The sequence below is a fragment of the Bacillus nitroreducens genome (genome assembly GCF_964021195.1).
The window spans coordinates 769,560-1,692,305 of the sequence record NZ_CAXHYI020000003.1 but is presented as its reverse complement, the minus strand read 5'-3'; the positions used below and the strand labels follow the sequence as shown (position 1 = coordinate 1,692,305).

The following is a 922,746-nucleotide window of genomic DNA, read 5'->3' as shown; positions in this document are numbered from 1 at the left end:
AAAAGCACGCAGTATCCAGCAAAATAATAAAACATTGGATGCAGGAAGAAGCGTCCAATCCCTTTTGCAAATTCTAGTAACCATAACGTGATCAATCATTTCACCACCTGTTGTATGACTTAATATGTAAAAATATTACGATTAATTTCCTTCTTTTTATTGTACCAAATCCTTGACTAAAGTAAAACTTTATCAGCGAGGGAGTTTCTTCCTTCATGATTGTTCGGAAAAGCCCATAAGGTTAAGTCTTTGAATACGGACGAAAATTGATTATGTCCCATAAATTAAGGTGAATGTCCCAAATATTTCAGTTTGTGTCCCATATAAGTGAGTTACGTCCCAAATATTTCAGTTTGTGTCCCATATCTTCAAAGGTTTGTCCCATTTATTCAATAGCTTGTCCCATAAAACCAAAACCTCAACTGTAGGTTGTCTGCCTACTGGCCTTGAGCCAGTGAGGCTTTTAATTCCTCGAACCTGGATGAATGTCCATTATAAGAGATGGTACGTCCCATAAATTTCAGCTTGTGTCCCATATCTTCAAAGGTTTGTCCCATTTAGCCAATAGCTTGTCCCATAAAACCAAAACCCAACTGTAGGTTGTCTGCCTACTGGCCTTGAGCCAGTGAGGCTTTTAATTCCTCGAACCTGGATGAATGTCCATTATATGAGATGGTACGTCCCATAAATTTTAGCTTGTGTCCCATATCTTCAAAGGTTTGTCCCTAATAACTCTATTAATGTCCTATTATGAAACACCAGAAGAACGAAATCGCTACGCGATGGCTCTAAAAAAGCCCTCTAAGACCAAAAAAGCATAAAAAAATAGAAAAAGTATGTACCTTGTGGTATTGTTTAATCGCCAAACCAAACAATCCAAGAAAGGACATACTTTTTCTAATGAAGATTATACCACGTATTTCACAAAAAATATATTACTATATTTTCCTTAAGTTTAGAGGCCCTCCTTGATTGTTGATTTTATTACGATTCAAAGTAATTAATTTCATTCAGGAGGAACTTACATGAAGCAGTATGAACAACAAGTCGAGCTGTATTTTGAACTTAAGGGTACCCCAGATTCTTCAAGAGAATCCTATTGGCGTAGAATGAGAGCCTTTCTACATTACCTCCAGGAACAAAATAAATCCGTAGAAGATATGACGGTAGAGGATATCCAACAATACATCCTTTATCTCAAAAGAGATAGAGGCCTTTCAGCTGGAACCATAAATAATTATATTTCATCTATTAAATTCTTTTACACTTACGTGTTAGACAAAGATTGGAACAATAGAAAAATTCCTAGGATGAAAAGAATTCAAAAATTTCCTGTCATCCCATCAAAAGACGATGTTTTCTTACTATTAAATTCAACCGACAATTTAAAACATAAAGCCATCCTTCATTTAATCTATGGAAGTGGGCTCAGAGTAAGCGAAGTAGCCAAACTAAAGATAAGTGATATCTGTAGTAAGACCATGCGAGTTCGTGTTGAAAATGCAAAACACAATACCAATAGGTATACCATTTTATCGGAAACAGCACTGAAAGTGCTTCGAGAATATTTCAAAATACATTTCACAAAAAACTTTAAACCGAATGACTGGCTTTTTCCAGGGAGAAATCCATCCGATCATATTCATGTCAAAAGTATTAAGAATACGATTATTAGGCTTAGGGATCAACTCAAACTTGATACGAATATTTCTTCGCATACTTTAAGACATTGTTTTTCCACGCATGCATTAGAGGATGGTGTAGAGCCTGTGTATATCCAACAAATGCTTGGACATAAAAGGTTTACTACAACAGAAAAGTACCTACACATGACCTCTAAAAGTCTTATGGGAATCAAGAGTCCCTTGGATACTCATGGAGATCATCAAGTATGAACACCGTTCAGGAAGTTTTCTTAAAGTTCTATCCAGAGTACAAGGAGAAATACAGATTGTCCAGAGAACAATACAAAGCAGCACAAGCTATCATGAACTGTAGAACATCTAAGTTGGGTGGACATGCCTACTCATGTCACACATGTGGACACTATCAAGTAAGTTATAATTCCTGTCGCAACAGGCACTGTTCGATGTGTCAAGGGGTCAACAAAGAAGTATGGGTCGATAAAAGAAAAAAGGATATTCTTAACGCCCCGTACTTTCATGTGGTATTTACCATGCCAGAACAACTACACATGGTCATTTATCATAATCAGAAATTACTTTATGATTTAATGTACAAGGCTGTCGCAGAGACTTTATCAGAACTTTCTTTGGATCCCAAATACTTAGGAGCACAAATAGGTCAGTTCTCAGTTTTACATACCTGGGGTCAAAATTTGCATTACCACCCTCATATTCACTCGGTAGTAATGGCAGGAGGGCTTTCTAAGCAAAACCAGTGGCGTGCTTCGAGTAAAAAGTTCTTTATCCCAGTAAAAGTATTATCCAAAAAGTTCCGTGGAAAGTATCTCTATTATTTAAAACAATATTATGAATCTGGTTTACTCGAGTTTTATAATGACGCTAAACAATATAAAAATCCTAGGAAGTTTCAGAGTTTAATAGATGAATGTTATTCACTTAACTGGTACAGCTACACGAAAAGGACCTTTTCGGGCCCCCTAGCTGTGGTTCAATACCTTGGTCGCTATACTCATCGTATCGCTATTTCTAACAATCGGATTGTTTCAATCAATAAAGATACGGTGACATTTCGAGTAAAAGACTATCGAAAAAAGAGTAAAAAAGAGACGGTTACCATGAAAGGTGTAGAATTTATTCGGCGATTCTTAATGCATATACTCCCGAAGGGATTAGTAAAAATCAGACATTACGGACTACTTGCCAACCGAAATAAAAAAACAAAGCTTTCACTCTGTAGAAAATTAACCAATAGTCCCAGTTACAAACCAGATTTTGAAGGACTAAATACGATTGAAATCATTTCTAAACTTACTGGGAAAGATGTCACGTTATGTCCATCTTGTAAGGTTTCACACCTTAAATCATTTGTTTCAGAAAAAGAAGAAGTACCTTGAAAACCTCAAACCAAATACACTTTTTTAAAGCCGCTTAAATGGGGAGGGGGAAAGTATGCCCAAATATCAAATTGTCCATGAAAAAATACACTTTTTACAGATCTAAACCAAGGAAATCACGAAGAACAAGAGAAAAGCAAAGAATGAATTCCCATAGGCCGAGACCGCGACTTCATTCTTCTTGGCAATCAAAAATTTTGCGTATTACGTAATAGCACACAAAAAGAAGAAGGCACATTGAACGGTTCATAACCGTTCAATGTGCCTTCTTTCGCGCAAAACTTCCGATTGTCCCCTTTAAGAACCGTCCCCTTGTTTCACTTGTTTCAAAAAAACACCTCTCCGGTTTTGGAGAGGTGTTACTATTTTTTATTTTGTTAGGACTTCCATTGCTTTTTTGAGTTGTTGGTCGTTTTTTTCGTCTCGGATGGCTTCGATGACTTTTGCTTCGATGGCGCCTGCCGTTTTTTCGTTAATGGTACCAGTTTCTTCTAGGTTATTTGCCAGTTGGAATGCTTTTACGGCAAGAACAGTTTCTCCACTGAAATAGCCGTCCTCACGACCTGGGTCAAATCCTAGACCTTTTAGCATGATTTGTGCATTTTTAATTTTTTCATTGTTCATATTTTGAGTAAGTTCTTTCTCAAACTGAATTGGGTTCGCATAGAAAAAGTCTGGTTGTTTGACTTCAACAGTTGGTTCGATTCCTTTTTCGTGGATCCAGTTTCCATCTGGTGTGAGCCATTTGAACATCGTTAACTTTAAGTTACTTCCGTCGCCCATGTCACGCGCTTGTTGGACCGTTCCCTTACCAAATGTTTTTTCACCGACAATGTCATATCCACCTGACTCTTTTAACGCGCCTGCTAAAATCTCAGATGCGGATGCACTTCCTTGGTCAGTTAATACCACAATTGGATAGTCCTTTTGCTTTTCAAGAGTAGAGAAGAAGCGTTGCTTTTGGCCTTCTCTGTTTTCAATTTGAACGTATGGCTTTTCTTTTGTTACTAGCTGTTTTAAAATCTCTTCTACACTTTCAAGAAGTCCACCAGGATTTCCACGGACATCGATGATAAGACCTTCCATGCCTTGATCTTCAAGCTCAGCTAATCCTGTAATGAAATCTTCAGCTGTTTCTTGAGCGAATGAGGTAATTTCAATTAGTCCGAGTTTTTTATTGTTGTATTCCTTCATGTCTGTGTAAACTGTTTCAATCGGAATCGTATCTCGCGTAACTTTTACTTCCATTAATTCTGTTGCACCAGGTCTCATGACTTGCAGGGTAACAATGGTTCCTTTTTCACCACGAATTTTTAAAACGGCCTCATACAAATCAAGTCCCTCGATGCTTTCGCCATCAATTTTAATGATTTGATCGTTTGGCTTTAAGCCCGCTTTTTCAGCTGGTGAATCTTTGAATGGAGCGACAATTGTGACTTTGCCTTCCATCATGCTCACCTCAGCGCCTATGCCTTCAAATGAAGATTCCAATGAGTCGTTGAACTGGGCAGCTGTTTCTTCATCCATATATGCGGAATAAGGGTCATTCAGTGTGCTCACCATTCCCTGAATGGCGCCCTCAATTAATTTTTTTTCGTCCACCTTTTCAACATAACTAGATAAAATCATGTTGTAAGCTTGACCGATCTTAGATAAATTATCTTGGTTTGTTTGTTTACCGCCTTCGGTGTTTTGGCTTGGTTGCTGAACGAGTGGTTGTTCGTTGTTATCAAGTAGTTGAACCACTAAAAACGTAACACTCGCGCCTAATAGTAAGGATAGTACCATGTATAATGCGACAATTTTACGACTCAACCTGTGTTCCTCCTCATCACGAATACAAATACAAATTCATATCGTTAATTTTTGTAGCTTTGCTGTTCTTATTCATCCCAAACGGTCGAGAAATAGTCAAAAAGCCTTAAGTAAGCATAAAGCTAGACCAATATGACTATTTTTTCGAGTTGTTCAGAAAAGGCACCACACATGCGTTAGTGCGATGCCTTTGTATAAAAAATATGTAATGCTTGTACACTTTATGACAAAAAGAGGGAATGCCTCTATATGCAATTGGAAATTTTTTAGCTACTATTCTATTATAAAAGTTTCAAGAGAATGAAGTAAAGAAAAATGTAGTAAGTTGCCAGCTAACGCAGTATGATAAAGAAAATCTTTTTTAAAGGAGCATTCCTGTTAGAAGGATTTTCGGGGACTTGAACAAAAAAGAGCCCTCTTGGTATGATACGGGGTGTCAAGATCTGCAGAAATTGACCCCTAATTTGTTAACCAAGGAGGACTCCATAATGGATTTTAAACAAAATCAAAAAATTAATCAAGTCACTGAAAAAACACTAGTGGTCGGAATCGATATTGCTAAGCGAACACATTTTGCTTGCTTTGTTGATGATCGCGGCCGTGTGCTCCAAAAATCGTTTTCCGTATCCCAGGCTGGAAATGGTTTCGATTATTTCTATAAACGCGTTCTGGATGCAATGGAAGAAAACGAAAAAACAGAGGTTATCATTGGGATTGAACCAACTGGCCACTATTGGCTGAATTTAGCTTACTTCCTTGAGGAACGAGGCATACCTTTGGTAATGGTTAATCCAATGCATGTCAGACGGTCAAAAGAGTTGGATGATAATCTTCCGACTAAACATGATCGTAAGGATGCATTAGTGATTGCTCGTCTCGTAAAAGATGGTCGCTTCAGCTATCCCCGTATCTTAAAAGGTATGGAAGCTGAACTTCGCGTTGGATCAACTTTCAAAAGTAAGCTGACTGAGGAATTAGGCGCTGTCAAAAACATGATGATTCGCTGGTTAGATCGCTATTTCCCTGAATTCACTCAGGTGTTTCCGTCATTCGGAAAAATGGCTTTGGCTGCACTTGAATGTACTCCATTTCCAAGTGATCTTCAACAGAAACAACCCGATGAAGTTTTATCCCTTTATCGAAAGGTTGAGGGGCTTAAATCTCCCCAAAGGCCTAAAGCAGTGCGCCTTATTGAAGTCGCTGCTAATTCTATCGGAGTAACAGAAGGACATGAGATGGCTCGAATTGAAATCACCACACTTGTCCGCCGTTACTATCAACTAGAAAAAGATATTGAAAGCATTACTCAACGCTTAGTTGAACTTGTAAAAACATCAGTAGAATACGAATGGCTATCAACGGTTGAAGGAATTGGAGATAACACTATTGTCGATCTATTAGCCGAAATAGGAAGCTTTTCAGACTACGAGAATCCACGCCAATTAATCAAACTTGCGGGATTAACGTTACGCGAAAATTCCTCTGGACTGCATAAAGGACAAAAACGCATCTCTAAACGAGGCAGAAGGAAACTACGTGCCCTCCTGTTCCGAGTAATGATGCCCATGATTCGTCACAATGAAGCTTTCAAAAAGCTACACGAGTATTACACAAACCGTCAGGTTAATCCTTTACGTAAGAAGCAATCCATCGTGGTTCTATGCGGAAAACTATTAAAAGTATTACACGGGATTTGCACGAAGCACAAAGCGTTTGACGCACAGCGAATGATGAGGGATATTCCTGGTCTCGAAGAGGCTGTATAAGTCCTTACACCCCTAAATTAGACTTAGACATCAGGATGACACGGAGAAGCTGGCACTTTTTTTTCCATTCGACCTAGAGTCCCTAAAGGAGCTTCGCTAGCCTCTGCCTTATGACTAGACCGAACGAAGGAATGTAGGCACTTAGATGCCAAGAGACATGGGAGGGTACGTCATCATAAGCTACGCAGAGATCCATTGTGCATCGTATAATTCCCTAGCACTACTTACCAGCATTATCCAGTAGTGACCGCGTAGCGTACCCATGTATTGGAATAGTTTCACATATTTTAAAAATACTGTTAGGAATTGTGTCGAAAAATATTTTTTTGACAACCCACTAACGGATCAAACCGTTGGTAAATCAACATTTATAGAGGGAGTGATTATGTTGGCATATCAAATCCAGGAGTTAAAGACAATTGAGGAATGGAAAATGGCATTTCCCGTTATGAAGCAATTACGAACACATTTGGATCTTGAAGAATTTGTTTCATTAGTAACAGAGATGCAGCCTCAAGGCTATCGCCTCTTTGCTTTAATCGAAGACGGGAGAGTTTCAGCTGTGACTGGTGTAGCTAAGCAACTTAATCTTTATTATGGCCATCACATATTTGTCTATGAGTTAGTAACCGATGAATCAAGTCGTTCGAAAGGATATGGAGAAGCACTTCTATCGTATGTTCATGAACTTGGGCGGGAATTAGGCTGTAATAAGATAGCCTTAACCTCTGGCTTACAACGTGCGGATGCGCACCGCTTTTATGAGGAAAAAATGGGCTATGAGCGGAAAAGTTATGCGTTTGTGAAGGAATTATAAGTTGGGCAATATAGAGATTCCACTTCTTTGATTTTCATAACATTTGATTGTAAAAATAGATGACCAATCTAATCGTCCATAGCATTTAGCTGGCCTCCTTTGGTCGTTATTTCGATTCTATGGTTAAAAGCCTTTTTAATCTAGGAAGAACGAATCAAACGAATCATTATTCTAGTAAAACCTGACAGAAAGTTCTAAAATAATAGAATGAGTTCATCAAAGGAGGTTTATTAAATGGTTCAAACCATGACAAAAGTTGAAAATAACCGTAAAACTGACTATCCAATTGACCCACTTTTCATCAATCGCTGGTCACCACGTGCTTTTTTAGAAAAAGAGGTACCAGAAGACATTTTATTAAGTGTATTTGAAGCAGCACGCTGGGCTCCATCTGGTTTCAACCATCAGCCTTGGCGCTTTATTTTAGCACGTACTGAAGAAAATCTTGAGTTGTTTCATTCGTTTATTTTACCGAATAATCTGACTTGGTGTAAAAATGCACCTGCGCTTGCACTGCTTATTTCAGAATCTGAAAATGAAAATGGACCAAATCCTTTCCATACATTTGATGCAGGAACAGCTTCTGGTTATCTTGAAATTCAGGCAGCAAAACATGGGTTAAGCACGCATGTGGTAGGTGGGATTGATCGGGAAAAAGCGCGGGAAGTCCTACAGATTCCAGAGAAATTCCATATCCAAAATCTCATTGTGATTGGGTATCGTGGTGTTAAAGAAACATTACCAGAACACCTTCAGGAAAGAGAACAACCAAATGCACGACGTCCACTAAATGAGATTCTATTTGAAGGCAAATTCGATCAAACCATTGACTAATATGGAAAACATCGGCCCTACCTGGACCGATGTTTCTTTTTTTAATAGCCATCTGTTTTATGTCCCATTTGTTTCGATTTCTCTACTGCCTCAGCAGCCGCTGCGGAGCTTGTGTCCGTTGTGTCCTTCGCCTTTGCTAGGCCTTCTTTGACACGTCTCCCATATTCTTCGTCAGCATTTGTAAAGTACTCAATCATTTTATTTTGAATGTCTGGGTGACAAACTTTTAAGTTTTCCACTAAATTGCTGATAAGTTCATCTCGCTCAGCATCTGAGAAGGCACGATATGTCTCACCTGCTTGTCCGAAATCATTTGTACGGTCAATCTTTTCGCGAACCAGTTTATCATTGTAATGAGGCTCGTGAATCTTGCCTTCCTGCTTTGCTTCCTTTAAGCCACCAAGGATGGACGGTTCATAATTAATATGTGGATTACCGCTCGGTGGTACATCCGCATGATAAGACATTTGACCACCACGTTGATTGGTTGCCACACGTTTTTTCGGAGCATTGATTGGCAACTGTAGATAATTTGAACCCACACGGTGTCGCTGCGTATCAGAGTATGAGAATGTTCTTCCTTGTAGCATTTTATCATCTGAAAAATCAAGACCATCTACAAGTACACCTGTACCAAACGCTGCTTGCTCGACTTCATTAAAATAATTCTCTGGATTTTTATTTAAGACCATTTTTCCAACTTTCAGGAATGGAAACTTATCGGTCGGCCAAAGCTTTGTATCATCAAGTGGATCAAAATCAAGCTCAGGATGGTAATCATCACTCATAATTTGCACACATAATTCCCACTCTGGATAATCACCACGCTCAATCGCTTCATATAAATCTTGGGTTGCGTGGCTTACGTTTGTCGCTTGGATTTCATTTGCTTCTTTTTGTGTTAAGTTTTTGATGCCTTGAAGCGGCTCCCAATGGTATTTCACTAACACCGCTTCCCCATCTTTGTTCACCCATTTGTATGTATTTACACCGGAACCCTGCATTTGTCGGTAATTTGCTGGGATTCCCCATGGTGAAAATAGAAAAGTAACCATATGTGTAGCTTCAGGTGTTTTTGAGAGAAAATCAAACATTCTTTCAGGGCTGGACAAATTTGAAACTGGATCTGGTTTAAAGGCATGAATCATATCAGGAAACTTCATTGCATCGCGGATAAAAAAGATCTTTAAATTGTTCCCAACTAAATCCCAGTTTCCATCCTCTGTGTAAAATTTGACGGCAAATCCACGTGGATCCCGAGCTGTTTCTGGAGACTCCATCGCACCTGCCACCGTTGAAAAACGAACAAAAACAGGGGTCCTTTTTCCAGCTTCTTGGAACAACTTTGCGCGGGTATACTTAGAAATTGGCTCGTCGCCAACCTTCCCATAGGCTTCAAAATACCCATGTGCTCCTGCACCTCTTGCATGCACGACACGTTCTGGAACACGTTCGCGATCAAAATGAGAAATTTTTTCAATAAAGTCGTAATTCTCTAATGTAGAAGGTCCACGATTCCCCACAGTTCTTATATTTTGATTATCTGTAACGGGATGTCCTTGCCTATTAGTTAGTGAATCAGTGGATTCCCCAGTTCCTAATCGATTATCATGTGATCCGCCCACACCTTCTACGCCACCATGTTTTTTGTTTTCCTCCATGATGCACATCCTTTCTAAAATGGAATTCAATGTAATTATTTCCTACCCAACTTTTTCTATGTATCCATAGTACTTTTAAATTACTCATGCGAAAAAGGGCGTAACAAAACATTGCATGGGTGAATATCCTAATGGTGCAAAGGAGGAGAGCACATGCACTACAACAATCCATATGGTATGCAGATGCAGCAGGGGCAGAACATTCAAGATGTTTGCAAAAAGTGGAAGAATTATTATGTCGTTGGACAAATGAGTAATGGTTCACAAATGGTAGGAATCATCGAAGACATGGACGATACCGGCGTTACAATGCTTGTACCTGAAGAAGTTGAAGATACGGAAATGGATCGTCAATTCGGTGGATATGGTGGATATGGTGGGTTTGGAGGATATGGTGGATATGGCCGCAGACGATTCCGTCGCTTCCGCCGTCGACGCTTTCCATACAACTTTTTCGTATTCCCATTTTTCTTCCCATTCCCATTCTATTATTAAAATAGCGGAATGCGCCTGTTTATCGGCGATTGGCTTAATACATCGAAAATTACTTTACCCTTGCAAACGCGAAAAAGCACACCTTTTTTTAAGGCGTGCTTTTTTTATACTTTTAAGAACTTCCGAACAGACATTAAACTTCCCCAAATTCCAATGAATGCACCAATTAGCAGCAATAGTGCTGTGACTTGGAAAGCAAATGGATTAAATGGCAATAACTCTAAGAATGTTCCATTTAGTTGTGGTTGAATCAAATCGTACAAGAAATTGTAGAATCCAAGTATAATTCCAATAGGAATAATGGAACCAAGGACCCCAAGGAATAAGCCTTCTAGGAAAAATGGCCAGCGAATAAACCAATTTGTCGCTCCTACTAATTTCATAATCTCTATTTCTCTTCTTCTCGCAAAAATCGTAATTTTAATCGTATTCGAAATTAGGAACATCGCAGTGAAAAGTAGACCGATAATTAGTCCAATCCCAATGTTTCGTGAAACTCCGACTGTACTAAAAATCTTTTCAACTTTCCCTTTTCCATAGTTCACACTGTGAACATTTTCCATTTTTTCAACTTTCTCTGCAACCTTAATGATATCTTGTGGAGTCTTTGTTTTTACGACAAACACATCATGAAGTGGGTTGCTTTGCTCATATAACGCAAATACTTTTCCATCTTCACCAAAACTTTCAATCATTTTATCTAGCTCTTGATCCTTTGATGAAAAGGATACTTCTCCAACCTCAGGTATTTTTTCAATTTCTGCCTTTAAGGCATCTTGTTGTTCCTGTGTGGATGTTAGTTCCGTATGAACACTGATACGAACGTCTTTTTCAAGAGAGGTTGCCATGCTATTTAAGTTCATCATGATGACTAAAAATACACCAACAAGAAGCAGTGTTACCGTTACGGCACTCACAGATGCAAATGTCATCCAACCATTACGCCCTAGGTTTTTAGAACTTTCTCGTAAATGACGGAGGAATGTATTAAGTTTCATAGCCGTAATCACCCTTTGCTTCATCACGTGCAATTTTACCACTTTCAATGGCAATAACGCGTTTTTTGATCGTATTTACAATTTCACGGTTATGAGTCGCCATAATAATGGTCGTACCACGAAAATTGATTTCTTCAAAAATATTCATAATTTCCCATGATGTTTCTGGGTCTAGGTTTCCTGTAGGCTCGTCCGCAATTAACGCGCCAGGATTGTTAACGATTGAACGTGCGATTGACACACGTTGTTGCTCCCCACCAGATAATTCATCAGGTAAAAAGCGCGCTTTATGCTTAAGTCTAACAAGCTCAAGCACATCCATCACGCGTTTTTTAATGTTCTTTGGGTTTTCTTCAATAACTTCAAGTGCAAATGCTACGTTTTCAAACACTGTTAATTTTGGTAAAAGCTTAAAATCCTGGAAGACAACACCAATATTTCTACGTAAATGTGGAACCTTTTTTTCCTTTAATTTCGCAAGGTCAATGCCATTAATAATGATAGACCCCTTTGTAGGCTTCTCTTCACGGTACATCATTTTAATGAACGTCGACTTCCCCGCACCACTTGGACCGACCACATACACAAACTCACCTTGATTAATCTTTACATTTATTCCGTTCACGGCCATAACGCCGTTCGGATATTTTTTGTAGACATCTTTCATTTCTATCATACGAATCACCTATCATCGTTTTTTTATCCCTTATCCTCTGGCAGTTAAGACCCCCACCAGATTAGTGGGGGATGATGTATAATCTATTAAATGAAAATAAGGCACTCATCTTGCGCCTCTACTAAGCTATGCAAATAGTTATTATAAGTCATATCAAACGAAATTTCACCAGTACGTTTTACATTATAACATCATTATTCGTCAAAATACGACTCAAAAATATTACAATTTCATTTCATGGTGTAAAAGATGTGATGAAGATGGGGTTTTAGGTGGCGGAGTGTAAATATTGGTATAGATTAAAGTGTAGACTCTTCCTTTTTTCTCTCCCGTAAAATCAAGATTCATCGATTTCAATAATCGAAAAACATATTTTCTTGAACCAATTTGTAAGAAGTCTCTCATTTCTTGATTGGTAAATGAAGGTCTTATCAGTATGGCATAATCTTGGATTCCAATAAAAGACGCATTTGGGCTCTTTGTACAACAGTTCTCACAATACCAATGTCCCTTTTTTCTCTTAATTTGCGAAGCTAGACAATTTGGGCAATTGACCCCTTTTTGAATTTCAGATTGAGAAATAGAAAACTGTTCTAACAAGTCAGGCAGTTTTGGAGTATGTTGTTTTTCAATCATATTTGCTATTTTCCTCATTTCTTTCACAGTTAACATTTCTTTAGTGTGTCTGTTTTCAATTTTCTCAAATGTAAATGGGAGTTGTGCATTATGCATTACTTTTGTGTAAATACTTGTTCTTGATGCTTTGATAATTGTCTTTGGCTCACTTATGATGACCAGATACTCAATTGGCAAAAGTGGGAGTTTCCGTTGTGTTAGCCAACTTTTAAATTGGCGGGAGTGACGTTTCGCTTGTAAGATTGGATTGGTCATGCCTTCTTCTTCGTTGTTTAGGATTCGAATCATTTGATTGGATTCATCTTCAAAATAAAGGGTACCCGCTATATTTTTCACTTCAAGGATTAAGTAAAAATGAGGCGTAATTATGAGAGTGTCCATTTGGAAGTAAGATTTACTGTCAGGAAGTCTAATATCGTGCATGATGAAGTATTCTGGTGTGTCAATGAGGTTCAGATAGTAGTTTAATGAAAGTTCACCTCGGTAACCTTTTTTTCTTTTGGCTAATTCGATTTGAATTTGCGGGATTTTTGGATGATCAGGTGGCAATCTCCTTAATAATGCCTCGAGAATTAGGATTTCAGGTGGAATTGTTCGAGCTTTTCTTATCAAATACATCTACTCCTTTCATTTTCAATGTGAATATTCGACATTATTCGTGGATCTCCTTCAATATTAGAAGAAAATTATTAAATTAAGATTGGCAGTATTAGGATTCACGGACAAAACTCTGTGAATATGGGACATTCTTTTGATTTTATGGGACATTCAAGGCTGGATTTGGGACATTTACCAAAGTTTTTGGGACAACTTCCTTTACTTATGGAACATACAACTCCTTATTTGGGACATTGACTCTTTTCTCGACCATTTAAAAGCCTTCCAGGCGCACCCTGGAAGGCAGACAACCCTACGTAATTTTGGATATGGGACACTCTTTTGATTTTATGGGACATACTAGGCTCGATTTGGGACATTTACCAAAGTTTTTGGGACAACTTCTTTTACTTATGGGACATACAACACTTTATTTGGGACATAACCACTTTCCAACGACAAATTAAAAGCCTTCCAGGCGCACCCTGGAAGGCAGACAATCCTACGTAATTTTGGATATGGGACACTCTTTTAATTTTATGGGACATACTAGGCTCGATTTGGGACATTTACCAAAGTTTTTGGGACAACTTCTTTTACTTATGGGACATACAACTCCTTATTTGGGACATTGACTCTTTTCACGACCATTTAAAAGCCTTCCAGGCGCACCCTGAAAGGCAGACAATCCTACGTAATTTTGAATATGGGACACTCTTTTGATTTTATGGGACATACTAGGCTCGATTTGGGACATTTACCAAAGTTTTTGGGACAACTTCTTTTACTTATGGGACACTCAACACTTTATTTGGGACATAACCACTTTCCAACGACAAATTAAAAGCCTTCCAGGGTTCTCCCCTGGAAGGCTGACTTACTTTTCATTATTTTTTCTCAGATAGCCATGAAGCTACTGCGTCTTTTTCTTCACCTTCGATGATGCCTGGACGCATTGCGCCTTGACCATGCTCGATGATGTCTGCAATTTCGTCAGAACTAAACTTAGAACCAATCTTCGTTAAGTCTGGTCCAGCTCCACCACTTAAATCTTGACCGTGGCATGCTGCACAGTTTTGTTGATAGATTTCTTCAGCGTTTGCAACGGCAGCTCCGCCGTTATCGCCATCATCACCAGCTGGTGCGTCTCCTGTGTTGTCGTCCCCACCACAAGCAGCAAGCGCGAATACAAGTGATGTACCTAATAGAAATCCGAATAGCTTACGTTTCACAGATTTTACCCCCTGTAATAAAATTTTCCATTATACAAACTCTATTATACCTCTCTTACGCTCTTTTAAAACCCTCTCCAACTACCTCTGAAGCGTCCATTACGACAACAAATGCTGATGTATCAATGCTTCGGACCACTTGTTTCAATTTTGTGAACTCTTTTTGATCAACCACACACATAAGTACTGGGCGTTCATCATCGGTGTAACCACCATATCCAGTGAGTTTTGTGACTCCCCTGTCCAGTTTAGCAAAAATTTCTCGTCGCACTTCATCCTGATGACTTGTTATAATAAGAGCCATTTTTGAAGTACCTAGTCCCACTTGGACCAAATCAATCGTCTTGCTTGTTACAAAAAGTCCAATTAAAGCATAGAGTCCACTTTCAATATCAAACACAAGACCAGCCGTTATAACGATTAAGCCATCAATGGAAGCGACACATTTTCCAAGTGAGATTCCTGTAAACTTATGAACAATCTGTGCAGCGAGGTCTGTTCCTCCTGTCGAGGCGTTACCTCGGAATGTGATACCAAGTCCCAGACCTACTCCAATCCCGCCGAATAATGCACCAAGCAAGGGGTCAACCGTTGCTGGCTCCAGATTTCTTGAAAGATAAACAACAAATGGTAAGAACAGCGTGCCGATTAACGTTCGGGCACCATATACCTTTCCAAGAAATATAACTCCAGCAATGAATAATGGGATATTAAACGCCCACTGAACATATGCGGCTTCCCATCCAAAGAGGGTATGGAGGATAATGCTGATCCCACTTACTCCACCAGATGCCACCTTATTCGGTAATAAAAACAGATTGAACGAAAGAGCCACTGTGGCCGAACCAAGTAGTATGTATATGTATTCCTTTACCTTTTGAAGTGTTGGGTGCACTTCCTGCGGACGTCTCTTTCTACTCATGAAAATACCCCCGTTGGTAAGCTATGAATTGCTTACATTATACTTTTTGAGCTTTAGCCTTTGGAAGTATATCACGGCTTCAAAAGCATGTAAACGCCAGTAGGATAACGTGGTAAAGCAACAAAATATACACCTACGCTTTTAGTTTGTAACGACTGATGAATAATTATTCCAAGGCTTGCTATCGTTTAAAAAATGTCCAAATATCAGAAACGGTCTTTCCCGTAAATCTATCTTCAACCACTGCATACCAAGAGTAAAAACGGTTGCTCTCTAATCCAGGCCAAATGACTTCTCCGATTTGACCACTCCTAGTTCTGACAGAACCAATTTTACGGTTCGTGTAGACATTGACTGTAAAATAATCGGTTGCGACTCGTTTGGTAACAGGGGTTAAATCCATCTCAATCACAAACTCATCTTTTTGTGGATACTCATCTGGATCGAAAAAGTTGTAGTCATCTACGTAAGGTGAATATGTTTTAACCACGATGCGGTTATTGTCTTGGTCAACATGTAGCAACCTCATATAGCCTTGTCCACCCTCAGGTCCCGCTTGGTAATCCGCAAGCATTTGTGTTACTGTACGGTCCAGTTCGCCGTCACCGTCATCATCAATTTCATCGATATAAGTTTGCGCTTCATGATAATGACCGCTCAATACGGCAACGACATTTTTATTCGGCACAACAATTTCCTGATAGAGTCTCTCTCCCATCGGATGTCTTGTTCCTGTTGCGAGTAAATACTCATGGAAGTTTAAAATCGCTTTACGATCAGGGTAGGCAGCTAGCACATCATTTACCCATTTGATCCCTTCATCTGTCACACCCCAACCTAAGTACACCATAATGAAATCATTGCCACCTGCAGAAATCAAATCATAATGACCGCGGTTATTTCGGTATGAACCACCATAATATGGTTTGTTTTTAAAACGGTCCTTACCAAAATACTGATAGTACTCGGAGTAGTCATTATTCACCTGGTCAACATCGTGATTTCCAGCCAGCACACCGTAAGGAATATCGTGTTCGTCAAGAATTCGCATGGATCTATCCGCATTTCTCCACTGACTTTCCTTCACGGATTCATTCACTAAATCACCAGTGTGAAAGACGTATTTGATATTGAGTTTGTCTTTCATTTTGGCAATCCATTCTGTTTGGCGTTGAAAAATAAACGGATAGTTCTCCGAGTAAAACTGGGTATCCGACATCCACACAAAGGTATAGTCGAATTCTTCTGGCGTCGGAGCAATCTCGTCTTGTACAAGGACACTAATAGTAGAATCACGTACATAGTCGCGAACCTGCACATCAGACGTTAATGTGAAATCTTTTGAACCAGCTACTTTAAAGTCCAATAATCGCCATTTCTCCTCACTGTAGTTCCAGGCATACATGGAAACCTTACGACCCTCAAGCGAATTTCCTTTCCATATCAACTCTACCCGATCACTCTCACTCACCTCATCCACTGTAACCTCGAAACGGTGATATGGGAATTTTGTATCAGAGTCTGTCACTAAATAGTTGCCATCTGCTTTCGAAACAAGTGAGACATCCTTTGGTGTAAAAACTTGCTCTCCTTTCGGAATCATCGCCTCTGGAGGCTCATAATCACCTGCATTTTTAAACCCCTTCACATGGGAATTCACGTCATATTTGTATGCCTCATAAAAAGTAACATCCAGTTTGTCCTTAGTCGGATCTTTCACCTTCACCTGCAAAAGGGGATTACCATTAACTTTTGTCTTCGGCGAAATTCTCTCTGGTTTTTTTGGATTTTCATCAACAACTTTAAAATGAAAAACTTCCTCTTTTCTGTTTCCTACTCGGTCCATCGCACGAACAACCAGCTTATGTTTTCCTGGCTTCAGCTTGGAGGATGCTGTTTCATACGGTACCTCAATTTTCTCTCCATCCAAGGTTACGTTTATTTTTTCAACACCCGATAACCTATCTAACGCCTCTACATCAATGGTAAAAGGACCTTTATATGGTCTCTTTCTTAGATTTGTTTTAATTGTGGGGGCGGAATTATCGACTAGCACCTGAGAACGAACCTCTTCATCCCCTGCCCGTGCTATTACCTCATGTTTTTTATCATGGACCAAAGAGGTATTCCATTTATACGAAAGAGAGCGTGCTTCTTTTTCAGTAATGGTAAACGTAAAATCGATATGTGTACGTTTATCGCCTAGTTTCATGACCTGAGCTGGGTCACGATGCTTTGGGTCATGAAGTACTGTACCGTCCCCTAGAATAAGGCGAACATTTCGTAATTGGAAGTCATCACGATTTTCCCTCGACCAAAGCTCAAAAGGTGACGCTTTGTTTCCAGAGCGAATCGTTATTTTATTCGTTCCTAGAGGAAGACGCTCTGGCTCAATCGGAATCGTGAACGTCTTCCACTTTTTGAGTCGATCCTGATCCATCACAAATAGAACGTCCTTGCCCATCGTAACGGCATTTTGAAAATACGTATTCAGGCCGTTCACCTCAAATGCAAAATAAGCAGTGTGTTCTAATGATTGAAATAGTCCATCTGTTACTTTTTTTCCATCAATTAGCAGCTCTACTTTCGAATTGAGAGCCGGAGTAGCCTTGATGGTTTTTTCTCCACGGAGCATTTCTTCATTTTCCAGATTCAGTCTAACAGGTGAGTAGTCTAAATCATTCTTAATCTTTATCCGATAGGTATCGCTTTTTGTCTCATTGCTACCATCGGAAACCACAAAATAATAATCAACATACTCATGACCGATTAATTCAGGTGCATCAATGGTGTGATGATAGAGAAGATCATTATAGTTTTGCGGTACAATCACTTCATCGTATGCGTCCTGGTGGTCAATCTTATAAAACAAACGGACAGATTTCACATCCTGATTATCTGTTGCCTTTGCGACCAAATCAAGATTGTCTTGTTGATTCACCTCAGATTGGTTTGTTACATCCTCGATTGTAGGTGGAGTTGAATCCCTTTTGATTTGAACAGGTTTCTCTGGAACTTGATTACTTTCAATTTGACCAGGAGTTGCTTCCTTAGTACCGACTTTTTTTGATACTCTCGATTTATTTTTTGGATATTGGTAGACAATTCCCTTGTCGACGTCTGGTTTCTTTTTATAGTAAGCAACCGATATTTCTTTATGGGTATTCGTTCTAATTACAATTCCCCGCATGCCTTTATTCGCCATCCCGCCACTGTATACACGAACAATATCTTTGTTCTCCTTCAAATTCGTGCCGTAATGCGCATTAAAATCATCAACAGTAAGCTCTTTGTTTTGATCATTGATGACCCAGAACACAAGTGTTTTTCTCGCGGGAATAACACTATTTTCGGTCAAAGATGGCCACATAACATCCGATGATCGATCCTTTCCATATCTGTAGTACAGCTTATAATCCTTAAAATGAATCGATTGGGTACTGTTGTTATAGATTTCAATAAATTCGAACCCATCCACGCCTCCAACATTTGTTGAATCAGGGACAAGCTCCGTTACAAGCAATATAGGCACTTTGGCATAATCCACTTCTATATCGGATTGATTTTTCGGAGTATCACCAGCATTTTCTGCAACGACACTATCGGATCCTGACGCCAGACCAACATTTGAAAGTAGAACGAATAAGAAGGATATTTTAAGCACTTGTTGCCAACCAGTCATACAGATACCCTCCAGTACTTTTTTCCATTCTTAGTCTTTCAAGTTTTACGAAAATGATGTAAAAATAGGGAGGAATATGAAAAGTGGATAAAAAAAAGACGACTTAGAAAAGTCATCTATTGCATCAAATATATTTTGACGTAAAGCTCCGCATTTCTTTGTTACTTCGGGATCCCCACAAAAATGTGACTAACAATGCTAGTTCTTCCGTTGTACACGTTAAATCATGATTCAATTTTTTTCCTTCTTATTACTACAATAACACTGCCTGTAGCGCAGCTTTAATGATGTAGTATATGATCATGAACAAGATTCCCAATCCAAGTGTGATGACTACCATCAGCAGTTTTCTCACTATCCATGTGAATTTGTTCAACTTTGTATAAATAAAGGGACCTAATCCAAAGAGCAATAGTACGATAAAGGTAAAAAACTTCAGAAATGGATTCTTTGTGTTTCTAAAAACACCTGTTTCCACATGCTCGACCATGACGTTCCCCAGGAAAATGGTTAAGAAGCTAATTCCAACCTGAAGAGAGAGCCATGCTCCAAAAAATAAGGTCACTGATTCGATTAATTCATTCGCGTTGTACATATCTATTCGTCCTATTTATTTCTACAAAAACACCGCATGCAAGGCTACTTTGATTAGGTAGTAGATAAGCATAAAAAATAGTCCCATAACTAGCATGAGCAACCTGCGAAACAACCATGAAAATTTGCCCAACTTCGTATAAATATAGGGAGTTAGTCCAAACAGACAGAGTACAATAAAGTTAAAGAATTTGAGGAAGAGAGTATTTGTGTTCTTAAATAGTACACTTGCTACATATTCAACGATCACGTCCCCAAGTAAAACGATAACAAAGCAAATAGTGAAATGAGTCGTAAATGAACTAATCGAAACAATTACTCTCATTATAGCTTTGTGTTTACCCTTCAATTTGTCAGTCAAACCACTTTCTCTTAAAAAATGGTTCTAAATCAAATGTTGGGGTTTTAGGCTACCGCGCTACGCTTGGTGGCCTCTATAAAAAATGATGGATGATACCATTCATCATTTTTTATAGAGGAGAATCACACCAACTCGGTTAACCAATATGTACCCCAATTCTTTTATACTTGTGTGTTAATAAAATCTTCGCCCTAAAGCGTTCAAAAACTCTAAATCCATAAGCATTTCTCTTTAGAACTTTGGTTGAATTATTAATTCCCTCTAAAAACCCATTTGAATATTCATAGGCAAAGCTATTTAATACTTCAACTTGCCAATTTTGTATGGTCTTTATTGCTTTAATCATTTCAGGTATCTTTGAATCCTCAATTAACTTATATAGTTCTTCCAATTACTTTTTAACCAAACTGATACTGTTTTTTCCGTTTTCTTTAGCACGTAAAAACCAAGTACGATATGCCTCTTTAATTTCATATGCTTGTTTGAGTTCATTCGACATCTCCAAGTAACGATTTAAATGCCATTTCTCATCCTTAGTTAAGCGTTGGCAGTCTTTATGAAAGACATGTTTCATACGTTTACACTTTTTACGGTCGTAGCCATGAAATTGGTTTTGTACTCGACGTCTTACTCCATCAAGCCCCCAATAGATGTAACGACAAAAATGAAATCTATCAGCTACAATAACAGGTTTACCCAATGCCTCTTGAACGGCTGCTTTAAAGGAATGATTCATATCCATTATGACTATTTGCACTCTAGATCCGTGCTTTCTTAAGTAGTCTTTTATCGTACGTTTATAACGATTTGGTAGAATATCAATCGGTTCTTTTGTTATCCCATTCGCAATGATTAACTGGTATTTCCCTTCGCGGGTATCACCCTTGTATTCATCAATAGCTATAACTGTAGGTAATTCTTCCACCGGACGAATTTCACTTCGTGAAATTTGATCGAATCGACGTATAATGGTTGAAGATGAACACCCGTAGATTTCAGCTGTTTCCTTAAATGTTTTTCCTTTAATTGCTTTAATTGATATAGCTTGATTCCATTCTATTGAGGTACGTTGATAACGCATGACAAAAGGATTTTTCTCTGAAAAACGTTTCCCACATTCACAGACATATCGTCTACGCTTATAAAAGATTTGGGTTTTTCTTTCAAACCACTTTAAGTGTTGAATTTTTTGTATACGATAGTCATGAATTTTACTCGTCCTTTGGTTACATTTAGGGCACCGATGTACTTTTCGCTCCATTTCAACGTACAGGCGGATAACTTCGCCCACTTCTTCAACATTGGTTAGGATAGACCCTTTTAATCCAGGAATAATCATGGTAAAATCCATATACACGCAACTCCATTCTTTAGACTTGTTTCTGGACAATTCAAGTATAAGAGAATGAGGAGTTTGCGTGTTTTTTTATGCACACAAAATTTTGTTTAAACCCCAACAAATATTATAGAGCCTAAAAAATAGGCATTCGCTACATGCAGCGAATGCCTCCACCTAAGTAAATTTACATGTCTTTCTCGTCTCTTCTGCGGATGATGCTACGACGAAGGGCTACCGCAGCAGCTGCTGCAGCACCTACAAGTCCTACCATTGTTCCCGCAAATAACGTTTTATTTTCATAGAACTTCACGAGTACGCTTTTTTCTACGATTTCAAATTCTACAATCTCTTTCTTTTCGTTACCCGCTTCATCAACAGCTTCAACTTCCACTTTGTACTGGTTAATATCCGTTAAGGTCGTTGAAATCACTTTTAGTCCATTTTCTTCTTTGACCTCACCATTGAAGAGTTCTCCATTGATTTTCACTGAATTCAGTGTATCACTTGGATTATCAAGACTGATTGAAACAGTTACAGGGTCACGGTATGTTTCGTTTTTCTCTACACCATCAATAATGATGTTTGGTGGTGTTTTATCAATGATAAATTCAACACTTAGCTGCTGAATATTTCCTGCTTGGTCCTTCACCTCGAAGAAGAGCACATGCTTTCCTTCATCCTCAATTGGATCTCCTAGCGTATAAGGCTGACCATTTAAGGTGAGTGAAATAATGTCATAGTTATTTAAATCCTCAATCAATAGTTCTGGGATTAAGCTTTCATTAAAATACTTATTCGAAATAGGTTCCTTAAAATGAATGACTGGTGCTGTTTTATCAATGGTAAATACAATTGTGCGAGAGGAAACATTATTTGCTAGGTCATAAATGTCTGCCTTTAAAATATAGTCTCCCTCATCACTTAGTTGCACACCATTTACAAATGGACGGCCGTTTAACGTAACACTTGTACGAGTTGTATCGAGATGACGGTCTGAATACGTCACTGTAGGCGCCTGGTTATTATTAAAGAAGCCATCAATAACGCCTGTGATATTTAGGCTCGGTCTTGTCGTATCAAGGATGAAACTAACGTTAATGGTTGATTCGTTTCCAGCTTTATCTCGTGCGAGTACAGTGTACTCGTATTTCATTTCCAGTGTAGCCGTTGGTATGCGGCCTGTTACATCCTGTCCATTCATCGTGACAGATACAATTGTGTCTTCCGCTTGATCTAGTGCAAATTGAGGTGTGAATACCTCGTTGATGTACTCCCCATCTTGAATGACACGGTTTTGACCACTGAATTTTGGTGTAATAACTGGTGCTGTTTTATCAATGATAAATGAAATCTGTCTGCTGAATTGGTTGCCCGCTTTGTCAATCGCTTCAACCTGGATTGTATAGTCACCTTCCTGGCTAAAGGTATGACTGAGTCTTGCCGTTTGATTAGCTACTGCAAATCCACCAGCATTATAGCCTCTACCATTTCGTGTGACAGTAATTTGATTCACATCTAAGTTCACATCGCGAATTTCAACATTTACCGGCTTATCGACATTATAGTGAGTCGCATTTTCAACACCTGTGATTTCAATTGTTGGTCTTGTTGTATCAATTGTAAATGTCTTGTTCGCTGTAACTGGACCATTACCTGCTTTATCAGTTGCAGTAATTCCTACTGTATACAAGCCATCGTCGTTAAAATTATAGCCTAGGCTTGAAAGTTTGTTGTTGTTTTGCCAGGTTCCAATATTAAAAGCTTTTCCATCTTTTGTAACGGAAAGTACAACATAGTTCGTTCCAAAATTCAATTCATCAACAGAAACGGTTACTCGTTTGCCCGTTGGGTTAAAGGACTGGTGGTCAACACCGTCAATTTTGACAACTGGGCTTGTTTTGTCGATGATAAACGCAATTTCATCATGTGTTGTTTTATTACCTGATCTGTCCGTAGCGTTGAAGTATACGACATAGCTGCCTTCTTCTGCAAATTTGTGTGTCAAGCTTGCTTTTGTTCTCGATTGTTCAAATGAACCAACATCATACGTCTTGCCATCCTTCGTTACGCGTAAGGAAGGGTGTGCAATGTTAGCATCTGTTACCTCGAATGAAACTTGCTTTGTCACATTATAGTTCGTCATATGGTCGACACCTGTGATTTTTAGTGCAGGGAAGGTTTCATCAACTGTGAACTTTACTTCCTTCGCTTCCGCTATGTTTCCTGCAGCATCTTTCGAAGACACTTTAATCACGTAGTCACCGTCTTCGTTAAATGGAATCGAAAGACTAGATGTCACATCTTTGTTTTCCCATTTTCCAATTGAATACGGTCCACCATTTTTTGTAACTTCAATGTTAACCTCGTTATTTGCAAAGTTCAGCTCGTTCACCTTGATGGTTGCTGTTTGCTTTTTATCGTAAAATGTTCCGTCTTTGACGTTTTCAATCGTGATTACTGGTTTAACGTTATCCACTGTGAAAGTATGGTTTTTCACTTCGGATTTGTTACCGGCAAAGTCCTCTGAGCGAACTGTTACTTTATAATTCCCATCGTCAGGGAAGCTTTGTTTGAACTGATAACCTGTTGACGTTTCTTGCCACTCGGCATCCTTTACTGCTTGACCGTTTACAAGCACTTCATGTTTGCTTGCATCAAAATGTAGGTCATTGATGTCAACAATTAACTCATTGTCACCTTGGACAAAACCGCCGTCAGCAATAGTACCACTAATTTGAATGTCAGGAGCTGTACGGTCAATTGTAAACTCGAGATCTTTTGTACTTTCAGCGCCAAAGTAGTCTTTTGCTTTTACTTGAACCGAATATACGTCTTCTTCCTCAAATGAAATGGTTAATTTTTGCGTAAAGAACCAAATGACTTCTTGGATCCAACTCTCCGTTATTTCCTCACCATTTACAGTAATTTCTGGAATAAATGGTGTGTAGTCATCAACTGTAACTGTTAGATCTACATTGTTATCGTTAAAGTACGTGCCATCTTCAATCGAATATTTGATTGAAGGACCTGTTTTATCAACTGTAAATTTATAGTATTTACTACTTTCGTTTCCAGCTTTATCTGTTGAAACGACTTCCAGTTCATAAACACCTTCTTCAGTAAACGTGTGTTTTGTTGTAGCCTTTCCATCTTCAAGCACGAGTGGGTCCATGTCATATGGTTTACCATTGTACTTTACCGTTGCTGATGACTCACCCATATTTAAATCAGTTATCGTAATCGTTACGTCACGGTCATCATTATATCGACCGTTTTCCCCAATGTTGGTCACAACGATCTCTGGGGCAATTTTATCGATGGTAAAACGAACTTGTTTTACTGCTGACGTATTACCTGCCTCATCAGTGGACTTTAGTTTCACCTCATAGACACCATCATCCGTAAATGTATGATTGGCTTCCGCCACGCGGTTCTTATGTTTTTTGAATGTGATTTCCTCTGTCGAGTACTCTTCGCCATCTTTCGTAATATTCAGGTCAATTTGATCAAGGTCAATATTCCAATCTTCAACCGTAAATTTAACTTCTTTTTCACGATTTGCATATTCATTCTCACTTACACCCGTAATATCAACCTCAGGTTTTGAGTTGTCGATAATGAATGAAACTGTTGAAAAATCAGCCTTGTTTCCAGCTTTGTCAAAGTAATCGACTTGAATCTCATAAACACCTTCATGTTTGAAACTATGGGTTTGATGAGCCTTTTCACCCTTAAAAGTTTCTGCCTTACCATCTTTTGTGACGGTTAAGATCGTTTTGCTATCGTCTTTGTTTGTATCTTTTGCGTCAAGCTCCAAGTCAATTTGTTGGTTGTACTTTTTATTATGCTCTACACCAATAAGCGATACAGTTGGCTTTGTTTTATCGATTGTAAATGCTTTTGTGACTTTTTCTGCTGCATTCCCAAATTGGTCAGTCGAGCTTAACTCGATTGTATACGTACCTTCATCCGTAAACGTATGGCTTGCTACAGCCTTTGTACCATCTTGTTTAAAAGCAATCTCTTCCGCAAAGTCAGTCTCATTATGCTTTACAAGTAGAGATGTTTGCGCCAAATCAAGCGTAAGATCTTCTACTGAGAATTGAACGGTTTGATCCTCTGGATAATACTTACCGTTTTCAACTCCATCAATCTTTAAAACTGGTTTCTCTGTATCAATTGTAAAGGTAAGCGTAGGTGATTTTGTTTCATTCCCCGCTTTGTCAAACACACTTAGTTCAATGGAGTAAACACCATCCGAAAGCTCACGTTTATCAAGAGCTTCTTTCCCCGTGATCGTTTCAACTTCTCCATTCTTTGTGATCTTTAAAGTAGATTTGTTTACATCAAGATATGTGTCAGAAGCTGTAATGACCATTTCCTTTGATTCGGTATAATTTCCGCCGTTTTCAACACCTGTAACTTTTGCTTTTGGTGCTGTTTTATCAATCACGACATTTTTATAGGTTCCAAATTCCTTTGTTCTCCATATATCGGTAATCTTTGCACCAAACTCATACGTTCCTTCTTCTTGAATGGAGTATGTAGCTTTCGTTAAGGAGATGTCCATTGGGACAGTTTGAGACTCTCCTCCGTCCTTACTGTATGTTAACTCTGCAGTATGAATCAGTAATGGATTATCGATTACGACCGTGACGTCATTTTTATAGAAATCATTTGCTGTTTTCTTGTCAATATACATCACAGAATCTCTACTTACGTTTGCGAAGGAAATCGATTTTGTTTCACTCGTGTTCCCTGCTTTATCCGTAGCCGTTACAGTTACTTCATAATGACCCACTTGATCAAATGTAATCGCCGTTTTGTTTCGGTGCCATTCAACAGGGCCCTGTAATTCAAAATCTGAACCATCTTTTTTAATCGAAATATCAACTTTGTCTTTTGCAAAGTGTTTTTCATTCACTTCAATTCCAAGATGGACGGTCCACTTATAAAATTTCCCATCTTCAATACCAGAAAGTGTAACTTCTGGTGCACGTGTGTCTTTCGTAACATAAAAGGTTGTTTGACGACTAGGTGGTTCCACAACCCAAGAGTCCTCTTTAAAGTCAATCGTCACTGGGATTTTGTCGTCTTTATTGATACCAGTAATAGAGACTTTGTAGACTCCTTTGAATCCACCATTTGTGATAGGTGTGATGTTTACTTTTCCAGGACCTTTCACATCTGCTTTTACGTTAAAAGGAAGTCCTCCCTCAGGGATTTCACCTGCAACTGGAGGAGTAACCGTATCATTAGGTGGTGATTGTTCATCTGTTGATTCGGTACCTTCTTGGTTTTCTGATTTATTCGCTTCAGTTTCTACTGGATTGACTGGCTCCTCAGGTGGTGCTTCTCCTTTCGGCTTCAGGTAATTTTCATAGTCCTCTTTTAAATCGACTTGAAATTCAAGGGTATCACCATTTATGTACCATTCATTTGAAAAATCCTGGCCAATTTCCCATCTTTCCTGATTAAAATGCACAAATTGTTTCGTTTCAACCTGCGACGATACGTTCAGGCTAAACAAAACCACTGAGAGCACCAAGACAAATGCAACCGGTATGAACAACACCGATTTGTTTTTTCGGTAGCTCTTTGAGATCATTGCTATCACTTTACTACGCTCCTTTGTTCGATCACTTTATTTGTATGGACAATCATGACATCTACTTCGATTTGGAAATCGGATTCTTCCTCTACTTCAGTGAGAATCGCTGTTTCGCCATCACCTTCAAGGAAGATTGATGTTTCGTCATCCTCGACTAACAGTGTTGTTTCATCGTCATCTAATAGGGTCGTTTCCTCTATTAAAAGTGAAGTTTCCTCTACAGGTTTCTCTTCAACTAACAAAGCTGTTGGCTCCACATCCGTATTCTGTAGCATGGAAGTTGGCTCAAGCTCCTGACTCACGAGGGCAGTGTCTGCTACGGATGTTGCAACTGGGTCGTCTTTTTTCCGCAGCTTAATCTCACTCGTTGTTCTCTTTGTTTCCGCTGTTTCATAGGAGCTACGACCGTTCGCCTTCTTCCTCTTGAAGCGACCGCCCGTGATGTCCTCGATTACTTGTGAGATTTGTAGTTTCATATACACGATGATCGAAATAATAAGCGTAATCACCGCACCCGCCAATCCACCATAAAACATAATCTGGTATTCCATCCCTTAAGCCCCCCTTTCTATTGAAATGTGCATTGACTTGAATTGTGGATTAACGCATTCGCTCGAAGATTTGTGCCTTCGGCCATGGATTTGCGCCTTAGGCCGAAGATTTGCGCGCTGAACCGAGGATTTGCGTCTTCATCCGCGGATTTGCGCGCTCACCCGCTGATTTGCGCCTTCACACACGGTTTTGCGCCCTCACACACAGATTTGCGTCTTCATCCACGGATTTGCGCGCTCACCCGCTGATTTGCGCCTTCACACACGGTTTTGCGCGCTCACCCGCAGATTTGCGCCTTCACACACGGTTTTGCGCCCTCACACACAGATTTGCGTCTTCATCCACGGATTTGCGCGCTCACCCGCTGATTTGCGCCTTCACACACGGTTTTGCGCCCTCACCCACGGTTTTGCGCGCTCACCCGCTGATTTGCGCCTTCACACACGGTTTTGCGCGCTCACACACAGATTTGCGTCTTCATCCACGGTTTTGCGCGCTCACACACAGATTTGCGCATTCGCCCGCAGATTTGCGCCTTAGTCCATGGATTTGAGCATTCGGTCGAAGATTTGCGCTCTCACCCACGGATTTGCGCATTCACATGCGGATTTGCGCCTGCATCCACGGATTTGCGCTCTCGCACGAGGATTTGTGTCTTCATCCGTGGTTGCGAACTCACCAGAAGCACATATCCCAACAATCCCGCTATCTAATATTTAAGTTCCCCATGCGTCTTGAGAGTTTTTTGTAGGCTTCGTTATCGCCAGCATTTTCAAGTTCACCAGCGCGCACGAAGACTTCTTGTGCCCTGCTGTAATTACGCTGGTCCTCTGGTTTTCCTTGCTCAATATCAAGCAAGAGATTACCGAGTCTCACATACGCATTCAGGCTTTTCGGGAATTCTTTTAAAATCCGTTCAAACTGTTCAACCGCTTGGGAGTGTTCGCCCATTTCTTGATAGATCATACCGATATTAATCATCACATTTTCTTTGTTTGGCACATTCAAATCGAGGAGCGTGTTGTAGTGGTCGACTGCCTGCTCAAAATCATCACGAGCAGATACCTGATCCTCTGAATTAACTCCTCTTGAGTAAAATGCCTGAGCGAGCTTTTGCTCAAATTCAAGCTCATACTTAAGCCGGATTTGCTCATCAGATGCAAAACCTAAAACTTCTTGCGCCTTCTGCACAACCGTAATCGCCTTTGTGTTGGCATCCGCAATCTGGCCTTTATAAGAAATATAAATATTTGCAAGTGAATTATAGTTATCTACCTTTTTCGCATTGTTCGGGAGATTATCATTAAATGACTCAAATTCCAATAGATTCGTAGAGAACTCGTCATAATCAATGTTCATCCCACCTAGCGTTGTCGCAAGGGTAATATAATAACTTGCATCAGGAATCTTTTTTTCATCAACTTGTTTAAAATACTTTAAAGCAACTGGGTAATCTCGTTTAAGGTCAAAATAGGTCATCCCCAGCTTAAAGAGAACCTCGCTGTTTTTATGAATGTTTCCATATTTATCATTCACATACGATTCGATTTTTGAAAGACCTGTGTCCACTTCATTTCGATCGATATATACCTCAAGTAAGTTGATATAAGCAGATGCACGACTTTTATCTATACTAATAGCCTTTTCAAGTAGCTTAATTGCCTCTGTATCATTTCCCTCAATCAACGAGATGCTTGATTCATTGACAAGCCCCATATAATCTTGAAATTGCTCATTTTTTATTCCTTGATAGCCGAAAACAGAAGTCGTTGTAAAACCTAGACATAGAACGGATGGGATTAAAAAGGTATAAAGCCGTTTCATCATTTTTTTTCGGTAACCTGCTGTGAGCTTGTTGATATTTTGTAAATCGTATAAGAGCTCTTCACTTGTTTGATAGCGGTTTTCTGGTTCAGCCTGTGTACATTTTAAAATGATGTGCTCAAGTCCCTCAGGTAGAGTCGGGTCCCATTGGCGAATCGGTCTTACTTCATACGGCGGGTCGGCTAGACTTTTTCCTGTGATGAGTTGATAGAGCGTCAAGCCTAAGCTATAAATATCCGTTCGTGCATCGGTTCGTTTTCCAGATAGTTGCTCCGGTGCAGCATACGTTTTTGTTCCAAGATTTGTCGTATCTGTCAAACTTTCATCCTTAAACTCACGGGCAATCCCGAAGTCAATCAGTTTGATTTTCCCTTCAGGAGTGAGCATGATATTATCAGGCTTCATGTCACGATAGATGATCGGATGAGGCTTTCTTGTATGCAAATAATGGAGAACCTCGGCAAGTTGTTTCGCCCAACTAATTACATACTTAGCCTGAATGACTTTTTCCCGCTTCAGCTTTTGTTTAAGTGACTCCCCTTCGATATAGTCCATTACTACATAAATGTCGCCCTCGGATTCAATAATGTCGTAAATCTTCGGAAGCGCACCATGATCGAGTTTTTTTAACATATTCGCTTCAACAACGAGACTATTAATGAGGAGCTCGTTATTGCTGTTGTCCCGTTTTCGGATATCCTTGACAACGAGGGATTTATTCAGCCTACTGTCCATCGCCAAGTAGACAATACTCATCCCGCCACGACCAATTTCCTTCAATATCTCATATCTATCATCTAAAAAACTTCCGATTTTAATCAAAGTAATTCCTCCAAATTGAAAAGCTCAAGCGACTTGTTAGTGGACCGTCTATTAAAGGCAGCCACGTCCTGTGGCAAACGTAGACGTCAGCACTTCCTTGAAAATACTATGCTTATGCTCTCAACCTCTTCCTTATCCGGTGCAAGTCCGATAAGCATAAGTAAAGCTGGCTAGAAGGATGTATGTTATCCTTCTTGACAGATTAGCTAAACCAGAGAGGCTGGCTGCTTGCGCTAGACACCGAAGACTAAATTCGTTCCGAAACACAAAGTCACTAGCGCACGCCATTCACACTACATGGGCAAGGACGAGTGAGATGTTGTCGACTTCTTTTCGTTCCTTTACAGTATCAACTAGTTTAATCGCCTTGTATTTTAATTGCTTTTCGTTTAAATATGGATTCGGACGAAGTTCTTCAAGCAATTCATCTTCAGTGATTTTATGGTAAAAACCATCCGTACAAAGCAGGAACACTGTACCCGCTTGCGTTTCGCCAGTGTGGATGACGACGTCTAACTCTTTCGTTGCCCCTACACATTGTAAAAGCACATTGCGGCGTGGATCTTTTAAGGCTTGCTCTGGCGTTATATTTCCGCGCGCTACTTCACGTGCGACCAGGGTTTGGTCTTCCGTCAACCTCGTAACCTGCTGCTGGATTTGATACGCACGACTATCACCGATATGGACGAGATAGTACTGCGAATGGATGATTAGGAGAGCTGTTACTGTTGTTCCGACTTGACTATCTGTATCATTACCATAGTCTAGGATTTTTTCATTTTGCTCCCTCATACAGCGTTCGAGTGCTGTGCGGATGTCCTCATCCTGCTGTTCCGAATGAAGGAGATCTGGCAGCTCCGTTTCGAACCAATCAGAAAGCCCACGAACAACCGTGGCACTTGCCAGCTCCCCGTGATCGAGGCCACCCATTCCGTCACAAACAACGAACAACCCAACATATCCTTCTGGTGTTTTTGCTGTTTTAACGAGCATGGCATCCTGATTTGTCTTCTTTTTAATTCCAACGTCCGTATGATATGCATGTATGAACGCCATATTTTCACCTCAACTTTTAATAGAAATGCGTAAGGCGCCCGCTTATCGGCGACAAGCATAAGACAAGACCTGACAGAAGGTGATTTTTGCCTTCAGAAGGGATTGGCTTAGACCAAAGAGCCGATGGCGCCTGGAGCTAGACAATTTAGAAATGCGTAAGGCGCCTTGGAACGGAACATCGACTAACTTCGCCACGTCCTGTGGCAACGTCGATGTCAGCACATCCTCGAAAATGCTTAGCATTTTCTTCGTGCGATGCTTATGCTCTCGAAGCCTTCCTTATCCTTTGCAAGTAAAAGCTTAAGACTAGTCCTGACAGAAGGTGATTTTTACCTTCTGAAAGAATTGGCTTAGACCAAAGAGCCGATGGCGCCTGTTGCTGAACCATTAGAAAAGACGGAAGACAAATTCTTCGTTCGCTAATTTGATTTTGTCTTCGTGTTTGATTTTTACTTTGTTTTTAGGAACAAGCTTGACGCCATTTACATAGCTGCCGTTTCTTGATTTTTGGTCAACGATAAAATATTCCCCGTTTTCCGTTATCAGTTCCGCATGGACACGCCCTACTACTTTATTTTTTGACGTATAATCGGTTTGCTGTGGATCACGGCCAATTTTAAAGACGTTTTTCGAGACAACAATTTTTTCTTGACTGGAAGTAAGCAGAAATGGCTGGTGCTGGAAACGAGTGCCCACTCCCAATGCCGTTGTACCTTCTTCCTCTTCAGGTTCCTTATAAGCAGTAAGCACCGTTGTTCCCTCTTCCTCCTCAGAATCCTCCGTGTCAAAAGTTATTGGATTTTCCATGTTAGGTTTAATGTTGATCGATGCCCCTCCTGCAAAGAGAGGATTCCCTTCACCGAGTTCCGTGCGTGTGACCCGTTTGTACTGGACCTCTTCTTCAATTTCAAGCTTTTTGTTTGACTTTTTATCTACCTTTTTGCTGCTATATTCAGATGTAATCACGCCGTTTTCAGAAGAAGCTTTAACCTCGGTGCCTGGACTATAGTAATTCGGTGTCTGAGGTTCCTCGTCTTCAATGGGTAATCTTGCGAATTCCTGAGGTGAAGTTGGCTTGTTCAACAACAGCTCGTTCAGCTTTTTTTGGAGCGCATATAAATTGATTTCTTCTGTTGTCGCAAAATAATTATGTAGCCTCACAAAATAAGGTAGGTCATCATTTTCATCATAGGCGTGAGAGTGTAAGAAACTGGTGAAAAATTCCCGAATTGATACCTTTTCAAAAATATTATTTTTAATGGGCATGTACAGTAGGATTAATCTGTTTGAAAAATTATCAATATAGATGTAGTTCAAATCAAAAACAAAGTTGTTCACATTTAATCCAAAGCGCTCCGATTCAATCAATATTTCAACGATATTGGTAAGTATGTGATGGAGCTTTCCCTTTGTAAGCGGAATCGTTGTCTGCTGAGATAGGGTCACCTCAGATACTATGTCATATCGAAAATAAGCCTCATCACCCTTGTTGATCACAACGCATGGCAAAAGTCCTGAAACCTTGTTGTTCTGAAGCTTATCAGCTTCTGTAAAATCAACACGGAGCTCAGGTGGCACCTTGTAAAAGATAAATTTCGAAACACCATAGTTTTCAATATGTAAATCAACATGTTTTATCATTTTCTTGCACTCCCATTTCTATCAAATCCTCCTTGGCGAAATGGCGTCGAGATTTTTCAGGCACAAAGACATTGGCCATAAAAAGTAAATCTTTGTTCTTACGTACGAAAAATCTGTGACATTTGCCAGAGGCTAAACTTTATTCAGTCAGCGTCCAATCCTAACCGAAATGAACATGAAAAAATATGATGAGGACAACTGCACAAGGCCAATTGCCCTCCTCATGGATTATTTAAATGCGCTAGCGTTGTTGTTAATTTGTGTTTCTGCAGCGTTGTAGTTTGTCACTGTGTTATCTAAGAATTTCGCGTAGCTATCGATAACTTGGCGATATTCCTCAAAGCGCGGAGCCAACGCATTGAAGTTTCCTCGAATTGTATTAGAAGCATCAGAATTCCATGTAGCGGATAGGCCGTTCATTTCCTTCTTAATGTCTTCTAATGCAGTCGAAAGCTGTTGGTTTAGGTTACGGATTTGCCCTGCGGTTTTACTAACCTCACCGAGAGTAATTTTAATTCCATCTACTGCCATCGAAAGCACCTCCTTTACTAGATTAGTAGGTAAGTAAATTAGTTCGTTAAGCGACGTGCTTGGTTTACAACCTCGCTTTGTGTTTCACGGTATGTTTTTGAGCTTAGCTTTAAGAATTCGGAGTATTGTCTCATCAAGTTCGTCATTTTTTGGAAGTCATCCATGAAGCCCTTGATTTGAGAAACATATGCCATATTATCAGTTCCTTGCCACGCAGCCCCCATACCTTCAACCTCTGTGTAAAGAGCCTTGTAAAGTCTCTCGTAGTCAGCAGCTTGTTGGTCAATACGAGTAGCAGCAGTGTCTAATTTCGCTGGATCAACTGTAATTGAACGTGCCATTGTTTTTTCACCTCCTTAAAATGAAATGTATATGAGTTAACCTGGGATTTACCAGGAGAACTATGGATTTCCTCTAGAAATCTAGCAGTCTCACTAAATTAGATTCTTCTCAAGTCATGGCCAACTCTACGGTATTTGTCAGCCGCACTCTGAAGGCTTGATGCACTTTTAGTTGAGCCAATTCCCTTGAACTCTCGATTGAGTCCATTAGAGATCTCATCCAGTTCCCTTGAAATAGCGTTGATTTCATAAATAATGTTATTAATTTTTCGTCTAACATGAGGTTTCATGGGGTACCTCCTTTAGTTATCTAGACCTTTTTCCATCACTATCGAATGATCCTTGCTTGCCCCACAAGCTTTCTTTCGTTTGACTCTAGCAATCTGGCAGTTGTATTTAAGTAGTGAATGTTCTGATTGAGCCTGAATGAAAAAGATGTCAGGATATCAGCTTTTAACACATGGCGCATGTCTAACAGGTCAACCTCCCAATAGAGGGAATCAATCTGACTATTTAGTGCGTTAACTCGGCGTTTGATGCTTTCAAGTCTTTGCGCATAATAGTGAAGTCTGTCGACATTTACTTTTAGGTATGGTTCGACTGGAAAATAGCCACTGAGCTTTCCTACTACCTTTACAAAAAACATGCCTGCTTTCGTTGCTACACTCGTGATAAATTTATTAATTTCGTTCTTCACTTGCTGAGTTAATTCTTTTACTTTTCCAATGAATTTCGTTGCTTGGTCCTTCACCCAGTTCACTGCTTTTTCAAGTCCTCTAGCTGCAGCCTCTAGGATGTATAAAGTGGCGTCCCGAATCGCCGCTGCTGCCCTATAAACTAACACTTTGGGATGGAGTGAAGCCGCTAGACTAATCACTCCAGCAATTGGATTCGCAATATCGCGTACGAGAGATGCACCATCAGATGCATGTGTAAAATCTCCACCTGGAGTAAAATCCACACTTTCTAGACCATGTGCATACATCAGACCTTCGTCGGTTTTGTTTAATTTAACCGTTTTATCTACGTAAGGTGCGTACCCGAGGGATGAAACGAAGTCACCCTCGTGAACAATAAAGGTATTCCGATCTTGCAATGCATCTCTTTGTTCCTTTGTCAGGGTCCAATAATACAAAGGAGCCCCATTTACTACATAAGAGGTCAATTTTTCATCCTCGAGATTATTGACAAGTACGTATTCTGCTAGGTTTCCTCCTTTGGAATGGCCGAATACATACTGTTCTCCATCTAAACCTTTGATATATTTTTCGTAAAATTCATTCGCTTCTCTTTGTTGTTGAATGGTAATCCCAATACCAGCCTCTACGTTGGACACCCAGTCGGTAGCAATATGACCGACATCAGTAAAATCTTCACTACCTCTATATACAGCAGTGCCGTTTCCATTTTTATCAGTAAAGGCATATCCTACAAAACCAGAGTATGAATCCCCACCTGTATTTCCACCATTAGGATTGTTATTTTGATAACCAACTAACTTCACCTCTTTAAGAGCAGAGGAATCGAATCGAGTACTATCCTTAAACTCTTTAATGGCGTTGAATTTATCCAATGCAGCACCCTCTAAGTGCAAATCACCAATTTTATCCACAAGGCTTTCAAAGGACTCTGGCTTTTTTTCACTTGGACGTACCCCACTAGGGAGATCTAAATACGATAGTTGCAACAAGATATATTTTTCTTCATCAGTTAGCTCAGAAAGAGACATGTGATCACTCCTCAAAAGCTTCATAGTTCTCAATTACATTTGAGGGACTATGTAAAATAACGCTCGGGTCCACTAGATCACTCGGATTTTCTGGATCCAGCCGTTCATCCACATTCACTTCGCCGTAAACTTTTCCTTTTAAATTGGACCAAGGAAGATTGTTTACGAATGAGGTTTGAATGTATTCTGATATATCTTCGGATTCATCAACAAATCCAACTGATATCGTATAGTGACTTACCCCTACGTTTTTTATTAAATGGAAAAGGTTGTATATTCCTTCTTGATATTGTTCAACATTGGGAGCAGCAGACGTTTTTACGCCTGCTATGAGATCAACTCGTGCATCCTTGTGTTGACTTAAATACTCATCAACCGACATATTCGCCATTGAGTCATCAAAACGGTCATTACCAACAGATAGATTCACCTTGAAAAGAGTTCCCTCTGGAAGTTCCTTCGCGATATCATCCTCAAGCTTTTGATGTAACTCATTTCCCCATTTTGCAGGGATGTAATTATCAATCAAATCGCCCTCTTCGTTACCTTCTTTTACGGAAAATACAACATTTTTCTCGCCTTTCGGATGAACCGTTACTAAGTCACCGCCATATAAATCTTGAAAAAGTTTACTTCCCTCTTTTGACCACATTGCCTCAAATTCTTTATCATACTTCTCTTCTAAATACTGAATGGCTTTCTCTTCTGTACTCGCATCACTTGAACTCATGCACCCTGTTCCTCCTATTATGAGAATGGATAGAAGAAGGAATAACACTACCCTCTTTTGTAACCTCATTTGGCACCTTCCTTATGTAAAAATGACTTTCTAACTCGGTTGCGGGTCTTGATGGTAAAAATTCCGACTCGGGTTAGGCTTTGTATTGAGATATAGGACAATCTTTTGATTTTATGGGACATTCGATTGAATATATGGGACACAGATACAGATTTATGGGACATATTCTTTCATATTTGGGACTCAAATCTGTTCATATGGGACATACCCACATTTCGTCAGGGTATGTCCAGGGGTTGTGCCCTATTTCTAATTATTTGTGACCTAACATCCAGGAATTGTTCCCTAACCTTGATGTATTGTGCTTCAACTAAAAAAAATCGTGACCTAAACTAGGTCAAATCCTACCCAAATCCTAAACCAACATTAATTTTTTCCCATTCATAAATCCTAGTTCTTCCACTGTTTGGTTAATGTCGTAGATCGTACCCGTTTCTCGGTCGCACACTACCGTGGTGTCTGTTGCGATGAACGAGCCGACCGAAAGCTCTGTCATGGTGTTTGCAAGCAAATACGTTACTTCGTAAAGCTTGCTCCCAACTGGGATGAAGACGTCGTAGGATTTGCCAGAAGCTGGAATGAACACTTCAACTAGCACTTTATCCATGATAGACTGCCTCCTCTTTACGAACTGCGGAACCTGTCAGTAACTTGACTAATTTTGGTTTTCCTCTTGTTAGCACGTACCCGAAGTCTTCTGGAATATCTTGATACATGCTGTTTGTGACTTTTGAAACTTTTAGTAAAAATTGATCGGTAATGCTGTTTCCAACCCAGATGCCATCGCTTAGAGAGACTTGCTTTTTAAACCAAGGCTCAAACGCGACGGAGTTCAGTGCATCGGCACGGTCCGAGATGATCATATACACATTGAGTCCGTCGATGCGTTCTAGGAATACCTTCAACTTATCCTGGCCATCTTCTGATAACAGCATCATCATGTCATTAAAGGAATGAACGATACAGTAGATTGGTTCGAACACTGGCGGTGTCGCTCCCTCTTCAATCGCATCCTTTGTTGTATTGTGTCGGAACACTAATGTATTAAATAGGTATACAATGGTCTCCTCGATATCTACTGCACTCGACACATACTTTCCACCGACTTCAATCAGTTCCTCATTCGGATCAAGCACGATCATTTCATTTTTTTCATTCTGATGAACGATTTCTGATAATCCCTGCATCACACCTGCGGATACTTCACTGCTACTAGCTAATACGAGATTCGCAGGTGATTGGGCGAAGTCAAAATACGTAACAGCTAAAGACTCCTTTTCAACCCCGACTGGAAGTTTATGAGTCTTATTGAATTGGACTTCATCTCTCAAATAATCAATGTCGACCTTTTCAGGTAGTACTGGAATTCGTTTCGCAGCACTCTTGCCCCAATTGTCACGAAGACGTCGACAGTAGTCCGTGATGTATTGATACATATCCTCCACACCCTCAGTAATGAGAGCGACCTGGAACTCATATACTTCATCTGCCTTGAATATACCTCGACCTTTATGCTTCGATGGGAAGACACCGTCGACATTTCCAAGCACGGCTGAATATTCGGAAGTATCATTAAGCTGCAATACATATAACTGCTTGAAATTTTGCATCAAGCGGTAGCGTATGGCACCCGTATGAGCAGCTGTCACGATAAAATAAATCCCGTATTTCGTGCCTTCACGAGTGAGGTACGAAATGGCCTCTTCTTGTGTCTCATACATTTCTGAAAAGGCAGCATAGTTGTGAATCACAATGACAATGGATGGCAAACCATCCTCTGACAGACGGTTGTATGTCTGCAAATCACCGCCATAATTAGCTAGCTGCTTTTTACGGCTCTCAATCTCGCTGTTTAGCATTTTAAAGAGATTATCAATCTTTTCACTATCGTGGGATAACAATACATCTCCAATATGTGGTGCTTCGCGGAACCAACTTAATGTCTCCGAGCTAAAATCTAATAAATAGGCATGTAGTTCATCAGGTGTATGAGATTCCATCAAGGAATATATTAATGACGCAATGAATGTCGTCTTTCCACTACCCGCTACCCCATAGATGATAGTATTGCCATCCTGAGTGATTGGTAGTCTCATAACATGTTGGCGTTGGTTCGCTGGATCGTCAAATTCCCCGATGATCGGATTTAACTCAAAACGAGTTGTTGTCTCACCTGGATATTTTTCAGCTAACTGATCTAAATATATTTTTTCAGGAATCGGTTCAAGCCATAGTTGCTTGACTGAGATATTTTCCTGTTTTGCTAGAGTTTCCAAGTACTTTGTTACTTCATCAATTTGTTTTGGTGGATGTTGAACCATCGTTCTACGATCAATCTTCGCACTCTTGATGACTCGACCTAAGTGATCAATCACGCTGATGCTTTCATCCACATGTTTTTCCACTTTATCAGCTGGATAATACGGGGCCCCTGCCCATGCTGACTGACCAAGCTCGAACAACTCGTTATACCCAACCTGCAAGTAAAATCGACCTGTTTGCGAAAGTTCAGCAGCATCTGGTCGCTTGATGACCTCCATACTGTCCGCTTTTTCCTGTACCTTCAGACTGATTCGGAATTTCGAGTTACTCCAAATTTGGTCGTCCACGACACCAGACGGTTTCTGTGTCGCTAGAATCAAGTGAACACCCAAGCTTCGACCGATACGTGCCGCACTAACTAACTGCTCCATGAATTCTGGTTGCTGGGTTTTCAGCTCGGCGAACTCATCTGAAATCATAAACAAATGTTGCAATGGCTCTGATACTTGCCCTTCGCGATATAATTTTTGATACTTATAAATGTCAATATTACTCACATTCATACGTCGACTCGTCTCACTGAAAATCGACTGACGACGCTTCAGCTCACTTTGAATGGAGACTAATGAACGCTTCACAGCTGCACCATCCAGGTTTGTAATCGTACCTGCTAGATGTGGTAGATTCAAGAAGGCATTCGCCATTCCACCACCCTTATAGTCGATTAAAATAAACGCAACCTCATCTGGGTGATAGTTTACTGCAAGCGATAAAATGAATGTCATAATAAATTCAGACTTACCAGACCCTGTCATACCCGCAATCAATCCGTGTGGCCCATGGTATTTTTCATGAAGGTCTAACTTAAACAGTTCCCCCATCGTGTCGACCCCAATTGGAGTTTCAATCGAATGAACAGGATTGTTTTCCTTCCACCGTGTGAGGGCATTCAAATGCTCAATTTTACTGACGCCAAACATTTCAAGGAACGTCACCATATCTGGCAATGTGTAGGCCTCTACAGAAGAAGCAAGCTGTATGTTCGCCAAGCGAATCGCAACCTCTTCTGCATCATCACGCTCATAATATTCCGCATCGAATGCTGTATATGAGCCTGAAATGTCATCCTTGTCGAATATCTTGGACATGTCATCCCCAAGCTCAACCACCATCGTACATTCCTTCGGTAAGTTTTTGAGCTCATCGTATAAAGTAACAAGGCTAATTCCGATGTTCTCTTTCTCTTCTAAGAGGAGGTTCATCATCTCTGCCCTTGATGCAAGCGACTTACTCATCGAGAAAATCAAATAATGCTGGTCAAGATCCTTTATCTGATCCTCATCAAGGCTAGCGCGGTACGAAATTTCTTTTTCAAAATAGGAAGACAGCTCTTTTACCTCTGTCTCATCTGTTGCGATAAAGCGAATTTGCTTCGCCTCATCCCACACATGTGGAAGCCATTTTGTAAACTTCCAATACTCTTCCTCATTTTTATCGTAGAGGAACACAAGCTTTAACTCGTCATAACTATGAAGGGCAGTTAATTGAAATATAAGTCCCTTTACAAAATCCTGAACGCGACTACGGCGCCCAATCACACCGCTGACAAACTCCTCAACAAAGCTTAGCGTCACAGGAACCTGTTTTAAAATGTGGGGTCTCTCGACTAATTTATAAAGCTCATCCTGGAGATTGTCGTCCTCTAGTGTGAATTTTTTCTCAGGGTACTTCAGTTCTGCATTCAGCGGTAAATCACCAAGGCCGAGACGGACTTTCAGGAAATCGTTCTGTCCAATCCCACGCTCCCACAGGTTTCTTTTTCGCATCGTTATTCTTGAGATTAGATTTTGCAGGGCCACATGATTTTCATGAAGGATTTCACTTTGTCGTTGACACTCCTCTTCAATCACCACTGCCATTTCTTCAATATATTTCGAGTATTTCTCTTGACGTTTGCCTTCAAGCTTAATTCTCTGCTTCTTCTCATGACGCTTCGTTAAAATCGGCCAAAGGACAGTACCAACTAACATACTTAATGACATCATTAAGGTTGGCATGGCGTACATGATGTCCCCGCCTCGTGCCATGACATTGTTAAGTGTGAAAAGCCCAGTGAACAATGAAGCCATCCCCATTGTGATCGATGGTCCAAGTATGTACATTAATGGAGTTTCATCAATATTTGGCTTCTGTGGTGGTGGGTCAATACGGATTTCCGTTCTCTTGATATCGCGTTTAAAACGTGGTGAACGATAAAAGAGATCATCATTTTTTTCTTCCGTTTGAAAGTCATCGAGTGGTTCTTCGTCTTCAATGATCGGCTTTTGCACCTCAAACGGACGAAACGCATTTCGGTCTAAAAACACTAATTGGTGTGGATTATTCAAGGATAGTAACTTACCGTTGTAGATAATTTTCAACCCCATGATGTAAATGACATCACCAGTTGAAAGGACTTTTTCCTGGACACGTTCCCCGTTAACATATGTGCCGTTCGAACTGTTATTGTCACGGATAATCGCATGTCCATTTGCATCATACTGAATGACACAGTGAGAGCTCGATACGAGCTTATTCGCGAAACGAATGTGACTGTCATTCCCACGGCCAATCCTGATGCTACTTCCCGTTACCTCATGCTTCGTATACTCATTTCGATCGTTCGTTGCTGGCTCCACATATAGAAGGGCAGAAGCGTCATTGTTACGGGAAATCGTATACGTTTTAAATGTTTCAATTTTTTGTTTAACCAGTATTTCCTGCTTGTCATCTAATAGAAAGGCAGATTTATTGGATTTTAAATACCACTTGCCTTCTTCTGCCTCAATCGCCATCAGATTTCGCGGCTCACCGTTCGTATCCTCAGAGGTTAAAATATAACGACCCGTCACCCGCTCTGGTAACACATATGTAAAAGCCTTTTCCCGATCAAATAGAGTTAATATCAAAATAAATCTCTCCTTACTAAATAAGCAACGTACATAAACGAATTGCGTTTTCTAACAAGTGGTAGTGGCCGTGTTCTACCTTGGTAATATGGCATCAGCGTCATTACATTAGGGCGGCGAAATCGACATGTCGCTGGGGTGGGTTTGTCATAGACACAACAGCAGGTAAAAAGCTTTGAATCGTTTTTAAGACGCTATATCGAAGACATTTTAAAAGGCGGATTAACTCCAGTTGTCTTTGAAATACTTCGTCAAAGACAATCCAGAAGGGCGAATTACCTTGAAGTAACCTTGAGATGCTTCATCAAGACATTTCAGAGGGAGAATTACATTGAATTGTCGATGAGACGCCTTATCAGGGCATTTTTTAACGCGACTCTCCTGGATTGCTTTGTCGTAGACATTTTATAAAAAGATTCGAATTGAACTGTCCTTGAGACCGTGCTTCATAATAACAACAACTCTTTACAAGTAGAACCTACCGTCCTCTCAAATCAACGCAAATGAGGAGCTCTTGCGTCTGCTCTTTTTCGCGCTTCCTCTTCAGCCTTTCGTCTCGCCTCAGCTTCAGCACGTGCAGCTGCTTCCTCTTCACGCTTGATTTGATTGGCAACCTGGATAATATCTGGTGCAATCGAATCAAGTTTTGAAGCAATTGTATTCAATTCCCGATTGATCTCCGCAATTGCTTGGTTAATATACTGAACCTCTGTCGCCTTCCAGGCGGTATTGATATTTCCATTAACCCCATTTAGTGTGCTTTTTAAACTTCTAAGCTGTGATGCATAGTCACGCAATCGATTTGCTTGCGAAATAGCCGCTGAAACATTTATTCCCATTCAAGTTCACCCGCTTATCATAAAAAAATATATAGGTTAAGCCCTATTTATCAGGGCTATATTTTCAAGCTTCGTTCACATATTTTCCAAATATCTACTAAAAAACTACTTGATATTGTTGTTTAGGTCAATTTTTACAAAATATTCAAAATGATTTAAAATACATACGAAAGACTTATTTATTCTACAAATTTCTACAAAATTTCGATTCTATCAGACATGGTTACTACCTAAGGTGTACTATCTCCCTAGTACCTTGACATACATCACAAAACAGAAGAATACCGATATTTCACGATATAATATCTTGAATTCAAGTCTCTTAAATCCCTTTATTACAATTCGTAGGTAATTAGACCTTTTATTATTCACTCTTGTAACAAAATTGTAACTTGACAAGGTTTTAGATGGCTCAATTAATTTGTAAACGCTTTTATAATTAGGTGAGTCAACTGGATGTAAAGTAATTGATTTGTAACAGAAGTGGGAGTGGTTGGAAAAATTAGAGGTTAGCATGGGGGTGAAAGCCGTTAGTGTTTTATGAATCGATAAGAGAATTCTACTATTATTTTTCAGTTTTTCGCTACCACTCGGGTATTTTTGTAATCTATCTTTCCTACTAAAATAGTGAGAGATTTTCTCTAGAAGGTGGAATCTTCATTCCAAACAGTAAAGGTTACACTTTCCACAGAAAGTAACTTTCCTGGTCTTTGCCCATTAGGACCTTTAGAGACAAGTGTATTTTATTTTGAAGATACGCCTTACTGTCCGTTAGTTGAAAAAGAAATGACAAAAAACCTAGTCGCTGGAGACTAGGTTTCTCGGATAACTAATTTAGTTGTAATGACTATTTTTTTCGCGATTTGTCTTCCATTCATCCGTTCTAATATTGTATCAACAGCAGTTTCACCCATGACTTCAGTATGAACTTTTACCGTTGATAGGGGCGGGAAGACATATTTGGACACACTGATATCATTGACACCAATCAAGCTTACTTGACCAGGGACAGCTATTTTCTCTTCATTTAATGCCCTTAGAGCACCAATTGCAATAAGATCGTTCGCCGCAAAGAAAGCTGTAGGCAAGTTGTCACCTTTATCTTGGATCGCTTGCTTCATCAACTTATATCCATCCTCAACCGTAAAGCTTCCTATATATAAGTTACTTTCATCTAGTAGATTTGCTTCTGAAAGATACGTTTTAAATGTTTTTTCGCGAATCTCTTCAATTTCCGAAGAATGGTCCTTAAATTCCTCGCGACCACCAAGATAGCCAATATTCGTGTGACCATTCTCGATAAAATGCTTCAGTGCGGTTCGGGTCACTTTTTCGAAGTCAACCACAACCGCATCGTAGGTATCCTCATCAGGGTTTGAATCGACAAACACGAGGTGCTCGGCCATGTTAGAGAGTTCTTCCACTTGACTCGTACTAAACTTCCCAACGGCAATAATCCCCTGAAGCTCCTCCTGCTTCATACTTTCGATGCTATTATAAAAATTAACAACCTGAATACCTTGCTGTTCACAACGTTGTTCAATTCCAAGTCGAATCGACATGTAATACAGGTCATTAAGTTCTTCTTTTTCTGTGTACCAAAGAAGAATTCCGATCCGTGCTGATGAAGACTTTTTGGAGGATCGTTTTTTATACGACAGCGCCTCAGCAATCTCAAATATTCTCTTTTTCGTGCCGTCGCCGACCGATAAGCTGGAATCATAGTTAAGAACCCGTGATACCGTTGCGATTGAGACACCCGCTTTTTCTGCTATATCCTTAATCGTTGCCATGATTCATCTCCTTTCTCTTGGAATATGTTTTGCGTTTTCGCATGTACCTTAGCCGTCCAGTTTCTATTTACGGCTCAATTTGAGTTAGTTGCGTGAACATGAGCGATGTTTGCGCCTTCGACTGGTCTATTTGCGCGATCATGAGATACTTTTGCGCTCTGAGCTAGTTATTTGCGTCGTCTAGAGTGGCTTTTGCGCGCTCACCTAAATATTTGCGTCGTCTAGAGCGGATTTTGCACCCTCACCCAGATATTTACGTCGTCTAGAGCGGATTTTGCGCGCTCACCTAGATATTTGCGTCGTCTAGAGCGACTTTTGCGCGCTCACCTAGATATTTGCGTCATCTAGAGCGGATTTTGCGCGCTCACCCAGATATTTGCGTCGTCTAGAGCGACTTTTGCGCGCTCACCCAGATATTTGCGTCGTCTAGAGCGACTTTTGCGCGCTCACCTAGATATTTGCGTCGTCTAGAGCGGATTTTGTGCGCTCACCCAATTTTTTGCGCGAGCATGAGATACTTTTGCGCTCTCACCCAATTATTTGCAACTACAACCAATTACATAAGTGATCGCGTGCAACATTTACACCGTTCACTACTATAATTAGCATTCACACATTTCACGGAAAATGAAACAAGAGAACCGTCCCCTTGTTTCACTCTTATTTCACTGAAATGAAACAGGAGAACCGTCCCCCTGTTTTATTTGGTTCCGAATGTGTATTTGGTTTGCCAGTTGTATGCTTCGCCTTTTTTAACCACAGTGGATGGGAAGTGTGGGTGGTTGATGGCGTTTGGTGGTGCTTGGGTTTCTAGGCAAATTCCTTGGTATGGGTTAGCCTCACCACTACGCAAGTCAAATCCTTTCATGGTGTTGCTTGTGTATATTACAATCGCCGATTGGTTTGTTTCTATTTTTAAATGACGACCTGATGTTTCATCATAAAGCTCAATGTCTTGTTCGTCTAGTAAAAATGGATGGTCATAGCCTTGTCCGACGAGTGCAATTTGTTGATCGTCCGAGTTTACGCCGTCAGCGATTTTTCGGCCATTTCGGAAATCAAAAACCGTTCCAGAGACGTTGAGTAGTTCGCCTGTTGGCAGGAATTCCTGGTCAAGCTCGAGAAATTGGCTGCTCTTAATCGTAAGTTCGTGGTCGAGTATGTCACGTTTCACATCACCAGATAGATTAAAGTATGCATGGTTTGTGAGATTCAATATGGTGTCTTCGTCTGGAATTCCTTTAGCTGAAATCACAAATTCATTTTCGTTGTTTAGACTGTATGTTACAGTCATTTCAACAGTTCCAGGGTAGCCACCCTCGCCATCTTTGCTGACATATTTAAACTCAACGCCAACACGATTTTCTTCCTCAATAATCGTAGAGTCCCACACAACATGATTGAATCCTTTCACGCCACCATGAAGAGAGTTGCCATTTTCATTTTTGTCAAGTGTATAGGTTTTTCCGTTTAACGTAAATTCACCAGCACGAATGCGACCAGCAATACGCCCGATAATCGCTCCTTGATAGGTTGTGTCAGCCAAGTAGCCTTCGAGATTATCAAATCCAAGTACAACATTTTCTGATACACCATTACGATCAGGCGTGATGATTTCCGTGATGATACATCCATAATCAATGCAGGTCACGCTTAGCCCTTGGTCATTTTTTAATGTATAGGCTTGTACGTTTTGATTGTCAAATGTTCCGTAAGAATATGTGTTGATTTCCATTTTTATAATCTCCTATTCTGTAAAAGAGTCTATAAATCTTTTAAAAGCAACTTGCCCCACTTCATCTCGTTTATACACACCGGCATCTTCAAGCACGCGCATGAACTTTTTCCCAACTTCACTTTTAACAAGTTCATGAACATTCTCTTTAGTTGGTTGGTAGGTCTTCAGTTCTTCTGCCCACGCTTGGTGGATGGGGTTAACTGAGTCTCCTTCACCGATCAGATACTCCTCAACCTCATGCAACTCTTCTTTGAGTCGAGCTGGGAGTACCGCTAATCCCATTACCTCGATTAGACCAATGTTTTCCTTTTTAATATGGTGCACATCGGCATGCGGATGGAAAATACCGAGCGGGTGCTTATCATTGGTACGGTTGTTTCGAAGCACCAGATCAAGTTCGTATTTTCCGTCTCGTTTTCGAGCGATTGGTGTAATCGTATTATGCGGTGTGTCACCAGTGAACGCGAGAATATCTACTTCTGGGTCACTATAGTTGCGCCACGCTTGTAAAATGTGGTCACCTGCTTCCACCAGGGTCTCTTTGTCCTCACTTCGTAGACGTATGACAGACATCGGCCAGTTGACAGTTGAACATTCGATTGTATGATAACGATTCCAAGTGAAGGTAATGTCATCTGCTGCATTCGCCATCGCAAAGTCATAGTTTCCACCCTGATAGTGATCATGAGTTAAAATCGAGCCACCTACAATCGGAAGGTCGGCATTTGAACCAACAAAATAGTGTGGAAACTGCTCAACGAATCCAAGTAGTCGTGCAAATGTCTTCTTGCTAATTTTCATATCGCGATGTTCTTCACAAAGCAGAATGCAATGCTCATTATAGTAGACATAGGGTGAATACTGCAAATACCAAGTTTCTTCCTCAAGCGACACTGGTATGATGCGGTGATTGGAACGAGCAGGATGACCAATACGCCCCGCATACCCTTCATTTTCCACACAGAGTAAACATTTCGGATATGACGCCCCCGTTGTTTTTCTCTCTTTTTCAAGCGCAATTTGTTTCGGATCTTTTTCAGGCTTTGACAAATTAATCGTGATGTCAAGATCACCGTACGTTGTTTCAACCTTGTATTCAATGTTTTTTTCAATTCGCTTCATTTGAATATAGTTGCTATTTTTACTTAATCCATAAAAATACTTCGTCGCTGCAACAGGGTCTTGCTGATGTAATTGGTAAAAATGACGACTGACCGCTGACGGCAATGGGATCATCGTGTTCATAATCATACTTGCGAGAATTTCTTTCGCATCAAAATAACGCTCAATAACCCCTTGTTCGCAGGCATATTCGACCAGGTCCTCAACTAAAGTTGGGATGTCCTTTTCGGATGAGACATGCTCAGATGGTTGAAAATCCTCCAGATGGAGGAGAGACAGAACCTGATTGCGAACATAGATCCTATCTTCCCTTTCGATAAGTCCAGCCTGAACAGCCTGCTCAGCTAACTGTTGTACTGTATCGTAAATATTCATGTATCTCACCTTTCGCTTTCATACCCATTTGGGTGGTTTACATGCCAGTTCCACGCATCCTTAATGATTTCATTGATAGATTTACGTTTTGGCTCCCAGCCGAGAACGTCCTTCGCTTTCCCAGATGAAGCAATAAGTGTGCTTGGGTCTCCCGCACGACGCTCGCCAATTTTCACAGGAATATCTCGTTGCGTTACTTCTTTAGCCGCTTCGACCATTTCCTTAACAGAGAAACCACTGTTACTTCCGAGGTTGAAATAATTGCTCTCACCGCCGTTTTGTAAGTATTTCAATGCTAAAATATGTGCATCAATGAGATCTTCGACATGGATATAGTCACGGATGCATGTGCCATCAGGCGTATCGTAGTCTTCACCAAAGATTGTGATAAAATCTCTTTTTCCGAGTGCTACTTGTAATATAACTGGGATTAAGTGCGTTTCTGGATTATGATCCTCGCCGATTTCACCAGTCGCTCGTGCACCTGCTACGTTAAAATACCTTAGTGATACGAATTTAATGTCGTGAGCAATCTCAGACCACTTCATCATTTTTTCCATTGCTAGCTTCGTTTCACCGTATGTGTTTGTTGGAACAGTTGGCATATCTTCAGTGATTGGCACCTGTTTTGGCTCGCCGTACGTAGCGGCTGTAGATGAAAATACAATGTATTTCACGTTGTTGTTTCTCATTGTTTCAAGAACAACTTGTGTACCAAAAACGTTGTTGTCATAGTATTTTAACGGATCTTCCATCGATTCACCGACAAGGGAATTCGCCGCAAAATGAATAACCGCGCTGATGTTTTCTTGTTCAAATACCGATTGTAGAAATGCTCGGTCACGGATATCACCTTGATAAAACTTCGCCTTTGGGTGTACCGCTTCTTTGTGGCCTGTTTGAAGATTGTCTACCACTACAACCTCTTCGTTTGCGTCAATTAATTGATAAACCGCATGTGAGCCAATATAACCCGCTCCACCTAATACTAAAATACTCATATCCGTTTTTCGCTCCTCTTTTTAGGTTAAAGAGACATATTCACTGCCCCCGTGTCCCGTAATAGTTCTTTTGCGCCATCACCAATACTTACTTCATAGAAAGAAGCTTGGTAGCCGATGGTGTTTTCATAAATATTTCCGATTGTGCTAATGATCGCTTCCGCTTTATCTTTTTCAATTAAGGCAATCGCACAACCCCCGAAGCCAGCACCCGTCATACGTGCACCAAGTACACCGTCTTGGGCCCAAGCAGCTTCCACTAGTGTGTCGAGCTCTTTACCTGTCACTTCATAATCATCGCGCAATGAAGTATGTGACGCATTTAGCAGGTGTCCAAATTCTTTGAGGTCACCCGCCTTTAGAGCTTTGAGTGCATCTAATGTTCGTTCATTTTCATACACAGCATGTTTTGCACGCTTTTGTAACGTTTCATTTTCAATTAAATCCTTGTGTTGTTCAAATTGGCCGCTTGTGATATTCCCTAACGCTTCAACGTCTAGCTCTTTTTGCAGGTGCAAAAGTGCCTGTTCACACTCACTGCGACGTTCATTGTATTTAGAATCCGCAAGCTCACGACGCTTGTTCGTGTTCATAATTAAAATAAGATGATCATCCAACTCAATTGGAGCATATTCATACTTTAATGTATCACAATCTAGTAAAATTCCAGCATTTTTTTTACCCATTCCAATTGCAAATTGGTCCATGATGCCACTGTTGACACCAATAAACTTATTTTCCACAAGTTGACCAATTTTTACAAGTTCTACCCGGTCGATTTTTAGATCGAATAAATGATCAAACATGACACCTGAGACGAGTTCGATTGACGCTGATGAGGACAAACCCGCACCATTCGGAATATTTCCGTAAAAAAGCACGTCTACACCAGTAGAAATATCATAGCCTTTTTCACGGAGGTAACGAAGCATTCCCTTCGGATAATTCGCCCAATCGTGAACCTTGTTGTAGTCAAGATGATGGAGGTCGAACTCAATCACCCCAAGGTCTTCAAAGTTCATTGAGAACATTCTTATTTTGTCGTCGTCACGCTTTCTCGCTAACGCATACGTTCCTTTCGTAATCGAAGCCGGGAACACATGCCCCCCATTGTAGTCGGTATGCTCACCAATCAGATTGATGCGTCCAGGCGCAAAGAAAGTACGATAGTCCGTTTCGTTAAATATTGTTGTAAATCGGTCTGAAAGCTGGTTGAGATCCATACTGATTTTCCCCCCATTTGGTTTCTATTTTCATTGTAGAGGCGCAAGTAAAAAAGGTCAATTACTTTTACTTAAATTTTACTAAAAATATATAAAGTTAGAATAAAGACCTTAACCCCCATAAAAAGAGCCTGTCATCAAAGACAGGCTCAATTGTTACATTAATTTACTTAGTTCAATCGGTGAGTGTTCTCTTTTTGAATAAGGACGGAAGCTCACTGCGAATGAGAAGTCATCATTTTTTAACTGATAGTACTCAAGAACACCTGGTCCACAACTTGCTGAGCCGAGGCCTTGATGCTTGTGATCAACATTTAATGTGATAAAATCATCTTTTACTAAATCATAGGTGTGGTTTGCTTTTTCAAGCTTTTCAGTCGAATAATAGCTTGCGCTAAAATCAAAGTTCGGTTCGCCTACTACTAGTAATCCAACACCTGAAAGGTCTGTTAGCGAAGCCCACTTTGTTTCATGTCGATTTCCATTTTCTTGCGGCACGACATATGGTGTATGCAGCTCATCTACCGTCTTTGACCAAACACCAAAACGGTTCGCTAACTTGCTGTCAGAGTATGATTCTCCTGGTCCTCGACCATACCAATCTACTTGATTCAACCCCTGCTTTAGTTTCAGTTGAAGGCCAATCTTAGGTAATGTATCCGATGACTCACCTTGTTTTTTCCCATCAACTTCAATCTTCATTGCTCCATTTTTCAAGATTGTGTATGTCATGGTTACATCAAAGCCCCATGCATGTACTGGCGGAGCGAAGCGAGATTTCACAAAAACTTTTACTTGATCATGAGTTGGTGATACTTCAACCTCAACTGCATGAATGTGTGTTTGCATGTGATGCAAACCAAAATGTCTCCACTCTGGTTCTTCCTTTTTTACGCTAAATTCTTCTAAACCTAGTTTGTCATTATCCGTTGGAGCTCTCCAAACGTTCACCACCGGACCACGTTCGATCATTTCGACACCTTGGTTCACCCATGACTCAAGGACTCCGTATATTTTATCGAAACGATATTCGAAGGACTCACCAGTCACGACAAGTTTATGGTCCTGATCCTCCACAACTAAAGGACGATAGGTTCGATTTTCTTTCACTTCTATGTTTTGGCTTACTGGCAATTCAAATTGAGCCCACGCCACTTCATGACCCGCTTTTGCCCATTTTGTATCAGCCGCCTGATTAAATTGAAGGGTAAGCCAGTAATCGGTCTTAGCTTTGATCACGCTTGGTAATGTAAATGGAACCGAAAGTTCAACCGACTCGCCTGGGTGTACCGTAGGCATATCTAGCGTTCCACCATCTAACACGTTTCCATCCGAAACAAGTGTCCATGAGATGGTTAAATGATCTAATGTAGTAAAGTTATATAGATTCTGAATCCGAACTTTACCAGCTTTTAAATCAACCTCTTCAACTCGAACAGGTTCGATTACCTTTTTATATTCTAATAAGGCTGGCGATGGTGTACGGTCTGGCATGACAAGACCATCAATTACGAAGTTGCCATCATGAGGCGTCTCACCAAAATCACCACCATAGGCAAAATACTCTTCGCCATCTTCTGTGGTTTGACGAATCCCATGGTCAAGCCATTCCCATACGAATGCACCTTGAAGGCGATCATATTTATAGAACAAATCAAAATACTCTTTGATTCCACCTGGTCCATTCCCCATCGCATGAGCAAATTCACATAAAATATGTGGCTGAGCTAAATCATCTCGTTGACCTAATTTCTCCATAATGACTTGCGGAGTGTACATCGTCGAGAACATATCAGCCGCTTCGTGTAAACGAGTAGGATTGTTATTCTCTTGTGTCATAATGAAACGAGTTTCCCCTTCGTAATGCACAAGTCTTGTTGGATCCTTTTGTTTTGCCCATTTCGCCATCGCTACATGGTTTTCGCCATATCCAGATTCGTTTCCTAATGACCAAATGATAATTGATGGATGGTTCTTATCTCGTTCAACCATTCTCTTCATTCGGTCAACAAACGCTTCCTTCCACTCTGGATCTTGCGCTAATTGATGAGGTTTTCCGATTCTATCAAATCCATGACACTCCAGATCTGCTTCATCAATTACATATAATCCATACTCATCACATAAATCGTAAAAACGTGGATCATTCGGATAATGCGCTGAACGGACTGCGTTAATATTATGCTGTTTCATTAGTTCAATGTCTTTTATCATCCAATCAAGTGGAACAGCACGCCCCAAATCTGGATGATGATCGTGACGGTTTACCCCTTTAAATAAAATAGGTACACCATTCACCTGGATTAACCCATCCTTTAATTCAACCTGTCTAAATCCAACTTTCGACGGGATTACCTCAACAATATTTCCTTCATCATCTTTTAGCGTCATCAGTAAGGTATACAAATAAGGAGTTTCAGCCGTCCATTTTGAAGGATTGGTTACGCGGATACTCGTATCTAAAGTAGTTTCGTTTGATCCATCTACATGAATTTTGATTTGTCGTTTCGCTTCTTCCACTTCACTTAAGTGTTTATCAAAAAGCTGAATTTCTAACTGGTAATCTTTTGAACTAGTAGTTGTTGAATGAAACACAGATTCGATCTGTAAATCCGCATCCTGGTATTTGTCATCCAATTGTGTTTTCACAAAGAAGTCATGTGTATGTACTTTCGGTTTTGCCAGTAAATACACATCTCGAAAAATACCACTTAACCACCACATGTCTTGGTCTTCAATATAACTTCCATCTGACCATTGATAGACTCGAACCGCAATCGTATTTTGACCTTCTTGAACAAAATCGGTTACATCAAATTCAGACGCGACGCGACTTCCTTGACTATAGCCAACAAACTTCCCGTTGATCCACACATGAAATGCACTATCTACTCCTTCAAAACGTAGAAACACAAGGTTTTTTAGCATGTCATCGGTTACATAAAAATCCCGACGATAGGAGCCAGTTGGATTTTCAGTAGGCACATAAGGTGGATTGACTGGAAATGGATAGGGAACATTTGTATAGTGCGGTCTTCCATACCCGTGCAGCTGCCAGCTTGAAGGAACTTGTAACTCATCCCAATCACTAGTATCATAGTTTTCCTCATAAAAAGAGCTTGGAGCATGTTCTGGAGTCTCAGCATAATGAAATTTCCACATACCATTTAATAATAAAAATCCATGTGCACGACCTCTATCAAAGCTAAGTGCATCCTCTACACTCTGATAAGACATAAAATAAGAACGGTCTTTCACTCGATTCCTTTGAAGTACCTGTAAATTCTCATAATCTCTAAGTTGTACCATTTTGACCTCCACAAAGGGCTTTGAGGGATCGTTCCCTCACCCCGTATTTTTAAAAAGTGGCACAAGGAACCTGTCCTTGTGACCCACAAAACCGCACACCTCTATTTGATTGCACTTCCTAACATTCCTTGAATAAAGTGTTTTTGGAGAGCAAGGAAGAAGATGATAATTGGAATTGTTGCAATCATAATCCCTACATTGATTTGACCATAGTCAATAATCGAAACACCTTTTAAACTGGATAATGCTACAGGGAATGTATACATATCCGTCGAGGTTGTAACGACTAATGGCCACAGAAAGTTATTCCACTGTGACAGGAATAAGAAAATTGACGTTGCTGCAAGCGCTGGTTTCATGGATGGAATGACAATCTGAAAGAAAATCTTCATTTCTCCCGCTCCATCCATTCGTGCTGCTTCAATCAATTCTGTCGGAAACGCCATAAAGTTTTGTCGCATCAAAAAGATCGCAAAAGGTGTACAAACCGTCGGTAAAATAAGCGCTACATACGTATTCAATAATCCATAATCAGCCATCATCCTGAACTGCGGGATGAGAAGTGCTTGGTATGGAATCATCATCGATAAAAGAAAGGTTGTAAAAATAAATTTATTACCTTTAAAATCAAACTTTGCTAAAGCATAGGCAGCCATTGTTGAAACCATCAGTGCCAAAATCACATATACACCTGAAACAAAGACAGAGTTGAACAAGACTCGCCAAATATTGATGCTCTCATTCAGATTTGTAAAGTTCGTTAAAAATTGATCACCAAACCACAATGTTGGAGGGTTGGAGAACATTTTACTCGTATGATTTGTTGCCCCAACAAGCATCCAATAAAATGGGAAAATTGAAATCAAAATACCGATCAACAGGAGCAAGTAAATACCTGCTTTTTTCGAGAATCTTGATGTTTTACTTTCCTGCATTATTTACCATCTCCCGTCACTTTTGATTGAATAAGTGATAGAATCGCTACGATGACTACAATGACGTATGCAATCGCAGACGCATAGCTAAAGTCATAGTATTTGAATCCATTATCATAAATCATTAATCCTAATGTTGTTGTCGCATCCCCAGGTCCACCTTTTGTCAGGTTGAACGGTTCATCGAATAACTGGAGAGTCGAAATTGTTGAGATGATGGAAGTGAATAAAATAATCGGCTTCAATTGCGGAATTGTGATTGAGAAGAATTGACGAACCTTCCCTGCACCATCAATCGAAGCTGCTTCATAGGTTTCTTCTGAAATATTTTGCATTGCAGCAAGATAGATCACCATGTTGTATCCTGTCCATCTCCACGTCATTGCAATAATAATGGAAACCTTTGCCCAGAACGGGTCATTCAACCAAGGGATAGAATCAATCCCAAATACGTTCAATGCTTGGTTCAAAATCCCTTTGTCCATTAAAATTATCGAGAACAAAATCGAATATGCTACTAATGAAGTAACCGCAGGTAAAAAGAACCCCGTACGGAATAATCCTTTAAATTTTAATAGTTTGCTATTTAAAAATGCCGCCAACATAAGAGCTAATAGAATCATAATTGGCACTTGAACAATAAAGATGATAAATGTATTAAATAGAGCTTGATGGAAGGTTGTGTCTTTTATTAACCGGATATAGTTATCAAGTCCAGTAAATACATATGTGCCACCTTGAGAGGTTTGGAAACTTAAAATAAAGGATGAAATGATTGGGTACACCGTGAATATCAGAAATAAAATGAGCGCTGGGGCTAAAAATAAGTACGGCGTTAATTTGTTTTTGTTGATTTGATTCATCATGTTGTCTAACCCCCTATTCCATGGGAGAGGCAATGAAGGAGTTCTTCATTACCTCGAATTTTTATTGTATAGTCTAGAACGTATAAAGTTTTGTATCTAGTTTTTTGTGTCTAGCTCTAGGTGCCATCGGCTCGAGGTCACAAGCCAAACGCTTTGGAAGGCAAAAAGCGCCTTCTGTCAGCGCCTTTCTTGTACTCACACAGGATGTGATGACATCGACGTTTGCCACTGGACGGGGCAGAAGTGAGTCGATGTTCCACTATCGAGAACCTTGCGCTTTTCTTACTTTTTCATTCGATTTTCAATGTTTTTCTTCGCTTGTTCCATTGCTTCTTCTGCACCCGTACCGTTTAACGCTTCCCCTTGTGCTTTTACAATTTCATCACGAGCGATTGGATCATTTTTTGTATAAAGAATCGATGGAATCTTGTCCATTTCGTCTGCTAAGAAACGCCAAATTGTTTGATTTCCAAAGAATGGTTCTTCAGCATCAAATAATTCAGATTCAAACACAGGTGCATAGGTAGGGAATAACCCACCCTCCATTGCAATTTCTTGTGCTTCCACACTTGTCGTAAACCATGATAAGAAATCATATGTTTCTTGAACTTTATTACCTGTTGAAGGAATGACAAACGAGCTACCACCCTGTACTGATGAACGAGATCCCCCTTCTTCATGTGCAGGTAGTGGCATTAAGCCCCATTTTCCTTCGGTATCAGGTGCTTGTTGTTTAATGGTTCCAACTAGCCAGCCCCCAGCAATCACAGATGCTGTCTCAGAGTTCGCAATGGATGTCACCCATCCATCCCAACCTGTAGTACCTAAAAGAGCGTCTTTTTCACGCAAACCTTTAAGCACATCTAGTGCTTTAACTGAGGCATCACTACCAACAGTTAAGTTGTTATCCTTATCGAAGTAGCCTTCACCTTGCTGATTTAGAATGATTGTGTACACATTCGCATCCGCTTGGTCGAAGCTTAACATCGCTTTACCAGTTGCTTCTTTGACTTTTCCACCAGCTTCAACATAATCATCCCATGTTTTGATATCTTCAGGATTTACGCCTGCCTCTTCAAATAGGTCTGTACGGTAGAAGATCGCTGCTGGACCAGTATCAAATGGCATCGCATACATATCTCCGTCTTTAGACACAGCCTCTACTTTAAAGTCTGGAAAGTCTTCTTTATACTCGTCAAAACCAAGTTCGCTTAGGTTTGCAAATGCTCCTGGAAACGCTTCTAATTTTCCTTGAAGTTCATCATCTGTTTGAAGCAAGCCATCAGGCAAACCTTTACCACCCGCTTGTAAACCAGTCGTTGTTTTACTCTTAATGTCCTGACCACCTGTTTCAATAATTTCTACTTTAAAATCTGGATGGTCCTCTTTATAGATTTCTGCTGCTTTTTCTAGCACTGGAACATTTATATTATTCGCCCAGATTGTAACAACATCATCATCTGCGGCACCTTGTCCACTCGAACTACCACAAGCAGAAAGCAAGCCAGTTAATAAACCACCAGCAAGCAACAAGCCAAGTTTCCTTTTCATTAAAACCACCTTCTCTTTTTAGTAATTTGTTTACTAGTAAAATAATATCATGTTTAACTAAAAGTGTAAACGGTTTATTGTAATTATTTTAGTAAAACTTTTATTTATTTTTACTAATTGTATCCTACCTTTTCAATTATTAACAAAGTCTCTATTAGTATCCCCATATCGAACGAGTTCACTTTTCAAGGAAGAATAGGTAGTGCCCAAGCCTTATCCCTATAAAGGCCATAAAAAAAAGTGAGCCATATGCTCACTTTACAGGTGGTGGTGTACTTTTTCGAAATATAGGTTTCCCTTGGATATACACTGTTTTTGCCGTTGTTCTATTTTTTGTTAACCTTTCCTCTAATAGATCCAATCCTGTTTCACAAAGGGTTGGGATATCAATATGGAAGGTTGTTAATGGCGGGGATACATATTTCGTTACACTGATATTATTGATACTAAAGAAGGCAACACGTTGCGGAATGGGAATTTGCATTTCATTAAACGCTTGCAATGCCCCGACTGCAAGTGGGTCTGTCGCCACACAAAATGCTTCTGGAAGGTCATCGCCCATTTCCTCAATCGCCTTCATTGCCACTTTGTAACCGTTCTTTACCGTACTTGCTGGTACGATTAAAATATCCTCTTCTCTTAATTTGTTACGTTCACGTTGATAGTTTCTGAATGTAACCTCTCGTAACTGCGGGATCGGCTCATTTGTCTCGACATCATAATCACTTGCACCAATAAACCCAATACGGTTGTAGCCGAGTCCTTCAAAAAACTGAATCATGTATTCTGTCATAAGTTTTAAATCTGGTAAAACAGAATCTAAATTTTGAGGGTCTCTTCTCGTATTTAAAAACACTCCATGAGGTGTGATTTCCTCTAAGTATTTAATTTCCCGATCTGTTAATTTTCCAATCGCAATAAACGCAGTAATATCCTTATCTACCTTTTCGATTCCATCATCTATATGGTAGCGAATCAATTCAATTTTCCGTTCCTTTGCTTGCTTTTCAAGTTCCGTCCGAATCCCCTTAAAGAAAACATCCTCTAGTTCCTCTTCATTTGATATCCAATATAAGAAAGCGATATTATTTAATTGCGTGATCGATTGTTTCTTTTTATACCCAAGCGCATCTGCAACCGCTTTAATTTTTTCCCTTGTTTCTTCACTAACCGATAGATTGGTATCATTGTTCAATACTCTTGAAACAGTCGCAATTGAAAAGCCAGACTTTTGGGCTATATCACGAATCGTGGCCATCATCTTCTCATCCCTTCTGTCTTACCTCTACTATATAGTATACAGAATTTATTTTTAAAGTAAACATTTTTAGTAAACATTTTATTCAATAAAACAAAGCATAATTGTGGGAGAGAGAACTCTACTTAAGTAAAAAAATGCCTTTTTTTGAAAAAACATAAAAGAGGAGTAACCTAAAAATAGGCTACTCCCCTTTTATTATGCGCTCTATTAGTATGGCTCGTTACCTATTAAAATATTCTCGATTTTGGTTAATTCTTCATTTGTGAAAGAGAGGTTTTGTATTGCAGCAACATTGTCCTCAAGTTGACTTACTTTACTTGCTCCAATTAAGGCTGATGTCACTCGCCCCTCACGAAGAACCCATGCCAATGCCATTTGGGCAAGGCTTTGTCCTCTTTCTGCCGCAAGCTCGTTTAACGTTTGGATTTTATTTAAGATATCCTCTGTGATTGTGTCTTTTTGAAGGAATGTGTTTTCCTTTCCAGCTCTTGAATCCTTTGGGATACCGCCAAGATATTTGTTCGTTAACAGGCCTTGTGCCAACGGAGAAAATACAATCGAGCCTACACCCTGCTCAGTCAATACATCCTGCAAACCATCCTCAATCCATCTATCAAACATGGAATACCTTGGTTGATGGATAAGAAGTGGTGTACCTAGTTCTTTTAATATGCGAATCGCTTCTCGTGTTTGTGATGGGGTATAATTTGAAATTCCTACATAGAGCGCTTTTCCTTGTCGAACAATATGGTCTAGGGCTCCCATCGTTTCCTCAAGTGGTGTATTAGGATCTGGACGATGGGAGTAGAAGATATCAACATAATCTAGTCCCATTCTCTTTAAACTTTGATCAAGGCTTGAAATTAAATATTTTCGAGAACCCCAATCCCCATAGGGACCATCCCACATCCGATAGCCTGCTTTTGAAGAAATAATCATTTCATCACGGTATGGCTGAAAATCAGTCTTCAACATTTTGCCGAACATCTCCTCAGCACTACCAGGTGGAGGACCATAATTGTTCGCTAAATCAAAATGGGTAATACCGAGATCGAATGCCTTTCGTAGGATATTGCGTCCATTTTCAAACGAATCGACACCACCAAAATTATGCCATAATCCCAATGAAAGAGCTGGCAACAACAAGCCTGACTTTCCTACACGATTATATTTCATTTCTTGATAACGACTTTCACTTGCTATGTAAACCATATATATCCCCCTTGCCCCTTTTTAATCTAAAATTCATTTTTTATAAATATATCAATTGAGATTCCCATTAAACTTATGACTAACAAGATGTAACCAGCAAAGTTTGTATGATCTAAAAAAGACGTAATAGGCACCAGCACCTGCAACTCAATAACTAACTACTGCATATAAAATACGTTTCACTTTCATCACACCTATGTATATTTTCTTTAGATGAATCAAATCTAGGATTTCATTAACTTTATTTTTCCTTAAATATTTCCATAAGTTCGGCTGTTGCTTCATCTGTGTTCTGAACGTAGGAGACGAGTTCCTTCATCTGTCCGTTCTGGTTTTCGATTGACGAGGTAATTTCCCCGAGAGATGCGGTTGTTTCTTCGATAATTGCAGCAAATTCGTTCACTGATCTTTCAATGCAAACAGATGAATCTCCAATTTGTTTCGAGATTTTTTCAAAATGTTGTACAGCTTCATTCAACTCCGCAACCGTATCGTCGATGACAGTAAATACACCTTTGGTATCGTTTGTAAGCCTTACACTCTCGTCCATTTTTTGTGCATTTTCCGACATTTGCTTCTGTGTTAAGGTAGTGTTTTCATTGACCTCCTTTAAATTCCTAGAAATGAGGTTTGCTGTGTTAGAAGTAACCTCAGAAAGCTTACGGATTTCGGCTGCCACAACTGCAAAACCTCTTCCACTATCACCCGCACGAGCTGCTTCGATTGAGGCATTCAGTGCAAGGAGATTTGTTTGGGATGCAATTTCCTGAATGCGGTCCGTGAATCCGTTTGTCTCGTTGATTTTTTCAACGAGTTGATTCAATGTTCCAGACATAGAATGTACGGATGACTGGAAGTCGGTGATTTTTGAAAGTAACAGATCAATCGTTTCCATTCCATTGTCAGCTGCCTGATTCGTATTTTCCGTTTGAAGACTAAGATGGTTTGCACCTTTTAACAGTTCCTGGACAACACGGTTCAAATCCTCGATAGATTCAGTGATCGTTGACGCTGCTACATTTTGGCTGTTCATTCCTGCAGAGATTTCAGTTACCGCAGTCGTCATCTCATTAAAGGCATGCATTTGCTGCTCACCTTGCCTGCGAATATTTGTGATGTTCTCACTTATTGTTTGTGAGCTATCCTCAAGTTGCGCGGCATGATGTCCTCTCATTTCTAATAGTTGCTCCGTGTGCTGTTGCGATGCTTGAATATCCTGAGTCAATCGCCCTGTCACAATGCTCTGGAAAACGAGAGTCGCAATGATCACGGTGAAAATCAAATAGTAGATAACAATTTCCTTTGAGGTATATCCAAACTCCTGTCCACTTGTCACAAAAAATAAGATCGTTATGAAAATCGCACAAACCACACCAAAGAATAATATTTTTCGCTTATTATAGATTGCAACCGCTGTCATTAAGTATAAAGGCAAAAGAACGATTGGAGCTGATTGCGAGCTAGCCATAATCACGTAGAGAACGACTGAAATTCCTACAACCGAAAAATAAGGAGTCTGGGATAAAAATAGATTCTTTACAATAAGTAAACATAAAATGGAAAGAAAAATCGCTCCACCAATAGCAATCGTCAAAATCATTTGAAGTGGCTGTCCAATCGAAACCTCTACAATTATTGCAAGAATAATAGAAATCAACGAAACAACCCCAACCAATTTATTCTTTCGAATCAAATCCTCTCTCTTTAACTCTTCCATAGATAAAACCATTTCCCCCATAAGGTCGTCCCCCAATAATCAATCTACCTCCATTTTACATTTTTTTCATGTCATTGAACAGTGAAACATGGGTGAAACATGGGGACGGTTCTTAAAGGGGACAATCGGAAGTTTTGCGCGAAAGAAGGCACATTGAACGGTTATGAACCGTTCAATGTGCCTTCTTCTTTTTGTGTGCTATTACGTAATACGCAAAATTTTTGATTGCCAAGAAGAATGAAGTCGCGGTCTCGGCCTATGGGAATTCATTCTTTGCTTTTCTCTTGTTCTTCGTGATTTCCTTGGTTTAGATCTGTAAAAAGTGTATTTTTTCATGGACAATTTGATATTTGGGCATACTTTCCCCCTCCCCATTTAAGCGGCTTTAAAAAAGTGTATTTGGTTTGAGGTTTTCAAGGTACTTCTTCTTTTTCTGAAACAAATGATTTAAAGTGTGAAACCTTACAAGATGGACATAACGTGACATCTTTCCCAGTAAGTTTAGAAATGATTTCAATCGTATTTAGTCCTTCAAAATCTGGTTTGTAACTGGGACTATTGGTTAATTTTCTACAGAGTGAAAGCTTTGTTTTTTTATTTCGGTTGGCAAGTAGTCCGTAATGTCTGATTTTTACTAATCTCTTCGGGAGTATATGCATTAAGAATCGCCGAATAAATTCTACACCTTTCATGGTAACCGTCTCTTTTTTACTCTTTTTTCGATAGTCTTTTACTCGAAATGTCACCGTATCTTTATTGATTGAAACAATCCGATTGTTAGAAATAGCGATACGATGAGTATAGCGACCAAGGTATTGAACCACAGCTAGGGGGCCCGAAAAGGTCCTTTTCGTGTAGCTGTACCAGTTAAGTGAATAACATTCATCTATTAAACTCTGAAACTTCCTAGGATTTTTATATTGTTTAGCGTCATTATAAAACTCGAGTAAACCAGATTCATAATATTGTTTTAAATAATAGAGATACTTTCCACGGAACTTTTTGGATAATACTTTTACTGGGATAAAGAACTTTTTACTCGAAGCACGCCACTGGTTTTGCTTAGAAAGCCCTCCTGCCATTACTACCGAGTGAATATGAGGGTGGTAATGCAAATTTTGACCCCAGGTATGTAAAACTGAGAACTGACCTATTTGTGCTCCTAAGTATTTGGGATCCAAAGAAAGTTCTGATAAAGTCTCTGCGACAGCCTTGTACATTAAATCATAAAGTAATTTCTGATTATGATAAATGACCATGTGTAGTTGTTCTGGCATGGTAAATACCACATGAAAGTACGGGGCGTTAAGAATATCCTTTTTTCTTTTATCGACCCATACTTCTTTGTTGACCCCTTGACACATCGAACAGTGCCTGTTGCGACAGGAATTATAACTTACTTGATAGTGTCCACATGTGTGACATGAGTAGGCATGTCCACCCAACTTAGATGTTCTACAGTTCATGATAGCTTGTGCTGCTTTGTATTGTTCTCTGGACAATCTGTATTTCTCCTTGTACTCTGGATAGAACTTTAAGAAAACTTCCTGAACGGTGTTCATACTTGATGATCTCCATGAGTATCCAAGGGACTCTTGATTCCCATAAGACTTTTAGAGGTCATGTGTAGGTACTTTTCTGTTGTAGTAAACCTTTTATGTCCAAGCATTTGTTGGATATACACAGGCTCTACACCATCCTCTAATGCATGCGTGGAAAAACAATGTCTTAAAGTATGCGAAGAAATATTCGTATCAAGTTTGAGTTGATCCCTAAGCCTAATAATCGTATTCTTAATACTTTTGACATGAATATGATCGGATGGATTTCTCCCTGGAAAAAGCCAGTCATTCGGTTTAAAGTTTTTTGTGAAATGTATTTTGAAATATTCTCGAAGCACTTTCAGTGCTGTTTCCGATAAAATGGTATACCTATTGGTATTGTGTTTTGCATTTTCAACACGAACTCGCATGGTCTTACTACAGATATCACTTATCTTTAGTTTGGCTACTTCGCTTACTCTGAGCCCACTTCCATAGATTAAATGAAGGATGGCTTTATGTTTTAAATTGTCGGTTGAATTTAATAGTAAGAAAACATCGTCTTTTGATGGGATGACAGGAAATTTTTGAATTCTTTTCATCCTAGGAATTTTTCTATTGTTCCAATCTTTGTCTAACACGTAAGTGTAAAAGAATTTAATAGATGAAATATAATTATTTATGGTTCCAGCTGAAAGGCCTCTATCTCTTTTGAGATAAAGGATGTATTGTTGGATATCCTCTACCGTCATATCTTCTACGGATTTATTTTGTTCCTGGAGGTAATGTAGAAAGGCTCTCATTCTACGCCAATAGGATTCTCTTGAAGAATCTGGGGTACCCTTAAGTTCAAAATACAGCTCGACTTGTTGTTCATACTGCTTCATGTAAGTTCCTCCTGAATGAAATTAATTACTTTGAATCGTAATAAAATCAACAATCAAGGAGGGCCTCTAAACTTAAGGAAAATATAGTAATATATTTTTTGTGAAATACGTGGTATAATCTTCATTAGAAAAAGTATGTCCTTTCTTGGATTGTTTGGTTTGGCGATTAAACAATACCACAAGGTACATACTTTTTCTATTTTTTTATGCTTTTTTGGTCTTAGAGGGCTTTTTTAGAGCCATCGCGTAGCGATTTCGTTCTTCTGCTGTTCGCCTATTTTTTTCCATTACCCTTTGTTTAATCATGTTTTTTACATACCCGAGCTCTTAAAATACTAAAGTGTTACTCCTTCCTTCTATTTTTCCACTTCCACCATAAACGGTTTAATTTTCACGTCTAATACACATGACCAAGTCTTTACATTTATTCAGTATAAGAACGAGCGATTTGTGTTAGTTTAATGATAAAAATGCCTTAGGAGGATTTGTATGCACAAATCTACATTTATGATTATGATGATACTCATGCTCTTTCTTTCTGCATGTTCTGGAGATAATAAAGAGAATGATAAGAGCGAAGGAAATAAGGAAACTACAGAGCAATCACAGAACGAAAACATAGAGGTGGACAAAGGACTATTAAATGTTGAAATCACATTACCTGCAGATATGTTTGAAGGTGAAGACATCGAACAAGTCATAGCTGATGCAAAAGAAGATGGGGTTAAGGAGGTTATCCAAAACGAAGATGGCTCCCTAACGTATAAAATGTCAAAAGCAAAACATAAAGAAATGATGAAAGAGATGGAAACATCCATTAACGAAACGATAGAAGACATGAAAACAAGCGAAGAATATCCATCAATTAAGGATATTACCCATAATAAGGATTTTACGGAGTTCACCGTAATCGTGAATAAATCTGAGTTCGAAAATGGTTGGGACGGATTTGCAGTATTTGGTCTTGGCATCTCTGGAGCGTACTATCAATTGTTTAATGGCGTATCAGAAGAGGACTATAAAATCACGATATCCTTACAAGATGAAGCTACCGGGGAAGTATTTGATAAGACTGTTTATCCTGACGACTTAGAAAATGAAGAGAATGGAACTACACCTGAATAAAACTTTTAGACAAGACGTCTATAGGAGGTTAACCATGTTTAATAAATTCAAACTTGGATTCATAGGACTCCTTACTATTATGGTACTTGTCGGATGTGGACAAGATACAAAAGATATTGAAGTAAAAGAAGATGAACCAAACGAACAAACAGAAACCAAAAATAAAGCAGATAACACAGATAAAAAGGAGACGACGGAACCCAAACTTGGTTCAAGGTCTAACCCTGTACCTCTTCAAAAAACCGCAACGATTGATGATGAGATTTATAATGATGCAGGTGATACCTTTGCGATCAAATTTGATTTAACAGTATTGGAAGTCATTCGTGGTCAAGAGGCATACGACATGTTGATGTCCATGAATGAATTTAACGAGCCTGCTCCCGAAGGATATGAATGGGTTTTAGCAAAAACAAAGGTAAAGTTTGTTGAATCAGAAACAGAAGACATCCCCTTTTTTATTGATGGAGTAATGAACTTTACAATGGTAAGTGAAAATGGAGATATTTATAGTGGCGATGTTTATGCAACAACAGAACCTGATTTCAGTTTTGAAATGTATGTAGGAAGTGAAAAAGAAGGCTATATTACAGGTTTAGTAAAAGCAGGTGAAAAAGCACAGCTCCGCTACGAGGAATTCTTGGGCGGGCATGTATTCTTTAACTTACAATAATATAGAGGGAATTTTACAAAACAGCGGATTCAATTCCGCTGTTTTTTCATATAAGAAAATCATTAAAATGACAACCAAATTAATAATTCATTACAATTTTCTCCGTTTGTTAATGAAGGTTAACAATACGTTAAGAGTTGGTAATTTCAGCTAAATCGACATTTTTTTAACGTATACTGCTCTATAATGACAAGAGTCAATCAAGTTTTATAGACTTTTTTCTAAATAGAGGTGAATAAAGATGGGAAAGCTTCTTCGACATGCTATTCAGTCAAAAAAAGAAGAAATGATTAACACACTCATTCAACATGGAATTTATAAAAAAAACAACAAACAGCTTTATGAATTAACATTAGGTGAACTCGAAGACGAGTATAAAATATTTCTGAAAACCTATGCCACTAATGCCCAAAAGGAAGAACGCGTACTTAACATACATTAAAAGGGACAGCCATAGCTGCCCCTACAATAAATTAACTCAATTTCGATCTTAAATATGCATCAATAAACGGATCAATATCCCCATCCATCACGCTTCCTGTGTTCCCAATCTCTACATTTGTACGGTGGTCTTTGACCATTGAGTATGGGTGGAACACGTAGGAACGGATTTGGCTACCCCAACCGATTTCCTTTTGTTCACCGCGAATTTCGTCTAGTTCGGCTTGTTGTTTTTCAATTTCAAGCTGATACAATTTAGATTTCAACATTTTCATCGCTTGTTCGCGGTTTTTGATTTGAGAACGTTCGGTTTGACACGTAACAACCGTATTGGTTGGTATGTGTGTGATACGAACAGCTGAGTCGGTCGTGTTGACGTGCTGACCACCCGCTCCACTTGCACGATACGTGTCTATTTTTAAATCTTCACTTCTTATATCAATTTCGATATCATCGTTAAACTCAGGCATAACCTCACACGATACGAAAGATGTGTGACGACGTCCTGATGAATCGAACGGTGAAATACGTACTAAGCGGTGTACACCTTTTTCAGCCTTTAAATAGCCATAAGCATTGTGACCTTTGATTAAAAGGGTCACACTTTTAATTCCCGCTTCGTCTCCTGGTAGATAGTCCAATGTTTCAACCTTAAAGCCTTTTTTCTCCGCCCAACGTGTGTACATTCGAAGAAGTAGGGAGCCCCAGTCTTGTGACTCTGTACCACCAGCACCTGGGTGAAGCTCTAAGATTGCATTATTTTTATCATGTGGCTCACTTAAAAGGAGCTCTAGTTCAAAATCGCTTAGGCGGCTAGATAATTGCTGAATTTCTTCATCAAGTTCAGCCTGTAGGTCAGCATCTGGTTCTTCTTTCACAAGTTGATACGTAAGCTCCAGATTCTCATATGAATCATTCAGATCCATAAATTCGTTAACCTGATCCTTTAACGCATTCGCTTCGTTGATAACCGTTTGTGCGGCATTTTGATCATTCCAGAAGTCTGGCATTGACATGATTTCATCTAGCTCTGTAATGCGCGCTTGCTTGGCCTCTAAGTCAAAGAGACCCCCTAAAACCCGCTAATTTCTTAGCCATTTTATCAAGTTCATGCTTAATTTCTACTAATTCCATAAATTTTTCCTCCAAGATGTAGTCTAACAAGTCACTCATTTATTATTTTACTCATTTTTTCAGGTTTAGTCTTGATTTTTTTCGAAGGAAAAGGTGAGAGTCGGCTCTCACCTTTTCTAAACATATTCACATCAATAACTTGCCCTATATTCCACATTATTTCCCGTGACAGTTCTTGTACTTTTTACCACTGCCGCAGTAGCAAGGGTCGTTACGACCGATGTTGACTGCTTTTTGTACAGGGCGTTTCTTCGGCTTTTCTTCGGCTCCTTCTTTTGGTTGAACAGCTTGGCCTTTTGCGACTTCTTCACGTTGAAGGTTGTTACGGATTTGCGCCTTCATCACATATTTTGCAACATCATCTTCGATCGAAGCAATCATGTTCTCAAACATCGCAAAGCCTTCAAATTGGTATTCGCGAAGTGGATCCGTTTGACCATACGCACGTAGATGAATACCTTGACGAAGCTGATCCATTTGGTCGATATGGTCCATCCACTTGCTGTCAACTGCACGTAGAACAACAACGCGCTCGAACTCACGCATTTGTTCTGGTTCGATTTGAGCTTCTTTTTCATCGTAGCGCTGCTTAACCTTTTCAAAAATGAGCTCGATCATTTCTTCTGGCTCTTTTCCGCGAAGGTCGTTCTCTGTCACGTCACCCTCAAATAAAAGGTTGGCATTGACATGATCTATAATTCCTTTGTAGTTCCAGTCTTCCTGAACTTCTTCCTTCGGTGTATGAGCATTGACAACACGCTCAAGAGAAGACTTGATCATATTTTCAACAACTTCACGAAGGTTCTCGGAATCAAGGACATCGAAACGTTGCTTATATATAACTTCACGTTGCTGACGAAGTACATCGTCATATTGTAGAAGCTGTTTACGAGCATCAAAGTTATTACCCTCAACGCGTTTTTGCGCCGATTCTACCGCTTTTGAAACCATTTTACTTTGAATTGGCTGGGAGTCATCCATACCAAGACGTTCCATCATATTTTTCATATTGTCAGAACCAAAACGGCGCATAAGTTCATCTTCCATGGAAAGATAGAACTGTGTCACACCTGGATCTCCTTGACGTCCTGAACGTCCGCGGAGCTGGTTGTCAATACGACGGCTCTCATGACGTTCCGTACCAATAACAGCCAGACCTCCAAGTTCCTTTACACCTTCGCCAAGCTTGATGTCAGTACCACGACCAGCCATGTTTGTCGCGATGGTAACCGCACCCTTTTGACCCGCTTGCTCAATGATCTCAGCCTCACTGGCATGGTTTTTCGCATTCAAAATATTATGCTTAATCCCTTTTTTCAAGAGGTACTTTGAAATAATTTCAGACGTTTCAATCGCAACTGTACCAACTAAGACAGGTTGTCCCTTCGCATGGCGCTCAGCGATATCCTCTGCAACTGCACGGAACTTTCCTTCAATTGATTTGTAAATTAAATCTGGACGGTCATCACGAGCGATTGGACGGTTCGTTGGAATAACGACAACGTTCATGTTGTAAATGTTGCGGAATTCCTCTTCCTCTGTTTTCGCTGTACCTGTCATACCAGAAAGTTTCTCGTACATACGGAAGTAGTTTTGGAACGTAATCGTAGCAAGCGTCATGCTTTCGTTCTGAATTTCAACGCCTTCTTTCGCTTCAATCGCTTGGTGAAGGCCTTCACTATAACGGCGCCCCTTCATAAGACGACCAGTGAAGCTATCTACGATCACAATTTGTCCATCCTCAACGACATAATCAATGTCACGGTGCATACTCGCATTCGCTTTTAACGCTTGGTTGATATGGTGGATTAATGTGACATTTTGTAGGTCAAAAAGATTTTCAACACCGAATACATGCTCAGCTTTTGAAATTCCTTCTTCCGTCAGCTGAACACCTTTTGTTTTTTCATCATACGTGTAGTCTTCATCTTTTTTCAGGTTCGTGACAAACCCGTTCGCTTGAACGTATAGAGATGTTGATTTTTGTGCGGTACCTGAAATAATCAATGGTGTACGCGCCTCATCGATTAAGATCGAGTCAACCTCGTCAATGACGGCAAAATAAAGCGGACGCTGCACCATTTGTTCCTTATAAAGGACCATGTTGTCACGTAAATAGTCGAAACCAAATTCATTATTTGTTCCGTACGTAACATCCGCCTTGTAAGCTTCAATTTTTTCCTCACGGGACATGGAATTTAAGTTCAACCCAACTGATAGCCCTAAAAATTCGTAAAGTTGGCCCATTTCATGCGCATCACGGCTTGCAAGGTATTCGTTGACAGTAACAACGTGAACCCCTTTACCTGTGAGAGCATTCAAATAAACAGGCATTGTGGAAGTTAAGGTTTTACCTTCCCCTGTCTTCATCTCCGAAATATTTCCTTCATGTAGGGCAATACCCCCCATGAGCTGTACGCGGTATGGATGTAAGCCCAACACACGCTTAGCACCTTCACGAACAACAGCGAAAGCTTCAACTAATAGATCATCAAGTTTTTCACCTTTTTGATAGCGTTCCTTGAACTCTTCGGTTTTGTTGCGAAGTGCTTCATCTGAAAGCTTCTCCATATCTGGTTGGAGTGCCTCGATTTTATCAGCAAGTGATTCCAATCTTTTGATTGTGCGTTTGTTTGGATCAAAAACTTTGTTTAAAATTCCAAGCATTATGTACGCTCCTCTATGTTAAAATTCGTCTAAACTCAAATTATGTATATCCTTTATTTTATCATTAAAAAGGACAAGGGTAAAATATTATTAGGTTTCGTGATTTGAGGGGATTCGACAAAAGATAAAAGTGAAATCCAGTTATAGATGTAAGATATGTTTTTAGAGATTAAAGTGTGATTATGGTGGGATATAAAAAACCCAAGAATACCGTTACTAGTATTCTTGGGGTTGCCTTTAGTTTATATGTTATGGAAATTTAATTCGGTTCAATAATCCCGTACTTACCGTCTTTACGACGATACACAACATTGGTTGTGTTGGTTTCCGCGTTGGTGAAAACGAAGAAGTTGTGACCGAGCATATTCATTTGTAGTATCGCCTCTTCACTATCCATCGGTTTCAAATCAAAGCGCTTTGTACGAACTAAATCGTACTCCTCATCCTCGATATCTTGCACTGCTGTAGCTGTTGCAGATCCACCATTTGCAAACAAGGTACGAGTAGAACCTTTCTCACGAAGTTTTCGGTTGATTTTTGTTTTATATTTACGAATTTGACGCTCTAGCTTTTCAGACACAAGGTCAATCGCTGCGTACATATCTTCACTAGACTCCTCAGCACGAAGGACAAGCTGCGGCATTGGAATCGTGACTTCTATTTTATGATCCTTTGCATTATTTACTTTTAAGTTAACGTTTACTTTTGCGTCTGGAGTGCCATCGAAATAGCGTTCAAGCTTTCCGACCTTTTTCTCAACATACTCTCGCAATGCTGGAGTTACCTCAATGTTTTCACCACGAACGTTGTAATTCATACATGAACTCCTCCTTTTAACTTGATTAGCATGTGCTAATCTAACGTAATGCATTGGACACAGCCTAGACCCTTTTAGGGTATCCAATCTGTGAATCAATATAACCCTTTTTCATTTAAGGTTATATTAACTAATTCTCCACACCCCTTCCCAATTCCTGCTTTTTTGTAAAGAAAATATGAAGATATTGTGAATTTGTAAACATACAGGCAGGTTCAAGTGGGACAATGGACAGGTCTGTCAACCAAGCAAGTAAGCGAATACGAACACTCCCTTATTCACTCATAATTGTAAATTTGTAAACATTATGTGTAGGTGTAGAAATATATGCATGTCTTTGGTGAGTTATGAATGGATCTTGTGTGGATTCGTAGATGAGTTACTATGAAGAATTCTTTAGTAGTAGTATCTCCAAAAATTGGATTTTTAGTAGTTGAAATGTTGGGCTAACATTGAAGCAAATTTACGATCTGTGATGGATGGAATATCTTACCGCCGATGAAGATGGTAACCTAATCGCGGTCCATCGGATGGATGATGCGTGGTTAGCAAGCATTGATATCGCTCAAAATAAGGCTTGGACATCTGTGGCAGTAAAAATGCCATCTTCAAACTTAGCGGATGCAACAGATCCAGCTGCTGAGTTGTATGGATTAAATACGACAAACAACGGTCGCCTCGTCGTGTTCGGTGGTGGAATTCTCTTGAGGGTGATGAAAAAGTTGTGGGGGGATATTGAAGTTAGTGGTAGTTCAGTTCCACATGACGTTCAAGTGTCTTACTAAATGCAATAGCCACCTCTCTTTGGTGGCTATTATCTATTTCTTCTTATCAAAAAACATCCCATCAGCAGGGGCTGATTGGTAGGGATTGATGTATTTAGTCGTCGATGCTTTTCGCTTTTTTTGATTGGCGATGTCCTGCTGGATCTCTTTTTTTATAACATCCAGTTTTCCATCAATGAACTGATTCATTCGGACAATCTCAGCACCAAGTTTATGTTCTTCCTCAGTAAATGGGGGCTTCACACTTGAGATGAGCTCCTCTCGTTCATCGAGTAGGCCCGTGATGTTTTCAATAACCTCATCACGGTTTTCCTGATTAACAGGCTCTGACAAGATACCTTGTAGTTCCTTAGTAATACGATATAGGCGAACAACTGGATTCACTAAATGTGCCCACCCTGGCCATGTTGGCGCTGACGATTTTGTTGAATCACTTGTTTCCATGTGTCACGGAACTCCGTAACAAGGCCTTCCACTTCATCTAAAATAGCCAGATCATTTTTCAAATTCGCTTCCATCAGGCGACGATTCATATAGTCATACATTGCCATCATGTTCTTTGACACATCCACATTCATGTCTAACGTCACCATGAATTCACGGATAATGTTTTGCGCCTTTTGCAAATTAGTGTTTTTCGCTTCAATATTCTTTTCTTCCATCGCTTTTCGAGCGAGTTTAATAAATTTCAAACAACCATTATAGAGCATTAACGTAAGCTCACCTGGTGATGCCGTTGTAACAGAATTTGTCTGATATGCTTGATATGGGTTTCCAATTGCCATTTACGTTACACTCCTTCGATTAACTAAAGAAATTCTGCATTAGAAAAGCTGATTGTTGGTTTGATTGAGCAATTGCTTTTTCCATAGCCGTGAATTGCCGCCAGTATCGGTCTTCAATTTTCAAAAGACGGTCTTCGAAACGGTCGATGCTCTTTTCCAACCTTTCAAGGTTTTTACCGATTGTATATCTCTGGGTGGTCCACGTCGTTTTACCTGCCCGTTCACTTACCTTATCCATCGTTGCAGTTAAACTATCATACAAACGATTCACGAGCCCTTTTTCAGCATAGGTTGCTCCGTCTGCAGTAAATAGCTTTTGTACTGCCTCAGGATCTTTTTCAATTGCCTCTTTTAATTTCGCCTTATCGATTTCAAGTTTTCCACGATCTAAGTAATTCGCAGTCGTTTTGATTCCAATACTAGCTAATTGATTAAAAGGTGAGTCCGACGAAAGATTCGAAACGGGCGTATACAAGTCCATCCGAAATTGATTTAATCCACTAGATAACATAGAGTCTCGTCGAATTAACCCACTCTTTGCTTTTTCCTCCCACAACTCTGCCTCTCGATCAGACAAAGCTTCACGCTCTTCACTTGATAATGGCTGGTAACTTCGATAACGCTCTTCATTCAACTTTTCATTAATTTTTTGAATGGTCTCATTATATTTTTCAATAAAATTTACAATATTATCGACAACTGCATCCGTATTTGTTGTGACCCCAACAGTTACAGGAGGGTCATTAGAATCAAAGGTGTCCTTTAAAGTAAAACTAACACCATTAATTGTAAAATTATTTGATAAACGTTCTGTTTCTAATCCATTGATCACAAATTTGGCGTTTTGGCCACCTGTTTCAGTTGAACCCTGAAAACCTAATACATTATTTAGAAAATCTCCAGAAACTTTTATCTCTTCTCCATTTGTATTGAAATTTCCAGTTTTAGACCTTGTAAGAGTAACCTGTCCAGTAAAATCATCGTAAAATGCATTCACACCAACAGATGAACTACTGATGCGGTTCATTATACTTGTAAAAGAACTTGATCCTTCCACTGAAAACTTCTCTTTAACAGACTCTCCATTTTCATTAAAGGTTTCAAGTCCAAATGAAAAATAGTTTTGTTTATATTCTGCCTTTATGACATCGCCTTCTTCTAATGGCTCCGAAAATGTCAATTTTCCAGTTTCAAGATCAACAAAAACATGTCCAGTTTTATCAGATAAAGATTCCCACTCATTAGAAGAGTAAACAGGAGTGTAGGACGTTTCTACACTATCTTTAGTTACTACGCTAATTGACATCCCTTCTGTGGAAAGCGCACTTTTTGAAAGCTGAAAACTCACATTAGGATTCGTTTCAGTATCAGATGGCTTTGGTACAGTTATTTCTTGTGTAAACCCTTCGATAAAATAATCCACCGTAACATTACTACCTTTTGCTAGCGGTTCCGAAAAAGTAAGTGTCGGTTCAGTTGTTCCATCAGAAACTAATAGAACTTTATTTTTTATGGAAGAATTATTAAATTGAGTTTCATCTTCAAATACTGTGTAAGAAGTACCGTTTATCTTAACTTGCATATTTTCTATCGAATCTTGATCCATTTTAATATTAATCTTACTAAGTTTCACAGTGTTGGTAGGCTCAGTAATGTTCAATATGTCTTTTGCAAGTCCACCCTGTTTCCAATTAAATTCTGTGTTGTTAAATGTATCCTTTTGACTCCAAATACTAGCATTAGTATCTAGTTTTTGGCCTTCCTTCGTCACACTTCCAGCATTTACTTTTGTAGCTGCAGTCGCAAGTTGCTCTACCTTCGTTAATGTGTAAGACACATTACCTGCTGCCGCACTTGCTGTTGCTGTTACCTTAGTTTCATTGGAGGAAGTTGTACTCTTCGCACGATATGTTGAAGAAAGCTTCATATTAAAAGTTAGGTCACGTAACGAAAGGAGTAGTGAATTCATGCTACGGTAATCGTCACGTTGCCATTCAAGAATTTGCTTTTCTTGGTTCATCTTATTAAGTGGAAGTCTCTCAGCCTTCATTAGATCTTTCACGATGGAATCGATATCCATCCCACTCGCCAATCCACCAATCCTTATGTTCATCGGTGCTCACCGCCTTTAAATCTTTTTATCTACGACAAAACCAAGAAACTCGGTCATTGCTGCATAAATATCTAGTATTTTTTTTGATGGAATTTCTCGAACCACCTCATGAGTATCATTGTTTACAATTGTCACGTAATATTCATTTAAATCCTCGTGTAGTTCAAATTTTAAAGAGGTATTATTTGGTTCTAAAAATTTATTTAAACTGTCAATTACTTGTTTGATGTTCTCTTTTGAGTCTATCTGGTATGTAGAGACAAATTCCTTTTCTCTCATACCTTCTACTTTATTATTGTGAGTTTCAGTTTCATATTTTTTGTTAGATAGAGAATAATCTAAGTTGAAGTTCATCGCTGTGTTAGAAGAGATTTTATCAATGGACATATCATTTCCTCCTAGACGAACGGGCCTTTATTAGTTATATCGGAGGAAATTGACAATATTTTAGTTAATTAACTTGATTCAATAGAAAATCTAAAATTAATTTTTCATATAGATACGCTTTTCATCTCCCACCTAATTCATTCCCATACAATGTTGAGTATTTTAACTTCAGCAGTTCATAATAATAGAGACTTTTCCATATCCAAATTAAGAAAGGAGTATATATTTTGCTAGCTAAGATTTACGGGCTTATCACTCCTATATTTTTGTTAGGCTTTATTTCAACCTCACATGCAGAGGAAGTAGAAACATTTTCTATTGATCTTCCTTCAACTAACGGAACGATTCCTTTGAACATTCAGGAAATATCAGTCCATGGAATTGAATTTTCCCATACGTCTGAGAATACTTATTATAATCGTATAAGAGATGTCATAGACACATATGAAATCGCTACAGAACCAACCTCCTACTTAAAAATCACGAAAAGAATCGTAGATAATGATGACTATTTCATCTTCACGACATTAGAAAACCATAGTAACCAGCCGATTCATTTGGATGTTACTTTTCATGTTGCGGATACGAGTTATTACTCTTTAGATTCATTTGATCGATTCAGGACTGGTCCGAGAATAAACGATGAAATTAACGCGGATTTAACCACCAATCCGTTTGGCTTATTGACAACCTTCAAGGAAAAACAGTTTGATTCAAATTTTATGGTGGGTAAATTGTATCACTCTAAAGTGATGAAAGAAAGGCATGATGATGGAAGACAAAGTATCCTGAGGGAGCTCATCTCTGAAAAACAAAATTTTGAAATTGATATAAATAAGGATGAGCTTCTTCTTAAAATAAACATGGAGTCACTGGGTGAGGATATCATGGACCATTGGCTTTTAGCATCCGATAAACCCTTATTTGATTCAAAAAAATCATATGAAGATTGGATGTCAATTTATCGCAAATATAGATACAAAAATAATACTTGGTATACGGCCGATGGTCCTTACGCAAAAGTAGTGAAGTCGGCAAAGCCAGCACCAAAATCCCAATTACAATATGCACGTAATTTGTTAATTGTTCGCGAAGATATACCGTTGTCACGATACAAAGAAACGGGGGAAAGATACTTTTATGATCTCATTCTAAATTCAGTTGCAAACCTTGAGATTTTTAAGGGAGAAAAGAATTATTGGGAGACGGAATATACAAGCCATTGGCTCCAACAAAAATATGGCATTGAAGCCCCATACATCGATACTCGACATAATGAGGGTGTTGCCTTATTCCTAGAAGAAGTCGGGAGATTGTTCAATTTACCTGAACTCGAACATACATTAACCAACTATGCAGATTTCCTTGTAAACCAAATCGAAAATGGTTTTGTGATTGAGGTTGACCAAGACGCCTATTTAATTAGTGATTATTTTACATACCACCAGGCAACCAAAAAGACTCACAGTTCTTTAAACCATGTGCTTGGTGGAATGAATCTACTTCTTGAGACCTATCAAAAAACAGGGGATAAAAAATATCTTACCGCTGCTACGTATGTACAGAATGGAATCGACAAAATTGGCACCGATTGGCTGAATGATAAAGGGGATACTTGGTACCAAATTAACACCGATCTTACGTTTCAAGGCGAAGATTACACCTTATTGACATTAAATGATCTACTCAATTCGTTGGAATTATGGAAAAAAATCGATAAGAGCCGTACAGAGGTGATTGAAACCTTGATAAGGTCCAAAGCGATGTATTTACAAGGAGAAGGTATTAAATTCACCGATGAAATTGATACGCTTCTTCAAAAGAATGGATTTGAGGAATTATTGAATCAAAAAGAAAAACGAGATAAAAAATGGTCAATATTTCGGATTGAGTTTTGATGGGACAGGGGTTCATCTTCGTCACTTCTATATATTATAAAAATTAAAAAGTTATAAAATGAATTAAAAACGATGGCCACTCACTGGTGGCCATCTTAAAATAAGATCCGATTAACGAAGAAGTTGTAGAACTCCTTGTGGTAATTGGTTAGCTTGAGCAAGCATAGCTTGAGAAGCTTGTGCTAAGATTGAGTTCTTAGTTTGTTCCATCATTTCTTTCGCCATGTCAACGTCACGGATACGAGATTCCGCAGCAGTTAGGTTTTCAGATGTTGTTCCTAGATTATTAATACGGTGTTCAAGTCTATTTTGAGCTGCACCTAATTTTGAACGCTCTGTTGAAACTAGGTTAATAGCTGCATCAACATCAGTTATCGCAGAAGAAGCATTGGCTTGGTTAGAAATGTCAATTGTATTGATACTTAATCCAGTTGTACTCATATCATTAATAGATAAAGTCATTGTTTCGCCTTCATTAGCACCTGTCTGGAATGTACCACCCGTTCCTGATGTGATTGCAATTGATTCTCCATCTAAACCAGCTGCTGCAAATCCAGCATTGGTTTCAATTGTAATTCCAAATTTACTGATATTAATCGATTGAGCACCAGCTGCCATAGTGCCACCCGCTATTGTTACAGAATCACCAGTTGAACTAGTTACAGTTAAGTCCGTACCATCATCTGCAATTGTATAAGTTGCAGCTGGACCAGAAGCCTCAATTCTTGCAACACCCGCTACTCCAAGAGCAGAAGAGTTTGTAGTATTTGTATCTAATTTGTTACCAAATGAACCATCTAGAAGATTCATTTTGTTAAATTTTGTTTGACTAGAAATATCATCAATTTCTGCTTTTAATTGTTGAAATTCATCATTAAGCGCTACACGGTCTACTGTGTCTTGGTTAGTATCATTAGAAGATTGTACTGCTAGCTCACGCATACGTTGAAGTATAGAATGTGTCTCATTCAATGCTCCCTCAGCCGTTTGAATAAGAGAAGTAGCATCCTGTGCATTCTTAGAAGCCATATCTAACCCACGAATTTGGCCACGCATTTTTTCAGAAATAGCTAGACCAGCTGCATCATCCGCTGCATTGTTAATACGAAGACCAGATGATAATTTTTCCATAGATTTCATTTGTGCATTGTTTGCATTACCTAACTGACGGTACGTATTAAGCGCTGCAATATTATGATTAATTCTCATTTTTTATTTCCTCCTTGAATGTTTATATCCACGTCCTTGTGGAATTTGATAGTTTTACAAATAGTACGAAAGTCGGCCGCCTTTGTACGTATTTGTTTTACAATCTTTATATCGACAGGTTTCTCAATTGTTTAATAGTTTTTTAGATTTTATTCTACAAATTTTTTGCAAATAAAAATACCCGTAAACAGTTGCGTTAACGAGTACTTTTAAAATTAATATTCAGTTGCTTTAATAGATCAATCGAGGTTTGGGAGGCTCGGTTGTTTTCAGTTTGAATTTCCAGATAGACTTCTTTCCGGTGGATTTCAACGTGTTTTGGTGCATCGATTCCAATTTTTATTTGTTCCCCACTTACAGATAGAATTGTGATTTCAATATCATCGCCTATTTTTATCGATTCATTGATTTTTCTTGTTAATACAAGCATGCTCCCACCTCCTATTTCGTTGATGCTTTCTCAAAAAGACTGTGTTTCGTTTGATAATTTGTATTTGTTAAGATAACCTGTTTTCCTATTTGTTTCGTATGATTAATAACTACTGGGGCTTGTAAGTTCGCTGTTGTCTTTTCAAATGGATCCAGAACAGTCAAAATCACATAAACAGTAACATCCTCTTCGGACTCAAGTTGAAGCTGTTCCACCACTTGATCATCTATCGTAAAATCATAATCTTTAAAAAAGAAAAATGGATCGGTTACGACGAAGGCTAGTTGTGAATTCTCAACAGCCTGCATGATTGAAATTCCAGTTTCTTCACCAAAAGGAAGAATCACAAATTCCTTTTCTTCTAAAAATCCTGGAATTCCGTTAGCAAACGTAATAATTTCATTTTCGTCTATCTGTAACTCACCGTGGTATTTTGTATCTATTTTCACCTTTTCACATCCTTAGATCTCTTGCTCGTAGTTTACACCTTTATATTTTAAATTCGCAAAATCAATGTTGAGCGATTGCCTTTGTTCAAGAGTGATGTCAACCTTTCCAGGAGTATATTCATGGATAGGTTTATTAATCGTGGATTCAATAACAGGCTTGTTTACCTTGACCTGTATATCAACCTTTGCTGGAACATAATTAGTTTTGACACTAAAGTGTGACGGTATCCATCCCACATTAAATTGGAGCTCTGGGCCTTCGCTGTTGCGTTTTGCAATTTGAGCAATTGGCGTACCTCCATTTTCAATTCTCATCAGTTCCATACCTTCTTGTGCTCTTCTCGCGATTCCTTCAAGTGAGTCTTGATACCCTTGGTCAGCCACCTCAGCTATACGTCGTGATATATGTTTCAGATCCATATCTGCCCATGCTTCTGTTTGATCAATTGTAAGCTTTCCAGGTCTCGTTTCGATCGACAACTCTGCCTTTCGCTGTTCAATTGATAAATTCGCCTTTGGTTGTTGAATTTCTTGAATGGGTTGTGTAGTACGAAGGCCGATCCTTGCATTATGAGATTCTAGTCGAATTTGCGGTAACTCCATTAGTAACTCCCCTATCAAAAAAGCTATCTTATTAAAAGATAGCTTACCTTAAAAAGTCCATTAATGTTGGTTGAATAATTCTTGAGCCAACTCCGAGTGCTGCACGGTGTACGGCTTCTGCGGTTGTTAAACCAATAATCACTTTTTCCATTTCAGCATCTTCGTTTTCAGAGATAATTTTAGTCGCGATTACTTCTTGTGAACTGAGTCGGTCTTCGATAAGCTCAACACGATTGTATCTTGCTCCTAAATCTGCACGAACGGCAATCACATTGGACATATGTGAATCTATCGTATCAAGATGCTGTGCCACATCACCGTCAGAATTGAGGTCGTGAATTAAATTATCCAGGTCTGTGAATATGTCATTTACATTGCTGCCTTTTAAAAGGTCAGAAGGTTTCACATTCACATTTAAATGAACACCTTTTGAAACTTCGAGTAATACATCGCTAGTTGATGTCGAGATTTGACTTGTAGCCAAGTCGATCGGTGCATCTGTTGTATTTGAACCATTAAAAATATACTTATTTCCAATCTTTGTATTGGCGATCGTCGCAATATGTTCTTTTAATTGTTCGATTTCAACCGCTATGTTTTTCTTTTCATCAGCACCATTAGTTCCATTACTTGCTTGGACAGTTAACTCCCTCACCCTCTGTAGAGCCTGAGTCATCTTGTCCATTGCATCATCTGATGCCTCCATCCACGTATAAGCTTCTGAGATATTACGCTGGAATTGTTCGATTTCATTAAGATCCGTTCGGTAGCGCATGCCCTTGATCGCCACTACTGGATCGTCGGATGGTTTTGTGATCTTCTTTTGTGTATTTAATTGATCCTGATATTTTCCAAGTCTTTCGTAACTATTACTTAAGTTACGTAACATGTTATTGGTTAACATTGATTGCGTGATACGCATGTTTTACACCTACCTTCCACCAGTACCTAAACCGTTAATGATTCGATCAAGCATTTCATCCAGTACGGTGATCATTCTTGCCGAACCATTGTATGCATGTTGGAATTTAATCATATTTGTCATTTCTTCATCGAGTGAAACCGCACTAATCGATTGGCGACGGTTTTCCACTGAATCTCTTAACACAACCGAATTATCCGCCATACGATTTGCTTCCTGTGCTTCTACTCCCATGGAGCCGATTAGAGATTCGTAGAATGATTGAATGCTACCAGCAGTAATTGGGTAGCCCGCTAATTGACCGAAATCAGCATTTTTCACATCAGCAAGATTTCGAGCATTTTCCCCATTTCCTGACTCACCTTGAATCGTTGAAACGGCGATATGGTTGATATTATCAATATTAGACGAAACACGAATGAGTGCCGCTGCGTTTTTATGTCCATTCGAGAATGGCTCGAAGAAATCTCCACCTAACTCACTGTTTTCTGTCGAGGTTTTTAACGTATATCCTTGACTATGCACGACATTAAACTGAGTCGCAAACGAATACGCCATTTTATCAAGGTCATCTAGCATTTTGGAGTAGATTCCTTTTTCCGTGCCATTTTCCACATACCCAAAGGCTTCTACTAACCCTCGTAATTCGCCACTACGAGCGATAGAGATATCTTGTCCATCAAGTTGAAATCCAGTAACAGAGCCTGTTGGTTGATCATTCACCCCATCACCATCTGAATCCATCGCTGGAACTACCGAAAGCTTTTTAAAATTAGTTCCTTCAATTAGCTTCGTCTCTGTCCCGTTCGCACCAACAATAGAAATATCTAAAATCCCTTCTGCTACAGGTAGTGAAGCACCTCCACTACTTCTTGGGGGGTGCACTTTAATCTCGACAAATTTGGATAATTCATCAATTAATCGATCACGTTCGTCATATAGATCATTTGGAAGATATCCGACTGGTTCAATCTCAGAAATTTGCTTATTAATCTTACTAATTTGTTCAGAAAGCGAGTTTACTGTTTTCACAGTTACACTAATTTGTTTTCCAAAGTCATCTTTTATGGCATTTAAAGAGTTTGATAGATAGTTAAATGTGTTTGCGACCATTACACCGCGTTGGCGCACTACCGAACGTGCCCCTTGGTCTTCTGGGTTTGCAGCTAAGTCCTGTAATGACTGCCAAAACTGATTCATTGTGTTGGCAAGACCTGTTTCAGTCGGTTCATTCATGATTTCTTCCATTTTTCCTAATGCGTTCGCACGTGCTTCCCAGTAGCTTGTTTTCGTTTGCTCACCTCGGAATTGCACGTCCAAAAAGCTTTCACGTATACGTTGGATCGTTCCCGCTTCAACACCTGTCCCCAACTGCCCAGGCATTCTTTCCGCATTAAGACCAGGAGATGGAAAAGGATTGGATTGGACAAAATTGACACGTTGTCTTGTGTATCCAGGTGTATTTGCGTTCGCTATATTATGTCCAGTTGTATAGAGTGCACTTTGCTGTGTCGTCATACCACGACGTGCTGTTTCTAGTCCATGAAAAGTTGATACCATTTTTCCATCCTCCGTTTTAAATCAAATCCGTCTTTAAATTCGCGCTAAAGTTAAGCTTTCGAATCAAACATCGAACGAGTTTGTTTTTTCTCTTTTGTCCCTGCTGGATTTCCATAGGTAACAGTTTGTTCCTGCGGCACGAGCATGTCCAATGACATGTTCACATACTGTAATGATTGGTGTGTAAGCTGCTGATTTAATTCGTTCACTGCCTTTAAATCGTGAGTTACCTTTACCAAATCTTCGTATAATTGTTCCAACTCTGAACGAATTGGTTCGCTTGCAGCCTCGATACATTTCGTCAATGTCTTTTCCTGAACACGAGGTCCGAGGATTTTATCGACAAGTGCGATCCGGTCATTCTCCACTTGTTTAATCGCCAAAATGTATTTTTGCTCTTCCTTCATTTGTTCATTGAGGGCATCGATGTCGCCTTTCTTTAAGATGTCAGATTTCTGCTCAGAAAGCTTCAGTAAATGTTGATGTAAAAGTAGAATCTTTTTGAGCGTGGTGACTAAGTTTTCAGTTGACATAATGACCCTCCATTCTTACTTTTTAAAATAAAAATCATAAACACTTTTCGCAACGTCTTCTGCGTTTACTTTATAGGTTCCGCTTTGCACCTGTTGCTTTAGTGCTTCCACCTTTTGTTGACGTTCAACCGTAATGGGTGAAGTTTCTTGTAGTTGTTTTGCTGCAGATGAAATCTCAACTTTGTCAGTCTGAGTAGCTTTCTCAGTTTGAGCCACTTTGTTCATTTGCTTTTTATAAGGATTCACTCCGATTGGTCCGAACTGGTTTATCTTCATATTTAAACCTCACTTTCTATCCGATCTTTATGCTTTATTTTTATATCGGCAAGTACAGGATTTTGTTTAGAAATTTTTATTAACAAAATACGTTCTTTTTTCTCGTTCCCGTTGTTCTTTCATGCGTTCTTGTTCCTTTTCAAAAGTAGAAAGTTCACTCCGAATTTCGTTTGAACAATCGTCACATAAAGTTCCTTTACGGATTAGGGTGTGACATTTTTGACATGGATATCCAAGGTTTGGGAATTGAGCCAATTGAAGACGCCCAGTCTTAATGAATTTGATGATTAATTCTTCATCGACACCTGTTCCCTTTGAAGCTTCATAAATCGTCGCTGTCCGATTTTCACTTTTTCGGATAAATGTATATACTTTTTCAAATGCCAGTTCCTCTTCTTTGTAGCAAGTTTCACAGACATCACGTAGATTAGTTTTTACAAAAAGTCTCCCACAATTAGGGCAATTCATCAGTTCTGCCATGTACATTCTCTCCTCGAACACGTTCTTTCTTTTTATTATATCGGTGTTTTTGTGAGATTTTGTAGTGACAAATTATAAAAAACTATCCCCTCATCAACGTCAATGACGATATTGACTTTGCACCTGCATCAAGCAGTACTTTCCCCGCTTGCCGCAATGTAGAACCTGTTGTGTAAATATCATCGATTAATAAAACATCTTTCCCCTGGACATCACCCATCACTCGAAATACATTTTCTCCAGCAATCCGCTCAGAACGGGACTTTTTCGATTGTTTTTCTAGATGGGTTCGTGCTAGTACTTCATGTATGGGCATCTCCAACAATCTTGCGAGCACCGCTGCTTGATTGAACCCACGTTCATATAAACGCTCGTTACTTAATGGAATGGGAACAATAAAATGGGAAGTTAAAAAATGAGTATTGTAAGCTTTTTTCAGGGGTGTTTTAAAAATAGTAGAAATAGCGTAATCACCACGGAATTTATAGAGGGAGATGACTTCTTTTGCAAAGTCGTTATAGAGGTAAATCGACTTGTTCTTTGTAAGTACACATTGCCAAACTGAATCCTTTTCCCAACGAACACAATCATAGCAGAGGTTTCCTTCCCGATATTCATCAGCTACGTCAGAAAAAGGTCGGCCACATATCTCACAAAGTTCACCATCAATTTTTTCAAATTTTTCATAGCAAGTAGAACAAAGTGGATCAGGTTCTGCTAACGAAAACAGCGTCATCCAAGAATCCACTTCTTCAAAATGATTGTGACAAAGAAGGCATGTAGACATCGTTTTAGCTCCCTTTCATATAATCGCATTGAGGATTTTTTGCGACAATATTTACAGCTTCCGCGATTTTGACATAGATATTTGCCATCATTTGTTTATCGAAGTATTGCGCCTTTACATATGCCATTCCGCTTTCTTTCGATACATATCGCGGTTTTAAATTATTTAATGTGAGGGCAAATACATCATTTTTACATTGCTCACATTTACAAGGCAGATTATATTCAGCCCAGTTTTCATTGATTGCTTCAGCTACTAATGGCTCCATTGCATTAAAAACTCTCACAAGAACCCCTCCACACTCTATCTTTTTATCTATCTGCTTATAACAGAAGTTCTATCTTTTTACAATAATACATTCGACATGATTATATTATCCCCTTTTTACTCGCGGGAAAATAATACTTTCGTATCATAAAAAGACCCCAGCTCATATTTAGCTTAGGGTCAAAATGTCAATCTACCATTTTCGCATAAAAAATAAATCGATCTGGTGCGCTTCCAATGTATCCGAAAGGATAGCAAGTTGTTACGACTAACTCTTCGTTAGGAGCTGTGGATTTGATGATTGTCCGATCGTCTGCATCCACAATTTTCGTGTCGACAATTTCATAGGTAAATTCGCCGTACTCTAATTTCACAACAAAGGTATCGCCAATCTCAAGCTCATCAAAGCGCTTAAACAAGGTATCACGATGACCCGAGAGAACGATTTGATCGTTTTGCGTCGGAAGTGCGGTACCAAGATAATGGCCGACACCTTGCCTTAGCTCCTCTTCATCCGTCCCCTCAATAATCGGCATGGACTTACCGAGCTTAGGAACTTCTAGAACGCCTATCGTCTCACCTTTTTCATAGGTTGGAATCACGGTTTCCCTTTCCCCATCCGTACTTTCCTGAGCTGCTGGTGTCGAAATCAGTTCCTCCGCCTGAACCAATGCATCTTTCTGTGCTTGATTTGAATCCCAAATCTGAAAAATCGAATAGCCTGTCAATGAAACTCCACCGATGATGAATAGTAGTGCAATCGTATAAACAACCTTTTTCACTAGAATGTCACACCTCTTTCGTTCTTTGTGCATTACTTTAAATATATTAAAAATGGGCTATGAAATCAATCAATGAAGCCGTTTTGAAGGGCCTCTTTATTCATTTCTTCAATATGCTTTTTGGCTTTTATCATTTCTTTTGTTTTACCATAATGAAAAAATAAAATATCTCCTGTAGGAAATTGAGCGCTCCGTCCCACCCGACCTGAAATCTGAACTAAGGCACTCTCTGTAAAAATCTGATCTTCCGCTCCAAGGACAGCCACATCTATATTCGGAACGGTTACGCCTCTTTCTAAAATAGTTGTGGTCACAAGGATCGGGATTTCTCCCGTTCGGAAGCGAGCGACTTTCTCTTTTCGATCAGGATCCTCTGCGTGAACGCCCTCAATGCGTGGATCAAAAGTTTGTAAAAGATCCACAATTCGTTCTAGATACGTAATTCGAGGAACGAATAAAAAGGCTTGCTTCCCTAATTTTAAATGTTCCTTAACCCACATCATGACATTCCGAGGAAGCCGCTTCTTTTTCAATAGTTTCTCCCAGTTCCCACACCAAAAGAAGTTCGGTACAGGTAGTGCATGACGATGATACCTAGCTGGAATGGTTACTGCCCTTCGTTTGCCAGCGGCGATTTCCTTTTTCCACGTTTGATTAGGAGTAGCAGTAAGGTAGATCGTCGAAGATACGTCTTTTTTGGCTTGGTCAACGGCATATTGCAACATGTGTTCAGCAGAATACGGGAACGCGTCAACTTCATCGATAATGATCATGTCAAAGGCTTTGTAATAACGGAGCAACTGATGTGTTGTGGCAAGAGTAATAGGTGCCGTTTTATTGCGGTCCTCGCTTCCTCCATACAAGGCAATCACATCGACCTTTGGGAACGACGCTTTTATCCGTGGCACGAGTTCAATCACCACATCTGTTCGTGGTGTAGCAATACAAATCTTTTTTCCTGACCTTAGTGCGACTTCGATCCCTTCAAATAGGATTTCTGTTTTTCCCGCTCCACATACAGCCCAGATTAACAATTGGTCGTTTGCTTCCACAGCCTTGATAAGCTCAGTCGAAGCTCGTTGTTGTCCAGCCGAGAGTGTTCCATCCCATGCTAGTGGCTTTTGTGGTAACTCAACACTCGGACTCGGTCCGCTCCAACTCACTAATACTGTACATTCACTCATTCGCCCCATGTTGATGCATTTCCTGCAATAGGTGCAATTTTTTTTACATCGAGCACACTGGAAAGACGCAAAAAGATGTTGATCAGTATTTCCACACCGAACACACGAATACCCATCTTTTGTTTTCTCGATGCATGATCGATAGTGCAAATAACCATTCACATAGTGCATATGTATTTCTTCAAGGGAAAAAGGGATTTCTTCAAGTAAAAGCTGTTTGCCGTGGAGTAAGTGTTGAAGTTCAGGGAAGTAGTCATAGGAAGGATTTAGTGATTGTGGATAACTTGATTCATATTCAGAAATTCGTTTGGCGCCAGGCTTGTCCGTTAGTTTCTCAGGTATTAGTAGATTATTTTCTAGTAAAAATCTCATATGTAACCTCCATTTTTTTAGATAAGGCGGAATTATTTAGGTTTAAAACGGAATTCTCAACGAAAATGGAACAAATCTTACAAGACAGGGCACACTAGTCAGAACTGGCTTAGATGAAATATTTTCACCAATGTTCCATCCGCTACTTGATATCCCAAAGCATATTCATATGTTTAAAAATCCAATTATTGGGGAGATTAAGATAATGAAAGGTAGGGGATTGACATGATGAAATGGATCATACAACACGGGTTGTTGCTTTGCATCGGTGCGATTCTACTCATAGGAACGTTAGCGGTTATATTTCAGGAGAAAATTCAAGTCTCATCCTCGACATGGTCTGTATTACTGTTACTTTATTTTCTTGTCCTTAGCTTATATAGTAGCTATGAATACAAACAAGCGTCTATCGAAGATAATAAAGAAGAACCACAAAATGAACAACCATTCAAAATTAGGAGATAATCCTAATTTCTTTTTTTGTGTTTAAAAATCAGCGCCGTACCTAAAGCACAGCGCTACAATATTATTTTTGATACCAGCCTAAACCAATTGCACCTTCACCAAGGTGGGTACCGATGACTGGTCCGAAATAACTTAGATAAAATTCAACATGTGGGTATTTCTTTTCAAGGTCAGCCTTTAGTGCTAGAGCTTCTTCCTCAATATTAGCGTGAATCAACGCAGCACGCATAGGTACACCTTTACTCGCATCCTCGTCAAATAGCTCGAAAACTCGGTTTAACGCCTTTTTACGTGTGCGAATTTTTTCAAAAGGCACAATGACTTTGTCCACGAAGTTCAAGATAGGTTTTACTTGAAGTAAGCTTCCAACAAAAGCTGCTGCTCCACTCAATCGTCCACCACGCTGTAAATTTGTGAGATCGTCCACCATAAAATATGCACGTACGGTTTTTTTCATTTCATTTAGACGCTCGATGATTTCTTCAGCAGGCTTTCCTTCACTCGCCATTTCCGCTGCTTCAAGCGCATAAAAGCCTTGTACCATACAACTGATTTCAGAATCGAATGGGTATACCTTTACACCCTCAACCATTTCACCAGCTGTTACCGATCCCTGGTAGGTACCACTAATCCCACTTGAAAGATGGATACTGATAATCGCATCATTTTCTTGGCCTAGCTTTTCAAAAAGCTCAACAAATTCGCCAGTGGGTGGTTGTGAGGTCGTTGGAAGGTCTTTTTGAACCTTTAGCTCTTTATAAAATTCCTCCGCCGTAATGTCGACTTCCTCGCGATAGCTTTCACTACCAAACACCACACTAAGCGGTATCATATGAATATTGTATTTTTCGCGAAGCTCTCTCGGTATGTACGCTGTACTATCCGTTACAATCGCCGTTTTCATATTTTATTACCTTCCTGTCTAAGTTTCTTTATAGTACCCATTCTAAATGATATGGACGGGGATGTCACTTACTTGTTTATGATTATAAAAATGGATAAGGAACGGAAATGGCGTATTGTCCCATATCTTGTTTTTTGTGTCCCTAATGATTCGTTTGATGTCTCATAAACTGGAGCTTGTGTCCCATATCTAACCAACAATGTCCGATATATTTAATACAATGTCCCATATCCCCCAAAATCATAAGACATTTCTACCCAAACAAAAAAACTGGCCCCAAAGGTTAACTTTCGATAACCTTTAGGACCAGCTCCCGTTTCACTTTTAAGAAAATTACAATTTAAACTTCCGAACCGCCTCTTGTAACTCTTCGGCCATATTAGATAACGATGCTGCTGAGGATGCAATTTCTTGCATGGATGCTAATTGTTCTTCCGTTGCGGAAGATACCTCTTGGCTTTGTCCAGTTGTCTTCTTCGCAATCTCACCGATTTCACTTACCGCTTCAACGACTTGTTGTGCGCCTTGTGTCATTTGTGCAATGGATGCTGATACTTCTTGGATTTGTGTACTCACATTATCCACAAATTGTTGAATTTGCGTGAAGGATTGACCCGCATTATTTACAACACTGATTCCTTTTTCAGCCTCTTCTTTTCCTTTACTCATGGAATCAACTGCTTGTTTTGTATCTTCTTGAATAGAAGCAATCAGACCGCGAATGCTTTCAGTCGATTTCGCTGATTGTTCGGCCAGCTTTCTCACTTCATCTGCAACAACTGCAAATCCTTTTCCATGTTCTCCTGCTCTTGCAGCTTCGATGGCTGCATTTAAAGCTAAAAGATTTGTCTGACTCGCGATATCTGAGATAACATTCACAATTTGATAAATTTCTTCTGAGCGTTCTCCTAATGAATACACAATTTTTCCTAAGTGATCAACGGAATGATTAATGTTTTGCATCTGTTGAATGGATTCCTTAATGGCCTGTTCACCGTTCTCGACAATGCTTAGAGCTTCTGTAGATGTTTGAGAAACCGTTTGAGCATTCCTTTCGATTTGTTGAATACCAATCGACATTTCCTTTACAACCTCTGTTGATTGTCTAACCATTTCTGTTTGTTGTTCTGTACCTACCGCAACCTCTTGGATGGCATTGGTTACTTGTTCAGTAGCTTGAGTATTTTGTTCTGAGCTAGCCGTTAATTCTTCCGAAGATGCCGCCAATAACTGTGATTTTTCATCTACATGTGTTAAGAGCTCCCTTAATGAGGCCAACATTTTATTAAAGCTTGTTCCTAATCGTCCTACCTCATCATTGTTTTTCACTTGAATGGACTGAGTGAGGTCCCCATTACTTACTTTATCCGTAACCTCTACTAATATATTTAGTGGTTTGGTAATACTTCTTACAATGAAAATAGCAATGAGAAGTCCAATTACAATAAAGATGGCTACGACAAGAAAAGTTGTCTGAAGGATTCCAGCTGTTGCCTCATCTATTTCATTTTGTTCCATAACACCTGCGATTTTCCAGCCAGTGTGCTCATTTGTAACAAAATACGTTTCATATTTCTTGCCTTGAAATTCATCTGTCAGGTGACCATTTTCTTTTTCATAGATTAACTTGCTATACGTTTCCCCTTGCGGTTCTGAACCCGTTTCTTGGGTTGGGTCGACTAAGTATTTTTTCTGTGCAGTTAGTATAAAAGTGTACCCATTTTCACCAATTTTCAAGCCAGATGTCATGTCACGTAATGATTCTAAATTGATGTCTACCCCAATTACACCCGAACCATCTTTTATTTCTTGAGCGATTGTTATCAAGATTTGTCCTGTAGCCAAATCTTCATAAGGCTCCGTGACGATTGCCTTTCCTGAGTTCCCAGCCGCTTGTTTGTACCACTCCCGCTCTCTTGGATCAAAATCATCAGGAAGTGTAGCATGTGGATATAAATACATCGCCCCATCCTTCGTACCTGTAAATACCGTTACAACATCAGGGTGAAGTACGGAATATTGCGTGAGAGATTCGATAAGTTTGGTTACTTCCGTTTCAGTAAATGATTGAGCCTGAAGAGTAGATGCAAAAAACTCTACATCCACAAACTTCGATGTGAGCTTATCTGTTATAAAATTATCTAAAATAACAACCTTCTCGTTTGCTTCTTTTAACATGCGCTCTTTAATCTCAGCTTGTGAATTGTTATAGGATGTAAAACCAATTGTTAAACTAGGTAGTAAAATAATAAAAATAAAAGTGAAATAAAGCCTCTTTTTAATCGTAAAGTGAAACCACTTACGCTTTCCATTCTTCATAATTTTCCTTTCCTTTCTTAATTGGATGATATGTACAAAAAACTAGTTTTAAGACTCACCCATTATATATCGACAAAAATACAAAATGTTTCAACAAAAGTGACGTGGAAAATTATGAAAGAATGTTAATAAAAAAGATTCCGATCTTATTTCAAGATTCTTAAAAGCCTTCTATTCCATATTGATACTCGAGAATATTAGCTGTGTCTTGCAGGGCAGGACAGTTCACTCTAACTTTCCAGCATTTATCACGAAAATTATCTCGAGGCAGGCTGCTTCATCTTTCTCTCAAGCTTGTACCCCCACGGTACTCTCAGAACTTGACTACTCCTCCTTATGCAAAACAACAAAAAAGCCAAGCCTCCCACGAAGCTTAGCCTCATCTATTCAATACGAAATGTTAATTCCTCTTTATATTGATCCATATCTCTAGCAGCAGCCCACATAACAATCTTGTACTCTCCTTTTTCTAATTGAGGCAACTGTGCGACAAAAGTGAGTGATTGGCCTTTCGCAAATAATACATTTCGAATCACTTGTGCGAACATATATTCATCTGAATATCGGTAAACTATATCCCCAGCTTCATTATAGATTTCATAGTCATATTCTTGACTGGATGGAAATTGTAGACGAATGTCTTGCTCTCCTACGTTCTGCATTTCATAAATGATCGAGATTCCATCGGCGGTTTCTTCTTTGGAGATAGACGTCTCAATTTGATATTGAACTAGAGGGATTTTCTTTGAAGCACTTATCTTTCCTGTTTTTTCACGCTCATTCATCACATCTACTTCCTCCTCTACTTGACTAGTATCCCCTTTCTGATTTGTTACTTCTCCTTTCTTTTCTTGAAAAATAAAAAGGACGAGGCAAACAATTACAAACCCTCCAACAAGGTACAGTAGAATTTTTTTCATATTCATCTCCTTATTATATTGTCGCACTTACAAAAAAATCCTACCTTTACTCAAATCCCAAGAGTAAAGGTAGGTGCTTTCATTTATAGGCTTACATTTTTGTTTCTTCTACTTACGATAAACAATGCAAGAGCTCCAGCTATTAGTAAAACTCCTCCAATGATGAGATAGTTAAACATAGATGTAGCTGTTTTCGGAAGCTTTCCACCCTTGTTCTTGTTATCTCCGTCCTTATCTGAACCACCAGGTTGTTTTCCAGAATTGTCTGGTTTAGGATCTTTTGGAGCTTCTGGTTTTGGATCCTGTGGTTTCGGATCTGGATTTGGTTGTGGATCTGGATCTCCAGGTCTTGGATTTTCCGGATCATCACCAGGCTCGATATTGTTTACCTCAATGACTTGAACAGCTTCAACTCCATCACTATTTTTAATATAGACAGTGTATTTGCCATTCTTAATAACTGTAAATGATTTTTCGTCAAGGTCGATGTTCATTCCATCGTTTTGGAAATCAGATACTGTCTTTTCGCCTTCAAGCCACTTCATTTCGATAACATCACTATTTACCCCAACAGTAATGATGACTGGACCTTCTGTTGGTTCGGTAGTAGATGGTGTTAATTCAATAGTGACAGGCTCTGTCGGTTCAATGATGTTTTCAACAGTTATGGTTTTTAATGCTTCAGCACCATCAAGGTTTTTCACATAAACGGTGTATGTGTCATTTTCAATAACCTCAAATGATTTTGATTCTACATCAATATCTGCGCCAGCATTCGCAAAGTCTTCAGCTGTTTTTTCCCCTTGTAACCATTTCATTGTGAGTAAGTCACTCTCACTATCAGTAGCTACTGTGATTGTTACAGGGCCTTCTGTTGGCTCTGTAGGCGTTTGCGTAAGTTCAATTGTGATTGGTTTAACCGGTTCAACAATATTGTCCACAACAATCGTTTGGACTGCTTCTACACCTGCAGCATTTTTCGCATACACCGTGTACGTTCCATTTGCACTTACATCAAAAGACAGTTCTTCAAGATTGATTTCGTTCCCGTCTTCAGCAAAATCTGCAATCTCTTTCTTGCCTTCTAACCATTTGACCGATTCTAGTTCTTCTTCACTGTCTGTTGTAACCGTAACAGTAATCGGACCTTCCGTCGGTTCTGTCGTAGATGGTGTTAATTCAATTGCGATTGGTGCTGGCGGTACCACAATATTCTCGATAGAAATCGTTTGGACCGCTTCTACACCTACACTATTTTTCGCATATACTGTATACGTTCCATTCTCATCTACATTAAATGCCATTTCCTCAAGGCTGATATCAATACCACCCTCTACAAAATCAGCAGCTGACTTTTCACCTTTTAACCATTTAACTGCCACTAGTTCTTCTTCACTGTCCGTAGCAACTGAAACAGTAACTGGACCTTCTGTTTCTTCCGTTGTGGAAGGTGTTAATGAAACCGTAAATTCTTTCGGTTCTTCCGCTTCTTTTACTGGAAGTTTTATTTCTGCCTCAGCAGCGTTTGCCACACTATCTTCAACAGACAGTACTAATGTGTTCTCGCCACCTTGTAATTCGCTTAAAGGTATTTCAAATGAACCATCATCTTCAATGGTAATTGGGCCTTTACCAACCACACTGCCATCTTTATTCGTTAGTTCATAAGAAATAGTTAGATAGTTGTTAGCGTCATATCTCTCACCAAATACATTTTCTACAATTGTTTTGAAATCGATAAACTTATCTGTAATCGATCCTTTTACAACGTAATCAGTACCTTCAATTTCTCCTTCAATCTCGTCAAATGCAACTTCTGGTTGAGAAGTTTTTACAAACAATGGACCAGTATAGTCAAGGAAATTGATAGATAGATTCGCTAAATCCCATGAATTCATATCAACCGTATAGACGCCATCTGGAATTTCCACCTCTTCATCTGTTTCCCAATCGAAATAAGATCCTCCAATTGGAAGTTGCCAGTATCCAGCTGAAAGTGGTTGGAATGCAAAATAGCCTATATACCCATCTCCAAATGGTCCACCCTCTGGGTTAGAAGCATCCCACAGTTCAATCGACATCAGGTCTTCATCACCTAATAGTCCAAATTGAAGTAGAGTTTGCTCATACTTCCCATCACCATTTGGCGAAATAGCATAATCCGTTAATTGGAAATACTCCAATCCAGATGGACCTGCATCAGAAAATGCAGCTGCAAATGGTAACGCTAATTTTGTTCCTTCACTTACGATATGAATGTAACCCAGTAACTCATTACCTGGTGACTCTTCGCCTGCAGGCACGGTTAATGTAACAGTTAATGTTTCACTACCATTAAGTGTAAATGAGGATTTATCGACCGTAACCTTAGCATCCGATAATGCACCTGTTGCGGCTTTTGTCACCTCAATACTTACATCAAAAGTATTGGACTTACCAACTAAGTCTCTCACGTCAATCTGTTTTGTGAGAACCGTTTCTTCTTCCGCATTTGGAACGACTTTTCCAAACGTAACAGTCCCTTTTTCATGGGCAGCTGGTTCGTCTGCATGATCTGTCGTGTCAGATACATAGGCCAAAGCTTCTGCTTGAATAGCTTCTAAAGGTTGAACGCGTCCAGCACCTTGTGCAAACACATCATATTTTTCAGTGTCTAATTGTTTTGCCGTGTTCGAAAGAGCTACCTTAATATCAAATGGGTCCCAATCAGGATTTTTTGATAAAAGGAGTGCAGCAATTCCCGCTACATGCGGTGTTGCCATACTTGTACCAGTGAAACGGTCATAGCTTTCCGAATAATCCGCATCTGGATAATCTTTTCCATAAGCTGGTACGGAAGACATAATATTTGTACCAGGTGCAGAAACATCTGGCTTAATATCAAAGTTCGGAGTCGATGGACCTCGTGAACTTGAATCGTTAATATCGTCTCCTTCTAGTTCACTTTTTACATAATTGCTGAAAGTGACTTGGCCAAACTTCTGATCAGTTGCTGCAATGGCATCTCTGAAAGCTTGTCCATCAGCAGTTGAAATGTCATATGTAGGGATGAATTTAAACGAATCCCCAAGTAAAAATCCAGCTGGTCCAGCACCATCGACATTATTATGGATAATAATCCCTAGTGCTCCAGCAGCTTTTGCAGCAGCGATTTTGTCAACAAAGGCGATTTCACCACGAGATACAAGTGCCACTTTACCTTCTACATCTAGGCCATCGTAATCTGCTGGTGCTCCAAGCCCTGGAACCGCTACAACATCAAATGTTCCTGATAATGTCTCTTCTGGATTTGAAGCAAATGTCCACCCCATCAAGTTCACTGGATACTCATCTTCAAAATCACCAGCTTTAACAGTCATTAAAGCTTCAAACTTATCTGAAGGTACGGTTGAGTTTCCAACAGAAATCGCTAGGGCAGCAGTGGATGGATTTCCAATCGTAGAACGTCCTGGGCCACTGTTACCAGTTGCAACAATTGCCGTTACACCTGCTATTACAGCATTGTTAATCGCAATTGAATCTGGCGCTGTTTCGCTGTTGCTTCCTCCCCCTAATGAGAGATTAATAATGTCCATGTCTTCTTCTACAGACTTCTCAATCGCTGCAATAATACCAGAGGTAGATCCACTTCCATACGCACCTAACACACGATACGCATATAAATCAACCTTTGGTGCAATCCCTTTAATACCATATTTATTGGCTCCAATTGCTGCAATTGTACCTGCAACGTGTGTTCCATGATCCGTATAGAACGTACGACCACTACTATTCACTTCTGGCATATGAGCCGGTCGATCTTCTGGAGTTGTCTCATATGGATCATCTTCCGCACGGTCACGAGCATAATCACTACCATGCAGTACAAAGTTATGTCCACCTTTATAAATTCCTTCGAATTCAGGGTGATGATAGTCAATTCCCGTATCTAGTACTGCAACTTTTATATTCTCACCTTCATACCCCATGTCCCAAATTTCAGGAATATCAAGGTATGAATTACTCGTGTTCATAGATGCTGATACTTCACCATCAACAGGAGTTAATTCTTTTAACGCATAACGCTCACTATCTGGCTCTACTCGTACGACACCTTTAATATTCACAAGCTTTTGGATGTCTTTTGCAGGTAGAGTTAAAGATAGACCATTAAATACTTTCTGATAGGAATGTCCTTTGATTCCTTTAATGTTTGCTTCTTTTAGCTCTTTTTCAAATGCAGCTTGTTGGGCAGTGACTTTCTTTTCAGCATCTGCTGCTTGTGCTGCAGAAAAAGATTGGCCTTTTAATGCCTTTTTTCCCTTTTCAAGGGCAACTGGAGCTTCAGAAAGCTGAACAATAACAGACACTTTCTTGTCTCCATCTAGATTAACTAAGGAAGGATGGACCGTTGGTTTTTGTGAAACAAGTGCTTCTTGGTCCTCAATGACTTGTTTCATAATCGCTTTTCGTTCATCTATGTTGATCGTTTTCGTAGAGGCCGATTCTGCGGATACAAATCCTGGAGCAAAAAATGAAAATACTAGTGTGAAGATTAGTAAACTCGTAAAAAACTTGTTAAATCTACTTCTTTTCGACAATACGTTTCCCCTCTCTCTTTCTCATTTACATTTCGTTACTTCTACAAATCCCAGTATCAAATCCCTCCCTTTTAACCCATTAAATGGTAACAATATGAAACAACCTAAATGTTACTATAGTCTTAACATTCTATAAACACTTAAAATTCTGTACAAAACGACATCAAATGAGTTTTTTGTAGTTTTTTGTAAAAATTAACTGGGGTTCGTACTAAAATACAGGATATTTATCATACTTTCGGGAAATAAATAGGGGCCAAGGAGTAATATTTGTCGGTTATTGTCTGGCAATTGTTACTTTTTACCTATTCAACCTACCCCCATAAATGAGACAGAGGGGAAAGTTCCTTGTCCTTCCAAAAATAGATAAACTGTTAATCGATATTGCTATTTGGGATTACTGTAAAATAGCGCACAACAAAAAGGCTAAGCTCAACTGGGCTTAGCCTTCTACCAATCTATTTATCTATCGAACTTCTACCCAACCATTCTTAATGGCCACTACAACAGCCTGAGTACGGTCGTTAACGTTCATTTTTTGTAGGATATTACTTACATGGTTTTTAACCGTTTTTTCGCTAATAAATAAGTCGTCACCAATCCCACGATTGCTTCGTCCATCCGTCAACAATTGTAGAACCTCACATTCACGTCTTGTTAACAGATGCAATGGTCGGCGAACTTCCATATCTGCAAATGATTGTGATGAAACAGAACCTCCACTTGCCACAGCAAGTCGACGATATTCTTTTACTAAGTTATGAGTTACTCTTGGATGCAAGTATGATCCACCCTCTGCAACGACTTTGACCGCTTCTACTAGAGAATCCGCATCCATTTCCTTTAATAAATATCCAGTTGCTCCAGTTTTAAGGGCATGCGTCACATAGTTTTCATCGTCGTGGATCGATAAAATAATGACCTTCGTATCAGGGTATGTGTCAATTAATTGTTTCGTTGCTTCAATTCCATTCAAGTTTGGCATATTGATATCCATGATGACAACATCAGGATTATGCTGCTCAAGGAGAGCAAGCGCCTGGGACCCGTCGTCACCTTCTGCCACCACTTGAAAGGTTGGTTCAAAATCTAGTATTCGTTTTACACCCTCGCGAAATAATTGGTGATCATCTATAATTACTATGCTTGTTTTCATGAATAACGCCTCCCCCTTTCATTTTACAATCGAGGCAATTTCGGTCAATACGCCTTTGGCAGTATTAACATAGTATAAATGCAAGTTTTCATATAAGTTTCCTAGTTGATTTAGTAGTTCATTTGAAAATAACCATTTCTTGTAAGGTATCATGACTAGTCCGAAATTAACTCGTTAGCTAAAAGGGAAAAAATTAAACCTCCATTGGCACCTGAATCATTACAACAGTTCCTGCACCAACACTTGAATCAATTGTGAGGTTACCATCTAATAAATCGACACGCTCACGCATTCCGATTAAGCCAAATGAGTCTTGTTTCTTTTCACGAATATCAAAACCTTTTCCATTGTCTTTCACAACTACCGTTACATGTTTTCTGGCTAATTCAAGCTTGACGACAATTTCCCGTGCTTCCGCATGTTTAAGAGCATTTTGGACAGCTTCCTGAACCAAACGGAATAAGGCCACTTCATATTTTGATGGTATTCTTTTTTCAGACCCTACACACACAAATGAAATTTTAGTCTTGTCGTTATATTCTTCGATAGTGGACAGGTATTTTTTGAGGGTCGGAATTAATCCAAGATCATCCAGCGCCATCGGACGTAAATCATAAATAATCCTACGCACCTCGTATAACGCAGAACGAACCATTTTGCGTAAATCATGGATTTCCTTTACCCCTTGTTCTGGACTTTGCTTGTAAACCTTATCGATGATTTGCGAACGTAACATGACATTCGCTAGCATTTGAGCCGGTCCATCATGAATTTCTCGAGAAAGCTTGCGACGCTCTTCTTCCTGTGCCTCAATAATCTTTAAACCAAATGCCTGTTTTTGTTTGGCATCTTCTAACAGTTCACCAACCATCTTAAAATCACTATTTAAATAATTAAGAACAACAGAAATTTGACCGACAAGATGATCTGCACGCTCAATTGTCTCTTGTAAGCCGACCAAACGTCTCTCAAGCTCATCACGACGTTCCCGCAGTTGCTTTTCCTCTTGCTTGACAACAGTTAATTGCATCTGCAATTCATGGGCTTTCTCATACGCATTACGGATTTCGTCTTCCGAATACTTGTTAAATTGGCTACTGACTTCTGAAAGACGCTTTCGTGCAAAACGAGAATAGCTTTCTAAACGATCAACTTCTTCAATAATCGTCCCAACCCGCTCTTTAATTTCCTTTAACTCGTCCGTTAACGTCAAAAACTCTTGTCGAGATTGCTCACCAATTCTAAATATTTCTTCTTTGCTATAGTCAACGGTATTCACCATTTTTTCCAATATCGAATCAAGAACTTTACTGTCAAGTCCTTTGGTGGCCATGTTCCTACCTCCATCAACGTAGATTATATCCTTATTTCTTTTTAATAGGATTTCATATTAATTAAATTTGTATTACAATCAAGCTATACCTATAACAAAGCATTGATGTAAAAATTATGTCGTTTTATAATAGAAGAATGGGCAAATTTTATCAGAAAAGCGCAAGGAGCTCGCTTATCGGCGACAAGCTTAAGACGAGCACTGACAGAAGGTGCCCTTTACCTTCAGAAGTGATTGGCTTAAGACCTCAAGCTGATGGCGCCAGGAGTTAGACATTGAAAACTATGTGAAAAATTGTAGTTTCTTGTTTTTAAAAAATCGGTTCATGCCGAAATTTGACGTACGATCTTTGCTTTCAAAGAGCCCCGATAGGAGGTTTTTAACGAATGCTACAATCCTATTATACAGTAAAAGGATATGGCGAGCATGAAATTAATATTCAAAAATCACGCTTTATCGCATATATAAACCGCGCTACAACCGAAGAGGAAGCACAAGAATTCATTCAAAAAATTAAAAAACAAAACTGGGACGCCACCCATAATTGTTCAGCATACCTGATCGGTGAAAACGATCATATCCAAAAAGCAAACGATGACGGTGAACCCAGTGGTACAGCAGGTGTACCGATTCTTGAAGTCCTAAAGAAAAAAAAGTTAAAGGATACAGTCGTTGTTGTAACTAGATATTTTGGCGGAATAAAATTAGGGGCTGGTGGGCTTATCCGTGCATATGGAAAATCTACCTCAGAAGGTCTTGATGCAACTGGTATTGTTGAGCGCAGATTAATGAGGGTCATGCATACCAAGATTGACTATACCTTGCTTGGTAAAGTTGAAAATGAATTGCGTTCCTCCATTTACCAAATCAAAGAAATAAAGTATATAGATGCTGTAGAAATCGAAACCTATGTAGAAGAAAATAAAAAAGAACCATTTACCGAATGGATGACAGAGCTTACGAATGCGAGAGCCGATATTTTTGAGGGTAATGTGACATATTTAGAAGTAGACATGTAATTTCATCTTTTTGTTGAGGAGAAAAATGAATGGCCAATAAAACACGAAGAACGCAATTAAAAAAGCGAAAACGTAGAAGAAGACTGTTAATATTTATTGTCTTACCACTGCTACTACTCATTGTAGGAGCTGGTCTATATGGGGCTTACTTGGTAAAGCAAGCAGCTGATGCTGCTGCAGATTCAAAAACTGAGTTAAATCGTGGAATAAAGTCTGAAAAACGTATTGAACCAGTCGACCCTAAGCATGATAATATCTCTATTTTATTCATGGGAATTGATGATAGTGAAAAAAGATCAATGGGTGCGGATACTAGAACAGATGCTTTAATCTTAGCAACCTTGAATGAATCACAAAAATCCGTCAAATTAGTGAGCATCCCGCGTGATTCACTTGTGTATGATCCCATTAGAGGTGTAGAGGATAAAATAAATCACGCACATGCATTCAATGGCGCAGATGGCACAATAGCTACTGTTGAGGAACTTTTTGATATCCCAGTTGATTACATGGTTCGTATGAACTTTGAAGCCTTTATTGATGTCGTGGATGCCCTTGGAGGCATTGAGGTCGATGTACCAGTATCCTTTTCTGAACAAAACAGTAAAGATGAAAAAAATGCAATCCATTTAGAAAAAGGATTACAGCACCTTGATGGCGAGGAAGCTTTGGCATTAGCAAGAACACGGAAGATAGACAATGACATTGAGCGAGGGAAAAGACAGCAACTTGTTGTAAAAGCAATCATTGAAAAAGCAGCAAGTTTTAGTTCCATTACAAAATATAGTGATGTCATTACAGCACTAGGAGACAACATCACCACGAACCTTTCGTTTGGAGAAATGATTTCATTACATGACTATGCAACATCTGGTCAAAATTTACAAGTTGATTCACTCGTATTACAAGGTGCCGATTTATGGACATCCCGTGGCTATTACTATCAACTTGACCAGTCCAATTTAGAAGAAATTAAAACCACATTAAGAGAGCATTTAGAAATCAATGAACTTGGAGAGCGTAATGATACAAGTTCAACAATCGGCGCAAATAATTAACCACCCACTTGGGTGGTTTTTTGGTTCTAAATCAAATGTTGGGGTTTTAGGCTACCGCGCTACGCTTGGTGGCCTCTATAAAAAATGATGGATGGTACCATTCATCATTTTTTATAGAGGAGAATCACACCAACTCGGTTAACCAATATGTACCCCAATTCTTTTATACTTGTGTGTTAATAAAATCTTCGCCCTAAAGCGTTCAAAAACTCTAAATCCATAAGCATTTCTCTTTAGAACTTTGGTTGAATTATTAATTCCCTCTAAAAACCCATTTGAATATTCATAGGCAAAGCTATTTAATACTTCAACTTGCCAATTTTGTATGGTCTTTATTGCTTTAATCATTTCAGGTATCTTTGAATCCTCAATTAACTTATATAGTTCTTCCAATTCCTTTTTAACCATACTGATACTGTTTTTTCCGTTTTCTTTGGCACGTAAAAACCAAGAACGATATGCCTCTTTAATTTCATATGCTTGTTTGAGTTCATTCGACATCTCCAAGTAACGATTTAAATGCCATTTCTCATCCTTAGTTAAGCGTTGGCAGTCTTTATGAAAGACATGTTTCATACGTTTACACTTTTTACGGTCGTAGCCATGAAATTGGTTTTGTACTCGACGTCTTACTCCATCAAGCCCCCAATAGATGTAACGACAAAAATGAAATCTATCAGCTACAATAACAGGTTTACCCAATGCCTCTTGAACGGCTGCTTTAAAGGAATGATTCATATCCATTATGACTATTTGCACTCTAGATCCGTGCTTTCTTAAGTAGTCCTTTATCGTACGTTTATAACGATTTGGTAGAATATCAATCGGTTCTTTTGTTATCCCATTCGCAATGATTAACTGGTATTTCCCTTCGCGGGTATCACCCTTGTATTCATCAATAGCTATAACTGTAGGTAATTCTTCCACCGGATGAATTTCACTTCGTGAAATTTGATCGAATCGACGTATAATGGTTGAAGATGAACACCCGTAGATTTCAGCTGTTTCCTTAAATGTTTTTCCTTTAATTGCTTTAATTGATATAGCTTGATTCCATTCTATTGAGGTACGTTGATAACGCATGACAAAAGGATTTTTCTCTGAAAAACGTTTCCCACATTCACAGACATATCGTCTACGCTTATAAAAGATTTGGGTTTTTCTTTCAAACCACTTTAAGTGTTGAATTTTTTGTATACGATAGTCATGAATTTTACTCGTCCTTTGATTACATTTAGGGCACCGATGTACTTTTCGCTCCATTTCAACGTACAGGCGGATAACTTCGCCCACTTCTTCAACATTGGTTAGGATAGACCCTTTTAATCCAGGAATAATCATGGTAAAATCCATATACACGCAACTCCATTCTTTAGACTTGTTTCTCGACAATTCAAGTATAAAAGAATGAGGAGTTTGCGTGTTTTTTTATGCACACAAAATTTTGTTTAAACCCCAACAAATATTATAGAGCCGGTTTTTTTACACACAAAAAAGTGTAGGGAATATCCCTACACTTACTGTTTTTCTTTTGCATATGAATATCGTAGTCCACGATAAATCTTTAATAAAGGTCGATACCCTTTTCCAATAAGTCCGATTTTCTCCACAACCAGTTCAATAATCAATAACATGACGAATAGAACAACGATAGAGACCCAGACAGTCGCTTGGGAAAAAACAATTGCTGCTAGTCCAAATAGAGCTGCCATTCCGTAAATTAATAATACGGTTGTACGGTGACTATATCCTAAGCGTAGTAAGCAGTGATGCAAATGTGACTTATCTGGTGATGATAATGGCTGCTTATGGACAATCCGACGAATGATAGCAAAGAATGTGTCTGAAATCGGAACACCCAGAATAATGATTGGTACGATAAAAGAAATCATCGTTACATTCTTAAAACCTAATAGAGATAGAACCGAAATCATGTATCCTAAAAATAAGGCACCCGTGTCTCCCATAAAAATCTTCGCAGGATGAAAATTATAGATTAAAAATCCAAGGGTACTACCTAATAATAGGAATCCCATTGCGGTTACGAATGCATCCCCCATAATAATCGCCATTCCAGAAATGGTGATTAAGGCGATTGACGAAACTCCTGCTGCTAGTCCATCAAGTCCATCGATCAGATTAATTGCATTTGTGATACCAACTATCCATAGAATAGTGATTGGAATACTTAAAAGTTCGAAATCAAGAATCCCACCAAACGGTAAATTGATGTAATCTACTTGAACTCCTCCGTAAATCACCACAATTCCTGCGGCAAGCAATTGACCGAACAACTTAAACTTTGCAGAAATCTCAAACATGTCATCTAAAACACCAGTAATGACAATAATGAAACTCCCTAAAAGAATCGCAAATGCATATTCGTCTTCTGGACGTAAAACAAGGTAACCAATAATAAAACTGATATATATCGCTAAACCGCCTAAGCGTGGCATAATCTTTTCATGAACTTTTCGTTGATTCGGTTTATCGGTAGCGCCGATTTTATAAGCCAATTTTTTTACAAGGGGTGTAACAAGTATGGATGTGATAAAACATAAGATCAAGGTCAAATACAACATATACAGACCCTCCTCGTTATTAAGATAACCAAACCGAGTATATTTACAAACATAATGAGTTATTTTATTTTGTACTATTTTTCATAACAGGTTAATTATTATAATCTAGTTATCTCGATAACTAGTAAAACAAAAACTGTATGATCGACTTATTTAGTACATAAACCTATTTATTCTCCCAGCACATATATAGACGTTACTGACAGATAAAAGTTTCACTTCTACACCTGCATCCTAATATAGCATCTTTTTTTAAGATGTCAAATGAACAAAATGTTACGAATGGGCAGGCTCTTTTCTACTTACTCCATATAAGGTCAAAATTTTATCGACTAAATAATCTTGGTCATTTTCATTTGATAAGAGTTCTCCCTTATTGACTAGCCCCTGACGAAGTGTTTCATTTTCAATAACCTTCATAATCCCCACATACAATGATTCAGGGTCCTTCGGCTGAATTAAGACACCCGCTCCGTCAGCTAGCAAATAGGAAAGTCCGCCGACATCACTTGCAACGACAGGGGTATGGCAGGACATGGCTTCAAGTGCCACTAGACCAAAACCTTCATTATATGATGGTAATGCAAATACATCTGCTGCTGACATCCACTGCGCGATCTCTTTTTGAGACATTGGGCCGTGGAAAGTCACATCTGTCAGCCCCTTTTCAGTTATCATTTGTCTAACTTGATGATAAAAGGATTCATTTGCGATACGACCAATCATATGTAAAGACGCATTAGGCTTAACGGCCTTTATTTTTTCAAATGCCAAGACCAATTCTTTAATTCCTTTTGCTTCGATCAGATTTCCGACAAATAAAATCATTGGGTCTCCTGATGGGTGACCAATATTTTTCCTTGCAATTTCTGAGCTTAAAGGCTTAAATACTTGGCGATTTACTCCCATACTAATAGTGGAGAGCTTTGAATCATTAACGCCAAATTGCTCATGTATCTCCTGATAGAGTGTTTGTCCGACAGCGATTACATGATCGGCCTGCTTTAATATGAGCTTTGTCATACGTTCAATTGTCCCATTGATTTTCGCCATTTTATGAATGTCACTACCGTGAGCAGTCACAACAAAATGACATTTCCAGATTTTTTTAAACAGAAGACCTAAAACACCTGATGGAAATACATAATGTGCATGCACCACTTTATATCGATATCCGACAAAAAGAAGGAAAAATGCTTGTAACATCCACATCATATACTTCGTAAGAACACCCATTTTATGGTTCGCAGGATTTTGAATGGCTACAACATCTACTGTTAAGCCACGCTCTCTAAGTGCCTCCACCTGATTTTTTACAAAAATTCCAAATGTAGGAGATGCTTCACTTGGGTACATGTTGCTTATGACTAATATTCGATCCCTTTTCACAGATTTCATCCTATCGTTCATTTATTATAAGAAAAGCGCAAGGCTTTGATCCAATGGGGCCACATAGGAGGCTGACATACTGCCAGCCTTCTCTTCTTATGTAGTCCCTACTTTATCACGTAAAGCTCTTACTAAAAACACGGGAAGGATTAATTGCCTTTTCAAGCGCCAAGGTTCTTTTATTAATCGATAGAACCACTCAAGACCAAGTGATTGGAAACCTTTTGGCGCACGTTTCACATTACCCGATATGACGTCAAATGAACCACCGACACCTTGATAAATGCTTGGACAGATGTCATTCATATTAGCAATGATCCAATTTTCTTGTGCAGGACTTCCCATTGCCACAAACAAAATCTCTGCATGAGATTGATTGATTGCATTTTTGACAACGTCCTGGTCCTTCTGATAACCGTCCATCGTTCCTACGATCTGAATTCCAGGGTACATCACTTCTAATTCTTGCTTTGCCTTTTCGGCAACTCCAGGTTTTGCCCCATATAGGAATACTTTTTTATGATGGTCCCTAGCCGCTTCGCAAAGCCTGAGCATCATGTCGATACCAGTAATACGTTTGCGTATGGAACCTTTTTTTAATTTTGATGCAATGATGACTCCAACTCCATCAGGAATTTGATAGGCAGCAGAATTCAACAAGGCACGTAAATCTTGATCCTTTTGGGCCTTCATAATTTTTTCAGGGTTTATGGCTACGATTAAAGATTTTCGCTTTCGGTCAATATCTTCCATTATTTTGGAAATGAGCCCAGAATACGAATCCACACTTACATTAATTCCAAGTATTGTTTCTTTCATTTCTCTCACCTTTTATGACTTTTCATTTTTAGAATCACCTAAAGCAAATGCATCAAAGCCATGTTTGATCCATAATTTCCGATCAATGCAATTTTTTGTATCTAAAATCATCTTTGTTCTCATTTGATCAGCAACAACCTGTGGTTGAAGCTCTTTGAAGGCAGTGTGGTCTGTTAAGATAAGGATTAGATCTGCCTTATCTACTGCTTCTTCAAGCGAAAGTGTTTGTTTTGTTAACTTAGTTTCTTTAATATGAGGATCATAAGCGGCATAGTCTAGTCCGAGTTCTTCTAGATGGTGAATCACTTCTAGTGATGGACTTTCTCTCATGTCGTCAATATTCCCTTTAAACGCAAGTCCTAAAACCGCAACTCGCGGGTATTGAATGCCCGCATTTTCTAAAATTTCTTTCGCCTTATTTGCCGTGAACTTTGGCATACTATCATTTGTTTGCCTAGATAAATGTACAATATTTGCTAACTCCGGTTCTAATCCGACCAGGAACCAAGGATCTACTGCAATGCAATGCCCGCCCACTCCAGGTCCAGGAGTATGAATATTCACACGTGGGTGATGGTTTGCAAGGCTAATGGCTTCCCAAACGTTCACACCTATTTTATCACTAATTTTCGCTAGTTCGTTCGCAAATGCGATGTTCACGTCACGATACGTATTCTCAATCACCTTCACCAATTCGGCTGTAGTTGCGTCTGTAAGATGAATTGTCCCTTTTACAAAGGTTTCATATAATCGCTTCGTAAGCTTACTTGATTCTTCATTAATGCCACCGACAATTCGATCATTATTGACTAACTCTGTAAAGACTCGGCCAGGAATCACACGTTCTGGAGAATGTGAAACATAGAGTTCTGTTCCAATTTTAAGATTTGTTTCCTTTAATATAGGTAACATAACATCTTCCACAGTACGTGGTGGTACCGTTGATTCTAAAACAATGAGATTACCCTTTCTTACAAATGGTAAAATCGATTTAGTCGCCTCACGAATATATTCCATATTCGCTGTTTTATCTGGGTTAATTGGAGATGGAACAGCAATGATAAACACATCAGCTTCAACAGGAGTAGTGGATGCTTGAAATTGACCACTATCAACTGCTTGATCCAACCTTTCCTGCAAACCAGGTTCCTCAATATGCAACTTTTTTTCATTTATCATGTTAACTGCTTTTTCATTGATATCTACACCATGAACGGAAAAACCATGGTTCGCGAACATAACAGCAGTTGGAAGGCCAATATAGCCCAATCCTACAACACATACTCTTTCCATTTATAAAACTCCTTTAGTTCGGATCATCGTTTCACACAATAATGTACCTTGGCATACCCACGGTCCAATAGACCTATAAGAAGTGAGACATGTAGACCCCACTATGTAGTAAGTAGTCTGATACCATCATAACAGCCAAAGCTTGAGTCCACAAAGATTGGTATTTGTCCCTATAAAAGTTAAAGGAATATATTCTAAAATCAGTTAAACCTAATGGATATTATAACAAAAAATATTATCACTGCTAAAAGATTGTTTATTTTTAATACAAATGTCATCTCTTGATAATATTTTGAATCATTTGCTATATTCAGAGTTTTCCCTGTTATATTTTGCCTCACTGGATATTTTTCATGCATACTACTTTGGTGCTCAGAGCATCCAAAACTAGCTATTTTCTTGTAAATAGTCTATGAAACTATTGTAGAATGAAAGAGAGTTTTGTATGATTATGGAATAATATTGTTGTAGGAGGTAGAAAATTGAAGAAATTGCTCGTCGTACCGTTGCTAACCGCTTCACTGGTTGTTTCAAGTCTTGGGCTTACTACGCCAAACACTGTTCAAGCAGTTGATAACGAACCAATAACTGTAAAACTAAAAAACTTCATAAAAAACCAAAAAGAAGTAAAGGTAAATGTCTCAGGAACGTATCAACTTCAAGACAATAATAAAATCACCCTTACTTCAGGAGAAAATTACACAGTTAAAATGGATGGAGGAAAGTTAACCCTTTCAAAAGGTAATCAAAACCTAGTAAGAAATGCAAATTCATTCTCAATTACGCCAGTCCGTTTTTCTTCTAAAACATTATCTGGAAAAAACCGCTATGAAACAAGTGCAGCTATTGCAAAAGAAGGCTGGAGTAAATCGAATGCAGTCGTGCTTGGTCGTGGCGATATCCCTCTTGATGCATTATCAGGAAGTGTTTTTGCGCAAAAGGTTAAAGCACCCCTTTTATTAACATTACCAGATGAAGTTCCAGATTTAGTCTTAAACCAAATAAAGTCTCTAAACCCTGAAACTGTTTATCTCCTTGGAGGCACTGGTGCTATTTCAAAAGCTGTTGAAGACCAGCTACGAAAAAGTTATAAGGTGACACGAATAAATGGAACTGACCGTTATTCAACCTCAGTTTCTATCGCAGAGAAGATTACAACTCCCAAGGAAGTCTTTATCACAAGTGGAGATGCAAATTCTCCTGATGCTCTTTCCATTGCTTCCTACGCGGCAAGTAAGCAAATTCCAATCCTATTAACAAGGTCTACTAAGCTTGATACCAGTGTAAAAGAATTTATAAAAGCAAACTCTATTAAAAAAGCAACGATTATTGGTGGAACAATAGCCGTGTCTACGAATGTCGAAAAAGAGCTAAAAAATCTAGGTGTAACTTCCCCTCAAAGGGTTAGAGGTGACGACCGTTATAAAACAAGTGTAGCAATCGCCAAAAAGTTCTCATTTGACAAAAGCAATCTATTTTTTGCACAAGGGCAAGTATTTATCGATGCATTACCTGGAGCTGTATTAGCTGCTGGAAAGAATGCTCCTGTTATATTAACTAAAAAAGAATCTCTACCTGCTGAGTCTCAAAAATGGGTATCTTCAACCGGTGTTCCTTTTGTCTATTATTTAGGTGGAGATGGAGCGATTGGTCAAGGGGCCAAAAAGGATATAAACAAAGCGATTGCTGGTGACACTTCAAATCACTATGTTACATTAACATGGAAGAACGCCAACAACGTTAACCAGAGTAGATCCTATTTCAACGACATGAAGTTTACAATTGAAAATGGGTATGTACGACCATATAATACACTACCTTTAGAGACATACCTAAAAGGTGTTGTACCTGAAGAAATGCCAGCTTCATGGAACAAAGAAGCCTTAAAGGCGTTAGCAGTGGCAGCAAGAACATTTGCAGTTAGAGCCACAAGCTTAGATGATACGACTGGTTCTCACGTATATGGAGGATATGTGTGGAAGGACCTTCCTTCTTTATATGTGAATTCAAACAATGCGGTTGATGAAACAGCAGGTCAAGTCTTACGACACAATGGAAAGCTTATTGATGCTTTATACTCTTCAAGTAACGGAGGAAAAATCCTTTCCAATACAAATGTATATGGGTCAGATAATAACGAATTTCCATATTTAAAACTAAAGAATGACCCGTATGATTTAAAAAACACAAGAAATCCATATAGAAAATGGTCTTTCTCTCTAAATAAAGTTCAGTTTAATATGGATGGAAAAGATTTAACAAAACCTGAAGATTGGTGGAATTCCGTTTCCGAAAAAGACCAAGCCATTATGGAAAATATCAAAAACTGGATGTATACCAATCGACACGATAAAGATAAATATGAGATTAAAATTTCTGAAGTCACCGATGTTTCAATTGACACATCATACAAAGAAAACGAAAGAATTAACGGAAAAGTGGTTGTTAAATATTTCCTTAAGGACAAATCTGGTACTAACACTTTCGTGATGGAAAATGGGGAAATTAAAGAACATACCCTCATTTTCTCCCAAAGGGCTTATAATATTAGGTCTATTATTGGTTCTACCCATATGAGAAGTGTGAATGTGGAGAAAATCGAAATTACGAAAGACAAGTTTGTTGTTCACGGTGGTGGATGGGGCCATGGCATAGGAATGAGTCAATATGGCGCTGACCAAATGGGCAGAGATGGAATTAAATATAATAAAATTCTAGAATTCTACTATCCTGGGACAACTCTTGGTAAATAAGAGTAAAAAAGAGTAGAAAAGGCATCAACCTTTTCTACTCTTTTCACATTATTCAACCGTTTCTAAGCTTGCTTCGCCTTTGTATCCACCTTCACCAGTTAACTCAAACCCATCTTTTACTAGTCCCACTGACGGTGCAAAATACCTCGTATAGATTGTATCAGCCCCTTCAACTTCATCGGTTACCTTTTGCAGTACATATACTTCCTGAAAAGAACCATAAGGGACTTGAATGTCTACGCCTGATTCAAGAACCTTCCAATCAGCATTTCCGTTCGATGAAAGTAATACATCTGGCTCTTCCATTGGAGTGAAAGAGTTCAACTGATTTACTAGTGGATCTAATCCTTCACGTTCTTCTAATACAAGTGCAATTTCATCTTCTGTCCAACGATATATTTGAATCGTCTTATTACCACCTAGGTCAATTGCAATTTGAACATATTCATCATTTGCTGCAATTACTTCTTCAGAGAACATTACTTCGCCATCATCAGTAAATGTTTTCTTAGCCCCAACTTCAGGACGATAGACCAAAAATCCTTTAGCTGCTTTTTCTTCTTCCGAATCTACCTCTCCTTCTTCTTCTTGGACAGGAGTTTCCGGTTGTTCTGGTGTTTCTTCAATAACTTGATTCTCAGTCGTACCTTGGTTTGATTTTTCTTGAGCTTCCTGACTTGTTCCACATGCCGTAATGACAAATGCAATAGTCAAAACAAATAGGAAAGTAACAATCTTTTTCATTTTAACACTCCTCTTAAAAAAGACTCGATAATAGGGCTATCGAGTCTTTTCTTTTCATTAACGTACCACGTTCTTAATGGATTCAATAACGGTGGTTTCTACTGCCCCAGTTCCGCCAATAACGTTGATTTGATCAATCTGATTGATTGACTTGTATTCCAATAGGAATGATTCAATACTCTTTGGTATGTCTCCATTAATTAGAATAAGCGGTGCATTCGTTCCAATTGATAGTGGAGATGCCGTTAATGCATCTGGATAATTAACACCTGTTGCAAGATTAATTGTAGTTGATGCAAGACTATCTTTAAAATACCACAATACACTTGCTAGTGTATCATAACGTGTCTCACCTGATAATCGAATGAACTTCGTAACTCCTTGAGCTTTAACTTGTTTCTCAAGCTCAGTTGAGAGAACGGCCGTACCACCTACAAGCGCAACATCTTTTCCATTAAGTAGCTGCGCTGTCTGTTTCGTCAGGTCATCCCGCTTACTTAAAGCAATTGCCCAACCTTCTTTTGCAGCAATTGGAGCTACCGAAAGCGCATCTGCAAAGCTTGTACCTGATGCTACAAATACACCATTGACATTACCTAATTGTTTGATAATCGCTTGGTTTGTGTCGTATCTCGTTTTTCCTTCAATACGTGTTGTTTCAAGGTTTAGTTTTTTAAGCGTGTCCTGAACCTGTACAGAAACAGCTTCTTTTCCTCCTAGAATAACAACCTTTTTTGCTCCAAGACGAATAAGTTCTTCTTTGACATCTGTATCCAATTTATCTTTTCGCGTAAGCAAAATTGGAGCTTTATCATATACTTTCGCCAAAGGACCAGCCGAGAGTGCATCTGCAAAATCATGTGCTGTTGCAAGGATGACTGTTTTATTTTCTTTATTTGCTGGAAAACCATTCGGATATAGTTGTTTTGATATAGCAACGGCTGTTAACACCCTGTCTTTTCCAGAGATTCGATTCGTTGTAATCGTTCTAGTGACCTTTTGATTTGGTTGGTTACTCCAAAGAACATCTCCAGTTGACTTTTTAACAATTCTTGCATTTGTTTTGTTTGAAGCTTGAGCTAATGCATAGGAATAATCGAAATAACGATCCTGTAAATTATTTCCTACATAAAGTTCATAATCAGCAGTAACATAATTTGACCAAATGGTCCAATCGTTCTCTACTGACGTTACTCTTGTGTTTTTCCATTTTTTCGCATAACTAATTGCACTTTCTGCGGTTGCAAACTTACCTAACAGTCCAGTACTTTTGTGATAAACTTCAAAATTATTTGTTATGTAAATATCCGTTTGCTTATCTTTATCAAAGACTCGTACCACTTGAGTCTGTTTATTGGCAAACGCAAGTGCAGCATCTTTCGATTCAAAAGTTCCTAGTTTTTTATCAGTTTCGACTGAGTACACCTCAAAAACTTTAAAATACTGCTTAACACCTTCTGCAATTGCTTCAGCGGCTTTTTGCTGATAGGATGCAGATTTTATTAATGACTCTTCCTGCTTATTTGTCATAAAGCCTAACTCTACCAGAATAGCTGGCATTTGTGCATTTCGAAGCACATAAAAACTCATATGATTATGTATTTTTCGGTCTGGGCGTTTTAGGTTTGATACTAGACGTGGATGAACCTCTTCTGCAAAACGTTTACTTTCATTTAAATACTGAAGTTGCATAGGATCGGGAGGATATTGCTTACTGTAATGATTTTTCCCATCATAATAGTAGGTTTCTAAACCCGTTACATAAGGACTTGCTGCAGCATTGTGATGAATCGACACAAACAGACTATTGTCATTATTCCCTCTGACAAATCCATTTGCATTTTTCATTCTTAGATCCATATCTCCACCTGCATTTTGTAGATAAGGTGAAAAATGAACATCCTTTGTGCGTGTCAAGTGAACTGTAATATCGCTATTTTTCAATACTTCTCGAAGTTTAAGCGCTACTTGCAGATTCACATCCTTCTCACAAATACCTGTTGTATTTCCAGAAAATCCACATGTTCCTCCATATCTTCCACCATGTCCAGGGTCAACGACTAAAACCTTTTCTGCAAAACTATTATTTGGAGCAGTGAATAAAAACACCCCAAACAACAAAAAGATGAATCCCAAATACTTAATCTTCATCGTCTACCCCCATATTTATTCTTATTTCGTCAACATTCTACATTATAACACCTATTATTTGGTATCTCTATAAGACTATAAAAATTTCAATAAAAGAATAACGAAGATTATAATTAGCAATATATACCTACGCCTTAAGAACTACTATTCAGAAATTACGTATTTTACATTTATGTTGCTTTGTGTCAATTTCTGGTGAGAAAACCCTACTTTTGTGGTAAACTATACCCACTCTAACAAATAGAGATGAGGTTTGAAAATTGAAAAAGAAATTAGCGATAGCAAGTCTATTATTAGTGGTAGCCTCCTTGTTTTTAAAGGCTTCGGGGCTTTTACGTGATATGATTTTAGCGAATTATTTTGGTGATTCACCTGAGGCTGCAGCATACTTAGTAGCATTCATAATCCCAAATATGTTTATACTGTTTTTTACAACTGGCATGAAAAATGCCTTTGTTCCTAGCTATATCCAATCAAGTGAACGTGGTGAGAGTCATCACCATTTCTCACAGGTATTACGGGGTACCATAACCATCGGATTTGTGATATCTGTCATTGGGATAGTGGCGACTCCTTTTTTTATGCCACTTATCTTTCCTGACTTTACTTCTGGAACACTGGAAATTGCAAAGACATCATCCATTATTTTCTTTATAGCCGTTTTATTTGTCTCAGCAAATGCCGTCTATGAAGCTTATTTAGATGCAGAAAACCGTTTTGCATTATCCGTTGTTTCTCAAATTCTTGTCATGGGCTCGTCCATTATTGCAGCCCTTTTATTTGCAGAAAAGATAGGTGTATATTCCTTTGCGTACGGATATACCTTCGGAACGATTCTGTCGTTTATCGTGAAAAAATTATTCTTTGTACCAAAGAAATCACACACATTAATAGGACCGATTGATTGGAAGGAAAATAAAGCTTTCTTCATGATCTTTATACCAGTTGCGATTACTGTAATGGTTGGACAAGTTAACCTATTTATTGATAATATTTTTGCTGGGAGCCTCTCACCTGAGGCTGTTACCTATATTAACTATGCAAAGAATATTACACACTTCCCACAGGCAATTATCGGGGTCACAATTGGGACTATCATTTTCCCAATTTTAGCGAAGGCTGTGGCTCAAAATAAGGTCGATGACTTTAGGTCTGCGATTGAAAAAGGACTGATTCTTACACTCTCTATCCTTCTTCCTGCTATTGTGGGAATGATGTGGTTGATGACAGAAATTATTACATTAGCCTATCAAAGAGGACAATTTACACAAAATGCGACAGAAGCAACAGTATTAGTCGCGTACCTCTATGTAGGATCTGTTTTATTTTTTAGTTTACAGAATACAATTAACAAGGCTTTTTATTCAAGAAACAAAGGGCATGTGATTTTACGAATCAGTTTATTTTCAATCTTATTAAATATTGGGTTAAACTTTCTGTTCATCACTTGGCTTGATTCACATATAGGTATTCCACTTGCTTCATCCGTTATGGCATTTGTATATTTTGTCTTAAATCTCATTGTTTTTCAACGAATTGAAGCACCCTTTAATTGGAAGGTTCTCACCATCGAAGCTTTAAAAGTAATCGGTGCAGTAATGGGGATGATCGGAATTCTATGGATTGTTGAACCATTTACAACTAATCTTCCAATCCTCGTGTACCTCGTTGTGACAGCAACTGTCGGTGCCATTGTGTATGGAATGTTACTATTATTATTCAAAGGGCAATCTGTAAGTCTATTTTTATCAAGGGTAAACAAAGGATGAGAGTATGAAACAGTTATTAATGAAACTGGCATCACCAGTTGGAGTCTCCATAACCAAAAAGGTCTTAGCTAAACACTATCAAGGAAGCATGTCACTCACAAGTATCGATCAAGGTAAGACGATTGTTGTGTTTGCACCTCATATTGATGATGAGACCATTGGGTTAGGTGGCACAATGATGCGTTTAAAAAAATCTGAGGCAAAGATCCACATTGTATTTGTGACAAACGGAGCTAAAAGCAATGGCCCTATTGATCAGTCTGCTATCATTGCACAGCGTAAATCGGAAATTGAGTCAATTCGGGATCTGTTGGGGATTACCTCGATTAGATACCTTGATTATGAGGACGGAGAAGTGTATAAGCAAGCATCTCCTGAGAAGTTCTCAGCTATCATCGATGAGTTAAAACCAGATCTCATTTTTACAACGGCTTTTATTGATGCACATACGGACCATGTACACACTGCACACGCCGTTGCAGACGGGCTAAAAGTAAGCGAACACCAACCAGAGGCTGTCATTGAATATGAAATAAACTGTCCGTTTCCACCTCAGGAAATTAATATGTTAATTGATATTAGTGAACAATATAAGGATAAAGTTGAAGCGACAAAGGCCTTTAAATCACAGGTGATTGCTTTTGATGGGTTTCATCTACTAGCAAAGCTTAAATCGAATCTTACCAACCATCCAACAGATGCCGTTGAAGGATTCATTCGTTCAACACCTGCTTCTTTTATTAAAAAATCAACAAATTTAAAAGAAGCCCAGCTCACTCGTTTTGATCATATTTTTAAACAAGCCAATCGTTCAATTACGTTATTATGGGCGATTTATCAGAATTACAAGGAAAAGAAAGAGTTCTACTTAATAAAAAACAAATAAGTCTTTAGGTGGGGTTTCATGAATTTTATACAAAAGCATTCAGATAAATTTAGTTGGCTAGCCATACTTTTATTATTTTTCATTATTACTGCTTTGCAGGTAAATATATTAGGGTATGTGCTTGGACTTGTTTTATTTATTTATGCCTTCTTCAGGCCAAAAAATGCCATATTATTGTTATTCCTCTATATGCCGATACGACCATTCATCATTGAATACGTCGGAAGTTTACGATATATAGGAGATTTTCTTATCTTTGGTGCCCTATTCAAGACCATTTGGGACGCACGCTCAAATTTAAAAAGCTTATTCCAATTTAAATTGTTTGAATATGGATTATTTGCATTTTTAATTATTGGTAGCATTTCCTCACTTTTTGTTACGGGAATGCCTATTATAACCGTAATCCTACAAATTCGTGCTTTTTTACTGATGTATCTTGTATACTACATTGTTAAACGCATGAACATTACGAAAGAAGACGTAAAGAATGTTCTATGGATTACGATTTGGACCGTTATCGCGATTATCATTCAAGCAGTTGCCGAAAAATTATTTATCCGTACATTCTTATTACCAGAAGTTTGGCAACAGATGGCACTATCTGCAAAGAACCGAGTTCGAATCTATGGCATGCTAGGAAATCCAAATGTTTTGTCCATTTACTTATCATTTGTATTCCTATTCTTCGTCTATATCAAACGCCATGTTCCAGCTTTTAGTTCTAAGCTTATTACCGTATTGAATTGGTTTGTGTTTGCGATTATTATCTTAACCTATTCTCGTGGTACATGGATTGGTTTTGCTGTCATGTTTATCACGTATCTCGTTATTTCAAAGAGATATTTTATTTTAAAGGACTTTCTCAAAACAGCGGTTCTCTCCACCATTCTTGTTGTACTACCTTTAACAGGGTTAACAGCATTAATTGAAAAAAGTGATATTGGTGCTGAAAAAGTAAAACAAATTCAGCAATACGACCAAGAAGGTAAATCAGGTTTTATCGACCGAATTGGAAGTACGTTCAGTGATGATACAATTACTTCAAGTCAAGGGTCTGGAAGATTGTTTATTGTCAAAAAAGGATTTGAAGTATTTCTAGATAACCCAATCATCGGAACTGGATTTGGGACATTCGGGGACTCTGCATCCTTAAGACAGATTTCACCTATTTATGAGGAATATGAAATTGGCTATCAATTTTATTCCGATAATCAATACATCCAAATTATTGTCCAAACAGGAACACTTGGTGTAATTGCCTTTGCCGTATTCTTACTAAGTATGTTAGTTACGTTTTGGAAGAGACGTGAAGAAAGACTTTCGATGGTGATGATCGGTGTTATCCTTGCCGCTTATTTTATGGGGCTTGTCTACAACCTTTGGGAAGCTGATATCTTCGGATTATGTTTCTTTACCTTATTAGCCGTAACGATCCGTTCTCGTGAGGAATTACGCTCCCTACACCACTCATTGGAGAATGAAAAATGATTAGATTGTATCAACCACATGATGAAATTGGAATTAACCATTTATTTAAAGCTGTATTTAAGAAAGAGCGTAGTTTAGATGAATGGGAATGGAAGTTCAAAGTCTTAGGTAACGGTGATCCGATAATTGTTGTTTATGAAGAAAATGGTGAAATTGTGGGCCATGCTGCATGTATCGTCTTTGATCAAAACATCGCAGAACGTGTCGATATCATGGTCCACCCTGCCCATCAGGGAAAAGGAATCTATAAACAAATTGTACTTCGCATGGTCGAAGAACTTGAAAAACGAAACATTCAAAATGTGTATGGATTTCCTGCAGAAATTGCAAAAGCAGCATTCCTCAAATATGGGAAAGCAATCGACTTAGGCAATATTGCACTCATGTTATCACCTAAACTATTTCCTAGTCGAAAGCACAACTGGCTTCCTATTAAAGAAGCAAACCTTGAAAAATTAGCAACGTACGATACACCATTAGAAGAGATTCACGTAAAGAGAAGTTCTGAATTCCTTAAACAGCGGTTTGCCCTTCATCCGACTCGTAACTATTATGTCTATGAGTCGGAAGGCAATGGTTATGCAATGGTTCGTTTCGAAGGAAATAAAACTCATTTACTCGATGTCGTAGGACCAAATAGGAAATCTGTAATAAAAGAAGTAAAAAAACGAGTTCACACGAGATTTCTTATCAGTTGGGCGGTAAAAGATAGTGAGTACTATCAGATTCTAAAAGGATCATTCTTTTTCCATGTTAAAAGCCCAATGCCACTAGTTGTAAAACAAGAACACAACGATGTACGCTGGCACTTAACCCAAGCAGATGTTGACTCCTTTTAACGGAACAAAGGTTATTACTCGACAGGTAGCCAGTGTACCTGACAAAAGCTCTATCAACTATGATTGGTAGAGCTTCTTTTTTGTACAAGCACTTCTATTTAAGTATCTTCCAACATAATTATGAATTTAGAACCATCATTAAACTAGGAAGGAAGTTATTAAATGCAGCGACTTCTCAAATCAGTTGCCGTTATTTCACTTGTTGTATCCTCTCTTTTAATTGCTCCTATTCTATCATCTGCAGAAACAAAACAAGAAGAAACTAAGAATAAGAGAGTCGTAGTGAAATACAAAAACCATGAATTTTCCACTCAATCTACTCAAAACAGTAACAACGTCGAGATTATACAGGTACAGCAAGAGGATTTACACAAAACAATGAAGCACTACGAGAACAAACCAAATGTAGAGTATGTAGAGGAGGAAATCGATTATTCTTTCTTTGGGACCGTAAATGATCCATATTTCAGGGACTATCAAAAGTTCGACTTTGATTATGTGAATGTTCCACTCACTTGGGATTTGTATTCACCGAAGAAAAAAATAACGATTGCTGTAATTGATTCAGGAATTGATATGAATCATCCCGATTTAAAAAATCAAATTGTCAAACCCTACAATGCCCTTACCCCTGGCTCTAAGCCAACTGATCGAAATGGACATGGAACGCATGTAGCTGGCTTAGCTGGAGCACAAACCAATAATAAAATTGGGGTTGCTTCAATTGCCAAAAATGTATCCATTATGCCGATCAAGGTGGGAGATGAAGCACCAAGTACGATTGATGTTGCAGAAGGAATTTATTATGCTGTTGACAATGGAGCACATATTATTAATTTAAGCCTAGGCGGTCGTTATAGTCAGTACGTTGACGATGCCATTCAATATGCTTACAAAAAAGGCGTGGTCGTTGTTGCGGCGTCAGGCAATAATGGATCAAATGTGCAACAATATCCCGCTGCCTTAACAAGTGTGTTGAGTGTTGCGGCAATTGATACTATAGCGAATTCACTGGCCGATTATTCAAACTATGGCAATTGGGTAACGATTGCAGCACCTGGAACAGACTTATTCAGCACGATACCAACGAGTATGAACTCCACAATGCCATATGCATATCTAAGTGGGACGAGCATGGCTTCACCCATGGTTGCCTCCTTTGCTGGTCTTATGAAAAGCCAATATCCAAATTTGACACATGACCAAATAAGATGGCTAATGGAATTTACAAGTGCAGATTATAATGGAGCACAATACCATCAAAATGGTGCCATCGATGCCTGGAGCGCCATGCAATTATATGATACCTTTGCAAGAATTTATGGAAAAACATCCGTTGATACATCAAATGAAATGGCGTTAGCAGGATGGAGTGCACTTTCTGAAAAGAAGCTTGGTAACAAAAAAGGTAAATTCGTCATCCTTGCAAGCAACCAATCATTCCCTGATAGTTTATCAGCCGGTGCGCTATCATATAAGCTAGACACACCGATTTTACTCACCTTTCCTTCAAAATTGAATACATCAACAGTTGATACAATTAAGAAGTTAGGCGCGACTGACGTGATTATTTTGGGAGGAACGGTCGCAGTCTCTCAGACTGTCGAAAACGAGTTAAAAAAGATCGGATATGGAACGGTAAGATTAAAAGGTGATAATCGGTATGAAACAGCTTCCATCATTAACGAGCACATTGCGAAGCAAAATGGTTCGGTCATTATCGCAAATGGAAAAAGCTTTCCTGATGCATTATCGATTTCCAGTTTTTCAGCTAGTCTACAAATGCCGATCGTATTCGTAGAGAAAGATAAAATCCCACAGGAAACGAAAGAATTCCTTGATAAATATAGATTCAAGAAGACATATGTGGTTGGTGGAACTGGTGTGGTGTCTGACAAAGTGCTTCAATCACTGCCAAACCCAGAGCGTCTCTCTGGAAAGACAAGATATGAAACCAATGTGAAAGTACTGCAGCATTTTATTCCTTCTAATGATACAAATGGTTTCTTAATTGCAACAGGTCGTAACTTCCCTGACGCCCTATCTGGTGGAGCGGTTTCGGCAAAAGTTGGATACCCCCTATTACTTGTGGATTCTACTAGAATACCAAAGGAAACAAATGCCTTTCTCAATACAAATCTTAAAAATGTCCCTTATGTCATTGATATGGCCATTTTAGGAGGAAAAGCAGCGGTATCAAATGAAGTAGTATGGTCCCTCGATGCAAAGCTATTTGACCGTTTTTACAAGGAGGTATATTCTCCAAATGGAGGCTATCAATCTACTTCAACAGACGAAAATCAAATTAGATTTGCTAAGAAGGTAAAATAACATGTAAAAAGGGGCTGCCCGCGGTGGACGCCCCTTTTCTTATAATACTCGTTTGACTCCTAAATATCTTGGTTTGAAATAACTACTTGATAAATCTGTGATTGTAACACCTTGAGATGAACTTGCATGAATAAACTTGCCATCCCCCAAATAAATGCCTGCATGTGAGGGGCCAGCCTTGTATGTTTCAAAGAAAACAATATCTCCAATTTCTGGTGAACTCACCGTAGTACCTGCCTTATATATATCAGCTACTGTACGTGGTAATGAGATACCGTGTTTTTCGTATACATAATTTAAATACCCACTGCAATCAAAGCCTTTCGTTGTAGTACCACCCCATGTGTATGGCACCCCTTGTAATGACTTTGCTGTTTCAATGATACCAGCTATGATGTCGGATCTATTAAATGTTAACTGTTGAACAACTGCATCAGAAACGGCAGAGGTTCCACCGATGATAGTTAGCTTCTTAATAGTATGATTCTTAATGGTATTTTCAATCGCTGCAGGCACTTTGTTCGTATCCACCAATAGGATGGTTGAATTATTCTTAGCAGCAAGGACGGAGCCCGCTAAAGCATCTGCAAATTCTTTTCCAGTAGCAAGATACGCCTTGTCCATTGTTAAATTAAACGTATCAATAATCGTTGCTGAAGTGTCATAGCGACTTTGTCCAAATACACGCTTGGCATTTGGTAATGCTGTTAACACATTGTCTGACACAGCCTTTTCTCCTCCCACAACAATCGTTTTCTTAAATGAACCTAAAACTTCTTGTATCGAATTGGGGATGGAGTTTTGTGTTGTTAAAAGAATGGGATATCCCTGCTTCGCTGCATACGAAGCAATTGATAGACTATCTGGGAAATTCCCACCGTATACAACTACAGCAGTATCCGCTTTTGTCTTCATCGCTTTTGCAATTTCTGCTGAAGTCTCATAGCGATTTTGTCCACTAATGCGAGTAATCTGTAAGTGTTGACTTCGTAGTTCGGACTCAACCGATTCAGAAATGCTACCTGTTCCACCTAGTAAGATGACTTTTTTTGCTCCTAATCTCTGAAGCTCTTTTTTTGTGGTTTCTGGTAGTTTATGAGCTGCAGTTAATAGAATCGGAGAATTAAGCGAATAGGCAAGGGGTGTACCAGCGAGTGCATCGGGAAAGTTTGTCCCAACTGCAAGTACAACCGTTTCCGCCGTGTCCCACCCTTCTTGTGAAACCTGAACAGCAGTTGCATACCGGTCAGAACCTTTAATTCGATCAACGCTAACCCCTGAAGCCTCTGTTTGTGACGGAAGATAAATAAACGCGATGAACAGAGCGGATATGATGAATGTCAACTTGAAATGATTTCGTAAATAAGGATTTATGTATTGCAAGATTGTTCCCCTTTCTTCTCTATCTATACGAACGTTTTTGAATACTACCATTCTAACATGCAGATATTGGCGGTAATATTAAGATTATGTAACAAAAGGGGAAGTTTTGGAACTTTTTGTAGCTAAAATACGTCACGAAATGTCGGATTTCGTTCACTAAAAAAGCCCCTACCAAACTGGGTAGAAGCACATCCAACAATTAACGAGTTTCGACTATTTTCTTCATATATGTAATCAATTCCTCACGTAAATCATCATATTGAAGGGCTACATCAATAGATGCTTTCATGAACCCAAGCTTATCTCCTACATCATAGCGTTTTCCTTCAAATTCATAAGCGAGTATGGCTTGAATTTCGTTTAGCTTCTGTAACGCATCCGTTAATTGAATTTCTCCTCCTGCACCAGTTGGCAACGTTTCAAGGATGTCAAAGATTTCAGGCTGGAGAATGTATCTCCCCATGATAGCATAGGTTGAAGGTGCTTCTTCAATCGCTGGCTTTTCGATTAACCCCTTTACCTGAAGGACTTTTTGATCAACTTGAGGTCCAATTTCAAGGATTCCATATTTCGTTACAGACTCCTTCGGCACTTCCATAGCTGCAATAACAGAACAGCGGTATCGTTCAAAAACATGCATGAGTTGTTTCATACAAGGTTCCTGTGTGGACTGAATAATATCATCGCCAAGCATGACAGCAAAAGGCTCATCCCCAATAAAACGTCTCGCACAGTATATTGCATGACCAAGTCCTAGAGGTTCCTTTTGGCGAATGTAATGAATGTTGGCCATATTCGAAATACGTTGGACCCCTTCAAGTGCATCCCATTTCTTCCTCTTTGCCAATGTTTCTTCCAACTCATAGGATTTATCAAAGTGATCCTCGATTGCGCGTTTCCCACGACCAGTAACAATAATAATGTCTTCTATTCCTGATGCAATCGCTTCTTCCACAATGTATTGGATTGTAGGCTTATCCACAATAGGAAGCATTTCTTTTGGTTGTGCCTTCGTGGCTGGTAAAAACCTCGTCCCTAAACCAGCAGCTGGGATAATGACCTTACGAATTTTCACGTTACCACTCCTTTTAGGATCCTTCTTTTTATTACTATTGCTATTTTTATAGTAACATGACAACTCCCTTTATTTTCATTTGATTGTAGATTATTACTGTTGAGAATTCGACAAGTTGTGACTATAATCTTAATAGACTTACACGTTATGAAAATATTGATTTTATAAAAAGGAAGATGTCATTTGAGAGAAAATCGGACAAAAAAAAGTAAAAAGCGGAAAAAGATCTTATTTTCCGTCGTTGCTGTCCTGTTAGCGATCATCGTGGGAGTAGCCCTGTATGTCTATTTTACAGTCAATTCCACATTAAAAGATATTCATGAACCAATTGAGCGAGAGGTTTCTGAGAAAAGGTCTGAAAAAATTGACCTAGAACGAAAGGATCCCATTTCAGTTTTATTAATTGGAACAGATGAAATTACCAATGAAGAAGACAAGGGTCGTACCGATTCATTAAACTTGATCACAATTAATCCCAATACAAAGTCGATGAAGGTTATGAGTATTCCCCGTGACACAAGAACTGAAATGGTCGGTATTGGAAAAGAGGATAAAATTACAGCTGCACATGCATACGGCGGGCTCGACATGACACTCGATACCGTCGAAGAATTCCTTCAAGTTCCTATCGATTATTATGTAACACTTAATATGGAGGGCTTTAAGGACATCGTTGACGTTGTCGGTGGCATTACGGTTACAAACAAGTTTGCCTTTTCAAATAACGGTCATTATTTTGCGAAAGGCAAAATTAATTTAAACGGGGAAGAAGCATTAGCTTTTTCACGCATGCGAAAAAATGACCCTAATCCAATCGGAGATGTTGGACGAACTGACCGTCATAAGCAGGTCATTCAAGCCATTGCAGAAAAAGGAGTTTCCATTAAATCTGTCACAAACTTTGCAAACATCCTTGGTGCGATTGGTGAAAATGTTAGAACAAACCTGACATTCGATGAAATGCTTGAACTCCAAAAAAATTACACAGATGCACGTCATAGTATTGAAACCCTAAAAATCGAGGGTGAAGGCGAATATATAAATGAACGATTCTTCTACATGGTTTCTACCGAAGAAAAAGAGCGGATTGCGAAAGAATTGAGACAACATCTGGAGATTCAATAACTTACGAAAAGGCATTGCGCAATAAAATACGCAATGCCTTTTGTTATTGTTATCTAGTTGGCAAATTATAGAGATATGCATCTGACCATTCGTATAATTGTAACATGGCATTATACTTTTCTACATAATCATCTTTTTCATCAATTAACTGTTTGTTTATCAGATTATAGGTTCTGGAATTTCGTTGGCTGGTCTTCGGAATAAATAAAACTTTGTCATCAATATAGGAACCTGTCGGTAAATAATATCTCATTCCAATGAGATTTTTTTCATAATTAAGCAAGTCTTGTCCAAAAATGATTTGGTCATCAAGCGAAACACCTAGAAGATTTGTCAATGTTGGCATAATATCAATTTGACCACCAATTCTCGTGATTTCTTCTCCTTTTGTGACACCTGGAATCGTAACGATAAATGGAGAATTAAATCGGTGCACGAGTGAATAACCCAACCCTAACACACGTTCCTTCATAAGTTTATTATCTTCACTCATCATCAGTCGCCCATGTAACCCTGAGTGATCGCCGTAAATGGCAATGACCGAGTTATCCCATAACCCTGTTTCCTTCAGGTTCTCGATGAATTCACCTAATGCTCTGTCCGTATAATTCATCGATTTCAAATAGTTACCAACCAAAGTGCCATCGAACTCTTCTGGTAATTCAATCCCAATTTTATCTTCTGGAAGTTCAAATGGGGTATGGCTGGTTAAGGTAAGGACATGTGCATAAAATCGTTGTCCTTTCTCTTGCATTTCAGTTAACGCCCTCAATGTACCATCAAACAGTACCTCATCGGATGGACCAAAACCAATCACGTCCTCTTCCCCAAAGTAATGGTCATCATAAAACCGATCGAAACCAAGGCTAGGATACAATGTATTACGATTCCAATACGTAATCTCATCGGCATGAAAAGTCGTGGTTAAATAGCCATGTTCCTTCAGAACTTTCGGCAGACTAGGAAAAGAAGTGTGAGTTAGTGTCTTTGAAACGGCCTGCTTTCCGAGTGGATAAAGGGATGTATTTACCAAAAATTCAGCATCTGATGTATTTCCTGCTCCAATTTGTTGATAGACATTTGAAAAATAAAAACTATCCTTCAGTAATGAATTAAGATTAGGTGTGATCTCAACACCGTCAATATCTAGGTTAACTAAAAAGTTTTGCATGGATTCAATTTGGATTAGAATGAGATTTCGGTCTTTTGCAACCCCGAAATATTCATACGCATCTGGGTTGATACGAGTAGCTCCCTTTACATTTAATATATCCTGATATGTAAAGTGAACGTCTCCAGGTTCGTTGGTTCTACTTTGATAATACTCAAGTATTTGATAATGCAACATTCCTCTTCCTTGAGCAATCGAAGCAGGGTCAAGAATGTTATCATCTTTTCCAATAAACAAATTAACTCCAGATATAGCTAATGAAAGAGCAAGAATGATCGTTAACCCAGTCTTTTTGAAGGCTCTATTTTGACTCAAAGATTTATTTTTCCAAATTAGCAGTGGCACGATGACTAGAAAGTCTACAAAAAATAAAAAGTGTACGGGTCGTAATAATAGAAAGATACTTTCACTGACTGATCCCACCTGATTGAGTTGGGTCAAATCATGATATGAAGGCAATGTACTAAAATAACTAAAATAAATCACGATTGAGAACAAAAAGCTTGAAAGAATCAGATTTAAAAATAAATAAGCCCACAGTTTCCCTTTGCGCAATATAAATTCAAATAACACCATCACAAAGACAATCGGGCTGATTTCCGTAAGTACGAGCTTCCACAAATTAACATCTTTATATAGAAAATAACGAAACATTAGTATTTTCACAATGAAAATAAGTACGAAAAGAATAAAATAGTCTATTTTTTTTACAACATGTTTCACTGGTTATGCCTCCATTTTCCTAGTGAATTCCTCACCTATCTTATCTTTTTTTGTATAGATTGTAAACATTTTGTAAAATCTTTTCATTTTCCCCATAATCCATGGTTTTGGAAAACTTTTTTATGTATGGATTGCTAGTTTTTTCAAACGATATAACAAAATGACATTTTTGAATGTGGGTGAATATATGAACAAGAATATGAAGCTAATTGCGATTCTTCTTTTCTCGATTTCTTTACTGATTGGCTGTACTTCTGACTATCAAGGGAAGGATTCGGATCAAAATAAGGAAAATCATCAAACTCGAACAATGGAGGGCGGAGAAAGCGAACTGATCCCTACCGATATATCTTCACAACTTTCATTTGATGATTTTAAGGAGCGTTGGAATTCCTATGTCCAAGAGCAAATGACAAACTTGGAAATTAACAAGTTAGAAGGAATAACGGATGAAGTCAATCACTATTATCGCGCAAGGTTAACCGATCAAATCGAATTACGAATCTTGGAGGACCAACATTTAGTTCAAAGGTTGGAAATACATAGTAACGGAACTTCCCATAAAACCATCCGCAAAATGCTTACTGCTTGGAGTCATGTTGTAAACATTATGCATCAAGAGATAGAATTTCACGATGTCGATGCCTTGTTCCATGAAATTGGGGTAAAACCCAATTTTGATGTATCAAATGTGAAGGAAAAGACTTTTACGAAAGATGGAATTACTTATGAAATCCTCCCTATTGAAGATGGTTTTATCTTCAAAGCATCTTACCAATGAACTACTTGAACAAAAAGCTTGAGGGGGAATATCTATGAATCGTGTCAAATTTCTGCTAGTCGTAATGATAGCGTTACTGTTAATACTACCTAGCGCTTTACCAACAAATGGACAGACAAATTTATTTAATATGTCTTACATCTTTATGGGTGGACCTGAGTCACATCTTGTACAGGTCAATCGCACAAAGGGAAGTTTGGATGTCGTCTCTCCTAACTATTTTGATATTGATGAGAATGGAAAGTTAATTAAAACCTGGACACTTGACTCAGATTTCATCAATGAGATGCATAATCGAGGGATGAGAGTTGTTCCTTTTTTATCAAACCATTGGAATATTACAGCTGGTAAAAAAGGACTTGATCGACGAGAACAATTGGCGAAGGAGGTCGCATTCGCAATTGATCAGTATAACCTTGATGGTGTCAACGTTGATATAGAAGGTGTAAATCATACATATCGAGATGCTCATACTGATTTCGTAAGACTTCTACGAAAGTATATTCCAAATCACAAAGAGGTTTCCGTAGCAGTTGCAGCCAACCCGAATGGTTGGAATACAGGATGGCATGGTTTCTATGATTATAAAGGGCTTTCCAATCATGCCGACTATCTAATGATTATGGCCTATGATGAGAGCTGGGAATCTCCTCAAAGCCCAGTTGGCCCAGTCTCAAGTATTTCCTTTTTCACCCGCTCAGTTCAGTATGCAATTAATCAAGGAGTTCCAAAGGAACGAATTGTAGTAGGACTTCCTTTTTACGGGAGATTGTGGAAGACTGATGGTCCAACCTCGGAAGGTGTTACTCTTGCAGGAAGAGGGATATCTGGCCCAAGTGTAGAGACTTTAGTGTCAAAATATAAGGGTAGGATCGACTTTGATGAAAAAACACAAACCCCAAAGGCAACTTTTACAATTCCTAACGGACAACAGAGTTTTCTTGGAAAAACCATCTTATCAGCTGGTGAGTATGTCATTTGGTATGAGAATGAATCTTCAATACGAGCAAAATTACGAGTACCAAGTCAATATGGAATAAAAGGAACTGGTTCATGGGCATTGGGACACGATACTCCCCACACGTGGAATTACTATACAGAGGCACTTAATTGGAAAGCACTTAAAAATGTAGTGACTCGGTTTGGCTCTGGACCCATGGGAGTAACAACGTCGAAGGTAAACTTTCGGGAAAGTCCATCTAAAGCTGGTACAATACTTGGTGAATTCTTTACCGACACTCCTCTGAAAATTACAGGGGACCCTGTTACTGCTGATGCCCTTCAATGGTATCCCATTCAATTAGCCGATGAAACGGAAGGCTTTGTCGCAGGGGATTTTTTAAAAACGTTCCTATTAAAAGAACTTTATGGGAATTCACGATATGACACAAGCATTCTTGTTTCAAACGAGGGATGGAAGGAAAAAAGTAACGCCGTTATATTAGGACGGGGAGATCTTCCAATTGATGCGTTAACAGGAAGTGTACTTGCAACGAAAAATGAATCACCCTTGCTTTTAACAGGCAGCAGTTCATTACCTGATTCTGTTCTTGAAGAAATTAACAGATTATCTCCCACGACTGTTTTTCTTCTAGGAGGGAAGGCAGCTATATCAGAGTCCATTGAATCCACTTTAAAAGAATTAGGATACACCGTGAGGCGAATAGCAGGAAAGAGTAGATATGATACCTCCATTCAGGTAGCTGCAGAAGTCGGCATTCAGAATGAAATTATCCTGACAACTGGTAAAGATTCACCCGATGCCTTGTCTGTTGCACCCTATGCGGGTATTAAACAAATTCCAATTTTATTAACAAAGCAGAACTCACTTCCTGATGAGATTCGAAATTTTGTACTTGAACACTCCATTTCAAAAATTACGATTATTGGCGGTGAAGGTGCAGTGTCAGGAAATATCATCAAGGAATTACAGGAACTTGGGATTACGAACATTGACAGGGTTTCAGGGAAAAGTCGTTATGATACAAGCGTGGCAATCGCCACTCGTTTTAAAGATGATTTAGATATATCTTCCCTTTATTTTGCTAGTGGTGTTAGTTATATCGATGCTTTACCTGGTTCACCCCTTGCCGCAAAAAATGGTGCACCTATTCTTTTAGTAAACAATGGTGACTTACCAACATCCGTCGTCAACTTCTTACAAGAAGAACTTCCAGCCACACCAAATGTCAATATCATTGGCGGCTACGGCGTAATCTCAGACGCAACAAGAACGAATGTATTTAAAGCACTGAAGTAGGTTAGAGTGGTGGGACCTGAGAGAAAGGTCCCTCCCACTTAGCCCAAAATCCAACCCTCTATACAGATTGTATGATTATAGTGAATTCCCCACTTCATCATTTAAATTGTAACTAATAAAGCGTTCGCCTCTTTTAGACGAACGCTCAAGACGATTAGTATTCACTCAAATACTGCTCTAAAATTAATTGATGCTTCTCCATAAATATGGCATGTTCCACACCTACATATCGTAAGTGCCATGGTTCATACATATATCCTGTGAGATTCTCTTTTCCTTTTGGATAACGTATGATAAACCCATATTTTGCAGCATTCTTTGCTACCCATTTTCCTTCCTTTGTATCTCCAAATTTTTCAACAAGTTGTAGGTCTACACTTTTACTTGTTACATCCATCGCAAGCCCTGTTTGGTGTTCACTTTGACCAGGCTTTGCACTAAATCGGTTCGCCTCTTTTTCACCATGTCTAGCTACATAATTGTTATATAACATTTTCTGAGTAGCATATGAACGATAACCGGATTGAGCATAGAGTGTAATGCCCGCTTGATTAGCTGCTCTGAACATTTTCTCTAATGCTGCTCCCGCTTCTTTATTTACCTTTTTTCTTTCAGGAATAGTTGTCGAAAAACGAATATTTGGAACAACTAAATTCTTTGGAACAAAATTTTTCGAAAGTGAATTACTCTTGTTCACCAATCGAAGTGTTTCGCTATTTTTATTAATAATGGGGCTATATAGTTTTATGGAAATAGACGGATCCACTGCTTTTGTTCCGCCAATTATTGTGTACTTGTTTATTTTTTGCTTTTTCACATAGTCTTTAACTGAGTTATCAACTTTATTTTGATTGACAAGAATAACTGGAACGTCTTTTTTGACAGCCATCACAGAACCAGTTAAAGCATCTGCAAAGTCTTTGCCTGTTACGACAATCATGTCTGTACGTCCTTTGAAATAACGGTTAGCAATGACCGTTGCAGTCTCATAACGGTTTGCGCCAGAGATTCTTGTAGGACGAGGAACAGAGTTCGCAACCTTTTGGCTAACTACTTGCTTTCCTCCAATAATGAACGTGTTACTTACCTGCCCTAAATAAGCTTGGACATCTGCTCGATTCACCGTTTTATCACTTAAAAGAATAATTGGTATATTGCGCTTGGCTGCATATGGCGCAATCACCAAAGCATCTGGAAACTGACTCTGATTAACAACATAAATATCATGATGAGATGGATTCAGATATTCAGCAATTTTTAGCGATGTTCCGACACGGTCAGAGCCACTAATCCGTTCAACTTGAATCCCTTTATCTATTAATTGTTGTTCCACCTGTTGGGAAATCGCGTTCATTCCACCTACTAGTATTATATTTTTTACTTGAAGCCTATTAATCTCTGACATTGTAGAATCAGGAATGACATTTGGCTTTGTAAGTAAAATAGGTCCGTCTACCTTGTAGGCAAGTGGTGTACTAGTCAGGGCATCTGCAAATTCGTCCCCACGTGCAAGAATAATCGTATCCGTTCCATTTGGAAATGTCTTTTTCGAAACCTGGACTGCTGTTTGATAGCGGTCCTGCCCAGAAATACGAGTTTCCGTGGCAGCGAATGTTACTCCGGCATTGAATAAAAAGTAACATAAGACTACTAAACCTGATAATAAAATCCTTTTCAAAACAAAATCGCCTCTCCACTTAAAATATCATGTTATAAAAATATCAACCTACCTATTATACAAAAACCAACAAAATCTGACAGTATTTTTCATCTCATGGTTAAAACTAGCAGCAAAGGGGAAGCCGTTAGAGAGGAGTACTTTTGCAAGGTAATGAAGGTGTTGGTTTAAATTAACAGGGACAATTTTATAAAAATCAGAGACATTTCACTCTAGATTTTTTCTAGATGAGAACAGGTTTTATCATCTATTTACTCACTTTCACACCTGTTCTCAATGCAAACATATCTATTAAACAAACGTTTGATTAAAAGGTATCTTTCTTATATAAGAGTAAAAAGTGGCAAAGCATTATGCTTTAGCCACTTTTAATCGAGTGATTAATCTTTAGTTTTCGCGTTTCTATTTCTAGTTTTTTTACAGTACGATTACCTAGTTAAGTGAAAAGAAATTTACCTTATATTCAAATGAGGTTTTTGGACCTTGCTCATTTTTTCCTAGCGCGTATCTGATTCCAGTTACGCGAACAGTATAGGTATCTCCAGATTTAAAGACTGGGACCTTATTGAAATCAGGTTTGAATATTATCGTTTTTCCATTTACGTTAAAATACTCTCCATTGTAGTCATGATCGTTTTTATCAAATATCCACTTCTTCTGGTCGGAATTTCGGATCAGTTCTATTTTTACCTCGTCCCGATTCGCGACATATCTTTCTAAATGGATGGACCAAGGAGTGTGATGTTTAGCCCCAATATTTTCATTGATTAACTCTACAGGGAAGTTTCCTCGAGATGGCCATGTTATATATGGAATATCGTGTTCAGACTCCCAGTTTACTCCTTTTCCTACGTTCATCGTGTGAAAAGTTGTATTGTTATCTGAAACAGCCATTCCAAATCCAACCCTTTGTAAACCTGGTATTAAGATAGAGTGGCGATGTCCAACACTTGAAATATTATTTATTCCGCGATCTTCCATATATGAATAGACACTCCAAGCGATTGAACCTCTTTCTCCCGGCTTTATATGAGAATCATAGACTGTGTACCCTCCATGCAAGCTGCTTGAACTTGTAGATTCATAGCCTAATTGATAAAATGCCTCGTCCATATCTGAGGGCTTTTTAGGATAATGATCAAGAAATCCTAACCTAGCCAATAAGACAGCACCATATTGATTCAATTTATTCAATTCACTATCTAACTTGACATTGTCTGGTAATCCCGCTACAAAACGAACAAAATTCGTCACCTTTAACCCATCTTCAATAAATGCAGGGTGTAACTTCCCTGGCTTGTACGGTGGAGTAACTTTTGGTACTTCCAAAAACGGATTGCCACTAAAGGTTGGTTGATACTTTGACCATTTTGACTTAATGTCACGTACGGAATGAATCGCAGGTTCCTCAACGATACTTCCTATGTAAGTAATAGACTTAATTAAAGATTTTCCTTGATACACATTTTCCTCAACTAAACCGAGTCCTTTTGTATAGATACGCTCTGTGTACGAAGTTGGTTGATTTTTTAACCATGATTTGACCATGATGCCTTCATCATAAGTTGGCCAATCCTCTTCATCCATACTTATAACTTCATAGACACGGGTAGTTGAGCCATTTTTCGTCTCCCATGTTTTTCCGAGATAGAGAGGGAATTGTAAATCCACTCCATCCTTATAGCTAAATGGAGCCTCTAGTGTAGCCTGTAAAACCTGTATACCGTCCCGATTTTCCCCTTCGTAAAACGTAACTTTTTGGGTAGATGTTGCGAATTCTTTATTAACTGTTCCCTGTGTGGTATGCCCATTTGAATGTACTCGAAACTCTAGTGGATATGAATTTTTCCCTTCTTCTACACTATAAAGATAGTTTCTTGTCCCTTTTGAAAATAAATCGAGGGAATGTACAACTTCCTTTTTCCGGTTTGTAATTCTCTCGTAAAACTCAAGCTCACTAATAATATAAGGCGTTAGTGCACCTGTTCCACCAAATGCAGAATACTTTAAGTAATCTTCCATTACGCCATAAATCGGTTCTGGAACAATCCCTTTTTGCATTAGTAAAATAGGAGCATCTTTTTTGGCAGCAAGAACAGAGCCCGCAAGTGCATCTGGAAAGTCTTGACCACTTGCAACAAAGGCTTCGTATTTATGACCAATCAATTCTTTAATGATCTTTGAAGCTGTTTCATAACGTGTACTGCCACTGTATCGAACAGGTTTAGGTAACGTACTAGCCACATTTTGGCTAATAGCACCTGTTCCTCCGACAATGATGGAATTTTTTTTACCTTTTAATGCCTTTACGGTTGCTGCTGGTAACGTATCTTTTCGGGATAATAAGATAGGAATACCTTGCTTTGCTGCATAGGGAGAAATAGCTAATGCATCTGGAAAGTTCAAACCACTTGCAATGATGACTTGATTGGATGAAATATTTGCTCCAATTTTAGCTGCCGTTTCATAACGGTCTTTTCCCCCTAATCGTGTGATACTCAGTCCCATATTCTTGAGTTCTTTTTCGACATCTGCTGAAATTGCACCTGTTCCTCCAAGAATAATGACCTTTTTCGCTTTCAATCTTGTAATCTCTTTTTTTGTAAATGAGTTTAATGAAGTTTTTGAAGTTAATAAGATGGGTGCATTTTCTTGATACGCAAGTGGGCCACCTGCTAATGCATCTGGAAAGTCTCTTCCATTCGCGATTACAACGGTATTAGCTGACTTCCAGCCTTCCTTAGAAATTTCTACTGCTGTTTGGTAGCGGTCTGGCCCGCTAATCCTTTCAGCAGCAAGTCCCTCCCATTCTGGTACGAATAGAAAGGCAAAAAGCAATAGAAAAAATGGTATTTTTTTAATCAAAACATTTCCTCCTCTTCCATACCAATTCCTTCATATTATATAATATATTGTAAAAATTTGTGGAAAATCTAGGTAAATTGTCGTATTTTCCATAATATTTTCTTAGGTGAATAGAACCACTAACGTATGTTGGTTTATACAAAATCGAGAAGATAGACCTTCCCTCCTCCCTAGAAAGGATTCGTATGAAGAAGAAGGTTATTAGTTTTCAGATTCATTATCTTGTTATAGTTCGAGGGAAAACATTGTTATTATTTCGGTATTTTTGAGTAGTTACGGAAAGGTTTGGCCAATTTTGCTTTGTTTTTATCACAGTATCGGTATTCAAATACAGCTAATACTTATCAAAAGGGGATGAAATGAGAAAGATTTTATACTAAAACAATCATTTGTGATACTCACAGATTTAATAGGAGAGAATATGGAAAGGTGTGAAATCAAATAACTTTAGATTTTTAGGATGTTTTTCATGCTAATTCTAACCTTATAAGGCGTCACAAGTTGAGTGGAACTTTTGTGAATCTCTTTAAAGCATATAGTTCCAGCTGTTTTATGAACTTGTCTATGATAAAATACAGATGAAGTACTCGATTCTCAACATCGAATTGGAGGAAATTATGAAAAAGTTTCTGTTCTTTTTTAAAATAATTACATTATCAGTCCTTTTTCTAAGAGAACTTTTTAAATATAAGGTGAAAAGGAAGAGCACAAAAAAACAAAGAAAATCCAACTAAAAAAGAGACCCAGTCAATGGATAAGGTCTCTTTTTTGGTTTCGAACGATTTGCTGTCCCTCTGTTCCAATCAGGATTAGGGACTGTGTCCTTATTTTGATATAAAGTAGTTGATTAAGTATTCCGACCAGGTTTTATGTCCCTTTTCTGTGGGTAAATTATTTGCAATATAAGGGCTGATTTCGTCTGTTTGATGATCAGGCCATGCAGTCCAATGATCCAAATAAATGTAACCTTTTTCCTCCGCAAACTCTTTTAGCTTATTAACCTCATTTGGATAATAGGTTGCCTTTAGCAACGGATTTGCTGGTTGTAGTAGGACTGTTAGCTCTGGGAGTTCAGCAAACAACGCATCAAGAATTGACTCGATATTAGCTAACCTCTCATTCAGCCTTACTTTACCATTATCCGCCAAGATAAATGGTTCGAATAATACCACATCTGGACTAAGAGCGATTACTTCTTTTTCTAGCCCCTTATCTACAAAATCTTTTGAAGTATGATCTGCGTATTCCTTGATAGTAATAGTAAAAATAGCATTCCCATATGTATTTTCAAGTTCCTGCTTTAATAATGTTGGCCAACCATTTGGTGAAACAGGAGTGGATGCAGAACCAATTATTACTAAATGAATTGGTTCCTCTGTCTGAATAGCCTTTTCTATCTTATTAACAATCTCTTCAGGTAGATTTTTCGTGTATGGTTCAATCTCTTCATAAGAGATTTCATTGGTAGAAGTTTCCTTATCCTTCGATTCGTTATCATTTGATACGTTTTCTGTTTTCAATTCATTATTCGCTTTTAATAAGGTGCTTTTCGCTTCAATTTTTTTATCCCAATGTATTTTCCCTGCAACTACTGCCCCTATGGAAAGGATAATTGCCGCTATCACCAGTATTTTTTTCACCCTACTCCCCCCAAAACAAAAGCTTACATTCCGACTTCATTATACAACAATTTCCTATTATTTTCTCATTTCGAGGTGATTTTTGTAATATTTCCTCGGAAATTGCTGGGAAAGGAACAACCTGGGACTGCTCACATTTTATATTTTAGATTCTGCTAATATTGGGGTGTTGATTTCCGCTGCAGGCATTCGCTTTCCGCGGGCGGTCCGGGAGCCTCCTCGTTGCAAGCTCCTGCGGGGTCTCCCCTGGCGACGCTTTTCCCGCAGGAGTCTCATACCTTCCGCTACAATCAACAAGTTTTCTTAATATAATCGTATTAACCAGGAATTCAAAAAAACAAAAAATCGTCCTTTTTAAAATGAAGTTACCACATAACATTTAGAAAGGACGATTTTTATGAGCACTCCGTAACACGCAACCTTCAGAGTACGGTGAGGAAAAACTAGAAGACCAAAATGTAGAAAAATAGAAAAAACCTAAACCAAGACAATTAGCCCCACATGTAAATCCTACAATAATCGACAAGTTCAGATGAATTATGATATCGAATCACTCATTTAAGAAAATCACGTAGCACGTGTAGTAGATGTATTGGTTGAAGTGATTCCTCCCGAGAATCTCCTTTCAGATTATGTTAGTGGTGGCAGAAGTCCTTTCTATCCCAAAATGATGCTAAAATTCATATTTTATGGCTACTCCAAAAAGGCATATTTTGGAACGAAGAATTAGCATTGGAAGGTTTTCATCCAATGCTTTTTATGTATCGTTTACTTATTTAACTCAATCTTTTTACCCTCAATGCCGTGTAGGATTTGAGTGCTCACATGGATATCACGAATATTTAATCTCATTGAGGTACTACTTAAGTTTTTAAAAATCTTCAACACAGTTTTAAAGGGATTGTCAGACAAGCAGGCCTGCTTACTAATTAATGTGAAAAACTCATATGGATCAGCTACTGGTTCTGTATGTTGATCTACAAAAAATACGGAATCTATTTTACTTACATGATCATAATACTCCCACCCAGGGACGTCACTGATATGAATTAACTCTGTTATTAATCCAGTATCTTCAATATGGAAAGTCGGTATTTCGTTAGGTAGTTTATCAACGATCTTTTTAAATTTATCTTCGTAATACTCTCTTGTCGTATTTCTAAGGCCAATCGGCTTTTTAAACGGAAGAATCTCTCCTGTTTTATTATCAATGACTAATAAGTCATCGCTAATTAAGGGATGGCCTTCTTCCATTAATTTCATCATGAGAGTCGTCTTTCCTGAGCGACTCGGACCAAAGATGGCGACTGTTTTATGATTAATCCTGATTGCGCACCCGTGAAAAAATGAATATTTATCCCTGAAAAATGGGAGAGTTATTGGTGGAAGAAATGTGGCTTCATCTACCCATTTATCAAGTGAGTCCTCATCAGTTCCATGCAGGATCACGATCTTATCATTCGTTAATAATTCACTCACCATGATGTTATAAGAGGAACGATTATCAATTTTAATATAATAATCAATAGATGTTGTCTGATGATCTACATACTCTTTATAAATATACGCTATTTGTTTCAATAGGTTAGAGTCATTGCTTTCTATATTGATGACATTACCAAAAAAATTAAAATTTATCTTTGAATTATCCAACATCTCTCAACTCACACATCACTATTCACCATATTTTCAAAGTCATGAATGGTGGATTCAACCTGATATTCAAAATTCTTAACTTGCTCTTCAGGAATATCGTATTCGTTCAATAATTTCTTTTTTATTTCCTCCAGCACAATTCCATTGATATGCATTTTTATGATTTGTGCTGCAGTTTCATTTAAGAATACTGGATCTCTTCCATCAATATCTACTACTGCGGTATTTCCAGTTTCAATATACTCATATTTTTTCATATTCATCCCTCGCTATTAAAAATTTAGGCTGTGTTAAACTTATCTGATTTTAACCATCATTTTTAACACAGCCATTATAATAAATCAGTTAGATTCTTGTTAGTTCTCCACGATGACCACTACTTGCGTATAATGAAGATTCAATGGATAACATTCTATTATCAAACTTTTTGATCGATAGGATGTTAATTTGAGGACTAATCCATTTTTTCATCTGTACTCACCTCCCTTGTATGACTTTCATATGTTATCGACGAGTTAGTTCCCCACGATGGCCACTACTCGCATATAACGCTGACTCGATTGATAAGATTTTGTTATCAAATTTTGTGATTGATAAGGCATCCATCTTTGGGCTAATCCATTTTTTCATCTGTACTCACCTCCCCTGAATGACTTTCATATGTTATAGACGAGTTAGTTCCCCACGATGGCCACTACTCGCATATAACGCTGACTCAATTGATAAAATTTTATTATCAAACTTTGTAATTGATAGGGAATCCATCTTTGGGCTAATCCATTTTTTCATCTGTACTCACCTCCCCTGAATGACTTTCATATGTTATAGACGAGTTAGTTCCCCACGATGGCCACTACTCGCATATAACGCTGACTCAATTGATAAAATTTTATTATCAAACTTTGTAATTGATAGGGAATCCATCTTTGGGCTAATCCATTTTTTCATCTGTACTCACCTCCCCTGAATGACTTTCATATGTTATAGACGAGTTAGTTCCCCACGATGGCCACTACTCGCATATAACGCTGACTCAATTGATAAAATTTTATTATCAAACTTTGTAATTGATAGGGAATCCATCTTTGGGCTAATCCATTTTTTCATCTGTACTCACCTCCCCTGAATGACTTTCATATGTTATAGACGAGTTAGTTCCCCACGATGGCCACTACTCGCATATAACGCTGACTCAATTGATAAAATTTTATTATCAAACTTTGTAATTGATAGGGAATCCATCTTTGGGCTAATCCATTTTTTCATCTGTACTCACCTCCTTATATGAATGAAAGTAAAATCCTAAAGCATCATTATTTTAGGAGGATTATAGTATCTCCGTTTAGATATCCTTTTGACTGGATAGTAATAATCGAAATCAAAATCAATATCAATGGTAAAGTCCGTTTCTATTTTCAACTTTGGAACAAGAACCTTTGCATCAGGAATCACAATTTGTTTATAAATATACTCCTTTCCATAGGTCTTACTTCCAATAATTGTTGTATCTAGGTCATGTTTGAATTTATCAACAAATAACTCAGCTGAGCTACAGGTTGAATTAGAAACGAGTATATATTTATGAGTAATTGAATATGTATCACATACATTTACAAACCACTGATAGAAATCCATCATTTGATGTAGTTCCCCACCGAAATTCACCCTTAGATCTATCACGATATTTTTGTTATGAATGTTTTCATATATTTCTGGAATATCAGCAAAACTTACACACTGCATAAAGAAGTAATGACCACTCATAAAATTCTTATATACGATTTGTTCCCAATCCAGATCCTCAAGAGATAAAATCCACTGACTCCCATCATCAAATTCAACCAGGTTGTCACCAATTACCCAATGACTAACAACATGAGGTAATCGATTGTTAACCTTCACGATCACGTTTGATTGTATTTCCTTTGGTAGTGGAGGATATATATCTATAATGGAAATCTTGGAGTCATATGCTTTTATAAAGATACCGAATTTTTCGAAAAATTTCCCCAGAGTATCCTTTTTAATTGTTATCACTTTAGACATGAGCGACTGACTCCTTATGGACATAATTCGTGAAATCATATTTCATATCAAATTTTTCATATACATCTTCAGGAGTGTTATGAGAAACAACAATAATTGTTCTATGTTTCAACTTTAATAATTCATTCCAAAATATTTCACTATTAAAGCTATCGAGATTAGACGTAGGTTCATCAAAAATTAGTGTTGACTTATCTGACATTAAACCTCTCAATAACAGCAATCTTCTCTTTTCACCACTAGAGAGTTTGCTTACGTCCTCACTTAATAATTTTTCTTCTGATAAGAATTTTTTCATATACTGTAACTCTTCTTCACTATATTCATCTCTTAACAGGATATTAAAGATAGGTGACCCCTCAAAAAGATTATTGTCTGTCATGACGTACATCGTATCTTTAAAAGGATTACTATCAATTTTGAGTCTATGATTGTCATAACAAATTTCTCCTGAGTGATTACTCTTTAACAAGCCCAGTATGGATTCCAAAAATATGGATTTCCCTAAACCACTTTCCCCAGTAATGATATGTGTTTTGTTTTTGTGGAAAGCGATATCCTTGTAATTGAAAACAGTATGATCAAATTGAAAAGATAAATTTTTAGTCGTAATCGAATCCTCGTAGCTTATATTCGATTCTTGTTCATCCACATCTGAATTAAGAAGACTTTGAATATCATCCCTTAACTCCTTGGAGCTATTAATATTATTGATACTTCTTGAAAGTGATAAGATTGGCATGCTTAATTGTTCTACTAGTCCTAAAAGAGTAATCGTCACTCCAGGAGTGATATAACCATTTATTATTAGCAATACCGATATAGCTAGGATTAAAAAATGAGATACATAGGATAACAATGAATACATTGTGTTTAATGTAGTTTTATAATTCTCCGATTTTAATCCAGCATTTCTTTCTTTATTAATTTCTTTCTTTGAGCGTTCAAGAAACAGAATATCAGCATTTAAAATTCTTACGTACTTTAGGTTGTCTAGTAGATTTTTAAAAAAGTTGAGATTTTCACCTTTTTGGTTTTGAAATCTTTTTTCAAGGCTAGCCAGTTTGTCTTTAAATATTTTCGTGATTAATAATGGTAGAAACATGAAAGCAATGACAACCAAACCAATATAAACATTTATGAGTAGTAAGGCTGTTGTAACGAACACAATTCTCAGCGATAAATATATAGCATCGAAAAAACTTCTATAATATAGAAACTCTAGACTATCTACCACATTCGTTAAGGCATTTAATTGATGTTCATTTTTCTTTTTAATATTTGAGAAATCTCTCGTTTTAAGCATTTTTTGAATGATAGACTTCTTAAATTTAGCAAAAGTATCTCTCACTAGGTGATTTTCATATTTCCATTCAAAAAAATAGAAGAGTACCTCTGTTAAAATGAGAGCGCCAAATAATAATATGTAGGTGTATACCTGATTTAAATTATGATCAAGTGCTCCTTGAAATAAGTCTCCCTTAACAAATTGGATATATGTGCCAATTAATGTTGAAACAACTAGAATCATAATTAAAAGAAAGGTATACCTATTCTTTACTCCAAAAATGATCGTTCTTTTCAAATTCAGTCTCCTCCCAGCATTGCTCAAAAAATAAACAGAGTAACCAATTGATTAAACACTTCAATCCATCCACCCATGTTAAATCCTCCTTTTAATTTATATAAAATATTATTTGACATTTCGAAAAGTAATGACTTCTTAGCTTGATGATAGAGAAAAATATCCATTAGATGGTAAAATGTATACAAATATATACATTTGAGGAGGTTTTTATTTGTTCGGGCCTACAATAGAAATGATTAGAGAAGGTAAAAAGATTAAAATAAAGGATCTTTGCGAGGGGATTGTTACTAGGGCTGCCTATCATCGTTTTGCAAGCGGACAAACTGATACAAGCATCCTAAATCTTTCTTTATTTATGGATCGATTACATATTTCTCCCAATGAATTCTTCCTAATCCACAACAACTATGCGAGCGATAAAGTTGTTTCTTTCTTAAAAGAGTTATCTCGAGCGTACAGAGTACAAGACCTTAAAGAAATGCGTTCCTTAAGAAAAAAAATAGAATCAGATTTTACAGGGTTAAAAAAGGAACATTTAACTGAACTACTAAACTTTAGAATTTGTAGATTATTGGGGCAAGACATTGATAGTAAAGATGGCAGTTTATTTAAGTATCTGATTAATACCGAGTTTTGGACACATTATGAACTTGTTCTTTTTACAAATAGTATGTATGTCTTTCCATTAGAATTAATTGATGCCATTCTTGTACGTTGTATTCAAAGGTTTAAAAAGTATAGCCAGGTAAGACCTTACGGGAATGAGGGTTTTAGACTTGTGGTAAATGCATTAATTTTATCCTTTGAACAAAAAGATTCTTTTTACACAAAAAAGTGGATGGAATTACTAAAAACGATTCAACTAAATGATAGTGATTTCTTTGAAAAAGCATTATTTAAAATATTTGATGGTTTCTATGAAATACATATAAATAACAACAAAGATGCCATTTCAGAAGTACGCAAAACCATTGAATTTGTTAAGCACATTGAAGCAGGTGAACATGAGGCGATGTTTAATCGAATGTTAGACTACATCGTCGAACAAAGTGGACTAGAAAGTGAGAATCATCTACAAAAGAACTCATAACCTAACAACACCTCCACTTTCTGTAATAAATAAAATCGCAGAGGTGAATATCATGTATAAAATGATACCGTATACAAATGTAAGAACCGCAAATCAGCCAACTAACGAGTTAATAGAAGATAGATGGTTTGATAAGAAACTTTTTACTAGTTCTAGAAGTTTATATCATCAACTCCAACGCAATGAGAACCTACAGAAGGCTACAATGGCTAAAAGTAAATATATCAATAGATCCCGATATAGAGCCACTCCGTTTGGATTATTTTCTTCTGTGAGCTTCGGCAAAATAGCAGAAGGAGATCATCCTAAAAATCAAATGATGATTCAGAACGAGTACAAAGTATATACGAGTATTGACTCTGAATGGGTTAGTAAATTTATTACACATGTGAAGATGGAGAATTTGAGTAACTTAAAAGTACAATGGAATGCAAATGTAATCTATCAAAATTCAAATTTTTTATATAACAATTGGACACTGGATGATAAGAAAAAGTTTAGTAGTAATAAAATCCAAGTGAACAATCTTATCGAAGTCATTAAAGATCAATCGAAAAGTTTCATATCACTTAGTGAACTTTCCGAGAAACTAGCAGAACACCATCATATCCTTCTACCACCTACAATTTTATCCAGTATTGTAAAACAACTAGTAAAGGGAGGATATTTAATCACCGATCTGGATGATTTAACTTTTATTCGTGATTTTGACCGACTCATTCAGTATCTCGAGGACAAGAATTACCTTTTTCCGAAAGAAACAATATACAAAGTAAGAGAATTAATGAAGAGTCTAAATCAATCAATTAATCATTTTCACTTAGAGACTGTCATTGAATTGGAGGAACGATTAGCTTCAATTACTACGAGTAAACATTATCTTCGCTTTGATAGCGAAACAAACGTCTTGAATCTTGATCTTGATAAGAAAGGAATTGAAGAATCAATCATACCTTTCGTTAATTTTCTATCTTCTTACGCCGTAAGAGTACCTTTAAGTGAACGGTATCAAGCTGATGTCCTCTTTTTCAAAGAAAAGTTTGGAAATACAAAAGTAAGATTTCTAGATTTTTATAGGAACTATCAGTTGGTCCGTGAAAAGAATCGTTCACTAGAAAGTAAAGTCTCTCCTTTAGAGGAAAAAATGAAGACACAACTAATCGCTTTGATTTCTACAGCCGAAAAATTGAATGTAAAAGAAATTGATGTATCTAAATTGAGTTTTGAGGAAGCAAAAATTGAAAGGGAAATTCCTCCTACTGTGCAAACCTGCTTTCATGTAGAGTCAGTGGATGGAAAATTGTTCTTTTCCCTCACTCCATATGCTGGAAATAATGGACTTGGTCGCTTAGAAGGACGATTCTCTTATATAGATTCAGACTATTTCACAACCACAAAAAATATTGAAAAAAGTAAACTTTTAGAAGCCAATACAGAGGTCGTGACCGTTAAATACATGCCTAAAAACCATCACTATTATAATATTATGACCGATTGTGATGAGGGACATCTAAATCTTCAATTTGGCGCTGCTGAAAATGATTTGTCAATATCATTAGAAGATCTTTTTATCAGCATTCAAGATCACAAACTAACCCTTTCTACATGGATAGACGGTACAGAAAAAATTGTAAAGTTTGAACAATATAATGTAGCCAATACCGAGTACTTTTCACCTCATATCTTGCAGGACTTGATATTTTGGAGTAATCAATACTATTCAAGTTTTATGTCCTTTATTAATGATGTTCAAAGGATACGGAAAGATTTCATTTACTTTCCAAAGATTCAATTCAACGGGATTGAATTATCCCCTCAATCTTGGTTAATCAAAAATTATTTGGGTGATGCGCTTTCTAAGGAGCAATTCTTCAACAAGTTTGACGAAATGAAAAAGATCTATGATATGCCGAGTTCCGTATTTGTGAGATGTAATGATTTAAAGTTATTAATTGATACGACTTGTAAAGAGGATCTAACGATTTTATGGGATATTTACAAATCGGAAACGTCCCTCGATGTGTATTTAGAAGAAAATACAATGAACTTCTCAAACTTAGTCACTCTTGACTCTGAGGGAAATCGATATATTTCCGAGTTCATTTTTAATTTTGTAGCCAAAAAAGTCAATACGAAAAAGCTTATTCATCACACCACATATCATAGTAGAGAAAGATTAAACCTTAAAAGAAACGTCCAGTGGCATCAATTTAATCTATATTTACCCCACGAACATCATGACGATTTCTTAGGTACTGTTCTATCTGAACTCGTAGACGACCTAAAAAGCAATGAGGTTATCAATCAATTCTTTTTTATTCGTTATTTTGATGATCGACATCATATCAGGGTAAGGTTTTCACCTGGTTCACAGTTTGATATTGACCTGATTGATAGATACCTAGCAAAAGCCGTAATCAAGGGGGATATCATCGATTATGGTCCTGGAAAATATGAACCTGAATACGAAAGATACGGGGGCTTTTCTGTTATCACTGCGGCTGAGGATTTCTTCTGTGCCGATAGTTCAATCATACTCAGTCTGCTACAATCTTGTCTCGCAAACGAGAACATAGATAAAGTGGACCATGCCATTTATCTTATTTTCAAACTACTATCTACTCATACGAAAGACGTGACTCAACAATTTCTCGTCATGAATGATGGCTATTCTAATAGAGACTTTGCGAAGAATTACCGGGAAAACCGTAAAAAATATATGGCTTATCATGACCTAGCGACTTCTTCACTTGATGTTGCCGATCACCTTGTTTTCAATGCTGATCAACTTGCATGTTGGGAAGTTGAATTAGCAAACTACTTTACCAAATTAAAAAACGAACAACAATTCGAGATAAATATTGTTCGTAGTCTCATACATATGATGTGTATTAGACTCTTTGGTATTAAATCAGAGGAAGAAGAATTAGTAGGAAACATGGTGTGGAGAGTTCTAAAACAGAAAGTGGCAATGGAAAAATACAATAGTAATCACCTCATTTTACATGGGTAATTATTGATTCACGATCACCTAAAACCGACCAATTTTTCGAATGTAGTTTGATTAATCAGATGGAAATGGCCAATGGGAGGGCTCAAGTGCCTCCCTCCATTTAACAGACTAATACATGATAGTAGAACTAGATAGGAGGAAATAATGGAAGTACTCGCTCTAAAATTAAAAAATGTACATGTTAGCTTTGGGGATAAAGAATTATTTGATATCAAAGATTTAACCGTCTATCAAAATGACAGAATTGGTATTGTAGGGAAAAATGGACAAGGAAAGACAACTCTTTTAAATATTATTTCTGGTTTGATTACCCCAGACAAAGGAGAAGTTGAACGATTTGTTGATTTCAATTATTTTAAACAAATCACAGAAGTGAAGGAAGATACAAATGCTGAATTTTTAGATTCCGAATTGCTTAGCCGCTTGAATGTACCCACTAACAGTGTGGAAACACTTAGTGGAGGTGAACAGTCAAAATTTCGATTCGTACAGTTGCTATCTACATATAAAATGGGCTTACTTTTAGACGAGCCGACTACTCATATCGATAAAAATGGCATCGACATTATGATAGAGGAATTAAAGTATTACTACGGTACCTTGCTATTTGTTAGCCACGATCGCTATTTTATCAATTCAATGGCTACGAAGATCTGGGAAATTGAGAACGGCAAAATCCGAGAATTTAATGGGAATTACGATCAATATATTGAACAAAAAGAACAAGAGAAAAGGGAGTTACAAAGAAAATATCAAAAAGTGACAAAAGAAAAGGAAAGATTATTAGAAGCAGCTGAAGTGAAAAGAAATCAGGCTAGTAAAATCTCTAAAGTGAGTGAAAAGAACAAGCAAAGGAATATAAAGCCCAATCGCTTGGCTGCTACAAAACAAAAAGACACCGTGCAAAAAAATATGTTGAAGACGGTTAAAACAATTGAAAAGAGAATCGATATGTTAGACGAAGTAAAGATTGAAAAGGAATCTAGGTCACTCTCCTTTCCTTTGGTGAAAGAACTTGAAATTCATAATCGTTTCCCCATCATGGGTCATGATATTACAATTAAAGCAGGAGATAAAATACTTCTTTCAGAGATAGACTTTCAGTTCCCCCTTGGAAAAAAGATTGCAATTGTAGGAGACAATGGCACAGGTAAATCAACTCTTTTAAACTATATATTAAATAATCGCGAGGGTATCACACTTTCTTCTAAAATTGTATGGAGCACCTATCAGCAAATGGATTATAGACTCATGGGTGAGATTAGTTTATTAGAATATTTGATGAAAATGAGTGACTACAATGAAAGTTTCATTCGGGCCATTCTTAGTAATTTAGGTTTTGAAGAAACAGAAATTAGAAAACCAATCTGTTTATTAAGTGGCGGAGAGGCCACTCGAATCTCGTTAGCGATTCTGTTTGCAAAGCCTTCGAATGTACTTATTTTAGATGAACCGACAAACTTCATAGACCTGGCTACAATTGAAGCATTAGAAACGTTTTTATCAGGCTATAGAGGTACAGTACTATTCACCTCCCACGACCAATATTTCGTAGATAAAGTGGCTGACCAAATCTGGGAAATCAAAGACAAATCCTTACACCTCATAAAAGAAAAATAGGTGGGACACAGGGACAGGATCCTTGTCCCACCTTATTATAAAACTATGCTTTTTCTAACTCCCTCTTGATCAATCCCTTTTCTAAAAATCGCTATTATGAACATAACGTCTAGTCAATACTAGGGCCATCCCACGCTTAGAAGAAATACATATTTGAATCTTCTAGTTCATTTTTGGATAAAAAACCTGTCCCCTCCCCTACTTGTCATAGTAGGCTTTTAGGTCTATAATCTTAGAGTATTTACATTTTCATACAGGAGGGAAATGTGTGGGGAGAGTTGGTAGAAAAAAGATGAGTTCAGCAAAAAAGTGGATGATTAGTTTAGCTAGTATTTTAGGCATTTTCATTATTGGTATTGGTGGATATGCCCTTTATTTATACAATTCTGTACAACAAACAGTTGATACGATGCATCAGCCAATCGATAGAGAAAAGTCTGAGAAACGAGCTGAGACAGTTGAGTTCAAAGAGAAGCACCCATTCTCTGTTTTAGTGATGGGAGTCGATCAAAGAGCTGGGGACCGTGGGAGATCTGATACGTTAATCGTTCTCACTGTGAATCCAAATGAAAAGTCAACTCAAATGGTGAGTATCCCACGCGATACTCGAACAGAAATTGTCGGTAAAGGTTTTGAAGATAAAATCAACCATGCTTATGCGTTCGGTGGCCCTGAAATGTCTATTGCTACAGTAGAAAATTTTCTTGATATACCAATTGATTATTTTATTCAGGTGAATATGGAAAGTTTTAAGGATATTGTCGATGCGGTTGGTGGTGTAACCGTAAATAATTCATTTTCATTTAAACAGGATGGATACTCATTTGATGAAGGAACGATTACACTGAACGGTGAAGAAGCACTTGCTTACTCACGTATGAGAAAGCAAGATCCTAGAGGTGACTTTGGTAGACAAGAACGTCAACGTCAAATCCTACAAGCTGTCATCAAACAAGGCGCATCATTTTCGACACTTACCAAAACGGGTGACATCCTTAACATCATGGGAGAAAACATCCAAACAAACTTAAGCTTTGATGAAATGTTTGATATCCAGAAAAATTACAAAGCCGCTTCCGCGAAGCTCGAACAAAGCCAGCTTGCTGGAAACGGAGCGAAAATCGATGGAATTTATTATTATATTGTTCCAGAAGAAGAACGCTCCGCAATATCTACAAAACTAAAACAACATTTAGAAATAAGCGAAAACGTAACAAAGCGATAAATCCAATTGGGTTTATCGCCTTTTTGTGTAAAAGATAAAACTTCAAAATCACATAAATGAGGTTTTCTCTGACCTGACACCATCGTCAAGCTGGGAAGGATTAGAGACTGTTCCCTTGGCCCTATTTCAAGAATTCTTCTACTTTGCGTGAAACTTCGAAGCGATCTGCACCTGACAGGTTGATAATTTTGTCTGCTTGTAGTCCAGTTGTCGGCCCACCGACTATATATAATTCTTTGGCAACTTTTCCTCCAGGATAGGCTGAGCGAAAATAAATTGGTGCTTTTAACCTTGCCGCGAGTAACTCTGCAGCGGATATATCTGGGTAACCCCCAATAAGAATCGCTTTTTCTAACATCTCGTCTTCCTCCTTTTGAAGTGGTTTGTATGGAACTCCTTCATCCTGGCAGATCGCTCTTACTACACATTCATACATTCCTTCGCGATACGTTTTATTTTTAATCTTTTCAGAATTTCCACCATCGACAAATTCATACTCAAGAATGGTGGTTCGGCAATTTCCTGTTTCACGGTGCATGTAGTAATAGTCCTGACCATTACTATTGGTTCGGGTAAAGATTCGCCGAACAGGAAAACCCGCTTTTTTGAATTCATTCATGAGTCTGTTCTCGAAAGTACCATCTGAATAAATGGAGTGAATAAATTCAGCACCTGTTCCCCCACCAGCATTAAAATGGTGTGAGATGCATTTGCGATAATTTCGGACTTTGGTTGTTCGTCGATTTGGTCCTACTGTCACGTCACCACTTCGGGTGAGATCCGATGCTATTCCGTGATCAGCTAGCCGCTTGTCTACATAAAGTGCTGCTTCCAGAGTATATTCCTTTTCCGTATTTCCATGGGATACTGCACCCGGATCGTCACCACCATGACCCGCATCTTGAATCCAGCTCATACATTTTTTCACTCCCTTTTCCATTAGTGTATGATTTCACGTATCCATCGGTTCGGGCATAATAATATTGGTAAATTCGTGTGAATACCGTAACATATACAGATACTATATACCTACTAAACTTGAAATATTTGGTGCAAAATACGACATTTTTCCCTACTAAGTGATACAATATAATCGGTAAAATTTTATCAAAATTAGGTGGGGTTATAATTGAAATTCAGAGGCATAACTATACTGGCAGTGACTCTTTTTTTCATCTTCATTTTTCAAAATCATGCACATGCTAAACAGATTACGAGAATTGAAGGAGAAACGAGGTATGAAACTGCTGTCGAAATTTCCAAACAGGCTTTTCCAAATGGGACGAGCACTGTAGTCTTGGTTACGGGTGAGGATTTTCCGGATGCCTTGGCAGGAGCCCCTTTAGCGTTTAAGCTGAATGCTCCCATTCTCTCGACTCGCAAAGACCGATTACCAGATGTCACAAAAAACGAGATTAGTAGATTAGGTGCAACAGATGTCATCATTTTAGGTGGAACTGGGGCCATCTCTACGAATGTTGAGAATGAATTAACAGCATTACATCTCTCTATTCGTAGAATTGCAGGAAAGAATAGATATGAAACAGCAGCGGAAATTGCAAAAAACATATGTTCTAGTAAGGCTATTGTGGCGAACGGCCAAAACTTCCCTGACGCACTAACAGTTGCACCTTATGCGGCGAAGCAGCAAATTCCAATTCTCCTAACGCGTGAACGTGTTTTACCACCCGAAACAAAGTTACAGCTTAGAAATGAAACCATTGTTGTTGGTGGGCAACAAGCAGTTCATGATAGTATTGCTAAGACTTTTCCAAAATTGACAAGACTAAGTGGCGCAACAAGATATGAGACGAACCTCAAAATCGTAGACTTTTTTGATAAGAATGTGGAACAAGCCTTTTTCACAACCGGTACAAATTTCGCTGATGCACTTACAGGTTCAATTTTGGCAGCTAAAAATGATGAACCTATCTTCCTATCAAAACCTGATTCTATACCTATTAAAACGCAAATTTTCATTAAGCAATTGAATACAAATTCCTTTCATATAATCGGTGGTACTGGAGCAATCTCGAAAAATGCTGCCCAGAGTCTAACAAGGTTAGAAGACTTGCACGTGTTTACACCTATAAGTAACTCACAATTTATGGACAGTAATCATTCAAACTTCATTGCTGGGATGCTTCAAAAAGGACAAATCTACCTTGCAAGTAAAAGAGATCAAAATACATATCATTTTAACTACGGAAATTCAATAGGCACAATCGATATTTCCAAAACCCAAAACAGTTTCACAGTGAATGAAATCATCAACTCAGATTTAGCGATTCAATCGAATTCCAATAAAACAATACTTGTGAATAGAAACGTACGGGTTATAGATGAAGCAAATCAAGTCATTGCTACTATCTATGCTGGGCAACGACTTCCAATTGTTTCTGAAAATAGGAGATCTTTTATTGTGAATATTGCTGGTAGAAAAGGATATCTAGCGAAAAACAATGTAGAAGTAGATAATGGCATTCCCATTCTTATGTACCATCATATTTTACAAGATAAAGAAAACAAAAAATATCGAAACACTACAACCACCATTGCGGATACAGAGTTCAATGAGCAAATGGCATTCTTACACAGAAATGGTTATACCACCATTACATTAGAAGACTTAGAGTTGTTTTTACTAAAGAAAAAGAACCTACCTTCAAAGGCTGTGGTGATTACCTTCGATGATGGACTAAAATCTGTTTACAGATATGCATATCCAACATTGAAAAAATACAATATGTCTGCAACATTGTTTATGATCACTGGAAGAATGCCAGATTCTCCTACACCATTTAACCCTGATGGGTTACAATACTTATCCTGGCAGGAACTGAATAACATGAATGATGTATTTCAATACCATAGTCACACGCATGCCATGCATGAAAAACATAATGGGCAAGGACTCTTACTCGTCAAAAGTAAAACAGCCGTCAAAAATGATTTACTCACAAGCCAAAAGATATTAAAAGATTCTCCTTATTTTTCATATCCCTTTGGCCATTACAACCAAGGAACCATTGCATTATTGAAGGAAACTGGATACCGGATGGCGGTTACGATCAAAAAAGGGAAAATAAAAATTGGCGATGATCCATATCAACTTAAACGTTTCGGCATTCAGCCCAAAATATCCATTAATACTTTTCAAAAAATCGTCCAAAACTAAGAGGGACAAGGGTCAAACCCCTTGTCCCTCTCGGTAATTGCCTCAGAGTTCGTGTTAATACACCTATCTACTCCTCTTTGGTTTATGACAAAGAAATGATTGTCATATACCGTAAAAAAATGTTCACATTTACCTATTAATATTGAACTACTATAGACCGATAATAATGGTGTATTCGTTTGATAATAGCAAAACCATTGAAAAGTGGAGTACGCAAAGCTAGAGGGGCTAAGGTCCATGGACTATGCCAGCCAGCTGCCGAAAACGAGGAGGAAATGAACAGATGAGTGCATGGGTTACACCGGAAGAAATGGAAAGAAGAAAAAGGAGAAATAAAACCCTCTTATATATTTCTTTACCAATTCTCGCAATTGTTGTAAGTGCAGCTATGACGTTACTCGCAAATAGGATTTAAAATGGAGGTTCAATAAGATCATATCTTATTGAACCTCTTCCTATATATGTAACAATTAAATTAGTAATAACTAACCTACACATACACGAACCGACATAATTCGCACAAAGACTTCGTATATATTTATAATAGGTATAATAATATTAAACGATCCCTTCTCACTTCATAAAAATGTTGGAGGTTTACATATGACACAAGAGCATGAGTTTATTATGAAAACATACTATCAAACATTTATTCCTGAAAATGATCAGAGGCACCCAGTTGAGATTCTTGGCGAAGCTTTTATGGCGGAACAGGAAAAGGAACTATACGACCTGTCTTACATTCGTTTTGCCCAAGGCGAACTTTACTTCCATTATAAAGATTATGAGGCTGCGATTTATAAATGGGAAAGTATCACAAATGAATTAGAGCCATGGGCAAAGAAAAATATTGCCGATGCCTATTATGAACTTGGTTTACTTTCAGATGCGGAAAATGTATATGGCTCGATTATTTCGAAAAATGAAATCCTTACGAGTGAAGTATCGTTAAGTCTTTTTACCGTCTATCTTGAAGGTAATAAGTTGGATGCGGCATATCGTGTATTGCAGGAAGCCATTGAGGCAAATCCAGATTACCCGAATCTAACATCGATCGCCAAACATTTTTACGAAGAGCAAGAGGATTGGAAACATGCAATTGAGCTTGCTATTCAAGAGGCGGAGCGTACACAAGAACTAATATGGTTTGACGCTCTAACTGATTACTGTGAAGCTGGACATTGCCAACCATTTTCACCTGATACGTTCGTTTCAGTGTTGCGAACGCTCTATGAAATGGATGAGTCTAGATTTAAACAACTACTAATGGCGATTTGGAAAAGCTACCAACATACAAGCCAATATTTGAATTGGTTACACGCGGTCATTCAAATCATGAAAGATTTAGAGATTAATCCTTATGATTCGTGGTATATGATTACAGAATTATTTGAGGAAGCTTATCTCGAATTAACAACGGGGGATTATTTATTACGTGATATTGGTCAATTGATGCCAAAACTACTCATCACTTGGATGAACACAACGACAGCAGCAAATGGAATAACTGCATCTGCAGCAATCCTAGCGTGGGATGATATTTTTCCATCAGCGATTAAAGCGATTATTGTAAAAGAGGCTGAAATTGTCCTTGAGAATGCCCATCAAAGGGCGATTTCATTGGATGAATGTCACCACTTCATGGAAACCATCATTGACTGGGCTCGAAAAAATAATATTGAAACAAGTAACCGATTGGTATGGGGCTTCGGACAACTATTTGATAAAGAGACGACAAACTTACTTGTGCTTGGAAAGGGCAAAGGTTCGTTCATTAACGCAACTCTAGATGAAGAAATCTTAACTCCATCACTTTTCCATTTTACGAGTATTCAATATGGAGAAAAACAAGAACTGATTGAAGTAGCTGATACTGGTCACTATCGACTTGCGCAACTTTCGGAAAGCTCAGACGATCCAGATTCAATTGTCGAAATCACGCTACCATCTTCACGTCTCCGCTCTTATGGGCTCCGATTCAATACAACGGGGCTGAACGAGTACTTTATGGAGAAGCGAAAAACATTTGGCTTCTTACCAGTGGTGGACGGTGTTCTCTTTGTAAGTGATGCAGACCAATTATCAGAGGTTGATCTTGACTATCTTGCGCAAATCAAGCATAGCGCAAAGGATACACCCGTTCATTTTGTTCTGCGCAATACGTTTGAAGCTGAAAAAATCAAGGATTACTTCCCAGACGCGGTCATTCATTCGATTAAAAACATGAACGTCCTAAGTGAGATTAAAGCGAACTTTGAGACGAAAAACCGAGTTGGGAAAATTCTATTCTTACTCCGAAAAACCATTACCAGTCTGTTAAAAAAACGGGCTGATGCGGAGAATAAACTCATAGAGTTGATTGACCATAACGAAGAATATAATACTAGATTAACTGGATTTTTAAATAGTTTACGAGATAAAGAAACGGGCCAAAGTAGGGAAATCATCGATTCATTCTCATCCGCAATCGATGAAATGAAGCTTGATCTTTATCAGAAGATACCGAAAATCCTTGCTGGCTGCTCCGAGTATATTAAGGATGACAGCAATCTCAACCAACTGCACATTGAATTAAATGAAAAAATGAATGAAGAGATTCAGAATTTATTTGAGCAAGAGATTGTCCCGAATCTTACAGAGAAACTTCAGGATTGGCTAGAGAGCTCGAATACGAAACTTGTGGAAACTCAAGATTACTTAGATGACATGACACAGTCGCTATCTGAGGGATATCCTGAAAAAGAACTTAAGTTACAATGTGATTTTAAAGTCGTTGAAGATTGGAATCGAGACATTAGTCGCATGACCTACCAACTTACAGTTGAGAAGGAAAACATTATGCTTCGCCATAACCCCGCACAAGTATTGTTGAAGGGTGCAGGAAAAGTGTTAGGTTTACTTCCACAAAAACAGCAAGTATACATGCTCAACCAGTATAAAAAGTATGTAGAAAATTCGACTTATACAGAGGTTGTCGAATCGATACAGAAGAAGTTTTGGCAGCAATTTGACTTTTTCAAGCGATCATTACCACAGGATATCGGCTTATTCTACAAAGAACCATTAGATGAGCTCGAACGTTCAATTGATAACACGAAAAAGGGAATCGAACAAGACAAAGAAACGCTGGCAAAAATGAAAGAAAATCCAGAAGTCTACTATGACCCATTGAAGATATTTGAAACAAGACTCGTGCAATACGAAAAAATGAACAAAAAACAAACAGTGGAAAAAGCAGAATCATGGAATTGATGGACCGAAAAGGACATGGGTAGACCCCATGTCCTTTTCTATTAGAATCCTACTGATTTTTGATCAGACACTTGAGTGCTGCTGTCGCCTTTCATAAGAAGCTTAATGAGTGGTGGCGTGACAAGTGTTGTCGCGATAACCACGATGATCGCTGCACTGAATAAATCACTTGTAATAATCCCTCTCTCAACACCAATCATTGCAATAATTAATCCAACTTCTCCACGCGCGACCATTCCTGCCCCTATTCCTAAAGAGCTGGATGTACTAAACTTAGCAGCTTTGGCCCCAATTGCACCACCAACAACTTTACCTACAATCGCAACAAGTGCTAATAGAATACTAAACCAGAGAATTTCTGGGTTGATTTCTCTAAAGTTTGCTACTAAACCGATGTTTACAAAGAAGAGTGGAACAAAGAATGGGTAACTGAACGTTTCAACTTTTTCCATCATTTCTTCATTTTGTGGCGTTAGGCTTAGCATTAATCCACAGACATAAGAACCAACGATTCCCGCAACTCCGAAGATTTCTCCCATATAAGCAAATAGAAGTGCAACAATCACACCAAACGCTAAAACAGTTTGTGAAACCTGAAAGCGTTGAAAAAGTTTTAACAGCTTCGGTAATACAAAGTAACCAATTGCAATGGCTAATACAAAGAATACCGCGATTTTTACAAGCAAGATTAGAATAGCACCAATGCCACCCGCTCCTGCTGCACTACCAGCGGATAATCCTAGTACAGCTGAAAGGATGATAATACCTAATACATCATCAAGCACGGCAGCACCTAAAATGGTAACTCCTTCTCTTGATTTTAATTTTCCTAATTCACGTAAGGTCTGAACGGAAATACTTACACTGGTCGCTACCAATAAGACTCCGAGATAGATAGATACTGTTGTATCAAATCCAAATAACATCGATAAGCCCATTCCACCTAAAAATGGTAGAACCACTCCCCCGATGGCAACAGACGTAGATGCAAACGCATTCTTTTTAAATTCCTTCAGGTCTGTCTCAAGTCCTGCTAGGAACATTAATAGAATAACCCCTACCTCTGCTAATTCACCAATTAGCTCATTCGGATGGATAATACCTAATAAAGAAGGACCTAGAATAATACCTACTAATAATTTTCCGAATACGGAGGGGTGTCCAATTTTTGTACTTAGATGACCCATCAATTTCACGGCAAAAATGATAAGAGCTAATTCAAATAAAAAATAAAAACCACTAGCTTCCTGAATGGAAGACACAATTGAATCCCACATAAAAATTCGTTAAGGAAAAAAACCTTAACATCCTCCTTTCATATATTAATACATTACTAACATATCATAATTTTTAATATATTTGTTATATATTTTGGACTAGAGGATAACTTCGTCGATCCTTTAATTTTTCCTTCTGACTAGGTCATCAGCCCTACTAACAAGAAAGCCCAAGTTACAGTTTACATCAAACCACATCTTAGGCTCTCTTATGAGACATTTTTTTCAGGCGATCTCAGATCTATAAGGCAGAAAAGAAGTAGTGGTCTCATCTTTTGTTTATTTCAAGAAGTCTTCTACAGCTTTTGCTACTTCAAATCGGTCTTTACCTGATAAATTTATGATTTTGTCTGCTTGTAATCCTTCAGTCGATCCACCTACGACATATAATTCTTTTGTTACTTTTCCACCTGGATATGCTGCGCGGGTATAAATTGGTGCTTTTAACCGAGTTGCTAAAGACTCGGCTGCTGGAAAATCTGGGTAGCCACCAATAAGAATTGCTTTTTCTAAAATATTCTCCTCTTTTTTATGTCCATCGTCTTTCGGAGTTGTTTTACCTTCATCCACGTTTTTGCCGAGAAATTCCTTCTCAACATCGTTAATAAATTGAGACCAGGAAATTCCATATTTTTTAAGTGCGTTAACGGGGTCACTTCGTCTTTGTGGATCTAGCGTTTGGTGTGCGACAATATGTTTTCGAGGTTGTAGATTAAACGTTTTACAAAGATAAGCGTGATACCACACATACCGTTTATAAGCCTCGTTAAAGTTGATCTTCCCGCCATGACAGAGTTCTACTCCGATTGCAGCATCATTTGCATCGGCTCCAAATAGCTGATTATCTTTTGGTTTACCATACTGAACATGCCAGGCTTTTTCATTTAATGGAATAATCTCAAGAATATATTTATCATCAATGAAAGTGTGGGCGGATGCAGAAGGTTGTTGATTGTTAAAATAGGTACGGTTGTTATAAGCCGTTGAACCTGGGTTTCCCGTGTCATGGCTTACAATAAAACGTACTTTACTAATCCGTTGACCACTTCTAGAGTTTCCTTTTTTAATGTAATCCCTTGTAATCTTGTACATGCACTTCCTCTCCTTTCCACATATTTTATGAGAAGCATTTCATTTCGGTACTATCTCATTTCTTTTTTAGACATAGAAACAGGTCCTTCGTCTAATCAGTTGTTCCCGATGCACACACAAAAAGACCAGGGGCAATCCCCCTAGTCTTAGTTTCCGTTCTTCTTATCAATCGCTTCCCTAATTTTCTTGTTACCTTCGTCGACGTATTCTTGCCATTCACGGTTACCATTGTCGACGGCCTCTTGCCAAAGTCGATTACCGTTATCGACTGCGTATTGCCATTTCTTGTTTCCGTAATCGACAATATCTGAGAACATTTTACGAGTAGGATGATCGTAGTCATCAAAGCGATCTTTTAGATAGCGCTGTGCGATCTTCATACGGTCTTTTTCACGACGACTCTTAATCTTCATACTGTCTTTTGTTTCGCGGGCTAGAATCTTTTTCTCATCTTTCATTTCGCGTGCCTGAATCTTCCCAGCATCCTTCCACTCGCGCCATCTTTTTTGAATCTCCTCATATTGAGCTCTCATGTATTTTTTCAGGTCTTGTTCGGAATTGACGTATGTGAATTCACCATTCCCAGCGGTTGCAACTTCTTTCAGAAGCTTTTGTCCTTCATTGTCCACATCGAATCCAATGATATTCACAACGGTCTCGATATCAGATGAGACCAGGTTTTTCGCTTCTTGCACAGGGTCACCGTCACACGTTTCAATCCCATCACTCACCACATACACTACCACATCATCTGTACCTTCAGGAATATCCCCTTTTACCATTTGCAGTCCTAGGGCAATTGGCGTCCATCCCACAGGCTTCACTTGTGCTAATGCGTTGTTGAACTCTAAAGCTTCAAAGCTATTATTATATAGAACTTCTGTGCTTTCGCAGGACAGAGCTTTATCTGACTCTTTATTTGAACCATCCTGTCCATACACACGTAGCGAGAGCGTTGCATTCTCAGGAATTTGTTCTGCAAATTCTAAGACTGCCTCTTTTGCTGCTTCCATTCTTGTTTTTCCGCCAACCTTTGCGGCCATACTACCGCTAGCGTCTACTAAGATCGCATAGTGGGCTGTTTTTAATGTAGGAGTATCCACCGATTCATCTGGACGTTCAATATCGACCTCAATTGTCGAATCAAACGTCAGAAGTGTTTCCATTTCCTTATGATAATCCTCTGTGAACATATACTTTAATTCTTCAATATACTGTTCCTTTGTAAGGTCAGCTGGCAATTTGTCGAGTGCCTCCTCCACCTTAGCTGGGTCATAATTGTCACCACTAAAAATCCCAGGGTGACGCAGCATCTCTTGTTCAAGGTCCGTTAGCTCTCGATCAATTCCTTCAAGCTCATAGTAGGTTGCTTCTCGTGACGTATAGGTTTCTGTTGTTTCCTCTACTTCCACCTGTTCTGTACCTTTAGACTTCGGCTCCTCCGACTCCACTTGTGCCGACTGGCTCTCATCCTTTGAACATGCTGACAACACAAAAGCAAACAAAACGAGGCTCATGATTAATTTTTTCAATGTATTCTCCCCTCCATGATTATGAGGACTGGCACCACAACTGATTTCCATCTGGGACAAAGAACCAATTCCTCTGTCCCACCTCATATTTGCACCATTTACATAGTACTACAATACTCACCTATAATTTACTAAATTAGTAAAAATAGGTAATTAGCATTATCTACCAAAACCAGCAAATGGGATTTATGAACCAACTGTCACGAAGAGATTCCGACAACATGATACGGATCTTTTTTTGGATACAATACGAATTTTTTAACCCCGAAATGACTATGCCTCTTTTTCCTTCATGCTATCTATAACAATGGTAAAAGGGGGTTCAGTTATGTTGAGAGTAAAACTACACTCAGAACTAGTTATTAAGGAGTATTCACAGTTTTACGACTACGAGGAATTTAAGGTCAACATGGAAATTTGGCTGATTGATTACCAGAAAAGATTCACAAAAGGAGAAGTAATTGGGTTGAATCAATTATTGAAATTAGCTTCAAGTGTCCCAGGGGTTTGTCATGAAGCAATGAGGAAGATTGTATGTTGCCCATTCTCAGGCTGGAACGGACATACGATTTCCCGCTCGACATTTAAGCGAATGGTGTGGAAGTGTATCAAAATTGGGATGTTAAACATCTATGAAACGGAATATACCAGTGGAGCTCAAGGCGGCAACCTATATGTATTTAATCGTTATCCTGCATGGAATGAAGGGATTCAAACGAAAAATTGGGACAATGAACACTACAATCTGTCCCATTCCAAAACAGTATAATTGCATATTTTAATAGAAAAGGAGTGATGTGTAGTGAGTTGGATTCAGGATGCTGGGCATGGCGGGAGTGATCCAGGTGCTGTAGCGAAGGGAAATACAGAAAAGGTGTACACATTAGAAGCTGCTCTTTATGTGGACAAACGGTTAGGTGAATTAGGAATCCCAAGTGACGTAACTCGGTCAAGTGATGTGACATTAAACCCTGATGTTAGAACCTCGAAGGTAAAAAAGTATAAAAAGTGTATCTCCCACCATTTTAATGCTGGCGGAGGGAGTGGGGTTGAAGCGATCCATTCGATATATTCAAACGGTTCATTTGAGAAATTGCTTATTGAGGAATTTACAAAGGCTGGATATCCCGTTCGACCAAGACCTGTTTACACTCGCAAAAATTCTTCTGGTAGGGATTATTATTATATGCATAGCCGAACTGGAAGCTGTCGAACAACGATACTCGAGTATGAATTTGTTGATGGTCCGCAATCCGAAAGAATTAAAGACCGATCCTATCGCGAAGGAATGTATGAATGCGTGGTACGGGCTATCTGTCGGGAGGAAGGGGTTAGTTATAATGGTCCTGGTCAAGGTATACAACCTACACCATCTCCAACTCCCCAACCTGATCCAAAACCCGTAACTACAGCAGCTAAAGAAAACCTAGCAGTTGACGGCTATCTTGGACCAAAAACCATTAGTGCTCTGCAACGATATTTTGGTACGCCAGTAGATGGTTACCTTAGCAAACCCTCTCTAGTCATAAAAGCATTACAAAAGTGGTTAGGTGTCAAACAAGATGGATACCTTGGTCCAATTACAATTTCTGCCCTCCAAAGGAGATTAGGCACACCAGTGGACGGGGTCATCAGTAAACCTTCGCTCGTGGTAAAGGAATTGCAAAGAAGGTTGAATAAAGGGGATTTGGGGTAGTTTGGGACACGAGGAAAGGTCCCTTGTCCTACCCCTACCTCAAAACTGCGCTGAGGCACCTGTTCCTTTGTCCCACTTTAATTCAATCCATCCATGCCTATAAGCGTATATAACGGCTTCTGTTCGATTTTTCACTTCGAGTTTTCTTAGAATTGAACTAACGAATTGTTTTACAGTTTTTTCACTGATTAATAAGGAATCAGCTACTTCCCTATTTTCTTTTCCAACGGACAACAACTGAAGGACACTCCATTCGCGATCTGTTAACAAGCTTGTCGGTTTAACCTTTGAATGAATATCGCTACTCAAATAGTCCTCTAATATCAAGGTAGAAAAAACAGGGTGTATATATTTCCGTCCATCTAAAATCTCTGATACTCCATATATCACATCGGTAACGCTCATTTTCGAGTAAAAAACACCAGCAAGATTATAATGGAATAATTCTAATAAATGACTATGTCTAGGATTACTAGTCATTACAATTGTTTTCGTACTAGAATACCTGTATGTATTAATTAATCTAACATACTCTTCATTTGAATCAATGTCTAAAATGAGCACATCCATTAGAATCTCTCTATCGTTCATTTTTATTTCTTCATATTCTTGAATAGTTAAAGTAGACACCTTAATATTAATAAAATGTTGAATTAGTGTTTCTACTATAATATTACAATCTACAATTGGATCTTGTATCACTACCACATTATTCATATAATTGCCGCCTTTTAATTTTGTTGATTTAATACTAGTAAACTTGAAGATTTAACTAAAAATATGAAAAAGGAATACCTACAGGTAAAACGCACGCTGTAGGTATTCCTTTAATTTTACAACATAAAACGAAGGTAATTTACTTTATTGAGTGGAATAAAAAGCGAGCGTACCAGGTAATATAAACCATTTTAACACACTACCACGTTAAATAAATGATAAATCTTCGACAAAAATAGGTCTAAAAGACTATAAAATCCCTGGTTTTTCCTGATTTTATAGGGATTCACCCTACTTAAAACTTAAAATTACTGACTATTTACAAAAATCCCTTAATAAGGTAATATAGGTAAAAAGTAGTTGTTAACTAGGATGTTTTGCCTATTAGATAACTACTTGAAATATGGGGGATGGGGAAATGCCTTATTATAGTTTTAGAGAGATATGGACGCCATTAAAATGGCTAGGAATTCGATTTTTCAAAGAAAACCATGAAGGTCGATATTGGATTAAGATCGGAAAGAATTCAAAGAAACCATTTTTTAAGAGTTAATTATGAAAATCTATAGTTGTTAATATCTGAATATTCAAACTAAAAGCGTGAAACAAGGGGAAACAAGGGAAACAAGGGGACGGTTCTCGTGTTTCCCTAATTTTTACCATATCCAAAGCGAATGTTTGATTCTATAATTGGAAAAAAACAGGGGAACGGTAGAACCGTCCCCCTGTTTCATTATTCTAAAACACGAATGAATTCTCTCATATAATCTGGTAGGTCTGGTGGGCGACGACTTGAGACAAGATGTCCGTCGGTCACAACAGGTTCGTCATACCATATGGCACCTGCATTTTCCATGTCGTCCTTAATGCCTGGAGTACTCGTTACTTTTTTACCTTCCAATATCTTTGCTGAAATCAATACCCAACCTGCATGACATATCTGTCCGATTGGCTTTTTAGCCACATTCATCTCCTGCAGCATCGTTAACACTTCAGGAAATCTACGAATTTTATCTGGCGCCCAGCCTCCTGGCACTAGAATGGCATCATAATCTTCCGTTTTAATATCACCATACGCATAATCAGAAACGGCAGGAACTCCGTACTTTCCGATATACTTCTGATTCGCTTCTTCACCGACAAGGTCAACAATAGCGCCTTCTTCCCTTAGTCTCATTACTGGGTACCATAGTTCTAAGTCTTCAAAATCATGATGAATAAGACCAATAACCTTTTTTCCCTTCAATCGCATGACATCCCATCCTTTCAAATATAGCTTACTGAATAATATGCTCCCATACAAGTAGACCAATGTACAGGTCCACTGACCCACCATTTTACTTCATTGCAAGGATTTAGTATAAAATGATCGTTTGATGGTATACAAATTCATCATTTTTCAAATTGCAATAAAACATTTCTGTTACAATGGGTTGTGGAAAATATTAGGTGAACAATAGAACCGTCCCCCTGTTTCAATAATCGATCACTCGTCCCATTCCGATTGGATTTGATCGCAGTGGTTGTAGTGTTGTGGTTTTGCGGATGTGTTCGAATTGGTGGGGCTGGAGGTTCATGATTTTTCGTATTTCATGATAATTGGTAAATCCGTTTTTATTTATTCTTTCTTCGATAACCTTTTCAGCTAGATTCAAGTCTACTCCTGGTAGAGATATTAATCTCTTTTCTATTGTAGACTACTAAATTAATAATATAACAGCATAACTTACACCTCCTTCCCCAAACTTAATCTAGTTCAAACAAACGATTGATTAAATCGATTACCTATTGGTATCACCATGGAATTATGTCAAACAAACGTTTGATTGAAAGCACAAGATGCAAAAAACGGCCGATTAGTACAGATTGCTACTAATCGGCCGTTTGTCATTTTAATATAATTTTTCTTTTTGATTAATACAGCTTGTAAAGACAAGACTTTACAAGCACTTCTCCCCACTTTTGCTCAAAACGTCACCCTTATCTTCTCGCTTGAGATTGCTTTCTAGAATTGATATGGAAGAAATTAGGCGAACGATAGAACCGTCCGAGACCAGTGAAAAAGTAGAAGTTTTTTTCACTCCCACTCCCATTTCTTCGAAATTTTAAAATTGACTACCAAAAATGGGATTATTTTTATTGAAACTTATTATTATGAGGGGGTGGGTGTTCCATTCCCCCTTTATTTAACTGATGAAGCGGATGCAATAGCTGCTATCCGCTTCAAGTTAACTGCTATGGCAGCCAATTTAGATTGTTTAGACACACTTAATAGACCATACCCCCTGGCTCGGGAGAGGCCGTGAAAACGTTTGAGCTCCGCATTCTTACCTTCGATAGAAGCCCTCTTCTTATATTTTTCTTTAAACTCCTCTGACTTCTGAAATTGTGATATTTCATAAAACTCAGTGGTGTTTTTTCCGACGACAAGGATTCTTCTTGCTGATTTTTTTGCGCATTGGTCATGTAAAGGACAGGTCTTACATTGCTTAATATCGAAATAATATTTATACCCTGTTCTATCACCGTCTTTATTTTTAGTGTTAAAATGTTTCTTCTGAATGGTTGTATTTCCTTGGCTACACTGCCACTCATCAGAGTCTTTGTTATATGTAAATTCACTTTCATCTATTCTATATACAACGGAACTCACAGGAATATAAGCCTTTGCTTCAAAGACTTTAATTTCATCCAAAATTGATTTTCTAAAATATGCTTTATCTGCGTAAACTTCTTTTACCTTAATACCAGAAGATAAAGTGTCATTCAACATTTCATTTGTAAAATTGCCATCCATATAAGATCCGCTGGCTGTACGAACAGAAGTGATAATTCGTTCGTCTGTTGTCATAACAAATTCGGTTTTATAGCCAAAAAAATCTTGGGACTTACTTTTGCGTCCAACCCGAGCATCTTCATCTATAACGGAGCGAACACCTTTTTGCTGCATAAATTTTGGATCGTTAATAATCTCTTTTGTCTTTTTGATCATTTCATTGGTATTTGATTCTGTAGGAGTTACCTGCTTTTCTACACATTCAATCACCCTATCAACGTACTCTTTCATAACAGACTTCGCTTCTTTATGATCCTCAATTTCCATATATTCTGGTTCTGCAGGCAAGTCAACAGGAACCTGGCCAGTTTCTTCTAGTGCTTTAAGGACTTTTCGTGCTAAATGTTTCATCAGTCTTTCAGGTGTTTTCTTAATAGTATTTGCTTCAATGTGTGTTGCGTCAATACTGACACTGTTTCCTTTAATAAGCCCTTTGTCCACACATTGTTCAACAATGTGTGTCAAAATCTTATCCAAAGGTTTATCATCTGGAAACCGTTTTGTTCTAAACTTTGATAGTAGACTTTTATCGGGAAGTGTATCTTCGGGGTCAAGACCAAGAAAATACAAATAAGCTAGATTATAGCTAGCTTCATCAATCAACCTCTCGTCAGAGAGGTTATACATTTCCTGAAGGAAAAGGAGTTTACACATTAACTCAGGTTCTTTTGCCGGTCTTCCAAAAGTTTCGCAATAATATTCCTTAAGTATTTCATTAATAAAACTAAAATCTATTATACTAACTATCCTTTTAAGGATATGATTTTCCGGAATTTTATCGTATAATACAGAATGAAAGCTATATTGCTTTGGCACTAGTCGAAGCATATGAAAAACCCCCTATGGTTTGGTGTCTAGTCAACATCCATTATACCATTTAGGGGGTTTTTCATGTTTGGAAAACCGAATGACTTTCAACTTTTTATAAAAAGCTGATTTAACTAAAAATTTTATGACTTTTTCAGTGGTCTCGAACCGTCCCCCTGTTTCATGCCCTAAATACCAAATTCAATGAAATCCCCAAAATCCTCGCTGCTTGACGCATTGAGATTCCCCTTATTTCTTTGACCTTCTGTAGAATTAGCTTTCTTTGTTCCTTTGGTAAACTTTTAACGTGTGGAATTTCCAAGTTCCCTAGTAATTCCTTTATTTTCAGCCTAGCTTCTTCATCTGTTAATCGCACGTCAGCCTCCGTTACTCCTAAGCATTCATCATTATTAGGCGTTTCATTAAAATCTCTAAATTGCTTCTGAGCCAATTTAAGATCTGGTTCAAACATTTTTAATAGAAATTGATCATCTAGTAACCCCTTAGGATAAATGCCTTGACCATAGTACCCACCACAGCTGCTCCACTTCCATTCATCTGGTCGATTTACCATCCCCGCTTTTACAGGGTTTTGGTGAATATACCTCACCACTGTTAATAAATAGGATCGCTTTTCAACAACTTCACTTCTGAACCGATCTTGAAAGAGGTGCCCTGTTGTTCTGTATTTCCCATTGTAATAACCCGCATAGCTCACACCCATTCGTTGCATCGTGGTTGAAATACTTTCGTCCCCTTCCTTCACTAATAGGTGAACGTGATTACTCATCAAACACCACGCATAAAATCTCATATTGAGTTTGAATTTATACTTTTTTAGAATATCTAAGAATAATCGCCTATCCTCATCGTCATGAAAAATCTCTTGCCGATTTGCGCCCCTCCACATCACATGATAGACGCCAGTTTTACTTATCACCCTTGCCATACGAGGCATTTTAACACCACCACACTTTCTTGTTTTACGTCATTGGACGGTTTTCTCCAAACCAAAAAATTTCCTTATACTACTTGCTTTAATTGGGATTTATCTTGTTTGATTGAGGTTTTAAATGATGAGAAAAAAATAGCGAAGTATTATTAAAAAATTGACCAGGTATGCTATTTATATCTTTGAAGGTTAGATACATCGGGACTGATTATCAAATGAATGATATAACAAATGAATTTGGGTGTTTGATAAATGAGTGGATGAATAAAGGAGCAACAACTGTGGTTTGCAAATTGCGAGGTTACTAGTGTCAAATACTTATTCTATATATTGGTTGATATTCCTTCTATTCAAAAGAAAAAGTTTTAAACAAAATGCGATTCACAAAATAAAGATATCGATTGATGCAGAAAAAAATAAATTTCTGGTAGAAAATAGGAGAACATCAGAACCGTCCCTTTGTTTCACTTTATTTCACTTCGTTCATGATGGTTTGACCATTGGAAAAAAATAGGCGAACGGCAGAACCGTCCCCCTGTTTCAACCTATTTTTTTGCGTTGTGATACTTGGTAGTTGTGCAGTGATACGTTTAGTCGTTTGATGTCATTTACGGATAGGTCGACGAACTGAACTCCGTAAGTTACGGATTTACCTTTGATATGATCTTCTCTTCTAATTATTTTTCCTTTAAGCTCAAACTCTTCACCTTGGAAAATAAAGTGCATTTTTATAAGAATATTAGATTTAATCGGAAATTCGTAAGGTGAATGGAATTTTAGTCCACCTATACTTATATCATTAATGATTCCATTAAACGTTTTATTCTTTAGAGCACTTAATGAATGATTTCCAAAATCTACGAGGGTAAAAGTGCTCTCTATTCCAGGTAACACAATTCTAAAGGTATTTCTTTTATCTACTGGCATGAATTTTTTTATTTTCTTTAACTGACTTTTTAATGATTTATTAGTATTATGTAATGACTTTATTAGCACACTTTGTTTTACTAATCTACGTTCATTACGAATAAATAGTAATAGCAGACAAACTACTATGATAGCCTGTGACAATAATATATAGTTCAAATTTTTTCACCCCACTAAATAACAAAAAGGGACTTTGGTCTTCCCAGGACATAACCTTGTCCAAATTTAACTCCGATGGATTTTGCAATAGCTAGATCCATTTCGGTTTCAAGTCCTTCTAACACTAAATTGATATGATGCGTATTCGTGTAACTTATGATGGATTTAATTATTTTTTTTTTTAGGTTCCTTATATAAGTTATACGAAAAATATTTATCCAGCTTAATAAAATCTGGGTCTAACTCTATTATTGATTTTAGATTAGAGTTTCCCTTCCCTACATCATCAATAGCAAATTTAATACCACCCGATTTTAATTTATCAATAGTCTTGAGTAAACGAGAATAATCGGTAATTGCTTCCATTTCGCTAATTTCAAAGATGATTTCTTGACTAAAATAGTTGTTTTCGGTGATAATTTTCTTTATAAAGGGCAGAAAGTTTTTGTTTGTAAGCGTAGATGGAAATACATTTAAAAACAAATAACCGTCCTTTTTTGAAAAACCTGCTGAATGGTAGGTAAGAGCAGCTTTATGGATAGACCGCGAATCTAATTCATAGAGCTGTTTTTCTGTTTTGGCAAGATTAAACGTTTCTTCTGGATTCACATAATGCGAGGTTCTCAGGAGTCCTTCATAGCCTATCCTTGTCCATGTCTCTATATCAATAATAGGCTGGAAAAAGTGTGAGAATAATTCGTTTTGGATTAAACTTCGAATCACTTTTAGTAATCACCCCTTTCTTTTTCAAATAAAAAAGATGACTACACCGAAATAAACGGGAGTCATCTTCACTCCACTACTTTCGGCAACCCGACTGCCATAGCAATTTTGCTTTAGGCTCGTGGCTTTGCGTCCTTATCTTTCGACAAGTTTGCCATTTATCGAGATAGCTTTAATAGTTATAGTACTTTTTCCTTTTTCTAGGATAAGACAAAAGTAGTACAACTTCAACAATTTTTGACATAAAAAATTAAAACACCACAAATTGCCACCTTGAAAATGTTGAATTTTGTCGAATTATGTGCGTGGAGTTCGACACATAACAACAATAGGCCGCATTATCCATATAAAATATACTGCTAGGAGTTTGACAAAGGCTATTCACCATCATCTATTCTATTTATAAAAATAGGATTTTTTGTCTGAAACTCAATTTACTTGTGGTCCAGTTCTAGATGTGGTGTATTATTAATCATATAGAATTATAGGAAAAAATAAGGGAACGCCAGAACCGTCCTCGTGTTCCAAAGTAAGGAGGTATTGCTAATTATGCAATCAATTGAGATTCATATGTTACCTAATAACGAGAGTAAAAATATAGAAGAGATGGAGCACATTGCAAGCATCGTTAACCGTGTCTACGAAACAGCTGAGGGAGGTCTTTGGATACCTGGGGCATTCCGCACGTCAGCAACGGAAGTGGCAGAGTTAACAAAAAGCGGTGAAATTGCCGTTGCTCAATCAATGGGGAAAATTGTCGGGTGTGTCCGTGTTCATCAAATTGACCAGGAAACAGGAGAATTTGGAATGCTAGCGGTAGATGAAAAACACCAAGGGTCTGGTATAGGAAGAGAGTTAATCCGCTTTGCTGAGCAAAAATGCAACGCAGAAAAACTCCGCAAAATGCAGCTTGAATTATTAGTACCCCAGGAAGGTTCTCATCCAGACAAAGTAAAATTGGAAAAATGGTATACTCGCATCGGCTATCAACCAATTCGCACAGAATCCATAGATACATCATTCCCAAGACTGGCGCAAATGCTCGCAATCCCCTGCAAATTTATCATCTTCCAGAAAGAATTAAAGTAGAACGAGTAGAACGAGGGGACGGTTCTCGTGTTCACCTAAATAATTCCAATAAGTCTACCAGCCTACTATTTTCCATAATATTTCCGTAAAACAGTGCTCGCTATGATCAAAATATAAATTAAGATTATAACGTTGGTGGGATGGGTAAAATTAGGGGAACAGTATAGCTGTCCCCTTGTTTCATGGGAAAATATAGGCGAACAACAGAACCGTCCCACTGTTTCATGGGAAAATATAGGCGAACGGCAGAACCGTCCACTGTTTCATGGAAAAACCTAAGCGAACAACAGAACCGTCCCTCTGTCTCATGGAAAAAACTAGGAGAACAGTAGAAACGTCCCTCTGTTTCATGGAAAAAACTAGGCGAACGGCAGAACCGTCCCACTGTTTCATGGAAAAAACTAGGAGAACAACAGAACCGTCCCACTGTTTCACCACTGTTTCACTCAGGGACTCGTTTGATTCTTGGGTCGGTGAAGAGGTCGGTTTCGTCTGTGCTTTTGGTTGAGAATTCGGAGACGACTGCCCCTTCGCTGCCTGCTTTAAACCAGTGGAGGGTGTTTGGATAGATGGTGTGTTGCTCGCCTGGACGTAGCATGATTTCGTGAAAGACTGTATAGTATTCCTCATCTCCAGCTGGTGGGTTCATTTTACGATTTTTGGTTTCTTCTCCTTCTACATAGAGGTAGACGGTTCCGTATCGGCATCGAAAGGTTTCTTCTTTGCCGTCGTCGAAGTCTCTTTTTGGATGTTTATGCTCTGGACAGGTTTGGTATGGGAGTAAGACCAATTCCTTTGCACAGACGAGGTCCGTATTGACATAGGTGACCAATTGTAGACCTGTGTCCTCGACTTTTCCTAATCCAAAATCTGCTACTTCCATATTTTCTTTCTCTTCTTCGGTTAAAGTGATATTGGCTTTATCAAACAACTCTAATGCCCGTGCTCTGATGCTTTCATATTTTTGATGTTCCAATCTTCATAACCTCCTTACTTCACTACTTTCTCCGTCTTTTTATTCGAAAAGATTTCCATCGCTCTTTGTAGATCCTGTTTCATGGCGTCCTTTGCAATCGCCACGAAATCATGATAAAAAAGGTCTTTGTTTTTCTTGATATAGTCTTTTACAGCATTCGCACCTGCGTTTGCGGCATAACTATAGTAATTTATTTTCCTTACTCCTGAATGGATGACAGCTTTATATTCTTGTTCGCTTAATCCAGAACCACCGTGCATGACGATTGGAATTTTAGTATTTTCAGAGATTCGTTGCAATCGTTCGAAATCTAACTGGGGTTCTTTTATATAGATCCCGTGCACGGTTCCAAAAGACGCCGCTAATGCATCAATACCAGTGCGTTGAACGAAATCCTTGGCCAATTCTGGGTCTGTATAAAAATCCTCCGCCTCGCCATCAAGATGCTCTCCACCTTCCGTTTCTTCACCCCCAATTCCAGAGGAAGTAATCATTCCAAGTTCTGCTTCAACGGATACATGATGTGCATGTGCATACTCTACTACTTCTTTAACTGTTTTGACATTGTCTTCATAATTCATATGCGAAGCGTCAATCATCACAGAACTAAAACCTGTATCAATCGCCTTTTTAACTGTTTCAAGACTTGACCCATGATCAAGATGGACGACGACTGGAACACTCGCTTTCTCAGCAAAGTCAACTAGAATGGGCCCCATGATTTCAAGCGGAGTGATTTCAAAATGCACTTCAGCATGTGACAAAATAATCGGTACTTGTAATTCTTCCGCCGCTTCAAGTGCTGCTCTTGCCGATTCCAGGGTCGGGCTGTTAAAAGCACCTACTGCAAAATTCCCCTCTACGGCTTGCTCCAACACTTCCTTTAATGTCACTAACAAGGAAACGACCTCCTTTAGAATTCGATCTGTTTTCGTTTCGGATACTTGTTATACATAGCAATTAACTCTTCATAGCTTTTAACTCCAGATGTGCTGTCTTCTGCAAATAAAGAGGAGGCAGCCGAAGCTGTACCTACTTTCATAGCCTCAGGAAGGCTATCATTCTTAAGAGCACCATACAGCACTCCCGTTACATAAGCATCACCTGCGCCAACAGTTCCTTTAATCAAATCATGATCAAGCAACAATGAAGGAACACTATAAAAAGTGAAGCCATCATAACCAAAGCTACCTTCTGGGGTATGAATCACGACCCAATCTTTGACTCCTAGTGCCTTTAACTTACTAAGAACCTTTGGGATATTAGGAATGAGTAGTTCATCTGAAGAACCTCTTAATGGAATTCCTACGCTATTACCCGCTTCGATTTCATTGATAACACAGTAGTTTGTATACTTTAAACTGGGTGGGACCAGTTTTTCATAGCGGTTACTATTTTCACTCACAATGTCTATCGATGTTTTCATCCCATGGTCCTGGGCTTGTTTGAGCACTCTGGCCATCTTTGTTCCATATTCCTGATCCTCTTGGTCCAAGGAATCTAGAAGAAGAATATATGCAATGTGAAGAATCTTCCCTTGCAAGCGATTAAAATCAATCGTTTTCTCGTCAAACAAGGATGAGTTACCTTTGTACGTAAAAAATGTCCGAGTATGATTCGTTTCATCCTGAATCACGTCTGTAAAAGGGGTGTCTCCTATCACCTTCACATGGCTGAGATCAATATTTTGATAGGCTCCTAATTTTTCTTTCAAATAATCGCCTTTTTCATCGTCACCAAGGAGGGCAACAATTTCAATCGGTAGATTTGGATCGATTTTAGCCATCGTAATGGCACAATTCGAGACAGCACCTCCATTCGACCTTGAAATACTAAGAATGGTTGTTAGTTCCGATCGATTCGGATACTTTTTGACTTTCTTTATTTCATCCACAGCAATGGTGCCTGCAAACACAATACCCTCTCGCAATTCATCACCTTCTTATTGCTTTTAGACTTAGGATCTTCTCTTTTTAATAACATCTGCATAAACCGCTACAAGGATCACAATCCCTTTTACGATATATTGCCAAAAGGAACTTACCCCCATGAGGTTTAACCCGTTGCTTAGGACCCCAATAATTAAGGCACCGATTACCGTACCACCAATTCGTCCGTAGCCGCCTGTCATGCTGGTGCCACCAAGAACAACGGCTGCAATCGCATCAAGTTCGGCACCGTTTCCAGATGTAGGCTGACCAGAAAACATTCGTGAAGCAAGTACGATTCCAGCAATTGCAGCCATTAACCCGCTAAATGTATAAGCAAAGAATTTTACCTTTTTAATATTTATCCCAGAAAATTTAGCCGCTTCCGCATTTCCACCAACTGCGTACATATAGCGTCCTAGTTTCGTTTTATTCATGATGATATAACAAATCACGAGAAGAATAAGCAAATAAAATACAGGCATAGGGAGGACTCCGCCTAGATATCCAGAACCAATTGAGTTAAAAGAGTCTGACATGACCCGAATCGGTTTTCCATCGGAGATGACATAAGCGGCTCCCCTCGCAATATTCATGGTGGCAAGGGTGATAATGAATGGAGGAATGACAGTCGTTGCAGCCACATACCCGTTAATAGCGCCAAATAACATGCCTACTAAAAGGCCAACCCCCACTGCCGCGGCAACTGGAAAACTAAATAACGCAATCAATGTCGTGGTAACAACCCCAACGACTGCCATTATCGACCCAACTGATAAATCAATCCCACCTATGATAATGACCATGGTCATCGCTAAAGCTAAATAGAGATTGGTTGAGGTTTGCCTTAATACATTTAATAAATTATTAGAGGTTAAAAAGTTCGGATTCACAAGCGCTATGATGATACATAACACGATTAAACCAATAATAATCCCGAGATTATCACGAAAGAATTTTTTAATACTGATCCCTATATTTAAGGCAACATTGTCTTTTCGATTCACATTGAGAGATGGTTGAGACATTTACTTCCCCCCAGTCGCATAATGCATGATTGTTTCTTGATCAAAACTTCCCTTTTCCAAAATCTTTTGGATTTTCCCCTTATACATCACCGCAACTCGATCACTCATGTTAATGACTTCTGGGAGTTCTGAGGAAATCATAATAATCGAAACACCCTCTTTTACCAATCTGTTCATAATCGAATAAATTTCAGCCTTTGCTCCCACATCTACGCCTCTCGTCGGTTCATCCAGAATCAAGACTTGTGGCTTTGTAGCAAGCCATCTTGAGATCAACACCTTTTGCTGATTCCCCCCACTTAAATTTCCTACTTCCTGCTCTGGACTAGGCGTCTTGATCGAAAGCTCATTTATATAATGTTGGGTTTCCTTGATTTCATATTTTCGGTTCACTCGTAAAAATTTGATAATATCTTGCAAGATTTTGATTGTCAGGTTATATGTAACAGACTGTATCAAGAAGAGTCCTTCTTCTTTGCGGTTTTCCGTCACATAAGCAATCCTATTTTTAATGGCATCATTCGGGTTTCGGATCGATACCTTTGTTCCATTGACGAAAATATCCCCTTGTTCAAAAGAATCTAGTCCAAAAATACACTTCATCAATTCAGACCGTCCCGCTCCAACTAATCCAGAAAAACCAAGGATCTCACCTTTCCGTAATTCAAAACTGGCATTATCGATGACACCTTTTTTCGTTAAATGACGAACCTCCAAGATATTTTCACCAGTAGGCGAAAAATCTCTGACATAGTAATTCTCTAATTTTCGGCCAACCATCATGGCGATTAATTTTTCATTCGTTGTTTCTTGTGTATTGACGGTACCTATATAGGCACCATCACGTAAAACAGTAATGCGATCGGTAATTTCAAATAACTCGTTCATTCGATGCGAGATATAAACGATCCCAACACCTTTTTCCTTCAAATTTCGAATCGTCTTAAATAAAAACTCGACCTCTTTTTCCGTTAAGGACGAGGTAGGTTCATCCATGACAATAATTTTTGAATGAAAAGAAACAGCCTTAATGATTTCAATCATTTGCTGCTGTGCAACCGTTAATCGGTTCACCATCGTTTCAGCTGATAGTCCTAAATCAAAATCATCTAAGAAAGTCTGTGCATTTTTGTACATCGTTGCGAGGTCGATAAATCCAGCTTTTGTAGAAGGCTCCCGACCCAAGTAAATATTTTCTGCGATCGATAGATAGGGCACTAGACTAATTTCTTGATGAATAATACTGATACCATACTTTTGCGCATCCTTCACATCCTGGATGTGCACTTCGCTACCATCAATAAAAATGTTTCCTTCATTAATGTCATAGATGCCATTCAGGATCTTCATTAATGTCGATTTTCCTGCTCCATTTTCTCCAAGAAGGGCATGAACTTCTCCGCTCTCCAGTTCAAAATCAACACCCTTTAACGCATAAACTCCTGGAAACTGTTTCGTTACTCCTTTCATTTCTAACAGTTTAGCGCTCATCTTCTCCACCTCGTTACATTTGAAAGGGTGACTTTCGAATGTCATGCCTGGCCATTATGCGCCTGGTACAAATGGAGAGTCACCCTTCCAAAGCTGATTTACCGGATCTTACTGCCAGCTATCTGTGCCGTATTTATCTACATTCTCTCGATTAATGATGAATGTTTCGACTGGCGTTCTCTTTTCAAACTTCTCTCCCTTTAACACTTTATACGCGACATCAACAGAGATTTGGCCAATTGAAATTGGAGATTGTGCACCTGTTCCTACGAACGGCCCACCTTCCGCAATTTCTGCTTTCGCATTCGGAGAACCATCTACTCCATAAATGGCAATATCCGTTTTATTCGCCGCTTTAACAGCCGCTAATGCACCTAATGCACTTGGGTCGTTTCCGCCCATAATTGCAATAATATCAGGGTGAGCTTGAAGGATATCTTCTGTTATATCAAGTGAGATTTCTAAATCCCCTTTTCCATCCTGTTGGGCGACAACCTCAAAACCTTTTCCTTCAATGGCTTCCATGAATCCTTCAATTCGGTCGTTAACAGAGTTCATTGTCGGACTATCAAGAATGGCAATCTTTCCGCCATCTGGAAATCTCTTGACCATATCTTCGCCCGCGACACGGCCTGCATTTTTATTATCAGAACCAACATATGCGGTAACATAGTTAAAATCTTTTACCTCTGTGTCATAGTTAATGATTGGAATTCCAGCTTCCTCTAGCATCACTAAGGCAGGTCGAATTCCTTCCCAGTCAACTGGATTTAAGAAAATTGCATCTATTCCTTGTGAGATCATGTCTTCAATTTGGTTAATTTGAAGTTCAACGTCCATGGCTGGGTTCGTTGTAATAAGCTTATCTCCGTTTGCTTCTACCTTTTCACGAATGGCTTGTTCTAGGACTTGGAAAAATGGGTTGTTCTGTGTCATAGATGTATACCCGAATACATATTGGTCTTTTGACTCCTTGCCGCCGTCTCCATCCGATTGTTCACTGTTGTTACAAGCAGCCAACACGAAAACAAGCAATGCAGCTAAGAGAATCGATATACGTTTTTTCACGCCAATGCCCCCTTATGTAAGATTTGGTGAAGAAGGATGTCTACCCTCTCTCAACTATCATCGTACCAACATGCGTAAAGTCTGTCTTTTCAAAAAATAAACATTTTTTATAATAAATTAACTTTTATTAAAACGCTTACATATTATTCCACAAACTCAGTTGTTTTTGACACACCTGATTGATTTCACCTTGCTTATTCTAAGGAAGTGCCAATATAAAAAGGCTAGATCCTTCTGGTCAAAACCTCCGCCTTTCTCTTTCAAAAAATCTACTGTAATAGTGCCCCCTTACGAAACTGGTTGGGAGAAACGCCCACCACTTTTTTAAAGGCCGTGCTAAAATAATGCTGGGATTCATAGCCGACTTGTTCTGCAATTTCATATATTTGTAAGTTCGTAGACTGCAGTAATTCAATGGCCTTCCTCATCCGTAATTCAGTCACTAGCCCCGTAAAAGAAGTGCCTAACTCTTGTTTGATAATCCGACTTAGATAAACAGTGGATACTTGTAACTGTTGGGCAATTGTTTCTAGTGTTAACTCAGGATCGGTGTATTGCTGGTGAATAAAGCTTTTTGCACGTCTTACAATTGGGGATATCTGCGATTCCTCTACTACCTTCCTTTTACACCGTTCATATGCAGCTGGAATGACATCAACATCTCCTGAAATCGTTTCTGAATAGACGGTATGGGGTACTTGTAAAAAGGATTGAATCTGCATTTCGATTTCGACGATCACATCTTGCTCTACGTTACCCCATACCAACACAACTAAAAATCCAGATGACGTATAAAATACGAGCTTGTCATGTTTTTTTAAAGCTTCTAAGACGATATTCTGGATTTCCCATTGCTGGGATTCCTGCTTTGTTCCTTGAATGAGAGGCTGAGTGTAATCTATATTCTGACTGCGTATGATGGTTAGTCGCTGAGGCCCTTCTTCTGGCAGCCCCCAAAAATGTAGGTGCTCGAGTATTTTTTCATTTGTAAGCTTGCCAGCGATCCAATCCCGACAAAATTGCTCTTGTAGAATCAATGTATTTTGTGAAATCTGATGGGATGCTAGTTCTAAGAATCTTGTTTGAGCAGTCTGGGTTTGAATGGTATTTCGTATTTTCGTAAGAACCTCTGATAAGCTTTCGGGGATGATTGGTTTTAAAATATAATCCTCCACCTGTAATCGTACGGCCTCTTGGGCATAGCTGAACTCATCATATCCAGAAATAATCACTACTCGACAAGCTGGAAGCTGATCCTTTAGGAGCTTAATTAAGGTCAGTCCGTCCATAATCGGCATATTCAAGTCAGCCAAAACAATATCGACTTCCAGTTTTAGCGCAAGTTCTAGGGCCTCCTCACCATCATTTGCCTCCGCTACAACCTTCATTCCTAATGTCGACCAGTCCAAACTATCCCTGATTCCTTCTCTACTATTTGGTTCATCGTCTGCAATTAATACCTTTAAAAGCTGATCCAATGATACCACCCCGTTCTCATGAAGAATCCAATGTCAAAGGAAGGTTGACTTTTAGGTTTGTACCCTTTCCTTTTACACTTTTAATTGTTAAGCCATAAGCTTCCCCATATGTTAATTTAATTCTTGCCTGCACATTCATGAGCCCATAGCCAATTTTCGTTTTTTCTTTTGTCTCTTGTAAACTACTGAAGTTTGTAGCCAAACTCTCTTGTAATTGAAGTAACCTCTCCTCAGGAATGCCTACTCCATCATCCTCAACATAAAGAACCAAATGACCTTCTTGGGTTGTTGCAGAAACTGAAATATGTCCTGGTCCCCGCCTCTCTTTTATTCCGTGGTAGATGGCATTTTCGACGAGTGGTTGTAACACCAATTTAATAACAGGCACATGTTTTAGGCTGGGGTCGATTGAAATGGTATAAGTTACTTTCTCTTTATATCTTGCCTTTTGGATTTTTAAGTAGCTTTCAATATGCTTGATTTCCTCCTGCAGGGGGATGATGTCTTTCCCTTTACTAAGACCGATTCGAAAAAGCTGTGATAAAGCATTTACGACATCCGCTACATCGAAGGCGCCTTTTCTCCGAGCCATCCAATTAATCGTATCCAGTGTGTTGTATAAAAAATGTGGCTTTATTTGAGATTGGAGCGTCTGTAATTCTGCTTCCCGCTTTTGCCTTCCTTGAATTTCGATTAAGGAAATCAATTTGATGATTTTATTCAGCATCGTATTAAAACTATTTCCAAGTCTACCGATTTCATCTGCGCGATTTCCCTTATACCGAATTGCCAAATCACCTGACTCGACACGATTCATAAAGTCATTTAATTGATTGATCGGTCTGGTCATCGAATGTGATAAATAATAGGACGCACCAATGGCAAACGCCACAATGATAAATAGAAAGCTAATGACGTAAAAATTAATTTGCTGGACCTCCATAACGGGTTCACTCGTTGGAAATACACCGATCGTGGTCCAATTTGAAAAAGGGGATTTCCTGTAAATAAACTGCATCTGTTGGCCATCAATGTTTTTAGTAAACGAACTAGAGGAGGCATTTTCAAACCACTCGGTTTTCATTTTATCCACCAAGGAAACTTGCGGGGAGAAGATCACCTCTCCTTTATCATCGATCACCATCACATAACCTGTTTTCCCTAGTCGCACATCCTTAATGGCTTCTGAAATCACCCGTAATTTTAAGTCAATTAAGATGACCCCCATGACCGTTTGCCTTTCAGGATCCATGATGGCTCGGACGCCTGATACGATTTCATGATTCAGATAGTTCACATGAGATTTCACACTTCGGTCAGCGGGATGTCCGATTACCTTAAAAATACCGTTATTCTCAATGGCCTCGCGGTACCACTCTTCCTTCACTAAAGAATGAATATTACGTGGGTAAAGTTCATTACTGATGTAATTCCCCTTATTATCGATTAAAAGAATCCCCGCAATTTCAGGGTTGACCGTAGTAAAAGCTTGAAAAAACTGCTCAATTTCATACTGTTGATCGAATTCTTGTGCTTCATCATGGCGAAGAAAATCAATAACTTGTGGATTCATGGAGATAAAATATGAAATATCCTGCATATTTTCGACGTACGTTTCTAATGATTTGTTGGCTTGGCCTATTAATTGAATGGTATGCTCAGTCACCTGTTTTTCGATGGTCTTATCAACTGCCAAGCTAATTAAATAACCGAAACCAATAGAAGGTAAAATACTGATAATCAGGAGTAACGCCACCATTTTGTACCGAATCGGCAAATCATTCATTCCAAATGAATTTACATTTTTCAAGGTCATCACTCAATTCCTTCATACCCTACTCTGCGTAATAACTATCGACATTTTTCTTCGTCACAACGGTTATGCCTGTATCCATTTCTGGTAATTTATTATGGGCATAGGGATCGCTTGGTAACTGGATCAATCCGTGATGTAAATAAAACAAATAATTTAACGCCCAATAGCCCATACTCCACGTTCCTTGAGCAAGGGTTGCTGTGATGGTTCCTTCCTTTACCATATCAAGTGTTTGTTTATCCGTATCAAAACTGACGATTTTGACATCTTTGTCCTTTTTTAGCTTTCTCACAGCTTTCCCAGCTCCCACACCACCATTTGCTTCCGTCACGAACACCCCTTTTAAATTGGGATAGTCTGTTATAACTTTTGCAACAACCTGCTCGGAAACCAATTGGTCTCCTCTCCCGTCTTTAATCGCTACGATCTCAATGTCTGGGTATTGCTTTTGAATGGTCTCTTGAAAACCATTCAGGCGATCAATTTGGTTTTGCTGATGTGGCGTGGTGACTACCGCGACTTGTCCACTTTGATTGATAAAATGCGCCAATTCATGGGCTGCCGTTACACCTGCCTTGACATTGTCTGTACCTATAAAAGTATAAGCATTACTCTTTGGGGCATTTGAATCAAAGAGAACAACAGGAATTCCAGCATCAATGGCCTTGTAGATCGTGACATCCAGCGCATCCGGGTGAATCGCAGACAGCGCAATCCCAGATGGCTTTTTCGCAATCACCTGCTCAAGAACGGTAATTTGTTCCTTCACATCATATTTCGCTGCCCCGCGATACTCAACAGAAACATCCAACGTCTCCCCCGCATCCTCAAACCCTTTTAAAATCTGTTTCCAATAATCAATCCCAGCCTGAAACGTCACCATCACATACTTCTCATCCATATCACCCTGCAACCCTTTCGATGCATTCTGATTCGCAATCGCCTCCCGAGACTGAAAATCTACCAAATACAGCAAAAACGCAAAAACCAACAACGCATACACACCCAACAACTTCTTCATCTCCAACCCCCTTTCGGAAACAGGGGAAACAGGGGGACGGTTCTCCCGTTTCCCTATTTTTTCCCAGAATAGAACAGTGGGACGGTTCTCCTGTTCGCCTAATTTATCCCAAATAACTATGAAAACTTCTGAAAGTTCCCCCTGTTTCCTTTATTAATCTATTATGGGAATAGCGCCCCGTTTATCTCTTTTTTTCTATACGAATGGATTACTAACACATTGTGGTAGCAGGAGTCTTGGTGGTCATATAGCTTGCATCTCAACTATAGAATCTAGTTAACGTGACGTGGCGAAGGATTCTGTTCTATGAAATGTATGGTTGGTTGAATGCATGTATTACGGAAAAATTTTTCATACTGCAAACACCTCTCCTTTTCTTTACTTGGGCGCACCCTTTCAACCTTTTTACGATTCTATGTATCTCAGTCTTTTTTTACAACTATTCATATGCGGGAAACACAGAGAGTAGGACTAAAAACCTAATCCTCGTTATCACCTTGATATACTAGGATTTATAAAGTTACGAGATGGAAAAGAAGTGATTTTTTAGAGATCTACCATTTAGATATTTTCTAAGCAGCTGGTATGAAAGAAGTGTGAGCCTGTTCGTAAAGGAGGAATTGGAAAAGGGAGAGAACAGTGGAAACGTCATAGTATTTGCGAATGGAAATAAATAGGTGAACAGCAGAACCGTCCCCATGTTTCACTGGATAAATATCCATAATTATTGTATATTTATATCTGTTGTGATTTTATTGAAAGGAGAATTTGTAGTGAAGTGTTTATCGGATCAACTTTTGATTGAAGCACATGAGAAAGCTATTAAATTAAAGTTGAACAATGAATTCATTCGGCTTTTGAAGAATGAAATGAATAGAAGAAATCTTATAAGATATACACATCATGAAACACCACTGTCCTCTTCACAATACACCTCAAGATTATCACCATAAACCATTCTATATTCTATTAAAGTGAAATAATAGATTCACAAAGCCTTATCTCAGTTTGGATAAGGCTTTTTTAAGTATATAACAAGGAACGGTACGCTATTCCTTATTGCCCCTATAAAAAAGAGTAGTTCCTGCTGTCTCTATCTCTTCATTGCGTATCCAAAATTCCACGCAGATCATAAAAATAAGAGCATGCATGAATAAACAGTAAGATAGCTGAAATGGAAAAAAATAGGGGAACAGTAGAACCGTCCCCGTGTTTCACTTGTTTCATTGCCCATTCGGGTAAACCATGACCTTTAAGGACTTACTTTTATTTGTACGGGCTTGTTCGAGCGCTTCCTTTGTTTCGGTTAGAGGGTATTGATCGGTTACGAGTAAGCCGATATTGAATTGTCCAGAAGTAAGAATCCTGATTGCTGTCTCATATGTATTGGCATAGCGAAAGATACCAAGTATATTCACTTCATTATCCACAATTGTGGGGATATTTAGAGGCGTCGCACTTTCTTGCGGCAGGCCGATTACAGCTAGTGTCCCTCCCCTTTTCAGTGCATTCAAACTAGTCTGTAATGCGCTTCCATTTCCAGCAGTTTCAAATGCAAAATCAACCCCTGCTCCATTTGTGTATTTCCCAATCGCTTGAATCGCATCCTCGCTTTTAACTTGAATTGCATGGGTAGCGCCTAACTTCAGAGCTGCCTCTAAGCGAACGTCCTCTACATCTCCTACTATAATTTTTGAGGCACCATAGGCTTTCGCAGCAACGACCGTTAGTAACCCAACTGGCCCCATCCCCATAATTGCGACTGTAGAACCTGGCTGTACATTTGCACGCTTCATTGCATGTAAACCTACTGAAAATGGTTCGATCAATGCCGCTTCCTCATAGCTTAATTCATCAGGGATAACGTACACAAAATCCTCTCTATGTTTTACATATTGTGCAAACGCACCGTCTACTGGGGGCGTTGCCATAAATTGAACGTCTGGACAGAGATTATAACGCCCTAATTTACACATATCGCAAGTGCCACAGGTAACTCCAGGCTCAATCGCCACTCGGTCACCTAGCTTTATATTCTTTACCATATCCCCTACAGCGACTACTTCTCCTGCACACTCATGACCCAAAACAAGAGGCTTTTCTACTACATAACGTCCAATTTTCCCATGTTCATAATAGTGGACATCAGAGCCGCATACTCCAACAGCCATTACCTTAATTAATACATCGTTTGGCCCTACTACTGGTAATGCTCTTTTTTCCATTGTTATTTCAAAAGGCTTTTGAAGAACTGCTGTTTCTACAAAACTAGGTAAATTTGACATTTTCCATTTCTCCTTTTAAAAAAGCACTTAATCATCCCATGCAAAACGTAGGGATGGATATCTCCTATTTTCCTAATTCTACCACAAGTAAGCGAAGATGAAGCCAATAAATAAGTAGCATTTCTATCGTTCTACAAATTATGATTCTCGTGAAATCGGTAAAGTTAGTATTAATTGTAATTTAGTTTATGTTGGAAATAAATAGGAGAACAGTAGAACCGTCCCCGCGTTTCACTATAGCAAATACAGTACAACTGGGATGGTAAGTAAGCTTAATATGGTTGTGACTAAGGTTGCGAATGAGATGAGTTCAGGCTTGCAGTCGAATTGGACTGCTAGTATTGTTGTGTTGGCTGCAACGGGCATTGCGGCTAATAGGATAAAGACATGTTGGATGGTCTCGTTGACTGGCATGAACTGAATTAATGCTAGTGCAAGTAACGGTGAAACAACCATACGTAGTATAGTAATCGTACTAACATATCCTAAATTAAACTTTTGTGGTTTTATTTCGGCCAACTGCATCCCCAATATCAACATGACAACTGGAATTGATGCCCCTCCAACCATACCTATCCCATCGATGATCGTAGAAGGCAATGAAATATTAAACAGCTGAAAAAGCGTCCCCACTAACGCCCCATAAAGTACGGGCATTCGTATTAATCGACGAAATGCCTCTTTTGGACTTGTTGGAGTTGAACTACCCACTGATGCTACAAAAATCCCTAGCGAATTAATGATAAATGCATGGATAACCATGATAATGACTGCGTAATCAAATCCCAAACTTCCAAATGCAAACAAGGCCACTGGTGCTCCGTAATTCCCGCTGTTTGGAAAAACACTCCCAAGTTGCAATGCAGACAGATGCGGCTGGTCTGCTTTTATTACCTTACCAATTAGAAAGGTAATTCCCATCATAAGAACAGCAAGAAGAATCGTAAAAATAAACATGTAAAAGTAATCAGAGTTTAACGGGTTGGTATAGAACGTATTAAATCCTAAAAAAGGTAATAACAAATATAGAGAAAATGTTGAGACCTGTTTGATATCTATTTTCAGGATCCTCTGACCAATAAATCCAGCAGCAAAAATAAGAAATGCTGGTAAAACAATTAATAATAGCTCCATATAAAAAAATCCTTTCGTGTCTCTACTAATATCTTATTTTATCATAATAGGATAAAAAGACGGACTTTTGTCCCACAATGATACCTAGAAACAAAGCCGAATTTTCTAGTAATGAGATATTTGTAGACACCCCTCAAAGGTCTTAAGTTATTAAACTCGTTTTAAAACAAAAAGAAGAGGTGCCTACTATGACAAGCACCTCAAATATAAATTCTACAACTATATAATGTTTAATACATCGGGTCTCGCCCAGCATGAAAGGATTTAGAACAACAGAACCGCCCCCGTGTTTTGTGGAAAAAAATAGGGGAACAGTAGAACCGTCCGAGACCAGTGAAAAAGTAGAGGTTTTTTGCACTCCCACTCCCATTTCTTCGAAATTTTAAAATTGACTACCAAAAATGGGATTATTTTTATTGAAACTTATTATTATGAGGGGGTGGGTGTTCCATTCCCCCTTTATTTAACTGATGAAGCGGATGCAATAGCTGCTATCCGCTTCAAGTTAACTGCTATGGCAGCCAATTTAGATTGTTTAGACACACTTAATAGACCATACCCCCTGGCTCGGGAGAGGCCGTGAAAACGTTTGAGCTCCGCATTCTTACCTTCGATAGAAGCCCTCTTCTTATATTTTTCTTTAAACTCCTCTGACTTCTGAAATTGTGATATTTCATAAAACTCTGTGGTGTTTTTTCCGACGACAAGGATTCTTCTTGCTGATTTTTTTGCGCATTGGTCATGTAAAGGACAGGTCTTACATTGCTTAATATCGAAATAATATTTATACCCTGTTCTATCACCGTCTTTATTTTTAGTGTTAAAATGTTTCTTCTGAATGGTTGTATTTCCTTGGCTACACTGCCACTCATCAGAGTCTTTGTTATATGTAAATTCACTTTCATCTATTCTATATACAACGGAACTCACAGGAATATAAGCCTTTGCTTCAAAGACTTTAATTTCATCCAAAATTGATTTTCTAAAATATGCTTTATCTGCGTAAACTTCTTTTACCTTAATACCAGAAGATAAAGTGTCATTCAACATTTCATTTGTAAAATTGCCATCCATATAAGATCCGCTGGCTGTACGAACAGAAGTGATAATTCGTTCGTCTGTTGTCATAACAAATTCGGTTTTATAGCCAAAAAAATCTTGGGACTTACTTTTGCGTCCAACCCGAGCATCTTCATCTATAACGGAGCGAACATCTTTTTGCTGCATAAATTTTGGATCGTTAATAATCTCTTTTGTCTTTTTGATCATTTCATTGGTATTTGATTCTGTAGGAGTTACCTGCTTTTCTACACATTCAATCACCCTATCAACGTACTCTTTCATAACAGCCTTCGCTTCTTTATGATCCTCAATTTCCATATATTCTGGTTCTGCAGGCAAGTCAACAGGAACCTGGCCAGTTTCTTCTTCTAGTGCTTTAAGAACTTTTCGTGCTAAATGTTTCATCAGTCTTTCAGGTGTTTTCTTAATAGTATTTGCTTCAATGTGTGTTGCGTCAATACTGACACTGTTTCCTTTAATAAGCCCTTTGTCCACACATTGTTCAACAATGTGTGTCAAAATCTTATCCAAAGGTTTATCATCAGGAAACCGTTTTGTTCTAAACTTTGATAGTAGACTTTTATCGGGAAGTGTATCTTCGGGGTCAAGACCAAGAAAATACAAATAAGCTAGATTATAGCTAGCTTCATCAATCAACCTCTCGTCAGAGAGGTTATACATTTCCTGAAGGAAAAGGAGTTTACACATTAACTCAGGTTCTTTTGCCGGTCTTCCAAAAGTTTCGCAATAATATTCCTTAAGTATTTCATTAATAAAACTAAAATCTATTATACTAACTATCCTTTTAAGGATATGATTTTCCGGAATTTTATCGTATAATACAGAATGAAAGCTATATTGCTTTGGCACTAGTCGAAGCATATGAAAAACCCCCTATGGTTTGGTGTCTAGTCAACATCCATTATACCATTTAGGGGGTTTTTCATGTTTGGAAAACCGAATGACTTTCAACTTTTTATAAAAAGCTGATTTAACTAAAAAATTTTATGACTTTTTCAGTGGTCTCGAACCGCCCCCGTGTTTCATTATTGACTAATAACTGGACTCTTTGGGTTAAGGTTTCTTCCTGATGTAAATTCAGGTAATAAGTCTCCGTGTGCTTCGATTAATTCTTTTGTCATATCCCAGATCTCTTCTAGGGAAAGAACGGAAGCAGTATGTGGATCCATCATTACCGCTTGATAGACATAATCAATATTCTTCGTTAAAATAGCTTCAACTGTTAATTGTTGGACATTGATATTCGTCATATTCATTGCTGCTAATTGCGGAGGCAGTTCTCCAACATAACAAGGTTGAATTCCCCCTTTATTTACTAAACATGGAACTTCGACACATGCATCATTAGGTAGGTTTGTAATCAATCCTGTATTTGCAACATTCCCCCAAATAACACGATCTGTACCCGTTACGATTGAATGGATAATTGGGGCACCATATTCATGACTTTCTTCTGCCTCAATTGTTTCGCCGTTATCCACTTTAATCTTCGTTTGTTTAAACTTTTCCAGGTTTTGTTCACTTCTACGTATATATTCATCGATTGGAATATCAAATTGCTGAATAAGTTCATCTTTTTTAATAAAGTATGGTGTATATTCCGCCATATGCTCACTAGATTCTGTAACAAAATAATTTAACCTTCTCATCATTTCAAATCGGACTTTATCTTGATTAAAGATTTCTTTTTTATCCATTGCTTCAAAAAGTTTTGGATATACATCCTCACCTTTATGTTTCAATTCAAGGAACCATGCCATATGGTTAATACCAGCAACTTTATAATCTAGTTCATTTACAGGTATATTTAAATAAGATGCGAGATCATCTGCAGTATTTTGAACACTATGACATAAGCCAACAGATTTGATGGATGTCGCCTTTGAAACCGCATGCATTAACATGGCCATTGGATTTGTATAGTTTAATAGATAGGCATCTGGACAAACTTCTTCCATATCTTTGCATATGTCAAGTAGAACTGGAATAGTACGAAGTGCACGGAATACACCACCAACACCTAGAGTATCGGCAATCGTCTGGTTCAGTCCGTATTTTTTAGGAATTTCAAAATCAGTTACGGTTGCTTTATGCATTCCTACTTGAATTAAATTTAATACAAAGTCAGCATCTCTAAGTGCTTGCTTTCGATCAGTAGTAGCAAATACTTGAGCTTCCTTCCCCTTTACTAAGTTACGAGCCATTTTTTCTGCGGTACTTAGTCTATCGGTATCGATATCAGTTAACCAGAAAGTTGTATCTGATAGTTCTGGATAAGATAAAATGTCCGAAATTAATCTTTTTGCAAATACAACACTGCCTGCACCTATAATTGTTACTTTTGTCATGATAATCTCTCCTTAAATCAAATTTATTCTTTCGTTCCAGAACTCACAAATCCCTGAATAAAGTAACGTTGGAAGAACAGGAATACAAGTAATATAGGAATAATAGATAATAGAGTAAGCGGCATGATTTGAGTCCACTCAATATAGTGTTCTCCCTTTATCATTGCTAGGCCTAATTGAACCGTGTACATACTCTTTTCCGAGACGACAATAAGTGGCCATGCAAGCTCATTCCATCTCCACATAAATGTAAAAATAACGAGTACGGCAATTAAAGGCTTAATATTTGGCAAAATGACTTTTCTAAAAATCTTGAATTCACTAGCTCCGTCAATTCTTGCTGCTTCAATTAGTGAATCAGGTATATTTAGAATGTATTGCCTTGCTAAAAACAACCCAAATGCCTCTGCGGCTCTTGGTATGATTAATCCAGCATAACTATTGATCCAATTTAATTCTTTTAAGATAAAGAAGTTTGGTATCATTGTTATTTGAACTGGAATCATTAATGTACTAAGTACCATTAGAAATAGAACATTTTTTCCTTTGAATTTGTATTTCGCAAATGCGTAACCAGCTAAACAATTGATAAAGACAGTGAGTGCCACCGCAAGAATACTGACGATTAATGAATTACCTACATAACCTAGGAAGGGTGCGGCATCTAATGCATCAATAAAATTACTCCATCGTAACTCTTCTGGAAAGATAGTCACATTCTTTGAACTTACCTCTTCAGGAGACTTTAAAGACGTGGACAACATCCAAAAGAAAGGCATTAAAAATAATAGAGCCATAAAACTTAAGGCGATAAATGCAACAGTCTTTTTCAAAGAGAATGACCGTTTCCTACTATTGGCATTAGTAATTTTTCGAAAATTAGCTTGCGGGTTTGATTCTGGGTGTTCTTCTCGAGAAATAGTAGTAGTTGTCGATTTCACGAGTCATCCCTCCCTATCCTAAGCTGTATAGCAGTTAATACCATTATGATTAAGAAGAAGATGGTACCGATTGCTGATGCATAGCCCATGTCCCCTTCAACAAATGCCTTTTGGTAAATATATTGAACAATTACGGTTGTTGAGTAACCTGGTCCACCATTAGTCATCGTGTAGATTAGATCGAAAACCATGAAACCATGAATCACTTCCATCACGATGATAAAGACGGTTGTTGGTTTAATCGTGGGAAGAGTGATTCTCCAAAACTTCTGCCAACTATTTGCTCCATCAATATCGGCAGCCTCGTATAAGCTATCTGGAACAGCTTGAAGTCCAGCTAAATAGATAACTAAACAATATCCAATTCTTAGCCATAACGTTGTAATGATAATGGCAGGCATTGCCCATGTAGTTGATGTTAACCAGTCTACTGTTCCAATTCCAAAATAAGAAAGTATTTCATTGAACAATCCATAGTGAGGATTAAACATCCATGTCCAAATCAGTCCTGCTGCTGTCATGGAAACAACTACAGGGGCAAAGAAGATGGTTCGAAATATTGGGCGAAGAGGTATCTTGCGGTTAAGCAAGATAGCCCCTAATAGACCAAATGCAGCACTTAATGGAACAGTTGCAGCGGTGTAATAAACGGTATTGCCCAACGATGTCCAAAATACCTTATCTGAAAACAAGCTCACGAAATTTTGAAAGCCAATAAATTCAGGTGCCCCAAGAATACCCCAATCATGAAAACTAATATAAAAAGTAAAAATGATTGGAATGATCATAAATACTAAAAACAAAATGATATTTGGTGCAATGAAAATATAGGGGGCAATTGCTATCGAATTTTTCTTATACCAATCTTTCATTATTTGCATAGCTATAACCCCTTTTAATTTACTTTAAGAATGGCGTTAATCCTTTCATTAAAACTCTTAGCCGCATCTTCAGGTGCTATATTAGAAATAAACAGTTCTTCTAATGTGTCAGCTAACGCTTGGTTTATTTTTGAAAAATTAGTGGAAGTCACTGTTTGAGCAAGTTCTTCAGGGACTGTCTGAGATTGCTCGATAAAAAGGTTAAGCATTTCTTGATCCTCAACATCATAGTTGAAAGGTTCAGTAATGTCTGTACGAGCTGGTAAGAATAACCCTTTCTCTACAAATTTTTTCATTACCTCTGCTTCACCCATATAGGCTAAAAACTTTTTTGCTGCTTCACTATGTTCTGAGGCAGCTGGGATTGCTATACCATTACCACCTAAGTCAGATGCTGCTGACTCCTTGACAGGCATGTATGTGACACCCCATTCAAAATCTTTCATATCAGATTCATATTTAGGAATCATCCAGTTTCCTGAGATTAATAGTCCAATATTCCCTGAAGAAAATAACATATTAAAATCATCTGAGCCCTTCATACTATTCCCTTGTGACATATGTGTTTTAAACATGTCTTGTAAAAACTTTAATGATTCAATCGCTTCTGGAGTATCTACATTTCCTTCTGTTAAGTCCTCATTTAAAATGGTCGCTCCATTTTGGAAGAAAAATGGTAGAGAACGATAGGCAGAAGACTCAGACCAGTTCACCGCAATTCCTTTATCTGCAAGTCCCGCTTCTTCAATCTTTGTTGCTACATCAATAAATTCTTCCCATGTCCATGCTTCTTCAGGAGTACTAGGAGCCTCAATTCCTAGTTCATCTAAATAAGTCTTGTTATAAAATACCGCTAATGTATCTGTGTGATGTGGTAGACCATAGATTTTATCTTCAAAGGTAACCGCAGTTAATAAGCTAGGGTTATAGTTTTCACTTTCTGTTTCAAATAAATCAGTAACATCTAGTAAAGCACCTTTACTAGCGAATTCTCCAAATTTTTGATATTGGATACGAAAGAGGTCTGGTGAATCATTAGCAGCAATTCTTGTTTGAATTTTTGTGTAATAGTCTCCTGAATTTGGGGGTGGAACTTGATTAGCCTTAATTTCTATATCTGGGTTTTTCTGCTCAAAATCCTTAATCATCTCTAAAAATGCCTGTTCCTCTCCACCAGCAGCAGCCCAGTATACAAATTCCACCACTTCTTTATCACTATTCTCTGCAGACTCTGAATCTCCACTACTACTTTCAGAAGAACCTGCACAACCTGCTAAAAATAAAGCCATCATAAGGGATACGACAAGAATAAAACCAGTTTTGTTATACGCCTTCATTTTACTTCCTCCTTTTTTAAACGCTTTCATTTTAATCCCCCTCCTCTTAGTGACTACGCTAGAATAATTGGTATCGAGAATGTTTAGACAAATTCCTCCTTTTCCATCATTGATTATTGTTACCGCAACTTTTGCGGACAATTAACTCTGTTGGTAAATAAGTAGTTAATGGTAATGTAATTTCATCTTTTATTCGCTGTGATAGAAATTTAACGGAAATTCTCCCCAAATCCTCTTTATGTACGCGAACTGTGGTTAAAGGTGGATTTATAAATGGCGACATCTCTAAATCATCAAAGGAAATAATTGATATATCATTTGGTACAGTTAATCCTTTTTCCTGAATCGCTTTATAGGCACCATAGCTCATCCGATCACTTGCAATAAACAATGCTGTAGGAATATGTTCAAGTGACAATATTTCCTTCATAGCTTGATACCCACCATTTACCGTGAAATTACCATTCTTTATCCATTCTTCTCTTAAAGAAATATTAGAATGAGTAAGGGCTAGTTCATAACCTTTATAGCGGGATTCCTCAGTAACACCACTTTCAGGTAATTCAGCACCACCAATAAAAGCAATATCTCTATGACCGAGGTTTATAAGATGATTTACCGCTTTTACCGCACTTTCCATAAAATCAATAGTCACATAATCAATTGGTATGGAAGGTTTCCCTCCAACAGAGATAATTAATAAAACTTGTTCTTTTAAGGATTGGAGTATTGAATTGCTAATTGGACCAACTACTAAAATTGCAGTGTTGTCTCCATTGAATTTTGAAGGCAATCTACCATTTTGTAATTCTTGCTCATCTAATGTAAATCTTATATCCAATCCCTGATCCATTAATTCCTGTTCAATACCAAAGATAATTTCTGAAAAATATGGATCCTTATACTTATTTTTCGAATTATTTAATAAAAGGCCTATATGAACCTCAGAAATTTCTCTTCTTTTTTCTAAAGATTTCAGATGTTTTTTATATCCCAGTTCTTTAGAAATACTGAAAATCTTATTTCTCGTGGGTTCATCTATTGATGTCGGTGTATTGTTTAGTACTCTAGATACGGTTGAGACCGAGACATTAGCCCTCTCCGCAATATCCTTTAATGTAACTTTCATAAATTACCCTCCAATTATTTCAGAGAAATTTCAGAAATTTTCTCTAGATTCATTATAAAATATTCAGAATTTAATTTCAATGCAAATATTTATGAAAAATATTTGAAATATCCACTCGAACCTAGATTACCATGTTTGTAACGACATTTTTTAAAAAACTATTTCGGTTATTCCTATCAATGAAGAGTAAATTCACTATATTACATCCCTTAGAAATGGAATATATATTATAAACAAGTTTGCAACGTCTATTTAACGTATGGTCAGAAAATGATGTTGTAGTATATTACTATAAAAACTTTACTGACTCAATCAAATTCACCATGTTATAGTTGTAAAGGGTTTGCTTGCAATAAATTCAGCATAGGAGATACTCTACATAGCTTTTGAATAGTAAGGAGAAAAATAAATTGCAGAAGAATAAAAAGTGGATATTTCTAGTAATCTTAAGTGTAATCATTGGTGTTGCTTTTGTTTCGTTTAGTTCGGTCTTTCAGGAACAAGGGAAAACACAGACGGACACACTCATTGTGTCTAATATAAGCAAAAGAGAGCCTCCCGTAAAGAAAGTTCAAACCATTTATATGAACAAGAACCAAATTTTCCAAGGAGACTTGCTGTTAGTCAACAATACCTACCCGCTCAAAGAAAATAGTGTAAAAGAAGATATTGTCTCACTATCTGCGATTGAGGAACTGGAAGAACAGTTTGGGTCAAGCACTCATTCTATCTCTCTTTCAAAGGAGGCGGGACTCGCTTTTTCAAAAATGATGGAGGCGGCGAAACAGGATGGATTGGTTCATTTCTCTTTGAATAGTGGATATCGTGGCTTTGAAGAACAAGCGAAACTCTATAAACAAATGGGCGCTGCTTATGCTCTGCCACCTGGGTATAGTGAACATAATACTGGGTTAGCTATCGATGTCGGATCAACCTTAATGAAAATGGAACATGCCCCTGAAGGGAAATGGATGGCAGAAAATGCGTGGGAATATGGATTTATACTGCGATATCCAAAGGACAAAACAGCTATTACGGGGATTGAATATGAACCTTGGCACTTTCGGTATGTCGGTCTGCCCCATAGTATAATTATGAAGGAAAAAGACCTTGTGTTGGAGGAATACATAGAATATCTAAAAGAGAAAGAGAACATAACGGCAACTATTGATGGCAGGGAATACTATATCACTTACCGCCCTGTCTCAGAAACTCTAGAAATGGCTGAGCCAGTCTTATCCCAATATGAGATTTCTGGAAACAACGTCGACGGAGTAATTGTAACGAGATATAGGTAATAGAACATAGGGACGGTTCTCATGTTCTCCTAAAAAATAGGAGAACAGTAGAACCGTCCCCTTGTTTCACTTAGTCATCGATAAATGTCTACATGTCTTTACGATCCTTTTAAATAATAGATACAACCCTATACCCGTTATCGCACCAGCTGAATCGATCAGTACATCGGAGACTTGTGCTCCCCTACCTGGAACAAATAGTTGATGGAGTTCATCCGATATAGCAAACAAAACACTAAGGGTAAGAGCAAATGTTATCGCCCGTATTCCGTATACTTTACTTCTATTCAATGCTTTTAGTAGAAGTGCACCTAGCACTAAATAGATAAAGAAATGGGCATTTTTTCGTACTACTTGATTAGCCTTTCGAAGGTTAAATTCTTTTTCTGGAGACACTTTTTCAACCTTTTCGACAATCGTTTTCGTTATGCCTTTGCTGAGGTTATCAGATTTTTCGGCTGGTTGATGTGAAAAATGAAAGATTGCTGCCATGCATAGAATAACAGCAATCCATGATAGTCGTTTATACATAAAATAAAATTCCTCTACATTTAGTACTCACACTATAATTGCTTAAAAGATCCCAACGAATTGAAGTGTTTTTTAACAACAAATTCTACTATAAAATATTCAATTTCAATTTAAATTACTTCTATAATTTCCTTTTAACCTTAACCTCAATATCTTAAAGTTATATCCTGTTAGATTCCAAAACTATCATATTCTAAATCTAATCGTGGTACCCCTTATTAAAAGTTCAATAATTTTATGAAACATTACTTTTCAAGATTTCTCATGAACTTATAGTAAAACATATGGGCGAATTCATTGTAGATATAACAGTTTATCCAAAATCTTCAATACACCCGAACTAGTGGCATGGGAGATATTAAGATTTTATTGTAATCTGACTTTGTATGATTTCCTTTAATTCACGCACTGACAGAACCTTGTCTCTTTTTCTGTGCAGCATTCGATGACAATTAGGGCAAACTGGTACTAAATCATTTTTAGCATCAATTTCAATTGCTCCGCCTAACGTACTTAAGGGCTTTACATGATGAATCTCAATAAAATCTTTTCCAAGCTCACCATAAACCTCTTCAAATTTAAAGTCACATACGGCACATTGAGTTCCGTGAATCTCGATAGCTTTCAGACGGTTTTTCGCTTTACGTTCGTAACGATTCCCATAGTATTGTTTTACTTCTCCGTCTTTATATGCTGCTGCATATTGCTGCTTCTCCATTTCTACATCATGCTTTACTATATTGCGGAGCCTTATGGTGCCCATTTTATTATATAGGGCCTCAAGATTGGCTCTTGGCTCTTTTTCCCAATGAGTATCCTTTAAGCGATCCTGCTTGTAGTGCACCATACTAATATCTTTTATATTAACCATTGGGTTATGTTCGAATAAAAGCTCAAGTCCCTTTTTCTTACTAGGTGTAAGTAGTTGTTTTGAATCTACGCTTTCTAAAGTATACTTACATACTTCCTGATGGTTTTCTAATATCACAACCTGATATTGATAGGGACCAACAGTTGCTGTTTCAAGGAACATTTTTAGTGTTAAAATGTAATACTTTGTCTCATTACCTATTACATACGATTTATCTGATAATCGTTCATTAAGATCTTCTATTGAAAATATGCTTAAATTTTTAGTTCTTTTATTTGTTGGTTTATTATCTAGGTATTCGCCCCAATCACAACTGAAAACGGCCTCTTTTTGTTTATAAAAAAAATCTTCCCATTCCGAATGTGGTAAGTCTGTGTAACCCATCCTTGAAGCCACCCATGTAAAAAAGCCTTCTCCAGGAAGTTGGGTTTGTTGATTGACAACAATTGCAGAAAGCGGTGGAAAACCATTCTTTACACACCTTAACGAGATTTCACCTAAAGGTTCATTTAACATAATTGGTGGAATGATTCCGCCAATCTCTCTACTTAATCTACTATATTCAATAACCTCATTTCTAATTGCCGATGATACTAGAACTTCTGTTATTTTTGTTAATAATTTTTCATTCATAGTATACCTCACTAATGATTCTTAAATGATAAATAAAATACCAACCATTTTTTAGAGCACTACATAAAAAACGGAAATTATATTATTAATCAAATTTTCAAACCATTTCCATCCTTCTAAGCCTGATTATTATTTTCTTTTTTAGAAAAACGCGCTATAGAAGAAAAATGATTTTTTCTAAACTATCCTAATAAGTAGTATGAAATCACTACTGTTAAATTCAACATCTAACAACCGTCAATTTTTTAGTAAAAGAAGAAATTTAATATATAAAAATATTCTCATCATATTTAAATCTAGGGTTAGAGACTTTTACAGAAGTATTAGAATTTATATGTATCTCACATTACTGGTTCTAATCCTATCTTTCTCATCTGTTCATACAGTCTTGCCTATATTGAGCTCTCCATCCCACTAAAGTAAACTTTCTTTAAAACCCTTAAACTCTTGAATAGAATTTAAAAAATTAGTTCAACGCTTACTAAAAAGTGTATCAATGCTCTTATTCAAAAGTAACGCCTTCTTAATTAATATTAACTGATTTTGAGTTTTAAAATTTGTCACCCCTTTCCTTTTATGTCATTCTCACAAAACCATCATTCCTACTACCATTATATAACAAATATATAGTTAAATAGTTGTATTTTTCTTTAATATAACTACTCCACACTTAAGTAAAAGGTTGCTTACCTATTATTCTTATGAGAGATAAAAAAATCCTTACCACAAGGATACAGGTTTATACGTATTACCCTGTCTCATAAACATTGGAAAAAGTAAATCAATCTGAAGCCCTTCAGGGCTTTAGTATTTCATATAAATCTTCATTACTAGGTCAGTATCAATAATTGGTGATGGTTTAATCCTCCACTAATCAAGCGCTAGAATACTTTCTGCACAAATCAATCCCAATATTAGATATAGAAAAAAGAGCAGAACCGTCCACGAGTTTTCATTGAACCCTCCACCTGTTCAATTTGAACAGTCGAACGATTCAGCTTGCCACGCAGGAAAGTTCAATATGAGCACACCAATACCATAGATTACTACATAGATTTATATATAGATTACTTCTAAGACTTCTTCTTTATCTGAATTTTAACATTTACAGTTAAAGAAGACCCGCCCACATCCTTTCCTTTAATTTGTCTTCATATTCATCCAACCTCCTGGGTCAGTGGACTTACGATTTGTCCCATTTTTTGTTCACTATTGGTTATTATAAACAAGGAATTTACAAATATCTACAAAAATCGTAGAAATAATTATGCCACTATGTACCTATTGACTAAAATTTGATGATTATGCCAAATATGGAAAATTACCTGTCTCTATTGAAGTTGTATTGCAAGCTTCTTCTTTTATGCCGAATTCATTGTAATTATTCTTTTGATTAGATAGGAATTTGGTATTATATATCCTGTCCTATAGATTGTCGAGAGCTTTTTCTAGTGGGAAGACAAATTTTGGCTAATTTCACGAGTCTCTTATGATATATTGGGAAAAATCTGTCATGAAGGGATTTGATTGATTGGCCTTCGAACTTATACTTGATGTCGTCCTTGGACCTCGAGAGATTTTTCACGATATGGAATGTTCTGTTTGCGGACATGATGAAGTCTATTATAGACATCCTGAAACGAAGGAACAGATTGGTCGCGCTTGTAGTGGATGTGGATTTTTTCAGAAGTTTAGCTAGGAGTGCGGGACAGGGAAGGGAATGCCCTTCCCTCAAGAAGTTATAGTTTTGTCATGTAGTTGATGGCTTCACGCTCATGATAGTTCATTTTGGATCTGATGTCTGCTTTTAGCTTTACGCAGAGACAATCCTCCAATAATGCACGATTCTTGTTGTATTGAAAGTTGTGATAGTAATATTTTGCCTTGTAAATCACTTTTTTCACTACATATCTCCTTTCGATTTGACACATAAATCGACAGAGTCTCGTGTTCGGGAACTGGCTGGCGTAGTCTATGTGACCTTAGCCCCTCTAGTTTTGCGTCATCACCTTTCAATGATTTTGCCATTTTCGTACGATTTATGTAAGATTCATTACTACTATAAATAATGCCAGCACCTTTTCACAGGGTCTTTAGACCTACATCAGTCAGGTTAAGGTAGATTTTTGTAGAATCTAGACGAATGGCGTAGGATTCTTTTTATTAAATTCCATTTGTTTCTATATATTTACGTTAAATGACAGATTAATTTGGGGGTGTTGTGCTGTTTTCATTCAGAATAATAGAATTATTGATGTGTAATGATTTTCCCCGCGGTCTATCTTCGTACCAAACAATAGAGTAGGCGCATGAATTTATTCATGCGCCTCTCACAGATCCGTACGTGCGGGTCATCGCATACGGCTCCTCCATGATTATCCCCGTTGGGGATGATGTTCATTGTAAATATCCACTAAAGATATGAGACCAATTTCTTTAAACCATTCATTTGGAAGTGCTACATGCACTGGGGTAGACATAGAACTTCTCCAAGCATACATGCGCAACTGTGGAAGTTCTCCTTTCCACTTTCTTCTTCGTAGTTCTCTGTGCAATTTTCTTATCTTTCGCCAGCTCCTCAATTGAACGGACCGTAGTCTCCTCCGAATCCACTTGTCAAACTCCGTAAATAGAGTCTTGGAATGCCAGTATCCGAAGTAGTTAGCCCAGCCACGCAGGTATGGATTAAGTTTCTCTTTAATTAGCTTCTCCATGTTTATTGTTTGATTTCGCTTTGTAATTTCCTTTACCTTATTCTTAAATTTCTTTATCGATTTTTCTGACGGCTTAACCCAATAACCTTGTTTAAATTCATATCCTAAGAATACAAAGGATTCTTTCATATTATCAACAATCTTAGTCTTTTCAGGATGTACAGTTAAACCGAGTTTTTGTTCAAGAAATCGAGTAACGGATTTAAGTACTCTTTCTGCACCCTTTTGTGATTTACAACAGATGACGAAGTCGTCTGCATATCTCGTAATGCGATGTCCACGCTCCGTCATTAATTCATCTAACGGATGCAAGTATATGTTCGCAAGAAGCGGACTAATAACACCACCTTGCGGAGTACCTTTTTCATTTAAGTGGAAACTTCCACCTTCCATGATTCCTGCTTGGAGGAAACTCTCAAGTAGTCCAATGACACTTCCATCCACTATTTCTTCTCTAACCAGTGACATTAGTTTGTCATGTGGAATTGTGTCGAAGTATGATTTTAGGTCTGCATCAATTACATACACATAACCATCCAATAAATCCTTTCGGATTTTATCCAATGCCATATGTGCACTTCGGTTCGGTCGAAAACCAAAACTACAATCAAGAAATTTAGCTTCAAAGATTGGCTCTATTATTCTGCGTACAGAAGCCTGTACTATTCGGTCTCTCACGGTTGGGATACCTAGAGGTCTTTTTGAACCATCAGCCTTTGGAATATATACTCGTTTCACTGGTCTCGGCTTATATGTCTTATCTCGTAATTCACGTTGAAGGATTTGTACATTATCCTCCACACCAAATTCAAAAGCCTTAATTGTTACTCCATCTATCCCTGCGGCACCTCGATTTCTTTTAACCTCTTTAAAGGCTTCCTCCATGTTTGGCATTGCCCATATTTTATCTATAAGACTATACCACTTTCTCTTTTGTGGAATCCTTACTCCCTCACGAAAACCTTGTTTGCCTTCTTTTCCGTTCATGTTCCGTATCTTTCCTTTCAGTCTGATGATTGACTAGCCCAATTTCCGCAATATCAACAGGTCCACAAAGTACTGCGCCCCCATACGGTCTACCCTTCTGTTCGACCCCGATTCTATGGATTTGTCCTATCGGTTTCTGTATGGACATGACGTATTCTAAGATAACTCGGTTTTTTTTTCTTCCATGGACAGACGGGCTTCGCATAGAGTCCCTACCTTTTGGGTTAAGGCTCCTCTTAATAACTTGTATTAAGTCACTCACCATTGCGACCTTTCCGGTAAGCTTCTTCACTACTATCCCCTGCTCTGACTTCTCACCATTCATAATCTTATCTTATCCATCACGGACTTGAATAAGGGTTACCGTATTTCGGAAACGATGAGACCTCCTTGGGTCACGTCATCGGGCTTTCACCTGAATCCAGTCCTCTTAACTAACAGAGCCCTCTTGTGGCTTTGGACACTCCCTTCTTTTGCAGGGTTATCCGACTCTGCCAGCCAACATGGTTAGATTGTCACCTGTTCCAGGTTTTGCCTTCAAGTCCTCTGCACATTGCCTCACGGCAATGCACTACTTGTCAGCTATACACTTCCGCCACTACGGTGTGTTCAGGACTTTCACCTGTTAGTCCGATGCGCTGCCAAGCGCACAAAAGACTAGAAATCAAGTTGATTTTCTAGTCTTTTGATTTGTAGGTGGAACAAGGTCCCCCATTTTATTTTCCATAAAAAATTTGTGTGTAGTAGACGCCGTATTGCCCACCAAAGGCTACACCTACACCCTGGTAGTCATACTCTTTGTTCAATAAATTTGATCGATGACCTTTGGAATTCATAAGGGCCATATGCACTTCAATCGGATTAAGGAATATGGCTGCAATGTTTTCATTTGCCTTCTTGTAGGTAATATTTGCGTTTTTCAATCGGTCTCGTAAGTCCTCATTTGTATGCGGATTTTCCGAGCCTAGGAAATCGCTTTTTACCATGTCACGACTATGTTTTCTTGCAACTTCTGCCACCTTCTCATCCCATTTATGAGGCTTCAAACCAGCAGTTACTCTTGATACATTCGCTAAGTCAAATACCTGTTTTTCAAAGCCTTTTCTAATCTCTTCCGTAAGGTCAGCTTCTTGCTTGATGTTTTTATCTGTTATGTGAATAAAAGAGACGGTATCCACTTTGTCGCTCTTTAACTGATCATAATAGAATTGCACTTCGTACTTATTATCAATCAGATAAGGCTCTTCCGTCACTTTTCCTAATTGTTTAAATACCTCTGCTGAAGTGGAGCCAATTCCGATTCCATAAATGGATTCCCATACATCCGCATTACTTGCTACACTCACTACTCTTTCGTTCAGGATGCCCACTTGTAAGTATGTCGCATAGTTTTTATTGTAGATATACCATTTGAAACCGTAGCGACTTTCATCGATTCGATTTGGTTGACCAAGTAAGGTCGTCACTGTTTTCTCAGTATCGCCAATGGTAACACCGCGAGCTGAGAATGCAGCAACTTCCCCATCTAATTCTTTCCGTACAAGATCAGATACGGCCGTTTCTCCTCCAAAGATGGAATAAGATTGATAGTTTGGTAGTAAGGAACCAATACTATCTGGAATCGCTATTTGTTTCACCAATAGAATGGGAGAGTGGTTTTTTGCTGCAAGAACAGATCCTGTTAGAGCATCTGCAAAGTTCTGGCCTGTTGCTATGTAGGCTTTTCCATTTCCTAGTGGAAGGTTTTCGACAATCGCTTTATTTGTCTCAAATCGATCCTTCCCGCTATATCGGACTGGATTTGGTAGTGATTCTTCCAGACTTTCATTTACAGCTCCATTCCCGCCCACAATGATGGTGTTTATTTTCCCTTCTAGGGCTAATTTCGTCGTTTCAGGAATGGATGTGGTTCTTGTTAATAAAATCGGAATTCCGTTTCGTGCGGCATATGGCGCAACTGCTAATGCATCTGGGAAGTTCATACCATTTGCAAGCACTGCTTGTGTAGATGGTATTTTTTCCGAGATTAGAGCTGCAGTGATATACCGGTCCTTACCGCCAATGCGTTCCACCTCTAACCCTAAGTCTTCAAGCTGTTCGACAACGTCTTCTGAAATGGCAGCTGTCCCACCTAGAATGATCGCTTTTGAAGCTTTTAATCTCTTAATCTCTGCTTTTGTTTCATCTGATAGACTCGTAACTCGTGTTAATAGAATCGGTGCATCATGAGTATACGCAAGTGGTCCACCCGCTAATGCATCTGGAAAGCTAAAACCGTTCGCAATGATCACATATTCAGAGCTTTCCCAGCCCGTCTTCGAAATTTCAACCGCCGTCTCAAAACGTTCTGCTCCTCTTATTCGATCAGTCTCAGCAAAGCTTGTCTGAATCCCGATCAAGAAAAACAGACACGAAAATACTAAAACACTAAAAATCCGCTTCATGTCGGTCCCCTCCTCGTTTTGGAACAAAAGGACAGGTTCACTGTCCCAAGGCAGGACAAATATCGAAGCCCCGCGTCCCACATAATAGTTCATTATACTAGAAAATACTGGATTTTTGTAGAATTTTGCGTATTTGTGCACATACTACACATACACAAATACGATAGTAATTGGAGTTTTTTTGATGATGTATGTAAGTTGGCGAAAGACATTGATTGTTTTTATTGGGCTCATTGTTTTTAGCATGTCTTACTATTTTGGGGTAAGTTATAAGGCTGCGGTGGCACCTAATGGAGACGTATTACTCGATGAAGACTTTGGTATTCGTGCTTTTTCAGAAGGGCACCGCCTTCTGGTTAAATCGAAAGAAAAAAAAGAGATCTATGGTGTGATTGACCAGGTCTATTCACTGGTCATTCGTAGTGAAGATCATAAAACGGTTGGCCAAGCTGTGGTTACCTTACGAAAAGTGCCGACTCAAGATCTGTTTGTCTTTGTTCATTTAGATTCTAAAAGTGATGTGCAACTAACTTTGGAACAATCCTTTGATGCCCTTTCTTTTACGAAAATAGAAGAAAACCCAGAGACTGCTGAGGTATATCCGAACCGGAAGAAGTATAAGGATCCTACATCCAATACGTTTACCTATTATGCATTTGAGGACGCAGGGAGTGTGTTTGTTGGTGGACAATATGCTTACCGCAAACTCATTCATACCTATCCTCATTTTGGTACATCGAGTGTTGTGTATGATTTAGTTGATGAGTATCGAGACAGTAAGGTAATTGATAAAGGTGGTGAGTTGTATTTTTCAATCACTACAAAAGCTAACAACAGTCGATCTGACTCTTGGTATATGGTAAGCCATGATACGTTATTTCGACACAAGGATGAATTCACACGTGCTGCACATAACGGAATCGACGAGTATAAATGGCTCACTCCCACCGATGTCATCGCAAAAGGATTGGCCACTATCTATCCTCGTTCTGAGATGAGCTTTGTTCGCTCTTTGGTGCGCCAAAGTGCGAAACAATCTGTTATTGCCTTTGAGGAAACAGGGAATCGTTTTTTCGAAAATATTAACTGGAACTCTTTTGTACAACTTGAGCAAATTAGAGAGTCAGATGGATTGTGGTACTCGAACTATACAAGTACTTGGTTAGAAGATAAATACAATATCCCTACTCACTATGTCGACACCAGACATAACGACAATCTATTTCGGGCCCAGGCACGACGAGCAAAGATTCTGGGGATTAAAGAATACGAGGATAACTATAAAATCTATGCAAATTTTTTAATCTCGAAGCTAGAAGAAGGACGTACCATTCCGACTCAGAACGGGAAATTTTTAATTGATTACTTTTCGGATTATAGCAACGAACTCACACATGTATCGCTCAATCATGCGTTAAGCTTAATGAATTATTTTTACTATAGTTATTTGCATTCAGGAGAGAGAAAATATTTGGCTGCAGGTGATACATTGTTACAGGCATTAGTGGATACAGGTGAGGATTGGATAAGCGAGAACGGCAACCTCCGTTATCAACTTAATCCGGACGGTACCTATCAAGGCAATGACTATAAGCTTGTGACATATTATGACCTGTTATATTCGAAGGCGTTATTATGGGAGATTAAGAAAAAAGAATATCAGGTGATAGAAAAGCTGATTGAAGTGAAAGAGGCCTATCTTGATGGACTGGGGATTGATTATAGGGTTGATATGGAGAGGATTGAGGATTATGTGGGGATTATTGAGTGATAGATAGGCTTCTAATTAGACAAAAGAGCACCGATCTAACCGGCGCTCTTTCGCTTTTTGTTATCTAATTCAGAAAGTCTAATTTTAATGGCTCGTTCAATATGATGTTCAAGTTCATGAAGTTGTTCATAACTTGCATCTTGATAAATGAATCGAATCACTTTTTGAACACTTTTAGGTAGATCCTTAAACTTTGTATTCATTCGTTCACCTGGGTGTTTATCTTATTGGAATGGGTCAGGCGCCTTATCAACTTTTCCATAATGGTGTAAGATAGCTTGAACGATTCGATGTGAAGCATTCCCATCTCCATATGGATTTGAAGCTTTCGCCATCTTGTCGTATGCCTCTTTGTCATTTAATAGCTCATAGGCCATCTGATAGATTGTTTCCTCATCCGTACCTGCTAGTTTTAAGGTACCTGCTTCTATACCTTCTGGACGCTCAGTCGTATCTCTAAGAACAAGTACAGGAACACCAAGGGAAGGAGCTTCCTCTTGAACGCCACCGGAATCCGTTAAAATGATATGCGCTCTAGATGCAAAGTTATGGAAGTCCAATACTCCTAGTGGCTCGATTAGATGAATGCGTTTATCATCACCTAGTATTTCATCCGCCACTTCACGAACAGCAGGATTCATATGCATAGGATAAATAACTTGTACATCATCATGTTCTGTTACAAGGCGCTTAATTGCACGGAACATATTACGCATTGGCTCGCCAAGATTTTCGCGACGGTGAGCAGTTAACAGGATAAGACGGTCATCTCCAAGTTTATCAAGCACCTCGTTCTTATAGCTGTCAGATACCGTTGTTTTCAACGCATCAATCGCTGTGTTTCCTGTGATGTAAATCGTATCTTCTTTCTTATTTTCATTCACAAGATTTTGGTAGGATTTTTTTGTTGGTGAAAAATGGAGATCCGCGATGACACCTGTCAATTGACGATTCATCTCTTCAGGGAATGGGGAGTACTTGTCCCAAGTACGAAGACCAGCCTCAACATGTCCTACACTTGCTTGATTATATAAAGCTGCAAGGCTAGCAACAAAGGTTGTAGACGTATCACCGTGAACTAACACGATGTCAGGCTTCACCTCTTTAATTACTTCATCCAGACCCTCTAATGCTCGAGTTGTGACACCTACTAACGTTTGACGATCCTTCATGATATTCAAATCGTAGTCAGGGGTAATTTCAAATATCTCCAACACTTGATCTAGCATTTGGCGATGCTGTGCCGTAACAGTTACAATTGATTCAATTTGGTCAGGATACTTCTCGAGTTCTTTTACTAGAGGAGCCATCTTGATCGCCTCTGGTCTCGTTCCGAAAACGGTCATTACTTTTATTTTATTTACCAATATAAGCCACGCCTTTCCATAGCATACCTTTTAAGATTAGTATGTGAATTTCTTCCATACAATTATGTATTTATAAAATAAACCCTTGTCTAATTATACGCCATCAACTTATGAATTCAATGCATAAACATTTTACAATATGTTTACAAAAATATTCAAAAAAAATGATTCCTTTACACTATATGACAATGTTTTTTACAAAGAGTGGGTAAACTATTACTAAAGGAGATGGTATCTGTGAATTTATTAAAAATATTGTTCCTTATTCCTCTCATCCTCGTTTGTGCGGTTTTAGAAGCGAGCGTCAAAACTTTTGAATAAATACCAAAAAATGTGCTATCCTATGAACAAACGGAAGACCTTTTTATCCACCCCTTACTTTTTTGTAAGGGGCTACCTGTTTTTTCATCCTTTATACCTTGTAGTTCGGGGCTTTTTGTCTTTCATAGTCCACTTTCTCAAACTGTGAATATTGTCATGGGATAGTTCCAGTGTTGCCATCTTTTTGAGCCACCTCTGCCATAAAAATGACCCACTACTGACATAAAGAGTACCATTGCCTAGAAAAAGCCCTACAGGGCCAATTTTATATCTGCAGGGCCTTTCTTAATAAAACCTTAATTAAACCTTTTATTGAAATACCCCATAATTATTTTTCTTGAGCCCTTATAAATATCCTGCTCAGTCCAGATCTGGGGGAATGGTTATCTAATAGATTTGTCTTTAGTTCCTCAGGGAATCGGCACCAGTGCTTGTATCCAGTCTTATAATAATAATCCTCTATTTTCATTAGGTCATCTCTCGTTATATTAGTCATATCAAGCTTGTCCACCTAATCCATGACGCTCTCGCATGGATATTTCACCATCTATCAAAATTTGATAAGAGTCATGGACAATGCGATCTAAAATTGCGTCAGCTAGAGTACCTTCTCCAATCTTTTCATGCCACCCTCTAGGGTCAAATTGGGAACAAAATATTGTAGAACCTTGTTGGTGTCTAGCTTCTACAATCTCCAAGAGATCCCTAGCTTCACTTTCCCTTAATGGTGTAAGAAGCCATTCATCAAGGATGAGTAAATCGACTTTTTTATATTTTTTCACTACCTTGCGGTAAACACCTTCTCCTCTTGCGATAGAGAGTTCATCTAATAAATCTGGCAATCTAGTATATTGAACTTTGTAGAATTGGCGACAAGCTGCAATGCCAAATGCACAAGCTAGATATGTCTTTCCATTTCCTGAAGCCCCTTTAAGAATGATATTGTGGTGGTCCTCAATATATTGTCCAGAGGCTAGGCGAAGAATTTGTGACTTATCTAGCTTTCTATCTGGGTGATATTCGATATCTTCAATAGAAGCCTGCGTGTCACGCAATTCCGCACTTTTAATCAATCGTTCTAGTTTACTATTTTGTCTGCGGGTCCATTCCAAATCAACAAGTATTCCAAAACGGTCTTCAAAAGATAGGTCTTGATAATCAGGGTTTTTTAACTGCTCTACATACATCTCTGCCATGGCAGACATTCTCATTTCGTTTAATTTAGTTAATGTGCTTTCATTTGTCATTGTTCTTACCTCCATAATATTCGGATCCACGAGTGAATCCATAATCATTTGTCTACTTTTCCTTTTTTGGATCTTTTGTTTCTTTCGATTCAGATAGTTTATCTTGTCCAGTCTTTAATATCGTTTGTATACTTTTAAGTGTAGGTCTTGGAGTATAAGATAGAGCTCTTTCACACGCTTTTTCAACACGCTCTATAGAATGCCTATCTGACAGTTTTATTAATCCAAGACAGGATTTCAGGGCTTGTTTTTCCACTTTATAAGAAGCTAGTATACTCTTAACCGTGGCTAGTGTACTTTCACCTGCAGAGGTTGCCCAATCCAAAACATACTCTTTATTGAATTCAAGAAATTGTTTGTGTTCCTTTGGCATATGATCTGGAATAGTAATTGACTGTCCGAGTTTACCAGTGAGTTTTTTATGGGATGCAATTCGAAAATTTTTATAAAAAACCTCCACAATGGTTCTCGTTACACGAACATCTACACGACGTTGGATATAATCATAAGGAACAGAATAAGACATATTGTCTACATTTATGTGATAATCATATTGTACGGTCGCCTTTAGCCAAGTGGCCATCTCGTACGGGGAAACAGGCAACGGCATTAGCGCAAACTTTTCTTCTTCTGTAAAGGCTGTATGCCTGTTCCCCTTTTTCTTTTGAAATGGTTTTGTATTAAATTCTTGAAGCTTTTCTTTAATAGCTTCATTTAGTTCCGCCAGAGAGAAAAATTTCTGGTTTCGTAGTGAAGCAATAATCCAAGTTGATATATCTCCAACTGCCCCTTCAGCACTCGGTTTATCCTTTGGATGACGTACACGTGCTGGAATAATCGTTGTTTGATAATGTTCAGCCATCTCTTGATAGGTTGGATTAATGATAGGCTCAGATCGAGAGGCTTTGATTACCCCAGTCTTTAAATTATCAGGAACAATAATCCGAGGTACACCACCAAAAAACTGTAGGGCGTGAATATGGGCTGTAATCCAATTTTCGGTGTCCATAGATAAGAAACCCTCTACATAAGCGTACTGACTACACGATAGGGCAGAGACGAATATATAGACAGGAATATCTTCGCCAGTCAAATTATCTGTTAGACTCATAGTTTGACCAGCCCAATCCACTTCCAGCTGTTCGCCTGGCTTACGTTTAATACGCATAGTTGCTTTTGTTTTCCTAGCGTAATCATGATAGAAACGGCAAAACTGCCTATAGCTATAGGGGATTTCATCACTCGCCCTACAACTTAAACAATACTCATCCCACAGGAGAGCTAAGTTCACTCCCGGCTTAGCTAATTCCTTATGGATGTGTTCACAATCTGGTTTTCTCCTGAAATTAGATGCTTCATGCTTTTCTGGAAACAGAAGTTCTTGAAGATCGCTATCTGTCATATCCTCCTCGAATGGCCAAGAAATATTTAACTTTTGAGCCCTTTTAACTACCTCTCTAATTGTATTTCTCGAGTTGGCACAACTAGAAGCGATCCCCCTTTGACTTACTCCTTGGGCATGTAGCCTAAGGATTTCTCGGTATTTAACCACAAAAAAACCTCCTATATAATAGATTTGCACAGCATAGTGCAATTCCATTATATAGGAGGGTGGTCCTCAGTTTGGCAGAGGTGGGTCTAAAACTTGTCATTAATGGGATAAAAACATGGCAAAGGAGGGTCTACTGGGTGGCAATATTCAACTGTTATAGATGACTCTAACAAATACATATGCTGCAAAAAAAACAAGAAAACCCCATAGTCCTACTACTGCATCAATAAAGTCCATTTTTCCTCTACCCGTAATATGCTGCTGAATTTCAATCGCAAATACGATTATCACAACCATGGTGAATGTATACGTAAATGAAATAGCAGTAATGCTATACTTTGCAAGGAATCGGAATACAATCTGGACAAATTGTAACCGTCAAGTAGTATTTAACAGTTTTTAATAAATAAGTCTAAACAGGTTTCATCAATTAAGATTCAACACTTTGATATCCCCTACCTAGTCTTCAAACTAGGTAGGGACATGGCATCTCCTTTTTCTAAGATTCAATACTTTGATCCGAGAATAGTGTTTTCCTGTACTTCATCCTAATACTGTCCTGCTCATCACTAAAAGTTAATATTTCACTTCGATGGAGAAGACGGTCCAAGATCGCAGTCGTAAGCGTTGTATCGCCAAGGAATTTCCCCCATTCACCAGGTCCTTTATTGGATGTAAGGATGAACGCTGCCTTGTCATACATTTCATAAATGAACTGAAAGAATAGATGAGCGTCCTGGGGTTCATATGCCATATACATGACATCATCAATGATGATTAGGTCGGATTCGATGATGCGCTTGTATCTTGTTTTAGACTTACTGATGTACTCTCTTGATTTTAATATATAGATTAAGCGATCCATTGATATGAAAGAAACTTGGTATCCACTCTCGATAGCGTGTACACCTAGAGCTGTTGAAAGAAAAGTTTTGCCAACACCCGTTGGCCCCATCATTATCAGGGTGAAACACTCATCAACCCATGTTAGCTGCTTTAATATATTTAGTTGTTTCTCACCAACCGCACTCTGTTCTTCTAAGCGGAAGTTCTCAAATGTCAGAACTTCGGGGAACTCTGCCCACTTCATTAGTTTTTCGCTATTCTTTCTCTCCCTACAGCTTAATTCATGACTCAGAATCTCATGGATGAATTCATGATATGTCCATCCTTTAGCTTCTGCTTCTCTAAGAAATTTTGGTAACTCTTTTGCTGTCTCTGCTAAGCGTAAGGAACGACACTTGTCCTGAAGTATTTCGTATGGTTGGCTCATTTGTTCCCATCTCCTTGAAGAACACTGAAATAGATATCCTCTTTTCGTTCAGGAGCGACTAGATCCTTATATTTATCATTCAAAGATATATTGTCCTTTCTTTTCTTACGGCCTTGAATTTCTAGGGAGTGGGCGATATCCCTTAAATCATTTGCACTTATCAATCTTAGACGCCTCATTTCAAGAATTGCATCTTCAATGAAAGCAGGGTATTTCAAGATAACAGATTGCACCACTTTTAATTGATCTACTAAATGACGAGGGTAATTTTCGGTTAGCAGTTCAACTAGCCATTTCACAGATTCTTTATCATCTAACATATTTTCAATTTGCTGTATTAAAAGATCTCGTTTAGTCTGACTACGCTTCCTATGGGAAGGATCCGAGATAACCTCTCCACTTCCTTCTGCAATTTTATGCTTGGCCAAAACTTGTCCATTTTTCTGCAGGCGGATATATAAATGATTCTCATTACTTTCGACATAAGCGATATTGGTGGCACCTTTTCGAAATGTACCGCGAGGTACACTGTATCGATTACCATCGAACCGAATGACATTGTCTTTGTTAATAGTTCTTGTTATACTAGAATCGAAGATATCTTCAAAAATATAAGTACCTGAGACTTTTTGTAAGTGTTGCTTTTCCAGGGCGTACACTTCAACTGGTCTCTTTTTTGTATTATGATGAACCTTATAGTTTCCAGTACGCTTCAGCCATTTCATACTAGAATTCTGCCAATCTACTAAATTATCAAATGTACGATTTTTCGCAAAATTATTTTTTACATATTTTACGACCTGTTCAATTTTCCCTTTAGACTCAGGGTCAGATTTTCTACATAGATAGACTTTGAACTTCCTAGTCTGCTGATACTTAGTAAACTCCTCTGTCATGATAAGATCTCCTGCATTCTCGCTAACCGTCAGTAAACGATCTTGGTCGTAGACTATTTCTTCGGACATTCCACCATAAAAACGGAAAGCATTCTCGTGCATTCGGATAAGGTCAGAAGTCCGAAACGGTCGATCCAGCCACTCCACATATTTGTATCTTGAGTGCGCTAGTACGAATCCTATAAAATAAAGCCGCTTATATTTCCCATCCGTTGTAGGTAACCTTTTTTGACCAAAATCAACTTGAATTTGCAGCCCCATAGGTAGTTCTGGAACTGTACTATAATCACGTTCAGAAAGCACTTTAGGTATATGGTAGGTTTCTCGTAACTCATTCACATAATTCCTTACCGTTCCCTCGGTGACTGAATTGACATCTAGTTTTTCCTCCAGCCAGTCTAATACCTGAGCTCCTGAAAGGTCTGGATGTTCCTTGAGCCATCCCAGAATCTTCTCCCGAAAGGGATCCAACTTTTTACTTCTACTTTGTAAAGATATTGCGAATAAGAAAAATTCGTCTGGTGTCATTTTTACGTAATCAATCACCCTATTTCTAGAAATCTTTAATTTTCTGGCTATCGCACTGTTAGAAAACCCTTCGCTGCGAAGCCTATGAATTTCGTTGTATATTGTCAACTTTTCCACTTCCTTGTTCCTCACTTTCCATAGACTACTTCAAGTATATAGAAAGTGTGTTATTTCAGGTTAAACTGTTGAATCTTATTTGTTGAAATTTGTTTAACCTTATTTGTGGAAAACTGTTAATTCTAGTTTATCGTTTACAACAAATGCAAATCCTATGATTCCAATTACTCCGATTACCCAAAAGTGAAGGTCTTTATCCGTTAATTGAAGACCCAAACGTTCTGTAATTCTCAATATCAAATCATGAAAAACATTCACTATTTCTACAATGAGTTTTATAATTTCTTTCAAATTATCCTCCACCTTTCAACAAATTTAAGGAGCGCCCAAAGTCAAAGCTTCTGGACGCTCCTTCTCTAATTCTCTATTTATTTTACGGATTCGAAGGTGTGAGTGGATCCGGTGTTGGATCTTCAGGATCCTCTGGCGGCACAACTGGATCTGGAGTCGGATCAACCGGCTGCTCAGGTTGCTTTGGATCCTCTGGCTTAGGATCATTGGGCTTGGGATCCTTTGGTTTTGATGGTTCCTTCTGTTGCTCAGACTCCTTCGGTTGGGAAGGCTTTGTTGGAGCCTTTGGTTTCTCTTCCTTTTTTGGAGGAGTTGGCGTTGTTGTAACTTCACGTGTTTGATCAGTATTTGATGTAGAATTATTATCTGTTTGTGACGGCGTTTCCGTGTCTTCTGTCTCTACATCGTCTTCAAATAAATCGAGCTCTATAATCGCTTCCTTATCTTTGATCACAGGACGAACAACTAACGTATTCATTTGATTTGAATCCTCAGCGTAAAAAACATAATCAAAATCTTTACCATGATACATAACCATGTTTTGATCTTCATTTACAAGATGCGGCTGACCAAGATTAGAAGTAAGCTCTTCCACTGAAGTTGTCTTATTTAGGCGATACGAAACTTCAGAAAGGTAGCCCTCTTCGTCAAACGTATACGTTGTTGTATCTTCCTCTTTCAATGATTCTTCATCAGTTGTAAATAACACATTTACTTCTGATAAATCAACATTGTACTGTGTATCGACAGCAGGAATAAATTCCCCCTCATCTACTGACTTTTCAAACTTCTCCACAACCCCATCACTAATCCAAACTTCTTGGTTGTCTTGAATATTAAACTTTAACCAAGTTAACTCACCATTTGGATCTTCTTTTGTTTCTGTCACTAGTATTGGTTGACCAAAGTAAACCATGCTCACCTGGTTGCTGTCTGTAAGATTAGGCAAATCCCGTACATATGCTGCAGCAACATTTACATAACGGATATCAAGCTGCTCAATTATCTCAGGCTCTTCCTCAACTTTTTCGGTATTAATCTTCGCTTCTTCATTTTGAACGCTAACCTCTGGTTCTACTTTCTTTGGAGGTTCTGGTTTAGTGAAGAACTTGTCCCAACTTAGAACAGCCCCGAGCGTTAGCAAAGAAATGAATAGAAAACCGATAAGCCAAAATTTAGGCTTAAAACTTCTTCGTTTAATGGTCGGTGGTGGTAAACTACCATCATCGTCTCCATCATCTTCAACTTCTTCTGCTACACGAATTTTACTCCTTCTATCATCAAATTCCTTTTTTATTCTTTCTTGCTCTTCTTTCGATAATTTTCTAAAGCCATTCACAAACTTTTCATATTGCGGAATGACCTCTTCCGAACTACCGTAAGCTTTTATTTCTCCTGCCTCAAGCCAAAGAGCTTTTTCACAAAATTGTTTAACTTGGCTAATGGAATGACTAATAAAAAAGATTGTTTTTCCTCTTTCTTTAAACTCAATCATTTTTGCTAAACTTTTATCAGCAAAAGTTTTATCACCAACAGAAAGAGCCTCGTCAACAACAAGTATATCTGGATCAATCGTTACAGATATAGAAAAGCCTAATCGGGCTTTCATACCACTTGAGTAACTTTTTACAGGTTGGTCAATAAACTTACCAAGTTCCGCAAATTCAATTATTTCTGGCATTAACTCTTTGATTTTCTGCTTAGAAAAGCCAAGCATTAGACATTTTAGTTCTATATTATCTCGACCAGTTAACTGATTATTGAGGCCTGATGCTATTGAAATAATCGAAACATCTCCATTAATCTCAATCTCACCTGACGTTGGTGGTATAACACCAGCAATCAAATTAGACAATGTTGATTTACCTGATCCATTAATTCCAATAACTCCGATTACATCTCCTTTTTCAGCTTTAAAGCTAACATTTTGGAGAGCATAAAAATCCTGACCGAAATCTTTTGGCAGTGCTATATCCAATAATTTGTCTGATTTTTTTTGATACATTTTGTATCTTTTTGTAACTTTATGAAATATAACTGAACTACTCATATTTACTCCTTTAAAGTAACTAGGACTATATTCATATATCTTTTCTTAAATTGATTCGCATTTTTAATAATAACATACAATAGCTTCATTTATACAGCCACATAGTGAAAAACAGGTTTTTCCACTTAAGTAATGATTATTTTCTTATAAAAAATGACAAGTGAAAGCACTTGTCATTTTAAATTATTTTTAATTGTAATTATAAATAGTCAACAAACCTACTTCTAAATTTGAGATGTAGAATTGATCCGAACATTAAAATAATAAAAGTCACTAGCCAAAAATAGAGTGTATATAATATATCGTCATAAAACCATTCCAATCCTAAGAAGGTATTTCGAAACCCCTCTATTAAATAAAAAATTGGATTCAATTTAAGGATTGTTACTATTATATTCGGTAAATTACTCATATCCCATAGAATTGGTAATAGATAAAGCATCATCCTTATAATCGACTGTAGAATAAGTTGATAATCTCTAACTATTGTTGATATTGTTGAACTTAACAAAGTAAATGAATATAAAAATACTAAAGTACATATCAAATAATAAGGTAACTGTAACAAAAAAATGCCTGAATTAATTTTATAAATGAGTAAAATCACTGCTAGTATTACAAGCATGACTATAAAATTAAATGCATTACTAACGATGACGATTGTGGGTAATACACTAACAGGAAATTTCATTTTTGACACTAAATTTACTTTTGTATATACACTATTTGCACCTTGAGTGATTGAAGGGCCCATAAAGAACCATGGAATTAAGCCAGTAAGCAACCAAACAATAAAGGGAACATCACTTGTAGTCGATCCACCTCTAAGTCCAAGTCCAAAAACAAACCAAAAAATGAAAACTTGAATGGCTGGGTTAAGAAATTGCCATAAGACTCCTAAATAATGGGTTTGATATTTTCCTTTAATATCATAAATGGCTAATCGAAATATCAAATGTAAATTGAAGAATTGTTCCCTTAGAATTATAAGTATAGATTTCATTAAAGTTAGCTTCCTTTTTATAAAAAATCATTGTTTTAAGAAAAACAATCGAACGTTAGTATAATTTTATACATTTACTTCTTTCTTATTAATAAATTTATATAAATTTCCATAATTAATGCAATCAAAATCTACTGAAGGGTTCTGAATTACATTTTTAGTATCAAAGACTTGTCTATGATTCATTTTCGATAATTTGTCCCAGTCAATCTTTTTAAATTCAGAGTGGTCTGAAAGAACCACTATTAAGTCAGACGAATGAACTGCCTCTTTTATATCATCCATAACAAAATCTGCTTTTACGTGTGGATCATAAGCACGAACTTCAAATTTACCCTCCTGAAGTAATAATTCCCTAATCTCCATTGCAGGGCTTTCCCTAACATCATCTACATTCCCTTTATAAGTTAAACCAAACAATGTAATAACCTTGCCCTGTACCTTTTCCATTAATTTATTAATATTCTCCACCACATAGTATGGCATGGAAGTATTAATAGTGCGTGAAAGGTTAATAAGTTGCGCAGTTTCAGGTGCTTTTGCCACGATAAAATAAGGGTCTACCGCTAAGCAATGTCCACCGACTCCAGGTCCAGGTGTATGAAGGTTTACACGCGGATGTTTGTTAGCCATTTGTATAACATCAAGTGCATTTATATCTAGCTCATTGCAAACCTTAGCCAATTCATTAGCTAACGCAATATTTACATCCCTAAACGTATTTTCCATAAGTTTAGACATTTCCGCTGTCTTAGCATTTGTCTTAATAATTTCTCCTTTTACAAAAGTACTATAAATTAGTGCACCTGCTTCTGTACACTCAGGAGTAATCCCACCTACAATTCGGTTATTATGAATTAATTCATGCATAATTTGCCCAGGTAGAACACGTTCTGGACAATGTACAAGGAAAATGTCTTTACCAACAACAAACCCCGCCTCTTCAACGATTGGTTTAATTTCATCATCCATACTACGCGGAGCAATCGTTGATTCAACTATTAATACATTTCCCTTTTCAATAAACGGTAATGTGGATTTTACAGCACTTAACACATAATTTAGATCACAAGATTTATATTGATCATCATTATTTGGTGTAGGTACAGAAATAATAAAAGCATCGGCTTTTTCGGGTTCTAATGAAGCTTTAAAAGTCCCTTTATTAATTACCTCTTCTAACGCTTCCTGGAGACCAGGTTCTTCAATATGAATTTTTCCAGAATTTAAAGAATCGATTACTTCTTTTTTAATATCTACACCTACTACCTCTACATCATGTTTTGCAAACATGATTGAAGTAGGTAGACCTATATACCCCAAACCAATTGTACAAACTTTCATATTAACACCCTTTCCTAATTCATTATCATTATAATATAAAAATAGGGAGGAGAACATTTTTCTCACTCCCCTCTAGGATTAGTAATACAAATACATAATTAGTCACTTTTCATTCGGAGTAAAATCTAGTTAGTAACCTTGGCTGTTTCTTTGTTTAACAACTCTTCAATTAACTGTAGTACGTCATTTCTTAATTCATCATGTTGCAATGCAAACTCAATTGTAGTTTTTACGAACCCAAACTTTTCACCAACATCATAACGAGTACCCTCAAAGTTGAATGCAAAAACTCTTTGTATTTGATTTAGTTTTTGTATAGCATCAGTTAATTGTATTTCTCCTCCACTTCCAATTTTTTGATCTTCTAGTATCGGAAAAATTTCAGGTGTTAGTATATATCTTCCCATAATCGCCAGATTGGATGGTTCAGTTCCAGGCTTGGGTTTCTCTACGAACTCTTTAACTTCATAGCGTCTACCTTCTTGATTAATCGGATCAATGATTCCATAACGATGTGTTTCATTATTTGGAACTTCTTGGACACCTATAACAGAAGAAGATGTCTTTTCAAATTCATCCATTAATTGACGCAAACAAGGATTCTCATTTTGAACAATATCATCACCGAGTAACACAGCAAACGGTTCATCACCTATAAATTTTCTTGCACACCACACTGCATGTCCGAGACCTTTAGGCTCTTTTTGTCTAATATAATGAATGTCAACTTCCGTTGGCTCTTGTACTTTAGCCAATAAATCAAACTTCTTTTTACTCAATAAATTTTGTTCTAATTCAAAATTGAAATCAAAATGATCTTCAATTGAACGTTTACCTTTCCCTGTTACAATTATTATATCTTCAATCCCTGATTCTATAGCTTCCTCAATTATATATTGAATAGTTGGTTTATCTACAATCGGCAACATTTCTTTAGGCATAGCTTTGGTAGCTGGTAAAAAACGCGTTCCTAAACCTGCTGCTGGAATTACAGCTTTTCTAATTTTTTTCATTTCTAATACCTCTTCTAGTTAATTAAAATTTAAAATTACCCTCTACGTTATTTATCTTGTGTAACTCTTTTTAATGTATCCTTGAATTTTTCGTAATAGTTCTTTTCATAATGAAAAGGAGCTAAACCCCATTTATGTTCTCTAGAAGCTATTATTGGTCCGTTTTCACTAATATCTATGACCTTGATACCAGGAATCCTTTTAAGTACGTAATCATAATATAGTGATAGTAAATTATTATGTTTTTCCACTTCTTCCTGGTTAAAGTACTTATTTAATGTCCCATCAAACATTTTAATTTCACCATTTACATCTCTAAAGTCTTTTGCGTAATAGGCCTTATGAAGTACTATTTTATTTCTGGGAATGACTTTCAATAATTTTTCTAAAAAGGAATCACAAGATTCCTTCCACATCTCAATTGTTTCTTGTTTTACTCGATAAAGTTGTCTTTGGTAATTAATTTTGTCCAGAATCCCCGAATTTAACAAATAATCACTTCTTGTAACTATTTGATTAGGAGATATTTCAAAGCAGTCATATCTTTCATCAATAAAATCTATTATAAAGATATCTTGCTCTCCTGTAAGACGATTAAAAAAACCTTTTTCGAAATCATTTTGTAAAACGCGTTTAAAAAAATTTCTGTGTTCTGGTTTTCCATAACCCTCACTAATATAAATTGGATTCGATTCTATACTTATTAGAGAAGATTTAGAAGTATAGAATGATACCTCATATTCACTCTCAATTCCTTCATTAAAAGAATTATCAAAAACATCCCTAGTAACACAACTTCCTAATATACCAATACTTTTCTTCATGTTTTCCCCCCTTATTTAAAAAAGGTTAAATTTAAAATTAATCCCTCTTTATTTACTTAAAGATAAAATTGCTTCAAAAGTCCTTTTACAATTATTTTGATCTCTTAAATTAAATATTTCATTAGCCTTGTCTAATTGACTTTTCTCTAGAGAAAAGTTTAATTTAATACTTTTCATAAGTTCAGATATAACATCCTCTTGAGTAGCAACCACTTTCCCCATGTCTGAGTATTTAATATATTCTGAAGGTCTATAATGAAACTTATCTGGATCAAATTGATACAATATTACTGGTTTATTCATATATAAAAAATCAGCTGCCACCGATGAATAATCCGTAATTAATAAACTATTTTCCTTTAATAACTCTTGAACAGATACATCCTTCTTTGTTAAAACATTAATGTTTTCATGTTCAAAATTGAAACAATCAATTAGCCGCTGCATTTCACTGTGAATATAAAAGTTAACTTTAATTCCTTCACTAGTTATCAGATCTAAAAATTGTTTGTCATTAATAAGATTGTTATATCTCTGGAAATAATCAGAATAAACGAATTGCTGTTTAGATTGATTTCTTAAAAATTGTCTCCAGGTTGGCATGATTAAAATTTCTTTTTTTACATTATTGTTATATAAATTGTCAAATCTACTTAACCCTAAATTTTTTACTTGTTCGGGTTTATAGCCTAATTTCTCAATTACATATTTTCTTTCGTAATCCGAACTAGTTATAAACAAATCATAAGGGTTTTTCTCAATAAATGTCCATTCACTAACATCATGTATATAAACACCATGTTGAAGAAATACTTCTTTTGCATCAATATATTTTTCAAATTTCTTTTTAAATAACTGGACTGGTTTTGGATAAGAAAATGATAGAAAATGATAAGCTGAAATATATACCTCAGCATGAAGCATAAACAATTTATGTTTAAAACTGGAGTGATAAATTATATTTTTGAATTTCTCTATATTTTTTAATTGTTCAGCATCTCTTTCAATAATATAATATATTGGCACTTCTGGGTGGTTAGTTCTGCAGTATTTAAAGAAATGATATCCATTATCTTCTGCCTGATCACTTCTTTCACCAATTAACCAGATTCCCTTATTCTTATAGAAAGGTCTAGAAATGAAATAACAGAAAAGCACAAGTAAATCAATTAAGTTATTCTTTAATACATTATAAAAATTGAAGATATATCTCAATGGTGCAGTTAACATCCAAGATTTAGATTTTTTCACCTCGGATAACCTTTTATCTCTTCCTTCTATAGCTTGCATTCTCTCTTCATAGTATTGTTTTGAAATTTTCAAACCTAAAAAGTGTACAAGTTGTTTAAACTTACCATCCACTACAAAAGAAATTATCAGCAAGTTTAGCTTATTAAAGCTATTTTTATTATATTTTATAGTTCTTTTCATTAATTCAGTTGATGCAATTAGGACCTTTTCCTTCATTTCTTTTGAGAGTTTATTGAAATCATAATCTAATCTAAATAAAAAGTTACGGGTAATAATAAAGTTTGCAAACTTATATTTATTTAATTTTCCCTTGTTATTACAAAAGTCATAAATTAATTCATCGAATAGAATTAGTTCCTTTGAATGCTCGATAGAATGCTTATGAGAAAAAGAACGATCACTATCTGTGTTTCTCACCCTATACTTATATACAAGCTTTGGTATATACGTAAATGACTCTGCTAATAACATTGCTTCTTTTAGGAACAATTCGCTAGAGTACATTGGTACTGTCTCATTGAATTTTAAGTTATTATTTATAATAAATTCTCTTTTAAATACACCAGGTAGCTTGTGGAAAAACACTGCCAAAAATTCAGGATGCGAATTTACATTTACTTTTTTTACCTGTTCTTTAAGAATAGGTTGCTTAAAATCCCAAGGAATAATGTTATTTTTTGTTGTGAATTTCTCTAGTGCACCTAACACAAAGTCCAAACTATCATTCATTATTTCTTTGGTTAAAAAACTTAACGAGTCCTTAGTTAAGTAGTCGTCACCATCTAAGAATACAAGATGTTTTCCATCTGCATTATCTAAACCAATATTTTTTAATCTTGCTGGGTTTCCAGAATGAACGTCTAGTTTAATTATTTTTATGTTCGGATTCTTTTTTGCGAATTCTTCAGCTATTGCTAGTGTGTCATCGGTTGAATTATCATCGACAATTAAAATTTGAATATCTTTAATTCCATTGGTTTGACTTATAATGGAATTAATAGACTTTTTTATATATTTTTCACTATTATATGTTGTTAATACCAGTGAAGTCTGAAATTCTTTACTCATATACTGTCCCTTCTCTTATAATCGGTAATATTATTATTTTTTGGAAATTAAAAATAATATACCTACCTAATAATAGGAATGAATTTATTTCCTTTTTTCAATTTACCTCTTACCTTAGCTCTAATTCTTCTAAATGGCTTTGTTATCTTCCAATACCTTGATTTAAATATTTTATTTAACTCTTTTGATGCTAGTTGGAGTTCATAACCTCTTTTAAAAGCATTATTTCTTTCTACTTTATATTTTATATATAGTAATAAGTTCTCTATATTTTCGTCTTTATAAAAATAGATTAGCCCTTGGTCAAAATCTGATAATTCATCCAATAAGGAATCATCGAATCGTTTTATACAAGGTAACGCAAGTTTCAAAGTTTGCTGTTGTTCTTCTTTTTGTAAAGCTAAAAAATCATCATTTAGTCTATATATTATAGATTTTACAGATTGAAGATTAGAGTATCTATATAAATGCTTTTGCTTTTGATTCTCAAATACTTGGTATAGGTAATCATCTGTTTTTACAAAATTATCTATTGCTTCCATAGGCTCTAATTGCGTTAAAGAGTTTTCATCCTCATCTTCCCTCATTCTATAGAAGTATACATTATCTGGAATATAACTGAATCGGTCTGCTTTCAACATTAATTGATTACTTATAATAAAATCTTCTCCAAGTTTAATTTCAGGATCAAATGTAAAATTATTTCCCTTAAAAAATGAAGTTTTTATTAGTTTATTTACTAAGTATCCAAGTACAGAGAGAAATTCTGGTTTATCTTGTATATTAATATTAGGATGATTTCTTTGGAGTAAAGGCGTATTTAATTGTGGTTGTTTCCAGACTTTATTTGCATTGAATCTGGTAATACTCCCCATAACAAAATCTGATTTATTTTGTTTTGCGCTATTATATAAAATTTCATATGCATTAGTTGGTAAGTAATCGTCTGGATCTAAGAATATTAGGTACTCACCTTCCGCTTTTTCAACTCCTATATTTTTTGGAGTTGAAGGTGAACCAGTATTCTCTTTGAGGTTTATTGCTATAAAAGAAGGATATTTTCTACTATACTGGTTCATGATTTTTTCACTATTATCTGTTGAAGCATCATTAACCATTATTATTTGCAGATTTTCCAAACCAATTGTTTGATTTACAAGTGAATCAAGACATTGCTCAAGGTATTTTTCCATATTATAAACAGGCATAATCACACTAATTTTTGGTTGTAACACTATATCACCTCATATATTGTTAATAATCTCTTCATAAATTCTACTGGAATGGTTTTTATTTCTGTATGAAATAAAGCAATTACTTTTCTCAAGAAACTCTTTTTTCATTTCAATTGCATTTTCACTTTTTAATTCCAATAATAATTCTTCTTGATTAAGAACTCTTTTACCAAATAGTTCCTTTTTGTGGTCAATTGGACCTTCATTATAATGTTCAGAATAAAATTCATCATAATCAAATTGATAAAAAATTACTGGCTTTTTCATATATGCAAAATCAAAAGACACTGTTGAATAATCAGTAATTAGTAGACTATGTCTTCTCAGGAGAGATTGAACTGTTTCTTCTCCCTGTCTAACAACAAATATTCTATCATGAAATTTGGGTAACTCACCTAGCAATTTTTGTATTTGATAGTGAGGATAAAATGTAAGCGTTAAGTCCTTTTTTTCTAATATTTGGTGAAGTTTTTCGGATTGTAGTAACTCTAAATATTTCTTGAAGTAGGTTGAGTCCTTTAGTTTACTTTCAGATTTTATCCAACTTCTCCAAGTTGGCATTAATAAAATCTGTTTACCTTCACTTGTATCTTTCAAAGCATCCCATCTAGCTAATCCTGTAACTATTACTTCGTCTTCCTTATAACCAAACTCTTCTATAATATGTTTTTTTTCAAATTCCGAAGAAACAATAAACAATGAATAATTTGTTCTATTCTTATGCAAGGAATGGTTAACTCTACTTACTCCAATAACACCATGCTGCAAAAATATTTTTTGATTTTGTTGCCATTCTGGATAAAACTTTAAGATCTTTTTATAAGATTCTGTATACATATTTGGTAACTCTGCATAGCTATTTAAGGACTTATTACAAACCAACAAATAAAATGAATGCTTTATGCTACCGAAGTCAATGATATTACCAAAACGACGTACATTACTTAAATCCCTAGAACTTTTATCAATCACATAATGTATATTTATTTTTGGATGATTTTCTCGGATAAATTTAAATAAATGATAAGAATTGTCCTGAGCCGTATCTCTTCTTTCACCGATCAACCATATATTTTTCTTTCTAAATAAATTTCCTAATAACTTGTATAAAATAATAACAAAAAACGTTTGAAAGTCTTTTTTCAGTAGAAAACTAAGATCATATTTAATATTCTTTTTTGTTTGGCTTAATTTCAGATGCATTTTCTCAGTTAAACTAGATTTTTTTATTCTAAAAGTAAAATATTTTCCTTTTATAAAGGTAGGGATAATAAGGAGGTTGCTTTTTACATGAGGTTTAAAATAATTCCTTAATTGAGCAAGGATTACCTCAACTTTTTGTTCGACTTCAACATTATCAATAGATAATTTTATAAAAACTTCCCATTTACCTTCGCCCAATTCTTCCAATAAATTTATGTTCAATGTTTCAAATCCTGATTGATCATAATTTATTGTATTGTTAGAAAACAGATAAGAAATATCGGTCCTTAACGCATTTTCTAATGATATTGCCTTACTTTTATCATCACTTTTAAATATTAATTCCTTTTTAATTCGTTCTGTGGACATCCCTTCTAAATATGCATAACCACCGATTGTTAGCTCTTCGCCTATAAATTTAAAAACTTCAATCCTGTGTATAATTTTTAACTCATTTACCTTTAGGATACTTTTATATTCAGGAAAGAATCTATAAAGGTAATGAAATATTGTATCACCTTTAACTATTTTTTCACTTTTCATTTTATGTTTACGATTTATTTGTAAAAGCTTAACAGTTTCTTCATACTTCTCCTGTAATATAAAGGTAACTAATAGTCTATAGTTAGGCTCTAAATATTCAAAACTGTCTATTTGAGAAACACTTTCAAAAAAATCTAACCCTACATTTAATAAATAATTTTGCTCCTTTACTTCTAGCAAAGGCCCTTTATTAAAAATAGAGTCTAGAAAGTATTTAATTTGCCTTTTTTCAATATGTTGAAGAAAATGTATGATGCCTATTTCTTTGTATAGCTTTTTAATTTTCTGTTGAAGTTCTACCAATTTTTCAAAATAAGTGATACTTACCTCTTTAGAAAGACTTTCTTCAGTTTTTACTACTCTGTAATAAAGAACATCTATATCATAGACAATTGTCTTATATGAAAGAAATAGACTTTTTTGTGTAAATAGCAAGTCTTCACCAACTGATTGTGTTTCATCAAACAGTATCTTATTCTTTCGTATAAACTCAGTATTAAAGAGTTTATTATTTACAGAAGGCGTCAAATGTAGTTCTGGATTCATCTTTATATTCTGTACTATAGAACCTTTTTTTGAAAATACCTTTTTCATGTAAGATAATTTCCATTGTCGTTCATTGTCAAAGCAGACAATATTTCCTATAGCTGTTTCTGCATTATTATTTTTACTTTGGATGAATAATTTTTCATACCCATCTTTTGTAACGAAATCATCGGCATCCAAAAAGGTAAGGTACTCAGCCTCTACCTTAGTAATACCTAGATTTCTTGCAGCACTTACCCCTTTATTGTCTTGTTTGAAGTAAAATACATTACTGAATTGTTTTGCGTATTCTTGACAAATTTCACTACTACCATCTGTCGAGCCATCATCAATAATAATAATTTGAACTTCCTTAAGGTTTTGTCTTAATACTGATTCAATAGCATTTCTTATATATTTTTCTTTATTGTAGTTTGTAATAATGACACTTACCTTGTAATTCAAAGTTCTTCACTCTTTCATAAAATAATCGATTTATTATTGATCAGATTGTGCGGTATACGGCTAACAAATTCATCTTTTCAATTTCCCAGTTATAGTTTTGACTTGCGCTATAACAATTTTCACTCATTTTATTACGCATTTCTTGATTCTCTAGTAGCGTATTAACCCCTTCTGCAATTGATTTATAGTCATGTGAATCAATGCACAATCCAATATACTCATTTTCAACAACTCGCTGTATTTCTGGAAAACTACAAGCTATTACAGGAACTCCAGCCATCATGTATTCAAATAATTTATTAGAAGAAGCAGAGTAATGGTTGAAGCATACATTATTTAACACTTGGAACCCTAGGTATGCATTTCTTGTATAACTTGGCAGTTCAGCTAAGGGAACCTTTGGAAGAAACTTAACTTTGTCATGAAGTCCTTTTTCCTCAACCATTTGTTGAAGATTTGGCTTAATTCTTCCGTCACCAATAAAAACAAGTGTTCCTTCCTTGAATAATGGAGCTGCTTCAACTAGTCTTTCTAACCCACGTCCAGTTTGAATACCACCTTGATACAAAAGAATTTTCTCATCCCCAGAAAGACCAAGGATTTCATGCAATGGTGCTTTTTCTTGACTTTTATTCTCTTGTTTAAATGGATAATTATGAACAACATTTGGATAAAACCCGTAATAATCTTCATTATATTTTGCACGAGTATGATTTTCGACAATCATTGCATCGATAAACTTAATTAGCAATCCTTCTAACTTTCCTTGTACTTCCGAATATCCGGTACGACTTGTTTGTACTTCATGTGAATCATATATAAGTTTCTTTTTCTTGAAGCGGAACTTTGAACAAATGATTCCTTGAGGAAGGGTATTTAAATCGTTAGAGTGATAAATATCGTAATTCTTTTTGTAGCCTTGAGCAATCATTCGCGCAATAATACTGCCCCTAACCCAAATTATACTTAACTTTGTTTTAATACTTAGTCCCATTACAGCTAATAAACCTGTAACAATTAGGGTTGGTAGAGTATATAAATATAGGCATAATAACCACAATGCAGCGATTATTAAGCCTACAAATTTGTTATTGCGTAAATAACGATACCCTTTTTGCATCCATTCTAATGCCAATGGATAGCGTCTTACACGATATACTTTAAAATGCGAGTTACGCTCCTCATATTTTGGTAGTGAAGGGGCATTAGGATCATGGATACAAATTAAATCCACTTCATACTGGTCTTCAGAAAGTGCGGTACATTCACGAAGTACTCGAGCGTCGTTGGTGAAATGGTTCCAGACAAACATGCATACTTTTTTTCTCATAGTGTTTCAACCTTGTCCATTTTGATTTCTTTAGCTTCTTTTTTAACTTTTAATCTCATTGCGTTACTTACACGACCTTCAATAATATCAATCAAATTAATAATATTATTTTCCCACAAGAAATTGTTATTCACATATTCCCTCCCATTATTTGCAAAGTACTTTTGCTTATTAGGATGATTTTTAATGTATAAAATTTCTTGTAGCATTTCTTTTGCATTTTTAGAACTGGAAACAAATCCGATTTGTTCGTGTTCAATAATATCCTTTGAAGTTCCAGATACAGACGCTACAATTGGAACTTGACAAGTCATGTAATCAATTACTTTACCTGGAAGAACTGTTTCAAAAACTTTTTGGTTAGTTAAAGTAACTAGTCCGACGTGATGTTTAGATGTAATCTCTAAGCACTGTTTTCTCGTTGTAGGTTTGATGAACTTAACATTTGATAAGTTATTTTCTTTGACATACTGAACAAATTGCTCGCGTTTTAATCCATAACTAATGACTGTAAGGTCTATATCATTTTCAGCTAACTCACTTGCAAGTTCCATTAGAATATTTGAATCTTGTGCAAGCCCCATATTCCCAGCATAGATAACAGAGAACCTTTCATTTTTTTCAGTTTGGATGTTGATTTCATACTCCCTAGCTCCATTCGGAAGAAAGGCAATATTTACTGCAGGAATCTTTGCTTTTTTTGAAATATAATCAATGAACCCTTCACTATTAACCACAATTTTTTCAGCTTTTTTATATAAAAGAGTTTCAATCATACTAAATGTAGAAATTACAATTGGATGACTAAAAACACCAACACCTTTTAGCGATTCTGGCCATAAATCACGAATCTCTAAAACTAGTTTACTATTAAAACGATATTTCGCTAATAATCCAACCATTGCAATAAAGATAGCAGGTGACGTAGCGATTACAACATCATATTTATTTCGATTGAATAATACATATATTACCATTTTGATGGCAATTTCCAAATAAAAAAGCAAGCGATTGATAATACTACGAGAGTATTTTCGATTCCTTAATTGAACACGATGTATATCATCGGCGTGTTCATTTAAAAATTCATCGTCCCAAAATTCTTCGTCATCATAAATTTTATTGTTTGGATAGGTTGGATCGGTTGTTAATACATTCACATCGTAACCGTTCTTTTTCAGGAGTGTATATATGTTTTTCATTCTGTTCCCTGCACTACCGATCTCAGGGTAAAAATTTTGTGAAATCATTAAAATTCTTTTTCCCATACCCATTCAACACCCCTTTCCTTGTATTAACAACCGCCAAATTTACTAGGTTAAAAGTCCTGCTCTTTAAATATATTTTTAGCCGTACTTTGTTACCACAATAAATAACTATAAGCCAATTTGTAATTTTTTTCAACCACAATGATATTTTTTTCCAGTTAAATTGTAAAAAAACTAATCTTTGGAAATAATAAATATCAAAACAAAAAAACTTAATAAAAGGGAGCGTTATCCGATGGTATACATAAACAACGTTTCAAACTTTAAAGATTCTATAGATATAGTTAGTGAGGTTATGGAAGACACTTCCCAAGGTACATTTCATTTGATTTCCAATGAACTTTCAAATGGATTGGACAATCTATCCTTAAACATAACTTCTGAACAAAAACAAGAACTGTCTAACGCCCTTAAAGCCTTTAAAGAAACAAAAACCTACTATTATTTACGTGAGGACTTAAAAAACTCCTTGCTGGATCTTGAGAGTCAATTATCGTAAACTGACAGGTCCTTTATTCAAGATGCCATTCGAAAATTAAACAAATGATGGGCTGAAGAAAGTCCCTCAGCCCACTGATTTTTAATTATTCGCGCTAAAAAGTATCAAAAATACTTTTGATTCAGATTCTGGATGTCTATGCCATACGTAGTACAATACTGACCAGATAACTTTGCTGTATTTTGAGTCGATATTGTGTTTTTCAGACTGAAAAATACCAGTTTCCCATTTAAAGTTGAGATTGTTTCTAGCATGGGCAGTGGACACTTAAGTGATGTTAGGTACAATTCTCTCGAAAACGAAACAGTACCTACCATACCTTTAACTGCAAATACTGAAAACTCTGTTAGGAAACTCATAGGTCGTTCCGTATTCATCGACTATTTTCTTCCCTTTACTTAAAGCAACTTGCTGACTTGAACAAGAGCCAAATGTCTTTGTAAAGTCAATGATGTTATCCTTCGTCATGAAAATCGTTCCACGTTTCTTCGATATCTCCGAAACGACTTTAATCCTCATGGCATTTGATTCGCCAATAATTTGAAAATTAGAGATGTCGAAGCGACTAATTAAGTTCACATTATAAAATGGAAAGCTATTCGGACTGACCGTTAAGAACCAAGCATCTTGTTAGTAGTTTGTAAAGAAGCGGTTAGTACATCTGCCAGTAGTCACCTCTCACAACAACCGATAAGTTTTTCTGGCATAACTTACTGAAATTCGTTACTTCATAGTGTATAACCCACCATGGCCTCGTATTCGTATTATCGGTTTATAATGATAACGTTTTTTTGCACTATATAAATAGGAAGGTTCTTGGTATATTCAAGTTCTTTATTACTATAACCATTTGGGTCATAATAAGGATTATCAGGGAAAATTCTGGTTAAAGTGATGTAAGTTTGTCCTGATTTATGTCATAATGGTTCCTATAAAAATAAAAGTTACAACTTCTTTTATAGAGTGAAAGTAGGGATTTTTTATGGCAACAGGAACACATACCGTTGTAGTTCCAGTAGATGTACAAGCTGTTTGGGATTATCTCAGTGATTTTGAACGATGGGCAAAGACAGTGCCAGCCTATAAAGAACATGAAATCATCAATGATACGCAATCAATTTGGACATTTGAAGGTAAGGTAAAAGGGATTAAAAAAACAATTAGAGCCCAGGTAGATATTACTGAGTGGAATGAACCATCAAATATTAAGTTTGAAATTAAAGGACTATCCGATAATTTTACAGGAAGTGGCCATTTTACTGCAGAGGATATGAATGGTAAGACAACTATGACTGGGACAGTGGAAGTGAATGCTGGGGGATTATCAGGTGCTGTCTTAACACCTATTATTAAATGGGCTGTTCCAAAAGTAGCCTCTCGCCTAACTGAATCTCTTGCACGTAAAATTGCGGTATTAGCGTAGAAATTAAACGGGTCGCTTGTACATAACAATTGAAAAAGAGCCCTCACGTTTGTGGGGCTTTACCTCTTACTTCTTATTTTTTAGTTTTTCTAATAAATCTTCAGCTGTTTTACGCGCTTGTGCGGTTTCCTCATGTAATATTTCTACATATTTAATGGAGCCATCTTCGTTTAGATCTAGGTGAATGATGTCCCCTTCTTGTAGGTCACTAGGTAATTCATCCCTGTTTATGTTGATCTGAATTCTTTCATTATCCCTCAATAACAGGACCGCAAGATGACCTTCAAACCGGTCTACTGTGTATTTATTTTGCAAGTTTATCAATCACCTTTCCTTGTGGGTCATATAAGACCGCTGAATCCCCTGAGTTATTCCATATGTTCCCTGTCGTCCATAATAATTGTGAAGGTGGATTATGTTTAGCATTCCTACCTGAAACGATTTTTACTGTAGCCCCTTTTTTTAGAACATACCCTGAAGGGAAATAATACGTTTGATTTCCTTCCACGCTTACTAGTTTCCAGCCATCCATTTTTATGTCTTTCGAATCAATGTTTTTTATTATTACAATGTCACTTCCTAAATCTAATCCTGTTATATCTATTTTTCCAGTCGTTGTCAGTGGCGTAGGTTCTGAAGGTTGTGGCGAAGGCGTTCCTCCACTTCCTGTCCCTGTCCAAGGTGTAGCATTCATAGTATATGTGGAACCGTCAGTCATGACCACAATGTCCCCAGATTGATACGTCGAGTACAGTTTGACTTTTTTATTTTTGAGTCTGTTAACCACGTCTGCATTCGGATGTCCATATGCGTTTTTTCCGTATGAAAGGATGGCTACTTTTGGATTCACGGCATTAAGAAATACTTGGGATGTAGTTGTAACAGAGCCATGATGCCCTACCTTTAGGAATGTTGCTTGTAGATTACCTGAGCGAGACAGCATCACTTGCTCTGAGTCGATTGATGCATCTCCAGTTAACATGAAGCTCACATTATCATAGGTTACCTTTGCGACAATTGACCCCGCATTGTTTTCATTATAGCCATTTCCATTGTTTAAAATAGTAAAACTGATTCCTTTACTTAATGTGAATTGGCTTCCCACATTTGGAACTTCTAAAGGGATATTCTTTTGGTCGACAACATGTAGATAATCGAGATAGGTTTGAGATGTATGAGATAGTCCTGAGTCTAACACTCTGCCTACTGGAATTGACTGTAAGACATCAATTAAACCGCCAATGTGATCTGCATCTGGATGTGTTGCAATTAAATAATCAATCGAAGTAATCCCCGCTTTTTTGAGATAGGCTACCACTTTTTGACCTGCAGAACGGTTTCCACCATCTACTAATAAGGTTTTCTCTTCAGTTTGAACAAGGATGCTGTCACCTTGCCCAACATCAATGAAATGAACGGTTAATTGTCCTGGTGTATCGTAACCAAGACCTTGTAAGGCTCTGTCAGGAATCGCTATTTTTCCACCTAAGACAATGGTATTGACCGTCTTTCCAGATAGATATGACTTTGTACTACTTATCGTACGAGTCGGATGAATCAATACTATTTCCGCATTTAACCTGTTCGCTAATCCTGAAGCAGCAACCGCATCTGGATAGTCTTGTTTCGTCTTACTAACCGATTCGCCTCGTACAAGAATGATATGATCCGCATTAATATGTAGATTGTTTGCGGCTGTTACACTCGTATCGTACCGACTTCCACCTGCAATCCGGTTCACTTTTATACCTTTTGCTTTAAGTTGGTTCTCAATCTCAGTGGAGATGACGGCAGTACCACCATAAATATCAACTTCATTAATATTGGAAGGTAATTCAACTCTCATTGAATCTTTCGTGGCTAAATATATGGGAATTTCATAAATGGCAGATGTCGCGGAAGCTGATAGTGCGTCTGCCACGGTTGAACCATTTACAAGAATCGCCTTTGACTTTTGGGCAGTCCCTGCCACGTTATTAATCGCTTCGGCTGTTTTGAAACGATTCTGGCCTTGTACACGTTGCGTTTGATAGCCGTTTGATTGCAATTGATATTCAACAGTCGTCGATATAGCCCCTGTACCACCGAGAATGTAGATCTTTGCAGCACCTAGTCGGGTTAATTCTGTCAAAATCGACTGATCTAGTTTGTTTGGGTAAGTAAGTAGGATTGGCGCATCCAACGTACCAGCCAAGCTTGCTGCGGCAAGAGCATCTGCTGGATCATCTGCACGAGCTAAAATGACTGATTTCTCTGGGCTCTCCAACCCGTTTGGCCATCCCGTTTTCGATATTTGCAGTGCCGTATCTAAACGGGTGCTACCAGACAACCGTGTGTAATCACTGGCTGCCATATTAGATGAAGGATTAAAAAGGATCGTACTTACTGTGATTACGATCGCTAACAAAAGATAACAAAACTTTTTCATATGTACCTCCTTACAATAGAGTAAATAAATGACCTACATTATGATTTCATCGTGATATATCTGGGTAAAAAATTCCTACATATAAAGGAGATATTCCTATGACATATTCACTGAATTACTTTCTCCTATTTTCCTAAAAACATAAGTGATTATTTAGTCTAAGGGGCCAACTAGAACGCAAAAAAGAAGTGAGCCATGGTTGGTCACTTCTTTACTGATGAGATGTATTCGGAAGGAATAGTGAGCGGTCCCACCGTCGAGGCCCTTGCTGACAATGAGCGGTCGTCACTGTCTCGTGTCATCATTAATTGTTCCATTTTATAAGGGGGACTCCGTTTTGTTTGTCTTTACTCATGTCACCGTTATAGGTCGGGTCGTCCTGTGTTGGCTCTATGATGATAAAGATATTAAAGGCATATTGATCCCAAATCGAGATGCCTCTTTGTTTTAGTTCTGTTGATGCATTTGCTTTTTCTGTATAGATGTTTACAAGACTTTGAGCCAGTTGTTTTGCGTTTTGTTCGGATGTGCCTTCCTTTACTGTGAGAATAAAGCTTACGAATCCTCCTTCACCTGATAGAAGGAATCCTTCTTCGCTCACCTGCGGGTCACCTTTAAGTGCTTGATTTGTTTCTGTTTCCCATTGACTATCGATTTTGACGCGTTCTTTGTTCACCTTATTGATATCAACGTATCCATTAGGGACGGTTGTATCAAGGTTGAGCGAAACGACCTCATCATCCACTAATGCTTTTTCAACAAGTAGTTCTTCGAATACTTTTTCACCTTCATATGTGATTAATTCTAAGACAATGCTAGTGTCGAGATTGATTTTAACCTTTGCTTTTGTTCTTGTGTAATCAGAGTAATCGGGATTCACCGTTGCAAGTAACTGAACCCATCCCGCTGCCTCGTCTACTTTTTCTACATCCCACGAATAAGCATCTGAGAACAAGGTTTCATACCCATTTAGAGGGAATAATGGTTCAAGCGTTAGATCGGATGGATTGTTGAAAATATCCACAGCCGTACCAGTCAGATCACTAGTTTCAAAGTTTTTTAAAATGTGGTCCACTTGTGTAAGCTTATTTCCTTGAATGATTGTTTTTAAATGTTGACTATTTTTTGGTCTATCAATGAACGAATCAGCAACATATGTGAGATTCTCATTTGTATATTCCATGTTGATCTCGTAGGTTCTCTTGATGGTTTGGCTATCGTAGGTATTGCTATGATAGGTTAGCTGCATTTTTTGAAATGGTTCCCTGATGCGATCCCATTCATCTTTGAATTGGGCAATCCATTCTTCTCCTGTTTTTTCTTGTTGCGGTGGGGTGGTTTCTTCTATGGTTTTGTCTTCATTTTTATCTGTAATTGGATTTTGATTGGTCGGTGGTGTAGGATCTTCTGCTTGTTGACCTGGATTTTCCTTTCCTTGCTGCAAGACATACGAGCTCGTTATGATTGTAAATAAAGCGACTGCGGCTACTGCTGCTAAAGTATGAATGACCCTCTTGTGCTTTTTCGGCTTTTTCTGGAGACGCTTCAAAATTTCTTCTTTCTGGCTTTGGTACGGATGTTTTGAAAAGACATGTTGGTCGAATTGTTCCTTTATGACTTTTAGTTCATCTTTCATATTGTTCACTCCTTTCTTGTTCGCTCTTCAGCATTTTTCTAGCCCGATCCAGACGAGTTCGTATTGTGGATGCACTCACTTGGAGAAGTTCACTTATTTCAATCGTAGACATTTCTTCATAATAAAATAAAAAAATCACTTCTCGATAGATCACGGGTAGCGCTAGTACTTTTTCCGCTAATAATTGATTCTTTTCATTTTCAAGTAAAATGGATTCAGGGGTATTTGATTCCATCGTTTTCAGGATGTTGGCAAAAAGTTGTTTTAACCCTTTCTTTCTTCTTTCCTGTGCCCTGAGGTAATCCTTCGCTTGGTTTGCAGCAATGGTGTACAGCCACGTCTTCACTTTGCTTCTTCCCTCAAATGTTTTATGTTTTTCATAGACTTTGATAAACACATCTTGCGTGACCTCTTTAGCAACGGACCAATCCTTTACATATGAATAAACAAAATTGGTAATTTGACGCTCATACACATCGATCAGTTCCTCAATGAAAGCGGCGGAATCCGCGTTATCGGGTGACAATGACCCTTGTGTAACGATGTTTTTCACCCCACTCACCCCCTATGTTGTTCTATTTACTTGTTTGACGTCCGATTCTTCTTCTACGTCTCAATTGTATCAAGTTTTTTATTCAGAACAGAGAGAGAGGTACGCTGCCTATGGTACTCTACCCTTTTTATTAACCAAGGCATCTATCCCATACGTTCTGTGGGTTGTTCCCAGTTCAAGTAGGAGATAGCTGGTTTTGGAGTCGGAATTTTAGATGTTTACTGAATGTTGGTTTAAACGCATAAAAAAACTGCACCCAATTGTTCGTTTTGGAATCAAACGATTAGGTGCAGCACAACGTTAAGTTATATTTTCATTATTTCACAACTGACTCAAATACCGCTTTCACTTTAGGGATGACATCATGGCTTCCATTTTTCACGTCTTCAATCAACATTGCCACTAATAGACTTGGGTTTTCGGTGTTAACTGCCACAAACCAGCCATTTTCCTGGCCATCTTCCTCTTTTGTTGCTTTAAGCTCAGCTGTTCCTGTTTTTCCAGCAAGCTGTATGCCATCTATTTTTGCATCATGTGCAGTTCCATTCGGATCTTCGACAACCTGAACTAAGTTATCTAGAATCATTTGGGCATTTTCAGATGTTACGACATTTTCCTTCCAAACAACGGGTTCCGCATCGTCCATGATGAGCTTTGGTTTGATCAGATTGCCTGAATTCAGCAATGGTGTATACGCAACTGCTAAGTGGATGGGACTCATTTCGAGTTGACCTTGCCCATAACCTGTATCCGCTGTCAACACATCAGAATTAAGCCCTTCGTTTGAAACCTTCGATTGATAGACAGGATATTCAAACGGGAATTCTTCACCAAATCCGTATTTCGTTAGTTCTGACTCAAATCGTTCTCCACCAATACCTAATGCTGCTTGTGCGAAATAAATATTGTCAGAGTAGACAAAAGCGTCTCGTAAATTTACTGGTTTTCCTGGGTCCGTCACCCTAGTAATGGAATATCCCCCCCATGAGCTATCCTTTTTCCACTGTTTTCCTTTAATATCAATCGATGTCTGAGGGTTAATCACTTGATTATCTAACGCGATTTCCGCTGTGATCGGCTTAAAGGTCGAGCCTGGTGAATACGTTAGGTTAAAACGATTCAACAGTGGCTTCAGTGGATCTTCATTTAATTGAGTCCACGGAGCATTTCCTAGCACAAATGCATTTGGATCAAACGCAGGACTACTTACAAGTGCAAGTGCCTCACCAGTTAGCGGATGAATTGCAGCTGCAGCGCCTGCCTTCCCACCCAGTTGATCGTGTGTGATAATCTGAACATCGATGTCAATCGTTAAGGTAATATTTTCTCCGTTTTTTACTTCTTTTTGAGCTAGGGTTACCTTTTCTTCATTTGCTTTTTTAATGTAGAGATGGACGCCTTTCTCACCTCTTAGGCGCTCCTCAAAAACGAGCTCAAGGCCTTTCTTTCCTACCTTATCATTCGCTGAGTAGCCTTTTCCTTCAAGCTCTTTTAAATCTTCCGCCGTCACACTCCCAATATAGCCGATTAGATGAGCAGCCGCATCCTTAAAAGGATATACACGAGATTCTACCTTTTTTGAAAGGACTCCTTTTAATTGTGTGACCTCTGTGGCAAGCTCCTGTTCTTGTAAAGGTAGTCTTGCTATTGGCACAAAATAGTCAGGTTGAACCCAAGAAGCATTTAGCTCTTTTCCAATGGATTCAGGGGTTACATTCAATAACTCCGCGACTTTCGCTATGGTAGCCTCTTTATTTTCACCGAGGTCTTGAGGAACAAGCCCGATTTCATAGACTAGGCCGTTTTCTGCTAGTTTGATACCGTTTCGATCGAGAATTTCCCCACGAGTCGGAGAACTTTCGTCAAAACGTACTTGGTCTCCTTCTTGCATATCAGGAAAAAACATGGCGGGCTTCCATTTTACCTTCCACGTCTTCTCGTCTTCTTTTTCCTCTAACACAAGTGTAGCTTGTTCGGAAAATTCAACAGGACCAGCGATTGTTTCCATCGCTAAGTCGTATGTAAACGTGACCTCCCCTTGGTCATTTGGCTTCACTTCTTCATCTGATGTTATAAAATTGATCGTCAGGTTATTCACACCAATATCAGTGTATATCTTTGTGAAGCGTTCTACAAATTCATCCTTATTCACCGTTTCTTTTGTATCCGTTGAGAATTGATCATAGACTTTTTCAAAGTCTAGTTGACTCCAATCAGCAATAAACGAATTAAATGCGTCCTCTGGTTTTGGATCCTCTTCGCAGCCTGTTAAAAGAATCGTAATCATCAAAAGACTACCGAATAACCAATGTAATTTTTTCATCGTCCTCCCCCGCCTTCTATCCTATTTTCTTCCATACTCCCAAGTATAATATATTTTTTGGTATTTTTTGAATACTCATTTGATAAAAAATGGAACCTATCTCGTGATTCACTTCCATTCGGTTGTGTTAATCCACCACCCCGCTATATTGATTCCATGATGATGGACTTCTTTGCCAGTGCCATCGATGTATGAAAAGGAACCAGTAGCGAATAGGATATAGAAGTTTGTATAGCTGTCCGTAACGGGGACAATTTCCGATTTAGTCATCAGGTTGTCCTCTTCATCGATGTAGGTAGAGATCTTCACACAGCCGCTTTGGCAATAGAGTTGATTTCTTTCACTTATCCAATTCTGGAATGAGTCAGGATGGGCTGGGACTCGTAACAGAAAAAAAGCCAGTGTCAATTAGACAAGAGCTCTCAACCAAGCTTTTATCCTTTTCTCTTTCTAGGGCTAAACTTATTAGTGGGATCACGAGAACTGCTGTATAAATAGTGAGCCACAGAAACAGACTTTCTTTAAACAGAATCCATCCGCAAGAGAAAATCATGAGGAAAAAACTTAATTTTAGAATGAATGGACAGGTTCCTTTTGCCTATTATTCTCGCATACTGTTTTAGTTGTTTTGCTAGGTGCAACAGAGGAGTTCTGGAGTCTCAAATATGGTTTAATCAAACGTTTGTTTGAATTCAAACTGTTTGCTACTACTAGTTTTACGTGGCAAACAAACGATTGTTTGAAATCTAGTTTTATGATTAGTACAGGTTGTATTGATGTGTGGTTTTGATGTATGAGAATAAGAATAACAGAGTGTTTGGGGTAGGTCATAGCCACGGGATTGCGTCATTATCTCGGGATTTGGGTTCTCGCCCGTGTGTTTATGAGCCTCCGACTCGAAATATGCGTCCTCGCACGAGTATATGCGCCTTCATCCTGATTGTACATGCCCCTGTCAAATAGACAGTTTAAAAACGCACAAAATTAAGCTACCTGAGTCCTATATTCAACAGGACTCATTTCTAATTTCGTTTGAATACGTTTATTGTTATAATAGTTAATGTAAGCTTCTACTGCTTGTCGTACTTCAATTACTGTTTCAGGTTGGCTGAAACAAAGCATTTCACATTTCAAATGCCCAAAGAAGTTCTCAATACATGCATTGTCCCAGCAGTTGCCTCTGCGGGACATAGATTGGGTAATACCCATATCTTGTAGTCGCTTCATATACCGATGGTTTGTGAATTGAGTGCCTTGATCGCTATGCAAGATCGCTCTTTTCTCAAACCCTCTTTTTTTCAGGTCATCTAATGCCCTATATACTAGTTTCATCCCCTGATTCGTTCCGATTGAATAAGCAACGATCTCCCCATTGTATAGATCTTTTATTGCACATAAATAGATCCATTTCTGAAAACTTTTTTTCACTTCAATATACGTAATATCAATCGCTAATTTAATTCCTGGTCTTATCGCATGAAAATTTCTATCCAATATGTTCGTTATTATTCCATTTGGTTGAGGTCTATTTTTGAACCTTTTTCTGCGAATTTTACATTGTATTCCATATTTGCGCATGATTCTTGAAATACGTTTCTCATTTACAATCAAACCATATTCTTTTTTCAATAAAAGTTTGATTCGCTTTCTACCAACAGTTCCTCGATGATCTGTAAATATCTTATGGATATAAAGAAATAAAGACTCATCAATCCTATCCTGATTATTGTTTCCATTCCTTTTTAACCATTTATAATAACCAGAACGTGATACCTTCGTTATTTCCACCAATTTTATTACTGGATATTGGGTTGAATACGCATGAATAAAAGCGTATTGTTCTTCTTTATCGTTCACCCCCTTTTTAGACGCAACAACTTTTTTAAATATTCATTCTCCAACTTTAGTAATTCATACTTTTCTTCTAACGTTTTTGCCTTCTTACTCTTCCCCTGACTATTCGTCCCCCTTGCATCGTTTAAGGCAGAATACCCCTCGGCTCTAACCTTCTCTACCCAATCATATACTCTACGTTGATTTTTAATCTCGAATTTCTTAGCTAATTCAGCAGCTGAATGTCCCTCTAAAAACATCTCTACAACTTGTTTCTTTAAATCATATGAATAATTATTTTGAATTCTCATTTTATACACTCCCCCTAAACTAATGTAACACTAGAGAGTGCGTTTTTCTAAAATTGTCTACCATATAGGTACAATAACACAGGGATTTGCGTCTTCTACCAGGGATTTGCGTCTTCCACTCAGGATTTGCGTCTTCTACTCGGGATTTGCGTCTTCACCCAGGGATTTGCGTCTTCACCCAGGGATTTGCGTCTTCTACTCGGGATTTGCACCTTCACCTCAGGATTTACGCCTCAGCACCAAGATTTGCTCCCTTCGCTTAATCATGTATGCTCTTCAAACAAAAAAAGCCCGTTGCCCCAGACAAACGGGGTCAACGGACCTTTCCTCGTGGTCCAACTTTATTCACGACGTTCACTCCACCAGAAGCAGAGATGACACTCCCAGTAATAAAATCAGAATTCTCATCACAGAGAAAGGCAATGATTCTAGCGATATCCTCGCCTGTCCCTGGGCGGCCGATTGGTGTTTCTGGGTCTTTTTGTGTGCGAGCATCTGCGATTGCGGCCTCTTTCATATCGCCCACTATATCACCTGGGCATACCATATTTGCCGTAATGCCGTGCTCGGCTTCTTCAAGGGAAATGGATTTCGTAAGTGAAACGAGACCGACTTTCGCTGCGCTGAAGGCAGCGCGATACATCCAACCAGGTGAGCTTTCGGCGTCCTGAAAGCCATAGGTGATGATCCTGCCGAACTGCTGCCTTCGCATTACAGGAATCGTAAGTTTGAGAAAGTGAAACACGGAATTGAGATTGCCATCAATCATCTCATTCCATTCGTGATCCTCGTAATCTACTAATTTTTTGCGTTCAAAAATATACGGCCCAGCATTGTTAATGAGGTAATCAATCCTACCAAAACGATTCATCGCTTGGTTGAAAATGTTGGTGATTTCTTCTTTTTTTGTAATATCTCCTTGGACGAATTGAATCGTTTCTGAGTATGGTTTCCATTCTCTTTTCAACTCTTCTACCCGCGCTTCATCACTTCTGTAATTCACTGTCACTGAGCAGCCCATTTTCAAAAGTTCCTCTGTCACTTTTCTACCCAAGCCTTTTGTTCCCGCAGTTATGACCGCATGTCTCACCCTTATCACCTGCCTTTCTTCATAAATGGAACAGAGTACTTGTCCCCGTAATAGGAGACCCAGGATGGTTCTAGAAATCCGATTGAAACACATGAACCATCTCTTTGCTTACTATCATTGTGGTTGAAATGAAACAGCTATGTTTACTGTCATTGTGACCTAAATGAAACACTAGAACCGTCCCGCTGTTTCATCTGTTTAGTAGTGTGAGAAATTCGAGGCGGGCGTCGGCGCGTTCTTCGAATTTTCCTCTTACGGCTGTTGTGGTGGTTTCGGCGTTTGTTTTTTTGATTCCACGGCCACACATGCACATGTGTTTTGCTTCAATGACGACCATTGTGCCTTGTGGCTCGAGGATTTCTTCGATGGCGTCTGCGATTTGGTTTGTTAGGGTTTCTTGAACCTGGAATCGTTTGGCGTAGCCCTCTACCATTCTTCCAATCTTTGATAGCCCAGTTACCTTTTGATTGGGTATGTATCCGACGTGTGCTACGCCGAAGAATGGTGCGAAATGATGCTCACACATGGAGTGAAATTCGATATTTTTTACGAGGACGAGTTCCTTGTGTGTGACATCGAACACCTTTTTCAGGTGGTCCCTTGGGTCTTCTTGGTATCCTTCTGTATATTCGAGGAATGCTTTTACGACGCGATGCGGTGTCTCGAGAAGTCCGTCTCGTGTTGGGTCATCCCCACATAGTTCGATTAATTCTTTTAACGCATCCGTTACGTGTTGCACTTGTTTGATTTTTTCTGGGCTTTGTTCAAATATACGAGGAAATTTATCAATTATGTTTCTTTCTGTATCAAGTAAAGACATATGACGTACCTCTTTTCTAGTAATGTAAGCGTTTGTGCCTTTTATAGTAATTACTTCTACTTACATAGTGAAAATCCTTCTTACTATATGACTAGATTGCTACAGTTGGTTGTTTTATAGTTAAACATTTCAGGCTACAAACTTTAGGGAGAATTGAATCAGTAGTTATAGTTCAAGTTCCCCCTAAGTGAAACAGGAGAACCGTCCCGCTGTTTCATTTCGACAAATTTCGGGAGATGTTTGAATTTTCTCTACTGCTTTTGTAGTATTTTTTATGATTTGGTATGGTTTTCCACCCGTTTTCATTGAGCATGATATGTATTTTGAGTAAAATCGATGTGTTATTACAAGTGAATATGCATGACAGAGATGGGGGCTATCTTCAATGGTTTCAAATAAATTGAAGTATGAGGAACAAATGAAAGATGCACATTTAAGTCAGCTTGCTTCGGTGGGTCAAATTGCGGCAGGGATTGCTCATGAGGTACGCAACCCGTTGACGGCTGTGAAGGGATTTTTACAACTTCTTCAGCAAGAGGAAAGCCATGCTTATCTCGACATTGCACAAGGCGAACTCGATAATGCATTGACGACCTTGAACAATTTGCTACAGGTGTCCAAGCCTGACTTAGAAGACGAGGATATTCAATCGATTCACCTTGCTGTTGAATTGGAATCTATTTTAAACCTATTTTTGGATAAATTGTATGAGATTCAGGTTGTTACAGACTTCCAGCATGCGGATGCCACCATTGCAGGCAAGAAAAATCAGTTCAAAAAGGCATTTTTTAATTTAATTAAAAATGCGATCGAAGCCATTGATGGGAGAGGTAACATCACGATTACTCATCAGGCTACTGACAAAGAGGTTGTTGTTACCATCAAAGATACGGGCGTTGGCATCCCTAAAGAAAAAATGAATTTAATCGGAACACCCTTTTTCTCAACAAAGGATGCTGGAACGGGAATGGGGATGACTCAAGTATTTTCTGTCGTGTACCAGCATGGCGGGGATATTTCCATTGAGAGTGAGGTAAATGTCGGGACCATCTTTACCATTCGACTTCCGAGACAACACAAAATGATCAATCGAGGTGTACGAAAATTGGATGTAGTATACAAAGATTCCATACGAGAGTTTTTCATTACTAACAAGACAGTTTTTGAAGAGAAACTACTTGAAGAAGCGATTAACGTAAAGGATAAAATTAATGATATCCACACAATCGGGAACATCAATCTTCTTGATAACGCTCATAAACTCGTACTCTATGTGGTTGAAGAGCGTGATCATGAATTAATTGCGTTCGCCAAACAGGAGGGTGTAGCCTGGGCAAAAAATTCCCTCACCCTCGCCTTTAAGCTCGAGTGGGTCCAAGCGATTCGTCGCACACTTTGGGACTTCTTGTACAATTACGATCTGTTAGTAAATAACCCATCCAACCGCGACGATTTCTTTTCACTTGAAAAGAAGATCAATATTCTGTTGGATCATTTCTTAACTCACTTCTTCATTAGCTATTCAAAGTACAAAGACGAGTTGTTAGAATCCCAACGACAGCTTGTTGAGAATCTCTCTGTACCGATTATTCCAATTAATAAAGAAACATTTATCATTCCGCTGATTGGCAGGATTGATCAGATTCGCCTCATGACCATTGAGGATAAAGTCTTGACTAGCATTGAGAATGAGTACATTCGGACGGTTATCTTAGATCTTTCAGGTGTCGCACTCATGGAAGAGGAAATCATTATTCGCTTTATGAAACTGATAGAGGGCGTGAAAATGATGGGGGCAAAAGTTGTCCTTACAGGGATCCGTGCCGAAATCGTGAGAAAGATGATTGCATTAGACCTTAATTTTACAGAAATTGCAGAATCAAAAGGAACATTACAGCTGGCATTGAATGACTATTTGTTGACGAACGAGATGGTGAAGTAAGTAGATGAGGGCTCTGACTTCTTGCGAAAGCCGAGCCCAACATTCCTATATTATAAATGGGACGAGGAAGTAACTCCCCCCTACCGCTAGCTACAATTCTCGATGACCATTGCAATTCCTTGGCCGCCACCGATGCAGAGACTCACAACTGCGTATTTTTTGTTGCGACGTCTTAGTTCGTATGCCGCGGATAATAGAATTCGTGCTCCACTTGCACCGACTGGGTGGCCTAGTGCAACAGCTCCTCCATTAACGTTTGTTATTTCTCGATCAAGTCCGAGTTCTTTTTCAACCGCAAGGTATTGGGCAGCAAACGCTTCGTTCACCTCGACTAAATCCATGTCTGCCAATCCAAGATCTGCCCGTTCGAGTGCCTTTTTAATGGCAGGTACTGGACCAATTCCCATGATGGTAGGGTCAACTCCCGCTACACCCCACGATACTACCTTCGCAAGAGGTTTCAACCTATTTTCACGCACTGCCTTTTCCCCTGCAACCACGACTGAAGCCGCTCCATCATTGATCCCTGACGCATTAGCAGCCGTGACTGTTCCATTTGCATGAAAGGATGGGCGTAGTTTGCTCATTGATTCAAGATTGGCATTCGGTTTGATATGTTCATCTTTTTCTACTAAAATACTACCTTTTCTCGTTTTCACCTCTACCGCCACAATTTCTTCCGCAAAGATTCCGTTCTCCGCTGCTTTTGCTGCCTTTTGATTGGATTCGAGCGCAAATTTATCTTGTTCTTCACGAGAAATTGAATATTGGTCGGCTAGCTTTTCTGCTGTCATGCCCATGCCTTTTCCCGTATATTGATCGGTTAAAGTTGTCAGTAACATGTCTTCAAATGAAAGATTACCAAGCTTTAAACCGCCAAATCGTTGGGTAAAATTCGCGTATGGTGACTGCGACATATTCTCCGTTCCTCCAGCTAGGATGATGTTTGCATCCCCCACTAAAATATGCTGGGCTGCAGAGACCACGGATTGCAAACCAGACCCACAAAGACGGTTCACCATAAATGCTGGGACTTCCTGAGGAATGCCACTATGTAATGCGATATGGCGCGCCAAGTAGGATGCATTTTTTTCGGTATGAATGACGTTGCCGTAAATGACATGGTCAATTTGAGTTGGGTCGACATTCGAACGTTTCATGGCTTCAACAGCTGTTGCACGGCCCAACTCGGTTGCACCTGTTCCTGCAAATGATCCTCCAAAACTCGTGAATGCCGTACGTGCCCCATCAATAATGTAAATCGGTTCCATTGTAAGACCTCCTTTTTTACATCTATTCCCTATTTTAACATGTTCCGAATGATGTGTAATGAATATTCTGACTAATATTGCTATGGAAAGAGGTGTACATCCTTGCACACCTATTGTCGGACTCATTTAGTTGTTTATGTAGGTCTCGTTGTAAGGGGAAAAGTGGGGGCATAAAGAGAATGCGTGTGAAACGCTTTCATCTTTATGGTTATGTATGTATGACGACAGATGAGTTTACCAAGCTGTTACTTTCTACCTAAAGAATAAAACATGTTTCGACAAGTTTCTGTGAATAAAGTCACAACTCCTCAGTTTTTTTAATGTTTTTTACGTCTTGAGTGTCGTACGTGACGTTTCACTAGCGCAAACGTGAAGTACACCTACTTCGTACGTCATGTTTGGCCTTTGGACGCCCTCCCTCTCTCCTTGTAAATTGGTGGTACCGGCGGAATAAAAGAGGAACGCGTTCTTTAAAAGGACCATTAACATGGAATTTGAAGTACTTGCTGAAAGGTACACACCGTTAATTTTTCAGGTGATTAAACGACTTCAACTATATGGAGACAGGGAAACATTTTTCCAAATTGGCTTAATTGGACTTTGGGAGGCATCAAGACGCTTTGACCCAGACAAAGGTGTTGAGTTTTCAACGTTTGCCTATTCGACGATTCGTGGCAAGCTTTTGGATCATTTAAAAAAGGAAGTTCGCTACCAAGAGCACTGCCAGCCTTCAGGCGAGCAGCTGTTTAATAATATCGCCGATGGTGCTGACTATTTTCCAACAGATATTATTGAGTTATATGGAAGGAACCTGACAGAAAATCAGGTGAAGTGGGTGCAGGGGCGAATTATTGAGGATAAAAGTTATAAGGAAATTGCCGAAGAACATGGCGTGACCGTCGAATCCGTGAAGTCCTGGGGAAAACAAGCGATTAAAAAGCTGCGGAAGACTGTTATGGTAGAGGGATGATATTAACGAATCGTTCGCGGTTTTTATTGGAAGAAACTCGTTTACACTTAACGACTAGTGATATGGAAAAATATAGGTGAACAGCAGAACCGTCCCACTGTTTCATGGAAAAAAATAGGCGAACAGCAGAACCGTCCCACTGTTTCTTGATTAAGTTTTCGGCATTGGGTCAAGAATGAATGGTGAGGTGAGAGATGTTGAAGAGGTTGTTGGTTCTCGCAATCGTTGTGGAGCTTGGTGTGTTTTGGTATTTGCATCTGGAAAAGGCGCCCTTTCAGGTGACAGAATTGCCTGAGCGTGAAGTGCATTTGGACACGAAAAAAGATCCTGCTGATCAACCAGTGCAAGCCGTTGAGACGGCGGCAACGGCCGATCCTTTGGATGTTATCAAAGACAAATATACTGTTGAGTTTGAGCAACTTGAGAAGAAAACGAAAAAGAAGGCGAAAAAATTGCTCTCTCGTGCCAAACAGGATTTCGTTGAGGAATCTGCCGACGGCATCGCTGTTTTGCAGGTGATGAGCACTTATTATAATGAGTTTAAAACACTAGAAAAAGAAACGGATGCTGCTTTTGAGGAGATCTATGCTCTGTTCGAATCGGAATTAGAGGAAAGTGGTTATTCAAAGGAAGAGGCCATCCCTTTCCGTGAAGAGTACGAGGAAAAGAAGAAGAAAATGTTGAAAAAGGCACTTGATGTGCAATCGAGTTATGAGTGAGGGATAGTTTTTGCGGATTTACGCCCTAGCTTGGGGGATTGCGCCCTAGTTTGAGAGAATTCTTCCCTATGTAGACAGAATGACGGCCTAAGTCGCCTTCCCCCTTATTTTAGTTACACACTCCAAATACTATCGTTTTTTAGTTTTTCACTTTTTGGAGTATCGGAGGAAATTGTCCCCTAACTAATTATTGTAAGTTCAAGTTGCAGTATTCTCAAATTGTCATATTAAATTCCATCTCGCTAAGTTGAAATACGCATTTATAAGACTTATAATGGGAATATACTAAAAAAGATCAGGTGCGCTAACACCTGATCCACACAGCTACGCCGCAAGTGAGCGGCTGGCCCAAGAACTTGAAGTGATAGCAAAAAGAAGTAACTACCTAGATCCTAGGCGAGGATAGGCGGTTACTTCTTTTTGTTTTCAACGACTAACATGACCACAATTGTTAGGACCCCTAGAAGAACTAGATTCGATTGAAGTGCCATTGACATTGATTCATATGCCGTCATCTAACCACCCCCCTTCTCAAGGAAGTGGCTAACCGCCCACCCGCTTAGGTAACTGTATCCCTATTTTAACATTTCAGTTAATAGATTACCAGCAAAATAAGAACATTCGTTCGTGTTTAATTTTCTATATTTTTGTACAATAATATCCCCCGCTTGTGGTAGAATGAGAAAAAACAAAAAAGGAGCGACCTACATTGAACTTATTAGAAAAGTTGATTTCGGATTATGATCTTTCGTTGGACAAGAATGGCGTCAGTGGTGAGCGTCTCGCCTCTCGTCTTGCAGCACTTTCGGAAATTGGGCGAACGGCTGATAACGGCTCACATCGTATCGGGTTTTCCAAAGAAGAAAAAGCTGCAAAAGACTTGGTGAAAAAGTGGATGACAGAAGCTGGTCTGACCGTAACCCAAGACGGTGCAGGAAATGTATTTGGTCGTAAGGAAGGTAAAAATCCAAATCTACCAGCACTTCTATCTGGTTCCCATGTCGATAGTGTTCCGAATGGCGGGCATTTTGACGGACCACTCGGTGTACTTGCAGCCCTTGAGGTAGCTGAAGCATGGAAACAAACAGGCTATGTGCCAGAACGCCCATTTGAGGTTGTTATTTTTTCAGATGAAGAGGGAGCTCGTTTTAATGGTGGCTTTAGTGGCAGTCAATCGATGATTGGTGAAGCAACCAGGGAAGAATATCTTCCGAAAAAGGACATCAATGGTGATTCTTTCACAAAGGTGATAGAAGATATTGGGCTTTCTGTCGATGAATTTTTCGCATCAAAAAGGGATTTATCAAAGCTTGAGGCATTTGTGGAAATCCATATTGAACAAGGAAAACGATTGGAGAAAGCAGGCGTCCCCGTCGGAATTGTGACTGGAATCGCTGGACCTTGTTGGTTGAAATTGACGTTTACAGGTCGTGCGGGACATGCGGGCAACACGCCAATGAACGACCGCCAGGATGCATTAGTTGCAGCTGGACAGTTCATCCATGAGGTTGCATCCCTTCCAGCACAAGTAAGTTCGTCAGCAGTTGCAACGGTTGGAAAAATCGAAGTTCTTCCAAACGGAGTGAATGTCATTCCTGGCGAAGTTCAGCTCTCCGTTGACATTCGTGATATTAAAAAGGAAACAAGAGATCAACTCGTTGACATGGTGATCGAGAAGGCTAAATCTGTATCCGCGGCCCACGGAATTGAACTTCATTATGAAGAGACAATCCGTGAAGCACCTGTTCCAATCAGTGAAGACATGCAGAAAAAGATTGAAAAGTCAGTTGTCGCTCAAGGTATTGAACCTGTGTACCTACCAAGTGGTGCTGGCCACGACTCGATGATCGTCGGTCATGTCTTACCCGTTGCAATGATCTTCGTCCAAAGCAAAGATGGAATCAGCCATAACCCAGCCGAATGGACATCTTTAAGCGACTGCGTGCAGTCTGTTCATGTGTTGAAAGATTTTGTAGAGAACTACTAAGAATTAAGGTTACTTGAAATGGGGCAGATTTACTGTCCCATTTTTTATTTGGAAGTAGATTTGAGTTTTTATGTGTCTCTACTATTATTTTGTCTGCGAGCGTTTGGCTCGGAGACATTTTTTTCGTGGTGTTGAGTATACTTCGATTTGTCTGTGATAACTTGATTCCAGGTCTTTTCTTTTCCATTTGATGCTTGATTTGTCGGCTATATACTCGCTCGGAGACACTTTTTATGTTGTACAATCGCAATTTGTCCTTGAGTGCTTGCTGGCATCCTCTATTCCCTACCTGATTCTTAAAACGATACCTTTATCATCTAAAGAATAATCGGATAATTTTGGTATTTGTAGAACTTTGTCGAATCACTTGTTAAAATGTCGAGGTTTAGTTAAAATATAAAAAACTGTAGTGCATTAGAACTAGTAACTAAATTGAAAAAGGCAAACTTATCGAAAGGTAAGGACGCAAAGCTAAGGGCCTAAGGGAAAATGCTATGGTCGCCTGGTTGCCAGAAGAAAGTATTCAAATTGATGAATCTGAATTTTCTTCAGGTTCTTTTTTATTGCCAAAAATTGGAGGTGCATACGCGTTCGAAGGGAAATATCTCAATATTTTAACGCTTTATCGAAAAATACTATGAGTCATTTTTCCTTCTACATAGCACTTTATTCACAACCACAAAACTAACGCTAATTAGTGCCGTTTTGAAAATACCTATCTTAATCTACATCCAAAGCAGCCATAACGCAGAAAAAATATATAGGGGGGTGTCATTTTTAAATGTTAATGGCTAATGAACTTTATCATGTGTTTCAGCCCATTTTAAATATAAATAAGCTTAAACCAATCGGTTTTGAGGCATTGATTCGGTCAAAGGTACTGCCAAATCCTGTATCTATTTTTAGAATGGCGAAAGAATCTGGACAACTCTATGAATTCGACTGTTTGTCTATTCGAAACGCAGTTAACACATATTGTTCCAACGGTTACACATCAAAAGAGGGAAAACTTTTTTTAAATATTTTACCTTCAACTATCTTAAATAAATCCTTCCTACCTCTCATTGTGAATCTAGTAAAAGACCACGATGTAAGAGAGCAAGAAATTGTACTAGAGATATCAGAATCCGAAAAAATACAAGATTTTACTATCTTTATGAAAAGAATAACGTTCCTGAAAAAATTAGGTTTCCAAATTGCACTTGATGATGCTGGTAGTGGATATTCTGATATAAAAAGTTTTATTGAATTAGAACCACATTACTTAAAATTGGATCGTTATTTTGCAAAAGACCTTTCAGTTTGTCAAAAGAAAGTGGAGCTAATTAGGTCTGCCAAGAAATTATGCGATGCATTTAATTGCACCGTCATTATTGAAGGTATAGAAACGGAAGAGGATTTAAAACTAGTTCGTACAATTGGAATTAATTATGTACAAGGTTACTTATTAGGTAAACCGTCTCCTTTAAAGTCCTTAGTCCTCGCTTAATCTACACTTAAGTGGCATTACATATAAAAGCATGTAGGCTTTTTTGTGAAAATAATGTAGCACATAAAATATTAACTTTACGAAATTGGAGTGTAACAATGAAACGATTAAATTTAAAAAGTATAAAAATGAAAATATTATTTGGTTTTTCCTTAGTTATTTTACTTATGGTTCTATTTACAGCTTATATTTACATAAGTATCTCTAAAAGTAATGAGCAGGCGAGAATAATTGCACAGGAAGAGCTTCCTATTCTGATTGCGAATGAACAAATGGCTCGTACGATGGCGAACCGAATTTCAACAGCACGTGGTTATGTCTTATATGGTGGAGATTATAAAGACCGTTTTAATGCCTATACAGAAGAAGGAAAACGACATGAAGCGACTGTAAGGGAGATTGGTGCTTCCGAGGAATTCGATAGTCTTATTAAAAGAACTGTGGCTTGGCGTCAATATGTGGCAGCAGAAGTATTTGATGTGTATGACAGTGGTAATGCAGAGTTGGCCCGTGAAAATTTAGCAAAAAGCGATGCTGAAGTTCGCGAAATTATGGCTGGATATGAAGATTTGGCGCTAAAAAGTCAAGAAACCATTATTCAGACAGAAAAAGAGGTTGTAGAAACTGGAGAAAGAACCCTTTTCACGGCAGCAGTCGTATCCGCTTTGGTTGTATTAGTTAGTATAGCCGCAGCGTTGATTACCTCTACGCTTATTTCAAGACCAATCATCAAAGTAATGGATCAAATGAAATTAGTAGCAAAGGGAGATCTAAGCCAAGAACCCCTACATACGAACCTGAAAGATGAAGTGGGACAATTGATTCACGCTACGAATGAGGGTATGGACAATACTAGAAATCTATTACGAAAAATAAATGGTGTGTCAGAAACCGTCACAAGCCAAAGTGAAGAATTAGCACAATCCGCTAGTGAAGTAAAAGCAGGCTCAGAACAGATTGCAGTTACGATGCAAGAAATGGCTAGGGGTGCAGAAACTCTTGCCGATAGCTCTTCTACCCTCGCATCTACCATGGAAAACTTTACTTCGAAGATGCAAGAAGCAAACTCAAAAGGTGAGCAAATCTATGATACTTCGAATAATGTACAAAAAATGTCTGAAGAGGGCAGCCAATTAATGGAGTTATCTGTTCAACAAATGGCAACTATTGACAAAATTGTGCAAGAATCTGTAGAAAAAGTAAAAGGATTAGATAGTCAATCACAAGACATATCCAAGCTAGTATCTGTGATAAATGATATTGCAGACCAGACCAACTTACTTGCCTTAAATGCAGCAATTGAAGCAGCTAGAGCAGGTGAACACGGCCGTGGTTTTGCAGTAGTGGCGGATGAAGTAAGAAAACTGGCTGAACAAGTATCTGTTTCTGTGTCAGACATTACAGAAATTGTCGCGAGTATTCAACGAGAATCAACGAATGTTGTTCAGTCTCTTCAATTAGGTTATGAAGAAGTGGCAAAGGGAGCTACTCAGGTTAAGACGACTGGAGATACCTTTGCTGAAATCGATAGAGCGATCGGCGAAATGGTATCAAATATCCAAATAATCACCTCGAACTTAGCGACAATGTCAAATGATAGCCAAGAGATCAGTGCAACCATTCAAGAAATTGCTTCTATCTCCGAAGAATCAGCTGCTGGTGTGGAACAAACATCCGCATCAACACAACAGACAAGCTCGATCATGGAAGAAATCGCAAAGAGTTCAAAAGATTTATCTATCGTTTCTGAAGAATTAAATGAACTAGTTGGTAGTTTTAAATTGTAAGATTAGTTGAAGCTAGGCTTATTATTTGTTTTATTGATATACTAGTATACCTTTTAGTTGAGAACATCCAGATACTTAAAATTGTGTCTGGATGTTTCTTTTTATTATCTCTAAAGATTATGATGTAGAAGTTTTCTACCACTCTACTAACTTCTCACCAATATCATATTTATCTGCTCTCATAGACTTCTCTTACATGCGTCCACTATATTTGGTCTAGGAGAGCTAACTCAGAAACATTTTCTTTCATGCAAACGCATGATTTGTCCGCGGTAGACTGGATCGGTCACTCTTTTATTCTTTAACAACATCATTTTGTCCATGAGGGTCACACTCAGTACCATTTCCAAGACAGATCCACTCTCAAACGTCCTTGAGACGAATTTTGAAGGTTCCATTCTTTTTGAAATAGTCAAAAAACGAACAAAGAAACCAAAAAATCATCCTATCATACGTAATTTCATCATTTTTTCCATCACTCACCATTTACAAATCGAGTCATACGTCATATAATACCAACATACCATTTGAATATCGGCATTCACTCATATAATCACGGGGATATGGCCCGTAAGTTTCTACCAGCGTACCGTAAATATGCTGACTATGGGTGAGCAATGGGAATGCATTTATGCTTATTCCACTTTCCTTCGTGAAAGCCTGAAGGTCATTGTCTCACTCGTATTTGAGAGGAGTGCAATGATGTTCAGGCTTTTTTATTTTTAGATGATGTTCATTTAGTCTAGTGAAAATGACAGTACTTGTTTTATCGACTTGGTCCCTTTTCATCCCCTATTTTGAACACAAATTTTAAGGAGGAAACTCTCGTGGAACTATTGCAACAGAAAATTATCAACGAAGGTACAGTCTTATCCGATCATGTCCTTAAGGTTGATGCTTTTTTAAATCATCAAATCGATCCTCAGTTAATGGTGGAAATCGGTAAAGAATTTGCCCGCCGTTTTAAAGATAGCAACATTACAAAGGTATTAACCATTGAATCCTCGGGGATTGCACCTGGTATGATGGCTGCCCTTGAGCTTGGTGTGCCTGTTATTTTTGCACGAAAAAGAAAATCTCTTACTCTAGTAGACGACCTACTTACTGCATCTGTTCACTCTTTTACAAAAAATGAAACCAATGAAATTTCAGTTTCCAAAAAGTTTCTCGAACCAACCGATCATGTCCTTATCATCGACGACTTTTTAGCAAACGGTCAGGCTGCACTTGGTCTTGCTGACATCGTTGAGACAGCTGGCGCTCAAACAGCTGGAATCGGAATTGTAATCGAAAAATCCTTCCAAGATGGTTGGAAACTTCTTCGTGACAAAGGATTCAAAGTAGAATCTCTCGCACGTATCCAATCATTACAAGGTGGAAAAGTGACATTTTTAGAAGAAGTGGAGGCTGGTCGATGATGAAAGGAAATTTATTTAAAACAGCATCACTTGGTATTCAGCATGTGCTTGCGATGTATGCGGGGGCTGTTATCGTACCGCTTATTGTTGGTGGAGCAATCGGGTTAACTGGTGAACAGCTTACTTATCTTGTTGCGATTGACCTTTTAATGTGTGGTGTCGCAACGCTGTTACAAGTGTGGAAAAATAAATTCTTTGGCATCGGGTTACCTGTTATGCTCGGCTGTACATTTACTGCAGTCGGACCAATGATTGCGATCGGTGGAGAGTTCGGGGTCTCTGCGATTTACGGTTCCATTTTAGCAGGAGGAATTTTCCTTGTCATCATCTCGACCGTTTTTGGAAAGTTGATCAAATACTTCCCACCAGTCGTGACTGGATCAGTGGTTACGATTATTGGGATCACCCTCATTCCTGTTGCCATGAATGACATGGCTGGTGGTCAAGGAAGCGCGGATTTTGGTTCACTTCAAAACCTTGCACTGTCATTTGGTACACTTCTTTTCATTCTGGTTTTATATCGTTTTGCTAAAGGTTTTATGCGTCAAATCGCGATTTTGCTCGGGTTACTCGTTGGAACAGCTGTTGCCTATTTTGTAGGAAGAGTTGATTTTTCAGCGGTTACGGAAGCGTCATGGTTTCACATGCCAGCACCATTCTATTTCGGAATGCCAACATTTGAGCCTTCCGCTATCATCACCATGATTCTCGTCTTAATCGTAGGACTTGTTGAAGCATCAGGTGTATATTTTGCTCTTGGTGATATTACAGGTAGAAAGTTATCGGAAAAAGAATTAGCGCATGGCTATCGCGCAGAAGGTGTCGCGACGATTTTAGGGGCGATTTTCAATGCCTTTCCTTATACAACTTACTCCCAAAACGTTGGTTTAGTTCAACTTTCAGGTGTAAAAAAGAACAGTGTTATATATGCAGCTGGGGCATTTTTAATCCTTCTTGGTTTCATTCCAAAAATCAGCGCGTTCACAACTGTTATTCCAACACCAGTTCTCGGTGGCGCTATGCTTGCGATGTTCGGAATGGTAATCTCTGCGGGAATTAAAATGCTAAGCAAAGTGGATTTCTCTTCTCAAGAGAATTTATTAATCATTGCCTGTTCGGTCGGAATGGGTCTTGGTATCACAACAGTTCCTAGTCTGTTCCAAAACCTACCTGAAGGCATTCAAATCTTATCAAGCAATGGAATTGTGATCGGAAGCTTGACTGCTATTGTCATGAACGTTATCTTCATGAAAACAACAAAAGAAAAAGCCGCGCCAGTACTAGAAGGGCAAAAGGCTTCATAATCGTAAATACCTATTCCTAAAAGGGGTCCAACTGGACCCCCAGAGTGTAGAGAAAGGGGTATTTTTTCTCTACACTTTTTGTTTTCGGTGGTTTTTGTAGTTGTAAGTTGACATTATTCTTTATCAAAAATCTTGAAAATATCACTCCCAACCATCTAGCCTTGCTTGGCTAGGTGGTTGGCAATCTTTTTCATGTTCTGGCAGGCTGCTGTAAGTAATACCTGCTCACTAGCATTTTTAATTCCCCGTAACCTACAGTAGCGAAGCCCATGCAGCTCTTTTGAGTCTGCGAAGCTTCGCTCTACGGTTTCTTTTCTAAACTTATAAAGAATTTTCCCTTCTGGAGAGAGGCGATTTAGCCTCACCTTATCTTTATGATCTTCCCAAACATGACGAGTAACAACTTTTTGCTTATTCTGGGATCTAGTGCATTGTTCAAGAAGAGGGCAGGTTGAACATTTCTTGGGATCTGACTTGTACTCTCGGTAACCTTCTCTTGTAGTTGAACGATATGTTAGTTCCTCGCTATTTGGACAAACATAAATGTCATTTTCTTTATTATATTTAAACTTCCATTTTGGAAAGAGTCCTTTTGTTGGTTGATACCTTCTATGGGCAATAACTCCAAAGATCTTACGATCTGATAATCCTTTGCAAATCGGATTAGTTAAGTATCCAGAGTCAAGAGCAACAGCTTCCACATTAAAGTTAAATCGTAAGATTTGACGATCTAAACGGCTAAGATATGGTATTGAATCATGGACATTACCTGGAGTTACGAATGCATCAGTTATAATGTTAAACTTCAAATCTGTTGTCCGATGGTCTAAATAACAGAACATCTCTTGCTTATTGTCTCGCGACATAAACCCACTTTCTGGATCTGTGGTACTTACTCTAATCTCTTTTGTTTCTTTCACCTCCTCCTTTTCCTTTAAAGGCTTTTTTCCATGTTCAGCACGATCTTCTTCAATTGCCTTATTTAACTCATTTAAATATTCACGAGTTTCTACTTCAACTTCTTCCCTTGTAAATTTATGTTTATTCGCATTAGCTTTGAGATGAGTGGAGTCCGTAAATAAGACTCTTCCGCCAACCATTTTGTGATTCATTGCAAGAAGAACAATTTCATCAAAGATTTCTTGGAAGATGTCTGTATCTTTAAAACGCTTATGGCGATTCCAGCTTATTGTGGAATGATGTGGTACAGGATCTTTAAATCTGAGACCTAAAAACCAACGATATGCGACATTAAGTTTTATCTCTTGTTCAAGTTGTCTTTCGGAACGGATACCATAAAAATATCCAATAAACATCATTTTAAAAAGAACAAGAGGGTCGATCGAAGGTCGACCATTATCTTCAGAGTAGTAAGGTTTTACTCTCTCAATTATAAAAGAAAAATCTATGTATTTATCTATTTTTCGTAACAGATGGTTATCTGGAACAAGCTCGTCAATTGATACAAATTCAATTTCATTTTGTGTATTTTCCCTAGTATTTAACACAATATCACCAACCCTAATTTATTAACTATATTATAACATATTAATGCGGTGAATTAGTAAAGTGTATCAAAAGAATAAAGGCTGTCGAGACTTTCTCGACAGCCTGGGGGTCCAACTGGACCCCTTTTTTATTTTAGTGTGCTATGAGCCCTTCTTAGGCTCGGTTCTCCTAAGCCCCTTCAGAAATGATACGTTAGTAACCAGGCTGTTCATTTATCTGTCGTAAATTCATGTGGATAAAGACTCTTATGCTTCTTTAAAAAGTAATTTATGTATAACTATCTAATAAAAATTCGTTATCAACCTACTATTAAGTACTCTAGTATCATTTTTATCTAACAAGTCAAATGTACCTATTAAATGAAGGAATAAATACTCAGGAAGAAATTCACCTAAAATATAGAACATGTAGAAAAATGTGGGAAAATTGTATATAATAGAATAAATTTCAATATCCTGGACCACACTCGTTCAAGGCTTTTCAAGGTCATTCAAAAAATATCTCTCCCAATTTGTCGAAATAAGTAGTCATTACAACAAGTTTATAAAGTGGGGAAGATTCCCTATGACTATAATATGAAAAGGAAGCCTATTTACTATACAAAAATGATATTATTTAGTACCTGTCTCAATCTTTAAAATTACTTTTTCTACTATTAACATTACACAACTCTTCGCTATAGAGACGAAGAAATTATATATTGGCTAATCTATTACACTTTATCATCCAGCTACCGTTTACTCATAAGTAGATAGGTTTACTGAACGTATTCCATTCGTAAAAGAGGGAGTTTCGTGATTAAGGAGTGATTGGATAATCGACTTCTGTAAATTGTGTAAATACATATCAAAAGAATATTTTAACTTAAGAATGTTCGTTATTAAACTAAAAAACGTGAAAGGGTTCTTTAGAAGGCGGCGCCTCCTGTTGGCAAAGATTATCTTAACATCATTGTAGGAGGGAGTTTTAGGTGTGAGTTACCTCTTATATCTTATCGGGGGGAGTTTAGAAACGTTACTTGTATTTTCTAATAGTCTTTTGTTACTAGATTATAAGTTTCGAATAAGAGATTTCTGGACGCTACTTTTATTAAGCATGATTATTTCAATTTTTATCCTTCTATTTAAAGGTATATTACCTTCAGCAATTTATACTCTAGCCTTATTGATAGTAGTTTCGATATGTATATACAAAGTTTTCCTTATACCGCTGAAGTATGCAAGTTTATCTGTTGTTGTTTCAAGCATTATCTTGTTCTTATCTACAATATTAAATTACAAAATAATCATTGAAATTTTCTCTGTTGAAATTAGCGAGGATGCCTTACTTATTAGTTTTATTTGTATGTTCGCTAATTTTGTATCGATCGCTCTTTTATTTATCGTTTTGAAAAAATTAAATTTCAAAATAGGTAGTTTTTGGAGAGACTATGATTCTAAAGATAGAAAGAGAGTTTATACATTATTAGCTATTTTTACCTTGGTCTTATATTTATTAAGTATTATAACTGTTTATAATTACAGGTATATCATTTCTTCGATAAGCATCCTAAATATATATTTTACAGTTATTTTCGGGGTTATTTTGACAAGTATTATATGCTTAGCCGTTTACTATGAGAGACAAAATACGTTAAGGGAGCTTGAGATTCAGAACTATAAAAATGGAGATGAATATATGAGACTACTCAAGTCTCAACGGCATGATATGATTTTTCATTTATCTTCCATTCAATCCATGCTTTCCTTAAAACAATATGATGCATTAAACAAGTACTTATCAAAAATAACAAACCATGTAACGAGTATAAACTCTACATTATTTATGCATTCTCCTGCTGTTTCTGCTCTTTTATATAGCTTTCAGCAGAAAGCACGTAATGAGGATGTTTCATTTGATTTAACGATCAAAGACGATTTAAAAGAATTACCCATTAGTGAATATGATTTTAATATTATTATTGGGAATTTACTACAGAATGCGTTTGAACATGTGAAAAATCTTGATAGAAAGATGAGAAATATTTCTATGACTGCAGAATCAGATGTCAATCATTTTTTTATTTCTATCTCTAATACTGGTATCATCGATCATTTAGTTCTTAACAAAATGTTTGATGTTGGTTTTACGACTAAAAAAGAAGAAAATACTCGTAGGGGGTACGGGTTATTTTCTGTTAAGAAGGTTGTGGAACAGAATAATGGCATTATTTATCCCGAGATCATGGATCATACCATTACTTTCAATGTCGTTTTTGATAGGGCTATATGATGAGTAGAATACGAGTGTATACCCCCAATCAATTAAGCATTAATTTAGCAAACCTTGTCGTTACAAATAATCCTGAATTCACTCATATGAGAGATGAAATTAGGTATGGTTTAGAATGGTTGATTTCAGCCCTGATACAAATACTGCTTGTTGGTATCCTTTCAATACTTTTCAATGTATTTACTGAAGCTTTTTTAACTCTATTTGCAGGTTCAATCCTAAGAATCTTTATTGGAGGAGCTCATTTTTCGAGTTATTTCAAATGCACATTGATTGGATCCTTTCTAATCGTTTTTATCTCAAAAATATCTAATTTATATTCTGAGTATTTATTCCATGATCAAATTTACTTACTATCTATTCTGTTAATGGTAGTTATTATACTTAGGCGAGCACCTGTTTTACATAAAACAAAAGATCAGTTCTCGTTAGGAAAAAAAAGAAGATATAAATCATATGGAATTTTATGGTTTATTACTCTTGTGTGTCTAAATACTTTTGTTATTGAAGAGACGTCCTATAGGACATGTATTTGGATAGGTGTCATGTTTCAGATATTTTCCATCACACCTATAGGTGGAAAATTAATAAATAAAATAGATAAATGGATTTAACATTTGAAAGGAGTATAGAAATGTACAAGAAATTATTGAAATTGATTGGTTTGGTGGGATTATTCGTTAGTAAAGGATCTACTCTGGCTAGCTTTTGGTTTATTTACGAGCCTGATTTACCAAAAAAAGGTGTGGAGGAAGTAAAGGGTTCTTAAAATGAGAAAAGTGTTTAACATAGTAGCCGTCGATGACGATATCCACTTTTTACTTTATTTAAAAGAATCTTTAAAGTATATACATAGTGTAGAAGTGATTAAAACAATGCAGCATGGAAACTCTTTAATAGAATTTCTTATGAATCATCATGTTGATATTGTTTTATTAGATATTGATTTACCTGGGATGAATGGATTAGAACTAGCTAAAAGCATAAATTTACATTTCCCTGAAATAAAAATAATATTTCTTACAGGTGAAGCAGGATTTGCTGTTGAAGCTTTTAGTTATTATCCAGTTGATTATATTTTGAAGCCTATCAGTCAATCTAGGCTTCAAAATTCGATTATAAAAATCATCAATAAGAAACAGGAAAAGGGATTAGACAGAGGACGTTCTATTGACATACGTAATGTTCGACTAGGCGTTACTACCAAAAAAGGATTTAGTTTAGTCTATGTTTCTGATATCTGTTATATTGAGTCTACCAATCGGAAGGTGATGATTGTACTTAAAAATAACTCGCATCTAGAAACAAATGATAGCCTTAAGTCCCTTGAAGTGAAGTTGAGAAAATATAATTTTTATAGAACCCATCAGTCCTTTTTGGTTCCGTTACATTTAATAAAGACGATCCAACCAGATGATTATATGAGCTCTTATAATATAGAACTCTATGAAACGTCTCAAACAATCAAATTAAGTAAGCATAAATACAAAGAACTTGTAAACTTGTTATCAAAAGAAAATATACTTCTATAATTTCAATTACAAGTATTTATACTTGTAATTGAAATAAGAAGTATATAGCGACTATTTCACAAAAGTGTATATGATCATCATAAATTTTTATTGTCTCCGTAGAAGGTGGGATTAACTTATCAAAAGTACCTTCTGCTAAAAGAGTGCCCTCACTGCTTTTAAAGCGAATCACCCTATCCCCAATATCCTTGGACACGATTACATTTCTTCCTTCTATCGTGTAATGCATCCTCCTATTTGTTTTTATTTTTGACTTATCAATGAGTTCGGTTTGGATACTTTTTTGATTGGTATAACTTATATTCCATTTCGCTCTAAGTAACGTTTTCCAAAATCCCTGATCCACGATATCGATCGTTACTTTACTTTGCAAATCTCTCGCTTTAACATTAACGATTGAAGTGATCCAATTTGCTAGATATGAACCTTTACTTTCAAAATACCTGCTTACGTGCCCAACAAGTACCCCATGTTCATCAAATATCGATATCTCTTTGGTTGAATCGTTAAGCAAAGGCCTTTGAAACGTATATAATTTCATTGCATAGACACCTTCCCTATTGTAGAAGTTGAGTACTTTAATTTATAGTTGATCAAAAATTGTTGAATTGTCCCATATATACTAAGTGTAATCATATAAATAACGATTGATGAAGGTAATAAAGACCCAATTAGTCCCATAGATACCGAAAAAACGACAATGACTAGTATCCTTTTCGTCATATTGGAAAAGTACATTTGAATAAAAGTTACGATGAAAAGAATGATAGGTGTTATAAAAGAGGTATCTCTTTCGTTCAGTGAAAGCCATAGGAATGTGCTTTCCATCAAACGATCATGATTTACAATTGCTTGAATAAACAAGACATAAAAAGGTATTTGAATCAACATTGGTAAACATCCCAAGGCAAACGGTCTAGCTCCTGCATCCTTTAGTATTTCATTCCGTAATTTTTTTCTTTTTAGTAGGTCTTCTTTTGTTAGCTCTGGATTTCCTATATCAAATTGTTTATGAATCTCTTTAAGTTGTGGTCCAATTTTTTTCATAATATATGTATTTTTTTGATTCAAATATTGTAAAGGAAAGAAAATAGACCTAAAAACAATCGTAGAAAAAATGATACCTGCCACATAATTCTGGGATGAGAATACATCTATAAATTTTATCGTTATTTCAACCAAAAATCCCCAAAGAAATCCCATTAAAACGGTCCTCCTCTAAATAATTTTTCTATGTTTTTTTTGTTGATTAATGCATATTTATCGTTTTCAAAAAGACATTCATATGTATCCCTTGTTGCCTTCTTCAGTTCTTGTACTAAATGCTTGTTGATAATATATGACTTGTGGCTTCTAATAAAAAACTGAGGTAGCTCGGACTCGATTTTTTTTAAAGGGAGATTTGTAAGGATCTCTCTGTCTCTTGTATGAAAGATTGTTTTATCCCCAAATCTTTCTATAAAGAGGATTTCATCATAAGGAAGTAAATGTATATGGTCTTTAAAAGCAATAATGACTCTATTGTGTTCAACTATCATTTTCTGAACTCCTAGTTTACAAGTCTTTGTATAAGATTGTTAGCAATTAGAACTTCAGCAAAAGCACTTAAAGTGATTAGTATAAAACCAATAAGCAGATATTTAGGTAGTTTCTTTGTATAAAAATGTTTTAATTGTACTCCAGATTTTGTTTTTAATAAGAGAAATAGTTCTCTAAAATGAGCGATGGAAAAAATGATTACTAGATAAACAAGTAGGATTTCTCCTATTCCATGTATAAAGGATGCACCATAGTAGATCTCTGGACTGTAACCACTTACTTTACCACTCTCCCCCATGCTATATAAGAACTTTATTGAATAGAGTAACGAGAATCCTGTAAATGAGAATAATAGGAGCAATAAAAATATCGCGCCATTTACAGCTATAATAAAAAAGATTTCATTAAGTCCTTGTGGATTAATCTGCTGCACTTCCTTTGGCGAAGGTGTATAAAAATACCCTAAACAAACGATCAATAAAGCAAAGACTAAATAGAATGGTAAACTTTTAATTGCCATGTTTTTCATCCAAATTCCTCCCTCTATAAATGTTGATTTACCAACGGTTTGATCCGTTAGTGGGTTGTCAAAAAAATATTTTTCGACACAATTCCTAACAGTATTTTTAAAATATGTGAAACTATTCCAATACATGGGTACGCTACGCCGTCACTACTGGATAATGCTGGTAAGTAGTGCTAGGGAATTATACGATGCACAATGGATCTCTGCGTAGCTTATGATGACGTACCCTCCCATGTCTCTTGGCATCTAAGTGCCTACATTCCTTCGTTCGGTCTAGTCATAAGGCAGAGGCTAGCGAAGCTCCTTTAGGGACTCTAGGTCGAATGGAAAAAAAAGTGCCAGCTTCTCCGTGTCATCCTGATGTCTAAGTCTAATTTAGGGGTGTAAGGACTTATACAGCCTCTTCGAGACCAGGAATATCCCTCATCATTCGCTGTGCGTCAAACGCTTTGTGCTTCGTGCAAATCCCGTGTAATACTTTTAATAGTTTTCCGCATAGAACCACGATGGATTGCTTCTTACGTAAAGGATTAACCTGACGGTTTGTGTAATACTCGTGTAGCTTTTTGAAAGCTTCATTGTGACGAATCATGGGCATCATTACTCGGAACAGGAGGGCACGTAGTTTCCTTCTGCCTCGTTTAGAGATGCGTTTTTGTCCTTTATGCAGTCCAGAGGAATTTTCGCGTAACGTTAATCCCGCAAGTTTGATTAATTGGCGTGGATTCTCGTAGTCTGAAAAGCTTCCTATTTCGGCTAATAGATCGACAATAGTGTTATCTCCAATTCCTTCAACCGTTGATAGCCATTCGTATTCTACTGATGTTTTTACAAGTTCAACTAAGCGTTGAGTAATGCTTTCAATATCTTTTTCTAGTTGATAGTAACGGCGGACAAGTGTGGTGATTTCAATTCGAGCCATCTCATGTCCTTCTGTTACTCCGATAGAATTAGCAGCGACTTCAATAAGGCGCACTGCTTTAGGCCTTTGGGGAGATTTAAGCCCCTCAACCTTTCGATAAAGGGATAAAACTTCATCGGGTTGTTTCTGTTGAAGATCACTTGGAAATGGAGTACATTCAAGTGCAGCCAAAGCCATTTTTCCGAATGACGGAAACACCTGAGTGAATTCAGGGAAATAGCGATCTAACCAGCGAATCATCATGTTTTTGACAGCGCCTAATTCCTCAGTCAGCTTACTTTTGAAAGTTGATCCAACGCGAAGTTCAGCTTCCATACCTTTTAAGATACGGGGATAGCTGAAGCGACCATCTTTTACGAGACGAGCAATCACTAATGCATCCTTACGATCATGTTTAGTCGGAAGATTATCATCCAACTCTTTTGACCGTCTGACATGCATTGGATTAACCATTACCAAAGGTATGCCTCGTTCCTCAAGGAAGTAAGCTAAATTCAGCCAATAGTGGCCAGTTGGTTCAATCCCAATGATAACCTCTGTTTTTTCGTTTTCTTCCATTGCATCCAGAACGCGTTTATAGAAATAATCGAAACCATTTCCAGCCTGGGATACGGAAAACGATTTTTGGAGCACACGGCCGCGATCATCAACAAAGCAAGCAAAATGTGTTCGCTTAGCAATATCGATTCCGACCACTAGTGTTTTTTCAGTGACTTGATTAATTTTTTGATTTTGTTTAAAATCCATTATGGAGTCCTCCTTGGTTAACAAATTAGGGGTCAATTTCTGCAGATCTTGACACCCCGTATCATACCAAGAGGGCTCTTTTTTGTTCAAGTCCCCGAAAATCCTTCTAACAGGAATGCTCCTTTAGTAATATGATACATAAAAATAACCCTATAATACTTTTTGTGTATTACAGGGTTATCTTTTTGGGATAATTGGGTGTTATTATGCAGTATTAGGACATTATTCTCACAAAAGCCAGTGTGACTTTTATAGGATGTTAGCAGAACCCCATAAGAATGTTGTAATATCCCATAATCTCGCCTGAGGAGCAAATGTTAGCAATAATTCTCCAATATCAAGGATTACGCCTCCTAAATCAGCCCATGCAAAATTACCACCAAAACTATTATAAATTGCTCTAAACTTTGTTGTTAAGTTCGCCGCAATATTATTCACATTCTCAAGTTTGTCAAACTTTCTAGCAAAGAGTCGTGCTATTGCCCAAGCCGCATCCCCAATATTTGTAGTCCCAGTGAAAAAGTTGTAAAACATTTTCAAATTCCTCCTTGTTTTTTGTTTTTTGTTTTGTTTTTTGGTACAACCCAAATATAGCAAAGGGTTTTAGGTATTTCGTTTTACTTGTATAAAAATGTCATATATTCATTTATAAACACTATAATTCGTTATGATCATGGTAAATTTCTACTAATATCCCTAAAAAGCCGCAAAAACGCATATAATTCCTGTTATTTCGACCAGATAGTGAAGGTAATATACCAAATTACCAATATGCATATCTACCACTAAACTTTCGGTTTACAATAAATACAGATATTTTTACTAATGAAAAAGGAGATATTGATATGAAAAAAGGTTGGTTAGCTTTAGTATTATCTATTTTCTTTCCAGGATTAGGTCATTTGTATTTAGGTAAAGTAAAGAAGGGAGTTTTGTTAATTGTAGCGGAGATCGTTTCAATCTTATTAATTCCAGTAGTAGTTGGTATCGTGACACTACCATTAGTTTATTTGTATGCCATTATTAATTCTTATACGAGTACGTCAAAGGTTAATGAAGAGCTAACTGTATAAGTGTACAGGTGAATAAAACGATGGATATTTTAAAAATAAATGGTGTATTTAAAAAAATTAACAATCAAAATCTACTAGAAAATATAACACTCAACGTAAAAAAAGGTGAGATATTTGGATTGCTAGGCCCTAATGGAGCTGGAAAAACGACTCTTTTAAAGATGTTAGTAGGTTTATATAAAGTGTCCAAAGGAACGATTTTAATTAATGATATAGACATTTCGATCAATAGAGAAAAAGCACTTATGAAAATAGGTGCTTTAATTGAATCACCTGATATGTATGAACATATGACGGGGTTTGCCAATTTAAAGGCTGTTGCTCGATTACATCATCATATCAAGGACAGTACGATTAATGAAATTGTCGAATTTGTAAACCTGAATGATGCGATTCATAGCAAAGTGAAGACATACTCCTTAGGAATGAAACAAAGACTAGGTATCGCAAGAGCTATGCTGCATAACCCTGATATACTCATTTTAGATGAACCAACAAATGGATTAGATCCTCAGGGTATATACGAGTTAAGGGTTCAACTTAAAAAAATGGTTGAAGAAGGAAAGACGGTCATCATTTCCAGTCACCTTATTTCAGAAATGCAATTGCTATGTGATAGAGTAGCCATCATACAGGACGGTAGCCTTGTTAAAATTCTTGATGTACATCATTTAAATAATATAGATGATTCTATTTCAGCAACATATCGATTTATCGATTCATCTAGTTTTGAAATGGCGATTCCCTTATTTACGACTATTTCGATGGTAGACAAAACAAATCACCTTATTAAGGCAGAGTTCAAGAAACTTCAAGAGATTACTCAACAAAATAGAATATTTTTTGAAAATGAAGTAGCCTTTATTGAATTAAACTTAAATAAAAAGGACTTAGAGCAAACATTCTTTGCTGCAATCGAAAGAGGTGCATCATGAGAGCCCTGTTTGCTTTAACAGTTAACGAACTAATAAAAATCTTTTCTCGACCAAGAGCCTCCATTGTAATGATTGTAATCGTTGTTCTTGTAGGGATAAGCGCTTTTATCTCCTATAAAGAAGCTCCGAAAATAAATGAGAGTGATTGGAGAGATGAAGTACAAACAAATATACAAAACACCAAAGACGAACTTAACCAAGCAAAGCAGGAAAATCTACCTGAAGATCTACAGAATGTAATCTTACAAGATCTTCAACTTTACGAGTATTACTTAGAGAATGACATCTCCCCATATGAACAAAATGTTTGGGGATTTATGGAGGATAATGGTTATATTTTATTTTTGATCATTATTTTTTCAATCATAGTGGCAAGTGATACGATGTCTAACGAGTATAGTAGGGGAACAATTAAATCCTTATTATTACTTCCAGTGAATAAATGGAAAATCGTCATTTCGAAGTTTCTTTCATGTGTGCTTCTCGCGGGATTGTTGATCATGATTTGGTTTACCTCTTCTTTTATTGTGGGTGGAATCGTATTTGGTGGCATTCATAAGTTAAACACGATCAGCATAACGATGTCTCATTTCGGAATGCAAAAAATCCCTACGATAGAATATATCTTGAAAAATGTTTCGTTTAACTTTGTAAATTGTATCATTTTTATAAGTCTATCTATTATGATTTCTACATTGTTTAGAAGCAATAGTTTGGCTACAACCACTTCGATCTTACTATTTATCGGAAGTTCTATCGTGTACAACCTGCTAGATACGATTGAGGGGATAAAGTATACAATAATAGCCCATCTAAATCTGAATGATTTTATGTACAGCAATGTCAATTCATTTGGATTTAACTTGTTGACCTCCTTGTCTATTATTTTAGTCCACCTTTGCTTATTTCAATTCATAACCATTTATTTCTTTAAAAGAGATTCAAAAGGTTAAATATGGTAAATCATTATTCTTTTTGAGGTACATGTCTGATATATGATCCAGTGAAATGAGACAAAGAAAAACACCCCTCATGTCATATTCATACATATGACATGCAGGAGGTGTTTTTATATGAGTTTTTATCTAACTGATCATTGAGCTGGCGCAATAGATGAGAGTTCCCTCTGTTCCACCAGAACACCGTCTGTCATTTGGTATGTTCTGTCACAATAAGTGATGAGTCGTGTGTCATGGGTGACAACGATGGTGGTTGTTTTTTTCTGTTTTGTCATGTTCTTTAATAGTTCCATCACTTCAAAGGCACGGTCGGAATCAAGGGACGCCGTTGGTTCATCTGCTAAAATCACTGAGGGGTTACTGTACAGTGCTTTTGCAATTGCTACACGTTGTCGTTGCCCCCCAGACAAGTCAGAAGGATACTTCATGAGGAGGTCACTGATTCCCAATTGCTTATACAGTTGTTCTCTTTCTTTCTTCGTCATATTCCCCTTCTTTACTTTATCCACTAATTTCATTTGGTTGGCTACATGTAGGAATGGAACTAGATTGGATGCTTGTAGGACGAATCCAATTTCATTGAGACGGATGAGCGAACGTTCTTTTTCATTCATTGCCGTAATGTTTTGGCCATTAATGATGACATCACCCGAGGATGGTGTTAACAAGCCACCTACAATCGTGAGAAATGTACTTTTACCAGAACCAGATGGTCCAATGATGGCGATCAATTCACCTTGGTCTGCAACGAAATTTGTTTCCTTTAACGCTTCGACCTGATTTGGTCCGCTACCGTATGTTTTTTTAACTTGTTTTAATTCTAATAACGCCATGTTTTTTATCCCCCTATCGCTTTCAGTGGATCAATTCGAACAATCGTCAAGACCGAGAACACTGCTCCGGCCGTTGCCACCATCATAAGAATGCCCCCATACACAATCATTTGCAGTAAATCGAACGATACTGGAACCGCTGATGGTAAAAAGGCACCTGAAAGTAGAGTCAGTGCAAATCCTACCGCTGTTCCTACAAATGATAAGATGAAAGTTTGTGCGACAACCGATCTAGATAGATACGTACTTGATATCCCTTGGGCCTTCATTACCCCAAACATATTGATTTTTTGTACCGTTAACACGTACAAGAAGATCGCGACGATGATGGATGAAATTCCAAATAGGAAGTAAATCATAAAATTCAATGTTAGTTTTTGCTCTGTATATCCAGGCAAACTCTCGATAAATGACTCAATTTCGATGACATCTAGCTCTTCATTCTTTACCATGTTTGCCGCTGCATTATCACGGACAACAATTCCGTTTATCTGATCATTGTTTTGCTCGGCTGCTTCTCCAAATTTCACCCCATGAAATGTTTCAAGGGTAGCGTAAAGAACAGGTGCTGCATTAAATCGAGCATTCTCTGTAAATCCTACAATTTTTAATTGTGCATCACTCGAAGACAAAGTTAAGGTATCTCCAAGCTTAAATCCCTCATCTTTAAGGGAATCGTTCGCAATGACTTCATTTGCCCCTTCAAACGCTCTTCCCTCTGTAACGGTTGGTATCAAAAACTCATTTGCTTTAATCCCGAACAGTGCGATGTTTTGTTTGCTATCCCCATTATTTGCAATCGCATTTAATTGACCAATGACCGCTGTATCGGTCGCATTTAACTCACTTTGCTGATCGATGGTCATCGTTGATTGGTACAAGCTTTTATCCGATTCTTGAGTCAAAACAATGGCTGTCGCATCCCATTCATCAACTGCCTCCCGATTTAAACTAGCCAGCCCTGTTGCAAGTCCTGAAAGAAAAAATACCAGATACGACACTAGCATTAAAATTCCTGTAATCAATATAAAACGAAGTTTATTCTTCTTAATTTCCTGCCACGCTAAAAACACATAGCCACTTCCTCTCAACTTTAGACATCTTTGTATAACCTTTTTTTATATTATGGATTGAAATGATCTCTTTGTCAAATGTTTGTATAATATTTTATTAAAAACGTTATACAATAGGTTTGTTGTGTCCAACCTAATGCGAGAGAACATTGTACAAAGTGGACGTATTCGTTATACTATGGAAGACGAGTAAGAACGGACCAGTAGTTAGGGGTTGATTGGATGATTCAATCAGAAGAAAAGAAAACATACACGATACAACAAGTTTCAGATATGACAGGGCTATCGAAACAGGTCATTCGAAAATGGGAAGAACGGTACAAGGTTATACAACCAATGCGTTTAGAAAACGGCTATCGTATCTATAATCAAGGGGATGTTACGACGCTTCTACAAGTCAAAAAACTATCGGAGCAAGGACATACGATTAAGCAAGCCGCACTTCTTGTAAAAGATCTACCAGAAAAACCTGAAATCATAACGGATGAGAATACCTCAAAGATGGAACAGTGGAATGAGTACGTGCTGCAGCTTTTAGAAAAAGGAAGACATTGCGATGAGATCGAGTTAAATTTGATCTTAAAAGAGGCGTATCATCGTGTTGGCCTTGATCGTTTTCTAAATCAAATTGTGGTCCCGTTTTTAAAAGAGGTCGGAAATAAGTGGGAAAATAAAGAATGGGATACGTATCAAGAATCTGTTTCGAGTCTGGTTGTACGTGACTTTTTAGTACAGATTCGACGGAATTATCAGTACCGGGAAAATGCACCATTTGTACTTGGAGCATGCCTCCCCCATGAACACCATGAAGTTCCACTTCATCTTGTAATGATGCGATTTATGATGAAAGGCTGGAAGACGCAGTTAGTTGGCGCTTCTCCTGCACCAGGTGCGATTGAATCATTAGTAAACAAATTAAAGCCACAAGTTGTCGTTTTGTCTGCTACAACAACAATTCCATTTGAATCAGAGCCTGACTTATTGAAGAGACTTGATCAATTTGCGGAGTCACATCAGGATATTAAATTCTATCTTGGCGGCCAAGGGGTAGACACCTATCAAACGGACTACCAACCAAAATCACTTGTGCTCACAAGTTCGATTGATGATATATTAACGTAATTTTTCTCCAACTTTAGGGTCAGAGGGCTTTCCCTCTGACCCTATTCATTTGAAAGCGTGCATTTGTGTGGGGGTGCATATTCCATGCGGGTAGACGCATATCTGTGTGCAGGAGGCGCTCATCGTCGCGCGACGGCGCATAACCCGTGTACAAGGGCGCATTTCTTCTCACTAAGGCGCATAAAACCGCGGGACGACGCATAACCCGTGTACGAGGGCGCATTTCCTTGTACGAGGACGCATTTCTTCTCACGTGGGCGCATAAAATCGCGGGACGACGCATATTCAGTGCGTGATCACGCATTTCTGCAGGCGGGGGCGCATATCCGTGTACGAGGCCGCATAAACTTGCGGGACGACGCAAATTTAACGTGCGAGGGCGCTTATCGTTGTACAAGGATGCATTTCTTCTTACCAAGACGCATAAAATCGCGGGACGACGCATATTCAGTGCGCGATCACGCATTTCTTCTCACCAAGGCGCATAAAACCGCGCGACGACGCATTTTCAGTGTACGATCACGCATTTCTTCTCACGAGGGCGCATAAAATCGCGGGACGACGCATATTCAGTGCGTGATCACGCATTTCTTCTCACCAAGGCGCATAAAACCGCGCGACGACGCATTTTCAGTGTACGATCAAGCATTTCTTCTCACGAGGGCGCATAAACTTGCGGGACGACGTATATTCAACGTGCGAGGGCGCTTATCTGCAAGCTACTGCGTATAAACCTAAAACATAGACGCAAATCACCACTTGTAGAAGCCTGCCCCACATCTCAAATCCACCATAACCCCTTATTTGCCACAACACTTCTTATATTTTTTACCACTTCCGCATGGGCAAGGGTCGTTTCTCCCAACCTTTTTGTCAGGTTTTTGGACAGCAAGCATCCCATTTGGGTCTCCCATTTCTATTCGCATCGCTTCTTGTTTCCATAATGATAAATCGGGGTGCGACTCACCCATGATGGTATAAAAGCTATATACTACTTCTTCAATATCCACAAGTGATGATGTTTCATAAGGGTGCTGCATATGTTCATTCACCACTGGAAATGCCACTTCCGTGAACTGGTGACAGAGTGCTTCAATAATCAATTCTTTTTCATCAATTTCTTCTACTTGGTAATAGGCCTCTTTTAGTACCTGAGCCGAAAGATCCGTTTTGATATTTTCCAGAATAGATGCAGCAAAAATGATCGAATCTGGATCCGTTACATACGGGGCAACCTCTTTAACCACCTTATCCGACTGAAATTGGATTAACGCATCCGCGACTTCTTCGAGTAGGATATCTTCGTCTCGTGTTAACAGACTTGATAAAATAGCAATATACTTCTCGTTTCCTAATAAACCGATCATATATACCGTTAAGTATCCGTTATACGAAAACCAGTTAGCATCTAATTCTTGAGAAAGAGTTTTGTCGATTTCCTTTTCCGTGATCCATCCTTTTTGAACGATACATTTTGCCAGTCGCTTTGCTTCGTGGTAGAGATTACCTTGGAACGCATCTGATTGTTCTAATTTCTCTACTACTTGTTTATATCGTCCGGAGACTTCTTTCTTTGTTCCGTTTACGACTAATTCGTATGAAGACCACGTCTCGCTTGTAATATAGCCCTTAAGCTGTTCTCGGTATTTTAATGCGAGTGCAGGCTCAACTTCATTTATTAGCTTTAGCGCGAGATGGATATTCTCTTTATTCATGGACGGAATTTGTTCCAATAAAATTGTTAGCGCACTTTCATTGATTTTTTGATGGTCCAAGTAGATAAATATGTAAGCCTGTTTATCTTCTTTCGTAAAAGCTTCCTTCAACAAATCCACTGTCCATTCCTCTGGAACAGCAGGGTAATCGTGTAGGGCATGAAGAACGGTTTTTTGTACGAAGATATCATCTGAAAGTAGATGCGGTTTTACTTTTTCTAAAAATGCCATTTAATTGTGTCCTTTCAATTATTTTTGCGTATAGGTACAGTTTACCCATTCGGGCAAGAGCCCAAAATAGCCAACTAGTTCACTAGTTGGCTACTTATGATAAGGGACGTATCTCTTTATTCGAATAGTGGACTTACGGATTTCTCATTGTGGATGCGGTCAATCGCATCGACGAGTAATGGCGCCACGGAAATAGTCTTGATTTTATCGATTCTCTTTTCTTCTGGTAATTGAATCGTATTTGTAACGACTAGTTCCTTGATTGGTGATGATTCAATTCTTTCGATTGCAGGACCTGATAATACAGGGTGCGTACAGCATGCGTATACGGATTTTGCTCCCATTTCCATTAACGCTTTGGCAGCGATAGTAATGGTACCTGCTGTGTCAATTAAGTCGTCAATCAGAATGGCATTTTTACCTTCGATATTACCAACAATGTTCATGATTTCCGCAACATTTGGTTTCGGACGACGTTTATCAATGAATGCGATTGGTGCATTTAGTTGATTTGCCAATTTTCGTGCACGTACAACGCCACCTTGGTCAGGCGAAACGACTACAATGTCATCAAGTTCTTTCGCAGCAAAATACTCAGAAAGTAGTGGTACACCGAGTAATTGATCAACTGGAATATCGAAAAAGCCTTGGATTTGTGGAGCATGTAGGTCCATTACTACCACTCTAGTTGCTCCCGCTTTTTCAAGTAGGTTTGCTACTAATTTTGATGTGATTGGTTCACGTGAACGTGCTTTACGGTCTTGTCTTGCATATCCATAATACGGAATCACCAAGTTAATATTTTTAGCTGATGCTCTTTTTAACGCATCAATCATAATTAATAATTCCATAATATGTTCATTTGCTGGTTGTGAAGTGGATTGGACTAAGTAAACTTCGCTTCCACGAACACTTTCTTCAAGATTTATTTGGATTTCACCATCACTAAAACGTGATACTGAACATTTTCCTAACTGACAACCGAGTATTGATGCCATTTCTTCTGCTAGTTCTGGATTGGAATTTAACGTAAACATCTTAAAACATTCATTCAATTGATAGGCCACTTTTCGTCCTCCATGCAAAATATATTCTATACTCTAATATAACCTATCTTTACCTTCTTTACATAGTGCGAAATCGCATTTTTCGACAAAATTATCCTGGGAATTTGTGCTTATTCATTTAAGGTGCGTATTTCTAGATACCTTTTCAACTATAAAATAGCAAAATAGTAGATATTCTGATGATATCCTCTATTCTTATTTTCCAACCAGCATTTTACAATAACTATAGGAACAATTTCACCAATGCGCTTTGGTCAATCATGACACAACTCAAAAGCGGATGGCCACATGCGCTGGACATAGATCAATCATCATGTAAATTCCAATCAATCATAAACAAGATGAAATGAGGGAGAAGAGTGAGAAGGATTCCAGTAGCTGTACAAATGTACACGTTGCGCGATGCGTGTGAGAAGGATTTTTTTGGTTCATTAAAAAAGGTAGCAGAATTAGGTTACGACGGTGTAGAACTTGCTGGATACGGGGGACATACGGTTGTAGAAGTGAAAGAAATGTTGGATCAGCTTGGACTCAAAGTAGCTGGTAACCATGTTCCATTGGATGTATTACAAAATGATTTAACGAAAGTGATTGAAGATCAAAAAATCCTCGAAAATCAATATATTGTTTGTCCCTATTTATTACCAGACCAACGTAGTGAGGATGATTATAAGGCACTTGTTTCATTTTTACAAAAAGCTGATGACATCTGCAAGCGTGAGGGGCTAACACTTTGCTATCACAATCATGATTTTGAGCTTGAAACATTATCTGACGGCAGAACGGCACTTGATACGATTTTGATGGACACAAATGTAAAGGCCGAGTTTGATGTTTACTGGTTAACAAAAGCAGCCGAAGATCCCGTCGAATGGCTCAAACGCTATCCACATCGTACACCACTTGTGCACCTGAAGGATATGACGTTGGATGAGGAAAAGTTCTTTGCTGAACTCGGAACTGGTGGAGTCAATCTTGAAGCCATTCTATGTCAAGGCGAGGAAGGTAACGTACAGTGGTGGATCGTCGAACAAGATGTGTGCAGACGTGATCCATTTGAAAGCATCAAAATGAGTATTGAATACTTGAAGGATTGGAAAGGATAAGGCAAGGGGATCAGTCCCCTTCCCTTGTTCCGCTACCCTTCGATTCGTCGGAAAACTCCTGGTGAGACACCGTATTTCTTTTTAAATACTTTATGAAAATATGGGTAGGTACCAAATCCACATTCTTCGGCAATTTGTTCAAGTGTCATGGTCGTATATTTCATACGTTCCATCGCAGCATTCAATCGAATCTCCTGTGCGTATTCAATCATTGTTTTTCCCACAAAATCTTTAAAAAGATGAACAGACCTAGAAACACTCAACTTCACATGTTCGGCGACATCTTCCACCTTCAAACGAGTACTTGCATGTTCTTCAATGTAACGCATCATCCTTGTCACCTTATACGGATACGGATAGTTTGGCACAATTTCGTTCATGATTTGCTCCATTGTGAGACAAAAGGACCTCAATAGGTAATCTTCTAGCTCATGATTGGATTGTGGTCTCCTTTTTTCCGTTATCAGCTGGTTCCATAATGAAAGAAGTTTCCCATCGAGGTCAATGTGGTAGAGACTTTGTTTCGGAGAACGCCCCCACCATTCGTCAACCCAATCGCCCATGCAGGAAAGGTGATAATCTCCACTTTTTTGCCCCTCTTTCATAAAAATCTCATAGTGATCACCTGGCTCAATCAGGATGAGATCCCCTCTTTTCAGGGTGAATTTTTGATCCTTCACGATTACCTCACAGCTTCCTTCCGTTTGTAGACGAAACAGATAGGCAGGAAATCCGTCTTTATATTCAGAACGATAACCTTTTGTATGAAATGAATACCCGCAAAAGAAAATGGTGGCTTCCATAGAAATTCTCCATTCTAAGAAAAATAGCAAAATAGTATATATTTTTATTATATCATCTATGTTTATTTTTTGAGAAAAACGATACGATAGAATCAAATATTGGTTCTAGGGAGTGTTGTAGATGAAGAAGTTAAGAGTAGCCGTCATTGGTTGTGGAAGTATTGCACAGTTTCGTCATTTACCAGAATACAAAGCAAACCCACATGTCGAGATCGTAGCGGTTTGTGATATAAATGAAGCACGTGTAGAGGAAGTAGCTAAAAAATATGGTGCGAAACCATCTACAAGTTATGAAGACGTGTTAGAAAACGCGAACGTCGATATTGTAAGCGTTTGTACACCAAATTATTTACACGCACCTATTACAATTGCTGCCTTGAATGCAGGAGCACATGTACTTTGTGAAAAGCCTATGGCCACATCCAGTGAGGAAGCAAAAGCGATGATCCTTGCGGCTGAGAAAAATGGCAAAAAACTGATGATTGCTCATAACCAACGTTTTGTAGCTTCTCATAAAAAGGCCCGTCAATTCATTGAAAATGGAGAACTTGGTAAAATCTACAGTTTCCGTACTACATTCGGTCACGGTGGTCCCGAAGGTTGGAGTGTTGACGGGAAAGATAGCTGGTTTTTCCAAAAGGACAAAGCATTTGTAGGAGCTATGGGTGACCTTGGCGTACATAAATCCGATTTGCTTCGCTATATATTAGGAGAAGAATTTACAGAAGTTGGCGCATTTGTCGAAGGTAATGCGAAAGAGTTCTCAAACGTGGATGACAATGCGGTGTGCATTTTAAAAACGGAAAGTGGAATTGTTGGAACGCTGGCTGCGAGCTGGGGTTACAGCAAAGAGGACAACTCTACAATCATTTATGGGGAAAAAGGGGTACTCAGACTAGAAGATGACCCACAATTTTCACTGATTATTCAATATGCAAACGGAGAAGTGACTAAATGTGAACTTGGCAAAATCCAATCTAACGATGAGGGTGGCCAAAATACTTCTTATGTGATTGACCATTTCGTTGAGTCTATTTTAGAGGATAAACAGCCTCTCGTAACAGGTGAGGAAGGAATGAAATCCTTACAAGTGATTCTTGCTGCACTAAAATCAAGCGAGACAAGCCAAATCGTGAAAACAGGTGAAGTCTGATGGAAAAACTTCGTATTGGAATTATTGGGGCAGGTGGTATTGCACAGGATCGGCACCTCCCCGCTTTTCAAAAGTTAAGCGATCTCTGTGAGGTACATGCCATTTGTGATGTCAATATTGAACGTGCACAAGAAGTGGCTGCTACCTATAACATTCCTATTGTGCATCAACAATATCAGGATCTTTTTTCTGAAGTGGATGCAGTTTGTATATGTACACCAAATAAATTCCACGCTGAAATTGCAATTGCTGCTTTTGAAGCAGGCTTACATGTATTTTGTGAAAAACCAATGGCGATGACCGCTAGTGAATGTGAAGCGATGATTGCAGCAAGTCAAAAAGCAAAGAAAGTCCTCCATATCGGGTATCACTACCGCTTTACAAAAGAAGCTCAGGCTGCCAAAAAGGTGATGAGTGAAGTAGGAACTCCGTTGGTTGTGAGGGTAAGGGCGTTACGTCAACGAAAGGTACCAGGTTGGGGCGTTTTTACAAATAAAAGTCTTCAAGGCGGTGGAAGCCTGATCGATTGGGGATGTCATTTTCTTGATTTAGCTCTTTGGCTGATTGGAAATCCCCAGGAAACAAAGGTATCGGGCGCGGTTTACAATCAGCTAAGTAAACAGCCTAACCAGATTAATCAATGGGGTGCTTTTGATCATGAAAATTTCGAAGTCGATGATCATGTAACAGCCTATATCACATTTGAAAATGGAGCCTCGATGCTTTTTGAAACGTCATGGGCTGCAAATATCAAAGAGGATGAGAATCATTTAAGTATTTCTGGGGTCGATGGTGGCTTGAATGTTTTTCCGTTTGAGTTATATACACAAACTGACGGAATGCTGTTAAACAGTGTAGCCCCATGGCTTCCAGGTGAAGAAAAACCCGATGTACCTCAAACTCGGAATTTTATTGAAGCATGCTTAGGTTTGTCAGAATTGGTCGTAAAACCTGAAGAAGCACTACAAGTATCAAGAATCATTGATCAAATCTATGAAAATGGAGGAAGTTTATCATGAAATTAGGAGTATTCACCGTTTTATTTTCTGAGAAGTCTTTTGAAGAGATGTTAGATACTGTTAAGGCTGCTGGCCTTCATGCCGTTGAGATTGGAACAGGCGGCTATCCAGGTAATAAGCATTGTGATTTAGATGGTTTGCTAGAAAATGAGGATGCTCGAAACGAGTACTTGAATAAAGTACATGAGCGTGGATTAACTATCAGTGCGTTTAGCTGCCACGGCAATCCGATTTCACCTGATGAAGCATTTGCGAAAGACTCTCATGATACACTATTAAAAACAATTCGACTTGCATCCATGATGAATGTACCCGTTGTGAACTGTTTCTCAGGAACAGCTGGTGACCATGAAGGGGCAAAATACCCAAATTGGCCTGTTACTGCATGGCCAAATGAATACAATGACGTATTAAAGTGGCAATGGGAAGAAAAGCTGATTCCGTATTGGAAGGAAGTTGGACAATTTGCGAAAGAGCATAACGTCAAAATTGGACTCGAGCTTCACGGTGGCTTCTTAGTGCATACACCGTATACATTGCTAAAACTTCGCGAGGAAACATGTGATGCAATCGGTGCGAACCTGGACCCAAGTCATCTATGGTGGCAAGGCATCGACCCAGTCGCTGCGATCAAAATTCTCGCCAAAGAAAATGCGATTCACCATTTTCATGCAAAAGACACGTATATTGACCAAGACAATGTGAACATGTATGGATTAACCGACATGCAACCATATGGAAACGTGCGTACTCGTGCTTGGACGTTCCGTTCTGTCGGCTGTGGCCATAGTTTACAAGAATGGTCCGACATGATGAGTGCCCTTCGTACGTATGGCTATGACTATGTTGTTAGCATCGAACACGAAGACCCAATCATGTCCATTGACGAAGGATTCACCCGTGCAGTTACTAATCTAAAATCCGTCTTAATTGAAGAGCCTGTCTCGAATATGTGGTGGGTTTAAACATAGTTTAAAAGATTGTTAGCCTTCTGGTTTGACCAGAAGGCTTTTTTATATTAGGCGGCTTAAATTGGGGGTGTGCCCCATATAGGGGGAGGTTTGTCCCTTATATTTGGGTTTGTGGCCCTTATTCGTACAGGTTTGTCCCTTATATTAAGGTTTGCGGCCCATATCTGTGAATGTTTGTCCCATATATTTTGCGTTGTGGCCCATATTTGGGCAGGTTTGTCCCATATCAAAGTAGGAATTGGACCACTCCCTTGGTTGTTAGTTAGTCTGCCTTCTGGGTGAACCAGAAGGCAATGAACTTTTTATAGAAAGTAGTATGATTTGGGGATATGGCCCATATATGCGAAGGTTTGTCCCTTATATTTTGGACTTTGGCCCATATTTGGACAGATTTGTCCCATATTTACGGATCTTTGTCCCATATCAAGATAGGTGTTGGACCACTCCCTTGGTTGAGAGTTAGTCTGCCTTCTGGATGAACCAGAAGGCGATGAACTTTTTATAGAAAGTAGTATGATTTGGGGATATGGCCCATATATTTTGGTTTATGACCCATATATATGGAGGTTTGTCCCTTATATTTTGGACTGTGGCCCATATTTGGAAGGGTATGTCCCATATATTCGGGTTTTTGTCCTATATCAAGATAGAAGTTGGACCACTCCCTTGGTTGAGAGTTAGTCTGCCTTCTGGATGAACCAGAAGGCAATGAACTTTTTATAGAAAGTAGTATGATTTGGGGATATGGCCCATATATTTTGGTTTATGACCCATATATGTGGAGATTTGTCCCATATATTTTGCGCTGCGGCCCATATAGGTGGAGGTTTGTCCCTTATTTACGGATCTTTGTCCCATATCAAAGTAGGAATTGAACCACTCACTTGGTTGATAGTTAGTCTGCCTTCTGGATGAACCAGAAGGCAATGAACTTTTTAGAGATAGCAATTTGATTTAGGGATATGACCCATATATGCGAAGGTTTGTCCCTTATATTTTGGACTTTGGCCCATATTTGGACAGATTTGTCCCATATTTACGGATCTTTGTCCCATATCAAGATAGGTGTTGGACCACTCCCTTGGTTGATAGTTAGTCTGACTTCTGGATGAACCAGAAGGCGATGAACTTTTTATAGAAAGCAATAGTATTTAGGGATATGGCCCAATATTTTGGTTATGGCCCATATATGTGAAGATTTGTCCCTTATATTTTGAGCTGTGGCCCATATTTGGAAGGGTATGTCCCATATATTCGGTTTTTTGTCCCATATCAAAGTAGGAATTGGACCACTCCCTTGGTTGTTAGTTAGTCTGCCTTCTGGGTGAACCAGAAGGCAATGAACTTTTTATAGAAAGTAGTATGATTTGGGGATATGGCCCATATATTTTGGTTTATGACCCATATATGCGAAGGTTTGTCCCTTATATTTTGAGCTGTGGCCCATATTTGGGCAGGTTTGTCCCATATTTACGGATCTTTGTCCCATATATTCAAGTTAGTGTCCCATATCAAAGTTTCTACGTTTATTTTCCTAGATAAAAAGAAAAAATGAGCAGGTAGAAGCTGCTCATTTTTCATGTATGGATTCAAATAGAGGATTTACTTTAGAGCTTCAACTTCTAAATCTATCAACTCATTTGCCACTTTCGCATTTACAAAGTAGGTGTAGTGACCTTTTGTAAATTTGACTCCTCCCGCTTCTTTTATCAAAAGCTCGCCTGCTGCTATATCATAATAGTTAATATTCCGATAGATAGCTGCGTCCAGTCTACCAGCCGCTATATAGGAAAGACTAAGCGCAGCTGTACCTACCATACGTATTCGATATACTTCATTCGCCAAGATATTTAGTAGATTTATTCGCTCTCGATTTGCCTCCCTATCCCCATCCTTTGCAAAGTCTCCAAAAGATACAAAGGACTCTGAAAGAGAAGTTTCTCTCACCTTAATTCGTTCACCATTCAGGTACGCCCCCTCACCTTTTGCAGCCCAAAATGTTTCTCCGAGTGCAGGTAAGGAAATAACACCAATAATCGGTTCTCCTCGATGCGTAAGTGCGATTGAAACTCCGTAAAATGGTAAGTCCACACTGTAGTTAACAGTACCATCAATTGGATCTATGACCCATTCATAGTCGTCTGAACCTTTGATTCTTCCTATCTCTTCACTGAAGATGTTGTGGGTAGGAAATTGTGTTTTAATTTTTTCGATGATGAGATTCTCTGATTGTAAGTCCATTTCTGTTACAAAGTCTTTGGCAGATTTAGTATTTTGATGACCTGCTTTTCCAGCATGGGGACGAATAAATTTTCCAGCCTCATTTGCAAGTTCGATTGCAAACGTAAGGAATTCGTTATACATGTCACAATACACCTCTTCATATTTTTAAGGTACCACTCTTATAGACTACTAATCTTTAGAAAAAAGTTCATGTATTTGCTTCCGAAATGTGTGTATGATGGATTTTTAATAAGATAAAAACAAAAGAGCCACCAATTTGGTGACTCTACGAAGTTTTAAAACACAATTGTTTTATTGTTATCGACAATAATGCGGTCTTCAAGATGCCATTTCACTCCACGTGCTAATACGCTTCGTTCCACACTTTGACCGATTTTTTTCAGACTTGCGACATCATCACGGTGATCCACTCTCGCGATATCCTGCTCAATAATTGGACCCTCGTCCAAGTCATTTGTCACATAGTGGGATGTTGCACCAATTAATTTTACCCCACGCGTGTACGCACGCTCGTATGGTCTAGCTCCGATAAATGCAGGCAAGAATGAGTGATGGATGTTGATGATTTGGTTTGGATAGGCTGCGACAAAATCAGGCGTCAATACCTGCATATAGCGCGCCAGTACGATGAGATCAATCTCGTATTCTTTTAACAGCTTCAATTGCTGTTCTTCAACTTGTTTGCGAATGTCCTTGTTCGCTGGAATGTAGACAAACGGGATTCCGAGATTTTCAACAACTGGTCTCGCGTCTTCATGGTTGCTCACAACAAGCGCAATATCTGTCATCAAGTCCCCACTTTGCCATTCCCATAAAAGCTCATGTAGACAGTGAAGCTGCTTCGACACGAAAATAGCTGTTCTTTTCACATTTCGAACATCGATTAACTTCCATTCCATTGAAAATTTTTCTGCAACTTCAAGGAACGCTGATTCCATTTCAGGCTTTTTCTCTGTCAAAGATGGGCAGTCAAATTCGATACGTAGATAGAATGTTCCACCTTCATGATGTGTCGAATATTGACTAGATTCAATGATATTTGCATCAAATGAATACAAAAACTGTGATATCGCCATCACAATTCCAGGTTGGTCAGGACAGCTCACCAGCAACCTTCCGTGATTCTTATGTTTGTTTTGAAACTCTTCCTTATTAAAATACATGGTCATAACCTCACACTTACGTAATGAGCAATATTATATCAGCAACCCACATAATTGTCTAAAAATTTCAGTTGGCTTGTCGACAAAAATTTTGTTGTTGAAGCGCATCTTCTTGTATGAGACTAATTCAATGGGGAGGGAGCATGTCACACGAGCAATGGCGCATTTACTCTCGGGAGGACGCATATACGCGAATTTTAATCCATCGTAGGCGCATATTCGCGATCGAGCGCGCACTTCACTCCCGCGTAGACTCATATACACGAATGAGCACGCATTTCAATCACGCGTAGGCGCATATATGCGAACAAGCATGCATTTCAATCCCTCGTAGGCGCATGACGCGATCGAGCACGCATTTCAATCACGCGTAGGCGCATATTCGCCAATGAGCACGCATTTCAATCACGCGTAGACGCATATACGCGAATGAGCACGCATTTCACATCCGTAGACTCATACCATTCCACATGTCCACATATACCCCACATAGAACGCATTTCCACACAAACGAGAGCTAAACCTCTCCTCTACTCATTACCTAGTTTTTCAATTAATAATGCAACAAGCGCACTTCTTACGGGCATTTGCGAGATAAGGAGGTGTTCGTTTGATGCGTGCGCACCGTCACCAACGGGACCTAGGCCATCCAGAGTTGGCGCGAATTGTGAGGCAAAGCTGCCGTCACTTCCGCCACCACTTGCTTGTTCTTGTAGCTCAAACCCAAGGTATTCCTTTGCTAGACTCTTCGCTGTATCGAACATTTTTCCTATTTCAGGGGTCCTCTCCATAACAGGTCGATTGATACCACCTGTTACCTCAATCGTTAAACCTTCCTTTGATGGCGTTAAGCCCTGAATCAACGGAATGATCCTTTCAAATTCGGCGTTATTTTTCACGCGTAGATCGAGTTCTGCCTCTGCTTCTGCCGCTACCACATTTGAGGCACTTCCCCCTTTTACTAGACCGATATTTAAGGTTGTTCCTTTTTCAAAGTCGGTTAAGCCGTGCAGATAAAGGGTTTGGCGTGCCAATTCCTCGATGGCGCTAATTCCTTTTTCAGGCTCTATGCCAGAGTGTGCAGCCCGTCCTTTCACTCGTATGGTGAACATACCAACGCCTTTACGCGAGGTTTTCAGCTTACCTTCCGTTGAACTTGCCGCGGATTCTAACACGAGGACATATTTACTCTTTTTCGCTTCCGCTTCAATCAAGTCACGGGATGACTCACTTCCAATTTCCTCATCAGTCGTTACCAACATGACAACTCTAGATTTCAATGGGACTTGGAGGGTTTTGAGGGCATGTTGAGCAAACAATCCTTGGACAATGCCTCCCTTCATATCAAACGACCCAGGACCATATAACTTATCACCGTCAATACGGAATGGGAGATCTTCCAGCGTGCCCTTTGGCCAAACCGTGTCCATATGGGTCAAAATTAAGATTTGCTCTTCTCCCTCGCCAAACTCAAGGCGGAGATGATCGCCAAAATTGTTATCCTGAAAAATCTTTATCGAACCACCAATATATTTTTCATAAAGCTTCTGAACCTCCTTGCCCACCTGGTCCACAGCCTCTTTGTCATGGGATGGTGATTCCAACTCAACTAAACTTTTTAGAACCTCCACCATCTCAGTCTCTTTATCTTTTAAAAATTGAACAATGTTTTCTTCCATTACAATGCCACCTTTTGGGACCAAATCCACGTCCGTCCATTTTACACTTTGGACAACGAACCAGCGTCCTGTTTTATATTACAATATTACATAAAATGAACCCATGCTACTAGTTTGCAGCATGGGTTTTTAATTTTTTACTCGGCTACGGGTACTCTTTGTAAAAAGTGTTCAAGGAACTTGTTAGCGTCTACTTCAGTGCACACTTGAATTTTCGACTCTCCACTCCGATTCGGAACTGTCCTGCCGTCTTCCAATCCACTTTTCATTACTTCAATCCCAATGGATTCTGTTTTCACAATGCTTGGGTCAATTGCCACACCAACTGCCAACGGGTCATGGAGCCCACAGCCACCAATTCCTGGACTCGTCTTTTCATAGAAGTCGTGGTAAAAACCGACCACATTCGCAAAAAATTGGCCAGTCTCCGTTACCCGCCATGTTTCAACTCGATCTCTCGGCAACAAGGTTTGCAGAGTCACATCAAGTCCAACTAGCGTAATTGGTAAACCAGATGAGAGCACAATTTCCGCAGCCTCTGGGTCTGTAAAAATATTCGCCTCCGCATATGGTGTCGCATTTCCAGGTACAAAAACCGCACCACCCATAATCACAACGTCTCCGACAAGTTCAACCATCTCTGGTGCCTTTTGAATCGCAAGCGCCAAGTTTGTCAATGGACCCACTGCTATCACGGTCACCTTGTTGGGATGGTTTTTTACCTGTTCAATTATAAAATCAATTGCAGATACAGGTTCAGCCGTGGTTTGCGGTGTGAAATCCAACCTATTGCCTAAACCGTCTTCTCCGTGAACATGTTTGGCATATCCTTCTCTAGGTCCTCGGGCTACTGGCTTTTCAGCTCCCTCGTAGACAGGAATTCGTTTATCAAGTTTCTCTAATACGGCCAATGTATTTCGTGTCGCTTCACGAGCGGTAACATTTCCATAGCATGTCGTTAATCCGATGATCTCAAGTTCAGGTGAATTCACCGCGTACGCAATCGCCATTGCATCATCGATTCCTGTATCTACATCCAAGATAACTTTTTTCATCTTATACCTCCTTATGTCCCTGCAGGACGGTTATGGTTTCCTTGAGTGTTGGCATCGAGGTTTGAGCACCCTTTTTAGTGACGGTAAGTGCTCCTACGATATTTGCAAATTCGGTTGCTTCTTGCAGACTCTTCCCGCTGACGAGTGCTGTTGCAAGTGCACCTGCAAATGCATCGCCTGCTGCTGTTGTGTCGACCGCTGTCACTTTGCGTGCCTCAACAGTAAACGTTTCGGATTTCCTCGACACAACAACTCCTTTACTCCCTAGCTTTGCAAACACGGTACCCACGCCTTTTTTTAAAAGCCCTGCACTTGCCGCTTTCGCAGACTCAATATTTAATATCTTTGTACCAGTAATTATGCCTAATTCACTCTCGTTCGGCACTATAAAGGTTATCTTTTTATAAAGTTCATCTGGTAGTTTCTGTGCAGGCGCAGGGTCTAGCATCACTGGAACATTGTATGTATGAGCGATGTTAACCGTTTCGATGACCGCCTCCAACGGAATCTCAAGCTGCAGCATAACAAGTTTTGCATCCCGAATGACATGTTCGTACTTCTTCACATATTCAGGAGTAACGTGGTCATTTGCTCCAGGTGAGACAATGATGCTATTTTCCCCTTCTGTGTTAACACTAATAACTGCCACGCCAGACGAAACATCTGATACTTTTTCAATATATTTCGTGTCTACCCCTACTTCAGATAATCCTTTTAAAAGCTGTTCACCAAAAATATCGTCACCGACTAGGCCGAGCATCGCAACAGAGACTCCAAGCTTCGCCGCTGCATAAGCCTGATTCCCCCCTTTTCCTCCGTTGCCTGTAAAAAAACCCTTGCCCATAATGGTTTCACCCCATTCGGGCCGCTTACTCACATTTACCACCATATCCATATTCAAACTACCTACAACCACAATCTCCGCAGTCATTGTTATCCCCCTATTGGACAAAGATTCACAGTCCCCATACATTTTTTCAAGGACAATTTAACGGTCCACCTGTAAAAAAACGTGATAATAATATAGAATATTATAGACAAACTAATAAACAGTAGCAAAATTGGAAATTTGGAGGAATATACATATGCATAAAACTGCGGACATTATGGAAGCAAAAGACTATATTTTAAGCAAAACCGATCAACAACCTACGATTGGCATGATTCTAGGATCTGGTCTTGGAAGTTTGGCCGATGAGATTGAAAATGCAATCGTCATTCCATATAACGAGATTCCACATTTCGCAAGATCAGAAGCGGTTGGTCATGCAAATGAACTTGTGATTGGTCAACTGATGGGGAAAACCGTAGTGGCAATGAAGGGACGTTTCCACTATTATGAAGGCTTCTCGCTAGATGAAGTAACATTTCCTGTTCGTGTCATGAAAGCACTTGGCGTCGAAAATCTACTGATTACAAACGCATGTGGTGCTGTTAATACAAGCTTTAAACCTGGAGATTTAATGTTAATTACAGATCACATTAATCTAGTTGGAACAAACCCTCTAATTGGGATGAACAACCCAGAGTTAGGAACTCGCTTCCCTGATATGTCCGAAGTGTACAATAAAGCACTTCGCGGAATTGCTTCGGATATTGCAAAAGATAAAAACATTACCCTACATGATGGTGTATACGCATGGTGGAGTGGACCAACATATGAAACGCCAGCAGAAATCCGCATGATTCGTACTCTCGGTGCTGACGCGGTAGGAATGTCAACTGTTCCAGAGGCAATCGTCGCAAACCACGGCGGAATGAAGGTACTTGGTATCTCTTGTCTTACCAATATGGCAAGCGGCATCCTCGACCAACCACTAAGCCACGACGAAGTTATCGAAGTTGCAGCTCAAGTTAGGACCCAATTCATAGACTTGGTAAAAGGTGTATTAGAAAGAGTATAATCATTTATGTGTGGCCCCGCGTGAGGAACTACGGTTTCGTCTTGCGCGGGGATTTTTGTTTTTGCTAAGGGATTCGGGTCTTTGGAAAGGGGGTTGCGCTCTTGTACAAGGATTTGCGTACTCGCATCAGGATTTGCGTCTTCATTCGGGGATTTGCACTCTCACACAAGGATTTGAGTCTTCACACAAAGATTTGCGTTCTCACATCGGTATTTGCGTCCTCAAACCAAAGATTTGCGCCTTCACACAAGGTTTTGCGCTCTCGCACATGGATTTGCGCACTCAAACAAAGGTTTTGCGCTCTCACACCAGGGTTTGCGTTCTCACATCAAGATTTGCACTCTCACACATGAATTTGCGTCCTCACACCGGGATTTGCGCTCTCAAACAAAGATTTGCGCTCTTGTACAAGGATTTGCGTCCTTGCATCGGGATTTGCGCACTCAAACAAAGATTTGCGCCTTCGCATCAGGATTTGCGCCTTCGCTCAGGGGTTTGCATCGCAACCTAAGTATTAGCTCCCTTACCCTGATACCAATCAAATAATCAATTACATACATCATTACCACAATCTTCTTACATACTAATATACAATCACCCACTTGCACCTCAAATTCGTCAAACTTCATGAAATTCTAATTAATTTTGACATTTTCAGACATTCTTGTAACCTTTTCTTTTTACAAACGTCTAATACATGTGGCCTATTTTTATCAGCTAGCAAACTACGAAAAAGGGGTTGATCTATGTGAGTCGTACTGAGCGCCATTCGAAAAAGAAGACGAAACGAAAATGGCCGAAAATTATTGGAATCATAGCTCTTGTTTTAGTGGTAGCCATCGGTGGATACGCCGTTTACTTATATCAAACTGTGGCAAGCACGGTTGGAAAAATGCATGAGGAAAGAGATCCTTCGGATAAGCGTGAGAAGAATATTGATATTAGCAAACAGGATCCCATTTCCATCCTGCTCATGGGTGTGGATGAACGTTCGGGTGATAAAGGTCGTACTGACACTCTAATTTTGATGTCGGTGAATCCTCGTACGAATTCCATGCAAATGCTAAGTATTCCGCGTGATACACGTGTAGAAATTGTTGGTAAAGGTATACAGGATAAAATCAACCATGCCTACGCATTTGGTGGGGTTAACATGACCATTGATACCGTTGAGAATTTTCTCGATGTGCCCGTTGACTACTATGTGAAGGTGAACATGGATGGTCTCAAGCAAATCGTTGATGCACTAGGCGGTGTTCAGGTTAACAATACATTTGCATTTTCTTATGAAGGTTCATCCTTTGCGGAAGGTCCACTGACTCTAAATGGAGAACAAGCTCTAAGATATGCAAGGATGCGTTATGATGATCCTCGTGGTGACTTTGGTAGACAGGATCGCCAAAAGCAGGTTATCCAAGGAATTATTAATAAAGGAGCAAGCTTTTCATCTGTTACAAAATTTGATGATATTCTTGGGGCGCTTGGAAATAATGTCACAACCGATATTTCCTTTGGTGAAATGAAAACAATCCAAGCGAATTACAAAGATGCTCGCCATAACATTGAGCAATATAGCATCAACGGTGTAGGTAAAACCTTAGATAGATGGTATTGGATCGTTTCCGAAGAAGAACGCCAGGCTGTCTCATCACGATTGAAACAACATTTGGAGATCGAATAATGAGAACCTCATGAACAGGTTTTGTCACAAAGCAACCAGTATTATGCTGGTTGTTTTTTTATGCTTTACATGTTTTCCTCCATTTTCCACATACTAATGGGACAGGTGGACAAGATCAGTGTCCCAAAGGGAGGTACATGGTATGAAAATCAAATCTTTACTTTGTATAGCACTTTTATTTGTTATGGTTTCACCTGCTTCTGCAGCGAAAAAGTCTCCGTTTTTGGGTGTGAGTGCAACGGTTGTGCAGGTTGAGGATGGAACGTTTGAGGTAAAAACAAAAGGTGAAGAGGAGAATGAAGGATTTGTTTTTTCACCTAAAGGAGTGAAAGGTGGAGAAACAATTGTGTTTGAGGTCCAGGTAAAAGGTGATACTGCTGTCTTTTTACTGGTCGACGAGACCGATGCACGAGGAACCTTTTTAGCAGAGAACGCCTCTGCAGTGATTGGCTTGCATGAACCATGGCGGACGATTCAACTTGAGGTTGAGCTGCAAGACACCACTTCACAAATCGATGCGATGGTCCTCACCAATAAGAAAGAAAAAACAACATTTATGTTTCGCAACGTTAAAATGAGAGTAAAAGAGTAAAGGATGCCTGTAATTGCATAGGCATCCTCTTGGTTTAGACATGGTGACAAGTTCCCTCTACTCCGCGACAAAGAACCTGCCAAATTAATTCATTTTAAATTTTTGTATTAGCTTGTTTAAATTACCTGCGGTTTCTTCAAGTTGTTTTGCACTTTTTGCAACTTCCTCCATTGAACTACTTGATTGTTGGGCAGTTGCGGATACTTCTTCGACACCCGCTGCAGATTCCTCGGCGACAGATGCGATTCCTTCAATTGCTACGCTAATATCCCTCGTATCATCCAGTACCCCATATAGCGAGTTCGACATGGAATCAATCTGCGACCCAATTTCTTCAATTGATCGCTTTAACTCATTAAATGTTTCGCCTGTTGTTTGAATTTGGGCAGTACCTTCTTCAACGGATTGGTAGCCATCATTTAAGGATTGCACGACCTGTCTTGATTCAGATTGGATGTCCTTTACAATTCCTGTGATTTCTGTAACGGATGTACCAACCTGTTCGGCGAGTTTTCGAACCTCGTCTGCCACAACCGCGAAGCCTCTACCATGTTCACCAGCACGCGCTGCCTCTATTGCTGCGTTCAAAGCTAATAGATTCGTTTGTTCCGCCACTTCCTGTATCACATTTACAAGCTTTGTAATTTCATTTGTTTTATGATCCAATCCGACCACCAGTTGATGAGACTGCTTCATTTTTTCATGAATTTGGCTCATTTGCTGAATCGACGTTTCCATATAGCTGCTTCCGTTATTCGTCACCGTTACTAATCCCTGTGACTGATCTTTTATCTCATCACCCTTAGCCGCAACCTGCATGATTTCTTGTGTGTAATGACTCATTTTTTCAGTTAAAGTCGTCGAGGAAGTTGCTTGGTTTTCAGCGCCATGAGAAAGTTGTTCCATGGTGACCGCAATTTGTTGACTACCCGCCATGACCTCATCCGCATACTGGGTCAACTCCTCACTCTGTCCCGTCACATTATCCGAGACAACAGCCATTTGTTTAACCATGCCCCTCAGGTTATCGTTCATATCATTGACCGCTGTAACAAGCTGTCCAATTTCGTCCTTCAACTTTGTCTTTATCGGTTCTGCCTGAAGCTCCCCATTCGAGATCGCCTTCATGCGGGTTGCGACATTTTTCACAGGTCTTCCAATCACTATAGACGTATAAATTGAAATAATCGTCCCCAAAATAAACACAGCCAGTGTTACTACAAGCCCAACCATATTTGATGATTGGCCATATTTGACTACCTGCTTGCCCATTGCGGTCATCTGTCTTTCACGCTCATTGGATAGCTTTTCAATCCGCTCTATTAGGTCCTTTGCTTTTGGTTGAACTTTTGTCTGGAGATGATTTGTCGCCAGTGCCGTTCCACCGTTATCATATAAGGTGAAGACATCTTTTTGAATCGTTTCTCGCCACTGTTTTGTTTCGTCTAAAAGCCCCTCGATCTCTTCAATTTCCATCGGACCTAATTTTCGCTCGATAAGGTCAAATTCTACCGAATAGATATCATAATCATTGCGATAAGAGGACTCCCCGTAAAGCACGTAACCGCGTGCAAGTCCAATACTCTGCGAAATATTGTATTTCAAACTATTTATTTCGAGTAGAACTGCAAGTTCATCAGAAACTACCTCTTCCGTCTGCTGGTTCATACTAGACACTGCCAAATAATTATAGGTCGCTAAACCTACACAAAGAATGATAATCGTAAAAAAACTAACGATTAATCTCGTGCGGATACTTTTCATGCATGTTACCTCTTTCTTGTATAATAGTAGAAATAAGTCAACAAAATAAGACCAATCCTGATTGAATGGCCTTAAGCACATCACATATTTGATCGAAAGATTGTTGCATTACAGTCTATGTATACGATTCCAAATACCCTCTCTCGTAATATATGATTTTCCACCTATTAGTATATAAGTTTTTACAACATCCAACAATATCCAACATCCAAATTCCCATTACTTTTTTACCACTAATTCTAGCAATAATCTCAAAAAATCATCCTTACTCGCTGGTAAAACCTCTGGCAACTCAACATTTACATTCATCTTCATCATCATAATCCCTCCATGTATGAAACAGGGGGACGGTTCTCCTGTTTCATTTTCTGTACGTTCTATCACTAGTAATCTAGTATTACCAGATTTTTGATAGATATACATTTACTAGAGGAAATTTTTGATAGAGTTGGTATTAACCGATTAAGGATAGTAATTTGCGATTATAGACAGGAATGTCGAGGTTAATAAACACAGGAAAAGAGGTTGAAACGAATGAAGCCAGCCCGAGGGCTGGCCTTTTATTTACGAATTGCGTCTAGTGCCTGTTCGATGACTCGCATATTTTTCACAGTTTCGCTAGCGCTGTACAGAGGTTGGTTGCCAGAAAGCACGCATGCTGCAAAATGCTCAACTTGTAATTTGTACTGGTCACCTTGGACCGTTTCTTCGCGCTGGCCAACGTCCGTATTCACGATAACCATTCCATTTCCACCTTGATTATCTGGCCGGAAAGCGTGCTTCACAAATATAGAACCTTTTGTGCCGACAACTTCATAGTGTTCCTTAAAAGGCTGTTCGAAGCTACAATCAAAATTTGCAATTACACCACTTGCAAACTTCAATGTACCTGCTGCCGTTATATCCACATCGTGTGTCGGATGAATACTTGCCGTTGCCTTCACCTCAACTGGCTCTTCACCTGTAATCAGACGACTTGCATGAATACAGTAGCAACCCACATCATACAGCACACCGCCACCAATCTCTTTTTTTAAGCGAATGTTATCTGATTGTAAGTCGAGAGAGAATGAAAAAGTGGAGCGAATCAACTTCACATCTCCAATTTCACCATCTGCAATTATTTCTTTGACACGTTGATGTTGAGGATGGAATTGATACATAAACGCTTCCATAAAAATCACATTCTGTTCGTTAAAAACCGCCGCTATTTCTTCCACATCTTCTGCTGTCAACGCAGCTGGTTTTTCACATAGGACATGCTTGCCATGCTTTGCAGCTTCAATTGCCCATTTTTTATGTAGCTGATTTGGAAGTGGTATGTACACCGCATCAATTTCTGGATCGTTTAATAAGTCGATATATGACTCGTAATGTTTTGGTATGCCTAGTTCTTGCGCAAACTCCTTCGCCTTCCCACTTTCACTCGCAACCGCTACAACCTGTGCGTTATGCGCGCGTTCCATCGCTGGAATTAAGGTATTTCGTGCGATTTTTGCTGTTGATAAAACTCCAAAGCGAACCTTTTTCATCTCGGTTCCTCCAATTTGTTATTTTTCAAGGCAAAAAAAGCCAGAGTACTCCTCTGACTTCATCTATTGGTAGTCTTGATTTAAGCGGATTGACATTCTTTCAATCTACCAATTAGGTCCTTCATGACCTCTTCAGTTGTAATAGAAGTGGTTTCGTCCACTTTTTTCTGGATGTCAATCATTATTTGTAGAAGTTGTTCAGAACTCATACTATTTACCTACCATTTTTTTATTTTCCAATTAAAATCCATTTTACACTATTCAACAAATTTTTCAAAGGAAATTTGTGACAAATTTGTGACAATAATTATTGTTTTCGCAATTTTAATAAAAAATGTGGTTCGTGATATTGAATTCGCGCAATAAAAAACAACCCCGCATAAGGAGTTGTTAGAGATCAAATTCGACATCATCGACCATTTTTTCATATCTTATAATTTCATGATGAAGGACTTTTTCTAGTTCTTTAAACTTTATTGAGATGCGCCCTGCTGGTACATCATACTCTTCGGCAAGCTCATCTTGAGTGGAAAAGCCTCCATATGGATAGATACTTTCAACCAAATAAACTAATGCAGCCTCGTATAGGCCTGTTTTAAGAATCCTCGGATTTTTCCGCTCACAATACTTGTGCCATAGCTCAAGTCCAATCCCCACAATTTCATAAGCGTAACCGTACTCCTCCATCCGAACCTGGAACAATTCGGCGACTTCTTTATGTTTTATTGATTTCCACTCATAGTCGTCCACTGTTATGGTCTCGTTTCCAAACATAAAAACCATAAATACATTGATAAATTCATGTGACATAAATTTAACTGGATTGGTCTCGTTACTATTTTCGAAGAGATCAAGAATCAGGTTCCTCATTTCACCAGCAAACTCTTTTGGCAATTCAAGAAAAGTTGGGAAAAAGATGGAGTTCGCCCCTGCAGGAAGTAAGGTTCCGAACACAAAATAACCTGCCTCCACTTCAGTTTCCGTCTCATAAATCCTCACCTGGTGCTGATCTCCTGTGAAAATATCTTGCACAAGCATATAGTTTCTCCGCTCATCGACTTTCATTACCGTATAGGCAGACGGTCTTGCCTCCTTCCAGCTCTGGAGAAGGTCTCGGGTGCGGGGACGACTATACTTTGGACCGTACATATCCACGTATTCTTCTAAGATGGTTTTTTCACCAACTGGAATTGAACAAATCACCCATACTCGTGAAAAGAATGAAAATAAATCATACACATCGTCTGGAAGCTCGTCAAATACATCCACATATTGTTCCAATACGTCATCAAAAAACTCTTCATACATATGGAGTGCATACTGAAACAAATCATGCTGAACATCATTCAACTCATTTTCGACTACTTGATCAATTGACACAACTGTGGACCGTCCACAGCATTTTTTATACTTTTTCCCGCTCCCGCATGTGCAAAGGTTGTTCCGTCCCATAACCTTCATGAATTTCATTCACCCTTCTCTTTTCACTATGACACTATCATATCACATTTTCCAGAAAACGGTGGGTCAATCGAAGATAATAATATCATTCATATCGGTTTAGTATGAGTTTATGTTGCTCTGTAAAATTATCCTACTGGTAGGCGTTGAGATATTGTCTTCTTGACATATCAAATGACTTTCAGATTTGGGAAGCAGCCAGTTTACTGTCACTATCCAGGAAATACTGTCACTATGTAAAAATTACTGTCACTATCTCAGATTTACCGTCACTATGTAAATTTTACTGTCACTAATCTGAATTACTGCACTAACTAAGTATCGGAAATCACTCTTCACTTAATATAAAACACTCACATTTCAGTGCGTTTTTGCAACTCGTTATAACGCTGATTTTTTCGAGTAATTTTAGTTACAACTCAATCCGAAAAACAATATGAATAAGTTTTAAAATAATAAAAATATAGTGATAAACAATAAATTATGTGTTAAATTTATTTTGCTGGTTAATTATGTAAAATGCACATAATTATAAGAGGAGATGGATTAAATGAAGAGAATATTACTACTTTCAATTGCTGTTATATCAATGATGTTTTTATCAGCTTGTTCTGAAATGGTAGGCACTCCTATTGAACCGAATGAGAATAATATGATCATTCGCATTAAAAACAACACGAATTTTGATTTTTATGGACTTGAAGCAAGCATCCTGAACCATTCACCAGGTATTGTAAATGCTGACGGATCTAAAATTAAAAAAGGAGATGAACTTACGTTTGAATTTCTTAAAAAGGATTTTGAGTTAGAGGGTGAAACTGAAATGGAATTATTCATTTTAACGGACAATAACGTAAAAGATGATGGGGATCGCGTCCCTTTAAAAAGAAAGATTCCACTTGAATTAGGAGCGAATAAGGAAATATTCTATTCACTTCGTGGTGATACGATCAATAACGCTGTTCTAGAAAGAATAAAATGAGAGTTCGAAACATGATACAGCAACGAACAAGCCTCTCCTTAAACGATGAGACTTGATTAAGGGACACCATAAAGACTAGGAAAAATATAAAATCCAATCCTAGTCTTTATACGTCTCCGTTTTTCATGTAATATTTTTCTTCGTTTCATATGATGGGTCTGCACTCATGCTTTGAGGTAGCATTTGAATCGAGTCGATAACACTGTCCAGTTTTGTTTCAATCCGATGCAACAAATAGAATGTCACGACGACAGGAAAGACAACCTCTTTAATAAAAAGGAGTAGGTCTTCCATCAAAATCCCCCTTCCTATAAATAAAGCCAACTCCCATAAGAGAGTTGGCCTAAGTTCCATTAAAGTTCAACTGGTTCTACATTTCGTTCCACGACACGTGCACCTTTTTTCTCTACAATCGGCCCACCAGGTGTTAAGAAAGCGTTCGATGAAACAATGATGTCCATAGCATCCGATACTGCTTGTGGATCCACTGGCTCGATTGGATTTTCAATCGAAACCGTTGTTGTTTTTCCATCTTCATTCATAAACTGCATTTCCAATGTTTTTGCCATCTGTTATTCCCCCTTTTTTGCATATTTCTCTAAATAAATTATTGACCATCACTAGAGAGCATGAAGCTATCATTACGCTCAATGTTTGTCAGTTGTAAGTCTTGTAGATCGATGATTGCAACTGCTACTGCATATAAATCAGCAGCGCTTACTAAAGGGTTTATATTATTGTAATTCTTGTTTTTATACGTCATTTTCCCTTTTTCATCTAGCCCATTTTCAAACACAAAGCGTAACTGTGTACGTTGAATATCTTGTGTTACTGCCATTGTCCCTCACCTCCTTACACCACTGTTATAGAGAGGTAAGAGCTAAAATGGGGCATCTTCTAAAAAAACAAAAAAATACCTCCACGAGGGAGGTCCAATAAAAAAATATATAACAAAGGGGGGGAATACACTATACATCATTTCCTTCATGTACCCAGTTTATACATGTAAATGAAAAAATATCCTATCGTTCCCATAATTTCTTCAATGGTCGTTCATACTATCCATACAAATGCATTTGGCTGAGGTGTACGTATGATTCCCATATATATGTCAGAATACAATGTTACTTATTCTATTTTTTCGATTTTAATCGCTCTTTCTGCTAGCATCATATGTTTCGATATTGCCCTAAATCTCATACCCAAATTACCAAGACGCTTCGGTACCCTTTGGACCTTCATCGCTGCATTTACGTTTAGTCTTGGAACTAAGACGGCTTTTATTATTGGGATTGCAGGTTTATTAGAATCCTCCACTCTTCGATTTCAACTTCTTGGAGTAGTGATATCATTTTTCATCATGTTTGTAACTGATTCTCTTGGGTTAATGTTACTTTTGAAAAAGAAAACCTCTTACGTAGAGGCAGCGGTATTATTTACCCTTGGTAACTCTGTAACGTACTTTACTCTTATCATGTCAAATAACATTTTTACTATGTCCATTTTTAACGGATGGTTTTTACTTAGTGTACTCATTTGCTTCATCTTAAGTATGATGAGTAGCTATATGTTTAAAAAAGAACTACAGAAGGACCATCATACGAAAAGGGGCTACACTGGTGTCTTGTTCGGAATTTCCATCATCGGTCTCCAACATCTTTCAATGAGAGGACTGCTCCAGGTTTTACCAAGCGATAATGAAATAAATATTGGCGATATCGTCGCTCCATTTTTACTTTTAAGTGTGTTTTTATTTATGTTTATTGCTTTTATTGGAAATATGTATCAACAAAAATTAAACACAGAGCAACGAAAACTAAAAAAACAGGAGCGATCATTTCGTTCCCTATATGAGTTAAATCCTCTTGCTATCATAATAATGGATGTTGCAGGAGTAATCGTGGATATTAATCGTGCTGCAGAAGGACTTGCGGGTATGAAAAAGGAAGACATACTCGGAAAGCATTTTATAAAATTCGTTCCTGAAGAAGAGCATGTATTCGCTAAACAACAATTTGCAAAAGCCTTGGCTGGCGGAGTCGTTGAATATGAAATTCATATGTATAATACGTCCAGTACGGTTTCGGATTTATTTGTCCGAAACATTCCCATTACCGTCGATGACTCCATACATGGAATCTACGGAATGATTAAAGACATAACGGATCAAAAAAGGAACATGGAAAAAGTTCAATTCATGGCCTATCATGCACCACTTACAAATCTACCGAACAAACGAAAATTAACGGAAGATGTGGCTAAAAAAATCACCAACCATACTCCCTTTAGTCTTGTCTATCTTGATTTAAATGAATTCAAAAAGACAAATGATCGTTACGGACATTTGGCTGGTGACGCTGTTTTAGTTGAAGTTGCGAACCGACTCAAAACGATAGAAGAAGATGTCGTTGCCTACCACATCGGTGGAGATGAATTTACGGTTACACTTCCCTATGTGACTTATGAGGAAATTGAAAAAATCGCGGATCGTATTGCAGAAACAATTCGTATGCCGATTATGTATGATGAGTTTATTTTAGAGGTCTTTGCAAGCATCGGTGTTGCACGTTTTCCATTTGACGGAAGGACAATTGAAGAATTGCTGCAGAAGGCGGACCTTGCAATGTATGCTTCAAAGGAACACGGCGAGAGCAAATTGGTCTTCTATCACGATACACTCTTGAAAAACGTTGAGGAACGCTTCCTGCTGGAACAAGATTTAAAGGAAGCACTTGAAAAACATGAATTTGAGGTATACTATCAGCCGCAACTGGAACTCCAAACGGGCAAATTAAAAGGGGCCGAAGCTCTCCTGCGTTGGAACCATCCTGTAAGAGGAATGATGAGTCCCTATGTGTTTATCCATGTCCTGGAGGAAACGGGGCTAATTGTTGATGTCGGCGAATGGGTGATTTCACAAGTGTTTGAATCGATTTGCTCGTGGATAAAGAAAGGCTATGACTTTCAACAAATTTCGTTGAATATCTCAGCCATACATTTTGAAAAGGAGAGCTTGTACCATTTTATAAAAGAAACAGCTAAAGGTGACGATGCACTGCTCCATCACTTGGATATCGAAATCACCGAAAGTGCCTTACTTGATTTGGAAAAATCCGTTAAATCCGTAAAGCAGTTGAAGAAGCTTGGTATTATCATCAGTCTTGATGATTTTGGCACAGGTTATAGTTCCCTTAGCGTACTTCATCAGTTACCAATTGATTGCTTAAAAATTGACCGTTCCTTTATCGAAAATTTAGACGAAGAGTCTAAAGTGCTTATTCGAATGATTATTCAAATGTCGAATCACCTAAATGTAAAAGTCGTCGCTGAGGGCATCGAAACGAAGGAACAGCTCGACTTCCTTATTCAAGAAGGGTGCACATATGGCCAAGGCTATTACTTCGGCAAGCCCCTCCCTAAAGATAAATTTGAAAACACCTGGTTGAAGAAATAGTGGAGCAAATTAGGGACTGGGCAGGTCCCTGTCCCGCTTAAAAGCATGGGGACATGCTCTTCAGGCAATTTTTACTTCGCTAGATACTCGAGGCCAACTTTTCATTGAATACACGGGGGCCACTTCATTTTTTTATTATCATGACGGGGCGACCAGCCCCTTGACTCCACGGAACCATAAGACCGTCTCGATATACACTTTGTTTTTTTAAAATGGATCATCGTCATTCTAATCTTTCAGATTGTTCTATAGACTACATCTACCACAGAATTTAGCCGAATTTGTTGGAAAGTTTTTCTGAAAACGCTATTATTTTTCCTTTATAATAGAAGTAAGACTCTACTAAAAATAAGGGGGAGATGTGATGGAAGAGAAAACGAACCAATTGGCAGTTGGCATGGTGTGGGGTACGACATTGAGTATTCTTCTATGGATTGCATTTTTCGGTTGGATAAAACTTCTATCACAGCTCCTCTTTTAATCTATCACTTTCTAGACCCACTCGTGGCGGGCCCATAGACGTTATGAAATGACGCACACTAAAGTTTTCTAAAATATGTTAGTCCCATAGCCCCCGTTTGGAAGTGGTAATGGCCGTTGCACCCGCTTCAAGTGCTCGACGCACGTCTTCACTTGTCCGGATGAGCCCACCTGCAAGCACTGGTATATTCATTCTTTCTTTAACTTCTTGGATCATCCAAGGCATCGCGCCTGGCAATACCTCAATGTAATCTGGCTGGTTCTTTTCAATCAGCTTATAGCTTTTCTCAAGCGCATGGGTATCAATCAAAAACATTCGTTGTATCGCACATACTCCCTTTTGCTTCGCCTTTTGTATCACACTCGATTTTGTCGAAATTAATCCGTATGGCTGAAACTCCTGACAAATATATTCAGTCGCATATTCATCACTTTTGATGCCATGTACCATATCCACATGATAGATCATCTTTTTACCGTATTGTTTAGCTAATTTGTTAATATGTTTAAGTTGCGCTATGTGAATCTCTGTGAATATCCCGATCTCGTATTTGCTTTTTAAAAAGTACTCAAATTCCTTCATCGTCGTTGAGGCAGGTAAAATTTGTTGCTTCATCAGTCTCCCTCCATCCTTTAGTTGTAGTATAAACCTCTTTACCAAACAAAAAAAGGACCCGCTCGAGTAGAGTGGGCCAAAGAGAAAAAAGTCTACAGGTAAATATATAGTCAAATGTAGAAAAACTCCAATTCTACATTAACTAACAATAGGGTACTACATTCATTTTATTAGTCAATCGAAGTATTTACTATATTTCTATAATACCAATGTATGAACGAAAAGTATATTGGGAAAATCGGTGCAAATTTATAGCGATTTTTGGTGTTTTTTTGGGGTAACTTTCCTAAAACAGGGTATTTTATCGATTTCTGTCTGCAAAATGACGAAAATTTAAAATATTTTTCTACATTTTTCTCCATTATTAGCATTTTGGACATGCTATCATATTTTAAAGCGGTTTCAAAAAATTCAAAAAAATACAAAAATGGTATTCAATTAGGATTTCGGGGAGGTGTGGCAAAGTGACTTATTATCAGTTTAAGGAAATTTGGACACCATTAAGGATCGTTGGCATTCGTTTTTATAAACGACTACAAGACCGAATTTATTTTATCAGACTTGGAAACGGACCACGTCGTCCCATCTTAACGCGATTCAACTAACCTTAGCGAGAGCACAGGCTCTGGCTTTTTTTAATGTGCGCAGATTGTGGCGCATGACAGGTTCGTTGTTCTCAATGCTAACCAAGGAAACTGCCAATCTTGTACTAGGACAACTTTCGGAAGTCATATCCATAGTAGTAAACAAGCTTAAGGAGGCTTACGTTTACCTATGAGACGACGACGGGGTATACCCATTCAGCTACTCTTGGTAGTAATTGGTTCCATACTTATTATAACTCTTATTCTTTCACTATTTCGATCATCATCTGAAGAAGAAGCGAAAAAGCTTGTTCACGATTTTTATAAATACGAGCAGGATGCAGATTTTGGAAGTTCGTGGGAATTATTCCACCCACTGATGCAGGAGAGATTTGAAAAAGCCGACTACATCCAGCAGCGTAACCATGTATTTGTCGGCCACTTCGGTACGAATACCTTCAAATACACAGTGGAAGAGGCCGAGAAACTCAAATCCTGGAAAATGACAAAAGACTCCACCACCTTTCACGATGTCTACAAAGTACCTATCACCCAAACATACAAAAGCACATTCGGCACCTTCACCATCCACCAAGAGGTCTTCGTCGTTGAAGAAGCTGGAGAACTCGCAATCTTGTGGTCGTATCAATAAGTGGGTTGGTGGATCGATCAGTGGTCTGGAGGGAGTGAAGGGGAGTGATTTTATTTGGATTTGTTCTTCGTCCGGCTAATGAAGGACCTTCTAACAAGATTCATAGTGTTAGAGGACTTCATTTCAATTATGAAGGGGGTTCGGATTGCACTTTACAACCGTTTTCCTCTTCATTCGTCTTTTGAAGAGGATTTCACTTGCGTTTTCCAATACTTTTCCCCTTCATACCGCTTATGAAGAGGATTCCGAATACATTTTACAACCGTTTTCCTCTTCATTCGTCTTATGAAGAGGATTTCACTTGCGTTTTCTGATACTTTTTCCCCTTCATGCCGCTTATGAAGAGGATTCTGATTGCACTTTCCAACCGTTTTCCTCTTCATTCGTCTTATGAAGAGGATTTGACTTGCGTTTTCTGATACTTTTCCCCTTCATACCGCTTATGAAGAGGATTCCGAATGCACTTTACAACCGTTTTCCTCTTCATTCACCTTATGAAGAGGATTTCACTTGAGATTTCCAATACTTTTCCCCTTCATACCGCCTATGAAGAGGATTCTGATTGCACTTTACAACCGTTTTCCTCTTCATTCGTCTTATGAAGAGGATTTCACTTGCGTTTTCTGATATTTTTCCCATTCACACCGCCTATGAAGAGGATTCCGAATGCACTTACCAACCGTTTTCCTCTTCATTCGTCTTATGAAGAGGATTTCACTTGCGTTTTCTGATATTTTTCCCATTCACACCGCCTATGAAGAGGATTCCGAATGCACTTACCAACCGTTTTCCTCTTCATTCGTCTTATGAAGAGGATTTCACTTGCGTTTTCTGATATTTTTCCCATTCACACCGCCTATGAAGAGGATTCCGAATGCACTTACCAACCGTTTTCCTCTTCACTCACCTTATGAAGAGGATTTGACTTGCAATTTCCAATACTTTTCCCCTTCATACTGCCTATGAAGAGGATTCAGAATGCACTTTACAACTGTTTTCCTCTTCATTCACCTTATGAAGAGGATTTCACTTGCGTTTTCTGATATTTTTCCCATTCACACCGCCTATGAAGAGGATTCTGATTGCACTTTACAACTGTTTTCCTCTTCATTCGTCTTTTAAAGAGGATTTGACTCGCGTTTTCTGATACTTTTCCCATTCACACCGCCTATGAAGAGGATTCTGATTGCACTTTACAACCGTTTTCCTCTTCATTCACCTTATGAAGAGGATTTCACTTGCGATTTCCAATACTTTTCCCCTTCATACCGCTTATGAAGAGGATTCTGATTGCACTTTCCAACTGTTTTCCTCTTCATTCACCTTATGAAGAGGATTTGACTTGCGTTTTCTGATACTTTTCCCCTTCATACCGCTTATGAAGAGGATTCTGATTGCACTTTCCAACCGTTTTCCTCTTCATTCACCTTATGAAGAGGATTTCACTTGCGATTTCCAATACTTTTCCCCTTCATACCGCCTATGAAGAAGATTCTGATTGCACTTTCCAACCGTTTTCCTCTTCATTCACCTTATGAAGAGGATTTCACTTGCGATTTCCAATACTTTTCCCCTTCATACGCTTATGAAGAGAGGATTCAACTCCCGCTTTCCGATTGTTTTCCTCGTCATGCACTTCCGAACTTGATTCACTACATATAAATAGAATTTGAGAGTACAATTCCCACCCCCTAGGCTAACTGCACAAAAAAATTACTCTTGAACATCTAGTCCCCACGTCTAATCTCCGACCGCCTCTGAATACACTAATAGAAACTACATTTTTCATAAGGACTGGGGTGAAAGTGTGTTTTCAGCGGAAAAGATGCAGACGTTTGAGCTGTTTTCAGCCACACATCTTGTGACGCTCTTGATTTTTGTAGTCCTTTCTATATTCCTTATCACCGCAAGGAGGAATCTAAGACCCTATCAATCAACCGTCAAATGGACCTTTTTCAGCATCTTAGTCGCCAGTGAAGTGTCCCATCAAATTTGGTTGGTTTCAACTAACCAATGGGAAATCGGCTCTCTCCCGCTACACCTGTGTTCTATCAGTACGTTTATTTGTATATACCTGTTCCTGAAGCCTAGTAAGAAGGCATTCTACTTGGTGTTCTTTACAGGATTGCTCCCTCCAATTTTAAGCATGGTTACTCCAGAACTGTTGTATCAGTTCCCTCACTATCGTTTTCTAAAATACTTTCTTCATCATGCCACAATTGCTTGGTCGGTGCTCTATTTCATTGTGTTTGAGGGGTACCGTGTTCCGAGAAAAGCAGTTGGGACCGCCTTTTTACTTCTCAACATCATCGCCGTTCCAATCTTTTTGATCAACATCCTTCTCAACACGAACTTCTTCTATCTCGCCGATCCAACCGAAACGACCACGATTTTGTCCTTTTTCGGATCTGGTATCACCTATTACCTGACCCTCGAAGTCGCTGGTATTGCCGTCTTCCTCCTCACATACCTACCGATGGCAATTTTAATGACAAAGGAAAAAAGCCACCCTGAGGTCGAGGAAAATATTCCTTGATCCAGGTTGGCTTTTCACGTAGGACAGTTCATCTGTCCGTGTCCTAATCCAAAGAGACCTATTTTTGCGGTCCACTCGAGGAAACACCAGACCCTCCCATGTTTCACCCTTGTTTCCTTCTCTGCTCTCCACTCATGAAACACCAGAACCGTCACCTTGTTTTCCTTCACTGCTCTCCCACTCATGAAACACTAGAACCGGCCCCGTGTTTCACCCATGTTTCCTTTTCCACGAGCCTACCGAATGAAACACCAGAACCGTCCGAGACCACTGAAAAAGTCATAAAATTTTTAGTTAAATCAGCTTTTTATAAAAAGTTGAAAGTCATTCGGTTTTCCAAACATGAAAAACCCCCTAAATGGTATAATGGATGTTGACTAGACACCAAACCATAGGGGGTTTTTCATATGCTTCGACTAGTGCCAAAGCAATATAGCTTTCATTCTGTATTATACGATAAAATTCCGGAAAATCATATCCTTAAAAGGATAGTTAGTATAATAGATTTTAGTTTTATTAATGAAATACTTAAGGAATATTATTGCGAAACTTTTGGAAGACCGGCAAAAGAACCTGAGTTAATGTGTAAACTCCTTTTCCTTCAGGAAATGTATAACCTCTCTGACGAGAGGTTGATTGATGAAGCTAGCTATAATCTAGCTTATTTGTATTTTCTTGGTCTTGACCCCGAAGATACACTTCCCGATAAAAGTCTACTATCAAAGTTTAGAACAAAACGGTTTCCAGATGATAAACCTTTGGATAAGATTTTGACACACATTGTTGAACAATGTGTGGACAAAGGGCTTATTAAAGGAAACAGTGTCAGTATTGACGCAACACACATTGAAGCAAATACTATTAAGAAAACACCTGAAAGACTGATGAAACATTTAGCACGAAAAGTCCTTAAAGCACTAGAAGAAGAAACTGGCCAGGTACCTGTTGACTTGCCTGCAGAACCAGAATATATGGAAATTGAGGATCATAAAGAAGCGAAGGCTGTTATGAAAGAGTACGTTGATAGGGTGATTGAATGTGTAGAAAAGCAGGTAACTCCTACAGAATCAAATACCAATGAAATGATCAAAAAGACAAAAGAGATTATTAACGATCCAAAATTTATGCAGCAAAAAGGTGTTCGCTCCGTTATAGATGAAGATGCTCGGGTTGGACGCAAAAGTAAGTCCCAAGATTTTTTTGGCTATAAAACCGAATTTGTTATGACAACAGACGAACGAATTATCACTTCTGTTCGTACAGCCAGCGGATCTTATATGGATGGCAATTTTACAAATGAAATGTTGAATGACACTTTATCTTCTGGTATTAAGGTAAAAGAAGTTTACGCAGATAAAGCATATTTTAGAAAATCAATTTTGGATGAAATTAAAGTCTTTGAAGCAAAGGCTTATATTCCTGTGAGTTCCGTTGTATATAGAATAGATGAAAGTGAATTTACATATAACAAAGACTCTGATGAGTGGCAGTGTAGCCAAGGAAATACAACCATTCAGAAGAAACATTTTAACACTAAAAATAAAGACGGTGATAGAACAGGGTATAAATATTATTTCGATATTAAGCAATGTAAGACCTGTCCTTTACATGACCAATGCGCAAAAAAATCAGCAAGAAGAATCCTTGTCGTCGGAAAAAACACCACAGAGTTTTATGAAATATCACAATTTCAGAAGTCAGAGGAGTTTAAAGAAAAATATAAGAAGAGGGCTTCTATCGAAGGTAAGAATGCAGAGCTCAAACGTTTTCACGGCCTCTCCCGAGCCAGGGGGTATGGTCTATTAAGTGTGTCTAAACAATCTAAATTGGCAGCCATAGCAGTTAACTTGAAGCGGATAGCAGCTATTGCATCCGCTTCATCAGTTAAATAAAGGGGGAATGGAACACCCACCCCCTCATAATAATAAGTTTCAATAAAAATAATCCCATTTTTGGTAGTCAATTTTAAAATTTCGAAGAAATGGGAGTGGGAGTGAAAAAAACCTCTACTTTTTCACTGGTCTCGAACCGTCCCTGTGTTCTACATTGGGACGAGTTTATTTTGGACGGCGTAGATGACGACTTGGGAGCGGCTTTTGACGTTGAATTTTTTAAAGATTTTGCTGACATGGATTTTTACGGTTTTGTCGCTGATGAAGAGGCGGTCGGCAATTTCTTTGTTGCTCATTCCTTCCACTAGGCATTGCAGGACTTCCATTTCGCGCTCGGTTAGTGCGTTGTCCTTTGGTTGCTCCTGCTGTTGTTGGTGGAAATTGAGGAGCTTTTTCGTCATGGATGGATGAATGACCGACTCGCCGCTTGCAACGGTACGAATCGCTTCTACCACTTGTTCAGATGGCGCATCCTTGAGCAGGTAGCCGTCTGCTCCTTCTCGAATCGCTGCCATGAAATACTCGTCATGGTTATGCATGGTTAGTACCAATACTTTAATTGAAGGATATTTCTTTTTCAAAATGCCCGTTACTTCAACTCCGTTTTTCTGGGGCATATTAATGTCCATTAAAATTACATCTGGCTCGCACTTTGGTACCTTCTCAAGGGCTTCATCACCCGAGACAGCTTCGCCGACAACTCGAATATCGTCCTCAAGTTCTAATATATTTCTCAGTCCGTCACGTAACACAGCATGATCATCCACCAGCATAAGCTTGATCAACAGTATTACCTCCTTCAAGTCCCATTTTCGGAACCGTTAATATGATGTCTGTACCTTGACCTTCTTTTGAATCAATTTGGAGGGTTGCATTAATTTTTTCAGCCGCATCATTCATATTTAAAATGCCAAAATGCGGGTTATTTTGTGCCTTGACCATTGCCTGAAACAATGAGAATCCTACCCCGTTGTCTTTTATCTTTAAAATAATGTTCTCCTTCTGATAGCTTAACAGAACTTCAATTTTTGTGGCTTTCGCATGCTTAATCGTGTTCTGTAAGCTCTCTTGAAAAATATCAAATAGTTCCTTCTCAACCATCGAGCTGAGGGGAACTTCTTTTCCTCGGATATCAAACGAAAATGGAATGTCATATTCGTCCTTCACCATTTCAATTCGTTTTTCGATTGCAGCTGACAATCCTACTCGTTCGGTCGGATATGGACGTAACTCGTAAATGGACTCACGCACTTCTCGTAAACTCAGCCTTAATTTATCCATACTTTGTAAAATGAGTTTTCTCGTTTCCTCTGGATTACGATTGAATTTTCGTTCGGCGGTTTCTAGGTTCATAACTGCACCTGCAAGGGTTTGAGCCACACCGTCATGAATACCACGCGCAATCCGATTACGTTCCTCAAGGATAATTCGTTTTTCCTTCTCTTCGATTAAATACCTTGATTTTATCGCAACAGCAAGCTGGTTAGATAGTGTGGCAATAGAGTGGATTTCATCTTCCTCAAAACTTCGTGAACGACTCTTTGCCACGACGAGCATTCCAATCGTTTCATCCTCGACAACCATGGGAGAATACACAAATGCTTTCATGTCCTTTTTAAAAAACTCATCAATGGGTCCTAGTTTTTTCACTCGGTCCTGATAGACAATCGGTTCTTTTTTTCCATCAAAACGTGCCAATGCCTCACCTGATAACGCATCCTTTGGCGTTACTCTCCCATCATAATAAAGAATCTTCCAATCCTCATTTTCCTTCACCCAAAGCATGACCGCTTGCACATCCACAATTTGAGTGAAGATGGTTTTAAACGTTTCAATCCAATCGGTTGAGTGGATGTTCTTATTCACCACTGTTGTAATTTCAAACAGAGCATTCAACCGTTTCTTTTCATTTTCTAAGGTTGTGATGACGGAATACAAAAGCGACACAGCTATTAATGGTGAGAAAAAGAAAAACATTGAGAACACGTCAATCGTTCTTCCACTAAGGTACACTATTATCACTCCATAAAGTAGTGAAATGAGGGCGCTCCCCAACTCAATTGATGACTTCGCAAGAAACATATTCAGTGAGTATGGCTGTGGACGAAGTAAGAGAACGATATCGACAATCACATTGTTTATGATATAAAAGAGTACCAAAAAAAGAGTATATGTAAGAACTCCCGTTAAAAATTCACTGTTGGTTATTAGAATTTGAGTTGTTTTTGTATGTGTTACGATGTATTCTGCAAGAAACAGCGTGATCACTAATTGCGCAGGGTTAAACAAAATAGTCCTCATCGGACGCTGATGAAGAAAATTAGTCGCCAATACAATTCCCGCATAAATGATGATTGGATACGAAATTCCAAATATCTCATACATGACGAAAATAAGAGGAAACGTAATCGTCGTAGAGCCTCTTAAAAGTGGAATTGGAAAATACTCCGTTATCACTAACATGGTAGTGAGTAAAAGGAGAAGTGCCATTTCATTTGTTGGCTCGATCTGAAAAAATGAATACCCAACTACTGTCCAGCCCAGCAAAGCAATGAAAATCATATAGGCTTTTGCAACATTCTCCCTCTTGTGGGAAGACACCTCTTGAAGTTTCACACCTCTCCCCCTTATCGTATCCTTCAGTAAATTTTTACCTATTTCTATTATAGTATATGAATAGTGAAAAAACATAAACAATCCAGTTGAAAATGCAACCAACATATGATTGTTCACTCAGACTTTGCTACTTGTCTTATCAGAATTCCATGTAATCGCATAAAAAACCCAGACTAGTCGAATGGCTTGACAACCACTGACCAATGCTGGGTACCCACAAACACCGAAAATGTTTGTGCAATTAATTATGTCAAAAATATACCTCTAATTCTATGACCCAAATTCATTATTTTTATACACCTAAAGTAGTACACCTTGTCCCAATGTAATCACATCCTGAAAATTTAAAAAGGACAGGGGTATCTGTCCCCTGTCCTTTTATGCTGAGCCTTTGATATCGTTTGCGAGGTCTTTGATGAATTGCTTCATATCAATTTCTGTACTTCGCTCGCCTTTCATAAACGCTCGGATTAATGCTCGTCTAACCCGATTTTCATCAATTGATAGATCGTTATTTCCAGATTTATGTTCCAAATTAAGTTCACTCCTAGATGAAAAAATGCCTAGGCAACGAACATCATGCTCAGTGAAGGATGGAGACGCCTCCACCGAACCAACTGTGTTCGATATACCTAGCACTATGGAGAAGATGCACCTGAGGGGCTGGATGGAGAAACCAGTTCCGCCAGGTATTTACTATACATGTACGCTAGAGGCATCTCTTTTGCGACTGTCTTTTGAAAAAATGTACGAACTTGACAGTGAATCCCAATTAGAATCATTTTGCGGTATAATAAAAGGATATGATAAATTTTATTCTACTTATATCCTCCACTACCTAGTGGTAGATAAATATGTTTTGGTAGCCCATTCAATGGAGGCATAAATCCTGAGTGTGCACGAAGGATTTGACAGTTTTTTAGTCGCACACGGAATAGACCTAACGTCTCCAATATATATACTCAATACAATCAAGTTTTTCTTTGTGAGGGTTAAAAATAGAAACCTAATATAAATTTTCGCCCAAGAGGGAGTGAGACAACCTTGCTTCAAAATGATATTCCAAAAGATGTGGTCATGCATTTTTCTGAAAAGCTTCGTGGCATGTACACTTACGAAAGTGAAGAAGACCGCACGTTAATCAAAAAGGGACTAAACCTCTTCCGACAGGGGAGTGTTTACAATGTGAAATATAGTGGACTGAAACTCGAAGGGCGGGTCCAAGACGTGACGCCTGTTGATGTGGCGCTTGATCTCGATTATATGGAAATGAGTCGCTGTACCTGCCCAGCAACTGGTTTCTGTCGTCACCAAATGGCGATGTTTTTCTATATGTACGCAAGCGTGGATCGAGTTGGTTCCCTGCTTCAACAATGGAAAGAGGCCAACAAGCCAACGCCTACCTTGGCGTCGATTCCTGTGACAAAGGGAAACACATTAAAGCGTGTGGAGTTAAAGGAAAATTCCCTTGAAAGCTGGCTTGCTCTTTTCGCTCGGGAATATGAACGGTTTGAGACAGGACATCCAGGGAAATCTATTTATTATTTTGCAACGCTTTACCATTCCTTTTTTCAGACATTAATAAGGAAAGCGCCCTTTGCGAAGGAATACAAACGGTTATTTCATATTCATGCCGCACTATTTTGCATTCGAAAAACATTTGAGCTGGCTGAGCAAATTGAAATTCGTCCCTATCAAGTAGACTCCTATATCAAGCCTTATTTTCATAATTATACAGACATTGTGCTTGATAACTCGATGGAGATGCGAAAAGTAGCTCTCCCATTCGGATTTGATGGTTTGTTGGAAGAAAGCATTGAGCCTGTCAGAGATACCCTGCTTCACCAATCCTTGTTTCAATACGAACGATTGCAAATGTACCGTCTTCTATGGGTCACTTTTTTCAATCGAAAAAAATGGATGGAGCAGGAAGAAAGCGCCTTGGAACTTGAAAATCCAGTGCACAGAATAGCCTATGCCCATCTTCGCTTTTTACAAAAGGATGATGCGACTGCAATCGAGTCGATGAAAAAACTCGGAAAAGAAATGACGCCTTATAGCTTTTGGTGGATTTCCTTTTTATCTGAGTCCAAGAATTGGGATCGAGTTCGGCCATGGATTGAATATGCACTAGAAGGAATTCGGGATTATGTATTTTCCATCCATAGCTATGAAGGGCGCCGGCACATGACGAGGTTGTTTTTACAAAACATCACACCATACACCGATGAGTACGATGAGACTGTGTATACAACAGCATTAGCACGGCTCCTTCCATACAGCTATGTTGAGTACAACAGCTTTTTACTGGATACTGAGCAATATCGGAAATGGGTCGACCTGCAGATTTATGCAGGCTACGATATCGATGACATCGATCGAGGTGTATTAAAAGAAATCGAAACCATTGACCGTGCTGCCCTATTGCCTCTCTATCACAGAGCGGTAGCCAAAGCGATCGAAGGTAAAAATCGACCAAGCTATAAAAAAGCCGTTAAATATCTGCGGAAAATCCGTGCTCATTATAAAAAGTTGAAACAAGAAGACTTGTGGGACGAATATATCACGAAGCTTGCTGCCGTGAATAAGCGACTACGCGCCTTCCAGCAAGAACTTCTTCGGGCTTCGATGATTACAGAGTAAAGGGGTGAGAGAATGTTACGTACCTATACAATTGTTGTCCACTCAGAATGGGTCCATAATAAAGGGTTTTATGTGTGGTGCACAAACACCGACGGTTACAATATTGAGATGAATGAATGGAAGAAAAACCTTTTCGTTTGGCATGAAGCTTCTTTTTACGGAACTTTCTTGGAAGAGGCTAATTTTGAGAACACTCCCGCTGTTCTCCTTTCACCTTGGCAAGCGTTGACCTTCTTTGCTGAAGCACCGATGAACTCTTTCATACACATTGAATATACAGAGAATGCCGAACTGTATCACTCCATTTCTCAAGAGTTGTTACCCTTCATAAAGAGTGGAGACTTTATGCCTGACTTTGAGTCTTGGCGTATGAATGAGCGTTTTGGTTGGAAACCGATTGACAATGAGCTGACGGGCTTTGCATCGGAATGGTTTACAGAAGCGATCACCGATTGGATTCAGTCTGATACTACGCTTCGTGATGCTTGGGAGGAAATCACAACTACTTTTCCACTTGTGAAAAGTACTACAGGCTCTGAGTTTGTTGTAGATGAAAATAATTGGCTTGAACGAATCGGCTGGAAACAGGATAACACTCCATTTGATGTGTTGCTTCAAATCAAGGAACCTGAAATAGACAATGGTGCTTGGAAGCTACGCACTGTGTTTCGTAGTAAAGATAAGCCCCATAAAATGCATGATGTGCTACCAAAAAAATGGGCTCCATTTGAGGAAAAAATCACAAGCAATCAAGAGATGTGGGCTAAGCTCATCCCATGGCTTCGTGATGAGGAAGGAATCATTCAAGAACTTACCGAGCGCCAGGCCTGGGACTTTTTAACAGACGCAAGTACAAAGCTAATGGAAGCTGGAGTTGAAATTCTGTTACCAGCATGGTGGAAAGCCATAAAGGATGCCCAACTAGCAATCAAAGCAAAGGTTAAACCAACATCTGGTGGTGGTCGTCAATCGTTCGTAGGCTTGCAATCGATCATCAATTTTGACTGGCGTTTTTCAACAAACGGGGTTGAACTATCTGAAGAAGAATTCATGTCGCTTGTGAACGAGCAACGACGCTTAATCAACATCCGCGGAAAATGGATTAAGCTTGATCCAGCATTTATTAAGCATGTTCAATCAATTTTAGCGCGGGCCAACAAGGAAGGACTCCATATTCGCGATGTCCTCGAGCAGGAGCTGCTGTCACTTACTGAACAAGCTGAACGTGAGGAACAAGAACTTGCAGGAGCATTTGCAGGCGTTCAAATCGAACTGAATCGACATCTTTCGAAAATGATTACTCAATTAACAGACATTAAGGAAATACCGAAGGCAGTTATTCCCGCTTCCTTCAAAGGTGAGCTTCGTCCTTACCAACAACAAGGTGTCGATTGGCTCTTATTTTTACGACAGTTTGGATTCGGAGCCTGTCTTGCAGATGATATGGGATTAGGAAAGACGATCCAAATGATCGCTTACTTTTTAGCGGTAAAAGAACAAGGTGCGAAGCCTGCTCTAATTATTTGTCCGACCTCAGTACTGGGTAACTGGCAAAAGGAACTAGAGAAATTCGGTCCCGACCTTCGAGTCCACCTCCATTACGGTTCCAACCGTTTAAAGGGGGAAGAGTTTAAGGCACTGGTAAACGAATCTGACATTGTGCTCACTTCCTACGGATTGTCCCATTTAGACGAGGAGGAAATCTCTTCTTTCGACTGGGGGACGATTTGCCTAGACGAGGCGCAGAATATTAAAAATGCGCAAACAAAGCAATCTCGTGCAATTCGAAAGCTAAAAAGCGACCATAATATCGCCCTGACGGGAACACCGATGGAGAACCGTTTGACCGAGCTTTGGTCAATTTTTGACTTTATCAATCGTGGTTATTTAGGTAGCCTAGGTGGATTCCAAAAAAGGTATGTTTCGCCGATTGAAAAGGACCATGACCAAGAAACGATTGCTCAGCTGCAACGTTTAATTAAACCATTTTTACTACGACGGACGAAAAATGATGAAGCTGTTGCACTGAATTTACCAGATAAACTTGAGCAAAAAGAATACTGTCCGTTGACAGTTGAGCAGGCCTCTATTTATGAGCAGCTCGTGAAGGATACATTGAATCAAGTCGAACAGCTAGCAGGTATGCAACGGAAAGGTCTAATCTTAAAAATGCTCGGCCATCTGAAGCAGGTTTGTGACCATCCTGCCCTTTATTTGAAGGAAGCAAATCCTGTTAAGGTTGACGAACGTTCTGCGAAAATGGAGAAGCTACTTGAGCTTGTCGATCACATTCGGGACCAGAATGAAAGCTGCTTGATTTTTACACAGTATATTCAAATGGGCGAAATGATTCAAGATGTGCTTCAAAAACGTTTCAAAGAACCCGTACAGTTCTTGAATGGAAGTCTAGCTAAAGCGCATCGTGATAAGATGATTGAGGACTTTCAAAATCGTAAGTTCAATATCTTAATTCTATCCCTAAAAGCTGGTGGAACGGGCTTGAATTTAACAGAAGCAAATCACGTTATCCACTATGACCGCTGGTGGAACCCAGCTGTTGAAAACCAAGCTACCGACCGGGCCTACCGTATCGGCCAAAAGCGCTTCGTCCATGTGCACAAGCTAATCGCGACAGGCACGCTTGAAGAAAAAATCGACGAAATGCTCGAGAAAAAGCAGTCATTGAATGACGAAATCATCACCAGCGAAAACTGGATCACCGAACTCTCCACAAACGAACTCAAAGAGTTGCTCGGCGTGTTTTAATACCTGTTTGGGTTTTCCAGAGAATATTGGGCCCATCTCTCTTTGTACGAAAAAAAGTATTGGGGTATTGAAATACGTGTCGTGGTATTTCGCAAATTTGCTTTATCGGCATATCAAACAAAGGTAAAATCAAGCTTGGTATACCGCTAACACGTTTTTTCGGTATACGAAACGTAGATATCCTTTTCGGTATACCAGGGAGGAATATGCCAACCTTGGTATACCGCACACACGCAAATTAATCTATTATGACTCATCCCTTGTTTATCTACCAAAACCAAAGGAGTTGACTCATTTGGCAGAAAAAACAACCAAACCAAAGAGAAGAACCAAAAAATTTGTGCCAAGTGAAAAACATAAAGACAAAACCGAGCCTTGGCAAAAGTTTTACCACTTGGTTGAGGAAAAATTGAAGAAATGAATGATGGGATGGTGACTAGTGTCACCATCCCATTTTTATGCAAGTGATTTTATTATGAAGAATACGATTCTCAGATAAGAGCGCCAATATCACTCATGAAGGTGCAAAGCTTCGGACGAGGGCGCATATTTTGGGACGACGGCGCATATTCACAGGCGAGGACACATTTCTCGAGACAACGGCGCATTTTCGCGGGCGAAGACGCATTTCTCGCAACAACGACGCATATTCACGAGCGAGGACGCATTTCTCACAACAACGGCGCATTTTCGCGGGCGAGGACGCATTTCTCACAACAACGGCGCATTTTCGCGGACGGAGACGCATTTCTCGCTACAACTGTGCATATTCACGGACGAAGACGCATTTCTCGCTACAACTGTGCATATTCACGGACGAGGGCGCATATTTTGGGACGACGGCGCATTTACCAGCGTGAGGACGCATTTATCGAGACAACGGCGCATTTTCACGGGCGAAGGACGCATTTCTCACAACAACGGCGCATTTTCGCGGGCGAGGACGCATTTCTCACAACCAACGGCGCATATCCGCGTGTTATTGTACCTATATGGTAGACAATTTTAGAAAAACGCACACTCTAGTGTTACATTAGTTTAGGGGGAGTGTATAAAATGAGAATTCAAAATAATTATTCATATGATTTAAAGAAACAAGTTGTAGAGATGTTTTTAGAGGGACATTCAGCTGCTGAATTAGCTAAGAAATTCGAGATTAAAAATCAACGTAGAGTATATGATTGGGTAGAGAAGGTTAGAGCCAAGGGGTATTCTGCCTTAAACGATGCAAGGGGGACGAATAGTCAGGGGAAGAGTAAGAAGGCAAAAACGTTAGAAGAAAAGTATGAATTACTAAAGTTGGAGAATGAATATTTAAAAAAGTTGTTGCGTCTAAAAAGGGGGTGAACGATAAAGAAGAACAATACGCTTTTATTCATGCGTATTCAACCCAATATCCAGTAATAAAATTGGTGGAAATAACGAAGGTATCACGTTCTGGTTATTATAAATGGTTAAAAAGGAATGGAAACAATAATCAGGATAGGATTGATGAGTCTTTATTTCTTTATATCCATAAGATATTTACAGATCATCGAGGAACTGTTGGTAGAAAGCGAATCAAACTTTTATTGAAAAAAGAATATGGTTTGATTGTAAATGAGAAACGTATTTCAAGAATCATGCGCAAATATGGAATACAATGTAAAATTCGCAGAAAAAGGTTCAAAAATAGACCTCAACCAAATGGAATAATAACGAACATATTGGATAGAAATTTTCATGCGATAAGACCAGGAATTAAATTAGCGATTGATATTACGTATATTGAAGTGAAAAAAAGTTTTCAGAAATGGATCTATTTATGTGCAATAAAAGATCTATACAATGGGGAGATCGTTGCTTATTCAATCGGAACGAATCAGGGGATGAAACTAGTATATAGGGCATTAGATGACCTGAAAAAAAGAGGGTTTGAGAAAAGAGCGATCTTGCATAGCGATCAAGGCACTCAATTCACAAACCATCGGTATATGAAGCGACTACAAGATATGGGTATTACCCAATCTATGTCCCGCAGAGGCAACTGCTGGGACAATGCATGTATTGAGAACTTCTTTGGGCATTTGAAATGTGAAATGCTTTGTTTCAGCCAACCTGAAACAGTAATTGAAGTACGACAAGCAGTAGAAGCTTACATTAACTATTATAACAATAAACGTATTCAAACGAAATTAGAAATGAGTCCTGTTGAATATAGGACTCAGGTAGCTTAATTTTGTGCGTTTTTAAACTGTCTATTTGACAGGGGCATGTACACACAACAACGGCGCATTTTCGCGGACGAAGACGCATTTCTCACAACCAACGGCGCATATACGCGGGCGAGGACGCATTTCTCACAACAACGGCGCATTTTCGCGGGCGAGGACGCATTTCTCGCTACAACGACGCATATTCACGAGCGAGGACGCATTTCTCGCTACAACGGCGCATTTTCGCGGACGAAGACGCATTTCTCGGAACAACGACGCATATTCACGAGCGAGGACGCATTTCTCGCTACAACGACGCATATTCACGAGCGAGGACGCATTTCTCGCTACAACAGCGCATATCCGCAAACCGCTTTAACCAATCAGCCAACTTAAAACACATTTCCACATACAAAGTGATGCGATCACTCAAACAACACAATCCCAGCTCCATTCAACCTAAACCAATTTCAGGTCGGCCTCATATTGCTTATAAATCACATACCTCTGCAAGCCCCTCGTTTTTTCAAACGCTTTTTGGATCTCAGCCATATATTCTTTATGATTGCCTGCTTTTTTGGCGATTCCTGCTGCTAAGGCATGCTTCATCCACTCTGTTTTAACCAGTTCTTTAAGTTCGGTTGCCCGCTCCATGTTCCCCTCTTCGATTGCGACAATCGTTTGGTAATAATACTTATATTGTGGTGGATGGATGTCCTCAATGTCTCTTTTCGCTCGTAAAATATCATCCTCGTATAAAGCAAGTAATGTCTTAAAAATTGCCTGTCTAGCAGGCTGTTTATATTTCTGAAGCAACATCTCTGTCGCTTCTTTCACATCCTTATCTATCCGATTGCCCATTCCATAATACAGTTTATACAACGGATTCTTTCTTCGCTTTTCAATAAAGGCTTCAATTCTGTTCACATTCTTCTCCAAATAAACGGGATACACAAATAAATAAGTAGATAGACCAGCTAGAATAGCCATACTTTGGAACCAACCCAGTGGTTGACTCACTTCTAAAAATGCCATTAAAATTCCTAATATAAAGGCTACTACAATTAAAACTACGAATCTCATCTTTTTCATCTCCACTAAAATATTCCAACTGGATAATTGTACCTCATCTTCAAAATTAGTGGAATATCCTCTAATAATAAAAAACTACCTACGAACGTCTCTTTGAGTGGATAGACTCGCACCTTTTTTGCATATAAAAAAACCAACCATGTCTGATCACATGATTGGCACTATTTTACGCAAGTATTCCGCTTTGTTCATATACCTTCTTCAACATCCGTTTTCCACGAAACAGCTTGTTTTTCACAAAGGAAATGTCTTTACTCAATAATTGGCTAATTTCACGGTAGGAGTAATCACAGAAATAATAGAGAGAGAGTGTTTGTTTATAATCCGTTGGCAAGGAATTGATATGCTGATGAAGCCTCTCCCTCTCAAACTTCTCCAGTATCTCGGTTTCTACCATTTCGTTTGTAGAATAACGCAGATCCTCCATCTCATCTACCAATACGGTCGACTTCACAACCTTGCTGCGTAGATAATCAATGCATTGATTACGAGTGATGCTGTATACCCATGCCCGCAGTTTTGTCTGTTCCCGAAACGAGTTCCATTTTAAAAAGATCTTCAAAAATACTTCCTGCATAATATCATCAACAACGGCCCAATTCCGCACATACCGATAAGCTATATACCGTAGTTCGGTTTCGTAATTCGAAATGATTTCCTCTAGTTCATGTTCCGCCATTTTTCCTCACCCTATTTGTGGACAGGAAACCTGTTCCTCATATTCTCGAGGGATTTAGTGGAACAACCCCTTGTGTCCCACATGTCCCATTATTCTTCAATATCGTAAATATATAGTTTGTAGTCATCCTTGTTCTGGTTTTTCACGACGATATTTCCTTCGTATAGTGACTCTCCAGTTAATAGATCACCAATTACAAGTCGATGTCCGTCTTCCGTTGATTGGACTGTATAGATTTTTTCATTCATTATTTGAATAAATGGTGCGTAGGTATCACTTTTCATATTAACTATTTCAAAAGTTTGTTTCTCGTCCCATTTCTGAGTCTCTATATCATATTGCATGACCTTTACTCCATTTTCAGAGTATACGGGAGCAATCATGCTGGAATTCACGATGGATACTTTATCAAAATCGACATTCAAGTCTTCTGGTACATCCAGTTTTACCAGCTTATTTTTTTCAATATCGTACACCATCATATCATTCGCAAGCTCGGTTCCAATTCCACTATCATCATGTTCATAAGCCTCTGCTTGGAATACCAAATAACGTTCCGGCTTAGTTGAATAATAGTCATTGAATAAACGAAAGCCCGACCATCCATTCTCCACTTCTGGAGAAGAGTAAATATGTTCTTCGTTTGCTATTTTCTTATTCTTTGTATCAATTGTGTAGTCTATCAAATCCTCACCACCATTCAAACGCGAACCTCTAGCGATGATCTTTAACTCTCCGTCCACTAACTGAATATCCATAATATCCACCCAATGGTATTTTTCTTTTTTAGGCAGATCCAATGTCATGGAAGTCCTTTCTTCAGACTTCTTATCTAACACCTCAACATCCAATAAAGAAGCTGATAGAGATCCGTTTATGCCTTTACCTTCGATGTTGGCATAAATGACCAGATCTTTATCTTCATAAAAGCTATTTGGAAGTAAATGCTTTCCACGCATAAAGCCTTTGTATTTCTCAATTAACGGATATAAAGATGTCCAAGTACTATGTTTCGTAAATTGTTTAAAAACGGACTGTTTCGATAAATTGACTGTTTCTTCTGGAGTAAGAAGAAAGTTTGTATGCAAGTCATCCACTACATATGTTATATTCAGTTTTAGATTTTTCACTTCATTCTCGTCACCACTTACTTTTTCTAATTCAAAACCAACATTTTCAGATGCTAGACTCGTTTGTATATAAAACGTTCCAAGTACGATAACTGTGACAAGACAAAGCGTAAGGATTTTCCAATATCGTTTCACTTGTGTTCCCTCCTATCAAACCCTAATTTTTCTATTTAACAGATAGTTGCCGAGCCAAATCGCAGCAGCCCATACCAACAATCCTGCACCTATTACCATATAAAACAGTTCATTTTCAAAAAAATAATTATCTAGTAAAAATTCATTCACTAATAGTGGTGCAATCACAATGAACAAAGATGCTGCTACGTAAAAAATCCCCATAAAAATACCTTTTAAACGATAGGAACGTTCAAATAAGATCGCTGTAAATACCACACATACAGCTGCCATACCAGTACCGTAATAAAGAATAAAATCAATAAAAGCAGATGGATATAAAAGTTCTAAATAATAGAGATTGGTCATTTCCTCGATTGATAAATCATGACGAAACTCGTCTGGAACTAACCACTGTAACACTTTACTTTCAACTGGTAACAGTACTAATTGCACGGCAAGAAGACCTAAAACAAACAATAAGATCGTTGTCGCCTTCGCCAAGTAAATATTCAATCGTGCGGTTGGTAACACGAGCAAGCGGTAGCTAAATGTATTCTTTCCAAACCAATCACGATACCAAATAAAGAACACATAAATGAGTAAGGTAGCCGCGCAAAACATCATGGTTCCAATAAACCAGCCTGTCGAAGCAAAATGATAAAAGGACATCTTTCCATACTGTGAGATAAAATCACTAACGGATACTAATTCCTCATAAATCGCTTTGTTCGCACGACTCAAATACATTTGGGATTCAACGATAATACCAACTACTTGAAAAAGTATCGTAACCCCTATTAATACAAGATACAACTTCCAAAATCGAGTGAACTCAAAGTTCACTAGTTTCAAAAACCGGTTCATCCTCGATACACCTCTCTCATCACATCGATCACCGATTTCCCTTCATTCTCTCTCATTTCTTCGGTATCGAATTCTTTTAGTACGACCCCATTGTCAAGCAATACTGCTTTATCAATTAAATGTTCAATATCATTGATTTCATGAGTAGTAATGATGACACCACGGTCCTCGATTAAATGACTTGTAAAAACTTCTGCAATCTGCTCCCTGCTAAAAATATCAATCCCAGAAAATGGTTCATCCATCAGAACATAATCAACATCCAAGGCTAGACCAAGAATCAAATTGACTTTAGCCGTATTTCCTTTTGATAGTTCAGAAATTCGATCAGTTTCTTTAAGTCTAAAAAACTCGAGTAATTCCTCTGCACGTTTTTGATTCCAACTGTCATAGAAATCAGCCATGAATGTGAACGCCTCTTTGATTTTCATCTGAGGCAACATTGTAATGGTATCTGGAATAAAGGTAATCTTTTCATAACTGCCTTTATGAATTTTCTCCCCATTGATTAGAATTTCTCCACCATCAATTGGGGTTAAGTTCATGATCGCCTTCATCACCGTTGTTTTCCCAACACCGTTAATCCCAATTAAACACGTAATTTTCCCTTTTTCAGCTGTAAAATTAACGCCTTTTAGCACGGTTTTTCTCCCAAACTTCTTGGTTACATCCTTTACTTCAATCACAAAAGTTCCCCCCTATTCCTTTTCGTACTCTTTTTCAATTAAATTCAAAACCTCTTCTAATGGAACGTTGATGGACCGAACGGAATGTATAAATGTCGAAACAGCTTCCAAAATCAATTCCTCACGAACCATTTTCAATACCTGCTCATCCTTCGTAATGCGACTTGGTAAATTTCCTTCTGTATATATCAAGCCTTGTTCCTCCATTTCTTTATACGCCCGCTGCGCCGTATTTGGATTAATTTTCAACCGATTTGCTAATTCTCGCCTTGAGGGAATCTCCTGACCTGGTTCAAATATGCCCTTGGCTATTTGTTCCTTAAAATACTGAATCACTTGAATGTAGACAGGATCCCGATTATTAAACTTGACATTCATAGACCCAACTCCTAACTTTCTGCGTATGAATGGGTTAATACACCATCCTCAAAAAAACAACTGTATGAAGCAATTAATACACTGACTGCAAAATATAAATCGTATGAAGAGCTTCATACACCTTCTTAAAAAAAACTGTGTGAAGTGGTTCATACACATCCTGTACAGAAAAGACTGTATGAAGCACACCATACAGTACTGTCAAAAAATAGCGTGGTGTATCGATTGGTTAATACACCGTTCTGTATGTATTATATGGTTAGTACACTTTACCTGTCAACACCTATCAAAAAAATATATATTTTCATTGACAAACAGGAACAAACGTTCTATAGTAGAAGTAAGAAAAAACCAATCATGTTGTGACCATGATTGGCAAAATTTGAAGAAGCATGAAGAATCCTTCTATCTCTTGAGGAACCTTTTTTGAAAAGTTGACTGGGGCTTCTTGTTGCGGGGTACATGGGTAGTGGGTTTGATATGGTTCAAAAGCTGAATTTCTTTTTTACTTTTAGTGTTTCCCTTCTAAGATTCGATTAATTTGTAGGAGCCGTTCATTATATGTGCGATCAATTTGATCCATACGGTCACCAATCTGACCTTGCAAGGTTTCTAGATGTAAGGCAATTCCTAATGCAAGTTTGTTTAATTTTTCGTTTATTGTCTTAAGTTCATCATCGTTCATACCCTTTCCCTCCAGTTATGAATTAGTTTTCGACAAGTTCTCTTGGCTTGCCACCTAGAAACTTTACAGAGTCTGCTAACACTTCAGTCACATACACTCTTTTTCCCTCATTGTTTTGGTAGTTTCTAGTCTGGATTCTACCTGTTACACCTAGAATGGAACCTTTTTTACAATAGTTTGCAGTATTTTCAGCTGTCTTTTGCCAAAGTGTACAGTTGACGAAATCCGTTTCAATCGTACCTCCCGCGTTTCTAAAATTCCGACTGACAGCCAGTGTCACGTGGGCAACTGCTTTTCCGTCCTGGGTATAGCGTAAATCGGGATCCCTCGTGAGCCTCCCTACCAAAATAACTTGATTAATCATAGATTTTTTACCTCCTTGGTTAAATGTAACAAGGCTATCTTATCCCACGATTCGACATTGGTAAAATGAGGGAAATTCGATATTTCCAAGGCTTTTATACATAAAAATTAATAATTCCCATGACATTTTTTATTTTTACTATTTTGATTCTAAACATCCAACAATTATTGAATGTTCTACATTATTTTTGCGTGTGTGGTGAACTGATATTTTTTACTCATTTTCATTTCTAGTCCATATAATATACAATGTGTATGCTATAATTTAACTATTCAAATAGTTCGAAAGAGGTAGAAGGAGGCTAGGAATTTGAAAACGTTTAAATTAGTATCACTGATGGTTCTTCATGGAGATGAACCCCCAAATCGAATCGAGGAAATACCTTTAATTGATGGACTCATCATCAATCAAGAGGATGGAGAAAACAGTTGGTTTGTGGAAGCTTTAGTTGATAAAAAATATAAGCCGATCTTTGAAAAAGCATATCAAAACAATGTAAAGTTAAATCTTCAAGTAACAATCACTAAAAAGTCAAATGATCCTGCCTCTCTATTGGGAACTGTTAAGATCATTAAAGAGATGGAACAACATGTAAGTGTGCTTTTGGAGGGAAACTTAGTTTCTAGCCGATTAAAATGGGCCGAAATTATTCTTAACGACCTCATTAACCAAGGCTTACAAGGACACGACCTACTTTCTGCTTTCAAAACAAAATTACAAGAAGTGAAAAAATCCTTACAGAGTTAGACATATAAAAAAGGCAGGATACATGTCCCGCCTTTTTTACATTGGTCCAGTCTTTTGACCTCAAGCTGCACCGCCAGTATTATCGATTGTCATCGTCATCTAATCCGTTATTACCGTTACCTAGTTCGTCATTGTCGTCTTTACCTACATCTAGGTCACCGTCGTTATTGTCATCTTCAATTAGGTTACCGTCACCGTTCATATCATTTCCGTTATTACCATTTGTACCATTATTATCGCCAGGTATGATATCTTCTTCTGGAGTCACATCGTTATCCAAGTTATCATTTATATCCTCACCTGGTGTTTCAATTCCATCATCTTCTGGAGGTGGATCTTGGTCATCCGCGTTACAGCCTGTTACTAAAAATACTGCAAGGAGTGACCCCATTAGCGTTAAGAACCATTTTTTGTTCATTGCATATTCTCCTTTCTAATGTCTTCTAAGTATTGGTGTGACCTGTTAGGTCTTTGGTTAGCATTCCCCGAAGGTTGCAAATGTATGAAAATAAATTCAAAAGAGAATAAAAAAACCGGATGAAATTAATCATCCGATTTTGTGCATGCCAGTCTACTTTTCATCAAAATGAGGGCGCTGGGATCTATTTTTTAGGATATGTACCTAATACTTTTCTTTTTACTTATTTATGCATATTCATTCCATTAAAAGTAAGAAAAATATGTATCTTAACTTTGAACCGCAAACATAATTTCAGCTTCCATAGCCGTTTCACCGTCTACTTTCGCAATTGCTTTACCTTTACCAATCCCTCTACGAATTGAAAGCAATTCCACTTCCATTGTAAGGGTATCACCAGGTCGTACTTGGCGTTTCCATCTACATTTTTCTACCCCTGCGAAGAATGCAATTTTACCTGCATACTCAGGCATCGATAACAGTGCGACAGCACCTGTTTGTGCACAAGCCTCTAATGTTAGTACACCAGGAAATACAGCGTAATTTGGAAAGTGACCATTAAAAACGTCCTCATTAGCCGTGAGATTTTTTTTACCCACTGCTCGTTTACCTGGTTCTAACTCTTCAATGGAATCTACGAGTAAAAATGGATAACGGTGTGGGATAATTTCTTTAATTTGTTCAATATTTAATTTCAATTTATTCACCTCAATTAATTTTTTACGATAAATTAAATTCCCTGCTATTATATAATAACCGAATTCAAATAAAAATTCCTTATCCCATTGTTTTCAATAGTGATGCTTCCTCGTTCAAGTTCATCTGCTCTTTTTCAATTTTGAAAAATATGGGATAATCCTTTCAGAAAGGAGTTGGCTTCGGTGCAAAAAGTGTTGATTATTGAAGATGACCCTAAGATTGCTGAGCACCTACATGCTTACGTAACGAAATACGGATATGAGGCATTCGTTGTAACAGATTTTGATCAAGTGATGGTTGATTTTCAAACATATAAACCTGACCTCGTTTTATTGGATATTAATTTACCAAGCTATGATGGCTATTATTGGTGTCGTCAAATACGTAAACAATCTATATGTCCTGTCATTTTTATTTCAGCTCGTGTGGGTGAAATGGATCAAGTAATGGCGTTAGAAAATGGGGGCGATGATTTTATTACAAAGCCATTCCATCCAGAAATCGTCATCGCAAAAATACGCAGTCAACTTCGTCGTGCATATGGTGAATATGCAGTCCAAGCTGAGGAGCGTGTATTGGAGATAGAAGGATTAAGGCTCCTCCCTGAGAGATTAGAGCTATCTTATGCAGACAAGACCGTTTCCCTTTCCAAAAAAGAAGCGGATCTTATTGAAATGATTATGGAGCGGTATCCCCGTGTTGCTGGACGTGAAGATTTACTTGAAAAATTATGGGACGACCAAACCTTTGTTGATGAAAACACCTTGAATGTGAATATTACTCGAGTTCGGAAAAAGTTCGAGGCGATCGGGCTTAAAGGAGCGGTTGAAACCGTAAGAGGTGCAGGCTATCGTTTACATATTAATTGGGTAAAGGTTGAAGATAAATGAAGCTATTTTTTAAAGAGCATGCTCTATTAATTGTGGTACAAACCATACAATTTTTAATAATCATGGCGATCTATTTTCTCGACGGCTATCAACATCTATTACCCGCTCTGTATACTGTATTTCTCGGACTCTTTTTTCTCAGCGGCTACTTATTCTATCACTATTATAGCCGTCGAAATTTTTACAAACGACTCAGTAGCGATTTAGAATCCTTGGACCAATCTTTGCAAACTACAGAACAAACCCCGATTTCTGAAGCACTTGACCGTTTGTTAAGGAATCAATATAAACATTATCAGGAGCAAATCAAACGATTGGAGTTAAGGCAAGAACAGCATTTGAAGTTTATGGATCAATGGGTCCATCAAATGAAAACACCATTATCCGTCATCGAGCTCATCGCCCAAAACTTAGATGAACCCGATTCCTCGAATATTCGTGAGGAGACTGACCGGATGAAGACAGGCTTGAATACGATTCTTTATATGGCGAGATTGCGGACGATTGAACAAGATTTTCAGATAAAACCTGTCGAACTAGCAAAGCTAGTAAGTGAAGTGAATCGCGAAAATAAACGCTTATATATTCGAAGTCAGGTTTATCCTCATTTCACACAAGAAAGAGACAGGATTACAGTTGAAACAGATGAAAAATGGTTATTTTTCATGCTCTCTCAGCTTATTCATAACGCGGTAAAATATTCGAAAGGAAAAAGTAATAAAATCACCATTTCTATTTTTGAGCGGAATGGAGAAGTGGTTTTAGAAGTGAAAGACTATGGTGTTGGAATCCCTGAGACGGACAAGCGACGAGTGTTTGAACCTTTTTTCACAGGCGAAAATGGACGGAAATTTAGAGAATCAACTGGAATGGGCTTATATTTAACAAAAGAAGCTGCCGAGCAACTGGGGCATAAAATTGAGCTTGATTCAACTACGGAAGAAGGCTCAACATTTCGAATCGTGTTTGGCGTGACTCAAAACCTTACAACGATGTAAGGAAAGTGAAAGATAAATCGATTTTCGTAAGAGACAAATAGCGGATATACTAATCACAAGTTAAAGGAATTCGAATGGAAGGGAGAACTTGTGATGCTAAACGTAAAACAAGTAAGTAAGATTTATGAGGGCAATATTGCCTATCGTGCTTTAACAGATATTGATTTAACCATAGATGAAGGTGAATTTGTTGGTATTATGGGTCCGTCAGGTAGTGGGAAAACAACATTACTAAATATGATTGCGACCATTGATGAGCCAACGACAGGAGAAATACTCATTAATGGGAATAATCCTCATCGATTAAAAAAGGAAGCCTTAGCCAAATTTAGACGTCGAGAGTTAGGATTTGTCTTTCAAGACTTTAATCTGCTTCATACGCTAACTGTTGAAGAAAATATTGTTCTTCCTTTGACTCTAGATGGGAAAAAAGTAAAAGAAATGAAGCAAAAAGCAAATGAAATTTGTGAAAAGCTAGGAATTAAAGAAATTATGAAAAAGCGCACCTACGAAATTTCTGGAGGGCAAGCACAAAGAGCTGCTGTAGCTAGGGCAATGATTCATGGACCAAAGCTATTATTAGCAGATGAGCCGACAGGAAATCTTGATTCCAAAGCTTCAAAAGATGTAATGGAAATGCTTGAGAGAATTAATAAAAATGAACGAACAACGATGATGCTTGTTACACATGATGCTCAAGCTGCTAGCTATTGTAACAGGGTTGTCTTTATACGTGACGGTAAGCTCTTTTCTGAAATTCATCGTGGAGATAGCCGCCAAGCCTTTTTCCAACGGATTATTGATACACTTTCTCTACTGGGAGGGGATGCACATGACCTTTCGTCAATTCGCGTTTAATAACGTCATTCGTAACAAGAGGTTATATGCTGCTTACTTTCTTAGTAGTTTATTTACCGTGATGGTGTTCTTTACATTTTCCATTTTTGCGAATCATCCAGCGTTAAGTGGGAATGATATGAATTCTGTTGTGGCAAGGGGAATGAACACCTCAGCAGGAATTATTTACGTCTTTTCCTTTTTCTTTATTCTTTATTCTATGAGCTCATTTTTACAATCTCGTAAAAGAGAGTTTGGATTGTTAATGATCCAAGGGATGTCGTTAAGACAAATCCGCTTGATGGTGTTTTTAGAAAATATGCTAACAGGATTTTTTGCTACACTTGGTGGAATTTTACTTGGTCTTGTTTTTGCGAAGGGAATTCTTCTCATAGCCGAGAACGTGTTAATCATTGAAAGTAAATTACCATTTTACTTCCCTACAAAAGCATTACTAACCACCTTTATTTCATTTATTGTCTTGTTTTTCTGTATCTCTTTATTTGTTACGTATGTTCTACGTAGTAAAAAATTGATTGAGCTTATTAAGGGAAATAAAATTTCCAAAGGTGAACCAAAAGCTGGCCTCTTTTTAACGTTGGTTGCTGTTATTCTACTCGGTGCTGGGTATACAGTCGCATTAGTTGCAAAAGGATTAGAAGTTGTCTTCGTGATGATTCCAGTTATAGTTGTCGTCACATTGGGAACCTATTTGTTATTTACCCAATTAAGTGTATATATCATTCGTCGATTAAGAAAGAATGAGTCTATTTTTTGGTTTAAAACAAATATGCTTCTCTTTTCTGACTTAGCTTTTCGTATGAAGGATAATGCGAGGACATTTTTTATGGTCGCCATGGTTTCAACAGTTGCCTTTAGTGCAATTGGCACATTGTTCGGATTCCAATCAGTGCTCACATCTGGTGTAAAAAATGTGAATGCTAACACATTTACCTTAAAAGTATATGATGAGGAAAATGAGAAACAGAATGTGGAGTTTATTAACCAGACATTACAGGAAGAAAAAATCGAAGCCAAGTCTGAACATACCGTATTGAACTACTATCATATTGCAGATGACGAGATACTCATTACAAGTGAATCAGACTTTAATCGTTTCGCCTCATTAATTGAGGAAAAGCAAATAGATGTAAAAGACGGTCAGGTACTAGTCGTTGAATATGAGGGAACAAGTTTTGGTCAAACAAGTCAACTGTTAGATGCAGAAATCAAACTAGAATCTGGAGTTACATTAAAACCAAATCCAGATGAAGTCATGACCTCAAGGGCTTTACCTGCGACAGATTCTTATTATATAGTATCTGATCATGATTATGAACAACTCCCTATTCCAAAGAATGCATATAGCTATTATGCTTGGCAAGCGTTCTCTGGTAAGGATAAAATTATGGCTGCTTCAGAAAAACTATATGCTCAATTAGAACGCTATGAAATCATGTCTATTGAATACGAATTGTATGAAATCATGAAATATTACGGTCCCATCTTATTTATTGGATTATTTATTGGCATTGTCTTTTTTGTTTCAGCAGGAAGCTTCCTATACTTCCGATTATATATGGATTTAGATGAGGATAAGCGAAAGTTCTCAGCAATCGCCAAAATGGGCTTAACCAATAAGGAGCTAAAGAAGGTAATTGAAAGGCAAACTGCGATATTGTTTTTTGCACCCATTATCGTTGCTCTCATACACGGAGCGGTGGCGTTAACCTCATTGTCAAATCTATTTTCATATAATCTATTTAAGGAATCCGTCATTGTATTAAGTGTATTCTTGCTAATACAAATTATCTACTTTTTCATCGTCCGTTTTTTCTATACAAAACAGATTAAAGCTGCTATTTATCAATGATTTGAACACGAAGCCTTGGGTTGTTGAACCCTAAGGCTTCGTACTATATTGGATTAAAAATTTAATAGGTGAGTGAAATTAGGGATTAAAAAAAGAAGGCAAACGCCCTCTCCTATTTTTCAACATCTTTATTTACAATATCAATGACGTGCTGCCATGTTGATTTTTTCAAGGCATCGCTCGGCTTACCATCTCCAATGACTCCGTAACCCACAACTACACCAATTATAATACTGGCAGCAAAAAGAACAATGACGAGTAAAATTCGTACCCAGATGGGTATTAAGCGAATGCGAATTTTTCGTTCTCGTTTCTTTTTTGGTTCCTTTTCCGTATTCTTTTGTTCTTCACGCGATTTATGAAACTCTTCACGCGATTTTACTTGTGTATTGTTAAGTTCGCTAGTCACTCTAGATTACTCCTTATCCTTAGAGTTGTTCCGATCTATACCCAATGCCTTACTTTATAGTATCCCGTAGGTTTACCAATTTATCAATCGTTAATTCTCTCTTTTGTTAACGAATTCCATTTACAAGACCCATCATCTGGTCTGAAATGGAGATAGATTTCGCATTGAATTGGTAAGAACGCTGGGTTAGCAAGAGATCAGACATTTCGGTTGCCATATCAACATTCGACTGTTCAAGGGCTCCTTGTTGCATACTAACCTGCCCTCTGAGATCACCCTGAAGTGCTACAAACACTTCATCTGCACCAATCCCGAGCTCTGCTAAATCAGGTAAGGCAAATTGATTTTGTCCAGCTGCTTGAAGAAGCTGTGGTTTCGTAATTTCAACAACTGACAAATTAAATAATTGTGGTGCTCCTGCCACAGGAATCACCGATAGTTCGCCATTTGCTGTAATTTGGATTTCTTTAAAACCATCCACAAACAGTATTGGATCACCATCTTGGTCAAGGACTGCATCTCCATTACTCGTTACAAGCGCAACTCGGTTGGTTCCGTCATTAACAGGTGTTAAATAAAGCCCACCATCCCTTGTAAAACGTGGAACCTGTACTCCATCTTCGTCAACCAACACTTGTAAAAACTGATTTTCCTTCGTAAAGGCAATATCAAGTTCACGCCCTGTTGTTTTGATGGCACCTTGAGTCATCATCATATTTGTATTCCCAAGTCGTGCACCAACACCAACACGAATCCCATTCGGACTTAAACGACCTGGTTCCTGTGTAGTATCGGGTTGATTCGTAAATTGCTGAGATAAAAGCTCACTAAAGTTGACTTGGCGTTTTTTATAACCAGTCGTATCTATATTAGCTAGATTATGACCAATTGTATCCAGCTGCTTTTGTAATTGACTCATCGTATTTGTTGCTGTAATCATCGAGCGCATTTGATTGGCCTCCCTTGTTGTAACCGAGGGACTCACTCCTCGTCTTAGCAATAAAATGACGGGACAAGATGTGAGTCCCGTTACCTAGACTTCTTCAATGTCTAGTTCTAGGCGCCAGCGACACCATTCATATGCCAGCGATTTGAAAGGTAGAATGCACCTTCGCCAGGTATCGACATATAAGTATCACTTTAGCATGCGCCTTATCATTTTTCCTTAAAAAAGGCTTCTGTCGCCCAACTCTCAGGTCTAAGCCATTTGTTTGGAGAAGGCAACAAGCACCATCAGTCAAGGCATATACTTGCCGTAACTGAACGGTCAACTTACTTTTCCTTATAATCTTCCAATCTCGTTAACTGCTTTGTCCATACTTTTATCATAAGCTTGAAGAACCTTTTGGTTTGCTTCGAATGTACGGTATGCTGTCATCATTTCGGTCATAGCTTGCGTAACATCCACATTTGAGCCTTCAAGGTGTCCTTGCTTTAGCGAATAAGTAACTTGAGGATTAGCTGCTGCGTTTGGTAGCTCAGTACCATTATTTGTTCGGTACAACCCGTTTCCCTCTTTCAGTAGGTTCATAGGATTGTCTGAAAAAGCAATTCCAAGTCGTGTTTGAGCTTGCCCTGCCACAAGAATACGGCCATCTGCCGCAACTTCAAACTGATCACTCTCTACTAGGATACGGTTTCCATTGTCATCAAGGACATGAAAGCCTTCATTTGTTGTTAGGTATCCAGTTGGATCGACTGTAAAGTTTCCGTTACGGGTGTATCTCACATCACCATTTGCATTTTGAACGGTAAAAAACACAGAGCCTGGTTTATTGGTTTGATCATTAATGGGCAGATTCCCATTCACTAAAGCCACATCGGTTGCAAGTCCTGTTTCGCGAATATCTCCTTGCTTAAACAGCGGAATCATTTCTTGCATGTACACACCTGTATTTAGACCACCGATAGTATTTGTCGTTAGAAGGGTTCCACCATTTTTAGCAGGACTTTTCTCCCCTTCTAATCGTTGCATGAGCATTTCAGGAAAAGCACGTAACGATCCTTGGTCTACTTTGTAGCCAGGTGTGTTTGCATTTGCGATATTGTTCGTCAACATTTCTGTTCGTCGTTGTTGTGCAAGCATTCCAGCTGCAGCAGAATAAAATCCACGTAACATGGACTTACCTCCTTCTATATCCGATCACTACATTACTTTTTATTATAGTAGGAATTTCCTGATTCTTCACCAGTAAATTTTAGCCATCCACTTTTCGAAAAAAATCAGAAAGGACCTGCCAATTTGGAAAGGTCCTACATTTCAAGTATTATTACACGAGTTTTCTTCGTGGAAGCTTGTCCAAGTTTTCAAGCATCACACCTGTACCAATCGCTACACACTCCATTGGGTTTTCAGCAATTAAAACAGGCACACGTAATTCTTCAGCTAATAACTGATCGATTCCGTGTAGTAATGCTCCACCCCCGGTTAAAATCACACCGCGGTCAATGATGTCCGCAGAAAGCTCAGGAGGAGTTCTTTCAAGTACACTTTTCGCAGCTTGTACAATGGCTGAAACAGGCTCTCTTAGTGCTTTTTCAATTTCTTTTGATTTAATTGTTAGTGTACGTGGTAAACCTGTTACCATGTCACGTCCGCGAATATCAATTTCTTCACTACGTGATTCTGGGAATACAGTTGCTACTTGTATTTTAATGTTTTCAGCCGTTCTTTCCCCAATTAACAGCTTATACTCACGTTTAATATAGCTAAGGATCTCCGCATCAAAGGTGTCCCCAGCCATTTTAATTGAAGAGGCGGTGACGATATCGCCCATTGATAAGACAGCAACATCTGTAGTTCCACCGCCAATATCTACGACCATATTCCCGCTTGGTTGGAAGATGTCCATCCCAGCACCAATCGCAGCTACTTTTGGTTCTTCTTCTAAATAGATTTTCTTTCCACCGCTTTTTTCAGCAGCTTCTTTGATTGCCTTTTGTTCAACAGATGTAATATTTGTTGGACAACAAATTAGAATTCTTGGCTTTGAAAGAAATCCTTTTACATTTAATTTATTAATGAAATGCTTAAGCATCGCTTCTGTCACATCAAAATCTGCAATTACTCCGTCTTTTAATGGTCGGATCGCTATAATATTACCAGGAGTTCGTCCGACCATTCGTCGTGCTTCTTCCCCGACAGCTAGAACCTTGCCAGTGTTTTTATCTAATGCCACAACAGACGGCTCATTCAATACAATTCCTTTACCTTTTACATGTATAAGTACGTTCGCAGTTCCTAGGTCTATACCAATATCCCTTGCTAACATTTGGGTAACTTTCCTCCTTGCATTTGTATCGCAAATGCACATATTTTCCTAATAATATATTGTACCACAAATTGACATATAGTATAGTTCTTTTGTGATTTTTTTGTAGGATATTGTCGGAAAATCGAAAAGCGTAAGGTGCCTGCTTATCGGCAAAAAACTTAAGACAGCTGCTTTTTAGAAGGGCCCTTTACCTTCCGAAGCGATTGGCTTAAAACCTCGAGCTGATGGCGCCTTGAGCTAGACAATTCATAGGAGGAAAGTCACAGCCATGTTATTTCACTGGTTCTTCTTGCAATTCTTCTTCTTTTTTATACTTCAGTTTTGTTGCTTCCCCACCCCGTAAATGTCGGATCGATTTATGGTAATCAAGGATTTCTTTTACTTCACTTGCTAGTTCGGGATTGATTTCAGGTAGCCTTTCAGTCAAATCTTTATGGACAGTACTTTTGGAAACGCCAAATTCCTTCGCAATGACGCGAACTGTTTTTCTTGTCTCCACGATATACTTTCCAATCTTGATAGTTCGTTCTTTGATGTAATCGTGCACACTACTCGCCCTCCCTATGTGGATGTGAGAAGTGTGAAATGAGACGCGTTCAAGCTTCAACGAAGAAGTAGTAGTATTTGAACAATATTCATCATATGGATTGCTGGATCTATGAAGACGTTATACGCCTACTCACCTCAAACACTCTCTTTGTTAGGTTTGTAACCATTTTATTAGCTTGGGTGAGGGATTATGCTATAAAAGTCAAGAGGGACAAGGGTTTTATCAAAATATTTTTAAAAAAGGCCTGTTTTTCTCGTTTGGACAAGCTAAAAAATATTTATTTCACTAAACATTTTTATAATTTTCAGTCACAAGCAAAAAATTATGAATAGCTATCAAATTCATACCATCTTGTCCCATGCCCCTTGTATGCTTATGCCATTCTCGCCTTGCATATGACAAGGAAATATTATCGATTTTAATTAAGGTATTGGTTGTGCCAAAATTATACATTTATCAAGCTTATTTTGACTTACTCAACCCATTTCCCTTCCATTCGATTATTTCCTGAGAAATTTGTCGGTTTATCTCATTCTACTGACGGCACTTGGGGAATGGCGGGAAAAGTATGAAATATAACAAGGATATGAAGGCATCATGGATAATCTTTGAACACACAATGGAATGAATCATGTCTTTTCTACAACAATACCGCACCGTATACAAGTGAACCAACGATCACATATGCAGGATGGACCTTCCATTTTTCAAGTAACAGAAAACTTAGCACCCCTAAAATAATCGTATGTACAACCCCAGCATCCACATACGATTCTTCAAAAAAGCGGTAGGCCATTGCTCCAAGCAAGACGGCGATTGTCGGTCGGATGTAGTTGGTCATTCGCTTCACTTTTGGGGAGTGCTTAAATTTTTTAAGAATACTTAGCATGCCAATCATTAATAGTAATGAAGGTGCTACTGTTGCGAAGACAGCAACTATCGCTCCTAATACACCTGCTTGTTGATATCCAATATATCCCGCCATTTTAGTAGCAATTGGTCCAGGCAACGCATTTCCGATCGCGATGACTTCACTAAATTCGTGAACAGAAAGCCAATGATACCGATGGACAACCTCATTTTCAACAAGGGGGATAGAAGCAGGGCCACCACCGTAGCCTAAAATCCCAGGAATAAAGAAGGCAATAAAAAGCTGCACATAGATCATGGTTGTTTCGCCTCCCTCTTATCCTTTTTTATCAAAGCAAGGACGAGTAGTGATCCGACTAAAATTCCAGGATGAATACCGAAAATGTTTAGCACCAGTACACTCACCACTAAGAGCAATATCGCCTTTAGCCAACCGAGACCTTTTTTCGCATTCACAAAAAAATCCCATGTTAATTGTGCAAGCATTACCCCAACGACTGCTAACACTGCTTTTGTCATGCCTTGTATCCAATCTAGATTTTTAAATGAAGTTAAAGAGGTCAGTAAAACAATCATTAACAAAATCGTAGGTACTGTTGTCGCCAGTACCGCATTAATCATTCCCAACCAGCCACCGACACGATACCCAATATACCCCGCCATTTTGGTGGCAGTTGGACCTGGTAGGGTGTTTCCTAGTGCGAGGATATCACCAAAGTCGTCCTCATTTAGCCATTTATACCGAATAACCGCTTCCTTATGAATAAGTGGAATGGAGGATGGCCCACCGCCGTATCCAAGTAAACTGACTTTGAGGAATGCATAAAAAATATGGAGTTGCTTCATATGAAAACCCCTTTATCAATTGAGTCTGAGTTCATTCTTAACAGATGGTCGTTCATACTGCTACATTCTTTCATTTTATTTAGCTTCTGCATTCCTTCTCTTTTTAATCGCTACGAAAAATTCGCTGTAATCTCGATTTCTTCGTTTTCTAATTAGAAAACCCTTATAATAGAAAAAGATAAACAAAGTGGGGTGACTAGCATGAGAGAAGTGTTAAAAGCGAACAATTGGATTTCGGGCTTGCAATGGCTCTTTTTTATTTTTACAAATATTGTAGTAATCCCGATTACGGTGGGAGCTGCATTCGAGCTTCCAGCTGAAAAAGTGGTGAACCTGCTTCAGCTTTCGTTTGTTGTGACAGGACTTGCGTGTATGGTGCAGGCCATTCTTGGCCATAAACGTGCCATCATGGAGGGTCAATCAGGTCTTTGGTGGGGAATTATTTTAGCCCTTTGTGCAACCGCGCCCGCTCAAGGGATGTCCTTAGATGTTTTAGGAGGCAGCTTGACTGTTGGGATTATGATTTCTGCTATTCTTACCTTTATCATTGGTATTACTGGCATTGGCCCACATCTCGCAAAACTGTTTACCCCCACTGTAATGGGTGTGTTTATGTTTTTATTGGGGTGTCAATTGATTGGTATCTTCTTAAAGGGGATGCTCGGCATTCCATTTGGGAACCAGTCTGAAGGTGCACAAATTGATGTATCGGTATCCTTATTATCGATTATCATCGCTATTCTTGTTATTGTGATGAGTGTAAAGGCCCCACCTTCTATTAGACGCTATAGTTTACTCATTGGGATTATTATCGGTTGGATTGCGTATTCTCTTATTTTTAACCCTCAGCATGCAGGTAGTGAAGGCTCATCCCTTCGTTTCGATTTATTTCCATTAGGGGAACCTACTCTGGATCTTGGCATTATTATGACAACCGTTTTTGCAGGATTGCTCAATTTAGCCAATACATTCGGGGCACTAAAAGGAACGGAAGGGATGTATAATAGACAAACGACAAAATCGGAATACAGAGGAACCTTTGCAATCACGGGTATTTTCACCTTCATCGCTGGAGTATTTGGATTAGTCCCATATTCACCGTACGTTTCGTCTATCGGATTCTTGAGCCAAACAGGTATTTTAAAAAGATTGCCGTTCATACTTGGAGGGTTCATGTTTTTAGTAATGGGACTCATCCCACCGATCGGACACTTTTTTTCACAACTACCACTAAGTATTGGTAGTGCAGCATTGTTTGCGTCTTATTTGCTGCTATTTAATTCTTCGTTCACCTTTTTTAAGCAAGTTGAATTTAACACGATGAATGCCTATCGTGCAGCGATTCCGTTGTTTGTAGGAGTTGTGATTATGACGCTTCCTGCTTCCTATTTAGAGTCGATTCCAGCTGTTGTTCGCCCGATGCTTAGCAGTGGATTACTAATGGGGATTATGCTTGCGATTCTCTTAGAAAACGTTATTAATTGGGATCGTTTGGGAGCTACAGAGGGGAAAAAGAGTACAGAAGTTAACCTGGATAAAAAGTCAAACAGCGCTTGAGTAATTACTCAAGCGCTTCAACATTACGCTAGAAAAAAAGCTCCATAGCCTAGTGCTGCAATGATGACAAAAGCTGGATGAACCTTTACTTTTTCCATCAATACAAAGCTAATCACGATTATTATAATGGTTTGTAGAATTCCTGCATCCTCATATGAAGTCGTAAAAAAACTGATTGTCATGATTCCAAGTAAAACTGCAATGGCTGGACGAACATAGTTGGACATACGTTTTACTTTAGGTGAATCCTTATGCTTATATAAAAAGCCTAGCAATACGACCATCAATAGTAATGAAGGAGCCACGGTTGCAAAGATTCCAACGAGCGCACCTGGAATTCCCGCTACTTCATATCCAATATACCCAGCCATTTTGGTAGCAATGGGACCTGGGAGTGAATTTCCGAGGGCAAGTACCTCACTGAATTCAGAAACCGTTAACCAGCCATAACGCCCCACGACTTCATTTTCTACGAGTGGAATCGATGCTGGACCTCCTCCATATCCTACAATTCCAGGTATAAAAAAGGCTAAAAATATTTGCCAATAAATCACATGCCAACACCCTTTTCTGTCTTTTGCTCAACCTTTGGAGCTTTGTCTTTTTTGACGAGTGCTGCCACTAACAGAACGCCAATGATGATTCCTGGATGAATCCCAACAAACTCCATTAATATGAAACTTACCACAATGATTCCACACGCAAATCCCAAACCTAATGAGTCCTTTGACTTTTTAAAGAAATCCCATGTTAAGGTCGCGAGCATGACACATACTACAGGCACAACCGCTCTCGTCATCCCTTGCACCCATGGTTGATCTTTCATAGAAGATAAAAAGGTCAACAGGATAATCATCATGATAATCGTTGGAACAATCGTTGCTAATACAGCATTAATCATCCCCAACACTCCTGCAACACGGTAGCCAATATAACCAGCCATTTTCGTCGCAATCGGCCCAGGCAATGTGTTTCCAAGTGCAAGCACATCTGAGAATTCATCATCATTCATCCACTTGTACTTTCCGACTACCTCTTTGTGAACAAGTGGGATGGATGCAGGACCGCCTCCATATCCCAACAAGCCCACGCGAAAAAAGGCTAAAAATAAATCAAGCTGTTTCATACAATCCTCTCATTTCTGTATTAAGTGAGTGTTCAAAAGAAGAATAAAAAGGACTACGTCATCATGCCTTGTCGACACTAGCACATCCTGTGTATCGAAATCTCGAGGCTGTGCGAGCTCTCGAGTAGCTGAGCTTATTAGTGAATACGTGATCAAAGAATGTTCTTCCTTGAATCCACGTCGCACGTAGGAAAAGTGTTTTTCTTTTCCAAGGAGCTCAAAAAGCAAGCCAATCAGCTTCAACAGGACGTGCCATTAGTCGAGGTTACACTTTCAACATGTCATTTTTACCAAACTTTTTAACATCCTCTTTATTTACCAAGATGCAATACTACCGTCTGTCCGCGCCTCCGTACCACCAGCCAGAACACCCGTCTTAGAGTCTCTCCAAATGATTTGACCTCTTCCAAAGGTACGACCATCCAAAGCCACCTGAATTTTGTGGCCACGTCTCGCAAGCGCCTGCGCAATATGGGTTGGGAAGGTTGGCTCCACCAATACCTTTTTCTCCTCGATCCATTGCCACCTTGGCGAATCTAGTGCTGCCTGTGGATTTAAATGAAAATCAATCGTATTCATGATTACCTGGGCATGGCCTTGTGGCTGCATGTATCCCCCCATCACTCCAAATGGTCCAACCGCTTCGCCATCCTTTGTTAAAAATCCCGGAATGATGGTATGGTACGTCTTTTTCCCAGGCTCTAATGCATTTTCATGGGTTGGGTCTAATGAAAAGTCATGTCCTCGGTTCTGCATGGAAATCCCTGTTCCAGGAACCACAATCCCCGAGCCAAAGCCCATATAGTTACTCTGAATAAAGGAAATCATGTTTCCTTCCGAGTCAGCTGCAGCAAGGTACACAGTGCCACCACTAGGTGGTGTTCCTGGTTCTGGAGTCAAAGCCTCTTCCCCAATCAAGCTTCTTCTTTGGGCAGCAAACACTTCAGATAAAAGCTGTGCGGTACTTACTGACATTTTTTCAGGATCCGTCACATATTTTTTTCCGTCTGCAAATGCTAGTTTCATAGCTTCAATTTGCTTATGATACGTTTCAACCGATTCCTTCTCCTTAATATCAAAACCGTTCAATATATTCAATGCCATCAACGCCACAATTCCTTGTCCGTTCGGTGGGATTTCCCACACATCATACCCGCGGTAGTTCACTGAAATAGGCTGTACCCACTCAGGTTTATAGTCTGCAAGATCCTCTTTCGAAAGGAATCCTCCATGCTCCTTGAAAAAAGCAGCTATTTTCTCAGCTAAATCACCTTTATAAATGCTTTCTGCATTTGTTTCCGCAATCGAACGTAGGCTATCTGCATGTCCTTGTGAACGCCAGATCTCTCCGATTTCAGGTGCACGCCCTTTAGGTGAAAAAGTGTCAAACCACCCCTTATGCTCAGGACCTTTCACTTTTTCTTTATAATTTTCATAGCTTCTCTTCCAGTTATTTGCGACAACTGGTGATAATGGGTACCCTTCTTCTGCATACTTAATTGCCGGCTCCAACACCTGTTTTAGAGAGAGTTTCCCGAAACGGCGTGATAGCTCTGCCCATGCAGCAGGAACGCCAGGAACCGTTACTGGTAATACGCCATACGCTGGCATTTTTTCATGACCTCTTGCTTTAACCGCATCAATTGAAATGCTTTTTGGCGCTGGTCCACTTGCATTTAGCCCATGTAATTCACCTTTCACCCACACAAGCGCAAAGGCATCTCCACCGATTCCGTTTGAGGTCGGCTCGACAACAGTTAGGGTAGCGGCTGTTGCAATCGCAGCATCAATGGCATTCCCACCTTTTTTCAGAATGTCTAAACCAGCTTGTGATGCTAATGGTTGTGATGTTGCGACCATCCCATTTTTCGCAAAAGTTGTCATACGTTGTGATGCATATGGATAATTCAAATAATCGATGTTCATTTTAAAATCCCCCTTTACGGACCCCTTTTTTGACATTTGTTAGTTATTTTTTCAAAATCAATTAACAAACGGAATTTTTACTATATAATCATGATTATAGTTGAAATTTAAAATATATTCTATATATTTAGGTGAATTTAGGTTACCTTACGATTTACACATCGTAAGCATGTCCACTACATGCTATTAGCAAAAAAAGTAGAGAAAATCGTCGAAAAGTGGTGTCAAAATGAAACTTGATGAAATTGATAAAAGGATTTTGGAGTTATTAACGATCAATGGGAGAATGTCCTACGTGGATATTGGAAAAGAACTTGGTCTGTCGCGAGTCTCGATACGTGAGCGTGTCAACCAGCTCATTGAAAATGGTGTGATCGAGAAGTTTTCCGTTGTCATTAATTCTGAAAAGGTAGGAAAAGGTGTATCTGCCTTTTTTGAAGTAGATTGTGAACCATCTTCACTTGTAAGAGTTGCAGAGACACTAGCGAATAACCCAAGTGTTGCGAGCTGCTACCAAATGACAGGACCGAGCACGTTGCACATGCACGTCCTTGTTGAAGACTTCACCAAGCTTGAAAAGTTTATTAATGAAGAGCTTTATAGTTTGGACGGAATCACGCGTGTGGAAAGTCATATATTATTAAGAAGGTTTAAGAGTCGGACTGGAATGAAACTGTAAAGAGGGTGGCATTATTGCCACCCTTCGATTACTCCTCATACTTATTTTTTAATTGGTCTGTACCAATACCTCCTATTACCATTAAAGCCAATGGTCCAAAATTTGCCACACCTTTAGGTAACCCCTCTAAAATGGTAATATTGGTACCAACAAAATTATTTAACCCAAGAATGATTAGTTTTATCACTAGTAGAAATACGCCTAACATGAAGATACCATCAAAAAATGTCTTCCATTTTGGATACGCCAGTTTTTTACTATCTTGAATTACTTTTTCCGTCAATTCTTTGTCACTCCTCAACAATTCATCTATTGTGATTCCGAATAAATCGCTTAACTCAATAATCACTTCAATACTTGGATAGTTCTTACCCGTTTCCCATTTTGAAACGGATTGACGACTAACATGTACTTTTTCAGCAAGGTCAATTTGGGACCATCCTCTTTTTTCCCGTTCCTTTTTTAGTCGTTCACTAAATATCATCTAGCCAGCCCCTTTCCATGTTTTCATTATGTAGGAGTTACATAATTCAAGTAAAGATAGTTCTAGGCGCATCAAGGGTGCAACCTCATGTTGCCGCATCAAAAAACCTTATTTTATCTATCATTTATTGTTTTTTATGAGACAGAAATAATTCCTAAAATGTGCAACATAGTCTTCTACTTTTTAAGGAACAATAGAGTATAAAAACGAATAAAATGAGGAGTTCTATGAAAAAGACAACCATGTTTTTTCTTTGTTTTCTTGTCCTAATGATCCCGATCCAAGTAATGGCTCAACGTCACATTCCAATCTTAGTCTATCATTTCATTGATGAATATAAGGGATTGGGATCTAAGGATCTATATGTGACACCCGAAAATTTCGAAAAACAGATGATGTATTTACGTGATCATGATTTCACATTATTAACTTTTGATCGTTGGCAAGACATCGATAAAGTAAGTAAACCAATTTTTATCACTTTTGATGATGGATATCAAGATAATCTGAATGCATTTGAGATCTTTCAAAAGCTGAAAAATGAAGATTTTAAACCTACTGGTACCATTTTTGTTATTTCTGACTTTATCGGTCGTTCCAACCGATTATCGAAATTGGATTTGAAGAGGATGGTGGATTCAGGGATCTTCTCCATCCAGTCTCACACCACTACCCATCCTTATTTGACAAAAGAAAAAAATTACGAATATGAACTAAAAGAATCGCGAGATCACATTCAAAAAATAACAGGCAAACCCGTTTATGTTCTAGCCTATCCATACGGAGATTTTAATAACAAGGTACTCGAGGAAACAAAGAAATACTATTCGTTTGGACTTACAACAACTCCTGAATATTTTTCCAAAAAGGGAATAAAAGACGAGCTCTACCTTTTACCACGTATCTATATCAAGTATTCAACGACTCTTGATGAATTTGCAGAGATTGTTGATGGAGGATAAATGGAATATGAGAGATTGCTTCTGATAATATTCGCTGTAATAGAAAAGAATAAGTAGGAAAGGAGGGATTACCCATGTCTAGAGTTAAGTGGCTAACAGCCTGGAGCATGATGATCGTATTACTATTAGTTGGCTCATTTGGTGTATTTGCTGAAACAAAACCTCTAAAGCCAATTCAAAAAATTGAGGTTGAAATGAACGATGATTCCTTTAACCCAAATGCCATCGAAATTCCCCAAGGAAAACCAATCGTGTTGGTCTTAAAAAACAACGGAGTGAAGAAACACACCTTCACAGTTGAAAAGCTCGGGATTGACTATGAAGTTCAACCGAGACAAATCAAACTTGTCACTGTGGAACCAAAAATGTCTGCTGGTACTTATGAATTAATATGTCGCTATCATGAAAAAGAGGGAATGGTCGGTAAGGTCATTGTGAAATAAAAGACTCTTCAAAGAAAATGGTGTCAGAGCAAATGAGCCCCGACACCATTTCTATTTTTATTCATATAAGAAATTTGTTCCTGCCAGGTCTGTCTGGCCTTTATATGTGGTATAGGCATATACATTGTAGTAATATCCCTTCGGTAGTCTAAAGCCATCTGATAAGGTTCCATCCCAATCAAAATATTGATAGCCCGCTGGTACATTTTCATAGGTTGCTATGTCACCAAGATATCCGATTGGTTGTCCATCTGCGTTTGAGAGATAGACAAAGAATTCTACTTTTTCTGCTCCACCAGGGAAGAAACCACCAACCTGCGTCAAATCGCCATAGTCATCGAACGAAACAAATACTGCTTCACCACGTGGATAATCTGGCTCTTTTACAAATAGAATCGTCGGTACATCTAGAGTTTGCTCTCCGTCACTAATTTTGATTGTTCCTTCATAATAACCTGGTTCTAGTTTACCTGCATCGACTTGAACGTTAAGGTTCACATTCTGTGACTGACCTGCATTCACTTTCGTGTTATTGCTTGTCATCACCTTAATACCATTTGGATTTCCTGCAAATTCAACTTTAAAGCTATAACTCTTTCTTTTATTCGATAGATTTTTAAGTGTAAAATGTTGTTTTTCTACTTGTTTACCTTTGTCCTTATAGAACACGCCAAATGAGTGGCTTCCAGGAGTGACAAGTGTTTCTGTATTGATTGCATCAAGTGGACGAATACTTCCAGCACCTTGGGTATTGTGTGGGTATACATTTCCTTCTGCATCTTTTATCTCAACAGCCGTGTTCATGAAGGCCGCTTTTACATCTTCCACAGACCATTCAGGATGTGCTTGTAAAAGTAATGCCGCTGCGCCAGCTACATGTGGTGATGCCATACTTGTACCTTGTTTCGCACCATACCCACCTGGGATCGTACTTGTAATATTGACTCCTGGTGCTGATACGTCTGGCTTAATCATCCATGTTCCTGTTACAGGACCACGGGAAGAGAAATCAGCAACCGTTTCACCTACACCTTTGGAGAATTCAATCGTGAAGCTTATTTTATTGTTTCCTTTTGCAAGTTCATCTAAAAGCTTATCTCCATCCGCTAATGTCGTTTTAATCGTCGGAACAGCCATTCCAGGTACATCAGGCGTTTCTCCTTCTACATTGTTATAGATAATCGCACCAACTGCCCCTGCTTCTTTCGCTGCAGTTGCTTTATCAACGAATGCAATTCCTGCTCCACGGCTAATTAACGCGATTTTACCGTTAAGGTCCTTCCCTACAAAATCCTCTGGAGCACCATATCCAACATGTACAAATTCAAATTCCTTCTCATTTAAAGCAAGTAATTCGTCATCACTTGGAAATCCTTGTACTTTTGCTGAAGGATATTCAATTCCTTCCGTTGTTGAAATGGAAGCATTATACACATTGTATGGAAGTTGTGTCGCCCCTACAGAGATGGCATCACGTGAAGTTCCAGGTGAACCAACCGTCCAGTTATTCGGTCCCGCGTTTCCATTTGATGTGACCGCCACTACGCCTTCAGCCATTGCCCAATCAAGCGCAATACTTGTTGCATAGTCAGGATCGTTTAAGGAGTTACCTAATGAAAGGTTCATAACATCTGCTCCGTCTTGAACAGCCTTCTCGATTCCAGCGATCACATTTTCTGTTGTTCCACTACCACCAGGACCTAGGACACGATAGGCTAAAAGTGTCGCTTCTGGAGCAACTCCCTTAATCCCGCCATTTGCCGCAACTGTACCAGCTACATGAGTACCATGATCTGTTTTTGCACCACGAGGATCACCAACTGGGGTTTCCTGTGGATCATTATCGTTATCTACAAAATCCCATCCTTTATAGTCACCAAATGCATGTTTTAAATCTGGATGGGTATAGTCCGTTCCTGTATCAATGACCGCAACTGTAATTCCCTTTCCTGTAAAACCAGCTTCCCACGCCTTATTGGCGCCAATAAATGGGGCACTCGCTGCCATTTGCGGGCTAAATACCTCTTCTGAAATGACACTCCCAGACTCTTCTGTAATGGTATACTCCACATCAGGATAAACAGCTTTTACCCCTGGTACTGTGAGCAACGCAGGAATTTCATTTGCCTTTAATTCAACTGAGAATCCAGAGAATACGTAGTCGTATTCCCGGTTCACACGACTGGATTTGGCAGCCTGTTTCACTGCCGCTTTTACTTTATTCCGTTCTTTTACTAAATTTGCCTTTGATTGCAATTTACCAGAATGCTTTGCTTCTACAATTGAACTTTCCGTTAATTCGACTATCACCGTAGTCGATTTTGAGGATGATAAGTCAATGTTTCCAAATGTTTTTGCTAGCTCTTTAGGAGCAGGGGGTTGTCCTTCAGATGATTGTGCTGACACTCCCATTCCGAATGAAGAAAATACTATTAAAAATGCAAGTAATAGCAGGATTGTCTTTCGTTTTAGCTTTTTACCCATGACCAATGCTTCATCTCCTATCATTGATATAAAGAAGCCCCTCAGTACTTTACACCTTCTCCCTCCTTTTTCTTTATTCAAGGGCTTTTCCCAGTGATATGTAGATTCTCTTTATCCCTCTCCTTATCCTTGAGCATATTTTCTTATTGTTTTGACAATGAAGCTGATACTATCAGACTAATTCAGGAAAAACTTTGTAAACCTTGGTCGAAAATTGTCAGGGACAGGCCACTCTTCCCATCTCTTTATGACAACAAGAAAAGGCCTAGCCGATTGGCCACGCCTAGTTTACTTATGCTACTCTTTCTTTCTTCGCAAAAAGGAAGATGGAACTAGCGATTAATAGTAGAATGAGTAGGAGTGTGACAGAGATTGATAGAGTAAATTGTTTATCTGGGCTTCCTGTTAACAAGAGCGAGCTTGCATGGGTTGAGAGCCTCGCTGGACTCCACATCATCCACTTTGAGAGAAGCGATGTGCTTGCTGACAACCCAATCGCCAGTAAAAGCGACATTAAAGCGACTAAGAGATTGCTTTTAAATAGTGAGCTTAAAAGAAGTGTGACCGTCACCAAGAACAACAGCCAGGTTCCATACACAAGTGAGCCTTTCATTAATTCTCCGAACTCGATCTCACCTATTAGAATCCCCGTATAATACCAAGATGCTAGGATACCTAAGAAGAATGAGCCAAGTGTCATAATCGCAATGCTTACCCATTTTGCGGTAATGTAATTTGCGAATGAAACGGGTTTTACGAGGATAATGTCAGACACACCACTGTTCTTTTCCGCTGCCACGATCCCCATAAATGCCAACACCAGGATGAGAATCCCAATTTGGCTATACTGTCCCAAGGTTTGCACAATAACCTCTTGTGGAGTTGGAACTGGAATGTCAAACACAGCCCCCTCTGGTAACTCACCCGCTGCTTTAATGATTTCAGGTAAATAATACGAGGTTATCGGCTGCATAATTCCTAGTAAAATAAAGACGATAGGGATCCACATTATTTTGAAGTTACGAATCATTTCGACCCATTCTTTCTTAAACAACACCGTCCATTGTCTCATGAGTTCACCACCTTCATAAATACATCCTCTAAGGATGATTGCCCAATTTTAAACGTCGTGACTGGTATTTTCTTCGTCCATATCTCTTGTAAAATCGCATTCCTTGCCGCTTCAAGTTCCGTTACGATAATCGTTGCCATTGTTTTATCTATAGTTACTTCTTGAACGGCTGATAGTGTGGTTAAACCACTTGCCCAGTCGGTAATATCGTTTTCCGCTTCAATCATGATCACGTCATGCTGATGCTTTCTGCGCAGGTCCACTAACGAGTCACTAATGGCCAGCTCTCCTTTACGTATGATAATGATATCATCACACACCTCTTCTGCATCATGTAGAACGTGAGTGGAAAACAGAATGGTTGTTTTCTCTTTTAATTGGCGCATCATTTCAATGACTTCACGTCGCCCGACTGGGTCAAGAGCGGAAACGGGTTCATCAAGCATCACAAGCTTTGGCTCATGAATCATCGCTTGTGCAATACCTAAGCGCTGTTTCATCCCGCCTGAAAAACCACCAATCTTCTTTTTCTTCGCATCGGCAATTCCCACTAATTCTAGTAATTCATCCGCTCTTCGTTGTGATTCCTGTTTCGATAAATGGGCAAGCTGTCCCACATACACTAAAAATTCATTCGCTGTCATCCAGTTGTAAAAAACGGGGTGCTGTGGCAAGTATCCGATGTATTTACGGTTGTCACCATTTTCCATCCCATCAAAGGCTATTTTTCCCGAAGTCGGATGAAGGAGACCAGCCAACATTTGTAAGGTGGTTGTTTTCCCCGCTCCATTTGGACCAAGGAGCGCTGTACAGCTTCCTTTTTTTATTTCAAACGATAGATTCTTTACTGCCGTTTCTTTTCCAAATCGTTTTACTAAATTTTCAATTGAGACAAGCGTTTTCCCCATTTATCTCTTCCTTCCAATGACAAAATAGAGAACTGGACCAAGAATACTAATCAATACAATAATAAACAGCCAAACTAATTTGGGACCATTCGTTTCTTCACTTCTCACAAGATCAATTAAAGCCGTTACCAATAATATCAATTGAATTACGACGATCGGGGCAAACAGCGCCCAGTTGATATCTTCAAGTCCTGTCAAGCTGAGTCACATCCTTTTTAATTGTTTTTCCGAAGATAATACGCTTGAGTTCATGAAAAAGTTCAGTAAAAAATAATATTTTTTTAAGACAAGGAGAATGTTCGCGATTCCACCCATTCTTTATTGAAAAAAAGGGATCTAAAAAAGCCACCATTTGTATATGGCGGCCTTGTATCCATTTATTCAATAATGAGTTTATGAATACTCACAAAATAAGATTCTATTAGTTGCGCGAGCTTGTTTTCAAGGTTGTCATATTCTTTGTCGGCTTTTTCGATGACTTCATAAAAGAGTTCTTCGTCTATTTCTCCATTTTCTAATGCATGATAGGTATTCCACATGTCCTCTCCATATTTTTGAATCAGAACCACGTAGTCATGTGCACCGATTTTTTCAAGAATAGTAGTTAGTTCTTTTATGTACATTTTTATGCCAACCTCGCCAATATACTCATGCCACCAATTCAACCAAGCCTCATGTCCACCACTTTCAAGCTCAGCATGGTATTGAAAAACAAGAAAAGCTTCATTCAACATTTGATTCTCGCACGGGAACTCAATCTCACAAATCGTGTCGATGACTTCATTCCAAATCTCATCAGTACTTTTCATCATATTTGCCCTCTACTTTTTTGCTTAATTATAGCAAAAATGAAAGCTGGGACTTCGTCTTCCCACAAAAAAACCGACTACTCGATTGAGTAATCGGTTGAATCATTAGCTAAAGTTGCCACCACATTGATTAGACTACTGTTTCTCCTGGTTTAGGCTTTTGCCATCCCGATTGAAGCATCCGTTGAGCTTGCATTTTCCTCATCTTTTGAATCTTCATCGTCAGCAGGAGTGCCTTCTTCATCTTCAGGCTTTTTAGTGTCTTCTGGTTTCTCTTCTTCTATTGGCTGCTTATCTTCTTCAGGTTGCTTGTCTTCTTCCTTCGTTGCAGCTTCTTTGTCTTCTGCTTTTTCAAGTGCAGTTACAGATTGACCAAAGTACTCAAGTGGATTTACAGCTACACCGTTGTTACGAATTTCAAAGTGAACGTGAATTGCTGCCTCTTTATCATATTGATTTTCGCCAGCCATTCCAAGAACATCACCTTGTTCGACAACGTCACCTTTTGCCACTTGTAAGTCTGCAAGAGATTGATACATTGTCACAACACCTTCAGAATGCTCAATCTCCACAACGTTTCCGTGTAGTGGATCTTTTTCAGCACGTGTTACAGTTCCAGCTAGGGATGCAACTACTTCAAATGTTTCGCCATCTTTAGCGACGATGTCAATCCCTTTGTTAGGGGAATAGATATTGTTATAGACTACAAGAGCTGCTTCTTGCTTTTCTGCTGAAGCCTCTGCATCATAGAACTCCCTAAACACTTCGATTGCATTCTCGTCGACAACTGGCATCTTAAAGTTCTCTGCCGCTTGGTTTACTGGTACACTTGGTTGTTCACCAGTAGCAGTTCCTGGTTGATTTTCACCATTTTTACTATCATCCGCTACATCGTTATTGCTAGTGAACCATAAAACTGCGGTTAAAATAAGTGCTGCACTTACCAAATAGATTGCTGGAAATACCCAACGCTTTCTAAATAAACGTTGTAAACTTGATTTTTGAGAAGTACGTTTCTTTTCTTCCTCTCTCATGTTTATCACCTCAGCAACCATTCTGAACACATTCGTTGAATTATATACATTTTCAAAAAATTTTTTTGGATTATTTTTCGACAAAGCTCAAAATATTATTCATAGATTCGAAAATTTTTCAAAAAAGGGGTACAGTTGTACGTGGAAATTGTGGAACTAGTGTGGATCAAGCTGGCGGGGTTGGGTGGGGGAAGAATGACAAGTTGGGTGAAGTGCTTTTTGTGGTGTTTGAGGTAGGGTTTGGCTCGTCATAACCGTGGATGAAGGGGATTTAGAGGGTGAAGTTCTAGCGTTTTGCACGTCATCCACCTGATGACGAGGAATTGAAGGGCGAAATTCTAGCGATTTGCCCTTCATCCACCTGATGATGAGGACTTGAAGGGCGGAATTCGATTGTTTTGCCCTTCATCCACCTGATGACGAGGAGTTGAAGGGCGGAATTCTAACGTTTTGCCCTTCATCCACCTGATGACGAGGAGTTGAAGGGCGAAATTCTAACGTTTTGCCCTTCATCCACCTGATGACGAGGAGTTGAAGGGCGGAATTCTAACGTTTTGCCCTTCATCCACCTGATGATGGACTTCCCAACGCCAGTTGTTTCTCTTAGGACTTCATTACCTCATTAACAAAGATGCTGAAAAATTAGTTTTTCCATCATCAGACAATCACATTCAACTTACCTCCCCAGCACCACCAATGAATGCTATACTATCTAAGTACATGTTAAGAAGGAGAAACTATCATGAGAGCTTTGTTGCGTTTTCTACTATTAGTTGCACCATTTTTATATATGATCTTGATTTTTGTTTTATCTAGTTTGCCTGCAGATGCGATTGTGAATACGCCGTTTTCATGGGATAGTGCGTTCAAGGAGTCCCTGCATCTGATTGAATTTGGCATTCTTTATGGGCTGTGGGTTTTGTTTTTCCTTGTCCAAGGAAAGTTTACTGCCAACACGAGCAAATTAGCTGCATTGATTGCGATCGCGTATGGATTTAGTGATGAATTCCACCAATACTTTGTCCCTTATCGTTCGGCGACCGTCATTGATTTAGTTAAAGATACAATTGGCGTGCTCGTGGCCTTTTACATAGTAAAAATAAGTTATTTTGGAGAAAAACTACCGAAGTTTAAAAAGCTATTGTTGTGGGTTGAAGGATTAACTAGCAAAAGAGAAGAGGGGAAGTAATTTCCCCTCTAGGATCTGAAACGACTTAGGAACTGCTGAAGTCGTTCACTTTTTGTATTTTCGAATACCTCTTCTGGTGTTCCTTGTTCTGCGATTACACCATTTTCCAGAAAAATAATACGGTCTGCCACATCTCGCGCGAAATCCATCTCGTGGGTTACAAGCACCATTGCCATTTCACCTTCGTTGGCAATTTCACGGATCACTTCTAGCACTTCGCCGACTAACTCAGGGTCAAGGGCAGAAGTTACCTCATCAAACAGCATCACTTTTGGGCGCATCACGAGAGCTCGTGCCATTGCGACCCGTTGTTTTTGACCACCTGAAAGTTGATTCGGATAGTTTTCTAACTTATCACCTAAACCCACTTTTTCTAACATCTCAATCGAGTTTTTCCGCGCTTCTTCCTTCGATTCACCTTTCACATGAATCGGACCTGTCATACAATTTTCTAAAATGGTCATATGTGGGAACAAATTAAAATGCTGAAACACCATCCCAATGTCCCCTCTAATTTTTCTTAAATGCTTTTCATTTGCCCGAACTAACTCACCGTTCTTTTCCATTTGCCACAAATTTTGACCGTTTACTTCAATGATACCTGATGAGGGTTCCTCCAGCGTCATTAACAAACGAATAATCGTCGTTTTACCTGACCCACTTGGCCCAATTAACGCGATCTTTTCAGCTGGTGCAATATCTAGGTTTATTCCTTTTAAGACATCCACCTCACCGAAGGATTTCGTCACATCTCTATATGTTACAATCGGCTCAGCCATTGACTGCCACTCCCTTTTTCACATTGTTTGCTCCAGTTGGATCCGTCTTATCAAATCGGCGATTCAGTTTATTTTCCAATTTTTTTATCAGAATAGCTGATGGGTAACTTAATAATAGGAAGAAAATCGCCACTAATGTATAAGGTTCTAAATAAGCCCAATTTCTCGCTCCAAATTTATCTGCCATAAGGAGCATACCCGCAACACCCACTGTCGATGTTAACGGCACTTCCTTGAACATGATGATTAAATAATTCCCAAGCATAGGGATGGTTGGTGGGATTGCTTGTGGAAGGATCACTTTTGTCCAGCGATCCTTTATGGACATATTTAACGCAATCGACGCTTCCCACTGCCCTTTATCAACTGATTCAATACCAGAACGATAAATTTCAGAAATATATGTACTAAAGTGAATTCCAAGACCTAGTACAGCGACCGTAAATGGACTTAAGCTAACCCCAACATACGGAACCATTGGTAACCCAAAAAACAAGAAAAATAATTGCACAAGTGGTGGTGTCGATCGGATGAACTCTAAAACAAATGACACGATCCACTGAAATGGTTTAAATGGGATTCTCTTTAAAAATACCCAGACAAATCCGAATACCATCGCAAAAAGATAACAAGCAATTGTCACCCCGAGGGTCACCCACATGCCTTTGAATATACTTGGAAGTGATCCAAAAAACATATTCCAATCCCACATTATTGACTAGCCACTCCCTTCGATGATTGCTTTTCTGCCCACTTTGTTAACCAAATTAAAGGTAAGGCAATGATAAAATAAAAGATAAGTATGAATAAGTAAACGGTAGGAGTCGAAGAAAGATTGGTACTTGTATAAAGTTGACCTCTATACACTATATCTGCCATGCCTACGAGTGAAATGAGTGATGTTGCCTTTAGCATTTGAATCAAATAATTTCCGAACTCTGGAAGCATCATCTTTACCGCTTGGGGTAAAATGACAAGTCTCATCCGCTGAAAACGTGACATATTAAGCGCAATAGCGGCTTCCGTTTGTCCATTTGAAACAGAGAGGATTGAACCACGTACCGTTTCTGACATGTAGGCTCCATAGTTCATCGAAATAGCAATCACACATGCCCAAAATTCGGAACCTAAATGAATCCCAAATAATATTGGAAGGGCATAGAAGAACCAAAACAACTGAATGATTAAAGAGGTTCCTCGAAATATTTCTACGTAAAATCCAGTAAATTTTCGAATGATGATATTTTTTGATAACCGACCAAATCCCGCTAAAAATGCAACAAGAAAGGAGAAAATGGCGGATGTACCTAAAATGAGTAGCGTAATATTTAGACCCTGAAGTAATATTGAAAAGATTTCACCTATTTGACTAATTGGACTCACCTCGTTTTATTCAGCAATTACGGGCAGTAGATCCCTCTCGTAGTAAAACCATTTAGGTTTTGAGCGAAAGATAACTGCCCGTATTTTTAATGACTATAAACAAAGACTAGTTGTGCCAGTTATTTTGGCAACATCTTAGCGATCCACATATTGCCAGTTGTAATTAACAACATTTAAGAAAATCTCACTCTTTGAAGTTTTTAACAAAAAAAACGGTTCTAAATCAAATGTTGGGGTTTTAGGCTACCGCGCTACGCTTGGTGGCCTCTATAAAAAATGATGGATGGTACCATTCATCATTTTTTATAGAGGAGAATCACACCAACTCGGTTAACCAATATGTACCCCAATTCTTTTATACTTGTGTGTTAATAAAATCTTCGCCCTAAAGCGTTCAAAAACTCTAAATCCATAAGCATTTCTCTTTAGAACTTTGGTTGAATTATTAATTCCCTCTAAAAACCCATTTGAATATTCATAGGCAAAGCTATTTAATACTTCAACTTGCCAATTTTGTATGGTCTTTATTGCTTTAATCATTTCAGGTATCTTTGAATCCTCAATTAACTTATATAGTTCTTCCAATTCCTTTTTAACCAAACTGATACTGTTTTTTCCGTTTTCTTTGGCACGTAAAAACCAAGAACGATATGCCTCTTTAATTTCATATGCTTGTTTGAGTTCATTCGACATCTCCAAGTAACGATTTAAATGCCATTTCTCATCCTTAGTTAAGCGTTGGCAGTCTTTATGAAAGACATGTTTCATACGTTTACACTTTTTACGGTCGTAGCCATGAAATTGGTTTTGTACTCGACGTCTTACTCCATCAAGCCCCCAATAGATGTAACGACAAAAATGAAATCTATCAGCTACAATAACAGGTTTACCTAATGCCTCTTGAACGGCTGCTTTAAAGGAATGATTCATATCCATTATGACTATTTGCACTCTAGATCCGTGCTTTCTTAAGTAGTCTTTTATCGTACGTTTATAACGATTTGGTAGAATATCAATCGGTTCTTTTGTTATCCCATTCGCAATGATTAACTGGTATTTCCCTTCGCGGGTATCACCCTTGTATTCATCAATAGCTATAACTGTAGGTAATTCTTCCACCGGACGAATTTCACTTCGTGAAATTTGATCGAATCGACGTATAATGGTTGAAGATGAACACCCGTAGATTTCAGCTGTTTCCTTAAATGTTTTTCCTTTAATCGCTTTAATTGATATAGCTTGATTCCATTCTATTGAGGTACGTTGATAACGCATGACAAAAGGATTTTTCTCTGAAAAACGTTTCCCACATTCACAGACATATCGTCTACGCTTATAAAAGATTTGGGTTTTTCTTTCAAACCACTTTAAGTGTTGAATTTTTTGTATACGATAGTCATGAATTTTACTCGTCCTTTGATTACATTTAGGGCACCGATGTACTTTTCGCTCCATTTCAACGTACAGGCGGATAACTTCGCCCACTTCTTCAACATTGGTTAGGATAGACCCTTTTAATCCAGGAATAATCATGGTAAAATCCATATACACGCAACTCCATTCTTTAGACTTGTTTCTAGACAATTCAAGTATAAATGAATGAGGAGTTTGCGTGTTTTTTTATGCACACAAAATTTTGTTTAAACCCCAACAAATATTATAGAGCCAAAAAAACAAGTCCCCCAACTGGGAGACCTGTTCTCTTTCCCCGTGTTATTTTAAACTTTCGATTACCTGCTCCGTTGTTAAATCATTTGGAACAAGATTTCCTTCACCAAAGCCAGATGGGGTAATGAGATCAAGGATCTCTCCATTTTCTTTCAACTTCTTAAGTTCCGCGTTATAAGCCTCGACGAGATCATCGTTCCCTTTTGCAAAGGCAGCCGCACCATAACTTGGTACACCTTTGATATCAGGTTGTTCAAAATCCTCCACAAATTCTAAGGCATTTTGATCCGAAGATTCCAAGGCCATTTTTACTGTCATTTCAGTCCCAGTTGTTGCTTGAGCTCGACCTGATTGTACGGCAGAGAATGTAGCTGGAATATCAGCAACCTCAAGGATTTGGTCTTCACTCACACCCATCTCTTTTAGAAACTCGATTTCTGTTGCACCAGACATAACCGCAACAGTTACATCAGGATTGTTTGCAATATCAGTGTAGCTGTGAAGATCCAATGGATTCCCTTTTTCAACGATTAATCCTTCACCGTACTGAATTTCTGGTTCACCAAATTCGACCTGTTGTGCACGTTCGGGTAAGATCGCCATTCCTGCTGTGATGACATCGAATTTTCCTGCTTTTACTCCTGGAATCAATTGATTCCACTCAGCGATTTGTCCTTCCACATTTTCAATTCCCATATTGTTAAACACCTTAGTTGCAATCTCAACAGCTGCTCCTTTTAATTCACCTGTTTTGGGGTCTTGATAAGCATACGGTGCTTCGTTTGAAAAACCAATTGTAACGGTACCTTTTTCTTTAAGCTCGTCTAGTGAACTTGCAGAACCTTTGCCTTCTCCTGTCTTGCCACTTGCTTCTTGTCCTGTTCCACAAGCAGTCATCAAACCCATAACTAGTACTAAAAACAAAATCGAAAGTCTCTTTTTCATTCCCTTACATACCCCCTGTTTATTTTTTAAAATCGTATCATTTTTCTCTTTAAACCGATTTTTTGAAACGTATACACGTTCGAAAACTTGTACTCCCTTAAAATTGTATAACTATTCAAACCAATTCCACAAATTGCATATATTTGGATTTTTCGGGATATATAAGGATTTAACAGGCTCTCGACTATTTAACTAGGTGGATATGGAAACATCCTCCACTAAATTGAAACATGCTCCCAATTGGTAGAAAACTGGGTAGAACACGGGGACGGTTCTTCTGTTTTATTTTTTGAATTATAGATTCATAGTCCCTTAAAAAACAAAAAGACAGAGGAATATCCCCTGTCTTACTTTTTCACTGTTAATTTATTTAAAAAGTTCTCTGTGGATGAAATTTCTATATCTTTGTAGTAATGCTTCACAATTTCCTTATAGTTCTTACCTTCTTTTGCCATTCCATCTGCACCATATTGACTCATCCCAACTCCGTGACCGTATCCTTTTGTTTGAATAACGATGAGATCGCCTTTACGCTCCCATGTAAAGTCACTGGAACGGAGGCCTAGCTTTTCACGAACTTCTCTTCCGGTAAATGATTTTCCACCAACCTCCACAGTTGCAACACGATTGGATTGCGTGCGAGCAGTGATTTTTCCGACATTTTTACTATCACCAAGTTTAATGCCGAGTTTTTGTTCAAAATCAGCAACTGGCATTTGCACTTGACTTAAGAATTTTTCAGTATTGACATCCCATGGACTTGATACGCTCTTCAAATATGGATACTCATTTTTATAGTAGTCCTCGGAGTTTTCTGTATAGCCATTGCTTGTAGAGAAAAATTGAGCATCTATTGGTGCACCATCATATGTTAAGATTTGACCTTGTGTCTCCTTCACGGCTTGCGTAATTTTTTCGATTTTCCAGTTGTAATCGCCTTTCCACTCCGACTTTAATTCCTCAATGCTTTTATACACTTGGTGGTTTGTTGTATCTGACACATCTGCACCTTTTGGAACACCTATTTTTTGCTCACTTAACATATGTCTAACCACGTATGTTCTCGCAGCCAACGCTTGAGCCTTCAATGCTTCAAGCTCAAATTCTGCAGGCATCTCCTTAGCCAGCACACCGACCACATAATCTTCAAGTGGCACATTCTCAATCTTCTGAGCACTAACACGGTGGACAGCAACTTCTACTGTAGGTCCCGAGGCAATTTGAGGCGGTTCTGGATTTGTCTGTTGTTCTTCAGCTAGTTTTCCCGTATCCTTATTCGAGAACGGAATGACGAGCATCGATGGAATCAATAAAATCAGGACGAAAAGAACAGAAACTAGTACAACGATGGGTTTAATCTGTTTCATGAATGCAAGCCTCCACTTTGAATTTAATTGCACGTAAACATGCACCTATATATCAATATTTATGGGAATGGACAAGCATTTATGACTTAAAAATTTTTAAAATATGTATATCCTACCTATCCAATTTACTATGAAAGGGAAATTAGAGTTTGTCTTGTTATCTTCCAGTGTAAAAAATGAAGAAAATGTATAAAAATAAAAAAGCTAGAGATATTACCATGTATGGGTAAGTTCCCTAGCTTTGTTCGCGGGTATTAAAAGTTTACTTTGGCTTCTTCCACTGGGCTTTCGCTTTCTGTGGCTTCGTTAATGCGTTCGATATCAGCACCCAATGCCGCAAGCTTTTCGTGGAAGTTTACATATCCGCGGTCTAAGTGCTTTAATTCAGTTACACGAGTATAGCCATCTGCAACTAATCCTGAAAGAATAAGTGCAGCTGCGGCACGTAAGTCCGTTGCGGCTACTTCAGCGCCCTGTAACTGAGATTCTCCGTTAATAATGACAGAACGACCTTCAATTTTAATATCGCCATTCATGCGTCGGAATTCTTCGACATGCATGAAACGATTTTCAAATACCGTTTCTGTGATCATACTTGTGCCTTTTGCACGAAGTAATAATGCCATCATTTGTGATTGCATATCTGTTGGAAAACCAGGGTGAGGCATTGTTTTAATATCCACTGCCTTTAAAGTCTCTGGTCCAATCACTCGTAATCCATCTGGTTCTTCAATGATGGTAACGCCCATTTCCTCCATTTTTGCAATAAGTGAGCTAAGGTGTTCAGGTACTGCACCTTGTACAAGAACATTACCGCCAGTGATTGCACTTGCCACCATGAAGGTGCCAGCTTCAATGCGATCAGGGATAATATTGTGTGTTGCTCCATGCAGTTCTTTTACACCTTCAATACGAATCGTGCCTGTGCCTGCGCCTCTAACCTTTGCTCCCATTGCATTAAGGAAGTTAGCTAGATCTACAATTTCTGGTTCTTTTGCACAGTTTTCAATTGTAGTCAATCCGTCAGCAAGTGTAGCAGCCATCATAATGTTTTCTGTAGCTCCTACGCTTGGAAAATCCATATATACTTTTGCACCACGAAGTCTTCCTTTGACTTCGGCATCGATATAGCCGTTTCCAACTTTCACAGTTGCTCCCATGGCTTCGAATCCTTTTAAGTGTTGGTCAATCGGTCTTGAACCAATTGCACACCCACCTGGAAGAGCAACTCTAGCATGGCCATTGCGTGCTAGCAGGGATCCCATAACAAGCACAGATGCGCGCATTTTTCGTACATATTCAAAAGGTGCTTCTGTTTTTAGCTCTCTTGATGCATCGACAACGATTTGATTATTGGCAAAGGTAACTTCAGCATTTAAATAGCGTAATACCTCATTAATCGTATACACATCTGAGAGCGTGGGTACTTCATTTATCACACTTTTACCATTACTTGCTAATAAGGATGCAGCGATAACTGGCAAAACGGCGTTCTTTGCGCCTTCTACTTTAACTGTGCCGTTTAGCTTACGACCGCCGCGGACGATGATTTTTTCCAAGGTATTCCCCTCCGCGTCCCATTTTCTATATATTCATATTCATTCAAGACAATTGGTGTTCCATCTTGGTAGGTGTTTATAGAACCCAATCTTTTTCCATTTATTGCTTTTAGTGGGAATCTTAATTCACACTGATGTAGTATATGCAACCAACCGGGCAAATGTCTCTATCTCGGATGTAGATGCATGATGTGACATTTTTATTTTAAATTGGCTTGCACCGCTCAATAACGGGCATATCAGCATTTTTTTAGTGAATTTTTTTAAACAAAACCAATTTACATCATATCACTGGGCATAAATTGGTACAAGTGAAATTTGTGGTAATTTCGCACTTTTTGTCGACAAAATGTCAAAATTCACCGCTTTATTTGGTATCCAATTTTTACATTAGTTCACATAGTACAAGTAATACGAAAGGAACTTCTTATTTTTGAGGGTTTGTCTTCTTTTTTAGACAAAATGATAAGTGCAGTTTGATGATATTCAGATTGGCCAATCTTGCGGTTACCCGCATGGGGGATTTCCTCGTGAAAATCATCACACAATTATGATTCCTTTAGTATTATTGTCGTTTCCAGAATGAACCAATATAATTTTCCCGTATCTTGATAAACTAAGGATTGTTTTGAAAAATGCGTAGTACTACTTGTTTTCCTCTCCATACTTACATTTTTTCCAATACAAAACCCAAGATACGTGGAAAGTAGTGGAGAAACCCAATAAATCCAACAACATAGACTTAATTTCTATATATTTACTGTATATATTTTGATTAAAAAAGACTTGGTAATTGTTGTGACCAGAGGAGATAATCTAAAAAGAAATTGCTAACCGTTGAACCAATTGCAATTGTCACAAGAACGAGAAGAACGCGGACCTGAAATACATGATTTGGCTTTACTAAATGCTCATACCGAATGCTCTGCAAGGCCCACCACGTAACCGCAATGAAAATCAAATGCGAAATAATACTTATGAGTGCTTGGTATCCAAACCCAGCTAACATCATTTCACCCCTTTAGATCATAATCTATGTACGCCACTAATTAGCAGTGACAACTGGTTTGTAGACCAATTCTGTGGCTATTCTAAAATCACACCACTCCATTTTACCACGTTTACGAATGAAAGTCCTCAAAAACGAACTAAATAATTGGATAAATTTGGTGGGCGTTTAGTACTTTGTGAATGGGCATTTAAGAGGCTTTGTTTTGCTGGTTTTAGGGGGTGCTACACTATTTGGACTTTGGAGTTTCGGCATTTTCCTGGTTTTAGGAGTGTGGAAACACTGCACGGGCTTTCGAGGCGCATCGATCTCCATATTTTAGGAGGATGGCAGCACTTCACAGGCTCTGGAGTTGCATCAGGTTCCTGATTTTAAAAGGGTACACTCAACGGGCGTTGGGGATATGCTACTTTCCTGAATTTAGAAGAATATCATCACTCTATAGGTCATGGAGTTGCGCTACTTTTCAGGTTTTAGGAGGGTGACTATACTGCACGGGCTTTGGAGTTGTCCCACTTTCCTGATTTTAGGATGTTGGCTGCACTCCACAGGCTTTAGAGGCGTGCCACTTTCCTGATTTTAGGAGAACGACTGTACTCCACAGGCTCTGGAGATACACCACTTTCCTGATTTTAGGAGAACGACTGTACTCCACAGGCTCTGGAGATACATCACTTTCCTGATTTTAGGAGAATGACTGTACTCCACAGGCTCTGGAGATACACCACTTTCCTGATTTTAGGAGAACGACTGTACTCCACAGGCTCTGAAGCTACACCACTTTCCTGATTTTAGGAGAATGACTGTACTCCACAGGCTCTGGAGCTACACCACTTTCCTGATTTTAGGAGAACGACTGTACTCCACAGGCTCTGGAGCTACACCATTTTCCTGATTTTAGGAGAATAACTGTACTCCACAGGCTCTGGAGCTACACCATTTTCCTGATTTTAGGAGAATAACTGTACTCCACAGGCTCTGGAGGTACACCACTTTCCTGATTTTAGGAGAACGACTGTACTCCACAGGCTCTGGAGCTACACCATTTTCCTGATTTTAGGAGAATGACTGTACTCCACAGGCTCTGGAGGTACACCACTTTCCTGATTTTAGGATGTCGACTACTCTCCACGGCCTTTCCTCTTATTAGGAGACTGATAACACAACTAGGTCTCTAAGATTACACTCCTTTCCCACACCTTCGACAATCCCACACACGACAACTTTAGTATTTCCCAGTTTTTAGGTAAACAGTAGAACCGTCCCCCTGTTCTACTTTTTCCTTCAAAAAAACGGCTCTTGATTTCTCCTGTTTTGTGGAGGTCAAGAGCCGCGGCTTGTTTTTTAGGTTTCTAAGCTTATAAAATCTCTGAAGCTGTCGAATTGTTGGATGAATTCAAATGCGACACCTGGGAAGATTCCGAAGCCGATTGTACCGATTATTGTAACGATAACTACAACTAATACTCCAGTAGGAAGGTTGATTTTGCTATTGTCTTCAGCTGGTCTGAAGAACATTTGTGTTAAGATCCCAAAGTAATAGAAATACGATATGACGGTTGTGGCAATCATAATGGATGCCAGCATATAATGCGACGGACTTGTCATTAATGCCCCGATGAAAATCTCCAGTTTACCGATGAAGCCTGCAGTTCCTGGAATGCCTGCTAGTGACAGGATGAAAATGCCAAGTCCAACAGCTAAGACAGGCGAGCGCTTATACAATCCAGCAAACTGACTTATATCCTCAGATCCTGATTTTTGTGTAATCACCTGAAGGCTGGCGAAGAATCCAAGGCTCATTAAGAGATAGGCAACTAGATAGAACCAAATCGCATCCATCATAAAATATGAGAAAGCGACAAATGCTACTAATATATATCCTGCGTGAGCAATACTTGAGTATGCCATCATCCGCTTCACATTTCGTTGTCTAAGTGCAATTGTATTTCCAATAATCATGGTTGCACCTGCGATAATAGCTAATAAATCTTGCAAGTGGAATAACAAATAAGGCGAATCTTCGTTACCAGATGGTACTTGAATAAATGCTGTAACAATGATGCGCAGGATGATTACAAACCCCGCCGTCTTCGAAACCACACTTAAGAATGCTGTAACAGGAGTTGGTGCTCCTTGATACACATCAGGTGCCCACATATGGAAAGGAGCAGCTGCAATTTTAAAAGAGAGCCCGACTACAATCATAAACAATGCCAGTGCGATGATATAAATATGCTGTGGATCCTGCAGATTTCCTAATTTCATAAAAATCTCATTTAAGTTGGATGTACCAGTTAGGCCATATACATAACTGACACCAAATAAAAAGATTGCAGTTGAAACCGTTCCGTTAATTACATATTTCATCGCTGATTCATTTGACAGTTTATGACGTTTTCTTAGTCCCGCTAATATATAGGATGAAATAGAAAGCAATTCTAAGCCAATAAATAATGTAATCAAATCAGCACTTGATGTCATAATCATCGTACCTAGAAGTGCGGCTAATAATAGGTAGTAAAACTCCCCGCGAAACTCGGCGACATCATTTGATTCATAACTCATCGCCAATAGAATGACGAGGCCTGTGCCAACTAATAAGATCAATTTAAACGCAAGCGCAAAGGAATCTAATCGGAATGTATCGTATAGTATTGACGTAACATCGTTTCCAATAAAAGAAACCGTAAATCCGATGGCAATAAGGATTCCTACAATACCAACCCATCCAAGCGGCCTTCTGTCCCTATCTTTACCCATAAATAAGTCAAGTAATGATAGAAGGGTTGCAACACCGAGGATGATAAATTCTGGTGCCATTACTCCCCAATCAAAGCTTAGCAAAGTTTCAATATCCATCGGCTCACCCTCCTAACCCTAACATGATTGTTTCAAGTGTAACCTTCAATGGTTGTGTTAGCACACTTGGATATACGCCAATTAATACGATAAACGCAAGTAACACAAAGACTGGTACCATTTCTATTGGACGCAAATCTACCGCACCCTGATAGGAATGATTAGCTTTTCCATACGTCACATTTAATACAGCACGAAGTAAATAGACAGCTGTCATGATAATACCAATTGCACCCACTGCGGCAAGGACTGGCATTTCCTTAAATAATCCAAGGAAGGCCATAAACTCACTCACAAAGCCAGACATTCCTGGTAATCCAAGAGAAGCCATTGCAGCTGCTAGTAAAAATCCAGCTGTTAGTGGCATCACCTTAGCAAGTCCACCTAGCTTGTTAATGTAGGATGTCCCTGCACGTTCATACATGACACCAATTAAGAAGAACAACAAGGCTGAGATCAAGCCGTGTGACACAACTTGAAATACTGCTCCTTGAACTCCTGCTTCATTCATAGCGCCAAGTCCAATTAACACAATTCCCATATGAGAAATACTTGAATATGCCAGCACCATTTTGAAGTCTTTTTGAACGAAAGCCAAAAATGCTCCATATAAAAGATTAATCACCCCAAGTACAGCGACTATTGGTGCAAGTGTGGCAAACTCATCAGGGAAAAATCCCATCCCGAAGCGAATCATCCCGTATGCCCCAATTTTTAAAAGGATGCCCGAGTGAATCATTACGATGGATGGTGGTGCTTGTACGTGAACGCGTAACATCCATGTATGCAACGGAAATATAGGAAGTTTAATTCCGAATCCGATGATGATTGCAATTAATAACCCAAGACGTAAATCAGTTGAAAATTCGCCTGGTATAGGCAAACTATCTGAAGGACTTGTGAAAATTGAAGTTAAAGCTTCAATATTCGTAGTCCCTGCTTTTGCAAACATAATCATAATCACAATTAATAAAATCGCTGAACCTAGCCCGTTATAGATTAAAAAGCTAAATGCAGCTTTTTCTTTTTCAAAATAACCCCATTTTCCAATTAAGAAAAAAGTAGAGATTAGCGTCATTTCAAAGAAAACAAAGAATAAGAGTAAGTTTTCTGCTGTAAACACTCCGAGCATGCCAAGTTCAAGTAAAAGGAAGAGCATGAAATAGCCTTTCCATTCCTTCTTAATATGAACAGATGCAATGGCAGCAAGTGTAGAAATCACAGTCGTTAACAGGACAAGAACTAAAGTGAGACCGTTTAGCCCCATCTCATAGTTCACTTCCCACGGGTTGCCCTTTGGTAAAAAGCCGAACCAATAAACAGATTCCTTAAACTTTTCAAGGTTCCCACCGCCTATATAAAACCCGTACACATAAAGGGCCAACACAAGTGAAGGAAGGGTAGCCAAAACTCCAACAAGCTTAATCGTTTTTTCTTGGTTTTTCGGAACAAAGGCAAGAATCACAATACCTAAAACTGGGAAGAATACTAAAAATGTGAGTATGATTGAGTTCATCTTAAGTACCCCCCTGTCAGTGCCACAACGAGAAGCAAGATGGCTAATCCAACAAATGCAACGGATGTCGACATTTGTACCTGACCATTTTGAAGCTTAGACCCAAGCTTTCCGATTCCTTGCGTCATACCTGCCACAGCCTTTACAATACCACCTACTATAAATTCATCGATATAGCGTAAGAATAGACTAAACACCTTCGTCATATTAACAACTGTCATGTTATAAAATTCATCGATAAAATATTTATTGTAGACGATGCTATACATATTCGGTGCTCGTGAGCTGAAAAAGTCTCTCGAAATCGACTTTCGTTGATACATGGCATAAGCAAGCAAAATTCCAAATAAGGATACAAATGTGGCGACCGCCATAATCCATCCTGGACCTTCAATATGTCCTGGTCCATATAAGTTCGTACCTTCTGTTAACCAATTCCCTAAAAAGGTTCCAAACCAAGGTGTGTTCACATATCCTGCCACAATGGCAAGTACACCAAGAACAATCATAGGTAAGGTCATCACACCTGGTGATTCTTTTACATTGATTTCCTTTCCTCTAGATTCACCCGTGAAGACCATGAAGAATAAACGGAACATATAAAATGCAGTAAAGAATGCTGCAATCACCGCTAACCAGAACAACACGTAATTCCCTTGTGCCCAGGTGGCAATTAAAATTTCATCTTTACTGAAAAAACCTGAGAAAAAGGGAACTCCACTAATAGCAAGTGTTCCAATTAAGAACAATGGTCCAGTTATACGAAGCTTTTTCCATAAACCTCCCATTTCCTCAATGTTCTGTGTGTGAACCGCATGAATGACACTACCCGCTGCTAGGAACAGCAATGCTTTAAAGAAAGCATGTGTCATTAAATGGAATACGCCCGCTACATATCCTGCCGATCCTAAGGCTAGCATCATATAACCAAGTTGACTCACCGTTGAGTAGGCAAGAACACGTTTAATGTCTTTTTGCGCCAATCCAATAGATGCAGCAAAAATGGCGGTAATTGCTCCGATAATCGCAACTGTCATCATGGCCGTCTCACTTGCAGCAAACAACGGAAAAGTCGTCGCCACTAAATAGACTCCTGCCGCAACCATTGTAGCTGCGTGGATTAAAGCAGAAACAGGAGTCGGACCTTCCATTGCATCCGGTAACCATGTATGAAGTGGGAATTGACCAGACTTGCCCACAGCTCCTACAAAAATTAAGATCGCGGTTAACGTAATCATGGTGGATGAAATTTCTCCAGCCCCTACGGCTCTAAAAATTTCATCATATTCAAAACTACCGACTTGCCAGAATAAGAGAATCATCCCAATTAATAATCCAACATCCCCAATACGCGTCATAATAAACGCTTTTTTCGCTGCAGCTTTTGCTTCTTCTTTATAAAAATAGAATCCAATTAATAGGAATGAACCAAGTCCAACAAGTTCCCAAAAAATATATGTTTGCAGAAGGTTTGGTGAAATGACCAAGCCGAGCATTGCAAAGGTAAACAGTCCAAGGTACGCATAAAACACTGAAAAGCGCTCATCACCATGCATATACCCTTTTGCATACATATGTACTAAAAATGCGACAAGCGATACTACCACTAGCATAAGTGCATTTAATTGATTGACTTCAAAACCCGCTGTTAAATGAACATCCCCAATTGATAACCACGTGCTCTCATATTTGTATGTTGGATTCCCAAGTCGACTGATGAGAACCAACACCGAGTAGACGAATGAGAAAAACGTTAGCACGATGCCAAAATAGGCACTTGACTCTTTCATTCGCTTACCGAATACAAGAAGGAACAAAAAAGAGATAAGCGGGAAAAGCGGTATGATCCATGCATTTTCCATCATCGTATCACAATCCCCTTCTTTGATCTTTGCGTGAAAAGGTGCGGAAGTTCAGGCACCCATATTCCACTACCTTTACCAAGACGATTTTTCAAAGATTGAACTAATGCTTCATTGTGTTCATTTCATCAATGTTGACTGTCCGTTTATTTCGGTATAATGCCATCAGAATGGCTAACCCGACAGCAAATTCGGCTGCTGCAATCGCAATCACAAACAGCGAGAAGACTTGCCCTGTAATGCCTGGGACTACTCCGTATTTACTAAATGCCACGAAATTAATATTAACGGCATTGAGCATTAATTCAACGGAGATTAATACGATAACAGTATTTCTTTTTGTGAACGCCCCATAAAGACCGATACAAAATAAAATTAACGCCAGTACAAGGTAGGCTGCTAATGGAACTGAACTCATTCCTCCTTCGCCTCCTCTTCTTTGTCTTTTTTCGCTAAGATGATGGCACCAATCAAGGCAACAAGTAGGACAACTGATGTTAATTCAAATGGAATTACATATTTTGCGTAAAGCTCTATTCCAATTTTCTCTGTATTATTCACATGTAAATCAGTAGCTTGTTGACCAAAGTCCAAATCGTATATCCCAAGATAAACGGCGAAACCAAATGCGAGGATTCCACCTAGAACCATAATCGTTCGACCACGACTTACTTTTGGCTCACTCGTATCATTATGTTTGGTCAACATAATTCCAAATAGCATTAAAATGGTGATAGCACCCGAATAAATTAAGACTTGCACAGCTGCCACAAATTCCGCATGAAGCATGACGTACAAACCTGCGATACTAATGAAGGTGAATACAAGTGCGATGACCATGTGGATGACCTTTTGGAGGTTTAACATTAAGATACCGCCGCCAATCGCACTAATTGCAAGGATTATAAAGGCCAAAAATTCTCCAGTCACACTTTATTCTCCTTCCTTACATTCGTATCATTTTCATCTAACCATTCGAGGTTTTTAAATAACTCATCACGACTGTATTCTGCTAGCTCAAAATTGTTTGTCATAACAATGGCTTCAGTTGGACAAACCTCAGTACAAAGATCACATAGGATACAAATTTCGAAGTTTATGTCATACGTATCAATGACTTTTCCTTTTTTGGTCGGATCAGGGTGCTTTTTCCCCGTTAACTGGATACAATCGGTCGGACAAATGTTGGCACATTGATTACATACGATGCATTTTTCTGGATAGAACTTTTGAATACCACGAAAGCGGTCCGGTAGTGGCAAGGGTTCATTTGGATAATCATATGTGACTTTTTTATACGTTAATTGACTAAGGGTATATTTCATCCCTTTTAGTAAGCCAAACATATCGCTGTCACCCCTTTTATAAGGTAGTTTTCTTGAGTCGGCCGAAAATGACACATCGGTAGAGGAACTTCGACTAACTACCGACATGTCCTGTGTCGAACGTCGAAGTCACCACATCCTGTGGAAGCACGTTGGCTTGCCTCTTCGTTCCTCACGTATTGACTGCATACGTTCCAGTACTCAAAGCTGCGCCGCCATAAACTTTCGACGCACATGACGTGCTAGTGTCGACATTGCGACAGGACGTCGCGTTCTTGTCGACGCGGTCCTTTTCGCCCTCCTTTTTAAACACACACTTTAGAAAAATAGTTCTTTAATTAAGGCTGATAAGAAGATGTTTGCTAAAGCAATTGGGAGTAGAACTTTCCAGCCGAATTCCATGAGTCTGTCCGCACGTAAACGTGGGAATGTGGATCGGAACCAGATTAAAACAAATATGACTAAGCTAAATTTCAAGGAGAACCAAACAGCACCTGGAATAAAGTCTAAGAAGAGAACTGGCTTCCAGCCACCTAAAAATAGAACGGTTGTTAATGCGGCCATCGCAAACATATACACATATTCTGCAAGCATAAAGAATGCCCAACGAAATCCTGAATACTCAATATGGAAACCAGCAACAATCTCTGATTCTGCTTCAGGTAAGTCAAATGGAACACGGTTAAGCTCTGCAACAGACGCGATGAAAAAGACAATAAAGGCAATAGGTTGTGCAAAAATAAACCAAACCTTATCCTGTGCCTCCACAATATCGAAAAGATTCAAGCTACCAGATAGTAAAATAACTCCGATGACGGACATCACCAGTGGAATCTCGTAGGAGATCATCTGTGCTGCAGCACGCATTCCTCCCAATAGGGCATATTTGTTATTGGATGCCCACCCACCAGCTGCAATTCCAATCGTTGTAAGACCAGAAACAGCAATGTAATACAGCAATCCCACTCCAATATCTGCAAATCGATAGCTATCTGTGAACGGGATTGCTGCAACAACCATAAAGGCTGGAGCAAATGCAAGTACTGGTGCGAGAATAAATAATGGACGGTCCGCCACCTTTGGGATGACATCCTCTTTAATGAGAAGTTTTAGGACGTCTGCTACGGTTTGTAAGAGTCCCCAACGGCCCCCTGTCTGGTTTGGTCCTTGACGAGCCTGCATAAATCCCATGACTTTACGTTCTGCAAGGATTGCATAGGTAACAAATCCTAAAATAACAAAAAGCAAGACGGTTGCCAGTAAAAAGAAAATGCCAAAATTCTGCCAACTCGGAGGTGAATTTAGTAGGTTTTCCATCATTAGCCGTCTACCTCCCCGAGGACAATGTCAATTGCACCTAAGATCGCAATCAAGTTCGCCATGTTTTCACCTTTTAATAGTTTCGGGAGGATTTGGAGATTGTAGAATGATGGACGTCTAATTTTCATACGATAGGGTTCCTTTTTTCCATCACTCGCAATATAACAGCCAATTTCCCCACGTGGTGATTCAATACGTACAAATGCTTCCCCTTTTGGTGGTTTGATAATTTTTGGAACTTTCGCCATGATGGGGCCTTCCTCTGGGAATTGTTCCACGGCTTGCTCGATTATTTTAAGAGATTCCTCAATCTCTGCCATTCGACAATGATAACGTGCCCATGCATCTCCTCCATCTCTTGTTGGAACATCAAATTCAAAACGGTCGTAGATCGAATATGGCTCATCTTTTCTAAGATCCCATTTCACCCCTGTACAACGGAGGTTCGATCCACTTAAAGAGTAATTTAGAGCGTCTTCCTTTGTATATTTTCCAACGCCAATGACACGGTCACGGAAAATTTCGTTTCCTGTAACTAGCTGGTGATAACCAGGGAGCTGTGATCTCATATATGGAACAAAATCTTTTACTTTTTCAATCCACCCTTCAGGCGCATCCCATTTCACCCCACCAACCCGCATATAGTTAAAGGTTAGCCTTGCACCAGAAAGCTCTGTTAATAGATTAATAATCATTTCTCTTTCTCTAAACGCATAAAGGAATGGTGTTGTTGCTCCGATATCAAGTAAATAGGTTCCCCACCATACAAGGTGGCTCGCAATTCGGCCTAATTCCATCGCAAGCACCCGCAAATATTCAGCACGTTCTGGAATCTCAATATTCATCATGGTTTCAACTGCGTGACAAAGCACATAGTTATTGGTCATTGCAGATAAATAATCCATCCGGTCTGTATATGGAATGATCTGCGTGTATTGCAAATCCTCCGCAAGTTTTTCGGTACCACGATGTAGATATCCAATTACGGGTGTAGCTTCTTTGATGATTTCTCCATCAATTTTAACAACGAGACGGAATACACCATGCGTACTTGGATGCTGTGGTCCTACATTGAGGAGCATTTCTTCGGTACGAATCATATGCTACACCTCCACATCAAACGGTTCATAATCTTTTCTAAGTGGATGTCCCACCCAGTCGTCTGGCAGTAGAATTCGTGTTAAATTCGGATGCCCTTCAAACGTAATCCCGAGTAAATCATAGGCTTCACGCTCTGGCCAATTAGCACCTTCCCATAGAGGTTGAAGAGATGGAATTAATGGTGCATCACGGTCTATCTTTACTTTTAACGCAACAGATTGACGGTTTTTATAAGAATATAAGTGAACATATATTTCCATATGTGTTTGAAAATCTGTGCCATGTAGTTCTGATAAATAATCAAATCCAAGCTGCTCATTATACCTTAAAAACTGTGCAATCTTAAAATATGTATCTGGTTTTGCAACAAGTGTTGGCACATCTTTTGAAAGGTTATTAATATATGAATCTTCTAAAACATGATCACCTAGGTGCTTTGTAATCACGTCGACATATTTCTCCAAATATTTTTGGTTCGGTGACGGTTTTACCTCTTCTGGATCCTCGTTTGCCCCACCCGCAGCAGCTTTTGCCCTTGCTGCTGCCGCTGCTTTAGCCTTGGCTGCCGCAATCGCTTTAGCTTTTTCCTTTGCTAAATCGTCTGAGCCACCACCAGCTGCCGCTTTGGCTTTTGCTGCTGCTGCGGCCTTTGCCTTCGCCGCTGCAACTGCCTTTGCTTTCGCCTTAGCTAATTCATCATCATTCAATCCTTCACCAGACTTTTCAGCCGCTTTTTGCTTCGCTAGCGCTGCGGCCTTTGCCTTTGCCGCTGCTACTGCTTTTGCTTTCGCCTTGGCTAATTCGTCATCATTCAACCCTTCACCAGACTTTTCAGCCGCTTTTTGCTTCGCTAGCGCTGCGGCCTTTGCCTTTGCCGCTGCTACTGCTTTTGCTTTCGCCTTGGCTAATTCATCATCATTCAACCCTTCACTGGCTTTGGCTGCCGCCTCTTGCTTCGCTAGCGCTGCGGCCTTTGCCTTTGCCGCTGCTGCTGCTTTGGCCTTTGCTGTTACTTTATCATCGGAGTCGGATGATTCTGCGGATGCCGATTCTGCTGCCTTTTGTTTTGCTAATGCTGCGGCTTTTGCTTTTGCGGCTGCAGCAGCTTTTTTCTTTGCTAAATCAATATCTCCCTCTTCTGATGATTCTGAACCTTTACCGGATACCGCTTCCGTTTCGGCTAGCTGCTTTGCCTTCTGCTTGGCTAACGCCGCTGCCTTCGCCTTTGCAGCTGCTGCTGCTTTCGCTTTGGCAAGGTCGATATTTTCATCATTGGATTCCCCTTCACTTTTCGCCTCAGCCGCCTTTTTTTCGGCTAGCCGCTTTCTCGCAGCTTCCTTTGCCTTCTGGGCAGCCTCCCGCTTTAATTGCTCCAGGTCCTTTTCTTCGCTCACGCTAAATCACCTTCTTCCCCGTTTTAGCCTCATAGCGAATCTTCTCTTTCAATTTATTAATCCCGTAAATAAGTGCTGCTGGGTTCGGCGGACAGCCAGGAATATACACATCAACTGGAACAATTTGGTCTACACCCTTTACAACCGAATACGACTTCACATAAGGCCCCCCAGCTGTTGCACAAGAGCCCATCGCAATCACCCACTTTGGCTCTGGCATTTGATCATACAAACGCTTTAAAACAGGTGCCATCTTCTTCGTAACTGTACCCGATACAATCATACAATCAGATTGACGTGGAGACGTCCTGAAAAACGAACCGAACCGATCTAAATCATAATGAGATGAACCTGTCCCCATCATTTCAATAGCACAACAAGCCAGACCAAATGTAAGTGGCCACAATGAATTACTTCGCGCCCAACCTTTCACCTGCTCCAGCGTCGTCAAAAATACACTTCTCTTTAACTCTTCCATCTCTAAATCTGAAATGCCATCCATTTTTAAATCCATTTTAACACGCCCTTCTTCCAAGCATATACTAAGCCGATTACGAGCATAACAACGAAAATCAACATCTCAACTAATGCAAAAATTCCGAGCTTTTCGTAGGCAACAGCCCATGGATATAAAAAGACAGTTTCAACATCAAAAATAACAAACAATAACGCAAAAATATAATAACGTACATTAAACTGCACACGAGAATCATGGAACGGCTCAATCCCACTCTCATAAGTAGTAGCTTTCTCCTTACTCGGTGCATGCGGGCGCAGCAACTTCCCCAAAAACAGCGCCACAATCGGGAGTATAATACCTAACAACAAGAAGACAAACACAATCAAGTAACTATTAAAATACTGATTCAAAAGATCCCCCATTTAACCCCCTCCAATATCCCCAACATTTTATTGACAAAATATTTAAAATGTAACCGAATACATTATAGCATTTTACCCAGCCCAGTGTCGACCGAACCCTGCACATATTCACCGAAATTCCCATTTCTGACAAATGAAGAAAAAATGAGCTGGGAAAGCTTGCTTGACCATGCCATTTTTACTTCATTTGCAGTTTCAGCCTTGGCTGAAATGATGAAACTTTAGTTTCATCAAAATGGGAATATCCCTATTTTAGTAGAATCAAGTCACTGATTCAGTCGACACTCGGCCCCCTCCCTAGCCAAAAAGGCCGAAGGCTTTTTTGGCGTACTTACCTAATTTTCTACTTGTAACGAAGTTGCAGCCTTTATTACTCAATATCACATAAGCAAATCAGCCCGCATTAACACCTCGAATCCACTTTTAACAAACAACAACTTCACATCTAATATGTACTCATGCCTATACAGTTCATATTTATCTTAATTTAGTCAAAATGGAAAATTTCCTATCTTACTAGAATCAAGTCACTGATTCAGTCGACACTCGGCCTCCCTCCCTAGCCAAAAAGGCCGCAGGCTTTTTTGGCATACTTACTTAACTTAATTCATCTACTTGTAACGAAGTTGCAGCCTTTATTACTCAATATCACATAAGTAAATCAGCCCGCATTAACACCTCGAATCCACTTTTAACAAACAACAACTTCACATTAAAAATTGTAACGAAGTTTGCCCCATCCCACACCACACTCACTCTTTCAATTTCATCTCCTTAATAAACGGAGTTCCCCTCGATTTTCCAACGTTTTTTCCTCTTCATCCTCTTAATGAACGGGATTTCTCACGAGTTTCAAACGGCTTTTCCCCTTCATCACCTCAATGAACGGGATTTCTCACGAGTTTCCAACCGCTTTTCCCCTTCATCCATTCAATGAACGGGATTTCTCACAAGTTTCCAACCGCTTTTCCCCTTCATCACCTCAATGAACGGGATTTCTCACAAGTTTCCAACCGCTTTTCCCCTTCATCCCCTTAATGAACAGGATTTCTCACGAGTTTCCAACTACTTTTCCCCTTCATCCCCTTAATGAACGGGATTTCTCACGAGTTTCCAACCGCTTTTCCCCTTCATCACCTCAATGAACGGGATTTCTCACAAGTTTCCAACGACTTTTCCCCTTCATCTATTCAATGAACGGGATTTCTCACGAGTTTCCAACGACTTTTCCCCTTCATCTCCTCAATGAACAGGATTTCTCACGAGTTTCCAACGACTTTTCCCCTTCATCTCCTCAATGAACGGGATTTCTCACAAGTTTCCAACGACTTTTCCCCTTCATCCACTCAATGAACGAGATTTCATAGGAGTTTCCAACGACTTTTCCCCTTCATCCACTCAATGAACGAGATTTCATAGGAGTTTCCAACGACTTTTCCCCTTCATCTCCTCAATGAACGGGATTTCTCACGAGTTTCCAACCGCTTTTCCCCTTCATCTATTCAATGAACGGGATTTCTCACAAGTTTCCAACGACTTTTCCCCTTCATCCCCTTAATGAACAGGATTTCTCACGAGTTTCCAACGACTCTTCCCCTTCATCCCCCCAAAGAACGGACCCACTTGATTTTCTACCAACTTCTCATTCTAAATATCTCAAAAAGTATTGTTTCTCCTCACATAACCCATTCACCTAACGGCTCCAGTTGGACCACTTGCGAATAAGTTTCAAAGTATCGGTACAAATTCGCTGTTCATATCTTAGCAGAAAACCAGAGTGAGATTTCCACTACATCCATTCCCCCTAAACACTTCATATATCATTTATAAAATTCTTCTATACTTATAGACTATTGTCCAATAACGAAAATTATCAATTTAAATTTAAAATCATTGTTCAAAAAGATAAATGCTTGGGATTATAAATCTAAAAGGCTAATAAATTAGTTTTTACTAACTAATGCACCTTACTTCTATTCAAAATCCTCCCCCTTTTCTCTTACTAATTTCTAAAGGATCTCATAACAAAAAATAGATTATTTAGAATTGAATGGTAAAGTTATAATCAGAGGTACTTATCATGAGAAATCATTAATCCAGCTACTATTTTTCAAAGAAATGGGGAGATAAGGCATGTTTCCAATATTAGAAACAGAGCGATTACACCTAAGAGAGATCACTATGAAAGATGCTGATGGCATATTCGCTTGTTTTTCAAACAAAGATGTAACGAGATATTATGGGCAAGAAACTTTAGAACGGATTGAACAAGCAGAGGCGTTTGTAGACTTCTTTGCAAACAGCTTCAAGGAGAAAAGGGGAATACGGTGGGGAATCGAAATAAAAGGAACCGAAGGAATAATTGGGACCATCGGATTTAATGCTTGGTCTCCTAAACATCGACGAACTGAAATTGGTTACGAAATACATCCCAATCATTGGAGAAAAGGGTATGCCTCAGAAGCCGTATTAAAAGTTATTCAATATGGTTTCGATGAACTACACCTTACTCGTATAGGGGCCGTTGTTTTTATAGATAACGAAGCTTCAAATCAATTGCTCTACAAGTTGGGATTTCAAAAAGAAGGTGTTCTCAGGAACTACATGTATCAAAATGGTTTGGCCTATGACACAAATGTTTATTCGTTACTGAACAATAAGTGAAACTAGGGATTTTACATAAATAGGAGGGTACTCCTTGAACCACTTTTTTTGAATATAACTGCAGAATAAGAGATGATTGGTTTAAGTGGTGCAAGCAATTAACGGCAGAGGATTTGTAAAAAGAACAAACAAGGGGAGTAGGAAGTATCCTATCTACTCTTTTTCATCTTGTAGATGTCGAGTATAGTTGGATTCGCGGGATTCAAGTGAAAGAGGAGTTCATCTTACAGTTTGCAGATTTTCGTTCGCTTGATATGGTTAAAACTCTATCTGACAAATTACGAAGGGAAATAGTTGAAATTTTAATCACGGATTTAGATGACTCAAAAGGAAAGGTTATAAAAGTTCCTTGGGATAAGGAAAGTTACTCGGTGGATGACATCTTGCATCATATCATCGCACATAAAATTCATCATATTGGACAATGATCCAGTTGGTCGAGAGAGTTGGAACTCCAATCTGTATCAGCAAATTTTATCGGAAAGAAGTTAAATTCTATCCATTCTTATAAACGTAACATGCGATTGTAAAAGGAAAAAGGACACGGCAAATTGGTGTATCAATGTCGTGTCCTTTAGGACTCACTTAGATTATGGCAGTCCCATTTACTCTCTTACTTTAACTGTAACCTCTAACTCATCCAAAAAGTTCGGTGCATTTTGTTTATAAGTCACTATTTGAATGTCATTTTCCGTCACATCTGCGTCAAACTGGATTTCATATTGATTAACAGCGTCATCTACACGTTTTGGTGTTTGCTCCTGATGGATTTCTTCTCCATTCTTATCTTCAAGTAGAATACTATTTGCCTGCCAAAATGCATCCGCACCATTTGTTTTGACTAGGAGGGTTACAATCCCATCTTCGCTTTTCATATCTAATACCGTTATTTCTCCGATTTCACCTTGTGAGAGAGTCACGTTTTCCCCTGCCCACTTAGCTTTCACATACTCAACATTCTCATTCCCTACTACCAAATATGGCTTTATCGTTAGTGAACGTGGAATTTCTTCAAAGGGTTCGAAGTAATAGGTCATTGACTGCACTAACTTGCCGTCTTTTTCAGGTCCTCCTAGGCCACCTCCACTTAAAGGCTGCAGTACTCGCCCTTGATCATCTACTACCTGATAGTCTAACCATTCATACTTTTTATTCTCAAAAGTATGAACATCCATTACCTGACGAAATGCGATTTCTGTGCTCGTTGGATAGAATGTTACTTTATCTACATGCATCGTAAGATCATCCGTTTCTACTGTCTGATTAACAAGAAATGAGCGGTTTTCACCCTGTTTTGTAATCTCTAATTCCAGATTAAGAGCACTATCTTTTTGGGAGCCGATTCCAAGGGTAAACTGATCTGGTAAAGAATCATGGATGCGAATACTAATGATGCCCGCGTAATCTCCGTTTTCTAGCTCCTTACCGTTTGCACTCATTCCATAGCTAACACCCTTCCCATCGATGGTGAAACGTATATCCGATAAAAAGTCCGTTGATAACATATCCTTCTCTTGTGTGTATGATTCTATTAGATACCCAATGTGAATCTTTGACCCATCATAGAGGCTTTCTGTAAATGTAATAACTTGGCCATTTATTTCAGCCTGCTGGCCTAATAACGTGGTAAGTCCCTCTTTTTCACCCTTCTGCGTCCCGACATCCCCAACCATTTTGAAAATAGAACCTATTACTGGTACTGACCTCATTGTTTCAGCTACAGTTGGAGACATATAAGAGGCTCCAAACATTAGGGCTCCAATGATTAATACTGCAGCGGCCGAAGAATAAAGGCGAAAATAAGACTTCCTTTTGGGTAGGGACCCGAGTGTATCAGATATACGTTGTTCCACACTTTCAGGGAGCCGGGGATTTGCTTTCATCTTCATTTGTTTTTCCCATTTTTCCATCTAACTTCGCCCTCCTTTGCTTCCCAAATTTCACGCATTTTTTCGCGAGCACGCCGTAACCTCGTTTTCATTGTATTTTCTGGTACTTCAAACATATGAGCTAATTCCAAAACCGAAATTCCCTCAATATGAAAAAGCTTCAATAATTGTGATTGCTCTTCTGGTAGTTTGCTAAGCATCTGCTCCAGCTCAACTTCCTCATAGCCCTTTTCTTTTATTTGAGGTTCCAACCACTCTTCCATGTTTAGCACATTCTTTTTTTGTCGCAACAGTTGGTAGCATTCATTTAAGACAATTCGGCATAACCAGGTTTTAAAATATGCAGGTTCTTTTAACGTCTCTATTTTTTGATAGGCTTTAATAATGGCCTCTTGAATTGCATCGGCACAATCTTCATCATTTGAAAGTACGGTTTTGGCAACTCGATATATCAAAAGCTTATGGGCCACTATTAATTTTTCAAAGGCCGATTTACTTCCCCGCCTTGCCTTTTTCACTTCCTTTACAATATCCAAAGTATGATCTCCCTTCCGAGTCAGCCTATTCCTTAGATACAAAAAGTAGACAAAAGGTTTCATGAAAAATAAAAAAAGATAGATGCAGCTACTACATCTATCCTACGTTTTTTAAAAGAAAACCAATAGTAATACCCCAACAATAAAGCAATAATAAGTAAAGTAAACCAATTTCCCGTGTTTCATGATTCCCATAAACCATTTTAATGCAAAATAGGTCATGATAAGGGTGGCAATGAATGCTGTTAAATAAGGTACAGCAAGGTCTGCCTTATTCGGTTCATTCATGAAGTCAGAAAATCCAAGTACCACACCACCTAGACTCACTGGGATATATAACATAAATGAAAAGCGAAGCGCGGTTTCCTGTTTCATTCCTACTGCAATGGCAGAAATAATCGTTGCCCCTGAACGGCTTATACCAGGTGTTAACGCAACAGCCTGTCCAAGACCCACTAGAAGTGCATCCTTTGTTGTAAGATCATGATCGTCTTTTTTACCTTTCATATTACGAATAAGCCATAAGGCAATTCCCGTTACAAATAACATTAACGCAATGGTTGTCATACTTACATTTTCTGCAATAAAGTCATTTAATAAAACTCCAAGTACACCAGCAGGGATTGTTCCAATCACAATAAAGCAAGAAAAACGAAAATCACTTTTATAACGTCGTTCTCTCGTCTTTATGTAGTTGAAACTATTCACAATCAGTCTGACAATATCATTTCGATAAATAAAGACAATTGCTAGTAGAGAAGCTGTATTCGTTAAGATTGCAAATGTGAAACCTTGTTCACCTAATCCTAAAATTTCACTAGCAATCATAACATGTCCACTAGAAGATACAGGAATCGGTTCTGTAAAACCTTGAACAAGTCCAATTATAATCATTTTTACTAGATATATAAAATCTAATTCTCCCATAATAACCTCCGTCAAAAAATAAATCACCCATTAAATCTATATTTAATAGACACGTATTTGATTATACACCTGATAGGGTCATTGACCAAGTTAAGATTTTCTTAATATTACACTGTACCCTAAGGCCTATAAATTGGGCTGCGTATTTTCTATATTCACTACGGCGCTGAAATTCCCACCCTACCCGTGTTCATACGAATCTATCAACAATCATTTTCTTCTTTCAACTTTTGCAGAAAATCCGAGCATTTAAGGGTAATCACAAAAACCCCCAACAGCCATTGGCCATTGGGGGTTTCATATTCATACATATTAATATTTGTTTTGTGTTACGTTTAATCGATTGATGGCACGTTTTAATGCGAGCTCAGCTCGTTTAAAATCGATATTGTCTTGTTTCGCCTGCAAGCGTTGTTCAGCACGCTTTTTCGCTTCGGTAGCACGTTGAACATCAATCTTCTCAGCTGTTTCAGCAGCTTGAGCCAGGATTGTAACTTGATCAGGACGAACCTCGAGAAAGCCTCCACTTACAGCCACAAGTTCAGTGTTGCTTCCCTTCTTAAGTCTAACTGCCCCTACTTGAAGAGGAGCAACCATAGGAATATGTCCAGGTAAAATACCAAGCTCACCACTTTGAGCTCTAGCACTTACCATTTCCACATCAGCTTCATAAACTGGGCCATCAGGAGTCACGACATTGACTTTTACTGTCTTCATTTTATACCCTCCTAGGTCCCGTTAATTAGGCTTCAACACCCATGCGCTTTCCAGCTTCTACTGCTTCTTCAATTCGACCAACTAGACGGAACGCATCTTCAGGAAGATAGTCGTACTTACCTTCTAGGATTTCCTTGAATCCACGAACAGTTTCAGCAACTGGTACGTAAGAACCTGGTTGACCTGTGAACTGTTCTGCAACGTGGAAGTTTTGAGATAAGAAGAATTGGATACGGCGCGCACGGTGTACGACTAACTTATCCTCTTCACCTAACTCATCCATACCAAGGATTGCGATGATATCTTGTAGTTCACGGTAACGTTGTAATGTTTGTTGAACTTGACGAGCAACTTCATAATGTTCTTCTCCAACAATTTCTGGAGATAACGCACGAGAAGTAGATGCCAATGGATCCACCGCAGGGTAAATACCCATCTCTGAAAGTTTACGCTCAAGGTTAGTTGTTGCATCTAAGTGAGCAAACGTTGTAGCTGGAGCCGGGTCCGTATAGTCATCGGCAGGAACGTAGATCGCTTGAATCGACGTTACAGATCCAACGTTTGTAGAAGTAATACGTTCTTGTAATTTACCCATCTCAGTTGCTAATGTTGGTTGATAACCAACCGCAGATGGCATACGTCCAAGTAGGGCTGATACTTCAGAACCTGCTTGTGTGAAACGGAAAATGTTATCGATGAAGAATAACACGTCTTGTCCTTGCTCATCACGGAAGTATTCTGCCATTGTAAGACCTGTTAGAGCTACACGCATACGAGCTCCTGGTGGTTCGTTCATTTGTCCGAATACCATCGCTGTTTTTGAGATAACTCCAGAATCTTTCATTTCATAATATAAGTCGTTTCCTTCACGAGTACGCTCACCTACACCAGCGAATACGGAAATACCACCGTGTTCTTGTGCGATGTTGTTGATAAGCTCTTGGATAAGAACGGTTTTACCAACTCCCGCACCACCGAATAGACCGATTTTTCCACCTTTGATGTATGGAGCAAGAAGGTCAACTACCTTAATACCTGTTTCAAGAATTTCAACCTCAGTTGAAAGTTGTTCAAATGTTGGTGCTTCTTTGTGAATTGCATCACGACGTGCCTCAGCAGGAATTGGTGCATCAAGGTCAATATTTTCACCAAGTACGTTAAATACACGTCCAAGTGTTACATCTCCAACTGGTACAGAAATTGGTTTACCAGTATCAGTAACCTCTAATCCACGTACTACACCGTCAGTAGATGACATCGCAACTGTACGTACAGTGTCATCACCTAGGTGAAGCGCAACTTCTAAAGTTAAATCAATATTAACTTCATTTTCATCACGCGCAGTATGTTTAATCGTAAGGGCGTTATATATCTCTGGAAGATGGCCGCTGTCAAACTGTACGTCTACAACAGGACCCATAACTTGGGTAACGCGTCCTTTTGTCATCGTTTTCCCTCCTAACTTACTTTTGGCGGTCATTCAAAACGTTTCGTACATTTTGATTGCCTAATCTATAAATTCAAAGCTGTATATGACTTATTACTATTCGAGTGCTGCTGCTCCACCGACAATTTCCGTAATTTCTTGCGTGATTGCCGCTTGACGAGCACGGTTGTAAGAAAGAGTAAGTGAGTCGATGAGCTCCTTCGCATTGTCTGTCGCATTTTTCATGGCAGTCATACGTGCAGCATGTTCACTTGCTTTTCCATCTAAAAGTGCTCCGTAGATGAGACTTTCAGCATACTGAGGTAGTAATACCTCTAAAATCGCTTCTTGTGAAGGTTCAAATTCATAAGAAGTTTTCTTACTGTTTTCAGCTAAATCCGTTAATGGTAGTAGCTTTTTCTCAGTAACATCGTGTTGGATTGCACTTACAAAGTGGTTATACCACATGTAAAGCTCATCATACGTACCGTCTGCAAACATACTTACTGTGCTATTTGCAATTTCTTTAATTTCTGAAAATGTAGGCTGATCAGACAAACCAGCAATTTCAAGGGATACAGAAATACCTCTTTTTACAAAGAAGTCACGACCGACACGTCCAATTGCGATGACAGTAAACTCGTCATTGCTTTTATGGCGTTTTTGCATCGCTTGGTACGCACCACGAATCACGTTACTGTTATATGCACCAGCTAACCCACGGTCAGATGTGATGACGATATATGCAGTCTTTTTAACAGGTCTTGAGAGTAGCATTGGATGAGTGACATCGGAGCTGCCTACTGCGATATTCGCAACGACCTCTTGGATTTTTTCCATATATGGAACGAACGATTTCGCGTTTTGTTCAGCACGGCTAAATTTAGATGCTGAAACCATCTCCATCGCCTTCGTAATTTGACTTGTTTTCTTTGTTGAATTGATTCTTGTCTTTATATCACGTAAGGATGCCAAAGGTTCTCACCACCTTTTCCTTTAATCAAAAACACTAGAGGACCATTGTCTTCCTAGTTTTACTTCAGAAGCGACGGCCAAAAGCACGTCGCTTTACCAATCTATAAATCATGTCTAGCTTTAGCTCCCAGCGACAAGCGAGACTTCCCTCACCTTCCGTACGATAAGCTCAACATCGAATCTTGCGAAGCTCCGTGTTTCCATTATCTCAAGAAGGAACACAGACTAAGTTCGCCACGTCCTGTGGCAACGTCTGTGTGACCCACATTAATGGGCCTCAAGTCCGTACGTTGCTAAACGGTCACTTCCGCTTTCGATATTATTCAGAAACGGCAAATGTCTTTTTGAAATCGTTAATCGCAGAAGCGAATACTTCGTCTTCTGGAAGTTTACCAGTTGACTTAATGTGGTCAAGGATTTCCGCTTTACGGTTATGCTCTAACCATACATAGTACTCTTCTTCGAAACGAGAGATATCTTCAACTGGAATATCGTCTAAGAATCCACGAGTTAATGCATATAGAATCGCAACTTGCTTTTCTACAGCTAGTGGTTTGTTTAGACCTTGTTTTAATACTTCAACTGTACGAGCACCACGGTTAAGTTTAGCTTGAGTCGCTTTATCAAGGTCTGAACCGAACTGAGCAAATGCTTCTAGTTCACGGTATGAAGCAAGGTCAAGACGTAATGTACCTGAAACCTTCTTCATCGCATTGATTTGCGCAGATCCTCCAACACGTGATACAGATAAACCTGCGTTAACGGCAGGACGTACACCTGAGAAGAATAGGTCAGATTGTAAGAAAATTTGTCCGTCAGTGATCGAGATAACGTTTGTCGGAATGTATGCAGATACGTCACCAGCTTGTGTTTCGATGAACGGTAAAGCTGTTAATGATCCGCCACCTTTTGCGTCAGATAACTTCGCAGCACGCTCTAGTAAACGAGAGTGTAGGTAGAATACATCCCCTGGATATGCTTCACGACCTGGAGGACGACGTAATAATAGTGAAAGTTCACGGTACGCAGACGCTTGTTTTGTTAAGTCATCATAGATAACTAAAACGTGTTTACCATTGTACATGAACTCTTCACCCATGGTTACACCTGCATATGGTGCTAAGTATAACAATGGAGCAGGTTGAGATGCAGAAGCAGTTACAACGATTGTGTAATCTAATGCACCATTTTTACGTAATGTTTCAACAACACCACGAACTGTTGATTCTTTTTGACCAATTGCAACGTAAATACAAATCATATCTTCGTTCTTTTGGTTAAGAATTGTGTCGATTGCAACAGTTGTTTTACCGGTTTGACGGTCACCGATGATCAACTCACGTTGACCACGACCGATTGGAATTAATGAGTCAATCGCTTTAATTCCAGTTTGTAGTGGTTCATGAACAGATTTACGGTCCATGATTCCAGGAGCTGGACTTTCGATTGGACGAGTTTTTGAAGTTTCAATTGGACCAAGACCATCAACTGGTTGTCCTAACGAGTTTACAACACGGCCGATCAATGCTTCACCAACTGGAACCTCCATGATACGTCCCGTACGACGTACTTCGTCACCTTCACGAATATCTGTGAATGGACCAAGGATGATAATACCAACGTTGTTTTCTTCAAGGTTTTGTGCCATACCCATGACACCGTTTGAAAATTCAACGAGTTCTCCAGCCATGACATTGTCGAGGCCATGAGCACGTGCGATACCGTCACCGACACTGATAACTGTACCAACTTCGCTCACTTGTATTTCAGACTGATAGTTTTCAATTTGCTTTTTTATCAGCGCACTAATTTCTTCAGCTTTGATGCTCATGAATTTCACCCCTATCTTTTGACAATAAGTTCACGCTCTAAGCGATCTAACTTACCTTTTACACTTCCGTCAAATATACGATTTCCGATACGGAGCTTAACGCCACCGATCAGACTTGGATCTACAATATTTTGAATGCGTAATGATGATTTTCCAACCTTAGTAGCGAATGCGCTTGAGATTCCTGCTTCCTCAGATTCTGTTAAAGGACGTACTGAGTAAACCGTTGCATCGGCAATCCCGCGTTTGTCATTAGCTAACGTGATAAAATGATCCGCAACGTCTGCAATAATATCCTCACGATGACGATCAATCAATAAATGTAGAGTGTTTAATGTCATTTGAGAAAATCCTTGGAAGGATTGCGTAACAATCGCTTTCTTCTTATCAATTGAAAGCTTTGGATTTCTTAGCACAGATTGGAAGTCATTGCTATTTAAAAACACTTGTTTTACTGTACGAATTTCTTCTTCATACTGATCAAGTGCATTTTGTTCATTTGCTAATTGAAAAAGAGCTACTGCATATCGCTTTGCTACGATTCCTTTGCTCATCGCCCTTCTCCTACCTCTTGAATATATTCGTTAATTAACTTCTCTTGGTCTTTTAGGCTAAGTTCCTTTTCAATAACCTTAGAAGCAACTAACACAGATAGTGAGGCAACCTGTTCACGTAAAGCTGTAACAGCTTGTTCCTTTTCCTGAACGATTTCCTGTTTTGCAGCTTCCTTTAAACGGTTTGCTTCTTCACGAGCAGCTTGAATGATGCTTTCTTTCTGCTCTTCACCTAATTTACGTGCATTTTCGATTAACTCAGCAGCTTCAGTACGAGACTTTTTAAGTAGCTCACGTTGTTCTTCTGCTAATTTCTTCGCTTCTTGATGATTTTGTTCTGCAGATTCAATTTCACTTGCAACATGTTCTTCACGTTGCTTCATGACATTCATAAGTGGACCAAATGCATATTTACGTAATAATGCTAGTAGGATGATAAACGCAGCCAATTGGAAAATGATATCACCTAGTGGGACTGCTGATTCTCCAGCTGCAGCACCTAAGACAAATAAATCTAACACCTATATTCACTCCTTTCAGAGTTCCAATGTCAAATGGAAGTCTATAATTAAAAGTGAGGCTACGAATGGTAGAACCCTCACATGGTCTTTTTTTAGATTTTCATCATTACATAGGAATGGCGAAGGTTCTCACCTGAGACAACTTCGCCATTATTTGCCTATTATTGCCCCATTACCATGAACGCAACAACTACGGCGATGATTGGAATCGCCTCTACTAACGCAACCCCAATGAACATAGTTGTTTGAAGGGCACCACGTGCTTCTGGTTGACGTGCAATCCCCTCTACTGTACGACTTACGATCATTCCGTTACCAAAACCTGCACCTAGTGCTGCTAAACCTATTGCAATTGCTGCTGCTAAAGCACCCATTATAAATTTCCTCCTTTAAATTGTATAAGAATTAAGTAGTTCTAAAATATGATTGTCCAAAAAGTCTCATTTTGGACAAGGTATTTATTTTTAATGGTCCGTACTCACTTTGTGAGACATATATACCATTGTTAACATTGTAAAGATAAATGCTTGGATTGCACCAATAAACAAACTGAATCCTTGCCATGCAAGCATTGGTATTAATGATGCGATCGAGCCTAAAATACCTCCGAAAAGACTGCTACCATAACCACTTACTGCCATTCCTGCAATTAAACCTAACAGGATCTCACCGGCATAGATGTTACCGAATAAACGCAGCCCAAGTGTTAAGGTATTCGCAAATTCTTCAATAATCTTTAACGGGAACATAAATGGCATAGGTTTCAAGAACCCTTTTCCATATTCCTTTGCACCATGCAATTTAATACCGTAGTAATGTGATAAACCAACTACCATAACTGCAAGTGTTAATGTGATAAGAGGATCTGCGGTTGGTGATTTCCACCATAATTCATGATTAACGATAACTGCGAATGGCAAACCTAATACGTTAGAAATGAAAATATACATCAATAGTGTTATTCCTAATGTTAAGAAGCGCCCTCCCGTATTCCAGTCCATCGAACTTTTAATAATTCCTCGAACGAAGTCAATGACCCATTCCATCATGTTCTGAGCACCAGTAGGCTTCATTGCAAGGGTACGAGTTCCAAGAACAGCGATTAAGAAAACAATGACACTCGCAACTGTAATCATTAAGACGTTAGATAGGTTAAACCAAAGTCCAAAAATATTAACCAAAGGAGCTTCGTGACCCAAAGTATTCACCTCTCTTCCATTATGTTAGCCCAAGCCAATGATTAGCTAGTGCTAGAAAGTCTATTTATTTAGTTTTTGTAAAAAGAAATCTATTATAATGACAAAATAAGCTGTCATTAATCCAATAACCATACTACCTAGGTGAAACATTTCTGGATACTTCATTACAATTAAAACTGCCAGACCTGCTGTTGCAAATCGAGACATTGTTCCTAGAGACCGAACTGCTCGTCCTTCGTCGTAAGCTTTGCTAAATTGCTTGCTTTTCTGAACCAACGAGAATAAAATATACAAGCTTCCAGCTGTCCCTAATATTAATCCTAAGAAGACCGTTTTATATGCTGTAAATCCCCAGCCTAGCACGTAGATTGCAAGTATGTAAAATATGTATTTACGATATCTCGTAAATGCCATGGATAGATCCTGCATATTTAAGTTAATCTCCTAAAGAAAGTGATTGACTAGTCGTATCGTCGCGTAGATTCCTGCAGCTAGTCCTAGTAACAGGCCAACGATTAAGAAAAGTGGTTCAGTGTCCCATAATCGATCTACCCATCTACCAAGGAAAATACCTACTAGGATCGACCCTACTAAATTAGATAAAATACCAGTCATGAGCGCATAGGCTCGTAGTGGATATTTTCTTTCATTTTTACGCATCAGCTTTCCTCACTTCTGCGTTCGTTGTAAGTGTCAGAAAATACTTATTTTTTAAGCATTTTTTAGCATGTAAACCCTCACATTTATACCCTTTGTAAGCATACAATAGGGACCCTTTAATGTCAATTGTTTGGGAGGAAAAAGTTCACCTTCTCACAAGTGCTTCCATAGGAGTTATATTTGCTTACAAAAGGCGATTTAACTGATTTTCATTACCACCATGATTGCAGTGTAAATCCAAATATTCAATTTTCGTTCACAAAAAATTCATAAATTCCACACCCAAAACATATTTGAATTCATTCTCATCTTATTTTCTCCCCAAATGCACTTTACTGGAGAAAGTATCATAAGTCATTGACTAAATTAAATCATTATGTCTCACTGGTAGTTTTAAAAAAACAAAATCAGCAGAAGTTGTGTACTTCTGCTGATTTTTTAATGGCCGCCTATCATTGTATCTTCAAATGAGATTTCTGTTTCAAGTATATCTTCTTTACCTGCTTTTTTGACAAAGATAACCGCTTTGAATATCCCTTCAAGGTTTCGTTGTTTTCGGTTCACTTGTTTCTCTACTAACCCTCTAGCAACATTTCGGTCCCAGTCTAAAAATGTGACAAACCTCAGTGTATCTGGATCATAAAGAACAATGCCATACTCTTCCGCTCCGCCAGGTAAGTATAATTCATAGCGGAATATATCCTCCTTATCACCTTTTCCAAATTGAAAGCCCATGATTCGAGGATAATCGGGTTCTTCAATCACATACATGTATGGAATGTGGTAACGGTTATCTCCTTCTTTTACATATAAAATTCCATGATGGAGGCCCGCACCAATCACACTTGGCGTTATATCCATTCCAATTGTTATGACCTTTTTCTGTTTTGCTTTTACAGTAAAAGGAATGGGTAGATCCCACTGTATGCCCTTCCTGTTTTTGGGGACTTCAAAAGTATATTTCTTATCTTCGTCTGATTGGTTATCGACCGTTATCTTCATTCTCTTTTTTGTACGGTTATCGTGCTGATGAAGCATTCCAGCTGAAAATGAGCCTGGATAGATCAATGTTTCTGAGTGGATAGCTTCATGTAATTGAATTCGTCCTGCCCCTTGTTCGTATGGTTTATACAATGTTCCATTTTCTTTTTCCAAAAGCAGTGCGGTATTCATCAGGGCTGCCTTTATTTGCGCAGGTGTCCAATCTGGATGTGCCTGTTTTAGGATGGCACTAGCCCCTGCCACATGTGGTGCTGCCATGCTTGTTCCTTGCATTTCTTGATATCCATTTGGAATTGTACTATCAATTGCAACACCTGGAGCGACTACATCTGGCTTGATGGCCCATGTGTGGGTGACAGGGCCACGAGAACTAAACTCAGCAATGGTGTCTTTTATCGACTGAAAAGATGTTTGTACCACATTGTTACGAACCTTGATTTGTTTTTTTAACCACTCTCCGTCTTCTTTTGAGAGCGATGCAACTGGTATCGGAAGATCCTTCTCCAATGTTCCTGAAAAATTCCCGTCTGTATTGTTGTAGATAAGTACCGCAATGGCACCTTCTTCACATGCTCGTTGTGCCTTTTCTGTAAAAGTAATTTGGCCCCGTTCCATTAAAACAATTTTGTTTTTTACTTTAGGGAATTTCGTTTCCGTACCAATTCCCGCTTTGATGATTTCATATTTTTTCTGAAGCTTCCAAGGAATGGAGCCTTGTAGTGGTTGGAGCTCAATTTTTCGATCCTGTACTCCGACCGTAAGATAGGGAAGTGTCATTGGCGGTGTGGATGCACCAACCGATATCGCTTTCGATGACGTTCCAGGTGAACCAACTGTCCATACCATTGGTCCTGAGTTTCCGCTAGAAGTGACAGCCACAATCCCTTTCTCTGTTGCTTTATCTAACGCAAGACTTGTCGGCCAGTCCGGTCCATTGATGGTATTGCCTAACGAGAGATTAATAATGTCAACTTTATCCTCAATCGCTTTATCAATAGCTGCGATGACTTGCTCAGAAGTTCCCATCCCCCCTGGTCCTAGTGCACGGTATCCAATAATATCAGCCTCTGGGGCAACTCCTTTTATTTTTCCATTTGCTGCAATAATCCCCGCAACATGTGTACCATGTGAGGTGTTGCGACCTTCCATTCCCCTCGTTTCCATCGGGTCATCATCACCATCTACTAGGTCATAGCCACCCTTATAATTTCGCTTTAGGTCTGGGTGTGTATAATCGACACCTGTATCGATCACACCTACCTTCACGCCTCTGCCAGTTAATCGATGATCCTTCTTATCAAAATGACTGCGGATCTCCTTCCCCCCGATAAATGGGACACTCTCCTCAACGGAGGCTTGATATGTAGCAACTGGAGAGCTGTATTGTATGCCAGTTTCTTTTTTGAAATTTTGAATATCACGTCGTGTTCCTTTTACAGAAAAACCCTTAAACACATGCTTATATATGTGGTTAATTTGTAAGGAGGAATATGATTTCGTTCTATCCAACAATGTATCGAATTTGCGTTCGTCAGTGATAATTATTTCATGCACCATCTCATCCATGTCCTCTTCAGGCAATGGTGGTCTGTCAGGGAAACGGTGCGCATGAACAGGATTGTTTGAAGTTAGGAGGATCAAGCTCATACAGATTGCCAGTAAAATTCTCACAAAAAAACCACCTCTTTGAGATAGCTTTTCTCAAAAGGTGGTCAAATATGAGTATGATATCTTGCTGTTATTGGTACGAATTTCTTACTCCCTGCACATCGTAAAACACCTTATCACATGAGTTTTTGATACATAGGATGTATGTTTTTCGTCGTCTTTTTGGAGAGTTTTGCAAACTTTTACCAACTATCTTGATCTACGTGCAAGTCATTTCTGTTATTTTGTTCCGAATAAACGGTCCCCTGCATCTCCAAGGCCTGGAACAATATAACCAAGGTCATTTAACTTCTCATCAAGTGCTGCAATGTAGATGTCAACATCAGGGTGAGCCTCTTTCATAGCTTCCACACCTTCTGGAGCCGCAACAAGACACATGAACTTAATATTCGTCGCACCACGCTTCTTTAGTGCATTAATTGCTTCAACAGCAGAACCACCTGTAGCAAGCATTGGGTCAACAACGATGAATTCACGTTCTTTGATATCAGAAGGCATTTTAAAATAGTACTCAACTGGTTGTAAGGTTTCTGGATCACGATACAATCCAACATGGCCCACCTTCGCTGCTGGGATTAAACGTAAGATTCCGTCCACCATTCCTAGACCAGCTCGTAAAATTGGCACAATCCCGATTTTTTTCCCAGATAATACTTTGGCATTCGCTTTTCCTACAGGAGTTTCAACCTCAACATCCTCAAGCGGCATATCACGAGTAATTTCAAACGCCATTAAACTAGCTACTTCGTCAACTAGCTCACGAAATTCCTTTGTACCTGTATTTATATCACGTATGTATGTTAGCTTATGTTGAATTAGTGGGTGATCAAAAACGAACACTTTCCCCATCGTCATCTCTCCTTTATTTAATTATGTTTCTCTTAGAATTACCATCAGCTCTAAAAAATAACACCGCGAACTGCATTTTTCACACTGCAATAGATTTTACAGAAAAAAGAATGCTTGTACAAGACGAAAATCACAAAATACACAGAATGGATTAACTTCTAAATTTTCAGGAAACTCATTTACAATTTTATACAGAAGTGATATCATAATAATATAAGAAAAATATTAAAATGAAATGAGGTTGATTGCATGAAAGAAAAACAGGTATGGAAGCTTAATGGGTTCTTAGGAATTCTAATTATCGCTGTTTTTGTTGCATTAGCTGTCATGATGTTAATAAATACAAAGGTAGTTCTCGGGATTGGGTTTGTTGTTGCAGCGGTTATACTCGCCTCTGGAATTACAATTGTTCAACCTAACAAAGCTGGCGTTGTCACCTTTTTCGGTAAATACCTCGGTAGCATTCGAGATAGCGGAATCTTTTTAACCGTCCCTTTCTCCCTTCGTCGCTCTGTATCATTACGAGTAAATAACTTTAATAGTAAAAAACTAAAAGTAAACGATGTAGAAGGAAATCCCATCGAAATTGCAGCGGTAGTCGTGTACAAGGTCATCGATTCTGCAAAGGCTGTATTTGATGTGGATCATTATGAGGAGTTCGTAGAAATTCAAAGCGAGACCGCCATTCGCCATGTCGCAACTCGATATCCGTACGATACGTTTGAAAATGTGGAGCTCACTTTGCGTGGAAATTCTGAAGAAATCTCAAACGAATTGACTACTGAGTTACAAGAGCGCTTGAAAGTAGCTGGGGTTCAAGTTCTAGAGGCTCGCCTCACCCATCTTGCTTACTCAACTGAAATTGCGCAAGCCATGCTTCAACGTCAACAAGCAACTGCGATAATTGCTGCTCGTCAAAAAATCGTGGAAGGTGCTGTCGGTATGGCACAAATGGCCATTAAACAGCTTGAGCAAGATAATACGATCGAGCTTGACGATGAGCGTAAGGTTCAAATGGTAAACAACTTACTAGTCGCAATTGTGTCTGAAAAATCAACCCAACCTGTCATTAATACAGGAACACTTTATTAATGAGTGACATTTATGTCTAAGAAAAAAAGTTTTCCGTTGCGGCTAGACCCTGAACTCTATGAAATTATCCAAAAATGGGCTGCCGACGACTTCCGTAGTGTTAATAGTCATATTGAGTTTTTACTAAGAGAAGCAGCAAAAAAGGCAGGAAGAATTCCAAAAAACAAACAATGATTGTGGTAAGCGCTTGGACTTAGTCCAGGCGTTTTTTAATGGAATGGATTCAGATAGGGAGCAATTTTATTTTGGGATGATTTCAATGGACATCGTTGCATTAGTTGCCAAGAGTGATGATATGGGACTTTGAATGGAATATATGGGACATTGTCCTCTTCTTATGGGACATAATTTCTAAGATTTAGGACAAAACCCACTTTATATGGGACATCTCTTTCTATTTATAGGACATATAAAATATATATAAACTCTTCTGGATACTACCTTGGACTTGTACTCTAACCAAAAAGGCAGAACTCCTACGAGTTCTGCCTACATTTTAATATTCTTTATAAAGTTCAAATTTGCTGGATAATGCTTCTACACGTGCGCTAGCTTCAGCTAACTTTGCTTCATCTTCTGCATTTTTCAATGCGAATCCGATAATGGATGCAATTTCATCCATGTCCTCTAGTCCGAAGCCTCTGCTTGTAACCGCAGCAGTTCCGATACGAATACCACTTGTTACAAATGGGCTTTCTGTATCGAATGGAATCGTATTTTTGTTAACTGTGATCCCAACATCGTCAAGCACTTTTTCAGCCACTTTACCAGTTAAACCTAATGGACGAACGTCAACTAATAATAAGTGATTGTCTGTTCCACCAGATACAAGGTCTAAGCCCTCTTTCTTAAGAGACTCCGCTAATCGAGCCGCATTTGCTACAATATTTTTTGTATATTGTTTAAACTCGTCTGTTAAAGCTTCTCCAAATGCCACTGCTTTTGCAGAGATAACATGCATTAACGGACCACCTTGGATTCCAGGGAAGATCGACTTATCAATTTTCTTCGCAAATTCTTCTTTACAAAGAATCATTCCACCTCGTGGACCACGAAGTGTTTTATGTGTTGTTGTTGTTACGAAATCAGCGTATGGAACTGGGTTCTCATGAAGGCCAGTAGCTACTAAACCTGCGATGTGAGCCATATCTACCATTAGGTATGCTCCCACTTCGTCAGCAATTTCTCTGAACTTTTTAAAATCAATCGCACGAGGATATGCACTTGCACCTGCAACGATTAGTTTTGGTTTATGTGCTAATGCTTTTTCACGTACGTCATCGTAGTTGATTTGATGTGTTTCTGGGTCAACACCGTACTCCACGAAATTATATTGAATTCCACTGAAGTTTACCGGGCTACCGTGTGTTAAATGTCCGCCATGGGAAAGGTTCATCCCAAGCACAGTGTCACCTTGCTCTAAGATTGTAAAATATACAGCCATATTTGCTTGTGCACCTGAGTGTGGTTGCACATTTACGTGTTCAGCACCGAAAATTTCTTTCGCACGGTCTCTTGCAATATTCTCCACAACATCTACATGCTCACAGCCACCATAGTAACGACGACCAGGATAGCCCTCTGCATATTTGTTTGTTAATACTGAACCTTGAGCTTCCATAACTGCTTCACTTACAAAGTTTTCTGATGCAATCAGTTCAATTTTAGTACGTTGTCTTTGTAGCTCATCTTGTATTGCAAGAAATACTTGTTGATCTTGCTCCGATAAATGTTTCATTGGAATCCTCCTTTTATTCTATTATGAATTATTCGCTAATTTTTAAAAATACTTTTACATTGTAACACTTTTATTCGGTGTTAGGAAGATGGTGTTTTTTATTGTTTTCCTGTTGAAACCGCTTAAAACCAAGGTTGTATACTGTAAGATTAGCATCACTACAAGCTTTTGCAGTTAATTAAGAAATTATAAAAAACTTTATCAAACACGAACATTTTCTGGAAATTACAAGAATAACGTTCATTTATTGTTAACCTCAGAGACCCATATAGTATAACCGCTTAATCCATTATTACATGTATAGTTTTAATCTAGAAAGAACCAAGGAACTCCGCCTTGTTTTACGTTAATCAGTCGTCCAATTCCAGTATTCGAATTCGCCAACTTGAATATTCCTAAGACCTTGTTCCTCTTTTAATTTAAGAAGCTCTTTCACAGGCCCTGTTACAACTGCTCCGTATACAACAAACCCATTTTCCTTTAAATAGGAGTAGCGTTCTTCAAGGTTTAAAAGACCAAGCACAAACTCACGATACTTTTTACTCTCATTATCAATTAAATATTTCATGTTCTCAAGCATTAACCTTTTTGTTTCATCAATTGATTGGCTATTTAACATATATTCAGTCGAACCTCTAAAATCCGCTTCCATTTGGATCGCTCTTGTTAAACCAATCGTATCCACAGACAAATACCCCCCTGGACTGGCAGAGGACCAACCTGTATCAAACTCTTTCAATTCACCAGCATACAATGGCATCCAGTCTACATCCAAATCATATTCTTCTAATTTGGTTAGTAAATCTTCTGGCTTATAAAATTGGTTTGTGGAGAATGCTAGATTTGCAACTGTGCCCTCATGGACCATTTCAAGTTTCTGCCATTCCGATTCATCCGAACCATTAGTACCAGCTAATGTTTCACCTGTGCGCGGATCTTCGGGTAACGAAAACTGAAACTTTTCTCGATCTGGTTTTTGAAAATATGTAATTTCCTTGGTCGAAAATGAATTCAGCAAGCGCTTTGTCACATTCCATTCCCCAACGATTTGTTCTTCCTTTCCTATCGTCTGAGAAATTGGGATCGTCATTTTTTGGCTAAAAAACGGAGTGATTTCTCCAGTATTAAACACGAAGTAATCACCATGGAGGCCTGGTTCCGTCCAATCAATTGCAAGATTTATATGAAAAACATTCTTTTCACCTAGTTTTGAATGAGAATAACCTATTGATAGTAGAATCATATAGACGCTATATAGAAAAAATAAAATGAGGAACACCCTTATTATCCTGAAGGTTAATGAAAACCGGTATTTCCATAGTATTCGCTTCTCTTTATCCTTCGTCCATTCGGTCATTTAGATCACTCCTTTGGATTTACTAGTGGTTCTCGAATAGGTAATGATGGTCTTGTTCTCAGATTTACGTTCTCCTGCACTTATTTGCATCATCACGCGTATTTTTGCGCAGACAATCTGGATATTTGTGCCTTCGTGTTGGTTTTTGCGCCTTCGTTTTCATATTCGCGTGCTTATCCTCCATATTTGCGCGTTCATTCCATTATTTGCTCTTTTGCACGCATTTTTGCGTACTCACACATTTTTTTGCGCACTCATGCTGGTTTTTGCGCCCTCGTTTTCATATTTGCGTGCTTATCCTCCATATTTGCGCGTTCATTCCATTATTTGCTCTTTTGCACACATTTTTGCGTACTCACACATTTTTTTGCACTTTCTCTCTGGTTTTTGCACTTTTATCCTCCATATTTGCGCGCTCATTCTTCCAATCCTCACTCCATTCTTTTCCCGCTAATGTTTTTAGCCTTTTTCGTGCACGATGTAATGTCACTTTCACTTGTGATTCTGTCAGTTCCATTGCTTCTGCGATATCGTCATAGGAGAACTCTGCTATTTCTCGTAAATAAATAATCGTCTGATAGTTTTCAGGAAGTAAATCAAGCAAATCTCCCAGTTCTTCGCTATTCTCCTTATTCACCATCTCATCCTCAGGGATACCATATGGACTTTTTATATCGCCCTTATCGTAAAATGGCACCCACTTCCACCTTTGTCTTTTCCTCCACTCGTCAAGATATGTATTACGAGCCACCTTAAATAGCCATGGTTTGACATCTTCATACTTATAAAATGACAGAGAGACCGTTGCTCGGAAGAAAGTTTCTTGGACAAGTTCCTCTGCTAAGGTTGGGGACCCTGACAACTTTAACAGGAAATAATAGAGGGCCTTCGCATATCGTCGATAAAGATCATCTAATTTTTCATTACGTTCCTTACTCATTTGCGCCCCCCTTCCTACTTTCTTCCATCATACCTCACATACAGAACGATTAAGGGATGAATATGTTACACCTAAAATATAAGAATTTCAGTTTAAACTAAAAAAGGACAAAAATAGAGTAGGCGCATGAATTTATTCATGCGCCTCTCACAGATCCGTACGTGCGGGTCATCGCATACGGCTCCTCCATGATTCCTGCTTGGAGGAAACTCTCAAGTAGTCCAATGACACTTCCATCCACTATTTCTTCTCTAACCAGTGACATTAGTTTGTCATGTGGAATTGTGTCGAAGTATGATTTTAGGTCTGCATCAATTACATACACATAACCATCCAATAAATCCTTTCGGATTTTATCCAATGCCATATGTGCACTTCGGTTCGGTCGAAAACCAAAACTACAATCAAGAAATTTAGCTTCAAAGATTGGCTCTATTATTCTGCGTACAGAAGCCTGTACTATTCGGTCTCTCACGGTTGGGATACCTAGAGGTCTTTTTGAACCATCAGCCTTTGGAATATATACTCGTTTCACTGGTCTCGGCTTATATGTCTTATCTCGTAATTCACGTTGAAGGATTTGTACATTATCCTCCACACCAAATTCAAAAGCCTTAATTGTTACTCCATCTATCCCTGCGGCACCTCGATTTCTTTTAACCTCTTTAAAGGCTTCCTCCATGTTTGGCATTGCCCATATTTTATCTATAAGACTATACCACTTTCTCTTTTGTGGAATCCTTACTCCCTCACGAAAACCTTGTTTGCCTTCTTTTCCGTTCATGTTCCGTATCTTTCCTTTCAGTCTGATGATTGACTAGCCCAATTTCCGCAATATCAACAGGTCCACAAAGTACTGCGCCCCCATACGGTCTACCCTTCTGTTCGACCCCGATTCTATGGATTTGTCCTATCGGTTTCTGTATGGACATGACGTATTCTAAGATAACTCGGTTTTTTTTCTTCCATGGACAGACGGGCTTCGCATAGAGTCCCTACCTTTTGGGTTAAGGCTCCTCTTAATAACTTGTATTAAGTCACTCACCATTGCGACCTTTCCGGTAAGCTTCTTCACTACTATCCCCTGCTCTGACTTCTCACCATTCATAATCTTATCTTATCCATCACGGACTTGAATAAGGGTTACCGTATTTCGGAAACGATGAGACCTCCTTGGGTCACGTCATCGGGCTTTCACCTGAATCCAGTCCTCTTAACTAACAGAGCCCTCTTGTGGCTTTGGACACTCCCTTCTTTTGCAGGGTTATCCGACTCTGCCAGCCAACATGGTTAGATTGTCACCTGTTCCAGGTTTTGCCTTCAAGTCCTCTGCACATTGCCTCACGGCAATGCACTACTTGTCAGCTATACACTTCCGCCACTACGGTGTGTTCAGGACTTTCACCTGTTAGTCCGATGCGCTGCCAAGCGCACAAAAGAACCAAGTCGGACATCCTCTTGGTCCCTTTGGCTCCTCTTTTAGCATTTTTTATTTTCCTTTTTATCTGGGTAGACAGCTCGCTCGCCGCCAATAAGTTTTGGTCTTACTTTGGCCATCGTGACGTGCGCTCCGCCAAGTTCTTTAATTGAACTCCGAATAGGTACTGCAACATGTTTTAAATGCATGCCAATGAAAGTGTCACCAATATCTATACCAGCTTCCGCTTTAATATATTCAACCACAACTGGATCGGTAAAATGACTATAAGCGTAAGTTGCCATTGCACCACCAGCTGTTCGCACTGGAACAACCGTCACTTGCTCGAAATTTTTATGTAAAGCCGTATCTCTTTCAACCACTAGAGCACGGTTTAAATGCTCACAACACTGGAAAGCTAGCTCTATTCCGACCCTTTTCCGTAGTGAATCTAATTCACTAAAAATCATTTCCGCGACTTCTTCTGAACCTGCCGTTCCAATTCGCTCACCAATGACTTCACTCGTACTACAGCCCACAACTAGCAGCTCACCTTTTTTTAATGAAGCATTTTCCGTAAACTCAGATAAGATCGTTCGAAATTGTCCTCTCCACACCTCAAGGTTTGCAACCATTTTACCTACCTCCTTATGGGGTACTAAATGTTTTCTACCCCCATATTTTTTTATAAAAATACGCCTGATTCATCAAATCCTCAGGCGCGTTCATGTTATAAGTTATTCCCCAGATGGGTTGTTTTCGTATTCAGTGATTTTATTGATTCTATTCTCGTGTCGACCACCTGAAAATTCTGTTGTAAGCCATGTTTTTGCGATTTCAACCGCTAAACCTGGCCCAATAACACGTTCACCCATTGCTAGAATATTGGTATTATTATGTTCACGAGTTGCCTTTGCACTAAAAACATCATGGCAAAGGGCACAACGAATGCCTTGAACCTTGTTCGCAGCAATACTCATTCCAATTCCAGTTCCACAAATTAAAATACCGCGGTCATACTCCCCATTTGCCACTTTTTTCGCAACAGGTAGTGCATAATCTGGATAATCGACTGATGTCGAGCATTCACAGCCAAAATCATCATATTCAATCTCAAGTTCGTCCAATAATTTTTTGATTTCTTCACGCAACACTAAACCACCATGGTCTGAAGCAATTGCAACTTTCATTGTTGTTCCCCCTATGCATCATTTGTCTCGTTCAACTATCACAAGACGTTACCTTTATTCTTATTATACCTAAAAAAGAACTCCCGAACCAAAACGGGAGCTTTAAAAATTTCACACCGTAAACTTTTGAATCGTTTCCTTCAACTGTCCTGCTTGTGCAGCAAGCTCCTGAGCTAGCTTATCCACTTCACAAATGACATCTTCTTGATGTTGGGTAGCGGCACTCACTTCCTGTGCACCTGCAGATGTTTGTTCAGCTATTGCAGCTACTTCCTGAGATTGGAGAGATGTAGATTGGATGCGAGCCATTTGTTTTTCAACTAAGCCCACAATTTGTTTTACAGCATCTGCCACCTCATGGACAGATGAAGTCATATCCGCAATAGCATCATTTGTGATCGATCCTTTTTTCGCTTCTTCATTCGCAACCTCAACTTGTTCCGATATTTGAACGACCACATTTCGTACCTCTGTCTGGATATTTTGGATTAGTTCAGATATTCCTTGAACGGCTGTCGAACTCTCATCCGCAAGCTTACGAACTTCTTCCGCGACAACGGCAAAACCTTTTCCATGTTCACCTGCTCTTGCAGCTTCAATTGAAGCATTTAATGCAAGTAAATTTGTCTGGCGAGCAATATCACCAACAAGTGAAATAATATGTTCCACTTCCTTTGCATTCGTTTCTAGACGATTAACCGCTTCAAGTGAGACTTGGTTATTATCAACAAGCTTATTAATACCTTCAATTAACGAATGCACAATTTCTCTACTATCATTCAGTGTATCCACCATTTCAACTGATAATGCTTGTGAGGTTTTGGCATTTTGCTGAACCTCTGCAGCTATTTGAATGACATCTTCAACCGATTCAGCCGTTTCTTGAATCGAAACAGCAGAGCTATCCGCTCCACTAGAGATTTCAGAGATCGTCCGACTTATATTTTGCGCCTGCTCTGATGCAAGACTAGAAGCCTTCGTAATCTCAATGACCTTTTCATTTGTATTTTCAAAATTTCCTTCAATATTTTTTACCATTTCACGTAAGTTTTGTAGCATTTTATTAAAAGCAAGGCTCAAACTTCGAATCTCATCATCTGACTTTGAAACAGGTACATCATCACGAATATCTCCATTCGCAGCATGAATCGCTACCTGCTCAAGATTCTGAAGTGGCTTAGTAATGAACGAAGCCGCAAAATAAGCGAGAATCCCTGACCAGATGACCCCTAAAGCTAATGTACCAATCACAAAAATTTGCTCGTTCACCCATGTATCGACAAACGGAAAAACAAAATAAATGAATAAGGCTGAAGTTGAATACGTCACAACCGCCAAAATAGTTGTAAATAGAACCAATTTTAACCTAAGACCAAATGTATAGCGCCTTTTTTCCAACCGATTCTCCCCCTGGATTTCTATCTGTTTAGTTTTGATAGTAGTTGATCAATTAACGGGTCTAATTCTGCATATGTTTCTCTATAAATTTCAATAGGTCCTCCAAAGGGATCAGATACATCTCCACTGCTATTTACATACTCTTTTAGTGTAAATACTTTGTCCGAAGCCTCGGGAAAACTTTGAAGGATCGCCTGTTTATGTTGATGGGTCATCGTTAAAATACAAGTAGCCCAATCCACTTGCTCTTTTGTTAAAAAAGAAGAGGTATGCTCACACTCCATTCCATTTTCTTTTAAAACCTGTGCCGTATTCATTGAAGCAGGACTTCCATTTCCCGCGAAAATCCCTGCCGATTTTACTTCAATTTCATTCCCAGCTCTGCTTCGCAACATCACTTCAGCCATTGGACTTCTACATGTATTCCCTGTGCAAACAAACAAAACGCGAATCATACTATCACCCTTTTCTATATCCAACTTTCGAACTGCATAATTAGACATAATTCGATATAGTACCATTATAATCCACAATTAACCTGAAAAACATAGCAATATAAAAAAAGAGCACGGGATTTTTATCCGTACTCTAGGGCAGCGACCCCCTTATCCCACTGGTTCAAACTTGTCCTTTTATAATGGAAATAACAATTTCACTCCGAAAACTAGAAGGATGCTGCCCCCTAGCACTTCACTATATGTACCGAGCCAATTTTGGACCTTTCGTCCTAAAAGCAGACCAATCCATGACAGGATCATGCTCACTATTCCAAACATTAGTATGACCATGATAGTCTTAGCGCCATAGATTCCTAATGAAAGCCCCACTGAAAAACTATCCAAACTAACACTTATGGCAAATATAAATAACCCGAATCCAACGGGAGTTATCATCCGCTGCTGATCATCGTCCTTAAAGGAGGATACAATCATTTGCAAACCTAAAAATAGCAATAAACCTCCACCAATATAGGTTGCAACTGTCCCAAATGTATCTGATAAAAAATGCCCGATCATCATTCCAGCTAACGGCATCCACATATGAAACAGGCCGATGGTTATCCCAATGGTCAAGATCTGCTTAAGTCTTAACTGAATCAAACCCATTCCAAGCCCTACGGAAAATGCATCCATTCCGAGAGCAAAAGCCATGATAAATAAGGTTATAAGTTCTCCGAGAATTGCTGTAATATCCATCTTCTACCTCCTTGGACGTGCCTATTCCAACATATGCATGTACAAAAGAAAATAGAAGAAGGAAGTCAAAACGTGAAGCGGTCCCTTTTTAAACTTTTATCGAAAATGGATTTACCCATTATTCAGTTATGATTCGGTGTCCCGCTGCTTTTGTTAACCGGTTCATGATAGCCTGGCCGATTCCTTCACTTGGAAAACTTTCACTCAAAATGACATCAACATTACTTTCATCGAATAAGCGAAGGACATCATAAAGTTTGTTTGCTACTGTTTCTAAATCAGCACGCGATCCACAGCTAATGACTTGATCAGCATCGTATTTGTTTTGGCGTTCTATTGTGGTTAGAATACCTACTTTTAGTCCCTCGTTTTGTTTCTTCTTCACTAGTGACTGGATGAATGCCATCGAACCGTTCACAATTGTGAGGGGAGCCGATGGCGCATAATGTGTATATTTCATCCCTGGTGATTTTGGCGCTTCATGTTGCGACAAGATTGCCTTGTCTACCTCAACTGTTCCGCACACACTCTCAAGTTGTTCCTTTGTCACCCCACCTGGCCGTAAAATAACAGGAACCTCTCCAGAACAATCGAGAACTGTAGATTCTAGTCCAACTCCAGTCGCTCCTCCATCTAATATTCCAGCAATTTTTCCAGTCAAATCATCTGCGACATGCTTTGCAAGTGTCGGACTTGGTTTCCCTGAAAGATTTGCACTAGGCGCAGCAAGCGGAAGGCCCGATGCTGTAATTAATGCCAACGCGATTGGATGGTTCGGCATACGTACTGCTACCGTATCAAGACCTGCTGTTACCATGTTCGAAACAGCATCATGCTTTCTTTTTAATACGAGTGTTAGCGGACCAGGCCAGAATTTCTCAATTAGGCGCTCCGCATGCTCAGGAATTTCTTGCACTATTTTAGATAGTTGCCCAATTGTGGAGATGTGGACAATTAGTGGATTATCGCTCGGGCGTCCCTTTGCTTCATAAATTTTTGCAACTGCTTCGTCAGTTAATGCATTTGCCCCAAGCCCATACACCGTTTCCGTAGGGAATGCGACTACTTCATTTTTTCGTAATAGACTTGCCGCCTCGTCTATTTGTGGACAAGATTCTAAATTATGTTGATATTTATCCACAACCCATTGTTTTGTATCCATGTAACGCAACTCCTATTGATTATATAGCTTTAGTTATTATCACAATATAAGAAAGTATAGGTTTTTGAAGGCTGTAAAACAAGTGTTATCCACAATTTGTGGACAATTAAGTGTAAAAAGTGGATAACTTTGTGGATATACCCAGTTTTTCCACATTGCACTTGAAGAGGAAAAAATACATCCACAGCCCATATTTTTCTTCACGTTCCATACACTATCACATTTCTCCGCATTTTAACAATGGAATTTATCCACATTATCCACAAAATTTTAAAATAAAAACCCTCACTTGCGCACATTCTGTCCACAAACAAGGGCTTAACTTTTTATTTACCATATGCAAATGTTATGTTGATTGATTATTATTTTTCAATTTGCGAAACCATAAACATCGGATCCGCATTTTCAAGAAGCTGAGCTATATGATTTGAGTTTTTAATATGATTCGGCAACAAATCTTCTTCCACTTGCGAGAAGCCAAGCATTGCGAAAAATTGAATCGATGCTTGTTTATTAGTGGCTAAAAATAAACCACTTATTTCCTTATGCTTCGCCAGGGAGATTGCACTTTTAAATAAGGTTAATAAATTGGTTTGATCCACGCCTGGGGAAATAACGAGTGAACGAAGTAACCCATCTTCCTCAATTCTCTCAATTCCTAATGTTGCTAGGATATTTTGCTCGTGATCCTCCATTAAAATGAAATGATCAATAATCGATTCAATTCCTTCTGCACTGACCTCTGCTTGTCCCAGAAACACTCTTACTTGTTCAATATCGTTTACATTTGCCGTTCTAATTCGTTTCATTGTCTCCACCCCATTTTCCTTATCTAGTAACTACTCTATGAGGTGGTGTACACGCCTAGAACCAAAATGATAGATTTTAACTGAATAATGATGTAAAAAATTCTACTAAGAAGAACTTCACTTCAACTTCTCCCTCTTCTGAATCTTTATTGTCTTTCCCATCCTCATTATCTTCTTCTTTATCGTCTATTTCTACTTTTACTTCTTTTTCTTCCTCATCCAGATCAGCCACATCTTTTGGTTCTTCATTGGAAGCCTCAATTGCGTCTCCTGTTGAGAAATCTAAGAAACATAACGGAGGAAACAACACGCACCACCAGTTTGAACCCTCTGCTTCACCTAATGTAATCAAAATCGCTTCATACTCTCCTGCTGGATATAGAAACTGACCATAAAGCTTTGTCGGAAATTGAACATCACGTCCATAACCAACCGTGTAAAACTGATTGCTATTTTCTTCGTCTAATACTCTAGCAACGATTTTCTCAATTTCTGGAAGTCTCTCTTGAATCAACTCTCTTGCAGCTTCAATTGAAGTTAACTCTTCAACCCACTCGGTAATTTCAGCGTTCACTTCGTCTCTAACTTTACGCTTTAGCCCCTGATCTTCATCAGAATCACTATTCGCTAAAATGCGAAGTCGAATCGCCTCGTCTGGAATCACTTGAAATTCCTGCGCACTTGTTTCTTTTATTAATAAATGGCTATTCGCCCCAATTAACAGTAAAAAGATAAATGATATAATTGCAATTTGTTTGCTCATTCTCTAGCACCATCCCTTCACAACTCATTCTCGCCAAAAAAATAAAATCCTAAACTACTAATTTAAAAAATTCTATTAAACTATTTTTTTATAGACGAATTCATTATTTTTTAAAAAATATGTATAGTTGACTTTACAAAATGTATGGTTGACTTTACAATGTAAGTAGAAACAACTGGAGGATAATGTAAAATGGAGATCAAAAACCGCGTGAAGGAACTTCGTGCAAGACACAGTCTTACCCAAGGGGCACTTGCTGAAAAAGTCCATGTAACACGCCAAACGATTGTTGCTCTGGAAAAAGGAAGCTACATCCCTTCCCTATTGCTAGCGATGAATATCGCACGGACATTTAACTTGCCAATTGAGGACATTTTTTATTTGGAGGATGAGGAAAAATGAGTATCGTACGTAATATTTTGTATTCAATTATTTCAATTGTGATATGGGGTTGGTTTTTATCATCCATGTATTATACCCAAATGGACTTTGCCGAAATTGTTCTAACCGACAAAGAACCACCTTGGAGCGTTGAAATTAATCTGTTACCCGTTTATATCGCTGTTGTTGTCGGCATCTTATTTACAGCCATCACATATCCACAATTAAAAAAGAAACGAAAGTCATGGAAGAATGTATTCTTGTTACCTCAAGAATTTGAGGAAGGAGACGAACGAGAAAAAGAACTAACTGGTAAAGCTTGCCGAGCATCTTACATCAGCATGTGGTACACATTCCCAATCATCGCAAGTCTTTTCTTACTCTATCCATTCATCTCAGATAAGGTACCTTACTACCCAATCATCTTATTACTCCTTTGCCCATTGACCCAAATTGTTGTTTATTTTATTACATGGAAGAAAAATTACTAAAAGGCTATGATGAGGATTTGGCTTTCCTATTCTCGCGGGTTTCCTCTTCATACAGCCTATGAAGAGGGTTAGGCTTTTCTATTCTCAGAGTTTTACCCTTCATACGACCTATGAAGAGGGTTAGGCTTTTCTATACTCAGAGTTTTACCCTTCATACGACCTATGAAGAGGGTTAGACTTTTCTATTCTCGGGGTTTTCCTCTTCATACAATCTTTGAAGGAGACTCTGGCTAACATATAGCACGAATTTTTTCCACTTTGCCCCCAACAACAAAAACAAGCTTGGGATGATTGATGTCCCAAGCTTGTTTTTAAAACCCGATCTCAGCAAAAACCATTCGGTCTTTACCATTAATATCATTGACCACATCAACTTTGGCTCCTAAGAAAGTGAGTCGTAGCATTTCTGCTACTACTTCCCCTTGCCCTATGCCTACTTCAAAAGCAACGAGTCCTTTTTCATTCAAAACACGAGGAATCTCTTTCATAAATCGCCGATAAAAATCCAAACCATCTTTCCCACCAACAAGTGCCCGAATCGGTTCGTGATCTTTTACAACAGTCGATAACGTTTCAATGTCTTCTTCTGGGATATACGGTGGATTTGAAACGACCACATCCACCTTCATGTCAGCTTCAATTAGAGGTCCTAACAAATCACCTTCAAAGAAACTCACATTAGCTCCTAATCGAGCAGCGTTGGCTTTTGCTACATCGATTGAGGCCTTCGCAATATCTACCGTCATCACCTCTAGCTGCTGATTCTCAAGCGCAAGGGAAATCGATATTGCACCACTTCCTGTTCCGACATCCACGACCTTCACACGGTCTTCCACAGCGTATAATCGTTTTATCCTTTCAAGCACACCTTGAACAAGCTCTTCTGTCTCGGGCCTCGGTATTAAGACTTCCTCATTTACCAAAAATCTTCGACCATAAAACTCTTCATACCCAATGATGTGTTGAACAGGTATTCCACGTGCAACCTCATTCATTGCATGTACAAATTTCTGCTTTACATCTTCATCAAGCTCTTCCCTTACTTCTGCTAGCAGTTGTGCCCGATTTAAGCCAAGATAATGACATAATAACAATTCCCCTATATTTTCATCCCGACCATTTTCCTGTAAAAAAGAAGAAGCCCATTTGAGGGCTTCATATATTTTTTGAAACTCTGCCATTATTCAGCTTGCTCCATTTTTCTTGCTTGGTCTTCCATGATAAGCGCATCGATCACTTCATCAAGCTTTCCAGTTAAAATTTGATCAAGCTTTTGAATGGTTAATCCAATACGATGGTCGGTTACACGGTTTTGTGGGAAATTGTACGTACGGATACGTTCTGAACGATCACCAGTACCAACTGCTTGCTTACGGTTTTGATCATATTCCGCTTGTGCTTCCTGTTGGAACTTATCATACACACGGGCACGCAATACCTTCATCGCTTTTTCCTTGTTTTTGATTTGAGATTTCTCATCCTGACAAGAAACCACTGTTCCAGTCGGTATATGCGTTAAACGAACCGCTGACATGGTGGTGTTAACACTTTGTCCTCCTGGTCCACTAGAAGCAAATGTATCAACACGAATGTCTTTTTCATGAATTTCAACTTCAACCTCTTCCGCTTCAGGCAATACAGCAACAGTCGCAGTTGAGGTGTGGATACGTCCGCCTGATTCCGTTTCAGGAACACGTTGTACACGGTGTGCCCCGTTTTCAAACTTCAATTTCGAATAGGCACCTTTTCCAGTAATCATAAAGATAATCTCTTTATACCCACCAACACCAGTAGAGTTTGCATCCATTACTTCCGTCTTCCAGCCCTGGTGCTCCGCATAACGGCTGTACATGCGGTAAAGGTCACCCGCAAATAACGCAGCCTCGTCTCCACCAGCTGCACCGCGGATTTCCATAATAACGTTTTTGTCGTCATTCGGATCCTTCGGCAACAGTAACACATGGAGACGCTCCTCAAGACTCTCCATTTGATCCTCAAGTTCGTTAATTTCTTCCTTTACCATTTCACGCATTTCAGCATCTAGCTTTTCTTCAAGCATAGCTTTTGCGTCGGTTAACTGTTCCTTCACTTCTTTGTACTCTCTATACGTTTCAACAGTTTCTTGTATATCTGATTGTTCTTTTGAATATTCACGTAGTTTGGTTGTGTCACTTACGATATCTGGATCACTTAATAGTTCATTTAGTTTTTCATAACGAGCTTCTACAGCAGCTAAACGATCGAACACGGTCTTCACCTCAAAATTTAGTCCATAACATTATAATTATAGTATAGGGTACCCAGATAGGTCAAAGCAAATTACGGTTTCTTTATCTCCACAAAATTTCGTGAAATTTATGTAAGATTGTTTCTTTCTTTGACGAAAAGAGACTAGTTTTGTCTACATAGAAGGATTTTCGCATGTAGAGGGAGAAACATAGAACTATATAAAACAATCGGAAAAATAGAGAGATGTTAAGTATTAGGGGGAATGGTGGGAATGAATACTGCAGAATTTGCAAGAAGATTAGGGGTTTCAAGTAGAACGGTTCGAAAATGGATTAAAACCTATCAACTACCGTGTAAAAAAAATGAATACGGCCACTACGTGTTTGAAGAATCAGACCTTCCACTATTCGAACAAATATGGAATCAAGTGAAATCTGGGGTTCCATCTGATAAAATCGAACTATCAACACCAGAGCCTAGGAAGGGGACCGCACGTAAGATGGTACAAGCTTCAGATAAAACACTTTCGCAAAAATTAAATATGATTATGGAACGGATTAAGGAAAACGAAAAAGAGATTGAGAAAAAGGCAAGTGATGTCGTATCATACCAGCTTCTACAGCATCGAAAAGAGATTGATGAACTGCAAAAACGCGTGCAAAAAATGGAAGCATACATCGAACAACTTGAAATGGAAAAAGAAGAACTCCAAAAACAAACTGCGATCACTCTCGAAAAAGTAGAAGGAACTAGAAAACGAAAAAGGGTATTTGGTTTTTTATTTTAAGGATCAGGAAAAACAGCCTGATCTTTTTTGTGTTCAAAATTAAAAAGCACCCCGAACGGAGCGCTCCTCAAAATACATCATGTATCAAACATTCATTTATTTATTTACGTGATATATCAACAGAATCCTGATTTATCACGGAAGTTTGGATTGGTTTTCCTGGCACTTCATGGTGGTGACGGCAACGTGGCTCGTACGATTCAGACGCGCCTACTAAAATAACTGGATCATCATAGGAAGCTGGTTTTCCATTGATTAAACGTTGTGTTCTGCTTGATGGTGAACCACATACAGAGCATACTGCTTGGAGCTTTGTCACAAGCTCTGCTAGTGAAAGCAACTCTGGTACCTTTCCAAATGGCTCGCCACGGAAGTCTTGATCCAAGCCCGCTACAATAACACGATGACCACGGTTTGCGAGAACTTGTACAACTTCCACAATCTCATCATCAAAGAATTGTACTTCATCAATTGCAACTACATCTGTATCTGCTGATACCTCCTTCAAGATCTCAGCGGAGGTTGCTACTGGTTTGGCGATAAAGGATGTCCCATTATGAGAGACAACTGAGTTATCACTATATCGATTATCAATTTGGGGCTTAAACACCTGAACGGATTGTCTTGCAAATTCAGTACGACGTACACGTCGAATCAACTCTTCGGACTTTCCTGAAAACATGCTTCCACAAATTACTTCAAGCCAGCCACTTTGCTTCATAATATACATGGAACCTGAGTCCTTCCTTTCCTCGGTTGAATTACCTGAGTCAATAGATTGACTGTAAGTTAGAGGATTTATTTATACGAGGGTATAAAAATGATTGCGAAAAAATGGTTCTAACACACAAAAAACAGGCAAGAAGAAAAAACTTGCCTGTTTTTGGCTTTTCAAAACGATATTATTTAATACCGTATTTTTTGTTGAATTTATCTACACGTCCACCTGCATCAGCGAATTTTTGACGGCCAGTATAGAATGGGTGACACTCTGAGCAAACCTCAACGCGTAACTCTTCTTTTACAGAACCAGATTCAAATTCGTTTCCACAAGCACATTTCACCATAACTTTTTTATAGTTTGGATGAATTCCTGCTTTCATTCGTCTCATCTCCTTCCGCCCTGAATCATTAATCGAAACAGAGTTACGTTTTAGCAAAATTGCTTGGACAATCTTGAAATGATGCCAAAACATTCAATGAAAACAACACATCGATTTCATTTTCATTTTGAAATCATCTAATACCTAAAACGCACATGTTGAAATTATAACAAGTGATTCCATGAATTGCAACTTAATCCTGCTGTTAAAAATCGCTAAATCGCATTATTTTTTCCAAACAGATTCTAGTCACATTCTCATCCACACTTAACTTTCTGATTTACTGCTTCTTCTTGCAGCTGCCGCTTTCTTTTCTGCTTCAAGCATTTCAAAGAACTCTGCATTTGTCTTAGTTTGCTTAAGTCTGCGTAAGAACTTCTCTGCAAAATCAGGTTGATCTGACATTGCTTTACGAATTGCCCAAATTTTATCCAGTTTGTCTTTTTCAATAAGAAGCTCTTCTTTCCTTGTCCCAGAGCGGCGTATATCGAGTGCAGGGAAAATCCGACGTTCCGCTAGAGAACGATCAAGGTGAAGTTCCATGTTACCCGTACCTTTGAACTCTTCATAGATAACATCATCCATTCGAGATCCTGTGTCAACAAGGGCAGTTGCTAAAATGGTTAAGCTACCACCTTCTTCAATGTTTCTCGCAGCACCAAAGAATCGCTTTGGGCGGTGGAATGCAGCTGGGTCAATCCCCCCTGAGAGCGTACGACCACTTGGTGGAATTACAAGGTTATAGGCTCTTGCAAGACGTGTGATACTATCCATAAGAATGATGACGTCACGTTTATGTTCAACAAGACGCATCGCTCTTTCAAGGACTAATTCAGCAACTTTTATATGGTTTTCTGGAACCTCATCAAATGTTGAGCTGACAACGTCCCCTGCAACGGAACGTTCAATATCTGTTACTTCTTCTGGTCGTTCGTCAATTAACAATACAATCAATTCAGCCTCTGGATGATTTGTTGTAATGCTGTTTGCGATTTCTTTAATAAGCATGGTTTTACCAGCTTTTGGTGGAGCTACAATAAGCCCACGTTGACCAAAACCAACTGGTGCCAAAATATCCATTATACGTGTGGAAATATGGTTTGGCTTTGTTTCTAACACTACTTGGCGATCTGGATATAGAGGTGTTAGACCAGGGAAGTGAACACGTTCTTTTGCTGTTTCTGGGTCCTCACCGTTTACAGCTTCAACGTGAAGAAGTCCGTAATAGCGTTCGTTTTCCTTCGGAGGACGCACTTTACCTGATACTTTATCCCCGTTCCTTAAGTCAAAACGGCGGATTTGAGATGCAGAAATATAAATATCCTCTGAAGAAGGAGAATAGTTGATTGGGCGTAAGAATCCAAATCCTTCTGATTGAATAATTTCGAGAACGCCCTCCATAAATAAAAGGCCATCCTGTTCAGCGCGCGCTTTTAAGATAGCAAAAATCAATTCTTTCTTCGTTAATTTGCTATAGTACGAAACCTTATACTCCCGCGCTAATTCATATAATTCTTTAAGCTTCATGTTTTCCAAACTTGAAATTGTAATACTCATTCGTACACCACTCTTTGTTTTATATAATTTACTTTAAAAGATATCATTTCTACAGCTCGTAAATGCTCTCCAATTGATTGATTTGTATGATTAATTCATTCGTCCATCATATAAAAGCGTTTTAAGATTTTTCTCTCCAAAAAAATAGAGACACTATGAAACATTTCATATGTTGCGAAATGGATGGAATGAAGTAGAAGCATTTTGAGGATTGAGAAGTTTTACCACGGGGCTCGTTTTTTTGGATGCATGACGAGACCCTAATTGTGAAATAGGTAGAAGAAAACGATTATCGATAGTCTTAACCTATTTTACCCTATTCTCGTATTTTTAATCAATACCATTATTTTGATAGAATTTTGACGTTGTCTATATTCAAATCAAGAGAAGCGAGCACAAGACTCGCTTCAACTCTATTTAATTACTAGATTTGGTTTTTTCTTAAGGCTATGTCTACCATCTATGAATCTCACTGTTCCTGACTTTGCACGCATGACAAGAGAATGTGTTGTGCCAATCGAACCTTTAAATTGAACCCCACGTAAAAGCTCTCCATCAGTAACACCTGTCGCTGCAAAAATAGCGTCATCACCCGTAACTAAGTCTTCCATGCGGAGTACTTTTGAAACATCAAGTCCCATTTTATGACAACGAGCTAGTTCTTCATCATTTTGCGGTACAAGTCTACCTTGTATTTCTCCACCTAAGCATTTTAAAGCAACCGCTGATAGCACTCCTTCTGGAGCACCACCAGAACCAAACAGAATGTCGACACCAGTATGATCAAATGCAGTATTGATTGCGCCTGCTACATCACCATCATTAATTAGCTTAATACGAGCACCCGCTTCACGAAGTTGTGAAATGATATGCTCATGTCTAGGACGGTTTAGTACAGTCGCTACTACATCTTCAACATCCTTGTTTTTCGCTTTTGCCACCGCTTTTAGATTGTCAATAATCGGTGCATTAATATCAATTGAACCCACCGCTTCAGGGCCAACAGCAATTTTGTCCATATACATATCTGGGGCATGCAGTAAATTTCCGTGATCGGCAACCGCCAGCACCGATAATGCATTCCACCCACCCGATGCAACTATATTGGTTCCCTCTAGTGGGTCAACAGCAACATCCACTCTCGGACCGTAACCGTTTCCAAGTTTTTCACCAATGTACAGCATTGGGGCTTCGTCCATTTCTCCCTCACCAATAACAACTTGTCCCTTCATTGGTATCGTATCGAATACATCTCTCATCGCAGAGGTTGCTGCTCCATCTGCTTCATCTTTTTTACCGCGTCCCATCCAACGGGCTGATGCCAATGCTGCTGCTTCTGTTACACGTACTAGCTCCATCGATAAGCTTCTTTCCATGACTTTTTCCCCCTTGCGATAACAGTTCTTCGTTTTGATAAAAATTTGTGCTACCTAACGCCAGTGTTAAGCGCTTTCGTTTTGACTATCTAGTTCCAGCTCGTAGTTGACTTATGAGATATCTAACACCCTTTGGAAAATCAGCTTAACATCGAATCGCTATGCTTCCCAAGTTTTACTTTCTCCTAAGGATTCAATCCCATTGATACGTCACTATGCACTCGCTTTCACTTTACTTTTAAGGATACATGAAAACTCCCACTTTTTGTAGTGGGAGTGATAAATTTTTATTCAATTCTGTCAAAACCCAGCGACTAGGATATTGAAAAAGCAACGTCTCTTTCAGCTAAGGTCTGAAGCATAGGTAGTGCTAACACCGACTACGCCACAAGACGTAACTCGTTTTTAGGCAAGTTGCTGATGTTTTTCTATGAATTTTGTACTTGCTCGATTTCTTCTTCTGTTAACTTTTCTCGCCAAATCGTTGCACCAAGTCCTGTTAGTTTTTCTTCTAAATGGCTGTAACCACGGTCTATATGTTCTAGACCAGTAATTTCTGTTACACCTTCAGCCATTAAGCCTGCAACAACAAGTGATGCACCTGCGCGCAAATCACTTGCTTTTACTTTTGCTCCCTGTAATTGAACAGGTCCCGTCACTATAGCTGAACGGCCTTCGACTTTGATTTGTGCGTTCATACGGCGAAGTTCATCAATATGCTTAAATCTTGCACTATAAATAGTATCTGTTACAACGCCTGTTCCACTTGCTTTTGTGAGCAAAGATGTAAAAGGTTGTTGTAAGTCCGTTGGAAACCCAGGATACACAAGTGTTTTAATATCTACTGCTTTTAAATCTTTATTTCCAGCTATCCATATTTGGTCATCACTTGTTTCTACGGTTACACCCATTTCACGGAACTTCGCAATTAAGGATTCCAAGTGGAGTGGGATCACATTATCAATTAATACTCCTTCGCCCATTGCGGCACCAACAATCATATATGTACCAGCTTCAATACGGTCAGGAATGATCGTGTGGCGGCAACCTTGTAGGGATTCAACACCATCGATTCGGATGACATCAGTTCCCGCACCTTTAATTTTTGCCCCCATGCTTGTTAATAATGTGGCAACATCGATAATTTCAGGTTCCTTCGCAGCATTTTCAATCACCGTTTGGCCTTTTGCACGTACTGCTGCCAGCATGATATTAATCGTTGCACCTACACTGACAACGTCAAGGTAAATACGTGCACCTCTTAATTCATCCGCACGAAGGTAAATCGCACCTTGCTCGTTTGTCACTTTTGCTCCAAGAGCTTCAAACCCTTTAATATGTTGGTCAATTGGTCTTGGTCCTAGGTGACATCCACCTGGCAAACCAATAACCGCTTTTTTAAACCGACCAAGCATCGCTCCCATTAAATAGTAGGATGCACGAAGCTTTTTCACTTTTCCATTCGGTAATGGCATTGACACGATATTTGATGGGTCAACGTACACTTCTTCTTTATTTATCGAAACATGGCCACCAATTTCTTCAAGCAAATCACCTAAAATTTGCACATCTGAAATATCTGGTAGACCCTCAATTGTAACTGGCGTTTCAGCTAGGATCGTTGCTGGGATGAGGGCAACTGCACTATTCTTTGCCCCACTAATTTTTACAGTTCCTTTTAATGGATAACCGCCTGCTATTTTTAGTTTTTCCATATGTGGCTCCCTTCTAGCGAAGATGACGGTTTTGTAAGGGAAACCCTGGATGCTACGGATATAACAAGTCCAACACTTTCAGGATGAAAACAAACGTATGGCAGTCCTTTTCCCTTATTTACGTCACATATTTGTAACGGCACTTCACTTATTAATGGTATATTTTAACACATTTAACCTACATAATTGTACAAGCATTCCTTATTAGTTTACACGAAAAACTAAAAATCATATATCATTTTATAATTTTTTCAAAAAACAATCAAATACACCTAGTATGGTTCATTTTTTTAGGGTGAAAATCACACTACAAAAGTAGTGCTTTTACTATTAACCTGAGATTATAAGTTTGAGGCATTTCTTGATGAAGGTCTAAAGTCTATCCTTAGAAAAATGGTTACGGTTTTTATAGGTTTGGGTAAGTTACGCAAATCAGCTCCTTCCAATCCTTTTTTGTGTTGATTATTAGCTGTAATTACCCCTAACTCTCATTTCGTTGGAAGGAATTATGATGATCCTTCCTGTTCTTTTTTGTTTCTAGCTACAGGCGCTAGCGGCTCGAGGTCACAAGCCATTCACTTCGGAAGGCACAAAGCGCCTTCTGTCAGTGTCTGTCTTGTGCTTGTCGCCGATATACAAGCGCCTTTCGCTTTTCTTATTATAACGCAAGAAAGCCACTATCTCCAAATTACACTTTGAAATAACTGGAAATAAGCGGCTTTTCTATATGTATCGAAGAGCATTCTTCGATTTATTTAATTAGACGAATTTAATGGAAAAAGGTTTCTTACGCTCTACCTGAAGAACCAAATTCACGCATTTTGCCTTTAACAGTTTCACGAATTGCATCACGAGCAGGTCCTAAGTATTTACGTGGATCATACTCTTCTGGCTTAGCAGCTAAAGTTTCACGAACTGCTTTTGCTGAAGCAATTTGGTTTTCTGTGTTTACATTGATTTTAGCTGTTCCAAGAGAAATTGATTTTTGGATATCTTTTAAAGGAATACCAGTTCCACCGTGAAGTACAAGTGGTAAACCTGTTTTTTGTCCAATTTCTTCCATTTCTTTGAAACCAAGATTTGGTTCACCTTTGTAAGGACCGTGAACAGAACCTAATGCAGGCGCTAGGCAGTCGATGCCAGTGCGATTAACAAGTTCAACACACTCATTTACATCTGCATAGATAACACCTTCAGCGATTACATCATCTTCTTGTCCACCAACAGTACCTAACTCAGCTTCTACAGATACTCCGTGGAAATGTGCTAGTTCAACTACTTTAGAAGTAATTGCAACGTTCTCTTCAAATGGGTGATGAGAAGCATCGATCATAACAGATGTGAATCCAGCATGAATCGCTTTTGCACAGCTCTCAAATGAAGAACCATGGTCAAGATGAATTGCAACTGGAACAGTTATGTTGTAATCTTCCATAAGTCCTTCTACCATTGCAACAACGGTATTGAATCCACCCATATAACGGCCAGCACCTTCAGAAACACCAAGAATTACTGGTGAGTTTTCTTCTTGTGCAGCTTGTAAAATAGCTTGTGTAAACTCAAGATTGTTTAAGTTGAATTGACCTACTGCATACCCTTCTGCTTTTGCTTTTTCAAGCATTTCTTTCATTGAAACCAAAGGCATGTGAATTTCCTCCTCTTGTACCGTATTTATTGTGTATAACAGGATTTTCCCTCATACACATAGAACCACGGCATGAATCACCGGGCAATTGTATACCTATTCCAAAGATTTCGTGTCACCTACTAGAATGACCGAAACATATTCATAATATGTAATTTACATTAGAAGTTCGCACACAAAAAACACACAAAAATGCCCTTTGTGTCTAGGAATAGCACCAATACAGTAATAAGCATATCACAAGATTTTGATTTCGCAATAGACCTTTTTTTCACACTTTTACAATGAACCGTTTACATTTTGATAAGAATGGGCTTTTGTAAATTTTATGTTTTTTATTCGTGTTTTAACGGGATATTTGCTCTCACTGCTTCACGCAGCTCGTCGATGTCAAACGGCTTTGCAAAGTGAGTGAGCGCTCCTAAATCTTTTGCTTCTTGAATCATATCCAGTTCACCGTAAGCAGTCATGATAATCACGCGAATTTCTGGATCAATTGCTTTTAGTCTTTTTAGAATTTCTATCCCGTCCATCCCAGGGATTTTCATATCGAGCAAGACTAAATCTGGAGAGTGTTTCTGAACGATATCAATTGCTTGTACTCCATTAGCCGCTTGGAATGTCTTGTAACCTTCTTTTTGAAAAACTTCATTTAACAGTATTCTTATTCCGTATTGGTCATCCACAATTAAGATTTTCTCTGACATTCTTAAAAAACCCCCTTTAAAAATAGATAAAAATAATAGGTTAATTGTTTTCTTTTTCTAAAATTATTATATCATTATTAAGTTTTATTCTATTATCAGTAACAAATTTCCTTCTTTTTATCCAGAAAACTTTTTGTTTCATTGGCCGAAACATATCTATCGACAAAATCCGACTTTATTTCTTGTTTTTTTCGTATAACGTTATAATGTACATATAAGGAACAAGCAAATCATAAAGAGAGGATTTTTTCGCTTATGTTGAAAATATTTACAACCCAACTTCAGGGACAATTTAAAAGAATTATGGAACATGAAGAAATGAATATGGAGGATGGCGCACGAATTCTTGCCCAATCCGTCATTAGTGATGGGAATATTTGGGTCCATGGTTTTGGCGAAATGGCAGCTGTTACTACCGAAGCCTTATTTGGTGCTGAACCACTGCAGTCAGCAAAACCATTATTAACGGATGGAAAAAGGAATGAAATTGAAACTGTTGACTCCGTTTTGTTAATTACTCGATTTTCGACTGATGAAGAAGCGATAAAGCTTGCAGAAGAACTTCGTAGTAGCGGAATTCAAACAGTAGCCATTTCCGCAAAGGTAAAAACTGAGGGGGAACGCACACTGGATAAGGTCGTTGATATTCACATTGATAGCAAGTTGCAAAAACCTCTTATCCCAGATGAGGTCGGTACCCGATTCGGCTTCCCAAGTGTCATGACAGCACTCTATGCCTATTTCGGATTAAAATTCACAATCAAAGAAATGATTGAGGAATTTGAATAAATCGGTCTGAGGCATTTGGTTTTGAGTTCAGATTGGGGTCAGCTTTTTAAAATCTTTTGAAGAGGACGAACTGGTGGGCTGCCTGCCGGAATGCTCTTCACTATCCTTATGAAGCGAAAGTTCTGTGTTTCCTAATGAATGCTAAATCCGAGGAAAAACGAATCATTTTCAGGACTAATACACTTTCATAAGGAGGATGATGAGCTTTGCTCAATTTTTCTCACGCCGAATACCCATAACTCAGATGAAGGACTAAACCGAACAGAATTCCCAATTCACACAACTAACAATCCTTCATTACCTCGATGAAGAATCGGATGAGCACATGATTGAAAAAACCTTCGCCCTTATTTTTGCCACAAAGAATGGCGAGTGTATATTCACTCGCCATTTCTCTATCATTAATTACAGTTTTTCAGAATTCGTCAAAGATGCTTTAATGAATTCTCTAAATAGTGGTTGTGGACGGTTTGGTCTTGATTTAAATTCTGGGTGGAATTGTGAAGCCACAAACCAAGGGTGATCTTTCAATTCAATGATTTCTACAAGGCGGCCATCTGGGCTTGTCCCTGAGAAAACGAATCCCGCTTTTTCCATTTCTTGACGGTAGTGATTGTTAAATTCATAACGGTGGCGATGACGCTCATACACAACTTCATCGTTATATGCTTCGTATGCCTTTGTTCCTTCCTCGATTTTACATGGGAAGATTCCAAGACGAAGTGTTCCACCGATGTCCTCAACATCCTTTTGCTCTGGTAAAAGGTCAATAATTGGATGTGGAGTATCTGGATCAAGTTCTGCAGAATGCGCTCCTTTTAATCCTAGTACATTTCGAGCAAACTCAACAGATGCTAGCTGCATGCCAAGACAAATACCGAGTAACGGAGTTTTCGTCTCTCTCGCATATTTAAGAGCTGCGATTTTCCCATCAACACCACGATCACCAAAGCCGCCAGGAACTAAGATACCGTCTGATCCATCAAGTAGTTCAGCTACATTTTCATCTGTTACTTCTTCAGAATTAATCCACTTAATATCGATATCCGCATCAAATGCATAACCTGCATGTTTTAATGCTTCTGCAACAGATATGTATGCATCTTGAAGCTCTACATATTTTCCAACCAATGCTATTTTTGTTGTTTTGGTTAGGTGTGTTACCTTCTCTACGAGCTTCGTCCAATCTGTCATATCCGCTTCCCCACAATCAAGCTTCAGATGCTCACATGCAATTTGGTCGATGCCTTGAGCTTGAAGCGTTAATGGGATGGAATATAATGTTTCTGCATCGCGGCTCTCAATTACCGCCCTTTTATCGATGTCACAGAATAGCGCAATTTTTTCCTTCATATCTTCTGAGATCGGCATTTCTGTACGTAAAACAATAATATTTGGTTGAATACCAAGACTACGAAGCTCTTTTACACTGTGTTGGGTTGGTTTTGTTTTCATTTCCCCAGCCGCTTTAATGTATGGAACAAGGGTACAATGTATATACATCACATTGCTAGAACCTACATCACTTTTAAGTTGACGGACAGCTTCTAGGAATGGTAGTGACTCAATGTCTCCAACCGTACCACCAATTTCAGTAATGACCACGTCCGCATTTGTAGTATGACCAGCACGGATTACTCGATCCTTAATTTCGTTTGTGATATGTGGAATAACTTGTACAGTTGCTCCTAAATAATCACCACGACGCTCTTTCTTCAATACAGTTGAATAGATTTTTCCAGTTGTTACGTTGCTGTATTTGTTTAGGTTAATGTCGATAAAACGTTCATAGTGACCTAAGTCTAAGTCCGTTTCAGCACCATCATCCGTAACGAATACTTCACCATGTTGGTATGGACTCATTGTTCCAGGGTCAACGTTAATGTATGGATCAAATTTTTGAATCGTTACATTCAGTCCACGGTTTTTTAATAAACGGCCTAAAGATGCGGCAACAATCCCTTTTCCTAGGGACGAAACAACCCCACCTGTTACAAAAATATATTTTGTCATCTTGCTTTTCCCCCAATCATGTAATTAGTTAAAGTTTGCTCAAAATAATGAAATAGTATAAAACGAAATGCGCAAAGCGCCTAAAATTTTAGACATCGACTCATTACGCCAGTTTCTGTGGCAACGTCGATGTCAGCCCTTTCTATGTAAGCCCGACAAGCATAAAAAAAAGCTAGCAAAAAGGATACCCTTTATCCTTTTTAACGAGTAGCTTTACCAGAAAGAGGTTAGGCGCCGAGCAAGATATAAGAATCTCTTGGGTGCGGGGGTAAAATTAAATTCCACTTACCGAACCGAACACTCCTATAAAGTAAAACTTCAATCTGTGAAGGTATTTATCACACAGATTGTTAGTTAAGACCCACATGATGTGGGTTATAAAGACGTGGCTACCAGAGGATATGGCGTTCTTAGTCTTTGCTCTTCTCAACCGAGCATTTTATAGCAGTTCCCCTACAAAGGGCTCACTGCTAGTTAATGCTGGATAAAATAAAAAAGCTCCTCTTACAATATGTAAGGGAGCGAAACTTATCATTTGGTTTCGTAGATACTCTTTTTTTAGAGCCCAAAAAGTATTCTACCGAGTTAAGATTAAAAAGTCAATAAGTTTCATTCTAAACTAGAATCACTTATTTAGTCTTCTTCTTCTTCCTCGAATTCCTCTTCTTCTTCCTCATCTAACTCATATTCTTCTTCATCAAGGAGCTCTTCGTCATCATCGAAATCCTCATCTTCGTCAACGTCATCGAATTCTTCTTCATCTTCATCAATGTCATCCAGATCTTCATCTTCTTCATCATAATCCTCATCAAAATCAAGATCATCTTCATCGAGATCGTCGAAGCCGAGAATATCGTCATCCTCATCTTTCTTCTTACTCTTTTTCTTCTTCTTCGGTTTTTCAGTGTGGGTCACTTCTTCATCGATTTGTTCGTAAGGGTACCATGTACGAAGTCCCCAACGATTATCTCCTAATGTAATGAAACGCCCATCAATATTGATGTCTGTATAAAACTGAGAAACTTTTGCTTGAACTTCTTCCTGTGATAGCTCTAATACTTTCGCTACCTCGTCAACTAGCTCGTTAAATGTAATCGCGTCTTTTCTCCCTAAGAAAATCTCATACGCTACTTCAAGCATTGACATTTCTTTTAATTGCTCTGGTGTGTATTGATCGAGACTCATCAAGGCACTCCCTTTCTATGTATGTAACTACAATTATGATAAAGCATGTGGTGAGATATTAAATGGTGAAGCGCATAAATGCAAAGCTTCAGATAAAAATAAAAAAAGGCCTGTAAAATACATATCATTCATTATAAACAAAATCAACCACTTTATGCCACTGTATTCATAAATTAAGGCTGAGTCTCTCTTTTTTGACCCAGCCTCGATCTTTTTCTACATATTTCTACGATATTGCCCGCCTACTTCGTAAAGGGCCTGTGTAATTTGGCCAAGACTTGCAACTTTAACCGTTTCCATCAATTCTTCAAAAATATTTCCATTATTTACGGCAACCTGTTTTAGCTTGTTCAATGCTTCGTCTACTTTATCCTTATTTCGTTCCTGAAATTCATGTAAGTTTTTAATTTGGAGTTCTTTTTCTTCCTTCGTTGCTCGAGCAAGCTCAATATTGTTTAACTCCTCTTCAGTTGGCGGATTTGGATTTAAATACGTGTTCACCCCGATAATTGGAAGTTCACCTGTATGCTTTTTCATTTCATAGTGCATCGATTCATCTTGTATTTTTCCACGTTGGTATTGTGTTTCCATCGCACCGAGAACGCCACCACGATCATTGAGACGCTCAAACTCCTGAAGCACAGCCTCTTCGACTAGATCCGTTAATTCCTCAATGATAAATGACCCTTGCAACGGATTTTCATTTTTGGTTAAACCATGCTCTTTTGTAATAATCATTTGGATCGCCATCGCACGTCGAACCGATTCCTCTGTCGGCGTTGTAATCGCCTCGTCATATGCGTTCGTGTGAAGTGAGTTACAGTTATCATGAAGTGCCATTAAAGCCTGTAATGTTGTTCGAATATCATTAAAATCAATTTCTTGAGCGTGTAAAGAACGGCCAGAAGTTTGAACATGATATTTCAATTTTTGACTGCGTTCATTTGCCCCGTATTTATCTCTCATTACCGTTGCCCATATACGGCGTGCCACACGGCCAATTACCGTATACTCTGGATCTAAACCGTTACTGAAAAAGAATGACAGATTTGGCGCAAAATCATCAATCTTCATGCCACGACTTAAGTAATACTCCACATAGGTGAAACCATTTGATAGGGTGAATGCAAGTTGGGAAATTGGGTTTGCTCCCGCTTCGGCAATGTGATATCCAGAAATTGAAACCGAATAATAGTTTCGTACTTTATTTTCGATGAAGTACTCCTGAATATCCCCCATCATTCGTAATGCAAACTCTGTTGAAAAAATACATGTGTTTTGACCTTGGTCCTCTTTTAAAATATCTGCCTGTACAGTTCCTCGAACGGTTTGCAGAGTTTTTGCACGCACCTCTTGGTATTCCTCAACTGTTAAAATACGGCCAAGTTCCTGTTCACGTTTTTCAACCTGCTGGTGAATCGCCGTGTTCATGAACATTGCAAGTATGATAGGCGCTGGCCCATTAATTGTCATTGAAACTGAAGTAGATGGGGCACAAAGGTCGAATCCTTTGTAAAGTTTTTTCATGTCATCTAACGTACAAACACTGACACCACTTTCTCCAACTTTCCCAAAAATGTCTGGGCGATAAGCTGGGTCCTCCCCGTATAAAGTGACCGAGTCAAATGCCGTACTCAAGCGTTTCGCTTGATCATCCTTAGATAAATAGTGAAAACGACGATTCGTTCTTTCTGGCGTACCTTCCCCAGCAAACTGACGCTTCGGATCCTCCCCTTCACGTTTGAACGGGAAAACACCTGCTGTATAAGGGAATGAGCCTGGAACATTTTCCTTATAAACCCATCGTAAAATTTCCCCGAAATCCTTAAAGCCTGGAAGAGAAATTTTAGGAATTGATAAACCAGAGAGACTTTTGGTTTTTAAAAGCGTCACAATTTCCCTGTCGCGAATCTTCGTTATAAACTTTTCACCTTTGTAGGTTTCCTTTAACGATTCCCAGTCTGCCAGAATCCTTTTTGATTCAGCTGTAAGTTTTGCCTCGTATTGGGTTCGAAGGGATTCAAGCGTGTTGAGAACCTCCTCGTTACCTAGCTCCTTCACGCTTTCGATCGCACCCGTAATTTGGAATAGCTTTCTAGCCACTTCAACTTGTTCTGCTGCTTTCTTATGATAATTTCGAACGGTGTCTGTGATTTCTCGTAAATAGTAGCGACGGTCATTCGGAATAATCACATTTTGTTTTTGAACATCTGCTGTTTTATCAAAAGTCGTTTCCCAATTTGTGCCCATTTTTTCATTAATTTTTTCGATTAAATTCGCAAATAGAGCATTGGTACCAGGGTCATTGAACTGACTTGCAATTGTACCGAACACTGGCATTTCTTCATAGTCTTTTTCAAATAAAAGATGACTGCGCTGATATTGCTTTTGAACCTGACGTTTTGCATCTTCAGAGCCTTTGCGTTCAAACTTATTGATAACAATCAGGTCAGCATAATCAATCATGTCGATTTTTTCTAGCTGAGAAGGTGCACCGAATTCGCTTGTCATGACATACATTGAAATGTCACAGACCTCTGTTATTTCGGCATCTCCTTGACCAATTCCACTTGTTTCAACAATGATTAAATCAAACCCAGCTGCTTTTACTACAGCGATGGCGTCTTTAATTGCTAGTGATAATTCTGATTTTGACCCTCTCGTAGCGAGGCTTCGCATATAAACCCTTGGTGAGAAAATCGCATTCATGCGAATACGGTCACCAAGAAGAGCACCGCCTGTTTTTTGCTTCGTTGGATCGACTGACAGAATCGCTACTTTTTTATCGTCAAATTCATTCATAAAGCGTCGAATGAGTTCGTCTGTGAGCGAGCTTTTTCCAGCTCCACCTGTTCCTGTAATTCCAACAACAGGCACCTTTTTTTCGAGACCTTTTATTTTTTGTATAAGGGTTTCTGCAGTAGCGGCCGTTTCGTTTGTTTTGCCAATTTGATTTTCAGCAATCGTAATGACTTTTGCAATGGTTTTGTAATCCCCTGTTTGAAGAAGCTCAAGTTCATCCGTAAGCTCAACACTAGTTGGATAATCGCATTCCTTAAGCATCTTGTTAATCATCCCTTGAAGCCCCAAGATGCGACCATCCTCAGGTGAAAAAATACCAGCAATACCGTATTCATGGAGTTCCTTGATTTCACGAGGGATAATGACGCCTCCACCACCTCCATAAATACGAATATGGGAAGCCCCCCGTTCCTTCAGAAGGTCATACATATACTTAAAATACTCAACATGTCCGCCCTGATACGATGAAATTGCGATACCTTGCGCATCCTCTTGAATGGCCGCATTCACCACTTCCTCTACCGAACGGTTATGCCCAAGATGGATCACCTCTGCTCCACTCGCCTGTAAAATGCGACGCATAATATTAATTGAGGCGTCATGCCCATCAAATAAACTTGAAGCCGTCACAAACCGAACATGATGCTTTGGCCGATATACTTCCACCGTACTCATTCTTTCTCCCCCTGACTTACTGTTTTGATACAATCCCGTTTAATAAGAGTTCTGTCTGCATATCAATATATTCTTCCAGAGTAAACAGCTTGCGCATCGCCCAACGACGGAATCCCCACATCTGTCCTTGAACGAAAATATTATGAGCAACAAGCTCAACCTGTTTTTCTGGTAACTGAAGCTCTCCGCTTGCAATACAGTCTTCAATTGCCTTTTCAAACATACCGACCATCTCAACTTCTTTATTCAACACATATGGAAGTGCCTCTTTAGAAAGTGACTTCGCCTCTTGATATAGAACAAGCACCTCGTCCTGCATTTCATCCATGACGTAGAAGTAATTACGAATCGCAAGCTTCAGGCTTTCTAAGCCACCTTCCTTTGTATTAATCGCTAACTGAAGGCGCTCCTGTACCTGGTCATAAATGCTGTCTACCACCAAATAGAGAACATCTTCTTTTTTACGTATATACTCATAAAGCGTCCCGATACTAAAACCCGCTGCTTTTGCAATCTCCCTAGTCGTGGAGCGATGAAATCCCTTCTCCTTAAAAAGAGTTACCGCACCCTTGATCATCTGATCGCGACGTTTCTTAATCAACTTCTCATCCTTCACCGATGCTGGCACATCATTCCTTCTCACTTTATCACCTCCATTTGGGAAAGTGAGGGCAGGTTCTTCTTCCCCTTTAGGAACCTTCCCTTTCCCTTTTATTTTGTTAACATTCTAGAAATGACGAGTCGCTGAATTTCTTGTGTACCTTCATAGATTTGGGTGATTTTTGCATCACGCATATACCGTTCTACAGGGTAATCCTTGGTATAACCGTATCCACCAAAGATTTGGACGGCATCTGTTGTCACTTTCATCGCCGTATCCCCCGCAAATAATTTTGACATCGCAGATTCCTTCCCGTAAGGAAGTCCCTCTGATTCTAGCCATGCCGCTTGATAGGTTAAGAGACGGGCAGCCTCTACATTTGTGGCCATATCAGCAAGCTTGAAACCAACTCCTTGTTGAGCAGCTATTGGTTTTCCGAACTGAATGCGTTCCTTCGCATATTCAGTTGCTGCATCGAGCGCCCCTTGCGCGATTCCAACCGCTTGTGCAGCAATTCCGTTACGACCGCCATCAAGTGTCATCATCGCAATTTTAAAGCCCTCTCCTTCTTTTCCAAGTAAGTTTTCCTTTGGCACACGGCACTCTTCAAAGACGATTTCAGTTGTAGGTGATGAACGAATCCCCATCTTCTTTTCCTTTTTCCCAACGGAGAAACCTGGGAAGTCGCTTTCAATAATAAATGCGCTCGTACCCTTATGCTTAGAAGAAGGATCAGTTAACGCAAACACGACATAAATATCCGCAACTCCACCGTTTGTGATGAAAATTTTAGAACCGTTTAGTATATAATGGTCGCCTTCTAATCTAGCAGTGGTCCTCATTGCACCCGCATCAGATCCAGATCCTGGTTCTGTTAATCCGTAAGCCCCAATTTTTTCTCCTTGTGCCATTGGGCGTAAGTACTTTTGCTTTTGCTCTTCACTACCAAACTTATAAATTGGCCAGCCTGCTAGAGATGTGTGAGCAGAAAGGGTAACTCCTGTTGATGCACACACTCTGGATAGCTCTTCAACCGCAATACAATACGCCAAATAATCACTGCCAATCCCACCATATTCCTCTGGCCACGGAATTCCAGTTAAGCCTAACTCCGCCATCTTATCGAAGATTTCACGGTCAAAGCGTTCCTCTTCATCACGCTCAGCCGCAGTTGGAGCAACCTCATTCTTAGCAAAATCACGTACCATTTTTCGTATCATTTCATGCTCTTCCGATAATTTAAAATACATAATATAACCTCCAACTTTTATAGATTCATAGAATATTTGTTGAATTTAGGTTTGAGTACTAGATATTTTTTAAGATTGTGTGGGATTTGCACCAACATTGTGATATTTGCGCACTCGCGCTCGGATTTGGCTGGCGCTCCGATTTTTGCGCATTCACACGCGCATTTGCGCCGTTGGTCTAGTTTTTGCTTCTTCTACCCAAGCATTTGCGCGGTCGCTCCAGTTTTTGCGCCGTCGATCCAATATTTGCGCGGACATACCAACTTTTGCGCCAAACCCACTCACATTTGCACCGTCATTCCGGTTTTTGCGTCTTCACCGCCGCATTTGCGCGGTCGCTCCAGTTTTTGCTCTTCACCGCCGCATTTGCACCGTCGATCCAATATTTGCGCCGTCATACCGATTTTTGCGTCTTCGCGCTCATATTTGCGCGGGCATACCAACTTTTGCGCCAAACCCACTCACATTTGCACCGTCATTCCGGTTTTTGCGCCAAACCCACTCACATTTGCACCGTCATTCCGGTTTTTGCGTCTTCACCGCCGCATTTGCGCGGTCGATCCGATATTTGCGCCGTCATACCGATTTTTGCATCTTCGCGCTCATATTTGCGCGGACATACCAACTTTTGCGCCAAACCCACTCACATTTGCACCGTCATTCCGGTTTTTGCGTCTTCACCGCCATATTTGCGCCGTCACACCGATTTTTGCATCTTCACGCTCATATTTGCGCGGGCATACCAAGTTTTGCGCCAAACCCACTCACATTGTGCCAGAGGCCCAGTTTTTGCGTCTATTCTTCTTTTCATAAATGCTTACTAATGACGATTCTTTGGATTTCACTGGTACCTTCGTATATTTCGGTAATTTTTGCGTCACGGAAGAATCGTTCTACCGGGTAGTCTTTTGTATAGCCGTAGCCTCCGTAAACCTGAATGGCTTCTGTTGTGACATCCATCGCGGTTTTTGATGCAAACAGCTTAGCCATCGAGGATTCTTTGCTACATGGTAAGCCCTGTTGTTGTAAAAATGCAGCACGATAGACTAATAGTCTTGCAGCCTCAACATTTGTCGCCATATCAGCAAGCTTAAAGCCAACACCTTGTATAGAGGCAATTGGTTTCCCAAATTGATAGCGTTCTTTTGCATACTCAGTGGCATGTTCTAGGGCGGCCTCTGCGATTCCTAGAGCCTGTGCAGCAATGCCAATTCGACCAATTCCTAGATTAGCCATCGCTACCTTAAAGCCCTCTCCTTCAACACCTAGGATATTTTCTGCTGGGACCTTTACATCCTCAAGCGTAATTTGTAAAGTTCGCGACCCCTTTAATCCCATTTTGTGCTCATCTTTTCCAAACACGAAGCCAGGTGTATCTTTTTCAACAATAAATGCGGTAATGCCCTTGCTCCCCGTTTGATTCGGATTTGTGCGAGCAAACACGATGTAGACGTCGGCCTCACCACCATTTGTGACGAAAACCTTTGATCCATTTAACACATAATGATTACCCTGCTTAACGGCTCTTGTTTTTAAGCTACCAGCATCTGAACCAGCGCTCGGCTCTGTAAGACAAAAGGCCCCAAGAAATTCACCGCTAGCCAGTTTCGGGATGTATTTTTGCTTTTGCTCCTCTGTCCCGAAATATAAAATCGGGTGCGTACCAACAGATGTATGAACAGATAAAATAACCCCGATTGTTGCACTTACCTTCGAAAGCTCGTGAATCGCAATGATATAGGATATAAAATCCATCCCAGCACCGCCATATTTTTCAGGCGTCGTTATCCCCATTAATCCAAGGGACCCCATTTTAGAAAGAATTTCCCGTGGAAATTCTCCATTTTCCATACGCTCAACGAATGGTGCAATTTCATCCTTCGCAAAATCACGAACCATTTTTCGCATCATTTCCTGTTCCTCAGTAAAATGAAAATTCATGCTGCTTCCCTCCAATGTGGGATCTTGATGATATGGGTTGTTTATAAGAGTTGTCACTCGCGTTCACCCCTAACCTTCGTAAGTGTAGAAACCTCGACCTGATTTTTTACCTAACCAACCTGCTTTCACATATTTACGTAGTAATGGACATGGTCTGTATTTATCATCACCAAATCCTTCATGTAAGGTCTCCATAATATAAAGACACGTATCAAGACCTATAAAATCAGCCAGGGTGAGTGGTCCCATTGGATGGTTCATCCCAAGCTTCATGACTTCGTCTATTGCTTCTTTGGTTGCAACCCCTTCATATAGCGTGTATATGGCCTCGTTAATCATCGGCATTAAAATGCGATTTGATACAAAGCCTGGGAAGTCATTAACTTCCACTGGTACCTTATTTAACGTTTTTGTCATATCTTCTATTACTTGATACACTTCATCGGCTGTCGCTAAGCCTCGAATAATTTCAACTAATTTCATAACGGGTACTGGATTCATAAAATGCATACCAATTACGTTTTCTGGGCGCTTAGTTGCTGCCGCTATTTCTGTAATTGGAAGGGAGGATGTATTTGTTGCTAAAATAGCATGCTGAGGTGCAATTTCATCTAGTTGAGAAAAAAGCTTTGTTTTGATTTCCATATTTTCAATGGCCGCTTCGATGACAAGGTCAACATTACTCGCATTTTGTAGATCGAGAGATGGAGAGAGTCTGGCTAGGGTTGCTGTCTTGTCTTCTTCACTCATTCTTCCTTTATCGACTTGGCGTGTCAGGTTTTTCGTGATTATCCCTAATCCACGCTCTACATATTCCTGTTTGATGTCATGGAGCCACACATCATAGCCCGCCATTGCACAAACCTGTGCAATCCCAGAGCCCATTTGCCCAGCACCAACGACCATTACTTTTTGTACATTCATTTACCATAACCTCCTAGTGTGATAAGCGATGAATCTTAAACATCTATTAGTAAGTCATATCTATTAAAGAAAGTTATACTTGAACCATAATCGCATCGCCCTGTCCTCCACCACTACAGATAGCTGCAACTCCAATGCCACCACCACGACGTTTTAATTCATGAATCAGAGTAATGATGATTCTCGCACCACTTGCTCCAATTGGATGGCCAAGTGCTACCGCACCACCATTCACATTTACTTTTTCAGGGTCAAGATTTGCAATTCTACCACTTGTTAAGGCCACGGCAGCAAACGCTTCATTGATTTCAAATAAATCAATCTCGTCCACCGTTTTTTCTGTCTTCTTCAGTAATTCGTTTATGACAAGGCCAGGTGTCTTCGGAAAATCTTTTGCTTCAACAGAGATCGCAGCATGATCAAGAATGGTTGCTAGGGGTGTTTTGCCTTCTTTCTTTGCCCGCTCTTCACTCATAAGAACGAGTGCGGCTGCCCCGTCATTCACACCTGGTGCGTTACCAGCTGTAATGGTGCCATCAGCATTAAACACGGACTTAAGCTTTGTTAATTTTTCGATTGTGGTATCTGCTCGCGGTGCTTCGTCCTGATCTACAACTGTAACGGAACCTTTACGACCTTTCACCTCGACTGGAACAATCTCTTCTGCGAGTATGCCTGACTGGATTGCAGTAATCGCACGTTGGTGGCTACGTAATGCCCACTCATCTTGTTCTTCACGTGTAATCCCTAGTTCTGATGCTACTTCATTTCCATATGTCCCCATATGAACACCTTGAAAGCTACAAGTTAATCCGTCATGTACCATTAAGTCCTTTACGCTTGCATCTCCCATTCGAAGTCCAAAGCGTGCTTTCGGTAAAAAATAAGGTGCATTGCTCATTGATTCCATCCCACCCGCTACAATGACCTCTTCGTCACCTGCACGGATGATTTGATCAGCAAGAGTAACACTTCGCATGCCAGAAGCACATACTTTGTTGATGGTTTCTGTTTTTACTTCCCAGGGGATTCCTGCATATCTTGCTGCTTGACGTGAAGGGATTTGACCCTGACCTCCTTGCAAAACCGTACCGAAAATGACTTCATTAACCGACTTCCCTTCGATTCCTGCACGTTTTAATGCTTCCTTGATGGCAACTCCCCCAAGCTCTGTCGCTGTTAAAGAACTTAGACTTCCTCCTAATTTTCCAAATGGAGTACGTACACCGCTAACAATTACCGTTTTTCCCATGCGTCACCCTCCTTAAAATTGGCGAAGAATTAGAAACCGCTTACATTTTTTCGACTGAACGCTCGCTCGAGACTAGCCGAAAGAAGGAGGCGTACCAATGTACACCTCTCTTTATCTGTTATTCTATTACATGTTAGCTAAATGTTTCCTATATTTCTAGTTTACAACATTACATGTGGAAGATAAATTACTATTTACCATATCCTTGAATAAAATTTCATGAAAAGCTTCTTTAAGAAACTAATTCCTTTTGTTCACCTATTACAGATTTTTCAAGAATCTCTGCAATATCGTATGTGCTAATTTGATCCTCCACTTCCTTCGCTTTTGTTCCATCACTTAACATAGTTAAGCAGTAAGGACATCCAGAACTAATCGAAGTTGGATTTACAGCCATCGCTTGTTCCGTTCTGGCCACGTTAATGCGAGTTCCCGTGTCTTCTTCCATCCACATCAGACCGCCACCCGCACCACAACACATTCCTTTTTCACGGTTACGTTCCATTTCAACCAATTTTACACCTGGAATTTGTTTTAATATTTCACGTGGTGGGTCATACACATCATTGTAGCGACCTAAATAACAGGAATCGTGCCAAGTAATCACTTCATTCACAGCATGCTTTGGAACTAACCTTCCTTCTTTTACAAGGTCATACAAGAGTTCTGTGTGGTGGAATACTTCGACATCCTCAAGACCCATGTCTGGGTATTCATTTTTGAAAATATTATAGGCATGTGGATCGATTGTAACAATCTTCTTCACTTCAGCCTTTTCAAATTCAGCAATATTATTTGCCGCAAGCTCTTGGAATAAGAATTCGTTTCCGAGACGACGAGGTGTGTCTCCTGAGTTTTTCTCCTTGTTTCCTAAAATCGCAAATTTTACGCCTGCTTCATTCATTAGCTTAGCAAATGATAGCGCAATTTTTTGACTGCGGTTATCGAATGCTCCCATTGAGCCAACCCAGAAAAGATACTCAAACTCTTCTCCTGCTTTTTTCATTTCTTTCACAGTTGGAACATGAACATCCTCACGAATCTCACGCCAATTTTCCTTTTCCTTACGATTCAGTCCCCATGGATTTCCTTGACGCTCAATATTCGTCATTGCACGTTGAGCATCGGCATCCATTTTTCCTTCTGTAAGAACTAAGTAACGACGCAAATCAATGATTTTATCAACATGCTCATTCATAACTGGACATTGGTCTTCACAGTTACGACAAGTGGTACAGGCCCAAATCTCCTCTTCAGTGATAACATCGCCAATAAGATTTGGACTATAGGCTAATTCAGTTGTTGCTGCTGTTTCATTTGCTCCTTGACTACTAGAAGTGAGTGCTAATTGATTCCCTTTTGTATGATTGAATGCAACTGCAGGCACCCAGGGTACACGAGATGTCACTACCGCCCCGGTTTCAGTTAGGTGATCACGCAATTTTAATATTAAATCCATTGGAGAAAGCATTTTTCCAGTCCCTGTTGCTGGACACATATTTGTACAACGACCACATTCTACACATGCATAAAGGTCAACTAACTGAGTTTGTTTGAAATCCTCTATTTTTCCAACACCAAATGTTTCTTGTGTTTCATCTTCAAAATCAATTTTTTCAAGCTTACCTGGGCTAGTTTGTCTACTTAAATACACATTGGCTGGACCGGCAATTAAGTGTGCGTGCTTTGATTGTGGCACATAGACTAAGAAGCTTAAAAGGAAAATCAAGTGTATCCACCACGCCACATAGAAAACCACTATTGCAGCTGTTTCACTTAGCCCACCTAATGCAAGGGAAATCACAGAGGCAATTGGTTCAGTCCATGTTGCTTCATGACCATGCCAAATGATTGCCGCACCGTTTCCTAATAAAACGGAAAGCATAAGTCCGCCGATAAATAAAAGAACTAGTCCTGATTTAAAGCCTCGTTTTAGTCTGACAAGTTTTTCAACATAACGGCGATGGAAGGCCCACACGACCGCAACTAATATCATAAAAGTGACAAGCTCTTGGAAAAAAGTAAAGCCTGGGTATAATGGTCCAAGAGGTAAATGAGACCCTGGTTTTAAACCCTTCCAAATAAAATCTATCGCCCCAAATTGGACAAGTATAAAACCATAGAAGAACATTACATGGATGATTCCACTCTTTTTATCCTTCAGAAGTTTTTTCTGCCCAAACACATTAATCCAAATCTGTTCGAGACGCTCTTTTACTTTTCCATCAAATTCAACCTTTTTGCCTAGCTTGATGTATGCAATTCTTGTCTTTATCAGATAAACAAATAAATATACTGCGTAAGCGGTTACAACCAAGAATGCAAGAAGATTAATCAGTAAGAGGATATTCATGGGTAAACTCCTTTCATAACATTTGTAAGGGAATTAATTTTCTGACTTTGTGTTCATATCTCCATTATATAATGAATGAGCATTCAGTCAATATTTTTCTTTAAAAACCTCAAATAATCGTCCCGCTTTTCGTGTAAACTAAAAAAACGTTATAAGGAGGGGTAGATTTGTTACGAATCATTTTTTGGATCGTCCTTATTATCATTATTCTATTACTGTTACTCCGCCTTGATTACAATCTCGGAAGAAAAAGTCACTTAAAAAAACAAGTACATGAAGAATTTCCACTACGCAACAGTGATATTTCCCTCTATATTACTGGGGAATCGCTCTTCACAGATTTATTTTCAGAGATTGAAAATGCTTCAGAGCATGTTCATGTTCAATTTTACATTTTAAAGGATGATGATATTAGCAAAAAATTTGTTGACCTTATCAAGAAGAAGTCTGAACAAGGTGTTAAAGTTCGTTTACTTTTAGATTGGGTCGGCAGCCACAGAGTTACGAAGGAGATGGAAAAAGATCTAACTCGCTCAGGTGTTTCGCTTTCCTATAGCAATAAACCTACGTTTCCTTACCTTTTTTATAAATTAAATGCCCGCAATCACAGAAAGATATCTGTCATTGATGGAAAAGCAGGGTATATCGGAGGCTTCAATATCGGAAAAGAATATCTTGGTGAAGATCCAAAATTTGGGTTCTGGCGGGATTATCATTTGAAAGTAACAGGTGAAGGAGTCGCGGACTTACAAACACAGTTTTTAGAGGATTGGTATGTGGCAACTGAAGAAACGATTGAAAATCAAGACGCATATTATCCACCGTTACCAAAAGGTAAATCACAGACGAAATTCGTATCAACAAATGGCTCTTACCTAGAAGACGATTTTATTCATATGATAAATCTTGCTGAAAAAGAAATCATTATTGGGTCACCTTATTTTGTTCCAAGTGACCAAATTAAAGAGGAGCTCATAAATGCGGCCAAACGAAATGTGGATATCAAAATTCTATTACCTCAAAAGCCTGATCACCCTTTTGTTAAGGAAGCAGCCATCCCTTATATGGACGAGCTCTCAAAAGTCGGTATCCAGTTTCATATGTATACGAAGGGTTTTTACCACGCAAAGGCAATATGTATCGACGATAAGCTTTGCGATATCGGAACCGCTAATTTTGATAAGAGAAGTCTCTATTCCAATTACGAAATCAATTGTTATATCCAAGATAAAGACGTCGTCCAAGAGATTAAAAAAGTGGTAGAAAATGATTTTGATTCTTCATTTGAGGTTACCCGTGACCACATAAATAAACTTAAGTCGAAAAACAAGCTTAAAATTAAGTTCGCTACCTTGATTTCGCACTTTTTATAGAGAGTGACAAAAGTTAAGTCTTTCATGTAAAGGAATTTTTTGTAAAAATAGTGATGTTTGCGGTGAATACTGTCACTATTCCCGATTTACTGTCAGTATTCTATTTTTACTGTCACTATTCGAGATTTACTGTCACTACTCAAAATTTCAATAACAAAAATAAGCACCCATGCATGGGTGCTTTTATTTTGGTCCGATTTGAATCATCGGTGCAATCCATTGGAATAACTTAAATCCTAAGTAAATTCCTATTATTCCAGTGACCCCTGCGAACGCTGGTGGTGCTGGTATTGGTAGTTTTAATAATGCAAATAGAAATCCGACAATTAAGCCAGTCAAAAGTGCCAAGACCACTTCTTTCATAATCGAATCCTCCCTTTGTCCGTATTATTCCCGATAACCCAAACTTCAATCAGCAGGGGTTGATTGCCACTTATTGCTAGCTCAGACCACAATAAAGACATTGCAACAACACGTGGCACGCTTAGTTTTATAGGTAGAGTAAGCGGCTCGGCACACTAATTTTTTATCGTAGGCAACTTCGTTTATTGGGTATATAAAAAGGCCCTCTACTTTTGTAGAGGGCCACAGAGTGTAGAGAAAGGGGTATTTTTTCTCTACACTTTTTGTTTTCGGTGGTTTTTGTAGTTGTAAGTTGACATTATTCTTTATCAAAAATCTTGAAAATATCACTCCCAACCATCTAGCCTTGCTTGGCTAGGTGGTTGGCAATCTTTTTCATGTTCTGGCAGGCTGCTGTAAGTAATACCTGCTCACTAGCATTTTTAATTCCCCGTAACCTACAGTAGCGAAGCCCATGCAGCTCTTTTGAGTCTGCGAAGCTTCGCTCTACGGTTTCTTTTCTAAACTTATAAAGAATTTTCCCTTCTGGAGAGAGGCGATTTAGCCTCACCTTATCTTTATGATCTTCCCAAACATGACGAGTAACAACTTTTTGCTTATTCTGGGATCTAGTGCATTGTTCAAGAAGAGGGCAGGTTGAACATTTCTTGGGATCTGACTTGTACTCTCGGTAACCTTCTCTTGTAGTTGAACGATATGTTAGTTCCTCGCTATTTGGACAAACATAAATGTCATTTTCTTTATTATATTTAAACTTCCATTTTGGAAAGAGTCCTTTTGTTGGTTGATACCTTCTATGGGCAATAACTCCAAAGATCTTACGATCTGATAATCCTTTGCAAATCGGATTAGTTAAGTATCCAGAGTCAAGAGCAACAGCTTCCACATTAAAGTTAAATCGTAAGATTTGACGATCTAAACGGCTAAGATATGGTATTGAATCATGGACATTACCTGGAGTTACGAATGCATCAGTTATAATGTTAAACTTCAAATCTGTTGTCCGATGGTCTAAATAACAGAACATCTCTTGCTTATTGTCTCGCGACATAAACCCACTTTCTGGATCTGTGGTACTTACTCTAATCTCTTTTGTTTCTTTCACCTCCTCCTTTTCCTTTAAAGGCTTTTTTCCATGTTCAGCACGATCTTCTTCAATTGCCTTATTTAACTCATTTAAATATTCACGAGTTTCTACTTCAACTTCTTCCCTTGTAAATTTATGTTTATTCGCATTAGCTTTGAGATGAGTGGAGTCCGTAAATAAGACTCTTCCGCCAACCATTTTGTGATTCATTGCAAGAAGAACAATTTCATCAAAGATTTCTTGGAAGATGTCTGTATCTTTAAAACGCTTATGGCGATTCCAGCTTATTGTGGAATGATGTGGTACAGGATCTTTAAATCTGAGACCTAAAAACCAACGATATGCGACATTAAGTTTTATCTCTTGTTCAAGTTGTCTTTCGGAACGGATACCATAAAAATATCCAATAAACATCATTTTAAAAAGAACAAGAGGGTCGATCGAAGGTCGACCATTATCTTCAGAGTAGTAAGGTTTTACTCTCTCAATTATAAAAGAAAAATCTATGTATTTATCTATTTTTCGTAACAGATGGTTATCTGGAACAAGCTCGTCAATTGATACAAATTCAATTTCATTTTGTGTATTTTCCCTAGTATTTAACACAATATCACCAACCCTAATTTATTAACTATATTATAACATATTAATGCGGTGAATTAGTAAAGTGTATCAAAAGAATAAAGGCTGTCGAGACTTTCTCGACAGCCTGAGGCCCTCTACTTTTGTAGAGGGCCAGTATCTTACATTTTTTCTGGTGCTGATACACCAATTAATTTAAGTGAATTTTGTAAAGTGATTTGAACAGCCTTCATTAATGCAAGGCGTGCTTTTGTTTTTTCAAGATTGTCTTGATCGAGCACTTTTTCAGCATTGTAGAAGCTATGAAGTGCCGCAGCAAGTTCATTGATGTAGTTTGTAATGCGATGTGGGATTCGCTTTTCTGCTGCTTCTGTTACAGCTGCAGGGAATTCTCCTAACTTTTTCAATAGATCAATTTCTTTTTCAGAATTAATGTACTCAAGATTATAGTTTCCGTCTAGGGCAATATTCATCTCATCGCCAGAGCGGAGCATGCTACAAATACGAGCATGTGCGTATTGCGCATAGTATACTGGGTTCTCATTTGATTGTGACACTGCTAGATCTAGGTCAAAATCAAGGTGTGTATCAGAGCTTCTCATCGCAAAGAAGTAGCGAACGGCATCTAAGCCAACCTCATCAACGAGTTCACGCATTGTGACAGCCTTACCTGTACGCTTACTCATCTTCATCTTTTCACCGTTCTTAAAGAGGTGAACAAGCTGAATAATTTCGACTTCAAGTGTGTCATTATCGTAACCTAATGCTTGAATCGCTGCTTTCATACGAGGAATGTACCCATGATGGTCAGCACCCCACACATTGATTAATTTTTCAAAACCACGCTCAAGCTTGTCTTGATGATAAGCGATATCTGGCGTTAAATATGTGTAGGAACCGTCATTTTTAATTAACACACGATCTTTGTCATCACCGAATGTTGTCGAACGGAACCAAGTTGCACCGTCCTCTTCATAGATATGACCCGCATTACGAAGCGCTTCAAGTGCTCGATCAATTTTACCGTTATGGTAAAGAGAAGTCTCAGAATACCAAACGTCAAAACGAACTCGGTAGTCTTCTAAATCTTTTTGAAGCTTCGCCATTTCGTATTTCAACCCGTATTCACGGAAAAAATCGAAACGTTCTTGTTCATCGACATTGACGTATTTATCACCGAACTCTTCAGCAAGGCGCTTCCCGATTTCAATGATATCTTGTCCATGGTAACCGTCCTCAGGCATCTCTACTTCCATGCCAAGCGCCTGCATATAACGTGCCTCAACAGACTTTGCTAAGTTGTTGATTTGATTTCCTGCATCATTAATGTAGTACTCACGGGATACATCATAACCCGCTTTATCTAAAATATTGCTTAACGAATCACCAACAGCAGCTCCACGCGCATGACCAAGGTGAAGGTCGCCTGTTGGGTTTGCAGAAACGAACTCCACTTGTACTTTTAGGTTGTTCCCAACGTTTGTTTCACCGTAGGCGTCACCTGCAGTTAAAATGGCTGGCACTAAATCAGTTAAATATGAATTATTCATATAAAAATTGATAAAGCCAGGTCCTGCGATTTCAATTTTTTCAATCGATGCTTTTGATTTGTCGAAGTTAGCCACAATGTCATCCGCGATCATACGAGGTGCTTTTTTTGCAACACGTGCTAGTTGCATAGCCATGTTTGTTGCATAGTCTCCGTGGGCCTTATCCTTTGGTAGTTCTAGCACAACTTCAGGAATCTGTTCTTCAGTTGCTAGTCCAGCTTTTACAACTGCATCTTTAATTTCTGCCTTCAAGCGTTCTTTTACTTGATCAACAACATTCATCTAGTTTCGCTCCTTAAACGTTATGGTTATTTTATGTAATCCAGACTTTTCACCTTGTAGTGAAAGTTCATATGCTAAAAACAACGTCCCTTTACGAGAGTTTTTATACCATTTGTATTCAATATTATTGGTTTTTGTGGTGAGGTTAAAAGTTCCCAGGTTGTTTTGAAATGTACCATTTGTGGTTTCGTTTTTCCGGCAAACCTGTCGCATTTTCACTTGTCCTGAACGAATGATAAGGACCTCTTTTTCGGTAATTTTAATGACCGTTTTAACCGTCCCAGCCTCTTGCTTTTCATCAAATTGCAAATATGTATTGTCGCCTTTTAAGTAGTATAGACCATTTGCGTCAAAAGCAACATTCTCTTTTCGTGGTCCGTCCTTAATTTCGGTAACAAATTTGAGTGCAATAGGTGTTCCTTCTTGACTCATTTTTACACATCCCTATAAGTCGTTAACTCTACTAGTATACGGCATTCCAACAAAGGATTTCAAATTAAAATAGAAAAACTCAGCCAAGGCTGAGTAATAGGTGAATATAAGTATAGAATTATTCCTTTTTCACTCTCACATTGATGAAGAAGCTGATATCCAATTCCGTGACTATCCTACTAACTACAGTTAAGATTTTTTTTATAGATTTAACTCCCAAAATATTGTTACCTTTTTTGGAGAGTTCGTTTTTCTATTTTATGTGTATTAATTACATACATAAATCTTCGAAATTTGCACCTCAAAGACATTCTAACTGTTTATAAACTATAGCTTTTGGTTTGATGTTCTTCTCAGGGACACTTCTCGCCTTATTTTATTAAAATTGTCGAGGATGCCACTTATCAGAGACATTTCACAGAACAAACAGATGAAATTTGGCTTCGACAACCTCCTTATTAACTTTTCAAACACTCCTATATCCTCGAGAGGAAACATACCTCTGTAAAAATAGAAAAGCCCAGATCCAAAGACCTGAGCTTCACAAGTTTATTTCTTTTGTACCCATCCCAAAATCATTTCGCGAATGAGCTTACTTGCGGTATTTGCAGTTTGTTCAGACACATCGTAGATAGGTGCCACCTCTACTAAATCTGAGCCAATCACACGTATATCGGATTTTGCAATTTCGTGGATAGATGCTAGCAATTCTTTCGACGTGATTCCACCTGCGTCGACTGTACCCGTTCCTGGCGCATGTGCAGGATCCAATACATCGATATCGATTGTTACATACACAGGACGGCCTGCAAGTTTCGGTAAAACCTTTTTCAATGGTTCAAGCACTTCAAATTTTGAAATATGCATACCGTTATCCTTTGCCCATTGGAATTCTTCCTTCATTCCTGACCGTATTCCAAACGAAAACACATTCTCAGGTCCAATTAAGTCTGCAACTTTACGAATTGGTGTGGAGTGAGAAAGTGGTTCACCCTCGTAATGCTCACGTAAGTCGGTATGAGCATCCATATGAATAATTGCAAGGTCTGGGTATTTTTTATAAACAGCCTTCATCACTGGCCAAGATACAAGGTGCTCACCGCCCATGCCCAATGGGTATTTGCCTGCCGCAAGTACTTGATCCACAAAATCTTCAATTATATCTAAGCTTCGTTGTGGATTACCAAATGGTAATGGAATATCACCCGCATCATAATATTTCACTTCGTCCAGTTCTTTATCAAGATATGGACTGTACTCCTCAAGTCCAATTGATACCTCGCGAATTCGACCAGGGCCAAAACGAGAACCTGGACGATAACTTACTGTCCAGTCCATTGGCATTCCATAAATAACGGCTTCGCTCTCTTCAAAATTCGGATGGCTTTTGATAAACACATTTCCTGAATAAGCTTCATCAAATCTCATCGAAAATCCCCCATTACTTCGTTAAATCAGCAACAAATTTCGGTAATACGAATGCTGCTTTGTGGATTTCTTTTGTGTAATATTTTGTATCAATCTCATGGAAACGATCGTCACTTACCTCTAATGGGTCATATTTTTTCGAACCGATTGTAAATGTCCATAGACCACTTGGGTATGTTGGGATATTCGCAATGTATAAACGAGTGATTGGGAAGATTTCTCTCACATCACGTTGTACATTACGGATTAAATCAGGTGTGAACCAAGGGTTATCCGATTGTGCCACAAATACACCGTCTTCTTTTAAGGCTTTTGAAATTCCTGCGTAAAAGCCTTTTGTAAATAGATTTACTGCTGGCCCCACAGGCTCAGTGGAGTCAACCATAATTACATCGTATTCATTTTCACTGTTTGCAATATGCATGAAACCGTCGTCTACCTTCACTTCTACGCGTGGGTCATCAAGCTTACCCGCAATTTCAGGAAGGTATTTTTTTGAGTACTCAATTACTTTTCCATCGATATCAACTAAAGTCGCTTTCTTCACGCTTGGGTGTTTTAGAACTTCGCGTATAACTCCACCATCACCGCCGCCAACGACTAATACGTTTTCTGGATTTGGATGTGTGAATAACGGAACATGTGCCACCATTTCGTGGTACACGAACTCATCCACTTGTGTGGTCATGACCATGCCGTCAAGAATGAGCATGTTACCGAACTCTTCTGTTTCGACCATATCAAGCTTTTGAAACTCCGTTTGTTCTGTATGTAAGGTTTGTTTAATTTTTGCAGTAATACCGAAGCTCTTTGTTTGTTTCTCCGTAAACCATAATTCCATGTTTATAACATCCTTTCAATTGAAAAATATGTGTTCAAAAAGGACCACGTCGACAAAAGCGACACGTCCTGTGCGTTGAAAGTTCCAGGTGGCGAAGGTTTAAGTAACGCGCGTACTGGTACGCAGAAAAAGTGATTTTCTTTTCCAAGGAACGAAAAAAGCAAGCCAACGAACTGCCACAGGAGGTGGTGACTTCGACGTTCGACACAGGACGTGTCGGTGCTTAATCGAAGTTCTTCTAACGATGTGTCATTATTACTAGACTTTTGAACATCCTTTAAAAATTCTGGGATACTATCCCTCTATCATTCCCTATTCATTCAAAAAAATTGATGTTTTTTCCCTATTTCCCATTGAGGCAAAGTTGATGGATTTGTCTTGGCGTTTATACCCAAGACACGCTCCTTCACTGTCTAGCTGCAATGACTCGAAACTCGATAAACTCAACTCCTCCTACAAAAGCAATAGGCGCTTCTTAGTCGGCCTACACACAAGAGGTGCTAGTGCCGACTTCGCCACAGGACGTGACGCCTTAGCTTAGTAGGACAGTTTACTCGTTTCTGAGCAAATCGTCTCTGTTTTTGTACCTCAACCTCAAAAAGTATAGTTGAATTCAGTGAAATTGCAAGAAAATTTTTCATGTTTTAGGAAATAAATGTTTAAAACAAAGGAAATCTTTTCATACTGATTGATATATGTCTAATTCTGAATGATTTTTAAATAGAAAAAAAGAGAGGTGAACCCTGGTGGAGCTTATTGCAAATGAGCGGTTTAAGAACGCATTAAGAATCTTGCGGGCCTTTTTATTTATTGGATTAGCTGGTTGTGCTCTTATAGCTGTTGGAATAATAGGCGTGCTTACCTATGCGAAGACACAGGGGGCACCTCCTCTTGCAGTCCCTTTATCCACCCTATTCTACGCGGAGGATGGAACATTAATTGGGGAAGAGCGCCATCAAGGGGAAACACGTTATTGGATATCGCTTGATAACATGTCCGAGGATATTATAGATGCAACAATCGCTATTGAAGACCGTAACTTTTTTGACCATCATGGCTTTGATTATAAGCGAATTGGCGGTGCTATCATCGCTGATATTAAAGCAATGGCGAAAGTACAGGGTGCAAGTACAATTACCCAGCAGTATGCCCGTAATCTGTTTTTAGAGCATGAAAAAACATGGAATCGAAAGCTCACAGAAGCCCTTTATACGATTCGACTCGAACTTAATTATTCTAAAAAAGAAATACTTGAAGGTTATTTAAATACGATCTATTACGGTCATGGTGTTTATGGAGTGGAAGCAGCCGCTAACTATTATTTTGGAAAAAGTGCGAGCGACCTGTCACTTGCAGAGGCCTCAATGTTGGCTGGAATCCCAAAGGGACCAACCCACTACTCACCATTCGTAAATGAGGAAAAAGCGAAACAGCGTCAACATGTCGTTCTGTACTCAATGGTGGAGAATGGAGTACTTTCAAAAAAAGAGGCAGAGCAAGCACAGGCCGAGGCACTCACGTTTAATGGCAACAAAGTTGTCGGACGTGAGAACATTGCCCCTTATTTTCAGGATATAGTAAAAAAGGAGCTACATTCAAAACTTAAACTTGATCAGAAAACGATTGAAACAGGCGGTTTACGTGTGTACACCACGCTTGACCCCGAGCTCCAAACGATAGCAGAAAAAAATGTAGGTCATTTTATTAATGAAGATTCTAAGATTCAGCTTGGATTTGTCGCAATGGACCCGAAAAATGGTGAGGTAAAAGCATTAATTGGTGGACGAAATTACGTGGAAAGTCCCTTCAATCGTGCAACACAAGCGAAACGGCAGCCTGGCTCGACCTTCAAACCAATTTTATATTATGCTGCACTTGAAAAAGGCTACACGCCTTCAACACAAATTCGAAGCGAGCTGACAACTTTTTCATTTGACGATAATCGCTCGACATACACACCAAGAAATTATAAAAATTATTATGCGAATGATTCGATTACGTTAGCACAGGCAATTGCCCTGTCTGACAATGTGTATGCCGTAAAAACACATCTTTTCCTCGATGATGGAGAACTTGTGAGTACGGCAAAGAAGCTAGGAATAAAAAGCAAACTTGAGGACGTCCCTTCCCTCGCATTAGGTACTTCTGGTGTAAGTGTCATCGAAATGGTAAATGCTTATGCCACTTTTAATAATGGCGGGATGCGCCATCAGCCCATTTTTATTACAAGGGTTGAAAATTACAAAGGTGAAGTTATTTATGAAAATAGTCCTGAACCTAAGAAGGTACTAGATGAGGATCTCGCGTTTGTAACTACCCAACTAATGACGGGAATGTTTGATGAAAAATTAAATGATTATACAGCCGTGACTGGCTCAACAATCAGTAAGAAACTAACCCGCTTTTACGCTGGAAAATCAGGTTCGACTGACACAGATAGCTGGATGATTGGCTATTCACCACAGTTAGTGGCAGGAATTTGGACGGGATATGACCAAAATGACCCGATGACGATTGTTGCAGAAAAACAATATGCTAAAAATATTTGGGCAGGGTTCATGGAAGAAGCACACCAGGATATTCCTCCAAAACCCTTTAAACCAACAGATGGTGTAGTCGGTGTCTATGTGAATCCAGACACTGGCCTACTCCCAAATAAGGATTGCCCTGTCTCCAGACTCACTTATTATAAGGCGGGAACAGAACCAACCGAATACTGTACGAAAAATGTAGAAAAGAAAAACAAGGAAAAATCAAAGAAAAAGGAAGAAAAAGAAAAGAAAAAATTCTTTAAGCGAATCTTTGATTGGTTTTAGAGTCCGACAGAGGACGATCCTTCTTCCTAAGTGGTGATTGCCTTTGTCTTTATAGTAAAAGTGTTATCTTAACTCCTGGTGCGGATATCCGAGGGTTTGCGACAAAATTAAGGAGGCTAGATTTGGACTATAGATTTAGTGTTCAGATGAGTTTGGTCACAATTCTAGCCCTATTTGGACTATACAAGCTGAGCTTCACCGATTTGTGTCACAATTATAGTCTCATTTGGACTACGATCACTGAGGTTTGGTGAATTGTGTCCTACTTCCAATTCCACGTACATACCAACTTTATACACTGAGTCTCAAGGACCTTTGTCGCAATTCCATCACATTTCGGACACTAAGAATACTTTTTGAAAACTTTTGTCATCATTCTTCCTTGTCTCAATCCAGGTACAACTAGACCATCTGTATCTTACATTCATTCACATGTACAAAAAAAAGAAACCCCCAGGCTAGGAAAGGGCCTGGGGGTTTCTATGTCCTAGTTTCAATGTGTGCACATTGTAAATTTAGTGTACTTTATTTTGTTAAAATATCTCAAGCAATAGCTACTTTGTTCACCAAAATGTCACATTTGAAAGAGCATTAATCTACTTTTAGTCCTTCTTTTAATTCATCACTTGAATTATCCCAAATTTCTTTGTTGTGATTGATTAAGAAGTTGGCTAATAACTTCTTCGATTTATCATCCATGAAATCAACCATGATGTGCCGTTTTAAGGATTTATCCATTTTGTTCACATGCTCAGGCAATGACTTATAACCACGGCGAATCGAGCGGTCAACTGTCATTTCACAAGCCGTTACACCCGCATAATATGGACCTTCTTCTCTTCGGTCAATAGTAACCCAAACAAGCCAAAATGGCTTACCATTCGGAACATCCTCTTTATTGGGAAGGAACTTAATCCCTTTTTCAACGACACTCCTTGCATGCATCGCTCCAACATCTACAAAAACATCTTCCTCTTCAATATCAATGAATACAGGAGAAATATTTTCTAAGCTAAGCGCTCCAATTCCGTAACCTTTATGTCCATCTGTTGGATCATTTTTTATGATATTAAAGGCGACCTTTTTCTTTTTTTGATCCACGATACATCCACCTTTCACTTATCGATATTACCCAATATTTTATCATATGAGTGTTTATTTTTATAATTGTAGGATTGCTCTGAAGAACGTAACCAATATACCCGTGACCGAATAGACGCCATTGTAAAGTAATGGATATAAGAAGCGATCCCCAATCGGTGTAATAACCAATACAAGAAATAGGACGATTCCTAATCCTTCGTATTGCGTCAACTTTGGACGTACGCCTGCGGGAACAATGTCCTCTATAATGCGATAACCGTCAAGAGGCGGAAATGGCAATAAGTTAAAAATAAACAGGACAATGTTTAGTCTGACAAAGAGGTTAAAGAATGTCTCAAAGCCTTCCCCTAACGCTTCTGGCATTGCAGCAAAGATGCCAAATCGAATAAAAGTCATATAAAGAAAAAGAGCTAGCGCCGCTACAACAAGGTTACTGAGTGGACCTGCAATAGACACTAGGATTCCTGCTAGCCTTGGATTTTTAAAATGAAATCGATTCACAGGTACAGGACGTGCCCATCCAAATCCTGCTAGAAAAATAAGTATCGTCCCAAACGGGTCTAAGTGCGCAATTGGGTTTAACGTCAATCTCCCCTGCCGTTTGGCCGTATCATCACCAAATCGATAGGCCACATAAGCATGCGCAAACTCATGTACGGTAAAAGCGACTAGTAAAGTTATCACTACATATGGAATTAAAGTTAAATCAAATGCTAAAAAACGACTGAATTGTTCCACCAAATTTCCCCTTTTTCTAGAAAAGTTATTATTTTCAGTATACAATACTCTTAATGGTTTAGAAATTACAAGATTGGAGAGATTCATTGTGCCATACGTTACAGTAAAAATGCTAGAGGGACGTAGTGAAGAGCAAAAAAAGGCGCTCGTTGAAAAAGTAACCGCATCTGTATCTGAAACAACAGGGGCTTCAGAAGAGAAGATTGTTGTTTTCATTGAAGAAATGTCAAAAAATCATTATGCAGTAGCTGGTAAACGTTTAATCGATCAAGAATAGTGAACCAATTGAGGATTGTCCAAGTCGTAGACAATCCTCATTAATTTTCACTCTTAAACTCTTAATGAACCACGAAATCCTCTTGCAGCATAGTATGAATCTGCACCATTATGATAGGTGAAAACTGTGTTATAGCGACGATCACAGAAGATGGCTCCACCTAATTTCCGAATCGCTTCTGGTGTTTGCACCCAACTTGATGTTTTTAGATCGAAATCTCCAAGTTCCTGCAATGATCGATATTGTTCTTCCGTTAGCAATTCAATACCCATTTCATTTGCCATATTGACCGCACTATTTTCTGGCTTATTCTTTTTTCTCGCCTCTAATGCCGCTTGGTCATAACAAACACTTCTGCGACCCTTTGGGCTTTCCTTTGAACAATCAAAGAAAATATATTCGTCCGTTTCATTATCATATCCAACAACATCTGGTTCTCCTTCCGTTCTTTCCATTTCATAAAGAGATCCTAGTCTTTCAGGGTTGGCTCTTAGCTTTGCTTCAACCTTTGTCCATTCAATGCCTTCATGTCGATTCATGTTTTTCTCAAAACGAGCCTTCAATGCTCCTAGTAATTCTTCAAGTTGTTCTGGTGATAATTCCTTTTGAATGACTGTCATATTCTTTTCCTCCTCATTGTGAATACTCATAACGAAATGATAGTTGTACAACATACATTCATCTTCTATCTATCTTACACTAATCATGATTGATGATTCCACCTAATGCCAAAAGCTCCGATAATGGGATTTTCCACAATCTATCATATACTTTGTTGTCTTTACTAACAAAGCTAGTATGAGATTCATATCCTAAAGTATAAACATTATGTACGCAAAAACATGGACAAGTATATATCATTTCACTCTCTTATACGTAATTTGCCATCTCTGCAAGCGTACATAGTGGATGAAATTATCCCTTTAATTCCTAATGTTTTTGCTCACCAAAATAATTCCATATCCACAATACAATCCAAAAAAGAAGGACAATAATCGTTGACAGTCCTTTGTATGGGTTTGGTATTAAATAAAATGATACTAACGTTACGATAAGAAAGGGGGGCATTAGTATCCAGTAACGTTTCCTTTTGTTCAATTTACTCTCTCCCATGTTTATAATCTAGCTATCAAATAAACTTTATTTACATTCTTTTAGGGTACTTCTCTTTTTCCTGTCTTTTTAATTCTTCAAACAAGGATGTATCGTTGTTCATTTGCTTACTTTGAAGAATCCTACGATATGCCTCTAGGTCTCTCTTCGCGTAGCAAATCAGCTTGATAACATAAAGAAGACATTTCTAGCGACCCGCAACCAAATTCCCCCCAAAAACAACATAACCAAATTTTAACATATCTTACATCCATATAATCCTAAATATTCAAAAACCTCCATCAATCGTCATAAGACTACTAAGCTAATAAGGTGTGAAGTCTCTCTGCAAAACGATTTATGTTGTTATTGAATGGAATATCCACTAATCAGGGAAAACTAACCAAAATAAATTGATGTACATGACTTGCAGTTTACAGTAAAAACGAATATTATAGTATAGGTTTTTAAAATTGTTCGGTTTGGAGGAACTGTCTTCATGTTTAAATTAGCAGAACTGAATACAAATGTACGGAAGGAAATCCTTGCAGGGGTTACAACCTTTTTAACGATGGTGTATGTAGTCGTCGTGAATCCAGTTATCTTATCGGATGCAGGTGTTCCCTTTGAACAAGTATTTTTAGCAACTATTATTGCAACGGCTGTTGGAACGCTGTGGATGGCACTATTTGCGAACTATCCAATTGCGATTGCTCCTGGAATGGGCTTGAATGCTTTTTTCGCCTATTCAGTTGTAGGTGCAAATGAAAATATCACCTACCACACTGCCTTTGCTGCAGTTTTTGTAGCAGGAGTTATCTTTCTCATTTTGTCATTAACACCTTTTCGAAAAATATTAATCGAGGCCATCCCATCAAATTTAAAGCACGGAATTACGGCAGGGATTGGATTATTTATTGCCTTTATTGGTCTACGAATGACAGGGATTATTACCGCACATGAAACGAATCTCGTCACATTAGGTAATTTACATTCGCCAGAAGTCCTCTTAGCACTTGCAGGCTTGGCGATCACACTTATCCTCATGTCACGTAATATTAATGGTGCCTTGTTTTTCGGAATGATCATTACAGGTATCATTGCATACTTTACGGGTCAACTTGAATTTAAAGGTGGACTTGTCGATACTCCCTCATTACCAGAAGGGTTAATTATCGCAAATCCTATCACAGCTTTTGGTGATGTTATACAGCATGGTTTGTATGCTGTTGTGTTTTCATTTTTACTTGTAACAATTTTTGATACGACAGGAACGATGATAGGGGTTGCAGAGCAAGCTGGGCTTATGAAGGGGAAAGTAATGCCACGTGCAAGACAAGCACTACTTGCTGACTCAGTCGGTACTACAGTTGGAGCGATGTTTGGAACAAGCCCCACTAGTGCTTATATCGAATCTTCCACTGGTGTTGCCGCAGGTGGACGAACAGGGTTAACGACAGTCACTGTTGCAGTTCTCTTTATTATTGCCGCCTTTTTTGGGCCACTTGTTAGTGCTGTCTCTGGCATTGCTGCCATTACAGCTCCTACTCTAATCATTGTTGGGTCACTTATGATGGGTAGTATCGCTCATATCAAATGGAACGAGCTCGATGAAGCCTTCCCAGCCTTTTTAATTATTTTGAGTATGCCACTTACCTCAAGTATTGCAACTGGGATTGCGTTAGGCTTTATTTCATATCCGCTAATGAAAGTAGTCAAAGGAAAATGGAGAGAAGTTCATCCGCTCGTTTATCTATTTGCAGTACTATTTTTCTACCAACTTGCCTTTTTGCCTCACTAAAAATGACAGGGCAAGCCTAAAAATGAATATACCAAAAAACTCGGCAAGCTATTAGCTACCGAGTTTTTTTCTTAATGTTTTACTAAATGGCGTAGAGAATCAATATATCGATAAGCCTCTTCGACCTCTTCGTCTGTATACCTTTGCTTTGCTTTTAATGTAAATACCTTCTCTTTGACCTCTTCTTTTTCTAGTCCTTCAAAATATAACACCGTTGAGACTAGCTCTAGAAAACGAGCGCTTTGTTCATTTAAGTCTTGCATACATTCATCGAGTGGAGGCATGTCCAATTGATAATGACCTAAAAACTGTTGGCCTTTTTCAGTCAATGCATACCGATACTGATAGTAGCCACCTTTTTTCTCTTTAACCTCATCTAAAAATCCAAGGTTGCAAAGCTCCTCAATACGTAATGTAAGCTCCTCTGAGTATGGACCATAAAAATGGAAATTGTATTTCTCATAAAATGGATAGTCAATCTTTTTCGCAATATAAATCATTTTTTGCAGCTTTTTCCGACCTGTAATTTCCCCAGCAGCAGCGAATGCCTTCATTACCTTTGCATGTTCTGTTAACAAAACCCCTTCATCTCCTCACCTGGAATTACCTTTTAGAGGATGTTCAAAAGTCTGGTTAAAATGCCACATCGTAGAAGAGCTTCGACTAAGCACCGACACACCCTGTGTCAAACGGCGAAGCCACCACCTTCTGTGGGAGTTCGTTGCTTGCTTTTTTTCGTTCCTTGGAAAAAATCACTTTTCCTGCGTGCAAGAACATTTGCTCACGTATTAAAAACATACGCATGCGCTACTCAAGCTTCGCCGCCTCGAACTTTCGTCGCTCAGGATGTGCTGGTATAAGAACGTGGCGATTTTGTCGACGTGGTCCTTTTTATCCTCTTTTTGAACACACTCTTATATATCTAAAACTTCTTTTATTTTCTGTTTCTTTTTATCTGGTAGTTCTTCAATCATATCTTGCGGAAAATAGAGCTTGTGATCCGTTCGTCTTTTTCCTGAGATGGCATCTACTATTTCAGATTGCCTTGATAATTCTCGAATCTCACCACTTGGCATTAACAGGTTGATTGGAAGGCGTTCCTCTTCCTCACCTGGACGATAAAAATCATATGGTAAATCCGAAGAAGAATCGACCACTAAATAATAGGTCGGATCAATCCCCGCTTCCTCAAAAAGGACTCGAAGCTCCATCATCTTCATCATCTGTGAACTTGGATCAAATTCCACATACTTGAATAGATTGCGATTTAGAAAACGGCGACAAAGGTCACTTAATATCGCATCTTCCTCATCCTGCCACACTTGAAAATAGTAAGTAACAACCGATTCATCTAGCTTCACATAATCCTTTAATGTCAGCTTGTCCTCGAAAATAGAAATGAAATGGAATGGCTCGGTTTGAAAGTTATAGTTTTCCTTGTATAGTTGTTTTGCACGATGGAGGATTTTCGTTAATATAACCTCTGCACTACGTGTAACAGGGTGAAAATAAACCTGCCAATACATTTGGTATCGACTCATGATATAATCTTCAACCGCATGCATACCACTGCTTTTAATTACAACCTGATCTTCCAATGGTCTCATGACACGTAGAATCCGTTCCATGTCAAAGTTGCCGTAACTAACACCTGTATAATAGGCATCACGCAATAAATAGTCCATACGGTCGGCATCAATCTGACTGGAGATCATACTAACGATTAGTTTATTTTTATAGGTTTTTGCTATTACTTCGGCTACCTTTTTCGGAAAATCATCTCCCACTTGCTTAAGGACCCGATTCACTTCCGTATCTCCAACAATAATAGCTTGTGTAAATTCTTCATGATCAAAATGATATACTTTTTCAAATGAATGTGAAAACGGACCGTGTCCAAGGTCGTGAAGCAACGCAGCGCATAAGCATAACAAGCGCTCTTCTTCATTTAAAAAAGGACGTTCACGGAATACATCATCAATAATTCTGCGAACAATTTCATAGACACCTAATGAATGGTTAAAACGGCTATGCTCCGCCCCGTGAAAGGTAAAATAAGTTGTCCCTAGCTGTCGTATGCGACGTAGCCTTTGAAACTCCGATGTCGCCACCAGATCCCAAATCACTTTATCTTGGACATGTACATACCTATGTACAGGGTCTTTAAATACCTTCTCTTCACTTAATTTCCCATTGGAATTTGTCATGTATTCAACCTCTTCCATACTGGCATGCTACTATTATATCTATTTATCTATGACAAAAAAACCTACATTTCTCCATAAATCGGCGCTAATCAAGTCACAGCAATGATTGGAAAATTTTTCGACAAACAATAAATGCACAGTGTCTTGAAAGTGAAACATCAACTGACTTCTGACACGTCCTATAACAAACGTCGATGTCACCACATCCTCGAAAATGCTTTGGATTCTTCGTGCGATGCTAATCTCTCGAAGCCTTCCTTGTTCCTTGTCCAGTGCAAGCACAAAACTAGGCGGCTAAGAGTTTCCACTTTGACCTTCTTGACAGATTGGCTTGTGACCTCGAGCTGCTATTCAAAGCAAGCACTTCACAAGATACTCACTGAAGCCTGTTTATTCATGAAAACTGGCTGCTCCCGCTGGACGTACGATAAAATGGATAGTCGATATTCTCTTCTCTTAACAATAAAAAATCACCTTCTCTTGAAAGAGAAAGGCGATATTAATCTTTTTTTAACTTCTTCATAATCTTTTCTATTAATTCATCTTCAGTTGGCGCTGATACTGGACGGTTGTTAACAAACGCGAAGGATTTTTTTCTACCTGGTCCGCAGTACGACTGACAGCGGATATCAATAGTTGCTTCTCCATCCACTTTCTTTAGGCGCGGAACTAAGGTTTGAATATTGGTTGCCTGGCAATCATCACAGATGCGAAATTCGTTAGCCATCTTGCGTACAATCCCTTCATCTCTATATTTTACGTTAAATTGTATATGTCACAATCAAAATCGATTTATAATCATAAAAATCACTAAAAGGTATTTTACCTCGTCCATCAGGGCAATGCAAGGAAACAAGGGAATTTTCAAAAAATCTCCACAAGTACAAGTTTGAGATATTCATTACATTAATCTACTATCCTTTTATGTTTAAGGTATAAAGTTTGAAGCAATTGACCAATATATGTAATACCTAACGCAAAAACGAACAACTATATTGGGAGATGAATAAATATGAAAGAAAGACAAGATGCTTGGACAGAAGAAAATGATCTATTATTAGCAGAAACCGTTCTAAAACATGTAAGAGAGGGCAGTACTCAATTAAATGCATTTGAAGAAGTTGGTGACAAATTAAATCGTACCTCTGCTGCTTGTGGATTCCGCTGGAATGCGGTTGTACGCCATGACTATGAGAAAGACTTACAGCTTGCGAAAAAACACCGCAAACAACGCCAGCGCGCACTTGGTAAGAACCAACCTGTGAAAAAGAGACTCTTATATACACCGCCAACTCCAAATCTGGAAGAATTCGCAGACGAGTTGCCACTATTTACATCTGAATCTAGTAGTACTCGCCAAGAAGTTCAAACGGGACAGCATTCAATTACTAGACCAGCCATGACTTTAGATGCTGTTATCTCATACCTTCAATCACTCAGTAACACCAGTCTCGGAATTGAAGCTCTGAAATCCGAGAATGAGAGATTGAAAAAAGAAAAGAATGAGATAATCGCTAAAAATGAAGAACTTGAAAAGAAAATTGCACAGCTTGAACAAAGCGCAGCAAATATTCAAGAGGACTATGAAACACTCATGAAGATTATGAACCGTGCACGAAAGCTCGTTTTATTTGAAGACGAAGAACGTCCAGCTACTACTTTTAAAATGGATCGAAATGGGAATCTAGAGAAACTAGCGGAGTAATCGGCTAGTTATATGACACAGGTGTGGCATCGATAACATATTTCATACGCCGGAGAGTGCAATTGCTCGATTCGTAGACGAATCCCTTGCCGCCAAGAGCGCAACTTTTGATCTGAAAGTGCAATTTCATTTTACTAGAGCGCATTTCTCAATTCGAGGGCGCATATCTTGCCACCAAATGCGCAAATTTTGATCCGAAGGTGCAATAAAGAATAGCGAAGACGTATATTTTGCTGTGTGGGCGCATATACCGATTCAAAGACCATTTCACACCATCTAACAATAATCGATTCCGTGCTGGTTCAGTGCAACTTCTAACGTAGGCACTCCTCTAGCCGATAATTATACTAAAACACGTTATTTCATATTAGAATAACGTCAGAGTGTAGAGAAAGGGGTATTTTTTCTCTACACTTTTTGTTTTCGGTGGTTTTTGTAGTTGTAAGTTGACATTATTCTTTATCAAAAATCTTGAAAATATCACTCCCAACCATCTAGCCTTGTTTGGCTAGGTGGTTGGCAATCTTTTTCATGTTCTGGCAGGCTGCTGTAAGTAATACCTGCTCACTAGCATTTTTAATTCCCCGTAACCTACAGTAGCGAAGCCCATGCAGCTCTTTTGAGTCTGCGAAGCTTCGCTCTACGGTTTCTTTTCTAAACTTATAAAGAATTTTCCCTTCCAGAGAGAGGCGATTTAGCCTCACCTTATCTTTATGATCTTCCCAAACATGACGAGTAACAACTTTTTGCTTATTCCGGGATCTAGTGCATTGTTCAAGAAGAGGGCAGGTTGAACATTTCTTGGGATCTGACTTGTACTCTCGGTAACCTTCTCTTGTAGTTGAACGATATGTTAGTTCCTCGCTATTTGGACAAACATAAATGTCATTTTCTTTATTATATTTAAACTTCCATTTTGGAAAGAGTCCTTTTGTTGGTTGATACCTTCTATGGGCAATAACTCCAAAGATCTTACGATCTGATAATCCTTTGCAAATCGGATTAGTTAAGTATCCAGAGTCAAGAGCAACAGCTTCCACATTAAAGTTAAATCGTAAGATTTGACGATCTAAACGGCTAAGATATGGTATTGAATCATGGACATTACCTGGAGTTACGAATGCATCAGTTATAATGTTAAACTTCAAATCTGTTGTCCGATGGTCTAAATAACAGAACATCTCTTGCTTATTGTCTCGCGACATAAACCCACTTTCTGGATCTGTGGTACTTACTCTAATCTCTTTTGTTTCTTTCACCTCCTCCTTTTCCTTTAAAGGCTTTTTTCCATGTTCAGCACGATCTTCTTCAATTGCCTTATTTAACTCATTTAAATATTCACGAGTTTCTACTTCAACTTCTTCCCTTGTAAATTTATGTTTATTCGCATTAGCTTTGAGATGAGTGGAGTCCGTAAATAAGACTCTTCCGCCAACCATTTTGTGATTCATTGCAAGAAGAACAATTTCATCAAAGATTTCTTGGAAGATGTCTGTATCTTTAAAACGCTTATGACGATTCCAGCTTATTGTGGAATGATGTGGTACAGGATCTTTAAATCTGAGACCTAAAAACCAACGATATGCGACATTAAGTTTTATCTCTTGTTCAAGCTGTCTTTCGGAACGGATACCATAAAAATATCCAATAAACATCATTTTAAAAAGAACAAGAGGGTCGATCGAAGGTCGACCATTATCTTCAGAGTAGTAAGGTTTTACTCTCTCAATTATAAAAGAAAAATCTATGTATTTATCTATTTTTCGTAACAGATGGTTATCTGGAACAAGCTCGTCAATTGATACAAATTCAATTTCATTTTGTGTATTTTCCCTAGTATTTAACACAATATCACCAACCCTAATTTATTAAATATATTATAACATATTAACGCGGTGAATTATTAAAGTGTATCAAAAGAATAAAGGCTGTCGAGACTTTCTCGACAGCCTGACGTTATTTCATATTAGAATAACGTGTTTTTTGTTGGGGAAAGATCTAAAACGCAAGGAGCATGAAGCAGGATTTCTCTCACTTCTGTTGAAGGTATGAGGTACAAAAAAAGCAGGATCATAGAAAAATAGGACTGACAGGGGAGAGCTTATGCATCCGATTGAAGTTATAGAATTCATGGTCATTGGCGTAATCATTGGTGTACTTCTACTTACATCCATTTTTTTAAAAGGTAAATGGCGAAAAAGGGTATGGGCACTCGTAGTTCTATTTCTTGTCACATACATTGCGTTTTACATCGCACGACCTTATTGGATTGACGCTCAAATTGACAAAAAGGTTGAATTGTTATAACCACATTTAGAAAAACAATATCCAAATGAAAACTGGACAATAACAACTGTACCTCATCGAGAGGAAGGGTATAAACATCTTAATCCCTATTATATTGGGGTGGTTTTCGAAGGCGAGCCAGAGGTTACGTATCATTATTGGGTAGAGAAGGATAATATCTACCAAATCAGTTATACCTCAACACACAGTTTAGATGAGTTGAAGTATAAAGAGAAAGATTAAACATAGCAGGAGGAAATAGGTTGAAATTAAAAATTAATATTATTACACTTGCTGTTAGTGGTTTAGAAAAGTCGATAGCCTTTTATAAAAGATGGATTGGGTTTACCAATGGAAGAGTTCGTTGAAGGTGCAGATCATATCATTTTTAGCTTGATAGGTATTTATCATTATCCTTCTTACAGAACTAGAGGAGTTTGATGGGAAGTCTTCCGAAGTCATACTGAGTTGTTCCGTCGACCAAAAGGATGACGTGGATTCAATTTTAAACAGCCACAATATACGGTGGAACCATTTTACCTATTTATCCAAAGGAGTATGATTGGGGATATTCAAGATATTTTAAAGACCCTGATAGACATCTTTGGGAGATTGTATATTTTGGTTAAGCAAAGAAATATAGGCTTTCCAAGTACAAATTATAGTAAAATAAAAAATTACAAATTCAAAAAGGCTTAAAGAAATTTTTCCTTTAAGCTCGTTTTGGTATTCAACTTTCTAACTAGATTGCTTACGATTTTATACTCAAATGAAGTTTCACCAATGCCCTGTTTGAACAGTAGCTTCTTCTATCTTATCTTCAGGGGTTATTTCAAAAGTTACCTTGATTTGGCTTATGTTTAGAGTTGCTGTCATTGCATAACTTTCCTCCATCCGTTTACTTGATAGAAGATAGATTGATCGTTCAGTTGTTTGTCTAATCTCGTCCACCATAACATCATCTGGAAGATGCTCTTGAAGTAAACCAAATGCCTCTTCAGTTGTGGAAACGGGTTCCTTAAATGTAATCTTTGGTTGATCACAACGTCCATCGCCTATAAATTGGCAGTAGAAAAGTAATGTATCTGTTTCATATTCCTGCTCCGATCGTTTCGTCATATGCTGTTCAAGATACGATAGTTTGTCATAATGACCGCCCTTACGAGTTGTCGCTTCCGTAGTAGGCACAAGTTGGCCATCCTTTCGTTCATATCGCCCATCCTCAATAAAACCAGGAATCTCAACCTCCTCCACAGGTACAGTTACCTCCGTTACCCTTTTCTCAACACCCGATACTACTACTATACCAACTATCACTAAGAACACAGCCAATGTCACAGGACCTGCTATTCTACTTGATACAAATGTTTCGCTCACCTGTTCAATCAAAGATCGTACAACCCGATTTTTTCCGCTTGATACTGGTCTTTCAAACATTTTTCGAAATCCTTCGCTCAACAATTGGAATGTGAGTAAAAGTAATGTAAGTGCAACTGCTGGGGACAGTGCTATCCACGCTGCCCTCATTACCTCATACCTTGCTGCTGACAATAAGCCTGGCCAGTCAAAAATTCCTGTCTTAGAATTATAACCTGCCTCCTCGTGGAAGATCCCGCCCCCAGGTATATATTCAATGGCATGCTCGATAAAATACTCGAATAAGGCAAGTTGTCCTATTAACAATGTCACACGAGCGAGATCATTAAAAAAATTAACAACTAAGCTTTGTGAAATAGTCGGCAAATAGTGCATCACCGATAATTGGAAAGGAGTACTGCCTACTGTCACACTTGCTTTGACAAATTCCTTCTGGGATACATCATAGATTTCATGTGCAAAAATATAACTAACTCTCCCGATCTCAATAAGTGAAATCAAAAGAACCTTCCAATACATCCCATTCCCAAGTTCATCTACTGGAACAATCTCTACTAATAAGATGGCTGCAAAAATCGTTGGAATACTACCAAACAATGAATGCCAACCATTAGTCACCATATAAGCAATCCCTTTTTTCGTAGAAGCTAAAAAGGCCAACGGAATCGCAATTATGTAACGAATCACAGTTATCAAAACAATTATTTTTAGCGTATCCTTCGCACCTAAGATGATTAAACTTAATATGTCCCTCGCTTCACGGTCTGTTCCCAATAGGTCTTCTTTTGAAGGAGGAAATGGTGCCCTTCCAAATTCGCCATTCTCATAAAATCTCATTCTATGCTCAGGAGGAGTATGTTCAATAAATGGTAAGTGCGGTCCTATATAGCTAATAAATAACATCAACCCCAAAAGCAATAACCCTGTCCAAAGCGACCAATTTTTCAAGGCTCCCTCCCCCTCCTACATAGGATTCAAATACGACATGATAAATAGAATAAAAAACCAGATAAATAGATATTGAAAAACAACTTTCGTAATCTGCACCCACATATTGCGTTTTTCTACTGCATATTTATTTTGGAGAGTCACACTGACGATTTGTGTGATGAAGAGAAGCACCATAAAACAGAACGAAAACTCAATAATTAACCCCACTTCTGGAAATTCATTCATTCTCTTTATCGCTACCATCATTCTCCATGCAGCACCTTTATAATCCATCAGCCACTCTACGATTAATAGGTTTGAAACAACATATGTCATGACGACACCTAGATACTGTAGGATTGTATGTACACATTTCTTCATTATATGTTTAAAGACAACCATTTTTTCGGTGAGTCCCTTTGCACGAGCATATTGGATGTACATTTCACCATCTTCATTGGCAAGGGCAGTAAATGTCATTCTAGCAAAATACATCATCGGGTATAAGGATACTAGAATCCCTGGTAAAATGAAGTTGTGCCACTGTTCATAACCTAATACATCAATAAAATGAAGGTGAATCATCATGAACCATTGCAGCACGAGAATCATAAAAAAGTCTGGTAAAGAACTTAAGAACGAGGTTATCCCGGTACCTAACATGTTTAAATATGTATAGCGATTGCGATAATCAAAGATTCCCTTTGCAATTCCGAATGTAACGGCAAGAAAAAATGCTGTGATAATCACCAACAAACTTCTTGGAAAATACTCAAGGACGATTGCTTCAAACGACTCCCCATTTTTCGTTGTACCAAGGCTTCCTTCATTCCAAGCATTCAGCATCAATTGTCTGATTGCCTCCCAGTTCTCAGAGATAGGAAATATTTCTTTTATCGTTGAAAAAAACGTCACAACATCTCCTTCTCCTAAAAAATAAGCAATTCCAAGAACAACGAGTCCGAAATAAAGTATTGAAATCACATCGCGACCACTAAACACTCTTAATCCCTTAGGCAACTTGAATCCCCTCCTCTACCAGATATTTAATTGTAAAAAACAGGAACTTTCCTCCTAATCCTATCACAACTATTATTTTTAGAAAATACCCAATATTAAAAGTCGATAGATTAGAATACTTCTATTAAAATCAGGCAACCCTCACCTCCATAGCTAGCAATAAAATTTTTTCCGTATAAAAAAAGGACCAGGAGTACTTTCCTCCTGGATCCTTACAGTGCTTTTTGATTTCGCTCTAGCACACGCATATAGTTTTTTTCAAATAGTGGCATTTCTGTTTCTAATAGTTGTGAAGCAAAGATCTGTTCACTTTCGTTTTTTAATGTTTGAAGCAACAGTAGCATTACGGTTTGTACAGTCAGATTCGGATCAACCAATTCTGTTAGTGATGCCATGGTTTCTGGCTTAACCTCGGGATAGACAAATTTCGTCTCCGCTCCTTTAAGCCCCACTTCGTAAAATTGGCGAATGATTTCCGCACGCTCTGATCCGCTTCCTGTCACACCTAAATAGATTTGCACCGCGACTCCATTGCGAAGGCGTCGCTGTGAGATTCCTGCAAACTTTTTCCCATCTATACTCAAGTCATAGCTACCCGGACAATAGGAACCAACAATTTCGCGCGCTACAATGTCGACTTCGTAGCCCGCAAACATTTTTCGAATAAGTTCCAGCATCGTGTCATACCCGCGGTTGATATCGATCCCTTTTTCAGACTCTGGAAAAATGAGTGAAATGTTCAAAACTCCCTCATCTAGAACCACTGCTAGTCCACCTGAATTTCGAACAATTACCCGATAGCCCATTGATTCAAGAAGTTCAATCCCTTCTTTTAGATAAGGTAATTTTGTATCCTGAATGCCAAGAACAATTGTCTGGTGATGAACCCAAGTCCTTGCGGTCGCTACAGATTCCCCTTTCCCAACAAATGCACAGAGTGTATCATCTATCGCAAACGACTGTAAGGCATCAAATTGATAGCCTAGAGTAGATTGATCAATAATCCGCCAGCTTGGCTGATGTAAAAGACTTTCGGTCATACGGCATACTCCTATTTCTTAAAAGTAAAAGTAATTCATTATACCATATTTAAAACCTCGACCTTACACTCGTCAATAAACAAAAAAATACACACCTTCTTACATGTGTGCATTTTGACCGTATTCATCTATATCGTTAATTAATAAATTTTGCGATCTCATGTGGAGATGATTGGCTCATCCTGTAACTTATCATTCTATCTACTTGGTTAGAGATTGCTTCAACCGTTGTATTTAAGGCAATCGCAATTTCTCTAAACAAGACTTTTTCAGTGGAAAGGAGCAGTTTGCGGTCTTGTTCACTTATCTTTTTATCCGCCATTTCAAGGTTATATTTTTTACACAATAATGTATTGATAATGCTTGAAATGCCTTTTCGATCACCAGATGAAACAATACCTGAATAGGTTCTGTTTCGTTCATTTCCATTATCAATCCACTCAATTCCTGGCACTTTGAAGGATTCTAACACTTCCTCAGCCTCAATTGTACCAATGATCTTTTTCATCATGACTCGGTCATTGTTGACTGGATTTTGGATAGTTAATGTTTCATCTTCAATTGGGTGCATCACATAATACTCTCGAGTCGTACCTGCGTATGTTTTCTCACATATGTCATTTATTCGGCAAATGCCCATATTTGAATAAATAACCAAATCCCCTTTATTAAACATGTACCAAGCTCCTATCCAATGGTTTGTCAAATATTTTTGACTATTTCTATCATACATCAGTTTGTCTAAAATGTCAACTTAGTTGACAAATCAAACTCCCTTTTGTATAGTTTATATCGATTAAAAATGTGGAAGTGAGATTCATGGACAAAGAATTAAAACATTTAGATTTACTTGACTCATTGAGTGAAAGACATAGCCAACTACGTCAGTTGGCTGAACAATTATGGAACGAAACCAGTGACATCTCCATTTCCAATTCGGAATGGTATATTATGTCGCGCATCTATAAAAAACAACCGACCATTGCAGATGTATCCAAGAATGTGGACATTTCAAGACAAGCCACACATAAATTCATCAAAAACTTGAAATCTAAAGGTCTAGTCAACGTAATGGATGTGGAAAATAATAAAAAAGTAAAATGTATTGAGCTTACACCACTCGGAGAAGAATGCTACGAGAAAAATGAGGCTCTTAAAGCAACCATCGAGAAGAAATTAGCTGAGAAGATTGGTGAAGATCAGCTAGAACTTCTTAAAAACCTCTTGAAAATCGATTGGGGAATCTGAAATAGAGGATTACGGAGTGGGGCTTGGCAATTTACTGTCACTATTTTGAGAATACTGTCACTAAATCGGATTTACTGTCACTAATTTAAAAATACTGTCACTATTTTTGATTTACTGTCACTAATCCAAAATACCACACAAACCTTAAACGGCCATGTCCCCTGACATGGCCGTTTTTTCATATATAATTCTTTTAGTTTATATTTACGATATCACCTAGAAAAAGATCACTCATCTTCTTTTTAATTCTTTTTTCTACCTGTTTTGATATTTTCTCGAATGTCGTATCCAATGAAATGGCAAGCTCTTTGTACAAAATGTCTTGTACGTGAAGAAGTAGTCTTCGATCAGGCTCGCTTAGCTTTTTATCATTCATTTCATATTCATATTTACGGCACATTAACGTATTAACAATCCCTGCAATTCCCTTACGATCTCCAGTCATCACAATATCGTTATACATCTTTGTTCGTTCATTTGCCTTTTCTATCCAGCCTATACCTGGTCGATTAAAAGATTCTAACATTTCCTTGGCCTCATCACGGTCGATGATACCCACCATAAGGACTTTATCATTATCAACTGGGTTACGAATGATTAAATTGTCATCTTCAATTGGGTGTAAAACATAGTATTTTCGCGTAATTCCAGCATATGTTTCCTCACTAATATCAGCTATTTTACAAATACCAAGCGACGAATAAACCACTAAATCCCCAATTTTAAACATATATCTTTACCCCCATTTTGCATTGTCAACCAGGTTTACTATTCTAAGTTTACTCCATTTATCGCATTTTGTCAACTTAGTTGACAACAGATATGAGTATTAGCAAGTTTAAAATGGATGGAGAATACCAAATTGGACCTTATTGTTTTTTAATGAATTCGGTTTAAAATCACTGTTCTTATTCCTGGTCAATCAAAGCTGATCCAGGATTACCGCTATTCCAGATTAACTCCCATTAAAAAAAGACCACGTCCTTCGACATGGTCTTAAGTCTTAACATTACAGTGCTTGCGCTGCTGTGATTAGTGCAAGTTTATATACATCTTCTTCATTACATCCACGAGAAAGATCGTTTACTGGCTGGTTTAATCCTTGTAAAATTGGACCTACCGCTTCAAAGTTACCTAGACGTTGTGCGATTTTGTATCCGATATTACCCGCTTCAAGGCTTGGGAAAACAAATACATTTGCATCTCCTTTGATGACAGAATCTGGTGCTTTTTTCTTTGCAACAGATGGAACAAACGCTGCATCAAATTGAAATTCTCCGTCTAACACTAGAGTAGGGTTCATTTCTTTTGCAAGCTTCACTGCTTCTGCTACTTTTTCCGTTTCAGGGGACACGGCAGAACCTTTTGTAGAGAAGCTTAACATTGCCACTCTTGGCTCAATGTCAAACATGTCAGCTGTATTTGCACTTTCAATTGCAATTTCAGCTAGATCTTGGCTATCTGGTGCAATATTGATTGCACAGTCTGCAAATACATACTTCTCATCATCACGTACCATAATGAACACACCAGACGTTTTCTTCACGCCTTGCTTTGTTTTGATGATTTGTAGGGCAGGACGTACTGTATCTGCTGTTGAATGTGCTGCACCACTTACAAGACCGTGTGCTTTTCCTGTGTACACCAGCATTGTTCCGAAGTAATTTTCATCCTTCAGAATCTTACGTGCATCCTCTTCAGTTGCTTTTCCTTTACGTCTTTCTACAAACGAAGCAACAAGCTGATCGAATTCTGGGTAGCTATTCGCATCGTAGATTTCAACGCCATCAAGTGAAACACCTAGTTCTTTTGCTTTGCTTTCAACTGCAGCTTTTTCACCAATCACAACTGGTACAAGAATCTTTTCACTTGCTAAACGGCTAGCCGCTGTTAAAATACGCTCATCTAGTCCTTCTGGAAATACAATTCTCAAGTCCTTTCCAGTAACCTTTTCTTTTAATTGAGTAAATAAATCGCTCACTTTTACTCCTCCTTGGATGTTAATAAAATGCCTAATATGTAAAATCGGCTTTTCCTAGCCTACAAAAGTGCCATCCATAAGGATACGGCTTTTTTCACTAAAATAAAACCAAAATGCACTAAAAATCTGTGACAGTATTATGACACTATCTTCAATTTTCCCAAGAACTCAACAAATTACTCACATTCGTTTGTTCACAAAATTGTACGTAGGTTTATTCACATGACTATAGGAGAAACTATGATATAGTAGTGTTTGAGTACATATTATCTTTTAAATATCAAGGAGTGATAGCAATGGCAGAAGCAGCACAAACACTTGATGGCTGGTATTGTCTTCATGATTTCCGCTCAATTGACTGGGCATCATGGAAAACTCTTTCTAGCGACGAGCGCCAAGCAGCAATCGATGAATTTCTTGGCTTAGTAGAAAAATGGAATAAAACACAAAGTGACAACCAAGGTAGTCACGCTTTATACACGATTGTTGGGCAAAAAGCAGATTTCATGATGATGATCCTCCGTCCAACAATTGAAGAACTTAATGAAATCGAAACTGAATTCAACAAAACAACACTGGCTGAATATACAATTCCTACTTACTCCTATGTATCTGTTGTTGAATTAAGTAACTATTTAGCAGGAGAAAGCGACGAAGATCCATATCAAAACCCGTATGTACGTGGACGCTTATACCCAATCCTACCGAAGAACAAATATGTGTGCTTCTATCCAATGGATAAGCGCCGTGAAGGTAATGACAACTGGTACATGCTTTCGATGGAAGAGCGCAGAGAGCTTATGCGCAGCCACGGTATGATTGGCCGTCAATATGCTGGACTAGTTAAACAAATCATTTCTGGTTCTGTCGGTTTTGATGATTACGAATGGGGCGTAACCCTATTCTCAGACGACGTGATTCAGTTCAAGAAGCTTGTATATGAAATGCGTTTTGATGAGGCAAGTGCACGTTACGGTGAGTTCGGTGCTTTCTTTGTAGGAAACATTTTAACCGAAGAAAAAGTTTCTCAGTTTTTACACATCAATTAAGAAAAAAGAGAGGGAACTCCCTCTCTTTTTTTCATCCACATTCATATTTCAGTTCTATTCCTCATACAATGCAATGATGAATCCACTAATATTTCAATCCAGATCCCAAAAAAATTACGTCAAAAATAGGAACCCATTTTTCACCTCAACAATACGTTAGTAAAGAGACTTTTTTCACTAGTCGTTTTTTAAGTGAGGTGAAAAGATGACAGTAGTTGCGCACACGGAGGCGGATGTCAAGCTATTGGCTAGGCTGATGCGTGCAGAGGCTGAAAGCGAAGGCAAATTGGGCATGCTCTTAGTTGGCAATGTTGGAGTGAACCGCGCGAGAGCTCGTTGTCTGGACTTCAAAGATATAAATACCATTCAAAAAATGGTTTTTCAACGTCCTGGAGGCTTCGAGGCGACCCAAAAGGGATATTTTTATCAGGCCCCACGACAGAGTGAAATTGCGCTAGCAAGAAGAGTTCTAAAGGGGGAAAGATTTCATCCTGCCGAATTTTCATTATGGTTTTTTGAACCACCAGAAAACTGTCCACCACAGTGGTATAACCAATGGAACGTCGGACGTTTTAAAGCACACTGCTTCTACCAACCTACACAGGAGGATTGTCCAGACGTTTTCTAAGGCTTTTGCCTTTTAAAAAAAAAGAAATCATTTACACATTCTGAGGAGGGCTTACATTGAGTAAAGATAATAATAATCAAAGAGAGGCTATGCAAAGTCAAAATCCATATGCGGCTTACGGGTATAACCCACAAAACTTTGGCCAGTTTGGGGGCTATATGGATCCGAGCCAATTTGCCTACGGCTATCCATATCAACAACAAGCAGGTTTTCAAGCTCCACAAACGCCAACTTTCCAAACGCCATCATTCCCTCAAACGGGTGGAGTGGCAGCAAACATTCCAGGAATGCTTCCTATCGAAGAATCTTATATTGAAAACATTCTTCGCTTGAACAGAGGAAAGCTTGCGACTGTCTATATGGGCTTTGATAACACAAACGAAGCAAAAGTATTCAAAGGTGTGATTGAGGCTGCAGGACGCGATCATATCATCTTAAGTGAACCGCAAACAGGTAGACGCGTTCTTCTATTGATGGTGTACTTACAGTATGTAACATTTGATGAAGAACTTGAGTACGAATATCCTTTAGGAGCAAATCCAGGTTTAGTAAATTATCCACCAAGATAAGGAAAAGGGGCTGTCCAAAAAGTCACTGAAAAATGACTTTTGAGGACAGCCCTCATTTTTTGTTTTTTGGGTTTACTAAAAAATCTGGTGTTGATTTCCGCTGCAGGTACTCGCTTTCCGCGGGCGGTCCGGGAGCCTCCTCGTCGCAAGCTCCTGCGGGGTCTCCCCTGGCCACGCTTTTCCCGCAGGAGTCTCGTACCTTCCGCTACAATCAACAAGGTTACAAAATTTAATAGTATTGACTCGTAACTTTTAAAAAAACACACAAAAAAATCATCCTTTTTAGTAAAATGAAGTTACCACACAACATTCCAGAAAGGATGATTTTTTATGAGCAATCAATTGATTACTAATGAAAATTATAACACGCAAACTTCCCTTTTTCCAGAGTTCGAAGAGGAGAAACTAGAAGTTCAAAATGAAGAAAAACAAAAAGAACCTAATCCAAGACAATTAGCCCCTACTTTCAAACCCTACGATAATCGACAAATTCAAATGATTTATGATATCGAATCTCTTATTCCACAACATCACGAGGCCCGTGTAGTAGACGAAATGGTTGAAGCTATTCCTGATGAAAATCTATTTTCATACTATGTAGGCGGTGGCAGAAGTTCTTACCATCCCAAAATGATGCTTAAAATTATCCTTTATGGTTATTCCCAGAAGGTTTATTCTTGCCGAGGGATAGAAAAATTAGCAAATGAAAGTATCCCAGCTATGTGGTTGTCAGCGATGCAACAACCAGATTTCCGTACAATTAATGAGTTCCGTGGGGGACGCATGAAAGACTTTATGGATGAACTATTCGAAGCAATGATTCACAAGTTGATTGAAGAGAACTACATAACATTCGAAAGCTACTTTTTGGATGGCACCAAGATTGAAGCCAACGCCAACAAGTATAGTTTTGTATGGAAACGTGCTACTTCAAATTTTGAAGAGAAATTAAAAGAAAAAATCAAGGAAACCCTTCAGCATATCCATGAAATAACCAGGGCAGAAGCACAACCAGAAGAATTAATAAATCAGGAACAAGAAATCACTGAACAGGAATTAGTAGAAGTTGCCGAAGAACTTGAGGAAAAAGTTGAGGCATTAACAAAGGTAATTGATAGCGAAACAGATAAAGACGTTCGAAAAGAAAAAAGGCAAGAACGGAGTCAATTAAAGAAATCAATCAAGCAAATCCGTGAGGATTTTATACCTCGTATGACTAAATATAAGGAACATAATGAAGTTTTAGGTGATCGTAATAGTTATTCTAAAACGGACAAAGATGCCACCTTCATGCGTATGAAAGAAGATCATATGAAAAATGGCCAACTTAAGCCAGGATACAACGTACAAGTAGGAACAGAAAACCAGTTTATTCTATACTATACAATACATCAACGCCCAACAGACACTCGGTGCTTCATCCCTCATATGGAGAAACTGGCAGCTTCTTCTTTACCAATACCCAAAACGGTTATTGCCGATGCAGGATATGGTAGTGAGGAGAATTATGTTTACGCTGTCGGAGATGAGAAAGAGCAACGATTCGAGTTTCTTATTCCGTATGGAAGCTATGTACAGGAACAAACCCGTAAATATAAAAAAGACATCAAAAACGCAAAAAATTGGACTTACGTGGAAGATGACGACTATTTTATTTGCCCGAAAGGAATGAAAGTAACGTTTAAAAAATACCTGAATAAAAAGAATAAATCTGGCTACGAGCAAAGTTTTAAAATATATGAATGTGAAGATTGTACCGATTGTCCACTAAAAGCACAATGCACAAAAGCAAAAGGGAATCGTCAGATTCATTGGAATACGATTTTTGAAGAAATGAAAGCCAAGGCTAAAACAGCCCTTGAATGTGATGAAAAGTCCGCTATCTACGCTCAACGTAAAGTTGAAGTAGAAAGTGTGTTCGGTCACATCAAGGGCAATAGGTCGTTTCGCAGATTTTCTCTGCGGGGGCTCGACAAAGTATATGTCGAGTTTGGAATTGTGGCATTAGCCCACAATATATTGAAAGTAGCAGGCATACGCCAGCTACTTTCAGAGAAAAATCGAAAAAAACAAAAAGGCAAGGGAGAAAAACGGTCGTTTTTCTCCCTTGCCTTATTTTTTAGGACTTATCGGACAGCCCCTTTTTGCTGCTTATAAATGTTTTACCGCAGCCACTATTACTAATACCCATCCTATTAAAAAAGCAACCCCGCCTAGTGGAGTAATGGCCCCCAAGACCTTAATGCCAGTTACACTTAACACATACAAGCTACCTGAAAATAAGATAATCCCAATAAACAAACTCCAACCTGCAGATGTTATAAGGCTGACATGTGAAAGCTTGTCCGCTAAGAACGCAACTATAAATAACCCAATCGCATGAAACATTTGATATTGTACCGCTGTGTTCCACGTGTTTAAGTATTTTTCGGAAATCTTTCCTTCTAATCCATGAGCTCCAAATGCACCAAGCGCCACAGCTAAAAATGCATGGACCGCACCTAGTATTAAAAATAGTTTCATTCTTGTCCGCCACCTTTTTAAAATTCCTATGATTTTTTACACTATTCATTATAAGATAGGAGTAGGACTCTATTCCACAAAGGAGTTTTAATATGGACTATGAAATTTTACCCGTTGGGGACATGGCTCTGCAGATCGTATACAAGGAGAGAGCTTCTGAAGGCTTACAGTACCTCATCCAACAAACAACTAAACAAATAGAAAAAAAGAATATAAGAGGGGTAATTGAACTTGTCCCTGCTTTTCAATCCATCACCGTTTACTACAATCCAATTCTTGTTACCTATCAAAATCTTTCATTACATATTACCGAAATTTGTAAGGGCATCCATATTGAGAACGGAACGCATTCAAAAAGGGTAATCGTACTCCCAACCTGTTACAATGGTGAGGACTTAGAACTTGTTGCGAGTACACATCGATTATCTACCGAGGACGTTATTTCCATTCATAGCAGTGTCGACTACCTTGTCTATATGATCGGATTTTTACCAGGATTTCCGTATTTAAAAGGGTTACCTAGCAAACTCACCACACCTCGCCTTTCTTCTCCCAGATTAAAAGTACCAAAAGGGGCTGTCGGCATTGGCGGTAACCAAACAGGGGTCTATCCACTCGAATCGCCAGGTGGGTGGAACCTTATCGGCAGGACTCCAATCCCCTTATTTGACCCAGAAAGGCCAGATCCCTTTTTACTTAAGGCAGGGGACTACCTGCGCTTTCACCCAATTTCAACTGGTGAATATACAAAAATTGAAACGTTAATCAGAAATAATCAATACAAAATAGAGGTGAGATACATTGAAAACAATTGATCTGAATTGTGACCTAGGAGAAAGCTTCGGCACCTATCAAATCGGAAATGATGACGAGGTGCTTTCATTTATTTCTAGCGCAAACATTGCTTGTGGATTTCACGCAGGGGACCCACACGTGATGAATCGAACTGTTAAGCTCGCGAAAAAATATGACGTTGCCATCGGTGCCCACCCTGGCTTCCAAGACCTTGTCGGCTTCGGTAGGAGAGCGATGACTGTCTCGCCATCAGATATCTATCATCTCGTTCTCTACCAAATTGGCGCACTTTCAGCCTTCTGTAAGGCACATTCTGTGGAACTTACACATGTAAAGCCACATGGGGCCCTTTATAATATGGCTGCAGTGGACATAAACCTAGCGGAAGCAATCGCTAAAGCAATCTATAGATTTGACTCAACTCTTGCACTCTATGGACTTGCAGGCAGTAAATTGATAGAAGCAGGGAAGAAATATGGGCTGCGCACCGTGTCAGAAGTATTTGCGGACCGAACCTATCAATCTGACGGTACATTAACACCAAGAAACTTGCCAAACGCAATCATTCAGGACAGTGACGCTGCGATTAAACAAGTCCTGCAAATGGTAAAAGGGCAAACCGTTCAAACAACAACTGGTGAAGTCATCCCGATCAAAGCAGACTCCATCTGTGTTCATGGTGACAACAGCCACGCCCTCCAATTTGTCAAAGAATTACGTGAAGCACTTTGCAATGAAAGCATTAAAATTAAGGCAATCAGGTGATCAACATGGGACAACCACTTTTTACCGTTATTAAAAAAGGGCTCTACACCACATTTCAGGATATGGGCCGCTTCGGCTATCAGCAATTTGGAGTTGTCACAAGTGGGGCAATGGATTCTTATTCATACCAAATTGCCAATATTCTTGTCGGGAATAGGAGAGGGGAAGCTGTACTTGAAATCACCATGCTTGGCCCCACATTGCATGTAGAAGCAGACATCGCTACAATCGCTGTCTGCGGTGCAGATCTCAGTATGAAAGTGAACGGAAACAAAGCACCATTATGGAAATCCTTTGTCGTAAAAAAAGGGGACAAGATCACATTTGGGAGACCTATTTCGGGAACTCGCGCATATTTAGCCGTTGCAGGTGGTTTTCAGGCGAAGGAAGTCCTCGGTAGTAAATCCTATTATGCAAAGGCGAAACTTGGGACCGATATCAAAGATGGGGACATCCTTTATGGAAACATTCATGCCTTTCGAAAAAACACAGGGCTTTCTCGCCATCTTATTCCACGTTTTGAGAAGGAAATTTCCGTTCGGGCCATACCTGGACCATATCAAGATTATTTTAAAAAGGATTCGATTGAGCAATTCTTTACCGAGCCATTTCAAGCTGTCCAAGGCGACCGAATGGGATACCGATTAAAAGGTGCTGTACCGTTACAACATAAAGACAAGTCTGAAATTGCATCTGATGCAATCCCGCTCGGTGGCATCCAAGTTCCAAGTAGTGGGGAGCCTATTATTCTATTAGCTGACCGGCAAACAACGGGAGGCTATCCTCTACTCGCAACGGTGATCTCCGTTGATATGTATAAAATTGCTCAGCTACCACCAGGTGGAACGATTCGATTTGAGCGCTGTAGCATCGAAACGGCTCATAAACTGTATAAAAAACGTGAATCATTTCTCCAAAACCTCCAGTGGTGACCTCTACTGGGGGTGTTTTGATTGAATAAACCTTTATTTGCGCCCTCATTTTCGTTTTTGCGCACTCAGGCATATATTTGCGCATTCTTTTTTGTTTTTGCGCCCTCAAACCAGTATTTGCGCATTCTTTTTTGCTTTTGCGAACTCAAACCAATATTTGCGCATTTATTTTTGTTTTTGCGCCCTCAAACCAGTATTTGCGCATTCTTTTTTGCTTTTGCGAACTCAAACCAATATTTGCGCATTTATTTTTGCTTTTGCGCACTCAAACCATGTACATGCCCCTGTCAAATAGACAGTTTAAAAACGCACAAAATTAAGCTACCTGAGTCCTATATTCAACAGGACTCATTTCTAATTTCGTTTGAATACGTTTATTGTTATAATAGTTAATGTAAGCTTCTACTGCTTGTCGTACTTCAATTACTGTTTCAGGTTGGCTGAAACAAAGCATTTCACATTTCAAATGCCCAAAGAAGTTCTCAATACATGCATTGTCCCAGCAGTTGCCTCTGCGGGACATAGATTGGGTAATACCCATATCTTGTAGTCGCTTCATATACCGATGGTTTGTGAATTGAGTGCCTTGATCGCTATGCAAGATCGCTCTTTTCTCAAACCCTCTTTTTTTCAGGTCATCTAATGCCCTATATACTAGTTTCATCCCCTGATTCGTTCCGATTGAATAAGCAACGATCTCCCCATTGTATAGATCTTTTATTGCACATAAATAGATCCATTTCTGAAAACTTTTTTTCACTTCAATATACGTAATATCAATCGCTAATTTAATTCCTGGTCTTATCGCATGAAAATTTCTATCCAATATGTTCGTTATTATTCCATTTGGTTGAGGTCTATTTTTGAACCTTTTTCTGCGAATTTTACATTGTATTCCATATTTGCGCATGATTCTTGAAATACGTTTCTCATTTACAATCAAACCATATTCTTTTTTCAATAAAAGTTTGATTCGCTTTCTACCAACAGTTCCTCGATGATCTGTAAATATCTTATGGATATAAAGAAATAAAGACTCATCAATCCTATCCTGATTATTGTTTCCATTCCTTTTTAACCATTTATAATAACCAGAACGTGATACCTTCGTTATTTCCACCAATTTTATTACTGGATATTGGGTTGAATACGCATGAATAAAAGCGTATTGTTCTTCTTTATCGTTCACCCCCTTTTTAGACGCAACAACTTTTTTAAATATTCATTCTCCAACTTTAGTAATTCATACTTTTCTTCTAACGTTTTTGCCTTCTTACTCTTCCCCTGACTATTCGTCCCCCTTGCATCGTTTAAGGCAGAATACCCCTCGGCTCTAACCTTCTCTACCCAATCATATACTCTACGTTGATTTTTAATCTCGAATTTCTTAGCTAATTCAGCAGCTGAATGTCCCTCTAAAAACATCTCTACAACTTGTTTCTTTAAATCATATGAATAATTATTTTGAATTCTCATTTTATACACTCCCCCTAAACTAATGTAACACTAGAGTGTGCGTTTTTCTAAAATTGTCTACCATATAGGTACGATAACACCAATATTTGCGCATTCTTTTTTGCTTTTGCGCACTCAAACCAATATTTGCGCCCCTATTTTTATTTTTGCGCTCTTGGGCGAGATAATGGGCATATCGCAAACAAAAAAAAGAGACCCTCTACTAAAAATCAAATAGAGAATCTCCGTTTGCATCATCTTCTTCTAACTTCGTTGTTTGTTGGATGGTTGTCGTTTGCACTGGTTGTATTGGTTGCATTTGCTGCATCACCTGTTGTGTCTGTTGAACAGGAATCACCTCAACGCGCTTCGCTTCCGCAGGAGACTCATCTAAGACAAGATCGCATAATGTACGAATTGCCATCAAACGCTCTCTTACCTTTTGTTCACTACCTTCATTTTTTGCATGCTGCAATTCCTGCTGCATTTTATCTAAAATTTTATTCATTGATATGTTCACACTTGTCACTCCTATAGCCGAATATCTATGTTGTAGGAAGACCGCTTCTGCTTAGTCTTCTGCTGTTTATCTTCAAACTTCATGCAATGCACTCCAGATGATTTAAAGACGGTAACCGAAGGCATCTCCTGCGTCTTAAAATGAAAAGCGTGGCATCCGCGCGGAAACCTTGGTTCCCATGTCGTGTAAAAATGCTTACACTTTAAGCAATTGACTCTCTTCTGCATCTCTTCACTACCTTTTATCAAATGAGCTTTTCAAGCTTAATTTTTTCAGGTGCATAAAGACGTAGTGTGCTTACATGACTCCTTTTATATAAATCCTAGTAGCACCAGTGCCCTTTACCTTAATTAGTCCCAAGCCCCAAAATAGACATGTCTATTTTCCCACGAGAAAGGGGGAGCGTCAAACTCTCATTTTGAGAATCTAGCAACATGAAGGAAGGAATAGTTGGTAATGAAAAAACCCCTCAGATTGTCTCTGAGGGGCATTTACGCAGAAAATTATGTAAAATTACTTACCAGCAACTGCGTCTTTAAGAGCTTTACCTGGTTTGAATGCAGGTACTTTGCTAGCTGCGATTTCGATTTCTTCACCAGTTTGTGGGTTGCGACCTTTACGAGCTGCACGCTCACGAACTTCAAAGTTACCGAATCCGATTAATTGTACTTTATCTCCGCTACTTAATGCATTTTGAACAGCTTCAAATACTGCGTCAACAGCTTTTGTTGCATCTTTTTTAGATAGTTCTGCACTTTCAGCAACTGCACTGATTAGTTCTGTTTTGTTCATTGTTCAATTCTCCTCTCCAAATAAGCACATATTCTTTTTACCACTTTTTTCAGTGGTTCGCAAGATTTTCGGCTAAAATATTCCTATTAAACTTGCGGTTAAGCTATTACATCACTAGATTAGCCAAAAATCAAGCATTTCAAACCAAAAAAACATGATTTTGATAAAATTTTTATTAAAAATCTTGTTACTACCAAGTTTTACCGAATTTCTAAGATTTATACTTGCAAATACTATAAAAAATCAACATGAAAGGAGATCTCTTACATGACTCGCAGAAAACGTCGACCATTGGTACCAGAGGCACGAGAAGAACTTGATCAACTAAAAGCAAATGTGATGAAAAAACAAGGCTATAAAACAGATCCAGCTAATCCCGACAATGTGAAATTTGAAGTCGCAAAAGAATTAGGGATTCCACTAAACACTCGGTACAATGGCCATTTAACCTCCCAGCAAGCTGGTAAAGTAGGGGGAAGCATTGGTGGCAACATGGTTAAAGAAATGGTTCGTATGGCCCAAGAAAACCTAAATACGCGACATTAAGAAAGGTAGGAAAGCATACCTATTAAAATATCCCGTCATACATTCAATTCAAAGCCAGCAACAATGTAGCAAACGATCTGCAGTTTAGGAATATGTTTCAGTAAAAAATCCGATCATACTTACTATAGCCCAATGACCCCTAAACCATAATGGCCAAGGGGTCGCAAACATTATGCTAAACGATAAATTCTTGCTTCGTACGGTTTTAATTCGACTGAGTCCGTAGTCTGATGTGCTTCTACACTGTAATTTGACAGCAATAAAGCATCATGCTTAAATTCAGCATGAGGTACATGACAAACGGCAGTCTTCCCAGATAGATTTGTGATGACAATTATTTTCTCCTCATCAAGTGTACGTGTGTAGACATACAATTGAGGATCTTCCGCCAATAACAAATCATACGTACCATATGTGAACAACTTATTAGCTTTTTTAAGCGCAATCATGTTTTTGTAAAATTGCAGAATCGATTCCTCATCTACCAACTGCTTTTCAACATTAATATCTACAAAATTTGGGTTAACTCCCATCCACGGTTGACCTGTTGTAAAACCGGCATTCTCAGTATTTGACCATTGCATCGGAGTTCGTGAATTATCTCGACTTGTTCGCCAAATGGTTTGCATAATTTCATCATGTGAAACGCCTTCTGAACGCTTTTCACGATACAAATTCCTGGTCGCCACATCATCATATTCCTCAATGGAATGGAACTGAACATTGGTCATGCCAATTTCTTGCCCCTGGTAAATGAATGGAGTTCCCTGCATAAAAAAGTACATGGTGCCTAGAGCAGTTGCACTCTCCTTCCAATACTCTTGATCATTTCCCCAATTCGAAACAACACGTGTTTGGTCATGATTTTCAATAAACAAAGCATTCCAACCCTTGTTTTCTAAACCCTTTTGCCATCTTGTAAGGACTGTTTTGAGTCCAATGACATCTAGCTCTTGTTTTTCTTCGTCCCAAAGGCCTAAATGCTCGAATTGGAATACCATGTTAAACGTCCCCTGTTTCTCTCCAACCCATTCTTCTGCATCGTCAACGCTTACACCATTTGCCTCTCCAACGGTCATAATGTCATATTTAGCAAATGTTTCTTCCTTTAATTCGCGTAAAAACTCTTGAATACCAGGACGGTTCATATGGCCATCAAATGAAGGTACATATTTTAGACCATTTGGATTCGGCATATCAGGAAGACCTTCAACCTTTTTTATATGACTAATCGCATCGACACGGAAGCCATCAATTCCTTTATCAAGCCACCAATTAACCATACTAAATAGCTCTTGGCGCACCTCTTTATTCTCCCAATTCAGATCAGGTTGTTTGGTGGAGAAAATATGTAAGAAATACTGGTCTGTTTCCTTATCATATTCCCATGCTGATCCACCAAAAATACTTTCCCAATTATTCGGTTCTTTCCCATCTTTACCATCACGCCAAATGTACCAATCGCGCTTTGGATTTTCTTTTGATGAACGAGACTCAATAAACCATGGGTGTTCATCGCTTGTGTGGTTAATAACCAAATCAATAATTAACTTCATACCACGCTTGTGCGTCTCTTCTAATAGTTCATCAAAATCTGCCATTGTTCCAAAGTCAGCCATGATATCCTGATAATCGCTAATATCATATCCATTGTCATCATTTGGTGATTTATAAACAGGGCAAATCCAAATAACATCTATGCCTAAATCATGTAGATAGTCCAATTTGGAGATGATCCCTTGGATGTCTCCGATACCATCTCCATTAGAATCCATAAAACTTCTTGGATAAATCTGATAAGCAACAGCTTCTTTCCACCATGCTTGGTTCATCTTTAGTCCTCACTTTCTATTTTTAAAAGTGGCACTTTTCCTCCATCAAGTCATAAACCGAGACACTTATGCCCGAAAAGGCTAGAGCTCGATTTCTTCGATTGAATCAATTTGGTCCACATCATCATTACTAATCTTTCACTCTTCTTTTTATAGGTACAATTGCCTTTTAAAAAGGAAAAATACGGGTAACTTAGTCATGCTCTTGCAACAAAAATAAGAGACAATTAAGTTCCCAACCTCTTTCACATGAGACAAACTGAACTCTGGTTAAGCTCCGTCCCTCATCTTGGTATATATATGGGGTTCCTCGCAACATATGCTTAGATTGTTGCGAGGATCTTGCAGAATCCATTTCCGTTCACCGCTTCTATAAACCTTACTTTTGCCAATCAATAGATAAGAATCCCTTTGGAATTAAGGCTTAATTGTACGTGTATTTTCTACTTAATCGGTGCACACGACTTACGCTCAATTAACTTACCAGGGATCGTAATCCGTTTTGGTAAGACATTCGGGTTTTTAATTTTTTCAATTAAACAGCTTGAACCCTCCACTCCAAGTTGAAAAATATCAATATCCACTGAGGTGAGGGGAGGCTTCGAATATTGAGCAAGTAGCACATTGTTGAAACTAGCAATGGAAACATCCTCTGGCACCCTGATATTCATCTTTTCTAGATGGCTCATTAGCTCAATCGCAATAAAATCATCCGTACAAACTAACGCTGTAGGAGGATCCACTAATCGTAAAAAAGACTGGATGGCCTTTTTTCCCTCTCTTAGCGTTTTTTTATGAATAATATAGTTCTCGTTGAATGGTAGTTCTGCACTACGTAACGCTTGTTTGTAGCCCTCGAGACGGTCAACCATCACAACAAAATCAGAATCAAAACCAACAAATGCTATTTTTGTATGTCCTAATTCGATTAAATGGTCTGTTACGACCTTCGTAATGTAAATATTATCGTTATCCACATGTGTAATCCGTTCAGCGCCGTGAACAGGTCGACCAATCACGACAAATGGAAAATCTATTTCCTGTAAATGTTGAATTATACGATCATCTGTCCGTGAATAGAGTAAAATCAAACCATCCACACGCCGACCTTGTACCATCCCGACTACTTCTTCAAAGATTTCATCCTCTGTACCAGCTGTTGAAAGGTAGATTCCATATTTATACTCACGTGCTTGTACGCTGATACCTCTAATCACTTCAGGGAAGAATGGATCTTGGAGCACATGGGATGCTGAAAATGGCATTACAATCCCAATCGTTGCCGTGCTTTTCACCGCTAAGCTTCGAGCTGTGAAGTTGGGGTGATATCCCAATTTATCCATTGCTTCTCGTACACGTTTTTTCGTTTCATCACTAATTCGAGGATTATTGGCAATGACCCTTGAGACAGTGGAAGGCGAAACATTTGCCTCTTTTGCAACATCTTTAATTGTAATAGCCATAAACACCCTCCAAATTTATATAAAAAGTATCGAATCGTTTCGATCACTGTTCGTTCAAAATTATTTTACAGAACCTTCTGCAACTCCCTTGATAATATGTTTTTGCATGAAGAAATACACAAGAATAACAGGGATAATTGCAATCGTTAATCCTGCAAGAGCTAAGTGCCATTGTTTCGTATATTGGCCAAAGAAAAAGAACATTTTCAATGGAATGGTATGCATACCATCCTGATTAATAACAAGAGAAGGTAATAAATAGTCATTCCAAATCCAAATGATGTTTAATATAGCAACAGTTACTGAAATTGGCTTTAGCATCGGGAAGATGATGTGCCAAAAAATCTGCCATCTGTTTGCTCCATCGATTGTTGCTGCTTCATCTAATGATTTAGATATTCCTTGTAAGGACCCATGATATAAAAATATAGATAAACTGCTTCCAAAACCTAGATACATCAAGATAATTCCAAAACGATTTAATAAATCTATTTTACCAAATAAAGATACGAGCGGAATCATAACCGATTGGAATGGAATGAGCATTGCCGCGATAAAAAGGAAGAAAATGAAACCGCTTATTTTTCCTTTACGACGATTTAAAGCATATGCCGCCATCGATGAGAAGAATATAATGACTGCAACACCTAGTACCGTAATCAGTACAGAGTTAAAAAACGTACGGATAAAATCTAGTTCCTCAAACGCTTGAATATAATTATCAAATGTAAAAACATCAGGTAATTTTAGTGTATCTGTAAAAATCTCACGTTTTGTCTTAAACGAGTTTACAACCATTAAATAGAAAGGGGAGAGCCAAAGTAGGCCAAGGACAACTCCTAGAATTTCAAGTAAATATAATTTTCTTTTTTTACTTTTCATTACATCTCGACCTCCCGTTTCTTATTAATGTAAACCTGTGTTAAAGAAATAGCTGCAACGATTAGGAAGAAGATAATCGCCTTTGCCTGTCCATACGCATAATTGTTTTCAGAGAATGCTGTTTTGAAAATTTCCATTGCTACCATTTGTGTAGAATTGTAAGGACCCCCGCCAGTTAAGCTTAGGTTTTGGTCATATAACTTAAATGTATTTGATAGAGTTAAAAACAAACTTACTGTAAACGCTGGTGCAACAAGAGGGAACGTGACATTTCTAAAGCGCTGAAAACTGTTTGCTCCATCGATTTCTGCTGCTTCCAATAATTCTTGTGGGACACTTTCCAAATAAGAAATGTAAATAATCATGATATAACCTGACATTTGCCAACTCATGAGAATAACCAATGCCCAGAAACCAGTAGTATCGGTAGATAACCAACCTTTAAATGCAGCGATACCAGTTAAATCTCCAATACTCGCAAATACCTTCATGAAAATAAACTGCCAAATGAACCCGAGGATAAGTCCTCCAATTAAGTTCGGCATAAAAAAGATTGTACGTAAAATTTTGTTTGTTTTCAGTTTTTGTGTTACTAGTAACGCTAATGAAAGTCCAAATATATTAATCAAAAAAATAGATACCACTGAAAACTTTACAGTAAACCATAATGAGTTCAAAAACTCTTCATCATTGATAAGCTTTTGATAATGTTCAAATCCTACAAACTCAGTAATTTTAATGCCATTCCAGTTTGTAAACGAGTAATATGTTCCAAAAATTAACGGTATGGCTACAACAGCACCAAGTGCAAGAAGTGTAGGGGCTAAGAATAACCAATACCATAGATTCCGGTTTCGCATCGTAATTTCCTCCATTCGAAATCCCGAAACAGACGTAATGTTAGGTAATGCACGACTTTTCGTTGTCTTCTTTTTTACTTCAGCTCACTAAAAACTTGTGGACTCACACTCGGTATCGCACGAGTCTCCGCTTTGCCTTGTTATAAAATAGAAAACAAAGCAACCTGTGCTGCCTTGTTTTCTATTGTTAGGTGAATCTATTATTTTCTTGACTCTTCCCAAGCTTTTTGAGATTCCTTTACTACATCGTCCCAACTCATTTCGCCACTTATATATTTTTGAATATTAACACCAAGCTGTTGTTCACCCCAACCAGTTGGGTAGCCCATGAATACCCAAGGAATCGTCTTTCCTTCCGTAGCATATTCATATACAGCTTTGCCAAGTGGATCAGAGACTTTTGAAGCGTCAAATCCGTCATATGCTGGGATGAATTTGAAGTCTTCTAGTACAGCTGTTTTTCCTTCTTCAGAAGTATATAGCCAATCTAAAAAGTCTTTTGCTGCCTTAACTTCCGCTTCATCTTTTTGACTATTTACAGCCCAATACATTGGAATACCTACAGGGATTGAATCTTCCTTATAACCTTCAACAGGAAGCGGTAGAATACTTACACCATTATCAGCAAGCTCTTCATCGATACCCGCAATTGAACCGTATACCCAGTTACCTTGTTGGATTATTGCAACACGACCAGTAGAGAATAGTTCCTCCACTTGCATCGCATAGTCTAAACTTACTGTTGGTTGAACAGAATACTCATTTTGCAAATCTAAAACTTTCTTAAATGCATCGCCATATTCAAAATTTACTGTTTCAGAATCAAATGTTCCTAGTACATTCCCATCGAATTCTGGGGATAAAAACGTATTGGATAAGTGCAACCCAGTTACCCAATTTTCTTTACCAGGTAGTGCAAATACTGCGTCTAAACCTAATTCGTCTTTCTTGCTATCTAATGTTTTAACCGCTTTTTCTAATGCTGCAAACGTTGTAATTTCTTCTGGATTAATTCCAGCTTGTTCAAACACTTCTGTATTGTAGATTAAACCGTAACCTTCTTGGTTAAAAGGAAGTCCTAACACTTGGCTATCTTGTGTTACACCTTCAAGAGTTCCTTCTAATGCTGCTTTTGCTGCTGATGTATCAGAAAGATCCGCTAAATTATCAGCCCAGTCAGCAACATCTTGTGGCCCTCCAATGTTAAAAATAGTAGGTTCATTTCCTGAAGCAAATTTCGAACGAAGAGCTGCACCATAGTCTTCCCCACCACCAACTGTTGTGATGTTGATTTTCACACCTTCATGAGACTCCTCGTATTGCTTTGCCACTTCTTCAAACTGATCTTTAAATTCTACTTTAAATTGAAAAATATCTACCGTTACTTTTGAATCGCTTTCATTTCCACCTGAGCTATCTCCATCTGATGAACATCCTACTAACACAACACTTATTAAAAATAATAGTGCTACTATTGCAGGAAAAAGTTTTTTTGCCTTCATGATAAAACCTCCGTCTATTCATTTTGAAAGGAAGTAACCGTTGCACAGAATCAAGAAACCGATTGCACAAATCGGTACATTTTAACGAAATTTATTCGTTAAACGCCACCCTTTTAACTAGGATTTTTTATATAATTATAGCTGCAAACATTGTTATTACAGCCTTTATCATTAAAGCGCGGACCTGCGCAATAGTTGCGCAAACGGTTGCACTACCTTTACAAGTTTTATATTAACATGTCCCTTTTTTAATTACAACAAAAAGTTTTACGTTTTCAAAAAAGTCATTTTTGCCCTTTTACCGTTCGACATAATGAACATAAAAGTGAACGGTCCTTTTAAAGAAAACTTTTATATGCTTTTTTAATATAGTTAATTCTTACTTTATCCGTAAATGAGGGGTTGCGTGGAATTATTAAAAATCAGGTATATTGCTTTTGTACTGATGAAACAATAAACATTAAGACACATGTAAAATAATCAACGAGCTCGTTTCTGTATACTCCATTCGGAATAAACTTCTCGTAACTTCTTTACCTTTGGTCAATACTATTCTAAGAAAACTATTGCTAGGAGGAGTCATATGCTAAAAAAACAACCAAGTGAGATTCATTCACAAAAGAATGTCAGCACAACCAATCCACAAAAAGTAAAACAGGAAATCCAACATGATATCAACCAAGGACAAGGTGATATAACCTCACGGGAAGCAGGTGCACTGCGCGATTAAAACCGTTTGTGCTTATGAGTTATAACTAGGAATACTCGTAGCTTAAAAGTTAATTATATTTGGTATTTGATAATATCCGAAATGTCCTACGTGCATATACAAGAGTTACGCTTACACTATTAGGTATTTGCAGAAACACCCATAGCATATACCTCTTGCATAATGTCCGACTTGCCTACCCCTTGGTCGTTCTAAAGTACAATCCGCTCACTTTCCAACAAAAATAGAGTAGGCGCATGAATTTATTCATGCGCCTCTCACAGATCCGTACGTGCGGGTCATCGCATACGGCTCCTCCATGATTATCCCCGTTGGGGATGATGTTCATTGTAAATATCCACTAAAGATATGAGACCAATTTCTTTAAACCATTCATTTGGAAGTGCTACATGCACTGGGGTAGACATAGAACTTCTCCAAGCATACATGCGCAACTGTGGAAGTTCTCCTTTCCACTTTCTTCTTCGTAGTTCTCTGTGCAATTTTCTTATCTTTCGCCAGCTCCTCAATTGAACGGACCGTAGTCTCCTCCGAATCCACTTGTCAAACTCCGTAAATAGAGTCTTGGAATGCCAGTATCCGAAGTAGTTAGCCCAGCCACGCAGGTATGGATTAAGTTTCTCTTTAATTAGCTTCTCCATGTTTATTGTTTGATTTCGCTTTGTAATTTCCTTTACCTTATTCTTAAATTTCTTTATCGATTTTTCTGACGGCTTAACCCAATAACCTTGTTTAAATTCATATCCTAAGAATACAAAGGATTCTTTCATATTATCAACAATCTTAGTCTTTTCAGGATGTACAGTTAAACCGAGTTTTTGTTCAAGAAATCGAGTAACGGATTTAAGTACTCTTTCTGCACCCTTTTGTGATTTACAACAGATGACGAAGTCGTCTGCATATCTCGTAATGCGATGTCCACGCTCCGTCATTAATTCATCTAACGGATGCAAGTATATGTTCGCAAGAAGCGGACTAATAACACCACCTTGCGGAGTACCTTTTTCATTTAAGTGGAAACTTCCACCTTCCATGATTCCTGCTTGGAGGAAACTCTCAAGTAGTCCAATGACACTTCCATCCACTATTTCTTCTCTAACCAGTGACATTAGTTTGTCATGTGGAATTGTGTCGAAGTATGATTTTAGGTCTGCATCAATTACATACACATAACCATCCAATAAATCCTTTCGGATTTTATCCAATGCCATATGTGCACTTCGGTTCGGTCGAAAACCAAAACTACAATCAAGAAATTTAGCTTCAAAGATTGGCTCTATTATTCTGCGTACAGAAGCCTGTACTATTCGGTCTCTCACGGTTGGGATACCTAGAGGTCTTTTTGAACCATCAGCCTTTGGAATATATACTCGTTTCACTGGTCTCGGCTTATATGTCTTATCTCGTAATTCACGTTGAAGGATTTGTACATTATCCTCCACACCAAATTCAAAAGCCTTAATTGTTACTCCATCTATCCCTGCGGCACCTCGATTTCTTTTAACCTCTTTAAAGGCTTCCTCCATGTTTGGCATTGCCCATATTTTATCTATAAGACTATACCACTTTCTCTTTTGTGGAATCCTTACTCCCTCACGAAAACCTTGTTTGCCTTCTTTTCCGTTCATGTTCCGTATCTTTCCTTTCAGTCTGATGATTGACTAGCCCAATTTCCGCAATATCAACAGGTCCACAAAGTACTGCGCCCCCATACGGTCTACCCTTCTGTTCGACCCCGATTCTATGGATTTGTCCTATCGGTTTCTGTATGGACATGACGTATTCTAAGATAACTCGGTTTTTTTCTTCCATGGACAGACGGGCTTCGCATAGAGTCCCTACCTTTTGGGTTAAGGCTCCTCTTAATAACTTGTATTAAGTCACTCACCATTGCGACCTTTCCGGTAAGCTTCTTCACTACTATCCCCTGCTCTGACTTCTCACCATTCATAATCTTATCTTATCCATCACGGACTTGAATAAGGGTTACCGTATTTCGGAAACGATGAGACCTCCTTGGGTCACGTCATCGGGCTTTCACCTGAATCCAGTCCTCTTAACTAACAGAGCCCTCTTGTGGCTTTGGACACTCCCTTCTTTTGCAGGGTTATCCGACTCTGCCAGCCAACATGGTTAGATTGTCACCTGTTCCAGGTTTTGCCTTCAAGTCCTCTGCACATTGCCTCACGGCAATGCACTACTTGTCAGCTATACACTTCCGCCACTACGGTGTGTTCAGGACTTTCACCTGTTAGTCCGATGCGCTGCCAAGCGCACAAAAGAGTATGAATCCTCTATAGATTCATACTCTCTTTTCATTTACCCTGCATTTCGAATTAATTTCATACTTAATTTTTCGAGCATATCCTTGGTCATTGTTTCAAGGTTATATACAGACTTGAAGCCCCATTCTGCTTTTGCTGCAGTAGCATCAATCGAATTTGGCCAGCTTTCTGCGATAGCTTGGCGAACAGGATCAACCTCATAATTTATCGTAAACTGCGGAATATGTTTTTTGATTTCAGCCGCAATTTCCTCTGGAGAGAAACTCATCGCTGTTACATTGAATGCATTTCGGTGCTTCAATTTGCACTCTTCAGCCTCCATTAAGTCAATAATAGCTTGAAGTGCATCAGGCATATACATCATATCCATATACGTTCCTTCGGCAATATACGATGTATAGCTTTTATTTTTTATTGCTTCGTAAAAAATCTCCACCGCATAATCGGTCGTACCGCCACCAGGTGGAGCCACATATGAAATGAGTCCTGGAAAACGTAAACCTCTCGTATCAATTCCAAATTTTTGGTTGTAGTAATCACAGAGTAACTCACCCGCAACCTTGTTTACCCCGTACATTGTGGTAGGTCGCTGAATGGTGTCCTGTGGGGTTTGATCCTTTGGCGTTGACGGACCAAATGCCCCGATCGAGCTAGGAGTGAAAAATTGACATCGTAGTTCACGCGCAACCTCTAATGCATTCACTAATCCACCCATATTTAAATTCCACGCTAATAGTGGCTTTGCCTCTGCTGTTGCAGATAACAATGCAGCTAAATGAATAATCGTGTCAGCATCATATTTCTTCGTGATATCATACATTGCTTTTCCGTCTGTTACATCTAGTAGTTCAAACGGGCCTGAACGAGCAACCTCGCAATCTGTTTTTCGGATGTCTGTAGCCACCACATTGCTAGCTCCATAAACTTGGCGAAGTTTCATTACAAGCTCTGACCCAATTTGACCAAGGGCCCCAGTTACAATAATTTTCTCCATTCTTCATTCCCCCTAGGTGGTCAGGTGACCATCTATTAGATAATGTTCATTTCCTTACCGACTTTTTCATAAATCGCTACTGCTTGATCCAGCATTTCCTTTGTATGTGCAGCAGTTGGCATATTGCGCACTCTACCAGTTCCTTTTGGTACAGTCGGGAATACAATCGATTTTGCGTAGACGCCTTCTTCAATTAATCTCTTACTGAATTCTTGTGTTTTTACTTCATCTCCCACAATCACGGGCGTAATTGGTGTTTCACTTTGACCAATATCAAAGCCACGTTCCTTTAATTGCTGTTTGAAGTAGTTTGCGTTATCCCATAGCTTGTCGTGGAGTTCCGTGCTCTCCATTAGAATCTCAATTGCTTTTGTTGCAGCTACGGCATCCGCTGGTGTAACAGCCGTTGAGAAAAGAAATGGTCTGCTACGGACCTTTAGCCAGTCGATTAATGCTTTTTTACCCGCTACATAACCACCAACAACGCCAATTGCTTTTGAAAGAGTACCAATTTGGAAATCCACTTTATCAGAGAGGCCAAAATGCTTAACCGTACCAGCCCCATTACCTAATACACCTGAACCATGGGCGTCATCTACATATGTGATGAGATCGAATTCCTCAGCAATTTGTACAATTTCAGGTAGTTTTGCAATGTCGCCATCCATAGAGAAGACACCGTCAGTAATAACCATTACTTTGTTATATAAACCTGATTCCTTTGCTTCTTTTGCTTTAGCACGCAAGTCATCCATATCAGAGTGATTGAAACGAATGATTTTTGCCTTTGAAAGACGACAACCATCAATAATGGATGCATGATTCAGCTCATCAGAAAGAATCGCATCGTTTTTATCCATCACTGCAGAAATAGCTGCCATGTTACAGTTAAAACCAGATTGGTAAGAAATCGCAGCCTCTGTGTGCTTAAATTTCGCAAGCGTTTCTTCTAGTTTGATATGAAGGTCAAGTGTTCCGTTGATGGTTCGAACCGCACCTGCTCCAACTCCATATTCGTCGACTGCTTCTTTGGCTACTTCTTTAAGACGTTCATCCGTAGCTAAACCTAAATAGTTGTTTGAAGAAAGATTAATCAGCTCTTTCCCATTAATCTTGATGATCGGCCCGTTTGCGCCTTGAAGTGGATCGATCACATTATAAAGACCTTTCTCTTTTAGATCCTCTAGATTTTCATGCAAAAATGAATCTAACACCTTTGACATTTGAATCCTCCTCTGTATGTTTGCAAAACACAACTGTATTCCCTAGAAATACAAACGGTTTTTGCAAAATCCTTTTATACCAACATTTATACTTCATACTTTACCACATTATTCATCAAATGTTTATACCCCGTGGACACTTTTTATAATTATTATTATCATATTTGTTAATTAGGGATATGTGTTAATAGTTTAGTCGAAATAATAAATTTCTAGATTTCTGGACAGATATTACATTTTCTATTTATTAGGATACAAACAACAAATTGCAGAGGTGATTTAGAAGATATGAGGGGTTACAATGGAAATTTAATTAAAAAAAACATTGGACAAATTACGGGCGGTGACTAGCACCTAACCCGAAATCCAATGTATGATAAACTTAGTTCCACCTTTTATAGACTTTAATAATGGTGTGTCTTCATCAATTACTCTACCAATCACATTAACTTTTGTATCTAAAGGAAGATTACGCTTTGTAATCTGTATTTCCCCTTGATATCTGCCATAATTAATGTTATCAACAGTAATGGTTCCAATTGGTCGTTCAACAGTATTTTCAGGCTTTACAGGAAAGTCTCCTATTAATCCATATAGTCGGGATTCTGCAACTCTGATTACATCCCTTGCAGCATCTTGCCTATTGGTTAAAACACAATTCAGCCGTTCAAAAATTGCTTTATCAGTTGTTACACTTTTTGCTCTAAGTACAACCTTACCTGATTGGAAGCTATTAAATTGTTTCTTCGACCACTCACTTATTGTCGGATCACCGATTATGATTTTATCTACACTAGGATTCTTATGAAAGTCGAGATACGCAGCAAAGGTCGATAACTCTCTATGATCCTCAATGGTTGGCAGACCTTTGAAAAGCGGCCCTCTTTTTTCGCCATCCCCCGGAATAAACGCCATCACTTTTATCCCCTCAGCTTTCAACCATTGATTTGTAAGATCGAATTCATCTGTATTCAAACCTGTTTCAGGGCGCGGATAAAAATTATGCCAAGCCTCGACTGATCTCAAACGGAGCCCACATTCTTTTAATTTTTGTATATTTTCTCTAGTTAGAGTACTTGCATTTAAAGCAATCTTCATTTTTCTCGAGAGATTAACAATCAGCTCATCTGAAACTCCATAATCGACCCTTAATCCCGTCAACCCCCACTCTTGTAGCCCCTCTGCATTTTCCCATGTGAATCCCAAATAGTTAAGAGATTTTGGAGATATATCAGCAAATAACTCCATATTATATTTTATCGCTAATGATCCAAGCTCTTTAAGACGCTCCCTATATAAGCTTGGATCTTCTTCTGGAATATGAAGAGATGTAAAAATACTTTTAAAACCGATTTTGCTCATTTCTTGAAGATAAATCTCTTTTTGTATCGATATTTCTTCATTTAGATAGATTGATATTCCAAGCATTTCCCTTCTCCTTTCATCTGTCGATAATCATGTAACCTATTCAAATCAAAGAAGGGAGAACCGATACCCTCCCCCTTTTAATTACAATAAGATGGTTCAACACCTTCCAGGTCCTAAAAAAACCATCATCAAATCAATTCTTCAATTTACTATTGCACTACTGAGTCTTAAAAACTTTCATCCATTTCCTTCTTGTACCCAAAGAAGTAAGTGAATACAAATCCAGCAATGTAGGTGATTAATAATCCCAAGAAGTACATTAAATATTTATTATCAACAATTAACGGAATTAATGGTATACCAGATACTCCAATTCCACCTGACGCTGTCTGCATAACAGCCTGGAATGCACCGCCGACCGCAGCACCTAAACACGCTGTAACGAATGGTCGACCTAATGGTAAAGTAACCCCGTATAAAAGCGGTTCACCAATCCCTAAGAATCCTGTAGGTAGACCACCTTTAATGACGTTTTTAATACGTTTATTTTTCGTTTTTACTAAAATTGCAATTGAAGCACCAACCTGACCTGCACCAGCCATTGCCAAAATCGGAAGTAAGGCAGTTGATCCAACCGAGTTAATTAACTCCATATGAATTGGTGTTAAACCATGGTGAAGCCCTAACATAACGAGCGGTAAGAAGAAGCCTGCCAAAAGTCCTCCAGCCAACACTCCACCAACATCTAAAACAACATGAATTCCGCTTGTGATGATATCTGAAAGCAGCCCAGCAAATGGTTGAACAGCCGCAATTGTTAAAATACCAACAGTTAAAACTGTTAATAATGGCGTTACAATAATGTCAACTGCATTTGGAACAAACCTTCTGTACCTTTTCTCAAAGAACACCATTAACCAAGCTGCAAACATCGCTCCAAACAATCCACCTCGTCCTGGAGTTAAGTTTTGTCCAAAGAGAACAATATCTGCTAATCCAGGGTGCATCGTAATAATACCAGCAATTGCGCCCAGAACTGGAGTGCCACCAAATTCTTTAGCTGTATTCCAACCAACTACGATTGCCAAATATCCAAAAATACTTCCACCAAGGACGGTTAAAATTTGCATCCAAGTTAAAGACGGATCGACACCCGCATTTTTAGCAAAACCAGCAATCCCATTTATGATACCCGATGCAACTAGTCCCGGAATGAGAGGTATGAAAATGCTCCCAATTTTCCTCAACAAATTTTTAGCTGGAGTGTTATTCTTCTTTTTAAGATCATTCTTTTTCAAACTAACAACATCATCAGAGCTATCTACTGTTTCTCCCATCTTAAGACCAGTAATTCTAGCTATATGATCAGAGACTTTATTAACGGTTCCTGGTCCGACAACAACTTGTAGTGTGTCATCTTCAATAATCCCCATTACACCGTCTAACTCTTTTAATCTATTTATGTCTGCCTTCTTGTCATCTTTCAAATTAATACGAACTCTGGTCATACAATGGGTGAAGGAAGCGATGTTTCCCCCTCCACCAATGTGATCTAATATCCCTCTCGCCAATAATTCTTCCTTTTTCATCGTTTCTCCCCCTAACTATTTTGTATTTCTAATAAAACCCTTCGACTCTTCTAATCTGGCTAAAGCCTCTTCATATGAACAATTTAATAAGATCATGACAATTGCTGGTTTCACTTGCTGATGAGCTGCCTCGAAATAGGATTGTGCACTTTCATAATCAACACCAGTTGCTTCAACTATTATTTTCTTAGCTCGTTCCACTAATTTTTTGTTTGTCGGTTGTACATCCACCATTAAGTTTTCATAAACTTTCCCAATACCAATCATTGATGCTGTTGTAATCATATTCAACACTAGCTTTTGCGCTGTACCAGCCTTTAATCTTGTTGATCCAGTTACAATTTCTGGACCTGTCACTACTTCGATTGAAACATCTGCTATTTTACCTATTACGGAATCTTTATTATTACTCACACTTGCAGTAACAGCACCGATTTGTTTAGCATAATTTAGGGCGCCTATTACATATGGGGTTCTTCCACTCGCCGCTATCCCAACAACTACATCCTTTTCAGTTAACGATATAGCTTTAAGGTCACCACTTCCCAATTCCTCTTTATCCTCGGCACCTTCAATCGCATTTGTTATCGCTTTCTCACCACCCGCAATAATACCACGCACTAAATTTGAGCTTACTCCAAACGTAGGCGGACATTCCGATGCATCCAATACACCAAGACGACCACTTGTACCTGCACCAACATAAATTAGTCTCCCACCACTTCTGAATGCTTGAATGGTATAATTGACAACGTTTTCAATTTTATCAATTTCTTCCTTTATAGCTAACGGAACTTTTGAATCCTCATCATTCATCAACATCAATATTTCTTTTACGGACCTTTTATCTAAATCCATACTATTAGGGTTTCTCAGTTCTGTCGTTAATTTTTCTAGCATCATTTCACCCTCTTCATGAAATTTCATTTCTCAAATACATTATAACTAATTGAAATTAAAAATCAATATTTTTATAATTATACATGAAATAAAATTTCAAACACATCGAACAAATCTACCTCAATTTTACTGTTTTAATCCCAAAAAAAGAGCCACTTACCTTCGCAAGCGGACCACTTCATCTCTAGCCTCGTGATATTGTTTGATTACATTTTCTCCTTTAGTATGGAAAACACTTAAGTATAATGCATCAATTATTGTCAGTTGTGTCATTCTAGATGGAATACTTCCAATTCTATAATCATGCTCTACCTTTGGAGTACATAAAATTATATCTGCTTCTTTATAAAGAGGTGATTTATCTATATTTGTAATTGCAATAACAGTTGCTCCTTTTGATTTAGCAAACCTAGATAGTTCAAGGACATCCTTTGTTTTTCCAGACATACTAACAGCAACAAATACAGATTTGTTGCTTAAATACGGAATTGCTGATAACAAAAAGTGGAAGTCATGACGATGGATACACTGATAGCCAAGTTTTGTGAATTTATAATATCCATCTAAGGCAGCAATTGCAGATCCACCCACTCCATAAAACAGGAGTTTATCAGCATCAACTAATACTTCTACTGCTTTTTCAAAATCCTTCCGATCAAGTGAAGCTGGTGTTGCTTCAATAGCAGCCTTATTAACATAGGTTACCTTTTGAAACAGGTCATACGGTTCATCTTTTTTATTCAAGATATTAAAATCTGTCAAGTTAATATCTGTTAAGGTAATATCTTTTACAAGCTCTAGTTTAAAGGATTTGAAACTTCCAATGCCTATAGATTTACAAAATCTAATGACAGTCGACTCACCTACCCCACTGTTCTTTGACAAATCCTTAGTTGTCATATTGGGTACCATTTCAGGGTGTTTCAAAATATATGCGCCTATTTTCCTTTCGGCTTCTGATAATCTGCTCAAATGTTGCTCAATTCTTAACAGTAATGAACTCATTCTAATTACTCCTCTAATAATGAAATTCCTTATGAAACAATTAATGAAATAAAATTTCACACCTTTTCTCTTTATTATAGTCGATAAAGTATTTTTCTCATAATGAAATAAAAAAATCCAGCTAGGCCAAAATAGAGAGGTTAATCTAGCATAAGTAAATTCGATTAAGGAATCAAAAAAAACTAAATGTTTTCTAACCGTGAGTAAGCATTCTAGTTGTCATTTTCCACCTGAAAGTTGAACATATATAATCATATTTTTGGGTGATAATATTTCTTAGTATGTGTTTAAAGATTTATTATTTTTGGGGAGGCTATTCCTTGGTTACTCACTATAGAAGTTTGAATGAAGAGTGTGGTGTTTTTGGAGTTTGGGGGATTCCAGATGCTGCACGCTTATGTTACTTCGGATTACACAGTTTACAACATAGAGGTCAAGAAGGGGCTGGAATTGTTGCGAACCACGATGGAAAGTTAGTAGGACATCGTGGCTTAGGGCTGCTGACAGATGTTTTTAAAGATGAAAGCTTATTTGCTGAGTTACAAGGTGAAGCTGCAATTGGTCATGTTCGATATGGCACTGCTGGTACGAATACAATGAAGAATACCCAACCCTTTTTGTTTGAATTCCATGACGAGCAATTAGCTTTAGCGAATAATGGTAATCTTACAAATGCAATAACTTTACGTAAGGAATTAGAGGAGAATGGCGCCATTTTCTCTTCAAATTCAGACACGGAGATTTTAATGCACCTCATTCGTCGAAGCAAAAAAGAAGCTCTACTTGACCGACTCAAAGAAAGCCTCAATATGATGAAAGGAGCTTTTTCATATTTAATTTTAACACCGAACGAAATGATTGGAGCTATGGACCCAAATGGCTTTCGCCCCCTTGTACTCGGACAATTACCGAATGGCTCTTATATACTAGCAAGTGAAACTTGTGCGTTGGATGTTTCTACTGCTACATTCATTCGTTCAATTGAACCAGGAGAAATTGTGATTGTCAATAATGACGGATACCAAATCGAAAAATATACAGAAGATACAATGTTCTCTATATGTTCAATGGAGTTTATCTATTTTGCACGCCCAGATTCAGATATCGCTGGTGTCAATGTACATACTGCACGTAAAAACATGGGTCGAACTCTAGCAAAAGAGGCACCAGCAGAAGCGGATATTGTTGTGGGTGTGCCCAACTCATCATTATCGGCCGCTAGTGGTTATGCCGAACAAAGTGGGATTCCCTATGAAATGGGATTAATCAAAAACCAATATATTGCTAGAACATTTATTCAACCCACACAGGAATTGCGCGAGTTAGGCGTACGTATGAAACTATCTGCTGTCAGAGGAGTCGTGAATGGTAAAAAGGTGGTCATTGTTGATGATTCAATCGTTCGAGGGACAACGAGCAAATATATCATTCAATTACTGCGTGATGCTGGAGCAACCGAAGTCCATATGAGAATTGCTTCACCACCTTTTCGGTTTCCTGATTTTTATGGAATTGACGTTCAAGATCGTCACGGATTAATTGCGGCTGACCACACCGTAGAAGAAATACGGGATATAATTGGTGCGGATAGTCTTGCATTTCTAAGTGTACCTGGAACTGTCGATTCCATTGGCCTTCATTTTGATGCTCCTTATAACGGTCTATGTATGGCCTATTTTACAGGGGATTATCCAACCCCATTGTATGACTATGAAGAAGCCTATTTGGGGTCTCTTAAAAATGCAAAAAGATTTACAGATACACAAAGTTCCAATGATTAACGTAAATGAATTCAATATCAAGGATATCTCATGATGTTCGAGAATTAAGCACCTCTTTTTACTTTGTTCACATAAGAGGTGCTTGGCATTTTTGGTTTGTAATCGAAAGTTAGATTTCTTTCAAACTCATAATCGCTCAAATCCAATTTATAACGTTTCTCCCTAACGAAAGGTATTTATACGATTTCTCTGCCTTTGTCGCATAGATAGACGTCGGTTTATTTGCAACAAAAGCTTCTAGTTCGTAAAGTACTTATAATCTCTACTTCCTTTTGATGGGTATGATTAGAAGGTCGTTAATTATTGCAATTTATAGCGTCAAGAAACGTTTCCTCGACCATGCAATTGATGTAAAATTATGACATAGACTTAGCTTTACACCAAAAAGGAGGAAACACGTTGAACGAAAACATCCGAACCCATCTTAAAGAAAACCGAGACTTACACTTAAAAGAACTTTTTGAATTTCTATCCATTCCTAGTATCAGCGCATTACCTGACCATAAGGAAGATGTAAATCATACGGCTGAGTGGGTTGCTGAAGCATTAAGAAAAATTGGTATGGAAAATGTAAGCATTCACCCTACTAATGGACATCCTGTCGTCTACGGGGACTGGCTTCATGCAGAAGGAAAACCAACAGTATTGATTTATGGGCATTATGATGTCCAACCTGTTGACCCTCTTCATTTATGGGACAGCCCACCGTTTGAGGCAGAAATCCGCGATGATAAAATTTATGCACGTGGAGCAAGTGATGACAAGGGCCAAACCTTCATGCATTTAAAGGCATTAGAAACAATTTTAAAAACAGAGGGGACATTACCACTTAATTTCAAATTCTGCATTGAAGGTGAAGAGGAAATTGGAAGCCCTAACCTTCCAACCTTCGTTAAAGAAAATAAAGATTTACTTGCTGCAGATGTCATTGTTATTTCTGACACAACCATGAATGAGCGCGGAAAACCAACCATTTGCTATGGAGTACGGGGACTCGCAGGACTACAAATCGATGTGAAAGGACCTAACAGTGACTTACACTCTGGACTTTATGGTGGTGGCGTACATAATCCAATTAATGCACTTGTTCAAGTGTTGGATTCCTTCCATTCTGAAGACGGAAAAGTAACCGTTGAAGGATTCTATGATGATGTTCTTCCATTAACAGATGAAGAAAGAAAGGCATATGAAGCGTTAAACTTCGATGAGGAGAAGGAGCGACAAGCGCTTGGCGTACCAGCCCTTTATGGTGAAAAAGGATATAGTTACCTTGAACGTACTTGGGTCCGCCCAACTCTTGATATTAATGGAATCTATGGTGGGTTCCAGGGGGATGGCATCAAGACGGTAATTCCTTCTGAAGCACATGCAAAAATCACATGCCGACTCGTTCCTAACCAGGACCCTGAGAAAATAGTAGAACAGTTGAAACAACATATAGAGAAAAATAAACCTGAAGGTGTAGAAGTAAGCCTGCAACTTTTTGACAAAGGTGCGCCATATGTGACACCGTTTGATCATCCTGCCATTCAGGCAGCAGCACGTGCGTACGAATCAATCTATCAGGTACCAACCTCTTTTACACGCGGTGGTGGCTCATTACCAATCATCGCAACGTTAGATGAAGTTCTTCACGCACCAATCGTATTAATGGGCTTTGGGCTTCCAACCGAAAACTTCCATGCGCCTAACGAGCACTTTCATCTTGAGAATTTTGATAAAGGTTTTGAAACTCTGTGTACCTACTGGTTCGAGTTGGAAAAGTCATTATAAACGGATAGGTGGATTCCATTATTGGAATCCACCTTTTTTTACTACGATTAGAGCTGATGAGAGACTCTCAACTCTTATACTGACTTTAGGACTTTCCCTTACATACTCTCAAGAGTTCGGTCCTTCATTCACTCATTGAACGACCTGTTTACATATTCGCTATAATATTCAGGTCTTCATTTTTCATACATTAACTCTTTTATAGAGGAACTCTAGTTTTTATCCAAAAACTCTCGTACCTGTTCAAGTGTTGGCAGTGCTGTCATTGCTCCTTTTTGGGAGACCGCCAATGCACCAGAAACACTCGCAAACGTTGCGATTTCCTCAATTTCTTCTAGCGAATAATCTGTAAGTTTTTTAGCTCTTTCACTGAATTGGTAGAGCAGTCCAGATACGAACGCATCACCAGCTCCTGTTGTATCTACACTTTTCACCTTTCTAGCTTCAACAAAAATAGACTGCCCTTTGTAGAAAGCATACACTCCATCCTTACCAAGTGTAATAACCAATAGTGGAATATTGTATTGTGCTAGTTTTTCAACACCACGTTCGATTTCCGTTTCACCTGTAATGAACTCCAATTCCACTTCTGAAATTTTCACAACATCCGCTTCACTTAACACGGAAGTGATTTTTTGATTTGCTGTATCTAAATCCTTCCAAAGCATCGGGCGAAGGTTCGGGTCGTAGGAAACGATTAGTCCCTTTTCCTTTGCGAGTTGAAGTGCCTTTTTCGTTGCTGACTCCGCAGGTTCATCAATTAACGAAATCGAACCGAAATGGAACACATTATGTTCAGCAAAGAGTGTTGCAGGAATTTCTTCAGGGGTTAAGAAGCGATCAGCACTTTTTTCAATGTAAAACGAAAACTCCCGCTCACCTTCTTCGCTAAGCGTCACAAACGTTAGTCCTGTGCGGACCTCTTTAGAAAGGTACAACGTTTCTGTTTGAACTTGATAATCGTCCAAGGTCTGTTTTAAAAAGTTTCCAAGAACATCGTCTCCCACTTTCCCAATGAATGTGGACTTCGCCCCAAGCCGTGCTACCCCAACTGCTACATTGGCTGGTGCACCTCCTGGACTTTTTAAAAATTCCATATTGTCTTGGTCAAGTGGAATGAAATCAATTAATGCTTCACCTAAACTAATAACTCCCTTTCCCATCGCTCTCCTCCTAACCTAAATCCCATTTCTTTATATTAAATTGAAGATTACCTTCAGCTATGAACGTAATGGACTCGTTCTTCGTACTCGGAAAAATTCTTGCTGTAAAAACTTCTTCCCCATCATTTACAAAAACCTCAATGGATGAAGCATCCAAAAATACTTGTAGCTTTTTTATCCCATAGATTTGACAATGCCGTGATTCAATTTGGCCATCTTTAAAGTTCTTCCGATGGAGACTCACTTTATTTTCTTTTGAAGAATAATAAAAGCTTGCAGACTCTCTGAATTTAATTTCAAAGGAATCCGTACAATACGAAATTTCATCAAGAAGTAATTCAATAGATGTTCCTTCTACTCTATCAAGCGTTACAATATCTGTATTAACCTCTACATTTGAATACGAGACTTCATTCTTACGTAATTGCTTCAATTCTTCTACGGGCTGCTGAACAACTTTTTCACCCTTAAGAGACAAAACGCGTGGCAATGTCATAGCATGAATCCAACCATTTTTGATAGTCGGTTGATACTTTTCATTTTCATCCGTAATGCCCATCCACGCAAAAAGGAGCCTTCTACCTTTTTCATCAACTGTTGTCTGTGGGGCATAGAAATCAAAGCCACGATCTAACTCGGTAAAATCCCCATGTTTGTAGGACAGCTCTTGATAATCCAACTCACCGACAAAATAACCTGCTTGAAATAGATTGTTATATAAATCTCCCTCAGGCGCAAGTCCCTGGGGGGAAACTAACAGAACATCTTTCCCATCTAATTCAAATAAGTCAGGACATTCCCACATATATCCAAACGGCCCCAGACCATTCATTTCTGAACCTGTAATCACACCATGAAAGTCCCAGTTCGTTAGGTCGTAAGAGGAATAAAGAACAACCTTGCCCTGCTCGTTTAGATCTTGAGCACCTAGTACCATGTACCAAATATTATCCTTTTTCCAAACCTTTGGGTCACGGAAATGGGCAGTATACCCTTCAGGTAGATGGATGACTGGTCCCTTTTTTTCAAACGTGATACCGTCACTTGATACCGCCATACATTGATACGTTTCACGTTCGTCATTTTCATCTTTCACATTACCAGTATAAAACAACACCATTTTTCCTTCGTGTTCAACGGCGCTTCCTGAATAGCAACCATTTTTCTCATACCACTCACTCGGAGCAAGTGCAATTGGATTATGTTTCCAATTTACAAGGTCGGTTGATGTGTAATGTCCCCAAAATTTGGAGCCATGGGCCGTTTCAAATGGATTCCATTGATAAAAAAGGTGGTAAACTCCCTTATATTGAATAAACCCATTTGGATCATTCAAAAGCCCTACTGGAGGCATTAAATGAAAATGTAGACGATAAGGGTCACTTTCAACCCGCTCTTTATTTCGCACAACTTCCTGGTTTACTTTTTCAGTTAATTCACGTTGATTCATGATGAACTCCTTACATAAAGAAGGCAAGTTATTACTTGCCTTCTAGCTTTTTATCTGAGAAACCGAACATCCAAGTGAGAACAAATGCTACTGCAATTGCAGCTACGTTTACAAGGATATACATTAAAATTTGTCCGTTTAAATAAAGTAATGTTCCTGGAATAACAGTGATTGCCATACCCGTTCCTTTTAGTCCGAAGATCGAAGCCAAGAAACCACCAACTCCACCACCAATCAATCCCATAATAAATGGTTTTCCATAGCGAAGATTTACCCCAAAGATAGCTGGCTCTGTAATTCCTAAAAATGCCGATAATGACGACGGTAACGCTAAAGCTTTTAATTTAGTTGATCTTGTTTTTAAACCAACTGCTAATGCAGCTCCACCTTGTGCCGCAGTCGCACATGTTACAATTGCGTTATAAGGGTTAAAACCAAAGTTTTCAAGTAATTGAATTTCTAATAAGTTAAAGACGTGATGAACACCCGTAATGACAATGATTTGGTTAAGGAATCCAATTATAAGTCCCGCTAAACCAAATGGCCATTCAAGTACAGCAACCGTCACATCTAGTATCACATTCTCAACTGTATGGAATACTGGTCCGATTGCAAACAATGCTAAAGCAATCATAATAAGCAATGTTAAAAACGGAGTGACAATCAAATCGAGTGCCTCTGGAACACGCTTACGAATCCACTGTTCAAGTTTCGCACCAACCACACCTGTAATAAATGCTGGGATTACCGAACCTTGGTATCCAACGACTGGAATAAAACCAAAGAACATGATGGGATCAACATCACCGCCCGCTACTCCCCATGCATTAGGTAATGATGGGCTTACTAGCATCAATCCAAGTATAAGCCCAATTGTTGGGTTTCCACCAAACACACGAAATGTGGACCAGGCTACAAGTGCTGGTAAGAAAACAAAGGCTGTATCAGTTAATATCTGTGTGAATAAGATGAAGTTTTCTGATATATCAGCAGTCGTTAAGCCAAACCACGCTAAGATTTCTTCCTGCATGACTAAGCCACGAAGCCCCATAAATAAACCTGTGGCAACTAGCGCTGGAATAATGGGAACAAATACGTCTCCGAAGGCCCTTACAGCTCGTTGAAATGCATTTCCACTCTTTGCCGCTTCTTTTGATTGATCGGATTTTGTCGTTGTATCGACACCAAGCTTTTCTACCTCTTCATAAATACGATTAACTGTCCCTGTTCCGAGGATTACTTGGAATTGACCTGAGTTAAAGAATGCTCCTTTTACCTTATCAACATTCTCAACCTTTTCTTGATCAATTTTCTCTTTATCCTGCACCATAATGCGCAATCTAGTTGCACAGTGTGCAGCAGATACGATATTTTCTTTACCCCCAATTGCTTCTATGATTTCTTCAGCAATTCTCCGATTTTCTGACATTACCTCTCACCCCTATTATAGTGTTAGTGTTAATGTGGTATCGATTACATATACATCAAAATGAAACCCTTTCGTAAAATATCCGTTGAGCTACTCTTACATTCATTGATGTCATTTGTTTTTACTAGAAGTTTTCTATAACTTAGCAGTGGATATGGCTCATTACTCACAATAGGTAATCGATTACACATATAGCTAAAAAAATATAGTGAGAATGTGTAATCGATTACACATTTGTTATGAAATAGATTATATACTATCTCTAATAATTAGTCTATAATCTATTTGTTTTTTTTCAGAGGAAACACCTTCCTGCAAAATCTGTAACAACGTCTTCGCTGCTTCTGCTCCTGTATATTCACTTAGCAAATCTACTGTAGTTAATTTGGGAACAACATATTTAGAAAGATCCGATGCCCCCATTCCTGTTATCGCAACATCATGTGGAACAATTAACCCTTTTTCCTTTAAGTACTCCATCGCTCCTATAGCTAGTCGGTCTGTAACAGCGACAATCGCGGAAGGTTTTTGAACTGATTTTTCGAATATTTCCTTTGCCATATGATAACCTGATTCAATTGAGAATTCCCCTTTTTGTACCCAGTGGGTGTCAACCTCTAATTGGTTTTCCTCTAGCGCTTCTAAGTATCCCGCTTTACGTTTATAGCCAACCTCATAATCTTCTTCGTCAACGCCGATAAACGCAATTTTCCGATGGCCTTTCTTAATCAGTAGAGTCGTAATATCCTTTGCTGCTTGGACGTTATTGTTGATGACAGATGGAATTCCCTCTATTTCTTGTCCAGTAGCTACAAAGGGAATTCTAAGTTTTTTAATCTCGTTAAGAAGCCCCTCACCGCGATTTGTCGCAAGAAGTATGATACCGTCGACTTGTTTGCTCTTTAAAAGCTTCAAATACTCAATTTCTTTTTGAGGATCAAGATTTGTATTGGTTAATAGGATTTGATAGCCGTGTTTTGCCAATTCTTCACTAATTCCATTTACAATTCGACTAGCCGTTTCTGTGCTCAGCTTTGGTAAGATAACCCCAATGACATTCGACTGCTTTGTGCGCAACGCTTTAGCATGCTCACTTGGGATATAGCCAGTTTCTTCAATGATTTTTAAAATTCTTTTACGAACTTCATCACTCACATATCCTGAATTGTTCAGCACACGCGACACAGTCGCACTGGACACATTAGCTAATTTGGCAATTTCCTTCATTGTAACCATGACATTTCCTCCATATTGATTCATTCCTCTATATTTTACACAATTCTTACAAGGACAAAAGAAAATCTATTCTTTCTTCATTAGGAGTTCAGCCTTTGATGAACTCCTCTTTATTAAGATTTATATCTCATTTGCGTTTTTCTTCTAATTACCAATTGATTCAGCACCTCAGATAGAACGAGTCCGAATGCGATGGCACCCGAGATCATAAAGGCTCTCGCTGCTAAAGGTAAAGCAGTGGAATAGTCATTTTCAACAAAATTCCTCATCGCATCATATGCCGTTCCACCTGGTACTAACGGGATGATTCCAACAATACTGTAAATAATAACAGGGTTTTTATACACTTTTGCTAAGATATGACTAATGATGGCAACCGCAAAAGAGGCAGCCAATGTCGCATACACCGCATCGACCCCTTCTGTAAATAAAACAATATAGAACATCCATCCAATCATTCCGACTAGTCCACAATTTAATAAGGACTTTTTGGGAACATTGAAGATGATTCCAAATGTACTTGATGCAACAAAGCTTGTGATTAAGTGAGAAAGCATGGTAGACTCCTTCCTTTTTAGAATATCGATAGCACAACTGCAATTCCTGTTCCAATCGCAAAGGCTGTTAAAAAGGCTTCAGCTCCCTTTGCAAGTCCTGACATCAGATGTCCTGCAATTAAGTCGCGAACAGCGTTTGTAATTAATAAGCCTGGAACAAGCGGCATCACAGAGCCGATCACAATTTTTTCAAGTTCTTCACCGCTCCCGATTGCGATAAAGGCATACGCAATAATTCCGATGATAAAGGACGCAATAAATTCCGCGAAAAATTTGATGCGGACAATCTGATGGATAAAGATAAAAAAGGCGAACCCTAATCCCCCTGTCACACACGCAGGAACAAAGTCAACCCAACTTCCAAGAAACATGATGGTAAAACAGCCACTAGCGAGTGCAGCAGCCAAAATTTGAATCCAAATAGGATAGGCAAGGTCTGCTCGATCAATCTCTTTGAGTTGTTTTCTAGCATCTGCTAATGACAACTCACCACTGCTAATCTTGCGTGAGATGCTGTTGACAAGAACAACCTTTTCCAAATCGGTTGACCGATTAGATATCCTTATTAAATTTGTTTTATCTGTCTCACTTGTGGAAAAAATAATACCAGTAGGGGTTACAAAACTATGTGATGTTAACACTCCGAATGCTGCAGCTATTCGATTCATGGTATCCTCGACTCGATACGTTTCGGCGCCACTCTCTAGCATAATTTTACCTGCTAAGAGACATACTTCAACAATTCTACTTTTCTTATCCATAAAACATACGCTCCGATAGTTAAAAATTGATATATTGTAAAGCTTATATAAAGAAACCCTTATATTCAACTTAATCTTTGGTAAACATGAGATTAATGGTAATTATTCTTGATTTATGATATATTCATCCATTATAGAAGATCTTCAAAAAGTGAGATTTACGTGAATTTTTGAGGGTCCAGTATAGGATAACGAAAGAGGTTATGGCCGTGGAGAATACGAACAATTCAAACTTTATTAGGAATATCATAATCGACGATTTAGAAACTGGAAAACGCGATCATGTTGTGACTCGTTTTCCTCCAGAACCAAATGGATACCTTCACATTGGACACGCTAAATCAATCGTGCTTAATTTCGATTTAGCAGATGAATTTAATGGAAAAACAAATCTGCGTTTTGATGATACAAACCCATTGAAAGAGGATATTGAGTTTGTAAACGCGATTAAAGAGGATGTAAAATGGCTCGGATATGACTGGGAAGGTCTATTCTTTGCATCAGATTACTTTGAAGAAATGTATGAACGAGCTGTGCTATTAATTAAAAAGGGCCTCGCGTATGTGGACGACTTAAGTGCGGATGAAATCCGTGAATACCGAGGAACCTTAACTGAGCCTGGAAAAGACAGCCCATATCGAAACCGTTCTATCGAGGAAAATCTTGAGTTGTTTGAAAACATGCGTGCAGGGAAGTACGGGAATGGTGAAAAAGTGTTACGAGCAAAAATTGACATGAAATCACCAAACATCAATTTACGTGACCCTGTTATATACCGAATTGCACATGTCACACACCATAACACAGGTGATAAATGGTGTATCTATCCATTATATACGTATGCCCATCCAATTGAAGATGCCATTGAAGGTGTAACACATTCCATTTGTACGATTGAATTTGAAGACCAACGTCCTTTTTATAACTGGGTTGTTGAGCATTGTGAAATGGAAAGTAAGCCACAACAAATTGAGTTCGGCCGTATCAATTTAACAAACACAGTAATGAGTAAGCGTAAACTTAAGCAGCTTGTTGAGGAAGAATATGTAGATGGATGGGATGACCCACGTATGCCTACCATTTCTGGACTAAGAAGAAAGGGCTATACGCCTGAAGCAATCCGTAACTTCTGCCGTGAATTAGGCGTTGCGAAAAATAATGGAACAGTTGATACTCAAATGCTTGAGCATTTTGTACGTGAAGATCTAAAGTTAAAAGCCCCACGTACAATGGGTGTCCTCAATCCACTTAAGGTAGTCATTACCAATTATCCAGAAGGACAAGTGGAAATGCTTGACGCAGAGATCAACCCAGAAAACCCTGAGATGGGTACAAGACAAATTCCTTTTTCACGTGAAATCTATATCGAACAAGAGGATTTCATGGAAAATCCACCAAAGAAATATTTCCGTCTTTTCCCTGGTAATGAAGTACGCCTCAAACATGCGTATTTTATTAAATGTGAAGAGGTTATCAAGGATGAGGAAGGAAATGTAGTAGAACTCCGCTGTACGTATGATCCTGAAACGAAGAGTGGTACTGGATTTACAGGCCGTAAAGTAAAAGGAACGATACACTGGGTTGAGGCTACACAAGCGGTACCTGCTGAATTCCGTTTGTATGAGCCACTTATTTTAGACGAGGAAGAAAATGAGGAAGATGAAGACAAGACTTTCCTTGACCATGTCAATCCAAACTCTCTTGAAATCTTACATGGGTTCGTCGAGCCAAATATGAAAGATGTAAAACCACAGGATAAATTCCAATTCTTTAGACACGGTTACTTTAATGTAGACCCAAAACTTACAACAGAAGACCGTACTGTCTTTAACCGAATTGTTTCTTTAAAAAGTTCATTTAAATTGTAAAAAACTAGACTCGTGCTACTATTGCACGAGTCTTTTATATAACTCAAGATTGATATTGGACCTGATGTAGATTTGCAAAGATACCACCTTGCTCGAGTAACTCATCATGTGCACCTTGTTCAGCGATTCCCTCTTCCGTTACCACTACTATTCGATCTGCATTTCGAATGGTTGCCAACCGATGGGCAATCACTAATGTGGTTCGATTTTTTGCAAGCTCTGTTAATGCTTTTTGAATAATTTGCTCTGTTTCCGTATCAAGAGCTGAAGTGGCTTCATCTAATATTAAGATTGGTGGGTTTTTCAAGAACATTCTCGCAATCGCGATCCGTTGTTTTTGGCCACCAGAAAGCTTAAGACCTCGCTCCCCTACTTGTGTTTCATATCCATCAGGTAGTCCCGCTATAAATTCCTCTAGATGGGCACGCTTTGCTGCTTGCTCTATCTCTTCATCTGATGCACCAAGCTTCCCATACGCAATGTTTTCACGTAAGGTGCCTGTAAACAAGAACACATCTTGCTGGACAATTCCGATTTGCGATCTTAACGATTGTTTCGTCATTTGTCGGACATCCATTCCATCAATGGTAATCGAACCACTATCAACATCATAAAAACGAGGTATTAATGAACAAATCGTCGTCTTTCCTGCCCCAGATGGACCAACGAATGCCACTGTCTCACCAGCATGCACCTTTAAATTAATATTCTTCAGAACAGGACCCTGTTTCTCATCATAACCAAACGTAACCTGATCAAATTTGATATCTCCTCGAAGTGATGGAACAGCTATTGCATCCTTTGCATCTTTCACTTCTGGCTCCATGTCAAGCAACTCTGTAAAACGTTTGAAACCAGCCATTCCCTTTGGATATAACTCTAATAGGGCACTAATTTTATCAATTGGTTTAAAAAGAACATTGACATAAAGGACGAATCCGACTAATTCCCCGTATGTAAGATCCCCATTAAAGCTTAACCATGCACCAAAAACTAACACAATTAGTACAAACAAGCGTGTCATGAAATAGATACCTGCTGATGCAGAGCCCATCACTTTGTATGCGCCTAGCTTTGAGCGACGGAACTTACCGTTGTCAACTTTAAAACGTGAAATTTCATACTCCTCATTTGTAAAAGACTGAACCACACGTGCCCCTGCAACACTATCCTCCACTCTTGCATTTACATCCGCAATGTTGCTATACATCGACTTCCAGGCACGATTCATGCGAACATTTGAAAAAGCAATGAGCCAAATTAAAAACGGCACAACAACAATCGCAATTAATGCAAGCTTCACATTAATGGTTAGCATAATCCAAAATGCCCCTACAAACGTCATGATCGCAATGAACAAATCCTCTGGACCATGGTGAGCAAGTTCCCCAATATCGAATAAGTCATTCGTGATTCGACTCATGATATGGCCTGTTTTTGTATTATCAAAAAAGCGAAAAGATTGACGTTGAACATGCTGAAACAACTGCTGTCTCATGTCAGTTTCAATGTTAATTCCTAGCTTATGCCCCCAATATCCAACAATAAATTGGAGACCTGAACTAACAGCATATAAAACTAACAATCCGACACTCACCCATACAATTGCAGACCAATTATGGGTTGGTAAAAGTTTATCTATAAACCATTGCACAGCTAGCGGAAAGGCAAGTTCTAAGATAGCTACAATAACCGCACAGCTAAAATCAATTAAAAACAATGTACGATGGGGTTTATAATATGTAAAAAAACGCCGAATCATCCTACTCTCTCCCTCATAACATCCTTTACATCTATACGAATTATAAGCTGATTCCCTGGACTTGACAAACTATTTTGTTGCTCGAAATATAGTGTATGAGTTTTTTCCGCACTCAATGTATGCTTTGGGGAATTGTTAACCTGCAGCTTTGTTCTTGGAGATCTCAAACACGAAGACAGAACCAATTTTTTAGTTGATCTGACATCGTTATCCTTTCGGCACATTTCAATCATCATTTGAATCATATTGATGACATTCCCTTGAATTTACATAATCAAAAACAGTGATAAGGAGTGGTGAATTTAGAGACAAAATGGTATGGTAGAGACAGAATATAAAAAATTCAGAAACGCTATGCGTTCTGTTTCAATGTGTACTATTTTCAACATGAAAGAGGGGTGAGGAACCGTGAGTACAATGATGATTGTCATGATTTTTTCGATTATTCTTTGTTTTATCGTTATCGGCATAACCGTTCTTGTTACAAATAAAGCATATGATGTTCTTCCAAACTCGCTAAAAATTGACCCGCATCCTGACGAAGATAAGGAAAAGAATAAACAACCAAAATAATGCGAAACGATTGGTAGCTATCTCAATAAAGATTGCATCCTTATTAAATTATGAATCTAGACTTCACAGAAACTCTCACCATACTAAGTAATATTTGCCTCTTTAAGGTAAAAAGTTTATGTACTATAATCAAATTAATTAAATAAAATGTTTTCTAGGGTTCCGTAGCTATCTTGCTAGTCTGGTCCGAGAGAAAACTCATAGCATAAAGAGTATGTTTAATAAGTCCAGTGAACACATATTCAAGAGCTATGCCACGGAAGGACAAAAGCCTGGGAGATTATACATTTGTTATAATCTTTTAGGCTTTTTCTTTTGATTAAAATCATTAGGGGGAAAAAGAATGAATTTAGAATGGGCAAAGGTTTTTCTAGCAGCCTTTTTCGAAGTATTTTGGGTAATTGGATTAAAGCATGCGGATAGTTTTTGGACTTGGACGGGAACTGCGATTGCGATTTATATCAGCTTTTACGCATTAATCGCTGCAGGTAAAAAATTACCGGTTGGAACTGTTTACGCTGTCTTTGTTGGGCTTGGAACTGCAGGTACCGTGTTATCGGAAATTCTATTTTTTAATGAACCAGTTAAGATGACGAAGCTTCTATTAATCGGGGTCCTGTTAATTGGAGTGATTGGTCTCAAGCTTGTTACCAAAGAAAAAGAAGTAGAAGGAGCTGAGGGGTAATGGCATGGTTTTCACTTATAATAGCAGGAATTTTTGAAATGCTGGGCGTTGTCATGATAAATCGACTACACGAAAAGAAAAATTGGCAATCACTTGTATTACTCCTTGGAGCATTTGGGGGAAGCTTTTTATTTTTAAGTATTGCCATGAAAACCTTACCCATGGGTACTGCCTATGCTGTATGGACTGGATTAGGAGCGTCAGGTGGGGCACTATTAGGAATGTTTTTTTATGGAGAACCAAAGGACTGGAAACGCTTTGTATTCATTGCTTTAATCATTAGCTCTGCCGTTGGATTAAAGCTTGTTGGATAATGGGAAACAAAAGTTAGTGAGGATTTTTCATCACTCCCACATGTAGATTACAATGCTATACACAGACTGGGCTCGGTACTCTACGATTAGATTATGGTTTCATTGCTCCTCAAAAACAGATAAAAATTTTAAAAAGGGCTGTTACGAAAAACAGCCCTTTTTATAATGTGATGAAGGATTATGACCTTGAAGCTAAATCCGATTTCGTTGCATCAACCATTAAGAAAATCGCAGATAGAATATGCATGATCATTCCAACAAACGGAATCCACCCGATACAAGAAGTGATAATTCCAAATACACTCCCAACATAGGACCCTCCATCCCTCTTCGTAAGGACAAGGGTAATAATATGGAGAACCAACATAATTCCCAGCGGCGCCCAATAAAAACCAAGAATAATGGAAGCCCCTAAAAATGGTATACCTAGAATTGCTTCAAGACCACCTGTCACCCATTTTAGTATTCTTGAAACAGACATTTATTCACCTCCTACTGATAATATCCTATTACTTAATTACCTTTTCATGCGCTATACTAATTGATTACGACAAATTCTTTCTATTTCCGAGGAAATACAACAATAATTAATATTGGAACTTGTCTAAAAATGAGAAATAATCCTTTAAAAATTCATAAAAAATCTTCTCCGTTGGGAGCAATTTTCGGTCTTTGGGAATGATAACCCCAACTGAACGTGTTACCTCAGGAAGTACAATCGAAACCTTAACGGTCGAATGTGGAACATTTTCAAGTAACGTTACTTCTGGTATAATTGTGACTCCGAGGCCTGCGGAAACTAGTCCCTTAATCGCATCTATATCTTCACCTTCAAAAGAAACTGTAGGTTGAAACCCAAGTTGATTACACGCCTTTACAATAATATCCCGAAGAACATATCCTTTTGGAAACAAGACAAACTGCTCCTCTTGTAACTGACTAAGATTAATCGTTTTATTTTTAGCAAGCCGATGTGAGCGTGGTAAAAGCGCCACCATTTTATCGGTAAAGAGAGTCGTTCCTGTGATTTTCTTTTCTTGGTTCGGTACTGGCCCAAGGAGTGCCATATCAATTTCACCTGTTTTCACTCGGTCGATCAAAGAATAATAGTTTCCTTGTGACAATGAAAATTTCACCTGTGGATGGCGATCACGAAATGCAGATATTACTGTCGGAAGTGTGTGTGCCGCTAAGCTACTTGGAAATCCAATTCGAATCGTTCCCCGTTCTGGGTCTAAATATTCTTCAATTTCACGCTTGGCATTATCGAGTACGTTTAATGCTTGTTCAACATGATCCAAAAAAACTCTGCCGATTGGGGTCAATTTTACATTTCTTCCGTCTCTAATAAATAAATTCACACCTAATTCATCTTCAAGATTAAATAACTGCCGACTTACAGCAGATTGCGCAATATGCATGGAATTTGCTGCTTCTGTGACATGTTCTCGCTTTGCAACTTCCATAAAATAGGTCAGCTGTCTCAGTTCCACTAGGTATTTTCCTCCATTCATCTATTTTTGGCATTAATTATATCTTTTATTTATATTGTTTAGATTAATTATTCATTATACAATGATAAATATCAAGAATTTACAGATAAAACCGTCCGTGAGATTTTGACTATTTAAAATATATAGCAAAGAAAGGGTGAATGTACACGATGGCTATGATCGAAAAGTCTATTCCTGTACCAGAGTTAAAACAAGCAACCGATTATATGAACAGAGTATATGAGGAGGTTAAAAAGCGAAATCCTCATGAACCTGAGTTCCACCAAGCAGTGAAAGAGATTTTCCTTTCCCTTGTACCAGTGTTTGCTAAAAATCCAAAATACATGAAACATGCGATTTTAGAGAGACTCGTTGAGCCGGAAAGATTGATTACATTTAGAGTACCTTGGGTTGATGATCAAGGTAATATCCATGTTAATCGTGGCTATCGTGTTCAATTTAACAGTGCACTTGGCCCATACAAAGGCGGGATACGTTTCCACCCTTCCGTTAACACAAGTATTATTAAATTCTTAGGATTTGAACAAATCCTTAAAAATTCTTTAACTGGACTTCCAATTGGCGGAGGTAAAGGTGGATCTGACTTTGATCCGAAGGGCAAATCAGAAAATGAAGTAATGCGTTTTACTCAAAGCTTTATGACAGAACTTACAAAACACATTGGACCAGATATCGATGTTCCAGCTGGAGACATTGGTGTAGGGGCTCGAGAAGTTGGATACATGTTCGGTCAATACAAAAGGCTTAAGGGTAGTTTTGAAGCAGGTGTCTTAACTGGTAAAGGGCTTGGCTACGGCGGAAGCTTAGTTCGTACAGAAGCTACTGGTTACGGTGCTGTCTACTTTGTAGAAGAAATGCTTAAAGAACAAGGCCTTTCTTTCGAAGATAGCACGGTTATTGTATCAGGTTCTGGTAATGTATCGATTTATGCAATCGAAAAAGCTCAACAGCTTGGTGCAAAGGTTGTTGCATGTAGCGATTCAAACGGCTATATTTATGACGAAAACGGCTTAAATTTAGAAACGATTAAACGCATTAAAGAAGTTGAACGTAAACGAATTAAAGAATATGTATATGAACATCCTGAAGCTGTATATGTTGAAGGCTGCTCTGGTATCTGGTCGATTCCTTGTGATATCGCATTACCGTGTGCAACTCAAAACGAAATTGATAGTGAGTCTGCACGAACACTTATTTCAAATGGTGTAAAAGCCGTTGGTGAAGGTGCAAACATGCCATCAACAATTGAAGCAATTGACCTATTCATTGAAAGTGATGTTCTTTTCGGTCCTGGGAAGGCTGTTAATGCTGGTGGAGTGGCTGTTTCTGCACTTGAAATGTCACAAAACAGCATGAGACTTGCATGGTCATTTGAAGAAGTTGATAGCAAGCTGCAAGATATCATGGCGTCCATTTATCGCAACAGTATGGATGCTGCTGAAGAGTATGGTCATCCAGGAAACCTAGTAATTGGATCTAATATTGCTGGTTTCAAAAAAGTAGCAGATGCCATGATTGCTCACGGTGTTATCTAAATCATACAATTATTCGCTGCTTTCCTCATGGAAAGCAGCGTTTTTCATGTTACACAAACATATCTAATAAAATGTTTCACTTAGACAATGATTCTCAAGGAATCTAATTTAATGTCAGAATCATAACCTTTATTTGGACACAATACACCACGTTAACCAGTTTACTGTTGTAATTACTCCTGGATTCTGACACTAATACCACTATACTCTTTTAATCTGTCAGAATCATGCTTATTCCAATTCTTACTCCTAGAATGTTTGCACACTTTCAAAATACCACTACCATTCAAATATAAATCTGCGACATCTTAAAGCTGGCTTATCCACTCTATCCCAGCTTAACACTACAATGTTAGTGAAATAAGACCAAAAAAGCACATGTCCTTACGGGAACATGTGCTTTTTCTATAATCAACCTTCTAATAAAAGGTCTTCTGGATCTTCTAATAGTTCTTTTACTTTTACAAGGAATCCTACAGCATCTTTACCATCGATGATTCTGTGATCATATGATAATGCCACATACATCATTGGTCTTACTTCAACAGTGTCATTGTTGTCTACAACAACAGGACGTCTTTGGATTTTGTGCATTCCTAAAATCCCGACCTGTGGAGCATTAATAATTGGTGTTGAGTTCAAGGAACCGAATGTACCACCATTTGTAATGGTAAATGTACCACCTTGAAGGTCATTTAAACCTAATTGGTTGTTTCTAGCTTTTTCTGCTAAACGAGCAATTTCAGCTTCAATACCTGCAAAGCTCAATGTGTCAGCATTACGTACTACAGGAACTACTAAGCCTTCATCAGTTGATACGGCAACACCGATGTCATAGAAATTCTTAAGAAGAATTTCATTTCCTTGGATCTCAGCATTTACGTACGGATATGCTTTTAAGGCTCCGATTACAGCTTTTGTAAAGAATGACATGAAACCGAGCTTTACGCCATGCTTTTTGAAGAATGCGTCTTTACGGCGAGCTCTTACATCCATAACAGCTGTCATATCAACTTCGTTAAATGTAGTTAGCATTGCAGCTGTGTGCTGTGCTTCAACAAGGCGTTTTGCAATTGTTTGACGACGTCTAGACATTTTTATGCGTTCTACACGTGGATCATCATTTACCACTGGAGCTACTGCAGGTTGTTTTGCAGCAGGTACAGGTACTGCTGCAGGTGCCGCTTGAGCTTGTTTATAAGCTTCTACTGCTTCTACTCGTACGCGACCAAGTGGATCTTTAAATGGAACCTCATTTAAATCAATGCCAAGCTCTCTTGCTCTTTTTCTAGCTGCTGGGGAAGCAATCGCTTGCTTGCCTTTATCGGCCTCGGCTTCTACTGCAACTGGCTCTTGTTTTGCTTCTACAGCTTGCGGTGCTTCTTCTGCCTTCGGTTGTTCAGCTGGTGCCTCTACACTTGATGCTGAACCATTTTCATCAAGCATTGCAATAACTTGTCCGACTTCAACATTATCTCCAGGTTGGAATAAGAACTGTCTAATTACACCCGTATATTCACTGTTAATCTCTACATTTACTTTATCTGTTTCAAGTTCAGCGATTGACTCACCTTTATTAACAACTTCGCCCTCTTTTTTTAACCAATCAACAATTGTTCCTTCTGTAATGGATTCAGCCAATTCCGGTACTTTAATTTCGATCATTGCTGATTCCCTCCTTTGTCAGTAAGCAATGCATCTTGTATTATCCAAGCTTGTTCCTTTTTATGAATATCTGGGTCACCCGTAGCTGGGCTTGAACGATCTGGTCTACCAACATACTCTAATTTAATCTCATCAGAAACAATATCCCTTATGACAGGATGAAGGTCCAGCCATGCTCCCATGTTCTTAGGCTCTTCTTGAACCCAGAAAATCTCCTGCAGATTTGGATATTGACTTACTAAATCTTCTAGCTCTTTCTTAGGGAATGGATACATTTGCTCCACTCTAGCAATATGCAGTGTATCAGCCTTTTCTTCAGGTAAATTTGCAACTTCTGTCGCTAAATCAATTGCAATTTTACCCGTACAAAGAATGAGACGAGTTACTTTGTCTTTCTTCGTTCCCATACCCGGTTGCTCAAGTAACGGCTTAAAGCTTCCATTCGTTAAATCAGCTAGTGAAGATGCTGTTTGTGGGTGACGAAGTAGACTCTTTGGAGTCATTAGAATCAATGGTCTTGCTTCGTCTGTAGAAACCAACATAGATTGTCTACGTAGTAGATGGAAGTATTGCGAAGCAGTTGTTACATTCGCAACAATCCAGTTATTCTCCCCAGCACCGTTTAGAAAACGTTCAACACGGCCACTTGAGTGTTCTGGACCTTGTCCTTCATATCCATGTGGTAATAACATAACAAGACCTGACTTTTGGCCCCATTTTGTGTGTCCCGATGCAATAAATTGGTCAATAATCGGTTGTGCTACGTTTACGAAGTCACCAAATTGTGCCTCCCAAATGACGAGTGCATTGTCATCTTGAACACTATAGCCATATTCAAAACCAAGAACAGCCGTTTCAGATAATGGGCTATTATAAATAGAGAACGACGCTTTCGCCTCAGGGATATTATGCAATGGAATATATTTCTCATTTGTTTCGTAATCATTTAAGGCAACATGACGGTGAGCAAAAGTTCCTCTTTCACTGTCTTGACCTGTTAAGCGGACTGTCTTACCTTCCGCAAGAATAGAACCAAATGCAAGGGTTTCAGCTAGAGCCCAATCTACTTTGTTTTCCTCATCCAATGCTGTTTCACGTCGTTTTAAAATACGCTCAAGTTTTGGATAAACGGTTAGTGATTGTGGCCATTGTAATAATCCCTTGTTCATGCTGCGTAATAAATCCTCTGGTACAGTTGTATCAAATTCAGGAATTGTTGATAGTGTCTTTGGTTTCTTCGGCTTCACGCGCTCTTCATTTTCCACAAAATCATTGAAAATATCTTGAAGATTTTGCATGAATTCCTCACGTTTTTTATTTAATTCTTCAACTGTTATGATATTTTCAGCCACTAGCTTTTGGCCATATTTATCGGCAATAACTGGATGATTTGCAATCTTCTTATATAAGATTGGTTGTGTTACATTTGGATCATCCATTTCGTTGTGTCCAAAGCGTCTGTAACCAACTAATTCAATTAAAATGTCTTTTTCAAAGCGCTTTCTATACTCATATGAAAAGTGAATGGCTGCTAGACAAGCCTCAGGGTCATCTGCATTCACACGTAAGATTGGAATCTCATACCCCTTCGCAAGGTCACTTGAGTAACGAGTTGAACGAGAATCTGTGTTATTTGTAGTAAATCCGACCATGTTGTTCGCAATAATATGAACTGTTCCGCCTGTTTCGTAGCCTCTTAATCTGCTTAAGTTTAACGTTTCAGCTACAACGCCTTCTCCAGGGAATGCAGCATCACCATGGATCAGAACGCTAATGGCACTTTGTTTATCTTGAACTGGATAACCAGCTTTACTTGTGTTATCCTGAGCCGCTCTAGTTATCCCTAATACAACAGGGTTTACGAACTCCAAGTGGCTTGGGTTGTTTGCAAGATTAATGTGAGTAACATGCTCCTTAGGACCTTTAAACTTGCGGTCAGCCCCTAGGTGATACTTCACATCTCCAGACCAACCATAGTTAATCCCTCTAGAACCTTCTGAAGGTATTAAATCTTTGTTTGGTGAATGATGGAATTCAGAGAATATGAGTTCATATGGCTTATGCAAAACGTGTGCTAACACATTTAAACGCCCACGGTGAGCCATACCGATCATAATGTTGTCGGTTCCATCACTACTACCCTCTTGAATTAATCGCTCTAACATCGGGACTAGCATATCTAATCCTTCAATAGAGAAACGCTTTTGTCCAACGAATGTCTTGTGTAAGAATTTCTCGAAACCATCCACATTCATTAGGCGCTCTGCTAGTTGTTTCTTCTCATCAGCAGTAAGATTTAGTTGAATACCATTGATTTCAACTTGTTGTCTTAACCATTGTCTTTCATCCTCTGAATCTACATGTCCAAATTCATATGCGATTGTTTGGGTATAAACGGATTTTAAGTGTTCATATGCATCCCAACCCGTTTGAATAGTTGAAGGTGCTTCCTCCCAAATATATGTTGCAGGGATATCCATTAAGTCTTCTTTTGTAAGGTTATAGTAACCTGGCTCTAAAATCTTGGTATCTGGCATCGGTCTAGTACGAATCGGATATATATCAGCTGCTAGATGTCCATATGCACGAATATTTTTTATTAATTTTGCTCCAGATGTAATTGTCTTGATCGTTTTCGGTGAGATACCCCCACTTACAAGTTCTGCTGTTGCTGCTTGCTCTAGAGCTGGTGGCGGCCCAAGTTCTTCAAAAAGCGCTTTCACAGAAGAGTCAACAGAACTCGGATCATTCTTGTACTTTTCATACATGTCAAAGACATAACCCATGTTCGGGCCGTAGAATGACTCCCACACATTTTTTCTTTGTTGGTTATCCATTTTTAATTAGCCTCCATATTACATGTTGTAATATTTACATAGACATTATTGGTAGTTCATAGAATTATGTCGTCACCCCTACTATACCTCATTTTCCGGGGAATTCTAGTAAAATGCTTACATTTTAATACACTCCAAATTATACCAGAAAAACGGGTAAAAATTAGTGACCTTTAATCATCATAATCCTTACTAAATATGTTATTCTTATCTTATAGTTGAAATCAGAAAGTTTCCTTGATTTAAATCAAGTTTTAGGTGGAAATTTACTATTTAATACATTACGATTGGAATAATAACATAAAGTGAAACTCTATTGTAGTACATCAATCCTCTTGAAGTAAAGGAACCGTAAACAGGAAGTCTTTACTCCACTTCTTTCATGAAAAGTTCGTTTAGGCTTCGACAAGGTAGGTAAACTATAGTACAACACAGAGTCCGCATTTTATGGGCATTTGAAAGGAGAAAAAGTGTTCTGTATGATCAGCAGTCCACATGATCCAAGCTTTATTCGTCAGGTACCTATTTTTCAAGGTTTAAATGAGGAGGAATTGGACCTTCTACAAAAGGTCACTCAAATCAATGATTATCGAAAAGGGGACATGATATTTAGAGAAGGTGATCCATCTGAATCGCTTTATATTATCGGTGAAGGCATTATCAAAATTACAAAAGTAGCAGAGGACGGAAAAGAGCAAATCGTTCGCCTCTTATTCCCTGATGATTTTTTCGGACAATCCGCTATGCTCCAATCTGAGAATCATTATGCAAATGCAGTCGCCATAAATGATACCGTTATCTATACAATTCAAAAACAAGATTTTTTTGATGCATTAGAACGAAATCACAAAATGGCTCTTCGCTTCATGCGTGCTTTAAATGAGCGTATTTATCAAGCCGATGAGTGGATGAGTTTAATTAGCTTAATGGAGGTTGAACAACGTTTAGCAAGTGTACTCCTCCTGTTTAACAATCGGGTTCGCTCTAAAGATGACCGTTTTACACTTCCGATTTCGAAAAAGGTTTTGGCATCACTTATTGGTACTACTCCTGAAACCATAAGCCGGAAATTTGTCAAATTTATTTCTGAAAACTTGATTGAAGTGAATGGCCAAAGAGACATTCATATCCTCAATCTCGAGGGATTAAAAAAGAAAGCAAAATCATTATGAAACTGCAAACCAGCTCTGACGCGGGTTTGCAGTTTTTTTGTACGGATCTTTATCATTCCTTAAACCCAATAAAAAAGTGGGGCTGTCCAAAAAGTCACTGAAAAATGACTTTTGAGGACAGCCCTCATTTTTTGTTTTTTGGGTTTACTAAAAAATCTGGTGTTGATTTCCGCTGCAGGTACTCGCTTTCCGCGGGCGGTCCGGGAGCCTCCTCGTCGCAAGCTCCTGCGGGGTCTCCCCTGGCCACGCTTTTCCCGCAGGAGTCTCGTACCTTCCGCTACAATCAACAAGGTTACAAAATTTAATAGTATTGACTCGTAACTTTTAAAAAAACACACAAAAAAATCATCCTTTTTAGTAAAATGAAGTTACCACACAACATTCCAGAAAGGATGATTTTTTATGAGCAATCAATTGATTACTAATGAAAATTATAACACGCAAACTTCCCTTTTTCCAGAGTTCGAAGAGGAGAAACTAGAAGTTCAAAATGAAGAAAAACAAAAAGAACCTAATCCAAGACAATTAGCCCCTACTTTCAAACCCTACGATAATCGACAAATTCAAATGATTTATGATATCGAATCTCTTATTCCACAACATCACGAGGCCCGTGTAGTAGACGAAATGGTTGAAGCTATTCCTGATGAAAATCTATTTTCATACTATGTAGGCGGTGGCAGAAGTTCTTACCATCCCAAAATGATGCTTAAAATTATCCTTTATGGTTATTCCCAGAAGGTTTATTCTTGCCGAGGGATAGAAAAATTAGCAAATGAAAGTATCCCAGCTATGTGGTTGTCAGCGATGCAACAACCAGATTTCCGTACAATTAATGAGTTCCGTGGGGGACGCATGAAAGACTTTATGGATGAACTATTCGAAGCAATGATTCACAAGTTGATTGAAGAGAACTACATAACATTCGAAAGCTACTTTTTGGATGGCACCAAGATTGAAGCCAACGCCAACAAGTATAGTTTTGTATGGAAACGTGCTACTTCAAATTTTGAAGAGAAATTAAAAGAAAAAATCAAGGAAACCCTTCAGCATATCCATGAAATAACCAGGGCAGAAGCACAACCAGAAGAATTAATAAATCAGGAACAAGAAATCACTGAACAGGAATTAGTAGAAGTTGCCGAAGAACTTGAGGAAAAAGTTGAGGCATTAACAAAGGTAATTGATAGCGAAACAGATAAAGACGTTCGAAAAGAAAAAAGGCAAGAACGGAGTCAATTAAAGAAATCAATCAAGCAAATCCGTGAGGATTTTATACCTCGTATGACTAAATATAAGGAACATAATGAAGTTTTAGGTGATCGTAATAGTTATTCTAAAACGGACAAAGATGCCACCTTCATGCGTATGAAAGAAGATCATATGAAAAATGGCCAACTTAAGCCAGGATACAACGTACAAGTAGGAACAGAAAACCAGTTTATTCTATACTATACAATACATCAACGCCCAACAGACACTCGGTGCTTCATCCCTCATATGGAGAAACTGGCAGCTTCTTCTTTACCAATACCCAAAACGGTTATTGCCGATGCAGGATATGGTAGTGAGGAGAATTATGTTTACGCTGTCGGAGATGAGAAAGAGCAACGATTCGAGTTTCTTATTCCGTATGGAAGCTATGTACAGGAACAAACCCGTAAATATAAAAAAGACATCAAAAACGCAAAAAATTGGACTTACGTGGAAGATGACGACTATTTTATTTGCCCGAAAGGAATGAAAGTAACGTTTAAAAAATACCTGAATAAAAAGAATAAATCTGGCTACGAGCAAAGTTTTAAAATATATGAATGTGAAGATTGTACCGATTGTCCACTAAAAGCACAATGCACAAAAGCAAAAGGGAATCGTCAGATTCATTGGAATACGATTTTTGAAGAAATGAAAGCCAAGGCTAAAACAGCCCTTGAATGTGATGAAAAGTCCGCTATCTACGCTCAACGTAAAGTTGAAGTAGAAAGTGTGTTCGGTCACATCAAGGGCAATAGGTCGTTTCGCAGATTTTCTCTGCGGGGGCTCGACAAAGTATATGTCGAGTTTGGAATTGTGGCATTAGCCCACAATATATTGAAAGTAGCAGGCATACGCCAGCTACTTTCAGAGAAAAATCGAAAAAAACAAAAAGGCAAGGGAGAAAAACGGTCGTTTTTCTCCCTTGCCTTATTTTTTAGGACTTATCGGACAGCCCCACTTCTCTTATTAAAACGATACATATTTAAGTGGGTCTACAGCGTTAGATGGGCCACCACTGTATTGACTCGGACTATATGGTCCATCATATATTTCAAAATGAAGATGTGGGCCGGTTGAGTGTCCTGTATTCCCCATGTACCCAATCAATTGACCTTTTTCTACACGATCATATTGACCAACTAAACGAGATTCGAGATGCGCATATACGGTTGTCATTTGACGTCCATTAATATAATGCGTAATCATGATGACATTTCCGTAACTATTTTCAAGGCGTGAGCGTGTGACAGTTCCGCTTGCAGCTGCATAGATTGGAACACTTGCGCGTCCACCCTTCCCGATATCAATTCCGTAATGCATTCTTCCCCAACGCATTCCAAAACGAGATGTTAATCGACCCGTTGTTGGATTTGTGAAAGCACCATTACTGACGACTGGAGCAGATACTGGTGGCGGTGTTGTCCCTTCTTCTTTTGCTTTCTTCCTTGCTTCCTCTTCTCTTTTCCGTTGCTCTTCTAGTTCTTTTTGTTTTCGATTCCAAGCTTCTATTTCCATTTGAATGGCTTTTTCTTGAGAAGCTAATAATTCTCCGACATCCTCGAGTGCATGAAGCTCGTCATGCATTTCTTGTTCCTGAACTTCTAATTGAGCCATGACTTTATTTTGTTCTTGAATTTGTGATTGAAGCTGAGCCTCTAATCTGTCAAGCTCTTTCAATTGTTCTTCCTGTTGTGCAAGTAAAGACTTGACCTCAGCTTTATTTTCCTCGAGCAACTTAATATCGGCCTCATGCTCTTTCATAATGTCTCGGTCAGCTTGTACAAATGTAGACACTGCACTAACTCGGTTAATAAAATCATTAAAGCTTTTTGCACCTAGTAACACATCTACATAACTAACCACTCCACCACTTTGCTGGAAACCACGCATCCGTTCTTTTATAAGCTCGTCCCGTTTTTGTATCCGTTCCTCGAGTACTTTCATTTCCGCTTCAAGACGTTCAATCTCTTCTTTCGTTTCTTGAATTTGGGCTTTGGTGTTGTCTATCTTGCCTCTTGTTTCACTTACTGCAAGATCAAGTCTTTTAATTTCCTGTTCAACACTTGTTTGTTGTTGCTTAATTTCATTAAGAGCCTCTTCCTTTTGAGAGATTTCCGACTCTAGTTCCGACTTCTTTTTCTGAACTTCCTCTTTTTCTTTTTCAAGTTCAACGTTTTTTTGAACCGCAAATGCAGTATTAGGCATAGGTGTCAATAAGCTCCCAAGTCCCATTGTTATACCCATTCCAATCATAAGAAGTTTTCGCTTCAATTTGACTGCATCTCCCTTCTACCAACCTAGCAATCTATCATCTTGAATCATATTTTGCTAAATAATCTCATGTTTTGTATTATAACATAAATCTTTGTCTCAAAACGTCAACTGATTGTTACATTTATATTTCAAAAACGTTGATAAACCATGACTTATTAAAGATTTTTCGACAAATCTATTTGCTAAACTTTAACACAAAAAAACTTGCCAAAAAGGGAGGGCACTGAAAAAGTCCCTTTCTAAAATTGGTGTTGATTTCCGCTGCAGCCACTCGCTTTCCGCGGGCGGTCCGGGAGCCTCCTCGTCGCTGTGCTCCTGCGGGGTCTCCCCTGGCCACGCTTTTCCCGCAGGAGTCTCGTGCCTTCCGCTCCAATCAACATTAGTTAAAAAGGTATTATTTTCTCTGAATTTGAGAAAATAATACCTTTTTTCATAGTATAATGGTTGTATCAATTCTATGTGGGTGGGTTCTATGATTCAAAAACAACAATCAATGACTTTTAGTCCGTTTATGCAAATCTATGATATTGTCGTTCCGTAGGATAATATGCTACGGAAAATTAATGAACTTGTAGACTTCTCTTTCATATAACCCAGGGTGAAATGGTATCATATGCATAAAAAAGACGACTTTTAATTCAAAAAATGAATTTTAGTCGTCTTTTTTGATTTATCAATTTAATCACCTATAAAAAACGTAAGTTTTTCAGCTGCCTCCAAAAAAGTAGCGAGTTTTTTTGCTAACAACGTTTCTATTTAAGTTGCTTGCCTGAGCGTATAATGGATTTTTCGACTAGTACATTCATTGCATCAATACTATACTTCTTGATGTCATCACTTAGATTGATACAGGACAATTCTGTACATGCGAGAATGACAATTTTACAGTTTTCATGTTCTACAAGATGTTTGATTAATCGCTCTAGTTCGCTTGAATCAACATCGAGATCACTTTTTACATTATTATAAATAATATCCATGACTTTTTCTTGTAAGCTATCACTTGGTGCTAACAACTCAAGATTATACTGTTTACAAACATTCGCATAAATTCCACTTCGAATGGTGCCACTTGTTGCAAGAATACCGACTTTCGTTCCTTCTCCATGCTTTTCATGGATTTCTTTTATGGTCTCTTCGACCATATTGATAATAGGAATGATCGTCAGTTTCTGTAGCTCCTCGTAAAAATAGTGAGATGTATTACAAGGTATGGCAATATTTGCGACTCCCGCTGCTTCTAGTAGCTTGAAATCACTTTTCACGGCATTGATAAATGTCTCCCCAGTATTTGTGAGGATTGCATTTGTTCGGTCTGGAAGAGTGGCATGATTTAGAATCACCATATTCAGGTGATCTTGGTCCTTATGAGCTACTGTTCGGTTCACTATTTTTTCAAAGAAAACAGAGGTTGCCTTTGGACCCATACCACCGATTACTCCTAATTTTTGTCCCATGTTCACACCTAGTTTCCTATTTACTTATCCCTTATCTATTTGTTAGCCTACCCATCACTACGACCTAACATTTGTCGTTGTTCTTTTGAAAGGCCTGCTACACGATTTCGCAATGGAAAGAATAATTTTTCAAGTGAAATATCTGGTCTCTTTTTAGAGATTTGCTGTAAGGCAATTCCTGCACCATAGTCCATACCTTGTGCTCCGGCCAGTAGAACGACATCCCCTGGCTCTGCGTGATTTAGAGCTTGTGCAATCGCATCATCTAGCTCATCGTAGAGGTCGACTTGAATTCCCGCATCGGCCATAACCTCTTCAAAAACAGCTGTTTCTTCATCTGTTACATAATCTTTAGACGTTACATGGGATACGCTCTTTGTTGCGATAATATCAGTAAAACCAAGCGTTTTTGCCCATTTTACGATTGACTCTGCATTTTCACGATTCACCGTCGGACCACGTTCCCCTCGAATCGCATACACTAAATGAAGATCCTTGTACTCCATATATTTTAACGTTTCTAGCGTTACATCTATATTTCCTGCATTCGCAAAGTGATCATCGATAATCTTAATATCATCCTCAAAGATAAACTCAAAACGACGCTCGACTCCACCAAAGTTCTTCAATCCCTTTTGAATAGAGGAAATTGGAATTCCACAAAGTAGCCCGATTGCAATAGCCACCATTGCGTTGTAGACAGAGTGCAAGCCTGGAACTGATAACTCAATCTCAAATTCACCAGGCTCAACCTTGTAATCAAAGCGAGATATTGGCTTCAAAATTTCTATTGTAAATTTAGCTCTACCTGTGGTTAAATCTAAATTTTTACATGCGATATGACCGTCTTTGCTCTCTAGACCAAAGGTAATCACCTGTGCCTTTGTTTGATCGATTAAAGAAGCGGAATATGGGTCATCAAGGTTTAAAATTGCAAAGCTCTTCTCACTTGCATGGCGGATTAAACCTGACTTTACTTCAAAATATTTTTCAAAAGATCCGTGTGAATCAATATGTTCTCGGCTGATGTTATTTAACGTCACGATATCATAATCGACAGCCTCGACACGATGTGTTTCCAATGCGTTTGAGGAAACCTCCATTGTCACATGAGATACATCTTTTGCTACCATTTGACTCAGGTAAAATTGTAAATCAAGTGATTCAGGAGTAGTTAACTCAGACGGTATTGAAAAATCATCAATTTTAACCGAAACTGTACCAATTAACCCCGTTCTGTTTCCGTCTTCTTCTAAAATAGCGTTTGTCATAAACGACGTGGTTGTCTTTCCATTTGTTGCTGTAATCCCAATCATGTTCATTTTTTGAGAAGGTTTGCCGTAAAACTCAGCCGCAAGTCTTGCAAGAGCGATTCGGCTGTTTTTTACAACGATTTGCGGAATCTCAACATCCTCTTGTACATCCTCGACAACACATGCTACTGCTCCATTTGAAATGGCCTGTGAAAGGTATTTATGTCCATCCGTTTTATAGCCTTTTATACAAACGAATAGGTGCCCGTTTTGTACCTTTCCAGAATGATAAGATAGCCCACTTATTTCAATCTCTTTTTCATGAATGATTTTTTGAACCTCGATAGCAGATAGAAGCTCATGTAATCGAACCATTTTTCATTCCCTCTTTTCTATTGTTATCGTTTCTTCTTTTTCCCTGCAATCATTTTTACAAATGAGATAAATGGCTTGGGATCATTCCAGTCCCAAATCGCATGCGCCTTTGGCTTAAAATAAGACCGAACAACCTGACCAAGTGTCAATTGACCTGTTTTTAGATAGCCTCTTACTGCATAAAAATCCTCATAGGCATACCAGAATACCTGACCTGTGTCATGCTCAAGTCCTTTAGGTGGAAGTGGATTACCTGTAAGCTCGCGATATGTAATATACGGGAAGTTAAAGCCTACCTTATTTAGTAATGTATTAAAATTGGTTATCCTTACATTCAACTCAATTAAATAAAATTGACCAGTTTCAGCATCCTTTTTAAACTCAATTTCGACGAATCCTTTAAAACCAATCGCTTCTAAGAAGCGTGTACCAATTTCCTTTAGTTCAGGTACATAGCGTTGACCTGTATACACAGAAGCCCCGAAATTGATTGGATATTGGCGGAACTTTTGAGCTGTCACCCAATGGGTAACCTTCGCATCCTGATTCAAATATGCGTCAAAGGTATACATATGATCATCAAATCCAGGTATAATTCGCTGAACAATAACTTCTTGTTTCGCCTCTTTTGCCTTATGAAGTGCATCGTCTAACTCTTGACGATTGTTTACAATGAATAGCTTTTTGCGGAAAATAGAAACAAAGCTTGGAGAATCAGTTGGCTTCACAACACATGGATATTTAATCGTTTCTTCAATTTTTTCGTAAAAGTTATCATCATTTAAACGAACCGTTTCAGGAACAAGCATCCCATGTTCAGTTGCTAATTGATGGAGACGTTCTTTGTCCATTGTTTTTGTATAAAGCCCCTGCTCCGTTTGTGGAATAAGGTAGTATTCTTTTAATTCATGTAAGTATTGGTCGATAACCTCAACATAGTTGTCATGGCAAGGTATCAATACTGGCTTAGCTGTCTGTTTTCTCGCATACTCTATTAAAAAAGAAATAAAGCCTTCTGTATCTTTTCTGTAATGCGGTGCAATAATATGCTCCGTACAATATTTTGAATCTGCACCATATGTACCTTCGTACGAATAATCAACCGCTACGGTATGGATGCCTTCTTTTCCCAGGCATCGAATTGTACTCAATCCTATATAATAATTGCACCCTAAAATGACTGCTTTATTGTTCATTTTATCGATCTCCCTAGTATCTATATCAAATTACGTCCTACATCTTATTAGTAGAGACATCTACATATTCTTCGAGGAATATCACATTCTCCATATTGACACACAATTAGGGGTGTTTCAAGAAGGAAAACATCTTGTAATAAGCTGTAACAATTGTAATGTTGAAGCGATCCCCATACCCAAAAATGTGCGCAGGCAGACGTTCTATTTTACCGTCCATGTTACAGCTGAATTAGACAACACAATTGAAAATAAAAACAAAAAATAGAGTACAGTATATATCCTTTCGTACTCTATCCTCCTTTTGCGGCCCATTCTCTTGTTTGTAGATTTATCTACTTTATACTATTATATACTACCAGTAAGACTTCCTCAGGACTGAATCTGAAAATGAAATGCTTGATTACTTTTTCCCTCATTTGAAAAAGTTCGCTCAACATACTGTATTTCGGTATCAGACATTAAAAATACGGTTGAACTTCTCGTCCCATATCCATTTGTTTGAATAAATAAAGGGGAGAGAATTCGTTCCCATTCCAGTGACAAACCTGTTTTAGGTAGAAACTTGTCGTCAGGTCGATCTGTATCCTGAAGTAATTCGAATAGATTCTCTATTACGTTTTCACCCTTAATGACTTGTTCAAGTCCTTCTTTCCCTTTTTTAACTTTGGGCCAGTTTGTATTCAGTAAGTGATTGCTTAACCCATGAATGCCTGGCTTTACCTTTTCGAGACTTTTTCCGACATTTGAATAATAATAGAGAGAATTCGAATCTCCAACTAACAGATTGTAACCAGGAAAGTTTGAATCTGTCTGTTGTAGTCGCTTCATATATTCTGCAATCTCGCCATGAAACGTTAACGCATCTTTTACAAGTTGTCCTCTCGATTGTTTACCTTCTGTTATCTCATTTGGGTCACGGTAGTTCGTGATAGCTGAAAAGCGCCCAGATTTGGTTACGCCCATCCAGGTTCCCATTTTTTCAAGGTCCCTTCCAGCTAATAGATTGGGTTCGTCCTCCCAGAAATGAGCTTGAGCTGTAGGCCTCTGTAAAAACTCATCTCGATTCGCCGCAACAATTAATTTATAGACTGGATGAGCTTGATATGCAAACAATACTAAGCACATTTTCCCACCGCCCTTTTTCACAAATTATAACAGATTTCCCCTGATAACGTAGAATCTATGTCTCTAATAATAATTTTTAGGGGTGGTTGGAACTCAAGTAAACAACATAAAAATGACGTGTAAACTGAAATTAGTTCACACGTCATTTAACGTATTTTTAAGTGAAAAGTAGCTATGTTGAAAAAGTGATGGGAAAGATACTTTGATTTAGACATTATGTTGATTTCGATGGTGGAGCGTTGGGCTTACGCTTTGATTGCGACTCTAATCATAGATTTCGGACTCGACGGGTCCAAATTACAATCTAATTCAGACTCCACCCAACAATTTCACCGATAGTAGGTCTAAATAACGCACTAATTCCTAGAAATTACTCTAAAACAGAAACCTACAACACTCTTAGTGAACTGCTTCTTTTGCGAATTCACGTGCCTTTAATTCTCTTCTTAAAATTTTACCGCTAATCTTTGTTTTTGGTAATTCATCCAATACTTCAATTTCTCTTGGCGCTGCATGGGCAGCAAGATTTTGTTTAACAAATACACGGATTTCCTCCAACAACTCTGCCGAAGGACTGTATCCTTTCTTTAAGACGATAAATGCCTTAACAATTTCTCCTCTTAATTCATCAGGCTTTCCTATGACACCAGCTTCTGCCACCGCTTCATGTTCAATCAATTTGCTTTCGACCTCAAATGGCCCAATTCTCTCGCCCGATGAATTTATCATATCGTCACTGCGCCCTTGGAAAAAGACATATCCATCTTCATCCAGAATCGCCAAGTCACCAGAAATATACCAGCCATTAATAAAATAGGAATTATACTTCTCTTCATTTTTCCATACTTCTCTCATAATCCCTGGCCAAGATGCCTTGATACCCAGATGACCGACTTGGCCGTTCGGTAGAGGATTTCCATCATCGTCTAATACCGCTACTTCAATTCCAGGAAAAGGTCTTCCCATTGAACCTGGCTTAATAACCTCTGAAGGTAGGTTTACGATTAATTGTGCACCTGTTTCCGTCATCCACCATGTATCATGTATCCTTTTCCCTAAAGCATCGATTCCCCAGACGATGACCTCTGGATTTAACGGCTCTCCTACACTTAGAATATGGCGCAGTGTACGAAGATCATATTTCTCTAATACTTCATTTCCTTCTGCCTTTAACATTCTAAATGCCGTAGGGGCACTATACCAGACGGTCACCCCTGTTCTTTCAATAGTTGAATACCAAGAGTCTGCATTAAATCTTCCTCCATTTACGACAATCGTTGCCCGATTTAGCCATGGAGCAAAGATTCCATAAACGGTACCCGTAACCCAGCCAGGATGCGCCGTACACCAATATACATCATCCTCTTTAATATCAAGAACCCATTTTCCCGTTTGGAACTGATGAATCATTGCTCGATGAGCATGGACAATCCCCTTAGGTTTCCCTGTTGACCCACTCGTATAATGAATATTAAGTCGGTCCTCAAGATCCAACCATTCAATGATCTCGGTCTCCGTTTGAGCCTTTGCTAAAGCATCAACAAGAGATATTTCATTTTCCTGACATTTTTCTGGACCCTCTGTAATAAATACCGTTTCTAATGATGGCAAATCCTGTTTTGGAACTCTTTTGACCAATTCAGAATCAGTGATTAAAAAACGACCTTCACAGTCTGAAATTCGATCTCGAACTGCATCCTCCATAAACGCTTCAAAAAGTGGTCCTGCGACAGCCCCTATCTTTATTGCAGCAATCATCGCAATATAGCAATCTGGATGCTTAGGTAAAAAGATAAAGACAATATCACCCTTTTTGACACCGTAATTCTTCAATACAGTTGCTAGGTGGTCCGTCTTTTCTTTTATATCCCGAAACGTATACGATTGTTCTTCATCCCCATTTATATAGTGAAGGGCGATCTTTTCTCCATATCCATCGTCAACATGACGATCAATGCATTCGTAGGCCATATTTACTTTCCCTGTTTGGTACCAACTAAATTCTTTTTTTACATCCTCCCATGAAAATTGTTGATATACTTTATCATAGTTTTGTAGATTATAGTTTCCTTCAGTAGGTTTAATGATGTCCAACTTTGTCGCTGTCAATTCCCTATCCCCTCTCGTTAACTTAATAGTGTTAAGATTTCTGCCTTTCGTTGTGCTAATCCTACATCCCCGCGGGACCTTGGTTTAGGTTCCTTAATTTGAATAGTTTGATAGATTTCCCCTGGCTGCCCTTTTAAAACAATAATCCGATCACATAAATACAAGGCTTCATCAATATCGTGTGTAACTAAAATCATCGTCGACTTATATTTCTCCCAGATGGTTAGCAGTAGATCTTGCAGTTGCATTTTTGTAAATGCATCAAGAGCACTAAACGGCTCATCTAAAAGCAACACCTCTGGAGCTGTGATAAGAGCCCTAGCGATTGATACTCGTTGTGCCATCCCACCTGAAATATCCTTTGGGTAATGATTTTCGAAGCCTTGCAATCCTACTAGTCTGATATATTCTTGTGCCTTTTCAATTTTCTGGTTATCCTTCCTTAAACCAAAAGAGATATTTTCTAGTACCGTTAACCATGGCATTAATCGTGATTCCTGAAAAATGACTCCAACCTTTTCATGAACAGAGTTGATTGTGTCACCACTGATTTTCACCGTTCCTGTATAATCCGAATCCAGTCCCGATAGAACCCGTAATAACGTACTTTTTCCACATCCACTTGTACCTAAAACCCCTATAATTTCACCTTTTTTAGTTTCAAAGTTCACATTCTTAAACCCTGTCGTACCGTTCGAAAAAGTTCGTGAAACATTTTGAACTGCAAGCATCTATTCTTCATCCTTTCAGGCTTTCTTCGTAAAGCTATCCTGCCAGTGTAGTGTTTTTTCCTCTGTTTTCTTTAAAATGGAGTCTGTTATTTTACCTAATATGGCAAACAGTACAATGCTCGCAATGACCGTTTCAGGAGAGTATGAGTTTTGACCAACTACAAGCAAATACCCAATTCCTTGACTCGCTCCCATCAATTCAGCAGCAACAACAAACATCCACCCTAATCCTAATCCACTTCTAATTCCAACTAGAAACGAGGGAAGTGAAGCTGGTAGAATGACCTTTCTGATTAACTCAAACGTTGAAAAATTATAGATTCTCCCTACCTCAATTAATTTTCGGTCGACACCTTGTATACCAGATACAATATTTAAATACACTGGGAAAAACACACCGACTGCAATAAGTGTAATTTTAGATGGTTCTGCAATTCCCATCCAAAGAATAAACAGTGGTACCCATGCAAGAGACGGAATAGAGCGGAATGCTTGAATCATTGGATCCAGTAATTGTTCTGCGACCCTAAAATAGCCGACCAAAGAACCAAATATGACTGCTGCAACGACCCCAATCAGAAAACCAAAAAAGATTCGATATAAGGTAATTCCAATGTGTCCCCAAAGACTTCCATCTCCTGCAAATTCAACTATTTTTGCTAGGATAACTGTTGGAGCTGGCATTAGATGCGCTTCTAGGACACCTATATGGCTTAAATACTGCCAAATCACGAGTAAAATCACAGGAATAATACTACCTAGTAAGACTATTTTTACATTTCCATTTAAAGCAAACTCACGCTTTGGTTTTACCTTTATTTGCCTTGAGAGCGTTTCACCTTTTGTACTCATCGTATATCCCCCTATCAAGGGAGTGCTAATAGTTAGAAAGCCCAAGGTGCCGTTCATTCCGTAACCATCACAACAGTCGCTTTTACAAAAGTTTCTCTCTTTAAGCAGTTGGATTAGATGGCAGAGACCGATGGTTTCTTGAGCTTTACAAAAGCATGGCACTTCCCTTTATTGTTTGATAACCTTTTCCGCAAACGTAGGATTAATTAAATCTTGAACTAATTTATCTAACTCAACATCTTTTTTGATAATATCCTGTTCTTGGAGAACTTTACCCGCTTCCGTTAATGCCTCAATTTGAATCTCTCCAGGTACTGGATTTGAAAAATCATTACGTTCATTAAATTGTTTTTTCGCGACTTCAAGATCAATATTTGCCGCTTTTGCTAAGATTTCTGTTGCTTCTTCCGGATTTTCTAATGTCCAAGCACGAGCCTTTTCATATACTTCAATCACTTTTTCAACATATTCTGGATACTTTTCCGCAAACTCAGAACGTACATTTAGGGTTCCATACGTATTAAAGTCAGCATTTCGGTAGAAAAGTTTCGCATCTGTTTCTAGTTCAACTCTTGCCATATGAGGATCTAGTCCTGACCAAGCATCTATTTGACCTGATGATAAGGCAGCTGCACCGTCTCCGTGCTGTAGATTCACAATCTCGACATCTGAAGGGCTTAGTCCTTCCTCACTCAGGGCACGTAATAAGAAAATATAAGGATCCGTTCCAATGGTTGCAGCAATTTTTTTCCCTTTCAAATCACTTACATTTTGAATATCTGAATCTTTATTTACTACTAATGCTGTCCACTCAGGCTTTGAATAAAGGTATACTGATTCAATTGGAGCACCGTTTGCTTTCGCCATTAAAGCGGCTGCTCCTGCAGATGAACCGAAGTCAGCACTTCCACTGTTCAAGAATTCTAATGCTTTGTTGCTTCCCTGACTAAGTACAAATTCAACCTCAATTCCTTCTTCTTCAAATACTTCCTCAGCCCAACCAAACTCCTTTAACACAAGACTTGTCGGGGAATAAAAGGCGTAATCCAATGTGATCTTCTTTGGCTTTTCATTCCCTTCACTTGCTTTACTTGCACTATTTGAGCACCCAACAATTCCCACTAATAGTAATACCGCAATAAATATGACACTTATTTTCTTCATTCCTTTTTCTCCCCTTTAAATTACTATTTTTACATTGACTTCTAGTATGTATCAGCCCTCATGATGTGGTTCACACAGAAATACCTAGTATATTTATATAAAAACTAAGAATTATACCAATGCGTTTGCAACCATCAAATACTCTAGTTATACAAAAATCCCTCTTCTAATAAGAAGAGGGATTTTTATCCTCCTCTTATCTTTCAGGTATCGTACCTGATGGAATTAGCACCTTTTCAAGAATAATCTCTTGAAGGTTGCCGGGTTTCGTAGGGCCATGTCCCTCCACCGCTCTGGATAAGAGTCCTTTATTCAATTAATACGTTTCTGTGCTTTACTGTATAGATTGGATTATAGTATGAGTATTTCCTAAAGTCAAATACTTTTTAAAATATTTTTCCTAATCAAAATATTTACTTACATGTTTATTTCCACCTTCTAATCTTATGTATACATAGAAAAAATAGACCTAAAAAAACATTTATGTCATATTTGTGACACCTATTGTTTTTATTGTTAAACCGTTGTATATTAAGAGTGTAGAAAGTTAGTGAAACATTTCACAAACTACTACAAAAGCTGGCAGCTTACTTACGAACTTATATTTTTTTACTACAACTTGTGAATAATTTCACAAATTTAAAATAAGGGGAGATTAGAATGAAAACATTCTTAAAAGGACCAATAATGGCAGTTGTTTGGACAGTATTACGTGTATGGTTAGGAATTCAATGGCTTAAAGCTGGTTTTGGTAAAGTAACTGGAGAGTTTGACGCAGGTGGCTTCATCCAAGGTGCAATCGCGAAAGCTGGTGGCGAAGCTCCTATAGTAAAAGCTTGGTATGCAGGATTCCTTGAAGGCTTTGCTCTTCCAAACATTGAATTAATCAATGTACTAATTCCTTGGGGTGAAGTTCTAGTCGGTCTTGGTTTAATCTTAGGTGCTGCAACGATCCCAGCATTAATTGCAGGTGCATTCATGAACTTAAACTTCTTACTTGCTGGAACAGTTAGCACAAACCCAGTACTTTATACAGTAGCTGTTATTCTCTTATTCGCAGGCGCTGCAACATACTACTACGGAGTAGACAGATTTGCAATACCTTACCTAGCAAAACGTATGAATGAAAGAAAAACGACGAAAACAGCAGCAAATGTAGCATAATAAGTAAAGTGTTCCTCCTACTTATGGAGGAGCACTTTTTTATTTTTCTTTTTTTATCATCAATTTTGCCATCACCAATTCGTCTTCTTCTCCGATTTCCTCAATATCCTCTCCTACTTCTGGTCTTTCTTTGTCGTCTTCGCACCCCATTAAGAACAACAGTGGAAATGTTAGTAATAGCAGCATGAACACACGCTTTTTCCGTTTCATTCCAAACCCTCCTTTTTTCTAGACTTTCCAATCGAAACTGAAATATGTAGACTAGAAAGAGGAAACAGTAATATCAGTACAAATATAGGAGGTTCATTCATGCGAAAAATAAAACTTGGAACCAGTACACTCGAGGTACCAGTTGTGGCAGTAGGTTGTATGAGAATTAATTCTTTAGAAAAACCAGAAGCAGAAAAGTTTGTTCAAACAGCTTTAGAACTTGGAGCAAACTTCTTTGATCATGCTGATATTTATGGGAGTGGAGAGTGTGAGGAAATCTTTGCTGATGCGATACATATGAATGACGATGTTCGTGAAAAGATCATTCTTCAATCCAAATGTGGGATTCGAGAAGGTATGTTTGATTTTTCAAAGGAGCATATCCTAAACTCTGTGGATGGAATCTTAAAAAGACTTAAAACAGATTATTTAGATGTATTGCTTTTACATCGTCCCGATGCCCTTGTTGAGCCTGAAGAGGTTGCGGAAGCATTCGATATATTGGAGTCCTCTGGTAAAGTACGAAACTTCGGCGTGTCTAACCAAAAACCAATGCAAATTCAATTACTAAAGAAATATGTCAAGCAACCCATTGTTGCGAACCAACTGCAACTTAGTATTCCAAATGCTCATATGATTGCAAGTGGCGTTACTGGGAATATGCAGATTGATCAATCCATTAACCGCGATGGAGATGTGCTCGACTTTTGTCGATTACACGACATCACAATTCAACCTTGGTCACCGTTCCAATATGGCTATTTTGAAGGACCGTTTCTTGGCAATGAAAAATGCCCTGAGTTGAATCAAAAGATTGATGAAATTGCAGAAAAATATAGTGTTTCTAATACAACGATTGCCATTGCTTGGCTTTTACGTCATCCAGCCAACATGCAACCTATTATCGGTACCATGAATTTAGAACGCTTAAAGGATTCTGTCAAAGCAAGTGAAGTAAATCTAACGCGTGAAGATTGGTACAGCATTTTCCAAGCAGCTGGCTATCTACTTCCGTAAGAACTGTAAAATAACCCCCACAGCGCTGTGGGGGTTATTACTCTTCTCTTAGTTATCCGTAAAACCTGTTGCTATTACGGTCACGATAATCTCATCTTTTAAATTATCATTAATCACAGACCCAAAAATCATGTTTAAATCTTCATGTGTTGCAGATGAAATGACATCTGCTGCTTCTTGAATTTCAAAGAGGCTCAAGTTTCTGCCACCTGTGATATTTAAAATGACACCACGTGCTCCACTAATTGATGTCTCTAGCAATGGGCTATTGATTGCTTTATGTGCTGCTTCAATCGCACGACCATCCCCTTTTGCCATACCAATTCCCATTAAAGCTGTACCTCTATGGGACATTACTGTTTTTACATCAGCAAAATCAAGATTAATCAATCCTGGTACAGCAATTAAATCGGAAATCCCTTGAACTCCTCGAAGGAGAACATTATCAGCTTCGCGGAATGCTTCAATCATCGGTGTGCGCTTATCAACAATCTCCAATAACTTTTCATTCGGAATAATAATTAACGTGTCCACTGCTTCTTTCATTGCGTCAATACCAGCATCTGCATTTACTGCTCGTTTGCGCCCTTCAAAACGGAACGGCCTGGTAACGACACCAATTGTTAATGAACCTTGTTTTTTTGCAATTCGTGCAATTTCAGGTGCTGCCCCAGTACCTGTACCACCGCCCATGCCTGCCGTAACAAAGACCATATCCGCACCTTTTAATACTTCCTCAATCTCACTTTCACTTTCTTCAACAGCCTTCATTCCGATTTGTGGATTGGCTCCAGCACCTAGTCCTCGTGTTAATGATGCCCCTATTTGAATTGTGATTTCTGCTTTTGATTGATTTAAGGCCTGTCCATCTGTATTTACCGCAATGAACTCAACACCTTCTACTCCGGCTTCAATCATTCGATTGACCGCATTATTTCCACCGCCGCCAACACCTACTACCTTAATATTTGCAAACTGATCTATGTATGGTTCAAACTCTAACATGACTTTTTCCTCCTCACGTCCATTGCCTTTTCCCAATAAAGAAACGGATTTATATTATATACTTCGTAGTACTACTTCTGTTTCTGACATGAATTTCCTCTAAAAAATGAAAAGAACCTGATGAAGCTCCTTTTGGGCATAATATTAAGCTTCTATTACAAACTAATCATATCAAATGATGGAAGGATACATGCTATGAAAATAAAAATGACTATACTAATTGGACTTTTCTTCAGTCTCTTATTTTTACCTACTGTAACAAACGCGACAACTCCAAATCCTATTTATGTCATCCAAGCTGGTGATACATTGCCAGGGATAGCGAAACGATTTGAAACCACAGTGGATGAATTAAAAATCACCAATGGCCTTCAATTAGATAGGGTAGTGGTCGGTCAGAAACTTTGGGTTCCCGTAACCTATGAAGTTGTTGCAGGAGATACCCTACAAGAAATTGCATCGGAGTTTCGCTCATCACCAGAACTGATAAAACGAGCTAATAAGCTTTCATCCGAGAATGTCTTCCCAGGTCAGATTCTTAAAATTCCTCCAAAACAAATGAACATGCAAGGGGAACATATCTTAATGACGAAAGAAGAATTTAAAGATTGGCTCTTTAATCAAAATATCAAACGAAAAATATCACTCATTCAACAACACCATACATGGATTCCAGACTATAACCGTTTTAACGGTACTAACCATTTTGAACTAGTAAAAGGCATGGAAGAGTTCCATAAAACTCATATGGGGTGGAAACATATCGCTCAAAACATTACTACGTTTCCAGATGGGAAAGTGGTTGTTTCAAGGCCATTATCCATTGCTCCTGAAGGCACAATAGGTAGCAAGGCTAACTCTGTTGGTATCGCAATTGAGCACGTTGGAAACTTTGATATAGGCCAAGATGTCATGACAAAGGAACATAGTGACACCATTATTTACGTCAATGCGGTTTTAAGTTTAAAATTTGGGTTAACCCCCTCAATTAATAGTATCACATACCACCACTGGTGGGATTTACGAACGGGAGAAAGAGTACTAGATAAAGGTCCCGAATACAATGTGAAGACCTGCCCAGGAACTGGATTCTTTGGAGGTAATTCTACAACTAGTGCCCAAAAATACTTTTATCCACTAATTGCGCGTAAAATGGAAGAACTTCAAAAAGATATGAACTAAGCCAAAATGAATAAACCCACTCTACTAGATGAGTGGGTTTTATTTTAGACGGTTACTGTTTCTGCTTTAAAATACTCTGGCTTTTCTTTTTTAAAATCGTACATATGGGCAATCCCTTTTGTAATATGTTCTTCTACAGTTGCTTCTGCAGCCTCAACATCGTGATGTTTTAAGGCATTAAAAATTGATCTATGTTCCTCTAAAATTTCTTCCCAATCTTTTGCCACTGTTGTAATTAAGCGGAGCATTCTTACTCGCTTATACTGTCCATTCATTTGGTCAATTCCTTGCCAAATACGATCCATTCCTGAGCCTTTATAGATGAGTTCATGAAATTCATCATCAGATGCCAAAAAATCCTTATAATTTCCTTCTCTTAATGCTATTTCTTGCATAATTAAATTTTTTTCTAATTTATAATATGTTTCAGAGGTTAACTTCTCTGTTGCAACACGAATTACAGCTAACTCGATGGCCTTTCTCATAAATCTTGATTCCTCAATTATCTTTGGATCGATTAATGATACAAACGTCCCAATTTGTGGCCTGATGTCAATTAAACTCTCTTTTGCAAGTTGTATCAGTGCTTCCCTAATGGGTGTTCGGCTTACATTTAGCTGGGTCCCAATTTCACTTTCTGAAATAGGTGTACCTGGTTTTAACGATAAATTAATAATTTGATCATAGAGATACGAGTATACAAACTCTCTTCTTGTACCTCTCTCTCTTTTCCTTACCTGATTGTACTCCATCATTACCCTCTCCTTGGACATTTACCACCATCTTATCATTGAAAACGCTTCCTATTATATTAGTATAGTAGCATATTAACAATCTACTAATCAATTTAAATTTGTAAATTTATAGTAGTTTTTCTAAAATAAGATGTGTATTTCAAAAAAGCAAAAAACGACTGCTTGTTGACAGTCGTTCATTATTTTCCAGTAAGTTTTTTACGATCATCGGCTTGAGGAGGCTCCTCTAACCAGCCATTTTTAACCATAAGCTTAGCTCCATCCTCAGCATAGGCCGTAATTTCAGGGAGCAACGATGCGTATTTTACCCCTAAATCTCTCCTCGGACTTGCAGCCATTGCCATTCCGTAATTACCTATACCAGCTGCAACCATCCCAGAAACATGAAACATGATAAGCTTTTCTGAAAAAACTGCCTCAGTTGAACTTGTGATAGCGGAGTCCCAAGTCATTGGTGCAGATAGGTTATCCTTTTGCAGGAAATGGCTGAAAGTATCAACATGCTTTTGTGCAATTTTAGCTCCTCTTACTAGATAATCTTTCACTTCTGGATCTTTTACTGTTTGGGCAAATCCAACCATAAGCGCCTTTCCTATCGAGTTCGTTTGAATATTTACATACAAGTGCGTAATCTCTGGAGCCGTAACGACTCGTTTATCGCCAAAAAACCCTGTTAGAAAGCTTTGCTTTTCAACAAAATCGACCTTCTCAGGGACAGATATATATGGTGGTTTTATATAGGTACCTTGTTTTAGCATAACCCCTCGTAATAAATCCTGTACCATTACACTTTCTTCTAATACCTTTTTATGAAACTCAACAATGTCAGGACGAGTGACAAGCCCCAATGCAGCACTACTCGAAGCCATTGCTAAAATTGACATTTGACGATAATACCTGGTGATAAATATATCTGAAAATAACCTAGGGGCTTTTGGATTGACATCTTCATCTGAAAAACCAACAGGAACTGGGAATTGATCTTTTTCAAATATCTGCTTAATCGTATCCAAATGTGACCCCGATGTGTGTAAAAGTTTATCCACTATTGGTTTTATTTCAGGATCTTCTACTGTCTGAACAAAATATTTACTTACACATTCGGCCAATGAGTCATTCAGATACTGCATCCATAAGGTTGACATTTCCGCTGCTGTTAACGGAATCTTGGTTTTATCTTCCACTAGTAAGTCCCCTTCATTCTAAAATGTTTTTTTATAGTATTCCCCATTTGAAACCCAACTATGAATGCTGGACACTAGGAATATAAAATGAAATAGGACCTTAGCCATTTAGCTAAGGTCCTTACTGGTTTTACACATTTAAAAATTTCACACATACAGGGTATGGTACGGTTATATCTGAATCTAGTAGGGTTAATTTTCCTGTGTCCGAATCTCTTGAATAAAGTACAAGGTTACTTGATTCTTGATTAGAGCCTACAAGGAACTTTTCAGTTGGATCAAAAACGAAATCACGTGGCCAATCTCCTCCTGATGAAACTCTTTCTACTAGTGTAAGATTACCTGAAGTTTCATCTACTTGAAAGACTGCGATACTATTGTGTCCTCTGTTAGAGACATACACAAATTTCCCATCCTTGGAAATATGAATAGCACTTCCTTGACTATTATCAGTAAAATCTCCAGGAATCGTAGATATATATTGTAGTTCAGTAAAACTACCGTTATTGCTGTCATAGGAAAGAGCAATCACTTCATTACTTAGCTCAGTCATGATGTATGCATGTTTTCCATTTGGATGGAAGGCAATATGTCTTGGTCCACTTCCTGGTTTTACAGACAAACGAGTTACCTCTTTTAATCCTTCTTCCTGAATTTCATAGGTGATAAGTTGGTCAATACCTAAATCAACTGCTACCACATATTTTTCATCTGGAGTAAAACCTGAAAAATGGGTATGAGGCTTCTCCTGCCTTTCATGTGGACCTGAGCCTTCATGTGCAACCACTGATTGAATGGATTCAATTCTTCCACTTTCACTATTAATCGAATTCAGCTCAATTGTACCCTTATGGTAGTTTGCCGTCACAACCTGAGTATTTGCTTTGTTCACACTAACATGACAAGGAGATGCACCATCTGAAACCATACTATTTAGTGCCTTTAAATCACCTGTTTGTGAATCAATTTCATAAGCAGCTACACCACCTGTTTCTCCCTCCTTAATCACAGAGTAAAGAAAACGATTGTCTTGGCTAACTGTTACATATGTAGGGTTTTCTAAAGTTGCAGCGAGTTTTACATCCTGAATTTTTTTCTCATCAATATCTAACGTAAACGTATAAACTCCTTTACTATCTCCTTTTGTATAGGTACCAACATATCCAATAAACTGACTCATTGTAAGACCCCTTTCAACTATTTTTTCGTTTCAAGATCTAAACATTTCTATTATAGTCTACCGTGGTCATTCTACGATAGATTTTGCTTCATGCGCATGGTCTTAAAGATCATACTCCTTTAGCATTTCTTCAATTGCAAATGCTACCCCATCTTCATCATTTGTCCTTGTATGATATGTACAAAGACTTACTATTTCTTTATCTGCATTTCCCATCGCGACGCCACGCCCTGCCATCTCAAGCATACTTTTATCGTTAAGATTATCCCCTAAAGCCATTACATCCTTCATGTCAATCTCCATGCTATCTGCCAATTCCTTAAGCGCTAAGCCTTTTTTGGCATCTGGATGATTGAACTCTAGATTTAGATAACCAGAAGAAGTAATCAACACTCCTTCTTCACTTTTAAGCTCATCGAAAACTTTCTTGTGGCTTTCTTCATCTTCTGCAAAACTTAAAAGCTTGTATATTTTAAGATTAGGTGTTGTCATTAGTTGGTCGTAACTTTCAATAAACTGTACACTCTCATTTTGGAAACGCAGTTCGATTTTTTGTTGAATTTCCTCGTCTGTAAAATCTGGATTAATGGTTTTCCACCATCGCGTCATACGATCAATAAACTGATCTCTTCCAAACGAAAATAATCCCTTATTCGTAAAGAATTCTGTATACATTCTACCTTTTTGACAGGCTGTAAATACTTTCTCACAAACCGATATATCCATCGGAATATCACGCAAGATATTTTTATTTACATCAACTGTACTTGCACCATTTAATGTGATAATTGGACAAGTAATCCCGACTTCCTCAAGGGGCATATTAGCAGCATCATAAGACCTTCCAGTTACAACTACAAACTTTATCCCTTTATCAATTGCCTTTTGAATAGCACGAGCATTCGTCTCACTCACCTTGCTATTCATATTTAATAGAGTTCCATCTAAATCAGAAGCAATCAGTTTCATACCAAACTCCCTCGCTTTTCAAAAAGTAAAAAACCTAAATAAACTGTCTCTTTATAAAGAAACACCTTATTTAGGTTTAGCCTGCTACATCATTATTAAACAGTATAACAAAGAATATGGAAGAACAAAACCACGGGGAATCCCCGTGGTCTCTCTTTTATCATATTAATCCTCAATTGGCTCTGGATTTAGTGCCGCAGGCTTAATTATACTAATGATATATCCGATAACTCCACCAATAATTGCTGGAACAAGCCAACCTAAACCAACTGAATATAAAGGAAGAATGGTTTCAAAAAGCTCATTGATAGCTGCAATTTTCACTCCAGCTGCATTCAAACCATCATTCACACTTAAAACAAGTGTAACTAAAATACTAACTTGGTATACTTCTTTGCGGCCCTTGAAAAGGGGATGCAAGAAAGTTAATACCATTAAGCAAATGGCTAACGGATATAAAGCAACTAATACTGGAATTGAAAAACTAATAATGGCACTTAAACCAAAGTTTGAAATTACTGCACTAAATACTGTAAAGACCACAGCCCACTTCTTATAAGATAAAGCTGGCACAAGCTTTGAAAAGTATGCTGCACATGATGTAATAAGTCCAATACTTGTTGTTAAACATGCCGCAATTACTATGACAGCAAGAATCACTTTCCCATACCATCCAAAGAAATGGTTAGAAGCAGCTGCCAGAATAGAGCCACCATTATCTAAAAGACCCAGACCATCTACACTAGTAGCACCTAAAAACGCAAGTGATGAATAAATCGCAGCAAGTAAAACACCTGCAACTAATGCAACTTTACCAGTTGAAATCATGATTTGCTTTTTAGAAGTTGCTCCGCGATCCTTCATGATGTTTATAACAATAATCCCGAATACAAATGCTGCAAGAGCATCCATCGTGTTATAACCTTCTTGGAAACCTTTAAAGAAACTATTTGTCATATAAGTTTCAGTTGGCTCTTGTATAGCACCAATTGGATTTACAAATGCTGCAATAATTAAAATGGCAATGACAATTAATAAGATTGGTGTTAACATTTTCCCAACAATGTCGACAATTTTACTAGACTTTAAAGAAAAGTATAATGTTACCCCAAAGAAAATGATCGTAAATAATAATAATGGAAGGTAACTTGATTGGTTTTCTAAAAATGGCACAATTCCAATTTCATATGCAACTGTATTCGTTCTTGGAATTGCAAATAATGGACCAATTGTTAAATAAAGTGCAACGGTAAAGAAAACTCCATATATTGGATTCACTCTACCTGCTAATGATTCCAAATCACTTTTTCCTGAAAAAGCTAAAGCTAATATACAAAGTACAGGTAACCCTACACCTGTAATGATAAAGCCAAGATTCGCTGAAAATACATTATCTCCAGCCAACTGACCTAATTGCACTGGGAAGATTAAGTTTCCTGCTCCAAAGAATAATGCAAATAACATAAAGCCTACCGCAACTATGTTGCTAAATGAATCTCTTGATGACATATCTATTCCTCCTAAACCACCTTAGATAACCTTAAAAATAGTTTTTCCAAAATACGTTCATCTAAGGCAAAAATTATTCTAGTAATTTGGACTTGCTAACAACTATCAATTTGATAGTCATTAATATATCACGTAAAATATCCAAAAGCAATACTTTTCAGAAAATATAATTATATCAAAATATTATTTATAATAAATGTCATTATTGGAATATAGTTCCATCGAACCATGAAAGTGCTACCAGAACACATTCCGTTGGTTCGTATGACCTATGCTGCGTTCGTTGAAAAAGACAAACGTCTCCAGTATACCATCAACACTCCCCTTATAGCAGACCCAATTTCATTTACCTACAAAATGTTCTTTGACTAAAATCCTGACAAACAGAAAAAAGACCAAGTAATTCAATAATTGAATTAAATGGTCTCTTTTAAATAATACTTTTTAAAGAGGTTAATCATTTAACGTGTTACTCAACTACAGTATCGGCCCCGCCTTCGCCAAATACCATGATGACCACACATGTCATCCACCTGACTTTATTATAAATGGTAACGCTTACATTTTCAATATAAACATTTCTGCATGATTCGACAAAAACATTTGGACGTGGAAACCATACTTACGCTACCTCAGGTTCATCAGATATCTTAACTTGTTCCAAATCTTGTGTACTTATGCGTTTGACGATCTTTGAACCATTGAAAGGACCAAATTGAGAATCCGAGCCATGTGGCACTTGCAAAGTATCCACCAATTATGTCTGTTGGATAATGAACACCTAAATAGATACGGCTAAGCCCAATACCAATAATCATCACTCCACTAAATAGCAGTAGAGCCGTCCGCCCCCACCTCACTGGAATATGACGCCAGAGTAAAAAGGTAACCATTCCATAAAATGTGAAAGCATTCATTGCATGGCCACTCGGAAAGCTGTAACCCGAGATGTCAACTAACCTGTGAAAGTCTGGTCTAGCCCGCTCAAACCATTCTTTCAGAATACCATTTAAAAACGGAGACCCTGCCATAACTGCAATAAATAAAATGAGCTCATACCGATGTTTCAGTACCTTATAGAGAAAAAACAATACAAAAAGAGAGAATACAATGATTACGGGAGCGGACCCAATAAATGAAAGTAGTTTCATTATAGATGTTAGCCAAGCAGACTCCATAGCTTGTACAAAAGAAATGACATGGTGATCAAAATGAATAATATCATGACCATGGATAAAATAAGCCAAAAATCCAAATACAAAAAGGGAAAAAAGGCAAAGAATAAAAGCAATGGATAAACGACTTTTTAAGTTCATTTTTGCTCACACTTTCTTACTTGATGCCTTTATTATTTTATGCACTGGGGATGTTTATACAATTTGGATTCCCATATCAATAATTACGAAGAAAATTGCAAATGGGATGGCTCCGACTTACATGTGTTTTTTCTACTAGTTAAAAGATGTCCTACACTTTTTCCACTAACAAAGCGCGAATTTTAAACTAAACCCTCATCGCCCCTGCTCAATAATCTCAACAAACTTTGTTGACGCCGGTGAAAGAGGAACATTTTTAACGTAGCAGATACCAATACTCCTTTTTGGGATTGGATCTGTAAGTTGTATCTCATATAGGACTTCATGGTTTAGGTATTCTTGTGAAAATTCTTTTGTGACACAGGCAATCCCTAGATTGATTTTTGCAAACTCTAATAAGAGGTCATGTGAGCCAAGTTCAAATTCAGGGGAAATTCGTAATCCTTTTGATAGCAAAAATTCATCTACATAGATTCGTGAAACCGATTGTGGTTCAAGACAAATCAATGGATGTTTGACCAGCTCTTTCATGCTTATCTTTTTTGATAACAGGTGTTGATATTTTTTCCCACATACAAAAATATCATGGATATCCATGCAAGGAATTTGGGCGAGAGTCGGATCATTTACTGGAAAGTTACAAATAGCAATATCCACCTCACCTAGCTTCAGCAAGGAGATCAGCTCGTGGGTGGTTCCATTTACAATTTTAAACTTTATATTTGGAAACTTTGTATGGAATATTTCCAAATATTGTAGTAAAAAATATTTAGAGATTGTATCCCCTACACCAATTCTTAATTCACCTTTTGTGAGATTTTTAAATTCTAATATCATTTCTTCGCCAATATTGAGAAGATTCATTGCTGATTGAACATATTCAAATAAAAGCTTTCCTTCATTTGTTAGTGTTACCCCTTTTGGTGTACGATTGAACAATCTTATGTCCAGTTCCTTCTCGAGTTGCATCATAGCCTGGCTAACTGCAGGCTGTGTCATAAACAGGTCCTTTGCCGCTTTTGAAAAGCTTCCGTTTTTGGCAACTGTACTGAAAACCTTATACAAATCTAATTTCCCAATCATATAACTACCCCTTATACCCATTATTAGATATATTAATTTTACTTATATCACATAATAGATGTATATTACTAGTAGAGATTATAAAAAAACTTTTATCGTGTAGGAGTGATCCGTTTTGGAAAGAGTAGTTGGAACAGTTGTTAGAGGTTTACGTGGCCCAATCATCAATAAAGGTGACAATATTGAGCAAATCGTTGTAGAAAGTGTGTTAAAAGCATCTGAAGTTGAAGGCTTTGCGATTCAGGATAAAGATATCGTAACAATCACTGAGTCGATCGTTGCTCGTGCCCAAGGCAATTATGCGTCAATTGACCATATTGCAAAGGATGTCGAAGCAAAGTTTGGCGATGATACAGTTGGTGTTATTTTTCCTATCTTAAGTCGTAATCGATTTGCTACCTGTCTTCGAGGAATTGCAAAAGGATCGAAAAAAATTGTCCTTATGTTGAGCTACCCATCTGACGAAGTAGGTAACCACTTAGTTGACCTTGACGAGCTTGATGAAAAAGGCATTAACCCTTGGACGGATGTGTTAACAGAACAACAATTCCGTGAACTATTCGGACATAATAAGCACACTTTTACTGGCGTAGATTACATTGATTACTATAAATCTCTAACGGAAGAATATGGTGTTGAGTGCGAAGTTATCTTCTCAAACAATCCAAAAACAATTCTAGACTATACAAAGAGTGTTCTCACTTGTGACATTCATTCAAGATTCCGTACAAAGAAAATCCTAAAAGCAAATGGTGGCAAAAAGGTATACAGCCTAGATAATATTTTGGCTGAGTCTATTGACGGAAGTGGCTTTAATGAAGACTATGGTTTACTCGGTTCCAACAAAGCAACTGAGGATTCAGTGAAACTTTTTCCTCGTAACTGTCAACCTATGGTCGATAAAATTCAAGAACTTCTTAAAGAAAAAACAGGTAAAACTGTAGAAGTAATGGTTTACGGTGACGGTGCATTTAAAGATCCAGTCGGAAAAATTTGGGAACTTGCTGATCCAGTAGTCTCACCTGCCTACACAGCAGGCCTTGAAGGTACACCTAACGAAGTTAAATTAAAATATCTTGCTGATAATAATTTCGCTGATTTAAAAGGTGAAGAACTTAAAAAAGCAATCTCAGAATTTATCGCAAATAAAGAGGATGATCTTGTCGGTCAAATGGAAGCACAAGGTACGACACCTAGAAGACTAACTGACCTAATCGGCTCCCTTTCTGATCTAACATCAGGTAGTGGTGATAAAGGTACTCCATTTATTTACATCCAAGGTTATTTCGATAACTATATAAAATAAATCGTTTGAACACCCCCCTGTGAGCTAAATTCACAGGGTTTTTTTATCGAAAATATGGTGTCATTTTAACTGATTATGTTATTCTCTTACTAAGTAAAAAGCTATGAGTTAGGAAGGATGGTATTTTGTTAAATCTATTGAATATTGATTGGGAGTCGCTACTCCTTAGCATTGGATTTACTTTATTAAAAGTAATTGGTGTTTTAATCGCTTTTTTCATCGTTAAGAAAGTGGGAAACAAAATTATTGAGCGCACTTTTACAAAATTACAGGCTAAACAAAACATTACCTTAGGACGTGCCCATACTCTTCAAAAGCTTATGGAAAACATTCTTTCATATGCTTTGATTTTCATGTTAGTGGCTTCTATTTTTGGGATTTTTGAAATCCCTGTTGCTAGTCTATTAGCTGGAGCTGGTATTGTTGGATTAGCAGTTGGTTTTGGCGCTCAAGGACTTGTGAGCGATGTTGTGACAGGCTTTTTCTTATTACTAGAAAAACAAATCGATGTGAATGATTATGTCACTATTGGAACGATTGATGGGGTTGTAGAGGCTGTGGGCTTACGCACGACTCAAATTCGCGGCTTTGATGGAACGTTACATTATATCCCGAATCGTGACATTACAAGTGTTAGCAACCATTCGCGAGGAAATATGCGTGCCCTTGTTGACATTGGCATTGCTTATGGTGAAGATATCGACAAAGCCATCACTGTCATGCAAGACGCTTGTGACAAAGCGGCTACTGACAATCCAGTGATTGTCGAGGGTCCAAATGTCATTGGTGTACAAGCAATTGGCACATCTGATATCGTACTTCGGGTAATAGCAAAAACGGTCAATGGAGAACAATGGGCTGTTGAACGTCAACTCCGCAAAGTGATTAAAGAAGCCTTTGATGCAAATGGAATTGAAATTCCATTGCCACATCAAGTTACGATTCATAAAAATGATGTACGTCAGCAAAGAATGGGACAAGGTTAATATCTCATCCTTATCAAGGGTATAAACCTCTATAGAATTAAGGTAGGGCATCCAACCAACTGGATGCCCTTTTTTTACTTATTAAAATCAATTGCTTCTGTTTGCTCTAAGGTAATCATTGTTTCACTTGGCTTTGTTTCTGCAATGATTTTTCCGTTCCTAAATGAATAGCGGACTTTTGCTTGTTTACGGATTGTTTCGTATTCATTCTCCGCATCCATGACTATGAAGTTTGCTGGCTTTCCTTCCAAAATACCATAGTGTTCTTCAATTTGTAGTGTTTTTGCACTGTTTGTTGTAATCAGATCAATTGAATTCACAATTTGCTCATAACCCATTAATTGTGATGCATGGATTCCCATATGAAGAACCTGCAGCATATTGCCTGTACCTAATGGATACCATGGGTCAAAAATATCGTCATGACCAAAGCACACATTTAAGCCAGCCTCAGCTAACTCTTTTACTCGAGTCAGCCCTCTGCGCTTCGGATACGTATCAAATCGTCCTTGTAAATGAATATTCACAAGCGGATTTGATACAAAATTGATATTCGAAAGCTTTAACAAACGAAATAGCTTATACGTATAAGCATCATTGTACGATCCCATTGCTGTTGTATGGCTTGCTGTTGTACGACTTCCAAGTCCACGCTCATACGCTTCCTTCGCTACTACTTCAACAAACCTGGATTGTTCATCATCAATTTCATCACAATGGATGTCGACTAAACGGTCATATTTCTCTGCTAAGTCAAAGGCAATCTTCATTGACTCGACACCATATTCACGTGTGAATTCAAAATGCGGAATTCCACCAACAACATCGGCACCCATTTTTATTGCTTCTTCAAGCAATTCTATTCCATTTGGATACGATAAAATACCTTCTTGCGGAAAAGCAACAAGTTGAATGTCTACGTACTCTTTCATTTCCTCTTTCACTTCTAACATTGCTTTTAACGCTGTTAATGTTGGGTCAGTCACGTCGACATGTGTGCGTATATGCCCAATCCCTTGTGCAATTTGCCATTTAATAGCTTTCTTTGAACGTGTTTTTACATCCTCGAGTGTTAATGATTCTTTTCGTTGTGACCAGCGCTGAATTCCTTCAAATAGAGTCCCACTTAGGTTCCACTCAGGCTCACCAGCCGTTAATGTCGTATCTAAGTGAATGTGAGGCTCGATGAAGGGTGGCAGAACGAGCGAGCCACCTACATCGATTATTTCCCCCTTAAATTCTACTTCATCTAATTCTTTCGTAACTTTTTCAAATCGACCCTCGTTGATAACAAGATGCCAAAGTCCTTCTTTTCCTCGTAAGGTTGCATTTTTAATAATCAATTTAAAATCACCTTTGCTTCTCTTAATTTTTTGGCTTCTGCTAATTTCATGAATACGAAATAGATAACCGCTGTTCCGAGTAAGGCATTAAGCGGTGTAATTCCTGGTGCAAATTGTGCAAACCCAACACCTACCGCCCATGCCGCAATCGAAATCCAGTTTACTGATTTAAATGTCATGTTTTCAAAAGCGATATACTCTCTTCGTTTTACAAAGAAGTAGTCCGTTATAATAATGGCACCGATTGAAGGAATAGCAGCTCCGAGAAGGGTTAAGAACCCTACAAAGTTGTTGTACATCCACATTGCTAGTATGGTTCCAACTAACCCATTTACTACTACAAACACTTTCTTTGATATTTTCGTGATGTTCGCAAACCCTAATCCTGATGCATAGAGAGCATTATCATTGGTTGTCCATATATTTAATCCTAGAACGATAATTGCTGGAATCATCAATCCCTGTAGAAACATAACCTCTGAAATATCAGCTAAGCCATAAGACATTGAACCGATTGCACCGAACAAGAACATAAAGCTGTTTCCAAGGAAAAAGGCAATCACTGTTGCAATTACAGCTGAACGTGACGTTTTTGCAAATCTTGCAAAGTCTGGTGTTAGCGTACCTGCACTAATGAATGATCCGATACAAATGGTGAGTGCAGCAGAAAGTGTGATGGATACAGTTGGTTTATAATCCATTAAAGCTCCAAATCCACCTAATACCCGTGTTGCCTCAACTGCAGAGTAGCTACCTAATATCCCAATCGCTGGTACTGCGATGAACCCTAAAACCACTAGTGCTTTCATTCCAAATATAGATGTTACCGTCATTGCAATCCCAAAGAAGAAGATTAACATATACACATTCCAGTCCATTGCATTTGCGACTGGAACAGCAAACATTGCAACTCCTACTCCGAACCAACCAACCTGTGTAAATCCTAGTAAAAAGGATGGTAGATAAGATCCTTTATTTCCGAATGCATATTTTGCCAATAGGTGAGTTGAAAGGCCCGTTTTCGCTGAAATATAAGCGAGTGTACCTGTATAAATGCCAAGCGCAAGATTTCCTGCAAGTACGATGGTCATAAACTGAGTGAAAGTTAAGCCCATCCCCATTTCTCCACCAGCAAGCATACTTGCTGAGAAAAACGTAAGACCTAACATAACAGATAATGTCTTCCAAAACCCATTTCGATTTGACTGTGGCACTGCTTGCCATGAAAACTCTGAATCCACTTTTTTCATGAATGATTCCTCCTGTATGATCATTTTCTGATACCAGAAGCAAGCAGAAAAAAAGAGGCTAATTACCAGTTTTCCTGACAATTAGCCTCTTTATCTATTAAAAGTACGTAGGGAAAAGTATACACGTATCCCCATGTCTTCTAATAAAATCCGCCGTCCTTGCCAGCCTCTCTGGACTGAATTAAAGGTACCAGTTATTTAATTGTGTTTATTATTGCAAAAAAGCATGATTACGTCAATATATTTTTTCTTAATGTTATTATAGAAAACTATTTCCCCGAAAATAACAAAGGCCCACCACCGATTAGGTAATGAGCCAAATATTTTATTGAGCCGTATAGCCACCATCAACAATTAAGCTATTTCCTGTCATAAATGTAGAATCATCACTCGCAAGGAATAATACAGCTTTCGCCATTTCTTCTGCTTGTCCAAGACGTTTCATTGGAGTCATATCACGTAATACCTGCTTACTTTCTTCAGGGATAATTGGTGTATCTATGAACCCTGGGCATAAAGCATTTACACGAATGTTTTGTTCAGCATATTCAAGTGCTAATGAACGAGTTAAGTTTACTACGCCACCTTTTGCAGCGTTATATGCCGCTGAACCTGGTGAACCAACCCAACCATACATAGATGCAGTGTTTACAATGACACCGCCACCTGTTTTCAAGAATTCACGAATCGCTTCGCGAGCCACTAAGAAAACGCCGTCTAAATCAACATTCACCGTATTTCTCCACTCAGAATACTCTAATTCATGTGATGGTTGAACACGTCCGATACCTGCATTATTGAATACAATATCCACTTTACCGAATGCTTCAATTGTTTGTTTATAAATATTTGCTACTTCTTCTTCACTAGTAATATTTGCTTTTACAAATAATGCTTCTGCATTAAGCGCTCTTAATTCTTCTTCGAATGCTTTCCCTTTTTCTTCATTTAGATCAACAAGAACAACCTTTGCCCCTTGTTCAACAAATAAACGTGCAGTTGCTGCACCGATTCCAGATGCTCCACCTGTAATAATTGCCACTTTATCTTGTAATTTCCCCATTCGATAAATCCTCCCTTAATATATAATAGAAATATTGGAATATCTATTTCGAAATAGTTATGACCATAATGAAGCGCTACCATTTGGTCATAATCAAATATTACTATTTTGTTCACATTTAAGAAATCATCAAAAAAAATCAAAATGTCTAATTAATAGACAATTTACATACATTTGTCTATTTTAAGGAGGTTTTTTTAATGAATGATAGAGTGGATTTACGATTTAAGCGACGAAATCGAACAAAAGAACATTTTAAATCAGCTCTTATCGAACTTATCAAAGAAAAAGGCTACAATGCCATATCTGTAAAGGATATTGTAAATAAAGCTTCCTATAATCGAAGCACATTCTATGTTCATTACCTAGATAAGATTGATTTAGCTGAAGATCTTTTGAATTCCATGATGTTAGGGTTGTGGAATTCTGTAGGAAAGCCATATACTGCGGGCCAGGAGGTGCATACCTCAAAGATCAGTAAACCATCCTTTAATATAGTTTCCTATATTGATGAGAATCGGGACTTTTTTGAACTCATTAAATATGACGATACATTGCCTGGACTGCATACGAGCTTCCCTCAAACCATTCTAAAAATCTATCAAGAAAAGTTCATATTTAGAACCATTAATGATATTCCCGTCAATATGGACTATTTTAAAATGTACACGGCCTACGGTTTTTATGGACTTATTCGAAATTGGATTACAAGTGACTTCAAAGAATCTCAGGAAGAGTTTATTGAGGAAGTAATTGATTTAACAAAAACGCATATCTATTCTTTTAAATATACAGGTAACTGAAATGAAGACAGGTTCATTCCATTGAACCCGTCTTTTTATATTTGCTTTCGAAGTTCTGACACAACTAACTCCATATCCTCCAACAGAAGTGGATACAAATTCGGCCTTCTCCTAGCTGCAAGCGGATGGTACGCGACAGTTGTTTGATAGCCATTCATTTGATAGAAATTTCCCCTTAGCCCTTTAACTTCAAGTTCAGAGTTCTGAAAAAAGGATTGAACAGCCACGTTTCCAAGACAAACAATGATTTTCGGTTTCTGTTTCTCTAGTTGGTCATATAAATGGCGCATGCAGATTTCTCGTGTCTTGCCCTTATCATAAGCCCGTTTCGGTTGTCTCTTTAAAATATATGTCACATATATCTGCCCTTTATCTAGCCCTGCTTCATATGCAGCTTTTTGCATCGTTTGCCTCGTTCCACAAACCATTGGCTTACCATCACGATTTTCGCGGGAACCAGGATTATCTAAAATAAACATGATCGGAGCTCTTGGATTTCCTTCCCCCCAAATCATTCGCGCCCCCTGTTGATAAAGCCCGCATTCCTTACAATCCCTCTGGTCCTCTGGTGTTGGGTCCTCATTCCACATTTCAGGACAAAATGGATTCACTGCCTTCACACTCCTTGTGGATAGGATAACCAAAAAAACAAAAGCCTAAGCGCCTTGAAAACGAAACCGTTGCCTTACTGCTGCCACGTCGTGAGAGCAAACGTCGATGTCAACACATCCTCGAAAAAGCTTTGCATTTCTTCGTGCGATGCTCATTCTCTCGAAGACCTCCTTGTTGTCCTGCGTAAGTCCTACAAGCATAAGACATAAGACTAAAGGCGTGTTCTCCTTGAGACGGATCGGCTAGACCTTAAGTTGGGCTGGCTGCTTACGATAGAGGTATCTAACTTAATGCAAAAAGGTCCAAAAAGTGGAATTTTCCAATTTCCTAACCATACAAAAATCTGGACCCTTTTATTAAGTCCAAATATTTGTATTAACGTACATTTTCACTAATGATTTGAATGATAAGTAGTACTGTCACGATCCGTAATATGGGTTTGACATATTGTGGCTTTAGCTTCTGAGCGATACGCACACCAATTTGTGCACCTGTTAATGAACCTAACAACAATGCAATCGTGGTGGGCCAGATTATTTTATCAGTCGCAATATAAGTCATCGCAGCTCCAAAACAACTTGAAAAAGTAGCGAGTCGTACCAATCCAACTGCCTGAATGTATGCTACATTTAAATGGTTGTATAGATAGAGCATTAATGTTCCCTGACCAGGTCCAAATATCCCATCATATATTCCAATACTGTACAGTCCTGGTGCACTGATTTTATTAATTTTCAATGGTTCATTTCCAGTAAAATCCCCTTTTCCTACAAACGAAATAATAAAGGCAAAAAGCAACAGAACAACGGCAACCCAATACATATTTTCTGCTGATATTTTTGAGGCAATTAAACCCCCGCTTATTCCACCAGATAGACTAACAGGTATAATCCAAATGGACTTCTTTAAAGAAAGCTCCTTTTTCCGTAATAAATAGAAGAAGCTCGAAAATGAACTAATCGTATTTGAAACTTTATTCGCTCCAATTGCTGAGTGAACAGGTACTCCTAAGATTAACATGGATGGTAAACTAATTAGTCCCCCACCACCAGCGAGCGTTCCCACAGTCGTTGCACAAATCCCAATTAAAAACAGAATTACATATTCCATTCTTTACCACCCCTTGCACCTTAAGTATAGTGGCAAAGGCGTGATTAAGAAAATTAATCTTTTTTATATAAATAGATAAGTTTTTCCTATATTTGATTGTTAACAGAATTTTCATAAATTATAGCCTGGTTTTCATTTAAACTAAGAAATAGAATAATGAAAGGAAGTAAGGGTTTGATACTAAAACCTCGAACCGAATCAGATGAATTGTTAGCTTTACGCTCATTAGATACGCGTATGGAGTTAACTTCAAAGGATAAATTCCACCATCAAAACCTTGAAAGAGGATATGAAGGGGAGGTGAAATTTGACTCATTGATACAAGACCTGAATGGAGAGAGATACATTATCAATGATTTATTATTTGAAGTAAACAACTCGTATTTCCAAATTGATACTTTACTTATTTCACAAGACATTATTCATCTTCTAGATATTAAAAATTTTCAGGGAGATTGTTATCTAAAATCAGACAAGCTTTATTCTGTTTCGTCTGGCCGTGAATATAAGAACCCTATTAATCAAATTACCCGAAGTGCTTCTTTATTCCGCCAACTCCTCCAAAATCTCAACCAAAATTACCTAGTGGATGCCTCCATTATTTTTATTAATCCTCGGACTCTTACTCTTCCTTTTCATCGATCTCTGTCTTCCACACCCGCTCCTATGTCCAAAATCATCACCTCATTTTCTACCAACTACCGAAATCACAAAAAACAGCCTAGCATCATGTGCCAGGCTGTTCCAGACCCTAAACTAATTTTTACCGATTTATATTCTCCTGAAGGTTAAACTGACTGTCGTACATGTTAAAGTAGAATCCTTTTTTCGCTAATAGCTCTTTGTGTGTGCCTGACTCAATGATTTCTCCTTGATGAATAACTAGTATGCGGTCAGCATTTTCAATTGTTTTTAGTCTGTGAGCAATAATAAAACTCGTCTTTCCCTCTGTTAGACGATTGATTCCCTTTTGAATTTCAATTTCAGTATTTGTATCAATACTAGAAGTAGCCTCATCAAGAATTAAAATATCTGAATCTGCTAAAATTGCTCTAGCAATCGCCAATAATTGGCGCTGACCCTGACTTAAGTTTGCTCCGCCAAATGTAATCCAGGTATGATAGCCATCAGGCAAATGTTGAATATATTGGTGAGCTGATGCCATTTTCGCAGCAGTGACCACTTCCTCATCTGTTGCGTCTAGACGCCCATACCTGATATTCTCCATTATTGTACCTGAGAATAAGAAGGTATCTTGTAGAACAACACCAATTTTTTTACGCAAACCACTGAGTTGATAGTCCTGAATGTTTCTTCCATCCACCATTAGCTCACCCGATGAAACATCATAAAATCGCGTCAATAAATTAATAATGGTTGTCTTTCCAGATCCGGTTGGACCAACAAGTGCAATCTTCTCACCTGCTTTAACAGCAAAATGAACGTTCTTTAAGATGGGGCTATCTTCTTCATAACTGAAATTGACATGAGAAAATTCAACTTCACCCTTTAATGAATCAACAGTAATCGCATTCTCTTTATCTACTATATCTGGTGTTTCATCCATTATTTCATAGACACGCTCCGCCCCTGCTATGGCAGATTGGAACAGATTGATTAAATTCGAAAGCTGATTAATTGGTCTAAAAAACTGACGTGAATATAGAACGAATGACCCTATAATCCCAACAGTTGCCAGGTTGTGCACGGCAAGTACAGCACCTACTGCAATGACAAGACCAAGCCCTATATTGTTTATAAAGTTATTAACTGGACCAAGAAATCCCGAAACAGTATCAGCAGCCATGGCTGATCCGCGCAATCGTTCATTGACCTCCGAGAATTGGTCATTTACTTTTTCCTCTTTACCAAAAAGCCTAATTACTTCACTACCTGAAATGGATTCCTCAACAACACTGTTTAATTGACCTAAATCACGTTGTCTTTTAATAAAAAAGTTACTACTATACGTAATAATTTTTTTCGTTGTATAGATCATCAATGGAATGACAAGGAGGGTCACTATAGCAAGAACCCAATTAAGGGAAAACATAGCAATTGCTACTCCTGAAACCATTAAAATTGAAGAAAGGATTTGGATGATACTCTGGCTTAATGCATTATTTAAAGTATCAATATCATTTGTTACCCTACTCATTAAGTCACCGTGCGTACGATTATCAAAGAATCTCAAGGAGAGAGTTTGGAGCTTATTAAATAATTCTTGCCGTAAATTCCGTATAGTTTCTAAAGAAACCCGAACCATCATATAATTTTGCAACCAGGTAAACAATGCAGTTGCCACGTATACGGCAGTAAGTATCCCCAAGAAGGTTATCGTCCCAGACACATCTTTTGGAATGATATACTCATCAATAATAACCCCAATTAAATATGGTCCAATAAGCCCTAGAATTGTGGAGAGGATTACAAAGATAACGGAAAAAATTAACCCAGCTTTTTGCTTCTCCATTTGCCTCCAAATTCGTCGTATTGTTCTCTTCCAATCCTTTGCTTTTTCTACTGGGCCACCAAAGCCTCGTGGACCACGTGCACGAGCCATCATATTTGGATTCGATTGCGTGGCTGATTTACTCATCCGTACTCAACCTCCCTTCCACCTTGGGTTGCATAGATATTTCGATATAATTCACTCTTTCTTACTAATTCATCATGTGTACCAATCGAATCGATCTCACCGTCTCTCATCACAAGGATCTGATCTGCATCCATAACAGATGAAATCTTCGATGATATAATAAACACCGTCGAATTCGAGTAGTTTTTTCGTAATGCCTGTTGAACTTTTCCCTCCGACAAAGCGTCAATCGCTGAAGTCGAATCATCGAGCACTAGAATGTTAGGCTTGCGTATAAACGCTCGCGCCATCGATAATCGCTGTTTTTGACCACCTGATAGATTTGTTGCTCCTTGCAACAGCATGTGTGAATAATGCTCCTCAAATCTCTTGATAAACTCGCTAGCTGCCGCAGATTCCGTAGCCTGATCCATCTCATTTTCTGTTGCCATCTCTTTTCCAAAACGTAAATTTTCATCAATTGTCCCAGAAAAAAGCATAGCTTTTTGAGGTACATACCCAATACTTTTACGTAATGTTTCAAGAGGTATGTCTTTTACATTAATTCCATCAATGTAAATTTCGCCAGAATCTGGATCATACAAGCGTGGGATTAGTTTCACTAGTGTTGATTTTCCACTTCCTGTTGAACCGATAATACCAATCGTTTGTCCTGCCTTGGCCTTGAAAGAAATATTATGGAGCACATATTTCCCATTTTTACTATAACTAAAATTTACTTGTTTAAATTCCACTTCACCTTCTAGGTGATCTATTGGGTGAGGGTGATTTGGTTCATTAATAGCATTTTTTGTTTCAAGAACCTGAACAATTCTCTCCGCAGAAGGAAAAGAACGCGCAATTTGCATCAACACATGACTACTACTAATTAATCCATTCATCATGATGTTTAAATAATTTAAAAATGCTAATATAACACCCACTTGAAGTGTACCTTCATTAACTTTAATAACTCCCATCCAAAGTCCAGCTATTATCCCTAAATTCACCACAAACATCATAATTGGCATTAATGATAATATGAGCTGTTCTGCAGTCATCAGGCGGTTCGTCAACAAATTATTCACCTTTTTAAAATGGCCCATTTCATAATCTTGTCGATCAAATGCCTTTATAACGCGTATCCCAGCTAACATTTCTTGAAGTTTTGTATTAACCTGGTCCATTGCTTTTTGAACTTTAGAATATAGTTTTCCAGACTTTACTGAAAAAAAGTAAATAAAGGCAATAAGAATAGGGATAGCTACTAATAAAATGGGGAATAGCTCCCTTGCAGTAAACCAAACGATTACGATTGAACCAATAAAGAGCAATGGCCCTCGTACAAAAATACGAAGTGTCATTGTCACAGCCTGTTGCAAAGTTGTAATATCGTTTGTAGTAATCGTGATTAATTTCCCAGTCCCAAATGAATCAATATTATGATTCGAGAATTGACCTGTCTTCTTGAACACATCTTGACGTATATCTGTAGCAAAATTAACAGACGCTTTGGATGAAAAAATAATACAGCCTACCCCACCAATTAATCCAATGATCGCACATAATAGCATAATAAGTCCTAATTGAATGACATACCCATTATCCTGATTGGCAATTCCTGTATCAATCATCTTCTGCATAATTGTTGGCTGCAGGAGATCCATTACAACCTCAACGCACATAAAAAGAGGCGCTAAAACAGCAAACAATAGATATGGCTTTACATACGTAAGTAACTTTTTCATTGCCCTCATGAAACTTTCCCCTTACTTCGTGCTTTTCTTTTTTAATGCTTCCGTCATTTCATCTATTAAGGAAATTATGTCGGCTACACCTTTAGAGTTTCCACGTGTTTGTTTCACAGCCTGTCGTAATTCCCTTTCTAATCGTTCCATTGCAGACTTAAGCTCAATAAACTCCTCAGAGTTTTTCCAAACCATTCTTTCTCTCCACTCTATCCAAAAATCGTCTCTGGAATAATCCCCCTCTTCTATACGCTTTAGACCATTCTCATTGATTGAATAGACCTTTTTGTTGGTATTTTCACCCCGTTCAATCAATTGTTGTTCCTCCAACTCCTGAAGAGCTGGATATACGGTTCCTGCACTCGCGGAATAAGCACCATTTGATCGCTCTTCAAGTTCTTTCATAATTTGATAGCCATGCATGGATTCTTCCTTCAACAGATGCAAAATGGCTATTTGTACAAAACCACGTCTTCTTCTCATGCCGCACCTCCTTATCTATATCGATAATTATATTCGATATATCGATAGCTATCAATCGCAATAATTAATACCGAAAAGTTTATTCGTTACTAAATTAAGGCAAAATCGACCTTCTCGTCTGACTCTATTGACTTTTATGCTTTACTAAAAATTTACCATGAGGTATAATACACCCTCATTTTCTGTAGAATATGAATACCTATTACCGACAAATAACGAAAGTTTTCTTGACCATTTTGCGTAATGTGCCTTACCTACAACTTTACTACGCATATTTCAAAGCATTTCCGATATAACATTCGTTATTTGGTACCAATTCTAAGAATGATGTTGATTATGTTAACTAGAAACGGCCATACAAGGATTTATCAGCGAATATGCAGTATTCTTGTGTTTGCAGCCTTCCTAAAATGTTTGTTACGATTATTAGCAGTTAAGCAAACCGTACATCAAATTTAGTTTGCAAGATATTTTCTTGTGAAACTATTCACAAAGGGGAGTTGATATAATGGAATCTGGTATCCAAACAGATCAAAATCACAACGAATCGTTGAGTGATGATTATTCATTGGATAGGGTACCACTTAACAAGAGAAACATGGGATGGTTAAGTATTACAAATATCACATTCGGAATTGCAACGGCTATTTTTTACTTTCAAATGGGAAGTGTTATGGCACTCCAGTTTGGTGCTATTAACGCCATCATATCCGCTATATATGCGATAATCGTTGCCGGTATTCTTGGTACATTCATTGCTTACTTATCTGCAAAGTCTGGTATGAATGTTAATTTATTATCAAGAGGTGGCGGATTCGGCTATATTGGCGCATCATTAACCTCCATTATCTATGCTACAAATTTCATCATGTATTGTGCACTTGAAGGCTTAATCTTAGTTGCCGCTGTGCATGAATTCTTACCTATTATTCCTGAATGGGCTTTAATTCTTTTCTTCGGTACTATTGTCATTCCATTAAATTGGTTTGGAATTAAGCAATTGGACAAACTACAGAAATGGTCATTACCTTTATTTGGCATCTTTTTAATTGCTGCAATTGTGGTAGCTTTTATGACACCATCTCTATATGAAGGCAGCTTCTGGACCTATATGCCGGAAAATGTTAAGGTCGGTGGTACTGCTCTCTTACTTTGTATCGGCATGCAACACGGTATTATGGGCTTAACCCCACTACTCGCATCTGATTATGCACGTTTTCTTAAACCAAAAGACATGAAAATTGGCATATGGGCAATCGGATTTGTCCCACAAATTTTCTGTTTTGGTGTAATGGGAGGCTTAGGTATTTGGTTTGGCGTTCGTCTAGGCGAACCGAATCCTGGTGTATACATTGTTACACTTCTTGGTATGTGGGGAGCATTATTTACAATGATTACCCAAGTAAGAATTAATGTTACGAATATATACAGCGGGTCATTATCTCTATCAAACTTTTTTGAAAACGTATTTCACTTTAAACCAGGAAGACGCTTTTGGGTAATTGTGACAGGTGTATCTGCCATCTTCTTAATGCTTACTGATATTGTCAATAACCTTGGTACAGCGTTAACTTTCCAAGGAGTATTTTTGCTATCTTGGGCAGCTATTTTAGTTACGGATGCGGTTTTTGTTAAGAAAATGCTAAAGATTGGCCCTGCTTATTATGAAGCTAGACAAGAAAATTTATTTAGATGGAATCCCGTAGGTGTAGCCGCATTGCTGATTTCAAGTATCCTTGGAACAGTGGCAGCACTAGGATTCATGGGAACATTTTTACAAAGTACAGCAGCTTTCTTTGCTGCCATACTCGCATCAATCATTACGGTTATATTAGCAGTTGCAACTAAAGGGAAATACTATATTAAGAAAGAAGCAACTGATATTGAAAAAGAAGAGTACGTCGCTTAACAGGAATACCCTCTACATTGATTGTAGAGGGTATTTTTACGTAGTTATTTTCTATGGTCATTCAAATTTGTCAATTCTTCATCAATTCTACTCATGAATTCCTCGGCAGCATTGTACCCCTGCTGCTTTAAATACCAGTTATTTGCCGCTGCTTCAATTAATCCTGCTACATCACGGCCAGGTTGTAATTGAATTTCTATGGAAGGAATTTTTACACCCATATATTCCATCGTGTTAATTTCCTGCTCCAAATCATTATACAACGCATCCTTTTCCCACTTCGTTAAATGAATATCAAGAGAAATCCGGGTTTCATCTTGAAATGCCTTGCGTCCATACATCCGGACCACATTTAATAGGCCTATACTGCGAAGAGCCAAAAATTCCTTCGTTTTTTCATCATGTGTACCAAGAATGGTTTGCGGACTTAATTTTTTTAAAACAACAATATCATCGGCTACAAGTCGGTGCCCCCTGCGGATCAATGTATGCGCCGTTTCACTTTTCCCAACTCCAGAGTTCCCACGAATAAGGATTCCGATTCCTGACACATTCATACAAACTCCGTGTACTGCGATTTGCTCTGCTAATTCCTTAATTAAGTAGGCATCCAGTTTAACGATAAAATCTGAGGTAATCTCAGGCTCTTTTGTTACTAACAAAGGAATTCCTTGCTCGACGCAGTGCTTTCTTAAATAGGTGAGTCCATCTTCTCCACTTGTCACGATAAAACATGGGGGATGATATTGAACAATATTTCCGATCCGAATTCTTCGCTCTTCTTTTGTGAGTTTATGTAAATATGTTACTTCTTTTCTTCCTAAAATTTGAACACGTTCTGTCGGGAAAAAGTCAAAATGCCCGACGAATTCAAGTCCGGGCCGATGTACCCTCGATTGTGTAATTGTATTCTGTAGTTGGTTTTCACCAGCCAGTACCTTCAATGAAAACTTGCGAACCAAGTCTTCCACTATTACCTTTTTCACCTTACCAATCACCGTCCACATCATCTTTTATTAGAATTATACTTTACGAACGGTGGAAACGTCATCAATATATTACTATAGATTAACTTTCCTTTCCCTTCGCTACTGGATTTTCCTCATATGAAACCCAATCACTATAACTCCCAGCATATAGTTTTACATTTCTAAATCCTGCCATTTTTAATGCGATAAAATTTGGGGTAGCTGTTACACCTGAGCCACAATAGACAATGATTTCATCATCCACATTAAGGTCAGAGAATCTTTTTTTCTGTTCTTCACTTGATTTAAACGATCCTTTCTCCAATCCATCTACCCAACATTTATTAAGGGCACCTGGGATATGGCCAGCTATTCGATCGATCGGCTCTACTTCTCCTAAAAAGCGGCTCTCGTCTCTTGAATCTAGTAAGATTGGTGAGTGTTTCTTCTGGTCAACGACCTCTTTTACTTCTTCATAAGTAGCAAGCATGTCACTGCGAATGTTGACTTCAAAACTAGCCGATTCTTCCTGTTGAATTTCACTTGTTGTTGGGTAACCTGCTTCAACCCAGCCAGCATATCCTTCGTTTAATACATATACCTTGTCATGCCCAAGGTAAGTTAGTAGCCACCAAAAACGTGAGGCAAACTGTCCCTCACCACCATCATAAGCAATGACAGTTTTTGAACGGTCAATGCCTACTTTCTCTATCTCACCCTTAAACTGTTTCATATCTGGAAGTGGATGCCTTCCCCCATGCTCCGAAACTGGAGCTGATAACTGTTTTTCTAAATCAAAGTAATACGCACCTGGGATATGGCTTTCTTGATACTGTTGTTGTCCAAGTGTAGGATTCCCTAGTGCAAATCTACAGTCTACTACTTTTACTTCTTTATGTTGTAGTTGCTCTATAAGCCATTCTTTATTTACGACAAAATCCACTCAAATCGCCTCCGCTATTATTAACTATCTACATTATATGAGAACATCCCCTAAAAATCATAGCAATCAGAATAAAAGTGTTGCTTAGCATTTTTTATCTCTTATCAGGGGAAAAATAGGCAAAACATCATTTGAAAGGAAGAGTTCATTGAAGACAACAGATTTAGTCGTTCAGTGCTTAGAAAATGAAGGGGTTAAGTATATTTTTGGCATAATGGGAAAGGAAACCCTTGACCTCATGAATTCTTTATCCAAATCGAAACAAATTACATATGTGAATGTGAGGCATGAACAAGGTGCCGCTTTTATGGCTGACGTTTACGGGAGGCTATCCAACAAGGTTGGCGTTTGTTTAGCAACATTAGGGCCAGGTGCCTCAAACCTATTAACTGGAATAGCAAGTGCTACCCTTGACCATTCTCCTGTTGTTGCTATTACAGGACAAGCTGGTTTTGAGAGGCAACATAAAGAAGGCCATCAGTATATAGATGTAGTTAAAATATTTGAACCAGCTACAAAATGGAGTGTTCAGATTAAGGATTCAAAAACCATTCCCAAAATAATTCGTAACGGATTTAGAGTAGCACAATTGGAAAAACCAGGTGCTGTCTTAATAGAATTACCAGAAAATCTAGCTTCAGAGATGATTCAATCCCAACCCATTCCAGTCACACCTATACCCAAAAGCATCCCTACTTCGGAAGCCTTTGAGGCTGCACGAAAGGTAATCAATCAAAGTCAAAAACCAGTTGTAATCGTAGGTAATGGGGTCATTAGACAGTCGGCTATGGATGAGTTTCGCAACCTTATCGGACACTTACAAATACCCGTTATCCATAGTTTTATGGCAAAAGGAATTTTAGCAAAGAATCACCCGCTCAATTATTTTACCTTTGGTTTTATGAACCAAGATGAAACTTTACCGTTAATCGATGAATCAGACTTATTAATCGTCGTAGGTTTTGATGCAAATGAGAGAGCACCTAAGGATTGGAATAAAAAAGCACGTCCAATTTTACATATCAATCCCCTCCCAGCTGAAATTGATGACTATTATCCATTAAAAGGAGAATTAGTTGGCGATCTAAAGGCGACATTGAAGGCACTTATTTCACCAGATCTTCCTACTAAACACTGGATGCCATCTGAAAATCTAAAAAAACGAATCCAGTCCACTTATCAAATTAATAAGGCTTTAGAGGATAAAGAGTCTCTTTCAATAGAGAATATTTTAAACGTAATTGAATCTCACTCAACAGAAAAAACCATTGTAATCTCTGATGTTGGCGCTCACAAAGTTGCTATTGCCCGTACGTATCAACCAAAACAAGGTGGAAGGCTTATCATCTCAAATGGATTCGCATCCATGGGTATTTCCATACCTGGTTCCATTGGTGCCAAATTAGCATGTCCGCTTGATCCAGTCATTTGCATTACAGGGGATGGAGGAGCGCTTATGAATATCTCTGAATTAGAGACAGCAAAACGACTAGGCTTATCTATTATCATCATTGTGATAAACAATTTATCTTTAAAACTAGAGGAACAAATGATGGAAGAGAAATTTTTCGGTCAAAGCTTTGGAGTGAACTTCGGAAATCCTGATTTTTTAAAGCTTGCTGAAAGCTTTGGAGTAAAAGGGGTTCAACCTACTGATCTACCTGAATTTGAACAGGTTTTAAATGAAGCATTAATTCGTAACAACGAACTGATGTTGATTGATCTTCAAATCCCGAATTAATACCAAAAGGATGGTCTTTGCAAATTGTACGCAAAAAAACCATCCTTTTTTCAGTAAATTATTTCCCAGGACTAGATCATTTTCATCTAGCCATTACGCCTTTTTGATGAACACAACCTTTAGATAATTACCTTCTTTAAATTGCTTAATGGTTTGAAAATCCTCAGGCAATGAAAATTCCTCTACGATCGTATATTTGCTGTTACTTTCCTTAAATGCTGTCTCAATAAACCCTTTAAACTTTTTCATGTCAAATGAAGCACTGTTTGTTGAAGCGACAATTATTCCATTCTTCTCAGTAATCGAAATTGCTTCTTTTAGGAGATTTTTATAGTCCTTTTCAGCGCTAAAAGTAAATTTTTTCGACCTTGCAAAACTTGGTGGGTCAAGAATAACCATATCAAATTTCAGCTTCTTTTTTACCGCATATTTAAAATAATGAAACACATCCTCCACAATGATGTCATGCGCCTCATAATCTAAGCCATTTACACTAAACTGTTCAATCGTCTTTGGCAAGCTACGATTAGCCAAATCAACACTCGTTGTCTTTACAGCTCCACCCAATGCTGCAAAAACAGAAAATGCCCCTGTATATGAAAAAGTATTTAGTACCGTTCTTCCTTTTGCATACTTGTCACGTATAGTCCTTCTCACATCTCGTTGGTCGAGAAAAACCCCTACCATTGCTTCCTCATTAAAATAAACGGCGAAATTAACCCCATTTTCTTTTACGATTATCGGAAACTGTCCGCGTTCACCATCAACATATCCATCTTCTTCAATGAATTTTCCATCTGCACGAAACCTCTTTTTCTGATAAATCGCCTTATATTGAGTGAGATTTTTAAGAGAGGTGATTACATAATCAAAAAAGGAATAGATTCCTTTACTATACCAATTAATTAAGTAATACCCATTGAAATAATCAATCGTAAAGCCACCAATTCCATCTCCTTCTCCATTAAATACGCGGAAGGCATTTGTGTCCTCGTTCTTAAAAAAGGACTGTCTTTTGTCTAATGCAGCTTTAATCTTCCTTTCAAAGAATAGCTGATCTATCTTTTCATTTTTGTTCTTCGTTAAAACCCAACCGTACCCTTTGTTTTGCTTTCCGTAATAACCTTTCGCAATAAATGAGTTACTTTCATCAACTAGGGATATTAACTGACCCTCTTCTAAATCACTTGTACGTTCCATCACTTGTTTTGAAATAAGAGGGTAGCCACCTTTATACTTGTTCACGAGTTTTGAAGGTACCTTTACATGTATTTCCGATCTCATAATCTCCATCCTATCCTTTGGTTTTATTTACCTATCATACATGTCTCCAACTCAATTTAAAAGGGCCAGCCCATCGCTACCTAAAGTAACGAGGCACTGGCCCTATCTTGTAAAGAAGGTTTACTTATTCATCGCAGAAAGAAAATCACCCAAAAGACTATCTAAATCAGCATCTTCGGAATTGTCTTCTTCGTCTTCATGATTTTCTTGTCTTGCTGTTTCCCAGTTAAAATTATTTAAATCATCGTCAAAGCTATCAGTATCCTCTGTTACTGCAACTTCCCCAGCAGAGGTGTGATCTTTCTCCTCATTTAGGTTCTCAATCCTATGCTCAGACATAGACACTTCCTCTTGTAAATACAGGGCTTCATCTATATCTAAAGATTTGCTATTCAATGAGGCGAGTAGTGCAGTTGCACGAACAGGATCAGTTAGAAGTTGGTAAATAATACTTCCTAGTATAGCCTCGGAGTGCTCATGTTTTAACCAATTGCGTTGTGATTTGGTTAATTTATGAGGGAGTGGAACAGTAATAACCTCTCGCTCTCTCGAATAAGACTGACCTACTCCTTGGAGAACAAACTCTGCAATTTTACTTGAAAAATTCCTGCGTTCTGTTTCCTTTAGCTTCTGTAGATGTTTTAATAAATGATCAGGTGTATCGGATGGTACTCGGAAAGAAATCGCTTGTCCCCTTTTCACCTCAGTTGAGGTAGACTTTCTCATAGGATCACCTTATCTTCTCATTTTTTTACTGGCTCTTGTGGCTTCTTTACTTCTTGGGTTTTTCTAACAAAGTCCGTAATGAGTTTATAATAAGCATTCGCCATCATCCAGATACTTTCCTTTTCATCTTCAAAAAATTCAATGTTATACCCATCTAGGTTATTGTTTAATGTTTTAATATAATCCTTTAAAACGTTTGATCCACCACCAACAAAATAACAAATTTCTGTTTGAGAGTTTTTCAACCATACGTTACGTAATAGGCGATATTGCTTTTTTGCTAGTTCGAGTAGAATTCGGTCTGTTATATCATGGACACTTGTCCGACTACCTTTTACCATAATATGATTTCGGTTGTTTTTCCTTGTAATAATGTCGACTACATCACGGCGACTATCCAGTTCAACTCCGTGTTTGGACCTAATCTCTTCTCTAATCGCTTCTAACGATTCAGATACGCCTAGGTTAAAACCTTGAGCCTTATCATCATCAACTGTCCTATTGCGAATTACGGCAATATCTGTTGATAATCCACCAATATCTTGAATTAAAATTCGTTTATCAATTAAATCTTTATTGATTACCTTGAGATTATTATCCATTACAAGATTAATATAGGCAGCGAAGCCTTCAGGATAGATTTTTACTTCATTAAATTTGATATTGACCTTTAACCCTTGATATCTCGGCGTTACAAGAAATTCTACCTGATGAACAGAACCAGTTAGCTTTGAACGGTATCCCGTATCTTTTCCTTCTTTTACTTCACGAAGTGGAAGGCCCGTTCCGAGAGTATAATTTGCATCAATCACGTTTTTAGATCGTGGGAAGTTTGTTGTATTTCCTTCTCTTACGGCATCCAGTGCCAATGTTGCGAAAAGCATAATTAATGTTTGGTCTTCTTCTGACTTACTACTTCCTGGATCCAATTCAGAAGCACTACCACTCTTCGTAGCTAAGTGACCAACACGATAAATCACGTTATTTTCTTTTAAAGCAGGGGAGTGAACCTTGATGTGGATTCCTTCCAATGGATCCTTACTATCTAATTCCTCTATACCAATTACCGGACGGTCCTCGGTGTCCCTTGCAATAATATTCGGAATATTTAACTCATATTCTAGTTCTCCAAAGATTGCTTTAACGGAGTCATTACCAACATCAACTGCTGCTATTCTGGATATAGACATTCAAACATCATCCCTTCAAATTAGTAGATTTATTTTCTTATGTCTGTCTATTACTAATTTAAGGGTATTAAAAAATACTAGATTCCACAATGATTCCCATTAAAAAGAAACACAACTGTAAACCTGTAAACACTTTGTAAACATGTCGATTTTTGTATACACTTTTGTATACATATTGGTATGAAGGGATGTAAACATATTCGTATACAAGAAAACAGTTTTGTATACTTTTTGTTTACACTTTGTATACACGTAAACATATTTGTAAACAAAACTAAAAATGAAAAAAGAGTGCCCCATTTTTTTGGTAGCACCCTCTTTTTGAACATTCAATTTTTACTTAATCTGTCCATTTCCTCTTATTGTATATTTAGTAGAAGTTAACGCTGGTAACCCCATGGGCCCACGTGCATGAAGCTTTTGTGTACTAATCCCAATTTCTGCCCCAAATCCAAATTCAAATCCATCTGTGAATCGAGTTGATGCATTGTGATAGACCGCTGCAGCATCCACTTCTGTAAAGAATTTCTCTACATTCTCAACTGTTTCAGAAACAATCGCTTCAGAATGCTTTGTTCCATATTGATTAATATGTGCAATCGCCTCTCCTATATCCTCAACTACTTTTACGGCTACTTCTAGCCCTAAAAATTCTGTTCCCCAGTCTTCTGTATTAGCAGGAATGATTCCCTTTCCTACCTGTTGAACAGTTTCATCCCCATGAATTTGAACGTCTCTTTCCTGCAAAGCTGTTAGTAACTCATTCATATGAGTAGACGCCCAACCTTTGTGTACGAGAACATTTTCAATCGCATTACATACAGATGGACGTTGGGTTTTTGCATTGATCGCAATCTCAACTGCCATCTTTGGATTCGCTGTTTCATCAATATAAACATGACAGTTTCCTGCACCTGTTTCTAGTACTGGAACGGTAGAGTTCTGAACAACAGTCTGAATCAACTTAGCTCCACCTCGTGGGATTAACACATCAAGATAGTCATTTAACTTAAACATTTCAGATGCCGTTTCTCTACTTGTATCCTCTAGTAGTTGTACGGACTCGATTGGTAAATCCGCAATCTCAAGTGAACCTTGAATAACTTTTACAATAGCTTTATTAGAATGAATAGCAGTAGAGCTACCACGAAGTAGAACGGCATTCCCCGTTTTCAAACAAAGACTTGAAGCATCCACTGTTACGTTCGGCCTTGCCTCATAAATCATTCCTATTACACCAAGTGGAACTCTGACCTGCGCAATTTTAAGTCCGTTCGGACGTTCCCATTCCTCGATTACTTGGCCTATTGGGTCACGTAGTTCTGTTAACTGAATGAGAGCGTCCGCTATGTCACGGATTCGCTGTTCTGTTAACTTTAATCGGTCAAGCAAAGAATCACTCATGCCATTTTCTTTTCCTGCCTGCAAATCTTTTTTATTTTCTTCCAAAATGAAAGCTTTTTCTTTAATAAGTTGCTCAGAAATGATAGAAAGTGCTCTGTTCTTTTGTTCAGTTGACGCTTTTGCTAAAAGTTGTGAAGCAGTTTTCGCCTTTTTGGCTTTTTCGATTAACTCACTCATACCTCATTCTCCTCTCTTTTTGACTTACCCAATTATCTCTATGGATGACTACCCCTTGATCACTGTTTACTTCAACCATTGCCTTTGTACTTGATAATCCTTTAATTCTTATTAACTGATCGGAGGAAAAATTCACTTTTCCTTTTCCGATAATATCACCCTTAGGATTTACAACCTCTACGACATCATTGATTCTGAAATTACCGACGATATTCGTGACTCCTGCTGGAAGAAGGCTTTTTCCGTGGCTTAAAATCGCGGCAGCAGCTCCCTGATCCACTTCAATTTTTCCACTTGGAATCGAATGTAGCGCTAACCATTGCTTTGAAGCTTTCATGCTAGGTCGTGAGGAGTTCCCAATATAGGTTCCATCCCCTTTTCCAGCAAGAATATCAACAAATTTCTGGTCACCAGTCCCAGATCCAATAAATACTTTCACGCCAAGGCCTAAGGCTGTTCTTGCAGCTTCAATTTTTGACTTCATTCCGCCAGTCCCTACTTTTGAACCCGCTTCTGAAGCACCACTTAATAATTCGTCATTAATTTCTTCAAGGAAGTTATACCTTTTCGCATCTGGATGTGTGCGTGGATTTTGATCATAGATTCCATTGACATCTGTGATAATAATTAAAAAATCTGCTTTAACAAGTCCACTCACTAGTGCCGATAACATGTCATTATCTCCGAAGTTTAATTCTTCTAGTGATACGGAATCATTTTCATTAATAATAGGAACTACATTCCGTCTTAATAACTCTGAAAGTGTAGCATATGCATTGTTGTATTGATCTTTGTACAAGAAGTTTTGCCTTGTTAATAGTAATTGTGCAGCAACAATTCCATGCCTTTTAAATTCTTCGGTATATCCTCTTAGTAGCAGCCCTTGGCCAACTGCAGCTGCAGCTTGTTTTCCAGCAATTGTTTTCGGGCGGGAGGTATAACCAAGATCCATAAAACCTGCTGCCACAGCACCAGAAGAAATAAGAATGACATCATGTCCATATTCCTTCAATTTCGCAATTGCATTAACATGCTCACGGAGCTTCTCAATACTTAAGCCACCATTATGATTTGTTAACGAACTACTTCCTATTTTGACAACAATTCGTTTCTTCTTCACTCCATTCACCACCCAATTTAATATAAAAAAGGCCCTTTCATCCCTATTAAAAGGACGAAAAGACCATTGTCTTTCGTGGTACCACCTTTATTGATACTAGAACGAAACTTCTCCTAGTACCCACTCGAAAACCTTTAACGCAGGCAACGGTTAGGTTTTGCCTAACAGTTCAAAGGACAGGTTCAATAGCATTGCAGGTTGTAAAATCTTTCAGCCCATGAATTTTACTCTCTTTTACCTGAGGACTATTTACTAGTTCCCTATCATAACTTTTATATCTTTTATTCATTGATTTACTTATTAGATTAGGAATATTATGAATCAAATTTATACTTATGTCAATGGAAGTCAGAAGTATTAAATAATTACCAATCATGCTTTTGTTTTATTTCTGTCACAATTGATAATAATGTAAGTGATACTAGTGTAAATGATAATGTTACATATCCTCTAAGCTGGTATCTAAATATGATTTCTCTCTAGCATTTCATTTGACATAGATAGTAATATCTATATAATAATTAGTATAAACAAGTAATAATTATAGATTTTTAGTGCATAATACTAATAATCTATTTTTAAAATATAAACATATTGGAGGAATTTTATTATGTCAATTATTGGAAAAGAAATACTACCATTCACAGCACAAGCTTACAATGCAGGAAATGGCGACTTTGTGGAAGTTACTCAAGAAAATTTTAAAGGTCAATGGAGTGTTGTTTGTTTCTACCCAGCAGACTTTACATTCGTTTGCCCAACTGAATTAGAAGATCTACAAAACCAATATGCAACACTAAAAGAACTTGGTGTTGAAGTTTATTCTGTATCAACTGATACACACTTTACACATAAAGCATGGCACGATCACTCAGAAGCAATTAGCAAAATTGAGTATATTATGATCGGTGACCCTTCACAAACAATTTCACGCAACTTTGATGTACTTGATGAAGAAGCAGGTCTTGCACAACGTGGAACTTTCATCATCGACCCTGACGGTGTTGTACAAGCTATGGAAATTAACGCTGACGGAATTGGCCGTGATGCAAGTACACTTGTTAACAAAATTAAAGCTGCACAATATGTGCGTAACAACCCAGGTGAAGTATGCCCAGCTAAATGGGAAGAAGGCAGTGAAACACTTAAGCCAAGCTTAGACCTAGTTGGAAAAATTTAAGGGGTGCAATAAATGGTATTAGATGCTGAAATTAAGCAACAATTAAACCAATATCTCCAACTTTTAGAAAATGATGTGCTAATTAAAGTTAGTGCAGGTTCAGATAAAGTTTCAAAGGACATGCTGTCACTCGTTAATGAGTTGACAGCAATGTCTCCTAAAATTAAGGTTGAACAAGCCGAATTAGAGAGAACACCTAGCTTTAGTGTGAATCGCGTTGGCGAAGACACAGGCGTAACATTTGCAGGTATTCCTCTTGGACATGAATTTACTTCATTTGTGTTGGCTCTTTTACAAGTGAGTGGAAGAGCTCCGAAGGTTGACCAAAAGTTTATTGACCAAATCAAAAATATTGAAGGCGAATATCACTTTGAATCATATATAAGCCTAAGTTGTCAAAACTGTCCTGATGTTGTTCAAGCACTCAACTTAATGAGCGTCCTTAACCCTGGTATCACACATACCATGATCGATGGAGCTGCTTTTAAAGAAGAAGTTGAAAGTAAAGACATCATGGCAGTACCAACAGTATTCTTAAATGGTGAAGCATTCAGCAGCGGCCGTATGTCATTGGAGGAAATCCTTGCGAAACTTGGAAGTACTCCTGATGCATCAGAGTTCGCTGACAAAGATCCATATGATGTTCTTATTGTTGGTGGAGGACCTGCGGGTTCAAGTGCAGCAGTATATGCGGCACGTAAAGGAATTCGTACGGGTCTTGTTGCAGAACGTTTTGGTGGCCAAATTTTAGATACTCTAAGCATTGAGAACTTTATCAGTGTGAAACGTACTGAAGGTCCGAAGCTTGCAGCCAACCTAGAAGAGCATGTGAAAGAATACAATGTAGATGTTATGAACCTTCAACGTGCAAAACGTATTGAAAAGAAAGACCTTATTGAAGTTGAACTAGAAAACGGCGCTGTACTAAAAAGTAAAACCGTTATCCTTTCAACTGGTGCCCGTTGGCGTAATGTCAATGTACCAGGTGAAGCAGAGTTCAAAAACAAAGGTGTAGCATACTGCCCACACTGTGACGGTCCATTATTCGAAGGTAAGGATGTAGCCGTTATTGGTGGAGGTAACTCTGGAGTTGAAGCTGCAATTGACCTTGCGGGTATTGTCAAGCATGTAACAGTTCTTGAATTTAATTCAGAGCTGAAGGCTGACACAGTCCTACAAGATCGTCTCTTCAGTCTTCCAAATGTAACAGTTATTACAAATGCTCAAACAACAGAAATTACGGGTACTGACAAAGTAAATGGAATTTCTTATGTAGACCGTGATACGAAAAAAGAGCATCACATTGAATTACAAGGTGTATTTGTCCAAATTGGTCTTGTACCAAATACAGACTGGCTCGGTGATACAATTGAACGTAACCGCATGGGTGAAATCGTGGTTGATAGCCATGGTGCTACATCTATGCCAGGTGTATTTGCTGCTGGAGACTGTACAAATAGTCCATATAAACAAATCATCATTTCAATGGGATCTGGTGCAACTGCATCTCTAAGTGCGTTTGACTACCTCATCCGAAACAATTGGGATTCAACAACTGATGATACGGATAAGAAATCACTCGTGCATCAATAAACATAAAACTACTTAAAATAAAAAAGTCACTTTATAACCTTAATGGTTTAAAGTGACTTTTTTTATTAAAGAATTGTTTAATGATGATCTGAATGCTCATTATCGCCACTATTATTAGGAAGTGTCGTTGGTACATCGGATTCAGTACCAGGTTCAACTAATAAGAATTGTCCCATCATTCCTTGGTCTTCATGAAGCAATAAATGGCAGTGATACATGAGTGGAAAATCAGGATCAGCATAGTCCCCAAACTCAACAACAATTCTCACTTTTGCACCATTGGGAACAAACACCGTATCCTTCCTTCCCCTTTCGTATACTGATGGCTCCTTCCCATTAATGTCCAAAACTCGAAAGGCCGCATTATGAATATGAAAATTATGAGACCAACCAAAATTATTAATTTCCCATATTTCCGTTGTACCTGCTGGAACAACTTCATCAATCCGATACATATCCATTAATTTATCATTAATCTTATTTTCCATCGTGAGCTTAAATTGACGTACTCTAGCATCTTCTGGTACCTCAATTGGCGGAACCGTGGAGAGCTGTCCTTCAATTGGAACTGAATCTGTTAATTCAGAAGCAGCAACAATTTTTAATAATTCAAATTCCCCATTATCTAAACCAGCGTTCCCCTTATAACTGTGAAGAATTATTTCATCGCCAGGTTCGAATTCAACAACTATTTCTGCACGTTCACCTGGACTTAGCATAATCCGTTCTACTGTTACTGGTTCGTTTAGAAGCCCTGCATCATTTCCTACAAGTTGAAACGACCGCTCATCCGAAAATCCAAAATTATAAGCCCTTGCGTTTGAACCATTTAGCAATCGAAAACGAACTTGATTTGCTGTGACTTCCAGATATGGGTCATATGTTCCATTCACTAGTATTTCATCGCCCAGTGTACCAAATATACCCTCATCATCCATTGTTAACTGACCATCTTCTGTGAACAACTTATCTTGTATTATCAGTGGGATATCATCTACTCCATAATTTGATGGTAGTTTCTTTGAATCTTCGTCATCAATAATGAACATCCCGGCAAGCCCACTATAAACATGTTCAGCTGTTTTCCCGTGCAAGTGAGGATGATACCAAGTGGTGGCAGATGGCTGATCAATTGTCCAATGTGGTGTCCACATCTCCCCCGCCTTAATCATTTGGTGTGGGCCTCCATCCATCACGGCAGGTAAGAGCATTCCATGCCAATGCAAGGTCGAGTCTTCATTTAACTGATTGACCACATTGAACGAAACCTTATCACCACGTGATACTCGAATCGTTGGCCCAAGGTAGGAACCATTTATCCCTCTAGTATCCGCTATTTTATCAGGTAAGAGCTCTGTTTTCCCGTCTTGCATAGTTAATATGAAATTTTTTGTCCCATCAGGCTCAATTGTAGGTTCAATAAGTTCTGGTATTTTTAATGGTTGAACAAATTCTAGTTTACCTACATTTGATACAATTTCTTCTTTTCCACAGCCTGCTAAGGTTAAAACAAATATCATAGTCAGTGCTGTAAAAAATTTATGATATAATCTCAATTTTTCCCCTCTACTTTCTCTTGTTTCCGTTGATTGTTTCTTATCTTTACCTTATGCCTATTTTATCACAGTCCTATTAAATCCTGATTTTTTGTCATAATTTTGACACACAGTTTGAATAATAAGGAGAAAGGACAAAAAACAACGAAAAACAATCGGGAATTATTTTCTAAAAATAATTCTGAAAAAATAAAATGGACATACTTGACATATTTTTTAGATAAAGGTATTATCATAATAATCATTTTAATAGTTGTTCTCTTATTAAGAGTGGCAGAGGGACTGGCCCTATGAAGCCCGGCAACCATTCATATTTTCATTAATATGGAAAGGTGCTAAATCCTGCAAAATACAGTGTATTTTGAAAAATAAGAGAGGTAGTACTTTTCAAGTATAATTTCGCCTCTCACTTTTGAGAGGCTTTTTTAATTGTTAAAAGGAGGAATATGCCCCCTAAAATAGTCCCATTTAAAAAATGCGATTTAATTATAGTAATCTACTAAAAACATACTATTTAACACAAAAAAACAAACATTAGGAAAAGAGGAATTACACATGAAAAAATGGTTATTAACTAGTGCGGTAGTATTACTCATTTCGATCCTAGCTGCTTGCGGTAACGATTCAAATGAGTCCAAGTCGGAAAATGCAGAAGGCCTCCTAAGTGACGGCAAACTGCTTATAGGAGTGACAGCTGGTCCACATGAGCAAATTACAGAGAAAGTAAAAGAACTCGCTGCAAAAGATGGATTAGAAATTGAGATTAAAGTATTCACAGACTATGTAATGCCTAACGTTGCTTTAGATGAAAAAGAGATTGATATGAACAGCTTCCAAACAGAACCATTCTTTGAAGCAATGAAAGAAGACCGTAATCTAGACCTTGTTAAAGTGGCCGATACCATTACTTTCCCAATGGGAATTTACTCGACAGCCATCAAAGATATTAGTGAACTTAGTGACGGTGCAAAAATCGGATTACCAAGTGACCCCACCAATAGCGGACGTGCCCTTTTATTATTTGAAAAAGCTGGATTACTTAAATTAAAAGAAGGTTCTGGCCTAAATGCAACTGTACGAGATATTGTTGAAAACCCTAATAATTACGAATTCATAGAACTAGATTCAGCACAAATTGCTCGCCAATTAGATGAACTAGCAGCAGCTGCTATTAACACTAACTTTGCAATGGAAGCAGGATTTGTTCCTGCAAAAGATGCTATTTTTATGGAATCGAAGGATTCACCTTTTGCTAACCTAATCGCTGTTAGAACAGAAAATAAAGATGATGAAGCCATTGAAAAGCTTCTAAAATATTATCATTCAGACGAAATCAAGAAGTATATAGAAGAGGAATTTGAAGGTTCTCTTATTCCTTCTTGGTAAAAAATATAATTTTTTTGCAAATGGAGCGATTTGTTAATAATCGCTCCTTTCATGCTAATATGGCTTAACTTTATTTGAGTAGAAACTCCCCTACTTTAATAAGGGAGATGAATGAAGAATAGGTCTACAATTGGATAGGAGCAAGCCCCAACCGAAAGGAACTCAGAATAAGAATGCCACTTCCTGTGGCAACGTCTTTGTGACCCACAATGTGTGGGCCTAAAAACTGGGCACAAATACACCACGGCGCATTTGAATAAATAAGGAGTGACCTTGCAAATGATCGAACTAACTGGAATCTCGAAAAGTTTTACTGGAAAAAAAGGTTCAATTGATGCATTAAAAGATGTTTCAATTTCAGTTAAAAAAGGCGAAATATATGGTGTCATTGGATATAGTGGTGCAGGTAAAAGTACGCTCATTCGGTGCGTGAACTTATTAGAAAAACCTGATACAGGATCTGTACTCGTCAATAATGTGGATTTAACAAAGTTATCGCCTAGAAAACTTCGTGAAGCTCGCGGTAAAATCGGCATGATTTTTCAAGGGTTTAATTTATTGAAAACAGCTACTGTTTATGAAAACATCGCTCTTCCACTTAAATTAACTGGCTTAAGCAAGCAGCAGGTTGAAGAAAGAGTAACAAAATATTTGAAGATTGTTGGACTTGAAGAAAAACATCACTCCTACCCTTCTGAACTATCGGGTGGACAAAAGCAGAGAGTTGCTATAGCACGTGCACTTTCTCATGAACCTGAAGTCCTCTTAAGTGATGAAGCGACTAGCGCCCTAGACCCCGATACTACAGAAGCCATTCTTGATTTATTATTAAAAATTAATCGTGAACTGGGAATAACGATTTTACTCATTACCCATGAAATGAATGTCATACAACGAATTTGTGATCGTGTCGCAGTCATGGAAAATGGTGAAGTGATTGAAGAAGGAAAAACAAGAGACATCTTCACTTCTCCACAACATGCAACAACCAAAAAATTTGTAAATAGCCTATTTTCACATAATATCCCTAATGAAATGCTGACAAAGTTGAAAGAAACGGGTCATGTCGTTTCCCTATCTTTCTTTGGAGAATCTTCAGGGGAACCCACACTTGCTTTGATTAGTAAAAAATTTGATGTGTTTCCGAACATCCTATCAGGAAGCATTACTCAATTAAAAGACGAGTCATTTGGCCAGCTCTTGATTCACTTAAAAGGTGATGTCAAAGAAATTGAAAAAGCAGTCTCATTCTTAAAAGAACAACAGGTACTGGTAGAAGGAGTGAATATAGAAGATGGAAAAAATAAACGAGTTTCTTGAGCTTTGGGGTACTGATTTATGGGAGTCTACACTCCAAACCTTTCAAATGGTAGGAATTTCTCTAGCTTTTTCTATATTAATCGGATTACCACTCGGGATCTTACTAGTTGTAACTCGACCAGGAAAAGCTTTGGGGAATAAATATGTCTACCAAGTATTAAATGTTATTATTAACATCATTCGTTCCATTCCATTTATTATCCTATTGTTCTTTATTCTTCCTTTTACAAAGTTAATTGTAGGTACATCAATCGGTGTTAAAGGAGTCATTGTTCCTTTAGTGGTATACACCGCACCTTATATTGCACGATTAATGGAAACGGCTTTATTAGAAGTGGACCGTGGTGTAATTGAAGCTTATGAAGCAATGGGAATAAAAACAAGACATATCATTTTTCATGTCTTAGTTAGAGAATCACGTTCATCTATCGTTCTCGGTTTAACAATTGCTACAATAGGATTAATTGGTGCTACAGCCATGGCTGGTTTAGTTGGCGGTGGAGGGCTTGGTGACCTTGCCTATCGTTATGGACATCTTCGTTATGAAGTCGATGTTATGTATATAACGGTTATCCTTTTAATCATCCTTGTCCAAGGACTACAATCAGCAGGAAATCGTATTGCAGCACGATTAAAAAAAGATTAATAATTGTATTTTATAAAAACCTAGCGCAAGCTAGGTTTTTTTATGAATGCAATCGATCGTATTACTTTTTAACAAACTCAGATTTCAATTTCATCGGTCCAAAACCATCAATTTTACAATCGATGTTATGGTCTCCTTCTACTAATCGGATATTTTTCACTTTAGTGCCTTGCTTGAGAACAGATGAGCTTCCTTTTACCTTAAGATCTTTTATAACAGTTACGGTATCCCCATCATTTAATAAATTGCCATTTGCATCTTTGACAATCATTTTATCTTCATTTGTTTCAGCATCTGCTTCTAACGACCACTCATGGCTACACATTGGACAAACGTAAAGCGCCCCATCCTCATATGTATATTCTGAATTACACTTTGGACAATTTGGTAGATTACTCACTACATTTCCTCCTTGTAAATATTCAAATCTTCAAATATATATTAACATACTTTCCACTCCATTTTTTAAAAGCAGGATAAAAGTCATCCGTAGTTAGTTTGAACAATCATCCTTTGAAATACTTTTGCAATATAATTGCCACGGATGAAACCAAATTAACACTTCCTTGTTCTTTTTCTACAGAAAATCTATGTTACGATTAGTTAAAATTAGCAACTAAAGAAATTGGAGGGTAAAAGAATGCTTAAAAAAATATTTACCATTTTGGCAGGTACAGCACTCTCATTAACAGTAGGCGCAAATGTACAAGCGTCAAATATTACCGTAGAAAAAGGCGATACTCTTTGGGATCTATCTCGCGAAAATAATACATCCGTAAAAAATATTAAAATGGTGAATCAACTATCTACTGATCTTATTCACCCAGGTGATATTCTAAACGTAGCAGCACCAAAACAATATACAGTGAAGCAAGCAGATACATTATGGGACATTGCAAGAGAATATCAAGTTACAGTATCACAAATTCAAGAATGGAATCAGTTACATACAGATCTTATCCATCCTGGGTTAAATCTAGTAATCTTTGAAGGAGCAAAAACCGTTGCTACTGCAAAACCTGCAAAAACAGCAAAACCAACACAAACAACTGCAGCAGTAGTAAAAGAAAAGACTAACACAGTTACAACTCCTGAAAAACAAACAAAAAGTACACCTGTAAAACCTGCAACAGTCACACCAAAGGAAATTAGTAAAACAGAAGAATCAAAGAAAGAAACAAACAAAGTTGAAGAGCCTAAGAAGGAAAATAACCAAACTACGTCAACTGAAGCAAATGCAAAAGAAATTACCGTAACTGCTACAGCTTATACGGCTACATGTGACGGTTGTTCTGGTATTACATCAACTGGAATAAACCTATTAGAAAACCCAAATGCGAAAGTCATTTCAGTTGACCCATCCGTTATCCCTCTTGGTAGCAAAGTACATGTAGAAGGTTATGGAGAGGCTATTGCTGGAGATACTGGTGGAGCCATTAAAGGAAAGAAAATTGATGTATTTATTCCAAACAAACAAGATGCGATCAATTTCGGTGTAAAAGAAGTTAAGGTAACTATCTTAGACTAGTGAAATTAAGAATTACAGATTAGAACACTGCATAGCTAATTTTGCAGTGTTTTTAATCTACTATAAAAAAGCCACAAAACGTGGCTTTCAGACTGTTAACAAACGCTCGCATCCTTCGTTGCCAACCTCACTCGTCCGCTCATGAAGGCAACTTCTATTCGCGTCTTCGTTCGGTGAGCGCATCTTGTCTGACAAGCGTTTTCAAGACAGTCTGGGAAAGTGAATCTTACTAGCGTTTCCTATAAAAAAGAGTGTAGACAAAGTCATGTTTGACTTTGTCTACACTCTTTAAAACCATGAAACGTGGCTTTATAAACTTTTATTTAATCATTTCCGCATGGTCCAAATGTTTCAATCGAACCTGGTTTAAAATAAGTGCTCCAATCATTTGAATGATTGTCTTCACGATAATTTGTCCTAATATAGCAGCTGGTACGGCTTCCCAAGGTAGAATATTCGCACCAAGTGGACTTAAACCAATGATCACGAATATAACAGAGTCCAGAAATCCCCCAACGATTCCACTATAAAATACGCGCCAAGCGATTGGTAGTCTTAATCTCGTATAAATTTCTGTGTCTGCAGATTCAGATACAACGAATGAAACGGCTGAAGCCACAACGATTAATAGTGTATCTCCTAGCATGAACGATACCAATGCGGATAAAACTAATGCAATAAAAATAAATAAATACGTTTTTGATCTCCCATATTTATTTTGTACAAGGTCCCTAAGAATAAAAGTTGCTCCAACTAACAGCGTACCCATGGGAACAATGAAAATTCCAAACTGTAAAGGAGCAAGTGCTGCAGTTACCACATTCGCGGCAACAATCGATAACAAATAAAATAGTATTCTCATCATATGATGTCTCCTCTATGTTGAGTATTTGATTTCGCTAAATAGAAATCTTCAAGTCCCTTTTTTCGTAGTTTACAAGCTGGGCATTCCCCACAGCCATCTGCCATAATACCGTTGTAACAAGTTAACGTTCTTTCGCGAACAAATTCCAATGCTCCAAGCTGATCAGCAAGCTCCCAAGTCTGTGCTTTGTTCAGCCACATTAACGGTGTTTCAATTACAAATGTATCATCCATCGATAAATTTAACGTTACATTTAATGATTTCATAAAAATGTCTCGGCAATCAGGATAACCACTAAAATCTGTCTCGCTAACTCCTGTCACGATGTACTTTGCACCTACTTGACGAGCTAACACACCTGCGAATGAAAGGAAGAGTAGATTTCGTCCAGGCACAAAAGTAGATGGTAACTCGCCATCCGTTCCCTCTTCTACCTTAATTTCTTGTCGTGTTAAGGCGTTTGGGGCAAGCTGATTCAGGAGTGACATATCGAGAATATGATGTTTGACTCCGAGCTCAGCTGCAATTTCCTTCGCACATTCGATTTCAAGATGGTGTTTTTGACCATAATTAAACGTTACCGCTTCAACCTCTTCATAACGCTTTTTTGCCCAAAAAAGACATGTTGTGCTATCCTGACCACCACTAAAGACAACGATTGCTTTTTCCCGCTTCATCATTTGACCACCTTTTACGCAAAAACAGCACTCTAAGAAAAGTGCTGTTTCCTTAGTTTTTTTAAGAGGGTAGCTAAAAACCTCTTTCTTCATTTGTAAATTTCTTATTAACGATTATCTATTTTTTCTGGGTTCAAATCATGGTTCATTAATCGATGATTTGCCATTTCTTCATATTTCGTTCCAGGCTTTCCGTAGTTACACCATGGATCAATTGAGATACCTCCACGTGGTGTAAATTTACCCCATACCTCGATGTATCTAGGGTCGAGAAGTTTAATTAAATCATTCATGATAATGTTGACACAATCTTCATGGAAATCCCCATGGTTTCTAAAGCTAAATAAATATAACTTTAATGATTTACTTTCAACAAGTTTTTTATCAGGTATATATGATATATATATTGTCGCAAAATCAGGTTGATGAGTAAGTGGACAAAGACTAGTGAACTCAGGGCAATTAAATTTCACAAAGTAATCACGATTTGAATGGAGATTATCTACTGCCTCAAGTATTTCTGGTGCATATTGAAATAAATATTGTGTATTTTGATTACCTAATAATGTCAAGTCCTTTAATCCTTCTTCGTGGCTTCGGCCAGACATAAAAAAACCTCCTTGCAAATGTTTCCCAAGCATTCTCAAGAGAGGTATCGCCAATCATTCTATAAAAAATACATATGTTAAAACAGAAAAAACCATATCCAATATGGACATGGCATTTGTCATGTTTCCATAGTTTTTTATAGAGGGTATCAGCTATGAACCTCTCCCGTATGCGACTGGGCATTCTTTATCTCAGTTCAATATATAACATTGAATCAAGAACGTCAAATGGAAAATTTTTATGGAACACAGGACAGTTTTACTGTCCCACCTTTTGATTCGTAACATTTTCATGGTCAACAGATTTTTTCTTACGATGACCAAGCCCAATATTTCCCCTAATAATACCACCTAATATGAGCACAACTCCTATCCACTGGATCCAACTCACTTGCTCTAATAAAATGAATGAAGACAAGGTAACGGCTACTGGCAGTTCGGAAGCAACTAAAATCGTCCCAAGTCCTGGTCCAATATGTGGCATCCCAATTGAAAACAACAGTGGTGGAAGAGCCACACCAAATAATCCAAGTAACAGCCCATATGGTGCCACACCCGATAGGACTGAGAAATCAAATAAAAATGTGGGTGGATATAAAGTAAAGACAACTATTAAAGAACCAGTAGACATGAGCGCACTTTTTTGTACTGGTGGGGTATCCTTCTCAATTGAACCACTTACAAAAATTGAAGTTGTAAATGAAAGAGAAGCTAGTAAGCCCCAAAGTATTCCTTCCCATGAAGGGATGGTCCCCTCTTGTGAAACAATGTTTGCAGCTAAGGCTGAACCAATTAGGAGTATAATAATGGAGACAAGCTTTTCTTTGGTAGGCCGTTTTTTATAAAAAAACCATTCAAAAAGTGTCCCAATCCAGACAAATTGAAATAAAAAGATGATAGCTAAGGAGGCTTCGAGCCTCAGCAGGGATTGATAATAAAAAATACCAGTTAAGCCAAATGGAATACCCGCTATTACAATTTTTAAGATTTGTTGAAAAGTTAATTTTTTCTTTTTCGTAAAAAGAAAGAAAATCCAAATAAGGACTGCCCCGAAAAAGAATTGCCCTCCAGTCACATGAGAAGTTGAAAAGTTAGCTGAGTAAGCCAGTTTAACAAATGTCGATAAGACTCCGTAACAACATCCACCCAAAAACACAATTAATGCATAATGCCAAGATTTCAACACCTTTCCCTCCCTTTTTACATAACAAAAAGCCACACAACTCCCAACAGGAAAATTGTGTGGCGAAAATAGAATAGTTCTAGAAAAATCCACAACTAAAAAGTTTTAGTATTCATTTCCACTTCAGTATAGAATCAGCCATGTATTTTTGTCAATAAGTATTTTTCAGAGTGGCATTCTCTATTTGTTATTAAAATAACATTCCAGTTTAAACTTTTCTACCGGTACATGCTTATTATAAAAAACTACTCATTCCAAAAAACTTTTATAGTTATGATTGTATCTGATTCATCAGGATTTTATAAAAAGTAAAATAGCTGGTAAATCTAGCAAAAATATAAGGTTATTAGTATATTAATATAAAACCTCATTTATATTTTAATGGAGGAGAGAAAATGAAATCAAATATACAGGAATGGAAGAGTGGGCTAACGAATGGAATTCCAATTGCAATTGGTTATTTTACCGTTTCGTTTACCTTTGGTATTCTTGCCAAACAAGCTGGGCTGAATCCGTTTGAAGCGGTATTTATGTCTATAACTAATTTGACATCAGCTGGACAGTTTGCTGGGCTCACCCTTATTGCTGGTGCCGCAACAATCTTAGAACTCGCTATCGCCCAGCTGATTATCAACTCTAGATATTTTTTAATGTCGTTTGCCCTTTCTCAAAAGATTGATCCAAACACATCCTTTTTCCATCGCACTGTCATGGCATACGGAATTACGGATGAGGTATTTGGGTTATCCGTTGCAGTTCCTGGAAAGCTTAGCCCTTATTACGCATACGGTGTGATGAGTGCCGCCGTGCCAGGATGGGCTTTAGGGACCTTGTTTGGGGTTCTTTCAGGTAATATTCTACCTCCAAGATTAATTAGTGCATTAAGTATTGCACTGTTCGGAATGTTACTTGCAGTGATAATCCCACCAGCAAAAGAGAATAAAATTCTTTTAGGGCTGATTGTCACTTCGATGATACTAAGCCTTGTCTTTTCAGCACTGCCAACACTATCGTCCATCTCATCAGGTGTTAAGATTATTATTCTAACAATCTTAATAGCAGGTATCGCAGCATTTGTCTTTCCGATAAAGGAGAATACATATGAATAGTACTATTAGTTATATCGTAGTAATGGCCATTGTAACCTATCTCATTCGAGTTTTGCCACTTACACTTGTCAGAAAAGAAATTAAAAATGTCTATATCCGTTCGTTTTTATACTATGTCCCATATGTGACTTTAGCTGTAATGGTTTTCCCAGCTATATTAGATGCAACTGCATCACCCTGGTCTGCCTTAGTTGGCTTTATTATTGCGATTCTTTTTGCCTACTGGGGCGCAAGCTTAGTAAGTGTTGCACTCTTGGCATGTTTATCGGTTTTTCTAGTGGAACTCTTCTTATACTGAGTTTGAAATAAATTCCAAGGATGACTATTAGGCGGTAATGAATATACCCCTAATGGTTCCTTCTTAACAGGATGGTCAAAACAAAGCGAATGGGCCCAAAGTGCAAGCTGCTGACCTGACCTATTTAGGTGTTCCCCATATTTTTGATCCCCAAAAATGGGATTTCCCATTGCCGATAACTGAACTCGGATTTGATGCGGTCTCCCCGTGTGGAGATTCACAGACAGCAGACTGAATCCTTTTTTCGACTCTATAATCTCATAATCTAGTACTGCTTTCTTACCATTTGGATGATGAGAAGAAACAACAAACACCTGATTCTTCCGTTTATCCTTATGAAGATAATGCACGAGTTGTCCCCTCTTCTTTTTAGGAGTTCCATGAACAACTGCAAAATAATTACGTTCTATCACATGTCTACGAATCAAATCTGATAATCGAGAAGCTGCCTTAGACGTTTTAGCAAATACCATGGCACCTCCAACTGGACGGTCTAGTCGATGTACAAGTCCCAAATAAACATTTCCAGGCTTTTGATATCGTATTTTTAAATCATTTTTTAAGATTGTTAACAAATCAAGGTCTCCACTACTATCTGCTTGCACAGGGATATTCATTGGCTTTTCTACTAAAAGCAGGTGATTATCCTCAAATAATACTGGGATTTTCATAGATTACTCTTCTCCTTAAGGCATATTGCATCTATCATATCATTTTAAATGAGTAATCACTAATTGCCCGTATATCCTTTATATGTATAAATCCCATGATTAATATCATAAAAAAACTAGCAACAAAACAATCTGTCGCTAGTCTTTTTTGGAAAATCTATTAAACAAGCTTATGCTCTTTGATAAAGTCGTTTAAGATATCTTTTAAATTTGGACTACTAATTTCATCTAGATCGTAGTGAACACGAGTACATGGTTTATTAATAGAAATAACGCGTGATAAATCAATCGGTGTTCCAATGATCACAGCATCACAGTCAGCCTTATTAATCGTTTCTTCAAGATCCTTTAATTGCTGTTCGCCATATCCCATGGCAGGTAGGACATTTTCAACATGTTTATATTTATTAAACGTTTCAACTAATGATCCTACTGCAAACGGACGTGGGTCAATAATTTCCGCTGCTCCTAATCGTTCAGCTGCAACCACACCTGCACCAAGCTTCATTTCTCCATGTGTTAATGTCGGTCCATCTTCAACGATTAACACACGTTTTCCTTTAATACTTTCAGGTTGATCAACTGTAATTTTAGATTCTGCTTTAATAATCGTGCTATTTGGGCTTGCAAATTTTATATTGTTTTCAACAGTTTGAATCGCTTCTTCTGTAGCGCTGTCCACTTTGTTAATAATCGCTACATCAGTTGTTCTTAGGCATACTTCACCAGGATAGTATTTAAGCTCATGGCCTGGACGATGTGGGTCCAACACAGTAATCGCTAAGTCTGGTTCGAAGAATGAGAAATCATTATTTCCTCCATCCCATAGGATGACGTCACAGCCATCTGGATCATTCTCAGCAGCTGCCAGAATATCCGCATAATCTACACCAGCATAAATAATATTTCCTCGAGCCACATGTGGTTCATATTCTTCCATTTCCTCAATCGTACAATTATGCTCTTTTAAATCTTCCACTGTCGCAAAGCGCTGAACACGCTGTGCATTTAAATCACCATATGGCATTGGGTGTCTTACAGCAACGACTTTTAAATTTTGTTCAAGTAATGTTTCAATTACTTTTCTTGACGTTTGGCTTTTTCCTGTACCAGTACGCACTGCACATACAGAAATAACTGGTTTATTGCTCTTTAACATTGTGCTGTTTGGTCCCAGCAATTTGAAGTTAGCACCTGCTGCATTCACAATTGCACCAACACCCATTACACTTTCGTAACTCACATCACTATACGCAAAAACACATTCGTCCACATGTAATTCTTTAATCAATTCTGGTAATTGTTCTTGTGAATAAATAGGAATACCCTCTGGGTAAAGTTCACCCGCTAATTCGCTTGGATATTTACGTCCATCTATATCTGGAATTTGTGTTGCTGTAAACGCAACAACATTATATTCATTATTATTTCTATAAAATGTATTAAAGTTATGAAAATCTCTTCCTGCCGCACCTATAATAATAATATTCTTTCTTTTCATAGCACTCTCTCCTATAATTGCAATAAGTTATTTATAATTATAATCCCGAATGCATAATAATACAAACTTTTTTTGTGATAGAATTTATTAAAATAGAATTTTAACATTAAATACATAATAAAAACGGCTATTCTAAGCCGTTTTTTTGTATACTTATGAAACTATTTATTATTTTACATAATTACGTAATGTCCCTATGCTCTCAACTTCCACAGTTACAACATCTCCTGACTTCATTGGACAACTACCAGAAGGAGAACCAGTAGCTAAAACATCTCCAGGCTCCAATGTCATCACCTTTGAAACCCAACTAATAAGATATGGTATAGATAGAGACATTTGATTCGTATTACCTTCTTGTACAACTTTTCCATTTAGAGTTGTTATGATTTTTAGATTCGTAGGATCTAAACCTGTTACAATCCAAGGACCCAACGGCCCAAATGTATCGAAACCTTTGCCCCGTGTGAATTGGGGATCCGTTTTTGTCAGGTCTCTAGCCGTTACATCGTTGAATACCGTACAACCAAACACATAATCTAATGCCTCTTCCTCCTTAATATCCTTCCCGCGTTTCCCTATAATAAGTGCCACTTCCCCCTCCATCTCTACCTGATTTGTTAAATTAGGAGAAGGAAGAATAATTTCCCCTTCGTTTGGGATCAATGAGGTTGTAGGTTTTAAAAATAAGAAAGGTTCTTTAAGATTGGCTTGTCCTCCTGTCTCTTTTGCATGTTCAGCATATGTCCAGCCAAAATTAATAATCTTATTCGGTTGTACTGGCTCTAAAATCTTTACCTCTTCGATCTTAACTTTCGGACCATCAAATTCTAACTGATTATTTATAATTTCTTGAAAGGTGCTGTTTAATTGTAAAATCTCTCCATCTTCTACGATTCCAAAACGCACTTCATCATATAGATTCCGATAACGAATGATCGTTTGCTTTCTTTGTAAAATCTTTTTGCTCACAACAACCACCTCCAGATATACTAATGCTCCTTTTCACTCTATAAATCTGTTATCTCCGTTTATGTAAACGCTTTATTTTACTAAAAAGGTAACACAGAGACAGCAACGGGTCAATCATTTCGCATAATGGGAATAAAATACATACTTTTTATTTTGTTCATAAGTTTCATGACGAGTATTTTTTTATAGAGTTATCTAATTTTAGGTGATTTTGCTTTTTTTACCGTTTTCCTCATAGTTACCTTTCCCTATCCTTTCAGGGAATGTTAAAACAGGTAATCGCAATGATTACCTGTTTCCTTGTTATCGATAAACGACGTTCGCTATTTTATTTGATGGGATCATATCCTACAACTGTCCAAATTCCAGTTGAATCCTGTCTTATTAGCCTCTTTAGGTAAACCCTTTTTATTGGTGTTTTCTCTCTAATCACTTCCACAATTGCTTCTTTGCCTGTATTTTCAATCATATGCAAGTCTGTTTCCTTTATTGGATATTCACCTTGAATACCTTCAGGTGAAATTTTCAGGCTTACAAAAACTTGAGCAGTAAATACTGGGTCTAGTTTGAATACAGAATGTCCAGAATCTGCGCTTTTCTGGTCATTTTCCTCAACCTCTAAATCGACTGGTACTTCGATTTGCCCCTTCTTCGTCTGTTCGTCTGGTTGAAGATTCACTTCTCCACTTATCAGATTCTCAATGAAATCAGCCATGATCTCAAGTTTCGAATTCCCTACGATCTCATACTCCAAATCTCCTTTTTGCCACCTAACCGAGTGAAGGTTTGTTGTTTGAGCATACGGCCCAAAATCTGCAAGGTTTTCACTACTTTCATTTAATGGAGAAAGAATTTCTGCCACTTGGTTATCGACTTTACCTAATATAGCATTGGAATTAGGGATAAATTCATCTGCTATCTTTTTTTGAACTAGGGTTACTATTTGATTTTGTGTTGGATTCATGTAATAAAGTTTCAAAGCACTCTCTTCAGGTATAACAGCTATTTTATCCAAAGTGAATCCTGTTGGTACATGATCTATTAACTTAGGAGTAAATGTGATGTATTCCATAGCCTCAGTCCAATTATTTAACACTTGCTCATTATTTGACACTATTTCTTCATAATTCTCTGGTACATCATACGTCAGTAATTCATTTGGAATCTCTTCAATTACTTCGAAATCCGTAAACGTTATTTTATATTGAATCGAATTGTACATTGTTGTTTCTTTTTGGATTGGTAGATTCGTTGCTTGATCAATCCATATTCGATACGGTTCTCCGCCTTGTGGGACTACCTCCAGAATCGTTGTATCTCTTCCTTCAATTGATTCTTCCCCAACAACCTTTGTAGAAAGTGCAAGTTTTACTTCCTCAATTTCATTTCCAAGTTCAAATGTAAATCGATATGGATCAGGAAATGTGTCGAGGACTTTTACTTGCTTCTTATCGGGAACAATCTGCCATTTCTTCTCTCCATTATTCACTGTTACTAACTCCTTATTTGCTCCCTGCTCACCTCTTGTAAAGTAATGGCCTTCTTTATTAGCCCATACATTCAATGTTGCCTGTGCTGTCGAGTCACCGTCAGCATTCGTTTCTACAATCTTTAGATTTCCATGATATGCCTTGACTTCTTGATACGCTTTCTCCATCGCATGTACGATTTCGGAGTTGTTTGTGAAAGGAAAGAAGAAACTAATTCCGATGGCAAACAACAAGATCGCAGCAATACTTGAAACACTTGTCATCCACATTCTCTTTTTCGAAGATTTTCCGTTCTTTCTACTCGTTTTCTTTTTAACTGTGTTTACTAAAGTTTCCTGATAGTCCTTCCCAGGCATACTAGGTTCTTTTAAGATACGAACTGTTCTCACCGTCTGATAAAGATCGTCTAATTCCTGATGATTTCTTGAGTTTTCATGTGCATTTGGTTTTTGTTCTGCATTCAAATTATCTATATAATCGGATAGTATTTTGTATTTGTCTTTCATCAATTGATTCCCCCATCTTCTTGAGCACTAAGTATTTCGGAAAGTTTTTGCAATGCTCGATATTGGATAACGCGTATGTTTGCATCAGTTTTGCCCATCAATTTTGCAGTATCTGCTACAGAAAAACCTTCTAGGATCCTTAGTTCTATTACAGTTCTGTGCTCTTCCTTTAGCTGATGTAGTGCCTGTTCAATTACCATTCTCTGTGCTCTTATTTCGGTAGCGTCATCCATCGCATGTTCCAATGGATTGATTATATCTAGATTTACATGTGTTCCTCTGCGCTTTTTTTTGCGCCATAGATCTCGAAGTATATTCATGGCAACAGTTTTTAAATAACCATTATATTTTTCTGGATGAACGCTTCTTTTTTGCAAAAACGGAATTGCTTTTACATATGTTTCTTGCGTTATATCCTCAGCTTCTTCACGATTTTGAACTTTAAAATATATAAATCGATATATTTTTTCCCAAGTGGTAGAACAAATCTCCTCAATGGAATGTAAGTCCGTATCGTGTTCATCTCTATTGGTGCGTTTCATGTCGGACATAAGACGTAACTCCTTTTTCCCTGGCCTAGGGTTTTTCACACTATTAAAAACGCTCATTAAAGCGAAAACGTTACAGTTTATTGAAATAAAAAACACCTTTTAACCCAAAAGTTGAGTAAATGAAGAAACTATTAGATTGTTTTTTCAAACAGATTCATAAATCGTTGAAAAATTGAGTATTTTTGCGATTTCATTAGTTTTTACCGCTTTCATTCCAGTATTTCCCTCGTTTCCGCCTTTTGTTCCCGTTTTCATAAACATTGAATGATTGACAATAGAGAAACTATAATATAAGTAACAAGTTAGAGAGGGGGACAACGAAATGAAAAAATTCATTAAACAATTTATTCAAGAGAACATTGAATTCTATGCAGATGCATACAAACGTTTAAACAGATAAGACCCAATTAGGAGCTATTCTAATTAGGTCTTTTTTTATGCCTTTTAAACCTTTACTTTTCCTCTATATAAATTCTCCTATCTAATCAAAAACTACTCTCCACTTCAACCTTATGAATTCCTTATTGCAATATCATCGAAACATTTGTTCACATTAGGGTTAGGAATTATAGTCCCAATTTACACTTAATGTATACATCTCAAATAAACACTAAAAAACAGCCTAATCAATTAGACTGCTTCTAAGTGAAACCCTCCATCTGTTATATATACCTTTACTTTTCAGTCCCTCAACTACTAGTCCTGTTTGTGAGATAAATCACAATTAAGAAATAGGTATAATGCTATCATTATTATTGTAATTAAAAATATTCGCCTAGAAATCGATTATATTCATCTCATAAAGGAGAATGTAAAATGGCTGAAGAAAAATTATCTGAACTCATTAGTCCTGAGGCTGTCATTAATTTTGAAAGTGGTGCAATAAAAGCAAGTACTTTGGATTCCATTATCAACCTATTACCTTTTGAAATGGGTTTTTGCGATGCTAACGATATTTTTCACTGGTATTCAAATAATCCCAACCGTGTCCATGGGCGTCGTAAAGAAGCAATTGGTCGCCATGTACTTGAGCTCCATCCAAAAGTGGCACATCACGTTGAAAAGTTGTTGACCGATTTCCGTTCTGGAGCACGCGACGAATGGGAGTTCTGGTTTCCGAAACGCTCTGGTGAAGAAACTGGTCAAATTTACCAAAAGTTCATGGCAGTACGTGATGAAAATGGAACGTACCTTGGTTGTATGGATGTAACGATTAATCTCGATCTATTCAAAGGAAAAGAAGGGAAACGCACCCCTGAAACGATTGATGAATTCTTAGCTGTTATGCCTGAATAAAAGTTTTTTTGAGTATCCGTTGAAGGGCACATTGGATCTCACTGATTCTATATGCCTTTCTATGATAAAAATTAAGGAAAGTCCTTTATAATCAATCCCGCTTCGTTTGATTGAATACCAAATAAACATGCATTATTCCCTTTTGGAACAATGCACCCTTATGTTAAAGTAGTCCCCTGTGGAAACTCCAACTAAGGGGACTACTTTATCTAGTGTGAATCCTTTATTACCACTTTTGGTAAATTTATTTTTTATTTTTACTAAAGAATGTGTCTGGTGGTATGATTAAAATTCTATCTTCCATCGCTGGATGTGATTTAAGGTAATTGAATACTGCTTTCCTATATTCAGGATTGGATAATTCCAATTCTCCTTTTCTAATGGATTGCGTCTCGTTATAAAAAGTTGTCTTAGGACCCATCAGTCTGGCAACCTCACTGATAAAATTTCCACCCTTTTTTCCATTTTTATAAGCTGGCTTTACATCATTGTAATCAAGGATAATCTCAGCAACTTTAGGGGCAGGGATTGGTTTAACATGAACAGGATCAACGCCCAAGTAGCCCTCGGGATCGGACACAGCAAAGAAAGCGTCCTTCGGTGTAAAATCACTGTTCCAAAGTAACGGATTGTGTCCACTTCTCCAACTTTGACTGTCATTCAGACCCCAGAATGTAACGCGGTCAATACTAGCTGCATAATTCTTATAAATTCTTAAGTATTCGGCGAAAACCTCGGCCTGAATCACTTCAATCTCGGATCCGTTTGTGATGCCTCGATTAATCCAGTAATTTCTCTGTTCCTCTTTGCCTGTTGCACCGATTATATGTTCAAGGCCACGATCTCTCAAATCCATGTAATCTGTACCAGTAGGCTCTGCGTTCCAAGGAAACCAGGCAAACAAATCAAGCTCACTAATAATCAAATCAACTCCAGCGGCTAAGAGATTAAGAATCCCATTTTCCACTTTGGAAGGTGGGGTGTCCATAATGTAGTTGTGGGATTGCATCCCTACTCCTTCAATTAACTGGCGAGAATCATTTGGATACTCTTTCTTGTACCGCTCGTTGAGTTCTTTCACCATCATTGCGACTATCTTTGACTTGCCGTCTTGATACAGATTAAAATCGTTGTAGAATAACTTGGCGTCTGTATATTTACGGGCAAATACGAAAGCATCATAGATAAAGTCACTCGGGTCTTCGCCTTTTTCCATACCGTTGCTGTAAGACTTATACCAACCACTTTGGTTTCCTTCCCGAAGATAGTCTTTCCAATTGGCTCCTTCAGGAATACTTGAGATTCCATCAATGAATGCCTCATTGACAACGTCCCAAGTTGTGATTACACCAGGATAATTGGTGTCAAAATGCTCGACTACGGTTTTGATATAGCGCTCCATATTTTCTCTAGCCTGTGCTCTCGTGTAGTTGCCATTCGTACCCCCGTTGATCCAGTCTGGAGATTGACTGTGCCACACCAGGACGTGTCCGTGCACCTTCTTTCCACTTTCTTGTGCTTCTCTAACTAACTGGTCAGAGACGTGGTTAGACCCTGGAAAAATGTTAAAAGTCCCCTTCTGTCCAGCGCCTCCACTGGAAAGGTTGTCAGGCTTCATGTGATTTTCTGCGGTGAGAGTGTTGAAATGGGTAGATGTCAACATGCCACGAATATTATTTGAATCTAAGTTTCCTGAACCGCTATAAATGTTGCCCATTTCGAAGTAGTCCTCATAGCTTTTCCACAATGACTCAGAACCGTTAGCGACTTTCAGTCCTGCGATACGTTTGTTTAAAGCATTAATTGCATCATTGATTTCGTCTGACTTGGCGTTTTGGTCGTCAATTAAAACCTTTGCATTATCATATTCCATTTTGGCCAGTCGGTACGTTGCAGGCGAATATACCTTCTCATCAAGTGCCTCAAATTTATTTATAACAGTCTGTAGAGCATTATGATCCGTATTCGCCGAGACCTGCATGGTAAAAGCCCCTGCAAGAAGAACAACCACCAAACAAATAAACAATAACCTTTTCAACTTTTTCATAATTGTTTAGTCCTTTCATTTAACATAAATATTTTCTTTTAATTCTCACCCTAATTCTTACTTTTTTCAGCGATTAGTCTTTCTTCTTACTAGTTTGGACTTATGTCATGGCATTCCACCACCTGGTGAGTCCTTATCTCAATCCTTATCTAATAGAATCCCTTTAAAGGATTACTAGTTGCAAGGTTATAAATGTAATATTTATGAGCGGTTCGAATTGATTCTATCGCAGACACATTACTTTAGTTATGTCTCTGCAACATCTGACTAGGAAGTAGACCAAACTTGAAACTTAGTTCATCTAACGAACAAACAAAGTGTTGACTATAACCTCACTAGAAACATCTCATACTACTTATTAGGTAGGGAATGAAACTCATTGTTGGGCTGCATAGTTACTTTCCCTTTTACAACGTCAACTAAAAAAGCTAGTTAGACTTTACGACTCAAATGTTACCAGTTGAGTCAGGGTGTATTATAGCCTTTACGTCCACTCATTCGTATTAAAAGAAAGACTGTTTCCCTAATTTAAACTCTAGTTTATTACAAACCTATCAATATAAAGCCTCCTTTTCACATAAATTCATTTCTTAAGGTAATTGTAAATAATTAACTGATGAAAGAAAATAGTAACTATTGAGTTTATTCTGTCAATATATTGCATAATTTGACAGCTACCCATATCATTTCCCAAAAAATATAGTCCTTTTCTATTATTAAAACCGTACAATTTAACAAATATCATCTACTAATGTATGAATAAGTCGAAAAAACAGGTCATTGGTAATATATGGTGTAAAGTTGTGGCAATAAAACTAATCCTTTTAATTGCTTATCTAGTTACCTTGCTGAAGATTGATTCATGACAGTAAAAAGCGACTCCTATAATTAGGAATCGCTACTTTTAATACTTCTTCTGTCCCAATACTTTATTGATAAAAAAAGTGATTTATTTACAACGTTAGTAAGAGAGCTTGTATCTGACTCTTGCTATCATTTCTTCTTAGTATTTATTTTTGGAGCTAATTCAACTGCCATACGTATTGCCTCTTTTAATGATTGTTCGTCTGCGATATTTTTACCCGCGATATCAAAAGCTGTTCCATGATCAACACTTGTACGAATTATTGGAAGGCCAATAGTTATATTTACTCCTGCCTCTAGACCTAACACTTTAATGGGTCCATGACCTTGATCGTGATATTGTGCAACTACAATATCAAAATCTCCACGTCTTGCTCTAAAGAATAATGTATCTGCAGGAAGTGGTCCTTGAACATTTATTCCTTCTGCTAATGCCTTTTCAATAGCAGGAACGATCTTTACTTCTTCCTCACCATAACCAAAAAGACCATTTTCCCCAGCATGTGGATTAATTCCACATACTGCAATTCGTGGAGACTCAATTCCTGCCTTTTGTAATGTCTCATGTGCAAGTTTAATCACTGTATATTGACGTTCCGCATTAATTTTATGAATCGCATCAAGTAGTCCAATATGGGTTGTAACATGAATGACCCTTAAGCCTGGTGCAGAGAGCATCATGGCGTAATCCTTTGTATTTGTTAATTCTGCTAAAATCTCAGTGTGACCTGGATAAATATGCCCCGCTTTATGAAGTGCTTCTTTATTTAGAGGTGCTGTACATATCCCTTGTATTTGCCCTTCATTTGCATATTGAATCGCTCTTTTTAAGTAATGGAAGGCAGCATTCCCAGCTTCTGAAGAAACAGATCCCCATGGTAAATCCTCAGAAACTAAATCGAGATCAATTATATCAATGGAGCCATATTGTGATTTCGCTTCCCCTGGATTGGTAATGCAATTTACATCAAGATCGACATTTGTTACTTTTAAAGCTCTTTTTATCATTTTTAAGTCGCCTATAACAAATGGATTACAGTTATTGTAAATATTTTTATCTCTAAAAGACTTAACGATAATTTCAGGTCCGACACCAGAAGGGTCTCCCATTGTAATCGCAATACTTGGTTTGTGGCTAGTCATTTATAATTCCCCCCGAAAACACCTCTTATTTGGACTAGAAAAAGATGATAATTAGTTGTATTAATCAATGAATACGTGTACTTAATTCCGTAACCTTTTGAAGAGCCTTTGAAAGTGCTTGGGCGGTTCCAAAGGCACCAGCTTTCGTGACAAGTGGAATACCATCAAATAATCCTCCAAAGAGCTTCCCATAAGGTATACCAGGCTCTACTTCACCAATTACTTGAATCCCTTCACCTTGTAACTCTTTACATGTAGCACTTGCAATGTCTCCACCTGTTAAAACAGCACCGCAAATTTTCTTGCTTTCAATTAGTTGACCAGCAATTACTCCCATCGAATTTGCAATTGTATTTCCAACATCAAAGTTTGATAAACCCAGTTCACGCTGTATATCCTTTACTTTCTCTATTACTCCCTGGTTTCGGTTCGTGGTTACGACTAAATTTCCCATATCTAGTAACGCTTTACCTTCATTAACAATACGATCAATTTCATTTTCCCTCCTATCCTCCAATAAGAGATCTTCGGGAGATATAACAATTTCCGCCACTTGATTTTTTTCTTTAAGGACCTGAATTTGATTATGTGTAATGGAATTTACACTACCCGCAACCACTAATACAGGATTTCGTTCATAAACTTTATTTGTATGTATCATTTTTTCCTGTGCCCCAACGTAAAAGATGTGTGAAGCAATCCCTGCTGAACCGACCAATAGAAACTTCTCTTGTAGTGTTTGGGCTGCCTTTACGATAATTTCAAGATCGTCATCCGTCATTGCATCGACAATGATGATCTTCGAAGTGTCACACGATGCTAATTCCTTCATTATTTTTGATAAATGGTCAATTCCTTTTCTAACATGAGTGATTGAAATTAGCCCAACGCTCCTCTTACTTTGTTCCTGCAGCAATTTAGGTAGGTAACTTTCATGTACTGGGCTTGCAGGGTCTTTCGCAATTTCAGCCCTCTTCAATGAGACGCCATTTACAAAATGTTCCCCATTTATAGTTATTCGATTATTCTTTGGAAAAGCAGGTACTACAAACGATATCTTATAGTTAAAAACATCCATGACTGCATCAATCTCTGGACCAATATTTCCTCTCATTGTTGAATCTATCTTTTTAAAAACATTAGAGATACCCAATTGGAGTAATTGTGTCGATAGATCAAAAACAATGTTATAAGACATACTAGCCTCTTTTGCTCGACTGTCTGAATTTAAAACGATGATATCTTGGTAAAGGTGTGACGGTTGTAACGGAGTATATGAAAATAGCACTGTTGTGGTTAAACCCTTTTTTGCAAATTGAACCCCTGTGTCGTTTGCACCTGTTAAATCATCTGCGATTACCGCTAGTTTCACCTACACCCCGTCCCCTTTACTACTGAGTTTTTTGAATTTAGTTTTAATTACTTTGTTCTAGCTCATACTCTTTGAAAATCCTATATCCTTATCATGTACATTGCTTTATAAGAGATAAAACGTTTACACTAATCATAAAACAAAGTGTTGCATTTAGCAATAATGTTAACACATATTATTTCTTGTTGTTTTATGCATCAAAAGTTTATAAAAAAAGCGCAAGCTATTTTAGCTTGCGCCATAATGTTGAACGGTTAATCCCTAATCGCTTAGCTGCTTTCGATTGATTCAACCCTTCTTCCTTTAGTACTTTTCTGATCACTTGTTTTTCTATTTCCTCTAATGTACCAGTTATATCGATTGGTACGAATTGACCATCATTCTCTCCCTTAAGTTCAATTCTTTCTAAAAGTGCTTCAACTTCTTCCTTTTCAATATGATAAGTATCAGATTGTAAAAATAATTGTTCGATTACTTTTTTAAGTTGTTCTACATTTCCAGGCCAATGATACTTTAGAATCTCTTCCATGGCTTCCTGTCGAATCCCAATGGCTCCATCCCCATACTTCTGATGTAATTCAGAAATAAATATATGAACTAAATCCTCAATATCTTCCCTACGTTCACGTAATGGGGGTATATAAATAGTTAATTTCGCCAAGGCGTTATACAATTCTTGATGAAAAAAACCACTGTTCACTCGTTCATCCATATGATCATCGGAAGACACAATCCATTTTAGATTTTTACCATTTCCATTTGTATAAACCTTATAGAGTTCCTTTTGAATATGTGGCTTTAACCTGTGAATGTTTCTAAGAAAAATAACACTATCAGTTAATGTTACGAAAATGCCTTCTTTCATTTCCTTAAGTTGTTCGGCTGTTAATTGTTCGCAATTTATTATAATAAAGGGCTCATTATGCGACCTTCTACTTTGATAAATTAATTGAGCAGCTTTTGATTTTCCATTTCCCTTTTCTCCAGAAATCCAAACAACATCATCCTTTTCACTGTATTGTTCAATCTTCTTCAAGACATGTTGAATCTGTTCACTCTTTCCTGAAAAAGGAGAGAAGTTTGAATCTGGAATATGAATTTCAACTGCATTTGCATACATCGCCTCTCCTTGGATAGAAGTAGTCTTATTAGGTGGGGTATTTTCTATAAATAGGGCAATATAATCTCCACTTAAACTTGCTGTTATTTTCCAAAGTGAATCGTTCATATGTATTGTTTTGATCATCTTTTTCCTTGTAATGACTATCTCTTGTATTAAATGGTTGATAGTATCCCAATTCTTTACCTTCATCCAGTTAATATCTTTAGTAAAGCGCTCATTCCTATAAATGATATCTTTTTCCTTATTAAGAATTACAATTGCTTGATCGCTACAATTGAGAATCGTTCTATAGAAAGAAACGTCTTGTTGTAATCGCGAAAAGACCCGGTAAGTTCTTCTCATTTCTTCTAAAGCTTCAATAATAGCTTCTTTGCCTGATGTGATTAGAACCCCTGTCAATCCCAACTCTTTTGCAAATTGTACCGTAATCACATCGCCTATTATAACTTCATAACCTTGATTTTTTAATTTCGTTAATGTTTCTGTTACCTCTATTTCCTTTTTAATTGTTAACGTTTCAATATCAAAATCTAGGAGTTTACATATTGTACTGGCACCCTGTGTGATATTTGAGAATCCCACAATCGCTGTTTTCCGCGAAAATCCTTTCACCATGGTTAGAATACGTAGAACGTCATACCCAGAAACTTGAATATCAATTACTGGTATAGATACGGCCTCCTGAATTAATGAAGCTGTTCCCCCTCGGCTTATAATAACGTGGTAGCCGATTTTTTCAGCCTCTTTCGCAAGGGCCACTCCTTCATTTAAGTTCCCTATTTCTATATGAAGCTCAATATCATTAAAGTCTTGTGCGACTTCTTTCATTATTTCATACAATCCCTCATAAGGGACAATAGCCAATGCCTTAATCATTTCCTTATCACCCTTTACTACCCTCTTCTATTGATTATTATTAACTAACACTCTGGATATACTTTGCTAGGTTACCTTGCTTTTTAAATATTGGATACATGACTTGAGACTTTTGCTTCAACTCTAACAATATCATCATGGGTTCGAGAACGTATTGGTAAATACTTACTCCATTATTGTATTCCTCTATTTTTCAACCTTTAATAATTTTTTCTTGTGTTATCTTACCAATTAATTGGAGTTGGCCTTGAACGCCACCATCACATTTTCTACCTCTATCAATATTTCCTTAAGGTGTTCATACCTTTTTCATTCATTATTTACACCTTACTTATAAAATTTATTAGTAAAACAAAAGATATAATAGTTTATATTGTTTGATAGAAATTAAAGTTTTTTGCATTTTGCAACACCTTTATTATAAGCGATATAGAGAAAAAGTGAAAAATCTACAAAAGGCAAATTCATTTTTAGTGTAGATTATTTAGACAATCCTGCAACATCCTTCATTAGTTTTAAAAGTAAAGAAAAAAGAGCCCTATAAAATTGGGCTCTTGCATCTACTGTGCCTAATAAACGGTTCACTACACAGAAATAACTATAATTTAAATAGAAAATTAATGACCTTAATATGTTTCTATCTTTCTATAAATTTAACAATTATTGTATTTCAACAACTAATACTGATTTGGATGGTATAGTTAAAGACAGTTCATTCTCTTTAAGTTCGATCTCATTAAAAGGAACAGGCTCTATTCTATTTGGATTATCAAACGTGTTATGCTCAGTCATTTCCTCTGCAGTTAATAAACGTCCTGAGGCAGAGGATAATTCGTTTAACTCCTTAAGATTTATAGTAATTTGTTCAGAGTTATTTGGATCTAAGTTACAAATAGAAATGTGTATCTTACCGGAATCATCTTGAGATGCAGAGACATTAAGCATTGGAAGACTATCTTCACCATAAGAATAATTTCTTGTACTTACGCTCACTGGGAGTAATTTTGCATCTTGGTGTACTTTATACATTTCAAATACATGATATGTTGGTGTTAAAAGCATTTTTTCACCTTCTGTTAACACAACTGCTTGTAAAACGTTAACAAGTTGAGCGATATTTGCCATATGGATACGGTCACAATGGTTATTAAAAATATTTAAATTGATCCCCGCTATAAGCGCATCACGCAAAGTATTTTGCTGATAAAGGAATCCTGGATTTGTTCCTGGCTCAACCTTAAACCAACTTCCCCATTCATCAACAATCAAATCAACTTTCTTTTCAGGGTCATATTTATCCATAATTGCGGTATGCTTTTGAATCAATTCTTCCATAACGAGGGTCCTTCTCATATAGTCAAACCATTTTTCTTCAGTAAATACTGTAGAAGAATCATAATTTGCCCTGTTACGAGTGTAAAAGTGAAGTGAAAGACCATGCATATTCGGACGGTAATGCTCCCAGACGCTCGTGATAATATTATCCGAATAGGGTTCTGTCCGACCTGTCCCCTCACGCATCATCACTTCAGTCCAATGATAATCAGCTTCACTAGGACCACATGCAATCTTATAAATTGGAGTATCTGAATAATCTCTTACAAACGTTTCGTAACGACGGTAAAGATCAGCATAATATTCGACCCTCATTTTACCTCCGCAACCCCAGTTCTCATTCCCTATTCCAAAATATTTAAGCTTCCATGGCTTGTCTCTACCGTTTTTTCTACGTAAATTAGCCATTGGAGATTCGCCATCGAATGTAATATATTCAATCCATTCTTGCATTTCTTGAACTGTACCACTACCGACATTTCCGCAAATATATGGTTCGGTACCTAACTGCTCACAAAAATCTAAAAATTCATGTGTTCCAAAGTGATTATTTTCCGTTACTTTCCCCCAATTATTATTAACAATGCTTGGGCGGGATTCTCTCGGACCAATTCCATCTTTCCAATGATATTCATCTGCAAAACAGCCACCTGGCCAACGAACATTAGGAATTTTCAACTTTCTTAACGCTTCTACTACATCATTTCGTATACCACGTGTATTCGGAATCGGCGAATCTTCACCTACCCAAACACCCTCATAAATACACCTACCTAAATGCTCAGCAAAATGCCCATATATATGTTTACTAATTACCTCATTTTTATTACTTTTATTTACATTAATTAATGATGTCATTCCAATTCACTCCTAATTTTAGATGCCTCATTGTCAAATCGAATAAGCCTATTAGGCTCTGTAAAATCTCTTGAAAACCCATCCAAATCGTACAGATGAAAGGTAAAAAACGTAAAGAAACAATAGGAAACAAAGTGATAAACAAATTAGAAAAAAGGTACAATGTTTCATTCATTCCCCGATTATGTACATAGATTATGTGTACGACCTATCTATGAATCCTCCTTGTAATAGCCGTTAGGGATATGTTTTTGAAATACCCCTAACGGCTATAAAAAATATTAATTACCTGCTTCGAAGGTCATCTGCTGCTTGTTTTAATGCTTCCGCAGGAGTTTGAGTTTTTTCTCTAAGTGTATTATGTAACACACTAGTTTCAATCAAATTCCTTGCCTGCGGGGTTAACCTTGTAATATTAAGCGGATTAATTTCATCTTTAATTCCAATTAACATATCAAATAGACCGTCACCAAAATATGCAGTAAATTCATTAGGTTCCTTTAGTTCTTGTGCTTCCCAAATATCATGTCGAGGTGGATCGAAACCTAAAATTTCCCAAATTTTAATATTCGATTCCTTTGATAGTTTAGCAAATGCTACAAATTCTTTTGCTAATTGGATATCTTTCGCTTGATTGGTAACAGCAGTACCAGTTCCACCCATTCCAGCAGAACGCTTTCCTCCTTCTTCCCAAGCAGGCATTGGTTTTATAACCATCTTTCCAGCTAAATCTGGCATATATTCTACAAAACGGCTCGCATACCAAGATGGCATAATTAAAGAAGCAGCTCCGCCATCATTCATGAAAGCAAAAAATTCTTCTTCTTCATGATGTCCACCTGGTGCAAGTACACCAATTTCATGTTCATAAATTAAATCATAAAGATACTGCAATACTTTCTCGTTTTTTTCGTTATCTAAAATTACCTCGCCTTCACTGTTAAAAAAGTCTGAATCATATTGACTCACCATTGGGTAAAACTCCCAAAATCCGTTAGTGAATATAGGTAGCATTGGTTTTCCAGTCTTAGATTTAATCACTTTACCGATTTCAGTAAAGTCGTCATATGTTTGGATATCATCAGGACTTACACCTGCTTCTTCAAATATCTCCTTGTTATAAAATGCCACTGAAGCTCCAACATGGGTCGGCGCTCCATAATATTGTCCGTCTTTTCCATAAACTTCGAATCTAGATTTTACAAAACTATCAATTACTGGTTCAACAACATCGTTCAATGGTTCTAACTGGATATCACCTTGCATAAAGTTTGGAAACCGATTGATTTCAATATCTACAATATCAGGTGCACCAACCCCTGATTGAAGGGCTAACAGAAGGTTATTATGCATTTCCTCATAAGGAAATGACTCCACTTTTAAATTTATAGGTCTATCTGGATTCTCTTCATTCCATCTTTTATTAGCGTCTTCAAATAACTTGACGTGAAGCCCTTGAAATGTCCAAAGTATCATTTCTTGCGCACCATTCGTCTCTTTATTTGATTCGCTATTACCAGTTGAATTGACTTCTTTATCTCCACCACCACTACATCCAATCAACACAATACTTAACACCATAAGCATAGAAAAGCCCAAGTAAAATAACCTACTCAATTTTACTTCCCCCCTTATTATTGGTAATGAATTTATTGAAGAACTCCACCAACAATCACATTTCTAGTTAACCACCCCCTAAAGAATCTATTTATTGCTTTATTGTTACACTTATTGATCCCCCTAATTAAAGCGCTATCATAAATTTCATCTTCGAGACTCTACATTTCTATTTAATAACTAGAGCGGTAAATGTAGCTCCTTTTTAGTAACTTCCAATATACCTATCTATTAATCCCTTAAAACGTTGCATTTTCATATAAATCCTCATACTTGTAGATAGGACTTAATAAACAATAAAGTTGGAATCCGCCAAAACATAATCTTAAATGCTAGCAATACAGGTTTGTTTATTTTTCTAAACATTATGAAAATGCTTTCTTAAAGAGAATTTTATTACATGTTGTTTTATTATGCAATACTTTTTAGTGCACCCTATTCAAATAATCTTAAATAGTTGCATTTTAAAACCTTTTTACCAAGTTTATTTTACCAACACAAAAATATTACTGATTCCAAATATAAACGTACAAAACCTCTTGCTCTCAACAGAGAAATGAATATTGACTCTTTCTTGTTTTTACTAGTGTTTCTACCCTGTAATAAAAGCAATGAAATAAAATTTCAGAAAAAAGTTTTGAATGATTCAGCTGTTGAAAATAACTTACGTAAGGTGGTAAGCATTGTACAAACGATGTACAGGAATGGATGTTCAATCAGAAACTATAGTCGCCTCTGTATTTATTAGTGATTCTAGTATTGAACCTTAAACCTACTATGATGGATTGGTTTTTAGGAAGCTTTTCAAAAGGAATTGCTGGTGGATTATTTACATTAGTGGGTGTAATAGTTGCTTTTAAACTCCAAAAAGTGTTTGAAAACCTCTCAAAGCTACCACAAAAATGCAGTAATTTATGTATAAAATTGAAGTACATAGATTTAGAGCCTTTATGGAAGAATTCGTAACTGATTCAATTGAAAGACTAAGAAGTGCAAAATGATACAATACGATATTCTTCTATAACTGATTCAAAGATCAAAATTTAATAAGCATGTAGATGATTCAAACATTCATCTTCATGCTTATTATTAAATAACTACATATGACTAGCACTTTTACTTACTTAAATACGGTTCACCTTATTTGACTAAGCAGTAGCACTTTTTCAAATTAAATAAGTCAATAAAAAAACTATTTTAGATCCGCTTTACAACAATCGCTTCACGCATTTTCTCTAATGCTTCTTGCCCCGCTTTCCCCCTTTTCACCATAATATTCACATATAATGAATCAATTAAAGTTAGTTGAGCAATTCTCGAAGACAATGCCTCAGGTCGATAAGCCGTTTCCTCAGAAACCGTATATAGAGGGATGTTAACACCTGTGCTTAATGGGGACTTCGCATGATTTGTGATCGAAATTGTTTTTGCTCCAGTAGATTTGACGACATTCAAAATTTGCAGAATATCTCTCGATGATCCTGTATGCGAAATCAGTATGGCACAATCATTTTCATTCATCTGTGACGCTTCTCCAAGTTGAAAATGACTATCAAGCACCGCACTTACTTTTAATCCAGTTCGTAAAAACTTGTGGTAGCCATCAAGGGCTACAATACTCGAACCACCACTTCCAAAGAACTTAATAGACTCTGCAGCTAATATCGTATCCACCGCTACTTGCAATTGTTCTTCATCCATGAACAATAATGTTTCCTCTAGTGTCTTTATATTGGTATGAAATACTTTTGAAGTAATAGTATCAACAGTGTCTTGTGCCTCGACATTTTCATGAATATTCTCTGTCTGCGAAACGACCTCTGATGCAAGTGCAATTTTCATTGCTTGATAACCTTTATATCCTAACCGTTTGCAAAAACGAAATACAGTAGAGTCTGCAACATTTAAATCTTCTGCTATTTGGTTAATTGAAGAATGAATAATCCTGTTTGGGTATTGTAATATATAATCCGCAATTTTTCTTTCAGTCACACTAAATCTCGGATACTGTGTACGAATCGTAACTAAACAAGGCTTTTGTTGATTTTTCATGTACTTCTCTCCTGATAAGGACTTTCTTTTTATTATACTAAAAACTGCTTAAAGAAAAAATATTTTTTCGTAAACGCTTGCATAAAGAATTTTTTTTCATATAATAGACATAACAAGAAAATTTATTTCGAAGAAAGTTAGGATGATAAGAATTGCAAATTGGAATAGTAGGATTAGGAAAAATGGGATATCCGCTTAGTCTCAATTTATTAGATAAGAATTATCACGTCGTGGCTTATGATGTAAATCAAGACGCTATGAAAAAAATTTCCGCTGAAGGCGGAAAGAAAGCTGAATCGATCTCTAACCTCGTAAGCCAATTAACAAAACCAAGAACTGTTTGGTTAATGGTTCCAGCTGGAAACATTACCGCTGCTGTTTTTGAAGAACTTCTTCCCCTTCTCGATGAAGGAGACAGAATTATTGATGGAGGGAACGCTCACTATCAAGACTCAATCAAGCGTAATGAGCGCTGTGTAGAAAAAGGCATTCACTTTTTCGACTGTGGCACGAGTGGCGGAGTCGAAGGTGCCCGAAACGGTGCTTGTACGATGGTTGGTGGAGACGCTGAAGCCTTCCTTGAAATTGAACAGATCTTTCGTGACATAACTGTACCAAATGGGTACCTATATTCTGGAAGAGCTGGCAGCGGACACTTTTTAAAAATGGTTCATAACGGAATTGAATATGGAATGATGCAAGCAATTGCTGAGGGTTTTGACATTTTAGAGAAAAGTGACTTCGATTATGATTATGAAAAGGTCGCAAAAGTATGGAATAATGGCTCAGTAATTCGCTCTTGGTTGATGGAGCTTACTGAAAACGCCTTCTCCAAAGATGCCAGACTTGAAGGAATAAAAGGAATGATGCAGTCCTCTGGTGAAGGGAAATGGACAGTTGAAACAGCGCTTGACCTTCAAACAGCCGCTCCCGTTATTACGATGGCCTTGATGATGCGCTATCGTTCGCTAGAAGAGGATACATTTACTGGAAAAGTTGTCGCTGCCCTACGAAATGAGTTCGGAGGACATGATATCGAAAAATATTAAACTATTTAATACCTTCATGGTATCTGTTTTTATTTAAAAGCTATTAATTCCAATTGAAAGGTAGTGTAACATCATGTCAGACCAAATGTTAATACTGATTGCTATGGCAGGTATTTTTCTTCTATTATTTTTAGTCATTCGAACAAAATTACATGCATTTGTGGCATTATTATTAGTTAGTTTACTTGTTGGGATTGCTGCAGGCATGCCATTGAATGAGGTTGTTGCCTCAATCGAACGTGGGATGGGTGGAACCCTAGGTTTCGTTGCTGTTGTTGTTGGTTTAGGTGCAATGTTTGGACAAATGCTTGAGGTCTCTGGTGGTGCAGAGAGATTGGCACAAACTTTAATAAAAAAATTCGGTGAAGATAAATCACAGTGGGCATTAGGGATTACAGGTTTCCTTGTTGCAATTCCCGTTTTTTTCGATGTCGGTTTTATTATTTTAGTTCCAATCGTTTATGGGTTAGCCAAAAAAACAGGAAAGTCTTTGCTTTACTATGGAATTCCGTTGTTAGCAGGTTTGGCTGTTACTCATAGCTTTATCCCGCCTACCCCAGGGCCAATTGCAGTTGCTGATTTGATTGGCGCAGATCTTGGTTGGGTCATTCTGTTTGGTACTATTGCAGGTATCCCTGCGATGATCATCTCTGGTCCATTATTTGCAAAATATATTTCAAAAAAGTTACATGTTGTCGTTCCAGATTATATGAACTTGGAAGATATTGAGTATGATAAAGAATTACCAAGCTTTAAATTAATTGCCTTTTTAATCTTAATTCCTTTAGTACTAATTCTATTAAATACTGTTTCTGGTGTCTTATTGGAAGAAGGACATGTTCTTCAAGTCATTTTAACCTTCCTTGGACATCCATTTGTAGCATTAACAATAGCAACAATTTTAACTTTCATTTTCCTTGGAACAAAACGCGGCTACTCTCGTCAAGAAGTACAAGATATTGCAACTAAAGCATTAGAGCCAGCTGGGATTATCATTCTAGTAACAGGTGCTGGTGGCGTTTTCAAACAAGTACTGATCGATTCAGGTGTTGGTGAAGTACTTGGAACTATGATGGCAGGTTCTCCTTTACCTCCCATTTTACTTGCATTTTTAATTGCCGCAGCTGTTCGTGTTGCCCAAGGTTCAGCAACTGTATCAATGGTTACTGCAGCTGGATTAATGGCTCCACTCATTCAGATGCTTGAATTGGAAGGTCCAGTACTTGGCTTGCTTGTTATTGCGATTGCATCAGGTGCAACTGTGTTATCACATGTCAATGACTCTGGCTTCTGGTTAGTTGGACGATACTTCGGCATGAGTGTAAAAGATACATTAAAATCTTGGACAGTTATGGAAACACTTATTGGGTTAGTTGGAGTTAGCGTAGCAATGATTCTTGGATTATTTATATAGTAGTTTGTCCTTCACCTGATTGCGGGTGAAGGATTTTTATTGTTCACTTATAATGATGAGATGAAATTTTACATCAATCACCTATTTACTTTTATCTGCTTCTACTATCCATATAAGTATGAATGAAGGGTGTACCATGGATTGTGAATTTAAAGGCTTAATTGTAAATTGGTTCATGGGAGGAAGCCCTCGCTGCTATAAGTGGCACTCCTACTTTATAACCCAATTGCAGTGAAAATTGAGCGAAGTAGCGAAAATGGTCAAATAATTGATATTATTGGCAGCTGGATTCAACCCGTTGGCGCTTTTATTCGAGCAATCATACAAAGAAAAAAATCACTCAGGAATGATTGGTTATTTCTGAGTGATTTTTTTCCCTAATTAGCAGTTTTAGACCATTTAACGTTTTTAGTAACTGCCTTTATTTATGATACGGTTCATTCCTAATAATTCGAAATGCACGGTATATTTGCTCAACCAAAATTAGTCTCATTAATTGGTGTGGAAATGTCATTTTTGAAAATGACAAGGTATCGTTTGCCCGCTTCATAACATCCTTGCTCAGACCTAGTGATCCCCCGATGACAAATGCAATCTTACTTTTTCCGTAGGTTGCTAGGTTTTCAAGGCCTGTTGCTAGCTGCTCAGAGGACTTCATCTTCCCTTCAATCGCTAACGCAACCACATGGGTGTCATCCGAGAGCTTTGAAAGAATTCGCTCTCCTTCTTTTTGCTTTACTTGTATCATTTCTGTTTCACTCAAGTTCTCAGGCGCCTTCTCATCAGGTAATTCAATTACCTCTACCTTCGCATAGGCCGTTAATCGTTTTAAATATTCATTGATTCCCTGTATTAAATATTTTTCCTTCAATTTCCCAACTGTTACGATTGTGATGTTCACATTTATCCCCACTTCATTCACATTTTAAGAACATATTATCCACAAAAGTTATCCACATATCCACATATTCTATCCACATATTGTATGGGAATATTAGTTCCCTACAACATATACCGCCTTATTTTGACAAAATTCACAGGTTGTTGATAAGTTTTCATCTTCAATTTTCGTCATAATCGGCGCAACCTCATGTTCATCCACTACAATATCTAATGCTAATTCAATATGTTCTCCACAACATTTAATCATTTTTTCTTCCTCCATTACATTTACCCACAACTTGAATTCAATAACTGAGTATCACTTTTCTCCTTATACACATGTTATTATCTTTCCCATTTTAGCATATAAATTTATCCACAAAAATAACGATAGTTTTCGTTCACTTTCATTATTACCTTACCACTAAGGGCAGGAGCCAAATGCTCCTGCCCTTATATTCCACTTTATGCACTTTTCCTCTCCATCACATTAATCCCAATTCCGATTAATACCACTCCCATTAAGGTCAAAATGCTAATTGGATACAAGATTTCACTTATTGAAGCACCGTAAATGGTTGCTCCCTTTAATCCTTCCATTGCATGTTTAATTGGCACAAAGTCGGAAACCCTTAATAAAAATTCTGAACTAACAATTTCCAGTGGCCAATAGGCACCACCAAGCATCGACATGCTGACTGAAACAAGTGAAATAATAGCATTAAATTGTTGAGTACTTTTTAGAACACTGACTAGAAACATGGATAACGCAACAATTGAAAAGACATATGGGATTAAAACAATTAATGTTTTTCCAAAACCACCATAAAAGTCCACACCAACCACATAACGAAACACTAAAAGAATGACAGCAACTTGAAAATACCCCATTAAGAAGCTATAAATTAAGTTGCCCGCGTACATCTCCCATTTTTTTAATGGTGATAATATCATTCGATCCCAGACTCCCCACGTTCTCTCCTGCATAATATGGTGGACATTATAAGATATGGTGTAAATAACAAAGAATAATGTAAAGCCAAATATCGTCTGTAGTTGATTATCGATGATCACTGTATCGTCACTACGGAATGATGCTGACTCTATGTTGAAAAAAGGGTTCTCTTCTATTTCTTTTAACTCATCAATAAGATCGGCTGTATCGACATGCTCATTCATGAACGTTGCTTCTTCGATTTGTTTTTCCAACAAAAGATCTCCATATAAGGTTTGCAGATAGTTTTGTAATACATATAGATTAGGCGACGTCTCTGTCACAACGACAATCGTATAAGAATTCTCTTCTAGCTTAACAGCAGCTTCAGCATCTCCTTCTCTCACACTTTTCTTTGCCTCATCCTCTGAGACAATTGAAAATTCAAATACCTCAGACTGGGTTAATTCATTCCAAAGTGGTGTTTCTTCCATATTTTCAATATCTGTATAGATAGGGATATTGATATTTGAATAATTTGCTGCGCCTAATAACAACGCAAATACAATGCTCATTACAGTCATGCCAATCATCAGCATTGGCTTTCTTAAAAACAATTTAAATTTTGCCTGTAATATACTGATCATATGGCATCACCTCTTTTCGGAAAACTAATGACAGCTAAAGCTAACATAACAACACCAAATCCCAGTAGGTAATAAATATGATGTGTGATCGCTGAAAGCTCTACTCCTTGTAGCAATTGCAGTAGTGCCGTCATTCCTGCACCATTTGGTGTATAATTACCTAACATCCCAATTAATGAAGAAGTCTCACCAATTGGCGTAAAGCTCCCACCTAAAAAAGCAAAAATTGCTACTATTACATTCCCAAAAAAGTTCGACACACCTTCTGAGTCGATTCGAAAATTTAATGCAGTTAATAATGCAGCCACTCCGCCAATGGCAAAGCTTAGCGATACATTTACTAATAGAAATCCAAGTAGGTCCTGCCAAACGACATCAAAGATAAGTGATGTCACACCATATAGAAATGCTTGCTGAACAAACGCAATCACAATCACTGAGAAAAAGAGACTACCTAAATACGACCATCTTGACGTATTTGATAATATGATTCGGTTGAACACCTGTAACTGCTTCTCACGATAGGCAAAAGAAGCTAGGTATGAAGCAATAAACATAATAAACATGACGCTCATACCGACAGAATAGTATTGTAACGAATTGATTGGCTCTCGTTTTGTAACGGTCTCTATCTTTCCAAGATTTGTACCTTTCACTTCCTCTAACTGAATACCTGCTTTCCCAATGACCGTCAAGGAGGTTAATTGCTTTTGAAAGTTCACGAGGACATCCTCGACAACATTAGGCGCAATATTCTTTCCTTCATTTTTATAAAATGTAATGGTAGTAGTAGAAGGTTCATCCAGGAAAGCGGACGAAAGAATATCAAGTGTGTAATTCTCAGGTATCTCAATGACAGCCGAATAACTGTCATCATTTTTTATTTCATCTAGCATTTCTGCCTTCACTAGCTCAAGCTCAATAATCTCTGTAAGTTCCTTGCTACCAAACACTTCCTCTAGTAATATCTGAATCGGTCGAAGCTGATGAGCTCCCTGAAGTAAAGCTTCCTCTGCATCCTGTGGCAGTCCTTTGGCTTTAACCTTTTTAATAAAGGCATGAACATCCTTCTGTTCATCACTATGGTCAATAAAAGCAACCTTTGCTGAAATAGCTTCTGTACTACCACTCATCACTCCACCTAAAGCAAAGCCAAGAATCGCAATTAGAATAAGTGGCATAAGCACTAACACTAGTAATTCCTGAGGGTTTCTTAGTAAAACCAAAATGTCCTTTTTGATAAACGGAATTAACATCTGTCCTCCTCCTAATCTCTCAGCGCTCTACCTGTAAGATGTAAAAAAACATCTTCAAGTGTCGGTGTTTTTACTTCAACGGATATTAATGTTGTGCCTGTTTCTTCTGCTAACTGAGAGATTTTCTGGAACAAATTGTACTCCTTTGGAACAATGACAGATATATCACGGTCCTGTACCTTAACTTGCCGTATCGTAGCATCAGCTTTAAGAATTTGAATAAACTCCTCTTTTATACGCTCTACCTTAATGAAAATCGTATTTTCAGAGGAAAGGATATTCTTTAGCTCCTCTTTTGTACCCGAAGCAATAATATGACCTTTATCCATAATATAAATACGATCACATAAAAACTCGACTTCCTCCATGTAATGACTCGTATATAAAACAGTCATTCCACGTTCCTTGTTCAGACGCTTTACTGTTTCTAAAATATAATTACGAGATTGAGGATCAATTCCAACAGTAGGCTCATCCATAATGATGATTTCTGGATTATGAAGCAAGGCTACACCGATATTCAAACGTCTTTTCATCCCGCCTGAAAAAGTTTTAACAAGATCCTTTCTGCGATCAGTTAAACCAATTTGCTCCAAAACCTCTTCCACTCGTTGTTTTAATTTAGATCCTTTTAACCGATAAATTTCTCCAAAAAAGCGCAAATTTTCTTCTGCAGATAAATCTGTATAAAGCGCAATTTCCTGTGGAACTACGCCTAAAATTTTACGGATGTTGTGTGGATTTTTAATGATGCTTTCGTTTAAGTGTCGTACATCACCTGAAGTAGGCGTGACCAAAGAGGAAAGCATAGAGATTGTCGTTGATTTCCCCGCTCCATTCGGACCAAGTAGACCCACAATTTCTCCTTTTTCTAAAAACATATTAATCCCCTGTGCAGCAAACTTTTGCTTATATTTCTTTGATAAATCAACAATTTCTAACATCCCATCAATCTCCTTTATCCCGCTTTTACTAATCACTAAGATTCCTAATAAAAATACTGCAGAAAATAACCGTTCCATTCAACAAACGTCTTCCTTAAAACATATCTTGATACTAAATGAAGTTTTACTTTATATCTTTATCATAGACTTTTACATTTACTTACATCACTATCGCACGTCACTTGTTCTTACTAAAAACATGACCTCCGTCATACCTCCACGAAAAAAGGGCTATCCATCTTCGTTTGGATAACCCAGCATGTTTTAGGTGATATCATTTTTTACTGCGAAAATTGCAAGTTGAGTGCGATCTCGAAGCTCTAACTTATGCAATACCTGTGTGATATGATTTTTAACAGTGCCGATAGATAAAAAAAGTTCCTCCGCGATTTCCTTATTTGTTTTTCCTTCTCCTACTAATCTTGTAATTTCTAGTTCTCGAGAAGACAATGGAATGTCAATTTTTTTCTCCACCCTATGTAATAATCGTGGCATTACTTTTGCAGCTACTTCTTCATGAATCGGTAGCCCCCCATGAAAACAACTATGAACCGCTTGTATTAAGGCTTGTTGGTCAGAGGTTTTCAGTAAAAAAGCATTCGCTCCATATTTTAATGCCTGAATAGCATATTCATCATCATTGAAGGTGGTAAGAATTAAGATTTTCACATTTGGCCAGCGTTCTTTTATATTTCTAGTTGCTTCAATTCCGTTCATGATGGGCATTCGAATATCCATTAACACCACATCAATGACATGGGCCTCCATCATCTTTATAGCTTCAACGCCATTTTCAGCCTCAGCCACCACCCTGATTTGACTATCCTGCTGCAGCATGAGTTTCAAGCCCTGCCTAACAATCGACTGGTCTTCTACAATTAACACATTCCACATGTAAGTTCCTCCTTACATTTTTGCAATCGGGAGCATGCCTTTGATTACAAACTGTTCATCGGTTTGATAGATTGCTAATGTACCACCTAACTCCTCTACACGCTTTCGCATGTTTGAAAGCCCAAACCCTTCTTGAAACGACCTCTTCACATGGAGACGATTTGTAACGATAAACTCCATATTTCCGTCTGCCGTTTTACCAAGTACCACTTGTACCTCCCGTGAATGGGCATGACGCATTGCATTTGTAAGACCTTCTTGAATAACCCGATACAGAACCACGCTTTGCTCATTTGTGAGTTGCTCTGAAAGAATTCCCTGTTTTGTTGTAAACTGCACCATGATGTGACTTTCAGCTTCAAGTTTTTTGATCAACTGTACTATGGTCGCAATCCCTTCATGTTCCTTATCCTTTAACGTTCTAACTGCAAAGCGGGTTTCCTCTAGACTCTCCTTTGCCAATTCCTTTAACTCCTTGAAATGCTCTGGACCTTGTTGGATTGAAAGGATTTCTATCTGCATTAATAGCGCTGTAAGCTTATGACCAACGGAATCATGAATATCCCTTGCGATTTTTGTTCTCTCTTGATATCGTGCTTCTTCCTCTGTTACAAGAGCAATCCTTTTTAACTTTCGATATTCACCGAGCAGTTCTTCGTAGAGGTGTTGCTGTTCTTCCCTTTTTGTCCACAATTCATTTACTAGAAGAGCAAGCAGATAGAATACAAGAAAAAACACATAATCTGAAAACTTCATATCTACCAAGAATAGAAACCCGAGTAAACATATTACCGTCACTACGACTAGTATAGTGAAATGGTTTCTTTTTAGTTGATTTGTAGCCAATACAGCAATAAACATCAAGATTAAGAATACATATGGATTGTTTGCTTCAAAAACCCCTAGCACAAGAAGAAAAACGGTCATGGCTATATACAAATAAACGGGTGTTGGAGAAACCCTCAGAAAAAAGTACAAGGTCATGATTACGGCACATATCATAATTGAATACGCCGAAGGCAAATACCTTTCATAACTAAAAAACAATCCCCACAGCACAATCAAGCCTATCGTCCGTATAAGAAAAGCTTTCATAGCATCCCCACTTTCCATCCTAGTTTCAAATTACTAAAATATATAGAATTCGTCAAAGCTTTTTGGGAGCTTAGTGTGAAGCTGTTTTTTTAGGACTTAGAGAGCTTACGTTTACTCTTTTTCTATCGCAATCCTTTTCAGACTCAGATTGTACGTTTTAGTATACAACTGTCGCAAACACTAGCTCATTTGACATTTGATATCATCCTCTAGACAATAACTATGCAAAAAAAACCCATTTGATAAAAATCAAATGAGTTTTTTACTAATTATACCTTGTCCACTTCTGGTGGACCATTTTATACATAAGCAAGCTTTGTCGGCACTTTTGGATCTGTGTCGTATAAATCAAATTGTTCCCCTACAATATACCCCTTGCTTTCTAGGGTCTGCTTAACCGACATACGAGCTAATTCTTTTAGGTTATTATCTTTACTTAAATGGGCCAAATAGATCCGTTTTGTACGGTCTCCAATGACATCTGACATGGCCAGTGCAGCATCCTCATTGGAAACGTGGCCCACATCACTTAAAATCCGACGTTTGATACTCCATGGATAATGTCCCATTTGGAGCATAGATACATCATGGTTGCTTTCAAATATATAGGCATCAGCATTTTCAATTGTACCCTTCATTCGATCACTCACATAGCCTGTATCTGTAATTAACACTACCTTTTTTCCCTCATTATGGAATACATAAAACATTGGCTCAGCTGCATCATGTGAGACTCCGAATGACTCGACATCCATACTACCAAATGTTTTTACCGTCCCCATTTGGAAAATAAACTTCTGATCAGTTGGAATTTCTCCAATATTGCGCTCCATTGCCTTCCACGTCTTCTCATTTGCATAGACAGGTAACTTATACTTTCTCGCAAGTACACCAAGTCCTTTAATATGATCACTATGCTCATGTGTGACAAGAATCCCTGAAAGATGCTTAATTTCTTTCTTTATTTCCTTAAATAATAGTTCTAGTTGTTTACCACTTAACCCAGCATCTACGAGCAAAGAATGCTTTTCTGTTCCAACATAGAACGCATTTCCCGTGCTCCCACTTGCAAGCACACTAAAATGCAACCCCATAATCATTCACTCCGTCTTATATAGAATTTGTCCTTCAATCGCATTTACGTAAATATGTGTCTGATCATCTATGACCACATGCCAAGCTGGTGCCAATAGCTGAGACTCTGAATAAGGAACAAGTGGGTAATACACAATTTCTACTTTAGATACATGACTTTTCGATTTCAAATGATTATTATTATAAAGATTGTCTAATATATCTAGTGGTGTGATGAGCTTCTCTAATTCATGTTCTTCAAATTCAGGAATCAAAGTTTGTTCGTATGACACTACCTCATGCTCCTCATTTAGATATAAGTAAATGACCCCACTGATATTTGTCGATTGACCAAAAACCTTATAGTTTTGGTATTGTTGCACCAACACAATTACCCCTGCTTCTTCATCCACACTCCAAATTGTATAATCGGCACCATTAATAATATAATCCTTTGCGAATTGCTGGATTTTCAGCTGATCAGTTAGTGAAATTTTTACAGGTTCGTGAAATTCACTTTTTAATACCCCAATTGTTTCGATATTCACATCCTGATTTTTAAGGTCTTTTATATCTTCCTCTGTAAATATCTTCACTTTTCCACTAATATAGCTTAACTCCCTCGGCTCTTTTGGCAAGGTGTCAAACGTTATTTCCTCATTCGCTAGTTTCTCATCAATACTTGCCTCTGCAATGACACCTAGCTGACTACTATCCCTTTTTTGTACAAGCTGATACCCAAGAAAGATGTTAAGAATCAGGAAGGTAATGATAAACAAAGACTTGGTTTTACTCCAATCCATTATTCTCTCCTCCCATCTCCTCATCTTCTAGCATCTCAACTGTTGACCAACTACCATTATACTTGTATGTCCAAACTGGTTGTAGTGAAACAAATTGGGAATTATCATCATTCTCTCTAAGCTCATAAGCAACCATTACATACTCTAGTAATTCAGGATTAAAATTTGGCGTATTTGTAATGGACTCCATCACACTTTCACCGTTTGGAAGAGTCGTCTCGATTGGATCCCATGTGAAACTCAAACTGATAGATGGATGGAAATACTTCGCGATATCATTGTTTTTCCATTCCTGAGTAATATCTACGAGTCCCCTGCGACTAAACACAGGAATATTATCAACGTATAATTTGAATACCGTCGTTTGACTTTCTTTATTCCAACTAAAAAAGTGATAATCGTCGGTCCACCCTACATGCTCGTTTACAAAATCGATACTTGTTTGAATTAAATCTGTTGTTGCTACCTGATCCTCACTTATCCTCGTAGGGTTCGTAAACTCAATATATTTTTGGTGATTATAGGTTCTAAGTAGCCTCGTTCCATCTGTATGAACTTCACCTGTTGTGAGCTCATCCCTTTTTACACGACTTGGATTTGTAAATAAGCGTTCAATAAACGTATCAATTTCTATCTCATTGACAATAAAGTAGTCAAAACGATTTACGACCTCTTGATTCTTTGGTAAATATAATGCATTTGATTCCGTTAGCACATATTCAATCTGTTCTGGATATCTCGCTGCCGTAGAATAAAATTTTCTTTTAAATTCACTAATGTATCCGCTATCTACTTGTCCTTCATATACCAAGTTCTCACTGGTAGATAGGAAGTACACACGCCCTTCTCCTTGGTCATGTGTATTGACATCAAGCACTAAGCGATCAAATGTAATCAATGAGTGATCCTTATCATTAATGTGGAGAAAGGATTTGTAGATTTGCAAAGGAAGTGAATCTGGAAAATATATCACAACATGTCCATTTCTGCCTAAGAAATTCGCTAAACCTTGGTTCTGGACTTCATGTGTAATATTTTGAACCTCATTCACTTCCCAAGGTCGAATCTCTTTCATGACTTTATTTAGTTCTGTCTCATTATAGGTTCCAAAATGCTGGCCATCAATATGATATAGAATTTTAATTGGCTTGATGATCTTTGAGGTTTCCTTCGGATTATTGGTTGTCACGTCTTCTACTAAATCATCCGTACCAACAAGGTCCTTATATTGGGGTTGATACGTCCACAAAGACCAAGTTAGTATAATGCTTGATAATACTAAGATGACTAACACCACTGTTTTTATTGACTCATACTTCATCCCAATCATCCTCTAGTCCCTCTTGATTCTTATCTATAGGCATGGTAAAGAAAATGGTTGTCCCAACCCCTTCTTCACTTTCAGCCCAAATTCTACCTCCATGAGCAACAACCATCTCTTTTGCAATAGCTAGGCCTAACCCTGTACCACCCAATTTACGAGTACGAGCTTTGTCAACTCGATAGAAACGTTCAAAAATTCGATTCACATTTTCCTTAGGTATTCCAACCCCTTGATCACTTACACTTACAAGCATTTGCTCATTCTTTTCTGTTAGTTCGAACGTGACTGTTCCACCCTCTGGTGAATACTTCAGTGCATTTGAAATAATATTATCCAGCACTTGTGTAATTTTATCTTGATCCATCTCAATATAAATGGCTTTCTCTGGTAGATTTCGAATAAATGACACATGCTGTTCCTTTGTCATTTCGAAGCGGTCAATAATTCTATGAAAGTATTTTGTGAAATTGATGATGTCCTTTGAAAGCTGATAATCCTTGCTATCTAGTTTTGATAACTTCAACAAATCATTAACAAGTCTAATCATCCGCTCAGTTTCCGTTTGTGTTACATGTAAAAATTGTGGTGCGATTTTTTCATCTTTCCAGGCTCCATCAGCAAGTGCTTCCAGATAGCTTCGCATAGTTGTTAGTGGAGTACGAAGTTCGTGTGAAACATTGGCTACGAACTCCCTTCTTTCACTCTCAATTTTTTCTTGCTCTGTCACATCATATAAAACCGCAATTAAACCATTAATAAATCCCGATTCCTTTTTAATAACTGAAAAGTTAACCTTTATAATGTATTGCTTTTTATGAGTACTAAAATCAAGGATTTCCGTATCAATATCATGAACAAGCTGTTCAAACGTGTATTGTTCATCCAAGCCTAGGACAGATACAATGGATTGATTAAGGACTGTTTCACGTGAAACATGTAGCATATCTTCTGCAGGGCTATTGATTAAAATAACACGACCCTTTTTGTCTGTTGCAATGACACCATCTGTCATATGTGCCAATACAGAAGAAAGCTTACGTCGTTCCCCTTCTGTTGTTGCCTGTGCATCTTGTATTTTTCTCGATAAATTATTAAAGGTCATGGCTAGCTGACCAATCTCATCATGTCCGAACACTTTTACCTTTTTGGAATAATTTCCTCTTCCCAACTCCAAAACGTGTCTTCTCATCGCCGAAATAGGTCTAGTGATTGTCTGAGCAACAAAGATCCCTAAGAATGCTGTTATCGCCATTGCAATACCTGTCCCTGTTACGAAAATATCATTTATTTCTTTTATATCATCATAGACATTTTCCATTCTTGCAATTAAATAAATGGCACCAATGATTTCGCCATTTGAGCGAATAGGCGTCGAGGATACATACATTCGATCATAGTTAAGATCATCTAATCGTACTTCATCTGGATTGTCACCAAGCAATAATGTACGTTTGACCAAATCTACATCCGTTTTACGTCCTACTATTCCTTGGTTGTACGGATCTGAACTCCCTATTACACGACTTTTGTTATTGTAGACTCTTATTTCTTGAATATCTTCAGACTCATAGTCCTGTAAAAGTCCCCTAATATCCTTTTCTAATGTGGAGGGGTCTTCCCTCTCCTTAATCATTTCCTGCTCCATACTAAATGCTAACATGTTAACACGTTCATTTAAGGATACTTTAAAATTTTCTACTAATCGTAGCTCTAATTTCCCTATAAAGTATACACCGATAATTTGCATCGCAATTAAAATGAGAAGCAAATAAATAAGTGTAAACTTAAAGTGAATGGATTGTAAAAAGCCTAGCCTTTTCATGTGACAATTTACTCCTGATCTGGATTTCGTAAATAATAACCCACTCCACGTCTTGTAACAATCCATGTTGGGTGACTTGGGCTATCCTCAATTTTCTCACGTAAACGGCGTACTGTAACGTCCACTGTGCGCACATCTCCAAAATAGTCATAGCCCCAAACCGTTTGTAAAAGGTGTTCTCTTGTCATCACTTGCCCTAAATGCTTTGCTAGGTAATGCAGGAGTTCAAATTCACGATGCGTAAGTTCAATGGTTTCACCACGTTTGCTTACCACATATGCATCAGGGTGGATCACAAGGGAACCTACTGTTATTTCACTAGATGTATCTTGACTTACCGCTTCTGAAATTTGCTGATGTCTCCTTAGATTAGCCTTCACCCTCGCAAGTAGCTCTCTGGTACTAAATGGCTTTGTGACATAATCATCTGCACCTAACTCAAGCCCTAATACTTTGTCAATTTCAGAGTCCTTTGCTGTTAGCATGACAATTGGCATATCATGTTTCTTTCTAATTTCACGACAGACCTCCATACCATCTTTATGAGGAAGCATAATATCAAGTAGAATAAGGTCAGGATTTACTTCCTCGACCTTTTCTAATGCCTCATTACCATCATAGGCACAAACAACTTTATACCCTTCTTTTTCCAGATTAAACTGTAATATATCTGCAATTGGTTTCTCATCATCTACTACCAGTATCACTTTTTCCATTTGACTTATCTCCTTCATCATGAAATATAAATCATTTTTTTATCACTTTATATTGTTCGAATTTCTACTATTATTTTGTACCTTTACTGTTAACTTTAGCAGAAAAAGGGAGGTATATCATCAGATGTGTTTAAAAAAACAATCATTAGGTCGTCCGTCCATACCTTACTTCCTTTTCGTAATTCTTTATGCTTATGAAAAAACCTTCAGCATCATGCTGAAGGCTTATCCTATCATTTATTAAAAATAATCTAATGGATTTTTAAGAGATCCATTCACATATACTTCAAAGTGTAAATGTGTACCGGTTGAATTACCAGTTGACCCCATTACACCAATTTGTTGACCTTTTGTTACTGTTTGTCCAACGCGTACGTCAATCGATGACAAATGAGCATAAATTGTCTTCATCCCATTGTTATGATTAATCGTAATTTTATTACCAAAGCCACCTGAATAACCAGCTTCTACAACTGTCCCATTGTCAGCTGCTTTAATGGCTAGATTACTTGGTCTTGCAATATCAATACCTTTATGGAGTCTTCCCCATCTATATCCAACTTTACTGGAAATATACCCACCAACTGCTGGCCATGCAAGTTGACCAGAACCTCTTGATGGAACAACCTTTGTTCCTTTTTCAATAATCTCAGTCACTGGTTCTTTGATAATTGTCTCATTAAGCTTATTTGTTTCTACAGTCACACCATTGACCATTTTATATTCAACGTGAACAGACTTTTCACCATCTTGACCTTCTTGGGTTACTTTTCTGTCCCCTTTATACATATTCGAATTTTCATTTACCTTTGTTTCAAACTGAATGGTTTCTTTTTTATTTTGCTCCATTTTTACTTGTACTGTTAAAAATGGTTTATGCGCTGTTACATTTAGTTCTTGTCCAATTTGAAGCAGTGAATCTTCGGTCATATCTGGATTTAACGCTAGTAGCTCGGCAATCTTTAAATCATGATCTCCAGCAATCGAACCGAGTACATCCCCTTCTTGGACCTCATACTTCTTCTCTTCTAAAGTACCCTTTTGAAGCAATGTAACCGTATCGGCAGGATTATGAATTTGCTCTGGTGAAATTTTTTCATCAGAAATTGAAACTTCTTCCGCGAATGATACGTCTAATATACGAGATTGTCCTTCAGCCAAAGTCGGTAATGGTTCTTCTGAGTCCTTTCTGGATTCAAGTTCTTGAAGATCCTCTTCACTTACATACTGTAATTTAAATTGTTTAAGAGCTTCTTCTGCATCCTCAGTACTTTTAAGGAATGCAACTGACTCTCCATCAACAGTAATGGCCTTAGCTTCTGCTGCAATCTCAATCTCGGATTCTAATTTTTTTCTAGTTGTTTCGTTATTGAAACTAGGTAAAAAAGCATGTTCTTCAACTATAGAGACATTATCCGCAATTAAAGAAAGTCCTTGATACTGTTCTTGTAAAGAATCTACCTTTTGGTTGATTACTTTTTCAACCACATTCTTAGAATCTACTGTTCCAATTCTTTCACCATCTATGTATATATGATACACCGTTTGGATTTTTCTATCGGCTGATACAGTTCCAAACACAAGTGTAGAAAGTGCAATGGATGTTATTGCTACTCGTTTAAAAAATTTCATGTATTTTCTTGGTGTTTTTTTCTGGTCATTTTGGTTTGACACGATCTTTCCTCCCTGAACAAAGGTTGCTTGTCCGAAATATTCGTTCCTCTCACCTTGTGAGTTGAAAAGCGTTATCTTACAAAATACGCCAAGACGTATTAATCGTTCGACAATAATCACTATTTTATACCTTTTTAAATTTACCATAGAATTAAAGAAATAGGATAATAGTTTCCAATATGTAATATAATTGTAGTATTACTGTCATTTTTTGACACAATAATTGTAGCTTTTTGACACCTACATGAGCCTTTTGTCTCACCAGGCGTCAAAATTTTTAAGGTTTTTTGTCAAATTTTACAACAAAAGACACAAGCGAAGATTTATTACATAGATATATTGCCATATACATAAAAAAGAGACGTATCACGATGATACGTCTCTTTTTTATGCGCCTGGTGGAACATTTGCGTCGTCAAACCTTCGTTCCAAATTGACGAATTTATTGTATTCCTTTACGAATGCTAGTGAAACTGTTCCCACTGGGCCGTTACGTTGTTTTGCTATAATGATTTCAATGATATTCTTATTCTCTGATTCTTTATCGTAATAATCATCACGATACAAGAACGCAACAATATCCGCATCCTGCTCGATACTTCCTGATTCACGAATATCTGACATCATTGGACGCTTGTCCTGTCTTTGCTCAACGCCACGAGATAGCTGTGATAGGGCGATAACTGGAACTTTCAACTCACGGGCTAATGCCTTTAGGGAACGTGAGATTTCAGATACTTCCTGTTGTCGGTTTTCTCCACTTCTTCCGTTACCTTGAATCAGCTGAAGGTAATCAATTAGTATCATCCCTAATCCACTTTCTTGCTTAAGACGACGGCATTTTGAACGAATTTCATTGACACGAATACCTGGCGTATCATCAATATAAATCCCTGAGTTTGATAAGCTACCCATTGCCATTGTTAGCTTACTCCAATCTTCAGGTGTTAATGACCCTGTACGAAGGTTCTGGGCATTAATGTTACCTTCCGCACAAAGCATCCTCATGACCAACTGATCTGCACCCATCTCAAGACTAAAAATGGCAACATTCTCGTCCGTCTTCGTTGCAACGTTTTGTGCAATATTAAGGGCAAAGGCTGTCTTACCAACGGAAGGACGAGCAGCTACAATAATTAAATCATTTCGTTGGAAACCAGCTGTCATCTTGTCAAGCTCAGTAAAACCAGTTGGAATTCCTGTAATATCACCTACACGATTATGAAGAGTTTCGATATTATCATAGGTTTGGACAAGGACATCCTTAATATTTTGGAAAGCACCCGCGTTTTTGCGGTTTGCTACTTCCATAATGCTTTTTTCTGCCTCACCTAGAAGTGCATCAACCTCATCTTCACGTGAATAACCATCCGTTGCAATCGTCGTTGCTGTACGAATAAGTCTGCGTAAAATTGATTTTTCCTCAATTATTTTTGCATAATATTCAATATTGGCAGCTGTTGGAACAGAGCTTGCTAAATCACTTAAATACGAAACTCCGCCAATTTCATCTAAAATTTTTGCATCCGCTAACTCAGAAGTAACCGTAACTAGGTCAACTGGTTCACCTTTATCTGAGAGGTTTAGCATCGCATCAAAAATCTTTTGGTGTGCTGTCCGATAAAAGTCTTCTGGAATTAATAATTCTGAAGCAAGAGTAAGTGAGCTTGGTTCTAGGAAAATGGCACCTAGAACAGCTTGCTCTGCCTCTATATTTTGCGGAGGAATACGATCAGCAAAAATGTCACTCAACTATTCTCCACTCCCTTTAAACATAGTAGTTTATTATCTATTATACTTCTCTTTTCCATAATTCCAATGAAAATAGCTTCTAATCAACATACAAATGAGTAAGCACCTTGAAAGTGAAAACATCCTCAAAAAAACTAATGCTCTCAAGCGTTCTGTGGTCCTGTATAAGTCCGACAAGCGTAAGACAATACGACTAAAGGCGTTTTCTTTAACGTCCTTAACGGATTGGCTAGACCTGTTATATGTTGGCACTGAGAGCTAAATAAAGATAATCTATTTAAAAAAGATCCACAAGATCCAATTTAAATTTTTCCGATACAATAAAAAATGTGATCTTGTTTAAACAAAACCACATTTTTCATTCTATCTGTTTTCTATATTCAATTTCAATGGAAATTACTGTTCTTTGACATGTACCTTCACAGTTGCTGTTACTTCAGGATGTAATTTCACGGTTACATTTGTGTATCCTAAAGCTCTTATTCCATCTGGAAGGTCAAATTTACGCTTATCAATTTTAATATTATGCTTTTTTGCAAGTTGATCCGCAATCTGTTTGCTTGTAACAGATCCAAATAGTCGTCCGCCTTCTCCCGCTTTCGCTTGCAATTCTACTGTAAGAGCTTCGAGAGTTTCTTTCAATTTTTTTGATTGTGCGAGCTCCTCAGCAGCTTCCTTTGATTCCTTTTTCTTCTTTGCTTCTAAAGTTTTTAAGTTTGCTGGTGTCGCTTCAATCGCAAGGTTTTGTTTGAATAGGAAATTGTGTGCATACCCATCAGATACGTTCTTTACTTCACCTTTTTTCCCTTTTCCTTTTACATCTTTTAAGAATATAACTTTCATTTCTTGGTTCCTCCCTCTAAATACTCATCTATTACTAAAAGTAATTGTTCTTCTGCTTCTTCAATTGTTGCATCTTCCAACTGGGTAGCTGCATTTGTTAAATGACCACCGCCACCTAGACCTTCCATAATAAGTTGAACATTGATATCCCCTAATGAACGGGCACTGATTCCCACTCTTGAATCATTTCGAACGGAAATAACGAATGAAGCAACAACATCATTCATTGTGAGTAATGTATCCGCAGCTTGGGCAATCATCACTTGGTCATAAGTTTCGTTTTGCTTCCCTTTTGCAATCGCTATTCCATTTTTATAAATAAATGCTGACTCAATTAGCCTAGAGCGCTTTTTAAAGTGATCCATGTTTTCCTTTAAGAATTTCTGAACTAGGACGGTATCAGCACCTTGTGCTCGAAGATATGATGCTGCATCAAACGTTCTCGATCCAGTGCGAAGCGTAAAGCTCTTTGTATCTACGATGATTCCAGCTAGTAGTGCGGTTGCCTCGAGCATGCTTATTTTTTTCCGCTTTGGTTGATATTCAAGAAGTTCCGTTACTAACTCAGCTGTGGACGATGCATATGGCTCCATATAGACAAGTAAAGGTGATTGAATAAATTCCTCACCACGTCGATGATGATCAATCACAACGATTTTATCAATTTTAGATACGAGCTTTTCCTCAATAACTAGGGATGGTTTATGGGTATCAACGATAACAAGCAGTGTATCACTAGAAGCGATTTCAAGCGCCTGTTCTGGTGTAATAAAATACGACCATAAATCCGAATTTTCCTTTACTTCCTCTAGTAAACGCCCAACGCCTGAATCAATCTCGCTCGGGTTTAACACAATATATCCTTCTTTATGATTCATTTGTGCCACTTTTAAGATCCCAATAGATGCTCCTATCGCATCCATATCAGGGTATTTATGGCCCATTATGATGACTTTATCACTATCTAATACAATTTCCTTTAAAGCATGTGAAATCACGCGTGCACGGACTCTAGTCCGCTTTTCCATTGGATTCGTTTTACCGCCATAAAATTTGACCTTTCCATTCGGAAGTTTGATTGCAACTTGGTCTCCACCACGTCCTAATGCAAGGTCTAAACTTGATTGCGCGGCTATCCCTAATTCTGGGAGTGTCGATACACCTATTCCAATTCCAATACTTAGCGTTACTGCCACACTTTCCTTAGCTGTATTTTCTCTTACATCGTCTAGGATTGTAAACTTTGTTTTTTCTAGATTCGATAAGATTTCCTCATTCAACACGGCAATAAATCGCTCAGACGAGGTTCTTTTTAAAAATACACCATGCTCGTTTGCCCATTCGTTCAAAATGGATGTAACTTGACTGTTTAATGAACTCTTTCGTTGGTCATCCATTCCTTGGGTTACTTCATCGTAGTTGTCTAAAAAGATAAACCCTAATACGGTTCGCTCCGCCTCATACAATTGCACAATTTCCATTTGTTCGGTTACATCAAAGAAATAAAGCAATCGTTCTTCTCTCTTGATAATCACCTTATATTTCTGTTCATTTAATGTAATCGTGTCACTTTCAACTTCCTGCTGAATAAGTGGGACAATTAATTCCTCAATCTCATACAACGACCTTCCCACTAATGTGTCGGCATCAAGACAATTCGATAAATAGGCGTTGGCCCACTCAACCTGAAATTCATCATTATAGAGTAAGATTCCAATCGGCATTTCCATTAATGCCTCTTCGCCAACCTTTTTTAAACGATATGAAAGGGTCGAGATATAATGCTCCATTTCCCTTTTGAGATGTGAGTTTGCTTTATATAAATAATAGGCAATGATACCAAGGAGCAGAAAACTTGCTAACCCAATTATCCAGTGAAAATAAAAGAGAATGGCACTATATATACTTGTGATGGCAAGCAAAGCATATAAGGGATAGCGAAATAACTTCCTTTTGTAAAAGTCTGGCATGTAATTTTCAGCTCCTAAAGCTTTGTTTTACTTCTTTTTACTAATTCGATTTCGCAGTTGGAATCCTAAGTCAATTATACCTAAGATTCGTATAATATAAAGGAGAAATGGGGTTAAGATTGTCAATACAATCGGAACGGCTATTGTGATTCCTTTTTGATGACAGTAATAATAAATAAATGACAATCCTTGAATCACCATAAATAACTGCAAAATAAAAAAGAAATTTATAAAGGCGGTATATCCAAATGTGCCTATTTCCATTTCAACAAAGCTAATAAGTAAAATCAATAAATAATACCATAAAATACTTTTTGGAAAATGGATTTCACGAAACGGAGGGAATGGATTCATTTTCACTTGGAGGCGTATAAGTACAGGTTTAATCACCTTAACTTGAATGAATGCTAGAACCATCGCCATAAACACAAACATGCTTGGCATTAAGTACTGCATCATTTTAACAGACTCCTCAATTTGTGTGACGAGTTGTGTATTGGCTTCGCCCCCTGTTGCACCCATTATACTCTCGACGATCTCTAAAGATTCTCGTGAACTTTCAATAAGTACTTCATTAATGTCAATTTGTAACACACCTATAACAGTTATATAAAGAAGAACGAACGAAAACAAATAAGCCAAACAACTACCTAAGAAAAGCTCGATTCCATTTCTTCCTCTGTTGATCATTTCCCCTAATAGTATTCCTGTAACCCCAAACATAATCGTAAGTATAATTCCCATTACAAAACCTAATAAACCAGATAATAAAAAGGCTATTAGGAAAAAAAGCAATGACATTTTTATCCCATGCTTTACCGTAAACAGAATAAAAGGTAAGGGTAAAAGCACTACTAACACTGTTCCTATGAGTGGGATATATAAAGAGAGTAGTAACAGTGCACTGTATACCGCGAGTAGCACGGTCCCTTCTGTTATTAATTTTGTATTCTTCACCTTTTCACCTCAACTTAAATTAGAAAAGCTCTAAGCACACCCGCCTTATCAGCAACAATCATAAGCTTTAACCACAAGAGCTGATGGCTTCTAGAGCTAGACACAAAAAACAATCACTTTCTATTTTAAAGTTTTACTATCAAGTCTTCAACTTTCGAACTTCTGCGTAATTTATTACTTGTTCATTAACACATGCGATCTTTTTGTTTTACTTTTCCCTATTTTCGATTATGATAGTAGTGAATAATAAACGTAACCACAAGGGGAGCAATATTGCTGAGAGTGAACGTCCAAGTTCAGACCCTTCGAACCTGTTAGTTAACACTAGCGTAGGGATGTGGAGATATTCTGCGAGAACGTCTTTCTTTTAATAATTGTTCTCCTTTGAGGTTCGTTATTTTTTCAACTACTTCAAGGGGGATTTTTTTATGCGAAATACAAGATTACAAGCAATGATTGAAGCAGCTATTTTTGCAGCGTTAGCCCTAGTTTTAGATCTACTTCCATCCATTAAACTTTCTCCAGCCATATCTATTTCATTTGCTATGGTCCCTGTTTTTATTATTGCCTTAAGATGGGGTTTAAAAATAGGGATGTTATCTGGACTATTATGGGGATTACTTCAAATCGTATTCGATCCATGGATTGTGCACCCTGTTCAAGCTATTATGGAATATATCCTTGCCTTTTCATTCATTGGCTTAGGAGGAATATTCAAATCTATCGTACAAGAAAGTTTAACAAATGATCAAAAATCAAAAGCTATTTTCGCTATTACTTTTGCAATATTTATTGGAAGTCTTGCTCGTTATTTCTGGCACTTTCTAGCAGGTTTTCTCTTTATTGAATATTTTGCACCAGAAATTGAAAACCCAGCATGGTACTCCTTCAGCTTAAACGGGATTACAATGCTAGCTACATTCGCGTTATGTTCCATTATATTGTCTATCTTAACCATTGCTTCACCACGCTTTTTCATTCTTAAAAAATAGTTACTAAAGGAACCACATAAATGAATTATTGTGGTTCTTTTTTGTTAAAACAGCAATAAAAAAAGCGATGACCACATTGAAGGGTCATCGCCTTTTTTGGATATTATTCACCAGATACATATGGTAATAATGCCATTTGACGAGCACGTTTAATAGCAACTGTTAATTTACGTTGGTATTTCGCACTTGTACCAGTTACACGACGAGGTAAGATTTTACCACGTTCAGAAACGAATTTTTTAAGTAAATCTACTTCTTTGTAATCGATGTGTGTAATTCCATTAGCTGTGAAGTAACACACTTTACGACGCTTTGCACGTCCACCTTTACGTCCGCCTGCCATTTCTTTTTCCTCCTTCCGACAAATGTATATATTCGATTGACTTACAAGTTAGAATGGTAGATCATCATCTGAAATATCGATAGGTTGTCCATCATTTGCAAATGGATCTTGGTCTACTCTTGTAGGTCCTTGATTTTGATTTGGGTTCTGACTCTGTCCAAATGGAGAATAGCCACCTTGGCCACCGCCTTGGTTGCCTCCAAATCCACCTTGATTGCCACCATAGCCGCCTTGGTTACCGCCGCCATAGCCACCACCAAAGTTACCTCCACCGCTTCGTTGTTGGTCATTAGCATTCCTTGGTTCAAGGAACTGAACACTTTCTGCCACAACCTCTGTAACATATACGCGTTTGCCATCCTGTCCTTCATAATTTCTTGTTTGAAGACGACCATCTACACCTGCTAAGCTTCCCTTCTTTAGGAAGTTTGCAACATTTTCAGCTGGTCGGCGCCATACGACGCAATTAATGAAGTCAGCTTCACGTTCACCTGACTGATTAGTAAATGTTCGATTCACTGCAAGCGTAAAGGTTGCAACCGCAACTCCACTTGGGGTATATCGTAATTCAGGGTCCTTGGTAAGTCTCCCTACAAGAACTACGCGATTCATCATCAGAACCATCTCCTTAACAGGATATTGAAACAGAGTCTATACTCTCTAAAATTTCTTATTCTTCTTCTTTAACAATGATATGACGGATAATGTCTTCGTTGATTTTTGCTAAACGATCGAATTCGCTAACAGCTTCAGCGTTTGACATTACGTTAAGAATCATGTAGTAACCATCGCGGAAATCATTGATTTCGTATGCTAAACGGCGCTTACCCCATTCTTTTACGTTTGTAATCTCCGCACCATTTTCAGTTAAAACGCCATTAAAACGCTCAACTAAAGCCTTTTTCGCTTCATCATCAATGTTTGGACGGATGATATACATAATTTCGTATTTTTTCATCACGTTACACCTCCTTTTGGACTAACGGCCCTTTATCTAAAAAGGGCAAGGAGCAATTATTTTAATTACTCACAGAAAGATATTATATCACATGAATATATTGTAGGCAAGAACTGATTCTACAATCTTAATTAGGGCAATTAACCAGACTTTTTTAACACTTTTTATCCTCGCCAAAAAGCATGGAGAAGTACAATTGCGCATTTGTTTTGTGGCTAAGTGAATAAAAAGCCACAAAACAAATACTTGTCCTGTGGCGCTTTTCCTTACAAAACCTTATACATTAAATCGGAAATGAATAACATCTCCATCTTGAACGATATATTCTTTTCCCTCTAAACGTACCTTACCAGCCTCACGAGCCGCATTCATATTACCAGCTGCAAGTAAGTCTTCATACGAAACCGTCTCTGCGCGGATAAAGCCTCTCTCAAAATCGGAGTGAATAATACCTGCACACTGTGGTGCTTTCATTCCTTTTCTAAACGTCCACGCTCTCACTTCTTGCACTCCAGCGGTAAAATACGTAGCCAGTCCTAATAAGTGATACGCATTACGAATCAATTGATCAAGCCCAGACTCCTCAATACCTAATTCTTCAAGGAACATAGCTTTCTCTTCCCCGTCAAGTTCCGCAATCTCAGACTCAATTTTTGCACATACAACAATTACCTCAGCATTGTCTTTTTGTGCAAATTCACGAACCACCTGTACATATTCGTTTGAAGAAGGGTCTGCCACATCATCCTCACTGACATTCGCCACATATAAAACAGGTTTACTAGTCAGTAAATGCATTCCTTTTACAACCTTCATTTGTTCTTCAGTAAATTCCAATGCACGAGCTGGTTGTTCATTTTCAAATGCATCCTTTAATTGCACAAGCACCTCATGCTCTGCAACAGCATCCTTGTCTTTTTGCTTTGCAAGCTTTGCTACACGATCAATACGCTTATCCACTGATTCTAAATCTGCTAAAATTAACTCTAAATTAATGGTTTCAATATCAGCAATCGGGTCAACTTTCCCCGCTACGTGTGTAATATTATCATCGGCAAAACAGCGTACAACATGACAAATTGCATCTACTTGACGGATATGTGATAAGAATTTATTTCCAAGACCTTCCCCTTTACTTGCTCCCTTCACAATCCCTGCAATATCAGTGAATTCAAAGGTGGTTGGTACGGTCTTTTTCGGTTGTACTAATTCTGTTAATTTATTTAAACGCTCATCTGGAACTTCAACAATCCCTACATTGGGGTCAATTGTACAGAATGGGTAGTTCGCTGATTCTGCACCTGCTTGAGTTATTGCATTAAAAAGAGTTGATTTTCCAACATTCGGAAGACCAACGATACCTGCTGTTAACGCCATTGATTTTTCCACTCCTCTAATCACGAAACTACTAGCCTTCAACAATTATAGATATTCCTTATCAAAAAAACAAGCCGTTCCGTCTAGAAACGGCTTGCGTAAAAATATTCCTTATACTTTCTCAATCCCAACTAAGCAATCATATAACGTACTGCCGAGTCCATTATCTGACTTCTGATGCGAAGTAAGTTGATTGACACTTCCACCAAAAATATGCCATTGTCCTTCATCAATACAAATGACATTTGGTGAGGACTCTTTCAAAATTTGGACGTGTCCCGTAATCTCTCCTCGGTCATTAAATACTCTTACTTTATCGTCAGGTTTAAGTCCTTTACGATCTGCAATGTCCTTTGAAATCTCAACCTTTACCGTCTGCAACGCTTTAATCAAATGATAATGCTGTGAATGATTTGAGCGAAGTGGATGAATTGTTAGTAAGGTATATGGATACTTTTTAGCCAACTCTTGATCTGAAAACTGAGATTCTCTTGGATAAGATATCTTTAGACGTCCATCATACCCTTTCGTCTCTCCTACAGATGAAGTAAATTCAAATTTCCCAGACGGGGTCGCAAAGTTAAAATCATGCCATGGAACATGACTTACAGGCAATGGAACATGACCTTTTTCCTTAATTGCCTCAAATGTAACTCCCTTTTCTTGTAAAGAACCTAATCCCATTTTAATAAATTCTTCTCTTGTATAATCAAATTCTTCACCAAATCCAAGTCTTTTGGCTAATTCAGTCCATATCCACACATCTGACTTTGCATCGCCGCGTGCCTCTACAAGTTTTGGCCCATAATTGACATAATGATGAAACATCGAGGAATAGTAGATATCCTCTTCCTCAAACGAAGTCGCTGATGGAAGTACATAATCTGCTAGTCTTGCCGTGTCCGTCATAAACTGCTCGAGTACAACTAATGTTTCTACTGAGGTAAAGGCCTCTTCTACAAGAGCCGTATTGGGAACTTGTGTTAATGGATTACCACTTGACACAATGATCATTTTTATTGGTGGTTCTGAAGCGTTTAATATATTTTCTGCCTGTTCGGACATAACAAAGGACCTTGAAGATTTCTTTCTTTCTGGAAGAGTTAATGCTGCACTATCAAAACTTTGACCGACCTGTGTATTCCCAAAATTAACTCCGCCACCTGAAATACCCACATTTCCACTTACCGCAACAAGTGCATCTATTAAGCGGATCGTGTTTCCTCCATTTTCGTAACGTTGCATCCCTAATCCCAAGTAAGTTGTCGTAGGTCCCTCACTATAAACGTGTGCTAATTGAGTAATTGTTTCACGTGGAACATTTGTCACGTTTTCGATGTGTTCCATCGAAATAGAATGTATGGTCTCCATTAAGTCTTCATAACCAACTGTATAATTTGAAATGAAATGTTTATCCTGTAAATCTAAGCGATGCAATTCTTTCATGATTCCAATGGCTAAAAACCCATCCATTCCAGGAGTAATGGAGACATAGGAATGAGCAATTTTTGCTGTCCCATTATAAATTGGGTCAATAACAATTATATTTGTACCCTTCTTCTTCACTTCCTGTAAGTAACCGAATAAATGCATATTCGTCCGTGCAACATTCCTCCCCCAGATGATAACATTTTTGCTATTATATATATCATCTGGAGCATGGCTAAATGAATTGCCAAAATCCCAAGTTTGTGCTTCAATGCCAGATCCCCAACAAATACTACCGATTAATTCCGTCGACCCACCAAAACAATTAAAGAAACGTTTCGGTATCTTAGTTAAAAGTCCCCCATTTGCATAATCATGACTATGCAACACTGCTGTAGAACCATATTTCTCTTTCACATCAGCGAGTCTTGCCGAAACTTCTGTTAATGCCTGTTCCCATGTAATGCGTTTGAATTCTCCATTTATCTTCTTCATCGGATAAAGGACTCGGTCTTCAGAATTGGTCCTCGTTTCTAACATACGTCCTCTTCCGCAAATTTTCCCTTTTGTTATAGGGTGTTCTTTATCACCGTCAACTTTCACGACTTTTCCATTTTCTACTTCAACAACAAAACCACAGTTGTCCCAACAATTTAGTGGACATGAAGATTTAAATGTGGCCAATCCCCTCATCTCCCAACAATATAAAAAACTACTAAACTTGTATTCCCTATTATAAATTACAATTTCAAAAATTCTACAAAATTGATTTATTAAATAGATGCGTAAGTTTTACCAGAACAAATGCATATGTGCCTTGAAAGTGAAACATCGACTATCTACTGCCATGTCCTGTGTAAGTCCAACAAGCTTAAGACGATATGGCTAAAGGCGTGTTCTTGACCTTCTTGACGGATTGGGCTTGTGACTTCAAGGAGCTGGCTGCTTGCGCTAGAGGTAAGGAATCTAATTTTAAAATTATCCACAAAGTAAAAATTTATATTTCTAAACATAAAAAAGCACAAGGATTTATTCCTCATGCTTAACTAAAATCTTCTTCAATTTCCTTGTAAACTCTTTTCTAGGGATAAGTACACTGTGTGCACACCCCTCACATTTAATCCGAATATCCATCCCTAACCGAATAATTTTCCATTTATTAGTACCACAAGGATGAGGCTTTTTCATTTCTACAATATCATGTAATCCATAGTCTTTATCTACCATGACATTCACCCTTTAATCTTTTATGGGATATTCAAAAAGTGCGATGAATTTGACACATTGTATTTCGTTGCCTTGTTTCTACATTCATCGGAAAGGAAAATCACCTATCTAACGTATGCGTGTGAATGACAGACTCTCCACTTCCCAAACCTACATCGTCTAGCAATTCTATGTCTTCTTCATCTTTCTTTTTGAACACACAATGTTTATATGTCATATTGTATCAGGAAATCTTTATAAATTGTAGCGATTTACAATTGGATATAGCAAAATGACCGCTAATAAATATAAGTTAGCAATCCCATATAAAGGATAAAGGATCGAAACGAGTGTAGAAAAACCAAAAATCGTAAAAGGCGCCATTAGCACGATTAAAAGAATAGCAATCATCCACAAAGGCATTTTCATTTTTTCCCTAAAACGTGTAGATAATCCTAATAATCCAGATGCTGCCGTTGTGAATATAGCACCAAATAAAAGAATGGACATTGTGAAAACAGCTATATAAGGAAAATCTTTTAGAATGACAAATAAGGGAATTTCGTAAAACATAATCTCTTGTGCAATTTCAATAAGCGCCTCATTATAAATAAATGTAATCACTCCTAAAAATAGCCCACTTCCAATACTTGCAACCCATGCTTCACCCTTTGATTTCATTTCCTTTCCAATAGCACCTAGAACAGCAACGAGAGGCAATATGTTAAGCGCTGTAAACGTAAATGCTGATGGCCAATTACTTTGTTCTTGTAGTGAAAATGAGAATTCCTTATCTCCAGTTAATAGAAAAATAAATAAAACTGTGATTAGGAATATAATCAATACTGGTATGATTGCCATATTAATAGAAACTAAACCATTTATGTTCCATAAAAAAACAAGTACGAGAAGAAAACCAAAAATGAGGATCCCCCACCAAAACGGAATATTAAATAATTCTAAGGTTGCACCACCACCAGCCAACATGACAACCGTCGTTGAAAATAAATATAATATTGTAATAGCATCATATACATAGGCAACTTTCTCCCCTATGAGTTCCTTTAACACAGGTACAAAGTGTTCTGCTTGTTTCTCATAACTGATTTTCATAATCGTGTAACAGCTGATGATAAAGATAAACGTAAAAAACAGAATTGCTAAACCGCTTTGTTCACCATAAAACTCCCAAATCTCCCTTCCTGATGCATAGCCTGCACCAATTGCCGTTCCTAGGATTAAGAACATCCACCGAACCCCTGCTTTAAACACATAATCCCCCCGTTTCTCATAATCCCTCTATCTACTAAAACATTTTCATGGTAATACGAAGATTCTTTTCCAACGGATGTATAGAATGTCAAATTCTTTCGTATACTGATACTACTGTGAAAAAGGGGTGAAAAACCTATGAATCTTAGATATAAATTATTTGACCATCATAAGAAGGACCCATTTCGTATTCCACATGATCAAGAATTAGCTGACCACCATATTGCCTTAAGAATCACTTCAATGCTCCCAGCAACCATAAATCAGCCCATCATCATTTTTTGTATTGGAACCGATCGTTCCACTGGCGACTGCCTTGGACCATTAATTGGTACAAAAATTTCCGAAAAAGGACTGTCCCACTTCCATGTATATGGCACATTGGACGAACCTATTCATGCAGTTAATCTTCAAGAAAAAATAGATGAAATGAATAAAAGATATACAAACCCCTTTATCATTGGAATTGATGCCTGTTTGGGGCGATTAAAGAATGTTGGGTCCATCACTATCGGAGAAGGCCCTATCAAGCCTGGTGCGGGCGTAAATAAGGATTTAACACCTGTTGGGGATATGCATATTACAGGGATTGTGAATGTAAGCGGATTTATGGAGTTTTTCGTTCTTCAAAATACAAGACTCAGTTTAGTTATGAAAATAGCAAATACAATTGCAAACGGGATTTGCAAGGCAGACTATTTGTATCTTCGAAAAATGGAACTAGATCATGTTGAAGAGGATCGATTTACCTTATAAAAAAACCTCTTCTGTTTTTTAGAAGAGGTTTTAAAAAATACCTTGTGCAAATTGAATGATTGAGTTCCAATAATAGATGGCCGTAACAATCATTGCTACAACGAGAATTCCAGGTAAGAGGTTTGCAACACGAATATGGGTAATACCTAGTAGATTCGTTCCAATAGCTAAAATCATTAATCCACCTGTTCCCGTCATTTCGACAATAAATGCGTCCATTAACTCTATAGGTACCCATTTATCAATTTGTGTCGCAAATAAAGCAATCGCACCCTGATAAAGAATAACAGGAACTGCTGAAAATAGAACACCAATACCTAATGTTGTCGTTAATATGATACTCGTAAATCCGTCTATGATTGATTTTGTATAAAGAACACTGTGATCATGACGTATTCCACTATCAAGAGCACCAATGATAGCCATGGCCCCAATTACAAATATTAAGGTCGCTGTGACAAATCCTTTTGCAATTGTGCCTTCACCTGAAGACGCTCCTACCTTCTGTTCAATCCACGTCCCTAATTTGTTCAACTTTTCCTCAAGATCCCACCATTCACCAAGAATTCCTCCAAACACCAGGCTGAAAATGACAATTAAAAATTGTTCACTTTTCAATCCCATTTGAATTCCTAGTAAACATACAGCTAGTCCGATGCCATGCATGACAGTAGTTTTTATTTTTTCTGGTATACGGTATAGTACTTTCCCTAACAAGGTTCCGGCTGCAATACATAATCCATTCACAATCGTTCCCAATAGAACCATTACTCATTTCCCCTAGTTATAAAATAATATAAATGCAAGGCTCATGGACCTAGACATCCCGAATCACGTATATTTCCTTTAATAAAAAACGCTGCATGTCTTTATTCAAACGAATAAAAACATGCAGGTTTTATATTAACCTTATGAAATTTTCGGTGAATCTAGTAATTCGAGAATTCTTTCAAGGTCTTCATTTGAAAAGAATTCAATTTCAATTTTACCTTTTTTCTTCGTTTGTTTTATCGATACAGATGTACCAAAACGCTCACGCAGGAAAGACTCTTGTTCTTTAATAAAGATATCCTTTTCCTTTTTGGGTGGTTTAGATGTTTCACGTGGAACATTTTGATTTAGTTGATTTATTAACGATTCTAATTGACGAACATTAAGTTCTTCTGCCATGACCTTATCGACAACTGCATTTAGTTTTTCCTTCTTTTTCAGTCCTAGCAATGTTCGGCCATGTCCCATTGATAATTTCCCTTCAGAAATCAAGTTCTGGACATGCTTAGGAAGAGATAAAAGTCTAAGGTGATTCGCAATATGCGGTCTGCTTTTTCCTAATCTCTTTGCAAGCTGTTCTTGAGTAAGCTTTAAATGGTCGAGTAAGGATTGGTAAGCAAATGCCTCTTCAATTGGTGACAAATCTTCACGTTGAAGATTTTCAAGCAACGCTATCTCCATCATTTGTTGCTCGGTTAATTCACGAACTACAACAGGTACAGTATTTAGCTTCGCTTCCTTTGCCGCACGAAATCGTCTCTCTCCAGCAACAATCTGGAATCCTTTAATGGTTTTACGAACAATAATGGGTTGTAAAATGCCATGTGTAAGGATCGACTCTTTCAGCTCGGCAATTGCCTCAGGCTCAAAAGTTTTCCTAGGTTGATATGGATTTGGGCGTAATTCGGTGACTTTTACTTCTTGGACAACCTCTTCTTTTCCTACTTCCATTGAAGTGAATAAAGCATTAATACCTTTCCCCAACCCCTTAGCCATTCGCAATCACTTCCTTTGCAAGATCTAAGTACACTTCAGCACCTCTAGATTTTGGATCGTAGATGATGATTGGCTCTCCATGACTCGGAGCCTCACTTAAACGGATATTTCTTGGAATAATGGTCTTATAAACTTTATCTTGAAAATACTTTTTCACTTCTTCAATTACTTGAATTCCTAGGTTTGTTCTTGCATCTAACATGGTTAGAAGAACGCCATCAATCATTAGTTCTGTATTGAGGTGTTTCTGAACCAAACGAATGGTATTTAAAAGCTGGCTAAGTCCTTCAAGTGCATAGTATTCACACTGAACTGGGATAATCACAGTATCAGATGCTGTTAATGCATTTAAAGTTAACAGTCCTAAAGACGGTGGACAATCGATGATAATATAATCATACTGATCCTTCACCTCTTCTAATGCTCTTTTCAAACGGACTTCGCGAGAAATTGTTGGTACTAATTCAATTTCAGCACCAGCTAACTGTATCGTTGCTGGGATTATATTTAAATTTTCAACGACTGTTGAGACGGTTACATTTTTTGCAGCAACATCTTCAACAAGAACATCATAAATACATTCATCTACATTTGCTTTTTCTATGCCACACCCGCTCGTTGCATTACCTTGAGGGTCAGTATCAACAAGTAAAACTCGTTTTCCCATATAAGCTAAGCATGCACTAAGGTTAACAGAAGTAGTCGTTTTCCCTACTCCGCCCTTTTGATTGGCGATTGAGATGATTTTCCCCACGATGTCACCTACTTTCTACTATCCTACTAATTTATTTACATAGTGAGGTTTTAATCTATTTGCCTTAGCGTATGAATACAAAGATTTTCAGGAATTATGTAATCACAAAGACTTGTCCACTCAGATGTGACACCAAGTTATTGATTTTTTCCATAAAACTTCCTTAAATTAATCGCATATCTACGCCAGAGGCCGTAACTCATTCAACGATTGTTTTTGGAACAATCATTGAATAAGTTAATACTATCACTTTTTCTATTCTATCATGAAAAAATGATAGGGTTTATCTTTTTGATAAAAAATTATCCAAAAATGTTTCACGTGAAACATTTCTATGAAAACTAAGTACATTTAATCTAAGATATAATCAAAAAAATTTCCTCACCATGTATAGGTAAGGAAATTTCAGTACTTTATTTATTTTTGGGAATTCGAATTGTAAATTGATAGTATTCGTCGAACTCTTCTTCTTCTGTATTTAAAGATACACCACTTTCTTCAACCATGGTTAAGGATTGACGAATGGTGTTCATCGCTATTCTCATATCACGGCTTACTGCCTTGAATTTAGGCTTTGGTCGCTTTTGTTCCTTTTCTAACTCAAGAATTTTAACGACACGGTCTTCTGTTTGCTTTACATTCAACTCTTTTTCAATAATGTCATGCATAAGCTTTATTTGCTTTTCAGGGTCCTTAAGAGGAATCAATGCCCGCGCATGACGCTCTGTAAGCTTCTTTTGTAGGAGTACTTGTTGAACTTCTTCAGGCAACTTTAATAAACGTAGCTTATTCGCGATTGTTGATTGACCCTTTCCCAATCGTTGAGCTAACGCTTCCTGTGTCAGATTATGTAATTCTATTAATCTAGCATATGCATACGCTTCTTCAATGGCTGACAGTTCTTCTCGCTGTAGATTCTCGATTAATGCAACTGATGCGGTTTCAGCGTCATTAAATTCCTTAACAATGGCTGGAATCGTTTCCCATTCAAGGGTCTGAACAGCTCTCCAACGTCGTTCACCTGCAATGATTTCATACTGATGGTCCGCAAATTTTCGTACAACAATAGGTTGGATAATTCCATGTGTACGAATCGTTAATGCAAGTTCTCTTATTTTATCTTCAGCAAAAACAGTTCTTGGTTGAAATCGGTTTGGAACAATTTCATTTATAGGAATTTGTCGTACTTCTTCATTCAGGTGTGTTTCTTCATCATCTATTGAATCTTGTAATTGTGTTTCAATCACCTGTTCTTGATTCACTTGTTGTTTGTCATCTTTTTCACCGATGCTAAATAATCGTGAAAATGGATGCCTCATAATTCCACCACCCCTTAGAACTCCCACTATTACAAATTCGACTTTCTCTCTCTCATTCCTTCTATTATAACATGGATTTTACAAAAATCTTACTATCTTTCTACTAAATCATATGGTTTAGGCAAATATGCAAGTTTATGAATGAAATAAAATCGCTCACCATAAAATTATTTTATTGGTGAACGATTTGGTGTCCCTGGTTTACGAGGGTATTTTTTTGGTGTAGTTTTTTTCTTATCGATGATAACGATGTTTCGATCACTATTTTCTAACGGTAATAAAAAGTGGTGTACATTACTAACACTTCCACCTAGTGTTGCAATAGCTTTCTTTCCATCCTCTAACTCTTCAGCAACGGATGCAGCTTTCATAGCAATAAATGTCCCATTTACCTTTACAAGTGGTAGACATAATTCGCTTAATACTGACATTCTTGCAACCGCTCTTGCCATTACAATATCAAAGGATTCACGAATTTCAGCTTTTTGGCCAAAGGTTTCGGCTCTGTCATGATAAAATGTCATATCTTCAAGCTTTAATTCCTTTGAAAGCTCCTCAAGGAAAGTAATTCTTTTTTGCAAAGAATCTACAATCGAGATTTTTAAATGCGGAAAACAAATTTTAAGGGGGATACTTGGGAATCCAGCACCCGCTCCTACATCACAAATTGAAGCTTCTCTTGAAAAATCAAAATAAAATGCAGCCGAAATAGAATCATAAAAATGTTTTAAATAAACTTCGGGCTTTTCTGTAATTGCCGTCAGATTCATTTTTTCATTCCATTCAACTAATAGTTTGTAATATGTTTCAAATTGGTTAAGTTGGGTTGGAGAAAGAGAGATCCCCTTCTCCTCCAACAAAGTTGTAAATAATGAAATATCCATATTTGTTTCCTTCCCTTAATTTACTCGGGCAATCTTCCCTTGTTCTAAATAAACGAGAAGAATTGAAATATCAGCTGGATTTACACCTGAAATCCTTGAAGCTTGAGCAATTGATAAAGGATGTACCTCTTTTAAATTCGCTCTCGCTTCGTTCGCCAAACCAGAAATTGCATCATAATCAATGTTTTCTGGAATTTTCTTGTCTTCCATACGTTTTAATTTATCTACTTGTTGTAATGATTTCTGAATATATCCCTCATACTTAATTTGAATTTCAATTTGCTCTGCTACATCAGGATGAATCTCTTGATCACTTGGAGCCAATTGCTTGATATGTTCATACGTCATTTCAGGTCGTTTTAGTAAGTCGCTTGCTAAAATTCCATCCTTCAATTCACTTCCACCAACCGAACGGATGAGTTCCTGAACTTCAGCTGTTGGTTTAATTCTAATCCCTTTTAAACGTTCCATTTCTTGTTCAATAGCTGCCTTTTTATTCAAGAATTTTTGATAACGATCTTCAGGAATTAACCCAATTTTATGACCAATTTCAGTTAAACGTAAATCTGCATTATCATGTCGAAGAAGTAAACGATATTCAGCACGTGATGTTAATAAACGGTAAGGCTCAGCAGTCCCTTTGGTTACTAGGTCATCAATTAATACCCCAATATAAGCATCAGATCGACTTAAAATAACCTCATCTTTCCCTAAAGCACGACGTCCTGCATTTATACCTGCCATAATTCCTTGAGCTGCCGCTTCTTCATACCCAGATGTTCCATTAATTTGGCCTGCTGTGTATAGATTTTTAATCTTTTTTGTTTCCAATGTTGGCCAAAGCTGAGTCGCAACTATGGCATCATATTCAATTGCATATCCTGGCCTCATCATTTGCGCATTTTCAAGTCCTGGAACAGATGCAATTAATTGATGTTGGACATCTTCAGGTAGACTTGTGGATAGCCCTTGAACATAGACTTCTTGAGTATTTCGCCCTTCTGGCTCAAGGAAGATTTGATGTCTTGGCTTGTCATGGAATCGAACGACCTTATCTTCAATTGAAGGACAGTAGCGTGGACCACTTCCCTTTATCATTCCAGAATACATTGGAGAACGGTGTAAATTAGAATCGATAATTTGATGTGTTTCTGGACTTGTGTATGTTAACCAACATGGAAGCTGGTCAGTGATGTATTTAGTCGTTTCATATGAAAATGCACGAGGTGTATCGTCACCAGGTTGTATTTCCGTTTTACTATAGTCAATCGTATGACTATTGACACGAGGCGGTGTACCTGTCTTAAAACGAACTAATTGGAAACCTAATTCCTCAAGATGCTCAGATAATTGAATAGATGGCTGTTGATTATTAGGGCCACTTGAGTATTTTAATTCACCAATAATGATTTCTCCACGTAAAAATGTACCTGTGGTAATAATTACTGTTTTGGCATGATAGGTTGCCCCAGTTTTAGTAATAACACCTTTACATACATCGTCCTCAACAATTAAACGCTCAACCATCCCTTGAACAAGCGTTAAATTCTCTTCATTTTCTAATGTCTTTTTCATCTCATGTTGGTAGGAAAACTTGTCTGCTTGTGCACGTAAGGCACGGACTGCAGGTCCTTTCCCAGTGTTTAACATTCTCATTTGAATATGTGTTTTATCAATATTTTTCGCCATTTCTCCACCTAAGGCATCAATCTCACGGACAACCGTTCCCTTTGCAGGACCTCCTAATGATGGATTACATGGCATAAACGCAACCATATCTAAATTTATCGTAATCATGAGGGTTTTCGCTCCTAGACGAGCAGAAGCTAAGCCTGCTTCACAACCAGCATGCCCTGCCCCAATCACGATTACATCATAATAACCGGCATCAAAGCTCAATGGTATTTCCTCCTCTTTATAGGATGTTCAAAAAACGGGTGAAAATGGACACATTTTAGTCTATTCTTTTTTAGAAAAACCTTGGAAGTCCTTTTTCATCCACATTTATGTCTATTTACCTAAACAAAATTGTGAGAATAACTGATTAATTAAGTTTTCGTGTACAGCATCTCCAATGATTTCCCCTAAAAGTTCCCATGTACGCGTTAAATCAATTTGAACCATATCGATTGGAAGATCTGATTCAGCACCTGAAATGGCATCTTCAATTGACTTCTTCGCTTGCGTTAACAAAGCAATATGACGAGAGTTAGAAACATATGTTAAATCATTTGCCTCAACAGTTCCAGTAAAAAACAATGAAGAAATCGCTTCTTCTAGATCATCAATTCCTTTTTCCTCTAGTAAAGAGGTAGTTACAACTGGATTGCCTTTTGCTAGATCCTTCACTTTCTCCATATTTATTTTTTGCGGAAGGTCTGTCTTATTAATGATGACAATGGTTTCCATTCCTGAAACTGCCTCAAATAAACGTTCGTCCTCTTCCGTTAATTCGTCGCCATAGTTTAGTACAAGTAATATCAAATCAGCTTTTTTCAAAACTTCACGTGAACGCTCTACTCCAATGCGCTCCACAATATCTTCCGTTTCACGGATACCCGCTGTATCAACAAGACGAAGAGGAACACCTCGAACATTGACGTACTCCTCAATCACATCACGAGTCGTACCAGGAATATCAGTCACAATGGCCTTATTTTCCTGAACAAGACTGTTTAATAGAGAGGACTTTCCAACATTCGGCCTACCTATAATAACAGTAGATAAACCCTCTCGTAAAATTTTTCCTTGATTTGAGGTTTCTAAAAGTTTGATGATTTCGTTTCGAACCTTCCCACACTTTTCAAGCAGGACACGATGAGTCATTTCCTCGACGTCATCATACTCTGGATAATCAATATTCACCTCAATATGGGCTAACGTTTCAAGTAATTCTTGACGTAAACGATTGATCAGAGTGGACAATTTCCCTTCCATTTGACCAATCGCAACGTTCATCGCACGGTCAGTCTTTGCACGTATTAAATCCATGACTGCTTCTGCCTGAGAGAGGTCAATACGACCATTTAAGAATGCACGCTTGGTAAATTCGCCTGGTTCTGCTAGTCTTGCTCCATTTGTAAGTACAAGCTGTAGAACTCGATTAACGGATACTAGTCCACCGTGGCAGTTGATTTCAACGATATCTTCTCTCGTAAAAGTCTTAGGTCCCCTCATCAAGGTTAGCATTACTTCCTCTATGATTTGGTTCGTATCTGGATCTACAATATGTCCATAATGAATCGTATGTGAATCGACTTTTTTCAAGTCTTTCCCTTTAAATACTCGGTTCGCAATTTCAATTGCTTCATCCCCACTTAACCGGACAATTGCAATTGCTCCTTCTCCCATTGGAGTTGAGATGGCTGCTATAGTATCAAACTCCATTTTTTCACCTTCTTTAATATATCAACATTCAAGTTAACTCTTCTTTATTTATTTCAAGTACTATTTTTACCTTAAAAATAAACCTGTGAATAACTTATAAATACTTTTATAATTAGTATTACCAGTTTACCCACAAGGATAACACTCTCTTGTTCCCCAAAACAAACCATACTCCATTTTATCTTATCCACATGTGAATAACAATAATAGAACTTTTTTGTTCACCTAAGAAATAACCAAAAACCTGTACTATAACAACTTGTTCTATTAAAAGAACACCTTCTTCATCTACTTGCTAGATAGATTTGCTAGACCTCAAATTAGCTTTTGAAAACAATCTCACTGCTGAAGTCCAGCTAGGCTGCTATCATTAGAAAGTAAAATATGAATTACTTACAAGGCTGAATGCCTCCATTTTCAGCAACAAAAAAGCCTAGGCAGTTGCCTAGGCTTAATGATTTTTATTCTACTGGAGTAATCACAATATGACGGTTTGGATCAGAACCACTTGAAGATGTTTTTACCTTTTTATGATTAGCAAGTGCCGTATGGATAACCTTTCTTTCATAGGAAGGCATCGGCTCCAATTTCACATCCTGCCTTGTTCGACTTACCTTATCTGCAAGTCTTTCAGCTAGTTGAATCAAGGTTTCTTCACGGCGTCCTCGATAGTTTTCAGCATCCACCAGGATGTTCAAATATTGATCTGAATGTCGATTTGCTACTAACTGTGTTAAGTATTGAAGTGAATTTAAAGTTTGGCCCCTTTTCCCAATTAAAATAGCCATTTTTTCACCTGATAATTGAAATGTAACATTTTTTCCATTCCGTGTTACATCTAATTTTGCTGGTACACCCATAGATGAAACAACCTTTTCTAAAAACTTTTGTGCCTCTTCTACTGGGTCAATTTTCACCGTTACTTTCACAACAGCTGGTTTTGTTCCGAAAATCCCAAAAATACCTTTTTTACCCTCATCGATGATTTGAATATCGGTGCGGTCTCTAGTTGTATTGAGTTGAGCTAAAGCTGACTCTACTGCTTCATCGACGGTTTGCCCTGTAGCAGTTACTTGTTTCACTTTTTGGCTCCTCCCGCATTTCCAGACTTAGCAGCTCTAATATCTGGACCTTTAATTAAGAACGTTTGAACAATCATAAAGATATTACCAACTACCCAGTATAAAGATAAGGCAGCTGGGAAGCTGATCGCAAATATAACAATCATAATTGGCATTAACCACAACATCATGGCCATTTGAGGATTATTATCCATGCCAATCATCGTAATTTTTTGCTGGATGAACGTTGTTACACCCGCAACCAAAGGTAGAATAAAGTAGGGATCTGAGTCACCTAAATCAAACCATAAGAAATTATGATTTGCAATTTCACTAGTTCTCATTATCGCATGGTAGAATCCAATTAAGATCGGCATTTGAATGATTAATGGGAAACATCCCGCTAATGGATTAACACCGTGCTTTTGGAATAATTGCATCGTTTCTTGCTGCAACTTTTGTTGTGTTGCTTGGTCTTTTGAACTATATTTTTCACGAAGTGCCTTCATCTCAGGTTGAATGGCTTGCATAGCCTTTGAGCTTTTTGTTTGTTTAATCATTAATGGTAATATCGCAAATCGGATTAATAATGTTACAATAATAATCGCTAAACCATAGTTTTCGCCTAATAGTTCAGCAAAATATGTAATAAGCCAAGATAATGGATAAACAAAATATTTATTCCATACTCCTTCACTTTCAGCGGTAATTGGTTCATTGATCTCGGTACAACCTGATAAAAGCAGAACTACACCAATTAGCGCACTAAATAATAATATTCGCCTTTTCAACTACATTTCCTCCCAGTTTTAAATATCTTCAAGGTAAATATTTATTTCATAACATATCTATTCGTAATAAATTCAATATGTCCTTTGTATTCTACCATTTTTATATAAAAATTTCTTCATAACAGAGGAAAAACATCTATAATTTTTCTACTTTTTTAACACCCTTGCAATCTTTAAGACATGAAGGAGACTTTTCTTTACTTCTTCATAACTCATTTCTACTACTGGCTTTCTCGCAATAATGACATAATCCCTCTCTTTAACCTGTGTCTTATGCTCTAAAAAGAATTGACGAATTAAGCGTTTAATGCGATTCCTTGTAACAGCGTTTCCAAGTTTTTTACTAACAGATAATCCAATTCGAAAATGTTCTTGTCCTTCTTTTTCTAGAACGTAGACGACAAATTGTCGATTCGCTGAAGATTTTCCCGATTTAAACACTGTTTGAAAATCTTGATTTTTTTTAATACGGTATTCTTTTTTCATTTCTTACAACTCCCGTACTCATACAACCGTTCCATTTCTATGATGATCTTCACTTTCCCTTTGACTAGTATGGGCATAAGGAAAATTGAATTAAACCTTTTTATTGAAAAAAAGACCACTGACATTTCAGTGGCCTATGCTGATAATACTTTTCTTCCTTTTCTACGACGACGAGCAAGAACTTTACGTCCGTTTTTAGTGCTCATGCGACTACGGAATCCGTGAACTTTGCTATGCTTACGCTTGCTTGGTTGATATGTTCTTTTCATTATATGACACCTCCCTGAGGAATTAACTCTCAATTTACACATTAGACAGTCTTACTAATTATAGTGAAAACCCGTAAAAAATGTCAACCTAATTTGGAATACTATATTTTGGATAAGAATTTTTAAATCAGAAAAAATAAGTTGAGGTCTAGAAATAGCGACCTACAGTTTCTAGTTTGTCCAATTTTAGCGCAAATTTTATCTCCTTCTACATATAGGACACGAAACTAAGTGGATAGTTCCCCATATTTTTAGCAACGCGTTACCGTTTTTATTTTACTACCTTAGCCTCAACTTCTAAAGGTTCGGGGGAAAATATCCACCTTCAGTGGCAAAGATCGCCACTGAATCGGATCTTCCGACGCACAGGACGGGCTAGTGCCAACTTTGCCACAGGACGTGGCGCTTTAAGTTGGCCAATTTTCTCGTTTCTGAACAAGACGTTTCAGCTTTTCTATCTGTCCAGCTTCAACGTCTAGAAATTCGGGAAACTTCACCTCCTCTGGCAGAGGCAAAAAACGCCTCTTTGTCGGAGCCTCCAGTTTCCTCATTTCTGAGCGAGACGTTTCAGCTTTTCTATCTTGTGGACAACTTTTTTCGACAGTTTTTTTAATCCACAACATTTATCGACATGTTTTACACATCATCTTGTGTTGTGGATAATATTTTTCCACAAGGTATAGATATTGTGGATAAGTTTTCAAAAACCATTGATTATCTAGTCATAATCTGATATTATTATTTTGTTTTCACTCGTAATAAGTTATCAACATTATTCGTTTATCCACAGAATGTGGATATCGTGTGGATAGGTTTTTTCACAATGTGAATGAATAATTGTCCACAACCAGTGGATTATGTCGAAAAGTCGTTATTCTACTATATTATATATTTATTCACAAATTATCTAGAATGTATATTTATTAACTTGTATTCATTTAACGAAAAACTACTGCATAATAACTTATTTTTATACATTTAACGTGATAACGATTAATACCTTACAAACAAATATATAAATAAAAAAACGAACAAAGGAGGGAGATTGTTGGAGAATATTGCTGATTTGTGGGACAAAGCACTCAAAGAGATTGAGAAAAAATTAAGTAAGCCAAGCTTTGAAACATGGTTAAAATCAACAAAAGCCCATGCCCTACAAAACGATACACTTATTATTACCGCTCCCAATGAGTTTGCTAGAGATTGGCTTGAATCTAGATATCTGCATTTGATTGCAGAGACGATTTATGATCTAACTGGTGCAGAACTCGGAATCAAATTTATCATTCCTCAAAATCAATTAGACGAAGAATTCGAATTGAAAAAGCCAGAGAAAAAGACAGCGAAACAAGATGAACCAGTTGAGTTCTCTCAAAATATGCTAAATCAAAAATACACATTCGATACATTTGTAATTGGCTCTGGCAATCGATTTGCTCATGCTGCATCATTAGCCGTTGCAGAAGCACCAGCGAAAGCCTATAATCCACTCTTTCTTTATGGTGGCGTTGGTTTAGGAAAAACGCATCTAATGCATTCTATTGGCCATTATGTACAGGAACATAATCCAAATGCCAAGGTTGTATACCTTTCATCAGAGAAATTCACTAATGAATTTATTAACTCTATACGAGATAACAAGGCTGTCGAATTTAGAAATAAATACAGAAATGTAGACATCTTACTTATAGATGATATTCAGTTCCTAGCTGGAAAAGAATCAACTCAAGAAGAATTTTTCCATACTTTTAATACCTTACACGAGGAAAGTAAACAAATCGTCATTTCAAGTGATAGACCGCCGAAGGAGATTCCAACTTTAGAGGATAGACTTCGTTCTCGCTTTGAATGGGGATTGATTACAGATATTACCCCTCCAGACCTTGAAACGAGAATTGCGATTTTACGCAAAAAGGCTAAAGCAGAGGGACTTGATATTCCGAATGAAGTCATGCTATATATCGCGAACCAAATCAATACGAATATTCGTGAGCTTGAAGGTGCGCTTATTCGTATCGTTGCCTATTCATCGCTTATTAATAAAGATATAAATGCAGATCTTGCTGCAGAAGCGTTAAAGGATATTATCCCAAGTTCTAGACCAAAAGTGATTACCATTTTTGAGATCCAAAAAGCTGTTGGGCAGCACTTTAGTGTCAAACTTGAAGATTTCAAAGCAAAAAAGCGAACAAAATCAATTGCATTTCCTCGCCAAATTGCAATGTATCTTTCAAGGGAACTAACTGATTCTTCACTACCTAAAATTGGTGAGGAATTTGGAGGGCGTGACCATACAACTGTCATTCATGCCCATGAAAAAATCACGAACCTATTAAAAACAGACACACAATTACAAAAACAAATAGATGAAATTATTACCCAATTAAAAGGCTAATATAGATCGTACATTTCATCTTTTAATTTGGACAAGTACTTGGTAACGTGAATACTGTGAATAACTTCTTTGTTGTTGCGCACAGTCTGTCCACATGTGGATAGACTGTTTTCATTTGCTTCGATTCGGTTATCCACATATTCACAAGGCCTACTAGTACTTCTACGATTTTTTCTTTTAAAAAATATATATAATTAATAAGCATATTCAGGTGCATTTCAAAATAGAACAATCTTTAGGAGGTTTTTTGATGAAATTTATCATTCAAAGAGATTATCTTGTACGAAGTGTTCAAGATGTCATGAAAGCTGTATCTTCAAAAACGACCATTCCGATCTTAACCGGTATAAAAATTGTTGCAACAAATGAAGGTGTAACTCTTACAGGTAGTGATTCTGATATTTCTATCGAGTCTTTTATCCCTATAGAAGAATCTGGGGATGAAATTGTTGAAATTAAAGAACAAGGTAGTATCGTGTTACAAGCTCGATTCTTTAGTGAGATTGTCAAGAAGCTTCCTAAGGATACTGTTGAAATTGAGGTTCAATCTAATCTATTAACAATTATTCGTTCTGGAAAAGCAGAATTTAATTTAAATGGTTTAGATGCTGATGAATATCCACAATTACCTCAAATTGAAGAAAATCATGGGTTTCAAATTCCAGCAGATCTATTAAAAAATCTCATTCGTCAAACTGTATTTGCTGTTTCAACTTCCGAAACACGTCCTATTCTTACTGGAGTAAATTGGAAGGTAGAAAATAATACACTACATTGTATTGCAACTGATAGTCATCGGTTGGCAATGCGCACAGCACATATCGAAACAGAAAATACTGGGTCATACAATGCTGTTGTTCCAGGTAAAAGCTTAAATGAATTAAGTAAAATACTTGATGATTCAACTGATTTAGTTGATATCGTTATTACGGAAAATCAGGTTCTTTTTAAGACAAAACATTTATTATTCTTTTCTCGTTTGTTAGATGGCAGCTATCCAGACACAACAAGACTTATCCCTAATGAAAGTAAAACAGAGGTAGTTTTAGCCACGAAAGAATTTTTACAATCAATCGACCGTGCCTCACTCCTTGCAAGAGAAGCGAATAACAATGTTGTTAAATTTTCAACATTACCTGATGGAGTAGTTGAAATTTCATCCACTTCTCCTGAAATTGGAAAGGTAAATGAGGAAATTCAAAGTAAATCTATAGATGGTGAGGAATTAAAGATTTCTTTTAGTGCAAAATATATGATGGACGCATTAAAAGCGTTAGAAAGTTCTGAGATCCGCATTAAATTTACAGGTGCAATGAGACCATTTGTTATAAACGGACTAGATGACGACACTGTCCTTCACCTGATTCTTCCGGTACGTACGTACTAATTTTGAATAGTGAACAGCAGTAACGACTATTTTGTGACCTACTTCGTAAGGGACTAAAAACTACTAGGTGGAATAAACCTAGTAGTTTTCTTTTCTAGTTAGGATTTCTTTAGTAAAATAAAAGAAAGAAGGCGAAAATAATGGCAAAAGAAATAGAAATTTCGACAGACTTTATTACATTAGGACAATTTTTGAAGCTAGCAGATGTTATTCAAACAGGCGGTATGGCAAAATGGTTTCTAGGTGAACATGAAGTCTATGTGAATGGAGAGTTAGAAAATCGCCGTGGGAAAAAGCTAATAAGTAAGGATGTAGTAGACATTCCTGGCTTTGGAACGTTTGTTATAACAAATGCTTAAGCAGCGAGGGTTTTACCCCTCGCACTTGTGTGTAAAGGGTGAAGCCAATTGTTCATTGAAGAAATTGAACTGACCAATTATCGTAACTATGAAAAAACATCAATTGAATTTGAAGATAAAGTGAATGTCATCTTGGGCGAAAATGCACAGGGCAAGACAAATGTGATGGAATCCATCTATGTTTTAGCGATGGCAAAGTCACATCGCACCTCAAATGATAAAGATTTGATTCGCTGGGAAGGAGAATATGCTAAAATAGAGGGTAGGGTTCAAAAAAGGAACGGCCCCCTATCTTTACAACTTGTTATCTCTAAAAAGGGTAAAAAAGCAAAGAGCAACCATTTGGAGCAGCAAAAACTGAGCCAATATGTAGGAAATATGAACGTTGTTATGTTTGCACCAGAGGATTTGAATCTTGTAAAGGGAAGTCCACAAGTGAGAAGACGATTTATTGATATGGAAATTGGTCAAGTTTCGGCTGTTTATTTACACGACTTAAGCCAATATCAAAAAATTCTCCAACAACGGAATCATTATTTAAAGCAACTTCAAACAAAAAAACAACACGATCAAACCATGCTTGATGTGTTAACTTCACAATTAATTCAGTCAGGTGCGAAAATTGTCAAAAAGCGCTTTGAATTTCTCGCCTTATTACAAAAATGGGCTGAGCCTATCCACCATGGAATCAGTAGGGGATTAGAAACGCTACGAATTGAATATAAACCATCAATTGAGGTATTAGAAACCGCTGATTTGTCGAAAATGGTAGATGTATATGACGAAAAATTTGCTAAAATAAGAGAAAGGGAAGTTGAAAGAGGTGTTACATTAGCGGGTCCACACCGGGATGACCTTACATTCTTTGTAAATGGAAAGGATGTTCAGACATTCGGATCCCAAGGCCAGCAACGTACGACTGCCTTATCTTTAAAGTTAGCAGAAATAGAATTAATTCATTCGGAAATTGGCGAATACCCGATTCTGTTGTTAGATGATGTTCTTTCGGAACTGGATGATTTTAGACAGTCCCATTTATTAAATACAATTCAAGGTAAAGTACAAACTTTTGTGACAACAACAAGCGTAGAGGGGATTAATCATGAGACATTGATGCAGGCTGCAACGTATACCGTTTCTGCAGGCAGCATAACAAAGCTAAAATGAGGTGATGAAATTTGTTCATACATTTGGGAGACAATGTAATGGTTCGTTCATCAGATGTCATTGCGATATTAGATCGACAGCTTTTAAAATCCTCCTCTATCGTTAATGAATATATAGATCTACAAAAAGACAGAGTGGTAGAATTATCAAATGGAAATACAAAATCTGTAGTGGTAACGGTAGATAAAGTATATTTTTCACCTTTATCCTCAAGTACATTAAAAAAACGTTCCCAGCATGTATCCGATTTTGAAACAATATTAGAAGAAATATAAGGTTGGAAGCGACTCGAACTCGTACTTTTTCGTTAATATAAAGTGTAGGTGATATTGGTGGCAATGGAAGAAAAAGAATTACAACAACATGAGTATGATGAGAATCAGATACAGGTATTAGAAGGTTTAGAGGCTGTAAGAAAAAGGCCAGGAATGTATATAGGTTCAACATCCGGAAAAGGTCTGCACCATTTAGTTTGGGAAATAGTTGATAATAGTATCGATGAAGCACTGGCAGGCCATTGTACGGAGATTAATGTCATCATTGAAGAAGATAATAGTATTACAGTAATTGATAATGGGCGTGGAATTCCAGTCGGTATTCATGAAAAAATGGGTCGTCCTGCAGTTGAAGTCATCATGACAGTCCTTCATGCTGGAGGAAAATTCGACGGCGGTGGTTATAAGGTTTCTGGTGGGCTACATGGAGTTGGTGCGTCAGTTGTTAACGCCCTTTCTACAAGTTTAGAGGTAACTGTTCATCGAGATGGTAAAATTCACCACATTAAATTTGAACGTGGCCATGTGGTTTCTGAGTTAAAAGTGATTGGTGAAACAGACAGTACAGGGACAATTACACACTTTAAGCCAGATGGTGAAATTTTCACTGAAACACTAGAATATGATTTTGATACACTTGCCACTCGTCTTCGTGAACTTGCATTCTTAACAAGAGGCGTTAAAATCACGATCGAAGACAAACGTGAAGAAAACAAACGTAAAGAATACTTTTACGAGGGTGGAATCAAACAGTATGTTGAGCACCTTAATCGTACGAAGGAAGTCCTTCATGAAGAGCCTGTATTTGTAGAAGGTGAAAAAGAAGGAATTGCAGTTGAGATCGCCCTTCAATACAATGACAGCTATACAAGTAATATTTACTCGTTTGCTAACAATATCCACACATATGAAGGTGGAACACACGAATCTGGATTTAAAACAGCATTAACAAGAATCATAAATGACTATGCACGTCGAAATAATATTTTTAAAGATAATGATGCGAATTTATCGGGTGATGATGTTCGAGAAGGACTTACTGCCATCATATCCGTTAAGCATCCAGACCCACAATTTGAGGGACAAACAAAAACAAAACTTGGAAATAGTGAAGCGAGAACTGTCACAGAGTCTGTCTTCTCTGAAAAATTTGAGTCGTTTTTATTAGAAAATCCTTCAGTTGCTCGAACCATTGTTGAAAAAGGGACTATGGCCGCAAGAGCACGTCTAGCAGCGAAAAAGGCTCGTGAATTAACCAGAAGAAAAAGTGCGCTGGAGGTTTCAAGCTTACCAGGTAAACTTGCTGACTGTTCGTCAAAAGATCCTTCTATAAGTGAACTTTATATCGTTGAGGGTGATTCCGCGGGAGGTTCTGCTAAGCAGGGACGTGACCGTCATTTCCAGGCAATCCTACCGCTACGAGGAAAAATCCTTAACGTTGAGAAGGCAAGACTTGATCGGATTTTATCCAATAATGAAGTACGTTCGATGATTACAGCATTAGGTACAGGTATTGGGGAAGATTTTGATATTACAAAAGCACGCTATCATAAAATTGTTATTATGACCGATGCTGATGTTGATGGTGCGCATATTCGGACCTTATTATTGACATTCTTCTATCGCTTTATGCGCAAGATTATCGAACATGGCTTTGTCTATATAGCTCAACCGCCATTATATAAAATTCAACAAGGTAAACGAGTTGAATATGCATACAATGACCGTGAATTAGAAAAATATTTAGCCGAATTACCAAGTAATCCAAAACCAGGCATTCAGCGCTACAAAGGTCTTGGTGAGATGAATCCAGAACAACTTTGGGAAACAACAATGGATCCAAAAAACCGTACGATGTTACAGGTGACGCTACAAGATGCAATTGATGCTGATGAAACCTTTGAAATGCTAATGGGCGATAAAGTTGAACCTAGACGTAATTTCATTGAAGAAAATGCTCAATATGTTAAAAACTTAGATGTTTAACTTTAATCAGTCAGTGAGCCTTGACTAATCAAAGTCAAAGCCTCTGGCAGATGTCAAGGTGATTAGAGTGACCAAATGCAGGATAGTTTCGAGACTATCCTGTGTTTTGGTTACAGAATTGAATGGGGAAAAAGAGAACCCTAATTTATCCCGCATGAACTAGCAGTGAGATCCCCACCCCTTCAGTCTTTAGATAAGCTAAAGAAGAAAAAGTGGTAGATCAATTACTAGTAAAGGCCCCAATTGGTTCGACTAACTTTCAATGGGAAAGAATCCCCACTGAATGAAGTTTCACTTTATTTTATACCCCTGATAAGGAGGTTACTTTTTATGTCAGAAAGTCAAAATTCGCATATTCGTGAAATAAATATTAGCCAAGAGATGAAAACATCCTTCCTAGACTATGCGATGAGTGTAATCGTGTCACGAGCTCTTCCAGATGTTCGTGATGGTCTAAAGCCTGTTCACCGCCGAATTCTATATGCAATGAACGATTTAGGCATGACTGCTGAAAAGGCTTATAAGAAATCAGCACGTATCGTAGGAGAAGTAATTGGTAAGTACCATCCACATGGTGACTCTGCTGTTTACGATACGATGGTACGTATGGCTCAAGATTTTAACTATCGTTATATGTTAGTTGATGGCCACGGAAACTTTGGTTCTGTAGATGGTGATGCAGCAGCAGCCATGCGTTATACAGAAGCACGTATGTCCAAAATATCAATGGAACTATTGCGTGATATCAATAAAGACACAATCGATTATCAGGATAACTATGATGGTTCTGAGAAAGAACCAGCTGTTCTCCCTGCACGTTTTCCTAACCTTTTAGTAAATGGTGCAGCGGGTATTGCAGTAGGAATGGCAACGAATATTCCACCTCACCAATTAGGTGAAGTGATTGACGGTGTTCTAGCAATCAGTAAGGACCCTGAAATCACGATTGCTGAATTAATGGATATTATTCCTGGCCCAGATTTTCCTACTGCTGGACATATTCTTGGTAGAAGTGGCATTAGAAAGGCATATGAAACTGGAAAAGGTTCCATCACCCTTCGTGCAAAAGTTGAAATTGAACAAATGAAAAATGGGAAGGAAGTTATTATTGTTACAGAGCTTCCATACCAAGTTAACAAAGCAAAACTAATTGAAAAAATTGCTGAATTAGTTCGAGATAAAAAAATTGAAGGGATAACAGATCTTCGTGACGAATCAGACCGTACTGGTATGAGGATCGTGATGGAAGTACGAAAAGATGCAAATGCGAATGTTCTCTTAAATAATTTATATAAACATACTGCATTGCAAACTACATTTGGAATCAATATGCTTGCCCTTGTGAACGGGCATCCTAGAGTTCTTAATCTAAAGCAATGTTTACAATACTACTTAGACCATCAAGTTGTGGTTATCAAACGTAGAACAGCATTTGAACTTCGAAAAGCCGAAGCAAGGGCACATATTTTAGAAGGCTTACGAATTGCATTAGATCATATTGATGAAATTATTGCGTTAATTCGTGGCTCACAAAATACAGATATAGCTCGCGAAGGCTTAATGACAAGATTTGATCTATCTGAAAAGCAAGCTCAAGCGATTTTAGATATGCGTTTACAGCGTTTAACAGGCTTAGAACGTGATAAAATTGAAGCAGAATACCAAGAGCTTGTTGCATTAATTGCGGAATTAAAAGCTATATTAGCTGACGAAGAAAAAGTACTAGAAATTATTCGTGAAGAATTACTAGAATTGAAAGAACGTTTTAACGATACAAGACGTACTGAAATTTTAGCTGGTGGACTTGAAATGATTGAAGATGAGGATTTAATCCCAAGAGAGAATATCATTCTTACTCTCACGAATAAAGGGTATATTAAGCGTCTTCCAGTTTCAACATACCGTAGCCAAAAACGTGGTGGCCGTGGAATACAAGGAATGGGAACAAATGAAGATGATTTTGTTGAACAACTTCTATCAACTTCAACTCATGATACAATCCTATTCTTTACAAATAAAGGAAAAGTCTACCGTCTAAAAGGGTATGAAATTCCTGAATTTAGTAGAACAGCAAAAGGAATTCCAATCATTAACCTACTAGAAATTGATAAAGAAGAATGGATAAATGCAATAATCCCAGTATCTGAGCTTGTCGATGATTGGTTCTTATTCTTTACAACTAGAAAAGGTATCTCAAAACGAACTCCACTATCATCTTTTGCTAATATCCGTAAAGGTGGATTAATCGCTGTTGGCTTACATGAGGGAGATGAACTTATCTCTGTTCGACTCACAGATGGTACAAAAGATATCATTATCGGAACGAGAGATGGAATGCTTATTCGTTTCCCTGAGTCAGATGTACGATCAATGGGCCGTACAGCTGCAGGTGTTAAAGGAATCAATCTCTCCGAAGACGATGAAGTAGTCGGAATGGAAATACTAGAAGATAATCTCGATGTCCTAATCGTAACTGAGCATGGATATGGAAAACGTACTCCAGCAAGTGAATATCGTATCCAAAGCCGTGGTGGTAAAGGACTAAAAACAGTCAATATTACCGAAAAGAATGGTAAAGTCATTGCGGTAAAAGCAGTTACGGTAGAGAATGATCTCATGCTTATTACTGCTGATGGCGTTCTAATTAGAATGTCAATTGGAGATATTTCACAAATTGGCCGTACAACTCAAGGTGTTAAGCTCATCCGTTTAGATGAAAATGGACATGTAGCAACAGTAGCAGTTGTTGAGAAGGAAGAAGAGGAACAAGAAGAACAGGAAGTACAAGAAGGCGAACTTGAAGTAACAGAAACGGTAACAGATGAGAATCAATCAGTTAGCGAAGAAGAAGAAGAATAAACGATAGAAAGGGAGAAATGCTGCGGTGCAGTATTTCTCCTTTTTTGGTAAAATGAATGATACGAGTATTCGATTGAAAGTCGAGGTAGAAGAAAATGCGTGTGAAGACAAGTCAGTTACAAGCTGGATGCATTGTATCGAATGATATTTTTTCTTTAACAAATAATCCAATCATTCTTAAAAAAACTGTATTAACAAATGAGCATATAGATGTCCTTCAAGCATTCCTAATACAAGATGTACATGTTGAATCATTTTTAATCACTGGCGAACCCTTCACCCCTGAAGAGCAGATAGAGGAAATAGAAGTCTTAGAAAAGAAAAATACAATAGTAGAAGACTTTCTTAAATCTGTAAGCCAATACAAGCTTCTGTTCCATAGTTGGCAAGCGGGCGCATTAGTTGATATTACCAAGGTGCGTCAAACTATTCTTCCATTATTCAAAAGAATAAAGGACAATCCAAATGAACTACTCTCATTACATACATATACCAATCGTGAAAACTATATTTATCATCACTCTATTACACTAGGATTACTTTCTGGTTATCTTGGTAGAAAATTGCAATACAGCGAGGGAGATTGCTATCAATTAGTAATAGCGGGATTACTTTGTGACTGTGGAATGGCAAAAATAGACCCTAAAATCTTAGCCAAAACTTCATCCCTTACTCAAGCTGAATATAGCGAGATTAAAAAACACCCTCTTTACAGTTACCGAATGATTGAGAAGATACCGCTCATTAAAGATAGTGTAAAGCTAGCAGTACTTCAGCACCATGAACGTATGGATGGTACGGGTTATATACTGGGAGTGACAGGAGAAAAAATGCACCGATTTGGAAAGATTATTGCGGTTGCTGATGCGTATTTAGCTATGATCTCAGATAGACCTTATAGTAATCGACATCCTTCTTTTAAAGTGCTCGAGGAAATTAGAAGTGAGTCATTTGGAAAATTTGATATGAAAGTAATGGATGCTCTAACAGACATAGTTTGTAATATATCAATTGGTTCGAATGTAAAACTATCAAATGGACAAATCGGTGAGATTCTATTTATTGATAAAATACAGCCGACAAGACCATTAATAAAACTAAGTGAAAATGAACTTTTTGATTTAAGAAACTACCGGGATATTTTCATAGAAGAAATAATTTAAAGGCCTCCAATTTGGAGGTTTTAATTTTATTGAACAAGTTCTTTAATGCTGAATATATTGCGTATTAACCAGAACCTATTAATTATAAACAGACAACTACCAATTCGAGATAATCTTGTTTATAGGGAAATAATAAAACTTTCGTAAAAAACACTTGATTAAGGAGCATAAAGCATATATAATTCAAAAGTCTTATTCATTATCTACTATCTTTTATTATTTCAAAAAAACATTTGACTTTAATTATGATAGTGTGATATATTAATAAAGTCGCTTCGGTGCGATGAAATAGTTCTTTGAAAACTAAACATAATACAAGCGTCAACGTTAATTCTAAGTAACAAAACTTATTGAGCAATCAATACTCTATTGGAGAGTTTGATCCTGGCTCAGGATGAACGCTGGCGGCGTGCCTAATACATGCAAGTCGAGCGAATCTAAGGGAGCTTGCTCCCAAAGATTAGCGGCGGACGGGTGAGTAACACGTGGGCAACCTACCTGTAAGACTGGGATAACTTCGGGAAACCGGAGCTAATACCGGATAACATATGAGACCACATGGTCTTATATTAAAAGATGGCTTCTCGCTATCACTTACGGATGGGCCCGCGGCGCATTAGCTAGTTGGTGAGGTAACGGCTCACCAAGGCAACGATGCGTAGCCGACCTGAGAGGGTGATCGGCCACACTGGGACTGAGACACGGCCCAGACTCCTACGGGAGGCAGCAGTAGGGAATCTTCCGCAATGGACGAAAGTCTGACGGAGCAACGCCGCGTGAGCGAAGAAGGTCTTCGGATCGTAAAGCTCTGTTGTTAGGGAAGAACAAGTATCGTTCGAATAGGGCGGTACCTTGACGGTACCTAACCAGAAAGCCACGGCTAACTACGTGCCAGCAGCCGCGGTAATACGTAGGTGGCAAGCGTTATCCGGAATTATTGGGCGTAAAGCGCGCGCAGGCGGTCCTTTAAGTCTGATGTGAAAGCCCACGGCTCAACCGTGGAGGGTCATTGGAAACTGGGGGACTTGAGTGCAGAAGAGGAGAGCGGAATTCCACGTGTAGCGGTGAAATGCGTAGAGATGTGGAGGAACACCAGTGGCGAAGGCGGCTCTCTGGTCTGTAACTGACGCTGAGGCGCGAAAGCGTGGGGAGCGAACAGGATTAGATACCCTGGTAGTCCACGCCGTAAACGATGAGTGCTAAGTGTTAGAGGGTTTCCGCCCTTTAGTGCTGAAGTCAACGCATTAAGCACTCCGCCTGGGGAGTACGGTCGCAAGACTGAAACTCAAAGGAATTGACGGGGGCCCGCACAAGCGGTGGAGCATGTGGTTTAATTCGAAGCAACGCGAAGAACCTTACCAGGTCTTGACATCCTCTGACACTCCTAGAGATAGGACGTTCCCTTCGGGGACAGAGTGACAGGTGGTGCATGGTTGTCGTCAGCTCGTGTCGTGAGATGTTGGGTTAAGTCCCGCAACGAGCGCAACCCTTGATCTTAGTTGCCAGCATTCAGTTGGGCACTCTAAGGTGACTGCCGGTGACAAACCGGAGGAAGGTGGGGATGACGTCAAATCATCATGCCCCTTATGACCTGGGCTACACACGTGCTACAATGGATGGTACAAAGGGAAGCGAAACCGCGAGGTTAAGCCAATCCCATAAAACCATTCTCAGTTCGGATTGCAGGCTGCAACTCGCCTGCATGAAGCCGGAATCGCTAGTAATCGCGGATCAGCATGCCGCGGTGAATACGTTCCCGGGCCTTGTACACACCGCCCGTCACACCACGAGAGTTTGTAACACCCGAAGTCGGTGGGGTAACCGTAAGGAGCCAGCCGCCTAAGGTGGGACAGATGATTGGGGTGAAGTCGTAACAAGGTAGCCGTATCGGAAGGTGCGGCTGGATCACCTCCTTTCTAAGGAAAAAGTCGAAAAGCGAAGGTGACTGTTCAGCCTCGACAAGTGCTGGAACTTCTGAAGGAAAAGTCAGCAGACTTTGACAGAAGAAGTGAAGCAACCTCGAGAGGATAGGAACCGTAGCTAGACAATAGAAGTTCTACGAACTTCATAAAAAAGACGTTTTGTATTATGTTTAGTTTTGAGAGAGCTATTGTTCTCTAGTTAAATATATGAATGGGCCTATAGCTCAGCTGGTTAGAGCGCACGCCTGATAAGCGTGAGGTCGATGGTTCGAGTCCATTTAGGCCCACCATTCATTAAAAAATATTCGGGGCCTTAGCTCAGCTGGGAGAGCGCCTGCCTTGCACGCAGGAGGTCAGCGGTTCGATCCCGCTAGGCTCCACCAAATCTTACTGATGAAATCGTAATTGATTGAAATCAGTTATTTTGTTCCTTGAAAACTAGATAACGTAACAAAACATTCATTGAAGTAAAGTTCTTTAAACTTATAGGCGCATGAGAAGCGAAGAAATTTGCAGCTTATCGAAGCCGAACAGGTTAAGTTATAAAGGGCGCACGGTGGATGCCTTGGCACTAGGAGCCGATGAAGGACGGTACTAACACCGATATGCTTCGGGGAGCTGTAAGTAAGCATTGATCCGAAGATTTCCGAATGGGGAAACCCACTGCTCGTAATGGGGCAGTATCCTTACCTGAATTCATAGGGTAAGCGAAGGTAGACCTGGGGAACTGAAACATCTAAGTACCCAGAGGAAGAGAAAGCAAACGCGATTTCCTGAGTAGCGGCGAGCGAAACGGAAGATAGCCCAAACCAAGAGGCTTGCCTCTTGGGGTTGTAGGACACTCTATACGGAGTTACAAAAGAGCGAAGTAGACGAAGCGACCTGGAAAGGTCCGTCAGAGAAGGTAACAACCCTGTAGTCGAAACTTCGTTCTCTCTTGAGTGGATCCTGAGTACGGCGGGACACGTGAAATCCCGTCGGAAGCTGGGAGGACCATCTCCCAAGGCTAAATACTCCCTAGTGACCGATAGTGAACCAGTACCGTGAGGGAAAGGTGAAAAGCACCCCGGGAGGGGAGTGAAATAGAACCTGAAACCGTGTGCCTACAAGTAGTCAAAGCACATTAATGTGTGATGGCGTGCCTTTTGTAGAATGAACCGGCGAGTTACGATTACGTGCAAGGTTAAGTCGAAGAGACGGAGCCGCAGCGAAAGCGAGTCTGAATAGGGCGAATGAGTACGTGGTCGTAGACCCGAAACCAGGTGATCTACCCATGTCCAGGGTGAAGTTCAGGTAACACTGAATGGAGGCCCGAACCCACGTACGTTGAAAAGTGCGGGGATGAGGTGTGGGTAGCGGAGAAATTCCAATCGAACTTGGAGATAGCTGGTTCTCTCCGAAATAGCTTTAGGGCTAGCCTCGAGTATAGAGTCTTGGAGGTAGAGCACTGATTGGACTAGGGGCCCTCATCGGGTTACCGAATTCAGTCAAACTCCGAATGCCAAAGACTTGATTCTCGGGAGTCAGACTGCGAGTGATAAGATCCGTAGTCAAGAGGGAAACAGCCCAGACCACCAGCTAAGGTCCCAAAGTATACGTTAAGTGGAAAAGGATGTGGAGTTGCTTAGACAACCAGGATGTTGGCTTAGAAGCAGCCACCATTTAAAGAGTGCGTAATAGCTCACTGGTCGAGTGACTCTGCGCCGAAAATGTACCGGGGCTAAACGTATCACCGAAGCTGTGGATTGTTCTTACGAACAATGGTAGGAGAGCGTTCTAAGTGCAGCGAAGTCAGACCGTGAGGACTGGTGGAGCGCTTAGAAGTGAGAATGCCGGTATGAGTAGCGAAAGAGGGGTGAGAATCCCCTCCACCGAATGCCTAAGGTTTCCTGAGGAAGGCTCGTCCGCTCAGGGTTAGTCGGGACCTAAGCCGAGGCTGAAAAGCGTAGGCGATGGACAACAGGTTGATATTCCTGTACCACCTCTTTACCGTTTGAGCAATGGAGGGACGCAGGAGGATAGGGTAAGCGCACTGTTGGATATGTGCGTCCAAGCAGTTAGACTGGTAAGTAGGCAAATCCGCTTACCGTAAGGTTGAGCTGTGATGGCGAGGGAAATATAGTACCGAAGTTCCTGATTCCACACTGCCAAGAAAAGCTTCTAGCGAGGTAAATGGTGCCCGTACCGCAAACCGACACAGGTAGGCGAGGAAAGAATCCTAAGGTGATCGAGAGAACTCTCGTTAAGGAACTCGGCAAAATGACCCCGTAACTTCGGGAGAAGGGGTGCTTTTTAGGGTGCATAGCCCTGAAAAGCCGCAGTGAATAGGCCCAGGCGACTGTTTAGCAAAAACACAGGTCTCTGCGAAGCCGCAAGGCGAAGTATAGGGGCTGACACCTGCCCGGTGCTGGAAGGTTAAGAGGAGGGGTTAGCGCAAGCGAAGCTCTGAATCGAAGCCCCAGTAAACGGCGGCCGTAACTATAACGGTCCTAAGGTAGCGAAATTCCTTGTCAGGTAAGTTCTGACCCGCACGAAAGGTGTAACGATCTGGGCACTGTCTCAACGAGAGACTCGGTGAAATTATAGTACCTGTGAAGATGCAGGTTACCCGCGACAGGACGGAAAGACCCCGTGGAGCTTTACTGCAACCTGATATTGAATTTTGGTACAGCTTGTACAGGATAGGTAGGAGCCTTGGAAGCCGGAGCGCTAGCTTCGGTGGAGGCGTCGGTGGGATACTACCCTGGCTGTATTGAAATTCTAACCCGAAGGCCTTATCGGCCTTGGAGACAGTGTCAGGTGGGCAGTTTGACTGGGGCGGTCGCCTCCTAAAGAGTAACGGAGGCGCCCAAAGGTTCCCTCAGAATGGTTGGAAATCATTCGTAGAGTGTAAAGGCACAAGGGAGCTTGACTGCGAGACCTACAAGTCGAGCAGGGACGAAAGTCGGGCTTAGTGATCCGGTGGTTCCGCATGGAAGGGCCATCGCTCAACGGATAAAAGCTACCCCGGGGATAACAGGCTTATCTCCCCCAAGAGTCCACATCGACGGGGAGGTTTGGCACCTCGATGTCGGCTCATCGCATCCTGGGGCTGTAGTCGGTCCCAAGGGTTGGGCTGTTCGCCCATTAAAGCGGTACGCGAGCTGGGTTCAGAACGTCGTGAGACAGTTCGGTCCCTATCCGTCGTGGGCGTAGGAAATTTGAGAGGAGCTGTCCTTAGTACGAGAGGACCGGGATGGACACACCGCTGGTGTACCAGTTGTCCTGCCAAGGGCATAGCTGGGTAGCTATGTGTGGAAGGGATAAGTGCTGAAAGCATCTAAGCATGAAGCCCCCCTCAAGATGAGATTTCCCATAGTGTTAAACTAGTAAGATCCCTCGAAGATGACGAGGTTGATAGGTCAGAGGTGGAAGCATGGTGACATGTGCAGCTGACTGATACTAATCGATCGAGGACTTAACCAAAATAGAAATGCGCAGGCGACTGTACAGCCACGACAAGCGCTGGAACTTCTGAGGGAAAAGTCATAGACTTTGACAGAAGAAGTGAAGCGACCTCGAGAGGCTAGGAGCCGAAGCAAGACATTAATGAATGTGCGTACGTTATCTAGTTTTGAAGGAATGAATCCTTCTTATAGTTTAGTGACGATAGCGAAGAGGTCACACCCGTTCCCATACCGAACACGGAAGTTAAGCTCTTCAGCGCCGATGGTAGTTGGAGCATTGCCCCTGTTAGAGTAGGACGTCGCTAAGCACCTAAAAGATCAGCCGTTATGGTTGGTCTTTTTTTGTGCTTAAATCAAGGGATCGGGGTTAGTTGTGGATCTTTGGAGAAGCGTATTGCGAGCGTTTAATATATAGATAAGTAAAACGATCAACGGCATGCCGCACCTGTCTGATTGGTATATAACGAAGACGCAAAACAAAAAACGGCATGCCGCAAACTTTCCAACGGTCTACTCCCAAATCTACATACAATACCACTAACTAATTGGCAAAATGAAAATAATTATACCTAGTGCTCATCCCTATGATACTGGTCAGGAGCAAGTATTTTCCTTTACATTCCGAATTCGCCTTCTAACCCGTCAATTTTCTCCTTCAGGAACAGATAAAGCAGAAAGGGTACCTTTTCCGCTGAAATCGCAAGAAACTGTCTGATAAATGGATAATCATTACTTGAGTAGGAATGAAGTAACTCACTCCACCATTCCGTCTCATATCTGGATATCATACTTAAATTATATAGAAGTAAGTAGTGAGTCATGACTTCAGGAAAGAATGTTATTAGTTCCCTTTCCTTTGGTAAATAATAGGTATCCTCATATAAATGATATAAAAGTGGCGAACTCCATAGTGGCAAAAGAAATTTCGACGTATTCACTTTTACAGTGATGGAATCACTTCCTTTTTCCTCTACTTCACTTTTGGTAGATGAAGTAGGGAATGGTAAGACCTTTTCTATAAAATCCAAAAATCTCCGAGAAGTCATGTGGAAATGATCTAGTGATTCACTTGGAATTAAAAGCACATTATCATTTGTAACGGGTGTTTTAATGTATATCCTTTGTTGAAAATGTAACACAAATAAATTATGTAATTCTGGAATCCTTTTAAATAGCTGTTCCATTGTGTATTTTTCGCCTTCAATTTGTTTCACATGAAACATCCGCTCAGAAAAGTGGGAAAATAAACCGTTTTTCTGCACCCTCACTTCATCTTGAAAAAATTCATAGCTTTGCTTTTTTCGTTTTCTAGTTGATACGCCATGAGCTAGTACTGAGGTTGATTCTGGATATTGTGGGTCAACAGTAAGTAAACAAGCCTTTAACAATTGAACCATTCCATAAAATAGAAGGACTGGCTTAATTGATAAAGGGGCATTTTCTGATAGTTGATAATAATTTTGGCCGTGCTCCAAATAATAAATAAAGGGATAGCTGTTTTCGTAACTCTTTTTATCTGCATCAGTAAACCCAGCTTTTTCATAGCATTTTTGAAGCAAGTGTTGAGTGGTATTTGCTGCGTGAAGCGCATTAAATGATTGCCAAATAAAACGATAATCAAACAATTTAGAGACCTCCAATAAAAAAGCAAACAGATATAATTGGTGTTAAAGTAGATAATAAAAAACTCTGAATTATTAAACATATCAGTGTCTTCTTGACAGTAGTTTGCCCAGTTGATAATCTACTAATAATATTTTGCAATCGAAGGGGGATTTATTACATGTGGGAAACTAAGTTTGCCAAAGAAGGATTAACGTTTGATGATGTTTTGCTTTTACCAGCTAAATCTGAGGTATTACCAAAGGATGTAAATCTTGGGGTAGCATTAACTGAAACGCTCAAGTTAAATATTCCAATTGTTAGTGCGGGTATGGACACTGTTACAGAGCATGAAATGGCAATTGCAATGGCACGCCAAGGTGGATTAGGTATTATTCATAAAAATATGTCTATTGAACAACAAGCCGAACAGGTTGATAAAGTTAAGCGTTCAGAAAGTGGCGTTATTACGGATCCATTTTTCCTTACTCCAAGTCATCAAGTATTTGATGCTGAGCATTTAATGGGAAAATATCGTATTTCAGGTGTCCCAATTGTAAATAATCCACAAGAGCAAATCTTAGTTGGTATCCTAACCAATCGTGACCTTCGTTTTATTCAGGATTATTCGATTCAAATTTCTGATGTTATGACAAAAGAAAATCTAGTGACTGCCCCTGTTGGTACAACATTAGAACAAGCGGAAAAAATCTTACAGAAATATAAAATTGAAAAGCTTCCACTTGTTGATGAGAATGGAGTACTAAAGGGATTAATTACAATTAAAGATATTGAAAAGGTTATTGAGTTTCCGAATTCTGCTAAAGATGCACAAGGACGATTATTGGTAGGAGCAGCAGTTGGGGTATCAAAAGATACAATGCCACGTGTTGCAAAGCTAGTAGAAGCTGGAGTGGATGCAATTGTAGTAGATACAGCACATGGGCACTCAGCAGGTGTTCTTGAAACAGTAAAAGAAATTCGAAATCAATATCCAAACTTAAATATTATCGCGGGTAACGTTGCGACTGCAGAAGCTACTCGAGCTCTAATCGAGGCTGGTGCTAATGTCGTAAAAGTAGGAATTGGACCTGGTTCTATTTGTACAACACGTGTTGTTGCGGGCGTGGGTGTTCCTCAAATTACAGCGATTTATGATTGTGCAACAGAAGCTAGAAAACATGGTGTATCCATTATTGCAGACGGTGGTATTAAATATTCTGGTGATATCGTAAAAGCGTTAGCTGCTGGAGGACATGTAGTTATGCTAGGAAGCTTACTAGCAGGTGTGTCTGAAAGTCCAGGTGAAACAGAAATTTTCCAAGGTCGTCGTTTTAAGGTATATCGAGGTATGGGTTCTGTAGCAGCAATGGAAAAAGGAAGCAAAGACCGCTATTTCCAAGAAGATGCGAAAAAGTTTGTTCCTGAAGGTATTGAAGGCCGCCTTCCATATAAAGGTCCATTAACAGATACAATTTATCAATTACTAGGTGGTATTCGTTCTGGTATGGGATATTGTGGAACGAAAAATCTAGAGGAATTAAGGGAAAACGCACAATTTATTAAAATGACAGGTGCAGGATTACGTGAAAGCCATCCACATGATGTTCAGATCACGAAGGAAGCACCGAATTACTCAACACTCTAAACAAAATATAACAAATAGTAATCCATTGGTAGGATTTTTAAATAGTGGTAGATAGAGACAGGTGCTCTATCTATTTTTTTTGAGGCTGATATGTTAAAATGTTTTTTGTGCTAAATATGAAGTGGAGGTTTAAAATGTGAAAAAAAATACACAAAAGAGATTGATTATAAGTTTTATAGCAGTCCTTTTGCTATCGCTCTTTGTGGGGCAAGTCACTCCTGCAAATGCGGCACCTGCTATTAATATAAATGCAAAAAATGCTATTTTGATTGATGCTGAAACAGGTAAGATTTTATATGAAAATAATGCAGATGTTCCAGCCCCTATTGCAAGTATGACTAAAATGATGACAGAATACCTAGTGTTAGAGGCAATTGATGAAGGGACCATTACCTGGGAAACTGAAACACAAATTGATGAATTCTTACACTCTCTTTCTGCTAATTCAAACTCATCTGGTGTGGGTCTTCGATTGAACCATAATTATACAGTTAAAGAATTATATTATGCGATGGCTATTTACTCTGATAATGCAACGACCATGGCACTTGCACGTTTAATTGGTGGAACAGAAGACGGATTTGTGAAGATGATGAATGAAAAAGCTGCTGAACTAGGTATACAAGATGCTCATTTTGTAAATAGTTCGGGTCTACCAAATAGTATGTTAGGTGAGTACCGTATTAATGGATCAAGTGCAGATGAAGAAAACCTACTATCTGCAAAATCAGTAGCTTTATTAGCTTATTCTTTAATTCGAGACTACCCAGAGGTATTAGAAGTTTCTAGTATTCCACAATTTGAATTTTATGGTGAAAAACTAAACAACTGGAATTGGATGTTAAAACATGATCCAAATGAGTCTCCTTATTTTTCTAACTTCTATTACGAAGGACTAGATGGGTTAAAGACAGGTACAACACCACTGGCTGGGTATAATTTTACTGGAACTGCAGAACGAAATGGGATGCGTTTAATTTCAGTTGTAATGGGTGCCAAAAGTGAACCTGAACGATTTAATGAAACTCGTAAACTATTAGATTATGGTTTTAATAACTTTGAACAAATTGAAGTCTTCCCAGAAGGCTATCAATTAAAGGGCAATAAAGAATTAAAGGTTGTTAAAGGTAAAGAGAAAAAGGTGGAAATCTCCACAAAATCGCCTGTAAGACTATTAGTGAAAAAAGGTGAAGATAAATCCGCTTATAAAGGCAAATATAACTTTGATAAGAAAGTTGTATCAAAAGATAAAGAAATAACAGCACCATTTGAAGAAGGAACAAAGGTTGGACATATGGCTATTTCTTATAATGGTGATGGTGATGATTTGGGATATATTACGCCAAATAGTGAAGATAAGTTACAGGTAACACTCGTGACAGACTCTAGTGTTGAAAAGACAAATTGGTTCGTGCTCATGATGAGGGGAATCGGTGGGTTCTTTGGTGACATTTGGTCAAGTGCTGCGAATACAGTTAAAGGTTGGTTCTAATAAAGATCATTCAATCTCCTTCTATTTATAGAGGGAGATTTTTCTATGTTTTAATTGCCTATAAATTTGGTATAATTAGTAGGAAATAAAAGTATATGTTCGAATATTCGCAGATTTATTTTTTACTAGGCATTTACTATCTATTAAAATATGGTATGATAATGCCTATAAATCGCTAACTAACATGTAGGGGGAATCGTGATGGCAAATACAGGTACAGATCGAGTAAAACGAGGAATGGCTGAAATGCAAAAGGGCGGCGTTATTATGGACGTTGTGAATGCAGAGCAAGCTAAAATAGCAGAGGAAGCTGGAGCTGTAGCGGTAATGGCATTAGAACGTGTACCAGCTGATATAAGAGCAGCAGGTGGAGTTGCTAGAATGGCTGATCCAACAATCGTTGAAGAAGTAATGAATGCTGTTACTATTCCAGTTATGGCAAAGGCTCGTATTGGACACATTGTAGAAGCTAGAGTACTAGAAGCTCTAGGTGTTGATTATATTGATGAGAGTGAAGTATTAACTCCTGCAGATGAGGAGTTCCATTTAAATAAACGTGATTTTACGGTTCCATTCGTATGTGGATGTCGTGATTTAGGAGAAGCGACACGCCGAATTGCAGAAGGTGCATCTATGCTTCGTACAAAGGGTGAGCCTGGAACAGGGAACATTGTAGAAGCAGTACGACATATGAGAAAAGTAAATGCTCAAGTTCGCCAAGTTGTTGGAATGAGTGAAGATGAACTTATGACAGAAGCAAAAAATCTAGGAGCACCGTATGAACTACTCCTTCAAATTAAACAAGAAGGTCGTCTACCAGTTGTAAACTTTGCTGCTGGTGGTGTAGCAACACCTGCAGATGCGGCATTAATGATGCAGCTTGGTGCAGATGGTGTCTTTGTTGGTTCTGGTATTTTCAAATCAGACAATCCTGCAAAATTTGCTCGTGCAATTGTAGAAGCAACTACACATTATCAAGATTATGAATTAATTGCCAACCTTTCTAAAGGTTTAGGTAATGCTATGAAAGGTGTCGAAATTTCATCATTATTACCAGACCAACGCATGCAAGAACGAGGCTGGTAAGTTAGAGGATGGTCATATATGGTTAAAATCGGAGTATTAGGTCTTCAAGGGGCAGTAAGAGAACATGTTCGCTCAATAGAAGCCTCTGGAGCAGAAGCAGTCATCGTAAAAACAGTAGAACAGCTAGAAGAAATTGACGGGTTGATTATCCCTGGTGGGGAAAGTACAACAATGCGCCGATTAATTGATAAATATCATTTTATGGAGCCTCTTCGTTCCTTTGCTAAAAAGGGAAAGCCAATGTTCGGTACATGCGCAGGGTTAATTCTACTTGCAAAACAACTGGTTGACCACAAGGAACCGCATCTTGGCCTTATGGATGTAGTAGTTGCGCGTAATTCCTTCGGTCGTCAACGTGAAAGCTTTGAAGCAGAACTTACGATTCCTGGAATTGCTGAAGACTTTGTCGGTGTTTTTATTAGAGCACCACATATTGTAGAAGCTGGAGAAAACGTTGAAATCCTTGCAAAGCATGATGGGAGAATTGTAGCTGCACGAGAAGGTCAATTTTTAGGTTGTTCTTTCCATCCAGAACTAACTGATGATCATCGTATTACAGGCTATTTTGTAAAGATGGTTGAAGAGTCAAAAACAAAAAAACTTGTATAAACGAATGAAACATGGTAAAACTTTATATAAAGTGAACTTCTAATACTGGTATTTCATCATCCCCACTAATGGATAGTGGAACCAATTGTACCTTTACAGGTGATTTTTATTTCTTACCTGGGGGTTTATCGCACATTAAAGGGTAATTATAATGTTAAATCTATGAGAGGAAGTAGTAGCTTGTCTTTTTTCTTAAGAGAGTCGGTGGTTGGTGTGAACCGATGGAAAGGGCTAGTGAATCCATCCTTGAGTGAAGTGCTGAACGGTTTCTAGTAGGTATTTCCGGTAAATCCGTTATCTTTTTCAAGAGGAGGATACGTGTATCCTCAACTAGGGTGGTAACGCGGGTTAACTCTCGTCCCTTTTATTAGGGACGGGAGTTTTTTATGTTTTTGCAGAGTTCATGCTTATGTATCTGTTAATGCTACTAATTACATAAATAATAGGAGGTTTTGGTAATGTTAGATATCAAGTTTTTACGAAGCCATTTCGATGAGGTGAAGGAAAAACTTCAGCACCGTGGTGAGGATTTAACAGACCTAGGACGTTTTGAGGAGCTGGACAAAACACGTCGTGAGCTTATTGTTCAGACAGAAGAATTAAAAAGCAGACGAAATGAAGTATCAGGACAAATTGCAGTCTTAAAAAGAGAGAAAAAAGATGCGGATGCTCTAATAACAGAAATGCGTGAAGTGGGAGATAAAATCAAAGAGTTAGATACTCAATTACGGAATGTAGAAGAAGAATTAGAACATCTTCTGTTGTCTATTCCAAATATTCCTCATGAAAGTGTCCCAGTTGGTGAATCAGAAGATGACAACGTTGAAATTCGTAAATGGGGTGAGCTCCCACAATTTGATTTTGAACCAAAGCCACACTGGGAAATAGCTGATCAACTTGAAATCCTTGATTTTGAACGAGCTGGGAAGGTTACTGGGAGTCGCTTTGTATTTTATAAAGGACTTGGGGCAAGACTGGAAAGAGCATTATTTAACTTCATGTTAGACCTTCATGTGGAGGAACATGGGTATGAAGAAGTGATTCCACCATACCTTGTCAATCGAGCAAGTATGACGGGAACGGGGCAACTTCCAAAGTTTGAAGAGGATGCCTTCCTCATTGAGAGTGAAGACTACTTTTTAATTCCAACATCTGAGGTTCCAATTACGAATCTTCATCGTGATGAAATTGTTAGTGGTGAGGATCTACCAATTAAATACGCAGCATTTAGTGCGTGTTTCCGTTCAGAAGCGGGTTCAGCAGGAAGAGATACAAGGGGCTTGATTCGTCAGCACCAATTTAATAAGGTTGAATTAGTGAAATTTGTAAAGCCAGAGGATTCTTATAAAGCACTAGAGAGCCTAACTGCAAATGCAGAAAAAGTGCTTCAGTTACTAGGTCTTCCATACCGTGTCTTAAATATGTGTAGTGCAGATTTGGGCTTTACTGCCGCAAAAAAATATGACATCGAAGTTTGGATACCAAGCTATGGAACTTATCGCGAGATATCTTCTTGTAGTAATTTTGAAGCATTCCAGGCAAGACGTGCTAATATTCGATTCCGTCGTGATCGCGACTCTAAGCCTGAACATGTTCATACATTAAATGGTTCTGGACTTGCGGTTGGCCGAACGGTTGCTGCGATTTTAGAAAATTACCAGCAAGCAGACGGTACGGTGATCATTCCTGAAGTATTGCGTCCTTATATGCGAGGGAAGGAAGTAATCGGTCCGAAATCTTAAGAAAAGTAGGGCTAGGATTATTCAATAATTCTAGCCCGCAAAAAAATAATAAATAATGTTGACATACCATTTTATAATGTGGTATATTAATTCTTGTCGATACGGAGGAATACCCAAGTCCGGCTGAAGGGATCGGTCTTGAAAACCGACAGGGGTGTTAAAGCCCGCGGGGGTTCGAATCCCTCTTCCTCCGCCATAAATGACAAATAATACTAGCGCATAAAGTATTGGAGATGGACTCGTTACTATTATAGTAACGAGTTTTTTGTTTACGAAAATTTGACGTAAACAAAGAACCCCTTTTGAGAAAGCTATTCAAAAGGGGTCTTTTTTATTTTTTTAAAAGCTCTGCTTGTCTAATAAAGGTTGAAATTTTTTCTATAACTGGTTCGATAGAATTTTCGTCATGAAGAATATCATAATCGTTGATATTTAATCGTAAAACAGGACAGGCATTAAAGTTATTGATCCATTTTTCGTAACGAGCGTGCATTTCTTCCCAATAGGAAATAGGTGTTTGCTGCTCCATCAGTCTTCCACGTTCCTGAATTCGATTAATAATATCATCAAGGCTGCCTTCAAGATATATTAGTAAATTTGGATGGGGAAAATATGGTGTCATAACCATTGCATCAAAAAGATTGGTATATGTCTCATAGTCATCAGGTGCCATTGTTCCTTTTTCATAATGCATTCTTGCAAAAATGCCTGTATCTTCATATATTGAACGATCTTGAATAAATCCACCGCCATATTCAAAGATTTTCTTTTGTTCTTTAAATCGCTCTGCAAGGAAATAGATTTGAAGGTGAAAGCTCCATCTTTCGAAATCAGCATAAAACCGATCTAAATATGGATTGCTATCTACCTTTTCAAAGGAGGTTCTAAATCCAAGTGCATTTGCAAGAGCCTTTGTCATCGTTGACTTCCCTACTCCAACTGTACCAGCAATCGTGATTACCGCATTACTAGGGATATCATATTTTTTACGCAAATTCATTGTGTTTAGCTCCTTTTTCGAGAATAGTGTCTTCTATTTTTAATAGAATATGGTCTAGGTCCTTTTTGTTTTGTACAAAATTTAGTTTGTCTCCATTAAACCGTAGGACAGGAATATCTGGGTTAGCTTGTTCAAATTTGTCCATTGCTTGTTCATAATCACGGCTTAGTTGGCCAAGATATGCAGGGTCAATCTGTTTTTCAATGTCCCTACCACGCAGTTTAATCCGTTCCAATAAAGTATCAAGACTTGCGTGTAAATAAATCACGACATTTGGTACAGGCATATCTGACGTAAGAATCTCATAAATCTGCAGGTACTTTTGAAATTGCTGATCCTTTAATGTTCGTTCAGCGAAGATTAAGTTTTTGAAAATATGATAATCCGCAACGACTGGTTTGTCCTTTTGGAGATAAAGTTGATTAATATCTTCAAGTTGTTTATATCGATTGCAGAGGAAAAACATCTCAGTTTGGAAACTCCATTCTTCAATATTGGTATAGAATTTCCCTAAGAATGGATTTTCATCAACAATCTCTTTTAATAAGGCGAATTCAAAGTGTTCGGATATAGCCTTAGCGAGAGATGTCTTTCCAACTCCGATTGGACCCTCTACAGTAATAAAAGGAATCCTACTCCCCATCTCATGTCCCCCTTTTTACATCCTTAGAAATGCACAGATACGCATTATTTTATCACAGGTAGGTCGAGTATTGTTACTTACTGTCGAAAAAACAAACTGGGAAATATTGAGGCCTACAGGTGGAACACAAAGACGTGCTCCAGCACGTGGCATTTTTTAATCTTTGTACCTTTTATTACTTAGATAGTATCTTAGGATAGCGTGATAGTAACTTTTACTCTTATTGTTTCGAGACAAAAGTAAAAGGAACCCTGTTACGAGTTCCTTTTGAAAGATATTATCTTTTCACAACGTTGAAATTATCTGTTATCAAAAGCCAGTTTTGTGGAAATGGGAGACCTAGTTTCCAATAGCTAATTCCTCTAAGGTTGAGTTCCTTTATTAAATCAAATTTTGCTTGAATACTCCTTGCATCTTCAAACCAGACTTTGTGCTGTTTACCGTCAGCATCGGTATAGTCAAAATGTGGTGCCTGGGCTTTTGTATCATATTGAATTGGAACGTTATTTTGTTTTGCAATTTCAATTGCTCGCTGTGGGCTTACTGCCTTTGCATATTCTCCTCCTGCAACATATGGTAATGTCCAATCGTATCCGTAGAGATTTTGCCCCATCATAATTTTTGACGCAGGCATTTCAGTTAAGGCATATTCCAAGACCTCACGAACAGGACCAATAGGTGATACAGCCATTGGTGGGCCACCGCTATATCCCCATTCGTACGTCATGATAACAACAAAGTCTACGATTTCCCCATGCGCTTTGTAATCATGTGCCTCATACCATGCGCCTTCTTGTTCAGCACTAGTTTTTGGGGCCAATGCAGTTGATAGGAGCCAGCCTTCTTGGCTGAATCGCTGCTTAGCTTTCCGTAAAAAACGATTATAGGCTTCGCGATCTTCAGGGCGTAAAAATTCCATATCAAAATGAATATCTCGAAATCCATATTTTTTAGCTGTTGTGACAATGTTATCTAATAACTTATTCTGTACATTTTCATCGGTTAGAACAATTCGACCTAATTCATTACTAAATTGACCGCCCTCTAAATTAGCGACAACCATCATCAAAGTGACATTATTAGCTTGAGCGATACTAGGGAAATTGTTCATAAGCGGTTCTTTTAAAGTGCCATCACGCTGAATTTGAAAGTTAAAAGGGGCTAAATATGTTAAGTATGGGGCGGCTTGTCGTGTACTTCTTTCAAGAGCGGGACTCACTGAAGTCCCTAAAGGCTCGACATAGGCATTAATTTCCGCATTTCGTGTTGGGCGTCTCGGTATATAAATTCTAAGACCAACCGTCAATGGAGTGTTAGGTGAAATTTGATTGATTTGTGCTAATTGCTGATAATTTAGTCCGAATTTATTTGCGATTGACCAAAGACTATCGCCAGGTTGAACCCAGTAAAACTGACCAACAATTGGAATGACAATGGCCTGACCAATCACTAAGTTATTAGGATCTGGTATTTGATTTGCACGAACAATTTCATCCACTGTTGTTCCATAGGCTTGAGCGATTCCAAAAATGGATTGTCCCTGCCTTACAACATGAATTTGCATGTTTAACCTCCTCAATTTACAATCTAGGTAACACACCTTTATTACCCTATGAGAGAATGAGAAAGATGATGCTTGGTTAAAGTGTAAAATGCCTATAAGGGAGTATTAAATTTTGGAGAATTTCGATGAGTATTATATGAAATTGGCAATAGAAGAAGCAAAAAAAGCGGCAGATATAGATGAGGTACCCATTGGTGCTTTAATTGTTATGAAAAATGAAGTGATTGCATCTGCTCATAATCTTCGTGAAACAGAACAACGCTCAATTGCGCATGCGGAACTACTTGCAATAGATGAAGCATGTAAACGGATAGGGAGTTGGCGATTAGAGGATGCTACTTTGTACGTTACTCTTGAGCCGTGTGCAATGTGTTCGGGTGCTATTGTCTTGTCCCGTGTGAGCCGTGTTGTGTACGGAGCAAGTGATCCTAAGGGAGGCTGTGCAGGAACCCTCATGAATCTTTTACAGGAACAAAGATTCAATCATCAAGCTGAAGTAGTATCAGGTGTCTGTGAAGAAGAGTGTGGACAACTATTAAGTTCCTTTTTTAAAGCAATCCGAGAAAAAAAGAAGCAAGCACGAAAAAGTAAAAATGGTACAACTTGAAAAAACTTACAGCTAGATTTAATTGATTTTTTTTGTATGCTCCTATATACTAAGAATGTGTCACAAAGACACCTAACAATTTGGTATCAATTTTGCCGTGCTAAGCGGGGAGGTAGCGGTGCCCTGTACTCGCAATCCGCTCTAGCGAGGCCGAATCCCTTCACAGAGGGTAGTTATTGTAGGGTCTGCCTCAAGTAAGTGGTGTTGACGTCTGGGTCCTACGCAATGGGAACCCGCGAACCCTGTCAGGTCCGGAAGGAAGCAGCAGTAAGCGGACTCTCCCATGTGCCGTAGGGTTGCCTGGACCGAGCTAACTGCTTGAGTAACGCCTGGGGTAACTATTCGACGGAAGGTGCACGGCAGTTATACTACATAAATCAACTCACTCATTCGGGTGAGTTTTTTTATTTTTTCGTGTGAATGATATAATCGCTTTGTACATAAATAATCACTTCCTGTATAATAAGAAAAGAACGATAAGAAGGAGGGGCAAGACGAATGGCATATCAAGCATTATACCGTGTTTTTCGGCCACAGATGTTTCAGGACGTGGTGGGACAAGAACATATAACCAAAACCTTGCAGAATGCCCTTCTTCAAGAAAAATTTTCCCATGCCTATCTTTTTTCTGGACCAAGGGGAACAGGGAAAACGAGTGCTGCGAAAATTTTCGCAAAAGCAGTCAACTGTGAGCGTTCACCTGTTGCAGAACCATGTAACGAGTGTGCGGCATGCAGAGGAATCACTGACGGTTCCATCTCAGATGTAATTGAAATTGACGCGGCGTCGAACAACGGTGTCGATGAAATCAGAGACATTCGTGATAAGGTGAAATATGCACCGAGTGCTGTAAGGTACAAAGTATATATCATCGATGAAGTACATATGCTCTCCATTGGTGCCTTCAATGCATTGTTAAAAACATTAGAGGAACCACCGAGACATGTCATCTTTATTTTGGCAACAACTGAACCACACAAAATTCCACTAACGATTATCTCTAGATGTCAACGCTTTGATTTCCGACGCATTACTACACAAGCGATTGTAGGGAGAATGAAGACTGTTATAGAAGAACAAAGTGTGACGGTTGATGAACAAGCACTCTATGTTATTGCAAGAGCAGCAGAAGGTGGAATGCGTGATGCATTAAGCTTATTAGACCAAGCAATCTCATTTAGTGATGAAGAGGTGAAGCTTGAAGATGTTCTCGTGATTACAGGGGCTGTGTCCCAATCTTTCTTGACAAATGTGGTCAGGGCTATCCGAGAACGGGATGTTCGAACGGCACTAAAGACACTAGATGAAATGATGGACCATGGGAAAGACCCAATGAGGTTTATAGAAGATTTGATATTCTATTATCGGGATATGCTGTTGTATCAAACAGCTCCTCAATTAGAAGAAGTATTGGATCGAGTTTTAGTCGATGAAGATTTTACAGATCTTGCGAAGACGATTCCAAACCATGAGATATATGAAACAATTGATGTGCTAAATCAAGCTCAGCAAGAAATGAAGTGGACGAACCATCCACGGATTTTTCTAGAGGTGGCACTCGTAAAGTTAACCCAAATGGAGCAACATCAAGTCACTGAATCACTACCTCAGATTGAAGGTTTGATGAGTAAAATAAATATGTTAGAATCTGAGCTTGCTTCCATTAAGGAAAATGGAGTTGCGACTCAATCTCAAGTTGCAAAACCGACAGAAAAACGTCCACAAAAGTCATCAAGAAATGGCTATCGGACACCTGTAGGGAGAATTAATGAAGTTTTAAAGAGTGCAACAAGGCAAAACCTTGATTTATTAAAAGGAAAATGGGGTGATATGCTTGATCAGCTTCGCAACCAAAACAAGGTATCACACGCAGCCCTTTTAATTGAAAGTGAACCAGTTGCTGCTTCTTCTAATGCTTTTGTGTTAAAATTCAAATATGAAATTCATTGTAAAATGGCTTCAGAAAATGCAGAAGTAAAAGATAATCTAGAAAATATCCTTTTCACTCTAACTGGACAAAGGTTTGAGATGATAGGTGTACCCGATGATGAATGGGGTAAAATTAGAGAAGAGTTTATCCGTGGGCAACGAACCGATGATGACGATCAGGGAACTGAGGAAACAGAAGACCCTCTCATTGCAGAAGCAATGAAAATCGTGGGTGCAGAGCTCATAGAAATAAAAGAATAATAAAGTAATTTTCAAGGAGGAATTGAACATGATGCGTGGTGGCGGAATGGGAAATATGCAAAAAATGATGAAACAAATGCAAAAAATGCAAAAGGATATGGCAAAGGCTCAAGAAGAACTTGCTGAAAAAGTAGTAGAAGGTACTGCTGGCGGTGGCATGGTTACTGTTAAAGCAAATGGTCAAAAGGAAATTATCGATGTCATCATTAAAGAAGAAGTGGTAGACCCAGATGATATCGAAATGCTACAAGACCTTGTACTAGCAGCAACTAATGATGCTCTTAAGAAAATTGAAGACCTAACAAATGAAACAATGGGTCAATTTACAAAAGGAATGAACCTACCATTCTAATTGTGGGTTTGAAAGGACTTGGATAGATATGCATTATCCTGAACCAATATCTAAGCTGATTGATAGCTTTATGAAATTGCCAGGTATCGGCCCGAAAACGGCCGTACGTCTGGCTTTTTTTGTATTAAGTATGAAAGAGGATGTTGTTCTTGACTTTGCAAAAGCTCTCGTGAATGCAAAACGTAACCTCACATATTGTTCGAATTGCGGACATATTACGGATAGAGATCCTTGTTATATTTGCGAAGATGAACGCCGCGATAAGACAGTTATTTGCGTGCTTCAAGATCCCAAAGATGTTATTGCAATGGAAAAAATGAAGGAATACAATGGACTATATCATGTATTACATGGAGCCATTTCTCCTATGGATGGAATAGGTCCAGAGGATATTAAAATTCCTGAATTACTAAAAAGACTTCAAGATGATACTGTACAGGAAATTATTTTAGCGACTAATCCGAATATCGAAGGGGAAGCTACAGCCATGTATATTTCTCGTCTGTTGAAACCAACAGGTATTAAAATTACAAGGATTGCACATGGATTACCTGTCGGAGGGGACTTAGAATACGCTGACGAAGTAACACTATCGAAGGCGCTAGAAGGACGTCGAGAACTATAGGAGGTCTTTTATGCTTTTTAAGAAAAAGGGAAAGCTTCGAAAAGAATTTAATGAAAAACTCTTAAGTCAATTAGAGGCTGCGAAGCAGGAATGGATGAGACAGAAAAGCTTAATTGAAAAAAGTGTAGAGCCTTCCGATGATATTATAAAAGATCTAAAAGTAGCTGAAACGAAATATTTCTTCTTATTAAGAGAAGCCAAAAGGCGTAATGTGTTTGTAAAATGAGTTCTACCAAGGGGAGGTCATTTCCTTTGGTAGGATTTTTTTATTGTTTAACAAATTAGAATTCTACCTTATGAATTATTTTAAAAGAGGTTCCGTCAAGAAGGTCAAAGAACACGCCATATGTCGTACCGTCTTGTGCTTCTCTATTTTACACGGGATGAGGAAGGATTCGAGAGCAATATTGTCACACGGAGTAACCGTGCAAAATATTTTCAGGGTTATTGATTTTCGAGGGGCTTACCCTTATTTGGTTCTGTGATGAAACATTTATGATTTAAAATAGGACAAGAGGGTTCTTAAATTTTTTCACTCACATACAATAGTAGTACAAGTTGTGAGAAGGGGTGGAATCTGATTGGAACCAAAGTTAGTTATAGCTTTACTTGGAGGATTAATTGTCCTTGTTCTTCTTATTGGTGCACCTCTTAAGCCAATCCGTATAGTGGGACAAGTGTTCGTCAAAATCCTAATTGGTGCTTTGTTTTTGTTTTTCTTAAATGCATTTGGACAATCATTCGATTTACATGTACCAATTAATCTAGTGACATCTGCAATATCGGGTCTTCTCGGTCTCCCAGGTTTAGCTGCACTCGTAATCATAGATATATTTATACTAGGATAAAAAAACAAATGATCCTCATTTGTTTTTTTATTATGTATGGGGGCTATACAGTAGAAATTGGCACCTAATGATTATTTTACTATAATATATTGACAATCTATTGGATAGGGTGTATATTTATATTTCTCGCAGGGAATAACTTAAATAATAAAAACATTTTTTAAAAAAATGTTGACTTAATTCCGCGAGGATGTTATATTAATAAAGTCGCTTCTGAGCGACGCATCAAAAAAAGTTCTTTGAAAACTGAACACAATACAAGCGTCAACGTTAATTCTAAATAACAAAACTTATTGAGCAATCAATACTCTATTGGAGAGTTTGATCCTGGCTCAGGATGAACGCTGGCGGCGTGCCTAATACATGCAAGTCGAGCGAATCTAAGGGAGCTTGCTCCCGAAGATTAGCGGCGGACGGGTGAGTAACACGTGGGCAACCTACCTGTAAGACTGGGATAACTTCGGGAAACCGGAGCTAATACCGGATAACATATGAGACCACATGGTCTTATATTAAAAGATGGCTTCTCGCTATCACTTACGGATGGGCCCGCGGCGCATTAGCTAGTTGGTGAGGTAACGGCTCACCAAGGCAACGATGCGTAGCCGACCTGAGAGGGTGATCGGCCACACTGGGACTGAGACACGGCCCAGACTCCTACGGGAGGCAGCAGTAGGGAATCTTCCGCAATGGACGAAAGTCTGACGGAGCAACGCCGCGTGAGCGAAGAAGGTCTTCGGATCGTAAAGCTCTGTTGTTAGGGAAGAACAAGTATCGTTCGAATAGGGCGGTACCTTGACGGTACCTAACCAGAAAGCCACGGCTAACTACGTGCCAGCAGCCGCGGTAATACGTAGGTGGCAAGCGTTATCCGGAATTATTGGGCGTAAAGCGCGCGCAGGCGGTCCTTTAAGTCTGATGTGAAAGCCCACGGCTCAACCGTGGAGGGTCATTGGAAACTGGGGGACTTGAGTGCAGAAGAGGAGAGCGGAATTCCACGTGTAGCGGTGAAATGCGTAGAGATGTGGAGGAACACCAGTGGCGAAGGCGGCTCTCTGGTCTGTAACTGACGCTGAGGCGCGAAAGCGTGGGGAGCGAACAGGATTAGATACCCTGGTAGTCCACGCCGTAAACGATGAGTGCTAAGTGTTAGAGGGTTTCCGCCCTTTAGTGCTGAAGTCAACGCATTAAGCACTCCGCCTGGGGAGTACGGTCGCAAGACTGAAACTCAAAGGAATTGACGGGGGCCCGCACAAGCGGTGGAGCATGTGGTTTAATTCGAAGCAACGCGAAGAACCTTACCAGGTCTTGACATCCTCTGACACTCCTAGAGATAGGACGTTCCCTTCGGGGACAGAGTGACAGGTGGTGCATGGTTGTCGTCAGCTCGTGTCGTGAGATGTTGGGTTAAGTCCCGCAACGAGCGCAACCCTTGATCTTAGTTGCCAGCATTCAGTTGGGCACTCTAAGGTGACTGCCGGTGACAAACCGGAGGAAGGTGGGGATGACGTCAAATCATCATGCCCCTTATGACCTGGGCTACACACGTGCTACAATGGATGGTACAAAGGGCAGCGAAACCGCGAGGTTAAGCCAATCCCATAAAACCATTCTCAGTTCGGATTGCAGGCTGCAACTCGCCTGCATGAAGCCGGAATCGCTAGTAATCGCGGATCAGCATGCCGCGGTGAATACGTTCCCGGGCCTTGTACACACCGCCCGTCACACCACGAGAGTTTGTAACACCCGAAGTCGGTGGGGTAACCGTAAGGAGCCAGCCGCCTAAGGTGGGACAGATGATTGGGGTGAAGTCGTAACAAGGTAGCCGTATCGGAAGGTGCGGCTGGATCACCTCCTTTCTAAGGAAAAAGTCGAAAAGCGAAGGTGACTGTTCAGCCTCGACAAGTGCTGGAACTTCTGAAGGAAAAGTCAGCAGACTTTGACAGAAGAAGTGAAGTAACCTCGAGAGGCTAGGAACCGTAGCTAGACAATAGAAGTTCTACGAACTTCATAAAAAGACGTTTTGTATTGTGGTCAGTTTTGAGAGTGCTTTTTCTCTCAAAGGTCGATTTTTGCCTTTCGCAAAAATCAATTGCGCTTGCGTCTGCAAGATTAGTCAATGATGATTAATTCCTTAGCGCAAAGCTGCATGGAGACTATTCACTGATGTAAATCACGATGTGATTGAAGTCAGTAGCTTCGTTCCTTGAAAACTAGATAACGTAACAAAACATTCATTGAAGTAAAGTTCTTTAAACTTATAGGCACATGAGAAGCGAAGAAATTTGAAGCTTATCGAAGCCGAACAGGTTAAGTTATAAAGGGCGCACGGTGGATGCCTTGGCACTAGGAGCCGATGAAGGACGGTACTAACACCGATATGCTTCGGGGAGCTGTAAGTAAGCATTGATCCGAAGATTTCCGAATGGGGAAACCCACTGCTCGTAATGGGGCAGTATCCTTACCTGAATTCATAGGGTAAGCGAAGGTAGACCTGGGGAACTGAAACATCTAAGTACCCAGAGGAAGAGAAAGCAAACGCGATTTCCTGAGTAGCGGCGAGCGAAACGGAAGATAGCCCAAACCAAGAGGCTTGCCTCTTGGGGTTGTAGGACACTCTATACGGAGTTACAAAAGAGCGAAGTAGACGAAGCGACCTGGAAAGGTCCGTCAGAGAAGGTAACAACCCTGTAGTCGAAACTTCGTTCTCTCTTGAGTGGATCCTGAGTACGGCGGGACACGTGAAATCCCGTCGGAAGCTGGGAGGACCATCTCCCAAGGCTAAATACTCCCTAGTGACCGATAGTGAACCAGTACCGTGAGGGAAAGGTGAAAAGCACCCCGGGAGGGGAGTGAAATAGAACCTGAAACCGTGTGCCTACAAGTAGTCAAAGCACATTCATGTGTGATGGCGTGCCTTTTGTAGAATGAACCGGCGAGTTACGATTACGTGCAAGGTTAAGTCGAAGAGACGGAGCCGCAGCGAAAGCGAGTCTGAATAGGGCGAATGAGTACGTGGTCGTAGACCCGAAACCAGGTGATCTACCTATGTCCAGGGTGAAGTTCAGGTAACACTGAATGGAGGCCCGAACCCACGTACGTTGAAAAGTGCGGGGATGAGGTGTGGGTAGCGGAGAAATTCCAATCGAACTTGGAGATAGCTGGTTCTCTCCGAAATAGCTTTAGGGCTAGCCTCGAGTATAGAGTCTTGGAGGTAGAGCACTGATTGGACTAGGGGCCCTCATCGGGTTACCGAATTCAGTCAAACTCCGAATGCCAAAGACTTGATTCTCGGGAGTCAGACTGCGAGTGATAAGATCCGTAGTCAAGAGGGAAACAGCCCAGACCACCAGCTAAGGTCCCAAAGTATACGTTAAGTGGAAAAGGATGTGGAGTTGCTTAGACAACCAGGATGTTGGCTTAGAAGCAGCCACCATTTAAAGAGTGCGTAATAGCTCACTGGTCGAGTGACTCTGCGCCGAAAATGTACCGGGGCTAAACGTATCACCGAAGCTGTGGATTGTTCTTACGAACAATGGTAGGAGAGCGTTCTAAGTGCAGCGAAGTCAGACCGTGAGGACTGGTGGAGCGCTTAGAAGTGAGAATGCCGGTATGAGTAGCGAAAGAGGGGTGAGAATCCCCTCCACCGAATGCCTAAGGTTTCCTGAGGAAGGCTCGTCCGCTCAGGGTTAGTCGGGACCTAAGCCGAGGCTGAAAAGCGTAGGCGATGGACAACAGGTTGATATTCCTGTACCACCTCTTTACCGTTCGAGCGATGGAGGGACGCAGGAGGATAGGGTAAGCGCACTGTTGGATATGTGCGTCCAAGCAGTTAGACTGGTAAGTAGGCAAATCCGCTTACCGTAAGGTTGAGCTGTGATGGCGAGGGAAATAAAGTACCGAAGTTCCTGATTCCACACTGCCAAGAAAAGCTTCTAGCGAGGTAAATGGTGCCCGTACCGCAAACCGACACAGGTAGGCGAGGAGAGAATCCTAAGGTGATCGAGAGAACTCTCGTTAAGGAACTCGGCAAAATGACCCCGTAACTTCGGGAGAAGGGGTGCTTTTTAGGGTGCATAGCCCTGAAAAGCCGCAGTGAATAGGCCCAGGCGACTGTTTAGCAAAAACACAGGTCTCTGCGAAGCCGCAAGGCGAAGTATAGGGGCTGACACCTGCCCGGTGCTGGAAGGTTAAGAGGAGGGGTTAGCGCAAGCGAAGCTCTGAATCGAAGCCCCAGTAAACGGCGGCCGTAACTATAACGGTCCTAAGGTAGCGAAATTCCTTGTCAGGTAAGTTCTGACCCGCACGAAAGGTGTAACGATCTGGGCACTGTCTCAACGAGAGACTCGGTGAAATTATAGTACCTGTGAAGATGCAGGTTACCCGCGACAGGACGGAAAGACCCCGTGGAGCTTTACTGCAACCTGATATTGAATTTTGGTACAGCTTGTACAGGATAGGTAGGAGCCTTGGAAGCCGGAGCGCTAGCTTCGGTGGAGGCGTCGGTGGGATACTACCCTGGCTGTATTGAAATTCTAACCCGAAGGCCTTATCGGCCTTGGAGACAGTGTCAGGTGGGCAGTTTGACTGGGGCGGTCGCCTCCTAAAGAGTAACGGAGGCGCCCAAAGGTTCCCTCAGAATGGTTGGAAATCATTCGTAGAGTGTAAAGGCACAAGGGAGCTTGACTGCGAGACCTACAAGTCGAGCAGGGACGAAAGTCGGGCTTAGTGATCCGGTGGTTCCGCATGGAAGGGCCATCGCTCAACGGATAAAAGCTACCCCGGGGATAACAGGCTTATCTCCCCCAAGAGTCCACATCGACGGGGAGGTTTGGCACCTCGATGTCGGCTCATCGCATCCTGGGGCTGTAGTCGGTCCCAAGGGTTGGGCTGTTCGCCCATTAAAGCGGTACGCGAGCTGGGTTCAGAACGTCGTGAGACAGTTCGGTCCCTATCCGTCGTGGGCGTAGGAAATTTGAGAGGAGCTGTCCTTAGTACGAGAGGACCGGGATGGACACACCGCTGGTGTACCAGTTGTCCTGCCAAGGGCATAGCTGGGTAGCTATGTGTGGAAGGGATAAGTGCTGAAAGCATCTAAGCATGAAGCCCCCCTCAAGATGAGATTTCCCATAGTGTTAAACTAGTAAGATCCCTCGAAGATGACGAGGTTGATAGGTCAGAGGTGGAAGCATGGTGACATGTGCAGCTGACTGATACTAATCGATCGAGGACTTAACCAAAATAGAAATGCGCAGGCGACTGTACAGCCACGACAAGCGCTGGAACTTCTGAGGGAAAAGTCATAGACTTTGACAGAAGAAGTGAAGCGACCTCGAGAGGCTAGGAGCCGAAGCAAGACATTAATGAATGTGCGTACGTTATCTAGTTTTGAAGGAATGAATCCTTCTAATAGTTTAGTGACGATAGCGAAGAGGTCACACCCGTTCCCATACCGAACACGGAAGTTAAGCTCTTCAGCGCCGATGGTAGTTGGGGCATTGCCCCTGTGAGAGTAGGACGTCGCTAAGCACCTAAAAGATCAGCCGTTATGGTTGGTCTTTTTTTGTGTATTTAAAAAATCTTGGATTGGTTCTTAATCTTTACACAAGGATAGATTTAAACGGTAAATCATCAAATCGTAAAACAAGATATGGCATACTGGTAATTGAAGTCACAAAAGGTGCTTTAATCAATATTTCCCACTAACCCTAATCTTCACCCTAAAATAGAAAAAATTTATTACTGAGACATACACAAACTAGCTAGTAAGCTTCATAGAGTACTAAATAAGTTAAATTGTAACTGTTCGTTATTTTTATAATTGTGTATACATTTAAAGGAATCTGGACAAAATATTTGTATGGAGGTGGAGGCAGTGAGTTCACACGCAGATCGAAAACAATATGGGGAAACGTGTATTATATGTGAGCAAGTGAAAAAGAGAGGCATACACCTTTATACAAGGTTCATTTGTTTGGATTGTGAGCAAGATATCATTCGTACGGAAACAAATGATCCAAAGTATCAATTTTATTTAGATCGTCTTAAAAAGGTTTCTACACCCGAGATATTTTCATAGTTTACTACCTTTCAGTAATTGAGCTTGGATTTAAACCCTAGCTGAAAGAAGGGGAAAACCTTTGGCGAAACAAGCGATTTATATAGGATACTTTTGAACAGAAAGTAAAAGATTAAGAGTGCCATTCATTCTATATCATTATCTTTGAGGGGCCAAAAATCAGATCGCAATATACGCCAGGGTGAATGACTAACTTGGTATTGCTTTCGCGTTAGGTGCAATTCTAAGTGGTTGTTACGGACCTAAATAGTATAGGTCCCTTTTTTGTTTTATAATAGAAAAAAGGATATGAGGAAGGTAAAAAAAGATGAACCAACAACAAACACCGCTGTTTGATGCACTAGAGCAGCATGCAAAAAAGAGGCCCCAATCAATGCATGTACCAGGACATAAATATGGACAGGTATTTCCAAGTAAGGGTTATTCCTATTTTCATAAAATATTAGAAATAGATGCAACTGAACTGACAGGACTTGATGATTTGCATCAACCTGAAGGGGTTATTTTAGAAAGTGAAGCATTGTTAGCAGACTTATACGGTGTAAATAAAAGTTATTTTTTAGTCAACGGTTCAACTGTAGGAAATTTAGCAATGATTTTTGCTGCTTGTTCTCATAATGACACTGTACTTGTACAACGGAATTCCCATAAATCCATTTTGAATGGTTTACAGATGGCGGGGGTTAAGCCCATTTTTCTTACCCCTACATATGATAGGGAGGTGCAGGTTGCCTCCTATGTTACATTCAACACAGTACGAGAGGCATTTGAGAAGTTTCACAATATAAAGGCTATTATTCTAACAAGCCCTAATTATTATGGAATGGTAAATCAACTTGAACTCTCTAAAATTATTACATATGCTCATGAGATGGGCACAGCTGTTTTAATTGATGAAGCGCATGGGGCACACTTTATGCTAGAGGGTTTCCCAGCTTCAGCATTAGCGATAGGTGCAGATATTGTAGTCCATTCGGCACATAAGACACTACCAGCTATGACAATGGGGTCTTACTTGCACGTGAATAGTAGCATCATTGATCCTGAAGAGGTGGAGTACTATCTTCGGATTTTGCAGTCTAGCAGCCCATCTTATCCGATTATGGCTTCACTTGATCTTGCACGAAATTATCTTGCAACGATACAGAAAAACGGTACGAATACCATAATTGATAAGTTAATAGGCTTTACTCAAAGAATGAATGAAATTCCCCAAATAAAGATTGTGACGTCCAAAAACAAAGATGTTCAAACCGATTTATTAAAATTAACAGTTCAATCTCAATGTGAATTAAATGGGTATCAATTACAAAGCGTTTTTGAGGAAATAGGAATTTATACAGAAATGGCAGATCCAAACAATGTCCTTTTTGTACTGCCGTTAATAGAAAATTTTGATGCTGATGAAATAATTACAAAGGTTAGTCATGCTTTAAGAAAATATAAGCCGATTAAAGGGCAATTTAAAGATTTAGATTATGGAGCTAATTCTATATCGACTCTTGACCTTTGCTATAATGAAATTAAAAGGTACAATAAAGAGGTTGTTTCTTTTCAAGAAGCAATTGGGAGTATTTCCGCAGAAATGATTATCCCTTATCCTCCTGGAATTCCTATTATGATGGAGGGAGAGCGTGTAACTGAACGACATATTGAAGTTCTGAATACCTATATTCAAACAGGTGCACATTTCCAAGGTGGAGATATGGTGAAAAAACTTATAAAGATTTTACAAACGTAAGGGGCTTGAATAGAAGTGGCTGGTTATTTTATAACATTTGAAGGACCTGAGGGTGCTGGTAAAACAACTATAGTGGAAATCCTCCAAGACGAGCTTACCAAAAGAGGTTTTGAAGTCATTACCACTAGAGAACCAGGTGGAATAGATATTGCTGAACAAATACGTTCAGTTATTTTAGATAAAAATAATACGAATATGGATAGTCGAACAGAAGCTCTTTTATATGCTGCTTCACGACGTCAGCATTTAGTAGAAAAAGTGATTCCAGCACTAGAGGAAGGAAAAATTGTTTTATGCGATCGTTTTATTGATAGTTCATTAGCATATCAGGGGTATGCAAGGGACTTAGGAATAGACGAGGTATTATCTATTAATGAATTTGCTATTGATGGGATAATGCCTTCCTTGACCCTATTCTTTGACATAAAGCCTGAAAAAGGACTGACACGAATAGGAAAGAATGATACGAGAGAAGTGAATCGCTTAGATCTTGAGAAACTTTCTTTTCATCAAAGGGTATACGAGGGCTATTTAACAGTATCAGAACGGTTTAAGGAGCGATTTCAAACGATTAATGCGGACCAATCAGTTGAAGAAGTGGCAAAGGAAGCATTAGCCGTCATTGAGAAACATTTAAAAGAAGAATAATTGTGTATAAAACCTCAAAAGTCAGATGATTTTTGAGGTTTTTGTTTTCGTTCTGTCTATAATTGGTATAGAATAAAGACAAATATGGGACACTCGCACACATTGTTACCAAATTTCGTAATATGAAGGAACACATAAAAGTGATAAAATAAAGGGAGGCAAAATGATGAAGCTAGTCGTTGCAGTTGTGCAAGATAAAGATAGCAACCGTTTGTCACAAGCATTAGTTGAACATAACTTTCGAGCAACAAAACTTGCTACAACAGGTGGCTTTCTAAAATCAGGTAATACGACGTTCCTTGTAGGAACGGAGGATATCCGTGTAAATAAATTATTAGATATCATCAAGGATAATTGCAAACATCGGGAGCAAATGATTGCACCTGTTTCGCCAATGGGTGGTAATGCAGACTCTTTTGTCCCATTTCCAGTGAAGGTTGAAGTAGGTGGAGCGACAGTGTTTGTATTGCCGATTGATGAGTTTCATCAATTCTAAGAGGTGTTTTTAAGGTCTCATGAAAATAAATCAGGATTTTCGTGTCAATATAGATAAGAATCATCCAAATCAATCCAACAAAACAACAGAAAGTCTCAATTTCAGAAAAATTGTCCATCAAGAAGGAAGTAAGCTTCAAATGGAGCAATTGTCGAAGTTGCTTTCCCAAATTGATATGGCGGGAGATCGACTCTCCCGTTCTCAAACCTTTCAAGATCTAGCTTCCTATAAGTCCCTTGTAAAACGCTTTATCCATGAAGCAGTCGAATATGGATTAGATGTGAAACAATCTCACAGTTGGAATTTTAATGGACAAGGGAGAACACATAAAATTGTTGAGGAAATTGATAAGGAGCTAATAGGTTTAACAGAACAAATGATTAATCAAGAAAAAGGATCAATTGATATTCTTGGTAGAGTTGGATTAATTAAAGGGTTATTAATTAATTTGTATACGTGATTTGAAAGAGTGATATATGGTGGAAAAAACATGGGAACAACTTCAGGAATATCAACCACTTGTCTTAAAAATGGTTGAAAATAGTCTCAAGAAGAATAGAGTGGCCCATGCTTACTTATTTGAAGGAAGTCGGGGAACAGGCAAAAAGGACGTAGGTTTTCTTTTAGCAAAAAGCCTTTTTTGTCAGCAACCCAATGGGTATAAACCTTGTAATATGTGTACGAATTGCCGGAGAATATCATCAGGCAACCATCCTGATGTTCATATTATTGAGCCAGACGGCCTATCGATTAAAAAGTGGCAGATTCAAGCGTTGCAAGAGGAGTTTTCAAAAACAGGTGTAGAATCGAATCGTAAAATCTATTTGATTAATCATGCTGATAAAATGACAACAAATGCAGCAAATAGTTTATTAAAGTTTCTAGAAGAGCCAACAAGTCAAACAGTGGCAATCCTGTTAACGGAACAAATCCATCGTATCTTGAACACGATTCTATCTCGGTGTCAGGTTCTATCCTTTCAACCACTAGTTCCTAAAGTGATTCAAGCGCAACTAGTTGATGAAGGGATTTCTCCTACCATTGCCTCACTTGTTGCTCATACAACAAACAATATAGAAGAAGCTCGTGAATTAAGTGAGGATGCTTGGTTTGGACAGTCCCGGTCAATAGTGTTACAATTATATGAAGTAATTAATACAAGACCAAGTCATGCTTTCTTTTTTTTACAAGATCAATGGTTACCTCATTTTAAAGAAAAAGAACAACTTAGTTTTGGTTTAGATATATTATTGCTTATTTATAAGGATTTATTATATATACATCTTGGTGATGAAGAAAAACAAATCTTCCATGACCAGATTACTAGCTTTAAACAATATGCACTTAAGACGTCTATTAGACGTGTATGTGATCAAATAACAGCGGTACTAGAGGCAAAACGCCGTTTAAACACCAACATGAACCCACAATTATTAATGGAACAATTGGTAATAAAGTTACAGGAGGGATATAAGCTTGTATGATGTAGTTGGTGTGCGCTTTAAGAAAGCCGGGAAAATATATTACTTTGACCCAAATGGCTTTACAATTCCTGATGGCGAGTACGTTATCGTCGAGACAGTTAGAGGAATTGAGTTTGGCAAGGTAGTAATTAATAAAAAACAAGTCGATGAAAATGACATCGTCTTACCATTGAAAAAGGTCATCCGCATTGCGGATTCAAAGGATAAATTAATTGTAGAAGAGAATAAGCAAGCTGCAAAAGAGGCGTATGATGTATGTCTGGAAAAAGTAGTCGCTCATAGCCTAGATATGAAGCTTGTTGATGTAGAATATACGTTTGATAGAAACAAGGTGATCTTCTATTTCACAGCAGATGGGCGCGTTGATTTTCGTGATTTAGTAAAGGATTTAGCGGCAATCTTCCGTACGAGAATCGAATTACGACAAATTGGGGTACGTGATGAAGCCAAAATGCTGGGTGGAATTGGTCCATGTGGAAGAATGCTTTGTTGTTCGACCTTCTTAGGTGATTTTGAGCCAGTTTCGATAAAAATGGCCAAAGATCAAAACCTTTCATTAAACCCTACCAAAATATCTGGTTTATGTGGTCGATTAATGTGCTGTTTGAAGTATGAGAATGACGAATATGAAAGTGCAAAAGAACAGCTACCAGACCTTGGAGAAATGATTGAAACAACAAGTGGTAAAGCAAAGGTTGTTGGTCTCAATATTTTAGAACGAGTACTTCAGTTAGAATTAGTTGGCCGTGAACGTGTGGTTGAATATACGTGGGAGGAACTACTGAAAGAAGGAGCGATTTCGATTCAAGCCACAGAATAACGAGGTGGAATGGGTGGACAAAAAAGATATTTTTGAATCTGTTAGTAGTATGGAGACTCAAATTGGAAATCTGTATACACAACTAGGGGAATTGAAAGCACATCTTGGACAATTATTTGAAGAGAATCACAATCTGAAAATGGAGAATGACCTTTTACGTCGTCGACTTGAACAATCCATTTCGAAGAAAAAAGAAGAAAAGGCTGATAAAGCTTTTCAAGAAGCAAAACAAGTAGATATTGGTGAAGGATACGATAATCTCGCCAGACTTTATCATGAGGGCTTCCATATCTGTAATGTACATTATGGAAGTGTCCGAACTGAAGGTGACTGCTTATTTTGTCTTTCCTTTTTAAATAAGAAATAAGGTCCTTTCCTGATTGGAGAGGGCTTTTTCATTTTTTTAGGAAGTGTTTAAAAAGGTCCGTGTTGGGGGGGAGAGGAAGCTCTTCTATCCATGTGTCAATTTTACAAGACTTTTTGAACAGCTACTTTTAGGAAAGGCTATAATTATACTTACAAACTAAGGGGAAGGAAACATAATACGATGGTTCAATTACTTCATGATGAAAGATTAGATCACTTATTAGCAGAAAACTTAAGAATTATTCAAAGCCCTTCTGTTTTTGCTTTTTCACTGGATACAGTTCTTTTAGCAAGATTTGTGTACGTACCAATACAAAAGGGAAAGATTATTGATTTATGTACGGGTAATGGGGTCATTCCTTTACTTCTAAGCAGAAGGTCAAAAGCGGAGATAACAGGTGTTGAAATTCAAGAACGTATTTATGATATGGCAAGAAGAAGTATTCAATATAACGAACTTTCGAATCAACTATCGGTTATTCACGGGGATATTAAGGATATGCCTGAGAAATTAGGGCATGGGAAATACGATGTAGTAACATGTAATCCCCCATATTTTCCAACACCGAATCCAGATGAAATAAATAAAAACGAACACCTTGCAATAGCACGCCATGAGATTTATTGTACATTAGAGGATTGTATCCGAGTAAGCAGTCAATTAGTTAGGCAAGGTGGGAAAGTGGCATTTGTCCATCGACCTGGCCGTTTAATGGATATTCTCACCTTAATGAGACAATATCGAATAGAGCCAAAGAGATTACAATTTATACATCCACGGTTTGGAAAAGAGGCAAATACCATTCTGGTAGAAGGAATTAAAGATGGAAATGCCGATTTAAAGATATTACCTCCATTATATGTATACGATGAAAGCAATGAGTATACAAAAGAGATAAGGACGATTCTTTATGGAGACGAATAAGCATTACTTTTATGTTGTGGAGTGTAAGGATGGAAGTTTCTATGCAGGCTATACGACAGATGTCGAGGAACGATTAAAGAAGCATAATGAGGGCAAAGGGGCAAAATATACAAGAGGTAGAGGCCCTATTTCTTTATTATATGCTCAGGAGTTTGATACAAAGGAAGAAGCAATGCGTGTAGAATATCGATTTAAAAGGCTGAAGCGATCAGAGAAGGAACGGTTGCTTGAAATGGAAAGTGAGGAGCGATATGTGGCAGCAAAAAAGCTTTCAATCAAATAATAAATATGGGACGTTATATCTTGTTCCGACGCCTATTGGAAATTTAGAGGATATGACGTTTCGGGCAATTAAAATCTTAAAGGAATCTGCCTATATTGCGGCAGAAGATACGAGACAAACTAAAAAACTGTGCTTTTATTTTGAGATTGAAACCCCAGTAATTAGTTATCATGAACATAATAAAAAGGTGAGCGGAGATAAAATTCTTCATTTATTGCGTGAGGGTAAGGATGTCGCACTTGTAAGTGATGCAGGGATGCCAACGATATCTGACCCAGGTTATGAACTTGTCGTAGAGGCTGTCCAGGAAGAAATATATGTTGTTCCTTTACCAGGCGCAAATGCTGCGTTAACATCACTGATTGCATCTGGGCTTGATACACAACCTTTTTACTTTTATGGATTTTTAGACAGAAATAAGAAAGAGAAGCGAAAGCAGCTTGAAGGACTTGTTCATATTCAAGCCACACTGCTTTTTTATGAGTCACCGCACCGGTTAAAAGAAACACTTAAGTTGATGAGAGAGATACTAGGAAATCGCAAAATAACGGTTTCACGGGAATTAACAAAGAAGTTTGAGGAGTTTATTCGCGGTGATATCGATGAGATCCTTGCTTGGACAGAGATAGATACGGTTCGTGGTGAATTCTGCTTAGTAGTGGAAGGAGCAGAGCATAGCGAGGTAGAAAGAGTTGAGGGGGCTTGGTGGGAGAACCTTTCAGTTGAACTACATGTTAATCACTATGTTGAGAGCGGGGCAATGTCAACAAAGGAAGCCATTAAACAAGTTGCAAAAGATCGAAAACAACAAAAAAGAGAAATATACCAGGAATATCATGGTTTAAATCAATGAAAAAAGCTTCTCAGTTCGAGAAGCTTTTTTATGTTTATCTATTATTTTACAGCAGTAAGATTGTCTTGAAGCTCTTTAAGGATCTGTTCTGCACCTTCTCGGCTAAGTACAATCTTGCCGTTAGCAAGTGTGAAATTGTCATCTGAAATTTCACCAGTAATTTGGCAAGTCATATTTGGCTTGTATTTCTTTAAAATGATTTTATCATCGTCTACGTAAATTTCTAGAGCATCTTTTTCAGCGATGTCTAATGTACGACGAAGTTCGATAGGAATAACAACTCGTCCTAATTCATCAACTTTACGAACAATACCTGTAGATTTCATTTAACTTTCTCCTCTCAAATAGTAGTAATATTTATCTCTCTCTATCGTCAATTTTCGACAAAATGATTTCTAAATAATAATATCAAGATTTCCAATTACCGTCAATCATTTTTAACTACAAATCTTATAAAATATGTATAAAAATGGCATGCAGTAGCTTGTAGATACAGGTTTTAAAGTAAGCTATATAATATGAATTTATAACTAGTATTATTATATTTATAGTGAAACTGAATAAAAAATGGAAATTTACTTCGACTTTTCTATGGGAGATAGTGTCGAAAAATGTCGATTTGTGTAATTGTTTTCCCTTTGTTTGCTAAAATTTCTTATTCAATTAAAGTGCATTTTTATCTTTAAGCACATTTAGAGGTTTCACAAGTATAGTATCTCTACATTAAGTGCGCTTGCGCTTTTCTCGTGCTTTAGGTATATTTTGTAGATATAATAGGAATAGATGAATAGTAATGTCTAATTTGGTCGATTGAATTTTTTTCAGCGAAGTCTTCTATTTCTGGAGTATGAATGAAAAGTATTTAATTCAGTTGGGGGAAATCCCTAATTGAAAAAAAATAAAGCCTCTGGTAGATGCCTCAGATTTCTAAAAGAAGTTTATAGTTTCTAAGGTCAAAAATAAGAACGCTATTTTACTTTGGCATACAAATTTGGGCGCATATATACCAAGGTGCATTTGATTAGGGAGGTACTGTGATGGCTCAAGAAAATAAAACATTTTATTTGACAACACCCATTTATTATCCAAGTGGGAAATTACATATAGGACACGCCTATACAACTGTAGCAGCAGATGCAATGGCCCGTTACAAAAGATTACGTGGTTACGATGTAATGTTTTTGACAGGAACTGATGAGCATGGTCAAAAAATTCAACGTTCAGCTACTGAAAAAGGTGTTACTCCACAAGAGTATGTTGATGAGATTGTGTCTGGTATCCAGGAATTATGGAAGAAACTCGAAATTTCGTATGATGATTTTATTCGTACTACGGAAGATCGTCATAAAAAAGTTGTCGAAAAGATTTTTGACCAACTTGTGAAACAGGGAGATATCTACCTTGACAAATATGAGGGATGGTACTGTACACCTTGTGAATCATTCTTTACTGAAAGACAATTGGTTGATGGTAACTGTCCTGACTGTGGTCGTTCAGTTGAAAAAGTAAAAGAAGAATCATATTTCTTTAAAATGAGTAAATATGTTGATCGCTTGCTCCAATATTATGAAGAAAATCCTGAATTCATCCAACCTGAATCACGAAAAAATGAAATGATCAATAACTTTCTAAAACCTGGACTTGAAGATTTGGCTGTATCAAGAACAACCTTTGACTGGGGAATTAAAGTACCAGGTGATCCGAAGCACGTGATCTACGTGTGGATAGATGCATTATCGAATTATATTACCGCATTAGGGTATGGAACAGATGACGATTCAAAATATCAAAAGTATTGGCCTGCAGATGTTCATTTAGTAGGTAAGGAAATTGTGCGTTTCCACACCATCTATTGGCCAATTATGTTAATGGCATTAGATCTTCCACTTCCGAAAAAAGTGTTTGCGCATGGTTGGTTATTAATGAAGGATGGAAAAATGTCAAAATCAAAAGGAAATGTCGTTGATCCAGTTACGTTAATCGACCGTTATGGACTGGATTCACTTCGTTACTATCTCTTACGTGAAGTTCCTTTCGGAGCTGATGGTGTATTTACACCCGAGGGATTTGTTGAGCGCATCAATTTTGATTTAGCAAATGATCTAGGAAACTTACTGAACCGTACTGTTGCTATGATTGGAAGATATTTTGATGGCAATATTCCAACGTATCAGGGAAGCCAATCGGAATATGATACACAGTTAGCGAGTTTTGCTAGAGAAACGGTAGCAAAATATGAAGAGGCTATGGAAAAAATGGAGTTTTCCGTTGCACTATCAGCACTATGGCAGTTTATTAGCCGTACGAATAAATACATTGATGAAACTCAACCTTGGGTTGTGGCAAAAGATGAAGAGAAAAAGGCTGAACTTGGGTCTATTATGAGCCACTTGGCAGAGTCACTTCGATTTTCGGCTATTATGCTTAAACCATTTTTAATTAAAACGCCTGGGGCGATTTTTGCACAGCTTGGAATTGAGGATGAAGCGTTACAAACATGGGAAAGCCTATTGGAGTTTGGAATGAAACAAGAGGGGATTCAGGTAGCGAAAGGAGATCCTATCTTCCCACGTTTAGAAATTGCAGAAGAAGTTGAATACATTAAAGAGAAAATGCAAGGTGGCGCGAAAAAAGAGGAACCTGTTCAAGAAGTGGAACAAGCCGATGAAATCGGCATCGATGATTTCATGAAAGTAGAACTTCGTGTGGCAGAAGTACTTCAAGTAGAGCCTGTAAAGAAAGCTGATAAGCTCTTAAAGCTTCAATTAGATCTAGGGTATGAAAAACGCCAAGTTGTTTCTGGTATTGCTCAATACTATAGCCCTGAAGAGCTAGTAGGTAAGAAAGTCATTTGTGTAACAAACCTTAAACCTGTTAAATTACGTGGTGAACTATCACAAGGGATGATTTTAGCAGGTTCAGTAGACGGAAAGCTATCAGTTGCAACGATTGATCAAAGCCTACCAAATGGAGCTAAAGTAAAATAACAAGAAAAGCGCATGGCGCCCGAATATCGGCGACAAGCACAAGACGAGCGCTGAAAGAAGGCGCTCTATGCCTTCGGAAGCGATTGACTTGTGACCTCGAGCCGATGGTGCCAGAAGCTAGACAACAAGAAAAGCGCATGGCGCCCGAATATCGGCGACAAGCACAAGACGAGCGCTGAAAGAAGGCGCTCTATGCCTTCGGAAGCGATTGACTTGTGACCTCGAGCCGATGGCGCCAGAAGCTAGACAACAAGAAAGCGCATGGCGCCCGTTCATCGGCGACAAGCACAAGAAAAGCGCTGAAAGAAGGCGTCCTATGCCTTCGGAAGCGATTGACTTGTGACCTCGAGCCGATGGTGCCAGAAGCTAGACAACAAGAAAAGCGCAAAGTACTATGAAAACTAGACAAAAGGAAGGACAGATGATTCTGTCCTTTTTACATATTTAGAAAAAAAAGGAGTCTTTTACATGTTAATTGATACACATGCACATTTGAATGCGATTCAGTATCAAGACGATTTAGAAGAAGTAATTGAAAGAGCACAGAGTGAAGGTGTAACAACCATTGTAGTTGTTGGTTTTGATCGAGAAACAATTACAAGAGCTATTGAACTGGCTGAACAGTATGAATTTATATACGCCACAGTAGGTTGGCATCCTGTGGATGCTATAGATATGACAGACGAAGACCTTAAATGGATAGAAGAGCTCTGTTCGCATCCAAAGGTAGTTGCATTGGGAGAAATGGGTCTCGATTATTATTGGGACAAATCTCCAAAGGATATACAAAAGGAAGTCTTTCGCAAGCAAATTGCGCTAGCAAAGAAAGTTAAGCTACCCATTATCATTCATAATCGAGAAGCGACTTCTGATATTCTCGAAATCCTACAAGAAGAGAATGCAAGTGAAGTGGGTGGGGTTATGCACTGTTTTACTGGTAGTATTGAAGTGGCAAAACAGTGTATGGATATGAATTTTTATATCTCATTCGGCGGTCCTGTAACCTTTAAAAACGCGAAAAAACCAAAAGAAGTGGCAGCCGAAATTCCACTAGATCGTCTCTTAATTGAAACGGATTGTCCCTATTTAACTCCACATCCTTTTCGAGGAAAACGGAATGAACCAAGCTATGTGAAATATATAGCAGAACAAATAGCGGAGCTAAAAGGAGTCTCTTTTGAGGAAATTGCGCAAAAAACATCCGACAATGCGAAGCGATTTTTCGACATATAATGATAGTAAATTTTGTCAATTAAAGCAAAAGCTTGTCCAATAATAAGTTAAATAGAAAAAGTTCTACATGCCTCCTTGATCTCATATATATCTTTGTCGACAACTAATTCTTCCTTTTTAAAAACTCTTCTTGCATAATATTCTACAATGGTGAGCAAAAAAGGGGTGGGGTTGACAGAAAATATGATCCTTTATATAATCCACTGAGAGAAGGAGGCGTTTTTCATTTGCTTAAAAACATGAAAAAACTGTTTTCCGAGTCAAAACACAAAAAGAGATTCATAGTCTCGATAAGTAGTTTGATAGCGTTCGTAGCAGTTGGTACAGGATATGCTACATACGAAACAACAAAGGATACAGTTACACTATCATTAAATGGTAATGAGCAAGTTATAAGGACGCACGCAAACACGGTTGCTGAAGTTCTACAGGATCTGGAGATAGATGTGTCAAAACATGATGAACTTTCACCGTCAATGGATACGGCGATCAAAGACAATCTGAAAGTGACATTGCAAGAGGCAATTCCAGTCGAACTTGTAGTTGATAACCAACCGAAAAAGGTTTGGACAACTGTCAATACCGTGGGAGATCTTTTCAAAGATGAGAAGGTAGAAATTACAGAGCACGATAAAATTAGTCCTAGTATAGATACAAAACTAACAAAAGATATGAAAGTTGAAGTGGCAAAAGCATTTCAACTTACATTAAACGACGGCGGTACCGAATCTCAAGTTTGGTCCACTTCGACTACTGTCGCTGACTTTTTAAAAGGTCAAAATATTACACTAAATGAATTGGATCGAGTAGAACCAGGGATGGAAGAACAGATTACAGCAAATAGTGTTGTCAATGTTGTACGAGTAGAAAAAGTCACCGATGTAGTGGAAGAATCTGTTGCCTTTGCCGTAGTTCGAAAAAAGGACAACAGCATTGAAAAAGGCAAGGAAAAAGTGGTAGATCCTGGTCAAAAAGGTAAAGTCGCTAAGCATTATGAAGTTGTTCTTGAAAATGGTAAAGAAGTTTCAAGAGATCTTATCAAGACAGAAACGCTGGCAGATAGTAAGGATAAAGTTGTTGCAGTGGGGACACGTGATATTGTGAAACAAGTTTCCCGTGGTACTTCAAAAGCATCTAAAGAGTTCTACGTATCCTCTACAGCTTATACGGCATATTGTAGTGGGTGTTCAGGCGTAACTGCAACTGGAATTAACCTGCGCGCTAACCCGAATGCGAAGGTTATCGCAGTTGATCCAAGTATTATTCCATTAGGCACAAAAGTATATGTAGAAGGGTATGGCTATGCTGTGGCTGCTGACAAGGGTTCCAATATAAAGGGCCATAAGATAGATGTCTTTTTCTCGGAAAAATCTCAAGCCTATCGTTGGGGGCAACGAAAGGTTAAAATCCAAATCTTAAATTAACTTGATAGTAACAGAGGAATTATTCCTCTGTTTTTTTATGTTTTCTTTCTATCTCGTAATAGACTCCACCGCTCTGCTTGAGTCAAAAAGTTAATAAGCGGGTATCTTATGCCCTGTTTTTTATATCAACGTCTTTTTTGTTATAATTATGTAATATTTGTATCTATAATGTTAGACGAATTAAACAGAGAAAGGTTTCAAAAAAAATGAAAATAAAAGAAATAATTGTAGTAGAAGGTAAAGATGATACCGTAGCAATTAAAAGGGCTGTTGATGCTGATACAATTGAAACAAACGGTTCAGCTGTAAATAAAGAAGTTTTAGAGAGGATCAAACATGCTCATGAAGTGAGAGGGGTCATTGTGTTCACAGACCCCGATTATCCAGGTGAGCGGATTCGCAAAATTGTTGCGAATGCAGTACCCGGGTGTAAACACGCCTTTTTACCTAAAAATGAGGCACTTGCTAAGTCGAAAAAAAAGGTAGGAGTTGAGCACGCCACTCCTGAAGCCATTCGCAGGGCATTAGCGGATGTAAAACAAGAGGCAGAGGACTTTCACTCTGAAATTGAATTTGACGCGCTAGTGGACGCAGGATTGATCGGTGGGAGCAAAGCAAAAGAACGTAGGGAGAAATTAGGCGTCCTTTTAAAAATTGGTTATACTAACGGAAAACAGCTTTATAAGCGTCTACAAATGTTTCAGATTTCAAAAGAGGTATTTGATGAGGCGGTTGAAAAAGTGCTACAGGGGGAAAAGGTAAAGTGATGAAAGACATAGCCACACCTATACGAACAAGAGCAATTCTGGAAAAATATGGTTTTTCTTTTAAGAAAAGTTTAGGGCAAAACTTTTTAATTGATACGAATATTTTACATCGCATCGTAGATCATGCTGAAATAACGAGCGAAACAGGGGCGATTGAAATTGGTCCAGGTATTGGTGCATTAACTGAGCAACTTGCCAAACGGGCGAAACAGGTTGTTGCATTTGAAATAGACGGACGCCTATTGCCAATATTGGCGGACACATTATCTCCGTATGAGAATGTAGAAGTGATTCATGAGGATGTCCTAAAAGCCAATGTACGGTCTGTTATTGATGAAAAGATGCAGGGAATAAAAGATATCATGGTTGTTGCCAATCTTCCATATTACGTGACCACGCCAATCATTATGAAACTGTTAACAGAGAATCTCCCTTTAAGAGGCATTGTTGTCATGCTTCAAAAGGAAGTTGCCGATCGTATTTCAGCGGCACCAGGTACAAAGAATTATGGCTCTTTATCAATTGCCATTCAATACTACACGACAGCTGAAACCGTTATGACAGTACCAAGAACTGTATTTGTACCCCAGCCAAATGTAGACTCAGCGGTGATTCGCTTGTTAAGACGGGAAGAACCTGCTGTGAAGGTACAAAATGAGTCATTCTTTTTTGATATTGTTCGCGCAGCATTTGGACAAAGAAGGAAAACGATTTTAAACAATTTAACGTCTAACCTTCCTAACGGTAAAATCCATAAAGAGGTTATTGAAAAATGCTTAGAAACTGCAAATATAGATCCGAAACGTCGCGGTGAAACATTATCAATTCAAGAATTTGGACAGTTAAGTGATGGCATATATAAAGCATTATCCAAGGGACCTACTGAATAGTGGGTCTTTTTTTTGTTTGGTTGTTTTCGTAAATTATGTTGTTCTTGATAAAATTGGTTTTTGCTACATTTTTTCTACTAACAAAGTCATTAAATGGACCTACTTTTCTAAATAGGACGTTATAACTCTCTACTATCTCCTCACCATTTTGTGGAATGCTGCATAGGCTAACAAGTAGGCATCACCTAAGCGGAAATTACCTCAAAGTTGGAGTGAGTGAGGATGAATATAAAAGTAGGCGATATCGTTGCACGTAAATCTTATCAATTTGACTTAATGTTTAAAGTAACAGAAATAACACACGATGGAATTGTTTATTTAAATGGTGAGGATGTAAGGTTGATTGCAGATGCTCCATATGAAGACTTAGTTTTAATTAATGAGAACGAAAGACGAAAAAGACAAAGAATGGAACGAGAAAAAGCGGATCATTCCTATCGATTATTTCGCCAGGATTATCAGCTTATCAGGGAAAAAAATGAATACCATGCGACAGGTGGGTATTCCAATAATGCAGAGTTTTTCCAAATCCCAGGAAGAGTCTTGCATATCGATGGAGATCCCAACTACTTAAATAAATGTCTTGATTTATATAAAAAAATTGGTGTTCCTGTATATGGGATACACTGTCATGAAACGGAAATGCCTGAAAAAATTGATGAACTAATGGATGCATATAGACCAGACATACTTGTGATAACTGGTCATGATGCCTATTCAAAAACAAAGGGTAAGGTTTCCGAATTAAAGGCATATCGACATTCTCGTCATTTTGCTCAAGCGGTCCGACAAGCAAGGAAAAGGGTTCCACATTTAGACCAACTCGTTATCTTTGCAGGTGCTTGTCAATCTCATTTTGAGTCGTTAATTCGCGCGGGAGCAAATTATGCAAGTTCACCTTCAAGAGTCAATATACACGCTCTAGACCCTGTGTATATCGTTGCAAAGATTAGTTTTACTCCGTTTGATGAAAGGGTCAATGTGTGGGATGTTCTTCGCAATACGTTAACAGGAGAAAAAGGCATTGGTGGAATTGAAACAAAGGGACTTTTACGAACAGGGATGCCCTATCATAGACTAGTTGATAATGAGGAGAAAGGGAATCTCTAACGGTGATACGCTAGAGATTCTTTGATGTTTTATTGTTTTTTAACGATAAGATAAAAATTTTGTCGACAAAAAGAAATAGTGATAAATATACATATTGACAGCATTTTTGTACATACTATCGGTTGTGCACTGAGAAAATTGACGTAAAATAGTCATTGACAAGTATTTTGTTTCATTGTTATAATTTTAGTTTTATTTGACGTTCGGTGTTTTTTTTGGTATACTAAAAATAGTGAGGTGGAGTGGAAATGGGAAAAACTTTGCTTGATATTAAACGATCTCTAGACACTAATTTAGGTAAGCGTCTTACATTAAAGGCTAATGGTGGTCGTAGAAAGACAATTGAGCGCTCAGGTGTGCTCGCTGAAACGTACCCCTCTGTATTTGTGATTGAGTTAGACCAGGATGAAAATTCATTTGAGCGAGTTTCATACAGTTATGCTGATATTCTTACAGAAACCGTTCAATTAACATTCTTTGATGAGACAAACGGAAACGTAGCAATAAGTGGGCAGTAAACATATTTGTTTGCTGCTTTTTTTTTGGCTCTATAATATTTGTTGGGGTTTAAACAAAATTTTGTGTGCATAAAAAAACACGCAAACTCCTCATTCATTTATACTTGAATTGTCTAGAAACAAGTCTAAAGAATGGAGTTGCGTGTACATGGATTTTACCATGATTATTCCTGGATTAAAAGGGTCTATCCTAACCAATGTTGAAGAAGTGGGCGAAGTTATCCGCCTGTACGTTGAAATGGAGCGAAAAGTACATCGGTGCCCTAAATGTAATCAAAGGACGAGTAAAATTCATGACTATCGTATACAAAAAATTCAACACTTAAAGTGGTTTGAAAGAAAAACCCAAATCTTTTATAAGCGTAGACGATATGTCTGTGAATGTGGGAAACGTTTTTCAGAGAAAAATCCTTTTGTCATGCGTTATCAACGTACCTCAATAGAATGGAATCAAGCTATATCAATTAAAGCGATTAAAGGAAAAACATTTAAGGAAACAGCTGAAATCTACGGGTGTTCATCTTCAACCATTATACGTCGATTCGATCAAATTTCACGAAGTGAAATTCGTCCGGTGGAAGAATTACCTACAGTTATAGCTATTGATGAATACAAGGGTGATACCCGCGAAGGGAAATACCAGTTAATCATTGCGAATGGGATAACAAAAGAACCGATTGATATTCTACCAAATCGTTATAAACGTACGATAAAAGACTACTTAAGAAAGCACGGATCTAGAGTGCAAATAGTCATAATGGATATGAATCATTCCTTTAAAGCAGCCGTTCAAGAGGCATTAGGTAAACCTGTTATTGTAGCTGATAGATTTCATTTTTGTCGTTACATCTATTGGGGGCTTGATGGAGTAAGACGTCGAGTACAAAACCAATTTCATGGCTACGACCGTAAAAAGTGTAAACGTATGAAACATGTCTTTCATAAAGACTGCCAACGCTTAACTAAGGATGAGAAATGGCATTTAAATCGTTACTTGGAGATGTCGAATGAACTCAAACAAGCATATGAAATTAAAGAGGCATATCGTTCTTGGTTTTTACGTGCCAAAGAAAACGGAAAAAACAGTATCAGTTTGGTTAAAAAGGAATTGGAAGAACTATATAAGTTAATTGAGGATTCAAAGATACCTGAAATGATTAAAGCAATAAAGACCATACAAAATTGGCAAGTTGAAGTATTAAATAGCTTTGCCTATGAATATTCAAATGGGTTTTTAGAGGGAATTAATAATTCAACCAAAGTTCTAAAGAGAAATGCTTATGGATTTAGAGTTTTTGAACGCTTTAGGGCGAAGATTTTATTAACACACAAGTATAAAAGAATTGGGGTACATATTGGTTAACCGAGTTGGTGTGATTCTCCTCTATAAAAAATGATGAATGGTACCATCCATCATTTTTTATAGAGGCCACCAAGCGTAGCGCGGTAGCCTAAAACCCCAACATTTGATTTAGAACCTTTTTTTTTGCTTTGAAATTACAAAGGTAAGCTAGAGAATGACAAAATCAGGTAATTTACATATAGTGTAAGCTGTTTAGTCAGTTTCGTCATCGCTTGTGCTTTATTGATAATCACATGGAATTTACTTTGACCGCCATTTTTGGAAGAAAAGTATATATCCTCTACAAGGTGTTAACAATGAGTAAGGTAAGGTTGCGGTTAGAGTATGCAAACTAAAATAAACGCATCGGTTCAAAAAAATATGACATGCTTGGGACTCTTCTCTGGGCCCAAAATTTGTTACTATAACTTGTTCCGTTGTTTCAAATAATAAGGTTGTCGTAGTATGAAGGGAGTTGTTGTAATTGGGAAGACGAAAAGGTATTATGTCGGAAGCCTTTAAAGAAGAACTCGCGAAAGAACTTGGTTTTTATGATACGGTTAAAAATGAAGGTTGGGGTGCCATAAGATCGCGAGATGCTGGAAATATGGTAAAACGCGCGATAGAGATTGGACAACAACAGCTAGCGAATAAAGGAAATAACCAATAAAAGCAGTTTCTTTGAACTACGACGCCGGAGCAGACTCGCTTCGGCTTTCTTTATATCCAAAAGCTCCTGAACAAGAACGGTTTGAAATCTTATCATTCTATTTACATAAAAAACATTGGAGACTATGTAACATCACTGTTTTGCGGTGTTTACTTTGTGGTACAATGTCAATATTGAATTTTACGTTTAAAGCAGGTGTTTACATGAAATTATTAGTTAAGGCCCCAGCAAAAATAAACTTGGCACTTGATGTTTTGCATAAACGACAGGATGGTTACCATGAGGTACGTATGATTATGACAACCATCGATTTATCGGATAGGCTTGAATTGTCAGATTATGAGGGTGATGACATAAAAGTTATTTCGCATAATCGTTTTGTGCCAGATGACAGCCGTAATTTGGCTTACCAAGCGGCTAATTTACTAAAAAAAAGATTTGGTGTTAAAAAGGGCGTAGTCATTTCAATTACAAAATCAATCCCTGTAGCTGCAGGTTTAGCAGGCGGAAGCAGTGATGCAGCTGCGACATTAAGAGGGTTAAATAAATTTTGGGGTCTTGGACTTAGTCTAGATGAACTAGCCTCCATTGGCGCTGAGATTGGCTCAGATGTGTCTTTCTGTGTATACGGGGGTACTGCTCTAGCGACAGGACGTGGTGAGGTCATTACAGAGTTACCAGCACCTCCGCACTGTTGGGTTATTTTGGCAAAACCAACAATAGGTGTTTCCACGGCCGATGTTTATCAAAATCTTTCAATCGATAAAATAAACCATCCAGATGTGGACGGCATGATACAAGCTATCGAAACAAAGGATTTTAACGGCATTTGCAGTCGAGTTGGAAATGTGTTAGAAGATGTTACCTTAAAGCTTCATCCTGAAGTAGCACATATAAAAGACCAAATGAAACGATTCGGAGCAGATGCGGTTTTAATGAGTGGAAGTGGTCCAACTGTTTTTGGATTGGTTCAAAGAGAATCAAGAATGCAACGGATTTATAATGGATTACGTGGCTTTTGTGATCAAGTTTATGCAGTTAGGTTGATTGGTGAACGGAATAGTGATTAACTTCATTCAAGCATGTAATTTATATGTAGACTAAGCAAACTATGCGATATGTGACTGTCAGTATGTTTGGATTAAAGCCCCCAGGGAACGGCTCAAACTGGACTATAATACGCCGAGGTGCATTTGATTAGAACGGACATTAGTGATATATTATCATTAAAACATTCGGTTTTTGGAGGGCAACAATGAAATTTAGACGGAGTAGTAGACTAGTTGATATGACAAATCACTTGCTGTTACACCCACAGCACCTTGTATCACTTTCCTTTTTTGCACAAAAATACGATTCTGCTAAATCCTCAATAAGTGAGGACTTGGCTATTATCAAGCAAACTTTTGAACAACAAGGAATTGGGACATTAATTACGGTAGCAGGAGCTGCTGGTGGAGTGAAGTTTATTCCAATGGTTGGGGAAGAAGAAGCAAGTAAAGTTGTTAGTGAGCTTTGTGAGGTAATCGCAAACCCAGATCGACTTCTTCCAGGTGGATATTTATATTTGACAGATATACTTGGTGATCCGAGAATTGTCAATAAAATCGGGAAAATCTTTGCCTCAATCTATTCGAAACTTGAAATAGATGTTGTTATGACTGTTGCAACTAAAGGAATCCCTTTGGCATATGCGGTTGCATCGCATTTGGACGTACCAGTGGTAATAGTAAGACACGACAATCGAGTAACAGAAGGATCTACCGTAAGCATTAATTATGTTTCTGGATCGACCAAACGTATTCAAACGATGGTTTTGGCAAAAAGAAGCTTGAAAGAAGGCTCTAATGTACTTATCATCGATGACTTTATGAAAGCGGGCGGTACTGTCAATGGAATGGTAAGTATACTTGAAGAGTTTAATGCAAACTTAAAAGGGATCGGTGTCTTAGTCGAGTCAGAGGGTGTTGAAGAAAGACTAGTCGATGAGTACATATCCTTAGTAAGACTAACCGATGTTGATGTAAAAGAAAAACAAATTAAGGTAACGGTCGGTAATTATGAATCTTACCTACAAAAAATAGAAATTGAAGATGAGATGGGGGAAGAAGCATGAAACAAGTTCAAACAAACCAAGCGCCAGCTGCAATAGGACCTTATTCACAAGGAATTGTCGTAAATAATATGTTTTATAGCTCTGGACAAATTCCATTAACGCCATCAGGTGAGTTAGTAAGTGGGGGTATTAAAGAACAGACAATACAAGTATTTAAAAATCTTCAAGCTGTATTGGCTGCAGCAAATTGCTCTTTAGACACAGTTGTTAAAGCAACCGTATTTATTAAGAACATGGATGAATTTGCAGAACTCAATGAAGTCTATGGAGAATTTTTTGGCGATCACAAACCAGCTCGTTCAACAGTTGAAGTAGCAAGACTTCCGAAAGATGTATTGGTGGAGATTGAAGTTATCGCACTCGTAAAATAAACGAAAATCCTAAAAAAAAAGGCTAAAAAAGACACATCGAGTAAAGACTTTTACTAGCTTTAATCCGCGTGATGTGGCGAACGGCAGGAGCAATCACATCTTATGAAAGTTTTGTGGGTCCTTTTTATCCCTTTTTATTTTAAATGCCTTTTTAACTGTTTTTATCACAAATATTCTGTTCATTCCCAAAAAAGTATGAATCTTTTTTAAAAAATTTTAATATTTAGCAGGAGTTTCAAACTTTTCGTTGAATATGAATAACTAAGTTTTTATATAGTCAAAAAGGTGGTGAACAGAATGGAAGTGACAGACGTTAGATTACGCCGCGTTAACACTGAAGGAAGAATGAGAGCGATTGCATCAATTACGTTAGACCATGAATTTGTGGTTCATGACATTCGTGTAATTGACGGCAACAATGGTTTATTTGTTGCAATGCCGAGCAAACGCACTCCAGATGGAGAGTTTCGCGATATCGCTCATCCGATTAACTCAGGTACGCGTGGAAAGATTCAAGATGCAGTACTAGCTGAGTATCACCGCTTAGGTGAAGTAGAGGTTGAGTTTGAGGAAGCAGGGGCATCCTAAAATAAATATAACAGTAAAGAGCCTATAATTATAGTAGGCTCTTTTTTTATTCTGCATAATCAAAATTTCTCAAGCAAAAAATTAAGGCACTTTCGTTAGTTTTCTTGAAAATGGTCTCTATTTAAGATATATTCGAAATGGATAAAAAGGTTTACCTTTATTCATTTGAGGATTATATAAAGGTAGTGCCTCTGGCGAAAGAAATGCGATTTTTAAGGTGGATTTTCAGCAACTGGTACTCAGTCCTCGAGAGAAGGAAAATGCCAGTAAGCCTTATTGGTGTGAAGCGATAAGCTGAGGCAATTATGCTACGGTTTGAAGAATCACATCTGGCAAGCTTGAAAAAAAACTGGCGCAAATTCGTCGAGGCGAATTTGATTAGGTTAATTGGAGGCCTGAACATGACAAACAGATATGGCGTAATTTTGGCCGCAGGGCAAGGAACACGTATGAAATCAAAGCTTTATAAGGTTCTACACCCTGTATGTGGAAAACCAATGGTACAGCATGTAGTGGATCAGCTTTCACAACTGTCCCTACAAAAGCTTGTGACAATCGTTGGACATGGCGCGGAAAAAGTAAAAGCTCAAATCGGAGATAATAGTGAATATGCCCTTCAAGAAGAACAGTTAGGGACGGCACATGCAGTGATGCAAGCAACAAACCATTTAGCAAATGAAAAAGGAATTACTTTAGTTGTTTGTGGTGATACTCCACTTATTACATCAGAGACAATGGAAGCTTTACTTAAGCAGCATGAAGATGCTGGAGCAAAAGCTACTATTTTAACGGCAGTGGCTGCTGAACCAACTGGTTACGGAAGAATTGTCCGCAATGCGCAAGGACATGTTGAGCGCATTGTTGAACATAAAGATGCAACAGAAGAAGAACGTAAGCTAACAGAAATAAATACAGGAACATACTGTTTTGATAACGAAGCACTATTTGAAGCGCTTTCAAATGTATCGAATGACAATGTGCAAGGAGAGTATTATCTCCCTGATGTCATTGAAATTCTGAAAAAGAAAGGTGAAATTGTTTCTGCATTCCAGACAGATTCTTTTGAAGAAACACTTGGAGTGAATGACCGTTATGCACTTTCGCAGGCGGAAAAATTAATGAAACAACGAATTAATAAGCAACACATGATGAATGGAGTTACGATTATCGATCCTGATAATACGTACATTTCAGCAGATGCAAAAATCGGTTCAGACACCGTTTTATATCCAGGCACTGTTATAATGGGAGAGGTAGAAATTGGCGCTGACTGTGAAGTTGGTCCAAATTCTGAAATTAAAAATTGTAAAATTGGAGATAGAACAGTAATTCGTCATTCAGTTGCGCATGATAGTAGTATTGGAAATGATGTAGCAATTGGGCCATTTGCGCATATCCGTCCAGCAACAGAGATTAGTGACAAGGTTAAGGTTGGAAACTTTGTTGAATTGAAAAAGGCTGTTTTCGGTGAGGGAAGTAAAGCGTCTCATTTAAGTTATATTGGAGATGCTGAGGTTGGCAAAAATGTTAATATTGGCTGTGGCTCTATCACTGTGAACTATGACGGAAAAAATAAATTTTTAACTAAAATTGAAGATGATGTGTTTATTGGCTGCAATTCAAATTTAGTAGCTCCAGTAACTGTTGGAAAGGGAGCATACGTTGCGGCAGGTTCTACAATTACAAGCGAAGTACCAAGCAACGCTCTTTCGATTGCAAGAGCCCGTCAAGTCAATAAAGAGAATTATGTTGAAATCTTAAATCAAAAGAAAAATTCCTAATGGAGGTTGGCAAAGAATATGCCTAATCAGTACCGTGACTCTAGCTTAAAGGTTTTTTCCTTAAATTCGAATGCACCTTTAGCGGAGGAAATCGCAAAATACATTGGTGTAGAGCTTGGGAAATGCTCTGTCACACGTTTTAGCGATGGGGAAGTTCAGATCAACATTGAAGAAAGTATTCGTGGATGTGATGTTTTTGTCATTCAATCTACTAGTGCACCAGTAAACGAGAATATCATGGAAATGTTAATTATGATTGATGCACTAAGACGTGCATCTGCAAAAACCATTAATATCGTAATGCCTTATTATGGGTATGCTAGACAGGATCGTAAAGCACGTGCACGTGAGCCAATTACTGCGAAACTTATCGCAAACCTGTTAGAAACAGCAGGAGCGAATCGTGTAATAACACTTGACCTTCATGCACCACAAATACAGGGCTTTTTCGATATTTTGATTGATCACTTGATGGGTGTAACCATTTTAGCTGAATATTTCAAAGAAAAGAATCTTGAAGACATCGTAATAGTGTCACCAGACCACGGTGGAGTTACACGTACACGTAGAATGGCAGATAGATTAAAAGCCCCGATTGCTATTATCGATAAGCGACGACCAAGGCCTAATGTGGCAGAAATAATGAACATCGTTGGTCATATCGAAGGGAAGACAGCTATTTTAATTGATGATATTATTGACACAGCTGGAACCATTACATTAGCGGCGAATGCACTCGTTGAAAATGGTGCTTCTGAAGTATATGCATGCTGTACACATCCCGTACTTTCAGGGCCAGCAATCGAACGCATTCAGAACTCAAAGATTAAAGAACTAGTTGTAACGAATACGATTCTTTTACCAGAAGAAAAAAGAATTGATAAAATCAAACAACTTTCTGTAGCACCACTAATCGGTGAGGCTATTATTCGTGTTCATGAGCAACAATCCGTTAGCACACTTTTTGACTAAATTTGCTAAAAGTAGGGTTTAGTTCGCCATCATTAGGGGAAATTTAGTAATATGACTAAATCTTCCAAGGATGGTGTATAAAAAATGTCTACAGTATTAGAAGCGATTGAGCGTGTAAAAGACAAGCGCTCAACACTAACAAATATTAGAAAAGCAGGAAATATTCCAGCTATCTTAAATGGGCCAAATCAAAGTCAACCTATTTATATTAATAGTGCTGATTTTTTGAAAACAATTCGGACTACTGGTCGGAATGGGATTATTAAGCTTGCAATTAATAATAATCAGCATTCTGTTATGCTTCACGAAGTTCAAACAGACCCAATTAAGAGTGAAATCATTCATGCGGATTTCCAGATTGTAAACATGTCAGAGGAAGTAACAGTTGATGTGAATATCAATTTAGTTGGGGAAGCGGCTGGTGTAAAAGATGGTGGAGTGCTCCAGCAGTCCATTCATCAAATTTCGATTTCAGCTCTCCCTTCTGATATACCACAATCAATCGATATTGATGTTTCACAAGTAGAGGTTGGGGATGTTATTACATTAGAAGATATTAATACAAACGGTAAATTTACGATTAATCAAGATACTTCACAGGTTGTGGCATCTGTTCTTGCACCGAGACAGGAAGAAGAGATAAGCACAGGGGAAGAACAAGAGCCAGGTGAACCAGAGAATCTAGAAGGCAGAGAAACTAACGAGTCTGCTGAAGGATAAAGTAAAGGGCTGGACGTAACCAAAAAGGTTACGTCCTTTTGCCACATTAAGCCCTAGGCTGGGTGTTAAAGATCCTCTAGGTCTTGGTATATTTATTGTAAAAGGTTAGCTAGCTTTATGCATGGCCTAAGGTATGAAAATATGCTTTAGTAGTGAAACAAGGTGGGGAAGAAATGAAGCTAATAGTAGGGTTGGGAAATCCAGGTAGGCAGTATGAGGAAACAAGACATAATATTGGTTTTAAGGTAATTGATGAGCTTTCAGAGCAATTAAATATCCCCCTAGATAAGGCGAAATTTAATGGGATATTTGGCCAAGGAATGGTAAATGGCGAGAAGGTTCTACTTTTAAAGCCACTAACATATATGAACTTATCAGGAGAATGTATCAGGCCACTAATGGATTATTATGATATTCTAGTAGATGAGATACTTGTGATATATGATGAGCTTGACCTACCCGTCGGGAAAATCAGGCTTCGTGAAAAAGGGAGCGCTGGTGGCCATAATGGTATGAAATCCATCATTAACCATTTAGGTACTCAGGAGTTCAAGCGAATTCGTATCGGAATCAATCGTCCGACAAATGGCATGAAAATAACTGACTATGTATTAGGGCGTTTCCAAGCGGAAGAGTCTGAGGATATCAAAAATGCGATTCGAAATTCTTCTGAAGCAGCACAAGCATGGCTATCTACACCGTTTTTGCAAGTGATGAATGAATTTAATGCAAAGTAATATAGTATACTAAACTATAGTCAGTGGATTCACGTCAATAAATATTGTAAGTGTATCCAGCAGTCATTACTTTTTTACGTTGTTCGTTCACAATAACGTCCTCCTTGAGTGTGGCAAGTCATTGTGACACATCACGTGAACTCAATTGTTCATTCACAAAAGCACATCTGTTTGGTATGTGAGTAGTGAATAAAGAACCTCATAGCGGTTTATACTAGAAAGTATAAACTGTGGCACGTATCAGCAAAGGAGGATTCTTATGTCACTACACTACCATTGTAGACATTGTGGTGTGAAGGTCGGTAGCATTGATAACTTGACCTTGCATAGTGAAAGTCTTGGATTTCATCAATTAACAGATGAAGAGCGACAAGAGATGATTTCGTACCAAGCGAATGGAGACATTCTTGTAAAAACAATTTGTGAGGACTGTCAGGAAGCATTACATCGCAACCCTGACTATCATCAATTCGAATCGTTTATTCAATAAGAAAAAAGCTTTGGCCTATGCAACCAAAGCGTTTTTCTATTTACGTAAAATAGAGAAGGTATCATTTTTTAAACAGGGGTAAGTATACCTGAAAATAAAAGAAAGCATTGATGCATGTGGTGAAACACTTGCAAAAACTTCGAGAGGGGGTTACCTGTGTTGCTTAAGGGACTACAACAATATATAGGGAATAATGATGAATTAAAATCAGTTATTGATGGAATAGATGGTGGACTACGTGAACAGTTAATTGCAGGTTTATCCGGCTCTGCTCGCACAGTATTTACGGCTGCTCTTTATAGGCAGACAAATCGGCCAATTTTGGTCGTCACCCATAATTTGTACCAGGCGCAGAAAATTTATGAAGATTTAAACGGACTTTTAAATGAAGATGAGGTTTTCCTTTATCCTGTTAATGAATTAATTGCTTCGGAAATAGGAATCGCTAGTCCAGAGCTAAAAGGACAACGTATTGAAGCATTAAATTATTGGAATCACCAATCTAAAGGAATCATTATTGCACCAATTGCAGGATTAAAAAGGCTTCTTCCACCCAAAGAAATCTGGAAAGAAAGTCAGTTATCATTTACTGTTGGCCAAGATATAGAGGTATCCGATATATTAGAAAGACTAATAGCAATGGGCTATGAACGGGTATCCATGGTGTCGGCACCTGGAGAGTACAGTGTACGTGGTGGAATTCTCGATATATATCCTTTAACAGAGGAAAATCCAGTTCGTATTGAGTTGTTTGATACAGAGGTTGATTCAATTCGTACATTTTCAATTGAAGACCAACGATCACAAGGGAAAATTAACTCGATTTTGATTGGACCTGCAACTGAAATATTACTTTCGCCGTCGCATTTAGAAAAAGGCGTACAAGTGTTAGAAGAAGGACTAGCCAAAAGCTTGAAGAAAATCAAGGATGAAAAGGTAAAGGAACTATTGTTAGAGAACATTTCATATGAACTTGAACAATTAAGAAATGGGCAAACAATAGAACAAATGTTTAAATACCTTTCCTTAGTTTACGACCAGCCTGCTAGTTTACTAGACTATTTACCCGCTGAGGGGATCGTTTTAATAGATGAAATTAGTAGAGTACAGGAGATGGCTGAGAGTCTTGATAAAGAAGAGGCTGACTTCGTTACGAGCTTATTATCACAAGGGGAAATCATTCATAACATTACCTTGTCACATCCGTTCGCAAAGCTTCTTCAACAATCGACAAATCCTTTGGTGTATCTTTCTCTTTTCTTACGGCATGTACCACATACAAGCCCACAGAATATTTTAAATATGTCTTGTAAACAAATGCAAAATTTCCATGGACAGATGCATGTGCTAAAAGCGGAGCTGGAACGATGGCAGAAAGGGAATTACTCTGTCATTTTTCTTGGTTCGAATGAAGAACGAGTTAAAAAGCTAGAACAGGTCCTGTCAGACTATGAAATCGATGCAATTACAAGTAAAAGTGATGGAGATATTTTGCTAGGTAAGCCTCAAATCTTAATTGGTGATCTCCAGGATGGCTTTGAATTACCTTTGCAACATATCGCGGTCATAACAGAAGAAGAGCTTTTTAAGAAAAAAATGCAAAAAACAAAACGAAAGCAAAAGCTTTCAAATGCGGAGCGAATAAAGAGCTATTCTGAATTGCAAGTCGGCGACCATGTGGTTCACGTGAACCATGGTATTGGTAAGTATTTAGGGATTGAAACTCTAGAAATTAACGGAATCCACAAGGACTATTTGCATATCCGCTATCAGGGCAGTGACAAGCTTTATGTACCAGTTGATCAAATCGAACAAGTGCAGAAATATGTAGCGTCTGAAGGAAAAGAACCGAAGATATACAAATTAGGTGGAACCGACTGGAAGCGTGTTAAAAAGAAGGTTGAATCATCTGTTCAGGATATAGCAGATGATCTGATAAAACTATATGCTGAGCGTGAAGCGAGTAAAGGATTTGCTTTTTCACCTGATGGGGAAATGCAAAGAGAATTTGAAGCTTCCTTTCCATATCAGGAAACAGAGGATCAATTACGATCGATTCAGGAAATTAAAAAGGACATGGAACGAGAACGTCCAATGGATCGCCTTCTCTGTGGAGATGTGGGTTATGGAAAAACAGAGGTTGCGATACGTGCTGCATTTAAGGCAATTATGGACGGAAAACAGGTTGCTTTCTTAGTGCCAACCACGATTTTGGCACAGCAACATTATGAAACAATACGTGAGAGGTTCCAGGACTTTCCGATTTCAATTGGTCTATTAAATCGTTTCCGTTCAAGAAAACAGCAAACAGAAGTAATAAAAGGATTGAATAACGGAACAGTTGATATCGTTGTCGGAACACATCGTTTATTGTCTAAGGACATTACGTATAAGGATTTAGGTCTATTAATTATCGATGAAGAACAACGTTTTGGTGTTACGCATAAGGAAAAAATCAAACAACTTAAGGCAAATATTGATGTTCTCACATTGACTGCAACTCCAATTCCACGAACACTTCATATGTCGATGCTTGGTGTTCGTGATTTGTCGGTAATTGAGACACCGCCAGAGAACCGATTTCCTGTTCAAACATATGTGGTTGAATACAATGGTGAACTAATACGAGAAGCTATTGAACGGGAAATGGCAAGGGATGGCCAAGTATACTTTTTATATAATAGAGTAGAGGATATCGAACGGAAGTCAGAAGAAATCTCTATGCTTGTTCCAGATGCAAGAATTGCTTATGCCCATGGAAGAATGACAGAAAATGAACTAGAATCCGTGATCTTAAATTTTCTTGATGGTCAGTTTGATGTCCTTGTTACAACGACTATTATTGAAACAGGTGTTGATATACCAAACGTTAACACATTGATTGTTCAGGATGCAGATCGAATGGGACTTTCACAGCTTTATCAGTTAAGAGGACGAGTAGGACGTTCAAATCGAGTTGCCTACGCGTATTTTACTTATCGTAAGGATAAGGTACTGAATGAAGTAGCTGAAAAACGACTTCAAGCCATTAAAGAATTTACCGAGCTTGGATCTGGGTTCAAAATTGCCATGCGTGACCTATCGATACGTGGTGCTGGAAACATATTAGGTGCACAACAACATGGTTATATCGATTCTGTTGGATTTGACCTCTACTCTCAAATGTTGAAAGAAGCAATTGCAGAACGCCAAGGTGATACTACGGCTGTAAAACAAGCAAATGTGGAGATTGATGTCGAGGTGGATGCCTATCTTCCAGATGCGTATATTTCAGATGGTCGCCAAAAAATTGATATGTATAAACGTTTTAGAGGTATTACAACTATGGAAGATGTGGAAGAACTTCAAGAAGAAATGGTTGACCGTTTTGGTGAATATCCTGTAGAAGTTGACTACTTATTCAAAATTGCTCAAATTAAAGTCTATGCATTAGCTGAACAGGTAATATCCATCAAACAAGCTAAGCAAGAAGTCACAATTCTTCTATCTGATGAAGCTAGCAGTCAAATCGATGGTCAGAAGATATTTAAACTCGGTAATACCTTTGGACGAATGGTTGGTCTTGGAATGGAAGGCAGTAAGTTAAAGATTGTCATCCAAACAAAGGGACTCGAAGTGAACGAATGGTTAGGAATCATCTATGAGATGGTGAAAGGTTTACAAAATGTGAAAAAAGAAAATGTAAATGCGGTATAAGTTATCTCTATACCCATAACAATATGACGAATAGAACCAAAGTCTTAAGTGCCGATAGTTCTGATGTATGGTTATTTTTTCCTGTTGTGAAAAAACACAATCAACGTGAATAGAACTTTGTTGGTGTAAGATACTAAACTCAACAACAAATGGTGATTTATTCAAATCTATACAAAATGTACATCAAATGAGTGTTCAATGGGAGGATGGAAAGGACCACGTTGACAAAACATCAAGTTCTTATGTCTTGTCAACACTAGCACATCCTATGATTTGAAACATCGAGGCAGCGAAATGTTGAGTGCCAGTGGGTATGCAGTTAATACGAGTGGGACGAAATAACACGCCAACAAGTTCCACAGAATGTGGGTACTTCAATTGTTTGACACAGCACGTGTCGGTAGTTAATTGAAGGTCCTCTACTAGCTGTGTCAATTTTCACCCGACCTTTGAACATTCCAACAATCACCACTATTCTTTAATCATCAGATGAAAGTGAGGCATCATAAGAATGAAAGCAACTGGTATTGTTCGTCGTATTGATGATTTAGGTCGAGTAGTTATCCCAAAGGAAATCCGTAGAACGTTACGTATTAGAGAGGGAGACCCATTAGAGATTTTCGTTGATCGCGATGGAGAGGTCATTTTAAAGAAATACTCCCCAATCAGTGAACTAAGCGATTTTGCGAAGGAGTATGCAGAAGCACTATTTGATAGCTTAGGGCATCAAGTACTTATTTGTGACCGCGATGCTTTTATCGCAGTTGCAGGAGGATCTAAAAAAGAATACTTAAATAAAAATATTAGCGAACTAATAGAAAAAGCGATGGAAGACAGAACTTCAATCTTAGAAACGGAAGAACGTCAAATATCCATCGTAGAGGGTGCTGATGAGACAATCTCATCGTATACAATCGGTCCTATAATTGCAAATGGGGATCCAATTGGTGCAGTTGTCATTTTATCAAAGGAAAAGTCCCTTGGTGAGGTAGAACAAAAAGCGGTAGAAACTGCAGCTGGATTTCTCGCACGACAGATGGAACAATAAAAGAGAAAAAAGCAATTTCTGTGGAACATGCATTTACGAAAGTCCGCTATGATATGTGGCATTCGTGGACTCATTACACCATTGGGGTTGATTTGCATTCTTCGTGGGATGATTATGCATTCGAAGTTTTCCTTAACTGTTCAGTCTGACAAGTATAAGACAAACATGTGCAAGAATTGTTTGATACTGGAGTGCTTTGGCTTTAAACCTTGGAGATGTTTAAGCAAAGCTTTTCGTAATATAATCGCTAAAAAGCTAAATGTAGTATAGAAAAGGTGGCTATTGTAGCTGCCTTTTCTTTCGTTAACGAGACCTTGTCACTTCTATCAAGGCGATTAAACAGCAAGTATGTTATAATACACTGGAAAATTCATTGGGAGGAGATGGGCGATGAACGTCCAATCCGAAGAGCGATCAAAACGAATTTGGGAAGGTGCATTCGCGCTAACCATTGCTGGTTTAATCACCAAGATACTAAGTGCAGGTTACCGGATTCCCTATCAAAATATAGCAGGGGATATTGGTTTTTACATATATCAACAGGCATATCCGATTTACGGAATAGTCCTTGTGTTTTCTACATATGGATTTCCAGTCATTATTTCAAAACTTATAGCAGAAAAAGTAGAGCATCGAGATGAAGCGGCAGTCTTGAAAATACTCTCTATCACCTTATTAACTTTATTAGGGATTGGGATTGCCATTTTTGGTTTCTTATATTGGGGAGCTGAGATGATTGCGGGATGGATGGGAGATAGGAATCTATCACCATTGGTAAGAGTCATTTCCTTTTCGTTTTTATTATTGCCGTTTATCTCCGTTTTTCGAGGCTTTTTTCAAGGGTATAAAAACATGATACCAACAGCGGTGTCTCAGGTTACCGAACAATCCATACGGGTCATAACGATTCTCCTCATGTCAATTCTTCTATTGGATTTTGGATACGGTGCATATGAAGCAGGGGCGGGGGCAATCTTTGGATCAATTACAGGCGGCCTTGCAGCCATTTTCGTTTTATTATTTTATTTACTGAAGAGGAAAAAGGTCTTTGTATGGTCTTCGATTAAGAAAGCTACGATAAAATCAAGAGATATCATCAAAATCCTTTTGACACAAGGAATGACAATTTGTATTAGTGCTTTACTGCTCATTCTCTTTCAGCTCGTTGATTCATTTACTGTGTATTCATTATTAGTGACAGGTGGTATGGAAGAAGAGGTTGCGAAGCAGGTAAAAGGAGTTTATGATCGGGGACAACCTTTGCTACAGCTCGGAACAGTAGTTGCGACATCATTGGCTTTGTCGCTTGTTCCTTTAATCGCCAGTGCAAAATCAAGAAACGATGTAGAGTTTATTGAAAGGAAGGTTGACCTTACATTCCGTTTAAGTGTGGTTGTTGGACTTGGAGCAGCAGTTGGACTTGCTTGTGTATTAGAACCAACTAATATCATGCTCTTTCGTAACAATCTTGGAACAAACGTTCTAATGATTATCGGTTTTTCTATTTTATTTACAACTTTGTCTCAAGCAATTACCGCCATTTTGCAAGGGTTAGGGCACTCATACTTACCAGCTATTGTTGTTGTGATTGGGGTGCTAATCAAATGGTTATTTAACCTGCTACTTATTCCACAATATGAAACGGTTGGGTCCGCTTTTGCTACCTTTATCGCCTTTGGCGTAATAGCCATTCTACATATAGTCATTTTAAAAAGGAAATTACCAAATGTGCTAAAGAGTTTTACGTTTGTTTTCCGTATTCTGTTTGCAACAGTCGTCATGGGGCTCGTTATCTTTTGTTATTCAAGGGCCTTGAACATACTATTCCCAACAGTAGTGGAAACTCGTGCATTTGCCAGCTTCGAGGCCTTGACATCTGTTATGGCTGGAGGCTTCACCTATTTACTTTTCATTTTAAGAGGGAGTGTCTTCACTGATGAAGAGCTCTCAGAAATCCCAGTAGGGTCAAAAGGGGCCTCTTTCATGAGGTTTCTTAAAGGAGGGAAAAAGGTATGATAACAATTATTGGATTAGGAGCGGGAGATTTATCACAACTGCCGCTTGGTATCTATCGAAAACTCACAGATTCAGAACATTTGTTTCTTCGAACAAAGGAGCATCCTGTAATAAAGGAATTAGAAGCAGAAGGAATTACCTATCAATCATTTGATGAAATTTATGAAAAACATGATCAATTTGAGTCTGTTTATGATGAAATTGTCGATATCCTAAAAAAAGAAGCAAAAACAAAGGACATCGTATATGCTGTACCTGGACACCCGATGGTAGCGGAAAAGACAACTCAATTATTACTGGAGGATGAGACCCTGCAGGTAAAAATAGAAGGTGGTCAAAGTTTTATCGATCCGTTATTGGCTTCATTAAAAATTGATCCCATTGAAGGATTTCAATTCCTTGATGCCTTAACCTTTGAAAAAGATGAGCTGCAGTTATCTCAACATATCATCATCTGTCAGGTATATGATCAATACATTGCTTCTAATGTGAAACTAACATTGATGGAGCAATTTCCTGATGACTACGAAGTTTATATCGTAACAGCAGCGGGGAGCAAAGATGAAAAAATCACGAAGGTTTCTCTATATGAATTAGATCGAGGTGTCGAAGTAAACAATCTAACAAGTGTCTATGTCCCGCCTGTGAAAGAAGAAGAGCTTCTCTATCACGATTTTCGAACCTTTAGAAGAGTGATAGCAGCATTACGTGGCCCTGGTGGGTGTCCGTGGGATCAAAAACAAACACACGAATCCCTGAAAAAATATTTGCTAGAGGAAACCTATGAGGTGCTTGATGCTATCGACAGCGGAGATGACGATCATTTAGCGGAGGAACTAGGGGACGTACTACTCCAAATCCTTCTTCACGCCCAAATTGGAGAGGATGAAGGAATGTTTACAATCGATGATGTCATTCGGGGGATTTCTGAAAAAATGATCCGAAGACACCCGCATGTATTCGGAGACTCTACAGCAGATACAGCTGAAGAAGTGGTTTCAAACTGGGAGCAAATTAAGCGCCTAGAAAAAGGGAGCAAAGATGACGAATTATCTATATTGGATGATGTAACAAAAGGGTTGCCAGGATTAATGAAAGCTGTTCAGTATCAAAAAAAAGCGGCGAAGGTAGGATTTGATTGGGACGATGTCGAACCTATGTGGGAGAAGGTTTTTGAGGAAATCCATGAATACAAGGAAGCCGTTGCAAACAAGCAAAAGGGAGAAGCTGTTCAAGAGTTTGGGGATATTCTTTTTGCTTTAGCAAATATTGCAAGATTTTATAAATTTGACCCTGAAGAAGCCCTTGTGATGACCAACCAAAAGTTCGCAAGACGTTTTAAATTTATAGAAACAGAAATAAAAAAACAAGGGTTAAAAATAGAGGAACAAACGCTTGAACAACTAGATGCTATCTGGGAAAAAGCGAAAGAATACGGACTATAGAAAGAGGTGACAACATATGCGGTTGGATAAATTTTTAAAGGTGTCTCGCATAATTAAGAGAAGGACTTTAGCAAAAGAGGTAGCTGACCAAGGTAGGATTCTCATTAATGGAACTGCAGCAAAAGCAAGCAGTAATGTAAAAATAGGTGATGAGTTAACGATTCGATTTGGACAGAAAATCATCACTGTGAAAATTGAAGACCTACAGGAAACAACGAAAAAGGAAGATGCAAACAAGCTCTATTCCGTAGTAAAAGAGGAAAAAGTAGAAGCATAAAACTTCATAAGGCTTGTTCTAAATTCCACCACAATCTCATACATTTTACTATTAGACAAGTGGGTATTCTGACCACTTAAGTATGAATGTGGGGGTTAAAGGGATGAACCAATACTATGATGGATCGCCGTCTAATAAAGGAACTGTACAAGAGCATGATGTAATCATGAGAAGTCGTAAGCTTCTTGATATAACAGGTGTAAAACAGGTAGAGAGTTTTGATAATGAAGAATTTTTGCTTGAAACTGTTATGGGCTTCCTAGCCATTCGTGGCCAAAACCTGCAAATGAAAAATCTAGATGTGGAAAAGGGCGTCGTCTCTATCAAGGGAAGGGTTTTTGACATTAACTATTTGGACGACCATTCCACGGAGAAAGCTAAAGGATTCTTTAGCAAGTTATTTAGATGAACCTAACAACCCAGTTTTACACATTACTTGCAATGATTTGCATGGGTGGTTGGCTAGGGGCCTCTCTTGATACGTACCAACGTTTTCTAAAGCGTTCCAAACGCAAGTATTTCTTTGTTTTCATTAATGATATTCTTTTTTGGATTGTACAAGGTCTATTGTTTTTTTATACACTATTGCTGGTCAATGAAGGAGAATTGCGATTTTACGTATTTATCGCGATTTTATGCGGATTTGCCGCATACCAAAGTTTATTAAAATCCATGTACGTTAGACTGCTAGAACATGTGATTCAAGCCATCATTCGTATATATGAGTTTTTACTTAAAACAGGTGAATTACTCATTGTTCGACCTATTAAAATGCTGTACCAGCTTATTATCGTGATTTTATTGGGTATATTAAATATACTTCTGGTTCTTGGAAAGATCCTCCTGAAGATAGGCTGGATCATTCTTAAAATCTGTTTTACCCCAATAAAGTGGATCGGGGTCATTATCTGGAAGTTACTACCACAAACTGTTACGAAAAATGTTGAAAAGTTTTTTCAAAAGTGTGCAGGATTTTTGAAAAAGGTAGAGAATATCAAACCTATACTGATAAAATGGTGGAAAAAGATAAGGAAAAAATAGGAGGCATTCTCTACAATGAGTGCAGTAGGAAAGAAAAATGTAACACAATTACAATCAACCTATATGGAAAAGTATAAACAGCAAGAACAAGCCATTCAAATGAAACGAAAAGGCTTGATTAGAAGATTGATTGCATTCTCTATCTTAGCTGCAATCATCTCCTATGGGCTTATTTCCATGGTTGTATCACAACAGAAAACGATAAATGAAAAAATGGCTCAAAAAGAAAAGTTACAGGAGCAACTTACTACGCTTGAAGATGAGCAAGTCCTTCTTGAAGAGGAAATTATAAAACTCAATAGTGATGAATATATTGAAAAAATAATTCGCAGGGATTATTTTCTATCTAAGGAAGGTGAAATCATCTTTAAAGTTGGGGATGGGTCTTAGCCTTATTGACACTTGATTTTTATATTATGTATAATGTAATTAAATGATTTTGTTCAAATTTAAGGAGGAGCATTTTTTTTATGTCAATTGAAGTAGGCAGCAAGGTTCAAGGGAAGGTAACAGGAATTACGAATTTCGGAGCGTTTGTGGAGCTGCCAGAGGGCTCAACTGGTCTTGTCCATATTAGTGAGGTTGCTGACAATTATGTTAAAGATATTAATGAGCATCTAAAAGTTGGTGACCAAGTAGAGGTCAAGGTTATAAATGTTGAGAAAGATGGAAAGATTGGATTGTCTATTAAAAAGGCAAAAGAAACGCCACAACCACAGCGTCCGCGCAACAATGGTCCGCGTAATAATAGAAGGGACCAACATCAAAACAAACCAGAAAGCTTTGAACAAAAAATGAATCGCTTTCTTAAAGACAGTGAAGATCGTCTATCTTCCCTAAAGCGTCACACTGAGTCAAAACGCGGTGGACGTGGAGCGAGAAGAGGATAACCTGCTGCTGTTGCTATAATATATAAATTGTAAGCACCCAATCGCTATTGGGTGCTTTTTGTTTTAGTAAAAACTATCTCAATAGAATACGACAAAAAAACAGTGCAAGTAAAACTTGCACTGTTTTTATATGACCCGTACGGGATTCGAACCCGTGTTACCGCCGTGAAAGGGCGGTGTCTTAACCGCTTGACCAACGGGCCTAAACTATTTATGGTGTGTCTAGCTTCAGCGACTAGAAACTCGAGAAACTTCAACTTCTTCGAATGAAGCAAAGAACGCTTCTTCGTCGGAGTTTCCAGTTTTCTCATTTCTGTTCGAGTCGCTTCAGCATTTCTGATAGCGGCGGAGGGGATCGAACCCCCGACCTCACGGGTATGAACCGTACGCTCTAGCCAGCTGAGCTACACCGCCATATATATAAGCTACATAGTGTTCGACAATCTTTGTCTAAACTCTAGTAAGTAGGCACAAGATATATAATACCTTCTGTTTATTCGTTCGTCAATATATTTATTTGAAGAGGAAAATAATACAAAAATTCACAAAATAGACACAACGAATGGCTGCATTTCTCCACAAATCTTACTCAAATACATCCTAAAATTCGTCAAGTGACATATATTTTGTAGGAAAACTAGACAAGCAGTCGAATACTTTTTCCATTTCCTCCTGATGTTTTGACAAAATATGAATTCCTACAACTGTATAATTACAAACAACTATTAAATACGGGGAGTGTTTGTAAATGGAAAGAGTAGAGAGGAATATGAGCGGGCCAATCACAGATGTAGCGATCAGTAAAACGCAAGACACTGTATCAAGATGGTTTCAGCAAATCCTAGCAAAACTTGAAAATCTATTTTTACTAAAAGGGCTATTACTAGTAGTTGTCGGGTTTTTATTGGGACGAGCCCTGATACTCGATGAATTGACCCCTTTTGCACTTCCATTTTTTGCGAGCGTATTTTTGCTCAAAAAGGGCAAAGCTGGGGTGGCGATGGCAGCCATTATCGTAGGGTCATTCACTCTTTCGGCAGATGTAACTATTTTTGCAGTTCTATCCATTTTTCTATTTCTCGTAATCTATAAGTTCCTTCAAAGATTTAAAGTAGATTTTCTTAAGTACCTGCCAACAATTGTTTTGCTTTCATCGGCTACTACGAAGATGGGAATCCTATATGTTACACAAGGTTCTATTACAGTTCATGATGGGGTAATGGTTGGTGTTGGGTCAGGTTTAGCTTTTATCTTAACGTTAATTTTTCTTCAAAGTGTACCATTGTTAACAGAGAAACGAAGAAGACAATCATATAAAACGGAAGAAATTATTTGTTTGATTATCTTAATTGCCTCTGTGTTAACAGGGACAATGGGCTGGTTTGTATACGAACTGTCCATATCGAATATTTTATCAAGATATGTTGTCCTCCTGTTTGCTTTCGTCGCAGGAGCGACTATTGGCTCAACGGTAGGGGTTGTAACAGGCCTAATTTTAAGTCTTGCTAATGTAACAAGCTTGTCTCAAATGAGTTTGCTTGCTTTTTCTGGTTTACTCGGTGGCTTATTAAAAGAAGGAAAGAAGGCAGGAGTGGCTATCGGACTCATTGTAGGGACTCTGTTAATTGGCCTTTATGGTGAAGGAGCTAGTAACTTCCTTCCTACTTTATATGAATCTGGTGTTGCCATTCTATTATTCTTACTGACGCCTAAAGGGGTAATCAGTAAGATAGCGCGAAATATTCCAGGCACACCTGAGCATCATGCAGAACAACAACAATACCTTCGTAAAATTCGAGATGTAACGGCAAATCGTGTCTCTCAATTCTCGACGGTATTTGAAGCGCTTGCAAACAGCTTTTCAGAATATGGATATCCCGCTGATGAAGATGATAAAGACCGTGAAGTAGATTTGTTCTTAAGCAATGTCACGGAAAAGACTTGTCAATCTTGTTTTAAAAAGGAGGCGTGCTGGTCCAAGAACTTTAATAAAACATATGACTTTATGCACGATATTATGCATGGTTGTGAAACAAATACCCTCCAGTATAATCACAAACTTACGAGAGACTGGGACAAACATTGTGTTCGTTCAAACAAAGTGATCGATGCAATAGAACAGGAATTGACCTATTATCAAGCTAATCAAAAATTAAAGAAACAAGTAAAGGAGAGTCGGAGACTAGTAGCTGATCAATTATTAGGTGTTTCTCAAGTAATGAGTGATTTTGCGATGGAAATTCAACGAGAAGGTGAAAATTACCATGTGTTAGAAGAACAAATACTAGATGCGTTGCAAACATTTGGTATTCAAATTGGTCATGTAGAAATTTATAGTGTAGAACAAGGTAATGTAGATATTGAACTAAGTATTCCATACTGCAATGGAAGTGGGGAATGTGAAAAATTAATTGCACCGATGTTATCGGATATTCTTGAAGAAACGATTCTAGTTAAAAAGGAGGAATGCTCTGCATACCCAAATGGATATTGTCATGTAACACTTGGTTCTGCAAAAGCATTTGTAATAGATACAGGAGTAGCCCATGCTGCTAAGGGTGGTGGATTAGTATCAGGTGATAGTTTCTCAACGATTGAGCTCGGTGTTGGTAAACACGCGGTTGCTATTAGTGATGGCATGGGGAATGGGGAACGTGCCCATTATGAGAGTAATGAAACATTAGAGTTATTAAAGAAAATTCTTCAATCTGGCATCGAAGAGAAAGTAGCGATTAAATCTGTAAACTCAATTCTATCATTGCGGACGACGGATGAGATCTTTTCTACGCTAGATTTGGCGGTTATTGACCTTCAGGATGCAAGTGCAAAATTTTTAAAAATTGGATCCACACCAAGCTATATAAAGAGAGGGGATAAGATTAGTAAAATACAGGCAAGTAATCTACCAATGGGGATCATTGAGGACTTTGAAGTGGAGGTTGTAGATGAACAACTAAAAGCAGGGGATCTTTTAATTATGATGAGTGATGGTATTTTCGAGGGACCGAAGCATGTTGAGAACTATGATATGTGGATGAAACGTAAGATTAAGGAAATCAAGACCGACGATCCTCAAGAAATAGCAGATCTTATCATGGAGGAGGTTATTCGTACAAGATCGGGGCAAATTGAAGATGATATGACTGTTGTAGTAACGAAAATAAAACATAATACACCAAAATGGGCAGCCATCCCTGCCTATGCCTATCAAAAAACGAAAGGTAAAGCCATCTGACAGATGGAAGGAGGTTTAAAATTCTATCAATCCGTCCATCCTGTTACTAACTTAAGTAACCAGGAGGGGATGAAACGTGCAAAAAGGAACTTTGAAACAAATTCTATTAATTACAGACGGTTGTTCAAACCAAGGTGAAGATCCAGTTGCTATGGCTGCACTTGCTAGAGAGCAAGGAGTGACCATTAACGTCATAGGTGTAGTAGAACAGGATACGATTGATGAACAAGGGATGAAGGAAATCGAGGGGATTGCAACTGCGGGTGGAGGTGTCAATCAAATCGTCTATTCCACTCAATTGTCACAAACTGTTCAAATGGTAACGAGACAAGCAATGACCCAAACCTTGCAAGGTGTTGTAAATAAGGAGCTCCAGCAAATTCTTGGAGCAAAGACGTCAATGGAAGACCTTCCTCCTGAAAAACGTGGTGAGGTCATGGAAGTAGTTGATGAACTAGGTGAAACTGTTGATTTAGAGGTTCTTGTTTTAGTTGATACAAGTGCGAGTATGAAACATAAACTACCTACAGTAAAGGAGGCTTTGCTTGATCTATCCATTAGCCTAAATGCGAGAATGGGAGACAATCAATTTTCAGTATTTGTATTCCCCGGGAAAAGAGTTGAGGTAGAGAGGGTATTAGATTGGACGCCAAGACTAGAATCCTTGTCTAGTATTTTTCCGAAGCTAACAACTGGTGGAATTACACCAACGGGTCCTGCAATTCGCGAAGCTATTACCTACTTCAAGAAAAAAAGATCTTTAAGGAGTTTGTTGTCTCGTGATGATGAACAATACTACGAAGAGTCAGGTATGTAAGGTTTCCCCTGGTACTGTAATTACTGGAAAATGGCATAAAAAATCATATCGAATTGTAAGACCTTTAGGACAAGGTGCCAATGGTATTGTCTATTTAGCGGAAAGTATGAATGGCCCTGTGGCTTTAAAAATAAGTGAAAATGGCGTGACGATTACGTCAGAGGTAAATGTACTAAAACACTTTTCGAAGGTCCAAGGCTCTGCCCTTGGGCCTTCTTTTATAGATGTTGATGACTGGATAAGACCAGGATATACAAGCCCCATTTCCTTTTATGTAATGGAATATATCAAAGGGGAGACCTTTCTATCTTTTGTAGAAAAAAGAGGAAAAGAGTGGGCGGGTATTTTGTGTTTGCAATTGCTGTCTGATTTAGATCGTCTCCATCAAAATGGATGGGTGTTTGGGGACTTAAAACCTGATAATCTACTTGTTACTGGAAATCCCCCAAGAATCCGTTGTATCGATGTTGGTGGAACAACAGTACAAGGGCGGGCTATTAAGGAGTTTACGGAGTTCTTTGACCGTGGCTATTGGGGAACTGGTTCGAGAAAAGCAGAACCTTCATATGATTTATTTGCGGTTGCAATGATTTTCATTAACACCGCCTACCCGAATCGGTTTACAAGAACCGAACAACCAGTAAAACAATTAAAATCTATTATTGCAAACACAGATTCACTCAGTAAAATAGATACGGTACTTTATCAAGCAATTGATGGGAAATATCAGCGGGCAGCTGAAATGAGAAAAGATTTAGTCGCAAAATTAAGTCGAGCGCAAAAGGCTCAGTCTTCTGCATATCAAACACGGTCAGCGAGAAAGGCCCAATCAAAGACTAGTACTACAACATCAAATGCACATTCCAATTTATCGAGGACAAATAGAAAACCAAAGACGAAAAAACAAAAAGGTGGAGTTCTCGAAACTGTATTATTGTTACTTTTTGTATCACTCGGATATTTACTTTACCTATATGGACAAATCCTGTAAAAATGAGTTACAAAGTGATACGATAAAAATAATGACTTTTACAGATAAGTTAAAAGGATTGGTCCAATCATGATTGAAAAAGTGAACCGATTTATTGAAAAACATGAATTAATATTAAAGGATTCAACGATAATAGTGGGGGTATCTGGGGGGCCAGATTCCCTTGCGCTACTTCATTATTTGCTACACCATCAAAAGGAATCAAGGATTATTGCTGCTCATGTTGACCATATGTTTCGTGGGAAAGAGTCAGAAGAGGATTTATTATATGTAAAAGGATTTTGTGATAGATATCAAATTCCATTTGAATCAATCCAATTCGATGTGACATCCTATAAAAAACAACATGGTCTAAGCTCTCAAGTTGCCGCAAGGGAAGTAAGGTATCAGTTTTTTGATAAGGTGATGAAGAAGCACCAGGCAGACTATTTAGCACTTGGTCATCATGGCGATGACCAAATTGAAACAATACTCATGCGTTTAGTACGTGGTAGCAAAGGAATTGGCTATGCGGGAATGCAAATACAGCGCCCATTTTCATGTGGAAGAATCATTCGCCCATTTTTGGCGGTGACAAAAGCTGAAATTGAAGCCTATTGCAAAGAGTATAATCTTATGCCAAGGCTAGACCCGTCGAATGAAAAGGATGACTACACCAGAAATCGGTTTCGACATTATGTTTTACCATTTTTAAAACAGGAAAATCCTGCTGTTCATGAACATTTTTTACAATTTAATCAGCACTTAACAGAGGATAATCAAGTTTTAGATGAATTAACAATTGAAAAAATGAATACAGTAATGAAAAGGAATGAAAGAAACGAAATAGAGATTGAAATACCTTCATTTTTAACAATGCCAAAATCTTTACAAAGAAGAGGGATTCAACTAATATTAAACTATCTCTACAGGGAACTTCCTCCAACTCTTTCTGCCGTACATATTGACAATTTGTTAACCTTCTTGGCAAGTGACCATCCATCCGGAGAATTACATTTTCCATCTGGTTTGCGAATTGTAAAATCTTATGATAGTTGTACATATACTTATACGGATTATAAGGTGAAATCAAGCCCCTATTGTGTACGCATTGATACATCAGGGCTTTATAAACTTGAAGATGGTAGTGAATTAAAGAGTGAAGTGTGGGAGAGTTATCCCGTTGATGTGGTCGGGAATGATTGCTTTATTATTGATCCAACTATTATTCATTTACCGATTTATGTCCGAACAAGAAAACCTGGGGATAAAATGACATTAAAAGGAATGAATGGTTCCAAAAAAGTGAAGGATATTTTCATTGATGGAAAAATACCACTTCACTGTCGTGACCTTTGGCCGATTGTTCAGGATGATCATGGAGAGATTCTATGGCTTCCAGGATTGAAAAAATCAGCATATGAAGCAACATGTAAAACAAGATCACACTATATCGTACTACAATACACGAAAGTATCTAGGGGGCTTTAAGTAAATGAAGCATGACATTGAGAAGATTTTATTTAGTGAGGAAGAAATCCAGCAAAAAATTAAGGATTTAGGCCATACTTTAACAGAGGACTACAAGGATAAATTTCCTTTAGCGATTGGCATTTTAAAAGGCGCTATGCCTTTTATGGGCGATCTGTTAAAACGAGTGGATACATACTTAGAAATGGATTTTATGGATGTATCAAGCTACGGTAATTCAACAGTATCTTCTGGTGAGGTAAAAATCATTAAGGACTTGGATACGTCTGTTGAAGGAAGGGACATACTAATTATCGAGGATATCATTGATAGTGGACTTACGCTCAGTTATATCGTCGAATTATTCCGTTACCGTAAGGCGAAGTCTATTAAAATTGTCACATTATTGGATAAGCCTACTGGAAGAAAAGCCGATATTAGCGCAGACTATGTTGGATTTATTGTTCCTGATGAATTTGTTGTTGGTTACGGGCTTGATTATGCTGAGAAGTATCGTAATTTACCGTATATTGGAGTGTTAAAACCTGAGGTTTATTCGGAGTAAGTTTCTCTTTCTGGAAAAACTTGTTCTTTTATTGAAACCTTTTTGTAGGTTATACGTAAATCATTTGAATCGCAATTATTATCTATGATACTATTTAGTATAGTTTGTTCACTGCGGGAGGAGGTAAGGGATGAATCGAATTTTTAGAAATGTCATATTCTATTTACTCATATTTTTAGTCATTATCGGTGTGGTTAGCTTTTTCCAAGGAGCAAATGGCCAGCCTGAAGTGATGAAATATGGCAAATTTGTTGAACATCTCGAAGCAGGAGATGTCAAGACTATTACGGTACAACCTGAAAGAGGCGTCTTTGAAGTTAGAGGCCAACTAAACGGGTATAAAGAGGATCAATACTTTGTAACAAATATTATCGGTAGCCAAAATGAAGTTGATCGGATTTATGAGGCTGCGAAGAACGCAGACGTCGATATACTTAAAGCGAAGGAAACAAGTGGTTGGGTAACTTTCTTTACGTCGATTATCCCATTTGTTATTATCTTTATTTTATTCTTCTTCCTACTTAACCAAGCTCAAGGTGGCGGAAGTAGGGTTATGAACTTTGGTAAGAGTAAGGCGAAGTTATATAGCGAAGAGAAGAAAAAGGTTAGATTTAAAGATGTTGCAGGTGCGGATGAAGAGAAACAAGAACTTGTCGAGGTTGTTGATTTCTTAAAAGACCCACGTAAATATGCTGAACTCGGTGCAAGAATTCCTAAAGGGATCCTCCTTAATGGACCTCCTGGAACAGGTAAAACGTTGCTTGCCCGTGCGTGTGCTGGTGAAGCAGGAGTTCCTTTCTTCTCCATCAGTGGTTCGGATTTTGTGGAAATGTTTGTAGGGGTCGGTGCTTCACGTGTGCGTGACCTGTTTGAAAATGCAAAGAAAAACGCGCCATGTATTATTTTCATTGATGAAATTGATGCAGTAGGTCGTCAGCGTGGTGCAGGTCTTGGTGGAGGTCACGACGAGCGTGAGCAAACCCTTAACCAATTGCTAGTAGAGATGGATGGATTCGGTGCAAATGAGGGTATTATCATCATTGCAGCAACAAACCGTCCAGATATTCTAGACCCAGCATTACTACGTCCAGGACGTTTTGACCGTCAAATTACAGTTGACCGTCCAGATGTCAAGGGAAGAGAAGCTGTATTAAAAGTACATGCTCGCAACAAGCCTCTTGATGAGTCAGTTGATTTAAAGGCAATTGCAGCAAGAACTCCAGGTTTCTCTGGTGCAGACCTTGAAAACTTACTTAATGAAGCAGCACTTGTTGCAGCCCGACAAAACAAGAAAAATATTGATATGAACGATCTTGATGAAGCATCAGACCGTGTTATTGCGGGTCCTGCGAAAAAGAATCGAGTCATTTCGAAAAAAGAACGCAATATTGTTGCGTTCCATGAAGCAGGGCATACTGTTATCGGAATGGTTCTGGATGAAGCAGATATGGTTCATAAGGTAACAATTGTACCTCGAGGTCAAGCTGGTGGTTATGCAGTAATGCTTCCTAAGGAAGACCGTTACTTTATGACAAAACCAGAATTATTGGATAAGATCACAGGTTTATTAGGCGGTCGTGTAGCTGAGGAAATTACATTTGGAGAAGTAAGTACAGGTGCTCACAATGACTTCCAACGTGCTACAGGTATTGCTCGTAAAATGGTTACTGAATATGGAATGAGTGAAAAATTAGGTCCTCTTCAATTCGGTCAGGCACAGGGTGGTCAAGTGTTCTTAGGACGCGACATCCATAACGAGCAAAACTACAGTGATGCAATTGCTCACGAAATCGACCTTGAAATTCAACGTTTTATTAAAGAAAGTTATGAAAAAGCTAGAAAAATCCTAACTGAAAATCAGGATAAACTAAAGCTTATCGCTGAAACATTACTTGAGGTTGAAACATTAGATGCTGGTCAAATCAGAAGCCTTTGGGAAGAAGGGAAATTACCCGACCGACCAGTAGGAACTGACAATGAAGACAAATCGAAAGAAGACGTGCGAGTTACAATCAATTCAAAAAAAGATGAGAATGTAACAGAAGGCGAAAACAAGGATAAAGAAGAGTAAAAGTAAAAGGTGCCTACTACCAAATGTAGGCACCTTTTTTGTTGCTTAGAAAAAATGTTATTGTCTATCGTATATTTTAATTGGTTAGTTTGCCTTATGAAATAGCCTTGAGCGATACATTGCAAAAATTGCCTGTATCGAGTAGCTTAAGGTCTTAGTCAATTTGTAAACAAGGCCAGAGAACAAAAGCACGCTAATCGAAGTATGTTATAACTAAGATGAATAGGGCTTCGTGCGTGTGTTCGATGGGTTTAGACTCTTTAATTGTGGAATAATAAAAACGAGATATGTTATGATGTTTCCATTAAGTCATAGTCTTGCTGTAGTTGTCCCAGAATAATAAGGGGAATGTATGGTCTGAGTACACTACGCAAAGACGCATTGAAATAGGGTGGGGATACTTCATGATTTTCGTTTTTGATGTAGGAAATACAAATATGGTTTTAGGGGTCTATGAAAATGATGAACTAAAGCATCATTGGAGAATTGAAACCAGTCGTAATAAAACAGAAGATGAATATGGCCTTGTTATAAAGTCATTATTGGAATATGAAGGCTTAACCTTTGACGATATAAATGGCATTATCATGTCCTCTGTCGTTCCGCCGATTATGTTTGCATTGGAACGGATGTGTCAAAAGTATTTTGGTATTAAGCCGCTTGTAGTGGGGCCAGGCATTAAGACAGGCTTAAACATTAAATACGATAACCCAAGAGAAGTGGGGGCTGATAGAATCGTCAATGCTGTTGCAGGAATTCATTTATATGGTAGTCCGCTCATCATCGTTGATTTTGGTACAGCAACTACATATTGTTACATAAATGAGAAAAAACAATACATGGGTGGAGCCATTGCGCCAGGTATAGCAATCTCTACTGAAGCTTTATATTCAAAGGCAGCAAAACTGCCAAGAATTGAAATAGCGCGCCCAGAAGGGGTCATTGGGCGAAACACTGTAAGTGCCATGCAAGCGGGTATTCTATATGGTTATGTAGGCCAGGTTGAGGGGATTGTCTCACGTATAAAGTCACAAGCAGCTGAAAAACCAACAGTTATTGCAACAGGTGGCCTTGCCCCACTCATATCAGCCGAATCAAATGCAATAGACGAAGTGGATCCATTTTTAACATTAAAGGGATTGCAGCTTATCTATCAACGTAATATGAACTAGATGGCATTGAGTTTACAACAAGAAAAGGAGAATAAAAATGAGTGATTATTTAATTAAAGCATTAGCTTATAATGGACAGGTGCGTGCATACGCGGTAAATTCAACAGAAACTGTTGCTGAGGCACAGAGACGTCACTATACTTGGCCGACTGCCTCTGCAGCACTGGGTAGAACAATGACAGCAGGTGTAATGTTAGGAGCAGCCCTAAAAGGGGAGGATAAGCTCACTATTAAGGTTGAGGGTGGAGGACCAATCGGAATTATCCTCGTTGATGCAAATGCTAAAGGTGAAGTAAGAGGATATGTGACAAACCCTCAAACTCATTTTGACTTAAATCAACATGGAAAGCTGGATGTGAGAAGAGCGGTTGGAACGGATGGAACGTTAACCATCGCAAAGGATATTGGAATGAGGGAACAGTTTTCTGGCCAAGTTCCAATTGTTTCAGGAGAATTGGGGGATGACTTTACCTATTATCTTGTATCTTCTGAGCAAACTCCTTCATCTGTAGGTGTAGGTGTTTTAGTGAACCCTGATAACTCTATATTAGCTGCTGGTGGATTTCTCATTCAGCTTTTGCCAGGTACTGATGAGGAAACCATCACTCAAATTGAAAAAAGACTTCAAGAAATAGAACCCATCTCTAAAATGATTGAAAAGGGATTAACCCCAGAGGATATTTTAGAGGAGATTGTTGGTAAAGATAATCTTAAAATTCTTGATAAGATGCCAGTTTCCTTTGTTTGTCCTTGTTCAAGAGAGCGAATTGAGAGTGCCATCATTAGTTTAGGGAATGAAGAAATCCAGTCGATGATTGATGAAGACGGTAAAGCAGATGCCCAATGTCATTTTTGTAACGAAAATTATCATTTTACAAAAGAAGAACTAATAGAATTAAAAGGTCAGGCAAAGTAGACGTAGTGGGAGATGGGAAAATGAACCGAAAAATATTGTGGTTAATTATTAGTGCTCTCGTTATCACGAATTGTTTGTCAATTGTTTACTTTGTAACTAAAGCAGAAAAAAGCATTGAAGCTTCAAAGACTGTGGTCGCGAGCGGGGAAGAGGAAGTAGTTGCGACCATTGGGGATAAAGTTATTACGAGACAACAATGGTTAAATGAGCTTGAAAACCGATATGGAAAACAAATCTTAGAGGGTATGATTGATGAAGAAGTCGTTCGTCAGATGGCAGAGAAACATAAAATTGAATTAACTGAGGATGCGATTGACCGTGAACTTACTCTGATTAAGACAATGTATAATACGATTGACCATGAAAGAATTAATGACGAACATTGGGCAGAACAAATTGAGTTAAGTATTCTGTTAGAGGAATTGTTAACGAAGGATGCTGTAATACCAGAAGAAGAAATGACTCATTTCTATAAAGAAAATAAACATCTATATGAAATTCCAAAATCTTATCACCTTTCTCATATTGTTGTAAAGACAAAGGAAGAGGCTGAACAAGTAAGAGATGAATTGGCGGACGGTTCAAGTTTTGCGGCGCTCGCGATGGAGAAATCATTGGATGCATTTTCTGCAAATCGGGGTGGAGAGCTAGGGTTTGCGAATGAGGAAAATGGCTATGCACCAAAAAGTTATTTAGAAGTTGCTGAAACACTCAAACCGAATGAATGGAGTGAGCCAATCGAAGTGGAGAATGGCTATGCAGTTATTATTCTCCATGAATCATTGGATGCTGTCTCGTATTCATATGATGATGTTAAGGATCAAATTAAGCGTCAGATTGCAATCGATCAAATGAATGGAAACATTTCGGTAGAACCATTTTGGGAAGAACTTGGTGTGAAGTGGTTCTTTGAAAAAAGTGAATAGTTTCCCTCAATCAAATAAAATATATCAGGTGCTAATTTCCTAGGGCGAAATTCACATTTGTCAGAAAAATTCACAGTTTACTACTAGTAAATTCGTTGACTTTTAAAGATAGAATTGTTAAATTGTAGATAAAACCAATACAAATACTAGGGATTGAGGGTGGAATCATGACAAGAGTAGCAAATTCAATATATGAGTTAATCGGTCAAACACCAGTAGTAAAATTAAATAACTTAGTTGACGAAGATAGTGCAGATGTTTACGTAAAACTTGAGTTCTTTAACCCAGGTAGCAGTGTAAAAGATAGAATCGCTTTAGCGATGATTGAAGCAGCGGAAAAAAGCGGAAAGTTAAAGCCTGGTGATACAATTATAGAGCCGACTAGTGGAAATACTGGAATCGGTTTAGCAATGGTTGCTGCAGCAAAAGGTTTAAAAGCAATCCTTGTCATGCCAGATACAATGAGTATGGAGCGTCGCAATCTTTTACGTGCCTATGGCGCTGAGCTTGTCTTAACTCCAGGGTCTGAAGGGATGCGAGGTGCTGTTAATAAAGCTGAAGAGCTAGTGAAAGAGCACGGCTATTTCATGCCACAACAGTTTAACAACCCAGCTAACCCAGAAATTCATAACATAACAACTGGTAAAGAAATCGTAGAACAAATGGGAGATCAATTAGATGCTTTTGTATCTGGAATTGGTACTGGTGGAACGATTACTGGAGCTGGCCCTGTTCTAAAAGAAAAGTATCCAAATATTAAAATTGTAGCAGTAGAACCAGCTGATTCACCAATTCTTTCAGGTGGAAAACCAGGACCACACAAAATCCAAGGTATTGGAGCAAACTTTGTTCCAGAAGTATTAGATACGGAAGTTTATGATGAAGTCTTTACAGTAAAAAACGAAGAAGCATTTGAGTATGCACGTCGTACAGGTCAGGAGGAAGGTTTCCTAGTAGGGATTTCTTCAGGTGCGGCTATTTACGCAGCGCTTCAGGTTGCCAAAAAATTAGGTAAAGGCAAAAAAGTATTAGCAGTAGTTCCTGATAATGGTGAGCGTTACTTAAGTACAGCTCTTTATCAATTTGAAGAACAATAAGAGAATGAAGAGTTTTATCCTAACGGATGAAACTCTTTTTTTCTATATACTATGTACCAGCGTGTCATGTAAAATAGAGGTGAAAGTGCATGTCCATCAATAGTGGATGAACATGTCCGAGCAAACAAAAGCACTTATTCCTAATGAATCGAACGTTTAAGGTGGTACGGTGCCTTGTGTAAATGGGGTAGGTAGGTATCAGGTGAGGAATCTAAAAAAGATTACCACCCAAGAAAATCCAAGTGTTAGTTTAGCTCGAACTTTGAATAGCCTTAAAAGGAGAGTAGCCTTACATGCATCATAAGAGAGTTTCTTTCTCGAAGAAAATTCCCATTGTTTCGGATAAATGGTATGAAACATATAAACAACTTACACAAAATGAACCTTATCATATGCTTTTAGAAAGCGGGCGTGGAGGAACATACAGCATCATGGGGGTAAAGCCTTTTGCTGTCATTAAAGGAAAAGACCATAGACTTTCGATCACAACCCAAAATGGAACTACTAATATAGATGGAGATCCGCTTATTCATTTTATGGAATGGATGAAATCCTACCAAACAGAGCACCGTCCTGACTTACCTGATTTTCAAGGGGGAGCACTTGGTTTTATCAGTTATGATTATGCAAGATATGTAGAAAAACTGCCAAATCAAGCACAGGATGACCTAGAAACACCAGATTTATATTTTTTAGTCTTCGATGATGTGTTTCTCTATAACCATATTGAACATTCTTTATGGATGATTACTCATGATGAGCTGCATAATGAAGAAAAGGCGAATGAAAGACTAAAGAAATATGAAGAATTATGGTCATCCAAAGATGAGGGGCCTCTACCTATAAAAAGTCTAGAACATCAATATGCAGAATATGATTCTGTTTCCTTGTCTGAACAAGAATTTATCGATGCGGTGGAGAAAGTAAGACATTATATTTCCGAGGGCGATGTATTCCAAGTGAATCTATCGGTACGCAAATCAAAAGAGCTCAAAACTCATCCTCAGGAAATCTATCATACATTGCGTCAAATTAACCCATCCCCTTATATGGCATATATGCATGTTCCAGAGTTTCAAATTGTCAGTGGGTCTCCTGAACTACTAGTCAAGAAAAAGGGAAATGAGGTTCGTACAAGACCAATTGCCGGAACGAGGTCTAGAGGTAAAAATGAAGCAGAGGATCAACATTTAGCAGATGAGTTGATTAATAATGAGAAAGAACGTGCCGAACATGTTATGCTAGTAGACTTAGAACGAAATGACCTTGGCAGAGTATGTGAAAGTGGTACAGTAGCCGTAGACGAATTTATGGTCATTGAAAAGTACTCACATGTGATGCATATTGTTTCAAATGTAATGGGAAGTCTTTCTAAGGATAAAGATCGAGCAGATATCATCAAAGCAACATTCCCAGGGGGAACGATCACAGGTGCTCCGAAGGTTCGAACGATGGAAATCATTGAAGAACTTGAACCAGTTAGAAGAGGTATTTATACTGGTTCCATAGGGTGGATTGGCTTTTCGGGAGATATGGAGTTAAATATCGCAATTCGAACAATGATTGCCAAGGATGGAATCGCTCACGTGCAAGCTGGAGCTGGCATTGTCATCGATTCACACCCAAAACATGAATATCAAGAGTCCTTAAAAAAGGCGCTTGCATTATGGAAGGCGAAAGAGTTGAGTGAAGTAGAGTTGAACAAATATGAGTATGAGGTGAGCAAAGAATGATCGTAATGATTGATAATTATGATTCGTTTACATTTAATTTAGTGCAATATGTTGGGGAATTTGGAGAAGAAATCATCGTCAAGAGAAACGATGAAATCACTATTCAGGAAATAGAAGATTTGAACCCAGATTTAATCATGATTTCACCTGGACCGTGTACACCGAATGAGGCAGGAATAAGCTTAGAGACAATCTCACATTTCGCTGGACGAATTCCGATTTTTGGTGTTTGCTTAGGCCATCAATCGATTGCGCAAGCATTTGGTGGGGACGTAATCAAAGCGGAGAGGCTTATGCATGGGAAGACTTCGGAAATCAAACACGACGGCAAGACCATCTTTTCAGGATTGGAGTACCCATTCACCGCAACGCGTTATCATTCATTAATCGTGAAAAAGGAGACACTTCCTGAGTGCTTTGAAATATCTGCCGAAACGGCTGAAGGTGAAATTATGGCAATACGTCATAGGGAGTACCCTATAGAAGGTGTTCAATTCCATCCTGAATCCATTATGACGACAGCTGGCAAACAGTTAATTCAAAATGTAATAGAACACTATATTAGAAATGAGAAGGAAACATGTACCTCTATTTAAACGGTGAAATAGTTAAAAGGGAATATGCACGTATTTCCCCATTTGACCATGGTTTTTTATATGGGATGGGTCTGTTTGAAACATTTAGAATTTATGATGGTCATCCGTTTTTACTAGATGACCATCTTGTGCGTTTACAGTCTGGATTAAATGATATAAGAATTAAAAAGTCATTTAGTCGTCTTGAAGTGAAGAACATTCTTCAAGATTTACTAGCAGCTAATGGTTTAAAACATGCATATGTTCGTTTTAATGTGTCTGCTGGAATCGGTGAAGTGGCTCTGCCAACAACGGATTATCTTGAGCCTTCTGTTATTGTGTTTATGAAGGAGATACCGCCTAGAATCGAGGAAAAAAGAGCACGATTTTTACAGACCACTCGAAATAGCCCAGAGGGAGATTTTCGTCTTAAATCACACCACTTTTTAAATAATATCTATGGGAAAAGAGAAATCGGCAATGATCCAGCGATTGAGGGGGTCTTTTTAACAAAGGAAGGTTTTCTTGCGGAAGGGATTACTTCTAATCTTTTTTGGGTAAAAGGGGAGACTTTGTTTACACCAGCACTTCAAACGGGGATACTAAATGGTGTAACTCGCAGCTTTGTCATGCGATTAGCATCTTCTATCGGATTAAACGTACAGGAAGGTTTGTATTTCCCTGAACAGATCCTCCAGAGTGATGAGGCCTTTATTACAAATTCAATCCAAGAAATAGTCCCTTTAAGTGAAGTTGAAAACTACATATTCATGGGCAAAAACGGCTTTACGAAAAAACTACAATCCGTTTATTCGCAATATCGGACAAGTCTATGGAGTTTGAACGAATTAACGTAATACGAGAAAAAAATCCCAATGAAATGAAATAATTTACATCTTAGACGCCTATTCTTGTTGCAACGAACTAGGTAGCGTTTTCATGGCCTCTTTAGGTAGTTAAAGCTTAAGAACAAAGACAAAACGGCGCCGTTTCTAAAGAGTGGCATCATTTTTGTATCCCTCGTCTGGGCTAGAAAAATCCACCTAAAACCCGCCAAGTCGTATTTTTGTTTGAGTAAAGGAGATATGGAATTGGACCAAAACAGAAATAGGAGACCATCGTTAGCGTGTGGTCCGTATCAATTAGATTTTTCAAAGAAGACTATGATTATGGGAATTCTTAATATCACACCAGATTCTTTCTCGGATGGTGGCTCTTATGTAGATCTAAATGCTGCTATCAAGCATGCAAGGGAAATGGTTGAGGATGGTGCTGATATTATTGATGTTGGTGGCGAATCTACAAGGCCAGGACATGAAAGAATATCTGATGAGGAAGAGATTGCTAGAGTGGTTCCAGTCATTAAGGCGCTGGTAAAGGAAGTCAACGTTCCTATTTCAATTGATACGTATAAATCAGAAGTTGCGAAACAAGCCATTGAAGCTGGAGCACATATTATTAATGATATTTGGGGCGCAAAAGCGGATCCTAAAATGGCAGAAGTAGCGGCAACTTATCATGTCCCAATCATCCTTATGCATAATCGAGATAATAAAAATTATTCAAATCTTATTGATGATATGATCATTGACTTAAAGGAAAGTATTGAAATAGTAAGGAAAGCAGGAGTGAAGGACGAAAACATTATCTTAGACCCAGGAGTAGGTTTTGCTAAGACCTTTGAAGATAACATCGAAACAATTCGTCAGTTAGATCGATTTTATGAGCTAGGCTATCCTGTCCTTCTCGGAACTTCAAGAAAAACCTTTATTGGGAACGTTTTTGATTTACCACCAACTGAACGTGATGAAGGAACGGGAGCAACTACCTGTATAGGTATTCAAAAAGGCTGTGATATTGTCCGTGTTCACAATGTTAAGATGAATGCACGACTCGCGAAAATGATGGATGTTCTTGTTGGTAAAGGGGCAGTGCAATAATGGACAAAATTTACGTGAACCAAATGCAGTTTTACGGCTATCATGGTGTTTTTCCAGAAGAAACAAAATTAGGTCAGCGTTTTTATGTAGACCTTACGGTGGAAGTGGATGTCAAAAAAGCTGGTGAAACGGATAAACTTGAGTATTCTGTTCATTATGGTGAGCTTTATCATCTTTGTAAAGACATTGTGGAAGGAAAGCCATATAAATTGCTAGAAGCCGTAGCTGAAAAAATAGCAACTGAGATTTTGAAGCATTTTACCTTGGTTTCAAGCTGCACAATAAAAGTGACGAAACCAGATCCACCAATTCCTGGGCAACTTCAATCGGTTGCTGTTGAAATTTCAAGGAGTCGACAACATGCCTAATACTGCTTTCATTTCTCTTGGAACGAATATAGGAGAACGGGAATATTATTTGCGAACTGGTATACAGGCGATACAAGATCTAGGAATTATAATCTCTGATTTTTCATCGATATATGAGACAGATCCAGTTGGATATGTAGATCAAGATCCATTTTTAAATATGGTAATTAAAGTAAGGACAAATTTGTCACCTCTAGATTTACTGCAGGTTTTACAGAAAATCGAGCTCGATTCTGGAAGGGAAAGGAAAATTAGGTGGGGCCCACGAACATTAGACCTTGACATTTTACTTTATAATAATGAAAATACTGAAACAGAGCGTCTTATTATTCCACATCCCCGAATGACAGAGCGGGCTTTTGTTCTGGTACCATTAGCTGAAATAGACGAGGATATACACATTCCGGCAGTATCGAAACCGATATCCTTACTACTAGACGAATTACAAGACAGAGAAGGTGTACGTATATGGAAGCGGAGAAGTGGGGAAGACGTATTCGCGCTTTTCGTAAATTAAAAGGCTATACTCAAGAAGGTTTGGCAAAAGATCTAGGAATATCCGTCTCACTTGTTGGAGAGGTCGAGCGAGGAACGCGAGTCCCTAGTCAGATATTTTTACAAAGGGTTTCAGAAATACTAAAAGTGCCCCTTGAAGACCTAACTCCCAAAAATATAGATAAATAATAAATGGCTATTATTATAGGAAGGAGGGATACCTTGTTAAAAATCGGTGATATCGAAATGAAAAACCAGGTCGTTCTTGCACCAATGGCTGGGGTATGTAATTCTGCATTCCGCCTAACAGTAAAGGAATTCGGTGCAGGTTTGGTTTGTGCAGAAATGGTAAGCGATAAAGCAATCCTCTATAAAAATGCAAAAACAATGGGTATGTTATATATAGATGAACGTGAAAAACCATTAAGTCTTCAAATCTTTGGTGGAGAAAAAGACACACTAGTAGAAGCGGCGAAGTTTGTCGATAAAAATACGACAGCTGATATTATCGATATTAATATGGGATGCCCAGTACCTAAGATCACAAAATGTGATGCGGGTGCTAAGTGGCTTTTAGATCCTAATAAAATATATGAAATGGTTTCAGCTGTAGTAGATGCAGTAGATAAACCTGTTACCGTTAAAATGCGTATGGGCTGGGATGAAAATCATATCTATGCCATTCAAAATGCCCAAGCGATAGAGCGTGCTGGAGGTCAAGCGGTGGCTCTGCATGGTCGAACGCGAGTCCAGATGTACGAAGGACAAGCAAACTGGGACATTATTAGACAGGTAAAACAATCTGTTAATATTCCTGTAATCGGCAATGGGGATGTGAAAACACCACAGGATGCAAAAAGAATGCTGGATGAAACAGGTTGTGATGGTGTCATGATCGGTCGTGCTGCATTAGGAAATCCGTGGATGATCTACCAAACAGTCAAATATTTAGAAACTGGTGAACTAACTGACGAACCAGGTGTAAGAGAGAAAATTGATGTATCCATACTTCATTTAGATCGTCTAATTGATTTAAAGAATGAAGATATTGCAGTTAGGGAATTCAGAAAGCATGCTGCATGGTATCTGAAGGGAATCCGTGGCAACGCAATTGTTCGTAATGGGGTAAACAATTGTAACACGCGTGATGAATTAGTATCACTTTTACAAAACTTCGTAGAAGAAATGGAAGCAAAGGAAGCAAACAGTGCGAAGGTTGTTTGACATCGAAAGTTCCCTACACTATAATACCCGTAAGCAGCCTACTGCCAGTTTAACACTGGCAGTTTTTCTGCTTTACGTTTATATTGGAATAGGACAAGAAAAAAGTGTTCGTTTTTCATAGATATTAGGTGACAAAATAGGAGTTGAAAAAAATGAATCACGAGGAATTAAATGACCAATTAATAGTAAGAAGAGAAAAGTTACATAATTTACGAGAAATGGGAGTAGACCCATTTGGTAAAAAATTTGAAAGAACGCATAGTACACGTGAATTGATTGATCTTTATAACGAGTTCACAAAAGAACAACTTGATGAAAAAGAAGTCAGTGTAGCGATTGCTGGTCGTATCATGACTAAACGCGGGAAAGGAAAAGCTGGATTTACTCATATTCAAGACCTAACAGGTCAAATCCAACTATATGTTCGTCTTGATTCTGTTGGAGAAGAGCAGTATGAAGTATTTAATATTGTGGATCTAGGGGATATTGTAGGTGTTTCTGGAACTGTATTTAAAACAAAAGTGGGAGAGCTTTCTATAAAAGTTACTTCATTTGAACTCCTATCAAAAGCGTTACGTCCGTTACCTGACAAATTCCATGGCTTAAAGGATGTTGAACAACGCTATCGTCAACGTTACCTAGACCTAATCATGAGTCCAGATAGCAAAGAGACATTTATTACACGAAGTAAAATCATCAGATCCATGAGACGCTATTTAGATGACCATGGGTACCTTGAAGTAGAAACACCTATGATGCACTCAATCCCTGGTGGAGCATCTGCACGCCCGTTTATTACTCATCATAATGCGTTAGATATTGAGTTGTACATGCGAATTGCGATTGAACTTCATCTAAAACGTCTAATCGTTGGTGGATTAGAAAAAGTATACGAAATTGGTCGAGTTTTCCGTAATGAGGGAGTCTCAACTCGTCACAACCCTGAATTCACTATGATTGAATTATATGAAGCATATGCTGATTACAAAGACATCATGAGTCTAACAGAAAACCTAATCGCTCATATTGCTCAAGAAGTACTTGGAACTACAACTGTTGCTTACGGTGACCACCAAATAGACTTAAAACCAGAGTGGAAACGACTGCATATGGTTGATGCAATCAAGGAATATGTAGGTGTAGACTTCTGGAAGGAAATGAGTATAGAAGAAGCAAGACAACTTGCGAAAGAACATGATGTAGAGATTAATGAAAATATGCAATACGGTCATATTGTAAATGAGTTCTTTGAGCAAAAAATTGAGGACAAGCTTATCCAACCGACATTCATTTATGGACATCCTGTTGAAATCTCACCACTTGCGAAAAAGAATCCAGAAGATCCAAGATTTACGGATCGTTTTGAATTATTCATTGTTGGAAGAGAACATGCTAATGCATTTACAGAGCTAAATGATCCGATTGACCAACGTCAAAGATTTGAAGCCCAACTTAAAGAAAGAGAGCAGGGAAATGACGAAGCTCATATGATGGATGAGGATTTCGTTGAAGCCTTAGAATACGGTCTACCTCCAACTGGTGGATTAGGAATTGGAATTGATAGACTTGTTATGCTCTTAACGAATTCACCTTCAATAAGAGATGTACTACTTTTCCCACAGATGCGTCATAAATAAGCTGATAAAAAATAGAGTGGAAACCCCACTCTATTTTTTTAAAAATGTATATAGGAAATTTTTCTAGAATAATTTTTAAGAAAAACCTTGCGCTAAAACTTATGTGATGGTATATTATAAATCTGCCGCCGAGATGCGGTGGTGAAATAAAAAAGTTTTAAAAAGTTATTGACTATCGAAAAGATAGATGATATTATTAAAAAGTTGCTTCGAGAGAGCAACAAGCATTAAAGAGTTCTTTGAAAACTGAACACAATACAAGCGTCAACGTTAATTCTAAGTAACAAATTTATTGAGCAATCAATACTCTATTGGAGAGTTTGATCCTGGCTCAGGATGAACGCTGGCGGCGTGCCTAATACATGCAAGTCGAGCGAATCTAAGGGAGCTTGCTCCCAAAGATTAGCGGCGGACGGGTGAGTAACACGTGGGCAACCTACCTGTAAGACTGGGATAACTTCGGGAAACCGGAGCTAATACCGGATAACATATGAGACCACATGGTCTTATATTAAAAGATGGCTTCTTGCTATCACTTACGGATGGGCCCGCGGCGCATTAGCTAGTTGGTGAGGTAACGGCTCACCAAGGCAACGATGCGTAGCCGACCTGAGAGGGTGATCGGCCACACTGGGACTGAGACACGGCCCAGACTCCTACGGGAGGCAGCAGTAGGGAATCTTCCGCAATGGACGAAAGTCTGACGGAGCAACGCCGCGTGAGCGAAGAAGGTCTTCGGATCGTAAAGCTCTGTTGTTAGGGAAGAACAAGTATCGTTCGAATAGGGCGGTACCTTGACGGTACCTAACCAGAAAGCCACGGCTAACTACGTGCCAGCAGCCGCGGTAATACGTAGGTGGCAAGCGTTATCCGGAATTATTGGGCGTAAAGCGCGCGCAGGCGGTCCTTTAAGTCTGATGTGAAAGCCCACGGCTCAACCGTGGAGGGTCATTGGAAACTGGGGGACTTGAGTGCAGAAGAGGAGAGCGGAATTCCACGTGTAGCGGTGAAATGCGTAGAGATGTGGAGGAACACCAGTGGCGAAGGCGGCTCTCTGGTCTGTAACTGACGCTGAGGCGCGAAAGCGTGGGGAGCGAACAGGATTAGATACCCTGGTAGTCCACGCCGTAAACGATGAGTGCTAAGTGTTAGAGGGTTTCCGCCCTTTAGTGCTGAAGTCAACGCATTAAGCACTCCGCCTGGGGAGTACGGTCGCAAGACTGAAACTCAAAGGAATTGACGGGGGCCCGCACAAGCGGTGGAGCATGTGGTTTAATTCGAAGCAACGCGAAGAACCTTACCAGGTCTTGACATCCTCTGACACTCCTAGAGATAGGACGTTCCCTTCGGGGGCAGAGTGACAGGTGGTGCATGGTTGTCGTCAGCTCGTGTCGTGAGATGTTGGGTTAAGTCCCGCAACGAGCGCAACCCTTGATCTTAGTTGCCAGCATTCAGTTGGGCACTCTAAGGTGACTGCCGGTGACAAACCGGAGGAAGGTGGGGATGACGTCAAATCATCATGCCCCTTATGACCTGGGCTACACACGTGCTACAATGGATGGTACAAAGGGCAGCGAAACCGCGAGGTTAAGCCAATCCCATAAAACCATTCTCAGTTCGGATTGCAGGCTGCAACTCGCCTGCATGAAGCCGGAATCGCTAGTAATCGCGGATCAGCATGCCGTGGTGAATACGTTCCCGGGCCTTGTACACACCGCCCGTCACACCACGAGAGTTTGTAACACCCGAAGTCGGTGGGGTAACCGTAAGGAGCCAGCCGCCTAAGGTGGGACAGATGATTGGGGTGAAGTCGTAACAAGGTAGCCGTATCGGAAGGTGCGGCTGGATCACCTCCTTTCTAAGGAAAAAGTCGAAAAGCGAAGGTGACTGATCAGCCTCGACAAGTGCTGGAACTTCTGAAGGAAAAGTCAGCAGACTTTGACAGAAGAAGTGAAGCAACCTCAAGAGGCTAGGAACCGTAGCTAGACAATAGAAGTTCTACGAACTTCATAAAAAGACGTATTGTATTGTGGTCAGTTTTGAGAGTGCTTTTTCTCTCAAAGGTCGATTTTTGCCTTTCGCAAAAATCAATTGCGCTTGCGTCTGCAAGATTAGTCAATGATGATTAATTCCTCATCGCAAAGCTGCATGGAGACTATTCACTGATGTAAATCACGATGTGATTGAAGTCAGTAGCTTCGTTCCTTGAAAACTAGATAACGTAACAAAACATTCATTGAAGTAAAGTTCTTTAAACTTATAGGCGCATGAGAAGCGAAGAAATTTGAAGCTTATCGAAGCCGAACAGGTTAAGTTATAAAGGGCGCACGGTGGATGCCTTGGCACTAGGAGCCGATGAAGGACGGTACTAACACCGATATGCTTCGGGGAGCTGTAAGTAAGCATTGATCCGAAGATTTCCGAATGGGGAAACCCACTGCTCGTAATGGGGCAGTATCCTTACCTGAATTCATAGGGTAAGCGAAGGTAGACCTGGGGAACTGAAACATCTAAGTACCCAGAGGAAGAGAAAGCAAACGCGATTTCCTGAGTAGCGGCGAGCGAAACGGAAGATAGCCCAAACCAAGAGGCTTGCCTCTTGGGGTTGTAGGACACTCTATACGGAGTTACAAAAGAGCGAAGTAGACGAAGCGACCTGGAAAGGTCCGTCAGAGAAGGTAACAACCCTGTAGTCGAAACTTCGTTCTCTCTTGAGTGGATCCTGAGTACGGCGGGACACGTGAAATCCCGTCGGAAGCTGGGAGGACCATCTCCCAAGGCTAAATACTCCCTAGTGACCGATAGTGAACCAGTACCGTGAGGGAAAGGTGAAAAGCACCCCGGGAGGGGAGTGAAATAGAACCTGAAACCGTGTGCCTACAAGTAGTCAAAGCACATTCATGTGTGATGGCGTGCCTTTTGTAGAATGAACCGGCGAGTTACGATTACGTGCAAGGTTAAGTCGAAGAGACGGAGCCGCAGCGAAAGCGAGTCTGAATAGGGCGAATGAGTACGTGGTCGTAGACCCGAAACCAGGTGATCTACCCATGTCCAGGGTGAAGTTCAGGTAACACTGAATGGAGGCCCGAACCCACGTACGTTGAAAAGTGCGGGGATGAGGTGTGGGTAGCGGAGAAATTCCAATCGAACTTGGAGATAGCTGGTTCTCTCCGAAATAGCTTTAGGGCTAGCCTCGAGTATAGAGTCTTGGAGGTAGAGCACTGATTGGACTAGGGGCCCTCATCGGGTTACCGAATTCAGTCAAACTCCGAATGCCAAAGACTTGATTCTCGGGAGTCAGACTGCGAGTGATAAGATCCGTAGTCAAGAGGGAAACAGCCCAGACCACCAGCTAAGGTCCCAAAGTATACGTTAAGTGGAAAAGGATGTGGAGTTGCTTAGACAACCAGGATGTTGGCTTAGAAGCAGCCACCATTTAAAGAGTGCGTAATAGCTCACTGGTCGAGTGACTCTGCGCCGAAAATGTACCGGGGCTAAACGTATCACCGAAGCTGTGGATTGTTCTTACGAACAATGGTAGGAGAGCGTTCTAAGTGCAGCGAAGTCAGACCGTGAGGACTGGTGGAGCGCTTAGAAGTGAGAATGCCGGTATGAGTAGCGAAAGAGGGGTGAGAATCCCCTCCACCGAATGCCTAAGGTTTCCTGAGGAAGGCTCGTCCGCTCAGGGTTAGTCGGGACCTAAGCCGAGGCTGAAAAGCGTAGGCGATGGACAACAGGTTGATATTCCTGTACCACCTCTTTACCGTTTGAGCGATGGAGGGACGCAGGAGGATAGGGTAAGCGCACTGTTGGATATGTGCGTCCAAGCAGTTAGACTGGTAAGTAGGCAAATCCGCTTACCGTAAGGTTGAGCTGTGATGGCGAGGGAAATATAGTACCGAAGTTCCTGATTCCACACTGCCAAGAAAAGCTTCTAGCGAGGTAAATGGTGCCCGTACCGCAAACCGACACAGGTAGGCGAGGAGAGAATCCTAAGGTGATCGAGAGAACTCTCGTTAAGGAACTCGGCAAAATGACCCCGTAACTTCGGGAGAAGGGGTGCTTTTTAGGGTGCATAGCCCTGAAAAGCCGCAGTGAATAGGCCCAGGCGACTGTTTAGCAAAAACACAGGTCTCTGCGAAGCCGCAAGGCGAAGTATAGGGGCTGACACCTGCCCGGTGCTGGAAGGTTAAGAGGAGGGGTTAGCGCAAGCGAAGCTCTGAATCGAAGCCCCAGTAAACGGCGGCCGTAACTATAACGGTCCTAAGGTAGCGAAATTCCTTGTCAGGTAAGTTCTGACCCGCACGAAAGGTGTAACGATCTGGGCACTGTCTCAACGAGAGACTCGGTGAAATTATAGTACCTGTGAAGATGCAGGTTACCCGCGACAGGACGGAAAGACCCCGTGGAGCTTTACTGCAACCTGATATTGAATTTTGGTACAGCTTGTACAGGATAGGTAGGAGCCTTGGAAGCCGGAGCGCTAGCTTCGGTGGAGGCGTCGGTGGGATACTACCCTGGCTGTATTGAAATTCTAACCCGAAGGCCTTATCGGCCTTGGAGACAGTGTCAGGTGGGCAGTTTGACTGGGGCGGTCGCCTCCTAAAGAGTAACGGAGGCGCCCAAAGGTTCCCTCAGAATGGTTGGAAATCATTCGTAGAGTGTAAAGGCACAAGGGAGCTTGACTGCGAGACCTACAAGTCGAGCAGGGACGAAAGTCGGGCTTAGTGATCCGGTGGTTCCGCATGGAAGGGCCATCGCTCAACGGATAAAAGCTACCCCGGGGATAACAGGCTTATCTCCCCCAAGAGTCCACATCGACGGGGAGGTTTGGCACCTCGATGTCGGCTCATCGCATCCTGGGGCTGTAGTCGGTCCCAAGGGTTGGGCTGTTCGCCCATTAAAGCGGTACGCGAGCTGGGTTCAGAACGTCGTGAGACAGTTCGGTCCCTATCCGTCGTGGGCGTAGGAAATTTGAGAGGAGCTGTCCTTAGTACGAGAGGACCGGGATGGACACACCGCTGGTGTACCAGTTGTCCTGCCAAGGGCATAGCTGGGTAGCTATGTGTGGAAGGGATAAGTGCTGAAAGCATCTAAGCATGAAGCCCCCCTCAAGATGAGATTTCCCATAGTGTTAAACTAGTAAGATCCCTCGAAGATGACGAGGTTGATAGGTCAGAGGTGGAAGCATGGTGACATGTGCAGCTGACTGATACTAATCGATCGAGGACTTAACCAAAATAGAAATGCGCAGGCGACTGTACAGCCACGACAAGCGCTGGAACTTCTGAGGGAAAAGTCATAGACTTTGACAGAAGAAGTGAAGCGACCTCGAGAGGCTAGGAGCCGAAGCAAGACATTAATGAATGTGCGTACGTTATCTAGTTTTGAAGGAATGAATTTCCTGTTGACTAATCTCGAAAAGAGATTATAATAGGTAAGGTTCCTCATAAAAAAGTCTAGTGACGATAGCGAGAAGGTCACACCCGTTCCCATACCGAACACGGAAGTTAAGCTTCTCAGCGCCGATGGTAGTTGGGGCATTGCCCCTGTGAGAGTAGGACGTCGCTAGGCAAAATGTTTGGAGGATTAGCTCAGCTGGGAGAGCACCTGCCTTACAAGCAGGGGGTCGGCGGTTCGATCCCGTCATCCTCCACCATCTTTTATAGTACGAGCCATTAGCTCAGTCGGTAGAGCATCTGACTTTTAATCAGAGGGTCGAAGGTTCGAATCCTTCATGGCTCACCATTTATTCAAATATGCGGGTGTGGCGGAATTGGCAGACGCGCTAGACTTAGGATCTAGTGTCTTTGACGTGGGGGTTCGAGTCCCTTCACCCGCATTATGCGGAAGTAGTTCAGTGGTAGAACACCACCTTGCCAAGGTGGGGGTCGCGGGTTCGAATCCCGTCTTCCGCTCCAGAAGTTATTTGTTAAATTGCCGGGGTGGCGGAACTGGCAGACGCACAGGACTTAAAATCCTGCGGTAGGTGACTACCGTACCGGTTCGATTCCGGTCCTCGGCACCATTTAAATAGTAATTGCGCCCGTAGCTCAATTGGATAGAGCGTCTGACTACGGATCAGAAGGTTATGGGTTCGACTCCTTTCGGGCGCGCCATTACGGGAAGTAGCTCAGCTTGGTAGAGCACTTGGTTTGGGACCAAGGGGTCGCAGGTTCGAATCCTGTCTTCCCGACCACTAATATAATTTATTTGGGGCCTTAGCTCAGCTGGGAGAGCGCCTGCCTTGCACGCAGGAGGTCAGCGGTTCGATCCCGCTAGGCTCCACCAAAGTTCTTTGAAAACTGAACACAATACAAGCGTCAACGTTAATTCTAAGTAACAAAACTTATTGAGCAATCAATACTCTATTGGAGAGTTTGATCCTGGCTCAGGATGAACGCTGGCGGCGTGCCTAATACATGCAAGTCGAGCGAATCTAAGGGAGCTTGCTCCCAAAGATTAGCGGCGGACGGGTGAGTAACACGTGGGCAACCTACCTGTAAGACTGGGATAACTTCGGGAAACCGGAGCTAATACCGGATAACATATGAGACCACATGGTCTTATATTAAAAGATGGCTTCTTGCTATCACTTACGGATGGGCCCGCGGCGCATTAGCTAGTTGGTGAGGTAACGGCTCACCAAGGCAACGATGCGTAGCCGACCTGAGAGGGTGATCGGCCACACTGGGACTGAGACACGGCCCAGACTCCTACGGGAGGCAGCAGTAGGGAATCTTCCGCAATGGACGAAAGTCTGACGGAGCAACGCCGCGTGAGCGAAGAAGGTCTTCGGATCGTAAAGCTCTGTTGTTAGGGAAGAACAAGTATCGTTCGAATAGGGCGGTACCTTGACGGTACCTAACCAGAAAGCCACGGCTAACTACGTGCCAGCAGCCGCGGTAATACGTAGGTGGCAAGCGTTATCCGGAATTATTGGGCGTAAAGCGCGCGCAGGCGGTCCTTTAAGTCTGATGTGAAAGCCCACGGCTCAACCGTGGAGGGTCATTGGAAACTGGGGGACTTGAGTGCAGAAGAGGAGAGCGGAATTCCACGTGTAGCGGTGAAATGCGTAGAGATGTGGAGGAACACCAGTGGCGAAGGCGGCTCTCTGGTCTGTAACTGACGCTGAGGCGCGAAAGCGTGGGGAGCGAACAGGATTAGATACCCTGGTAGTCCACGCCGTAAACGATGAGTGCTAAGTGTTAGAGGGTTTCCGCCCTTTAGTGCTGAAGTCAACGCATTAAGCACTCCGCCTGGGGAGTACGGTCGCAAGACTGAAACTCAAAGGAATTGACGGGGGCCCGCACAAGCGGTGGAGCATGTGGTTTAATTCGAAGCAACGCGAAGAACCTTACCAGGTCTTGACATCCTCTGACACTCCTAGAGATAGGACGTTCCCTTCGGGGACAGAGTGACAGGTGGTGCATGGTTGTCGTCAGCTCGTGTCGTGAGATGTTGGGTTAAGTCCCGCAACGAGCGCAACCCTTGATCTTAGTTGCCAGCATTCAGTTGGGCACTCTAAGGTGACTGCCGGTGACAAACCGGAGGAAGGTGGGGATGACGTCAAATCATCATGCCCCTTATGACCTGGGCTACACACGTGCTACAATGGATGGTACAAAGGGCAGCGAAACCGCGAGGTTAAGCCAATCCCATAAAACCATTCTCAGTTCGGATTGCAGGCTGCAACTCGCCTGCATGAAGCCGGAATCGCTAGTAATCGCGGATCAGCATGCCGCGGTGAATACGTTCCCGGGCCTTGTACACACCGCCCGTCACACCACGAGAGTTTGTAACACCCGAAGTCGGTGGGGTAACCGTAAGGAGCCAGCCGCCTAAGGTGGGACAGATGATTGGGGTGAAGTCGTAACAAGGTAGCCGTATCGGAAGGTGCGGCTGGATCACCTCCTTTCTAAGGAAAAAGTCGAAAAGCGAAGGTGACTGTTCAGCCTCGACAAGTGCTGGAACTTCTGAAGGGAAAGTCAGCAGACTTTGACAGAAGAAGTGAAGTAACCTCGAGAGGCTAGGAACCGTAGCTAGACAATAGAAGTTCTACGAACTTCATAAAAAGACGTATTGTATTGTGGTCAGTTTTGAGAGTGCTTTTTCTCTCAAAGGTCGATTTTTGCCTTTCGCAAAAATCAATTGCGCTTGCGTCTGCAAGATTAGTCAATGATGATTAATTCCTCATCGCAAAGCTGCATGGAGACTATTCACTGATGTAAATCACGATGTGATTGAAGTCAGTAGCTTCGTTCCTTGAAAACTAGATAACGTAACAAAACATTCATTGAAGTAAAGTTCTTTAAACTTATAGGCGCATGAGAAGCGAAGAAATTTGAAGCTTATCGAAGCCGAACAGGTTAAGTTATAAAGGGCGCACGGTGGATGCCTTGGCACTAGGAGCCGATGAAGGACGGTACTAACACCGATATGCTTCGGGGAGCTGTAAGTAAGCATTGATCCGAAGATTTCCGAATGGGGAAACCCACTGCTCGTAATGGGGCAGTATCCTTACCTGAATTCATAGGGTAAGCGAAGGTAGACCTGGGGAACTGAAACATCTAAGTACCCAGAGGAAGAGAAAGCAAACGCGATTTCCTGAGTAGCGGCGAGCGAAACGGAAGATAGCCCAAACCAAGAGGCTTGCCTCTTGGGGTTGTAGGACACTCTATACGGAGTTACAAAAGAGCGAAGTAGACGAAGCGACCTGGAAAGGTCCGTCAGAGAAGGTAACAACCCTGTAGTCGAAACTTCGTTCTCTCTTGAGTGGATCCTGAGTACGGCGGGACACGTGAAATCCCGTCGGAAGCTGGGAGGACCATCTCCCAAGGCTAAATACTCCCTAGTGACCGATAGTGAACCAGTACCGTGAGGGAAAGGTGAAAAGCACCCCGGGAGGGGAGTGAAATAGAACCTGAAACCGTGTGCCTACAAGTAGTCAAAGCACATTCATGTGTGATGGCGTGCCTTTTGTAGAATGAACCGGCGAGTTACGATTACGTGCAAGGTTAAGTCGAAGAGACGGAGCCGCAGCGAAAGCGAGTCTGAATAGGGCGAATGAGTACGTGGTCGTAGACCCGAAACCAGGTGATCTACCCATGTCCAGGGTGAAGTTCAGGTAACACTGAATGGAGGCCCGAACCCACGTACGTTGAAAAGTGCGGGGATGAGGTGTGGGTAGCGGAGAAATTCCAATCGAACTTGGAGATAGCTGGTTCTCTCCGAAATAGCTTTAGGGCTAGCCTCGAGTATAGAGTCTTGGAGGTAGAGCACTGATTGGACTAGGGGCCCTCATCGGGTTACCGAATTCAGTCAAACTCCGAATGCCAAAGACTTGATTCTCGGGAGTCAGACTGCGAGTGATAAGATCCGTAGTCAAGAGGGAAACAGCCCAGACCACCAGCTAAGGTCCCAAAGTATACGTTAAGTGGAAAAGGATGTGGAGTTGCTTAGACAACCAGGATGTTGGCTTAGAAGCAGCCACCATTTAAAGAGTGCGTAATAGCTCACTGGTCGAGTGACTCTGCGCCGAAAATGTACCGGGGCTAAACGTATCACCGAAGCTGTGGATTGTTCTTACGAACAATGGTAGGAGAGCGTTCTAAGTGCAGCGAAGTCAGACCGTGAGGACTGGTGGAGCGCTTAGAAGTGAGAATGCCGGTATGAGTAGCGAAAGAGGGGTGAGAATCCCCTCCACCGAATGCCTAAGGTTTCCTGAGGAAGGCTCGTCCGCTCAGGGTTAGTCGGGACCTAAGCCGAGGCTGAAAAGCGTAGGCGATGGACAACAGGTTGATATTCCTGTACCACCTCTTTACCGTTTGAGCGATGGAGGGACGCAGGAGGATAGGGTAAGCGCACTGTTGGATATGTGCGTCCAAGCAGTTAGACTGGTAAGTAGGCAAATCCGCTTACCGTAAGGTTGAGCTGTGATGGCGAGGGAAATATAGTACCGAAGTTCCTGATTCCACACTGCCAAGAAAAGCTTCTAGCGAGGTAAATGGTGCCCGTACCGCAAACCGACACAGGTAGGCGAGGAGAGAATCCTAAGGTGATCGAGAGAACTCTCGTTAAGGAACTCGGCAAAATGACCCCGTAACTTCGGGAGAAGGGGTGCTTTTTAGGGTGCATAGCCCTGAAAAGCCGCAGTGAATAGGCCCAGGCGACTGTTTAGCAAAAACACAGGTCTCTGCGAAGCCGCAAGGCGAAGTATAGGGGCTGACACCTGCCCGGTGCTGGAAGGTTAAGAGGAGGGGTTAGCGCAAGCGAAGCTCTGAATCGAAGCCCCAGTAAACGGCGGCCGTAACTATAACGGTCCTAAGGTAGCGAAATTCCTTGTCAGGTAAGTTCTGACCCGCACGAAAGGTGTAACGATCTGGGCACTGTCTCAACGAGAGACTCGGTGAAATTATAGTACCTGTGAAGATGCAGGTTACCCGCGACAGGACGGAAAGACCCCGTGGAGCTTTACTGCAACCTGATATTGAATTTTGGTACAGCTTGTACAGGATAGGTAGGAGCCTTGGAAGCCGGAGCGCTAGCTTCGGTGGAGGCGTCGGTGGGATACTACCCTGGCTGTATTGAAATTCTAACCCGAAGGCCTTATCGGCCTTGGAGACAGTGTCAGGTGGGCAGTTTGACTGGGGCGGTCGCCTCCTAAAGAGTAACGGAGGCGCCCAAAGGTTCCCTCAGAATGGTTGGAAATCATTCGTAGAGTGTAAAGGCACAAGGGAGCTTGACTGCGAGACCTACAAGTCGAGCAGGGACGAAAGTCGGGCTTAGTGATCCGGTGGTTCCGCATGGAAGGGCCATCGCTCAACGGATAAAAGCTACCCCGGGGATAACAGGCTTATCTCCCCCAAGAGTCCACATCGACGGGGAGGTTTGGCACCTCGATGTCGGCTCATCGCATCCTGGGGCTGTAGTCGGTCCCAAGGGTTGGGCTGTTCGCCCATTAAAGCGGTACGCGAGCTGGGTTCAGAACGTCGTGAGACAGTTCGGTCCCTATCCGTCGTGGGCGTAGGAAATTTGAGAGGAGCTGTCCTTAGTACGAGAGGACCGGGATGGACACACCGCTGGTGTACCAGTTGTCCTGCCAAGGGCATAGCTGGGTAGCTATGTGTGGAAGGGATAAGTGCTGAAAGCATCTAAGCATGAAGCCCCCCTCAAGATGAGATTTCCCATAGTGTTAAACTAGTAAGATCCCTCGAAGATGACGAGGTTGATAGGTCAGAGGTGGAAGCATGGTGACATGTGCAGCTGACTGATACTAATCGATCGAGGACTTAACCAAAATAGAAATGCGCAGGCGACTGTACAGCCACGACAAGCGCTGGAACTTCTGAGGGAAAAGTCATAGACTTTGACAGAAGAAGTGAAGCGACCTCGAGAGGCTAGGAGCCGAAGCAAGACATTAATGAATGTGCATGCGTTATCTAGTTTTGAAGGAATGAATCCTTCTTATAGTTTAGTGACGATAGCGAAGAGGTCACACCCGTTCCCATACCGAACACGGAAGTTAAGCTCTTCAGCGCCGATGGTAGTTGGGGCATTGCCCCTGTGAGAGTAGGACGTCGCTAAGCACCTAAAAGATCAGCCGTTATGGTTGGTCTTTTTTGTGTTTTAATAAAAAAATCCTGGGACGGTTAAGATTTAATAAGAAATTATATCAAATACTAGCTCTGATACTATTCTAAAAAAACAGTTCCGGAGATTCATAAATTTTGGTGTAAGTCGTATAATGATAAAACACAAAATTTTTCTTTTTTAAAAAAGGGGATTTGGTTTGTCTATCGAATTACATAATATTGGATTTAGAACAGGGGGATGTAATTTGACACAGTTTATTGCATCATTCCAAACGCAAGAGTTTATAACAATGTCGATTCGAATATTTATGGCAGCATTATTATGTGGGTTAGTTGGGTTAGAGAGAGAGGTAAATAAGCACCCTGCAGGATTTCGTACACATTTATTGGTCGGAGTTGGTTCTTGTTTAATGATGTTAATGTCCATTTACGGGTTTCAGCCGTATTTGGAAATGAGCACAAATGTCCGTTTTGATCCTGCTAGGATTCCATCTTATGTGATTAGTGGAATTGGATTTTTAGGTGCGGGGACGATTCTTGTAAGGGATGCGACTGTTCGAGGGTTAACAACAGCAGCCTCTATCTGGGTTGTAGCTGGTCTAGGTTTAATTATTGGGTTAGGTATGTATGCCCCAGCTATCTTAACAACAATAGTCGTTTTACTTAGTTTAATTTTTCTTAATCGGTTTGAAGAAATCTTTTTTAAATCGACAAAAAGAAAAACCGTTCATATTATTATTAATGAGGATATTTCTTCTTTTTCATCCATCTTGGAATTGTTTAAAGACAATGGCTTTCAAGTGAGGGACTTCAATATTAAGTATTCTAAGGACAAAGCAGATCAGAATTGCCAATATACGATTGATGTTGAAGTAGCCAGTAAAGATGAGCGTCTAAGACTATATGAAGAAATGTCTAAACACAAAATGGTACAAAAAATTTTCTGATTTTGCGTTTAGAGATGTACCATATTTGGAGAGTATAGGATAGTAAATGCCTTAAAAAATGATTGCCTACTTTCACTATTGGGAAACGAAACAGTTGAAAAATTAGTGCGGTCATTTTATATTATAACTATAGTCAAATATAGTCAAAGTCAGAGTGAGGTGTGGTCATAATTGAGGAATATATCTGATATCATTGAACAATATTTGAAAAGTGTTCTTGATACAAGTGATCGAGCGATTGTTGAAATTAAAAGAAGTGAGATTGCTGATAAATTTGAATGTGTCCCATCTCAAATTAATTATGTTATAAATACAAGGTTTACCTTAGAAAGAGGCTATTTAGTCGAAAGTAAACGAGGTGGTGGTGGATACATTCGGATCATGAAAGTGAAGATGAATGACGATTCACAGCTCGTTAATCAACTTGTAAGGCTTATTGATAAGCGAATCTCCCAAGCAAGCGCTGAAGATGTTATTCTGCGGTTGATAGAGGAGAAAGTGATATCAAAAAGAGAAGCAAAAATCATGTTAAGCGTTATCGATCGATCTGTATTGTTTATTGATCTTCCTCATCGGGATGAGTTGAGAGCAAGAATGTTAAAAGCAATGCTTACATCTCTCATGTATCGATAATTTTTAAAAAGAAAGCTTCTAGACAATGCATTAAATATTTTAAAATAAACTTTTCGGACCATGAACAGGAAAAGAACGACGCCATGACCTATGGCAACTTTTTCAACTCACTTCGTTTGGTATATAAATCAGGCGATAATACGTCAATTCGTATTTGATTAAGTAGGAAGGTGTTAACCATGATATGCCAAGAATGCAATCAGCGCCCAGCAACATTACATTTTACAAAAATTATTAATGGCGAAAAAACCGAGGTTCATGTTTGTGAACATTGTGCTCATGAAAAAAGTGAAATGTTTATGTTTCCAGGCACATCTGGCTTTTCTATAGATAACTTATTAGCAGGACTTCTTCAATTTGAGCCTCTTGCAGGTTCAAAGCAAAATGCATTTCAACAAAATGAAATTTTACAATGCGAGAAATGTAAAATGACTTTCCAACAGTTTGCAAAGGTTGGTCGATTCGGCTGTTCGAATTGTTACCCAACTTTTGAAAAACATCTTACCCCGATTCTTAAAAGACTGCATAGTGGCAACACACATCATACAGGGAAAATTCCGAAACGAATCGGAGGTACCTTCCATATTCGAAAAGAGATTGAACAACTGAAGCAAAAGCTTCAGGAATATATTTCTTTAGAAGAATTTGAAAAGGCTGCAGATGTTCGTGACCACGTAAGAGCTCTAGAGAAAAAGTTAAGTGGTCACAGAGAGGGGGAGGTGTAAACGATGTCTCTTGAACATTTTATCAATCAAGCCTTATGTGCATGGATGAGTCAAGAAGGGCCGGATTCAGATATTGTCTTAAGTTCAAGGATCAGGCTTGCTCGTAACTTAAAAAACATTCCCTTTTCTACGGTTTACTCAAATGAAGAAGCACAGCAAGTTGTGGATGTGTTCCAAAACGGTTTTTCACAGAAAAGCTTTCCTAAAATAGGAAAATTAGAGTTATTAAAAATGATGGAGTTACAGCCAGTTCAAAAAAGGGTACTCGTTGAAAAGCATTTAATTAGTCCACATTTAGCAGAGGATTCCACGTATGGAGCATGTCTTTTATCAGAAAATGAAGAAGTTAGCATAATGATTAATGAAGAGGATCATATTCGAATACAATGTTTATTCCCAGGACTACAATTATCGCAGAGTTTACAAGTTGCAAATGATTTAGATGACTGGATAGAAGAGCATGTTGACTATGCGTTTGATGAATCGAGAGGATATTTAACAAGTTGCCCAACTAATGTTGGAACTGGACTACGTGCCTCAGTGATGATGCATTTGCCAGCACTTATTCTTACTCACCAAATGAGCCGCATCATTCCAGCTATTAATCAACTTGGTTTAGTCGTCAGAGGAATTTACGGTGAAGGCAGTGAGGCGTTAGGAAATATTTTTCAAATATCTAATCAAATTACGCTTGGAAAGACAGAAGAAGATATTGTAGAAGATTTAAAGAGTGTGGTAGCGCAACTTATAGCACAAGAGCGCTCTGCACGTGAAGCGCTTATGAAAACCTCTAACATACAGTTGGAGGATCGGGTATTCCGTTCTTATGGGGTATTAGCTAATAGTAGGATCATTGAATCGAAGGAAGCGGCAAAATGTTTGTCCGACGTTCGATTGGGAATTGATCTGGGCTATATAAAAGATATATCCAGAAGTATCCTTAATGAACTCATGGTATTAACTCAACCTGGATTCTTGCAGGTATATGCTGGTGGGGCGTTAAGGCCAAATGAAAGGGACGTTAGAAGGGCGTCTATTATACGAGAAAGATTAAAGCTTGAAAATAATAAGACTTCTGACATGGAGGGTGATGGATTATGATGTTTGGCAGATTTACTGAGCGTGCTCAAAAGGTATTAGCGTTAGCTCAAGAGGAAGCTGTACGATTAGGACATAACAATATTGGAACTGAACATGTATTATTAGGTCTTATACGAGAAGGCGAGGGAATCGCTGCAAAGGCCCTACTCGCCCTAGGATTAGGTCCAGAAAAGATTCAAAAAGAAGTAGAAGCGCTTATTGGCAGAGGTCAAGAAGGGTCACAGACAATTCATTACACACCAAGAGCGAAAAAGGTAATTGAATTATCAATGGATGAGGCTCGAAAGCTTGGTCATTCATATGTAGGAACTGAGCATATTCTCCTTGGATTAATCCGTGAAGGTGAAGGTGTGGCAGCTAGAGTCTTAAATAATTTAGGTGTCAGCCTTAATAAAGCACGTCAACAAGTCCTACAGCTATTAGGTAGTAATGAATCATCATCAGGACATCATGGTGGGGGATCAGCAAACGCAAATACTCCAACATTAGATAGTTTAGCACGTGATTTAACTGCGATCGCGAGAGAAGGAAGCCTTGACCCAGTGATTGGGCGTAGTAAAGAGATTCAACGTGTAATTGAAGTACTTAGCCGTCGTACGAAAAATAATCCAGTATTAATTGGGGAACCTGGTGTAGGTAAAACAGCCATTGCAGAAGGTTTAGCTCAGCAAATTATAAACAATGAAGTTCCAGAAACACTACGTGATAAGCGTGTAATGACACTTGATATGGGAACAGTTGTTGCAGGTACAAAATATCGTGGAGAATTTGAAGACCGCTTAAAAAAGGTAATGGATGAAATTCGCCAAGCAGGAAATATCATTCTATTTATCGACGAACTTCATACGCTAATTGGTGCTGGTGGTGCAGAAGGTGCAATTGATGCGTCAAATATTTTAAAACCATCACTTGCTCGTGGAGAGTTACAATGTATTGGTGCGACGACATTAGATGAATATAGAAAGTATATTGAAAAGGATGCTGCCTTAGAGCGCCGTTTCCAACCAATCCAGGTGGATGAACCATCTGTTGAGGAATCTATTCAAATATTAAAAGGATTGCGTGATCGTTATGAAGCTCACCATAGAGTTTCAATTTCTGATGAGTCAATTGTTCAAGCTGTTAAACTTTCAGACCGTTATATATCAGATCGCTTTTTACCAGATAAAGCAATTGATTTAATTGATGAAGCTGGATCAAAAGTTCGTCTTCGTTCTTATACAGCCCCACCGAACTTAAAGGAGCTTGAGCAAAAACTTGAAGAGGTTCGCAAAGAGAAGGATGCAGCGGTACAAAGTCAAGAGTTTGAAAAGGCGGCTTCATTACGAGATTCTGAACAACGTCTTCGTGAACAATTAGAAGAAACGAAGAAAAACTGGAAGGAAAAACAAGGGCAGGAGAATTCCGAAGTGACAGTAGATGATATCGCAATGGTCGTATCAAGCTGGACAGGAATACCTGTTTCAAAGTTAGCACAAACTGAAGCTAATAAATTATTAAATATGGAACAAATTCTTCATTCACGTGTAATTGGTCAGGAGGAAGCTGTAAAAGCAGTTTCAAAGGCTGTAAGACGTTCACGAGCAGGATTAAAAGATCCAAAGCGACCAACAGGTTCCTTTATATTCCTTGGACCGACAGGGGTCGGAAAGACAGAATTAGCCCGTGCTCTAGCTGAGTCGATTTTCGGTGATGAAGATGCAATGATACGTGTAGATATGTCGGAATACATGGAGAAGCACTCGACATCTAGATTAGTAGGTTCACCACCAGGGTATGTAGGATATGAAGAAGGTGGTCAATTAACAGAAAAGGTACGTCGTAAACCATATTCTGTTATCTTACTCGATGAAATTGAGAAGGCACACCCAGATGTGTTTAATATTTTACTTCAAGTCCTTGAAGATGGACGTTTGACTGATTCTAAGGGTCGAACAGTAGATTTTAGAAATACCATATTAATTATGACTTCAAATGTTGGGGCTAGCACATTAAAACGAAATAAATATTTGGGCTTCGCACTTGAAGATGAGAAACAAGATTACAAAAATATGAAGAGTAAGGTTATGGATGAATTGAAGAAGGCATTCCGTCCTGAATTCCTTAACCGTATTGATGAAATTATTGTCTTCCACTCACTCGAGAAGAAGCATTTGAAGGAAATAGTTACCCTAATGTCAGACCAGTTAAGTAAGCGTCTTGCAGAGCAAGACTTCGATCTTGAGTTAACGGAGGCGGCAAAAGATCGGATTGCAGAAGAAGGGTATGACCCAGATTATGGGGCTCGTCCATTACGCCGTGCCATCCAAAAACAAATTGAAGACCGTTTGTCTGAGGAGCTATTACGAGGTAATATAGAAAAAGGAAAGAAAATCGTGATGGACTATGCAAATGGAGAATTTGTAGTTCGTACGGAAGAAGTAAAAGAAACAGTGAAATAACAAAAATGTAAATGCAATTATAAAAAGAGGTATACATTAAATAGTTGATTCATGTATGCCTCTTTTTTGCTAAAAGAAAGGATCTAAAGTAATGGCAAAAACGAAGACAAAATTTACCTGTCAATCCTGTGGCTATGAATCAGCAAAATGGATGGGAAAATGTCCTGGATGCAGTTCCTGGAATTCGTTAGTAGAGGAAACCTTGCATAAACCAACCAGAAAAGGCGCATTCGCCCATTCAAGTCCTACAGTTCAGAGCAAACCTTCACCAATCACTTCAATTGAAACAGTAAATGAACCTAGAATGTTTACAACAAACAAGGAATTTAATCGCGTACTTGGCGGTGGCATTGTACACGGATCTCTTGTCCTTATCGGTGGTGACCCAGGTATAGGGAAATCGACCTTGCTGCTGCAAGTATCCTCCCAATTAGCCAAACAAAACAAAGTATTATATATTTCCGGAGAGGAATCAGTCAAGCAAACAAAGCTACGAGCAGATCGTCTTGGGGTGTCATCTGATCAATTGTATGTGTTAGCAGAGACAGACTTAGAATTTATTTCCCAGACAATTACCGAGCTAAAGCCATCATTTGTTGTCATTGATTCTATTCAGACAATTTATCACTCTGAAATTACGTCCGCTCCTGGTAGTGTTTCACAGGTCCGAGAATGTACAGCAGAATTAATGAGAATTGCCAAGACAAACGGGATTGCAATTTTTATTGTTGGCCATGTTACAAAAGAAGGTAACATTGCAGGTCCTCGTCTCTTAGAACATATGGTCGACACTGTTTTATATTTTGAAGGGGAACGCCACCATACGTACCGTATTTTACGTGCTGTAAAGAACCGGTTTGGGTCTACTAATGAAATGGGAATTTTTGAAATGAAAGAGAAAGGTTTAGAAGAGGTTGCGAATCCTTCTGAAATTTTCCTCGAGGAACGTTCTGCAGGTGCTGCTGGTTCCACTGTTGTAGCTTCAATGGAGGGAACACGTCCGGTCCTTGTTGAGATACAAGCATTAATATCTCCAACTAGCTTTGGAAATCCACGTCGAATGGCTACAGGAATTGATCATAATCGTGTTTCACTATTAATGGCAGTATTAGAGAAAAGGGCGGGATTTCTCTTGCAGAATCAAGATGCCTATTTAAAGGTTGCTGGTGGTGTGAAATTGGATGAACCAGCGATTGACTTGGCAGTTGCATTAAGTATCGCCTCAAGCTTTAGGGACCAACCGACAAATCCAGCAGATATTATCATTGGCGAGGTTGGTTTAACGGGGGAGATAAGACGAGTTTCGCGGATTGAGCAGCGGGTCCAGGAAGCAGCTAAACTTGGATTTAAGCGAGTTATTCTTCCTGAGCGAAATCTTGGAGGGTGGACAATCCCAAAGGGTATTGAAGTCATTGGTGTCAGTGATATTAGGCAAGCCATTCAACATACATTAGGAAAATAATCTTAAATAATGAAACATTTCTTATCCTTTATACGTATAGTAATTGTGGAAAACGATGGCCAGTCCGATTATTTTTAAAAATATTTCACCACAACAGTAATATTTTTTCAGTGTTTTAAAAATAATATATAAGTATCGTTTTACACATCTATGTCATTATGTTTACATTTTTAAAAAGCTATTTATTGTAGGTTTCAATTATTATAAAGTGTTTATAATGAATAGGAGGAGGTGAAGGAATGTTAAAACGTATTGTGCAGCTATTTTTTCTAATTGTCGGAGGTATGCTTGGGATTGTTTATCTACCAGACTTACTTGAGCTGCTAAATATTGAAAATATTCCATATCTAAATAACTCATATACGCTTGCGATTTTAGGTGCTATCATATTATTTATTGTTACTTTTTGGTTAGTAGATTATATCGTAGGTTTAATAAAATGGCTGGAAGAGTCATTGGTCAAAGCTCCTGTTACAGATGTATTGTTTGGAAGCATAGGGTTAATTACTGGTTTAATTGTTGCGTTTTTAATAGTGATTCCATTAGACCGTATTTCATTTTCAGTTGTTAATACAGTGCTTCCTATTTTTATAACTTTGCTTTTAGGTTATTTAGGGTTTCAGGTTGGATTCAAAAAGCGGGATGAGCTGATCAACTTATTCTCTATTAACCGAGCAGGCAAGAAAAAGGGCATTGAGGAAGAGGAAGTAACCTCACAAGCCAAAAAATTAAAGATTTTAGATACGAGTGTTATTATTGATGGACGTATTGCAGATATATGCCAAACAGGATTTCTTGAAGGGACGATTGTGATTCCACGGTTTGTTTTAGAGGAACTTCAACATATTGCAGACTCTTCAGATGTGCTAAAGCGAAACCGAGGTAGACGAGGTCTTGATATATTAAATCGAATCCAAAAGGAATTATCTATCAAGGTTGAAATTTACGAAGGAGACTTTGATGATATTCAAGAGGTTGATAGTAAGTTGGTGAAGCTTGCAAAATTAACGATGGGTGTAGTCGTGACGAATGATTTTAACCTCAATAAAGTATGTGAGTTACAGAATGTAGCGGTATTAAATATTAATGACCTTGCAAATGCTGTAAAGCCAGTTGTACTACCAGGGGAAGAGTTAAGTGTGCAAGTCATTAAGGATGGAAAAGAGCATAATCAAGGTGTCGCTTATTTGGATGATGGCACGATGATTGTGGTCGAAGAAGGACGCGACTATATAGGTAAACGTATTGATGTTCTTGTAACGAGTGTGTTGCAAACATCAGCGGGACGAATGATTTTTGCAAAACCTAAGTTGCTTGAGAAAGCTTTATAGAGATAGGAGCGCAACGACGTTGAAGTATCAGGTTGTAATTCCTGCGGCAGGACAAGGAAAAAGAATGAACGCAGGAAGGAATAAACAGTTCATTGAATTGAAATCAATACCAGTTATTATTCATACATTACGGGTTTTTGAAAACGACCCATTGTGTTCGGGTGTCATCCTTGTGATTAACAAAGACGAACAACAAATCTTTGAAAAGTTGATCCAAACTTATAATATCAAAAAGATTATTTCTTTTGTGCAAGGTGGCAGTGAGCGGCAGCATAGTGTCTATAATGGCTTACAAGAAGTCAAGAATACGGATATTGTGTTAGTTCATGATGGTGCCAGACCTTTTTTGAAACAAGAGAATGTTCACGAGTTAATCAAAGTGGCAACGGATAAAGGAGCAGCTGTATTAGCCGTTCCAGTAAAGGATACAATTAAACGAGCCTCCAGTGATCTATATGTGGAAGAAACAGTTGAACGTTCTAGCTTGTGGGCTATCCAAACCCCACAAGCTTTTCATGTTTCTATCTTGCAGGAGGCGCACGAATTGGCTAGAAAAGATAATTTCCTCGGTACTGATGAAGCAAGTCTCGTTGAAAGAATCCCGAAACAAGTTTATATTGTTAAAGGTAGTTACTTAAATATCAAACTGACAACTCCAGACGATTTAGTTTTTGCTGAAGCTATTCTACATAACTGGACAAGCTAAATTGAAACGTGTAAGTTGCCTGGAATCAGACAACAAAATATGATTTAAATGCAAGAACTTTTCTTAAGGATTGTTGTTTTTGATAAAGAGTGCAAGTCAACCGTATAAAAACAACAAAGTTTATGAAAAAGCCATATTTATAAAGGGGGATAACCTGTGTTTCGTATTGGACAGGGCTTTGACGTTCACCAATTGGTGGAGGGTCGCCCGTTAATTATAGGTGGAATTACCATACCATATGAAAAAGGACTAGAAGGACATTCAGATGCGGACGTTTTGCTCCACACTGTATCTGATGCATGTTTAGGTGCAATCGGTGAAGGAGACATTGGTAAGCATTTTCCAGATACAGATCCTAATTTTAAGGATGCTGATTCTGCAAAACTTCAGCAACATGTTTGGGGCTTGGTAAAGGAAAAGGGTTATAAACTTGGTAATATTGACTGTACGATTATCGCTCAAAAACCGAAAATGGCTCCTTATATTGAGCAAATCAAATCACGGATCGCTGAATTGTTAGAAGCAGAACCTTCACAGGTCAATGTGAAAGCCACAACAACTGAGAAATTAGGCTTTACTGGTCGAGGAGAGGGAATTGCAGCACAAGCAACGGTATTATTAATAAAAGCGAATCAATAAAAAGGAAGATAGGAATCAAAATGGTGTAAAATATACCAATGAAACTTATCATCGTAACGGAGGGTATATATATGTCGAATAGCGTACGTGTGCGTTATGCACCAAGTCCAACAGGACATTTACATATTGGTAACGCAAGAACTGCATTATTTAACTATTTATTTGCAAGAAATCAAAACGGAAAATTTATCATTCGAATTGAGGATACAGATAAAAAGCGAAATATTGAAGGCGGCGAAGAAAGCCAACTTAAGTATTTAAAATGGCTTGGAATTGATTGGGACGAAAGTACGGATGTAGGTGGAGAGTATGGACCTTACCGCCAATCAGAGCGTAATGCGATTTATGAGAAACATTACTCTGAATTGCTTGAAAAGGGACTTGCTTATAAATGCTATTGTACGGAAGAAGAAATTGAAAAAGAGCGCGAAGAACAGATAGAACGCGGCGAGACACCGCAATATTCGGGAAAATGCCGCCACTTAACGAGTAATCAGCAAGAGGATCTCGAAAAAGAGGGAAGACAACCTAGCATTCGTTTTAAGGTGCCAGAAGGAAAAGTCTATACATTCAACGATATGGTTAAAGGTGAAATCTCTTTTGAATCAGAAGGAATGGGCGATTTCGTTATTGTGAAAAAGGATGGAACTCCAACCTATAACTTCGCAGTAGCCATTGATGATCATTTGATGGAGATCTCTCATGTACTACGTGGGGAAGATCATATATCAAATACGCCAAAACAAATGATGATCTATGAAGCATTTAACTGGGACATTCCGACATTTGGACATATGACCTTGATTGTCAATGAAAACCGTAAAAAGCTCAGTAAGCGTGACGAATCTATTATTCAATTTATTGAACAATATGAGGAGCTAGGTTATCTGCCTGAAGCTTTATTTAATTTCATTGCGTTATTAGGGTGGTCACCTGGTGGAGAAGAAGAAATCCATACGAAAGATGAATTCATTGAAATATTTGATACGAAACGGCTATCAAAATCACCAGCTGTATTTGACACACAAAAGCTAACTTGGATGAACAATCAATATATGAAACATATCGAGCTTGATCGTCTGGTTGAATTAGCACTGCCACACTTAATCAAGGCAGGGAAATTAAGTGAGCCATTAAGTGATGTCCAAATGCAGTGGGCTCGCGACCTAATTGCACTTCATCAGGAAAAGATGAGTTATGGGGCAGAGATTGTTGAACTGACAGACTTATTCTTTAAGGATGAATTAGAAATTGAAGAAGATGCCAAAGAAGTTCTTGCTGGTGAACAGGTGCCACTAGTATTAACAGCATTTTTACAAGAGCTTGAAGGTCTTGAAACATTTGAAGCAGCTGACATTAAAGCGGCCATTAAAGCAGTTCAGAAAGGCACTGGTCAAAAGGGAAAAAATCTATTCATGCCTATTCGTGTAGCTTCAACTGGTCAAGTTCATGGTCCTGATTTACCACAGGCAATTCACCTTTTAGGAAAAGAAAAAATTATTTCTCGTCTTAAGAGTTTAATTGGTTAACATCTTGATGAAAATGTAATATAGTATATTTAATAAATAGTTAATATGTTAAAGTGTTGAGAAGGAGAGTAAATAAGTAATTGACCTTCAAGTATTTGCTTCACGAGTAAATACGAACAGAGAGAACCATCACCGGCTGAAAGTGGTTTAAGGAAAATGCTTATTGAAATGCACCTTTGAGTCTTTTATCGAACCATTTTATATGTTTAAAACGGAAAACGAAAAGGGAGTGCGTCGGCCAAACGTCACATGTTGTTTCGCTTTGGTTGAGTTTCTTCTTTCGATGTTTCATTTTTCAGTGAACCTTTTTAAACATCTTGTAGTAGATAAAGGCGGCGTCTCACCGTTACGAGATTAAGTTGAGGTAATGACATTTTCATTGCCTAAACAGAGTGGAACCGCGCAATTAAAGCGTCTCTGTGTTAATGACACAGGGACGCTTTTTTATTTTGAGTAAATGATGTATGGCTCCGTGCAGCTGGTGTCAAGTAAGAGGGAGTGCCTAGGGCTTTATATTCAAGGAGGGTTGAACGTGTTTAAACGAATGAAAGAGGACATCGAAGTTGTTTTCGAACAGGACCCTGCAGCTCGAAATCATCTTGAGGTAATGATCACCTCTTCAGGATTGCATGCGATTTGGGCCCATCATATTGCACATTTTCTTTACAAACGAAAACTATTCTTCTTAGCAAGAGTGGTCTCCCAAATAAGTCGCTTTTTTACGGGAATAGAAATTCATCCAGGCGCTCAGATAGGTCGTCGCTTTTTTATCGACCATGGAATGGGTGTAGTAATTGGTGAAACGTGTGAAATTGGAAATAATGTAACCGTGTTTCAAGGGGTTACACTCGGTGGAACAGGAAAAGAAAAAGGGAAGCGACACCCGACGATTAAAGACAATGCCTTAATTGCAACAGGAGCAAAAGTGTTAGGATCCATTACAATTGGAGAGAATTCAAAGGTGGGAGCGGGTTCGGTTGTTCTACAGGATGTTCCTCCCAATTCAACTGTTGTTGGGATCCCAGGTAGAGTCGTCATCCAAGATGGTGTTAAAGTTCGAAATAGCAAGGATTTAAATCATCAGGATTTACCAGATCCGATTTTAGATAAAATTAGAGAGTTAGAAAATGAAATCAAAAGATTGAAAGAGGAAATTCAACAAAAGGAAGGAGTAAAAAATAATGTCGATTCACATATATAATACGTTAACAAGAAAAAAGGAAGAGTTCATACCTCTAGAAGAAAATAAAGTAAAAATGTATGTATGCGGTCCGACTGTCTATAACTATATCCATATTGGAAATGCTCGACCTGCTATCGTATTTGATACAGTACGCCGTTACTTTGAGTTTAGAGGATATGATGTGAACTTTGTATCAAACTTCACGGATGTGGATGATAAATTAATTAAAGCAGCAAATGAGTTAGGTGTAGACGTTCCAACAGTAGCGGAGCGATTTATCAAGGCATACCATGAAGATGTTTCTGCATTAGGATGTAAAAAGGCGGATGTGCACCCAAGAGTGACAGAAAATATGGATGATATAATCGATTTTATCCAAGCTCTCATTGAAAAAGGATATGCCTATGAATCTAAAGGTGATGTTTACTATCGTACTAGAGCATTTAAAGATTACGGAAAGCTTTCTCACCAGTCAATTGATGAACTGCGTCTAGGTGCGAGGATTGAAGTGGGAGAAAAAAAGCAAGATGCCCTTGACTTTGTCTTATGGAAGAGTGCAAAACCTGGTGAGATTTTTTGGGAGAGCCCATGGGGAAATGGTCGTCCTGGTTGGCATATTGAGTGCTCGGCGATGGCCAAAAGGTATTTGGGCGAGACGATTGATATTCACGCAGGTGGGCAAGACTTGGCATTCCCGCACCACGAAAATGAAATAGCACAATCTGAAGGCTTAAGCGGAAAAACATTTGCAAATTATTGGATGCATAATGGCTATATTAATATTGATAATGAAAAAATGTCAAAATCTCTTGGGAACTTTGTCTTGGTTCACGATATCATTAAAGATATCGATCCACAGGTATTACGCTTTTTTATGCTATCTGTCCATTATCGCCATCCGATTAACTATAATCTTGAATTGCTTGATAGTACAAAGAATGCATTGGAACGACTACGTACTTCCTATGCAAATCTAAAGCATCGTGTTCGAAGCAGTACAAACTTAACGAACAATGAAGAAACATGGCTCGAAAAAGTATCGGCTTTTAGAAAAGACTTTATTGAAGCAATGGATGATGATTTTAATACGGCAAATGCAATCTCTGTGTTGTTTGAGTTATCAAAACAAGCGAACTATTACTTACAGGAAAAAAACACGTCAGAAAAAGTCATCCAAGCCTTTTTACAAGAATTTGAAGTGCTGTTCGATGTGCTCGGGCTAAAATTAGAAGAAGAACAATTACTAGATGAGGAAATTGAAGAACTTATTGCGAAACGAAATCAAGCAAGGAAAGATCGTGACTTTGCTTTATCTGATCAAATCAGAGACCAATTAAAAGCAATGAATATCATTCTAGAAGACACTCCTCAAGGTACGAGATGGAAAAGAGGATAATCGATGACGTTTTTTACTGAAAGTCAAATTGATAGCCAACAATTAAATAGTCTAGCACTAGCCTATATGGGTGATGCCGTGTATGAAATGTATGTACGGCATTACCTTTTACAAAAAGGGAGTGTCAGGCCGAATCAACTTCACAATCAAGCGAAGCGGTATGTTTCTGCCAAAGCGCAATCTGCTGTAATCCACCAGATGCTTGATGATGGATTTTTTACCGAAGAGGAACAAGCTGTAATTAGAAGGGGACGCAATGCAAAGAGTGGTACCGTTCCTAAAAATACAGATGTCCAGACATACCGATACAGTACAGCGTTTGAAGCATTATTAGGCTATCACTTTTTACAAAATGACAGAGATAGAATTCATTCGATCATTGAAAGAGTATTTCAAATCATCGAATCCTAAGAAAGGAGGAAAAACAGATGACTAGTGATTTTATTATTGGAAAGAATCCTGTGATTGAAGCATTAAAGTCAGAGCGGGATATCAATAAAATCTGGATTGCTGAAGGTTCTAACAGAGGACAAATGAATCAGATAACTTCTCTTGCAAAAGAAGGGAATGTACTAGTTCAATTTGTTCCTAAAAAGAAAATAGATCAAATGGTTGAAGGGAATCATCAGGGGGTAGTTGCGCAGGTTGCAGCCTATGAGTATGCGCAAGTGGATGATATTTTTGAAGCAGCAATTAAACGAAATGAAGCCCCATTTATTATTTTGCTGGATGAATTAGAGGACCCACATAATCTTGGTTCCATTCTCCGTACAGCAGATGCAGTTGGAGCACATGGTGTTATCATTCCCAAACGAAGGGCAGTCGGTTTAACTGCAACCGTCGCAAAAGCTTCAACGGGTGCTATTGAATATATACCAGTTGCACGGGTAACAAACCTCGCTAGAACAATTGATGAACTTAAGGACCGTGGTGTATGGATTGTTGGAACAGATGCAAAGGGAAAAGAGGATTATCGAAATGTCGATGGTAAAATGCCGATAGGGTTAGTAATTGGCAGTGAGGGAAGAGGCATGGGTCGCCTTGTAAAGGAAAAGTGTGATTTTCTATTACGCTTGCCCATGCAAGGGAAAGTAACTTCGTTAAATGCCTCTGTTGCTGCAAGCCTACTAATGTATGAGGTATATCGTAAGCGGAATCCGTTAGGAGAATAATACAAATGGATATCCTGCTGGTAGATGGCTACAACATCATTGGTGCATGGCCAGAACTACGTCTTCTTAAAACACAGGACTTTTCAGCAGCGCGTGATTTATTAATTGAAAAAATGGCTGAATATCAGGCGTATACAGGATATAAGGTGATTATCGTATTTGATGCACACCTCGTACCAGGAATAGAGAAGAAAACGAAAAGTCGAAAGGTCGAAGTCATATTTACTCGTGAAAATGAAACGGCCGATGAACGAATCGAAAAACTTGCGAAACAATTGAGCAATATTAAGACAACCATTCATGTAGCAACTTCGGATTATACTGAACAATGGCAGATTTTCGGACAAGGTGCTTTACGAAAATCTGCCAGAGAACTATTAACCGAGATGGAAGTAGTGGAGTCAGGAATTCAAAAAGACGTCAAAACAACCTATCAAGAAAAAAGTGTAGCAAAGATTCCAATTTCAGATGAAATTGCAGAAATATTTGAAAAATGGCGACGAGGAAAGCGATGAGCGGTTGACGCTTGGAAAAGTCCTCCTGTATAATATTTCTAGATAAAGAATTTTATGAACATTATCTACTCATGCAAATTAGCTATTTTTGTTAGTAAACACTTCTTAGGTGGGTCGGAGGGATCGGTGTGAGTTCAAGCTTCGATGATTATGGCAACAGGTTATATTATGACCGACTAGAGGACGAGGAAGTCGTGGAATTAGTCCATGCTGGAGAAAGTGAGGCATTGGACTATTTAATCAATAAGTATAAAAATTTTGTGCGTGCAAAAGCCCGGTCGTACTTTTTAATTGGAGCAGATCGTGAAGATATTGTTCAAGAGGGCATGATCGGGTTATATAAAGCAATTCGCGATTTTAAGGAGGACAAGCTTTCTTCCTTTAAAGCGTTTGCAGAACTTTGTATAACACGTCAAATTATTACTGCGATTAAAACGGCTACAAGACAAAAACATATTCCTCTTAACTCTTATGTTTCGTTGGACAAGCCGATATACGATGAGGAATCTGACCGTACATTAATGGATGTAATATCGGGAGCAAAGATATTGGATCCTGAGGAATTAATTATCAACAGAGAAAAATTTGATGATATCGAATTAAAAATGGCAGAGTTATTAAGTGATTTGGAACGTAAGGTATTGTCCTTATATCTAGACGGAAGGTCCTATCAAGAGATCTCAGAGGATTTAAATCGCCATGTAAAATCAATTGATAATGCTCTCCAGCGTGTAAAACGGAAATTAGAAAGATATTTGGAGATTCAAGAGATCAAATTTTAGATACCTATATATAATGATATGTACTAGCTTGGAGCTAGTATTGACATATAAATCAAGCCTGTGTTACATTTTTAAGGAAATTGAGACTTTTTTCATAGTATGGTATAGCGTTTTACATGGAAGGTGATAAAATGCGAAAAAAGGTAATTTTAGCCTGTGTGGAATGTGGTAGTAGAAATTATTCCACCATGAAGAATACTTCTTCAACTGAACGGCTTGAAATGAAAAAGTTTTGTAAGAATTGCAATTCCCATTCAAATCATCGGGAAACAAAATAGATTGCAGAGTGTCTTTTACAAAGTTGGAGGTTACATGGATGAATCGCATAACCAAGTTTTTTCGTGAAGTAGCTCGAGAAATGAAGAAAACAAGCTGGCCTAAGAGAAAGGAATTAACACGCTATACAATTGTTACTTTAGTAACAGTAGTCTTTGTATCTGTATTTTTTGCTGTTGTTGACTTAGGGATTTCAGAATTAATTCGATTAGTACTTGAATAAACACAGTCCACTCATGGTATAATGATGGATAGAGAATAAATGAAGCATCATCAAAAAGCCCGGGAACGGGTTTTTTTAATTGCAAAAAATCGAATACTAAGCCTATATTTTAATCCAAATTAAAAGGTAAAACCTATCTAACTCATATAATTAATTAGTAGAGTCTACAATGGATAGTAAGGCTTCTAATCAAAGGGAGGGAAGGACAAGCGTCCTAACTAATGGAAAAGAACTGGTATGTTGTTCATACGTATTCAGGGTATGAAAATAAAGTAAAAGCAAACTTAGAAAAACGTGTCGAATCAATGGGTATGCAGGATAAAATCTTCCGTGTGATTGTGCCAGAGGAAGAAGAAACAGAAATTAAGAACGGTAAGAAGAAAGTTGTAAAAAAGAAAGTATTCCCAGGTTATGTATTAGTTGAAATCATTATGACAGACGATTCATGGTATGTTGTACGCAATACTCCAGGAGTTACAGGTTTTGTAGGTTCAGCAGGTCATGGATCAAAACCAACTCCACTATTGCCAGAAGAGGTTACCTTCCTGCTTAAGCAAATGGGTATGGATGAAAGACCAATCGAGATTGATTTTGAACTAAAAGAAACGGTTCGTGTTAAGGAAGGTCCGTTTACTAACTTTACAGGTGCGATCGAGGATATCGACGCAGATAAACAAAAAGTAAAGGTTCTAGTAAACATGTTTGGTCGTGAAACGCCAGTTGAACTTGATTTTACACAAATTGAAAAAATCTAGACCGAAATGCTGAAGTGCTAATTAGTTGAACGTCCACTAAAGTCCGCCACGACCTGTGGCAAACATGGACGTCAGCACATCCTCGAAAATGCTTTGCATTTTCTTCGTGGAATGATGTGGCGAAGCATTCCTTGCCCTGTGCGAGTCCGACAAGCAAACGAAAAGCTGGCGAGAAGGATGCATTTTATCCTTCTTGACGGATTGGTTTATGACTTCGAGGGGTTAGGCGCTGAGGCTGGACAAAAAAGTTTAAGAAAAACTTGATATTGTAATCCAAAAGTGGTAATATTGCATAGGTCAGTATGTCTCGAAAGAACATAGAGACTAGCTATGCTAACGTTCTTTATTGATATATAAAGAATAGATGAGTGGGAGGGGAAATCCCTATTACCACATCACGGACTTTAAGGAGGTGTGTCTCGTGGCTAAAAAAGTAATTAAAGAGGTAAAATTACAAATTCCAGCGGGTAAAGCAAACCCAGCACCACCAGTTGGGCCAGCACTAGGTCAAGCAGGTGTTAACATCATGGGATTCTGTAAGGAGTTCAATGCTCGTACAGCAGAACAAGCTGGTTTAATTATTCCTGTTGTAATCACAGTTTATGAAGATCGTTCATTTACATTTATTACTAAAACTCCTCCTGCTGCAGTTCTATTAAAGAAAGCAGCTGGTATTGAGTCTGGTTCTGGTGAACCTAACCGTAATAAAGTTGCAACAGTTAAGCGTGATAAAGTACGCGAGATTGCAGAAACAAAAATGCCTGATTTAAATGCAGCAAGCGTTGAATCTGCAATGCGTATGGTTGAAGGTACTGCTCGTAGCATGGGAATTACGATCGAAGACTAATTCCAATTTGTTACAAAGATGTTTTTAGGGGTTGCGGATGGAACATTTCTGTCTTTCGTTCGCAACCTTTGTTCTGTCCAGCGCCAGTTATCAGTATGATTACTGTTGCTAGACGTGGGAGGTTATTCCGTTAAAACCACAATTGAGGAGGAAATAATAATGGCAAAAAGAGGTAAAAAGTACGTTGAAGCTGCTAAATTAGTAGACCGTACAAAAGCTTATTCAGTTGCAGAAGCAATTGAACTTGTAAAGAAAACAAGCACAGCTAAATTTGATGCAACAGTTGAAGTTGCATTTCGTTTAGGAGTTGACCCTAAGAAAGCTGACCAACAAATTCGTGGTGCAGTTGTTCTACCACATGGTACTGGTAAAACTCAACGTGTATTAGTTTTCGCTAAAGGTGAAAAAGCAAAAGAAGCAGAAGCTGCTGGAGCTGACTATGTTGGCGATAGCGAGTTCATCAACAAAATCAACCAAGGTTGGTTTGAGTTTGATGTAATCGTGGCAACTCCTGATATGATGGGGGAAGTTGGGAAGCTTGGTCGTGTATTAGGACCTAAAGGTTTAATGCCAAACCCTAAAACAGGAACTGTTACTTTTGACGTAACGAAAGCAGTAAATGAAATCAAAGCTGGTAAAGTTGAATACCGCGTTGACAAATCTGCTAACATCCATGTTCCAATTGGTAAGATCTCATTTGATGATCAAAAACTAGTTGAGAACTTCACTACTATTTATGAGACTATGCTAAAGGTTAAACCATCTGCAGCAAAAGGTACTTACATGAAGAACATTGCTGTATCATCTACAATGGGACCTGGCGTAAAAGTTGACGCTTCTACATTCTAATTGGAATATAGTGGTTATTGACTTTTGCGATAGCATTTCATATAATAAATTCTGTTGTTAATAAATGAATACATTTGTACCGTAGACAGTAGGTGCTAATTTAGGCTTAATTTCCTACCGAGGTGTAGTATATAATTACTTGATCATTACTACCTCTATGTCTACCACGGCATAGAGGTTTTTTAATCTAGAAGTGTTCAATCATGGACACGCTCTAACACCGAACGGTTTCAAGTGTTTGAAATTACTTACAGGAGGTGTCTAAGAATGAGTCGTGCAGTAGAACAAAAGCAACAAATCGTAACTGAAATCGCAGATAAATTACGTGAGAGTAAATCAACTATCGTTGTTGACTACCGTGGACTATCTGTTGCGGAAGTAACAGAACTACGTAAACAACTTCGTGAAGCAGGTATCGAATTCAAAGTTTACAAAAATACTTTAACTCGTCGTGCTGCAGAACAAGCTGAGGTTGCTGGCCTAAATGATGCGCTAACAGGACCAAACGCAATTGCGTTCAGTAACGAAGATGTAGTAGCTCCTGCAAAAATTCTTAATGATTTCGCGAAAAAATATGAAGCATTAGAAATTAAAGCAGGTGTAATCGAAGGAAATGTCGCAACTGTTGAGGAAGTTAAAGCTCTTGCTGAACTACCATCTCGCGAAGGTTTACTTTCTATGTTGCTTAGCGTACTTCAAGCTCCAGTTCGTAATTTTGCTCTTGCTACTAAAGCAGTTGCAGATCAAAAAGAAGAGCAAGGTGCTTAATCGTTTAAAAAATATAAAATTTGAATTTCAATTCGGATAATTAACTAAGGAGGATTTACAAATGACTAAAGAACAAATCATTGAAGCAGTTAAAAATATGACTGTTTTAGAACTAAATGACCTAGTAAAAGCAATCGAAGAAGAATTTGGTGTAACTGCTGCTGCTCCTGTAGCTGTAGCTGCTGGTGGCGGTGCTGAAGCTGCTGCAGAGCAATCAGAATTTGATGTTGTATTAGCAGATGCTGGTGGACAAAAAATCAAAGTTATCAAAGTTGTACGTGAAATCACTGGTCTTGGCTTAAAAGAAGCTAAAGAACTTGTTGACAACACTCCAAAACCAATCAAAGAAGGCGTTTCTAAAGAGGAAGCTGAAGAACTTAAAGCTAAACTTGAAGAAGTTGGAGCTGGCGTAGAAGTTAAGTAATAACTGATTAACATAGAAAAAAGCTCGCGATTTGCGAGCTTTTTTTATCATTATTCCATGATTTCAGCATGAAATGGGTAAACTGTGCATATATTCTTATGTTGGGAGATATAATAAATGACCGAACATTATTATACTAGTAAACCCACCGTTACAAGCAATCAAAAAACATGGTCGTTTGTTCTAAAGGGAAATAAATTCTCATTTACGAGCGATAGTGGTGTTTTCTCGAAAAACGAAGTAGACTTTGGCTCAAGGTTGTTAGTAGAGGAATTTAAAGCTCCTGAGGTTGCTGGGCCGTTTTTAGATGTTGGTTGCGGGTACGGACCTATTGGCTTAGCGCTTGCGAAAGTACATAGTGAGCGTGTAGTTGAAATGATTGATGTCAACGAGCGTGCAGTTGAACTAGCGAAATTGAATGCTGAGATGAACAGAGTTGTCAATATAGACATTCATCAAAGTGATTTGTTTGCAAATGTAGAAAAACGAGGTTTTGCTGCTATTATCTCGAATCCGCCAATTCGGGCAGGAAAAAAAGTTGTTCATCATATTTTGGAAGAAAGTTATGAGTATTTAGTGCCTAGAGGCGAGCTTTGGGTAGTGATCCAAAAGAAGCAAGGAGCTCCTTCTGCAATTGAGAAACTTCAATCGGTCTTTGAAGAAGTAGAGATTGTGGAGAGGAAAAAAGGATACCACATCATTAGAGCTATTAAAAACAATAACTAAAAAAGTGCTTGACAAATTAAAAAATAAGTTGACTGGTAATTTCTCCTGTGGTAGCATTATATAATGCCGATATGTAATTTTTCCATGTATAACTAAAAAATTAAATATATGTATAAATATAGTATGTATGGAAAAACTAATAAAATCAATAGTTCGTTTTTAGAAAATGTGGTTTTCCTAGTAAAAACCCTTTTTCTTTTTGTCTTTAAAAAACAAGATTTTAAAGATGAAAAACGAGTGCTGTATGGCTTTAAATAGTCGAAGTGATGTAAGAATTGATAGGCTACTCTATGTGTCCTATCATTTTGATTTGCGGTTTACTTCTTACTATTTATTAAAGTTTGAAAGTAGACTTTGATATTTAGTAAGTATTTATAAATTAGCAAGATTAATAACGCTTGATATGAGGGGTGAATGAGTTGATAGGTCAACTAGTTCAGTATGGACGACACCGCCAACGAAGAAGTTATGCTCGTATTAGTGAAGTTTTAGAATTACCAAATCTTATTGAGATTCAAACCTCTTCTTATCAGTGGTTTCTTGATGAGGGTCTTAGGGAGATGTTCCAAGATATTTCCCCGATTGAAGATTTTACAGGTAACCTATCTCTAGAGTTCATTGATTACAGTTTAGGTGAACCAAAGTATTCTGTTGAGGAATCAAAGGAAAGAGATGTTACTTATTCAGCGCCACTTCGAGTAAAAGTGCGTTTGATCAATAAAGAAACTGGTGAAGTAAAAGATCAAGATGTATTTATGGGTGACTTCCCACTCATGACAGAAACAGGTACTTTCGTTATCAATGGTGCAGAACGTGTAATTGTTTCACAATTGGTCCGTTCACCAAGTGTCTATTACAGTGGTAAAGTCGATAAAAATGGTAAACGTGGCTTTACTGCAACCGTAATACCAAACCGTGGTGCATGGTTAGAGTATGAAACAGATGCAAAGGATGTTGTATATGTCCGTATTGATCGTACTCGTAAATTGCCAGTAACGGTACTTTTGCGCGCGCTTGGGTTTGGCTCTGATCAAGAAATCATCGATTTATTCGGTGAAAACGAATATTTACGCAATACACTTGAGAAGGACAACACTGAGAGCACAGAAAAAGCATTACTAGAAATATATGAGCGTCTACGTCCTGGAGAACCTCCAACAGTAGAAAACGCAAAAAGTTTATTAGAATCACGCTTTTTTGACCCGAAACGTTATGACCTTGCAAGTGTAGGTCGCTACAAGATTAATAAAAAGCTTCATATTAAGAACCGTTTGTTTAACCAGCGTATAGCGGAAACACTTGTTGATCCAGAAACAGGTGAAATCATTGTTGAGAAAGATACACTTCTCGATCGAAGAACGCTTGATCGCATTATTCCATATTTAGAAAATGGAATTGGTTTTAAAACACTTCAACCTGTAGGTGGCGTAATTGATGAAGAAATAACACTTCAATCCATTAAAATTTACGCACCAAATGACCCAGATGGTGAACATGTCATCAATGTTATTGGTAACGCCTATGTCGAAGAAGGTGTGAAGAATATTACACAAGCGGATATCCTTTCTTCAATTAGTTATTTCTTTAACCTTTTACATCAAGTTGGAGATACAGATGATATTGACCATTTAGGAAACCGTCGTTTACGTTCAGTTGGTGAACTTCTGCAAAACCAATTCCGTATCGGGTTATCAAGAATGGAGCGTGTTGTTCGTGAAAGAATGTCAATTCAAGATACGAATACCATTACTCCACAACAACTAATCAATATTCGCCCAGTGATTGCATCGATTAAAGAGTTCTTTGGTAGCTCACAGCTTTCACAATTCATGGACCAGACAAATCCGCTAGCAGAGTTAACACATAAGCGAAGATTGTCAGCATTAGGACCAGGTGGATTAACACGTGAACGTGCTGGTTTCGAAGTTCGAGACGTTCACTATTCTCACTATGGCCGTATGTGTCCAATTGAAACACCAGAGGGACCAAACATTGGATTGATTAACTCGTTATCTTCTTATGCAAAAGTGAATCGATTTGGATTTATTGAAACGCCATATCGAAGAGTTGATCCAGAGACAGGTAAAGTAACTGATCGAATCGATTACTTAACGGCAGATGAAGAGGATAATTATATTGTTGCTCAGGCAAATGCTCGTTTAGGTGAAGATGGATCGTTTTTAGATGAAGATGTCTATGCGCGTTTTAAGAGTGAGAACACAGTCGTTCATCGTGACCGCATCGATTACATCGATGTATCACCAAAACAGGTTGTTTCTGCTGCGACTGCATGTATTCCGTTCTTAGAAAATGACGACTCAAACCGTGCGCTAATGGGAGCGAACATGCAACGTCAAGCTGTTCCACTTATGCAACCAGAAGCACCGCTCGTAGGTACTGGTATGGAATATGTATCAGGTAAAGACTCTGGTGCTGCTGTTATCTGTAAACATCCAGGTATTGTTGAACGTGTTGAAGCGAAACAAATCTGGGTACGTCGATATGAAGAAGTGGATGGTCAAAAAATCAAAGGTGACCTTGATAAGTATCGTCTCCTTAAGTTTATCCGTTCTAACCAAGGTACATGTTATAACCAACGCCCAATTGTAAAAGAAGGTGACGAGGTTGTAAAAGGAGAAATCCTTGCTGACGGTCCTTCAATGGAGCTAGGTGAACTAGCATTAGGACGTAATGTTCTCGTTGGATTTATGACTTGGGATGGATATAACTATGAAGATGCCATCATTATGAGTGAAAGACTTGTAAAAGACGATGTGTATACGTCTATTCATATCGAAGAATATGAATCAGAGTCTCGTGATACAAAATTAGGACCAGAAGAAATCACACGTGATATTCCAAACGTTGGGGAAGATGCATTACGTAATCTTGATGAGCGTGGAATTATCCGAATCGGTGCAGAAGTAAAAGACGGTGATCTACTAGTTGGTAAGGTAACGCCAAAAGGAGTTACTGAGCTTACTGCAGAAGAACGACTTTTACATGCTATTTTCGGAGAAAAAGCACGTGAAGTACGTGATACTTCTTTACGTGTACCGCATGGTGGCGGAGGAATTATCCTAGATGTAAAAGTATTCAACCGTGAAGATGGGGATGAATTACCACCTGGTGTAAATCAGCTTGTTCGTGTTTATATCGTCCAAAAACGTAAAATTCACGAAGGCGATAAAATGGCTGGTCGTCATGGAAACAAAGGGGTAATTTCAAGAATTCTTCCTGAAGAGGATATGCCTTTCCTTCCGGATGGAACACCGATTGATATCATGTTAAACCCACTTGGCGTTCCTTCACGTATGAACATCGGTCAAGTACTAGAGCTACACTTAGGTATGGCTGCTAGACAACTTGGCATCCATGTTGCATCGCCAGTTTTCGATGGAGCAACTGAAGAAGATGTTTGGGATACGATTGAAGAGGCTGGTATGGCACGTGATGCAAAAACAGTATTATACGATGGAAGAACGGGAGAACCGTTTGACAATCGTGTTTCTGTCGGTGTTATGTATATGATTAAATTAGCACATATGGTTGATGACAAACTTCATGCTCGTTCAACAGGACCTTATTCTCTTGTTACACAGCAACCACTTGGTGGTAAAGCTCAGTTCGGAGGACAACGTTTTGGTGAGATGGAGGTTTGGGCACTTGAAGCCTATGGTGCTGCATATACACTTCAAGAAATTCTTACAGTTAAATCGGACGACGTTGTCGGCCGTGTGAAGACATATGAAGCGATTGTTAAGGGTGAGAATGTACCAGAACCTGGTGTCCCTGAATCGTTTAAAGTATTAATTAAAGAACTTCAATCACTTGGTTTGGATGTAAAAATCCTTTCTGGAGATGAAGAAGAGATCGAAATGCGTGATTTAGATGATGAAGAAGAAAGTCAATCAGAGGGAATTACTCTTGATTCTGACCAACCAATCGATTCAGAGCTAGAAAAGAACGCAGTAGTAAAGGAATAAACCTTTCAACATAAGTTCATCACTTCTTTAATTAGAAGCAGATAGTATGTCCAATTGGGGTTTCGAATTAACCCCAATTGGATAAAGTTAAAGCCTCTGGCGGAAGTCACGTTTGTTCTAAAGAAATTTTCGAAGTGTAACACCAAAGAAAGGCTCTGCATCCAAATGCTAGTCTTTATGTCTCACTTCGCTGGTTTAAAAATTACGTGTAAATACGTCAAGGCGCATTTGATTAGTTAACAAGCAAAGGTCAATTAGGGTTATCCTGTAGATCAAAAGGGAGGTAGGCCCCTTGCTAGATGTTAATAATTTTGAATATATGAGCATAGGTCTTGCTTCACCAGATAAAATCCGTTCATGGTCTTTTGGTGAAGTGAAGAAACCAGAAACAATTAACTATCGTACGTTAAAACCAGAAAAAGATGGGTTATTCTGTGAACGTATCTTTGGTCCGCAAAAGGACTGGGAATGTCACTGTGGTAAATACAAACGTGTTCGTTACAAAGGTGTAGTGTGTGATCGATGTGGAGTAGAGGTTACCCGTGCAAAAGTACGTCGTGAACGAATGGGTCATATCGAGCTTGCAGCACCTGTATCACATATTTGGTATTTTAAAGGGATCCCAAGCCGAATGGGGCTTGTCTTAGACATGTCTCCACGTGCTCTAGAAGAAGTTATTTATTTTGCATCTTATGTTGTTACAGAAACGGGAGATACTCCTTTAGATAAAAAGCAATTGCTTTCTGAGAAGGAATATCGTGCATATCGTGAAAAATACGGGAATACATTCCAGGCAGCTATGGGAGCAGAAGCTATTAAAAAGCTTCTTTTAGACATTGACTTAGAAAAAGAAGTCGATGCTCTTAAAGAAGAATTAAAAACCTCCCAAGGACAAAGAAGAACCCGTGCCATTAAACGACTAGAGGTACTTGAAGCATTCCGTAATTCAGGCAATGAGCCTTCTTGGATGATTCTCGATGTACTACCAGTCATTCCACCAGAACTTCGACCAATGGTTCAGTTAGACGGTGGGCGCTTTGCGACTTCGGATTTAAATGATTTGTATCGTCGTGTTATCAACCGTAACAATCGTTTAAAACGTCTTTTAGATTTAGGTGCTCCTAGCATTATTGTTCAAAATGAAAAACGAATGCTTCAAGAAGCAGTCGATGCGCTGATTGACAATGGACGTCGCGGAAGACCTGTAACAGGTCCTGGTAATCGCCCGTTAAAATCACTATCACATATGTTAAAAGGTAAACAAGGTCGTTTCCGTCAAAACCTCCTAGGTAAACGTGTTGACTATTCAGGTCGTTCCGTTATCGTAGTTGGTCCGAACCTCAAGATGTATCAATGTGGTTTACCAAAGGAAATGGCGCTGGAACTATTTAAGCCATTTGTGATGAAAGAGTTAGTCGAAAAAGGACTTGCTCATAATATAAAAAGTGCGAAACGTAAAATTGAACGTGTCCAACCAGAAGTTTGGGATGTGCTTGAATCAGTAATTAAGGAACACCCTGTACTATTAAACCGTGCTCCTACATTGCACCGTTTAGGAATTCAAGCGTTCGAACCAACATTAGTTGAAGGTCGTGCAATCCGTCTGCACCCACTCGTTTGTACTGCGTATAACGCGGACTTCGATGGAGACCAAATGGCTGTTCACGTACCACTTTCTGCAGAAGCACAAGCTGAAGCAAGATTATTGATGTTGGCGGCACAAAACATTCTTAACCCGAAAGATGGTAAACCAGTTGTTACGCCATCACAGGACATGGTACTTGGTAACTATTACCTAACTATGGAACGTCCTGGAGCGATCGGCGAAGGAATGGTGTTCAAGGATACAAACGAAGCAATTCTTGCATATCAAAATGGATATGTTCACCTTCATACAAGGGTTGCAGTACATGCTGGGTCATTGAATAACCCAACATTTACTGAAGAACAAAACAATATGTTGCTTATGACAACAGTAGGTAAGTTGATATTTAATGAGATTCTACCTGAATCATTCCCATATATTAACGAACCAACTAAGACTAACCTAGAAGTAAAAACACCTGAAAAGTACTTTATACCTAAAGGTGCGAATGTTAAAGAGATAATTCAAAACCAAGAACAAATTGACCCGTTCAAGAAGAAAATCCTTGGAAATATTATCGCTGAAGTCTTCAAACGTTTTAAAATTACGGAAACCTCAAAAATGCTTGACCGTATGAAAGATCTTGGGTTTAAGTATTCAACTAAAGCTGGTATTACTGTTGGTGTGGCTGACATTGTAGTATTAGCAGAAAAAGAAGAGATTTTAGAACAGGCTCAAGCAAAAGTTGATAATGTTTTAAAACAATTTAGACGTGGTTTAATCACTGAAGACGAGCGTTATGATCGTGTCATTTCAATTTGGAGTGCGGCGAAGGATACGATTCAAGGCAAGCTAATGGCTTCCCTTAATAAACGTAACCCAATCTTCATGATGAGTGACTCTGGTGCCCGTGGTAACGCATCTAACTTTACACAGTTAGCTGGTATGCGTGGACTCATGGCAAACCCAGCTGGACGTATCATTGAACTTCCGATTAAATCAAGTTTCCGTGAAGGTTTAACAGTACTAGAGTACTTCATTTCTACTCACGGTGCCCGTAAAGGACTTGCAGATACCGCCCTTAAGACTGCTGACTCTGGTTACTTAACAAGACGTCTAGTTGACGTTGCTCAAGACGTTATTGTCCGTGAAGACGATTGTGGTACAGACCGTGGCCTACTTGTAAGCTCGTTAAGAGAAGGAACTGAAATTATTGAACCACTTGAAGAGCGTCTGGATGGTCGTTATGCAAGAAAGAAAGTTGTTCACCCTGAAACAAATGAAGTGCTAGTAGCAGAAAATGAATTAATTACAGAAGATATCGCGAAAGCAATTGTTAATGCTGGTATTGAAGAAGTTACAATTCGCTCTGCGTTCACATGTAACACACGCCATGGTGTATGTAAAAAATGTTATGGCCGCAACCTAGCGACAGGCTCAGAGGTTGAGGTTGGGGAAGCGGTTGGTATTATCGCTGCTCAATCAATCGGAGAACCAGGAACACAGCTTACAATGCGTACGTTCCATACTGGTGGGGTTGCTGGAGACGATATCACTCAAGGTTTACCTCGTATTCAAGAGTTATTTGAAGCGAGAAACCCGAAAGGTCAAGCCGTTATTACAGAAATTAATGGTGTTGTATCAGCAATAAATGAAGTAAAAGATAGACAGCAAGAGATTGTTATCCAAGGAGAAGTTGAATCTCGTTCATACACTGCTCCATATGGCGCCCGACTGAAAGTTACGGAAGGCCAGGAAGTTGAAAGTGGTCAGGTATTGACTGAAGGTTCGGTTGATCCAAAAGAATTATTAAAGGTGACAAGCACAGCTGCTGTTCAAGAATACCTCTTAAAAGAGGTTCAAAAAGTATATCGTATGCAGGGTGTTGAAATCGGTGATAAACACGTCGAGGTAATGGTTAGACAAATGCTTCGTAAAGTTAGAGTTACTGATGCTGGTGACACAGATGTATTACCAGGTTCATTACTTGATATACATCAGTTTACTGATGCAAACACGAAAGTTTTACTAGAAGGTAAAGCTCCTGCTACTGGTAGACCGGTCTTATTAGGAATTACAAAAGCTTCACTAGAAACTGATTCGTTCTTATCTGCTGCGTCATTCCAAGAGACAACACGTGTCCTTACAGATGCTGCGATTAAAGGAAAACGTGATGAGTTACTAGGACTAAAAGAGAATGTAATTATTGGTAAACTTGTTCCAGCTGGTACAGGTATGACTCGTTATCGCCGAGCAGAACCAATCGTTGCTACCGAAGAAGATACAGTAGTAGTTGAATAAAGGTTAGAAGAGCATATCTAAGGTATTGGATGTCAACTGCGAGCATTAAATATTTTTATTTGCATGTAGTTGACATCCTTCTCTTAGGGTGTTAATATATCTAAGGTGCTCCTTAAACCTGTTACTTTGGAGGATATTTTAGATGTCTTATGAAAAAGTATCACAGGCAAAGAAGATTATCATCGGTACTAAGCAAACAGTAAAAGCAATAAAAACCGAGAAAGTAAGGGAAGTTGTTGTAGCGGAAGATGCTGATCGACGTGTAATCAACAAAGTATTACAATTAGCCGAGGAACAACAAATCCCGATATCTAAGGTTGACTCAATGAAGAAGCTTGGAAAAGCTTGTGGAATTGAAGTTGCCGCTTCTACTGTAGCGATAATTATTTGAAAACTGTTTTTGTAGAGTTGAGATTCTACAAAGACTTTGTTTTTTGCAAAAAAATGAACCACCTGGATATGTGGTCTTAAGGAATGAAGAAGGGAGGAAATCAATAATGCCTACTATTAACCAATTAATCCGCAAGGGTCGTCAAACAAAAGTACAAACTTCTGACTCTCCTGCGTTAAATAAAGGTTATAACAGCTTCAAAAAGTCACAAACTAATACTACTTCACCTCAAAAGCGTGGTGTATGTACTCGTGTTGGTACTATGACTCCTAAGAAGCCGAACTCAGCGCTACGTAAGTATGCTCGTGTACGTTTAACAAACGGAATTGAGGTTACTGCTTACATCCCTGGGATTGGTCACAACCTACAAGAGCACAGTGTTGTACTAATTCGCGGTGGACGTGTTAAGGACTTACCAGGGGTACGTTACCACATCGTTCGTGGTGCGTTAGATACTGCTGGTGTGAACAACCGTGCACAAAGCCGTTCTAAATATGGTACTAAGAGACCAAAAGCAGCTAAGAAATAATAGACTAACATATTTAAGACTGAAAGGAGGAAATGTCAATGCCTCGTAAAGGACCTGTTGCTAAAAGAGATGTATTACCAGATCCAATTTATAATTCAAAGCTTGTAACTCGTTTAATCAACAAAATGATGGTTGATGGAAAAAGAGGTAAATCACAAGCGATTTTATATAATGCGTTTGATTTAGTTCAACAACGTTCAGGTAAAGATGCGATGGAAGTGTTTGAACAAGCACTTAAAAACATCATGCCTGTACTAGAAGTAAGAGCACGTCGTGTAGGTGGTGCTAACTACCAAGTTCCTGTAGAAGTACGCCCTGATCGTCGTTCAACTCTAGGTTTACGTTGGTTAGTAAACTACGCTCGTCTTCGTGGTGAAAAAACTATGGAAGAGCGTTTAGCTAACGAAATTCTAGATGCAGCTAACAATACTGGTGCATCAGTTAAGAAACGTGAAGATACACATAAAATGGCTGAAGCGAACAAAGCGTTTGCTCATTACCGTTGGTAAAAACATCATTCAGCTTCTGCTGAATAGTGTGAAGGCTAACTTAAGGCAGAGGTACAGATTATCAAAATGGTTTTATACTAACTTTGGAAAATCTGTTCTCTGCTCGCATTAACGTGTATTTGGTTTAATAGCTCTGTTAATCTATTTAACAGAGCCATTACTACAATAAAAAATCATACTTACTCATAGGAAGGAGAAATACCCAAATGGCAAGAGAGTTCTCCTTAGAAAAGACTCGTAATATTGGTATCATGGCCCACATCGATGCTGGTAAAACAACAACAACTGAGCGTATCCTATATTACACTGGTAAAATTCACAAACTTGGTGAAACCCATGAAGGTGCGTCTCAAATGGACTGGATGGAGCAAGAACAAGAACGTGGTATCACAATTACTTCTGCAGCGACAACTGCATCGTGGAAGGAACACCGCGTTAACATCATCGATACACCAGGACACGTAGACTTCACTGTTGAGGTTGAACGTTCACTTCGTGTACTTGATGGTGCTGTAACAGTTCTTGATGCGCAATCTGGTGTTGAACCACAAACTGAAACAGTATGGAGACAAGCGACTACTTATGGAGTCCCTCGTATTGTATTCGTAAATAAAATGGACAAGATTGGTGCTGACTTCTTATATTCAGTTAGTACTCTTCGTGACCGCTTACAAGCGAATGCGCATCCGATTCAATTACCAATTGGTGCAGAAGATCAATTCAGAGGTATTATCGACCTGGTTGAAATGGATGCAACATTCTATGGCAATGACTTAGGTACTGATATCGAAGTAGGAGAAATTCCTGAAGAATATCTAGACCAAGCAAATGAATACCGTGAAAAGCTTGTAGAAGCAGTGGCGGAATTAGATGAAGATTTGATGGAAAGATACCTTGGTGGAGAAGAAATCTCTAAAGAGGAATTAAAAGCGGCGATTCGTAAGGCTACACTTGCAGTAGAGTTTTATCCTGTAATGTGTGGTACTGCATTTAAGAACAAAGGTGTTCAAAAGGTTCTAGATGCGGTTATCGATTATCTACCTGCTCCAACAGATGTTGCATCAATTCAAGGTCATGATGCTGATACTGGAGAAGAAATCGAACGTCACTCAGACGATAACGAGCCATTCTCAGCTTTAGCGTTTAAAGTAATGACTGACCCTTATGTTGGTAAATTAACTTTCTTCCGTGTGTATTCAGGAACACTTAATTCTGGATCATACGTGAAAAACTCAACTAAAGGAAAGCGTGAACGTATTGGACGTATTCTTCAGATGCACGCGAACAGCCGTGAAGAAATTTCAACTGTATATGCGGGTGATATCGCTGCAGCTGTTGGTCTAAAAGATACAACTACTGGAGACACTTTATGTGATGAAAAAGATAATGTTATCTTAGAATCCATGACATTCCCAGAACCAGTTATTCAACTTTCTGTTGAGCCTAAATCTAAAGCTGACCAAGATAAAATGTCTACAGCTTTACAAAAACTTCAAGAAGAAGACCCAACTTTCAGAGCACACACTGACCAAGAAACAGGTCAAACAATCATTGCTGGTATGGGTGAATTACACTTAGACGTTCTAGTAGATCGTATGAAGCGTGAATTCAAAGTAGAAGCAAATGTTGGTGCTCCACAAGTTGCTTACCGTGAAACATTCCGTGCAAGTGCACAGGTTGAAGGTAAGTTTGCTCGTCAATCTGGTGGACGTGGACAATATGGACATGTTTGGATTGAGTTTTCTCCTAACGAAGAAGGAAAAGGCTTCGAATTCGAAAATGCGATTGTTGGAGGGGTTGTTCCACGTGAATACATCCCTGCAGTACAAGCTGGACTAGAAGACGCTCTAGAAAGAGGGGTTCTAGCTGGTTATCCATTAGTAGATATTAAAGCTAAACTTTATGATGGTTCTTACCATGATGTTGACTCAAGTGAAATGGCGTTTAAGATTGCTGCTTCTATGGCACTTAAAAACGCGGCATCAAAATGTCAACCTGTTATCCTTGAGCCTGTCATGAAAGTTGAAGTTGTTATCCCAGAAGAATACATGGGTGACATTATGGGTGGTATCACATCTCGTCGTGGACGCGTTGAAGGTATGGAAGCTCGCGGTAATGCGCAAGTAGTACGTGCTATGGTTCCACTATCTGAAATGTTTGGTTATGCTACTTCATTACGTTCTAATACACAAGGTCGTGGAGTATTCACAATGCACTTCGATCACTATGAAGAAGTACCAAAATCAATTTCAGAAGAAATTATCAAAAAAAATAAAGGTGAATAATTGATTTTCACTGATACATCAAGTATAACTACTTATGTAGGCCTTGAAAGTGGGGAGATTCCCTACTTTCAGGACATCATACTTATAAATTAAATAAACCTATACTTAAGGAGGCTTTTCAAATGGGAAAAGAGAAATTTGACCGTTCGAAACCACATGCTAATATTGGTACAATTGGACACGTTGACCATGGTAAAACAACTTTAACAGCTGCTATCACTACTGTTCTTGCTAAAAGAAGCGGTAAAGGTGCAGCAATGGGTTATGACCAAATTGATGGTGCTCCAGAAGAGCGTGAGCGTGGAATCACTATCTCAACTTCACACGTTGAGTATGAAACTGATAACCGTCACTATGCACACGTTGACTGCCCAGGTCACGCTGACTACGTTAAGAACATGATCACTGGTGCTGCACAAATGGACGGTGGTATCCTAGTAGTTTCTGCTGCTGATGGTCCAATGCCACAAACTCGTGAACACATCCTTCTTTCTCGTCAAGTAGGTGTTCCTTACCTAGTAGTATTCATGAACAAATGTGACATGGTAGACGACGAAGAATTACTAGAATTAGTTGAAATGGAAGTTCGTGACCTTCTTTCTGAATATGACTTCCCTGGAGATGACATTCCAGTAATCAAAGGTTCAGCTCTTAAAGCTCTTGAAGGTGAAGCTGAATGGGAAGAAAAAATTCTTGAATTAATGGCTGCTGTTGACGAATACGTTCCAACACCAGAACGTGACACTGAAAAACCATTCATGATGCCAGTTGAGGATGTATTCTCAATCACTGGTCGTGGTACAGTTGCTACTGGTCGTGTTGAGCGTGGACAAATCAAAATTGGTGATGTAGTTGAAATCATCGGTTTAACTGAAGAGCCAAAATCAACAACTGTAACAGGTGTTGAAATGTTCCGTAAGCTTCTTGACTATGCTGAAGCTGGTGACAACATTGGCGCACTTCTTCGTGGGGTTTCTCGTGAAGAAATTCAACGTGGACAAGTACTTGCAAAACCAGGTACTATTAAACCACACCAAAAGTTCAAATCTGAAGTTTACGTTTTATCTAAAGAAGAAGGTGGACGTCATACTCCATTCTTCTCAAACTACCGCCCTCAGTTCTACTTCCGTACAACTGATGTAACTGGAATCATTGCATTACCAGAAGGCGTAGAAATGGTTATGCCTGGTGACAACATCGAAATGACTGTTGAACTAATCGCTCCAGTTGCGATCGAAGAAGGAACAAAGTTCTCAATTCGTGAAGGTGGACGTACAGTAGGCGCAGGCGTTGTTGCTTCAATCATCGAGTAATAACAATATGTTTTAAAAAACAGGCGGTGAATCCGCCTGTTTTTTATGTTCTATATAAATATGAAGAATGACTTAAATGATTATTCATTAGATACGATTATAGTTTCCAAAATCTAACGCCTAATATTATTTGATCTCTTGTTGAAATGTCATATGAAGGTGTGTATAATTGAAAAAGTGCGAAAGACATGCATAAATTAATAAATTTGTTGCATTTCGTATTTGTTTTTTATATAATAGACAATGTTGGTCTTTGACTGCGATGATGTGGAAGGTTGCTGATACACCCGGCCGCTTTGCCATGGCGAGTGTAAGGAAATTTCCACGGAGAAAGTCTATTTTAAAAGTAGGCGAAAAGGAGGGAAAATAATGGCAAAACAAAAAATTCGTATTCGTTTAAAAGCATATGATCATAGAATCCTTGATCAATCTGCAGAGAAAATCGTAGAAACAGCTAAACGTTCTGGGGCGGCAGTATCTGGTCCGATTCCACTTCCAACTGAGAAGTCTGTATATACGATTCTTCGTGCTGTTCACAAGTACAAAGATTCTCGTGAGCAATTTGAAATGCGTACGCACAAACGCTTAATCGACATCGTTAACCCAACACCACAAACTGTTGATTCATTAATGCGTTTAGATTTACCATCTGGTGTTGACATTGAAATCAAACTTTAATTTTAAAATGAAATAAATTGTAAATATATTAGGAGGTGTGACTAATGACCAAAGGAATCTTAGGAAGAAAAGTTGGTATGACTCAAGTATTCGTAGGTAACGGTGAGCTTATCCCTGTAACTGTAATCGAAGCTGCTCCAAACGTAGTTCTTCAAAAGAAATCAGTTGAAACTGATGGCTACGAAGCAGTTCAAATCGGTTTTGAAGATAAAAGAGAAAAGCTTTCAAACAAACCTGAAAAAGGTCATGCAGCAAAAGCAAACACTGCACCTAAGCGCTTCGTTCGCGAACTACGCGGAGTTAACTTAGATGAGTTTGAAGTTGGTCAGGAAGTCAAAGTAGATATCTTCGCTGAAGGAGATATTGTAGATGTAACAGGAATTTCAAAAGGTAAAGGATTCCAAGGTGCAATCAAGCGCCACGGGCAAGCTCGCGGACCTATGAGTCACGGATCTCGTTATCACCGTCGTCCTGGTTCAATGGGACCTGTAGCTCCAAACCGAGTATTCAAAAACAAACTTCTACCTGGTCGTATGGGTGGAGAACGTATTACAGTGCAAAACCTTGAAATCGTAAAAGTAGATTCAGAGCGTAATCTTCTACTAGTTAAAGGTAATGTACCTGGTCCAAGAAAATCTCTTATTACAGTAAAGAGTGCTGTAAAAGCGAAGTAATTTCAGTCAGAAAGGAGGACATTTGAATGCCTAAAGTATCATTGTATAACCAAACTGGTTCAACTATTGGAGAAATCGAATTAAACGATTCTGTATTCGGTATTGAACCTAACAAAACAGTTTTATTCGATGCAGTAATCATGCAAAGAGCTTCCTTACGTCAAGGAACTCATAAAACAAAGATTCGTTCTGAAGTAGCAGGCGGAGGACGTAAACCATGGCGTCAAAAAGGTACGGGTCGTGCTCGTCAAGGTTCTATTCGTTCACCTCAATGGCGTGGCGGTGGAACAGTATTTGGTCCAACTCCAAGAAGCTACAGTTATAAATTACCTAAAAAAGTACGCCGTTTAGCTATCAAATCAGCTTTATCTACTAAGGTGTTAGAGGAAAACATTCTAGTATTAGATAACCTAGTATTAGAAACTCCTAAGACTAAAGATATGGTTGCGGTACTGAAAGGATTAAACGTTGAACGCAAAGCGTTAATCGTAACTGCAGACACTAATGAAGCAGTAGAACTTTCAGCTCGTAACATTCCAGGAGTAACAGTTGTTGCTGCTAATGGAGTAAGTGTTCTTGATGTTCTTAGCCATGATAAGCTTGTAATGACTAAAGCTGCGGTGGAAAAAGTAGAGGAGGTGCTCGCATAATGAAAGATCCTCGTGATATTATTAAGAGCCCTGTTATTACTGAACGTTCGTCAGACCTTATGGCTGAGAAAAAATACACTTTTGATGTTGACGTGAAAGCTAACAAAACTGAAGTAAAAGATGCAATTGAGCAAGTCTTCGGTGTGAAGGTTGAAAAAGTAAACATCATGAACTACAAAGGTAAGTTCAAACGTGTAGGACGTTACAGTGGATATACAAATCGTCGCAGAAAAGCAATTGTTAAATTAACTGCAGATAGCAAAGAAATCGAATTCTTTGAAGTTTAATTTTATAGAGAAGGAGGGAAATAGAGATGGCGATTAAAAAATACAAACCAACCTCTAACGGTCGTCGTGGTATGACATCATTAGATTTCGCTGAAATCACTACTGACAGACCAGAGAAATCGTTATTAGCACCTTTACACAAAAAAGGTGGTCGTAATAACCAAGGTAAAATCACAGTACGTCATCAGGCTGGCGGTCACAAGCGTCAATACCGTGTTATTGATTTTAAACGTAACAAAGATGGTATACCAGGACGCGTTGCTACAATCGAATACGATCCGAACCGTTCGGCAAACATTGCATTAATCAATTATGCTGATGGAGAAAAACGTTACATTCTTGCTCCTAAAAACCTAAAAGTAGGTATGGAGGTAGTTTCAGGACCTGATGCTGATATTAAAGTAGGTAACGCACTTCCATTAGCAAATATCCCTGTAGGTACAGTAGTACACAATATTGAATTAAAACCTGGTAAAGGTGGTCAATTAATCCGTTCTGCTGGTACTTCTGCACAGGTACTTGGTAAAGAAGGTAAATATGTTCTTGTTCGTTTAAATTCAGGTGAAGTACGTATGATCCTAGCTACTTGCCGTGCATCTGTAGGTCAAGTAGGTAACGAACAACATGAACTAGTTAACATTGGTAAAGCAGGTCGTTCACGCTGGTTAGGTAAACGCCCAACTGTTCGTGGATCTGTTATGAACCCTAACGATCACCCACACGGTGGTGGTGAAGGTAAAGCACCAATCGGACGTAAGTCTCCAATGACTCCTTGGGGTAAACCTACTCTTGGGAAGAAAACACGTAAGAAGACTAACAAATCAGATAAATTTATCGTACGTCGTCGTAAAAAATAACGGGATTGTGCTACGGTTCATCGGAACCGTAGGTCAATCACGAAGGGAGGTTCATTCATGGGACGCAGCTTAAAAAAAGGACCTTTTGTAGATGATCACTTAATGAAAAAGGTTGAAAATCTTAACGGTACAGAAAAGAAACAAGTTATCAAAACTTGGTCACGTCGTTCTACTATTTTCCCTCAATTCATCGGTCATACTATTGCAGTATATGATGGTCGTAAACATGTACCAGTTTATGTAACGGAAGATATGGTAGGTCACAAACTTGGTGAATTCGCACCAACTCGTACTTACAAAGGTCATGCAAGTGACGATAAGAAAACAAGACGTTAATGAGAGGAGGATTATCTATGCAAGCTAAAGCTGTTGCGAGAACAGTTCGTATTGCTCCTCGTAAAGTTCGTTTAGTAGCAGATTTAATTCGAGGCAAGCAAGTAGGTGAAGCAATCGCAATCCTACGCCATACACCAAAGGCAGCTTCTCCTGTAGTTGAAAAAGTATTAAATTCTGCGATTGCGAATGCAGAGCATAACTACGAAATGGACGCTAATAACTTAGTTATTACTGAAGCATATGTAAATGAAGGTCCAACATTAAAGAGATTCCGTCCAAGAGCTATGGGACGTGCAAGTCAAATCAATAAACGCACTAGCCACATTACGATCGTGGTATCAGAAAAGAAGGAGGGATAAGTAGTGGGTCAAAAAGTTAATCCAATTGGAATGCGTGTTGGGATTATCCGTGATTGGGAATCCAAATGGTACGCAGGTAAAGACTATGCAGAATTATTGCATGAAGACATTAAAGTTCGTGAGTACATCACAAAACGCTTAAGTGATGCTTCTGTATCTAAAGTTGAAATCGAACGTGCGGCTAATCGTATTAACATTACTGTCCATACTGCTAAACCAGGTATGGTTATCGGTAAAGGTGGTACAGAAGTTGAAGCACTTCGTAAAGCTTTAAACCAATTAACAGGAAAAAGAGTACACATCAATATCCTTGAAATTAAAAAAGCTGATATGGATGCAACTCTAGTAGCAGAAAATATTGCTCGTCAATTAGAGAATCGTGTTTCTTTCCGTCGTGCACAAAAACAAGCTATCCAACGTTCTATGCGTGCTGGTGCACAAGGTATTAAAACTCAAGTATCTGGTCGTCTAGGCGGTGCTGATATCGCTCGTGCTGAACACTATAGTGAAGGAACAGTTCCACTTCATACACTTCGTGCAGACATCGACTATGGTACTGCAGAAGCTGACACAACTTACGGTAAAATCGGCGTAAAAGTATGGATCTACCGTGGAGAAGTCCTTCCTGCAAAGAAGAAAACTGTGGAAGGAGGAAAATAATATGTTATTACCAAAACGTGTGAAATACCGCAGAGAACACCGTGGAAAAATGCGTGGTCAAGCAAAAGGTGGTACTGAAGTACACTTTGGTGAGTACGGTTTACAAGCAACTGAAGCTTCTTGGATTACAAACCGTCAAATCGAAGCTGCTCGTATTGCAATGACACGTTATATGAAACGTGGCGGTAAAGTTTGGATTAAAATTTTCCCATCTAAACCATATACAGCAAAACCATTAGAAGTACGTATGGGTTCTGGTAAAGGTGCTCCTGAAGGTTGGGTTGCTGTAGTAAAACCTGGAAAAATTATGTTTGAAATTGCTGGTGTATCTGAAGAGATCGCTCGTGAAGCTCTACGCCTAGCAGCTCATAAACTACCAGTTAAAACTAAGTTCGTAAAACGTGAAGAAATTGGTGGTGAATCAAATGAAAGCTAATGAAATCCGTGACCTTACCACTGCAGAAATTGAACAAAAAGTAAAATCATTAAAAGAAGAATTATTTAACCTTCGCTTTCAATTAGCTACTGGTCAACTTGAGAATACTGCACGTATTCGTGAAGTTCGTAAATCAATCGCTCGTATGAAAACAGTAGTCCGCGAAAGAGAAATCGGTCGTAAATAATCGATAACCAGGAAGGAGGTCTACGATAGTGAGTGAACGCAATCAACGCAAAGTCTACACTGGACGTGTTGTATCCGACAAAATGGATAAGACAGTCACTGTTCTTGTAGAAACCTATAAGAAACATTCTCTTTACGGGAAACGCGTAAAGTATTCAAAGAAATTTAAAGCACATGATGAAAACAATGTTGCTAAAGTTGGCGACATCGTTAAAATAATGGAAACTCGCCCATTATCTGCTACTAAACACTTCCGTCTAGTTGAAGTAGTAGAAAAAGCGGTTATTATCTAATTATATTTTGTTCGGATCAATCAATAATCCGAAGGGAGGTTTCATGAATGATTCAACAAGAAACTCGTTTGAAAGTTGCTGACAACTCAGGAGCACGTGAAGTACTAACTATTAAAGTATTAGGTGGTTCTGGTCGTAAAACAGCAAATATCGGTGATGTAATTGTATGTACAGTAAAACAAGCAACACCTGGTGGCGTTGTTAAAAAAGGTGACGTTGTTAAGGCTGTTGTAGTACGTACGAAACGTGGTGTGCGTCGTAACGATGGTACTTACATCCGTTTTGATGAAAATGCCTGCGTTATTATCCGTGATGATAAGAGTCCACGTGGAACTCGTATCTTCGGTCCTGTAGCACGTGAATTACGTGACAGCAACTTTATGAAAATTATCTCATTAGCTCCAGAAGTATTATAATTCGAAATCGATTGGCCTTTAAGGAGGTGCGAAATAGATGCATGTAAAAAAAGGTGACAAGGTACAGGTTATTTCGGGTAAAGATAAAGGTAAACAAGGTGTAATCCTTGAAAGCTTTCCTAAAAAAGACCGTGTAGTTGTAGAAGGCGTTAATATTGTAAAGAAACATTCAAAACCGTCTCAAGCGAATCCACAAGGTGGTATCATTAGCCAAGAGGCACCTATTCATGTATCAAATGTAATGCCATTAGATCCTAAAACTGGTACTCCAACACGTGTTGGATACAAAGAAGTTGATGGCAAAAAGGTACGTGTAGCAAAAAAATCTGGTGAAGTTCTAGATAAATAGTAAATGAAGAAAGGAGGTACAAACATGAACCGCCTAAAAGAAAAATTTCAAAAAGAAATCACACCTGCTCTAATGAGCAAGTTTAACTATAAGTCTGTTATGCAAGTTCCTAAAGTAGAAAAAATCGTGATCAACATGGGTGTTGGTGACGCAGTTCAAAATGCTAAAGTTTTAGACAACGCAGTAGAGGAATTAGCTCTACTAAGTGGTCAAAAGCCAGTAGTCACTAGAGCTAAGAATTCAATCGCTGGTTTCCGTCTCCGTGAAGGTATGCCGATCGGTGCGAAAGTTACATTACGTGGTGAGCGTATGTATCAATTCTTAGACAAACTAGTTTCTATCTCATTACCACGTGTGCGTGATTTCCGCGGTGTTCCTAAGAAATCTTTTGATGGCCGTGGTAACTATACATTAGGTGTAAAAGAACAATTAATTTTCCCTGAAATTGATTACGATAAAGTAAGTAAAGTTCGTGGTATGGATATCGTTATCGTAACTACTGCAAATACTGACGAAGAAGCTCGTGAGTTATTAACAGCATTCGGTATGCCGTTCCAAAAGTAAAGGAGGCGAAAACGTGGCTAAAAAATCAATGATTGCGAAACAAAAACGCACACAAAAATTTAAAGTACAAGAGTACACTCGTTGCGAACGTTGTGGCCGTCCGCACTCTGTATTACGTAAATTCAAATTATGCCGTATTTGTTTCCGTGAACTAGCTTATAAGGGTCAAATTCCTGGTGTAAAAAAAGCAAGTTGGTAAACCCCGAATTGGGAAGGAGGTAAAAAAACTATGGTGATGACAGATCCAATTGCAGATATGCTTACTCGCATCCGTAATGCGAACATGGTTCGTCATGAGAAACTAGAAATCCCTGCATCAAAAATCAAAAGGGAAATCGCTGAAATCTTAAAGCGTGAAGGTTTTATTCGTGACGTTGAATTTATTGAAGATGACAAACAAGGTATCATCCGTATCTTCTTAAAATACGGTGCAAACAATGAGCGCGTAATTACTGGCCTTAAACGTATTAGTAAGCCTGGTCTACGTGTATATGCAAAATCTAATGAAGTACCGCGTGTATTAAACGGTTTAGGTATTGCGATCGTTTCAACTTCACAAGGTGTATTAACTGATAAAGAAGCTCGTCAAAAACAAGCTGGTGGAGAAATTCTAGCTTACGTTTGGTAATTGCTTGATAAGAATGGAGGTGTAGTACATGTCACGTATTGGTAAAAAACCAATCGAAATTCCATCTGGTGTTACTGTATCATTCAATGGTAATACTGTTACTGTAAAAGGACCGAAAGGCGAGTTAACTCGTACTTTCCACTCAGATATGCAAATCAATGTTGAAGAGAACGTGATTAACGTTACTCGTCCAACTGATAATAAAGAACACCGTGCTCTTCACGGAACAACACGAAGCCTTTTAGGTAACATGGTTGAAGGTGTATCCAAAGGTTTCGAAAGAGGCTTAGAGTTAATCGGGGTCGGATACCGAGCTCAAAAAGCTGGTAATAAACTTGTGTTAAACGTTGGATATTCTCATCCAGTAGAAATCGTTCCAGAAGCTGGCGTTGAAATTGATGTACCTTCTAACACTAAAATTGTTGTTAAAGGTATTGATAAAGAACGTGTTGGAGCGTTAGCTGCTAATATTCGTGGTGTACGTCCGCCTGAGCCTTATAAAGGAAAAGGTATTCGCTACGAAGGTGAATTTGTTCGTCGTAAAGAAGGTAAAACTGCGAAGTAAGCCTTTTTAGGTAAAAGAAAGGAGAGACGTAAATGATTACGAAACAGGATAAAAATGCAGTTCGTAAGAAAAGACATGCTCGTGTACGTTCTCGTGTTTCAGGAACTGCTGTTCGTCCTCGCTTAAATGTGTATCGTTCTAACAAACACATCTACGCTCAATTAATCGATGATGTTAATTCTGTAACAATCGCAAGTGCTTCTACATTAGATAAAGAACTTTCAGTTGAAGGTACTGGTAACGTAGATGCAGCAACAAAAGTTGGCGAACTAGTTGCAAAGCGTGCTATTGAAAAAGGAATTAAAGAGGTTGTATTCGACCGCGGTGGTTATTTATATCACGGACGTGTTAAAGCACTAGCAGAGGCTGCTCGTGAAGCTGGACTACAATTTTAATTAAAAAGGAGGGACAATATAGATGCGTCGCATTGATCCAAATAAATTAGAACTTGAAGAACGCGTAGTTACCGTTAACCGTGTAGCTAAAGTTGTTAAAGGTGGACGTCGTTTCCGCTTTGCAGCATTAGTAGTGGTTGGTGATCGAAACGGACATGTTGGATTTGGAACTGGTAAAGCTCAAGAAGTTCCAGATGCAATTCGTAAGGCAATTGAAGATGCTAAAAAGAACCTTGTTTCTGTACCAATGGTTGGAACAACAATTCCACACCAAGTAATCGGAGAATTCGGAGCAGGAGAAGTTTTACTAAAACCTGCATATGAAGGTACTGGAGTTATCGCTGGTGGACCAGTTCGTGCGGTATTAGAACTTGCTGGTATTGGTGATATTCTTTCTAAATCATTAGGAACAAACACTCCTGTAAATATGATCCGTGCTACAATTCAAGGCTTAACTCAATTAAAGCGTGCTGAAGAAGTAGCTAAGTTACGTGGTAAATCAGTAGAAGAACTGTTAGGATAGGAGGGAAAACATAATGTCAAAGAAATTAGCAATCACCCTCACTCGCAGTGTCATTGGACGTCCTGAAGACCAACGTGTAACTGTTCGTACTCTTGGATTGAAAAAATTACATCAAACTGTTGTTCATGATGATAATGCTGCGATTCGCGGTATGATTAATAAAGTTGCTCACCTAGTTACGGTTAAAGAACAATAATTGAATTTTTTTCTGAAATAAGGAGGTGCCCAAATGAAACTTCATGAATTACAACCAGGTGAAGGATCTCGTAAGACACGTAATCGTGTAGGACGTGGTACTGGTTCAGGTAATGGTAAAACTGCTGGTAAAGGTCATAAAGGTCAAAAAGCTCGTTCTGGTGGTGGTGTTCGTCCTGGATTTGAAGGTGGTCAAACACCTCTATTCCAACGCTTACCAAAACGTGGTTTTACAAACATCAATCGCAAAGACTTTGCTATTGTTAACCTTGACACTTTAAATCGTTTTGAAGATGGTACAGAAGTTACACCTGAACTTTTAATTGAAACTGGTGTTGTTAGTAAACTTAATGCTGGAGTTAAGATCCTTGGAAAAGGTAGTCTTAGCAAAAAGCTAACAGTTAGAGCTCACAAATTCTCCTCTACTGCTCAAGAAGCGATTGAAGCTGCTGGCGGAAAAACTGAGGTGATCTAATGTTTCAAACAATCTCCAATTTTATGCGCGTTGGTGATATAAGAAACAAAATTATATTCACCCTACTAATGTTAGTAGTATTTCGAATCGGCACCTTTATTCCAGTACCAGGTGTAAATGCCGACGTATTAAAAGCGACAGATAGTAATACAGCGTTCGGTCTCTTAAATACATTTGGTGGTGGAGCACTGTTTAACTTCTCAATCCTTGCAATGGGTATCATGCCGTATATTACTGCTTCAATTATTATACAGTTGTTGCAAATGGACGTTGTTCCAAAATTTACGGAATGGTCCAAGCAAGGAGAAGTTGGACGTCGCAAATTAGCTCAATTTACTCGCTATGGAACAATTGTGCTTGGTTTTATCCAAGCATTAGGTATGTCGTACGGCTTTAACAATATGTCAAACGGAATGTTAATTGAAAATCCTAGCATTCCTACCTACCTTTTAATTGCTGTTGTTTTAACTGCTGGTACTGCATTTTTAATGTGGTTAGGTGAACAAATCACAGCTAAGGGTGTCGGAAATGGAATTTCTATTATCATCTTTGCTGGTATTGTTGCTGCTATACCTACAGCTGTAAATCAATACTATATACAACAGTTTGAAGATGCTGGAGATCAATTATTCTTAAGTATCATCACTGCTGTTCTACTATTAATTGCAATTATAGCTGTTGTTGTCGGTGTCATTTTTGTTCAACAAGCGTTACGTAAAATTCCAATTCAATATGCAAAGCGGTTAGCTGCTAATAGCCCGGTAGGAGGACATTCTACTCATTTACCGTTAAAAGTAAATGCAGCTGGTGTTATTCCTGTAATCTTTGCAGTTTCTTTCATTATAACGCCACCTACGATTGCATCGTTTTTTGGTCCTAATAAAGTAACTGAATGGATTACTACTTATTTTGATTATACTCAACCTGTTGGGATGATCATTTATATCGCGCTTATTATTGCTTTCACTTATTTCTATACATTTGTTCAAGTTAATCCAGAACAAATGGCAGAGAATTTGAAAAAGCAAGGTGGCTATATTCCAGGGATTCGCCCAGGAAGAAATACGCAAGAATATGTAACAAAGATTCTCTATCGGTTAACTTTTGTTGGTTCTATTTTCTTAGCAGTTGTTTCTGTTCTTCCTGTATTCTTTATAAACTTCGCGAATTTACCTGAAACCTTACAAATTGGTGGAACTAGTTTGCTTATCGTTGTCGGTGTTGCACTAGAAACAATGAAGCAACTTGAAAGTCAGCTTGTAAAACGACATTATAAAGGATTTATCAAATAAGGTTCTGGGAATACCATTTCCCAGCACCTCTAGATAAGAGGCTGAGGGGGCAAAACACTTGAACTTAGTATTAATGGGGCTTCCGGGTGCTGGTAAAGGCACTCAAGCTGAAAAAATTGTAGAAAAGTACAATATCCCTCATATCTCAACAGGAGATATGTTCCGAGCTGCGATAAAAGATGGAACAGAACTAGGGCTTAAAGCTAAATCTTTTATGGATAAAGGTGAGCTTGTGCCTGATGAAGTTACGATTGGAATTGTCCGCGAACGATTAAGCAAGGACGATTGTAATCAAGGATTTTTACTTGATGGTTTTCCTCGTACCGTTCCGCAAGCAGATGCACTTGAAGGAATCCTTACTGATCTCGGGAAGAAAATTGACTATGTCATTAACATTGACGTCGATTCTGAAATCCTACTTGAGAGATTAACTGGTCGTCGAATTTGTAAGGATTGTGGTTCTACTTACCACTTAGTGTTTAACCCACCAGCAAATGAGGGTAAATGCGATAAATGTGGTGGAGAACTTTATCAACGTGCCGATGACAATGCGGAGACAGTTGGAACTCGTCTTCAAGTAAACATTGAGCAATCAAAGCCACTACTTGACTTCTATCAAGAAAAGGGCTATCTTCGCAATATCAATGGACAACAAGAAATCAACAAAGTTTTTGGTGATGTAGAGGAGCTTCTTGGAGGATTAAAGTAGATGATTATTTGTAAGTCACCAAGAGAGATTGAAATCATGCGTGAGGCTGGTAGAATCGTAGCCCTTACACACCAAGAGTTAAAAAAGTATATTACTCCAGGGATTTCGACAAAAGAACTGGATACAATTGCTGAAAAGTTTATCCGTGGATTTGATGCAATTCCTTCTTTTAAAGGGTATAATGGTTTTCGCGGTAGTATATGTACTTCTGTTAATGAAGAGCTTGTACATGGTATTCCTGGTGATCGCGTTTTGCAAGATGGAGATATTATAAGTATCGATATTGGAGCGCAGTACAATGGCTATCATGGCGACTCAGCTTGGACTTATCCCGTAGGCACAATACATGCTGAAAATCAAAAGTTACTCAAAGTAACAGAAGAGTCCCTTTATAGAGGATTAGAAGAAGCAAAACCTGGTATGCGACTTTCAAATATATCTCATGCAATTCAAGTTTATGTCGAGGACAATGACTTCTCCATTGTGAGAGAATATGTTGGTCACGGTGTTGGCAAAGAATTACATGAGGATCCACAGATCCCACATTATGGTCCTCCGAATAAAGGACCACGTTTAAAACCAGGAATGGTACTTGCCGTTGAACCGATGGTAAATGCAGGTAGTCGATACGTGAAGACGTTAGCAGATAACTGGACTGTTGTAACAGTCGATGGCAAAACGTGTGCGCATTTTGAACATACGATTGCTATTACAGAAACAGGGTATGAGATCTTAACAAAATTGTAAGGCACAAACCCTATTCATTAGAATAACATTCATCTAATTTTTGATTACGTATCTCCGGAAGTTCAGAGCAGTATTGAAAAAACTGGTCGATGGCAAACGTAAAGAAAGTCATGAGTGTATTTGTGTTTGTCAGTGAGCAAGTTACTGATTTGAAGAAGGGAGAACATTCCAATGGCGAAAGACGATGTAATTGAAGTTGAAGGTACTGTTGCCGAAACATTACCTAATGCAATGTTTAAAGTTGAATTAGAGAATGGTCATACTGTTTTGGCCCATGTTTCTGGTAAAATTCGCATGCACTTTATTCGTATTTTACCTGGAGACAAGGTTACGGTTGAATTATCACCTTATGACTTGACTCGCGGTAGGATTACGTACCGTTTTAAATAAATGCGCTCCGTACTATCAAGGAGGTTTGAAAAATGAAAGTGAGACCATCAGTTAAACCTATCTGCGAAAAGTGTAAGGTTATTCGTAGAAAAGGTAAAGTAATGGTAATTTGTGAAAACCCAAAACATAAACAAAAACAAGGCTAATAAATAAGGAGGTGTACGTCTATATGGCACGTATTGCTGGTGTTGATATTCCGCGTGAAAAACGTGTGGTTATATCATTAACATATATTTTTGGAATCGGACGTCCAACTGCACAAAAAATTCTAGCAGAAGCTGGTGTTTCTGAAGATACACGTGTTCGTGATCTTACTGAAGATGAATTAACTAAGATTCGTGAAATCGTTGATCGTTACAAAGTAGAAGGTGACCTTCGTCGTGAAGTTTCACTTAACATCAAACGTTTAATCGAAATCGGTTCTTACCGTGGTCTACGTCATCGTCGTGGATTACCTGTAAGAGGTCAAAATACTAAAAACAATGCTCGTACACGTAAAGGACCTCGTCGTACTGTAGCTAACAAGAAGAAATAGTAAGGGAGGTAAATGATAAATGGCACGTAAAACGAATACTCGTAAACGTCGTGTGAAAAAGAATATTGAATCAGGTGTTGCACACATCCGTTCAACATTCAACAATACCATCGTTACAATTACAGATGCACACGGAAATGCAATCTCTTGGTCAAGTGCAGGTGCACTTGGATTCAGAGGTTCACGTAAATCAACTCCATTTGCTGCTCAAATGGCTGCTGAAACAGCTGCAAAAGCATCAATGGAACATGGTATGAGAACTCTTGAAGTAACTGTAAAAGGCCCAGGTGCAGGTCGTGAAGCTGCAATCCGTGCTCTTCAAGCTGCTGGACTAGAAGTTACAGCTATTAGAGATGTTACTCCAGTACCACATAATGGATGCCGCCCACCAAAACGTCGTCGTGTGTAATTAACTTACAAATACGACGAGACGTATTTGCTCTTTTTCTGTATAAGATTTATGATCCATGGCTATAATGGATTAATGGGTTTTGATAAACTTTTTTACCTGCGTAAGAATGTTTCAATACTTTCTTATCTTATAAGTGTAACAAGGACGTGAGTGAGCATTGCTCACTATCGTCGTGTTTTCTTTATAAGTTCTTTACAGAATGAATCGAGTTGTTGTGCACAGATAGGGAACTTAACTTTTGGGAATTTCGGTTAGACGTAAATGATCATGGTCTAGCCGAGGTTTCGACGTTTTGAAGGAGGGTTTATAAATGATCGAAATTGAAAAACCAAAAATCGAAACGGTTGAAATCAGCGAAGATGCCAATTATGGTAAATTCGTCGTCGAGCCACTTGAGCGTGGATATGGAACAACTTTGGGTAACTCCTTACGTCGTATCCTATTATCTTCTCTTCCTGGTGCCGCTGTAACATCTATCCAAATAGATGGGGTACTGCATGAGTTCTCAACAATCGAAGGCGTCGTCGAAGATGTAACATCCATTATCTTAAATGTGAAGAAATTAGCTCTTAAAATCTACTCTGATGATGAGAAGACACTTGAGATTGATGTTCAAGGTGAAGGTCCAGTTAAAGCTTCTGACATCACACATGATAGTGATGTAGAAATCTTAAATCCAGACTTACACATTGCAACTCTTGCTAAGGATGCACATTTTCGTGTGAGATTAACTGCAAAGCGCGGACGAGGATATGCTCCAGCTGATGCAAACAAGCGTGAAGATCGACCAATCGGGGTTATTCCGATTGACTCTATCTATACTCCAGTTGCACGTGTTAACTACCAAGTGGAGAATACACGTGTTGGGCAAGTTGCGAACTTTGATAAACTGACTTTTGATGTTTGGACAGACGGCAGTACTGGTCCAAAAGAAGCGATTGCACTAGGAGCAAAAATCCTAACAGAACATTTAAATATTTTTGTAGGATTAACAGATGAAGCTCAAAATGCAGAAATTATGGTTGAAAAAGAAGAGGATCAAAAAGAGAAAGTCCTCGAGATGACAATTGAAGAATTGGATCTTTCTGTTCGTTCGTATAACTGCTTAAAGAGAGCAGGAATCAATACGGTTCAAGAGCTTGCTCATAAGACTGAAGAAGATATGATGAAGGTACGAAACCTTGGTCGTAAATCTTTAGAAGAAGTTAAGGCTAAACTAGAAGAGCTTGGTTTAGGCTTACGTAAAGATGACTGACTCAAATTGAATTATGCGCCATTAGATGCATCTTTCACATCATGAAAAGTCTATTGTTACAAGAGCCTAGTTATCTAATGCTTTGTCTTTCATAATAATTCAACAAAGGAGGGAATACCTCATGTCATACCAAAAATTAGGACGTACAAGCGCTCAACGTAAGGCGTTATTACGTGACCTTACTACTGATTTAATTATCAACGAGCGCATTGAAACAACTGAGGCTCGTGCGAAAGAATTAAAATCAGTTGTAGAAAAAATGATTACATTAGGTAAGCGTGGTGACTTACACGCTCGTCGTCAAGCAGCATCTTACATCCGTAATGAAGTTGCTAACGAAGAGACTGGTCAAGATGCGCTTCAAAAATTATTCAGTGACATTGCAACTCGCTATGAAGAGCGCCAAGGTGGATACACTCGTATTATGAAAATTGGACCTCGTCGTGGTGACGGTGCACCAATGGTTATCATTGAATTAGTTTAATTTCTATATAAGGGCGGGACAGTTTTTATAACTGATCTAAGCCCTTTTTATTTTACATTTATTATTTTTCTAAAAAGAATGAATTATCCACAAATAATATTTTATACCTCAAAAGATAAACACACAATATAAGAATATCTCCTGAAGTATTGGAATAACACGTTCTTATTCCCTTGACAGAAAAGGAAGAAACGAATAATTTTGTAGATAGTAAGTTGAGCAGAGGAAAGTATTATTTCTATGGAAATAATTTTATTCAGTACAATACTTGATAGGCTAGTGGCATTTATATGCGAAGAATTATCGTCATGTTTGTGTGGTTCATGCTTTATGATCCGCATGATGTGACTTAATAAATCGGAACAATTCGCCAAGGCATGATTAGAGATAGTAGGGGGGATAAGAATGAGTGAGAAGCTTTTAGTTGTTGATCAGATTAGCTACAAATATGCAGAAAACACCAGACTTGCATTGGAAAATCTATCATTCTCTGTTGAAAAAGGGGAGTGGCTTGCGATTGTAGGTCACAATGGATCTGGTAAATCAACATTAGCTCGTATCCTAAATGGTTTATTATTACCACAGACAGGTACAGTTAAGATTGAAGGCGTTCAATTAAGTGAAGATTCGATATGGGATATACGTAAGAAAATTGGAATGGTCTTTCAAAATCCAGACAACCAATTTGTTGGTACGACTGTAAAAGATGATATTGCGTTTGGTATGGAAAACAACGGTATCCCTCGCGAAACAATGATGGAGAGAATTGAAAGAGTTATTGATTTGGTTAATATGAGAGAATTTCTTTCTCATGAGCCTCATCAGCTTTCTGGTGGTCAAAAGCAGAGAGTTGCAATTGCTGGCGTACTTGCGGTTCAACCTGATTTAATTATCTTAGATGAGGCAACTTCAATGCTAGATCCAATTGGGCGTTCAGAGGTTTTAGAAACAATAAGAGAAATTAAGAATGAGAGTCAAATTACAGTCATGTCAATTACCCATGATTTAGAAGAAGCTGCTCGCGCAGACCGAATAATTGTGATGAACCAGGGACAATTGTTCGCAGAAGGAACACCTGAGGAAATTTTTGCTCTGGATGAAAAGCTAGTTGAGATCGGATTGGATCTTCCATTTTCTGTTAAGGTATCTAAGAAGCTACAAGCTATTGGAATTCCTCTTTCGCAGAATCATATTACAGAAGAAGGTTTGGTGGATGAGTTATGGACATTAAAATCGAAAAACTAGAACATCGTTACCAGGTTCGTTCACCATTCGAAAGACTTGCATTATATGATGTGAATGCGGATATTAAGTCTGGTTCATATGTCGCGATCATTGGTCATACAGGGTCAGGGAAGTCTACGATTCTTCAGCATTTAAATGGTCTCTTACAGCCTACTTCTGGTTCCATTACGATTGGAGACCGTACAATAAGTTCAAAACAGAAAGAAAAAAACCTAAAGCCTCTTCGTAAGAATGTTGGGGTAGTCTTTCAGTTTCCTGAACACCAGTTATTTGAAGAAACCGTAGAGAAAGATATTTGTTTTGGACCTTTAAATTTTGGAGTGCCTCTAGAGGAAGCTAGAGAAAGAGCGAGAGAGGCTATCCAGATGGTGGGGCTTTCGGAGGAATATTTATCAAAATCACCGTTTGATTTAAGTGGTGGTCAAATGAGACGAGTTGCAATAGCTGGCATTCTAGCAATGAGTCCACAAATATTAGTCTTGGATGAGCCTACTGCAGGATTAGACCCAAGAGGTCGGTTGGAGATTATGGAGATGTTTTACCAACTTCATAAGGAACGGGGTCTTACTACAATTTTAGTCACACATAGTATGGAGGATGCATCTCGTTATGCAGACCAGATTCTTGTGATGGAAAAGGGAACAATTAAGTTTCAAGGGAGTCCTGTCGAAATTTTCACAAACCCTGAGCAAGTTCTTCATTTAGGATTGGATGTACCAGAAGCAGTAAGACTTAAAGGGATTCTCGAAACGAAATTAGGAATTGAGATTCCACCAGAAGCAAGTTTATCGGTAGATGAAATTGTCCGTTATGTCGGAGAAGCCCTTATAGGTGAGGGGGCAATCCAATGAATATTATTATCGGTCGATATATACCAGGTAACTCTCCCATTCACTTAATGGATCCGAGAGCAAAGTTACTTTTAATTTTCTTTTATGTATTTATTGTTTTTATAGCTAATTCTGTACTCACATATGCGCTATTAGGAATTTATACACTTGCGATTGTGTTATTAACTAAGGTCCCAATTCGCTATATCCTTTCTGGATTAAAACCAATTTTATGGGTTATCTTGTTTACATTTATTCTTCATATCTTTCTAACAAAAGAGGGCGACCTATTAGTTGATTTCGGTTGGCTTCAAGTTTATGAAGGTGGCGTTAAACAAGGGATATTTATTTCATTACGATTATTATTTTTAATAATGATGACGACAATATTAACATTAACAAGTACTCCAATTGAGATTACAGATGGTATGGAAAGTTTATTGGCACCATTTAAAAAAATTGGTCTGCCAACGCATGAATTGGCACTTATGATGTCGATCTCACTACGATTTATTCCGACACTCATGCAAGAAACGGAAAAAATTATGAAGGCACAAGCGGCTAGAGGTGTTGAATTTACAAGTGGCCCAATCAAGGACCGAATGAAGGCGGTTGTCCCATTATTAATTCCATTGTTTATCAGTTCATTTAAACGTGCAGAGGAACTTGCAATTGCGATGGAAGCAAGAGGCTACCAGGGCGGAGAAGGCCGTACTAAGCTACGTAAGCTACAATGGCGAGGCATTGATACATTGATGCATATGGTACTCTTTGCAACGGCAATAATCTTATTTTTATTACGAGGATAATGAGGGAATGAAATGAACCGATACAAGTGTACCATCTCTTATGATGGAACCCAATTTTCGGGTTATCAAATACAACCGAATAAGCGTACAGTTCAATCTGAGTTTGAACGGGTTCTGCAAGGGATGCATAAGGGAGAACACGTAAAAATAGTAGCATCAGGACGAACTGACGCAACTGTTCATGCAACTGGTCAAGTTGTTCATTTTGATTCTTATTTACTTATTCCTGTTGATAAGTGGAAACGGGCCTTAAATTCTATGCTACCTGACGATATTCGGGTCCGAACTGTTGAGTTGGCAAAGCCTGATTTTCACGCGCGTTTTGATGTGAAAGCAAAGGAGTATCGCTATCGATTGTTGATCAGCAATGACCCTTGCGTTTTTAAGCGTCACTATACACATTATTATCCATATCCACTCAATCTTTCTGCAATGAGAGAGGCTGCCAAATATCTTTTGGGCACCCATGATTTTACGAGTTTTTGTGCTTCTAATACAGAAGTACAAGATAAGGTTCGAACAATCTACGACATTGCGATTGATAGACACAATGACGAACTTGTAATTTCGTTTGTGGGAAATGGTTTCTTATATAATATGGTAAGAATTTTAGTCGGTACATTACTTGAGGTCGGAAATGGTCAAAAAGAACCTGTATCCATCAAATCGATTTTATCTGGAAAAGATCGAACTTTAGCAGGAAAGACTGCTCCTGGCTATGGTTTATACTTATCGCAGGTGTTCTACGAAGAGTGGAAGAAAGAGGAGTCGAAAAAAATGTGATCAATGTGAATTCAAAATGGAAGTTGAAAAGGACTGCGTCGACAAGCACGTGACGTCCTGTCGCATTGTCACTAGCACTTCCTTATGCGTCGAAAGTTTAAGGTGGTGCAGCTTAGAATACAAGAGCGAGGCAACAGCTTAGAGTTAACATCTTTGCTGCCTTGCGCTGAGGAATTGACTTCGAGAATAAACGAGTAGACGCAAGCTCATAACTGAGTTATTCACTATGTTCTTGGGCAAACTTACGCAGAAATTCAATGTGTCATTTTTGACCGACCGTTTGAATTGCCTTTATAACAACTAATCCTGGTGTAACATTTTCTTGACATTGCTCCCTGAAAGTTATATTATATTTTAGGTATGATATTTAAACCCCACGTTAAAGCCCCGGAACTTTAACCGTGATTAAATACAATATGAAACGTTATTGAAATTAGGAGGGAAACTCATGCGTACAACATTTATGGCTAATGCTAGCAATATAGAGCGCAAATGGTATGTTGTAGATGCTGCAGGTAAAACTTTAGGTCGTTTATCAACTGAAGTTGCAACATTACTTCGTGGAAAACACAAACCAACATTTACACCACATGTTGACACTGGTGATCATGTAATTATCATCAATGCTGAAAAAATCGAATTAACTGGTAATAAATTAAATGATAAAATTTACTACCGTCACAGTCAATTCCCAGGTGGTTTAAAATCAAGAACGGCATTAGAAATGCGTACAAACTATCCAACAAAAATGCTTGAACTTGCAATTAAAGGTATGCTACCAAAAGGTACTCTTGGACGTCAAATGTTTAAAAAATTGCATGTTTATGCTGGAAGCGAACATCCACATCAAGCACAACAACCTGAAGTTTACGAACTTCGCGGTTAATTAATAAGGAGGGTATTAATATGGCACAGGTACAATATTATGGCACTGGTCGTCGTAAAAGCTCTGTTGCACGTGTACGTTTAGTTCCTGGCGACGGACGCGTTGTAATCAACGGTCGTGACATTGCAGACTATATTCCATTTGAAGCTTTAAGAGCAGTTGTAAACCAACCATTAGTTGCAACTGAAACTGTAGGACGTTATGACGTTCTTGTAAATGTAAATGGTGGAGGTTACACAGGTCAAGCTGGCGCAATCCGTCACGGTATCGCTCGTGCGTTACTACAAGCTGATCCTGAGTTCCGTCCAACTTTAAAAGCAGCTGGTCTATTAACTCGTGACTCACGCATGAAAGAACGTAAAAAATACGGTCTTAAAGGCGCTCGTCGTGCACCACAATTCTCAAAACGTTAAGATATCAACGTTTCAAGACTCTTTTCACTTATGTGGAAAGGGTCTTTTTTATGCTTGAAAAGTGACTTTGACCACATTTTGACCACGAGAATACTTTTTGACCGCTTCTGACCACCAATTATAGCTCAATGTATCTTTGAAACTTTTGGGCGGTTTGCTCTTTTACATAGTCAGTAACATGAGTGTAGATATTCATGGTCATTTGGATGTCGGAATGCCCTAATCGCTCTTGAACCTCTTTTATACTTGCGCCTGCCTCAAATAGAAGTGAAGCATGGGTGTGTCTTAATCCATGAACAGTAATTTTGTGTAAGTTATGTTTTTCAATAAGTGAATTTAATTTATCATTAGGAAAAGCCAATCGAAGCGGGAAACCATCATCCCTTGTGAAAACAAGGTTATTATCGTTGAACAGATTAGGATAAGCTAATTTAACCTCATTAGCTTTTGTTCTCCATTTTTTTAATAGAGAAAGGGATTTACTATCTAAACTAATTAAACGTTTAGATTGCCTTGTTTTAGGTTGCTGAAGGTAATACTTCCCGTTATTAAAGAAGAGAGTTTTTCCAAAGTGAACTGTCTCCGTATTAAAATCAATATCATCCCAAGTTAAAGCTAATACCTCACCTTTGCGAGCGCCAGTATAAATTAAAAGATGAAACAATAAATGATCACGAGGGGTTAATTCCTTTTTTGCGATAGTTAGAAACTGTTTGATTTCTTCCTTTTTCCAGTAATTCCTTTCCTCCGCTTCATTACCAGCTATTAGTTCTTCTTCTCTTTTTGGAATAGTAACATGCTCCATTGGGTTTTTTGAAATAATGTCCATCTTCACAGCATACTTAAACACCTGATTTGCTTGTATCTTATAATCATTAACGGATACTATGTTCTCGGCTATCTCATTTATTACCTTTTGACAATACAATTTTGTAATTTCTTTTATTTTTACCTTTCCAAACCGAGGTAGGATATGCTTTTTAAATTTTGATTCGATTATTTTTTGTGTACTAAGTTTAATTGTTTTAGAGTGGTTTTTAAACCACTGTTTATAAACATCTTCATAAGTTAAGTGGTTATTATTGATTAATAAGCCTTCGTTGATTTCTTGTTCCAACTTTTTAGCAGCCAATTGTGCTTCTTTTTTTGTTTTAAAACCACGCCTTGTGGTTGTTTGCCTTTTTCCGTTTAGAGGGTTAACACCAGTGTCCACTTTAAAAAGCCACATCTGTCCTTTTTTAGTTGTGTATTTTTGAAACGATGCCATTTTTTTTTTTAATATAAAAATTACATTGAATTAAAGAACTAATTTACTCCAATTTAATCAACCCCTTTATTAAAACAATAGTAGTATCTAATCTTTTATTGTTTTTTTAGACGTTCTCTTTTTAAGCGTTGATTATACGTGTTTTCACATGTACTTCTTTTTCTTCCAGGTAATGGTGGGCAAAACTTTCTTCCTTCGTGCGTTACTTCAAAAAGCGATCTGCAGTGTGCACATCTTCTAAATTTAACCCTGTGAGTAACTGCCTCTGAAAGCTGAAAAAAAGCTACCTCTAGTAAATCATCAAACCTGACCCCGGGAACAATTTCATTGTTTTGTATTGCGAACGAAGACTGACCGGATTCGTTACTATTTAATAGATGGATTAGATATTTTTTAGCAATCTGTTGGAGTGATTTATCTTTTGTTTCATTCCAACTTCTCCACAGGGAATGCTCATAGAGGATTAAGCTATCAATTTTATTATTAATGTAATATTCAAGTAGCTGATAAAAATTTGGTTTTGTTTCTTCATCCTCTAGTTCATCCCAGGATAGATCTTCGACATCGTAATCCTCAGCGAGAAATCTTTTATAGATATCATGTTTCGTTTTTCTGTTAGCTTCAATTGCTTTCTTTTTAAACGCCTCTTTAGCATGTTTTAGAATTGGCATTTCGTTTTCGTTTATAGCATTCCATAAATTAAAAGCTTCCTTGTACTCTTTTAAGGATTGGGCAAATGTAAGAATGTCCATTTCATCGTTAGTTACGTATTTAGGGTCAAACCCGGTATTATCAAAATCAAGTTCTTCAGTCAATTCTACAGACACAATATTAGTAGGAAGCCCATATTCAGATGCGAATTTTAATAGATCCTTTTCATTAAGAGGGTCTAATTTGGCTAATTCAGTATATAGTTCAGGTGTATCTTCTAATGGGTTATAGGTATTTAAACTCTTATGCTTAGCTTGAATAGATAGCGCTTCTTTTGTAGCAGCTATAGTTGATAAAACTCCTGTTAGGTTAATGCTTTGTCTTTCCGTATCTGTAATCTCAGAAAATAACTCGTAATCGTGTTCAGTTGGTAAAACGGTATTACCGAAAATATCTTTATTATCCTTTGGTTCACCAAAATAAAATAGCTCATATTCTTTAAAAACGTAGAAATTCGAAATACAGATAGGTTTTATGTAAGCCAACAATCCCATACCCTCCTTGTACCCCATAAAAGTACGCATTAAAGAGGTACCATTATTTGTTATTATGTGGTAGCTTAAATATAACACTACTACAACATAAAAACAATATTATATGTGGTACATGAGGGGGGTGAAAAGATGCTTAAGAATAGAAATAGTGATATCAGGAAAGTAAAAGGTGATATCCCAGCATGGTTAATTGCTGAAAAATTAGGCATTCATGAAAAAACTTTGTATAGCTGGTTACGTTTCGAGATGTCGCGTGAGAAGAAAGAGGATGTATTAAGGGCAATAGAGGAAGTTAAGGAGGAAATGGAATTAAAAAGTGAAGAATATTGACTCACTAAAAAAAGTAAGGCGAGGTAATACTAATGAATTTTAAGTTGGAACTACCAGACGGAACAATTATAGTTAACCAAACTGAATTGAAGGAAGTATTACTAGAAATTTTACAAGAAGCACAAAAAGAACAGGAAGTTGATGAAATTATGACTATTAAGGAAGCAGCTGAATTTTTAAAAGTGAGTGTTCCTACGTTACGTTCATTGATAGATAATAATGAAATCCCCTATTTTCGTAGGGGTCAGGTAATTCGATTAAGTCGTTGGAAAGTAAAGGAGTGGATACGTAGTAAATGAAGTTAGAGCATTTGTTTCTATAATTATAAAACTGAGTGCAGAAAGGAATGGGGAAAATGTTGAATGAAGGCATAGGTTCACAGAATCCAACACTTCAAGCGGCTATTGCTTATAGCGAATTATTAGGGTGGAAAGTATTTCCTATCTTCCATAAAAGCAAAGTACCACTAACCCAGCATGGATTTTATGATGCAACAAGTGATGTTAATCAAATAATAAAATGGTATACAGATAATCCCGGTGCTGGCATTGGTCTTCCAACAGGAAAGCTAAACGATCTTGTTGTTATGGATATAGACCCACGTAACGGCGGGGATATTTCTGTTGAAACACTAATTGGCAAATATGGCGGATTACCAAATACAGTAAAATGCTTAACTCCAGGGGGTGGGGAACATTATTATTTTAATTATGAGAGAAGCATAACTAAAAGTAAATTAGCTGGTTATTCAGGGATTGATATACAAGGTAATGGGAGATATGTCGTACTTCCACCTAGTATACATCCAAACGGTAAGAAGTATGAATGGGCAGCATCTTCTAAGCCAGTTAATAATCCTATAGCTAATGTACCTGACTTTCTATTAAAGCTGCTCCAGGAAAGTAACCAGTTAGAAGTTAAAGAAAATCAAACGAAGGATTACTTAAATATACTCAAAGGTGTAACAGATGGTGAGAGAAATAACAGTATGATGTCATTGATTGGCTACCTAATATCAAAGAAAATTGATTATAGGATTGCTTATGAATTAACAATGTTATGGAATGAAAAGAACAATCCTCCGCTAAAAGTAAATACAGTAACTCGCGCATTTAACAACATATTACAAAAGGAAGCAGCAAAAAAGAGGTGAGGAATATGACAGAGGAATTAGATCATCAAGCAGGAAAGGCGCTTCTAGTGACAACAGAACAAGCAAATGAAGAAGAGAGAAAAACTCAATCGCAAATCCTGATTGATCTTTGTTCTGATATGACACTTTTTCATAATGACCAAGGAGAAGGTTATGCAAAAATAAAAATAAATAATCATCATGAAATATGGAAAATTAATTCCAAGAGAATGAATTTTATTCTGATAGACAGATATATGGGAGTATCAGCAGACAAAGTTCCCTCAGATAATGCATTGAAGGAAACTAAATCAGCACTAGAGGCGAAAGCTGTGTTAAGAGGAAAAAAGGTAAGAATCCATACTCGGATAGCAGAAACAGATGAAGCAATTTATATTGATTTGTGCAATGATGATTGGGAAGTAATTGAAATAAAAAAAGATGGTTGGAAAATAATTTCCGAACCACCAGTATACTTTAAAAGATCTGAAACTATGAAACCATTACCAAAACCATCTCGAAATGGAAGGTTAGATGATTTAAAACCATTTATAAATTACAATAGCGAAGATGATTTTAAATTAATTATATCATGGTTGCTATCAACATTGAAAGAAAATAATCCATTTCCTATTTTAACTATCCAAGGAGAACAAGGAAGTGCGAAAAGTACTACAACAAAAATATTAAGAAAAATTATTGATCCATCAACGCTTCCTCTTAGAAGATTACCTAAAGATGAGCAAGTTTTAGCCATATCAGCTAGTAATACTTGGATTCTTGCTTATGATAATTTAAGTGGTTTATCTACTGCTATGAGTGATTCACTTTGTAAGTTGTCAACAGGTGGCGGATTATCTGTTAGAGAGCTATTTACTACAAGTGAGGAAGCGGTTTTCAATATTATGAGACCATCAATTTTAAATGGTATTGATGATATTGCACAGAGACCTGATTTATTAGACAGGTCGATAATAATTAATTTAACAAGCATAACAGAAGAGAAACGAGTAGATGAAAAAAGTATTTGGAAAATATTTAATCAGAATCATTCAAGTATCTTAGGCGCTTTATGTGATATTGCAAGTAGTGGATTGAAAGAGCTCCCAAACACATTTTTAGAAAGACATCCAAGAATGGCAGACTTTGCAAAATGGATATCAGCTTGTGAAAAAGCATTGAATTGGTCTAATGGTGAATTTATTCGAATTTATAAACGGAACATGGGGAAAGCAATTGACCAGGGGATAGAGTCTAATCCGCTTGCTGTAGCAGTACAATCATTTATGTCAAATAAAGTTGAATGGGAAGGAACTCCAACAGAGATGCTTATACAATTAAAACAAAATGTTGGTGATCATCCAGCTATAAACAGTAAATCTTTGCCTGCGCCAAATAAACTAAGAAGTAGCCTAAGAAGAATTGCTTCACCTTTAAGAACAAAAGGAATTGAATTTGTTGAAATGACAAGGACTGCAAAAGGTGGGAGATTGCTGCTGAAAAAACTACCTACACAGTCTACACAAATTGCACAGACCTCAATAAACCAATGTTAAAAAATGTAGATGAACCTTAAGTTATGTAAGTAGTGAGTCAACATACACAAAAGGAATCCTGACAAATCAATAACAATGAAAGTAATGTATGTAGTGTAGGTTAAAGTGAGATTGTGTAGCAATTCTATAGTGCTAGTTATCCAAAGGGTAACTAAAACTCAAATATCTATTTAAAGGGGAGATATTTAATGACGAAAGCTACAAAAGGCTACAAAAGGGAACATGGCTTAACCGTTGATCAATTAAATGCAATTGACTTGTTAGTTATAGGTAAGAACGATCAAGAAACTGCTGATATTGTTGGTTTAAATAGAGTAACTGTTACAAAATGGAAGAACTACGACTTTTATTTCCAAGCAGAACTAAATAAGAGGAGAAGGGATATATTTGGTTCTTCAATAGACAAAATGAGATCATTAATTCCAAAGTCATTGGAAAGATTAGAAGAAGAACTTGACAAGGATTATGGATGGAAGGTTGCATTAGAAATTATAAAAATTACAGGTATTGGTGACAAGGAATCTCATCGAATTGGACATGCTGATGCCGAGAAACTAATTAAGGAAGAAGCGGAGAAAAGGTCTACTGCTGATTTATTTTCTATGGTAGATGAATCATCAATTGAAGATTTAATAACGGAATATAAAGGAAAGTTGGAAACAACTGAATAATTAACAATAAATCTGCTTCGATAAGACATAGAGGAGTAATATCGAAGCAGATTGGGAGTATAGAATAGGCAGGTATATTAAAGCACCTGCCTTACATAAGTACAAACCATTAAAAAAAGAAATCTTAAGGACTTTTATCTTCATGAACTAATTTCTATAGCTTCAAGTTATAATTGTACAAAAAATAGGTTCGGAACCTCATTAAAAAAACTACGCTACATTACTCCAATACGAAATAAAATTGCTCACAGCATACCTATTACTAATGAGGAATTTATTTTATTGCAAGAAGTATATCGGGGACTTAACAAAGAAGTATCAAAAGTAAAATTAATCTTCCTTAGCAGTGGTTCTTAATTCATCCCATTTTCGCCTTTTAAAATAAAACTGGTTAATATAGTGTCTTTGGTCGTTTATTCGCCACTTTTACATAACTATGTAGCAAATAATTAATATTTTTACTTTTATTCCCTGTATTTTGTTATAGTAGTAGTATATTACTAGGAAATATTACCAGAGAGCCTTTTAGACCAAGATCGATTGTTGGTTGATTTGTAGAGGTAAATTTAAGTCATAAAGGGGTTGGTGTATTAATGACAAAATATTATGCAGTAAAAAGAGGAAGAAAAGAAGGTGTTTATACATCTTGGAATGATTGTAAAGAACAAGTTAATGGATATCCGAATGCAATCTATAAATCATTTTCTACCTATGAAGAAGCTATAAATTTCATTGGTGAGAAAACTACACAAACTTCAGTAGCTTCAGAAGTGACTGCTTACATAGACGGTAGTTATGATGACAGCAAAAAACTATATAGTTATGCAGGTATTTTATTTCTGAAGAATAGTGAACGAATAGAGTTTGCTTATGTCGACGACGACCAGGATTTAATCCAATTACGAAATGTCGCGGGAGAGATTAAAGCTGCAATGCATGTTATAGCTTTAGCTATAAAGAAAGAGGCTAAATCTATCGATATTTATTATGACTACCTAGGGATAGAAAATTGGGCAACAAAAAGCTGGAGGGCAAAAATACCATTTACCCAAAAATATGTGGAATTTATTGATAGAGTTAAACCCAAGATCGTGATTAATTTCAAAAAGGTGAAATCCCACTCTGGTAATAAATTTAATGAAGAGGTGGACTTATTAGCAAAAGAAGCTATAGCAAACTTTACAACAGCTGATGTAGAGTCTTCAACTAGAGATTATGACGAGATATTTAAGGGCTTAAAAGCTAGTAAAAGATCGGTTAACTTGAATGTTTTAGTTAAAAACGAAGTGCTTAATAACGAAAAGATTTATACAATTTTCAAGAAAAAATGGACGTATGAGGGTAATAGATTAAAAGATATTGTGGATTTTAAAACTCTACTGGATACAGAAAATGGGGAAATTATTTTCAAAGTTAATACCGGTAGTAATGAAGAGATTCTTAAATTTAAATTAAAGGAGCTTAAGGAAAATGGCTAAGAATTTATACATAAATATGGAACAATTAGAGGCTGTGATAAATGCCGGTTATACGTTAAAAGGAAGAGAATTAAAAAATGAACCACAAGGATTTTATAGGTATTACATTGAAAAAGAAAGTAGAGAATTCACCTTAGATGTATACTATACAAGAAGAAAGGGAACAACTGTTATATCTAAGTGTGAGGATGGGAAGGAACTCGAACAAGCTATCATTAATAGTATTGAATATAAGGATGTTAAAAGTGGAAGTTTTTCTGCCAGTATATCCGAAAATGTTTTCAATTCCTTAATAGAAATGTTAAATGAGTTACCAAATGTTACTGTTCTTGATCCAGAAGACAAAGGGAGTAACGGTATTATATATAAACTTAATACTGATTTTGGGGATACTGTTACTTTGACATATTTCAAAACAACTAGTAGAATGTTATACCAGGGACTTTTTATGAAACTTTATTCCATAATTAAGTCATATTTGTTAACGGTAGATAGTACAATAACAGAAACAATACATGGTGAGCGAGCTCTTGAGGATAAAGTTGAAGATCACATTCAAACTCATTTTCCAAGAGGTTGGACATCATTAGAACCCACTATACAGGGATTTATTAAAGACAGTTTTACTTTGTTGGAAGTAGATACAAAGCTTAATGACTATGCTGCCTGGGTTATGCCTGTTATTAGGGTACTGGAGTATAGAATTAAGAAAGTTTGTTTAGACTATAATATTATAATCGACGATACTAAAGGATTTAGATACTATACCAACCTGGCGAATCCTAGAGCGATGGATTGGATTTTCGTTATGGATTTCCAAACTGATACTGTAACTGGTGTGAATCCAAATATTAATAATATGCCTGTAGCTGCTAAAGATACAATTGTAGAGTGTTATGACTTTTTACGTAAAAATCGTCATGAAATGTTCCATGCCACTCAAATATTGGCCGGTATGAAATTAGTTGAAACTCGAGATGAGGCACTACAAACGATTATAGAAACGTGTGAAAAGATTGAAAAATCAGTAACATATAATATGAATGTAAGCCAATAAGTTAAGGGAGTGACTGACGTATGAAAAGATATCATATTTTAGATTTGAAGAGTGACTCACGTAAAGTAGTGGTAGCTACTTCGTACGTCAGTCCTCTTTCCCAAGTATACTCTATTGCATATGAATTAAAATCTATGGGTTATAAAGGGGAAGTTATATTTGATCTTGTGTTATCTAATGGTTTTTCGAGCAATAGGTTTTTAAAAATCGAATTTGATGGTGAGAAGCTAAATGTTGGAAAAGTAGAAGTTTTATCGCAGGTGAAGCATAGCATACTAGATGAGATATATAAATTCTTTTACGAGCACCCTGATTATGTAAAAGCAAGTAGTTTATCTAAGCCACAGAAATATATCTTATTAAATAAAGTATTATATGGGGAAACTACAAGTATTACTTGCTAACAGATGATTCTGGAGTTGTCTTGGTATATATTTTATTAAAAGAGCAAAAGTATGAAGTAAATTCATATTTTTGCTCCTTATTTTTTGTTACATTAACTACCCGTTACGTAGTTTGAATTTTGACCACGAAACATATATAACTCTTTTTTTTCTTTCTGTTTATTAGTGAAATCACACAGGGAGGATATTAATCATTTTTATTGTATTTCCTTCGTATTATATACTTAGTTGAAAGAACGTAAGAAGCGCAGCTAGAGGGAGCACAGCCACAATAGTAATTTTATTTAATAAATTAAGCATTAGAAATCCTTTACCTAAGATCCAATGGGAAGAGGATTTTTTAATGCTTAAAAGGAAACTTATGTCATGTGATACACTTTGCCGTGCGTTGAAATTTAAAGAAAAAGTAAAAAGTTAATTGAATTATTATATAACCAATTCATATATCGATAAGAATTAAGTAGGCTTTCGTTGTTTTTTTTGCCCTAATAAGAGGAATATTTTCCTATAACTTTATTAATGGGATATAATTAACGTATAGATGTAAGCAGGGGGTGTATAACATGGTTGAAAGCAATTTTAACTTTCTTTCTGAAAAATGGGATATCTTAGCCAATTTAGGTGAAACTGCAGAACGAAACGTCTTTATAGATCCAAATACAACCTTGATGAAACTCCGTGTGTTTGCAGAAACGTTAACAAAATATGTATTAGCTTATGAAGAAATAAAGGAAACTTATGATACTAAACAAATAGACCGGATTCATGCACTAAAAAGAGAAGATTTAATTACACAAGAACTAGAAGATATTCTTGATACGATTAGAAAAATCGGTAATAAAGCCATGCATGAAGGTTACGGAACGGAAAAAGAAGCTAAAGCATTATTACATATGGGTTTTCGCCTAGCCGTTTGGTTTATGCAGGTTTACGGTGATTGGGAGTTTAAAGAACCACCATACAAGGAGCCAACACCAGTTCATATAGTAGGCGAAAAAGAATTACAAAGATTATCCGATACATATGAAGAGAAAGTAGCAAAGCTCGAACAAGAACTATCCAAACTTCGTCAAGAGCAACTATATGTATCAGATAAAGATAAACTTCAACGAAAGAAGGATGCAAGAACTTTTGGAAGCCAGTTGAATCTTACAGAAGCAGAAACACGCTTGCTTATTGATGAGCAATTACGTGCTACTGGCTGGGAAGCAGATACTGAAGAGCTTCGATATGGTAGAGGTGTAAGACCTGAAAAGGGGAAGAATTTAGCAATTGCAGAATGGCCGTTAAAAACAGGTTTTGCTGACTATGCCCTATTTATAGGTTTAGAATTCGTAGGGATTATTGAAGCGAAAAGACAAAGTAAAAATATCCTTTCCGACATTGAACAGGCCAAAGATTATGCTCGTCTAGTGGAGAAAAAAGCGGATGAAATTATATCAGATCCTTATGGTGATTATTTTGTTCCCTTTTTATTTGCTACAAATGGTAGACCATACTTGAAGCAGCTTGAGGAGAAGTCTGGAATCTGGTTTTTAGATGCTAGAAAAGTAACTAATCATCCTCGTCCACTCAAGGGATGGTATTCTCCACAAGGCCTAAAAGAGCTATTAAAACAAGATATCGAAATGGCCAATAAAAAGCTGCATGATGAAACTTTAGATTACTTAAATTTACGGCCTTACCAAGAAGATGCTATAAAAGCGGTTGAGCATGCAATTGAAAATGGGCAGCGTGAGATACTGCTTGCAATGGCTACTGGAACAGGAAAAACGAGGATGGCTATCGGTCTAATTTATCGTTTGATTAAGCATAGCCGTTTTAAGCGCGTATTATTTATGGTCGACCGCTCGGCATTAGGGGAGCAAGCAGAGGCTGCTTTTAAGGATTCTAAGCTAGAGAACTACCATTCATTTACTGAAATATTTGAGCTTCAATCGTTAGAAGATAAAAAGCCCAATCCTGAAACAAAAGTACATATTGCTACTGTACAAGGGATGTTAAAAAGATTATTTTATTCCCAGAATGATGAAGATAAACCAACTATCGATCAGTATGATTGCATTGTTGTAGATGAGGCTCACCGTGGCTATACATTGGACAAGGAAATGTCTGAAGTAGAGGTATTATTCCGTGATCATCAAGATTATGTGAGTAAGTATCGTCAAGTGTTAGATTATTTTGATGCAACAAAAATTGGACTAACTGCTACTCCTGCTTTGCATACTATTGAAATATTTGGAAATCCTGTATTTACTTACTCTTATCGAGACGCGGTTGTGGATGGTTATTTAATTGACCATGAGCCACCTTATCAATTTGAAACAGTGTTAAAGAAATCGGGTATTCATTGGTCTGCAGGTGACACCGTTGATGTGTATAATACTCGGACAGGTGAGATTGAAACAGAACTGTTAGAAGATGAAGTAGATATTGATGTAGCTCATTTTAATAAAACGGTGATTACGGAAAGTTTTAACCGAGTAATTTTAGCAGAGTTAGCAAAGTATATTGATCCTACTGGCCTTGGGAAAACGTTAATTTTTGCTGCTACAGATGATCATGCAGATATGGTTGTAAGAATTTTTAAAGAAGAACTGGAAGAAATACATGGGCCAATCGATGATAATACGGTTATGAAAATAACAGGTTCTATCAGAAACCCATCCCAGGCAATAAAATTGTTTAAAAATGAACGATTGCCGAATATAGTTGTGACTGTTGACTTGCTTACAACAGGTGTTGATGTACCACCCATTGTGAATTTAGTCTTTTTAAGAAGAGTAAGGTCACGTATCCTCTATGAACAAATGTTGGGACGGGCTACAAGACGTTGTGATGAAATTGGGAAGGACCATTTTTCCATTTATGATGCGGTTGGAATTTATGAGTCATTAAAGCCTTACACCTCGATGAAGCCAGTTGTGAAAAGTCCAAAAGTAACGGTGAAGCAATTGGTTGAAGAATTAGAGCAACTGGAAGACAAAGGTCTGCAAGCGCAGCATAAGGAAGAATTGATTGCAAAAATTCAAAGAAAGAAACAACGCTGGATGGATAAAGACCATGAAGATTTTAAAGTGCTTTCTGGTGGGAAGACAATTAATGAGTTTGTTAAATGGATGAAACAAGCTGATACGAAAGATGTTATTGATAAACTTACTTCTAATCAGAATATTCTCCAGTATTTAGATGAAAACCGAGGAAGACCCGTATTCCAATATATATCGACACACGAGGATGAGATTAAAGAAGTGACTCGTGGATACGGTAATGCAGAAAAACCAGAAGATTATTTACAAAGCTTTAGTCAATTTATTAGAGAAAACATGAACTTAATTCCAGCCCTGCAGATTGTTTGTTCCCGTCCGAAAGATCTGACTCGAGCCCAATTAAGGGAATTAAGGATTGCCCTCGATCAGAAGGGTTTTACGGAAAAAGGTTTACAAACAGCATGGCGTGATGCAAAAAATGAAGATATTGCAGCAGATATTATTGGCTTTATTCGTCAGCAAGCTTTAGGAGATCCGCTCATCGATCATGAAGAGCGAATTAAGCGAGCGATGAAGAAGATATACTCAATGAAGGCTTGGCCAAATGTTCAAAAATCCTGGCTGGAGCGGATTGAAAAGCAGCTTCTCAAAGAATCTGTCTTAGGTCCAGACCCCGAACAAGCTTTTAATGTAGAGCCTTTCAAGAGCCGAGGCGGCTATAAACGGTTAAATAAAATTTTTGGTGGACAAATAGATGATATTGTCCATAAAATTAATAGTGCATTATACGATGAAAAGGAGCAAGCATAAATAATGGGCAACCAAGAGATTGTACAGAAGCTATGGAATTTATGTAATGTTTTGCGTGATGATGGGATCACATACCATCAATATGTAACGGAACTAACATACTTGTTATTCTTAAAAATGATGAAAGAAACAGGAAATGAGGAGACAATCCCTAAAAACTACCGCTGGGACTCTTTAACAGTCCTTCATGGTCTTGAGTTAAAAACACATTATCAAAAACTGCTAATCGACCTTGGTAATGAAGGAAACGATCTGATTAAGCAAATTTATACGAATGCTGGAACAAATATTGATGAGCCGAAAAACCTAGAAAAAATTATTCGTTCAATAGACGAGTTAGACTGGTATAGTGCCAAAGAAGAGGGACTTGGTGATCTTTACGAAGGTTTATTGGAGAAGAACGCAGGTGAAACAAAGTCAGGTGCTGGACAATACTTTACCCCACGTGTTCTGATTGATGTAATTGTTAAATTAGTGAATCCACAACCGGGTGAACGTTGTAATGACCCGGCTGCAGGAACATTTGGGTTTATGATAGCTGCAGACAGTCATGTACGTGAACAGACGGATGACTATTTTGAGCTTGGAGAGAAAGAAGCAGAATTTCAAAGGAAGCAAGCATTCACTGGAGTGGAGCTTGTTCGTGATACCCACCGCCTCGCATTAATGAATGCCATGCTTCATGATTTGCAAGGAGAAATTATCTTAGGAGATACGCTATCCGATATCGGAAGAGACTTGAAGAACTTTGATGTCATCCTAACTAATCCTCCGTTTGGAACGAAACAAGGTGGGGAGCGGCCAACCCGTGATGACTTGACCTTTACATCTACGAATAAGCAGCTGAATTTCCTGCAACATATTTACCGGGCATTGAAACCAGACGGAAAAGCACGGGCAGCTGTTGTATTACCGGATAACGTATTATTCGAAAGTGGAGTAGGGGAAAAAATACGTGAAGACTTGATGAATAAGTGTAATCTGCATACAATTTTACGCTTACCAACTGGTATCTTCTATGCACAAGGTGTAAAAACAAACGTTCTTTTCTTTACTCGTGGTAAGACAGATACAGATAATACAAAAGAAGTATGGGTTTATGATTTACGTACAAATATGCCGAATTTTGGAAAGCGGACACCACTAACAGAGAAACACTTTGAAGGATTTATAAAAGCTTATAAAGCGGAAGATAGAAGGAATGTTAAAGATGAACGCCTTAACGTGTTTACACGTAAAGAGATAGAGAAAAAGAATAATAGCTTAGATATTGGTTTAATTGCAGATGAATCATTATCTGTTTATGAAAATTTACCAGATCCGATTGAATCAGCGGAAGAAGCTATTACCAAACTTGAACAAGCAGTTGAGTTGTTGAATGAGGTTGTGGCAGAACTTCGAGATATTAAAGATGGTAAAGTTGCTACTGAACCTGCTGAGGTGGTTAGTAATGAGTAAAAAGCCTAAAAAGCATAAGACAGTTAAGGAATTTTATATGAAAGCCCTGGTGTCAGAAGATGACCAGCTAAATCAAATAAAGGAAAACTGGTCTTGGGTTAAGTTAGGGAGTATCTGTGATATTAATATGGGGCAATCACCTAAAGGTGAATATACTTCCCTAAATGATGAGGGAGTACCATTAATTGGTGGTCCAGCAGATATGGGAGATATTTATCCTAATGCCAAAAGATACACTAGCAAACCAACTAAGTTATCTAAAGTAGGGGATTTGATAGTATCAGTAAGGGCAACTCTTGGTAAAACAAATATTTCTAATGGTGAATATTGTCTTGGTCGTGGGGTTGCTGGAATTTCATCTGATATAGTAGATGTTAAATTATTGCGTTATTATTTTGAAATTATTAGTGATTATTTATATAAAATTAGTACGGGCACTACCTTTTCTCAAATCTCGAGGAAAAATATTGAAGAGTTACCTTTCCCATTAGCTCCAGCTAAAGAACAGAAGAGAATTTTAAGTAAAGTAGAACGTCTTTTAAACAAATTAGACGGAGCAAAAAAATTGATTGAGGAAGCAGAGGAGACATTTGAACACCGGCGAATAGCTATTCTCGATAAAGCTTTTCGAGGAGAGTTAACTGTAAAGTGGCGATGGGCTAATCATGGTCATACAATGGATACGTTACTTAATAAGGCTAAAAAGCATGAGGATGTTGACATTCAAGAGCCTCCTTTTGAGTTACCAAAAGGTTGGAAATGGGTACAGTTCCATGAGATTGTTGATAACTCTAAATTAGGATTAGTAAGAAGCAGTAAGGAGCAAGGGGCAGAAAATCAATATTTTTATATAAAAATGAATAATATTACCAGTACAGGTGAACTTGATTTAAATAAAGTTACGAGGGTAGATCTCGAGGATGAAAAAGTAGAGGCGTTTAGTTTAAAAAAAGGTGACTTTCTTTTCAATACAAGGAATAGTATCGAACTTGTCGGTAAAAGTGCTGTATTTACCTTGAATACCGAAGAACCGATACTATTTAACAACAATATACTAAGAGTTAGGTTTGTTAAGGGAATTAATCCCCAATTTATTAATTATTATTTTAATTCCTTTACAGGTAAAAGAATGTTAAATGCACTAAAGAGTGCTACAACAAATGTTGCCGCTATTTATGCAAAAAATCTAAATCAAATGTTTGTTCCAATACCGCCTATTGCCGAACAAGAAAAAATAGTGAACCTTGTTGAAAATATATTAGAAAAAGAAAAAATAATAGGAAATAAAATCAATTTGTTTAAAAGTCTAGATTTGTTAAAAGAGAGCATCCTTAATAAAGCCTTTAGAGGTGAACTTGGTACAAATGATTCATCAGAAGAAAGTGCATTTGAATTATTAAAAGAAGTACTAGATTCACAGGTAGAGTAAAGTGGAGTTTTTGTGACCACATTTTGACCACGGAACATATATAAGGGTATATTATCCAATTTTATTAAACGCAAAAAAGCCCTATAAAATAAGGCTTTTTGCAAATGGTTTTGTTCCGTATTCTTTCATACTTTATTTATAAATGAAAGAACGTAAAAAATACGGTCTTAAAGGCGCTCGTCGTGCACCACAATTCTCAAAACGTTAATATGGACGTTTCAAAGACTCTCAACCACTTTGGTTGGGGTCTTTTTTTGTTTAGAATGGGAATCTTAGTATAAGCAAATCCTTTATATATGGAAGTTCTTTCATTCACTTATTTATCGAAATGTAATGTATACTGGATAATATAGGAGAATTTTTAATATAATTAGCTCGATTTGACGTTGAGTTTCGGAGTGTTTAATTAAGGAGGTACAAAGTAATGAGTAGGTTTCCTAAAGATGCGATGCGGATGCTAAAAGAAACAAGCCGTACATTTTATATTCCTATTACTTTTTTGCAAAAGGAGTTAAAAGATTCGGTTGCATCTGCTTATTTAGTTTTTCGGGCGATAGATGAGATTGAAGATCATGAAGAAATAAGCAATGATGTAAAATATACAATTTTAACAAAAGTAAGTGATTTATTTAAACAATCATTTAATCATGAAGAGTATGTAAGAATACTAGGTCCAGTAAAAGACAAAATGCCAGAAGTAACTCTTCGTTTGGGAGAATGGTTGGAAGCATGCCCAAAGGATGCTTTGCCAATTATCATGGATGCTGCACAAGAGATGGCTTTTGGAATGGCAAAATGGTCAAAGGCAAACTGGAATATTCGTACACGTGAAGATTTAGATGACTATACATACTACGTTGCAGGACTTGTAGGTGTCCTACTATCGGATTTATGGGAACGCTATGGTGATGAAAAAACGGACCGCGAACTTGCTATTGGATATGGGCGTGGACTTCAGGCGGTAAATATCTTGCGTAATGAGAAGGAAGATTATGTTGAACGTGGTGTAAGCTTTGTGCCAGATGGTTGGAGCCGCGCAGATTTATTTGAATATGCAGAAGAAAACCTTGGAAAAGCCGATGAGTATATGAAGTCCCTTCGTAAGAAAAGCATTATCTTGTTCTGTCGTCTACCACTTGCCTTGGCACATAAAACGTTAAAAGCGCTCAAAGAGGGTCGTGAGAAAATGACACGTGCAGAAGTAGAACAAACGGTAGAAGAAATTCAAACCAATTAACGGTGCAGCAGTACTTTTGTTTAGAATATACATAGGCGTTGGTTCTTATAGTTTGAGGATAAGGGAAGGTGTTGGTAGTGGCCAATTCTATTGAAAAAAGAAAATCTCAACATATTCAAATTACGTTGAATGAAAAGGTGACAGGAGAGTCAATCTCAACAGGATTAGAAAAGTTTATGTTCGTCCACAATGCGCTCCCCGAAATTGATTTTGATGAAATCTCCATTGAGGCCACATTCTTAGGGCATACCTGTAAAACACCTTTTCTGATCAGTTCTATGACGGGTGGTACTGAATTCGCTGAGACCATAAATCGTAATTTAGCCATAGCGGCCGAGGAAAGGGGCTGGGCACTTGCACTTGGTTCCACCCGTGCACTTCTAGATAGTGATAGTCACTCATCTTCTTTCATGATGAGGGAGTATGCCCCAAGTGTCCCGATTATAGCTAACTTGGGGGCTGTTCAGTTTAATTATGGCTTTGGTATTGATGAATGTAAAAAAATTATCGAAATGACCGAGGCAAACATGCTTGTACTTCATTTGAACAGTATTCAAGAAGTCATTCAGGAAAACGGAGATACGAACTTCAAGGGATTATTAAATAAAATTGAGCAATTGTGCAATACGTTGGGAGTGCCTGTTGGGGTCAAGGAAGTCGGATGGGGAATCGATGGCCAGACTGCCAGAAAATTGCTTGATGTAGGTGTGGCGTTTATTGACGTTGCTGGGGCTGGTGGTACTTCTTGGAGCCAGGTAGAAAAGTTTCGAGCTAGCGATCCAATACGAAGGGTTGCAGCTGAAGCGTTTAGCGAGTGGGGGATACCAACGTCAGAATCGATCCTATTAGTTCGTGAAGAGATGGGTGATCGGCCGCTGATTGCCAGTGGAGGAATCATGAATGGGCTGGACGGAGCAAAATCACTTGCACTTGGAGCTGACTTTGTTGGGTTCGGACGAGCTATTTTAAAGGAAGCGACACAAAGTGCCGCTGATGTCATTGAATTGATGGAAATTCGTGAAATGGAATTACGAATGTCGATGTTTGGCGTTGGGGCACGGACAATCCAGGAATTGAAGAACACACCTCGTTTGAAGCGAATTTAATTATACGAACAAACATAGGGTTATTGAGTTGCACACAATTGAATAGATAATAGGATGAGCCCTCAACCATTTAGTTGAGGGTTTTTGATGTTAAAAATCCTAATAAAGTATCAACGAGATGCAATTTTTAACTAAAATTTTCCAAGTGTTTATGGTACGCTTATATGTAGAGAAAGTCATGTAAAGTGTTCGAATTTACACTTCAATTGAGGAGTGATTGTTATACTTGGAATATACCTCGCTGTTATTGTCAGTATTGGCATACCTCTAATAGTCTTTATATATGCTTGTTTTAAAAAATATTATATACCGTTTTTACTTGGTGTAGTGACATTTATGGTGTCACAAGTTTTGTTACGTATCCCATTATTGGAGTATTTAGCGAAGAATAGTTCTGATTACCTCTTGTTTAGTGCAACAAATCCGATCTTATTTGCTATTGTCGTGGGTGGATTATCCGCTGGCATTTTTGAAGAAATGTCCCGTTTTCTTGTGATGAGGTTTATGATGAAGCTAAAGGAATGGAAGACAGGCTTTATATTTGGTGTTGGTCATGGTGGAATCGAAGCTGTTATATTTGTTGGTATAAGTGCATTTTCTCTATTGTTTTCACCTACCGCTATTTCCTACAATGAGTCATACGCAATAGCTGGCGTTGAACGATTCTTTGCGATTGTCTTGCATGTGGGTCTATCCATCATCGTTTTACAAGGAGTTGTACAGAAGAGATTTCGCTATGTTCTACTCGCAGTATTGATTCATACGTTTGTAAATTCATTAGCAGGAATTTTACCCTTTTTTGTACCAAAGGAAAGTTTAGTATTGGTTTTAGAAACCACAATCGCGGTTTTCGCATTATTGATGTTTTGTTATAGCTTAATACTAAAAAGAAAGGGAGTTTTACAATGATGAAGAAGATGTTGTTGATGGTTGTTGGTGTTGTTATCGTGTTGACTCTTGTTGCATGCGGAAATAAAGTGGATGAAGCAACCTCAGAAAAGTATATTGCGAAGGCAGAGGAAGTAGTGTCCTTGTTAAATGAAGGTAAGTATGGGGACGTACATGCCATGTTTGATGAACAAATGAAGACTAGTTTACCAGAAGAACAAATGGCTCAGCTGACTCCAATCATTGAACAATCTGGTGATTTTAAGGAAATAGATAAATCTTCAATAGAAGAAGAACAGGACTACTATGTCGTTGTCCTAGTTGCGAAATACAGTCAGGAGAATAGAGTATATACGATTAGTTTTAATAAAAAAGATGAAGTAGCAGGGCTTTACATAAAGTAGCAGCGTTGGACAACTCTTCGTCAAAATTAAAGTTATTTCATGAAGTTTGCCCACATATGATGGATTAGAACGATTTGATTCCAAAGGAGTGGGTAAAACTGAGTCGTCTTCAGAAATCAATGTTAGGTGCCTTTATTGGTGCATCTTCTGCGGGAATGTGGCTAGTTGTAGATCTCTTACTTCCTGAACCTATTGGGGACTATTTATTGTTTCTTATTATGGGTGTAGTCAATACGGTCATTGGTTGGCAGTTTGGAAGGCTAGTTGGAAAACAAAAGGAACCTGTTGCTCACCAATCAGAGGATAGTCTTAAAACGTCGGATATATAGAAAATGGGGCCCTCAATCAAGTGGTTGAGGGTCTTTTTACATTTTTGCAAAAACGAAACTAAGTTTATGCATAGTTTATTTTGGTAGTTGAGGTAGTTTGTGTTGGGCGCATGATTAGATTGATACAGTAGGAAACTATCTGTCAAAGGGGGGTTCTTATTTTTATGAATGTGATTACAACCTTCAAGGAAAAACGGAAAGAAAAGCAAATCAAGTATGAACGTAAAATGCTACGTGAACTTTCAATAGAAGATTTAAAAAAGAGTGTAGTGGATGCCTTTAGCAGTTTTTTTAGAATGGATACAATCCTAGGAAGTGCTGTTGAAGAGGGGTGCCTAGATGTTGCAATAGAATCATACTTGTTAGGGGCTAAGTATAGTAAGTTTGCTTATTATGGAGAATCGATTGAAGAAGTAAAAAAGAGATGTTACAGATTTGAAAAAAACCTAATCGACGCTTTGTATGAGTTTATTTGCTACTGGGGACATATTGGCGAACATGGTTTTGTTAATGAGTCACTTTACTATACTTGTGAATACTATGTCACCTATTGGTGGACGGAAGGTTTCCAGAAAGGAGAAAAAAGATACCGGCTCAAATTGCATTAGAATTTTTAATCATATATACTCTCCTTGTCCCATATATTTAATTAGGACATGCAGGAGGGAAATAATGAACAAGAAATTAAAAATTACTGGTATCCTTTTAGGAGTAGTTATTTTGTTTTTATTTATACAGTTTAGATTTCTGGATAAAGATGTGTGGGATCCCTGGAGCTTACCATTATCAGGGAAGTTCATTATTATTGACCCTGGGCATGGTGGTCCAGATGGTGGGGCTATGAGTGGGGATATTCAGGAAAAAGATATTGCGTTAGAAATCTCCCGTAAGCTCCGTGACTACTTACAACAACAAGGTGCTTTAGTCCAAATGATTAGGGAAGAAGATGTAGATTTAGCACCTGAAGGCATGAGGGGTTACAGTAAACGGAAAACAGAGGATTTGAAGAAACGCGTGCAGTTAATCAATGAATCAAATGCGGATTTATTTATAAGTATTCATTTAAATGCTATCCCATCTCCTAGGTGGAGAGGGGCGCAAACATTTTATTTTAGTTCCTATAAGGAAAATGAAGAATTAGCCAAATTCATTCAGGATGAATTTCGTACCAATCTAGGCAATACAACTCGTCAAGCAAAAGCAATTAATGGGGTGTATTTATTAAAAAGCGCGAAGAAACCTGGTGCGCTAGTAGAAGTAGGTTTTCTCTCTAATCCAGAGGAAAAGGCTCTGTTAGTACAAGATGAATATCAAAACAAACTTGCTGCTTCTATCTATACTGGTATTAACCGCTATTTCTCGAATGAAACGGGGCTGTCCAAAAAGTCACTGAAAAATGACTTTTGAGGACAGCCCTCATTTTTTGTTTTTTGGGTTTACTAAAAAATCTGGTGTTGATTTCCGCTGCAGGTACTCGCTTTCCGCGGGCGGTCCGGGAGCCTCCTCGTCGCAAGCTCCTGCGGGGTCTCCCCTGGCCACGCTTTTCCCGCAGGAGTCTCGTACCTTCCGCTACAATCAACAAGGTTACAAAATTTAATAGTATTGACTCGTAACTTTTAAAAAAACACACAAAAAAATCATCCTTTTTAGTAAAATGAAGTTACCACACAACATTCCAGAAAGGATGATTTTTTATGAGCAATCAATTGATTACTAATGAAAATTATAACACGCAAACTTCCCTTTTTCCAGAGTTCGAAGAGGAGAAACTAGAAGTTCAAAATGAAGAAAAACAAAAAGAACCTAATCCAAGACAATTAGCCCCTACTTTCAAACCCTACGATAATCGACAAATTCAAATGATTTATGATATCGAATCTCTTATTCCACAACATCACGAGGCCCGTGTAGTAGACGAAATGGTTGAAGCTATTCCTGATGAAAATCTATTTTCATACTATGTAGGCGGTGGCAGAAGTTCTTACCATCCCAAAATGATGCTTAAAATTATCCTTTATGGTTATTCCCAGAAGGTTTATTCTTGCCGAGGGATAGAAAAATTAGCAAATGAAAGTATCCCAGCTATGTGGTTGTCAGCGATGCAACAACCAGATTTCCGTACAATTAATGAGTTCCGTGGGGGACGCATGAAAGACTTTATGGATGAACTATTCGAAGCAATGATTCACAAGTTGATTGAAGAGAACTACATAACATTCGAAAGCTACTTTTTGGATGGCACCAAGATTGAAGCCAACGCCAACAAGTATAGTTTTGTATGGAAACGTGCTACTTCAAATTTTGAAGAGAAATTAAAAGAAAAAATCAAGGAAACCCTTCAGCATATCCATGAAATAACCAGGGCAGAAGCACAACCAGAAGAATTAATAAATCAGGAACAAGAAATCACTGAACAGGAATTAGTAGAAGTTGCCGAAGAACTTGAGGAAAAAGTTGAGGCATTAACAAAGGTAATTGATAGCGAAACAGATAAAGACGTTCGAAAAGAAAAAAGGCAAGAACGGAGTCAATTAAAGAAATCAATCAAGCAAATCCGTGAGGATTTTATACCTCGTATGACTAAATATAAGGAACATAATGAAGTTTTAGGTGATCGTAATAGTTATTCTAAAACGGACAAAGATGCCACCTTCATGCGTATGAAAGAAGATCATATGAAAAATGGCCAACTTAAGCCAGGATACAACGTACAAGTAGGAACAGAAAACCAGTTTATTCTATACTATACAATACATCAACGCCCAACAGACACTCGGTGCTTCATCCCTCATATGGAGAAACTGGCAGCTTCTTCTTTACCAATACCCAAAACGGTTATTGCCGATGCAGGATATGGTAGTGAGGAGAATTATGTTTACGCTGTCGGAGATGAGAAAGAGCAACGATTCGAGTTTCTTATTCCGTATGGAAGCTATGTACAGGAACAAACCCGTAAATATAAAAAAGACATCAAAAACGCAAAAAATTGGACTTACGTGGAAGATGACGACTATTTTATTTGCCCGAAAGGAATGAAAGTAACGTTTAAAAAATACCTGAATAAAAAGAATAAATCTGGCTACGAGCAAAGTTTTAAAATATATGAATGTGAAGATTGTACCGATTGTCCACTAAAAGCACAATGCACAAAAGCAAAAGGGAATCGTCAGATTCATTGGAATACGATTTTTGAAGAAATGAAAGCCAAGGCTAAAACAGCCCTTGAATGTGATGAAAAGTCCGCTATCTACGCTCAACGTAAAGTTGAAGTAGAAAGTGTGTTCGGTCACATCAAGGGCAATAGGTCGTTTCGCAGATTTTCTCTGCGGGGGCTCGACAAAGTATATGTCGAGTTTGGAATTGTGGCATTAGCCCACAATATATTGAAAGTAGCAGGCATACGCCAGCTACTTTCAGAGAAAAATCGAAAAAAACAAAAAGGCAAGGGAGAAAAACGGTCGTTTTTCTCCCTTGCCTTATTTTTTAGGACTTATCGGACAGCCCCTTTTGTGATATATATGATGCTCCTCACACTATAAATATGGACAGGTATGGTATAATGGAGGAGATGAAACCGAATACAGAGTTTAGGTGGTGTTAATATGTTAACTGAGCAACAAGTGAGAGATGTTTTACGACAGCTTCAAGATCCATTTCTACATAGAACATTCGAAGAAACGAATGCCATCCAAGAGATTAAAATAAAAGAAGAAAAGAATCATGTTAGCGTAAAAATTGCTCTATCAAAAACAGGTACAGGGGAACAGCTACAGCTTCAAACTCAGATTGTAAATGCATTGAAACAAGCGGGAGCAGATTCAGTCGGTCTCCGTTTTACCGAATTATCAGCGGAAGAACTAGCTAAATTTAAGACCGAATCTTCTGAAGAGTCTGCGCCGTTATTATCACCTGTTAACCAAACAACCTTTATTGCTGTTGCAAGTGGTAAGGGTGGTGTAGGTAAATCAACTGTTTCTGTAAACTTAGCTGTATCCTTAGCAAGACTAGGGAAAAAAGTTGGGATTATAGATGCGGATATATACGGATTTAGTGTTCCAGATATGATGGGTATTACAAACCGCCCGACTGTTAGTGGAGAAAAAATTATCCCTGTAGAAAGAAAAGGGGTAAAAGTAATCTCAATGGGATTCTTTGTAGAGGACAATTCACCAGTTATTTGGCGTGGACCAATGCTCGGTAAAATGTTAAATAACTTCTTTAATGAAGTTGAGTGGGGAGACCTTGACTTCTTAGTACTAGACTTACCTCCAGGTACAGGCGACGTTGCGCTAGATGTTCATACGATGCTTCCGCACTGCAAAGAAATTATTGTTACAACACCACACCCTACGGCTGCATTCGTAGCAGCAAGAGCGGGTGCAATGGCTCTTCGTACGGAACATGAAATACTTGGTGTTATTGAGAATATGTCCTACTTTGAAAGCAAAGTTACAGGTGAAAAGGAATATGTATTTGGTAAAGGTGGCGGAGAGAAACTAGCGGATGAGCTTCAAACATCGTTACTAGGGAAAATTCCATTAGGACAGCCTGACTGGAATGACGATGATTTTGCTCCATCAGTATATGATGAAGATCACCCAACAGGAAAAATTTATAACGAAATTGCAAAACGTGTGATTGATGCAATGTAATATAAAGACCCTCCTTTAATTTAGGAGGGTCTTTATATTTTGAGAATTAGCTATTACCGCTACCTTCTCCTTCATCTTTTTTTGCCTTTTCCTCTTTTTGCATATCTTCTGCTGCTTTAATAAGAATATCTTCAATTTTTGCTTTATATAACGGACTTTCAAGCGTTTCACTGATGACTGTTTGGAGGTGCTTTCTGTATTCTTGGCTTTTTAAGACATCCATGAGTTGTTCTTCCATCTCAGGATTTTTTAAGATATCCATCATCATTTTTTGATAATCGGGATCCTTCATTAAGTCTTTAATGAGTTTTTCGTGCTCCGTTTGCATACTTTTTGCAAAATCTTCTACAAACTTCGTATCCTCGAATGTTTTTTTCCAAAACTCAACCCCATTATCCGAAGTAAGAGTTTCACGGATGGAATCTTTTACAATGGCTTGATCCATAACGAGGTGCTGCTTGATCTTCTCATCTCGCATGAGTTCTTCGATTGCCTTTTTACCATCATCGGTTTTTAATATATCGACTACCATTTTTTTTGTTTCATCATAATCCATTCGATTTTGATCGACATTTGCAGGGGCACAGCCTACGATTGACAATAGAAAACTAATAATGAGGAGGAGCGATATCCATTTTCTCATTTAAAAGCTCCTTTCATAAGGGATCCTTACTAGTTAATATGCTTTTTTTGTTAAAAAATATTCACGTATTACATGGTGATAAACTGGCATTCATCCCCGACCTTTTGGTACAATCATATGGTGAATATATGGAGTGGGGGATTATGTCGTGAAAAGTCGAAATTGGGTAAGGTTGTTCCTTTCTACCTTACTAGTTGGCGCGATTAGCACAATTATTACTGGTTTTGCTGTTAAATGGAGTGAATATAAAGATTTATTTTTGGCATCAGATTTCGTTGAAATACTAATGGTAGTATTTTGGCTAATTGGTGTTGGATTTATTTTTAGTATTATTAGCCAAATGGGTTTCTTCGCCTATTTAACTGTTCACCGAATAGGACAAGGGTTATTTAAAGGTGCTTGGAGTCCCGCGCAAATTGTGTTAATAGCATTTGTTTTATTTGATTTAATCTATTTCCGATATCAGGTGTTTGCAGTTGAAGGAGAAAGTATCACTGAATATGTATTGGTACCAGTAGGCCTTTTAGTCTTTGCGTTAATTATTGCTTACTTTAAAAGAAAACAGACAAATAGTAAGGCGTTTTTACCTGCATTGTTCTTTATGTTTGTTGTAACTGTGATTGAATGGGTTCCAGCAATCAGGGTGAATGATGAGAGTTGGTTGTATTTATGGATTTTTCCACTATTAGTTTGTAATGCGTATCAATTATTAATACTGCCAAAAATAACGAAACAAAAAAGCTGATCCAATTAGATCAGCTTTTTCTATGTCTATTTGCATACGTGAATTTTATCTACCTAATCCTTTGTAAGCTGAATGATAAAAGCTCTAGTTCATACCGTCTATTCAACAACTTCACTCTTAACGTCGGCGTTATCTAACATATCACTTACTGTTACAAATGAAAGGCCCTTATTTTTAATTCCCTTTAAAATACCAGGAAGTGCCTCAGCAGTTTGTTTAGCAGAATCAGAAGCGTGGAACAAAATAATGTCTCCACCCTTTACATTATCCAACACATTACTAGATATTCTCGTTACTCCTGGATTGTTCCAATCATTCGAATCAATACTCCAGTGAACGAGAGTTAATCCAACTGAATCTAATATTTTTACCACTCTTGAATCAAAGTTTCCATCTGGTGTCCTGAAAAAGGTAACAGTTTTGACCCCCATTTTCTTAAATACATCCTGTGCCTTATAAATATCTTTCTTTATTTGTGCATCTTCTAATTCAGTATAGTTTTTATAATCATATCCTTTGATTCCGATTTGATGTCCATCTTTAACAATCCGTTCAACAATTTGTGGATGGCGTTCTGCCCAAGAGCCAGATAGGAAAAAGGTTGCATTGGTTACACCTTCATTTTTCAAGGTATCAATAATAGGTAAAGCCTTTGTGTCGCCCCAACTAATATTAAACGTAAGTGCAACGTTCTTTTTATTCTTTTCTCCTTTATAAATTACTCTTGGTCCATTTTCTGTTGAGAAGACAGGGGCGATATTGCCCTTTTCTATATAAAATATACTGGCTGTAAATAAGGATGCGAAAAGAATAATTAACGTTTGTTTAATTCTTTTGCTACTCAGGATGTAAAAAAAGTTCATGATTATCCTCCTTGTTCAAAGCATTCTCTGTCTAAATAATATGCTTGTCTTCTTAATTTATGTGTAAATGTTATAGGGAAAATAATTAATAAAATAACCAATTCTGGAAATAACTAGAATTACTATAAGCACGAGGTGAAACTATGATTGGATTATTAGTTGATCAAATTGAAGTTAAAGAATTAGAATACCTATTAAAGAGAGAAATGGATGAGATATTATTTGATGTGGAAGATTCAAGAATCGACCATATCGTGAAACGAGCGATGGAAGAAAGGTATCAAATTTTATTTCGGTTATTTAAAAGAATTGCTGATCCCTCAGAATGCAGCAGGTATATTCGTTCTAAAAAGGTGAACAGTAAAAAAGGGTAATAAAGCGTAGAAGAGGATTGTATAAGTTCATATGGTCCTCTTACAAATATAATTATTTTTTATAAATAGATTGTTGACATAGGAATCAGACGATGATATATTAATAAACGTCGTCACCGACGGCACTGAAAATTTTAAAAAAGATTTTAAAAAAAGTATTGACTTTAAAATGTTGATATGTTAAATTAAAAAAGTCGCTTCTGAGCGACATGTTAAAAAGTTCTTTGAAAACTGAACACAATACAAGCGTCAACGTTAATTCTAAGTAACAAATTTATTGAGCAATCAATACTCTATTGGAGAGTTTGATCCTGGCTCAGGATGAACGCTGGCGGCGTGCCTAATACATGCAAGTCGAGCGAATCTAAGGGAGCTTGCTCCCAAAGATTAGCGGCGGACGGGTGAGTAACACGTGGGCAACCTACCTGTAAGACTGGGATAACTTCGGGAAACCGGAGCTAATACCGGATAACATATGAGACCACATGGTCTTATATTAAAAGATGGCTTCTCGCTATCACTTACGGATGGGCCCGCGGCGCATTAGCTAGTTGGTGAGGTAACGGCTCACCAAGGCAACGATGCGTAGCCGACCTGAGAGGGTGATCGGCCACACTGGGACTGAGACACGGCCCAGACTCCTACGGGAGGCAGCAGTAGGGAATCTTCCGCAATGGACGAAAGTCTGACGGAGCAACGCCGCGTGAGCGAAGAAGGTCTTCGGATCGTAAAGCTCTGTTGTTAGGGAAGAACAAGTATCGTTCGAATAGGGCGGTACCTTGACGGTACCTAACCAGAAAGCCACGGCTAACTACGTGCCAGCAGCCGCGGTAATACGTAGGTGGCAAGCGTTATCCGGAATTATTGGGCGTAAAGCGCGCGCAGGCGGTCCTTTAAGTCTGATGTGAAAGCCCACGGCTCAACCGTGGAGGGTCATTGGAAACTGGGGGACTTGAGTGCAGAAGAGGAGAGCGGAATTCCACGTGTAGCGGTGAAATGCGTAGAGATGTGGAGGAACACCAGTGGCGAAGGCGGCTCTCTGGTCTGTAACTGACGCTGAGGCGCGAAAGCGTGGGGAGCGAACAGGATTAGATACCCTGGTAGTCCACGCCGTAAACGATGAGTGCTAAGTGTTAGAGGGTTTCCGCCCTTTAGTGCTGAAGTCAACGCATTAAGCACTCCGCCTGGGGAGTACGGTCGCAAGACTGAAACTCAAAGGAATTGACGGGGGCCCGCACAAGCGGTGGAGCATGTGGTTTAATTCGAAGCAACGCGAAGAACCTTACCAGGTCTTGACATCCTCTGACACTCCTAGAGATAGGACGTTCCCTTCGGGGACAGAGTGACAGGTGGTGCATGGTTGTCGTCAGCTCGTGTCGTGAGATGTTGGGTTAAGTCCCGCAACGAGCGCAACCCTTGATCTTAGTTGCCAGCATTCAGTTGGGCACTCTAAGGTGACTGCCGGTGACAAACCGGAGGAAGGTGGGGATGACGTCAAATCATCATGCCCCTTATGACCTGGGCTACACACGTGCTACAATGGATGGTACAAAGGGCAGCGAAACCGCGAGGTTAAGCCAATCCCATAAAACCATTCTCAGTTCGGATTGCAGGCTGCAACTCGCCTGCATGAAGCCGGAATCGCTAGTAATCGCGGATCAGCATGCCGCGGTGAATACGTTCCCGGGCCTTGTACACACCGCCCGTCACACCACGAGAGTTTGTAACACCCGAAGTCGGTGGGGTAACCGTAAGGAGCCAGCCGCCTAAGGTGGGACAGATGATTGGGGTGAAGTCGTAACAAGGTAGCCGTATCGGAAGGTGCGGCTGGATCACCTCCTTTCTAAGGAAAAAGTCGAAAAGCGAAGGTGACTGTTCAGCCTCGACAAGTGCTGGAACTTCTGAAGGAAAAGTCAGCAGACTTTGACAGAAGAAGTGAAGCAACCTCGAGAGGCTAGGAACCGTAGCTAGACAATAGAAGTTCTACGAACTTCATAAAAAGACGTTTTGTATTGTGGTCAGTTTTGAGAGTGCTTTTTCTCTCAAAGGTCGATTTTTGCCTTTCGCAAAAATCAATTGCGCTTGCGTCTGCAAGATTAGTCAATGATGATTAATTCCTCAGCGCAAAGCTGCATGGAGACTATTCACTGATGTAAATTACGATGTGATTGAAGTCAGTAGCTTCGTTCCTTGAAAACTAGATAACGTAACAAAACATTCATTGAAGTAAAGTTCTTTAAACTTATAGGCGCATGAGAAGCGAAGAAATTTGAAGCTTATCGAAGCCGAACAGGTTAAGTTATAAAGGGCGCACGGTGGATGCCTTGGCACTAGGAGCCGATGAAGGACGGTACTAACACCGATATGCTTCGGGGAGCTGTAAGTAAGCATTGATCCGAAGATTTCCGAATGGGGAAACCCACTGCTCGTAATGGGGCAGTATCCTTACCTGAATTCATAGGGTAAGCGAAGGTAGACCTGGGGAACTGAAACATCTAAGTACCCAGAGGAAGAGAAAGCAAACGCGATTTCCTGAGTAGCGGCGAGCGAAACGGAAGATAGCCCAAACCAAGAGGCTTGCCTCTTGGGGTTGTAGGACACTCTATACGGAGTTACAAAAGAGCGAAGTAGACGAAGCGACCTGGAAAGGTCCGTCAGAGAAGGTAACAACCCTGTAGTCGAAACTTCGTTCTCTCTTGAGTGGATCCTGAGTACGGCGGGACACGTGAAATCCCGTCGGAAGCTGGGAGGACCATCTCCCAAGGCTAAATACTCCCTAGTGACCGATAGTGAACCAGTACCGTGAGGGAAAGGTGAAAAGCACCCCGGGAGGGGAGTGAAATAGAACCTGAAACCGTGTGCCTACAAGTAGTCAAAGCACATTCATGTGTGATGGCGTGCCTTTTGTAGAATGAACCGGCGAGTTACGATTACGTGCAAGGTTAAGTCGGAGAGACGGAGCCGCAGCGAAAGCGAGTCTGAATAGGGCGAATGAGTACGTGGTCGTAGACCCGAAACCAGGTGATCTACCCATGTCCAGGGTGAAGTTCAGGTAACACTGAATGGAGGCCCGAACCCACGTACGTTGAAAAGTGCGGGGATGAGGTGTGGGTAGCGGAGAAATTCCAATCGAACTTGGAGATAGCTGGTTCTCTCCGAAATAGCTTTAGGGCTAGCCTCGAGTATAGAGTCTTGGAGGTAGAGCACTGATTGGACTAGGGGCCCTCATCGGGTTACCGAATTCAGTCAAACTCCGAATGCCAAAGACTTGATTCTCGGGAGTCAGACTGCGAGTGATAAGATCCGTAGTCAAGAGGGAAACAGCCCAGACCACCAGCTAAGGTCCCAAAGTATACGTTAAGTGGAAAAGGATGTGGAGTTGCTTAGACAACCAGGATGTTGGCTTAGAAGCAGCCACCATTTAAAGAGTGCGTAATAGCTCACTGGTCGAGTGACTCTGCGCCGAAAATGTACCGGGGCTAAACGTATCACCGAAGCTGTGGATTGTTCTTACGAACAATGGTAGGAGAGCGTTCTAAGTGCAGCGAAGTCAGACCGTGAGGACTGGTGGAGCGCTTAGAAGTGAGAATGCCGGTATGAGTAGCGAAAGAGGGGTGAGAATCCCCTCCACCGAATGCCTAAGGTTTCCTGAGGAAGGCTCGTCCGCTCAGGGTTAGTCGGGACCTAAGCCGAGGCTGAAAAGCGTAGGCGATGGACAACAGGTTGATATTCCTGTACCACCTCTTTACCGTTTGAGCGATGGAGGGACGCAGGAGGATAGGGTAAGCGCACTGTTGGATATGTGCGTCCAAGCAGTTAGACTGGTAAGTAGGCAAATCCGCTTACCGTAAGGTTGAGCTGTGATGGCGAGGGAAATATAGTACCGAAGTTCCTGATTCCACACTGCCAAGAAAAGCTTCTAGCGAGGTAAATGGTGCCCGTACCGCAAACCGACACAGGTAGGCGAGGAGAGAATCCTAAGGTGATCGAGAGAACTCTCGTTAAGGAACTCGGCAAAATGACCCCGTAACTTCGGGAGAAGGGGTGCTTTTTAGGGTGCATAGCCCTGAAAAGCCGCAGTGAATAGGCCCAGGCGACTGTTTAGCAAAAACACAGGTCTCTGCGAAGCCGCAAGGCGAAGTATAGGGGCTGACACCTGCCCGGTGCTGGAAGGTTAAGAGGAGGGGTTAGCGCAAGCGAAGCTCTGAATCGAAGCCCCAGTAAACGGCGGCCGTAACTATAACGGTCCTAAGGTAGCGAAATTCCTTGTCAGGTAAGTTCTGACCCGCACGAAAGGTGTAACGATCTGGGCACTGTCTCAACGAGAGACTCGGTGAAATTATAGTACCTGTGAAGATGCAGGTTACCCGCGACAGGACGGAAAGACCCCGTGGAGCTTTACTGCAACCTGATATTGAATTTTGGTACAGCTTGTACAGGATAGGTAGGAGCCTTGGAAGCCGGAGCGCTAGCTTCGGTGGAGGCGTCGGTGGGATACTACCCTGGCTGTATTGAAATTCTAACCCGAAGGCCTTATCGGCCTTGGAGACAGTGTCAGGTGGGCAGTTTGACTGGGGCGGTCGCCTCCTAAAGAGTAACGGAGGCGCCCAAAGGTTCCCTCAGAATGGTTGGAAATCATTCGTAGAGTGTAAAGGCACAAGGGAGCTTGACTGCGAGACCTACAAGTCGAGCAGGGACGAAAGTCGGGCTTAGTGATCCGGTGGTTCCGCATGGAAGGGCCATCGCTCAACGGATAAAAGCTACCCCGGGGATAACAGGCTTATCTCCCCCAAGAGTCCACATCGACGGGGAGGTTTGGCACCTCGATGTCGGCTCATCGCATCCTGGGGCTGTAGTCGGTCCCAAGGGTTGGGCTGTTCGCCCATTAAAGCGGTACGCGAGCTGGGTTCAGAACGTCGTGAGACAGTTCGGTCCCTATCCGTCGTGGGCGTAGGAAATTTGAGAGGAGCTGTCCTTAGTACGAGAGGACCGGGATGGACACACCGCTGGTGTACCAGTTGTCCTGCCAAGGGCATAGCTGGGTAGCTATGTGTGGAAGGGATAAGTGCTGAAAGCATCTAAGCATGAAGCCCCCCTCAAGATGAGATTTCCCATAGTGTTAAACTAGTAAGATCCCTCGAAGATGACGAGGTTGATAGGTCAGAGGTGGAAGCATGGTGACATGTGCAGCTGACTGATACTAATCGATCGAGGACTTAACCAAATAGAATTGCGAAGGCGACTGTATAGGAGCCGTAGCAAGACAAATGAATGAATGTGCGTACGTTATCTAGTTTTGAAGGAATGAATCCTTCTAATAGTTTAGTGACGATAGCGAAGAGGTCACACCCGTTCCCATACCGAACACGGAAGTTAAGCTCTTCAGCGCCGATGGTAGTTGGGGCATTGCCCCTGTGAGAGTAGGACGTCGCTAAGCTTTTATTCCGCAGTAGCTCAGTGGTAGAGCTATCGGCTGTTAACCGATCGGTCGTAGGTTCGAATCCTACCTGCGGAGCCATTGCTTCCATAGCTCAGCTGGTAGAGCACTTCCATGGTAAGGAAGAGGTCAGCGGTTCGAGCCCGCTTGGAAGCTTAAAAAAGAGACTTTATATTATTGGCCCGTTGGTCAAGCGGTTAAGACACCGCCCTTTCACGGCGGTAACACGGGTTCGAATCCCGTACGGGTCACCATTAATGTTAGTAGCATTAGCACATCTTGTGCGTCGGAGGATTAGCTCAGCTGGGAGAGCACCTGCCTTACAAGCAGGGGGTCGGCGGTTCGAGCCCGTCATCCTCCACCATTTTAAACCTAATAATGCCGGTGTAGCTCAGTTGGTAGAGCAACTGACTTGTAATCAGTAGGTCGTGGGTTCGACTCCTATCGCCGGCACCATTTTAAATTTAATGATGGAGGGGTAGCGAAGTGGCTAAACGCGGCGGACTGTAAATCCGCTCCCTCAGGGTTCGGCGGTTCGAATCCGTCCCCCTCCACCATTTCTATAAGATAATAGGCCATTATTCTTTCTTTGGATTTAATCAAAAGGATGAAGCAGGCTATTTTTTTGGAAATTATTCAACAATTTTACTTATCAACTAACTCATAATTTGTTCGTTATATGTGCAAAATAAAAGAGTAATTGATTACATTGATGGGCTATAGCCAAGTGGTAAGGCAACGGACTTTGACTCCGTCATTCGTAGGTTCGAATCCTGCTAGCCCAGCCATTTTCATAATAGTTTCGTTTGAGCCATTAGCTCAGTTGGTAGAGCACGAAAGAGTATGCTTCGGAGCACATTCTTCAGCGTACCAATCGAGTTGCTACTTGCGTAAACTTTCTGAGATTGGGACGTCGTAGTTTAATTTGTTATCTAAATTTATCTGCATAATACTTATACGAGCCATTAGCTCAGTTGGTAGAGCATCTGACTTTTAATCAGAGGGTCGAAGGTTCGAGTCCTTCATGGCTCATCTCATGCGGAAGTAGTTCAGTGGTAGAACACCACCTTGCCAAGGTGGGGGTCGCGGGTTCGAATCCCGTCTTCCGCTCCATGAACTACTTCTTTTTCTATTTGGGGGCCTTAGCTCAGCTGGGAGAGCGCCTGCCTTGCACGCAGGAGGTCAGCGGTTCGATCCCGCTAGGCTCCACCAAATTCCATAAAATTCACAATAAACCATAGAGGTTTATTTTTTTTTTGCAAAAATTACATGTTTGATCAAGCGGTTAAATTTTTTTATATTCCTAACAGAATCTTATCTATACACTATAATTATTCAAAGGTTAAAAGCCATTTCAGCTAAGATGATGTTTTACCTTATTTAAGACACATTTTATCTAGAGGTGCGTTTTCATATAGGTTAACGGGTATAAATACTTTTTATAAGATGAAAGCGATGTTAGGAATCATTCATTAAACTCCTTCACTGTTTCAATTGATTCCTTCTATACATTGCATATATATACATGTTTTTGTCGAGTTGAGTCATTCTATAAAAAGTAGGAAAATAGGGATATATGGGAGAAGGAGGTTCATTTATTTATGAAGAAGGATATTTCGATTATTGGGGTTCCAATGGACTTAGGTCAGATGCGTAGAGGCGTTGACATGGGACCCAGTGCTATCCGTTATGCGGGTGTTGTAGAGCGTTTAGAGCGCCTTAAATATAATATAGATGATTTAGGAGATATTGAGATAACACGTCCTACTCGTGAGGAAGTAGCAAAGGATGAAAATTTAAAGAACCTCGAGAAAGTATCTGAAGCGAATGAAAAACTTGCGGCTACAGTTGACAAGGTTATTCAAAATGGAAGATTTCCACTTGTCCTAGGTGGTGACCACAGTATTGCAATTGGTTCGCTTGCTGGAATTGCAAAACATTATCAAAATCTAGGGGTTATCTGGTATGATGCTCACGGTGATTTGAACACAGCCGAAACATCACCTTCAGGAAATATACACGGAATGCCTCTAGCAGCTAGTCTTGGACTCGGTCATAAACGATTAACAGATATCGCAGGATATAGTCCAAAAATCAAACCGGAAAATATTGTTCTTATTGGGGCAAGAGCCCTTGATGAAGGTGAAAAGGAATTAATTAAACAGCTTGGAATTAAGGTCTATACCATGCATGAAATCGATCGACTAGGTATGACTAAGGTTATGGAAGAAACAATAGCATATTTGAAAGAAAAAACTGATGGGGTCCATTTATCATTGGATTTAGATGGACTGGATCCACATGATGCTCCAGGAGTTGGAACTCCAGTACTTGGAGGTATTAATTACAGAGAAAGTCACTTAGCTATGGAAATGTTAGAGGAATCCAAATTGATTACTTCAGCTGAATTTGTAGAGGTGAATCCGATATTAGATGACAAAAATAAAACAGCTTCCGTCGCAGTGGCTTTAATGGGTTCTCTATTTGGAGAAAAGCTTTTATAATAACAATACAGTATCTCAGTAAAAGAGATACTGTCTTTTTTTAAATAATGTGTAAATGTTTGATTTCCATTCACATAAACCATCCAAAATTTGTTAAAATGAAAGTTATGGAGAAAATGAAACCTTTTTGAAGGTCATTCGTAAATAATGATACCCGCAATGAGCGGAGGTAGCAAAATGGAGACAATCATAAAAAACAGAATTAGGCAGATTAAAAATGGAGATCAGAGTGCATTTGCAGAGATTGTAGAGTTCTACAAAGACAAGGTTTTTCAGATAAGTTATCGTATGCTGGGAAATCGACATGAGGCAGAAGATATTGCACAAGAGGCCTTTATTCGTGCATATGTTAATATTCATAGCTATGATATGAATAAAAAATTTTCAACATGGTTGTATCGTATTGCGACGAATCTGTCAATTGACCGCATACGAAAGAAAAAACCTGATTACTACCTTGATGCAGAAATTGCAGGCTCTGATGGACTAACTATGTATTCACAAGTCGCTGCAGATGCCGCATTACCAGAGGACGAGCTTGAGACAATGGAACTTCAAGAACAAATTCAAGCGGAAATTTTGAAGCTTCCTGAAAAGTATCGTTCCGTCATTGTTTTAAAATACATCGAGGAGTTTTCGCTTAAAGAAATTGGTGAAATTCTTGACCTGCCTATTGGCACAGTGAAAACAAGAATCCACAGAGGCCGAGAAGCTTTACGAAACCAGCTTCGACATGTATAGGGGTGAGAAAAAATGAACTGTTCAGAAAAAGACATAACAGAACTTATGCACAATTACCTGGATGAGGACATTTCTGAAGAGGAAGAGAAGGTACTGCGTGAGCATTTGCAAACATGCGAATCATGCCAGCAACATTTTCATGAATTAAAGAAGACCATTGCGTTGGTACAAAGTACTTCTCACATTTCTGCACCTAGTGATTTCACATTAAAAGTCATGCAAAATTTACCGAAGGAAAAACGTACTGTAAGCTTTAGACGATGGTTTAGAGAGCATCCGATGCTAACGGCGGCCTCACTCTTCCTTGTACTAATGGCAGGAAGTCTCTTTTCAGTTTGGAGTGAAAGTGATGAATTCTCAGTATCCAAACAGCCGAACTTAATAGTTGAAAACAATACTGTAATTGTCCCAGAAGGTGAAACAATATCTGGAGACGTCGTTGTGAGAAACGGAAAGATTGTGATTGAGGGAGCTGTAGATGGAAATGTCACTGTCATTAATGGTGAAAAGTATATGGCAGCAGCTGGAAATGTGACAGGTGAAATAAAAGAAGTCAATCAAATATTTGAATGGCTTTGGTATCATATGAAAAAAATAGGAACAGACGTTATTCATGTATTTGATCATGAAGATGAAGAAAAATAGACCATCGAACACGATGGTCTATTTTATTCTAGAAAATTAAGCTTATCCTCCTACCAATTTGTACTTGGTGTAGGAATGATATATGATATAATATTATGGCCAACTATGTGTTTTGGATTATTTCATAGAGGAAGTGTGAGAATGTCATTTAATGAACTCCCTTTATTAGGTTACCTCGGCATTTTTCTAGATGTTCTCCTTGTCTGGTATGTGATATATAAATTATTGACCCTCATACGCGGAACGAAAGCGGTTCAGTTACTGAAGGGTATCATTGTTATCGTGTTTATCAGGCTTTTAAGCAGCCTGTTAGAATTACATACATTGTTTTGGTTAGTCGACCAAGTAATGGATTGGGGATTCTTAGCGATTATCGTGATCTTCCAACCTGAATTGCGAAGGGCATTGGAACAACTTGGTCGTGGGAAAATATTTTCAAGAGGCGGTACAGATGAAGATGACCAACAGGCCAATTTAGTTGAAGCCATAACAAAAGCGACTGATTATATGGCAAAGCGTCGAATCGGTGCACTTATTTCAATTGAGCGGCAAACAGGAATGGGGGATTATGTCGAAACAGGAATCCCACTACATTCAGCGATTTCATCTGAATTATTAATTAATATCTTTATCCCAAATACACCTTTACATGATGGTGCTGTGATTATCCAAAAAAACCAGGTAGCAGCTGCAGCTTGTTATTTACCACTTTCGGAGAGTCCATTTATCTCAAAAGAATTGGGAACACGTCACCGAGCAGCACTTGGGATTAGTGAGGTAACAGACAGCATAACCATTATTGTTTCAGAGGAAACAGGAAGTGTGTCAATAACAAAGAACGGAGAACTTCACCGTGATTTGAAACCAGACGCATTTCGTGATTTATTAAATCAAGAACTAGTGATAGCCGAACGCAATACCTCTCATCCACTATGGCAATGGAGGGGGAAAAAGAATGGATAGATTAATGGATAACCGTTGGGTCACACGGATTATTGCATTGTTACTTGCATTACTTTTATTTGCGTCTGTTAGTTTTGAAAATCAGCCTGCATCAAAGAGTCCTGCAGGTATACCATTGTTTTCCAATTACTCAGAAACATTAACGGAGATTCCTGTCAATACATACTATGATGATCAAAATCTAGTTGTATCTGGAGTCCCTCAATATGTGAATGTAACAATTGAAGGTCCATCTGGCGTTACAAAACGGGAAGGGCTACAAAAGGAAATTGAAGTCTATGCAGACCTTACACAGTTAACTGTCGGTACTCATAAGGTGAAATTGCAATATCGAAATATCTCTGAAAAAATAAAAGTTAAAATTGATCCTGCTGAAATCACTGTGGTCATTCAGGAAAAAGTAACAAAAGAATTCCCTGTTGAAGTTGACTTTGTTAACCGTGACCAAGTAGAAGAAGGATATACAATTGAACAACCAGTGGTGTCACCTCGAGTTGTCAAAATTACTGGTGCACTAGAAGAGATAGAAAGAATCGCTATGGTAAAAGCGGTTGTTGATCTAAAAGGTGTAACCGAAACCTTTACACAGGAATCACGGGTAGCTGTCTACGATCGAAATCAAAATGTATTGTCGGTAGCTGTGGAACCGAGTGTTGTTGAAATTACAGTTCCAATCGTTAGCCCGAATAAATCAGTATCTTTTACATTAAAACAAAAAGGAAAGCTTGCAGACGGGTTAAGTTTGGTCAATATCACGCCAACTCCAAATCAAGTTACGATATTTGGACCGAAGGAAGTCATTGATGAGATATCTTCAATTGAAGGTGAGATAGACCTTGATAAAATAAAAGAGGACACTACAATTGAAGTGAAGGTTCCGATACCTAAAGGGGTAATCCAAGTATTACCTGAAAAAATTGAAGTTGCAGTTGATGTTGAAGAAGAGATATCGGAAACCTTCTCAGAATTGTCGATATCGAGCCAAGGCCTAGGAGCTGAATTTGCTTTGACCTTCCTTAATCCTGAATCAGGAACTATTGATATAGATATACATGGTGCACCTAGTGTGATAGAAGGGACAAGTCCAACTGATTTCGAAGTATATATTGATGTAACCGATCTAGAGATTGGTGAACATGAAATAGATATAGAAGTGAATGGCCCAGAGACTGTTAGATGGGTAATACCTCAAGAAAAGGCAAAGATACGAATCACTGAAATTGAAGGGTGAATATTTGTATCTGCAAAAGGAGAGATCATTTAAAATGGGAAAATATTTTGGTACAGATGGTGTTCGTGGTGTTGCAAATAGTGAATTAACTCCAGAGCTCGCTTTTAAAGTAGGACGATTTGGAGGATATGTGCTAACAAAGGATAAAGAAAGACCAAAGGTTATCATTGGACGTGATACTCGTATTTCAGGTCATATGTTAGAAGGTGCTCTTGTAGCAGGACTATTATCTATTGGTGCAGAGGTTATGCGTTTAGGAGTCATCTCAACACCAGGTGTAGCTTATTTAACCAAGGCTTTAGGTGCTGAAGCAGGAGTTATGATTTCTGCTTCACATAATCCAGTACAAGACAATGGAATTAAGTTCTTTGGTCCAGATGGTTTTAAGCTTTCTGATGAACAGGAAAATGAAATTGAAGCACTTCTAGATAAGTCTGAAGATGAACTTCCACGTCCAATCGGAGCAGATTTAGGACAAGTGAACGATTATTTTGAAGGTGGCCAAAAGTATCTCCAATTCTTAAAACAAACAGTGGACGAGGATTTCACAGGTATTCATGTGGCATTGGATTGCGCTCACGGTGCAACATCTTCCCTTGCAACACATTTATTTGCTGATTTAGACGCGGATATTTCAACAATGGGAACTTCTCCAAACGGTCTTAATATTAACGATGGCGTAGGCTCTACACATCCAGAAGCCTTAGCTGCTTTCTTAAAAGAAAAAGGCGCTGATGTTGGACTAGCATTCGATGGAGATGGAGATCGTTTAATAGCAATTGACGAAAATGGAAACATTGTAGATGGCGATCAAATCATGTACATATGTGCAAAGTATTTGAAAGAACAAGGCCGCTTGAAGAATCAAACAGTTGTTTCAACCGTTATGAGTAATCTAGGCTTTTATAAAGCATTAGAAGAGAATGGTATGGAAAGTGTACAAACGGCCGTAGGAGACCGATATGTTGTAGAAGAAATGAAGAAGAGTGGGTATAACCTAGGCGGAGAACAATCTGGTCATATCATTTTCCTTGATTACAATACAACAGGTGATGGCCTCTTAACAGGTTTACAATTAGTGAATATAATGAAAACGACAAAGAAACCTCTATCAGAGCTTGCGAGTGAAATGAAGACATTCCCGCAACTATTAGTGAATGTGAAGGTCTCGGATAAACATCATGTTACCGATAATCCAGTAATCAAAGAGGTTATCGAAAAAGTTGAAGCAGAAATGAATGGAAATGGTCGTATATTAGTGCGTCCTTCAGGTACTGAGCCTTTAGTAAGGGTAATGGCAGAAGCTCCAACAGAAGAACAATGTAAGGAATATGTAAGCCGTATCGTTGCTGTTGTAAAAGCAGAAATGGGAATTGAATAATAAACGTATTAATTAAAAATATGCATACTTGGCACATTTCGTTCCATGTATGCATATTTTTTTAGTATACATGGAAAATTTATTCCATGTTTTGATTGACTAGTTTAGATTTTGTGGTGTATGATTATTTTTGTTCTTTTGAAAGGAGGATAGAGGTTAAAAGAGTAATAAATTCAAAGCGCCAGAACTAAACCACGGACGGAAAAATAACAATGCATATGCAATTGTTTAGGTTTAGTTGACGAGGTGGAGGTTTATCGAATTTTCGGCGGATGCCTCCCGGTTGGTATCAATCACGACCGTAAGTTCTTCTATGTAAAACAGAGGGGTGACTCTCTGCACAAACGGAAGAATATGATTGAACAAAAGAGATAAATATGAAAAAAGGGGCAAGTAAGCCCCGTGCTTTCTTGTTCCCTTTTTAGGGAGGAACAAATTTATGTGCGGAATTGTAGGTTATATCGGAAATCAAGACTCTAAAGAGATTTTGTTAAAGGGACTAGAAAAGCTCGAGTATCGTGGATATGATTCAGCGGGGATTGCGGTTATCAATGATGAAGGTGTTCATGTTTTTAAAGAAAAAGGACGTATTTCAATCCTTCGTAATGCAGTAGACCAAAATGTATTTGCGATGGCTGGGATTGGACACACTCGTTGGGCAACCCACGGAGCGCCAAGTAAAATGAATGCACATCCTCATCAAACATCTTCTGGACGATTCACTCTTGTCCATAATGGTGTGATCGAAAACTACACACAACTTAAGGATGAGTATTTACAAAATGTTGAGATGAAAAGCGATACTGATACTGAAGTCATTGTTCAAGTAATAGAGCAATTTGTCAATCAAGGTCTCGAAGTAGAAGAAGCTTTTCGAAAGACATTAGGTACTCTCAAAGGATCTTATGCAATTGCGATGCTCGATGAGCAAAACAACGAAGTGATCTATGTTGCGAAAAACAAAAGCCCTTTACTTGTTGGGCTTGGCACACACTTTAATGTTGTAGCAAGTGATGCTATGGCAATGCTACAAGTAACAGATCAATATATCGAGTTGATGGATAAGGAAATCGTGATCGTTAAAAGAGATTCTGTTACAATTAAAAATTTAGCGGGTGAAATCATCAACCGTGACGCATATACAGCAGAGCTAGATGCAAGTGACATTGAAAAGGGAACTTACCCACATTATATGCTAAAAGAGATCGATGAACAGCCACTTGTCATGAGAAAAATCATTCAAGAATATCAAACGGAAAGTGGTAAGTTAGTGATTGACCCTAGTATTCTTGAAGCAATGAAGGAAGCGGACCGCATCTATATCATCGCTGCTGGAACGAGCTATCACGCAGGTCTTGTTGGAAAGCAATTCATTGAAAAAATTTCGCATATCCCTGTTGAGGTTCATATTGCTAGCGAATTTTCGTACAATATGCCATTACTAACAGATAAACCATTATTCATCTTCATTTCACAAAGTGGTGAAACAGCAGACAGCCGTGCAGTTTTAGTGCGTGTAAAAGAATTGGGTCACAAATCCATTACGATTACAAATGTACCAGGTTCGACACTTTCAAGAGAGGCTGACTTTACATTGTTACTTCATGCTGGACCAGAAATTGCCGTTGCTTCAACAAAAGCGTATACAGCTCAGTTGGCGGTTCTAGCTATCCTTGCATATGTAACAGCCGAATCAAAGGGCATAAAGCAAAACATGGATCTTGTTAAAGAGCTTGGTATCATTGCAAACAGTATGGAAGCACTTTGTGGTGATAAAGAAGTCATGGAAGCCATCGCGTGGGAGTACATGACAACAACGCGCAACTGCTTTTTCATTGGTCGTGCAATCGACTACTTTGTTGGATTAGAGGGCGCCCTAAAGCTAAAAGAAATCTCCTATATACAAGCAGAAGGATTTGCTGGAGGAGAATTAAAGCACGGAACAATTGCCTTGATTGAAGAAGGAACACCGATAATTGCCCTTTCTACACAAGAGCATGTCAACCTAAGCATTCGTGGAAATGTAAAAGAGGTAGTCGCACGTGGTGCGCATCCTTGTATTATTTCGATGAAAGGCTTAGAAACAGAGGAGGACCGTTATGTTCTTCCAGCTGTTCATGAACTATTAACACCATTAATTTCTGTTATTCCATTGCAACTAATCTCTTATTACGCAGCACTACACCGCGACTGTGATGTCGATATGCCACGTAACTTAGCAAAGAGCGTAACGGTGGAATAACTTGTTGTTACTTACCTGCTAAAAAGTCGGTATCCAAACAGTAAGGAAGCGGGAAGAGTAGCAGGCAGTCTACTATATAACCAATCGCTATTCAATCGGTTTTTTAATAAAAAATTAATATTATATCGGGGCGGGTCCAGTAGGACTACGTTCCTTTTTTTTTGTTCAATAACTTCACAAATTAATTCTATTCAGTAGATTTTCCTCAATGTATAACCCGTAGAGTTCAGTTCCTTTTCAATATTTTCTTTACCTTTCTTCAATCTGACGGCAAAGAATTTTTTGCAGTGGAGTTACCCTTATTCAAAGTGAGGATGGTTGTAGGAAAATTACTGTTTAGTATGAGTTCTAAAGTTGGAAATCGTTCATAAACTAAACTACTTTTAATCTTAAACAAGGAAGTTAATTAAGCTGACTTTTCCTTGTTTAAGTGAAAAAAAGTAATTGACAAAAGCAAAAAATGGGAGTGTTTTTAGGGAATTTAAAATTACATATTTCCGAGCACCTTTTATTCGCTGAATCTGTATTGAGCGGGGGAAACAATTCGATAGCTTTGTCTATCTTGGGGTGAATCTTACTTTGTAAGAGGGGATACTCTCTTTCTCTAATCCGACAGCTAACCTCGTAAGCGTTACGAGTATTACCAGAGGGAAAGGTCAACAGGGTTACCCTAAGGCCATTCTTATGTGTCATGGTCCTTTTTTCATGCTCTATATAGCGGATCTTTCAGTGTGTTTGTTGGGAAGTAGAAGGAGGGGATTGGATTAATTTCTTGGAGATATAATTATTCATTAGGAAAACATCCATGAAGAAGTTCTAAGGAAAAAGTTCGGAATTAATGACAAACGGGTCATTAAAACGATTGAATTAATGATAGACAAGTGAACTATGAACTTTTTCTTCCTATTCCTATAACCTCTATTGACCACTTTGGTCATTTTTGTTAAAGTGTAAATGACCATATCGGTCATGAAGGTATGGTAGAAAGGGGAGCATCATCATTAATTCATTATTTAACAGCTTAAAATCTGATAAACAGAAACGTATTATTAATGCCGCATTAAAGGAATTTGCTCAAAGTGGTTTTGAAAAATCATCAACAAATGAAATTGTAAAAGAGGCAAAAATCTCTAAAGGTTCATTATTTAACTATTTTAATAGTAAGAAGGATCTTTATTTATATTTAATGGAGTACAGTGTTCAAGTTATCGAGACAATCTATGAACAAATAGATTTTAATGAAACCGATATTTTTAAAAGGATAGAAAAATTAGGATTAAAAAAACTACAAATACAAAAGAAATATCCTAAAGTTTTTGATTTTCTAATTTCATTAACCCATGAGGAATCGGAAGAAGTGAAGGACGACATCAATCAAAGAGTGAACTCTATTTTTGATGTGGGGATTGTAAAAATATATGAAAATATAGACTACTCCAAATTTCGTGAGGATATCGACATTCAAAAAACAATTGAAATTATAAATTGGACGATGTTTGGATTTGGGCAAAAAGCGATCAATCAATTAAATACCTTTGAGGAAGTTGGAGAGGGATATCTTAAAGAATGGGAGAGCTATTCTAACATACTAAAGAATTGTTTTTACAAATAAGGAGGATGAGGTATGGGCGTATTGGAGGTTATCAATCTATCGAAGAAGTTTGGGAAGTTTACAGCCCTAGACGGAGTTAATTTCGAAGTGGGTAGTGGGGAGGTTTTTGGGTTTATTGGACCCAATGGAGCTGGTAAATCAACGACAATACGAGTAATATTAGGTATTTTAAAGGCAACTGAAGGGGAAGTTAAGATTTTTGGTAAGGATGCTTGGAATGATGCAGTTGAAATTCATAAGAGATTGGCATATGTACCAGGTGATGTTAATTTATGGCCAAACCTAACTGGTGGGGAGGTCATTGACTTATTTGTTAAATTACGAGGTGGAAATAATAAGAGCAGGAGAGAAGAGCTGATTAATATATTTGATCTAGACCCCACCAAGAAATGCAGAACGTATTCTAAAGGGAATAGACAAAAGGTTGCGTTAATTGCAGCATTTTCATCAGATGCCGATTTGTATATCTTAGATGAACCAACCTCGGGACTGGACCCGTTGATGGAACAAGTATTTCAAGAGTGTGTGATGGAGGTTAAAAACCAAGGTAAAAGTGTACTTCTTTCTAGTCACATCCTTTCTGAAGTGGAAAAATTATGTGATAGGGTCGGAATTATTCGTAAAGGCCAAATAATAGAAACTGGATCCTTAGATGAACTTCGTCACCTAACTCGTACACATATCCTTGTTAAGACAAAGAAGCCCATTTCATCATTAAACGAATTACAAGGAATTCATGAAGTAGAAGAAACAAATAAAGGTTTGACATTCCAGGTTGATACGGAAGAACTGGATAATGCTATTAGATATATTAGTCAGTTTGGAATTATAAAGTTGGAAAGTGCACCACCGACTCTTGAAGATTTATTTATGCGTCATTATGAAAGCAATGATAAAGCAGAAGGGAAAGTAACGGGAGGTGTCCGTTAGTGAATCTAAATATATTTGCTAACACAGGAAAGTTATCGCGGTTTATTCTGCGTCTTGACCGTATAAGAGCCCCGTTATGGATAATTGGTTTGATGTTCTTTACCTTAATCGTACCTCCTGCTTTTGAAAATTTATATGAAACGCAACAGGAAAGAGATGCCATAACTGAAACAATGGCAAATCCAGCTATTACTGCTATGTTAGGGACTGGTGATTTCGATAATTATACAACTGGAGCAATGACAGCCCATAATATGTTAGTAATGACTGCGGTAATTGTAGGGCTAATGGCTATTTTACTTGTCACCCGACATACGAGGGCAGATGAAGAAGATGGTCGTATTGAAATGATCCGTTCCTTACCATCAGGCCGACTTTCTTACTTAAATGCTACATTAGTTGTAACAAGTGGGACGTTTATTGTTTTGGCACTACTAATAAGTATTGGGTTATATGGACTTGGAATTGAAAGTATGGAATTAGGAGGTTCCTTCCTTTATGGTGCTGTTTTAGGTGGGACGGGGTTAGTTTTTGCAGGAGTTACAGCGGTTTTTGCCCAACTTACAGAAAGTTCCCGGGTTACGATTGGATGGTCGGTTGCTATACTGATCTTTTTCTATCTATTTAGGGCTATTACGGATATAAGTAACGAAGCCTTATCATGGCTTTCTCCATTAGGATGGGTAATAAAAGCTGAAGTATATTCATCTAATAATTGGACGCCGATATTCCTAATGTTGGTTGTTTCTCTCGTATTGTTTATATTAGCAAACTATTTAAATAGTGTACGTGATTTGGAGCAAGGATTTATAGCTTCTAAACCAGGGAGGAGATATGCCACTCGTCTATTGCAAAGTCCAATTGGGTTAGCATTTCGATTACAGCGGACAGAGTTTATATCGTGGGCAATTGGGTTGTATGTGCTCGGTGCCTCCTATGGATCTATATTTGGTGATTTAGAATCGTTTTTTGAAGGAAATGAAACGTATCAACAAATGTTACAACAAGCAGAAGGGGCTTCCATAGTAGAACAATTTATTCCAACATTAATGATCGTTATTTCTCTTTTAGCAACAGTTCCTCCAGTTATGGCTATGAATAAACTGCGCAGTGAAGAGAAAAAAGGCCGTTTAGAGCATTTATTAGGTAGGGCTGTCTCTAGGACAAAGCTTATAGGCTCATATGTAATTCTAGCAGTTGTGAATGGTTTTGTTATGATCGCACTTAGTGCTCTTGGTCTATGGTCTGCTGCAGCATCAGTAATGGAGGAAGGTCTTGAACTCGGAATGATCTTCAGTGCAGCCTTTGTATTTTTTCCAGCCATGCTTGTTATGATTAGTATCGCTGCATTTTTAAATGGATTTCTACCAAGGTTGACCCATATGGTTTGGTTCTATTTTCTTTATTCATTCTTTGTCCTATATTTAGGGAACTTGATGCAATTTCCAGATTGGGTGGGGCAACTTTCTCCATTTGGGCATGTTCCACAAGTACCTATAGAGGAAGCAACTTTTATGCCATTATTCTTATTAAGTATTATTGCTGTAGGGTTAATCCTTATCAGCTTTGTTGGCTTTCGAAAGCGTGATATATAATAAGCAAAGAAGAGTAGCGGGAGATTTAATATGTACTCGATCGTTTTTAAATAGATTCTTTAACCATAATCAATTCGGGACGGGTCCAGTAGGACTTCGTCCCTGTTTTTTTATTCAGGATACCTTTTCAACTTCTTGTTCTTAGCAACTTCAGGATGTCTCATATCGTTCCTTATAGAACGGGTGAACACAGGATAGTAATAAAAGATGTTCTTTTAGTCTCATTTTCCACATTTTTCTTATATCTGTTCCGTTTGGAGAACGGACCTATTAACAGAGAAAGATAATGATTGAGTATACTGTCTGGATAAGGGGATTCATTCGAAAAACTAGTCGTTTGGAAGCATAAAAAAATAAGTGGTCGTTAACATTAAAAATATCCTTATTATAAGGTTTTCCACCGTTAGAATAAGGATGAGTAGAGTTAAAAAAGTTTTGACATAGAGTATTTGGACAAAATTAGTTCTACTTTCGATTGTTTGAAAGCGTTTAATTCTCTAAGATTAATATATCAGTACTATGATTTTGAAAGGAAGTGGGTCAAATGACTCAACAAGATAGAGGTATAAAAGTTCGCGTTCAGAAGTTCGGTAACTTTTTAAGCTCTATGGTAATGCCGAATATTGGCGCGTTTATAGCATGGGGGCTAATTACAGCACTTTTTATAGAAGCAGGATGGTTCCCGAATGAGGAATTAGCTTCATTAGTAGACCCAATGGTAAAATATTTATTACCATTATTAATCGGTTATACTGGAGGTAAACTGGTATATGACACTCGTGGGGGTGTCGTTGGGGCGATTGCAACAATGGGGGTTATTGTTGGTGCTGAAATACCAATGTTCCTCGGAGCAATGGTTATGGGTCCTATTGGAGGATGGGTCATCAAAAAATTTGACTCATTAATCGAAGGTAAAATTAAAACTGGCTTTGAAATGCTAGTGAATAACTTTTCTTCTGGTATTCTAGGTGGCTTACTTGCGATCCTTTCCTTCTTGTTAGTAGGACCTGGAGTAAGCGTACTTACAGGATGGTTAGTAACTGGTGTCGAATGGATGTTAGGGGTAGGAGTTCTTCCTTTAACAAGCATTCTCATTGAACCAGCAAAAATATTGTTCTTAAATAATGCCATAAATCATGGTGTATTATCACCAATCGGGATAGAGCAAGTGAAACAAACTGGCGCATCTATCTTATTCTTATTGGAAGCTAACCCTGGACCTGGTATCGGTGTTCTTTTAGCATATTGCTTCTTTGGAAGAGGTACAGCTAAGCAAACAGCACCTGGTGCTAGTATCATTCATTTCTTTGGTGGTATTCATGAAATCTACTTCCCATATGTGTTAATGAATCCTTTGTTATTTATAGCAGTTATTTTAGGAGGAATTAGTGGAGTATTCACACTTTCTGTCCTTGGTGGCGGTTTAGTGGCACCATCTTCACCTGGTAGTATTCTTGCTATTCTTGCTGTAACACCTGCAGGTAACTATTTTGCTAATATTGCTGGTGTCGTTGTGGCAGCTGTTGTTTCACTTGTTATTTCTTCAATCGTATTAAAAACAAGTAAAGGAAAAGAAGAAAGTATTGAAGAGGCATCACGAAAAATGCAGGAAATGAAAGGTAAGAAAAGTAGTGTGGCAAGTACACTAAGTACTGCTGAAGTTGCGAATGGGGAAATCAAACCGAAAGATATCAACCATATTATCTTTGCATGTGATGCTGGTATGGGATCAAGTGCTATGGGAGCTTCTTTATTAAGGAAAAAAGTAAAAGAAGCTGGATTAAATATGAAGGTTACTAATACAGCTATAAGTAATCTTCCTAGTGATGCAAAACTAGTTATAACACAAGAGGAACTAACACCTCGTGCAAAACAAAAAGTACCAAATGCGTATCATATTTCAGTGGACAATTTCTTATCAAGTCCAAAATATGATGAATTGATCCATCGTCTAAAAACAGAAGACGTTTTGGAAGAAAAATCATTAAATGAAGAAGTAAATGAAACATCATCAACGAATCAAGAAGTTCTTAGAAAAGAAAACATCTTCTTAAATAAAAAGTTCTCCTCTAAGGAAGAAGCAATTCGATTTGCAGGAAGGGTTCTGGTAGATGGTGGTTATGTAGAAGAATCGTATATCGAAGCGATGATTGAGAGAGATAATATGACTACTACCTATATGGGTAACGATGTAGCGATCCCTCATGGAACAGATGAAGCAAAGAAAAGTGTTAAAAAATCAGGTGTTACGATTATTCAAGTTCCAGAAGGTATTGATTATGATGGACAAAAAGTTCGTTTGATATTTGGAATTGCTGGTAAAGAAGGAGGACATTTAGAAATATTGTCTGCAATTGCGATTACATGTTCTGAAATGGAAAATGTTGAAAAAATGGCAAATGCTAAGACAGTAGATGAAATCCTAAGTATTATCGGAGCTTCCTTTGAGAAATAAGTTAAGTAAGAAAGATGCAAACATGCATCTTTCTTCTTCCATTTTTATGAATAATATCAATCATTTATAGAATGAAATTGATTGAAAAGAGTTGATGAAAATGATGATGACATCAAGGGAGAAGGCAATTATTGACCTAATGGTGAAAAAAGGTGGGAAGCATTCAATCTCTTCCATTGCTGAATTTCTACATGTCAGTACAAGAACAATTCAAAGGGATTTAAAAAGCATAGAAAAGATTCTAAAAAAGTTCGACTTATCGGTAGAAAATGATAACGGATTAACAATTTTAGGTACTAACAATAACTTTTATAGACTGATCCAAGAGTTAAATAAAATTAATCCAATTGATTTTTCGTTAGAAGAAAGAAGGTTACTTGCTTATACCAAACTATTAGATGCAGAAGGACCTATAAAACTACCTTCCTTAGCAAACGAGTTAGGCATATCAATTACAACTTTGGGGACGGACTTAGATGAGTTGATGGTGTGGTTGAAAACCTATGATATCAAGCTTCATCGAAAAAAAGGCGTCGGGGTTGAAATTATTGGATCGGAAGAAGATAAAAGAAATGCCTTAGTAAGTTTTTTACTCATTCATTTTAATGAAGAATTGATTGAGAGCTTATTTTTGCTTTCGAACGACAGGTTACAAAATGATAAAATTTTATTTTACCTTAATAAGGATGATTTAAAGATAATCGATAAAGTTGTCTATTCTTACATAAATCAATCACCATTTAAATTAGCAGATAGTGATTATATTGCGTTCATTATTCATATTTGTATATCTTTACAAAGGATTAAAAAGGGATATACGCTTTCCATAAATAAATATGATTTTACTCTCAATAAGAACTCTGAGGAATTTTCTCTATTGAATAAGATATGTGATGATCTAGCCAATTACTTTTCAATCGAGCTAAACAATCATGAAATCTCCTATTTTGTATCTATTTTAAGAGGTTCAAAAATTGTCGAGCCCGAGAATACGTATTATGATCAAATTCTTATTAGTCGCTCCGTTAAGAAATTGATTCATGATGTCTCCGAGCAATTGAATGTTGACTTATCAGCAGATTTCCCTTTGTTTCAAGGACTTATGGCTCATATGGAACCGACAATTTACCGTATGAATAAAGGGGTGTCTCATTTTAATCCCTTAACAGAAGAAATTAAACAAAAATATCCTCTTTTATTTATGGCGGTTGAGAAAAGTGTGAATGAGGTATTTGCTAACCTGTCATTTTCTGATAGTGAAATAGCCTATATTGTACTGCACTTTGGATCAGCATTGGAGTTGAAAAAAGAGGAGGTTAAGGTTCACGCTTTAATCATTTGTCCTACTGGCATTGGCACTTCAAAGATGCTGGCAAGTCGAATAAAAAAAGAAATTCCAGAAATTACATCAAGCGATATTATCTCGTTAAAAGAAATGCATACGATTGATTGGAGTCAATATCAAGTCATTGTTTCTACTGTCCTGCTCCCCTTACAGGAGAATCTTGAATATGTTTATGTAAATCCACTCTTACACGAAAAAGATGTACAGGAAATTCAATCTTATATACGAACTCATGTTCAGAATATCACTAAAAATGTTAGTTATTCATCGGAAAGAAATGAGGTCAATCAAAAAGAGACTCAAAAGCAACGAACTTCTCTTTATACCTTTATGGAAGAGGTTGATATCTGTCAGAAGAGTATTCGTACTCTCTTACGAAACTTTTCTTTACACAATATGAAAAATGAAACCACCTATGATTCACTCATTAAAAAGATGCTGGGATTCGAAAGGGAAAAAGGGAGTATCACAAAGGTAGAAGATGTGTTTCATCAACTAAAGCTTCGTGAAGCAAAAGGAGGATTAGGGATTCCTCAAACTGGTTTTGCTCTCTTTCATTGCCGACATGAGAGTGTAAAAGAAATCAGTTTTCAAATCGCAAATGTAGAGTCTCCATACAGGCTAATAGGCATGGATGGTAAGGAAATGGATGTCTATACGATTCTCTTGCTCATTGCTCCACAAACTTTAAATAATCTTGAGTTGGAAATAATAAGCTTGGTAAGTACGATTATTGTTGAAAACAAGGAAAATATGATGGTTTTTTCTTCTGCTAATGAAAGGATAATTCGGGCAAAGTTAGAAGAAGCATTTTTGAACTTTATACAAGATAAATTTGGAAGGGATTGAGTTATTGTGAAAAAAGTAGTGCATTTTGGTGCTGGAAATATCGGTAGAGGCTTTATTGGAGCTTTGTTTTCACAAGCAGGTTATCACGTAACGTTTGTTGACATAGCAGATGCGATTATTGATCAATTAAATAAAGACAAAGCTTATAAAGTGATTACAGCAGAAGATACTCCTCAAGTATCAGAAATTAAACATGTATCTGGATTAAACAATATGAAGCAAGAAGAAAGTGTCGTTAAAGAAATTGAGGAAGCAACGTACATCACAACAGCTATAGGTCCAAATATATTACCACATATTGCTCCATTAATTGCAAAAGGCTTGCAATCTAGAGTGAACGTTACAGATGAACCTGTATATGTCATTGCTTGCGAAAACCAAATATCCGCAACAGACTTATTAAAAGGCTATATTCAAAAGGGGCTTACTCAAGACGAAGTTGAAAAAATGGAGAACAACGTCTATTATTTTAACTCAGCAGTTGATCGGATCGTTCCAATACAAAATAATAAAAACCCTCTTGATGTTGTAGTAGAACCATACTATGAGTGGATCGTTGAAACAACTATGGATATCCCAGAAGTTGAAGGAATGACGAAAGTTGCAGATTTAGCACCATATATCGAGAGAAAATTATTTACAGTGAATACTGGACATGCTGTAACCGCATATTTCGGTTATTTGGAAGGTAAAGAAACCATTGACCAAACACTGAATGATCCAAGTATCTATAAGAAAGTTAAGGCAACGATTGAAGAAACAGGAGCTTACTTAACGAAACGTTACCAATTAGATGAAGAAGAGCATCAAAAGTATATTGAGAAAATAATTGGCCGTTTTCAAAATAAACATTTACATGATAATGTCACTCGTGTAGGTCGCTCACCGATCCGTAAACTAGGACCAAATGACAGATTAGTAAAACCAATGGTAGAAGCTCAAAAGCTAGGCTTATCATTCCACAACTTAGCAAGTGCTGTAGCCGCTTGTCTTTTATTCGACGTTCAAGATGATCCAGAATCAGTGGAATTACAAAAAATGATTCAAGATCAAGGTATAGCATATGTGTTAAAAGAAATTTGTCAATTAGACGAATCAAATGAAATAACAAAAGTAATTATTGAGCAATATGAGTCTATTAAAGGATAAGAGTATAAAAAGGCTGGATCTTAAAAGATCCAGCTTTTTAATTTTTATTCTGGATAAAAGATAATCATGTAGAATCTAACCAGCTCTTCTGTTGTGTTTATATAAATATGTTCAGTATCTGCATTAAATTTGATAGCCTCGTTTGAATTTAGTTTAACCTCAACCCCTTGAAGATTAAGAGTAAGCGTCCCTTTTTGTATAACTATATATTCCTCACCTATATGCTTTTCAGATATATGGCTAATCCCAGGTTTCAATTCTATCGTGAATACCTCAAATTTTCTTTCTGGATGAAAAGGAAAGATAGAATACACTAAATAATTTCCGTCATCATCAATGACTGGGTTCAGTTCATTCATATTTATTTTTTCAAAATGAGGCTTATCCGTTTCCTTTAGAAAAGCTGAAAAGGAGACTTGCAGCCCATTCGCTATTTTCCAAAGCGTAGTAACAGTTGGATTTGATTTTCCATTTTCAATTTGAGCTAACATTGCCTTACTAACACCCGTCAGTTCTGACATGCTATCTAAGCTTAACCCTCTATTTTTTCTTATATTGGCAAGATTAGTTGAGATAACATTTTGAATGTAATCCATAAAAAAAACTCCTTGACTCTTGTTTGTATTCAATATAACATACGATTAAACAACATAACAGACAAAAGTGTAATATATCATACAAAAGGTGGATAACGATGAATGTATTAGCAACTCAAATAAATAAGGAAGAGAGTATCCCAACTTTTTCTCAAGGTGTAAAAGATTGTGTACCAACACTAATTGGTTATGTCTCAATTGGAATTGCGATGGGGATTGTTGGAGCATCCTCTAATTTAAGTATTCTAGAGGTTGCGTTGCTATCAATCTTAGTCTACGCAGGGGCAGCTCAATTTATCATTTGTGCCTTGCTAGTAGCAGGAAGTCCTTTTTCTGTCATTGTATTTACAACGTTTATAGTGAATTTACGTCACTTTTTATTAAGTATGACATTAGCCCCTCACTTTACGAAGTATTCATTAATGAAAAATATCGGGTTTGGAACCCTTTTAACAGATGAGTCATTCGGTGTTGCTGCGAATAAGATTGCGAAAAGAGAAACGATTAGCGACCGCTGGATGAATGGGTTAAATCTAACTGCTTACACTTTCTGGATTTTATCTTGTACGTTAGGTGCTGTCTTTGGTAAATGGATTTCAAATCCAGAAGTTTTAGGATTAGACTTTTCTTTAACAGCTATGTTTCTAGCACTGCTAGTTTTGCAGTTAGAGAGCATGGAAAAAAGTAAATTGAAGTTTTATTTATCACTCATTGTATACGTCATACTATCCATGTTGGTGCTCTGTATGTTTGTTCCTTCCTATATAGCGATTCTCTTATCAACAATTATTGTTGCAACGATTGGGACGGTGAAGGACAAATGAGTTTGGATATATCAATATTATTGATCATTCTAGGTGGGGCAATTGTTACTTTTCTTCCGAGAGTAATTCCATTTATGGTCATTAGAAATATAGGGCTACCGAAAATTGTAATCAAATGGCTTTCTTTTATTCCGATTTGTATATTTGCAGCACTAATCGTAGATAGCTTTATCATTCAAGATGAAACATCCTTATTATCGATTGATTGGAGAGTCCTTACAGCTATTATCCCAACCCTCATCATCGCTCTTTGGACAAAAAGTTTGTCCATTACAGTGATAGTAGGGGTAATAAGTATGGCAACCGTTCGATTTTTGTTTTAATGGTATCAAAGGAGCGAAGAGGATGAATAAGAAAATAGAGCTATTGAAGTGGATGTTAGAAATCAATCTAAATAAGACAAGAGACCTCTTCTGCAAAAATATTGAAACATGCCATTGCCTATACTGTGAAAATTATATAGAAGCAAGTAAGTTTTTCGAACCAGCCGTTATGGAGGTATTTCATGCGTTAGGAATTAATGCGTCTAAGCCCAGCCATTTATCGGAGTTTGGCGAAATAGAAAATGGACTATATCTGTATATGGGGAGTTATCATTTAGTTGGTAAATTAATAGAAGGGGAGTATTGTACAGACTCTAAATGGAAAGATAACAATACAGCCAGAGTTGAAAACTTCACGTTCGGCTTCAATCAAGAGTTAACATTTGTACATGATGATTTTCCAAAGCCTGTTTTACAATTGGATTTCGAAGCCCGAATCCCTTGGGTGTTGAGTGAAAAGCCAGAGGATGAATAGAAGGGTAATAGAATTAATCATACTAGTAACAATATATTCCTTGTTCACCAATATAGGGAAATAAGAGGGGGTACTTGTCCCTTATATCGATTTAATATTATGATACTCATATAAAGAAAGGAGATGTTGTATGATGTGTAACAACCATAAAGCTGAGATTGTCGTAAATAGGGAGGGTTGTGCGAACTAAATTCATGCATAGAACCTCCCAAAGGCTCCAATCGAAACTTTAGGAGGAAATGAAATTGAATAAAATTAATATGAAAAATATAGGACTTACTGATCAATTGATTCAGGAGTCACAACAATATAAAGACCTTTTTATTGGTCGAGTTTCATCGCAATACAAAAATGTCTATAAGGTTATGACCGAAAATGGCGAGATAAACGCTGAAATATCAGGAAAATTCCACTATCGCGTTGAGGATCTTTCTAGTTTTCCAGCTGTTGGCGATTTTGTGATGGTTGATCGGACAGAAAATATAATGGGAAATGGGATTATTCATCAAGTTCTAAAACGAAAAAGTATTTTTGCTCGAAAAGTGTCAGGTTCAAAGGAAGATTCGCAAGTTGTCGCTACAAATATTGATACTGTATTTATTTGTATGTCTTCGAATCATGATTTTAATCTTCGTAGACTTGAACGCTACCTTTCGATCGCATGGGATAGCGGGGCAATGCCAGTTGTAGTCCTAACAAAGTCGGATCTATGTACGGATATAGAACAAAGGGTTAACGATATCTCGTCAATCGCAATAGGTGTGGAAGTGCATATTACTACAAGTACGACTAACGATGGTCAACATTCATTAGAAAGATATCTTTCTAATGGCCAGACAGTTGCATTTATCGGTTCGTCTGGTGTTGGAAAATCAACCTTAATTAATCGTTTACTAGGTCAAGATGTACTAGATACAAGTGATGTTAGAAATGACGATAAGGGAAGACATACGACGACAAGGCGTGAACTCATCATGTTGCCTGGAACAGGTGTTGTGATTGACACACCAGGTATGCGCGAGATAGGTTTAGTTCGTGCCGATTTTTCAAAATCGTTCGCTGATATTGAAGAATTAGCCTTTGATTGTAGATTTAATGATTGTACACATAGTACTGAACCGAAGTGTGCTGTACAAAAAGCCATTAAGGATGGATTGTTGTCTACTGAGAGATTAGAAAGCTATCGAAAATTGAAAAAGGAAACAAAGTATGAAGGCTTGAATTCCAAGAAAATAGAAAAAGAAAAGCTCAATCATATGTTTAAAGAAATGGGCGGCATGAAAAATGCAAGGAAGTTTTTGAAAGAGCAAAAAAACAAAAAAAGTAGATAACTAATAAGAAGGACACGGGGTTATACCGTGTCCTTCTTACATATTCTTTTTCTTGTTATATCCTTTTTCCCCATATGGTTGAAGCTGATTTAACCATTTGATTTCTAGTTCCTGTAAGGCTTCTTTCTCATTAAAATACGGATCGTCCTTCTTTTTTAGTGTTTCTAATTTATCAATACTGAATGCTCCTGCACCATATTGATTCCAGTCTTCTTGGAGTTCCTTATTTGTAGGAGAGAATGCACCAGCTTCTAAACTAAATTTTAGCCCATTTAATGTTTTAAAATTTCTTGTACTTCCAATGTATAGTTTTCCATTTTGATTATTTTTAATTTGGAAAACACCACCTTCAATCGGGGTTTCCTTATAGATTTGTTTTAACGTTTTTTTTCGGTCCATTATTGACACTCACTTTCGTTCATTATTTTACTATAGGGTCACGGAACCTCATTCTTAGTTACACTTTATGATTTAAGCCAGTATTGACTTCCATCAGATTTTCTTTCAAGGAATCCATAATCGATTAAGTATCTTCGAATTAATACGTAATCATCATAAATCTCTTCTAAAATCTTATTGATTTCCTCCTCGGAATAAGGAATATTCCTTTCGAACCGCTTCGTCAATTCCCGCAGTATAATAAGCCTTTGCTTTTCTTTCGACGGGAATTTTGTTAAACGGCCATTTATCCCATCAGGTAAAAACTTTTGAATAAATTTTTGCTGTTCCTCTTCCGTCACAACATACCGATCATCAATCATAGTTGCCGTTTTATGTGGCGGGACAAATGCAGGCGCATACTGGTCCTTTTCTTTTAAAAGCTCCATCAACGCTAAGAAGGTCTTTGCTTGACGCTCTTTTTCCTTTAATGCAAAACGATGATGCCTAATTGTAGAGGTACTTCCAATCCCCATCTCAGATTGTACTTCTTTATCACTTTTCCCCTGATAGAAAAGACGAAGTAGTTGATTTTGATGGTCGGTAAGTCCTGTAAGTTTCTTATCAAGACCGATTAAATAATGGAATACTGAATGATGGGCATCCTCGATATGCATACGCATATACCTTTGGGCTTCATAAAGGACTCCTTCGTGAGGATAAATGATTCCTTTTTCTACTTTCTTTCCACATAAGAGACAAATAAATGAATCCGAGTCTTGAATATATCCTTGTTTAAGTTCATTCAATGAAGCATTCCAAAAATGTTCTGAAATATCCAATGTTTAAACACATCCAATCAACGTTTAATTTAGAGCTAACAAATCGAAATAACGTTTAGTATATAACAAACATATTATTATAAAGTTTAGGTGCTGTCAAATTAACACTTAAACAATATGTAATAGTGTTTGTTATTAATTAAACGAAAATTAATGATGTTTGTTTTTTTGTATTCTGGAACGGGACAATTCAGTGTAAGTGTGGAATTCCTGTCCCCTTCTTCTGTTCCTTGACATATTTTCATTAAAGGAATACCATATATCCTATATTCGAGATATTTAAATTCGAGATAAAAAAATTTAATATCACTTGATTAATCAAATTATCTATGCGAATGGAAAAGAGGGTTAAGTTGTAATGGGGAACTGGGAAATAGACAAATTGCATTCTACAGTTGGTTTTGAAGTAAAACATCTGATGATTTCAAAGGTAAGAGGTTTATTTGATTCCTTTACAGCTGTGATAGAGGCAGAGGACTTAACTGATTTAACAGGGGCAAAGATTGACTTCAAATTTGATGTGCATAGTATTAACACTCGTAACCAAGAACGCGATAAACACTTAAAATCAGCAGACTTCTTCGACGTTCAAAATTATCCAACAGCTGATTTCAAATCTACCAAAATTACAAAAAATAATGATCGGTTTGAAGTGACTGGTGACCTAACGATTAAAGATGTAACAACACAAGTGACATTCGATGTTGAGTTCGGTGGCAAAGCTAAAAACCAACAAGGAATAGAAGTTTATGGTTATGAAGCTGAAGCGAAGATTAACCGTGAGGAATTCGGTCTTACCTGGAATGCGGCAGTAGAAACGGGAGGAGTGCTCGTTGGCAAAGAGGTAAAAATCAAAGTTGAATTGGAATTAAACCAGCCAAACTGTGTATATTCAAATACCTCTATCATGAACGGTAAATCGATAGATGAAAATAATCAAATAAATAATGAAACAATAAACAATGATGTTCACAAGCTGGTTACCGAAAACCTAACAGATCTAGTGGCGATTATCAATAGGAGCGGGACTATTCAATATGTGAATCCATCATTTAAAACAGTATTAAATGATGATGTTTCTTTACTTCAAAAGAGTAACTTTTTTGAAAAAATCCATCATGATGACCAGGTTTATTTAAAAAAAGAATTATTCTCTTTTTCAAAAAAAACCATAAAAAAGGCATTAAAGGTCGAGTTTCGACTCCAGCATAAAGAGGGACATTCTATCGATGTTGAGGCAACTATCAAAAGTCTTAATGAACCTTCATTTTCAAAAAACGAATTATTGTTAATCACCATGCGCGATATAAGTGAACGAAAAGAAATAGAAAAATCCATATATCAACTAGCATTTTATGATTCTTTGACAAATCTTCCAAATCGAAGATCGTTAATGAATCAACTCCGCAATGAAGTCATGAATCAAAATCAATCCAGGTCTAAACTGTCTGTATTATTTATTGATCTTGATAATTTTAAGCAAATTAATGATCAATGGGGACATGACACAGGAGACCTTGTACTTATAGAAGCAGCCAAGAGAATTCTCTCTGTTATTCGTCCAACAGATATAGCAGCTCGATTGGGTGGAGATGAATTTGTAGTCATGTTAAAAGATATGGAACATGAAGATGATGCCATTGAAATTGTACAAAGGATATTAAATCAATTTCAAAACCCTATTACCGTAACTGGTCAAAATTTTTCAGTTACCAGCAGTATAGGGGTTGCTCACTATCCTAAACACGGGGAAACACCAGAAGATTTGATTAAGAATGCAGACATAGCACTTTACTATGTAAAAGAAAGTAGTAAAAATGATTTTTTTGTTTTCAATCAAGTTATGGAACATCAATCATTAGAACGTCGAATCCTTGAAAATGCACTAAGACAAGGGATTAAAGATAAACAATTTTTCCTAGAGTATCAACCAAAAATGAACATGTCTACGAATGAGCTAATTGGAATGGAAGCACTTGTTAGATGGAATCATCCTGAGTTAGGTATTATTTCTCCAGGAAAGTTTATTTCATTGGCAGAAGAAACGGGGTTAATCGTCCCACTGGGTGATTGGATACTAAGAGAAAGTGTTCGACAAACAATAGCATGGCAAGAAAAGGGTTATCCGCCGATCATGTTATCTGTCAATGTTTCGGTTCGTCAGTTGGAGGATGTTCATTTTATAAATACAATTAAAACTATTTTACAGGAAACTGGATTAGACCCAAAGTGGCTTGAATTAGAAATTACAGAAAGTGTATTAGCTGATGCCAAAAATACGATTTCTATTTTAAAGGAAATTCAAGATCTAGGCATCCATATTTCTGTCGATGATTTTGGAACGGGCTATAGTTCCCTAAGTTATCTAAAAGAACTTCCAATAAATACGTTAAAGATTGATCGCTCGTTTGTAAAAGATATTCATACAAATAAAGAAAGTAAAGAAATTGCAAAAGCAATTATAAACTTGGCTACTTCAATTGGACTAAACGTGATTGCTGAAGGAGTGGAACTTAAGGAGCATGTTGAAGAGTTAAGTAAAGATTGCTCTATACTTGGGCAAGGTTATTATTATAGTCGCCCATTAAAGGTAACAGCATTTGAAGATTATATGACAAAGATTCATGTAGCGATATAAAAGGAAATCTATTTTATTCGCAATAAAGGTATCTTTGATTCGAGGTACCTTTATTGCGTTCTTATCAATTGAGTAGTTAAGAAATTGTTACAAAAGGAGTGATATTGACGCATTGAAGAAAAATACTCGAGGTTCACTAATTTGGCTACGGATCACTCGCTTCACTCATCAAAGTAACTTGCTATCTAATGATTTTTTAAAACAGTATAATCTAACAACTGCTCAATTTGATGTGTTAATGCAAATTTCAACATACGAACCTTTAACTCAAAGTGAGCTTGCTGAGAAAGTTACGGTGACGCAGGGCGGTATTTCACGTATGCTATCCCGTCTTGAAAAAGAAGACCTTATTGAACGAAAGCAAGATTGGAAAACAAAAACCATTTCATTAACGAAAAAAGGAAGAGAAAAACTAGATCATGCGTTTGATGCGCAGCTTGCTTTTCAATCCTCTTTCTTTGATGAATGTTTATCTAACGAAGAACAAAAAATATTATATAATCTTATCTCGCGTGTACAAAAAAATAGTGAAGAAAAAATAATGAAGAATAGATAATTTTTTTATTATGTCACTTGATTAGTAAAATGACAAAGGGAGAGATACCAATGTATATAATTCCAGGACACCATCATATTTCAATGATTACAAAGGACGCAAACTTAAATAACCAGTTTTACCGAAAAGTACTGGGGTTACGGCGTGTGAAAGTGACAGTGAACCAGGATGATCCATCCATGTATCACTTGTTTTATGGAGACAGGACAGGAAGTCCAGGTACAGAGTTGTCATTTTTTGAAATACCACCAGTAGGTAGGACACATCGAGGTACAAATGCCATTACAAGGATTGGTTTACTTGTACCAACTGAAAATAGCTTAACGTATTGGAAAGCACGTTTTGAAGAGTATGGTGTAAAGCATAGTGAAATCACAACATATGCCAACAAGCCAGCCTTACAATTTGAGGATCAAGAAGGATTGCGGATGGTACTCCTAGTTTCAAAAGGTGAAAAAGTTGACCATTGGGAAACGTGGGAAAAATCAAATGTGCCAGAAGAACACCAAATCCAAGGGATGGGCTCAGTGGAAATAACCGTGCGAAGGCTTGATAAACTAGCTCGAACACTAACCGAAATGTTCGGTTATCAAGAGGTTTCACGTACGGAAGATGAAGCAATATTCCAATCTGTACAGGGTGAAGTATTTGGAGAAATCGTGGTTAAATCATTAGATGGTCCTACTGAAAGGCCAGGTCGTGGTAGTATTCATCATTTAGCGATTCGTGTTAAGAACGACACTGAGCTTGCCTATTGGGCTGAAAAAGTGAAAGCGCGAGGATTTCATACATCTGGGATTGTAGACCGCTTCTACTTTAAAAGTTTATATTTCCGTGAATCAAACGGAATTTTATTTGAAATTGCAACAGATGAGCCTGGTTTCACAATAGATGGGGATGTTGAAACACTCGGTGAATCTTTAGATTTACCACCATTTCTTGAAAATCGACGTGCTGAAATTGAAGAAAGTTTAAAACCAATTGAAGAGAATTAATAACAGACGAAAGGGTCGGGCAATTAGGAAATCCTATCTAGTTCTACTATTATGTTGGGTCAATTTTCACTCAGTAAGGTGTTCGTGCAGGTTTTGGTGTAGTTTTAGCTGTTGATAATAGCCTCTTCTCCTCTTCATTGTGATGATGAAAAGGGGAAGGGGCTTGGATTTTGTTTCGAGCACGCTTCATCGAGGAGATGAAAGGGAAAAGGTCCTATGGAAATGGATCTAAGTCCTCTTCATGGTGAAGGTGAAAGGGAAAAGGTCCTATGGAAATGGATCTAAGTCCTCTTCATGGTGAAGGTGAAAGGGAAAAGGTCCTATGGAAATGGATCTAAGTCCTCTTCATGGTGAAGGTGAAAGGGAAAAGGTCCGTGTAAATCCTTCAAAATCCTCTTCATGGTGGAGATGAAAGGGAAAAGGTCCGTGGAAATGGATCTAAGTCCTCTTCATGGTGAAGGTGAAAGGGAAAAGGTCCGTGTAAATCCTTCAAAATCCTCTTCATGGAGGAGATGAAAGGGAAAAGGTCCGTGGAAATGGATCTAAATCCTCTTCATGGTGAAGATGAAAGGGAAAAGGTCCGAGGAAATGGATCTAAGTCCTCTTCAAGGTGGAGATGAAAGGGAAAGGGTCCGTGTAAATCCTTCAAAATCCTCTTCATGGTGGAGATGAAAGGGAAAAGGTTCTATGGAAATCGCTCCAAACCACTTCATCTTGTCGATAACACGGAACAGGTCTGAATTAGTAGCAAAACCATCATTTATATGAAAATGCGGACGCTTGAGGCGAGGTGTAAAAAGTACTGTTTGCCCAAAAGTTAGACACACCTGATCGAGAAGCTTTATAATAAATGTGTATAAAGAGAAAAAATTCTGAATTCAAAAAAGTAGAATAGGTGGGGATGGACAATGATTAAAGGGATTAATCATAAAGGATTTCATGTAGTAGATATGGAACGATCCTTGGATTTTTACTGCAATAAGCTTGGTTTTAAGAAAGCGTTTGAATTAAATCACCCCAATGGTGAGCCGTTTATTGTATACGTGAAAGTTGCTGATGGATGTTTTATTGAACTCTTTTATGGCGGTGTCGAGAGTGAGAAAAATAGAGTAGACCATATCTGTTTTGAGGTGGATGATATCCATGAAACGGCTGCCCAATTGAGGAAAAATGGAGTACAATTAGCAACAGAAATTACACAAGGAATGGCATTGAACTACCAATTCTGGGTTGTAGATCCTGATGGAAATTGGATTGAATTTATGGAGATGAATCCCGAATCTCTACATATGAAAAGTTAATGAAAGAAATGATTTTCAGGTACCTTCCTCATAGAGGTAGGTGCTTTTCTATCAATAAAACTTTCACATTTTAATAGCGTTATTAATGAAACACTTGAATTGAACACAGAAGACAAACTAAGGTAAAAATAGAAAGTTGACAAATCATCTTTTATCGATTATTATTATCTTGAATTCAAGATAAATAGCGAATTGAACTGTCAATTGATGTTGACATTTTTTCTTAGGATAATATCTTGAATTCGAGATACTTGATTGAAGTATATCTTTTTTGTAAAACCTGAAAATGAATTTATATACAGTAGGAATAGGAGTGTAGAAAATGAGTAAAAGAACAACAGGAATTCACCATATCACAGCAATAGTGGGACACCCACAAGAGAATGTGGATTTCTATGCAGGAGTATTAGGATTACGTTTAGTTAAACGGACTGTAAACTTTGATGATCCTGGTACGTATCATTTGTATTTCGGAGATGAAGGGGGAAAACCAGGGACAATTATCACATTCTTCCCTTGGGCAGGTGCTCGCCAGGGGAGAATCGGAGATGGGCAGGTTGGTGTTACATCTTATGTAGTTCCAAAAGGAGCCATGAATTTTTGGGAATCAAGATTAACCAAGTTTGAAATACCTTATAAAAAAAATACTCGATTTGGGGAAACTTACCTGGAATTTGATGACCCACATGGGCTTCACTTGGAAATCGTCGAAAGAGAGGAAGGGGAAATCAATTCTTGGACATTCGGAAACGTAACACCTGAAGTGGCGATAAAAGGCTTTGGTGGAGCCGTTCTATATTCATCCTCTCCTGATAAAACAGGAGAATTACTTGAAAAAGTAATGGGGCTTGAATACGTTGGAAAGGAAGGAGACCTTGTTCGTTACCGTTCTACAGCAGACATTGGGAATATTATTGATCTAAAGTTACATCCAGTTGGACGAGGATCAATGGGTGTTGGAACTGTTCACCATATTGCATGGAGAGCAATTGATGACCAAGATCAATTAGAGTGGCAAAAGCATGTTGCTGAAAATGGATATGGTGTCACGACTGTTAGAGACAGAAATTATTTCAATGCCATTTATTTTAGAGAGCACGGGGAAATTTTATTTGAAATTGCAACAGACCCTCCAGGATTTGCTCATGACGAATCTCAAGAAACAATGGGAGAACAATTAATGTTACCTGTGCAGTATGAACAATATAGAGAGCAGCTTGAACGTAGCTTAATCCCTATTAAAGTGAGAAACCTCGACTAATTTGTAAAGGAATGAATCCGATGCTTTCTATTGACCCTACTTCCATTTCAGAAAGAGATAATTATAAATTTCTAATCGGGAGTATTATTCCAAGGCCAATTGCGTTCGTTACAACACGCTCTGAAGAGGGAGTCTTAAATGGAGCGCCTTTTAGTTATTTTAATATCGTATCCTCGAATCCTCCGATGCTTTCATTGTCGGTTCAACGGTCTGGAGGGAAACAAAAGGACACAGCTCGAAATATTTTGAAGAACAAAGAATTTGTCGTCCATATTGTGGATGAACAAAATGTTGAAATGGTGAATAAAACAGCTGCATCTTTACCCCCAAATCAAAGTGAAATTGAAATAGCAGGCTTCACTTCAGTTGATAGCGTCAAAGTTTCAGTTCCTGGGGTGAAAGAAGCGAGAGTCCGATTTGAGTGTGTACTAGAGCACTCTTTAGAACTAGGCGGTGAAACTTCTCCTGGTTGTGATTTCATTATTGGAAGAATCGTTCAATACCATATCGAAGAAGACATTTATGAAAAGGGAAGAATTAACCCTAGAGAGTTAGCTGCCGTAAGCCGGCTGGCAGGCGCCAATTATGCAAAAATCGGAGAAATCTTTGAGATAGAACGACCTAAATAGGGGTAAGATTACAGGTCACTTGTCACATCTTTGTATAAGAAAAAATGAATAAAAAGGAGAAGAAGAAAATGAAAAATGAAATAGGAGCACTTATTTTACGGTTAACATTAGGAGTACTTTTTTTAATCCATGGGGTAGTTAAATTCCAAGGAGGAATTGAAAATACGGTCGGATGGTTTGAGAGTATTCATATCCCTGGGTTTATGGCCTATGTAGTGGCTATACTTGAATTAGTTGGGGGTATAGCGCTTCTCCTAGGATTTGCTACTAAAATTGTATCTAGTTTATTTGCTCTATTAATGATTGGAGCTACAATTACGGTTAAACTTCCAGTTGGATTACTAGGAAATGGTCAAATGGCTGGATATGAATTGGATTTGGCATTTTTAGCAATCGCCATTTATCTAGCAATCAATGGAAGTCAGTTACTGTCAATTAGTCGCTTGCTATTCAAAGAGAACTCAAATGAGGTTTCAGGGGAGTTTAATAAAGTCGCTTAGTAGATGGGATGAAAGGGCCGGGTCTTTTTCCACCATTGAACTTGAAAGTGAGCGAGGGACCTATCCTATCACTTAATTTAATAACAATCTAAAATAAGCATCCATATAGGGTGCTTATTTTTTCTGGGAAAATATTGTTTGCTTGGGGATATACATCTAATTTAAAGTTTTAAACAATAGACATGATTTCGTTTTACTAACTAAACGTAATTACGTAATAGAGAAATATGCTAATTAAACAGTGATGAAATTTTGGTGTATCTTGGGTGGTCATTAGGGACATGAGCGTTACATCATCAATTATCCTGTTCTTTCCATTAAGGGAGATGTAAAGTATCATTGAAATAGCAAGGGCGGAGTGGATTGAGGCTCGGATGGGGATCCGTGTGTTTCACTCGCTTTTTTAGGATATGAACAGTGGAGGCTACTCATCACACACGAATGGAGGTATTGAACAGTGAGAAGTGAGTTAGAAATGATGGAATTGTTTATTACTTATGCAAGGAATGATGAACGGATTCGCCTTGTTACTCTAGAGGGTTCAAGAACGAATAAAAACATACCTCGTGATTTGTTCCAGGATTATGATATTTCCTACTTTGTAACAGACATGGATTCTTTCAAAGAAGACGGTGATAGGTGGCTTGATATTTTTGGTAAGCGGTTAATCATGCAGAAACCAGAGGACATGGAACTTTTTCCTCCAGAGTTAGGGAATTGGTACTCCTATCTTATGCTCTTTGAGGATGGGGTTAAAGTAGATTTAACTCTGATTCCAGTAAATGAGATTGATGATTATTTTTCCGATAGTGATGGTCTGGTTGAAGTACTTCTAGATAAGGATTTACTTGTTAAGAATAAGGTTATTCCAAGTGATCAAAAGTATTGGATTAAGAAGCCCACAGCAAGAGAATTTGATGATTGTTGTAACGAATTTTGGTGGGTTTCAACATATGTGGTTAAAGGGCTTGCACGGAAAGAAATCCTATTTGCCATTGACCATCTAAACGAGATTGTGAGACCTAATTTGTTGAGAATGATGTCTTGGAAAATTGGGTTGGAACACGGTTTCTCCTTTAGTGTAGGAAAAAACTATAAATTTATTAATCAATATCTACCAAAAGATGATTGGGAGATTTTACTTTCAACTTATTCTCAAGAAGAATACGAGAGAGTATGGCAGTCCTTATTTACTTGTTACGAGTTATTTAGAAAATATTCAAAATCTGTTGCGGAGGGACTGGGTTATAAATATCCAGACTATGATGAATCAATAACGAAGTATACAAAAAGTATTTATCCTCAGTTATGAAATCAGAAAAAAAGCAAGGGAACGAGTCCCTTGCTTTCTATTCGATCACACGTGCTGAAACGATTCCGCTAATTTGCTTAATTTTTTCTAACAAACTAGGAATAATTTCGCCATTTACTTCGTTATCAATATCGATCATTGTATATGCATATTCGCCGCGACTTCTGTTCACCATATCCGCGATATTTAGCTCATAATTTGAAATAGCTGATGTGATTTGACCAACCATGTTTGGTACATTTTTATGGAAAGCTGTTACACGTGTTTTTCCTGTGTAAGGAAGTATTGCATTCGGGAAGTTCACAGAGTTTTTAATGTTTCCAGTTTCCAAGTATTCTTTTGTTTGACGTGCAGCCATAATTGCACAGTTCTCTTCTGATTCATTTGTAGATGCACCAAGATGTGGTGTACAAATTGTATTCTTCATTTTTAAAACATTTTCGTTAGGAAAGTCTGTCATATACTTGCCAACAATTCCATCCTCAAGCGCAACAGCCATATCGATTTCGTTGACAAGCTCTCCACGTGAAAAGTTGATAATATGAACGCCAGGTTTCATGATGCTGAATGCCTCTTTATTAAACATTCCTTTTGTGTTCTCAGTTAACGGTACATGAACTGTTATATAGTCAGACTCAGCAAACAATTGTTCAAGCGACATTGCACGCTGAACATTGCGTGATAGGTTCCAAGCTGTATCGACAGAGATAAATGGATCATATCCGATAACATCCATATCTAAATCGAGCGCATCGTTTGCAACAAGTGCACCAATTGCACCTAAACCGATTACACCAAGTGTTTTGCCTTTGATTTCTTTTCCGACGAATTGCTTTTTGCCTTTTTCAACAAGTGCTGGGATTTCGTCTCCTTTATCTACTAAGGTTTTTGTCCAAGCAATACCTGAAAAAACATTACGAGAAGTCGCCATTAATGCAGTTAATACCATTTCCTTTACTGCGTTTGCGTTCGCACCAGGTGTATTAAATACAACAATTCCTCTTTCCGTGCAACTTTGAATTGGAATATTGTTAACCCCAACACCTGCACGTGCAATTGCCTTTAAATTATCGCCTAGTTCTAGGTCATGCATATTGAAGCTGCGAACGACAATAGCGTCAGGGTTTTCGCTTTGATCATCAATGATAAAACGATCATTCCTGAACACTTTAAGTCCACTTTCCGCTATATTATTTAAAGTTTTAATTGTTTTTACCTTGTTCTCAATGAGTGTGCTCATCTTGTCTACCTCACTTTTAATAATAGATTTTCAGGAAAAACTAATTTTCTACAAATGCATGTACTCTGGATTCTGTTTTAAAGTTTGGCAGTTTATAATAACCGCGCACGATAAACAGAAAGAGGCAAGGGACTTTCCCTTACCTCTGCCCAGGCGAACGGCTCCGATACTATATGCTCCCTCGCGGTTCTCCGCGTGCGCCAGTTACATATAGCCTTTTAGATTTGTATGTATAATACCAAGTTTTTTGATATATTTCAAGTTTTTATTAATTGAAAAATTCGAGAAAATCTACTTATTAAACTCCAATTCTCACTTTTAAGATTGTGAGGGAAAATCTGTTAGTTGTTATAGAGGAAAAGGTCCTCCATCAGTATCATGAAGGACCTATGGAATGCAAACTTTGTTTGGAAAGTCCTTCAAAGGTGTTAGGAAGAACCTTTGAAAAAAAACTAAGTTATAAGGTCTTTCATGGGGTAATGAAGACCTCTTCGATAAAAGATTTTACTCTGTCAGTCCTTCATCACCCAACATAATCGTTTCTGTCACTCCTGTTGCTTAATAGCCTCTATATTACCCCTACAACTTATTTGTTCGGTCCATATACTCGTTTTTCAATTGACTTTGATTCCCCTTTTAGTCGTTTCGTTAAAGTATCTATCCAATTTGGTGCGAGGTATTCGCACGCAGCCAGTTGTGCTGCTGCCTCTAGGTCATCTTTCTTTTCGTGCATGACCTCGTTACAGCGGGCAATTGTCCAATCAGGATAAGGACGTTCTACTAATTTGAACGTATCTTTTTCGTTAATAGTTCCTTCTTTAATTACACGGTAATACCATCCAGTGCGTCCGCTTTTTTGAATTTGTAATGCAAGGTCTACTATTTTAAATCGTCGTGCAGGTTTCCAACAAGGCTGTCGTGGCTGTGATACTTGAACTATCGCATCGCCTACTTCATAGAGATCACCGATACAAACATTGGATTCATCAAGCCCCACTGTAGAAAAGTTCTCTCCCATTGCTCCTGCCTGAATTAGTTTGTTATTTAATTCAATTTGCCAATATTCGTAATGACCTGCTGGATAAACGAAGACAGCTTTTTCAGGTCCACCATGATTTTTAAGATCGGCTTGACCGTCTCCCTCTAAACCAACCTTACTAAGCCAGACAGGTTGTTGGGTAGGTTCCTTAAAAATTCCACTGGTCCATTCTTTATCCATAGGCTTTTTTGCATTTGGATCTCCGACTGTTTTGGGTTTACCGATAAAAAGTTGATTTATGTAAGGTTGTGTTTTCATTTGCGCCATCCCTCCAGCTTTAGTTTACCACTTTTTTGTTGGGTAGAAGAAGCGATTACTAACACTTGTGCAGAGATTAACGTGAAGGGGTTTCCTCGTTTTTAAACAAAACACTAAACCACTTTTGTGTTTGCTCTTTGAATACTCGAAATCTGTTTCTCTGACCGTACGTCAAAATTCGTCAGAGTTCGCCAAGTGGAGATTCTTGCTCAACTTGCAAATTCTTGCCTCAGCCACTTTATGACCGCAAAATAAAGGGTTTGAAGTAGTTATCTTTCTTTGGTAGCGTTTACACTCACTAATTGAAACATATACACATGTCTTTCCGAGAAGCCCTTGATAATGAATAGAAAGATGTTACGATAAGGACGTTGTTAAAAAAAGAGTGTATGTTTAAAAACGAGGATGAAAAGAACACGTCGTCAAAAATGTCACGTCAGCTTGTCTCCTCGATACTAGCCATCCTGTGCGTCGAAAGCCGAGCTGCACAGTCTTGGATAGAGGAGCCTATACAGTTATACGTGAGCAGATGTTTATTAACGCAGGAAAAGTGATTATCTTGTTTTCAAGGAATGGAGAGAACTGAAACGAACTTCTTTCAAGTTGTGTCCGTAATTAATCGAAGTTCCTTCATTGAATGTGTTATTTTCACCAGACTTTTTGACATCACTAACACAAGGGAGACATTTGATGTTACATGAAAAAACAATAGCTTTTATCGGGGCAGGGTCCATGGCAGAAGCAATGATTTCAGGTATTGTTGCCGCAGGGAAAGTCCCATCACAGCAAATTTCGGTAACGAATAGAGCGAATTTAAAAAGACTACAAGAGCTTGAAGCAAAATATAAAATAAACGGTTTAACAAGAAAACATTTAAACCTACAGAATGTCGATATTATTGTCCTCGCAATGAAACCTAAAGATGCAGATGATGCATTACAGTCCATCAAAGAATCTCTTCAACCAAGCCAGCTCGTTTTATCTGTATTAGCTGGGATATCCACTACCTATATGGAGCAGTATCTACCTGAGGGACAACAGGTCATTCGGGTAATGCCGAATACATCCAGCAAGATTGGAGAGTCTGCAACGGGTATTTCAGCTGGTACTAATACCACTAATGAAAATATGACTCTAACGAAAGAATTACTTAAATCCATTGGAGAAGTTTATGAGATTCCTGAGGAACATATGGATATATTTACTGGGGTCGCTGGTAGTGGTCCTGCCTACTTCTATTACTTAATGGAGCATATGGAGGAAACTGCGAAAAAGTTTGGCCTACAGGAAAAAATGGCCCGAGATATTATTGCTCAAACGATTGTTGGTGCAGCTAAAATGATTCAGCAACAGGACGAACAACCGCATGTCTTACGAGAAAATGTGACCTCGCCGAATGGAACGACAGCCGCAGGTTTAGCAGCCTTAGATCATAATGGCGGTGGAAAAGCTATTTCACAAGCGATAAAACATGCTGCACTACGTTCACATGAGATTAGTTCACAGCTTGAAGGTGCAACCAAGGAAAAAATTCGAGCTGTCTAACATATATTACCCTTTTACGGGCGATAAGCGCTTGTAAAAATCCGTTATCGTCCGGCAATCAAAAACAATAAAAAGATGAGGATTGATCGGATGTCCATAGAAAAGAGAATAGTGATCAAAATTGGAAGTAGCTCATTAACGAGTCGTCATGGAGAAATAAGCATGATTAAGTTAGAAAAACTAGCGAATGAGATTGCCAGACTGAAAGATGACGGGCATGAAGTTGTCCTTGTTTCATCTGGCGCAGTTGCTGCGGGATATCGTAAGCTAGGCTGCCTTATACGGCCTCAATCATTGCCAGAAAAACAAGCGGCTGCATCTATTGGTCAAGGGTTATTAATTGAATCATATTCGAAACTGTTTTTATCACACGGCTATGTGGCCTCGCAAATCTTAATTCTAAGAAGTGACTTTTTAGATCAGTCGCGTTATCAAAATGTGAGAAATACCTTAAATGTCTTATTAGAACGAGGGATAATTCCTATCGTGAATGAAAATGATACGCTTTCTACCGAGCGTTTAAACTTTGGCGATAATGATACATTGGCGGCAAAAGTAGCAGGCTTAGTAGATGCCGACCAGTTGGTTATTTTATCTGATATAGATGGTTTATATGATAAAAATCCAATAGCTCATAGGGATGCTAAGTTGATTGAACATGTCTCTGAAATTACAGAAGAAATTGAAAATGCAGCAGGTGGATCTGGAAGTGCAGTTGGTACGGGTGGAATGAAGTCAAAAATTGAAGCAGTGAAGATAGCGATGGCATCTGGAATTTCTACCTTTCTAGGGAATGCAAGTAGAGAGAATATTGCTGTGGATGCGGCCAATGAAAAGGCAATTGGTACGTATTTTACCTGCAAAAGGTCTTTAAACACTCTTAATCAAAAGAAAAAATGGATTGCCTTTCATTCTGGCTCCAAAGGGGAAATTATCATCCATCCACAGGCATCTGAACGTATGGTGAAAAAGAAAAAAAGCCTTTGCTTAAAGGAAGTTCTTGAAGTGAATGGCAGATTTGAAAAAGGTGCAGTTGTGAGAGTGATGGATATTGACGGAGATGAAATTGGCCGTGGAGTTGTAAAGACGTCATCTACGGAAATGACACGAATACGACAAGATAAACATGATCAAGTAGTGGAGTCCACGATCATTATGGAGACGGGAGATTTCGTTTGTCACAAGGATGCTCCAATTACAATCGGGGTTTAACGAACGAAGATGACATTTGATACTAAAGGAGGAATTTGGTGAATTTACTGAAAGAAAATGTAGATATTAAAACTCAAGCACGTGAAGCAAAAAATGCTGCAAAGCAATTGGGGATTTTACCAACTGAAGATAAGAACAGAGCTTTGTTTATAATAGCAGAACATTTAGAAGCAAGTTATGAATCTATTTTAGAAGCGAATAAGACCGATTTGGAGAATGGAAAAGCTGCTGGTTATACGTCAGCATTCATGGATCGATTAATGTTATCCAAAGAGCGGATTCATGACTTTGCTGAAGGGCTCCGTCAAGTAGCAGCATTAGAGGATCCGACTGATCATGTTATCTCTGACTGGACATTAGAAAATGGCTTGCAGGTAAAACAGGTGACAGTCCCATTAGGTGTCATTGGGATGATTTATGAAGCACGTCCGAATGTAACGGTGGATGCCACAGGTCTTGCGTTGAAATCAGGAAATGCCATCATCTTAAAAGGTGGCTCATCCGCTATTTATACAAATAAAGCGATCGTAGAAGTGATCCAATATGCACTTGATCATACAAAAATACCAAGGCAGGCCGTTCAGTTTATCGCAAGTACGGACAGAGAGGCAACTCAACAATTATTTACGATGAAGGAATATATTGATGTTCTTATTCCTCGAGGCGGTGCTTCTTTGATTCAAACTGTTGTAAAACATGCTACAGTGCCTGTACTCGAAACGGGTGTTGGGAACTGCCATGTTTATATTGACTCTGAAGCGGATGTATTAAAAGCCTTGCCTATCCTAGTGAACGCAAAAACGGATCGACCAGCTGTTTGTAATGCAGCAGAAACAGTACTCATTCATAAAGATTGGTTACGTAATCATCAAGAAGACCTAGTAAAAACATTACAGGAGCACTCGATTACTGTTCATGGAGATGAAAGGGTACTAACAATCCTTCCAGATGCAATCCCAGCGGGTGAAGAAGACTGGGCAAATGAATACTTAAATTTACACATTGCGATGAAGATTGTAGATGATGTACACGAAGCTATAGATCATATTGAAACATATGGAACAAAACATTCAGAAGCTATTATTACAGAAAACCAAGAAACGGCAGATATATTTATGAAACTGGTGGATGCATCATCTCTCTATCATAATGCCTCAACAAGGTTTACAGATGGTGGAGCACTCGGGTTTGGTGCAGAGATTGGCATATCCACTCAGAAACTACATGCTCGTGGGCCTATGGGCTTAAAAGCTTTAACAACAGTCAAATTCTTAATGACTGGAAATGGTCAGATAAGATAATAACTACGAATTTACGGCAGAATGCTCAGCATTCTGCCGTATTTAATTGAAATGAAGTGCAAGTAATGTAAAACGTATGTGTCAGTTAAAATACCTACTAAGAACAAGGGCAATCCACTTACATTGAGGATGATTTCGTAGGTTGTGGATAAGTCCTTTAATAATAGCTGGTCTATATGTCCGGTCATCTACCTGCCCTTGTAAAAGTAGTAAAGACTCTCTTTCGATGGAATCTTCCATTTCTTGTATCTTTTCTGTAATAATTGAAGTTACCTGCTCTTTTGTCATATCGTCCTCTACACTAATGAAGGACAAATCCATCTCCTCTATATTTAGAAACGGGATTGTTATTCCCTCCGCCATTAAATTCGTTTTTTCCACAAGAGACTGACAAAGAATCTCTACATCAAATAAAACTTTTTGAGTTAAAAAAAGTTCTGAATACATACTCATAAAACCTTTTATGCAATAGAGAAGGTCATATTTGATGTGCTCTGCTTTTTCTCCATAGACGCGCTCAATTAATAATAGAATGGTTGTATTCATTAATTTGTCAAATTCTCGCATTTTTAAAATGAGTTGTTCGTTTAATGATTGCGTATACTCTTTCATAAGGATATTGGCAAAGTCGGAATGTTGTTTAAAGGACTGAAAGCTTACATAGTAAAACTCATGTAATAAATTTTCATTATCGAGTTTGTTTCTGACTATGTAGTCAATGTCGGTGATGATTTGCTCCATAAACTGGTCGATTAAGGCAATAATTAATTCATCCTTCGATTTAAAGGAAAGATAAAATGCACCCTTTGAAATCCCGCATTGATCGGTTATTTGTTGAACAGAGGTTGCCTCGAATCCTTGTTTGGCAAATAGCTCTAATGCCTTTTCCATAATCAGTTGTTTTTTCACCATTTTCATTACTCTCCCGCTCTCTTTTCATTGACAAATGACTGAATGGTCATTAGTATAAATAAATGGGTTTAATAAGTCAATCTAGGGTAGGTGTAAAAGTGAGAGGTATAGCTAATTTTGTATTAAAAAATAAACTAGCAGTTTGGTTACTAACGATTATTGTGACTGTCTCTGGAATTTATTCAGGTACACAGATGAAGACAGAGACCATTCCTGATATATCGATTCCCTTCCTTATGGTAATGGATGTATATCCAGGAGCAACACCTGAGCAAGTCATGGAAGATGTTTCAATGCCGATTGAAAGAGCGGTTGAGGGGCTTGAAGGAGTTAAATCAGTTTATTCTAATTCCTATTCCAATATGGCGAATATTCAAGTCGAATATGACTATGGCGAGGATATGGATGAGGCAAAACGTGCCCTTCAATCTGCGTTAGATGCGGTTGAATTACCAGAAGGTGCACAAGAACCAGTTATTACAGCCATTAGCATGAACATGATGCCAGTAGTGGCATTAAGTGTAAGTAGTTCAACAGAAGATATTGTCGAATTAACATCAACTGTTGAAGATCTTTTACTTCCAAAAATTCAAAAGTTGGATGGAGTTGCTTCTGCAACTATTACAGGTCAGCATATTGAGGAAGTACAATTAACATATAACCAAGAAAAATTGGCCGAACTGGATTTAACAGAAGATACTGTTAAACAAATGATCCAAGCAAGTGATATGTCAGTATCATTAGGTCTTTTTGAATTTGAAGAAGGTGAACAAGCCGTTTCAGTTGATGGTAAATTCATGACCGCAACTGAATTAAAGGAAATGATCATTCCAGTTACGCCTTCTGAGAAAAACCCCGTACCATTCGTAAAACTTGGGGATATAGCAACAATTGAGGAAGTTGGTCGAGTACAATCCGTTTCCCGTACAAATGGAAAAGATGCGATTGCGATTCAAATCATAAAAGGACAACAAGACAATACCGTTGATGTTGTGAACAGAGTTAAAGATCTAATTGAAGAAGAGCAAAAAAATATCGATGGATTGATTATTGATGTTTCACTAGACCAAGGGGAACCAATTGAACAATCTGTATCTACGATGGTAGAAAAAGCATTATTTGGTGGTTTAATTGCAGTAATCATCATCTTACTTTTCCTACGTAATTTCAGATCAACGATTATTTCAATTGTATCCATTCCAGTATCCATTTTTATGGCACTGTTATTACTGAAGTGGTTAGATATTACACTAAACCTTATGACATTAGGGGCAGTTACAGTAGCGATTGGACGGGTAATTGATGACTCCATTGTCGTAGTCGAAAATATATATCGAAGGCTCCATTTGAAAGAAGAAAAATTAAATGGACGTGCGTTAATCCGTGAAGCAACACTTGAGATGTTCAAACCAATCCTTTCATCTACATTAGTAACAGTTGCAGTTTTTGCACCACTTATTTTTGTAGGTGGTATGGTTGGAGAATTGTTTGTACCATTTGCCTTAACAATGTCATTTGCATTAGGGGCTTCACTATTAGTGGCAATTACAATTGTACCTGCATTATCCCATACTTTGTTTAAAAAGCAGCTTTATGCTGAAAAAACAGAAGCAAAGCATAAGGAAGTAGGAAAGCTCGCAAACTGGTATAAAGGTATTTTAAATTGGTCACTTAATCACAAAATTATTGTATCTGTTCTTTCTATCTTACTTTTAGGTGGTAGCTTAGCATTAACTCCCCTAATTGGTTTTAGTTTTATGGGTAGTGAAGAAGAAAAGGTCATGTATTTAACTTATACACCAGGAACTGGCGACCTTATGGAAGATACACTTGAAAATGTAGCAGAAGTAGAAGACGAATTGCTGAAACGAGAAGATATTGATATTCTCCAAGTTTCGGTTACAGAAAGTGGAGATCCAATGGCCGCAATGATGGGAGGCGGAGGGGATGGTGCGTTAATGTACCTCATTTTTGACCCAGAGATGGATAACTTCCCAGAAGTGCGTGATGAGATTGAAGAGTATGTATTCAATATTGGCCAATCAGGAGAATGGAAGAGCCAAAACTTCTCGTCTATGTCCATGAATACGAATGAAGTAAGTTATACATTATATAGTGAAGATTTAAACAAGCTTTATGATGCTGTTGATATGGTCGAAGGTGTCATGAAGGATGTAGACGGCTTAGAAGATGTTTCTTCAAGTGCTGAAGATGCATATGTAGAGTACAGCTTTAAGGTAGAACAGGATGAGTTGTTACAATATGGATTAACAACTGGACAAATTGTGATGATGCTAAATCCTGACCGTTCTCAAGAGGTGTTAACAACAGTTGAAAAGGATGGCAATACGTTAGAAGTTGTCGTTAAGCAAGAAGAAGTGGCTGAGCCTAAATCAATCGATGAACTTCTTGCAACACCTATACCAACCGCAACAGGAACAACAATGCCTCTTTCTGAACTTGTAACGGTTGAGGAAGGAACAACATTAAACACTCTTGCTCGAAGTAAGGGTGAGTATTATGCATCCGTTTCAGGAACTATTAGTGAGGACGATATTTCCAAGGTAACAGCAAAGGTAGGAGAAAAGGTTGATGAACTTGACCTACCAAAAGGAGTAACTCTTGGAGTTGCTGGTGTCCAAGCTGACATGGTTGAAACATTTACTCAGCTAGGGCTTGCAATGCTTGCAGCCATTGCGATAGTATACTTTATTCTTGTAGTAACCTTTGGAGAAGGGGTTGCACCATTTGCGATTTTATTCTCCCTTCCATTTACTGTAATTGGTTCGTTTATTGGATTACTAATTGCAGGTGAAACCATTTCCGTCTCCGTGATGATGGGTCTGTTAATGTTGATTGGTATCGTTGTTACAAACGCAATCGTACTAGTAGACCGTATTATTCGTATGGAACGTGATGGTATGACAATGCGTGAGGCTGTTCTTGAAGCTGGATCAACCCGTTTACGCCCAATCCTTATGACGGCAATTGCAACTATTGGAGCATTAATCCCGTTATTATTTGGGGAAGGCGGCGGTGGCTTAATATCAAAAGGTCTTGGTATTACTGTTATCGGTGGTCTTGCGAGTTCAACATTGCTAACACTGCTTGTTGTTCCAATTGTGTACGAAGTGTTATCAAAAATCTTTAGAAAAGACCGTAAAAATATTCAAGAAAACTAATTAATTATGCCCTACAAGGTAATACATATCTTGTAGGGCTATTTTATTTTTTGAAAAAATTTCTTTAGAAGAGTTATTGACCTTGACGTTGCGTAAAGGTGTAAAGTGAAATTATCAGGGGGTGAAGAGTTGGAATATACGGTACAAAAACTAGCAAAATTAGCGGGAGTTAGTACAAGAACATTACGGTACTACGATGAGATTGGAATTCTTAAGCCAGCAAGAATCAATTCATCAGGGTACCGCATCTATGGCCAAGAAGAAGTGAACCGTCTCCAGCAAATTCTTTTCTACCGTGAACTTGGAGTCAATCTAACTGAGATTAAACAAATCATAACGAATCCTGCATTTGATGAATCCAAAGCACTAAAAGAACATCGAGAGCAGCTCCTTGATAGACGAAAGCAAATCGATCAATTGATAGCCAATGTCGAAAAAACCATTGCGCAAAAAGAAAGGAGAATAACTATGTCTGATCAGGAAAAATTTGAAGGTTTTAAAAGAAAAGCAATAGAAGAAAATGAGAAAAAATACGGGAAAGAAATCCGAGAAAAATATGGTGAAGAAGCTGTAAAGAAATCAAATGAAAAATTCATGAATATGTCTAAAGAGGACCATGAGGCAGTCACTCGCTTAGGTGAAGAATTAATGGAAACGTTACATGAAGCGATGAAAACGGGTGATGCTAAGGGAGAATTAGCACAAAAAGCAGCTGAAATGCATAAGCAGTGGCTCATGTTCTACTGGCAAGAATATAGCAAAGAGGCACATGCAGGTTTGGCACACATGTATGTAGATGATGAAAGATTTACAGCGTACTACGATAAAGAACAACCAGGTACGGCTGAATTCCTAAGAGATGCAATACTTGAGTATACAGGGAAAAAGAGTGAGTAAGACTTTTTGTAGGGGGAGATCAATGGGTCTCGCCCTTTTTTGTTATGTGCTTAAACAGGTTAAGCGAGTTTGAAAGGAGAGGTGATTCTGGCAGAGAAGTTCGAAAGTAGTTGAGTGTGTTGGAAAAAAGGGGGATTCTGACAAACTCAAATCAAAAATAAGGTTAGTCAAAATGAGTCCCTGATTCGGACAGAGTCAACCGAATATAGAGTCAGAAAGAGGCAGCGGTTCAGACAGATCTATTCGAGACTCGTTAATTCGAGTCAGATAAAGAACTAATCTAGACGTAGTGAGAAAGATAGCCGTATTAATAAGGCAAAAAGTGAGCTTGATTCAGTATGACATGAGGACTAGCAGAATGTATCAAAACTATACTAATCTTCACCTTCAACTATGTTTATTACGCAAATTCACAATATCCGTCATACTTCTCCTAATAGCAACATAGGCTGTACTAAAATAGAGTCTTCAAATGAGGAGGGGTTTGGTGGCATACGTAATCACGTCTCCATGTGGGGCGGAGAAAGCGGCTGAATGTGTAGATGTATGTCCTGTCGACTGCATTGAACTAGGTGATGATCAGTATTATATCAATCCCGACATTTGCATTGATTGTGGGGCTTGTGAGTCTGTTTGCCCTGTTGATGCCATTTTTCATGAGGATGAAGTCCCTGATGACGAAATAGGATTTGTAGATTTAGCGAGAGAGTTTTTTGGAGTCTAAAGCGACGCGCATACATAAAAATACTAACTTTATTTGAGTAACTACACTTGTGGTTACTTTTATTTTTTGTCTAAATATTTCATTTTTTTAATAGAGTAAATGTTACCACAATTTAACTTTTATATATTACAATAGATTGTAAGGGGTTTCTTGTTGCAGGATACAAGCATTTCACATCCCAAAATGAATAAATATGGGCTAAAAGGAGAGGGAAAGATGGAGAAAGTGAATCAAATTCCAGGTGCACTCATGGATTGGATTATGAAAACACTTAACAGCGGCGTTAACCCAGAAGCGATTGTAGATGCCATGATTCGTAAAGGGTATGACCCAAGACTCTCTTACACCACTTTGTTCCGAATTGTGGGCAATAAACCGCTACATACATCGGGTGTACAAGCTCCATTTGAATACGAACAGCCCGAAATCGCAAAAAAGGGAAATACGATATATACGAGTGACCGCGAGATCAAGGTTTTATCAAAAATAGACAAACCTTTTATTCTACATTTAGAAAATGTGTTGAGCTTTGGGGAATGTGACCAATTGATTGAAATGTCTAGGGACCGTCTAAAGCCTTCAACTGTTATTGATCCAAAGACTGGGGAAGAAAAAGCAGCAACAGGTCGGACCAGTAAAGGAATGTCTTTTTATTTACGAGAAAATCAGTTTATAAAAAAAATAGAAAATCGAATTTCGGAATTAACAGAGTTTCCGATTGAAAATGGAGAAGGTCTCCAGGTGTTAAATTATGGTATTGGTGAGGAATACAAAAGTCATTTTGATTATTTTCCACCAGGTAAAGTAGATCCTGAAAAGGGAGGACAGCGGGTTGCTACTCTACTTATCTATCTAAATGATGTACAGGCAGGAGGAGAAACTGTTTTTCCGAGAGTGGGCGTTTCGATCGTTCCCAAAAAAGGTTCTGCAGTGTATTTTCACTATGGAAATAGTAAAAGTGAGGTAGACCGTATGTCTCTTCATTCAAGTGTCCCCGTAACAGAGGGGGAAAAATGGGTTGCTACAAAATGGATTCGTCAAGGGAATATATATCGCTAAAGATATTCATGCGGATATCAGTTGAATTTGGGAGTACATGATATAGGTGCTGCATAAAAAAGCGTTCAATTAGAATTGTCAATGTAATCATGATATAGTTAAAATAATGTATAATGTGAAAAAAATATGAAAAAATGTGTCATCGTATAGAAAGGGGTTCAGACATTGGATAATCAAGCAAAAGTTCAAACTTTTAAAGACGTAATGGGCAATTATCCGACTGGTGTAACAGTTGTAACTACGACTGATGAAAATGGGGTACCACTTGGACTTACTGTTAACTCATTTGCCTCCGTTTCAATAGATCCTTTATTAATTTTGTGGTCAATCGATAAGAGAGTATCCACTTATGATATTTTTACGAAAACTGATAAGTTCGCGGTACATGTATTAGCTGGTGACCAAGCAGATATCTGTGCATTGTTTGCAAGTAAGGGTACAGATCGTTTTGGTAACTGTGAATGGGAGATGTCTACGAACAATCTTCCAATTCTCAAGGATACTGCTGGAGTGCTACACTGCAAAACCTTTAAAACTGTTGAAGCTGGTGACCATATGATCTTGATTGGTGAAGTGGTTGAGATTGAAAATAACAACAAACCGCCACTTTTATACCACAATCGTAAATTTGACAGAATTCCTGACGAATTTTATAAATAATCCTTTAGATACCTTTCCTTCTATTTGGAAAGGTATCTTTAAGTCAGCATATCTATAAAGAAGCGAGTGGCTTTATGTGAAACTCATATCGACATTGATGGATAGTTTGCGGCTGCCGAATAAGGCAGCGATGAAACGGCTGAATAAGTTAGAAATGAGAAATACAATTCTATTTTTACTTTTATTGCTGTTTATCGTCGCACTTCCCGTTGAAATTAAATTACTATTGGATGACTCTTATAAAGAAAGTGGTATTCCTCAAAATGTATACATCATCCAGGTTCTTCTTTTTTACCCATTTATGATGCTATTTACAGGGATCGCAGGGATTTCCATTTTAGCTGGTATTGGCGTAGGGTTAAGTAAACTTGTAAACCGCCAACTAAAGTTTCAGTTTCTTTGGAAAATGTGTGCATTTGCACTGACAAAACCAATCATTATTTTTTCAATCGCCAATGTACTAATCGGAACACATTGGATTGTGAATACAATTGTATATATTTTGTTGTTTTACACGATTCTAAGGATGATTTTTCATTACCCGAGAAGAATAAAAACACAGTAGAGGAGGAACTGGTGCACCAGTTCCTTTTTGTGTTTTTGAAACTTTTTGAAAAGTGAACCGTACATAAATACTAGTGGAATATCGGTTATTGGCTAGTGTAAGAGAGTAGTAAATAAGGAGGAATGTAGATGGAAGCTTTTCTAAAGGTTGAGCATTTGAAAAAGTCTTTTAAACATGTAGAGGTGCTAAAAGACATTTCTTTTGAGGTTTTTAAAGGAGAAATAATGGCTATTCTTGGCCCAAATGGAGCAGGAAAATCAACAACCATCCGTAATATTATGGGGATTATGTATCCAGACGAGGGATCTATTACCTTCCAAGGTCATCAAGAAATTCCTCGAAATATGATCGGATATTTACCAGAGGAGCGAGGTCTTTATAAAAATGTGAAGGTAATGGATATTCTATTGTATTTTGCAGAATTAAAGGATTACCCTCTAAAAAAGGCCAAGGAACGTGCGCTTACTTATTTAAAAAAATTTGGATTAGAAGGGAAGGAAAATGCTTCGGTTGAAGAACTTTCTAAAGGAATGGGACAAAAGGTACAATTTATTGCTTCTATCTTACACGAACCGAAGTTTCTCATCCTTGACGAGCCATTTTCAGGGCTTGACCCAGTTAGCCAGGAATTATTTAAGGAGGAGATAAGGAGTCTTGCCAAAAATGGTACTGCAATTCTATTATCCTCGCATCAGATGAATTTAGTCGAAGAGATGTGTGATCGGTTATTTTTGATTCATCGAGGACAAAAAGTGATCTATGGTTCGATGGACAATGTGAAAAAGGAGTATGCAAACTTTAAATGTACGATCCGTGGGAAGAACCAATTGGACATACTGCAAGGTCTTCCAGAGGTCCAACGTGTGGAGCAACAGGATGATACATCTGTCTTGTACCTAACGAAGGATGTACAAGTGGCGAGTTGGTTAAAGCATTTACCTGAAGAGATGGAAATTAATGAGTTATCCATTGACCGAATCTCCCTACATGAAATATTTATTGATATCGCCACGGATAAGAACATGTTTCGAGAGGAGGCTACTATAAATGCGTAACGCCATGAAGGTAGCAAAATGGGAGATCAAAAGAAATTTAAAAAATAAGTCCTTTTTAATTGGTTTATTTCTAACTCCTGCCATATTCCTAGCATTTATGTTCATCGGAAGTTTTTTTGGTGGATCAGACGGGGAGGAAGAAATTTCAACACGGGTTCTTGTTCGTGATGAGCTTGGTGTTTTTGAAGTCATAGAGGAAACAGTTGCTGTACATAAGTTAAATTGGGAGCTCGAGGCAACTGAATCAAGTAAAGAAGAAATTCTTGATGAATTAAAAGAATCGGAGAATACAGCATTCATCTTGTTAGAGCAAGAAAGTTTCGAAAATGGTGTGATTCCCGTCCAAACTAGTGAAGAGATAAATCCATTTTTTATGAATCAAGTTCAAGTTTTAGAGGTTCCATTAAAGACTTTGCAAATGGAAAAACTGGGGCTTACGGAAGAACAATTATCGGCCTTCTCAAAACAAATAATTTTTGAGGGAACATCAATCGAAGAACCAGCGACAACAGTTGAAGAAGAGTCTGATATATTGGGTGAAGACCCATTAGAACGAGTCATACCAGGGGCTTTTGCAGGAATCATTCTCCTTTCAATTGTTTTTTCGGGAATGTATATATTTCAAAGTGCATCACAAGAAAAGAAGGATAAGGTTGCCGAAATTGTGTTATCATCTCTTACCCCTGGAGAGCTGATGCAAGGAAAAATTATCGGATACTTCATTTTAGGTATGATTCAAGCAGTCGTATTCTTGGGCTTCGGTATACCGATAGCACTTTGGAAACTAGATATCCCTATTTTAGACTACTTAATTGGACCAGAGGTTTTATTATTTGTTTTAATTGCGATCCTAGGTTATCTCCTGTTTGCGGCATTATTTGTAGGTGTCGGTGCGACAATGGCAGATATGTCTTCAGCGGGTAACTTTCAAGGTATGGTGATGATGCTTCCATTTTTACCTTTTGTATTTATCGGACCAGTTATTGGGGATCCTGGCGGTCTTATTGCTCAGATAGGAACCTATATCCCGTTTACAGCACCAGGGGTGTTATTATTACGACTTACATTTTTAGAAGAATGGCCGTGGATTGAAATTATTGTCTCTTTAGTTATTTTAGGTATCAGCATTTGGTTATGTATGAAGCTTGCAGGGAAGATTTTTAAAACAGGTATCCTTATGTATGGTAAAAATGCTACGCCAAAGGAAATTTGGAAATGGATTCGTTCTTAAATATACAAATTGGGGTGATAGTAAGTGGATATGCTGTACTTGGGTATAGGTATTGCTGTAGCGGGGTATTTCATAGGTAATGGCTTAAAAAACTTCAAAAATCCAGATGCAAAAACCGTCTTGGATTCATTTGACGAAGATGATTTAGACGAGCTTATAAAAGAGAAGGACATCCATTATCATATTGGGATTTCAAAAGAGGATGCGAAGGAATTAGTAAAAGAATATCCATCTATTCCTCATATTGTTTTAAATGGAACGGTGTATTATCCAAAACGTAAATTAAAGCAATGGTTATCCAATCTTGGGGATTAAGGTAAAGTTCTCTTTAAGTATAAATAAAAAGTGGGTCCTTTGAGACACTAACAATATGTGAACTGTTTAAGGAGGATCTACATGCAGAAAGACATGCAGTATGGAAGTGATTATAAATTTATCCCTGCCACTTCCATTGCCAGTGGGGTAGGAATACAAGTAACACCAGATATTTATTCTCATACCATCCAAATTGTAAATTTTGCAGTTATTGGGGAGCCTGGTACATCAGAATATCTTATTGTTGATGCGGGTATGCCTGGTTCTGCACAAGAAATAATCGGAGTTTGTGAAGAGCGCTTCGGTGCAGAGAATCGGCCCAAAGCTATTTTATTGACTCATGGTCATTTTGATCATGTGGGTGCCATTATCGAACTAGTGGAACACTGGGATGTACCTGTCTATGCGCATGAACTAGAAATGCCATTTTTAACAGGGCAAAAAAGCTATCCTGAACCAGATGCAACGGTAGAGGGAGGAATGGTAGCCAAAATGTCGCCGCTGTTCCCGAATGAGCCGATTCAGTTAGGAAATCATGTAGAAAAGCTTCCAGCAGATGGTACGGTTCCACATCTACCAGATTTTCGTTGGATTCATACACCTGGTCATACACCAGGCCATGTCTCTTTTTTTCGTGAGAAAGATCGTTCCCTAATTGTTGGCGATGCGTTTGTAACAGTCAAACAAGAATTTTTATATAAGGTGATTACACAGGAACAGGAAATCAGTGGTCCACCAAGGTATTTAACAACCGATTGGAAGGCAGCGAAGAAGTCTGTTGAGACGCTAGAGGCACTTAAGCCTGTTGTTGCTATTACAGGTCATGGTTCGCCTATGACAGGTGAGCTATTGGATGAATCATTAGCAAAATTGGTAAAGGATTTTGATCAAATCGCAATTCCAGATTATGGACAGTATGTAAATAAAAATATTCATTAGAAAGGAAACCTGGCTTTCAAAATGAAGTCAGGTTTCTTACATAAAATGAACAAATACTTTTTCAATTTTACTAGGCAATGACGAGCGTAAAACAACGTTCATAAGTTCTAAGCATAGCTTATTGTTTCATAAACATTCTGATATATAGTATATTTGAATGTAGGTAGAATGAATCGGGTGAGAGAGGGAAATATGGTGAATATCTCTTCGTTACTATTAGGGTTAGTTATGGTTTTAAACATTGTTTTTGCCGTAATTGTTATTTTTCGTGAAAGAAGAGATGCAAGTTCAACTTGGGCATGGTTGTTAGTGCTTTTCTTTATACCAGTACTTGGATTTATCATGTATTTGATACTAGGTCGAAATTTGACACGTGACCATCTTTTTCAATGGGATGATTTAAAAAAGAGTGGCATTGAACAAGTGGTAGAGAAGCAAAAAGAACTGATACGTACGGAAAAATTTCATTTTAGCGACCAGGTTACAGCAGAAAATAAAGACTTGATCTATATGAATCTTGTGAATGACCAGGCATTGTTCACGAAAAATAATGCGGTTGAAGTATTCGTCGATGGACAAGAGAAATTTAGAAGTTTATTTCAAGACATTGAGAATGCCAAAGAATCCATTCATTTGCAATATTACATTATAAAAAACGATAATCTAGGTCGAAAATTAATGTCCCATTTAACCAGGAAGGTAAAAGAGGGTGTGATGGTCCGTGTACTTTATGATGAGTTAGGATCTAGAGCGCTGACGAAGCGATTTTTTAAAGAGTTTCGTGAAGCAGGTGGACTAGTTGAGGTCTTTTTTCCATCCAAATTAAGGTTTGTTAATCTGCGAATGAATTTCCGTAACCACCGAAAATTAGTCATTATTGATGGGAAAATTGGGTATGTAGGTGGCTTTAATGTGGGGGATGAGTATCTAGGACTGAATTCAAGATTTGGCTATTGGCGGGACACTCATTTGCGTATAAGAGGAAATGCAGTGGATGCAATGCAGGCACGTTTTATTTTGGATTGGAACCAAGCATCGCGTGATTTTGATATTATGTATGATCCTGAACTTTTCCCAATTGAGAATGTTAGACTGGGTAATGTTGGGATTCAAATTGTAACAAGTGGTCCTGATTCAGAGTTTGAACAAATAAAAAATGCGTATATCAAAATGATCTATTCAGCGAAAAAATCCATTTATATGCAGACACCTTATTTTATTCCAGATAAAAGTTTACTTGATGCACTTCGAGTGGCATGCCTCTCGGGTGTTGAAGTGAATATCATGATTCCTGATAAACCTGACCATCCTTTCGTTTATTGGGCAACCCTTTCACATATAGGGGAATTGCTTCCTGTAGGAGCGAATGTGTATATTTACAGTAACGGCTTTATTCACTCAAAGACACTTGTTGTCGATGAGGAAATTTCTTCAGTTGGTACAGCTAATATTGATGTAAGAAGTTTCCGCTTAAACTTTGAGGTAAATGCGTTTTTATATGATGAACTTATATCTAAAGAGCTTACTGATATTTTTAAGCAAGATATTAAACTATCTAAACTATTGACAAATGAAGAATATGGAAAAAGAGGGGCAAACATTAAATTTAAAGAGTCCATTTCAAGGCTCTTGTCCCCAATCCTATAACTAGAATTTTCGATGTAGCTCACACTTTTGTAATGAAGGGTAAGCTGCATCGATTTTTTAAATTTTAAAGAGCAGTAAAATTCGGTAGGATATGTGAGGGGGCGATTTGATGAATCTAATGGATTTCAATACAGAACTATTTTACAAAATTAATGAGCTAGGAAGGGAATTACCGTTTTTGGATGGGCCCATGATATTAGTTGCAAATTACTCATTGTATTTGCTAATCCTTACGGTTATTTTCTAACTTTTTAAAAAGGGTTCTAATAACCAGATTATGGTGATTAGTGGATTACTTTCCGTTGGAATAGCTGTGTTGCTTGGAAGGGTGGCTGGATTATTTCATTCCAATAAGCAGCCCTTTGCTGAATTATCGAATGTAAATCAATTAATTGAAAAATCCGTTGATAACTCATTTCCAAGTGATCATACGATGATCTTTTTTGCCGTTTGTTTTACCTTCTTCTTATTTAAAAAAACAGGGAGATATTTTTGGATGGCGTTCGCGTGTTTAGTGGGCTTTTCACGCATTTGGGTGGGCGTACATTATCCTGGAGATATTATTGTAGCAGCCATTCTTGCTATACTATCTGCAACCCTTTTGTATACTATAGTATCGAAACTTACAATTTTCATTTCTAACGGGGAAATTAAAATACCAACGACAAAGGAAAAAAATTATTAAAAATAAACGGTCTCAGAGTGGACCCATTTTTTCGTATTGTATATCCGAAATTTACCAAACCTATTCGGGATACTTTACAAAGAATAAGGGAAAAATCACATTTGAAATAAAAAATAATCTTGGATATAATTGATATACTATTTGAAAAATTCACCTAATCTAAAGACAATGAAGAGAAAAAGTAGGATTTAGCTATTTTACACAGAGAGCTTCGGTAGCTGAAAAGAAGCAAAAATGCGAATCTGAACAATGGCCTCTGAGTTTCGTGCTGAAAGTAACCTTGTTATGAGTAGGTTCCGACGAGATTTGGTACTCGTTATCAATACCACAGTATACAGGCAAATCTTGACCTTTGTACTTGTTGAGACTGTTTGTGTGAGCAAACGGTAAAGTAAGGTGGTACCGCGTGAGATAAACCACGTCCTTATCGATTTGATAATGACGTGGTTTTTTTATTTTTAATTAAGGATAATCGTTAATTCACAAAAAGTGGAGGAATGAATTGTGACGAAAAATCATCTTGTATTACAAACTGATTTTGGTTTGAGTGATGGAGCTGTAAGCGCAATGTATGGTGTTGCTCTGTCGGTAAACCCAGACTTACAGATTTTTGATCTTACTCATGACATTACGCCATTTAATATCTGGGAAGGTTCTTATCGTTTATTCCAAACTATTAAGTATTGGCCAGAGGGGACTGTTTTTGTTTCTGTTGTTGATCCTGGTGTTGGTTCTGACCGATTAAGCATTGTAGTGTTAACGGAGACAAATCATTATATCGTGACACCTGATAACGGGACAATAACTCACATCCAAAAAAGGTTTGGAGTTAAAGAAGCTAGGACCATTGATGAAAGCATAAATCGGTTGCCTTTTTCTGGCGAATCATACACCTTTCATGGAAGGGATGTTTATGCGTATACGGGGGCTAGGCTTGCTTCAGGTATTATTACATATAAAGAGGTAGGTCCTACTGTTGCAGTGGAATCATTAGTGGCATTGCCTATTTTTGAAGCTACGGTTGATAATGAGGTTGTGATTGGAAATATTGATATCCTAGATGTACGCTTCGGAAACTTGTGGACGAATATTGATCGAACCTTATTTACTCAAATAGGGTATGAGTATGGTGAAGTATTTGATGTCATGATTGATTGTGAAGGAAGAAATGTATATGAGAGTAAGATGAAGTATGGACGTTCCTTTGCTGAAAGTGGGCTAGGTGAGCCGATTTTGTATATAAACTCTTTAGATAAGATTGGAGTAGCCCTTAATCAAGAGTCCTTTGCAAAAAAATATAAAATTGGTACTGGCGCAGAATGGCAAATATCAATTAGGAAAAAAGACTAGAACCATAAGAAAACACCGTTCATCCTTCGAACGGTGTTTTTTACAAATTAGGTTAAAGGTTTGTTTTGTTTTAACAGGTTTGATGCAGGTAGTGTGATAATTTTTCCTCCAATTTGCACATGGATAGAATCATTAAAAATAGCTTTTACTATCCCTTTTAGCTGAACAGTTGAATCTACGGTGATCTCTTTTTTTGATTCGTTATTGGTGGTCATGGCAAATCTCCTCTCGGCTATTATATTTATTTAGAGGGTGAATAAATATAAACAAATTCATTCAGTTAGGTTTTCAACTGAATAAAGTTATATCCTATATTATGAAAAGTATACTTATAAATATCGTTATTTATTATTTTACCTTTAATATTTTGTCTTGTGCAAGTTTCACAAACTGGTTATTTTCTGTGTTGGTCACACCAACGATAAAAATGTATTATTCTTATAATAAAATAGATTGAAAATTTTGTCATTATATTTTTATCTAAAATATAAAAAGTGACATGTCTGTGAGTTCGGACGAAGGAAGGGGACGCTGGTATGGTCCTAATGGTGTTAATAGTACTTATTGTATGTTTGGTATGTTTGGTATCTTCCTGTATTTCGATAGAAGAAAATATCATTGAAGATTTACAAAGGAAAGGCTTTGAAATAGTTGACCTAAAAACCTTGCTTGGGTTATCAGCCTATCAGTAAATGAAAGAATCGTAGGCTTTAGAACTTAAACCTACGATTCTTTTTATCTATTTTTTCCTAATTAATTTCCATGTATCAACTACAACACTAACCGATAAAATAAATAAGATCATTGCCAATACGGGATGTAAAGCTCCAACCCAAGAAGCAATCCTTGTAAAATTTGCACTAAAATACATACCGAACACGAACAGTGCTAGTCCAATCACATACCCATAACCCCAACGAGGCATTTTTCCGATGAAAGCTACTATCAGCATGAGTACGGGGATATTTAATCCTAAGATATGAACGAGTGATGTATGGGTCAACCAGTTTTCAGCACCGACAAAAATAGCCAGTCCAGCTGTAAATACTTGTCCAATAATGAACAATAAGTAAATGATCGCAAATAATAAGTAAAGGCCTCTTCCAAATCGTATTCGTGCCGATATCGTAGATTTGGTCATTTGAAACTCTCCTTTCTTAGAATAAGCGCCCATTTTTGAGCGCTATTCATCATCTGATATCTACTTTTCCGCTATTCACTTTAATGTTCACATCATGGGTGCCAGCACCGTGCTTACCCTGTAAGCTTCCTTTATCCCTTGTGGAGTCATCGAGAGAAAAGTCATTTGAAATGTATCCGCTATTTGCTTCGCCGTTTAATGTAAAGTCGGCGTCACTTGGTAAGTCTAGGTCAATTAAGCCTGAGCGCACATGGGCATCAATGGAATCAATAAGTTCGGAAACTGTTACTTTTAATCTTCCAGAGCGAACATCTGCTTCAAGTTTTCCTTTGTACGTATCAACGGTTACATTCCCAGAACGCACATCAATGTTTCCTTCTTTCGTTGTAAGCTTCTCAACTTTGGAATTTCCAGAAGCAACATTGTGTACAAACTTTTCAACAGAAAGGTTCTCTAAATTCAAATTTCCAGAATGAACATCGGCTGAGAGTTTATTCATTTTCATACGCTTTCCATCAAAATCTAAATGACCAGAGCCGACTCTGAATGATAAATCACGGTCATAATCTTCTGGGATATAAATCGTTAATTTTGATTTATTAAAGAAAGGGAACCAACCGAAATGGAATCCTCGTTCATAGGTAACCTCGATTGTATTACCACTTTTGTCAACATGAACCTCGCCTCTACCTTTCAATTCGGCTTTTACATCATCCCGATTTTCTGGAATGACAGTCGTGTTAATGGACGAGATATCGATATCGATTTCATCAATTTTATCTGTTACTTTAACAGTATCTCCCGAATTTCCGAAAGGAAGTAAGGGGATGCGATAGAGGTTTGTTATCACAAGATAAGCCCCAACCAGAATGAAAAATATAATGATGATTTTCTTCATTTATCTAACCTGCCTTTTCTCATTTATTCTATCCATATCATAAAAGAAGAAGAGGAAATGTGTAACGCCCCACCGATATATTTCCAAATAGGACCTGAGGCTTATGAAAAAATAAAGCAGATTGCTCTCATAACAATCTGCTCTGCATCGTTGATTTATTCATCTACTTAAATAGGTCATCATTCTCCATCTTTAGTTAAGAGAATGTAATGGAATATGCGGGCTTGCTTGTAAAGGTTCAACTTACAAACAAAATCTAAATTGCCACGACGTGATTGTCGTGTCCGTGTAACCCTCATCATACAGAGCCCCTTGCTAACAATTTGTGCCCCTAGTAGATGAAAAATTACATTATGAATCTGATATAACCCAGTCCTGGGACCATTTTTGGATTTCATCCATTAATGGTTTTAAGGCCAACCCTTTATCGGTGAGTGAATATTCAATGCGTACAGGGGTCTCGGGGTATACATGCCTGTTGACAATTCCTTGATTCTCTAGATCTTTAAGTCTTTCTGAAAGGACTCTTCCACTAATTCCAATGGAAGACTCGATTGTGCAAAAACGCTGAGGACCGGAAAGGAGTTGGTAAATCACAAGACCCGTCCAACGTTGTCCAAGTAAATTCATAGCCTTTTCAAATTTAGGACAAATTATATTTGAATCCATACTCTCTTCACCCCTATGAATATATTATAGCGAATTGTAACCAATAATAAACTTACTTGACACAAATTTATTACAAAAGTATAATTACTTACATAAAGTAAGTGAGTTGATATCAAGGAGGCATATAAGATGAAATACCAACGCCCACCATATACATTTGTTGACCTTGTAGAATTAAAAGTGACCGATTTACAGCGGTCTTTAACATTTTATCAAAATGTAATTGGATTTAAAGTATTAGAGCAAACAGATAAAAAAGCACTTTTAACGGCTGATGGAAAAACAGCACTAGTATCGATTGAACAGCCAGAAGGGATCACAGAAAAAGAGCCACGCAGAACGGGCCTTTATCATTTTGCATTACTATTACCATCACGTGCCGAATTAGGAAAAATTCTCTTCCATTTCGTACAAAATAATATTCGTATTGGTGCATCCGACCATGCTGTAAGTGAAGCTTTATATTTAGATGACCCCGATGGAAATGGAATTGAAATTTACGCAGATCGTCCTGACACAGAATGGGAATGGTCAAATGGGGAAGTAAGAATGGTAACAGAACCGTTAGACGGTCAAGGTGTACTCGCTGCTGCAAATGGTGAAAAGTGGGAAGGTCTACCAAAAGAGACTGTAATGGGACATATTCACATGCACGTAGCAGACCTAGTAAAAACAGAGGAATACTATACAAAGGGTCTAGGATTTGATGTTGTTACCCGCTATGGAGGAATGGCTTTGTTCATTTCTACTGGTGGCTATCATCACCATATCGGTCTGAACACTTGGAATGGGGTAGGAGCACCTGCACCATCTGAAAATAGTGCAGGTATTAAGCAGTTTACACTTGTACTTCCAAATGAACCAGCATTACAGACAACTGTTGAAAACCTAAAAAATATCGGTGCTTATGTCCAAGAAGAAAATGGTGTAACATTCACAAAAGATCCATCACAGAACAAAATAAAGCTTGTTGTGGCGTAGCTACAATAAAATGAACATGAAATCCACTTCTAATTGATTATAAAAAAAGGAAGTGGATTTTTGCTTGTTAATTTACGAATTATCCGATAAAATAACCTTTATATTAATTTTAATAAAAATTTAACACTTTTAGTGATGATAGGAATGAGTAGCAGCTTATCTCCCTGTTGCAGAGAGCCGGTGGGTGGTGAAAACCGGAACATAGATAAATGCGAATTACCTCCTTGAGCTTTCTTTGTGAACCCATTTTATGTGGAAACTAGCAAAGAACGGACGAACCGTTATTCGATGAAGCGGAAGATATATATCTTCAACAAGGGTGGTACCGCGTGCAACCACGTCCCTTTTTTAGGGGCGTGGTTTTTGTGTTTTTATCGTGTTAATGAGAGGGCTTTGAATTTAAATCTCACTGGATGTTTCTAAGAAGGTGGGTCTCGTGGTCAAAAGAGGATTGGATCCGTGGAAAGTTGTCTCAGAGGAGTCATCTCGTGACCCAAAAAGCTTATCACCAATCAAAATGACTCAACAAAAAAAGCTACTCATAACCAATAGTCAGCCATAAGTAAATTGGAAAATTCGATTTTAAAAATAAACCAATCCAGGAGGAGCTCATATGGAGAACTTTATCGAACAACTTACAGATGATCAAAAAAATGAATTAGAACGTCAATTTGCCATTTATACAAACGGTACACAGGAAGTTGTGCCAGCGTATGAGTTAAAACAAAAAATCGCAAAGTCCATTGTGACAAAAAAACCACTAAAGGTAAAATTAGGCCTTGACCCGTCTGCGCCCGATGTTCACTTAGGTCACACAGTCGTCCTAAATAAACTAAAGCAGTTTCAGGAAAACGGACATGTGGTTCAGCTATTAATTGGTGATTTCACAGGGAAAATAGGGGATCCGACTGGAAAGTCCGTTGCTCGAAAACAACTGACAGATGAAGAAGTTAAACATAATGCGCAAACATACTTTGAGCAATTTGGAAAAGTATTAGACATGGAAAAAGTGGAACTGCACTATAACTCCAAATGGCTATCAACTTTAAATTTCGAAGATATCATCAATTTAGCAGCCAGCATTACGGTAGCTCGACTACTTGAAAGAAATGATTTCTCTGAGCGTTTATCAACGGGTAAGCCTATTTCACTTCATGAATTTTTCTATCCGCTTATGCAAGGATATGACTCCGTTGAGTTAGAGAGTGATATTGAGTTAGGTGGAACTGACCAGCATTTTAACGTCTTGATGGGAAGACATATACAAGAGCATTTTGGCAAAGAAAAGCAAGTAGTCATCCTTCTTCCGTTATTAGAGGGGCTGGATGGGGTCGAAAAAATGTCAAAATCAAAAGGGAATTATATTGGTGTGGATGAAGCACCAAATGAAATGTTTGGTAAAACAATGTCCATTCAGGATGAAATGATGCCAAAATACTTTGATTTAATCACAGATCTATCTCTACAAGAGAAACAGGAAATTAAAGAAAACCTTGAGAATGGTACGTTACATCCACGTGATGCCAAAATGCTGCTAGGTAGAACCATTGTAAGAATGTATCATAGTGAGGAGGCTGCACAACAGGCTGAGGAACATTTTAAAACGGTCTTCCAAAAAGGGGTAATCCCAGAAGATATCCCAGAAGTAACCTGGTCGGGTGAAGACAAGATTTCCATTATTGATTTACTTGTTGACTTAGAGTTACAAAAGTCGAAAGGTGAATCCCGTAAAATGATTCAAAACGGTGGAGTCAAAATAAATGGTGAAAAAGTTGAGGATATTCACTTAGAAGTGGAACTAACAAACGACATGATCGTTCAAGTCGGAAAGCGTAAGTTTGTTAAAATTAAAAAGTAATGGAGAGAGGTTCGACACTGGTTGTCGGACTTTTTTGATGTCCAGAAACAGCGTCTAGCCCCTAGAAGTCACAAGCCGATCTGTCAAGAAGGTTAAAGAAAATTTTCTAGCCAGTTCGTCTTGTGCTTGGTCGGGGCTAAATCAAGACTTATGCTTTTCTAATTATTTACCAATAAACATTTGTGTCCAGTAGTTGCCACTTTCTTGGTGTCCTACTCCAATATGTGTGAAATCTGGATTTAGGATATTTTTTCGGTGGCCTTCACTGTTCATCCAGGCATTTACTACAGCTTCAGGAGAGGATTGTCCTTTTGCGATATTCTCCCCAGCTGTCTTGTATGAGACTCCGAAGTCCCTAATCATATCAAATGGAGATCCATAAGTTGGACTTGTATGGGAGAAATAATTTTTTTGTTGCATATCGTTAGATTTTGTCTTTGCTACTTTACTTAATGCCGAGTCCGTTTTAAGGGCTGGCAAGCCATTTTTTTGACGTTGTGCATTTGTTAGGTCGATAACCTGTCTTTCGAATTGGCTAATTCCTGCCGTTGACCCTTGATTGGAAGGGGCTGGAGCAGGAGTGGATTCTGGTTGACGCTGTTGCTCAGTTGGAGCTGCTTGATCCTCTTGTGTTGGAGCTGGTGTTGGTGTATTGTTTGTTGGTGGAGGTGCCGCGTTATTAGGTCCTCCAGTATAATAGTTACCATTTGGTTGTTTTACAACAATTTTTTTATTGATGAAACGAAAATACTCACGTTCACCTTTTGCGTGTTGAACCCTTGTTGTATGTGGGTATCTATCGCTGGACATTGATGTCCGATAAGGTTGTTCTTGTTTAAGGAGATAGCCGTTATTTACATTTTCAACATTTGCTGTACGATTATTGTCGTCCGCAGCATTATTTGTATCTGTATTACATGCTGACAAAAAAAGCATGGCAGACCCAATAATCGCGATACCTGTTTTTGTAAATCTTTGCAATGTTAATTCCTCCTTTGCATTTTTCGATTTACCTTCCTATTTTGCCTTCCTTGTAACGAAACTATGGGTGGTAATAAAAGAGAGAGGACCGAGTAAATGTATACTAGAGGAAGATCCATGAACAAGACAGGAGAAAATCAGTCATAGAAGGAATTGTGTAAGTTTTTTACAACGCAATCTTATTTAAATAAGAACTGCATATATTTTGCTTGGTAGGTTGTCTTTTGTTAGAACAATGAAGGGAAAAATCATGTACCTAAGCGTCATCTAAATGGTACTCATACACCATGGCATATCTGGTTAATTGACTTTCCTTTGGTTACACTAACTGGTAAGAGTCATCTTACTAGAAATTATTCATCTTTATTGAAGTTGTTTTAAAACAGTAAAATGGTGGAAATGCGAAGTATAAGGAGGAATTATATCATGATGAAGTATCTTCAAAATCTTGGTCGGTCTCTCATGTTACCTGTTGCAGTCTTACCAGCAGCCGCTATCCTGATGGGTATTGGTTACTGGATTGATCCAGATGTCTTTATAACAGGAAGTGCAAGCCCGATTGCCATTTTCTTAACTAAAGCGGGTAGTGCAATCATCGATAATATGTCCATTTTATTCGCCGTTGGTGTAGCCTTGGGAATGTCTAAGGATAAAGATGGATCTGCAGCATTAAGTGGTTTGGTTGCATTTTTAACAGTGACTACATTGCTTTCAACAAACTCCGTTGCAGCTCTTCAAGGTGTTGACCCAGGAGAGGTAAATGCAGCATTTGGAAAAATTAATAACCAGTTTATTGGAATAATCTCTGGTATTATTGCGGCTATTATGTACAATCGTTTTAGTAAAGTACAATTACCAGATGCATTGGCTTTCTTCAGCGGAAAAAGGCTAGTACCAATTATGACATCTGTTGTCATGTTAATTGTGTCTTTAATCCTGCTTCTATTATGGCCAGTAATTTATTCTGGATTGGTTTCATTTGGTAAGGGGATCCTTAACTTAGGTGCAGTTGGGGCAGGATTATATGGGTTCTTTAACAGGCTCTTAATTCCAACAGGTCTTCACCACGCGTTAAACTCCGTATTCTGGTTTGATGTCGCGGGAATTAATGATATTAATAATTTCTTAACCGGTGCAGGTGAAAAAGGGATTACAGGAAGATATCAAGCTGGTTTCTTCCCAGTGATGATGTTCGGATTACCTGCAGCGGCATTAGCGATGTATCACACTGCAAAAACCACAAGAAAAAAACAGGCTGCTTCATTATTAATGGCAGCAGCATTTGCAGCATTCTTTACTGGTGTTACAGAGCCACTTGAATTTGCGTTCATGTTCCTCGCACCTGCACTATATGTTGTACATGCAGCATTAACGGGTATTTCCTTATTTATTGCAGCAACATTCCATTGGACGGCAGGATTTGCATTTAGTGCAGGGTTTGTTGACTTTATTTTGAGTTTGCGTAATCCAATTGCGAATCAGCCATGGATGCTATTAGTACAAGGACTTGTGGTAGCGGTAATTTATTATCTTCTGTTCCGTTTCTTGATTGTGAAATTTAATCTTAAGACGCCAGGTCGTGAAGATGAAGAAGTGGCTGCCACAACTACACAGGCTGATGGTCAATCAAAATTTGCTGCAATGGCAGCGCAAATTTATGAAGGCTTAGGCGGAGATGAAAATGTCATCTCTGTTGATAATTGCGTCACTCGCCTACGACTTGAAGTCAAAGACATGGATAAAGTCAATCAGCAAAAAATAAAAGAAACTGGAGTGCCTGGGATCAATATAGTTGGTAAGAACAGCATTCAAGTGATTGTCGGAACGAACGTTCAATTCGTTGCGGATGAGGTCCACAAAATTCGTAAAGAAAAATAAGAAGAATAAAGATTAGGGCGGTTCTGTGAAAGAACCCCCTTTTTTATTTACAGGGAAAAACAATATTTTTATAATAAGATGGGAAAAGTAAGGTAAAATTAGAAGGAATTCGGGTATTTAGAAAGAACGAGAAAATGAAAAGGAGTTCTTGATATGTTTATAACAAACCTTACTATTTTTTCGGAAGAAGGCATCATCGAACAAGGTTTTATTGAAATCGATGGCGAAAAAATAAAAAGGATTGGCCAAATGGCTGACTTTCACGCTAGTAACCAAGATGAAATTATCTCGTTTGATGATTCATACTCATTGATTCCAGGCATGATTGATTTACATATCCACGGAGCAAGTGGAGCTGACGTAATGGATGCAACCCCAGATGCATTAACAACGATGGCTAACGCTTTGCCTAGGGAAGGCACAACAAGTTTTCTTGCGACAACAATGACCAAGACAAAAGAGGATATTGAACGTGCAATTGGTAATATTGCTGAATACATACCTAACCAAAAACCTGGTCATGCGGAAATTTTAGGTGCACATCTAGAAGGACCATTTCTGTCTCCAAAAAGAGCAGGAGCTCAACACCCAGATAATATCATTCATCCAGATGTGGAATTATTTAATAAGTGGCAAATCCTATCAGGCGATAATATCCGACTTGTTACATTAGCACCTGAAGAACCAGGTGGAATGGCGTTAACTTCCCATCTCAAGAAGACGGGAGTAGTTGCTTCCATTGGTCATTCAGATGCAGTCTATGAAGAGGTTGAAGCTGCAATTGAGGCTGGTGTTACTCATGCTACCCATTTATTTAATGGGATGCGCGGAATCCATCATCGTGAGCCTGGTGTAGCGGGTGCCGTACTTTTACATGATGAAGTAAAGTGTGAAATGATTGTTGATGGAATTCATATTGCTCCTAAAATGGTGAAATTCGCGTACAAAAATAAGGGGAGTAAAGGCTCAATTCTTGTAACAGACGCGATGCGTGCAAAATGCCTTGGTACTGGAACTTATGACTTAGGTGGCCAAGAGGTTATGGTTGATGAAGAACGGGCTGTATTAAAGGATGGAACGCTAGCAGGAAGTATTTTAAAATTAAATGATGCGGTTCGTAACATGATGACATTTACAGATTGTACGCTTCAAGATATTACCGAGATGACAGCGATCAATCCAGCAAAGCAAATCAATGTGTTTGATCGAAAAGGAAGTATTAAAGCTGGTAAAGACGCAGATGTTGTAATTGTAAACGAACAATTAGAGGTCGTTATGACTTTTTGTCGTGGAAAACTAGCTTACACAAAACAGGAGGGAATTAAATGAAAATTATAGCAGCCAAGAATTTTGATGACATGAGTGAATTGGCAGCAGCCATGATTTCACATCAAGTAAAAGAAAAACAAAACTCCGTATTAGGTCTAGCAACTGGAGGTACAGTAGAAGGTACATATAAGGAGCTCATAAAGGATCACAAGCAAAACCAAACATCTTATGAAGGCATTCAGACTGTGAATCTTGATGAGTATGTAGGGATTGAAAAGGAACACCCAAATAGCTATCACCATTTTATGATGGAGAATCTTTTTTCACATATTAATATAAAACAAGAAAATATCCATCTTCCAAAGGGATTAGCAAAAGATTATGAGGAAGAATGTAAAAGGTACGAGAAGGTCATTTCAGATTTAGGTGGAGTGGACCTTCAATTACTTGGAATTGGGGTTAATGGGCACATCGGCTTTAATGAACCTGGAACTTCCTTTGATTCCGTAACACGTGTTGTTGAACTAGAAGAGTCTACTCGACAAGCAAATATGCGTTACTTTAATAGCATTGAAGAAGTACCAACACATGCTATCACGATGGGGATTTCAACGATTATGAAGAGTAAGAAAATCCTCTTACTCGTGTCTGGAAAAGCAAAGTCTGAAATCCTTGAGAAAGTAATTAATGAAGGTGTTACTGAAAATATACCTGCAACGGTTTTAAAAAATCATCCAGACGTAACAGTAATTGCTGATGAAGATGCGCTTTCACAAGTTGATAAAGAGAAGAAAGAAAGTTTTGTTCGCAATAAGGAAGAATTCATTCAAACTTATTTACAATCAAAATAAATAGTATTGCAAAAATCGGAAGATAAGGTCCTGTTAAATGGAATTGGTTTGATCAAAAAAGGAGGTAACGCCATGAAACGCCTACTAGATTGTACTGCCTCAGATTTTAAAAAAATGAACGGACAAGATTTAAAGCAATCCATTAGAGCTACAGAAGGAAGGACTATCTTATCGGAAGTGATTGGGTCTTTTCAACCGATGTATCCAGCCGTCACAAACGCCGAAATGGCCGCGGCATTTGGTGCGGATCTACTAATTTTAAACTATTTTGATGTCTTTTCGCCTTTTGTAGAAGGTGTTCAAGCCCCGGAAGGTGAATCGATCGTTGAAAAGTTGAAGGAGTTGACAGGTCGACCAGTTGGATTAAATTTAGAACCTGTAGATCCTAATGCAGTCCAACTGGAAACCTTAAATCACCTTCCAAAGGGTCGATTGGCAACTGAAGAATCGTTAAGTGAAGCAAAAAAACTAGGATTCGACTTTGTATGTTTAACAGGAAATCCAAAAACAGGGGTAACAAATAATGAAATTGTAGTTGCTATTAAGACGGCGCGCGAGGTTTTTGGTAGTGAAGGACTTATCATTGCTGGAAAAATGCACGGTGCTGGTGTTGCTAATGAGTCGGGAAGTGGAATTATTTCAGAAGCAGCGCTTGAAAGCTTTGTTGAAGCAGGAGCAGATGTGATACTAATGCCTGCGCCTGGAACTGTTCCAGGAATCACGCTTGAAGCAACCGAAAAGAATGTTCGTTTTGTCCATTCCAAAGGGGCGCTGGCGATGCTGACCATTGGTACGAGCCAAGAAGGGGCCGATGAAGCAACGATCCGCCAAATTGCCTTAACGAGTAAAATGGCAGGTGCAGATATTCACCATATCGGTGATGCTGGTTTCCATGGAATTGCGATCCCAGAAAACATCATGACGTATTCAATTGCTATCCGTGGAAAACGTCATACATATATAAGAATGGCGTCTTCAGTAAAACGTTAAAGTGAAACTAAATCCGTGCCAGTTTCGTCCTGTGGATTATTAGTTGAGACCCACAGCTAGAACGTTCTTCACCTTGCTCGTATTAACTGGCAGTCAAATTGTATCTTACTTTTCCACTTTCTACGCGAGATAAAAAGAGATGAGGTCCAAATACATCATTGTATTTGATCTCATCTCCTTTTTTTACGTCTCCGTTTTCGAAACCGCATGACTTGTAGCAAAATAAAACCAACTATGGCCCCAATTGTATTCAAAATAATATCATCTACATCAAAGCTACCAAGCATACTAAAAAGCTGAAGTAATTCAAGGGCGGTTATTCCAATAACAAAGGCCAATACAAATAAAAAGAAATTCGAAAGCCTTGGAAAAAGAATCGGCAACACAATTCCAAACGGTATAAAAACGCCTATATTCCCAGCAATATTAATTATCCAAATATGAACGGGAAAATGGTCATAATAGGTAAAGTAATTTTTGATTGTTGAAAAGGGAGTGACGTTGTACCGAAATTCTTCTCCTTTTGTACGAGAAAATGCAAAGAACATCCAATAAAGAAGGAAAAGTGAATAGGTGATGAACACCGTACCAGCAAATAAACGTTTTGTAGCTTGTCCCAATTTGATAGAAACTCCACTCCAATCCCTAATAAGTACACTCACTTACTCTATCGCAAAAATGATATAATGTCACATGTGTTTTTTTATTTGTACTAGTTTCGTTTATAATAAGGATAACGTTGAAAATAAAAGGATGTTGTAAAATGGAAATCATTAATTGGATACAAATTGGGTTGGGCGTCACGTTTATATATCTTATCATTCAATCCTTTGGACCTGTTAAAAATCTTACTCACTTAACAGAAGCCGATTTTAATGAAAAAATGAAAAAAACAAAAAATGTCACACTCATTGATGTGCGTAACCCTTATGAGTACAGTGCAGATCACATTAAAGGAGCAATTAATCTCCCATTATCTAAAATTAAACGAAATAAAGTCGAAATTCCAACCGATAAAGATATTATTTTATATTGCCAAACTGGGATAAGAAGTAAACAAGCAGCTAAGGTCCTAAGAAGAAGACATAAGGATATGCCCATTGCACATTTGAAAGGTGGTCTATTTAGCCTGAAGACTCCACCTACTCCTAAGAAAAAACATACGTAAAAAAGCAAGTTGTACACGTTAAACCATCACGTTTGACTGTACGGTTCATAAAACATATAATAAGAGAATAGAAGTTTGATAGAAGGGGTGATGTCGTTGGGAAGTTATACCGTATTGGAGAGTTAGCCAAAGAAGCGAATGTTTCAAAACGTACAATTGATTACTATACACAGCTTGGTATTTTAACTCCTGAACGATCAGGCTCTAACTATCGTTTCTATGGTAGGGAAGCAGTGGAAACCCTACACCTTGTCGCTCAGTACAAGGAACAAAATTTCCCTTTACTTGAGATTAAGGAAAAGGTGGAACTATTTCATACAAATCGGATAGAACAGGAGAAGGTCTTAAAATACACTCAGAACCTTTCGAAACGTATGGAATATTTAGAAACAGAACTCAAAGAAATGAAGCCAATCTTAGAGTCTCTTTCAGCAGAACAACAAAAATCTGTGAGGAACAACATGTCTACACAAGGCATGGCACTCGCAAAATTAATCACAGTTCTGTTTAATTGAATAAAAGATTCATAAGTTTTCAGAATAAAAAAACATTGGTGTAAATACTTTATATAAACAACATATCTTGTAATGCATTAGTTTTAGAAATGTAAGACTAAAAACTTACCTATTTAGGAGGTGTAATCCTTACTCGTTTCGGACGCGTAAGGAAACTACTTGGAGATATTTAATTTGGTCATGGTTGCAATTTTAATTGCGTTAACTGCCTTTTTCGTAGCGTCGGAGTTTGCGATTGTAAAAATAAGAAGCACTCGCATCGACCAACTCGTAGCGGAAGGGAGGAAAAGCGCAATTGCTGCTAAGACTGTCATCTCAAACCTGGATGAATACCTGTCTGCTTGTCAATTAGGTATTACAGTAACAGCTTTAGGACTTGGTTATCTTGGAGAGTCTACAGTAGAAGCTTTACTCCATCCAGTTTTCGGTATGTTTAATATACCATCTTCCTTTTCAACTGTTTTATCAATTGCTTTGTCGTTCTTAACGATTACGTTTTTACATGTAGTCGTTGGGGAACTTGCGCCAAAGACAGTTGCAATACAAAAAGCAGAGGCAATTACTTTACTGGTTGCTAGACCATTAATCTTCTTTTATAGATTGATGTATCCATTCATTTTTATCTTAAACGGTTCTGCTCGTTTGTTAACAGGCCTATTCGGCTTTAAACGAATCTCAGAACATGATATTGCCCATACTGAAGAAGAACTGAGACTTATTCTATCTGAAAGTTATAAAAGTGGTGAAATAAACCAGTCTGAATTTAAGTATGTAAACAATATTTTTGAATTTGATGACCGTGTGGCTAAAGAAATCATGGTGCCGCGAACTGAAATCATCGCATTTGATAAAGAAAAGTCAGTCCAAGAAATATTGAAGATTATTTCCAGTGAGAAATACACGCGATACCCGGTTGTCGATGGGGATAAAGACCATATTATTGGATTGATCAATTTAAAAGAAATGCTTACTGATGTTGTAACAGGATCAGGAGGGCATGGAAAAACGATCGAGGATTATACAAGACCGATTATCCATGTCATTGAGTCTATACCCATTCAAGAATTACTTGCAAAAATGCAAAGAGAACGTGTCCATATGGCAATCCTAATAGATGAATATGGGGGGACATCTGGACTTGTTACAGTTGAAGATATTATTGAAGAAATCGTAGGAGAAATTCGCGATGAATTCGATACGGACGAAAAACCAGCCGTCCAAAAAATTAACGATACAACAACGATTTTAGATGGTAAAGTGTTAATTGGTGAAGTCAACGACTTATTTGGTTTCCAAATAGACGATACAGATGTGGATACAATTAGTGGCTGGATCTTAACTGAACAAATTGACGTCCGCCCTGGTGACAAAATTCCATATGAAGATTATGAAATTAGAATCATTGAAATGGACGGACACCATATCAAATCACTAGAAATTAAAAAAGTAATACAGCAAGAACAAATTTACACGATCAGCCAAAGTGCCAGCGCACTCGAATAATATATGTAAAGCCTCAACGTTTTCCCGTTGAGGCTTTTTTGATGAATTTGTTTGTGGCTGGGGCGAATGCGACAGTATGAGCGAATAATCCTAGGTTTGAGTCAAAAAAAGGTAGATTCTGACTGAGCGGGCGAGGAATCCATATGTTAGCGTCAGAAAAAGAGGTGTATTCTGACAGAGTGAGCTGTCAATCCATGGTGTCGTGTCAGGAAAAAAAGGTTGATTGAGACAGAACGAGTGAAAAATCCCTGTGACTGTGTCAGAAATAATAAAATCTTACCTCAACCTCGAATAAAATTTGGTCCGAGCCTAGACAGACACTTTTCTAGACATATGTAATAAATTATAGAAATGTTATGTAATTGTTATATAATATAAAAGCGTTAATGTTAGAATAAAGGGTATACGAATTGTTTAGGAGGAAGCTTAATGAAAGTAAAACTAGGCTTGCTATATGGGGGGAAATCAGCTGAGCATAAGGTTTCCTTACAAACTGCATTGGCTGTTATCAAAGCACTCGATCACTCAAAATTTGAAATTCATCCCATTTATATATCGGAACAAGGCGAATGGATTCGTGGAAGTCAGCTGACTGGACCAGTCGATGATGTACAGAAATTAATCTTAAAAGAGGCAGGAACACCGATTTCACCTGTTTCACTGAATACAGAACTATTCCCAGCACATGTATCTGAACAAAAGGATGCAATTGATGTAGTATTCCCACTGCTACATGGCCCGAATGGAGAGGACGGAACGGTTCAAGGACTGCTTGAATTAGTGAACATTCCTTACGTTGGAAATGGAGTGCTTGCTTCATCTGCGGGTATGGACAAAGTGATAATGAAAAACATCTTTGGCCAAGCAGGTTTGCTTCAGGCGAAATATGTTTCATATATTCGTAGCGAATGGAAAGAGAGCCCTCAAGCAGCTTATGCGAAGGTTGAGGAAGAACTAGGATACCCATGCTTTGTGAAGCCTGCAAACCTCGGATCAAGTGTTGGAATTAGCAAGGCAACAAACCGAGAAACCCTTGAAAAGGCATTTGAAGAAGCGTTTATGTTTGACCGTAAAATTATTATTGAAGAAGCTATTATTGGACGTGAAATTGAAATTGGTGTCCTAGGAAACGATGCTCCAAGCTGTTCAGTTGTTGGAGAGATTGTCCCGAAAAAGGACTTTTATGACTATAAAGCAAAGTATGAGGACGGCGATACAGCTCTCATCATCCCTGCTGATCTTACAGATGAGCAATATGAAACTGTAAAAACAGAGGCAATCAAAGCGTTCAAAGCCCTCGATTGTTCAGGATTAGTTCGAGCAGACTTTTTCTTAACAAAAGAAGGAAAAGTCATAATTAATGAAGTTAACACAATGCCTGGATTTACACCATTTAGTATGTTCCCGTTACTATGGCAAGAGGCTGGTGTGAGTTACCCAGAGCTTATTGAAAAATTAGTGGAACTTGCTATCGAACGTCACAATGAAAAACAAACGATTAAATATACCATTTAAATCAACAAGAAACACTATTCTTCTTCATGAATAGTGTTTCTTCGTGAAAGGAGAGAACTTCATGATAAATAAGACGTTAGCCCAAATTGAACAAATGGCAATAGGTGAAAAGCTAGATCCACAATTCCGTAATGTCCTTATCAAAGGAGTGTCCATTGATACTAGAACAATCTCACCAGGAAACTTGTACATACCTATCATCGGTGAGACCTTTAACGGCCATCAATTTGTTGATAAAGCCATTGAAAATGGTGCAGCAGCAGTATTATGGGGAAGTGACCAACCCAATCCACCGCAACAAATCCCTGTTATTTTTGTAAAGGACACATTAGAAGCTCTTCAAACACTTGCGAAAAGCTATCGTGATGAACTTTCGATAAGAGTGGTTGGAGTGACAGGAAGTAACGGAAAAACAACGACAAAGGATATGGTTGCATCGGTCTTATCAACGACTATGAAAGTCCAAAAAACAGAAGGAAACTTTAATAACCATATAGGCTTACCTTTAACTATATTACGACTTGAAGAAAATACAGAAGTAGCTGTGCTCGAAATGGGAATGAGTGCATTCGGAGAAATTGAATTCCTTACTTTGTTGGCACGTCCAGATGTAGCAATCATTACCAATGTTGGTGAATCCCATATGCTTGACCTAGGTTCCCGAGAAGGAATCGCAAAGGCAAAGCTGGAAATTGTGGATGGACTTTCGAAACAGGGCAAGCTCATTTACTATGGTGACGAACCTCTCTTAACAGAACGGGTAAAAACAATGAATATCGATACCACAACTTTTGGTGAATCTGATAACAATAATCTTTATCCAATGAGAATCAAGCAGGAAAATGAAGGAACTTATTTTTCAATTAATCAGCAAGAAGGTAAGGAATTCTATATTCCTGTGTTAGGTAAACATAATGTCAATAATGCGATGTCTGCGATTGCTGTGGCACGCCATTTTGGACTAAGTTGGGAGCAAATTGAAAAGGGGCTAAAGCAAATTACGATTACCAATATGAGACTTGAGTTAATTGAAGGAATCGACGGTATCAACTTAATCAATGATGCCTACAATGCTAGCCCATTATCCATGAAGGCTGCTATTAGCCTCATTCATGATTTACAAACTACAGGTAAAAAGATAGTTGTATTGGGTGACATGCTTGAACTTGGTGATAATGAAAAAGAATACCATGAAGAAGTGGGACGCTTCATTCAAGCGGATAAGGTTGACTATGTCTTTACATTCGGAGCACTAGGAGAGTATATTGCAGAAGGTGCAAAGGAACAATTTCCTCAAGAACGAGTGCTAGCATTTCGAGATAAAGGCCAACTCATTGCATCATTACAAAAACTTCTATCAGAAGGCGATATCCTTTTAGTAAAGGGTTCAAGAGGTATGAAACTCGAGGAAGTCATTTTTGCATTCAAAAAATAAAAAACAAAAAGCTCGGTGCAAGTTGCCGAGCTTTTTTAATTGATAAAAGGGAGTATAAAAAGAATTGTCACAAAGATTCCTATTGAGTAGCCGATTAGTTCTTTCATAAACTCTGAATTTCCGTTGAATAGCTTGTCCATTTTAAAACCTCCTAAGATTGTTCTTATATATTAATACGATTGAAAACCAAAAATGTTACAGTTATATTACAATTATTTCAAAAATATTTTTCGTTCTATAAAAAACACCTCAAAGCACTTTGTATGAATAAGCTAAAAAGCGTTTATACTAAACATTGAAAATTCCGCTTTATTGCAATTCTAAATATGTAGTGGTAAGATTACTTCTACAGTGTTAAAAAGGGCATAACTTGGCTAACCTAATGGTATGGCCCTTTTATTAACTTTTTGGACGTGAACCCTAAGGGCATTACTTCCGTAAATTCACGGAAAATGTCCTTTTTTTAAGCAGAATTCAACTTTATCCAGCCGAGATAATAACCCAGCTGAATAAGGTAAACCTCTGGCGGATGTCATGATTTTCAAAGGAACATTTTGAACATAGGACCAAAGACTAAGAATGCCAGGTATGTTTGGCTCCGTCTTAATGATTCATAACGTGTGTTCCTAAAAAATCGGGTCCAAATACGCCAAGGCGCATTTGACTTCTGATCTACTATAAATACTAGGCAGATGCCTACCTACTTCGCATGTTATGTGTAGGTTATGCGATCATGATGCAAAATTTTGTATCCAACTAAAATGTCGTATTTATTTGAGGCGAAAGCCCAGTGTCTATACAGATTTCCCGTCTAAAAGTCAATTTTGTCATTGTACAAATAGATAAACAAAAGGAGTATGAAAAAATTGGCAGCATTTAACGAACTAGGGATAAGTCAGGATTTAATGAAATCGATTAGTAAAATGGGGTTTGAAGAAGCAACACCCATTCAATCACAAACGATTCCATTAGCACTTCAAGGCCATGATGTAATTGGTCAAGCCCAAACAGGAACAGGTAAAACAGCCGCATTTGGAATTCCACTAATTGAAAATGTCGATGTGAAAAACGACAACATTCAAGGAATTGTCATTGCACCAACTCGTGAGCTTGCGATTCAAGTATCGGAAGAACTTCATAAGATCGGTCACTTTAACCGTGTACGAATTTTACCAATCTATGGTGGACAGGATATCTCTCGTCAAATACGTTCACTAAAAAAACACCCACATATCATCGTTGGAACACCAGGTCGTGTGATTGACCATATTAATCGTAAAACATTGAAGTTACAAAATGTTAAAACAGTGGTACTTGATGAAGCGGATGAAATGTTAAATATGGGCTTTATCGAGGACATCGAAGCAATCTTAAAGGGCGTACCTGAACAACGTCAAACATTGCTTTTCTCTGCAACAATGCCAGGGCCAATCCAACGCATTGCTGAACGCTTCATGAGAGAACCCAAAATTGTGAAGGTAAAGGCAAAAGAAGTAACAGTCCCTAATATCCAACAATATTACCTAGAGGTACAAGAAAAGAAAAAATTTGATGTGCTAACTCGCTTATTAGATATTCAATCACCAGAATTAGCGATAATCTTTGGACGTACAAAGCGTCGTGTTGATGAGCTTTCAGAAGCATTAAATTTAAGAGGATATGCAGCGGAAGGAATTCATGGTGACCTGAGTCAAGCGAAACGGATCTCTGTTTTACGAAAATTTAAAGAAGGTTCTATCGAAGTTCTTGTTGCGACAGATGTAGCCGCGCGTGGTCTTGACATTTCGGGTGTTACACATGTCTACAACTTTGATATACCACAAGACCCTGAAAGCTATGTTCACCGTATTGGACGTACTGGACGTGCAGGGAAAACAGGTATGGCAATGACTTTTGTAACTCCTCGTGAAATTGGTCAACTTAAAAATGTAGAGAATACAACGAAACGTAAAATGGACAAAATGAAGCCACCAACATTGGATGAGGCTTTAGAAGGTCAACAAAAAATCACGATGGAAAAAATCGTGTCAATGATTGAATCCAATAATCTATCTTACTATACTCGTATTGCTGAAGAGTTATTAGAAGAGCATGATTCAGTTTCAGTTGTTGCGGCTGCAATTAAGTTAATGACGAAAGAGCCAGATGCAACTCCAGTTAAACTAACTGAAGAAGCTCCTCTACGTGTGAAGAGAGACCATCGAGATAATAACCGTGGTGGTGGACGTGACCGTGGACGCTATAAGGGTGCAGGTGGACGTGACCGCGGACGTGGAAATAGTCGTCAAGGTTCAGGCGGAAATCGCTATTCTTCAAGTAGCAATCGACGTGGTAACTTCCGTAAAAACGAAAATTAATGACAAAAACAGTGCACGTACTATGTGCACTGTCAGAGTGTAGAGAAAGGGGTATTTTTTCTCTACACTTTTTGTTTTCGGTGGTTTTTGTAGTTGTAAGTTGACATTATTCTTTATCAAAAATCTTGAAAATATCACTCCCAACCATCTAGCCTTGCTTGGCTAGGTGGTTGGCAATCTTTTTCATGTTCTGGCAGGCTGCTGTAAGTAATACCTGCTCACTAGCATTTTTAATTCCCCGTAACCTACAGTAGCGAAGCCCATGCAGCTCTTTTGAGTCTGCGAAGCTTCGCTCTACGGTTTCTTTTCTAAACTTATAAAGAATTTTCCCTTCTGGAGAGAGGCGATTTAGCCTCACCTTATCTTTATGATCTTCCCAAACATGACGAGTAACAACTTTTTGCTTATTCTGGGATCTAGTGCATTGTTCAAGAAGAGGGCAGGTTGAACATTTCTTGGGATCTGACTTGTACTCTCGGTAACCTTCTCTTGTAGTTGAACGATATGTTAGTTCCTCGCTATTTGGACAAACATAAATGTCATTTTCTTTATTATATTTAAACTTCCATTTTGGAAAGAGTCCTTTTGTTGGTTGATACCTTCTATGGGCAATAACTCCAAAGATCTTACGATCTGATAATCCTTTGCAAATCGGATTAGTTAAGTATCCAGAGTCAAGAGCAACAGCTTCCACATTAAAGTTAAATCGTAAGATTTGACGATCTAAACGGCTAAGATATGGTATTGAATCATGGACATTACCTGGAGTTACGAATGCATCAGTTATAATGTTAAACTTCAAATCTGTTGTCCGATGGTCTAAATAACAGAACATCTCTTGCTTATTGTCTCGCGACATAAACCCACTTTCTGGATCTGTGGTACTTACTCTAATCTCTTTTGTTTCTTTCACCTCCTCCTTTTCCTTTAAAGGCTTTTTTCCATGTTCAGCACGATCTTCTTCAATTGCCTTATTTAACTCATTTAAATATTCACGAGTTTCTACTTCAACTTCTTCCCTTGTAAATTTATGTTTATTCGCATTAGCTTTGAGATGAGTGGAGTCCGTAAATAAGACTCTTCCGCCAACCATTTTGTGATTCATTGCAAGAAGAACAATTTCATCAAAGATTTCTTGGAAGATGTCTGTATCTTTAAAACGCTTATGGCGATTCCAGCTTATTGTGGAATGATGTGGTACAGGATCTTTAAATCTGAGACCTAAAAACCAACGATATGCGACATTAAGTTTTATCTCTTGTTCAAGTTGTCTTTCGGAACGGATACCATAAAAATATCCAATAAACATCATTTTAAAAAGAACAAGAGGGTCGATCGAAGGTCGACCATTATCTTCAGAGTAGTAAGGTTTTACTCTCTCAATTATAAAAGAAAAATCTATGTATTTATCTATTTTTCGTAACAGATGGTTATCTGGAACAAGCTCGTCAATTGATACAAATTCAATTTCATTTTGTGTATTTTCCCTAGTATTTAACACAATATCACCAACCCTAATTTATTAACTATATTATAACATATTAATGCGGTGAATTAGTAAAGTGTATCAAAAGAATAAAGGCTGTCGAGACTTTCTCGACAGCCTGACAGTGCACGTACTATGTGCACTGTTTTTTTATATAATTTTTCAACATAATCATTTATAATATAAGGATTGAAATGAAAAAATATTCCAACAAGAGAAAGGTTGGATGGATGATGAGAGATTTACCAAAAAATCGGATTAGTAAACGTGCCTTAACTGTATGGAAAACAGCGGCTGTTATTTCATCGATGATTGGTTGGGTTATTTCAATTACAATACTCGTTCTTACGATTATTTTTGATTGGCCATACTGGATTTTCTTGATTTTAATCATTTTAACGATTGTAGAATCCATTTTTTCCATTTTTATTTTTCCAAAACTAAAATGGAAGCGCTGGAGATATGAAGTGCATGAGCATGAAATTGACCTTCAACGTGGCGTTTTAATTGTAAAAAGAACCATCATCCCGATGAACCGGGTCCAACATGTTGATACACAACAGGGGCCGCTGCTTCGCAAACATGAATTAGCAACGGTGACGATCTCAACAGCAGCAACCGTTCATGAAATACCAGCACTTGATTTAGAGGAAGCAGATCAACTACGTGACTCGATATCAAGGTTAGCGAGGGTGGATGAAGATGATGTTTGAACCGCGTCGAATGCATCCAGTTGCTGGCTTTTTGAGTTTTTTAAAGCAATTAAAGGAATTTATCCTTCCGTTTCTTGTGTTTCTATTTGTTGGTACTGGGGATTCGAATTTGTTTGATCGTATCTTTTACATTGGGTCAGGTGCTATCATTCTTATACTGTTGGTATTTGGAATCCTTCACTGGTATCGTTTCACTTATCGGGTAGAGGAAGGGGAATTACGAATTGAATACGGTGTGATTATTCGGAAGAAACGCTTTATTCCCATTGAACGAATTCAAACAATAGATGTTTCTGCAGGGATAATTCAGCGGATATTTGGTTTGGTTAAGTTACAGGTGGAAACTGCGGGTGAGGGTTTGCAGGCAGAGGCCGTTCTTACAGCCATAAAAGAAGATGAGGCCAATCAATTACGTGAGTTATTATCGCGTTCAAAGATTCAACATGAGGAAGATACCGAAATAGAAAAACCGAGGGTAACCTATCAGATCACCTCGAAGGAACTTCTTGTTCTAGCTTCCACCTCAGGTGGAATAGGGATTGTTATTTCTGGTGTACTCGCATTCCTGAGTCAGTTTGCAGAATATTTACCCTTCGAAAAATTATATAATACGATTGATAAATATGTTAATCTATCAATTTTATTTTATATTATTGTATTAGTCGCGCTGTTCTTATTGATTTCGTGGTTTGTAGGCATTTTAATTATGACATTGCGCTATGCTAATTTTACAGTCGTAAAACGAGAAGATGAGCTGTTTATTACAAGGGGCTTAATTGAAAAAAGGCAGTCCACCATTCCGCTGACACGGATTCAGGCAATCCGAATTGGGGAAAATTTAATTAGACAGCCGTTAGGGTATGCAACGGTTTATATTGAGAGTGCTGGTGGCTCAATTGATAAGGGAGAAGAGTTCTCAACTGTACTATTCCCATTAGTAAAAAAGTCAGCAATTAAAGATTTATTACAACACTTTGTTCCAGATTATGAGATGTTGGACGTTGAACATTATGTACCATCGAAGGCGAAGTGGAGATATATATTTAGGGGATTGCTACCTTTCCTAATCTTAGTCCCTGGTATCATCATACTGGCGATTAAGTTTAGTTCTTGGAGCTATCTAGGTCTATTCTTACTCTTTGTTGGAGCGTGGTTTGGATATAGTCGTTATAAGGTCGCTGGATGGAGGATTAAAGGTAACCAATTAATTCTACAGTATCGCTTTTTTAGTAAAATTACTGTTCTTCATCATAAGAAGCGTATTCAATCGATGGATCTTCATCAATCTTATTTTCAAAGGAATAAGGATCTCAGTACGGTGAGAACGTCTATTAAAGCTAGTATAGGTGGCAAAACATTTGAGGTAAAGGATCTACAGACCTCAGATTGTTCGATCATTTGGGACTGGTACATAAAGCGCAATACGAAGATCATTGAAAATATCTCAGCTGAATCAATAAAGGAGCTATAGCCAATTTGCTTTAGCTCCTTTATATTTTACAAAAGGATTCCGAGAATCACTAAAATAATAATGATAAGCCAAAGAATATGCCTAGGTGTAAATTGCTTTGGTAGTCTCATTCTTGGTCGGTAAGTGGAATCTCCTGCCATGATAACTCGCGAATGACTTGAGGTTTTTGGTAAAAAGAGTGGAGCAATAACTGCACCAGCTAGAAAGCCGAAGATATGGGCGACGATATTTACATTTGAATTAATAAATGTCATAACTAGGCCGATAATTACGATCGTCATGATTAACTGTGAATTCATTTGACTAATTAGGTCTTTACGGAATAAAACCATATATAAATAGATTCCAAACAATCCAAAGATAGCCCCAGATGAGCCGACATGAGCGAAATCTAATGGCTCTATGTAAAAGGTTGCTAGGTTTGCAATCATTCCTGTGGCTAGATAAGCAACGATGAATTTGAATTTACCTAACATACGTTCTAAAGCGGGACCGAACAAGACAAGTGAGAAGGAATTAAACAGCATATGCCCAAATCCACCATGTACAAAAATCGGTGTTAATAGCCTCCAATACTCTCCTTCAGATATCAAAAAGTTAAATCCAATCATGTGTTGCAAAAGAGTCGTACCGAATGGAAGAGATAAAAAAATCAGTAGCCAGAGAAAGATATGAATTGCGATTATAATTGATATAATGGGATAGAATCGTAAAAATTGACGAAAGCTTTCAGTCCGTATAAACATATTAACTCTCCTTTTAGTATTCTTACTTATCGTACTATATTTTAAAAAAGATGGCGAACATCAAGTCTGTAACATCTTATGAATAAAAGATTATAGATAGAAGAAGGGATTTTTTGAAATGATTATTGGGACAGGTATAGATATTATTGAACTTGAGCGGATTAAAAAAATTTTACATAGGCAAAAAAAGTTTGTAGACCGAATTTTAACAGATGTAGAAAAAGAAAAATTTTTTCAACTATCTGAATCTCGTCAGGTAGAGTATCTTGCAGGTCGATTTGCAGTAAAGGAAGCATATTCGAAGGCAGTCGGAACAGGGATTGGAGAGGGTTTAAGCTTTTTAGATATTGAAGTTTTAGCAGATGAAAGAGGGAAGCCAGTCCTCTCAAAACCCAAGGATCATAAGGCTCATCTATCTATTACTCATAGTAAAGATTATGCTGTTGCACAAGTAATTCTTGAAAGCTTGTCAAGCTAGTCTGCATATTACACAACTTTGTCTCATATATTTTTAGTGCGGTAGGTGAGACAAGGTGTAAAAGTGCGGTGAACGGGTGTGATTTTCACTTAGTTTACAAGATTCGCCAGTGTAAACTAAAGCTTTCAGTTGGAAAGAATGCTCTGGAATGATGGGGGTCCTAATTAGCACGGAATGGTTCCTTTCCTGTTCATCTGATTCTACACTTTGTCTCAACCAAAAGGCGATAAGAGGCAAAGGGGTTGAAGAAGAAAATGAAGAAAAAAGTATTTTTGTTGTTATTAGGGCTACTCACTGCCCTTGTACTCGCAGCGTGTGGGGAAAAATCACAGGAAGATGTGGTTAGTGCACTAGATGACAAGGTGCAAAAAATGACAGGTTATAAAGCTGATGCGAAAATGACGCTTCAAACAGGCAATGATCCACAAGTTTATGAAGTGGAAATATGGCACAAGGAACCAACATTTTATCGAGTGAATCTAAAAAATGCTGAAAAAGACCAAAGCCAGATGATTTTACGCAATGAAGAGGGTGTATTTGTTTTAACGCCAGCTCTTAATAAAAGCTTCCGTTTCCAAAGCGATTGGCCAGAAAATAGCAGTCAAGCATATTTATTCGAATCCTTGGTGCATGATGTGAAAGAAGATCCAGAAGCGAAATTCACAGCTACAAAGGATCAATACATCTTTGAAACAAAAACAAATTACAAAAACAACAACATGCTTCCAAAACAAGAAATTACATTTAATAAAAAAGACTTGACACCTGTATCGGTAAAGGTAATGGATCCAGACCGTAAAGTGTTATTGCTTGTTGAATTTTCAAAGGTAGAATTTGATGCAAGTTTTGATAAATCAGCATTTGATGTGGAGAAGAATATGTCATCTGCAACTTTAGATGAAATCCCAGTTATGGGTGAAGTTGATAAGCAACCACTTGAAGTTCTGTATCCGTCAGAAGAAGCACTTGCTGGCGTTGAATTAAAAGAAGAAAAGAAAATCGAAACAGAAAATGGAACACGTGTTATCATGACATTCGGTGGAGAGAAGACCTTCACATTGATTCAAGAAAGAGCTCGTGTTGCAGAGGTTGCTACGACGATTTCTCTAAGTGGTGAACCAGTTGATCTTGGATTCACAGTAGGAACACTTTCTGATAAGTCGATCTCCTGGACATATAATGGGGCAGAATTTATGATAGCTTCTGATGATTTGACTCAAGAAGAATTAATCTCCGTTGCGCGTACGGTACAAGGAAAAGCTATAAAATAAGATAACGTAGTTACAGGTCCGAACGATCGGGCCTGTTTTTCTAGTTTTTAGCTCCTACCCCTACGCGATAGTAAAACTCATATGCTGAGAAGGGTAAAGAATATCCTTCTAGCCAGTTTGTCTAGTGTTATGCAAGGGATTAGAAAGGTGCTTGCACTTTTCTTTACATATTTTCTTTTTTCTAACATATGTTAAAATGGGTATAAAAAACATGCAGTTGCAATGGACATAGCGTAAATATAAAAACGAATTCATTTAATATATAGAGATACGCTCAAGGTCGTATTTAAGAAGGAGTTAATCATGGATTATACCCAGTTTTATCGAGATACTTGGGCTGAAGTTGATCTAGATTGTATATTTGAAAATGTACAAAATCTAAAAAACTTTTTACCAGCACAAGTGGACATCATGGCGGTTGTTAAGGCAAATGCATATGGACATGGAGATGCAGAGGTTGCAAAAACGGCACTTGAAGCAGGAGCGACATCTCTTGCAGTTGCTTTTTTAGATGAAGCACTTTCCTTACGTCGAAAAGGGGTCGACGTACCGATTCTGGTGATTGGAGCATCTCGCCCAACTGACGTCATGGTTGCTGCAGAACATAAGATAGCACTGACTTTTTACAGCCAACAATGGATTGAAGAAGTCATAGAAGTCTATCAGGGAAAAACTCCATTAGCCCTTCACTTGAAACTTGATACAGGGATGGGGCGTCTTGGAGTAAAAGAAAAAGAAGAGTTACAAACCATCACGAAGATGTTTGAACAAAATCCTCAAATTGAACTTGAGGGAGTTTTTACTCACTTTGCAACAGCTGATGAAATAGATACCACCTATTTTGACCAACAGTACCAAAAGTTATTAGAAATGCTTCAGTGGATTCAAAATAAGCCAAAAATAATTCACTGTGGTAATAGTGCAACAAGCTTTAGGTTTCCAGATAAGGTGTTCAATGTCGTTAGGTTTGGTATTGGGATGTATGGAATGACACCTTCTCCTGAAATTCGAGATCAACTGCCATACAAGCTTAATCAGGCTTTTTCTCTTCATAGTAAGCTTGTTCATGTGAAACGAATTACTAAAGGTGAGAAAGTTAGCTACGGCGCAACATTTACTGCAGACGAGGATATGTGGATTGGTACTGTTCCAGTAGGATACGCAGACGGGTGGCTAAGAAAACTGCAAAATACGAATATCTTAGTAGACGGAGAATATTGTCAAATAGTCGGTCGTATCTGTATGGACCAATTTATGGTGCGACTTCCAAAGAAGTTGCCAGTTGGCACAAAAGTCACGCTCATTGGTAAACAAAATCAAAAGTATATTCCTGTCGACGATGTAGCAAAAAAACTTGAAACCATCAATTATGAGGTAACTTGTACAATAAGTTCTCGTATTCCGCGTATTTTTTTGAGAAATAAGAGAATAATTGAAGTGAGAAATCCGTTATTAAGACATTGATAGTAAATAAATTAGTACAATGGTTGTACACATCGGGTACAATTCCTTTTTTATGCATGTGACAAAAAGAAGGTTGTGGAAATAAAGTTAAATTTATGCATAAAAACCATATCAAAGTGTCGATATTAATGAAGAATTAATGGTTTAAGCTTTGCATCTAATCTTAATAATGGTATGATTAAGATTGGAGTAGAATATGGTGGCAAGTTGGTGGAGGTGTATGTTTGTGTCTGAATCCAGCGCAACGACAGAAATTCTAGTACGATTACCACAAAATCTAATTAGTGAGTTGGATGGCCTAGTGAAACAAGAAAATGGTAACCGTAATGAACTGATTTATCAGGCTACAAAAATGTATCTACGTGAGAGAAAAAAGCGTCAAATTACTGAATCTATGAGACGCGGTTACATGGAAATGGCGAAAATCAACCTTACTATTGCATCGGAGGCTTTTTTAGCTGAATCTGAGGCTGACCACACCGTAGAACGCTTAGTTAGCGGGGGGTAATCATTTGATTGTAAAACGTGGCGACGTTTATTTTGCAGACCTCTCCCCAGTTGTTGGCTCAGAGCAAGGAGGCGTTCGTCCTGTTCTTGTCATCCAAAACGATATCGGGAATCGGTTTAGTCCCACAGTCATTGTCGCAGCTATAACTGCCCAAATTCAAAAAGCAAAACTTCCAACACATGTTGAAATTGATGCGGAGCGATATGGATTTGAACGTGATTCAGTTATCCTGTTAGAACAAATTCGTACAATCGATAAACAGCGTCTAACCGATAAGATTACACATCTCGATGAAGAGATGATGGACAGAGTGGATGATGCCTTACAGATAAGTTTAGGACTCATCGATTTTTAATTCATTATTTATATGTATTACGTTTATAAGAAGTTACCTTTTGGTAGCTTCTTTTGTTTTTTACTCCACAGAAAGTCGTATATGTGGATAGGTATTATTAAAAATTTCTTGTTAAGGAAAGTTTAATAATACTGAGATAGGGCAAGTTTGGTAAAATAGAATGGGTTAGAAGTGAAGGTAGGAGGAAAACAGTTTTGACACAGACTATGCAATCAAATGAATTGATGGTGAAAACCATCGCAAAGGAAATCGGAATTACGTCGAAGCAAGTACATAGTGTAATTAACCTCTTAGATGAAGGCAATACTGTCCCTTTTATTGCGCGTTATCGAAAAGAACTAACTGGTTCCCTAGATGAAGTGCAAATTAAAGATGTTCAGGAAAAATGGGCGTATTTGCAAAACCTCGAAACAAGGAAAGAAGAGGTTATTCGCCTAATTGCAGAACAAGGAAAACTAACTGATGAATTACAAGCAGAAATCATAAAGTCTACAAAACTTCAACAGGTCGAGGATCTGTACAGACCTTATAAGCAAAAACGACGTACGAAGGCAACAGTCGCAAAGGAGAAAGGTCTTGAACCTTTGGCAGAGTGGCTCTACACTTTCCCAATGAACGTAGATGTTATAAAATATGCGACTGATTTTGTTTCTGAGGAAAAGGAAGTCGCTACTGCAGAGGATGCCATACAGGGAGCAAAGGATATCATTGCTGAATGGATTTCAGATGATGCAGCTTTCCGTCAATGGATCCGCAATGAAACCTTTAAACAAGGAACAATTGAAACAGTTGTAAAGGATCAAGAGAAAGACGAAAAAAAGGTCTATGAAATGTATTACGAATATAAGGAACCAATTAATAAAGTAGTTCCTCACCGTATATTAGCTATGAACCGTGGTGAAAAAGAGGAGATCTTACGTGTAACGATTGAACCGCCTCTCGAGCGAATTTTATCTTATTTACATAGAAAAATTGTAAAAAAGGAAAATTCATCAGTCACTCCTTATATTCTTGAAACAATTGAAGATAGCTATAAACGCTTAATTCAGCCTTCGATTGAAAGGGAAATCCGAAAAGAACTGACAGAAAAAGCAGAGGATAGGGCCATTCACATATTCTCAGAGAACCTTCGTAATCTCCTTTTACAACCTCCTCTAAAAGGTAAAGTTGTGCTAGGGGTAGACCCTGCCTACCGTACTGGATGTAAATTGGCGGTTGTTGATGAAACAGGAAAGGTTTTAAAAATAGATGTTATATACCCTCATCCACCAGTTAACAAGAGAGAAGAAGCCGTTAAAAAAATAAAATCTGTTTTGCGAGATTTTAAGGTTGAAATGGTGGCGATTGGAAATGGCACAGCTTCAAGGGAGACGGAGCAGTTTGTTGCAGATGTTTTAAAAGAAGTTAATCAAGAAATTTTTTATTTAATCGTGAATGAGGCAGGTGCAAGTGTGTACTCCGCCTCTGATATTGCACGTGAAGAATTCCCTGATTTTCAGGTAGAAGAAAGAAGCGCAGTATCCATTGCAAGAAGACTTCAAGATCCTTTAGCAGAATTAGTTAAGATAGATCCAAAGTCAGTTGGGGTAGGTCAATATCAGCATGATGTATCTCAGAAAAAATTGAATGACCAGTTAACTTTTGTCGTAGAAACAGTCGTAAATAAGGTTGGAGTGAATGTAAACACAGCCTCTTCTTCCTTATTACAATATGTAGCAGGCTTATCAAAAGCTGTGGCCAACAATATCGTGAAAAAACGTGAAGAGGAAGGGAAATTTAAAAATAGAAGTGAATTAAAGAAAATTCCTCGACTAGGTGCAAAAACATATGAACAAGCTATCGGGTTCCTTCGCATAATAGATGGTGATGAACCACTCGATCGTACAGGGATTCACCCAGAAAATTATAAAGAGGTTAAAAAGCTTCTTGCGAAATTTGGTCTATCCAGTAAGGACCTTGGGACAGAGAAATTAAAGGAGGCTCTTCTCTCGGTCAAAACTGAGGAACTGGCAACTGAATTGGGAATCGGTGAAATCACAATTCATGATATTACTCAAAGTTTAGTCAGCCCAGAACGTGATCCACGTGATGAACTCGCAAAACCATTGCTTAAAAAAGATATCCTTAAGCTTGAAGACCTTGTTAAAGGGATGGAGCTTGAAGGGACTGTAAGAAATGTAGTGGATTTCGGGGCTTTTGTCGATATCGGAGTTAAACAAGATGGTTTAGTCCATATCTCTAAACTAAGTAACAATTTCGTTAAACATCCACTGGATGTGGTGTCTGTTGGTGATGTTGTAACCGTCTGGATAGATGATGTTGATGTGAAGAAAGGAAGAGTTGCATTGACGATGTTACAGCCTCAATCGTAAAAAACGCCTTATGTTTCACTTCGCATAATTGATGTTCGTTCGACGATTTTTCAAATTGTGAAATCATAATCAGGGTGTATTGAATAAGAAAAAACACTGCTCACGACGAGGGCACTGAAAAAGTCCCTTTCTAAAATTGGTGTTGATTTCCGCTGCAGCCACTCGCATTCCGCGGGCGGTCCGGGAGCCTCCTCGTCGCTGTGCTCCTGCGGGGTCTCCCCTGGCCACGCTTTTCCCGCAGGAGTCTCGTGCCTTCCGCTCCAATCAACATTAGTTAAAAAGGTATTATTTTCTCTGAATTTGAGAAAATAATACCTTTTTTCATTGTATAATGGTTGTATCAATTCTATGTGGGTGGGTTCTATGATTCAAAAACAACAATCAATGACTTTTAGTCCGTTTATGCAAATCTATGATATTGTCGTTCCGCAGGATAATATGCTACGGAAATTAATGAACTTGTGGACTTCTCTTTCGTATATGAAGAGCTTAAGGGAAATTACTGTCATGATAACGGTCGAAATGCTGTCGACCCTATTCGCATGTTCAAATATTTATTGCTAAAGACTATCCATGACTTGTCTGATGTTGATATTGTCGAGCGTTCTAAGTACGACATGTCCTTTAAGTATTTTTTAGATATGGCTCCTGAAGAGCCAGTGATTGATCCGAGTTCTTTAACTAAATTTCGAAAACTGCGTTTAAAAAATGTTGACCTATTAGATTTGTTAATCAATAAAACTGTAGAAATTGCGATTGAAAAAGAAATCATCAAAAGTAAAAGTATTATAGTAGATGCTACCCACACAAAAGCACGGTATAACCAAAAATCACCTAAAGAAATCTTAATGGATCGCTCAAGAAAGTTACGAAAAGCTGTATACCAAATAGATGAAACAATGAAAGATAAGTTTCCTAATAAAACTACAATTGATGCCCTAGAAGATGAAATTGAGTACAGTCAAAAACTTATAGATGTAATTGAGGAGGAAGAAACTCTTGTTCAGTACCCAAAAGTTAAGGAACAATTAAATTTATTGAAAGAAACTGTCGATGATGATATTGAACACTTACAGATTTCCGAGGACCAAGATGCAAAAATAGGGCACAAAAGCGATACTGCCTTCTTTGGATTCAAAACACATCTTGCGATGAGCGAGGAACGCATTGTCACAGCCGCGGCAGTTACTTCAGGTGAGAAAAATGATGGAAAACAACTTGAGACACTCATAGAAAAAAGTAAAAAAGCTGGAATAGATGTTGAAACAGTTATTGGTTATGCAGCCTACTCTGAAAAAGGAAATATTGAGTACACTGAAAAGAATGAAATAAAACTAGTTGCTAAATTAAACCCATCTGTTACTCAAGGTACTCGTAAGAAAGAGGATGTATTTGAATGTAATAAAGATGCTGGAATGTATGTCTGTAAGGCAGGACATATGGCCATTCGCAAAGCTCGACAAGGTAAAAAAGGCGTAGCTGCCAATCAAGTGGATACCTATTATTTTGATATCGAAAAGTGTAAACACTGTCCATTTAAAGAAGGTTGTTATAAGGAAGGTGCTAAAAGTAAAACTTATTCTGTTAGTATTAAATCAAATGTACATACTGAACAGATGGAATTTCAGGAAAGCGACTATTTTAAAGAAAAATCCAAAGAGCGTTATAAAATAGAAGCTAAAAATAGCGAATTAAAACACAGACACGGGTATGATGTAGCGAAATCCTCGGGTCTAATTGGCATGGAATTACAAGGTGCCATGGCGATATTTACGGTAAATATAAAGCGGATTTTAAAACTATTAGGGTAATAACCCAGGGTGAAATGGTATCATATGCATAAAAAAGACGACTTTTAATTCAAAAAATGAATTTTTAGTCGTCTTTTTTGATTTATCAATTTAATTACCTATAAAAACGTAAGTTTTTCAGCTGCCTCCTCACGAGCAGTGTTTTTTTCTATAAAAGTACCAGCACTGATTCAACAATTTAATTTGGTATCGATCTTTTTCGTAATAGGCACGTTTCATTTGGTTTTGAAGCCATATAGGCATATCCTATACCTCCTCGTGGATAAACTTAGGTCCTCAGATAAACATAATAAATGGTACTATAGAGATAAAGTAATCTATTAATTGGTTTGAGTATATATAATGTATGCAAACATAGTACGTCCTGTTCGAAAAGGATTGAAAGGAAGTAGAAATTGTGGAACAATTTGAACTTCAAAAAATTGTGGAGGAAGTATCTCTAGAGTATTTTGGTAAGCCATTTCTACATAAAGCCACCTTCAATAATCGATTGCAAACGACTGGTGGAAGATATCTGCTGAGAACACACAATATCGAGTTAAATCCAAAATACTATCAAGAACGTGGGATTGAAGAATTGGTTGGGATTATTAAGCATGAACTATGTCATTATCATTTACATATAGAGGGTAAGGGATACCGACACAGAGACCGTGACTTTCGAGAACTCCTAAAGGCAGTAGAGGCTCCTAGATTTTGCAAACCATTAGAATCTGTTTTGAAAAAGAAAAAATCAAAACAGTATTTGTATAGCTGTAAGAACTGCGGGTTAGGATATGTAAGGAAGAGAAGGATTGATACAAATCGATATGTTTGCGGCAAATGCTCAGGAAAATTATTGGAGATAAAATAAAAGTTGACTCTTCGTTTTGCGTGTGTTAAATTATAAAAGTCGCCGCAAAACGGTTGACTTTCTATAAAAAGAAGTTCTTGACAACAAGAAAATCTGTTTTTATAATAATACATGTCGCAACATTATTCCGCAGTAGCTCAGTGGTAGAGCTATCGGCTGTTAACCGATCGGTCGTAGGTTCGAATCCTACCTGCGGAGCCAATGGGGAAGTACTCAAGAGGCTGAAGAGGCGCCCCTGCTAAGGGTGTAGGTCGCGTAAGCGGCGCGAGGGTTCAAATCCCTCCTTCTCCGCCATTTTAATATGGCCCGTTGGTCAAGCGGTTAAGACACCGCCCTTTCACGGCGGTAACACGGGTTCGAATCCCGTACGGGTCATGCGATCATGGGATGTAGGGTTGATAAACTCCTACCTCCCATTTCTATCTCTTAAAACGGAGGATTAGCTCAGCTGGGAGAGCACCTGCCTTACAAGCAGGGGGTCGGCGGTTCGATCCCGTCATCCTCCACCATTTATGAATATAGTTGTATATTATACCGAAACGTACGGATAATAACCTGGAATAAGGAAAGGGATTATCTATTACTGAATCTCGTTGATATATAGTAACGCCAACTATATTCCGTAATATTTCCTTTTGGGATATTTCAAAATATCCTCTTGCTATGCAAGTTCATGAAGATACTTATAAGAAGAGGATTCATAATGAAAATTCATTGGGCTATAGCCAAGTGGTAAGGCAACGGACTTTGACTCCGTCATTCGTAGGTTCGAATCCTGCTAGCCCAGCCATTTATCCTTATATAGCAAGGATTATTATGCAAAAACATGTAGGAGCCATTAGCTCAGTCGGTAGAGCATCTGACTTTTAATCAGAGGGTCGAAGGTTCGAATCCTTCATGGCTCACCATTTTACTTAAATATGCGGGTGTGGCGGAATTGGCAGACGCGCTAGACTTAGGATCTAGTGTCTTTGACGTGGGGGTTCGAGTCCCTTCACCCGCATTAAGTTCTATCAACTTGCGGTCGTGGCGGAATGGCAGACGCGCTAGGTTGAGGGCCTAGTGGGAGTTGATCCCGTGGAAGTTCGAGTCTTCTCGACCGCACCAAAAAAAGTTTTTTAAAAAAGTACTTGCAATAATGCTTGTGAGATGTTATTATAGAAAAGTCGCTGATTTCAAACGACTTACAATATGCGCCCGTAGCTCAATTGGATAGAGCGTCTGACTACGGATCAGAAGGTTATGGGTTCGACTCCTTTCGGGCGCGCCATATTTTATCGGGAAGTAGCTCAGCTTGGTAGAGCACTTGGTTTGGGACCAAGGGGTCGCAGGTTCGAATCCTGTCTTCCCGACCAGACGAAATTAAATGTTGCGGGTGTAGTTTAATGGTAAAACCTCAGCCTTCCAAGCTGATGTCGTGAGTTCGATTCTCATCACCCGCTCCAATTTAGTTCTTTGAAAACTAAACATAATACAAGCGTCAACGTTAATTCTAAGTAACAAACTTATTGAGCAATCAATACTCTATTGGAGAGTTTGATCCTGGCTCAGGATGAACGCTGGCGGCGTGCCTAATACATGCAAGTCGAGCGAATCTAAGGGAGCTTGCTCCCAAAGATTAGCGGCGGACGGGTGAGTAACACGTGGGCAACCTACCTGTAAGACTGGGATAACTTCGGGAAACCGGAGCTAATACCGGATAACATATGAGACCACATGGTCTCATATTAAAAGATGGCTTCTCGCTATCACTTACGGATGGGCCCGCGGCGCATTAGCTAGTTGGTGAGGTAACGGCTCACCAAGGCAACGATGCGTAGCCGACCTGAGAGGGTGATCGGCCACACTGGGACTGAGACACGGCCCAGACTCCTACGGGAGGCAGCAGTAGGGAATCTTCCGCAATGGACGAAAGTCTGACGGAGCAACGCCGCGTGAGCGAAGAAGGTCTTCGGATCGTAAAGCTCTGTTGTTAGGGAAGAACAAGTATCGTTCGAATAGGGCGGTACCTTGACGGTACCTAACCAGAAAGCCACGGCTAACTACGTGCCAGCAGCCGCGGTAATACGTAGGTGGCAAGCGTTATCCGGAATTATTGGGCGTAAAGCGCGCGCAGGCGGTCCTTTAAGTCTGATGTGAAAGCCCACGGCTCAACCGTGGAGGGTCATTGGAAACTGGGGGACTTGAGTGCAGAAGAGGAGAGCGGAATTCCACGTGTAGCGGTGAAATGCGTAGAGATGTGGAGGAACACCAGTGGCGAAGGCGGCTCTCTGGTCTGTAACTGACGCTGAGGCGCGAAAGCGTGGGGAGCGAACAGGATTAGATACCCTGGTAGTCCACGCCGTAAACGATGAGTGCTAAGTGTTAGAGGGTTTCCGCCCTTTAGTGCTGAAGTCAACGCATTAAGCACTCCGCCTGGGGAGTACGGTCGCAAGACTGAAACTCAAAGGAATTGACGGGGGCCCGCACAAGCGGTGGAGCATGTGGTTTAATTCGAAGCAACGCGAAGAACCTTACCAGGTCTTGACATCCTCTGACACTCCTAGAGATAGGACGTTCCCTTCGGGGACAGAGTGACAGGTGGTGCATGGTTGTCGTCAGCTCGTGTCGTGAGATGTTGGGTTAAGTCCCGCAACGAGCGCAACCCTTGATCTTAGTTGCCAGCATTCAGTTGGGCACTCTAAGGTGACTGCCGGTGACAAACCGGAGGAAGGTGGGGATGACGTCAAATCATCATGCCCCTTATGACCTGGGCTACACACGTGCTACAATGGATGGTACAAAGGGCAGCGAAACCGCGAGGTTAAGCCAATCCCATAAAACCATTCTCAGTTCGGATTGCAGGCTGCAACTCGCCTGCATGAAGCCGGAATCGCTAGTAATCGCGGATCAGCATGCCGCGGTGAATACGTTCCCGGGCCTTGTACACACCGCCCGTCACACCACGAGAGTTTGTAACACCCGAAGTCGGTGGGGTAACCGTAAGGAGCCAGCCGCCTAAGGTGGGACAGATGATTGGGGTGAAGTCGTAACAAGGTAGCCGTATCGGAAGGTGCGGCTGGATCACCTCCTTTCTAAGGAAAAAGTCGAAAAGCGAAGGTGACTGTTCAGCCTCGACAAGTGCTGGAACTTCTGAAGGAAAAGTCAGTAGACTTTGACAGAAGAAGTGAAGCAACCTCGAGAGGCTAGGAACCGTAGCTAGACAATAGAAGTTCTACGAACTTCATAAAAAAGACGTTTTGTATTATGTTTAGTTTTGAGAGAGCTATTGTTCTCTAGTTAAATATATGAATGGGCCTATAGCTCAGCTGGTTAGAGCGCACGCCTGATAAGCGTGAGGTCGATGGTTCGAGTCCATTTAGGCCCACCATTCATTAAAAAATATTCGGGGCCTTAGCTCAGCTGGGAGAGCGCCTGCCTTGCACGCAGGAGGTCAGCGGTTCGATCCCGCTAGGCTCCACCAAATCTTACTGATGAAATCGTATTTGATTGAAATCAGTTATTTTGTTCCTTGAAAACTAGATAACGTAACAAAACATTCATTGAAGTAAAGTTCTTTAAACTTATAGGCGCATGAGAAGCGAAGAAATTTGCAGCTTATCGAAGCCGAACAGGTTAAGTTATAAAGGGCGCACGGTGGATGCCTTGGCACTAGGAGCCGATGAAGGACGGTACTAACACCGATATGCTTCGGGGAGCTGTAAGTAAGCATTGATCCGAAGATTTCCGAATGGGGAAACCCACTGCTCGTAATGGGGCAGTATCCTTACCTGAATTCATAGGGTAAGCGAAGGTAGACCTGGGGAACTGAAACATCTAAGTACCCAGAGGAAGAGAAAGCAAACGCGATTTCCTGAGTAGCGGCGAGCGAAACGGAAGATAGCCCAAACCAAGAGGCTTGCCTCTTGGGGTTGTAGGACACTCTATACGGAGTTACAAAAGAGCGAAGTAGACGAAGTGACCTGGAAAGGTCCGTCAGAGAAGGTAACAACCCTGTAGTCGAAACTTCGTTCTCTCTTGAGTGGATCCTGAGTACGGCGGGACACGTGAAATCCCGTCGGAAGCTGGGAGGACCATCTCCCAAGGCTAAATACTCCCTAGTGACCGATAGTGAACCAGTACCGTGAGGGAAAGGTGAAAAGCACCCCGGGAGGGGAGTGAAATAGAACCTGAAACCGTGTGCCTACAAGTAGTCAAAGCACATTAATGTGTGATGGCGTGCCTTTTGTAGAATGAACCGGCGAGTTACGATTACGTGCAAGGTTAAGTCGAAGAGACGGAGCCGCAGCGAAAGCGAGTCTGAATAGGGCGAATGAGTACGTGGTCGTAGACCCGAAACCAGGTGATCTACCCATGTCCAGGGTGAAGTTCAGGTAACACTGAATGGAGGCCCGAACCCACGTACGTTGAAAAGTGCGGGGATGAGGTGTGGGTAGCGGAGAAATTCCAATCGAACTTGGAGATAGCTGGTTCTCTCCGAAATAGCTTTAGGGCTAGCCTCGAGTATAGAGTCTTGGAGGTAGAGCACTGATTGGACTAGGGGCCCTCATCGGGTTACCGAATTCAGTCAAACTCCGAATGCCAAAGACTTGATTCTCGGGAGTCAGACTGCGAGTGATAAGATCCGTAGTCAAGAGGGAAACAGCCCAGACCACCAGCTAAGGTCCCAAAGTATACGTTAAGTGGAAAAGGATGTGGAGTTGCTTAGACAACCAGGATGTTGGCTTAGAAGCAGCCACCATTTAAAGAGTGCGTAATAGCTCACTGGTCGAGTGACTCTGCGCCGAAAATGTACCGGGGCTAAACGTATCACCGAAGCTATGGATTGTTCTTACGAACAATGGTAGGAGAGCGTTCTAAGTGCAGCGAAGTCAGACCGTGAGGACTGGTGGAGCGCTTAGAAGTGAGAATGCCGGTATGAGTAGCGAAAGAGGGGTGAGAATCCCCTCCACCGAATGCCTAAGGTTTCCTGAGGAAGGCTCGTCCGCTCAGGGTTAGTCGGGACCTAAGCCGAGGCTGAAAAGCGTAGGCGATGGACAACAGGTTGATATTCCTGTACCACCTCTTTACCGTTTGAGCGATGGAGGGACGCAGGAGGATAGGGTAAGCGCACTGTTGGATATGTGCGTCCAAGCAGTTAGACTGGTAAGTAGGCAAATCCGCTTACCGTAAGGTTGAGCTGTGATGGCGAGGGAAATAAAGTACCGAAGTTCCTGATTCCACACTGCCAAGAAAAGCTTCTAGCGAGGTAAATGGTGCCCGTACCGCAAACCGACACAGGTAGGCGAGGAGAGAATCCTAAGGTGATCGAGAGAACTCTCGTTAAGGAACTCGGCAAAATGACCCCGTAACTTCGGGAGAAGGGGTGCTTTTTAGGGTGCATAGCCCTGAAAAGCCGCAGTGAATAGGCCCAGGCGACTGTTTAGCAAAAACACAGGTCTCTGCGAAGCCGCAAGGCGAAGTATAGGGGCTGACACCTGCCCGGTGCTGGAAGGTTAAGAGGAGGGGTTAGCGCAAGCGAAGCTCTGAATCGAAGCCCCAGTAAACGGCGGCCGTAACTATAACGGTCCTAAGGTAGCGAAATTCCTTGTCAGGTAAGTTCTGACCCGCACGAAAGGTGTAACGATCTGGGCACTGTCTCAACGAGAGACTCGGTGAAATTATAGTACCTGTGAAGATGCAGGTTACCCGCGACAGGACGGAAAGACCCCGTGGAGCTTTACTGCAACCTGATATTGAATTTTGGTACAGCTTGTACAGGATAGGTAGGAGCCTTGGAAGCCGGAGCGCTAGCTTCGGTGGAGGCGTCGGTGGGATACTACCCTGGCTGTATTGAAATTCTAACCCGAAGGCCTTATCGGCCTTGGAGACAGTGTCAGGTGGGCAGTTTGACTGGGGCGGTCGCCTCCTAAAGAGTAACGGAGGCGCCCAAAGGTTCCCTCAGAATGGTTGGAAATCATTCGTAGAGTGTAAAGGCACAAGGGAGCTTGACTGCGAGACCTACAAGTCGAGCAGGGACGAAAGTCGGGCTTAGTGATCCGGTGGTTCCGCATGGAAGGGCCATCGCTCAACGGATAAAAGCTACCCCGGGGATAACAGGCTTATCTCCCCCAAGAGTCCACATCGACGGGGAGGTTTGGCACCTCGATGTCGGCTCATCGCATCCTGGGGCTGTAGTCGGTCCCAAGGGTTGGGCTGTTCGCCCATTAAAGCGGTACGCGAGCTGGGTTCAGAACGTCGTGAGACAGTTCGGTCCCTATCCGTCGTGGGCGTAGGAAATTTGAGAGGAGCTGTCCTTAGTACGAGAGGACCGGGATGGACACACCGCTGGTGTACCAGTTGTCCTGCCAAGGGCATAGCTGGGTAGCTATGTGTGGAAGGGATAAGTGCTGAAAGCATCTAAGCATGAAGCCCCCCTCAAGATGAGATTTCCCATAGTGTTAAACTAGTAAGATCCCTCGAAGATGACGAGGTTGATAGGTCAGAGGTGGAAGCATGGTGACATGTGCAGCTGACTGATACTAATCGATCGAGGACTTAACCAAATAGAATTGCGAAGGCGACTGTATAGGAGCCGTAGCAAGACATTAATGAATGTGCCTACGTTATCTAGTTTTGAAGGAATAAATCCTTCAAATAGTCTAGTGACGATAGCGAAGAGGTCACACCCGTTCCCATACCGAACACGGAAGTTAAGCTCTTCAGCGCCGATGGTAGTTGGGGCATTGCCCCTGTGAGAGTAGGACGTCGCTAGGCTAGCAAATATTTTATTATCGCGGGGTGGAGCAGTCTGGTAGCTCGTCGGGCTCATAACCCGAAGGTCGTAGGTTCAAATCCTGCCCCCGCAACCAAAAAAACTATTGACGACTAAGCTGTATTATTGTAAAATAATTTTTGTTGCTAATTATTAAATATTGGTCCCGTGGTGTAGCGGTTAACATGCCTGCCTGTCACGCAGGAGATCGCCGGTTCGATCCCGGTCGGGACCGCCATATTTTACAAGTAAACGAAACTTTTGGTTTCGTATTTTTTTTTGATTTTTTCAAAACCATAGTCATGATGCTATGGTTTTTTATTTGTGGAAAAGATATGAGAATCTCAATTGAAATCCCCTTCATAACGGGATTCGAAGTTATTTCCTATATGTTCTTCATGAGTAGTATGAAGGACTAAATCAAAAGATTCTCGATTAGTAAGTCCTTCAGCTTTGGCCTGACATCAGAAGAAGCACAGTTGAAAAAGTCCTTAGTATGTATCATGACGCCCCCTTTCATCCTAGTACCAATCCAAGAGTATTCAATAATATCTTAAGGCTAACTATCTTGCAATGCAGCAAGAAAATGCTGTCATCACGAAGACCCATCAATTTTAATTCAAATAGAAGGTTATCTTTTTTTGCTGAATTGGTTGAAATACGGTAAAATTATAATGATGTGTAAGGTCCTTAGGCGTTGTCCTAAGGCTTTTTTTCACGACTTACAATTTTCTTTGTGACTTTTTAGGAGTGACTATGATGGCATTGCAGGATGAGTTTCACTTTATTAATAAAATCAAACCAAAAAGTATATCTCAATCAGGATTAATTGCTGGAATTGGTGATGATGCAGCTTTATTTCGTCCAACGTTGGAAATGGAACAAATAATCTGCATGGATACGATGGTGGAGGGAATTCACTTTACCTCCAACACATTGACTCCATATCAAATTGGCTATAAGGCATTAGCTGTTAATATAAGTGATATTGCAGCAATGGGAGGGATTCCTACTTATTATTTAGTGTCGATTGCAATTCCTAAGAGTTGGAATGAGTCAGATTTGTTATCGATTTATGAAGGAATGGCAATGCTAGCAGATAAGTACCAAATGGATTTGATCGGTGGAGATACTGTCTCAATTGCTGAGACTTTGGTCATTACCGTTACTGTTCTTGGTGAGGTTGAAAAAGGTAAGCATTTATTACGCAGTCATGCTCAACCTGGTGATATCGTCTTTGTGTCTGGGACGGTTGGGGATTCAGCTGCAGGTTTAAGTTTATTATTAGAGCATGGAAAAGACCATTTGTTTACAGCGTCGGAAGAAATATTGATCAAGAAGCATCAATATCCTGTCCCAAGAGTTGAAATTGGGAGGCTTTTATCTACTTTTGATAGGGTCTCGTTGAATGATGTTAGTGATGGTTTGGCAAGTGAAACAAATGAGATTGCAAAGGCTAGTAGTGTTACTCTATTAATAGATCAAGATCAAATCCCTTTCAGCGAACCAGTCTTAAGTCATTTTCACGACCGTGCACTTGAGTTAGCAATGTATGGTGGGGAAGACTTTGAGTTAGTCGGAACAATGGCTGCTTCAGATTGGGATATACTACAGAAAAAGGCTAAAGAACATGGCTATCTCCTTTCGAAAATCGGTACTGTTACAGATGGCCCCCCATCTGTATTACTGAATCATAAGGGAGAATTACATAAGTTGGAGATGAAGGGATACAACCATTTTACAAAATAAGGTGGAGTTTATGGAAAAATTTGAGTTTATAACGACCACACCTGAAGAAACAGGGAATTTTTCAGATAGATTGGCCCAAAAGTTACAACCAGGAGATGTGATTACCCTTGAAGGGGATTTAGGGGCAGGTAAAACGACATTTACAAAAGGGCTTGCAAAAGGGTTAGGGATAACTAGAACAGTGAATAGCCCTACATTTACGATTATAAAAGAATACAAAGGGAGGCTCCCTTTGTATCATATGGATGTATATCGCTTGGAGTTTAGTGATGAGGATCTTGGATTTGATGAATATTTTGAGGGTGAGGGTGTGACGGTTGTGGAGTGGGCACATCTTATTGAAGATAGACTTCCCAACGAGCGCCTTACGATTAAAATTGAACACCAAGGTGATATGGAACGAAAGATTACGGTGATACCAATAGGGGAACGGTATCAACAATTATGTGAGGAGTTATTTGCCGAATGAAAGTGTTAGCGATAGATACATCCAACTTTGTATTGGGAGTTGCTCTAGTAGAAGAGGAAAAGGTAATTGGTGAAGTTATTACGAACTTGCCAAAAAACCATTCTGTCCGTGTGATGCCTACAATTGAACAGTTGATGAAAGAATGTGGAATAAAGCCAAAAGAGCTTGAAAAGATCGTTGTGGCAATGGGTCCAGGCTCCTATACTGGAGTGAGAATTGGAGTAACGATTGCTAAAACATTGGCTTGGTCTTTACAAATTCCGTTGGTTGGTGTTTCAAGTTTAGAGGCTCTAGCAGCTAACGGAAGGCATTTTAATGGCTATATCTCTCCATTATTTGATGCTAGAAGAGGACAAGTATACACAGGCCTTTATCAGTTTGAAGGACAGGCATTGACTTGTGTTGAGGAAGATAAAATTATTTTATTATCGGAATGGTTAGAAGAACTGAAGAAAAAAGAGACCCCAGTTCTATTTATTGGTAATGATTTAGTGATCCATAAGGAACAGATAGAAACAGAATTTGAACGATTCGCATATGTTGCACCATATACAGATTGGAATCCGAGACCAAGTGAATTAGCTGTATTAGGAAAGGATAAAGCCCCTGTTGATGTACATACATTTGTACCGAATTATATACGTTTAGCAGAGGCAGAGGCGAATTGGTTAGGGAAGAGGCAGGGTTAATCATGGAAGATATTATTGATCAACAGATTATTTTTCGTTTCATGACATTAGCCGATATAGATGGTGTTATGAAAGTTGAGAAATCAGCATTTACTGTACCGTGGAAGAGGGAAGCTTTTTATAATGAGTTAGTACACAACCAGTTTGCAAAATATATTGTCATGACGGATCATGACGAAGTAATAGGATATTGTGGCATGTGGCTTATTATGGATGAGGCTCACATTACCAATATTGCGGTGCTGCCAGAGTATAGAGGAAAAAAATTAGGTGAGGCTCTACTTATGCAGGCGAAGCTTTTAGCCATGCAGCATCAGGCGACTACTATGACGCTTGAGGTTAGAGTATCTAATCATGTTGCCCAAAATCTCTATAAAAAACTAGGATTTAAACCAGGTGGAATTCGTAAAAATTATTATACGGACAATAATGAAGATGCGTTAGTTATGTGGGTGAATTTAAATGAGTGTTAATCAAATCATAATGGGAATCGAAACAAGCTGTGATGAAACGGCTGTTTCAATTGTACGGAATGGACGAGAAATTCTGTCAAATGTGGTAGCATCGCAAATCGAGAGTCATAAACGCTTCGGTGGTGTTGTTCCAGAAATTGCATCAAGGCACCATGTTGAAGCTATCACACTTGTCATTGAAGAAGCATTGCAACAGGCTGATATGACCTTTGAAGATATTGATGGAATTGCTGTAACTGAAGGGCCTGGTTTGGTAGGGGCGTTGTTAATTGGAGTGAATGCTGCGAAAGCAATAGCGTTTGCCCACGACATTCCTCTTTTGGGTGTTCATCACATTGCAGGTCATATTTATGCAAACAGGCTAGTAGAGGAGTTAGAGTTCCCTTTATTGGCATTGGTGGTATCAGGCGGACATACGGAGTTAGTTTATATGGAAGAGCATGGATCTTTTCAGGTAATTGGAGAAACGAGGGATGATGCAGCTGGTGAGGCGTATGATAAGGTTGCAAGAACTCTTAATCTCCCATATCCAGGTGGCCCTCATATTGATCGACTAGCACATGAGGGCAATGCAACAATTGATTTACCAAGAGCATGGCTAGAAGAGAATTCATATGATTTTAGTTTTAGTGGGTTGAAATCAGCTGTAATCAATACACTTCATAATGCAGAGCAACGTGGGGAAACAATTGACCCGAAGGATCTCGCAGCAAGCTTTCAAGAAAGTGTAATAGATGTTTTAGTGACTAAGACTGTGAAGGCCACTAAAGAATTTAAGGTGAAACAAGTATTATTAGCAGGTGGAGTTGCCGCGAACAAAGGTCTCAGAAATGCTCTAGAGCTTGCGTATTCTGAAATACCAGATGTAAAGCTAATTATTCCACCACTTTCACTATGTACAGATAATGCTGCGATGATTGCAGCAGTTGGAAGTGTCTTATACGAAAAAGGGAAGCGTTCATCTTATGCATTAAATGCAAACCCTGGCCTAGATATTGAAGTATGATTTATTCGATTCGTAAATTCTATAAACTAAAGAGAGTCCCAAGTGAATGCCTACACTTGGGATTTATTTGTTTTCCCTTAACATTTTTATATTCATCTTAGAAATACCTAAACAATTCTTATGCTCCAAATCCTAATACCAAACGATATCTGAACTTCTAGGGAGGCATCTTAAGAAAAATCATTATTCATTAAAACAAAATGACATTTATTATGGATGACTATGGATAAAGATAGTTCATAAGTTCTATGTTTTTGTTGATAAATAATCCACAGGTTTGTCTAATTTGTGGAAAACTTTTTAAATGTACTGAAATACCTAATGTGAGTTTGTGGACATTTATTGTGGATAACTTTGTTAATAATTGTGGATAATGTGGATAGTTCGGTGTATAACTGGGTATTTTGTGGAAAAGAGGTATGAAAAATATCCCCATCTCAACA

788 protein-coding genes, 38 tRNA genes, 18 rRNA genes, 1 other RNA gene, 15 pseudogenes, 13 riboswitches and 5 other annotated features (1 of these 878 cut by a window edge) are annotated in these 922,746 nt (G+C 38.6%); of the genes and pseudogenes, 430 read left to right on the top strand and 430 right to left on the bottom strand.

The features are described 5' to 3' along the window. Positions 1-95: the start of a PDZ domain-containing protein gene (locus ACWPVE_RS11830; RefSeq protein WP_453993555.1), read on the bottom strand. The gene continues 1,099 nt to the left of window position 1, outside the view; 95 of the gene's 1,194 nt are visible here — the first part of the coding sequence; its start codon is at positions 93-95; its stop codon lies off the left edge, out of view. A gap of 930 nt (positions 96-1,025) precedes the next feature. Between ACWPVE_RS11830 and ACWPVE_RS11825 the strand changes: the two genes are divergently transcribed. Together ACWPVE_RS11825 and ACWPVE_RS11820 are read left to right on the top strand one after the other, a co-directional pair. Then, complete coding sequence (locus ACWPVE_RS11825) at positions 1,026-1,895, top strand: tyrosine-type recombinase/integrase (protein WP_453990210.1); 870 nt, start codon at positions 1,026-1,028, stop codon at positions 1,893-1,895. Beyond that, positions 1,892-3,040: an IS91 family transposase gene (locus ACWPVE_RS11820; RefSeq protein WP_453993553.1), complete on the top strand. Its 1,149-nt coding sequence runs from the start codon at positions 1,892-1,894 to the stop codon at positions 3,038-3,040. The genes ACWPVE_RS11825 and ACWPVE_RS11820 overlap by 4 nt, the downstream gene beginning before the upstream one ends. Before the next feature lie 369 nt (positions 3,041-3,409). Here the strand turns inward: ACWPVE_RS11820 and ACWPVE_RS11815 are convergent, their stop codons facing one another. Next, entirely contained in the window at positions 3,410-4,855 is a 1,446-nt protein-coding gene (locus ACWPVE_RS11815) for a S41 family peptidase (protein WP_453993551.1), read from the bottom strand. A gap of 488 nt (positions 4,856-5,343) precedes the next feature. On the opposite strand from ACWPVE_RS11815, the gene ACWPVE_RS11810 reads away from it, so the two are divergent. The 3 genes from ACWPVE_RS11810 (at position 5,344) to ACWPVE_RS11800 (ending at position 8,272) form a co-directional block, all read left to right on the top strand. Beyond that, the gene (locus tag ACWPVE_RS11810) at positions 5,344-6,621 is read left to right on the top strand and encodes an IS110 family transposase (RefSeq protein ID WP_453989956.1); all 1,278 of its coding nucleotides are present in this window, start codon (positions 5,344-5,346) and stop codon (positions 6,619-6,621) included. Between the two features lie 385 nt (positions 6,622-7,006). Then, positions 7,007-7,438 carry a GNAT family N-acetyltransferase gene (locus tag ACWPVE_RS11805; RefSeq protein WP_453993549.1) on the top strand — a complete coding sequence of 144 codons (432 nt, stop codon included), beginning with the start codon at positions 7,007-7,009 and terminating at the stop codon, positions 7,436-7,438. Between the two features lie 234 nt (positions 7,439-7,672). Continuing rightward, the gene (locus ACWPVE_RS11800; protein WP_453993547.1) at positions 7,673-8,272 is read left to right on the top strand and encodes a nitroreductase family protein; all 600 of its coding nucleotides are present in this window, start codon (positions 7,673-7,675) and stop codon (positions 8,270-8,272) included. Positions 8,273-8,313: 41 nt separating this feature from the next. Here the strand turns inward: ACWPVE_RS11800 and ACWPVE_RS11795 are convergent, their stop codons facing one another. Next, entirely contained in the window at positions 8,314-9,933 is a 1,620-nt protein-coding gene (locus ACWPVE_RS11795) for a catalase (protein WP_453993545.1), read from the bottom strand. A gap of 153 nt (positions 9,934-10,086) precedes the next feature. Here ACWPVE_RS11795 and ACWPVE_RS11790 point away from each other — a divergent pair, with 153 nt between their 5' ends. Further along, entirely contained in the window at positions 10,087-10,428 is a 342-nt protein-coding gene (locus ACWPVE_RS11790) for a hypothetical protein (RefSeq protein WP_453993543.1), read from the top strand. Between the two features lie 104 nt (positions 10,429-10,532). Here the strand turns inward: ACWPVE_RS11790 and ftsX are convergent, their stop codons facing one another. The 35 genes and pseudogenes from ftsX to ACWPVE_RS11615 all read right to left on the bottom strand — a co-directional run bounded on the left by ftsX (position 10,533) and on the right by ACWPVE_RS11615 (position 62,951). Continuing rightward, a complete protein-coding gene (ftsX, locus tag ACWPVE_RS11785) occupies positions 10,533-11,426 on the bottom strand; it encodes a permease-like cell division protein FtsX (protein ID WP_453993541.1) in 894 nt (297 codons plus the stop codon). Continuing rightward, positions 11,416-12,102: a cell division ATP-binding protein FtsE gene (gene ftsE, locus ACWPVE_RS11780; protein ID WP_453993538.1), complete on the bottom strand. Its 687-nt coding sequence runs from the start codon at positions 12,100-12,102 to the stop codon at positions 11,416-11,418. The genes ftsX and ftsE overlap by 11 nt, the downstream gene beginning before the upstream one ends. A gap of 222 nt (positions 12,103-12,324) precedes the next feature. Beyond that, entirely contained in the window at positions 12,325-13,350 is a 1,026-nt protein-coding gene (locus tag ACWPVE_RS11775; protein WP_453993536.1) for a nuclease-related domain-containing protein, read from the bottom strand. Positions 13,351-14,222: 872 nt separating this feature from the next. Further along, positions 14,223-14,567, bottom strand: coding sequence for a cytochrome c551 (cccB, locus tag ACWPVE_RS11770; protein ID WP_453993534.1), 345 nt, complete (start codon positions 14,565-14,567; stop codon positions 14,223-14,225). A gap of 55 nt (positions 14,568-14,622) precedes the next feature. Next, positions 14,623-15,489: a YitT family protein gene (locus tag ACWPVE_RS11765; RefSeq protein WP_453993532.1), complete on the bottom strand. Its 867-nt coding sequence runs from the start codon at positions 15,487-15,489 to the stop codon at positions 14,623-14,625. 181 nt (positions 15,490-15,670) lie between these two features. Next, positions 15,671-19,171: a metallophosphoesterase gene (locus ACWPVE_RS11760; protein WP_453993530.1), complete on the bottom strand. Its 3,501-nt coding sequence runs from the start codon at positions 19,169-19,171 to the stop codon at positions 15,671-15,673. 253 nt (positions 19,172-19,424) lie between these two features. After that, positions 19,425-19,766 (bottom strand): hypothetical protein, encoded by a 342-nt coding sequence (locus ACWPVE_RS11755; RefSeq protein ID WP_453993528.1) that lies wholly within the window; start codon positions 19,764-19,766, stop codon positions 19,425-19,427. 496 nt (positions 19,767-20,262) lie between these two features. Then, a pseudogene (locus tag ACWPVE_RS11750) lies at positions 20,263-21,483 on the bottom strand (ISL3 family transposase). Between the two features lie 166 nt (positions 21,484-21,649). After that, on the bottom strand, positions 21,650-27,073 hold the full coding sequence (locus ACWPVE_RS11745; protein WP_453997486.1) for an Ig-like domain-containing protein: 5,424 nt from the start codon (positions 27,071-27,073) through the stop codon (positions 21,650-21,652). Positions 27,074-27,078: 5 nt separating this feature from the next. Then, positions 27,079-27,627 carry a hypothetical protein gene (locus ACWPVE_RS11740; protein ID WP_453993526.1) on the bottom strand — a complete coding sequence of 183 codons (549 nt, stop codon included), beginning with the start codon at positions 27,625-27,627 and terminating at the stop codon, positions 27,079-27,081. Between the two features lie 706 nt (positions 27,628-28,333). After that, entirely contained in the window at positions 28,334-30,274 is a 1,941-nt protein-coding gene (locus ACWPVE_RS11735; RefSeq protein ID WP_453993524.1) for a protein kinase domain-containing protein, read from the bottom strand. A 288-nt stretch (positions 30,275-30,562) separates the two neighbouring features. Beyond that, positions 30,563-31,330 carry a PP2C family protein-serine/threonine phosphatase gene (locus ACWPVE_RS11730; RefSeq protein ID WP_453993522.1) on the bottom strand — a complete coding sequence of 256 codons (768 nt, stop codon included), beginning with the start codon at positions 31,328-31,330 and terminating at the stop codon, positions 30,563-30,565. A gap of 387 nt (positions 31,331-31,717) precedes the next feature. Further along, positions 31,718-32,971 (bottom strand): DUF6382 domain-containing protein, encoded by a 1,254-nt coding sequence (locus tag ACWPVE_RS11725; RefSeq protein WP_453993520.1) that lies wholly within the window; start codon positions 32,969-32,971, stop codon positions 31,718-31,720. Positions 32,972-33,199: 228 nt separating this feature from the next. Next, positions 33,200-33,502 carry a pore-forming ESAT-6 family protein gene (locus ACWPVE_RS11720; protein WP_453993518.1) on the bottom strand — a complete coding sequence of 101 codons (303 nt, stop codon included), beginning with the start codon at positions 33,500-33,502 and terminating at the stop codon, positions 33,200-33,202. Between the two features lie 38 nt (positions 33,503-33,540). Further along, a complete protein-coding gene (locus ACWPVE_RS11715; protein WP_453993516.1) occupies positions 33,541-33,843 on the bottom strand; it encodes a WXG100 family type VII secretion target in 303 nt (100 codons plus the stop codon). Between the two features lie 98 nt (positions 33,844-33,941). Next, positions 33,942-34,133, bottom strand: coding sequence for a hypothetical protein (locus ACWPVE_RS11710; protein WP_453993514.1), 192 nt, complete (start codon positions 34,131-34,133; stop codon positions 33,942-33,944). 38 nt (positions 34,134-34,171) lie between these two features. Further along, entirely contained in the window at positions 34,172-35,572 is a 1,401-nt protein-coding gene (locus ACWPVE_RS11705; RefSeq protein ID WP_453993512.1) for an Mbeg1-like protein, read from the bottom strand. 4 nt (positions 35,573-35,576) lie between these two features. Continuing rightward, on the bottom strand, positions 35,577-36,302 hold the full coding sequence (locus ACWPVE_RS11700) for a hypothetical protein (RefSeq protein WP_453993510.1): 726 nt from the start codon (positions 36,300-36,302) through the stop codon (positions 35,577-35,579). A gap of 424 nt (positions 36,303-36,726) precedes the next feature. After that, the gene (locus tag ACWPVE_RS11695) at positions 36,727-36,978 is read right to left on the bottom strand and encodes a methyltransferase (RefSeq protein WP_453993508.1); all 252 of its coding nucleotides are present in this window, start codon (positions 36,976-36,978) and stop codon (positions 36,727-36,729) included. Next, entirely contained in the window at positions 36,971-41,581 is a 4,611-nt protein-coding gene (gene essC, locus ACWPVE_RS11690) for a type VII secretion protein EssC (RefSeq protein ID WP_453993506.1), read from the bottom strand. The genes ACWPVE_RS11695 and essC overlap by 8 nt, the downstream gene beginning before the upstream one ends. A gap of 494 nt (positions 41,582-42,075) precedes the next feature. Next, positions 42,076-42,420 (bottom strand): hypothetical protein, encoded by a 345-nt coding sequence (locus ACWPVE_RS11685; protein ID WP_453993504.1) that lies wholly within the window; start codon positions 42,418-42,420, stop codon positions 42,076-42,078. An 812-nt stretch (positions 42,421-43,232) separates the two neighbouring features. Then, entirely contained in the window at positions 43,233-44,213 is a 981-nt protein-coding gene (locus tag ACWPVE_RS11680; RefSeq protein ID WP_453993502.1) for a LacI family DNA-binding transcriptional regulator, read from the bottom strand. Positions 44,214-44,913: 700 nt separating this feature from the next. Then, a complete protein-coding gene (locus tag ACWPVE_RS11675; protein WP_453993500.1) occupies positions 44,914-45,948 on the bottom strand; it encodes an aldose epimerase family protein in 1,035 nt (344 codons plus the stop codon). 12 nt (positions 45,949-45,960) lie between these two features. Next, positions 45,961-47,448 carry a UDP-glucose--hexose-1-phosphate uridylyltransferase gene (galT, locus tag ACWPVE_RS11670; protein WP_453993498.1) on the bottom strand — a complete coding sequence of 496 codons (1,488 nt, stop codon included), beginning with the start codon at positions 47,446-47,448 and terminating at the stop codon, positions 45,961-45,963. 5 nt (positions 47,449-47,453) lie between these two features. Then, positions 47,454-48,449 carry a UDP-glucose 4-epimerase GalE gene (gene galE, locus ACWPVE_RS11665; protein ID WP_453993496.1) on the bottom strand — a complete coding sequence of 332 codons (996 nt, stop codon included), beginning with the start codon at positions 48,447-48,449 and terminating at the stop codon, positions 47,454-47,456. 26 nt (positions 48,450-48,475) lie between these two features. Continuing rightward, the gene (locus tag ACWPVE_RS11660; RefSeq protein ID WP_453993494.1) at positions 48,476-49,672 is read right to left on the bottom strand and encodes a galactokinase; all 1,197 of its coding nucleotides are present in this window, start codon (positions 49,670-49,672) and stop codon (positions 48,476-48,478) included. A gap of 156 nt (positions 49,673-49,828) precedes the next feature. Continuing rightward, on the bottom strand, positions 49,829-52,981 hold the full coding sequence (ebgA, locus tag ACWPVE_RS11655) for a beta-galactosidase subunit alpha (RefSeq protein WP_453993492.1): 3,153 nt from the start codon (positions 52,979-52,981) through the stop codon (positions 49,829-49,831). A gap of 101 nt (positions 52,982-53,082) precedes the next feature. Beyond that, positions 53,083-53,916, bottom strand: a complete 834-nt coding sequence (locus tag ACWPVE_RS11650; RefSeq protein WP_453993490.1) for a carbohydrate ABC transporter permease — start codon at positions 53,914-53,916, stop codon at positions 53,083-53,085. Continuing rightward, on the bottom strand, positions 53,916-54,782 hold the full coding sequence (locus tag ACWPVE_RS11645) for a carbohydrate ABC transporter permease (RefSeq protein ID WP_453993488.1): 867 nt from the start codon (positions 54,780-54,782) through the stop codon (positions 53,916-53,918). Before ACWPVE_RS11645 ends, ACWPVE_RS11650 begins: the two co-directional genes overlap by 1 nt. 282 nt (positions 54,783-55,064) lie before the next feature. Continuing rightward, positions 55,065-56,333, bottom strand: a complete 1,269-nt coding sequence (locus tag ACWPVE_RS11640; protein ID WP_453993486.1) for an ABC transporter substrate-binding protein — start codon at positions 56,331-56,333, stop codon at positions 55,065-55,067. 253 nt (positions 56,334-56,586) lie between these two features. Beyond that, entirely contained in the window at positions 56,587-57,594 is a 1,008-nt protein-coding gene (locus tag ACWPVE_RS11635) for a LacI family DNA-binding transcriptional regulator (RefSeq protein WP_453993484.1), read from the bottom strand. Positions 57,595-57,801: 207 nt separating this feature from the next. Beyond that, positions 57,802-58,806 carry an L-glyceraldehyde 3-phosphate reductase gene (gene mgrA, locus ACWPVE_RS11630; protein ID WP_453993482.1) on the bottom strand — a complete coding sequence of 335 codons (1,005 nt, stop codon included), beginning with the start codon at positions 58,804-58,806 and terminating at the stop codon, positions 57,802-57,804. A 241-nt stretch (positions 58,807-59,047) separates the two neighbouring features. Further along, a complete protein-coding gene (locus ACWPVE_RS11625) occupies positions 59,048-59,641 on the bottom strand; it encodes a methyl-accepting chemotaxis protein (RefSeq protein ID WP_453997484.1) in 594 nt (197 codons plus the stop codon). 1,295 nt (positions 59,642-60,936) lie between these two features. Next, the gene (locus ACWPVE_RS11620) at positions 60,937-62,085 is read right to left on the bottom strand and encodes an IS91 family transposase (protein WP_453993480.1); all 1,149 of its coding nucleotides are present in this window, start codon (positions 62,083-62,085) and stop codon (positions 60,937-60,939) included. Further along, positions 62,082-62,951, bottom strand: coding sequence for a tyrosine-type recombinase/integrase (locus ACWPVE_RS11615; RefSeq protein ID WP_453990210.1), 870 nt, complete (start codon positions 62,949-62,951; stop codon positions 62,082-62,084). The genes ACWPVE_RS11620 and ACWPVE_RS11615 overlap by 4 nt, the downstream gene beginning before the upstream one ends. 489 nt (positions 62,952-63,440) lie before the next feature. Here ACWPVE_RS11615 and ACWPVE_RS11610 point away from each other — a divergent pair, with 489 nt between their 5' ends. From ACWPVE_RS11610 to ACWPVE_RS11600, 3 genes are all read left to right on the top strand, one after another. Then, on the top strand, positions 63,441-64,076 hold the full coding sequence (locus tag ACWPVE_RS11610; RefSeq protein ID WP_453993478.1) for a hypothetical protein: 636 nt from the start codon (positions 63,441-63,443) through the stop codon (positions 64,074-64,076). A gap of 34 nt (positions 64,077-64,110) precedes the next feature. Next, a complete protein-coding gene (locus ACWPVE_RS11605) occupies positions 64,111-64,749 on the top strand; it encodes a hypothetical protein (RefSeq protein ID WP_453993476.1) in 639 nt (212 codons plus the stop codon). Positions 64,750-64,990: 241 nt separating this feature from the next. Continuing rightward, positions 64,991-65,191 (top strand): Fur-regulated basic protein FbpA, encoded by a 201-nt coding sequence (locus ACWPVE_RS11600; protein ID WP_453993474.1) that lies wholly within the window; start codon positions 64,991-64,993, stop codon positions 65,189-65,191. A 31-nt stretch (positions 65,192-65,222) separates the two neighbouring features. On the opposite strand, the gene prfB is transcribed toward ACWPVE_RS11600, so the two are convergent. The 3 genes from prfB to hpf all read right to left on the bottom strand — a co-directional run bounded on the left by prfB (position 65,223) and on the right by hpf (position 69,808). Further along, positions 65,223-66,324 (bottom strand): peptide chain release factor 2 gene (gene prfB, locus ACWPVE_RS11595; RefSeq protein ID WP_453993472.1). Its coding sequence is split into 2 segments (ribosomal slippage): positions 65,223-66,251 and positions 66,253-66,324, totalling 1,101 coding nucleotides; the frame shifts between segments, so codons are not numbered across the junction. Positions 66,325-66,480: 156 nt separating this feature from the next. Continuing rightward, positions 66,481-68,991 (bottom strand): preprotein translocase subunit SecA, encoded by a 2,511-nt coding sequence (gene secA, locus ACWPVE_RS11590; protein ID WP_453993470.1) that lies wholly within the window; start codon positions 68,989-68,991, stop codon positions 66,481-66,483. Positions 68,992-69,250: 259 nt separating this feature from the next. Continuing rightward, a complete protein-coding gene (gene hpf, locus ACWPVE_RS11585) occupies positions 69,251-69,808 on the bottom strand; it encodes a ribosome hibernation-promoting factor, HPF/YfiA family (RefSeq protein WP_453993468.1) in 558 nt (185 codons plus the stop codon). A 479-nt stretch (positions 69,809-70,287) separates the two neighbouring features. On the opposite strand from hpf, the gene ACWPVE_RS11580 reads away from it, so the two are divergent. Continuing rightward, positions 70,288-70,593, top strand: coding sequence for a GlcG/HbpS family heme-binding protein (locus tag ACWPVE_RS11580; RefSeq protein ID WP_453993466.1), 306 nt, complete (start codon positions 70,288-70,290; stop codon positions 70,591-70,593). A gap of 33 nt (positions 70,594-70,626) precedes the next feature. Here the strand turns inward: ACWPVE_RS11580 and ACWPVE_RS11575 are convergent, their stop codons facing one another. From ACWPVE_RS11575 to flaG, 4 genes are read right to left on the bottom strand one after another with little or no spacing between them, the layout of a single operon-like run. Further along, positions 70,627-70,977, bottom strand: a complete 351-nt coding sequence (locus ACWPVE_RS11575; protein WP_453993464.1) for a flagellar protein FliT — start codon at positions 70,975-70,977, stop codon at positions 70,627-70,629. After that, complete coding sequence (fliS, locus tag ACWPVE_RS11570; protein ID WP_453993462.1) at positions 70,977-71,378, bottom strand: flagellar export chaperone FliS; 402 nt, start codon at positions 71,376-71,378, stop codon at positions 70,977-70,979. The genes ACWPVE_RS11575 and fliS overlap by 1 nt, the downstream gene beginning before the upstream one ends. A gap of 19 nt (positions 71,379-71,397) precedes the next feature. After that, positions 71,398-73,491, bottom strand: coding sequence for a flagellar filament capping protein FliD (gene fliD, locus ACWPVE_RS11565; RefSeq protein WP_453993460.1), 2,094 nt, complete (start codon positions 73,489-73,491; stop codon positions 71,398-71,400). Positions 73,492-73,506: 15 nt separating this feature from the next. Further along, a complete protein-coding gene (flaG, locus tag ACWPVE_RS11560; protein WP_453993458.1) occupies positions 73,507-73,878 on the bottom strand; it encodes a flagellar protein FlaG in 372 nt (123 codons plus the stop codon). Between the two features lie 227 nt (positions 73,879-74,105). Between flaG and ACWPVE_RS11555 the strand changes: the two genes are divergently transcribed. Next, positions 74,106-75,776 (top strand): hypothetical protein, encoded by a 1,671-nt coding sequence (locus ACWPVE_RS11555; RefSeq protein ID WP_453993456.1) that lies wholly within the window; start codon positions 74,106-74,108, stop codon positions 75,774-75,776. 111 nt (positions 75,777-75,887) lie between these two features. On the opposite strand, the gene ACWPVE_RS11550 is transcribed toward ACWPVE_RS11555, so the two are convergent. The 13 genes from ACWPVE_RS11550 to ACWPVE_RS11490 form a co-directional block, all read right to left on the bottom strand. Further along, positions 75,888-76,985, bottom strand: a complete 1,098-nt coding sequence (locus ACWPVE_RS11550; RefSeq protein WP_453993454.1) for a flagellin N-terminal helical domain-containing protein — start codon at positions 76,983-76,985, stop codon at positions 75,888-75,890. A gap of 196 nt (positions 76,986-77,181) precedes the next feature. Further along, the gene (csrA, locus tag ACWPVE_RS11545) at positions 77,182-77,415 is read right to left on the bottom strand and encodes a carbon storage regulator CsrA (protein WP_453993453.1); all 234 of its coding nucleotides are present in this window, start codon (positions 77,413-77,415) and stop codon (positions 77,182-77,184) included. A gap of 11 nt (positions 77,416-77,426) precedes the next feature. Then, positions 77,427-77,864 (bottom strand): flagellar assembly protein FliW, encoded by a 438-nt coding sequence (fliW, locus tag ACWPVE_RS11540; RefSeq protein WP_453993451.1) that lies wholly within the window; start codon positions 77,862-77,864, stop codon positions 77,427-77,429. A gap of 12 nt (positions 77,865-77,876) precedes the next feature. Continuing rightward, complete coding sequence (locus ACWPVE_RS11535; protein WP_453993449.1) at positions 77,877-78,467, bottom strand: DUF6470 family protein; 591 nt, start codon at positions 78,465-78,467, stop codon at positions 77,877-77,879. Between the two features lie 43 nt (positions 78,468-78,510). Beyond that, positions 78,511-79,389 (bottom strand): flagellar hook-associated protein FlgL, encoded by an 879-nt coding sequence (gene flgL, locus ACWPVE_RS11530; protein WP_453993447.1) that lies wholly within the window; start codon positions 79,387-79,389, stop codon positions 78,511-78,513. Between the two features lie 9 nt (positions 79,390-79,398). Next, positions 79,399-80,949 carry a flagellar hook-associated protein FlgK gene (gene flgK / locus ACWPVE_RS11525; RefSeq protein ID WP_453993445.1) on the bottom strand — a complete coding sequence of 517 codons (1,551 nt, stop codon included), beginning with the start codon at positions 80,947-80,949 and terminating at the stop codon, positions 79,399-79,401. 50 nt (positions 80,950-80,999) lie between these two features. Beyond that, a complete protein-coding gene (locus ACWPVE_RS11520) occupies positions 81,000-81,482 on the bottom strand; it encodes a flagellar protein FlgN (protein ID WP_453993443.1) in 483 nt (160 codons plus the stop codon). A 15-nt stretch (positions 81,483-81,497) separates the two neighbouring features. Beyond that, a complete protein-coding gene (gene flgM / locus ACWPVE_RS11515; protein WP_453993441.1) occupies positions 81,498-81,758 on the bottom strand; it encodes a flagellar biosynthesis anti-sigma factor FlgM in 261 nt (86 codons plus the stop codon). Positions 81,759-81,824: 66 nt separating this feature from the next. Further along, on the bottom strand, positions 81,825-82,238 hold the full coding sequence (locus tag ACWPVE_RS11510) for a TIGR03826 family flagellar region protein (RefSeq protein WP_453993439.1): 414 nt from the start codon (positions 82,236-82,238) through the stop codon (positions 81,825-81,827). Between the two features lie 82 nt (positions 82,239-82,320). After that, complete coding sequence (locus ACWPVE_RS11505) at positions 82,321-83,025, bottom strand: phosphoribosyltransferase family protein (protein ID WP_453993437.1); 705 nt, start codon at positions 83,023-83,025, stop codon at positions 82,321-82,323. Between the two features lie 4 nt (positions 83,026-83,029). Then, entirely contained in the window at positions 83,030-83,311 is a 282-nt protein-coding gene (locus ACWPVE_RS11500) for a late competence development ComFB family protein (protein ID WP_453993435.1), read from the bottom strand. A 169-nt stretch (positions 83,312-83,480) separates the two neighbouring features. Continuing rightward, entirely contained in the window at positions 83,481-84,074 is a 594-nt protein-coding gene (locus ACWPVE_RS11495) for a class D sortase (RefSeq protein WP_453993433.1), read from the bottom strand. A gap of 65 nt (positions 84,075-84,139) precedes the next feature. Further along, on the bottom strand, positions 84,140-85,630 hold the full coding sequence (locus ACWPVE_RS11490; protein ID WP_453993431.1) for a DEAD/DEAH box helicase: 1,491 nt from the start codon (positions 85,628-85,630) through the stop codon (positions 84,140-84,142). A gap of 228 nt (positions 85,631-85,858) precedes the next feature. Between ACWPVE_RS11490 and ACWPVE_RS11485 the strand changes: the two genes are divergently transcribed. Next, entirely contained in the window at positions 85,859-86,095 is a 237-nt protein-coding gene (locus ACWPVE_RS11485; protein WP_453993429.1) for a hypothetical protein, read from the top strand. Between the two features lie 61 nt (positions 86,096-86,156). Here ACWPVE_RS11485 and ACWPVE_RS11480 read toward each other — a convergent pair whose 3' ends face one another. The 7 genes and pseudogenes from ACWPVE_RS11480 to ACWPVE_RS11450 all read right to left on the bottom strand — a co-directional run bounded on the left by ACWPVE_RS11480 (position 86,157) and on the right by ACWPVE_RS11450 (position 97,307). Beyond that, complete coding sequence (locus ACWPVE_RS11480; protein WP_453993427.1) at positions 86,157-86,999, bottom strand: DegV family protein; 843 nt, start codon at positions 86,997-86,999, stop codon at positions 86,157-86,159. 333 nt (positions 87,000-87,332) lie between these two features. Continuing rightward, positions 87,333-88,280: a methyl-accepting chemotaxis protein gene (locus ACWPVE_RS11475; RefSeq protein ID WP_453997482.1), complete on the bottom strand. Its 948-nt coding sequence runs from the start codon at positions 88,278-88,280 to the stop codon at positions 87,333-87,335. After that, positions 88,272-89,177: pseudogene (locus ACWPVE_RS11470) on the bottom strand (cache domain-containing protein); the annotation flags it as partial. The gene ACWPVE_RS11475 and the pseudogene ACWPVE_RS11470, both read right to left, overlap by 9 nt. A 524-nt stretch (positions 89,178-89,701) precedes the next feature. Further along, positions 89,702-90,238, bottom strand: coding sequence for a BsuPI-related putative proteinase inhibitor (locus ACWPVE_RS11465; RefSeq protein WP_453993425.1), 537 nt, complete (start codon positions 90,236-90,238; stop codon positions 89,702-89,704). Positions 90,239-90,321: 83 nt separating this feature from the next. Further along, complete coding sequence (locus tag ACWPVE_RS11460) at positions 90,322-94,818, bottom strand: S8 family serine peptidase (protein WP_453993423.1); 4,497 nt, start codon at positions 94,816-94,818, stop codon at positions 90,322-90,324. Between the two features lie 466 nt (positions 94,819-95,284). Next, positions 95,285-95,974: a response regulator gene (locus tag ACWPVE_RS11455; RefSeq protein WP_453993422.1), complete on the bottom strand. Its 690-nt coding sequence runs from the start codon at positions 95,972-95,974 to the stop codon at positions 95,285-95,287. A 193-nt stretch (positions 95,975-96,167) separates the two neighbouring features. Beyond that, entirely contained in the window at positions 96,168-97,307 is a 1,140-nt protein-coding gene (locus tag ACWPVE_RS11450; protein ID WP_453993420.1) for a sensor histidine kinase, read from the bottom strand. Between the two features lie 386 nt (positions 97,308-97,693). Between ACWPVE_RS11450 and ACWPVE_RS11445 the strand changes: the two genes are divergently transcribed. Both ACWPVE_RS11445 and ACWPVE_RS11440 read left to right on the top strand, forming a co-directional pair. Beyond that, positions 97,694-98,326 (top strand): YigZ family protein, encoded by a 633-nt coding sequence (locus ACWPVE_RS11445; RefSeq protein WP_453993418.1) that lies wholly within the window; start codon positions 97,694-97,696, stop codon positions 98,324-98,326. Between the two features lie 29 nt (positions 98,327-98,355). Then, positions 98,356-99,384 (top strand): LCP family protein, encoded by a 1,029-nt coding sequence (locus ACWPVE_RS11440; protein WP_453993416.1) that lies wholly within the window; start codon positions 98,356-98,358, stop codon positions 99,382-99,384. A 138-nt stretch (positions 99,385-99,522) separates the two neighbouring features. Here ACWPVE_RS11440 and ACWPVE_RS11435 read toward each other — a convergent pair whose 3' ends face one another. The 5 genes from ACWPVE_RS11435 to ACWPVE_RS11415 form a co-directional block, all read right to left on the bottom strand. Then, a complete protein-coding gene (locus ACWPVE_RS11435; protein WP_453991135.1) occupies positions 99,523-100,743 on the bottom strand; it encodes an ISL3 family transposase in 1,221 nt (406 codons plus the stop codon). A 158-nt stretch (positions 100,744-100,901) separates the two neighbouring features. Then, the gene (locus ACWPVE_RS11430; protein ID WP_453993414.1) at positions 100,902-101,966 is read right to left on the bottom strand and encodes a glycosyltransferase family 4 protein; all 1,065 of its coding nucleotides are present in this window, start codon (positions 101,964-101,966) and stop codon (positions 100,902-100,904) included. A gap of 276 nt (positions 101,967-102,242) precedes the next feature. Further along, positions 102,243-103,364, bottom strand: a complete 1,122-nt coding sequence (locus ACWPVE_RS11425; RefSeq protein WP_453993412.1) for a glycosyltransferase — start codon at positions 103,362-103,364, stop codon at positions 102,243-102,245. 87 nt (positions 103,365-103,451) lie between these two features. After that, positions 103,452-104,174, bottom strand: a complete 723-nt coding sequence (locus ACWPVE_RS11420) for a WecB/TagA/CpsF family glycosyltransferase (protein WP_453993410.1) — start codon at positions 104,172-104,174, stop codon at positions 103,452-103,454. A 12-nt stretch (positions 104,175-104,186) separates the two neighbouring features. Continuing rightward, a complete protein-coding gene (locus ACWPVE_RS11415; RefSeq protein WP_453993408.1) occupies positions 104,187-105,467 on the bottom strand; it encodes a nucleotide sugar dehydrogenase in 1,281 nt (426 codons plus the stop codon). A 482-nt stretch (positions 105,468-105,949) separates the two neighbouring features. Between ACWPVE_RS11415 and ACWPVE_RS11410 the strand changes: the two genes are divergently transcribed. Continuing rightward, a complete protein-coding gene (locus ACWPVE_RS11410) occupies positions 105,950-108,220 on the top strand; it encodes a SpoIID/LytB domain-containing protein (protein WP_453993406.1) in 2,271 nt (756 codons plus the stop codon). Between the two features lie 48 nt (positions 108,221-108,268). On the opposite strand, the gene ACWPVE_RS11405 is transcribed toward ACWPVE_RS11410, so the two are convergent. Both ACWPVE_RS11405 and ACWPVE_RS11400 read right to left on the bottom strand, forming a co-directional pair. Next, positions 108,269-108,964 carry a hypothetical protein gene (locus ACWPVE_RS11405; RefSeq protein WP_453993404.1) on the bottom strand — a complete coding sequence of 232 codons (696 nt, stop codon included), beginning with the start codon at positions 108,962-108,964 and terminating at the stop codon, positions 108,269-108,271. Positions 108,965-109,021: 57 nt separating this feature from the next. Beyond that, on the bottom strand, positions 109,022-111,115 hold the full coding sequence (locus tag ACWPVE_RS11400; RefSeq protein ID WP_453993402.1) for a cell wall-binding repeat-containing protein: 2,094 nt from the start codon (positions 111,113-111,115) through the stop codon (positions 109,022-109,024). 260 nt (positions 111,116-111,375) lie between these two features. Here ACWPVE_RS11400 and murJ point away from each other — a divergent pair, with 260 nt between their 5' ends. The 5 genes from murJ to ACWPVE_RS11375 all read left to right on the top strand — a co-directional run bounded on the left by murJ (position 111,376) and on the right by ACWPVE_RS11375 (position 118,431). After that, positions 111,376-112,884, top strand: coding sequence for a murein biosynthesis integral membrane protein MurJ (gene murJ, locus ACWPVE_RS11395; protein WP_453993400.1), 1,509 nt, complete (start codon positions 111,376-111,378; stop codon positions 112,882-112,884). 4 nt (positions 112,885-112,888) lie between these two features. Further along, positions 112,889-113,770, top strand: a complete 882-nt coding sequence (locus ACWPVE_RS11390; protein WP_453993398.1) for a PIG-L deacetylase family protein — start codon at positions 112,889-112,891, stop codon at positions 113,768-113,770. Between the two features lie 18 nt (positions 113,771-113,788). Beyond that, complete coding sequence (locus ACWPVE_RS11385; protein ID WP_453993396.1) at positions 113,789-115,261, top strand: O-antigen ligase family protein; 1,473 nt, start codon at positions 113,789-113,791, stop codon at positions 115,259-115,261. Beyond that, complete coding sequence (locus ACWPVE_RS11380; protein WP_453993394.1) at positions 115,258-116,100, top strand: GNAT family N-acetyltransferase; 843 nt, start codon at positions 115,258-115,260, stop codon at positions 116,098-116,100. Before ACWPVE_RS11385 ends, ACWPVE_RS11380 begins: the two co-directional genes overlap by 4 nt. A gap of 162 nt (positions 116,101-116,262) precedes the next feature. Beyond that, positions 116,263-118,431, top strand: a complete 2,169-nt coding sequence (locus ACWPVE_RS11375; protein ID WP_453993392.1) for a S8 family serine peptidase — start codon at positions 116,263-116,265, stop codon at positions 118,429-118,431. A gap of 39 nt (positions 118,432-118,470) precedes the next feature. On the opposite strand, the gene ACWPVE_RS11370 is transcribed toward ACWPVE_RS11375, so the two are convergent. Continuing rightward, entirely contained in the window at positions 118,471-119,814 is a 1,344-nt protein-coding gene (locus ACWPVE_RS11370; RefSeq protein WP_453993390.1) for a cell wall-binding repeat-containing protein, read from the bottom strand. A 199-nt stretch (positions 119,815-120,013) separates the two neighbouring features. Beyond that, complete coding sequence (gene galU / locus ACWPVE_RS11365) at positions 120,014-120,889, bottom strand: UTP--glucose-1-phosphate uridylyltransferase GalU (RefSeq protein ID WP_453993389.1); 876 nt, start codon at positions 120,887-120,889, stop codon at positions 120,014-120,016. A 183-nt stretch (positions 120,890-121,072) separates the two neighbouring features. Here galU (ACWPVE_RS11365) and ACWPVE_RS11360 point away from each other — a divergent pair, with 183 nt between their 5' ends. After that, positions 121,073-122,014: an LCP family glycopolymer transferase gene (locus ACWPVE_RS11360; RefSeq protein WP_453993388.1), complete on the top strand. Its 942-nt coding sequence runs from the start codon at positions 121,073-121,075 to the stop codon at positions 122,012-122,014. Between the two features lie 49 nt (positions 122,015-122,063). Here ACWPVE_RS11360 and ACWPVE_RS11355 read toward each other — a convergent pair whose 3' ends face one another. Then, positions 122,064-123,908, bottom strand: coding sequence for an LTA synthase family protein (locus ACWPVE_RS11355; protein ID WP_453993386.1), 1,845 nt, complete (start codon positions 123,906-123,908; stop codon positions 122,064-122,066). Between the two features lie 187 nt (positions 123,909-124,095). Between ACWPVE_RS11355 and ACWPVE_RS11350 the strand changes: the two genes are divergently transcribed. Continuing rightward, the gene (locus ACWPVE_RS11350) at positions 124,096-124,689 is read left to right on the top strand and encodes a hypothetical protein (RefSeq protein ID WP_453993384.1); all 594 of its coding nucleotides are present in this window, start codon (positions 124,096-124,098) and stop codon (positions 124,687-124,689) included. Positions 124,690-124,723: 34 nt separating this feature from the next. Then, positions 124,724-126,949: a cell wall-binding repeat-containing protein gene (locus ACWPVE_RS11345; RefSeq protein WP_453993382.1), complete on the top strand. Its 2,226-nt coding sequence runs from the start codon at positions 124,724-124,726 to the stop codon at positions 126,947-126,949. 154 nt (positions 126,950-127,103) lie between these two features. Here the strand turns inward: ACWPVE_RS11345 and ACWPVE_RS11340 are convergent, their stop codons facing one another. The 13 genes from ACWPVE_RS11340 to ACWPVE_RS11280 form a co-directional block, all read right to left on the bottom strand. After that, the gene (locus ACWPVE_RS11340; protein ID WP_453993381.1) at positions 127,104-128,627 is read right to left on the bottom strand and encodes a cell wall-binding repeat-containing protein; all 1,524 of its coding nucleotides are present in this window, start codon (positions 128,625-128,627) and stop codon (positions 127,104-127,106) included. 432 nt (positions 128,628-129,059) lie between these two features. Beyond that, positions 129,060-131,492 (bottom strand): cell wall-binding repeat-containing protein, encoded by a 2,433-nt coding sequence (locus tag ACWPVE_RS11335; RefSeq protein WP_453993379.1) that lies wholly within the window; start codon positions 131,490-131,492, stop codon positions 129,060-129,062. Positions 131,493-132,316: 824 nt separating this feature from the next. Further along, positions 132,317-133,132: an SGNH/GDSL hydrolase family protein gene (locus ACWPVE_RS11330; RefSeq protein WP_453993377.1), complete on the bottom strand. Its 816-nt coding sequence runs from the start codon at positions 133,130-133,132 to the stop codon at positions 132,317-132,319. A gap of 768 nt (positions 133,133-133,900) precedes the next feature. Next, a complete protein-coding gene (locus ACWPVE_RS11325) occupies positions 133,901-134,713 on the bottom strand; it encodes a hypothetical protein (protein WP_453993375.1) in 813 nt (270 codons plus the stop codon). 83 nt (positions 134,714-134,796) lie between these two features. Further along, positions 134,797-135,045, bottom strand: a complete 249-nt coding sequence (locus ACWPVE_RS11320; RefSeq protein ID WP_453993373.1) for a hypothetical protein — start codon at positions 135,043-135,045, stop codon at positions 134,797-134,799. A gap of 88 nt (positions 135,046-135,133) precedes the next feature. Next, entirely contained in the window at positions 135,134-135,259 is a 126-nt protein-coding gene (locus ACWPVE_RS11315) for a hypothetical protein (protein ID WP_453993371.1), read from the bottom strand. A gap of 33 nt (positions 135,260-135,292) precedes the next feature. Next, entirely contained in the window at positions 135,293-135,418 is a 126-nt protein-coding gene (locus tag ACWPVE_RS11310) for a hypothetical protein (protein ID WP_453993369.1), read from the bottom strand. Between the two features lie 33 nt (positions 135,419-135,451). After that, positions 135,452-135,577, bottom strand: coding sequence for a hypothetical protein (locus tag ACWPVE_RS11305; RefSeq protein WP_453993367.1), 126 nt, complete (start codon positions 135,575-135,577; stop codon positions 135,452-135,454). A 33-nt stretch (positions 135,578-135,610) separates the two neighbouring features. Next, entirely contained in the window at positions 135,611-135,736 is a 126-nt protein-coding gene (locus ACWPVE_RS11300; protein WP_453993367.1) for a hypothetical protein, read from the bottom strand. A gap of 33 nt (positions 135,737-135,769) precedes the next feature. Beyond that, positions 135,770-135,895, bottom strand: a complete 126-nt coding sequence (locus tag ACWPVE_RS11295; protein WP_453993367.1) for a hypothetical protein — start codon at positions 135,893-135,895, stop codon at positions 135,770-135,772. A 33-nt stretch (positions 135,896-135,928) separates the two neighbouring features. Then, complete coding sequence (locus ACWPVE_RS11290) at positions 135,929-136,054, bottom strand: hypothetical protein (protein WP_453993367.1); 126 nt, start codon at positions 136,052-136,054, stop codon at positions 135,929-135,931. Between the two features lie 36 nt (positions 136,055-136,090). Continuing rightward, entirely contained in the window at positions 136,091-136,834 is a 744-nt protein-coding gene (locus tag ACWPVE_RS11285; RefSeq protein WP_453993365.1) for a hypothetical protein, read from the bottom strand. Next, positions 136,827-138,419: an ABC transporter transmembrane domain-containing protein gene (locus ACWPVE_RS11280; protein ID WP_453993363.1), complete on the bottom strand. Its 1,593-nt coding sequence runs from the start codon at positions 138,417-138,419 to the stop codon at positions 136,827-136,829. The genes ACWPVE_RS11285 and ACWPVE_RS11280 overlap by 8 nt, the downstream gene beginning before the upstream one ends. A gap of 214 nt (positions 138,420-138,633) precedes the next feature. Here ACWPVE_RS11280 and ACWPVE_RS11275 point away from each other — a divergent pair, with 214 nt between their 5' ends. The 4 genes from ACWPVE_RS11275 to tagU (ACWPVE_RS11260) all read left to right on the top strand — a co-directional run bounded on the left by ACWPVE_RS11275 (position 138,634) and on the right by tagU (ACWPVE_RS11260) (position 145,370). Continuing rightward, positions 138,634-139,512, top strand: a complete 879-nt coding sequence (locus tag ACWPVE_RS11275; RefSeq protein WP_453993361.1) for an Rgg family transcriptional regulator — start codon at positions 138,634-138,636, stop codon at positions 139,510-139,512. Next, positions 139,484-142,525: a thiopeptide-type bacteriocin biosynthesis protein gene (locus ACWPVE_RS11270; RefSeq protein WP_453993359.1), complete on the top strand. Its 3,042-nt coding sequence runs from the start codon at positions 139,484-139,486 to the stop codon at positions 142,523-142,525. Before ACWPVE_RS11275 ends, ACWPVE_RS11270 begins: the two co-directional genes overlap by 29 nt. A gap of 144 nt (positions 142,526-142,669) precedes the next feature. Beyond that, complete coding sequence (abc-f, locus tag ACWPVE_RS11265; RefSeq protein ID WP_453993357.1) at positions 142,670-144,145, top strand: ribosomal protection-like ABC-F family protein; 1,476 nt, start codon at positions 142,670-142,672, stop codon at positions 144,143-144,145. Positions 144,146-144,437: 292 nt separating this feature from the next. Continuing rightward, the gene (gene tagU, locus ACWPVE_RS11260; protein WP_453997480.1) at positions 144,438-145,370 is read left to right on the top strand and encodes a polyisoprenyl-teichoic acid--peptidoglycan teichoic acid transferase TagU; all 933 of its coding nucleotides are present in this window, start codon (positions 144,438-144,440) and stop codon (positions 145,368-145,370) included. Between the two features lie 121 nt (positions 145,371-145,491). On the opposite strand, the gene ACWPVE_RS11255 is transcribed toward tagU (ACWPVE_RS11260), so the two are convergent. Next, a complete protein-coding gene (locus tag ACWPVE_RS11255; protein ID WP_453993355.1) occupies positions 145,492-146,286 on the bottom strand; it encodes an N-acetylmuramoyl-L-alanine amidase in 795 nt (264 codons plus the stop codon). 213 nt (positions 146,287-146,499) lie between these two features. Between ACWPVE_RS11255 and ACWPVE_RS11250 the strand changes: the two genes are divergently transcribed. The 3 genes from ACWPVE_RS11250 to ACWPVE_RS11240 all read left to right on the top strand — a co-directional run bounded on the left by ACWPVE_RS11250 (position 146,500) and on the right by ACWPVE_RS11240 (position 151,800). Beyond that, positions 146,500-148,548 carry a cell wall-binding repeat-containing protein gene (locus ACWPVE_RS11250; RefSeq protein WP_453993353.1) on the top strand — a complete coding sequence of 683 codons (2,049 nt, stop codon included), beginning with the start codon at positions 146,500-146,502 and terminating at the stop codon, positions 148,546-148,548. A 177-nt stretch (positions 148,549-148,725) separates the two neighbouring features. Next, positions 148,726-148,811: riboswitch (cyclic di-GMP riboswitch) on the top strand. A 20-nt stretch (positions 148,812-148,831) separates the two neighbouring features. Then, positions 148,832-148,963, top strand: coding sequence for a hypothetical protein (locus ACWPVE_RS11245; RefSeq protein WP_453993351.1), 132 nt, complete (start codon positions 148,832-148,834; stop codon positions 148,961-148,963). A 188-nt stretch (positions 148,964-149,151) separates the two neighbouring features. After that, on the top strand, positions 149,152-151,800 hold the full coding sequence (locus tag ACWPVE_RS11240; RefSeq protein WP_453993350.1) for a hypothetical protein: 2,649 nt from the start codon (positions 149,152-149,154) through the stop codon (positions 151,798-151,800). 41 nt (positions 151,801-151,841) lie between these two features. Here the strand turns inward: ACWPVE_RS11240 and ACWPVE_RS11235 are convergent, their stop codons facing one another. The 3 genes and pseudogenes from ACWPVE_RS11235 to ACWPVE_RS11225 form a co-directional block, all read right to left on the bottom strand. Further along, positions 151,842-153,062 (bottom strand): cation:proton antiporter, encoded by a 1,221-nt coding sequence (locus tag ACWPVE_RS11235; protein WP_453993349.1) that lies wholly within the window; start codon positions 153,060-153,062, stop codon positions 151,842-151,844. A 594-nt stretch (positions 153,063-153,656) separates the two neighbouring features. Continuing rightward, positions 153,657-154,169: pseudogene (locus tag ACWPVE_RS11230) on the bottom strand (peptidoglycan recognition protein family protein); the annotation flags it as partial. A 146-nt stretch (positions 154,170-154,315) separates the two neighbouring features. Next, entirely contained in the window at positions 154,316-155,701 is a 1,386-nt protein-coding gene (locus ACWPVE_RS11225) for a VWA domain-containing protein (protein WP_453993347.1), read from the bottom strand. A 328-nt stretch (positions 155,702-156,029) separates the two neighbouring features. On the opposite strand from ACWPVE_RS11225, the gene ACWPVE_RS11220 reads away from it, so the two are divergent. Beyond that, positions 156,030-156,470: a hypothetical protein gene (locus tag ACWPVE_RS11220; RefSeq protein ID WP_453993345.1), complete on the top strand. Its 441-nt coding sequence runs from the start codon at positions 156,030-156,032 to the stop codon at positions 156,468-156,470. Between the two features lie 33 nt (positions 156,471-156,503). Then, on the top strand, positions 156,504-157,397 hold the full coding sequence (locus ACWPVE_RS11215) for an N-acetylmuramoyl-L-alanine amidase (RefSeq protein ID WP_453993343.1): 894 nt from the start codon (positions 156,504-156,506) through the stop codon (positions 157,395-157,397). 39 nt (positions 157,398-157,436) lie between these two features. Here ACWPVE_RS11215 and ACWPVE_RS11210 read toward each other — a convergent pair whose 3' ends face one another. Next, complete coding sequence (locus tag ACWPVE_RS11210; protein ID WP_453993341.1) at positions 157,437-158,114, bottom strand: response regulator transcription factor; 678 nt, start codon at positions 158,112-158,114, stop codon at positions 157,437-157,439. Positions 158,115-158,532: 418 nt separating this feature from the next. Here ACWPVE_RS11210 and ACWPVE_RS11205 point away from each other — a divergent pair, with 418 nt between their 5' ends. Beyond that, positions 158,533-158,667: a hypothetical protein gene (locus ACWPVE_RS11205; RefSeq protein ID WP_453993339.1), complete on the top strand. Its 135-nt coding sequence runs from the start codon at positions 158,533-158,535 to the stop codon at positions 158,665-158,667. 180 nt (positions 158,668-158,847) lie between these two features. Here the strand turns inward: ACWPVE_RS11205 and ACWPVE_RS11200 are convergent, their stop codons facing one another. The 6 genes and pseudogenes from ACWPVE_RS11200 to ACWPVE_RS11175 form a co-directional block, all read right to left on the bottom strand. After that, positions 158,848-159,366 carry a type 1 glutamine amidotransferase domain-containing protein gene (locus tag ACWPVE_RS11200; RefSeq protein ID WP_453993337.1) on the bottom strand — a complete coding sequence of 173 codons (519 nt, stop codon included), beginning with the start codon at positions 159,364-159,366 and terminating at the stop codon, positions 158,848-158,850. Between the two features lie 223 nt (positions 159,367-159,589). Continuing rightward, entirely contained in the window at positions 159,590-159,790 is a 201-nt protein-coding gene (locus ACWPVE_RS11195) for a helix-hairpin-helix domain-containing protein (RefSeq protein ID WP_453997478.1), read from the bottom strand. A 521-nt stretch (positions 159,791-160,311) separates the two neighbouring features. After that, positions 160,312-161,778: pseudogene (locus ACWPVE_RS11190) on the bottom strand (IS1182 family transposase); the annotation flags it as partial. A gap of 160 nt (positions 161,779-161,938) precedes the next feature. Then, complete coding sequence (locus ACWPVE_RS11185) at positions 161,939-162,715, bottom strand: REP-associated tyrosine transposase (protein ID WP_453993335.1); 777 nt, start codon at positions 162,713-162,715, stop codon at positions 161,939-161,941. Positions 162,716-163,249: 534 nt separating this feature from the next. After that, complete coding sequence (locus tag ACWPVE_RS11180; protein WP_453993333.1) at positions 163,250-163,795, bottom strand: PilZ domain-containing protein; 546 nt, start codon at positions 163,793-163,795, stop codon at positions 163,250-163,252. Positions 163,796-163,809: 14 nt separating this feature from the next. Then, positions 163,810-164,518, bottom strand: a pseudogene (locus ACWPVE_RS11175) (EAL domain-containing protein). An 81-nt stretch (positions 164,519-164,599) separates the two neighbouring features. Next, positions 164,600-164,684, bottom strand: a riboswitch (cyclic di-GMP riboswitch). A 383-nt stretch (positions 164,685-165,067) separates the two neighbouring features. On the opposite strand from ACWPVE_RS11175, the gene ACWPVE_RS11170 reads away from it, so the two are divergent. Continuing rightward, a complete protein-coding gene (locus ACWPVE_RS11170) occupies positions 165,068-165,607 on the top strand; it encodes a GNAT family N-acetyltransferase (protein ID WP_453993331.1) in 540 nt (179 codons plus the stop codon). Between the two features lie 442 nt (positions 165,608-166,049). Here the strand turns inward: ACWPVE_RS11170 and ACWPVE_RS11165 are convergent, their stop codons facing one another. The 9 genes from ACWPVE_RS11165 to ACWPVE_RS11125 all read right to left on the bottom strand — a co-directional run bounded on the left by ACWPVE_RS11165 (position 166,050) and on the right by ACWPVE_RS11125 (position 176,413). Beyond that, complete coding sequence (locus ACWPVE_RS11165) at positions 166,050-166,490, bottom strand: D-lyxose/D-mannose family sugar isomerase (RefSeq protein WP_453997476.1); 441 nt, start codon at positions 166,488-166,490, stop codon at positions 166,050-166,052. Between the two features lie 107 nt (positions 166,491-166,597). Continuing rightward, the gene (locus ACWPVE_RS11160) at positions 166,598-167,476 is read right to left on the bottom strand and encodes a class II fructose-bisphosphate aldolase (RefSeq protein ID WP_453997474.1); all 879 of its coding nucleotides are present in this window, start codon (positions 167,474-167,476) and stop codon (positions 166,598-166,600) included. A gap of 20 nt (positions 167,477-167,496) precedes the next feature. After that, positions 167,497-168,513, bottom strand: a complete 1,017-nt coding sequence (locus ACWPVE_RS11155; RefSeq protein WP_453993330.1) for a carbohydrate kinase family protein — start codon at positions 168,511-168,513, stop codon at positions 167,497-167,499. A 27-nt stretch (positions 168,514-168,540) separates the two neighbouring features. Next, positions 168,541-169,539, bottom strand: coding sequence for an ABC transporter permease (locus ACWPVE_RS11150; protein ID WP_453993328.1), 999 nt, complete (start codon positions 169,537-169,539; stop codon positions 168,541-168,543). Beyond that, on the bottom strand, positions 169,540-171,030 hold the full coding sequence (locus tag ACWPVE_RS11145) for a sugar ABC transporter ATP-binding protein (RefSeq protein WP_453993326.1): 1,491 nt from the start codon (positions 171,028-171,030) through the stop codon (positions 169,540-169,542). Between the two features lie 108 nt (positions 171,031-171,138). Continuing rightward, positions 171,139-172,098 carry a substrate-binding domain-containing protein gene (locus ACWPVE_RS11140; protein ID WP_453993324.1) on the bottom strand — a complete coding sequence of 320 codons (960 nt, stop codon included), beginning with the start codon at positions 172,096-172,098 and terminating at the stop codon, positions 171,139-171,141. Positions 172,099-172,367: 269 nt separating this feature from the next. After that, positions 172,368-173,576: a response regulator transcription factor gene (locus ACWPVE_RS11135; protein ID WP_453993322.1), complete on the bottom strand. Its 1,209-nt coding sequence runs from the start codon at positions 173,574-173,576 to the stop codon at positions 172,368-172,370. Positions 173,577-173,592: 16 nt separating this feature from the next. Further along, a complete protein-coding gene (locus tag ACWPVE_RS11130) occupies positions 173,593-175,392 on the bottom strand; it encodes a cache domain-containing sensor histidine kinase (RefSeq protein ID WP_453993320.1) in 1,800 nt (599 codons plus the stop codon). Positions 175,393-175,411: 19 nt separating this feature from the next. Further along, complete coding sequence (locus tag ACWPVE_RS11125) at positions 175,412-176,413, bottom strand: substrate-binding domain-containing protein (protein WP_453993318.1); 1,002 nt, start codon at positions 176,411-176,413, stop codon at positions 175,412-175,414. 698 nt (positions 176,414-177,111) lie between these two features. On the opposite strand from ACWPVE_RS11125, the gene ACWPVE_RS11120 reads away from it, so the two are divergent. Further along, on the top strand, positions 177,112-177,366 hold the full coding sequence (locus ACWPVE_RS11120; RefSeq protein WP_453997472.1) for a sporulation histidine kinase inhibitor Sda: 255 nt from the start codon (positions 177,112-177,114) through the stop codon (positions 177,364-177,366). Between the two features lie 270 nt (positions 177,367-177,636). Here ACWPVE_RS11120 and ACWPVE_RS11115 read toward each other — a convergent pair whose 3' ends face one another. From ACWPVE_RS11115 to ACWPVE_RS11080, 8 genes and pseudogenes are all read right to left on the bottom strand, one after another. Beyond that, positions 177,637-178,698, bottom strand: a complete 1,062-nt coding sequence (locus ACWPVE_RS11115; RefSeq protein ID WP_453993316.1) for an NAD(P)-dependent alcohol dehydrogenase — start codon at positions 178,696-178,698, stop codon at positions 177,637-177,639. A 234-nt stretch (positions 178,699-178,932) separates the two neighbouring features. Beyond that, a complete protein-coding gene (locus tag ACWPVE_RS11110) occupies positions 178,933-179,832 on the bottom strand; it encodes an AEC family transporter (RefSeq protein ID WP_453993314.1) in 900 nt (299 codons plus the stop codon). Between the two features lie 474 nt (positions 179,833-180,306). Further along, positions 180,307-181,776, bottom strand: a pseudogene (locus ACWPVE_RS11105) (IS1182 family transposase); the annotation flags it as partial. A gap of 164 nt (positions 181,777-181,940) precedes the next feature. Further along, on the bottom strand, positions 181,941-183,263 hold the full coding sequence (melA, locus tag ACWPVE_RS11100) for an alpha-galactosidase (RefSeq protein WP_453993312.1): 1,323 nt from the start codon (positions 183,261-183,263) through the stop codon (positions 181,941-181,943). Between the two features lie 23 nt (positions 183,264-183,286). Continuing rightward, positions 183,287-184,204, bottom strand: coding sequence for a carbohydrate ABC transporter permease (locus ACWPVE_RS11095; RefSeq protein ID WP_453993310.1), 918 nt, complete (start codon positions 184,202-184,204; stop codon positions 183,287-183,289). Continuing rightward, positions 184,201-185,085 (bottom strand): carbohydrate ABC transporter permease, encoded by an 885-nt coding sequence (locus tag ACWPVE_RS11090; RefSeq protein WP_453993308.1) that lies wholly within the window; start codon positions 185,083-185,085, stop codon positions 184,201-184,203. The genes ACWPVE_RS11095 and ACWPVE_RS11090 overlap by 4 nt, the downstream gene beginning before the upstream one ends. 14 nt (positions 185,086-185,099) lie before the next feature. Continuing rightward, entirely contained in the window at positions 185,100-186,452 is a 1,353-nt protein-coding gene (locus tag ACWPVE_RS11085) for an ABC transporter substrate-binding protein (protein WP_453993306.1), read from the bottom strand. A 76-nt stretch (positions 186,453-186,528) separates the two neighbouring features. After that, positions 186,529-187,551: a LacI family DNA-binding transcriptional regulator gene (locus ACWPVE_RS11080; protein ID WP_453993304.1), complete on the bottom strand. Its 1,023-nt coding sequence runs from the start codon at positions 187,549-187,551 to the stop codon at positions 186,529-186,531. A gap of 410 nt (positions 187,552-187,961) precedes the next feature. On the opposite strand from ACWPVE_RS11080, the gene ACWPVE_RS11075 reads away from it, so the two are divergent. Further along, on the top strand, positions 187,962-188,849 hold the full coding sequence (locus ACWPVE_RS11075; RefSeq protein WP_453993302.1) for a M15 family metallopeptidase: 888 nt from the start codon (positions 187,962-187,964) through the stop codon (positions 188,847-188,849). 66 nt (positions 188,850-188,915) lie between these two features. Here ACWPVE_RS11075 and ACWPVE_RS11070 read toward each other — a convergent pair whose 3' ends face one another. From ACWPVE_RS11070 to ACWPVE_RS11045, 6 genes are all read right to left on the bottom strand, one after another. Continuing rightward, the gene (locus ACWPVE_RS11070; RefSeq protein ID WP_453993300.1) at positions 188,916-189,380 is read right to left on the bottom strand and encodes a VanZ family protein; all 465 of its coding nucleotides are present in this window, start codon (positions 189,378-189,380) and stop codon (positions 188,916-188,918) included. 358 nt (positions 189,381-189,738) lie between these two features. Further along, on the bottom strand, positions 189,739-190,884 hold the full coding sequence (locus ACWPVE_RS11065) for an HNH endonuclease (protein ID WP_453993298.1): 1,146 nt from the start codon (positions 190,882-190,884) through the stop codon (positions 189,739-189,741). A gap of 1,739 nt (positions 190,885-192,623) precedes the next feature. Beyond that, positions 192,624-192,788, bottom strand: coding sequence for a hypothetical protein (locus ACWPVE_RS11060; protein WP_453993296.1), 165 nt, complete (start codon positions 192,786-192,788; stop codon positions 192,624-192,626). Positions 192,789-192,834: 46 nt separating this feature from the next. Continuing rightward, positions 192,835-192,920: riboswitch (cyclic di-GMP riboswitch) on the bottom strand. A 339-nt stretch (positions 192,921-193,259) separates the two neighbouring features. After that, positions 193,260-194,585 (bottom strand): group II intron reverse transcriptase/maturase, encoded by a 1,326-nt coding sequence (gene ltrA / locus ACWPVE_RS11055; RefSeq protein WP_453990916.1) that lies wholly within the window; start codon positions 194,583-194,585, stop codon positions 193,260-193,262. Then, positions 194,551-194,877, bottom strand: coding sequence for a hypothetical protein (locus ACWPVE_RS11050; RefSeq protein WP_453993294.1), 327 nt, complete (start codon positions 194,875-194,877; stop codon positions 194,551-194,553). Before ACWPVE_RS11050 ends, ltrA (ACWPVE_RS11055) begins: the two co-directional genes overlap by 35 nt. Before the next feature lie 424 nt (positions 194,878-195,301). Next, positions 195,302-197,029 (bottom strand): cell wall-binding repeat-containing protein, encoded by a 1,728-nt coding sequence (locus tag ACWPVE_RS11045; protein WP_453993292.1) that lies wholly within the window; start codon positions 197,027-197,029, stop codon positions 195,302-195,304. Positions 197,030-197,213: 184 nt separating this feature from the next. Here ACWPVE_RS11045 and ACWPVE_RS11040 point away from each other — a divergent pair, with 184 nt between their 5' ends. Beyond that, positions 197,214-198,800 (top strand): hypothetical protein, encoded by a 1,587-nt coding sequence (locus ACWPVE_RS11040; RefSeq protein WP_453993290.1) that lies wholly within the window; start codon positions 197,214-197,216, stop codon positions 198,798-198,800. Between the two features lie 35 nt (positions 198,801-198,835). Here ACWPVE_RS11040 and ACWPVE_RS11035 read toward each other — a convergent pair whose 3' ends face one another. From ACWPVE_RS11035 to ACWPVE_RS10955, 17 genes are all read right to left on the bottom strand, one after another. Continuing rightward, complete coding sequence (locus ACWPVE_RS11035) at positions 198,836-199,003, bottom strand: hypothetical protein (RefSeq protein ID WP_453993288.1); 168 nt, start codon at positions 199,001-199,003, stop codon at positions 198,836-198,838. 21 nt (positions 199,004-199,024) lie between these two features. Next, a complete protein-coding gene (gene wecB, locus ACWPVE_RS11030) occupies positions 199,025-200,146 on the bottom strand; it encodes a non-hydrolyzing UDP-N-acetylglucosamine 2-epimerase (protein ID WP_453997470.1) in 1,122 nt (373 codons plus the stop codon). Between the two features lie 839 nt (positions 200,147-200,985). Further along, positions 200,986-201,735, bottom strand: a complete 750-nt coding sequence (gene istB / locus ACWPVE_RS11025) for an IS21-like element helper ATPase IstB (RefSeq protein ID WP_341330072.1) — start codon at positions 201,733-201,735, stop codon at positions 200,986-200,988. A gap of 52 nt (positions 201,736-201,787) precedes the next feature. Continuing rightward, positions 201,788-203,287 (bottom strand): IS21 family transposase, encoded by a 1,500-nt coding sequence (gene istA / locus ACWPVE_RS11020; protein ID WP_453993285.1) that lies wholly within the window; start codon positions 203,285-203,287, stop codon positions 201,788-201,790. Positions 203,288-203,786: 499 nt separating this feature from the next. Beyond that, positions 203,787-204,560: an IS21-like element helper ATPase IstB gene (istB, locus tag ACWPVE_RS11015; RefSeq protein WP_453993283.1), complete on the bottom strand. Its 774-nt coding sequence runs from the start codon at positions 204,558-204,560 to the stop codon at positions 203,787-203,789. Further along, complete coding sequence (istA, locus tag ACWPVE_RS11010; protein ID WP_453993281.1) at positions 204,557-206,101, bottom strand: IS21 family transposase; 1,545 nt, start codon at positions 206,099-206,101, stop codon at positions 204,557-204,559. The genes istB (ACWPVE_RS11015) and istA (ACWPVE_RS11010) overlap by 4 nt, the downstream gene beginning before the upstream one ends. A gap of 99 nt (positions 206,102-206,200) precedes the next feature. After that, the gene (locus tag ACWPVE_RS11005; protein ID WP_453993279.1) at positions 206,201-206,392 is read right to left on the bottom strand and encodes a hypothetical protein; all 192 of its coding nucleotides are present in this window, start codon (positions 206,390-206,392) and stop codon (positions 206,201-206,203) included. An 82-nt stretch (positions 206,393-206,474) separates the two neighbouring features. Further along, on the bottom strand, positions 206,475-208,442 hold the full coding sequence (gene tagH / locus ACWPVE_RS11000; RefSeq protein ID WP_453993277.1) for a teichoic acids export ABC transporter ATP-binding subunit TagH: 1,968 nt from the start codon (positions 208,440-208,442) through the stop codon (positions 206,475-206,477). A gap of 199 nt (positions 208,443-208,641) precedes the next feature. Then, positions 208,642-209,445: an ABC transporter permease gene (locus ACWPVE_RS10995; protein WP_453993275.1), complete on the bottom strand. Its 804-nt coding sequence runs from the start codon at positions 209,443-209,445 to the stop codon at positions 208,642-208,644. Positions 209,446-209,511: 66 nt separating this feature from the next. Continuing rightward, positions 209,512-210,789: a nucleotide sugar dehydrogenase gene (locus tag ACWPVE_RS10990; protein ID WP_453993273.1), complete on the bottom strand. Its 1,278-nt coding sequence runs from the start codon at positions 210,787-210,789 to the stop codon at positions 209,512-209,514. A 125-nt stretch (positions 210,790-210,914) separates the two neighbouring features. Next, positions 210,915-211,802, bottom strand: coding sequence for a UTP--glucose-1-phosphate uridylyltransferase GalU (gene galU / locus ACWPVE_RS10985; RefSeq protein WP_453993271.1), 888 nt, complete (start codon positions 211,800-211,802; stop codon positions 210,915-210,917). Between the two features lie 47 nt (positions 211,803-211,849). Then, a complete protein-coding gene (locus ACWPVE_RS10980) occupies positions 211,850-212,626 on the bottom strand; it encodes a DUF6270 domain-containing protein (protein WP_453993270.1) in 777 nt (258 codons plus the stop codon). A gap of 48 nt (positions 212,627-212,674) precedes the next feature. Continuing rightward, positions 212,675-214,945 (bottom strand): bifunctional glycosyltransferase/CDP-glycerol:glycerophosphate glycerophosphotransferase, encoded by a 2,271-nt coding sequence (locus tag ACWPVE_RS10975; protein ID WP_453993268.1) that lies wholly within the window; start codon positions 214,943-214,945, stop codon positions 212,675-212,677. Between the two features lie 62 nt (positions 214,946-215,007). Beyond that, entirely contained in the window at positions 215,008-216,180 is a 1,173-nt protein-coding gene (locus ACWPVE_RS10970) for a glycosyltransferase family 2 protein (protein ID WP_453993266.1), read from the bottom strand. 9 nt (positions 216,181-216,189) lie between these two features. After that, positions 216,190-218,916 carry a CDP-glycerol glycerophosphotransferase family protein gene (locus ACWPVE_RS10965; RefSeq protein WP_453993264.1) on the bottom strand — a complete coding sequence of 909 codons (2,727 nt, stop codon included), beginning with the start codon at positions 218,914-218,916 and terminating at the stop codon, positions 216,190-216,192. A gap of 40 nt (positions 218,917-218,956) precedes the next feature. Then, positions 218,957-220,246: a glycosyltransferase gene (locus ACWPVE_RS10960; RefSeq protein WP_453993262.1), complete on the bottom strand. Its 1,290-nt coding sequence runs from the start codon at positions 220,244-220,246 to the stop codon at positions 218,957-218,959. Then, a complete protein-coding gene (locus tag ACWPVE_RS10955; protein ID WP_453993260.1) occupies positions 220,243-221,514 on the bottom strand; it encodes a glycosyltransferase family 4 protein in 1,272 nt (423 codons plus the stop codon). Before ACWPVE_RS10955 ends, ACWPVE_RS10960 begins: the two co-directional genes overlap by 4 nt. Positions 221,515-221,749: 235 nt before the next feature. Here ACWPVE_RS10955 and ACWPVE_RS10950 point away from each other — a divergent pair, with 235 nt between their 5' ends. Next, positions 221,750-222,013: a hypothetical protein gene (locus ACWPVE_RS10950; protein ID WP_453993258.1), complete on the top strand. Its 264-nt coding sequence runs from the start codon at positions 221,750-221,752 to the stop codon at positions 222,011-222,013. Positions 222,014-222,334: 321 nt separating this feature from the next. On the opposite strand, the gene ACWPVE_RS10945 is transcribed toward ACWPVE_RS10950, so the two are convergent. Next, positions 222,335-222,532, bottom strand: a complete 198-nt coding sequence (locus tag ACWPVE_RS10945) for a hypothetical protein (RefSeq protein WP_453993256.1) — start codon at positions 222,530-222,532, stop codon at positions 222,335-222,337. Between the two features lie 463 nt (positions 222,533-222,995). Between ACWPVE_RS10945 and ACWPVE_RS10940 the strand changes: the two genes are divergently transcribed. Beyond that, entirely contained in the window at positions 222,996-223,436 is a 441-nt protein-coding gene (locus ACWPVE_RS10940; protein ID WP_453993254.1) for a CoxG family protein, read from the top strand. Positions 223,437-223,502: 66 nt separating this feature from the next. Here the strand turns inward: ACWPVE_RS10940 and ACWPVE_RS10935 are convergent, their stop codons facing one another. From ACWPVE_RS10935 to folE, 10 genes are all read right to left on the bottom strand, one after another. After that, positions 223,503-223,751 carry a DUF3006 domain-containing protein gene (locus ACWPVE_RS10935; RefSeq protein ID WP_453993252.1) on the bottom strand — a complete coding sequence of 83 codons (249 nt, stop codon included), beginning with the start codon at positions 223,749-223,751 and terminating at the stop codon, positions 223,503-223,505. Further along, on the bottom strand, positions 223,741-225,864 hold the full coding sequence (locus ACWPVE_RS10930; protein WP_453993251.1) for a cell wall-binding repeat-containing protein: 2,124 nt from the start codon (positions 225,862-225,864) through the stop codon (positions 223,741-223,743). Before ACWPVE_RS10930 ends, ACWPVE_RS10935 begins: the two co-directional genes overlap by 11 nt. Before the next feature lie 304 nt (positions 225,865-226,168). Beyond that, positions 226,169-227,500, bottom strand: coding sequence for a hypothetical protein (locus ACWPVE_RS10925; protein ID WP_453993249.1), 1,332 nt, complete (start codon positions 227,498-227,500; stop codon positions 226,169-226,171). Next, positions 227,490-228,053, bottom strand: coding sequence for a sigma-70 family RNA polymerase sigma factor (locus ACWPVE_RS10920; RefSeq protein ID WP_453993247.1), 564 nt, complete (start codon positions 228,051-228,053; stop codon positions 227,490-227,492). The genes ACWPVE_RS10925 and ACWPVE_RS10920 overlap by 11 nt, the downstream gene beginning before the upstream one ends. A gap of 316 nt (positions 228,054-228,369) precedes the next feature. Further along, positions 228,370-230,376 carry a penicillin-binding transpeptidase domain-containing protein gene (locus ACWPVE_RS10915; protein WP_453993245.1) on the bottom strand — a complete coding sequence of 669 codons (2,007 nt, stop codon included), beginning with the start codon at positions 230,374-230,376 and terminating at the stop codon, positions 228,370-228,372. 108 nt (positions 230,377-230,484) lie between these two features. After that, complete coding sequence (locus ACWPVE_RS10910; RefSeq protein ID WP_453993243.1) at positions 230,485-230,646, bottom strand: hypothetical protein; 162 nt, start codon at positions 230,644-230,646, stop codon at positions 230,485-230,487. Between the two features lie 714 nt (positions 230,647-231,360). After that, positions 231,361-232,233: an IS3 family transposase gene (locus ACWPVE_RS10905; RefSeq protein ID WP_453990196.1), complete on the bottom strand. Its 873-nt coding sequence runs from the start codon at positions 232,231-232,233 to the stop codon at positions 231,361-231,363. Further along, positions 232,230-232,520 (bottom strand): helix-turn-helix domain-containing protein, encoded by a 291-nt coding sequence (locus ACWPVE_RS10900; RefSeq protein WP_453990198.1) that lies wholly within the window; start codon positions 232,518-232,520, stop codon positions 232,230-232,232. Before ACWPVE_RS10900 ends, ACWPVE_RS10905 begins: the two co-directional genes overlap by 4 nt. Before the next feature lie 313 nt (positions 232,521-232,833). Continuing rightward, on the bottom strand, positions 232,834-233,610 hold the full coding sequence (locus ACWPVE_RS10895) for an SDR family oxidoreductase (RefSeq protein ID WP_453993241.1): 777 nt from the start codon (positions 233,608-233,610) through the stop codon (positions 232,834-232,836). A gap of 190 nt (positions 233,611-233,800) precedes the next feature. Further along, positions 233,801-234,430 carry a GTP cyclohydrolase I FolE gene (gene folE, locus ACWPVE_RS10890; protein ID WP_453993239.1) on the bottom strand — a complete coding sequence of 210 codons (630 nt, stop codon included), beginning with the start codon at positions 234,428-234,430 and terminating at the stop codon, positions 233,801-233,803. Positions 234,431-234,815: 385 nt separating this feature from the next. Between folE and ACWPVE_RS10885 the strand changes: the two genes are divergently transcribed. Then, positions 234,816-236,372, top strand: a complete 1,557-nt coding sequence (locus ACWPVE_RS10885; protein ID WP_453993238.1) for an ATP-binding protein — start codon at positions 234,816-234,818, stop codon at positions 236,370-236,372. 86 nt (positions 236,373-236,458) lie between these two features. Here ACWPVE_RS10885 and ACWPVE_RS10880 read toward each other — a convergent pair whose 3' ends face one another. Beyond that, positions 236,459-237,643 (bottom strand): acetyl-CoA C-acetyltransferase, encoded by a 1,185-nt coding sequence (locus tag ACWPVE_RS10880; protein ID WP_453993236.1) that lies wholly within the window; start codon positions 237,641-237,643, stop codon positions 236,459-236,461. 487 nt (positions 237,644-238,130) lie between these two features. On the opposite strand from ACWPVE_RS10880, the gene ACWPVE_RS10875 reads away from it, so the two are divergent. The 8 genes and pseudogenes from ACWPVE_RS10875 to ACWPVE_RS10840 all read left to right on the top strand — a co-directional run bounded on the left by ACWPVE_RS10875 (position 238,131) and on the right by ACWPVE_RS10840 (position 247,317). Continuing rightward, positions 238,131-238,613 (top strand): sigma-70 family RNA polymerase sigma factor, encoded by a 483-nt coding sequence (locus ACWPVE_RS10875; RefSeq protein ID WP_453993234.1) that lies wholly within the window; start codon positions 238,131-238,133, stop codon positions 238,611-238,613. 194 nt (positions 238,614-238,807) lie between these two features. Then, on the top strand, positions 238,808-239,332 hold the full coding sequence (locus ACWPVE_RS10870) for a hypothetical protein (protein ID WP_453993232.1): 525 nt from the start codon (positions 238,808-238,810) through the stop codon (positions 239,330-239,332). A 709-nt stretch (positions 239,333-240,041) separates the two neighbouring features. After that, on the top strand, positions 240,042-241,319 hold the full coding sequence (locus tag ACWPVE_RS10865) for a M20 family metallo-hydrolase (protein WP_453993230.1): 1,278 nt from the start codon (positions 240,042-240,044) through the stop codon (positions 241,317-241,319). A gap of 430 nt (positions 241,320-241,749) precedes the next feature. Next, positions 241,750-241,833, top strand: a riboswitch (cyclic di-GMP riboswitch). Positions 241,834-242,100: 267 nt separating this feature from the next. Beyond that, positions 242,101-242,808, top strand: a complete 708-nt coding sequence (locus ACWPVE_RS10860; RefSeq protein WP_453993228.1) for an EAL domain-containing protein — start codon at positions 242,101-242,103, stop codon at positions 242,806-242,808. 98 nt (positions 242,809-242,906) lie between these two features. Further along, positions 242,907-243,626: pseudogene (locus tag ACWPVE_RS10855) on the top strand (methyl-accepting chemotaxis protein); the annotation flags it as partial. Between the two features lie 24 nt (positions 243,627-243,650). Continuing rightward, positions 243,651-244,595 carry a methyl-accepting chemotaxis protein gene (locus ACWPVE_RS10850; protein ID WP_453997468.1) on the top strand — a complete coding sequence of 315 codons (945 nt, stop codon included), beginning with the start codon at positions 243,651-243,653 and terminating at the stop codon, positions 244,593-244,595. A 525-nt stretch (positions 244,596-245,120) separates the two neighbouring features. Further along, a riboswitch (purine riboswitch) is annotated at positions 245,121-245,222 on the top strand. A 200-nt stretch (positions 245,223-245,422) separates the two neighbouring features. Continuing rightward, the gene (locus ACWPVE_RS10845; protein ID WP_453993227.1) at positions 245,423-246,013 is read left to right on the top strand and encodes a xanthine phosphoribosyltransferase; all 591 of its coding nucleotides are present in this window, start codon (positions 245,423-245,425) and stop codon (positions 246,011-246,013) included. After that, entirely contained in the window at positions 246,013-247,317 is a 1,305-nt protein-coding gene (locus tag ACWPVE_RS10840) for a nucleobase:cation symporter-2 family protein (protein WP_453997466.1), read from the top strand. Before ACWPVE_RS10845 ends, ACWPVE_RS10840 begins: the two co-directional genes overlap by 1 nt. A 155-nt stretch (positions 247,318-247,472) precedes the next feature. Here the strand turns inward: ACWPVE_RS10840 and ACWPVE_RS10835 are convergent, their stop codons facing one another. After that, a complete protein-coding gene (locus ACWPVE_RS10835) occupies positions 247,473-248,825 on the bottom strand; it encodes an IS1182 family transposase (RefSeq protein ID WP_453990053.1) in 1,353 nt (450 codons plus the stop codon). Between the two features lie 1,678 nt (positions 248,826-250,503). Between ACWPVE_RS10835 and ACWPVE_RS10830 the strand changes: the two genes are divergently transcribed. The 4 genes from ACWPVE_RS10830 to ACWPVE_RS10815 are packed head-to-tail and all read left to right on the top strand — an operon-like array spanning position 250,504 to position 252,629. Beyond that, positions 250,504-251,097, top strand: a complete 594-nt coding sequence (locus ACWPVE_RS10830; protein WP_453993224.1) for a sensor histidine kinase — start codon at positions 250,504-250,506, stop codon at positions 251,095-251,097. Continuing rightward, positions 251,097-251,711, top strand: coding sequence for an accessory gene regulator ArgB-like protein (locus ACWPVE_RS10825; protein ID WP_453993222.1), 615 nt, complete (start codon positions 251,097-251,099; stop codon positions 251,709-251,711). Before ACWPVE_RS10830 ends, ACWPVE_RS10825 begins: the two co-directional genes overlap by 1 nt. Before the next feature lie 20 nt (positions 251,712-251,731). After that, entirely contained in the window at positions 251,732-251,866 is a 135-nt protein-coding gene (locus ACWPVE_RS10820) for a cyclic lactone autoinducer peptide (protein ID WP_453993220.1), read from the top strand. A 1-nt stretch (position 251,867) separates the two neighbouring features. Then, positions 251,868-252,629 carry a LytR/AlgR family response regulator transcription factor gene (locus tag ACWPVE_RS10815; RefSeq protein WP_453993219.1) on the top strand — a complete coding sequence of 254 codons (762 nt, stop codon included), beginning with the start codon at positions 251,868-251,870 and terminating at the stop codon, positions 252,627-252,629. Between the two features lie 16 nt (positions 252,630-252,645). Here ACWPVE_RS10815 and ACWPVE_RS10810 read toward each other — a convergent pair whose 3' ends face one another. From ACWPVE_RS10810 to ACWPVE_RS10785, 6 genes are all read right to left on the bottom strand, one after another. Continuing rightward, a complete protein-coding gene (locus ACWPVE_RS10810; RefSeq protein ID WP_453993217.1) occupies positions 252,646-253,170 on the bottom strand; it encodes a tubby C-terminal domain-like protein in 525 nt (174 codons plus the stop codon). Further along, on the bottom strand, positions 253,167-253,832 hold the full coding sequence (locus tag ACWPVE_RS10805) for a membrane protein insertase YidC (RefSeq protein ID WP_453993215.1): 666 nt from the start codon (positions 253,830-253,832) through the stop codon (positions 253,167-253,169). The genes ACWPVE_RS10810 and ACWPVE_RS10805 overlap by 4 nt, the downstream gene beginning before the upstream one ends. Continuing rightward, positions 253,832-254,167 (bottom strand): LytTR family DNA-binding domain-containing protein, encoded by a 336-nt coding sequence (locus ACWPVE_RS10800; RefSeq protein WP_453993213.1) that lies wholly within the window; start codon positions 254,165-254,167, stop codon positions 253,832-253,834. The genes ACWPVE_RS10805 and ACWPVE_RS10800 overlap by 1 nt, the downstream gene beginning before the upstream one ends. An 11-nt stretch (positions 254,168-254,178) precedes the next feature. After that, positions 254,179-254,697: a hypothetical protein gene (locus tag ACWPVE_RS10795; protein WP_453993211.1), complete on the bottom strand. Its 519-nt coding sequence runs from the start codon at positions 254,695-254,697 to the stop codon at positions 254,179-254,181. A 388-nt stretch (positions 254,698-255,085) separates the two neighbouring features. Then, positions 255,086-256,363 (bottom strand): IS110 family transposase, encoded by a 1,278-nt coding sequence (locus ACWPVE_RS10790; protein WP_453989956.1) that lies wholly within the window; start codon positions 256,361-256,363, stop codon positions 255,086-255,088. A gap of 249 nt (positions 256,364-256,612) precedes the next feature. Continuing rightward, complete coding sequence (locus ACWPVE_RS10785) at positions 256,613-256,897, bottom strand: hypothetical protein (protein ID WP_453993209.1); 285 nt, start codon at positions 256,895-256,897, stop codon at positions 256,613-256,615. Positions 256,898-257,208: 311 nt separating this feature from the next. On the opposite strand from ACWPVE_RS10785, the gene ACWPVE_RS10780 reads away from it, so the two are divergent. The 3 genes from ACWPVE_RS10780 to ACWPVE_RS10770 are packed head-to-tail and all read left to right on the top strand — an operon-like array spanning position 257,209 to position 259,324. Beyond that, complete coding sequence (locus ACWPVE_RS10780) at positions 257,209-257,436, top strand: DUF6677 family protein (protein WP_453993207.1); 228 nt, start codon at positions 257,209-257,211, stop codon at positions 257,434-257,436. Positions 257,437-257,456: 20 nt separating this feature from the next. Beyond that, on the top strand, positions 257,457-258,371 hold the full coding sequence (locus ACWPVE_RS10775) for an ABC transporter ATP-binding protein (protein ID WP_453993205.1): 915 nt from the start codon (positions 257,457-257,459) through the stop codon (positions 258,369-258,371). After that, the gene (locus ACWPVE_RS10770) at positions 258,368-259,324 is read left to right on the top strand and encodes an ABC transporter permease (RefSeq protein WP_453993202.1); all 957 of its coding nucleotides are present in this window, start codon (positions 258,368-258,370) and stop codon (positions 259,322-259,324) included. Before ACWPVE_RS10775 ends, ACWPVE_RS10770 begins: the two co-directional genes overlap by 4 nt. Before the next feature lie 140 nt (positions 259,325-259,464). On the opposite strand, the gene ACWPVE_RS10765 is transcribed toward ACWPVE_RS10770, so the two are convergent. Together ACWPVE_RS10765 and ACWPVE_RS10760 are read right to left on the bottom strand one after the other, a co-directional pair. Further along, entirely contained in the window at positions 259,465-260,163 is a 699-nt protein-coding gene (locus ACWPVE_RS10765) for an ABC transporter ATP-binding protein (protein WP_453993201.1), read from the bottom strand. A 5-nt stretch (positions 260,164-260,168) separates the two neighbouring features. Continuing rightward, on the bottom strand, positions 260,169-261,236 hold the full coding sequence (locus ACWPVE_RS10760) for an ABC transporter permease (RefSeq protein WP_453993199.1): 1,068 nt from the start codon (positions 261,234-261,236) through the stop codon (positions 260,169-260,171). 222 nt (positions 261,237-261,458) lie between these two features. Here ACWPVE_RS10760 and ACWPVE_RS10755 point away from each other — a divergent pair, with 222 nt between their 5' ends. After that, the gene (locus ACWPVE_RS10755; protein ID WP_453993197.1) at positions 261,459-262,358 is read left to right on the top strand and encodes a MerR family transcriptional regulator; all 900 of its coding nucleotides are present in this window, start codon (positions 261,459-261,461) and stop codon (positions 262,356-262,358) included. Between the two features lie 800 nt (positions 262,359-263,158). On the opposite strand, the gene ACWPVE_RS10750 is transcribed toward ACWPVE_RS10755, so the two are convergent. Both ACWPVE_RS10750 and ACWPVE_RS10745 read right to left on the bottom strand, forming a co-directional pair. Continuing rightward, the gene (locus ACWPVE_RS10750; RefSeq protein ID WP_453993195.1) at positions 263,159-264,304 is read right to left on the bottom strand and encodes an SEC-C metal-binding domain-containing protein; all 1,146 of its coding nucleotides are present in this window, start codon (positions 264,302-264,304) and stop codon (positions 263,159-263,161) included. Positions 264,305-264,420: 116 nt separating this feature from the next. After that, positions 264,421-265,341 carry a ribose-phosphate diphosphokinase gene (locus ACWPVE_RS10745; protein WP_453997464.1) on the bottom strand — a complete coding sequence of 307 codons (921 nt, stop codon included), beginning with the start codon at positions 265,339-265,341 and terminating at the stop codon, positions 264,421-264,423. 389 nt (positions 265,342-265,730) lie between these two features. Between ACWPVE_RS10745 and ACWPVE_RS10740 the strand changes: the two genes are divergently transcribed. Next, positions 265,731-266,477, top strand: coding sequence for a sugar phosphate isomerase/epimerase family protein (locus ACWPVE_RS10740; protein ID WP_453993194.1), 747 nt, complete (start codon positions 265,731-265,733; stop codon positions 266,475-266,477). A 32-nt stretch (positions 266,478-266,509) separates the two neighbouring features. On the opposite strand, the gene ACWPVE_RS10735 is transcribed toward ACWPVE_RS10740, so the two are convergent. Then, positions 266,510-267,280: an AraC family transcriptional regulator gene (locus tag ACWPVE_RS10735; protein WP_453993191.1), complete on the bottom strand. Its 771-nt coding sequence runs from the start codon at positions 267,278-267,280 to the stop codon at positions 266,510-266,512. A 121-nt stretch (positions 267,281-267,401) separates the two neighbouring features. Here ACWPVE_RS10735 and ACWPVE_RS10730 point away from each other — a divergent pair, with 121 nt between their 5' ends. From ACWPVE_RS10730 to ACWPVE_RS10720, 3 genes are read left to right on the top strand one after another with little or no spacing between them, the layout of a single operon-like run. Beyond that, on the top strand, positions 267,402-268,433 hold the full coding sequence (locus ACWPVE_RS10730) for a Gfo/Idh/MocA family protein (protein WP_453993190.1): 1,032 nt from the start codon (positions 267,402-267,404) through the stop codon (positions 268,431-268,433). After that, on the top strand, positions 268,433-269,452 hold the full coding sequence (locus ACWPVE_RS10725; protein WP_453993188.1) for a Gfo/Idh/MocA family protein: 1,020 nt from the start codon (positions 268,433-268,435) through the stop codon (positions 269,450-269,452). Before ACWPVE_RS10730 ends, ACWPVE_RS10725 begins: the two co-directional genes overlap by 1 nt. Next, positions 269,449-270,417 carry a sugar phosphate isomerase/epimerase family protein gene (locus ACWPVE_RS10720; protein ID WP_453993186.1) on the top strand — a complete coding sequence of 323 codons (969 nt, stop codon included), beginning with the start codon at positions 269,449-269,451 and terminating at the stop codon, positions 270,415-270,417. The genes ACWPVE_RS10725 and ACWPVE_RS10720 overlap by 4 nt, the downstream gene beginning before the upstream one ends. Before the next feature lie 1,608 nt (positions 270,418-272,025). Here the strand turns inward: ACWPVE_RS10720 and ACWPVE_RS10715 are convergent. The 5 genes from ACWPVE_RS10715 to rbsK all read right to left on the bottom strand — a co-directional run bounded on the left by ACWPVE_RS10715 (position 272,026) and on the right by rbsK (position 277,495). Next, positions 272,026-272,787, bottom strand: coding sequence for an inositol monophosphatase family protein (locus ACWPVE_RS10715; RefSeq protein ID WP_453993184.1), 762 nt, complete (start codon positions 272,785-272,787; stop codon positions 272,026-272,028). Between the two features lie 155 nt (positions 272,788-272,942). Next, positions 272,943-273,830, bottom strand: a complete 888-nt coding sequence (gene purU / locus ACWPVE_RS10710; RefSeq protein ID WP_453993182.1) for a formyltetrahydrofolate deformylase — start codon at positions 273,828-273,830, stop codon at positions 272,943-272,945. 530 nt (positions 273,831-274,360) lie between these two features. Next, a complete protein-coding gene (locus ACWPVE_RS10705; RefSeq protein ID WP_453993180.1) occupies positions 274,361-275,509 on the bottom strand; it encodes a M20 family metallopeptidase in 1,149 nt (382 codons plus the stop codon). Between the two features lie 137 nt (positions 275,510-275,646). Then, positions 275,647-276,564: a nucleoside hydrolase gene (locus ACWPVE_RS10700; RefSeq protein ID WP_453993178.1), complete on the bottom strand. Its 918-nt coding sequence runs from the start codon at positions 276,562-276,564 to the stop codon at positions 275,647-275,649. A 1-nt stretch (position 276,565) separates the two neighbouring features. Then, positions 276,566-277,495, bottom strand: coding sequence for a ribokinase (gene rbsK / locus ACWPVE_RS10695; protein ID WP_453993176.1), 930 nt, complete (start codon positions 277,493-277,495; stop codon positions 276,566-276,568). 154 nt (positions 277,496-277,649) lie between these two features. Here rbsK and ACWPVE_RS10690 point away from each other — a divergent pair, with 154 nt between their 5' ends. The 3 genes from ACWPVE_RS10690 to ACWPVE_RS10680 all read left to right on the top strand — a co-directional run bounded on the left by ACWPVE_RS10690 (position 277,650) and on the right by ACWPVE_RS10680 (position 280,741). Then, entirely contained in the window at positions 277,650-278,468 is an 819-nt protein-coding gene (locus ACWPVE_RS10690; RefSeq protein WP_453993174.1) for a purine-nucleoside phosphorylase, read from the top strand. Positions 278,469-279,216: 748 nt separating this feature from the next. Further along, entirely contained in the window at positions 279,217-280,149 is a 933-nt protein-coding gene (gene tagU, locus ACWPVE_RS10685) for a polyisoprenyl-teichoic acid--peptidoglycan teichoic acid transferase TagU (protein ID WP_453993172.1), read from the top strand. A gap of 142 nt (positions 280,150-280,291) precedes the next feature. Then, a complete protein-coding gene (locus ACWPVE_RS10680; RefSeq protein WP_453993169.1) occupies positions 280,292-280,741 on the top strand; it encodes a hypothetical protein in 450 nt (149 codons plus the stop codon). An 84-nt stretch (positions 280,742-280,825) separates the two neighbouring features. On the opposite strand, the gene ACWPVE_RS10675 is transcribed toward ACWPVE_RS10680, so the two are convergent. The 4 genes from ACWPVE_RS10675 to ACWPVE_RS10660 all read right to left on the bottom strand — a co-directional run bounded on the left by ACWPVE_RS10675 (position 280,826) and on the right by ACWPVE_RS10660 (position 285,507). Then, a complete protein-coding gene (locus ACWPVE_RS10675; RefSeq protein ID WP_453993167.1) occupies positions 280,826-282,505 on the bottom strand; it encodes a methyl-accepting chemotaxis protein in 1,680 nt (559 codons plus the stop codon). Between the two features lie 560 nt (positions 282,506-283,065). After that, a complete protein-coding gene (locus tag ACWPVE_RS10670; RefSeq protein ID WP_453993164.1) occupies positions 283,066-284,037 on the bottom strand; it encodes a Gfo/Idh/MocA family protein in 972 nt (323 codons plus the stop codon). Positions 284,038-284,117: 80 nt separating this feature from the next. Next, on the bottom strand, positions 284,118-284,246 hold the full coding sequence (locus ACWPVE_RS10665; protein ID WP_453993162.1) for a hypothetical protein: 129 nt from the start codon (positions 284,244-284,246) through the stop codon (positions 284,118-284,120). Positions 284,247-284,427: 181 nt separating this feature from the next. Beyond that, positions 284,428-285,507 carry a YecA family protein gene (locus tag ACWPVE_RS10660; protein WP_453993160.1) on the bottom strand — a complete coding sequence of 360 codons (1,080 nt, stop codon included), beginning with the start codon at positions 285,505-285,507 and terminating at the stop codon, positions 284,428-284,430. Positions 285,508-286,048: 541 nt separating this feature from the next. Between ACWPVE_RS10660 and ACWPVE_RS10655 the strand changes: the two genes are divergently transcribed. Continuing rightward, positions 286,049-286,480, top strand: coding sequence for a hypothetical protein (locus ACWPVE_RS10655; protein ID WP_453993158.1), 432 nt, complete (start codon positions 286,049-286,051; stop codon positions 286,478-286,480). A 123-nt stretch (positions 286,481-286,603) separates the two neighbouring features. Here the strand turns inward: ACWPVE_RS10655 and ACWPVE_RS10650 are convergent, their stop codons facing one another. From ACWPVE_RS10650 to ACWPVE_RS10640, 3 genes are read right to left on the bottom strand one after another with little or no spacing between them, the layout of a single operon-like run. After that, entirely contained in the window at positions 286,604-286,774 is a 171-nt protein-coding gene (locus tag ACWPVE_RS10650) for a YvrJ family protein (RefSeq protein WP_453993156.1), read from the bottom strand. 59 nt (positions 286,775-286,833) lie between these two features. After that, on the bottom strand, positions 286,834-287,049 hold the full coding sequence (locus ACWPVE_RS10645; RefSeq protein ID WP_453993154.1) for a DUF2922 domain-containing protein: 216 nt from the start codon (positions 287,047-287,049) through the stop codon (positions 286,834-286,836). Between the two features lie 38 nt (positions 287,050-287,087). After that, positions 287,088-287,318, bottom strand: coding sequence for a DUF1659 domain-containing protein (locus ACWPVE_RS10640; protein ID WP_453993152.1), 231 nt, complete (start codon positions 287,316-287,318; stop codon positions 287,088-287,090). Between the two features lie 255 nt (positions 287,319-287,573). Here ACWPVE_RS10640 and ACWPVE_RS10635 point away from each other — a divergent pair, with 255 nt between their 5' ends. Then, complete coding sequence (locus tag ACWPVE_RS10635; protein ID WP_453993150.1) at positions 287,574-289,934, top strand: putative bifunctional diguanylate cyclase/phosphodiesterase; 2,361 nt, start codon at positions 287,574-287,576, stop codon at positions 289,932-289,934. A 559-nt stretch (positions 289,935-290,493) separates the two neighbouring features. Here the strand turns inward: ACWPVE_RS10635 and ACWPVE_RS10630 are convergent. Continuing rightward, entirely contained in the window at positions 290,494-291,030 is a 537-nt protein-coding gene (locus ACWPVE_RS10630) for a glycerol-3-phosphate responsive antiterminator (RefSeq protein WP_453993149.1), read from the bottom strand. 464 nt (positions 291,031-291,494) lie between these two features. On the opposite strand from ACWPVE_RS10630, the gene ACWPVE_RS10625 reads away from it, so the two are divergent. The 4 genes and pseudogenes from ACWPVE_RS10625 to ACWPVE_RS10610 form a co-directional block, all read left to right on the top strand. Continuing rightward, positions 291,495-291,635 carry a hypothetical protein gene (locus ACWPVE_RS10625; protein ID WP_453993147.1) on the top strand — a complete coding sequence of 47 codons (141 nt, stop codon included), beginning with the start codon at positions 291,495-291,497 and terminating at the stop codon, positions 291,633-291,635. Positions 291,636-291,804: 169 nt separating this feature from the next. Further along, entirely contained in the window at positions 291,805-292,266 is a 462-nt protein-coding gene (locus ACWPVE_RS10620) for a hypothetical protein (protein WP_453993145.1), read from the top strand. Positions 292,267-294,073: 1,807 nt separating this feature from the next. Beyond that, complete coding sequence (locus tag ACWPVE_RS10615) at positions 294,074-294,802, top strand: YwaF family protein (protein WP_453993143.1); 729 nt, start codon at positions 294,074-294,076, stop codon at positions 294,800-294,802. A 407-nt stretch (positions 294,803-295,209) separates the two neighbouring features. Further along, positions 295,210-296,679 (top strand): annotated as a pseudogene (locus tag ACWPVE_RS10610) (IS1182 family transposase); the annotation flags it as partial. A gap of 164 nt (positions 296,680-296,843) precedes the next feature. Here ACWPVE_RS10610 and ACWPVE_RS10605 read toward each other — a convergent pair. From ACWPVE_RS10605 to ACWPVE_RS10595, 3 genes are all read right to left on the bottom strand, one after another. Beyond that, positions 296,844-297,479, bottom strand: coding sequence for a response regulator (locus tag ACWPVE_RS10605; RefSeq protein ID WP_453993141.1), 636 nt, complete (start codon positions 297,477-297,479; stop codon positions 296,844-296,846). Next, positions 297,454-299,310: a histidine kinase gene (locus tag ACWPVE_RS10600; protein ID WP_453993139.1), complete on the bottom strand. Its 1,857-nt coding sequence runs from the start codon at positions 299,308-299,310 to the stop codon at positions 297,454-297,456. The genes ACWPVE_RS10605 and ACWPVE_RS10600 overlap by 26 nt, the downstream gene beginning before the upstream one ends. Before the next feature lie 378 nt (positions 299,311-299,688). Then, positions 299,689-299,844: a hypothetical protein gene (locus tag ACWPVE_RS10595; protein WP_453993137.1), complete on the bottom strand. Its 156-nt coding sequence runs from the start codon at positions 299,842-299,844 to the stop codon at positions 299,689-299,691. A gap of 510 nt (positions 299,845-300,354) precedes the next feature. Here ACWPVE_RS10595 and ACWPVE_RS10590 point away from each other — a divergent pair. The 5 genes from ACWPVE_RS10590 to ACWPVE_RS10570 all read left to right on the top strand — a co-directional run bounded on the left by ACWPVE_RS10590 (position 300,355) and on the right by ACWPVE_RS10570 (position 306,935). After that, positions 300,355-301,953 (top strand): hypothetical protein, encoded by a 1,599-nt coding sequence (locus tag ACWPVE_RS10590; protein ID WP_453993135.1) that lies wholly within the window; start codon positions 300,355-300,357, stop codon positions 301,951-301,953. A 12-nt stretch (positions 301,954-301,965) separates the two neighbouring features. Beyond that, positions 301,966-304,719, top strand: a complete 2,754-nt coding sequence (locus ACWPVE_RS10585; RefSeq protein WP_453993131.1) for a DEAD/DEAH box helicase — start codon at positions 301,966-301,968, stop codon at positions 304,717-304,719. A 295-nt stretch (positions 304,720-305,014) separates the two neighbouring features. Beyond that, positions 305,015-305,140 (top strand): hypothetical protein, encoded by a 126-nt coding sequence (locus ACWPVE_RS10580; RefSeq protein WP_453993129.1) that lies wholly within the window; start codon positions 305,015-305,017, stop codon positions 305,138-305,140. 635 nt (positions 305,141-305,775) lie between these two features. Next, positions 305,776-306,066, top strand: a complete 291-nt coding sequence (locus ACWPVE_RS10575; protein ID WP_453993127.1) for a helix-turn-helix domain-containing protein — start codon at positions 305,776-305,778, stop codon at positions 306,064-306,066. Further along, positions 306,063-306,935, top strand: coding sequence for an IS3 family transposase (locus ACWPVE_RS10570; RefSeq protein WP_453990196.1), 873 nt, complete (start codon positions 306,063-306,065; stop codon positions 306,933-306,935). The genes ACWPVE_RS10575 and ACWPVE_RS10570 overlap by 4 nt, the downstream gene beginning before the upstream one ends. 438 nt (positions 306,936-307,373) lie before the next feature. On the opposite strand, the gene ACWPVE_RS10565 is transcribed toward ACWPVE_RS10570, so the two are convergent. The 8 genes from ACWPVE_RS10565 to ssb (ACWPVE_RS10530) all read right to left on the bottom strand — a co-directional run bounded on the left by ACWPVE_RS10565 (position 307,374) and on the right by ssb (ACWPVE_RS10530) (position 312,909). After that, positions 307,374-307,997 (bottom strand): hypothetical protein, encoded by a 624-nt coding sequence (locus ACWPVE_RS10565; protein ID WP_453993125.1) that lies wholly within the window; start codon positions 307,995-307,997, stop codon positions 307,374-307,376. 175 nt (positions 307,998-308,172) lie between these two features. Continuing rightward, positions 308,173-308,685, bottom strand: a complete 513-nt coding sequence (locus tag ACWPVE_RS10560; RefSeq protein WP_453993123.1) for an RNA polymerase sigma factor — start codon at positions 308,683-308,685, stop codon at positions 308,173-308,175. Between the two features lie 89 nt (positions 308,686-308,774). Then, entirely contained in the window at positions 308,775-309,950 is a 1,176-nt protein-coding gene (locus tag ACWPVE_RS10555) for a hypothetical protein (RefSeq protein ID WP_453993121.1), read from the bottom strand. A 15-nt stretch (positions 309,951-309,965) separates the two neighbouring features. Continuing rightward, positions 309,966-310,775: a hypothetical protein gene (locus ACWPVE_RS10550; protein ID WP_453997462.1), complete on the bottom strand. Its 810-nt coding sequence runs from the start codon at positions 310,773-310,775 to the stop codon at positions 309,966-309,968. Between the two features lie 17 nt (positions 310,776-310,792). Next, positions 310,793-311,482, bottom strand: coding sequence for an ABC transporter ATP-binding protein (locus ACWPVE_RS10545; protein ID WP_453993119.1), 690 nt, complete (start codon positions 311,480-311,482; stop codon positions 310,793-310,795). A gap of 12 nt (positions 311,483-311,494) precedes the next feature. Continuing rightward, positions 311,495-311,860 carry a GntR family transcriptional regulator gene (locus ACWPVE_RS10540; RefSeq protein ID WP_453993117.1) on the bottom strand — a complete coding sequence of 122 codons (366 nt, stop codon included), beginning with the start codon at positions 311,858-311,860 and terminating at the stop codon, positions 311,495-311,497. Between the two features lie 511 nt (positions 311,861-312,371). Beyond that, a complete protein-coding gene (locus ACWPVE_RS10535) occupies positions 312,372-312,545 on the bottom strand; it encodes a hypothetical protein (protein WP_453993115.1) in 174 nt (57 codons plus the stop codon). Between the two features lie 22 nt (positions 312,546-312,567). Further along, positions 312,568-312,909, bottom strand: a complete 342-nt coding sequence (gene ssb / locus ACWPVE_RS10530) for a single-stranded DNA-binding protein (RefSeq protein ID WP_453993113.1) — start codon at positions 312,907-312,909, stop codon at positions 312,568-312,570. A gap of 309 nt (positions 312,910-313,218) precedes the next feature. Here ssb (ACWPVE_RS10530) and ACWPVE_RS10525 point away from each other — a divergent pair, with 309 nt between their 5' ends. After that, entirely contained in the window at positions 313,219-313,656 is a 438-nt protein-coding gene (locus tag ACWPVE_RS10525) for a YwpF-like family protein (protein WP_453993111.1), read from the top strand. Positions 313,657-313,735: 79 nt separating this feature from the next. Here the strand turns inward: ACWPVE_RS10525 and ACWPVE_RS10520 are convergent, their stop codons facing one another. Both ACWPVE_RS10520 and fabZ read right to left on the bottom strand, forming a co-directional pair. Continuing rightward, complete coding sequence (locus tag ACWPVE_RS10520) at positions 313,736-314,074, bottom strand: hypothetical protein (RefSeq protein ID WP_453993109.1); 339 nt, start codon at positions 314,072-314,074, stop codon at positions 313,736-313,738. Positions 314,075-314,343: 269 nt separating this feature from the next. Beyond that, complete coding sequence (gene fabZ, locus ACWPVE_RS10515; RefSeq protein ID WP_453993107.1) at positions 314,344-314,772, bottom strand: 3-hydroxyacyl-ACP dehydratase FabZ; 429 nt, start codon at positions 314,770-314,772, stop codon at positions 314,344-314,346. 183 nt (positions 314,773-314,955) lie between these two features. Between fabZ and ACWPVE_RS10510 the strand changes: the two genes are divergently transcribed. From ACWPVE_RS10510 to ACWPVE_RS10495, 4 genes are all read left to right on the top strand, one after another. After that, positions 314,956-315,663 (top strand): response regulator transcription factor, encoded by a 708-nt coding sequence (locus ACWPVE_RS10510; protein ID WP_453993105.1) that lies wholly within the window; start codon positions 314,956-314,958, stop codon positions 315,661-315,663. Further along, positions 315,660-316,661 carry a sensor histidine kinase gene (locus tag ACWPVE_RS10505; protein WP_453993103.1) on the top strand — a complete coding sequence of 334 codons (1,002 nt, stop codon included), beginning with the start codon at positions 315,660-315,662 and terminating at the stop codon, positions 316,659-316,661. The genes ACWPVE_RS10510 and ACWPVE_RS10505 overlap by 4 nt, the downstream gene beginning before the upstream one ends. A gap of 93 nt (positions 316,662-316,754) precedes the next feature. Further along, the gene (locus ACWPVE_RS10500) at positions 316,755-317,519 is read left to right on the top strand and encodes an ABC transporter ATP-binding protein (protein ID WP_453993101.1); all 765 of its coding nucleotides are present in this window, start codon (positions 316,755-316,757) and stop codon (positions 317,517-317,519) included. After that, the gene (locus ACWPVE_RS10495; protein WP_453993098.1) at positions 317,494-319,371 is read left to right on the top strand and encodes an ABC transporter permease; all 1,878 of its coding nucleotides are present in this window, start codon (positions 317,494-317,496) and stop codon (positions 319,369-319,371) included. Before ACWPVE_RS10500 ends, ACWPVE_RS10495 begins: the two co-directional genes overlap by 26 nt. 112 nt (positions 319,372-319,483) lie before the next feature. Here the strand turns inward: ACWPVE_RS10495 and ACWPVE_RS10490 are convergent, their stop codons facing one another. The 7 genes from ACWPVE_RS10490 to ACWPVE_RS10460 all read right to left on the bottom strand — a co-directional run bounded on the left by ACWPVE_RS10490 (position 319,484) and on the right by ACWPVE_RS10460 (position 325,321). Continuing rightward, positions 319,484-319,780 (bottom strand): DNA-directed RNA polymerase subunit beta, encoded by a 297-nt coding sequence (locus tag ACWPVE_RS10490; RefSeq protein WP_453993096.1) that lies wholly within the window; start codon positions 319,778-319,780, stop codon positions 319,484-319,486. Positions 319,781-319,886: 106 nt separating this feature from the next. Beyond that, a complete protein-coding gene (locus ACWPVE_RS10485; RefSeq protein ID WP_453993094.1) occupies positions 319,887-320,729 on the bottom strand; it encodes a flagellar hook-basal body protein in 843 nt (280 codons plus the stop codon). A 333-nt stretch (positions 320,730-321,062) separates the two neighbouring features. Beyond that, positions 321,063-321,899 (bottom strand): flagellar hook-basal body protein, encoded by an 837-nt coding sequence (locus ACWPVE_RS10480; RefSeq protein WP_453993092.1) that lies wholly within the window; start codon positions 321,897-321,899, stop codon positions 321,063-321,065. Positions 321,900-322,050: 151 nt separating this feature from the next. Beyond that, entirely contained in the window at positions 322,051-323,052 is a 1,002-nt protein-coding gene (gene mreB, locus ACWPVE_RS10475; protein ID WP_453993090.1) for a rod shape-determining protein MreB, read from the bottom strand. A gap of 274 nt (positions 323,053-323,326) precedes the next feature. After that, positions 323,327-323,602: a sporulation transcriptional regulator SpoIIID gene (spoIIID, locus tag ACWPVE_RS10470; protein WP_453993088.1), complete on the bottom strand. Its 276-nt coding sequence runs from the start codon at positions 323,600-323,602 to the stop codon at positions 323,327-323,329. Between the two features lie 643 nt (positions 323,603-324,245). Next, complete coding sequence (locus tag ACWPVE_RS10465; protein ID WP_453993086.1) at positions 324,246-324,773, bottom strand: chromate transporter; 528 nt, start codon at positions 324,771-324,773, stop codon at positions 324,246-324,248. Beyond that, on the bottom strand, positions 324,770-325,321 hold the full coding sequence (locus ACWPVE_RS10460; protein ID WP_453993084.1) for a chromate transporter: 552 nt from the start codon (positions 325,319-325,321) through the stop codon (positions 324,770-324,772). Before ACWPVE_RS10460 ends, ACWPVE_RS10465 begins: the two co-directional genes overlap by 4 nt. A gap of 201 nt (positions 325,322-325,522) precedes the next feature. Between ACWPVE_RS10460 and ACWPVE_RS10455 the strand changes: the two genes are divergently transcribed. Continuing rightward, positions 325,523-326,878 (top strand): uracil/xanthine transporter, encoded by a 1,356-nt coding sequence (locus ACWPVE_RS10455; protein WP_453993082.1) that lies wholly within the window; start codon positions 325,523-325,525, stop codon positions 326,876-326,878. Positions 326,879-326,901: 23 nt separating this feature from the next. Here ACWPVE_RS10455 and ACWPVE_RS10450 read toward each other — a convergent pair whose 3' ends face one another. From ACWPVE_RS10450 to ACWPVE_RS10440, 3 genes are all read right to left on the bottom strand, one after another. After that, the gene (locus tag ACWPVE_RS10450) at positions 326,902-327,432 is read right to left on the bottom strand and encodes a chromate transporter (protein ID WP_453993080.1); all 531 of its coding nucleotides are present in this window, start codon (positions 327,430-327,432) and stop codon (positions 326,902-326,904) included. After that, positions 327,429-328,004, bottom strand: coding sequence for a chromate transporter (locus ACWPVE_RS10445; RefSeq protein WP_453993078.1), 576 nt, complete (start codon positions 328,002-328,004; stop codon positions 327,429-327,431). The genes ACWPVE_RS10450 and ACWPVE_RS10445 overlap by 4 nt, the downstream gene beginning before the upstream one ends. Before the next feature lie 315 nt (positions 328,005-328,319). Beyond that, the gene (locus tag ACWPVE_RS10440; RefSeq protein ID WP_453993076.1) at positions 328,320-329,930 is read right to left on the bottom strand and encodes a gamma-glutamyltransferase family protein; all 1,611 of its coding nucleotides are present in this window, start codon (positions 329,928-329,930) and stop codon (positions 328,320-328,322) included. Positions 329,931-330,159: 229 nt separating this feature from the next. On the opposite strand from ACWPVE_RS10440, the gene ACWPVE_RS10435 reads away from it, so the two are divergent. After that, entirely contained in the window at positions 330,160-330,609 is a 450-nt protein-coding gene (locus tag ACWPVE_RS10435) for an Lrp/AsnC family transcriptional regulator (protein ID WP_453993074.1), read from the top strand. A 28-nt stretch (positions 330,610-330,637) separates the two neighbouring features. Here ACWPVE_RS10435 and ACWPVE_RS10430 read toward each other — a convergent pair whose 3' ends face one another. Continuing rightward, a complete protein-coding gene (locus tag ACWPVE_RS10430) occupies positions 330,638-331,093 on the bottom strand; it encodes a helix-turn-helix domain-containing protein (RefSeq protein ID WP_453993072.1) in 456 nt (151 codons plus the stop codon). A gap of 227 nt (positions 331,094-331,320) precedes the next feature. Between ACWPVE_RS10430 and ACWPVE_RS10425 the strand changes: the two genes are divergently transcribed. Together ACWPVE_RS10425 and ACWPVE_RS10420 are read left to right on the top strand one after the other, a co-directional pair. Next, positions 331,321-332,055, top strand: coding sequence for a polysaccharide deacetylase family protein (locus ACWPVE_RS10425; RefSeq protein WP_453993070.1), 735 nt, complete (start codon positions 331,321-331,323; stop codon positions 332,053-332,055). Between the two features lie 74 nt (positions 332,056-332,129). After that, on the top strand, positions 332,130-332,498 hold the full coding sequence (locus ACWPVE_RS10420) for a cupredoxin domain-containing protein (protein WP_453993068.1): 369 nt from the start codon (positions 332,130-332,132) through the stop codon (positions 332,496-332,498). Positions 332,499-332,555: 57 nt separating this feature from the next. Here ACWPVE_RS10420 and ACWPVE_RS10415 read toward each other — a convergent pair whose 3' ends face one another. The 6 genes from ACWPVE_RS10415 to ACWPVE_RS10390 all read right to left on the bottom strand — a co-directional run bounded on the left by ACWPVE_RS10415 (position 332,556) and on the right by ACWPVE_RS10390 (position 338,805). After that, on the bottom strand, positions 332,556-335,006 hold the full coding sequence (locus ACWPVE_RS10415) for a S8 family serine peptidase (protein ID WP_453993066.1): 2,451 nt from the start codon (positions 335,004-335,006) through the stop codon (positions 332,556-332,558). 268 nt (positions 335,007-335,274) lie between these two features. Further along, the gene (locus tag ACWPVE_RS10410; protein ID WP_453993064.1) at positions 335,275-336,054 is read right to left on the bottom strand and encodes an ABC transporter permease subunit; all 780 of its coding nucleotides are present in this window, start codon (positions 336,052-336,054) and stop codon (positions 335,275-335,277) included. Continuing rightward, positions 336,051-336,962 (bottom strand): ABC transporter ATP-binding protein, encoded by a 912-nt coding sequence (locus ACWPVE_RS10405; protein ID WP_453993062.1) that lies wholly within the window; start codon positions 336,960-336,962, stop codon positions 336,051-336,053. Before ACWPVE_RS10405 ends, ACWPVE_RS10410 begins: the two co-directional genes overlap by 4 nt. Next, on the bottom strand, positions 336,963-337,160 hold the full coding sequence (locus tag ACWPVE_RS10400; protein ID WP_453993060.1) for a PLDc N-terminal domain-containing protein: 198 nt from the start codon (positions 337,158-337,160) through the stop codon (positions 336,963-336,965). 179 nt (positions 337,161-337,339) lie between these two features. Beyond that, positions 337,340-337,774, bottom strand: a complete 435-nt coding sequence (locus ACWPVE_RS10395; protein WP_453993058.1) for a DMP19 family protein — start codon at positions 337,772-337,774, stop codon at positions 337,340-337,342. A gap of 149 nt (positions 337,775-337,923) precedes the next feature. Beyond that, positions 337,924-338,805, bottom strand: a complete 882-nt coding sequence (locus ACWPVE_RS10390) for a peptidoglycan DD-metalloendopeptidase family protein (RefSeq protein WP_453993056.1) — start codon at positions 338,803-338,805, stop codon at positions 337,924-337,926. A gap of 742 nt (positions 338,806-339,547) precedes the next feature. Between ACWPVE_RS10390 and ACWPVE_RS10385 the strand changes: the two genes are divergently transcribed. Next, positions 339,548-339,994, top strand: a complete 447-nt coding sequence (locus ACWPVE_RS10385) for a VanZ family protein (protein WP_453993054.1) — start codon at positions 339,548-339,550, stop codon at positions 339,992-339,994. An 8-nt stretch (positions 339,995-340,002) separates the two neighbouring features. Here the strand turns inward: ACWPVE_RS10385 and ehuA are convergent, their stop codons facing one another. The 19 genes from ehuA to ACWPVE_RS10290 all read right to left on the bottom strand — a co-directional run bounded on the left by ehuA (position 340,003) and on the right by ACWPVE_RS10290 (position 360,966). Next, positions 340,003-340,773: an ectoine/hydroxyectoine ABC transporter ATP-binding protein EhuA gene (gene ehuA / locus ACWPVE_RS10380; RefSeq protein WP_453993052.1), complete on the bottom strand. Its 771-nt coding sequence runs from the start codon at positions 340,771-340,773 to the stop codon at positions 340,003-340,005. Continuing rightward, positions 340,766-341,485 carry an ectoine/hydroxyectoine ABC transporter permease subunit EhuD gene (gene ehuD / locus ACWPVE_RS10375; RefSeq protein ID WP_453993050.1) on the bottom strand — a complete coding sequence of 240 codons (720 nt, stop codon included), beginning with the start codon at positions 341,483-341,485 and terminating at the stop codon, positions 340,766-340,768. Before ehuD ends, ehuA begins: the two co-directional genes overlap by 8 nt. Continuing rightward, entirely contained in the window at positions 341,485-342,147 is a 663-nt protein-coding gene (locus ACWPVE_RS10370) for an amino acid ABC transporter permease (RefSeq protein ID WP_453997460.1), read from the bottom strand. The genes ehuD and ACWPVE_RS10370 overlap by 1 nt, the downstream gene beginning before the upstream one ends. Before the next feature lie 339 nt (positions 342,148-342,486). Beyond that, positions 342,487-343,707, bottom strand: a complete 1,221-nt coding sequence (locus ACWPVE_RS10365; RefSeq protein ID WP_082090051.1) for an ISL3 family transposase — start codon at positions 343,705-343,707, stop codon at positions 342,487-342,489. Between the two features lie 162 nt (positions 343,708-343,869). Continuing rightward, on the bottom strand, positions 343,870-344,769 hold the full coding sequence (ehuB, locus tag ACWPVE_RS10360; protein ID WP_453993048.1) for an ectoine/hydroxyectoine ABC transporter substrate-binding protein EhuB: 900 nt from the start codon (positions 344,767-344,769) through the stop codon (positions 343,870-343,872). A gap of 347 nt (positions 344,770-345,116) precedes the next feature. Then, on the bottom strand, positions 345,117-346,136 hold the full coding sequence (gene spoIID / locus ACWPVE_RS10355) for a stage II sporulation protein D (protein WP_453993046.1): 1,020 nt from the start codon (positions 346,134-346,136) through the stop codon (positions 345,117-345,119). 254 nt (positions 346,137-346,390) lie between these two features. Beyond that, complete coding sequence (murA, locus tag ACWPVE_RS10350; RefSeq protein WP_453993044.1) at positions 346,391-347,695, bottom strand: UDP-N-acetylglucosamine 1-carboxyvinyltransferase; 1,305 nt, start codon at positions 347,693-347,695, stop codon at positions 346,391-346,393. A 775-nt stretch (positions 347,696-348,470) separates the two neighbouring features. Continuing rightward, the gene (locus ACWPVE_RS10345) at positions 348,471-348,704 is read right to left on the bottom strand and encodes a DUF1146 family protein (RefSeq protein WP_453993042.1); all 234 of its coding nucleotides are present in this window, start codon (positions 348,702-348,704) and stop codon (positions 348,471-348,473) included. Positions 348,705-350,048: 1,344 nt separating this feature from the next. Continuing rightward, positions 350,049-351,566, bottom strand: coding sequence for an NADH-quinone oxidoreductase subunit NuoN (gene nuoN / locus ACWPVE_RS10340; protein WP_453993040.1), 1,518 nt, complete (start codon positions 351,564-351,566; stop codon positions 350,049-350,051). 4 nt (positions 351,567-351,570) lie between these two features. Further along, positions 351,571-353,082 carry an NADH-quinone oxidoreductase subunit M gene (locus ACWPVE_RS10335; RefSeq protein WP_453993038.1) on the bottom strand — a complete coding sequence of 504 codons (1,512 nt, stop codon included), beginning with the start codon at positions 353,080-353,082 and terminating at the stop codon, positions 351,571-351,573. After that, complete coding sequence (gene nuoL / locus ACWPVE_RS10330; RefSeq protein WP_453993036.1) at positions 353,079-354,947, bottom strand: NADH-quinone oxidoreductase subunit L; 1,869 nt, start codon at positions 354,945-354,947, stop codon at positions 353,079-353,081. The genes ACWPVE_RS10335 and nuoL overlap by 4 nt, the downstream gene beginning before the upstream one ends. 100 nt (positions 354,948-355,047) lie before the next feature. Further along, positions 355,048-355,362, bottom strand: coding sequence for an NADH-quinone oxidoreductase subunit NuoK (gene nuoK, locus ACWPVE_RS10325; protein ID WP_453993034.1), 315 nt, complete (start codon positions 355,360-355,362; stop codon positions 355,048-355,050). After that, the gene (locus ACWPVE_RS10320) at positions 355,359-355,874 is read right to left on the bottom strand and encodes an NADH-quinone oxidoreductase subunit J (RefSeq protein ID WP_453993032.1); all 516 of its coding nucleotides are present in this window, start codon (positions 355,872-355,874) and stop codon (positions 355,359-355,361) included. The genes nuoK and ACWPVE_RS10320 overlap by 4 nt, the downstream gene beginning before the upstream one ends. Next, positions 355,871-356,290: an NADH-quinone oxidoreductase subunit NuoI gene (gene nuoI, locus ACWPVE_RS10315; RefSeq protein ID WP_453993030.1), complete on the bottom strand. Its 420-nt coding sequence runs from the start codon at positions 356,288-356,290 to the stop codon at positions 355,871-355,873. The genes ACWPVE_RS10320 and nuoI overlap by 4 nt, the downstream gene beginning before the upstream one ends. Positions 356,291-356,587: 297 nt before the next feature. Further along, positions 356,588-357,589, bottom strand: coding sequence for an NADH-quinone oxidoreductase subunit NuoH (gene nuoH / locus ACWPVE_RS10310; RefSeq protein ID WP_453993028.1), 1,002 nt, complete (start codon positions 357,587-357,589; stop codon positions 356,588-356,590). Then, entirely contained in the window at positions 357,589-358,689 is a 1,101-nt protein-coding gene (locus ACWPVE_RS10305) for an NADH-quinone oxidoreductase subunit D (protein ID WP_453993026.1), read from the bottom strand. The genes nuoH and ACWPVE_RS10305 overlap by 1 nt, the downstream gene beginning before the upstream one ends. A 3-nt stretch (positions 358,690-358,692) precedes the next feature. Then, positions 358,693-360,084, bottom strand: coding sequence for an NADH-quinone oxidoreductase subunit C (locus ACWPVE_RS10300; protein ID WP_453993024.1), 1,392 nt, complete (start codon positions 360,082-360,084; stop codon positions 358,693-358,695). A 1-nt stretch (position 360,085) separates the two neighbouring features. Further along, positions 360,086-360,598 (bottom strand): NuoB/complex I 20 kDa subunit family protein, encoded by a 513-nt coding sequence (locus ACWPVE_RS10295; RefSeq protein ID WP_449538053.1) that lies wholly within the window; start codon positions 360,596-360,598, stop codon positions 360,086-360,088. Beyond that, positions 360,589-360,966 (bottom strand): NADH-quinone oxidoreductase subunit A, encoded by a 378-nt coding sequence (locus tag ACWPVE_RS10290; RefSeq protein ID WP_453993021.1) that lies wholly within the window; start codon positions 360,964-360,966, stop codon positions 360,589-360,591. Before ACWPVE_RS10290 ends, ACWPVE_RS10295 begins: the two co-directional genes overlap by 10 nt. 2,133 nt (positions 360,967-363,099) lie before the next feature. On the opposite strand from ACWPVE_RS10290, the gene ACWPVE_RS10285 reads away from it, so the two are divergent. Together ACWPVE_RS10285 and ACWPVE_RS10280 are read left to right on the top strand one after the other, a co-directional pair. After that, on the top strand, positions 363,100-363,630 hold the full coding sequence (locus ACWPVE_RS10285; protein WP_453993019.1) for a GNAT family N-acetyltransferase: 531 nt from the start codon (positions 363,100-363,102) through the stop codon (positions 363,628-363,630). Between the two features lie 65 nt (positions 363,631-363,695). Continuing rightward, positions 363,696-364,160, top strand: a pseudogene (locus ACWPVE_RS10280) (DinB family protein). A gap of 75 nt (positions 364,161-364,235) precedes the next feature. On the opposite strand, the gene ACWPVE_RS10275 reads toward ACWPVE_RS10280, so the two are convergent. From ACWPVE_RS10275 to upp, 15 genes are all read right to left on the bottom strand, one after another. Continuing rightward, positions 364,236-365,540, bottom strand: a complete 1,305-nt coding sequence (locus ACWPVE_RS10275; RefSeq protein ID WP_453993017.1) for a DUF4179 domain-containing protein — start codon at positions 365,538-365,540, stop codon at positions 364,236-364,238. After that, the gene (locus ACWPVE_RS10270; protein ID WP_453993015.1) at positions 365,516-366,055 is read right to left on the bottom strand and encodes an RNA polymerase sigma factor; all 540 of its coding nucleotides are present in this window, start codon (positions 366,053-366,055) and stop codon (positions 365,516-365,518) included. The genes ACWPVE_RS10275 and ACWPVE_RS10270 overlap by 25 nt, the downstream gene beginning before the upstream one ends. Before the next feature lie 111 nt (positions 366,056-366,166). Then, positions 366,167-366,982 carry an undecaprenyl-diphosphate phosphatase gene (locus tag ACWPVE_RS10265; protein WP_453993013.1) on the bottom strand — a complete coding sequence of 272 codons (816 nt, stop codon included), beginning with the start codon at positions 366,980-366,982 and terminating at the stop codon, positions 366,167-366,169. 312 nt (positions 366,983-367,294) lie between these two features. Continuing rightward, positions 367,295-367,699 (bottom strand): F0F1 ATP synthase subunit epsilon, encoded by a 405-nt coding sequence (locus ACWPVE_RS10260; protein WP_453993011.1) that lies wholly within the window; start codon positions 367,697-367,699, stop codon positions 367,295-367,297. 25 nt (positions 367,700-367,724) lie between these two features. Continuing rightward, complete coding sequence (gene atpD, locus ACWPVE_RS10255; protein ID WP_453993009.1) at positions 367,725-369,146, bottom strand: F0F1 ATP synthase subunit beta; 1,422 nt, start codon at positions 369,144-369,146, stop codon at positions 367,725-367,727. A gap of 96 nt (positions 369,147-369,242) precedes the next feature. Beyond that, complete coding sequence (locus ACWPVE_RS10250) at positions 369,243-370,100, bottom strand: F0F1 ATP synthase subunit gamma (RefSeq protein ID WP_453993007.1); 858 nt, start codon at positions 370,098-370,100, stop codon at positions 369,243-369,245. A gap of 319 nt (positions 370,101-370,419) precedes the next feature. Next, a complete protein-coding gene (gene atpA, locus ACWPVE_RS10245) occupies positions 370,420-371,931 on the bottom strand; it encodes a F0F1 ATP synthase subunit alpha (protein WP_453993005.1) in 1,512 nt (503 codons plus the stop codon). Between the two features lie 11 nt (positions 371,932-371,942). Then, positions 371,943-372,485: a F0F1 ATP synthase subunit delta gene (locus tag ACWPVE_RS10240; RefSeq protein ID WP_453993003.1), complete on the bottom strand. Its 543-nt coding sequence runs from the start codon at positions 372,483-372,485 to the stop codon at positions 371,943-371,945. Beyond that, complete coding sequence (gene atpF / locus ACWPVE_RS10235) at positions 372,482-373,006, bottom strand: F0F1 ATP synthase subunit B (RefSeq protein ID WP_453993001.1); 525 nt, start codon at positions 373,004-373,006, stop codon at positions 372,482-372,484. The genes ACWPVE_RS10240 and atpF overlap by 4 nt, the downstream gene beginning before the upstream one ends. A gap of 161 nt (positions 373,007-373,167) precedes the next feature. Continuing rightward, entirely contained in the window at positions 373,168-373,380 is a 213-nt protein-coding gene (gene atpE / locus ACWPVE_RS10230) for a F0F1 ATP synthase subunit C (RefSeq protein ID WP_453992999.1), read from the bottom strand. Between the two features lie 90 nt (positions 373,381-373,470). Then, positions 373,471-374,205, bottom strand: a complete 735-nt coding sequence (atpB, locus tag ACWPVE_RS10225; protein WP_453992997.1) for a F0F1 ATP synthase subunit A — start codon at positions 374,203-374,205, stop codon at positions 373,471-373,473. A 60-nt stretch (positions 374,206-374,265) separates the two neighbouring features. Beyond that, complete coding sequence (locus ACWPVE_RS10220; protein WP_453992995.1) at positions 374,266-374,634, bottom strand: ATP synthase subunit I; 369 nt, start codon at positions 374,632-374,634, stop codon at positions 374,266-374,268. 15 nt (positions 374,635-374,649) lie between these two features. Continuing rightward, the gene (locus tag ACWPVE_RS10215; RefSeq protein WP_453992994.1) at positions 374,650-374,865 is read right to left on the bottom strand and encodes an AtpZ/AtpI family protein; all 216 of its coding nucleotides are present in this window, start codon (positions 374,863-374,865) and stop codon (positions 374,650-374,652) included. A gap of 438 nt (positions 374,866-375,303) precedes the next feature. Beyond that, a complete protein-coding gene (locus ACWPVE_RS10210) occupies positions 375,304-377,538 on the bottom strand; it encodes a S8 family serine peptidase (RefSeq protein ID WP_453992992.1) in 2,235 nt (744 codons plus the stop codon). A gap of 216 nt (positions 377,539-377,754) precedes the next feature. Next, positions 377,755-378,384, bottom strand: coding sequence for a uracil phosphoribosyltransferase (gene upp, locus ACWPVE_RS10205; protein WP_453992991.1), 630 nt, complete (start codon positions 378,382-378,384; stop codon positions 377,755-377,757). Positions 378,385-378,633: 249 nt separating this feature from the next. On the opposite strand from upp, the gene ACWPVE_RS10200 reads away from it, so the two are divergent. Together ACWPVE_RS10200 and ACWPVE_RS10195 are read left to right on the top strand one after the other, a co-directional pair. After that, positions 378,634-379,476: an SPFH domain-containing protein gene (locus ACWPVE_RS10200; protein WP_453992989.1), complete on the top strand. Its 843-nt coding sequence runs from the start codon at positions 378,634-378,636 to the stop codon at positions 379,474-379,476. A gap of 12 nt (positions 379,477-379,488) precedes the next feature. Continuing rightward, entirely contained in the window at positions 379,489-379,650 is a 162-nt protein-coding gene (locus tag ACWPVE_RS10195) for an Arc family DNA-binding protein (protein ID WP_453992987.1), read from the top strand. Between the two features lie 322 nt (positions 379,651-379,972). Here ACWPVE_RS10195 and glyA read toward each other — a convergent pair whose 3' ends face one another. From glyA to spoIIR, 13 genes and pseudogenes are all read right to left on the bottom strand, one after another. Next, positions 379,973-381,214 carry a serine hydroxymethyltransferase gene (gene glyA, locus ACWPVE_RS10190; protein WP_453992985.1) on the bottom strand — a complete coding sequence of 414 codons (1,242 nt, stop codon included), beginning with the start codon at positions 381,212-381,214 and terminating at the stop codon, positions 379,973-379,975. Positions 381,215-381,560: 346 nt separating this feature from the next. After that, complete coding sequence (locus ACWPVE_RS10185) at positions 381,561-382,571, bottom strand: anti-sigma factor (protein WP_453992983.1); 1,011 nt, start codon at positions 382,569-382,571, stop codon at positions 381,561-381,563. A gap of 355 nt (positions 382,572-382,926) precedes the next feature. Next, a complete protein-coding gene (locus ACWPVE_RS10180) occupies positions 382,927-383,511 on the bottom strand; it encodes a sigma-70 family RNA polymerase sigma factor (protein ID WP_453992981.1) in 585 nt (194 codons plus the stop codon). Positions 383,512-383,647: 136 nt separating this feature from the next. After that, the gene (locus ACWPVE_RS10175) at positions 383,648-384,295 is read right to left on the bottom strand and encodes a reverse transcriptase domain-containing protein (protein ID WP_453992979.1); all 648 of its coding nucleotides are present in this window, start codon (positions 384,293-384,295) and stop codon (positions 383,648-383,650) included. Between the two features lie 695 nt (positions 384,296-384,990). Then, complete coding sequence (locus ACWPVE_RS10170; RefSeq protein ID WP_453992978.1) at positions 384,991-385,563, bottom strand: TIGR01440 family protein; 573 nt, start codon at positions 385,561-385,563, stop codon at positions 384,991-384,993. Positions 385,564-385,665: 102 nt separating this feature from the next. After that, entirely contained in the window at positions 385,666-386,118 is a 453-nt protein-coding gene (gene rpiB, locus ACWPVE_RS10165) for a ribose 5-phosphate isomerase B (RefSeq protein WP_453992976.1), read from the bottom strand. Positions 386,119-386,229: 111 nt separating this feature from the next. Then, positions 386,230-386,781, bottom strand: a pseudogene (locus ACWPVE_RS10160) (methyl-accepting chemotaxis protein); the annotation flags it as partial. 387 nt (positions 386,782-387,168) lie between these two features. After that, a pseudogene (locus ACWPVE_RS10155) lies at positions 387,169-387,369 on the bottom strand (HAMP domain-containing protein); the annotation flags it as partial. A 167-nt stretch (positions 387,370-387,536) separates the two neighbouring features. Next, the gene (locus ACWPVE_RS10150) at positions 387,537-387,971 is read right to left on the bottom strand and encodes a low molecular weight protein arginine phosphatase (protein ID WP_453997458.1); all 435 of its coding nucleotides are present in this window, start codon (positions 387,969-387,971) and stop codon (positions 387,537-387,539) included. Between the two features lie 177 nt (positions 387,972-388,148). Beyond that, a complete protein-coding gene (locus ACWPVE_RS10145; protein ID WP_453992974.1) occupies positions 388,149-388,712 on the bottom strand; it encodes a manganese efflux pump MntP in 564 nt (187 codons plus the stop codon). Positions 388,713-388,830: 118 nt separating this feature from the next. Then, positions 388,831-389,874: an L-threonylcarbamoyladenylate synthase gene (locus tag ACWPVE_RS10140; protein WP_453992972.1), complete on the bottom strand. Its 1,044-nt coding sequence runs from the start codon at positions 389,872-389,874 to the stop codon at positions 388,831-388,833. 362 nt (positions 389,875-390,236) lie between these two features. Further along, entirely contained in the window at positions 390,237-390,683 is a 447-nt protein-coding gene (locus ACWPVE_RS10135; RefSeq protein ID WP_453992970.1) for a GNAT family N-acetyltransferase, read from the bottom strand. A 76-nt stretch (positions 390,684-390,759) separates the two neighbouring features. Then, positions 390,760-391,446, bottom strand: coding sequence for a stage II sporulation protein R (gene spoIIR / locus ACWPVE_RS10130; RefSeq protein ID WP_453992968.1), 687 nt, complete (start codon positions 391,444-391,446; stop codon positions 390,760-390,762). A 192-nt stretch (positions 391,447-391,638) separates the two neighbouring features. Here spoIIR and ACWPVE_RS10125 point away from each other — a divergent pair, with 192 nt between their 5' ends. Together ACWPVE_RS10125 and ACWPVE_RS10120 are read left to right on the top strand one after the other, a co-directional pair. After that, on the top strand, positions 391,639-391,848 hold the full coding sequence (locus tag ACWPVE_RS10125) for a helix-turn-helix transcriptional regulator (RefSeq protein WP_453992966.1): 210 nt from the start codon (positions 391,639-391,641) through the stop codon (positions 391,846-391,848). Then, positions 391,845-392,318, top strand: a complete 474-nt coding sequence (locus ACWPVE_RS10120; protein ID WP_453992964.1) for a hypothetical protein — start codon at positions 391,845-391,847, stop codon at positions 392,316-392,318. Before ACWPVE_RS10125 ends, ACWPVE_RS10120 begins: the two co-directional genes overlap by 4 nt. 311 nt (positions 392,319-392,629) lie before the next feature. Here ACWPVE_RS10120 and prmC read toward each other — a convergent pair whose 3' ends face one another. Both prmC and prfA read right to left on the bottom strand, forming a co-directional pair. After that, positions 392,630-393,499 (bottom strand): peptide chain release factor N(5)-glutamine methyltransferase, encoded by an 870-nt coding sequence (prmC, locus tag ACWPVE_RS10115; RefSeq protein ID WP_453992962.1) that lies wholly within the window; start codon positions 393,497-393,499, stop codon positions 392,630-392,632. Continuing rightward, positions 393,499-394,566, bottom strand: coding sequence for a peptide chain release factor 1 (prfA, locus tag ACWPVE_RS10110; protein ID WP_453992960.1), 1,068 nt, complete (start codon positions 394,564-394,566; stop codon positions 393,499-393,501). The genes prmC and prfA overlap by 1 nt, the downstream gene beginning before the upstream one ends. Positions 394,567-394,818: 252 nt before the next feature. Between prfA and ACWPVE_RS10105 the strand changes: the two genes are divergently transcribed. After that, positions 394,819-395,334 carry a MerR family transcriptional regulator gene (locus ACWPVE_RS10105; RefSeq protein ID WP_453992958.1) on the top strand — a complete coding sequence of 172 codons (516 nt, stop codon included), beginning with the start codon at positions 394,819-394,821 and terminating at the stop codon, positions 395,332-395,334. Positions 395,335-395,434: 100 nt separating this feature from the next. On the opposite strand, the gene ACWPVE_RS10100 is transcribed toward ACWPVE_RS10105, so the two are convergent. From ACWPVE_RS10100 to ACWPVE_RS10070, 7 genes are all read right to left on the bottom strand, one after another. Continuing rightward, complete coding sequence (locus ACWPVE_RS10100; protein ID WP_453992956.1) at positions 395,435-396,064, bottom strand: thymidine kinase; 630 nt, start codon at positions 396,062-396,064, stop codon at positions 395,435-395,437. 172 nt (positions 396,065-396,236) lie between these two features. Further along, positions 396,237-396,437 (bottom strand): 50S ribosomal protein L31, encoded by a 201-nt coding sequence (gene rpmE / locus ACWPVE_RS10095; protein WP_453992954.1) that lies wholly within the window; start codon positions 396,435-396,437, stop codon positions 396,237-396,239. Between the two features lie 267 nt (positions 396,438-396,704). Next, a complete protein-coding gene (gene rho / locus ACWPVE_RS10090) occupies positions 396,705-397,994 on the bottom strand; it encodes a transcription termination factor Rho (protein ID WP_453992952.1) in 1,290 nt (429 codons plus the stop codon). Between the two features lie 413 nt (positions 397,995-398,407). Then, positions 398,408-399,370, bottom strand: a complete 963-nt coding sequence (gene glpX / locus ACWPVE_RS10085) for a class II fructose-bisphosphatase (protein WP_453992950.1) — start codon at positions 399,368-399,370, stop codon at positions 398,408-398,410. 428 nt (positions 399,371-399,798) lie between these two features. Further along, positions 399,799-401,085 (bottom strand): UDP-N-acetylglucosamine 1-carboxyvinyltransferase, encoded by a 1,287-nt coding sequence (locus ACWPVE_RS10080; protein ID WP_453992948.1) that lies wholly within the window; start codon positions 401,083-401,085, stop codon positions 399,799-399,801. Between the two features lie 787 nt (positions 401,086-401,872). Further along, positions 401,873-402,730: a class II fructose-bisphosphate aldolase gene (locus ACWPVE_RS10075; protein ID WP_453992946.1), complete on the bottom strand. Its 858-nt coding sequence runs from the start codon at positions 402,728-402,730 to the stop codon at positions 401,873-401,875. A 335-nt stretch (positions 402,731-403,065) separates the two neighbouring features. After that, the gene (locus ACWPVE_RS10070; protein ID WP_453992944.1) at positions 403,066-403,437 is read right to left on the bottom strand and encodes a response regulator; all 372 of its coding nucleotides are present in this window, start codon (positions 403,435-403,437) and stop codon (positions 403,066-403,068) included. A gap of 255 nt (positions 403,438-403,692) precedes the next feature. Between ACWPVE_RS10070 and ACWPVE_RS10065 the strand changes: the two genes are divergently transcribed. Then, on the top strand, positions 403,693-404,226 hold the full coding sequence (locus ACWPVE_RS10065) for a DUF2529 domain-containing protein (protein ID WP_453992942.1): 534 nt from the start codon (positions 403,693-403,695) through the stop codon (positions 404,224-404,226). 405 nt (positions 404,227-404,631) lie between these two features. Here the strand turns inward: ACWPVE_RS10065 and ACWPVE_RS10060 are convergent, their stop codons facing one another. The 9 genes from ACWPVE_RS10060 to ACWPVE_RS10020 all read right to left on the bottom strand — a co-directional run bounded on the left by ACWPVE_RS10060 (position 404,632) and on the right by ACWPVE_RS10020 (position 419,222). Continuing rightward, the gene (locus ACWPVE_RS10060; RefSeq protein ID WP_453992940.1) at positions 404,632-406,239 is read right to left on the bottom strand and encodes a CTP synthase; all 1,608 of its coding nucleotides are present in this window, start codon (positions 406,237-406,239) and stop codon (positions 404,632-404,634) included. Positions 406,240-406,872: 633 nt separating this feature from the next. Continuing rightward, on the bottom strand, positions 406,873-407,424 hold the full coding sequence (gene rpoE, locus ACWPVE_RS10055; RefSeq protein WP_453992938.1) for a DNA-directed RNA polymerase subunit delta: 552 nt from the start codon (positions 407,422-407,424) through the stop codon (positions 406,873-406,875). Between the two features lie 216 nt (positions 407,425-407,640). Continuing rightward, positions 407,641-410,901 carry a fused isobutyryl-CoA mutase/GTPase IcmF gene (gene icmF / locus ACWPVE_RS10050; protein ID WP_453992936.1) on the bottom strand — a complete coding sequence of 1,087 codons (3,261 nt, stop codon included), beginning with the start codon at positions 410,899-410,901 and terminating at the stop codon, positions 407,641-407,643. A 16-nt stretch (positions 410,902-410,917) separates the two neighbouring features. Further along, positions 410,918-411,544 carry a TetR/AcrR family transcriptional regulator gene (locus tag ACWPVE_RS10045; RefSeq protein ID WP_453992934.1) on the bottom strand — a complete coding sequence of 209 codons (627 nt, stop codon included), beginning with the start codon at positions 411,542-411,544 and terminating at the stop codon, positions 410,918-410,920. 68 nt (positions 411,545-411,612) lie between these two features. After that, a complete protein-coding gene (locus ACWPVE_RS10040; protein WP_453992932.1) occupies positions 411,613-412,752 on the bottom strand; it encodes an acyl-CoA dehydrogenase in 1,140 nt (379 codons plus the stop codon). 807 nt (positions 412,753-413,559) lie between these two features. Next, entirely contained in the window at positions 413,560-414,693 is a 1,134-nt protein-coding gene (locus ACWPVE_RS10035) for an acyl-CoA dehydrogenase (protein WP_453992931.1), read from the bottom strand. A gap of 69 nt (positions 414,694-414,762) precedes the next feature. After that, positions 414,763-415,617 carry a 3-hydroxybutyryl-CoA dehydrogenase gene (locus ACWPVE_RS10030; protein WP_453992929.1) on the bottom strand — a complete coding sequence of 285 codons (855 nt, stop codon included), beginning with the start codon at positions 415,615-415,617 and terminating at the stop codon, positions 414,763-414,765. A gap of 73 nt (positions 415,618-415,690) precedes the next feature. Beyond that, on the bottom strand, positions 415,691-416,869 hold the full coding sequence (locus tag ACWPVE_RS10025; protein ID WP_453992927.1) for an acetyl-CoA C-acetyltransferase: 1,179 nt from the start codon (positions 416,867-416,869) through the stop codon (positions 415,691-415,693). 232 nt (positions 416,870-417,101) lie between these two features. Next, positions 417,102-419,222 (bottom strand): (Fe-S)-binding protein, encoded by a 2,121-nt coding sequence (locus ACWPVE_RS10020; RefSeq protein ID WP_453992925.1) that lies wholly within the window; start codon positions 419,220-419,222, stop codon positions 417,102-417,104. 167 nt (positions 419,223-419,389) lie between these two features. On the opposite strand from ACWPVE_RS10020, the gene cls (ACWPVE_RS10015) reads away from it, so the two are divergent. Then, a complete protein-coding gene (gene cls, locus ACWPVE_RS10015) occupies positions 419,390-420,595 on the top strand; it encodes a cardiolipin synthase (RefSeq protein WP_453992923.1) in 1,206 nt (401 codons plus the stop codon). 183 nt (positions 420,596-420,778) lie between these two features. On the opposite strand, the gene ACWPVE_RS10010 is transcribed toward cls (ACWPVE_RS10015), so the two are convergent. The 6 genes from ACWPVE_RS10010 to speE all read right to left on the bottom strand — a co-directional run bounded on the left by ACWPVE_RS10010 (position 420,779) and on the right by speE (position 427,160). Beyond that, on the bottom strand, positions 420,779-420,958 hold the full coding sequence (locus ACWPVE_RS10010; protein WP_453992921.1) for a XapX domain-containing protein: 180 nt from the start codon (positions 420,956-420,958) through the stop codon (positions 420,779-420,781). A 340-nt stretch (positions 420,959-421,298) separates the two neighbouring features. Beyond that, the gene (locus ACWPVE_RS10005; RefSeq protein ID WP_453990053.1) at positions 421,299-422,651 is read right to left on the bottom strand and encodes an IS1182 family transposase; all 1,353 of its coding nucleotides are present in this window, start codon (positions 422,649-422,651) and stop codon (positions 421,299-421,301) included. Positions 422,652-422,788: 137 nt separating this feature from the next. Continuing rightward, positions 422,789-424,459, bottom strand: a complete 1,671-nt coding sequence (gene argS, locus ACWPVE_RS10000) for an arginine--tRNA ligase (RefSeq protein ID WP_453992919.1) — start codon at positions 424,457-424,459, stop codon at positions 422,789-422,791. Next, positions 424,460-424,891 carry a DUF1934 domain-containing protein gene (locus ACWPVE_RS09995; protein ID WP_453992917.1) on the bottom strand — a complete coding sequence of 144 codons (432 nt, stop codon included), beginning with the start codon at positions 424,889-424,891 and terminating at the stop codon, positions 424,460-424,462. Positions 424,892-425,440: 549 nt separating this feature from the next. Beyond that, complete coding sequence (gene speB, locus ACWPVE_RS09990; protein WP_453992915.1) at positions 425,441-426,319, bottom strand: agmatinase; 879 nt, start codon at positions 426,317-426,319, stop codon at positions 425,441-425,443. A 13-nt stretch (positions 426,320-426,332) separates the two neighbouring features. Beyond that, positions 426,333-427,160 carry a spermidine synthase gene (speE, locus tag ACWPVE_RS09985; protein ID WP_453992914.1) on the bottom strand — a complete coding sequence of 276 codons (828 nt, stop codon included), beginning with the start codon at positions 427,158-427,160 and terminating at the stop codon, positions 426,333-426,335. A gap of 746 nt (positions 427,161-427,906) precedes the next feature. On the opposite strand from speE, the gene ACWPVE_RS09980 reads away from it, so the two are divergent. After that, positions 427,907-429,976 carry a transglycosylase domain-containing protein gene (locus tag ACWPVE_RS09980; RefSeq protein WP_453992912.1) on the top strand — a complete coding sequence of 690 codons (2,070 nt, stop codon included), beginning with the start codon at positions 427,907-427,909 and terminating at the stop codon, positions 429,974-429,976. 591 nt (positions 429,977-430,567) lie between these two features. Here the strand turns inward: ACWPVE_RS09980 and ACWPVE_RS09975 are convergent. Together ACWPVE_RS09975 and ACWPVE_RS09970 are read right to left on the bottom strand one after the other, a co-directional pair. Further along, positions 430,568-431,080 (bottom strand): YwhD family protein, encoded by a 513-nt coding sequence (locus ACWPVE_RS09975; RefSeq protein ID WP_453997456.1) that lies wholly within the window; start codon positions 431,078-431,080, stop codon positions 430,568-430,570. 57 nt (positions 431,081-431,137) lie between these two features. After that, a complete protein-coding gene (locus ACWPVE_RS09970; RefSeq protein ID WP_453992910.1) occupies positions 431,138-431,818 on the bottom strand; it encodes a site-2 protease family protein in 681 nt (226 codons plus the stop codon). A gap of 64 nt (positions 431,819-431,882) precedes the next feature. On the opposite strand from ACWPVE_RS09970, the gene ACWPVE_RS09965 reads away from it, so the two are divergent. After that, positions 431,883-432,095: a 2-hydroxymuconate tautomerase gene (locus ACWPVE_RS09965; protein ID WP_453997454.1), complete on the top strand. Its 213-nt coding sequence runs from the start codon at positions 431,883-431,885 to the stop codon at positions 432,093-432,095. A gap of 53 nt (positions 432,096-432,148) precedes the next feature. Here ACWPVE_RS09965 and ACWPVE_RS09960 read toward each other — a convergent pair whose 3' ends face one another. Beyond that, the gene (locus ACWPVE_RS09960) at positions 432,149-432,715 is read right to left on the bottom strand and encodes a DUF4256 domain-containing protein (protein WP_453992908.1); all 567 of its coding nucleotides are present in this window, start codon (positions 432,713-432,715) and stop codon (positions 432,149-432,151) included. A 971-nt stretch (positions 432,716-433,686) separates the two neighbouring features. Between ACWPVE_RS09960 and ACWPVE_RS09955 the strand changes: the two genes are divergently transcribed. After that, positions 433,687-434,988: an NCS2 family permease gene (locus ACWPVE_RS09955; RefSeq protein ID WP_453992906.1), complete on the top strand. Its 1,302-nt coding sequence runs from the start codon at positions 433,687-433,689 to the stop codon at positions 434,986-434,988. A gap of 71 nt (positions 434,989-435,059) precedes the next feature. Here ACWPVE_RS09955 and ACWPVE_RS09950 read toward each other — a convergent pair whose 3' ends face one another. From ACWPVE_RS09950 to ACWPVE_RS09940, 3 genes are all read right to left on the bottom strand, one after another. Next, positions 435,060-435,566, bottom strand: a complete 507-nt coding sequence (locus tag ACWPVE_RS09950) for a YwgA family protein (protein ID WP_453992904.1) — start codon at positions 435,564-435,566, stop codon at positions 435,060-435,062. 336 nt (positions 435,567-435,902) lie between these two features. Then, positions 435,903-437,195, bottom strand: a complete 1,293-nt coding sequence (locus ACWPVE_RS09945; protein ID WP_453992902.1) for an HD domain-containing protein — start codon at positions 437,193-437,195, stop codon at positions 435,903-435,905. A 499-nt stretch (positions 437,196-437,694) separates the two neighbouring features. Next, positions 437,695-437,922: a DUF1450 domain-containing protein gene (locus ACWPVE_RS09940; protein ID WP_453992901.1), complete on the bottom strand. Its 228-nt coding sequence runs from the start codon at positions 437,920-437,922 to the stop codon at positions 437,695-437,697. Between the two features lie 285 nt (positions 437,923-438,207). Here ACWPVE_RS09940 and ACWPVE_RS09935 point away from each other — a divergent pair, with 285 nt between their 5' ends. After that, positions 438,208-438,900 (top strand): RsfA family transcriptional regulator, encoded by a 693-nt coding sequence (locus ACWPVE_RS09935; protein ID WP_453992899.1) that lies wholly within the window; start codon positions 438,208-438,210, stop codon positions 438,898-438,900. Positions 438,901-439,394: 494 nt separating this feature from the next. Here the strand turns inward: ACWPVE_RS09935 and ACWPVE_RS09930 are convergent, their stop codons facing one another. Next, on the bottom strand, positions 439,395-440,747 hold the full coding sequence (locus tag ACWPVE_RS09930) for an IS1182 family transposase (protein ID WP_453990812.1): 1,353 nt from the start codon (positions 440,745-440,747) through the stop codon (positions 439,395-439,397). Between the two features lie 256 nt (positions 440,748-441,003). On the opposite strand from ACWPVE_RS09930, the gene ACWPVE_RS09925 reads away from it, so the two are divergent. Then, complete coding sequence (locus ACWPVE_RS09925; protein WP_453992897.1) at positions 441,004-441,207, top strand: hypothetical protein; 204 nt, start codon at positions 441,004-441,006, stop codon at positions 441,205-441,207. Between the two features lie 756 nt (positions 441,208-441,963). On the opposite strand, the gene ACWPVE_RS09920 is transcribed toward ACWPVE_RS09925, so the two are convergent. The 4 genes from ACWPVE_RS09920 to ACWPVE_RS09905 all read right to left on the bottom strand — a co-directional run bounded on the left by ACWPVE_RS09920 (position 441,964) and on the right by ACWPVE_RS09905 (position 446,229). Continuing rightward, a complete protein-coding gene (locus ACWPVE_RS09920) occupies positions 441,964-443,511 on the bottom strand; it encodes an ABC transporter permease subunit (RefSeq protein WP_453992895.1) in 1,548 nt (515 codons plus the stop codon). 15 nt (positions 443,512-443,526) lie between these two features. Next, on the bottom strand, positions 443,527-444,513 hold the full coding sequence (locus ACWPVE_RS09915; RefSeq protein WP_453992893.1) for an ABC transporter permease subunit: 987 nt from the start codon (positions 444,511-444,513) through the stop codon (positions 443,527-443,529). Positions 444,514-444,725: 212 nt separating this feature from the next. Next, positions 444,726-445,553 carry a lipoate--protein ligase family protein gene (locus ACWPVE_RS09910; RefSeq protein WP_453992892.1) on the bottom strand — a complete coding sequence of 276 codons (828 nt, stop codon included), beginning with the start codon at positions 445,551-445,553 and terminating at the stop codon, positions 444,726-444,728. A 136-nt stretch (positions 445,554-445,689) separates the two neighbouring features. Next, complete coding sequence (locus tag ACWPVE_RS09905; protein WP_453992890.1) at positions 445,690-446,229, bottom strand: CarD family transcriptional regulator; 540 nt, start codon at positions 446,227-446,229, stop codon at positions 445,690-445,692. 143 nt (positions 446,230-446,372) lie between these two features. Between ACWPVE_RS09905 and ACWPVE_RS09900 the strand changes: the two genes are divergently transcribed. Beyond that, complete coding sequence (locus tag ACWPVE_RS09900; RefSeq protein WP_453992888.1) at positions 446,373-446,801, top strand: MarR family winged helix-turn-helix transcriptional regulator; 429 nt, start codon at positions 446,373-446,375, stop codon at positions 446,799-446,801. A 193-nt stretch (positions 446,802-446,994) separates the two neighbouring features. On the opposite strand, the gene ACWPVE_RS09895 is transcribed toward ACWPVE_RS09900, so the two are convergent. Together ACWPVE_RS09895 and pta are read right to left on the bottom strand one after the other, a co-directional pair. Then, positions 446,995-447,531 (bottom strand): CarD family transcriptional regulator, encoded by a 537-nt coding sequence (locus tag ACWPVE_RS09895; protein ID WP_453992886.1) that lies wholly within the window; start codon positions 447,529-447,531, stop codon positions 446,995-446,997. 279 nt (positions 447,532-447,810) lie between these two features. After that, complete coding sequence (gene pta / locus ACWPVE_RS09890; protein WP_453992884.1) at positions 447,811-448,782, bottom strand: phosphate acetyltransferase; 972 nt, start codon at positions 448,780-448,782, stop codon at positions 447,811-447,813. A gap of 296 nt (positions 448,783-449,078) precedes the next feature. On the opposite strand from pta, the gene hemQ reads away from it, so the two are divergent. From hemQ to ACWPVE_RS09870, 4 genes are all read left to right on the top strand, one after another. Continuing rightward, positions 449,079-449,831: a hydrogen peroxide-dependent heme synthase gene (gene hemQ / locus ACWPVE_RS09885; RefSeq protein WP_453992883.1), complete on the top strand. Its 753-nt coding sequence runs from the start codon at positions 449,079-449,081 to the stop codon at positions 449,829-449,831. Positions 449,832-450,036: 205 nt separating this feature from the next. After that, positions 450,037-450,459, top strand: a complete 423-nt coding sequence (locus tag ACWPVE_RS09880) for a cell wall hydrolase (protein ID WP_453992882.1) — start codon at positions 450,037-450,039, stop codon at positions 450,457-450,459. 89 nt (positions 450,460-450,548) lie between these two features. Beyond that, positions 450,549-451,028 carry a spore coat protein GerQ gene (gene gerQ / locus ACWPVE_RS09875; RefSeq protein ID WP_453997452.1) on the top strand — a complete coding sequence of 160 codons (480 nt, stop codon included), beginning with the start codon at positions 450,549-450,551 and terminating at the stop codon, positions 451,026-451,028. Positions 451,029-451,358: 330 nt separating this feature from the next. Further along, positions 451,359-453,185 carry an IS1182 family transposase gene (locus tag ACWPVE_RS09870; protein WP_453992880.1) on the top strand — a complete coding sequence of 609 codons (1,827 nt, stop codon included), beginning with the start codon at positions 451,359-451,361 and terminating at the stop codon, positions 453,183-453,185. On the opposite strand, the gene ACWPVE_RS09865 is transcribed toward ACWPVE_RS09870, so the two are convergent. Beyond that, complete coding sequence (locus ACWPVE_RS09865) at positions 453,180-453,551, bottom strand: DUF423 domain-containing protein (protein ID WP_453992878.1); 372 nt, start codon at positions 453,549-453,551, stop codon at positions 453,180-453,182. The two genes, ACWPVE_RS09870 and ACWPVE_RS09865, sit on opposite strands and share 6 nt — an antisense overlap. 92 nt (positions 453,552-453,643) lie before the next feature. Here ACWPVE_RS09865 and pxpB point away from each other — a divergent pair, with 92 nt between their 5' ends. The 3 genes from pxpB to ACWPVE_RS09850 are packed head-to-tail and all read left to right on the top strand — an operon-like array spanning position 453,644 to position 456,043. Continuing rightward, entirely contained in the window at positions 453,644-454,366 is a 723-nt protein-coding gene (pxpB, locus tag ACWPVE_RS09860; RefSeq protein WP_453992877.1) for a 5-oxoprolinase subunit PxpB, read from the top strand. Then, on the top strand, positions 454,353-455,111 hold the full coding sequence (gene pxpA, locus ACWPVE_RS09855) for a 5-oxoprolinase subunit PxpA (RefSeq protein WP_453992875.1): 759 nt from the start codon (positions 454,353-454,355) through the stop codon (positions 455,109-455,111). The genes pxpB and pxpA overlap by 14 nt, the downstream gene beginning before the upstream one ends. 5 nt (positions 455,112-455,116) lie before the next feature. After that, positions 455,117-456,043, top strand: a complete 927-nt coding sequence (locus ACWPVE_RS09850; RefSeq protein WP_453992873.1) for a 5-oxoprolinase subunit C family protein — start codon at positions 455,117-455,119, stop codon at positions 456,041-456,043. A 316-nt stretch (positions 456,044-456,359) separates the two neighbouring features. Here ACWPVE_RS09850 and ACWPVE_RS09845 read toward each other — a convergent pair whose 3' ends face one another. The 4 genes from ACWPVE_RS09845 to ACWPVE_RS09830 form a co-directional block, all read right to left on the bottom strand. Continuing rightward, entirely contained in the window at positions 456,360-457,232 is an 873-nt protein-coding gene (locus ACWPVE_RS09845) for an IS3 family transposase (protein ID WP_453990196.1), read from the bottom strand. Then, the gene (locus tag ACWPVE_RS09840; RefSeq protein ID WP_453990198.1) at positions 457,229-457,519 is read right to left on the bottom strand and encodes a helix-turn-helix domain-containing protein; all 291 of its coding nucleotides are present in this window, start codon (positions 457,517-457,519) and stop codon (positions 457,229-457,231) included. Before ACWPVE_RS09840 ends, ACWPVE_RS09845 begins: the two co-directional genes overlap by 4 nt. A 202-nt stretch (positions 457,520-457,721) precedes the next feature. After that, complete coding sequence (locus ACWPVE_RS09835) at positions 457,722-458,018, bottom strand: YwdI family protein (protein WP_453992871.1); 297 nt, start codon at positions 458,016-458,018, stop codon at positions 457,722-457,724. A 513-nt stretch (positions 458,019-458,531) separates the two neighbouring features. After that, on the bottom strand, positions 458,532-458,810 hold the full coding sequence (locus tag ACWPVE_RS09830) for an HU family DNA-binding protein (protein ID WP_010677267.1): 279 nt from the start codon (positions 458,808-458,810) through the stop codon (positions 458,532-458,534). A 267-nt stretch (positions 458,811-459,077) separates the two neighbouring features. On the opposite strand from ACWPVE_RS09830, the gene ACWPVE_RS09825 reads away from it, so the two are divergent. After that, positions 459,078-459,356, top strand: coding sequence for an alpha/beta-type small acid-soluble spore protein (locus tag ACWPVE_RS09825; RefSeq protein WP_453992869.1), 279 nt, complete (start codon positions 459,078-459,080; stop codon positions 459,354-459,356). Positions 459,357-459,526: 170 nt separating this feature from the next. Here ACWPVE_RS09825 and ACWPVE_RS09820 read toward each other — a convergent pair whose 3' ends face one another. The 5 genes from ACWPVE_RS09820 to ACWPVE_RS09800 form a co-directional block, all read right to left on the bottom strand. After that, a complete protein-coding gene (locus tag ACWPVE_RS09820; protein ID WP_453992867.1) occupies positions 459,527-461,188 on the bottom strand; it encodes a glycoside hydrolase family 13 protein in 1,662 nt (553 codons plus the stop codon). A gap of 443 nt (positions 461,189-461,631) precedes the next feature. After that, positions 461,632-462,651 (bottom strand): LacI family DNA-binding transcriptional regulator, encoded by a 1,020-nt coding sequence (locus ACWPVE_RS09815; protein WP_453992866.1) that lies wholly within the window; start codon positions 462,649-462,651, stop codon positions 461,632-461,634. A 60-nt stretch (positions 462,652-462,711) separates the two neighbouring features. Continuing rightward, positions 462,712-463,533, bottom strand: coding sequence for a carbohydrate ABC transporter permease (locus ACWPVE_RS09810; protein ID WP_453992864.1), 822 nt, complete (start codon positions 463,531-463,533; stop codon positions 462,712-462,714). After that, entirely contained in the window at positions 463,533-464,393 is an 861-nt protein-coding gene (locus ACWPVE_RS09805) for a carbohydrate ABC transporter permease (RefSeq protein ID WP_453992862.1), read from the bottom strand. Before ACWPVE_RS09805 ends, ACWPVE_RS09810 begins: the two co-directional genes overlap by 1 nt. A 200-nt stretch (positions 464,394-464,593) precedes the next feature. Further along, the gene (locus ACWPVE_RS09800; RefSeq protein WP_453992860.1) at positions 464,594-465,895 is read right to left on the bottom strand and encodes an ABC transporter substrate-binding protein; all 1,302 of its coding nucleotides are present in this window, start codon (positions 465,893-465,895) and stop codon (positions 464,594-464,596) included. Positions 465,896-466,478: 583 nt separating this feature from the next. On the opposite strand from ACWPVE_RS09800, the gene ACWPVE_RS09795 reads away from it, so the two are divergent. Beyond that, complete coding sequence (locus tag ACWPVE_RS09795; protein ID WP_453992858.1) at positions 466,479-466,625, top strand: hypothetical protein; 147 nt, start codon at positions 466,479-466,481, stop codon at positions 466,623-466,625. 302 nt (positions 466,626-466,927) lie between these two features. Here ACWPVE_RS09795 and ltrA (ACWPVE_RS09790) read toward each other — a convergent pair whose 3' ends face one another. The 7 genes from ltrA (ACWPVE_RS09790) to ACWPVE_RS09760 form a co-directional block, all read right to left on the bottom strand. Then, positions 466,928-468,253: a group II intron reverse transcriptase/maturase gene (ltrA, locus tag ACWPVE_RS09790; RefSeq protein WP_453990916.1), complete on the bottom strand. Its 1,326-nt coding sequence runs from the start codon at positions 468,251-468,253 to the stop codon at positions 466,928-466,930. Between the two features lie 691 nt (positions 468,254-468,944). Further along, positions 468,945-469,904 carry an L-threonine 3-dehydrogenase gene (locus ACWPVE_RS09785; protein WP_453992856.1) on the bottom strand — a complete coding sequence of 320 codons (960 nt, stop codon included), beginning with the start codon at positions 469,902-469,904 and terminating at the stop codon, positions 468,945-468,947. 35 nt (positions 469,905-469,939) lie between these two features. After that, positions 469,940-471,127: a glycine C-acetyltransferase gene (locus tag ACWPVE_RS09780; RefSeq protein WP_453992855.1), complete on the bottom strand. Its 1,188-nt coding sequence runs from the start codon at positions 471,125-471,127 to the stop codon at positions 469,940-469,942. Between the two features lie 354 nt (positions 471,128-471,481). Next, on the bottom strand, positions 471,482-472,555 hold the full coding sequence (locus ACWPVE_RS09775; protein WP_453992853.1) for a DUF871 domain-containing protein: 1,074 nt from the start codon (positions 472,553-472,555) through the stop codon (positions 471,482-471,484). Positions 472,556-472,722: 167 nt separating this feature from the next. Then, positions 472,723-474,084 carry a PTS transporter subunit EIIC gene (locus tag ACWPVE_RS09770; RefSeq protein ID WP_453992852.1) on the bottom strand — a complete coding sequence of 454 codons (1,362 nt, stop codon included), beginning with the start codon at positions 474,082-474,084 and terminating at the stop codon, positions 472,723-472,725. A 15-nt stretch (positions 474,085-474,099) separates the two neighbouring features. Further along, on the bottom strand, positions 474,100-474,984 hold the full coding sequence (gene murQ / locus ACWPVE_RS09765; protein WP_453992850.1) for an N-acetylmuramic acid 6-phosphate etherase: 885 nt from the start codon (positions 474,982-474,984) through the stop codon (positions 474,100-474,102). Positions 474,985-475,140: 156 nt separating this feature from the next. Next, positions 475,141-475,989: a MurR/RpiR family transcriptional regulator gene (locus tag ACWPVE_RS09760; RefSeq protein ID WP_453992848.1), complete on the bottom strand. Its 849-nt coding sequence runs from the start codon at positions 475,987-475,989 to the stop codon at positions 475,141-475,143. 320 nt (positions 475,990-476,309) lie between these two features. Here ACWPVE_RS09760 and purF point away from each other — a divergent pair, with 320 nt between their 5' ends. Continuing rightward, positions 476,310-477,770 (top strand): amidophosphoribosyltransferase, encoded by a 1,461-nt coding sequence (purF, locus tag ACWPVE_RS09755; RefSeq protein ID WP_453992846.1) that lies wholly within the window; start codon positions 476,310-476,312, stop codon positions 477,768-477,770. 399 nt (positions 477,771-478,169) lie between these two features. Further along, positions 478,170-479,543, top strand: a complete 1,374-nt coding sequence (locus tag ACWPVE_RS09750) for a dipeptidase (RefSeq protein WP_453992844.1) — start codon at positions 478,170-478,172, stop codon at positions 479,541-479,543. A gap of 212 nt (positions 479,544-479,755) precedes the next feature. Here ACWPVE_RS09750 and ACWPVE_RS09745 read toward each other — a convergent pair whose 3' ends face one another. The 6 genes from ACWPVE_RS09745 to ACWPVE_RS09720 all read right to left on the bottom strand — a co-directional run bounded on the left by ACWPVE_RS09745 (position 479,756) and on the right by ACWPVE_RS09720 (position 486,139). Further along, positions 479,756-480,706, bottom strand: a complete 951-nt coding sequence (locus tag ACWPVE_RS09745; protein WP_453992843.1) for an aminoimidazole riboside kinase — start codon at positions 480,704-480,706, stop codon at positions 479,756-479,758. Positions 480,707-480,716: 10 nt separating this feature from the next. Further along, positions 480,717-482,156: a glycoside hydrolase family 32 protein gene (locus tag ACWPVE_RS09740; RefSeq protein ID WP_453992841.1), complete on the bottom strand. Its 1,440-nt coding sequence runs from the start codon at positions 482,154-482,156 to the stop codon at positions 480,717-480,719. A gap of 31 nt (positions 482,157-482,187) precedes the next feature. Beyond that, a complete protein-coding gene (locus ACWPVE_RS09735) occupies positions 482,188-483,585 on the bottom strand; it encodes a sucrose-specific PTS transporter subunit IIBC (RefSeq protein ID WP_453992839.1) in 1,398 nt (465 codons plus the stop codon). 249 nt (positions 483,586-483,834) lie between these two features. Then, positions 483,835-484,821, bottom strand: coding sequence for a LacI family DNA-binding transcriptional regulator (locus ACWPVE_RS09730; protein WP_453992838.1), 987 nt, complete (start codon positions 484,819-484,821; stop codon positions 483,835-483,837). Between the two features lie 113 nt (positions 484,822-484,934). Further along, the gene (locus tag ACWPVE_RS09725) at positions 484,935-485,402 is read right to left on the bottom strand and encodes a threonine/serine exporter family protein (RefSeq protein WP_453997450.1); all 468 of its coding nucleotides are present in this window, start codon (positions 485,400-485,402) and stop codon (positions 484,935-484,937) included. Beyond that, positions 485,396-486,139 (bottom strand): threonine/serine exporter family protein, encoded by a 744-nt coding sequence (locus tag ACWPVE_RS09720; RefSeq protein ID WP_453992836.1) that lies wholly within the window; start codon positions 486,137-486,139, stop codon positions 485,396-485,398. The genes ACWPVE_RS09725 and ACWPVE_RS09720 overlap by 7 nt, the downstream gene beginning before the upstream one ends. Positions 486,140-486,348: 209 nt before the next feature. Between ACWPVE_RS09720 and ACWPVE_RS09715 the strand changes: the two genes are divergently transcribed. Then, on the top strand, positions 486,349-488,007 hold the full coding sequence (locus ACWPVE_RS09715; protein WP_453992834.1) for a glutamine--tRNA ligase/YqeY domain fusion protein: 1,659 nt from the start codon (positions 486,349-486,351) through the stop codon (positions 488,005-488,007). Positions 488,008-488,050: 43 nt separating this feature from the next. Here ACWPVE_RS09715 and ACWPVE_RS09710 read toward each other — a convergent pair whose 3' ends face one another. Then, the gene (locus tag ACWPVE_RS09710) at positions 488,051-489,769 is read right to left on the bottom strand and encodes an ABC transporter ATP-binding protein (protein WP_453992832.1); all 1,719 of its coding nucleotides are present in this window, start codon (positions 489,767-489,769) and stop codon (positions 488,051-488,053) included. A 417-nt stretch (positions 489,770-490,186) separates the two neighbouring features. Between ACWPVE_RS09710 and ytzI the strand changes: the two genes are divergently transcribed. The 3 genes from ytzI (at position 490,187) to ACWPVE_RS09695 (ending at position 491,341) form a co-directional block, all read left to right on the top strand. Continuing rightward, on the top strand, positions 490,187-490,342 hold the full coding sequence (gene ytzI / locus ACWPVE_RS09705) for a YtzI protein (RefSeq protein WP_453997448.1): 156 nt from the start codon (positions 490,187-490,189) through the stop codon (positions 490,340-490,342). Between the two features lie 143 nt (positions 490,343-490,485). Continuing rightward, a riboswitch (guanidine-I (ykkC/yxkD leader) is annotated at positions 490,486-490,623 on the top strand. 62 nt (positions 490,624-490,685) lie between these two features. Then, positions 490,686-491,027: a DMT family transporter gene (locus ACWPVE_RS09700; protein WP_453992830.1), complete on the top strand. Its 342-nt coding sequence runs from the start codon at positions 490,686-490,688 to the stop codon at positions 491,025-491,027. Then, on the top strand, positions 491,027-491,341 hold the full coding sequence (locus ACWPVE_RS09695; protein WP_453992828.1) for a DMT family transporter: 315 nt from the start codon (positions 491,027-491,029) through the stop codon (positions 491,339-491,341). The genes ACWPVE_RS09700 and ACWPVE_RS09695 overlap by 1 nt, the downstream gene beginning before the upstream one ends. A 178-nt stretch (positions 491,342-491,519) precedes the next feature. Here the strand turns inward: ACWPVE_RS09695 and ACWPVE_RS09690 are convergent, their stop codons facing one another. Both ACWPVE_RS09690 and ACWPVE_RS09685 read right to left on the bottom strand, forming a co-directional pair. Further along, complete coding sequence (locus tag ACWPVE_RS09690; RefSeq protein WP_453992826.1) at positions 491,520-491,822, bottom strand: hypothetical protein; 303 nt, start codon at positions 491,820-491,822, stop codon at positions 491,520-491,522. 106 nt (positions 491,823-491,928) lie between these two features. Then, positions 491,929-492,834: a LysR family transcriptional regulator gene (locus ACWPVE_RS09685; protein WP_453992824.1), complete on the bottom strand. Its 906-nt coding sequence runs from the start codon at positions 492,832-492,834 to the stop codon at positions 491,929-491,931. A gap of 176 nt (positions 492,835-493,010) precedes the next feature. On the opposite strand from ACWPVE_RS09685, the gene gdhA reads away from it, so the two are divergent. Next, positions 493,011-494,390: an NADP-specific glutamate dehydrogenase gene (gdhA, locus tag ACWPVE_RS09680; RefSeq protein ID WP_453997446.1), complete on the top strand. Its 1,380-nt coding sequence runs from the start codon at positions 493,011-493,013 to the stop codon at positions 494,388-494,390. Positions 494,391-494,801: 411 nt separating this feature from the next. Here gdhA and odhB read toward each other — a convergent pair whose 3' ends face one another. Both odhB and ACWPVE_RS09670 read right to left on the bottom strand, forming a co-directional pair. Then, positions 494,802-496,055, bottom strand: coding sequence for a 2-oxoglutarate dehydrogenase complex dihydrolipoyllysine-residue succinyltransferase (gene odhB, locus ACWPVE_RS09675; RefSeq protein WP_453992822.1), 1,254 nt, complete (start codon positions 496,053-496,055; stop codon positions 494,802-494,804). Beyond that, positions 496,052-498,892 (bottom strand): 2-oxoglutarate dehydrogenase E1 component, encoded by a 2,841-nt coding sequence (locus tag ACWPVE_RS09670; protein WP_453992820.1) that lies wholly within the window; start codon positions 498,890-498,892, stop codon positions 496,052-496,054. Before ACWPVE_RS09670 ends, odhB begins: the two co-directional genes overlap by 4 nt. Before the next feature lie 479 nt (positions 498,893-499,371). Here ACWPVE_RS09670 and ACWPVE_RS09665 point away from each other — a divergent pair, with 479 nt between their 5' ends. Both ACWPVE_RS09665 and ACWPVE_RS09660 read left to right on the top strand, forming a co-directional pair. Beyond that, positions 499,372-500,064, top strand: coding sequence for a Crp/Fnr family transcriptional regulator (locus tag ACWPVE_RS09665; protein ID WP_453997444.1), 693 nt, complete (start codon positions 499,372-499,374; stop codon positions 500,062-500,064). A gap of 402 nt (positions 500,065-500,466) precedes the next feature. Then, positions 500,467-502,398 carry an IS1182 family transposase gene (locus ACWPVE_RS09660; protein WP_453992818.1) on the top strand — a complete coding sequence of 644 codons (1,932 nt, stop codon included), beginning with the start codon at positions 500,467-500,469 and terminating at the stop codon, positions 502,396-502,398. On the opposite strand, the gene ACWPVE_RS09655 is transcribed toward ACWPVE_RS09660, so the two are convergent. The 9 genes from ACWPVE_RS09655 to ACWPVE_RS09615 form a co-directional block, all read right to left on the bottom strand. After that, positions 502,288-503,592 carry a murein hydrolase activator EnvC family protein gene (locus tag ACWPVE_RS09655; protein WP_453992816.1) on the bottom strand — a complete coding sequence of 435 codons (1,305 nt, stop codon included), beginning with the start codon at positions 503,590-503,592 and terminating at the stop codon, positions 502,288-502,290. The two genes, ACWPVE_RS09660 and ACWPVE_RS09655, sit on opposite strands and share 111 nt — an antisense overlap. A gap of 755 nt (positions 503,593-504,347) precedes the next feature. Continuing rightward, positions 504,348-505,052, bottom strand: coding sequence for an aspartate/glutamate racemase family protein (locus ACWPVE_RS09650; RefSeq protein WP_453992814.1), 705 nt, complete (start codon positions 505,050-505,052; stop codon positions 504,348-504,350). 47 nt (positions 505,053-505,099) lie between these two features. Next, positions 505,100-506,680, bottom strand: coding sequence for a Mur ligase family protein (locus ACWPVE_RS09645; protein ID WP_453992812.1), 1,581 nt, complete (start codon positions 506,678-506,680; stop codon positions 505,100-505,102). 23 nt (positions 506,681-506,703) lie between these two features. Continuing rightward, complete coding sequence (locus ACWPVE_RS09640; RefSeq protein ID WP_453992810.1) at positions 506,704-507,876, bottom strand: carboxylate--amine ligase; 1,173 nt, start codon at positions 507,874-507,876, stop codon at positions 506,704-506,706. 372 nt (positions 507,877-508,248) lie between these two features. Further along, positions 508,249-509,004 carry an NRDE family protein gene (locus ACWPVE_RS09635; RefSeq protein WP_453992808.1) on the bottom strand — a complete coding sequence of 252 codons (756 nt, stop codon included), beginning with the start codon at positions 509,002-509,004 and terminating at the stop codon, positions 508,249-508,251. A gap of 399 nt (positions 509,005-509,403) precedes the next feature. Continuing rightward, a complete protein-coding gene (acsA, locus tag ACWPVE_RS09630; protein ID WP_453992806.1) occupies positions 509,404-511,113 on the bottom strand; it encodes an acetate--CoA ligase in 1,710 nt (569 codons plus the stop codon). Positions 511,114-511,130: 17 nt separating this feature from the next. Then, complete coding sequence (locus ACWPVE_RS09625) at positions 511,131-511,844, bottom strand: ABC transporter ATP-binding protein (RefSeq protein ID WP_453992804.1); 714 nt, start codon at positions 511,842-511,844, stop codon at positions 511,131-511,133. 15 nt (positions 511,845-511,859) lie between these two features. Further along, a complete protein-coding gene (locus ACWPVE_RS09620; protein WP_453992802.1) occupies positions 511,860-512,696 on the bottom strand; it encodes an ABC transporter permease in 837 nt (278 codons plus the stop codon). Between the two features lie 168 nt (positions 512,697-512,864). Further along, entirely contained in the window at positions 512,865-513,860 is a 996-nt protein-coding gene (locus ACWPVE_RS09615) for an aliphatic sulfonate ABC transporter substrate-binding protein (protein WP_453992800.1), read from the bottom strand. A 193-nt stretch (positions 513,861-514,053) separates the two neighbouring features. Next, positions 514,054-514,164, bottom strand: a riboswitch (SAM riboswitch). A 356-nt stretch (positions 514,165-514,520) separates the two neighbouring features. Between ACWPVE_RS09615 and ACWPVE_RS09610 the strand changes: the two genes are divergently transcribed. Then, complete coding sequence (locus tag ACWPVE_RS09610; RefSeq protein WP_453992798.1) at positions 514,521-515,024, top strand: Crp/Fnr family transcriptional regulator; 504 nt, start codon at positions 514,521-514,523, stop codon at positions 515,022-515,024. Positions 515,025-515,063: 39 nt separating this feature from the next. Here ACWPVE_RS09610 and ACWPVE_RS09605 read toward each other — a convergent pair whose 3' ends face one another. Further along, on the bottom strand, positions 515,064-515,234 hold the full coding sequence (locus tag ACWPVE_RS09605; RefSeq protein WP_453992796.1) for a hypothetical protein: 171 nt from the start codon (positions 515,232-515,234) through the stop codon (positions 515,064-515,066). 99 nt (positions 515,235-515,333) lie between these two features. Between ACWPVE_RS09605 and ACWPVE_RS09600 the strand changes: the two genes are divergently transcribed. After that, positions 515,334-516,251: an aldo/keto reductase gene (locus tag ACWPVE_RS09600; protein WP_453992794.1), complete on the top strand. Its 918-nt coding sequence runs from the start codon at positions 515,334-515,336 to the stop codon at positions 516,249-516,251. 54 nt (positions 516,252-516,305) lie between these two features. Here the strand turns inward: ACWPVE_RS09600 and ftsZ are convergent. Continuing rightward, positions 516,306-517,256, bottom strand: a pseudogene (gene ftsZ / locus ACWPVE_RS09595) (cell division protein FtsZ); the annotation flags it as partial. A gap of 195 nt (positions 517,257-517,451) precedes the next feature. On the opposite strand from ftsZ, the gene ACWPVE_RS09590 reads away from it, so the two are divergent. Continuing rightward, complete coding sequence (locus ACWPVE_RS09590; protein ID WP_453992792.1) at positions 517,452-518,438, top strand: LysM peptidoglycan-binding domain-containing protein; 987 nt, start codon at positions 517,452-517,454, stop codon at positions 518,436-518,438. Between the two features lie 44 nt (positions 518,439-518,482). Here the strand turns inward: ACWPVE_RS09590 and ACWPVE_RS09585 are convergent, their stop codons facing one another. The 7 genes from ACWPVE_RS09585 to ACWPVE_RS09555 all read right to left on the bottom strand — a co-directional run bounded on the left by ACWPVE_RS09585 (position 518,483) and on the right by ACWPVE_RS09555 (position 526,434). Beyond that, a complete protein-coding gene (locus ACWPVE_RS09585; RefSeq protein ID WP_453992790.1) occupies positions 518,483-519,193 on the bottom strand; it encodes a GntR family transcriptional regulator in 711 nt (236 codons plus the stop codon). A gap of 179 nt (positions 519,194-519,372) precedes the next feature. Continuing rightward, positions 519,373-520,377 (bottom strand): DUF3231 family protein, encoded by a 1,005-nt coding sequence (locus ACWPVE_RS09580; protein WP_453992788.1) that lies wholly within the window; start codon positions 520,375-520,377, stop codon positions 519,373-519,375. Positions 520,378-520,507: 130 nt separating this feature from the next. Continuing rightward, positions 520,508-521,557 (bottom strand): lactonase family protein, encoded by a 1,050-nt coding sequence (locus ACWPVE_RS09575; RefSeq protein ID WP_453992786.1) that lies wholly within the window; start codon positions 521,555-521,557, stop codon positions 520,508-520,510. A 102-nt stretch (positions 521,558-521,659) separates the two neighbouring features. Continuing rightward, positions 521,660-522,526, bottom strand: a complete 867-nt coding sequence (locus tag ACWPVE_RS09570) for a Cof-type HAD-IIB family hydrolase (protein WP_453992784.1) — start codon at positions 522,524-522,526, stop codon at positions 521,660-521,662. A 165-nt stretch (positions 522,527-522,691) separates the two neighbouring features. Further along, positions 522,692-524,035, bottom strand: a complete 1,344-nt coding sequence (gene brnQ, locus ACWPVE_RS09565) for a branched-chain amino acid transport system II carrier protein (RefSeq protein ID WP_453992782.1) — start codon at positions 524,033-524,035, stop codon at positions 522,692-522,694. A 650-nt stretch (positions 524,036-524,685) separates the two neighbouring features. Further along, positions 524,686-525,351 (bottom strand): phosphatase PAP2 family protein, encoded by a 666-nt coding sequence (locus tag ACWPVE_RS09560; RefSeq protein ID WP_453992780.1) that lies wholly within the window; start codon positions 525,349-525,351, stop codon positions 524,686-524,688. A 195-nt stretch (positions 525,352-525,546) separates the two neighbouring features. Beyond that, positions 525,547-526,434 carry a LysR family transcriptional regulator gene (locus ACWPVE_RS09555; RefSeq protein WP_453992778.1) on the bottom strand — a complete coding sequence of 296 codons (888 nt, stop codon included), beginning with the start codon at positions 526,432-526,434 and terminating at the stop codon, positions 525,547-525,549. A gap of 115 nt (positions 526,435-526,549) precedes the next feature. Between ACWPVE_RS09555 and ACWPVE_RS09550 the strand changes: the two genes are divergently transcribed. After that, on the top strand, positions 526,550-527,740 hold the full coding sequence (locus tag ACWPVE_RS09550) for a coenzyme F420-0:L-glutamate ligase (RefSeq protein WP_453992777.1): 1,191 nt from the start codon (positions 526,550-526,552) through the stop codon (positions 527,738-527,740). A 125-nt stretch (positions 527,741-527,865) separates the two neighbouring features. Next, on the top strand, positions 527,866-528,726 hold the full coding sequence (locus ACWPVE_RS09545; RefSeq protein ID WP_453992775.1) for a mechanosensitive ion channel family protein: 861 nt from the start codon (positions 527,866-527,868) through the stop codon (positions 528,724-528,726). A 74-nt stretch (positions 528,727-528,800) separates the two neighbouring features. On the opposite strand, the gene ACWPVE_RS09540 is transcribed toward ACWPVE_RS09545, so the two are convergent. The 3 genes from ACWPVE_RS09540 to ACWPVE_RS09530 all read right to left on the bottom strand — a co-directional run bounded on the left by ACWPVE_RS09540 (position 528,801) and on the right by ACWPVE_RS09530 (position 532,382). Continuing rightward, positions 528,801-530,069, bottom strand: a complete 1,269-nt coding sequence (locus ACWPVE_RS09540; protein ID WP_453992773.1) for a cytosine deaminase — start codon at positions 530,067-530,069, stop codon at positions 528,801-528,803. Beyond that, entirely contained in the window at positions 530,066-531,319 is a 1,254-nt protein-coding gene (codB, locus tag ACWPVE_RS09535; protein ID WP_453992772.1) for a cytosine permease, read from the bottom strand. The genes ACWPVE_RS09540 and codB overlap by 4 nt, the downstream gene beginning before the upstream one ends. 325 nt (positions 531,320-531,644) lie before the next feature. Further along, positions 531,645-532,382, bottom strand: coding sequence for an SDR family NAD(P)-dependent oxidoreductase (locus ACWPVE_RS09530; RefSeq protein ID WP_453992771.1), 738 nt, complete (start codon positions 532,380-532,382; stop codon positions 531,645-531,647). A gap of 200 nt (positions 532,383-532,582) precedes the next feature. On the opposite strand from ACWPVE_RS09530, the gene ACWPVE_RS09525 reads away from it, so the two are divergent. Beyond that, positions 532,583-533,185: a TetR/AcrR family transcriptional regulator gene (locus ACWPVE_RS09525; protein WP_453992769.1), complete on the top strand. Its 603-nt coding sequence runs from the start codon at positions 532,583-532,585 to the stop codon at positions 533,183-533,185. 35 nt (positions 533,186-533,220) lie between these two features. On the opposite strand, the gene ACWPVE_RS09520 is transcribed toward ACWPVE_RS09525, so the two are convergent. Further along, a complete protein-coding gene (locus ACWPVE_RS09520; protein ID WP_453992767.1) occupies positions 533,221-533,796 on the bottom strand; it encodes a uracil-DNA glycosylase in 576 nt (191 codons plus the stop codon). A gap of 376 nt (positions 533,797-534,172) precedes the next feature. Then, the gene (locus tag ACWPVE_RS09515) at positions 534,173-534,907 is read right to left on the bottom strand and encodes a sulfite exporter TauE/SafE family protein (RefSeq protein WP_453992765.1); all 735 of its coding nucleotides are present in this window, start codon (positions 534,905-534,907) and stop codon (positions 534,173-534,175) included. A 156-nt stretch (positions 534,908-535,063) separates the two neighbouring features. Here ACWPVE_RS09515 and ACWPVE_RS09510 point away from each other — a divergent pair, with 156 nt between their 5' ends. Further along, positions 535,064-535,699, top strand: a complete 636-nt coding sequence (locus tag ACWPVE_RS09510) for a nuclease-related domain-containing protein (RefSeq protein WP_453992764.1) — start codon at positions 535,064-535,066, stop codon at positions 535,697-535,699. On the opposite strand, the gene ACWPVE_RS09505 is transcribed toward ACWPVE_RS09510, so the two are convergent. Genes ACWPVE_RS09505 through ACWPVE_RS09495 form a run of 3 tightly spaced genes read right to left on the bottom strand, consistent with a single transcriptional unit; the run spans position 535,671 to position 539,716 of the window. Beyond that, complete coding sequence (locus ACWPVE_RS09505; protein WP_453997442.1) at positions 535,671-537,470, bottom strand: ABC transporter ATP-binding protein; 1,800 nt, start codon at positions 537,468-537,470, stop codon at positions 535,671-535,673. The genes ACWPVE_RS09510 and ACWPVE_RS09505 overlap by 29 nt on opposite strands. A 32-nt stretch (positions 537,471-537,502) precedes the next feature. Continuing rightward, positions 537,503-539,242 carry an ABC transporter ATP-binding protein gene (locus ACWPVE_RS09500; RefSeq protein WP_453992762.1) on the bottom strand — a complete coding sequence of 580 codons (1,740 nt, stop codon included), beginning with the start codon at positions 539,240-539,242 and terminating at the stop codon, positions 537,503-537,505. 12 nt (positions 539,243-539,254) lie between these two features. Then, positions 539,255-539,716, bottom strand: coding sequence for a PadR family transcriptional regulator (locus tag ACWPVE_RS09495; protein WP_453992760.1), 462 nt, complete (start codon positions 539,714-539,716; stop codon positions 539,255-539,257). A gap of 508 nt (positions 539,717-540,224) precedes the next feature. Here ACWPVE_RS09495 and ACWPVE_RS09490 point away from each other — a divergent pair. Further along, positions 540,225-541,625 (top strand): purine-cytosine permease family protein, encoded by a 1,401-nt coding sequence (locus ACWPVE_RS09490; protein ID WP_453992758.1) that lies wholly within the window; start codon positions 540,225-540,227, stop codon positions 541,623-541,625. 44 nt (positions 541,626-541,669) lie between these two features. Here the strand turns inward: ACWPVE_RS09490 and hprK are convergent, their stop codons facing one another. Both hprK and ACWPVE_RS09480 read right to left on the bottom strand, forming a co-directional pair. Next, entirely contained in the window at positions 541,670-542,611 is a 942-nt protein-coding gene (hprK, locus tag ACWPVE_RS09485; protein ID WP_453992756.1) for an HPr(Ser) kinase/phosphatase, read from the bottom strand. A gap of 82 nt (positions 542,612-542,693) precedes the next feature. Then, positions 542,694-543,536, bottom strand: coding sequence for a sulfurtransferase (locus ACWPVE_RS09480; protein WP_453992754.1), 843 nt, complete (start codon positions 543,534-543,536; stop codon positions 542,694-542,696). A gap of 148 nt (positions 543,537-543,684) precedes the next feature. On the opposite strand from ACWPVE_RS09480, the gene ACWPVE_RS09475 reads away from it, so the two are divergent. Next, positions 543,685-545,277 (top strand): acetolactate synthase large subunit, encoded by a 1,593-nt coding sequence (locus ACWPVE_RS09475; protein ID WP_453992753.1) that lies wholly within the window; start codon positions 543,685-543,687, stop codon positions 545,275-545,277. Positions 545,278-545,370: 93 nt separating this feature from the next. On the opposite strand, the gene ACWPVE_RS09470 is transcribed toward ACWPVE_RS09475, so the two are convergent. From ACWPVE_RS09470 to proB (ACWPVE_RS09450), 5 genes are all read right to left on the bottom strand, one after another. Beyond that, positions 545,371-546,561 (bottom strand): class I SAM-dependent rRNA methyltransferase, encoded by a 1,191-nt coding sequence (locus tag ACWPVE_RS09470; protein ID WP_453992751.1) that lies wholly within the window; start codon positions 546,559-546,561, stop codon positions 545,371-545,373. A 120-nt stretch (positions 546,562-546,681) separates the two neighbouring features. Next, on the bottom strand, positions 546,682-547,287 hold the full coding sequence (locus ACWPVE_RS09465) for a hypothetical protein (protein WP_453992749.1): 606 nt from the start codon (positions 547,285-547,287) through the stop codon (positions 546,682-546,684). A 17-nt stretch (positions 547,288-547,304) separates the two neighbouring features. Beyond that, positions 547,305-548,477 carry an Alp7A family actin-like protein gene (locus tag ACWPVE_RS09460; RefSeq protein ID WP_453992747.1) on the bottom strand — a complete coding sequence of 391 codons (1,173 nt, stop codon included), beginning with the start codon at positions 548,475-548,477 and terminating at the stop codon, positions 547,305-547,307. A 336-nt stretch (positions 548,478-548,813) separates the two neighbouring features. Then, a complete protein-coding gene (locus ACWPVE_RS09455) occupies positions 548,814-550,058 on the bottom strand; it encodes a glutamate-5-semialdehyde dehydrogenase (RefSeq protein WP_453992745.1) in 1,245 nt (414 codons plus the stop codon). Continuing rightward, complete coding sequence (gene proB, locus ACWPVE_RS09450; protein ID WP_453992743.1) at positions 550,051-551,178, bottom strand: glutamate 5-kinase; 1,128 nt, start codon at positions 551,176-551,178, stop codon at positions 550,051-550,053. The genes ACWPVE_RS09455 and proB (ACWPVE_RS09450) overlap by 8 nt, the downstream gene beginning before the upstream one ends. A 47-nt stretch (positions 551,179-551,225) precedes the next feature. Further along, positions 551,226-551,454: a binding site (T-box leader), on the bottom strand. A gap of 334 nt (positions 551,455-551,788) precedes the next feature. Between proB (ACWPVE_RS09450) and ahpC the strand changes: the two genes are divergently transcribed. Both ahpC and ahpF read left to right on the top strand, forming a co-directional pair. Then, positions 551,789-552,358 (top strand): alkyl hydroperoxide reductase subunit C, encoded by a 570-nt coding sequence (gene ahpC / locus ACWPVE_RS09445; protein ID WP_453992741.1) that lies wholly within the window; start codon positions 551,789-551,791, stop codon positions 552,356-552,358. Positions 552,359-552,370: 12 nt separating this feature from the next. Further along, complete coding sequence (gene ahpF, locus ACWPVE_RS09440) at positions 552,371-553,951, top strand: alkyl hydroperoxide reductase subunit F (RefSeq protein ID WP_453992739.1); 1,581 nt, start codon at positions 552,371-552,373, stop codon at positions 553,949-553,951. Between the two features lie 77 nt (positions 553,952-554,028). Here the strand turns inward: ahpF and ACWPVE_RS09435 are convergent, their stop codons facing one another. Next, complete coding sequence (locus ACWPVE_RS09435; protein ID WP_453992737.1) at positions 554,029-555,507, bottom strand: multicopper oxidase family protein; 1,479 nt, start codon at positions 555,505-555,507, stop codon at positions 554,029-554,031. A gap of 258 nt (positions 555,508-555,765) precedes the next feature. Further along, a riboswitch (SAM riboswitch) is annotated at positions 555,766-555,882 on the top strand. A gap of 180 nt (positions 555,883-556,062) precedes the next feature. On the opposite strand from ACWPVE_RS09435, the gene ACWPVE_RS09430 reads away from it, so the two are divergent. The 3 genes from ACWPVE_RS09430 (at position 556,063) to ACWPVE_RS09420 (ending at position 558,859) form a co-directional block, all read left to right on the top strand. After that, on the top strand, positions 556,063-556,893 hold the full coding sequence (locus tag ACWPVE_RS09430; RefSeq protein ID WP_453992735.1) for a MetQ/NlpA family ABC transporter substrate-binding protein: 831 nt from the start codon (positions 556,063-556,065) through the stop codon (positions 556,891-556,893). Between the two features lie 279 nt (positions 556,894-557,172). Continuing rightward, positions 557,173-558,213: a methionine ABC transporter ATP-binding protein gene (locus ACWPVE_RS09425; protein ID WP_453992733.1), complete on the top strand. Its 1,041-nt coding sequence runs from the start codon at positions 557,173-557,175 to the stop codon at positions 558,211-558,213. After that, positions 558,188-558,859, top strand: coding sequence for a methionine ABC transporter permease (locus ACWPVE_RS09420; protein ID WP_453992731.1), 672 nt, complete (start codon positions 558,188-558,190; stop codon positions 558,857-558,859). The genes ACWPVE_RS09425 and ACWPVE_RS09420 overlap by 26 nt, the downstream gene beginning before the upstream one ends. Before the next feature lie 61 nt (positions 558,860-558,920). On the opposite strand, the gene ACWPVE_RS09415 is transcribed toward ACWPVE_RS09420, so the two are convergent. Further along, a complete protein-coding gene (locus ACWPVE_RS09415; RefSeq protein ID WP_453992729.1) occupies positions 558,921-559,259 on the bottom strand; it encodes a zinc ribbon domain-containing protein YjdM in 339 nt (112 codons plus the stop codon). 240 nt (positions 559,260-559,499) lie between these two features. Here ACWPVE_RS09415 and ACWPVE_RS09410 point away from each other — a divergent pair, with 240 nt between their 5' ends. Continuing rightward, positions 559,500-560,387 (top strand): LysM peptidoglycan-binding domain-containing protein, encoded by an 888-nt coding sequence (locus ACWPVE_RS09410; protein ID WP_453992727.1) that lies wholly within the window; start codon positions 559,500-559,502, stop codon positions 560,385-560,387. 319 nt (positions 560,388-560,706) lie between these two features. On the opposite strand, the gene ACWPVE_RS09405 is transcribed toward ACWPVE_RS09410, so the two are convergent. The 4 genes from ACWPVE_RS09405 to ACWPVE_RS09390 all read right to left on the bottom strand — a co-directional run bounded on the left by ACWPVE_RS09405 (position 560,707) and on the right by ACWPVE_RS09390 (position 563,720). After that, complete coding sequence (locus tag ACWPVE_RS09405) at positions 560,707-561,249, bottom strand: VUT family protein (protein WP_453997440.1); 543 nt, start codon at positions 561,247-561,249, stop codon at positions 560,707-560,709. Next, a complete protein-coding gene (gene queC, locus ACWPVE_RS09400; RefSeq protein WP_453992724.1) occupies positions 561,249-561,929 on the bottom strand; it encodes a 7-cyano-7-deazaguanine synthase QueC in 681 nt (226 codons plus the stop codon). Before queC ends, ACWPVE_RS09405 begins: the two co-directional genes overlap by 1 nt. 46 nt (positions 561,930-561,975) lie before the next feature. After that, positions 561,976-562,019, bottom strand: a riboswitch (PreQ1 riboswitch). 17 nt (positions 562,020-562,036) lie between these two features. Then, positions 562,037-562,537 (bottom strand): preQ(1) synthase, encoded by a 501-nt coding sequence (gene queF, locus ACWPVE_RS09395; protein WP_453992722.1) that lies wholly within the window; start codon positions 562,535-562,537, stop codon positions 562,037-562,039. Between the two features lie 123 nt (positions 562,538-562,660). Then, positions 562,661-562,707: riboswitch (PreQ1 riboswitch) on the bottom strand. 89 nt (positions 562,708-562,796) lie between these two features. Beyond that, positions 562,797-563,720 carry an EamA family transporter gene (locus ACWPVE_RS09390; RefSeq protein WP_453992721.1) on the bottom strand — a complete coding sequence of 308 codons (924 nt, stop codon included), beginning with the start codon at positions 563,718-563,720 and terminating at the stop codon, positions 562,797-562,799. 395 nt (positions 563,721-564,115) lie between these two features. Between ACWPVE_RS09390 and ACWPVE_RS09385 the strand changes: the two genes are divergently transcribed. Continuing rightward, complete coding sequence (locus tag ACWPVE_RS09385) at positions 564,116-564,829, top strand: AzlC family ABC transporter permease (protein WP_453992719.1); 714 nt, start codon at positions 564,116-564,118, stop codon at positions 564,827-564,829. Beyond that, on the top strand, positions 564,822-565,127 hold the full coding sequence (locus ACWPVE_RS09380) for an AzlD domain-containing protein (RefSeq protein WP_453992718.1): 306 nt from the start codon (positions 564,822-564,824) through the stop codon (positions 565,125-565,127). The genes ACWPVE_RS09385 and ACWPVE_RS09380 overlap by 8 nt, the downstream gene beginning before the upstream one ends. On the opposite strand, the gene ACWPVE_RS09375 is transcribed toward ACWPVE_RS09380, so the two are convergent. From ACWPVE_RS09375 to ACWPVE_RS09355, 5 genes are all read right to left on the bottom strand, one after another. Continuing rightward, positions 565,049-565,798 carry an RluA family pseudouridine synthase gene (locus ACWPVE_RS09375; RefSeq protein WP_453992716.1) on the bottom strand — a complete coding sequence of 250 codons (750 nt, stop codon included), beginning with the start codon at positions 565,796-565,798 and terminating at the stop codon, positions 565,049-565,051. The genes ACWPVE_RS09380 and ACWPVE_RS09375 overlap by 79 nt on opposite strands. A 160-nt stretch (positions 565,799-565,958) precedes the next feature. After that, positions 565,959-567,299, bottom strand: a complete 1,341-nt coding sequence (locus ACWPVE_RS09370) for a cyclic 2,3-diphosphoglycerate synthase (protein ID WP_453992714.1) — start codon at positions 567,297-567,299, stop codon at positions 565,959-565,961. A 168-nt stretch (positions 567,300-567,467) separates the two neighbouring features. After that, positions 567,468-568,271, bottom strand: a complete 804-nt coding sequence (locus ACWPVE_RS09365) for a fumarylacetoacetate hydrolase family protein (RefSeq protein ID WP_453992712.1) — start codon at positions 568,269-568,271, stop codon at positions 567,468-567,470. A 328-nt stretch (positions 568,272-568,599) separates the two neighbouring features. Continuing rightward, on the bottom strand, positions 568,600-570,267 hold the full coding sequence (locus ACWPVE_RS09360) for a LolA family protein (RefSeq protein WP_453992710.1): 1,668 nt from the start codon (positions 570,265-570,267) through the stop codon (positions 568,600-568,602). Further along, complete coding sequence (locus ACWPVE_RS09355) at positions 570,267-570,818, bottom strand: RNA polymerase sigma factor (protein ID WP_453992708.1); 552 nt, start codon at positions 570,816-570,818, stop codon at positions 570,267-570,269. The genes ACWPVE_RS09360 and ACWPVE_RS09355 overlap by 1 nt, the downstream gene beginning before the upstream one ends. A gap of 816 nt (positions 570,819-571,634) precedes the next feature. On the opposite strand from ACWPVE_RS09355, the gene ACWPVE_RS09350 reads away from it, so the two are divergent. Then, a complete protein-coding gene (locus ACWPVE_RS09350) occupies positions 571,635-572,114 on the top strand; it encodes a PAS domain-containing protein (protein WP_453992706.1) in 480 nt (159 codons plus the stop codon). A gap of 244 nt (positions 572,115-572,358) precedes the next feature. Here ACWPVE_RS09350 and ACWPVE_RS09345 read toward each other — a convergent pair whose 3' ends face one another. The 7 genes from ACWPVE_RS09345 to ACWPVE_RS09315 all read right to left on the bottom strand — a co-directional run bounded on the left by ACWPVE_RS09345 (position 572,359) and on the right by ACWPVE_RS09315 (position 585,401). After that, on the bottom strand, positions 572,359-574,095 hold the full coding sequence (locus ACWPVE_RS09345) for an endo-1,4-beta-xylanase (RefSeq protein WP_453992704.1): 1,737 nt from the start codon (positions 574,093-574,095) through the stop codon (positions 572,359-572,361). Positions 574,096-575,154: 1,059 nt separating this feature from the next. Continuing rightward, the gene (pdxA, locus tag ACWPVE_RS09340) at positions 575,155-576,168 is read right to left on the bottom strand and encodes a 4-hydroxythreonine-4-phosphate dehydrogenase PdxA (protein WP_453992702.1); all 1,014 of its coding nucleotides are present in this window, start codon (positions 576,166-576,168) and stop codon (positions 575,155-575,157) included. 64 nt (positions 576,169-576,232) lie between these two features. Next, positions 576,233-577,540 carry a four-carbon acid sugar kinase family protein gene (locus ACWPVE_RS09335; RefSeq protein ID WP_453992700.1) on the bottom strand — a complete coding sequence of 436 codons (1,308 nt, stop codon included), beginning with the start codon at positions 577,538-577,540 and terminating at the stop codon, positions 576,233-576,235. A 223-nt stretch (positions 577,541-577,763) separates the two neighbouring features. Continuing rightward, complete coding sequence (locus tag ACWPVE_RS09330) at positions 577,764-579,539, bottom strand: PrpR N-terminal domain-containing protein (RefSeq protein ID WP_453992698.1); 1,776 nt, start codon at positions 579,537-579,539, stop codon at positions 577,764-577,766. A 660-nt stretch (positions 579,540-580,199) separates the two neighbouring features. Continuing rightward, a complete protein-coding gene (locus ACWPVE_RS09325) occupies positions 580,200-581,732 on the bottom strand; it encodes an alpha-N-arabinofuranosidase (RefSeq protein WP_453992696.1) in 1,533 nt (510 codons plus the stop codon). 285 nt (positions 581,733-582,017) lie between these two features. After that, positions 582,018-583,349, bottom strand: coding sequence for an ABC transporter substrate-binding protein (locus ACWPVE_RS09320; protein ID WP_453992694.1), 1,332 nt, complete (start codon positions 583,347-583,349; stop codon positions 582,018-582,020). A gap of 1,197 nt (positions 583,350-584,546) precedes the next feature. Then, a complete protein-coding gene (locus tag ACWPVE_RS09315) occupies positions 584,547-585,401 on the bottom strand; it encodes a MurR/RpiR family transcriptional regulator (RefSeq protein WP_453992692.1) in 855 nt (284 codons plus the stop codon). A gap of 152 nt (positions 585,402-585,553) precedes the next feature. Here ACWPVE_RS09315 and gnd point away from each other — a divergent pair, with 152 nt between their 5' ends. After that, complete coding sequence (gene gnd, locus ACWPVE_RS09310) at positions 585,554-586,450, top strand: phosphogluconate dehydrogenase (NAD(+)-dependent, decarboxylating) (protein ID WP_453992690.1); 897 nt, start codon at positions 585,554-585,556, stop codon at positions 586,448-586,450. A 73-nt stretch (positions 586,451-586,523) separates the two neighbouring features. After that, the gene (locus ACWPVE_RS09305; protein ID WP_453992688.1) at positions 586,524-587,864 is read left to right on the top strand and encodes a GntP family permease; all 1,341 of its coding nucleotides are present in this window, start codon (positions 586,524-586,526) and stop codon (positions 587,862-587,864) included. 421 nt (positions 587,865-588,285) lie between these two features. Here the strand turns inward: ACWPVE_RS09305 and rlmH are convergent, their stop codons facing one another. From rlmH to ACWPVE_RS09220, 17 genes are all read right to left on the bottom strand, one after another. Further along, positions 588,286-588,765 carry a 23S rRNA (pseudouridine(1915)-N(3))-methyltransferase RlmH gene (rlmH, locus tag ACWPVE_RS09300; protein WP_453992686.1) on the bottom strand — a complete coding sequence of 160 codons (480 nt, stop codon included), beginning with the start codon at positions 588,763-588,765 and terminating at the stop codon, positions 588,286-588,288. 93 nt (positions 588,766-588,858) lie between these two features. Continuing rightward, entirely contained in the window at positions 588,859-589,014 is a 156-nt protein-coding gene (locus ACWPVE_RS09295; protein ID WP_309100845.1) for a CxxH/CxxC protein, read from the bottom strand. A 197-nt stretch (positions 589,015-589,211) separates the two neighbouring features. Continuing rightward, positions 589,212-590,327, bottom strand: a complete 1,116-nt coding sequence (locus ACWPVE_RS09290; RefSeq protein WP_453992684.1) for an ABC transporter permease — start codon at positions 590,325-590,327, stop codon at positions 589,212-589,214. Beyond that, positions 590,324-591,583, bottom strand: coding sequence for an ABC transporter permease (locus tag ACWPVE_RS09285; RefSeq protein ID WP_453992682.1), 1,260 nt, complete (start codon positions 591,581-591,583; stop codon positions 590,324-590,326). Before ACWPVE_RS09285 ends, ACWPVE_RS09290 begins: the two co-directional genes overlap by 4 nt. Before the next feature lie 11 nt (positions 591,584-591,594). Further along, entirely contained in the window at positions 591,595-592,527 is a 933-nt protein-coding gene (locus ACWPVE_RS09280; protein ID WP_453997438.1) for an ATP-binding cassette domain-containing protein, read from the bottom strand. Between the two features lie 264 nt (positions 592,528-592,791). After that, positions 592,792-593,421 (bottom strand): response regulator transcription factor, encoded by a 630-nt coding sequence (locus tag ACWPVE_RS09275; protein WP_453992680.1) that lies wholly within the window; start codon positions 593,419-593,421, stop codon positions 592,792-592,794. 12 nt (positions 593,422-593,433) lie between these two features. Next, on the bottom strand, positions 593,434-594,516 hold the full coding sequence (locus ACWPVE_RS09270; protein WP_453992677.1) for a histidine kinase: 1,083 nt from the start codon (positions 594,514-594,516) through the stop codon (positions 593,434-593,436). A 299-nt stretch (positions 594,517-594,815) separates the two neighbouring features. Next, positions 594,816-595,610, bottom strand: a complete 795-nt coding sequence (locus tag ACWPVE_RS09265; RefSeq protein ID WP_453992675.1) for an MBL fold metallo-hydrolase — start codon at positions 595,608-595,610, stop codon at positions 594,816-594,818. A gap of 6 nt (positions 595,611-595,616) precedes the next feature. Next, a complete protein-coding gene (locus ACWPVE_RS09260; protein ID WP_453992673.1) occupies positions 595,617-596,393 on the bottom strand; it encodes a two-component system regulatory protein YycI in 777 nt (258 codons plus the stop codon). Beyond that, complete coding sequence (locus ACWPVE_RS09255; RefSeq protein WP_453992671.1) at positions 596,380-597,723, bottom strand: YycH family regulatory protein; 1,344 nt, start codon at positions 597,721-597,723, stop codon at positions 596,380-596,382. Before ACWPVE_RS09255 ends, ACWPVE_RS09260 begins: the two co-directional genes overlap by 14 nt. Further along, positions 597,704-599,539: a cell wall metabolism sensor histidine kinase WalK gene (walK, locus tag ACWPVE_RS09250; protein WP_453992669.1), complete on the bottom strand. Its 1,836-nt coding sequence runs from the start codon at positions 599,537-599,539 to the stop codon at positions 597,704-597,706. The genes ACWPVE_RS09255 and walK overlap by 20 nt, the downstream gene beginning before the upstream one ends. Before the next feature lie 8 nt (positions 599,540-599,547). Continuing rightward, a complete protein-coding gene (yycF, locus tag ACWPVE_RS09245) occupies positions 599,548-600,255 on the bottom strand; it encodes a response regulator YycF (RefSeq protein WP_453992667.1) in 708 nt (235 codons plus the stop codon). Between the two features lie 240 nt (positions 600,256-600,495). Beyond that, a complete protein-coding gene (locus ACWPVE_RS09240) occupies positions 600,496-601,929 on the bottom strand; it encodes a peptidoglycan DD-metalloendopeptidase family protein (RefSeq protein ID WP_453992665.1) in 1,434 nt (477 codons plus the stop codon). A 387-nt stretch (positions 601,930-602,316) separates the two neighbouring features. Continuing rightward, the gene (gene dnaB / locus ACWPVE_RS09235; protein WP_453992663.1) at positions 602,317-603,681 is read right to left on the bottom strand and encodes a replicative DNA helicase; all 1,365 of its coding nucleotides are present in this window, start codon (positions 603,679-603,681) and stop codon (positions 602,317-602,319) included. Positions 603,682-604,077: 396 nt separating this feature from the next. Then, the gene (gene rplI, locus ACWPVE_RS09230) at positions 604,078-604,524 is read right to left on the bottom strand and encodes a 50S ribosomal protein L9 (RefSeq protein ID WP_453992661.1); all 447 of its coding nucleotides are present in this window, start codon (positions 604,522-604,524) and stop codon (positions 604,078-604,080) included. After that, entirely contained in the window at positions 604,521-606,494 is a 1,974-nt protein-coding gene (locus ACWPVE_RS09225; protein ID WP_453992659.1) for a DHH family phosphoesterase, read from the bottom strand. The genes rplI and ACWPVE_RS09225 overlap by 4 nt, the downstream gene beginning before the upstream one ends. Positions 606,495-606,521: 27 nt before the next feature. Continuing rightward, positions 606,522-607,451 (bottom strand): YybS family protein, encoded by a 930-nt coding sequence (locus tag ACWPVE_RS09220; RefSeq protein ID WP_453992657.1) that lies wholly within the window; start codon positions 607,449-607,451, stop codon positions 606,522-606,524. A gap of 251 nt (positions 607,452-607,702) precedes the next feature. Then, positions 607,703-607,804: riboswitch (TPP riboswitch) on the top strand. 75 nt (positions 607,805-607,879) lie between these two features. Between ACWPVE_RS09220 and thiT the strand changes: the two genes are divergently transcribed. Beyond that, positions 607,880-608,443: an energy-coupled thiamine transporter ThiT gene (gene thiT, locus ACWPVE_RS09215; protein WP_453992656.1), complete on the top strand. Its 564-nt coding sequence runs from the start codon at positions 607,880-607,882 to the stop codon at positions 608,441-608,443. A 103-nt stretch (positions 608,444-608,546) separates the two neighbouring features. Here the strand turns inward: thiT and rpsR are convergent, their stop codons facing one another. The 7 genes from rpsR to ACWPVE_RS09180 all read right to left on the bottom strand — a co-directional run bounded on the left by rpsR (position 608,547) and on the right by ACWPVE_RS09180 (position 615,027). Beyond that, positions 608,547-608,786 carry a 30S ribosomal protein S18 gene (gene rpsR / locus ACWPVE_RS09210; RefSeq protein WP_010677416.1) on the bottom strand — a complete coding sequence of 80 codons (240 nt, stop codon included), beginning with the start codon at positions 608,784-608,786 and terminating at the stop codon, positions 608,547-608,549. Between the two features lie 48 nt (positions 608,787-608,834). Then, positions 608,835-609,401: a single-stranded DNA-binding protein gene (gene ssb, locus ACWPVE_RS09205; RefSeq protein ID WP_453992653.1), complete on the bottom strand. Its 567-nt coding sequence runs from the start codon at positions 609,399-609,401 to the stop codon at positions 608,835-608,837. Positions 609,402-609,456: 55 nt separating this feature from the next. Next, positions 609,457-609,744: a 30S ribosomal protein S6 gene (gene rpsF, locus ACWPVE_RS09200; RefSeq protein WP_453997436.1), complete on the bottom strand. Its 288-nt coding sequence runs from the start codon at positions 609,742-609,744 to the stop codon at positions 609,457-609,459. A 276-nt stretch (positions 609,745-610,020) separates the two neighbouring features. Further along, complete coding sequence (gene ychF, locus ACWPVE_RS09195; protein ID WP_453992651.1) at positions 610,021-611,121, bottom strand: redox-regulated ATPase YchF; 1,101 nt, start codon at positions 611,119-611,121, stop codon at positions 610,021-610,023. Between the two features lie 111 nt (positions 611,122-611,232). Then, positions 611,233-613,242, bottom strand: coding sequence for a molybdopterin-dependent oxidoreductase (locus ACWPVE_RS09190; RefSeq protein ID WP_453992649.1), 2,010 nt, complete (start codon positions 613,240-613,242; stop codon positions 611,233-611,235). 336 nt (positions 613,243-613,578) lie between these two features. Continuing rightward, a complete protein-coding gene (locus ACWPVE_RS09185) occupies positions 613,579-613,776 on the bottom strand; it encodes a DUF951 domain-containing protein (protein WP_453992647.1) in 198 nt (65 codons plus the stop codon). A gap of 234 nt (positions 613,777-614,010) precedes the next feature. Further along, a complete protein-coding gene (locus ACWPVE_RS09180; protein ID WP_453992645.1) occupies positions 614,011-615,027 on the bottom strand; it encodes a YkvI family membrane protein in 1,017 nt (338 codons plus the stop codon). A 138-nt stretch (positions 615,028-615,165) separates the two neighbouring features. Between ACWPVE_RS09180 and yyaC the strand changes: the two genes are divergently transcribed. Then, positions 615,166-615,783, top strand: coding sequence for a spore protease YyaC (yyaC, locus tag ACWPVE_RS09175; protein WP_453992644.1), 618 nt, complete (start codon positions 615,166-615,168; stop codon positions 615,781-615,783). Between the two features lie 30 nt (positions 615,784-615,813). On the opposite strand, the gene ACWPVE_RS09170 is transcribed toward yyaC, so the two are convergent. The 11 genes from ACWPVE_RS09170 to rpmH form a co-directional block, all read right to left on the bottom strand. Continuing rightward, positions 615,814-616,551, bottom strand: coding sequence for a DUF554 domain-containing protein (locus ACWPVE_RS09170; protein WP_453992642.1), 738 nt, complete (start codon positions 616,549-616,551; stop codon positions 615,814-615,816). 141 nt (positions 616,552-616,692) lie between these two features. Beyond that, positions 616,693-617,550, bottom strand: a complete 858-nt coding sequence (locus ACWPVE_RS09165; RefSeq protein ID WP_453992640.1) for a ParB/RepB/Spo0J family partition protein — start codon at positions 617,548-617,550, stop codon at positions 616,693-616,695. Further along, on the bottom strand, positions 617,543-618,304 hold the full coding sequence (locus ACWPVE_RS09160; RefSeq protein WP_453992638.1) for a ParA family protein: 762 nt from the start codon (positions 618,302-618,304) through the stop codon (positions 617,543-617,545). Before ACWPVE_RS09160 ends, ACWPVE_RS09165 begins: the two co-directional genes overlap by 8 nt. 413 nt (positions 618,305-618,717) lie before the next feature. Next, the gene (gene noc / locus ACWPVE_RS09155; protein ID WP_453992636.1) at positions 618,718-619,623 is read right to left on the bottom strand and encodes a nucleoid occlusion protein; all 906 of its coding nucleotides are present in this window, start codon (positions 619,621-619,623) and stop codon (positions 618,718-618,720) included. Between the two features lie 167 nt (positions 619,624-619,790). Further along, entirely contained in the window at positions 619,791-620,507 is a 717-nt protein-coding gene (rsmG, locus tag ACWPVE_RS09150; protein ID WP_453992634.1) for a 16S rRNA (guanine(527)-N(7))-methyltransferase RsmG, read from the bottom strand. 15 nt (positions 620,508-620,522) lie between these two features. Beyond that, positions 620,523-622,406 carry a tRNA uridine-5-carboxymethylaminomethyl(34) synthesis enzyme MnmG gene (gene mnmG, locus ACWPVE_RS09145; RefSeq protein WP_453992632.1) on the bottom strand — a complete coding sequence of 628 codons (1,884 nt, stop codon included), beginning with the start codon at positions 622,404-622,406 and terminating at the stop codon, positions 620,523-620,525. Positions 622,407-622,517: 111 nt separating this feature from the next. Continuing rightward, the gene (gene mnmE / locus ACWPVE_RS09140) at positions 622,518-623,894 is read right to left on the bottom strand and encodes a tRNA uridine-5-carboxymethylaminomethyl(34) synthesis GTPase MnmE (protein WP_453992630.1); all 1,377 of its coding nucleotides are present in this window, start codon (positions 623,892-623,894) and stop codon (positions 622,518-622,520) included. Between the two features lie 461 nt (positions 623,895-624,355). Beyond that, positions 624,356-624,976 carry an RNA-binding cell elongation regulator Jag/EloR gene (gene jag / locus ACWPVE_RS09135; RefSeq protein ID WP_453992628.1) on the bottom strand — a complete coding sequence of 207 codons (621 nt, stop codon included), beginning with the start codon at positions 624,974-624,976 and terminating at the stop codon, positions 624,356-624,358. After that, positions 624,973-625,746: a YidC family membrane integrase SpoIIIJ gene (gene spoIIIJ, locus ACWPVE_RS09130; protein ID WP_453992626.1), complete on the bottom strand. Its 774-nt coding sequence runs from the start codon at positions 625,744-625,746 to the stop codon at positions 624,973-624,975. Before spoIIIJ ends, jag begins: the two co-directional genes overlap by 4 nt. Before the next feature lie 147 nt (positions 625,747-625,893). After that, positions 625,894-626,232, bottom strand: coding sequence for a ribonuclease P protein component (gene rnpA / locus ACWPVE_RS09125; RefSeq protein ID WP_453992625.1), 339 nt, complete (start codon positions 626,230-626,232; stop codon positions 625,894-625,896). Between the two features lie 134 nt (positions 626,233-626,366). Beyond that, entirely contained in the window at positions 626,367-626,501 is a 135-nt protein-coding gene (gene rpmH, locus ACWPVE_RS09120) for a 50S ribosomal protein L34 (protein ID WP_453992623.1), read from the bottom strand. Positions 626,502-627,549: 1,048 nt separating this feature from the next. Here rpmH and dnaA point away from each other — a divergent pair. From dnaA to rrf (ACWPVE_RS09055), 13 genes are all read left to right on the top strand, one after another. Continuing rightward, positions 627,550-628,896 carry a chromosomal replication initiator protein DnaA gene (gene dnaA, locus ACWPVE_RS09115; RefSeq protein WP_453992621.1) on the top strand — a complete coding sequence of 449 codons (1,347 nt, stop codon included), beginning with the start codon at positions 627,550-627,552 and terminating at the stop codon, positions 628,894-628,896. 250 nt (positions 628,897-629,146) lie between these two features. Further along, positions 629,147-630,283, top strand: coding sequence for a DNA polymerase III subunit beta (dnaN, locus tag ACWPVE_RS09110; RefSeq protein WP_453992619.1), 1,137 nt, complete (start codon positions 629,147-629,149; stop codon positions 630,281-630,283). 140 nt (positions 630,284-630,423) lie between these two features. After that, on the top strand, positions 630,424-630,642 hold the full coding sequence (gene yaaA, locus ACWPVE_RS09105) for a S4 domain-containing protein YaaA (protein ID WP_453992617.1): 219 nt from the start codon (positions 630,424-630,426) through the stop codon (positions 630,640-630,642). 48 nt (positions 630,643-630,690) lie between these two features. Then, positions 630,691-631,809 carry a DNA replication/repair protein RecF gene (recF, locus tag ACWPVE_RS09100; RefSeq protein WP_453992615.1) on the top strand — a complete coding sequence of 373 codons (1,119 nt, stop codon included), beginning with the start codon at positions 630,691-630,693 and terminating at the stop codon, positions 631,807-631,809. Positions 631,810-631,820: 11 nt separating this feature from the next. Next, positions 631,821-632,084, top strand: coding sequence for an extracellular matrix regulator RemB (gene remB / locus ACWPVE_RS09095; RefSeq protein ID WP_453992613.1), 264 nt, complete (start codon positions 631,821-631,823; stop codon positions 632,082-632,084). Between the two features lie 63 nt (positions 632,085-632,147). Beyond that, a complete protein-coding gene (gyrB, locus tag ACWPVE_RS09090; protein ID WP_453997434.1) occupies positions 632,148-634,070 on the top strand; it encodes a DNA topoisomerase (ATP-hydrolyzing) subunit B in 1,923 nt (640 codons plus the stop codon). A gap of 330 nt (positions 634,071-634,400) precedes the next feature. Next, positions 634,401-636,929, top strand: a complete 2,529-nt coding sequence (gyrA, locus tag ACWPVE_RS09085; RefSeq protein WP_453992611.1) for a DNA gyrase subunit A — start codon at positions 634,401-634,403, stop codon at positions 636,927-636,929. Between the two features lie 95 nt (positions 636,930-637,024). Beyond that, positions 637,025-638,092, top strand: a complete 1,068-nt coding sequence (locus ACWPVE_RS09080; protein ID WP_453992609.1) for an HD-GYP domain-containing protein — start codon at positions 637,025-637,027, stop codon at positions 638,090-638,092. A 366-nt stretch (positions 638,093-638,458) separates the two neighbouring features. After that, positions 638,459-640,008: ribosomal RNA gene (locus tag ACWPVE_RS09075) — 16S ribosomal RNA — on the top strand. Positions 640,009-640,227: 219 nt separating this feature from the next. After that, a tRNA-Ile gene (locus ACWPVE_RS09070) sits at positions 640,228-640,304 on the top strand. A gap of 17 nt (positions 640,305-640,321) precedes the next feature. Then, positions 640,322-640,397, top strand: a tRNA-Ala gene (locus ACWPVE_RS09065). Positions 640,398-640,547: 150 nt separating this feature from the next. Continuing rightward, a 23S ribosomal RNA gene (locus ACWPVE_RS09060) occupies positions 640,548-643,479 on the top strand. 173 nt (positions 643,480-643,652) lie between these two features. Next, positions 643,653-643,768, top strand: a 5S ribosomal RNA gene (rrf, locus tag ACWPVE_RS09055). The 16S, 23S and 5S rRNA genes sit together here with 2 tRNA genes alongside, the layout of an rRNA operon. Before the next feature lie 306 nt (positions 643,769-644,074). On the opposite strand, the gene ACWPVE_RS09050 is transcribed toward rrf (ACWPVE_RS09055), so the two are convergent. Further along, complete coding sequence (locus ACWPVE_RS09050; RefSeq protein WP_453992607.1) at positions 644,075-645,085, bottom strand: YaaC family protein; 1,011 nt, start codon at positions 645,083-645,085, stop codon at positions 644,075-644,077. Between the two features lie 158 nt (positions 645,086-645,243). Here ACWPVE_RS09050 and guaB point away from each other — a divergent pair, with 158 nt between their 5' ends. The 6 genes from guaB (at position 645,244) to ACWPVE_RS09020 (ending at position 651,835) form a co-directional block, all read left to right on the top strand. Then, positions 645,244-646,710: an IMP dehydrogenase gene (gene guaB, locus ACWPVE_RS09045; protein WP_453992605.1), complete on the top strand. Its 1,467-nt coding sequence runs from the start codon at positions 645,244-645,246 to the stop codon at positions 646,708-646,710. Positions 646,711-646,846: 136 nt separating this feature from the next. After that, a complete protein-coding gene (locus ACWPVE_RS09040) occupies positions 646,847-648,202 on the top strand; it encodes a D-alanyl-D-alanine carboxypeptidase family protein (protein WP_453992603.1) in 1,356 nt (451 codons plus the stop codon). Between the two features lie 201 nt (positions 648,203-648,403). Next, entirely contained in the window at positions 648,404-649,288 is an 885-nt protein-coding gene (gene pdxS, locus ACWPVE_RS09035) for a pyridoxal 5'-phosphate synthase lyase subunit PdxS (protein ID WP_453992601.1), read from the top strand. Positions 649,289-649,306: 18 nt separating this feature from the next. After that, on the top strand, positions 649,307-649,897 hold the full coding sequence (gene pdxT, locus ACWPVE_RS09030) for a pyridoxal 5'-phosphate synthase glutaminase subunit PdxT (protein ID WP_453992599.1): 591 nt from the start codon (positions 649,307-649,309) through the stop codon (positions 649,895-649,897). Positions 649,898-650,050: 153 nt separating this feature from the next. Further along, positions 650,051-650,263 (top strand) — a binding site (T-box leader). 92 nt (positions 650,264-650,355) lie between these two features. Continuing rightward, positions 650,356-651,639: a serine--tRNA ligase gene (gene serS / locus ACWPVE_RS09025; protein ID WP_453992597.1), complete on the top strand. Its 1,284-nt coding sequence runs from the start codon at positions 650,356-650,358 to the stop codon at positions 651,637-651,639. A gap of 103 nt (positions 651,640-651,742) precedes the next feature. Then, positions 651,743-651,835 (top strand) — tRNA-Ser (locus ACWPVE_RS09020). A gap of 135 nt (positions 651,836-651,970) precedes the next feature. Here ACWPVE_RS09020 and ACWPVE_RS09015 read toward each other — a convergent pair. The 3 genes from ACWPVE_RS09015 to ACWPVE_RS09005 all read right to left on the bottom strand — a co-directional run bounded on the left by ACWPVE_RS09015 (position 651,971) and on the right by ACWPVE_RS09005 (position 654,846). Beyond that, positions 651,971-652,639, bottom strand: coding sequence for a deoxynucleoside kinase (locus ACWPVE_RS09015; protein WP_453992595.1), 669 nt, complete (start codon positions 652,637-652,639; stop codon positions 651,971-651,973). Then, positions 652,626-653,282, bottom strand: a complete 657-nt coding sequence (locus tag ACWPVE_RS09010; protein WP_453992593.1) for a deoxynucleoside kinase — start codon at positions 653,280-653,282, stop codon at positions 652,626-652,628. The genes ACWPVE_RS09015 and ACWPVE_RS09010 overlap by 14 nt, the downstream gene beginning before the upstream one ends. 277 nt (positions 653,283-653,559) lie before the next feature. Then, complete coding sequence (locus tag ACWPVE_RS09005; protein ID WP_453992591.1) at positions 653,560-654,846, bottom strand: LysM peptidoglycan-binding domain-containing protein; 1,287 nt, start codon at positions 654,844-654,846, stop codon at positions 653,560-653,562. 109 nt (positions 654,847-654,955) lie between these two features. Between ACWPVE_RS09005 and tadA the strand changes: the two genes are divergently transcribed. The 21 genes from tadA (at position 654,956) to rsmI (ending at position 673,163) form a co-directional block, all read left to right on the top strand. Then, positions 654,956-655,453: a tRNA adenosine(34) deaminase TadA gene (gene tadA / locus ACWPVE_RS09000; protein WP_453997432.1), complete on the top strand. Its 498-nt coding sequence runs from the start codon at positions 654,956-654,958 to the stop codon at positions 655,451-655,453. Between the two features lie 95 nt (positions 655,454-655,548). Then, an RNA gene (gene ffs / locus ACWPVE_RS08995) (signal recognition particle sRNA large type) lies at positions 655,549-655,813 on the top strand. A gap of 138 nt (positions 655,814-655,951) precedes the next feature. Next, positions 655,952-657,643 (top strand): DNA polymerase III subunit gamma/tau, encoded by a 1,692-nt coding sequence (dnaX, locus tag ACWPVE_RS08990; RefSeq protein ID WP_453992589.1) that lies wholly within the window; start codon positions 655,952-655,954, stop codon positions 657,641-657,643. Positions 657,644-657,674: 31 nt separating this feature from the next. Continuing rightward, on the top strand, positions 657,675-657,995 hold the full coding sequence (locus tag ACWPVE_RS08985; RefSeq protein WP_121449690.1) for a YbaB/EbfC family nucleoid-associated protein: 321 nt from the start codon (positions 657,675-657,677) through the stop codon (positions 657,993-657,995). 28 nt (positions 657,996-658,023) lie between these two features. Further along, positions 658,024-658,620 (top strand): recombination mediator RecR, encoded by a 597-nt coding sequence (gene recR / locus ACWPVE_RS08980; RefSeq protein WP_099355777.1) that lies wholly within the window; start codon positions 658,024-658,026, stop codon positions 658,618-658,620. Between the two features lie 10 nt (positions 658,621-658,630). Next, entirely contained in the window at positions 658,631-658,846 is a 216-nt protein-coding gene (locus tag ACWPVE_RS08975) for a YaaL family protein (protein WP_453992587.1), read from the top strand. 355 nt (positions 658,847-659,201) lie between these two features. Beyond that, on the top strand, positions 659,202-659,468 hold the full coding sequence (locus tag ACWPVE_RS08970; protein ID WP_453992586.1) for a pro-sigmaK processing inhibitor BofA family protein: 267 nt from the start codon (positions 659,202-659,204) through the stop codon (positions 659,466-659,468). A 309-nt stretch (positions 659,469-659,777) separates the two neighbouring features. After that, a 16S ribosomal RNA gene (locus tag ACWPVE_RS08965) occupies positions 659,778-661,327 on the top strand. A 449-nt stretch (positions 661,328-661,776) separates the two neighbouring features. Next, positions 661,777-664,708 (top strand): 23S ribosomal RNA (locus ACWPVE_RS08960). Positions 664,709-664,881: 173 nt separating this feature from the next. Continuing rightward, positions 664,882-664,997 (top strand): 5S ribosomal RNA (rrf, locus tag ACWPVE_RS08955). Between the two features lie 331 nt (positions 664,998-665,328). Continuing rightward, positions 665,329-665,547, top strand: coding sequence for a sigma factor G inhibitor Gin (locus tag ACWPVE_RS08950; protein ID WP_453992584.1), 219 nt, complete (start codon positions 665,329-665,331; stop codon positions 665,545-665,547). A gap of 307 nt (positions 665,548-665,854) precedes the next feature. After that, complete coding sequence (locus ACWPVE_RS08945; protein ID WP_453992582.1) at positions 665,855-667,288, top strand: aminotransferase class I/II-fold pyridoxal phosphate-dependent enzyme; 1,434 nt, start codon at positions 665,855-665,857, stop codon at positions 667,286-667,288. A 15-nt stretch (positions 667,289-667,303) separates the two neighbouring features. Beyond that, entirely contained in the window at positions 667,304-667,936 is a 633-nt protein-coding gene (gene tmk, locus ACWPVE_RS08940) for a dTMP kinase (RefSeq protein WP_453992580.1), read from the top strand. A 166-nt stretch (positions 667,937-668,102) separates the two neighbouring features. Next, positions 668,103-668,432 carry a cyclic-di-AMP receptor gene (locus ACWPVE_RS08935; RefSeq protein WP_077620134.1) on the top strand — a complete coding sequence of 110 codons (330 nt, stop codon included), beginning with the start codon at positions 668,103-668,105 and terminating at the stop codon, positions 668,430-668,432. Positions 668,433-668,451: 19 nt separating this feature from the next. Further along, positions 668,452-668,892, top strand: a complete 441-nt coding sequence (locus tag ACWPVE_RS08930) for a YaaR family protein (protein WP_453992578.1) — start codon at positions 668,452-668,454, stop codon at positions 668,890-668,892. 19 nt (positions 668,893-668,911) lie between these two features. Further along, positions 668,912-669,916: a DNA polymerase III subunit delta' gene (holB, locus tag ACWPVE_RS08925; RefSeq protein ID WP_453992576.1), complete on the top strand. Its 1,005-nt coding sequence runs from the start codon at positions 668,912-668,914 to the stop codon at positions 669,914-669,916. Next, the gene (locus ACWPVE_RS08920) at positions 669,909-670,736 is read left to right on the top strand and encodes a PSP1 domain-containing protein (RefSeq protein WP_453992574.1); all 828 of its coding nucleotides are present in this window, start codon (positions 669,909-669,911) and stop codon (positions 670,734-670,736) included. The genes holB and ACWPVE_RS08920 overlap by 8 nt, the downstream gene beginning before the upstream one ends. 13 nt (positions 670,737-670,749) lie before the next feature. Continuing rightward, positions 670,750-671,103 carry a DNA replication initiation control protein YabA gene (yabA, locus tag ACWPVE_RS08915; RefSeq protein ID WP_453992572.1) on the top strand — a complete coding sequence of 118 codons (354 nt, stop codon included), beginning with the start codon at positions 670,750-670,752 and terminating at the stop codon, positions 671,101-671,103. A 180-nt stretch (positions 671,104-671,283) separates the two neighbouring features. Further along, positions 671,284-672,027, top strand: a complete 744-nt coding sequence (locus tag ACWPVE_RS08910) for a tRNA1(Val) (adenine(37)-N6)-methyltransferase (RefSeq protein WP_453992570.1) — start codon at positions 671,284-671,286, stop codon at positions 672,025-672,027. Next, positions 672,014-672,310, top strand: a complete 297-nt coding sequence (locus ACWPVE_RS08905) for a GIY-YIG nuclease family protein (protein WP_453992568.1) — start codon at positions 672,014-672,016, stop codon at positions 672,308-672,310. The genes ACWPVE_RS08910 and ACWPVE_RS08905 overlap by 14 nt, the downstream gene beginning before the upstream one ends. After that, positions 672,279-673,163, top strand: coding sequence for a 16S rRNA (cytidine(1402)-2'-O)-methyltransferase (gene rsmI / locus ACWPVE_RS08900; protein ID WP_453992566.1), 885 nt, complete (start codon positions 672,279-672,281; stop codon positions 673,161-673,163). The genes ACWPVE_RS08905 and rsmI overlap by 32 nt, the downstream gene beginning before the upstream one ends. Positions 673,164-673,204: 41 nt before the next feature. Here rsmI and ACWPVE_RS08895 read toward each other — a convergent pair whose 3' ends face one another. Beyond that, positions 673,205-673,489, bottom strand: a complete 285-nt coding sequence (locus ACWPVE_RS08895; RefSeq protein WP_229142056.1) for an AbrB/MazE/SpoVT family DNA-binding domain-containing protein — start codon at positions 673,487-673,489, stop codon at positions 673,205-673,207. A gap of 711 nt (positions 673,490-674,200) precedes the next feature. Here ACWPVE_RS08895 and metG point away from each other — a divergent pair. From metG to ACWPVE_RS08760, 27 genes are all read left to right on the top strand, one after another. After that, the gene (gene metG, locus ACWPVE_RS08890; protein ID WP_453992564.1) at positions 674,201-676,150 is read left to right on the top strand and encodes a methionine--tRNA ligase; all 1,950 of its coding nucleotides are present in this window, start codon (positions 674,201-674,203) and stop codon (positions 676,148-676,150) included. 468 nt (positions 676,151-676,618) lie between these two features. Further along, positions 676,619-677,383 carry a TatD family hydrolase gene (locus tag ACWPVE_RS08885; protein ID WP_453992562.1) on the top strand — a complete coding sequence of 255 codons (765 nt, stop codon included), beginning with the start codon at positions 676,619-676,621 and terminating at the stop codon, positions 677,381-677,383. A gap of 227 nt (positions 677,384-677,610) precedes the next feature. Further along, on the top strand, positions 677,611-678,807 hold the full coding sequence (locus ACWPVE_RS08880) for a ubiquitin-like domain-containing protein (protein WP_453992560.1): 1,197 nt from the start codon (positions 677,611-677,613) through the stop codon (positions 678,805-678,807). Positions 678,808-679,013: 206 nt separating this feature from the next. Beyond that, a complete protein-coding gene (gene rnmV / locus ACWPVE_RS08875; protein WP_453992558.1) occupies positions 679,014-679,574 on the top strand; it encodes a ribonuclease M5 in 561 nt (186 codons plus the stop codon). Next, entirely contained in the window at positions 679,571-680,464 is an 894-nt protein-coding gene (gene rsmA, locus ACWPVE_RS08870) for a 16S rRNA (adenine(1518)-N(6)/adenine(1519)-N(6))-dimethyltransferase RsmA (protein ID WP_453992556.1), read from the top strand. The genes rnmV and rsmA overlap by 4 nt, the downstream gene beginning before the upstream one ends. A 222-nt stretch (positions 680,465-680,686) precedes the next feature. Continuing rightward, positions 680,687-681,574: a sporulation peptidase YabG gene (yabG, locus tag ACWPVE_RS08865; protein WP_453992554.1), complete on the top strand. Its 888-nt coding sequence runs from the start codon at positions 680,687-680,689 to the stop codon at positions 681,572-681,574. A gap of 248 nt (positions 681,575-681,822) precedes the next feature. Next, entirely contained in the window at positions 681,823-682,092 is a 270-nt protein-coding gene (veg, locus tag ACWPVE_RS08860; protein WP_453992552.1) for a biofilm formation stimulator Veg, read from the top strand. 142 nt (positions 682,093-682,234) lie between these two features. Beyond that, a complete protein-coding gene (locus ACWPVE_RS08855) occupies positions 682,235-683,455 on the top strand; it encodes an ISL3 family transposase (RefSeq protein ID WP_082090051.1) in 1,221 nt (406 codons plus the stop codon). A 463-nt stretch (positions 683,456-683,918) separates the two neighbouring features. After that, positions 683,919-684,104, top strand: coding sequence for a small, acid-soluble spore protein, alpha/beta type (locus ACWPVE_RS08850; protein ID WP_453992550.1), 186 nt, complete (start codon positions 683,919-683,921; stop codon positions 684,102-684,104). Between the two features lie 203 nt (positions 684,105-684,307). After that, positions 684,308-685,174, top strand: a complete 867-nt coding sequence (gene ispE / locus ACWPVE_RS08845; RefSeq protein ID WP_453992549.1) for a 4-(cytidine 5'-diphospho)-2-C-methyl-D-erythritol kinase — start codon at positions 684,308-684,310, stop codon at positions 685,172-685,174. 185 nt (positions 685,175-685,359) lie between these two features. Continuing rightward, on the top strand, positions 685,360-686,220 hold the full coding sequence (purR, locus tag ACWPVE_RS08840; protein WP_453992547.1) for a pur operon repressor: 861 nt from the start codon (positions 685,360-685,362) through the stop codon (positions 686,218-686,220). After that, positions 686,217-686,591, top strand: a complete 375-nt coding sequence (locus tag ACWPVE_RS08835; protein ID WP_453992545.1) for a RidA family protein — start codon at positions 686,217-686,219, stop codon at positions 686,589-686,591. Before purR ends, ACWPVE_RS08835 begins: the two co-directional genes overlap by 4 nt. Positions 686,592-686,888: 297 nt before the next feature. After that, positions 686,889-687,179, top strand: a complete 291-nt coding sequence (gene spoVG, locus ACWPVE_RS08830; protein WP_077620152.1) for a septation regulator SpoVG — start codon at positions 686,889-686,891, stop codon at positions 687,177-687,179. Positions 687,180-687,580: 401 nt separating this feature from the next. Beyond that, positions 687,581-688,960 carry a bifunctional UDP-N-acetylglucosamine diphosphorylase/glucosamine-1-phosphate N-acetyltransferase GlmU gene (gene glmU, locus ACWPVE_RS08825; protein WP_453992543.1) on the top strand — a complete coding sequence of 460 codons (1,380 nt, stop codon included), beginning with the start codon at positions 687,581-687,583 and terminating at the stop codon, positions 688,958-688,960. Between the two features lie 18 nt (positions 688,961-688,978). After that, positions 688,979-689,932 (top strand): ribose-phosphate diphosphokinase, encoded by a 954-nt coding sequence (locus ACWPVE_RS08820; protein WP_453992542.1) that lies wholly within the window; start codon positions 688,979-688,981, stop codon positions 689,930-689,932. A gap of 84 nt (positions 689,933-690,016) precedes the next feature. Continuing rightward, on the top strand, positions 690,017-690,652 hold the full coding sequence (locus tag ACWPVE_RS08815) for a 50S ribosomal protein L25/general stress protein Ctc (protein ID WP_453992540.1): 636 nt from the start codon (positions 690,017-690,019) through the stop codon (positions 690,650-690,652). A gap of 173 nt (positions 690,653-690,825) precedes the next feature. Beyond that, positions 690,826-691,389, top strand: coding sequence for an aminoacyl-tRNA hydrolase (gene pth / locus ACWPVE_RS08810; protein WP_453992539.1), 564 nt, complete (start codon positions 690,826-690,828; stop codon positions 691,387-691,389). A 259-nt stretch (positions 691,390-691,648) separates the two neighbouring features. Beyond that, positions 691,649-691,879: an anti-sigma-F factor Fin family protein gene (locus ACWPVE_RS08805; RefSeq protein WP_453992537.1), complete on the top strand. Its 231-nt coding sequence runs from the start codon at positions 691,649-691,651 to the stop codon at positions 691,877-691,879. Positions 691,880-692,038: 159 nt separating this feature from the next. Beyond that, positions 692,039-695,575, top strand: a complete 3,537-nt coding sequence (gene mfd, locus ACWPVE_RS08800) for a transcription-repair coupling factor (protein WP_453992536.1) — start codon at positions 692,039-692,041, stop codon at positions 695,573-695,575. Positions 695,576-696,086: 511 nt separating this feature from the next. After that, complete coding sequence (spoVT, locus tag ACWPVE_RS08795; protein ID WP_453992535.1) at positions 696,087-696,623, top strand: stage V sporulation protein T; 537 nt, start codon at positions 696,087-696,089, stop codon at positions 696,621-696,623. Positions 696,624-697,013: 390 nt separating this feature from the next. Next, a complete protein-coding gene (locus tag ACWPVE_RS08790; protein WP_453992534.1) occupies positions 697,014-698,639 on the top strand; it encodes a putative polysaccharide biosynthesis protein in 1,626 nt (541 codons plus the stop codon). Continuing rightward, complete coding sequence (yabN, locus tag ACWPVE_RS08785) at positions 698,636-700,084, top strand: bifunctional methyltransferase/pyrophosphohydrolase YabN (protein WP_453992532.1); 1,449 nt, start codon at positions 698,636-698,638, stop codon at positions 700,082-700,084. The genes ACWPVE_RS08790 and yabN overlap by 4 nt, the downstream gene beginning before the upstream one ends. 16 nt (positions 700,085-700,100) lie before the next feature. Next, a complete protein-coding gene (locus ACWPVE_RS08780; protein WP_453992530.1) occupies positions 700,101-700,361 on the top strand; it encodes an RNA-binding S4 domain-containing protein in 261 nt (86 codons plus the stop codon). Positions 700,362-700,464: 103 nt separating this feature from the next. Continuing rightward, a complete protein-coding gene (gene yabP, locus ACWPVE_RS08775; RefSeq protein WP_453992528.1) occupies positions 700,465-700,770 on the top strand; it encodes a sporulation protein YabP in 306 nt (101 codons plus the stop codon). Then, positions 700,767-701,402, top strand: coding sequence for a spore cortex biosynthesis protein YabQ (gene yabQ / locus ACWPVE_RS08770; protein ID WP_453992526.1), 636 nt, complete (start codon positions 700,767-700,769; stop codon positions 701,400-701,402). Before yabP ends, yabQ begins: the two co-directional genes overlap by 4 nt. A 15-nt stretch (positions 701,403-701,417) precedes the next feature. Next, positions 701,418-701,792, top strand: coding sequence for an FtsB family cell division protein (locus tag ACWPVE_RS08765; protein ID WP_453992524.1), 375 nt, complete (start codon positions 701,418-701,420; stop codon positions 701,790-701,792). 80 nt (positions 701,793-701,872) lie between these two features. Next, entirely contained in the window at positions 701,873-702,292 is a 420-nt protein-coding gene (locus tag ACWPVE_RS08760) for a S1 domain-containing RNA-binding protein (protein WP_453992522.1), read from the top strand. A 131-nt stretch (positions 702,293-702,423) separates the two neighbouring features. Here the strand turns inward: ACWPVE_RS08760 and ACWPVE_RS08755 are convergent. Both ACWPVE_RS08755 and ACWPVE_RS08750 read right to left on the bottom strand, forming a co-directional pair. Further along, positions 702,424-702,495, bottom strand: a tRNA-Glu gene (locus ACWPVE_RS08755). A 137-nt stretch (positions 702,496-702,632) separates the two neighbouring features. After that, positions 702,633-702,706, bottom strand: a tRNA-Met gene (locus tag ACWPVE_RS08750). Between the two features lie 334 nt (positions 702,707-703,040). On the opposite strand from ACWPVE_RS08750, the gene spoIIE reads away from it, so the two are divergent. The 100 genes from spoIIE (at position 703,041) to rpsI (ACWPVE_RS08250) (ending at position 789,742) form a co-directional block, all read left to right on the top strand. After that, positions 703,041-705,527: a stage II sporulation protein E gene (spoIIE, locus tag ACWPVE_RS08745; protein ID WP_453992520.1), complete on the top strand. Its 2,487-nt coding sequence runs from the start codon at positions 703,041-703,043 to the stop codon at positions 705,525-705,527. A 76-nt stretch (positions 705,528-705,603) separates the two neighbouring features. After that, positions 705,604-706,344, top strand: a complete 741-nt coding sequence (locus tag ACWPVE_RS08740; protein WP_453992518.1) for a VWA domain-containing protein — start codon at positions 705,604-705,606, stop codon at positions 706,342-706,344. Beyond that, the gene (locus ACWPVE_RS08735) at positions 706,310-707,335 is read left to right on the top strand and encodes a protein kinase domain-containing protein (RefSeq protein WP_453997429.1); all 1,026 of its coding nucleotides are present in this window, start codon (positions 706,310-706,312) and stop codon (positions 707,333-707,335) included. The genes ACWPVE_RS08740 and ACWPVE_RS08735 overlap by 35 nt, the downstream gene beginning before the upstream one ends. 69 nt (positions 707,336-707,404) lie before the next feature. Next, positions 707,405-708,805, top strand: coding sequence for a tRNA lysidine(34) synthetase TilS (gene tilS / locus ACWPVE_RS08730; protein WP_453992516.1), 1,401 nt, complete (start codon positions 707,405-707,407; stop codon positions 708,803-708,805). Between the two features lie 4 nt (positions 708,806-708,809). Then, positions 708,810-709,349, top strand: a complete 540-nt coding sequence (gene hpt, locus ACWPVE_RS08725; RefSeq protein WP_453992514.1) for a hypoxanthine phosphoribosyltransferase — start codon at positions 708,810-708,812, stop codon at positions 709,347-709,349. Positions 709,350-709,479: 130 nt separating this feature from the next. Next, positions 709,480-711,420, top strand: coding sequence for an ATP-dependent zinc metalloprotease FtsH (ftsH, locus tag ACWPVE_RS08720; protein ID WP_453992513.1), 1,941 nt, complete (start codon positions 709,480-709,482; stop codon positions 711,418-711,420). Between the two features lie 404 nt (positions 711,421-711,824). Beyond that, complete coding sequence (locus ACWPVE_RS08715; RefSeq protein ID WP_453992511.1) at positions 711,825-712,592, top strand: type III pantothenate kinase; 768 nt, start codon at positions 711,825-711,827, stop codon at positions 712,590-712,592. Between the two features lie 37 nt (positions 712,593-712,629). Continuing rightward, positions 712,630-713,508: an Hsp33 family molecular chaperone HslO gene (gene hslO / locus ACWPVE_RS08710; protein ID WP_453992509.1), complete on the top strand. Its 879-nt coding sequence runs from the start codon at positions 712,630-712,632 to the stop codon at positions 713,506-713,508. A gap of 20 nt (positions 713,509-713,528) precedes the next feature. Then, the gene (locus tag ACWPVE_RS08705) at positions 713,529-714,434 is read left to right on the top strand and encodes a peptidyl-prolyl cis-trans isomerase (RefSeq protein ID WP_453992507.1); all 906 of its coding nucleotides are present in this window, start codon (positions 713,529-713,531) and stop codon (positions 714,432-714,434) included. A gap of 167 nt (positions 714,435-714,601) precedes the next feature. Beyond that, on the top strand, positions 714,602-715,531 hold the full coding sequence (cysK, locus tag ACWPVE_RS08700) for a cysteine synthase A (RefSeq protein WP_453992505.1): 930 nt from the start codon (positions 714,602-714,604) through the stop codon (positions 715,529-715,531). A 293-nt stretch (positions 715,532-715,824) separates the two neighbouring features. After that, a complete protein-coding gene (locus ACWPVE_RS08695; protein ID WP_453992503.1) occupies positions 715,825-717,264 on the top strand; it encodes an anthranilate synthase component I family protein in 1,440 nt (479 codons plus the stop codon). Further along, entirely contained in the window at positions 717,261-717,860 is a 600-nt protein-coding gene (gene pabA, locus ACWPVE_RS08690) for an aminodeoxychorismate/anthranilate synthase component II (RefSeq protein ID WP_453992501.1), read from the top strand. The genes ACWPVE_RS08695 and pabA overlap by 4 nt, the downstream gene beginning before the upstream one ends. Further along, on the top strand, positions 717,845-718,696 hold the full coding sequence (pabC, locus tag ACWPVE_RS08685) for an aminodeoxychorismate lyase (protein WP_453992499.1): 852 nt from the start codon (positions 717,845-717,847) through the stop codon (positions 718,694-718,696). The genes pabA and pabC overlap by 16 nt, the downstream gene beginning before the upstream one ends. Positions 718,697-719,002: 306 nt before the next feature. Continuing rightward, positions 719,003-719,779: a dihydropteroate synthase gene (folP, locus tag ACWPVE_RS08680; protein ID WP_453997427.1), complete on the top strand. Its 777-nt coding sequence runs from the start codon at positions 719,003-719,005 to the stop codon at positions 719,777-719,779. After that, entirely contained in the window at positions 719,779-720,147 is a 369-nt protein-coding gene (gene folB / locus ACWPVE_RS08675; protein WP_453992497.1) for a dihydroneopterin aldolase, read from the top strand. The genes folP and folB overlap by 1 nt, the downstream gene beginning before the upstream one ends. After that, a complete protein-coding gene (folK, locus tag ACWPVE_RS08670) occupies positions 720,140-720,664 on the top strand; it encodes a 2-amino-4-hydroxy-6-hydroxymethyldihydropteridine diphosphokinase (protein ID WP_453992496.1) in 525 nt (174 codons plus the stop codon). Before folB ends, folK begins: the two co-directional genes overlap by 8 nt. Further along, a complete protein-coding gene (locus ACWPVE_RS08665) occupies positions 720,616-720,831 on the top strand; it encodes a helix-turn-helix domain-containing protein (RefSeq protein WP_453992494.1) in 216 nt (71 codons plus the stop codon). Before folK ends, ACWPVE_RS08665 begins: the two co-directional genes overlap by 49 nt. A gap of 33 nt (positions 720,832-720,864) precedes the next feature. Further along, positions 720,865-721,866: a tRNA dihydrouridine synthase DusB gene (dusB, locus tag ACWPVE_RS08660; RefSeq protein WP_453992492.1), complete on the top strand. Its 1,002-nt coding sequence runs from the start codon at positions 720,865-720,867 to the stop codon at positions 721,864-721,866. Positions 721,867-722,018: 152 nt separating this feature from the next. After that, on the top strand, positions 722,019-723,503 hold the full coding sequence (gene lysS / locus ACWPVE_RS08655) for a lysine--tRNA ligase (RefSeq protein WP_453992491.1): 1,485 nt from the start codon (positions 722,019-722,021) through the stop codon (positions 723,501-723,503). A 308-nt stretch (positions 723,504-723,811) separates the two neighbouring features. Further along, positions 723,812-725,361 (top strand): 16S ribosomal RNA (locus ACWPVE_RS08650). Positions 725,362-725,810: 449 nt separating this feature from the next. After that, positions 725,811-728,742 (top strand): 23S ribosomal RNA (locus ACWPVE_RS08645). A gap of 219 nt (positions 728,743-728,961) precedes the next feature. After that, positions 728,962-729,077: ribosomal RNA gene (gene rrf, locus ACWPVE_RS08640) — 5S ribosomal RNA — on the top strand. Positions 729,078-729,086: 9 nt separating this feature from the next. Beyond that, positions 729,087-729,162, top strand: a tRNA-Val gene (locus ACWPVE_RS08635). A gap of 13 nt (positions 729,163-729,175) precedes the next feature. Further along, positions 729,176-729,251, top strand: a tRNA-Lys gene (locus tag ACWPVE_RS08630). 13 nt (positions 729,252-729,264) lie between these two features. Continuing rightward, positions 729,265-729,345: transfer RNA gene (locus ACWPVE_RS08625), tRNA-Leu, on the top strand. Between the two features lie 4 nt (positions 729,346-729,349). After that, positions 729,350-729,424 (top strand) — tRNA-Gly (locus tag ACWPVE_RS08620). 18 nt (positions 729,425-729,442) lie between these two features. Further along, positions 729,443-729,531 (top strand) — tRNA-Leu (locus ACWPVE_RS08615). 14 nt (positions 729,532-729,545) lie between these two features. Then, positions 729,546-729,622, top strand: a tRNA-Arg gene (locus ACWPVE_RS08610). Positions 729,623-729,625: 3 nt separating this feature from the next. Further along, positions 729,626-729,702 (top strand) — tRNA-Pro (locus ACWPVE_RS08605). Between the two features lie 16 nt (positions 729,703-729,718). After that, positions 729,719-729,794 (top strand) — tRNA-Ala (locus ACWPVE_RS08600). A 77-nt stretch (positions 729,795-729,871) separates the two neighbouring features. Next, positions 729,872-731,421: ribosomal RNA gene (locus ACWPVE_RS08595) — 16S ribosomal RNA — on the top strand. Positions 731,422-731,870: 449 nt separating this feature from the next. Continuing rightward, positions 731,871-734,802, top strand: a 23S ribosomal RNA gene (locus ACWPVE_RS08590). Positions 734,803-734,975: 173 nt separating this feature from the next. Further along, positions 734,976-735,091 (top strand): 5S ribosomal RNA (gene rrf / locus ACWPVE_RS08585). A gap of 296 nt (positions 735,092-735,387) precedes the next feature. Beyond that, positions 735,388-736,044, top strand: a complete 657-nt coding sequence (locus ACWPVE_RS08580; RefSeq protein WP_453997425.1) for an MgtC/SapB family protein — start codon at positions 735,388-735,390, stop codon at positions 736,042-736,044. A gap of 171 nt (positions 736,045-736,215) precedes the next feature. After that, a complete protein-coding gene (locus tag ACWPVE_RS08575) occupies positions 736,216-736,677 on the top strand; it encodes a CtsR family transcriptional regulator (protein WP_453992489.1) in 462 nt (153 codons plus the stop codon). Positions 736,678-736,856: 179 nt separating this feature from the next. After that, positions 736,857-737,402 carry a UvrB/UvrC motif-containing protein gene (locus ACWPVE_RS08570; protein ID WP_453992488.1) on the top strand — a complete coding sequence of 182 codons (546 nt, stop codon included), beginning with the start codon at positions 736,857-736,859 and terminating at the stop codon, positions 737,400-737,402. A 3-nt stretch (positions 737,403-737,405) separates the two neighbouring features. Next, complete coding sequence (locus tag ACWPVE_RS08565) at positions 737,406-738,503, top strand: protein arginine kinase (RefSeq protein ID WP_453992486.1); 1,098 nt, start codon at positions 737,406-737,408, stop codon at positions 738,501-738,503. After that, on the top strand, positions 738,500-740,944 hold the full coding sequence (clpC, locus tag ACWPVE_RS08560; RefSeq protein WP_453992484.1) for an ATP-dependent protease ATP-binding subunit ClpC: 2,445 nt from the start codon (positions 738,500-738,502) through the stop codon (positions 740,942-740,944). The genes ACWPVE_RS08565 and clpC overlap by 4 nt, the downstream gene beginning before the upstream one ends. Before the next feature lie 91 nt (positions 740,945-741,035). Further along, the gene (gene radA, locus ACWPVE_RS08555; protein WP_453992482.1) at positions 741,036-742,406 is read left to right on the top strand and encodes a DNA repair protein RadA; all 1,371 of its coding nucleotides are present in this window, start codon (positions 741,036-741,038) and stop codon (positions 742,404-742,406) included. Between the two features lie 239 nt (positions 742,407-742,645). Then, entirely contained in the window at positions 742,646-743,737 is a 1,092-nt protein-coding gene (locus tag ACWPVE_RS08550; protein WP_453992480.1) for a PIN domain-containing protein, read from the top strand. 19 nt (positions 743,738-743,756) lie between these two features. Next, a complete protein-coding gene (gene ispD, locus ACWPVE_RS08545) occupies positions 743,757-744,443 on the top strand; it encodes a 2-C-methyl-D-erythritol 4-phosphate cytidylyltransferase (RefSeq protein ID WP_453992478.1) in 687 nt (228 codons plus the stop codon). A 156-nt stretch (positions 744,444-744,599) separates the two neighbouring features. After that, entirely contained in the window at positions 744,600-745,082 is a 483-nt protein-coding gene (gene ispF, locus ACWPVE_RS08540) for a 2-C-methyl-D-erythritol 2,4-cyclodiphosphate synthase (protein WP_453992477.1), read from the top strand. A 71-nt stretch (positions 745,083-745,153) separates the two neighbouring features. After that, on the top strand, positions 745,154-746,611 hold the full coding sequence (gene gltX / locus ACWPVE_RS08535) for a glutamate--tRNA ligase (protein ID WP_453992475.1): 1,458 nt from the start codon (positions 745,154-745,156) through the stop codon (positions 746,609-746,611). A 544-nt stretch (positions 746,612-747,155) separates the two neighbouring features. Further along, positions 747,156-747,812, top strand: a complete 657-nt coding sequence (epsC, locus tag ACWPVE_RS08530) for a serine O-acetyltransferase EpsC (RefSeq protein ID WP_453997423.1) — start codon at positions 747,156-747,158, stop codon at positions 747,810-747,812. Continuing rightward, positions 747,793-749,190, top strand: coding sequence for a cysteine--tRNA ligase (cysS, locus tag ACWPVE_RS08525; protein WP_453992473.1), 1,398 nt, complete (start codon positions 747,793-747,795; stop codon positions 749,188-749,190). The genes epsC and cysS overlap by 20 nt, the downstream gene beginning before the upstream one ends. 3 nt (positions 749,191-749,193) lie before the next feature. Then, the gene (locus ACWPVE_RS08520; RefSeq protein ID WP_453992471.1) at positions 749,194-749,601 is read left to right on the top strand and encodes a Mini-ribonuclease 3; all 408 of its coding nucleotides are present in this window, start codon (positions 749,194-749,196) and stop codon (positions 749,599-749,601) included. Between the two features lie 17 nt (positions 749,602-749,618). Further along, positions 749,619-750,362 (top strand): 23S rRNA (guanosine(2251)-2'-O)-methyltransferase RlmB, encoded by a 744-nt coding sequence (rlmB, locus tag ACWPVE_RS08515; protein ID WP_453992469.1) that lies wholly within the window; start codon positions 749,619-749,621, stop codon positions 750,360-750,362. A 5-nt stretch (positions 750,363-750,367) separates the two neighbouring features. Beyond that, positions 750,368-750,877: an NYN domain-containing protein gene (locus ACWPVE_RS08510; protein WP_453992467.1), complete on the top strand. Its 510-nt coding sequence runs from the start codon at positions 750,368-750,370 to the stop codon at positions 750,875-750,877. 128 nt (positions 750,878-751,005) lie between these two features. Beyond that, a complete protein-coding gene (sigH, locus tag ACWPVE_RS08505; protein WP_453992465.1) occupies positions 751,006-751,659 on the top strand; it encodes an RNA polymerase sporulation sigma factor SigH in 654 nt (217 codons plus the stop codon). A 131-nt stretch (positions 751,660-751,790) separates the two neighbouring features. Further along, on the top strand, positions 751,791-751,937 hold the full coding sequence (gene rpmG / locus ACWPVE_RS08500; protein WP_453992463.1) for a 50S ribosomal protein L33: 147 nt from the start codon (positions 751,791-751,793) through the stop codon (positions 751,935-751,937). Positions 751,938-751,975: 38 nt separating this feature from the next. Then, positions 751,976-752,158: a preprotein translocase subunit SecE gene (gene secE, locus ACWPVE_RS08495; protein ID WP_453992461.1), complete on the top strand. Its 183-nt coding sequence runs from the start codon at positions 751,976-751,978 to the stop codon at positions 752,156-752,158. Positions 752,159-752,379: 221 nt separating this feature from the next. After that, entirely contained in the window at positions 752,380-752,913 is a 534-nt protein-coding gene (nusG, locus tag ACWPVE_RS08490; RefSeq protein ID WP_453992459.1) for a transcription termination/antitermination protein NusG, read from the top strand. A 421-nt stretch (positions 752,914-753,334) separates the two neighbouring features. Next, positions 753,335-753,760, top strand: coding sequence for a 50S ribosomal protein L11 (rplK, locus tag ACWPVE_RS08485; RefSeq protein ID WP_058000113.1), 426 nt, complete (start codon positions 753,335-753,337; stop codon positions 753,758-753,760). Between the two features lie 159 nt (positions 753,761-753,919). After that, entirely contained in the window at positions 753,920-754,609 is a 690-nt protein-coding gene (rplA, locus tag ACWPVE_RS08480) for a 50S ribosomal protein L1 (RefSeq protein ID WP_453992457.1), read from the top strand. Positions 754,610-754,670: 61 nt separating this feature from the next. Next, positions 754,671-754,802 (top strand) — a sequence feature (ribosomal protein L10 leader region). Positions 754,803-754,876: 74 nt separating this feature from the next. Then, positions 754,877-755,377, top strand: coding sequence for a 50S ribosomal protein L10 (gene rplJ / locus ACWPVE_RS08475; protein WP_453992455.1), 501 nt, complete (start codon positions 754,877-754,879; stop codon positions 755,375-755,377). A 61-nt stretch (positions 755,378-755,438) separates the two neighbouring features. Next, positions 755,439-755,801, top strand: coding sequence for a 50S ribosomal protein L7/L12 (gene rplL, locus ACWPVE_RS08470; protein WP_453992453.1), 363 nt, complete (start codon positions 755,439-755,441; stop codon positions 755,799-755,801). Positions 755,802-755,918: 117 nt separating this feature from the next. Beyond that, positions 755,919-756,527: a class I SAM-dependent methyltransferase gene (locus ACWPVE_RS08465; RefSeq protein ID WP_453992451.1), complete on the top strand. Its 609-nt coding sequence runs from the start codon at positions 755,919-755,921 to the stop codon at positions 756,525-756,527. A gap of 419 nt (positions 756,528-756,946) precedes the next feature. Further along, positions 756,947-760,513: a DNA-directed RNA polymerase subunit beta gene (gene rpoB, locus ACWPVE_RS08460; RefSeq protein WP_453992449.1), complete on the top strand. Its 3,567-nt coding sequence runs from the start codon at positions 756,947-756,949 to the stop codon at positions 760,511-760,513. 292 nt (positions 760,514-760,805) lie between these two features. Further along, entirely contained in the window at positions 760,806-764,399 is a 3,594-nt protein-coding gene (gene rpoC, locus ACWPVE_RS08455) for a DNA-directed RNA polymerase subunit beta' (RefSeq protein WP_453992447.1), read from the top strand. A 142-nt stretch (positions 764,400-764,541) separates the two neighbouring features. Next, positions 764,542-764,790: a 50S ribosomal protein L7ae-like protein gene (locus ACWPVE_RS08450; RefSeq protein WP_453992445.1), complete on the top strand. Its 249-nt coding sequence runs from the start codon at positions 764,542-764,544 to the stop codon at positions 764,788-764,790. Between the two features lie 106 nt (positions 764,791-764,896). After that, a complete protein-coding gene (gene rpsL / locus ACWPVE_RS08445; protein WP_453992443.1) occupies positions 764,897-765,319 on the top strand; it encodes a 30S ribosomal protein S12 in 423 nt (140 codons plus the stop codon). Positions 765,320-765,357: 38 nt separating this feature from the next. Beyond that, positions 765,358-765,828: a 30S ribosomal protein S7 gene (gene rpsG / locus ACWPVE_RS08440; protein WP_453992441.1), complete on the top strand. Its 471-nt coding sequence runs from the start codon at positions 765,358-765,360 to the stop codon at positions 765,826-765,828. Between the two features lie 206 nt (positions 765,829-766,034). Continuing rightward, entirely contained in the window at positions 766,035-768,113 is a 2,079-nt protein-coding gene (gene fusA / locus ACWPVE_RS08435) for an elongation factor G (RefSeq protein ID WP_453992440.1), read from the top strand. A 122-nt stretch (positions 768,114-768,235) separates the two neighbouring features. Then, positions 768,236-769,426: an elongation factor Tu gene (gene tuf / locus ACWPVE_RS08430; protein ID WP_453992438.1), complete on the top strand. Its 1,191-nt coding sequence runs from the start codon at positions 768,236-768,238 to the stop codon at positions 769,424-769,426. 369 nt (positions 769,427-769,795) lie between these two features. Beyond that, complete coding sequence (gene rpsJ, locus ACWPVE_RS08425; protein ID WP_003354783.1) at positions 769,796-770,104, top strand: 30S ribosomal protein S10; 309 nt, start codon at positions 769,796-769,798, stop codon at positions 770,102-770,104. A 44-nt stretch (positions 770,105-770,148) separates the two neighbouring features. Continuing rightward, positions 770,149-770,778, top strand: a complete 630-nt coding sequence (gene rplC / locus ACWPVE_RS08420; protein ID WP_453992435.1) for a 50S ribosomal protein L3 — start codon at positions 770,149-770,151, stop codon at positions 770,776-770,778. 26 nt (positions 770,779-770,804) lie between these two features. Then, on the top strand, positions 770,805-771,428 hold the full coding sequence (gene rplD, locus ACWPVE_RS08415; protein WP_453992433.1) for a 50S ribosomal protein L4: 624 nt from the start codon (positions 770,805-770,807) through the stop codon (positions 771,426-771,428). Next, entirely contained in the window at positions 771,428-771,715 is a 288-nt protein-coding gene (gene rplW / locus ACWPVE_RS08410) for a 50S ribosomal protein L23 (RefSeq protein ID WP_453992432.1), read from the top strand. Before rplD ends, rplW begins: the two co-directional genes overlap by 1 nt. Positions 771,716-771,741: 26 nt before the next feature. Continuing rightward, positions 771,742-772,572, top strand: a complete 831-nt coding sequence (gene rplB / locus ACWPVE_RS08405; RefSeq protein ID WP_453992430.1) for a 50S ribosomal protein L2 — start codon at positions 771,742-771,744, stop codon at positions 772,570-772,572. A gap of 57 nt (positions 772,573-772,629) precedes the next feature. After that, on the top strand, positions 772,630-772,908 hold the full coding sequence (gene rpsS, locus ACWPVE_RS08400; protein ID WP_453992428.1) for a 30S ribosomal protein S19: 279 nt from the start codon (positions 772,630-772,632) through the stop codon (positions 772,906-772,908). A gap of 17 nt (positions 772,909-772,925) precedes the next feature. After that, positions 772,926-773,267 carry a 50S ribosomal protein L22 gene (gene rplV, locus ACWPVE_RS08395; RefSeq protein WP_010285059.1) on the top strand — a complete coding sequence of 114 codons (342 nt, stop codon included), beginning with the start codon at positions 772,926-772,928 and terminating at the stop codon, positions 773,265-773,267. 3 nt (positions 773,268-773,270) lie between these two features. Further along, on the top strand, positions 773,271-773,927 hold the full coding sequence (gene rpsC / locus ACWPVE_RS08390) for a 30S ribosomal protein S3 (protein ID WP_453992426.1): 657 nt from the start codon (positions 773,271-773,273) through the stop codon (positions 773,925-773,927). Position 773,928: 1 nt separating this feature from the next. Further along, positions 773,929-774,363, top strand: coding sequence for a 50S ribosomal protein L16 (gene rplP / locus ACWPVE_RS08385; protein ID WP_453992424.1), 435 nt, complete (start codon positions 773,929-773,931; stop codon positions 774,361-774,363). Next, positions 774,353-774,550: a 50S ribosomal protein L29 gene (rpmC, locus tag ACWPVE_RS08380; RefSeq protein WP_010285065.1), complete on the top strand. Its 198-nt coding sequence runs from the start codon at positions 774,353-774,355 to the stop codon at positions 774,548-774,550. Before rplP ends, rpmC begins: the two co-directional genes overlap by 11 nt. 28 nt (positions 774,551-774,578) lie before the next feature. Beyond that, positions 774,579-774,842 (top strand): 30S ribosomal protein S17, encoded by a 264-nt coding sequence (gene rpsQ / locus ACWPVE_RS08375; RefSeq protein ID WP_453992422.1) that lies wholly within the window; start codon positions 774,579-774,581, stop codon positions 774,840-774,842. A 47-nt stretch (positions 774,843-774,889) separates the two neighbouring features. Further along, positions 774,890-775,258 (top strand): 50S ribosomal protein L14, encoded by a 369-nt coding sequence (gene rplN, locus ACWPVE_RS08370; protein ID WP_453992420.1) that lies wholly within the window; start codon positions 774,890-774,892, stop codon positions 775,256-775,258. Positions 775,259-775,295: 37 nt separating this feature from the next. Further along, the gene (gene rplX, locus ACWPVE_RS08365) at positions 775,296-775,607 is read left to right on the top strand and encodes a 50S ribosomal protein L24 (protein ID WP_453992418.1); all 312 of its coding nucleotides are present in this window, start codon (positions 775,296-775,298) and stop codon (positions 775,605-775,607) included. A 24-nt stretch (positions 775,608-775,631) separates the two neighbouring features. Beyond that, entirely contained in the window at positions 775,632-776,171 is a 540-nt protein-coding gene (gene rplE, locus ACWPVE_RS08360; RefSeq protein ID WP_453992416.1) for a 50S ribosomal protein L5, read from the top strand. A gap of 13 nt (positions 776,172-776,184) precedes the next feature. Then, positions 776,185-776,370: a 30S ribosomal protein S14 gene (gene rpsN, locus ACWPVE_RS08355; protein WP_010285078.1), complete on the top strand. Its 186-nt coding sequence runs from the start codon at positions 776,185-776,187 to the stop codon at positions 776,368-776,370. A gap of 30 nt (positions 776,371-776,400) precedes the next feature. Then, entirely contained in the window at positions 776,401-776,799 is a 399-nt protein-coding gene (rpsH, locus tag ACWPVE_RS08350) for a 30S ribosomal protein S8 (protein WP_453992414.1), read from the top strand. A 28-nt stretch (positions 776,800-776,827) separates the two neighbouring features. After that, entirely contained in the window at positions 776,828-777,364 is a 537-nt protein-coding gene (gene rplF, locus ACWPVE_RS08345; protein WP_453992412.1) for a 50S ribosomal protein L6, read from the top strand. A 32-nt stretch (positions 777,365-777,396) separates the two neighbouring features. After that, complete coding sequence (gene rplR, locus ACWPVE_RS08340; protein ID WP_453992410.1) at positions 777,397-777,759, top strand: 50S ribosomal protein L18; 363 nt, start codon at positions 777,397-777,399, stop codon at positions 777,757-777,759. A gap of 22 nt (positions 777,760-777,781) precedes the next feature. Continuing rightward, positions 777,782-778,282 carry a 30S ribosomal protein S5 gene (rpsE, locus tag ACWPVE_RS08335; protein ID WP_453992408.1) on the top strand — a complete coding sequence of 167 codons (501 nt, stop codon included), beginning with the start codon at positions 777,782-777,784 and terminating at the stop codon, positions 778,280-778,282. A 13-nt stretch (positions 778,283-778,295) separates the two neighbouring features. After that, a complete protein-coding gene (gene rpmD, locus ACWPVE_RS08330) occupies positions 778,296-778,478 on the top strand; it encodes a 50S ribosomal protein L30 (protein ID WP_335417524.1) in 183 nt (60 codons plus the stop codon). A 33-nt stretch (positions 778,479-778,511) separates the two neighbouring features. Continuing rightward, the gene (gene rplO, locus ACWPVE_RS08325) at positions 778,512-778,952 is read left to right on the top strand and encodes a 50S ribosomal protein L15 (RefSeq protein ID WP_453992405.1); all 441 of its coding nucleotides are present in this window, start codon (positions 778,512-778,514) and stop codon (positions 778,950-778,952) included. Next, positions 778,952-780,244 (top strand): preprotein translocase subunit SecY, encoded by a 1,293-nt coding sequence (secY, locus tag ACWPVE_RS08320; protein ID WP_453992403.1) that lies wholly within the window; start codon positions 778,952-778,954, stop codon positions 780,242-780,244. The genes rplO and secY overlap by 1 nt, the downstream gene beginning before the upstream one ends. A 58-nt stretch (positions 780,245-780,302) precedes the next feature. Further along, positions 780,303-780,953 carry an adenylate kinase gene (locus ACWPVE_RS08315; RefSeq protein ID WP_453992401.1) on the top strand — a complete coding sequence of 217 codons (651 nt, stop codon included), beginning with the start codon at positions 780,303-780,305 and terminating at the stop codon, positions 780,951-780,953. Beyond that, positions 780,954-781,700 (top strand): type I methionyl aminopeptidase, encoded by a 747-nt coding sequence (gene map, locus ACWPVE_RS08310; protein WP_453992399.1) that lies wholly within the window; start codon positions 780,954-780,956, stop codon positions 781,698-781,700. A 171-nt stretch (positions 781,701-781,871) separates the two neighbouring features. Then, the gene (infA, locus tag ACWPVE_RS08305; protein WP_010285101.1) at positions 781,872-782,090 is read left to right on the top strand and encodes a translation initiation factor IF-1; all 219 of its coding nucleotides are present in this window, start codon (positions 781,872-781,874) and stop codon (positions 782,088-782,090) included. 32 nt (positions 782,091-782,122) lie between these two features. Then, positions 782,123-782,236, top strand: a complete 114-nt coding sequence (gene rpmJ, locus ACWPVE_RS08300; RefSeq protein ID WP_003156543.1) for a 50S ribosomal protein L36 — start codon at positions 782,123-782,125, stop codon at positions 782,234-782,236. 23 nt (positions 782,237-782,259) lie between these two features. Continuing rightward, entirely contained in the window at positions 782,260-782,625 is a 366-nt protein-coding gene (gene rpsM, locus ACWPVE_RS08295; RefSeq protein ID WP_335401671.1) for a 30S ribosomal protein S13, read from the top strand. A 19-nt stretch (positions 782,626-782,644) separates the two neighbouring features. After that, positions 782,645-783,034 (top strand): 30S ribosomal protein S11, encoded by a 390-nt coding sequence (rpsK, locus tag ACWPVE_RS08290; protein ID WP_453992396.1) that lies wholly within the window; start codon positions 782,645-782,647, stop codon positions 783,032-783,034. A 313-nt stretch (positions 783,035-783,347) separates the two neighbouring features. Next, on the top strand, positions 783,348-784,292 hold the full coding sequence (locus tag ACWPVE_RS08285) for a DNA-directed RNA polymerase subunit alpha (protein WP_453992394.1): 945 nt from the start codon (positions 783,348-783,350) through the stop codon (positions 784,290-784,292). Between the two features lie 121 nt (positions 784,293-784,413). Next, positions 784,414-784,776, top strand: coding sequence for a 50S ribosomal protein L17 (gene rplQ / locus ACWPVE_RS08280; RefSeq protein ID WP_099352761.1), 363 nt, complete (start codon positions 784,414-784,416; stop codon positions 784,774-784,776). 405 nt (positions 784,777-785,181) lie between these two features. Continuing rightward, the gene (locus ACWPVE_RS08275; RefSeq protein ID WP_453992393.1) at positions 785,182-786,021 is read left to right on the top strand and encodes an energy-coupling factor ABC transporter ATP-binding protein; all 840 of its coding nucleotides are present in this window, start codon (positions 785,182-785,184) and stop codon (positions 786,019-786,021) included. Beyond that, entirely contained in the window at positions 785,997-786,872 is an 876-nt protein-coding gene (locus ACWPVE_RS08270; RefSeq protein WP_453992391.1) for an energy-coupling factor ABC transporter ATP-binding protein, read from the top strand. Before ACWPVE_RS08275 ends, ACWPVE_RS08270 begins: the two co-directional genes overlap by 25 nt. Beyond that, complete coding sequence (locus ACWPVE_RS08265; RefSeq protein ID WP_453992389.1) at positions 786,869-787,660, top strand: energy-coupling factor transporter transmembrane component T family protein; 792 nt, start codon at positions 786,869-786,871, stop codon at positions 787,658-787,660. Before ACWPVE_RS08270 ends, ACWPVE_RS08265 begins: the two co-directional genes overlap by 4 nt. A 12-nt stretch (positions 787,661-787,672) precedes the next feature. Then, the gene (truA, locus tag ACWPVE_RS08260) at positions 787,673-788,443 is read left to right on the top strand and encodes a tRNA pseudouridine(38-40) synthase TruA (protein ID WP_453992388.1); all 771 of its coding nucleotides are present in this window, start codon (positions 787,673-787,675) and stop codon (positions 788,441-788,443) included. A 448-nt stretch (positions 788,444-788,891) separates the two neighbouring features. Next, positions 788,892-789,329 carry a 50S ribosomal protein L13 gene (gene rplM / locus ACWPVE_RS08255; protein WP_453992386.1) on the top strand — a complete coding sequence of 146 codons (438 nt, stop codon included), beginning with the start codon at positions 788,892-788,894 and terminating at the stop codon, positions 789,327-789,329. A gap of 20 nt (positions 789,330-789,349) precedes the next feature. Further along, positions 789,350-789,742, top strand: coding sequence for a 30S ribosomal protein S9 (gene rpsI, locus ACWPVE_RS08250; protein WP_453992385.1), 393 nt, complete (start codon positions 789,350-789,352; stop codon positions 789,740-789,742). A 118-nt stretch (positions 789,743-789,860) separates the two neighbouring features. Here the strand turns inward: rpsI (ACWPVE_RS08250) and ACWPVE_RS08245 are convergent, their stop codons facing one another. Next, entirely contained in the window at positions 789,861-790,970 is a 1,110-nt protein-coding gene (locus ACWPVE_RS08245) for a site-specific integrase (RefSeq protein WP_453992384.1), read from the bottom strand. 134 nt (positions 790,971-791,104) lie between these two features. After that, positions 791,105-792,208, bottom strand: coding sequence for a hypothetical protein (locus ACWPVE_RS08240; protein ID WP_453992382.1), 1,104 nt, complete (start codon positions 792,206-792,208; stop codon positions 791,105-791,107). Positions 792,209-792,343: 135 nt separating this feature from the next. Here ACWPVE_RS08240 and ACWPVE_RS08235 point away from each other — a divergent pair, with 135 nt between their 5' ends. The 21 genes and pseudogenes from ACWPVE_RS08235 (at position 792,344) to ACWPVE_RS08135 (ending at position 814,145) form a co-directional block, all read left to right on the top strand. Continuing rightward, entirely contained in the window at positions 792,344-792,544 is a 201-nt protein-coding gene (locus ACWPVE_RS08235; protein ID WP_453992380.1) for a hypothetical protein, read from the top strand. 32 nt (positions 792,545-792,576) lie between these two features. Next, positions 792,577-792,843, top strand: a complete 267-nt coding sequence (locus ACWPVE_RS08230) for a helix-turn-helix domain-containing protein (protein ID WP_453992378.1) — start codon at positions 792,577-792,579, stop codon at positions 792,841-792,843. 56 nt (positions 792,844-792,899) lie between these two features. Beyond that, positions 792,900-793,697 carry a bifunctional DNA primase/polymerase gene (locus ACWPVE_RS08225; protein ID WP_453992376.1) on the top strand — a complete coding sequence of 266 codons (798 nt, stop codon included), beginning with the start codon at positions 792,900-792,902 and terminating at the stop codon, positions 793,695-793,697. Between the two features lie 5 nt (positions 793,698-793,702). Further along, positions 793,703-795,232, top strand: a complete 1,530-nt coding sequence (locus ACWPVE_RS08220) for a hypothetical protein (RefSeq protein WP_453992374.1) — start codon at positions 793,703-793,705, stop codon at positions 795,230-795,232. Positions 795,233-795,420: 188 nt separating this feature from the next. Continuing rightward, a complete protein-coding gene (locus ACWPVE_RS08215; protein ID WP_453992372.1) occupies positions 795,421-795,903 on the top strand; it encodes a hypothetical protein in 483 nt (160 codons plus the stop codon). A gap of 593 nt (positions 795,904-796,496) precedes the next feature. Continuing rightward, on the top strand, positions 796,497-797,381 hold the full coding sequence (locus tag ACWPVE_RS08210; protein ID WP_453992370.1) for a ribonuclease H1 domain-containing protein: 885 nt from the start codon (positions 796,497-796,499) through the stop codon (positions 797,379-797,381). Then, a complete protein-coding gene (locus ACWPVE_RS08205; protein WP_453992368.1) occupies positions 797,374-798,438 on the top strand; it encodes a type II toxin-antitoxin system RnlA family toxin in 1,065 nt (354 codons plus the stop codon). The genes ACWPVE_RS08210 and ACWPVE_RS08205 overlap by 8 nt, the downstream gene beginning before the upstream one ends. 20 nt (positions 798,439-798,458) lie before the next feature. After that, entirely contained in the window at positions 798,459-798,842 is a 384-nt protein-coding gene (locus tag ACWPVE_RS08200) for a type II toxin-antitoxin system RnlB family antitoxin (RefSeq protein WP_453992366.1), read from the top strand. A gap of 563 nt (positions 798,843-799,405) precedes the next feature. Beyond that, on the top strand, positions 799,406-802,642 hold the full coding sequence (gene hsdR, locus ACWPVE_RS08195) for a type I restriction-modification system endonuclease (RefSeq protein ID WP_453992364.1): 3,237 nt from the start codon (positions 799,406-799,408) through the stop codon (positions 802,640-802,642). Between the two features lie 3 nt (positions 802,643-802,645). Then, positions 802,646-804,100 (top strand): N-6 DNA methylase, encoded by a 1,455-nt coding sequence (locus ACWPVE_RS08190; protein ID WP_453992362.1) that lies wholly within the window; start codon positions 802,646-802,648, stop codon positions 804,098-804,100. Then, positions 804,093-805,529, top strand: a complete 1,437-nt coding sequence (locus tag ACWPVE_RS08185; RefSeq protein WP_453992360.1) for a restriction endonuclease subunit S — start codon at positions 804,093-804,095, stop codon at positions 805,527-805,529. Before ACWPVE_RS08190 ends, ACWPVE_RS08185 begins: the two co-directional genes overlap by 8 nt. A gap of 142 nt (positions 805,530-805,671) precedes the next feature. Then, positions 805,672-805,737 (top strand): annotated as a pseudogene (rpsI, locus tag ACWPVE_RS08180) (30S ribosomal protein S9); the annotation flags it as partial. Positions 805,738-805,953: 216 nt separating this feature from the next. Next, positions 805,954-806,766, top strand: a complete 813-nt coding sequence (locus tag ACWPVE_RS08175) for a squalene/phytoene synthase family protein (protein ID WP_453992358.1) — start codon at positions 805,954-805,956, stop codon at positions 806,764-806,766. Positions 806,767-806,843: 77 nt separating this feature from the next. Continuing rightward, positions 806,844-807,872, top strand: coding sequence for a type 2 isopentenyl-diphosphate Delta-isomerase (fni, locus tag ACWPVE_RS08170; RefSeq protein WP_453992356.1), 1,029 nt, complete (start codon positions 806,844-806,846; stop codon positions 807,870-807,872). 222 nt (positions 807,873-808,094) lie between these two features. Next, positions 808,095-808,781: a YhfC family glutamic-type intramembrane protease gene (locus tag ACWPVE_RS08165; protein WP_453997421.1), complete on the top strand. Its 687-nt coding sequence runs from the start codon at positions 808,095-808,097 to the stop codon at positions 808,779-808,781. After that, the gene (locus ACWPVE_RS08160) at positions 808,781-809,164 is read left to right on the top strand and encodes a DUF3887 domain-containing protein (protein ID WP_453997419.1); all 384 of its coding nucleotides are present in this window, start codon (positions 808,781-808,783) and stop codon (positions 809,162-809,164) included. The genes ACWPVE_RS08165 and ACWPVE_RS08160 overlap by 1 nt, the downstream gene beginning before the upstream one ends. A gap of 74 nt (positions 809,165-809,238) precedes the next feature. Beyond that, entirely contained in the window at positions 809,239-809,493 is a 255-nt protein-coding gene (locus ACWPVE_RS08155; RefSeq protein ID WP_453992354.1) for a hypothetical protein, read from the top strand. Between the two features lie 164 nt (positions 809,494-809,657). Further along, complete coding sequence (locus tag ACWPVE_RS08150) at positions 809,658-810,101, top strand: YbaK family protein (protein ID WP_453992352.1); 444 nt, start codon at positions 809,658-809,660, stop codon at positions 810,099-810,101. Between the two features lie 64 nt (positions 810,102-810,165). Next, the gene (cwlD, locus tag ACWPVE_RS08145; protein WP_453992350.1) at positions 810,166-810,900 is read left to right on the top strand and encodes an N-acetylmuramoyl-L-alanine amidase CwlD; all 735 of its coding nucleotides are present in this window, start codon (positions 810,166-810,168) and stop codon (positions 810,898-810,900) included. 452 nt (positions 810,901-811,352) lie between these two features. Then, a complete protein-coding gene (locus ACWPVE_RS08140) occupies positions 811,353-813,032 on the top strand; it encodes an IS1182 family transposase (protein WP_453997417.1) in 1,680 nt (559 codons plus the stop codon). 63 nt (positions 813,033-813,095) lie between these two features. Further along, positions 813,096-814,145, top strand: coding sequence for an Mrp/NBP35 family ATP-binding protein (locus tag ACWPVE_RS08135; RefSeq protein WP_453992348.1), 1,050 nt, complete (start codon positions 813,096-813,098; stop codon positions 814,143-814,145). A gap of 46 nt (positions 814,146-814,191) precedes the next feature. Here ACWPVE_RS08135 and gerD read toward each other — a convergent pair whose 3' ends face one another. After that, entirely contained in the window at positions 814,192-814,788 is a 597-nt protein-coding gene (gene gerD / locus ACWPVE_RS08130) for a spore germination lipoprotein GerD (protein WP_453992346.1), read from the bottom strand. A gap of 148 nt (positions 814,789-814,936) precedes the next feature. On the opposite strand from gerD, the gene ACWPVE_RS08125 reads away from it, so the two are divergent. Further along, positions 814,937-815,533 (top strand): KinB-signaling pathway activation protein, encoded by a 597-nt coding sequence (locus tag ACWPVE_RS08125; RefSeq protein WP_453992344.1) that lies wholly within the window; start codon positions 814,937-814,939, stop codon positions 815,531-815,533. Positions 815,534-815,631: 98 nt separating this feature from the next. On the opposite strand, the gene pdaB is transcribed toward ACWPVE_RS08125, so the two are convergent. Further along, on the bottom strand, positions 815,632-816,396 hold the full coding sequence (gene pdaB, locus ACWPVE_RS08120) for a polysaccharide deacetylase family sporulation protein PdaB (protein ID WP_453992342.1): 765 nt from the start codon (positions 816,394-816,396) through the stop codon (positions 815,632-815,634). A gap of 143 nt (positions 816,397-816,539) precedes the next feature. Here pdaB and ACWPVE_RS08115 point away from each other — a divergent pair, with 143 nt between their 5' ends. The 28 genes and pseudogenes from ACWPVE_RS08115 (at position 816,540) to ACWPVE_RS07980 (ending at position 841,849) form a co-directional block, all read left to right on the top strand. Further along, a complete protein-coding gene (locus tag ACWPVE_RS08115) occupies positions 816,540-816,770 on the top strand; it encodes a hypothetical protein (protein WP_453992340.1) in 231 nt (76 codons plus the stop codon). A 293-nt stretch (positions 816,771-817,063) separates the two neighbouring features. Further along, positions 817,064-818,613 (top strand): 16S ribosomal RNA (locus tag ACWPVE_RS08110). 449 nt (positions 818,614-819,062) lie between these two features. Next, positions 819,063-821,994: ribosomal RNA gene (locus tag ACWPVE_RS08105) — 23S ribosomal RNA — on the top strand. 97 nt (positions 821,995-822,091) lie between these two features. Next, positions 822,092-822,207, top strand: a 5S ribosomal RNA gene (rrf, locus tag ACWPVE_RS08100). Between the two features lie 6 nt (positions 822,208-822,213). After that, positions 822,214-822,288 (top strand) — tRNA-Asn (locus ACWPVE_RS08095). 2 nt (positions 822,289-822,290) lie between these two features. Next, positions 822,291-822,363 (top strand) — tRNA-Thr (locus ACWPVE_RS08090). 23 nt (positions 822,364-822,386) lie between these two features. Beyond that, positions 822,387-822,461 (top strand) — tRNA-Glu (locus tag ACWPVE_RS08085). Between the two features lie 34 nt (positions 822,462-822,495). Next, positions 822,496-822,571 (top strand) — tRNA-Val (locus tag ACWPVE_RS08080). A 16-nt stretch (positions 822,572-822,587) separates the two neighbouring features. Continuing rightward, positions 822,588-822,663, top strand: a tRNA-Thr gene (locus tag ACWPVE_RS08075). 16 nt (positions 822,664-822,679) lie between these two features. Further along, positions 822,680-822,764, top strand: a tRNA-Tyr gene (locus tag ACWPVE_RS08070). Between the two features lie 156 nt (positions 822,765-822,920). Further along, a tRNA-Gln gene (locus tag ACWPVE_RS08065) sits at positions 822,921-822,995 on the top strand. 171 nt (positions 822,996-823,166) lie between these two features. After that, positions 823,167-823,239, top strand: a tRNA-Lys gene (locus ACWPVE_RS08060). A gap of 6 nt (positions 823,240-823,245) precedes the next feature. Further along, positions 823,246-823,320: transfer RNA gene (locus ACWPVE_RS08055), tRNA-Gly, on the top strand. A gap of 23 nt (positions 823,321-823,343) precedes the next feature. Then, positions 823,344-823,419: transfer RNA gene (locus ACWPVE_RS08050), tRNA-Ala, on the top strand. Positions 823,420-823,808: 389 nt separating this feature from the next. Further along, positions 823,809-824,711, top strand: a complete 903-nt coding sequence (gene rocF / locus ACWPVE_RS08045) for an arginase (protein WP_453992338.1) — start codon at positions 823,809-823,811, stop codon at positions 824,709-824,711. Positions 824,712-824,888: 177 nt separating this feature from the next. Further along, entirely contained in the window at positions 824,889-825,452 is a 564-nt protein-coding gene (sigW, locus tag ACWPVE_RS08040; protein WP_453992336.1) for an RNA polymerase sigma factor SigW, read from the top strand. Positions 825,453-825,464: 12 nt separating this feature from the next. Continuing rightward, complete coding sequence (locus tag ACWPVE_RS08035; RefSeq protein ID WP_453992334.1) at positions 825,465-826,097, top strand: zf-HC2 domain-containing protein; 633 nt, start codon at positions 825,465-825,467, stop codon at positions 826,095-826,097. A 141-nt stretch (positions 826,098-826,238) separates the two neighbouring features. Beyond that, on the top strand, positions 826,239-827,060 hold the full coding sequence (gene cdaA, locus ACWPVE_RS08030; protein ID WP_453992332.1) for a diadenylate cyclase CdaA: 822 nt from the start codon (positions 826,239-826,241) through the stop codon (positions 827,058-827,060). Then, a complete protein-coding gene (locus tag ACWPVE_RS08025; RefSeq protein WP_453992330.1) occupies positions 827,053-828,291 on the top strand; it encodes a CdaR family protein in 1,239 nt (412 codons plus the stop codon). The genes cdaA and ACWPVE_RS08025 overlap by 8 nt, the downstream gene beginning before the upstream one ends. A 34-nt stretch (positions 828,292-828,325) precedes the next feature. Continuing rightward, positions 828,326-829,672: a phosphoglucosamine mutase gene (gene glmM / locus ACWPVE_RS08020; protein ID WP_453992328.1), complete on the top strand. Its 1,347-nt coding sequence runs from the start codon at positions 828,326-828,328 to the stop codon at positions 829,670-829,672. 439 nt (positions 829,673-830,111) lie between these two features. Next, positions 830,112-831,914 (top strand): glutamine--fructose-6-phosphate transaminase (isomerizing), encoded by a 1,803-nt coding sequence (gene glmS / locus ACWPVE_RS08015; RefSeq protein ID WP_453992326.1) that lies wholly within the window; start codon positions 830,112-830,114, stop codon positions 831,912-831,914. A gap of 503 nt (positions 831,915-832,417) precedes the next feature. After that, a riboswitch (cyclic di-AMP (ydaO/yuaA leader) is annotated at positions 832,418-832,559 on the top strand. Positions 832,560-832,908: 349 nt separating this feature from the next. Further along, positions 832,909-833,085 (top strand): annotated as a pseudogene (locus ACWPVE_RS08010) (TetR/AcrR family transcriptional regulator); the annotation flags it as partial. 15 nt (positions 833,086-833,100) lie between these two features. Further along, positions 833,101-833,526, top strand: a complete 426-nt coding sequence (locus ACWPVE_RS08005; protein WP_453992324.1) for a hypothetical protein — start codon at positions 833,101-833,103, stop codon at positions 833,524-833,526. Positions 833,527-833,538: 12 nt separating this feature from the next. Continuing rightward, the gene (locus tag ACWPVE_RS08000; RefSeq protein ID WP_453992322.1) at positions 833,539-834,456 is read left to right on the top strand and encodes an ABC transporter ATP-binding protein; all 918 of its coding nucleotides are present in this window, start codon (positions 833,539-833,541) and stop codon (positions 834,454-834,456) included. Continuing rightward, the gene (locus ACWPVE_RS07995; protein WP_453992320.1) at positions 834,456-836,051 is read left to right on the top strand and encodes an ABC transporter permease; all 1,596 of its coding nucleotides are present in this window, start codon (positions 834,456-834,458) and stop codon (positions 836,049-836,051) included. Before ACWPVE_RS08000 ends, ACWPVE_RS07995 begins: the two co-directional genes overlap by 1 nt. Before the next feature lie 544 nt (positions 836,052-836,595). Then, complete coding sequence (locus ACWPVE_RS07990) at positions 836,596-838,506, top strand: PTS mannitol transporter subunit IICBA (protein WP_453992318.1); 1,911 nt, start codon at positions 836,596-836,598, stop codon at positions 838,504-838,506. A 100-nt stretch (positions 838,507-838,606) separates the two neighbouring features. After that, positions 838,607-840,700 (top strand): BglG family transcription antiterminator, encoded by a 2,094-nt coding sequence (locus tag ACWPVE_RS07985; RefSeq protein WP_453992316.1) that lies wholly within the window; start codon positions 838,607-838,609, stop codon positions 840,698-840,700. A gap of 6 nt (positions 840,701-840,706) precedes the next feature. Next, positions 840,707-841,849, top strand: coding sequence for a mannitol-1-phosphate 5-dehydrogenase (locus ACWPVE_RS07980; RefSeq protein ID WP_453992314.1), 1,143 nt, complete (start codon positions 840,707-840,709; stop codon positions 841,847-841,849). A gap of 44 nt (positions 841,850-841,893) precedes the next feature. On the opposite strand, the gene ACWPVE_RS07975 is transcribed toward ACWPVE_RS07980, so the two are convergent. Next, positions 841,894-842,445 (bottom strand): helix-turn-helix domain-containing protein, encoded by a 552-nt coding sequence (locus tag ACWPVE_RS07975; RefSeq protein ID WP_453992312.1) that lies wholly within the window; start codon positions 842,443-842,445, stop codon positions 841,894-841,896. A gap of 98 nt (positions 842,446-842,543) precedes the next feature. Here ACWPVE_RS07975 and ACWPVE_RS07970 point away from each other — a divergent pair, with 98 nt between their 5' ends. The 4 genes from ACWPVE_RS07970 to rsgA all read left to right on the top strand — a co-directional run bounded on the left by ACWPVE_RS07970 (position 842,544) and on the right by rsgA (position 845,398). Then, the gene (locus tag ACWPVE_RS07970; protein WP_453992310.1) at positions 842,544-843,269 is read left to right on the top strand and encodes an AzlC family ABC transporter permease; all 726 of its coding nucleotides are present in this window, start codon (positions 842,544-842,546) and stop codon (positions 843,267-843,269) included. Continuing rightward, on the top strand, positions 843,266-843,592 hold the full coding sequence (locus ACWPVE_RS07965; protein WP_453992308.1) for an AzlD domain-containing protein: 327 nt from the start codon (positions 843,266-843,268) through the stop codon (positions 843,590-843,592). Before ACWPVE_RS07970 ends, ACWPVE_RS07965 begins: the two co-directional genes overlap by 4 nt. 22 nt (positions 843,593-843,614) lie before the next feature. After that, positions 843,615-844,067 carry a hypothetical protein gene (locus tag ACWPVE_RS07960; protein WP_453992306.1) on the top strand — a complete coding sequence of 151 codons (453 nt, stop codon included), beginning with the start codon at positions 843,615-843,617 and terminating at the stop codon, positions 844,065-844,067. A 245-nt stretch (positions 844,068-844,312) separates the two neighbouring features. Then, on the top strand, positions 844,313-845,398 hold the full coding sequence (gene rsgA / locus ACWPVE_RS07955) for a ribosome small subunit-dependent GTPase A (protein ID WP_453992304.1): 1,086 nt from the start codon (positions 844,313-844,315) through the stop codon (positions 845,396-845,398). 36 nt (positions 845,399-845,434) lie between these two features. On the opposite strand, the gene ACWPVE_RS07950 is transcribed toward rsgA, so the two are convergent. Further along, entirely contained in the window at positions 845,435-845,797 is a 363-nt protein-coding gene (locus tag ACWPVE_RS07950; RefSeq protein WP_453992302.1) for a GIY-YIG nuclease family protein, read from the bottom strand. Between the two features lie 65 nt (positions 845,798-845,862). After that, complete coding sequence (locus ACWPVE_RS07945) at positions 845,863-846,618, bottom strand: DUF2087 domain-containing protein (protein ID WP_453992300.1); 756 nt, start codon at positions 846,616-846,618, stop codon at positions 845,863-845,865. A 358-nt stretch (positions 846,619-846,976) separates the two neighbouring features. Between ACWPVE_RS07945 and ACWPVE_RS07940 the strand changes: the two genes are divergently transcribed. From ACWPVE_RS07940 to ant(6), 8 genes are all read left to right on the top strand, one after another. Then, positions 846,977-849,256, top strand: a complete 2,280-nt coding sequence (locus tag ACWPVE_RS07940) for an EAL domain-containing protein (protein WP_453992298.1) — start codon at positions 846,977-846,979, stop codon at positions 849,254-849,256. 112 nt (positions 849,257-849,368) lie between these two features. Beyond that, positions 849,369-849,812 (top strand): MarR family winged helix-turn-helix transcriptional regulator, encoded by a 444-nt coding sequence (locus tag ACWPVE_RS07935; RefSeq protein WP_453992296.1) that lies wholly within the window; start codon positions 849,369-849,371, stop codon positions 849,810-849,812. A gap of 50 nt (positions 849,813-849,862) precedes the next feature. Further along, positions 849,863-850,807 carry a ring-cleaving dioxygenase gene (locus ACWPVE_RS07930; protein ID WP_453992294.1) on the top strand — a complete coding sequence of 315 codons (945 nt, stop codon included), beginning with the start codon at positions 849,863-849,865 and terminating at the stop codon, positions 850,805-850,807. Positions 850,808-851,715: 908 nt separating this feature from the next. Beyond that, positions 851,716-852,108, top strand: coding sequence for a VOC family protein (locus ACWPVE_RS07925; RefSeq protein ID WP_453992292.1), 393 nt, complete (start codon positions 851,716-851,718; stop codon positions 852,106-852,108). Between the two features lie 322 nt (positions 852,109-852,430). After that, the gene (locus tag ACWPVE_RS07920; protein ID WP_453992290.1) at positions 852,431-853,369 is read left to right on the top strand and encodes a ring-cleaving dioxygenase; all 939 of its coding nucleotides are present in this window, start codon (positions 852,431-852,433) and stop codon (positions 853,367-853,369) included. A gap of 20 nt (positions 853,370-853,389) precedes the next feature. Continuing rightward, positions 853,390-853,998 (top strand): flavin reductase family protein, encoded by a 609-nt coding sequence (locus ACWPVE_RS07915; RefSeq protein WP_453992287.1) that lies wholly within the window; start codon positions 853,390-853,392, stop codon positions 853,996-853,998. 68 nt (positions 853,999-854,066) lie between these two features. Further along, the gene (locus ACWPVE_RS07910) at positions 854,067-854,498 is read left to right on the top strand and encodes a DoxX family protein (protein ID WP_453992285.1); all 432 of its coding nucleotides are present in this window, start codon (positions 854,067-854,069) and stop codon (positions 854,496-854,498) included. Positions 854,499-854,955: 457 nt separating this feature from the next. Further along, complete coding sequence (ant(6), locus tag ACWPVE_RS07905; RefSeq protein ID WP_453992284.1) at positions 854,956-855,810, top strand: aminoglycoside 6-adenylyltransferase; 855 nt, start codon at positions 854,956-854,958, stop codon at positions 855,808-855,810. Positions 855,811-855,847: 37 nt separating this feature from the next. On the opposite strand, the gene ACWPVE_RS07900 is transcribed toward ant(6), so the two are convergent. Together ACWPVE_RS07900 and ACWPVE_RS07895 are read right to left on the bottom strand one after the other, a co-directional pair. After that, positions 855,848-857,050, bottom strand: coding sequence for a phosphoglycerate dehydrogenase (locus ACWPVE_RS07900; RefSeq protein ID WP_453992282.1), 1,203 nt, complete (start codon positions 857,048-857,050; stop codon positions 855,848-855,850). A gap of 140 nt (positions 857,051-857,190) precedes the next feature. Continuing rightward, positions 857,191-857,268: riboswitch (ZMP/ZTP riboswitch) on the bottom strand. Between the two features lie 368 nt (positions 857,269-857,636). After that, positions 857,637-858,347, bottom strand: a complete 711-nt coding sequence (locus ACWPVE_RS07895; RefSeq protein WP_453992280.1) for an MOSC domain-containing protein — start codon at positions 858,345-858,347, stop codon at positions 857,637-857,639. A 690-nt stretch (positions 858,348-859,037) separates the two neighbouring features. On the opposite strand from ACWPVE_RS07895, the gene proC reads away from it, so the two are divergent. From proC to ACWPVE_RS07880, 3 genes are all read left to right on the top strand, one after another. Next, complete coding sequence (gene proC, locus ACWPVE_RS07890) at positions 859,038-859,892, top strand: pyrroline-5-carboxylate reductase (RefSeq protein ID WP_453992278.1); 855 nt, start codon at positions 859,038-859,040, stop codon at positions 859,890-859,892. A 90-nt stretch (positions 859,893-859,982) separates the two neighbouring features. Then, positions 859,983-861,104, top strand: a complete 1,122-nt coding sequence (proB, locus tag ACWPVE_RS07885) for a glutamate 5-kinase (RefSeq protein ID WP_453992276.1) — start codon at positions 859,983-859,985, stop codon at positions 861,102-861,104. 38 nt (positions 861,105-861,142) lie between these two features. Then, positions 861,143-862,405, top strand: coding sequence for a glutamate-5-semialdehyde dehydrogenase (locus ACWPVE_RS07880; RefSeq protein ID WP_453992274.1), 1,263 nt, complete (start codon positions 861,143-861,145; stop codon positions 862,403-862,405). 81 nt (positions 862,406-862,486) lie between these two features. On the opposite strand, the gene ACWPVE_RS07875 is transcribed toward ACWPVE_RS07880, so the two are convergent. Next, the gene (locus tag ACWPVE_RS07875; protein WP_453992272.1) at positions 862,487-863,317 is read right to left on the bottom strand and encodes a TetR/AcrR family transcriptional regulator; all 831 of its coding nucleotides are present in this window, start codon (positions 863,315-863,317) and stop codon (positions 862,487-862,489) included. A 98-nt stretch (positions 863,318-863,415) separates the two neighbouring features. Here ACWPVE_RS07875 and ACWPVE_RS07870 point away from each other — a divergent pair, with 98 nt between their 5' ends. The 14 genes from ACWPVE_RS07870 (at position 863,416) to ACWPVE_RS07805 (ending at position 877,626) form a co-directional block, all read left to right on the top strand. After that, a complete protein-coding gene (locus tag ACWPVE_RS07870) occupies positions 863,416-866,499 on the top strand; it encodes an efflux RND transporter permease subunit (protein ID WP_453992270.1) in 3,084 nt (1,027 codons plus the stop codon). Positions 866,500-866,628: 129 nt separating this feature from the next. Beyond that, complete coding sequence (locus tag ACWPVE_RS07865) at positions 866,629-867,396, top strand: MerR family transcriptional regulator (protein ID WP_453992268.1); 768 nt, start codon at positions 866,629-866,631, stop codon at positions 867,394-867,396. A 487-nt stretch (positions 867,397-867,883) separates the two neighbouring features. After that, a complete protein-coding gene (locus tag ACWPVE_RS07860; protein WP_453992266.1) occupies positions 867,884-868,120 on the top strand; it encodes an indolepyruvate ferredoxin oxidoreductase subunit alpha in 237 nt (78 codons plus the stop codon). 216 nt (positions 868,121-868,336) lie between these two features. Continuing rightward, positions 868,337-869,179 (top strand): 2OG-Fe(II) oxygenase, encoded by an 843-nt coding sequence (locus ACWPVE_RS07855; protein WP_453992264.1) that lies wholly within the window; start codon positions 868,337-868,339, stop codon positions 869,177-869,179. A gap of 204 nt (positions 869,180-869,383) precedes the next feature. Then, entirely contained in the window at positions 869,384-869,839 is a 456-nt protein-coding gene (locus tag ACWPVE_RS07850) for a flavin reductase family protein (protein WP_453997415.1), read from the top strand. Positions 869,840-869,915: 76 nt separating this feature from the next. Then, positions 869,916-870,404 carry a DUF1189 family protein gene (locus tag ACWPVE_RS07845; RefSeq protein ID WP_453992262.1) on the top strand — a complete coding sequence of 163 codons (489 nt, stop codon included), beginning with the start codon at positions 869,916-869,918 and terminating at the stop codon, positions 870,402-870,404. A 128-nt stretch (positions 870,405-870,532) separates the two neighbouring features. Then, positions 870,533-871,459, top strand: a complete 927-nt coding sequence (locus ACWPVE_RS07840; RefSeq protein ID WP_453992260.1) for an ABC transporter ATP-binding protein — start codon at positions 870,533-870,535, stop codon at positions 871,457-871,459. Further along, positions 871,452-872,690, top strand: a complete 1,239-nt coding sequence (locus ACWPVE_RS07835) for an ABC transporter permease (protein ID WP_453992258.1) — start codon at positions 871,452-871,454, stop codon at positions 872,688-872,690. The genes ACWPVE_RS07840 and ACWPVE_RS07835 overlap by 8 nt, the downstream gene beginning before the upstream one ends. Positions 872,691-872,720: 30 nt before the next feature. Next, the gene (locus ACWPVE_RS07830) at positions 872,721-873,005 is read left to right on the top strand and encodes a DNA-binding protein (RefSeq protein WP_453997413.1); all 285 of its coding nucleotides are present in this window, start codon (positions 872,721-872,723) and stop codon (positions 873,003-873,005) included. Positions 873,006-873,086: 81 nt separating this feature from the next. Beyond that, a complete protein-coding gene (locus ACWPVE_RS07825) occupies positions 873,087-873,944 on the top strand; it encodes an MBL fold metallo-hydrolase (RefSeq protein ID WP_453992256.1) in 858 nt (285 codons plus the stop codon). 195 nt (positions 873,945-874,139) lie between these two features. Further along, on the top strand, positions 874,140-875,591 hold the full coding sequence (gene cls, locus ACWPVE_RS07820; RefSeq protein WP_453992255.1) for a cardiolipin synthase: 1,452 nt from the start codon (positions 874,140-874,142) through the stop codon (positions 875,589-875,591). 109 nt (positions 875,592-875,700) lie between these two features. Next, positions 875,701-875,838, top strand: coding sequence for a hypothetical protein (locus ACWPVE_RS07815; RefSeq protein ID WP_453992253.1), 138 nt, complete (start codon positions 875,701-875,703; stop codon positions 875,836-875,838). Between the two features lie 30 nt (positions 875,839-875,868). Next, entirely contained in the window at positions 875,869-876,276 is a 408-nt protein-coding gene (locus ACWPVE_RS07810; RefSeq protein WP_453992251.1) for an undecaprenyl-diphosphatase, read from the top strand. Between the two features lie 159 nt (positions 876,277-876,435). Further along, positions 876,436-876,705, top strand: a binding site (T-box leader). 75 nt (positions 876,706-876,780) lie between these two features. Beyond that, a complete protein-coding gene (locus ACWPVE_RS07805; protein WP_453992250.1) occupies positions 876,781-877,626 on the top strand; it encodes an SAM hydrolase/SAM-dependent halogenase family protein in 846 nt (281 codons plus the stop codon). A gap of 47 nt (positions 877,627-877,673) precedes the next feature. Here ACWPVE_RS07805 and ACWPVE_RS07800 read toward each other — a convergent pair whose 3' ends face one another. The 4 genes from ACWPVE_RS07800 to ACWPVE_RS07785 form a co-directional block, all read right to left on the bottom strand. Then, a complete protein-coding gene (locus ACWPVE_RS07800) occupies positions 877,674-877,841 on the bottom strand; it encodes a hypothetical protein (RefSeq protein ID WP_453992248.1) in 168 nt (55 codons plus the stop codon). A 524-nt stretch (positions 877,842-878,365) separates the two neighbouring features. Beyond that, entirely contained in the window at positions 878,366-878,767 is a 402-nt protein-coding gene (locus tag ACWPVE_RS07795; protein WP_453992246.1) for a DUF6220 domain-containing protein, read from the bottom strand. Between the two features lie 49 nt (positions 878,768-878,816). After that, positions 878,817-879,665, bottom strand: coding sequence for a LiaG family protein (liaG, locus tag ACWPVE_RS07790; protein ID WP_453992244.1), 849 nt, complete (start codon positions 879,663-879,665; stop codon positions 878,817-878,819). Between the two features lie 351 nt (positions 879,666-880,016). After that, entirely contained in the window at positions 880,017-880,334 is a 318-nt protein-coding gene (locus ACWPVE_RS07785) for a winged helix-turn-helix transcriptional regulator (protein ID WP_453992242.1), read from the bottom strand. A gap of 129 nt (positions 880,335-880,463) precedes the next feature. Between ACWPVE_RS07785 and ACWPVE_RS07780 the strand changes: the two genes are divergently transcribed. Both ACWPVE_RS07780 and tyrS read left to right on the top strand, forming a co-directional pair. Further along, complete coding sequence (locus ACWPVE_RS07780) at positions 880,464-881,315, top strand: VOC family protein (protein ID WP_453992240.1); 852 nt, start codon at positions 880,464-880,466, stop codon at positions 881,313-881,315. A gap of 126 nt (positions 881,316-881,441) precedes the next feature. Beyond that, positions 881,442-881,663: a binding site (T-box leader), on the top strand. A gap of 265 nt (positions 881,664-881,928) precedes the next feature. Next, on the top strand, positions 881,929-883,173 hold the full coding sequence (gene tyrS / locus ACWPVE_RS07775; RefSeq protein ID WP_453992239.1) for a tyrosine--tRNA ligase: 1,245 nt from the start codon (positions 881,929-881,931) through the stop codon (positions 883,171-883,173). 162 nt (positions 883,174-883,335) lie between these two features. On the opposite strand, the gene ACWPVE_RS07770 is transcribed toward tyrS, so the two are convergent. Then, entirely contained in the window at positions 883,336-884,154 is an 819-nt protein-coding gene (locus tag ACWPVE_RS07770; RefSeq protein WP_453992238.1) for a CAP domain-containing protein, read from the bottom strand. A 426-nt stretch (positions 884,155-884,580) separates the two neighbouring features. On the opposite strand from ACWPVE_RS07770, the gene nagE reads away from it, so the two are divergent. The 4 genes from nagE to ACWPVE_RS07750 all read left to right on the top strand — a co-directional run bounded on the left by nagE (position 884,581) and on the right by ACWPVE_RS07750 (position 889,142). Continuing rightward, positions 884,581-886,032, top strand: coding sequence for an N-acetylglucosamine-specific PTS transporter subunit IIBC (gene nagE, locus ACWPVE_RS07765; RefSeq protein ID WP_453992236.1), 1,452 nt, complete (start codon positions 884,581-884,583; stop codon positions 886,030-886,032). A gap of 153 nt (positions 886,033-886,185) precedes the next feature. Next, positions 886,186-887,361 (top strand): N-acetylglucosamine-6-phosphate deacetylase, encoded by a 1,176-nt coding sequence (gene nagA / locus ACWPVE_RS07760; protein WP_453992234.1) that lies wholly within the window; start codon positions 886,186-886,188, stop codon positions 887,359-887,361. Continuing rightward, positions 887,358-888,152, top strand: a complete 795-nt coding sequence (gene nagB / locus ACWPVE_RS07755; RefSeq protein WP_453992233.1) for a glucosamine-6-phosphate deaminase — start codon at positions 887,358-887,360, stop codon at positions 888,150-888,152. The genes nagA and nagB overlap by 4 nt, the downstream gene beginning before the upstream one ends. Before the next feature lie 72 nt (positions 888,153-888,224). Then, entirely contained in the window at positions 888,225-889,142 is a 918-nt protein-coding gene (locus ACWPVE_RS07750) for a DUF7916 family protein (RefSeq protein WP_453992231.1), read from the top strand. A 170-nt stretch (positions 889,143-889,312) separates the two neighbouring features. On the opposite strand, the gene ACWPVE_RS07745 is transcribed toward ACWPVE_RS07750, so the two are convergent. Further along, a complete protein-coding gene (locus ACWPVE_RS07745) occupies positions 889,313-889,762 on the bottom strand; it encodes a VanZ family protein (protein ID WP_453992230.1) in 450 nt (149 codons plus the stop codon). Positions 889,763-889,905: 143 nt separating this feature from the next. Between ACWPVE_RS07745 and ACWPVE_RS07740 the strand changes: the two genes are divergently transcribed. The 6 genes from ACWPVE_RS07740 to ACWPVE_RS07715 all read left to right on the top strand — a co-directional run bounded on the left by ACWPVE_RS07740 (position 889,906) and on the right by ACWPVE_RS07715 (position 897,635). Further along, a complete protein-coding gene (locus ACWPVE_RS07740) occupies positions 889,906-890,310 on the top strand; it encodes a rhodanese-like domain-containing protein (RefSeq protein WP_453992228.1) in 405 nt (134 codons plus the stop codon). A 113-nt stretch (positions 890,311-890,423) separates the two neighbouring features. Beyond that, positions 890,424-890,825: a MerR family transcriptional regulator gene (locus tag ACWPVE_RS07735; RefSeq protein WP_453997411.1), complete on the top strand. Its 402-nt coding sequence runs from the start codon at positions 890,424-890,426 to the stop codon at positions 890,823-890,825. A 180-nt stretch (positions 890,826-891,005) separates the two neighbouring features. Further along, the gene (locus ACWPVE_RS07730) at positions 891,006-892,328 is read left to right on the top strand and encodes a hemolysin family protein (RefSeq protein ID WP_453997409.1); all 1,323 of its coding nucleotides are present in this window, start codon (positions 891,006-891,008) and stop codon (positions 892,326-892,328) included. Positions 892,329-892,757: 429 nt separating this feature from the next. Then, the gene (locus ACWPVE_RS07725; RefSeq protein WP_453992226.1) at positions 892,758-893,843 is read left to right on the top strand and encodes a D-alanine--D-alanine ligase; all 1,086 of its coding nucleotides are present in this window, start codon (positions 892,758-892,760) and stop codon (positions 893,841-893,843) included. Positions 893,844-893,904: 61 nt separating this feature from the next. After that, on the top strand, positions 893,905-895,278 hold the full coding sequence (locus tag ACWPVE_RS07720; RefSeq protein WP_453992224.1) for a UDP-N-acetylmuramoyl-tripeptide--D-alanyl-D-alanine ligase: 1,374 nt from the start codon (positions 893,905-893,907) through the stop codon (positions 895,276-895,278). Between the two features lie 857 nt (positions 895,279-896,135). Continuing rightward, on the top strand, positions 896,136-897,635 hold the full coding sequence (locus tag ACWPVE_RS07715) for a DEAD/DEAH box helicase (RefSeq protein ID WP_453992222.1): 1,500 nt from the start codon (positions 896,136-896,138) through the stop codon (positions 897,633-897,635). Positions 897,636-897,783: 148 nt separating this feature from the next. On the opposite strand, the gene ACWPVE_RS07710 is transcribed toward ACWPVE_RS07715, so the two are convergent. Then, positions 897,784-899,136 (bottom strand): IS1182 family transposase, encoded by a 1,353-nt coding sequence (locus ACWPVE_RS07710; RefSeq protein ID WP_453990053.1) that lies wholly within the window; start codon positions 899,134-899,136, stop codon positions 897,784-897,786. A 218-nt stretch (positions 899,137-899,354) separates the two neighbouring features. Between ACWPVE_RS07710 and ACWPVE_RS07705 the strand changes: the two genes are divergently transcribed. Continuing rightward, a complete protein-coding gene (locus tag ACWPVE_RS07705) occupies positions 899,355-899,834 on the top strand; it encodes a PH domain-containing protein (protein WP_453997406.1) in 480 nt (159 codons plus the stop codon). Further along, a complete protein-coding gene (locus tag ACWPVE_RS07700; RefSeq protein ID WP_453992220.1) occupies positions 899,824-901,305 on the top strand; it encodes a PH domain-containing protein in 1,482 nt (493 codons plus the stop codon). The genes ACWPVE_RS07705 and ACWPVE_RS07700 overlap by 11 nt, the downstream gene beginning before the upstream one ends. Positions 901,306-901,331: 26 nt before the next feature. On the opposite strand, the gene ACWPVE_RS07695 is transcribed toward ACWPVE_RS07700, so the two are convergent. After that, positions 901,332-902,051 carry a rhomboid family intramembrane serine protease gene (locus ACWPVE_RS07695; protein ID WP_453992218.1) on the bottom strand — a complete coding sequence of 240 codons (720 nt, stop codon included), beginning with the start codon at positions 902,049-902,051 and terminating at the stop codon, positions 901,332-901,334. 118 nt (positions 902,052-902,169) lie between these two features. Between ACWPVE_RS07695 and acpS the strand changes: the two genes are divergently transcribed. The 7 genes and pseudogenes from acpS (at position 902,170) to ACWPVE_RS07660 (ending at position 910,310) form a co-directional block, all read left to right on the top strand. Next, positions 902,170-902,529 carry a holo-ACP synthase gene (acpS, locus tag ACWPVE_RS07690; RefSeq protein WP_453992216.1) on the top strand — a complete coding sequence of 120 codons (360 nt, stop codon included), beginning with the start codon at positions 902,170-902,172 and terminating at the stop codon, positions 902,527-902,529. 254 nt (positions 902,530-902,783) lie between these two features. After that, entirely contained in the window at positions 902,784-903,800 is a 1,017-nt protein-coding gene (locus ACWPVE_RS07685) for a LolA family protein (protein WP_453997404.1), read from the top strand. 303 nt (positions 903,801-904,103) lie between these two features. Beyond that, complete coding sequence (gene alr / locus ACWPVE_RS07680) at positions 904,104-905,264, top strand: alanine racemase (RefSeq protein ID WP_453992214.1); 1,161 nt, start codon at positions 904,104-904,106, stop codon at positions 905,262-905,264. Between the two features lie 226 nt (positions 905,265-905,490). After that, the gene (locus ACWPVE_RS07675) at positions 905,491-905,772 is read left to right on the top strand and encodes a CopG family ribbon-helix-helix protein (RefSeq protein ID WP_010284645.1); all 282 of its coding nucleotides are present in this window, start codon (positions 905,491-905,493) and stop codon (positions 905,770-905,772) included. 4 nt (positions 905,773-905,776) lie between these two features. Next, positions 905,777-906,127, top strand: coding sequence for a type II toxin-antitoxin system endoribonuclease NdoA (ndoA, locus tag ACWPVE_RS07670; protein ID WP_010284636.1), 351 nt, complete (start codon positions 905,777-905,779; stop codon positions 906,125-906,127). A 206-nt stretch (positions 906,128-906,333) separates the two neighbouring features. Further along, positions 906,334-908,499 carry a Tex family protein gene (locus tag ACWPVE_RS07665; protein ID WP_453997402.1) on the top strand — a complete coding sequence of 722 codons (2,166 nt, stop codon included), beginning with the start codon at positions 906,334-906,336 and terminating at the stop codon, positions 908,497-908,499. Between the two features lie 363 nt (positions 908,500-908,862). After that, positions 908,863-910,310 (top strand): annotated as a pseudogene (locus ACWPVE_RS07660) (IS1182 family transposase). A 129-nt stretch (positions 910,311-910,439) separates the two neighbouring features. Here the strand turns inward: ACWPVE_RS07660 and cmpA are convergent. Beyond that, positions 910,440-910,553, bottom strand: coding sequence for a cortex morphogenetic protein CmpA (cmpA, locus tag ACWPVE_RS07655; RefSeq protein WP_453992212.1), 114 nt, complete (start codon positions 910,551-910,553; stop codon positions 910,440-910,442). Positions 910,554-910,707: 154 nt separating this feature from the next. On the opposite strand from cmpA, the gene ACWPVE_RS07650 reads away from it, so the two are divergent. From ACWPVE_RS07650 to tsaD, 24 genes are all read left to right on the top strand, one after another. Further along, entirely contained in the window at positions 910,708-911,163 is a 456-nt protein-coding gene (locus ACWPVE_RS07650; RefSeq protein ID WP_453992210.1) for a SprT family protein, read from the top strand. A 126-nt stretch (positions 911,164-911,289) separates the two neighbouring features. Beyond that, positions 911,290-911,364 (top strand) — tRNA-Asn (locus tag ACWPVE_RS07645). Between the two features lie 2 nt (positions 911,365-911,366). Beyond that, a tRNA-Ser gene (locus ACWPVE_RS07640) sits at positions 911,367-911,457 on the top strand. Between the two features lie 9 nt (positions 911,458-911,466). Further along, a tRNA-Glu gene (locus tag ACWPVE_RS07635) sits at positions 911,467-911,538 on the top strand. 58 nt (positions 911,539-911,596) lie between these two features. Beyond that, a tRNA-Val gene (locus ACWPVE_RS07630) sits at positions 911,597-911,672 on the top strand. Between the two features lie 206 nt (positions 911,673-911,878). Beyond that, positions 911,879-911,953: transfer RNA gene (locus ACWPVE_RS07625), tRNA-Gln, on the top strand. A gap of 42 nt (positions 911,954-911,995) precedes the next feature. Beyond that, positions 911,996-912,071 (top strand) — tRNA-Lys (locus tag ACWPVE_RS07620). Positions 912,072-912,085: 14 nt separating this feature from the next. Then, positions 912,086-912,166, top strand: a tRNA-Leu gene (locus ACWPVE_RS07615). Between the two features lie 17 nt (positions 912,167-912,183). Beyond that, positions 912,184-912,270, top strand: a tRNA-Leu gene (locus tag ACWPVE_RS07610). Between the two features lie 86 nt (positions 912,271-912,356). Beyond that, positions 912,357-912,433, top strand: a tRNA-Arg gene (locus ACWPVE_RS07605). Positions 912,434-912,441: 8 nt separating this feature from the next. Next, positions 912,442-912,518: transfer RNA gene (locus ACWPVE_RS07600), tRNA-Pro, on the top strand. A gap of 16 nt (positions 912,519-912,534) precedes the next feature. Further along, positions 912,535-912,608 (top strand) — tRNA-Gly (locus ACWPVE_RS07595). Positions 912,609-912,687: 79 nt separating this feature from the next. Continuing rightward, positions 912,688-914,237, top strand: a 16S ribosomal RNA gene (locus tag ACWPVE_RS07590). Between the two features lie 219 nt (positions 914,238-914,456). Further along, positions 914,457-914,533: transfer RNA gene (locus ACWPVE_RS07585), tRNA-Ile, on the top strand. Between the two features lie 17 nt (positions 914,534-914,550). Further along, a tRNA-Ala gene (locus tag ACWPVE_RS07580) sits at positions 914,551-914,626 on the top strand. Between the two features lie 150 nt (positions 914,627-914,776). Next, positions 914,777-917,708, top strand: a 23S ribosomal RNA gene (locus tag ACWPVE_RS07575). A gap of 95 nt (positions 917,709-917,803) precedes the next feature. Further along, a 5S ribosomal RNA gene (rrf, locus tag ACWPVE_RS07570) occupies positions 917,804-917,919 on the top strand. 18 nt (positions 917,920-917,937) lie between these two features. Then, positions 917,938-918,014 (top strand) — tRNA-Met (locus ACWPVE_RS07565). Positions 918,015-918,079: 65 nt separating this feature from the next. Beyond that, positions 918,080-918,155 (top strand) — tRNA-Asp (locus ACWPVE_RS07560). 521 nt (positions 918,156-918,676) lie between these two features. After that, a complete protein-coding gene (gene thiL / locus ACWPVE_RS07555; RefSeq protein WP_453992208.1) occupies positions 918,677-919,666 on the top strand; it encodes a thiamine-phosphate kinase in 990 nt (329 codons plus the stop codon). Positions 919,667-919,676: 10 nt separating this feature from the next. Beyond that, entirely contained in the window at positions 919,677-920,135 is a 459-nt protein-coding gene (tsaE, locus tag ACWPVE_RS07550; RefSeq protein WP_453992206.1) for a tRNA (adenosine(37)-N6)-threonylcarbamoyltransferase complex ATPase subunit type 1 TsaE, read from the top strand. Next, positions 920,132-920,824, top strand: a complete 693-nt coding sequence (tsaB, locus tag ACWPVE_RS07545; RefSeq protein ID WP_453992204.1) for a tRNA (adenosine(37)-N6)-threonylcarbamoyltransferase complex dimerization subunit type 1 TsaB — start codon at positions 920,132-920,134, stop codon at positions 920,822-920,824. Before tsaE ends, tsaB begins: the two co-directional genes overlap by 4 nt. Before the next feature lie 2 nt (positions 920,825-920,826). Beyond that, a complete protein-coding gene (rimI, locus tag ACWPVE_RS07540) occupies positions 920,827-921,297 on the top strand; it encodes a ribosomal protein S18-alanine N-acetyltransferase (protein WP_453997400.1) in 471 nt (156 codons plus the stop codon). Beyond that, complete coding sequence (tsaD, locus tag ACWPVE_RS07535) at positions 921,287-922,303, top strand: tRNA (adenosine(37)-N6)-threonylcarbamoyltransferase complex transferase subunit TsaD (RefSeq protein WP_453992202.1); 1,017 nt, start codon at positions 921,287-921,289, stop codon at positions 922,301-922,303. Before rimI ends, tsaD begins: the two co-directional genes overlap by 11 nt. The last annotated feature ends 443 nt before the right edge of the window (positions 922,304-922,746 follow it).

Excerpts from the sequence above, each read along its gene's own strand:
- ACWPVE_RS08000 (WP_453992322.1), top strand. The coding sequence starts at position 833,539 with ATGGGCGTATTGGAGGTTATCAATCTATCGAAGAAGTTTGGGAAGTTT.
- ychF (WP_453992651.1), bottom strand. The coding sequence starts at position 611,121 with ATGGCGTTAACAGCAGGTATCGTTGGTCTTCCGAATGTTGGAAAATCA.
- lysS (WP_453992491.1), top strand. The coding sequence starts at position 722,019 with ATGAATCACGAGGAATTAAATGACCAATTAATAGTAAGAAGAGAAAAG.
- nagE (WP_453992236.1), top strand. The coding sequence starts at position 884,581 with ATGATGAAGTATCTTCAAAATCTTGGTCGGTCTCTCATGTTACCTGTT.
- ACWPVE_RS11660 (WP_453993494.1), bottom strand. The coding sequence starts at position 49,672 with ATGGATCTCAACCAGCTTTCAGACCGATTTACAACAATATTTAACGAA.
- nagA (WP_453992234.1), top strand. The coding sequence starts at position 886,186 with ATGTTTATAACAAACCTTACTATTTTTTCGGAAGAAGGCATCATCGAA.
- ACWPVE_RS09825 (WP_453992869.1), top strand. The coding sequence starts at position 459,078 with ATGACTCGCAGAAAACGTCGACCATTGGTACCAGAGGCACGAGAAGAA.
- gdhA (WP_453997446.1), top strand. The coding sequence starts at position 493,011 with ATGATCGAAAAGTCTATTCCTGTACCAGAGTTAAAACAAGCAACCGAT.
- ftsE (WP_453993538.1), bottom strand. The coding sequence starts at position 12,102 with ATGATAGAAATGAAAGATGTCTACAAAAAATATCCGAACGGCGTTATG.
- fusA (WP_453992440.1), top strand. The coding sequence starts at position 766,035 with ATGGCAAGAGAGTTCTCCTTAGAAAAGACTCGTAATATTGGTATCATG.
- ACWPVE_RS07705 (WP_453997406.1), top strand. The coding sequence starts at position 899,355 with ATGAGAGATTTACCAAAAAATCGGATTAGTAAACGTGCCTTAACTGTA.
- ACWPVE_RS08175 (WP_453992358.1), top strand. The coding sequence starts at position 805,954 with ATGAGTAGGTTTCCTAAAGATGCGATGCGGATGCTAAAAGAAACAAGC.
- ACWPVE_RS11400 (WP_453993402.1), bottom strand. The coding sequence starts at position 111,115 with ATGAAGATTAAGTATTTGGGATTCATCTTTTTGTTGTTTGGGGTGTTT.
- ACWPVE_RS09190 (WP_453992649.1), bottom strand. The coding sequence starts at position 613,242 with ATGAGGGGATTGGCCACATTTAAATCTTCATGTCCACTAAATTGTTGG.
- ACWPVE_RS09605 (WP_453992796.1), bottom strand. The coding sequence starts at position 515,234 with ATGAAACGGAAAAAGCGTGTGTTCATGCTGCTATTACTAACATTTCCA.
- ACWPVE_RS10220 (WP_453992995.1), bottom strand. The coding sequence starts at position 374,634 with ATGCAGGATCTATCCATGGCATTTACGAGATATCGTAAATACATATTT.
- secY (WP_453992403.1), top strand. The coding sequence starts at position 778,952 with ATGTTTCAAACAATCTCCAATTTTATGCGCGTTGGTGATATAAGAAAC.
- ACWPVE_RS11125 (WP_453993318.1), bottom strand. The coding sequence starts at position 176,413 with ATGAAGAAGTTGTTGGGTGTGTATGCGTTGTTGGTTTTTGCGTTTTTG.
- ACWPVE_RS11635 (WP_453993484.1), bottom strand. The coding sequence starts at position 57,594 with ATGATGGCCACGATTCGTGATATAGCCCAAAAGTCTGGCTTTTCAATT.
- ACWPVE_RS09905 (WP_453992890.1), bottom strand. The coding sequence starts at position 446,229 with ATGTTTAATAAAGGGGATTTGGTTATTTATTCAAATATGGGCATTTGC.
- ACWPVE_RS11390 (WP_453993398.1), top strand. The coding sequence starts at position 112,889 with ATGAAACAGTTATTAATGAAACTGGCATCACCAGTTGGAGTCTCCATA.
- ACWPVE_RS10170 (WP_453992978.1), bottom strand. The coding sequence starts at position 385,563 with ATGGTTGCAAACCTTGAGGTGTGGAGAGGACAATTTCGAACGATCTTA.
- ACWPVE_RS08565 (WP_453992486.1), top strand. The coding sequence starts at position 737,406 with ATGTCTCTTGAACATTTTATCAATCAAGCCTTATGTGCATGGATGAGT.
- ACWPVE_RS08780 (WP_453992530.1), top strand. The coding sequence starts at position 700,101 with ATGCGGTTGGATAAATTTTTAAAGGTGTCTCGCATAATTAAGAGAAGG.
- ACWPVE_RS10630 (WP_453993149.1), bottom strand. The coding sequence starts at position 291,030 with ATGAAGCAACAAATTTTACCTGCCTCAACGACGATGAAGGAATTTGAG.
- ACWPVE_RS07700 (WP_453992220.1), top strand. The coding sequence starts at position 899,824 with ATGATGTTTGAACCGCGTCGAATGCATCCAGTTGCTGGCTTTTTGAGT.
- ACWPVE_RS08465 (WP_453992451.1), top strand. The coding sequence starts at position 755,919 with ATGACCGAACATTATTATACTAGTAAACCCACCGTTACAAGCAATCAA.
- ltrA (WP_453990916.1), bottom strand. The coding sequence starts at position 194,585 with ATGAACGGAAAAGAAGGCAAACAAGGTTTTCGTGAGGGAGTAAGGATT.
- ACWPVE_RS09010 (WP_453992593.1), bottom strand. The coding sequence starts at position 653,282 with ATGGGGAGTAGGATTCCTTTTATTACTGTAGAGGGTCCAATCGGAGTT.
- pdxT (WP_453992599.1), top strand. The coding sequence starts at position 649,307 with ATGGTTAAAATCGGAGTATTAGGTCTTCAAGGGGCAGTAAGAGAACAT.
- ACWPVE_RS09005 (WP_453992591.1), bottom strand. The coding sequence starts at position 654,846 with ATGCAAATTCATGTTGTAAGGCAGGGACAATCCATTTTTGGAATCGCT.
- ACWPVE_RS10765 (WP_453993201.1), bottom strand. The coding sequence starts at position 260,163 with ATGGCGTTATTAGAATTAAAACAAGTTAAAAAAACATACGGTAGCGGA.
- gltX (WP_453992475.1), top strand. The coding sequence starts at position 745,154 with ATGTCGAATAGCGTACGTGTGCGTTATGCACCAAGTCCAACAGGACAT.
- ACWPVE_RS11465 (WP_453993425.1), bottom strand. The coding sequence starts at position 90,238 with ATGAAAAAAATTCTACTGTACCTTGTTGGAGGGTTTGTAATTGTTTGC.
- prmC (WP_453992962.1), bottom strand. The coding sequence starts at position 393,499 with ATGGCAGAGTTTCAAAAAATATATGAAGCCCTCAAATGGGCTTCTTCT.
- ahpC (WP_453992741.1), top strand. The coding sequence starts at position 551,789 with ATGTCAATTATTGGAAAAGAAATACTACCATTCACAGCACAAGCTTAC.
- ACWPVE_RS10715 (WP_453993184.1), bottom strand. The coding sequence starts at position 272,787 with ATGTATAACGAATTCCTTACGTTTGCAATCGAACTTGCAAATGAGGCT.
- rpmE (WP_453992954.1), bottom strand. The coding sequence starts at position 396,437 with ATGAAAGCAGGAATTCATCCAAACTATAAAAAAGTTATGGTGAAATGT.
- gerQ (WP_453997452.1), top strand. The coding sequence starts at position 450,549 with ATGCAAAGTCAAAATCCATATGCGGCTTACGGGTATAACCCACAAAAC.
- ACWPVE_RS09600 (WP_453992794.1), top strand. The coding sequence starts at position 515,334 with ATGCGAAAAATAAAACTTGGAACCAGTACACTCGAGGTACCAGTTGTG.
- rpsR (WP_010677416.1), bottom strand. The coding sequence starts at position 608,786 with ATGGCAGGCGGACGTAAAGGTGGACGTGCAAAGCGTCGTAAAGTGTGT.
- ACWPVE_RS11790 (WP_453993543.1), top strand. The coding sequence starts at position 10,087 with ATGCACTACAACAATCCATATGGTATGCAGATGCAGCAGGGGCAGAAC.
- rplJ (WP_453992455.1), top strand. The coding sequence starts at position 754,877 with ATGAGTCGTGCAGTAGAACAAAAGCAACAAATCGTAACTGAAATCGCA.
- ACWPVE_RS09500 (WP_453992762.1), bottom strand. The coding sequence starts at position 539,242 with ATGAGGGCAATGAAAAAGTTACTTACGTATGTAAAGCCATATCTATTG.
- ACWPVE_RS09460 (WP_453992747.1), bottom strand. The coding sequence starts at position 548,477 with ATGTCTATATCCAGAATAGCAGCAGTTGATGTTGGTAATGACTCCGTT.
- ACWPVE_RS07750 (WP_453992231.1), top strand. The coding sequence starts at position 888,225 with ATGAAACGCCTACTAGATTGTACTGCCTCAGATTTTAAAAAAATGAAC.
- ACWPVE_RS11820 (WP_453993553.1), top strand. The coding sequence starts at position 1,892 with ATGAACACCGTTCAGGAAGTTTTCTTAAAGTTCTATCCAGAGTACAAG.
- atpD (WP_453993009.1), bottom strand. The coding sequence starts at position 369,146 with ATGACAAAAGGACGCGTTACCCAAGTTATGGGTCCTGTTGTAGACGTA.
- ACWPVE_RS08270 (WP_453992391.1), top strand. The coding sequence starts at position 785,997 with ATGGACATTAAAATCGAAAAACTAGAACATCGTTACCAGGTTCGTTCA.
- cmpA (WP_453992212.1), bottom strand. The coding sequence starts at position 910,553 with ATGCCTATATGGCTTCAAAACCAAATGAAACGTGCCTATTACGAAAAA.
- hsdR (WP_453992364.1), top strand. The coding sequence starts at position 799,406 with ATGGTTGAAAGCAATTTTAACTTTCTTTCTGAAAAATGGGATATCTTA.
- ACWPVE_RS07960 (WP_453992306.1), top strand. The coding sequence starts at position 843,615 with ATGAATAAGAAAATAGAGCTATTGAAGTGGATGTTAGAAATCAATCTA.
- acpS (WP_453992216.1), top strand. The coding sequence starts at position 902,170 with ATGATTATTGGGACAGGTATAGATATTATTGAACTTGAGCGGATTAAA.
- tsaE (WP_453992206.1), top strand. The coding sequence starts at position 919,677 with ATGGAAAAATTTGAGTTTATAACGACCACACCTGAAGAAACAGGGAAT.
- pxpB (WP_453992877.1), top strand. The coding sequence starts at position 453,644 with ATGGACTATGAAATTTTACCCGTTGGGGACATGGCTCTGCAGATCGTA.
- ACWPVE_RS10860 (WP_453993228.1), top strand. The coding sequence starts at position 242,101 with ATGTTAATGGCTAATGAACTTTATCATGTGTTTCAGCCCATTTTAAAT.
- ACWPVE_RS07780 (WP_453992240.1), top strand. The coding sequence starts at position 880,464 with ATGAAATACCAACGCCCACCATATACATTTGTTGACCTTGTAGAATTA.
- ehuB (WP_453993048.1), bottom strand. The coding sequence starts at position 344,769 with ATGAAAAAGAGACTTTCGATTTTGTTTTTAGTACTAGTTATGGGTTTG.
- ACWPVE_RS09640 (WP_453992810.1), bottom strand. The coding sequence starts at position 507,876 with ATGAACAATAAAGCAGTCATTTTAGGGTGCAATTATTATATAGGATTG.
- ACWPVE_RS10830 (WP_453993224.1), top strand. The coding sequence starts at position 250,504 with ATGAGACTACTCAAGTCTCAACGGCATGATATGATTTTTCATTTATCT.
- ACWPVE_RS10070 (WP_453992944.1), bottom strand. The coding sequence starts at position 403,437 with ATGTCAGAGAAAATCTTAATTGTGGATGACCAATACGGAATAAGAATA.
- ACWPVE_RS09430 (WP_453992735.1), top strand. The coding sequence starts at position 556,063 with ATGAAAAAATGGTTATTAACTAGTGCGGTAGTATTACTCATTTCGATC.
- melA (WP_453993312.1), bottom strand. The coding sequence starts at position 183,263 with ATGACAAAAGTAACAATTATAGGTGCAGGCAGTGTTGTATTTGCAAAA.
- ACWPVE_RS11380 (WP_453993394.1), top strand. The coding sequence starts at position 115,258 with ATGATTAGATTGTATCAACCACATGATGAAATTGGAATTAACCATTTA.
- argS (WP_453992919.1), bottom strand. The coding sequence starts at position 424,459 with ATGAATGTTGTTGATCAAGTAAAAGAACGCTTGAAGGCAGAAATTAAA.
- thiT (WP_453992656.1), top strand. The coding sequence starts at position 607,880 with ATGCGAAATACAAGATTACAAGCAATGATTGAAGCAGCTATTTTTGCA.
- ACWPVE_RS10020 (WP_453992925.1), bottom strand. The coding sequence starts at position 419,222 with ATGAATATCCTCTTACTGATTAATCTTCTTGCATTCTTGGTTGTAACC.
- glyA (WP_453992985.1), bottom strand. The coding sequence starts at position 381,214 with ATGAAACATTTATCGGAGCAAGATCAACAAGTATTTCTTGCAATACAA.
- ACWPVE_RS11430 (WP_453993414.1), bottom strand. The coding sequence starts at position 101,966 with ATGTTGTATTTGACCTTGATCTTATGTTTTATCACATCCATACTTGTT.
- ACWPVE_RS10925 (WP_453993249.1), bottom strand. The coding sequence starts at position 227,500 with ATGAAAGATGAACTAAAAGTCATAAAGGAACAATTCGACCAACATGTC.
- ACWPVE_RS10430 (WP_453993072.1), bottom strand. The coding sequence starts at position 331,093 with ATGATATTTAGTGAACGACTAAAAAAGGAACGGGAAAAAAGAGGATGG.
- proC (WP_453992278.1), top strand. The coding sequence starts at position 859,038 with ATGTTACATGAAAAAACAATAGCTTTTATCGGGGCAGGGTCCATGGCA.
- icmF (WP_453992936.1), bottom strand. The coding sequence starts at position 410,901 with ATGAGTACGGTGGAAGTATATCGGCCAAAGCATCATGTTCGGTTTGTG.
- rpsL (WP_453992443.1), top strand. The coding sequence starts at position 764,897 with ATGCCTACTATTAACCAATTAATCCGCAAGGGTCGTCAAACAAAAGTA.
- ACWPVE_RS07810 (WP_453992251.1), top strand. The coding sequence starts at position 875,869 with ATGGTGATTAGTGGATTACTTTCCGTTGGAATAGCTGTGTTGCTTGGA.
- ssb (WP_453992653.1), bottom strand. The coding sequence starts at position 609,401 with ATGATGAATCGCGTAGTTCTTGTAGGGAGACTTACCAAGGACCCTGAA.
- ACWPVE_RS09820 (WP_453992867.1), bottom strand. The coding sequence starts at position 461,188 with ATGAACCAAGCATGGTGGAAAGAAGCTGTTGCTTATCAGATTTATCCA.
- pdxA (WP_453992702.1), bottom strand. The coding sequence starts at position 576,168 with ATGACTAGCCACAAACCAAGTATTGCGATTACAATGGGAGACCCTTCT.
- mgrA (WP_453993482.1), bottom strand. The coding sequence starts at position 58,806 with ATGGTTTACATAGCAAGTGAAAGTCGTTATCAAGAAATGAAATATAAT.
- ACWPVE_RS11760 (WP_453993530.1), bottom strand. The coding sequence starts at position 19,171 with ATGACTGGTTGGCAACAAGTGCTTAAAATATCCTTCTTATTCGTTCTA.
- ACWPVE_RS10820 (WP_453993220.1), top strand. The coding sequence starts at position 251,732 with ATGTACAAGAAATTATTGAAATTGATTGGTTTGGTGGGATTATTCGTT.
- noc (WP_453992636.1), bottom strand. The coding sequence starts at position 619,623 with ATGAGGCATCCATTTTCACGATTATTTAGCATCGGTGAAAAAGATGAC.
- rpsI (WP_453992385.1), top strand. The coding sequence starts at position 789,350 with ATGGCACAGGTACAATATTATGGCACTGGTCGTCGTAAAAGCTCTGTT.
- rpmG (WP_453992463.1), top strand. The coding sequence starts at position 751,791 with ATGCGAAAAAAGGTAATTTTAGCCTGTGTGGAATGTGGTAGTAGAAAT.
- ACWPVE_RS10780 (WP_453993207.1), top strand. The coding sequence starts at position 257,209 with ATGAAAAAAGGTTGGTTAGCTTTAGTATTATCTATTTTCTTTCCAGGA.
- rplL (WP_453992453.1), top strand. The coding sequence starts at position 755,439 with ATGACTAAAGAACAAATCATTGAAGCAGTTAAAAATATGACTGTTTTA.
- ACWPVE_RS11535 (WP_453993449.1), bottom strand. The coding sequence starts at position 78,467 with ATGGAGTTACCGCAAATTCGACTAGAATCTCATAATGCAAGGATCGGC.
- ACWPVE_RS09080 (WP_453992609.1), top strand. The coding sequence starts at position 637,025 with ATGCGTGTGAAGACAAGTCAGTTACAAGCTGGATGCATTGTATCGAAT.
- ACWPVE_RS11290 (WP_453993367.1), bottom strand. The coding sequence starts at position 136,054 with ATGAAAAAATGGATTAGCCCAAAGATGGATTCCCTATCAATTACAAAG.
- ACWPVE_RS11220 (WP_453993345.1), top strand. The coding sequence starts at position 156,030 with ATGTTGAGAGTAAAACTACACTCAGAACTAGTTATTAAGGAGTATTCA.
- ACWPVE_RS09895 (WP_453992886.1), bottom strand. The coding sequence starts at position 447,531 with ATGTTTAAAATTGGGGATTTAGTGGTTTATTCGTCGCTTGGTATTTGT.
- ACWPVE_RS11350 (WP_453993384.1), top strand. The coding sequence starts at position 124,096 with ATGAACAAGAATATGAAGCTAATTGCGATTCTTCTTTTCTCGATTTCT.
- wecB (WP_453997470.1), bottom strand. The coding sequence starts at position 200,146 with ATGACCGTTTTCGGAACGAGACCAGAGGCGATCAAGATGGCTCCTCTA.
- flgL (WP_453993447.1), bottom strand. The coding sequence starts at position 79,389 with ATGCGTATCACGCAATCAATGTTAACCAATAACATGTTACGTAACTTA.
- ACWPVE_RS07840 (WP_453992260.1), top strand. The coding sequence starts at position 870,533 with ATGGAAGCTTTTCTAAAGGTTGAGCATTTGAAAAAGTCTTTTAAACAT.
- ACWPVE_RS10440 (WP_453993076.1), bottom strand. The coding sequence starts at position 329,930 with ATGAACATCGATTATTTGAATTATCCATATGCATCACAACGTATGACA.
- ACWPVE_RS10080 (WP_453992948.1), bottom strand. The coding sequence starts at position 401,085 with ATGGAAAAACTAAAAATAGCAGGCGGTTATCCATTAAAAGGAACTGTA.
- ACWPVE_RS09325 (WP_453992696.1), bottom strand. The coding sequence starts at position 581,732 with ATGACATCATTAATTAATGTAAATAAAAGTAATAAAAATGAGGTAATT.
- ACWPVE_RS10295 (WP_449538053.1), bottom strand. The coding sequence starts at position 360,598 with ATGGATTTAAAAATGGATGGCATTTCAGATTTAGAGATGGAAGAGTTA.
- ACWPVE_RS09800 (WP_453992860.1), bottom strand. The coding sequence starts at position 465,895 with ATGAAGGCAAAAAAACTTTTTCCTGCAATAGTAGCACTATTATTTTTA.
- ACWPVE_RS09900 (WP_453992888.1), top strand. The coding sequence starts at position 446,373 with ATGGACAAAGAATTAAAACATTTAGATTTACTTGACTCATTGAGTGAA.
- ACWPVE_RS09780 (WP_453992855.1), bottom strand. The coding sequence starts at position 471,127 with ATGTCAAAGGTGTTAGATTCATTTTTGCATGAAAATCTAGAGGATCTA.
- rpmD (WP_335417524.1), top strand. The coding sequence starts at position 778,296 with ATGTCAAAGAAATTAGCAATCACCCTCACTCGCAGTGTCATTGGACGT.
- ACWPVE_RS10240 (WP_453993003.1), bottom strand. The coding sequence starts at position 372,485 with ATGAGCAAAGGAATCGTAGCAAAGCGATATGCAGTAGCTCTTTTTCAA.
- ftsX (WP_453993541.1), bottom strand. The coding sequence starts at position 11,426 with ATGAAACTTAATACATTCCTCCGTCATTTACGAGAAAGTTCTAAAAAC.
- tyrS (WP_453992239.1), top strand. The coding sequence starts at position 881,929 with ATGGAGAACTTTATCGAACAACTTACAGATGATCAAAAAAATGAATTA.
- ACWPVE_RS11110 (WP_453993314.1), bottom strand. The coding sequence starts at position 179,832 with ATGGAGCTATTATTAATTGTTTTACCAGCATTTCTTATTTTTGCTGCT.
- nusG (WP_453992459.1), top strand. The coding sequence starts at position 752,380 with ATGGAAAAGAACTGGTATGTTGTTCATACGTATTCAGGGTATGAAAAT.
- ACWPVE_RS08510 (WP_453992467.1), top strand. The coding sequence starts at position 750,368 with ATGGATATCCTGCTGGTAGATGGCTACAACATCATTGGTGCATGGCCA.
- ACWPVE_RS07665 (WP_453997402.1), top strand. The coding sequence starts at position 906,334 with ATGCAATCAAATGAATTGATGGTGAAAACCATCGCAAAGGAAATCGGA.
- ACWPVE_RS10850 (WP_453997468.1), top strand. The coding sequence starts at position 243,651 with ATGGACAATACTAGAAATCTATTACGAAAAATAAATGGTGTGTCAGAA.
- ACWPVE_RS09635 (WP_453992808.1), bottom strand. The coding sequence starts at position 509,004 with ATGTGCTTAGTATTGTTTGCATATCAAGCTCATCCAGTCTATAAATTA.
- ACWPVE_RS11685 (WP_453993504.1), bottom strand. The coding sequence starts at position 42,420 with ATGGGAATAAATGTTTCAGCGGCTATTTCGCAAGCAAATCGATTGCGT.
- ACWPVE_RS10565 (WP_453993125.1), bottom strand. The coding sequence starts at position 307,997 with ATGAGATTCGTAGTTTTAATTGTAGTAGCCTTTATATTAGGAATTTTA.
- speB (WP_453992915.1), bottom strand. The coding sequence starts at position 426,319 with ATGAGATTTGATGAAGCTTATTCAGGAAATGTGTTTATCAAAAGCCAT.
- rplF (WP_453992412.1), top strand. The coding sequence starts at position 776,828 with ATGTCACGTATTGGTAAAAAACCAATCGAAATTCCATCTGGTGTTACT.
- dnaN (WP_453992619.1), top strand. The coding sequence starts at position 629,147 with ATGAAATTTATCATTCAAAGAGATTATCTTGTACGAAGTGTTCAAGAT.
- ACWPVE_RS11040 (WP_453993290.1), top strand. The coding sequence starts at position 197,214 with ATGATGTATGTAAGTTGGCGAAAGACATTGATTGTTTTTATTGGGCTC.
- ACWPVE_RS09225 (WP_453992659.1), bottom strand. The coding sequence starts at position 606,494 with ATGCCAGACTTTTACAAAAGGAAGTTATTTCGCTATCCCTTATATGCT.
- ACWPVE_RS11580 (WP_453993466.1), top strand. The coding sequence starts at position 70,288 with ATGGAATATCTTACCGCCGATGAAGATGGTAACCTAATCGCGGTCCAT.
- nuoL (WP_453993036.1), bottom strand. The coding sequence starts at position 354,947 with ATGATGGAAAATGCATGGATCATACCGCTTTTCCCGCTTATCTCTTTT.
- spoIIR (WP_453992968.1), bottom strand. The coding sequence starts at position 391,446 with ATGAGCAAACAAATTGCAATTATATCATTTATCTTTTTACTGTTAATT.
- galE (WP_453993496.1), bottom strand. The coding sequence starts at position 48,449 with ATGAGTATTTTAGTATTAGGTGGAGCGGGTTATATTGGCTCACATGCG.
- ACWPVE_RS09425 (WP_453992733.1), top strand. The coding sequence starts at position 557,173 with ATGATCGAACTAACTGGAATCTCGAAAAGTTTTACTGGAAAAAAAGGT.
- ACWPVE_RS10755 (WP_453993197.1), top strand. The coding sequence starts at position 261,459 with ATGATTCAATCAGAAGAAAAGAAAACATACACGATACAACAAGTTTCA.
- ACWPVE_RS09805 (WP_453992862.1), bottom strand. The coding sequence starts at position 464,393 with ATGCGAAACCGGAATCTATGGTATTGGTTATTCTTAGCCCCTACACTT.
- ACWPVE_RS10670 (WP_453993164.1), bottom strand. The coding sequence starts at position 284,037 with ATGAAAAAGGTTCGCTTTGGAGTTTTATCAACAGCAAAAATCGCACGA.
- ACWPVE_RS10880 (WP_453993236.1), bottom strand. The coding sequence starts at position 237,643 with ATGGAACCGATTTACATTATTGATGGGGCACGTACGGCATTCACGAGT.
- ACWPVE_RS10485 (WP_453993094.1), bottom strand. The coding sequence starts at position 320,729 with ATGCGCTCGATGATTACAGCAACAAATACGATGAGTCAATTACAAAAG.
- ACWPVE_RS09730 (WP_453992838.1), bottom strand. The coding sequence starts at position 484,821 with ATGGTTACAATGAAGGAAATTGCCAAATTAGCTAATGTGTCCAGTGCG.
- ACWPVE_RS10385 (WP_453993054.1), top strand. The coding sequence starts at position 339,548 with ATGAGAGCTTTGTTGCGTTTTCTACTATTAGTTGCACCATTTTTATAT.
- ACWPVE_RS09530 (WP_453992771.1), bottom strand. The coding sequence starts at position 532,382 with ATGGGGAAATTACAAGATAAAGTGGCAATTATTACAGGTGGAGCATCT.
- hpf (WP_453993468.1), bottom strand. The coding sequence starts at position 69,808 with ATGAATTACAACGTTCGTGGTGAAAACATTGAGGTAACTCCAGCATTG.
- ACWPVE_RS08025 (WP_453992330.1), top strand. The coding sequence starts at position 827,053 with ATGGATAGATTAATGGATAACCGTTGGGTCACACGGATTATTGCATTG.
- ACWPVE_RS09420 (WP_453992731.1), top strand. The coding sequence starts at position 558,188 with ATGGAAAAAATAAACGAGTTTCTTGAGCTTTGGGGTACTGATTTATGG.
- ACWPVE_RS08735 (WP_453997429.1), top strand. The coding sequence starts at position 706,310 with ATGATGAACAATACTACGAAGAGTCAGGTATGTAAGGTTTCCCCTGGT.
- ACWPVE_RS07895 (WP_453992280.1), bottom strand. The coding sequence starts at position 858,347 with ATGAAAACACAACCTTACATAAATCAACTTTTTATCGGTAAACCCAAA.
- spoIID (WP_453993046.1), bottom strand. The coding sequence starts at position 346,136 with ATGAAACAGATTAAACCCATCGTTGTACTAGTTTCTGTTCTTTTCGTC.
- ACWPVE_RS09350 (WP_453992706.1), top strand. The coding sequence starts at position 571,635 with ATGGCTGAAGAAAAATTATCTGAACTCATTAGTCCTGAGGCTGTCATT.
- purR (WP_453992547.1), top strand. The coding sequence starts at position 685,360 with ATGAAATTTAGACGGAGTAGTAGACTAGTTGATATGACAAATCACTTG.
- ACWPVE_RS11725 (WP_453993520.1), bottom strand. The coding sequence starts at position 32,971 with ATGATAAAACATGTTGATTTACATATTGAAAACTATGGTGTTTCGAAA.
- ACWPVE_RS11520 (WP_453993443.1), bottom strand. The coding sequence starts at position 81,482 with ATGTCAACTGAAAACTTAGTCACCACGCTCAAAAAGATTCTACTTTTA.
- ACWPVE_RS09665 (WP_453997444.1), top strand. The coding sequence starts at position 499,372 with ATGATCAGCAGTCCACATGATCCAAGCTTTATTCGTCAGGTACCTATT.
- ACWPVE_RS11490 (WP_453993431.1), bottom strand. The coding sequence starts at position 85,630 with ATGAGATTTTTACTAGAAAATAATCTACTAATACCTGAGAAACTAACG.
- ACWPVE_RS09295 (WP_309100845.1), bottom strand. The coding sequence starts at position 589,014 with ATGATTAAATGTTGTGGAGAACATATTGAATTAGCATTAGATATTGTA.
- ACWPVE_RS08885 (WP_453992562.1), top strand. The coding sequence starts at position 676,619 with ATGTTAATTGATACACATGCACATTTGAATGCGATTCAGTATCAAGAC.
- ACWPVE_RS10435 (WP_453993074.1), top strand. The coding sequence starts at position 330,160 with ATGAAACTTGATGAAATTGATAAAAGGATTTTGGAGTTATTAACGATC.
- pdxS (WP_453992601.1), top strand. The coding sequence starts at position 648,404 with ATGGCAAATACAGGTACAGATCGAGTAAAACGAGGAATGGCTGAAATG.
- ACWPVE_RS11080 (WP_453993304.1), bottom strand. The coding sequence starts at position 187,551 with ATGAAAGTTACATTAAAGGATATTGCGGAGAGGGCTAATGTCTCGGTC.
- ACWPVE_RS10140 (WP_453992972.1), bottom strand. The coding sequence starts at position 389,874 with ATGGATACAAAACAATGGGTTGTGGATAAATATCAACATAATTTAGAA.
- ACWPVE_RS11600 (WP_453993474.1), top strand. The coding sequence starts at position 64,991 with ATGGGAAAGCTTCTTCGACATGCTATTCAGTCAAAAAAAGAAGAAATG.
- ACWPVE_RS10930 (WP_453993251.1), bottom strand. The coding sequence starts at position 225,864 with ATGAAAAAGTTTTGTTATCTTTTGTTAGCGATCGTAATCACAGTAAGT.
- alr (WP_453992214.1), top strand. The coding sequence starts at position 904,104 with ATGGATTATACCCAGTTTTATCGAGATACTTGGGCTGAAGTTGATCTA.
- ACWPVE_RS09260 (WP_453992673.1), bottom strand. The coding sequence starts at position 596,393 with ATGGATTGGAGTAAAACCAAGTCTTTGTTTATCATTACCTTCCTGATT.
- ACWPVE_RS11165 (WP_453997476.1), bottom strand. The coding sequence starts at position 166,490 with ATGGAAGTAGCAGATTTTGGATTAGGAAAAGTCGAGGACACAGGTCTA.
- rplP (WP_453992424.1), top strand. The coding sequence starts at position 773,929 with ATGTTATTACCAAAACGTGTGAAATACCGCAGAGAACACCGTGGAAAA.
- abc-f (WP_453993357.1), top strand. The coding sequence starts at position 142,670 with ATGGAAGTACTCGCTCTAAAATTAAAAAATGTACATGTTAGCTTTGGG.
- ACWPVE_RS09590 (WP_453992792.1), top strand. The coding sequence starts at position 517,452 with ATGAAAATAAAAATGACTATACTAATTGGACTTTTCTTCAGTCTCTTA.
- ACWPVE_RS09290 (WP_453992684.1), bottom strand. The coding sequence starts at position 590,327 with ATGATCAGTATATTACAGGCAAAATTTAAATTGTTTTTAAGAAAGCCA.
- ACWPVE_RS09735 (WP_453992839.1), bottom strand. The coding sequence starts at position 483,585 with ATGTCAGAAAATCGGAGAATTGCTGAAGAAATCATAGAAGCAATTGGG.
- ACWPVE_RS10815 (WP_453993219.1), top strand. The coding sequence starts at position 251,868 with ATGAGAAAAGTGTTTAACATAGTAGCCGTCGATGACGATATCCACTTT.
- folE (WP_453993239.1), bottom strand. The coding sequence starts at position 234,430 with ATGTCTTTACTTGATACAGAAAGAAACATAATTGATAAATTTCCTCGT.
- rplE (WP_453992416.1), top strand. The coding sequence starts at position 775,632 with ATGAACCGCCTAAAAGAAAAATTTCAAAAAGAAATCACACCTGCTCTA.
- ACWPVE_RS08215 (WP_453992372.1), top strand. The coding sequence starts at position 795,421 with ATGACGAAAGCTACAAAAGGCTACAAAAGGGAACATGGCTTAACCGTT.
- gerD (WP_453992346.1), bottom strand. The coding sequence starts at position 814,788 with ATGAGAAAATGGATATCGCTCCTCCTCATTATTAGTTTTCTATTGTCA.
- ACWPVE_RS09720 (WP_453992836.1), bottom strand. The coding sequence starts at position 486,139 with ATGGATAAGAAAAGTAGAATTGTTGAAGTATGTCTCTTAGCAGGTAAA.
- yycF (WP_453992667.1), bottom strand. The coding sequence starts at position 600,255 with ATGGAAAAAGTGATACTGGTAGTAGATGATGAGAAACCAATTGCAGAT.
- ACWPVE_RS10495 (WP_453993098.1), top strand. The coding sequence starts at position 317,494 with ATGACCTTTCGTCAATTCGCGTTTAATAACGTCATTCGTAACAAGAGG.
- mnmE (WP_453992630.1), bottom strand. The coding sequence starts at position 623,894 with ATGGAGTTTGATACTATAGCAGCCATCTCAACTCCAATGGGAGAAGGA.
- secA (WP_453993470.1), bottom strand. The coding sequence starts at position 68,991 with ATGCTTGGAATTTTAAACAAAGTTTTTGATCCAAACAAACGCACAATC.
- ACWPVE_RS09455 (WP_453992745.1), bottom strand. The coding sequence starts at position 550,058 with ATGAGTGAGTTAATCGAAAAAGCCAAAAAGGCGAAAACTGCTTCACAA.
- ACWPVE_RS10195 (WP_453992987.1), top strand. The coding sequence starts at position 379,489 with ATGTCTAAGAAAAAAAGTTTTCCGTTGCGGCTAGACCCTGAACTCTAT.
- ACWPVE_RS09830 (WP_010677267.1), bottom strand. The coding sequence starts at position 458,810 with ATGAACAAAACAGAACTAATCAGTGCAGTTGCTGAAAGTGCAGAACTA.
- ACWPVE_RS09555 (WP_453992778.1), bottom strand. The coding sequence starts at position 526,434 with ATGATTGGGAAATTAGATTTGTATAAGGTTTTCAGTACAGTTGCCAAA.
- sigW (WP_453992336.1), top strand. The coding sequence starts at position 824,889 with ATGGAGACAATCATAAAAAACAGAATTAGGCAGATTAAAAATGGAGAT.
- folB (WP_453992497.1), top strand. The coding sequence starts at position 719,779 with ATGGACAAAATTTACGTGAACCAAATGCAGTTTTACGGCTATCATGGT.
- ACWPVE_RS11425 (WP_453993412.1), bottom strand. The coding sequence starts at position 103,364 with ATGAAATCTGTGAAAAGGGATCGAATATTAGTCATAAGCAACATGTAC.
- ACWPVE_RS11825 (WP_453990210.1), top strand. The coding sequence starts at position 1,026 with ATGAAGCAGTATGAACAACAAGTCGAGCTGTATTTTGAACTTAAGGGT.
- cdaA (WP_453992332.1), top strand. The coding sequence starts at position 826,239 with ATGTCATTTAATGAACTCCCTTTATTAGGTTACCTCGGCATTTTTCTA.
- ACWPVE_RS09270 (WP_453992677.1), bottom strand. The coding sequence starts at position 594,516 with ATGAAAGCTTTTCTTATACGGACGATAGGCTTGATTGTGCTGTGGGGA.
- ACWPVE_RS10995 (WP_453993275.1), bottom strand. The coding sequence starts at position 209,445 with ATGAAATCTATACTTATAATTCTAAGGGAACAATTCTTCAATTTACAT.
- ACWPVE_RS07985 (WP_453992316.1), top strand. The coding sequence starts at position 838,607 with ATGATGATGACATCAAGGGAGAAGGCAATTATTGACCTAATGGTGAAA.
- ACWPVE_RS11285 (WP_453993365.1), bottom strand. The coding sequence starts at position 136,834 with ATGTCTAAAGTGATAACAATTAAAAAGGATACTCTGGGGAAATTTTTC.
- nuoK (WP_453993034.1), bottom strand. The coding sequence starts at position 355,362 with ATGAGTTCAGTTCCATTAGCAGCCTACCTTGTACTGGCGTTAATTTTA.
- veg (WP_453992552.1), top strand. The coding sequence starts at position 681,823 with ATGGGAAAAACTTTGCTTGATATTAAACGATCTCTAGACACTAATTTA.
- ACWPVE_RS09575 (WP_453992786.1), bottom strand. The coding sequence starts at position 521,557 with ATGAGTCAGTTTATTGGATATGTTGGTACCTATACAAAAGGAGATAGT.
- ACWPVE_RS08150 (WP_453992352.1), top strand. The coding sequence starts at position 809,658 with ATGAATGTGATTACAACCTTCAAGGAAAAACGGAAAGAAAAGCAAATC.
- ACWPVE_RS11730 (WP_453993522.1), bottom strand. The coding sequence starts at position 31,330 with ATGGCGTTCATACATGCATATCATACGGACGTTGGAATTAAAAAGAAG.
- ACWPVE_RS10705 (WP_453993180.1), bottom strand. The coding sequence starts at position 275,509 with ATGGAAGAAAACATTGTTCAATTTTTAAAAGATAAAGAGACTGAGATG.
- ACWPVE_RS08005 (WP_453992324.1), top strand. The coding sequence starts at position 833,101 with ATGGAGTACAGTGTTCAAGTTATCGAGACAATCTATGAACAAATAGAT.
- ACWPVE_RS10620 (WP_453993145.1), top strand. The coding sequence starts at position 291,805 with ATGAGACGACGACGGGGTATACCCATTCAGCTACTCTTGGTAGTAATT.
- cysK (WP_453992505.1), top strand. The coding sequence starts at position 714,602 with ATGACAAGAGTAGCAAATTCAATATATGAGTTAATCGGTCAAACACCA.
- ACWPVE_RS10770 (WP_453993202.1), top strand. The coding sequence starts at position 258,368 with ATGAGAGCCCTGTTTGCTTTAACAGTTAACGAACTAATAAAAATCTTT.
- ACWPVE_RS07795 (WP_453992246.1), bottom strand. The coding sequence starts at position 878,767 with ATGACCAAATCTACGATATCGGCACGAATACGATTTGGAAGAGGCCTT.
- ACWPVE_RS10575 (WP_453993127.1), top strand. The coding sequence starts at position 305,776 with ATGAGAATTCAAAATAATTATTCATATGATTTAAAGAAACAAGTTGTA.
- ACWPVE_RS10100 (WP_453992956.1), bottom strand. The coding sequence starts at position 396,064 with ATGTATATTATGAAGCAAAGTGGCTGGCTTGAAGTAATTTGTGGAAGC.
- ACWPVE_RS11550 (WP_453993454.1), bottom strand. The coding sequence starts at position 76,985 with ATGAGAATTAATCATAATATTGCAGCGCTTAATACGTACCGTCAGTTA.
- ACWPVE_RS10010 (WP_453992921.1), bottom strand. The coding sequence starts at position 420,958 with ATGAAAGAAGTGGTCTTGGCACTTTTGACTGGCTTAATTGTCGGATTT.
- ACWPVE_RS10200 (WP_453992989.1), top strand. The coding sequence starts at position 378,634 with ATGAAAGAAAAACAGGTATGGAAGCTTAATGGGTTCTTAGGAATTCTA.
- ehuA (WP_453993052.1), bottom strand. The coding sequence starts at position 340,773 with ATGGCTGAGCCGATTGTAACATATAGAGATGTGACGAAATCCTTCGGT.
- ACWPVE_RS07850 (WP_453997415.1), top strand. The coding sequence starts at position 869,384 with ATGGGCAATTATCCGACTGGTGTAACAGTTGTAACTACGACTGATGAA.
- ACWPVE_RS10175 (WP_453992979.1), bottom strand. The coding sequence starts at position 384,295 with ATGAACGGAAAAGAAGGCAAACAAGGTTTTCGTGAGGGAGTAAGGATT.
- ehuD (WP_453993050.1), bottom strand. The coding sequence starts at position 341,485 with ATGTGGGATTGGAATATGTTTTTTGGATCACTTCCAAGTATATTCAAA.
- ACWPVE_RS11700 (WP_453993510.1), bottom strand. The coding sequence starts at position 36,302 with ATGAGTTCAAGTGATGCGAGTACAGAAGAGAAAGCCATTCAGTATTTA.
- rplM (WP_453992386.1), top strand. The coding sequence starts at position 788,892 with ATGCGTACAACATTTATGGCTAATGCTAGCAATATAGAGCGCAAATGG.
- ACWPVE_RS10445 (WP_453993078.1), bottom strand. The coding sequence starts at position 328,004 with ATGAAACAGCTTGATTTATTTTTAGCCTTTTTTCGCGTGGGCTTGTTG.
- secE (WP_453992461.1), top strand. The coding sequence starts at position 751,976 with ATGAATCGCATAACCAAGTTTTTTCGTGAAGTAGCTCGAGAAATGAAG.
- ACWPVE_RS10420 (WP_453993068.1), top strand. The coding sequence starts at position 332,130 with ATGTCTAGAGTTAAGTGGCTAACAGCCTGGAGCATGATGATCGTATTA.
- yabG (WP_453992554.1), top strand. The coding sequence starts at position 680,687 with ATGAATATAAAAGTAGGCGATATCGTTGCACGTAAATCTTATCAATTT.
- ytzI (WP_453997448.1), top strand. The coding sequence starts at position 490,187 with ATGATGATTGTCATGATTTTTTCGATTATTCTTTGTTTTATCGTTATC.
- ACWPVE_RS09380 (WP_453992718.1), top strand. The coding sequence starts at position 564,822 with ATGAATAGTACTATTAGTTATATCGTAGTAATGGCCATTGTAACCTAT.
- rplV (WP_010285059.1), top strand. The coding sequence starts at position 772,926 with ATGCAAGCTAAAGCTGTTGCGAGAACAGTTCGTATTGCTCCTCGTAAA.
- ACWPVE_RS10750 (WP_453993195.1), bottom strand. The coding sequence starts at position 264,304 with ATGGCATTTTTAGAAAAAGTAAAACCGCATCTACTTTCAGATGATATC.
- ACWPVE_RS08695 (WP_453992503.1), top strand. The coding sequence starts at position 715,825 with ATGCATCATAAGAGAGTTTCTTTCTCGAAGAAAATTCCCATTGTTTCG.
- ACWPVE_RS08245 (WP_453992384.1), bottom strand. The coding sequence starts at position 790,970 with ATGTGGCTTTTTAAAGTGGACACTGGTGTTAACCCTCTAAACGGAAAA.
- ACWPVE_RS08805 (WP_453992537.1), top strand. The coding sequence starts at position 691,649 with ATGTCACTACACTACCATTGTAGACATTGTGGTGTGAAGGTCGGTAGC.
- ACWPVE_RS08205 (WP_453992368.1), top strand. The coding sequence starts at position 797,374 with ATGGCTAAGAATTTATACATAAATATGGAACAATTAGAGGCTGTGATA.
- proB (WP_453992276.1), top strand. The coding sequence starts at position 859,983 with ATGTCCATAGAAAAGAGAATAGTGATCAAAATTGGAAGTAGCTCATTA.
- map (WP_453992399.1), top strand. The coding sequence starts at position 780,954 with ATGATTATTTGTAAGTCACCAAGAGAGATTGAAATCATGCGTGAGGCT.
- rnmV (WP_453992558.1), top strand. The coding sequence starts at position 679,014 with ATGAAAATAAAAGAAATAATTGTAGTAGAAGGTAAAGATGATACCGTA.
- ACWPVE_RS11475 (WP_453997482.1), bottom strand. The coding sequence starts at position 88,280 with ATGTTGGCCTCATTAAGGGAGCTCTTAACACATGTAGATGAAAAATCA.
- ACWPVE_RS09785 (WP_453992856.1), bottom strand. The coding sequence starts at position 469,904 with ATGGAGAAAATTATTGTAACTGGGGCCCTTGGTCAAATTGGGTCAGAG.
- ACWPVE_RS09285 (WP_453992682.1), bottom strand. The coding sequence starts at position 591,583 with ATGTTAATTCCGTTTATCAAAAAGGACATTTTGGTTTTACTAAGAAAC.
- ACWPVE_RS10690 (WP_453993174.1), top strand. The coding sequence starts at position 277,650 with ATGCATAAAACTGCGGACATTATGGAAGCAAAAGACTATATTTTAAGC.
- ACWPVE_RS10660 (WP_453993160.1), bottom strand. The coding sequence starts at position 285,507 with ATGAAATTCATGAAGGTTATGGGACGGAACAACCTTTGCACATGCGGG.
- ACWPVE_RS10455 (WP_453993082.1), top strand. The coding sequence starts at position 325,523 with ATGAGAGAAGTGTTAAAAGCGAACAATTGGATTTCGGGCTTGCAATGG.
- ACWPVE_RS08935 (WP_077620134.1), top strand. The coding sequence starts at position 668,103 with ATGAAGCTAGTCGTTGCAGTTGTGCAAGATAAAGATAGCAACCGTTTG.
- rplQ (WP_099352761.1), top strand. The coding sequence starts at position 784,414 with ATGTCATACCAAAAATTAGGACGTACAAGCGCTCAACGTAAGGCGTTA.
- ACWPVE_RS09315 (WP_453992692.1), bottom strand. The coding sequence starts at position 585,401 with ATGAAAAATCAACAAAAGCCTTGTTTAGTTACGATTCGTACACAGTAT.
- ACWPVE_RS10480 (WP_453993092.1), bottom strand. The coding sequence starts at position 321,899 with ATGTTACGTGGATTTTATTCTGCTGCAGCTGGAATGCTTGCACAACAA.
- ACWPVE_RS11120 (WP_453997472.1), top strand. The coding sequence starts at position 177,112 with ATGTTTCACTGGATAAATATCCATAATTATTGTATATTTATATCTGTT.
- ACWPVE_RS09710 (WP_453992832.1), bottom strand. The coding sequence starts at position 489,769 with ATGATTCGGCGTTTTTTTACATATTATAAACCCCATCGTACATTGTTT.
- ACWPVE_RS11150 (WP_453993328.1), bottom strand. The coding sequence starts at position 169,539 with ATGTCTCAACCATCTCTCAATGTGAATCGAAAAGACAATGTTGCCTTA.
- ACWPVE_RS09490 (WP_453992758.1), top strand. The coding sequence starts at position 540,225 with ATGGAATCTGGTATCCAAACAGATCAAAATCACAACGAATCGTTGAGT.
- ACWPVE_RS07950 (WP_453992302.1), bottom strand. The coding sequence starts at position 845,797 with ATGGACCGAAAAAAAACGTTAAAACAAATCTATAAGGAAACCCCGATT.
- ACWPVE_RS09505 (WP_453997442.1), bottom strand. The coding sequence starts at position 537,470 with ATGGCTCGTGCACGTGGTCCACGAGGCTTTGGTGGCCCAGTAGAAAAA.
- rpoE (WP_453992938.1), bottom strand. The coding sequence starts at position 407,424 with ATGAGTCTCGATCAATACACACCAGAGCAATTAAAAGAAATGTCAATG.
- tilS (WP_453992516.1), top strand. The coding sequence starts at position 707,405 with ATGATTGAAAAAGTGAACCGATTTATTGAAAAACATGAATTAATATTA.
- ACWPVE_RS09375 (WP_453992716.1), bottom strand. The coding sequence starts at position 565,798 with ATGAAAATCCCAGTATTATTTGAGGATAATCACCTGCTTTTAGTAGAA.
- ACWPVE_RS08235 (WP_453992380.1), top strand. The coding sequence starts at position 792,344 with ATGCTTAAGAATAGAAATAGTGATATCAGGAAAGTAAAAGGTGATATC.
- ACWPVE_RS10040 (WP_453992932.1), bottom strand. The coding sequence starts at position 412,752 with ATGTATTTTAAATTATCGGAAGAGCATGAAATGATACGAAAAATGGTA.
- codB (WP_453992772.1), bottom strand. The coding sequence starts at position 531,319 with ATGAAAAAAGTGGATTCAGAGTTTTCATGGCAAGCAGTGCCACAGTCA.
- ACWPVE_RS11810 (WP_453989956.1), top strand. The coding sequence starts at position 5,344 with ATGGATTTTAAACAAAATCAAAAAATTAATCAAGTCACTGAAAAAACA.
- pabA (WP_453992501.1), top strand. The coding sequence starts at position 717,261 with ATGATCGTAATGATTGATAATTATGATTCGTTTACATTTAATTTAGTG.
- hslO (WP_453992509.1), top strand. The coding sequence starts at position 712,630 with ATGAGTGATTATTTAATTAAAGCATTAGCTTATAATGGACAGGTGCGT.
- rnpA (WP_453992625.1), bottom strand. The coding sequence starts at position 626,232 with ATGAAAAAAGAATACCGTATTAAAAAAAATCAAGATTTTCAAACAGTG.
- ACWPVE_RS08950 (WP_453992584.1), top strand. The coding sequence starts at position 665,329 with ATGGAGGTGGAGGCAGTGAGTTCACACGCAGATCGAAAACAATATGGG.
- rplW (WP_453992432.1), top strand. The coding sequence starts at position 771,428 with ATGAAAGATCCTCGTGATATTATTAAGAGCCCTGTTATTACTGAACGT.
- ACWPVE_RS08520 (WP_453992471.1), top strand. The coding sequence starts at position 749,194 with ATGACGTTTTTTACTGAAAGTCAAATTGATAGCCAACAATTAAATAGT.
- ACWPVE_RS11320 (WP_453993373.1), bottom strand. The coding sequence starts at position 135,045 with ATGAAAAAATATGAGTATATTGAAACTGGAAATACCGCAGTAGTAGAT.
- ACWPVE_RS10675 (WP_453993167.1), bottom strand. The coding sequence starts at position 282,505 with ATGAAAAGTATCCGCACGAGATTAATCGTTAGTTTTTTTACGATTATC.
- ACWPVE_RS11455 (WP_453993422.1), bottom strand. The coding sequence starts at position 95,974 with ATGAAAACAAGCATAGTAATTATAGATGATCACCAATTATTTCGCGAG.
- ACWPVE_RS11485 (WP_453993429.1), top strand. The coding sequence starts at position 85,859 with ATGAAATGGATCATACAACACGGGTTGTTGCTTTGCATCGGTGCGATT.
- recR (WP_099355777.1), top strand. The coding sequence starts at position 658,024 with ATGCATTATCCTGAACCAATATCTAAGCTGATTGATAGCTTTATGAAA.
- ACWPVE_RS11420 (WP_453993410.1), bottom strand. The coding sequence starts at position 104,174 with ATGAAAGAAACAATACTTGGAATTAATGTAAGTGTGGATTCGTATTCT.
- ACWPVE_RS11615 (WP_453990210.1), bottom strand. The coding sequence starts at position 62,951 with ATGAAGCAGTATGAACAACAAGTCGAGCTGTATTTTGAACTTAAGGGT.
- ACWPVE_RS10665 (WP_453993162.1), bottom strand. The coding sequence starts at position 284,246 with ATGAGTTCTGAACAACTTCTACAAATAATGATTGACATCCAGAAAAAA.
- ACWPVE_RS10025 (WP_453992927.1), bottom strand. The coding sequence starts at position 416,869 with ATGGGAAAAACGGTAATTGTTAGCGGTGTACGTACTCCATTTGGAAAA.
- yabN (WP_453992532.1), top strand. The coding sequence starts at position 698,636 with ATGATAACAATTATTGGATTAGGAGCGGGAGATTTATCACAACTGCCG.
- guaB (WP_453992605.1), top strand. The coding sequence starts at position 645,244 with ATGTGGGAAACTAAGTTTGCCAAAGAAGGATTAACGTTTGATGATGTT.
- ACWPVE_RS09360 (WP_453992710.1), bottom strand. The coding sequence starts at position 570,267 with ATGAAAGACAAATACAAAATACTATCCGATTATATAGATAATTTGAAT.
- nuoN (WP_453993040.1), bottom strand. The coding sequence starts at position 351,566 with ATGGATATTGAAACTTTGCTAAGCTTTGATTGGGGAGTAATGGCACCA.
- spoVT (WP_453992535.1), top strand. The coding sequence starts at position 696,087 with ATGAAAGCAACTGGTATTGTTCGTCGTATTGATGATTTAGGTCGAGTA.
- ACWPVE_RS11240 (WP_453993350.1), top strand. The coding sequence starts at position 149,152 with ATGACACAAGAGCATGAGTTTATTATGAAAACATACTATCAAACATTT.
- ACWPVE_RS07855 (WP_453992264.1), top strand. The coding sequence starts at position 868,337 with ATGGAGAAAGTGAATCAAATTCCAGGTGCACTCATGGATTGGATTATG.
- ACWPVE_RS11445 (WP_453993418.1), top strand. The coding sequence starts at position 97,694 with ATGCTACAATCCTATTATACAGTAAAAGGATATGGCGAGCATGAAATT.
- ACWPVE_RS11315 (WP_453993371.1), bottom strand. The coding sequence starts at position 135,259 with ATGAAAAAATGGATTAGTCCTCAAATTAACATCCTATCGATCAAAAAG.
- ACWPVE_RS10640 (WP_453993152.1), bottom strand. The coding sequence starts at position 287,318 with ATGGCAGTAACACAAGATATTCAACGTACACAGTTACGCTTTGTGTTT.
- ACWPVE_RS09465 (WP_453992749.1), bottom strand. The coding sequence starts at position 547,287 with ATGAGAAAGTCTACCTCAACTGAGGTGAAAAGGGGACAAGCGATTTCT.
- ACWPVE_RS10725 (WP_453993188.1), top strand. The coding sequence starts at position 268,433 with ATGGAAAAACTTCGTATTGGAATTATTGGGGCAGGTGGTATTGCACAG.
- cysS (WP_453992473.1), top strand. The coding sequence starts at position 747,793 with ATGTCGATTCACATATATAATACGTTAACAAGAAAAAAGGAAGAGTTC.
- ACWPVE_RS08835 (WP_453992545.1), top strand. The coding sequence starts at position 686,217 with ATGAAACAAGTTCAAACAAACCAAGCGCCAGCTGCAATAGGACCTTAT.
- ACWPVE_RS11745 (WP_453997486.1), bottom strand. The coding sequence starts at position 27,073 with ATGATCTCAAAGAGCTACCGAAAAAACAAATCGGTGTTGTTCATACCG.
- csrA (WP_453993453.1), bottom strand. The coding sequence starts at position 77,415 with ATGCTTGTATTAACAAGAAAAATCAATGAATCGATAAAAATAGGCGAT.
- infA (WP_010285101.1), top strand. The coding sequence starts at position 781,872 with ATGGCGAAAGACGATGTAATTGAAGTTGAAGGTACTGTTGCCGAAACA.
- ACWPVE_RS11310 (WP_453993369.1), bottom strand. The coding sequence starts at position 135,418 with ATGAAAAAATGGATTAGCCCAAAGATGGATGCCTTATCAATCACAAAA.
- ACWPVE_RS11345 (WP_453993382.1), top strand. The coding sequence starts at position 124,724 with ATGAATCGTGTCAAATTTCTGCTAGTCGTAATGATAGCGTTACTGTTA.
- ACWPVE_RS10795 (WP_453993211.1), bottom strand. The coding sequence starts at position 254,697 with ATGAAAAACATGGCAATTAAAAGTTTACCATTCTATTTAGTCTTTGCT.
- ACWPVE_RS11085 (WP_453993306.1), bottom strand. The coding sequence starts at position 186,452 with ATGAAAGCGTTTAAAAAAGGAGGAAGTAAAATGAAGGCGTATAACAAA.
- ACWPVE_RS11035 (WP_453993288.1), bottom strand. The coding sequence starts at position 199,003 with ATGAATACAAAGTTTAAGGATCTACCTAAAAGTGTTCAAAAAGTGATT.
- ACWPVE_RS10950 (WP_453993258.1), top strand. The coding sequence starts at position 221,750 with ATGGTATACATAAACAACGTTTCAAACTTTAAAGATTCTATAGATATA.
- ispE (WP_453992549.1), top strand. The coding sequence starts at position 684,308 with ATGAAATTATTAGTTAAGGCCCCAGCAAAAATAAACTTGGCACTTGAT.
- ACWPVE_RS11805 (WP_453993549.1), top strand. The coding sequence starts at position 7,007 with ATGTTGGCATATCAAATCCAGGAGTTAAAGACAATTGAGGAATGGAAA.
- ahpF (WP_453992739.1), top strand. The coding sequence starts at position 552,371 with ATGGTATTAGATGCTGAAATTAAGCAACAATTAAACCAATATCTCCAA.
- ACWPVE_RS10980 (WP_453993270.1), bottom strand. The coding sequence starts at position 212,626 with ATGAAGAAAAGTATTGGTATATTAGGAAGTTGTGTTACTAGGGATGTT.
- ACWPVE_RS10030 (WP_453992929.1), bottom strand. The coding sequence starts at position 415,617 with ATGAATGTACAAAAAGTAATGGTCGTTGGTGCTGGGCAAATGGGCTCT.
- ACWPVE_RS10790 (WP_453989956.1), bottom strand. The coding sequence starts at position 256,363 with ATGGATTTTAAACAAAATCAAAAAATTAATCAAGTCACTGAAAAAACA.
- ACWPVE_RS10810 (WP_453993217.1), bottom strand. The coding sequence starts at position 253,170 with ATGAAATTATATACGTTTCAAAGGCCTTTGCTTAACGATTCAACCAAA.
- istB (WP_453993283.1), bottom strand. The coding sequence starts at position 204,560 with ATGAGCCAACCATACGAAATACTTCAGGACAAGTGTCGTTCCTTACGC.
- ACWPVE_RS11650 (WP_453993490.1), bottom strand. The coding sequence starts at position 53,916 with ATGCAGGAAAGTAAAACATCAAGATTCTCGAAAAAAGCAGGTATTTAC.
- ACWPVE_RS09525 (WP_453992769.1), top strand. The coding sequence starts at position 532,583 with ATGAATGATAGAGTGGATTTACGATTTAAGCGACGAAATCGAACAAAA.
- ACWPVE_RS11185 (WP_453993335.1), bottom strand. The coding sequence starts at position 162,715 with ATGCCTCGTATGGCAAGGGTGATAAGTAAAACTGGCGTCTATCATGTG.
- ACWPVE_RS07930 (WP_453992294.1), top strand. The coding sequence starts at position 849,863 with ATGTATATAATTCCAGGACACCATCATATTTCAATGATTACAAAGGAC.
- ACWPVE_RS08265 (WP_453992389.1), top strand. The coding sequence starts at position 786,869 with ATGAATATTATTATCGGTCGATATATACCAGGTAACTCTCCCATTCAC.
- ACWPVE_RS11205 (WP_453993339.1), top strand. The coding sequence starts at position 158,533 with ATGCCTTATTATAGTTTTAGAGAGATATGGACGCCATTAAAATGGCTA.
- ACWPVE_RS10870 (WP_453993232.1), top strand. The coding sequence starts at position 238,808 with ATGTTGAAGAGGTTGTTGGTTCTCGCAATCGTTGTGGAGCTTGGTGTG.
- ACWPVE_RS10390 (WP_453993056.1), bottom strand. The coding sequence starts at position 338,805 with ATGAGAGAGGAAGAAAAGAAACGTACTTCTCAAAAATCAAGTTTACAA.
- speE (WP_453992914.1), bottom strand. The coding sequence starts at position 427,160 with ATGGAATTATGGTTTACGGAGAAACAAACAAAGAGCTTCGGTATTACT.
- ACWPVE_RS07740 (WP_453992228.1), top strand. The coding sequence starts at position 889,906 with ATGGAAATCATTAATTGGATACAAATTGGGTTGGGCGTCACGTTTATA.
- ACWPVE_RS08790 (WP_453992534.1), top strand. The coding sequence starts at position 697,014 with ATGAACGTCCAATCCGAAGAGCGATCAAAACGAATTTGGGAAGGTGCA.
- ACWPVE_RS07715 (WP_453992222.1), top strand. The coding sequence starts at position 896,136 with ATGAAAAAATTGGCAGCATTTAACGAACTAGGGATAAGTCAGGATTTA.
- ACWPVE_RS11305 (WP_453993367.1), bottom strand. The coding sequence starts at position 135,577 with ATGAAAAAATGGATTAGCCCAAAGATGGATTCCCTATCAATTACAAAG.
- ACWPVE_RS10215 (WP_453992994.1), bottom strand. The coding sequence starts at position 374,865 with ATGCGTAAAAATGAAAGAAAATATCCACTACGAGCCTATGCGCTCATG.
- rpsG (WP_453992441.1), top strand. The coding sequence starts at position 765,358 with ATGCCTCGTAAAGGACCTGTTGCTAAAAGAGATGTATTACCAGATCCA.
- ACWPVE_RS07730 (WP_453997409.1), top strand. The coding sequence starts at position 891,006 with ATGGTTGCAATTTTAATTGCGTTAACTGCCTTTTTCGTAGCGTCGGAG.
- ACWPVE_RS09570 (WP_453992784.1), bottom strand. The coding sequence starts at position 522,526 with ATGAAACTGATTGCTTCTGATTTAGATGGAACTCTATTAAATATGAAT.
- ACWPVE_RS10335 (WP_453993038.1), bottom strand. The coding sequence starts at position 353,082 with ATGAACTCAATCATACTCACATTTTTAGTATTCTTCCCAGTTTTAGGT.
- ACWPVE_RS07970 (WP_453992310.1), top strand. The coding sequence starts at position 842,544 with ATGAATGTATTAGCAACTCAAATAAATAAGGAAGAGAGTATCCCAACT.
- ACWPVE_RS09840 (WP_453990198.1), bottom strand. The coding sequence starts at position 457,519 with ATGAGAATTCAAAATAATTATTCATATGATTTAAAGAAACAAGTTGTA.
- ACWPVE_RS09925 (WP_453992897.1), top strand. The coding sequence starts at position 441,004 with ATGCATCCGATTGAAGTTATAGAATTCATGGTCATTGGCGTAATCATT.
- ACWPVE_RS11675 (WP_453993500.1), bottom strand. The coding sequence starts at position 45,948 with ATGGAAATCAACACATATTCTTACGGAACATTTGACAATCAAAACGTA.
- ACWPVE_RS09560 (WP_453992780.1), bottom strand. The coding sequence starts at position 525,351 with ATGAACTTAAAAAGTCGTTTATCCATTGCTTTTATTCTTTGCCTTTTT.
- ACWPVE_RS10415 (WP_453993066.1), bottom strand. The coding sequence starts at position 335,006 with ATGATAGGAGATGAAGCATTGGTCATGGGTAAAAAGCTAAAACGAAAG.
- ACWPVE_RS10290 (WP_453993021.1), bottom strand. The coding sequence starts at position 360,966 with ATGGGGGATCTTTTGAATCAGTATTTTAATAGTTACTTGATTGTGTTT.
- ACWPVE_RS10305 (WP_453993026.1), bottom strand. The coding sequence starts at position 358,689 with ATGATTCGTACCGAAGAAATGCTCCTCAATGTAGGACCACAGCATCCA.
- flgM (WP_453993441.1), bottom strand. The coding sequence starts at position 81,758 with ATGAAGATAAACCAGTTCGGACCAATCGGAGTGAATCCTTATAAAAAG.
- queC (WP_453992724.1), bottom strand. The coding sequence starts at position 561,929 with ATGAAGCGGGAAAAAGCAATCGTTGTCTTTAGTGGTGGTCAGGATAGC.
- ACWPVE_RS11680 (WP_453993502.1), bottom strand. The coding sequence starts at position 44,213 with ATGGCAACGATTAAGGATATAGCAGAAAAAGCGGGTGTCTCAATCGCA.
- ACWPVE_RS09170 (WP_453992642.1), bottom strand. The coding sequence starts at position 616,551 with ATGGTTCTATTGGGAACGATTGTGAATGGATTATGTATTGCAGCCGGA.
- ACWPVE_RS09355 (WP_453992708.1), bottom strand. The coding sequence starts at position 570,818 with ATGTCCGACATGAAACGCACCAATAGAGATGAACACGATACGGACTTA.
- ACWPVE_RS08765 (WP_453992524.1), top strand. The coding sequence starts at position 701,418 with ATGAGTGCAGTAGGAAAGAAAAATGTAACACAATTACAATCAACCTAT.
- tagH (WP_453993277.1), bottom strand. The coding sequence starts at position 208,442 with ATGAGTAGTTCAGTTATATTTCATAAAGTTACAAAAAGATACAAAATG.
- ACWPVE_RS10655 (WP_453993158.1), top strand. The coding sequence starts at position 286,049 with ATGAAGAGAATATTACTACTTTCAATTGCTGTTATATCAATGATGTTT.
- rpsE (WP_453992408.1), top strand. The coding sequence starts at position 777,782 with ATGCGTCGCATTGATCCAAATAAATTAGAACTTGAAGAACGCGTAGTT.
- ACWPVE_RS10650 (WP_453993156.1), bottom strand. The coding sequence starts at position 286,774 with ATGGAAGACCTACTCCTTTTTATTAAAGAGGTTGTCTTTCCTGTCGTC.
- tagU (WP_453997480.1), top strand. The coding sequence starts at position 144,438 with ATGAGTTCAGCAAAAAAGTGGATGATTAGTTTAGCTAGTATTTTAGGC.
- ACWPVE_RS10910 (WP_453993243.1), bottom strand. The coding sequence starts at position 230,646 with ATGACTAAATCGGAAATTGTCCCCGTTACGGACAGCTATACAAACTTC.
- ACWPVE_RS08985 (WP_121449690.1), top strand. The coding sequence starts at position 657,675 with ATGCGTGGTGGCGGAATGGGAAATATGCAAAAAATGATGAAACAAATG.
- ACWPVE_RS09740 (WP_453992841.1), bottom strand. The coding sequence starts at position 482,156 with ATGAATCAACGTGAATTAACTGAAAAAGTAAACCAGGAAGTTGTGCGA.
- ACWPVE_RS07785 (WP_453992242.1), bottom strand. The coding sequence starts at position 880,334 with ATGGATTCAAATATAATTTGTCCTAAATTTGAAAAGGCTATGAATTTA.
- ACWPVE_RS10120 (WP_453992964.1), top strand. The coding sequence starts at position 391,845 with ATGAGTATCGTACGTAATATTTTGTATTCAATTATTTCAATTGTGATA.
- ACWPVE_RS09940 (WP_453992901.1), bottom strand. The coding sequence starts at position 437,922 with ATGGCTAACGAATTTCGCATCTGTGATGATTGCCAGGCAACCAATATT.
- ACWPVE_RS10285 (WP_453993019.1), top strand. The coding sequence starts at position 363,100 with ATGTTTCCAATATTAGAAACAGAGCGATTACACCTAAGAGAGATCACT.
- ACWPVE_RS10745 (WP_453997464.1), bottom strand. The coding sequence starts at position 265,341 with ATGTTTACGTTAAATTCCAATCCAGAACTAGCAGAAGAAATGGCATCA.
- rplN (WP_453992420.1), top strand. The coding sequence starts at position 774,890 with ATGATTCAACAAGAAACTCGTTTGAAAGTTGCTGACAACTCAGGAGCA.
- rplO (WP_453992405.1), top strand. The coding sequence starts at position 778,512 with ATGAAACTTCATGAATTACAACCAGGTGAAGGATCTCGTAAGACACGT.
- rplX (WP_453992418.1), top strand. The coding sequence starts at position 775,296 with ATGCATGTAAAAAAAGGTGACAAGGTACAGGTTATTTCGGGTAAAGAT.
- rlmB (WP_453992469.1), top strand. The coding sequence starts at position 749,619 with ATGACTAGTGATTTTATTATTGGAAAGAATCCTGTGATTGAAGCATTA.
- ACWPVE_RS08220 (WP_453992374.1), top strand. The coding sequence starts at position 793,703 with ATGACAGAGGAATTAGATCATCAAGCAGGAAAGGCGCTTCTAGTGACA.
- ACWPVE_RS08035 (WP_453992334.1), top strand. The coding sequence starts at position 825,465 with ATGAACTGTTCAGAAAAAGACATAACAGAACTTATGCACAATTACCTG.
- epsC (WP_453997423.1), top strand. The coding sequence starts at position 747,156 with ATGAAAGAGGACATCGAAGTTGTTTTCGAACAGGACCCTGCAGCTCGA.
- ACWPVE_RS10260 (WP_453993011.1), bottom strand. The coding sequence starts at position 367,699 with ATGAAGACAGTAAAAGTCAATGTCGTGACTCCTGATGGCCCAGTTTAT.
- ACWPVE_RS09960 (WP_453992908.1), bottom strand. The coding sequence starts at position 432,715 with ATGACAGTCATTCAAAAGGAATTATCACCAGAACAACTTGAAGAATTA.
- flaG (WP_453993458.1), bottom strand. The coding sequence starts at position 73,878 with ATGTCCATTGATAAAATCTCTTCTAACACAGCGATGAACTTCAACTTA.
- ACWPVE_RS07800 (WP_453992248.1), bottom strand. The coding sequence starts at position 877,841 with ATGACCACCAATAACGAATCAAAAAAAGAGATCACCGTAGATTCAACT.
- folP (WP_453997427.1), top strand. The coding sequence starts at position 719,003 with ATGATTATGGGAATTCTTAATATCACACCAGATTCTTTCTCGGATGGT.
- ACWPVE_RS09955 (WP_453992906.1), top strand. The coding sequence starts at position 433,687 with ATGTTTAAATTAGCAGAACTGAATACAAATGTACGGAAGGAAATCCTT.
- cwlD (WP_453992350.1), top strand. The coding sequence starts at position 810,166 with ATGAACAAGAAATTAAAAATTACTGGTATCCTTTTAGGAGTAGTTATT.
- rpiB (WP_453992976.1), bottom strand. The coding sequence starts at position 386,118 with ATGAAAGTTGCAATTGCTTCAGACCATGGTGGTTTAGTGTTGCGTGAA.
- ACWPVE_RS11375 (WP_453993392.1), top strand. The coding sequence starts at position 116,263 with ATGCAGCGACTTCTCAAATCAGTTGCCGTTATTTCACTTGTTGTATCC.
- ACWPVE_RS09345 (WP_453992704.1), bottom strand. The coding sequence starts at position 574,095 with ATGCAGGTCTCGGCGAATACGGATCATAATGCTCTACAGACTGTTATA.
- ACWPVE_RS10730 (WP_453993190.1), top strand. The coding sequence starts at position 267,402 with ATGAAGAAGTTAAGAGTAGCCGTCATTGGTTGTGGAAGTATTGCACAG.
- ACWPVE_RS10585 (WP_453993131.1), top strand. The coding sequence starts at position 301,966 with ATGTTACGTACCTATACAATTGTTGTCCACTCAGAATGGGTCCATAAT.
- ACWPVE_RS08945 (WP_453992582.1), top strand. The coding sequence starts at position 665,855 with ATGAACCAACAACAAACACCGCTGTTTGATGCACTAGAGCAGCATGCA.
- ACWPVE_RS10060 (WP_453992940.1), bottom strand. The coding sequence starts at position 406,239 with ATGACAAAATATATTTTTGTAACAGGTGGGGTTGTTTCGTCCCTAGGA.
- ACWPVE_RS11405 (WP_453993404.1), bottom strand. The coding sequence starts at position 108,964 with ATGAAAAAGATTGTTACTTTCCTATTTGTTTTGACTATTGCATTTGTC.
- ACWPVE_RS09690 (WP_453992826.1), bottom strand. The coding sequence starts at position 491,822 with ATGTCTGTTTCAAGAATACTAAAATGGGTGACAGGTGGTCTTGAAGCA.
- ACWPVE_RS09770 (WP_453992852.1), bottom strand. The coding sequence starts at position 474,084 with ATGAAAAAGGAAGAATTATTGGCGAGAGGGATATTAGATCACATTGGT.
- ACWPVE_RS08815 (WP_453992540.1), top strand. The coding sequence starts at position 690,017 with ATGTCTACAGTATTAGAAGCGATTGAGCGTGTAAAAGACAAGCGCTCA.
- ACWPVE_RS11620 (WP_453993480.1), bottom strand. The coding sequence starts at position 62,085 with ATGAACACCGTTCAGGAAGTTTTCTTAAAGTTCTATCCAGAGTACAAG.
- ACWPVE_RS08930 (WP_453992578.1), top strand. The coding sequence starts at position 668,452 with ATGAAAATAAATCAGGATTTTCGTGTCAATATAGATAAGAATCATCCA.
- galT (WP_453993498.1), bottom strand. The coding sequence starts at position 47,448 with ATGAATATTTACGATACAGTACAACAGTTAGCTGAGCAGGCTGTTCAG.
- ACWPVE_RS09275 (WP_453992680.1), bottom strand. The coding sequence starts at position 593,421 with ATGTGGAATGTGTTAATTGTAGAAGACCAGTCGATTGTTAGGCAGGGC.
- ACWPVE_RS08225 (WP_453992376.1), top strand. The coding sequence starts at position 792,900 with ATGTTGAATGAAGGCATAGGTTCACAGAATCCAACACTTCAAGCGGCT.
- ACWPVE_RS10460 (WP_453993084.1), bottom strand. The coding sequence starts at position 325,321 with ATGAAGCAACTCCATATTTTTTATGCATTCCTCAAAGTCAGTTTACTT.
- thiL (WP_453992208.1), top strand. The coding sequence starts at position 918,677 with ATGGCATTGCAGGATGAGTTTCACTTTATTAATAAAATCAAACCAAAA.
- ACWPVE_RS10065 (WP_453992942.1), top strand. The coding sequence starts at position 403,693 with ATGTTGAAAATATTTACAACCCAACTTCAGGGACAATTTAAAAGAATT.
- ACWPVE_RS10990 (WP_453993273.1), bottom strand. The coding sequence starts at position 210,789 with ATGAAAGTTTGTACAATTGGTTTGGGGTATATAGGTCTACCTACTTCA.
- ACWPVE_RS11640 (WP_453993486.1), bottom strand. The coding sequence starts at position 56,333 with ATGAAAAGGAAACTTGGCTTGTTGCTTGCTGGTGGTTTATTAACTGGC.
- ACWPVE_RS10185 (WP_453992983.1), bottom strand. The coding sequence starts at position 382,571 with ATGACCGAATGGACGAAGGATAAAGAGAAGCGAATACTATGGAAATAC.
- yabQ (WP_453992526.1), top strand. The coding sequence starts at position 700,767 with ATGAACCTAACAACCCAGTTTTACACATTACTTGCAATGATTTGCATG.
- ACWPVE_RS09165 (WP_453992640.1), bottom strand. The coding sequence starts at position 617,550 with ATGGCTAAGGGGTTGGGGAAAGGTATTAATGCTTTATTCACTTCAATG.
- ssb (WP_453993113.1), bottom strand. The coding sequence starts at position 312,909 with ATGATTAATCAAGTTATTTTGGTAGGGAGGCTCACGAGGGATCCCGAT.
- ACWPVE_RS09815 (WP_453992866.1), bottom strand. The coding sequence starts at position 462,651 with ATGGCTATTACAATTAAAGATGTTGCAAAAGAGGCAAATGTTTCGCCT.
- tsaB (WP_453992204.1), top strand. The coding sequence starts at position 920,132 with ATGAAAGTGTTAGCGATAGATACATCCAACTTTGTATTGGGAGTTGCT.
- ACWPVE_RS11720 (WP_453993518.1), bottom strand. The coding sequence starts at position 33,502 with ATGGCAGTAGATGGAATTAAAATTACTCTCGGTGAGGTTAGTAAAACC.
- yyaC (WP_453992644.1), top strand. The coding sequence starts at position 615,166 with ATGAATCTTAGATATAAATTATTTGACCATCATAAGAAGGACCCATTT.
- ACWPVE_RS10915 (WP_453993245.1), bottom strand. The coding sequence starts at position 230,376 with ATGAAAAAATTACATTGGTTATTCGGTAGTCTTTTGATGATTACGATT.
- ACWPVE_RS10940 (WP_453993254.1), top strand. The coding sequence starts at position 222,996 with ATGGCAACAGGAACACATACCGTTGTAGTTCCAGTAGATGTACAAGCT.
- ACWPVE_RS08200 (WP_453992366.1), top strand. The coding sequence starts at position 798,459 with ATGAAAAGATATCATATTTTAGATTTGAAGAGTGACTCACGTAAAGTA.
- spoIIE (WP_453992520.1), top strand. The coding sequence starts at position 703,041 with ATGGAAAGAGTAGAGAGGAATATGAGCGGGCCAATCACAGATGTAGCG.
- ACWPVE_RS09625 (WP_453992804.1), bottom strand. The coding sequence starts at position 511,844 with ATGCTTGCAGTTCAAAATGTTTCACGAACTTTTTCGAACGGTACGACA.
- ACWPVE_RS10535 (WP_453993115.1), bottom strand. The coding sequence starts at position 312,545 with ATGAACGATGATGAACTTAAGACAATAAACGAAAAATTAAACAAACTT.
- ACWPVE_RS10035 (WP_453992931.1), bottom strand. The coding sequence starts at position 414,693 with ATGAATTTTCATTTTACTGAGGAACAGGAAATGATGCGAAAAATGGTT.
- ACWPVE_RS09015 (WP_453992595.1), bottom strand. The coding sequence starts at position 652,639 with ATGAATTTGCGTAAAAAATATGATATCCCTAGTAATGCGGTAATCACG.
- ACWPVE_RS09850 (WP_453992873.1), top strand. The coding sequence starts at position 455,117 with ATGGGACAACCACTTTTTACCGTTATTAAAAAAGGGCTCTACACCACA.
- glmU (WP_453992543.1), top strand. The coding sequence starts at position 687,581 with ATGACAAACAGATATGGCGTAATTTTGGCCGCAGGGCAAGGAACACGT.
- ACWPVE_RS09810 (WP_453992864.1), bottom strand. The coding sequence starts at position 463,533 with ATGAAAAGTAAAAAAAGAAAATTATATTTACTTGAAATTCTAGGAGTT.
- ACWPVE_RS08715 (WP_453992511.1), top strand. The coding sequence starts at position 711,825 with ATGATTTTCGTTTTTGATGTAGGAAATACAAATATGGTTTTAGGGGTC.
- ACWPVE_RS08160 (WP_453997419.1), top strand. The coding sequence starts at position 808,781 with ATGAAGAAGATGTTGTTGATGGTTGTTGGTGTTGTTATCGTGTTGACT.
- ACWPVE_RS08705 (WP_453992507.1), top strand. The coding sequence starts at position 713,529 with ATGAACCGAAAAATATTGTGGTTAATTATTAGTGCTCTCGTTATCACG.
- ACWPVE_RS09255 (WP_453992671.1), bottom strand. The coding sequence starts at position 597,723 with ATGATTGGGATGAAGTATGAGTCAATAAAAACAGTGGTGTTAGTCATC.
- fliS (WP_453993462.1), bottom strand. The coding sequence starts at position 71,378 with ATGGCAATTGGAAACCCATATCAAGCATATCAGACAAATTCTGTTACA.
- ACWPVE_RS10075 (WP_453992946.1), bottom strand. The coding sequence starts at position 402,730 with ATGCCTTTGGTTTCAATGAAAGAAATGCTTGAAAAAGCAAAAGCAGAA.
- ACWPVE_RS11170 (WP_453993331.1), top strand. The coding sequence starts at position 165,068 with ATGCAATCAATTGAGATTCATATGTTACCTAATAACGAGAGTAAAAAT.
- ACWPVE_RS07685 (WP_453997404.1), top strand. The coding sequence starts at position 902,784 with ATGAAGAAAAAAGTATTTTTGTTGTTATTAGGGCTACTCACTGCCCTT.
- rsmG (WP_453992634.1), bottom strand. The coding sequence starts at position 620,507 with ATGGATATTTCATTATTTACAACTTTGTTGGAGGAGAAGGGGATCTCT.
- rplR (WP_453992410.1), top strand. The coding sequence starts at position 777,397 with ATGATTACGAAACAGGATAAAAATGCAGTTCGTAAGAAAAGACATGCT.
- rplA (WP_453992457.1), top strand. The coding sequence starts at position 753,920 with ATGGCAAAAAGAGGTAAAAAGTACGTTGAAGCTGCTAAATTAGTAGAC.
- atpE (WP_453992999.1), bottom strand. The coding sequence starts at position 373,380 with ATGGGTGCTTTAGCAGCAGCAATTGCAATAGGTTTAGCAGCACTAGGT.
- hemQ (WP_453992883.1), top strand. The coding sequence starts at position 449,079 with ATGGCAGAAGCAGCACAAACACTTGATGGCTGGTATTGTCTTCATGAT.
- rocF (WP_453992338.1), top strand. The coding sequence starts at position 823,809 with ATGAAGAAGGATATTTCGATTATTGGGGTTCCAATGGACTTAGGTCAG.
- ACWPVE_RS08285 (WP_453992394.1), top strand. The coding sequence starts at position 783,348 with ATGATCGAAATTGAAAAACCAAAAATCGAAACGGTTGAAATCAGCGAA.
- rbsK (WP_453993176.1), bottom strand. The coding sequence starts at position 277,495 with ATGACTGCGGAGATTGTGGTTGTAGGTAGTTTGAATATGGATATGGTG.
- ACWPVE_RS11695 (WP_453993508.1), bottom strand. The coding sequence starts at position 36,978 with ATGGATAAAGTGCTAGTTGAAGTGTTCATTCCAGCTTCTGGCAAATCC.
- ACWPVE_RS11440 (WP_453993416.1), top strand. The coding sequence starts at position 98,356 with ATGGCCAATAAAACACGAAGAACGCAATTAAAAAAGCGAAAACGTAGA.
- ACWPVE_RS11385 (WP_453993396.1), top strand. The coding sequence starts at position 113,789 with ATGAATTTTATACAAAAGCATTCAGATAAATTTAGTTGGCTAGCCATA.
- ACWPVE_RS09945 (WP_453992902.1), bottom strand. The coding sequence starts at position 437,195 with ATGACAAATTCCAATGGGAAATTAAGTGAAGAGAAGGTATTTAAAGAC.
- ACWPVE_RS10635 (WP_453993150.1), top strand. The coding sequence starts at position 287,574 with ATGATTCCCATATATATGTCAGAATACAATGTTACTTATTCTATTTTT.
- ACWPVE_RS10500 (WP_453993101.1), top strand. The coding sequence starts at position 316,755 with ATGCTAAACGTAAAACAAGTAAGTAAGATTTATGAGGGCAATATTGCC.
- ACWPVE_RS08185 (WP_453992360.1), top strand. The coding sequence starts at position 804,093 with ATGAGTAAAAAGCCTAAAAAGCATAAGACAGTTAAGGAATTTTATATG.
- ACWPVE_RS09405 (WP_453997440.1), bottom strand. The coding sequence starts at position 561,249 with ATGAGAATACTATTTTATTTGTTATCGATTGTTGCCGCGAATGTGGTA.
- ACWPVE_RS11300 (WP_453993367.1), bottom strand. The coding sequence starts at position 135,736 with ATGAAAAAATGGATTAGCCCAAAGATGGATTCCCTATCAATTACAAAG.
- glpX (WP_453992950.1), bottom strand. The coding sequence starts at position 399,370 with ATGGAAAGAAGCTTATCGATGGAGCTAGTACGTGTAACAGAAGCAGCA.
- ACWPVE_RS10465 (WP_453993086.1), bottom strand. The coding sequence starts at position 324,773 with ATGATCTATGTGCAGCTTTTTATTGCCTTCTTTATTCCTGGGATTTTA.
- rplD (WP_453992433.1), top strand. The coding sequence starts at position 770,805 with ATGCCTAAAGTATCATTGTATAACCAAACTGGTTCAACTATTGGAGAA.
- ACWPVE_RS08895 (WP_229142056.1), bottom strand. The coding sequence starts at position 673,489 with ATGAAATCTACAGGTATTGTTCGTAAAGTTGATGAATTAGGACGAGTT.
- ACWPVE_RS08665 (WP_453992494.1), top strand. The coding sequence starts at position 720,616 with ATGGAAGCGGAGAAGTGGGGAAGACGTATTCGCGCTTTTCGTAAATTA.
- ACWPVE_RS09880 (WP_453992882.1), top strand. The coding sequence starts at position 450,037 with ATGACAGTAGTTGCGCACACGGAGGCGGATGTCAAGCTATTGGCTAGG.
- ltrA (WP_453990916.1), bottom strand. The coding sequence starts at position 468,253 with ATGAACGGAAAAGAAGGCAAACAAGGTTTTCGTGAGGGAGTAAGGATT.
- radA (WP_453992482.1), top strand. The coding sequence starts at position 741,036 with ATGGCAAAAACGAAGACAAAATTTACCTGTCAATCCTGTGGCTATGAA.
- ACWPVE_RS09795 (WP_453992858.1), top strand. The coding sequence starts at position 466,479 with ATGCTAAAAAAACAACCAAGTGAGATTCATTCACAAAAGAATGTCAGC.
- ACWPVE_RS10645 (WP_453993154.1), bottom strand. The coding sequence starts at position 287,049 with ATGGCAAAAACATTGGAAATGCAGTTTATGAATGAAGATGGAAAAACA.
- serS (WP_453992597.1), top strand. The coding sequence starts at position 650,356 with ATGTTAGATATCAAGTTTTTACGAAGCCATTTCGATGAGGTGAAGGAA.
- ACWPVE_RS08975 (WP_453992587.1), top strand. The coding sequence starts at position 658,631 with ATGCTTTTTAAGAAAAAGGGAAAGCTTCGAAAAGAATTTAATGAAAAA.
- metG (WP_453992564.1), top strand. The coding sequence starts at position 674,201 with ATGGCTCAAGAAAATAAAACATTTTATTTGACAACACCCATTTATTAT.
- ebgA (WP_453993492.1), bottom strand. The coding sequence starts at position 52,981 with ATGGTACAACTTAGAGATTATGAGAATTTACAGGTACTTCAAAGGAAT.
- rpsK (WP_453992396.1), top strand. The coding sequence starts at position 782,645 with ATGGCACGTAAAACGAATACTCGTAAACGTCGTGTGAAAAAGAATATT.
- fliD (WP_453993460.1), bottom strand. The coding sequence starts at position 73,491 with ATGAACATAAGGATTGGTGGATTGGCGAGTGGGATGGATATCGATTCC.
- ACWPVE_RS09510 (WP_453992764.1), top strand. The coding sequence starts at position 535,064 with ATGAAAGGAAGTAAGGGTTTGATACTAAAACCTCGAACCGAATCAGAT.
- ACWPVE_RS10560 (WP_453993123.1), bottom strand. The coding sequence starts at position 308,685 with ATGGCGGAACATGAACTAGAGGAAATCATTTCGAATTACGAAACCGAA.
- ACWPVE_RS10125 (WP_453992966.1), top strand. The coding sequence starts at position 391,639 with ATGGAGATCAAAAACCGCGTGAAGGAACTTCGTGCAAGACACAGTCTT.
- ACWPVE_RS11505 (WP_453993437.1), bottom strand. The coding sequence starts at position 83,025 with ATGTCTACATGCCTTCTTTGTCACAATCATTTTGAAGAAGTGGATTCT.
- ACWPVE_RS11450 (WP_453993420.1), bottom strand. The coding sequence starts at position 97,307 with ATGGCCACCAAAGGACTTGACAGTAAAGTTCTTGATTCGATATTGGAA.
- rho (WP_453992952.1), bottom strand. The coding sequence starts at position 397,994 with ATGAGTATTACAATTTCAAGTTTGGAAAACATGAAGCTTAAAGAATTA.
- ACWPVE_RS09995 (WP_453992917.1), bottom strand. The coding sequence starts at position 424,891 with ATGAGTCAAGAAGGAACACCTATTGCACTCAAATTTGTTACCGAAATT.
- ACWPVE_RS10805 (WP_453993215.1), bottom strand. The coding sequence starts at position 253,832 with ATGGGATTTCTTTGGGGATTTTTGGTTGAAATAACGATAAAATTTATA.
- gyrB (WP_453997434.1), top strand. The coding sequence starts at position 632,148 with ATGGAAGAAAAAGAATTACAACAACATGAGTATGATGAGAATCAGATA.
- ACWPVE_RS09585 (WP_453992790.1), bottom strand. The coding sequence starts at position 519,193 with ATGATGGAGTACAATCAGGTAAGGAAAAGAGAGAGAGGTACAAGAAGA.
- ACWPVE_RS09185 (WP_453992647.1), bottom strand. The coding sequence starts at position 613,776 with ATGGTAGATAAAGACTATGGATTACATGATATTGTAGAAATGAAAAAG.
- ACWPVE_RS11045 (WP_453993292.1), bottom strand. The coding sequence starts at position 197,029 with ATGAAGCGGATTTTTAGTGTTTTAGTATTTTCGTGTCTGTTTTTCTTG.
- ACWPVE_RS08115 (WP_453992340.1), top strand. The coding sequence starts at position 816,540 with ATGATTGGATTATTAGTTGATCAAATTGAAGTTAAAGAATTAGAATAC.
- flgK (WP_453993445.1), bottom strand. The coding sequence starts at position 80,949 with ATGGTATCAACTTTTCATGGACTAGAAACAGCACGTCGTGGTATGACG.
- tsaD (WP_453992202.1), top strand. The coding sequence starts at position 921,287 with ATGAGTGTTAATCAAATCATAATGGGAATCGAAACAAGCTGTGATGAA.
- ACWPVE_RS10540 (WP_453993117.1), bottom strand. The coding sequence starts at position 311,860 with ATGAATGTCAAGTTTAATAATCGGGATCCTGTCTACATTCAAGTGATT.
- ACWPVE_RS11705 (WP_453993512.1), bottom strand. The coding sequence starts at position 35,572 with ATGTCTCTTTCTGAGCTAACTGATGAAGAAAAATATATCTTGTTGCAA.
- ACWPVE_RS08910 (WP_453992570.1), top strand. The coding sequence starts at position 671,284 with ATGGTTCAATTACTTCATGATGAAAGATTAGATCACTTATTAGCAGAA.
- ACWPVE_RS11210 (WP_453993341.1), bottom strand. The coding sequence starts at position 158,114 with ATGAATAATGTGGTAGTGATACAAGATCCAATTGTAGATTGTAATATT.
- tuf (WP_453992438.1), top strand. The coding sequence starts at position 768,236 with ATGGGAAAAGAGAAATTTGACCGTTCGAAACCACATGCTAATATTGGT.
- atpA (WP_453993005.1), bottom strand. The coding sequence starts at position 371,931 with ATGAGCATCAAAGCTGAAGAAATTAGTGCGCTGATAAAAAAGCAAATT.
- ACWPVE_RS08190 (WP_453992362.1), top strand. The coding sequence starts at position 802,646 with ATGGGCAACCAAGAGATTGTACAGAAGCTATGGAATTTATGTAATGTT.
- ACWPVE_RS09760 (WP_453992848.1), bottom strand. The coding sequence starts at position 475,989 with ATGAGTTCATTACTGTTAAGAATTGAGCAACATTTGAGCAGATTATCA.
- rpmJ (WP_003156543.1), top strand. The coding sequence starts at position 782,123 with ATGAAAGTGAGACCATCAGTTAAACCTATCTGCGAAAAGTGTAAGGTT.
- rplI (WP_453992661.1), bottom strand. The coding sequence starts at position 604,524 with ATGAAAGTTATATTCTTAAAAGATGTAAAAGGAAAAGGGAAAAAAGGT.
- ACWPVE_RS09650 (WP_453992814.1), bottom strand. The coding sequence starts at position 505,052 with ATGGGACAAAAATTAGGAGTAATCGGTGGTATGGGTCCAAAGGCAACC.
- ACWPVE_RS10720 (WP_453993186.1), top strand. The coding sequence starts at position 269,449 with ATGAAATTAGGAGTATTCACCGTTTTATTTTCTGAGAAGTCTTTTGAA.
- ACWPVE_RS07900 (WP_453992282.1), bottom strand. The coding sequence starts at position 857,050 with ATGAGCACACTCATTGAGAACAAGGTAAAAACAATTAAAACTTTAAAT.
- ACWPVE_RS07725 (WP_453992226.1), top strand. The coding sequence starts at position 892,758 with ATGAAAGTAAAACTAGGCTTGCTATATGGGGGGAAATCAGCTGAGCAT.
- ACWPVE_RS11715 (WP_453993516.1), bottom strand. The coding sequence starts at position 33,843 with ATGGCACGTTCAATTACAGTTGATCCAGCGAAATTAGACACTGCTGCT.
- ACWPVE_RS11245 (WP_453993351.1), top strand. The coding sequence starts at position 148,832 with ATGAGTGCATGGGTTACACCGGAAGAAATGGAAAGAAGAAAAAGGAGA.
- ACWPVE_RS11295 (WP_453993367.1), bottom strand. The coding sequence starts at position 135,895 with ATGAAAAAATGGATTAGCCCAAAGATGGATTCCCTATCAATTACAAAG.
- ACWPVE_RS09410 (WP_453992727.1), top strand. The coding sequence starts at position 559,500 with ATGCTTAAAAAAATATTTACCATTTTGGCAGGTACAGCACTCTCATTA.
- ACWPVE_RS10135 (WP_453992970.1), bottom strand. The coding sequence starts at position 390,683 with ATGAAACGAATTAGAACGGCAAATGTAAACGATATTGAACAAGTAAGA.
- spoVG (WP_077620152.1), top strand. The coding sequence starts at position 686,889 with ATGGAAGTGACAGACGTTAGATTACGCCGCGTTAACACTGAAGGAAGA.
- ACWPVE_RS10680 (WP_453993169.1), top strand. The coding sequence starts at position 280,292 with ATGAAAATCAAATCTTTACTTTGTATAGCACTTTTATTTGTTATGGTT.
- ACWPVE_RS11625 (WP_453997484.1), bottom strand. The coding sequence starts at position 59,641 with ATGTCTGGAACATTGAATCAACTCGTTGAAAAAATCAACGAGACAAAC.
- ACWPVE_RS07990 (WP_453992318.1), top strand. The coding sequence starts at position 836,596 with ATGACTCAACAAGATAGAGGTATAAAAGTTCGCGTTCAGAAGTTCGGT.
- ACWPVE_RS07815 (WP_453992253.1), top strand. The coding sequence starts at position 875,701 with ATGAATCTAATGGATTTCAATACAGAACTATTTTACAAAATTAATGAG.
- folK (WP_453992496.1), top strand. The coding sequence starts at position 720,140 with ATGCCTAATACTGCTTTCATTTCTCTTGGAACGAATATAGGAGAACGG.
- yaaA (WP_453992617.1), top strand. The coding sequence starts at position 630,424 with ATGGCAAAAGAAATAGAAATTTCGACAGACTTTATTACATTAGGACAA.
- brnQ (WP_453992782.1), bottom strand. The coding sequence starts at position 524,035 with ATGTCATCAAGAGATTCATTTAGCAACATAGTTGCGGTAGGCTTTATG.
- ACWPVE_RS08135 (WP_453992348.1), top strand. The coding sequence starts at position 813,096 with ATGTTAACTGAGCAACAAGTGAGAGATGTTTTACGACAGCTTCAAGAT.
- ACWPVE_RS11115 (WP_453993316.1), bottom strand. The coding sequence starts at position 178,698 with ATGTCAAATTTACCTAGTTTTGTAGAAACAGCAGTTCTTCAAAAGCCT.
- walK (WP_453992669.1), bottom strand. The coding sequence starts at position 599,539 with ATGAAAAGGCTAGGCTTTTTACAATCCATTCACTTTAAGTTTACACTT.
- ACWPVE_RS11710 (WP_453993514.1), bottom strand. The coding sequence starts at position 34,133 with ATGAAACCTCATGTTAGACGAAAAATTAATAACATTATTTATGAAATC.
- ACWPVE_RS10775 (WP_453993205.1), top strand. The coding sequence starts at position 257,457 with ATGGATATTTTAAAAATAAATGGTGTATTTAAAAAAATTAACAATCAA.
- liaG (WP_453992244.1), bottom strand. The coding sequence starts at position 879,665 with ATGAAGAAAATCATCATTATATTTTTCATTCTGGTTGGGGCTTATCTT.
- ACWPVE_RS10150 (WP_453997458.1), bottom strand. The coding sequence starts at position 387,971 with ATGATTCGCGTTTTGTTTGTTTGCACAGGGAATACATGTAGAAGTCCA.
- ACWPVE_RS09870 (WP_453992880.1), top strand. The coding sequence starts at position 451,359 with ATGAGCAATCAATTGATTACTAATGAAAATTATAACACGCAAACTTCC.
- ACWPVE_RS10955 (WP_453993260.1), bottom strand. The coding sequence starts at position 221,514 with ATGGGAAAAAGAATTTTAATGATTTCACAAAATTTTTACCCTGAGATC.
- nuoH (WP_453993028.1), bottom strand. The coding sequence starts at position 357,589 with ATGATGGAAAACCTACTAAATTCACCTCCGAGTTGGCAGAATTTTGGC.
- ACWPVE_RS10105 (WP_453992958.1), top strand. The coding sequence starts at position 394,819 with ATGAATACTGCAGAATTTGCAAGAAGATTAGGGGTTTCAAGTAGAACG.
- murQ (WP_453992850.1), bottom strand. The coding sequence starts at position 474,984 with ATGCTAGAAAAATTAACGACAGAACTGAGAAACCCTAATAGTATGGAT.
- ACWPVE_RS07830 (WP_453997413.1), top strand. The coding sequence starts at position 872,721 with ATGCTGTACTTGGGTATAGGTATTGCTGTAGCGGGGTATTTCATAGGT.
- gyrA (WP_453992611.1), top strand. The coding sequence starts at position 634,401 with ATGTCAGAAAGTCAAAATTCGCATATTCGTGAAATAAATATTAGCCAA.
- ACWPVE_RS09935 (WP_453992899.1), top strand. The coding sequence starts at position 438,208 with ATGAAAGAAAGACAAGATGCTTGGACAGAAGAAAATGATCTATTATTA.
- ACWPVE_RS10395 (WP_453993058.1), bottom strand. The coding sequence starts at position 337,774 with ATGATGAAAAGTACTGATGAGATTTGGAATGAAGTCATCGACACGATT.
- ACWPVE_RS07825 (WP_453992256.1), top strand. The coding sequence starts at position 873,087 with ATGCAGAAAGACATGCAGTATGGAAGTGATTATAAATTTATCCCTGCC.
- ACWPVE_RS09385 (WP_453992719.1), top strand. The coding sequence starts at position 564,116 with ATGAAATCAAATATACAGGAATGGAAGAGTGGGCTAACGAATGGAATT.
- ACWPVE_RS07925 (WP_453992292.1), top strand. The coding sequence starts at position 851,716 with ATGATTAAAGGGATTAATCATAAAGGATTTCATGTAGTAGATATGGAA.
- ACWPVE_RS11800 (WP_453993547.1), top strand. The coding sequence starts at position 7,673 with ATGGTTCAAACCATGACAAAAGTTGAAAATAACCGTAAAACTGACTAT.
- ACWPVE_RS11610 (WP_453993478.1), top strand. The coding sequence starts at position 63,441 with ATGCACAAATCTACATTTATGATTATGATGATACTCATGCTCTTTCTT.
- ACWPVE_RS10505 (WP_453993103.1), top strand. The coding sequence starts at position 315,660 with ATGAAGCTATTTTTTAAAGAGCATGCTCTATTAATTGTGGTACAAACC.
- pth (WP_453992539.1), top strand. The coding sequence starts at position 690,826 with ATGAAGCTAATAGTAGGGTTGGGAAATCCAGGTAGGCAGTATGAGGAA.
- ACWPVE_RS07720 (WP_453992224.1), top strand. The coding sequence starts at position 893,905 with ATGATAAATAAGACGTTAGCCCAAATTGAACAAATGGCAATAGGTGAA.
- ACWPVE_RS07835 (WP_453992258.1), top strand. The coding sequence starts at position 871,452 with ATGCGTAACGCCATGAAGGTAGCAAAATGGGAGATCAAAAGAAATTTA.
- ACWPVE_RS11200 (WP_453993337.1), bottom strand. The coding sequence starts at position 159,366 with ATGCGATTGAAGGGAAAAAAGGTTATTGGTCTTATTCATCATGATTTT.
- ACWPVE_RS08760 (WP_453992522.1), top strand. The coding sequence starts at position 701,873 with ATGTCAATTGAAGTAGGCAGCAAGGTTCAAGGGAAGGTAACAGGAATT.
- ACWPVE_RS07875 (WP_453992272.1), bottom strand. The coding sequence starts at position 863,317 with ATGGTGAAAAAACAACTGATTATGGAAAAGGCATTAGAGCTATTTGCC.
- ACWPVE_RS09470 (WP_453992751.1), bottom strand. The coding sequence starts at position 546,561 with ATGAGATCGGAAATACATGTAAAGGTACCTTCAAAACTCGTGAACAAG.
- rplB (WP_453992430.1), top strand. The coding sequence starts at position 771,742 with ATGGCGATTAAAAAATACAAACCAACCTCTAACGGTCGTCGTGGTATG.
- ACWPVE_RS09660 (WP_453992818.1), top strand. The coding sequence starts at position 500,467 with ATGAGCAATCAATTGATTACTAATGAAAATTATAACACGCAAACTTCC.
- rplC (WP_453992435.1), top strand. The coding sequence starts at position 770,149 with ATGACCAAAGGAATCTTAGGAAGAAAAGTTGGTATGACTCAAGTATTC.
- ACWPVE_RS11795 (WP_453993545.1), bottom strand. The coding sequence starts at position 9,933 with ATGGAGGAAAACAAAAAACATGGTGGCGTAGAAGGTGTGGGCGGATCA.
- nagB (WP_453992233.1), top strand. The coding sequence starts at position 887,358 with ATGAAAATTATAGCAGCCAAGAATTTTGATGACATGAGTGAATTGGCA.
- ACWPVE_RS11480 (WP_453993427.1), bottom strand. The coding sequence starts at position 86,999 with ATGAAAACGGCGATTGTAACGGATAGTACAGCGTACATACCGAGAGAG.
- ACWPVE_RS09645 (WP_453992812.1), bottom strand. The coding sequence starts at position 506,680 with ATGGTTCGATTACATGAGCTTCTATCTGCTATCGAGGTTCAAAAAATC.
- ACWPVE_RS10800 (WP_453993213.1), bottom strand. The coding sequence starts at position 254,167 with ATGATAGTTGAACACAATAGAGTCATTATTGCTTTTAAAGACCATATA.
- ACWPVE_RS07695 (WP_453992218.1), bottom strand. The coding sequence starts at position 902,051 with ATGTTTATACGGACTGAAAGCTTTCGTCAATTTTTACGATTCTATCCC.
- ACWPVE_RS09515 (WP_453992765.1), bottom strand. The coding sequence starts at position 534,907 with ATGGAATATGTAATTCTGTTTTTAATTGGGATTTGTGCAACGACTGTG.
- ACWPVE_RS11255 (WP_453993355.1), bottom strand. The coding sequence starts at position 146,286 with ATGAGCTGGATTCAAGATGCGGGTCATGGTGGTGACGATCCGGGTGCA.
- pabC (WP_453992499.1), top strand. The coding sequence starts at position 717,845 with ATGTACCTCTATTTAAACGGTGAAATAGTTAAAAGGGAATATGCACGT.
- ACWPVE_RS10410 (WP_453993064.1), bottom strand. The coding sequence starts at position 336,054 with ATGAGACAATGGACGGTGTTGTTTAAGAAAGAATGGGTCGAAATGATT.
- rpmC (WP_010285065.1), top strand. The coding sequence starts at position 774,353 with ATGAAAGCTAATGAAATCCGTGACCTTACCACTGCAGAAATTGAACAA.
- ACWPVE_RS10885 (WP_453993238.1), top strand. The coding sequence starts at position 234,816 with ATGGTTTCAAATAAATTGAAGTATGAGGAACAAATGAAAGATGCACAT.
- ACWPVE_RS10785 (WP_453993209.1), bottom strand. The coding sequence starts at position 256,897 with ATGTTTTACAACTTTTTCACTGGGACTACAAATATTGGGGATGCGGCT.
- ACWPVE_RS10875 (WP_453993234.1), top strand. The coding sequence starts at position 238,131 with ATGGAATTTGAAGTACTTGCTGAAAGGTACACACCGTTAATTTTTCAG.
- purU (WP_453993182.1), bottom strand. The coding sequence starts at position 273,830 with ATGTATTTTAATAAGGAAGAGTTTCAAAACAAACATAAGAATCACGGA.
- queF (WP_453992722.1), bottom strand. The coding sequence starts at position 562,537 with ATGTCTGGCCGAAGCCACGAAGAAGGATTAAAGGACTTGACATTATTA.
- rpsF (WP_453997436.1), bottom strand. The coding sequence starts at position 609,744 with ATGAAAAAATACGAAATTATGTATATCATCCGTCCAAACATTGATGAT.
- ACWPVE_RS08580 (WP_453997425.1), top strand. The coding sequence starts at position 735,388 with ATGTCGATTCGAATATTTATGGCAGCATTATTATGTGGGTTAGTTGGG.
- ACWPVE_RS10840 (WP_453997466.1), top strand. The coding sequence starts at position 246,013 with ATGAAAGGAAATTTATTTAAAACAGCATCACTTGGTATTCAGCATGTG.
- ACWPVE_RS08140 (WP_453997417.1), top strand. The coding sequence starts at position 811,353 with ATGATTTATGATATCGAATCTCTTATTCCACAACATCACGAGGCCCGT.
- hpt (WP_453992514.1), top strand. The coding sequence starts at position 708,810 with ATGAAGCATGACATTGAGAAGATTTTATTTAGTGAGGAAGAAATCCAG.
- ACWPVE_RS10405 (WP_453993062.1), bottom strand. The coding sequence starts at position 336,962 with ATGGGGAAAACGCTTGTCTCAATTGAAAATTTAGTAAAACGATTTGGA.
- ACWPVE_RS08230 (WP_453992378.1), top strand. The coding sequence starts at position 792,577 with ATGAATTTTAAGTTGGAACTACCAGACGGAACAATTATAGTTAACCAA.
- galU (WP_453993271.1), bottom strand. The coding sequence starts at position 211,802 with ATGAAAAAAATTAGAAAAGCTGTAATTCCAGCAGCAGGTTTAGGAACG.
- ACWPVE_RS07965 (WP_453992308.1), top strand. The coding sequence starts at position 843,266 with ATGAGTTTGGATATATCAATATTATTGATCATTCTAGGTGGGGCAATT.
- rpsJ (WP_003354783.1), top strand. The coding sequence starts at position 769,796 with ATGGCAAAACAAAAAATTCGTATTCGTTTAAAAGCATATGATCATAGA.
- yabP (WP_453992528.1), top strand. The coding sequence starts at position 700,465 with ATGAACCAATACTATGATGGATCGCCGTCTAATAAAGGAACTGTACAA.
- odhB (WP_453992822.1), bottom strand. The coding sequence starts at position 496,055 with ATGATCGAAATTAAAGTACCGGAATTGGCTGAATCCATTACAGAAGGA.
- ACWPVE_RS10975 (WP_453993268.1), bottom strand. The coding sequence starts at position 214,945 with ATGAGTAAAGAATTTCAGACTTCACTGGTATTAACAACATATAATAGT.
- ACWPVE_RS10275 (WP_453993017.1), bottom strand. The coding sequence starts at position 365,540 with ATGGAAAAATGGGAAAAACAAATGAAGATGAAAGCAAATCCCCGGCTC.
- rpsS (WP_453992428.1), top strand. The coding sequence starts at position 772,630 with ATGGGACGCAGCTTAAAAAAAGGACCTTTTGTAGATGATCACTTAATG.
- ACWPVE_RS09330 (WP_453992698.1), bottom strand. The coding sequence starts at position 579,539 with ATGATTAAGGCATTGGCTATTGTCCCTTATGAGGGATTGTATGAAATA.
- ACWPVE_RS09700 (WP_453992830.1), top strand. The coding sequence starts at position 490,686 with ATGAATTTAGAATGGGCAAAGGTTTTTCTAGCAGCCTTTTTCGAAGTA.
- rpsM (WP_335401671.1), top strand. The coding sequence starts at position 782,260 with ATGGCACGTATTGCTGGTGTTGATATTCCGCGTGAAAAACGTGTGGTT.
- ACWPVE_RS10735 (WP_453993191.1), bottom strand. The coding sequence starts at position 267,280 with ATGGAAGCCACCATTTTCTTTTGCGGGTATTCATTTCATACAAAAGGT.
- ACWPVE_RS09745 (WP_453992843.1), bottom strand. The coding sequence starts at position 480,706 with ATGGGAAAGGGAGTTATTAGTTTAGGTGAAGCATTAATTGATTTCATT.
- ACWPVE_RS08550 (WP_453992480.1), top strand. The coding sequence starts at position 742,646 with ATGTTAAAACGTATTGTGCAGCTATTTTTTCTAATTGTCGGAGGTATG.
- ACWPVE_RS07915 (WP_453992287.1), top strand. The coding sequence starts at position 853,390 with ATGCTTTCTATTGACCCTACTTCCATTTCAGAAAGAGATAATTATAAA.
- ACWPVE_RS07940 (WP_453992298.1), top strand. The coding sequence starts at position 846,977 with ATGGGGAACTGGGAAATAGACAAATTGCATTCTACAGTTGGTTTTGAA.
- ACWPVE_RS09670 (WP_453992820.1), bottom strand. The coding sequence starts at position 498,892 with ATGGATAACCAACAAAGAAAAAATGTGTGGGAGTCATTCTACGGCCCG.
- ACWPVE_RS09495 (WP_453992760.1), bottom strand. The coding sequence starts at position 539,716 with ATGAGAAGAAGACGTGGTTTTGTACAAATAGCCATTTTGCATCTGTTG.
- ACWPVE_RS10265 (WP_453993013.1), bottom strand. The coding sequence starts at position 366,982 with ATGGGAGAATTAGATTTTATATATCTAGTAAAAATGATTATAATTGGA.
- ACWPVE_RS09910 (WP_453992892.1), bottom strand. The coding sequence starts at position 445,553 with ATGACCGAAAGTCTTTTACATCAGCCAAGCTGGCGGATTATTGATCAA.
- ACWPVE_RS08570 (WP_453992488.1), top strand. The coding sequence starts at position 736,857 with ATGATATGCCAAGAATGCAATCAGCGCCCAGCAACATTACATTTTACA.
- glmS (WP_453992326.1), top strand. The coding sequence starts at position 830,112 with ATGTGCGGAATTGTAGGTTATATCGGAAATCAAGACTCTAAAGAGATT.
- mreB (WP_453993090.1), bottom strand. The coding sequence starts at position 323,052 with ATGTTAGCAAGGGATATTGGTATAGACCTAGGAACTGCGAACGTACTT.
- ACWPVE_RS09305 (WP_453992688.1), top strand. The coding sequence starts at position 586,524 with ATGTCAGACCAAATGTTAATACTGATTGCTATGGCAGGTATTTTTCTT.
- rpmH (WP_453992623.1), bottom strand. The coding sequence starts at position 626,501 with ATGAAAAGAACATATCAACCAAGCAAGCGTAAGCATAGCAAAGTTCAC.
- glmM (WP_453992328.1), top strand. The coding sequence starts at position 828,326 with ATGGGAAAATATTTTGGTACAGATGGTGTTCGTGGTGTTGCAAATAGT.
- ACWPVE_RS10700 (WP_453993178.1), bottom strand. The coding sequence starts at position 276,564 with ATGAAAAAAGTTATCTTGGATGTAGATACAGGAATCGATGATGCAATG.
- ACWPVE_RS11090 (WP_453993308.1), bottom strand. The coding sequence starts at position 185,085 with ATGCAAATAATGAAAGATTGGTATAAGAAAAATTCGATAGCAATTGCC.
- ACWPVE_RS09615 (WP_453992800.1), bottom strand. The coding sequence starts at position 513,860 with ATGAAGAAAATAAGTGTCATATTTATTGCGGTATTACTATTAGTGGGA.
- ACWPVE_RS08905 (WP_453992568.1), top strand. The coding sequence starts at position 672,014 with ATGGAGACGAATAAGCATTACTTTTATGTTGTGGAGTGTAAGGATGGA.
- ACWPVE_RS11065 (WP_453993298.1), bottom strand. The coding sequence starts at position 190,884 with ATGAATGAAAAATTATTAACAAAAATAACAGAAGTTCTAGTATCATCG.
- ACWPVE_RS08210 (WP_453992370.1), top strand. The coding sequence starts at position 796,497 with ATGACAAAATATTATGCAGTAAAAAGAGGAAGAAAAGAAGGTGTTTAT.
- ACWPVE_RS09610 (WP_453992798.1), top strand. The coding sequence starts at position 514,521 with ATGAAAACATTCTTAAAAGGACCAATAATGGCAGTTGTTTGGACAGTA.
- ACWPVE_RS07920 (WP_453992290.1), top strand. The coding sequence starts at position 852,431 with ATGAGTAAAAGAACAACAGGAATTCACCATATCACAGCAATAGTGGGA.
- ACWPVE_RS11415 (WP_453993408.1), bottom strand. The coding sequence starts at position 105,467 with ATGGAAAGAGTATGTGTTGTAGGATTGGGCTATATTGGCCTTCCAACT.
- ACWPVE_RS11070 (WP_453993300.1), bottom strand. The coding sequence starts at position 189,380 with ATGTATAAACGACTATCATGGATTGCTGTTATTCTATGCATGGCAGCA.
- ACWPVE_RS11605 (WP_453993476.1), top strand. The coding sequence starts at position 64,111 with ATGTTTAATAAATTCAAACTTGGATTCATAGGACTCCTTACTATTATG.
- ACWPVE_RS10900 (WP_453990198.1), bottom strand. The coding sequence starts at position 232,520 with ATGAGAATTCAAAATAATTATTCATATGATTTAAAGAAACAAGTTGTA.
- ACWPVE_RS09265 (WP_453992675.1), bottom strand. The coding sequence starts at position 595,610 with ATGGGGTTGCATTTTAGTGTGCTTGCAAGTGGGAGCACGGGAAATGCG.
- truA (WP_453992388.1), top strand. The coding sequence starts at position 787,673 with ATGAACCGATACAAGTGTACCATCTCTTATGATGGAACCCAATTTTCG.
- ACWPVE_RS11130 (WP_453993320.1), bottom strand. The coding sequence starts at position 175,392 with ATGACCTTGAAAAATGTAAATTCATTTGGAATGAATGATTTGCCGATT.
- ACWPVE_RS10145 (WP_453992974.1), bottom strand. The coding sequence starts at position 388,712 with ATGGATATTACAGCAATTCTCGGAGAACTTATAACCTTATTTATCATG.
- ACWPVE_RS10180 (WP_453992981.1), bottom strand. The coding sequence starts at position 383,511 with ATGAGTAAGGAACGTAATGAAAAATTAGATGATCTTTATCGACGATAT.
- ACWPVE_RS10825 (WP_453993222.1), top strand. The coding sequence starts at position 251,097 with ATGAGTAGAATACGAGTGTATACCCCCAATCAATTAAGCATTAATTTA.
- ACWPVE_RS07975 (WP_453992312.1), bottom strand. The coding sequence starts at position 842,445 with ATGGATTACATTCAAAATGTTATCTCAACTAATCTTGCCAATATAAGA.
- dnaX (WP_453992589.1), top strand. The coding sequence starts at position 655,952 with ATGGCATATCAAGCATTATACCGTGTTTTTCGGCCACAGATGTTTCAG.
- ACWPVE_RS09695 (WP_453992828.1), top strand. The coding sequence starts at position 491,027 with ATGGCATGGTTTTCACTTATAATAGCAGGAATTTTTGAAATGCTGGGC.
- rimI (WP_453997400.1), top strand. The coding sequence starts at position 920,827 with ATGGAAGATATTATTGATCAACAGATTATTTTTCGTTTCATGACATTA.
- rsmI (WP_453992566.1), top strand. The coding sequence starts at position 672,279 with ATGTGGCAGCAAAAAAGCTTTCAATCAAATAATAAATATGGGACGTTA.
- ACWPVE_RS11510 (WP_453993439.1), bottom strand. The coding sequence starts at position 82,238 with ATGGCAGAACTGATGAATTGCCCTAATTGTGGGAGACTTTTTGTAAAA.
- ACWPVE_RS10960 (WP_453993262.1), bottom strand. The coding sequence starts at position 220,246 with ATGAGAAAAAAAGTATGCATGTTTGTCTGGAACCATTTCACCAACGAC.
- ACWPVE_RS09280 (WP_453997438.1), bottom strand. The coding sequence starts at position 592,527 with ATGTTAGAAATTGTTGATTTATCAAAGAAATATAAGCAAAAGTTTGCT.
- ACWPVE_RS11755 (WP_453993528.1), bottom strand. The coding sequence starts at position 19,766 with ATGTACAACGCGAATGAATTAATCGAATCAGTGACCTTATTTTTTGGA.
- ACWPVE_RS10945 (WP_453993256.1), bottom strand. The coding sequence starts at position 222,532 with ATGAGGATTAAAGTCGTTTCGGAGATATCGAAGAAACGTGGAACGATT.
- clpC (WP_453992484.1), top strand. The coding sequence starts at position 738,500 with ATGATGTTTGGCAGATTTACTGAGCGTGCTCAAAAGGTATTAGCGTTA.
- ACWPVE_RS09620 (WP_453992802.1), bottom strand. The coding sequence starts at position 512,696 with ATGAGTACAAAAGGTGAAACGCTCTCAAGGCAAATAAAGGTAAAACCA.
- ACWPVE_RS10520 (WP_453993109.1), bottom strand. The coding sequence starts at position 314,074 with ATGAACAAAAAATGGTTCTTAACGCTAATGGGGTCACTCCTTGCAGTA.
- nuoI (WP_453993030.1), bottom strand. The coding sequence starts at position 356,290 with ATGTTTGGCTTACTAAAAGGGATGAAATATACCCTTAGTCAATTAACG.
- ACWPVE_RS11740 (WP_453993526.1), bottom strand. The coding sequence starts at position 27,627 with ATGGAATACCAGATTATGTTTTATGGTGGATTGGCGGGTGCGGTGATT.
- ACWPVE_RS08275 (WP_453992393.1), top strand. The coding sequence starts at position 785,182 with ATGAGTGAGAAGCTTTTAGTTGTTGATCAGATTAGCTACAAATATGCA.
- istB (WP_341330072.1), bottom strand. The coding sequence starts at position 201,735 with ATGACAAATGAAAGCACATTAACTAAATTAAACGAAATGAGAATGTCT.
- ACWPVE_RS10345 (WP_453993042.1), bottom strand. The coding sequence starts at position 348,704 with ATGTTAGCTGGGTTTGGATACCAAGCACTCATAAGTATTATTTCGCAT.
- ACWPVE_RS08820 (WP_453992542.1), top strand. The coding sequence starts at position 688,979 with ATGCCTAATCAGTACCGTGACTCTAGCTTAAAGGTTTTTTCCTTAAAT.
- ACWPVE_RS09865 (WP_453992878.1), bottom strand. The coding sequence starts at position 453,551 with ATGAAACTATTTTTAATACTAGGTGCGGTCCATGCATTTTTAGCTGTG.
- pdaB (WP_453992342.1), bottom strand. The coding sequence starts at position 816,396 with ATGAACTTTTTTTACATCCTGAGTAGCAAAAGAATTAAACAAACGTTA.
- ftsH (WP_453992513.1), top strand. The coding sequence starts at position 709,480 with ATGAATCGAATTTTTAGAAATGTCATATTCTATTTACTCATATTTTTA.
- ACWPVE_RS11145 (WP_453993326.1), bottom strand. The coding sequence starts at position 171,030 with ATGAGCGCTAAACTGTTAGAAATGAAAGGAGTAACGAAACAGTTTCCA.
- ACWPVE_RS10425 (WP_453993070.1), top strand. The coding sequence starts at position 331,321 with ATGAAAAAGACAACCATGTTTTTTCTTTGTTTTCTTGTCCTAATGATC.
- ACWPVE_RS11645 (WP_453993488.1), bottom strand. The coding sequence starts at position 54,782 with ATGATGAATCAAATCAACAAAAACAAATTAACGCCGTACTTATTTTTA.
- ACWPVE_RS11765 (WP_453993532.1), bottom strand. The coding sequence starts at position 15,489 with ATGAGTAGAAAGAGACGTCCGCAGGAAGTGCACCCAACACTTCAAAAG.
- ACWPVE_RS09775 (WP_453992853.1), bottom strand. The coding sequence starts at position 472,555 with ATGCTTGGAATATCAATCTATCTAAATGAAGAAATATCGATACAAAAA.
- ACWPVE_RS09370 (WP_453992714.1), bottom strand. The coding sequence starts at position 567,299 with ATGAAAAGAAAGAATATTATTATTATAGGTGCGGCAGGAAGAGATTTT.
- ACWPVE_RS08450 (WP_453992445.1), top strand. The coding sequence starts at position 764,542 with ATGTCTTATGAAAAAGTATCACAGGCAAAGAAGATTATCATCGGTACT.
- rpsH (WP_453992414.1), top strand. The coding sequence starts at position 776,401 with ATGGTGATGACAGATCCAATTGCAGATATGCTTACTCGCATCCGTAAT.
- ACWPVE_RS07910 (WP_453992285.1), top strand. The coding sequence starts at position 854,067 with ATGAAAAATGAAATAGGAGCACTTATTTTACGGTTAACATTAGGAGTA.
- upp (WP_453992991.1), bottom strand. The coding sequence starts at position 378,384 with ATGGGGAAAGTGTTCGTTTTTGATCACCCACTAATTCAACATAAGCTA.